864 protein-coding genes, 6 tRNA genes, 3 rRNA genes, 5 pseudogenes and 2 riboswitches (2 of these 880 cut by a window edge) are annotated in these 897,770 nt (G+C 71.3%); of the genes and pseudogenes, 332 read left to right on the forward strand and 546 right to left on the reverse strand.

Annotated features, from left to right (window positions below; translation table 11 throughout):
* The 3 genes in view from OG386_RS16435 to OG386_RS16445 are tightly spaced (at most 39 nt apart) and all read right to left on the reverse strand, a layout consistent with a single transcriptional unit that may run on beyond the window.
* On the reverse strand, positions 1-357 hold the beginning of the coding sequence (locus tag OG386_RS16435) for an amino acid ABC transporter ATP-binding protein (protein WP_328788785.1). Its footprint begins 408 nt before the window's first position; 357 of the gene's 765 nt are visible here — the first part of the coding sequence; it begins with the start codon at positions 355-357; the stop codon falls past the left edge of the window.
* Positions 357-1,298 carry an amino acid ABC transporter permease gene (locus tag OG386_RS16440; protein ID WP_030009418.1) on the reverse strand — a complete coding sequence of 314 codons (942 nt, stop codon included), beginning with the start codon at positions 1,296-1,298 and terminating at the stop codon, positions 357-359. Before OG386_RS16440 ends, OG386_RS16435 begins: the two co-directional genes overlap by 1 nt.
* Positions 1,299-1,337: 39 nt before the next feature.
* Positions 1,338-2,300, reverse strand: a complete 963-nt coding sequence (locus OG386_RS16445) for an ABC transporter substrate-binding protein (RefSeq protein ID WP_328788786.1) — start codon at positions 2,298-2,300, stop codon at positions 1,338-1,340.
* Positions 2,301-2,826: 526 nt separating this feature from the next.
* On the opposite strand from OG386_RS16445, the gene OG386_RS16450 reads away from it, so the two are divergent.
* From OG386_RS16450 to OG386_RS16465, 4 genes are all read left to right on the forward strand, one after another.
* The gene (locus tag OG386_RS16450) at positions 2,827-4,029 is read left to right on the forward strand and encodes an NAD(P)-dependent malic enzyme (protein WP_384827995.1); all 1,203 of its coding nucleotides are present in this window, start codon (positions 2,827-2,829) and stop codon (positions 4,027-4,029) included.
* Positions 4,030-4,206: 177 nt separating this feature from the next.
* Complete coding sequence (locus OG386_RS16455) at positions 4,207-5,169, forward strand: zinc-binding dehydrogenase (protein WP_328788787.1); 963 nt, start codon at positions 4,207-4,209, stop codon at positions 5,167-5,169.
* A 57-nt stretch (positions 5,170-5,226) separates the two neighbouring features.
* Positions 5,227-5,436: a helix-turn-helix domain-containing protein gene (locus OG386_RS16460; RefSeq protein ID WP_030013034.1), complete on the forward strand. Its 210-nt coding sequence runs from the start codon at positions 5,227-5,229 to the stop codon at positions 5,434-5,436.
* Positions 5,436-6,008 carry a Clp protease N-terminal domain-containing protein gene (locus OG386_RS16465; protein ID WP_328788788.1) on the forward strand — a complete coding sequence of 191 codons (573 nt, stop codon included), beginning with the start codon at positions 5,436-5,438 and terminating at the stop codon, positions 6,006-6,008. The genes OG386_RS16460 and OG386_RS16465 overlap by 1 nt, the downstream gene beginning before the upstream one ends.
* Before the next feature lie 115 nt (positions 6,009-6,123).
* Here OG386_RS16465 and OG386_RS16470 read toward each other — a convergent pair whose 3' ends face one another.
* Complete coding sequence (locus OG386_RS16470) at positions 6,124-7,014, reverse strand: PadR family transcriptional regulator (protein ID WP_328788789.1); 891 nt, start codon at positions 7,012-7,014, stop codon at positions 6,124-6,126.
* Between the two features lies 1 nt (position 7,015).
* Positions 7,016-7,963 carry a DUF4097 family beta strand repeat-containing protein gene (locus tag OG386_RS16475; protein ID WP_328788790.1) on the reverse strand — a complete coding sequence of 316 codons (948 nt, stop codon included), beginning with the start codon at positions 7,961-7,963 and terminating at the stop codon, positions 7,016-7,018.
* Between the two features lie 154 nt (positions 7,964-8,117).
* On the opposite strand from OG386_RS16475, the gene OG386_RS16480 reads away from it, so the two are divergent.
* Positions 8,118-8,939, forward strand: coding sequence for a hypothetical protein (locus tag OG386_RS16480; protein ID WP_328793273.1), 822 nt, complete (start codon positions 8,118-8,120; stop codon positions 8,937-8,939).
* 30 nt (positions 8,940-8,969) lie between these two features.
* Here OG386_RS16480 and OG386_RS16485 read toward each other — a convergent pair whose 3' ends face one another.
* From OG386_RS16485 to OG386_RS16495, 3 genes are all read right to left on the reverse strand, one after another.
* A complete protein-coding gene (locus OG386_RS16485) occupies positions 8,970-10,094 on the reverse strand; it encodes a CU044_5270 family protein (RefSeq protein WP_328788791.1) in 1,125 nt (374 codons plus the stop codon).
* A complete protein-coding gene (locus OG386_RS16490) occupies positions 10,091-10,720 on the reverse strand; it encodes an RNA polymerase sigma factor (RefSeq protein WP_328788792.1) in 630 nt (209 codons plus the stop codon). The genes OG386_RS16485 and OG386_RS16490 overlap by 4 nt, the downstream gene beginning before the upstream one ends.
* Before the next feature lie 187 nt (positions 10,721-10,907).
* Complete coding sequence (locus OG386_RS16495; protein WP_327383330.1) at positions 10,908-11,843, reverse strand: LysR family transcriptional regulator; 936 nt, start codon at positions 11,841-11,843, stop codon at positions 10,908-10,910.
* A gap of 209 nt (positions 11,844-12,052) precedes the next feature.
* Between OG386_RS16495 and snpA the strand changes: the two genes are divergently transcribed.
* A complete protein-coding gene (snpA, locus tag OG386_RS16500) occupies positions 12,053-12,721 on the forward strand; it encodes a snapalysin (RefSeq protein ID WP_328788793.1) in 669 nt (222 codons plus the stop codon).
* Between the two features lies 1 nt (position 12,722).
* Here the strand turns inward: snpA and OG386_RS16505 are convergent, their stop codons facing one another.
* The 5 genes from OG386_RS16505 to OG386_RS16525 form a co-directional block, all read right to left on the reverse strand.
* Positions 12,723-12,926, reverse strand: a complete 204-nt coding sequence (locus OG386_RS16505; protein ID WP_327383332.1) for a hypothetical protein — start codon at positions 12,924-12,926, stop codon at positions 12,723-12,725.
* 36 nt (positions 12,927-12,962) lie between these two features.
* Positions 12,963-13,550, reverse strand: coding sequence for a dihydrofolate reductase family protein (locus OG386_RS16510; protein ID WP_328788794.1), 588 nt, complete (start codon positions 13,548-13,550; stop codon positions 12,963-12,965).
* 111 nt (positions 13,551-13,661) lie between these two features.
* Complete coding sequence (locus OG386_RS16515; protein WP_328788795.1) at positions 13,662-14,264, reverse strand: GNAT family N-acetyltransferase; 603 nt, start codon at positions 14,262-14,264, stop codon at positions 13,662-13,664.
* 210 nt (positions 14,265-14,474) lie between these two features.
* Positions 14,475-15,527, reverse strand: a complete 1,053-nt coding sequence (locus OG386_RS16520; protein ID WP_405790801.1) for a family 2 encapsulin nanocompartment cargo protein polyprenyl transferase — start codon at positions 15,525-15,527, stop codon at positions 14,475-14,477.
* Positions 15,524-16,930 (reverse strand): family 2B encapsulin nanocompartment shell protein, encoded by a 1,407-nt coding sequence (locus OG386_RS16525; RefSeq protein ID WP_328788797.1) that lies wholly within the window; start codon positions 16,928-16,930, stop codon positions 15,524-15,526. The genes OG386_RS16520 and OG386_RS16525 overlap by 4 nt, the downstream gene beginning before the upstream one ends.
* Positions 16,931-17,187: 257 nt before the next feature.
* Between OG386_RS16525 and OG386_RS16530 the strand changes: the two genes are divergently transcribed.
* From OG386_RS16530 to OG386_RS16545, 4 genes are all read left to right on the forward strand, one after another.
* Complete coding sequence (locus OG386_RS16530) at positions 17,188-17,643, forward strand: RrF2 family transcriptional regulator (RefSeq protein WP_328788798.1); 456 nt, start codon at positions 17,188-17,190, stop codon at positions 17,641-17,643.
* Between the two features lie 156 nt (positions 17,644-17,799).
* Positions 17,800-18,996 (forward strand): globin domain-containing protein, encoded by a 1,197-nt coding sequence (locus tag OG386_RS16535; protein ID WP_328788799.1) that lies wholly within the window; start codon positions 17,800-17,802, stop codon positions 18,994-18,996.
* A gap of 128 nt (positions 18,997-19,124) precedes the next feature.
* A complete protein-coding gene (locus OG386_RS16540; protein ID WP_328788800.1) occupies positions 19,125-19,715 on the forward strand; it encodes an N-acetylmuramoyl-L-alanine amidase in 591 nt (196 codons plus the stop codon).
* A gap of 197 nt (positions 19,716-19,912) precedes the next feature.
* Positions 19,913-20,821: a 1-aminocyclopropane-1-carboxylate deaminase/D-cysteine desulfhydrase gene (locus tag OG386_RS16545; RefSeq protein ID WP_328788801.1), complete on the forward strand. Its 909-nt coding sequence runs from the start codon at positions 19,913-19,915 to the stop codon at positions 20,819-20,821.
* A gap of 26 nt (positions 20,822-20,847) precedes the next feature.
* Here the strand turns inward: OG386_RS16545 and OG386_RS16550 are convergent, their stop codons facing one another.
* Positions 20,848-22,428 (reverse strand): Na+/H+ antiporter, encoded by a 1,581-nt coding sequence (locus tag OG386_RS16550; protein ID WP_328788802.1) that lies wholly within the window; start codon positions 22,426-22,428, stop codon positions 20,848-20,850.
* Positions 22,429-22,640: 212 nt separating this feature from the next.
* Here OG386_RS16550 and OG386_RS16555 point away from each other — a divergent pair, with 212 nt between their 5' ends.
* The 3 genes from OG386_RS16555 (at position 22,641) to OG386_RS16565 (ending at position 24,561) form a co-directional block, all read left to right on the forward strand.
* Positions 22,641-22,901 (forward strand): UBP-type zinc finger domain-containing protein, encoded by a 261-nt coding sequence (locus OG386_RS16555; RefSeq protein ID WP_328788803.1) that lies wholly within the window; start codon positions 22,641-22,643, stop codon positions 22,899-22,901.
* A gap of 200 nt (positions 22,902-23,101) precedes the next feature.
* Positions 23,102-23,515 carry an anti-sigma regulatory factor gene (locus tag OG386_RS16560; RefSeq protein ID WP_030012703.1) on the forward strand — a complete coding sequence of 138 codons (414 nt, stop codon included), beginning with the start codon at positions 23,102-23,104 and terminating at the stop codon, positions 23,513-23,515.
* Positions 23,512-24,561, forward strand: coding sequence for an RNA polymerase sigma factor SigF (locus OG386_RS16565; RefSeq protein ID WP_328788804.1), 1,050 nt, complete (start codon positions 23,512-23,514; stop codon positions 24,559-24,561). The genes OG386_RS16560 and OG386_RS16565 overlap by 4 nt, the downstream gene beginning before the upstream one ends.
* Positions 24,562-24,589: 28 nt before the next feature.
* Here the strand turns inward: OG386_RS16565 and OG386_RS16570 are convergent, their stop codons facing one another.
* Positions 24,590-25,039: a hypothetical protein gene (locus tag OG386_RS16570; RefSeq protein WP_328788805.1), complete on the reverse strand. Its 450-nt coding sequence runs from the start codon at positions 25,037-25,039 to the stop codon at positions 24,590-24,592.
* A gap of 84 nt (positions 25,040-25,123) precedes the next feature.
* On the opposite strand from OG386_RS16570, the gene OG386_RS16575 reads away from it, so the two are divergent.
* Both OG386_RS16575 and OG386_RS16580 read left to right on the forward strand, forming a co-directional pair.
* A complete protein-coding gene (locus OG386_RS16575) occupies positions 25,124-26,089 on the forward strand; it encodes a diacylglycerol/lipid kinase family protein (protein WP_030385973.1) in 966 nt (321 codons plus the stop codon).
* Between the two features lie 324 nt (positions 26,090-26,413).
* The gene (locus tag OG386_RS16580) at positions 26,414-26,671 is read left to right on the forward strand and encodes a WhiB family transcriptional regulator (RefSeq protein WP_003953983.1); all 258 of its coding nucleotides are present in this window, start codon (positions 26,414-26,416) and stop codon (positions 26,669-26,671) included.
* Between the two features lie 173 nt (positions 26,672-26,844).
* Here OG386_RS16580 and OG386_RS16585 read toward each other — a convergent pair whose 3' ends face one another.
* On the reverse strand, positions 26,845-28,314 hold the full coding sequence (locus OG386_RS16585) for a sensor histidine kinase (protein ID WP_266606619.1): 1,470 nt from the start codon (positions 28,312-28,314) through the stop codon (positions 26,845-26,847).
* A gap of 411 nt (positions 28,315-28,725) precedes the next feature.
* Positions 28,726-29,322: a TetR/AcrR family transcriptional regulator gene (locus OG386_RS16590; RefSeq protein ID WP_328788806.1), complete on the reverse strand. Its 597-nt coding sequence runs from the start codon at positions 29,320-29,322 to the stop codon at positions 28,726-28,728.
* 84 nt (positions 29,323-29,406) lie between these two features.
* Here OG386_RS16590 and OG386_RS16595 point away from each other — a divergent pair, with 84 nt between their 5' ends.
* On the forward strand, positions 29,407-30,168 hold the full coding sequence (locus tag OG386_RS16595; RefSeq protein ID WP_328788807.1) for an SDR family oxidoreductase: 762 nt from the start codon (positions 29,407-29,409) through the stop codon (positions 30,166-30,168).
* Positions 30,169-30,237: 69 nt separating this feature from the next.
* On the opposite strand, the gene OG386_RS16600 is transcribed toward OG386_RS16595, so the two are convergent.
* A complete protein-coding gene (locus OG386_RS16600; RefSeq protein ID WP_328788808.1) occupies positions 30,238-31,104 on the reverse strand; it encodes a leishmanolysin-related zinc metalloendopeptidase in 867 nt (288 codons plus the stop codon).
* Between the two features lie 227 nt (positions 31,105-31,331).
* Between OG386_RS16600 and nagB the strand changes: the two genes are divergently transcribed.
* Positions 31,332-32,117 (forward strand): glucosamine-6-phosphate deaminase, encoded by a 786-nt coding sequence (gene nagB, locus OG386_RS16605; protein ID WP_328788809.1) that lies wholly within the window; start codon positions 31,332-31,334, stop codon positions 32,115-32,117.
* 172 nt (positions 32,118-32,289) lie between these two features.
* Here nagB and OG386_RS16610 read toward each other — a convergent pair whose 3' ends face one another.
* The 4 genes from OG386_RS16610 to OG386_RS16625 form a co-directional block, all read right to left on the reverse strand.
* Positions 32,290-33,771: a glycoside hydrolase family 3 protein gene (locus OG386_RS16610; RefSeq protein ID WP_328788810.1), complete on the reverse strand. Its 1,482-nt coding sequence runs from the start codon at positions 33,769-33,771 to the stop codon at positions 32,290-32,292.
* A 7-nt stretch (positions 33,772-33,778) separates the two neighbouring features.
* On the reverse strand, positions 33,779-34,615 hold the full coding sequence (locus OG386_RS16615; RefSeq protein ID WP_328793274.1) for a carbohydrate ABC transporter permease: 837 nt from the start codon (positions 34,613-34,615) through the stop codon (positions 33,779-33,781).
* Positions 34,616-34,665: 50 nt separating this feature from the next.
* Positions 34,666-35,685: a carbohydrate ABC transporter permease gene (locus OG386_RS16620; RefSeq protein WP_328788811.1), complete on the reverse strand. Its 1,020-nt coding sequence runs from the start codon at positions 35,683-35,685 to the stop codon at positions 34,666-34,668.
* A gap of 132 nt (positions 35,686-35,817) precedes the next feature.
* Positions 35,818-37,098, reverse strand: coding sequence for an extracellular solute-binding protein (locus tag OG386_RS16625; protein WP_328788812.1), 1,281 nt, complete (start codon positions 37,096-37,098; stop codon positions 35,818-35,820).
* A gap of 289 nt (positions 37,099-37,387) precedes the next feature.
* Between OG386_RS16625 and OG386_RS16630 the strand changes: the two genes are divergently transcribed.
* The 3 genes from OG386_RS16630 (at position 37,388) to OG386_RS16640 (ending at position 40,694) form a co-directional block, all read left to right on the forward strand.
* Positions 37,388-38,152 (forward strand): GntR family transcriptional regulator, encoded by a 765-nt coding sequence (locus tag OG386_RS16630; RefSeq protein ID WP_328793275.1) that lies wholly within the window; start codon positions 37,388-37,390, stop codon positions 38,150-38,152.
* A 128-nt stretch (positions 38,153-38,280) separates the two neighbouring features.
* Complete coding sequence (locus OG386_RS16635; RefSeq protein ID WP_328788813.1) at positions 38,281-40,500, forward strand: carbon starvation CstA family protein; 2,220 nt, start codon at positions 38,281-38,283, stop codon at positions 40,498-40,500.
* Positions 40,497-40,694, forward strand: coding sequence for a CstA-like transporter-associated (seleno)protein (locus OG386_RS16640; protein WP_030016682.1), 198 nt, complete (start codon positions 40,497-40,499; stop codon positions 40,692-40,694). Before OG386_RS16635 ends, OG386_RS16640 begins: the two co-directional genes overlap by 4 nt.
* Positions 40,695-40,752: 58 nt before the next feature.
* On the opposite strand, the gene OG386_RS16645 is transcribed toward OG386_RS16640, so the two are convergent.
* The gene (locus OG386_RS16645; protein ID WP_328788814.1) at positions 40,753-41,337 is read right to left on the reverse strand and encodes a Uma2 family endonuclease; all 585 of its coding nucleotides are present in this window, start codon (positions 41,335-41,337) and stop codon (positions 40,753-40,755) included.
* A 77-nt stretch (positions 41,338-41,414) separates the two neighbouring features.
* Between OG386_RS16645 and OG386_RS16650 the strand changes: the two genes are divergently transcribed.
* The 3 genes from OG386_RS16650 to OG386_RS16660 all read left to right on the forward strand — a co-directional run bounded on the left by OG386_RS16650 (position 41,415) and on the right by OG386_RS16660 (position 45,635).
* A complete protein-coding gene (locus OG386_RS16650; protein WP_328788815.1) occupies positions 41,415-41,912 on the forward strand; it encodes a GNAT family N-acetyltransferase in 498 nt (165 codons plus the stop codon).
* Between the two features lie 51 nt (positions 41,913-41,963).
* A riboswitch (cobalamin riboswitch) is annotated at positions 41,964-42,085 on the forward strand.
* Between the two features lie 143 nt (positions 42,086-42,228).
* Positions 42,229-44,619, forward strand: a complete 2,391-nt coding sequence (locus tag OG386_RS16655) for a ribonucleoside-diphosphate reductase subunit alpha (RefSeq protein ID WP_328788816.1) — start codon at positions 42,229-42,231, stop codon at positions 44,617-44,619.
* Entirely contained in the window at positions 44,619-45,635 is a 1,017-nt protein-coding gene (locus OG386_RS16660; RefSeq protein WP_327264365.1) for a ribonucleotide-diphosphate reductase subunit beta, read from the forward strand. The genes OG386_RS16655 and OG386_RS16660 overlap by 1 nt, the downstream gene beginning before the upstream one ends.
* Positions 45,636-45,725: 90 nt before the next feature.
* Here the strand turns inward: OG386_RS16660 and OG386_RS16665 are convergent, their stop codons facing one another.
* Positions 45,726-45,953, reverse strand: coding sequence for a hypothetical protein (locus OG386_RS16665; protein WP_327383357.1), 228 nt, complete (start codon positions 45,951-45,953; stop codon positions 45,726-45,728).
* Between the two features lie 81 nt (positions 45,954-46,034).
* Between OG386_RS16665 and OG386_RS16670 the strand changes: the two genes are divergently transcribed.
* Positions 46,035-47,000 (forward strand): helix-turn-helix domain-containing protein, encoded by a 966-nt coding sequence (locus tag OG386_RS16670; RefSeq protein ID WP_328788818.1) that lies wholly within the window; start codon positions 46,035-46,037, stop codon positions 46,998-47,000.
* Positions 47,001-47,015: 15 nt separating this feature from the next.
* On the opposite strand, the gene def is transcribed toward OG386_RS16670, so the two are convergent.
* The 8 genes from def to OG386_RS16710 form a co-directional block, all read right to left on the reverse strand.
* Positions 47,016-47,651 (reverse strand): peptide deformylase, encoded by a 636-nt coding sequence (gene def, locus OG386_RS16675; protein WP_266604740.1) that lies wholly within the window; start codon positions 47,649-47,651, stop codon positions 47,016-47,018.
* 83 nt (positions 47,652-47,734) lie between these two features.
* Entirely contained in the window at positions 47,735-48,724 is a 990-nt protein-coding gene (locus OG386_RS16680; RefSeq protein ID WP_030011692.1) for a tetratricopeptide repeat protein, read from the reverse strand.
* 131 nt (positions 48,725-48,855) lie between these two features.
* Positions 48,856-50,115, reverse strand: coding sequence for an HD-GYP domain-containing protein (locus tag OG386_RS16685; protein ID WP_328788819.1), 1,260 nt, complete (start codon positions 50,113-50,115; stop codon positions 48,856-48,858).
* Positions 50,112-51,611, reverse strand: coding sequence for an HD-GYP domain-containing protein (locus tag OG386_RS16690; RefSeq protein WP_328788820.1), 1,500 nt, complete (start codon positions 51,609-51,611; stop codon positions 50,112-50,114). The genes OG386_RS16685 and OG386_RS16690 overlap by 4 nt, the downstream gene beginning before the upstream one ends.
* 201 nt (positions 51,612-51,812) lie before the next feature.
* Positions 51,813-52,118 carry a mycothiol system anti-sigma-R factor gene (gene rsrA / locus OG386_RS16695; RefSeq protein ID WP_266604733.1) on the reverse strand — a complete coding sequence of 102 codons (306 nt, stop codon included), beginning with the start codon at positions 52,116-52,118 and terminating at the stop codon, positions 51,813-51,815.
* Complete coding sequence (locus tag OG386_RS16700; RefSeq protein WP_030012983.1) at positions 52,115-52,759, reverse strand: sigma-70 family RNA polymerase sigma factor; 645 nt, start codon at positions 52,757-52,759, stop codon at positions 52,115-52,117. The genes rsrA and OG386_RS16700 overlap by 4 nt, the downstream gene beginning before the upstream one ends.
* A gap of 288 nt (positions 52,760-53,047) precedes the next feature.
* Positions 53,048-53,698: an alpha/beta hydrolase family protein gene (locus OG386_RS16705; RefSeq protein ID WP_328788821.1), complete on the reverse strand. Its 651-nt coding sequence runs from the start codon at positions 53,696-53,698 to the stop codon at positions 53,048-53,050.
* A gap of 19 nt (positions 53,699-53,717) precedes the next feature.
* Positions 53,718-54,536 (reverse strand): SOS response-associated peptidase, encoded by an 819-nt coding sequence (locus OG386_RS16710; RefSeq protein ID WP_328788822.1) that lies wholly within the window; start codon positions 54,534-54,536, stop codon positions 53,718-53,720.
* A gap of 53 nt (positions 54,537-54,589) precedes the next feature.
* Here OG386_RS16710 and OG386_RS16715 point away from each other — a divergent pair, with 53 nt between their 5' ends.
* From OG386_RS16715 to OG386_RS16730, 4 genes are all read left to right on the forward strand, one after another.
* The gene (locus tag OG386_RS16715; RefSeq protein WP_328788823.1) at positions 54,590-55,303 is read left to right on the forward strand and encodes a M50 family metallopeptidase; all 714 of its coding nucleotides are present in this window, start codon (positions 54,590-54,592) and stop codon (positions 55,301-55,303) included.
* 64 nt (positions 55,304-55,367) lie between these two features.
* Entirely contained in the window at positions 55,368-56,741 is a 1,374-nt protein-coding gene (gene aroA, locus OG386_RS16720; RefSeq protein ID WP_327383367.1) for a 3-phosphoshikimate 1-carboxyvinyltransferase, read from the forward strand.
* Between the two features lie 8 nt (positions 56,742-56,749).
* Positions 56,750-57,760 carry a ribosome small subunit-dependent GTPase A gene (gene rsgA / locus OG386_RS16725; protein ID WP_327383368.1) on the forward strand — a complete coding sequence of 337 codons (1,011 nt, stop codon included), beginning with the start codon at positions 56,750-56,752 and terminating at the stop codon, positions 57,758-57,760.
* Positions 57,761-57,863: 103 nt separating this feature from the next.
* On the forward strand, positions 57,864-58,187 hold the full coding sequence (locus OG386_RS16730; RefSeq protein WP_030011402.1) for a DMT family transporter: 324 nt from the start codon (positions 57,864-57,866) through the stop codon (positions 58,185-58,187).
* On the opposite strand, the gene OG386_RS16735 is transcribed toward OG386_RS16730, so the two are convergent.
* Positions 58,153-58,695 (reverse strand): TetR/AcrR family transcriptional regulator, encoded by a 543-nt coding sequence (locus OG386_RS16735; RefSeq protein ID WP_328788824.1) that lies wholly within the window; start codon positions 58,693-58,695, stop codon positions 58,153-58,155. The two genes, OG386_RS16730 and OG386_RS16735, sit on opposite strands and share 35 nt — an antisense overlap.
* Before the next feature lie 125 nt (positions 58,696-58,820).
* On the opposite strand from OG386_RS16735, the gene hisN reads away from it, so the two are divergent.
* Entirely contained in the window at positions 58,821-59,624 is an 804-nt protein-coding gene (hisN, locus tag OG386_RS16740; protein WP_328788825.1) for a histidinol-phosphatase, read from the forward strand.
* Between the two features lie 169 nt (positions 59,625-59,793).
* The gene (locus tag OG386_RS16745; RefSeq protein WP_030010856.1) at positions 59,794-60,186 is read left to right on the forward strand and encodes a CBS domain-containing protein; all 393 of its coding nucleotides are present in this window, start codon (positions 59,794-59,796) and stop codon (positions 60,184-60,186) included.
* Between the two features lie 70 nt (positions 60,187-60,256).
* Here OG386_RS16745 and OG386_RS16750 read toward each other — a convergent pair whose 3' ends face one another.
* Entirely contained in the window at positions 60,257-61,708 is a 1,452-nt protein-coding gene (locus OG386_RS16750; RefSeq protein ID WP_328788826.1) for a catalase, read from the reverse strand.
* A gap of 148 nt (positions 61,709-61,856) precedes the next feature.
* On the opposite strand from OG386_RS16750, the gene OG386_RS16755 reads away from it, so the two are divergent.
* A complete protein-coding gene (locus OG386_RS16755; protein WP_266604713.1) occupies positions 61,857-62,273 on the forward strand; it encodes a Fur family transcriptional regulator in 417 nt (138 codons plus the stop codon).
* Positions 62,274-62,403: 130 nt separating this feature from the next.
* On the opposite strand, the gene OG386_RS16760 is transcribed toward OG386_RS16755, so the two are convergent.
* Both OG386_RS16760 and OG386_RS16765 read right to left on the reverse strand, forming a co-directional pair.
* A tRNA-Met gene (locus OG386_RS16760) sits at positions 62,404-62,477 on the reverse strand.
* Positions 62,478-62,524: 47 nt separating this feature from the next.
* Complete coding sequence (locus OG386_RS16765) at positions 62,525-63,139, reverse strand: TetR/AcrR family transcriptional regulator (RefSeq protein ID WP_328788827.1); 615 nt, start codon at positions 63,137-63,139, stop codon at positions 62,525-62,527.
* 89 nt (positions 63,140-63,228) lie between these two features.
* Between OG386_RS16765 and OG386_RS16770 the strand changes: the two genes are divergently transcribed.
* Positions 63,229-64,305 (forward strand): FAD-dependent oxidoreductase, encoded by a 1,077-nt coding sequence (locus OG386_RS16770; protein ID WP_328788828.1) that lies wholly within the window; start codon positions 63,229-63,231, stop codon positions 64,303-64,305.
* A 34-nt stretch (positions 64,306-64,339) separates the two neighbouring features.
* Here the strand turns inward: OG386_RS16770 and OG386_RS16775 are convergent, their stop codons facing one another.
* The 3 genes from OG386_RS16775 to OG386_RS16785 form a co-directional block, all read right to left on the reverse strand.
* The gene (locus tag OG386_RS16775) at positions 64,340-66,202 is read right to left on the reverse strand and encodes a tetratricopeptide repeat protein (RefSeq protein WP_405788644.1); all 1,863 of its coding nucleotides are present in this window, start codon (positions 66,200-66,202) and stop codon (positions 64,340-64,342) included.
* 201 nt (positions 66,203-66,403) lie between these two features.
* A tRNA-Met gene (locus OG386_RS16780) sits at positions 66,404-66,477 on the reverse strand.
* A gap of 49 nt (positions 66,478-66,526) precedes the next feature.
* Positions 66,527-69,409 carry a UPF0182 family membrane protein gene (locus OG386_RS16785; RefSeq protein WP_328793276.1) on the reverse strand — a complete coding sequence of 961 codons (2,883 nt, stop codon included), beginning with the start codon at positions 69,407-69,409 and terminating at the stop codon, positions 66,527-66,529.
* 127 nt (positions 69,410-69,536) lie between these two features.
* Here OG386_RS16785 and OG386_RS16790 point away from each other — a divergent pair, with 127 nt between their 5' ends.
* On the forward strand, positions 69,537-70,106 hold the full coding sequence (locus OG386_RS16790; protein WP_327383376.1) for a PPA1309 family protein: 570 nt from the start codon (positions 69,537-69,539) through the stop codon (positions 70,104-70,106).
* A gap of 77 nt (positions 70,107-70,183) precedes the next feature.
* On the opposite strand, the gene OG386_RS16795 is transcribed toward OG386_RS16790, so the two are convergent.
* From OG386_RS16795 to OG386_RS16810, 4 genes are all read right to left on the reverse strand, one after another.
* Positions 70,184-71,269, reverse strand: coding sequence for a YlbL family protein (locus OG386_RS16795; RefSeq protein WP_328788830.1), 1,086 nt, complete (start codon positions 71,267-71,269; stop codon positions 70,184-70,186).
* Between the two features lie 165 nt (positions 71,270-71,434).
* Positions 71,435-71,650, reverse strand: coding sequence for a hypothetical protein (locus OG386_RS16800; protein WP_030010758.1), 216 nt, complete (start codon positions 71,648-71,650; stop codon positions 71,435-71,437).
* 145 nt (positions 71,651-71,795) lie between these two features.
* Complete coding sequence (locus OG386_RS16805; protein ID WP_189732663.1) at positions 71,796-72,257, reverse strand: molybdenum cofactor biosynthesis protein MoaE; 462 nt, start codon at positions 72,255-72,257, stop codon at positions 71,796-71,798.
* 191 nt (positions 72,258-72,448) lie between these two features.
* Entirely contained in the window at positions 72,449-73,615 is a 1,167-nt protein-coding gene (locus tag OG386_RS16810) for an SDR family oxidoreductase (RefSeq protein ID WP_328788831.1), read from the reverse strand.
* Positions 73,616-73,807: 192 nt separating this feature from the next.
* Here OG386_RS16810 and OG386_RS16815 point away from each other — a divergent pair, with 192 nt between their 5' ends.
* Together OG386_RS16815 and OG386_RS16820 are read left to right on the forward strand one after the other, a co-directional pair.
* Complete coding sequence (locus OG386_RS16815; protein WP_266604695.1) at positions 73,808-75,214, forward strand: zinc-dependent metalloprotease; 1,407 nt, start codon at positions 73,808-73,810, stop codon at positions 75,212-75,214.
* Complete coding sequence (locus tag OG386_RS16820; protein WP_328788832.1) at positions 75,211-75,741, forward strand: NUDIX hydrolase; 531 nt, start codon at positions 75,211-75,213, stop codon at positions 75,739-75,741. The genes OG386_RS16815 and OG386_RS16820 overlap by 4 nt, the downstream gene beginning before the upstream one ends.
* Before the next feature lie 79 nt (positions 75,742-75,820).
* On the opposite strand, the gene OG386_RS16825 is transcribed toward OG386_RS16820, so the two are convergent.
* The 4 genes from OG386_RS16825 to OG386_RS16840 all read right to left on the reverse strand — a co-directional run bounded on the left by OG386_RS16825 (position 75,821) and on the right by OG386_RS16840 (position 79,784).
* The gene (locus OG386_RS16825; RefSeq protein WP_328788833.1) at positions 75,821-76,576 is read right to left on the reverse strand and encodes an AIM24 family protein; all 756 of its coding nucleotides are present in this window, start codon (positions 76,574-76,576) and stop codon (positions 75,821-75,823) included.
* A gap of 17 nt (positions 76,577-76,593) precedes the next feature.
* Complete coding sequence (locus OG386_RS16830) at positions 76,594-77,274, reverse strand: AIM24 family protein (RefSeq protein ID WP_266606616.1); 681 nt, start codon at positions 77,272-77,274, stop codon at positions 76,594-76,596.
* 20 nt (positions 77,275-77,294) lie between these two features.
* The gene (locus OG386_RS16835) at positions 77,295-78,959 is read right to left on the reverse strand and encodes a TerD family protein (protein WP_328788834.1); all 1,665 of its coding nucleotides are present in this window, start codon (positions 78,957-78,959) and stop codon (positions 77,295-77,297) included.
* Positions 78,960-79,145: 186 nt separating this feature from the next.
* A complete protein-coding gene (locus OG386_RS16840; RefSeq protein WP_388619071.1) occupies positions 79,146-79,784 on the reverse strand; it encodes a M48 metallopeptidase family protein in 639 nt (212 codons plus the stop codon).
* A 165-nt stretch (positions 79,785-79,949) separates the two neighbouring features.
* Here OG386_RS16840 and OG386_RS16845 point away from each other — a divergent pair, with 165 nt between their 5' ends.
* Together OG386_RS16845 and OG386_RS16850 are read left to right on the forward strand one after the other, a co-directional pair.
* On the forward strand, positions 79,950-81,083 hold the full coding sequence (locus OG386_RS16845) for a ThiF family adenylyltransferase (protein ID WP_328788835.1): 1,134 nt from the start codon (positions 79,950-79,952) through the stop codon (positions 81,081-81,083).
* Between the two features lie 72 nt (positions 81,084-81,155).
* Positions 81,156-82,484 carry an ABC1 kinase family protein gene (locus OG386_RS16850; protein WP_328788836.1) on the forward strand — a complete coding sequence of 443 codons (1,329 nt, stop codon included), beginning with the start codon at positions 81,156-81,158 and terminating at the stop codon, positions 82,482-82,484.
* A gap of 13 nt (positions 82,485-82,497) precedes the next feature.
* On the opposite strand, the gene OG386_RS16855 is transcribed toward OG386_RS16850, so the two are convergent.
* The 5 genes from OG386_RS16855 to OG386_RS16875 all read right to left on the reverse strand — a co-directional run bounded on the left by OG386_RS16855 (position 82,498) and on the right by OG386_RS16875 (position 86,423).
* On the reverse strand, positions 82,498-82,704 hold the full coding sequence (locus OG386_RS16855; protein WP_030711716.1) for a hypothetical protein: 207 nt from the start codon (positions 82,702-82,704) through the stop codon (positions 82,498-82,500).
* 176 nt (positions 82,705-82,880) lie between these two features.
* Positions 82,881-83,210, reverse strand: coding sequence for a hypothetical protein (locus tag OG386_RS16860; RefSeq protein WP_327383386.1), 330 nt, complete (start codon positions 83,208-83,210; stop codon positions 82,881-82,883).
* Complete coding sequence (locus OG386_RS16865; RefSeq protein ID WP_030010480.1) at positions 83,207-83,578, reverse strand: WhiB family transcriptional regulator; 372 nt, start codon at positions 83,576-83,578, stop codon at positions 83,207-83,209. The genes OG386_RS16860 and OG386_RS16865 overlap by 4 nt, the downstream gene beginning before the upstream one ends.
* Before the next feature lie 179 nt (positions 83,579-83,757).
* The gene (locus OG386_RS16870) at positions 83,758-84,069 is read right to left on the reverse strand and encodes a hypothetical protein (RefSeq protein WP_328793277.1); all 312 of its coding nucleotides are present in this window, start codon (positions 84,067-84,069) and stop codon (positions 83,758-83,760) included.
* Between the two features lie 179 nt (positions 84,070-84,248).
* The gene (locus OG386_RS16875; protein WP_328788837.1) at positions 84,249-86,423 is read right to left on the reverse strand and encodes an ATP-dependent DNA helicase UvrD2; all 2,175 of its coding nucleotides are present in this window, start codon (positions 86,421-86,423) and stop codon (positions 84,249-84,251) included.
* Positions 86,424-86,593: 170 nt separating this feature from the next.
* On the opposite strand from OG386_RS16875, the gene OG386_RS16880 reads away from it, so the two are divergent.
* Positions 86,594-86,854: a mycoredoxin gene (locus tag OG386_RS16880; protein ID WP_030850057.1), complete on the forward strand. Its 261-nt coding sequence runs from the start codon at positions 86,594-86,596 to the stop codon at positions 86,852-86,854.
* Positions 86,855-86,948: 94 nt separating this feature from the next.
* Here the strand turns inward: OG386_RS16880 and nudC are convergent, their stop codons facing one another.
* The 5 genes from nudC to OG386_RS16905 all read right to left on the reverse strand — a co-directional run bounded on the left by nudC (position 86,949) and on the right by OG386_RS16905 (position 97,764).
* Positions 86,949-87,905 (reverse strand): NAD(+) diphosphatase, encoded by a 957-nt coding sequence (nudC, locus tag OG386_RS16885; RefSeq protein WP_328788838.1) that lies wholly within the window; start codon positions 87,903-87,905, stop codon positions 86,949-86,951.
* A gap of 54 nt (positions 87,906-87,959) precedes the next feature.
* Positions 87,960-89,366: a dipeptidase gene (locus OG386_RS16890; protein WP_328788839.1), complete on the reverse strand. Its 1,407-nt coding sequence runs from the start codon at positions 89,364-89,366 to the stop codon at positions 87,960-87,962.
* Positions 89,367-89,375: 9 nt separating this feature from the next.
* Complete coding sequence (locus tag OG386_RS16895; protein ID WP_328788840.1) at positions 89,376-93,350, reverse strand: UvrD-helicase domain-containing protein; 3,975 nt, start codon at positions 93,348-93,350, stop codon at positions 89,376-89,378.
* A 79-nt stretch (positions 93,351-93,429) separates the two neighbouring features.
* Entirely contained in the window at positions 93,430-97,155 is a 3,726-nt protein-coding gene (locus tag OG386_RS16900; protein ID WP_405790798.1) for a UvrD-helicase domain-containing protein, read from the reverse strand.
* A gap of 258 nt (positions 97,156-97,413) precedes the next feature.
* Positions 97,414-97,764 (reverse strand): MGMT family protein, encoded by a 351-nt coding sequence (locus OG386_RS16905; RefSeq protein WP_328788842.1) that lies wholly within the window; start codon positions 97,762-97,764, stop codon positions 97,414-97,416.
* Positions 97,765-97,931: 167 nt separating this feature from the next.
* Between OG386_RS16905 and OG386_RS16910 the strand changes: the two genes are divergently transcribed.
* The 3 genes from OG386_RS16910 (at position 97,932) to OG386_RS16920 (ending at position 103,786) form a co-directional block, all read left to right on the forward strand.
* The gene (locus OG386_RS16910) at positions 97,932-100,754 is read left to right on the forward strand and encodes a lysylphosphatidylglycerol synthase transmembrane domain-containing protein (RefSeq protein ID WP_405788633.1); all 2,823 of its coding nucleotides are present in this window, start codon (positions 97,932-97,934) and stop codon (positions 100,752-100,754) included.
* A 95-nt stretch (positions 100,755-100,849) separates the two neighbouring features.
* Entirely contained in the window at positions 100,850-102,112 is a 1,263-nt protein-coding gene (locus OG386_RS16915; RefSeq protein ID WP_328788844.1) for an SUKH-4 family immunity protein, read from the forward strand.
* Between the two features lie 81 nt (positions 102,113-102,193).
* Complete coding sequence (locus tag OG386_RS16920; protein WP_328788845.1) at positions 102,194-103,786, forward strand: alpha/beta hydrolase; 1,593 nt, start codon at positions 102,194-102,196, stop codon at positions 103,784-103,786.
* Between the two features lie 82 nt (positions 103,787-103,868).
* On the opposite strand, the gene moeZ is transcribed toward OG386_RS16920, so the two are convergent.
* The 12 genes from moeZ to OG386_RS16980 form a co-directional block, all read right to left on the reverse strand.
* Complete coding sequence (moeZ, locus tag OG386_RS16925) at positions 103,869-105,047, reverse strand: adenylyltransferase/sulfurtransferase MoeZ (protein WP_150259112.1); 1,179 nt, start codon at positions 105,045-105,047, stop codon at positions 103,869-103,871.
* Between the two features lie 84 nt (positions 105,048-105,131).
* Entirely contained in the window at positions 105,132-105,887 is a 756-nt protein-coding gene (locus OG386_RS16930) for a spherulation-specific family 4 protein (RefSeq protein WP_266604660.1), read from the reverse strand.
* Complete coding sequence (locus tag OG386_RS16935) at positions 105,875-106,885, reverse strand: NAD-dependent epimerase/dehydratase (protein ID WP_328788846.1); 1,011 nt, start codon at positions 106,883-106,885, stop codon at positions 105,875-105,877. Before OG386_RS16935 ends, OG386_RS16930 begins: the two co-directional genes overlap by 13 nt.
* Positions 106,886-107,020: 135 nt before the next feature.
* Positions 107,021-107,980, reverse strand: coding sequence for a hypothetical protein (locus OG386_RS16940; protein WP_328788847.1), 960 nt, complete (start codon positions 107,978-107,980; stop codon positions 107,021-107,023).
* A 215-nt stretch (positions 107,981-108,195) separates the two neighbouring features.
* Complete coding sequence (gene pelF, locus OG386_RS16945) at positions 108,196-109,815, reverse strand: GT4 family glycosyltransferase PelF (protein ID WP_328793278.1); 1,620 nt, start codon at positions 109,813-109,815, stop codon at positions 108,196-108,198.
* Positions 109,816-110,067: 252 nt separating this feature from the next.
* Positions 110,068-111,735: an ABC transporter ATP-binding protein gene (locus tag OG386_RS16950; RefSeq protein WP_328788848.1), complete on the reverse strand. Its 1,668-nt coding sequence runs from the start codon at positions 111,733-111,735 to the stop codon at positions 110,068-110,070.
* Entirely contained in the window at positions 111,732-112,724 is a 993-nt protein-coding gene (locus OG386_RS16955) for an ABC transporter permease (RefSeq protein ID WP_328788849.1), read from the reverse strand. Before OG386_RS16955 ends, OG386_RS16950 begins: the two co-directional genes overlap by 4 nt.
* Complete coding sequence (locus tag OG386_RS16960; RefSeq protein ID WP_328788850.1) at positions 112,721-113,719, reverse strand: ABC transporter permease; 999 nt, start codon at positions 113,717-113,719, stop codon at positions 112,721-112,723. Before OG386_RS16960 ends, OG386_RS16955 begins: the two co-directional genes overlap by 4 nt.
* A complete protein-coding gene (locus tag OG386_RS16965) occupies positions 113,716-115,464 on the reverse strand; it encodes an ABC transporter substrate-binding protein (protein WP_328788851.1) in 1,749 nt (582 codons plus the stop codon). Before OG386_RS16965 ends, OG386_RS16960 begins: the two co-directional genes overlap by 4 nt.
* A 199-nt stretch (positions 115,465-115,663) precedes the next feature.
* Positions 115,664-115,759 carry an Ms4533A family Cys-rich leader peptide gene (locus OG386_RS16970; RefSeq protein WP_328788852.1) on the reverse strand — a complete coding sequence of 32 codons (96 nt, stop codon included), beginning with the start codon at positions 115,757-115,759 and terminating at the stop codon, positions 115,664-115,666.
* Between the two features lie 81 nt (positions 115,760-115,840).
* Positions 115,841-117,238, reverse strand: a complete 1,398-nt coding sequence (locus OG386_RS16975; RefSeq protein WP_328788853.1) for a DUF3152 domain-containing protein — start codon at positions 117,236-117,238, stop codon at positions 115,841-115,843.
* 5 nt (positions 117,239-117,243) lie between these two features.
* Complete coding sequence (locus tag OG386_RS16980) at positions 117,244-118,239, reverse strand: alpha/beta fold hydrolase (protein WP_328788854.1); 996 nt, start codon at positions 118,237-118,239, stop codon at positions 117,244-117,246.
* 133 nt (positions 118,240-118,372) lie between these two features.
* Here OG386_RS16980 and OG386_RS16985 point away from each other — a divergent pair, with 133 nt between their 5' ends.
* The 4 genes from OG386_RS16985 (at position 118,373) to OG386_RS17000 (ending at position 120,183) form a co-directional block, all read left to right on the forward strand.
* Positions 118,373-118,588, forward strand: a complete 216-nt coding sequence (locus OG386_RS16985) for a hypothetical protein (RefSeq protein WP_328788855.1) — start codon at positions 118,373-118,375, stop codon at positions 118,586-118,588.
* Between the two features lie 173 nt (positions 118,589-118,761).
* A complete protein-coding gene (locus OG386_RS16990) occupies positions 118,762-119,400 on the forward strand; it encodes a TetR/AcrR family transcriptional regulator (RefSeq protein ID WP_030011335.1) in 639 nt (212 codons plus the stop codon).
* A gap of 143 nt (positions 119,401-119,543) precedes the next feature.
* Positions 119,544-119,771: a DUF3107 domain-containing protein gene (locus OG386_RS16995; protein ID WP_030011334.1), complete on the forward strand. Its 228-nt coding sequence runs from the start codon at positions 119,544-119,546 to the stop codon at positions 119,769-119,771.
* Between the two features lie 109 nt (positions 119,772-119,880).
* On the forward strand, positions 119,881-120,183 hold the full coding sequence (locus tag OG386_RS17000; protein WP_266604638.1) for a hypothetical protein: 303 nt from the start codon (positions 119,881-119,883) through the stop codon (positions 120,181-120,183).
* A gap of 138 nt (positions 120,184-120,321) precedes the next feature.
* Here the strand turns inward: OG386_RS17000 and OG386_RS17005 are convergent, their stop codons facing one another.
* Entirely contained in the window at positions 120,322-121,080 is a 759-nt protein-coding gene (locus tag OG386_RS17005; protein ID WP_327383405.1) for a ferritin-like fold-containing protein, read from the reverse strand.
* Between the two features lie 447 nt (positions 121,081-121,527).
* On the opposite strand from OG386_RS17005, the gene OG386_RS17010 reads away from it, so the two are divergent.
* The 3 genes from OG386_RS17010 (at position 121,528) to OG386_RS17020 (ending at position 124,784) form a co-directional block, all read left to right on the forward strand.
* Positions 121,528-123,570 (forward strand): DEAD/DEAH box helicase, encoded by a 2,043-nt coding sequence (locus tag OG386_RS17010; protein WP_328788856.1) that lies wholly within the window; start codon positions 121,528-121,530, stop codon positions 123,568-123,570.
* A gap of 107 nt (positions 123,571-123,677) precedes the next feature.
* The gene (locus tag OG386_RS17015) at positions 123,678-124,535 is read left to right on the forward strand and encodes an alpha/beta fold hydrolase (protein WP_328788857.1); all 858 of its coding nucleotides are present in this window, start codon (positions 123,678-123,680) and stop codon (positions 124,533-124,535) included.
* 96 nt (positions 124,536-124,631) lie between these two features.
* Entirely contained in the window at positions 124,632-124,784 is a 153-nt protein-coding gene (locus OG386_RS17020; protein ID WP_266604630.1) for a hypothetical protein, read from the forward strand.
* Positions 124,785-124,886: 102 nt separating this feature from the next.
* Here OG386_RS17020 and OG386_RS17025 read toward each other — a convergent pair whose 3' ends face one another.
* The 4 genes from OG386_RS17025 to OG386_RS17040 all read right to left on the reverse strand — a co-directional run bounded on the left by OG386_RS17025 (position 124,887) and on the right by OG386_RS17040 (position 127,790).
* On the reverse strand, positions 124,887-125,492 hold the full coding sequence (locus OG386_RS17025; protein ID WP_328788858.1) for a MarC family protein: 606 nt from the start codon (positions 125,490-125,492) through the stop codon (positions 124,887-124,889).
* 75 nt (positions 125,493-125,567) lie between these two features.
* Positions 125,568-126,431 (reverse strand): PHP domain-containing protein, encoded by an 864-nt coding sequence (locus OG386_RS17030; RefSeq protein ID WP_328788859.1) that lies wholly within the window; start codon positions 126,429-126,431, stop codon positions 125,568-125,570.
* A gap of 69 nt (positions 126,432-126,500) precedes the next feature.
* Positions 126,501-127,145 carry a DUF6758 family protein gene (locus tag OG386_RS17035; protein ID WP_328788860.1) on the reverse strand — a complete coding sequence of 215 codons (645 nt, stop codon included), beginning with the start codon at positions 127,143-127,145 and terminating at the stop codon, positions 126,501-126,503.
* A 60-nt stretch (positions 127,146-127,205) separates the two neighbouring features.
* On the reverse strand, positions 127,206-127,790 hold the full coding sequence (locus OG386_RS17040) for a suppressor of fused domain protein (protein ID WP_030711795.1): 585 nt from the start codon (positions 127,788-127,790) through the stop codon (positions 127,206-127,208).
* Between the two features lie 390 nt (positions 127,791-128,180).
* On the opposite strand from OG386_RS17040, the gene OG386_RS17045 reads away from it, so the two are divergent.
* Together OG386_RS17045 and OG386_RS17050 are read left to right on the forward strand one after the other, a co-directional pair.
* Positions 128,181-129,296, forward strand: coding sequence for a magnesium and cobalt transport protein CorA (locus OG386_RS17045; protein WP_328788861.1), 1,116 nt, complete (start codon positions 128,181-128,183; stop codon positions 129,294-129,296).
* A gap of 72 nt (positions 129,297-129,368) precedes the next feature.
* Complete coding sequence (locus OG386_RS17050) at positions 129,369-129,884, forward strand: hypothetical protein (protein WP_328788862.1); 516 nt, start codon at positions 129,369-129,371, stop codon at positions 129,882-129,884.
* Positions 129,885-129,987: 103 nt separating this feature from the next.
* Here the strand turns inward: OG386_RS17050 and OG386_RS17055 are convergent, their stop codons facing one another.
* The gene (locus tag OG386_RS17055) at positions 129,988-130,779 is read right to left on the reverse strand and encodes a hypothetical protein (RefSeq protein ID WP_328788863.1); all 792 of its coding nucleotides are present in this window, start codon (positions 130,777-130,779) and stop codon (positions 129,988-129,990) included.
* A 187-nt stretch (positions 130,780-130,966) separates the two neighbouring features.
* On the opposite strand from OG386_RS17055, the gene OG386_RS17060 reads away from it, so the two are divergent.
* The 3 genes from OG386_RS17060 (at position 130,967) to OG386_RS17070 (ending at position 134,123) form a co-directional block, all read left to right on the forward strand.
* On the forward strand, positions 130,967-132,238 hold the full coding sequence (locus OG386_RS17060; protein WP_030764689.1) for a magnesium transporter MgtE N-terminal domain-containing protein: 1,272 nt from the start codon (positions 130,967-130,969) through the stop codon (positions 132,236-132,238).
* Positions 132,239-132,344: 106 nt separating this feature from the next.
* Positions 132,345-132,920 carry a DUF1003 domain-containing protein gene (locus OG386_RS17065; protein WP_033219039.1) on the forward strand — a complete coding sequence of 192 codons (576 nt, stop codon included), beginning with the start codon at positions 132,345-132,347 and terminating at the stop codon, positions 132,918-132,920.
* A gap of 87 nt (positions 132,921-133,007) precedes the next feature.
* Positions 133,008-134,123, forward strand: coding sequence for an Mrp/NBP35 family ATP-binding protein (locus OG386_RS17070; protein WP_266606612.1), 1,116 nt, complete (start codon positions 133,008-133,010; stop codon positions 134,121-134,123).
* 124 nt (positions 134,124-134,247) lie between these two features.
* On the opposite strand, the gene OG386_RS17075 is transcribed toward OG386_RS17070, so the two are convergent.
* From OG386_RS17075 to sigE, 5 genes are all read right to left on the reverse strand, one after another.
* Entirely contained in the window at positions 134,248-134,979 is a 732-nt protein-coding gene (locus OG386_RS17075; RefSeq protein WP_327383416.1) for a hypothetical protein, read from the reverse strand.
* Between the two features lie 139 nt (positions 134,980-135,118).
* Positions 135,119-135,577, reverse strand: coding sequence for a sec-independent translocase (locus OG386_RS17080; RefSeq protein WP_328788864.1), 459 nt, complete (start codon positions 135,575-135,577; stop codon positions 135,119-135,121).
* 118 nt (positions 135,578-135,695) lie between these two features.
* Complete coding sequence (locus OG386_RS17085; protein WP_328788865.1) at positions 135,696-137,087, reverse strand: S1C family serine protease; 1,392 nt, start codon at positions 137,085-137,087, stop codon at positions 135,696-135,698.
* A gap of 54 nt (positions 137,088-137,141) precedes the next feature.
* Positions 137,142-137,825: an anti-sigma factor family protein gene (locus tag OG386_RS17090; protein ID WP_328788866.1), complete on the reverse strand. Its 684-nt coding sequence runs from the start codon at positions 137,823-137,825 to the stop codon at positions 137,142-137,144.
* Positions 137,822-138,601 carry an RNA polymerase sigma factor SigE gene (gene sigE / locus OG386_RS17095; RefSeq protein ID WP_199810289.1) on the reverse strand — a complete coding sequence of 260 codons (780 nt, stop codon included), beginning with the start codon at positions 138,599-138,601 and terminating at the stop codon, positions 137,822-137,824. Before sigE ends, OG386_RS17090 begins: the two co-directional genes overlap by 4 nt.
* Positions 138,602-138,779: 178 nt before the next feature.
* On the opposite strand from sigE, the gene OG386_RS17100 reads away from it, so the two are divergent.
* Positions 138,780-139,442, forward strand: a complete 663-nt coding sequence (locus OG386_RS17100) for an O-methyltransferase (RefSeq protein ID WP_266380342.1) — start codon at positions 138,780-138,782, stop codon at positions 139,440-139,442.
* Between the two features lie 67 nt (positions 139,443-139,509).
* Here the strand turns inward: OG386_RS17100 and OG386_RS17105 are convergent, their stop codons facing one another.
* Positions 139,510-140,127, reverse strand: a complete 618-nt coding sequence (locus OG386_RS17105; protein ID WP_327383420.1) for a hypothetical protein — start codon at positions 140,125-140,127, stop codon at positions 139,510-139,512.
* A 130-nt stretch (positions 140,128-140,257) separates the two neighbouring features.
* On the reverse strand, positions 140,258-140,425 hold the full coding sequence (locus OG386_RS17110; RefSeq protein ID WP_003966491.1) for a DUF3117 domain-containing protein: 168 nt from the start codon (positions 140,423-140,425) through the stop codon (positions 140,258-140,260).
* A gap of 333 nt (positions 140,426-140,758) precedes the next feature.
* On the opposite strand from OG386_RS17110, the gene OG386_RS17115 reads away from it, so the two are divergent.
* Positions 140,759-141,562 carry an enoyl-CoA hydratase/isomerase family protein gene (locus tag OG386_RS17115; RefSeq protein ID WP_328788867.1) on the forward strand — a complete coding sequence of 268 codons (804 nt, stop codon included), beginning with the start codon at positions 140,759-140,761 and terminating at the stop codon, positions 141,560-141,562.
* A gap of 35 nt (positions 141,563-141,597) precedes the next feature.
* Here the strand turns inward: OG386_RS17115 and OG386_RS17120 are convergent, their stop codons facing one another.
* On the reverse strand, positions 141,598-142,176 hold the full coding sequence (locus OG386_RS17120) for a DNA-3-methyladenine glycosylase I (RefSeq protein WP_328788868.1): 579 nt from the start codon (positions 142,174-142,176) through the stop codon (positions 141,598-141,600).
* Positions 142,173-142,538 (reverse strand): DivIVA domain-containing protein, encoded by a 366-nt coding sequence (locus OG386_RS17125; RefSeq protein ID WP_328788869.1) that lies wholly within the window; start codon positions 142,536-142,538, stop codon positions 142,173-142,175. Before OG386_RS17125 ends, OG386_RS17120 begins: the two co-directional genes overlap by 4 nt.
* Before the next feature lie 76 nt (positions 142,539-142,614).
* On the opposite strand from OG386_RS17125, the gene folP (OG386_RS17130) reads away from it, so the two are divergent.
* Positions 142,615-143,475 carry a dihydropteroate synthase gene (gene folP, locus OG386_RS17130; RefSeq protein WP_328788871.1) on the forward strand — a complete coding sequence of 287 codons (861 nt, stop codon included), beginning with the start codon at positions 142,615-142,617 and terminating at the stop codon, positions 143,473-143,475.
* A 228-nt stretch (positions 143,476-143,703) separates the two neighbouring features.
* On the opposite strand, the gene OG386_RS17135 is transcribed toward folP (OG386_RS17130), so the two are convergent.
* On the reverse strand, positions 143,704-144,471 hold the full coding sequence (locus OG386_RS17135) for a TIGR00730 family Rossman fold protein (RefSeq protein ID WP_189732768.1): 768 nt from the start codon (positions 144,469-144,471) through the stop codon (positions 143,704-143,706).
* Between the two features lie 64 nt (positions 144,472-144,535).
* Entirely contained in the window at positions 144,536-145,615 is a 1,080-nt protein-coding gene (gene dapE / locus OG386_RS17140; RefSeq protein WP_328788872.1) for a succinyl-diaminopimelate desuccinylase, read from the reverse strand.
* A gap of 87 nt (positions 145,616-145,702) precedes the next feature.
* Here dapE and OG386_RS17145 point away from each other — a divergent pair, with 87 nt between their 5' ends.
* Complete coding sequence (locus OG386_RS17145; protein WP_328788874.1) at positions 145,703-146,689, forward strand: hypothetical protein; 987 nt, start codon at positions 145,703-145,705, stop codon at positions 146,687-146,689.
* A 253-nt stretch (positions 146,690-146,942) separates the two neighbouring features.
* Positions 146,943-147,311, forward strand: coding sequence for an ATP-binding protein (locus tag OG386_RS17150; RefSeq protein WP_328788875.1), 369 nt, complete (start codon positions 146,943-146,945; stop codon positions 147,309-147,311).
* A gap of 94 nt (positions 147,312-147,405) precedes the next feature.
* On the opposite strand, the gene dapC is transcribed toward OG386_RS17150, so the two are convergent.
* Together dapC and fdxA are read right to left on the reverse strand one after the other, a co-directional pair.
* On the reverse strand, positions 147,406-148,500 hold the full coding sequence (gene dapC, locus OG386_RS17155; protein ID WP_328788876.1) for a succinyldiaminopimelate transaminase: 1,095 nt from the start codon (positions 148,498-148,500) through the stop codon (positions 147,406-147,408).
* 107 nt (positions 148,501-148,607) lie between these two features.
* Positions 148,608-148,937, reverse strand: coding sequence for a ferredoxin (gene fdxA, locus OG386_RS17160; RefSeq protein WP_030011906.1), 330 nt, complete (start codon positions 148,935-148,937; stop codon positions 148,608-148,610).
* A 117-nt stretch (positions 148,938-149,054) separates the two neighbouring features.
* Here fdxA and OG386_RS17165 point away from each other — a divergent pair, with 117 nt between their 5' ends.
* Complete coding sequence (locus OG386_RS17165) at positions 149,055-150,041, forward strand: GNAT family N-acetyltransferase (protein ID WP_328788877.1); 987 nt, start codon at positions 149,055-149,057, stop codon at positions 150,039-150,041.
* Positions 150,038-150,832, forward strand: coding sequence for a transglutaminase-like domain-containing protein (locus OG386_RS17170; RefSeq protein WP_328788878.1), 795 nt, complete (start codon positions 150,038-150,040; stop codon positions 150,830-150,832). Before OG386_RS17165 ends, OG386_RS17170 begins: the two co-directional genes overlap by 4 nt.
* Positions 150,833-151,114: 282 nt before the next feature.
* On the opposite strand, the gene OG386_RS17175 is transcribed toward OG386_RS17170, so the two are convergent.
* The 21 genes from OG386_RS17175 to OG386_RS17275 form a co-directional block, all read right to left on the reverse strand.
* A complete protein-coding gene (locus OG386_RS17175; protein ID WP_328788879.1) occupies positions 151,115-151,732 on the reverse strand; it encodes a response regulator transcription factor in 618 nt (205 codons plus the stop codon).
* On the reverse strand, positions 151,729-152,907 hold the full coding sequence (locus OG386_RS17180) for a sensor histidine kinase (protein ID WP_328788881.1): 1,179 nt from the start codon (positions 152,905-152,907) through the stop codon (positions 151,729-151,731). The genes OG386_RS17175 and OG386_RS17180 overlap by 4 nt, the downstream gene beginning before the upstream one ends.
* Positions 152,904-153,644, reverse strand: a complete 741-nt coding sequence (locus OG386_RS17185) for an ABC transporter permease (RefSeq protein ID WP_328788882.1) — start codon at positions 153,642-153,644, stop codon at positions 152,904-152,906. The genes OG386_RS17180 and OG386_RS17185 overlap by 4 nt, the downstream gene beginning before the upstream one ends.
* A complete protein-coding gene (locus OG386_RS17190) occupies positions 153,641-154,585 on the reverse strand; it encodes an ABC transporter ATP-binding protein (RefSeq protein WP_328788883.1) in 945 nt (314 codons plus the stop codon). Before OG386_RS17190 ends, OG386_RS17185 begins: the two co-directional genes overlap by 4 nt.
* Positions 154,586-154,727: 142 nt before the next feature.
* The gene (locus OG386_RS17195; protein WP_443053174.1) at positions 154,728-156,725 is read right to left on the reverse strand and encodes a peptidoglycan binding domain-containing protein; all 1,998 of its coding nucleotides are present in this window, start codon (positions 156,723-156,725) and stop codon (positions 154,728-154,730) included.
* A 204-nt stretch (positions 156,726-156,929) separates the two neighbouring features.
* Positions 156,930-157,313: a DUF6113 family protein gene (locus OG386_RS17200; protein ID WP_328788885.1), complete on the reverse strand. Its 384-nt coding sequence runs from the start codon at positions 157,311-157,313 to the stop codon at positions 156,930-156,932.
* Complete coding sequence (gene mshB, locus OG386_RS17205) at positions 157,310-158,206, reverse strand: N-acetyl-1-D-myo-inositol-2-amino-2-deoxy-alpha-D-glucopyranoside deacetylase (protein WP_328788886.1); 897 nt, start codon at positions 158,204-158,206, stop codon at positions 157,310-157,312. The genes OG386_RS17200 and mshB overlap by 4 nt, the downstream gene beginning before the upstream one ends.
* A gap of 24 nt (positions 158,207-158,230) precedes the next feature.
* On the reverse strand, positions 158,231-158,425 hold the full coding sequence (locus OG386_RS17210; protein ID WP_030012369.1) for a hypothetical protein: 195 nt from the start codon (positions 158,423-158,425) through the stop codon (positions 158,231-158,233).
* A gap of 351 nt (positions 158,426-158,776) precedes the next feature.
* Complete coding sequence (locus OG386_RS17215; protein ID WP_327383438.1) at positions 158,777-159,880, reverse strand: ABC transporter ATP-binding protein; 1,104 nt, start codon at positions 159,878-159,880, stop codon at positions 158,777-158,779.
* Entirely contained in the window at positions 159,873-160,856 is a 984-nt protein-coding gene (locus OG386_RS17220) for an ABC transporter ATP-binding protein (RefSeq protein WP_327383439.1), read from the reverse strand. The genes OG386_RS17215 and OG386_RS17220 overlap by 8 nt, the downstream gene beginning before the upstream one ends.
* Positions 160,857-160,868: 12 nt before the next feature.
* Positions 160,869-161,891: an ABC transporter permease gene (locus tag OG386_RS17225; RefSeq protein ID WP_328788887.1), complete on the reverse strand. Its 1,023-nt coding sequence runs from the start codon at positions 161,889-161,891 to the stop codon at positions 160,869-160,871.
* Entirely contained in the window at positions 161,884-162,807 is a 924-nt protein-coding gene (locus OG386_RS17230; RefSeq protein ID WP_328788888.1) for an ABC transporter permease, read from the reverse strand. Before OG386_RS17230 ends, OG386_RS17225 begins: the two co-directional genes overlap by 8 nt.
* Before the next feature lie 30 nt (positions 162,808-162,837).
* Positions 162,838-164,466: a peptide ABC transporter substrate-binding protein gene (locus OG386_RS17235; RefSeq protein WP_328788889.1), complete on the reverse strand. Its 1,629-nt coding sequence runs from the start codon at positions 164,464-164,466 to the stop codon at positions 162,838-162,840.
* A gap of 107 nt (positions 164,467-164,573) precedes the next feature.
* Positions 164,574-165,500 carry a GNAT family N-acetyltransferase gene (locus OG386_RS17240; protein WP_328788890.1) on the reverse strand — a complete coding sequence of 309 codons (927 nt, stop codon included), beginning with the start codon at positions 165,498-165,500 and terminating at the stop codon, positions 164,574-164,576.
* A gap of 130 nt (positions 165,501-165,630) precedes the next feature.
* A complete protein-coding gene (locus OG386_RS17245) occupies positions 165,631-166,683 on the reverse strand; it encodes an ABC transporter ATP-binding protein (protein WP_328788891.1) in 1,053 nt (350 codons plus the stop codon).
* Positions 166,676-167,767: an ABC transporter ATP-binding protein gene (locus OG386_RS17250; protein WP_405788612.1), complete on the reverse strand. Its 1,092-nt coding sequence runs from the start codon at positions 167,765-167,767 to the stop codon at positions 166,676-166,678. The genes OG386_RS17245 and OG386_RS17250 overlap by 8 nt, the downstream gene beginning before the upstream one ends.
* 9 nt (positions 167,768-167,776) lie before the next feature.
* The gene (locus OG386_RS17255) at positions 167,777-168,700 is read right to left on the reverse strand and encodes an ABC transporter permease (RefSeq protein WP_328788893.1); all 924 of its coding nucleotides are present in this window, start codon (positions 168,698-168,700) and stop codon (positions 167,777-167,779) included.
* 23 nt (positions 168,701-168,723) lie between these two features.
* Positions 168,724-169,617, reverse strand: a complete 894-nt coding sequence (locus OG386_RS17260) for an ABC transporter permease (RefSeq protein WP_405788610.1) — start codon at positions 169,615-169,617, stop codon at positions 168,724-168,726.
* Positions 169,618-169,848: 231 nt separating this feature from the next.
* Positions 169,849-171,498: a peptide ABC transporter substrate-binding protein gene (locus OG386_RS17265; RefSeq protein WP_328788895.1), complete on the reverse strand. Its 1,650-nt coding sequence runs from the start codon at positions 171,496-171,498 to the stop codon at positions 169,849-169,851.
* 471 nt (positions 171,499-171,969) lie between these two features.
* A complete protein-coding gene (gene typA, locus OG386_RS17270) occupies positions 171,970-173,874 on the reverse strand; it encodes a translational GTPase TypA (protein ID WP_328788896.1) in 1,905 nt (634 codons plus the stop codon).
* Positions 173,875-174,209: 335 nt separating this feature from the next.
* Positions 174,210-176,531 carry an ABC transporter family substrate-binding protein gene (locus OG386_RS17275; RefSeq protein ID WP_328788897.1) on the reverse strand — a complete coding sequence of 774 codons (2,322 nt, stop codon included), beginning with the start codon at positions 176,529-176,531 and terminating at the stop codon, positions 174,210-174,212.
* Positions 176,532-176,877: 346 nt separating this feature from the next.
* Here OG386_RS17275 and OG386_RS17280 point away from each other — a divergent pair, with 346 nt between their 5' ends.
* From OG386_RS17280 to OG386_RS17310, 7 genes are all read left to right on the forward strand, one after another.
* Positions 176,878-177,102, forward strand: a complete 225-nt coding sequence (locus OG386_RS17280) for a hypothetical protein (RefSeq protein ID WP_327383450.1) — start codon at positions 176,878-176,880, stop codon at positions 177,100-177,102.
* Between the two features lie 102 nt (positions 177,103-177,204).
* Positions 177,205-178,029, forward strand: a complete 825-nt coding sequence (locus OG386_RS17285) for a hypothetical protein (RefSeq protein ID WP_328788898.1) — start codon at positions 177,205-177,207, stop codon at positions 178,027-178,029.
* 1 nt (position 178,030) lies between these two features.
* On the forward strand, positions 178,031-179,929 hold the full coding sequence (locus OG386_RS17290; protein ID WP_328788899.1) for a fumarate reductase/succinate dehydrogenase flavoprotein subunit: 1,899 nt from the start codon (positions 178,031-178,033) through the stop codon (positions 179,927-179,929).
* Positions 179,926-180,696: a succinate dehydrogenase/fumarate reductase iron-sulfur subunit gene (locus OG386_RS17295; RefSeq protein ID WP_328788900.1), complete on the forward strand. Its 771-nt coding sequence runs from the start codon at positions 179,926-179,928 to the stop codon at positions 180,694-180,696. Before OG386_RS17290 ends, OG386_RS17295 begins: the two co-directional genes overlap by 4 nt.
* A gap of 59 nt (positions 180,697-180,755) precedes the next feature.
* The gene (locus OG386_RS17300) at positions 180,756-182,927 is read left to right on the forward strand and encodes a TPM domain-containing protein (RefSeq protein WP_443053175.1); all 2,172 of its coding nucleotides are present in this window, start codon (positions 180,756-180,758) and stop codon (positions 182,925-182,927) included.
* A 38-nt stretch (positions 182,928-182,965) separates the two neighbouring features.
* Positions 182,966-183,685, forward strand: a complete 720-nt coding sequence (locus tag OG386_RS17305; RefSeq protein WP_328788901.1) for a PspA/IM30 family protein — start codon at positions 182,966-182,968, stop codon at positions 183,683-183,685.
* Between the two features lie 233 nt (positions 183,686-183,918).
* Positions 183,919-184,467: a DUF1062 domain-containing protein gene (locus tag OG386_RS17310; RefSeq protein ID WP_328788902.1), complete on the forward strand. Its 549-nt coding sequence runs from the start codon at positions 183,919-183,921 to the stop codon at positions 184,465-184,467.
* Positions 184,468-184,526: 59 nt separating this feature from the next.
* On the opposite strand, the gene OG386_RS17315 is transcribed toward OG386_RS17310, so the two are convergent.
* The 7 genes from OG386_RS17315 to OG386_RS17345 all read right to left on the reverse strand — a co-directional run bounded on the left by OG386_RS17315 (position 184,527) and on the right by OG386_RS17345 (position 192,356).
* On the reverse strand, positions 184,527-185,756 hold the full coding sequence (locus OG386_RS17315; RefSeq protein ID WP_328788903.1) for a hypothetical protein: 1,230 nt from the start codon (positions 185,754-185,756) through the stop codon (positions 184,527-184,529).
* 61 nt (positions 185,757-185,817) lie between these two features.
* On the reverse strand, positions 185,818-188,427 hold the full coding sequence (locus tag OG386_RS17320; RefSeq protein ID WP_384830533.1) for a SpoIIE family protein phosphatase: 2,610 nt from the start codon (positions 188,425-188,427) through the stop codon (positions 185,818-185,820).
* Between the two features lie 209 nt (positions 188,428-188,636).
* Positions 188,637-189,065, reverse strand: a complete 429-nt coding sequence (locus tag OG386_RS17325; RefSeq protein WP_266604541.1) for an ATP-binding protein — start codon at positions 189,063-189,065, stop codon at positions 188,637-188,639.
* Positions 189,066-189,218: 153 nt separating this feature from the next.
* Positions 189,219-189,629, reverse strand: coding sequence for a (deoxy)nucleoside triphosphate pyrophosphohydrolase (locus tag OG386_RS17330; RefSeq protein WP_189732830.1), 411 nt, complete (start codon positions 189,627-189,629; stop codon positions 189,219-189,221).
* A gap of 39 nt (positions 189,630-189,668) precedes the next feature.
* Entirely contained in the window at positions 189,669-189,854 is a 186-nt protein-coding gene (locus OG386_RS17335; protein ID WP_030012541.1) for an SPOR domain-containing protein, read from the reverse strand.
* Between the two features lie 442 nt (positions 189,855-190,296).
* Positions 190,297-191,049 carry a GntR family transcriptional regulator gene (locus OG386_RS17340; RefSeq protein ID WP_328788905.1) on the reverse strand — a complete coding sequence of 251 codons (753 nt, stop codon included), beginning with the start codon at positions 191,047-191,049 and terminating at the stop codon, positions 190,297-190,299.
* Positions 191,050-191,186: 137 nt separating this feature from the next.
* The gene (locus tag OG386_RS17345) at positions 191,187-192,356 is read right to left on the reverse strand and encodes a DUF4190 domain-containing protein (RefSeq protein WP_328788906.1); all 1,170 of its coding nucleotides are present in this window, start codon (positions 192,354-192,356) and stop codon (positions 191,187-191,189) included.
* Positions 192,357-192,632: 276 nt separating this feature from the next.
* On the opposite strand from OG386_RS17345, the gene OG386_RS17350 reads away from it, so the two are divergent.
* The 3 genes from OG386_RS17350 (at position 192,633) to OG386_RS17360 (ending at position 195,692) form a co-directional block, all read left to right on the forward strand.
* Complete coding sequence (locus OG386_RS17350) at positions 192,633-193,727, forward strand: pyridoxal-phosphate dependent enzyme (protein WP_328788907.1); 1,095 nt, start codon at positions 192,633-192,635, stop codon at positions 193,725-193,727.
* Between the two features lie 157 nt (positions 193,728-193,884).
* Positions 193,885-194,703, forward strand: a complete 819-nt coding sequence (locus OG386_RS17355; RefSeq protein ID WP_328788908.1) for an isocitrate lyase/PEP mutase family protein — start codon at positions 193,885-193,887, stop codon at positions 194,701-194,703.
* A gap of 44 nt (positions 194,704-194,747) precedes the next feature.
* The gene (locus OG386_RS17360) at positions 194,748-195,692 is read left to right on the forward strand and encodes an EamA family transporter (protein WP_328788909.1); all 945 of its coding nucleotides are present in this window, start codon (positions 194,748-194,750) and stop codon (positions 195,690-195,692) included.
* Positions 195,693-195,730: 38 nt separating this feature from the next.
* On the opposite strand, the gene OG386_RS17365 is transcribed toward OG386_RS17360, so the two are convergent.
* From OG386_RS17365 to OG386_RS17380, 4 genes are all read right to left on the reverse strand, one after another.
* Positions 195,731-196,522, reverse strand: coding sequence for a trypsin-like serine peptidase (locus OG386_RS17365; protein WP_328788910.1), 792 nt, complete (start codon positions 196,520-196,522; stop codon positions 195,731-195,733).
* Positions 196,519-197,601, reverse strand: a complete 1,083-nt coding sequence (locus tag OG386_RS17370; RefSeq protein ID WP_328788911.1) for an alpha/beta hydrolase — start codon at positions 197,599-197,601, stop codon at positions 196,519-196,521. The genes OG386_RS17365 and OG386_RS17370 overlap by 4 nt, the downstream gene beginning before the upstream one ends.
* Positions 197,602-197,785: 184 nt before the next feature.
* Positions 197,786-199,012: an alpha/beta hydrolase gene (locus OG386_RS17375; RefSeq protein ID WP_328788912.1), complete on the reverse strand. Its 1,227-nt coding sequence runs from the start codon at positions 199,010-199,012 to the stop codon at positions 197,786-197,788.
* 165 nt (positions 199,013-199,177) lie between these two features.
* A complete protein-coding gene (locus OG386_RS17380; RefSeq protein WP_328788913.1) occupies positions 199,178-199,615 on the reverse strand; it encodes a MarR family winged helix-turn-helix transcriptional regulator in 438 nt (145 codons plus the stop codon).
* Positions 199,616-199,694: 79 nt separating this feature from the next.
* Between OG386_RS17380 and OG386_RS17385 the strand changes: the two genes are divergently transcribed.
* A complete protein-coding gene (locus tag OG386_RS17385; RefSeq protein WP_328788914.1) occupies positions 199,695-200,741 on the forward strand; it encodes an SMP-30/gluconolactonase/LRE family protein in 1,047 nt (348 codons plus the stop codon).
* A gap of 112 nt (positions 200,742-200,853) precedes the next feature.
* On the opposite strand, the gene OG386_RS17390 is transcribed toward OG386_RS17385, so the two are convergent.
* From OG386_RS17390 to OG386_RS17420, 7 genes are all read right to left on the reverse strand, one after another.
* Complete coding sequence (locus OG386_RS17390; RefSeq protein WP_328788915.1) at positions 200,854-201,429, reverse strand: hypothetical protein; 576 nt, start codon at positions 201,427-201,429, stop codon at positions 200,854-200,856.
* The gene (locus tag OG386_RS17395) at positions 201,426-201,806 is read right to left on the reverse strand and encodes a PadR family transcriptional regulator (RefSeq protein WP_328788916.1); all 381 of its coding nucleotides are present in this window, start codon (positions 201,804-201,806) and stop codon (positions 201,426-201,428) included. The genes OG386_RS17390 and OG386_RS17395 overlap by 4 nt, the downstream gene beginning before the upstream one ends.
* A gap of 52 nt (positions 201,807-201,858) precedes the next feature.
* A complete protein-coding gene (locus tag OG386_RS17400) occupies positions 201,859-204,039 on the reverse strand; it encodes a DEAD/DEAH box helicase (protein ID WP_328788917.1) in 2,181 nt (726 codons plus the stop codon).
* A 142-nt stretch (positions 204,040-204,181) separates the two neighbouring features.
* Positions 204,182-205,546, reverse strand: a complete 1,365-nt coding sequence (locus tag OG386_RS17405; protein WP_328788918.1) for a DUF4407 domain-containing protein — start codon at positions 205,544-205,546, stop codon at positions 204,182-204,184.
* The gene (locus tag OG386_RS17410; protein ID WP_328788919.1) at positions 205,536-207,278 is read right to left on the reverse strand and encodes a hypothetical protein; all 1,743 of its coding nucleotides are present in this window, start codon (positions 207,276-207,278) and stop codon (positions 205,536-205,538) included. Before OG386_RS17410 ends, OG386_RS17405 begins: the two co-directional genes overlap by 11 nt.
* Positions 207,275-209,599, reverse strand: a complete 2,325-nt coding sequence (locus OG386_RS17415) for a hypothetical protein (RefSeq protein WP_328788920.1) — start codon at positions 209,597-209,599, stop codon at positions 207,275-207,277. The genes OG386_RS17410 and OG386_RS17415 overlap by 4 nt, the downstream gene beginning before the upstream one ends.
* A gap of 87 nt (positions 209,600-209,686) precedes the next feature.
* On the reverse strand, positions 209,687-210,544 hold the full coding sequence (locus tag OG386_RS17420; RefSeq protein ID WP_328788921.1) for a hypothetical protein: 858 nt from the start codon (positions 210,542-210,544) through the stop codon (positions 209,687-209,689).
* Between the two features lie 286 nt (positions 210,545-210,830).
* On the opposite strand from OG386_RS17420, the gene OG386_RS17425 reads away from it, so the two are divergent.
* Positions 210,831-211,370: a Pycsar system effector family protein gene (locus OG386_RS17425; RefSeq protein WP_328788922.1), complete on the forward strand. Its 540-nt coding sequence runs from the start codon at positions 210,831-210,833 to the stop codon at positions 211,368-211,370.
* Here the strand turns inward: OG386_RS17425 and OG386_RS17430 are convergent.
* The 6 genes and pseudogenes from OG386_RS17430 to ychF form a co-directional block, all read right to left on the reverse strand.
* Positions 211,350-212,054, reverse strand: a complete 705-nt coding sequence (locus OG386_RS17430; protein ID WP_328788923.1) for a Crp/Fnr family transcriptional regulator — start codon at positions 212,052-212,054, stop codon at positions 211,350-211,352. The genes OG386_RS17425 and OG386_RS17430 overlap by 21 nt on opposite strands.
* A 180-nt stretch (positions 212,055-212,234) precedes the next feature.
* Positions 212,235-212,474, reverse strand: a complete 240-nt coding sequence (locus OG386_RS17435) for a Txe/YoeB family addiction module toxin (protein ID WP_328793280.1) — start codon at positions 212,472-212,474, stop codon at positions 212,235-212,237.
* Positions 212,467-212,580: pseudogene (locus OG386_RS17440) on the reverse strand (type II toxin-antitoxin system prevent-host-death family antitoxin); the annotation flags it as partial. The gene OG386_RS17435 and the pseudogene OG386_RS17440, both read right to left, overlap by 8 nt.
* Before the next feature lie 287 nt (positions 212,581-212,867).
* A complete protein-coding gene (locus OG386_RS17445) occupies positions 212,868-213,284 on the reverse strand; it encodes a PIN domain nuclease (protein ID WP_328788924.1) in 417 nt (138 codons plus the stop codon).
* Positions 213,281-213,532 carry a type II toxin-antitoxin system VapB family antitoxin gene (locus tag OG386_RS17450; RefSeq protein ID WP_328788925.1) on the reverse strand — a complete coding sequence of 84 codons (252 nt, stop codon included), beginning with the start codon at positions 213,530-213,532 and terminating at the stop codon, positions 213,281-213,283. Before OG386_RS17450 ends, OG386_RS17445 begins: the two co-directional genes overlap by 4 nt.
* Before the next feature lie 707 nt (positions 213,533-214,239).
* Positions 214,240-215,328, reverse strand: a complete 1,089-nt coding sequence (ychF, locus tag OG386_RS17455) for a redox-regulated ATPase YchF (RefSeq protein WP_328788926.1) — start codon at positions 215,326-215,328, stop codon at positions 214,240-214,242.
* A 135-nt stretch (positions 215,329-215,463) separates the two neighbouring features.
* Between ychF and OG386_RS17460 the strand changes: the two genes are divergently transcribed.
* A complete protein-coding gene (locus OG386_RS17460; protein WP_405788594.1) occupies positions 215,464-215,985 on the forward strand; it encodes a DUF6542 domain-containing protein in 522 nt (173 codons plus the stop codon).
* 9 nt (positions 215,986-215,994) lie between these two features.
* On the opposite strand, the gene ppgK is transcribed toward OG386_RS17460, so the two are convergent.
* Together ppgK and OG386_RS17470 are read right to left on the reverse strand one after the other, a co-directional pair.
* Positions 215,995-216,768, reverse strand: a complete 774-nt coding sequence (gene ppgK, locus OG386_RS17465; protein ID WP_328788927.1) for a polyphosphate--glucose phosphotransferase — start codon at positions 216,766-216,768, stop codon at positions 215,995-215,997.
* A 21-nt stretch (positions 216,769-216,789) separates the two neighbouring features.
* Complete coding sequence (locus tag OG386_RS17470) at positions 216,790-217,794, reverse strand: 4-hydroxy-3-methylbut-2-enyl diphosphate reductase (RefSeq protein WP_373297352.1); 1,005 nt, start codon at positions 217,792-217,794, stop codon at positions 216,790-216,792.
* Between the two features lie 105 nt (positions 217,795-217,899).
* On the opposite strand from OG386_RS17470, the gene OG386_RS17475 reads away from it, so the two are divergent.
* The 4 genes from OG386_RS17475 to OG386_RS17490 all read left to right on the forward strand — a co-directional run bounded on the left by OG386_RS17475 (position 217,900) and on the right by OG386_RS17490 (position 221,583).
* On the forward strand, positions 217,900-219,279 hold the full coding sequence (locus tag OG386_RS17475; protein ID WP_328788928.1) for an APC family permease: 1,380 nt from the start codon (positions 217,900-217,902) through the stop codon (positions 219,277-219,279).
* Positions 219,280-219,312: 33 nt separating this feature from the next.
* Positions 219,313-220,566 carry an exodeoxyribonuclease VII large subunit gene (gene xseA / locus OG386_RS17480; protein ID WP_328788929.1) on the forward strand — a complete coding sequence of 418 codons (1,254 nt, stop codon included), beginning with the start codon at positions 219,313-219,315 and terminating at the stop codon, positions 220,564-220,566.
* 54 nt (positions 220,567-220,620) lie between these two features.
* Positions 220,621-220,839 (forward strand): exodeoxyribonuclease VII small subunit, encoded by a 219-nt coding sequence (locus tag OG386_RS17485; RefSeq protein WP_328788930.1) that lies wholly within the window; start codon positions 220,621-220,623, stop codon positions 220,837-220,839.
* A 150-nt stretch (positions 220,840-220,989) separates the two neighbouring features.
* On the forward strand, positions 220,990-221,583 hold the full coding sequence (locus OG386_RS17490; protein WP_328788931.1) for a malonic semialdehyde reductase: 594 nt from the start codon (positions 220,990-220,992) through the stop codon (positions 221,581-221,583).
* A gap of 153 nt (positions 221,584-221,736) precedes the next feature.
* On the opposite strand, the gene OG386_RS17495 is transcribed toward OG386_RS17490, so the two are convergent.
* A complete protein-coding gene (locus OG386_RS17495) occupies positions 221,737-222,255 on the reverse strand; it encodes a DUF4245 domain-containing protein (protein ID WP_328793282.1) in 519 nt (172 codons plus the stop codon).
* Between the two features lie 286 nt (positions 222,256-222,541).
* Between OG386_RS17495 and glpX the strand changes: the two genes are divergently transcribed.
* Positions 222,542-223,573 carry a class II fructose-bisphosphatase gene (glpX, locus tag OG386_RS17500; protein ID WP_030011229.1) on the forward strand — a complete coding sequence of 344 codons (1,032 nt, stop codon included), beginning with the start codon at positions 222,542-222,544 and terminating at the stop codon, positions 223,571-223,573.
* Positions 223,574-223,698: 125 nt separating this feature from the next.
* On the opposite strand, the gene OG386_RS17505 is transcribed toward glpX, so the two are convergent.
* From OG386_RS17505 to OG386_RS17515, 3 genes are all read right to left on the reverse strand, one after another.
* Positions 223,699-224,097 carry a WhiB family transcriptional regulator gene (locus tag OG386_RS17505; protein WP_384830317.1) on the reverse strand — a complete coding sequence of 133 codons (399 nt, stop codon included), beginning with the start codon at positions 224,095-224,097 and terminating at the stop codon, positions 223,699-223,701.
* A 130-nt stretch (positions 224,098-224,227) separates the two neighbouring features.
* Positions 224,228-224,827: a TIGR03086 family metal-binding protein gene (locus OG386_RS17510; protein ID WP_328788932.1), complete on the reverse strand. Its 600-nt coding sequence runs from the start codon at positions 224,825-224,827 to the stop codon at positions 224,228-224,230.
* Positions 224,828-224,905: 78 nt separating this feature from the next.
* Positions 224,906-225,586 carry a DUF1707 SHOCT-like domain-containing protein gene (locus OG386_RS17515; RefSeq protein WP_328788933.1) on the reverse strand — a complete coding sequence of 227 codons (681 nt, stop codon included), beginning with the start codon at positions 225,584-225,586 and terminating at the stop codon, positions 224,906-224,908.
* Between the two features lie 150 nt (positions 225,587-225,736).
* Between OG386_RS17515 and OG386_RS17520 the strand changes: the two genes are divergently transcribed.
* The 6 genes from OG386_RS17520 to OG386_RS17545 all read left to right on the forward strand — a co-directional run bounded on the left by OG386_RS17520 (position 225,737) and on the right by OG386_RS17545 (position 231,812).
* A complete protein-coding gene (locus OG386_RS17520; protein WP_328788934.1) occupies positions 225,737-227,401 on the forward strand; it encodes a fumarate hydratase in 1,665 nt (554 codons plus the stop codon).
* Between the two features lie 153 nt (positions 227,402-227,554).
* On the forward strand, positions 227,555-228,994 hold the full coding sequence (locus tag OG386_RS17525; protein WP_328788935.1) for a hypothetical protein: 1,440 nt from the start codon (positions 227,555-227,557) through the stop codon (positions 228,992-228,994).
* A gap of 12 nt (positions 228,995-229,006) precedes the next feature.
* Positions 229,007-229,618 (forward strand): hypothetical protein, encoded by a 612-nt coding sequence (locus OG386_RS17530; protein ID WP_328788936.1) that lies wholly within the window; start codon positions 229,007-229,009, stop codon positions 229,616-229,618.
* Positions 229,619-229,665: 47 nt separating this feature from the next.
* On the forward strand, positions 229,666-230,505 hold the full coding sequence (locus OG386_RS17535) for a histidine kinase (RefSeq protein WP_328788937.1): 840 nt from the start codon (positions 229,666-229,668) through the stop codon (positions 230,503-230,505).
* Positions 230,506-230,573: 68 nt separating this feature from the next.
* Positions 230,574-230,969, forward strand: a complete 396-nt coding sequence (locus tag OG386_RS17540; protein WP_328788938.1) for a hypothetical protein — start codon at positions 230,574-230,576, stop codon at positions 230,967-230,969.
* 198 nt (positions 230,970-231,167) lie between these two features.
* Complete coding sequence (locus tag OG386_RS17545; protein ID WP_328788939.1) at positions 231,168-231,812, forward strand: hypothetical protein; 645 nt, start codon at positions 231,168-231,170, stop codon at positions 231,810-231,812.
* Here OG386_RS17545 and OG386_RS17550 read toward each other — a convergent pair whose 3' ends face one another.
* Positions 231,813-232,142 (reverse strand): hypothetical protein, encoded by a 330-nt coding sequence (locus OG386_RS17550; protein WP_328788940.1) that lies wholly within the window; start codon positions 232,140-232,142, stop codon positions 231,813-231,815. It lies immediately after the preceding gene.
* Between OG386_RS17550 and OG386_RS17555 the strand changes: the two genes are divergently transcribed.
* Positions 232,141-232,914, forward strand: a complete 774-nt coding sequence (locus tag OG386_RS17555) for a glycerophosphodiester phosphodiesterase (RefSeq protein WP_328788941.1) — start codon at positions 232,141-232,143, stop codon at positions 232,912-232,914. The two genes, OG386_RS17550 and OG386_RS17555, sit on opposite strands and share 2 nt — an antisense overlap.
* A 24-nt stretch (positions 232,915-232,938) precedes the next feature.
* Here the strand turns inward: OG386_RS17555 and OG386_RS17560 are convergent, their stop codons facing one another.
* Together OG386_RS17560 and OG386_RS17565 are read right to left on the reverse strand one after the other, a co-directional pair.
* Entirely contained in the window at positions 232,939-233,415 is a 477-nt protein-coding gene (locus OG386_RS17560; protein ID WP_328788942.1) for a hypothetical protein, read from the reverse strand.
* 264 nt (positions 233,416-233,679) lie between these two features.
* Positions 233,680-235,185 (reverse strand): ricin-type beta-trefoil lectin domain protein, encoded by a 1,506-nt coding sequence (locus OG386_RS17565; protein ID WP_443053176.1) that lies wholly within the window; start codon positions 235,183-235,185, stop codon positions 233,680-233,682.
* Between the two features lie 133 nt (positions 235,186-235,318).
* Here OG386_RS17565 and OG386_RS17570 point away from each other — a divergent pair, with 133 nt between their 5' ends.
* The 3 genes from OG386_RS17570 (at position 235,319) to OG386_RS17580 (ending at position 240,149) form a co-directional block, all read left to right on the forward strand.
* On the forward strand, positions 235,319-236,722 hold the full coding sequence (locus OG386_RS17570; RefSeq protein ID WP_328788944.1) for a class II fumarate hydratase: 1,404 nt from the start codon (positions 235,319-235,321) through the stop codon (positions 236,720-236,722).
* A gap of 112 nt (positions 236,723-236,834) precedes the next feature.
* Positions 236,835-237,554: a cytidylyl-2-hydroxypropylphosphonate hydrolase gene (gene fomD / locus OG386_RS17575; RefSeq protein WP_328788945.1), complete on the forward strand. Its 720-nt coding sequence runs from the start codon at positions 236,835-236,837 to the stop codon at positions 237,552-237,554.
* A gap of 309 nt (positions 237,555-237,863) precedes the next feature.
* Positions 237,864-240,149 carry a SpoIIE family protein phosphatase gene (locus tag OG386_RS17580; protein ID WP_328788946.1) on the forward strand — a complete coding sequence of 762 codons (2,286 nt, stop codon included), beginning with the start codon at positions 237,864-237,866 and terminating at the stop codon, positions 240,147-240,149.
* Between the two features lie 76 nt (positions 240,150-240,225).
* On the opposite strand, the gene OG386_RS17585 is transcribed toward OG386_RS17580, so the two are convergent.
* Positions 240,226-242,499 (reverse strand): transglycosylase domain-containing protein, encoded by a 2,274-nt coding sequence (locus OG386_RS17585; protein WP_328788947.1) that lies wholly within the window; start codon positions 242,497-242,499, stop codon positions 240,226-240,228.
* A gap of 232 nt (positions 242,500-242,731) precedes the next feature.
* Here OG386_RS17585 and OG386_RS17590 point away from each other — a divergent pair, with 232 nt between their 5' ends.
* The 5 genes from OG386_RS17590 to OG386_RS17610 all read left to right on the forward strand — a co-directional run bounded on the left by OG386_RS17590 (position 242,732) and on the right by OG386_RS17610 (position 247,618).
* Positions 242,732-243,640: an SPFH domain-containing protein gene (locus OG386_RS17590; RefSeq protein WP_328788948.1), complete on the forward strand. Its 909-nt coding sequence runs from the start codon at positions 242,732-242,734 to the stop codon at positions 243,638-243,640.
* Positions 243,637-243,870 (forward strand): hypothetical protein, encoded by a 234-nt coding sequence (locus tag OG386_RS17595; RefSeq protein WP_328788949.1) that lies wholly within the window; start codon positions 243,637-243,639, stop codon positions 243,868-243,870. Before OG386_RS17590 ends, OG386_RS17595 begins: the two co-directional genes overlap by 4 nt.
* Before the next feature lie 162 nt (positions 243,871-244,032).
* Positions 244,033-244,557, forward strand: coding sequence for a PadR family transcriptional regulator (locus OG386_RS17600; RefSeq protein WP_328788950.1), 525 nt, complete (start codon positions 244,033-244,035; stop codon positions 244,555-244,557).
* Complete coding sequence (locus tag OG386_RS17605) at positions 244,554-245,240, forward strand: ABC transporter ATP-binding protein (protein WP_328788951.1); 687 nt, start codon at positions 244,554-244,556, stop codon at positions 245,238-245,240. Before OG386_RS17600 ends, OG386_RS17605 begins: the two co-directional genes overlap by 4 nt.
* Positions 245,237-247,618, forward strand: coding sequence for an ABC transporter permease (locus OG386_RS17610; RefSeq protein ID WP_328788952.1), 2,382 nt, complete (start codon positions 245,237-245,239; stop codon positions 247,616-247,618). Before OG386_RS17605 ends, OG386_RS17610 begins: the two co-directional genes overlap by 4 nt.
* Before the next feature lie 59 nt (positions 247,619-247,677).
* Here the strand turns inward: OG386_RS17610 and OG386_RS17615 are convergent, their stop codons facing one another.
* Entirely contained in the window at positions 247,678-248,625 is a 948-nt protein-coding gene (locus tag OG386_RS17615) for a hydrogen peroxide-inducible genes activator (protein WP_328788953.1), read from the reverse strand.
* Positions 248,626-248,761: 136 nt separating this feature from the next.
* On the opposite strand from OG386_RS17615, the gene OG386_RS17620 reads away from it, so the two are divergent.
* Together OG386_RS17620 and OG386_RS17625 are read left to right on the forward strand one after the other, a co-directional pair.
* The gene (locus tag OG386_RS17620; RefSeq protein WP_150259008.1) at positions 248,762-249,316 is read left to right on the forward strand and encodes a peroxiredoxin; all 555 of its coding nucleotides are present in this window, start codon (positions 248,762-248,764) and stop codon (positions 249,314-249,316) included.
* Positions 249,317-249,319: 3 nt separating this feature from the next.
* Positions 249,320-249,856: an alkyl hydroperoxide reductase gene (locus OG386_RS17625; RefSeq protein WP_327383511.1), complete on the forward strand. Its 537-nt coding sequence runs from the start codon at positions 249,320-249,322 to the stop codon at positions 249,854-249,856.
* Between the two features lie 61 nt (positions 249,857-249,917).
* Here OG386_RS17625 and OG386_RS17630 read toward each other — a convergent pair whose 3' ends face one another.
* The 6 genes from OG386_RS17630 to OG386_RS17655 all read right to left on the reverse strand — a co-directional run bounded on the left by OG386_RS17630 (position 249,918) and on the right by OG386_RS17655 (position 256,501).
* The gene (locus OG386_RS17630; protein WP_328788954.1) at positions 249,918-250,622 is read right to left on the reverse strand and encodes a hypothetical protein; all 705 of its coding nucleotides are present in this window, start codon (positions 250,620-250,622) and stop codon (positions 249,918-249,920) included.
* 7 nt (positions 250,623-250,629) lie between these two features.
* The gene (locus tag OG386_RS17635; protein ID WP_328788955.1) at positions 250,630-251,334 is read right to left on the reverse strand and encodes a hypothetical protein; all 705 of its coding nucleotides are present in this window, start codon (positions 251,332-251,334) and stop codon (positions 250,630-250,632) included.
* Positions 251,335-251,437: 103 nt separating this feature from the next.
* The gene (locus OG386_RS17640; protein ID WP_328788956.1) at positions 251,438-252,841 is read right to left on the reverse strand and encodes an AI-2E family transporter; all 1,404 of its coding nucleotides are present in this window, start codon (positions 252,839-252,841) and stop codon (positions 251,438-251,440) included.
* Positions 252,842-252,976: 135 nt separating this feature from the next.
* Positions 252,977-253,696, reverse strand: coding sequence for a transglycosylase SLT domain-containing protein (locus OG386_RS17645; RefSeq protein ID WP_328788957.1), 720 nt, complete (start codon positions 253,694-253,696; stop codon positions 252,977-252,979).
* A gap of 414 nt (positions 253,697-254,110) precedes the next feature.
* Positions 254,111-255,427: a PhoH family protein gene (locus OG386_RS17650; RefSeq protein ID WP_030011185.1), complete on the reverse strand. Its 1,317-nt coding sequence runs from the start codon at positions 255,425-255,427 to the stop codon at positions 254,111-254,113.
* A 312-nt stretch (positions 255,428-255,739) separates the two neighbouring features.
* The gene (locus tag OG386_RS17655) at positions 255,740-256,501 is read right to left on the reverse strand and encodes an isoprenyl transferase (protein WP_030011184.1); all 762 of its coding nucleotides are present in this window, start codon (positions 256,499-256,501) and stop codon (positions 255,740-255,742) included.
* Positions 256,502-256,630: 129 nt separating this feature from the next.
* On the opposite strand from OG386_RS17655, the gene mgrA reads away from it, so the two are divergent.
* Complete coding sequence (gene mgrA / locus OG386_RS17660; RefSeq protein ID WP_328788958.1) at positions 256,631-257,668, forward strand: L-glyceraldehyde 3-phosphate reductase; 1,038 nt, start codon at positions 256,631-256,633, stop codon at positions 257,666-257,668.
* A 142-nt stretch (positions 257,669-257,810) separates the two neighbouring features.
* Here mgrA and OG386_RS17665 read toward each other — a convergent pair whose 3' ends face one another.
* A complete protein-coding gene (locus OG386_RS17665; RefSeq protein ID WP_328788959.1) occupies positions 257,811-258,602 on the reverse strand; it encodes an A24 family peptidase in 792 nt (263 codons plus the stop codon).
* 159 nt (positions 258,603-258,761) lie between these two features.
* Here OG386_RS17665 and OG386_RS17670 point away from each other — a divergent pair, with 159 nt between their 5' ends.
* The 3 genes from OG386_RS17670 to OG386_RS17680 all read left to right on the forward strand — a co-directional run bounded on the left by OG386_RS17670 (position 258,762) and on the right by OG386_RS17680 (position 261,420).
* A complete protein-coding gene (locus OG386_RS17670; protein WP_327383518.1) occupies positions 258,762-259,130 on the forward strand; it encodes a DUF192 domain-containing protein in 369 nt (122 codons plus the stop codon).
* 59 nt (positions 259,131-259,189) lie between these two features.
* Positions 259,190-259,807, forward strand: a complete 618-nt coding sequence (locus OG386_RS17675) for an SMI1/KNR4 family protein (protein ID WP_266604429.1) — start codon at positions 259,190-259,192, stop codon at positions 259,805-259,807.
* Positions 259,808-260,133: 326 nt separating this feature from the next.
* Complete coding sequence (locus OG386_RS17680) at positions 260,134-261,420, forward strand: extracellular solute-binding protein (RefSeq protein ID WP_328788960.1); 1,287 nt, start codon at positions 260,134-260,136, stop codon at positions 261,418-261,420.
* 148 nt (positions 261,421-261,568) lie between these two features.
* Here OG386_RS17680 and OG386_RS17685 read toward each other — a convergent pair whose 3' ends face one another.
* From OG386_RS17685 to OG386_RS17695, 3 genes are all read right to left on the reverse strand, one after another.
* Positions 261,569-262,195 carry a hypothetical protein gene (locus OG386_RS17685; protein WP_328788961.1) on the reverse strand — a complete coding sequence of 209 codons (627 nt, stop codon included), beginning with the start codon at positions 262,193-262,195 and terminating at the stop codon, positions 261,569-261,571.
* Between the two features lie 155 nt (positions 262,196-262,350).
* Positions 262,351-262,680: a nuclear transport factor 2 family protein gene (locus OG386_RS17690; RefSeq protein WP_266604423.1), complete on the reverse strand. Its 330-nt coding sequence runs from the start codon at positions 262,678-262,680 to the stop codon at positions 262,351-262,353.
* Positions 262,681-262,801: 121 nt separating this feature from the next.
* Positions 262,802-263,671: a polysaccharide deacetylase family protein gene (locus OG386_RS17695; protein ID WP_443053310.1), complete on the reverse strand. Its 870-nt coding sequence runs from the start codon at positions 263,669-263,671 to the stop codon at positions 262,802-262,804.
* A gap of 273 nt (positions 263,672-263,944) precedes the next feature.
* On the opposite strand from OG386_RS17695, the gene OG386_RS17700 reads away from it, so the two are divergent.
* Positions 263,945-264,376 (forward strand): hypothetical protein, encoded by a 432-nt coding sequence (locus OG386_RS17700; RefSeq protein WP_328788963.1) that lies wholly within the window; start codon positions 263,945-263,947, stop codon positions 264,374-264,376.
* Positions 264,377-264,453: 77 nt separating this feature from the next.
* Here OG386_RS17700 and OG386_RS17705 read toward each other — a convergent pair whose 3' ends face one another.
* Positions 264,454-266,058, reverse strand: coding sequence for an MDR family MFS transporter (locus tag OG386_RS17705; RefSeq protein WP_328788964.1), 1,605 nt, complete (start codon positions 266,056-266,058; stop codon positions 264,454-264,456).
* Positions 266,059-266,189: 131 nt separating this feature from the next.
* On the opposite strand from OG386_RS17705, the gene OG386_RS17710 reads away from it, so the two are divergent.
* The 4 genes from OG386_RS17710 to OG386_RS17725 all read left to right on the forward strand — a co-directional run bounded on the left by OG386_RS17710 (position 266,190) and on the right by OG386_RS17725 (position 270,111).
* On the forward strand, positions 266,190-266,768 hold the full coding sequence (locus OG386_RS17710; protein WP_327383526.1) for a TetR/AcrR family transcriptional regulator: 579 nt from the start codon (positions 266,190-266,192) through the stop codon (positions 266,766-266,768).
* Positions 266,769-266,874: 106 nt separating this feature from the next.
* Positions 266,875-267,318, forward strand: a complete 444-nt coding sequence (locus OG386_RS17715) for a hypothetical protein (RefSeq protein ID WP_328788965.1) — start codon at positions 266,875-266,877, stop codon at positions 267,316-267,318.
* Between the two features lie 112 nt (positions 267,319-267,430).
* On the forward strand, positions 267,431-269,176 hold the full coding sequence (locus tag OG386_RS17720) for an alpha/beta hydrolase (protein WP_328788966.1): 1,746 nt from the start codon (positions 267,431-267,433) through the stop codon (positions 269,174-269,176).
* A gap of 89 nt (positions 269,177-269,265) precedes the next feature.
* Positions 269,266-270,111 carry a hypothetical protein gene (locus tag OG386_RS17725; RefSeq protein ID WP_328788967.1) on the forward strand — a complete coding sequence of 282 codons (846 nt, stop codon included), beginning with the start codon at positions 269,266-269,268 and terminating at the stop codon, positions 270,109-270,111.
* Positions 270,112-270,269: 158 nt separating this feature from the next.
* On the opposite strand, the gene OG386_RS17730 is transcribed toward OG386_RS17725, so the two are convergent.
* Positions 270,270-270,680 (reverse strand): nuclear transport factor 2 family protein, encoded by a 411-nt coding sequence (locus OG386_RS17730; protein WP_328788968.1) that lies wholly within the window; start codon positions 270,678-270,680, stop codon positions 270,270-270,272.
* Between the two features lie 105 nt (positions 270,681-270,785).
* Here OG386_RS17730 and OG386_RS17735 point away from each other — a divergent pair, with 105 nt between their 5' ends.
* The 3 genes from OG386_RS17735 (at position 270,786) to OG386_RS17745 (ending at position 272,383) form a co-directional block, all read left to right on the forward strand.
* Complete coding sequence (locus OG386_RS17735; protein WP_328788969.1) at positions 270,786-271,313, forward strand: TetR/AcrR family transcriptional regulator; 528 nt, start codon at positions 270,786-270,788, stop codon at positions 271,311-271,313.
* A gap of 94 nt (positions 271,314-271,407) precedes the next feature.
* Complete coding sequence (locus OG386_RS17740) at positions 271,408-271,881, forward strand: carboxymuconolactone decarboxylase family protein (protein WP_328788970.1); 474 nt, start codon at positions 271,408-271,410, stop codon at positions 271,879-271,881.
* 160 nt (positions 271,882-272,041) lie between these two features.
* Positions 272,042-272,383 (forward strand): SCO4225 family membrane protein, encoded by a 342-nt coding sequence (locus OG386_RS17745; RefSeq protein ID WP_328788971.1) that lies wholly within the window; start codon positions 272,042-272,044, stop codon positions 272,381-272,383.
* On the opposite strand, the gene OG386_RS17750 is transcribed toward OG386_RS17745, so the two are convergent.
* The 13 genes from OG386_RS17750 to OG386_RS17810 all read right to left on the reverse strand — a co-directional run bounded on the left by OG386_RS17750 (position 272,380) and on the right by OG386_RS17810 (position 282,262).
* On the reverse strand, positions 272,380-273,015 hold the full coding sequence (locus tag OG386_RS17750) for an OmpA family protein (protein WP_328788972.1): 636 nt from the start codon (positions 273,013-273,015) through the stop codon (positions 272,380-272,382). The genes OG386_RS17745 and OG386_RS17750 overlap by 4 nt on opposite strands.
* 4 nt (positions 273,016-273,019) lie before the next feature.
* Positions 273,020-273,613: a hypothetical protein gene (locus OG386_RS17755; RefSeq protein ID WP_328788973.1), complete on the reverse strand. Its 594-nt coding sequence runs from the start codon at positions 273,611-273,613 to the stop codon at positions 273,020-273,022.
* Between the two features lie 31 nt (positions 273,614-273,644).
* On the reverse strand, positions 273,645-274,307 hold the full coding sequence (locus OG386_RS17760) for a pilus assembly protein TadG-related protein (protein ID WP_328788974.1): 663 nt from the start codon (positions 274,305-274,307) through the stop codon (positions 273,645-273,647).
* The gene (locus OG386_RS17765; RefSeq protein WP_328788975.1) at positions 274,307-274,552 is read right to left on the reverse strand and encodes a hypothetical protein; all 246 of its coding nucleotides are present in this window, start codon (positions 274,550-274,552) and stop codon (positions 274,307-274,309) included. The genes OG386_RS17760 and OG386_RS17765 overlap by 1 nt, the downstream gene beginning before the upstream one ends.
* A 110-nt stretch (positions 274,553-274,662) precedes the next feature.
* Positions 274,663-275,349, reverse strand: a complete 687-nt coding sequence (locus tag OG386_RS17770) for a response regulator transcription factor (protein WP_328788976.1) — start codon at positions 275,347-275,349, stop codon at positions 274,663-274,665.
* A 3-nt stretch (positions 275,350-275,352) separates the two neighbouring features.
* Positions 275,353-276,243, reverse strand: a complete 891-nt coding sequence (locus tag OG386_RS17775; protein WP_327388496.1) for a DUF5936 domain-containing protein — start codon at positions 276,241-276,243, stop codon at positions 275,353-275,355.
* A gap of 19 nt (positions 276,244-276,262) precedes the next feature.
* Entirely contained in the window at positions 276,263-277,201 is a 939-nt protein-coding gene (locus OG386_RS17780; RefSeq protein ID WP_328788977.1) for a type II secretion system F family protein, read from the reverse strand.
* Complete coding sequence (locus tag OG386_RS17785) at positions 277,198-278,541, reverse strand: CpaF family protein (protein WP_328788978.1); 1,344 nt, start codon at positions 278,539-278,541, stop codon at positions 277,198-277,200. The genes OG386_RS17780 and OG386_RS17785 overlap by 4 nt, the downstream gene beginning before the upstream one ends.
* A complete protein-coding gene (locus tag OG386_RS17790) occupies positions 278,538-278,918 on the reverse strand; it encodes a TadE/TadG family type IV pilus assembly protein (RefSeq protein WP_328788979.1) in 381 nt (126 codons plus the stop codon). The genes OG386_RS17785 and OG386_RS17790 overlap by 4 nt, the downstream gene beginning before the upstream one ends.
* A 1-nt stretch (position 278,919) precedes the next feature.
* On the reverse strand, positions 278,920-279,291 hold the full coding sequence (locus OG386_RS17795; RefSeq protein ID WP_328788980.1) for a TadE/TadG family type IV pilus assembly protein: 372 nt from the start codon (positions 279,289-279,291) through the stop codon (positions 278,920-278,922).
* A gap of 3 nt (positions 279,292-279,294) precedes the next feature.
* A complete protein-coding gene (locus OG386_RS17800; RefSeq protein WP_328788981.1) occupies positions 279,295-280,587 on the reverse strand; it encodes an AAA family ATPase in 1,293 nt (430 codons plus the stop codon).
* Between the two features lie 7 nt (positions 280,588-280,594).
* Entirely contained in the window at positions 280,595-281,296 is a 702-nt protein-coding gene (cpaB, locus tag OG386_RS17805; protein WP_328788982.1) for a Flp pilus assembly protein CpaB, read from the reverse strand.
* 48 nt (positions 281,297-281,344) lie between these two features.
* A complete protein-coding gene (locus OG386_RS17810; RefSeq protein ID WP_328788983.1) occupies positions 281,345-282,262 on the reverse strand; it encodes a hypothetical protein in 918 nt (305 codons plus the stop codon).
* 429 nt (positions 282,263-282,691) lie between these two features.
* On the opposite strand from OG386_RS17810, the gene OG386_RS17815 reads away from it, so the two are divergent.
* Both OG386_RS17815 and OG386_RS17820 read left to right on the forward strand, forming a co-directional pair.
* The gene (locus OG386_RS17815; protein WP_328788984.1) at positions 282,692-284,395 is read left to right on the forward strand and encodes a chitinase; all 1,704 of its coding nucleotides are present in this window, start codon (positions 282,692-282,694) and stop codon (positions 284,393-284,395) included.
* Between the two features lie 125 nt (positions 284,396-284,520).
* Positions 284,521-285,858, forward strand: coding sequence for a M14 family metallopeptidase (locus OG386_RS17820; protein WP_328788985.1), 1,338 nt, complete (start codon positions 284,521-284,523; stop codon positions 285,856-285,858).
* 87 nt (positions 285,859-285,945) lie between these two features.
* Here OG386_RS17820 and OG386_RS17825 read toward each other — a convergent pair whose 3' ends face one another.
* Positions 285,946-286,356: a RidA family protein gene (locus tag OG386_RS17825; protein WP_266604380.1), complete on the reverse strand. Its 411-nt coding sequence runs from the start codon at positions 286,354-286,356 to the stop codon at positions 285,946-285,948.
* A gap of 56 nt (positions 286,357-286,412) precedes the next feature.
* Entirely contained in the window at positions 286,413-287,165 is a 753-nt protein-coding gene (locus OG386_RS17830; protein WP_328788986.1) for an IclR family transcriptional regulator, read from the reverse strand.
* A 195-nt stretch (positions 287,166-287,360) separates the two neighbouring features.
* On the opposite strand from OG386_RS17830, the gene OG386_RS17835 reads away from it, so the two are divergent.
* Genes OG386_RS17835 through OG386_RS17845 form a run of 3 tightly spaced genes read left to right on the forward strand, consistent with a single transcriptional unit; the run spans position 287,361 to position 291,302 of the window.
* The gene (locus tag OG386_RS17835; RefSeq protein ID WP_328788987.1) at positions 287,361-288,653 is read left to right on the forward strand and encodes an amino acid deaminase; all 1,293 of its coding nucleotides are present in this window, start codon (positions 287,361-287,363) and stop codon (positions 288,651-288,653) included.
* A gap of 10 nt (positions 288,654-288,663) precedes the next feature.
* The gene (locus OG386_RS17840) at positions 288,664-290,262 is read left to right on the forward strand and encodes an N-acyl-D-amino-acid deacylase family protein (RefSeq protein ID WP_328788988.1); all 1,599 of its coding nucleotides are present in this window, start codon (positions 288,664-288,666) and stop codon (positions 290,260-290,262) included.
* Between the two features lie 23 nt (positions 290,263-290,285).
* Positions 290,286-291,302, forward strand: coding sequence for a YdcF family protein (locus OG386_RS17845; protein ID WP_328788989.1), 1,017 nt, complete (start codon positions 290,286-290,288; stop codon positions 291,300-291,302).
* A gap of 82 nt (positions 291,303-291,384) precedes the next feature.
* On the opposite strand, the gene OG386_RS17850 is transcribed toward OG386_RS17845, so the two are convergent.
* A complete protein-coding gene (locus OG386_RS17850; RefSeq protein ID WP_328788990.1) occupies positions 291,385-292,734 on the reverse strand; it encodes a carbohydrate-binding protein in 1,350 nt (449 codons plus the stop codon).
* Positions 292,735-292,924: 190 nt separating this feature from the next.
* Here OG386_RS17850 and OG386_RS17855 point away from each other — a divergent pair, with 190 nt between their 5' ends.
* On the forward strand, positions 292,925-293,110 hold the full coding sequence (locus tag OG386_RS17855) for a hypothetical protein (protein ID WP_030013293.1): 186 nt from the start codon (positions 292,925-292,927) through the stop codon (positions 293,108-293,110).
* Between the two features lie 179 nt (positions 293,111-293,289).
* Here OG386_RS17855 and OG386_RS17860 read toward each other — a convergent pair whose 3' ends face one another.
* The gene (locus OG386_RS17860; protein ID WP_328788991.1) at positions 293,290-294,225 is read right to left on the reverse strand and encodes a LysR family transcriptional regulator; all 936 of its coding nucleotides are present in this window, start codon (positions 294,223-294,225) and stop codon (positions 293,290-293,292) included.
* A 106-nt stretch (positions 294,226-294,331) separates the two neighbouring features.
* On the opposite strand from OG386_RS17860, the gene OG386_RS17865 reads away from it, so the two are divergent.
* Positions 294,332-294,784 (forward strand): nitroreductase/quinone reductase family protein, encoded by a 453-nt coding sequence (locus OG386_RS17865; protein ID WP_328788992.1) that lies wholly within the window; start codon positions 294,332-294,334, stop codon positions 294,782-294,784.
* A gap of 18 nt (positions 294,785-294,802) precedes the next feature.
* Here OG386_RS17865 and OG386_RS17870 read toward each other — a convergent pair whose 3' ends face one another.
* Complete coding sequence (locus OG386_RS17870; RefSeq protein ID WP_328788993.1) at positions 294,803-295,354, reverse strand: GNAT family N-acetyltransferase; 552 nt, start codon at positions 295,352-295,354, stop codon at positions 294,803-294,805.
* A 191-nt stretch (positions 295,355-295,545) separates the two neighbouring features.
* Between OG386_RS17870 and OG386_RS17875 the strand changes: the two genes are divergently transcribed.
* Positions 295,546-295,905, forward strand: coding sequence for a hypothetical protein (locus tag OG386_RS17875; RefSeq protein WP_328788994.1), 360 nt, complete (start codon positions 295,546-295,548; stop codon positions 295,903-295,905).
* Between the two features lie 11 nt (positions 295,906-295,916).
* Here the strand turns inward: OG386_RS17875 and OG386_RS17880 are convergent, their stop codons facing one another.
* Positions 295,917-296,393 (reverse strand): macro domain-containing protein, encoded by a 477-nt coding sequence (locus tag OG386_RS17880; RefSeq protein ID WP_328788995.1) that lies wholly within the window; start codon positions 296,391-296,393, stop codon positions 295,917-295,919.
* A 55-nt stretch (positions 296,394-296,448) separates the two neighbouring features.
* Positions 296,449-296,682 (reverse strand): hypothetical protein, encoded by a 234-nt coding sequence (locus tag OG386_RS17885; protein WP_266353139.1) that lies wholly within the window; start codon positions 296,680-296,682, stop codon positions 296,449-296,451.
* A gap of 465 nt (positions 296,683-297,147) precedes the next feature.
* On the opposite strand from OG386_RS17885, the gene OG386_RS17890 reads away from it, so the two are divergent.
* The 3 genes from OG386_RS17890 (at position 297,148) to OG386_RS17900 (ending at position 299,730) form a co-directional block, all read left to right on the forward strand.
* Positions 297,148-298,359 (forward strand): pyridoxal phosphate-dependent aminotransferase, encoded by a 1,212-nt coding sequence (locus tag OG386_RS17890; protein ID WP_189733007.1) that lies wholly within the window; start codon positions 297,148-297,150, stop codon positions 298,357-298,359.
* 123 nt (positions 298,360-298,482) lie between these two features.
* Complete coding sequence (locus tag OG386_RS17895; RefSeq protein WP_328788996.1) at positions 298,483-298,875, forward strand: SCO4983 family protein; 393 nt, start codon at positions 298,483-298,485, stop codon at positions 298,873-298,875.
* A gap of 210 nt (positions 298,876-299,085) precedes the next feature.
* The gene (locus OG386_RS17900; RefSeq protein ID WP_328788998.1) at positions 299,086-299,730 is read left to right on the forward strand and encodes an RDD family protein; all 645 of its coding nucleotides are present in this window, start codon (positions 299,086-299,088) and stop codon (positions 299,728-299,730) included.
* A gap of 45 nt (positions 299,731-299,775) precedes the next feature.
* Here OG386_RS17900 and OG386_RS17905 read toward each other — a convergent pair whose 3' ends face one another.
* On the reverse strand, positions 299,776-300,198 hold the full coding sequence (locus OG386_RS17905; protein WP_327383559.1) for a hypothetical protein: 423 nt from the start codon (positions 300,196-300,198) through the stop codon (positions 299,776-299,778).
* A 143-nt stretch (positions 300,199-300,341) separates the two neighbouring features.
* On the opposite strand from OG386_RS17905, the gene OG386_RS17910 reads away from it, so the two are divergent.
* The 4 genes from OG386_RS17910 to OG386_RS17925 are packed head-to-tail and all read left to right on the forward strand — an operon-like array spanning position 300,342 to position 304,882.
* Positions 300,342-301,436: a hypothetical protein gene (locus OG386_RS17910; protein ID WP_328789000.1), complete on the forward strand. Its 1,095-nt coding sequence runs from the start codon at positions 300,342-300,344 to the stop codon at positions 301,434-301,436.
* Positions 301,433-302,620, forward strand: a complete 1,188-nt coding sequence (locus OG386_RS17915; RefSeq protein WP_328789001.1) for a toxic anion resistance protein — start codon at positions 301,433-301,435, stop codon at positions 302,618-302,620. Before OG386_RS17910 ends, OG386_RS17915 begins: the two co-directional genes overlap by 4 nt.
* Positions 302,621-302,640: 20 nt before the next feature.
* The gene (locus OG386_RS17920) at positions 302,641-304,284 is read left to right on the forward strand and encodes a substrate-binding and vWA domain-containing protein (RefSeq protein ID WP_405790792.1); all 1,644 of its coding nucleotides are present in this window, start codon (positions 302,641-302,643) and stop codon (positions 304,282-304,284) included.
* Positions 304,271-304,882 (forward strand): hypothetical protein, encoded by a 612-nt coding sequence (locus OG386_RS17925; protein WP_328789003.1) that lies wholly within the window; start codon positions 304,271-304,273, stop codon positions 304,880-304,882. The genes OG386_RS17920 and OG386_RS17925 overlap by 14 nt, the downstream gene beginning before the upstream one ends.
* Positions 304,883-304,995: 113 nt before the next feature.
* On the opposite strand, the gene OG386_RS17930 is transcribed toward OG386_RS17925, so the two are convergent.
* Positions 304,996-306,825 carry a phosphoenolpyruvate carboxykinase (GTP) gene (locus tag OG386_RS17930; RefSeq protein ID WP_328789004.1) on the reverse strand — a complete coding sequence of 610 codons (1,830 nt, stop codon included), beginning with the start codon at positions 306,823-306,825 and terminating at the stop codon, positions 304,996-304,998.
* A 220-nt stretch (positions 306,826-307,045) separates the two neighbouring features.
* On the opposite strand from OG386_RS17930, the gene trhA reads away from it, so the two are divergent.
* Positions 307,046-307,759 (forward strand): PAQR family membrane homeostasis protein TrhA, encoded by a 714-nt coding sequence (gene trhA, locus OG386_RS17935; protein WP_384830502.1) that lies wholly within the window; start codon positions 307,046-307,048, stop codon positions 307,757-307,759.
* Positions 307,760-307,889: 130 nt separating this feature from the next.
* Here trhA and OG386_RS17940 read toward each other — a convergent pair whose 3' ends face one another.
* The 10 genes from OG386_RS17940 to OG386_RS17985 all read right to left on the reverse strand — a co-directional run bounded on the left by OG386_RS17940 (position 307,890) and on the right by OG386_RS17985 (position 319,808).
* A complete protein-coding gene (locus OG386_RS17940; protein WP_328789005.1) occupies positions 307,890-308,156 on the reverse strand; it encodes a protealysin inhibitor emfourin in 267 nt (88 codons plus the stop codon).
* Positions 308,157-308,159: 3 nt separating this feature from the next.
* Entirely contained in the window at positions 308,160-309,179 is a 1,020-nt protein-coding gene (locus OG386_RS17945; protein WP_328789006.1) for a M4 family metallopeptidase, read from the reverse strand.
* Between the two features lie 251 nt (positions 309,180-309,430).
* The gene (locus tag OG386_RS17950) at positions 309,431-311,878 is read right to left on the reverse strand and encodes a galactose oxidase-like domain-containing protein (protein WP_328789007.1); all 2,448 of its coding nucleotides are present in this window, start codon (positions 311,876-311,878) and stop codon (positions 309,431-309,433) included.
* Positions 311,879-311,901: 23 nt separating this feature from the next.
* On the reverse strand, positions 311,902-313,071 hold the full coding sequence (locus OG386_RS17955) for a glycosyltransferase family 2 protein (protein WP_328789008.1): 1,170 nt from the start codon (positions 313,069-313,071) through the stop codon (positions 311,902-311,904).
* A gap of 6 nt (positions 313,072-313,077) precedes the next feature.
* On the reverse strand, positions 313,078-314,745 hold the full coding sequence (locus OG386_RS17960) for an ArnT family glycosyltransferase (RefSeq protein ID WP_443053177.1): 1,668 nt from the start codon (positions 314,743-314,745) through the stop codon (positions 313,078-313,080).
* Complete coding sequence (locus OG386_RS17965) at positions 314,742-316,109, reverse strand: glycosyltransferase (protein ID WP_328789009.1); 1,368 nt, start codon at positions 316,107-316,109, stop codon at positions 314,742-314,744. The genes OG386_RS17960 and OG386_RS17965 overlap by 4 nt, the downstream gene beginning before the upstream one ends.
* A gap of 241 nt (positions 316,110-316,350) precedes the next feature.
* Entirely contained in the window at positions 316,351-318,405 is a 2,055-nt protein-coding gene (locus OG386_RS17970) for a thioredoxin domain-containing protein (protein WP_328789010.1), read from the reverse strand.
* A gap of 23 nt (positions 318,406-318,428) precedes the next feature.
* A complete protein-coding gene (locus OG386_RS17975; protein WP_328789011.1) occupies positions 318,429-318,833 on the reverse strand; it encodes a hypothetical protein in 405 nt (134 codons plus the stop codon).
* A gap of 9 nt (positions 318,834-318,842) precedes the next feature.
* Complete coding sequence (locus OG386_RS17980) at positions 318,843-318,980, reverse strand: hypothetical protein (RefSeq protein WP_328789012.1); 138 nt, start codon at positions 318,978-318,980, stop codon at positions 318,843-318,845.
* Positions 318,981-319,046: 66 nt separating this feature from the next.
* Entirely contained in the window at positions 319,047-319,808 is a 762-nt protein-coding gene (locus tag OG386_RS17985) for a DUF4344 domain-containing metallopeptidase (RefSeq protein WP_328789013.1), read from the reverse strand.
* A gap of 152 nt (positions 319,809-319,960) precedes the next feature.
* Here OG386_RS17985 and OG386_RS17990 point away from each other — a divergent pair, with 152 nt between their 5' ends.
* On the forward strand, positions 319,961-323,212 hold the full coding sequence (locus tag OG386_RS17990; protein WP_328789014.1) for a tetratricopeptide repeat protein: 3,252 nt from the start codon (positions 319,961-319,963) through the stop codon (positions 323,210-323,212).
* Between the two features lie 574 nt (positions 323,213-323,786).
* On the opposite strand, the gene OG386_RS17995 is transcribed toward OG386_RS17990, so the two are convergent.
* Both OG386_RS17995 and mca read right to left on the reverse strand, forming a co-directional pair.
* Positions 323,787-324,020 (reverse strand): hypothetical protein, encoded by a 234-nt coding sequence (locus OG386_RS17995; RefSeq protein ID WP_328789015.1) that lies wholly within the window; start codon positions 324,018-324,020, stop codon positions 323,787-323,789.
* 2 nt (positions 324,021-324,022) lie between these two features.
* Positions 324,023-324,904, reverse strand: a complete 882-nt coding sequence (mca, locus tag OG386_RS18000; RefSeq protein ID WP_328789016.1) for a mycothiol conjugate amidase Mca — start codon at positions 324,902-324,904, stop codon at positions 324,023-324,025.
* 107 nt (positions 324,905-325,011) lie between these two features.
* Between mca and OG386_RS18005 the strand changes: the two genes are divergently transcribed.
* Positions 325,012-325,425: a DUF4307 domain-containing protein gene (locus OG386_RS18005; protein WP_328789017.1), complete on the forward strand. Its 414-nt coding sequence runs from the start codon at positions 325,012-325,014 to the stop codon at positions 325,423-325,425.
* A gap of 169 nt (positions 325,426-325,594) precedes the next feature.
* Positions 325,595-326,092 carry a transcription elongation factor GreA gene (gene greA / locus OG386_RS18010; RefSeq protein ID WP_030009952.1) on the forward strand — a complete coding sequence of 166 codons (498 nt, stop codon included), beginning with the start codon at positions 325,595-325,597 and terminating at the stop codon, positions 326,090-326,092.
* A gap of 156 nt (positions 326,093-326,248) precedes the next feature.
* Here the strand turns inward: greA and OG386_RS18015 are convergent, their stop codons facing one another.
* From OG386_RS18015 to ilvA, 3 genes are all read right to left on the reverse strand, one after another.
* Complete coding sequence (locus tag OG386_RS18015) at positions 326,249-327,124, reverse strand: ABC transporter permease (RefSeq protein ID WP_327383576.1); 876 nt, start codon at positions 327,122-327,124, stop codon at positions 326,249-326,251.
* The gene (locus OG386_RS18020) at positions 327,121-328,155 is read right to left on the reverse strand and encodes an ATP-binding cassette domain-containing protein (RefSeq protein WP_328789018.1); all 1,035 of its coding nucleotides are present in this window, start codon (positions 328,153-328,155) and stop codon (positions 327,121-327,123) included. The genes OG386_RS18015 and OG386_RS18020 overlap by 4 nt, the downstream gene beginning before the upstream one ends.
* 203 nt (positions 328,156-328,358) lie before the next feature.
* Positions 328,359-329,591: a threonine ammonia-lyase gene (ilvA, locus tag OG386_RS18025; protein WP_328789019.1), complete on the reverse strand. Its 1,233-nt coding sequence runs from the start codon at positions 329,589-329,591 to the stop codon at positions 328,359-328,361.
* A 173-nt stretch (positions 329,592-329,764) separates the two neighbouring features.
* Here ilvA and OG386_RS18030 point away from each other — a divergent pair, with 173 nt between their 5' ends.
* Complete coding sequence (locus OG386_RS18030) at positions 329,765-330,286, forward strand: MarR family winged helix-turn-helix transcriptional regulator (RefSeq protein ID WP_327383581.1); 522 nt, start codon at positions 329,765-329,767, stop codon at positions 330,284-330,286.
* A gap of 57 nt (positions 330,287-330,343) precedes the next feature.
* Entirely contained in the window at positions 330,344-330,766 is a 423-nt protein-coding gene (locus tag OG386_RS18035) for a sigma factor-like helix-turn-helix DNA-binding protein (RefSeq protein WP_443053178.1), read from the forward strand.
* Between the two features lie 930 nt (positions 330,767-331,696).
* On the opposite strand, the gene OG386_RS18040 is transcribed toward OG386_RS18035, so the two are convergent.
* Complete coding sequence (locus OG386_RS18040) at positions 331,697-332,854, reverse strand: cystathionine gamma-synthase (RefSeq protein ID WP_327383584.1); 1,158 nt, start codon at positions 332,852-332,854, stop codon at positions 331,697-331,699.
* 74 nt (positions 332,855-332,928) lie between these two features.
* On the opposite strand from OG386_RS18040, the gene OG386_RS18045 reads away from it, so the two are divergent.
* The 4 genes from OG386_RS18045 (at position 332,929) to msrA (ending at position 337,705) form a co-directional block, all read left to right on the forward strand.
* Positions 332,929-334,035 carry a hypothetical protein gene (locus OG386_RS18045; protein ID WP_328789021.1) on the forward strand — a complete coding sequence of 369 codons (1,107 nt, stop codon included), beginning with the start codon at positions 332,929-332,931 and terminating at the stop codon, positions 334,033-334,035.
* A 194-nt stretch (positions 334,036-334,229) separates the two neighbouring features.
* Positions 334,230-335,807, forward strand: coding sequence for a M48 family metallopeptidase (locus OG386_RS18050; RefSeq protein WP_443053179.1), 1,578 nt, complete (start codon positions 334,230-334,232; stop codon positions 335,805-335,807).
* Positions 335,804-336,964: a hypothetical protein gene (locus OG386_RS18055; RefSeq protein ID WP_328789023.1), complete on the forward strand. Its 1,161-nt coding sequence runs from the start codon at positions 335,804-335,806 to the stop codon at positions 336,962-336,964. The genes OG386_RS18050 and OG386_RS18055 overlap by 4 nt, the downstream gene beginning before the upstream one ends.
* A gap of 72 nt (positions 336,965-337,036) precedes the next feature.
* Positions 337,037-337,705 (forward strand): peptide-methionine (S)-S-oxide reductase MsrA, encoded by a 669-nt coding sequence (gene msrA, locus OG386_RS18060; protein WP_327383589.1) that lies wholly within the window; start codon positions 337,037-337,039, stop codon positions 337,703-337,705.
* Positions 337,706-337,914: 209 nt separating this feature from the next.
* Here the strand turns inward: msrA and OG386_RS18065 are convergent, their stop codons facing one another.
* On the reverse strand, positions 337,915-338,997 hold the full coding sequence (locus OG386_RS18065; RefSeq protein WP_328789024.1) for an NAD(P)-dependent alcohol dehydrogenase: 1,083 nt from the start codon (positions 338,995-338,997) through the stop codon (positions 337,915-337,917).
* A 164-nt stretch (positions 338,998-339,161) separates the two neighbouring features.
* On the opposite strand from OG386_RS18065, the gene OG386_RS18070 reads away from it, so the two are divergent.
* Positions 339,162-340,082: a helix-turn-helix transcriptional regulator gene (locus OG386_RS18070; protein WP_328789025.1), complete on the forward strand. Its 921-nt coding sequence runs from the start codon at positions 339,162-339,164 to the stop codon at positions 340,080-340,082.
* Here the strand turns inward: OG386_RS18070 and OG386_RS18075 are convergent.
* The 3 genes from OG386_RS18075 to OG386_RS18085 all read right to left on the reverse strand — a co-directional run bounded on the left by OG386_RS18075 (position 340,072) and on the right by OG386_RS18085 (position 342,901).
* The gene (locus tag OG386_RS18075; protein WP_328789026.1) at positions 340,072-341,031 is read right to left on the reverse strand and encodes a GNAT family N-acetyltransferase; all 960 of its coding nucleotides are present in this window, start codon (positions 341,029-341,031) and stop codon (positions 340,072-340,074) included. The two genes, OG386_RS18070 and OG386_RS18075, sit on opposite strands and share 11 nt — an antisense overlap.
* Positions 341,032-341,156: 125 nt before the next feature.
* On the reverse strand, positions 341,157-342,425 hold the full coding sequence (locus tag OG386_RS18080) for a L,D-transpeptidase (RefSeq protein ID WP_328789027.1): 1,269 nt from the start codon (positions 342,423-342,425) through the stop codon (positions 341,157-341,159).
* Positions 342,426-342,559: 134 nt separating this feature from the next.
* The gene (locus OG386_RS18085; RefSeq protein ID WP_051763183.1) at positions 342,560-342,901 is read right to left on the reverse strand and encodes a hypothetical protein; all 342 of its coding nucleotides are present in this window, start codon (positions 342,899-342,901) and stop codon (positions 342,560-342,562) included.
* A 107-nt stretch (positions 342,902-343,008) separates the two neighbouring features.
* On the opposite strand from OG386_RS18085, the gene OG386_RS18090 reads away from it, so the two are divergent.
* Positions 343,009-343,371 (forward strand): hypothetical protein, encoded by a 363-nt coding sequence (locus OG386_RS18090; RefSeq protein WP_328789028.1) that lies wholly within the window; start codon positions 343,009-343,011, stop codon positions 343,369-343,371.
* A 66-nt stretch (positions 343,372-343,437) separates the two neighbouring features.
* Here OG386_RS18090 and hutH read toward each other — a convergent pair whose 3' ends face one another.
* The 5 genes from hutH to OG386_RS18115 all read right to left on the reverse strand — a co-directional run bounded on the left by hutH (position 343,438) and on the right by OG386_RS18115 (position 349,414).
* A complete protein-coding gene (gene hutH, locus OG386_RS18095; protein ID WP_328793284.1) occupies positions 343,438-344,979 on the reverse strand; it encodes a histidine ammonia-lyase in 1,542 nt (513 codons plus the stop codon).
* A 107-nt stretch (positions 344,980-345,086) separates the two neighbouring features.
* Complete coding sequence (locus OG386_RS18100) at positions 345,087-346,202, reverse strand: GGDEF domain-containing protein (RefSeq protein WP_328789029.1); 1,116 nt, start codon at positions 346,200-346,202, stop codon at positions 345,087-345,089.
* Between the two features lie 158 nt (positions 346,203-346,360).
* Complete coding sequence (locus tag OG386_RS18105; RefSeq protein ID WP_030012603.1) at positions 346,361-347,164, reverse strand: enoyl-CoA hydratase/isomerase family protein; 804 nt, start codon at positions 347,162-347,164, stop codon at positions 346,361-346,363.
* A gap of 24 nt (positions 347,165-347,188) precedes the next feature.
* A complete protein-coding gene (locus tag OG386_RS18110; RefSeq protein ID WP_328789030.1) occupies positions 347,189-348,352 on the reverse strand; it encodes an adenylate/guanylate cyclase domain-containing protein in 1,164 nt (387 codons plus the stop codon).
* A 195-nt stretch (positions 348,353-348,547) separates the two neighbouring features.
* Positions 348,548-349,414, reverse strand: coding sequence for a biotin--[acetyl-CoA-carboxylase] ligase (locus OG386_RS18115; protein WP_328789031.1), 867 nt, complete (start codon positions 349,412-349,414; stop codon positions 348,548-348,550).
* Between the two features lie 131 nt (positions 349,415-349,545).
* Here OG386_RS18115 and OG386_RS18120 point away from each other — a divergent pair, with 131 nt between their 5' ends.
* From OG386_RS18120 to OG386_RS18135, 4 genes are all read left to right on the forward strand, one after another.
* The gene (locus tag OG386_RS18120) at positions 349,546-351,138 is read left to right on the forward strand and encodes an acyl-CoA carboxylase subunit beta (RefSeq protein ID WP_266604252.1); all 1,593 of its coding nucleotides are present in this window, start codon (positions 349,546-349,548) and stop codon (positions 351,136-351,138) included.
* A gap of 21 nt (positions 351,139-351,159) precedes the next feature.
* On the forward strand, positions 351,160-351,366 hold the full coding sequence (locus OG386_RS18125; RefSeq protein WP_328793285.1) for an acyl-CoA carboxylase epsilon subunit: 207 nt from the start codon (positions 351,160-351,162) through the stop codon (positions 351,364-351,366).
* 79 nt (positions 351,367-351,445) lie between these two features.
* Positions 351,446-351,580 (forward strand): morphogenic membrane protein MmpB, encoded by a 135-nt coding sequence (gene mmpB / locus OG386_RS18130; RefSeq protein ID WP_263411711.1) that lies wholly within the window; start codon positions 351,446-351,448, stop codon positions 351,578-351,580.
* A 41-nt stretch (positions 351,581-351,621) separates the two neighbouring features.
* Complete coding sequence (locus OG386_RS18135; protein WP_328789032.1) at positions 351,622-352,245, forward strand: nucleoside triphosphate pyrophosphatase; 624 nt, start codon at positions 351,622-351,624, stop codon at positions 352,243-352,245.
* Here OG386_RS18135 and OG386_RS18140 read toward each other — a convergent pair.
* Positions 352,226-352,702, reverse strand: coding sequence for a hypothetical protein (locus OG386_RS18140; RefSeq protein ID WP_328789033.1), 477 nt, complete (start codon positions 352,700-352,702; stop codon positions 352,226-352,228). The two genes, OG386_RS18135 and OG386_RS18140, sit on opposite strands and share 20 nt — an antisense overlap.
* A 145-nt stretch (positions 352,703-352,847) precedes the next feature.
* A complete protein-coding gene (locus OG386_RS18145; RefSeq protein WP_328789034.1) occupies positions 352,848-354,422 on the reverse strand; it encodes an MFS transporter in 1,575 nt (524 codons plus the stop codon).
* A 634-nt stretch (positions 354,423-355,056) separates the two neighbouring features.
* Between OG386_RS18145 and OG386_RS18150 the strand changes: the two genes are divergently transcribed.
* Positions 355,057-356,820 (forward strand): acetyl/propionyl/methylcrotonyl-CoA carboxylase subunit alpha, encoded by a 1,764-nt coding sequence (locus OG386_RS18150; RefSeq protein ID WP_328789035.1) that lies wholly within the window; start codon positions 355,057-355,059, stop codon positions 356,818-356,820.
* Between the two features lie 103 nt (positions 356,821-356,923).
* Here the strand turns inward: OG386_RS18150 and OG386_RS18155 are convergent, their stop codons facing one another.
* Positions 356,924-357,874, reverse strand: a complete 951-nt coding sequence (locus OG386_RS18155) for a DeoR/GlpR family DNA-binding transcription regulator (protein WP_266604239.1) — start codon at positions 357,872-357,874, stop codon at positions 356,924-356,926.
* 175 nt (positions 357,875-358,049) lie between these two features.
* Positions 358,050-359,489: an NAD(P)H-quinone dehydrogenase gene (locus OG386_RS18160; protein ID WP_030012229.1), complete on the reverse strand. Its 1,440-nt coding sequence runs from the start codon at positions 359,487-359,489 to the stop codon at positions 358,050-358,052.
* Positions 359,490-359,662: 173 nt separating this feature from the next.
* Here OG386_RS18160 and OG386_RS18165 point away from each other — a divergent pair, with 173 nt between their 5' ends.
* The 3 genes from OG386_RS18165 (at position 359,663) to OG386_RS18175 (ending at position 362,891) form a co-directional block, all read left to right on the forward strand.
* Positions 359,663-360,100, forward strand: coding sequence for a gamma-glutamylcyclotransferase (locus OG386_RS18165; protein ID WP_328789036.1), 438 nt, complete (start codon positions 359,663-359,665; stop codon positions 360,098-360,100).
* A 297-nt stretch (positions 360,101-360,397) separates the two neighbouring features.
* Positions 360,398-361,204, forward strand: coding sequence for a purine-nucleoside phosphorylase (locus OG386_RS18170; RefSeq protein WP_030012483.1), 807 nt, complete (start codon positions 360,398-360,400; stop codon positions 361,202-361,204).
* Positions 361,205-361,232: 28 nt separating this feature from the next.
* Positions 361,233-362,891, forward strand: a complete 1,659-nt coding sequence (locus OG386_RS18175; protein WP_328789037.1) for a phospho-sugar mutase — start codon at positions 361,233-361,235, stop codon at positions 362,889-362,891.
* 462 nt (positions 362,892-363,353) lie between these two features.
* On the opposite strand, the gene OG386_RS18180 is transcribed toward OG386_RS18175, so the two are convergent.
* From OG386_RS18180 to afsQ1, 3 genes are read right to left on the reverse strand one after another with little or no spacing between them, the layout of a single operon-like run.
* On the reverse strand, positions 363,354-363,959 hold the full coding sequence (locus OG386_RS18180) for a hypothetical protein (protein WP_328793286.1): 606 nt from the start codon (positions 363,957-363,959) through the stop codon (positions 363,354-363,356).
* Entirely contained in the window at positions 363,952-365,382 is a 1,431-nt protein-coding gene (locus OG386_RS18185; protein ID WP_328793287.1) for a sensor histidine kinase, read from the reverse strand. The genes OG386_RS18180 and OG386_RS18185 overlap by 8 nt, the downstream gene beginning before the upstream one ends.
* A 53-nt stretch (positions 365,383-365,435) precedes the next feature.
* Positions 365,436-366,113, reverse strand: coding sequence for a two-component system response regulator AfsQ1 (gene afsQ1 / locus OG386_RS18190; RefSeq protein WP_063754818.1), 678 nt, complete (start codon positions 366,111-366,113; stop codon positions 365,436-365,438).
* A 189-nt stretch (positions 366,114-366,302) separates the two neighbouring features.
* Here afsQ1 and OG386_RS18195 point away from each other — a divergent pair, with 189 nt between their 5' ends.
* Positions 366,303-367,001, forward strand: coding sequence for a SigE family RNA polymerase sigma factor (locus tag OG386_RS18195; RefSeq protein ID WP_327383605.1), 699 nt, complete (start codon positions 366,303-366,305; stop codon positions 366,999-367,001).
* A gap of 154 nt (positions 367,002-367,155) precedes the next feature.
* Here OG386_RS18195 and OG386_RS18200 read toward each other — a convergent pair whose 3' ends face one another.
* Genes OG386_RS18200 through OG386_RS18215 form a run of 4 tightly spaced genes read right to left on the reverse strand, consistent with a single transcriptional unit; the run spans position 367,156 to position 372,499 of the window.
* Positions 367,156-368,226, reverse strand: a complete 1,071-nt coding sequence (locus tag OG386_RS18200) for a C40 family peptidase (protein WP_328789038.1) — start codon at positions 368,224-368,226, stop codon at positions 367,156-367,158.
* Between the two features lie 41 nt (positions 368,227-368,267).
* Positions 368,268-368,750: a poly-gamma-glutamate biosynthesis protein PgsC/CapC gene (locus tag OG386_RS18205; RefSeq protein ID WP_030009641.1), complete on the reverse strand. Its 483-nt coding sequence runs from the start codon at positions 368,748-368,750 to the stop codon at positions 368,268-368,270.
* Positions 368,747-370,234 carry a poly-gamma-glutamate synthase PgsB gene (gene pgsB, locus OG386_RS18210; protein ID WP_328789039.1) on the reverse strand — a complete coding sequence of 496 codons (1,488 nt, stop codon included), beginning with the start codon at positions 370,232-370,234 and terminating at the stop codon, positions 368,747-368,749. The genes OG386_RS18205 and pgsB overlap by 4 nt, the downstream gene beginning before the upstream one ends.
* 6 nt (positions 370,235-370,240) lie before the next feature.
* On the reverse strand, positions 370,241-372,499 hold the full coding sequence (locus tag OG386_RS18215; protein ID WP_328789041.1) for a HAMP domain-containing protein: 2,259 nt from the start codon (positions 372,497-372,499) through the stop codon (positions 370,241-370,243).
* 332 nt (positions 372,500-372,831) lie between these two features.
* On the opposite strand from OG386_RS18215, the gene OG386_RS18220 reads away from it, so the two are divergent.
* Positions 372,832-373,728 (forward strand): hypothetical protein, encoded by an 897-nt coding sequence (locus OG386_RS18220; protein WP_328789042.1) that lies wholly within the window; start codon positions 372,832-372,834, stop codon positions 373,726-373,728.
* Between the two features lie 14 nt (positions 373,729-373,742).
* Here OG386_RS18220 and OG386_RS18225 read toward each other — a convergent pair whose 3' ends face one another.
* Complete coding sequence (locus tag OG386_RS18225) at positions 373,743-374,444, reverse strand: uridine kinase family protein (protein ID WP_327383610.1); 702 nt, start codon at positions 374,442-374,444, stop codon at positions 373,743-373,745.
* Positions 374,445-374,495: 51 nt separating this feature from the next.
* Between OG386_RS18225 and OG386_RS18230 the strand changes: the two genes are divergently transcribed.
* A complete protein-coding gene (locus OG386_RS18230; protein ID WP_327383611.1) occupies positions 374,496-374,846 on the forward strand; it encodes a hypothetical protein in 351 nt (116 codons plus the stop codon).
* A gap of 96 nt (positions 374,847-374,942) precedes the next feature.
* Here OG386_RS18230 and OG386_RS18235 read toward each other — a convergent pair whose 3' ends face one another.
* Genes OG386_RS18235 through deoC form a run of 3 tightly spaced genes read right to left on the reverse strand, consistent with a single transcriptional unit; the run spans position 374,943 to position 378,239 of the window.
* A complete protein-coding gene (locus OG386_RS18235) occupies positions 374,943-375,842 on the reverse strand; it encodes an aldehyde dehydrogenase family protein (RefSeq protein ID WP_328789043.1) in 900 nt (299 codons plus the stop codon).
* Positions 375,835-377,271: an aldehyde dehydrogenase family protein gene (locus OG386_RS18240; RefSeq protein ID WP_030010884.1), complete on the reverse strand. Its 1,437-nt coding sequence runs from the start codon at positions 377,269-377,271 to the stop codon at positions 375,835-375,837. The genes OG386_RS18235 and OG386_RS18240 overlap by 8 nt, the downstream gene beginning before the upstream one ends.
* A gap of 5 nt (positions 377,272-377,276) precedes the next feature.
* Positions 377,277-378,239: a deoxyribose-phosphate aldolase gene (deoC, locus tag OG386_RS18245; protein WP_030712471.1), complete on the reverse strand. Its 963-nt coding sequence runs from the start codon at positions 378,237-378,239 to the stop codon at positions 377,277-377,279.
* 244 nt (positions 378,240-378,483) lie between these two features.
* On the opposite strand from deoC, the gene OG386_RS18250 reads away from it, so the two are divergent.
* The 4 genes from OG386_RS18250 to OG386_RS18265 all read left to right on the forward strand — a co-directional run bounded on the left by OG386_RS18250 (position 378,484) and on the right by OG386_RS18265 (position 381,837).
* The gene (locus tag OG386_RS18250; protein ID WP_328789044.1) at positions 378,484-379,776 is read left to right on the forward strand and encodes a hypothetical protein; all 1,293 of its coding nucleotides are present in this window, start codon (positions 378,484-378,486) and stop codon (positions 379,774-379,776) included.
* 93 nt (positions 379,777-379,869) lie between these two features.
* The gene (locus OG386_RS18255) at positions 379,870-380,478 is read left to right on the forward strand and encodes a class F sortase (protein WP_328789045.1); all 609 of its coding nucleotides are present in this window, start codon (positions 379,870-379,872) and stop codon (positions 380,476-380,478) included.
* A 25-nt stretch (positions 380,479-380,503) separates the two neighbouring features.
* Positions 380,504-381,157 (forward strand): PH domain-containing protein, encoded by a 654-nt coding sequence (locus OG386_RS18260; RefSeq protein WP_328789046.1) that lies wholly within the window; start codon positions 380,504-380,506, stop codon positions 381,155-381,157.
* Between the two features lie 107 nt (positions 381,158-381,264).
* A complete protein-coding gene (locus OG386_RS18265) occupies positions 381,265-381,837 on the forward strand; it encodes a VanZ family protein (protein WP_328789047.1) in 573 nt (190 codons plus the stop codon).
* On the opposite strand, the gene OG386_RS18270 is transcribed toward OG386_RS18265, so the two are convergent.
* From OG386_RS18270 to OG386_RS18280, 3 genes are all read right to left on the reverse strand, one after another.
* Complete coding sequence (locus OG386_RS18270) at positions 381,742-382,671, reverse strand: hypothetical protein (protein WP_328789048.1); 930 nt, start codon at positions 382,669-382,671, stop codon at positions 381,742-381,744. The two genes, OG386_RS18265 and OG386_RS18270, sit on opposite strands and share 96 nt — an antisense overlap.
* A 133-nt stretch (positions 382,672-382,804) precedes the next feature.
* On the reverse strand, positions 382,805-383,062 hold the full coding sequence (locus tag OG386_RS18275; RefSeq protein ID WP_328789049.1) for a hypothetical protein: 258 nt from the start codon (positions 383,060-383,062) through the stop codon (positions 382,805-382,807).
* Between the two features lie 139 nt (positions 383,063-383,201).
* On the reverse strand, positions 383,202-384,350 hold the full coding sequence (locus OG386_RS18280) for an adenosine deaminase (protein WP_030012057.1): 1,149 nt from the start codon (positions 384,348-384,350) through the stop codon (positions 383,202-383,204).
* A gap of 113 nt (positions 384,351-384,463) precedes the next feature.
* Here OG386_RS18280 and OG386_RS18285 point away from each other — a divergent pair, with 113 nt between their 5' ends.
* The 3 genes from OG386_RS18285 to OG386_RS18295 all read left to right on the forward strand — a co-directional run bounded on the left by OG386_RS18285 (position 384,464) and on the right by OG386_RS18295 (position 386,992).
* Positions 384,464-385,198 (forward strand): alpha/beta hydrolase, encoded by a 735-nt coding sequence (locus OG386_RS18285; protein WP_328789050.1) that lies wholly within the window; start codon positions 384,464-384,466, stop codon positions 385,196-385,198.
* A 76-nt stretch (positions 385,199-385,274) separates the two neighbouring features.
* Positions 385,275-385,646, forward strand: a complete 372-nt coding sequence (locus OG386_RS18290; RefSeq protein WP_328789051.1) for a cupin domain-containing protein — start codon at positions 385,275-385,277, stop codon at positions 385,644-385,646.
* A 323-nt stretch (positions 385,647-385,969) separates the two neighbouring features.
* Complete coding sequence (locus tag OG386_RS18295; protein WP_328789052.1) at positions 385,970-386,992, forward strand: helix-turn-helix transcriptional regulator; 1,023 nt, start codon at positions 385,970-385,972, stop codon at positions 386,990-386,992.
* A 178-nt stretch (positions 386,993-387,170) separates the two neighbouring features.
* Here the strand turns inward: OG386_RS18295 and OG386_RS18300 are convergent, their stop codons facing one another.
* Positions 387,171-388,145 (reverse strand): LysR family transcriptional regulator, encoded by a 975-nt coding sequence (locus tag OG386_RS18300; protein WP_266606595.1) that lies wholly within the window; start codon positions 388,143-388,145, stop codon positions 387,171-387,173.
* Positions 388,146-388,207: 62 nt separating this feature from the next.
* Here OG386_RS18300 and OG386_RS18305 point away from each other — a divergent pair, with 62 nt between their 5' ends.
* Together OG386_RS18305 and OG386_RS18310 are read left to right on the forward strand one after the other, a co-directional pair.
* Positions 388,208-389,491, forward strand: coding sequence for an MFS transporter (locus tag OG386_RS18305; RefSeq protein ID WP_328789053.1), 1,284 nt, complete (start codon positions 388,208-388,210; stop codon positions 389,489-389,491).
* 89 nt (positions 389,492-389,580) lie between these two features.
* Positions 389,581-390,279: a L,D-transpeptidase family protein gene (locus OG386_RS18310; RefSeq protein WP_328789054.1), complete on the forward strand. Its 699-nt coding sequence runs from the start codon at positions 389,581-389,583 to the stop codon at positions 390,277-390,279.
* On the opposite strand, the gene OG386_RS18315 is transcribed toward OG386_RS18310, so the two are convergent.
* Complete coding sequence (locus tag OG386_RS18315; protein ID WP_328789055.1) at positions 390,276-391,568, reverse strand: MFS transporter; 1,293 nt, start codon at positions 391,566-391,568, stop codon at positions 390,276-390,278. The two genes, OG386_RS18310 and OG386_RS18315, sit on opposite strands and share 4 nt — an antisense overlap.
* A gap of 217 nt (positions 391,569-391,785) precedes the next feature.
* Between OG386_RS18315 and OG386_RS18320 the strand changes: the two genes are divergently transcribed.
* Positions 391,786-392,784, forward strand: a complete 999-nt coding sequence (locus OG386_RS18320) for a sigma-70 family RNA polymerase sigma factor (RefSeq protein ID WP_328789056.1) — start codon at positions 391,786-391,788, stop codon at positions 392,782-392,784.
* Here the strand turns inward: OG386_RS18320 and OG386_RS18325 are convergent.
* The 8 genes from OG386_RS18325 to OG386_RS18360 all read right to left on the reverse strand — a co-directional run bounded on the left by OG386_RS18325 (position 392,680) and on the right by OG386_RS18360 (position 400,776).
* Positions 392,680-393,018 (reverse strand): STAS domain-containing protein, encoded by a 339-nt coding sequence (locus OG386_RS18325; protein WP_328789057.1) that lies wholly within the window; start codon positions 393,016-393,018, stop codon positions 392,680-392,682. The genes OG386_RS18320 and OG386_RS18325 overlap by 105 nt on opposite strands.
* Positions 393,019-393,069: 51 nt before the next feature.
* Positions 393,070-393,663 carry a Uma2 family endonuclease gene (locus tag OG386_RS18330; RefSeq protein ID WP_328789058.1) on the reverse strand — a complete coding sequence of 198 codons (594 nt, stop codon included), beginning with the start codon at positions 393,661-393,663 and terminating at the stop codon, positions 393,070-393,072.
* A gap of 95 nt (positions 393,664-393,758) precedes the next feature.
* Positions 393,759-395,036, reverse strand: coding sequence for a thymidine phosphorylase (locus tag OG386_RS18335; RefSeq protein ID WP_030009876.1), 1,278 nt, complete (start codon positions 395,034-395,036; stop codon positions 393,759-393,761).
* 103 nt (positions 395,037-395,139) lie between these two features.
* Positions 395,140-395,538, reverse strand: a complete 399-nt coding sequence (locus tag OG386_RS18340; protein WP_327383628.1) for a cytidine deaminase — start codon at positions 395,536-395,538, stop codon at positions 395,140-395,142.
* Positions 395,535-396,824: an ABC transporter permease gene (locus OG386_RS18345; protein WP_328789059.1), complete on the reverse strand. Its 1,290-nt coding sequence runs from the start codon at positions 396,822-396,824 to the stop codon at positions 395,535-395,537. Before OG386_RS18345 ends, OG386_RS18340 begins: the two co-directional genes overlap by 4 nt.
* Entirely contained in the window at positions 396,821-397,933 is a 1,113-nt protein-coding gene (locus tag OG386_RS18350; RefSeq protein ID WP_328789060.1) for an ABC transporter permease, read from the reverse strand. Before OG386_RS18350 ends, OG386_RS18345 begins: the two co-directional genes overlap by 4 nt.
* Entirely contained in the window at positions 397,930-399,513 is a 1,584-nt protein-coding gene (locus OG386_RS18355; RefSeq protein WP_328793288.1) for an ABC transporter ATP-binding protein, read from the reverse strand. The genes OG386_RS18350 and OG386_RS18355 overlap by 4 nt, the downstream gene beginning before the upstream one ends.
* A gap of 222 nt (positions 399,514-399,735) precedes the next feature.
* Positions 399,736-400,776: a BMP family lipoprotein gene (locus OG386_RS18360; protein ID WP_328789061.1), complete on the reverse strand. Its 1,041-nt coding sequence runs from the start codon at positions 400,774-400,776 to the stop codon at positions 399,736-399,738.
* A gap of 709 nt (positions 400,777-401,485) precedes the next feature.
* Here OG386_RS18360 and OG386_RS18365 point away from each other — a divergent pair.
* Together OG386_RS18365 and OG386_RS18370 are read left to right on the forward strand one after the other, a co-directional pair.
* Positions 401,486-401,857 (forward strand): hypothetical protein, encoded by a 372-nt coding sequence (locus tag OG386_RS18365; protein WP_328789062.1) that lies wholly within the window; start codon positions 401,486-401,488, stop codon positions 401,855-401,857.
* Positions 401,858-401,890: 33 nt separating this feature from the next.
* Positions 401,891-402,220, forward strand: coding sequence for a hypothetical protein (locus OG386_RS18370; RefSeq protein WP_266380931.1), 330 nt, complete (start codon positions 401,891-401,893; stop codon positions 402,218-402,220).
* Between the two features lie 144 nt (positions 402,221-402,364).
* On the opposite strand, the gene OG386_RS18375 is transcribed toward OG386_RS18370, so the two are convergent.
* The 5 genes and pseudogenes from OG386_RS18375 to OG386_RS18395 all read right to left on the reverse strand — a co-directional run bounded on the left by OG386_RS18375 (position 402,365) and on the right by OG386_RS18395 (position 408,026).
* The gene (locus OG386_RS18375; RefSeq protein ID WP_328793289.1) at positions 402,365-403,615 is read right to left on the reverse strand and encodes an amidohydrolase; all 1,251 of its coding nucleotides are present in this window, start codon (positions 403,613-403,615) and stop codon (positions 402,365-402,367) included.
* A gap of 137 nt (positions 403,616-403,752) precedes the next feature.
* Complete coding sequence (locus OG386_RS18380) at positions 403,753-404,925, reverse strand: hypothetical protein (RefSeq protein WP_328789063.1); 1,173 nt, start codon at positions 404,923-404,925, stop codon at positions 403,753-403,755.
* 48 nt (positions 404,926-404,973) lie between these two features.
* Positions 404,974-405,882: an N-acetylneuraminate synthase family protein gene (locus OG386_RS18385; protein ID WP_327388506.1), complete on the reverse strand. Its 909-nt coding sequence runs from the start codon at positions 405,880-405,882 to the stop codon at positions 404,974-404,976.
* 417 nt (positions 405,883-406,299) lie between these two features.
* Positions 406,300-406,686 (reverse strand): annotated as a pseudogene (locus OG386_RS18390) (acylneuraminate cytidylyltransferase family protein); the annotation flags it as partial.
* Positions 406,683-408,026 (reverse strand): DUF6716 putative glycosyltransferase, encoded by a 1,344-nt coding sequence (locus OG386_RS18395; protein WP_328789064.1) that lies wholly within the window; start codon positions 408,024-408,026, stop codon positions 406,683-406,685. The gene OG386_RS18395 and the pseudogene OG386_RS18390, both read right to left, overlap by 4 nt.
* Before the next feature lie 176 nt (positions 408,027-408,202).
* On the opposite strand from OG386_RS18395, the gene OG386_RS18400 reads away from it, so the two are divergent.
* Together OG386_RS18400 and OG386_RS18405 are read left to right on the forward strand one after the other, a co-directional pair.
* Positions 408,203-409,189, forward strand: a complete 987-nt coding sequence (locus tag OG386_RS18400; protein ID WP_328789065.1) for a glycosyltransferase family 2 protein — start codon at positions 408,203-408,205, stop codon at positions 409,187-409,189.
* Positions 409,189-410,535 carry a polysialyltransferase family glycosyltransferase gene (locus tag OG386_RS18405; protein ID WP_328789066.1) on the forward strand — a complete coding sequence of 449 codons (1,347 nt, stop codon included), beginning with the start codon at positions 409,189-409,191 and terminating at the stop codon, positions 410,533-410,535. The genes OG386_RS18400 and OG386_RS18405 overlap by 1 nt, the downstream gene beginning before the upstream one ends.
* 6 nt (positions 410,536-410,541) lie before the next feature.
* Here the strand turns inward: OG386_RS18405 and leuE are convergent, their stop codons facing one another.
* Positions 410,542-411,192: a leucine efflux protein LeuE gene (gene leuE, locus OG386_RS18410; RefSeq protein WP_327383638.1), complete on the reverse strand. Its 651-nt coding sequence runs from the start codon at positions 411,190-411,192 to the stop codon at positions 410,542-410,544.
* Between the two features lie 45 nt (positions 411,193-411,237).
* Positions 411,238-412,818: an acyl-CoA mutase large subunit family protein gene (locus OG386_RS18415; protein ID WP_328789067.1), complete on the reverse strand. Its 1,581-nt coding sequence runs from the start codon at positions 412,816-412,818 to the stop codon at positions 411,238-411,240.
* Positions 412,819-413,023: 205 nt separating this feature from the next.
* On the opposite strand from OG386_RS18415, the gene OG386_RS18420 reads away from it, so the two are divergent.
* Entirely contained in the window at positions 413,024-413,905 is an 882-nt protein-coding gene (locus OG386_RS18420; RefSeq protein WP_443053180.1) for a L,D-transpeptidase family protein, read from the forward strand.
* 286 nt (positions 413,906-414,191) lie between these two features.
* Here the strand turns inward: OG386_RS18420 and OG386_RS18425 are convergent, their stop codons facing one another.
* On the reverse strand, positions 414,192-415,241 hold the full coding sequence (locus tag OG386_RS18425) for a hypothetical protein (RefSeq protein ID WP_328789069.1): 1,050 nt from the start codon (positions 415,239-415,241) through the stop codon (positions 414,192-414,194).
* Positions 415,241-415,984, reverse strand: a complete 744-nt coding sequence (locus OG386_RS18430) for an RNA polymerase sigma factor (protein ID WP_030010304.1) — start codon at positions 415,982-415,984, stop codon at positions 415,241-415,243. The genes OG386_RS18425 and OG386_RS18430 overlap by 1 nt, the downstream gene beginning before the upstream one ends.
* A 340-nt stretch (positions 415,985-416,324) precedes the next feature.
* On the opposite strand from OG386_RS18430, the gene OG386_RS18435 reads away from it, so the two are divergent.
* The 5 genes from OG386_RS18435 (at position 416,325) to OG386_RS18455 (ending at position 420,514) form a co-directional block, all read left to right on the forward strand.
* Positions 416,325-416,957 carry a 2-oxo-4-hydroxy-4-carboxy-5-ureidoimidazoline decarboxylase gene (locus tag OG386_RS18435; protein WP_328789070.1) on the forward strand — a complete coding sequence of 211 codons (633 nt, stop codon included), beginning with the start codon at positions 416,325-416,327 and terminating at the stop codon, positions 416,955-416,957.
* Between the two features lie 152 nt (positions 416,958-417,109).
* On the forward strand, positions 417,110-417,490 hold the full coding sequence (sdhC, locus tag OG386_RS18440) for a succinate dehydrogenase, cytochrome b556 subunit (RefSeq protein ID WP_030010306.1): 381 nt from the start codon (positions 417,110-417,112) through the stop codon (positions 417,488-417,490).
* Positions 417,491-417,495: 5 nt separating this feature from the next.
* On the forward strand, positions 417,496-417,978 hold the full coding sequence (locus OG386_RS18445; protein ID WP_328789071.1) for a succinate dehydrogenase hydrophobic membrane anchor subunit: 483 nt from the start codon (positions 417,496-417,498) through the stop codon (positions 417,976-417,978).
* A 23-nt stretch (positions 417,979-418,001) separates the two neighbouring features.
* A complete protein-coding gene (gene sdhA / locus OG386_RS18450; RefSeq protein ID WP_033219576.1) occupies positions 418,002-419,756 on the forward strand; it encodes a succinate dehydrogenase flavoprotein subunit in 1,755 nt (584 codons plus the stop codon).
* Positions 419,756-420,514, forward strand: coding sequence for a succinate dehydrogenase iron-sulfur subunit (locus tag OG386_RS18455; RefSeq protein ID WP_189733159.1), 759 nt, complete (start codon positions 419,756-419,758; stop codon positions 420,512-420,514). The genes sdhA and OG386_RS18455 overlap by 1 nt, the downstream gene beginning before the upstream one ends.
* A gap of 85 nt (positions 420,515-420,599) precedes the next feature.
* On the opposite strand, the gene OG386_RS18460 is transcribed toward OG386_RS18455, so the two are convergent.
* Positions 420,600-423,026 carry a DUF4132 domain-containing protein gene (locus tag OG386_RS18460; protein WP_328789072.1) on the reverse strand — a complete coding sequence of 809 codons (2,427 nt, stop codon included), beginning with the start codon at positions 423,024-423,026 and terminating at the stop codon, positions 420,600-420,602.
* On the reverse strand, positions 423,026-423,418 hold the full coding sequence (locus tag OG386_RS18465) for a hypothetical protein (protein ID WP_328789073.1): 393 nt from the start codon (positions 423,416-423,418) through the stop codon (positions 423,026-423,028). Before OG386_RS18465 ends, OG386_RS18460 begins: the two co-directional genes overlap by 1 nt.
* A 200-nt stretch (positions 423,419-423,618) precedes the next feature.
* On the opposite strand from OG386_RS18465, the gene OG386_RS18470 reads away from it, so the two are divergent.
* Both OG386_RS18470 and OG386_RS18475 read left to right on the forward strand, forming a co-directional pair.
* The gene (locus OG386_RS18470) at positions 423,619-423,879 is read left to right on the forward strand and encodes a hypothetical protein (protein ID WP_328789074.1); all 261 of its coding nucleotides are present in this window, start codon (positions 423,619-423,621) and stop codon (positions 423,877-423,879) included.
* Positions 423,880-423,935: 56 nt separating this feature from the next.
* Complete coding sequence (locus tag OG386_RS18475) at positions 423,936-424,496, forward strand: hypothetical protein (RefSeq protein ID WP_328789075.1); 561 nt, start codon at positions 423,936-423,938, stop codon at positions 424,494-424,496.
* Here OG386_RS18475 and OG386_RS18480 read toward each other — a convergent pair.
* Entirely contained in the window at positions 424,472-426,472 is a 2,001-nt protein-coding gene (locus OG386_RS18480; protein WP_328789076.1) for a sigma-70 family RNA polymerase sigma factor, read from the reverse strand. The two genes, OG386_RS18475 and OG386_RS18480, sit on opposite strands and share 25 nt — an antisense overlap.
* 74 nt (positions 426,473-426,546) lie before the next feature.
* On the reverse strand, positions 426,547-426,870 hold the full coding sequence (locus OG386_RS18485) for a YciI family protein (RefSeq protein WP_030010579.1): 324 nt from the start codon (positions 426,868-426,870) through the stop codon (positions 426,547-426,549).
* Between the two features lie 144 nt (positions 426,871-427,014).
* Between OG386_RS18485 and OG386_RS18490 the strand changes: the two genes are divergently transcribed.
* The 4 genes from OG386_RS18490 to OG386_RS18505 all read left to right on the forward strand — a co-directional run bounded on the left by OG386_RS18490 (position 427,015) and on the right by OG386_RS18505 (position 429,376).
* Positions 427,015-427,683: a DUF998 domain-containing protein gene (locus OG386_RS18490; RefSeq protein ID WP_328789077.1), complete on the forward strand. Its 669-nt coding sequence runs from the start codon at positions 427,015-427,017 to the stop codon at positions 427,681-427,683.
* An 80-nt stretch (positions 427,684-427,763) separates the two neighbouring features.
* Positions 427,764-428,168 carry a hypothetical protein gene (locus OG386_RS18495; RefSeq protein ID WP_266604132.1) on the forward strand — a complete coding sequence of 135 codons (405 nt, stop codon included), beginning with the start codon at positions 427,764-427,766 and terminating at the stop codon, positions 428,166-428,168.
* Positions 428,169-428,171: 3 nt separating this feature from the next.
* On the forward strand, positions 428,172-428,600 hold the full coding sequence (locus OG386_RS18500; protein ID WP_328789079.1) for a thiol-disulfide oxidoreductase DCC family protein: 429 nt from the start codon (positions 428,172-428,174) through the stop codon (positions 428,598-428,600).
* Positions 428,601-428,611: 11 nt separating this feature from the next.
* On the forward strand, positions 428,612-429,376 hold the full coding sequence (locus OG386_RS18505; RefSeq protein ID WP_328789080.1) for a TetR/AcrR family transcriptional regulator: 765 nt from the start codon (positions 428,612-428,614) through the stop codon (positions 429,374-429,376).
* Between the two features lie 18 nt (positions 429,377-429,394).
* On the opposite strand, the gene OG386_RS18510 is transcribed toward OG386_RS18505, so the two are convergent.
* From OG386_RS18510 to OG386_RS18520, 3 genes are all read right to left on the reverse strand, one after another.
* Positions 429,395-430,951: an ABC transporter substrate-binding protein gene (locus OG386_RS18510; protein ID WP_328789081.1), complete on the reverse strand. Its 1,557-nt coding sequence runs from the start codon at positions 430,949-430,951 to the stop codon at positions 429,395-429,397.
* Positions 430,952-431,073: 122 nt separating this feature from the next.
* Positions 431,074-432,330 carry a metallophosphoesterase gene (locus tag OG386_RS18515; RefSeq protein WP_328789082.1) on the reverse strand — a complete coding sequence of 419 codons (1,257 nt, stop codon included), beginning with the start codon at positions 432,328-432,330 and terminating at the stop codon, positions 431,074-431,076.
* Positions 432,327-432,629, reverse strand: coding sequence for an SCO4848 family membrane protein (locus OG386_RS18520; RefSeq protein ID WP_328789083.1), 303 nt, complete (start codon positions 432,627-432,629; stop codon positions 432,327-432,329). Before OG386_RS18520 ends, OG386_RS18515 begins: the two co-directional genes overlap by 4 nt.
* 121 nt (positions 432,630-432,750) lie before the next feature.
* Here OG386_RS18520 and OG386_RS18525 point away from each other — a divergent pair, with 121 nt between their 5' ends.
* The 3 genes from OG386_RS18525 to OG386_RS18535 all read left to right on the forward strand — a co-directional run bounded on the left by OG386_RS18525 (position 432,751) and on the right by OG386_RS18535 (position 435,705).
* Positions 432,751-433,998 (forward strand): D-alanyl-D-alanine carboxypeptidase family protein, encoded by a 1,248-nt coding sequence (locus OG386_RS18525; protein ID WP_328789084.1) that lies wholly within the window; start codon positions 432,751-432,753, stop codon positions 433,996-433,998.
* A 304-nt stretch (positions 433,999-434,302) separates the two neighbouring features.
* Complete coding sequence (locus tag OG386_RS18530; protein ID WP_328789085.1) at positions 434,303-435,217, forward strand: hypothetical protein; 915 nt, start codon at positions 434,303-434,305, stop codon at positions 435,215-435,217.
* A 59-nt stretch (positions 435,218-435,276) separates the two neighbouring features.
* Positions 435,277-435,705 (forward strand): hypothetical protein, encoded by a 429-nt coding sequence (locus OG386_RS18535; protein WP_030012512.1) that lies wholly within the window; start codon positions 435,277-435,279, stop codon positions 435,703-435,705.
* A 132-nt stretch (positions 435,706-435,837) separates the two neighbouring features.
* Here the strand turns inward: OG386_RS18535 and OG386_RS18540 are convergent, their stop codons facing one another.
* From OG386_RS18540 to glyA, 4 genes are all read right to left on the reverse strand, one after another.
* Positions 435,838-436,743 (reverse strand): YihY/virulence factor BrkB family protein, encoded by a 906-nt coding sequence (locus OG386_RS18540; RefSeq protein ID WP_328789086.1) that lies wholly within the window; start codon positions 436,741-436,743, stop codon positions 435,838-435,840.
* A gap of 202 nt (positions 436,744-436,945) precedes the next feature.
* Positions 436,946-437,581 (reverse strand): 2'-5' RNA ligase family protein, encoded by a 636-nt coding sequence (locus OG386_RS18545; RefSeq protein WP_328789087.1) that lies wholly within the window; start codon positions 437,579-437,581, stop codon positions 436,946-436,948.
* A 97-nt stretch (positions 437,582-437,678) separates the two neighbouring features.
* Positions 437,679-438,692, reverse strand: coding sequence for a tryptophan--tRNA ligase (gene trpS, locus OG386_RS18550; RefSeq protein ID WP_328789088.1), 1,014 nt, complete (start codon positions 438,690-438,692; stop codon positions 437,679-437,681).
* A 140-nt stretch (positions 438,693-438,832) separates the two neighbouring features.
* The gene (glyA, locus tag OG386_RS18555; RefSeq protein ID WP_328789090.1) at positions 438,833-440,101 is read right to left on the reverse strand and encodes a serine hydroxymethyltransferase; all 1,269 of its coding nucleotides are present in this window, start codon (positions 440,099-440,101) and stop codon (positions 438,833-438,835) included.
* A 34-nt stretch (positions 440,102-440,135) separates the two neighbouring features.
* Positions 440,136-440,226, reverse strand: a riboswitch (ZMP/ZTP riboswitch).
* A gap of 129 nt (positions 440,227-440,355) precedes the next feature.
* Here glyA and rocD point away from each other — a divergent pair.
* Positions 440,356-441,561, forward strand: a complete 1,206-nt coding sequence (gene rocD / locus OG386_RS18560) for an ornithine--oxo-acid transaminase (protein ID WP_327383665.1) — start codon at positions 440,356-440,358, stop codon at positions 441,559-441,561.
* 15 nt (positions 441,562-441,576) lie between these two features.
* Here rocD and OG386_RS18565 read toward each other — a convergent pair whose 3' ends face one another.
* The gene (locus tag OG386_RS18565) at positions 441,577-442,779 is read right to left on the reverse strand and encodes a glutathionylspermidine synthase family protein (RefSeq protein WP_328789091.1); all 1,203 of its coding nucleotides are present in this window, start codon (positions 442,777-442,779) and stop codon (positions 441,577-441,579) included.
* 7 nt (positions 442,780-442,786) lie between these two features.
* Positions 442,787-443,086 carry a hypothetical protein gene (locus OG386_RS18570; protein ID WP_266604098.1) on the reverse strand — a complete coding sequence of 100 codons (300 nt, stop codon included), beginning with the start codon at positions 443,084-443,086 and terminating at the stop codon, positions 442,787-442,789.
* 116 nt (positions 443,087-443,202) lie between these two features.
* On the opposite strand from OG386_RS18570, the gene OG386_RS18575 reads away from it, so the two are divergent.
* Positions 443,203-444,036, forward strand: coding sequence for a hypothetical protein (locus tag OG386_RS18575; protein ID WP_443053312.1), 834 nt, complete (start codon positions 443,203-443,205; stop codon positions 444,034-444,036).
* 166 nt (positions 444,037-444,202) lie between these two features.
* On the opposite strand, the gene pdxR is transcribed toward OG386_RS18575, so the two are convergent.
* On the reverse strand, positions 444,203-445,603 hold the full coding sequence (gene pdxR / locus OG386_RS18580) for a MocR-like pyridoxine biosynthesis transcription factor PdxR (protein WP_328789093.1): 1,401 nt from the start codon (positions 445,601-445,603) through the stop codon (positions 444,203-444,205).
* Between the two features lie 47 nt (positions 445,604-445,650).
* Here pdxR and OG386_RS18585 point away from each other — a divergent pair, with 47 nt between their 5' ends.
* A complete protein-coding gene (locus OG386_RS18585; RefSeq protein WP_327383670.1) occupies positions 445,651-446,142 on the forward strand; it encodes a carboxymuconolactone decarboxylase family protein in 492 nt (163 codons plus the stop codon).
* Positions 446,143-446,162: 20 nt separating this feature from the next.
* Here OG386_RS18585 and OG386_RS18590 read toward each other — a convergent pair whose 3' ends face one another.
* The 5 genes from OG386_RS18590 to OG386_RS18610 form a co-directional block, all read right to left on the reverse strand.
* Positions 446,163-446,969: a hypothetical protein gene (locus tag OG386_RS18590; protein WP_328789094.1), complete on the reverse strand. Its 807-nt coding sequence runs from the start codon at positions 446,967-446,969 to the stop codon at positions 446,163-446,165.
* A gap of 3 nt (positions 446,970-446,972) precedes the next feature.
* Entirely contained in the window at positions 446,973-447,347 is a 375-nt protein-coding gene (locus OG386_RS18595; RefSeq protein WP_328789095.1) for a hypothetical protein, read from the reverse strand.
* Positions 447,344-449,053 carry a hypothetical protein gene (locus OG386_RS18600; RefSeq protein ID WP_328789096.1) on the reverse strand — a complete coding sequence of 570 codons (1,710 nt, stop codon included), beginning with the start codon at positions 449,051-449,053 and terminating at the stop codon, positions 447,344-447,346. Before OG386_RS18600 ends, OG386_RS18595 begins: the two co-directional genes overlap by 4 nt.
* A gap of 134 nt (positions 449,054-449,187) precedes the next feature.
* Positions 449,188-450,177, reverse strand: coding sequence for a malate dehydrogenase (locus tag OG386_RS18605; RefSeq protein WP_327383674.1), 990 nt, complete (start codon positions 450,175-450,177; stop codon positions 449,188-449,190).
* Between the two features lie 195 nt (positions 450,178-450,372).
* Positions 450,373-451,002 carry a short chain dehydrogenase gene (locus tag OG386_RS18610; protein WP_328789097.1) on the reverse strand — a complete coding sequence of 210 codons (630 nt, stop codon included), beginning with the start codon at positions 451,000-451,002 and terminating at the stop codon, positions 450,373-450,375.
* 71 nt (positions 451,003-451,073) lie between these two features.
* On the opposite strand from OG386_RS18610, the gene OG386_RS18615 reads away from it, so the two are divergent.
* Complete coding sequence (locus OG386_RS18615; RefSeq protein ID WP_328789098.1) at positions 451,074-451,955, forward strand: LysR family transcriptional regulator; 882 nt, start codon at positions 451,074-451,076, stop codon at positions 451,953-451,955.
* Here the strand turns inward: OG386_RS18615 and OG386_RS18620 are convergent.
* Positions 451,942-452,508: a DUF3017 domain-containing protein gene (locus OG386_RS18620; protein ID WP_328789099.1), complete on the reverse strand. Its 567-nt coding sequence runs from the start codon at positions 452,506-452,508 to the stop codon at positions 451,942-451,944. The genes OG386_RS18615 and OG386_RS18620 overlap by 14 nt on opposite strands.
* A complete protein-coding gene (locus tag OG386_RS18625) occupies positions 452,498-453,358 on the reverse strand; it encodes a bifunctional methylenetetrahydrofolate dehydrogenase/methenyltetrahydrofolate cyclohydrolase (protein WP_030013704.1) in 861 nt (286 codons plus the stop codon). The genes OG386_RS18620 and OG386_RS18625 overlap by 11 nt, the downstream gene beginning before the upstream one ends.
* A gap of 248 nt (positions 453,359-453,606) precedes the next feature.
* On the opposite strand from OG386_RS18625, the gene OG386_RS18630 reads away from it, so the two are divergent.
* Positions 453,607-454,272 (forward strand): hypothetical protein, encoded by a 666-nt coding sequence (locus tag OG386_RS18630; protein WP_328789100.1) that lies wholly within the window; start codon positions 453,607-453,609, stop codon positions 454,270-454,272.
* A gap of 78 nt (positions 454,273-454,350) precedes the next feature.
* Here OG386_RS18630 and purH read toward each other — a convergent pair whose 3' ends face one another.
* Both purH and purN read right to left on the reverse strand, forming a co-directional pair.
* On the reverse strand, positions 454,351-455,955 hold the full coding sequence (gene purH, locus OG386_RS18635; protein WP_327383679.1) for a bifunctional phosphoribosylaminoimidazolecarboxamide formyltransferase/IMP cyclohydrolase: 1,605 nt from the start codon (positions 455,953-455,955) through the stop codon (positions 454,351-454,353).
* On the reverse strand, positions 455,952-456,575 hold the full coding sequence (gene purN, locus OG386_RS18640) for a phosphoribosylglycinamide formyltransferase (protein ID WP_328789101.1): 624 nt from the start codon (positions 456,573-456,575) through the stop codon (positions 455,952-455,954). The genes purH and purN overlap by 4 nt, the downstream gene beginning before the upstream one ends.
* 243 nt (positions 456,576-456,818) lie before the next feature.
* On the opposite strand from purN, the gene OG386_RS18645 reads away from it, so the two are divergent.
* Positions 456,819-457,403 (forward strand): hypothetical protein, encoded by a 585-nt coding sequence (locus OG386_RS18645; RefSeq protein ID WP_328789102.1) that lies wholly within the window; start codon positions 456,819-456,821, stop codon positions 457,401-457,403.
* A gap of 277 nt (positions 457,404-457,680) precedes the next feature.
* On the opposite strand, the gene OG386_RS18650 is transcribed toward OG386_RS18645, so the two are convergent.
* Positions 457,681-459,285: a cell division protein PerM gene (locus OG386_RS18650; RefSeq protein ID WP_328789103.1), complete on the reverse strand. Its 1,605-nt coding sequence runs from the start codon at positions 459,283-459,285 to the stop codon at positions 457,681-457,683.
* A 119-nt stretch (positions 459,286-459,404) separates the two neighbouring features.
* Here OG386_RS18650 and OG386_RS18655 point away from each other — a divergent pair, with 119 nt between their 5' ends.
* Positions 459,405-460,670, forward strand: coding sequence for a helix-turn-helix domain-containing protein (locus tag OG386_RS18655; RefSeq protein WP_328789104.1), 1,266 nt, complete (start codon positions 459,405-459,407; stop codon positions 460,668-460,670).
* 66 nt (positions 460,671-460,736) lie between these two features.
* Here OG386_RS18655 and sucD read toward each other — a convergent pair whose 3' ends face one another.
* From sucD to OG386_RS18680, 5 genes are all read right to left on the reverse strand, one after another.
* Positions 460,737-461,624 carry a succinate--CoA ligase subunit alpha gene (gene sucD / locus OG386_RS18660; RefSeq protein WP_189733229.1) on the reverse strand — a complete coding sequence of 296 codons (888 nt, stop codon included), beginning with the start codon at positions 461,622-461,624 and terminating at the stop codon, positions 460,737-460,739.
* A gap of 21 nt (positions 461,625-461,645) precedes the next feature.
* On the reverse strand, positions 461,646-462,824 hold the full coding sequence (sucC, locus tag OG386_RS18665; protein WP_030389142.1) for an ADP-forming succinate--CoA ligase subunit beta: 1,179 nt from the start codon (positions 462,822-462,824) through the stop codon (positions 461,646-461,648).
* A 280-nt stretch (positions 462,825-463,104) separates the two neighbouring features.
* Positions 463,105-464,295 carry a VWA domain-containing protein gene (locus OG386_RS18670; protein ID WP_328789105.1) on the reverse strand — a complete coding sequence of 397 codons (1,191 nt, stop codon included), beginning with the start codon at positions 464,293-464,295 and terminating at the stop codon, positions 463,105-463,107.
* A 94-nt stretch (positions 464,296-464,389) separates the two neighbouring features.
* Positions 464,390-466,660, reverse strand: coding sequence for a DUF5682 family protein (locus OG386_RS18675; RefSeq protein WP_328789106.1), 2,271 nt, complete (start codon positions 466,658-466,660; stop codon positions 464,390-464,392).
* The gene (locus tag OG386_RS18680) at positions 466,657-467,763 is read right to left on the reverse strand and encodes an ATP-binding protein (RefSeq protein ID WP_030013145.1); all 1,107 of its coding nucleotides are present in this window, start codon (positions 467,761-467,763) and stop codon (positions 466,657-466,659) included. Before OG386_RS18680 ends, OG386_RS18675 begins: the two co-directional genes overlap by 4 nt.
* A 134-nt stretch (positions 467,764-467,897) precedes the next feature.
* Between OG386_RS18680 and OG386_RS18685 the strand changes: the two genes are divergently transcribed.
* On the forward strand, positions 467,898-469,238 hold the full coding sequence (locus OG386_RS18685) for an SWIM zinc finger family protein (protein ID WP_328789107.1): 1,341 nt from the start codon (positions 467,898-467,900) through the stop codon (positions 469,236-469,238).
* A 269-nt stretch (positions 469,239-469,507) separates the two neighbouring features.
* On the forward strand, positions 469,508-471,091 hold the full coding sequence (locus OG386_RS18690; protein WP_328789108.1) for a DUF5691 domain-containing protein: 1,584 nt from the start codon (positions 469,508-469,510) through the stop codon (positions 471,089-471,091).
* Between the two features lie 81 nt (positions 471,092-471,172).
* Here OG386_RS18690 and OG386_RS18695 read toward each other — a convergent pair whose 3' ends face one another.
* Positions 471,173-471,574, reverse strand: a complete 402-nt coding sequence (locus OG386_RS18695; protein WP_266604052.1) for a cobalamin B12-binding domain-containing protein — start codon at positions 471,572-471,574, stop codon at positions 471,173-471,175.
* Between the two features lie 174 nt (positions 471,575-471,748).
* Between OG386_RS18695 and OG386_RS18700 the strand changes: the two genes are divergently transcribed.
* Positions 471,749-472,528 carry an esterase/lipase family protein gene (locus OG386_RS18700; protein ID WP_328789109.1) on the forward strand — a complete coding sequence of 260 codons (780 nt, stop codon included), beginning with the start codon at positions 471,749-471,751 and terminating at the stop codon, positions 472,526-472,528.
* 164 nt (positions 472,529-472,692) lie between these two features.
* On the forward strand, positions 472,693-474,348 hold the full coding sequence (locus OG386_RS18705) for a peptidoglycan DD-metalloendopeptidase family protein (protein WP_443053181.1): 1,656 nt from the start codon (positions 472,693-472,695) through the stop codon (positions 474,346-474,348).
* A gap of 65 nt (positions 474,349-474,413) precedes the next feature.
* Here OG386_RS18705 and pcrA read toward each other — a convergent pair whose 3' ends face one another.
* Both pcrA and OG386_RS18715 read right to left on the reverse strand, forming a co-directional pair.
* The gene (pcrA, locus tag OG386_RS18710) at positions 474,414-476,936 is read right to left on the reverse strand and encodes a DNA helicase PcrA (RefSeq protein WP_328789110.1); all 2,523 of its coding nucleotides are present in this window, start codon (positions 476,934-476,936) and stop codon (positions 474,414-474,416) included.
* Entirely contained in the window at positions 476,920-477,270 is a 351-nt protein-coding gene (locus OG386_RS18715) for an ArsR/SmtB family transcription factor (RefSeq protein WP_328789111.1), read from the reverse strand. The genes pcrA and OG386_RS18715 overlap by 17 nt, the downstream gene beginning before the upstream one ends.
* A gap of 120 nt (positions 477,271-477,390) precedes the next feature.
* Between OG386_RS18715 and OG386_RS18720 the strand changes: the two genes are divergently transcribed.
* The 3 genes from OG386_RS18720 (at position 477,391) to OG386_RS18730 (ending at position 479,881) form a co-directional block, all read left to right on the forward strand.
* Complete coding sequence (locus OG386_RS18720) at positions 477,391-478,287, forward strand: alpha/beta fold hydrolase (RefSeq protein ID WP_328789112.1); 897 nt, start codon at positions 477,391-477,393, stop codon at positions 478,285-478,287.
* Positions 478,288-478,313: 26 nt separating this feature from the next.
* A complete protein-coding gene (locus OG386_RS18725) occupies positions 478,314-478,667 on the forward strand; it encodes a hypothetical protein (RefSeq protein ID WP_328789113.1) in 354 nt (117 codons plus the stop codon).
* A 143-nt stretch (positions 478,668-478,810) separates the two neighbouring features.
* Positions 478,811-479,881 (forward strand): C40 family peptidase, encoded by a 1,071-nt coding sequence (locus tag OG386_RS18730; RefSeq protein WP_328789114.1) that lies wholly within the window; start codon positions 478,811-478,813, stop codon positions 479,879-479,881.
* Between the two features lie 19 nt (positions 479,882-479,900).
* On the opposite strand, the gene OG386_RS18735 is transcribed toward OG386_RS18730, so the two are convergent.
* The 5 genes from OG386_RS18735 to OG386_RS18755 all read right to left on the reverse strand — a co-directional run bounded on the left by OG386_RS18735 (position 479,901) and on the right by OG386_RS18755 (position 484,322).
* Positions 479,901-480,344 carry a hypothetical protein gene (locus OG386_RS18735; protein ID WP_328789115.1) on the reverse strand — a complete coding sequence of 148 codons (444 nt, stop codon included), beginning with the start codon at positions 480,342-480,344 and terminating at the stop codon, positions 479,901-479,903.
* Positions 480,317-480,997, reverse strand: a complete 681-nt coding sequence (locus OG386_RS18740; RefSeq protein WP_328789116.1) for a hypothetical protein — start codon at positions 480,995-480,997, stop codon at positions 480,317-480,319. The genes OG386_RS18735 and OG386_RS18740 overlap by 28 nt, the downstream gene beginning before the upstream one ends.
* A 138-nt stretch (positions 480,998-481,135) precedes the next feature.
* A complete protein-coding gene (locus tag OG386_RS18745; protein WP_328789117.1) occupies positions 481,136-482,239 on the reverse strand; it encodes an alpha/beta hydrolase in 1,104 nt (367 codons plus the stop codon).
* Between the two features lie 92 nt (positions 482,240-482,331).
* Positions 482,332-483,030: a LuxR C-terminal-related transcriptional regulator gene (locus OG386_RS18750; protein WP_443053182.1), complete on the reverse strand. Its 699-nt coding sequence runs from the start codon at positions 483,028-483,030 to the stop codon at positions 482,332-482,334.
* The gene (locus OG386_RS18755) at positions 483,027-484,322 is read right to left on the reverse strand and encodes an ATP-binding protein (protein WP_328789119.1); all 1,296 of its coding nucleotides are present in this window, start codon (positions 484,320-484,322) and stop codon (positions 483,027-483,029) included. Before OG386_RS18755 ends, OG386_RS18750 begins: the two co-directional genes overlap by 4 nt.
* A 131-nt stretch (positions 484,323-484,453) precedes the next feature.
* Here OG386_RS18755 and OG386_RS18760 point away from each other — a divergent pair, with 131 nt between their 5' ends.
* Together OG386_RS18760 and OG386_RS18765 are read left to right on the forward strand one after the other, a co-directional pair.
* A complete protein-coding gene (locus tag OG386_RS18760) occupies positions 484,454-485,785 on the forward strand; it encodes a PspC domain-containing protein (RefSeq protein WP_328789120.1) in 1,332 nt (443 codons plus the stop codon).
* A complete protein-coding gene (locus OG386_RS18765; RefSeq protein WP_327383698.1) occupies positions 485,772-485,996 on the forward strand; it encodes a hypothetical protein in 225 nt (74 codons plus the stop codon). Before OG386_RS18760 ends, OG386_RS18765 begins: the two co-directional genes overlap by 14 nt.
* Here OG386_RS18765 and OG386_RS18770 read toward each other — a convergent pair.
* The 6 genes from OG386_RS18770 to OG386_RS18795 form a co-directional block, all read right to left on the reverse strand.
* Positions 485,942-486,457, reverse strand: coding sequence for a TQO small subunit DoxD (locus OG386_RS18770; protein WP_328789121.1), 516 nt, complete (start codon positions 486,455-486,457; stop codon positions 485,942-485,944). The genes OG386_RS18765 and OG386_RS18770 overlap by 55 nt on opposite strands.
* 18 nt (positions 486,458-486,475) lie before the next feature.
* Positions 486,476-487,732 carry a hypothetical protein gene (locus OG386_RS18775; RefSeq protein WP_328789122.1) on the reverse strand — a complete coding sequence of 419 codons (1,257 nt, stop codon included), beginning with the start codon at positions 487,730-487,732 and terminating at the stop codon, positions 486,476-486,478.
* Positions 487,733-487,834: 102 nt separating this feature from the next.
* On the reverse strand, positions 487,835-488,596 hold the full coding sequence (locus OG386_RS18780; RefSeq protein ID WP_328789123.1) for a class II aldolase/adducin family protein: 762 nt from the start codon (positions 488,594-488,596) through the stop codon (positions 487,835-487,837).
* Positions 488,597-488,731: 135 nt separating this feature from the next.
* Positions 488,732-490,318 carry a glutamine-hydrolyzing GMP synthase gene (guaA, locus tag OG386_RS18785; protein WP_328789124.1) on the reverse strand — a complete coding sequence of 529 codons (1,587 nt, stop codon included), beginning with the start codon at positions 490,316-490,318 and terminating at the stop codon, positions 488,732-488,734.
* A gap of 82 nt (positions 490,319-490,400) precedes the next feature.
* Entirely contained in the window at positions 490,401-491,252 is an 852-nt protein-coding gene (locus tag OG386_RS18790; protein WP_328789125.1) for a helix-turn-helix domain-containing protein, read from the reverse strand.
* A gap of 13 nt (positions 491,253-491,265) precedes the next feature.
* Complete coding sequence (locus OG386_RS18795) at positions 491,266-492,024, reverse strand: DUF6879 family protein (RefSeq protein ID WP_328789126.1); 759 nt, start codon at positions 492,022-492,024, stop codon at positions 491,266-491,268.
* Between the two features lie 333 nt (positions 492,025-492,357).
* On the opposite strand from OG386_RS18795, the gene OG386_RS46945 reads away from it, so the two are divergent.
* Positions 492,358-492,639 carry a DUF7848 domain-containing protein gene (locus OG386_RS46945; protein ID WP_443053183.1) on the forward strand — a complete coding sequence of 94 codons (282 nt, stop codon included), beginning with the start codon at positions 492,358-492,360 and terminating at the stop codon, positions 492,637-492,639.
* Between the two features lie 180 nt (positions 492,640-492,819).
* Complete coding sequence (locus tag OG386_RS18800; RefSeq protein WP_030763088.1) at positions 492,820-493,083, forward strand: chorismate mutase; 264 nt, start codon at positions 492,820-492,822, stop codon at positions 493,081-493,083.
* A 257-nt stretch (positions 493,084-493,340) separates the two neighbouring features.
* Here the strand turns inward: OG386_RS18800 and OG386_RS18805 are convergent, their stop codons facing one another.
* The 7 genes from OG386_RS18805 to OG386_RS18835 all read right to left on the reverse strand — a co-directional run bounded on the left by OG386_RS18805 (position 493,341) and on the right by OG386_RS18835 (position 507,813).
* Complete coding sequence (locus tag OG386_RS18805; protein ID WP_328789127.1) at positions 493,341-495,041, reverse strand: LPXTG cell wall anchor domain-containing protein; 1,701 nt, start codon at positions 495,039-495,041, stop codon at positions 493,341-493,343.
* A gap of 189 nt (positions 495,042-495,230) precedes the next feature.
* A complete protein-coding gene (locus OG386_RS18810) occupies positions 495,231-497,039 on the reverse strand; it encodes a GMC family oxidoreductase (RefSeq protein WP_328789128.1) in 1,809 nt (602 codons plus the stop codon).
* Between the two features lie 11 nt (positions 497,040-497,050).
* Positions 497,051-498,682, reverse strand: coding sequence for a succinic semialdehyde dehydrogenase (locus OG386_RS18815; RefSeq protein WP_328789129.1), 1,632 nt, complete (start codon positions 498,680-498,682; stop codon positions 497,051-497,053).
* A 103-nt stretch (positions 498,683-498,785) separates the two neighbouring features.
* A complete protein-coding gene (locus OG386_RS18820) occupies positions 498,786-500,390 on the reverse strand; it encodes a serine/threonine-protein kinase (protein ID WP_328789130.1) in 1,605 nt (534 codons plus the stop codon).
* Between the two features lie 125 nt (positions 500,391-500,515).
* Complete coding sequence (locus tag OG386_RS18825; RefSeq protein ID WP_328789131.1) at positions 500,516-503,038, reverse strand: protein kinase; 2,523 nt, start codon at positions 503,036-503,038, stop codon at positions 500,516-500,518.
* 78 nt (positions 503,039-503,116) lie between these two features.
* Positions 503,117-505,594, reverse strand: a complete 2,478-nt coding sequence (locus tag OG386_RS18830; RefSeq protein WP_443053313.1) for a protein kinase domain-containing protein — start codon at positions 505,592-505,594, stop codon at positions 503,117-503,119.
* A 500-nt stretch (positions 505,595-506,094) separates the two neighbouring features.
* Positions 506,095-507,813, reverse strand: a complete 1,719-nt coding sequence (locus OG386_RS18835; protein WP_328789133.1) for a glycerol-3-phosphate dehydrogenase/oxidase — start codon at positions 507,811-507,813, stop codon at positions 506,095-506,097.
* Between the two features lie 230 nt (positions 507,814-508,043).
* Between OG386_RS18835 and OG386_RS18840 the strand changes: the two genes are divergently transcribed.
* The 4 genes from OG386_RS18840 (at position 508,044) to OG386_RS18855 (ending at position 512,127) form a co-directional block, all read left to right on the forward strand.
* Positions 508,044-509,273: a nucleotide sugar dehydrogenase gene (locus tag OG386_RS18840; RefSeq protein ID WP_327383710.1), complete on the forward strand. Its 1,230-nt coding sequence runs from the start codon at positions 508,044-508,046 to the stop codon at positions 509,271-509,273.
* A gap of 134 nt (positions 509,274-509,407) precedes the next feature.
* Positions 509,408-509,617, forward strand: coding sequence for a hypothetical protein (locus OG386_RS18845; RefSeq protein ID WP_328789134.1), 210 nt, complete (start codon positions 509,408-509,410; stop codon positions 509,615-509,617).
* Positions 509,614-510,375: a hypothetical protein gene (locus OG386_RS18850; RefSeq protein WP_328789135.1), complete on the forward strand. Its 762-nt coding sequence runs from the start codon at positions 509,614-509,616 to the stop codon at positions 510,373-510,375. Before OG386_RS18845 ends, OG386_RS18850 begins: the two co-directional genes overlap by 4 nt.
* Positions 510,376-510,390: 15 nt before the next feature.
* Entirely contained in the window at positions 510,391-512,127 is a 1,737-nt protein-coding gene (locus OG386_RS18855) for a M16 family metallopeptidase (RefSeq protein WP_328789136.1), read from the forward strand.
* A gap of 83 nt (positions 512,128-512,210) precedes the next feature.
* Here OG386_RS18855 and OG386_RS18860 read toward each other — a convergent pair whose 3' ends face one another.
* The 4 genes from OG386_RS18860 to OG386_RS18875 all read right to left on the reverse strand — a co-directional run bounded on the left by OG386_RS18860 (position 512,211) and on the right by OG386_RS18875 (position 516,865).
* Entirely contained in the window at positions 512,211-513,335 is a 1,125-nt protein-coding gene (locus tag OG386_RS18860) for a GuaB3 family IMP dehydrogenase-related protein (protein ID WP_328789137.1), read from the reverse strand.
* A 145-nt stretch (positions 513,336-513,480) separates the two neighbouring features.
* Positions 513,481-514,980 (reverse strand): IMP dehydrogenase, encoded by a 1,500-nt coding sequence (gene guaB / locus OG386_RS18865; protein ID WP_328789138.1) that lies wholly within the window; start codon positions 514,978-514,980, stop codon positions 513,481-513,483.
* A gap of 283 nt (positions 514,981-515,263) precedes the next feature.
* Positions 515,264-515,893, reverse strand: a complete 630-nt coding sequence (locus tag OG386_RS18870) for a sigma-70 family RNA polymerase sigma factor (protein ID WP_030389108.1) — start codon at positions 515,891-515,893, stop codon at positions 515,264-515,266.
* Positions 515,894-516,253: 360 nt separating this feature from the next.
* Positions 516,254-516,865 (reverse strand): response regulator transcription factor, encoded by a 612-nt coding sequence (locus tag OG386_RS18875; RefSeq protein ID WP_003948568.1) that lies wholly within the window; start codon positions 516,863-516,865, stop codon positions 516,254-516,256.
* A gap of 380 nt (positions 516,866-517,245) precedes the next feature.
* Between OG386_RS18875 and OG386_RS18880 the strand changes: the two genes are divergently transcribed.
* The gene (locus OG386_RS18880; protein WP_030011164.1) at positions 517,246-517,572 is read left to right on the forward strand and encodes a WhiB family transcriptional regulator; all 327 of its coding nucleotides are present in this window, start codon (positions 517,246-517,248) and stop codon (positions 517,570-517,572) included.
* A gap of 144 nt (positions 517,573-517,716) precedes the next feature.
* On the opposite strand, the gene OG386_RS18885 is transcribed toward OG386_RS18880, so the two are convergent.
* Positions 517,717-518,616, reverse strand: coding sequence for a LysR family transcriptional regulator (locus OG386_RS18885; protein WP_189733288.1), 900 nt, complete (start codon positions 518,614-518,616; stop codon positions 517,717-517,719).
* An 89-nt stretch (positions 518,617-518,705) separates the two neighbouring features.
* On the opposite strand from OG386_RS18885, the gene OG386_RS18890 reads away from it, so the two are divergent.
* From OG386_RS18890 to OG386_RS18900, 3 genes are all read left to right on the forward strand, one after another.
* Entirely contained in the window at positions 518,706-519,392 is a 687-nt protein-coding gene (locus OG386_RS18890; RefSeq protein ID WP_328789139.1) for an MOSC domain-containing protein, read from the forward strand.
* Positions 519,393-519,423: 31 nt separating this feature from the next.
* Positions 519,424-520,197, forward strand: coding sequence for an SDR family NAD(P)-dependent oxidoreductase (locus OG386_RS18895; protein ID WP_328789140.1), 774 nt, complete (start codon positions 519,424-519,426; stop codon positions 520,195-520,197).
* Between the two features lie 95 nt (positions 520,198-520,292).
* Positions 520,293-521,003, forward strand: coding sequence for an ester cyclase (locus tag OG386_RS18900; protein ID WP_328789141.1), 711 nt, complete (start codon positions 520,293-520,295; stop codon positions 521,001-521,003).
* An 88-nt stretch (positions 521,004-521,091) separates the two neighbouring features.
* Here OG386_RS18900 and groL read toward each other — a convergent pair whose 3' ends face one another.
* A complete protein-coding gene (gene groL / locus OG386_RS18905; protein ID WP_030011063.1) occupies positions 521,092-522,720 on the reverse strand; it encodes a chaperonin GroEL in 1,629 nt (542 codons plus the stop codon).
* 111 nt (positions 522,721-522,831) lie between these two features.
* The gene (groES, locus tag OG386_RS18910; protein ID WP_030011064.1) at positions 522,832-523,140 is read right to left on the reverse strand and encodes a co-chaperone GroES; all 309 of its coding nucleotides are present in this window, start codon (positions 523,138-523,140) and stop codon (positions 522,832-522,834) included.
* Between the two features lie 958 nt (positions 523,141-524,098).
* On the opposite strand from groES, the gene OG386_RS18915 reads away from it, so the two are divergent.
* The 4 genes from OG386_RS18915 to OG386_RS18930 all read left to right on the forward strand — a co-directional run bounded on the left by OG386_RS18915 (position 524,099) and on the right by OG386_RS18930 (position 528,834).
* Complete coding sequence (locus OG386_RS18915; protein ID WP_328789142.1) at positions 524,099-524,779, forward strand: response regulator transcription factor; 681 nt, start codon at positions 524,099-524,101, stop codon at positions 524,777-524,779.
* The gene (locus tag OG386_RS18920; protein WP_328789143.1) at positions 524,772-526,106 is read left to right on the forward strand and encodes a sensor histidine kinase; all 1,335 of its coding nucleotides are present in this window, start codon (positions 524,772-524,774) and stop codon (positions 526,104-526,106) included. The genes OG386_RS18915 and OG386_RS18920 overlap by 8 nt, the downstream gene beginning before the upstream one ends.
* A 77-nt stretch (positions 526,107-526,183) precedes the next feature.
* Positions 526,184-527,452, forward strand: coding sequence for an LCP family protein (locus OG386_RS18925; protein WP_328789144.1), 1,269 nt, complete (start codon positions 526,184-526,186; stop codon positions 527,450-527,452).
* Positions 527,440-528,834 carry an FtsW/RodA/SpoVE family cell cycle protein gene (locus OG386_RS18930; RefSeq protein ID WP_328789145.1) on the forward strand — a complete coding sequence of 465 codons (1,395 nt, stop codon included), beginning with the start codon at positions 527,440-527,442 and terminating at the stop codon, positions 528,832-528,834. Before OG386_RS18925 ends, OG386_RS18930 begins: the two co-directional genes overlap by 13 nt.
* A 406-nt stretch (positions 528,835-529,240) precedes the next feature.
* Here OG386_RS18930 and OG386_RS18935 read toward each other — a convergent pair whose 3' ends face one another.
* Complete coding sequence (locus tag OG386_RS18935; protein WP_328789146.1) at positions 529,241-529,450, reverse strand: hypothetical protein; 210 nt, start codon at positions 529,448-529,450, stop codon at positions 529,241-529,243.
* Between the two features lie 340 nt (positions 529,451-529,790).
* Here OG386_RS18935 and OG386_RS18940 point away from each other — a divergent pair, with 340 nt between their 5' ends.
* Positions 529,791-530,549: a GntR family transcriptional regulator gene (locus OG386_RS18940; protein WP_328789147.1), complete on the forward strand. Its 759-nt coding sequence runs from the start codon at positions 529,791-529,793 to the stop codon at positions 530,547-530,549.
* Here the strand turns inward: OG386_RS18940 and OG386_RS18945 are convergent.
* A complete protein-coding gene (locus OG386_RS18945) occupies positions 530,546-531,883 on the reverse strand; it encodes a hypothetical protein (protein WP_328789148.1) in 1,338 nt (445 codons plus the stop codon). The genes OG386_RS18940 and OG386_RS18945 overlap by 4 nt on opposite strands.
* Positions 531,884-531,993: 110 nt before the next feature.
* On the opposite strand from OG386_RS18945, the gene OG386_RS18950 reads away from it, so the two are divergent.
* A complete protein-coding gene (locus OG386_RS18950; RefSeq protein ID WP_328789149.1) occupies positions 531,994-532,278 on the forward strand; it encodes a hypothetical protein in 285 nt (94 codons plus the stop codon).
* Positions 532,279-532,296: 18 nt separating this feature from the next.
* On the opposite strand, the gene OG386_RS18955 is transcribed toward OG386_RS18950, so the two are convergent.
* The 3 genes from OG386_RS18955 to OG386_RS18965 form a co-directional block, all read right to left on the reverse strand.
* A complete protein-coding gene (locus tag OG386_RS18955) occupies positions 532,297-532,638 on the reverse strand; it encodes a VOC family protein (RefSeq protein WP_327383727.1) in 342 nt (113 codons plus the stop codon).
* An 86-nt stretch (positions 532,639-532,724) separates the two neighbouring features.
* Entirely contained in the window at positions 532,725-533,597 is an 873-nt protein-coding gene (locus OG386_RS18960) for a polysaccharide deacetylase family protein (RefSeq protein ID WP_443053314.1), read from the reverse strand.
* 5 nt (positions 533,598-533,602) lie between these two features.
* On the reverse strand, positions 533,603-534,463 hold the full coding sequence (locus tag OG386_RS18965) for a polysaccharide deacetylase family protein (RefSeq protein ID WP_328789151.1): 861 nt from the start codon (positions 534,461-534,463) through the stop codon (positions 533,603-533,605).
* A gap of 256 nt (positions 534,464-534,719) precedes the next feature.
* Here OG386_RS18965 and OG386_RS18970 point away from each other — a divergent pair, with 256 nt between their 5' ends.
* Positions 534,720-535,928 carry a class I SAM-dependent methyltransferase gene (locus tag OG386_RS18970; RefSeq protein ID WP_328789153.1) on the forward strand — a complete coding sequence of 403 codons (1,209 nt, stop codon included), beginning with the start codon at positions 534,720-534,722 and terminating at the stop codon, positions 535,926-535,928.
* Between the two features lie 264 nt (positions 535,929-536,192).
* Here the strand turns inward: OG386_RS18970 and OG386_RS18975 are convergent, their stop codons facing one another.
* Genes OG386_RS18975 through tsaB form a run of 4 tightly spaced genes read right to left on the reverse strand, consistent with a single transcriptional unit; the run spans position 536,193 to position 538,765 of the window.
* Positions 536,193-536,465, reverse strand: coding sequence for a hypothetical protein (locus OG386_RS18975; protein WP_328789154.1), 273 nt, complete (start codon positions 536,463-536,465; stop codon positions 536,193-536,195).
* Positions 536,462-537,601 (reverse strand): tRNA (adenosine(37)-N6)-threonylcarbamoyltransferase complex transferase subunit TsaD, encoded by a 1,140-nt coding sequence (gene tsaD / locus OG386_RS18980; protein ID WP_328789155.1) that lies wholly within the window; start codon positions 537,599-537,601, stop codon positions 536,462-536,464. Before tsaD ends, OG386_RS18975 begins: the two co-directional genes overlap by 4 nt.
* Positions 537,594-538,073 carry a ribosomal protein S18-alanine N-acetyltransferase gene (rimI, locus tag OG386_RS18985; protein ID WP_202203724.1) on the reverse strand — a complete coding sequence of 160 codons (480 nt, stop codon included), beginning with the start codon at positions 538,071-538,073 and terminating at the stop codon, positions 537,594-537,596. The genes tsaD and rimI overlap by 8 nt, the downstream gene beginning before the upstream one ends.
* Before the next feature lie 29 nt (positions 538,074-538,102).
* Positions 538,103-538,765, reverse strand: coding sequence for a tRNA (adenosine(37)-N6)-threonylcarbamoyltransferase complex dimerization subunit type 1 TsaB (gene tsaB / locus OG386_RS18990; protein ID WP_327383733.1), 663 nt, complete (start codon positions 538,763-538,765; stop codon positions 538,103-538,105).
* A 119-nt stretch (positions 538,766-538,884) separates the two neighbouring features.
* Between tsaB and OG386_RS18995 the strand changes: the two genes are divergently transcribed.
* Positions 538,885-539,439: a hypothetical protein gene (locus OG386_RS18995; RefSeq protein WP_328789156.1), complete on the forward strand. Its 555-nt coding sequence runs from the start codon at positions 538,885-538,887 to the stop codon at positions 539,437-539,439.
* Between the two features lie 62 nt (positions 539,440-539,501).
* On the opposite strand, the gene OG386_RS19000 is transcribed toward OG386_RS18995, so the two are convergent.
* The 8 genes from OG386_RS19000 to OG386_RS19035 all read right to left on the reverse strand — a co-directional run bounded on the left by OG386_RS19000 (position 539,502) and on the right by OG386_RS19035 (position 547,313).
* A complete protein-coding gene (locus OG386_RS19000; protein WP_328789157.1) occupies positions 539,502-539,687 on the reverse strand; it encodes a hypothetical protein in 186 nt (61 codons plus the stop codon).
* A gap of 115 nt (positions 539,688-539,802) precedes the next feature.
* Entirely contained in the window at positions 539,803-540,369 is a 567-nt protein-coding gene (tsaE, locus tag OG386_RS19005; RefSeq protein WP_266603953.1) for a tRNA (adenosine(37)-N6)-threonylcarbamoyltransferase complex ATPase subunit type 1 TsaE, read from the reverse strand.
* Positions 540,320-541,579: an alpha/beta fold hydrolase gene (locus OG386_RS19010; protein WP_405788394.1), complete on the reverse strand. Its 1,260-nt coding sequence runs from the start codon at positions 541,577-541,579 to the stop codon at positions 540,320-540,322. The genes tsaE and OG386_RS19010 overlap by 50 nt, the downstream gene beginning before the upstream one ends.
* Positions 541,524-542,660 carry an alanine racemase gene (alr, locus tag OG386_RS19015; protein WP_328789159.1) on the reverse strand — a complete coding sequence of 379 codons (1,137 nt, stop codon included), beginning with the start codon at positions 542,658-542,660 and terminating at the stop codon, positions 541,524-541,526. The genes OG386_RS19010 and alr overlap by 56 nt, the downstream gene beginning before the upstream one ends.
* A 120-nt stretch (positions 542,661-542,780) precedes the next feature.
* Entirely contained in the window at positions 542,781-544,181 is a 1,401-nt protein-coding gene (locus OG386_RS19020) for an NAD(P)H-hydrate epimerase (protein ID WP_328789160.1), read from the reverse strand.
* A gap of 3 nt (positions 544,182-544,184) precedes the next feature.
* On the reverse strand, positions 544,185-544,553 hold the full coding sequence (locus OG386_RS19025) for a holo-ACP synthase (protein ID WP_266603945.1): 369 nt from the start codon (positions 544,551-544,553) through the stop codon (positions 544,185-544,187).
* A 24-nt stretch (positions 544,554-544,577) separates the two neighbouring features.
* The gene (gene glmS / locus OG386_RS19030) at positions 544,578-546,425 is read right to left on the reverse strand and encodes a glutamine--fructose-6-phosphate transaminase (isomerizing) (protein WP_328789161.1); all 1,848 of its coding nucleotides are present in this window, start codon (positions 546,423-546,425) and stop codon (positions 544,578-544,580) included.
* A 108-nt stretch (positions 546,426-546,533) separates the two neighbouring features.
* Positions 546,534-547,313: a hypothetical protein gene (locus tag OG386_RS19035; RefSeq protein ID WP_328789163.1), complete on the reverse strand. Its 780-nt coding sequence runs from the start codon at positions 547,311-547,313 to the stop codon at positions 546,534-546,536.
* A 303-nt stretch (positions 547,314-547,616) separates the two neighbouring features.
* Here OG386_RS19035 and coaA point away from each other — a divergent pair, with 303 nt between their 5' ends.
* On the forward strand, positions 547,617-548,666 hold the full coding sequence (coaA, locus tag OG386_RS19040; protein ID WP_327383742.1) for a type I pantothenate kinase: 1,050 nt from the start codon (positions 547,617-547,619) through the stop codon (positions 548,664-548,666).
* A 23-nt stretch (positions 548,667-548,689) separates the two neighbouring features.
* Positions 548,690-549,661 (forward strand): DUF389 domain-containing protein, encoded by a 972-nt coding sequence (locus tag OG386_RS19045; RefSeq protein ID WP_328789165.1) that lies wholly within the window; start codon positions 548,690-548,692, stop codon positions 549,659-549,661.
* A 7-nt stretch (positions 549,662-549,668) separates the two neighbouring features.
* Here OG386_RS19045 and glmM read toward each other — a convergent pair whose 3' ends face one another.
* From glmM to rfbB, 43 genes are all read right to left on the reverse strand, one after another.
* Entirely contained in the window at positions 549,669-551,027 is a 1,359-nt protein-coding gene (gene glmM / locus OG386_RS19050) for a phosphoglucosamine mutase (protein ID WP_328789167.1), read from the reverse strand.
* Positions 551,028-551,163: 136 nt separating this feature from the next.
* On the reverse strand, positions 551,164-551,682 hold the full coding sequence (gene rpsI / locus OG386_RS19055) for a 30S ribosomal protein S9 (protein WP_030388851.1): 519 nt from the start codon (positions 551,680-551,682) through the stop codon (positions 551,164-551,166).
* Between the two features lie 42 nt (positions 551,683-551,724).
* Positions 551,725-552,168 carry a 50S ribosomal protein L13 gene (rplM, locus tag OG386_RS19060; protein ID WP_266603932.1) on the reverse strand — a complete coding sequence of 148 codons (444 nt, stop codon included), beginning with the start codon at positions 552,166-552,168 and terminating at the stop codon, positions 551,725-551,727.
* Positions 552,169-552,399: 231 nt separating this feature from the next.
* A complete protein-coding gene (locus OG386_RS19065) occupies positions 552,400-553,695 on the reverse strand; it encodes a glycosyltransferase family 87 protein (protein WP_328789168.1) in 1,296 nt (431 codons plus the stop codon).
* 74 nt (positions 553,696-553,769) lie between these two features.
* Positions 553,770-555,398 carry an ABC-F family ATP-binding cassette domain-containing protein gene (locus OG386_RS19070; RefSeq protein ID WP_328789169.1) on the reverse strand — a complete coding sequence of 543 codons (1,629 nt, stop codon included), beginning with the start codon at positions 555,396-555,398 and terminating at the stop codon, positions 553,770-553,772.
* 56 nt (positions 555,399-555,454) lie between these two features.
* Positions 555,455-556,306 (reverse strand): tRNA pseudouridine(38-40) synthase TruA, encoded by an 852-nt coding sequence (gene truA / locus OG386_RS19075; RefSeq protein WP_327383750.1) that lies wholly within the window; start codon positions 556,304-556,306, stop codon positions 555,455-555,457.
* A gap of 110 nt (positions 556,307-556,416) precedes the next feature.
* Positions 556,417-556,878, reverse strand: coding sequence for a 50S ribosomal protein L17 (rplQ, locus tag OG386_RS19080; RefSeq protein ID WP_030008477.1), 462 nt, complete (start codon positions 556,876-556,878; stop codon positions 556,417-556,419).
* A gap of 142 nt (positions 556,879-557,020) precedes the next feature.
* Positions 557,021-558,043, reverse strand: a complete 1,023-nt coding sequence (locus tag OG386_RS19085; protein WP_007265920.1) for a DNA-directed RNA polymerase subunit alpha — start codon at positions 558,041-558,043, stop codon at positions 557,021-557,023.
* Positions 558,044-558,194: 151 nt separating this feature from the next.
* A complete protein-coding gene (gene rpsK / locus OG386_RS19090; protein ID WP_003956432.1) occupies positions 558,195-558,599 on the reverse strand; it encodes a 30S ribosomal protein S11 in 405 nt (134 codons plus the stop codon).
* Positions 558,600-558,653: 54 nt separating this feature from the next.
* Positions 558,654-559,034: a 30S ribosomal protein S13 gene (gene rpsM / locus OG386_RS19095; protein WP_007265919.1), complete on the reverse strand. Its 381-nt coding sequence runs from the start codon at positions 559,032-559,034 to the stop codon at positions 558,654-558,656.
* Positions 559,035-559,234: 200 nt separating this feature from the next.
* Complete coding sequence (gene rpmJ / locus OG386_RS19100) at positions 559,235-559,348, reverse strand: 50S ribosomal protein L36 (protein ID WP_003956441.1); 114 nt, start codon at positions 559,346-559,348, stop codon at positions 559,235-559,237.
* Positions 559,349-559,421: 73 nt separating this feature from the next.
* Positions 559,422-559,643, reverse strand: coding sequence for a translation initiation factor IF-1 (gene infA / locus OG386_RS19105; RefSeq protein ID WP_003956442.1), 222 nt, complete (start codon positions 559,641-559,643; stop codon positions 559,422-559,424).
* Between the two features lie 138 nt (positions 559,644-559,781).
* The gene (gene map, locus OG386_RS19110; protein ID WP_189733350.1) at positions 559,782-560,633 is read right to left on the reverse strand and encodes a type I methionyl aminopeptidase; all 852 of its coding nucleotides are present in this window, start codon (positions 560,631-560,633) and stop codon (positions 559,782-559,784) included.
* Between the two features lie 103 nt (positions 560,634-560,736).
* Positions 560,737-561,384: an adenylate kinase gene (locus tag OG386_RS19115; RefSeq protein ID WP_266603920.1), complete on the reverse strand. Its 648-nt coding sequence runs from the start codon at positions 561,382-561,384 to the stop codon at positions 560,737-560,739.
* Positions 561,384-562,697, reverse strand: coding sequence for a preprotein translocase subunit SecY (secY, locus tag OG386_RS19120; RefSeq protein ID WP_327383753.1), 1,314 nt, complete (start codon positions 562,695-562,697; stop codon positions 561,384-561,386). The genes OG386_RS19115 and secY overlap by 1 nt, the downstream gene beginning before the upstream one ends.
* A gap of 187 nt (positions 562,698-562,884) precedes the next feature.
* Complete coding sequence (rplO, locus tag OG386_RS19125) at positions 562,885-563,340, reverse strand: 50S ribosomal protein L15 (RefSeq protein ID WP_030008473.1); 456 nt, start codon at positions 563,338-563,340, stop codon at positions 562,885-562,887.
* 2 nt (positions 563,341-563,342) lie between these two features.
* On the reverse strand, positions 563,343-563,525 hold the full coding sequence (gene rpmD, locus OG386_RS19130; RefSeq protein WP_005313525.1) for a 50S ribosomal protein L30: 183 nt from the start codon (positions 563,523-563,525) through the stop codon (positions 563,343-563,345).
* The gene (rpsE, locus tag OG386_RS19135; RefSeq protein ID WP_030008472.1) at positions 563,525-564,127 is read right to left on the reverse strand and encodes a 30S ribosomal protein S5; all 603 of its coding nucleotides are present in this window, start codon (positions 564,125-564,127) and stop codon (positions 563,525-563,527) included. Before rpsE ends, rpmD begins: the two co-directional genes overlap by 1 nt.
* 45 nt (positions 564,128-564,172) lie before the next feature.
* The gene (gene rplR, locus OG386_RS19140; protein WP_030008471.1) at positions 564,173-564,556 is read right to left on the reverse strand and encodes a 50S ribosomal protein L18; all 384 of its coding nucleotides are present in this window, start codon (positions 564,554-564,556) and stop codon (positions 564,173-564,175) included.
* Between the two features lie 2 nt (positions 564,557-564,558).
* Positions 564,559-565,098: a 50S ribosomal protein L6 gene (gene rplF, locus OG386_RS19145; protein WP_030008470.1), complete on the reverse strand. Its 540-nt coding sequence runs from the start codon at positions 565,096-565,098 to the stop codon at positions 564,559-564,561.
* Positions 565,099-565,118: 20 nt separating this feature from the next.
* A complete protein-coding gene (rpsH, locus tag OG386_RS19150) occupies positions 565,119-565,517 on the reverse strand; it encodes a 30S ribosomal protein S8 (RefSeq protein ID WP_007265911.1) in 399 nt (132 codons plus the stop codon).
* Positions 565,518-565,739: 222 nt separating this feature from the next.
* Entirely contained in the window at positions 565,740-565,925 is a 186-nt protein-coding gene (locus OG386_RS19155) for a type Z 30S ribosomal protein S14 (RefSeq protein ID WP_003956452.1), read from the reverse strand.
* A 5-nt stretch (positions 565,926-565,930) separates the two neighbouring features.
* Positions 565,931-566,482 (reverse strand): 50S ribosomal protein L5, encoded by a 552-nt coding sequence (gene rplE / locus OG386_RS19160; RefSeq protein WP_030388859.1) that lies wholly within the window; start codon positions 566,480-566,482, stop codon positions 565,931-565,933.
* Entirely contained in the window at positions 566,482-566,793 is a 312-nt protein-coding gene (gene rplX / locus OG386_RS19165; protein WP_030008468.1) for a 50S ribosomal protein L24, read from the reverse strand. The genes rplE and rplX overlap by 1 nt, the downstream gene beginning before the upstream one ends.
* 2 nt (positions 566,794-566,795) lie before the next feature.
* Positions 566,796-567,164, reverse strand: a complete 369-nt coding sequence (gene rplN / locus OG386_RS19170) for a 50S ribosomal protein L14 (protein ID WP_008739701.1) — start codon at positions 567,162-567,164, stop codon at positions 566,796-566,798.
* A gap of 105 nt (positions 567,165-567,269) precedes the next feature.
* On the reverse strand, positions 567,270-567,551 hold the full coding sequence (gene rpsQ, locus OG386_RS19175) for a 30S ribosomal protein S17 (RefSeq protein ID WP_030008467.1): 282 nt from the start codon (positions 567,549-567,551) through the stop codon (positions 567,270-567,272).
* Entirely contained in the window at positions 567,551-567,775 is a 225-nt protein-coding gene (gene rpmC, locus OG386_RS19180; protein WP_008739703.1) for a 50S ribosomal protein L29, read from the reverse strand. Before rpmC ends, rpsQ begins: the two co-directional genes overlap by 1 nt.
* Positions 567,775-568,194 (reverse strand): 50S ribosomal protein L16, encoded by a 420-nt coding sequence (rplP, locus tag OG386_RS19185; RefSeq protein WP_008739704.1) that lies wholly within the window; start codon positions 568,192-568,194, stop codon positions 567,775-567,777. Before rplP ends, rpmC begins: the two co-directional genes overlap by 1 nt.
* Positions 568,195-568,199: 5 nt before the next feature.
* A complete protein-coding gene (rpsC, locus tag OG386_RS19190) occupies positions 568,200-569,042 on the reverse strand; it encodes a 30S ribosomal protein S3 (RefSeq protein ID WP_030230639.1) in 843 nt (280 codons plus the stop codon).
* Positions 569,042-569,389: a 50S ribosomal protein L22 gene (gene rplV / locus OG386_RS19195; protein WP_007265904.1), complete on the reverse strand. Its 348-nt coding sequence runs from the start codon at positions 569,387-569,389 to the stop codon at positions 569,042-569,044. The genes rpsC and rplV overlap by 1 nt, the downstream gene beginning before the upstream one ends.
* Positions 569,390-569,432: 43 nt before the next feature.
* Positions 569,433-569,714, reverse strand: a complete 282-nt coding sequence (gene rpsS / locus OG386_RS19200) for a 30S ribosomal protein S19 (RefSeq protein WP_008739713.1) — start codon at positions 569,712-569,714, stop codon at positions 569,433-569,435.
* Positions 569,715-569,726: 12 nt separating this feature from the next.
* Positions 569,727-570,563 carry a 50S ribosomal protein L2 gene (rplB, locus tag OG386_RS19205; RefSeq protein WP_008739715.1) on the reverse strand — a complete coding sequence of 279 codons (837 nt, stop codon included), beginning with the start codon at positions 570,561-570,563 and terminating at the stop codon, positions 569,727-569,729.
* 39 nt (positions 570,564-570,602) lie between these two features.
* The gene (gene rplW / locus OG386_RS19210) at positions 570,603-570,926 is read right to left on the reverse strand and encodes a 50S ribosomal protein L23 (protein ID WP_007265901.1); all 324 of its coding nucleotides are present in this window, start codon (positions 570,924-570,926) and stop codon (positions 570,603-570,605) included.
* The gene (rplD, locus tag OG386_RS19215; RefSeq protein ID WP_030767300.1) at positions 570,926-571,576 is read right to left on the reverse strand and encodes a 50S ribosomal protein L4; all 651 of its coding nucleotides are present in this window, start codon (positions 571,574-571,576) and stop codon (positions 570,926-570,928) included. Before rplD ends, rplW begins: the two co-directional genes overlap by 1 nt.
* Before the next feature lie 4 nt (positions 571,577-571,580).
* Positions 571,581-572,225, reverse strand: coding sequence for a 50S ribosomal protein L3 (gene rplC / locus OG386_RS19220; RefSeq protein WP_007265899.1), 645 nt, complete (start codon positions 572,223-572,225; stop codon positions 571,581-571,583).
* Between the two features lie 14 nt (positions 572,226-572,239).
* Complete coding sequence (rpsJ, locus tag OG386_RS19225; RefSeq protein ID WP_003948644.1) at positions 572,240-572,548, reverse strand: 30S ribosomal protein S10; 309 nt, start codon at positions 572,546-572,548, stop codon at positions 572,240-572,242.
* 470 nt (positions 572,549-573,018) lie between these two features.
* Positions 573,019-574,128: a hypothetical protein gene (locus tag OG386_RS19230; protein WP_328789172.1), complete on the reverse strand. Its 1,110-nt coding sequence runs from the start codon at positions 574,126-574,128 to the stop codon at positions 573,019-573,021.
* Positions 574,129-574,300: 172 nt separating this feature from the next.
* Complete coding sequence (locus OG386_RS19235; protein WP_328789174.1) at positions 574,301-575,599, reverse strand: lipopolysaccharide biosynthesis protein; 1,299 nt, start codon at positions 575,597-575,599, stop codon at positions 574,301-574,303.
* Positions 575,600-575,624: 25 nt separating this feature from the next.
* Positions 575,625-576,509: a glycosyltransferase family 2 protein gene (locus OG386_RS19240; protein ID WP_328789176.1), complete on the reverse strand. Its 885-nt coding sequence runs from the start codon at positions 576,507-576,509 to the stop codon at positions 575,625-575,627.
* A gap of 9 nt (positions 576,510-576,518) precedes the next feature.
* Positions 576,519-577,325: a glycosyltransferase family 2 protein gene (locus tag OG386_RS19245; protein ID WP_328789177.1), complete on the reverse strand. Its 807-nt coding sequence runs from the start codon at positions 577,323-577,325 to the stop codon at positions 576,519-576,521.
* Positions 577,322-577,723, reverse strand: a complete 402-nt coding sequence (locus OG386_RS19250; protein WP_328789178.1) for a DUF2304 domain-containing protein — start codon at positions 577,721-577,723, stop codon at positions 577,322-577,324. The genes OG386_RS19245 and OG386_RS19250 overlap by 4 nt, the downstream gene beginning before the upstream one ends.
* A 143-nt stretch (positions 577,724-577,866) precedes the next feature.
* Positions 577,867-578,778 (reverse strand): dTDP-4-dehydrorhamnose reductase, encoded by a 912-nt coding sequence (rfbD, locus tag OG386_RS19255; RefSeq protein ID WP_328789179.1) that lies wholly within the window; start codon positions 578,776-578,778, stop codon positions 577,867-577,869.
* Positions 578,775-579,752, reverse strand: a complete 978-nt coding sequence (rfbB, locus tag OG386_RS19260; RefSeq protein WP_328789180.1) for a dTDP-glucose 4,6-dehydratase — start codon at positions 579,750-579,752, stop codon at positions 578,775-578,777. Before rfbB ends, rfbD begins: the two co-directional genes overlap by 4 nt.
* Before the next feature lie 81 nt (positions 579,753-579,833).
* Between rfbB and rfbA the strand changes: the two genes are divergently transcribed.
* Both rfbA and rfbC read left to right on the forward strand, forming a co-directional pair.
* Positions 579,834-580,709, forward strand: coding sequence for a glucose-1-phosphate thymidylyltransferase RfbA (gene rfbA / locus OG386_RS19265; protein WP_266603894.1), 876 nt, complete (start codon positions 579,834-579,836; stop codon positions 580,707-580,709).
* Complete coding sequence (gene rfbC, locus OG386_RS19270; RefSeq protein ID WP_328789181.1) at positions 580,706-581,305, forward strand: dTDP-4-dehydrorhamnose 3,5-epimerase; 600 nt, start codon at positions 580,706-580,708, stop codon at positions 581,303-581,305. The genes rfbA and rfbC overlap by 4 nt, the downstream gene beginning before the upstream one ends.
* A 234-nt stretch (positions 581,306-581,539) precedes the next feature.
* On the opposite strand, the gene tuf is transcribed toward rfbC, so the two are convergent.
* From tuf to rpsL, 4 genes are all read right to left on the reverse strand, one after another.
* A complete protein-coding gene (gene tuf, locus OG386_RS19275) occupies positions 581,540-582,733 on the reverse strand; it encodes an elongation factor Tu (protein ID WP_030008455.1) in 1,194 nt (397 codons plus the stop codon).
* 147 nt (positions 582,734-582,880) lie between these two features.
* A complete protein-coding gene (fusA, locus tag OG386_RS19280) occupies positions 582,881-585,013 on the reverse strand; it encodes an elongation factor G (RefSeq protein ID WP_136229670.1) in 2,133 nt (710 codons plus the stop codon).
* Between the two features lie 39 nt (positions 585,014-585,052).
* Positions 585,053-585,523 (reverse strand): 30S ribosomal protein S7, encoded by a 471-nt coding sequence (gene rpsG, locus OG386_RS19285; protein WP_007265894.1) that lies wholly within the window; start codon positions 585,521-585,523, stop codon positions 585,053-585,055.
* A gap of 2 nt (positions 585,524-585,525) precedes the next feature.
* Positions 585,526-585,897 (reverse strand): 30S ribosomal protein S12, encoded by a 372-nt coding sequence (gene rpsL / locus OG386_RS19290; protein WP_007265893.1) that lies wholly within the window; start codon positions 585,895-585,897, stop codon positions 585,526-585,528.
* Between the two features lie 368 nt (positions 585,898-586,265).
* Here rpsL and OG386_RS19295 point away from each other — a divergent pair, with 368 nt between their 5' ends.
* The 7 genes from OG386_RS19295 (at position 586,266) to OG386_RS19325 (ending at position 595,141) form a co-directional block, all read left to right on the forward strand.
* Positions 586,266-588,776: a YfhO family protein gene (locus tag OG386_RS19295; RefSeq protein WP_328789182.1), complete on the forward strand. Its 2,511-nt coding sequence runs from the start codon at positions 586,266-586,268 to the stop codon at positions 588,774-588,776.
* Positions 588,777-588,829: 53 nt separating this feature from the next.
* The gene (locus OG386_RS19300) at positions 588,830-589,549 is read left to right on the forward strand and encodes a Crp/Fnr family transcriptional regulator (RefSeq protein ID WP_328789183.1); all 720 of its coding nucleotides are present in this window, start codon (positions 588,830-588,832) and stop codon (positions 589,547-589,549) included.
* A gap of 105 nt (positions 589,550-589,654) precedes the next feature.
* The gene (locus OG386_RS19305) at positions 589,655-590,404 is read left to right on the forward strand and encodes a hypothetical protein (protein ID WP_328789184.1); all 750 of its coding nucleotides are present in this window, start codon (positions 589,655-589,657) and stop codon (positions 590,402-590,404) included.
* A complete protein-coding gene (locus tag OG386_RS19310; protein WP_328789185.1) occupies positions 590,401-592,533 on the forward strand; it encodes a hypothetical protein in 2,133 nt (710 codons plus the stop codon). The genes OG386_RS19305 and OG386_RS19310 overlap by 4 nt, the downstream gene beginning before the upstream one ends.
* Before the next feature lie 11 nt (positions 592,534-592,544).
* Complete coding sequence (locus OG386_RS19315; RefSeq protein WP_328789186.1) at positions 592,545-593,669, forward strand: hypothetical protein; 1,125 nt, start codon at positions 592,545-592,547, stop codon at positions 593,667-593,669.
* The gene (locus OG386_RS19320) at positions 593,666-594,160 is read left to right on the forward strand and encodes a Pycsar system effector family protein (protein WP_328789187.1); all 495 of its coding nucleotides are present in this window, start codon (positions 593,666-593,668) and stop codon (positions 594,158-594,160) included. The genes OG386_RS19315 and OG386_RS19320 overlap by 4 nt, the downstream gene beginning before the upstream one ends.
* Positions 594,161-594,187: 27 nt before the next feature.
* Positions 594,188-595,141, forward strand: coding sequence for a M48 family metalloprotease (locus OG386_RS19325; RefSeq protein ID WP_328789189.1), 954 nt, complete (start codon positions 594,188-594,190; stop codon positions 595,139-595,141).
* A 75-nt stretch (positions 595,142-595,216) separates the two neighbouring features.
* Here the strand turns inward: OG386_RS19325 and OG386_RS19330 are convergent, their stop codons facing one another.
* The 11 genes from OG386_RS19330 to OG386_RS19380 all read right to left on the reverse strand — a co-directional run bounded on the left by OG386_RS19330 (position 595,217) and on the right by OG386_RS19380 (position 609,579).
* Entirely contained in the window at positions 595,217-599,116 is a 3,900-nt protein-coding gene (locus tag OG386_RS19330) for a DNA-directed RNA polymerase subunit beta' (protein WP_266603875.1), read from the reverse strand.
* A 97-nt stretch (positions 599,117-599,213) separates the two neighbouring features.
* Positions 599,214-602,696 (reverse strand): DNA-directed RNA polymerase subunit beta, encoded by a 3,483-nt coding sequence (gene rpoB / locus OG386_RS19335; protein ID WP_030008451.1) that lies wholly within the window; start codon positions 602,694-602,696, stop codon positions 599,214-599,216.
* Positions 602,697-603,272: 576 nt separating this feature from the next.
* Positions 603,273-603,656: a 50S ribosomal protein L7/L12 gene (rplL, locus tag OG386_RS19340; RefSeq protein WP_328789191.1), complete on the reverse strand. Its 384-nt coding sequence runs from the start codon at positions 603,654-603,656 to the stop codon at positions 603,273-603,275.
* A 110-nt stretch (positions 603,657-603,766) separates the two neighbouring features.
* A complete protein-coding gene (gene rplJ / locus OG386_RS19345) occupies positions 603,767-604,297 on the reverse strand; it encodes a 50S ribosomal protein L10 (RefSeq protein WP_030008449.1) in 531 nt (176 codons plus the stop codon).
* A gap of 345 nt (positions 604,298-604,642) precedes the next feature.
* Positions 604,643-605,476: a hypothetical protein gene (locus OG386_RS19350; RefSeq protein WP_328789192.1), complete on the reverse strand. Its 834-nt coding sequence runs from the start codon at positions 605,474-605,476 to the stop codon at positions 604,643-604,645.
* Between the two features lie 150 nt (positions 605,477-605,626).
* On the reverse strand, positions 605,627-606,499 hold the full coding sequence (locus tag OG386_RS19355) for an LppX_LprAFG lipoprotein (RefSeq protein ID WP_328789193.1): 873 nt from the start codon (positions 606,497-606,499) through the stop codon (positions 605,627-605,629).
* A gap of 200 nt (positions 606,500-606,699) precedes the next feature.
* The gene (gene rplA, locus OG386_RS19360) at positions 606,700-607,428 is read right to left on the reverse strand and encodes a 50S ribosomal protein L1 (protein WP_030388881.1); all 729 of its coding nucleotides are present in this window, start codon (positions 607,426-607,428) and stop codon (positions 606,700-606,702) included.
* Between the two features lie 88 nt (positions 607,429-607,516).
* Positions 607,517-607,951, reverse strand: a complete 435-nt coding sequence (gene rplK / locus OG386_RS19365) for a 50S ribosomal protein L11 (protein WP_030008445.1) — start codon at positions 607,949-607,951, stop codon at positions 607,517-607,519.
* 165 nt (positions 607,952-608,116) lie between these two features.
* Entirely contained in the window at positions 608,117-609,034 is a 918-nt protein-coding gene (gene nusG, locus OG386_RS19370) for a transcription termination/antitermination protein NusG (protein ID WP_328789195.1), read from the reverse strand.
* An 84-nt stretch (positions 609,035-609,118) separates the two neighbouring features.
* Positions 609,119-609,400 (reverse strand): preprotein translocase subunit SecE, encoded by a 282-nt coding sequence (secE, locus tag OG386_RS19375; RefSeq protein ID WP_030008443.1) that lies wholly within the window; start codon positions 609,398-609,400, stop codon positions 609,119-609,121.
* Positions 609,401-609,506: 106 nt separating this feature from the next.
* Positions 609,507-609,579, reverse strand: a tRNA-Trp gene (locus OG386_RS19380).
* Between the two features lie 193 nt (positions 609,580-609,772).
* Here OG386_RS19380 and OG386_RS19385 point away from each other — a divergent pair.
* Positions 609,773-610,999 (forward strand): pyridoxal phosphate-dependent aminotransferase, encoded by a 1,227-nt coding sequence (locus OG386_RS19385; protein ID WP_189733393.1) that lies wholly within the window; start codon positions 609,773-609,775, stop codon positions 610,997-610,999.
* 360 nt (positions 611,000-611,359) lie between these two features.
* Positions 611,360-612,379, forward strand: coding sequence for an adenosine deaminase (locus OG386_RS19390; RefSeq protein WP_161289589.1), 1,020 nt, complete (start codon positions 611,360-611,362; stop codon positions 612,377-612,379).
* Here OG386_RS19390 and OG386_RS19395 read toward each other — a convergent pair.
* The 10 genes from OG386_RS19395 to OG386_RS19440 form a co-directional block, all read right to left on the reverse strand.
* Positions 612,369-612,785: a hypothetical protein gene (locus tag OG386_RS19395; RefSeq protein ID WP_030011236.1), complete on the reverse strand. Its 417-nt coding sequence runs from the start codon at positions 612,783-612,785 to the stop codon at positions 612,369-612,371. The genes OG386_RS19390 and OG386_RS19395 overlap by 11 nt on opposite strands.
* A 16-nt stretch (positions 612,786-612,801) precedes the next feature.
* The gene (locus tag OG386_RS19400; RefSeq protein WP_328793291.1) at positions 612,802-613,941 is read right to left on the reverse strand and encodes a UDP-N-acetylmuramate dehydrogenase; all 1,140 of its coding nucleotides are present in this window, start codon (positions 613,939-613,941) and stop codon (positions 612,802-612,804) included.
* On the reverse strand, positions 613,938-614,336 hold the full coding sequence (locus tag OG386_RS19405; RefSeq protein WP_328789199.1) for a DUF3291 domain-containing protein: 399 nt from the start codon (positions 614,334-614,336) through the stop codon (positions 613,938-613,940). The genes OG386_RS19400 and OG386_RS19405 overlap by 4 nt, the downstream gene beginning before the upstream one ends.
* 69 nt (positions 614,337-614,405) lie before the next feature.
* Positions 614,406-615,848 carry a DHA2 family efflux MFS transporter permease subunit gene (locus tag OG386_RS19410; RefSeq protein WP_328789200.1) on the reverse strand — a complete coding sequence of 481 codons (1,443 nt, stop codon included), beginning with the start codon at positions 615,846-615,848 and terminating at the stop codon, positions 614,406-614,408.
* An 80-nt stretch (positions 615,849-615,928) separates the two neighbouring features.
* Positions 615,929-616,498, reverse strand: coding sequence for a TetR/AcrR family transcriptional regulator (locus OG386_RS19415; RefSeq protein ID WP_328789201.1), 570 nt, complete (start codon positions 616,496-616,498; stop codon positions 615,929-615,931).
* A 324-nt stretch (positions 616,499-616,822) separates the two neighbouring features.
* The gene (locus OG386_RS19420; RefSeq protein ID WP_328789202.1) at positions 616,823-617,251 is read right to left on the reverse strand and encodes a MaoC family dehydratase; all 429 of its coding nucleotides are present in this window, start codon (positions 617,249-617,251) and stop codon (positions 616,823-616,825) included.
* A 1-nt stretch (position 617,252) separates the two neighbouring features.
* Positions 617,253-617,705 (reverse strand): MaoC family dehydratase N-terminal domain-containing protein, encoded by a 453-nt coding sequence (locus tag OG386_RS19425; protein ID WP_328789203.1) that lies wholly within the window; start codon positions 617,703-617,705, stop codon positions 617,253-617,255.
* A gap of 135 nt (positions 617,706-617,840) precedes the next feature.
* A complete protein-coding gene (rpmG, locus tag OG386_RS19430; RefSeq protein WP_003956487.1) occupies positions 617,841-618,005 on the reverse strand; it encodes a 50S ribosomal protein L33 in 165 nt (54 codons plus the stop codon).
* Between the two features lie 88 nt (positions 618,006-618,093).
* A tRNA-Met gene (locus tag OG386_RS19435) sits at positions 618,094-618,166 on the reverse strand.
* Positions 618,167-618,214: 48 nt separating this feature from the next.
* Positions 618,215-618,287 (reverse strand) — tRNA-Thr (locus OG386_RS19440).
* A gap of 343 nt (positions 618,288-618,630) precedes the next feature.
* On the opposite strand from OG386_RS19440, the gene OG386_RS19445 reads away from it, so the two are divergent.
* Both OG386_RS19445 and OG386_RS19450 read left to right on the forward strand, forming a co-directional pair.
* Entirely contained in the window at positions 618,631-619,899 is a 1,269-nt protein-coding gene (locus OG386_RS19445; protein WP_327383782.1) for an amidohydrolase family protein, read from the forward strand.
* A 53-nt stretch (positions 619,900-619,952) separates the two neighbouring features.
* Entirely contained in the window at positions 619,953-620,609 is a 657-nt protein-coding gene (locus OG386_RS19450; protein WP_328789204.1) for an SDR family oxidoreductase, read from the forward strand.
* 42 nt (positions 620,610-620,651) lie between these two features.
* On the opposite strand, the gene OG386_RS19455 is transcribed toward OG386_RS19450, so the two are convergent.
* From OG386_RS19455 to OG386_RS19465, 3 genes are all read right to left on the reverse strand, one after another.
* Positions 620,652-621,092, reverse strand: coding sequence for a DUF3574 domain-containing protein (locus tag OG386_RS19455; protein ID WP_266603846.1), 441 nt, complete (start codon positions 621,090-621,092; stop codon positions 620,652-620,654).
* A 140-nt stretch (positions 621,093-621,232) separates the two neighbouring features.
* Positions 621,233-622,192 carry a hypothetical protein gene (locus OG386_RS19460; RefSeq protein ID WP_328789205.1) on the reverse strand — a complete coding sequence of 320 codons (960 nt, stop codon included), beginning with the start codon at positions 622,190-622,192 and terminating at the stop codon, positions 621,233-621,235.
* Between the two features lie 269 nt (positions 622,193-622,461).
* Positions 622,462-622,543: transfer RNA gene (locus tag OG386_RS19465), tRNA-Tyr, on the reverse strand.
* A gap of 200 nt (positions 622,544-622,743) precedes the next feature.
* Here OG386_RS19465 and OG386_RS19470 point away from each other — a divergent pair.
* The 3 genes from OG386_RS19470 (at position 622,744) to OG386_RS19480 (ending at position 626,108) form a co-directional block, all read left to right on the forward strand.
* The gene (locus OG386_RS19470; RefSeq protein WP_030009008.1) at positions 622,744-623,232 is read left to right on the forward strand and encodes a YajQ family cyclic di-GMP-binding protein; all 489 of its coding nucleotides are present in this window, start codon (positions 622,744-622,746) and stop codon (positions 623,230-623,232) included.
* Between the two features lie 194 nt (positions 623,233-623,426).
* Positions 623,427-624,854, forward strand: coding sequence for a SulP family inorganic anion transporter (locus OG386_RS19475; RefSeq protein ID WP_328789206.1), 1,428 nt, complete (start codon positions 623,427-623,429; stop codon positions 624,852-624,854).
* An 18-nt stretch (positions 624,855-624,872) separates the two neighbouring features.
* Positions 624,873-626,108, forward strand: a complete 1,236-nt coding sequence (locus OG386_RS19480; RefSeq protein ID WP_328789208.1) for an APC family permease — start codon at positions 624,873-624,875, stop codon at positions 626,106-626,108.
* On the opposite strand, the gene OG386_RS19485 is transcribed toward OG386_RS19480, so the two are convergent.
* From OG386_RS19485 to OG386_RS19545, 13 genes are all read right to left on the reverse strand, one after another.
* Positions 626,092-626,625: an SMI1/KNR4 family protein gene (locus OG386_RS19485; RefSeq protein ID WP_328789209.1), complete on the reverse strand. Its 534-nt coding sequence runs from the start codon at positions 626,623-626,625 to the stop codon at positions 626,092-626,094. The two genes, OG386_RS19480 and OG386_RS19485, sit on opposite strands and share 17 nt — an antisense overlap.
* Positions 626,626-626,745: 120 nt before the next feature.
* Positions 626,746-627,138: a YccF domain-containing protein gene (locus OG386_RS19490; RefSeq protein WP_030009012.1), complete on the reverse strand. Its 393-nt coding sequence runs from the start codon at positions 627,136-627,138 to the stop codon at positions 626,746-626,748.
* Entirely contained in the window at positions 627,135-627,998 is an 864-nt protein-coding gene (gene htpX / locus OG386_RS19495; RefSeq protein WP_328793292.1) for a zinc metalloprotease HtpX, read from the reverse strand. Before htpX ends, OG386_RS19490 begins: the two co-directional genes overlap by 4 nt.
* Before the next feature lie 201 nt (positions 627,999-628,199).
* Positions 628,200-629,732: an NADH-quinone oxidoreductase subunit N gene (locus tag OG386_RS19500; protein ID WP_328789210.1), complete on the reverse strand. Its 1,533-nt coding sequence runs from the start codon at positions 629,730-629,732 to the stop codon at positions 628,200-628,202.
* Positions 629,729-631,282 (reverse strand): complex I subunit 4 family protein, encoded by a 1,554-nt coding sequence (locus OG386_RS19505; protein WP_328793293.1) that lies wholly within the window; start codon positions 631,280-631,282, stop codon positions 629,729-629,731. The genes OG386_RS19500 and OG386_RS19505 overlap by 4 nt, the downstream gene beginning before the upstream one ends.
* A 38-nt stretch (positions 631,283-631,320) precedes the next feature.
* Positions 631,321-633,363, reverse strand: coding sequence for an NADH-quinone oxidoreductase subunit 5 family protein (locus tag OG386_RS19510; RefSeq protein WP_328789211.1), 2,043 nt, complete (start codon positions 633,361-633,363; stop codon positions 631,321-631,323).
* Positions 633,360-633,707: an NADH-quinone oxidoreductase subunit NuoK gene (gene nuoK / locus OG386_RS19515; RefSeq protein WP_328789212.1), complete on the reverse strand. Its 348-nt coding sequence runs from the start codon at positions 633,705-633,707 to the stop codon at positions 633,360-633,362. Before nuoK (OG386_RS19515) ends, OG386_RS19510 begins: the two co-directional genes overlap by 4 nt.
* The gene (locus OG386_RS19520; protein WP_384828651.1) at positions 633,707-634,288 is read right to left on the reverse strand and encodes an NADH-quinone oxidoreductase subunit J family protein; all 582 of its coding nucleotides are present in this window, start codon (positions 634,286-634,288) and stop codon (positions 633,707-633,709) included. The genes nuoK (OG386_RS19515) and OG386_RS19520 overlap by 1 nt, the downstream gene beginning before the upstream one ends.
* Positions 634,289-634,302: 14 nt before the next feature.
* Positions 634,303-634,911, reverse strand: coding sequence for a NuoI/complex I 23 kDa subunit family protein (locus OG386_RS19525; RefSeq protein WP_328789214.1), 609 nt, complete (start codon positions 634,909-634,911; stop codon positions 634,303-634,305).
* The gene (locus OG386_RS19530; RefSeq protein WP_030013132.1) at positions 634,911-635,876 is read right to left on the reverse strand and encodes a complex I subunit 1/NuoH family protein; all 966 of its coding nucleotides are present in this window, start codon (positions 635,874-635,876) and stop codon (positions 634,911-634,913) included. Before OG386_RS19530 ends, OG386_RS19525 begins: the two co-directional genes overlap by 1 nt.
* Complete coding sequence (locus OG386_RS19535; RefSeq protein WP_328789215.1) at positions 635,873-637,186, reverse strand: NADH-quinone oxidoreductase subunit C; 1,314 nt, start codon at positions 637,184-637,186, stop codon at positions 635,873-635,875. The genes OG386_RS19530 and OG386_RS19535 overlap by 4 nt, the downstream gene beginning before the upstream one ends.
* Entirely contained in the window at positions 637,183-637,791 is a 609-nt protein-coding gene (locus OG386_RS19540; protein ID WP_327383793.1) for an NADH-quinone oxidoreductase subunit B, read from the reverse strand. The genes OG386_RS19535 and OG386_RS19540 overlap by 4 nt, the downstream gene beginning before the upstream one ends.
* Positions 637,782-638,189 (reverse strand): NADH-quinone oxidoreductase subunit A, encoded by a 408-nt coding sequence (locus OG386_RS19545; RefSeq protein WP_030388327.1) that lies wholly within the window; start codon positions 638,187-638,189, stop codon positions 637,782-637,784. Before OG386_RS19545 ends, OG386_RS19540 begins: the two co-directional genes overlap by 10 nt.
* Before the next feature lie 147 nt (positions 638,190-638,336).
* On the opposite strand from OG386_RS19545, the gene OG386_RS19550 reads away from it, so the two are divergent.
* The 7 genes from OG386_RS19550 to OG386_RS19580 all read left to right on the forward strand — a co-directional run bounded on the left by OG386_RS19550 (position 638,337) and on the right by OG386_RS19580 (position 648,091).
* Positions 638,337-639,527, forward strand: coding sequence for a sensor histidine kinase (locus OG386_RS19550; RefSeq protein ID WP_328789216.1), 1,191 nt, complete (start codon positions 638,337-638,339; stop codon positions 639,525-639,527).
* A 345-nt stretch (positions 639,528-639,872) separates the two neighbouring features.
* Positions 639,873-641,174 (forward strand): sensor histidine kinase, encoded by a 1,302-nt coding sequence (locus OG386_RS19555; protein ID WP_328789217.1) that lies wholly within the window; start codon positions 639,873-639,875, stop codon positions 641,172-641,174.
* 324 nt (positions 641,175-641,498) lie between these two features.
* Positions 641,499-642,158 carry a response regulator transcription factor gene (locus tag OG386_RS19560; protein ID WP_030016724.1) on the forward strand — a complete coding sequence of 220 codons (660 nt, stop codon included), beginning with the start codon at positions 641,499-641,501 and terminating at the stop codon, positions 642,156-642,158.
* A 151-nt stretch (positions 642,159-642,309) separates the two neighbouring features.
* Entirely contained in the window at positions 642,310-644,253 is a 1,944-nt protein-coding gene (locus tag OG386_RS19565; RefSeq protein ID WP_328789218.1) for a 2-oxoacid:acceptor oxidoreductase subunit alpha, read from the forward strand.
* Positions 644,246-645,325, forward strand: a complete 1,080-nt coding sequence (locus OG386_RS19570; protein WP_328789219.1) for a 2-oxoacid:ferredoxin oxidoreductase subunit beta — start codon at positions 644,246-644,248, stop codon at positions 645,323-645,325. The genes OG386_RS19565 and OG386_RS19570 overlap by 8 nt, the downstream gene beginning before the upstream one ends.
* 241 nt (positions 645,326-645,566) lie before the next feature.
* Entirely contained in the window at positions 645,567-646,514 is a 948-nt protein-coding gene (rarD, locus tag OG386_RS19575; protein WP_328789220.1) for an EamA family transporter RarD, read from the forward strand.
* A gap of 260 nt (positions 646,515-646,774) precedes the next feature.
* Complete coding sequence (locus tag OG386_RS19580; RefSeq protein WP_327383800.1) at positions 646,775-648,091, forward strand: M28 family metallopeptidase; 1,317 nt, start codon at positions 646,775-646,777, stop codon at positions 648,089-648,091.
* A gap of 13 nt (positions 648,092-648,104) precedes the next feature.
* Here OG386_RS19580 and OG386_RS19585 read toward each other — a convergent pair whose 3' ends face one another.
* The 4 genes from OG386_RS19585 to OG386_RS19600 form a co-directional block, all read right to left on the reverse strand.
* Positions 648,105-648,521, reverse strand: a complete 417-nt coding sequence (locus OG386_RS19585; RefSeq protein WP_266603778.1) for a hypothetical protein — start codon at positions 648,519-648,521, stop codon at positions 648,105-648,107.
* Positions 648,518-648,721: a ribbon-helix-helix domain-containing protein gene (locus OG386_RS19590; RefSeq protein ID WP_223835884.1), complete on the reverse strand. Its 204-nt coding sequence runs from the start codon at positions 648,719-648,721 to the stop codon at positions 648,518-648,520. Before OG386_RS19590 ends, OG386_RS19585 begins: the two co-directional genes overlap by 4 nt.
* A 106-nt stretch (positions 648,722-648,827) precedes the next feature.
* Entirely contained in the window at positions 648,828-650,048 is a 1,221-nt protein-coding gene (locus OG386_RS19595; RefSeq protein ID WP_328789221.1) for a LolA family protein, read from the reverse strand.
* Positions 650,049-650,270: 222 nt separating this feature from the next.
* Complete coding sequence (locus OG386_RS19600) at positions 650,271-651,281, reverse strand: polyprenyl synthetase family protein (protein ID WP_327383803.1); 1,011 nt, start codon at positions 651,279-651,281, stop codon at positions 650,271-650,273.
* Between the two features lie 201 nt (positions 651,282-651,482).
* On the opposite strand from OG386_RS19600, the pseudogene OG386_RS19605 reads away from it, so the two are divergent.
* Positions 651,483-651,759, forward strand: a pseudogene (locus OG386_RS19605) (peptide MFS transporter); the annotation flags it as partial.
* A gap of 207 nt (positions 651,760-651,966) precedes the next feature.
* Positions 651,967-653,970: a CocE/NonD family hydrolase gene (locus OG386_RS19610; protein WP_328789222.1), complete on the forward strand. Its 2,004-nt coding sequence runs from the start codon at positions 651,967-651,969 to the stop codon at positions 653,968-653,970.
* 134 nt (positions 653,971-654,104) lie between these two features.
* Here OG386_RS19610 and OG386_RS19615 read toward each other — a convergent pair whose 3' ends face one another.
* A complete protein-coding gene (locus tag OG386_RS19615; protein ID WP_328789223.1) occupies positions 654,105-654,923 on the reverse strand; it encodes an HAD family hydrolase in 819 nt (272 codons plus the stop codon).
* Positions 654,924-655,262: 339 nt separating this feature from the next.
* Here OG386_RS19615 and fahA point away from each other — a divergent pair, with 339 nt between their 5' ends.
* From fahA to OG386_RS19655, 8 genes are all read left to right on the forward strand, one after another.
* Positions 655,263-656,486, forward strand: a complete 1,224-nt coding sequence (gene fahA / locus OG386_RS19620; RefSeq protein WP_328789224.1) for a fumarylacetoacetase — start codon at positions 655,263-655,265, stop codon at positions 656,484-656,486.
* Positions 656,487-656,625: 139 nt separating this feature from the next.
* On the forward strand, positions 656,626-657,396 hold the full coding sequence (locus OG386_RS19625; protein WP_328789225.1) for a GntR family transcriptional regulator: 771 nt from the start codon (positions 656,626-656,628) through the stop codon (positions 657,394-657,396).
* Between the two features lie 43 nt (positions 657,397-657,439).
* Positions 657,440-657,667 (forward strand): 4Fe-4S dicluster domain-containing protein, encoded by a 228-nt coding sequence (locus OG386_RS19630; protein ID WP_030011381.1) that lies wholly within the window; start codon positions 657,440-657,442, stop codon positions 657,665-657,667.
* A 14-nt stretch (positions 657,668-657,681) separates the two neighbouring features.
* A complete protein-coding gene (locus OG386_RS19635; protein WP_328789226.1) occupies positions 657,682-659,037 on the forward strand; it encodes an ABC transporter substrate-binding protein in 1,356 nt (451 codons plus the stop codon).
* Positions 659,034-659,972: an ABC transporter permease gene (locus OG386_RS19640; RefSeq protein WP_328789227.1), complete on the forward strand. Its 939-nt coding sequence runs from the start codon at positions 659,034-659,036 to the stop codon at positions 659,970-659,972. The genes OG386_RS19635 and OG386_RS19640 overlap by 4 nt, the downstream gene beginning before the upstream one ends.
* The gene (locus tag OG386_RS19645; protein ID WP_328789228.1) at positions 659,969-660,820 is read left to right on the forward strand and encodes an ABC transporter ATP-binding protein; all 852 of its coding nucleotides are present in this window, start codon (positions 659,969-659,971) and stop codon (positions 660,818-660,820) included. The genes OG386_RS19640 and OG386_RS19645 overlap by 4 nt, the downstream gene beginning before the upstream one ends.
* An 11-nt stretch (positions 660,821-660,831) precedes the next feature.
* The gene (locus OG386_RS19650; protein WP_328789229.1) at positions 660,832-663,570 is read left to right on the forward strand and encodes a fumarate reductase/succinate dehydrogenase flavoprotein subunit; all 2,739 of its coding nucleotides are present in this window, start codon (positions 660,832-660,834) and stop codon (positions 663,568-663,570) included.
* Positions 663,571-663,683: 113 nt separating this feature from the next.
* A complete protein-coding gene (locus OG386_RS19655; protein ID WP_328789230.1) occupies positions 663,684-664,289 on the forward strand; it encodes a hypothetical protein in 606 nt (201 codons plus the stop codon).
* Between the two features lie 94 nt (positions 664,290-664,383).
* Here OG386_RS19655 and nuoN read toward each other — a convergent pair whose 3' ends face one another.
* From nuoN to OG386_RS19730, 15 genes are read right to left on the reverse strand one after another with little or no spacing between them, the layout of a single operon-like run.
* Entirely contained in the window at positions 664,384-666,030 is a 1,647-nt protein-coding gene (gene nuoN, locus OG386_RS19660; protein WP_385286274.1) for an NADH-quinone oxidoreductase subunit NuoN, read from the reverse strand.
* Between the two features lie 5 nt (positions 666,031-666,035).
* The gene (locus OG386_RS19665; RefSeq protein ID WP_328789233.1) at positions 666,036-667,628 is read right to left on the reverse strand and encodes an NADH-quinone oxidoreductase subunit M; all 1,593 of its coding nucleotides are present in this window, start codon (positions 667,626-667,628) and stop codon (positions 666,036-666,038) included.
* Position 667,629: 1 nt separating this feature from the next.
* Positions 667,630-669,525, reverse strand: coding sequence for an NADH-quinone oxidoreductase subunit L (nuoL, locus tag OG386_RS19670; RefSeq protein WP_328789234.1), 1,896 nt, complete (start codon positions 669,523-669,525; stop codon positions 667,630-667,632).
* Positions 669,526-669,534: 9 nt separating this feature from the next.
* The gene (nuoK, locus tag OG386_RS19675; protein ID WP_030016652.1) at positions 669,535-669,834 is read right to left on the reverse strand and encodes an NADH-quinone oxidoreductase subunit NuoK; all 300 of its coding nucleotides are present in this window, start codon (positions 669,832-669,834) and stop codon (positions 669,535-669,537) included.
* Positions 669,831-670,643, reverse strand: coding sequence for an NADH-quinone oxidoreductase subunit J (locus OG386_RS19680; protein ID WP_328789236.1), 813 nt, complete (start codon positions 670,641-670,643; stop codon positions 669,831-669,833). The genes nuoK (OG386_RS19675) and OG386_RS19680 overlap by 4 nt, the downstream gene beginning before the upstream one ends.
* A complete protein-coding gene (gene nuoI, locus OG386_RS19685; protein WP_327383817.1) occupies positions 670,640-671,248 on the reverse strand; it encodes an NADH-quinone oxidoreductase subunit NuoI in 609 nt (202 codons plus the stop codon). The genes OG386_RS19680 and nuoI overlap by 4 nt, the downstream gene beginning before the upstream one ends.
* 3 nt (positions 671,249-671,251) lie before the next feature.
* A complete protein-coding gene (gene nuoH, locus OG386_RS19690; protein WP_328789238.1) occupies positions 671,252-672,607 on the reverse strand; it encodes an NADH-quinone oxidoreductase subunit NuoH in 1,356 nt (451 codons plus the stop codon).
* Positions 672,604-675,108 (reverse strand): NADH-quinone oxidoreductase subunit G, encoded by a 2,505-nt coding sequence (locus OG386_RS19695; RefSeq protein ID WP_328789239.1) that lies wholly within the window; start codon positions 675,106-675,108, stop codon positions 672,604-672,606. Before OG386_RS19695 ends, nuoH begins: the two co-directional genes overlap by 4 nt.
* The gene (gene nuoF / locus OG386_RS19700; protein WP_328789240.1) at positions 675,105-676,490 is read right to left on the reverse strand and encodes an NADH-quinone oxidoreductase subunit NuoF; all 1,386 of its coding nucleotides are present in this window, start codon (positions 676,488-676,490) and stop codon (positions 675,105-675,107) included. The genes OG386_RS19695 and nuoF overlap by 4 nt, the downstream gene beginning before the upstream one ends.
* Positions 676,490-677,245 carry an NADH-quinone oxidoreductase subunit NuoE gene (gene nuoE, locus OG386_RS19705; RefSeq protein WP_030010009.1) on the reverse strand — a complete coding sequence of 252 codons (756 nt, stop codon included), beginning with the start codon at positions 677,243-677,245 and terminating at the stop codon, positions 676,490-676,492. The genes nuoF and nuoE overlap by 1 nt, the downstream gene beginning before the upstream one ends.
* Positions 677,242-678,582, reverse strand: coding sequence for an NADH-quinone oxidoreductase subunit D (locus OG386_RS19710; RefSeq protein WP_328789242.1), 1,341 nt, complete (start codon positions 678,580-678,582; stop codon positions 677,242-677,244). The genes nuoE and OG386_RS19710 overlap by 4 nt, the downstream gene beginning before the upstream one ends.
* Positions 678,582-679,301 carry an NADH-quinone oxidoreductase subunit C gene (locus tag OG386_RS19715; protein ID WP_328789243.1) on the reverse strand — a complete coding sequence of 240 codons (720 nt, stop codon included), beginning with the start codon at positions 679,299-679,301 and terminating at the stop codon, positions 678,582-678,584. Before OG386_RS19715 ends, OG386_RS19710 begins: the two co-directional genes overlap by 1 nt.
* Positions 679,298-679,852, reverse strand: coding sequence for a NuoB/complex I 20 kDa subunit family protein (locus OG386_RS19720; RefSeq protein WP_030162005.1), 555 nt, complete (start codon positions 679,850-679,852; stop codon positions 679,298-679,300). Before OG386_RS19720 ends, OG386_RS19715 begins: the two co-directional genes overlap by 4 nt.
* 15 nt (positions 679,853-679,867) lie before the next feature.
* Positions 679,868-680,227 (reverse strand): NADH-quinone oxidoreductase subunit A, encoded by a 360-nt coding sequence (locus tag OG386_RS19725; RefSeq protein ID WP_030010013.1) that lies wholly within the window; start codon positions 680,225-680,227, stop codon positions 679,868-679,870.
* A complete protein-coding gene (locus tag OG386_RS19730; protein WP_327383823.1) occupies positions 680,224-680,349 on the reverse strand; it encodes a hypothetical protein in 126 nt (41 codons plus the stop codon). The genes OG386_RS19725 and OG386_RS19730 overlap by 4 nt, the downstream gene beginning before the upstream one ends.
* Positions 680,350-681,113: 764 nt before the next feature.
* On the opposite strand from OG386_RS19730, the gene OG386_RS19735 reads away from it, so the two are divergent.
* Positions 681,114-681,953 (forward strand): C40 family peptidase, encoded by an 840-nt coding sequence (locus tag OG386_RS19735; protein WP_328789245.1) that lies wholly within the window; start codon positions 681,114-681,116, stop codon positions 681,951-681,953.
* A gap of 195 nt (positions 681,954-682,148) precedes the next feature.
* Here OG386_RS19735 and OG386_RS19740 read toward each other — a convergent pair whose 3' ends face one another.
* Together OG386_RS19740 and OG386_RS19745 are read right to left on the reverse strand one after the other, a co-directional pair.
* Positions 682,149-683,123 (reverse strand): hypothetical protein, encoded by a 975-nt coding sequence (locus tag OG386_RS19740; RefSeq protein ID WP_328789247.1) that lies wholly within the window; start codon positions 683,121-683,123, stop codon positions 682,149-682,151.
* A 44-nt stretch (positions 683,124-683,167) separates the two neighbouring features.
* Positions 683,168-683,578, reverse strand: coding sequence for a hypothetical protein (locus OG386_RS19745; RefSeq protein ID WP_328789249.1), 411 nt, complete (start codon positions 683,576-683,578; stop codon positions 683,168-683,170).
* 412 nt (positions 683,579-683,990) lie between these two features.
* Here OG386_RS19745 and OG386_RS19750 point away from each other — a divergent pair, with 412 nt between their 5' ends.
* The 5 genes from OG386_RS19750 to OG386_RS19770 are packed head-to-tail and all read left to right on the forward strand — an operon-like array spanning position 683,991 to position 688,150.
* Entirely contained in the window at positions 683,991-684,287 is a 297-nt protein-coding gene (locus OG386_RS19750) for a hypothetical protein (protein WP_328789250.1), read from the forward strand.
* On the forward strand, positions 684,284-685,840 hold the full coding sequence (locus OG386_RS19755) for a peptidoglycan-binding domain-containing protein (protein WP_328789251.1): 1,557 nt from the start codon (positions 684,284-684,286) through the stop codon (positions 685,838-685,840). Before OG386_RS19750 ends, OG386_RS19755 begins: the two co-directional genes overlap by 4 nt.
* The gene (locus OG386_RS19760) at positions 685,837-686,580 is read left to right on the forward strand and encodes an ABC transporter ATP-binding protein (RefSeq protein WP_328789252.1); all 744 of its coding nucleotides are present in this window, start codon (positions 685,837-685,839) and stop codon (positions 686,578-686,580) included. Before OG386_RS19755 ends, OG386_RS19760 begins: the two co-directional genes overlap by 4 nt.
* Complete coding sequence (locus OG386_RS19765; RefSeq protein WP_328789253.1) at positions 686,577-687,797, forward strand: ABC transporter permease; 1,221 nt, start codon at positions 686,577-686,579, stop codon at positions 687,795-687,797. Before OG386_RS19760 ends, OG386_RS19765 begins: the two co-directional genes overlap by 4 nt.
* Positions 687,798-687,856: 59 nt before the next feature.
* A complete protein-coding gene (locus OG386_RS19770) occupies positions 687,857-688,150 on the forward strand; it encodes a hypothetical protein (protein WP_328789254.1) in 294 nt (97 codons plus the stop codon).
* 9 nt (positions 688,151-688,159) lie between these two features.
* On the opposite strand, the gene OG386_RS19775 is transcribed toward OG386_RS19770, so the two are convergent.
* Positions 688,160-689,443 carry a geranylgeranyl reductase family protein gene (locus OG386_RS19775; protein ID WP_327383832.1) on the reverse strand — a complete coding sequence of 428 codons (1,284 nt, stop codon included), beginning with the start codon at positions 689,441-689,443 and terminating at the stop codon, positions 688,160-688,162.
* A gap of 97 nt (positions 689,444-689,540) precedes the next feature.
* Here OG386_RS19775 and OG386_RS19780 point away from each other — a divergent pair, with 97 nt between their 5' ends.
* Positions 689,541-690,074: a GNAT family N-acetyltransferase gene (locus tag OG386_RS19780; RefSeq protein ID WP_328789255.1), complete on the forward strand. Its 534-nt coding sequence runs from the start codon at positions 689,541-689,543 to the stop codon at positions 690,072-690,074.
* Between the two features lie 3 nt (positions 690,075-690,077).
* Complete coding sequence (locus OG386_RS19785) at positions 690,078-690,452, forward strand: hypothetical protein (protein ID WP_328789256.1); 375 nt, start codon at positions 690,078-690,080, stop codon at positions 690,450-690,452.
* On the opposite strand, the gene OG386_RS19790 is transcribed toward OG386_RS19785, so the two are convergent.
* Entirely contained in the window at positions 690,449-691,360 is a 912-nt protein-coding gene (locus OG386_RS19790) for a glutaminase (protein WP_328793294.1), read from the reverse strand. The genes OG386_RS19785 and OG386_RS19790 overlap by 4 nt on opposite strands.
* 23 nt (positions 691,361-691,383) lie before the next feature.
* Positions 691,384-692,076 carry a demethylmenaquinone methyltransferase gene (locus OG386_RS19795; protein WP_328789257.1) on the reverse strand — a complete coding sequence of 231 codons (693 nt, stop codon included), beginning with the start codon at positions 692,074-692,076 and terminating at the stop codon, positions 691,384-691,386.
* Between the two features lie 267 nt (positions 692,077-692,343).
* On the opposite strand from OG386_RS19795, the gene OG386_RS19800 reads away from it, so the two are divergent.
* Both OG386_RS19800 and OG386_RS19805 read left to right on the forward strand, forming a co-directional pair.
* Positions 692,344-693,246 (forward strand): DUF3152 domain-containing protein, encoded by a 903-nt coding sequence (locus OG386_RS19800; RefSeq protein ID WP_328789258.1) that lies wholly within the window; start codon positions 692,344-692,346, stop codon positions 693,244-693,246.
* Positions 693,247-693,293: 47 nt separating this feature from the next.
* Complete coding sequence (locus tag OG386_RS19805; RefSeq protein ID WP_328789259.1) at positions 693,294-693,701, forward strand: response regulator transcription factor; 408 nt, start codon at positions 693,294-693,296, stop codon at positions 693,699-693,701.
* Here OG386_RS19805 and OG386_RS19810 read toward each other — a convergent pair.
* From OG386_RS19810 to OG386_RS19825, 4 genes are all read right to left on the reverse strand, one after another.
* Positions 693,667-694,311, reverse strand: coding sequence for an imidazolonepropionase-like domain-containing protein (locus tag OG386_RS19810; RefSeq protein WP_327383846.1), 645 nt, complete (start codon positions 694,309-694,311; stop codon positions 693,667-693,669). The genes OG386_RS19805 and OG386_RS19810 overlap by 35 nt on opposite strands.
* Positions 694,312-694,327: 16 nt before the next feature.
* On the reverse strand, positions 694,328-695,527 hold the full coding sequence (gene mqnC / locus OG386_RS19815) for a cyclic dehypoxanthinyl futalosine synthase (RefSeq protein WP_266603701.1): 1,200 nt from the start codon (positions 695,525-695,527) through the stop codon (positions 694,328-694,330).
* Between the two features lie 78 nt (positions 695,528-695,605).
* On the reverse strand, positions 695,606-697,435 hold the full coding sequence (locus OG386_RS19820) for a serine/threonine-protein kinase (RefSeq protein WP_328789260.1): 1,830 nt from the start codon (positions 697,433-697,435) through the stop codon (positions 695,606-695,608).
* A gap of 206 nt (positions 697,436-697,641) precedes the next feature.
* Positions 697,642-698,505: a menaquinone biosynthetic enzyme MqnA/MqnD family protein gene (locus OG386_RS19825; RefSeq protein ID WP_030012117.1), complete on the reverse strand. Its 864-nt coding sequence runs from the start codon at positions 698,503-698,505 to the stop codon at positions 697,642-697,644.
* 237 nt (positions 698,506-698,742) lie between these two features.
* On the opposite strand from OG386_RS19825, the gene OG386_RS19830 reads away from it, so the two are divergent.
* Positions 698,743-698,946, forward strand: coding sequence for a cold-shock protein (locus tag OG386_RS19830; protein ID WP_030012116.1), 204 nt, complete (start codon positions 698,743-698,745; stop codon positions 698,944-698,946).
* A gap of 191 nt (positions 698,947-699,137) precedes the next feature.
* On the opposite strand, the gene OG386_RS19835 is transcribed toward OG386_RS19830, so the two are convergent.
* The gene (locus OG386_RS19835; protein ID WP_328789261.1) at positions 699,138-700,871 is read right to left on the reverse strand and encodes a lytic transglycosylase domain-containing protein; all 1,734 of its coding nucleotides are present in this window, start codon (positions 700,869-700,871) and stop codon (positions 699,138-699,140) included.
* A gap of 328 nt (positions 700,872-701,199) precedes the next feature.
* Here OG386_RS19835 and OG386_RS19840 point away from each other — a divergent pair, with 328 nt between their 5' ends.
* A complete protein-coding gene (locus OG386_RS19840) occupies positions 701,200-701,790 on the forward strand; it encodes a dihydrofolate reductase family protein (protein ID WP_266603695.1) in 591 nt (196 codons plus the stop codon).
* On the opposite strand, the gene OG386_RS19845 is transcribed toward OG386_RS19840, so the two are convergent.
* Positions 701,791-702,342, reverse strand: coding sequence for a hypothetical protein (locus OG386_RS19845; RefSeq protein ID WP_328789262.1), 552 nt, complete (start codon positions 702,340-702,342; stop codon positions 701,791-701,793).
* A gap of 319 nt (positions 702,343-702,661) precedes the next feature.
* Between OG386_RS19845 and OG386_RS19850 the strand changes: the two genes are divergently transcribed.
* On the forward strand, positions 702,662-703,519 hold the full coding sequence (locus tag OG386_RS19850) for a hypothetical protein (protein WP_328793295.1): 858 nt from the start codon (positions 702,662-702,664) through the stop codon (positions 703,517-703,519).
* Here OG386_RS19850 and OG386_RS19855 read toward each other — a convergent pair.
* The 4 genes from OG386_RS19855 to OG386_RS19870 form a co-directional block, all read right to left on the reverse strand.
* The gene (locus OG386_RS19855; RefSeq protein ID WP_328789263.1) at positions 703,510-704,355 is read right to left on the reverse strand and encodes an aldo/keto reductase; all 846 of its coding nucleotides are present in this window, start codon (positions 704,353-704,355) and stop codon (positions 703,510-703,512) included. The genes OG386_RS19850 and OG386_RS19855 overlap by 10 nt on opposite strands.
* The gene (locus OG386_RS19860; RefSeq protein WP_328789264.1) at positions 704,289-705,500 is read right to left on the reverse strand and encodes a JmjC domain-containing protein; all 1,212 of its coding nucleotides are present in this window, start codon (positions 705,498-705,500) and stop codon (positions 704,289-704,291) included. The genes OG386_RS19855 and OG386_RS19860 overlap by 67 nt, the downstream gene beginning before the upstream one ends.
* Before the next feature lie 89 nt (positions 705,501-705,589).
* Positions 705,590-705,745: a hypothetical protein gene (locus tag OG386_RS19865; RefSeq protein ID WP_157853303.1), complete on the reverse strand. Its 156-nt coding sequence runs from the start codon at positions 705,743-705,745 to the stop codon at positions 705,590-705,592.
* 68 nt (positions 705,746-705,813) lie between these two features.
* A complete protein-coding gene (locus OG386_RS19870; protein WP_328789265.1) occupies positions 705,814-706,041 on the reverse strand; it encodes a hypothetical protein in 228 nt (75 codons plus the stop codon).
* A gap of 242 nt (positions 706,042-706,283) precedes the next feature.
* Between OG386_RS19870 and OG386_RS19875 the strand changes: the two genes are divergently transcribed.
* Positions 706,284-707,561 (forward strand): helix-turn-helix domain-containing protein, encoded by a 1,278-nt coding sequence (locus OG386_RS19875; RefSeq protein ID WP_328789266.1) that lies wholly within the window; start codon positions 706,284-706,286, stop codon positions 707,559-707,561.
* Here the strand turns inward: OG386_RS19875 and cutA are convergent.
* The 4 genes from cutA to OG386_RS19895 all read right to left on the reverse strand — a co-directional run bounded on the left by cutA (position 707,558) and on the right by OG386_RS19895 (position 712,599).
* Positions 707,558-707,875 (reverse strand): divalent-cation tolerance protein CutA, encoded by a 318-nt coding sequence (gene cutA, locus OG386_RS19880; RefSeq protein WP_328789267.1) that lies wholly within the window; start codon positions 707,873-707,875, stop codon positions 707,558-707,560. The two genes, OG386_RS19875 and cutA, sit on opposite strands and share 4 nt — an antisense overlap.
* Positions 707,876-708,051: 176 nt before the next feature.
* Positions 708,052-709,671: an alpha/beta hydrolase gene (locus OG386_RS19885; protein ID WP_328789268.1), complete on the reverse strand. Its 1,620-nt coding sequence runs from the start codon at positions 709,669-709,671 to the stop codon at positions 708,052-708,054.
* A gap of 68 nt (positions 709,672-709,739) precedes the next feature.
* Positions 709,740-711,611, reverse strand: coding sequence for an AMP-dependent synthetase/ligase (locus OG386_RS19890; RefSeq protein ID WP_328793296.1), 1,872 nt, complete (start codon positions 711,609-711,611; stop codon positions 709,740-709,742).
* Between the two features lie 97 nt (positions 711,612-711,708).
* On the reverse strand, positions 711,709-712,599 hold the full coding sequence (locus tag OG386_RS19895; protein WP_328789269.1) for an NAD(P)H-binding protein: 891 nt from the start codon (positions 712,597-712,599) through the stop codon (positions 711,709-711,711).
* An 82-nt stretch (positions 712,600-712,681) separates the two neighbouring features.
* On the opposite strand from OG386_RS19895, the gene OG386_RS19900 reads away from it, so the two are divergent.
* Both OG386_RS19900 and OG386_RS19905 read left to right on the forward strand, forming a co-directional pair.
* Positions 712,682-713,701, forward strand: a complete 1,020-nt coding sequence (locus OG386_RS19900; protein ID WP_328789270.1) for an AraC family transcriptional regulator — start codon at positions 712,682-712,684, stop codon at positions 713,699-713,701.
* 100 nt (positions 713,702-713,801) lie between these two features.
* Positions 713,802-714,689: a DUF4190 domain-containing protein gene (locus OG386_RS19905; RefSeq protein ID WP_328789271.1), complete on the forward strand. Its 888-nt coding sequence runs from the start codon at positions 713,802-713,804 to the stop codon at positions 714,687-714,689.
* 59 nt (positions 714,690-714,748) lie between these two features.
* Here the strand turns inward: OG386_RS19905 and OG386_RS19910 are convergent, their stop codons facing one another.
* From OG386_RS19910 to OG386_RS19930, 5 genes are all read right to left on the reverse strand, one after another.
* Positions 714,749-715,609 carry a helix-turn-helix domain-containing protein gene (locus tag OG386_RS19910; RefSeq protein WP_328789272.1) on the reverse strand — a complete coding sequence of 287 codons (861 nt, stop codon included), beginning with the start codon at positions 715,607-715,609 and terminating at the stop codon, positions 714,749-714,751.
* A 424-nt stretch (positions 715,610-716,033) separates the two neighbouring features.
* Positions 716,034-716,855 carry a hypothetical protein gene (locus tag OG386_RS19915; protein WP_328789273.1) on the reverse strand — a complete coding sequence of 274 codons (822 nt, stop codon included), beginning with the start codon at positions 716,853-716,855 and terminating at the stop codon, positions 716,034-716,036.
* 74 nt (positions 716,856-716,929) lie between these two features.
* Positions 716,930-717,883 (reverse strand): hypothetical protein, encoded by a 954-nt coding sequence (locus OG386_RS19920; RefSeq protein ID WP_328789274.1) that lies wholly within the window; start codon positions 717,881-717,883, stop codon positions 716,930-716,932.
* Positions 717,880-718,590, reverse strand: a complete 711-nt coding sequence (locus OG386_RS19925; RefSeq protein WP_328789275.1) for an ABC transporter ATP-binding protein — start codon at positions 718,588-718,590, stop codon at positions 717,880-717,882. The genes OG386_RS19920 and OG386_RS19925 overlap by 4 nt, the downstream gene beginning before the upstream one ends.
* A gap of 172 nt (positions 718,591-718,762) precedes the next feature.
* Complete coding sequence (locus tag OG386_RS19930) at positions 718,763-719,437, reverse strand: hypothetical protein (RefSeq protein ID WP_328789276.1); 675 nt, start codon at positions 719,435-719,437, stop codon at positions 718,763-718,765.
* A gap of 202 nt (positions 719,438-719,639) precedes the next feature.
* Between OG386_RS19930 and OG386_RS19935 the strand changes: the two genes are divergently transcribed.
* From OG386_RS19935 to OG386_RS19950, 4 genes are read left to right on the forward strand one after another with little or no spacing between them, the layout of a single operon-like run.
* A complete protein-coding gene (locus tag OG386_RS19935) occupies positions 719,640-720,083 on the forward strand; it encodes a hypothetical protein (protein ID WP_328789277.1) in 444 nt (147 codons plus the stop codon).
* Positions 720,080-721,483, forward strand: a complete 1,404-nt coding sequence (locus OG386_RS19940; protein ID WP_328789278.1) for a hypothetical protein — start codon at positions 720,080-720,082, stop codon at positions 721,481-721,483. The genes OG386_RS19935 and OG386_RS19940 overlap by 4 nt, the downstream gene beginning before the upstream one ends.
* A complete protein-coding gene (locus OG386_RS19945; RefSeq protein WP_328789279.1) occupies positions 721,480-721,800 on the forward strand; it encodes a hypothetical protein in 321 nt (106 codons plus the stop codon). The genes OG386_RS19940 and OG386_RS19945 overlap by 4 nt, the downstream gene beginning before the upstream one ends.
* 7 nt (positions 721,801-721,807) lie before the next feature.
* The gene (locus OG386_RS19950; protein WP_328789280.1) at positions 721,808-722,122 is read left to right on the forward strand and encodes a hypothetical protein; all 315 of its coding nucleotides are present in this window, start codon (positions 721,808-721,810) and stop codon (positions 722,120-722,122) included.
* 58 nt (positions 722,123-722,180) lie between these two features.
* Here the strand turns inward: OG386_RS19950 and OG386_RS19955 are convergent, their stop codons facing one another.
* The 6 genes from OG386_RS19955 to OG386_RS19980 all read right to left on the reverse strand — a co-directional run bounded on the left by OG386_RS19955 (position 722,181) and on the right by OG386_RS19980 (position 728,612).
* On the reverse strand, positions 722,181-724,079 hold the full coding sequence (locus OG386_RS19955; protein WP_328789281.1) for an SMI1/KNR4 family protein: 1,899 nt from the start codon (positions 724,077-724,079) through the stop codon (positions 722,181-722,183).
* A gap of 118 nt (positions 724,080-724,197) precedes the next feature.
* The gene (locus OG386_RS19960) at positions 724,198-725,517 is read right to left on the reverse strand and encodes a dicarboxylate/amino acid:cation symporter (protein WP_328789282.1); all 1,320 of its coding nucleotides are present in this window, start codon (positions 725,515-725,517) and stop codon (positions 724,198-724,200) included.
* Between the two features lie 370 nt (positions 725,518-725,887).
* Positions 725,888-726,160 (reverse strand): DUF4229 domain-containing protein, encoded by a 273-nt coding sequence (locus OG386_RS19965; protein WP_384828645.1) that lies wholly within the window; start codon positions 726,158-726,160, stop codon positions 725,888-725,890.
* Positions 726,161-726,307: 147 nt separating this feature from the next.
* Positions 726,308-726,832 (reverse strand): GNAT family N-acetyltransferase, encoded by a 525-nt coding sequence (locus OG386_RS19970; protein ID WP_328789284.1) that lies wholly within the window; start codon positions 726,830-726,832, stop codon positions 726,308-726,310.
* Between the two features lie 100 nt (positions 726,833-726,932).
* Positions 726,933-728,096 carry an aminofutalosine synthase MqnE gene (gene mqnE, locus OG386_RS19975; RefSeq protein ID WP_030009229.1) on the reverse strand — a complete coding sequence of 388 codons (1,164 nt, stop codon included), beginning with the start codon at positions 728,094-728,096 and terminating at the stop codon, positions 726,933-726,935.
* 60 nt (positions 728,097-728,156) lie between these two features.
* On the reverse strand, positions 728,157-728,612 hold the full coding sequence (locus OG386_RS19980; protein ID WP_328789285.1) for an Lrp/AsnC family transcriptional regulator: 456 nt from the start codon (positions 728,610-728,612) through the stop codon (positions 728,157-728,159).
* A gap of 123 nt (positions 728,613-728,735) precedes the next feature.
* Here OG386_RS19980 and OG386_RS19985 point away from each other — a divergent pair, with 123 nt between their 5' ends.
* A complete protein-coding gene (locus tag OG386_RS19985) occupies positions 728,736-728,873 on the forward strand; it encodes a hypothetical protein (protein ID WP_266606708.1) in 138 nt (45 codons plus the stop codon).
* Here the strand turns inward: OG386_RS19985 and OG386_RS19990 are convergent.
* A complete protein-coding gene (locus tag OG386_RS19990) occupies positions 728,870-729,559 on the reverse strand; it encodes a UbiX family flavin prenyltransferase (protein ID WP_328789287.1) in 690 nt (229 codons plus the stop codon). The genes OG386_RS19985 and OG386_RS19990 overlap by 4 nt on opposite strands.
* An 86-nt stretch (positions 729,560-729,645) precedes the next feature.
* Here OG386_RS19990 and OG386_RS19995 point away from each other — a divergent pair, with 86 nt between their 5' ends.
* Complete coding sequence (locus OG386_RS19995) at positions 729,646-730,254, forward strand: rhomboid family intramembrane serine protease (protein WP_328789288.1); 609 nt, start codon at positions 729,646-729,648, stop codon at positions 730,252-730,254.
* 22 nt (positions 730,255-730,276) lie between these two features.
* On the opposite strand, the gene mqnP is transcribed toward OG386_RS19995, so the two are convergent.
* From mqnP to OG386_RS20010, 3 genes are read right to left on the reverse strand one after another with little or no spacing between them, the layout of a single operon-like run.
* A complete protein-coding gene (gene mqnP / locus OG386_RS20000; protein ID WP_328789289.1) occupies positions 730,277-731,200 on the reverse strand; it encodes a menaquinone biosynthesis prenyltransferase MqnP in 924 nt (307 codons plus the stop codon).
* Positions 731,197-731,688 (reverse strand): hypothetical protein, encoded by a 492-nt coding sequence (locus OG386_RS20005; RefSeq protein WP_328789290.1) that lies wholly within the window; start codon positions 731,686-731,688, stop codon positions 731,197-731,199. Before OG386_RS20005 ends, mqnP begins: the two co-directional genes overlap by 4 nt.
* Positions 731,685-733,142, reverse strand: coding sequence for a menaquinone biosynthesis decarboxylase (locus OG386_RS20010; RefSeq protein WP_301368058.1), 1,458 nt, complete (start codon positions 733,140-733,142; stop codon positions 731,685-731,687). The genes OG386_RS20005 and OG386_RS20010 overlap by 4 nt, the downstream gene beginning before the upstream one ends.
* Positions 733,143-733,233: 91 nt before the next feature.
* Between OG386_RS20010 and OG386_RS20015 the strand changes: the two genes are divergently transcribed.
* Positions 733,234-733,539 carry a PLD nuclease N-terminal domain-containing protein gene (locus tag OG386_RS20015; protein WP_328789291.1) on the forward strand — a complete coding sequence of 102 codons (306 nt, stop codon included), beginning with the start codon at positions 733,234-733,236 and terminating at the stop codon, positions 733,537-733,539.
* Positions 733,540-733,698: 159 nt separating this feature from the next.
* On the opposite strand, the gene OG386_RS20020 is transcribed toward OG386_RS20015, so the two are convergent.
* Positions 733,699-734,247: a hypothetical protein gene (locus OG386_RS20020; RefSeq protein WP_328789292.1), complete on the reverse strand. Its 549-nt coding sequence runs from the start codon at positions 734,245-734,247 to the stop codon at positions 733,699-733,701.
* Between the two features lie 19 nt (positions 734,248-734,266).
* The gene (locus tag OG386_RS20025) at positions 734,267-734,632 is read right to left on the reverse strand and encodes a cupin domain-containing protein (protein WP_328789293.1); all 366 of its coding nucleotides are present in this window, start codon (positions 734,630-734,632) and stop codon (positions 734,267-734,269) included.
* Between the two features lie 97 nt (positions 734,633-734,729).
* Here OG386_RS20025 and OG386_RS20030 point away from each other — a divergent pair, with 97 nt between their 5' ends.
* Positions 734,730-735,194, forward strand: coding sequence for a MarR family winged helix-turn-helix transcriptional regulator (locus OG386_RS20030; protein ID WP_405788311.1), 465 nt, complete (start codon positions 734,730-734,732; stop codon positions 735,192-735,194).
* A gap of 4 nt (positions 735,195-735,198) precedes the next feature.
* Here OG386_RS20030 and OG386_RS20035 read toward each other — a convergent pair whose 3' ends face one another.
* From OG386_RS20035 to hemL, 8 genes are all read right to left on the reverse strand, one after another.
* Positions 735,199-735,702 (reverse strand): SRPBCC domain-containing protein, encoded by a 504-nt coding sequence (locus tag OG386_RS20035; protein WP_328789294.1) that lies wholly within the window; start codon positions 735,700-735,702, stop codon positions 735,199-735,201.
* Between the two features lie 25 nt (positions 735,703-735,727).
* The gene (ccsB, locus tag OG386_RS20040; protein ID WP_328789295.1) at positions 735,728-736,816 is read right to left on the reverse strand and encodes a c-type cytochrome biogenesis protein CcsB; all 1,089 of its coding nucleotides are present in this window, start codon (positions 736,814-736,816) and stop codon (positions 735,728-735,730) included.
* Complete coding sequence (gene resB / locus OG386_RS20045; protein WP_328789296.1) at positions 736,813-738,525, reverse strand: cytochrome c biogenesis protein ResB; 1,713 nt, start codon at positions 738,523-738,525, stop codon at positions 736,813-736,815. The genes ccsB and resB overlap by 4 nt, the downstream gene beginning before the upstream one ends.
* A 13-nt stretch (positions 738,526-738,538) precedes the next feature.
* Entirely contained in the window at positions 738,539-739,312 is a 774-nt protein-coding gene (locus OG386_RS20050; RefSeq protein WP_328789297.1) for a cytochrome c biogenesis CcdA family protein, read from the reverse strand.
* A 4-nt stretch (positions 739,313-739,316) separates the two neighbouring features.
* Entirely contained in the window at positions 739,317-739,943 is a 627-nt protein-coding gene (locus OG386_RS20055) for a TlpA family protein disulfide reductase (RefSeq protein WP_328789298.1), read from the reverse strand.
* 78 nt (positions 739,944-740,021) lie between these two features.
* Positions 740,022-741,257 carry a hypothetical protein gene (locus OG386_RS20060; protein WP_328793297.1) on the reverse strand — a complete coding sequence of 412 codons (1,236 nt, stop codon included), beginning with the start codon at positions 741,255-741,257 and terminating at the stop codon, positions 740,022-740,024.
* A gap of 186 nt (positions 741,258-741,443) precedes the next feature.
* Positions 741,444-742,142, reverse strand: coding sequence for a histidine phosphatase family protein (locus OG386_RS20065; protein ID WP_328789300.1), 699 nt, complete (start codon positions 742,140-742,142; stop codon positions 741,444-741,446).
* On the reverse strand, positions 742,139-743,461 hold the full coding sequence (gene hemL, locus OG386_RS20070) for a glutamate-1-semialdehyde 2,1-aminomutase (protein ID WP_030008916.1): 1,323 nt from the start codon (positions 743,459-743,461) through the stop codon (positions 742,139-742,141). Before hemL ends, OG386_RS20065 begins: the two co-directional genes overlap by 4 nt.
* Positions 743,462-743,594: 133 nt before the next feature.
* On the opposite strand from hemL, the gene OG386_RS20075 reads away from it, so the two are divergent.
* Positions 743,595-744,194, forward strand: coding sequence for a hypothetical protein (locus OG386_RS20075; protein WP_328789301.1), 600 nt, complete (start codon positions 743,595-743,597; stop codon positions 744,192-744,194).
* A gap of 31 nt (positions 744,195-744,225) precedes the next feature.
* Here the strand turns inward: OG386_RS20075 and OG386_RS20080 are convergent, their stop codons facing one another.
* The 5 genes from OG386_RS20080 to OG386_RS20100 all read right to left on the reverse strand — a co-directional run bounded on the left by OG386_RS20080 (position 744,226) and on the right by OG386_RS20100 (position 749,096).
* The gene (locus OG386_RS20080) at positions 744,226-745,464 is read right to left on the reverse strand and encodes an ABC transporter permease (RefSeq protein ID WP_328789302.1); all 1,239 of its coding nucleotides are present in this window, start codon (positions 745,462-745,464) and stop codon (positions 744,226-744,228) included.
* On the reverse strand, positions 745,454-746,134 hold the full coding sequence (locus OG386_RS20085) for an ABC transporter ATP-binding protein (RefSeq protein ID WP_328789303.1): 681 nt from the start codon (positions 746,132-746,134) through the stop codon (positions 745,454-745,456). The genes OG386_RS20080 and OG386_RS20085 overlap by 11 nt, the downstream gene beginning before the upstream one ends.
* A 10-nt stretch (positions 746,135-746,144) precedes the next feature.
* The gene (locus OG386_RS20090; RefSeq protein WP_328789304.1) at positions 746,145-747,689 is read right to left on the reverse strand and encodes a peptidoglycan-binding domain-containing protein; all 1,545 of its coding nucleotides are present in this window, start codon (positions 747,687-747,689) and stop codon (positions 746,145-746,147) included.
* A 7-nt stretch (positions 747,690-747,696) separates the two neighbouring features.
* Positions 747,697-748,620 (reverse strand): hypothetical protein, encoded by a 924-nt coding sequence (locus OG386_RS20095; protein WP_328789305.1) that lies wholly within the window; start codon positions 748,618-748,620, stop codon positions 747,697-747,699.
* A 92-nt stretch (positions 748,621-748,712) separates the two neighbouring features.
* The gene (locus tag OG386_RS20100) at positions 748,713-749,096 is read right to left on the reverse strand and encodes a hypothetical protein (RefSeq protein WP_328789306.1); all 384 of its coding nucleotides are present in this window, start codon (positions 749,094-749,096) and stop codon (positions 748,713-748,715) included.
* A 416-nt stretch (positions 749,097-749,512) separates the two neighbouring features.
* Here OG386_RS20100 and OG386_RS20105 point away from each other — a divergent pair, with 416 nt between their 5' ends.
* Positions 749,513-750,082 carry a GNAT family N-acetyltransferase gene (locus OG386_RS20105; protein WP_328789307.1) on the forward strand — a complete coding sequence of 190 codons (570 nt, stop codon included), beginning with the start codon at positions 749,513-749,515 and terminating at the stop codon, positions 750,080-750,082.
* Here OG386_RS20105 and OG386_RS20110 read toward each other — a convergent pair.
* Positions 750,066-750,962 (reverse strand): NADP-dependent oxidoreductase, encoded by an 897-nt coding sequence (locus tag OG386_RS20110; RefSeq protein WP_328793298.1) that lies wholly within the window; start codon positions 750,960-750,962, stop codon positions 750,066-750,068. The genes OG386_RS20105 and OG386_RS20110 overlap by 17 nt on opposite strands.
* Positions 750,963-751,123: 161 nt before the next feature.
* On the opposite strand from OG386_RS20110, the gene OG386_RS20115 reads away from it, so the two are divergent.
* Entirely contained in the window at positions 751,124-751,540 is a 417-nt protein-coding gene (locus tag OG386_RS20115) for a winged helix-turn-helix transcriptional regulator (protein WP_328789308.1), read from the forward strand.
* Positions 751,541-751,581: 41 nt separating this feature from the next.
* Positions 751,582-752,310, forward strand: a complete 729-nt coding sequence (locus OG386_RS20120) for a Mut7-C RNAse domain-containing protein (protein ID WP_328789309.1) — start codon at positions 751,582-751,584, stop codon at positions 752,308-752,310.
* A gap of 34 nt (positions 752,311-752,344) precedes the next feature.
* On the opposite strand, the gene OG386_RS20125 is transcribed toward OG386_RS20120, so the two are convergent.
* A complete protein-coding gene (locus tag OG386_RS20125) occupies positions 752,345-752,854 on the reverse strand; it encodes a hypothetical protein (RefSeq protein ID WP_328789310.1) in 510 nt (169 codons plus the stop codon).
* Positions 752,855-753,107: 253 nt separating this feature from the next.
* Here OG386_RS20125 and OG386_RS20130 point away from each other — a divergent pair, with 253 nt between their 5' ends.
* The gene (locus OG386_RS20130; protein WP_030013050.1) at positions 753,108-753,872 is read left to right on the forward strand and encodes an SDR family NAD(P)-dependent oxidoreductase; all 765 of its coding nucleotides are present in this window, start codon (positions 753,108-753,110) and stop codon (positions 753,870-753,872) included.
* On the opposite strand, the gene OG386_RS20135 is transcribed toward OG386_RS20130, so the two are convergent.
* Positions 753,869-754,543 carry a polysaccharide deacetylase family protein gene (locus tag OG386_RS20135; protein ID WP_328789311.1) on the reverse strand — a complete coding sequence of 225 codons (675 nt, stop codon included), beginning with the start codon at positions 754,541-754,543 and terminating at the stop codon, positions 753,869-753,871. The genes OG386_RS20130 and OG386_RS20135 overlap by 4 nt on opposite strands.
* 243 nt (positions 754,544-754,786) lie before the next feature.
* Between OG386_RS20135 and OG386_RS20140 the strand changes: the two genes are divergently transcribed.
* Complete coding sequence (locus OG386_RS20140) at positions 754,787-755,605, forward strand: hypothetical protein (protein WP_328789312.1); 819 nt, start codon at positions 754,787-754,789, stop codon at positions 755,603-755,605.
* Positions 755,606-755,681: 76 nt separating this feature from the next.
* Here OG386_RS20140 and OG386_RS20145 read toward each other — a convergent pair whose 3' ends face one another.
* Complete coding sequence (locus OG386_RS20145) at positions 755,682-756,875, reverse strand: RtcB family protein (RefSeq protein ID WP_328789313.1); 1,194 nt, start codon at positions 756,873-756,875, stop codon at positions 755,682-755,684.
* Between the two features lie 191 nt (positions 756,876-757,066).
* Between OG386_RS20145 and OG386_RS20150 the strand changes: the two genes are divergently transcribed.
* The 3 genes from OG386_RS20150 (at position 757,067) to OG386_RS20160 (ending at position 760,342) form a co-directional block, all read left to right on the forward strand.
* Positions 757,067-757,942, forward strand: a complete 876-nt coding sequence (locus tag OG386_RS20150; RefSeq protein WP_328789314.1) for a DUF3558 domain-containing protein — start codon at positions 757,067-757,069, stop codon at positions 757,940-757,942.
* Between the two features lie 124 nt (positions 757,943-758,066).
* On the forward strand, positions 758,067-758,831 hold the full coding sequence (locus OG386_RS20155; RefSeq protein WP_328789315.1) for a DUF3558 family protein: 765 nt from the start codon (positions 758,067-758,069) through the stop codon (positions 758,829-758,831).
* 161 nt (positions 758,832-758,992) lie between these two features.
* Complete coding sequence (locus OG386_RS20160) at positions 758,993-760,342, forward strand: DUF2637 domain-containing protein (RefSeq protein WP_328793299.1); 1,350 nt, start codon at positions 758,993-758,995, stop codon at positions 760,340-760,342.
* Positions 760,343-760,420: 78 nt separating this feature from the next.
* Here OG386_RS20160 and lysS read toward each other — a convergent pair whose 3' ends face one another.
* A complete protein-coding gene (lysS, locus tag OG386_RS20165) occupies positions 760,421-762,148 on the reverse strand; it encodes a lysine--tRNA ligase (protein WP_327383897.1) in 1,728 nt (575 codons plus the stop codon).
* A gap of 169 nt (positions 762,149-762,317) precedes the next feature.
* Between lysS and argS the strand changes: the two genes are divergently transcribed.
* The 4 genes from argS (at position 762,318) to OG386_RS20185 (ending at position 768,780) form a co-directional block, all read left to right on the forward strand.
* Positions 762,318-764,087 (forward strand): arginine--tRNA ligase, encoded by a 1,770-nt coding sequence (argS, locus tag OG386_RS20170; protein WP_328789316.1) that lies wholly within the window; start codon positions 762,318-762,320, stop codon positions 764,085-764,087.
* Between the two features lie 170 nt (positions 764,088-764,257).
* Positions 764,258-765,763: a hypothetical protein gene (locus OG386_RS20175; protein WP_328789317.1), complete on the forward strand. Its 1,506-nt coding sequence runs from the start codon at positions 764,258-764,260 to the stop codon at positions 765,761-765,763.
* A 211-nt stretch (positions 765,764-765,974) separates the two neighbouring features.
* Positions 765,975-767,768: a hypothetical protein gene (locus OG386_RS20180; protein WP_328789318.1), complete on the forward strand. Its 1,794-nt coding sequence runs from the start codon at positions 765,975-765,977 to the stop codon at positions 767,766-767,768.
* 214 nt (positions 767,769-767,982) lie between these two features.
* A complete protein-coding gene (locus OG386_RS20185) occupies positions 767,983-768,780 on the forward strand; it encodes a VOC family protein (protein ID WP_328793300.1) in 798 nt (265 codons plus the stop codon).
* A gap of 292 nt (positions 768,781-769,072) precedes the next feature.
* Here OG386_RS20185 and OG386_RS20190 read toward each other — a convergent pair whose 3' ends face one another.
* Both OG386_RS20190 and OG386_RS20195 read right to left on the reverse strand, forming a co-directional pair.
* Entirely contained in the window at positions 769,073-769,264 is a 192-nt protein-coding gene (locus OG386_RS20190) for a hypothetical protein (protein WP_328789319.1), read from the reverse strand.
* A 252-nt stretch (positions 769,265-769,516) separates the two neighbouring features.
* Positions 769,517-769,915 (reverse strand): ATP-binding protein, encoded by a 399-nt coding sequence (locus tag OG386_RS20195; RefSeq protein ID WP_328789320.1) that lies wholly within the window; start codon positions 769,913-769,915, stop codon positions 769,517-769,519.
* Positions 769,916-770,067: 152 nt separating this feature from the next.
* On the opposite strand from OG386_RS20195, the gene OG386_RS20200 reads away from it, so the two are divergent.
* Positions 770,068-770,853: a helix-turn-helix domain-containing protein gene (locus OG386_RS20200; protein WP_328789321.1), complete on the forward strand. Its 786-nt coding sequence runs from the start codon at positions 770,068-770,070 to the stop codon at positions 770,851-770,853.
* The gene (locus OG386_RS20205; RefSeq protein ID WP_328789322.1) at positions 770,850-771,029 is read left to right on the forward strand and encodes a DUF397 domain-containing protein; all 180 of its coding nucleotides are present in this window, start codon (positions 770,850-770,852) and stop codon (positions 771,027-771,029) included. Before OG386_RS20200 ends, OG386_RS20205 begins: the two co-directional genes overlap by 4 nt.
* A 3-nt stretch (positions 771,030-771,032) precedes the next feature.
* Here OG386_RS20205 and OG386_RS20210 read toward each other — a convergent pair whose 3' ends face one another.
* Positions 771,033-771,803 carry a TetR/AcrR family transcriptional regulator gene (locus OG386_RS20210; protein ID WP_328789323.1) on the reverse strand — a complete coding sequence of 257 codons (771 nt, stop codon included), beginning with the start codon at positions 771,801-771,803 and terminating at the stop codon, positions 771,033-771,035.
* A 101-nt stretch (positions 771,804-771,904) separates the two neighbouring features.
* On the opposite strand from OG386_RS20210, the gene OG386_RS20215 reads away from it, so the two are divergent.
* The gene (locus tag OG386_RS20215; protein WP_328789324.1) at positions 771,905-772,840 is read left to right on the forward strand and encodes an ABC transporter ATP-binding protein; all 936 of its coding nucleotides are present in this window, start codon (positions 771,905-771,907) and stop codon (positions 772,838-772,840) included.
* Positions 772,841-772,845: 5 nt separating this feature from the next.
* Positions 772,846-773,592 (forward strand): ABC transporter permease, encoded by a 747-nt coding sequence (locus OG386_RS20220; protein ID WP_328793301.1) that lies wholly within the window; start codon positions 772,846-772,848, stop codon positions 773,590-773,592.
* Between the two features lie 50 nt (positions 773,593-773,642).
* On the opposite strand, the gene OG386_RS20225 is transcribed toward OG386_RS20220, so the two are convergent.
* From OG386_RS20225 to OG386_RS20235, 3 genes are all read right to left on the reverse strand, one after another.
* Entirely contained in the window at positions 773,643-773,915 is a 273-nt protein-coding gene (locus tag OG386_RS20225; RefSeq protein ID WP_328789325.1) for a DUF1876 domain-containing protein, read from the reverse strand.
* A gap of 149 nt (positions 773,916-774,064) precedes the next feature.
* The gene (hemB, locus tag OG386_RS20230; RefSeq protein WP_328789326.1) at positions 774,065-775,066 is read right to left on the reverse strand and encodes a porphobilinogen synthase; all 1,002 of its coding nucleotides are present in this window, start codon (positions 775,064-775,066) and stop codon (positions 774,065-774,067) included.
* Between the two features lie 98 nt (positions 775,067-775,164).
* Positions 775,165-776,226 (reverse strand): saccharopine dehydrogenase family protein, encoded by a 1,062-nt coding sequence (locus OG386_RS20235; RefSeq protein WP_328789327.1) that lies wholly within the window; start codon positions 776,224-776,226, stop codon positions 775,165-775,167.
* A 107-nt stretch (positions 776,227-776,333) separates the two neighbouring features.
* On the opposite strand from OG386_RS20235, the gene OG386_RS20240 reads away from it, so the two are divergent.
* Positions 776,334-777,284, forward strand: coding sequence for a GlxA family transcriptional regulator (locus OG386_RS20240; protein ID WP_328789328.1), 951 nt, complete (start codon positions 776,334-776,336; stop codon positions 777,282-777,284).
* A 122-nt stretch (positions 777,285-777,406) separates the two neighbouring features.
* On the opposite strand, the gene OG386_RS20245 is transcribed toward OG386_RS20240, so the two are convergent.
* The 5 genes from OG386_RS20245 to OG386_RS20265 form a co-directional block, all read right to left on the reverse strand.
* Positions 777,407-779,074 (reverse strand): bifunctional uroporphyrinogen-III C-methyltransferase/uroporphyrinogen-III synthase, encoded by a 1,668-nt coding sequence (locus OG386_RS20245; protein WP_327383916.1) that lies wholly within the window; start codon positions 779,072-779,074, stop codon positions 777,407-777,409.
* Positions 779,071-780,039, reverse strand: coding sequence for a hydroxymethylbilane synthase (hemC, locus tag OG386_RS20250; protein WP_327383917.1), 969 nt, complete (start codon positions 780,037-780,039; stop codon positions 779,071-779,073). The genes OG386_RS20245 and hemC overlap by 4 nt, the downstream gene beginning before the upstream one ends.
* Entirely contained in the window at positions 780,036-781,793 is a 1,758-nt protein-coding gene (locus OG386_RS20255; RefSeq protein WP_328789329.1) for a glutamyl-tRNA reductase, read from the reverse strand. Before OG386_RS20255 ends, hemC begins: the two co-directional genes overlap by 4 nt.
* A complete protein-coding gene (locus OG386_RS20260) occupies positions 781,790-782,596 on the reverse strand; it encodes a redox-sensing transcriptional repressor Rex (protein ID WP_266603522.1) in 807 nt (268 codons plus the stop codon). Before OG386_RS20260 ends, OG386_RS20255 begins: the two co-directional genes overlap by 4 nt.
* Before the next feature lie 273 nt (positions 782,597-782,869).
* Positions 782,870-783,157: a glutaredoxin family protein gene (locus tag OG386_RS20265; RefSeq protein WP_030012801.1), complete on the reverse strand. Its 288-nt coding sequence runs from the start codon at positions 783,155-783,157 to the stop codon at positions 782,870-782,872.
* A gap of 98 nt (positions 783,158-783,255) precedes the next feature.
* Between OG386_RS20265 and OG386_RS20270 the strand changes: the two genes are divergently transcribed.
* From OG386_RS20270 to OG386_RS20280, 3 genes are all read left to right on the forward strand, one after another.
* Positions 783,256-784,230, forward strand: a complete 975-nt coding sequence (locus OG386_RS20270) for an HAD family hydrolase (protein ID WP_328789330.1) — start codon at positions 783,256-783,258, stop codon at positions 784,228-784,230.
* Between the two features lie 360 nt (positions 784,231-784,590).
* Positions 784,591-785,403, forward strand: a complete 813-nt coding sequence (locus OG386_RS20275; RefSeq protein ID WP_328789331.1) for an ECF subfamily RNA polymerase sigma factor, BldN family — start codon at positions 784,591-784,593, stop codon at positions 785,401-785,403.
* Between the two features lie 228 nt (positions 785,404-785,631).
* Positions 785,632-786,840, forward strand: a complete 1,209-nt coding sequence (locus OG386_RS20280) for a DUF5667 domain-containing protein (protein WP_328789332.1) — start codon at positions 785,632-785,634, stop codon at positions 786,838-786,840.
* Positions 786,841-786,903: 63 nt separating this feature from the next.
* On the opposite strand, the gene OG386_RS20285 is transcribed toward OG386_RS20280, so the two are convergent.
* The 11 genes from OG386_RS20285 to OG386_RS20335 all read right to left on the reverse strand — a co-directional run bounded on the left by OG386_RS20285 (position 786,904) and on the right by OG386_RS20335 (position 798,919).
* Positions 786,904-787,884: a lysophospholipid acyltransferase family protein gene (locus OG386_RS20285; RefSeq protein WP_189733652.1), complete on the reverse strand. Its 981-nt coding sequence runs from the start codon at positions 787,882-787,884 to the stop codon at positions 786,904-786,906.
* Entirely contained in the window at positions 787,884-788,969 is a 1,086-nt protein-coding gene (locus tag OG386_RS20290) for an NAD-dependent epimerase/dehydratase family protein (protein ID WP_328789333.1), read from the reverse strand. Before OG386_RS20290 ends, OG386_RS20285 begins: the two co-directional genes overlap by 1 nt.
* A 95-nt stretch (positions 788,970-789,064) precedes the next feature.
* Entirely contained in the window at positions 789,065-789,163 is a 99-nt protein-coding gene (locus OG386_RS20295) for a 30S ribosomal protein bS22 (RefSeq protein WP_003948845.1), read from the reverse strand.
* A gap of 142 nt (positions 789,164-789,305) precedes the next feature.
* Positions 789,306-789,515 (reverse strand): helix-turn-helix domain-containing protein, encoded by a 210-nt coding sequence (locus OG386_RS20300; RefSeq protein ID WP_008738568.1) that lies wholly within the window; start codon positions 789,513-789,515, stop codon positions 789,306-789,308.
* Positions 789,516-789,629: 114 nt separating this feature from the next.
* Positions 789,630-790,460: a phosphatase gene (locus OG386_RS20305; protein ID WP_328789334.1), complete on the reverse strand. Its 831-nt coding sequence runs from the start codon at positions 790,458-790,460 to the stop codon at positions 789,630-789,632.
* 93 nt (positions 790,461-790,553) lie between these two features.
* Complete coding sequence (locus OG386_RS20310) at positions 790,554-791,702, reverse strand: acetoin utilization protein AcuC (protein WP_328793302.1); 1,149 nt, start codon at positions 791,700-791,702, stop codon at positions 790,554-790,556.
* Positions 791,674-792,900, reverse strand: coding sequence for an MFS transporter (locus OG386_RS20315; protein ID WP_328789335.1), 1,227 nt, complete (start codon positions 792,898-792,900; stop codon positions 791,674-791,676). Before OG386_RS20315 ends, OG386_RS20310 begins: the two co-directional genes overlap by 29 nt.
* Before the next feature lie 43 nt (positions 792,901-792,943).
* Positions 792,944-793,609, reverse strand: a complete 666-nt coding sequence (locus OG386_RS20320) for an HAD family hydrolase (protein ID WP_328789336.1) — start codon at positions 793,607-793,609, stop codon at positions 792,944-792,946.
* Between the two features lie 186 nt (positions 793,610-793,795).
* A 5S ribosomal RNA gene (gene rrf, locus OG386_RS20325) occupies positions 793,796-793,912 on the reverse strand.
* Between the two features lie 76 nt (positions 793,913-793,988).
* A 23S ribosomal RNA gene (locus OG386_RS20330) occupies positions 793,989-797,111 on the reverse strand.
* Positions 797,112-797,394: 283 nt separating this feature from the next.
* A 16S ribosomal RNA gene (locus OG386_RS20335) occupies positions 797,395-798,919 on the reverse strand.
* The 16S, 23S and 5S rRNA genes sit together here, the layout of an rRNA operon.
* A gap of 902 nt (positions 798,920-799,821) precedes the next feature.
* On the opposite strand from OG386_RS20335, the gene trpS (OG386_RS20340) reads away from it, so the two are divergent.
* The gene (gene trpS / locus OG386_RS20340) at positions 799,822-800,826 is read left to right on the forward strand and encodes a tryptophan--tRNA ligase (RefSeq protein WP_328789337.1); all 1,005 of its coding nucleotides are present in this window, start codon (positions 799,822-799,824) and stop codon (positions 800,824-800,826) included.
* A gap of 47 nt (positions 800,827-800,873) precedes the next feature.
* Here trpS (OG386_RS20340) and proC read toward each other — a convergent pair whose 3' ends face one another.
* From proC to OG386_RS20365, 5 genes are all read right to left on the reverse strand, one after another.
* Positions 800,874-801,683, reverse strand: coding sequence for a pyrroline-5-carboxylate reductase (gene proC, locus OG386_RS20345; protein WP_030010823.1), 810 nt, complete (start codon positions 801,681-801,683; stop codon positions 800,874-800,876).
* Positions 801,684-801,798: 115 nt separating this feature from the next.
* Entirely contained in the window at positions 801,799-802,536 is a 738-nt protein-coding gene (locus OG386_RS20350; protein ID WP_328789338.1) for an ABC transporter permease, read from the reverse strand.
* Positions 802,533-803,360, reverse strand: coding sequence for an ABC transporter ATP-binding protein (locus OG386_RS20355; protein ID WP_328789339.1), 828 nt, complete (start codon positions 803,358-803,360; stop codon positions 802,533-802,535). The genes OG386_RS20350 and OG386_RS20355 overlap by 4 nt, the downstream gene beginning before the upstream one ends.
* Positions 803,361-803,460: 100 nt before the next feature.
* Positions 803,461-803,982 carry a hypothetical protein gene (locus OG386_RS20360; RefSeq protein ID WP_328789340.1) on the reverse strand — a complete coding sequence of 174 codons (522 nt, stop codon included), beginning with the start codon at positions 803,980-803,982 and terminating at the stop codon, positions 803,461-803,463.
* 69 nt (positions 803,983-804,051) lie between these two features.
* Complete coding sequence (locus OG386_RS20365) at positions 804,052-804,354, reverse strand: peptidase (protein WP_328789341.1); 303 nt, start codon at positions 804,352-804,354, stop codon at positions 804,052-804,054.
* A 106-nt stretch (positions 804,355-804,460) separates the two neighbouring features.
* Here OG386_RS20365 and OG386_RS20370 point away from each other — a divergent pair, with 106 nt between their 5' ends.
* The gene (locus tag OG386_RS20370; RefSeq protein WP_328789342.1) at positions 804,461-806,602 is read left to right on the forward strand and encodes a serine/threonine-protein kinase; all 2,142 of its coding nucleotides are present in this window, start codon (positions 804,461-804,463) and stop codon (positions 806,600-806,602) included.
* Between the two features lie 52 nt (positions 806,603-806,654).
* Here OG386_RS20370 and ilvD read toward each other — a convergent pair whose 3' ends face one another.
* The 3 genes from ilvD to OG386_RS20385 all read right to left on the reverse strand — a co-directional run bounded on the left by ilvD (position 806,655) and on the right by OG386_RS20385 (position 810,086).
* Positions 806,655-808,505, reverse strand: coding sequence for a dihydroxy-acid dehydratase (ilvD, locus tag OG386_RS20375; RefSeq protein ID WP_328789343.1), 1,851 nt, complete (start codon positions 808,503-808,505; stop codon positions 806,655-806,657).
* Positions 808,506-808,626: 121 nt separating this feature from the next.
* On the reverse strand, positions 808,627-809,256 hold the full coding sequence (locus OG386_RS20380) for a TetR/AcrR family transcriptional regulator (protein WP_328789344.1): 630 nt from the start codon (positions 809,254-809,256) through the stop codon (positions 808,627-808,629).
* Positions 809,253-810,086, reverse strand: coding sequence for a sugar phosphate isomerase/epimerase family protein (locus tag OG386_RS20385; RefSeq protein WP_327383935.1), 834 nt, complete (start codon positions 810,084-810,086; stop codon positions 809,253-809,255). The genes OG386_RS20380 and OG386_RS20385 overlap by 4 nt, the downstream gene beginning before the upstream one ends.
* A 280-nt stretch (positions 810,087-810,366) precedes the next feature.
* Here OG386_RS20385 and OG386_RS20390 point away from each other — a divergent pair, with 280 nt between their 5' ends.
* Positions 810,367-810,792 (forward strand): DUF3592 domain-containing protein, encoded by a 426-nt coding sequence (locus tag OG386_RS20390; RefSeq protein WP_328789345.1) that lies wholly within the window; start codon positions 810,367-810,369, stop codon positions 810,790-810,792.
* 579 nt (positions 810,793-811,371) lie between these two features.
* Here the strand turns inward: OG386_RS20390 and OG386_RS20395 are convergent.
* A complete protein-coding gene (locus OG386_RS20395; protein WP_327383937.1) occupies positions 811,372-812,310 on the reverse strand; it encodes a Ppx/GppA phosphatase family protein in 939 nt (312 codons plus the stop codon).
* 183 nt (positions 812,311-812,493) lie between these two features.
* Between OG386_RS20395 and OG386_RS20400 the strand changes: the two genes are divergently transcribed.
* Positions 812,494-813,246 carry a hypothetical protein gene (locus OG386_RS20400; RefSeq protein WP_384838672.1) on the forward strand — a complete coding sequence of 251 codons (753 nt, stop codon included), beginning with the start codon at positions 812,494-812,496 and terminating at the stop codon, positions 813,244-813,246.
* A gap of 104 nt (positions 813,247-813,350) precedes the next feature.
* On the opposite strand, the gene OG386_RS20405 is transcribed toward OG386_RS20400, so the two are convergent.
* Positions 813,351-815,120 carry a BACON domain-containing protein gene (locus OG386_RS20405; protein WP_328789347.1) on the reverse strand — a complete coding sequence of 590 codons (1,770 nt, stop codon included), beginning with the start codon at positions 815,118-815,120 and terminating at the stop codon, positions 813,351-813,353.
* Between the two features lie 492 nt (positions 815,121-815,612).
* On the opposite strand from OG386_RS20405, the gene radA reads away from it, so the two are divergent.
* Together radA and disA are read left to right on the forward strand one after the other, a co-directional pair.
* The gene (radA, locus tag OG386_RS20410) at positions 815,613-817,025 is read left to right on the forward strand and encodes a DNA repair protein RadA (protein ID WP_327383940.1); all 1,413 of its coding nucleotides are present in this window, start codon (positions 815,613-815,615) and stop codon (positions 817,023-817,025) included.
* 263 nt (positions 817,026-817,288) lie between these two features.
* Positions 817,289-818,413, forward strand: coding sequence for a DNA integrity scanning diadenylate cyclase DisA (gene disA / locus OG386_RS20415; RefSeq protein ID WP_266603467.1), 1,125 nt, complete (start codon positions 817,289-817,291; stop codon positions 818,411-818,413).
* 201 nt (positions 818,414-818,614) lie between these two features.
* Here the strand turns inward: disA and OG386_RS20420 are convergent, their stop codons facing one another.
* A complete protein-coding gene (locus tag OG386_RS20420) occupies positions 818,615-819,433 on the reverse strand; it encodes a hypothetical protein (protein WP_328789348.1) in 819 nt (272 codons plus the stop codon).
* Positions 819,434-819,593: 160 nt separating this feature from the next.
* Here OG386_RS20420 and OG386_RS20425 point away from each other — a divergent pair, with 160 nt between their 5' ends.
* From OG386_RS20425 to OG386_RS20455, 7 genes are all read left to right on the forward strand, one after another.
* A complete protein-coding gene (locus OG386_RS20425) occupies positions 819,594-820,220 on the forward strand; it encodes a phosphatase PAP2 family protein (RefSeq protein ID WP_328789349.1) in 627 nt (208 codons plus the stop codon).
* Positions 820,221-820,243: 23 nt separating this feature from the next.
* Entirely contained in the window at positions 820,244-821,221 is a 978-nt protein-coding gene (locus tag OG386_RS20430) for an A/G-specific adenine glycosylase (protein WP_328789350.1), read from the forward strand.
* Between the two features lie 184 nt (positions 821,222-821,405).
* Entirely contained in the window at positions 821,406-821,966 is a 561-nt protein-coding gene (locus tag OG386_RS20435) for a SigE family RNA polymerase sigma factor (protein WP_327383944.1), read from the forward strand.
* 35 nt (positions 821,967-822,001) lie between these two features.
* Positions 822,002-822,634 (forward strand): hypothetical protein, encoded by a 633-nt coding sequence (locus OG386_RS20440; RefSeq protein ID WP_327383946.1) that lies wholly within the window; start codon positions 822,002-822,004, stop codon positions 822,632-822,634.
* A 29-nt stretch (positions 822,635-822,663) separates the two neighbouring features.
* Positions 822,664-823,377, forward strand: a complete 714-nt coding sequence (gene cseB, locus OG386_RS20445) for a two-component system response regulator CseB (protein WP_328789351.1) — start codon at positions 822,664-822,666, stop codon at positions 823,375-823,377.
* Positions 823,374-824,693, forward strand: coding sequence for a two-component system sensor histidine kinase CseC (gene cseC / locus OG386_RS20450; protein WP_328789352.1), 1,320 nt, complete (start codon positions 823,374-823,376; stop codon positions 824,691-824,693). Before cseB ends, cseC begins: the two co-directional genes overlap by 4 nt.
* A gap of 80 nt (positions 824,694-824,773) precedes the next feature.
* Complete coding sequence (locus tag OG386_RS20455) at positions 824,774-826,015, forward strand: LamG-like jellyroll fold domain-containing protein (protein WP_328789353.1); 1,242 nt, start codon at positions 824,774-824,776, stop codon at positions 826,013-826,015.
* A gap of 81 nt (positions 826,016-826,096) precedes the next feature.
* Here the strand turns inward: OG386_RS20455 and OG386_RS20460 are convergent, their stop codons facing one another.
* Together OG386_RS20460 and OG386_RS20465 are read right to left on the reverse strand one after the other, a co-directional pair.
* Positions 826,097-826,690 carry a M23 family metallopeptidase gene (locus OG386_RS20460; RefSeq protein ID WP_328789354.1) on the reverse strand — a complete coding sequence of 198 codons (594 nt, stop codon included), beginning with the start codon at positions 826,688-826,690 and terminating at the stop codon, positions 826,097-826,099.
* Between the two features lie 667 nt (positions 826,691-827,357).
* Positions 827,358-829,883 carry an ATP-dependent Clp protease ATP-binding subunit gene (locus OG386_RS20465; RefSeq protein WP_328789355.1) on the reverse strand — a complete coding sequence of 842 codons (2,526 nt, stop codon included), beginning with the start codon at positions 829,881-829,883 and terminating at the stop codon, positions 827,358-827,360.
* Positions 829,884-830,345: 462 nt separating this feature from the next.
* Between OG386_RS20465 and OG386_RS20470 the strand changes: the two genes are divergently transcribed.
* Positions 830,346-830,978, forward strand: a complete 633-nt coding sequence (locus OG386_RS20470; protein ID WP_328789356.1) for an SCO3374 family protein — start codon at positions 830,346-830,348, stop codon at positions 830,976-830,978.
* 4 nt (positions 830,979-830,982) lie between these two features.
* Here OG386_RS20470 and OG386_RS20475 read toward each other — a convergent pair whose 3' ends face one another.
* From OG386_RS20475 to OG386_RS20505, 7 genes are all read right to left on the reverse strand, one after another.
* Positions 830,983-831,318 carry a histone-like nucleoid-structuring protein Lsr2 gene (locus OG386_RS20475; protein WP_328789357.1) on the reverse strand — a complete coding sequence of 112 codons (336 nt, stop codon included), beginning with the start codon at positions 831,316-831,318 and terminating at the stop codon, positions 830,983-830,985.
* Between the two features lie 165 nt (positions 831,319-831,483).
* On the reverse strand, positions 831,484-832,014 hold the full coding sequence (locus OG386_RS20480; RefSeq protein ID WP_327383957.1) for an amino-acid N-acetyltransferase: 531 nt from the start codon (positions 832,012-832,014) through the stop codon (positions 831,484-831,486).
* An 11-nt stretch (positions 832,015-832,025) separates the two neighbouring features.
* Entirely contained in the window at positions 832,026-832,478 is a 453-nt protein-coding gene (locus tag OG386_RS20485; RefSeq protein WP_266603444.1) for a BlaI/MecI/CopY family transcriptional regulator, read from the reverse strand.
* Between the two features lie 101 nt (positions 832,479-832,579).
* A complete protein-coding gene (locus OG386_RS20490; protein ID WP_030009899.1) occupies positions 832,580-832,747 on the reverse strand; it encodes a hypothetical protein in 168 nt (55 codons plus the stop codon).
* Between the two features lie 14 nt (positions 832,748-832,761).
* On the reverse strand, positions 832,762-833,355 hold the full coding sequence (locus OG386_RS20495) for a hypothetical protein (protein ID WP_328789358.1): 594 nt from the start codon (positions 833,353-833,355) through the stop codon (positions 832,762-832,764).
* A 67-nt stretch (positions 833,356-833,422) separates the two neighbouring features.
* Positions 833,423-833,608 (reverse strand): DUF397 domain-containing protein, encoded by a 186-nt coding sequence (locus tag OG386_RS20500; RefSeq protein WP_030727059.1) that lies wholly within the window; start codon positions 833,606-833,608, stop codon positions 833,423-833,425.
* Between the two features lie 240 nt (positions 833,609-833,848).
* Positions 833,849-834,979: a threonine aldolase family protein gene (locus tag OG386_RS20505; RefSeq protein WP_328789359.1), complete on the reverse strand. Its 1,131-nt coding sequence runs from the start codon at positions 834,977-834,979 to the stop codon at positions 833,849-833,851.
* Positions 834,980-835,090: 111 nt separating this feature from the next.
* On the opposite strand from OG386_RS20505, the gene OG386_RS20510 reads away from it, so the two are divergent.
* From OG386_RS20510 to OG386_RS20530, 5 genes are read left to right on the forward strand one after another with little or no spacing between them, the layout of a single operon-like run.
* Complete coding sequence (locus tag OG386_RS20510; RefSeq protein WP_328789360.1) at positions 835,091-836,002, forward strand: Rossmann-like and DUF2520 domain-containing protein; 912 nt, start codon at positions 835,091-835,093, stop codon at positions 836,000-836,002.
* Positions 835,999-837,003, forward strand: a complete 1,005-nt coding sequence (panC, locus tag OG386_RS20515; RefSeq protein WP_328789361.1) for a pantoate--beta-alanine ligase — start codon at positions 835,999-836,001, stop codon at positions 837,001-837,003. The genes OG386_RS20510 and panC overlap by 4 nt, the downstream gene beginning before the upstream one ends.
* Positions 837,000-838,751, forward strand: coding sequence for an L-aspartate oxidase (locus OG386_RS20520; protein WP_328789362.1), 1,752 nt, complete (start codon positions 837,000-837,002; stop codon positions 838,749-838,751). Before panC ends, OG386_RS20520 begins: the two co-directional genes overlap by 4 nt.
* Before the next feature lie 2 nt (positions 838,752-838,753).
* The gene (gene nadC / locus OG386_RS20525; RefSeq protein ID WP_328789363.1) at positions 838,754-839,722 is read left to right on the forward strand and encodes a carboxylating nicotinate-nucleotide diphosphorylase; all 969 of its coding nucleotides are present in this window, start codon (positions 838,754-838,756) and stop codon (positions 839,720-839,722) included.
* A gap of 3 nt (positions 839,723-839,725) precedes the next feature.
* Entirely contained in the window at positions 839,726-840,535 is an 810-nt protein-coding gene (locus OG386_RS20530; RefSeq protein WP_327383966.1) for a type III pantothenate kinase, read from the forward strand.
* Between the two features lie 48 nt (positions 840,536-840,583).
* Here OG386_RS20530 and OG386_RS20535 read toward each other — a convergent pair whose 3' ends face one another.
* Entirely contained in the window at positions 840,584-840,793 is a 210-nt protein-coding gene (locus OG386_RS20535; RefSeq protein WP_328789364.1) for a hypothetical protein, read from the reverse strand.
* Between the two features lie 198 nt (positions 840,794-840,991).
* Here OG386_RS20535 and OG386_RS20540 point away from each other — a divergent pair, with 198 nt between their 5' ends.
* Together OG386_RS20540 and OG386_RS20545 are read left to right on the forward strand one after the other, a co-directional pair.
* Positions 840,992-842,119 carry a DUF5937 family protein gene (locus OG386_RS20540; RefSeq protein WP_328789365.1) on the forward strand — a complete coding sequence of 376 codons (1,128 nt, stop codon included), beginning with the start codon at positions 840,992-840,994 and terminating at the stop codon, positions 842,117-842,119.
* 232 nt (positions 842,120-842,351) lie between these two features.
* Complete coding sequence (locus tag OG386_RS20545) at positions 842,352-843,902, forward strand: M28 family metallopeptidase (RefSeq protein WP_328789366.1); 1,551 nt, start codon at positions 842,352-842,354, stop codon at positions 843,900-843,902.
* 148 nt (positions 843,903-844,050) lie between these two features.
* Here the strand turns inward: OG386_RS20545 and OG386_RS20550 are convergent, their stop codons facing one another.
* On the reverse strand, positions 844,051-844,995 hold the full coding sequence (locus OG386_RS20550) for an SAM-dependent methyltransferase (RefSeq protein ID WP_328793304.1): 945 nt from the start codon (positions 844,993-844,995) through the stop codon (positions 844,051-844,053).
* A 154-nt stretch (positions 844,996-845,149) separates the two neighbouring features.
* Between OG386_RS20550 and OG386_RS20555 the strand changes: the two genes are divergently transcribed.
* Positions 845,150-846,352, forward strand: coding sequence for a sensor histidine kinase (locus tag OG386_RS20555; RefSeq protein ID WP_328789367.1), 1,203 nt, complete (start codon positions 845,150-845,152; stop codon positions 846,350-846,352).
* A gap of 17 nt (positions 846,353-846,369) precedes the next feature.
* A complete protein-coding gene (locus tag OG386_RS20560; RefSeq protein WP_189744054.1) occupies positions 846,370-847,047 on the forward strand; it encodes a response regulator in 678 nt (225 codons plus the stop codon).
* A 278-nt stretch (positions 847,048-847,325) separates the two neighbouring features.
* Here the strand turns inward: OG386_RS20560 and OG386_RS20565 are convergent, their stop codons facing one another.
* Complete coding sequence (locus OG386_RS20565) at positions 847,326-848,729, reverse strand: PH domain-containing protein (protein ID WP_443053184.1); 1,404 nt, start codon at positions 848,727-848,729, stop codon at positions 847,326-847,328.
* A complete protein-coding gene (locus OG386_RS20570) occupies positions 848,726-849,217 on the reverse strand; it encodes a PH domain-containing protein (protein ID WP_328789368.1) in 492 nt (163 codons plus the stop codon). The genes OG386_RS20565 and OG386_RS20570 overlap by 4 nt, the downstream gene beginning before the upstream one ends.
* Before the next feature lie 31 nt (positions 849,218-849,248).
* On the opposite strand from OG386_RS20570, the gene OG386_RS20575 reads away from it, so the two are divergent.
* The 5 genes from OG386_RS20575 (at position 849,249) to OG386_RS20595 (ending at position 853,362) form a co-directional block, all read left to right on the forward strand.
* Complete coding sequence (locus tag OG386_RS20575) at positions 849,249-850,391, forward strand: NADH-quinone oxidoreductase subunit D (protein WP_189744048.1); 1,143 nt, start codon at positions 849,249-849,251, stop codon at positions 850,389-850,391.
* 36 nt (positions 850,392-850,427) lie between these two features.
* Positions 850,428-851,276 (forward strand): arylamine N-acetyltransferase family protein, encoded by an 849-nt coding sequence (locus tag OG386_RS20580; RefSeq protein ID WP_328789369.1) that lies wholly within the window; start codon positions 850,428-850,430, stop codon positions 851,274-851,276.
* A 30-nt stretch (positions 851,277-851,306) separates the two neighbouring features.
* Positions 851,307-851,522 (forward strand): hypothetical protein, encoded by a 216-nt coding sequence (locus OG386_RS20585; RefSeq protein WP_327383973.1) that lies wholly within the window; start codon positions 851,307-851,309, stop codon positions 851,520-851,522.
* Between the two features lie 120 nt (positions 851,523-851,642).
* Positions 851,643-851,960, forward strand: coding sequence for a hypothetical protein (locus OG386_RS20590; RefSeq protein WP_328789370.1), 318 nt, complete (start codon positions 851,643-851,645; stop codon positions 851,958-851,960).
* 130 nt (positions 851,961-852,090) lie between these two features.
* A complete protein-coding gene (locus OG386_RS20595; RefSeq protein WP_328789371.1) occupies positions 852,091-853,362 on the forward strand; it encodes an alpha/beta hydrolase family protein in 1,272 nt (423 codons plus the stop codon).
* Here OG386_RS20595 and OG386_RS20600 read toward each other — a convergent pair.
* Positions 853,359-854,246 carry an NAD(P)-dependent oxidoreductase gene (locus OG386_RS20600; protein ID WP_328789372.1) on the reverse strand — a complete coding sequence of 296 codons (888 nt, stop codon included), beginning with the start codon at positions 854,244-854,246 and terminating at the stop codon, positions 853,359-853,361. The two genes, OG386_RS20595 and OG386_RS20600, sit on opposite strands and share 4 nt — an antisense overlap.
* A 117-nt stretch (positions 854,247-854,363) precedes the next feature.
* Between OG386_RS20600 and OG386_RS20605 the strand changes: the two genes are divergently transcribed.
* Positions 854,364-854,957: a TetR/AcrR family transcriptional regulator gene (locus OG386_RS20605; RefSeq protein WP_328789373.1), complete on the forward strand. Its 594-nt coding sequence runs from the start codon at positions 854,364-854,366 to the stop codon at positions 854,955-854,957.
* Between the two features lie 32 nt (positions 854,958-854,989).
* Here the strand turns inward: OG386_RS20605 and OG386_RS20610 are convergent, their stop codons facing one another.
* From OG386_RS20610 to OG386_RS20625, 4 genes are all read right to left on the reverse strand, one after another.
* Complete coding sequence (locus tag OG386_RS20610; RefSeq protein ID WP_328789374.1) at positions 854,990-856,003, reverse strand: hypothetical protein; 1,014 nt, start codon at positions 856,001-856,003, stop codon at positions 854,990-854,992.
* 98 nt (positions 856,004-856,101) lie between these two features.
* Positions 856,102-857,094, reverse strand: a complete 993-nt coding sequence (locus OG386_RS20615; RefSeq protein ID WP_328789375.1) for an ABC transporter substrate-binding protein — start codon at positions 857,092-857,094, stop codon at positions 856,102-856,104.
* Positions 857,095-857,126: 32 nt separating this feature from the next.
* The gene (locus tag OG386_RS20620; protein WP_328789376.1) at positions 857,127-857,798 is read right to left on the reverse strand and encodes an ABC transporter permease; all 672 of its coding nucleotides are present in this window, start codon (positions 857,796-857,798) and stop codon (positions 857,127-857,129) included.
* Between the two features lie 4 nt (positions 857,799-857,802).
* On the reverse strand, positions 857,803-858,549 hold the full coding sequence (locus tag OG386_RS20625; RefSeq protein ID WP_328789377.1) for an ABC transporter permease: 747 nt from the start codon (positions 858,547-858,549) through the stop codon (positions 857,803-857,805).
* A 153-nt stretch (positions 858,550-858,702) separates the two neighbouring features.
* Between OG386_RS20625 and OG386_RS20630 the strand changes: the two genes are divergently transcribed.
* Positions 858,703-859,665, forward strand: a complete 963-nt coding sequence (locus OG386_RS20630) for an ABC transporter ATP-binding protein (RefSeq protein WP_328789378.1) — start codon at positions 858,703-858,705, stop codon at positions 859,663-859,665.
* Between the two features lie 126 nt (positions 859,666-859,791).
* Here the strand turns inward: OG386_RS20630 and OG386_RS20635 are convergent, their stop codons facing one another.
* On the reverse strand, positions 859,792-860,901 hold the full coding sequence (locus OG386_RS20635) for an alpha/beta hydrolase (protein ID WP_328789380.1): 1,110 nt from the start codon (positions 860,899-860,901) through the stop codon (positions 859,792-859,794).
* A 152-nt stretch (positions 860,902-861,053) separates the two neighbouring features.
* Here OG386_RS20635 and OG386_RS20640 point away from each other — a divergent pair, with 152 nt between their 5' ends.
* The 6 genes from OG386_RS20640 (at position 861,054) to OG386_RS20665 (ending at position 866,046) form a co-directional block, all read left to right on the forward strand.
* The gene (locus OG386_RS20640) at positions 861,054-862,901 is read left to right on the forward strand and encodes a phosphatidylglycerol lysyltransferase domain-containing protein (protein ID WP_328789381.1); all 1,848 of its coding nucleotides are present in this window, start codon (positions 861,054-861,056) and stop codon (positions 862,899-862,901) included.
* Between the two features lie 174 nt (positions 862,902-863,075).
* Positions 863,076-863,948 (forward strand): dihydropteroate synthase, encoded by an 873-nt coding sequence (gene folP, locus OG386_RS20645; RefSeq protein WP_266603375.1) that lies wholly within the window; start codon positions 863,076-863,078, stop codon positions 863,946-863,948.
* A 25-nt stretch (positions 863,949-863,973) separates the two neighbouring features.
* Entirely contained in the window at positions 863,974-864,417 is a 444-nt protein-coding gene (locus OG386_RS20650; RefSeq protein ID WP_327383985.1) for a nuclear transport factor 2 family protein, read from the forward strand.
* A gap of 129 nt (positions 864,418-864,546) precedes the next feature.
* Complete coding sequence (folB, locus tag OG386_RS20655; protein WP_030010912.1) at positions 864,547-864,906, forward strand: dihydroneopterin aldolase; 360 nt, start codon at positions 864,547-864,549, stop codon at positions 864,904-864,906.
* Positions 864,903-865,511 (forward strand): 2-amino-4-hydroxy-6-hydroxymethyldihydropteridine diphosphokinase, encoded by a 609-nt coding sequence (gene folK, locus OG386_RS20660; protein WP_328789382.1) that lies wholly within the window; start codon positions 864,903-864,905, stop codon positions 865,509-865,511. The genes folB and folK overlap by 4 nt, the downstream gene beginning before the upstream one ends.
* Positions 865,512-865,560: 49 nt before the next feature.
* Entirely contained in the window at positions 865,561-866,046 is a 486-nt protein-coding gene (locus OG386_RS20665; RefSeq protein ID WP_328789383.1) for a DUF3180 domain-containing protein, read from the forward strand.
* Between the two features lie 42 nt (positions 866,047-866,088).
* Here the strand turns inward: OG386_RS20665 and folE are convergent, their stop codons facing one another.
* The 6 genes from folE to dacB form a co-directional block, all read right to left on the reverse strand.
* Positions 866,089-866,697, reverse strand: coding sequence for a GTP cyclohydrolase I FolE (folE, locus tag OG386_RS20670; RefSeq protein ID WP_136234095.1), 609 nt, complete (start codon positions 866,695-866,697; stop codon positions 866,089-866,091).
* A 104-nt stretch (positions 866,698-866,801) separates the two neighbouring features.
* Positions 866,802-868,829: an ATP-dependent zinc metalloprotease FtsH gene (gene ftsH / locus OG386_RS20675; RefSeq protein WP_327383988.1), complete on the reverse strand. Its 2,028-nt coding sequence runs from the start codon at positions 868,827-868,829 to the stop codon at positions 866,802-866,804.
* A 209-nt stretch (positions 868,830-869,038) separates the two neighbouring features.
* The gene (gene hpt / locus OG386_RS20680; RefSeq protein WP_030010907.1) at positions 869,039-869,599 is read right to left on the reverse strand and encodes a hypoxanthine phosphoribosyltransferase; all 561 of its coding nucleotides are present in this window, start codon (positions 869,597-869,599) and stop codon (positions 869,039-869,041) included.
* A gap of 65 nt (positions 869,600-869,664) precedes the next feature.
* Positions 869,665-870,702 carry a tRNA lysidine(34) synthetase TilS gene (gene tilS, locus OG386_RS20685; protein WP_327383989.1) on the reverse strand — a complete coding sequence of 346 codons (1,038 nt, stop codon included), beginning with the start codon at positions 870,700-870,702 and terminating at the stop codon, positions 869,665-869,667.
* A gap of 231 nt (positions 870,703-870,933) precedes the next feature.
* Positions 870,934-872,076, reverse strand: coding sequence for a zinc-dependent metalloprotease (locus tag OG386_RS20690; protein WP_328789384.1), 1,143 nt, complete (start codon positions 872,074-872,076; stop codon positions 870,934-870,936).
* Between the two features lie 38 nt (positions 872,077-872,114).
* Complete coding sequence (gene dacB / locus OG386_RS20695) at positions 872,115-873,593, reverse strand: D-alanyl-D-alanine carboxypeptidase/D-alanyl-D-alanine endopeptidase (protein WP_328789385.1); 1,479 nt, start codon at positions 873,591-873,593, stop codon at positions 872,115-872,117.
* 133 nt (positions 873,594-873,726) lie between these two features.
* Between dacB and OG386_RS20700 the strand changes: the two genes are divergently transcribed.
* Positions 873,727-874,221 carry an inorganic diphosphatase gene (locus OG386_RS20700; RefSeq protein ID WP_030756147.1) on the forward strand — a complete coding sequence of 165 codons (495 nt, stop codon included), beginning with the start codon at positions 873,727-873,729 and terminating at the stop codon, positions 874,219-874,221.
* 262 nt (positions 874,222-874,483) lie between these two features.
* Positions 874,484-876,124 (forward strand): threonine/serine ThrE exporter family protein, encoded by a 1,641-nt coding sequence (locus OG386_RS20705; protein WP_328789386.1) that lies wholly within the window; start codon positions 874,484-874,486, stop codon positions 876,122-876,124.
* A 266-nt stretch (positions 876,125-876,390) separates the two neighbouring features.
* Here OG386_RS20705 and OG386_RS20710 read toward each other — a convergent pair.
* The 9 genes and pseudogenes from OG386_RS20710 to OG386_RS20750 all read right to left on the reverse strand — a co-directional run.
* Positions 876,391-877,068, reverse strand: a pseudogene (locus OG386_RS20710) (VTT domain-containing protein); the annotation flags it as partial.
* 120 nt (positions 877,069-877,188) lie between these two features.
* A complete protein-coding gene (locus tag OG386_RS20715; RefSeq protein ID WP_328789388.1) occupies positions 877,189-877,947 on the reverse strand; it encodes a MerR family transcriptional regulator in 759 nt (252 codons plus the stop codon).
* 76 nt (positions 877,948-878,023) lie between these two features.
* Positions 878,024-878,806 (reverse strand): ABC transporter permease, encoded by a 783-nt coding sequence (locus OG386_RS20720; protein ID WP_328789389.1) that lies wholly within the window; start codon positions 878,804-878,806, stop codon positions 878,024-878,026.
* Positions 878,803-879,729 carry an ATP-binding cassette domain-containing protein gene (locus tag OG386_RS20725; protein WP_405788237.1) on the reverse strand — a complete coding sequence of 309 codons (927 nt, stop codon included), beginning with the start codon at positions 879,727-879,729 and terminating at the stop codon, positions 878,803-878,805. The genes OG386_RS20720 and OG386_RS20725 overlap by 4 nt, the downstream gene beginning before the upstream one ends.
* A gap of 76 nt (positions 879,730-879,805) precedes the next feature.
* Positions 879,806-880,420 carry a PadR family transcriptional regulator gene (locus OG386_RS20730; protein ID WP_328789391.1) on the reverse strand — a complete coding sequence of 205 codons (615 nt, stop codon included), beginning with the start codon at positions 880,418-880,420 and terminating at the stop codon, positions 879,806-879,808.
* 24 nt (positions 880,421-880,444) lie between these two features.
* Positions 880,445-880,957 carry a DinB family protein gene (locus OG386_RS20735; RefSeq protein WP_328789392.1) on the reverse strand — a complete coding sequence of 171 codons (513 nt, stop codon included), beginning with the start codon at positions 880,955-880,957 and terminating at the stop codon, positions 880,445-880,447.
* A gap of 111 nt (positions 880,958-881,068) precedes the next feature.
* A pseudogene (mrdA, locus tag OG386_RS20740) lies at positions 881,069-883,147 on the reverse strand (penicillin-binding protein 2); the annotation flags it as partial.
* Between the two features lie 61 nt (positions 883,148-883,208).
* Positions 883,209-884,666 (reverse strand): aldehyde dehydrogenase family protein, encoded by a 1,458-nt coding sequence (locus OG386_RS20745; RefSeq protein WP_328789393.1) that lies wholly within the window; start codon positions 884,664-884,666, stop codon positions 883,209-883,211.
* 89 nt (positions 884,667-884,755) lie between these two features.
* The gene (locus OG386_RS20750) at positions 884,756-885,634 is read right to left on the reverse strand and encodes a helix-turn-helix domain-containing protein (protein WP_051880232.1); all 879 of its coding nucleotides are present in this window, start codon (positions 885,632-885,634) and stop codon (positions 884,756-884,758) included.
* Positions 885,635-885,995: 361 nt separating this feature from the next.
* Between OG386_RS20750 and OG386_RS20755 the strand changes: the two genes are divergently transcribed.
* Positions 885,996-886,505 carry an ATP-binding protein gene (locus OG386_RS20755; protein WP_078851551.1) on the forward strand — a complete coding sequence of 170 codons (510 nt, stop codon included), beginning with the start codon at positions 885,996-885,998 and terminating at the stop codon, positions 886,503-886,505.
* 110 nt (positions 886,506-886,615) lie between these two features.
* Here the strand turns inward: OG386_RS20755 and OG386_RS20760 are convergent, their stop codons facing one another.
* Complete coding sequence (locus OG386_RS20760; RefSeq protein WP_030009198.1) at positions 886,616-886,861, reverse strand: DUF397 domain-containing protein; 246 nt, start codon at positions 886,859-886,861, stop codon at positions 886,616-886,618.
* A gap of 321 nt (positions 886,862-887,182) precedes the next feature.
* On the opposite strand from OG386_RS20760, the gene tatA reads away from it, so the two are divergent.
* On the forward strand, positions 887,183-887,371 hold the full coding sequence (gene tatA, locus OG386_RS20765) for a Sec-independent protein translocase subunit TatA (RefSeq protein ID WP_328789394.1): 189 nt from the start codon (positions 887,183-887,185) through the stop codon (positions 887,369-887,371).
* Here the strand turns inward: tatA and OG386_RS20770 are convergent.
* A complete protein-coding gene (locus OG386_RS20770; RefSeq protein WP_328789395.1) occupies positions 887,368-888,582 on the reverse strand; it encodes a DUF2786 domain-containing protein in 1,215 nt (404 codons plus the stop codon). The genes tatA and OG386_RS20770 overlap by 4 nt on opposite strands.
* On the reverse strand, positions 888,552-888,965 hold the full coding sequence (locus OG386_RS20775) for a winged helix-turn-helix transcriptional regulator (protein WP_328789396.1): 414 nt from the start codon (positions 888,963-888,965) through the stop codon (positions 888,552-888,554). Before OG386_RS20775 ends, OG386_RS20770 begins: the two co-directional genes overlap by 31 nt.
* Before the next feature lie 96 nt (positions 888,966-889,061).
* Here OG386_RS20775 and OG386_RS20780 point away from each other — a divergent pair, with 96 nt between their 5' ends.
* On the forward strand, positions 889,062-889,961 hold the full coding sequence (locus tag OG386_RS20780; RefSeq protein ID WP_328789397.1) for an NAD(P)H-binding protein: 900 nt from the start codon (positions 889,062-889,064) through the stop codon (positions 889,959-889,961).
* A gap of 113 nt (positions 889,962-890,074) precedes the next feature.
* Positions 890,075-891,790, forward strand: coding sequence for a bifunctional 3'-5' exonuclease/DNA polymerase (locus tag OG386_RS20785; RefSeq protein WP_328789398.1), 1,716 nt, complete (start codon positions 890,075-890,077; stop codon positions 891,788-891,790).
* Positions 891,791-891,796: 6 nt separating this feature from the next.
* Here the strand turns inward: OG386_RS20785 and OG386_RS20790 are convergent, their stop codons facing one another.
* The 4 genes from OG386_RS20790 to OG386_RS20805 all read right to left on the reverse strand — a co-directional run bounded on the left by OG386_RS20790 (position 891,797) and on the right by OG386_RS20805 (position 895,669).
* Positions 891,797-893,047 (reverse strand): hypothetical protein, encoded by a 1,251-nt coding sequence (locus OG386_RS20790; RefSeq protein ID WP_328789399.1) that lies wholly within the window; start codon positions 893,045-893,047, stop codon positions 891,797-891,799.
* A gap of 58 nt (positions 893,048-893,105) precedes the next feature.
* Positions 893,106-893,621, reverse strand: coding sequence for a SigE family RNA polymerase sigma factor (locus OG386_RS20795; RefSeq protein WP_266603323.1), 516 nt, complete (start codon positions 893,619-893,621; stop codon positions 893,106-893,108).
* 114 nt (positions 893,622-893,735) lie between these two features.
* Positions 893,736-894,242, reverse strand: a complete 507-nt coding sequence (locus OG386_RS20800; RefSeq protein WP_328789400.1) for a GNAT family N-acetyltransferase — start codon at positions 894,240-894,242, stop codon at positions 893,736-893,738.
* A gap of 200 nt (positions 894,243-894,442) precedes the next feature.
* On the reverse strand, positions 894,443-895,669 hold the full coding sequence (locus tag OG386_RS20805) for a serine hydrolase domain-containing protein (RefSeq protein WP_328789401.1): 1,227 nt from the start codon (positions 895,667-895,669) through the stop codon (positions 894,443-894,445).
* 142 nt (positions 895,670-895,811) lie between these two features.
* On the opposite strand from OG386_RS20805, the gene OG386_RS20810 reads away from it, so the two are divergent.
* Positions 895,812-897,413 (forward strand): outer membrane protein assembly factor BamB family protein, encoded by a 1,602-nt coding sequence (locus tag OG386_RS20810; protein ID WP_328789402.1) that lies wholly within the window; start codon positions 895,812-895,814, stop codon positions 897,411-897,413.
* 26 nt (positions 897,414-897,439) lie between these two features.
* On the forward strand, positions 897,440-897,770 hold the start of the coding sequence (locus OG386_RS20815; protein ID WP_328789403.1) for a hypothetical protein. The gene runs 518 nt beyond the window's last position; the window shows 331 of its 849 coding nt (coding positions 1-331); its start codon is at positions 897,440-897,442; its stop codon lies beyond the right edge, outside the window.

Raw genomic sequence — 897,770 nt, forward strand, 5'->3', positions numbered from 1 at the left:
GACCATGACCGGGGCTTCCATCACGTTCTCGATGGCCGTCATGTGCGGGAAGAGGTTGAAGCGCTGGAAGACCATGCCGATGTCCCGGCGCTGCGCCGCGACCTCGCTGTCCTTCAGCTCGTAGAGCTTGTCGCCCTTCTGGCGGTAGCCGACGAGGTCCCCGTCGACGTACAGCCGTCCCGCGTTGATCTGCTCCAGGTGGTTGATGCACCGCAGGAAGGTCGACTTGCCCGAGCCGGACGGGCCGACCAGACAGAAGACCTCACGCGGGGCGACCTCCAGGTCGATGCCCTTGAGGATGTGCGCCGCACCGTAGGACTTGTGGACGCCCTCGGCCTTCACCATGGCAGTCGTCATCAGGCCACCGCCTTGCGGTTCGAGAAGCTGGACAGTTTCGCCTTGATCTTCTGCAGCGGTGTCGGCGGCAGCGAGCGGAGCGCACCACGGGCGTAGCGGCGCTCCAGGTAGTACTGGCCGACGCTGAACACGCTGGTCAGAGCGAGGTACCAGATCGAGGCGACGAAGAACATCTCCATCACCGCGAACGAGGTCGAGGCGATGTCCTGGGCGGCGCGCAGCAGGTCGAAGTACTGCACGGCGACCACGAGCGAGGACGTCTTGAGCATGTTGATGAACTCGTTGCCCGACGGCGGCACGATCACGCGCATGGCCTGCGGCAGCACGACGCGGCGCATCGTCTGGGTGCGGGTCATGCCGAGCGCGTGCGAGGCCTCGGTCTGGCCCTCGTCGACCGACTGGATGCCGGCCCGGACGATCTCCGCCATGTACGCGCCCTCGTTCAGGCCGAGGCCCAGCAGGGCGGCCAGGAAGGGGGTCATGACCTGGGTCATCTCGTCCTTGTAGAACCCGAGGTTCAGGATCGGGAAGATCAGGGCGAGGTTGAACCAGATCAGCAGCTGCACGTACACCGGGGTGCCGCGGAACAGCCAGATGTAGAACCAGGCGATGGTGCTGGTCACCGGGTTCTTCGAGAGCCGCATGACGGCGAAGAGGATGCCGAGGACCAGGCCCAGGGCCATCGAGGTGATGCTGATCCAGACCGTGTTGACGACACCGCGCAGGATCGTCGGGTCGAACAGCTTCTCCGGCACGGTCGCCCAGCGCACGTTGCCCTGCGAGAAGGCGACGGCGAGCGCTACGACCAGGCCGATGACGACCACGGCGCTGATCCAGCGGCCGTAGTGGCGCACCGGGATGGCCTTGATGGCCTCGGGGGGGACGGCCCCGGCCGGCGGGTTGTCCGCCGGGCCCGGGACCTTGTCGAGCTTGTCAGTCACAGTGACTGCCCTTCAGTGTGCTGCGGTGGTACGCGGAGATCAGGAACCGGCGTTGATCTTGGCCTCGGTCACGGCGCCGGAGCCCGCGTTCCACTTGTCCAGGGCGGCCTTGTAGGTGCCGTCCTTGATGACCGCGTCAAGGGCTTCCTTGAGCGCGTCGCGCAGCTGGGTGTTCTTCTTGTCCACCGCGATGCCGAAGAGACCGGCGTCGGTCGGGTTGGCGATGGCCTCGAAGTCGTTGCCGCCGCCCGCGGTCTGCGCGATGTACGCGGCGACCGGGGAGTCGTTCAGGTCGGCGGCGGCGCCGCCGGCCTTCACGCGGGTCTGGGCCTCGGCGTCGGTCGGGAAGGACTCGATCTTGAGCTCGCCCTTGCCGTCCGTCTTGCACTTCTCGGCCTGGGTCTTGGCCGACTCCTCGTACGTGGTGCCGCGCTGCACGGCGACCGTCTTGCCGCACAGGTCGTCGAGGGTCTTGATGCCCTGGGGGTTGCCCTTCTTGACCAGGATGCCGGTCGAGGAGGAGAAGTAGTCGACGAAGTCGACACCGGCACCGGTCTTGGCGCCCTTGTCGTCCAGGCCCTCCTGACGGGCCTTGGTGTCGGTGAGCGAAGACATGACCAGGTCGCTGCGGCCCGTCTGCATGCTGCCGATCAGCGTGTCGAAGGTGCCGGACTCGAACTTGAACTGCACGCCGAGCTGCTTCGCCATGGCCGCTGCGACATCGGGGTCGACGCCGACGATCTTGCCGCCCTCGGTGAACTCCATCGGCGCGTAGGTGGCGTCCGTGCCGACCTTGATGACACCGGCGTCCTGAATCTTCTTCGGGAGCTTGGAGAAGAGCGGGGCGCTGCTGTTGTTCGTCGCGCCCGACGGGGTGCTGGAGGCCTTGTCGGTCTGGTCACCACAGCCGGTGAGGATCAGGGTTCCCGCGACCGCGATCGCGCCGACCGCGGCGATCCGGGACCGTGCAGCGGTCGTACGACGGGTGGTGCTAGCGGTCATGGCTTGGTTCCTCCGGCGCTGGTGGAAAAGCAACGAAAAACGGTCGGACACGCACCATCGAGTGTCGCGACCTTGTGTGATTACGGCATCTTGCCATTCGGACTGAGACATTCAGGGTGCCCGTCAGGTCAAAATCGCATAACGGGCGCCCCGGGTAGCCCAACAGGACTGCGGAGAACGGGGTTCGAGGCCGCAGATACTGCTGTGACCTGCTGTTTTTGCCGCAGTTTCTACGGGGCGTCTCGCCCACTGGACGGCAAGGTTTGGACTTTTCGCCAAAAGCCGGGCAGGGGACCTACAGTTGAGCGGGAATCGACTCGTCTGGGCGAGCGTTCTTCGGGTAGAACAGATCCTTACACCCCTCATCCGGGGCTCAGGGCGCGCGTGCGGCGCGCCCGCGCGTACGAACCTCCCCTTCGCGGAGACGGGCCAACCGTTGACGCGGAGTACGGACGCGGTGCCCGCCCACCCCTTAACCAGGAGTGGCCACCCTCAACGAACAAAAGGAATTAAGGGGTCACACGAAGTGGCAGCGGAGATCGTCAACCCTCGCAGCGACAGCGCGACGGACAACAACCCCGATGCGGTGTTCGCGCTGCACCGGGGCGGCAAGATGGCCATCCAGGCCACGGTTCCGGTGAACGACAAGGACGACCTGTCCCTGGCGTACACGCCGGGCGTGGCGAAGGTGTGCACCGCCATCGCCGAGCAGCCGGAGCTGGTGAACGAGTACACCTGGAAGTCCAACGTGGTCGCCGTCGTCACCGACGGTACGGCCGTGCTCGGCCTCGGTGACATCGGCCCGGAAGCCTCCCTCCCCGTGATGGAGGGCAAGGCCATCCTCTTCAAGCAGTTCGGTGGTGTGGACGCGGTTCCGATCGCGCTCGCCACCAAGGACACGGACGAGATCGTCGAGACGGTCATCCGTCTGGCCCCGTCCTTCGGCGGGGTCAACCTGGAGGACATCTCGGCGCCCCGCTGCTTCGAGATCGAGCGCCGCCTCCAGGAGGCGCTGGACATCCCGATCTTCCACGACGACCAGCACGGCACGGCCATCGTGACGCTGGCCGCGCTGCGCAACGCCGCCAAGCTCACGGGTCGCACCCTCGGCGACCTGCGCGCCGTGATCTCGGGCGCGGGCGCGGCGGGCATCGCCATCGCCAAGATCCTGGTGGACGCGGGCATCGGCGACGTCTGCGTCACCGACCGCAAGGGCGTCGTGTCCGCGGACCGCTCGGACCTGACGGACGTCAAGGCGGAGATCGCGGGCCTGACCAACAAGACCGGCCAGACGGGCTCCCTGGAGACCGCGCTGAACGGCGCGGACGTCTTCATCGGCGTCTCCGGCGGCTCCGTCGCCGAGGAGGCGGTGGCCACCATGGCGAAGGACGCGTTCGTCTTCGCCATGGCCAACCCGAACCCGGAGGTCCACCCGGACGTCGCGCACAAGTACGCGGCGGTCGTGGCCACGGGCCGTTCGGACTTCCCGAACCAGATCAACAACGTGCTGGCGTTCCCGGGCATCTTCGCGGGTGCCTTCAAGGTGCGCGCCACGCGGATCACCGAGGGCATGAAGATCGCCGCCGCCGATGCCATCGCCGGTGTCGTGGGTGACGAGCTCGCCGCCGACTACGTGATCCCGTCGCCGTTCGACGAGCGCGTGGCCGAGGCGGTCGCCACGGCCGTGGCCGCCGCGGCCAAGGCCGACGGTGTGGCCCGTCTCGTCTGAGACCGGACCTGACCGGACCTGAGCAGTACGCCAAGAGGCCCGACCGGATCACCTCCGGCCGGGCCTCTGCTTTTCCGCGCGGCGCCCGCCCGGGACCGGGCCGGGTGCGACGAAGGCCTCACCCGTGCGGTGGCGGGAGGTCTGGAACCAGGCCCTACTGAGCGGTAGCGTCGCCGCATGTTCGCTGCCTACGCCGCCCGAATCGACCGTGACCAGCCGCTGAACGGCCTCGTGCTGGGCGACCGCCCGGCCCCCGAGGCCAAGCCCGGCTGGGTGACCGTGAACGTCAAGGCCGCCTCCCTCAACCACCACGACCTGTGGTCGCTGCGCGGGGTCGGCCTCGGCGAGGAAAGACTCCCGATGATCCTCGGCTGCGACGCCGCCGGGATCGACCAGGACGGCAACGAGGTCGTCCTGCACTCCGTGATCGGCCAGAGCGGCCACGGGGTCGGCCCGGACGAGCCCCGCTCGATCCTGACCGAGCGCTACCAGGGGACCTTCGCCGAGCAGGTGACCGTCCCCGCCTGGAACGTGCTGCGCAAGCCCGCCGAGCTCTCCTTCGAGGAGGCCGCCTGCCTTCCGACGGCCTGGCTGACGGCGTACCGGATGCTGTTCACCAACGCCGGGGTCCGCCCCGGGGACTCCGTCCTGGTGCAGGGGGCCGGCGGCGGCGTCGCGACCGCCGCGATCGCCCTCGGCAAGGCGGCCGGCCTGCGGGTGTTCGCCACGAGCCGGGACGAGGCCAAGCGCAAGCGGGCCGTGGAGCTGGGCGCGGTCGAGGCGTTCGAGCCGGGCGCACGGCTGCCGCAACGGGTGGACGCGGTGATCGAGACGGTGGGCGCCGCCACCTGGTCGCACTCGGTGAAGTCCCTGCGTCCGGGCGGAACCCTGGTGATCTCCGGCGCAACGAGCGGCGACCGGCCCGCGCACGCCGAGCTGACCCGGATCTTCTTCTTGGAGCTGAAGGTGGTCGGCTCCACGATGGGCTCGAAGGACGAGTTGGAGGACCTCCTCGCCTTCTGTGCGACCACCGGGCTGCGGCCGGTCATCGACGAGGTGCTGCCGCTGGACCGGGCGCGGGAGGGATTCGAGAAGCTCGCGGCGGGCGACCTCTTCGGCAAGATCGTCCTCACCCCCTGACCAACTCGGCGTCAACTGGGGTTGACGAGCCTCCCGCGTCAACCTACATTGACATCCATGACCGAAGCCACTGATCTCGCCGAGCGGGCCGGTGACCGTGACCCGCGCGTGGGCCTGCGTGCCGTGGCCGCCCTCCGGAGGCTGCTGGAGCAGCTGGAGGCCGTACAGGTACGCAGCGCCCGCGCGCAGGGGTGGTCCTGGCAGGAGATCGCGGCCGAGCTGGGCGTCAGCCGGCAGGCCGTGCACAAGAAGTACGGGAGGCTCTGATGTTCGAATGCTTCACCCGCGACGCCCGGTCGACCGTGACCGGGGCGGCGACCGAGGCCCGGCAGACCGGGGCCCCCACCGTCACCGAGGAGCACCTGCTGCTCTCCCTGCTGGCCCTGGGCGCCCTGGACCCGCTCGGCGTGGACCGCGCGGCCGTTGCCGCCGACCTCGCGGCGGCCCGCCGCCGGGGCGGCATGTCCAGGGCGGACGAGGAGGCGCTGGCCGGACTCGGCATCGACCTCACCGAGATCGTCTCCCGCATCGAGGAGACCCACGGCCAGGGCGCCCTCGCGGCCCCCGCGCCCCGCAGGCGGACCCTGGGCGCCTCGATCCGCTCCGCCCTGGGGCGCGAGGACGCGGACGACCGCGCGGGCAGCTACCGGGTCCCCTTCACCGAGGGCGCGAAGAAGGTGCTGGAGCAGTCGCTGCGCATCGCGCTGGGCCGCAAGGACAACCACATCGGCACCCTGCACCTGCTGCTGGCCCTGATCTCCCGCCCGGGCACCGTCTCCGAGGTCCTGTCGGACCACGGCGTCACCTACGGCACGGCCGAAACCACCCTGGCAGCCTGACCGCCCCGGCGGTAGCTGGGGGGAGTTCGAGGGGCGGAGCCCCGCACTTTCAGCCCCGCCGGCGATGGAGGCGCGGGGTCCGGGGCGGCGCCCCGGCAGCAGTGCCGCGGGCGGGCTACGACCTGGCCCCGAACGTGGTTCCCAGCCGGCCGCAGGCCGCCTTCAGGTGCCCGCGGGCCTCGGCCACCTGGGCCGCGGTCACCCCGCGGTCCCGCGCAGCATCGCGGACCTCGTCGCGGAACCGGTCCAGCAGCCGGTCCAGGTCTCGGGCCGGGTCGCCGGTGGGCACCAGGTCGGCGGCCCAGTCCCCGTCCGCCGCCGCATGGGCCGCCGCGTCCCCCGCCGAGGACGCGGCCTGCGTACCGCCGAGCCAGGCTCCGGCCAGGCTGCCCAGGACGCCGCCGGACTTGGCGAACTGCTCCTGGAGCTGGCCCGCGATGCGCTGGACCTCCTCGCGGGCCCGCTCCTGGGCCTCCTTGGCCTGACGGCGGGCCTGCTGCGCCTCCTCGCGGGCGCGGCGGCTCTCGTCCTTCGCCCGGCGCGCCTGTTCCTTCCACTCCTGCCGCGCCTTGCGCAGGTCCTCCTTGGCGGCCTTCCAGGACTCGTCCTCGACCTGGGTCGCCGACGCCGACGCCGCGGCCCGCATCTCGCGGCGCAGGTCTCCCGCCGCGCCGCGGACGTCGTCTCGGATCTCGGCGGCGAGCTCGGTGACCGAGTCGCGGATCTCCAGCTCCAGGTCGGCCAGTTCGCCGCCGCGGTCGGCCAGTTCGGCCCGGCCGGCATCGGTGATCGAGTACACCTTGCGCCCGCCCTCGGTGGCGTGCGTGACCAGGCCCTCGGCCTCCAGCTTCGCCAGCCGCGGGTACACGGTGCCCGCGGAGGGCGCGTACAGGCCCTGGAAGCGCTCCTCCAGCAGGCGGATCACCTCGTACCCGTGGCGCGGGGCCTCGTCCAGCAGCTTGAGGAGGTACAGGCGGAGTCGGCCGTGGGCGAAGACGGGCGGCATGTCAGAGCACCTTCTTGTCGAGCGCGAGGGGGGCGGCGGGACGGTCCGCGTCGCCCTGCGGGCGGCGCAGCAGCGCGATCGAGCCGGAGACCGTGGTCGCCCGCAGGGTGCCGGCGCCGGAGCCGAGGGTTCCGGTGATTCGCTTGGCGCCCATCTGGCCGGAGACCCGCAGGTCCTCGAAGGCGTTGGAGACGCGACCGGTGGCGGTGTTGGCCTCGACCTTGGCGTCCGCGGGGTGCGGGAGGCGGATCGCGACCTGCCCGGAGACGGAGTTGAGGAAGATGTCCACCGGCTTCGGGTCGGCGGGGTCCGCGGCCAGGTCGATGAGCATGTCGCCGCTGACCGAGTCCGCCCGCACGTTGCCGCCGGAGCCGTCGACCACCGTCAGGCCGCCGGAGACCGAGTGGAAGCCGAACTCGCCGGAGACGGACTGGGCCTCGACGCTGCCGGAGACGGTGTGCGCCTTGACCCGGCCGGACAGCCCGACCAGCGTGGCGTCACCGGAGACCCCGTTGACATCGGTGCCGCCGGAGATGCCGGAGACGAAGACGGCTGCGCCGACCGCGGCCACGTGGACCTGGGTGGTGGCGGGCACGGTGAGGGTGATCGCGACGCTGCGCTCCCAAGCCTTGCGGCCGGAGGCGGACCCGGCCCAGGCCTTCCAGGGCTTGGTCTCGAACCACTGCTTGAGGCCCTGGGAGCCGTTCCAGGGCAGGTCCTCGTAGGACACGGTGAGCGTGCCGCCGTCCTGCACGACGTACAGCGGCGGTCCGTCCACCTCGGTCACCTCCAGGCGGGCCGGGCCCTCCTCGGCGGCGACCACGTTCACCGTGCCGCTCACGAGGCGGACGCGGAGCTCGGTCACCGGCTCCTCGAAGGTGAGCTTCTGCGGTTCGTCGAAGTGCCATGTCGACGGCGACGGCGACGACTCGGGCGACTGCTCTGCCATGGTGCTGATCCTCCTCGTGCGTTCACGGACCGGGCTCGACGCACGCAACATATCGCGTCTTCCAGTAACACGATATATCGCGGATGAACGAAGTCAAGCGCCCTTCCGAAACCCCATGGTTCGGGGTGTTTTGCACTACTGTGTGGGCATGTCAATATCCAGGGCCGCGACCGGCGGAATGCTGCTCTGCCGTGCCGAACCCCTTGCCGTCCGGCCCCCGGCACACCTGTTGCGCGTACGCCTGCTGCTCGCCCCGGCGGGTGCGTGGAGCGTGCTCGTCCCCGAGGACAAGCCGTGGCGGGACGGCCCGGAGACCGTGGCGGAGGTCCTCTCCGGCTGGGGCTCGGCCATCGCGATCGGCACCGACCGGCCGGTGCTGGGCCTGTGGTGGGAGGGCGGCCGGACCGGATTCGCCCTGGCCGGCGGGTTCCGACGGACCGTCTCCTACGGGTGGGACGCGGCCGGGCGCCCGGCCGGCGAGCCCGATGCGATGCGGGCCCTGTCGGCCCGGCTCGGCCTGGACCCCGTACTCGACCTGGAGGAGCTGGAGCGCCTCACCCGCGCCGGCGGCGATCCCGTCGTGGACGGGGAGGCCCGGCTGCTCGCGTTGGTCGCCCTGCTCGCGCGCACCGGACTCGCCCTGCCGCCCGGGCTCGCCCCGGGCGAATCGGCCGACCGGCTGCGGGGAGCGGCCCGGGTGGCTCCCGGCATGGAAACGCTGGAGTGGTCCGGCTGGCGCGACGCGGTACGGGCCGAGCTCGACGCGGCGGAACGGGGCCCGCTCGGCCCGTGGGTCCGCGGCCCCAGGGCCCGGCTGCTGGGCGCGGCCCAGGTGGCGGCCGGCGCGCCCCTGCTGGCCTGGGCGGCCCGCCGCCGCAGCCCGGGCTGGGCGACGGCGGGTGCGGTCCTCCTGGCGCACGGCGCCGCCTCCCTGGCGTACGACCGGGCCCGAGCGCGACACTCCGCCAGGGCCTAGGCGCGGCGCCGGGCCCAGGCTCAGGGGGGCTCAGGGGGCCGTGGGCGGCAGCTCCTTGATCCGGTCGACGACCGTCCGGGTCATCACGGCGCTCGTGTACACGACCGTGCCGGGCTTGATCAGGCCCTGTTCGCCGGACTCGCCCTGCACCTGGACGCTGCGCTCGCCGAGGAACGTGAGGGTCTGGCGGTCGAAGATCCACTCCACGCGCTGGCCGGAGTGCTCGTCGAGCCGGGCGACCGCGACGCCGCTGCGGCCCGCGGCGTCGACCGCCTCGTCGACCGTCACCACGCCGGGGATCTTCGCCGCCGCCTTGTAGAGCGCGGTCGTGAGCTCGGCCGGCGGGTAGCTGGAGCGCAACAGGTCGCCGATCGTGGTGAAGGCCTCCTGGTCGGGGCCGTTGCCCATGCCCTTGGTCTCCTCGTAGATCCGCCGGAGCAGCACGTCGGGGTCGGTGGGCAGCGCGGCGAGGTAGTCGTAGGTGGGCGCGTTCAGGTACGGCGTCGGAGTGTTGCCCTTCTCGTCGAGCCCCGCCAGGGTCACGCCCTCCGGTCCGGTGTTGCCGGGCTCGATCAGCCAGCCCTTGGTGCCGTCCGGGGAGTTCCACTGGTGGCGCACGTGCAGCGGCAGGCTGACCAGGGTGCTCTTGTTGCCCACGGTCTTCACGTAGGTGTTGGCCGCCTTGCTGCCGATGTAGACGAACTGGTCCGCGCGCACGGCCGGGCCGGAGACGGAAGCGGAGGCCAGCGAGATCCGGTCCAGGAGCTGCGGGGCCCCCTTGGGGTCGGCGGTGCCGATCCGGGTGGTCAGCGCCGGGCCCGTGGCGACGGTGGAGCCGGGTCCGTCCGCGGCGCCCCGGTCCACGTAGGAGAGGAAGCCGACGGCGAGCGCTCCGGCCAGCGCGAAGGCCGCGGCGGGCACGAAGACCGCGCGGCGCAGGAACGGGTTGCGCGACCCGGTGGCACGGGCGGGGGCGGCCTGGGCGGGGCCCCGGGCGGCGGTGTCGGCGGCTCGGAGGTCTTCGTGGATCTGGGCCATCAGGCGCTCCTTGTGGAACTGGTGGCGGCCCGCGGGCAGTTCCCGTTCGGCGAACGGAGGAAGGAGCGGGTGCTCCTCCCGGCCGGCCGGGCGGGGCCGGGAGAGGTCGGGGTTCATCGGGTTCCTTCCTGTGCGGACCGGACCGTGTTCGTGCGGTCGCCATATGTCTGTCGGGGTCGAGCCACGAGTTCCCGCTTTTTCTTCTTCATTTCTGTTTCAGCGAGTTTGCGTAGCTTCGTACGGGCGCGGGACAGCCTGGAACGGACGGTTCCGACCGGGATGCCGAGGACTCGGGCGACCTCCGCGTACTCCAGCCCCTCGCCCAGGCACAGCAGGAGGACTTCGCGCTCGGGTCCGCGCAGCGCACTCAACTGCCCCAGCGTGGCCGCGATCTGCTGCCGGTCGTCCAGCCGGCCGGCCACCTCCTCGGCGTGGTCGGGCACGGCCGCCGCGCCGGCCGCCGCCGTGGCGGCGGCAGCGGCGGCCCGGTAGCGCCGGTTGCTGCGGCAGTGGTTGCGGGCGATGTTGGTGGCGATGCCCAGGAGCCAGGGCCTCAGCGAGCCGCCCTCGGGGTCGATCGTGCCGCGCAGCCGCCACGCCTCCAGGAAGGCGGCCGACATGACGTCCTCCGCGGCGGCCCAGTCGCCGGTCATCCGGAAGGCGTGGTTGTAGAGGGTGCGGGCGTAGCTGTCGAACAGCTCCGCATAGGCGTCCGGATCCCCGGACCGCACCCGGGTTCGCATCTCTGTTGTCACTCCTGTCGGCTGTCCGGCACCCGGGGCGGAGTTCCCGTGACCTGCGTCACGTTCCGTCGCGGAGCGGTCGGCCGGCGCCTGCCCGACCCCGACACCCGACCCCGCCCCCTGCCCCGGTCAGGCATCGACCCGGCCCGGAAGGGACAGCCTAGGAGAGGGCTCGGAGGGGGCTGGTTCAGGCCACCTCCAGCAGTGGGCTCGCGTGGTGGTGGAGCCAGGCCCGGTACGGGGGCGTCCGCAGGGCGGCCTCGCGATAGGCGGCGCGCAGGTCCTCGTAGACCTCCGCGTGCGCGCCCGGTCGGGTGGCCAGCAGCAGGCGCACGGCGAGGGGGTCCCCGCAGAGCGGCCGGATCGCCATGTCCTCGCGCGGCCCGGAGGTCGGCTGGCACGGGGCGACCGCCTCGCCGGAGATGATCAGCGAGGTCGCCGTGTGGTAGTCGGCGTGGAGCACCGGCGGGTCGAGTCCGGCCCCGGCGAAGACCCGGCGCAGGCCGTCCCACTCGCCGTCGACCGAGGGGTCGACCATCCAGCGGTCGGCGGCCAGGTCCCGTAAGGAGACCACCGCCTGCCCGGCGGCCGGATGGTCCCGGGACATCGAGACGAACTGCGGTTCCCGCTCCATCAGTACGTGCAACTGCAGTCCGGGCGGCACCCGCAGCGGACTGCCCTCCACCTCGTGCACGAACGCCACGTCCAGCTGTCCCGCGGCGACCATCCGCAGCAGCGCATTGGCGGAGACGTCGACCACGAGCGAGGTCTCGGTGTCCGGAAGCCGCCGGTGGATCCGCCGCAACCAGCCCGGCAGCGCGCTGCTGGCGGTGGAACCGATGCGCAGCCGCGAGGCGTGTGCCAGTTCGCGGGCCTCCGCCACCAGCGCGGCCATCTCGGCGAGCAGCGGGCGGGCCCGGCCCAGTACGGTCCGGCCGAAGGGGGTGGGCCGGCAGCCGGTCCGCTCGCGCAGGAACAGCTCGCCGTCGAGGGCCCGTTCGATGCGGCGCAGCTGGGTCGTCAGGGAGGGCTGGCTCACGCCGAGTTGCCGGGCGGCCTTGTGCAGGCTTCCGGCGTCGGCGATGGCGCACAGCGCGCGCAGGTGCCTGACCTCAAGCTCCATCCTCCGAGGGTAGGCCGGTCCCTGCTGACCGCACCAGCCACCTATAGCCCCCCGAATCCCGCCATTCTCACGCTAGTTGGGCTGCCGAAATCTCCCCGATAGGTCGGCGTTATCGGGGAGTGACATCATCCGCCGGGCACTTCCGCTCCCGCAGACTCCGGTTCGAAAGACCACCCCCCACCGCACCGGACGAGTAGGAGCTCCCCCACATGCGCCACTCCCGTAAGGCCATGCTGGCCACGACCGTCGGCCTCGGCCTCGCCGCCACCCTTGGTGTCGTCCCCACCGCCACCGCCGCGCCCGCCCCCGTCGGAAACGCCGTGAGCTACGCCGCGTACGAGCGTTCGCCGGAGAACGACGCCGCGAACCGCGCCTTCTTCGAGGCCGTGCAGCGTTCGGTCGCCGAGCAGCGGGCCGCCAACCCGGGCGCCCTGGCCGTGACCGTCACGTACAACACCCGCAGTGCCCCGAGCTTCCGCAGCCAGATAGCCCGCTCCACGCAGATCTGGAACAGCTCGGTGTCCAACGTCAAGTTGCAGGAGGTGTCCTCGGGCGGGAACTTCTCGTACCGCGAGGGCAACGACTCACGCGGCTCGTACGCGAGCACGGACGGGCACGGCCGGGGTTACATCTTCCTGGACTACCGGCAGAACCAGCAGTACAACTCCACCCGGGTGACGGCGCACGAGACCGGCCACGTGCTGGGTCTGCCGGACCACTACTCGGGTCCGTGCAGCGAGCTGATGTCGGGTGGCGGCCCGGGCACCTCGTGCCAGAACGCCAACCCGAACTCCGCCGAGCGGGCGCGGGTCAACCAGCTCTGGGCCAACGGCTTCGCCTCCGGTCTGGGTGCGAAGGACCTCGCCGCCAAGGGCTGAGTCACCGCTCCTCGGGATCCGCGTGATCGGGGCAGTCGGGGTTCCGGCAGGGGCCCCGACCCCACACGGGGATGAAGATCCCGAGGGACTTGCGCCGCCTGACCACCGTGTCGACGCGGCGCCCGCACGCCGGGCACGTCTGCTGTTCGTGCCCGGCCTGCGGGGCCACCGTCTCGTGCGCGTGGTGCTGCTGTTCACCGGCCATACCTCCACGGTAGGCCGGTTCCGCGCGTTCGGCGGGTCAGCTCCTGCTGACGGCGTACGTGCTGACGATCTGGCCGCCGCCGAAGGTCTTGACCCCGGTGAGCTCCAGGTGGCGCACGTCGAAGCCGGCGCGGGACATCGGCATGCCGGTGCCCGCGAAGACCGGGTAGGTCTTGACGATGATCTCGTCGATCTCGTCGATCAGCTGGGTGGCGAGGTCCGCGCCGCCGCAGAGCCAGATGCCGAGACCGTCCCGGGCCTTGAGCTCGCGGACCTCGGCCGCCAGGTCGCCGCTGATCAGCCGGACCTGCGGGTCGGGCGGGGTGGTGAGGGAGCGCGAGACGACGTACTGCTCGGGCAGGTGGCCGTAGGGGCTGGTCATGCCCGCCTTGAGGCCCGGCTCGTAGGTGTTGCGCCCCATGATCACCGCGTCGAAGCGCTTGGGCGCGGCGTCGGCGATCCCGAGGTGGGCGCGGCCCTGGGCCGAGATGGTCTCGGGGTATTCAGCCGTGAGGTGCCCGACGAACTCGGCGTCGAGGTGGCTGTAGAAGAAATCGCCGTCGCCGTCCGGGGCACCGATGAACCCGTCGACGGTCGTGGCGATGAAGTACGTGAGCTTGCGCAAGCGATTCTCTTCCACTGGGCAGTGCCACCGCACCGGGGCACGTCGCACAAAGTACTTCACCTGAAGTGGTTACGCAAGGACCATCGCCCGCCCCGGACGGGACGGCGACTCTCAGCCGCGCGGCTCGCGCCACATCGGCCACATCAGCGGCCCGTCCGGAAGCCGTACCGCCTCCCCCGTGAACTCCCAGCCCAGCCGTTCGTACAGCCCCTTGCTGCGCTCGCTGCTCGCCTCCAGGTACGCCGGCACGCCCTCGCGGTCGCAGCGCTCCAGCACCGGCCGGATCAGCTCGCTCCCCAGCCCCTGTCCCTGCCGGCCCGGGGCGACCGCGATCATCACCAGGTACTCGTGCTCCTCCGCCGTCGGGTGCACCGCGCCCGTGAGGCGCCCGACCAGCTCGCACCGCTCGTTGTCCGGGTCCGCCACGGCCCGCATCCGCGCCGGGACCTCGTCCTCGACGGCCTCGCCCTCGGGGTCACCGGCCGGGACCCGCAGCCACAGTGCGGCCGCCGAGCCGTCCACGGCGTAGTCGATCCGGCCCTCCTCCAGCGCCACGTCCACGAAGACGCCCAGGAACTTCCCGTGCACCGCGGCCCGGTGCTCCGGGTCCGGGAAGACCCAGCTGCTCACCGGGTCGGTGCGGAAGGCCTCGTCGAGCAACCCCGCCACCGCGTCCCGGTCCGACTGATCCGCCTGACGTATCTCCAGCGCCACTGGTCACACCCTTCACTCACGTGTCAACAACCTTGAGCGATCCTAGAGTTGGCGCGGACATGCGGTAAGGCCCGTTCCGGCACCGTGCGGTACCGGAACGGGCCTCGCCCCCTCGGGCCTCTCCCCCTCGGGCCTCGCCCCCCCCTCGGACCTCTCTCCCCCCTCGAGCCTCGCCCCTCGACCCCGGGATCTACTCGCGCCCCCGCGCGCTCACCGCGTACGGCGCGTCACGAACTCCGCGAGCGCCAGCAGCCCGCCCGCCGCCCCGAGGTCCGGAACGGCCCGGGACAGCTGCTGGACCGCCCGCCCCATCCGGTCCGCGGCCTGGGCCTGCGCCCAGTCGCGCCCGCCGGCCCGGTCCACCGCGTCGGCCGCCCTGCGTACGTCCTCCCCGGTCATGGGGCCGGCGTACAGCGCGGCCAGCTCCTTCCCCGCCGCGGTGTCCGAGGTGAGGGCGGCCACGACCGGGAGGGACTTCTTGCGGGCGATCAGGTCCGCCCCGGCGGGCTTGCCGGTGTGCCCCGGGTCCCCCCAGATGCCGATCAGGTCGTCGATCAGTTGGAAGGCCAGCCCGGCCTCCCGCCCGAAGGCGTCCATGGCGTCGACCTCGTCCGGCCCGGCCCCCGCGTACAGGGCGCCCAGCGCGCACGCACAGCCCAGGAGCGCCCCGGTCTTGGCCGTGGCCATGTCCAGGCACTCGTCGAGCGTGACCTGCGGACGCTGCTCGAAGGCGCAGTCGGCCTGCTGGCCCGCGCACAGCTCGATGACACAGGCCGCGAGCCGGGCCGAGGCCGCCGCGGCGGCCGGATGCGGGTCCTCCGCGAGCAGCCGCAGCGCGAGCGCCATCATCGCGTCGCCCGTGATGATGGCGTCCGGCGTCCCGAAGACGGTCCAGGCCGTGGGCCGGCCCCGCCGCCGGACGTCCTTGTCGATGATGTCGTCGTGCAGCAGCGTGAAGTTGTGCGCCAGCTCCACGGCCGCCGCCGCCCGTACGGCCTCGTCCACCGGACCGGCCCCGGGACCGCGCAGGGCCTGGGCGGCGGCCAGCACCAGGGCCGGCCGGATGGCCTTCCCGGTCCCTCCCGCGGCGGGGCTGCCGTCCTCGTGCACCCAGCCGAAGTGGTACATCGCCACGCGCCGCATCGAACCCGGCAGGCTCTCGACCGTGTGGCGCAGCTGCGGGTCGACCGCTTCTCTCGTCCGTTCCAGCAGGGCCGCGGCGTCCTGGCCCTCACCGGTCGCGATGGCGTTCACGGCGGTCAGCGCCAACGGCCGATCTCGACGTTCTCCAACACCCCGAGCGCGTCCGGCACCAACACCGCGGCCGAGAAGTAGGCGGTGACCAGGTAGGAAATGATCGCCTGCTCGCTGATCCCCATGAAGCGGACCGACAGGCTCGGCTCGATCTCGTCCGGGATGCCCGGCTGGTGGAGCCCGATCACGCCCTGCTCGTCCTCGCCGGTGCGCATGCACAGGATGGACGTGGTGCGGGCGTCGCTGATCGGGATCTTGTTGCTCGGGAAGATCGGCACCCCCCGCCAGGCCGACACCCGGTTGCCGCCGACGTCCACCGACTCCGGATAGATGCCGCGCTTGTTGCACTCGCGGCCGAAGGCGGCGATCGCCTTGGGGTGGGCCAGGAACAGCTTGGAGCCGCGCCGCATGCTGAGGAGCTGGTCCATGTCGTCGGGGCTGGGCGCGCCGTCGTGCGGCTGGATGCGCTGGTCGTAGTCGGCGTTGTGGAGCAGGCCGAAGTCGCGGTTGTTGAGCATCTCGTGCTCCTGGCGCTCGCGCAGCGCCTCGACCGTGAGCCGCAACTGCTGCTCGGTCTGGTTCATCGGGTGGTTGTAGAGGTCGGCGACGCGACTGTGCACCCGCAGGACCGTTTGCGCAATGGAGAGTTCGTACTCGCGCGGCCGGGCCTCGTAGTCCACGAAGGTGCCGGGGAGGACGGCCTCGCCCTGGTGGCCGGCGGAGAGCTCGATCGCGGCCTCGCCGTACTTGTTGGTCTCCCGGCCGGTCCGGGTCCGTACGTCCTCCACGTGTTCGCGCAGCGACTCGACCCGGTCGGCGAGGAGCTGGAAGTCCTGCCGGGACAGGGCGAGCACGGTGCCCGAGGTGGCGGCGCGGGCGGTGTACTCCCAAATCGATTCTTCATCGACGAGGGAGTCGTCGCCGAAGTACGCGCCGTCGGCGACGGTACCGAGGACGGCGTCCTCCCCGTAGGGGCCGGGGCCGATCTGGTCGATGCGGCCGTGGGCGAGCAGGAAGAGCTGGTCGGCGGGGCTGCCGAAGGAGGTGAGCTCCTGGCCGGCCTCGAAGTCGATCTGCCGGCACCGCTGGGCGAGTTCGCCGAGGACGTCGAGGTCCTCGTAGTCGCGCAGCAGCGGGAGCTCGCCGAGCTCGGCCGGGATCACCTGGACCTGGGTGCCGGTCTTGATGAACTCCACGACGCCGTTGCCGACCGAGTAGCTCAGCCGGCGGTTGACGCGGTACGTGCCGCCCTGCACGGACACCCACGGCAGCATCTTCAGGAGCCACCGCGAAGTGATCTCCTGCATCTGCGGCGCGGACTTGGTCGTGGTTGCCAAGTTCCGTGCGGCCGTCGTCCCGAGACTGCGTTGCGGTGTCTGGGCTTCGGACTCGGAACCTGCCTGGACCGACATGTCTTTCCCTTTCGATCACTCCATGGATCTTCGGGAGCAGCCTTTCAGCACGGAACGTGGTGGGACCATTACACAAAAGGGTGGGACTACTCCGTCTGGGCGCGGGCACCCTTTGGGGTCACCCACCTCCCCCATGAGCCTCTTCAGCCCCACACACCCCATCGGTTTCGGCCAAGCGCGAGGCCCCGAGCGGGCCGCGCGGGGCCTCGCACCGACCTAACTTGCATCAGGGATGCAAGTTTGCCTACGGTGACCCCATGCGGCTGACCCGATTCACCGACCTGGCGCTGCGCGTCCTGATGCGCCTGGCCATCGAGGAAACGGACCTCCCGACCACCCGTGACGTGGCGGCGACCATGGAGGTCCCCTACACGCACACCGCCAAGGTGGTCGCCAGGCTGCAGCACCTCGGCCTGGTCGAGGCGCGGCGCGGCCGTGGCGGCGGACTCGCCCTGACCGCCGCCGGGCGCGCCGCGCCGGTCGGTGCGGTGGTGCGCGAACTGGAGGGCGAGGGCGACGTCGTGGAGTGCGAGGGCACGTCGCCCTGCCCGCTGCGCGGCGCCTGCGTACTGCGCGGCGCCCTGCGCCGGGCCCAGGAGGCGTTCTTCGCCGCACTGGACCCGCTCACGGTGAACGACCTGGTGGCGTCCCCGACCGGACCGCTCCTGCTGGGCATTTCGAGCAGGGCGCCGATCGGATCCGGGGGCCCCTGACCCCTCCGGGCCGCATGGCCGGTTAGCGCCGCCCGGCCGGACCGGGCCGGCGGGAGATCGAACGAAAGTCCGCACCGCGGCGGTCTTTCTTCGATCAAAAATACGCATCTTAGATGCAAATTCACACAGTCACGTCCATCACGCGAGGAGTTACGCATGCTGTCCGAGAAGTCGAGCGCGACCGTACGAGCCACCCTGCCCGCCGTCGGGGCGGCCATCGGCGACATAGCCGAGCTCTTCTACACCAAGCTCTTCGCCGCCCACCCGGCACTGATCCGCGACCTCTTCAACCGGGGGAACCAGAAGGCCGGCCTCCAGCAGCAGGCCCTCGCGGGCTCCGTCGCCGCCTTCGCCACCCACCTCCTCGCCCACCCGGACACCCGGCCCGACGTGATGCTCGGCCGCATCGCGCACAAGCACGCCAGCCTCGGCGTCACCCGCGAGCAGTACGCGGTCGTCCACCAGCACCTCTTCGAGGCGATCGCCGAAGTCCTCGGCGAGGCCGTCACCCCCGAGGTCGCCCAGGCCTGGGACGAGGTCTACTGGCTGATGGCGAACGCCCTGATCGCCCTGGAGGAGCGCCTCTACGCCGAGCAGCGGGTCGTCGCCGGCGACGTGTGGCGCCAGTGGACCGTCACCGAGCGGGTGGCCGAGACCGCGGACTGCACCACCTTCCGGATCACCCCCGCCGACGGCGCCCCGGCGCCCGCCCACCGGCCCGGCCAGTACGTTTCGGTCCAGGTCGAACTCCCGGACGGCGCCCGCCAGATCCGCCAGTACAGCCTGATCACCTCCCCGGACTCCGCGGTCCGCGCGATCACCGTCAAGCGGGTCCACGGCCCGGCCGCCGCGGGCCCCGACGGCGAGGTCTCCAACCACCTGCACGCCCGGGTCCACGCCGGAGCCACCCTGCGGGTCTCGGCCCCCTACGGCGACCTGGTCCTGGCGGACTCGGCCGCCCCGGTGCTGCTCGCCTCGGCCGGCATCGGCTGCACCCCGATGCTCTCGATGCTGGAGCACCTGGCCGACACCGGGCACGCCGCCCCGGTGACCGTGCTGCACGCCGACCGCTCCCCCGCCGACCACCCGCTGCGGGGCGACCACCGGGCACTGACGCACAAACTGGCCGACGCCTCGGCCCGGTTCTGGTACGAGGAGTCGGCGGAGCCGGGCGACGGCGAGGGCCGCATGGACCTCTCGGCCGTCCCCCTCGCCCCGGGCACCAGGGCCTACCTGTGCGGGCCGCTCCCCTTCATGCGGGCCGTGCGCGAGCAGCTGATCGCCAAGGGGCTGCCGGCCGCCGACATCCACTACGAGGTCTTCGGCCCGGACCTGTGGCTCGCATCGGCCTGATCCCTGGCTGGATCGGATCGCTCGCCGTACGAATGCACTAGCCGCGGAAGGGCCGCCTCCACTAAACCGGAGGGTGACGAGACGGGCACAGAGGGTGCCCGCCGCGCACCGCAACGAAGGAGGCGGCCATGGCCGCACCCATGTCCGCGGACCGTTTCATCAACGCACTGCGCAACGAGGGCCTGACCGTCGTCGAAGTCGGCGCCTGGCGCACTCACAACCGCAACCACAAGGGCCCGTGGGGGCCCGTCCACGGGGTGATGATCCACCACACGGTCACCCGCGGCACCCCGTACACGGTCGAGCTCTGCCGGCAGGGCTACAGCGCCCTGCCCGGCCCGCTCTGCCACGGAGTGATCGCCAAGGACGGCCGCGTCCACCTGGTCGGCTACGGCCGCGCCAACCACGCGGGCGCCGGCGACTCCGACGTCCTGGCGGCAGTGATCGCGGAGAAGCGGCTGCCGCCGGACAACGAGACGGACACCGACGGCAACCGCTACTTCTACGGTTTCGAGTGCGAGAACCTCGGCGACGGCGAGGACCCCTGGCCGGTGGTCCAGCTCGACGCCATCGCCCGCGCTTCGGCGGCCATATGCCGGTTCCACCGCTGGACGGCCCGCTCGGTGATCGGCCACCGCGAGTGGCAGCCGGGCAAGGTCGACCCCCGGGGCTTCACGATGGATTCCATGCGCGACCGCATCGCCGAGCGCCTGAAGTAGCCCACGGCCGCAGCCGGGCGCGCCGAGGTCGGACGCGGGCACGGAACGCGGTTCTGTGCTCTCGTCCGACGTGGCCGACGCGCCTCCGGGTGGTGCGTGCCGCGAAGAAGCCCGGGCCGCACCCGCACGCCCCGGCCCCGGCTCCCGCTCCGGCTCCGGCTCGCGGCGTCAGGGGTGCTGCGCCCCACAATGGACGGGTGAACCGCCCCGCGAACGTTGACGTGCTCCTGCAGCCCCGCCCGCCGTCGCCCCTGCAGGAGGTCCGCGACGCCGGGTTCGAGCGGCACGGCGTACGGCTCCTGCTCAAGCGCGACGACCTCGTGCATCCCGAGCTGCCCGGCAACAAGTGGCGCAAGCTCGCGCCCAACCTGCGCGCGGCCGTGGACGCCGGCCACGACGGCCTCGTCACCTTCGGCGGGGCGTACTCCAACCACTTGCGGGCCACGGCGGCCGCCGGGCGGCTGCTCGGGCTGCGGACGGTCGGCATCGTGCGCGGGGACGAGCTGGCCGGGCAGCCGCTGAACGACTCGCTCGCCCGGTGCGCCGCCGACGGGATGCGGCTGCACTTCGTGTCCCGGTCGGAGTACCGGCGCAAGGCCGAGCCGCAGGAGCTGGCCCGGCTGGTGGACGCGGCGGGCGCGGGCGGCGCCTACGTGGTCCCCGAGGGGGGCAGCAACGCCCTCGCCCTGCACGGCTGCGCCGAGCTCGGCCGTGAACTGCGCGGCGCCGCCGACGTGGTGGCAGTGGCCTGCGGCACCGGCGGGACCCTGGCGGGCCTCGCGGCCGGGCTGGCCCCCGAGCAGCGGGCGCTCGGGGTCCCGGTCCTGGCAGGCGGTTTCCTGACCGCGGAGATACGTTCCCTCCAGGCCGCCGCCTTCGGGGGGCCGGCCGGCACGTGGACCTTGGCCGAGGACTTCCACCACGGCGGCTACGCCCGGGTCCCGGCCGAGCTGGAGGCCTTCGCCGCCGACTTCGGGTCCCGCCACGGCCTCCCGGTGGAGCGGATCTACGTGGCCAAGCTGCTCTGGGCCCTGACCGAGCTCACCGCCGCCGGTGCCTTCCCGCGCGGCACGGTCCTCGCCGCCGTCGTCACGGGCCGGCCGTAGGGGGTGTCTTGCCGGTCATGCCGCGCTCAGCTCTCCTCGCGGTAGGCCGCGGCCTCCTCCAGGTCCAGCCTGCGCAGGAGCGCCCGCAGCATCTCGTCGTCGATCCGACGGTCGTCCCGCAGCGTCACGAAGACCTCCCGTTCGGCCGCGATCATCTCCCGCGCGAGCCGCCGGTAGACGTCGTCCGCCGACTCCCCCGTCTCCGGGTTGACCTCGCCCAGCCGCTCCCACACCGCGTTGCGCCGGCGCTCCATCACCGTCCGCAGCCGGTCCGCCAGCGGCGGCGGCAGCGTGCTGTTCTCCGGTTCCTCCAGCAGCTCCGCCAGCCGCTCCTCGGCCGCCCGCGAGGCCTCGCTCTGCGCCTGCGCCTCCGCCAGGGTCTCGGCCTGCACGTCCTTCGGCGGCAGCTTCAGCGCCCGGATCAGCGGCGGCAGCGTCAGCCCCTGCACCACCAGCGTCCCGATGACCGTGGTGAAGGTCAGGAAGAGGATCAGGTTCCGGTGCGCCACGTCCACCGGCACGGAGAACGCGATGGCCAGCGAAACCACGCCCCGCATCCCGGCCCATCCCACGATCACCGGGGCCTTCCAGTCGGTCTCCGGCTCCCGGTCCCGGATCCGCGGCGACAGCCAACGGGGCACGAAGGTCGCCGGGAACACCCACAGGAACCGGGCCACCACCACCGCGAGGAACACGGCGGTCGCGTAGGTGGCCGCGTGCAGGCCGTCGTACTCCCCCAGCCCCGTGAGGACCACCGGCAGCTGGAGCCCGATCAGTGCGAAGACCACCGACTCCAGCACGAAGGCGACCACCTTCCACACCGCCTCCTCCTGGAGCCGGGTGGCGAAGTCGACCTGCCAGTTCCGGTGCCCGAGGTACAGCGCGACCACGACGACCGCGAGCACCCCGGAGGCGTGCACCCGCTCGGCGGCCGCGTACGCCACGAAGGGGATCAGCAACGACAGGGTGTTCTGGAGCAGCGGCTCCTTCAGCCGTGTGCGCAGGTGGTGGATCGGCACCATCAGCAGCAGGCCGACGCCGATCCCGCCGACCGAGGCCAGCAGGAACTCCGCGATGCCGCCCGCCCAGCCGGCGCTCACCCCGACGGCCGCGGCCAGCGCCACCTTGTACGCGGTGATCGCGGTGGCGTCGTTGACCAGGGACTCGCCCTGCAGGATGGTCGTGATGCGGTTCGGCAGCCGCAGCTTGCGGGCGATGGCGGTGGCGGCGACGGCGTCCGGCGGGGCGATCACCGCGCCCAGCACCAGCGCCACCGGCAGGGAGAGCCCCGGCACCAGCAGGTACGCCGCGTACCCGACGGCCACCGTCGCGAAGAGCACGTAGCCCACCGACAGCATGGCGATCGGCCGGACGTTCGCGCGCAGGTCCAGGTACGAGCTGTCCACGGCGGCCGTGTACAGCAGCGGCGGGAGCAGCAACGGCAGCACGATGTGCGGGTCGAGGGCGTAGGCGGGCACCCCCGGGACGTAGGCGGCCAGCAGACCGGCGGCGACCAGCAGCAGCGGCGCGGGCACCGGGGTGCGGCGCGCCAGCCCCGCGACGGCCGCACTGCCGGCGACCAGCGCCACCAGCGGCAATACCTCCATCGAAGATCCACCTCAATCGTCGGCCGCTCGCCCCGAACGCGCGGGCTTGGCCGAGGAGATCCCCATGACTCGCACGGCGGGAACGTATTCTGTACGAGATCAAGCTCCGGTCAAAGCGTGACGCATCGACACTCCGCTGCATCGCAGCTCCGGCCCGTGCGCGCGGTTCGCCCCGAGACTGAAGGCCGGGGTTCCGGTACAAGGAGAATGCGATGAGCGAGTGCACCCACGTTGCCGAACTGCCGCGTCCCGAACCGGTGCCCTCCCACCACACCTGCCCCGAATGCCTGGCCCTCGGCAGCCACCCCGTGCAACTGCGGATGTGCCTGTCGTGCGGGTACGTGGCCTGCTGTGATTCCTCGCCCCATCGGCACGCCACAGCGCACCACCAGGAGACCGGCCACCCGCTGATGCGGAGCTTCGAACCAGGTGAGACCTGGCGCTGGTGTTTCGTCGACGGTTCGATCGTCTGAAGCGGGGTAGTTCAACCCTCCGCCGGTTCCCCTGATTTGGGCCCCGCAGACCCCTAGCCGCTGTGCGTACCCATGGGCTTACTATCAGCCACTGGCTCGCAGGCGGGGTGCGCGGGTACCCAGAGGGGTGCCGCGACACGATCGCCCGGATCGCGATAGCGTCACCGGCGAACAGAGCTCGTACCACCTTGGAGGTGAGGGTGTCCCAGATCGCAGGCGAGCCCGGGACTCAGGACTTCGTGGAAGTCCGGCTGCCCGCTGCGGGTGCCTACCTGTCGGTGCTGCGGACGGCCACGGCCGGTCTCGCGGCACGGTTGGACTTCACCCTCGACGAGATCGAGGACCTCCGCATCGCGGTGGACGAGGCCTGCGCGATCCTGCTCCAGCAGGCCGTGCCGGGCTCCGTCCTCAGCTGCGTGTTCCGGCTGATCGACGATTCGCTGGAAGTGACCGTCTCGGCGCCGACCACCGACGGGCGCGCACCGGAGCGCGACACGTTCGCGTGGACGGTCCTGTCGGCACTGGCCGGCAAGGTCGAGGCCACGGTCGAGGAGAACCGGACGGTGAGCATCAGCCTCTACAAACAGCGCGGCGCGGGACCAGGCCCGGCGTGAGCAGCGGGGAGATCCCGGTGCGGGGCGGGGATCGGCCCCGGGTACGGCACGAGGTCGACGGCGGCATCCCGGAGCAGCAGCACGCCCGGCCGCACCCGGCTGACGCGGATGCGGAAGACGGCTTTTTGGACTCGGCGGAGCGACGGGCGGGCCCTATGAGCGATAACCAGCAGGAACAACCACAACCATCCCAGCCGACCGGGACGGGAGGCGGGGCCGAGGCCCCGCCCCCGGTGGTTCCCCCGGTGCCGCCGGTGCCGGTGTTTCCGGTGACCCCGGCGCTGCCGGATCCGCGCGACCGCAGCGGCGCGCGGGCCCTGTTCATCGAGCTGCGGGCCCTGCCCGACGGGTCGGTGGAGAAGGCCGAGCTGCGCAACCGGCTGGTACGGATGCACCTGCCGCTGGTGGAACACCTGGCGCGGCGCTTCCGCAACCGCGGTGAGCCGCTCGACGACCTGACCCAGGTCGCGACGATCGGCCTCATCAAATCGGTGGACCGGTTCGACCCGGACCGCGGGGTCGAGTTCTCCACGTACGCCACGCCCACGGTGGTCGGCGAGATCAAGCGCCACTTCCGCGACAAGGGCTGGGCGGTGCGGGTACCGCGCCGTCTGCAGGAGCTGCGGCTCTCGCTGACGACGGCCACGGCCGAACTGTCCCAGCAGCACGGTCGCTCCCCGACGGTGCACGAGCTGGCAGAGCGGCTGGGGATCTCCGAGGAGGAGGTGCTGGAGGGGCTGGAATCGGCCAATGCCTACAGCACGCTCTCCCTCGACGTCCCGGACACCGACGACGAGTCGCCGGCGGTCGCGGACACCCTGGGTGCGGAGGACGAGGCCCTGGAGGGCGTCGAGTACCGCGAGTCCCTCAAGCCGCTGCTGGAGGGCCTGCCGCCGCGGGAGAAGCGGATCCTGCTGCTTCGCTTCTTCGGCAACATGACCCAGTCGCAGATCGCCCAGGAAGTCGGCATCTCCCAGATGCACGTCTCCCGGCTGCTGGCCCGCACCCTGGCCCAGCTCCGCGAGAAGCTCCTCGTCGAGGAGTAGGCGGGCGGAGGCAGAACCGGACGACCGGTTATCGGGCCTGTTCCCCGGGCCCGATACCCAGAGCCTCGGTCGCCGTCGGATTCACCAGGAGCGCGACGACGGCCACCGCGGCCACGGCCAGCGCCACGGCGGCGGCGATCATCGCGCCGCCGGTGCTGTAGAGGGTCCAGGCCACCGGCAGCGCCATCAGCTGGGTGATCAGGGCCGGGCCGCGGCTCCAACGACGGCCCAGGCGCAGCCCGCGGGCCGCGACCAGCGGCAGCGCGGCGAGCGCGAGCAGGGTGATCCCGCCCGTCTCGGCCTGCTGCGGGGAATCGGGGTCACCGGCGATCCCCACGAACAGCATGTAGAGCCCGAGGCCGGCCAGCGCCAGGCCCTCCAGGGCGGTGAGCGCGGCGGCCGCGGTCAGCCGGCCGGGCAGCGCGGCGGTCGGGGCGGCGGCGGGGGCGGGGGCGTTCGCGGGCTGCTTCTTACTCACTCCAGCAGGGTAGCGGCGCGTCCCGGACCCCGGAGGGGACGGGCAGTAGGGTCGGCGTCCGAAGGGGTGGGTAGTCTGGCGCTCATGCGTGCACTTCTCGTGGCCAACCCAGCAGCGACGACCACCAGTGCGCGCACGCGCGACGTCCTGACCCATGCCCTGGCCAGCGAGATGAAGCTGGAGGCGGTCACCACCGAGTACCGCGGGCACGCCCGGGACCTCGGGCGCAAGGCCGCGCACGAGGGGCTCGACCTCGTCGTGGCCCTCGGTGGCGACGGCACGGTCAACGAGGTGGTCAACGGGCTCCTGCACAACGGGCCCGATCCGGAGCGGCTGCCGCGGCTGGCGGTGGTTCCCGGTGGCTCCACCAATGTGTTCGCGCGCGCCCTGGGCCTGCCCAACGACGCGGTCGAGGCGACCGGCGCCCTGCTGGACGCGCTGCGGGAGCAGCGCGAGCGGACGGTGGGGCTGGGCCTGGCGGCCGGCACCCCGGGCACGGAGGACGAGTCGGTCCCGGCCCGCTGGTTCACCTTCTGCGCGGGCTTCGGCTTCGACGCGGGCGTGGTGGGCCGGGTGGAGCAGCAGCGCGAGCGCGGCAAGCGTTCGACGCACGCCCTGTACGTGCGACAGCTGATGCGCCAGTTCTGGGAGGAGCCGAACCGGCGTCACGGCACGGTCACGCTGGAGCGCCCCGGCGCGGACCCGGTGACCGACCTGGTGCTGTCGATAGTGTGCAATACGTCACCGTGGACGTATCTGGGGAATCGTCCGCTTTACGCCTCCCCCGAAGCCTCGTTCGATACTGCGCTTGACGTATTGGCACTGAACCGTTTGTCAACTCCAGCGGTCGCGCGGTACGCGACACAGCTCCTGACCTCCACTCCTGAGCGGGGTCCGCACGGCAAGCACGCGGTGTCTCTGCACGATCTGACCGACTTCACCTTGCATTCGAAGGTTCCGCTTCCCTTCCAGATGGACGGCGATCACCTCGGACTGCGGACCAGCGTTCGGTTCACAGGCGTACGCCGGGCACTGCGTGTGATTGTGTGAGTAGAAGGGCCCGGAGGCCTTTCACTCGAACGTTTACACGTCGGTCCACCCTCAAGATGTAGGGCTGTGACCTAGTAGACACCGACGAATCAAAAAAAACTTTCCGGAAGGGGTTGTATCCCCGTCCGAGGTTTGCGAATCTCTTCATGGCGATCGGGACAGCCCGCAACACCCGGCACCCACACAGACCGCCAGAACCCCTCCACGAATCTCTGATTGATCACCCGCGTGAAACCGGGCGGTCGCGCTTCCCTCGCGGGGGGATTCGTGAAAGCGTTCACATTCACAAGCAACTTGCCCGCAATACAAGGAGATGGAGCAGCCATGGACTGGCGTCACAACGCCGTTTGTCGTGAGGAAGACCCGGAACTCTTCTTCCCCATCGGCAACACCGGTCCTGCGCTGCTGCAGATCGAGGAAGCCAAGGCCGTCTGCCGCCGTTGCCCCGTCATGGAGCAGTGCCTGCAGTGGGCGCTCGAGTCCGGTCAGGACTCCGGTGTCTGGGGCGGTCTCAGCGAGGACGAGCGCCGCGCCATGAAGCGCCGCGCCGCTCGCAACCGGGCGCGCAACGCCAGCGCCTGACAACGACTTTCGAGCCTCGACGCGCAGCGCGTAGCAACCGAACAAGCGCTCAGCACCGTGCTCTTGAGCCCCGGACCGAATCATTCGGTCCGGGGCTCAGTGCCGTTCGGGACCCGGTTCCGGTCGACCGGGTGAGGAGGGTCGGGCCGTCACGCTGGGTTACGGCGCGGCTGCTACTTCTGCGGGCTGGACGGGATGTCGAGGACGACCTTGGTGCCGCGCGGCTCGGCCCGGAGCATGTCGAACGTGCCGCCGAGCTCCCCCTCCACGAGGGTCCGTACGATCTGCAGCCCGAGATTGCCGGCGCGCTGGGGGTCGAACCCCTCGGGCAGACCGCTGCCGTCGTCGAGCACGGTGATCAGCAGCCGGCCATCGGTGCGACCGGTTCCGGTGCGGATCGCGGCCACCTCCACGGTGCCCCCCTCCCCCTGGGTGAAGGCGTGCTCCAGGGCGTTCTGCAAGATCTCCGTCAGCACCATCGACAGCGGAGTGGCGACCTCCGCGTCCAGGATCCCGAACCTGCCGGTGCGCCGACAGTCGACCTTTCCCGGTGAGATCTCCGAGACCATCGCGATGACGCGGTCGGCGATCTCGTCGAACTCGACCCGCTCGTCGAGGTTCTGAGACAGCGTCTCGTGCACGATCGCGATCGATCCGACACGGCGCACGGCCTCGTTCAACGCCTCGCGTCCCTGCGGCGAATCCATCCGGCGGGACTGGAGCCGCAACAGTGCCGCCACGGTCTGGAGGTTGTTCTTCACCCGGTGGTGGATCTCCCGGATGGTCGCGTCCTTGGTGATCAATTCACGTTCGCGACGACGCAGTTCCGTGACGTCGCGGCACAGCACCAGGGAGCCGATCCGGGTGCCCTTCGGCTTGAGCGGGATGGCGCGGAGCTGGATGACCCCGCCGTTGCCGTCGACCTCGGTCTCCCTGGGGGCCCAACCGCTGGCGAGCTTGACCAAAGCCTCGTCCACCGGCCCGCGGGAGGGGGCGAGTTCGGCCGTGATGGTGCCCAGGTGCTGACCCACGAGGTCGGAGGCGAGGCCGAGCCGGTGGTAGGCGGAGAGCGCGTTCGGGGAGGCGTAGGTGACGACGCCGTCGGCGTCGAGGCGGATCAGGCCGTCCCCGACCCGCGGGGAGGCGTCCATGTCGACCTGCTGGCCGGGGAACGGGAAGGAGCCCGCCGCGATCATCTGCGCGAGGTCGGAGGCGGACTGGAGGTAGGTCAGCTCCAGCCGGCTCGGTGTACGCACAGTGAGCAGATTGGTATTGCGCGCGATCACTCCCAGTACCCGTCCCTCGCGGCGGACGGGGATCGACTCGACGCGGACCGGTACCTCCTCGCGCCACTCGGGGTCGCCCTCGCGCACGATCCGGCCCTCGTCGAGCGCGGCGTCCAGCAGCGGGCGGCGGCCGCGCGGCACCAGGTGGCCGACCATGTCGTCCTGGTACGAGGTGGGACCGGTGTTCGGGCGCATCTGGGCGACCGAGACGTACCGCGTGCCGTCGAGGGTGGGAACCCACAGGACGAGGTCGGCGAAGGACAGGTCGGAGAGCAGCTGCCACTCCGAAACCAGCAGGTGGAGCCACTCCAGGTCGGTTTCACCGAGAGCGGTGTGCTGGCGTACGAGGTCGTTCATGGAGGGCACGTTGCGAGCGTACCCCGGGTATGCGCCATGACTTTCCCCACGACGGTACTCAGGAGTATCCAAGGGGGGCGCGAGCCGCGTACTGTTGGAGGAAGTGACGGGTTTCCAGGCCCTGTCATTGGATGGACAGAACAGAATGGTCTAGTCCACAATTGATTTCAGAACCTCCGCCCTCCCCGCACAGGAGGACGGATCGAGGTAAGCCGCGCGCTCTGCCCTGACCGCGCAGGCACCTCCACCGGCCGTCGGGAACCGCACACCTGTCGGCCGTAAGTACTCCGGGCTACGGTGCCGGGCGGGTCGAGGGTCCCGTCCTGCACCGTGGCCCAGAGGAACTCCTCCGCGGAAAGCGCGCACGGTGCACGCGCAGAGCGCGTTCCGTGCGGAAGGCACCCCGGCCGGTCAGGCCGCGGGCCAGGCCAGCAGGGCCCGCTCCGCCACCGCCGCCAGTTCTTCCCGGCTCGCCCCGTCGCGCGACTGCTGGGACATCCCCTGAAGCACCGCTCCGGCGTACCGGGCCAGCGCCCGCGCGTCCGTGTCCGCGGGCAGCGCGCCCGCCGCCACGTCGGCCCGGATCCGGCTCTCGAACATCATCAGGTTGGCGTTGCGGCGCTCGCGCAGCGCCTGCGCCACCTCGTCGGAGGTGGTGTTGATCGCGGCGCTGATCACCATGCAGCCGGGCGGGTGGGCCGGGTCGGTGTAGACGTCGGCGGCCTCGCGCAGGATGCGGGCGACGGCCGCCCGGGCGGTGGGCTCCTCGGCGAGCGCCACGCCCGCGAAGTCCGCGTACCGACCGCCGTACACCACCACGACCTCGTCGAAGAGCTTGCGCTTGTCGCCGAAGGCCGCGTAGAGGCTGGGCGCACTGATGCCGAGCGAGGCGGTCAGGTCGGAGATGGAGGTCGCCTCGTAGCCGCGCTCCCAGAAGGCGAACATCGCCTTGTCGAGGGCGGCGTCGCGGTCGAAGGAACGGGGTCTGCCGCGCTGTCCGGTCACCATGCCCGCATTCTATAGCGGGCGCTAGGAAATCTGGTACGTTCATTTCTGTAGCGACCACTAGCGATTACCGGAGGGGGGCGCGTCATGGGCGTGCTCAAGGGAAAGACGGCACTGGTCACCGGCGGTAGCCGGGGCATCGGACGGGCCGTGGCCGAGCGGTTGGCGCGGGACGGGGCACTCGTCGCGGTGCACTACGGGCGCAACGCGGCAGCAGCACAGGAGACCGTCGCGGCGATCGGGGCGGCCGGCGGACGGGCCTTCGCCATCGGGGCCGAGCTCGGCGTCCCCGGGGACGCCGAGGCCCTCTGGGCCGCGTACGCGGCCCATCCCGACCACACCGAGGGCGTGGACATCCTGGTGAACAACGCCGGGGCGGCGGCCTTCGCGGGGATCGCGGACACGGACGAGGAGATGTACGACCGGGCGCACGCGCTCAACGCCAAGGCGCCGTTCTTCGTGATCAAGTACGGGCTGGAGCGGCTGCGCGACGGGGGCCGGATCGTGAACGTGACCGGCACCCCGGACATCGCCCTGCCGGCCATCCTGGCCACGGTCACGGCCAAGGGCGCCGCGAACGCGCTGACCCGGTCGCTGGCCGCCGAACTGGCCCCGCGCGGGATCACCGTGAACTCGGTCGGCCCCGGCATCACCGAGACCGACCTCAACGCGGGCCTCCTCGCGGACGGGGCGACCCGGGCCCACCTGGCCGCCCGCTCGGTCTTCCACCGGGTGGGCACGGCCCAGGAGGTCGCCGACGTGGTGGCCTTCCTGGCCTCGCCGGACTCCCGCTGGGTGACGGGCCAGCACGTGGACGCGACGGGCGGCCTGCAGCTGGCGCTGATCTAGAGGGCCCAGGGAGGGCCCGGGAAGGGGTGGCCGGGGCGCGGGCGTCCGCCCCCGGCACCATCGGGCCCTTCAGGGCCGGTCGGCGGGGATGCTGGTGGGGACGGTCGGGAGCATGACGCCCCGCTGCGTGACGGACTCCGCGCCGCCGGCCAGGGCGATGACGAAGGGGTCGGGGAGTTCGTAGGGCTCCGCGGCGTCGAGATCGACCTGGTAGCCGAGGTCGCCGAGGCTCGCCACGGTCAGCCTGCTCAGGGGATTGCCGGGGCCTCCGATGGTCGGCGACATCAGCTCGTTGCCGAAGACCCGCTCCCGCCAGTGGCCGCCCGCGCTTCCCGCGCCGCCGACGTTCGCGACCGGTACGGGGGTGGGCTGCCCGACCCCGATGAGCGTGCCGAACTCCTTCATGGCGCCGGGACCGACAAAGGTGGGGTTGGGGCCGGGGAAGTCCTTCAGCAGACCGAAGACGTCCCAGATCGTCCCGATCCCCAGCACGTGTCCCATCTCGTGCGTGATGACGTCGAGGAGCGAGCCGTCGTCCTCCATCTGTCCCAGGTCGGCCTTGTCGAACCGCATCACGCCCGTGGCGGGCAGGCGCGCTCCGGCGGCCGCCGTCTCGCGCCGGAAGCGGGTCGGCCCCGCCTCCCCGAGCGTGCCGAAGACCCCGTCGATCGCCACTCCTTCGGCATCGATCAAGAGGTCGTCGATGACGACGTCGCCGGTGAAGTCGCGAAGGATCGCGGTCTCCAGGTCGCCGACGATGACCCTGGCCCAGCGCTCGGCGGCCTCGGCGAAGACGTCCCGCTGGCCGCTCGTCAGCCCTCCGATGAACCGCACCTCGATCTGGAACGGGGAGGTGGTCGCGGCGAGCAGATCGGCGCGACCGGCATCCGCGACAGCTCTGTAGGTCTCGAAGGCGTAGCTGGTGTGCCTGCCCATGACGACCACTCCAATCGCATATACCATGATTTACCTACATAAATCACCGTAGGGGGGAATGGAGTTGCAGACAGGGCAATCAAAAGGTTGAAGGTTCTCCCGACCCCTCCCAGCCCTCCCGAGCCCCTCCGCATCGCGACGGATCACGGCGAGACCCCCGCCGTTCGCGGCCGCCTCTGCTAGATTGGTCTATACCACCTCACCCACTCCAGATCGGCAGGCCCCGCGTGGAAGTTGTCATCGTCCCGGACGCCAAGGCAGGCGGCGAGCTCATCGCGGAGGCCATGGCCGCCCTGGTACGGCGCAAGCCCGACGCCCTGCTCGGCGTGGCGACCGGCTCTACCCCGCTGCCCATCTACGAGGCCCTCGCCGCCAAGGTCAAGGCCGGCCAGGTCGACGCCTCCAGGGCCCGGATCTGCCAGCTCGACGAGTACGTCGGCCTGCCGGCCGGGCACCCCGAGTCCTACCGCGCGGTCGTGCTCCGCGAGGTCGTCGAGCCCCTGGGCCTGTCCGAGGCCTCCTTCATGGGCCCCGACGGTTCGGCCGAGGACATCGTCAGCGCGTGCGAGGCCTACGACCGCGCCCTGGCCGAGGCCGGCGGCGTCGACCTCCAACTGCTCGGCATCGGCACGGACGGCCACATCGGCTTCAACGAGCCCTGCTCCTCCCTCGCCTCCCGCACCCGCATCAAGACGCTGACGGAGCAGACCCGCGTGGACAACGCGCGCTTCTTCGACGACGACCTGGAGCAGGTGCCGCACCACGTCATCACCCAGGGCATCGGCACCATCCTCGACGCCCGCCACCTGGTGCTCCTGGCCACCGGCGAGGGCAAGGCCGAGGCCGTCGCGCAGACCGTCGAGGGTCCGCTGTCCGCGCTGGTCCCGGCCTCCGCGCTGCAGTTGCACCGGCACGCCACCGTGATCGTGGACGAGGCCGCCGCCTCGAAGCTGAAGCTGGCCGACTACTTCCGCCACACCTACGCCAACAAGCCGGCCTGGCAGGGCCTTTAGCCGCACGGGCACGACACCAAGGGCCGGACCCCCTCGGAGGGGGTCCGGCCCTTGGTGTCGCGTGCGGGCAACCGCTGCGCGGGGCTTCCGGACGTGCTGGAAAATCCAGCCCCGCCGGCGTTTGAGGCGCGGGGTCTGGGGCGGAGCCCCAGCAGCGGTGCCGCAGGGGCCGCTACGCCCCCGCGACGATCTCGGCCGCGGCTCGGCCGCAGACGCGGGACGCGCCGTGCGTCGCGATGTAGAGCGCTCCGCGAGGCTCCGTCCGGGGGAGGCCCATCTCGACGACGACCGTGTCCGGGCGGGCCTCGACCAGCGAGTCGAGGACCTCGGTCATCCAGGGGTGCCGGTGCGCGTCACGGACCACCACGACGACGGTACGGTCCCCGGCCGCCGCCATGACGTCCCCGGCACGGGAGCCCTCGGGGTAGACGCCCGCCGCAGTGCCCGGGAGCAGCTCGGCGAGTTCCGCCGCCACGCCCCACGGAGTCTCGTCCCCCACTGCGATGTTCGCGACGGGCGCGAGCGTGGCGACGTAGGGCGCCGTGAGCGGCTTCGCCGAGCCGGTGACGACCACGGCGCGGCGGGCGGCCGTCAGCCCGATGCCGGACGCGCGGCTCCCCTCCGGCTGCGCGTCCGGCCGGGCTCCGCGGGTCCATGCGGCGAGGGCGCGGACGCGGGCGGCGGCGTCGGCGAGGCGCTCCTCGGGCAGTGCCCCCTCGCGGACGGCCGCGACCAGCGCGTCGCGCAGCCGCAGGACGGTGGCTTCGTCGGCGAGTCCGCCGCCGACGCAGATGGCGTCGGCGCCGGCCGCGATGGCCAGGACCGAACCGCGTGCGATCCCGTACGTCCCGGCGATGGCGTTCATCTCCATGCCGTCGGTGACGATGAGGCCCTCGTAGCCGAGCTCCCCCCGCAGCAGGCCAGTCAGGATCTGCGGGCTGAGCGTGGCCGGGCGGGTCGGGTCGAGGGCGGGCACCAGGATGTGTGCGCTCATCACGGCCTTGGTGCCGGCCTCGATCGCCGCCTTGAAGGGGACGAGTTCGCGGGCCTGGAGGGTGTCCAGGTCCACGTCGATGCGCGGCAAGGCGTGGTGCGAGTCGACGTTGGTGTCGCCGTGGCCCGGGAAGTGCTTGGTGCACGCGGCCACTCCGGCGGCCTGGAGGCCCTGGACGTAGGCGGCGGTGTGCCGCGCGGCGAGGTGGGTGTCGGCGCCGAAGGACCGTACGCCGATCACCGGGTTGTCCGGGTTGGAGTTGACGTCGGCGGAGGGGGCCCAGTTGAGGTTGACCCCGCACTCGGCGAGGCGCCGGCCGAGCTCGCGGGCGACGTCCCGGGTGAGGCCGGTGTCGTCGACGGCGCCGAGGGCCAGGTTGCCGGGGAAGGACGAACCGCCCCGGACCTCCAGGCGGGTGACGTCTCCGCCCTCCTCGTCGATGGCGACCAGGACGTCGTCGCGCTCGGTGCGCAGCTGCGCGGTCAGCGCGGCGAGCTGCTCGGGCGAGGCGATGTTGCGGCCGAACAGGCCGACGGCGGTGAGGCCTTCGCCGACCCTGCGGAGCAGCCAGGCGGGGGCGGTGGTGCCCTCGAAGCCGGGCTGGAGGACGGCGAGGGCGTCGCGGGTGACCGTATCGGTGCGGTGCGCAAGGACAGTCATGACGGCGTCATCCCTTCACGGCGCCGGCGGTCATGCCGCCGACGGCCTTGCGCTGGAGGAAGATGAAGATCAGCAGGACCGGGACCGCGAAGAGCGAGGAAGCGGCCATGGTGGCGCCCCAGTCGTTGCCGAAGGCGGACATGAACTCGGTCAGCCACAGCGGCAGGGTCTGCGCGCTCTTGTCCTTGTTCAGGATCAGGACCATGGCGAACTCGTTCCAGGCGGTGATGAAGCCGAAGAGCGAGGTGGACATCAGGCCGGGGGCCAGCAGCGGGAAGATCACCTTGCGGAAGGCCTGGCCGCGCGTGCAGCCGTCGATCTGGGCCGCCTCCTCCAGGGTCACCGGGACGGCGGCGATGAAGCCGCGCAGGGTCCAGATGGTGAAGGGGAGGATCATCACGAAGTAGATCGCGGTGAGCAGCGGGAGGCTGTTCAGCATCTCGCCGTCGCGGGCGATCATGTACATCGCGATGACCATGACCTCCCAGGGGGCCATCTGGGCCATCATCACGGTGAGGACCAGGCCCTTGCGGCCCTTGAACCTCATCCGGGCGATGGCGAAGCTCGCGGCGAGGGCGACGAGCAGGGCCAGCAGGACGGCGCCGACGGTGACCAGGACGCTGTTGGTGACGTACGTCCAGAAGTTCTCGACCCCGGTGGCCTTGACGAAGTTGGCCGTCGTCGGCGTGAAGACGAAGACGGGGTCCTTCGTGAGCATCTGGTCGGCCGGCTTGAGGGCCGAGGAGAACATCCAGTACACGGGGAAGACGAAGACCAGGGCCAGCAGGAGTGCGCCGAGGTTCTTGGCCACGGCTGCGGGGCGTACCGGTCGGCGGGTCCGCAGCTGTTGTGCGGGCCTCTCGGAAGCCGCGGGCTTCGGGGCGGTGGTCGTGCTCACTGCTCCTCCTCCTGCTTCAGGATCAGGCGGAAGTAGAAGGACATGACGATCACGAGGATCACGATCGTCAGGACGGAGATCGCGGCGGCGAGGCCGTAGTGGGCCTGGCTCTGGCCCTCGACGTAGGCGAAGACCGGCAGGATCTCGGAGGCGCGGTCCGGTCCGCCCTTGTTCATCGCGTAGACCTGGGTGAAGGCCTTGAACACCCAGATCACCTCAAGGAAGGTGGTGATGAGGAAGAAGGGCTTCAGGTTCGGGAAGACGATCTTCCAGAAGGTCTGCCAGCCGTTGGCCCCGTCCATGCGGGCGGCCTCGTACAGCTCGGCGCCGACCGTGGTGAGGCCGGCGTACATGTTGAGGGCGACGAAGGGGATGGAGCCCCAGACCACCAGGATCGTGACGATCACCATGGTGGAGAGGCCGGTCTCCATCCAGTTGTGCTGCTCGTAGCCGGAGAAGCCGGCGGTGCGCATGACCCAGTTCATGACGCCGAACTGCTCGTCGAACAGCCAGCGGAAGACCTGTACCGAGGCGACGATGGGCATGGCCCAGGCCATCACCAGGGCCATCGAGAGGACCAGTCGCATCTTCGTGCCGAGCTTGTTCAGCAGGATGCCGATGAGGCTTCCCAGCACCATGATCAGCGCGACGTTGGCCAGGGTGAAGCCGAAGCTGCGGACGACGACGGTCCAGAAGTTCGTGTCACCGAGGAGCTCGGTGTAGTTGTCGAGTCCCGCGAAGGGGTACTTCCGCTGGATGAACTCGATCTTGTTGATGTCCTGGAGGGACAGGATCACGTTCTTGATCAGCGGGTACAGCAGGAGCGTCGCGAGGGCCAGCACCGCGGGCGCGACCAACAGGTAGGGCAGCCACCCCGTGGGGAGCGACTTCCCGCCCCCGCGAGGCGGCGTGGGGCCGGGGCCGGTCGCTGGGGCCGGCGTCTCGGGCAGTCCGGCGGACTTCGGTGGTGCGTCCTGTGGAGCGCTGGTCACCGCTCCCTGGGAGTGCACGGTCATGGCTTGGCTTCCTCGCGGTTGACTGTGGAGTCAAATGCGCGACCGGGGGCGCGACGGGTGTCCGGGCACCTGCCGCACCCCCCGGTGCGTTCACACTGCACTGCTGGGTCGTGCGGGTACTGCGCGGCGGGACTACTTGTTGATGCGCTTCGCGATCTCCGCGTCCGCGTCCGCGCCCGCCTTGGCGGCGTCCTCGCCCTTCAGGACCTTGGTCATGAACTCCTTGATGGGGTTCGGCTCGGTCTCGACGTTCGCCCAGCCCGCGGTGACCGGGGTGATCTTGCCGTTGACGCCGGCCTTGCCCATGGCCTCGGCGAAGGAGCCCGCGGCGGGGGTGAAGTTGGCGCCGGCCTGGTTCGGGAGCAGCGCGCCCTTGGTCTCGGCGGCGTACTTGGTCATCTGCTCCTTACCGGCGGCGAGGGCCAGCCACTCCTTGGCGAGCTCCTTGTTCTTGGAGCGCTCGGCGATGGCGAGGTTCGAGCCGCCGATGAAGACGGTGCCGGACTTGTCGGCGGTCTTGCCCGGGATCGGGAAGTAGCCGAAGTCGGCTTCCTTGCCCGCCTCCTTCAGGGCCTTCTCGGCACCGCTGGCCTCCCAGCCGAGACCGATCCAGGAGGCGACGCCGCCCTTGGGAACGATGTCGGTGGCCTGCTGCGGGGTGGCCTCGTCCTTGTCCTTGGGGGCGGTGGAGAAGGACTGGAGCTTCTTGTAGAAGTCCATGGCGGAGGCGGCCTGCGGGGTGCCCAGTCCACCCTTCCACTTGCTGCCGTCCTTGACGGCGAGGTCGCCGCCCTCGTCCCAGATCAGGCCCGCGAGGACGTACCAGCTCTGACCGGGCAGGTAGATCGGCTGCGAGGCCGGGTCGGCCGCCTTCAGCTTCTCCAGGCCGGCGACCCACTCGTCGCGGGTGGTGGGCGGGGTGACGCCGGCCTTCGCGAAGGCCTTCTTGTCGTAGACGACGACGCGGTTGGCGGCGTACCACGGGGCGGAGTAGAGCTTGCCCTCGACCTCGGCCGAGGCGAGCATGCTCTTCTGCCAGGCGTCGGCGCCGAGCTGGGCCTTGTCCTTCGTCAGGTCGGCGAGACCGCCGGTGACCGCGTAGCCCGCGGTCTGGGTGTTGCCGAGCTCAAGAACGTCCGGGGGGTTGTTCTCGGAGAGGGCCGTGGTGACCTTCTCCTGGATGCCGGTCCACTTCTGCTCCTCGACCTTGACCGTCACACCGGGGTGCTTGGCCGAGAACTCCTTGTTGACCTCTTCGATCCAGGCCTTCGGCGCGGAGCCGTCCATGACCCAGACGGTGATCTCCTTGGGACCCGCGTCGGCCTTGGCCTTGTCGTCGTCCCCGTTCCCACAAGCCGCGAGGCCGATAACCATGCCCGCGACTCCAACCGCCGCGATGAGCTTGCGCTTCACGCCACCCTCCTCAGGGATGCCTGCCTGCACTTCCCTTGCCCGCCGCGGTGACATACGCGAAGTACTGCCGTGGGGCCGGGATCTGATCCATATTGGTTTAGACCAGTAGCTGGAGCTTGGCCTAGACCTTTAGGGGTGTCAAGGGTCTAATGAGCGGGTGCCCGGTCCGTTATCGGACCGACACCTGGGGAGAGAGAAGGCCTGTCCCCCCTTACGTGTCACGATGTGACCGCACATATCGGAGGAGCCGGTGACGGCAGCGAAACTGGAGTCGGGAAGGCGGGCGGCGATGGCCACCGAAGGGGCGACCACGGAGCCGGAAGGCGGGGCAACCACTCGCACGGCGCGCGTGCCCAAGTACTACCGACTCAAGCGGCACTTGCTCGACATGACCGAGACGCTGCCGCCCGGCACGCCGGTGCCGCCCGAGCGCACGCTCGCGGCCGAGTTCGACACCTCGCGGACCACCGTCCGGCAGGCCCTCCAGGAACTGGTGGTAGAGGGGCGACTGGAGCGAATCCAGGGCAAAGGCACCTTCGTCGCCAAGCCCAAGGTCTCCCAGGCCCTGCAACTGACCTCGTACACGGAGGACATGCGGGCCCAAGGCCTGGAACCGACGTCCCAGCTCCTCGACATCGGCTACGTGACGGCCGACGACACCCTCGCCGGGCTGCTCAAGATCACCACGGGCGGACGGGTGCTGCGCATCGAGCGGCTGCGCCTGGCCAGCGGTGAGCCGATGGCCATCGAGACCACCCACCTCTCGGCCAAGCGCTTCCCCGCACTGCGCCGGTCGCTGGCCAAGTACACCTCCCTCTACACCGCGCTCGCCGAGGTGTACGACGTGCACCTGGCCGAGGCCGAGGAGACCATCGAGACCTCGCTGGCCACCCCGCGCGAGGCCGGCCTGCTCGGCACCGACGTCGGGCTGCCGATGCTGATGCTCTCCCGGCACTCCCTGGACGCCGACGGCGAACCGGTGGAGTGGGTGCGGTCGGTGTACCGCGGCGACCGGTACAAGTTCGTCGCCCGGCTCAAGCGCCCCGCCGTCTGACCTCGCCCGTAGGGCTCCACGTACCGAATTCCTTCACATACCGGAATACGGACGGGGTCTTACGCTCAGCGGGCAATCCCCCGTAGATTCCCTGCGCTTACGCAGATGATCGACGAGGGGACGAGGTCATGCCTGAACCGGAAGCAACAGGGACAGAACGGGACGCGGCGAGTCCGGGAAGCACGCCGGGCTCGCCCTCTCCCAAGTCCGTCGCCGCGTGGGTGCTCGTCGGACTCGTCGGCGCCATCGGCTGGGGCGTACTGGCGCTCTCGCGCGGCGAGGAGATCTCCGCCGCCTGGCTGCTCGCCGCCGCACTGGGCTCGTACGCGATCGCCTACCGCTTCTACGCGCGCTTCATCGCGGACCGCGTACTGAAGGTGGACGCCACCCGGGCCACCCCCGCCGAACGCCTCGACAACGGTGTCGACTTCCACCCCACCGACCGCCGGGTGCTCTTCGGCCACCACTTCGCGGCCGTGGCCGGCGCCGGCCCGCTCGTAGGCCCCGTGCTCGCCGCACAGATGGGCTATCTGCCGGGCACCATCTGGATCGTCGCCGGCGTCATCTTCGCCGGGGCCGTCCAGGACATGGTCACGCTGTTCTTCTCCACCCGCCGCGACGGGCGCTCGCTCGGCCAGATGGCCCGGGACGAGATCGGCCCCGTCGGCGGAGCCGCCGCCCTGGTCGCCGTGTTCGCCATCATGATCATCCTGCTGGCGGTGCTGGCCCTGGTCATCGTCAACGCCCTGGCGCACTCGCCCTGGGGCGTCTTCTCCATCGGCATGACCATCCCGATCGCCGTCTTCATGGGCTTCTACCTGCGCGTGCTGCGGCCGGGCCGGGTCACCGAGGTCTCCGTCATCGGCGTCGCACTGCTGCTGCTCGCCATCGTCGCGGGCGGCTGGGTCGCCGAGTCCTCCTTCGCCGGCACCTTCACCCTGGAGAAGGAGACGCTGGTCATCTGGATGGTGGTCTACGGCTTCCTGGCGTCGGTGCTGCCGGTGTGGATGCTGCTCGCGCCCCGCGACTACCTCTCCACCTTCATGAAGGTCGGCACGATCGCGCTCCTCGCGCTCGGCGTGGTCATCGCGATGCCCACCCTGAAGATGCCCTCGGTCACCGACTTCGCCGCGAGCGGCGACGGACCGGTCTTCGCCGGGTCGATGTTCCCCTTCGTCTTCATCACCATCGCCTGTGGCGCCCTCTCCGGCTTCCACGCCCTGGTCTCCTCGGGAACCACCCCGAAGATGATCCAGAAGGAGACCCAGGTCCGCATGATCGGCTACGGCGCCATGCTGACCGAGTCCTTCGTCGCCGTCATGGCGATCATCGCGGCCTGCATCATCGAGCCCGGCCTCTTCTTCGCGGTCAACTCCCCCGGCGGGGTCATCGGCACCACGGTCGAGTCCGCCTCCCAGGCGGTGACCAACTTCGGCTTCGCCATCTCCCCCGAGGCGCTCGCCCAGGCCGCCAAGGACGTCGAGGAAGCCAGTCTGCTCTCGCGCACGGGTGGCGCTCCGACCTTCGCACTCGGAATGTCGGAGATCTTCTCCGCCGTGGTCGGCGGCGCCGACATGAAGGCCTTCTGGTATCACTTCGCCATCATGTTCGAGGCGCTCTTCATCCTGACGACGCTCGACGCGGGCACCCGCGTGGGCCGGTTCATGCTCCAGGACACCCTCGGCAACGTGCACAAGTCCTTCAAGGACGTCAGCTGGAAGCCCGGCGTGTGGTTCGCGAGCGCGATCGTCGTCGGCGGCTGGGGCTACTTCCTGTGGGTCGGCATCAAGGACCCGCTCGGCGGCATCAACCAGCTCTTCCCGCTCTTCGGCATCGCCAACCAACTGCTCGCCGCGGTCGCACTGGCCGTCTGCACCACGCTGCTGGTCAAGTCCGGCCGGCTCAAGTGGGCCTGGGTGACGGGCGTTCCGCTGGTCTGGGACGCCACGGTGACCCTCACCGCGAGCTACCAGAAGATCTTCTCGGAGGACGTGAAGGTCGGCTTCTTCGCCCAGCGCGACAAGTACCAGGCCGGAATCGACGCCGACAAGGTGCTGGCGCCCGCCAAGAACATGGACGACATGCACACCGTGGTCACCAACGCCACGGTCGACGGCGTGCTGTGCGCCTTCTTCGCCCTCCTGATCGTCGTGGTCCTCGCGGACGCGGCCCGGACCTGCCTCAAGGCCGTCCGCGACCCGGGGTCGGCGACCCTCTCCGAGACCCCGTGGACCAAGTCGAAGATCGTCGCCCCGGCCGGCCTGATCGCGACCGCCGAGGAGCGGGCGGAGCTCGCCGCGGCGGGCCCGGAGTCGGGCGGCGAACACGTCAAGGAGCCGGTGGCGTGAGCACCGTACGGAGCGTGCTGGCCAGGGCCCGGTTCTACGTCCGGGAGTTCTCCGGGGAGGCCGCGTACGACCGCTACGTGGCCCACGCCCGCTCCCACGACCCGGACGCGGAGGTCCTCACCCGCCGCGCCTTCGAACGCGCCCGTACGGACGCCCGCGAGGCGGACCCCCGCGAGGGCTTCCGCTGCTGCTGAACCGCCCCGCAGGCCGCAGGCCCCGCCGGATGCTTCCGGCGGGGCCTGCGGGCATGTCTCAGCGCACCCAGTCCCTGAGGACTTCCGTCCGGAGGGTGATACCGACGGGGTCGGGGAGGTGGACGTCCCTGCCGTAGGACACGGTGCGCACGCACTCGTACCGCTGCCCGCCGGGCTCGCTGTAGAGCAAGACCTCGGACGTGGCACGGTCGATCAGCAGGTAGACGGGGATGCCGCTCTCCGCGTACACCCGGGGCTTCTCCTGGCGGTGGCGACGGTCGGTGTCCGAGTTCCACGACGTGACCTCGACGGCCATGAGTACCGGATCGGGATCAGACCACTCGCCATGCCCGGCGAACGCGCCCGAGTGGGCCAGCGAGGCATTCGGAATCGCCCGGCCGTCCCGGCCCGCCTGCACCTTGAGGCCCCGCCCAGCGTGCAGCCAGAGCTCGGGGTGGTGCTGCATGCAGATCCGCGTGAGCCACTGGACGATCATCCCGTGGCTGCCGTCACCCAGCGCCCTGCTCCGCAGCTTCCCGTCGATGAACTCGAGCTGCAGCCCCTCCATCCGGTTGCGTGCCGCGAAGGCGAGTTCTTCGAACTCCTCGGTCAGCATGTGGGGGCGGTCGGCGATCACGGTCATGCCTCGCTCACCTTCCTCGACGGTGCTGTCTCCGACGATAGCGCCGCCCGCCGGCACCGTCCCGCACACTCGACCGCATGGACATGGTGATCAGAACGGCGCTGCCCGCCGACTACGCGGAGTTGGGCGAGATCACGGCGCGGGCCTACCTCGCCGACGGGCATCTGGACTTCAACGAGGACGACGCCTACCTGAACGTGCTGCGCGACGTGGCCGGCCGGGCCGCCCGGGCCGAGGTGCTCGTCGCCGAGCGGGACGGCCGGTTGCTCGGCGGTGTGACGTTCGCCGCTCCGGGCAGTCCGCTCGCCGACGTCGCGGCCCCCGACGAGGCGGAGTTCCGGATGCTCGCGGTGGCCCACGAGGCGCGCGGCCAGGGCGCCGGCGAGGCTCTGGTGCGGGCCTGCATCGAGCGGGCGCGGGCCGTGGAGGGCGTGACCGGCCTGGTCCTGTCCACCCAGCGCAGCATGGCCGGGGCCCATCGGATCTACGCGCGCCTGGGTTTCGTACGCACTCCGGAGCGGGATTGGGCGCCGATCGAGGGCCTGACACTCCTCACTTACCGGCTCAAGCTGTAGCCACGCCGACACTACATGTGGGGGTTACCGCACAGGGCCGCCCCCACATGTATGCTCATGCCTGCTGTCGCCGCAGGGGAATCCGGTGCGAATCCGGAACTGTCCCGCAACGGTATGAAGTGTCCGGCTACCGGACGCCAAGTCCGATGACCTGCCGACAGCGCGCCCGGCTCGACCGAACCGGGTGCCGATTCGTCCGGGCCTCGCGGTTGGGCCGGTGGACGCCATGCGGGGTACGCGTTCTCGTCGCGCCCGCCTGCGCCCGCTCGCGCCCCGCCTCGCCGATGACCGGGCCGAGCGAGGGAGAGCTCCCGCCGTGACCATCGCGCCTTCCGCACCGCGCGCCGAGTCCACTTCTGGCGACAACACCGAGGGCCCGGGGGCCACGCTGCTGCGTACCCTCACCGAACTTACGGCGGACCTCCCCGACACCGACCCCGGCCGGGTCGCGGCCTCCGCGCTGCGCGGCCGCAGCTCCGCCGCCGACGACGCCGAACTGCGCGGGCTGGCCACGGAGGCCGCCGCCGGTCTGATCTCCGAGGACCCGGCCTACTCCCGGCTCGCCGCCCGCCTGCTGACGCTGGCCGTGCGCGACGAGGCCGCGAGCCAGGGCTCCACGTCCTTCTCGGCCTCCGTCGAGGTCGGCCACCGCGAGGGCCTCATCGCCGACCGCACGGCCGAGTTCGTCCGCACCCACGCGGCCCGGCTCGACTCGCTCGTCGAGCTGACCCTCGCCGAGGGCGCCGACGACCGCTTCGGCTTCTTCGGCCTGCGCACCCTGCACAGCCGCTACCTGCTGCGCCACCCGATCACCCGTCAGGTCATCGAGACCCCGCAGTACTTCATGCTGCGCGTGGCCTGCGGCCTGGCCGCCGACGAGAGCGTCCAGGCCGTGGAGGAAGTGGCCTCGCTGTACCGGCTGATGAGCCGCCTGGACTACCTGCCGTCCTCCCCCACCCTCTTCAACTCCGGCACCCGGCACCCGCAGATGTCCTCCTGCTACCTGCTGGACTCCCCGCTGGACGAGCTCGACTCGATCTACGACCGCTACCACCAGGTCGCCCGCCTCTCCAAGCACGCCGGCGGCATCGGCCTCTCGTACTCCCGCATCCGCGCCCGCGGTTCGCTGATCCGCGGCACCAACGGCCACTCCAACGGCATCGTGCCGTTCCTGAAGACCCTCGACGCCTCCGTCGCCGCCGTGAACCAGGGCGGCCGCCGCAAGGGCGCCGCCGCCGTCTACCTGGAGACCTGGCACGCGGACATCGAAGAGTTCCTGGAGCTCCGCGACAACACCGGTGAGGACCAGCGCCGTACGCACAACCTGAACCTCGCCCACTGGGTGCCGGACGAGTTCATGCGCCGCGTGAACTCCGACGCCGACTGGTCGCTGTTCTCCCCGGCCGACGTGCCCGAGCTGGTCGACCTGTGGGGCGACGAGTTCGACGCCGCCTACCGCAAGGCCGAGGCGGACGGCCTGGCCCGCAAGACCATGCCGGCGCGCGACCTGTACGGCCGGATGATGCGCACCCTCGCGCAGACCGGCCAGGGCTGGATGACGTTCAAGGACGCCTCCAACCGCACGGCGAACCAGACCGCCGAACCGGGCACCGTCGTGCACTCCTCGAACCTGTGCACCGAGATCATCGAGGTCACCAACGACGGCGAGACGGCCGTCTGCAACCTCGGCTCGGTCAACCTGGGCGCGTTCGTCATCGACACGGCGGACGGTCGCGAGATCGACTGGGAGCGGATCGACGAGACCGTCCGCACGGCCGTCACCTTCCTCGACCGCGTGGTGGACATCAACTTCTACCCGACCGAGCAGGCCGGCCGCTCCAACGCCCGCTGGCGCCCGGTGGGCCTGGGCGCGATGGGTCTCCAGGACGTCTTCTTCAAGCTGAAGCTGCCCTTCGACTCCCCCGAGGCGAAGGCCCTGTCCACCAAGCTCTCCGAGCGCATCATGCTGGCCGCCTACGAGGCCTCCTGCGACCTCGCCGAGCGCAGCGGCCCGCTCCCGGCCTGGGAGCAGACCCGTACCGCCCGCGGTGTCCTGCACCCGGACCACTACGACGTCGAGCTGAACTGGCCGGAGCGCTGGGACGCGCTGCGCACCCGCGTCGCCGAGACCGGCATGCGCAACTCCCTGCTCCTCGCCATCGCCCCGACGGCCACGATCGCCTCGATCGCCGGCGTGTACGAGTGCATCGAGCCGCAGGTCTCCAACCTCTTCAAGCGCGAGACGCTCAGTGGTGAGTTCCTCCAGGTGAACGGCTACCTGGTGGAGGAGCTGAAGCAGCTCGGCGTGTGGGACGCCCAGACCCGCGAGGCGCTGCGCGACTCCTCCGGCTCGGTCCAGGGCTTCGGCTGGATCCCGGCCGAGGTCCGCGAGCTGTACCGCACGGCGTGGGAGATCCCGCAGCGCGGTCTGATCGACATGGCGGCGGCCCGTACGCCGTTCCTGGACCAGTCGCAGTCGCTGAACCTGTTCCTGGAGACGCCCACCATCGGCAAGCTCAGCTCGATGTACGCGTACGCCTGGAAGCAGGGTCTGAAGACCACCTACTACCTGCGCTCGCGCCCGGCGACGAAGATCGCCCGGGCCGCGCAGGCGGCCACCCCCGTCGAGCTGCCGCAGGCGGTCGCCGACGCCGAGGCGCTGGCCTGCTCCCTTGAGAACCCCGAGTCTTGCGAGGCCTGCCAGTAATGAGCTCCAACGACCAGAAGAACCTCCTGGACCCGGGCTTCGAGCTCACGCTCCGCCCGATGCGCTACCCCGACTTCTACGAGCGCTACCGGGACGCGATCAAGAACACCTGGACCGTCGAGGAGGTCGACCTCCACTCGGACGTCGCCGACCTCGCGAAGCTGACGCCCGCCGAGCAGCACATGATCGGCCGGCTGGTCGCGTTCTTCGCGACGGGCGACTCGATCGTCTCGAACAACCTGGTGCTGACGCTCTACAAGCACATCAACTCCCCGGAGGCGCGCCTGTACCTGTCGCGCCAGCTGTTCGAGGAGGCCGTGCACGTCCAGTTCTACCTGACGCTGCTCGACACCTACCTGCCCGACCCGGACGACCGTGCGGCCGCCTTCGACGCGGTCGAGGAGATCCCCTCCATCCGCGAGAAGGCGCAGTTCTGCTTCAAGTGGATCAACGAGGTCGAGAAGCTGGACCGGCTGGAGACGCAGGCCGACCGCCGCCGCTTCCTGCTGAACCTGATCTGCTTCGCCGCGTGCATCGAGGGCCTGTTCTTCTACGGCGCCTTCGCGTACGTGTACTGGTTCCGCTCGCGCGGTCTGCTGCACGGCCTGGCCACCGGCACCAACTGGGTCTTCCGCGACGAGACCATGCACATGAACTTCGCCTTCGAGGTCGTGGACACGGTCCGCAAGGAGGAGCCGGAGCTCTTCGACGACGCCCTCCAGCAGCAGGTCACCGACATGCTCAAGGAGGCCGTTGAGGCGGAGCTGCAGTTCGGTCGCGACCTGTGCGGTGACGGCCTGCCGGGCATGAACACCGAGTCGATGCGCGAGTACCTGGAGTGCGTCGCGGACCAGCGCCTGGTCCGTCTGGGCTTCCCGCCGGTGTACGGCTCGCAGAACCCGTTCTCCTTCATGGAGCTGCAGGGCGTGCAGGAGCTGACGAACTTCTTCGAGCGCCGTCCGTCGGCCTACCAGGTCGCGGTCGAGGGCACGGTGGACCTGGACGAGGACTTCTAGTACGTCTCGTACGTCAAGGAGTTCCAGGGAGTGACCGGGGAGCCGGGATGCGGGAGTTTCCGTGTCCCGGCTTCTCGCGTTCCCCGGTGTTCAGTGGGCGATGGGGCCCCAGTACCGCCGGGCGGCGGGCCGGAACGTACGCCGGCGCGGGGTGGGCGGGAGGCCGCCCGCACGCTGGCGGGGGAGCCACACGAGCCGGGTCGCGACGGCCCGCAGCTGCTGGTCGATGCGCCGGTCGCGCAGGATCCCGTACAGGCTGGGCCCGAGCAGGAGGGCGGCGATGGCGAGGACGGCGAGGTAATTCACGAAGGTGGTCATAGCTCTACTGTCCGCCTGATCGCCCATGATCGACAGTGGCAGTACTGTCATAGAAGACCGAATTACTGCCACACTGGGGTCATGCTGACCAACGTGGCCGTGGCCCTCGTCGACGGAGTCGCCCCCTTCGAGCTGGGGATCTTCTGCGAGGTGTTCGGAATCGATCGCAGTGACATGGGCGTACCGGTGTACGACTTCGCCGTGTGCGCGGCGGAGGAGGGGCCCCTGACCGTGGGCGGGGGCGCCTTCGGGATCACCCCCGCGCACGGGCTGGAGCGGCTGGAGGAGGCCGACCTCGTCTGTCTGCCGGCCGCCAGTGACGCCGGCGCGCGCATCTACCCCGAGCCCCTGCTGGCGGCCCTGCGCCGGGCCGTGGAGCGGGGTGCGCGGGTCCTCAGCGTGTGCAGCGGGGCCTACGTCCTCGGCGCCGCCGGGCTGCTGGACGGCCGCCGGTGCACCACGCACTGGATGCACGCCGCGGCCCTGACCCGACGCTTCCCGCGGGCCGTCGTCGACCCGGACGTGCTCTACGTGGACGAGGGCGCGGTGATCACCGCAGCCGGCACCGCCTCGGGCATCGACGCGTGCCTGCACGTGGTCCGCCAGGAGCACGGCGCCGAGGTGGCCAACATCATCGCGCGCAGGATGGTCGTACCGCCGCACCGGGACGGCGGGCAGGCCCAGTTCATCCAGCGACCGTTGCCGCGCACGGCCTGTGACACGGTCGGCGAGGTGATCGAGTGGATGGCCCGCCACCTGGGCGAGGAGATCACCGTCGAGCAGCTCGCGGAGCGCGCGCACATGTCCCCGCGGACCTTCGCCCGCCGCTTCCTCCAGGAGACCGGCACCACCCCGTACAAGTGGGTGCTGCGCCAGCGGGTCCTGCTGGCGCAGGAGCTGCTGGAGTCGACCGGCGAGACGGTGGACGCGATCGCCGGCCGCTGCGGATTCGGCAACGCGGCCGCCCTGCGCCACCACTTCCTGCGGACCCTGGGCACCACGCCGAACTCGTTCCGGCGCGCCTTCCGGGGCCCGCAGGCCGCCTAGACCGTCAGTTCACGATTAGGCGTTGGGGACGGTCTCGTAGCGCGGGGTGCCCTCTTCCATCTGGCGGAGGGCGTCCTTGCGGTCGCGCTTGGAGAGGCGGTCGATGTAGAGGTAGCCGTACAGGTGGTCGGTCTCGTGCTGCAGGCAGCGGGCGAAGTAGCCGGTGCCGCGCACCTTGATCGGGTTGCCCTGCGCGTCCTGGCCCTCGACCTCGGCGTAGTCCGGGCGGGCCAGCGAGGCGTAGGCGGTCGGGACCGACAGGCAGCCCTCGTTCGAGTCGTCCAGCACCCGCGCGCCGGCCGGCAGCTCGATCAGCTTCGGGTTGACGACGACACCGGTGTGCCGCTTGCCGTCGTCGTCCGGGCAGTCGTAGACGAAGACCTTGGCGTCCACGCCGATCTGGTTCGCGGCCAGGCCCACGCCCTCGGCGGCCTTCTGACTGGCGAACATGTCGTCGATCAGCTGCGCCAGCTCGTCGCCGAACTCGGTGACGTCCTTGCACTCCCGGTGCAGGACCGGGTTGCCGACCACGGTGATCGGACGGGCCGTACCGCGCTGACGGTGGGCGAGCTCGCGCGCCTCACAGTCCTCGGTGTCCACGACGTACCCGTCGTTCACGCTCTCGACAACCTCGTTCTCCTGCTGCGCCATGTCCGCCGTACGCCTTCCGTAAGTCCCGGTCACCGATGGTCGTGGTGACACACCGATGTGCCCGTATAGCCTACGGCCCCGGGTCAGCAGACTTCTTCGAGATCCCGCCACTCCCTGGTACCCGGACTGTCCGCGACCCAGCCGTCGAGCAGTCCGCGCACCAGGCCGGCCGGTGCCGCGATCCCGCACTCGCGCTCGGGGACCCACAGGGAGCCCGAGCCGGCCGTACGGTGCCCGAGCGGTCCGGGGTGGCCGGGCTCGCTGTGGTCGTGCGGATCGAGGTGCTGCTCGCCGTCGCCCTCGTCGCTCGGCATCTCGCTCTCCGAGCAGGTCCGGCACAGCAGCCGCACCGACGAGGACCAGTCCTCGGCGGCGAATCCGGCGTCCGAGGCCAGCTGCTCCAGCGCATCGCGGTCCGCCTCGGTGGCCGCCTCCAGCAGCACCACCCAGGTCGGCACCGGGGACGGCGCCCACAGCTCGATCTCGTCGAACACGGGGTACGAGGGGCCGGCCGCGGTCACCCGCTCACCGTGCGGGACCCCGTCGTGGAGCACGACCTCGCCCCAGCGCCGCCCCGAGGAGGGCAGCGGGATCGACAGGACCTCCAGCCGGGCCGGGTCCAGCCTGCGGCCCCACACCACCTCGGCCTCGCCCTCGGGCGAGAGCCGCACGGCGGCGCTGCCGAGCTCCATCCCGACCGGCTCGCCCGCCCCGGCCGCGTCCCCGGGCACCTTCAGCCCGTACGCCTGCCAGGCCCGCCGCGCCAGCGGCCAGTCCTGCAGCGCGGTGGCGGCGATCCCCACGTTCCACCAGTCCGGGGCGCCCGTCTCACGGTCCAGCAGGGCCACGGCGCGCAGCCCGGCGGCCCGCGCCTGCTCCCAGTCGTGCCGGAACTTGTGCAGCAGGGCCAGATTGAACCAGGACTCGGACAGCCAGGGCTCCAGGTCCGCCGCTCTGGTCAGGAGCGCGCCCGCGTCCTCGTACCGCCCGTCGCCGATCAGCGTGAACGCGCGGTCGGTGGCCTGCCGCCACGAGGCGGAGGGCCGATGCCGTACCTTCCCGAAGATCCTCACGATTCCCGCCTGCCTGGGGGCACCTCCCAGCGGTTGCTGGGGGACAACGGTGCAGCCTTGCGGACACTCCTACGGTCCCTCTTACTGGCATCCAACCATGCCCACTCGGACGGCCGCTCATTACCCATGGGTTACCCAGGTGGGACGGGCACCACTCTGCCACGTCCGCCCCTGGCCAGAACCCTTGCCAGGCACTCCACGACCTCCGGCTGGTAATCGTGCCCGGTGCCCAGGCGGAGCCGCTCCAGGGCGGCCAGTGAGCCACCCGGGTGACGGCTCCCGCCGACCAGATCGTCGTACGCGTTCACCGTACGCACGATCCGGGCCGCCGTGGGCTGCTCGCGGTACGGATCCGCCTGCCGCTCCACCACCACGGCGACCTCGGCGGGCACCCCGGTCTGGCGGGCCACCTCCCCGCCCAGCTCGGCGATCCGGCGGGCCTCGCCGTCGGGCAGCCCGGCCGTGGCTCCGTCCGGGACCGGGTCGACGAGGGAGAGCTGCCCGATGTCGTGCATCAGGGCGGCGTACTCCAGCACCGTGAGCTCCCGCTCCGACAGGCCCAGCTCCCGGCCGACGGCGCAGCTCAGGGCGGCCACCCGGCGGGAGTGGCCCGGCCGGGTACAGCCGGCGATCTCGGTGGCGCGGGCCAGGGAGGTGATGGTCTGGCGGTAGGTGGTGCGGATCGCCGTGATCCGGTGGAAGGACAGCTGGGTCAGCAGCAGGGGCCCGCTGAAGACGGTGACGGCCCACAGGCCCGCGACGGCCGCTCCGAGCGCCATCACGACCCCGGTGGCGCAGATCGCCGAGCCGACGCCGAGCTGGGCGCGCAGTTCGTCGTGCAGCAGCGGGCCGTACGGCCGCCCGGACCGGGCCCCGGCGAGGGCGGCGGCGAGCACGGCGTCGCACAGGGCGGTGAGGCCGAGGAGGCAGAGCAGGTAGCCGACGAGGTACGGGCCCTGGCCGACCCACCGCTCCAGCCGGCCCGAGTTGTAGAGCGGCTGGAAACAGGCGGCGGCGAAGGCGACCGTGAGCACCCGGCGGGACAGGTGGTCGAGGGCGGGGCCGCGGCCGCGGGCGATGTGCGGGACGATCCCGGCGAGGACGGCCGCGACGACGACCGCGACGGTCTGGAGCACCCCGTGGTGGGTGGGCTGCCCGGCGTTCTGGCCGAGCAGGGCGTAGGCGAGGGCTCCGGCGGAGCCGAGCGGTGCGGGGTGGCGGCCGAGGGGGTCCTGGCGGTCCCGGCGCGCGAGCTCCCCGACGGTGATCAGGGTGGCGAAGGCCAGGGCGGCGGCGGGCTCGGCGACGCCGTTCCACAGGGTGTGGCCGAGCGCGGCGCCGGTGAGCACCCCGGCGGCCCCCCGCACGGTCCACGCGACCGGGCCCCTCATCCGCCCGCCCCGGCACCGTCCGCGTCCGGCCCGGCCCCGCCGGCGGGGCCGGGCACCGCGGGGACCCTGTCCGGCGGCGGGGCCGCCGCGACCGGACGGGAGCCCCGGTCCGGCATCCCGACCAGGGCCGGGGGTCCCGGCACCGGTCCCGCCGCGGCGGCCCTCGCCGGGATCACCTGGAGGTCCTCGTCCGAGGTCACCACCGGGTGCCAGCCGGTCCGGCCGATCGCATCGACCAGCGCCCGCACCATCGACGGGTCGAACTGTGCCCCCGCACACCGTTCCAGCTCCGCCAGGGCGACCGGCACCGGCCGGGCCCGGCTGTACGAACGGGTCGAGGTCATCGCGTCGAAGGCGTCGGCCACCGCCACCACCCGGGCCAGTACCGGGATCTGCTCACCGGTCAGCCCGTACGGATAGCCGGAGCCGTCGACGCGCTCGTGGTGGTGCAGGATCGCGGAGCGGGCCTCGCCGAGGAAGCCGATGCCGCGCACCATCTCGTGCCCGTACTCGGGGTGCAGCTCGATGATCCGGCGCTCCTGCGGGGTGAGCGGCCCGTCCTTGCGCAGCAGCCGGGTGGGGACGCCGAGTTTGCCCACGTCGTGCAGGATGCCGGCGATGCGCACCGTCTCCAGCCGGTCCTCCGTCATGCCCAGCTCCCGGGCGATCATCGTGGAGGCCTGGCCGACCCGTTCGCTGTGGCCGCGCGTGTAGCGGTCCTTGATGTCGACGGCCTGGACGAGGGCGCGGATGGTCGCCTGGTGGGCGGTGCGCTCGCGGTGGTACTGGGCGAAGACCCAGCAGGAGATGTACATCGGCAGCAGGACGAGCAGCGCGGCCGGGGGCCCGTAGGGGCTGCGCCACATGACGGCCATCATCAGGCCGGCGAGGCCGTGGACGCAGTGCGGGGCGAGGGAGGAGGCCAGGAGCCCGCGCCAGGCGGTGGCGGCCGGGCGGCGTTCGGCGGCGGCCAGGATGGCGCCGTCGAGGGCGGTGAGCACCAGGCAGAAGGCGACGGCCGCGGCCGTCGCGGGAAGCAGCACGGAGGGGAAGTCGGCCGCTCCTGCGGGGGACCCGGAGCCGGCGGGGAACCCGCCGCCGAGGGTGGCCGGGCCGCGCAGCAGCCCGTAGGCCTGGCCCGCGACCCAGGCCGCCATCGCCTGCTGCGCGCCGTGCCACAGGCGGCGCACCCGGGCGGGCCGGTGGATCACGGTGCCCGCGAGTCCTCCGGGCAGCGCCACGAGCGCGGCGGCGGCGGGCGGCAGCAGGAAGACGGCGGCGAGCACCACGGGGAAGAAGGAGCCGATGCCCTCGGGCACCCGGCTGCCCAGCGGTGGGCAGACCTTGAGGAGTTCGGAGCCGAGGTAGAGCACGGCGAGCAGGGCCACGGCCGCCCAGGGCGTACCGGAATCCGTGAAGGCGGGGAAGACGCACGCGACCGCCGTGAGAACGGCGCACAGGATGAATCCGCGTGCCCCCGGCGGAAGTGCCCGCATGGCGCTCTCCTCCCCTGTGCCGTGCACACCGGGGTGCCGAATCGAGCCAGCACCGAATGGGGAGAATAGGTGGGGCCGGGAGCGAGGTGGGCCACATTTGTGCATTGGGCCATGCGGACGCCCCCGGATTAGCACATTCGGGTGAATGAACTGCTCTTCCGGGGGCGGATGTTCCCTCGTCTAGCCGATCACCGGCGCGGGTCAGCCGGGAGCGGGATTGTCGGCGGTGACGTCGTGGTCGGGGACCGACTGACCGGACCTGATCAGTTCGATCCGACCCATCACCTTCGACCGCAGGTCGGTCGGCACGTCGTCCGACCCGCAGCAGCGCTTGACCAGCTTCTTCACGGCCTGTTCGAGGCCGTACTTCTCCAGGCAGGGGTTGCACTCGCCGAAATGCGTCTCGAACTTCGTGCAGTCACTGTCCGGCATCTCCTGGTCGAGGAACTCGTACAGGTGGTCCAGGACCTCAGAGCACTCTGTCTCGTGCGGCTCTCCGCAACTCATGAGTCCGAGCCTTTCCGGTCGTTCGACTCTCCCGCGCCCGCGGGAACCAGCCCGCGCTCACGGGCATAGTCCTCCAGCATTCCGCGGAGTTGACGGCGGCCACGGTGCAGTCGCGACATGACCGTACCGATGGGTGTACCCATGATGTCCGCGATCTCCTTGTACGCAAAGCCCTCTACGTCGGCAAGGTAGACCGCGATGCGGAACTCCTCCGGAATGGCCTGCAGGGCTTCCTTCACGTCCGAATCCGGCAGGTGGTCGAGCGCCTGCGACTCGGCGGACCGCAGTCCGGTCGACATGTGCGACTCGGCGCGCGCCAGCTGCCAGTCCTCGATCTCCTCCGCGGCGCTGCGCTGGGGCTCGCGCTGCTTCTTGCGGTAGGAGTTGATGAAGGTGTTGGTCAGAATGCGGTAGAGCCACGCCTTCAGGTTGGTGCCCTCGCGGAACTGGTGGAAGGACGCGTACGCCTTCGCGTACGTCTCCTGGACCAGGTCCTCGGCGTCGGCCGGATTGCGCGTCATGCGCAGCGCGGCCGAGTACATCTGGTCGAGGTAGCCGAGGGCGTCCCGTTCGAAGCGCGCATTGCGCTCCAGGGTCGTCTCCTCCGCGTGGCCTTCGTCGGTCCCAGCGACAGGACCCACCTCCTCCGACAGCGTGGCGGCTCCGAAAGCGGATCCGCTCGAATCGGAGAATAGTCGACCTTCCCGGCCCTCCGCCGCCCGAAGCGAGCCGCGCTTCGGCGCCGGCAGCACGGTCCAGTCCAGGTCAGCGGCCTGCCGACGGTTCTGGCTGATGACCTGGGTCATGCGCTCCCTCTCCTCCGACGAGTTCCCCTACGTTCCGACATCCGAGACAACAGAAGGGGCGGGCGGCGCATTCCCGGGCGCCCGGCGGGTTTCCGGCTTTCTCCGGGACGCGGCCGGCGGGCCTCAGACCGAGAGCCGCGCGAGCCACTCCTCCACGGCTCCGGTGATCGTCTGCAGCGCTTCCTCCTGGGTGGTGTCCGCCTTCTTCGGGACCGCGAAGCCGTGATCGGCGTACGCCACCTCCACGAGCTCGTACGGGTCCTGCCCGCCCGGTGGCGGGAACTCCTCGGGCCGCCCGAAGGGGTCCCGGCCGCCCTGGACCACGAGGGCGGGCCGGCCGGCCCCGGTGAGCTCTTCGGCGCGGGACTTCTCCGGCCGGCCCGGCGGGTGCAGCGGGAAGGCCAGCGCCAGCACCGCGGCGGCTCCCAGCTCGGCGGCGGTCCGGCAGGCCACCCGGGCCCCGGCGCTGCGCCCGCCCGCGACCACGGGCAGCCCGGGCTCCGTGAGCGCCGGCCACAGCCCGCGCCAGCCCTCGTCCAGCACCTTGGGCGCGGCGGCGACCTTCTTCCCGGCGACCCGCCAGGGCTGTTCGACCAGGGCCACCGTGATCCCGCGGGCGGGCAGGGCGGCGGCCAGCGCCCGGAGGTCCCGGGCCTCGATGCCGCCGCCGGCGCCGTGGCTCACGGCGAGCACGAGCCTCGGCTCGGGCGCCGGGTGCCAGGTGATGCGGGCCTCGCCCGCCGTGGTGTCGACACTCTCGGTACGCGTGGTCATGCGTCCCATCCTGCCCGGGTCAGAAGAGGGTGCCTTCCTCCGGCGCGGCCAGCTCCGTCAACAGCTCCGGGCCGTTGTTGCGCACGTTGCTCACGGCGGTCGACACCGGGTAGGCCCGCATCAGCCCGCCGGGCGGCGGGGCGAGCAGCTCCCTCAGCGAGCCCTCGGTGTCGGTGTTCGCCGGGTCCAGCCAGGCGTCCCAGCGGTCCGGGGTCAGCATCAGCGGCATCCGCGGGTGGATGTCGGCGAGCGAGCGCGGCCCCTCGGCGGGGGCCACGCCCAGGGGGCCGGCCTCGGCCTCCGTGGTGATCACCGAGCAGGTCACCCACCAGGAGAGCGGGTGCTCGTCGGGCAGGGTCCGGTCGCGCCAGAACTCGTATATCCCGGCCATGGCGAAGACGGATCCGTCGGAGGGGAGCACGAAGTAGGGCTGCTTGCGGGCCCGTTTCTTCTTGCCCTCCACCTCCAGCTGCCGCTCGTCGTGGGCGGTGACCCACTCGTAGTAGCCGTCGGCGGGGACGATGCAGCGGCGCTGCGCGAAGGGCCGGCGGAAGGAGGGCTTCTCGTGCAGGGTCTCGGACCGGGCGTTGATCATCCGGGCGGCGCCGTCGGGGTTCTGGGCCCAGGAGGGGACCAGCCCCCATTTCAGGACGCGCAGCTGGCGAACCGGACGCGGGTGCGGGGCGTCTTTGAGGGGACGGTCGAGGACCACGTGGACCTCCTTCGTCGGCGCCACGTTGAAATCGGGGGCCAGGGCCTCCTCGGGCTCCCACTTCTCGATGCCGAAGGCCTCCACGAGGTCCTCGGGCCTACGACTCGCCGCATACCGTCCGCACATGGCTGACACACTGCCATCTCACCCGTACACCACCGCAAGGAGTCCGCCACCTTATGGACAGCAGCACGACGGCCGGTCTGTGGGACCGGCTCACGGGCATACAGACCTCGCCCGACCTGTGGTTGGTGATCGTGACGGGGCTCGTCGCAGCGGCCGCGGTGGGTCCCCGCCCGCTGTGGCGGCTTTCGCGCAACGCCGTCACCATCGCGCACGAGGGCGGGCACGGGCTGCTGGCACTGTTGACGGGGCGGCGCCTGAGCGGGATACGGCTGCACTCCGACACCAGCGGGGTCACCGTCAGCCGGGGCCGGCCGACCGGGCTGGGGATGATCCTGACCGCGGCGGGCGGGTACACGGCGCCCTCGCTGCTCGGGCTGGGCGGGGCGGCGCTGCTGTCCGCGCACCGGATCACGCTGCTGCTGTGGGTGGCCACGGCCCTGCTCCTGGCGATGCTGGTGATGATCCGGAACGCGTACGGGGCACTGACGGTGGTGCTGACCGGCGGAACCTTCCTGCTGGTGTCCTGGCTGGCCCCGGCCGGGGTGCAGGCCGGTTTCGCGTACCTGGTGGTGTGGTTCCTGCTGTTCGGCGGGGTCCGGCCGGTCTTCGAGCTGGGGGCCAAGCGCCGGGGCGGCGGGGCCCCCGATTCCGACGCCGACCAGCTCGGCCGGCTCACGCACCTGCACCCGGTGGTGTGGTTGCTCTTCTTCCACGTCGTCGCGTTGTGCTCGCTGATCGGCGGGGCCCGCTGGCTGCTCGCCCTGTGACCGCTCCCTGAGACGGGGCCGGGATCAAGATCTGGGGTCGGGGGAAGCCACTAAAGTGGTGGCCATGACCGAGACCCCCGCGCTCCCCGCCCTCTGGCCCGCTCCGCTCGCCGACGGGACCGTCCACGCCACCGTCACGGTGCCGGGCTCCAAATCGGTCACCAACCGGGCCCTCGTGCTCGCTGCGCTCGCCGCCGAGCCCGGCTGGGTGCGCCGCCCGCTGCGCTCGCGCGACTCGCAGCTGATGTCCGACGCGCTGCGCGCGCTGGGCGTCGGCATCGAGGAGACCGTCTCGTCGAGCTCCGCCGGTGACGGCGCGGGCGGCGAGGCCTGGCGGATCATCCCGGCGGCCCTGCACGGCCCGACGACCGTGGACGTCGGCAACGCGGGCACGGTCATGCGCTTCCTGCCGCCCGTCGCCACCCTCGCCGACGGCGACATCCGCTTCGACGGCGACCCGCGCTCCTACGAGCGCCCGCTCGGCCAGGTCATCACCGCCCTGCGCACGCTCGGCGCCCGGATCGACGACGACGGCCGGGGCGCGCTGCCCATGACCGTCCAGGGCGGCGGGGCCCTGGAGGGCGGCACCGTCGAGATCGACGCCAGCAACTCCTCGCAGTTCGTCTCCGCCCTGCTGCTGTCCGCCCCTCGGTTCAACCAGGGCGTCGAGGTGCGGCACGTGGGCGGCAAGCTGCCGTCGATGCCGCACATCCGGATGACCGTGGAGATGCTGCGCGCGGCGGGCGCCCAGGTCGACACCCCCGAGGCCGGCGGCGAGAAGGACGTCTGGCGGGTCACCCCCGGCGCGCTGCTGGGCCGCGACATGGTCGTGGAGCCGGACCTCTCCAACGCACAGCCCTTCCTGGCCGCGGCCCTGATCACCGGCGGCACGGTGACCATCCCCGACTGGCCGCGCCGCACCACCCAGCCGGGCGACGCGCTGCGCCGGATCTTCACCGAGATGGGCGGCTCCTGCGAGCTGACCGACGCGGGCCTGGTCTTCACCGGCACCGGCAAGATCCACGGCATCGACGTGGACCTGAGCGAGGTCGGCGAGCTCACCCCGGGCATCGCGGCCGTGGCCGCCCTGGCCGACTCCGATTCGGTGCTGCGCGGCGTCGCGCACCTGCGGCTGCACGAGACGGACCGGCTGGCCGCGCTGACCAAGGAGATCAACGCGCTCGGCGGCGACGTCACCGAGACCGCCGACGGCCTGCGCATCCGGCCGCGCCGGATGCACGGCGGCACCTTCCACACGTACGACGACCACCGGATGGCGACCGCGGGCGCGGTGATCGGCCTGGCGGTGGAGGGCGTTCAGATCGAGAACGTGGCGACGACCGCGAAGACCCTGCCGGACTTCCCGAAGATGTGGACGGACATGCTCGCCGGGGACGCCGACGGCTCCGGGGCTCCCGGAGCGGGTGCGGGAGCGTAGGGCCCGTCATGCGCAGGTACGGCAAGCACACCGACGAGGACGACATCCGCCAGCGCCCGAACCCCAAGGGCAATCGGCCGCGGACCAGCATCCGGCCCAAGCACGAGGACGCGGCCGAGGGCTTCGTCCTCACCGTGGACCGCGGCCGGCTGACCTGCCTGGTCGAGGGCCGCTCGGTGCACGCGATGAAGGCGCGCGAACTGGGCCGCAAGGCCGCGGTGGTCGGCGACCGGGTCTGGATCGTCGGTGACCTGTCCGGCAAGAAGGACACCCTCGCCCGCATCGTGCGGATCGAGGAGCGCAAGTCCGTCCTGCGACGCACCGCCGACGACGACGACCCGTACGAGCGGGTGGTCGTCGCCAACGCCGACCAGCTGGCCATCGTCACGGCCCTGGCCGACCCGGAGCCGCGGCCCCGGATGATCGACCGCTGCCTGGTGGCGGCGTACGACGCCGGGCTGGAACCGCTGCTGGTGCTCACCAAGTCCGACCTGACCTCCGCGGACAAGATCCTGGAGATCTACGCGACGCTCGGCGTGAACTACGTGGTGACCAACCGCGAGGAGCTGGCGACGGGTGACGCGGCGGACCGGGTGCGCGAGCGGCTCGACGGCCGCATCACGGCCTTCGTCGGACACTCGGGCGTCGGCAAGACCACCCTGGTGAACTCGCTGGTCGCCGAGGGCCGCCAGCGCGCCACCGGTCACGTCAACGCGGTGACCGGCCGCGGCCGGCACACCACCACCTCGGCACTCGCGCTGCCGCTGCCGAGCGGCGACGGCTGGGTCATCGACACCCCGGGCGTGCGCTCCTTCGGCCTGCACCACGTGGACCCGTCCCGAGTGATCCTGGCCTTCCCGGACCTGGTGCCGGGCACCGAGGAATGCCCGCGCGCGTGCAGCCACGACGAGCCGGACTGCGCGCTCGACAGATGGGTGGAGGACGGCCACGCGGACCCGGCGCGGCTGTATTCGCTGCGCCGACTGCTGGAGACGCGCGAGCGGCGCGAGGGCGACTGACCGTCCGGCGGCGGTGCGGCCGCGTTTGTCGAGGGCCCTGTCTGGATAAATGCATAATCGCACCAAGTGACGTGATGTCACGTGACGCGGGGAGGCATTCGACATGGCGTGGCTGCTGGTCGTGGTCGCGGGACTCCTGGAGACCGGTTTTGCGGTCTGTCTCAAGCTCTCCCACGGATTCACCCGGCTGTGGCCGACCGTCGCCTTCGCCTGCTTCGCGCTCGGCAGCTTCGGTCTGCTGACCCTGGCGCTCAAGAAGCTGGACGTGGGGCCGGCGTACGCGGTGTGGACGGGCATCGGCGCCGCCGGTACGGCGATCTACGGCATGGTCTTCCTCGGCGACCTGGTCTCCACCCTCAAACTCGTCTCGATCTCGCTGGTCATCCTGGGCGTCATCGGGCTCCAGTTGTCCGGGTCGGCGCACTGAGCAGCCTGCGCAGCTCGCCCGGCCCCGGCTCCTCCCCCGGGGCGATCACGTAGGAGAGGGCGAGGCGCACGGCGAGTTCGCAGCGCTGCGGGCCCTCCCCCGGAGTCAGCGCGGCGGCGGCCCGGTCCCGGACGGCCCGGGCCAGCTCGCCGGGCCCGGGTGCGCGGCCGCCCGCCGCGGGCAGGCCCGCGTCCCAGGCACCGGTGAGCAGGGCCCGTACGAGGGGCTGCGCACGGGCAGCCCGTACGATCCACTCCGCGACGGCGGCGAGTCGCTCGGCGGCCTGGGCCGGAGCGGACAGGGCCCGGTCGACCCCGTCGAGGTAGCGGTCGGCCTCGCGGCGCACCAGGGCGCGGCCCAGGCCGGCCTTGCCGCCGAACTCGTTGTAGAGGGTCTGCCGGGACACCCCCGCCGCGGCGGCCACGTCGACCATGCGCACGTCCGGCCAGGGGCGCGCCGAGAGCGCCGCTCCCGCCGCCTCCAGCAGGGACTCCCGGGCTGCCGGCATCCGCGCCTCCCCGTTCGGCTCTCTCCGGTCAGAGTTGACGGGCCGCCAGATCCTGTCAAGGGCGCGTCGGGGCCGCACTGTGGACAGCGTTGGTCGGGCTCCGGGAGTCTCGATACTGTTCGGGCATGCCCGAGTATGACGATGACCTGCGCCTTGCCCTCGAACTCGCCGATGCGGCGGACGCCGCCACGATGGAGCGCTTCCGAGCCCTCGACCTGCAGGTCGAGACGAAGCCGGACATGACCCCGGTGAGCGAGGCGGACAAGGCGGCCGAGGAGATCGTCCGGGCCGGGATCACGGCCGCGCGGCCGGACGACGCCATCCTGGGCGAGGAGTACGGGCTCAAGGGCAGCGGTCCGCGCCGCTGGGTGGTGGACCCGATCGACGGCACGAAGAACTACGTGCGCGGGGTCCCCGTCTGGGCGACCCTGATCTCCCTGATGGCCCAGGACCCCGACGGCGAGTTCCGTCCGGTGGTCGGCGTGGTGTCCGCGCCGGCGCTGGGTCGCCGCTGGTGGGCGACCAGGGGCGGGGGCGCGTACGCGGGCGGCGCGCTCGGCGAGACCAGTGCCATCGGCGTGTCCAAGGTGGGCGGGCTGGGCGACGCCTCGTTCGCGTACTCCTCCCTGAGCGGCTGGGAGGAGCAGGGCCGGCTGGCCGGGTTCCTGGACCTGACCCGGGCGTGCTGGCGGACCCGCGGCTACGGGGACTTCTGGCCGTACATGATGGTCGCGGAGGGCTCGCTGGACCTGTGCGCCGAGCCCGAACTCAACCTCTGGGACATGGCGGCCATCGCGGTCGTGGTCCAGGAGGCGGGCGGCCGCTTCACCAGCCTGGACGGCGTGGACGGGGTGCACGGCGGGAACGCCGCGGCCTCGAACGGACTGCTCCACGAGGAGATGCTGGACCTGCTGCGTCCGCGCGCCTGAGCCGCCGCGCGCTGTTCGCGCTCCGCCCCGCGCCTTCTTGTCGGCCCTGCGGGTCCATGGGAATCTGATACTCCCCACGCTTGTGCGCTTGTGAACCGTTTCTCTTGAGGCGGCTCCGCGGGCGCACCCACCCAGGCGGGGGGACTCACCCCAGGAGGTGGCTCTCTTCATGCTCGTCCGTGACGCCATGAGCACCGTGATCCTCACCCTCGGACCCGCACACACCCTCCGACAAGCGGCCTGCCTGATGTCCGGCCGGCGCGTCGGCGCGGCCGTCGTCCTCGACCCCGACCACAGCGGAATCGGCATCCTGACCGAGCGCGACATCCTCAACTCGATCGGCGCGGGACACGACCCGGACCGGGAGTCCGTGGGCGCGCACACCACCAACAACGTCGTGTTCTGCACCCCTGAAGCCACCGTGCAGGAAGCCGCCGAGGCCATGGCCCACGGCGGCTTCAGGCACCTGATCGTGCTGGAGCACGGCGGACCCGTCGGCATCGTGTCCGTGCGCGACGTCATCCGCTGCTGGGTCCCGGCACGGCGCACGGTCGCCGCGTGAAACGACGCCGGGCCGCAAGTCCTCCGAGGAGGGCTGCGGCCCGGCGTCCTGCTACGGCAAGCGCTCCGTGTCAGCCGCGGAGGGCCTGGACCGCGGCTTCGAGCCGCTTGCCGAAGTCACCGTCCGCCTGACGGAAGTTGTTGATCGCACGCTCGACGATGTCGTCGCGGGAGACCTTGGCGATGAAGCCGGACAGGTTCTCGATCAGACGGGACTTCTCGTCCTCCGAGTACAGGCGGTAGAGGTTGCCCGCCTGGACGAAGTCGTCGTCCTCGCTGTGGACGGCGGCGGCGTGGTTGCCCGTGCCGCCGGTCACGTCGATGGGCTGCCACAGCGGGCGGTCCGTCTGGTGCGGGCCCCCGAAGCTGTTCGGCTCGTAGTTCTTCGCGCCCTTGTGGCGGCCGTCGTACAGGTAGCCGTCGCGGGAGTTGGTGCGCGCCTCGGTGGCGTGCGGGCGGTTCACCGGCAGGTGGTCGGCGTTGATGCCGACGCGGTAGCGGTGGGCGTCGCCGTAGCCGAAGAGGCGGCCCTGGAGCATCTTGTCCGGGGACGGACCGATGCCGGGCACGAAGTGCGCCGGGCTGAAGATGCTCTGCTCGACCTCGGCGAAGACGTTCTCCGGGTTGCGGTTGAGCTCCAGCTTGCCGATCTCGATCGGCGGGTAGTCCTCGTGCGGCCACACCTTGGTGAGGTCGAACGGGTTGAAGCGGTACTGGGCCGCCTCGGCCGCGGGCATGATCTGGACCTGCACGGTCCAGGTCGGGAAGTCGCCGCGCTCGATGGACTCGCGCAGGTCGCGCTGGTGCGAGTCGGGGTCCTCGCCGGCGAGCTGGTTGGCCTCGGCCTGGGTGAGGTTCTTGATGCCCTGGTCGGTCTTGAAGTGGTACTTGACCCAGAAGACCTCGCCGGCCTCGTTGTTCCACTGGAACGTGTGCGAGCCGTAGCCGTTCATGTGGCGGTAGGAGGCCGGGATGCCGCGGTCACCGAACAGCCAGGTCACCTGGTGGGTCGACTCGGGCGACAGGCCCCAGAAGTCCCAGACGTTGTCCGCCTCCTGCGAGCCCGTGTACGGGTCGCGCTTCTGGGTGTGGATGAAGTCGGGGAACTTGATGGCGTCCTTGATGAAGAACACCGGGGTGTTGTTGCCGACGAGGTCGTAGTTGCCCTCTTCGGTGTAGAACTTCAGCGCCCAGCCGCGGGGGTCGCGGACCGCGTCGGCGCTGCCGAGGTTGCCGGCGACGGTGGAGAAGCGCAGGAAGGTCTCGGTCTCCTTGCCGACCTCGGACAGGAACGCGGCCCGGGTCCACTGCGAGACGTCGCGGGTCAGCGTGAAGGTGCCGTACGCGCCGGCGCCGCGGGCGTGCACCACGCGCTCCGGGATGCGCTCGCGGTTGAAGTGCGCGAGCTTCTCGAGCAGCAGCTGGTCCTGGACCAGAACGGGGCCGCCGACGCCGGCGGTCTCGCTGTTCTGGTTGTCGGCGACCGGCGCTCCGGCCTCCGTGGTGAGCGGTCCCTGCGTCACGTGCGCCTCCTGCGTCGTCCCTGCATGTCCTGTCCTTGGCGTTCGCCGTAACCGATCCTACGATGGACTTTGTCTAAGTCAAGTAAGCATCCAAGTCCGCACTGGTTCGGGAGTTACACCGAATCCCCTCACTGTTAGGCTGATGTCTATGAGTGACCTGCTGGATCGACTTCGCGGACGCGGCTGGCGCATGACGGCGCAGCGGCGTGTCGTGGCCGAGGTGCTCGACGGTGACCACGTGCACCTGACGGCCGACGAGGTGCACGCGCTCGCGGTGGCCAAGCTGCCCGAGATCTCCCGTGCGACCGTCTACAACACCCTGGGCGAGCTCGTCACCCTCGGCGAGGTGCTGGAGGTCTCCACGGACCGCCGCGCCAAGCGGTACGACCCGAACGCCCACCGGCCCCACCAGCACCTGGTCTGCGCCCAGTGCGGCGCGATCCGCGACGTGCACCCGGCGGGCAACCCGCTGGCCGACCTGCCGGATGCCGAACGCTTCGGCTTCATCGTGTCGGCGGTCGAGGTGACCTACCGCGGCGTCTGCCCGAACTGCGCGGCCGCCTGAGCGCACGCACACGAAAGGGCTCGGACCCCCCGGGGGGTCCGAGCCCTTCGCGTTCACCTTCTTGCAAGCGGAAATGACCCGGGAACGACTCAAGGCCCGGATCCATGGGATCCGGGCCTTGAGCCTTCAGTAGCGGGGACAGGATTTGAACCTGCGACCTCTGGGTTATGAGCCCAGCGAGCTACCGAGCTGCTCCACCCCGCGTCGGTAAACCCAACGTTACGTGAAGGCCCGCGGCAGATGCAAATCGGTTAACCGGCCAGCCCCCGGTGCAGGAGCGCGGTCAGCATCTCCACCACCTCGTCGTCGTCGAGTCCGGCCCCGCCGGTCATGGCGGCGTACCCCAGCATCGAGATCATCGCCCCCATCGCCGCGGCGACCAGTTCGGGGTCCCCGGGCAGCTCGCGCCCCTGTTCGCGCATGTACGCGAGGTGCTCGCGCAGCGGCGCGGTGTCCCCGAGGAGGCGCCCCCAGACCTGCCCCGAGCCGGGCGGTTCGGCCATGGACTTCTGGAAGAGGGCGACCACGACGGGCAGATGGTCCCGGAAGGCGCTCCAGGCGACCGCGATATGCGTCCGCAGCTGCGCCCGGTCGGCGAGGTCGTGCTCACGGGGGTGGTCGTGGGCGCCGACCTCCAGGTCCACCTGGGCCCCCATGTCCGCGAGCAGCGCGTCCAGCAGCTCGTCCTTGCCCGCGAAGTGCTCGTAGAAGGACCCGGTGGACCGGCCGGCGGCCTTGGTGATGTCGGTGATCTTCGTCTGCGTGTAGCCGCGCTCCAGGAACAGCGCCCGCGCCGCCTCCTTGAGCGCCGCCTCCGTACCGGCCGCCCGCTCCTTGCGCACTCCCACCGCGATCCCCGCTCCCACTTGACGCCGTCTTCTCGGCCTCATCATACTGAACCGAGTTTCACCGAATCAAAGTTCAGTGAATGCAGATTCAGCGAAAGGGGTCGGGCATGCGTGTGTCAGTCATCGGGGGCGGAGTCGCCGGAGCGGCCAGTGCGATAGCCCTGCGCCGGGCGACCGGCGCGGAGGTCACGATCCACGAGGCGTACGAGGAACCGGCCGGGCAAGTGGGCTCGTACCTCAGCCTCGCCGTCAACGGGCTGCGGGGGCTGGAGGCCCTGGGCTGCCTCCCGCAGGTACAGGCCGCCGGATTCCCGGTCGCCCTGCAGCGGATGTGGTCCTCCTCGGGCAAGCTCCTCGGGGAGGTGCCGCGCGGCCGGCTCGCCTCGGACGACCTGCACAGCACGACGCTGCTGCGCGGGCGGCTGGTGGAAGTGCTGCGCGCCGAGGCGGCTTCGGCCGGGGCCCGGATCGAGACGGGGCGGCGGGTGGACCCGGCGGACCTGGACGCGGACCTGGTGGTGGCGGCCGACGGCATCTGGTCCGCCACCCGCTCGACGCTGGACCCGGCGGCGCCACAGGTGCGGTACGCCGGGCTCTACTGCGTGTCGGGGGTCTCCGAAGGCGTGCACCTCACACCGGGCACCTACCACTTCGTCTTCGGCCGGCGGGGAGCCTTCCTCTGCGTCCCGGCGCCGGACGGCACGGTCTGGTGGTCGGCCCAGGTGCCCGCCCCGGAGCCCCCGGACCCAGCGGAGATCACCGGGGCCCGGCTGGCGGAGCTGTACGCCAAGGAGGAGCTGCCGCTGTCCCTGATCCGGGCCGCCACCCGCGTCGACCGCTCGATGCCGATGCACCGGCTGGCGGACGTACCCGTCTGGCACGACGGGCGCACCGTCCTGATCGGCGACGCGGCCCATCCGGTCGGGGCCGGGCAGGGCGCGTCGATGGCGATCGAGGACGCGGTGGCCCTGGCCCGGTGCGTGGCATCGGTTCCGGGCGTGGACCGGGCCCTGGCCGAGTACACCCGGCTGCGCCGCCCGCGGGTGGACCGGATGACCCGGTCCGCGGCGACGAACCGCGACGCGAAGACCCCGGGCACGGTGCGGCGCCGGGTCAACGACCTGCTGATGCCGATCGCCTTCCGGCACGTCTACGCCCGCTCCACCTCCTGGCTCTACCGCTAGGAGGTGGAGCGCTCGGCGGGCGCCCCGCCGGGGCTCAGGCCGAGAGTTCCTCGGCCAGGGCCTCGCGGAGCCGGGCCGCGCGCTGCGAGACCTCGGCCGGGCCCAGTTCCATGGCGCGCACGCACCACTTCTGGCCCTCCGCGAGATCCCCGTGGCGGGCCGCCAGCAGGCCGAGGCGCAGGGCCGCGCGGCCGTGGCCCGCCACCGCCGCGCGGGTCCACCACAAGGCCGCCTCCGGCTCGTTCCCTTCGCGGGCCAGCAGCAGCCCGAGGTTGAAGGCGCCGTTGCGGGAGCCGGCCTCGGCCGCCTCCCGGTACCAGCGCGCGGCGACGGCCAGGTCGCCGCGGGCGGCGGCCAGCATGCCGACCCGCACCTGCGCCCGGCGGTGCCCCAGCTCGGCGGCCCGCTCGTACCACTCCTCGCTCTCGGTGCGCGGGGCGCCGCCCACGGGCTCGCCCAGGGCCACCGGCTCCGGCGGCGGGGCCAGCGACTCCAGCAGCGCGGCCAGGCGGAACGCCGCCTCCGCACTGCCGCCGCCCGCCGCGCAGCGCAGGTGCCGCTCGGCCGCCCGGTCCTCGCCGTCCCGCACCAGCGCGATGCCGACCTGCAGCGCCGCGTCGGTGTGACCGGCCGAAGCGGCCCGCTCGTACCACTTCAGCGCGGTCCGGTCCTCGTCGCGGCTGGCGAACAGGATCCCGAGGTTGAACGCGGCGTCGACGCTGCCCGCCTCGGCGGCCTTCGAGAACCACGGCTCGGCGCCCGCCGCGTCCCCGACCTGGAGCAGCATGATCGCCAGCGCGTTGGCCGCCTCGCGGTGCCCGGCGTAGGCGGCCCGCCGGTACCACTGCTCGGCCTGCGCGGTCCGGTCCTGTGCGACGCACAGCAGAGCAAGGTTGTACGCCCCGTTTTGGTCGCCCGCGTCCATGGCGGTCCGGTACCAGCGCTCCGCGGTCTGGGTCTCGCCGCGTGCGGCGTGCAGCGCGCCCAGCGCGTTGGCGGCGTTGCCGTCGCCGTCCTGCGCCGCCCGGTGCCACCACACGGCGGCGCTCTCCTCGTCACCGGCGTCGCGCAGCAGGAAGCCGAGCGCGCACGCCGCCCGGGCCTCCCCCTGCTTGGCGGAGGTCAGGTACCAGCGCCCGGCCTCCTTGAGCTCGCCGCGTGCCTCCAGCAGGGCGCCCAGGTGCAGGGCGGCGCGCCGGTGCCCGCGCGCGGCCGCCTGCCGGTACCACTGTTCGGCCTCGGTGGGGTCGCCCTTGCGCAGGTGCCTCGCCAGCCGGTACGCGGCTTCGCGGTGCCCCTGTTCGGCGGCGGCGCGGAACCACCGCTCGACGCCCTTGTCCCCGCGGTGCTCCAGCAGGTCGGCCAGCCCGTACGCGCCCAGCGCGTGGCCGGACTCGGCCGCCTGCCGCATCCAGTACTCGGCGGCGGGCTCGTCCCCGCGCTCGCGGAAGTAGCGGCCGAGGGCGTGCGCGGCGGGGGCGGATCCGGCGACGGCGGCGACCCGCCACCAGCCGGCCGCGTCCTCGGGGTAGCCCCGCTGGTGGAGCAGCACGCCGAGGTTGTTCGCGGCGGCGCGGTCCCCTTCGCCGGTGGCTCCCCTCAGGTACGGTTCGGCCCCGTCGAGGTCGCCGCGGCGCAGCAGCAGCGCGCCGAGCACGCTCATGGCTCCGGGGTCGCCCTTGTCGGCGGCCACCCGGTGCCGCGCTTCGAGCTCGGCGTCACTCGCCGCGTCGGTCTCGGCGAACATCTCCTCCGTGCTGTGCTTGTCCAAGAAGTCCGCATCGGTCAGTGCGGTCTGCGCGTCGACGACCGGAGCCGCCCCCTCGGCCTCTGTGTCCGTCCCGGACTCCGCCCTCACAAACCGCCCTGTCTCCAGCAGAGTTGACCTGTCCCCCATAATTCCCATCGTCGCATCACCTGCTACCCGCGTACACCTGCTATGTCGCAGCCAGTGAGGTCACTACAGCGTTTTGTCGACATGCCCACAGTGAGGTAAGTCAAACACGCTCCACCCACAAGTCACCCTCCCCGGCTACCGCGTGTCCGTCCCGGACATGACGAAGGCCCGGATCCCATGGATCCGGGCCTTCATCTTCAGTAGCGGGGACAGGATTTGAACCTGCGACCTCTGGGTTATGAGCCCAGCGAGCTACCGAGCTGCTCCACCCCGCGTCGGTGAAACCACAGTATCACGACGCGGGGTGGAACCATTACCGATTGATCATTGGCCGGACGGAGCGGGCGTCGTCGTCAGCTTCGCCTCGGCCTCGATCGCCCGCTTCAGTGCGGCCTTGATCTCCTCCTGGGCCTTGCCGAAGGCCGCCCAGTCGCCGGCCTGCCGGGCCTTCTCGGCATCCTCGATGGCCTTCTGCGCATCACCGAGGGCTGCCTTGACCGTCGGGTCCTGGACGGTCGGCGGCGTGACGGTGCCCTGACCCGGAGGCTGCTCCGGGGGCACCGGAACGGTCGGCGCCTCGGCCCCGAAGACCACGTTCAGCGCCTTCTCCAGGGTGTCCTCGAAGGCGGTCTGGTTGCCGTAGGTCACGAGCACCTTGCGCAGCAGCGGGTACTTGAGCGTGGAACTGCGGACATAGACCGGCTCGACGTAGAGCATCCCGCCGTCGAGCGGCACCGCGAGCAGGTTGCCGTACTCGATCTCCGAGTCACCACCGCGCAGCAGGCGGATGGATTCGGCGATCTTCGGTTCCGACTGGAACTTGCTCTGCACCTGGCTCGGGCCGTCCGGCGGCTTGCTCGTCGGCATCTTCAGAATGCGGATGCTGCCGTAGTCCGGGGTGCCCGGATCGGCGTTGACCGCCATGAAGGCACTCAGGTTTGGCCGCTCGTTCGGCGTGAACGTCGTGGTGAGCGAGAAGACCTGGTCCTTCTCCTTCTGACCCGGCATCTTCATCGACAGGTAGTACGGCGGAACGGCCGTACCGGCCTTGGTCGTCGGGTCGTCCGGGACCGCCCACGCCTCACTGCCGCTGAGGAAGGTCTGCGGGTCGGTGACGTGGTACCGGGTCAGCAGCTCGCGCTGGACCTTGAAGAGGTCCTGCGGGTAGCGGAGGTGTTCCATGAGCGGCTTGGCGATGTCGGCCTTGGACTTGACCGTGCCGGGGAACGCCTTCATCCAGGTCTTCAGGACCGGGTCCGCGGTGTCCCACTGGTACAGGTCCACCGAGCCGTCGTACGCGTCGACGGTGGCCTTGACCGAGTTGCGGATGTAGTTGACCTGGTTCTCCTGGGCGACCACCGCGCGCTGGCTGTTGGTCAGCGAGTCCGCGGTGCTCTGGCCCAGCGTGGTGCGCGAGGCGTACGGGTAGCCGTTGGTGGTCGTGTACGCGTCGACGATCCACTTGATCCGGCCGTCGATCACGGCCGGGTAGGGCGCGCCGTCGATGGTCAGCCACGGGGCGACGGCCTCGACGCGCTGCTTGGGCGTGCGGTTGTAGAGGATCCGCGAGCCGTCGCCGATGGCGCCCGAGTAGAGGATCTGCGGCTCGTTGAAGGTGAGCGCGTACGCCGCCCGGTTGACCGGGTTGTCGAGGCTGACGCCGGAGTCGCCCTTGTAGCTCGTCTCCTTCTCGCCCTTGTCGTCCGAGTAGTCGAGCTCCTTCTGCGGACCGCCGACGATCGAGTACTGCTTCGTCTGCTCGCCGTAGTAGATGCGCTGCTCGAAGTCCGTGCCGAACACGCCCTTGGAGGGCAGGTCGGCCTGCGTGAAGTCGGGAGCACCCTCCTTCACGGTGGTGCCCTTGGCCGCGACCACGCCGTAGCCGTGCGTGTACTTGAAGTGGTCGTTGATCCAGTTGTTCTTCGGGATGCCGCCGATGTTCAGCTCGCGCAGCCCGATGACCGTGTCCTGGCCGCTGTACCGGTCCACGGCGAGCGTGGACGGGAAGGCGTAGTAGCCCTTGACCTGCTGGAGCTGCTGGAAGGCCGGCGAGACGATGTTCGGGTCGAGGATGCGGATGCTGGCCGTGGTGTCGGCCTGCGGGCGCAGCTTGGTCCGGTCCTCCGTCTGCGGGACGCCCGGGTAGTCCGAGACCTGGGCGCCGGCGATGCCGTAGGCGTCGCGCGTGGCCTTGATGTTCTTCTGGACGTACGGGGATTCCTTGGCCTGCTCGTTCGGCTGGACCTGGAACTTCTGCACGATCGCCGGGTAGAGCCCGCCGATCAGGATCGCCGAGAGCACCATCAGGCCGAAGCCGATGACCGGCAGCTGCCAGGTGCGGCGCCACAGCGTCGCGAAGAACAGCACGGCGCAGATCGCGGCGATGGCGACGAGGATCGTCTTCGCCGGCAGGTAGGCGTTCGCGTCGACGTAGCGCAGGCCCGTCCAATTGTCGGCGGCCTTGAAGTCGCTGGACTTCACGGCGAGCCCGTACCGGTCGAGCCAGTAGGCGACCGCCTTGAGCGTGACGAAGAGGCCGAGCAGCACCGACAGGTGCCCGGTGGCGGCGGCGGTGGCCCGCGCACCCGGGCTCGTCACGCGCAGTCCGCCGTACAGGTAGTGCACGACGGCCGCGGCGATCACCGACAGCACGACGGCGGCGAAGCCGAAGCCGAGCAGGAAGCGGTACCAGGGCAGGTCGAAGGTGTAGAAGGACACGTCCATGTGGAACTGCGGGTCCTTCGAACCGAAGGGCACGCCGTTCACGTACATGAGCCAGGTCTTCCACTGGCCGGCCGCCGAAGCGCCCGCGATCAGGCCGACGAGCACCGCGATGCCCAGCAGCAGCCACTTCTTGTACGGGGCGATGCTCATCCGGTAGCGGTCGAGGCTCTGCTGCTCCATCGACATCGCGCTGAGCGGCGGCCGCAGCCGGTGGGCCAGCCAGATGTTCAGCCCGACCGCACCGGCCATCAGCAGGCCGAAGACGGCGAAGAGGCCGATCTTGGTCCACAGGGTGGTGGTGAAGACGGTGGAGTACTTCACGGAGCGGAACCAGAGCCAGTCAGTCCAGAAGCCCGCGAACATGATGAAGAGCATGGCCAGGACGGCCAACACGCCCAGGGTCATGAGGAGAGTTCTCGCCCGCCGGGAGGGGCGGCCGACTCTCATCCGTGGCCCGGAAGGGCCTCCGCCGCGGTCCGGCATCTGGAAAGCCAAGGTGCGCACCTCGAAAGCTGAGTCTGGTAATGAACGGGCCCCCGATCGTAGGGCCCACTTGTGCAACTTACTGAGGCTTCGGTCAGTTCCCGGTAATCGATGGAAAGGAGGCAGGATGTTGTCCATGTCCAACCTTTCGCCTTCCCCCGGCACCCCCATGGCGGCCAGCCCGCTGACCCGCGCCTGCCTCGAGATCGACGAGTACGCGGCCGGCCTCGGCTGGGACAAGCCCGCGCGGCTCTTCGCCCTGGTCGACACCGCCCGGCTCAAGAAGCAGGAGCCGCGGCTGGCGGGCCAGCTCGGTCTCGACCAGGACGACGCCGGCAAGTCCTCCCTCACCCCCATCGAGCAGGACGAGGTCCCGAAGGGGACGCCGCTCGACAAGTTCCTCGGCACCATCGCCTGGCCCGACGCCGTCGTCGGCTGCGCGCTGACGGTGGAGCGACTGATGCTGCCGCCGTCCGCGGAGTCCTCCGTACCGGAGGGACTGAACGACAAGCAGCTGTCGAAGTGGGTCGCCGGCCACCCGGAGCGGCAGGAGGTGCGCCTCACCGTGGCCGTGCTGCGCGACGGATCGCGGGAGTCGGCCGTGCGGCTGCGCGAGAAGGACGCCTCGACGGAGGTCCTCACCGGTGCGGGCCTGGTGCCCGGCCTGGCGGAGGCCCTGGCGGCGACCTTCTCGTAGCCCCTGCCCCCCTGCCCCCCTGCCCCCCTGCCCGTCCTGCCCGCGTCCTGCCCGTCAGGGGGACGGAGCGGTCGGGGCTAGGCCGTGCACTGCGGCAGCCCGGCCGTGTCCCCCTTGCTGATCTTCTGCAGTGCCTTCGTCGCGTCGTCGATGGTGGACACCTTGACCAGGGTCAGCCCGTCGGGGACGTTGGAGACCGCGGAGGCGCAGTTCTCGGCGGGCGTCAGGAAGTACTCGGCACCGGCCTTGCGGGCGCCGATGGTCTTCATCTGGATGCCGCCGATGGGTCCGACCTTGCCCGCGTCGTCGATGGTGCCGGTGCCCGCGACGAACTTCCCGCCGGTCAGGTCCTCCGGGGTGAGCTTGTCGACGATGCCGAGGGCGAACATCAGGCCGGCGCTCGGGCCGCCGATGTCGGCGAGCTTGATGTCGATCGTGAACGGGAAGGTGTGGTCGGTACCGGCCCGGATGCCGACGATGGCGTGACCGTCGCCCTCCGCCTTGCCCGCGGTGATCGTCAGCTTCGAGGTGGCGGGGTCGTTGTTGCCGGCCTTCGCCGCCTCGGTCGCCTCCTTGGCGGGCACGATGGTGAACTCCACCGGCTCGCCCGGCTTGTGCTTGGTGACGAACTTGGCCACGTCCTCGGGGGCGGTGACGGCGGCGCCGTCCACGGCCTTGATCACGTCTCCGGCGTGCAGCCGTCCCTCGGCGGGGCTGTCCTTGACCACGGTGGAGACGATCACCCGGGCGGTGACCGGGATGCCGAGCTGCTTCAGGGCCGCCACCTTGGCGCTCTGCTGCGACTGGCTGAACTCCTCGGCGTTCTCCTGGGTGGACTCCGCTTCCGTCTTCCCGTTCGGGTAGAGGTTCTCGTGCGGGACGACGATGTTGTCGCCGGCCAACCACCCGTAGACCGCTTCCACCAGGCTCATCTCGTAGTCCGCACCGGTGACGCGGACCGTCGTCATGTTGAGGTGACCCCTGGTCGGGTACGTCGTGCGCCCCGCGATGTTGAGGACGGGCGCGCCGTGCGAGTCCCCGAGCGTGTTCACCGTCGGGCCGGGGCTCATCTCGGAGTACGGGACCTTGATGAACACCCCTGCGCAGAGCAGCGCGAACAGCACCAGGGTGGAAGCGAGCATCGTCGCGGTGCGGCGTGGCATGGATCCGACAGTACGGGACGGCCCTGGCGGGCGACCCTCGGGGCCGGTCCGTACGGGGTCCGTACGCGAAACTCTCAGCGGAATCTCACCGAAGGCGGCGGACCGGAGCGGAACGGACGCGGAGCGTCGAACGGCCGCGGACGGCGGTGGACGACGGCGGACGTCTCAGACGGCGTCGGAGGCGGAGTGGGCGGACGGCGAGGAGTGGGCGTCGGCCTTCACCCTGGCCTGATCGGCGTTGGCCATGGCTTCCCGGAATCGTGCGTATCCCGCGAGCTCGGATATGTCACCCTGTGTGCGGTCGCGTGCCGCCCAGCTGCCCCATATCGCCGCTCCGATCGCGGCGAACAGCGGAATCAGCAACCACGCCAAAGACGCCATGGGCGTGCCTCCCTACCCCGAAGTACGTTTCGTTGGTGGCTTCAACGCTCGTGCCCGTGGGGGGGTTACGCAAATCGAGGGCGTGTTGCGCGGCCGAACGGGTGCGAGGCTACCGCCTTCCGGGTGGCGCTCCGTGACCGGGGGTTCAGCAGGCGCCGACCCACTCCTCGGTGCCGTCGCTGAAGGTCTGGTGCTTCCAGATCGGGACCTCGTGCTTGAGGTCGTCGATCAGCATCCGGGCGGCCTCGAAGGCCTCGCCGCGGTGCGGGCAGGACACGGCGACGACGACGGCCAGGTCTCCCACGGCCAGGTCACCGACGCGGTGCACGGCCGCCAGGGCGCGGACCGGGAACTTGGCCACGACGCGCTCGGCGACGCGGCGCATCTCGGCTTCGGCGGTCGGGTGGCAGGAGTAGCCGAGCGAGTCGACGTCCGCCCCGCCGTCGTGGTTGCGCACCGTGCCGACGAAGAGCGTCGTACCGCCCGACGCGTCGTCGCCGACGGCCTGGAAGACCTCGTCGATCGACAGGGCGGTCTCGCGGATCTGGAGCAGCCGGATCGGGTCCGAAGCAGCCTGCTCACCGGGGTGGTCGAAGTGCGGTGCCATGCCTTCATCGTGCCCTAGCCGCTGACACGGCGGAATAGCAGATTCGCCCGGGGCGGGGGCGCCGCCTTGGGAGCCTCCTACCAATCCGGGCACCGGCGCGATCCGGCCCCACCGGCGTTCGGGGCGCGGCGGTCCGGGGGCGGCGCCCCCGGCGACCGCGCCGCACCGGGCGGGCGGCCCGACCCGCAGGGTCAGATCCCGCGCCGCTTGCGCGCCAGGCGGACCGCCGCGGCCGCGCCCAGCAGGGCCACCGTCGCGCCGGCCGCACCGGCGGCCGTGGCGGCGTCCCTGCGGCCCAGTCGGCGGCCCGCGACCGTGTGGCGGCCCGAGACCTCCTGGAGGAGCTCGGCGAGCACCTCCTCGTTGGTCCAGCGCGGCCGCCAGCCGGCCGCGTGCAATCCGCTGACGCTGACCACCCACGGGTGCATCGTGTAGGCGAGGTCCCCGGCCGGGGACGGGGTCAGGCCGATGCGGTGCAGGCGGGCCGCGGCGCCCAGCGCGACCGCGGAGGGCAGCTCCATGCGGCGGATGCCGCTCAGTTCCTCGACCTCCTCCTGCTCCAGCCACCCCTCGCAGCCCACGGCCAGCTCTCCCTCGACCTTCTCCAGGGCCGCGTACTCCAGGGCGCTGACCAGGTCGTCCACGTGACAGAACTGCCAGGTGGGGCGGGATCCCGCCACCACGAGCAGCCGCGGGGACTCGAAGTACCGGGTCAGGGCGGTGTCCGTGCCGCCGACCAGGACGGCCGGGCGGATCACGGTGACGTTCAGTCCGGGGTGCGCGCGCGGGGCCCGGCGGCCGAGGCGCTCGATCTCCAGCAGGTCGCCGACGCCGGTGGCCTCGGCGGTGGCCCGCAGCTCGGAGTCCTCGGACAGCGGGATGTCGTTGTCCGGCAGGGCCCCGTAGACCATCGCCGAGGTGCAGAGCACCACCCGGTGCACGCCGGCCGCGGCGGCGGCCGTCAGGACGGTCTGGGTGCCGCGCACGTTGTACGCCGTACGGGCGGCCGGGTCGGTCTCCAGGTCGAGGTCCAGCGCGAGGTGGACCACGACGTCCGCGCCGCGCAGCTTCTCGGCGATCGCGGGGTCCCGTACGTCGAGGACGTGCCACTGCGCGGCGGCGCAGTCCCCGCGTCGCTCGTCGATGGCGACGACCTGCTTGACCTCGTCGGAGGCGGCCAGACGGCTCACCAGGGCCGCGCCGACCCCCGAGGCGGCGCCGGTCACGGCGATCACCGGGCTGTGCCGGCGGATTCCCTCCGGGTTTCGCGGCTGGCGAACGCCGGGGGCGCCGTCGCCGTGCTCGGAGCTGTTTTCGTCGTCGTGCATCGCGCGAAACTGCGGATCTGGGGAACTCACCGGGCGTCTCCAGCGGTTGTCTTCAGTAGGGACGCGTCGTGACGCGTACCCACCAGGTGATGTCCATCCTGCCGCAGCCCAGGAGTCGGCGGAGCACCGAGCCCGGATGCGGCCGCGGTGTCTACGCTGGGTGGTGTTGTCTGTCCATTGCCCGTCGGCTCCCGCCGGCGGCCCTACGAGCCGAGGAAACCCGTGAGCGACACCCCATTCGGATTCGGCCTTCCGCCGGAGGAGCCGGAGAACGGCGACGATGGCAAGAAGAAGGGCAACCAGGGCGGTCAGGGCGGCCCGGCGAATCCCTTCGGGTTCCCCGGCATGGGTCTGCCGGGCGGGGCGGGCGCTCCCGGAGCGGACAACCCGTTCGCCGCGATGTTCGGTTCGATGAACCCGAACGACCTCGGTGCCGCCTTCCAGCAGCTCGGCCAGATGCTCAGTTACGAGGGCGGTCCCGTGAACTGGGACATGGCCAAGGACATCGCCCGCCAGACCGTCGCGCAGGGCACCGCGGACGGCGTGAAGGACACGAGCGTCGGCGTCGCCGAGAAGTCCGCCGTCGAGGAGGCCGTGCGCCTCGCCGACCACTGGCTGGACGGCGTGACCTCGCTGCCCTCGGGCGCCACCACGGCCGTGGCCTGGAGCCGCGCCGAGTGGGTCGAGGCGACCCTCCCGGTGTGGAAGGAGCTCGTGGACCCGGTCGCGGAGCGTGTCGGCGCGGCCATGGGTGGCGTGCTGCCGGAGGAGATGCAGGCCATGGCGGGCCCGCTGCTCGGCATGATGCGTTCCATGGGCGGCGCCATGTTCGGCCAGCAGATCGGCCAGGCCGTCGGCACCCTCGCGGGCGAGGTCGTCGGCTCGACGGACATCGGCCTGCCGCTGGGCCCGGCCGGGAAGGCCGCTCTGCTGCCGCTGAACATCGAGAGCTTCGGCAAGGACCTGGGCGTGCCCTCGGACGAGGTGCGGCTCTACCTGGCCCTGCGCGAGGCGGCCCACGCCCGGCTCTTCGCCCACGTGCCGTGGCTGCGCTCGCACCTGTTCGGCGCGGTCGAGGGCTACGCCCGCGGCATCAAGGTCGACACCTCGAAGCTGGAGGACGTCGTCGGCCAGCTGGACCCGTCCAACCCGGAGCAGCTGCAGGAAGCGCTCCAGGGCGGCATGTTCCAGCCGCAGGACACCCCCGAGCAGAAGGCCGCCCTGGCCCGCCTGGAGACGGCGCTCGCGCTGGTCGAGGGCTGGGTCGACGCGGTGGTGCACGAGGCCGCCAAGCCCCGGCTGACCTCGGCGGACGCGATGCGCGAGACCATGCGGCGGCGGCGCGCCTCCGGCGGCCCGGCGGAGCAGACCTTCGCGACGTTGATCGGCCTGGAGCTGCGCCCGCGCCGGCTGCGCGACGCCTCGCGGCTGTGGGCCTCCCTCACGGACGCGCGCGGAGTGGACGGCCGCGACGGCCTCTGGGAGCACCCGGACATGCTGCCGACGGCCTCCGACCTGGACGACCCGGACGGCTTCGTGCACCGCGAACAGCTGGACTTCTCCGAGATCGACAAGATGCTCGGCGAGGCCGCCGAGAAGCGCGAACAGGACGGCGACGAGAAGAAGTGAGCCTCCACGAAGACGCGGTCCTCGTCCTGAAGGCGTACGAGGACCAGCCGGAGCTGCGCGACCTGTACCTGGAACACCTGGCGGCCCACCCGGACGGGGTCTACAAGCCCTGCGGGGCCGGGCACGTCACGGGCAGCGCACTGGTGATCGATCCGGTGCGGGGGCGCGTCCTGCTGACCCTGCACAAGAAGCTCGGCATGTGGCTCCAGATGGGCGGCCACTGCGAGCCCGGTGACCGGACCCTCGCCGAGGTGGCGCTGCGCGAGGCCCGTGAGGAGTCGGGCATCGCGTCGGGGCTGACCCTGGTCGACGGCGGGCCGGTGCGCTTGGACCGGCATGCGATCCCGGCTCCGTGCCATTGGCACCTGGACGTGCAGTACGCGGCGCTGGCTCCGGCCGGCGCGGTGGCGGAGATCAGCGAGGAGTCCCTGGACCTGCGCTGGTTCCCGTACGAGGATGTGGCGGCGGTGGCCGACGCGTCCGTCGTGCGGCTGCTGGAGGCGACCTTGGCCCGGCTGGGCGGCTGAGCCACACCGCGGCGCGGGCCTGAATGCGGCGAAGGGGCGGTCCCCGGTGGGACCGCCCCCTTCGCCGTGCCGGGAACCGTCAGTTCCAGGCGTTGTTCTGGTTCTGCGCGTGCGAGCCCTGCTGGCCCATGCCGAACTGCGCGGCGACGCCCTGGCCGAGCTGGGCGTTCTGCGGCGGCAGCACCTCGCTGGGCTGCACCAGCGCGAAGCCGGTGCCGAGGAAGCTCAGCTCCCAGCCCTCGCCGGTGTTGCCGCGCCGCCGCCACACCCCGCTGGAGTGCGTCTGGGCCTGCATCTGCACCCGCAGCGAGGTGGACCAGGCCACGATCGCGTCGGCGTCGACGTTGACGTACTTGTCGGGCGTGACGTGCATCATCAGCGGCTGCCCGGAGGTCATCAGCGCGACCTTGCCGCGGCCGGAGATGTTGAGCTGGTACTTGCCCGAGCCGGAGATCCCGTACTGGCTGTCCACCGCGATGACCTCGGTGTGCAGGGTGGAGTCCAGGGCCAGCACGTAGCTGCTGTCGACCGTGAGGCCGTCCTGGTCCACGTCCACGACGTGCACGTACTGGGCCAGGTTGGCCAGGTAGACCGTGCCCTGCCCGGAGCAGCGCATGAGGTCCAGGCCCTCGCCGGTGCGGCGGCGGGCGCTCTGCTGGTTGGTGGTCTGGTACTCGCCGTCGAAGTCGATGAGTCCCTGGTAGGCGACCATGGCGCCCTTGCGGGCGAGTACGTCGTCGGAGCCCGTCAGCGAGACCCGCAGCAGCTGCGGGTTCTGGATGGCGTACCGCTCCTGGGACTGCGCCTCGGCGTGGGCGAAAAGTGCGCTCTGCATGATGTGTCCGCTCCCCCTCAGCCCCGGGCCCGGAGCCGGTCGGTGCTGTCCTCGCTGGGCTGTACGACGACGATGCCCTGGCCGGAGAAGGCCATCTGGTAGGCCTCCCCGCTGCCCCGGCCGATCATCGACGAGGCCTTGAAGCTGCGCTTGCCCTTGACCTTGAGATTCGGCGACCAGGCGACGAGCGCGTCGGGGTCGACGTACGTCTCGTCATCGCCGCGGCCGCAGTCGACCACGATCGGGGTGCCGCGGGAGGTCAGGGCGACCCACCCGGTGCCCGCGATCTGCACGTTGAACAGGCCCTGGCCGGCGAACTTGGCGAGGCCCTTGACCCGCTCGACGCCCCACTGCAGGTGTGCGTCGAAGGCGAGCAGGTTGGTGCCGTTGACCGAGAGCGAGTCGTTGTTGAGGTTGATGACGACCACGTCGGCGCCGTAGTCGGCCAGGTAGAGCAGGCCGTCGCCGGTGCACTTCATCAACGGCGCGCCTTCGCCGGTGATCCACTGCGAGGCCATCTGACGGACGGCCGGCGGGTTGGGCTCGTACTGGACGAAGCCCTCGTAGGCGACCATCGAGCCGGTGCGGGCGAAGAGGTCCTGGCCGCTCTGCATGGCGACCTTGAGCATGGCCCGGCCGTGGTTCTCCATGCGGGCCGTGACGGGGGTCGGGGCGAAGCCCGCGAGTTGTTGGTTCATTGCGTTCATGTCGGGCTCCCTCAGACCTCGTACGGCTGGACGACGATGAAGTTGCCGGGAGCGCCGCGGAACTGGAGGTTCACGGTCTCCCCGCTGTGGCCGGGGTAGGCGTTGCGCCGCAGCCGGACCTGACTGGAGATGATCACCTGCGAGGCGGAGGACCACGCGACGATGGCGTTGCTGTCCGCGAAGGTGGTCGGGGTGACGGGCAGGACCACCGGGACGCCGTGCGTCTTGACGATGACCGTGCCGGTGCCCTGGAACTGCATGGTGAACAGGGCGCCGCCGGGGATGCCGTGGCCCTCGATGCGGCGGACCTCGTGCTGGAGCGACTCGTCGAAGGCGAGGACGGCCTCGGCGGAGACGCAGATCCCGTCGCCCTGGAGCTCGATGGCGTGCAGGTGTGCGCCGTTCTCCGCGAGGAAGACCTGGCCGCGGCCGGTGCAGCGCATGAGCTGCATCTCCTGGCCGGTGGCGTTGCCGACGATGCGGCCGGCGAAGCCCGCGCCCTTGTAGCTGAAGTCGACCTTGCCCTGGTAGAGGACCATGCTGCCCTGGCGGGCGAGGACGGCCTGGCCGCCCATCGACAGGTCGACGCGCATGAGCTGCTGGTTCTGCGGGGTCCAGCGGGCGCCGGTGGGGGCCTCCTTGTACGGCTGGAGCGCGGCGGCGAGGCCCGCTCCGGCGGCTGCGTGCTGCGGCTGCTGCTGCGCGTACTGCGGCGGCTGCTGGCCGAAGGCGGGCTGCTGCTGCCCGTACGGGGGCGGCTGCTGGCCGGGGACCTGGCCGTAGGAGGGCTGCTGCGGCGGCTGCCCGTAGGGCGCGGGGGCCGGCGCGGGCGGCGGCACCTGACCGTAGGACGGCTGGGGCGGCTGCGGCGGCTGGCCGTACGGGGCGGGGGCCGGCGGGGCGAGCGGCGCGGCCATGGTGGGCGCGGCGTGCACCGGGGCCGGGGCCGCGGGCTGCTGGTACTGGGGCTGCGGGACGGCACCGGGCGCCGGCACGGGCGCGCCGAAGGACGGCGCGGGGGCCGGGGCCTGCGGGGCCTGCTGGGCGGGGGCCGGGGCGCCGAAGGACGGGGCCGGGGCGGCCGCCTGCGGCGGCGGGGCGAACCCGGGCGAGGCCGCGGCCGGGGCCTGCTGCGCCGGCTGCGGGTCCTCGGCGACCTCGCCGCCGAAGTTCCGCAGGAGCGCGTCGAGCCCGCCGTCGAAGCCCTGGCCGACGGCGGCGAAGCGCCACACGTCCTTCAGGTAGAAGTCACCGAGCATGACGGCCCGCTCGGTGGTGAACTCCGAACCGGTGAACGAGTACCGGACGACCTCTTCGCCGCCGGCCACGATCCGGATGTAGCCGGGGCCGATCTGCGACATCTGTCCGCCGCCGTCGATGGTGGCGGTGAAGGACAGCTTGTGGATGGACGCCGGAATGCGGTCCAGCGTCACCCGGAAGGATTCGGTGTCGCCGGACTGCGCACCGAGTTGCTGAATGGACTCTTCCGGCGACTTCGGCTGATTGAAGAAGACGAAGTAACGGTCGTCCGACAGCTGCTCGTTGGCGTCGAGGCCGAAACAGCTGATGTCGAAGGCGAGTCCTGATCCGGCGATCTGGACGCCTACGTACAGATCGGTGCCCGCCGTGAGATCACTGATCTTGGCCTTGTGGCCGCGTTGGAATTCCCTGGCCATACGTACGACCGTCCCCCATCCCGACTGTGAATGCGTGGCGCTCAGGCTAACGGCAATTGCCGACATCCGGCCAAGCCGGTACCGACCCGGTACAAAACACTGCGTGCGGCGCGAGGGGCGGCCGGCGGGTCGAAGGGCCGACCGACGGACGGGCCGGCGGGCGGACCGGCGGGTGGGCCGGCGGGCTCATTCCTCGCGGGCGGCGGGGACCTTCGGCAGTCGCTCGGCGGCGACCACGCCCTCCAGGTAGCCGCGGGCCCGCTCGGTGCGCGGGTACGCCTCCAGCAGTTCCCAGAAGCGGGGTCCGTGGCCGGGTACGAGCAGGTGGGCCAACTCGTGCAGGAGCACGTAGTCGACGACGTACTCGGGCATCCCTTGGAGCCGGTGCGAGAGCCGGATGCTGCCCTCGGCGGGGGTGCAGGAGCCCCAGCGGGTGTTCTGGTTGGTGACCCAGCGGACCGTGCGGGGGCGGGCGCGGCCGTCGAAGTACTGCTCGGACAGCTGCGCGGCGCGCTCGGTGAGTTCCGCGTCCCCGAAGGTTCGCCGGCTCTCCTGGGCGGCCAGTTTGTCGAGCATGACCCCCACCCAGCGCTGCTCCTCCGCCTCGGACATCCGGGCAGGGATGAGCACGACCGTACGGTCACCCTCGCGATAGGCGGATACGGTCCTGCGGCGGCGCGCGCTCCGGCGGACTTCGACGGCGCGCTGCGGTGGGTCGGCGGACACGCCACGACGGTACCCGGTCGCGGTGGTGGAAGTCCCGCCCGTCCGCGGTTCGAACACGAGGGATTCGCGGCCGATTTCCGGAACCCGATTTCCCTTCATCTCATATGCCTAATACCTCGCACCTGTGGACAAATTCCGGCAGGGATTCCCGCGGGCGTGCACTGTTGCGGAAGAACGGGAAACGGGCGGCGCGCATGCGCACGAGTGCCCATGAGTCCGCACGAGTACGCACGAGTACGCACGGGATATCGAGGGGGACGGGACGTGTATCCGAAGGTGAAGCCGGCGCTGGCGCGGGCGTGGCGGGATCTGCAGACGGTTCAGTTCGGGGTGACGCCCGCCCATGCGGTGGTGTTCGGCCCCGTGGACACGGCGACGGGCACCCTGATCGACCGGATCGACGGGACCCGGGGAATGGAGCTGCTGCGGGCCGAAGCCTCGGGAATGGGGCTGCCGGACGGCCGGGCCGACGAAGTGGTCAGGACGCTGGCGGGGGCCGGCCTGCTCGACGACGCCACGGCGGGCGGCCCGCGGGCCCAGGCCCTGCGGGGGCATCCACAGACCGTGGAACGGCTCGGGCCCGACCTGGGTTCGCTGTCCCTGGTCCACCGGGAGCCCGGCGGGGACTTACGGGGGATCGTCGCCCGCCGGGCGATACGGGTCCGGGTGCGCGGGAGCGGACGGGTGGGGGCCGTGATCGCCGCCGTCCTGGCGGGAGCCGGCGTGGGCCGGGTGGAGGTGCTCGACGGGGGTCTGGTGGAGCCGGCGGACGTGGCGCCGGGCGGGCTGGACCCCGGGAGCGTGGGCCGGCCGCGGGCCGAGTCCGCGGGCAGGCGGGTGCGCGAGTCGGCCCCGGGGCGCACCCCGCGGGCCGGGGAGGACGCGGGGGCGGAGCCGGGGCTGGCCCTGGTGGTGGTCGCGCCCCGGGACGGGCTGCACGCCTGGGCCCCGGATCCGGACACCGCGGCCGACTGGATCGCCTCGGGCATCCCCCACTTGTACGCGGGGGTGTTGGAGGGGACAGGGCTGGTGGGACCGCTGGTGCTGCCGGGGTCGACGGCCTGCGCGGGGTGCATGGAGCGCGAGCGCGTGGACCGGGACGCGGCCTGGCCGAGGATGCTCGTGCAGTGGCGTTCGGCCCACCGCCGCCGCGCGGGTGCGGCCTGCGACCTGGGCCTGTCCACGGCGGTGGCCGGGCTGGCCGCGGCCCACGCGCTGGCCTTCCTCGACGGACAACTCCCCGCTTCCACGGCCGCGCGCTGGGAGGCCGCCCTCCCCGCGCTGCACTGGGAATCCACACCGGTCCCCCCGCATCCCGACTGCCCCTGCGGGGCGGGTGGGTCACCGGATGCGGATCGGGCGGGAAGCGGCCGGGAGGGCCATGACAGGATGCGCTGAGGGTGTCGGGGCGACGGAGCCCTTCCTGAGTCCGTCGTTCGCGGCGCAGCGGTCTGGGACATGGAGGGGCGTATGTCTGATCTTCCCCGGAAGGCGGTCACCCGTACGGTCAAGCTGGCCGCGCTGCCGCTCGGCATAGCGGGCCGGGCCACGTGGGGGCTGGGCAAGCGGATCGGGGGCAAGTCCGCGGAGATCGTGGCGCGCGAGCTCCAGCAGCGCACCGCCGAGCAGTTGTTCCGCACGCTCGGTGAGCTGAAGGGTGGTGCCATGAAGTTCGGGCAGGCCCTGTCGGTCTTCGAGTCGGCGCTGCCCGAGGAGGTCGCGGGACCCTATCGGGCGGCGCTGACCAAGCTTCAGGAGGCGGCCCCGCCGCTGCCCGCGGCGACGGTGCACCAGGTGCTGACGGACCGTCTCGGCGCCGACTGGCGAGACCTGTTCGAGGAGTTCGAGGACCAGCCGGCCGCGGCGGCCTCCATCGGGCAGGTGCACCGGGCGGTGTGGCACGACGGTCGGCAGGTGGCCGTCAAGGTGCAGTACCCGGGAGCCGGTGAAGCGCTGCTGTCGGACCTGAAGCAACTGGGCCGGTTCGCGGGGCTGCTGGGGCCGCTGATCCCCGGCATGGAGATCAAGCCGCTGATCAAGGAGCTGCGCGACCGGGTCGCAGAGGAACTCGACTACGAGCTGGAGGCCGAGGCCCAACGGACGCACTCGGACGCCTTCGTGGACGACCCGGACGTGGTCGTGCCGGACGTCGTGCACCAGGGCGACCAGGTGCTGGTGACCGAGTGGATGGAAGGGACCCCGCTGTCGGAGGTGATAGCCGACGGGACCCAGGAGGAGCGGGATCGCGCCGGACAGCTGCTGGCCGGGTTCCTGTTCTCCGGTCCGGCGCGCACCGGCCTGCTGCACGCGGACCCGCACCCCGGCAACTTCCGGTTGATATCGGGGTCGGACGGCCGGACGCGCCTGGGGGTCCTGGACTTCGGCACGGTCGACCGGCTGCCCGGGGGCTGGCCCAAGCCCATCGGCAGGTCGCTGCGGATGACGCTGGACGGTGATGCGGAGGGGGTCTACGGGCACCTGTGCGCCGAGGGGTTCGTGAAGGAGTCCGTCGAACTCGACCCCGACGCGGTGCTGGATTACCTGAAGCCGATCATCGAGCCCGCCGAGGCCGAGGAGTTCACCTTCACCCGGCCGTGGCTGCGCGGCCAGGCGGCGCGGATCGCCGATCCCCGCTCCCCCGCGCACCAGTTGGGCCGACAGATCAACCTGCCGCCGTCCTACCTGCTGATCCACCGCGTGACGTTGAGCACCATCGGGGTGCTGTGCCAGCTGGGCGCGACGGTGCGGCTGCGGGACGAACTGGACACCTGGCTGCCGGGGTTCGCCTCCGCCGAGTGACTGTGTGGGCGCGTCACCACCAGGACGAGTCGAGCCTGCCCTCGATCGCCCTGAGGTTGGCGCGCGCACAGTCGACGCAGAAGTACTGTCTGGTCCCGTTCTCCACCGAGCAGGTCCAGGTGGGTGGGATCTCGCCCGGGGCCTTCGCGCCACAGCCCGTGCAGACGACGGGCTGGGCCTCGGATCCCGACGGGCCGGGATGGGGAGTCGGCTGGTCCACCTCCAGACGATATCCCCGTCCGGGGCGGACGGGCCCGCGCAACGCACCGGCGGCCGCGGCAAGCCTGTGGTTTCCGTCGACGACCCTGCCGGAAGTGGCGGAACGCGGACAGGCGTCGGCCCCCACCACCCGGTGGTCCGGGTGGTGGGGGCCGACGCCTGCTGTCTTTTCAGCTCTTAGTGCATGACGGCCATGGCCAGCGCACGCCGGGCGCGCATGGAGACGCGCTCGGCACGCCGCTGCATGCGGCGGGCGGCGACCAGGCGCACGGCGTGACGCTCGGCGTCCACCTCACGCATGCGCTCGTCCATATGGGCACGAGCCAGGGCTTCTGGGATGAGTTGCATTTCGCGGGTCCTGTTCTGACGCGAGGTGATCGCGCCGGCGGTGATGAAGTCTGCGTGGGCGGCGCCGTGGGGCTGCTCGCTCGTGGTGTAGAAGGTCATGGGGGCCTGCTTCAAGGGGTCGTGCGTCAGGGGGCGGTCGATGGTTCCGATGGCGGTCATGCCGTGACAACCGGGTTCTTGCGCGGACGGCCACGGGGACGCTTGCGGGCGACGACGACACCCTGGACGAAGAGTTCGCCACCCCAGACACCCCAGGGCTCGCGGCGCTCGACCGCTCCGGCGAGGCAGGCCTCGACCAGCGGGCAGGTGCGGCAGAGGGACTTGGCGTACTCGACGTCGGCCGGGGACTCGGCGAAGAAGACCTCGGGGTCGAAGGTGCGGCAGGGAACGGGCACGCCGAGGTTCTCGATGGCGTCGTCGAGCGCGGTCAGCGCGGTGAGCGGGGTCAAGGTGTGGTCCTCCGGGACTGCGGGCGGGGAGATCATTTGGGTCTGCGGTACGGACGGGGCGTGCGCTTCGAGTTGCACGGTGTTTTCTTCCTCGTCTTGTTCGGCTAGTCGTTCCGGCCGGTCGGCCGGGTTCGGCTGGTACCTGGCTGCCAGTCCCGAGGCCCCTTCGCTCCGTCGTCCCTGTTCGGGACAAACAGAAGGGCCGCGGATCCCGGGTGGGGTTCCGCGGCCCTGAAGGCGCCGGCCTGATCATGCGATCAGGCTGGATCACTCCAGGGTTCGAGCCCGCGGAAGGCCCACATCAGGTGGTGCTGCTGCTTCGTCTGCTTCTTCTGGGATCCGGCACCGGCTGCGGCAGCGAATCCATAGGCGCCATGCGCCTGCGCTTCTGCTGCCAGTACTGCCACCGGTGCCTTGGTCGGTCGCTCATTGCGCTCACTGACCGGAAGGGTCGCCAGCAGGGCGGGGCGGTCGGCGGAAATCGCGGACACACCGGTACCCAGGAGGGAGACGGAACCGAGCAGGCAGGAAGCGTCGACCGAGCGATCGGTCATTTCGGTGAAGGTCATGAAGCTGGTCACTGGTCTCGCCTCCTCTCGGCGTCTCGGGGACTCGGCCCGGAGGCCTGTCCCATGCGTATTCGGATAAGTACAGCACGGATCCCGGGCTTCGGAGAAGCCACCGTTTCCGTTGCTAAGAACCTATGGGTCTTCGCTGGGCATGTGCAAACTATTTTTCCGACGAGTTTCTACGCGTCGTCAAGATGCCCGGCCCCAACCTCTTGACCTGCGCAGATGGCCAGGACATCGGCTCCGTACCGGTCAAGCTTACGGCCGCCCACTCCGGAGATCATCGAGAGCTCCCCCTCCTCGGACGGCGCGGCCTCCGCGATGGCCATCAGCGTCTTGTCCGTGAAGACGCAGTAGGCGGGCATGCCTTGCTCCTTCGACTGGGCCGCGCGCCACTCCCGCAGCCGCTCGTAGAGGCCTTCGTCCATGTCGGACGGGCAGTCCTCACAGCGCATCAGCTTCAGCTCGCCGGCCTCGGTCAGGGTCTTGCCACAGACCCGGCACAGTGCCGGACCGCGACGCACGCGTCCCCGTGCCCTTCGCTCGGCCGCGGAGCCCGCTCCGGCGCCCGGGGCCGCGGAGCCCGGCCGCAGGCCGTTCAGGAAGCGGCTGGGGCGCCTGGAGGCCCGACCGCCGGGGGTGCGGGAGAGCGCCCACGACAGGCTCAGGTGGATCCGTGCCCGGGTGACGCCGACGTAGAGCAGCCGCCGTTCCTCCTCGACCTGCTCGTCGGTCTTCGCATAGGTGATCGGCATCATGCCGTCGGTGAGGCCGACGAGGAACACGGCGTCCCACTCCAGGCCCTTCGCCGCGTGCAGCGAGGCCAGGGTGACGCCCTGCACGGTCGGGGCGTGCTGGGCGGCCTTGCGCTCGTCCAGCTCGATCGTGAGGTCCGCCAGGGTCGCTGCGGGCCGGGCCCGGGCGAAGTCCTCGGCGAGTCGGACCAGCGCGGCCAGCGATTCCCACTGGTCGCGCACGGCGCCGGAGCCGGCGGGCGGCTCGGTGCTCCAGCCGGTGGAGCTCAGCACCGCCCGGACCTGGGAGCCCAGCTCCACGACGTCGTCGAGCAGCGGATCGTTCCCGCCGGAGCGGGCGGCGCCGCGCAGCGCGAGGATCGCCTTCTGGACCTCCTGGCGCTCGAAGAACCGCTCGGCTCCGCGCAGCTGGTAGGGGACCCCGGCGTCGGCGAGGGCCTGCTCGTAGACCTCGGACTGGGCGTTGATGCGGTAGAGCACGGCGATCTCGCCCGCCGGGACGCCCGCGGCGATCAGGTCCCGGATCCGGCGGGCGACGCCCTCGGCCTCGGCGGGCTCGTCCGGGTACTCGGCGTAGGCGGGGTCGGGGCCGGTCTCGCGCTGCGAGATCAGCTCCAGCCGGTGCTCGGCGGCCCGGCCCTTGGCCTGGTTGAGGAGCCCGTTGGCCAGATGGACCACCTGGGGGGTGGAGCGGTAGTCGCGGACCAGCTTGACCACCGTGGCCTGCGGGTAGCGGGTGCGGAAGTTCAGCAGGTGGTCGGGGGTGGCACCGGTGAAGGAGTAGATGGTCTGGCTGGCGTCACCGACGACGCAGAGGCTGTCGCGCTCACCGAGCCACAGGTCCAGCAGCCGCTGCTGGAGCGGGCTGACGTCCTGGTACTCGTCGACGACGAAGTGCTGGTACTGGGTGCGGATCTGCTCGGCGATGTCGTGGCGGTCCTGGAGGATGCCGACGGTCAGGAGCAGCACGTCCTCGAAGTCGATCATGCCGCGGTCGCGCTTGAGCTGTTCGTACGTCCCGTAGATCTGGGCGATCTCGGCCAGGTCCCGGGGGGCCTCGCGGCCCGACTTGAGGGCGGCCACCGGGTAGTCGGCGGGCACGGTCTGGGTGACCTTCGCCCATTCGATCTCGCCCGTGACGTCGCGCAGCTCGTTGCGGTCGAGACGGATGCGGCAGCGTGCGCCGGCCTCGGCGACGAACTGGATCTTGCGCTCCAGCAGCCGGGGCAGCTCGCCGCCGACCGCTTTCGGCCAGAAGTACTGGAGCTGGCGCAGGGCGGCGGAGTGGAAGGTGCGGGCCTGGACCCCGCCCGCGCCCAGGGTGCGCAGGCGTCCGCGCATCTCCCCCGCGGCGCGGTTGGTGAAGGTGACGGCCAGCACACTGGCCGGCATGAGCTGCCCGGACCGGACGCCGTAGGCGATGCGGTGGGTGATCGCGCGGGTCTTGCCGGTACCGGCACCCGCCAGCACGCACACCGGCCCGCGCAGGGTCGTGGCGACCTCGCGCTGCTCCGGGTCGAGGCCCAGGAGCACCGCGTCGGCCGAGTCGGCGGAGGCGGGGCCACCCGGGAACGATGAGGAGTGCGTTGCTGCTGTCACCCCGCCATGCTGCCAGGTCTCGTGAGTCGGGCGGGAAAGTTGTCCACAGGCAGCACGTATCAGTCGTATCGGTCACACCGGGTGCGCAGGCGCAGCCGTACGGGAATGGCCGCAGGGTCCCGTACGTTCGAGTACTCGGACCACCGAGCCCTCACGAAGGAGAGCGCAGCATGCAGGACACGGGCACCGTCACGATGTACAGCACGACCTGGTGCGGCTACTGCCGTCGGCTGAAGACCCAGCTGGACCGGGAAGGCATCGCGTACAACGAGATCAACATCGAGCTCGACCCGGAGTCCGCCGCGTTCGTGGAGAAGGCCAACGGCGGCAACCAGACGGTTCCCACCGTGCTCGTGACGTCCGCCGCGGGCAACGAGTCCGTCATGACGAACCCGAGCCTGGCCCAGGTCAAGCAGGCCCTCGCCGTCTGATCGGCCGCAGGAGCGCACACAGCGGAGGGCCCCCGCCGAGGCGGGGGCCCTCCGCTGTCACCGGGCCCGTCACGGGCCGGGGAAGTGACGAAGGTTACGCGGCCGCCTTCGGCAGCGGCTCGCCGTACCAGAGCTCGACCAGCCGGGCGGCGATGGAGATGCCCGACGGGGGCAGCACCGCACCCGACGCGAACGCCGCGCGCAGCTCCTCGCGGGAGAACCAGCGGGCCTCCTCGATCTCCTCGCCGTCCACCGTGATCTCCGAGGTGGTGGCGCGGGCCCTGAAGCCCAGCATCAGGCTGTACGGGAAGGGCCACGGCTGGCTGGCCACGTACTCGACCTCGCCGACCCGGACGCCCGCCTCCTCCCACACCTCGCGGATGACGGACTGCTCTATCGACTCGCCCGGCTCCACGAATCCCGCCAGCGTGGAGAAGCGGCCCTCCGGCCAGTGCACCTGGCGGCCCAACAGCGCACGGTCGTGCTCGTCCGTGACCAGCATGATCACGGCCGGGTCGGTGCGGGGGTAGTGCTCTGCGCCGCAGCCCGGGCAGCGGCGGATGTGCCCGGCGGCCGCGACCACCGTGCGCTCGCCGCAGCGCGAGCAGAAGCGGTGCATCCGCTGCCAGTTCTCCAGCGCGACCGCGTGCACCATCAGCCCGGCGTCGCGCGGGGACAGCAGCAGGCCGGCCTCGCGCAGGCCGGCCGGCCTGGCCGACTGGTCCATGCGGCCGGGCAGCGCGTCCTTCTGCAGCGCGAAGTACCGTACGCCGTCCTCGTCGGTGCCCAGGAAGTAGCGGTGGGTCTCGGTGACCGGGGCCTCGAAGGCCGGGGTCATCACGATGCCGGAACCGCCGTCGGGGGTGTCGTCGATCAGGACCTGGCCGCCGGAGACGACGAAGACCCGGGTCGTGGGGTGGCTCCAGGCCGCGGCGAGCCACGCCTCGTCGAGCCGGTGGTGCGCGGCGCGGTCGATCCCGCTGGGCGCGGCGAGCGAAAGAGGGCGCTCGGTGAGAGGGCGCTCGGTATGGGTGCTCACAGGTACTTCCATCTCCCCCGGTGGTGGGACAGGCAGGCTCGGTACGGCAGGTGCGTGCGTCGGGTGTCAGGCGGTGGTTCGGTGGTGGGCGGCCAGGTCTCCCCAGAGGTACGCGGTCGTCTCGACGCCCTTGAACAGGAGGTCCAGCTCGACCTTCTCGTTCGGTGAGTGCCAGCCGTCGGACGGTACCGAGATGCCGAGGAAGAGGACGGGCGCGTCCAGGACGTCCTGGAGGTCCGCCGCGGGGCCGGAGCCGCCCTCCCGCGTGAAGCGGATCTTCTCGCCGAACGCGCGGCCCATGGCCCGCACGACCGACTGCAGGGCCGGGTGGTCCAGCGGGGTCAGGCACGGGCGGGTCGGTGCGCCGAAGGTGATGGAGTGGCGGATCCCGTCCGGGATCCCGGCGGCGACCCAGTCCCTGACGGCCGCCTCGACCTCGTACGGGTCCTGCCCGGACACCAACCGGAACGAAAGCTTCAGGTGGGCGGAGGCGGGCACGATGGTCTTGCCGCCGGGGCCCTGGTAGCCGCCGCCGATGCCGTTGACCTCGGCGGTGGGGCGGGCCCAGACGCGCTCCAGGGTGGAGTACCCGGCCTCGCCCGCGGCCGCGTGGGACTTGGCCGTACGCAGCCACTCGGACTCGTCGAAGGGCAGCTCGGCGATGAGCGCGCGCTCCGCGTCCGTCAGCTCGGCGATGTTGTCGTAGAAGCCGGGGATCGTGACCCGCCCGTCGGCGTCGTGCAGGGCGGCGACCAGGCGGGCGGCGACGGTGGCCGGATTGGGCACGGCACCGCCGAAGGCGCCGGAGTGGATGTCCTGGTCCGGGCCGTGGAAGTCGATCTCGCAGTCGGCGACGCCGCGCATGCCGGTGCAGACGGTGGGGGTGGTCTCGGACCACATGCCGGTGTCGGAGACGATCACGACGTCGGCGGCGAGCTCGGCGGCGCGGGCCTCGACGAGGTCGCGGAAGTGGGGCGAGCCGGACTCCTCCTCGCCCTCGATGAGGAGCTTGAGGTGCACGGCGGGAGCGGCGGCGCCGGTGGCCGCCAGGTGCGCCCGTACCCCGAGGGTGTGGAAGAACACCTGCCCCTTGTCGTCGGCGGCGCCGCGCCCGTACATGCGGCCGCCCTTGACCACCGGCTCGAACGGGTCGGTGTGCCAGCCGTCGGCGAGGGCGGCGGGCTGCACGTCGTGGTGCCCGTACACGAGGACGGTCGGGGCGTGCGGGTCCTCGCTCGGCCAGTGCGCGAAGACGGCGGGCGCGCCGGGGGTCTCCCAGACCTCGGCGACCGGGAAGCCGGTCTCCTTGAACTTGGCCGCGAGCCATTCGGCGCTGCGGCGTACGTCGCCCGCGTGCTCGGGCTGGGCCGAGACGGAGGGAATGCGGAGCCACTCGGCGAGGTCGTCGAGGAAGGCGGCGCGGTGGGTGTCGATGTACGTGCGGACGACGCTGTCCGGCGGGGTGTCGCTCATGCCCCGAGCCTAGCCGTCCGCCTGGTGGTCACCGTCCGGGTCCGATTCGCCTTGGAGGATCCGCTCAAGACGGGCGCGGTCCGGGAGGTTGCGGGGGCGGATCACGCGGCCGCTGCGGACGTGCAGGAAGGCGGCGGAGACCCGGTCGAGCGGGGTGTTCGTGGCCTCGGCCCAGGCCACGCGGTAGACGGCGAGCTGGAGCGGGTCGGCCTCGGTGGTGCGGCCGGTCTTCCAGTCGACGATCTCGTACGAGCCGTCCGGGTTGCGGTAGACGGCGTCGATCCGGCCGCGCACGACCCGGCCGGCGAGGGTGACCTGGACCGGGGCCTCCATGCGGTGGGGGGGCCGGTCCGCGTAGGGGCTGCGTTCGAAGGCGGCCTTGAGGGAGTCGAGGTCGGCCTCGTCGACGATCTCCTGGTCGGAGCCTGCGCCGGGGAGGTCGGCGACGGGGTCGAGGACGTCGAGGAACGGCAGCGGCAGCTCGTCGAACCGGGACTCGACCCAGGCGTGGAACCGGGTGCCCTGGCGGGCGGCGGGCTGCGGGGGCCGCGGCATGGGCCGGGCGAGGTCGCGCACGAAGCCCTGCTCGTCGGCGGCGAGCCGGAGCAGCTGGCTGGCGGACAGGGAGGACGGCAGCTCGACGTCACGGACGGCCGCGCGGGCACGGCGGAGCTCGCCCTCGAGGGCGTCGAGATCGCGGTCCCAGGAGGCGACGGCGCGGGCCTCTTCGGGAACGAGGTCGCCGCCGTGCCTCCCGGCGGGGGCGGTGGGGTCGGCGGGCGCTGCCGTGCCGGGCCGCCCTCCGGCAACGGGACGTACCGCGGGCGGGGCCGCCTCGGCTGCCCAGAGATCCTCGTCCGGCGCGGCGGGGGTGGCCGGCGTGGGTTCGGCCCCCGCCCCGCCCCTTCCCGAAACCGGGGCGCTGCCCCGGGCCCCGTGGGGGGCGGGCGTGGTCGCGCGACCCCTGGGCATGGCCTCGGCCCAGGCCTCGCCCGCCCAGGGGTCGTCGAAGTCCGGGCCGAAGACACCGGCCGGCCCGTGCCCCGGGCGTGCCCGGGCTTCACCGGACCAGGGGTCGTCGAGGTCCGGCCCGGCGGTGTCGGCCGGGGCGGCGGGGTGCCGGGTCCCCGGGGGTGCCCAGGCTTCGCCCGCCCAAGGGTCGTCGAAGTCCCGGCCGGCGCCGTCCGGTGCGTCGGACGCGGCCGCCGTCGCATGCGCCGCGTCAGGGCCCGGGGGTGGCCAGGCTCCGCCGGACCGGGCTGCGGTCCCGGGCGTCGTGCCGGCCGGAGCCGTACCGGGGCCGTCGGCTCGGCCCGAGGGCCGGGTGGCGGGGGCCGGGGCGGTGGGCTCTGCGGGCCGGGTGGCGGCCGGGGCGTCCTGGGGCCAGGGGCCGTCGGCGGGGTCCGGTTCCCAGGGGGCTTCGTCCGGCCACGGCTCCTCGCAGTCCGGGGGCCAGAGGTACTCGTCCTCCTCCGGGGGCGGGGCCGCGAGGTAGGACTCCACCAGAGCGGCCGCCGCGCGGCGCAGGGTGAGGGAGTACGGGTCGAGCGGGAGGGGCCAGGAGTGGTCCGCGGTGGATTCGCCGGACAGCGCCGGGTTCTCGGCGGTGGGGTCGGGCTCGTCCGCCCAGGCCTCGATCTCGCCGAAACCGGCCGCGCAGTGCTCGTACAGGGCTTCGAGGAACGGCGACGGGCCGCGGCGCTTCTTCTGGCTCGGACCCCACCAGTGGCCCGAGGCCAGCAGCAGGGAGCGCGGCCGCGTGAAGGTCACGTAGCCGAGGCGGAGCTCCTCCACCGACTTGTGGTCCTTGAGCGCGGCCTTGAAGGCCTTCAGCCCCGCCGAGGTCCAGGCCGGGTCACCGGGCAGGGTGGGCGCGTCGCCGCGCAGCGCGTACGGGAGCACCTTCGCGTACGAGGTCCAGGCCTCCGGCGGCTTCTCCTTCGGGAAGGCACCCGCGCACAGGTCCGGGACCACCACGACGTCCCACTCCAGGCCCTTGGACTTGTGGGCGGTGAGCACCTTGACCGTGTTCTCGCCGCCGGGCAGCGCGTGGTCCAGGCCCTTCTCGTACTGGGCGGCCGTGCGCAGGAACGCCAGGAAGGCCAGCAGCGTGGCCTCGCCGTCGAGGGCGGCGAACCCGGCCGCCACGTCCATGAAGTTCGACAGCGTCTCGCGGCGGCGGGCCGCCAGCGCGTGCGGGGAGGCCGACAGCTCCACCTCCAGGCCGGTGGCGGTCAGCACCCGGTGCAGGACGTCCATCAGCGGGTCCGCGAGGGAGCGCCGCAGGTCGCGCAGTTCCTGGGCGAGGTGCGCGAAGCGGATCCGCGCCTCCGCCGAGAAGGGGAGGTCGTCCGGGGCCTGTCCGGCGCCGTCGAGGAAGGTCTCCAGGGCGTCGGCCAGCGACACGATCTCCGCCGGGTCCACGCCCTCCACGGCCGCCGCGAGGCGTTCGTCCGGGTCGGACCCGGCGGGCGCGCGGCTCACGAGGAGCCGCGCCCGGCGACCCAGCAGGGCCAGGTCGCGCGCGCCGATCCGCCAGCGCGGGCCGATCAGGAGCCGGACCAGGGAAGCGTTGGCGCCCGGGTCCTGGAGGACTTCGCAGACGGCGACGAGGTCGGCGACCTCGGGCAGGTGCAGCAGCCCGGAGAGGCCGACGACCTCGACGGGCACGTCCCGGTCCACCAGCACGGCCTGGATCTGCGCGAAGTCTCCGGCGGAGCGGCACAGTACGGCGATCTCCCGCGGCTCCGTCCCGGTGCGGACCAGGTGGGCGACGGAGTCGGCGAGCCAGTCGAGCTCCTGCGCGTGGGTCTCCAGCAGGGCGCAGCGGACCTGCCCGGCGGCCTCCGCACCCGGCGCCGGGCGCAGCGCCTCCACGCCCTCGTGCATGGCGCGCAGCGGGGCGGCGAGTCCGTTGGCCAGGTCCAGCAGGCGGCCGCCGCTGCGCCGGTTCTCGCTGAGGGAGAGCCGGGTGGCGGGGGTCCCGTCGGCGTGCGGGAAGTGCTCCGGGAAGTCGTCGAGGTTGGCGACGGAGGCCCCGCGCCAACCGTAGATCGCCTGGCAGGGGTCGCCGACGGCGGTGACGGCGTGGCCGGAGCCCGCGCCGAAGAGGCCGGACAGCAGCAGCCGCTGTGCGACGGAGGTGTCCTGGTACTCGTCGAGCAGGACGACCCGGAACTCCTCGCGCAACAGCGCCCCCACCTCGGGCCGGGTGGTGGCGAGCTGCGCGGAGAGGGCTATCTGGTCGCTGAAGTCGAAGAGGTCGCGGGAGCGTTTGGCGGCGCGGTAGCGGACGACCAGTTCCAGCAGCTCGAGGCGGCCGCGCACGGCCTCCGGGACCTTGCGGAGGTCCTCGTTGGTGAGCTTGGTGCCGGCGAGCACGTCGAGCAGTGCGGTGTCGTGCAGGCGCAGCTGCTCGGGCTCGACCAGGTGCTCGGACAGCTCCCCGTCGAGCGCGAGGAGGTCACCGACCAGGTCGGGGACCGATTTGGTGAGCGAGGGGTACGGGCCGGGCGCCTCGCGCAGCACCTTCGCGGCGAGCTGGAAGCGGGTGGCGTCGGCGAGCAGTCGGGAGCTGGGCTCCAGGCCGATGCGCAGCCCGTGGTCCTTCAGGAGCTGACCGGCGAAGGCGTGGTAGGTGGAGATGCGGGGCTCGCCGCCGGCCGCGTCCGCGTCGGCCGGGGAGGGGTCCGGGTCGGTGATGCCGGCCCGCGCGAGGGCCTTGCGCACGCGCTCGGACAGTTCACCGGCGGCCTTGTTGGTGAAGGTCAGGCCGAGCACCTGCTCGGGTGCGACCGCGCCCGTACCGACGAGCCAGACGACGCGGGCGGCCATGACGGTGGTCTTGCCGGAGCCGGCACCCGCGACGACGACCTGCGGGGCGGGCGGGGCGGTCACACAGGCCATCTGCTCGGGCGTGAAGGGGATCCCGAGGAGCTCCTTGAGCTGCTCGGGGTCGGAGAGGGCGGGCGGACGCGCGGGCACCCAAAAAGGCTAGCCGCCCCCACCGACAGTCCCGACCGCCGAGCGCCGACCGCCGACCGCCGACCGCCGACCGCCCAGCTCACTCGACCGTCTGGCGGCCCTCCGGGCGGACGCTGCACGAGCTGCGGAAGGAGCAGTGGTCGCAGTGGCGGCCCGCGGCGGGCGCGAACCGCTCGTCCAGGACCCGGCCCGCGGCGGTGGCCAGCAGGTCGCCGACCCACTCGCCGTCGAGCGGTTCCTGGGCCTGCACCTTGGGCACCGCGTCGCCGCCCTCGCGGATCGCGGCGCCCTGGCGGAGCTGGACGAGCTCGGCGCCGCCGGAAGCGGGGCGCAGACCGTCGAAGACCTCGTCGACGGCGCCCTCGCGCACGGCGAGCTGGTAGACGGCGAGCTGGGGGTGGCGGGCGACCTCGTCCTTGGTGGGCGCCGACTTGCCGGTCTTGAAGTCGACGACGTACGCACGCCCCTGCGGGTCCGATTCGACCCGGTCCATGGAACCCCGGATGCGCACGGCGACCTCACCGGCTTCGAGCGTGACGTCGAACTCGTGCTCCGTCGCCACGGCCGCGCGGCCGCCGCGGTCGGTGGTGTGCCAGCGCAGGAAGCGCTCCAGGGCGGCGCGGGCGTTGTCCTTCTCCTGGCGGGACTTCCAGGGGGCGTCGAAGGCGAGGGCGTCCCACACCGAGTCGAGGCGCTCCATGAGGACGGCCAGGTCGGCGGGGGTGCGGCCGGAGGCGACCTCGTCGGCGAGGACGTGGACGACGTTGCCGAAGCCCTGGGCGGCGGTGGAGGGGGTGTCGGCCTTGACCTCGCGGCCGAGGAACCACTGGAGGGAGCAGGTGTTGGCGAGCTGCTCCAGGGCGCTGCCGGACAGGGCGACGGGCCGGTCCCGGTCGCGGAGGGGGACGCTGCTGCGGGTGGGCTCGTACAGGCCCCACCAGCGCTGCGGGTGCGCGGCGGGGACCAGCGGGCGGTCCTCGTCGTCGGTGAGCGCGGCGAGGCGGGCGAGGCGGCGGGCGGCCGCGTCGCGCAGGGCGGGCGAGGCGTCGGGGTCGACGGTGGTGGCGCGCAGCTCGGCGACGAGCGCGGCGACGGCGAGGGGGCGGCGGGGGCGGCCGGTGACGTCCCGCGGGGGGACGCCGAGCTCGTTGAGGAAGCGGGAGGGCTGGTCACCGTCGTCGGCGGGAGCCTTGACGGCGGTGACGACGAGGCGGTCGCGGGCGCGGGTGGCGGCGACGTAGAAGAGCCGGCGCTCCTCGGCGAGCAGGGCGCCGGGGGTGAGCGGCTCGGCGAGGCCGTCGCGGCCGATGCGGTCGGCCTCCAGGAGGGAACCGCGGCGGCGGAGGTCGGGCCACAGGCCCTCCTGGACGCCGGCGACGACGACGAGGGACCACTCCAGTCCCTTGGAGCGGTGGGCGGTCATCAGCCGGACGGCGTCGGAGCGGGTGGCGCGGGCCGTCAACGTGTCGGCGGCGATGTCCTCCGCCTCCAGTTGTTCGAGGAAGTTGAGCGCGCCGCGGCCGCCGGTGCGCTCCTCGGCGCGGGCTGCGGTGTCGAAGAGGGCGCAGACCGCGTCGAGGTCGCGGTCGGCGTTACGGCCGGCCGCGCCACCGCGGCGGGCGCTGCGCTCCAGCCGCTGCGGCCAGGGCGTGCCGTCCCAGAGGACCCACAGGGCCTCCTCGGCGGTGCCGCCGCCCTGGAGCAGCTCGCGGGCCTTGCGCAGGAGCAGTCCGAGGCGCTGGGCGCCACGGGCGTAAGCGGGGTCGTGGGCGGTGAGCCGCTCGGGCTCGGCAAGGGCGCGCGCGAGGAGTACGTCGGAGGGCGCGGGCACCTTGACGCCGGCGGCCCGCTCCTCGTCGCGCAGGGCGCGGCCGAGACGGCGCAGGTCGGCGGCGTCCATCCCGCCGAGGGGGGAGGCGAGCAGGGTGAGGGCGGCCTCGACGCCGATGCCTCCGGCGGGGTCGGCGGGGCCCTCGGGGGCCGCCCCCTGCCCGGGCTCGGCAGCGTCGGGCTCCCCGCCCGCGGGGTCCGCGGGGCCCGGCCCCGGGCCCGGGCCCGCTGCGACGGCGTCGGGGTCGGGGTCGCCTCCGGCGGGGTCGCCGGCACCCGGCCCGACCGCGTCGGCAGAGCCGGTGGGGGCTTCGGGGCCCTGCCCCGAGCCGGGCTCGACGGCGTCGGGCCCGCCGGGGTCCGCAGCCTGCGCCGGGCCGCCCGCGGGCGCGGCGGGGCCGGTGGACACGGCGGGGCTGCGCCCCGAGCCGGGCTCGACGGCGTCGGGGGCGCCTCCCGAGAGGCCCGCGCCCGGCCCGCCCCCGGCGTCGGCCGGCGTCGGCCCGGGGGCCGCTCCGGGCTCGACCGTGTCGGCCCGGACCTGCGGACCGGACCCGGCGGCTGGGAACGTGCCGGCGGGGGCGTCGGCCGGCGTCGGGCCGTCGGAGTGCGCCGTGTCCGGGGCGGGCGGCAGCGCCGGGTCGGCTGCGGCGGGTTCGGCGTGCGGGTCGGTTCCGGGGCCCGACGGCGCGGGGTCGGCCGCGGTGGCCGAGACGCGGAGGGCCGTCAGGAGGGGGGAGACCGCCGGTTCGTGGCGAAGGGGCGTGTCCGCGCCGTCCGTTTCGACCGGTACCCCCGCCGAAATCAGGGCGCGGCGCATCGCGGGGAGGGTGCGGCCGCCCGCGCGGACCAGGACGGCCATGTCCTGCCAGGGCACCCCGTCCTCCAGGTGGGCCCGCCGCAGGACGTCGGCGATGTTGTCCAGCTCGGCGCCCGCCGTCGGGTACGTGAACACCTCCACCCGGCCGCCCTCCCGCACCGGCGCGAGGTTCCGGTGGGCACGGACCGCCTCGACCGGCAGTCGCGGGACGGGCATCCGGGTGGTGAGCAGCCGGGTGGCCGCCAGGAGGGCCGCGCCGGAGCGGCGGCCGACGGTGAGGGCCTTGACCCGCGCGCCGGGGAAGGCCGACCCGAAGTCCAGGACGTTGTTGATGTCCGCACCGCGGAAGGCGTAGATCGACTGGTCGGGGTCGCCGAAGGCGACCAGCGTGCCGCCCGGGCCGGTGAGGGCGCGCAGCAGCCGCAGCTGCGAGGCGTCCGTGTCCTGGTACTCGTCGACGAAGATCGCGTCGTAGGCGGAGGCGAGGGCCGGCGTGCGTTCCGCGAGGAGCACCGCCCGGTGCAGGAGTTCCGCGTAGTCCAGCGTGCCCTGCATGTCGAGGACGTCGAGGTACTCGGAGAGGAAGGCCGCCGCCGCCTTCCAGTCCGGGCGGCCGATGCGGTCGGCGAACGAGGACAGGGCCTGCGGCCCGAGGCCCAGTTCGCGGGCGCGGGCGAGCACCGCCCGGACCTCGTCGGCGAACCCGCGCGTGGTCAGCGCGGCGCGCAGGTCGTCCGGCCAGCGGATGGAGCGGATCCGGCGCTGGCCCTCGAGGAGGGTGCGGACCATCACGTCCTGCTCGGGGCCGGACAGCAGCCGCAGCGGGTCGGCGAAGAGGTCGGTGTCCTGGTGGGCGCGGACCAGTCCGTAGCAGAAGGAGTGGAAGGTGGTGGCCTGCGGAGCGCGCGCACCGCCGAGGCGCAGGGCGGCCCGGTCGCGCAGTTCCACCGCCGCCTTGCGGCTGAAGGTGAGGATGAGGATCCGGGCGGGGTCGGCGCCCGCTTCCACCCGGGCGGTGACGGCTTCGACCAGCGTGGTCGTCTTTCCGGTGCCCGGTCCGGCGAGGACCAGCAGTGGTCCCCCGGTGTGGTCAACCACCGCGCGCTGCGCTGCGTCCAGCACAGGGGGATCCACCCGTTCCGGCCCGGTGCGCACGAGGCGGTACGCGTCGGGGGTCCGCGTACGCCGCCGTTCGGTGCGGTCCGAGGAAGAGGTGATCACGTGGGGTGCCGGTCCTGGTGGGTCTGCGGGGTGTGGCGGTGCTGCCGTAACGGCTCGCGCGGAAGCCGCCGCGGAAGCCGAAGTGGCAACGCTACGGCAAGCCGCCGACGCCGCGCAGTCCCCCCGAGTACCCCGGACGGGCGTTCGGGCCGTCGCCCGATCGCCCGTCCGGGCCCCGCATGGCCGAAGCTGTCAGGTGTGAGCCTCGTCGCGCGAGCCGTCCTGTCCGGGGGACCCGTCCCAGCGCGCCCGGCGCATGTCCAGCCGCGGCTCGCCGCCCGCCGTCAGGCGCAGCGGGGTGGCCTCGGTCCGGTAGTGCTCCAGGGCGCGCACCTCGTGGCCGGGCAGCGGCAGGCCGTCCGCCCGCACCACGCGCCACCAGGGCACGGCTCCCCCGTACAGGGCCATGACACGCCCGACCTGGCGCGGTCCTCCCTCGCCGAGCCACTCGGCGACGTCCCCGTACGTCATCACCCGGCCGGGCGGAATACGCTCGGCCACCTCCAGTACGCGCTCCGCGTACGCGGGCAGCTCCTCACTCATTCAGCACATGGTGCAGTACGTCGGCCGCGCTCCGGCGGAGGTCTCGCTTCCGCACCGGCGCGCACCCTGATGCCCCGCTGGCCCGTCGGTCCGTGCCACCATCTTCCGGGCGGTGACTGGTGATACGTGATCAAGAAGAGACGGACGTGACGACGAAGGAGCAGGGTGTGAGCCCTCCGGAAGGCGCGGCGACCGACGACGGCGCACGCCCTGACGACGGCCGCTCCGCCCGCCCCGAACCCGTCCCGGAGCCCCGTCCGGAGCCCCCGCGCCCCGACGGCCGGACCGACCGCCCGGGCGGAGCCAAGGCGGCGAGGGCCAAGGCGGCCAGTGCCAAGGCCGGCGAAGCCAAGGCGGCCGAAGCCGGAGCCGGCACGGCTGCCGAGGGCCCGCACGGTCACGCCGCCACGGACGCCGACCGGGTCGAGGTCGACGAACCGCTGCTCGCCGCCCGCGTGCACCGGCCGTCCGACCTCGTACGCCTGCTCGTCGGCATCCTCGGGATCGCCGTCCTCCTCGCCATCGCCGCCTTCGCCCACGGCACCACCGTGGGTCTGGAGGAGGACATCAGCAAGGGCACCGGCCAGGCGCCCGCCCTGCTGATCAAGGTCGCCGCGCTGGTCTCCAGCATCGCCGTGCTGCTGCTGCCCGTCGCCTTCGCCATCGAGCGGCTGATCAAACGCGACGGGCTGCGCATCGCCGACGGCGTACTCGCGGCCGTCCTCGCGCACGGCGTCACCCTCGCCACCGACCTGTGGGTCTCGCAGGCCGCCCCCGAAACGATCCAGGACGCCCTGACCCGCCCCGCGGCCGGTGGCACCTTGACCGACCCGGTGCACGGCTACCTCGCGCCCGTCATCGCGTACATGACCGCGGTCGGGATGACCCGCAGGCCCCACTGGCGCGTCGCCCTGTGGGTGGTCCTGCTGCTCAACGCCTTCGCCATGCTGGTCAACGGCTACACCACCCCCTTCTCGATCATCCTCACGGTGCTGATCGGCTGGAGCGTCGCCTACGGCACCCTGTACGCCGTCGGCTCGCCCAACGTCCGCCCCACCGGGCAGCACCTCCTCGCCGGACTGCGCCGGGTCGGCTTCCAGCCGGTCAGCGCGATGCGCGCCGAGATGCCCGAGGGCCCCGAGCCCTCCGAGGCCAACGACCGGGGGCGCCGCTACCACGTGACCCTGGAGGACGGACCGCCGCTCGACGTCACGATCGTCGACCGCGAGCAGCAGGCCCACGGCTTCTTCTACCGGGTCTGGCGCCGGCTCACCCTGCGCGGCATCACCACCGGGCGCAGCCTGCAGTCGCTGCGCCAGGCGCTGGAGCAGGAGGCGCTCCTCGCGTACGCGGCCATCGCGGCCGGGGCGAACGCGCCGAAGCTGATCGCCACCTCCGAGCTCGGTCCGGACGCGGTGATGCTCGTGTACGAGCACCTGGACGTCCGGGCCCTCGACGCGCTCGCCGACGAGGAGATCACCGACGAGCTGATCCACCACACCTGGGAGCAGGTACGGGCCCTCCAGTCGCGGCGGATCGCACACCGCCGGCTCACCGGGGACGCCCTTGTGGTGGATCGTTCCGGCAACGTCATCCTGACCGACCTGCGCGGCGGCGAGATCGCCGCCGGCGATCTGGTCCTGCGGATGGACATCGCCCAGCTGCTGACCACGATCGGCCTGCGGGTCGGCGCCGAGCGCGCGGTGGCGTCGGCCGTGTCGGTGCTCGGCCCGGACGCGGTGGCGGACTGTCTGCCGCTGCTCCAGCCGATCGCGCTGAGCCGTTCCACCCGGGCGACGCTGCGCAAGCTGGCCCGGGAGCGGGCGGAGCGACAGCGGGAGGCCGTACTGGAGTCCTCGCGGGCGGCGAAGGCGGCGCGGGAGGCGGAGTCCGCGGACTCCGCGACCCCGGTCTCCGCCTCGGCCGCCGCCGACCGCAAGGCCGAGAAGAAGGCCCTGGAAGATGCGCTGGACGGGGCCCGCGAGGAGGATCTGCTGACCCAGATCCGCCACCAGGTGCTGCTCATCCGACCGCAGGCCCCGGTGGAGCCGGCCCGGCTGGAGCGGATCCGGCCGCGCACGCTGGTCTCGTTCATCGCGGGCGCGTTCGGCGCGTACTTCCTGCTCACGCAGCTCGCCCACGTCGACTTCGCGACGATCATCGGCCAGGCGCAGTGGGGCTGGGTCGGGGCGGCGCTCGCCTTCTCGGCGCTGACGTACTTCGCGGCGGCGATGAGCCTGCTGGGCTTCGTCCCGGAGCGGGTCCCGTTCCTACGGACCGTGGTCGCGCAGGTGGCCGGGTCGTTCGTGAAGTTGGTGGCCCCGGCGGCCGTCGGCGGCGTCGCGTTGAACACGCGGTTCCTCCAGCGGGCGGGGGTCCGGCCGGGGCTGGCGGTCGCGAGCGTGGGCGCCTCCCAGTTGTTCGGGCTGGCCAGCCACATCGTGCTGCTGCTGTCCTTCGGCTATCTGACCGGAACCGAGAAGACCCCGGAGATGACCCCGTCCCGGGCCGTCATCGCGGGTCTGCTGACGGTGGCCGTGCTGGTGCTGGTGGTGACGGCGGTCCCGTTCCTGCGGAAGTTCGTGGTGACGCGGGTACGGGCGCTGTTCGCGGGCGTGGTGCCGCGCATGCTTGACGTGCTCCAGCGGCCGAAGAAGCTGCTGACCGGCATCGGCGGGATGCTGCTGCTGACGGGCTGCTTCGTGATGTGCCTGGACGCGTCGATCCGCGCGTTCGGGGGCGGCGAGGCCATCAGCTACGCGAGCATCGCGGTGGTGTTCCTCGCGGGCAACGCACTGGGGTCGGCGGCGCCGACGCCGGGCGGTATGGGCGCGGTGGAGACCACGCTGACCCTCGGGCTGATCGCGGCGGGGCTGGAGAAGGAGGTCGCGATCTCCGCGGTGCTGCTGTTCCGCCTGATGACCTTCTGGCTGCCGGTGCTGCCGGGGTGGATCTCGTTCAACTTCCTGACCCGCAAGGAAGCCATCTAGCCTCCGGCTCCGGTCGGCGCCCGCCTCAAACGCCGGCGTGGCCGGAAGATCCGGCCGGCGGGGTCGGTGTCCGAGGCGGGTGGCAGCATGCATCCATGAGCGAAGACCAGGACAGCCGTTGCCCGTTCGACGATCCGGCCGCGGTGCTGCGCGCGGACCGGGTGGCCCTGCGGGGCGGGGCCGCGGGTGAAGGGGGCATCGGGCGGGAGGTGTTCGCGCAGGCCGAGGCCGTCTTCGGACGGGCCGAGGTGGGGCGGGCGGAGTTCGCCTCCTGGCTGCACTTCGCCGCGACCGTGCTCGGGCACCACGACTACGCCGCCCGCGTCGCCGCGGCCGAACCGGAACTGCCCTGGCGGACGGTGTGGGCCTGGTGGCGGCCCGTCGGCGCCTACGAAGCGGAGCCGAACCTCAGCGGGGACCACACCGCCGAGGTGTACGACCTCGCCGGGGGCGCGGCGGCCGTGAAGGTGTGGGCCCTGTGGTGCGAGGACGCCTGGTTCGACCTGGAAACGGGACGCCGGCTTCCCGCACCGGCCGACGGTGAGGCCGTGGAGCGGGACGCGGAGGAGCCGGACGGCCCTTGGCTGTTCGACGCTGACGAGGAGGGCTGGGCGCTGAACTGCCCCGGCACCTGGGAGGAACCGGTTCCGCTCGGCGCCGGCCGCTACCTGTACGCGGAGGCGCGCGGGATCGTGGTGGTGGAGGGGAACGCCGCGGCGCTCGCCGACTGGCCCCGGGGCGCCGCCGACTCCTCGTCCTGGGCGTCCGCCGAGGACGCTCCGTGGTTCCGCCCGGGCACGCGCGGCTCCGGTCCGCTCACCGCGGCCGGGCTCGCCCGGACCTTCGGCGACGCGTGGGTCACCCGCGTCCCCGGCGACGGGCTCCCGGACGCGCTGGAGCACCCGGGCACCCGGGAGTTCCTGAGCGGGGTGGGGCTGCCGCGCCACTGGGCCGCGGGCGTCAGCTCGTTCGAGGCCGCCCCGCAGTTGCTGCGGCCGCTGACCGCGCAGGCACCGGAGGCCGGCGACGACGACCTCCTGCACCTCGGGACCTTCGACTTCGGGTACACGGACCCGGGCCTGGTGGGCGTCCACCGCGTCACCGGAGCGGTCCACATGTACCAGGAGTCGGTCATCCCGCTGGCCCGGGACGTGGCGACCTTCGTGGGGCTCCTCGACGGCGTGCGCCGGTACATGGGCGCCTGCTGGTCCTCGTACCCGGCCGAGGACGGCATCGGAGCCTTCGGCGAGGCGATGGAAGCCCTGGATCCCGGGGCGCTGGCCGACGGCTCGCCCTCCGCCGAGACCTGGGAGCACCTGTTCGCCGCGATCACCGAGCTGAGCGTGTACGGCTACTGAGGGGAGGGCGGGCGGGCCGGCCCGCCCCCCGTTCGGGTCAGCGCACGGGCGGGGTCACCGCGGGGCCCACAGGATGGGGACATGCCGACACACGCCTGGCGGGTCACCGCCGCCGCCACGCTCGCCGCCGGGCTGCTCGCCACGGCCGCCTGCTCGTCAGACGGCGACGGGAAGAAGACGACGGCCGACGGCACCCCGGAGGTCAAGCCGCTGAAATGGGGCGACTGCGAGGCCCCGACCGCCGCCCAGGGCGGTGGCCAGGCCCCGCCCAAGGACTGGCAGTGCGCCACCCTCGACGTCCCGCTCGACTACGCGAAGCCCGAGGGCGAGACGATCCCGATCGCCTTGATCCGGGCCAAGGCGCGGGACCAGAAGAACCGGCTGGGCTCACTGGTCTTCAACTTCGGCGGCCCCGGCGGCTCGGGCATCAGTACGCTGCCGGGCGCCGCGAAGGAGTACGAGGCCCTGCGCGCCCGGTACGACCTGGTGAGCTTCGACCCGCGCGGGGTGGGCGGCAGCGATCCGGTCCTGTGCGAGAACGACAAGCAGTTGGACCAGTACTTCAGCGAGGACTCCTCCCCCGAGACCCCGGAGGAGGAGAAGGCCTTCGTCGAGAACATCCGCACGTACCAGGAGGCCTGCGAGAAGAACTCCGCCGCGCTGCTCCCCCGCGTCGGCACCGAGAACGCCGCCCGCGACCTGGACCGCATCCGCCAGGCCCTCGGCGACGAGAAGCTGAACTACTTCGGCATCTCCTACGGCACCGAGCTCGGCGGGGTCTACGCCCACCTCTTCCCCAAGAACGTCGGCCGGGCCGTCTTCGACGCCGTCGTGGACCCCACCAAGACCGCCGAGCAGAGCGCCCTGGGACAGGCCAAGGGCTTCCAACTCGCGCTCGGCAACTTCGCCCAGGACTGCGTGGACCGCGGCGACGAGTGCCGGCTCCGGGGCAGCACGCCCAAGGAGATCGAGGCCGACATCATCAAGCTGCAGAAGGCGCTGGCCGCCAAGCCGATCCCGGGCATCGGGGACCGGATGCTCACCGAGACCCAGGCGACCAACGGCATCGCGCAGGCCCTGTACTCGAAGGAGCTGTGGCCGCTGCTGGAACAGGGCCTCGACGAGGCGGAGGGCGGCCAGGGGCAGTTGCTGATGGCCCTGTCCGATGCGCTCAACGGCCGTGACCAGCAAGGGCGTTACAGCAACATCGGTGCAGCCAACACCGCCATCAACTGTGTGGACGACAAGGAGCGCTACACCCTGGAGCAGACGAAGGCCAAGCTGGCGGAGTTCCGTGCCGCCTCGCCGGTCTTCGGGGACCTCCTCGGCTGGGGCATGCTGACGTGCACCGGCTGGCCGGTCCCCGGCACTTGGGAGACCCCCGACGTCTCGGCGCCGGGCGCCGACCCGATCCTGGTGATCGGCAACACCGGCGACCCGGCCACCCCGTACGAGGGCGCCCGCAACATGGTGGAGCGGCTCGGCCCGGGCGTGGGCGTGGAGCTCACCTACAAGGGCGAGGGGCACGGCGCGTACAACAGCGGCGACCCGTGCGTGCAGAAGGCGGTCAACGGCTACCTGCTGGACGGGAAGACGCCGGCCGAGGGCACCGTCTGCACCGCGGCTCCGAACCCGACGCCGCCGCCCGAGGCGCCGGAGTCGTCGGCCGCCTGATCCGGTCCGCGGGACGAACGCCGGAGGGGCCGTACCCCGATCGCGGGATACGGCCCCTCCGGGCCACTGCTGATGGACCGGTCTAGTAGACCGGCTTCTCGGGCTCGATCTGGTGGACCCAGCCGATCACGCCGCCGCCGACGTGCACCGCGTCCGCGAAGCCCGCGGACTTCAGGACCGCGAGGACTTCCGCACTGCGGACACCCGTCTTGCAGTGCAGGACGATGCGCTTGTCCTGCGGCAGGTCCTGGAGGGCGGTGCCCATCAGGAACTCGCCCTTGGGGATCAGCTTCGCGCCGGGGATCGAGACGATCTCGTACTCGTTGACCTCGCGGACGTCGATGATCTCGATGGGCTCGTCGGTGTCGATCCACTCCTTGAGCTGCTTGGGAGTGATCGTCGAACCGGCGGCCGCCTCCTGGGCCTCCTCCGACACGACGCCGCAGAAGGCCTCGTAGTCGATGAGCTCGGTGACGGTCGCGTTCGGACCGCAGACCGCGCAGTCGGGGTCCTTGCGGACCTTGACCTGGCGGTACTGCATCTCCAGGGCGTCGTAGATCATCAGGCGGCCGACCAGCGGCTCGCCGACACCCGTGAGGACCTTGATGGCCTCGGTGACCTGGATCGACCCGATGGACGCGCAGAGCACGCCCAGCACGCCGCCCTCGGCGCAGCTCGGGACCATGCCCGGCGGCGGGGGCTCCGGGTAGAGGCAGCGGTAGCAGGGGCCGTGCTCGGACCAGAAGACCGAGGCCTGGCCGTCGAAGCGGTAGATCGAGCCCCACACGTACGGCTTGTTCAGCAGCACGCAGGCGTCGTTCACCAGGTAGCGCGTGGCGAAGTTGTCCGTGCCGTCGACGATGAGGTCGTACTGGCTGAAGATCTCCATCACGTTCTCGGCTTCGAGCCGCTCTTCGTGAAGGACCACGTTCACGTACGGGTTGATGCCCAGCACGCTGTCGCGGGCCGACTCGGCCTTGGAACGGCCGATGTCCGCCTGGCTGTGGATGATCTGGCGCTGCAGGTTCGACTCGTCGACCTCGTCGAACTCCACGATGCCCAGCGTGCCGACGCCGGCCGCGGCCAGGTACATGAGGGCGGGCGAACCGAGACCGCCGGCACCCACGGCCAGCACCTTGGCGTTCTTCAGGCGCTTCTGGCCGTCCATCCCGACGTCCGGGATGATCAGGTGCCGCGAATACCGACGGACCTCGTCAACGGTGAGCTCAGCTGCTGGCTCGACCAGCGGTGGCAGCGACACGGGCACTCCGAAGATGGGAGCATCCCCGCAGGTGCAGGGAGCAAACTGATGGTTGTTCTCCCAGTAACACTGCCACGCCCGTCTTCATTCCAAGACACCTGTCCCGACCCTTGAGACGATTTCGTCCCAGTACGCGGGCATGGAGGCCCAGGGGTCGCTGCCGCGCGTCCCGAGCCGGTCGGTGAACCAGATCGTGCCCGCCCCCTGCCAGCGGGCGATCCTCATCGCCTCCTCCAGATGCGCCCGCGGCACCCCGTGGACGAGGTGGCAGAAGCGCTCCGCCGGATGGTCCGCGGTCCACTCGGCCACCTGCGACCAGCGGTAGTCGGACCAGGCCCCGGAGAAGGTGACCAGCTGGTCGGCGGCTTCCGCATAGCCCTCGTACGGGTGCGTGCCGTGCCCGAGCACGATCCGCAGGTCCTCGCCGAGGCCCCGCAGGGTGTCCACGACCCGGCTCACCGAGGCGAACTCCGCCTTGCCGGCCGGGGTCCCGGCCAGGTAGAAGCCGCCGACCCCGTACCAGTCGCGGAAGCGGTGGGCATCGGAGACCAGCTCCCCGAAGGACCGTGCTCCGTCTCTCATCGCGAGATGCCCGAGGATCATGCCGCCCGCGCGGCGCAGCTTCGCGGCCGCTTCCGTGCAGTGCGGATCGGGCCGCCCGCCCGGGCCGTCCGCCACGTTCAGCACGGCCCAGTGCAGCGGGGTGCCGGGGCGGGTCAGCTCGGCCCACTCGACGGGGGCGAGCAGCGGGTGCGCGTAGCCGGGGATGCCGAGGCCGAGGCGGCCGGCCCCGGTCGCGGCGGCGGTCACGGCCCCGGGCGGCGTCGTCAGATGCGGCACGCCGCCTCCATCCAGATGTCCGCGAGTGATTCCTCCAGGTTGATCCGGGGCCGCCAGCCGAGCCGGTCGCGTGCCGTACGGACATCCGCCTGCTGCCAGGCCCCGCAGCCGTCCGGGTAGGGGGCCTGCTGGGGGGCCGCGGCAGTCATCTGCTCGGTGGTGGCCTCGGAGCGGGGCGAGCCGATGGCGGCGAGTCCGGCCGGGCGGCCGGGGTACCCGTGCCCCTGCTGGGGTCCGCCGTGCGGGACGTCCAACTCGTGCAGGGCGCCCCCGTACCCGGCGACCCGGGCGAGGACCGCGGCCGCGTCGCGCAGCCGGACCGCGCGGCCGGTGCCGATGTTGACCACGCCCTGGGCGGCGGACAGCGAGGCGGCGTGCACGGCCCGCGCCACGTCCCGTACGTCCACGAAGTCGCGCTGCACGCCGAGCCCGCTGAGCTTCAGCTCGCCGTCGCCCGCCTGCATCGCGCGGCGCATGGCCTCGGCGAGCCGGCCGAGCGGGGATCCGGCGGGGGTGCCGGGGCCGACGGGCGAGAAGATCCGCAGGACGACGGCGTCGAGTCCGGAGCCCAGGACCAGCTCGGTGGCGGCCAGTTTGCTCACCCCGTACGGTCCACCGGGTCTCGGGACGGCGTCCTCGGCCGTGGACGATCCGGGCTGACTGGGCCCGTACTCGGCGGCGCAGCCGAGCTGCACCAGCCGGGCCCCGCAGCCGCTGCGGCGCAGCGACTCGCAGATCGTCGCGACGGCGACGGTGTTGTGCCGGGTGAGTTCCCGGGCCCCGCCCCGGGTCGCTCCGGCGCAGTTGATGACGACGCCCGGGTGGACGGCGTCGAGGAAGCGGGTGAGCGCGCCGGGGCTGCCGGTGGCGAGGTCGAAGCGGACGTCGGCGTCGTCGCCGCGGCCGAGCGCGGTGAGCTGGACGGCGGGGTCGGCGAGCAGCCGGTCGGCGACGTAGCGGCCGAGGTATCCGTTGGCTCCGATCAGCAGCACCCTCATCGCGTGACCCCCTGATTGGTTGGCTGGCCGGTCATGTCTGTGTCTCCTTGCGGACGGACGGACGGATGGGTGGGGCGGGGTACGGGTAGAGCGCTTCGGCGTCGGCTCCGAAGGTCTGGGGACGTCCCGGGGACGTCAGGGCCGCGCATGTGCGGAGGCGCGGGCCAGGGCGAGCACGGCGTGTACGAGGAGTCCGGCCGCGGCGGCGAGGGGCGCCGCCGGGACGGGGACCAGGGCGAGGGCGAGGGCCGCGCCGACGGGCGCGCGGTGGGCTCCGTGCCGCAGCAGGAGCCGGGTCAGGAAGAGCAGCAGGGCGAGGGGCACGGCCACCGGGAGCGGCGTTCCGGCGAGCACGGCGGCCGCGGCGGCGGCCCCGGTGAACAGGGCGACGGCCGCCAGCAGGAGCGGACGCGCCCGGTCCGTGAAGTCCTCCAGGGTGCGGCTCCCGTCGAGCCGGGCCCGCGCCCCGGCGGCGAAGGCGACGGCGACCAGGTGCCCGGGGACGACGGCCAGCGCGAGGCCGACGGCGAGGGCGGTGCCGTGCCGGTACACGGCCCAACCGGCGACGGCCGCGGCCAACACGTGCGCTACGTAGGGGAAGCGGCCCCCGCCGGGCCGCCCCGGCCACACCAGGGCGGTGGCGACGGCGACCACCGCGGCGGCCCCGGCCCACGCCTGCCCGGCAGCGGCCGCGGCGCAGGCGAGGGCGGCGGGCAGCAGCGCGTAGCCGAAGCCGCGGAACGCAGCGGGGCCCGCCGGGACCAGGGCCGGCGCGGCGGCGGCGACCTCCTCGTGGGGGCTGCGCGCGTACAGCTCCTCGGCGAGCGAGAAGACGTCCCGGTGCCGGAACCGTGCGGCGGTGCGGTCGGTGATGCCGTGGGCTTCCAGCCCGGCGGCGATCTCCAGCGGGTCCACGGCGCGCTCGCACAGCTCCCGGTGCCGGTGCAGCAGGGCCTTGACGGGATCCCCGCCGGCCCGGCGCCGAGCCGGCCCCGCGGCCGGTCCGCCGCCCCGGCCGCCGGGCCCCTCCCTTTCGGCTTCGCCATGGCCACTCCCAGCCTCGCCGGGGGCAAATCCAGCCTCGCCAGGGGGCACCTCCCAGCGGTAGCTGGGGGAGTTTGAGGCGCGGGGGTCCGGGGGCAGCGCTCCCGGTAACGGCGCCGCGCCGGACCGTGCACCGGAGGGCGGCACCGCACCTGCGGCACCGCTGCCGGGGCTCCGCCCCGGACCCCGCGCCTCAAACGCCGGCGGGGCCGAAGGTACGGGCAGGGCTGAATGTGGCGGGGCCGCGATCTCGGGGTCGATGGTGGTCATACGGCGGCCTCCGGGGACGGCTCCGGGGCGGGAGCCCACGTCGGGCTGGTCCAGTGACCGGGCACCCGGGCCTCCGGGGGCCGGGCGAAGGGGATCTCGTCGTCCGGCCGCGCGGAGCCCTTGGCCAGCAACCGCAGGTAGATCTCCTGGAAGGCGGCCACGTTCTGCTCGACGGTGAAGAGCTCCAGGGCCCGCGCCCGGCCGGCGGCGCCGAGCCGCTGCGCCCGCTCGGGGTCCTGCAGCAGGGACAGGCAGGCTTCGGCGAGCGCCCGCGGATTGCGCGGCGGGACGACGAGCCCGGTGCCCCCGATGACCTCGCAGACCGCGCCCACGTCGGTGGAGACGGTGGCGCGCCCGCAGAGCATCGCCTCGGCGAGGGTGACCGGGAAGCCCTCGATCACGGAGGACAGGACGACGACGCGCCCGGCGCCGTACGCCTCGGCCGCGGTGGGGACTTCGGGTCCGCCGATCTCCTCGAAGGTGACCGGGTTCTCCCCGACCGTGACCGAGTCGACGGCCTCGTCGGGGAAGAGCTGGGCGGCCAAGGAGCGGCAGTCGGCGAGGTAGTCCGGGACCGTGGCCGTGGCGAAGATCCGCAGCCGGGTGCCGGGCGCGGCGCGGCGGACCTCGGCGAAGGCGTGCAGCAGGGCGATGAGGTCCTTGGCGGGCTCCATCCGGCCGACCCACACCAGGGTGTCGGGGTCCCCGAGGTCAGCGGCCTCGCCGACGGTGGCGAATCGGTCCGCCTCCATCCCCGGGTAGACGGTCCGCAGGCGCTCCCGGGTGGCCCCGCACCGCTCCTGCCAGCGCCGGGCGTGCGCGTTCCCGGGGGTCAGGAAGTCGGCCCGGGCGTAGATCTCGGTGGCCAGTCGTAGCTGGAAGGCCGCGAGCAGGGCCCGTACGGCGGGACGGGTCTCCGGCCCGCCGCGGGTGTCGAGCTGGGCCAGGTAGTGGGCCCGGAGCTGGACCCCGTACTCGGTGACCAGCAGCGGGACCCCGAAGAAGCGTTTGGCCAGGAGTCCGGGGAGCGCGGCCACGCCGCCCGCGGCCGCGTGACAGATGTCGACCTCGCCGAGACTGCCCCCGGCCTGGCCGTTCTCCCCGTACCAGCCCAGGGACAACGGCCTTAGCATGACTTCCAGTTCGTCCACGAACTCCAGCAGGTCGGCCACCTGCGCGGCCCGTACGGTGCGTGCGGTGCCCGGCGCCCGGCAGGCGGACTCCAGGGCCCGCACCGCGGACTCGGAGCGCAGGGCCGCGTACATCCCGCCCTGTTCGCGGGCGAGTCCGGCGAGCCCGTACAGCCCGGTCGCGAAGGGCTGCTCCGCACCGGCGCAGATCCCGTGGACCAGCTCCTCGAAGCAGTCCACGAACCGTCGGCGCTCCCGCCGGGAGTAGGTCCGCCCGTCGTCGGCGGGGGCCCACAGAGGGGCCGTCCGGACCCGGGTGACGTGCTCGGGCAGTGGCACCCGGGCGCGTTCCTGCTCGGCGCTGCGGCTCAGTGCGTAGATCTCGAACTCGTGCTGCGGGAGACCGCGCACGAGCCGGTCGCACCACAGCCTCGCCTCTCCCGTCGCATACGGATAACCACCTTCGGTGAGCAGTCCGATCCGCACGAGTCGCACCCCCGATCTCCCGTTCAGGCGGTCGCCGTTCGGTCAGGCGACCCGCTGCGGGAGAACTCAAGCGGATATGCCGAAGGCGCGACGGACGGTTGTCCGTCGCGCCACCGGAAGGGGTGAAGAGTCGTAACTTTCCCGTACGGTTCGCGTTCGAGCACGCTAGAAGTACAGCCTCGGCACCGGCCCGGGCCGGACCGCTTCCCGGACCTTTCCCGGGTCCGCCGCCGGCCGGCACCCGGCACCCGACTACGCGAAGACCTCCTGCCGCGTCCTGCGGCGGCCGGCCGCCAGCGCGGGGTCCAGGGCCGGTACGGCGGCCAGCAGCTGCCGGGTGTAGGGGTGGGCCGGGCGGTCGTAGACCTCGTCCACCGGGCCCTCCTCGACGATCTCCCCGGCCCGCATGACGGCCACCCGGTCGCTGACCTGTCGGACCACCGCCAGGTCGTGCGCGATGAAGACCAGCGCGATGCCCAGCTCCCGCTGGAGCTCCGCCAACAGGGCGGTGACCTGCGCCTGCGTGGTCACGTCGAGGGCGGAGACCGGCTCGTCGCAGACGATCAGCCGGGGCCGGGGCGCGAGCGCCCGCGCGATGCCCACCCGCTGGCGCTGGCCACCGCTGAACTCGTGCGGGTAGCGGTCGTAGTGCTCGGCCTCCAGCCCGACGCGCAGCAGCAGCTCCTCCACCCGGGCCCGGACGGCCGCCCCGTCACGCTCCCCGGCCGCGCGCAGCGGGTCGGCGATGGACTCGCCGACGGAACGGCGCGGGTTGAGGGAGGACACCGGGTCCTGGAAGACCATCTGCACCCCGCTCGCGATGCCGGTGACCGGGACGCCGTCCCGGTGCACCTGCCCGGAGCCGGGCTCCAGCAGTCCGACGAGCATCCGCCCGAGCGTGCTCTTGCCGGAGCCGCTCTCGCCGACGATCCCGAGGGTCTCCCCGGCGTGCACGGCGAGGGACACTCCGGCGACGGCGGCGACCTTGCGCCGGCCCCGCCCGAACTCCCGCCGCAGGGAGAACGCCTCGACGACGGGCTGCCCGCCCCCCACCCCCGCCCCTTCCGGCCCCGCCGGCGTTTGAGGCGCGGGGTCCGGGGCGGAGCCCCGGGAACGGCGCGGCGCGTCCAGCCTCGGTACGGCGGCCAGCAACGCACGCGTGTACGGCTCCGCCGGTGCGGCCAGCACGGAAGCCACCGGACCCCGCTCGACGGCGTGGCCACCCCGCATGACCAGCACCTCGTCCACGCTCTCCGCCGCCACCCCCACGTCGTGGGTGACCAGCAGCAGCCCGAGCCCGCGCTCCTCGCGCAACCCGTGCAGCAGGTCGAGGATCTGGGCCTGGACGGTGACGTCGAGCGCGGTGGTCGGCTCGTCGGCGATCAGCAGCCGCGGCTCGCACGCCAACGCCATCGCGATGAGGGCCCGTTGCCGCATGCCGCCGCTGAACTCGTGCGGCCGCGCGCGGGAGCGGCGTACCGCGTCCGGGATGCCCACCCGGTCGAGCACCTCGACCGCGCGGGCCCGGGCGGCCCGCCGGGAGACGTCCGCGTGGATCCGGTGGACCTCGGCGATCTGGTCGCCGATGGCGTAGTACGGGTCCAGGGAGCTCAGCGGGTCCTGGAAGACCATGGCGGCGGTCCCGCCGCGCAACCGGCGCAGTTCGGCCGCCGAGGCCGTGGCCACGTCCGTGCCGCCGACCCGGACGGTGCCGCCCAACCGGGCGCCCGTACCGCGGTGCAGTCCCAGCAGGGCCGCGGCGACCGTGGACTTGCCGCTGCCCGACTCGCCCACGACGCCCAGGGCCCGGCCCGCCTCCAGGGTGAAGGAGACCCCGGCCACGGCCCGTACGTGCTCCCCCGCCCCGCCGACCGGGAAGTCGACGACGAGGTCGGTGACCTCCACCAGTGAGTGCGTCATGCGAGGGTCACCCTTCGGTCCGCGGCGGCGTACAGCAGGTCGGCGATCGCGCCCGCGAGGACCACGGCCGTGCCGATCGCGAGGACGACGCCGACGACGACGGGCAGGTCCACGACCCGTACGCCGTCGATGAGGGTCTTGCCGAGGCCGGGGATCCCGAACAGCGACTCCGTCAGCACCGCGCCGCCGATCATCGTGCCGAAGTCCACGGCGCTGAGCGCGATCACGGGGGCCACGGCGCCGCGCACCGCGTGCCGCGTGACCACGGCCCGCTCTCCCACCCCGTAGGCGCGGAAGGTCCGGATGTGGTCCTCGGCGAGCGTCTCCAGGGTCGAACTGCGCGTGAGGCGGGCGTACTTGGCGCTCTCGAAGAAGCCGAGGGTCACCCATGGCAGGAGCAGGTTCCAGGCCCACTGCTCGGGGTCCTCGGTCAGCGGCACGTACGTCGGGAACGGCAGCCACTGGAGGTGGGCGCAGACGGTCATGAGCAGCAGCAGCCCGAGGATGAAGACGGGGGTGCCGGTCCCGGCGAGGGTCAGGACGGTCAGGGCCCGCTCGGTGATCCCGCCGCGGCGCAGCGCGGACAGCAGTCCGGTGCCGACGCCGACCACCAGCCAGATCACCATTGCGCCCAGGGCCAGCGACAGGGTGGCGGGCAGCCGGTCCAGGATCAGCCCGGTGACCTGCTGGTCGTTCTGGTACGAGAAGCCCAGGCAGGGGGCGTCGCAGTGCAGGACGAGCCCGGCGCCGCCGGAGTAGTCCCGGCCGGCCAGCAGCCCCTGGAGGAAGTGCAGGTACTGGGTGAGGGCGGACTCGTTCAGCCCGAGCTGTTCGCGGACCTGGGCGATCTGCGCCGGGTTGCAGCGCTCTCCGCAGGCCAGGCGGGCCGGGTCGCCGGGGGCGAGGTAGAAGAGGGCGTAGACGATCACGGACAGGGTGAGCAGCACGAGCAGTGCGCCGCCGGTCCGTTTGAGCACGAAGCGGGTCACGCCGTGCGCTCCTTTCTGGTGCCGACCCGCAGGCGGGAGCCTTCGCGCGGGTCGAGGGCCGTGCGGACGGCGTCGCCCAGCACGGTGGAGGCGAGCACGGTGGCGAAGAGCAGCCCGGCGGGGAGCAGGACGTAGGCCGGGTCGGCGCGGAACCAGGTCTGCGCGCTGGAGAGCATCTGCCCCCAGGAGGGCGTGGGCGGCTTGACGCCCACGCCGAGGAAGGACAGCGAGGCCTCGGCCACGATGGCGGTGGGCACTTTGATCGCGGCGTAGGTGATGACGGGCGCGGCCAGTGAGGGCAGCAGTTCGCGGCGGGCGATGCCGAGCGTGCCCCGGCCCGAGAGGCGGGCGGCGTCGACGAAGTCGAGGCCGCGCAGGGCGAGGGCCTGGGCGCGGACCATCCGGGCGGTGCCGCCCCAGTCGAGCAGTCCGATGATGAGGATCAGCAGGAGCGGCCGGGGGAAGTCGGGCGGGACGACGGCGGTGAGGGCGATGCCGATCACCAGCATCGGCAGCGCGATCATCACGTCGGTGAACCGGCCGATGAGCTGGCCCGCGAACCGGCCGCCGAGCGCGGCGGCGAGTCCGACGCCCACACCGACAAGCGTTTGCACGACGACGGCGCCGAGGGCGACGAGCAGCGAGATCCGCGCCCCGTACAGCAGCCTGGTCAGCAGGTCGCGGCCGGTGCCCGGCTCGACGCCGAGCCAGTGGTCGGCGGAGATCCCGCCGAAGGAGCCGAGCGGTACCCCGCCGCGCGCGGAGTCCACGAGGTCGTCGTGGTACGCGTTCGGGTCCTGGCCGGTGAGCTGGGCGACCAGTGGTGCGGCGAGGGCGAGGAGGACGAGCAGGGCGATGACTCCGGCGGCCGCGAGGGGCGCGGGCCGGCGGCGCAGGCGCCGCCAGACCTGGCGCGCGGTGCCCGCGCCCGGGGCGGGGGCCCCGGGCGCGGGCGCCGGCTGCTGCGGCGCCGACTGCTTGAGGGCGACGCTCACTTGACGGAGACCTGCGAGACGTCGAGGACGCCGGTCCAGTCGCTGATCACGACGTTCTTGATGTCCTTGCCGACGAGCCGCTTGTAGACCGGGTGGAAGAGCGGCACGTCCAGGGCCTGCTCACCGATCTTCTTGTCGAGAGCGCCCCAGCGCTTGCCGGCCGCCGCGAGGTCGGTCAGCTTGGCGATCTCGTCGATCTCGGCGTTCACGGCCGGGTCGTCGAGCTGCGCGTGGTTGTAGTTGGAGCCGTTGGTCACGATCTGCCGGCCGTCGAAGATCGGCGCGAGGAAGGGGGCGCCGGACGGCCAGTCGGCGCCCCAGCGGGAGAGGAAGAAGCCGGGGGTGTTCTTGGCGTCCCAGCGCTTCTCGTTGAAGGCGTTGTTCTCCAGGCCCTCCAGCTTGACGGTGATCCCGGCGGCGGCGAGGGCCTGCTGCACGGCGGTGGCGACCTCGGGGCTGGTCTGGCGGTTCTGCGCGGTGGAGTGGGTCAGGGTGACGGTGATGCCGTCGGGGAAGCCCGCCTCCGCCAGCAGCTGCTTGGCCTTGGCCGGGTCGCCGGTCTTGCCCGCCGGGAAGTGGTCGTACGGGGTGAAGCCGAAGGCCTCGCGCTCGGGCAGGAAGGTGGTGGCCGGTTCGGCGAGCGCGGATCCGCCGGCGGCGTTGATCACGCTGGTGCGGTTGATCGCGTGGGAGATGGCCTGGCGCACCTTCGGGTTGTCGAAGGGGGCCACCTTCGGGTTGAAGGCCAGGTAGTTGATGTAGCCGAAGTGGCCGGTGCCGACGCGGCCCGCGAGCTCCTTGTTGTCGCCGATCTGGGCGAGTTCGGCAGGTCCCAGGTTGGTGTCGGTGGTGACGGCGGCGGCGTCGGGGCCGGAGCTGGTGGTCAGGCGCTGGTTGATGACGGCGGCGTCCAGACCGGAGCGGACGTCGATCTTGTCCGGGTAGGCCTTGCGCTCCTCGTCGGTCTTCTCGTCCCAGTGCTCGTTGCGCTCCAGGGTGAGGTGCTCGCCGTCGTTTTCGTTCTTGACGACCTTGTACGGGCCGGAGGAGACGGGGTGCTCCTCGTACTTGACCCCGGTGTCCTTGGCTTTGGGGACGGGCGCGAACTGCGTCTGCGTGGCGACGAAGGGGAACTCGCCCTCGGGCTTGCGGAGCTTGAAGACGATCGTCTTCGGGTCGGGCACGACGATCGAGTCGAGCCCCTTGCCGCCGTCCTTGTAAGGGCCCTCGTAGCTCTCCCCGCCGACCAGCCAGTCCCGCAGGTACGGGGCGCCGCCGGACAGCTCGGCGGCGAAGGACCGCTCGATGCCGTATTTGATGTCGGCGCTGGTGATCGGGGAGCCGTCCTCGTACTTCAGCCCGTCCTTGAGCGTGTACGTCCACTCGGTGGCGTCGGCGTTGGGCTTTCCGGTGTCGGTGGCCAGGTCGGGCACGACCTTGGTGCCGGCCGCGCCGTCCTCGCGGTTGCGGGTGGTCAGCGTGCGGAAGACCAGCGAGGGAACGTTTCCGCCGCCCGAGGTGTAGAGCCGGGCCGGATCGAAGTCGCTCTGCGGCTCGGAGTTGAGGACGGTCAGGGTGCCGCCCTTCTGCGGCGCGCCCGCGGCGCCCGGCTTGTCGCCCGAACCGGCCTTGCCCGCAGCGTCCTCGGGGCCGCAGGCCACGGCGCCCCCGGCCAGGACGAGGCTGACGGTGACGGCGGCCACACGGCGCGCTGTGAGATGACGGTCGGGTCCGGCGGAAGACATGGGTGTGTTGACCTCTCGGCGTGAAGGAAGGGCGGAAGGGCCACGCGAGGGGCAGCGGTCGACAGCGGTGCCGATGGGGCACCGGAACATGAGGAAGCCGCGCCTGCGGGCGTGCACCCGGGCGCGGCGAAGGAACTCGAAAGGTGTCGCGGCGCTTGCGGGGCGGGGGTACCTCCCGGGCCGCAAGGCCCAGGGGGAGTCAGCGACAGAAGATGTCGGCCACGCTGTGCGCGGTCACACCAAGCAGCGCCAGCTCAATGGCGGCGCTCGCGGTCATGGTGTGGCGGTGCGACATGCGGAGAACGATTGCCGATGATCGGACGGATTGTCAACGCGGATCCCCGCCCGGTCACCGGGCGGGGCCGCGGCCCGTCGGTCAACTGTCGGGGAACACCCAGGGGTTGGGCTTGCACTGGATGCCGTTGATGTTCAGGGACTTGGTCTGCTGCTGCATGATCGGCGCGAGCGCGCCGGGTGTGCGGCAGTTCACGTGGTCGTGTCCGAGCCGGTGTCCGACCTCGTGGTTGATGAGCATCTGGCGGTAGATGAACATCTGCTCCGGTCCGTACGTCGCGGAGCCCTGCGCCCAGCGGAACGCGTTGATCATCACCCGCTCGGTGCGCGCGGAGTCGCAGGAGACGTTGTCGACGGTGATGTCCAGGTCGGACTTGTCGCACCAGACCCCGGTGGTCCCGGGACTGGCCAGGGTGATCACGAAGTCCGCCTCGCCGCCCGGTACCCGCTCGAAGGTGCGCTCACCGTTGTGGGCCCAGCTGCGCGGGTCGTTGAGGGTGCGGTGGACGGCCTCGGCGAAGAGCTGCGGGTCCATGCCGAGGCCCTGCTCGACGTCGACCCGGTAGCGCACGAGCTTGCCCTTGCCGGGTGCCTTGGCCACGCCGGGCACGGTGTCGAAGGTCCCGGGTCCGGCGAGCTTCGGGTCGATCGGCAGCTGCTGGGCCATCTTCTGTTCGTAGGTCAGCTCCGGCGCTGCGGCGGACGGCGCCGCGGGCGCTGCCGGGGGCGCCGCGCGGTCGTCCGAACGGGAGGCGGCCGCGTCGGTCCGGCTGCCGTCGGAGGCGGCCCGCGCGCCCGACTTGGTGTCGTCCCCGTCCGAGCCCATCTGACCGGCGACGACGACGGCGAGGACGGTCGTGACGGCCATGGCGGCCATGCCCGTGTACGCACGGACCTTCCGGCTGCGGCCGGAGCCGGTCGGCTCCGCGGCGGGATCCACCGGGTCCACGGGATCGACGGGATCCGCCGGATCCGCCGCGGTCACGGGACCGACGGGGCCGACGGGACCGACCGGGTCCACCGGCTTGCGCGGCCCGGGCACCCGGCGGTGCGAGCCGGTGGAGGTGAAGGGGTCGGGGTCGAATGCGGCCGGCGGCGCCGGGGTGACCTGCGGGAAGCCCACCGCGGGGGTGCCGAAGGCCGGGGTGCCGGAATCCAGGTGGGCAGCGGGTGCCGCCGCGGCCGGTGCGGTGGCGGTGTCGTCGTGCGGGCGCCGCACCCCGTGCCAGTCCCCGTACACGGAATCGGGGCGGGCCCCCCAGGCGCCGCCGGACTCGTACTGCTGGGGGTGGCCCCCGGTCCGCGCGTCGGCGAAGGGCCGGTCCTGGGACACGTACCCCTGGTGGGTGACGGTCGGTTCGGGCCAGGGCGCGGCGGGCGGTTCCTCGTAGGGCAGCGGATCCGGCTGCGGCCGGACGGGTGCCGCAGCGGCGGCCGGAGCCGGAGCCGGGGCAGGGCCCTTGCGACTATGTCGTCCCACGGTCCTCAGCCTCTGCCGTCTTCGATGTATCGGTCACTCGCGCCCGTTCCGGTGTCGCCCAGCAGCTCGCGGAAGGCGGCGGCCACCGCCTCGGGGTACTCCATCATCGCCACGTGTCCGGCCTCGGGCATGCACAGCAGCCGCGAACCGCGGAAGGCCGCGGCCGCCTTGTGCGCCATGCGGTACGAGACCAGCTGGTCCCGGCCACCGTAGACCAGCAACGAGGGCGCGAGAACCCGCTGCGCCTGCCGCCACAGTCCGTGCTGGCCACCGAGGGTGTAGGCGTCGACGATGCCGCGCGAGGAGCGCGTCATCGCCTCCCAGAAGTACGGCAGTGCCATCCGCCGCTCCATCTCCTCCACGGCGTTGCGGAATCCCTCGGGCGTCACCCGGGAGGGGTCTCCGTAACAGAGCGCCGTCACTCCGCGGGTGCGCTGCTCGGCGCTGAGCCCCTGCGCCAGCCGGCCGAAGAGCGCGGCCACCCCGGGCACGGCGAGCAGCGCGGTCGGCACGGCCGATCTCTGCACGCGCAGCTCGGGCAGGGCGGGCGAGACCAGGGTCAGGGTGCGCACCAGGTCCGGCCGGACGGCCGCGACGCGGGTGGAGACGGCGCCGCCGAGCGAGTTGCCGAACAGGTGGACCGGGCCGCGCCCGGCGGCGTCGAGGTGCCGGATGACGGCGCGGGCGAAAGCGGTGACGGAGTAGTCCCGGTCGGCGGGTGGCGGGGACCAGCCGAAGCCCGGCAGGTCGAGGGCCTCGCCGTCGACGGTGTCGGCCAGCCGCGCCATCAGGTCCGACCAGTTCTGCGAGGAACCGCCGAGTCCGTGCACGAACAGAGCGGGCGGCAGTCCCGTGCGCAGGGGCGTGCGGACCCGGACGGCCAGTTCCAGGCCGGGCAGCACGGCGGTGCGCAGCTGCTCCCCTTCGGCCACCCGAGCGGCGCCCGCCTGGGAGGACAGCTCGGCGGTGGACCGCACGCCCGGCAGCTCGGTCGAAGACATGCGGGCAATGTTACGAGACGATCACGCTCCTCTTCCTGTGTTCGCCGTCACAGACACGTGCCGGATCCATATAGCGGTGCCCCCGCGATCCTCCTAGGCTCGTAAGTGAGCACAAGGAAGCGAGGGGAGCGGCATGACTGTCGACCCTGCGGAGCCGGACACCTTCCGGAAGCAGTTTCCGGAATCCCTCGATCCTGAGGCGCCCGAGGCGGATGTGGCGGAGCAGCTCGCCGATCTCCAGCCGGACGAGGACGACCCGATCACCGCGCGCGCGGTGGACGGGGTCACGGACGGCGATGCCGTCGAGCAGGCGCGGGTGGTGCCGCTGGACGAGGACGACTACCGCTGACCCATCAGCCGACCGAGCACCGACCAAACCGCTGATCAAACCGCTGACCAGCGCCTCCGGGCCGTCCGTACCGCGAGAAAACTCGGCTTGAACCCTCCAGATTCGGTTACCGAAAAGTACGATGGCGGCGCGGCGCAGAGCGCACTGTGTTCTTAGAGAAAGTGGGAGGCGGCGTGACAGCCATCGAGCAGACCGAGGCAGCGCGTCCGCGGGGCACGCGACTGCCGCGCCGAGCCCGGCGCAACCAGCTGCTGGGCGCGGCCCAGGAGGTGTTCGTCGCGCAGGGGTACCACGCGGCGGCCATGGACGACATCGCCGAGCGGGCCGGCGTGAGCAAGCCGGTGCTGTACCAGCACTTCCCCGGCAAGCTCGACCTGTACCTGGCCCTGCTGGACCAGCACTGCGAGGCCCTGTTGCTGGCCGTGCGCACCGCGCTCGCGTCGACCACGGACAACAAGCTGCGCGTGGCGGCCACGATGGACGCCTACTTCGCGTACGTGGAGGAGGAGGGCGGCGCCTTCCGGCTGGTCTTCGAGTCCGACCTGACGAACGAGCCGGCGGTGCGCGAGCGCGTCGACCGCGTCTCGCTCCAGTGCGCCGAGGCCATCTCCGACGTCATCGCCGAGGACACCGGCCTGTCCAAGGACGAGTCGATGCTGCTGGCCGTGGGCCTGGGCGGGGTCTCGCAGGTCGTGGCCCGCTACTGGCTCTCCAGCGAGAGCCCGGTCGCCCGCGAGACGGCGGTCGGCCTGCTGACCTCGCTCGCCTGGCGCGGTATCGCCGGCTTCCCGCTGCACGGCACGGAGTCCTGAGGGCCGCCCTCGGGGATCCCTCGCCGGCCGCTGTTCGCTGCGAGCGTGTCCGCTCTGCGCGGTCCGCGTCCCCTCACCGGGCTAATGTGGACCGCGTACGGCGCGGCTGATCGCGCATACCGGATCGTCGGAGGGACAAAGCCGTGGAGGTCAAGATCGGCGTGCAGCACGCACCCCGGGAGATCGTGCTGGAGAGCGACCTGAGCGCCGAGGAGCTGGAGAGCATCGTCACCGCCGCTCTGTCCGGCACCGCGCCGCTGCTGAGCCTCACCGACAACAAGGGCCGCAAGGTCCTGGTGCCGTCCGACCGCCTGTCGTATGTCGACCTGGGCGAGCCGAGCGTGCGCAAGGTGGGCTTCGGCGCGCTCTGAGAACTGTTGGAAACGGCCCGGTGGTTGATCCCACCGGGCCGTTTCTGTTTCTTCCGCTTCGGGTAGGACCGCAGTGACCCGGTTTGCCCTGACGTATGGGAGAGACCTCATGCTGCTGATGGAAGTGCTCGGCTCCGCACTCCTGGGCCTCGCCTTGTCCGCGACGGCCGCCCGGGGACTCACGCGCCGGTTGCCTTCCCTCAAAGTGGTGCTGGTCAGCGGGGTGCTGGGGGCGCTGTTCGGGGCGTATCTCACCCACTTCGCGCTCGGGCCCGGGCACAACACCCTGACCGCGACGCTCATCGGCTCGGTGCTGGTGTCGGCCGTGGTCCTGTCGCTGCTGCTCCGTCCGGCCTCAGGGCCCCGCAGGCCGTCCCACAGGACTCCGTTTTCACTCCCGTCGCGGGGATGAGGATGACCCGGACCCCTGAGCCCTGCCCTTGAACCACGTACGTCGGCCCCGGCGCGCCGTGTGCGCGCCGGGGCCGACGTGTGGAGCTCTGCGGTGCCTCGCCGGTCGCCGTGCGGCTGCCGGGCGGCTGTCGTGGGGTCAGGCGGCGAGGCCGAGGGCCGCCATCCGCTTGGTGTGCGCCTTGGTGATGCGGGTGAACATCTCGCCGACGGCCGCCAGGTCGAAGCCGGCCGCCATTCCGTCGACGCCGCCGACCAGCATGGTCGAGAGCGCGTCGCGCTCGGCGACCACGCGCTGGGCCTGCGAGAGGGCCTCGCCCATCAGCCGGCGGGCCCACAGCGCGAGCCGGCCGCCGCAGCGCGGGTCCGCCTCGATCGCCGCGCGCACCTTCTCGACGGCGAAGTTGCCGTGGCCGGTGTCGTCGAGCACGCCGAGCACGAGGGCGCGGGTGTCGGTGTCCAGGTGGGAGGCGACCTCACGGTAGAAGTCACTGGCGATGGAATCGCCGACGTAGGCCTTGACCAGGCCCTCCAGCCAGTCCGACGGCGCGGTCTGGCGGTGGAAGTCGTCGACTCCCTTGGCGAAGGGCTCCATGGCTGCGGTGGGCTCGACCTCGATCGCCGCGAGCCGGTCCCGCAGCCGCTCGAAGTGGTGGAACTCGGCGGAGGCCATCGCGGCGAGCTCGGCCTTGTCGTCCAGGGTGGGCGCGAGCTTCGCGTCCTCCGCGAGGCGCTCGAAGGCCGCGAGCTCTCCGTAGGCGAGCGCGCCGAGCAGGTCCACGACGGCGGCCCGGTACTGCGGCGAGGCAGAGGCGGCGGCCCAGTCCTGGGAGGCGATGCCCTCGGCTCCGGAGGGGGCGCTGTCGTCGGCGGGCGAGGCGTTTTCTACGGTCGACATGCTCCGCACAATAGCCCGCCGAATGGCCCTCCAAGTCACCACGCCCGTTCCTTGCCTGTCCAGCTAAACGCGCCTACCCGGTGAATTCACCCGACACACCTGCGCGATTCCGGGGTACAGTGGTAATGCGCCTGCCGAATACTCGGCGGGCCATCCGAATGAGGATGCCCGGTCGGTGGCCCGATCGGCTCCAACCGACCGCCCTCGGTGTGGTGCGTACGTTCATGCGTACCGCCAACCACGAGGGGCCCCCTCAGCGGCAGATGCGCTTGAGCGAAGGCTAGTGGTCCCGCGCAGCTTCGTACGTAGCAGTACTGCAAGCACGGCACGGTACGACCCCCCTCGCCGCCTCGCGCCGCGTCTCACAGAAGAGGCAGCACCCTGACTACGTTCCGAGACCTCGGGATCTTTCCCGAGACGGCCGAGGCCCTTGAGGCCGTCGGCATCGTGTCCCCCTTCCCGATCCAGGAGATGACCCTCCCCGTCGCCCTTTCCGGCACGGACGTCATCGGCCAGGCCAAGACCGGAACCGGCAAGACGCTCGGTTTCGGCCTTCCCCTGCTGGAGCGGGTCGTCGTCCCGGCGGACGTCGAAGCCGGCCGCGCCACCCCGGCGCAGCTGACCGACGCACCGCAGGCCCTCGTGGTGGTTCCGACCCGCGAGCTGTGCACCCAGGTCACCAACGACCTCCTGACCGCGGGCAAGGTCCGCAACGTCCGCGTCCTCGCCATATACGGCGGTCGCGCGTACGAGCCCCAGGTCGAGGCGCTCAAGAAGGGCGTCGACGTGATCGTCGGCACCCCGGGCCGCCTGCTCGACCTGGCCGGGCAGAAGAAGCTCGACCTCTCGCACGTCAAGGCCCTCGTCCTGGACGAGGCCGACGAGATGCTCGACCTCGGCTTCCTGCCCGACGTCGAGAAGATCATGGCGTACCTGCCCGCGAAGCGTCAGACGATGCTGTTCTCGGCGACCATGCCGGGTGCGGTCATCGGCCTGGCCCGCCGGTACATGACGCAGCCGACCCACATCCGCGCCGTCTCCGAGGACGGCGAGGGCGCGACCGTCGCCAACATCACGCAGCACGTCTTCCGTGCGCACAACATGGACAAGCCGGAGCTCGTCTCCCGCATCCTGCAGGCCGAGGGCCGTGGCCTGGCCATGATCTTCTGCCGTACCAAGCGCACGGCGGCCGACATCGCCGAGCAGCTGGAGAAGCGCGGCTTCGCGTCCGGCGCCGTCCACGGCGACCTGGGCCAGGGTGCGCGCGAGCAGGCGCTGCGCGCGTTCCGCAACGGCAAGGTCGACGTGCTGGTGTGCACCGACGTCGCCGCGCGCGGCATCGATGTCGAGGGTGTGACCCACGTCATCAATTACCAGACGCCGGAGGACGAGAAGACCTTCCTGCACCGTGTGGGCCGCACCGGCCGCGCGGGCAACAAGGGCATCGCCGTCACCCTGGTCGACTGGGACGACATCCCGCGCTGGCAGCTGATCAACAAGGCGCTGGAGCTGGACTTCCACGACCCGGTGGAGACGTACTCCACGTCCCCGCACCTGTTCGAGCAGCTGAACATCCCGGCCGGCACCAAGGGCATCCTGCCGCGCGCCGAGCGCACGCGGGCCGGCCTGAAGGCCGAGAACCTGGAGGACCTGGGCGAGACCGGCGGCCGTGGTGGCCGTGGTGGCCGCTCCGGTCCGGCGGCCGCCGCCGTGGTGACCGAGGAGCGTCCGGCCCGTACGCGTACGCCGCGCCAGCGCCGCCGTACGCGGGGCGGGACGGAGCTCGCCGAGGGCTCCGAGGCCACCGCAGCGGTGACCCCGGCCCAGGCTCCGGAGGCCCCCGCGGCCCCGGCCGCCGACGAGCCGCGCCGTCCTCGCCGCCGCCGCACCCGTGTCGCCGCGGTACCGGCCCAGGCCGCCGTGGCCGCACCGGTCGCCGAGGCTCCGGTCGTCGAGGCTCCGGCCGCTCCGGTGACCCCGGTGACCCCGGTCGTCGAGGAGGCTCCGGCCCGTCCGAAGCGCGTCCCGACCCGCAAGGCCACCGCGGCCGCCGCGGTGACCCCGGTCACCGAGGTTCCCGCCGAGGAGGCTCCGGCCCGTCCGAAGCGCGTCCGCACCCGCAAGGTCACCCCGACCGAGCCGGAGCCGGACTTCCAGATGCCGCCGCTGGTCGAGCCCGTCCGGGCCCGGCGCACCACCCGCAAGGCAGCCCCGGCCGCCGCGGTGACCCCGGTCGCCGAGGTTCCCGCCGAGGAGGCTCCGGTCAAGCCGAAGCGGACCCGCACCCGCAAGGTCGCGGAGGCCGCTCCGGTCGCCACCGAGGCCGCCGCCGTGGCCGAGGAGGCCCCGGTCAAGCCGAAGCGCACCCGCACCCGCAAGGTCGCGGAGACGGCTCCGGTCGCCACCGAGGCCGCCGCCGTGGCCGAGGAGGCCCCGGTCAAGCCGAAGCGCACCCGCACCCGCAAGGTCGCGGCCGCGCCGGAGGCGTAAGCCTCGCGCAGTGCCCCGCCGATGGCCCCGCTCCCCTTCCGAGGGGGCCGGGGCCATCGGCCTGCCCGGGCCTGCCGGGAACCCGTACGGGCCGGTAACCTCGGGCCATGAGCAAGCCGCCGCGTCTCACCCTGCCCTCCGCCGCCCGCGCGTACCTCCTCGCCACCGACCGCGGCGGGTTCGCCGTGCACGAAGCCGGTGAACCCGTGCACGGCACCGCCCTGCTGGTCCCCGGCTTCACGGGCAGCAAGGAGGACTTCATCGGCCTCCTGGAGCCGCTGGCGGCCGCAGGGTACCGGGTCGTCGCCGTGGACGGCCGCGGCCAGTACGAGACCCCGGGCCCGCGCGAGGAGGCTCCGTACGCCCTGGAGGAGCTGGCGCAGGACGTGCTCGCGCAGGTCCGCGCCCTGGGCGCGGACCGCGTCCACCTGGTCGGCCACTCGCTGGGCGGGCTGGTCTCCCGCGCCGCCGTGCTCCGCGACCCCTCGCCCTTCGCCTCCCTCACCCTGATGAGCAGCGGGCCGGCCGCGATCTCCGAGGAGCAGCAGGCCCGCACGAAGCTGCTGGTCGCCGCGCTGGAGGCGATGGGCGACGACATGCCCGGGATCTGGGCGGCGATGCGGGCCCACGATCCCGAGGACGCGGCCGCGGACTCCCCCGAGCTCGCGCACTTCCTGCGCGAGCGGTGGCTGGCGACCGTCCCCGAGCAGCTGATCGTCACCGGCCGGACGCTGATCTCCGAGCCGGACCGGGTGGCGGAGCTGAGCCGGGTCGACCTCCCGAAGCTGGTCCTGTCCGGGGCCGTGGACCAGGCCTGGCCGGTGCCGCTGCTGGACGAGACGGCCCGGCGCCTGGCCGCGCGGCGGGTGGTCGTGCCGGGGACGGACCACTCCCCGAACGCCGAGGACCCGGCCACGACGGCGCGCGAGCTGGCCGCGTTCTGGGACTCCTGCACCGGTGCGTAGTTAGCCAGTGAAAAAATTTCCTTAGCGTAGGGAATGATTGCGGCCTACACTTCGTTGGACCAGTGCAAGGAGAAACACTGACGAAGGGAGAAGCCCGTGCGCTTCGAGATTCTGCGCCTGGACGACGTCGACGGATCCGCCGTGGACCGCACCGTCGTCGACGCGGCCTCCGTCAACCGGATCGTGCAGCAGGCCGCAGCCGTCGGCCAGCGCATCCTGATCCGACCGGCCGAGAGTGCGTCCTGCTGACGCATCGCATGAAGAACGTTCACGCCCCCGCACCGGTCCCGGTGCGGGGGCGTTCGCTTGAGCGGCCGCGTGCGGCAGCTACGGGGCGGGGCGGGCGGGACCTCAGACTCCGCTGACCACCTGGAGCACGCCGTTGATGATCTGCTGGACGGCGATCGCCGAGAGCATCATGCCGGCGAGTCGGGTGACGAGGACGACGCCGCCGTCCTTGATGACCCGGATGATCACCAGCGAGTAGCGCATGGTGATCCACAGCACGACGTGCATGGCCACGATCGCGGCCCAGACCGAGACCTGTCCGGCGGCGCCGTCGACCTTCTGGACGGCCAGGATCACGGACACGATCGCGCCGGGCCCGGCCAGCAGCGGCATGCCCAGCGGGACCAGGGCCACGTTCACGTCCTTGGTCTGCTTGGGCTCGTCGTTCTTGCCGGTGAGCAGGTCCAGCGCGATGAGCAGGAGCAGCAGACCACCGGCGATCATCAGCGCCGGGACGGAGACGTGCAGGTAGTCCAGGATCTGCTGGCCGCAGATGCCGAAGACCGCGATGACACCGAAGGCCACGCAGACGGCCTGCCAGGCCATGCGGCGCTGCACCTTGACGGGGCGGCCGGACGTCAGAGCCAGGAAGATCGGCGTGATCCCCGGGGGGTCCATAATCACGAAAAGGGTGAGAAAAAGGGATCCGAAGACGGCGAAATCAAACACAGTGATGCCTTGCAGAAGAGAGGGGTGTCGCGAAGAAGAAGTGTGGGACGGGTGGAGCGGGCCGGATCCGGCCGGTCAGCGCTCGCGTCCGCCGGCGCCCGGCACCGGGAAGGCCCCCGTCGCACGGCGCGTGATCTCGCCGTAGATCTCGGGGTCGGTCGTGTACTCCCCGAGGCGACAGGTCTTGCGGCTGCCGTGGTAGTCGCTGGAGCCCGTGGTCAGCAGGCCGAGGTCGGCCGCCAGGCCGCGCAGCCGCGCGCGGGTGTCGGCGTCGTGGTCCATGTGGTCCACCTCGATGCCGTCCAGGCCCGCGCTCGCCAGCTCGGCCATCGCGGACTCCGAGACGCACCGGCCGCGCTTGACGGCGGCGGGGTGCGCGAGGACGGTGACCCCGCCGGCCGCCTTGACCAGGCGCACGGCCTCGAACGGATCGAGCTCGTGCTTCTCGGCGTACGCGCGGCCGCCGTCGGCGAGCCACTCGGGCGTGAAGGCGTCCGAGACGGTGGGGACGACGCCCAGCTCGACGAGGGCGGTGGCGATGTGCGGCCGCCCGACCGAGCCGTCACCGGCGATCCTGGCCACCTGCTCCCAAGTGACGTCGACGCCGAGGTCCTGGAGCTTGTCGATCATGGTCCGGGCGCGCGGGGTGCGGTCGTCGCGGACGAGCTCCCGCTCCCGGGCCAGCTCGGCTTCCTCGGGGTCGAAGAGGTACGCGAGCATGTGCACGCCGACCCCGTCGAGCCGGCAGGACAGCTCGGCCCCGGTCACCAGTGTCAGTCCGGCGGGCAGGGCCGCGAGGGCCTCGCCGTATCCGCGCACGGTGTCGTGGTCGGTCAGCGCCACCACGTCCAGCCCGGCGCCGGCGGCATTGCGCACCAGCTCAGCGGGGGTATCCGTACCGTCGGAGGCCGTGGAGTGGGCGTGCAGGTCGATGCGCACAGCCTGGCTCCATGGGTCGTACGTACGGGGGACACCCCAGGATAACCGGGCCGCTGACCCCCCTCGGCCTCAGGCAGGACCCAGGATGCGGGGACTCAGGGCCCCGCACGGAACGAGCTCGACCTCGGCTCCCGCGTCGCGCAGGTCGGTGAGGACGAGCTCGTCGTACATCAGCAGGCCGGACTGCTCCGGCCAGACGATCGCCCAGAGCCACAAGCCGCGCGCCTCGCCGGCGAAGACCGCGCGGTCGTCGGGGCCGCCGCCCACGTGCCACAGCGGCGTCGGGCGGCCGGCCGCGACCACCTTGGCGTGGGGCGGCGCCGATACGTTGATGGCCGAGCCGGGGTCGACGCCGTCGATGCCCGCGTACCGCGCACCGAGGCCCACGCCCAGCTCCTCCGCGATCAGCAAGAGCTCACCGATCCCGCCCAGTGGGCCGGGGCCGGAACAGGCCACCGCCGTCGCCCGGCCACCGCCCCGGTCGTCACCGGCGGACGCCACCCCGGTGAACAGCCACCCCACCGGCAGCGGCCACGGCATCCACACCGGCACCCGCGCCCGGTGCACCACCACGCTCAGGCCTTCGACGCTCGGCGGGATGACGGGTTGCAGGGGGTGGACAGCACCGTGCACCGCGCACTGCCAGGAGTCGGAGAAGAGTCCGGGCGCCCTGACCCGGCCACCGCACTTCGGGCAACTTGGTTCACCCCTCATAAGAAGCCACGCTCCTCCCCGCCCGGCCCCCAGTCAAGGCACGCTCACCCGTCCGGGCCCTCAGTCGAGTGCGACGGCGCTACGCAAAGGGTCCCGCAGGTCCGTGCCGCGCGCGAGCCAGCGTTCCTGGAGGGCGGCCGCTCCGTGCACGCGCTTCCAGGCGGCCTCGTTCGCCGTCATCGGCAGCAAGGGGAGGAAGTGGACCGGGTCCATGGGCTCGTCGAGCTCCAGGTCCTCGACCAGACCGCCCGGTTCCGCCACGAGGACGGAACTGAAGGGGGCCCCGTCCCACAGTGGTTCGCCCACGTCGAGCGAGGCCCCCGGTGCCACGATCAGCCCCTCGACTTGGGGGGACGCGGCCAGCACCGCGAGCGGCCGCAGGAGTTTGTCGGTGGCCGCAAGGCCCGCCCGTACGGTCAGCACGAGCTCGGCGCGCGGGCCCCGTACGGGGTCGGCGACCACGGCGGTCGGATCGGTCATCGGGTGCGCGGACATCCCGAGGGTCGCGTACCGCACGAGGTCGCCCTCGGCGAAACGGAGTACCTCGATGCGGTCGGTGCCCAGGAAGGTGACGGCGGCGCGTGCGTCGGGTTCACCGAACGCCGTGCGCAGCCGGGCCTCCACGAGAGCCAGAATTTCTGCCATGAAGCGAGCATAGAACTCGTATCAGGCGGGTAAAGGGCGGGTCTTGACCATCCGTCGGCTGATAGTGTTGACAGCTGTTCGGGGCCGCACGCAGAAGCGGTGTTTCAGTGCCCCGGCAACAGGACGTCCCTCACGGGGGACCGGCCGGAGGAGGTGGGGCTGCGGTGGACCGAAGTCGATCGTGCAGTACCAATCGCTCTTCCACTTCTGTGACGGGCGCATCCCGCCCCCTTTGATCTGCTCGATCCGTCTGATCCGCTGATCAGTAGAAGAGCGACGGCAGAACGTTTGTCCTCCCGTCCTGTTCCCTCCCCCGCCCGGGCCTGCCCGCCTGCGGTGGAGGGTCTCCCACCCGTACGGTCCGCAGCCGTGCGCGAGAAGGAGCCTGCCATGTCGATGCTGCCCTACCTGCGTGCCGCCGTTCGCCCGGCCCTGCGCAGGGCCACCCCCGTACAGCCCGGCTACGACACCACGCGCGACCCGTCGGCGAGCAGCGCGGTCGTCGACTGCGCCGTGTACCGCGACGGGCGGCGGATGCTGGGCCCGGCATGTCTGACGCCCCGTGAGGCGATGCGCCGGGTCCGCGAGGACGGCGGGTTCGCCTGGATCGGCCTGCACGAGCCGACGGAGGCCGAGTTCGCGGGGATCGCCGCGACCTTCGGACTGCACCCGCTGGCCGTGGAGGACGCCGTGCACGCGCACCAGCGCCCGAAGCTGGAGCGCTACGACGACACCCTCTTCACCGTCTTCAAGACGATCCACTACATCGACCACGCCGAACTGACCGCCACCAGCGAGGTGGTGGAGACCGGCGAGGTGATGTGCTTCACCGGCCCCGACTTCGTCATCACCGTCCGGCACGGCGGACAGGGCTCCCTCAAGGGACTGCGCCACCGCCTCCAGGACGACCCGGACCTGCTCGCCAAGGGCCCCTCGTCGGTCCTGCACTCCATCGCCGACCACGTGGTCGACGGCTACATCGCGGTCGCGGCGGCGGTGCAGGACGACATCGACGAGGTGGAGAGCGAGGTCTTCGCCGCCCCCGCCAAGGGCAGTGCGCGCGGCGGCGACGCGGGCCGCATCTACCAGCTCAAGCGCGAGGTGCTGGAGTTCAAGCGGGCGGTCTCACCGTTGCTGCGTCCGATGGAGCTGCTGAGCGAGCGGCCGATGCGGCTGGTGGACCCGGACATCCAGAAGTACTTCCGCGACGTCGCCGACCACCTGGCGCGGGTCCACGAGCAGGTGGTGGGCTTCGACGAGTTGCTGAACTCGATCCTCCAGGCCAATCTCGCGCAGGCGACGGTCGCCCAGAACGAGGACATGCGCAAGATCACCTCCTGGGCGGCGATCATCGCCGTGCCGACGATGATCTGCGGCGTGTACGGGATGAACTTCGATCACATGCCGGAACTCCACTGGCGGTACGGCTACCCGATGGTGATGGTCGCGATCGTCGCCTCCTGCTTCACCATCCACCGCGCGCTGCGCCGCAACGGCTGGCTCTGAGCCGGCCCGCCCCGGGTCCCGCGGGCCGGGACGCCGGCTCGCGCGCGGGGGGCGACCCCCTACCCTGTCGGCATGACTCTCAGCACGCTCGACCTGGCCCTCGTCGAGGAGGCCACCAAGAAGTCCGGCCTGATCTGGGTGCGCGGCGACGGGGCCGACCGCGCCCTGTGGCACGCCTGGGTGGACGGCGCGGCCCACGTGCTGGGCGACGGGCCCGGCGAGCAGCCGTTTCCGGGGCTGGCGGACGGCGCGAGTGCCGAGGTGACCGTACGGAGCAAGGACAAGGGCGGCCGACTGGTGGCCTGGACGGCGACGGTACGGGAGCTGCCGCCCCGCGGCGAGGAGTGGGCGGCGGCGGTCGCCGAGCTCAAGGGCAAGCGGCTGAACGCGCCCGACGCGCAGGACATGACCGAGCGGTGGGCGCGGGAGTGCCGGCTGCTGCGGCTGGAGCCGGAATCGGTCCGGTCGCAGCTCCCGGACGGCTCGCTCGTCGCGGTTCCGCTGCCGTCCCCGGCGACGACCCGCCGGGCCGTCCCGGCGGCCCTGCCGAAGCTGCTGCTGAAGCGCAAGAAGGCCGCCCGGGGCTGACCCTGCCGCAAGACGCCCGGCGCTCGCCCGGCTCCGGCCGCGACCGGATCCACCGGATCCACCGGATCCACCGGATCCACCGGATCCACCGACCAGCGGAGCGTTACGGCTTCGTCGGGTTCGCGCCCTGGCCGGAGCCCTTGGAGGGGGCCGGGGCGGGGGCGCCGCCCTGGTCCTTGGTCGTCGGCAGCTGGGACCCGTAGTCGACCGTCTGGTCCTGCGCGGGTGCCTCCAGCGGAAACGTCTTGCCCCACTCGGCGAGCTCGACCCGCCCGGCGCCGCCCGCCCGCTCCAACATCAACGGGTACGGGGTGCCCTCCAGCGAGACCGACAGCTTGCCGCCCTTGCCCTCGTTCGCCGTGACCTGGACCGCGCGGGTGTGCCCGACCTTGGTGTACGCGCCCTTGGCGAGCTTGCCCTCCAGCCCGAGCAGTCCGTCCAGCAGCACGTCCATGTCGGTGAAGCCGCGGAACTGCTTGTACGAGGGGTCGCCCTCGGGCACCTTCACGAACTTGTCGCCGAGCTTGCCGGCCGAGTCGGACTGGCCCCAGAACGCCGCGCTCGCCTTCAGGTACAGCTGCTCGCCCACGCGCAGCAGCTGGAAGGTGTCCTCGTTGGACTTCACCTCGCCGGAGCCGCCGTCCGCCTTCAGCCGCATGTCGAGGGTGAAGGACTTTCCGCCGCTCACCAACGTGCCGGACAGGTGCACCGAGTCGGCCTCCGTCGCGGCCGCCTTCGCCTTCGCCTCGATCTTGTCGGCGGACAGCTTGCCGACGCCGTTCGTGCCCTCGTCGGGGTCCTCCCCGCAGCCCGTACCGGTGACGGCGAGGCCCGCGCACAACACACCGATGAAGGCGGCCCGGCGCAGCCGCGCGGCAGGGAAGTAGGCGGTCACGGGCGGGTGCCTCTCGTCGGTCGTCTGCGAGCAGCAGGCAGCGTACCCGCCCGTACCTCGCGCCCCGCGACCGCGCCCCGATGTTCGCCCGCCCCCGGCCGGACCGCCCCACCAGGACGCTTTCGGGCGGCACGGGCTAGCCTGAGGGGCGGCATGACTCTTGATCGACGCACTAGGAGGCGCTCGGATGGCTGCAGGCGCCCCGCGGATCTTCGTCTCGCATCTGTCGGGTGTGCCCGTCTTCGATCCCAACGGCGACCAGGTCGGCCGGGTCCGCGACCTCGTGGCGATGCTCCGGGTCGGCGGGCGCCCGCCGCGGCTGCTGGGCCTGGTGGTCGAGGTCGTCAGCCGGCGGCGGATCTTCCTGCCCATGACCCGGGTCACCGGTGTGGAGTCCGGCCAGGTCATCACCACCGGTGTGATCAACATGCGGCGGTTCGAGCAGCGCCCGACCGAACGCCTGGTCCTGGGCGAGCTGCTGGACCGGCGGGTGACGCTGGTCGCGAGCGGCGAGGAGGTCACCGTCCTGGACGTGGCCATCCAGCAGCTGCCGGCCCGCCGGGACTGGGAGATCGACCGGATCTTCGTACGGAAGGGCAAGTCGGGGGCGCTGCGCCGGCGCGGCGAGGCCCTGACGGTGGAGTGGTCGGCGGTGACGGGCTTCTCGCTGGAGGAGCACGGGCAGGGCGCCGAGAACCTGGTCGCCACCTTCGAGCAGATGCGCCCGGCCGACGTGGCGAACGTGCTGCACCACCTGACGCCGAAGCGGCGCGCCGAGGTGGCCAACGCCCTCGACGACGACCGGCTCGCGGACGTGCTGGAGGAGCTCCCCGAGGACGAGCAGGTGGAGATCCTCGGCAAGCTGAAGGAGGAGCGCGCCGCAGACGTCCTGGAGGCGATGGACCCGGACGACGCGGCCGACCTGCTCTCGGAGCTGCCGGAGGACGACAAGGAGCGGCTGCTGACGCTGATGCAGCCGGACGACGCGGCCGACGTGCGCCGCCTGCTGTCCTACGAGGAGAACACCGCGGGCGGTCTGATGACCACCGAGCCGATCGTGCTGCGGCCGGACGCGACGGTGGCGGACGCGCTGGCCCGCGTACGGCAGGCGGACCTGTCGCCGGCGCTGGCGGCGCAGGTCTACGTGTGCCGGCCGCCGGACGAGACGCCGACGGGTAAGTACCTGGGCACGGTGCACTTCCAGCGGCTGCTGCGGGACCCTCCGTTCACGCTGGTCAGCTCGATCGTGGACACGGACCTGCCGCCGCTGCGGCCGAACGCCTCGCTGCCCGCGGTGACCACGCACCTGGCCGCCTACAACATGGTGGCGGTGCCGGTGGTCGACGAGAGCGGCTCGCTGCTGGGCGCGGTGACCGTGGACGACGTGCTGGACCACCTGCTGCCGGACGACTGGCGGGAGACGGACTTCCATTCCGAGGAGGCCGTCGGTGGCCGCTGAGCGAGGACGCTTCGAACGGGGGCGGGGCGAGCAGGCCCGCGAGCGGCGCCGGGAGCAGATCCGGGAGCGCCGCGAGCAGGCCCGGACGCAGGCGCGCGAGCACGGGCTGGCGGCGGAGGCCGCGGAACGTTCCGGCGAGCGCGCGGGGAGGTCGTCGGGCGCCGGGTCGAGCGCGCTGACGCGCTCGCGGGTGCGCCTGGACCTGCCGCGCGCGCCGCGCCGGTCGCTGCTGCCCGAGTACGACCCGGAGGCCTTCGGGAGGCTGTCGGAGCGGGTGGCACGGTTCCTGGGCACCGGCCGGTTCATCGTCTGGATGACCCTGGTCATCATCGTCTGGGTGCTGTGGAACATCTTCGCGCCGGACGACCTGCGGTTCGACCCGTACCCGTTCATCTTCCTGACGCTGATGCTGTCGCTCCAGGCCTCCTACGCGGCTCCGCTGATCCTGCTCGCGCAGAACCGGCAGGACGACCGCGACCGGGTCACCCACGAGCAGGACCGCAAGCAGAACGAGCGGTCCATCGCCGACACCGAGTACCTGACCCGGGAAATCGCCGCCCTGCGCATGGGCCTGGGCGAGGTCGCCACCCGCGACTGGATCAGGTCGGAGTTCCAGGACCTGATCAAGGAGATGGACGAGCGGCGTCTATTCCCCGCCGAACGTGATGAAGGCGACCGCTGACGGGCTTTCCTGCGGCCTGCTACCGAGCCGTACCATCGGGGCATGGCTACCGACACAAGCTCCGCCGCCGTGCCTGAGCAGGACGCGATCCTGGACGCACTGGCGACGGTGAACGACCCCGAGATCCACCGGCCGATCACCGAGCTCGGCATGGTCAAATCGGTGGAGATCGGCGAAGGCGGCGAGGTCGCCGTCACGGTCTACCTCACGGTGTCGGGCTGTCCCATGCGCGAGACCATCACGAAGAACGTCACCGAGGCCGTCGAGAAGGTCGCGGGCGTCACCTCCGTCGCCGTCTCCCTCGACGTGATGAGCGACGAGCAGCGCAAGGACCTGGCGGCCACGCTGCGCGGCGGCACCGCCGAACGCGAGGTGCCCTTCGCCAAGCCGGGCTCGCTGACCCGCGTGTACGCGGTCGCGTCCGGCAAGGGCGGTGTCGGCAAGTCCTCCGTCACGGTGAACCTGGCCGCGGCGATGGCGGCGGACGGCCTGAAGGTCGGCGTGGTCGACGCGGACATCTACGGCCACAGCGTGCCGCGCATGCTGGGCGTCGACGGCCGTCCGACCCAGGTCGAGAACATGATCATGCCGCCGTCGGCGCACGGCGTGAAGGTCATCTCCATCGGCATGTTCACCCCGGGCAACGCCCCGGTGGTGTGGCGCGGGCCCATGCTGCACCGCGCGCTCCAGCAGTTCCTGGCCGACGTGTTCTGGGGCGACCTGGACGTGCTGCTGCTGGACCTGCCGCCGGGTACGGGTGACATCGCGATCTCCGTGGCCCAGCTGGTGCCGAACGCGGAGATCCTCGTCGTCACCACCCCGCAGCAGGCCGCGGCCGAGGTCGCGGAGCGGGCCGGCTCCATCGCCGTGCAGACCCACCAGAAGATCGTCGGCGTGGTCGAGAACATGTCGGGCCTGCCGTGCCCGCACTGCGACGAGATGGTGGACGTCTTCGGCTCCGGCGGCGGCCAGAAGGTCGCCGACGGCCTGACCAAGACGGTCGGCGCGACGGTGCCGGTGCTGGGCTCGATCCCGATCGACGTCCGGCTGCGCGAGGGCGGCGACGAGGGCAAGCCCGTCGTGCTGTCCGACCCGGACTCCCCGGCGGGCGCGGCCCTGCGCGCGATCGCGGGCAAGCTGGGCGGCCGCGCGCGCGGCCTGTCGGGCATGTCCCTGGGCATCACCCCGCGCAACAAGTTCTGACCCGACCCGGGTGGGGGCGGTCGTGCCGCCGGGGCGGCACGAGCGGCCCGCACGGGTCGCACAGCGCGAAGGGCACCGCCGGTCGGCGGTGCCCTTTCCCGTACCCGTACCCGTACCCGTACGGCTACTCGTACGTGGCCAGGTCCCCGATCGCGGAGAAGCCGAGCCCGTACGCGCTCATCCCGCGGCCGTACGCGCCCAAGTGGACGCCGCTCCCCGTGGAGCCGGCCAGTACCCACCCGAACTCCGACTCGCGGTAGTGGAACGGCGTCGGCTCCCCGTCCACCGGCAGCGACAGCGTGGACCAGTCCTCACCGGCCAGGTCGTCCGCCAGCTCCCACGCGGCCTCGGTCTGCTGGTCCAGCCAGTCGTTGCGCAGCGCGTGGTCCATCTGTCCGGGCCAGCTGTACGCCAGCAGCCCGGAGCCGGCCAGCCAGGCCGCCGAAGCGACCGAGGTGGCCTCCAGGACGCCGGTGCCGTCGCCGCTGCGGCGCAGCGGGTTGCTCGCCACGGTGATCACCACCGCGAAGCGCTCCTTCTCACCGGTGGCGATCTCGCCCCGGGCTGAGGGCTCGTCGCCGTGGCCGGTGGATCCGTGCTCCACCGTGCCGTCGGCGGCCACCGCGACCTGCATGAGCCAGCGGGGGCCGGTGAAGGCCCCGTCCAGCCCGTACCAGGGGAAGTCGGCCGCCAGGAACCCCTCGGCCGTCCGGCGGGCCGCCGGTACGGGCGCGGGGGCTTCCTGTGGCTGTGTATCGCCGTGTGGGCCGGTATCCGGCTCCTGGGCGGGTGCGCCTGCGGCGGCGGGGGCCTCCGCGGTCTGTGCCCCTACCCGGCTGCTGCTCGTCGTCTCCATCTGGGCGGCCTCTCGTTCCGTGGGGTCCGGAACGGCCCTCCCCCTCGCTGTGCTGGGGGGACCCCCTCCCTCGGGCGTCCTGCGATCCGGACAGATGGAGGATAGCCATCCGACCGCGGATCGCCGGGAAGGCCGCGCGTCAGGTGGCGTCGGCGTCGAAGCGCGCGCGCTCGTCCGGGGCCGGGGCGGCGGGCTTCTTCAGCAGGTCCGGGCCGGTCACGGCGGGCGTGGCGGAGGCAGCTCCGGGCGTGGCCGAGGGGATCGGGGCGGCGCCCGCCTCCGAGCTCTTCACGGCGTCGGAGACGTCGCTGAGCTCCTTGCGGAGATCGAAGCTGGTGCGGATCTCCTTGAGGTCCTCGTTCTCCGTCAGCTGCTTGCGGATGAAGGTCTTCGGGTTCAGGTCCTCGAACTCGAAGTCCTTGAAGTCCGGGCCGAGTTCGGAGCGGATGTCCTGCTTCGCGCTGTCCGAGAACGCCCGGACCTTCCGGATGAAGCCCGTCACGTCCTGAATTACCTTGGGCAGCTTGTCCGGTCCGAAGACGAGGATGCCGAGCACCACGATCGTGACAAGTTCGAGTGCGCCTATGTCGTTGAACACCTTGCCGCTCCTCGGCTCTCTATCACTTCGGGCCCCGACACACGGTACCCGGCCTTGTCCACGGGCCCATACCTGCATGCCGCCTCCGCGGCGGTTTCACTCCGCTGTCACCTCATGCTCATGAGCCGTTCGCCGATCCGAGGACCACCTTCAGTGTGCTTTCGCGGCCGCCGCGGAGCACGGTGAGGGTCAGCGGATCGCCCGGACGGTGGGCCCGGATCTTGATGATCAGCTCGTCGCCGCCGCGGACCCGCTGGCCGTCCACCTTGGTGATCACGTCCCCGGCCCGGATCCCGGCGCGCGCGCCCGGCCCGTCGGCGACGACGGAGGGCTTGCCGTCCTCGCCCTTGTCCCCGACCCGGGCCCCGTCGCCCGCGTAGTCCATGTCGAGGGTCACCCCGATGACCGGGTGCGTGGCGCGGCCGGTGCGGATGAGCTCTTCGGCGACGCGCTTGCCCTGGTTGACGGGGATGGCGAAGCCGAGCCCGATGGAGCCGCCCTGCCGGGTGGCGTCCTCCTTGTCGGCCCCGCGGATCGCACTGTTGATGCCGACCACATGGGCCTTCGCGTCGAGGAGCGGGCCGCCGGAGTTCCCCGGGTTGATGGGGGCGTCGGTCTGCAGCGCGTCGACGTAGCTGATGTCGCTGCCGTCGCCCTTGTCACCGCCCGCGGTGACGGGCCGGCCGGTGGCGCTGATGATGCCGGCGGTGACGGTGTTCGACAGGTCGAAGGGCGCGCCGATGGCCACCACCGGGTCGCCGACCTGCACGTTCTCGGAGTTCCCCAGGCTGAGCGGATGGAGCCCGCGCACCCCGCTGACCTTGACCACGGCCAGGTCGTAGCCGGAGTCGCGGCCGACCAGTTGGGCAGTGACGCTCTCGCCGGTACTGAAGGTGACCGTTATCTCCTGGGAGTCGGCCACCACGTGGCTGTTGGTGAGGATGTGCCCCTGCTGGTCGAGCACGAAGCCGGTGCCCGTGCCGCTGCCCTTCGTGCCCCGGACGTGCAGGGTCACCACGCCGGGCAGCGCGGTGGCCGCGATCCCGGCCACGCTGTCCGGGGCCCGGCCGCGGTCGACGGCGGCGGCCTGGGGCAGCTCCAGCCGGGTGTTGCTCTTCCGCTCGGCGAGGACGCCGAGGTAGCCGCCGATCCCGCCGGCGAGCAGGGCCGTTCCGAGGCTGAGGGCCACCACCTGCCACAGCCTGATCCCGCGCGGTGTCCGGCCCCGGTCCACGACCTGCAACGGCTCGGCTCCCCAGGGGTCGTACCGCACCGCGGGGACGGCAGTCGGCACGTCCGGGGGCAGGTCCGACGCGCCCGGGGCGGGCGCGTCTTGAGCCCGCACGTCCTGGGCCGGCACGTCCTGGGTCGGGGCCGCGTCCTGTACGTGGTCCTCGCCCCCGGAGTCGGGCCGTGGCGCGGGGACCCCGTCGCGGCGACCGGCCTCGGCCGTCCCCTCGGGCCGGCTCCACCACTGTGGAGCCGGGTCGGTCAGCTGCTTGTCGGCCATGGGCGCTCCCCGCGTACCTATGCGCATGTGCCGCAGATTCAACCAGGTCCCGCGTCAGCGCAGCAGGGAGACCGGGCGTGCCGGATACGGCGGGGAGGGCTGGAGCGGCGGCAGCGGGGTCGCCACGGCCGACAGGAGGGTCGGGACGGCCTCGGGGGTGGGCGGGCGGTCACGGGTCCCCGGATCGGCCACGGGCAGGGCAGGCCCGGGCCTGGAGGCCGGGGCCGGGGAATCACCCCGCAGGTTCGGATCCACCTCCAACGGCAGGGCACCACCGAGCGCGAGCGCGGCCAGCGAGACGGCCCCGGCGGCGACGAAGGCGAACCTGCGGCGCGGACGGCCCACCTCGTGGATGCGGAAGCCCTCCTGCGGCCGCGGCCGGACGGCGACCGGCAGCCCGTAGGCGAACGTGTCGAAGGGGTCGGCCCCCGCGGGACCCGAGGAGTCGCTGGAACGGCCGGGACCGGCAGGGTCCAGGGGACCCGACGGATCGTCGAGGCCGCCGCCCGGCAGCCCCTGCAACCGCGCCAGCAGCCCCGCGGACAGCGGTGGCGGAGCGCTCTCCACGAACATGGTCTTCAGACGTCGCTGGGCATCGGCTTCGGCCTTGCACCGGGCACAGGTCGCCAGGTGGGCCAGGACCCGATCGCGCGCGTCGTGTTTCAGCTCCCCGTCCACCAGGGCGGCAAGCCGGTCGCCCAGGTGCTGTTCGGCGGGTGACGGACTGACTTCACTCACTCGGCTCCGCCCTCTCCCCCGGCGCCAGGGGCGCCCATCGCCACTCCCGCCAGCGCGCGCTGCTCGGCACGGGCCTGCGGGGACCGGTGCTTGAGTGCCTTGCGCAGGTGCGAACGGCCCCGGTGGATACGGCTGCGCACGGTCCCGAGCTTCACGCCGAGCGTCGCGGCGATCTCCTCGTACGACAGGCCCTCGATGTCACACAGCACCACGGCCGCGCGGAACTCGGGGGCGAGGGTGTCCAGTGCCTGCTGCACGTCCGCGTCGAAGTGGGTGTCGTGCAGGACCTGCTGCGGGGACGGCTCACGGCTCGGCAGCCGATCCGCGGCGTCGTCGCCGAGCGCGTCGAAGCGGATCCGCTGCTTGCGGCGCACCATGTCCAGGAACAGGTTGGTCGTGATGCGGTGCAGCCAACCCTCGAAGGTGCCGGGGGTGTAGGTGGACAGCGAGCGGAAGACGCGGACGAAGACTTCCTGCGTCAGGTCCTCGGCGTCGTGCTGGTTACCCGTCAGACGGTAGGCAAGGCGGTAGACCCGCGCGCTGTGCGTGCTGACGATCTCCTCCCATGAAGGAGGGGTCCACGCCTGGGAGCCCGCATCGGCGGCAAAGGTCGCGGTGGTCGCGGCGTCGGCGGTGTGGAAGCGGTCAGCAATGTAGGTCACGGATTTCGGCTCACCCGCCGACCAGAAGAGGCGTCTCAGTACGCCTCCACGATCCACAGGCGCAGCCGCACCTCCCCTATCGGCTCTGGTGGTGTCCAGTGGAGTCCCTACCATAGCCACCCCCTCTGTCAGCTCCGGATAAGTGTTTTTGCAGTATCTTTACGCGAGACTTAGGCGTGGGAACGGCCCTGGCCGTCGATCTGCCCGGCACCGTCCCTTCTTATCCCGCCTCCACCCCTCACAACGCCCGGTCCCATCTGCGGGTTCCCGACGTCAACGGATACAGTCACCGTTGCGCCAACTATGGGGACAGGAGAGGGTCATTACCGGCAACCGGCAGACGAGCTGGGCGTTCGCCGACGCGTTTGTCGCCGAGGACGACGCTCTGCGATGGGCCCGCGACCGGTCCAGGGAAGCGGGCCTACGGGCCGTCTCCCCCGGCACCGGGGCCGCGCTGCGCCTGCTGGCCGCCACCGCGGACGCCAAGGCGGTCGCCGAGATCGGCACCGGAACCGGCGTCTCCGGCATCCACCTGCTGCACGGCATGCGCCCCGACGGGGTGCTGACCACGGTGGATCCCGAAGCGGACCGGCAGGCTTTCGCCCGCCAGGCCTTCCGCGCCGCCGGCTTCGCCGGCAACCGGGCCCGCTTCATCCCCGGCCGCGCCCTCGACGTACTCCCGCGACTCGCCGACGGCGGATACGACCTCGTCTTCTGCGACGGGGACCCCTCCGAGTCCCTCGACTACCTCGCCGAATCGTTGCGGCTGCTGCGCCCCGGCGGACTGGTGTGCTTCGAGGGGGTCTTCTCCGACGGCCGCACGGTCGACTCCGCGGCCCAGCCGGTGGAGGTGCTGCGCGTCCGCGAGCTGCTGCGCAGCGTCCGCGAGAGCCCCGCACTGGAGGCCGCGCTGCTCCCGGTGGGCGACGGGCTGCTGTGCGCCGTGCGCCGCTGAGCCACCGGGCCCGCCCGCGGCCGGCGTGAGCAGGGCCCGCCGGACAGCGGGAGACCGGCCCCGGGGGTCAGCCGAGGAGCGCGAAGGTGAGGGCCGCCGTACCGCCCAGCGCCGTGCCGGCGAGGAGCTGCGCCGGGGTGTGCGCCTTCAGCACCAGTCGGGACCAGGCGACGGCGGCGGCGATCAGCACCGCGGGGAGCACCCGGGGTCCGAGGACGAGCAGCAGGATCATCACGGCGCCGCCGGCCACCGACATGTGGATCGATATCTGCCAGACCACCGTGACCAGCAACGAGGACACGAGGCCCACCAACATCGCGACGACGAGCGCGAACACCTCCCGGGGAGCGCCCAGGAGGTGCAGGAGGGCGACCCCGGCGAGGACGGAGACCAGGCTCAGGGCCATCGGGACGAGCCGCTGGCGCCGCACCCGGACGTGCTGGTCGGTCAGCGCACCCCGGCGGACGCCGAGGGCGATGATCCCGATCGGGACCACCCCGCAGAAGCAGGCGGCGAACAGGCCCCAGCCGAGCCCGGTCCACGCCGTGGTGCCGTGCCATCCGACGAACAGGAGCAGTGCGACCACCAGATGGGCCGGGGCCAGCACGTCGGAGAGGATCCGGGCGGCCTTCTGGCGGGGCGTGCAGTCGGCGAAGGCGGGCGGCACGGGCGGGGTGAAGGTCACGGCGCGGCTCCGGAAGGCTCGGGTCCAGGGATGACGACACAACACTGCCCCGGCCGCGGGATCGCGGTCGGGGCAGTGCAGAGAATGCGGAAAAGCAGAAGGTGGAAGTGCTGTCGGTGTCCCCGTGGGGTCAGCCGACGACCTTCTTCAGGGCGTCACCCAGGGCGTCCGCCTCATCAGGGGTCAGCTCGACGACAAGCCGACCGCCGCCCTCGAGCGGTACGCGCATGACGATGCCCCGCCCCTCCTTGGTGACCTCGAGCGGGCCGTCGCCCGTCCGCGGCTTCATGGCCGCCATGCTCGTTCCCCTTCCTGAAACCAGCTCATCGTCAGCCGACGGCCCCGTTCAGGCGCCTAATACCCGGCATCGAACACATTGCTTCCCAGCCATTATCCCGCATGTCAGGACCCGATGACCAACATCGCAAGGGAACGCTTGGGCAACGCGCTCGACCAAAACCACTCATTTCGGGGATCCGCCTGCGATACTTCGCCGCCGCACCCGGGAAGCGGCATCCGCTTTCTTTGACGCACATCACATGTGCGCGCCACGTCCGGTCCGCCATGCTGACCTTTGTACCGGACAGTACCGACCGGTAGCCAAGCCCGCGACGAAGGGGGACCCCCTGCCATGGCCGACAGCGTGCTCTACGAAGTGACCGACGGACTCGCGACCATCACGATCAACCGTCCGGACGCGATGAACGCGATGAACACCGAGGCCAAGGTCGCCCTGCGCGACGCGGTCCGGGCGGCGGCCGCCGACGCCGCCGTACGGGCCGTGCTGCTCACCGCGGCCGGCGACCGGGCCTTCTGCGTGGGCCAGGACCTCAAGGAGCACATCGGGAACCTCGCCTCGGACCGCGAGACCGGCACCTCGCTGACCATGACCACGGTGGCCGACCACTACAACCCCATCGTGCGGGCGCTCACCGAGATGCCGAAGCCCGTGGTGGCCGGAGTGAACGGCGTCGCGGCCGGGGCCGGCTTCGGCTTCGCGCTGGCGGCGGACTTCCGGGTCGTCGCCGACACGGCCTCCTTCAACACCTCGTTCGCCGGGGTGGCGCTGACCGCCGACTCCGGGGTCTCCTGGACCCTCCCCCGCCTGATCGGCGCTTCCCGCGCCTCGGACCTGCTGCTGTTCCCGCGTTCGATCAAGGCCCAGGAGGCGTACGAGCTCGGCATCGTCAACCGCCTCGTGCCCGCGGACTCCCTGCACGCCGAAGCGGAGGCGGTGGCCCGCACGCTGGCCGCCGGCCCGACCGTCGCGTACGCCGCGCTGAAGGAGTCCCTGGCCTACGGGGCCTCCCGCACGCTCTCCGAGGCCCTGGCCCACGAGGACGCCCTCCAGACCCGTGCGGGGGCCTCCGAGGACCACTCCATCGCCGTCCAGGCCTTCCTCGCGAAGCAGCCGCCGAAGTACCTGGGCCGCTGAGGCCCCTCCCGCGATCCGGCCCGGCCCGGCCGGGCTCAGGCCGGGTCGCGGGAGACGCAGTCGACCAGGTGGTCGTTGACGAGGCCGCAGGCCTGCATCAGGGCGTAGGCCGTCGTGGGGCCGACGAAGCGGATGCCGGCCTTCTTCAGGGCCTTGGCCAGCGCCGTCGACTCCGGCGTGACCGCCGGGACCTCGGCGACCGTCAGCGGGGCCGGTCCGGGCTCCTCGGGGGCGTGGGACCAGATCAGGGTGTCCAGCTCGCCCGGCTCCCACCCGACGAGGACCTTCGCGTTGGCCAGGGTCGCCTCGATCTTGGCCCGGTTGCGGATGATCCCCTCGTCGGCCAGCAGCCGCTCCGCGTCGCGTTCGTCGAACTCCGCGACCTCCGCGATCGAGAAGTCCGCGAAGGCTTTGCGGAACCCCTCGCGCCGCCGCAGGATCGTGATCCAGGACAGTCCCGACTGGAACGCCTCCAGGCACAACCGCTCGTAGAGGGCGTCGTCGCCGTGCACCGCACGGCCCCACTCGGTGTCGTGGTAGTCGACGTAGTCCGGCGTGGACAGCCCCCACGGGCAGCGCAGCAGCCCGTCCGCACCCGCCACCGAACCGCTCACCGCTCGCCGCCCTTGCTGAGGTCGACGTGCCCGGGCGCGTCCGACGGGGTCGCGGCGGGCGTCGCCGCGGGCGCCGCCGCGGCGGTCAGCTGCGCGATCCGCGCGTCCCGCTCGGCCAGTTCGGCCGCGAGCCGCTCGAGTACGTCGTCCACCTCGGCCATGCGGTATCCGCGCGGGGCGACCGGCAGCCGCAGCGCGTCGATGTCGGCCCGTACGACGGGCCGGGTCTCCGGCAGCCCGTCCGCGACCCGGTCCGGCTCCGCTTCCGGCAGGACGGCCTCCGAACCGCCGCCGATCACCGCCAGGGTGACCGCTGCCACGACCACGACCAGCGCGATCATCAAGAAGAAGAACACGATCAACTCCCCTGAGAGACTCCGGCCACCAGGTTAAGGTCGCAGGCGAGGCGCGAGGGCCGCCGAAGGAGGAAAGAGCAGGATGCTGCGACTGGGCAGGCGCGAGTTCGACACCCACGAGCCGGTGATCATGGCCATCGTGAACCGGACGCCGGACTCCTTCTACGACCAGGGCGCGACGTTCCGCGACGAGCCCGCGCTGGACCGGGTCGAGCACGCGATCGCCGAGGGCGCCGCGATCATCGACATCGGCGGGGTCAAAGCCGGCCCGGGCGAGCACGTGGACGCGACCGAGGAGGCGCGGCGCACGGTCGGCTTCGTGGCCGAGGTCCGGCGCCGCCACCCGGACGTGGTGATCAGCGTGGACACCTGGCGGCACGAGGTCGGCGAGGCCGTGTGCGAGGCCGGGGCCGATGTCCTCAACGACGCCTGGGGCGGGGTGGACCACAAGCTCGCGGAGGTCGCCGCGCGCTACGGCGCGGGCCTGGTCTGCACCCACGCGGGCGGTGTGCAGCCGCGCACCCGGCCGCACCGGACCGCGTACGAGGACGTCATGGAGGACGTGCTGCGCGTGACGGTGGGGCTGGCGGAGCGGGCGGCGGCGCTGGGCGTCCGCCGGGACGCGATCATGATCGACCCGGGGCACGACTTCGGGAAGAACACCCGGCACTCGCTGGAGGCCACGCGCCGGCTGGACGAGATGACGGCGACGGGCTGGCCGGTCCTGGTCTCCCTGTCCAACAAGGACTTCGTCGGCGAGACCCTCGACAAGCCGGTCAAGGAACGCCTGCTGGGCACCTTGGCCACGACGGCCGTCTCGGCCTGGCTGGGCGCACAGGTCTACCGCGTCCACGAGGTCGCGGAGACCCGGCAGATCCTGGACATGGTCCGCTCCATCCAGGGCCACCGCCCCCCGGCCGTCGCCCGCCGCGGCCTCGCCTGAGGCACCGGCGGCCGGAGGCCGACGCAGCCGCCCGAAACCGGCGAGGCGCCCCAGCGCCGAACCGCGCGAGAGCGGCGTCCAAAAGGAACATGGTCCGCTCCATCCAGGGCCACCACCCCCGGCCGTCGCCCGCCGCGGCCTCGCCTGAGGCACCGGCGCCCGCCGCGGCCTCGCTCGACGTGCCCGTGCCGGGGCGGGCCCGGGCCCGTACGGCCCGGGCCCGGGGGGTTACTTGCCGACTTCCTTCGTCACCAGTGCGATCGCCTCGTCCACGTCGTCGGTGACGTGGAACAGGTAGAGGTCCTTCTCCGAGGCCTTGCCCTGGGCGATCACGGTCCCCCGCAGCCAGTCGATCAGACCGCTCCAGTACTCCGTGCCGAACAGCACGATCGGGAAGCGGGTGATCTTCTGGGTCTGGACCAGGGTCAGCGCCTCGAACAGCTCGTCCAGCGTGCCCAAACCGCCCGGCAGGACGACGAAGCCCTGGCTGTACTTCACGAACATCGTCTTGCGGACGAAGAAGTACCGGAAGTTCAGGCCGAGATCGACGTGCTGGTTGAGCCCCTGCTCGAAGGGGAGCTCGATGCCGAGGCCGACTGAGACGCCGTTCGCCTCGCGGGCGCCCTTGTTGGCCGCCTCCATGGCTCCCGGACCGCCGCCGGTGATCACCGCGAAGCCGGCCTCGACCAGCGCGCTGCCGATCCGCACGCCCGCGTCGTACTCGGGCGATCCCTCCGGCGTACGGGCCGATCCGAACACGCTGATCGCGGGCGGCAGCTCGGCGAGCGTGCCGAAGCCCTCGATGAACTCCGACTGAATGCGCAGGACCCGCCAGGGATCGGTGTGCACCCACTCGGAGGGCCCGGCCGAATCCAGCAGCCGCTGGTCCGTCGTACTGCCCGCCTGCACCTGGCTCCGCCTCCTCAGCACCGGCCCGAGCTGCTGCTCCTCGGGCCGACGACGAGCGGAACCCTCGGGACTGCCGTGGTTGCCCATGCTGTGCTCCCTCCTGCTGATCGTTGGATCAGGGTAGGCGCACAAAGGTGACGAGAAGCGGAATTCAGGAGGTCAGCCAGGCGCGGAGTCGTTCCTCGCAGTGCAGGATCGCCTTCGTCTCGACGCGTTCGTCGACCTTGTGCGCCAGCAGGGCGTCGCCCGGGCCGTAGTTGACCGCCGGGACCCCGAGGGCGCTGAAGCGGGAGACGTCCGTCCAGCCGAACTTGGGCATCGCACGGCCGCCGACCGCCTCCATGAAGGCCTCGGCGGCCGGGTGGGAGAGGCCGGGGAGGGCGCCGGGCGAGGAGTCGTCGACCACGAACTCGGCGATGTCGCAGTCCGCGAACACCTCCCGGACGTGGGCCAGCGCGTCGGCCTCGGTGCGGTCCGGGGCGTAGCGGAAGTTGACGGTCACCGTGCACGCGTCGGGGATGACGTTGTTGGCGACGCCGCCCTCGATGCGGACCGCGTTGAGGCCCTCGTGGTACTCCAGGCCGTCGATGACCGGCTTGCGGGGCTCGTAGGCCGCGAGGCGGGCGAGGATCGGGCTCGCCGAGTGGATGGCGTTGGAACCCATCCAGCTGCGGGCGGAGTGCGCGCGCTCGCCGGCGGTGCGGAGCAGGACGCGCAGGGTGCCCTGGCAGCCGCCCTCGACCTCGGCGTTCGAGGGTTCCAGCAGGACCGCGAAGTCGCCCGTCAGCCAGTCGGGGTGGGCGTCTGCGACCTTGCCGAGGCCGTTGAGGTCGGCGGCGACCTCCTCCTGGTCGTAGAAGACGAAGGTGAGGTCCCGGTTCGGCTCGGGCACGGTCGCGGCGATGCGCAGCTGCACGGCGACACCGGACTTCATGTCGGTGGTGCCGCAGCCCCACAGCACGTCGTTCTCGTCGAGGCGGGAGGGGACGTTGTCGGCGATCGGCACGGTGTCGAGGTGGCCGGCCAGTACGACGCGCTCGGCGCGGCCGAGGGCCGTGCGGGCGACGACGTTGTTGCCGAAGCGGTCCACGGTGAGGTGCGGCAGGCCGCGCAACGCGTGTTCCACGAGGTCGGCGAGTACCTTCTCGTCGCCGCTCACGGAAGGGATGTCGACGAGCCGGGCGGTCAGCTCGGCGGCGTCCAGGGTGAGGTCCAGCTCGGATTCGGACATGGAACTGACCCTAACGCCCCGGGATGCGGCGAAGCCCCGTACGTCCGGCCGGTGGACGCGTCATATGCCTCAAGTACGGTGGGCCGCGTGTCCGAGACCCGTGATCCCCGTCCTCGTCGCCGCCGACTGCTCCGGGCGGCCGTCGGCCTGCTCGTTCTCCTCGCGGTGATCGGGTACTTCGCCGTGCAGCACGATTCGAACGGTGGCGGCGGCGCCCCGTTCTGCGTGGCCAGCGCGGACCCGGTCGGGGGGGAAGAAACCTCTGAAACATACGAAATGTCGCCGGAGCAGGCGGCGAACGCGGCGACGATAGCCGCCGTCGGCGTCGCCAAGGGCCTGCCGGACCGGGCGGTGACCATCGCGCTGGCGACCGCCATGCAGGAGTCCGCGCTGCGCAATCTCGATCACGGCGACCGGGACTCGCTCGGCCTCTTCCAGCAGCGGCCGTCGATGGGCTGGGGAAGTCCGGCGCAGATCACGGACCCGGTCTACTCGGCCGGGATCTTCTACGACCACCTCGTCGACGTGCCGGGGTACTCGCGCCTGCCGCTGACGGTGGCCGCGCAGAAGGTGCAGCGCAGTGGGTTCCCGCAGGCGTACGCGAAGCACGAGCCCGACGCGACCGTGCTGACTGCGGCCTTCGCCGGCGGCGGCACCCTGAACTGCGGCGGGCCCGCGCCCGCCGGGCCGGGCGACCCCGAGAAGGTACGGGCCGACCTGATCCGGATCTTCGGCAAGGACGGGATGCACACCATGTCCGCGCAGGGCGGCCAGACCGGCCAGGCCGGCCGGAACACCGGGGGCGGGCAGGTCGCCCCGGAGGCCGAGGTCACCCTGACGGAGAAGAAGAACGGCGGCGAGGACGCGACGCGCCGCAGCCGGGCGATGGCCCACTGGGCGGTGGCCCACTCGAAGGCGATGGGCATCTCCCGGGTGTCGTACGGCCGGCACGGCTGGATCGCGGGCAAGGACCGCGGACGGTGGCAGGACAAGGGCGGCACGGGGACGAAGGACGGCGCCAAGGACCCCCACTACGCCGGTCCGGGCGAGGTACGGATCTTCATGGCCCGCTGATCGGCTCCGGTACGGGGCACGCGCCGGGGGCGCCCGGGCTCACGTGCGAGTGATCACTCCTGCGGGGGGATCCGTGTAGCGGGCCACTGATCCCGGATCAGGGCGGAAGCCCAGGTCGACGCACATCCAATGCGTTTTTCCCGGAAGCCGATTAAACGATGCGTTACCGATCCTTTACCCATCGGCACCGCAACTCCACCCGCCCCGGGAGCGGTTAGCACGGCGTACTCAGCCGCTACCGCTTAGGAGCAACATGTCTCTCCCCCTGACCCGTCGGATCGCCCGTGCCGCGCTGCTGCTCGCAGCCGGGACAGCGCCCGTGGTCGGTGCGGCCGGCGCGGCCAGTGCCGCCGGCCTGGAGTCCGTGCCCCAGCTGGGCGCGCTCACCGCCCCCGACGCCGCCACGACGACGGACGCGGCCGCGGACGCCGTCGGCACCGCCGGCAGCGCCACCAAGGCCCTGCCGGCCCCCGCCGCCGACGTGGCCGGTACCGCGCAGGGCCTGCTCGGCGGACTGCCCGCGACGCAGGAGCTGCCGGTGTCCTCCCTGCCGACGTCCTCGCTGCCGACCTCCGGCGTCCTGCCGGGGGGACTGCCCGGCGGCCTGCCGCTGGGCGGCTGACGCCGTAGGAACCGCCGAGGGGGCCGGGAGTGCGAACTCCCGGCCCCCTCGGGCGTCTGCGTCGCGGACCCCGGCGGGTCGCGGAACCCGGCGGTCAGCCGAGGCGCTTGACCGCCGCCTCGATCCGCTCGTCGGTGGCGGTGAAGGCGACGCGCACGAACCTCGCGCCCGCCTCGCCGTAGAAGTCGCCCGGCGCGACCAGGATGCCCAGGCCCGCGAGGTGGGCGACGGTGTCCCAGCAGGGCTCGTCGCGGGTCACCCACAGGTACAGGCTGGCCTCGCTGTGCTCGACCCGGAAGCCGTGCGCCTCCAGGGCCGTGCGCAGCGCCGTACGGCGGGCCGCGTAGCGTTCGCGCTGCTCCTCGACGTGCGCGTCGTCGCCGAGCGCGACGACCGTGGCCGCCTGCACCGGGGCGGGGGTCATCATGCCGCCGTGCTTGCGGATCTGCAGCAGTTCGCCGAGCACGTCCGCGTCACCGGCGACGAAGGCCGCCCGGTAGCCGGCCAGGTTGGAGCGCTTGGAGAGGGAGTGGACGGCCACGATGCCCTCGTACGAGCCGCCGCAGACGTCGTCGTGGAGGACGGAGACGGGCTCGGCCTCCCAGCCCAGCTCCAGGTAGCACTCGTCGCTGAAGAGCAGGATCCCGTGCTCGCGCGCCCAGGCCACGATCCGGACGAGGTCCTCCTTGGCGAGGACCTTGCCGGTGGGGTTGGACGGGGAGTTGAGCCACAGCAGCTTCACACCGGCCGGGTCGAGCTCGGTGGGGTCGTCGTAGACCACGGCCTCGGCGCCGCACAGCCGCGCGCCGACCTCGTAGGTGGGGTAGGCGAGCCGCGGGTAGGCGACCTTGTCCCCGGCGCCCAGGCCCAGCTGGGTCGGCAGCCAGGCCACCAGCTCCTTGGAACCGACGACCGGCAGCACGTTGCGGTGTTCGGCGGCGCTCGCGCCGAGGCGGCCGCGCACCCAGCCGGTGATCGCGTCGCGCAGGGCGGCGGTGCCCCACACGGTCGGGTAGCCCGGGGAGTCGGCGGCCTCGATCAGGGCGCGCTGGATCAGCTGCGGGACCGGGTCCACGGGCGTGCCGACCGACAGGTCGACGATGCCGTCCGCGTGGGCCGCCGCCGTGGCCTTGTAGGGCTCCAGCTTGTCCCAGGGGAAGGCGGGAAGACGGTCGGATACTGCGGCCACGGTGGTCTCTGCTCTCTCTGAGTGCTGGTGCGTGCGGGTCGGAAAACACATCGGTCCCGTGCGGCGGGAAGGCCGTACGGGACCGAGGGGCGCGTCTGCCGGATAGGTCAGTGCTCGCCGTTGATACCGGCGGGCAGCGCCGCGACGAAGGGGTGGTCGCGCTCGATCAGGCCCAGCTTGGAGGCACCACCGGGCGAACCGAGCTCGTCGAAGAACTCGACGTTCGCCTTGTAGTAGTCCTTCCACTCCTCCGGGGTGTCGTCCTCGTAGAAGATGGCCTCGACCGGGCAGACCGGCTCACACGCACCACAGTCGACGCACTCGTCCGGGTGGATGTACAAGGACCGCTGGCCCTCGTAGATGCAGTCGACGGGGCACTCTTCGATGCATGCCTTGTCCTTGACGTCGACACAAGGCTCCGCGATGACGTAGGTCACGCTCTCGTTCCTCCTCGGTAGGGCTTTCCATATCGCGCGGGAGCGCGGCGTCGTCGATGCCCGCACCTAGTATCTCCGTTCCCGGGCACGATCCGAACAGGAGGGGCGGACAGAGCTGTGGAAATCACTGCCGGTGGACTGCTGGAGGTCCGTATTACCCCGGCTGACGTGGGTAAACGAGTCTCTGTACGACGGGTGGAGGCCGTAGTGAGCGGATCACCCGAGTTCACGGACACGGTCGGGGTTCTCACATCCTGGGACCAGGGTGTGCTGCTGATCACAAAGAAGGACGGACAATCCGTCCGCATCTCGGAATCTTCGCTGGTGGCGGGCAAGATCGTGCCTCCGGCGCCGGCCCGGCGACGGGGTCCCGCGGCCTCCTTCGAGGAGCTCTCGCGGGTCGCCGCGCGGGCCTGGCAGCCGCTGGAGAGCGAGCAGCTGGGCGGGTGGACGCTGCGGGCGGCCGCCGGATTCACCCGGCGGGCCAATTCCGTGCTGCCGCTCGGCGACCCGGGGATACCGCTGGACGATGCACTCGCGCGAGTGACCTCCTGGTACGCGGAGCGGTCGCTTCCGGCCTATGTGCAGGTCGCGACGGGGGCCGCGGGCACCCAGGAGATGCTCGGCGCGGAGCTGGAGCGGCGCGGCTGGGTGAACGAGGTGTCGGCGGAGGTACGGATCGGGGCGCTGGCTCCGGTGGCCGACGTGGACGCGCCCGCGGCCGGGGACCTGCGCCTGACCCGGGTCCCGGACGAGGAGTGGCTCGGGCGCTACGGGAAGGTCAGCGACCCGGACCTGGCCCGGCGGATGCTGGTGGAAGGGCCGTCGGTGTGGTTCGCGACGCTGCCCGGGGGCCGGGCCATCGGGCGCTGCGTGGTGGACGGGCGGTGGGCCGGCTTCGCGGCGGTGACCGTGGATCCCGCGCACCGGCGGGAGGGCCTGGCGACGGCGGTCATGGCCGCGCTGGCCCGGCGGGCGCTGGAGGAGGGCGCGTCGGCGGCGTGGCTGCAGGTCGAGACGGACAATCCGGGGGCACGGGCGCTGTACGACGGGCTGGGCTTCGCGACGCACCACGCGTACCACCACTACCGGGCGGCCTCGTGAGCCCGGCGGCCTGGCGGGAGCAGTTCGCGGCCGAGGCCCGGGCGGAACGGCCGGACCTCGCGCTGCTGTGCCTGCTGCTGGCCACCGAGGGGGACCCGGAGCTGGACGAACGCGCCATGGACCGGGCGCAGATCGAGCTGGACCGGCTGGCCGGGATGCTGCCGTACGGGCTGCGCGGCGGGCGGGCGTGGGCGAACGCGGTGACGGAACTGCTGGGCGGGCGCCTCGGGTTCCACGGCACCCCGGCGGACTACGACCGGCTGTCGTCCTCGCTGCTGCACGAGGTGCTGAGGCGGCGGCGCGGGCTGCCGATCCTGCTGTCGGTGGTGTGGCTGGAGGTGGCCCGGCGGGCCGGGGCGCCCGTGTACGGGCTGGGGCTGCCGGGGCACTTCGTGGTGGGCTTCGGGGACCCGGAGGAGGGCGTGGTGGTGGACCCCTTCGCGGGCGGCGCGTCCCTGGGCACGGGGCCGGCGGAGCTGGCGTCGGGGCCGCGCGAGCCCGCCCGGACGCTGGACATCGTGCGGCGGATCCTGGCGAACGTCCGGGCCTGGGCTTCGGCCCGCCCGGAGCAGTCGGGGGTGGCCCTGTGGGCGGTGGAGCTGTCGCTGCTGCTGCCGTCGCATGCGGCGGCGCTGCGGTACGAGCGGGCGCGGCTGTTGGTGGAGCGGGGCTCCTTCCAGGAGGGGGCGGCCGAGCTCGACGCGTACGCGGGGGTGGTCTCCGCGGTGGACGCCGACGCGGCGGCCCGGATCCGCGCGGAGGCCGCGTCCGCCCGCGCCCTCCTGAACTAACCCCGGCTCCGCCCCTCGCCGGGCCATTCCAGCCTCGCCGGCGTTTGAGCAGGGGGCACCTCCCAGCGGTAGCTGGGGGAGGGTCCGGGCGGAGCCCGGTGCCCGGCGGTGCCGGGTTTCCTGGGGCTCCGCCCCAGACCCCGCTCCTCAAACGCCGGAGGGGCTGAAGATGCCGGCGCAGCCGGAACTGGCGGCGAGGCTGAGTATGCCGGCGCAGCCGGATCGGGAGGCGGGGCCCGGTGGGGCCGCGCAGCCGGAGTGCGGCCGGCGGGGTTGCGAGGGCTAGAGCCAGCCCTTTTCGCGGGCCGCGCGGACGGCTTCGGCGCGGTTGCGCGCCGCCAGTTTCTGGATCGCCGTCGAGAGGTAGTTGCGGACCGTGCCCTGGGACAGGTGGAGCCGCGCCGCGAGTTCCGCGTTGGTCGCGCCGCCCTCCGCCTCCCGCAGGACCTCCCGTTCGCGGTCCGTCAGCGGGTTCGCGCCCTCCGCGAGGGCGGCCGCGGCCAGGGTGGGATCGATGACGCGCTCCCCCTGGAGGACCTTGCGCACGGCGGCCGCCAGCTGCGCGGCCGGGGCGTCCTTGACCAGGAAGGCGGAGGCGCCCGCCTCCATCGCGCCGCGGAGGTAGCCGGGGCGGCCGAAGGTGGTGAGGATGACGATCCGCAGGGCCGGGAGTTCGGCGTGCAGGGCGGCGGCCGCCTCGATGCCCGTCATGCCCGGCATCTCGATGTCCAGCAGGGCCACGTTCACGTCGTGCGCGCGGGCCGCCGCCAGCACCTCGTCACCGCGGGCCACCTGGACCCGTACCTCGATGTCGGGTTCCAGGCCGAGCAGCGCGGCGAGGGCCTCGCGGACCATCGACTGGTCCTCCGCCAGGAGGATGCGGATGGGACGTGAGGTCATGGTCTCGATCCTAGGGGGACTCGGGCCGTGAGGGCGAAGCCCGTCCGGCCTGTGGGGCCCGCCGACAGGGTTCCGCCGAGGGCCTCCAGACGTTCCGTCAGGCCCGTCAGACCGTTGCCGGGGCTGCCCTGCCCGCCGCTCGTGCCGTCGTCCGTGACGGTCAGTACCAGCACCGGCCCGTCGAGGGTCTGGCTGGTCTGGAGCGTGACCCGGCAGCGCTTCGCGCCGCTGTGCCGCACCACGTTCGTCACCGCTTCGCGCAGGGACCAGGCCAGGGCCGATTCCGCCGCCTCCGGAAGGTCGTCGGCCGGGGGCGCCGGGAGGTCGGCCAGGACTCCCGCCGCGGCCAGGGCCGTGCGCGCGCCCGCGAGTTCGCCGGGGAGGGTGGGTCGCCGGTAGCCGCTCACCGCTTCGCGTACGTCGACCAGCGCCTGCCGGCTGACCTGCTCGATGTCGGCGACCTGCTGGGCGGCCGCCTCCGGCTGCCCGGGGAGCATCCGGCCCGCCAGCTCGCTCTTGAGCGTGATCAGCGACAGCGAGTGCCCCAGCAGGTCGTGCAGGTCCCGGGCCATCCGCAGCCGTTCCTCGTTGGCCGCGAGCTGGGCCACCGTGGCCCGGGCCTCGCGCAGCTCTATCGTGGTGCGGATCATCGCCCGGACCCCGACCATCGCGAAGCCGCCCATGAGGGCCGGGATCAGCAGGCCCGCCAGGTAGGCGGTGCCGTCCGGGACCGCGTTCGCCGTGACCGCCAGCAGGGCGGTGGTGCCGAGGACGGTCCAGCGGGAGTACTGGGCCGGCAGTGCGGCGCCGGAGGAGATGGTCACGTAGACGAAGAGCACGAGCCATTCGCGGCCCAGGGCCAGCGACAGGACCATGGCCTCGGCGGAGAGCACCGCCAGCGAGAACATCACCTGGCGGACCGGCAACGGGCGGGCGGTGCGGAAGACCAGCACCAGGTACCAGCCGACGAAGACCGCGAGGCCCAGGCCGGCGAGCACCCGGGCCGCGGGGCTGTGCCCGCCGTCGGCCAGGTCGGCGACGGGGGCGCTCAGGTAGAAGAGCCAGACGCTGATCCAGAGCGCCTTCACCATCTTCTGATGACGGTTCTCCGGCTGTTTGGCGATCTCGAGGAAGTCCCGGTCCTCGTCTTCCTTCGTCAGCGCCACGGATTTCATGCCTTCAGTGAGTCCTTGCGGTACAGCCAGGCGGCCGCACCGGTGAACAGTACGAAGTACGCCGCGAGGAGCGCCACGTCCCCGGCCCGGGGCGCGCCGCCGAGCTCGATGGCCTGGCCGAGGCCCGCGTAGGCGTGGGTGGGGAGCCACTCGCAGATGTTCTGGAGCCACTGCGGGAAGTTCGCGGTGGGCATCCACAGGCCGCCGAGGATCGACAGGGAGAAGTAGACGAGCATCGTGATGGGGCGGACGTTGTCCCCGCTCGCCAGGTAGCCGAGGGCGACGCCGAGCGCCGCGAAGACCAGGCTGCCGGCCCAGATGGAGCCGGTGAGGGCGAGCCACTGCCAGGCGTCGAACCGTACGCCCTTCACGGCGGCCGCCACCGCGAAGACGACCAGGATGGCGGGGAGCGAGAGCACGCCGGCGCCCGCGGTCTTGGCGAGGACGTAGCCGCGGCCGGGGAGGGCGGTGAGGCGCAGCTGGCGGACCCAGCCCTTCTCCCGTTCCTTGGCGATGCGTTCGCTGTTGCCCATCAGGACGGCGGTCAGGGCGCCGAAGGAGGCCATGGCGACCATGTAGAAGGCGGGCATGGTCAGTTCGGTGCCCATGACCTTGGTGGTGCCGTCGAGGGTTCCGCCGAGCATCAGGAACAGCGCGGCCGGGTACATGATCGTGAAGAAGAGGTACTTCTTGTTCCGCAGGGCGCGGACGATCTCCAGCTTGATCAGGGCGTTCACTGGGTGGCCTCCTCGGCCTCGGTGAGAGCGATGAAGGCCTGTTCCAGGCCGAGGCCCGCGACCTCCAGATTGCGGGGGTACAGACCGAGTCCGTACACGGCGTGGACGGTGGCGTCGGCGTCGCGGGACTGGATGCGCACGGTGTCGCCGTGGTGCTCGAAGGCCGTCAGGAAGGGCAGCGCGCGCAGCTGCTCGATGTCGGTGCCGACGGCGGCGGGCAGGTCGAAGGAGATCTTCCGGGCCCCGGCCCTGGCCTTGATCTCGGCGGCGGTGCCGTCCGCGAGGAGCCGGCCCTTGCTGAGCACCAGGACCCGGTCGGCGATCGCGTCGGCCTCTTCGAGGTAGTGGGTGGCGAAGAGGACGGTGCGGCCCTGGTCGGCCTGTTCCCGCATGGTGGCCCAGAAGGACTGGCGGGCGGTGACGTCCATGCCGGTGGTCGGCTCGTCGAGCACGATCAGGTCGTTGTGGCCGGCCGTGGCGAGTGCGAAGCGCACGCGCTGTTCCTGGCCGCCGGAGAGCTTGTCGACCCGGCGGTCGGCGATCTTGTTGATGCCGGCCCGGGAGAGCACCTGGTCGACCGGGTGCGGCCGCGGGTGCAGGGCGCAGCCGAGGGTGACGACCTCCCGTACGGTCACCTCCTCCATCAGGCCGCCGCTCTGCAGCATCGCGCCGACCCGGCCGGCGGCGACGGCCTCGCGCGGGGTGGTGCCGAAGATCCGGACGGAGCCGGAGTCGGCGGGGCGCAGGCCGAGGAGGAGGTCGAGGGTGGAGGACTTGCCGGCGCCGTTGGGGCCGAGGAGCGCGACGGTCTCGCCCGGGTGGAGCGTGAGGGAGAGGCCGTCGACCGCCCGGACCGTGCCGTAGCTCTTGGTCACGTTCTCGAAGCTGACCACGCTGTCGGTGGCGGGCTTCGCGGTGCGTGTCGCGGTGGTCGTCGTCATGGGTAGAGGTTCGCCCGTACGGGGTGCCGCGCGGCAGTGTCGGGCGTCGTGCGTGCCGGATGACAGATGTCATGCGGCGGACGTGACGGTGCCCCCGCCCGGGGTGCGGGCGGGGGCACCGTCACGATCCGAAGGAGACGGCCTAGCTCGGGTTGGTGTCGACGACCACGGTGCGTTCGGCCGTGGTCTTGCCGCGCAGGGCCTTGCCGAGGGCGCCGGCGATGTCCTGCGGGGTGACGGCCGTCTTCTCGCCGTTGCCGCGGGTGATCAGGATCCCGTCGAAGGTGTTCCCGTAGGTCGCCTTGAGCGCCTCCAGGTCGAACTTCTCGGTCAGGCGGCCGTCGACGGGCTGCATGCTGAGGATCTTGGGCAGGGACCTGGCGCCGAAGGCGATGGACTTGGCGCCCACCTTGACGGTGGCGTTCGCGGACATCGCGGGCTCGGCGAACTCCTTCATGGCCCGGTCCAGCTCGGCCTGGCCGACGGCCGGCGCCTTGGTGGTGGTCGGCAGTTCGGCCACGGCCGCCTTGCCGGTGGCGACCTGGTCCTTGAAGGCCTTGGCCACCAGCTGGACGGAAGCGTCCACGTCGAGTGTGGTGCCGGGGGTGCCGGGGACGGCGACGGCCTTGCCGGTGTCGAACTTGATCGTGCCTTCGGTGGCCGTGCCGGAGGTCCCCGCGAGCTCCTGCAGCGCGACCTGGAGCTTCTCCTCGTCGATCGGCATCACGGGGTCGGCGACCCGCTCGTTGCCGAGGAGCGAGCCGATGACCGTGATCGGGTTGTAGTCGCTGCCGGCCGCGTTGCGGACGGTGGTCTGGGCGTCCAGCGTCAGGCCGGCCTTCTCGGGCTTCAGCTCGACCGTCTTGCCGCCGACGCTGAGCTGGATCGGGGCGGCGGCGCGGGTGCCGAAGGCGGTCTGGAGCTTGGAGACGGCCTCGTCACGGCTGCCGCTGATGTCGACGTCGAGGACGGTGGTGCCCTTGGGGACGTCGGAGTGGTTCAGGAGCAGCCCGCCGCCGTAGGCCAGGCCGATGAGGGCGATGACACCGCCGCCGAGCAGGACCAGCTTGGAGCGGCCCTTCTTGGCGGGCTTGTCGGTGGTGGCCTTGGGCTGCGCGGCCGCGGGGCGGGGGGCGGCCGGCGCGGGGGTCGGTACCGGGGTCGGCAGCGGGCCGTCCAGGTCGGGGCCGGGCCACTGCGGAGCCTCGTCGAAGGCGGCCGCGCCGGCCGGGCCGCCGACGGGGCCGCTGCCGAAGCCGGGGCCGCCGGTGGGTCCGGCGGGGCCGCCGCCGTAGGCCGGGAACGCCTCGGTGACGGGGCCGGTGTCGCCCTGGTCGCCCCCGTACGCGGGGAAGCCCTGGGTCGTCCCGACGCCCGGGCCGCCGGGCATCGGGGCCGCGGGGGCGGGCGCGAAGCCCTGGCCGTAGTCCGTCACGGGCGGCGGCGGGGTGCGCGGCGGCGCGAAGGCGGCGTCCGGTCCGGGCACCGGCGGGGCCTGGGTGCGCTGCGGCGGGGGGAAGCCCCCGCCCGGCATGGCCGGCGGAGTGGGCGTCGGGGTCGGCGTCGGGGACGGCGTCCGGGTCGGCAACGGCCGCTGCGCGAGCGGCGGGGCGGCCGCGGCCGGCGGCATCTGGGCCGCGGCGGGGGCCGGGGCCGGGGCGGCCGACTTGCGGGGGGCGAACCAGTTGCTGGCCGGCTCCTCGGCTTCGGCCGCCGGGGCGGGCGCGGGCTCCGGGGCGCCGGCCGGCTCCGGGGCGGCCTCGATGCGGGTCGGCTGCGGACCGCGCCGCTGCGCGAGCGGCGGCGGGGAGGCCGGCCCGGGCGTCGCCTCCGGCCCGGTCTGCTCCCCGGCGCCGGCCGAGCCGGAGCCGTTGCCCATCGCCTTGCGCACGACCACCGGCGGGATCGGCCGCGAACCCGGGATGTTGATCCGGATCCGGGTCGTCAGGGTGGTCTCGGTCTTGGGCCCGTCAGAATCGGGCGTGGACGGCTTCGAGGTCACAGCGTTCTCCTCCGGAGCGGTCGCCGCAGCGTCCGTCGACGGGTACTGGCCGGTTCCGTACGGCGGTGTACCCGAGGGGTAAGCGGCTCCACCGTGCCCCTTGGGCCCGGAGGACGAACTGTCGGTTTCACGACTCAAGGCAGGTTCTCCCGGTTGGCTCCGCCGCCCGTCATACCGTGCGCGGGCAGCTCGGCGGCCCGTCCACCATACTGGCCGCCGCCCGCACGCAACTGACGGGCGGGAATCAGGGGTTCCAGACAGTGCCCGTCAAACCCCTCTGAAGTGCCCGGGAGCACCCGCGCGCGCCCCGCGGCGAACCTCCCTACGAGGTCCGACACCACGTCACTTGGCAGGCCGGGCGCCCGAAACCGGCCGATCCAGCGGACCGCGCATCGTGGCACACATCACAGCGAGAACGGTTCCACCCAAAAGGTAGACGTACACGCCGATTCCGGACGAACCGAGGAGGAAGTCGCCCTCGGGGCGCGGAACGCTGAGCATCACGTACGAGAGGAACCAGCCGACCGCGGCGCCGCCCACCCCGAAGCCGGTCCCGAGGGCGATCCGCCCCCCGACGAACAGCCCGAAGACGGCCAGCAGGGCGAGCAGCAGGCCGCCGGGGAACCAGAGGTCGACCACCAGCCAGCCGGCCGCGCCGGTCAGCGCGCCCGCGACCAGCATGCCGAGGCAGCCGGCGATCCGGCCGGCCGTGGCCGTGCCGCTCATGCCTCCACCCCCGCGAAGAGGTCGTGTTCGCGCTCGCCCGCCGGGGCGCCCGGCCGGCCTTCGACGAGTTCGTAGTACTCGCGGGTGAACAGCGGCTGCGCCAGGTCGTTGGAGAGGGCGAAGAAGTGCCCGTCCACGGCGATCTGGGTGGCGTGGGCCCGCATGGCGGCCGCCTTCGCCGCCACGAAGGTGTCCTTGGCGTCGATCTCGGTGGTGATCCGCTCGTCGGCGACGACCCCCGGCACGTCTCCGGGCGAGCCCACCGCGGGGAAGGGCATCTCACCCCCGGCCGCGTGCAGCCGGGCGAAGCCCTCCTCGACCACCGAGCGCGGGACGCGGTTCCAGTAGATCTTCCCGATCGCGTGGGGCGCGCCGAGGTCGCGCCGGTACGCGGCCTCCGCGGCCAGTTCGGCGGCGCGCATGGCGACCCGGTGGGCCTGGATGTGGTCGGGGTGCCCGTATCCGCCGTCCGGGTCGTAGGTGACGAGCACCTGCGGCCGCAGCTCCCGGACGACCTCCACGAGGTACGCGGCGGCCTCGTCCACGTCGGCGGCCCAGAAGGCCTGCGGGTAGTGGTTCTGCGGGGCGCCCATCATCCCGGAGTCCCGGAAGCGGCCGGGGCCGCCGAGGAACCGGTGGTCATGTACGCCCAGTTCCGCCATGGCCGCGGCGAGCTCGCCGACGCGGTGCGCGCCGAGGGTGTCGTCGCGGTCGGCCGCCAGGTGGGCGAGCCCGGGCGGGATGACCTCACCCTCCTCGCCCAGGGTGCAGGTCACCAACGCGACGTGGGCGCCCTCGGCCGCGTACTTGGCCATGGTGACGCCGTTGTTGATCGACTCGTCGTCGGGGTGCGCGTGCACGAGGAGCAGACGACGGGCGGGAAGACCGTTCATGGGGCCTAGCCTACGAGGCGGGGCCTAGAACTTGAGGCCACTGATCATGCTCGCCACGTTCGAAGTGAGCTGGCTGAGGGTCGGGGCGATGGTGGAACTCGCCAGGTAGAAGCCGAGCAGTACGCAGACCACCGCATGTCCCGCCTTCAGGCCCGCCCTTCGGACCAGCAGGAAGACGATGATCGCCAGCAGCACCACGGCGGAGATCGAGAGTGCCACGGCGTTTCACCTCCACGTCGAGCGGACATCGGTACGCGCATTCGTGCTCGGCAGGACTCATACCCACCGTGCGCTACGGATCATAACTATCCGTACCAGCGCATCGATCGAAATCCGGCAGCACGAGGGGCGCATGCCGCGCATGAGTGGGGTCACGGGGAGGCCGGCCGGCGAGGCAGTACGCCTCCCCGGCCGGCTGTCGGCACCCGCACGGCCGCACGACATCCAGGTTGCATGCCCCAGATCTCGGGTCAGAAACGGTCAAGTTGCCCCCACGTAAACGGAGTTGCCGGAGGGTCTGCCGTTTCCCCACCTGACGCACAGTGGTGGCCGGAAATGATCGGTCAGCGCCTACTCCTTCGTCAGCGGATCCGTCGGCGGCGGGGGTGACGGAGGAGGTGGCGGCGGTGACGGGGGCGAGGGGGGCGGCTGGTCCGACGGCGGGACCACCTGTTTCTCCGCCGCGAAGTGGCAGGCCGAGGGATGTGCCGCCGGGCCCGAGGGGAAGACCTGCGGGACCGCGAGCAGCGGGACCTCCGCCGTGCAGCGCGGCTCGGCCTTCCAGCAGCGGGTGCGGAAGGGGCAGCCCGAGGGCGGGTTGGCCGGGGACGGGACGTCGCCCGTGAGGATGATCCGCTCGCGGTGGGCGCGGGCCTGCGGATCCGGGACCGGGACGGCGGAGAGCAGCGCCTGGGTGTACGGGTGCGTCGGGTGGTCGTAGATCTGGCTGTCCGTGCCGATCTCGACGATCCGGCCCAGGTACATGACGCCGACCCGGTCGGAGATGTGCCGGACGATCGAGAGGTCGTGCGCGATGAAGACGTAGGAGAGGTCGAAGTCGCTCTGCAGTCGGTCCAGCAGGTTGATGACCTGGGCCTGGACGGAGACGTCCAGCGCGGAGACGGGCTCGTCGGCGACGATGATCTCCGGCTGCAGGGCGAGGCCGCGGGCGATGCCGATGCGCTGGCGCTGGCCGCCGGAGAACTGGTGCGGGTAGCGGTTGATGTACTCCGGGTTCAGACCGACGACGTCCAGGAGCTCCTGGACGCGCTGGCGCCGCGAGCCCTTGGGAGCCACCTCGGGGTGGATCTCGTAGGGCTCCCCGATGATGTCGCCGACCGTCATGCGCGGGTTCAGCGACGTGTACGGGTCCTGGAAGACCATCTGGATGTTGCGGCGCACGGCCTTCAGGGCGCGCCCCGACAGCTTGGTGATGTCCTCGCCCTTGTACGAGATCGCGCCCGCCGTCGGCCGTTCCAGATGGACCAGCATCTTGGCCACGGTGGACTTCCCGCAGCCGGACTCGCCCACGATGCCGAGCGTCTCGCCGGCGCGCAGGTCGAAGGAGACCCCGTCGACCGCTTTGACCGCGCCGACCTGCTTGCGGAAGAGGACGCCCCGGGTCAGCGGGTAGTGCTTGACCAGGTCCTTCACTTCCAGCAGGGGCTCAGCCATGGAGGCATTCCTTCCAGAAGTGGCAGGCGCTGGTGCGCTCCACCGGGGACTCGGTCACCCGGTACAGCGGCGGGACGTCGGTGCGGCACACCGCCTGCGCCATCGGGCAGCGCGGGTTGAAGGCGCAGCCGGGCGGGATGGCCACCAGGTTCGGCGGCAGGCCCTTGATGGCGTACAGCTCCTGGCCCTTCTGGTCCAGGCGCGGGATCGAGTCCAGCAGGCCGCGCGTGTACGGGTGCGCGGGCGCCTTGTAGATCTCGTGGACCGGAGCCGCCTCGACGATCCGGCCCGCGTACATGACCGCGATCTTGTCGGCCACGTCCGCGACGACCCCCAGGTCGTGGGTGATCAGGATGAGGCCCATGTTCAGCTCGCGCTGGAGCTCGGCCAACAGGTCCATCACCTGGGCCTGGACGGTGACGTCCAGGGCCGTCGTCGGCTCGTCCGCGATGATCAGCGAGGGCTCCAGGGCCAGCGCCATCGCGATCATGATGCGCTGGCGCATGCCGCCCGAGAACTGGTGCGGGTAGTCCCCCACCCGCTCCTTCGCCGCCGGGATCTTGACCCGGTCCATCAGCTCGACGGCCTTGCCCTTGGCGTCCTTGCGGGACATCCCGCGGTGCACCTCGTACATCTCGCCGAGCTGCGCGCCCACGCTCAGGACCGGGTTCAGGGAGGAGAGGGCGTCCTGGAAGATCATCGCCATCTCGGCGCCCCGGATCTTCCTCCGTTCCTCCTCCTTCATCGTCAGGAGGTCCTTGCCCTTGAAGAGGATCTCGCCGCCCGCGATCCGGCCCGGCGGCATGTCGAGGATGCCCATCACGGCCTGGGCGGTGACCGACTTGCCGGAGCCCGACTCACCGAGCACGGCGAGCGTCTCGCCCTCGGCCACCGAGTAGTTGACGCCGTTGACGGCCTTGGCGACTCCGTCGCGCGTCTTGAATTCCACGTGCAGGTCGCGGACTTCGAGCAGCATGTGCGGGGCTCCTCAGCGCAGCTTGGGGTCGAGGGCGTCGCGCACCGCGTCGCCGAGCATGATGAAGGCGAGCACGGTCAGGCTCAGCGCACCCGCCGGCCAGAGCAGCATGTGCGGGGCGTTGCGGATCTGCGAGGCCGCGTTGGAGATGTCGATGCCCCAGGAGACGGTGGGCGGGCGCAGGCCGACGCCGAGGAAGGACAGGGTGGCCTCCAGGGCGATGTAGGTGCCGAGCGCGATGGTGGCGACGACGATGACGGGGGCGATGGCGTTGGGCGCCACGTGCCGGAGCATCATCCGGCCGTTGCCGGCGCCGAGGGCCCGGGCGGCCTGGACGTAGTCGTTCTGTTTGGCGGTGATGACGGAGCCGCGGCCGATGCGGGCGATCTGCGGCCAGCCGAGGAGCACGATGAAGCCGACCACCGGCCAGACGGTGGTGCTGGTGACCACGGACAGGAAGACCAGGCCGCCGAGGACGACGGGGATGCCGAAGAAGATGTCGGCGACCCGGGAGAGCAGCGCGTCGCCCCAGCCGCCGAAGAACCCGGCGAGCCCGCCGAGCAGCGAGCCGAGCAGGGCGGCGCCGAGGGTGGCGCAGACCCCCACGGTGATGGAGGCGCGGGCCCCGTAGACGGTACGGGTGTACACGTCGCAGCCCTGGGTGTCGTAGCCGAAGGGGTGGCCCGGGGAGGAGCCCTGCTGCGACTTGGACAGGTCGCACTGCAGCGGGTCGCCGCTCGCGATGAGCTGCGGCCAGATCGAGATGATCACGAGGAAGAGGATCATCAGCGAGGAGATGACGAAGACGGGGTTGCGGCGCAGCTGGTGCCAGGCGTCGGACCACAGCGAGCGGGGCTTCTCACCGGGGCCGGTCCCGCCCGGCGGGCCGTCCTTCTCGATGCCCTCGACGCTCTCGGCCTCTTCCAGGGCCAGATCTATGGGTCCCCCCTGGCCGGTCGGGGAGACCGCCTCGTGCGGACGGGGACCGACGGGATCGTAGCCGCCGGGCCCTTCGGGACGCTCCGGGTCAGGCATAACGGATCCTCGGGTCCAGGACCGCGTAGAGCAGGTCGACGAGCAGGTTCGCCAGCAGGAAGACGATGACGAGGATGGTCACGAAGCCGACCACCGTCGGGGAGTTGTTGCGCAGGATCCCCTGGTAGAGCTGGTAGCCGACGCCGTGGATGTTGAAGATCCGCTCGGTGACGATGGCGCCGCCCATCAGGGCGCCGATGTCGGTGCCGATGAAGGTGACGACGGGGATGAGCGAGTTGCGCAGCAGGTGGCGGGTGACGACCCGGTGGCGCGGCAGGCCCTTGGCGACGGCGGTGCGCACGTAGTCGGCCTTGACGTTCTCGGCGATGGAGGTGCGCGAGAGCCGGGTGACGTAGGCGAGGGAGACCAGTGCGAGCACGATGCCGGGCAGGATCAGCTCGTTGAGGGGGGCGTCCGGGGAGACGGTGGGCCGCACCCAGCCCCATTTGACGCCGAAGAGGTACTGGAGCAGATAGCCCGTCACGAACGTCGGTACGGAGATGACGACGAGGGTGAGCACCAGCACGGTGGTGTCGACGGACTTGCCGCGGCGCAGACCGCTGATCACGCCGAGGGTGATGCCGATGACGATCTCGAAGAAGATCGCGACCATGGTCAGCCGCAGGGTGACGGGGAAGGCCGAGGCCATCAGCTCCGTGACCGGTTGGCCGTTGAAGGCCGTGCCGAAGTCGCCCTGGAAGATCTGGCCCATGTAGTGGACGTACTGCTCCCACAGCGGGCGGTCGAGGTAGAGGTCCTTGCGGATGCGCGCGGCGGTGGCGGGGTCGGGCGCCTTGTCGCCGAAGAGGGCCGCGACCGGGTCACCGAGCGCGTACACCATGAAGAAGATCAGGAACGTGCTGCCGATGAACACCGGGATCATCTGGAGCAGCCGCCGGATCACGTAACGTCCCATGGACTGCTCCAGGATCGATCCGAAACGGGGTCAGCTGACCTTGATCTGGTCGTACACGGGGACGCTGAACTGGTTGAGCGCCACGTCCGAGAGCCGCTCGGCGTAGCCCGCGCTGCCGTTCTGGTACCAGAGGGGGATGGCCGGCATCTGCGCGGCGAGGATCTTCTCGGAGTCCTGGAACTTCGCGACGGCCTTGGCCTGGTCGCTCTCCTGGTTGGCCTCGTCGACGAGCTTGTCGAAGTCCGCGTTGCTGAACTTCCCGTAGTTGGAGGAGGCCCCGGTGTAGTAGAGGGGCTGGAGGAAGTTCTGGATCAGGGGGTAGTCGGCCTGCCAGCCCGAGCGGAAGGGGCCGGTCAGTTTGAAGCTGCTCTGCTGGTTGCGGAAGTCGGCGAAGGTGCCGATCGGGTTGACCGTGCAGACGGGGCCCTCGCCCAGCGCGTTGTTGATGCTGTTGCAGACGGCGTCCATCCAGTCGCGGTGCGAGCCGGTGTCCACGTTGGAGGTCAGCGTGACCTTGCCGCCGGGGAGCCCGCCGGCGTCCGTGATGAGCTTCTTGGCCGCGACCGGGTCGTAGACGCAGGCGTCGCCGCAGACGGTGGAGGAGAAGCCGCCCTTCTCGCCGAGGGCCGGGGAGGTCCAGTCCTTGGCCGGGGTGCGGGTCTCCCGGAAGATCTGCTTGGTGATCTCGTCGCGGTTGATGGCCCGGGAGATGCCGATCCGGACGTTCTCCATGCCCTCCTTGCTCCACTGCGGGTCGTACAGCGGGAAGGTGAGCGTCTGGATGATGAGGGCCGGCTGGTTGATGTACCGGTCCCCCAGGTCGTTCTTGACGTTCTTCAGCTGCTGCGCCGGGATGTCGTCGACGAGGTCGAGGTTGCCGGAGATCAGGTCGGTGTAGGCGGTGTTGTTGTCGGTGTAGACCTTCAGGTCCACGCCGCCGTTCTGCGCCTTGTCCGGACCGGGGTAGGTGTCCCACTTGCGCAGCTTCATGCCGGTGCCCTTGGTGTACGAGTCCACCGTGTACGGGCCGTTGCCGATCGGCTTGTCCAGCCAGCCGGCGTGGTCGGTGAAGAAGGCCTTGGGCAGCGGGGAGAAGGCCTGGTAACCGAGGGTCTCGGGCCAGGTGGAGAACTTGTTCTTCAGGGCGACCGTGAAGGTCTTGTCGTCCTTGACGACCAGTCCGGACATCGTCTTGGCCTTGGGCTCACCGGAGGCGGGGTGGACGTCCGCGTAACCGACGATGTCGGAGAAGAACGGCGAGTTGTTCTGCTTGTTGCTCACGTTCGCGCCGTAGTTCCAGGCGTCGACGAAGGACTGCGCGGTGACCGGCTCGTCGTTGCTGAACTTCCAGCCGTCCTTCAGCGTGATGGTGAAGTTCTGACTGTCCGTCGTCTCGATCTTCTCGGCGACCATGTCGAGGGCCTCGCCCGTCTTCGGGTCGTAGCGCTTGAGGCCCCGGAAGAGCATGTCGAGCACCTTGCCGCCCTGCACCTCGTTGGTGTTGGCGGGCTCCAGCGGGTTCTGCGGGTCCCCCCAGGAGGAGCTGACGATTCCCGCCTCGCCGCCTCCGCCGCTGTCGCTACCGCCGCCGCAGGCCGTCGCCACGAGGGCGACGGCCACCGCACCAGCGGCCCACTTGGCGTGGGTGGCTCCGCGCATGGAGTGCCTCCTAGGGATCCCAAGACTCGCTTAGGGGCCTATGTCACCCTATGTGGAGCCCTGCACACTCCTGGTTGGACCGATTGCACCCGCGCGTCACGCCCCTGTCACCCCTGGGGGTGCAAGGGGAGCTCCCACGAGTCGACCGCGTAGTGCAGGCCCATGCCGTGCGCCTCGTACAGCGCGAGCGCGCCGGTCTCGTTGTGGGTGTCCACGCCGAGGCCCACGGAGTCCCGGCCGCGCTCCGCGTAGACGGCGAAGCAGTGGCGGAGCAGGAAACCGCCGATGCCCCGGCCGCGCACCTCCTCGGCCACGCCGATGTGGCTGACCCAGGCCATGCTCGTACGGTCGTCCCGGGTGAGCAGCACGGCCGCGTCGCCGTGGCCGGGCAGGCTCGCGATCCACACCAGCGACCAGTCGAGCTTGCGGCCATCTATGTGGTCCAGCCAGGTCTCGTACGGGCGGTCCACGTGGCCGAAGTGCGCGGCGAAGGTCCGCTCGATCAGGGCGTGGGCCCGCTGGCGGTCGGCCTCGTCGTCGCCGCAGTGCCGCAGGGCGAGTCCGGCCGGCGGGGTCGGCGCCGGGTCGGCGGCCGGGGACAGGGAGCGGGTCATGACCTGGTAGCGGCGGATGGTGCGGTAGCCGCGCCCGGTGAGCAGGGAGAGGTCGAGGGTGGGCTTCACGTTGAGCTGGAGCCTCAGGACGCCCTGACCGCCGGTCAGCTCCCGGGCCCGGGCCTCCATGCGCTCGAGCAGCAGGTCGGCCGCCTCGTGGTGGCCGGGCAGCACGTAGTGGTCACCGTCGACGCGGCCCGGGCCGGAGTCCGCCCAGACGAGGGCGTAGGCGACGAGCCTGCCGTCCTGGAAGGCGAGCCAGGAATCGGTGGACAGGTCCACGTCCGGGGCGTTGAGGTCGGACTCGACGCTGCCCAGATCGGTCTCCGGGCGACCGATCTCGATCAGGTCGACGGCATTGAGGAGGGCGCAGACGTCGGACGCGTCCCCGGGCCCGGCGGGCCGTACGGTGAGGATCATGCCGTCACTCTCCGTCCCCGGTTCCCGGGGACGCAACCGGATTCCCGAGCGCCCCGGACCGGCAACGAAAACGGCTGGTCCCCGGCGCCGTGGGGCACCGGGGACCAGCCGTTCGCGGGCAACGCGTCGGTCAGACGGCCAGGATGGCCTTCTCCTCGGCGAAGTGGCACGCGGACTCGTGCGCGGCCAGGGTGTTCACGCCCTTGAAGCGCTCCGGGATCGCCAGCAGCGGCTCCTCGGTGGAGCACTTGTCCTGGGCCTTCCAGCAGCGGGTGCGGAAGCGGCAGCCCGACGGCGGGTTGGCCGGGGACGGGACGTCACCGGTGAGGATGATCCGCTCGCGGCCCTCGCGCGCGTCCGGGTCCGGGACCGGGACGGCGGAGAGCAGCGCCTGGGTGTACGGGTGGGTCGGGTGCTCGTAGATCTCGGCGTCGGAGCCGATCTCGGCCATCTTGCCCAGGTACATGACGCCCACGCGGTCCGAGATGTGCCGGACGATCGAGAGGTCGTGCGCGATGAAGAGGTAGGAGAGGTTGAACTCGTCCTGCAGCTTCTCCATCAGGTTGATGACCTGGGCCTGCACCGACACGTCGAGCGCGGAGACCGGCTCGTCGCAGATGATGATCTCCGGCTGCAGGGCGAGGCCGCGGGCGATGCCGATGCGCTGGCGCTGGCCGCCGGAGAACTGGTGCGGGTACCGGTTGATGTACTCCGGGTTCAGACCGACGACGTCCAGGAGCTCCTGGACCTTCTGCCGGCGCGAGCCCTTGGGAGCCACCTCGGGGTGGATCTCGTAGGGCTCCCCGATGATGTCGCCGACCGTCATGCGCGGGTTCAGCGACGTGTACGGGTCCTGGAAGACCATCTGGATGTTGCGGCGCACGGCCTTCAGGGCACGGCCGGACAGCTTGCTGATGTCCTGGCCCTTGTAGAAGACCTCGCCGGCGGTCGCCCGCTCCAGGTTCATCAGGAGCTTGGCGACCGTGGACTTGCCACAGCCGGACTCGCCGACGATGCCGAGGGTCTCGCCCTGGTAGAGGTCGAAGGAGACCCCGTCGACCGCCTTGACCGCGCCGACCTGCGTCTTGAACAGGATTCCCTGGGTCAGCGGGAAGTGCTTGACCAGGTTACGGACCTGGAGGATCGGCTCGCGCTCGGTGGCGTTCTTGGTGAGCTCAGCCATGGATCTGGTCCTTCCAGAAGTGGCACGCGCTGCCGCGGCCGGGCAGTTCGGTGCCGTCCTGCTCGGTGACCGGGTGCAGCACCGGGATCTCGGTGCGGCAGATGTCCTGCGCCTTGGGGCAGCGGGGGCTGAAGGCGCAACCCGTCGGGATGCGGAGCAGGTTGGGCGGCAGACCCTTGATCGCGTAGAGCTCCTGGCCCTTCTGGTCCAGGCGCGGGATCGAGTCCAGCAGGCCGCGGGTGTACGGGTGGGACGGGCGCTTGTAGATCTCGTGGACCGGGGCGGTCTCGACGATCCGGCCCGCGTACATGACCGCGATCTTGTCCGCGACGTCGGCGACGACGCCGAGGTCGTGGGTGATCAGGATCAGGCCCATGTTCATCTCGCGCTGGAGTTCCGCGAGCAGGTCCATGACCTGTGCCTGGACCGTCACGTCGAGGGCCGTGGTCGGCTCGTCCGCGATGATCAGGTCGGGCTCCAGGGCCAGCGCCATGGCGATCATGATGCGCTGGCGCATGCCGCCGGAGAACTGGTGCGGGTAGTCACCCACGCGCGCCTTGGCGGCGGGGATCTTCACGCGGTCCATGAGCTCGATGGCCTTGAGCTTCGAGTCCTTCTTGGACATGCCCCGGTGGACCCGGAACATCTCGCCGAGCTGGTCGCCCACCGAGTAGACCGGGTTCAGGGAGGACAGCGCGTCCTGGAAGATCATCGCCATCTTGTCGCCGCGGAGCTTGCGGCGCTCCTCGTCGGACATCTTGAGGATGTCCTTGCCGTGGAAGCGCACCTCGCCGCCGGCGACCCGTCCGGGCGGGCTGTCGAGGATGCCCATGATCGCCTGAGCGGTGACGGACTTGCCGGAGCCGGACTCGCCGAGCACGGCGAGGGTCTCGCCGGCGCTCACGCTGTAGCTCACGCCGTTGACGGCCTTGGCGACCCCGTCACGGGTCTTGAACTCGACCTGGAGGTTCTCCACCTCCAGCAGCGGCACGGCGGATCCGCCGCCCGTCTCCGCAACGCTGAGAATCTCCGACGTGGTCACGCCGCCACCTTCGTCCTGCTTGCTGATGTTGTCTCGGGGCATCGGGCGGCCCTACCGGAGCTTCGGGTCGAGTGCGTCACGCAGGCCGTCGCCGACGAAGGCGAAGCCGAGCACGGTGACGACGACGAAGAGGCTGGGGAAGTACCACAGGTAGTCATTGACACCGATGAAGCCCTGGCCTGCCGCGAGCATGTTGCCCCACTCGGGGACGTCGACGGGGACGCCGGCGCCGAGGAAGGAGAGCGCCGCGACGCCGACGATCGTGGTGCCGACGTTGAAGGTCGCGTAGACGAGCACGGCGGTCAGCGAGTTGGGCAGGATGTGCGTGCGGACGACGCGCCAGCCGCTGGCGCCCAGCGCCTTGGCCGCGTGGACGTAGTCCATCTCGCGCACGGACAGGATCGAGCTGCGCAGGAGCCTGGCCACGGTGGCCCACGAGAAGATCGCGAGCGAGATGATCACCGGGGTGATGCCACGGCCGGTGACCAGGATGATGACGATGGCACCGATCATCAGCGGGAACGCGAGGAAGACGTCCGCGACGCGCATGACGAGGGTGTCGGCGAAGCCGGGGAAGTAGCCGGCGATGGCACCGAGGATGACACCGATCAGCACCGCGAAGAAGATCGAGGCGAGGCCGACGAACATGGCCACGCGGGTACCGGCTATGAGGCGCGAGAACATGTCGCGGCCCAGGGCGTCGGTACCCATCCAGTGGGTGCCGTTGGGCGACGCGAGGGTGTTCTCCAGGTCCTGCGCGCCGGGGTCGAACGGGGCGAGCATGTTCCCGAAGATGGCGGTCAGGAACAGCAGGGTGATGATCACGAGGCCGACGACGGCCAGCTTGTTCTGAACGAAGCGGTGGCGGATCTCGCCCCACTGGGTCAGTTGCTTGGGTGCGGGTTCGGCCTTGGCCGAAGCGGACGACACGGGGTTCTCGTCCCCGATCGCCGGGCTCGTTGCGAGCTCAGACATGAGGAAATCCTCCTTGGGGGCGGTCAGCTGAGGCGGATACGCGGGTCGAGGGCCGCGTACAGCAGGTCCACGATGAGGCTGAGGACGACGAAGATGGCGACGCTGTACGTCACGACGCCGACCACGATCGGGTTGTTCTGCTGCTGAATCGCCTGAACCAGTGCCAGACCGACACCGTCCCAGTTGAAGATCGCCTCAGTGATGAGCGCACCACCGAGGAGTCCGCCGAACGAGATGCCCAGGTAGGTGACCACGGGGATGGACGAGTTGCGGAGGACGTGCTTGAACAGCACGCGCCGGCGCGGAAGTCCCTTGGCCACGGCCGTCTTCACGTAGTCCGCACGCAGCACCTCGAGCATCGTGCCGCGGGTGAGGCGGGCCACGAAGGCGATGTCGGTGATGGCGAGGGTCACCGCGGGAAGGATCATGCCGTCGAGCTGATCACCGCTCATCGGGGGGAACCAGCCGAGTTCGACGGCAAAGTACTTCTTGAGCAGCATGCCGATGACGAAGGTTGGGAAACCGACCGCCATGGTCGTAAAGAATGTCGTGGTCATGTCCAGCATGCTGTATCTGTAGAGCGCGGAGATGATGCCCACGCCCATACCGAACGCCGTGACGAGAACGATGGCCAGCAGGGCCAGCTTCGCGGTGTTCTGCAGCTTCGGGCCGAGGATTTCGGAAACCTCGCGCCGCTGGATGAAGTCCTCACCGAGGTCTCCGGTCGCGACCTTCGCGACATAGTTCACGTACTGCTCGGGCAGCGACTTGTCGAGCCCGTAACGCTCCTTGAGTTCCGCGACCACTGCAGGGTCACGTGCCTTGTCGCTGCCCGCGATCGAACCCACGGGATCACCGGGGAGAACAAACAGACACGCGAACAGAACCATGGTCGCGCCGATGAGGACTATGACCATCTGCCCGAGGCGACGGGCGACGTACCTTCCCATGTTTGTGCCTCTCTACCTGGCCGCTTCTGGGAGCAGCGGCCTCCGGCCCAAGGAACGGGCCGGCTCTCGGCCTGCGGGGATTGCCCGCGGATGTGAGGGGTGCCGAAGTAAAAACGGCCTGCCGAGCGGGGCCGCGGCCCACCGGTCACCCGGGGGCCGCGGCACGTTCGCTCCTGACGGATATACCGTCCGAACCGATTACTTCTTGAGCGAGATCTTCTCGAGGATCGGGTCCTCGTTGAAGTTGATGTCGTCCAGACCGTTGAACTTGTCCGTCGCCATCAGGCGGAACTGGGAACGGTTGAAGGTCGGGATGAGGGCCATGTCGTCCATGGCCATCTTCTCGGCCTGCTTGTACATCGCGATGCGAGCGGCCTCGTCCTTGGTGGCGCGGGCCGTGTCGATCAGCTTGTCGAACTCGGGGTTGTTGTAACGGACGCGGTTGTCACCGGTCACGTTGCCCTCGGCGTCCTTGGACATCGAGGTCGAGTGCAGCAGCGGGAACAGGAAGTTCTCCGGGGTCGGGTAGTCCGCGCCCCACGCGAAGCGGTAGATGCCGGTGGCGCCGCCGCCCTGCTGCTCCTTGAGCATGCCCGGGAAGTCCTTGCCGTCCAGCTTGACCTTGACGCCGAGGACGTCCTCGAGCTGCTTCGCGATGGCCTGGACCCACTCTTCGTGGCCCGCACCGGTGTTGAAGCTGAACTTGATCTCGGTACCCGGCTTCAGGCCGCCCTTCTCGGCGTGCTCCTTGGCCTTGGCGACGTCCTGCTTGATGCAGGAGACGCACAGGTCCTTCTGGAACGCCTTCGGGAACGACGGCGGGACGATGGTGGTCGACGGGGTCTGGAAGCCCTGGAAGACACCCTTGGCGATGGCCTGACGGTCGATCGCGTAGGAGATCGCCAGACGGGCGTCCTTGTTGTTCGTCGGACCGTTGTCACCGATCGGCAGAACGAAGTTCATGCCGCTGGTGTCCTTGGCGAACCACTTGTTCTGCGGCTTGTACTTCGCCTCGGCCGTCTTCAGCATCGGCGTCGGGATGTGCGCGTAGTCGAAGGTGCCGGCCTGGAAGCCGTCGTACTCGAGCTGCTGCGCGGTCTTGTCGTTGAGGAGGGTGACCTGGACCTTGCCCAGGGACGCCTTCTCCAGCCCGTAGGTGTCGTTACGGACGAGGTTGATCGCCTTGTTGTGCTCCCACGTGCCGTCCATCTTGAACGGACCGTTACCGATGGGGGCCTCGCCGAACGCCTTGTCCTCTTCGCCGACCTTGGCGACCTTCGGGACCGGGCTGTAGGCGTTGTGCGCCGTCTTCAGGACGAACTCGCAGTCCGCCTTGGACAGGTCCACCTTGATGGTGGTCGGGTCCGGGGTGGTGACACCGGAGAAGGTCTTGGCGGAGCCGTCCTGCAGCTCGGCGTAACCCTTGATGCCGGCGAAGTGGTACGCCACGTCGGACGCGGCGGCCTTGTGCGCGGCACGGGCCCAACCACGGGCGAACGACTCGGCGTCGACGGCCTCGCCGTTGGAGAACTTGGTGTCCGGCTTGATCTTGAAGGTCCAGGACGTGCAGCTGTCGTCCGACGTCGCCGACTCGGCGAGCGCGGGCTCGGCCATGCCGTCCGGCGTGTTGCCGTACAGGCCGGTGAACAGGGCGTTGGCCAGCAGGACGCCGGTGGACTCGTGGGCACGCCCCGGGTCGATGGTGTCCGGCTCCGTGCTACCGAGCCGGAACACGCCACCGTCGGCGCTGCCCTTGTCCTTGTCACCGTCACCGCCGCCACAGGCGGTAGCGGCCAGGGCGACGACAACCGCGCCCACGACCCACTTGGCGCTCTTGGCACCGCGCATGGGTTTCCTCCTCATGAGTCCACTGATCGACTTGAGGGGCAAAAAAACCTCGCCGACACCCCTGACGGCGAGCATTTCCGTGCCCATAGTGTGCTCGTGAGTCGGCGCGATCCCCACATCGCGTGACCCATTGACCCGAGCTCAATGGAGCCATCCTCAGGGACGGTCAGGCCGTAAACCACACTTAAGTGGTCTCGTTTTCACAACATCGATCCGCGTCAGAAACCCGAAATCCGGACAAACGGATAGGAGACAGACACGTGCGAAACGGACGGTTAGCTCATCTTCCGGAGTGTCACGGTCGGTATGCGGACACCTGAACGCAAAAATCCGATTGACAAAAGCGAACAGCCCCTCCCTTCACGGACTCCGTGAAGGGAGGGGCTGTTGCACTACCAGGGCCCTACGGCCGGCTGCGCCCGCCGTGGCCGCGGCCCGAGCAAACGCGGGCGAACGGCCGTACGGCTGTTGCTACTTGGCGGACTTGGCGCGCGACGCGGTGCGCGAGCGGTCCTTCTGGTCCAGGACGACCTTGCGGATGCGGACGGCCTCCGGGGTCACCTCGACGCACTCGTCGTCGCGGCAGAACTCCAGGGACTGCTCCAGGGAGAGCTTGCGCGGCGGCACCACGTTCTCGGTGTTGTCCGCGGAAGCCGCACGCATGTTGGTGAGCTTCTTCTCCTTGGTGATGTTCACGTCCATGTCGTCGGAGCGCGAGTTCTCGCCGACGATCATGCCCTCGTACACCTCGGTGCCGGGCTCGGTGAACAGGACGCCGCGCTCCTGCAGGTTGATCATCGCGAACGGCGTCACGGAGCCGGCGCGGTCGGCGACCAGGGAGCCGTTGTTACGGGTCACCAGCGGGCCGAACCACGGCTCGTGGCCCTCGTGGATCGAGTGGGCGATACCGGTACCGCGGGTGTTCGTCAGGAACTCCGTACGGAAACCGATGAGACCGCGCGACGGGACGACGAACTCCATGCGGACCCAGCCGGAACCGTGGTTCGACATGTTGTCCATGCGGCCCTTGCGGACGCCCATGAGCTGCGTGACCGCACCCATGTGCTCCTCGGGGACGTCGACCGTCATGCGCTCGACGGGCTCGTGCACCTTGCCGTCGATCTCCTGCGTGACGACCTGCGGCTTGCCGATGGTCAGCTCGAAGCCCTCGCGGCGCATCTGCTCGACCAGGATGGCGAGCGCGAGCTCACCACGGCCCTGGACCTCCCAGGCGTCGGGACGCTCGGTCTCCAGGACGCGGAGCGAGACGTTACCGATCAGCTCGCGGTCCAGACGGTCCTTGACCTGGCGCGCGGTGACCTTGCGGTCCTTGACCGCGGACTTGGCGTCCGCGCCCTTGCCGCTGCCGCCGCGGCCGACCATCGGGGAGGTGTTCGTACCGATGGTCATGGAGATCGCCGGCTCGTCGACCGAGATCAGCGGGAGCGCGATCGGGTTCTCCGGGTCGGCCAGGGTCTCACCGATCATGATGTCGGGGATACCGGCGACCGCGCAGATGTCACCCGGGCCCGCCACCTCGGCCGGCTTGCGGGTGAGCGCCTCGGTCATCATCAGCTCGGTGATGCGGACGTTCGACTGGGTGCCGTCACGCTTGATCCAGGTGACGGTCTGGCCCTTGCGCAGCTCGCCCTGCTCGACGCGCAGGAGCGCGATGCGGCCGAGGAAGTTGTCGGCGTCCAGGTTGGTGACGTGGGCCTGCAGCGGGGCCTCGTCGTCGTACACCGGGGCGGGGACGTGCTCCAGGATGGTGGAGAAGAACGGCTCCAGGCTGTCGCTGTCCGCGGGGACGGTGCCGTCCTCCGGCTTGGTCAGCGAGGCGACGCCGTCACGGCCGCAGGCGTAGACGATCGGGAACTCGATCTGCTCCTCGGTGGCGTCCAGGTCCAGGAACAGGTCGTAGGTGTCGTTGACGACCTCGTCGATCCGGGAGTCCGGGCGGTCCGTCTTGTTGATGCAGAGGATGACCGGCATGTTCGCCTGCAGGGCCTTGCGCAGGACGAAGCGGGTCTGGGGCAGCGGACCCTCGGAGGCGTCCACCAGCAGGACGACGGCGTCCACCATCGACAGACCGCGCTCGACCTCACCACCGAAGTCGGCGTGGCCGGGGGTGTCGATGATGTTGATCGTGATCGGGGCCCCGCCGTCCTTGGGGTGATACTTCACCGCCGTGTTCTTGGCGAGGATCGTGATGCCCTTCTCACGCTCCAGGTCGTTCGAGTCCATCATGCGGTCGTCGAGGTGCTGGTGGGCGGCGAAGGCACCGGCCTGCTTGAGCATGGCATCGACGATGGTCGTCTTGCCATGGTCGACGTGGGCGACGATGGCGACGTTACGGATGTCGTGGCGCGTGGGCACTTCGGCGCTTCTCCCGGGATCGTGGATGGCGTCGCGTACGGTCCGGCACGCGCGCCTCGGCCGGGCGAAAACCTGCCACGGCCTTACCCCATGGTACGTCGCGTGGCGGGAACCGCCTGCCGGGGGGTCTGTCAAGAGGCCGGATGTATGAGTGCGGCCGAGTGCTGCGTGGGGTGCCTCGACCGCCGTTCCTGCTGGTAAGCACACGGGTCAACGGGTACGCACGACCTTGCCCGCCGGGGGATCCGGCGGGCAAGGGACTTGAGTCACATCTGAGCTTGTGACCCTGCGGTCAACCAGACAGGCACCGCTTTGTCACCACTTCTTCGCCCCCGCTACTTCTTCTTGTCCTTCGCGGTCAGCGCCTTCTTCCAGCCGATGTCCTGGTAGCGGGGAGCGCCGAGGCCGAAGGCGCCGGCGTTGGCGAGGCCCGGCTTGACCGCCACCAGCTCCGGGCGCTGGAAGAGGGGGATGGAGCCGGCCGCGGCCCAGATCCGGGCGTCCGCCTTGCGCATCAGCTCACGGGACTGCTCCTCGTCCAGTTCGCCGACCGCCTGGTCGAAGAGCTGGTCGATGTGGTCGGTGCCGACCCGTGTGTAGTTCTGTTCGACGAGGAGCGAGCCGTCCGCGGCCGGCTCCGGCTTGGCGAAGATGGGCCGGGCGTCGGTGGCCGGGTAGGCCGTGGCGGGCCAGGAGTACAGGGCCAGGTCGTACTGGCCGGAGGCGATGTGGTCCTTGAAGAAGCTGGCGTCGGCCACCTTGATCGTCTCGGTGTTCACGCCGACCTTGCGGAGCATCCCGGCGATCCGCTCGCCGACCGTGCGCAGGGACTCCGAGCCGGGGCCCGCCGGGAGGACGAAGCGCAGGCTGAGCGCCTTGCCGTCCTTGGCGAGCATGTTGCCGGAGGTGCGGACGGGCTGCTTGGCGGGGGCCGGGGCCGGGGAGGCCTTGGCGGGGTCGGCCCCCTCGCCGTCGCGGACCGGGGCCCCCTTGCCGTCGTCCTCGGCGTCCTGCGCCCGGGCGGCGCGGGCGATCAGGGCCGCCTGGGCGAGCAGGGACGCCCGCTGCTGGGCCCCGAAGGGGGCGGGGGCGAGCACCGGGGACGGCTCGCCCTGGTCCTGCGCCGGGACGGTGTCGGTCTTCGGGCGGTCGGCGGTCGCCGACCGCGGCTCGCCGTTGGCCCCGTCGTCCTGGCCCACGATGTAGAGCCCGTCGTTTCCGGTGCCCGGACCCGACGGGGTCTTCGAGTCGTCCTGCGGCGCGCTCTCCGGGCCGGCCTTGGCGGCGGGCTCGGTGATCTTGCCGTTCTTGCGCCAGCCCGCGTCCGCGAACAGGGCCTGGGCCGCGCGGGTGTCCAGGCCGCCGAGCGCGTCGCTGTTGTCGGCGTACGCCCGCTGCCCGGCCAGGGCCAGGTGGCTGCCGACCGGCTTCGCGGGCAGCCCGAGCGGCTTCAGCACGACCTCGGCCAGCGCCTGGCGGTCCAGGGCCCGGGCCACCGCCCGGCGCACCCGCTCGTCCGCCAGCGGGCCGGAGGCCCCGTTCATCGCGAGCTGGGTGTAGGCCGGCTCCAGGGACTTCCGCACGGTGAAGGCCTTCAGCGCCGTCTGCTCGGCCGCGTACTGCTTGACCGAGGCGAGGTGCTTCTGGCGGCTCTCCGTCTCCGCCGCCGCCTTCTCCTCGTCCGCCCCGAAAGCGGTCGCCCAGGACAACGTGGCCTGCGCCGGCGTCAGCGCGGCCTCCGGGCCGTGGGCCGGGGCGCCGCCCGCGCCCGGGCCGTTCTTGGCGGCCGCGTCCCGGCGGGCCAGTGCGATCCGGTCGGCCGCGGCCCGATCGATCTCCGCCAGATCGAGCTTCCCGGCGGCCAGCGCCGCCGGGCGCTCGGCCCGCGGGACCGCCGTCAGGATCAGCGTGTCCAGCTTGGCCGGACGGCCCCACCAGCGCGCGTTGCGGGTCAGGGCGGCGGTCCCGGTCTTCTTGTCGATCGCGCCCAGCCCGAAGGGTCCGGCGGTGATCTTCAGGGCGCCGCGGGCGCCCTCGTTGAAGGCCTCCGGGGTGCCGGTGACCTGCTTGGGGTAGAGAGGGGTGAAGAGGGCGCGCCAGTCGGCGTACGGCTTGTTGAAGGTGACCCTGACCTCCAGGTCGGTCTTGCCCTTCTCGATCTTCTCGATCCGGTCGTAGCCGGCGTTGCGCGCCGTCCAGTACGCCGAGTCCTTGCCGTTCAGGGCACGCCACTGGGCCACGAAGTCGGCGGCGCCGATCTCGCGCCCGTCGCTCCACACCGCCTTCTGGTTCAGCTTGTACTGGACGACCTGCTTCGGCTCCCGCTCGATGACCCCGGCCTTCTCCAGGTAGTCCGGGTTGACCACCGGCCGCCCCTTGGCGTCCAGCACGAAGAGCTGCGGCAACACGGCGCCGGCGATCCTGTTGGTGGTGGCGTCCGCGTCGGCCTGGAAGGTGTTGAGGGTGTCCGGGAGCGCGTCGACCGCCCAGCGCAGCACACCCCCGTCCGCGACCCTGTCGCGGGTGGTCGTGGCGATGTCCTGTTCTGCGGCGGCCTGACCGCCCTCGTCGTCACCCGCGCCGCAGCCCGTGAGCAGCGGCAGTGCGAGGACTCCCGAGGTCAGGAGCGCCAAGGACCTGCGCCTTCTCTGGGACATGGGTGGTACCTCCGGGGCGGGGCGTGGGGGAAGCATGATCACGTTCGGCGGTATATGGAGCTGATCACACCGGTTGCCGGAACCCACTGAAATAGACGGTCCGCCGCACCCCTCGCAGCCGCCTCTCGCCACGCCGCGAACCCCACCCGTGCGGACCAATCCCGCTTGCGCCGCAGGAGGCGTTCCCCCGGGAGAGGGATGAGAATGGGGGGCAGGGAGGGGCGCACGGTTCACGCCTGCGCGCCCGCAATCGCTGCACGTCCCTTCACAACGGGGGACGTGAAGCGCGACACTCGCAGGCGCACATGAGCGTTGCCACCGCACCTGGCGGAAGTGAGGGCAAATCATGTCCCTGCAAGACGATCTGAGTGCCGTACGGCGCAACCTGGACGAGCTGACGCGCAAGGTCGAGCGGCTGGAGCAGCAGGCCGCCCGGCAGAAGCCGTCGACGACGGCGGCCGGTCCGGACCCGTCCCAGATGGTGACGGTCCCGGACACCCCCTACGACAGCTCCCTGTGGACGGACTCCGACGACGAGGGCCTGGGCGCCCGCGACCGTCGCGCCCCCTGAGGCAGCCCGTCACGGGCCCGCATCCACCCGCGCCCCGTCCGGTCCGGCCGTCCGCGGCCGGGCCGCCCGGGGCACCCCTCATCACTCCTCCCGGAGTCTTCTTTGGCCACAGGCACGGAACGACCCCAGCAGCGGCCCGGCGGCGTCCATGACGCCTCACGGGCCGCGATCGCGGCCCGGCACCTGCGGACCGACCGGTGGTGGCTGGCCCCCGCCGGCACCGCGGCCGGGCTGTTCGCCTTCATCGTCTACTCGACCTGGCGGGCCTTCGCGAACGCCGACTACTACGCGGCCCCGTACGTCTCCCCCTTCTACTCCCCGTGTCTCGCGGAGAACTGCGTCCCGATGAAGGGCGGGCCCAACTGGGAGGTCTTCGGCAGCTGGTGGGGCCTCTCCCCCGCCCTGCTGATCCTGATCTTCCCGCTCGGCTTCCGGCTGACCTGCTACTACTACCGCAAGGCCTACTACCGGGGCTTCTGGGCCTCGCCGCCCGCCTGCGCGGTCGCCGAACCGCACGCGAGGTACACCGGCGAGTCCCGCTTCCCGCTGATCCTCCAGAACGCGCACCGGTACTTCTTCTACGCGGCGGTCCCGGTCGCGGGCATCCTCACGTACGACACGGTGCTGACCTTCCGCGACGAGCACTACGACTGGGGCCACATGGGCCTCGGGACCCTGCTGTTCCTGGTCAACATCACGCTGATCTGGGCCTACACCCTGTCCTGCCACTCCTGCCGCCACATCATGGGCGGCCGGCTCAAGCACTTCTCGAAGCACCCGGTGCGCTACCGGCTCTGGGGCTGGATCAGCCGGCTCAACGCCCGCCACATGCAACTGGCGTGGGCCTCCCTGATCAGCGTGGCCCTCTGCGACTTCTACGTGTACCTGCTGGCCAGCGGCGCCTTCACCGACCCGAGGATCTTCTGAGATGGCTCAAGTGGAACGGCAGCAGTGGGACGTGGTCGTGGTCGGCGCCGGGGGCGCCGGGCTGCGGGCCGCGATCGAGGCCCGCGAGCGCGGCGCCCGTACCGCCGTGATCTGCAAGTCCCTCTTCGGCAAGGCCCATACGGTGATGGCGGAGGGCGGGATCGCCGCCTCCATGGGCAACGTCAACGAGCACGACAACTGGCAGGTGCACTTCCGCGACACCATGCGCGGGGGAAAGTTCCTCAACCAGTGGCGGATGGCGGAACTCCACGCGAAGGAGGCCCCCGACCGGGTCTGGGAGCTGGAGACCTGGGGGGCGCTCTTCGACCGGACGCCCGACGGGAAGATCTCCCAGCGCAACTTCGGCGGGCACGAGTACCCGCGCCTCGCGCACGTCGGCGACCGCACCGGCCTGGAGCTGATCCGCACGCTCCAGCAGAAGATCGTCGCGCTCCAGCAGGAGGACTTCAAGGAGTACGGGGACTACGAGGCCCGTCTCAAGGTCTTCCAGGAGTGCACGGTCACCAGGGTCCTGAAGGAGGGGCCGAGGGTTTCGGGCGCCTTCTGCTACGAGCGCGAGTCCGGCCGCTTCTTCGTGCTGGAGGCCCCGGCGGTCGTCCTCGCCACGGGCGGGATCGGCAAGTCCTTCAAGACCACCTCCAACTCCTGGGAGTACACGGGCGACGGCCACGCGCTGGCCCTGCTCGCGGGTGCGCCCCTGCTCAACATGGAGTTCGTGCAGTTCCACCCGACCGGCATGGTCTGGCCGCCGTCGGTCAAGGGCATCCTCGTCACCGAGTCCGTGCGCGGTGACGGCGGGGTGCTGCGCAACTCCGAGGGCAAGCGGTTCATGTTCGACTACGTCCCCGACGTCTTCAAGGAGAAGTACGCCGAGTCGGAGGCGGAGGGCGACCGCTGGTACGAGGACCCGGACCACAACCGGCGCCCGCCCGAACTGCTGCCGCGCGACGAGGTGGCGCGGGCGATCAACTCCGAGGTGAAGGCGGGCCGCGGCTCACCGCACGGCGGGGTCTTCCTCGACGTGTCCACCCGGATGCCGGCCGAGCGGATCAAGCGGCGGCTCCCGTCGATGTACCACCAGTTCAAGGAGCTGGCGGACGTGGACATCACGGCGGAGCCGATGGAGGTGGGTCCGACCTGCCACTACGTGATGGGCGGGATCGCGGTCGACTCGGAGTCCGCCGCCACCGTCGGGGTGCCGGGGCTGTTCGCGGCGGGTGAGGTCGCGGGCGGGATGCACGGCTCGAACCGGCTCGGCGGCAACTCCCTCTCCGACCTGCTGGTCTTCGGACGGCGGGCCGGGCTGCACGCGGCGCAGTACGCCGCCGCCGCCGGACGCCCGGCGGTCGCCCAGGCGGAGATCGACGCGGCGGCGACGGAGGCGCTGGCCCCCTTCCACGCCGCCGAGGGCGCGGAGAACCCGTACACGCTCCACCAGGAACTGCAGACGACGATGAACGACCTCGTCGGCATCATCCGGCGCGCGGGCGAGATGGCCGAGGCGCTGGAGAGGCTCGCGACCCTGCGCGTACGGGCCTCCCGGGCCGGTGTCGAGGGACACCGGCAGTTCAACCCCGGCTGGCACCTCGCCCTGGACCTGCGGAACATGCTGCTGGTCAGCGAGTGCGTGGCCCGCGCGGCCCTGGAGCGCACCGAAAGCCGGGGCGGGCACACCCGCGAGGACTGCCCGTCGATGGAGCGCAGCTGGCGGCCGGTGAACCTGCTGTGCCGGCCGGTCGACCCGGTGCCGGCGGATCCGGCGGCCGACCGGATCGCCCTGGTCCGCACGCTCACCGAGCCCATCCGCCCCGACCTGCTCGCGCTCTTCGAGAAGGAAGAGCTGGTCAAGTACCTCGCCGAAGAGGAGCTGTACGAATGAGTACGTACGACGCGAGCTTCCGGATCTGGCGGGGCGACGCGGAGGGCGGGGAACTGCGGGACTTCACCGTCGAGGTGCACGACGGTGAGGTGGTGCTGGACATCGTCCACCGGCTCCAGGCCACCCAGGCCTCGGACCTGGCGGTGCGCTGGAACTGCAAGGCGGGCAAGTGCGGCTCGTGCAGTGCGGAGGTCAACGGCCGGCCGCGGCTGATGTGCATGACGCGCATGTCCACCTTCGAGCGGTCCGAGACGATCACCGTCACGCCGCTGCGCGCCTTCCCGATCGTCCGGGACCTGGTCACGGACGTGTCCTTCAACTACGCCAAGGCGCGGGAGGTCCCGGCCTTCGTGCCGCCGGAAGGGGTGGCCCCGGGCGCGTACCGGATGCAGCAGATCGACGTGGAGCGCTCGCAGGAGTTCCGCAAGTGCATCGAGTGCTTCCTGTGCCAGGACACCTGCCACGTGGTGCGCGACCACGAGGAGAACAAGGGCGCCTTCGCCGGTCCGCGCTTCCTGATGCGGGTGGCGGAGCTGGACATGCACCCGCTGGACGCGGCGGAGGAGGCGGGCCTGGACCGCAAGCGCACCGCGCAGGAGGAGCACGGGCTCGGATACTGCAACATCACCAAGTGCTGTACGGAGGTCTGCCCGGAGGGCATCAAGATCACCGACAATGCGCTGATCCCGCTGAAGGAGCGGGCGGTGGACCGCAAGTACGACCCGCTGGTGTGGCTGGGGAACAAGATCGGCCGCCGACAGGGCTGACGGCCGGGCCCGGGCCCCGTCGGAAGGGCCCGGGCCGGCGGCCGCCGGTACGACTCCGCATGCGAGGCCGGGAAACCCCCCATAACCTCCCAATTGTGATTCCGCCGAGAAGCAGGCCGCGCCGCAGGACGTTCGCACGGGCCGGGCTCGCCCTGGCGGCCGGGCTGCTCGCGGTCAGCGGCTGGGGCGCGGCCGGGGCGACGCCCGCGCGGGCCGAGGATCCCGTCACCCTGTCCCAGCAGGGTCAGATCACCGACCTCGTGGGGGCCCTGGGCGACCGGCAGGGCGCCGTCACCGCCGCGCTCGACGAACTGTACGCCGACCGGAAGATCCAGCTCTTCGTCGTCTACGTACGGGACTTCTCCGGGCGCTCCGCCCAGAGCTGGGCCGACGCCACCGCGCAGCGCAACGGCCTCGGCCAGAACGACGTCCTGCTGGCCGTGGCGACCGGGGCCCGCCAGTACGCCTATTCGGCCGATGTCGACTCCGGTTTCACCGAGCAGCAGCTGGCCACCGTCGCGCAGACCGCCATCGAGCCCGCCCTGAAGCAGAACGACTGGGCGGGCGCCGCCATCGGCGCGGCCAACGGCTACAACGCCGTCCTCGGTGGTCAGCCGGTCCCGGTGCCCACCATCACCCCCGGCCCGGCGGACCCCGGCGGCAAGGGGAGCGGCGAGAGCGGGGCCGGGGACTTCGTGCTCCCGGTGGTCGCCGTCGGCGCGGCCGGGGCGCTCGCGGCGTACGCGTACACCCGCCGCAAGCGCAAGTACGCGGCCGGGGGCGGGCGCGGTACGACGACCGGGCCGGGCTGGCCCGAAGGGGCGCCGGACCGGCTCCCGCTGCCGGAGCTGGACGCCACGGCCAAGACCCTGCTGGTGGACACCGACGACGCGGTCCGCACCAGCACCGAGGAGCTCGGTTTCGCGTCGGCCCAGTTCGGCGAGGAGGCGGCCCGTCCCTTCGTCGCGGCCTTGGCGTACGCCAAGGACGAGCTGACGCAGGCCTTCCGGCTGCGCCAGCAGCTCGACGACGCCTACCCGGAGGACGATGCGACCCGGCGCCGGATGCTGGACGAGATCGTCGCCCGGTGCACCGAGGCGAACCGGCGGCTGGACGCCGAGTCGGCGGACTTCGACCGGCTGCGGGACCTGGAGAAGAACGCCCCGCAGGCCCTGGCGTCCGTGGAGGAGCGCTACCTGGAGCTGACCGGCCGCACCACCACCGCCGAGGCGACGCTGACCGCGCTGGCCCGGCGGTACGCGGACTCGGCGTCCGCGCCCGTCGCCTCCAACGCCGAACAGGCCAAGGACCGGCTGCTGTTCGCGGCGACCAACCTGGGCCTGGCCCACGCGGCCGTCGACGCCGCCGACAACGGCACGGCGGCCGTGCACGTACGGTCCGCCGAGGGTGCGGTGGACCAGGCGGCGACCTTGATGGACGCGGTCGAGCGGCGGGCGCAGGAACTGGCGGAGGCGGCCGGGAAGCTGCCGGGCGCGCAGACCGAGACGGACACCGACCTCGCGGACGCCCGTGGGCTGCTCACCGGCACCGCGGAGGGCACCTCGACGGCGGACCTGCGCGGGCGGATCGGCCGGGCGGAGGCCGTACTGGCCGACGTACGGCGCGAGGAGGCGGCCGGCCGGTACGACCCCATCGACGCCCTGCGCCGGGTCGAGGAGGCCGACGCGGCCCTCGACGAGGCACTGGCCGGGGCGCGGGAACGGGAGTCGGGGCGGCAGCGGGCGGTGGCCCTGCTCGACCAGGCCCTGCTGGCGGCGCGCAGCTCGATCGGTGCGGCGACGGACTACATCACCACCACCCGGGGCGCAGTGGGCAGCCGGGCCCGCACCCGGCTGGCGGAAGCGGGCCGGCACCTGGAACGGGCGGTGTCGGTGGCGGCGGCCGACCCGGCGGGGGCGCTGGCCGAGGCCCAGCGGGCGGACGGACTGGCGCGGGAGGCGCAGCAGCTGGCGGAGCAGGACGTACGGGCGTACCAGGACCCGTACGCGGGCCGGCGACCCGGCGGCGGCCAGGGCGGCGCCGTACTGGGCGGGATCATCCTCGGCGAGATCCTGCGGGGCGGCCGGGGCGGCGGAGGCGGTTTCGGGGGCTTCGGCGGCGGGGGCGGGGGCTTCGGGGGCGGTTTCGGCGGCGGCGGGGGCGGCAGCGGTCCCGGCTCCTTCGGCGGCGGCGGAACGCGCGGCCGCATGGGCGGCGGCGGCCGCTTCTGAACGGCACACACATCGGCCCTGACCAGGAGAGACCCACCATGAGCAAGCAGACCATCCTCGGCCGCGTCACCCAGCTCGCCAAAGCGAACATCAACGCGCTGCTGGACCAGGCGGAGGACCCGCAGAAGATGCTGGACCAGCTGATCCGCGACTACTCGAACAACATCTCGGAGGCGGAGCAGGCGGTCGCGACGACGATCGGCAACCTGCGGATGCTGGAGGCGGACCACAAGGAGGACGTGGAGGCGGCCGCCGAGTGGGGCGGCAAGGCTCTGGCGGCGAGCAAGAAGGCGGACGAGCTGCGGGCGTCGGGGGCGACGGCGGACGCCGACACGTTCGACAACCTCGCGAAGGTGGCGCTGGGCCGGCAGATCCAGTCCGAGAAGGAGGCGACCGTGGCGGAGCCGACGATCGCGGCCCAGACGGAGGTCGTCGACAAGCTCAAGTCGGGCCTGGACGCGATGCGGAACAAGCTGACGGAGCTCCAGGCGAAGCGAGACGAACTGGTGGCCCGGGCGAAGACGGCCCAGGCGCAGAACACGATGCTGGACGCGGTGAAGAACATCGACGTCATGGACCCGACGAGCGATTTGGCGCGCTTCGAGGACAAGGTGCGGCGGGAGGAGGCGAGGGCGCTGGGCAGGCAGGAGCTCGCCGCGTCCTCCCTGGACGCCCAGTTCGAAGCCCTGGACGACCTGGGCAAGACCTCGGAGATCGAGGCCCGGCTCGCCGCCCTCAAATCCCGCAAGGCCGCCTAGAAGAGACGGGCCCGTCGCACACCACGTGCGACGGGCCCGTCCGCACGGGGCGCCACAAAACCAGTGGAGCCGCCCCGCCGTGCGTCGTTACCGTGCTGCCGAACAAGTCGTCTAGGCAAGGACGTTCCGTTGTACACCCTGTGAGACCCCCCGAGTGCTGATTCGTCGCGCGTCGCACATGTGCGCCGCGCTCCTTTCTGCTGCGGTCTTCTCACTGGAACCGGTGTACTTCTGTGCTCAATACCTGGGTGGTCGCTCCCACCTGCCTGCCGCTCGTTCTCCGCCGATGCCACACGTGCGCGTCCGAGCGCTTCCGGGCGAACGGCAAATTCCGCGTCAACGCCAACCACAAGCTCCTCGACGCCTGGCTCCTCGTGCTCTGCACCGCTTGCGGGGACACGGCGAAGCTCACGGTCCTGGAGCGGGTGCACGTGCGCTCCGTACGACCCGAGCTGCTGGACCGACTGCACGACAACGACCCGGGCCTGGCAGCCGAACTGCTCCAGGATCCGGTCGTGCGGCGCCGCAATCACATCGCCCTCGACTGGGACGGCGCCTGGCGCCTCGACACCGGCGGATCGGATCACCTGGACCGCGAGGTGATCGACGTCTCGGTCCGCTTCGCAGCACGGATCCCGGTCCGGCCCGTGCGATTGATCTCTGAGGGGTGCGGTCTTTCACGGGCCGAGGTCGAGAGACTGATCACGGACGGGAAGCTCGTCTCGGCGGTCCGGCTGGGCGGCAAGCTCTCCGGGGACTTCACCTTCACGCTCAAGCGCTGACCCCTCCCCGGGGGCCCGGGGCCGGTCCGGCGGGATCCGCCGGACCGGCCCTGGGTCGCCTACGTCGGCTGGAGCCGGAACCCCTCGGCCCGCTCCGCCGCGGCGGCCCGCACGTCCGGATCCTCCATCGGGTCGTCACGCAGTGCGACCACCTGTTGCCGCACCCCGGCGTCGGCGCGCACGGCGGCGACGGCCAGCAGTCGGGTCCGTGCCTCGCAGTCCCGCAGGCACTCGCCGTACAGGTCCTGTGCCCCGCCCGGGTCGATGGCCGCGATCGCTTCCAGGTAGTCGGCCCGCTCGTAGGTGTGGGGCGTCCGCTTCACGAGGCGGCGCAACCGCGGCACCGCGGCGGCTGCGAGGGGCCCGAGGTGGGCCAGGCGCCGGGCGGTGTCGTCGGGGCCGCACCACTCGCCGGACTCCTCCTGGTGGGCGAGCTCCCCGAGCAGCGCCGGCAGGTCCTCGGGGCCGGGGTGGGCGGCCAGTACCTCCTCGCCCAGCCGAGCCAGCCATTCCCGTCCGTCCCGGGCCCAGTCGCGGGCGGCGGGGACGGCCAGCGCTCCGAGCCTGCGGACGGCCGGACGGACCGGGGGCAGCGGCCGCGTGCCGTCGGCGGTGCCGAGCAGCGGCACGAGCGGGATCAGTCCGGGCTGCGGGCCGCGGGGGACGAGCGCGCGCAGCGCGTCCACCAGGTCGTCCTTGGTCGTACCGGGCGCGGCGATCAGTGCGAGCAGCTGGTCCGTGTCGAGGCGGTCGCGACCGGTGTCCGCCCTCACGGCGCGCAGGGCCTGTGGGTCCCGCTCGATCCCGAAGAGGTCCCACGGTTCGCTGGCCCAGGGCCGGTCCGCCTCGCCGACGGTCCGTTTCCGCGCCACGTCACCGAGGTCCTCCCACCAGGCCCGGGGCCATGCCCCGGCGATCGACTCCACGACATGAACCCAGTGTTCACCGTCCCGGACGTAGCTCCGCAGCCCTTCCCGGGCCTCGGCGGATCCCGCCAGGGCGAGGAGTTCCAGTACGGAGGCCGCCCGCCACATGGCCTCTTCGTCCTCGGCCAGCTGACCGAGGAGCGGACCGAGCGGCAGCTCGAGGTCGCGGACCAGCCGGGCGTGGTACAGGGCGCGTTGGTCGCACTGGCTGTCCCAGCGCTGTTCCTTGCGGATGCAGTCGTACACGAACGGAGCCGCTGCGGCGGGGTCCTGGAGGGCGCGGACGTGGCCGAGGCCGCGCCCTCGTTGCAGGAGCCCCTGGAGGGAGTCGGACGGCGCGTACGCCGGGAAGTCTGCTGTCATCCCGGGGCACGATGCCGTACGACTCCGCCCGCGACCAACGGATTCCTCCGCGGGCCGCCCGCTACCCGTACATGCTCAGCAATTGCTCCGCCGACAGTTCGGTGACGGCCTCCGATGCCGAGCCGGGCAGCGGGAGTTCGAACCAGACCGTCTTGCCGCGGTGGGTGCGGCGCGTGCCCCAGCCCGCCGACAGCAGGCCGACCAGCTGGAGGCCGCGGCCGCCCTCGTCGGTGTCGCGGGCGCGCCGGCGGCGGGGCTGGACCAGGTTCGCGTCCCAGACCTCGCAGACCAGCGTGCGGTCCAGCAGCAACCGCAGCCGGATCTCGCCCTCCCCGTACCGCAGGGCGTTGGTGACCAGTTCGCTGACCAGCAGTTCGGTCGTGTCCAGCAGGCCCTCCAGGCCCCAGGCCGGGAGCTTGGCCCGGGCCAGTTCACGGGCCCGGCCCACCGAGCGGGCCTCGCGCGGCAGTTGCCAGTCGCCGACCGCGTCCAGCGGCAGGCCCTGCACCCGTGCCATGAGCAGGGCGATGTCGTCCTCGCCGTGCCGGGTGTCGAGGGTGTTCAGCACGTGGTCACAGACGTCCTCCAGCGGCCGGACCGGATCCGCGAGGGCCGCGCGCAGCCCGCGCAGCCCCTCTTCCAGGGGATGGTCGCGGGACTCCACGAGGCCGTCCGTGTAGAGGGCCAGCAGTGCGCCCTCCGGCAGGTCGACCTCGACCTCCTCGAAGGGTTCGCCGCCCACGCCCAGCGGCATCCCGGGCGGCACCTCCAGGAGCAGTGCGGGCCGCGGGACGCCGGCCTCGTCCGGGGGTTCGACCAGTACGGGCGGCATGTGGCCCGCGTTGGCGATCGTGCAGCGCCGCGTCACCGGGTCGTAGACCGCGTACACGCAGGTGGCCAGGTACACCTCGGAGCGGTCCGCGTCCCGCGAGTGCAGGGCCGCCCGGGAGGCCTGTTGGGAGCCGCCGGGGGCGCCGAGGCCGCGGGCGATCTCGTCGAGCGCGGTCAGTACCTCCGCCGGTTCGAGGTCCAGCAGGGCCAGGGTGCGTACGGCGGTCCGCAGTTCTCCCATGGCCACGGCCGCCCGCAGGCCGCGGCCCATGACGTCGCCGACGACCAGCGCGGTGCGGTGCCCGGGGAGCTCGATGACGTCGAACCAGTCCCCGCCGACCTCGGTGGCCGCGTTGCCGGGCAGGTACCGGCAGGCGATGTCGAGGCCGGCCGCTTCCGGGTCGCCGGGGGGCAGCAGGCTGCGCTGCAGGATCAGCGCCCGCTCGTGCTCGCGCCGGTAGAGGCGGGCGTTGTCGATGCACACGGCGGCCCGTGAGGCCAGTTCCACGGCCACCGCCCGGTCCCGTTCGCCGAAGGGTTCGCTGCCCTTGGTGCGGGAGAACTGGGCGAGCCCGACGACCGTGTCGTGGGCGACCAGCGGCACGACCAGCGTGGACTGGACGAGGTCCTCCGGTCCGCCGCCCTCGAGCAACCGCGGCCGCGCCGTGCGCAGGGCCAGCGCGCCCGGCGACGCGGCCGGGTAGCGGTGGATGTCGCCTACGGAGACCAGTGCGCCGGGTCCCGACAGCGGGGCGTCGGAGACGGCGGAGGAGAAGGCCACCCGGCGCAGGGCGGCCGAGGGCGTGCGGGCCGGGCCCTGGCCGGGCAGGCTGGGCACGCCCGGGCCCTGCGGGCGGGCGGGCCGGTCGTCGTCGCCGAGCAGCAGGCCCTGATAGAGGTCGACGGCGGCCAGGTCGCAGAAGCCGGGGACGGTGACGTCGAGGAGTTCGCGGGCGGTGGTCTCCAAGTCGAGCGAGTTGCCGATGCGGTGCCCGGCCTCGTTGAGGAGGGCCAGGTTGCGCCGGACCCCGGCGGCCTCCCGGGCGGCGAGGTGGCGGCGGGTGACGTCGGTGCCGATCCCGGCGACACCGATGGGGCGGCCGCTGCCGCCGTGGACGCGGTAGAGGTTGATGGACCAGTGGCGGTTCTCCCGACTGCGGGGGGTGGCGCCGGTGATCCGCAGATCGGTGACCGACTCCCCGGTGTCCAGCACCCGGCGCAGGGCTTCGGTCATCCGGTCGGCCTCGTGCGCCGGCAGGTAGTCGTGCACGGTCCGGCCGCGGTGCTCCTCGACGGCGCCCCCGAAGACGGTGGCGAAGCGGCGGTTGGCCCGCTGCACGGTGAGGTCCGTACCGAAGAGCAGGAACCCGAAGGGGGATTGGCCGAATATCGCCTGTGAAGCCGCGAGGTCGGATTCGATCCGGCGCAGCGCGCGTACGTCGACGACGACGCACAGTGCGGCGCGCTCGGCGGTCTCGGTCTGGGTGGGCATCACATAGATCTCGGCCACGCCGTGCGCGCCGTTCCCGCCCGGGATCCGGAAGGGGATCAGGCCCGTCCATTCCTTGCCGTCGAGGATCTCGGCGACCTTGCGGTGCGCGTCGGGACGCAGCTCGGGCGGCATGAAGGCGTCGACCGGGTCGCGTCCCACGACCTGGGAGGCGCCCAGCCCGAACAGTTCCTCGGCGCGCAGGCTCCACTGGTCGATGAGACCGTCGGGTCCGATCGAGAAGGATGCAACCTTTATGTAGTCATATATCGAGCCAGGCGGACTGCTGTGCCACAGGGCGTCGTGCCATGTCTCTCGCGGCACGTCGGTCTGATGTGCCTGCGCAGGTATCTCGCTCACGCGACCGTCCCCTCCAGCTCACCGCAACCGGACCGGCCATGACCGAAGTATTCAGCACCACGGCCCCGGACGGCACGGCGTTCACGATCACAGCACGGTCTCGATGATTTCGAGCCATGTCGCACGATCCCCTCCGAGCACCTCCCCCCGGCTGCCGCCGGGAGGCGTTCCCGAAAGGTCACGCGCCACCGTTCACCTTGTTACTCACCAGGAAGAGCCAATTCGAACCACACAGTCTTGCCCGATTTCCCGTGCCGGGTCCCCCAGCGTTGCGAGGAGACGGCGACGAGGTGCAGGCCACGGCCCCCCTCGTCGTCGTGGTCGGCGACCCGTTCGCGGGGCGGATCCGGAAGCGGATCTGAAACCTCCACGAGCAGCGCGGGGCCGCCCGCGGGGCTGCCGGCGGCTGGATTGCGCCGTTCCAGGCGGACTCCGATGGGCCCGGAGGCGTACCGCAGGGAATTGGTGACGAGCTCGCTGACCAGCAGGACGGTCACATCGCCGACGGCCTCCAGGCCCCAGTCGTGCAAGGTGCCGCGGACGGCGTGGCGGGCGGTGCGGACGGCACCGGGCTCGGCGGGGAAGGCCCACTCGGCGCACTCACCGTCTGTGTCGATCACGCCGATCACTTCCCGGGCCAGCAGCGACCCCAGTCCGGTTCGTCGGGGACGAAAGGAGGACGAGATAGGGATTAATAGCGACATACCCGATATTTGGGGCGTCGTACCACTCGATCCCCGCCCACCGGCGCACTGTGGCGCAGACGGCCTAGACCGCGAGCGTCACGCGCCCCCGCCACCGCCGTGGCGCAGCCTGCGTCCGGCCTCGGCCACCGCGGGCCGGTCCTGGTCCAGCCAGTCCACCGACTCCAGCTCCTCCGGCCCGAGCCAGCGCAGCTCGTCGTGGTCCTCCAGCGGGGCGGGCACTCCGGACAGCAGCCGGGCCGTCCACACGTGCAGGACGAGCCCGGGGCGCAGCGGCCACTCGCCCGGGATCCGCTCCAGCGGCTCGGCCTCCACGCCGAGCTCCTCGCGCAGTTCGCGCACCAGCGCGTCGGGGACGGACTCACCCGGTTCGGCCTTGCCGCCCGGCAGCTCCCAGCGTCCGGCGAGCTCGGGCGGTGCGCTGCGGCGGGCGGCCAGCAGGCGCCCCTCATGACAAAGGGCTCCGCCCACGACCACTCGTACCGTCATGGGCGGAGCCTATGCCAGCGTCGCGGGGCGCTGCGACGCTCAGTTCATCGTGGCGGTCTGACCGATCCGCTCGACCCAGTAGAGCTGCTTGTGTCCTCGGTCTTCGAGGCTGTCGGCGACCTTCTGGGCCTCGGCCCGGGTGGCGTACCGACCCACCCGGTAGCGGTTGCCGTTGTCGTCCTCGCGTATGACCAGCCACGGAAGCAGGGCACCGCTGTCGTTCATTGCGTTTCACCCTCCGCCGACGTACCTGTCCGGGAAACCGCATTGCGCATATGCCCGAGCTTACGCCCGACCTTTACGGAGCGGATACGGTTTTTCACGAAGAGGTACCTCACAGGCGTACGCATCCGGCCATGCGTACGAGCGGGCCGTGCGCGCCGGTCCGAACGGGGCGCGCAGAGGGCCCGGGCGGGGCCACCGCGCCGCCGTACGGCGGGCATCCGCGCAGGTGGCGCCGAGGGAGCGGCGGAGCGACCGGCGCGCTGCCGGCCGGGGCGCGGGAGGCGGGGGTCCCGACATGCGGACCGAACGGTCCGGGGACGGCCGGGGGCGGGTGGGCGCGGGCGTTCACCATCGCGCCGAAATCCGCCGGGTCGCGGGCGTTGCGCCGGCCGCGCGTGAACCCCCGGGCGGCGCCCGGGGGTTCACGCTGCCGCGGGAGCCGCTAACGCACCGGGAGGTGGTACGCCAGGCGGTAACGGTCCGCCGGGACCACCACGTCGGCCGTCTCCACGGCGCGGCCGGAGGCGTAGTAGGTGCGGCCGATCACCAGCACCACGTGCCCCGGCACCCCGCCGAGGAGCAGGATCTCCTCCGCCAGACCGGGCCGTGCGCCGACCTCCTCGACCACGTTGTCCACGACGACGTCGATCGCGGCCATCCGGTCGACCACCCCGGAGCCGCCCAGCGGCCCTTCCTCCGGCAGCATCACGGGGGTCCGGCCGGTCACGGCCAGCGGTTCCCAGGAGGTCGACAGCATCATCGCCTCCCCCGCGTCGCGGAAGACGTACCGCGTCCGCATCACGCGCTCGCCCGGCTCGATGCCGAGCCGCTTCGCGATCTCCGCGGGCGCACCCGTCTGCTCGCTGCTCGACTCCCACGTGCCGCGCGCCTCGGCGTCGGCCTGCTCCTGCCGGAACGGCGTCGAGGCACCTCCCGTGCGATAGCCGGCGCGGGCGACCCGCCGCGGGACCGGTTGTTCCCGTACGTACGTGCCGGATCCGGACCGGCCCTCGACCAGCCCCTCCGCCATGAGGACCTTGCGCGCCTCCAGGGCCACGGTGTCGGAGACCCCGTACTCCTCGCGGATGCGTGCCTGAGAGGGGAGCCGGGCGTGCGGGGGCAGAGAACCGTCGACGATCTTCCGTCGCAGGTCCCCGGCCACGCGCAGATAGGCCGGCTGCTCACCGAAAGTCACTGGCCACTCCCATCAGGTTGACAGACAGCTACACCCTGGCAACCGACGGTTGAAGACCGCAAGCAAGGGCCAGAGTTTCACTCGAAGTGATGAAGCCAGGTCACTCAAACCCGCTACCCTGCGTTACCCGCGCGACGTCACACCGACTCGGACGAGGGCCCCCCGTCGGTCCCGCCGTCCGGGTCCTCCGGGTCGCCCCGGCTGTCCCGCATCCACTGCGGAACCACCGTCGAAAGCCCGTACGCACCGCGCAGCGCCTGCTCCGTCTCCAGGGACGTCGCGGCCAGCGCCCCGTCCCACTGCTTGTTGAACTCCTCCGGCGACCCGGCCTGCGAGGCGCGCTGCCACTGCGCACGCGCCGCCTCCACTCGCACCAGCTGCGCCGGAACGGCCTTCTCCAGCCCCGCCCGGGCCGCGTCCCCCCGGAGGAGCTCCGCCTCGGCGCCCAGTACCGCGTGCACCTCGCGCGCCCACGCCCGGTACTCGGGCAACGCGTCCTCCACATCGCTGTCGGGCGGCCGGCTCATGACGAACTCGGCGGTGTTGGCGGCCCGGAGGAAGGCCACCTGCTCGGGCCGCAGCATTCCGGCGTCCTTGCGCAGGCTGCCCCGCCACTCCTCCTCGGTCGTACCGATCACGCAGAGCAGCGTCCGGTCCCCCTCGCGCCAGGACCGGCGCGAGGGCGCGTAGTAGAACATCTCCGCGTACTCCGGCAGCGCCCACGTGTCCATCGCGTACTCGTCCTGGGCCTTCCAGCACGCGTCCTCGGACGCGCGGTCGGCCTCGCGCGACTCGGGAGCCCCCGGCACGTCCAGCGTCTTCGACGCGGTGACCTCACCGTGGTGCACCCGCGCGCAGTCGATCCGGTAGGTCACGGGCCGTTCGTCGATCAGGTCCCCGCCGGGAACGTTGAAGCAGTCGCCCGCCCGCAGGTCGCCGAGGTCCGTGAGCTCGCCCTCGACGTCGGCGTACTCGCTCAGCGACGGGAACCGGTCGCCGGCGGCACTGAGGACCCGCCCGGCGGTGAAGACCAGCGCGCCGGTCATCACCACGGACACCACCAGGCCCACGATCGCCAGGGCCTTGCCCCGGTCCCCCCGCTTGGCGATCTGCACGAGGGCCGCGATGCCGAACGCCACGCCGAGCGGCGGGAAGCACAGCAGCCCGGACAGCAACGAGGCCAGTGCGAAGCCGTTGAGCGCCGGCGGCTGCTGTCCGTAGCCCGGCGGCGGACCCCAACCCTGGTGCGGGGGCGGCGGGGGCCAGGAGTGGCCCGGTCCGGGAGGAGGACTCGGCGGGGTGCTCACGGGGCGGACTCCAACGCAGGGTGCCGTCGCAGGACGACAACGCAGGGCGGCATGGCGGGGCGGCATGGCCGGGCGCGCCGCGGAAGGCGCGAACGAATGCGCGAAATAGTACGCAGCGGGGCGCCCGGCGGGTCGGTCGCCCCCGTACCTCGCGCACGGCCCGGTCGGCGCCCGCGACTCCCGCGCAGTGGTACGTGACACGGCCCCTGGTCTCGATGACCGACGGGTAACATCCGTGCCGTACACCGGCCATGACCGAGCAAAGGTGTCCCCCACATGACGCACGCACTCCCCGGCTACATCTGTTCCGAGGACGGCACCCGCGCAGACGTCCGGACCGCCCCGTGGGCGTGCCCGGTCTGCGGCGGACCCTGGGACCTCGATTTCACCCCGGACCCGACGGCGGTACTGGAACCGGCCGCGGGACCGAATTCGCTGTGGCGGTACGGGTCCGTGCTGCCGCTGCCCGGGGCGTTCTCCGTTTCGCTGGCCGAGGGGCACACTCCGCTGGTCCCGTTGGCGGAGCGGATCCACGCCAAACTCGACTTCCTGATGCCCACGCGGTCCTTCAAGGACCGGGGCGCGGTGATGCTCGCGGAGCTCGCCCGGCGGCTCGCACCGCAGCGGGTCGTGGCGGACAGCAGCGGCAACGCCGGTACGGCCGTGGCCGCGTACTGCGCGCGGGCCGGACTGACCTGCGAAGTCTTCGTGCCCGAGGGCACGTCGGAGAAGAAGACGGCACGGATGCGGGCGCACGGCGCGGCCGTCCGCGTGATCCCCGGTGGCCGCGAGGACGCCGCGGAGGCCGCCCGGGCAGCGGCGGACGCGCCCGGGGTCTTCTACGCGAGCCACGTGTTCAACCCGTACTTCCTGCAGGGGACCAAGACGTACGTGTACGAGGTGTGGGAGGAGTTGGGCGGCCGGCTCCCGGAAGCCCTGGTGGTCCCCGTGGGCAACGGCACCCTGCTGCTCGGGGCCGCCCTGGCCGTGGAGGAACTGGCCCGGCGCGGGGTCAAGCCGCCGGCCCTGATCGCGGTCCAGGCGGAGGCGGTGGCCCCGCTGGCGCAGGCCTTCGCGGCGGGCGCCGAGGAAGCCGCTCCGGTGGAACAGCGGCCGACCCTGGCCGAGGGGATCGCGATCCCGGCGCCGCCCCGCGCCCGCCAGATCCTGGCGGCGGTCCGCAAGTCCGGCGGCACCGTCCTGACCGTCCCGGACGACCGGCTGCACGAGGCCCAGCAGGACCTGGCCCGCCGCGGGCTCTCCGTGGAGCCGACCGCCGCGGCCTGTTGGGCCGCGGTGGGCCCGTCGGCGCCCGGGGATCCCCTGCAGGGCCGCACCGCCGTGATCCCCCTGTGCGGCGCGGGCGGATAGGCGGTGGGCGGACGGGCCGTGGGCGGACGGGCTGTCGGGCAGCGCGGCATCCGGGCCGCGCAGCCCGCCCCGTCCCGTCCCGCCCCGTCCCGCCCCGTCCCACGTCCATGTCGCAATTCCGCGAGCCCGGACGCGCCCGGTCTGGTGAACTGACCCCATGACCACCCATGTTGATCTCGCCGCCAAGGCCGCCGCGTTCGCGGCCCTGCACACCCCCGCCGCCCCGCTCGCCCTCGCCAACGCCTGGGACGTGGCCAGCGCCCGCATCGTCGCGGCCGCCGGCGCCCCCGCCGTCGCCACCACCAGCGCCGGCGTCGCCTGGTCCCTCGGGTCCCCCGACGGCGACGCGCTCGCCCGGGACCGGGCCCTCGACCTCGTCGCCCGCGTGGTCGCCGCCGTCCCCGTGCCCGTCACGGCCGACATCGAGGGCGGCTTCGGCGCCGACGCGGCCGCCGTGGGCGAGACCGTGACCGGGGTCCTCGCCGCCGGCGCGGTCGGCATCAACATCGAGGACGGCCACCGCGACCCCGCCGAGCAGATCGAGCGCCTGGCCGCGGCCCGCGCCGCGGCCGACGCCGCCGGGGTCCCGCTCTACATCAACGCCCGCATCGACACCTACCTGCGGGGCTTCGGCGAGGACGCCACCCGCCTGGACGACACCCTCGCCCGCGCCGCCGCCTACCTCCGCGCGGGAGCCACCGGCGTCTTCGTGCCCGGCGTCCTCGACCCGGACACCGTCGCCGAGCTCGCCAAGGGCATCGACGCGCCCCTCAACGTCCTGCTCGGCCCGGACGCCCCGACCGTCGCCGCCTTCGGCGCCCTCGGCGTCTCCCGCGTCAGCCTCGGCTCCTGGGTCGCCGAAGCCGCGTACGCCGTGGTCCGCCGTGCCGCCGAGGAGCTGATCTCGGAGGGCACCTACGGGGCGCTCGCGCACTCCCTCCCCTACGGCGAGCTGAACGACCTGCTCAAGGGTTGAGATATCCGGAAGCGTGCATGGGCCAACGACCTTAGGATCCGGGCATGAGCACCTCAGCACCGGTCGACGGCAAGGCCGCCGGGCCGGCCACCACGCCCCGCAGCAGGATCTCGGGCGCGGTCTGGGCCGCCCTCGCCCTCGTCTACGTGGTCTGGGGCTCGACCTACCTCGGCATCCGGATCGTCGTCGAGACCATGCCGCCCTTCCTCTCCGCCGGAGCCCGGTTCATCACCGCCGGCCTGCTGCTGTCCGCCGTCGTCGCCTGGCGGTACGGTCCGGCCGCACTGCGGGCCACCCGCGCGCAGCTCGCCTCGGCGGCCCTGGTCGGGCTGCTGCTGATCCTCGGCGGGAACGGCCTGGTGGTCCTCGCCGAGACCTCGGTGCCGTCGGGCCTCGCCGCGCTGCTGGTGGCGGCGGTGCCGATGTGGGTGACGGTGCTCCGGGCGAGCACCGGGGACCGGCCCCCGCTGCGCACCCTGGTCGGGGTGCTGGTGGGTCTCGCCGGGCTCGCGGTGCTGACCAGCCCGGGGCTCAGCGGCTCGGTGCGGCTGTCGGGGGTGCTGATGGTCCTGGCGGGTTCGGTCCTGTGGTCGCTGGGCTCGTTCTCGGCGCCGCGGCTGAAGCTGCCGGACAACCCCCTCACGGGCAGCGCCTACCAGATGTTCGTGGGCGGGGCCGCCGCCGTGGTCGTCGGCCTGCTGCGCGGCGAGCAGCACGGCCTGGACCCGGCGGCGTTCTCCACCGCCTCCTGGCTGGCCCTGGGCTATCTGACGGTCGTCGGCTCGCTCGTCGGTTTCACGGCGTACGTGTGGCTGCTCCAGGCCGCACCGCTGTCGCTGGTGTCCACGTACGCGTACGTCAATCCGGTCGTCGCCGTGGCGCTCGGCACGCTGATCCTCGACGAGGCCCTGACCTGGCAGATCCTGGTCGGCGGTGCGATCGTCGTGGCGGCGGTGGGCGTGATCGTCAGTACCGAGCGGAAGAAGTAGCGGAAGAAGTACCGGCAGCAGCGGCGGCGCGGGCGCGCTCAGCCCCGCGCGGCCGCCTCGTACAGGGCCTTCGCGTGCTCGTCGAACAGCGCGGCCGTGGAGTCCACGTCCGTGTCCCCGCCGCTCAGCACCCCGATCAGCCGCCCGGCCCGGTCCGGCCCGCCCCGGTCCGCGATCCAGGGGCTGCCGCTGGTCCCCGTCCAGAACCCGGCGCAGCTCATGTAGAGCATGTCGGGGTCGTCCTCGTCGTGGCGGGTCTGGGTGGTGCAGGAGACGGGCTTGTTCTGCGGGTTGTGCTCGGACTCGGGGTAGCCGACGACGGTCACGTCCCGCTCGTACCCCGAGGTCCACTCGGGCTTCGGGGCCTCGGCGCCGCCGCCGACCGCGTCCTGGATGCTGCGCCCGTCCCCGTCCGGCTCGATGGTGAGGAAGGCGAAGTCGGCGGTGTCCTCACCCCATTTCGTCCAGCGGTCGTCCACGTGGATCGACTTGACCTTCCAGACGCCCAGCGGCTGGGTGCCGGCGCCCTCGCCGGAGAAGGCCGGGGCGAAGGAGAGCTCGCCGATGGCCAGCCCGTCGTGGGCCACATCGCCCGGCTGCCCGTCCTCGCCGGCGGGGGCCACGCAGTGCGCGGCGGTGGCGACGACGTTGCCCTCGGGGCTGTCGACGACGCTCGCCGTGCACCAGTGCTCGCCGCCCGCCATGAGTACTCCGACGGTGGGGAAGGGGAGCACCGGGCGCTCGCCGGGCGCCTTGAGGAACGCGACGGCGAACACCGCCGCGACCCCTGCCGCCGCAGCCGCCGACGCCCCCTTCACCACCGTGCTCATCGCACGCCGGGATCGGGTGTCGGTGCCTTCATCACCTTGCTGATCCACTCCAGGGAGCCCTCCCTCATACCGCGCACGTACGACTTTCCGTTGTGCTCACCATCCTGGATCACCTGGAGCGAGGTGTGCACGGGGCCCTTCCCGAAGTCGTTCATGAACTTCTCGGCCTTGTCGCGGCCGCTCTCCGCGGTGCCGATCTGGAAGTTGATGTAGACGTCCGGACCGCCCGCCGCGATCAGCTTCGCGGCGAGCTTCTCCGGGTTGTCCGCGTCCATGGCCTGCTTGTTCCCCTGCCACAGCGGGGAGTCGGGGACGATGTCGACCCCGCTCGCGATGGCCGCCTTGAACCGGTCGGGGTACTTGAGGACGTGCTTGAAGGCGCCGAATCCGCCCGCGGAGGAGCCCATGTAGGCCCAGCCGTCGCGGGAGGTGAAGGTGCGGAAATTGGCCTTCGTGAAATCCGGGATGTCTTCGACCATCCAGGTGCCCATTTTGGGCTGGCCGGGGATGTCCGAGGCGTCGAAGTGGTGCTTGGTGTCGGCGTTGTGCACCGGCATGATCAGGATGAAGGGCAGGCTGGTGCCGGCCTTGGCCCCGTCGCTCACGGCCTTCTGGAGGCCGAGGCCGGGACCCGTACCCCAGTAGTTGGTGGGGTATCCGCGGCCGCCGGGCAGGGAGATCAGGACCGGGAAGCCGCTCTTGGCGTACCTCGGGTCGTCGTACTCCTTGGGCACCCACACCCACACGTCACCCGTGAAGCCGGACTTCTTGCCGGTGAGGGTGGTGCGGCCGATCTGGGTGCCGTCCGGCAGCCGGGAGGTGCGGACGAACGAGGCCTTCGGCCCGGTCGGCATCTGCACCTCGGGCGGCAGCTCGGCGGCTGCGCCGGCCTTCTCCTGGACCTTGCCGAAGGAAACCGGATCCCCTATGTCCGAGAAGAGGCCGAACTTGTACGCGGCGGTTCCGCCTGCGGCGAGGGTGAGCGCGAGCCCGCCGCTGATCAGGATCATGCGCAGGCGATGGGGGCGACGGCCGCCCTCGGTCATGGGGCTGCCGTCGCCTTGCTGGTCTTGCTGCACGGTTTTTGTCCCGTTCCTTCTCCGGCGCCCACCAGGAGCGCGGGTCGGACCGATCGGTCCCCCTTACACCCTTTACAGAGGTATGAACGACGGGATGGGTTGCCTGGGACGGGGGTGACGTGGCGAGCACCACGCGGCCGGCCGGGACGCGCGGCTCCGGCGCGGCTCCGCGCGGCCGGGCAGGTCAGCCGGCTTCGGGCTTCGGCCCCTTCAGGACCTTGCTGACCCACTCCAGGGAGCCTTCCTTCATGCCCCGGACGTAGTGCCAGCCGTTGTGCTCGCCGTTCTGGATGTCGCGGATGGTCATCTTGACCGGTCCCTTGCCGAACTGCTGCTGGAACTTCGTCATCCGCTCCTTCCCGCTCTCCTTGGTGCCGATCTGGAAGTTGATGTAGACCTCGGGGCCCTTGGTGTCGATCAGCTTCTGGGCGAGCTTCTCCGGGTTGTTCGCGTCCATCTCGGCCTGGTGGCCCTTCCAGAGCGGGGAGTCCGGGACGATCTCGCCGCCGCTGGCGATCACGGCCTTGAACCGGTCCGGGTGCTGCAGGACGGTCTTCATGCCGACGAACGCGCCGGAGGAGGAGCCCATGAAGGCCCAGCCGTCACGGGACTTGTACGTGCGGAAGTTGGCCTTGACGAAGTCCGGTACGTCCTCGGCGATCCACGTGCCCATCTTGGCCTGGCCGGGTATGTCGGAGCCGTCGTAGTAGTACTTGGCGTCCGGGTTGAGCACCGGCATGATCACGACGAACGGCAGGCTGGTGCCGGCCTTGGCGCCGTCGCTGATGGCCTTCTGGAGGCCGAGGCTGCGGTCGGACCAGTAGTTGTCCGGGAAGCCGTTGCCGCCGGGGAGCGCGATGAGGACCGGGAAGCCGCTCTTGGCGTACTTGGGGTCGTCGTACTCCTTGGGCGCCCACACCCATACGTCGCCCTCGAAGCCGGACTTCGCGCCGGCGAGGCGGGTCTTGGCGATGATCGTGCCGTCGTCGAGCTTGGTGGTCTGCTTGAAGCCGGACTTGGGGCCGGCGGGCAGAGACACGTCCGGGTCGCCGGAGGGCGTGGCGGCGGTCGCCGGGGCGCTCGGGTCCGCCTTGCCCGTGACCGGGGGCGGGGTGTTCTTCCCGAAGCTCACTTCCTCGCCGTTGCCGGAGAACCAGTCGAGCTTCCAGGAGGCGAACCCGCCGCCGAGCAGGAGCGCGACGGCGACCGCCGCGCCGATCCCTATTCGGCGCCGGGAGCGCTTCGGCTCCGGGGTCCGGGCGGAGGCGGGCTGCTCGCCGTACGACTGGTGCTGCTGCGCCGGGCCCGGGTATCCGGGGAAGTCCTGGTGCCCCTGGTACTGCTCCTGGGGCGGGTACACCTGGTACGACGGCTGTTCATCAGGCCGCGGGCGCTGCGGGTACTGGTGCACGGACTTCGCTCCGAACGGTCATGCTGCCCCCGAGGGCAGAACGGCTGGGCATCCCCGAGGGGGCGTCGTGCCGGTCAGGCCCGCCCCTACTTCTGATGTACGGAACCCCAGCACAGTTCCAAGACGGAGCAAAATCCTGCCCCGGATCCCGGTCGGCCGGCCGTCTCAGCGCTGGGCTTCGAGGGCCTCCGCGCACCGCCCGAGCAGTTGGATCAGCACCTCCCGCTCCTCGCGGGTGAACGCGGCGGCGAGCGCCCGCTCCACCCGCACCGCGCCGGAGTCCGCAAGCTCCATCGCCGCACGCCCCTCGTCCGTGAGCCGGGTCTCCAGCACGTTGCGGTGCCATTCGTGCGGGGTCCGCTCGATGAGCCCGCGCTCCTGGAGGTTCTTCAGCACGGTGTTCATGGTCGGCGGCGTCACCCCGCACAGGCGGGCGAGCGCAGCGGCCGAAATGCCGGGCTTCTCGGCCAGCCACAGCAGCGCGGCGTACTGCGGAACCGTTACTGCGGCCGGCTTGCACGCCGTGTTCTTCGCCGCGAGAAGCGCCTGCTCAGCACGCTTGAGGTGAGAGCCGATCCGCTCCTCGGGGGCCATGGAGGTCATGTCCGCATCCTACGGCCACCCTTGCAAGCATTAGAGCTCTAACATACATTCGCCTACACCTTCTCACTAGAGGACACCCATGAAGACGAAGTCGTTCCTTCTCGCCGCCCTGCCCGCCGCCCTGACCCCTGCCCTGGCCCCCGCCGCGACCGCGGCCTTGGCGGCCACGATGGCCGTGACCCTCACGCTGGGAGCGACCCCGGCGCAGGCGCACGCCCCGGCGGGCGACGCCCGGATATCCACGGCCTTCACCCTGCCCGGCGGGAAGGTCTATCCGGAGGGGATCGCCGCCGATCCCCGCACCCACACCGTCTACGTCGGCTCGTACGCGGACGGCACCGTCTACCGGGCCCGCCCCGGCCGGCCCGAGGCCGAGGTGTTCCTGCCCTCCGGCACCGACGGCCGCCGCACGGCGAACGGCCTGCGCGTCGATGCGCTCGGTCGCCTGTGGGTCACCGACTCCACCGCGGGCGTGGCGGTGTACGACACCGCCAACGGGTCCCGCCTGGCCCACTTCGAGGTGGCCCGGGGCGCCGGAGCCCCCGCCCACTTCATCAACGACCTGGCCCTCACCCCGGACGGCACCGCCTACCTCACGGACAGCGTCCGCGGCGTGATCTACCGGGTGACCCCCGAGCAGCTGGCCGCCGGGAGCGGCACCCTGACCGAGGCCTACGACCTCTCCGCGGCCCTGCGCCCCCGGCCGGCGGGCGGCTTCAGCCTCAACGGCATCGTCGCCGACCGGGCGGGCCACTACCTGCTCACCGTCGACATGCCGGAGGGCGACCTCTACCGCGTGGACCTGCGCACCGGCGCCGTCCGCCGCGTCGACCTCGGCGGCGGCGACCTGAAGGCCGCCGACGGCCTCGACCTCTCCCCCGACGGCACCCTGCGCGTGGCGCACAACGCCACCAACACGCTGACCCGTTGGCAGGTCTGCGCGGACGGCACCCGCGCCCGCCTGACCCGCACGATCACGGACCCGTCCCTACAGATCCCCACGACCCTCGCGCACACCCCGGGCCGCACGCTGGTGGTCCGCTCCCAGTTCGACAAGGGCGGCCCCATGTCCCCGGACTCGGGCACCCCCACCACGTTCACGGTCGCCGCGGTCCGCGGCCTGTGACCGGCGCCGGTACGGCTTGAGCGCGCCGGCGGCGGCGGCGATGGCAGCGGCGGCCCCCGGTGGATCGGTGCGCGCAACGACCGCCGGGCTCGGACGTGCCGTCACACCCTCCTCAGCACGGCTGGGTCGCGCCGTTCTTGGCCTTCCGGCGGGCCCTCACGTCGGCGCATGCGTACGGCAGCCCGGGCAGCAGCAGGAGCATCGCGCCCCACAGCGGGAGCGTGAAGAGCACCCCGTCTCCGGTCAGCCACTTGGTGAGGGCCATCACGGGCAGACCGACGGCGAAGGAGAGCAGCCAGTGCTGGTGCATGGGCATGCTGCCCCGTCGCAGCTCCCAGGCGACCGTGATCGAGCCGATGGCCACCCAGAAGGCGAGGTAGTCGGCGGTCACGGCCAGGTGGGCGGTCCACCGGATCAGGTGCGAGAAGACCGGCAGGAGGCCGAGGATGAAGCAGGCCATGGCCGTCGTGCGCAGGGCCCGCTGGGCGAACGGGGCGCGTTCGCGCGCCCAGGCCGCGGCGAAGGCCCGTACGTCCGGGCCGACGACGTCCTGCGCGCTGCGGCCGGCGGCCTCCGCGTCCTCCAGGTGCGCGGAGAGCTCGTCGAGCATCTCCCGGGCGGCGGCTTCGCCGACGCCGCGGTACTCCCAGTTGCTGCGGCAGGCCGCGAGTATCTGCTCGTTGGTCATGGTGTGGCTTCCCCCGTGGAGTGCGTACCGGCGCTCAGGATCCGGCCGACGGGCCCGACGAAGGCCTGCCAGTCGGCCCGCCCCCCGGTCAGCTCGGCGTGCCCGGCCTCGGTCGGTCGGTAGTACTTGCGCGGGGCGCCGCCGCTGGGGGACGGGGCACGGTACGAGGAGATGAGCCCCGCCCGTTCCATCCGTGCGAGCAGCGGATAGATGCTGCCTTCGCTGACGAGGTCGAGCCCGTTGTCGGCGAGCGCCTCGGCGAACTCGAAGCCGTACCGGGGCCGTTCGGCGATGAGGGACAGCAGGCAGAGGTCGAGCACTCCGCGCAGGAGCTGACTGCGCCGTTGGTCGGCGGTCGCGTTCGGCTCCTTTGTCATGCGGTACAAGATAGTCACCAACTCTCTTGCACCGCAAGACAATCCCGCCCGCTCACGCCGGTCCGACGCCCTGCCGGCCGACCGTGCCCAGCCGCGCCTGTTCCTCCTCGACGATCTGACGGGCCATCGCGACGTCCGACACGTCGACCGCGTCCGGCGTGGACTCGGCGACGGCGCTGCGCCGCGCGTACGCGTCGAACAGGCGGCTCTTGTTCTTCAGCATCCGCACCATCCGCTCGTCCACTCCGCGCGTGGCGAGCAGCCGGTGCACCCGGACCGGACGCACCTGCCCCATCCGGTGGGCCCGCGCCACCGCCTGGTTCTCGACGGTCGGCTTGACCTGGGGCTCGCAGATGATCACCACGGAGGCGGCCTGCACGTTGAGCCCCACTCCCGCCGCCTCGATCTGCGCCACCAGCACCGCGTGCCCCGGCGCGGCGGCGAACTCGTCCACCACCTGCTGGCGGCGGGCGGGCGGCACGCTCCCCGAGAGCGGACCGAACACCCGGCCGCCGCCGGGACCCGGCGCGGCCTCCAGGGAGTCCTTCACCACCCCCAGGACCTGCCGGAAGTTGGAGAACACGACCACCTTCAGCCCGTTCTCGGCGGCGTCCTCGACGATCTCGCGCAGCCGGTTCAGCTTCGCCGACCTCTCGGGGTGCGCGTACGCCGCCCTGCGCATCGCCATGAAGTTGCCGGAGCGCACGGCCTCGCGGTAGGCGGCCTCGTCGGAGGCGCTCAGCTCCTCCCACTCGTCCGTGTGCTGGAGCGCGGGCAGCTCGGTCAGGACGTCCTGCTGGTTGCGGCGCAGGTAGACCGGGGCGACGGCCTTCCGGAAGGCCGTGGAGCCGGCCACGCCGTCCCGGTCACCGCCTGCGGCCAGGTCGGGCCGGAGGATGTTCACCAGACTGCGGAACTCGGCGACCCGGTTCTCCATCGGCGTCCCGGTCATGAACAGGACGCGGTCGCAGCGCCCGGACCATTCGGTCACGGCCTGGGCCCGCCGGGTCTTCGGGTTCTTCACGTAGTGCGCCTCGTCCACGACCAGCATCCCGATCTCGCCGCCTCCGGGCGCGGGAAATCCGCGCAAGGCGTCGAAGGTGGTCACCGCGACCCCGCCCCGGCCCTTCCAGTCGACGAACGCCTCCTGCCGGTCCGGGCCGTGCAGGCACATCACGCGCAGCTGGCTGCGGGCCTCGATCTCCCGCGTCCAGTTGATCAGGACGCTGGCCGGGCAGACGACCACGAAGTGGCTCTGGCCTTCGGCAGCGAGGTGGGACAGGGCGGCGATGGCCTGGATGGTCTTCCCGAGCCCCATCTCGTCCCCGAGGATCACCTTGCGCTGCGCCAGGGCGAACCGCGCTCCGAAGGACTGGTAGCCGCGGAGCGACACCCTGCGGTGCGTGTCGTCGAGCTGCTGGCGGCGGACCCGCTCGGCGACCTCGTCGGGCAGGAACCCTTCGGCGGCGGCCGCGTCCGGGCTGCTGCCGGCGATCTCCGCGAGGAGGCCGTAGTACTCGGCGGACCGCAGCTCGAAGTCGACCCAGGCCGCCACCTCGGTCGGGGGACCGCGCAGCAGGTCGACCGAAGCCTGCGCGAGCAGCTCGGGCACCGCCCCCTGCACCGCCTCCTCGGTCAGGACGCGGACCTCGGCGACCGCGCCGAGCGCCCGGTCCCGCTTGGCCTGCCCCGCCAGCAGCATCCGCAGCCGACCGGCGGCCGGCTTGGCCTCGGCGAGCAGCGGGCCGAGCCGCTCCGCGAGCACCGCGGCCGCGTCGAGGGCGCGCTGCGCGTCGGGTCCCGCCTCCACCAGGACGTGCAGGGCCGTGACGAGCGCGGTGGTCCGGGGCTCCGGCCGGTCCACGTCGATGTGGACGGCGATGGTCTCCCGTACGGCCTCGGAGATCTGGCGGGCCGCCGCGATGACCTGATCGGCGGTCCGCTGCCCCACACCGGGAATCTGGCGCAGCCGGTACGACCCGGCGTCGAGCACCTGCCCGACCGAGCGCAGCCCGCTCCGCTCGACCTCCCCGAGCCTGAGGCGGCCTTCGGTGACCTCCTTCAGCCGGGCCACGGGGATGGCTTCCAGGGCCTGCTCCGCCGCCGCGTCGTGGATCGGCTTCAGGGCCTCCCGAACCGCGTCGACGGCCTGCCGGTGGTCACCGACCACCGCCTGCGCGGCCGCGTACAGCCGCTCTCCGCCGGCGACCGCCTCCCGCTCCCTGCGCCCCATCCGGCCCCGGCCTCTCTCTCCGTTTCCCCGCATCCTCCCACCGCCGTCCGGCAACTCCGAAAGAGCCGGTCCCGGCCGGATGCGACGGTGACCGGTCACCGCGACCGCCGGGGCGGGCGGGGTGACCGGTCACCGTCGGGCGTCACTCGCCCAGGAGCCGGGCGGTGCGGGCGTCGAGCTCCTCCCGGACCATGCGGGCGTGCTCGGTGCGCGCCTTGAAGTGGTCGTGCCCCAGCCGGGCCTTGTCCTCCTCGGCCCACACCTCGGCCGCGTACTGGCGGACCTCGTGGTCGATGGCGTCGACCCGGCGCTGCGCCTCCTGGTCCTCCAGGTGGATGCGCTTGTTGGCCTCGCGCCGCTCGCCGAGCCTGCGGTCGTACTCGGACGGGCCGCTCATCATCTTGGCGAGCACCGGCATGGCGTCGACCAGCAGCAGCACGGCGTGCAGCAGGAACATCATGAAGAGCGCGAAACCGTCGGACCAGGCCACCGTGGACAGCGCGTCGGCGCGCAGCAGCAGTCCGTCGTGCTGCTGCGACGTCTGCCGCTCGGCGACCTTGGCGTCGATCGCCTTCTTGACGTCCGTGCGGTAGGCGGTGCCGGTGTTGATCAGCCGCTCGGACAGGACGTTGCCCTTGCCGACGAGCTCGGCGCGCTTCGCCTCGTACGCGGCGACCTTGCTCGTCTCCTTGTACGCGCTGGTGTCGGCGCGGGCTCGCTCACAGGTCTCGGAGGTGTCCCAGCCGTTGCCCCGCCGGATCCAGCGGTCCTTGGCGCACTCGCGGCGCTCGGTCTCCAGCTTCCCGCCGAGGGTGTCGTTGTAGGTCTTGATCTGCTCGTCGAGACGGGTGGTGGCGGCGGTGATGTCGGTGATGTCCTGTTTGATCGAAGCCGGCTCGCCCGGCACCGTCATATGGAAGTCCCCGCACTCGCCACGCTTCGTGGTGTCCTGGCCGTCGAGGGGGTTGCAGTCGGTGAGGTGGCCCCGGAAGTCGGCGAGGTCGCGCTCCCTGCTGACCGCCATCTCCTGGCGTATCTCCCGGTCGAAGATCTGGAACAGCAGCGGCTCGGCGATGGTGAGCCCGAGCACCACGGAGAGGAACAGCCGGGGCACCAGCATGCGGACCGCCCGACCGCCGGTGTAGCCGTGGGTGCTGGAGACCAGCCAGCTGTCCAGGGCCAGCACGATCCACGCCCACACCATGCCGACCACGACGGCCACCGCGACCGGCGTGCCCTCGCGGATCGTGCAGATCGCCATGGCCATGGAGGCGCCGCCGAGCAGCGCGGTGTTGAGGACGATGGCCCCGTACCACGTGTAGCGGGCGCGCTCGGCGCTCTCGCGGTCGAGGATCTCCTCGCGGATGCCGATCAGACGGCGCAGGAGCGCGGCGGGGCTGCGGCTGCGGCCTCCCCGGGCGCGGTGGGTGCGGTGGGCGGGCCGGGGCTCGGCCGCCCACGCGTCGTACTCCTCGTCGGGCGGGCGTACGGGGGTGTCAGCGGCCACGCTCCTCCCTCCCCGCTTCACCGAGGTCGTCGTCGGCGATCAGGGGGCGGTGCGCGGAGCGGGCGCCGTCGTCGTCACCCGCTCCGTCGCGGTCCGGGTCGGTGCCGCCGGCGCGGGCGGACCGGTCGGAGCGCTCGCCCCCGTCGCCGTAACGGTCTTCGCCGTAAGGGTCGTTCCCGTACCGGTCGTCCCCGTACGCATCGTCACGGCGGGCGTCGCGCGGGCCGTTCTCCCGCCCGTGCTCCTCCTTCTCGTACGGGTCCTCCTGGTCGTAGGACCGTCCGCGGCGCTCGCCGGAACGGTCCCCGGACGACGCGCCGCTGCCCTCCTTCAACTGCGGGGTCTCGGCGGCTCCGGCCACCTGCGCGGCGGCGGGCGGGTCCTGGTCCAGGAGGCCCTGTCCGGTGCTGAGGCGCTCGACGAAGGCACGGGCGTCGATCGGCGCGTTGTCGAGGAGGCCGCGGTTGATCATCTGGCGGCCCAGTTCCTGGTTGATGTTGTCGCGCCGGTCGGCCCGGTGCCGCCGCTCGGCCCGGTCGGCCAGCACGTCCTCGCGCTGCTCGGTGCGCTGCCGCAGCCGGTCGTCGCGGTCCGCGATCCGCTGCTCGCGCTGCTCCTCCCGGGCGGCGTCGAGCGCGGCGCGCTGGTCCTGGCGGTCGACCTCACGGTGGCGGTCCTCGCGCTCCAGGCTGTAGCGGAGGTCCTCCCGATCGGCGTGGCGCCGCCGTTCGGAGTTCTCCCAGTGGCGCTCCTCGTCCTCGCGCTGCCGCTCGCGCCGCACCCGATCGCTCTCGCGCTGCCGCTCGGACAGCTCGGAGAGCCCGATCTCGCCCCCGTGCCGGGCCAGAACGTCGGTGTTGGCCGGGTCGGTGCCGAAGTCTTCGAGGTCCTTGAGCGCCTCCGCGCGCACGAACTCGTTGTTCTTGCGCTTGATGTTGTGGGTGTAGTGCTGGTCCTCGGCGTCGGTCCGCTGGGTGTACGACCGCCGGAGGTCATCCAGTTCCTGCTGGTGCCGCATTTCGATCGACTTGCGCTCGGCTTCCATCGCCTTGCGTTCCTTCTCGCGCTCGTGGTCCATCTGCTCGCGCTCGCGGCGCACCGCCTCCTTCACGCGGTCGTGCTCGCGTTCGCGCCGCTCCTCGTCGGCACGGCGCTGCTGGTCGGCGAACTCCTGCGGGGTGAGCACCGTCAGGTACGGGTCGCCGACGGTGAGCCCGGCGATCCGCGGCGGTTCCATCTCCAGGTACGAGATCAGGCGTGCGGTCAGCCTCCGGGACACCTCCTTGCCCGCTTCGAGCGGCCATTCCTGGGTGACGTCGGTGAGTCCGGGCAGCGCCCGGAGATAGCCGAGCAGCCGGGACTCCACGTCGACGACGCCCTCGCGGACGACGGCCACCGGGTCGGTGACCGTGCAGTGGAAGGCGACCTGGACGGTGAAGCCGTCGGTCTCGGCGGACGGTACGTCGGTGCCGACCGTGACGGGCACGGCGGTACGGCAGTCGACGACGGTGACCGAGCCGGCGTTCAGGACGGTCTCGTCGCCGGGCCCGCGGACACCGTGGTCGGTGAGGTATTGGTCCCCGGTGCGGTAGACGAGGACCTGGTGGGCGGAGACGCGGGGCAGTTCGTCGTGCGAGCGGGTCGGCTGGTTCCAGAAGCGGCGACCGGTGCGGGGCGCGGGAGCCAACACCCGCTCCTCGACCAGGGGATACGTCCTGCGGATCGTGGTCATCGTGGTTCGGTGTCCTTCACACGGTTCATGGCGCCGAGCAGGGCCGCGACGCAGTCGGGACCAGTGGCGCGAGTGGGACGGGAGACCGCGAGTCGGCCCAGCTCGCTTGTCAGCAAGGGGTGCTCGACCTGCGGAAGCGCGGCGGCGAGGGCGTGACCGAGTCGCGCGGCCGCAGCGGTGGGATCGGAGGTCACGGCGTGCAGGCCACGGACCGTGACGAGCAGTGCGGACAGGGCGCTGCGGCGCAGCGGCCGGTAGCAGAGGACCGCCGCCCACAACTCGGCGACGACGTCGGCCTCCTCGGGCCGGTCGGCGACGTAGCGGGCGACGCCGGGGCGGCCCGAGAGCCGCTCGGTGGCGGTGAAGATCCAAAGGGTGGTTTCGAGGACGAGCAGGCCGGACGCCGAGTAGGCGGCGGACCGGGTGCGCCGTTCCTTCCTGATCCGGTGCGCCAGGGCGTCGAGCACGATGCCGGCGTCCTCCTGGCAGTCGACGAGCGTCAGGAACAGCTGCGCCCAGGCCCGCAGCCCGTGTTCGCGTACCTCGTCCTTTTCCAGGGCGCTGGTGCGCAGCACCGCCCAGAGCCACTTCACCGCGTCGGTGGGGAAGGTGACGCCGAGCTGACCGCTGAAGGCGATCAGCGCGGTGCCCCGCAGGGTGGGGTGGAGGGACTGGGCCCAGGTGCGGGCCAGCGTGAGCGCGGCGGCCGCCTGGGTCTCCTCCAGGCACATGTACCAGAGCACGTACACCGCGAGGGTCTGCCCGATCTCGCCGCTCTCCCCGCGCGCCCACGGGTCGAGGTAGCTCTGCACGACCTCGTCGAAGGCGATGTGCCCGAGCAGCGTGAGTCCGGAGGCGATGGAGAGCTGGAGGGCGGGGTCGGGGTCGGCGGCGACGAGCGCCTCCAGCCAGTGGCGGACCGCGTCCCAGTACTCGGTGGGGTGATCGCGCCACAGCGCCTGCAGCACCCAGCGGCGCAGCTCGGAGTCGGCGAAGACCATGACCTCACGGGTGGTCGCGCCGTAGACCTGCATTTCGGTGGTGATCAGGGCGTTGCGGGAGAGCGAGCGGCGCCGGTCCACGGGGCGGGCGCGGCGGCGCGGCTGCGGGTCCTGGCCTTCGGGGGCGGCGGGCTGCCCCGCGGCGTCGGGGGCCATCGCCCCGTCGGCGGCGGCCCCGGAGGCGCCCTCCGGCGTGAAGTAGACCGGTCCGAGGAGCCGTTCGAGGAGGTCCTGGAGCGATTCGAAGGCGCGCCGTCCGATGCCGGGAGCGAAGGCGAGGGTGGTGACCTCCGCGATCTCGCGCAGGCTCCGCTCCTCCTCGGTGCCGAACCACTCCTGTACCGCCTGCGGGGCGCTGCCGCTGTGCTCCTTCCACGCCTGGTCGGGGTCGGCGCCCGCCGCGATCCGCTGGGCCGCGTCGGCGACGACCGCGATGGGGCAGCGGGGCGGGATGCCGGCCACGGCCCGGTCGACGACCTCCTGCGGGATGCGGGCCTGAACCAGCCGGGCGCGCACTACCTTCTCCAGGACCGGGGGCCGCCACGCCAGATGGCGTACGGCCTTGGGGGAACGGCCGGCCACGCCGTGCACGGTGGTGATCACCAGATGGGCGCGGTGGCGACGCAGCTGGTCGCGCACGCGGCGCCAGTCGAAGTCGGAGGACGGACCTGCGGCGCCCGCGGTGGTCGCGGCGGCTCCGGCGGATCCGGCGGCTCCCGCGGTGGCGGCGGTGGCGGCGGTTCCGGTGCGGTCGAGGACGACGTAGCCGACGCCCGCGTCGAAGGTCCGCTCCGCGAGCTGGTCGAGGCCGATGTCGGGCGAGAGCACCACGTAGTCGGCGGAGGGGCCGACGGTCTCCCGGAGCAGGGCGACCGCGCCGGAGCGCTTGCCCGTGCCCTGGGGGCCGGTCAGGACGACGATGCCGGTGCGGGACAGCTCGCTGGCCGCGTCGTCGAAGCAGTCGGGGCGGATGTAGGAGCGCAGTAGCGCGTCGATCTCGTCGCCGTCGAGGAGGCCGGTGGCGCGGGCCCGCCCGGGCCGCTCGGCGGTGGCGATGCCGAAGTGGGCGCGGCCGTGGTACTGCGGGCCGTAGAAGTTGTTGTAGACGCGGTAGTCGCCCTCGGCGGAACCGGCGCCGGAATCGGCTCCGGAATCCGCCCTGGAATCCGTTCCGGAATTCACTCGTGAGGGTGACGGGGATGCGGGTGTGGACGGGGTCGGGGTCGCGGGCGGGGTCGGGCTCGCGGGCGGCTCGGGGGCGGTGCGCGCATCGGCGGTGCCGTTCGCCTCGTCGGTTAACTGCCGGGGTTCGCCGGACACGCCGTCTCCTTCCCCACTGCTTCCGTGGTTCTCCGTGGGTCGGTCCGTGGATCTCACCTGCGCACCCCGTCTCCCCGTCCGCTCAACTCACTTGGAGATGCCGAAGACGACGTTCCCGTTGATGGCGGTTCCGTACAGGTTGGTGGTGACCGAGTCGCCTCGGCCTGCGGCGGCCGCCGTAGAAGCGGAATCCGAACCGGAGGGAGGGGTGACGTCCTCGTGGGACCCAGAACCGCTGTTGTTGTCAGGTCCAGAACCAGAACCGGAACCAGAGTCGGAATCGACACCGGTACTGGAGCTGGAACGGGAACCGGAACCGGAACCGGAACCGGAATCACTGAGGTCCAGGGCGTGGACGTCGTACCCCGACACCCACAGCCAGGCCCGGCCCCGGTACTCCTTCTTCTCGACGACGACCTCGCGGAACTCCTCCGGCCGGAAGTTGGTGTACCCCTGGGCGACGAGCTCGGTGAAGACCGGCGCGGTCAGCGCGACGGCGAGCGCGGCGTCCGGAGCCGCGGCGAGGGCCCGGCGCAGGGGATCGCTCTCCAGGATCCGCGAAACCTCGACGGGGCCGGGGCCCACGAAGCCGTTGGGGGCCTCGGACGCCGGACCGAAGTGCACGGCGGCACGCAGTGCGACCCGCGCGCCGGGCACCCGGTCGCGGTTGTGGGCCCGCAGCCCTGCGTCCAGCCGGCGCATGAACGGCTCGACGAGCGCCTGCTCGTCGGAACCGGCCGGGAGCACGGCGAACTCGGAATCCCCGGCTGACTGCCGTACCCAGGAGGCCCGGTCGAGCCCGGCCGCCTCGGCGGCCTCCGAGAGGAGCCGGGGCAACACTGTCTGGATCTCGCGCTGTCGCGCGGTGTCCGCGCTGCCGTAACCTCGCGCGTCGACGGCGAGCAGGAGCCGCCTGTCGAACACACCCATCGCACCTACGGACATCGCGTCCTCCTCGTCCGTGCCATCGGGAAGGACAGCATGCCGCACCTCCAACTCACTCGCGAACCAAGAGAGTTACGCGATACAGGGCGATGCGGCATGCCGCTCCCGGACCATTGCCCACCCCCCTGGAGCGCCGGTCACCCTGCCAGTCGTACACCGAAACCGGCCACTCGCACCCCGTCGAAATACGGGATCTGGCGTAGTCGCCCGATCCCGTAGAAGTGCCTGGTCCGCCCAGCGGGCCGGCGGCTCAATGGAAGTCCACCCGAGCCGCGTTGGAGGTTCCGTGACATCCACCCCGCCCACCGCACGCACGGCGGCGCCCGCCCCCGCCGAGGGCGCGCCCGGCCCCGCCTCGCGCACGATGCTGACCGTCCTGCAGACCACGCACCAGCACGCCGACGCCAAGGCCGGCATCCTCTCCGCCGTGCAGGCCGCACTCGTGGGGACGGCAGGCTCGTGGAGCGAGGCGGCGCTCGACGGCTGGCGGCGCGGCGGCCTGCTCGGCACCCTGGCGGGGGTGCTGCTGGCCCTCTTCGCCTGCGGTCTCTTCGGCGGCGCGGCCTCGCTCGCGCTGGCCCTCCGGCCGCGCATCTGGCGGCCCACCGGCCCCAACGACTACAGCTTCGTCCGGCTGGCCGCCGCCTCGGACCCGTCCCCGTCCCCCACCACCGCCGAGGACGAGCGGCAGTTGCACGCGATGATCCGCTTCCTCTCCGACGTGGCCTTGCGGAAGTACCGCTGCGTCACCGCCGCCGTGGTGTGCACCGCGGTGATGGGCACCACCGCCGGCCTCTGCCTGCTGTTACGGCCGCTGCTCGGCTGACCCCCGGGGCCGGCGCGGGGCGGGCGGCGCCACGGGCTCGGCAAGTTCGGCCACCCGGGCGAGCCGGGGCAGGTCGTGCACCGTGGTCGTCCGGTATCCGGTCCCGAGCAGCCCCTCGTCCCGCAGCTCGCGCAGCCCCTTGTGCACGGTGGTCTCCGCGGCGCCGGTGAGCGCGGCGAGTTCGGGCTGGGTGAGCTGGAAGCCGATCACATGGCCACCACCCGCCTCGGGCCGCCCGTACGCCACGGCGAGCTCCACCAGGAGCCGCGCGAGGCGCACCTTGACCGGATACCCGCGGAACTCCAGCCGCCGCCGGTTGGCCCAGCGCAGCCGGTCGGCCACGATCCGGGTCAGCGCCATCGCCACCTCGGGCCGCCGCAGCATGAGCCCGTGCAGGGCCCCGGGCCCGATCACCCGCGCCCGCAACGACCCGCAGGCCACCACCCCGGCCGACCGCGGCGCACCGTCGAGGGCGGCCATCTCGCCCACGCTGTCCCCGCCGACCCGAACGGCGAGCAGCGACTCCTGCCCGTTCTCGACGGTCGCGGTGACCTTGGCGAACCCGCTGAGAATCACGTACAGGTGCCGATCGGTGGCGCCCTCGCTGAGCAGCACGCCGCCGGAGCCGAGCGTCAACTCCGAACCCAGCCCGAGCAGTTCCGCCCGCGCGGGGGCGGACAACACCCCGAGCAGGCTCCGACCCGGCCATTCCCACTGCTCACCCGGCCCCACGCCCACCCTCCGCCCGCCGCACCCACGTCCCGCGCCAGCCCAGGCTAGGCCCTCCCCCACCGAATGCGCCCACGCGCGCACGCAAGCCCACCTCACGAAGAACCCCGCCCGGCACCACCCCCGCCCGGGCGGTCAGTAGTGGTACCGAGCCGCGAGGACGACGATCTGCTGGTCCGTCACCAGGTGGACGAGGCGGTGCTCGTCATCGATCCGGCGCGACCACACCCCGGGCTCCGGCTTGCCGATGCCGCTGACGGGGTCACGCCTGACGTCCTCGATGAACTCGTTGATCCTCGCGATCACCTTGCGGTCGCTCTTGAGCCAGGACGTGCAGCCCTCCCGACCCCGGCCCTCGAAAGGAGCCTCACGCAGCACCCGCACCCGCGTCCGCAGAGTCGGGATCGATCAACTCGCGCTCCGACACGTTGACGTTGGCCAGGGCGTTCTCATGCGCCTTGAGCAACCGGCGCGCGTGGGACACCGGTCCACTGCTTACGAGCCCTGATTGCCGCTGACCCCACGTCAGGACATCCAGCACCCCTCCAGCACGGTCATGACGAAGGGGGTCGGACTCGACCGAGCCCGACCCCTTCTGACGTGCACGTTTGACCCAGCACCTAGCATGCAGCAAGCGTACGGCTACACATTGAAGCGGCACTCCACCACAACCACTCTGACCTGCGAATATGTGGGCACACCCCAGCACGGGAATCCCACGCCAAGGACGCTACACAACGCCTGCGAGCTCCGGTGCGCGTTTCCGACTCAATCGACTGTGCCCGGCTCCACGACCCACTCGGCTTGCAGACCGCTCACCGAAGCAATCATGTCGAAGTCGCCGTCGTAGTGCAGGACCGTGGCCCGATGTCGCTCAGCGGTTGCCGCGATGAGGACGTCAGCCAGCGACAGCGCCCGGTGAAAGCCGGCATTCAAGGCCAGGGCCTGGATCTCGAGCGCCCGCTCGAACTCTTCGTCGTTGCAGGGCAGGTAGTCGAACCCACGAAGCAGGGTGCGCAGCCGTAGCGCCTCGGGCCTTCCGCGTGCCGAGTACAGAACCTCGTACTCGGTCGGGGCGCACACCGCCAGGAGCCCATCGCGGTCCAGGGCGTCCAGCCGCGCCCGCACCCCCGGTTTGCCCAGGCGGGCCAGCGCGGACTTGTCGATCAGGTAGCGCCCCTTCACGCTACCGAGGCCCCACCTTCGCGCTTCAGGGAGCCGTCCGGATTCCGCGGCCCCGTCTGCGAGCGGATCTCCGCGAACACGTCATCGAACTCACCGTCATCCATGGCGTCGAACAGCTCCCGGCGCAGCCGTAGCTTCACACCCTCCTCCATGGCCGCCCGCACTGCGGCGGCCTTGGTCTTCACGCCATACACCCGCATCGCCTGCTCGACGATCTCCTCGTCCAGATCGATCACGGTCCTGGCCATCAGTAATCCCTTCACAGCCCGACGACACAACAACGATATCAATCGAGTCGCAAAAATGACATCAAAATGCTGAGGTGTACCGAGGCCGCCCTGCTGCGGACGGTGACGCGCCCCGGCCGGTAGACCACCAGCCGGACCGTTCGACTTGCGGCTGGGCGCCTCACCACCGAGCTAAAGGTCCACCTGCTGATCGACTGCTGCTTCGTAGAAGGCGTCCGCGAGAGCGCGGATGATCGAGTTGATGGCTGGCCCGTCGGTGAAGAAGTAGTCGGCCATCGTGTTGTGGGCGTCCTGGTTGTCTGCGACCGCCTCCGTAACGGCGGCTTGGAAGTCCGGTGACGCACTTCGGATCCTTCTTCGTACCCGTGCCGGCGGCGCTGATGCCCCTCAGTTGCCCGTCGCCCACGAGTGAGATGTCGACCGGGATCGCCTTGCTTTGCTCTCACGAGAATCGTCTGGCAGTGCCGATCACTTTGAACCAGCAGTCACCGTCCCGCGGTTCAGCCACTCACCGAAGTGGAGGCCCATCCACGTCCCAGCGCAATCCCAGCACGGTAGGGGTGATCAGGGGTGATGACAGGTGACGAGGGGTCAGCCATCCCAGCATCATCCCAGCACGGGAAAGACCAAGGGGTCCGGCTCAAGAAAGCCGAACCCCTCCTGAACTGCATGTTCGCCAGACCAGCGACGTGGTGTTACATCACCCGCTACACGTTGAAGCGGAACTCGACCACGTCGCCGTCCTGCATGACGTAGTCCTTGCCCTCCATGCGGGCCTTGCCCTTGGCGCGGGCCTCGGCGACCGAGCCGCAGTCGACCAGGTCCGCGAAGGAGATGACCTCGGCCTTGATGAAGCCGCGCTGGAAGTCCGTGTGGATCACGCCGGCCGCCTCGGGGGCCGTGGCGCCCTTCTTGATCGTCCAGGCGCGGGTTTCCTTCGGGCCGGCCGTCAGGTAGGTCTGCAGGCCCAGCGTGTCGAAGCCGACGCGGCCGAGGGTGGCGAGGCCGGGCTCGTCCTGGCCGACCGACTGGAGGAGCTCCAGGGCCTCCTCGTCGTCCAGCTCGGAGAGGTCCTGCTCCAGCTTGGCGTTGAGGAAGATCGCCTCGGCCGGGGCGACGAGTGCGCTCTGCTCGGCCTTGAAGGCGTCGTCCGTCAGCTCGTCCTCGTCCACGTTGAAGACGTAGAGGAAGGGCTTCGTCGTGAGCAGGTGGAGCTCGTGGAGGAGGTCGCCCTGCTCCGTGCCCTTGGTGATGCCCTTGGAGAAGAGGGTGTCGCCCGCTTCGAGGATCTTCTTGGCCTCGACGACGGCCGCGAGGACCGCGACCTTCTCCTTCTGGAGGCGGGACTCCTTCGTCAGGCGCGGTTCGGCCTTCTCGATCGACTGCAGGTCGGCGAGGATCAGCTCGGTGTTGATCGTCTCGATGTCGTCCTTGGGCGAGACCTTGCCGTCGACGTGGACGACGTTCTCGTCCTTGAAGGCGCGGATGACCTGGCAGATGGCGTCCGACTCGCGGATGTTCGCCAGGAACTTGTTGCCCAGGCCCTCACCCTCCGAGGCGCCGCGCACGATGCCCGCGATGTCGACGAAGTCGACCGTGGCCGGGAGGACCTTCGCCGAGCCGAAGATGCCGGCCAGGACGGCCAGGCGCGGGTCCGGGACGCCGACGACGCCGACGTTCGGCTCGATGGTGGCGAACGGGTAGTTGGCCGCCAGCACGTCGTTCTTGGTCAGGGCGTTGAAAAGGGTCGACTTGCCGACATTCGGCAGGCCGACGATTCCGATCGTGAGCGACACGTTGGCGACTTCCCGTAGCTGGAGGGGGCGGCGGCCCGGGAGTGGGCCACCGGACAGTTTACTTTCCGATGAGTGGCGGTGGATGTACGCGTGTCCGGGGCCCGATCCGGCCCGCTCCCCGCCTACTTTGGTGGGGTGGAGCAATACAGGACGCGATCGGCCCCTCACCAGCAGCGACCGCCGGCCCAGCGCCAGGGGCCCCGGCCCGCCGCGGTGCCCGCCCAGGCCGGTGGCGGTCCGCGACGTTCCGCGCTCGCGCGGCGGATGCCCCGGCCCCGGCTGACCGGGCTCGGCGGCGGCCTGTTCGCGTGCGCCGCCATGGTGCTGGTGGGCGGGATCTGCTGGCTGCTGTTCGGTTCCTCGCTCTTCGTCTACGGGCTGCTCTTCCTGCCCGTAGCGGCCGCCACCGCGCTCTGGGTACGGCCCGCCGACCTGATCACCGCACCGATCGCCGTGCCCATCGCCTTCGCCGCCGGAGTGTGGCCCATCTCGGGCGGCTCCGGCGGCCTCGGCGGGCAGCTCATGGGGCTGGTGTCCGCGCTGTCCCTGCACGCCGGCTGGCTGTACGCCGGGACGCTGGTCGCCGCGCTGATCGCCGTCGTGCGCAAGGCCGTGCTGATCGGCAGGCGGCGGATGCCCCGCCGCCTCACCCAGTGAACCGGCCCCCTACTTCTTCGCCGCCTTCGCTGCCTTCGCCCCTTTCGCTGCCTTCGCCGCCATCGCCGCTCCCACGATGCCCGCGTTGTTCTGCAGCTTCGCCGGGACGATCTCGGCCCGCACGCCCTCGATCAGCGGCAGGAACTTCTCCGGCTTGCGGCTGACTCCGCCACCGATGATGAAGAGGTCCGGCGAGAACAGCATCTCCACGTGCTGGAGGTACCTCTGCACGCGGTGCGCCCAGCGCTCCCACGTGAGGTCGTGGTCCTCCTTCGCCTTCACCGACGCCCGCGTCTCCGCGTCGTGGCCCTTCAGCTCCAGGTGTCCGAGCTCCGAGTTCGCAACCAGCCGCCCGTCCGTGAACAGGGCGCTCCCGATGCCCGTCCCCAGGGTGAGCAGGAGGACGGTGCCGTCCCGCCCGCGCCCGGCCCCGTACGTCATCTCGGCGACGCCCGCCGCGTCCGCGTCGTTCAGCACCGTGACCGGCATTCCGCCCAGCTCGCGCGCGATCAGCGCCGCCGCGTCGACGCCGATCCAGGACTTGTCCATGTTGGCCGCCGAACGGATGACGCCGCCCGTGACCACGCCCGGGAAGGTGACTCCGAGCGGACCGTCCCACTCGAAGTGGCGCACCACCTCGCCGACGCATCCGGCCACCCCCTCGGGGGTGGCCGGATGCGGTGTCAGTACTTTGTGGCGCTCCTGAGCCAGGTCGCCGCGCTCCAGGTCCACGGGAGCGCCCTTGATCCCGGTTCCGCCGATGTCCACGCCGAAGATCTGCATGGACATACCGTACGAAAGGAGTTACTTGTCGGCGACCAGTTCGGCGGCCTCGGCACGCAGGTCGCGGCGGAGTTCCTTCGGCAGCGAGAATACGATCGACTCCTCGGCGGTCTTGACGATCTCCACGTCGGCGTAGCCGCGCACCGTCAGCCACTCCAGGACCTCTTCGACGAGGACCTCCGGCACTGAGGCGCCCGAGGTGAGGCCGACCGTGGTGACGCCCTCCAGCCAGGCCTCGTCGATCTCGCTGGCGAAGTCGACGAGGTACGCGGCCTTGGCGCCGGCGTCCTTGGCGACCTCGACGAGCCGGATCGAGTTCGAGGAGTTCTTCGAACCGACCACGATGACCAGGTCGGAGTCGGCGCCCATCACCTTGACGGCGGCCTGCCGGTTCGAGGTGGCGTAGCAGATGTCGTCGCTCGGCGGCGAGACCAGCAGCGGGAACTTGGTCTTCAGCGCGTCGACCGTCTCCATCGTCTCGTCGACCGAGAGGGTGGTCTGGGAGAGCCATACGACCTTGGACTCGTCACGGACAGTGACCTTGTCCACGTCGTGCGGGCCGTCGACGATCGTGATGTGGTCCGGAGCCTCGCCGGAGGTGCCGATGACCTCCTCGTGGCCCTCGTGGCCGATGAGGAGGATGTCGAAGTCCTCGTTCGCGTACCGGATGGCTTCCTTGTGCACCTTGGTGACCAGCGGGCAGGTCGCGTCGATCGTCGCGAGCTTGCCGCGTGCCGCCTCCTCGTGCACCACCGGCGCCACGCCGTGCGCGGAGAACATCACGATGGAGCCCTCGGGCACCTCCTCCGTCCGCTCGACGAAGATGGCCCCCTTCTTCTCCAGGGTCTGGACGACGTACTTGTTGTGCACGATCTCGTGGCGGACGTACACCGGCGCACCGTACTGCTCAAGGGCTTTCTCGACGGCGATCACGGCTCGGTCCACGCCCGCGCAGTAGCCGCGGGGCGCGGCGAGCAGGACACGGCGGGAAGCAGGAGCGGGGGCGGGAGCAGTCATGTGCTCCATCGTACGGGGGTCTCCAGGAGGCCGGGCGTCCCCCGTACGGCACACACTTGCCCGAAAGCCCTTGCCGCGCATACCGCGCACACCTGCCCCTACCCCGGAGGACGGATGGCTTCCGTTACGGATCCCGGCCCGGCGGCGCCCGCGGCGCTGCGGCGGAGCCTCGGCTACCGGGATCTGGTCGTCTACGGCCTGCTGTTCATCGCCCCCATGGCCCCGGTCGGGGTCTTCGGCACGCTCGACGCCACGTCGCACGGCGCCGTCGCCCTCGTCTACCTCTGCGCGACCGTCGCGATGGCCTTCACGGCCTTCAGCTACGCGCAGATGGTGCGGGTCGCCCCGCAGGCCGGGTCGGTCTTCACGTACGCCCGCAAGGGTCTGGGCGAGGGCGCGGGGCTGATCGCCGGGTGGATGGCGATGCTCGACTACCTGCTGATCCCGGCGGTCGCGTACCTCTTCTCGGGGATCGCGATGAACGCGCTGGTCCCGGAGGTCTCCCGGTGGGTGTGGACGGCCCTGGCCGTGGTGATCACCACCCTGCTGAACCTGTGGGGCGTACGGGCGGCCGCCCGCGTGGGTTTCGCCGTGCTGGCCATGGAGATCGTGGTCCTGCTCGTCTTCGTGGTCGCCGCGGTGACGGTGCTGGCCCAGGGCGGGGCGCGGCGCGGCTGGCTGTCCCCGCTGACCGGCGACGGCTCGCTCGGCTTCAGTACGGCGGCGGTGCTGGGCGCGGTGTCGGTCGCGGTCCTGTCCTACCTCGGCTTCGACGCCGTCGCCTCCTTCGCCGAGGAGGTGACGGGCGGATCGGAGCGGGTGGCGCGGGCGGTGCTGTTCTGCCTGGCGCTGGCCGGGGTGCTGTTCATCGTCCAGAGCTATCTGGCGGCGCTGCTCATGCCCGTGTCCGCGGCGGAGCTGGCGGCCGAGCCGGCGCTGCAGGGACCGGCCTTCTACGACGCGGTGGAGTCCGCGGTCGGCCCCTGGCTGCACGACCTGGTGGCGGTCAGCAAGGCGATCGGGGCGGCCTTCGCGGCGCTGGCCGGGCAGGCGGCGGCCGGCCGGCTGGTGTTCGCGATGGCCCGGGAGCGGCGGCTGCCGCGGATGCTCGCCCGGACCTCGGACGGCACCCCGCGGCCCGCGCTGCTGGTGGCGGCCGTCATCACGCTGGTCGCGGCCGTGTGGGCGGCCCGGCGTGACGACGGGCTCGACCAGCTGGTGTCGGTCGTGGACGTCGGGGCGCTGGTGGCCTTCACCCTGCTGCACGCCGCGGTGGTGGGCTGGTTCGTGGTCAAGCGGCGCGAGGGCCCGCCGATCTGGTGGAAGCACCTGGTGATGCCGGTGCTGGGTGCGGCCGTGACCGTAGCGGTGATCTTCGAGGCCTCTTGGACGGCGCAACTGGTGGGGGCGGTGTGGTTGGCGGTCGGCCTGCTCGTACTGCTCGTCCAGCGCGGCCGCCGGCAGGTGCCCCACGACACCGGCACCGCAGCCTGACGCACTGTCGGCGGCGCCGGATAGCCTGCGTGCATGGGTCTGAATACGTCGGCCGAGGCGCCGCTGCCGGTAGGCCAGGTGTCCCGGCTCATCGGGGGCTGGATCGAGCGGCTCGGCCAGGTGTGGGTAGAAGGGCAGATCACGCAGCTCTCGCGGCGGCCGGGAGCGGGGGTGGTCTTCCTGACGCTGCGCGACCCCTCGCACGACATCTCCGTCAGCGTGACCTGCTTCCGCCAGGTCTTCGACGAGGTCGCGGACGTGGTCTCCGAGGGTGCCCGGGTCGTCCTGCTGGCGAAGCCCGAGTGGTACGCCCCGCGCGGGCAGCTGTCGCTGCGGGCCACGGAGATACGGCCGGTCGGCATCGGAGAGCTCCTCGCCCGGCTGGAGCGCCTCAAGCGGTCCCTGGCCTCCGAGGGGCTGTTCGCGCCGGAGCGCAAGAAGCCGCTGCCCTTCCTGCCGCAGCTGATCGGGCTGGTGGTCGGGCGGGCCTCGGCGGCCGAGCGCGACGTCCTGGAGAACGCCCGCCGCCGCTGGCCGGCGGTCCGCTTCGAGGTGCGCAACGTAGCCGTCCAGGGGGTGCACGCGGTGCCCCAGGTGGTCCAGGCGGTCAAGGAACTCGACGCCCTGGACGAGGTCGACGTGATCATCGTGGCGCGCGGCGGCGGCAGCGTGGAGGACCTGCTGCCCTTCTCCGACGAGGAGGTGGTGCGGACGGTCGCGGCGGCCCGCACCCCGGTGGTCTCGGCGATCGGCCACGAGCCGGACTCCCCGCTGCTGGACCTGGTCGCGGACGTCCGGGCCTCCACGCCCACGGACGCGGCGAAGAAGGTGGTACCGGACGTCGGCGAGGAGCTGGAGCGCGTACGCCAGCTGCAGGCCCGGGGGCTGCGCGCGGTCAGCGGGCTGCTCGACCGGGAGGAGCGGGGTCTCGCGCACGCCCTGGCCCGGCCGGTCTTCGTCCACCCCCAGCGGATGGTGGAGATCCGCGAGGACGAGCTGGACGCCCTGCTGGCCCGGTCCCGGCGCACGCTGGGGCACTTGCTGGACCGGGCCGACTCGGAACTGGCGCACACCCTCGCACGGGTGGTGGCGCTGTCCCCGGCAGCGACCCTGGAACGGGGGTACGCCGTGCTCCAGCGGGCCGACGGCCATGTGGTGCGCTCGCCGCACGAGGTGGCTCCCCACGACGTGCTGCGCGCGCGGGTGGCGGAGGGCACGTTCTCCGTGGAGGTCTCCTCGTCGCACGCCCCGGAGGCTCCCAAGGACGCAACGGCCGCTTCGGAATAGCGACACACGGCCGCAATCGCGCGGTCGCACGACACGCAGAGGATGGATACGGGAATGACAGAGGCCGGAACGGCGCTGGGGTACGAGCAGGCCCGCGACGAGCTCATCGAGGTCGTCCGCAAGCTGGAGGCCGGCGGGACCTCGTTGGAGGACTCCTTGGCGCTCTGGGAGCGCGGCGAGGAGCTGGCGAAGGTGTGCCGGCACTGGCTGGAGGGGGCCCGGGCCCGGCTGGACTCGGCGCTGGCGGCGCGCGAGTCGGCCGAGGAGGAGTGACCGGCGAGGAGTGACCGGGGAGGAGTGACCGGGGAGGAGTGACCGGGGAGTGATCCCGGTCACCCGGACGCAGATTTAGTTGAAAGTTCACCTATCTCCGCCGTAGAGTCTGGGACATCGCTTCACCTCCGTATGGAAGAAGGCTTTCCGATGTCTCTCGTTCTTGACTCCGCCGCGCAGGACCTGCTGTTCCGCGAGGCCCGCACGGCCAACTCGTTCACCGACGAGCCGGTCACCGAGGAGCAGGTCCAGGCGATATACGACCTGGTGAAGTTCGGCCCCACCGCCTTCAACCAGACCCCGCTGCGCATCACCCTGGTCCGCTCCCCCAAGGCCCGCGAGCGCCTCGTGCAGCACATGGCCAAGGGCAACGACGCCAAGACCGCCACCGCCCCGCTGGTCGCGATCCTCTCCGCGGACAACGAGTTCCACGAGGAGCTCCCGCAGCTGCTGCCGCACTTCCCGCAGGCCAAGGACGCGTTCTTCTCCGAGCGCCCGGTCCGCGAGCAGTCCGCGCTGCTGAACTCCGCGCTGCAGGCCGCCTACTTCATCATCGGCATCCGCGCCGCCGGCCTGGCCGCGGGCCCGATGACCGGCGCCGACTTCGCCGGCATCCAGAAGGAGTTCCTGGACGCCGACCACACCCCGATCATGGTCATCAACATCGGCAAGCCGGCCGCCGAGGGTGCCTGGTTCGACCGCTCCCCGCGCCTGGGCTTCGACGAGGTCATCACCACCGTCTGACCGGCGCCGCAGCCGCAGCACGCGCAGAAGGGCCGTGCGCCCCGGGATTCCGGGGCGCACGGCCCTTCTCGCGTACGCGTTCCGCGCAGGTGCGCGAGGCGCTGCCCGCCCCGCACGCCCTACGCGCCCACTCGCCCGCGCGCCCTACTTGCCCTACTTGCCCTGCTTGAACTCCAGCGCGGCCGCGAGCGCACCGAGCTGCTCGAAGGAGGCCGTGCCGGTCACCACCGTGACGTAGCCCTGCTCCTGCCGCACGAGGGCGTCGTACTTCTCGCCGTCCCAGCGCTCCCAGGCCCGGTCGCCGACCTGCTGCGTCTGCCCGGTGGCCGTCGCGTGCTGGGTGACCTTGGCGAGGTACTTCGCCGAGGTGTCCGTGGACTGCTCCACCGCCGCGTACTGCCGCTCCGGGTCGAGGAAGCCCAGGTGCCAGGCGCTGGCGTTCTTGCGCTCGTACGTCACCGAGGTCGCCCGCCACTGCTCCGGGAGCCCCACGGGGGCCGCCACCGGATACGGGGCCGCGCGCCGGGCCGTCACGGTTTCCACCCGGTAGTCGACCGTCCGCGTCGGGTCGGCCTCCCCGTCATGCGGGACGAAGAGGTAGATCCCGGCGACGACGATGCCGATCACCCCCAGCGACCGGACCATGTCCCAGACCGTCTGCTTGCCTTTCATACCTGCCACGGGACCCATCGTCCCGCATCGCGGGGCCGCGATCACCGCCGGGGTCGCGGTGCGGCGCGCGTCGACGGACCCTGGAGAGTCCCGGAGGGTCCTGGAAGGTCCGGGAAGATCCTGGAAGGCCCGGAAAGTCCTTGAGGACCGCAAGACGTCGGCTCAGGACAATCGACTGACCGATATGCCGCTCATACGTGACCCGCCCTGCTCAATATGTCGACGTACCGATAGAGTTCCAGCACCCTCACTTCCCGGCCGTCGCCGTACAGAAAGGTGCGCTCCGATGACCGAGCACAACCTGCCGCCCCAGCTCGAAGTCTCTCCGGAGGCCCCCGACCGCAACCTCGCACTGGAACTCGTACGGGTCACCGAGGCCGCGGCCATGGCCGCGGGCCGGTGGGTCGGACGCGGTGACAAGATCGGCGCCGACGGTGCCGCGGTCAACGCGATGCGCACCCTGATCTCCACCGTCTCGATGAACGGCGTCGTCGTGATCGGCGAGGGGGAGAAGGACGAGGCCCCCATGCTCTTCAACGGCGAGCGGGTCGGCGACGGCACGGGCGCCGAGGTCGACATCGCCGTGGACCCGATCGACGGCACCACCCTGAACGCCAAGGGCATGCCGAACGCCATCGCCGTGCTGGCCGCCGCCGACCGCGGCACCATGTTCGACCCGTCCGCGGTGTTCTACATGGAGAAGCTGGTCACCGGCCCGGAGGCCGCCGACTTCGTCGACATCAACGCGCCCGTCTCGGTGAACATCCGCCGGGTCGCCAAGGCCAAGAACATGGCCGTCGAGGACGTCACCGTGGTCATCCTGGACCGCCCCCGCCACGAGGGCATCGTCAAGGAGATCCGCGAGACCGGCGCCCGGATCAAGTTCATCTCCGACGGCGACGTCGCGGGCTCGGTCATGGCCGTGCGCGAGGGCACCGGCGTCGACCTGCTCCTCGGCATCGGCGGCACGCCCGAGGGCATCATCTCGGCGTGCGCCATAAAGTGCCTCGGCGGCACCATCCAGGGCAAGCTGTGGCCCAAGGACGAGGCCGAGCGCCAGCGTGCGCTCGACGCCGGTCACGACCTCGACCGCGTCCTGACCACGAACGACCTGGTGTCCGGCGAGAACGTCTTCTTCGTCGCCACCGGCATCACCGACGGCGAGCTGCTGCGCGGCGTCCACTACCGCTCGGAGACCGCGACGACGTCCTCGCTGGTCATGCGCTCGAAGTCGGGCACGATCCGACGGATCGACTCCACGCACCGCCTGTCGAAGCTGCGCGCGTACAGCGCGATCGACTTCGACCGCGCGCACTAGTCACCGGCGTGAGGAAGCGAGAGGGGCGGTCACCGCGTGCGGCGGGACCGCCCCTCTCGCTTCCTCACGTTCGGCGTCCGGCGTCCGGCGTCCTGGCGGTCGATCACGCGCGACCCGCGACCGGCTCAGCCCGCCGCGGCGATCGGCCCGGCCCCGGGGGCCTGGCGCAGCTCGGCGGCCCTGCGCCGCATCCGCGCCAGCACCACGCGGCGCTCGGCCGCGGTGAGCCCGCCCCACACCCCGTACGGCTCGGGCTGCAGCAGCGCGTGCTCCCGGCAGGCGACCATCACCGGGCAGCGGGCGCAGACGCGCTTGGCGGCCTCCTCGCGGGAGAGCCGGGCGGCGGTCGGCTCCTTGGACGGCGCGAAGAAGAGCCCCGCCTCGTCGCGGCGGCACACCGCCTCCGCATGCCATGGGCCGTCCTCCGTCCTCGCCGGCACCCGCGGCTTCGGCACGGCTGCCGCACGCCCCGGAAAACTCTGGACGGCGGCTACCTGCAAGGACTGATGCGGCGGATGCGGCACGGTCTACTCCTGACGACGTATACGTGAGCGAGAGACGACGCACCTGTCCCTACCCGCTGTACGCGCCCCTATGCACCGCGCGCCACGGGCCGCCGGGGGTTCGTCCGAAACGAGACCCCACCGGCGACCGTCACGCCGCGGGTGCGGCCCAGTCGGGATCCCGTCCGAGGAAGGCCAGCAGGCGCGCCGCCGCGCCGTCGTCCGAGCCGGGCGCGAGGGAGCGGACCGGGCCGTAGGCGAAGCCGCGCAGGGGCTCGACGAGGACGTCGGCGGCCGGGCGCAGGGCGGCGGCCAGTGCGTCGGTCAGGCCCGGCGGACGGCCCGTGGCGACGGCGATGTCCCAGGCGTGCACGGCGGCGTCGAGGGCGGCGGCACCGATGGCCGTCTCGGCCGGTACGGAGAAGGGCGGCAGCGGCACGGCCACCTCGACGTCGCCGGGGGCGACCCCGGCGAAGGCCTCGGCCGCGGCCGCGAGCGCCGGGTCCAGCAGGCCCGCCGGCGTCCCGGCCAGGGCTCCGGAGGGCGCGAAGGGGTCCTCGGCGGGCCCGGGCCCGCCGGTCAGGCGGGCGGCGTACGCCAGCTGGTCGCCCGCGGCGTGCTGGAGGACCTGGGTGACGTTCCACTGCGCGCAGGGGGTCGGGCGGTCCCAGCCGTCGGCGGGTACCCCCGCGACGGCCTCGCGCAGCGTCGCGTACGCCTGGTCGAGCAATTCCCACTTGGTCGTCGTCATGGTCCGGACCCTAGGGGTCGTCCCTGCGGATCGTCGGCCGAATTTCGTCGGACCGGCCGCGCGCCGGGCCCTGCGGGCTCAGCCGTCCAGGCGCTTGCGCAGCTTGCGGGCCAGGTCCACCAGTCGGGCCCCGAGCTTGGGCCGCGCCTCGATGTTGCCCAGCAGGGCGAAGCCCCTCACGATCACCACCGGCGCCTGCGGATCGGTCTCGCCGCGGCCCTCGCCGCGCACCTCGAAGTTGCCGAGGACCCCGCTGCCGTAGCCGCGCAGGGTGACGTTCTCCGGGACCAGGACCTCGACGTTGCCGAGGACACAGGTCACGTTGATCTCGGTGACCTGCTGTTCGAAGACCGCCTCGGTGAGGTCGATGGTGATGTCGCCCATGACCGAGATCGCGCGGGTGTGCGCGCCCGGCCGCCAGCGGCCCTTTCGGGCGGAGCTGCTGCACACGGCCACTATGGTCTCGGCGGGGCCGCCGGGGGCGCTCGCGGGGGTCGCGTAGGCGGACGGGGCATGGGCGCCGCCGGGCGCGGGCAGATCCCGTACGAGCGCTTCCAGTTCGCCGACGGTCTTGACCGCGTAGAGCGTGTCCAGGCGGTCGGAATGCTCCTCGGCCGTCAGCCGGCCTTCGGCGAGGGCGTCGCCGAGGATCTGCGCGATCCGGTCCCGGTCCGCGTCGGAGGCGCGCAGCTCGGCGGGGGCGGCGGTCGCGGGTGCGGGTGCGGGTGCGGGGGCGGCGGGGTGCTTTTCCAGGTCCACGACGCCCAGCATAGCCAGACACGATAGATCGCGATACTGCCGAGTGAGCCTTACCTCACAGACACGCGCCCGGGGAGAGGTCCTACGCTGGTTAACCGCGCTGCCAATTGGTCGCCAGCGCCGTCTGCCGAGTGAGGAATGACTGCCGTCATGCCAGAGTTTGCGTACACCGACCTGCTGCCCCTGGGCGAGGACACCACCCCGTACCGGCTGGTGACCGCCGAGGGCGTGTCCACCTTCGAGGCGGACGGCCGTACGTTCCTCAAGGTGGAGCCGGAGGCGCTGCGCAAGCTCGCCGAAGAGGCCATCCACGACATCCAGCACTTCCTGCGCCCCGCGCACCTCGCACAGCTGCGCCGCATCATCGACGACCCCGAGGCCTCCTCGAACGACAAGTTCGTCGCGCTCGACCTGCTCAAGAACGCGAACATCGCGGCGGCCGGCGTCCTGCCGATGTGCCAGGACACGGGCACGGCGATCGTCATGGGCAAGCGCGGCCAGAACGTCCTCACCGAGGGCGGTGACGAGGCGGCCCTGTCCCGCGGCATCTACGACGCGTACACCCGCCTGAACCTGCGCTACTCGCAGATGGCCCCGATCACCATGTGGGAGGAGAAGAACACCGGCTCGAACCTGCCCGCGCAGATCGAGCTGTACGCGACCGACGGCGGCGCGTACAAGTTCCTCTTCATGGCCAAGGGCGGCGGCTCGGCCAACAAGTCCTTCCTCTACCAGGAGACCAAGGCGGTCCTCAACGAGGCCTCCATGATGAAGTTCCTGGAGGAGAAGATCCGCTCGCTCGGTACGGCGGCCTGCCCGCCCTACCACCTGGCGATCGTGGTCGGCGGCACCTCCGCCGAGCACGCGCTGAAGACCGCCAAATACGCCTCGGCGCACTACCTGGACGAGCTGCCCCGCGAGGGCTCCGCGCTGGGCCACGGCTTCCGCGACGAGGCCCTGGAGCAGCAGGTCTTCGAGCTGACCCAGAAGATCGGCATCGGCGCACAGTTCGGCGGCAAGTACTTCTGCCACGACGTCCGCGTCGTGCGCCTCCCGCGGCACGGCGCGTCCCTGCCGGTCGCCATCGCCGTGTCCTGCTCGGCGGACCGCCAGGCCACCGCGAAGATCACCGCCGAGGGCGTCTTCCTGGAGCAGCTGGAGAGGGACCCGGCGCGCTTCCTGCCCGAAACCACGGACGAGCACCTGAACGAGGCCTCGGACGTCGTCTCCATCGACCTGAACCAGCCGATGGACGACATCCTGGCGACGCTGACCGAGCACCCGGTCAAGACCCGGCTGTCGCTGACCGGCCCGCTGGTCGTGGCGCGCGACATCGCGCACGCCAAGATCAAGGAACTGCTGGACTCGGGCGCCGAGATGCCCCAGTACCTGAAGGACCACCCGGTCTACTACGCCGGTCCCGCGAAGACCCCCGAGGGCTACGCGTCGGGCTCCTTCGGCCCGACCACGGCCGGCCGCATGGACTCCTACGTCGAGCAGTTCCAGGCGGCGGGCGGCTCCAAGGTCATGCTGGCCAAGGGCAACCGCTCCCAGCAGGTGACGGACGCGTGCGGCCGGCACGGCGGCTTCTACCTGGGCTCGATCGGCGGCCCGGCGGCGCGTTTGGCACAAGACTGCATCAAGAAGGTCGAGGTCCTGGAGTACGAGGAGCTCGGCATGGAGGCGGTCTGGAAGATCGAGGTCGAGGACTTCCCCGCCTTCATCGTGGTCGACGACAAGGGCAACGACTTCTTCCAAAACCCGGCCCCGGAGCCGACGTTCACCCACATTCCGGTCCGCGGCCCGGGCCTGTAGCGCGAGGGCCGTGGGGCCCGGGGCGTTTCGACGCCACCGGGCCCCACGGCTACCCCGAGGACCGGCTCCGACCCCAAGCCGTCCGACAGCCGGGGGAATTCGAATGTATAGGCTGCCGTGCAGGACGTGATCGACGCACGGCGGGGGAACGGCATGTTGACGTACCAGGAAGTGATGACCACCGACTACGGACGCCTCCTGACGGCCGCCGACAAGTGGCAGTCGATGGCCGAGGAGCTCCGCAAGGTCGAAGGGCGCTACCGGGACAGCGTCCAGAAGGTCCACATGAGCGGCAACTGGGTGGGAGTCAGTGCGACCGCCTCCTTCACGAACTTCGCGGCGACCCAGTACGAGTACCAGGCCGCGCAGACCCAGGCGAAGGCGACCGCCACCCTGCTGCGCAACGCGCACCAGGAGCTGACCGAGCTCAAGAAGACCCTGGAGAACGCGCGCGCCGACGCCGTCAAGGCGGGGATGAGCGTCTCGGGGACGGGGGACGTGGCCTTCGACACCACGAAGCTCAGCGCCGCCGAGAAGAACGCCATGCATCACGACCCGGACTACATGACGAGCGTGCGGACCGCCGAGCAGTCCTGGCGCGACTACATCAAGGAGTGCGTCAAGGCGGTCGACGAGGCCGACCAGGACCTGCGCAAGGACCTGGAGGCGGTCGTCAAGGACGGCCAGGGCGGCAAGGGCGACGGCACGCCGGGCACCGGCTTCAACGGGCAGGCCGGGGAGGTCGCGAAGGCCGACGACGCGCAGAAGCAAGAACGCATGGACCTGGCCTGGTTGAAGAAGCGGGACAACGAGACCCTCGACGACTACATCGAGCGGCTCCAGAAGGACGGCCTGACCCGCCTCACGGGCAATCCGAAGCTGGCGGAACTGGTCACCAACGTCAACAAGGGCACCGTGACGGCCGGCGCCTTCGCCACCGCGCTCACGGCCGTCGGCATGAACTCCTTCAAACTGGCCAAGCACTTCAAGGACGTGAAGGCCGGCAACTTCCCGCAGGCCTTCAACTCGCCCGGCACCCTGATGGAACGGAACATCAACGCGCGCATCGCGGGTGGGGCTCCGGGCGGCCTGCTGAGCAAACTGCCCCCCAACGTCGTCGGCGCGATCACGGGTTCCGACGAAGCGGCCATGTGGGGCGCCAAGATGAAGAACGGTCGGTTCTTCATCCCGACGGCCTCCGAGGCCAACCTGGTGACGGTCGCCCGGCAGGGCGGCATGGCGAACGCCATGAAGGCGGCCGGTGCGATGCGCGGGCTGGGCGTGGTGGGAGGCGTCGCCGCCACCGCCTACGGCATAGCGAACCTGTCGACTTACGACGGCGACATGATCAAGAAGGATCCGGCCAAGTTCGCCACCGACCTCACGGGTACGGCCTTCAGCGCCTCGATGACCGCGATGACCGTGTGCCCCAACCCGATCACCGCGGGATTTGCCGTGGGAACCGGCATCGCCTACGGCGCCGCGCTGATCTGGGACAACCACGAAGCGATAGGCAAGGGCCTGGAGAAGGTCGGAGACGGCATCGCCGACGGCGCCAGGAAGCTCGGCAGCGCGCTGAACCCGTTCGACTAGGAGGGCAGAGACATGCACACCCAGAGCACCCCGTTCCAGTTGCGAACGTGGCAGGGCGGCGAGAAGCGTCCGGTTCGCCGGGTCATTTGGGAGGGGGAGTCCCCGGAGTGGGGCGAGATCACGGTTGCCGCGCTGCCCCCTGTGCACGACAACGTCCGCGCCACCCAGGTCACCGGCGGCCACATCCCGACGGTCGTCTTCGAGTCCCGCGGCATGCAGGTGATGATCACCGAACGTCCGACGCTCAACGGGCCGTCGCTGCGCGTCGGGGACGCCGTGGTGTACCTCAAGCGGAACCGGTGGGGGGCCACGCACCGGGGCCGCGCCCTGCACATGAAGCACGCCGGCGACCGGTACCGGCTCTGGGCGGTCAACCGCCGGGAGTACGTCCTCATGCGCGAGGCGGACAACCAGGACCGCGGAGTCACCATCAAGGTCAAGGAATCCGGCATCGCCAAGTGGAAGCGCGTCGACGTGAGCGTGACCGGCCGGGCCCTCGGGGCCGACATCGCGCTCGCCCTCGTCTTCGCAGGGGTCGACCGGTCCGTACTGACCAGGCGGGGTGCCGTGCGCGCGGGCTTCTCGCGGGTCTTCCACGTGGCGGCGGACTCCGCCCTGGGGTGACCCACCGACGACCGACCGACGAACCCATCGATGGAGCAAGTGAGCGTATGCCTTCCTATGACCTTTCCCGAGCCCGCTTCCGCCTGAGCGACGAGCACGTCTTCGTCCTCATCACGGTGGCGACCGGAGAGCCCGTACCGGACGAGTTCCACGCGGCGCAAGAGGAGCTGCGGGCGTGTGGACTGATCGACGGGAACGGGCAACTGGCCCATGTGCTCCTGCCCCTGATCGACACCCTGATCGCCCCGACCGTGGTCATCTCGCTGGAAGCGGTCGGCCGGCAGGGCCAGTTGAACCACGGACTGCTCATCGGTCAGGACCACGTCATCGCCCACCAGGCCTGGCCGGGCACGAGCGAGGCGGAGTACGCGTCCGTCGAGCCGAAGATGCTGGTGTGGGCGCTGGCGAACATGGTCAACCTGCAGCAGTCCGGTCCCGGCGGGAGCGCGGTGCACGCGGACGCGGTGGTCGAGACCCGGCTCGGGACGGTCGAAGCGGGTCTCGCCGCCCTGGAGGGCGTCTCCGCCGCCGAGGCCCCGGGTTCCGAGCGTTCCCACGTCCACGAGGCCTTGGCACAGGACCCGGCCCTCGGCGAGGCGCAGGCGACGCTGCTCGCCGCTCTCATCGCCGAACTGCGGTCGAGCTGGCGGATGACCGCTGCGTGGCGGGGCCGCGAGGACGGCCAGGACGGGGTGGCAGCACGCGGTTTCGCGGTGTGGGACTGCGGCCCGCTCGGGTACTGGCACCGGGAGCTGCCGGCCGAGCCGCTGGCCGCGGGACAGGTGGGCCCGGACAGCGCCGTTCGGCTGGTCCGGGTGGCACCGAAGAAGGTCTGGGACCTGATCGCGGAACTACTGCCCGAGGAAGCCGAGCTGCGGCACGTCTGAGCTCGGTGCACCGGGCTCGCGCGATGGTCGGACGTACGATCGGAAACGGATGAGGGGGAGGCCGAAACATGTCGCACGTGGACATGCGGTTGAACAGCACTGACGGTGGTGTCGCGGGGCCGGTGGCGCCCGGCGGGTCGGGGAGCTTCGGTTCCACTCCGGCCGAGAAGAAGGCTGCGGCGAACACGATCGAGACCGAGCTGGAGCCGAACACCAAGAAGGCCGCGGAGCACGCGGACGAGGCGACGAACAGCGCGATCACGGGTTTCGACGGGTGGGCCACCGCTGCGGGCCTGAAGAAGGTGTCGGACACCTGGGACGCGCAGGTCAAGAACCTGATGGGCCGGCTCTCGTCCGAGAAGACCGCACTGCGGGGCGCCTCGGGTCTCTTCGTGAGCAATGACGTCGGCCTCGGCAACCAGTTCCGGCCGATCGGCACCCAGTCGAAGCTGAACGGCCTCTAGGCCCCGTCGTCTCTTTCGGATCTTGCCGAGCCCGCGCACACCGCGGTCCGGGCCCCTAGCGCGACGGCCTGAGGGCCCCTCCCCCGTTCGGGGGAGGGGCCCTCAGGCATGTCCGCCCATCGGCAGATGGCAGGCCGGCGGGCTCCCGGCGAGGCTGTTCCCGTAGTCGAACGGGTCACCTTCAGCAGGGAGTTCACGATGAAGAACCGCAGGCGCGCCCTCGTCCTGGCCGGAACCGCCGCCGCTCTGGTGGCGACGCTGATCGCCGCGGCTCCGGCGCCGGCCGCACCGACCGCTTCTGCCGCGCCGGCCGCACCGGCCGCGCCGGCCGCACCGAAGCTCGCCTCGGTGCACGGCGGCGGGACGGTGGCCTACCCCTACGTCCCGAAGGAGCACGTCATCCGCTTCACCGTCGACGCCGACGCCGCCCCGTGGAGCAGGCCCTTCCCGGCCCGGGGCGGGGACCAGGGCATGCCGGTCGACGCGCGCGGCAAGGTGACCGTCTACCACGCCATGCCCGAAGAGAACTTCACCGCCGTCGCCGAGGCGGAGGTGGACTGCCTGGTCACCGGTGGCCGGACGGCCACGGTCACCGCCGTGGTCACGTCCTCGAACGTCGGCTGGGAGGGCAAGCGGATCGGGGTCAGCGTCCAGGACGGGGAGCGCGGCGCGCCCGACCGGGTGGGCTTCTCGTGGGGCATCGCCAACGTCGACGTGCAGCCCGACGGCTCGGTGTCCGAGCCCCGCGTGGGCACGTGCATGGCCCCGGCCCCCTTCACCGAGGTCACCAAGGGCGGCTTCAAGGTCACCACGGCGCCCTTGGCCCCACGGCCGAAGCAGTAGTCACGGCGTCGGACCCGACAGGTACCGGGCCTCAACGGGGGTGGCCCGGTACCCCGCCTTCCGCGCGGCCACCACCTCGGCGACCGTGAGCATGCGGTCCCGGATCCACGGAGGCGGTACGCCCCGGCCGCGGTCGCACCACCGGACGTCGTACCGGGTGCACGCGTAGGACGACTCCCAGGCCAGCTGCCCGTCCTCGAGAGATTGCCGGTCGTCGTGGGCGCACTCGTCGCAGGGCCCGCGGTGCAGGACGGCGTACATCTCCTGTCCGGCATCCGGGCAGCATGCGGCACCGGGCCGGTCACCGCATCCGGATAACGTCTGTCCCATGAACCGGCAGTCCATGCTCCCCGCCACCGCCCGCGCCGTCCGGGTGGTCGCCCACCGCGGGGCATCCCACGAGCACCCCGAGCACACCCTCGCCGCTTACCGGCAGGCCATCGCCGACGGAGCCGACGCGCTCGAATGCGACGTGCGCCTCACCGCCGACCACCAGCTGGTCTGCGTGCACGACCGGCGGGTGGAGCGGACCTCCGACGGGCGCGGGGTGGTCTCCGAAATGACCTACGCGCAGCTGTCCGCGCTCGACTTCGGGGCGTGGAAGGGAGCCGGGCACGCCGGGGCCCGGGTGCTGCTCTTCGAGGACCTGCTCCGCGAGGTGCTGGCCGCGCCCCGGCCGGTGGGGCTGGCCGTCGAGACCAAGCACCCGACCCGGGCCGGCGGCCGGCTGGAGGTCGAGCTGGTGCGGATGCTCCGGGAGTACGGGCTGGCCGACGGCGCGGCCGGGCTGGTCGAGGTGATGAGCTTCTCCCGCAGCGCTCTGACCCGGCTGCACCGGCTCGTGCCCGGCCTGCCCGCCGTCTACCTCATGGAACGGCGGCTGCGCCCGGTGCGCCCGCCCTACGCGACCCACGCGGGCCCGGGCATCGACCTCGTACGCCGGGACCCCGGGCTGGTGGGCCGGCTGAAGGCGAAGGGGCTGTCGGTGCGGGTGTGGACGGTGGACGAGCCGCAGGACGTGGAGCTGTGCCTGCGGCTCGGCGTGGACACGATCATCACCAACCGGCCCAGGCAGGTGCGGGAGCAGCTGGAGGGCCGCTGACGCGCGGCCCGTCGGCCGGGTCGGTCAGGCCCGCTGCCCCGCGGTGCGCGAAGACCGCGACGAGGAGCCGGCGCGCACGGCACCCGCACCGCAGGCGACGACGCCGGCCAGCGCGGTCACGAGCAGGGGGTTGGTCCAGCCCGGGACGAGCTCGACGCTGGGGCCGCCGGGGAACGCGCACACCCTCGACAGGGGGAAGTACCGCGAGGTGATCTTTATGTCGGCGTCGGGCGTCCGGTAGGACTGGGGGCCGAACTGCGCGGCGCGCTCTACGAGGCAGGGACGCGTGGGGCGGGAGTTGACGCCGGACAGGCCGCCGAGGGCGAAGGCGACGACGGCGACGCTCAGACAGGCCACGGCCCATTCCACCCAGGGGCCGACGGCGCCGCGGCTCATGCCCGGTCTTCGGGTCACCAGCAGGTGCACCGCTTTGGTGAGGAGGAAGGCTCCGGCCGGGAGGGCCAGCAGGAGGGCTGCGACTGCTACGAGGATCGAACTCACCCTTACGTGGGAACGGGGCATCGGGTCGGCGCCCGCCGGAGGCCGTCGGAGGCCGGGGGGCCATGGCCACCCTGCCACAACACCCCCTCCGAACAGCGGACATGCGTTCGCCGAACACGAGAACGTCCACACGGCATCCGGCTCCCGGCTCCCGGCTCCCGGCTCCCGGCTCCCGGCTCCCGGCTCCCGGCTCCCGGCTCCCGGCACGGAAACACCCGGCCGGGGTGCGCCGGCCGGGCGTGGGGGGCTGCGGGTGCGGGGCGGTTACACGAAGCGCTGGTTGGCGGACCCGTTGCAGGTCTGCAGGCGCAGCGGCTCGTGGGCGGCGGCCACCGTCAGGCACATGCCCGGGGCGGCAGCGGGGCGGAAGGTGGCACCGTCACGGACGAACTGCTGGTTCGCGCCGCCGTGGCAGTTCCAGATGATCAGGCCGGTGCCGGAGCCGTAGTTGGCGCCGGGGGCGTCGAGGCAGCGGTCCTGGGTCAGCTCGATGTGGACGGACTTGCGGACGCCGTCGTACCACCAGCCCTGGTTGCGACCGCCGTGGCAGTCCCATCCGACGATCTTGGTCTCGTTGGCGCTGGAGCCGCCGAAGGAGTCCAGACAGTTGCCGGTCGCCTCGTTCTTGAGGGCCTTGAACTTGTCGTCCCAGGCCCCGGCCTGCAGGACGGGCGTCCCGGTGCTCGCGGGGTCGGCGCAGGAGGCCTCGCGCAGGCCCGAGTCGTAGAGCTGGGTCAGGCACGACGCGAAGGCGCCGTGGCCGCGGTAGTTGGGGTGGAAGGACTGGCGGGCGGTGTTCTCGTCCCACGGGAAGTGGTCCCCGAGGTCCAGGTAGAGGCCGCGGGCCCAGGTGTCCTCCATGCAGACCTCGTGGCCGTGGAAGAGCCGCGAGTTGTCCAGGTAGACCGCGCCGGAGGCGAGGGCCGCCGCGCGCACGCCCTTCTCGAAGGCGGGCACCGCGTAGTTGCGGCCCCAGGCGGCGTCGGAGTCGTAGCCGGCGCAGCCACCGGGCAGCTTGCCGGGGAAGTTCGGGTTGTCGTAGAAGTCGGGCCCGATGGGGCTGGGGTAGCCCATCACGACGAGCTTGTAGTCGGAGTCGGCGTAACCGGCGTCGCGCATGACGGTCTTGAGGTCCGCGACCGTGGCTTCCACCTTGGGCTTCAGGCCGTCGACGCGCGCCTGCCAACCGGGCCCGTACTTGGGCTCGCAGGTGCCCTGGATGAGCACCCAGCGGGTCACGCAGTCGGTCATGACCGGGCCGAACTGGAGGTCGTCGTTGGCCCCGGCGACCAGCAGGACCATCTTGATCTTCGTGTTGCGCGCCTTGACGGCCAGGTTGTCGCTCTGCACCAGCTCGTCGGCGTACTGCTTGCTGCCGCCGATCCGGATGTTGCCGGTGTAGCCGCCGGAGCAGGCGACGTTGAAGGTCAGGTCGGCCGGTATGCCGGTGCGGTGGATCGCCGAGTCCGGCGAGCGGTGGCACTGGTTGTTCGGCGTGTTGGTCGCGGGGTCGTAGGTGCCGACGCCTTCGCCCGAAATCTCGCTGTCGCCCAGCGAGATCAAGCCGGTTTTGCGCTCGTTCAGCGGACGTACGGCAGGATCGCCGTAGATCTTGGTGGCCTCCGCGGCCCGGATGGCCTCCAGCTCGGGCGACAGCGGTACGACGACGGCCCCGGAAGCGGGCGCCGCCTGGGCCATGGGGGTGACGGCGGCGACACCCCCCAGGGCGGCCGCGATCGCCAGGGTGGCGGCGAAGGTAGATCTGAGCATGGGTCTCGTACGGGCACGTGCCATGGAACGCCTCCCCGAACATGGGTGTTACCCCCGGTATTTACTGGCCGGTAGGGGAGTTGGGAACACTTCGAACAAGACAATTGCTCAAGTTTTTGAGGAGGTCACAGAAATGACGGATGACCAGCAGGCCGATGCGTTCCGGACCGAGCACGACTCCATGGGCGAGGTACGGGTGCCCCGGGACGCCAAATGGCGGGCCCAGACCCAGCGCGCGGTGGAGAACTTCCCCGTCTCCGGGCAGCGGTTGGAGCGTGCCCACATCGAGGCGCTCGCCCGGATCAAGGCCGCCGCGGCCGTGGTGAACGCGAAGCTCGGCGTGGTGGACCAGGACCTCGCCGATGCGATCCGCTCCGCCGCCGCCGAGGTCGCGGACGGCCGCTGGGACGACCACTTCCCCGTGGACGTCTTCCAGACCGGCTCCGGAACCTCGTCCAACATGAACACCAACGAGGTGATCGCCACCCTCGCCACCGAGCGCCTGGGCCGCGAGGTCCACCCCAATGACCACGTCAACGCCTCGCAGAGCTCCAACGACGTCTTCCCGTCGTCCATCCACATCGCGGCCACCGCCGCCGTCACCGGCGAGCTGGTCCCGGCGCTGGAGCACCTGGCGGCCGCACTGGAGCGCAAGGCCGGCGAGTTCGCCCAGGTCGTCAAGGCCGGGCGGACCCACCTGATGGACGCCACCCCGGTCACGCTCGGCCAGGAGTTCGGCGGGTACGCCGCCCAGGTCCGCTACGGCGTCGAGCGGCTGCGGGCGGCCCTGCCGCGACTGGCCGAGCTGCCGCTGGGCGGCACCGCAGTGGGCACCGGCATCAACACCCCGCCCGGCTTCTCCGCCGCGGTGATCGCCGAAGTCGCCGCCACGACCGGGCTGCCGCTGACCGAGGCCCGCGACCACTTCGAGGCGCAGGGGGCCCGGGACGCCCTCGTGGAGACCTCCGGAATGCTCCGCACGATCGCCGTCTCCCTCACCAAGATCTCCAACGACCTCCGCTGGATGGCTTCCGGACCGCGCACAGGTTTGGCCGAAATCAATCTCCCGGATCTCCAGCCGGGCTCCTCGATCATGCCCGGCAAGGTCAATCCGGTGGTCCCCGAGGCCGTCCTGATGGTCGCCGCACAGGTCATGGGGAACGACGCGGCCGTCGCCGTGGCGGGCGCGGCCGGCAATTTCGAGCTCAACGTGATGCTCCCGGTGATGGCCAGGAACCTCCTCGAATCGATCCGGCTGCTCGGCAGCGCGAGCCGCCTGCTGGCCGACCGCACGATCGACGGGATCACCGCCAACGAGGCCCGGGCCAGGGAGTACGCCGAGTCCTCGCCCTCCGTGGTCACCCCGCTCAACCGCTACATCGGCTACGAGGAGGCCGCCAAGGTCGCCAAGAGGTCCCTCGCCGAACGCAAGACGATCAGGGAGGTGGTCCTGGAGTCCGGTTACGTGGAGCGCGGCGCCCTCACCCTGGAGCAGCTGGACGAGGCCCTCGACGTGCTGCGCATGACGCATCCCTGACCCGTCCGGGCGCACCCGCGGGCGGGGGCCGGATCCGGTCGATCGTCACCGCCGAACCCCCCGGTGACCTGCGCCGCAGCGGGCGCGGGGACCCCCGCCCTAAGATCTGCGCATGACAGGTACTTTCAAGCCCGGGAACTCCGCGGCGCGGAGCGCGCCGCGGAGCCCCGCGCAGGGCCCGCGCTGGGCACCCGGGGAGCAGGTCCTCTGGCGCTACCGCGATCACGCCCCGGGGCTGAAGGGCCCGGTCCACATCTGCCGCCCGGTGACCGTGGTGCAGGACACGGACGAGCTGCTGGCGGTGTGGATGGCCCCCGGCACCGAGTGCGTCAAGCCGGTCCTCGCCGACGGCACCTCCGTCCACGAGGAGCCGCTCGCCACCCGCTACACGGCGCCGCGGACGACCGCACGGTCGCGCTGGTTCGGCAGCGGTGTCCTGAAGCTGGCCCGGCCCGGGGAATCCTGGTCGGTGTGGCTGTTCTGGGGCCCCGGCTGGCAGTTCAAGAACTGGTACGTGAACCTGGAGGAGCCGCGTTCGCGCTGGGCCGGCGGGGTGGACTCCGTGGACCACTTCCTGGACATCGCCGTCTACCCGGACCGCAGTTGGAAGTGGCTGGACGAGGACGAGTTCGCCCAGGCGCAGCGGAGCGGCCTGATGGACCGTGAGCAGGCCGACCGCGTACGGGAGTCCGGCCGCGCGGCGGTCGAGGTGATCGAGGAATGGGGAGCCCCGTTCTCCGGCGGCTGGGAGGACTGGCGGCCGGATCCGGCCTGGAGGATTCCGGCCCTTCCGGATGACTGGGACACCACCCCGGCGCATATGACCTCATGAGACCCTTGATGCGCCCCCAGGGTTCAAACGTAGGATCGTCCTCCACGAGGTCACGCGCGCGGGACGGTGCGGCCGCTGCGCCGTTGCGCAAGTGCCGCTCCGCACACGGGATCTGACCGGAGGTCGGACGCACGACGAGAGGCGACGAGGGGGCGGGGGTCCGTCAGGGGCACCTCCCGGCCGGAGGTTGGGAGAGAAGTTTGGGGCAGGAACCTCGGGGCGATGGTGCCCCGGCCGCTGAGCGGGTATACCGCGACTGACCGAGTTGAGTGCAGCGCACATCGAGCGCAAACGGACGGAAATCCACGCGTGACGGAGTACCCCACCTCCCAGGAGGGCCCGCAGCCCGTCGCCTCCGGCGGAGGTACGGACGAGGCCGGCCACGGCAAGGCGCCCATCGCCGCCACCGAGGCCGTACGCACGCATGCCGCGGGCGCCGGTGCCGGCGCGTCGGCGGAGCCGGACGGTGCGGCTTCCACAGCGGCCACCGACGCGCGCGCGGCCCGCTCAGCAGCGGGTGCGGGCGGCAGCGCCGGGCTCCCCCGGCCCCGACGCAACGCGGCCGCCCCCGGCGAGGTGCCGGCCGAGCCCGGCCAGGGCGCGGCCCGGCCCCGGCCCGGTGCGAGCGCCCTCGACGCGCAGGTCGGCGCGGCCGGGCACGGTGGTCCCGCCGAGGCCCCGCGCCCGCGCGGCGGGGATGACGACATGACCGGTGACGGCAACGGCCCCCCGGCCGCCGCGATCACGAGCGGTGACGGCGGAGCCGGACGCCACGGAGGTGGCGGGGGCGCCGTACCGGTCGGAGAGGCGACCGTCGCGCGCCGCGAAGGGGACCGGCTGCGCTTCGTCGGCGCCGCAACGAGGCGGATCGCCCGCGGCATCGACCTCGACGAGATCGTGCTCGGCCTGTGCCGGGCGACCGTGCCGACCTTCTCCGACGCCATCCTCGTCTACCTGCGCGACCCGCTCCCGGTCGGCGACGAGCGGCCCGTCGGGCCGGTCGTTTTAAGGCTCCGGCGCACCGATCGGCTCCGACCGATCGACGACCTGACCGACATCAGCAGCACCATCGGCGCGGGGATGGACCTCGCCGGGGCCGCGGGGGCCACCGGCGAGCTCGATTTCAGCCAGTTGCCGCTGGTGGGCCCGCAGGGTGACCTGCCCGCGGCCGAGCTGTGCGAGATCCGGCCCGGCGGCGCGCTCGCCGAGGTGCTGCGCGGCGTACGGCCCGTCTTCGGGTCCTCCGCCGCCGCCCGGGCCGCTCTGCCCGAGCTGCTCGGCGTGGACCACCCGCTGCCGCGCGGCAACCGGGCCGTCCTCGCGCCGCTGCGCGGCCGCCGCCGGGTGATCGGCGCCGCCGTCTTCCTGCGCAGCCCCGAGCGTCCCGCGTTCGAGCAGAACGACCTCCTGGTCGCCGCCCAGCTGGCCACCCACACCGCGCTCGGCATCGACAAGGCGGTCCTGTACGGCCGTGAGGCGTACATCGCCGACGAGTTGCAGCGCACCATGCTGCCCGACGGCCTCCCGCAGCCCACCGGGGTGCGGCTGGCCTCCCGCTACCTGCCCGCCGCCGAGACGGCACGGGTCGGCGGCGACTGGTACGACGCCATACCGCTGCCCGGCAGCCGCGTCGCGCTCGTCGTCGGCGACGTCATGGGCCACTCCATGACCTCCGCCGCGATCATGGGTCAGCTGCGCACCACCGCGCAGACCCTCGCGCAGCTGGACCTGCCGCCGGCCGAGGTCCTGCACCACCTGGACGAGCAGGCGCAGCGCCTGGGCTCCGACCGCATGGCCACCTGCCTGTACGCCGTCTACGATCCCGTCGCGCACCGGATCACCATCGCCAACGCGGGCCATCCGCCGCCGGTGCTGCTGCACCTGGGCGGACGCGCGGAGGTGCTCCGCGTACCCCCGGGCGCCCCCATCGGCGTCGGCGGCGTCGACTTCGAGGCCGTGGAGCTGGACGCGCCCGCCGGGGGCACCCTGCTGCTCTACACCGACGGCCTGGTGGAATCGCGCCTGCGGGACGTGTGGACCGGCATCGAGCAGCTCCGCGAGCGTCTCGCCACCACCGCCCAGCTGACCGGCCTGGACCACCCGCCGCCGCTGGAGGCGCTCTGCGACGACGTCCTGGACATGCTCGGCCCGGGTGACCGGGACGACGACATCGCGCTGCTCGCGGCCCGGTTCGACGGGATCGCACCCAGCGACGTCGCGTACTGGTTCCTGGATCCGGAGGAGACCGCCCCGGGCCGGGCCCGCCGGTTCGCCCGCCGCGCCCTGACCCGGTGGGGCCTGGAGGAGCTCGAGGACTCGCTGGAGCTGCTGGTCAGCGAGGTGGTCACCAATGCCGTTCGGTACGCGGAGCGGCCCGTGACGCTGCGCCTGCTGCGCACGGACGTGCTGCGCTGCGAGGTCGGCGACGACTCGCCGCAGCTGCCGCGCCAGCGACGGGCGCGGGACACCGACGAGGGCGGCCGCGGCCTGTTCCTGGTCAACCGGATGGCCCGGCGCTGGGGTGCGACACGGCTCAGCAGCGGAAAGGTCGTCTGGTTCGAGTTGACGCTGCCGGCGACGCCCGAGCGACGCTGAGCGCGCGACGCCGGGAAGACCGCCGCCCCGCAGCCTTGGAAGGCTGCGGGGCGGCGGTCTGTCGTCTCGGTGGGGTCTAGCGCTCGGGCACCAGCGGCGGGTCCGGCGGCTTGGGACCGCCGGTCTTGGTCGCCGTGGGCGACGGGGACGTCGTGGTCGTCGGGGTCGGCGACGTCGGGGCCGTCTTGGTCGCCGTGGGCGTCGGGGACGTCGTCGGGGACTGCGTCGGGCTGGTGCTGGCCGTCGGGGAGCTGGAGGACGGCGACGTCGACGGCGTCGGCGAGGCGCTGCGGGACGGCGTCTGCACGGCGCCCATCTCCGCCTCGCTCAGCTGGAACTTGCCCGCGTTGCCCTTGAGGACGGCGAGCGTGTACGCCTTCCAGATCGAGGCCGGGAAGCTGGAACCGCCGAGTCGGCCGAGGCCGGCCGTACCGGTCAGGGTGACCTGCTTGGCGGTGACGGGCTCCTCACCGAAGATCGCGACGACGGTGACCAGTTCGGGGGTGAACCCGGAGAACCAGCCGGAGACGTTGTTCTCGGTGGTACCGGTCTTGCCGGCGGCCTCGTAGGCGCTGCTGCGGACCTTGTTGCCGGAGCCGCCCTCGTCGTTGACGACGCCCGTGAGCACCTTGGTGACGGTGTCGGCGGTCTGGCGGCTGATGGCCTGGGCGCCGATGGGCTGGGCCGGCTCGACCTCGCGGTCCTTGTGCTCGGCCTTCTTGATGATGGTCGGCGTGACCTTCTTGCCGTGGTTGTCGAACGTGGCGTAGACGCCCGCCATCTCCACGGTGTTGGCGCTCATGGTGCCGAGGGACATGGCCGGCTTGTCCTCGGGCCAGCCCTCGCGGTCCTTCATGCCGAGGGCCAGGGCCGTCTTCTTCACGTTGCGCGGCTTGACGTCCACGATCATCTGCGCGTAGACGGAGTTGACCGAGAAGTTGGTCGCGTCCTGGACCGTCATCATCGGGGTGCCGAAGTCGCGGTCCTCCTGGTTCTGCGGGGCGAACGGGATGTCGCTGCCGAGGACCGCGCGCTTGCTGGTGCCGTCGTAGAGCGCGTTCGGCGTGATCGGCTTGCCGTCCTGGGTCTTCGCCCCGTTCTCCAGCGCGGAGGCGAGCACGATCGGCTTGAAGGTCGAGCCCGGCTGGTAGTCCTTGCGCAGGGCGTTGCTCGACCAGTGGTCCTTCAGGCTCGTGCCGCCGTACATCGCGACGATCGCGCCGGTCTTCGGGTCCACGGAGGTGGCACCGGCCTGCACGCTCTGGTCCTGGGGCTTGCCCTTGGTGTCCTTGCGGTCGAGCTTGGACTCCAGCTCGTCCTGGACTGCCTTCTCCAGCGCTTCCTGCTTCTTGGCGTCGATGTTCAGCGTGAACGTCCAGCCACCGGCGTCGATCAGCTTCCGCTCGACGCCCTGGGCGTTGAGCTCGGCCTCGGCCGCCTGGACCAGGTAGCCCTTCTGGCCGTCCATGCCCATCGGCGGCTGCGGCGGGTTCGGCTCGGCGAACTTCAGCGTCTTGCGCTTGGCCTCGTCCAGCTTGCCGTTCTCGACCATGTTCACGAAGGTGGCCTCGTAGCGGATCATGATCCGCTTCTTGGTGTCGTCGCTGGCGGTCGACCAGTCGTACTGGCTGGGGGCCTGGACGAGGGTGGCGAGGTACGCGCCCTGTTCCAGCGTCAACTGGCCGACGTCGACGCCGTAGTAGGCCTGGGCGGCCGCCTGGATGCCGTACGCGCCGCGCCCGAAGTAGCTGGTGTTCAGGTAACCCGCGAGGATCTCGGGCTTCTTCATGCGCTGGTCGACCTTGAGGGAGATCACCAGCTCCTTGAGCTTGCGGCTCGCCGTCTGATCCTGGGTCAGGTAGTAGTTCTTGACGTACTGCTGGGTGATCGTGGAGCCACCGGCCTTGCCGCGCCCGGTCGCCGTGTTCCACAGACCGCGGGCCAGGCCCTTGAAGTCCACGCCCTGGTCGTTGCGGAAGGACTTGTTCTCGATCGCAATGAACGCCTCCTGCACGTCCATCGGGATCTTGTCGATCGCCAGGATCTCGCGGTTGACCTTGCCCTTGCTGGCCATGATCGTGCCGTCTGAGTACTTGTAGACGTTGCTCTGCTGGAGCGCCTGCTTGTTGGGGTCCGGCTCTTCTACCCAGAAGTAGAGGGCGACCAGCGCGCCCATGCCGAGCAGGGCCAGCCCGAAGAACGTGCCCAGGATCTTCTTCCAGGTGAAGAAGCGGCGTATGCCGGTGCGTTTGCCGGCGCTTCCGCTTCCCTCGGTGCCCTGCGCGCGTCCGCTCGGCGCACGCCGCGCACCGCGCTGCTGCTGCGCCTTACGCACTTCTGCTCGGCCCATCGCTCCCGCTCCGCTCGATTTCCCCCCCGACGTCAGCTCAGAAAGCTAACACCGCAGGCTGTGACAAAAGTTGGCCAACCATGACTAATTACGGTCATTTCGGACGTGAGAATCAGCACCCGCGTCATGGGAACCGACGCTCACCTAAGCCGAAGGGTTGCCGTAGCGCAAAAAAGTGATATCACTTTGCTAGACGGTCCGACCGGCCGTGAGCTGAGAAACGGGGCAAACCATGACGAACCAAAACGCCACCCCTGACGGAGTACGGGAGTTCACCGCGCGCAGCGTCGGCGGCGGACTGGCACTGCTGCTCGGCCTGTTGGGTCTGGTGGCGAGCGCCGGCCTGATCGTGGCCGGCTCGGTGGCCACGGCCGTCGGGGTCAAGGCGGCCCTGATATCCCTCGGCGTACTCCTGAGCCTCGTCTCCACGTTCGCGATGTGCGGGCTGAACACGGTGGCGCCGGGCGAGGCCCGGGTCGTCCAGATGTTCGGCCGCTACCGGGGCACCATCCGCACCGACGGGCTGCGCTGGGTCAACCCGCTGACCTCCCGCGAGCGGATCTCCACCCGGGTGCGCAACCACGAGACGGCCGTCCTGAAGGTCAACGACGCCTACGGCAACCCGATCGAGCTGGCGGCGGTCGTGGTGTGGCGGGTCGAGGACACGGCCCGGGCCACCTTCGAGGTCGAGGACTTCACGGAGTTCGTCGAGACCCAGGCCGAGGCGGCGGTCCGGCACATCGCCATCGAGTACCCGTACGACGCGCACGAAGAGGGCGGCCTGTCGCTGCGCGGGAACGCCGAGGAGATCACCGAGAAGCTGGCGGTCGAACTGCGCGACCGCGTCGACGCGGCCGGTGTGCACATCATCGAGTCCCGATTCACGCACCTCGCGTACGCTCCGGAGATCGCCTCCGCGATGCTCCAGCGCCAGCAGGCGGGCGCGGTCGTGGCGGCCCGCAAGCAGATCGTGGAGGGCGCGGTGGGCATGGTCGAACTGGCATTGACCCGACTGGCGGAACAGGACATCGTGGACCTGGATCCGGAGCGCAAGGCGGCCATGGTCTCGAACCTGATGGTCGTCCTGTGCGGCGACCGCGCCGCCCAGCCGGTGGTCAACACGGGAACCCTCTACCAGTGACCCCCGGCGGCGAGGAGAAGCCGGCGGGCCGACAGGCGCGCAAACAGGTGCTGCTGCGGCTCGACCCGCAGGTGTACGACGCGCTGGCCCGCTGGGCGGGCGAGGAACTGCGCAGCGCCAACGCGCAGATCGAGTTCCTGCTCCGCCGGGCCCTCGCCGAGGCCGGCCGCCTCCCCTCGACCCCCGGCCCCATCCCGCGCCGGGGACGCCCCCCGAAGTCCGCAGAATGACCCGTACGCCCGGTGGGGCCGGCACTCCGGCCCCACCGGGCGCACGTCGCTCCGGGGCCCTGCAGCGGCCCGCTCCCGCCCGCCCCTTCGGTCGACTCCCCCGTCCGCCCCTCCTCCGCCCTCTATACACTCCGCGTATACACGCAGTGTAGAGTCGCGGCCATGTCCATCGGTCACACCCTCCTGGGCCTCCTAGAGGCCGGCCCGCGCCACGGCTACGACCTCAAGCGCACCTTCGACGAGAAGTTCGGCCACGACCGCCCCCTCGCGTACGGGCAGGTCTACTCGACCATGTCCCGCCTCCTGAAGAACGGCCTCGTCGAGGTCGACGGGATCGAGAGCGGCGGCGGCCCCGACCGCAAGCGGTACGCCATCACCGACGCCGGCGTCACCGACGTCGAGGCCTGGCTCGCGCAGCCCGAGAAGCCCGAGCCCTACCTCCACTCGACCCTCTACACGAAGGTCGTCCTCGCCCTGCTCACCGGCCGCCGCGCCGACGAGCTGCTGGACACCCAGCGCGCCGAGCACCTGCGCCTCATGCGCATCCTCACCCAGCGCAAGCGCAAGGGGGACATCGCCGACCAACTCGTGTGCGACCACGCCCTCTTCCACCTGGAGGCGGACCTGCGGTGGCTGGAGCTCACCGCGGCCCGACTCGACCAGCTCGCCCGGGAGGTACGCCGATGACCCCGGCCGGCTCGCTGCTCGCGGCCACGGACCTGCGCAAGGCGTACGGGACCACCAACGCCCTCGACGGCGCCGAGTTCTCCATCCACGCCGGCGAGGTCGTCGCCGTCATGGGCCCCTCCGGCTCGGGCAAGTCGACCCTGCTGCACTGCCTCGCGGGCATCGTGGCGCCCGACTCCGGCTCCATCGCCTACGCCGGCCGCGAGCTCACCTCCCTGAGCGACGCCGAACGCAGCGAGCTGCGCCGCACCGAGTTCGGCTTCGTCTTCCAGTTCGGCCAGCTCGTACCGGAGCTGACCTGCGTGGAGAACGTCGCCCTCCCGCTGCGCCTGACCGGCGTCAAGCGCAAGGAGGCCGAACGCACCGCCCTACGCCGGATGGAGCAGCTCCAGGTGGAGGACCTCGGCGCCAAGCGGCCCGGCGAGATATCCGGCGGCCAGGGGCAGCGCGTGGCCGTCGCCCGCGCCCTCGTCACCGACCCCCGGGTGATCTTCGCCGACGAGCCCACCGGAGCCCTCGACTCCCTGAACGGCGAACTCGTCATGCAGCTGCTCACCGAGGCCGCCCGGTCCGCGAACGCCGCCGTCGTGCTCGTGACGCACGAGACGCGCGTGGCCGCCTACTCCGACCGCGAGATCGTCGTACGCGACGGCAAATCCCGCGACATGGAGCGCATCGTATGAGCCGGCTCCGGGCCTGGACCCGCGACCTCGGCATGGGCGCCCGCTTCGCCTTCGGCGGCGGCCGCGAAGGGTGGATCCGCACCCTCCTCACCGGCGTCGGCGTCGGTCTCGGCGTCGCACTGCTGCTGATCAGCACCACCATCCCCGGCGCCCTCGCCGCGCGGTACGAGCGCGGCGACGCACGGTCGACGATGAACTCCGAGCGGGCCGACGCCCCCGGCCCCGACACCCTGCTGATCGCCCGCGTCAACCAGACGTACCGGCACACGGACATCGAGGGGCACGCGGTGCGGGCCGAGGGCCCCCGCGCCCCGCTGCCGCCCGGCCTGAAGCGGATCCCGGGCCCGGGCGAGATGGCCCTCTCCCCGGCGCTCGACGCCTTGCTGAAGTCCTCCGACGGCGCCCTGCTGCGCGAGCGGCTCGACGCGCGCGTGGTTGAGATCATCGGCGACCCGGGGCTGGTCGGCCCCGGCGAACTGTTCTTCTACCTGGGCAGCGACACCCTCGCGAAGAACGGACCCGAGGACTACCGCGTCGAGCGCGTCACCGGCTTCGGCTACAACGCGGACCGCGAGGGCCTGGACCCCGTGCTCATGCTGATGGTCGTCCTGACGTTCGTCGCCCTGCTGATGCCCGTCGCCGTGTTCATCGCCACCGCCGTGCGCTTCGGCGGGGACCGGCGCGACCGGCGGCTCGCCGCACTGCGCCTGGTCGGCGCAGACAGCCAGATGGTGCGCCGGATCGCGGCCGGGGAGGCGCTGGCCGGCTCTCTGGTCGGACTGGTGCTGGGCAGCGGCTTCTTCGCCGTCGGCCGTTCCCTGGTCGGCAGCGTCAGCCTCCAGCAGCGCAGCGTCTTCCCCGCCGACCTCGACCCGGCGCCCTGGCTCGCCGTCCTGGTCGCCCTCGCGGTGCCCGCGGCGGCGGTGGCCGTGACCCTGTTCGCGCTGCGCAGCGTGGTCATCGAGCCGCTGGGCGTCGTCCGGACGGCGGGGCCCTCCCGGCGCCGCGTCTGGTGGCGGCTGTTGCTCCCGCTGGTCGGGCTCGGCCTGCTCGTGCCCATGGACGGCCGCGGCAACGACCACGGCAGGTTCAACCAGTGGCAGGTCAGCGCGGGTGTGTTGCTGCTGCTGGTCGGGGTCACCGTGCTGCTGCCCTGGCTGCTGGAACGGTTCGTCGCGAAGGTGTCCGGCGGCCCGGTCTCCTGGCAGCTGGCCGTGCGCCGGCTCCAGGTCAACAGCGGCGCCGCCGCCCGCCTCGTCAACGGCATCGCCGTGGCCGTCGCGGGCGCCATCGCCCTCCAGATGCTCTTCGCGGGCGTCGAGGGCGAGTACACGAAGCCGACCGGCCAGGATCCCGGCAGGGCCGCCGTCGCGGTCCTGGTGAACCGCGAGACGCAGACGCGCATGGACGACCTCGCGCAGCGGATCTCCGCCGTGCCGGGCGTCACCCGAACCGTTCCACTGACCACCGTGCAGGCCGCCCGCCAGGTGCCCGCGATGCAGGAGACGCTCGCGGTGACCATCGGTACCTGCGACGCGCTCGGTGAGGTCGCGTCGCTGGACTCCTGCAAGGACGGCGACGCCTTCGTACTGACCGGCTCCGCGGCACCGGCCCCGCAGGCCTGGCAGCGCTCCGACGGGGGCGCGGCGAAGCCGGGCGACGAGCTGTTCGTCGGCGACGTCAGCGGATACGGGTCCGATTCCGGGTCCGGGCTGCCCGACCGGCCCGCGCCGGCGAAGTGGCAGGTCCCGGCGGACGCCCGTACGGTCCCCAGCCGGGAGGACCCCACCGGTGAGCTGCGCAGTGGCCTGCTGGTCACCCCGGCGGCCGCGCCGAAGGAGATCGGCGACTTCCCGAACGCGCGGATCTTCGTCCAGGTCGACGAGTCCGGTCCGGACGCCCTGGACCGGGCGCGCAACGCCGTGTTCAAGGCGGACCCGTTCGTCACGGCGATGACGCTGCGGCACAGCGAGAAGGCCGCCGGCTACTCCTCGATCCGCACGGGGCTGTTCTTCGGTGCCACCGGCGTGCTGGTCCTGATCGGCGGCAGCCTGCTCGTCTCCCAGCTGGAGCAGTTGCGCGAGCGCCGGCGGCTGCTCTCCGCCCTGGTCGCCTTCGGCACCAAGCGCTCCACGCTGAGCCTGTCGGTGCTGTGGCAGACGGCCGTGCCGATCGTGCTCGGCCTGGTGCTGGCGGCCGGGGTCGGCGTGGGGCTGGGCGCCGTCCTGATGGGCATGGCCGCCCAGCCCGTTCGGATCGACTGGGCGTCGGTGCTCGGGATGACGGCGACCGGCGCGGGTGTGGTGGTCGTCGTGACCCTGCTGAGCCTGCCGCCGCTGCTGCGGCTGATGCGCCCGGACGGCCTGCGCACGGAGTGACCTCCGTACGCACCCGACCCGTACGCCCGTTCCCGGCGTGACGCCCCTGCGGACACGACCTAGTCGGTGGGCCAGACCGGGAGCGGGCGTACGGCTTCGCGCAGCGCGGCGGCGATGGCCCTGAACTCCTGCTGCCGGGCGGTCCCGGTGCGCATGGCCAGGGCGATCCGCCGGGAGGGGGCGGGCTCGGCGAAGTACCCGGTGGACAGGTACTCGTTGCGGGCGGTCTCCAGCCGTAGCGCGGTGCGCGGCAACAGCGTCACCCCCAGTCCCCCGGCGACCAGTTGTACGAGGGTGGACAGGCCGGCGGCGGTCGTCGTGACGTCCGCCCCGGTCGTCCGGCCCGCTTCCCGGCAGATGTCGAGGGCCTGGTCGCGCAGGCAGTGGCCCTCGTCGAGCAGCAGCAGCTGCAGTCCGCGCAGTTCCTCCAGCGGGATGTCCCGGCGCCCGGCCAGTGCGTGCTCCCGGGGTGCGAGCAGGACGAAGTCCTCGTCGAAGACGGGCAGTTCGGTCACTCCGGGAACCCCGAGCGGGACCGCCAGCAGGAGCAGGTCCAGGCGCCCGCCGCCGAGGCCCTCCAGCAGCGAGGCGGTCTGCTCCTCGTGCACCTGGAGGTCCATCCGCGGGTAGCGCCGGTGGAACAGCCCGAGCACGGTCGGCAGCAGGTACGGCGCCACCGTGGGGATCACCCCGAGCCGCAGCACCCCGGTGAAGGGCGCCCGTACCGCCTCGGCCTCCTCCAGCAGCCCGCCCATGGCGTCGAGGACCACCTGCGCGCGGGCCGCGATCCGCTCGCCCGCCGGCGAGAGCAGCACCTTGCGCGTGGTGCGCTCCAGCAGCTGCACCCCGAGGGCCTCCTCGAGGGCGGAGACGGCACCGGAGAGCGCGGGCTGGCTCATGCCGATGGCCGCGGCGGCGTCCCGGAAGTGCAGGTGCTCGGCGACCGCCGCGAAGGCGCGCAGCTGCGCCAGCGTCGGTTGCTTCGCTCCCCTACTACTGACAGCCACTGATAGGTACCTCCGATCACCCGACACAAGAGTAGCTATTTCTGTAATCAATGCAGGTGTGTCAGCATGTGAGATACGTCCAACCCCATCGGAAAACCCCCAAAAGGGTGCATTTTCCACTTCGTAAGGAGAGCGCGTGCTCACTGTTGGTGACAAGTTCCCGGCTTTCGACCTGACCGCCTGTGTCTCGCTCGAGGCCGGATCTGAGTTCGCGCAGATCGACCACAAGACCTACGAGGGCAAGTGGAAGGTCGTCTTCGCGTGGCCGCTGGACTTCACCTTCGTGTGCCCGACCGAGATCGCCGCCTTCGGCAAGCTGAACGAGGAGTTCGCCGACCGCGACGCGCAGGTCCTCGGCTTCTCGCTCGACTCCGAGTACGTGCACCACGCCTGGCGCAAGGACCACGCCGACCTGCGTGACCTGCCCTTCCCGATGATGTCCGACATCAAGCGCGAGCTGTCGGCCGAGCTGGGCATCCTGGGCGAGGACGGCCTCCCGATGCGCGCCGTCTTCATCGTGGACCCGAACAACGAGATCCAGTTCTCGATGGTGACCGCCGGTTCCGTGGGCCGTAACCCCAAGGAGGTCCTGCGGGTCCTCGACGCCCTGCAGACCGACGAGCTGTGCCCGTGCAACTGGAACAAGGGTGAGGCCACCATCGACGCCGGCGCGCTGCTGGCCGGTGAGTGACGGATGTCCCTCGACTCCCTGAAGTCGGCCATACCGGACTTCGCCAAGGACCTGAAGCTGAACCTCGGTTCGGTCATCGGCAACAGCGACCTCCCGCAGCAGCAGCTGTGGGGCACCGTCCTGTCCTGCGCGATCGCCGCCCGCTCGGCCATCGTCCTGCGTGAGCTGGAGCCCGAGGCGAAGGCCAACCTCTCGCCGGAGGCGTACACCGCCGCCAAGTCCGCCGCCGCGGTCATGGGGATGAACAACGTCTTCTACCGCACCCGGCACCTGCTCTCCGACCCGGAGTACGGCACGCTGCGCGCGGGCCTGCGGATGAACGTCATCGGCAACCCGGGCGTGGAGAAGATCGACTTCGAGCTGTGGTCGCTCGCGGTCTCCGCGATCAACGGCTGCGGCCAGTGCCTGGACTCGCACGAGCAGGTCCTGCGCAAGGCGGGCGTCGACCGCGAGACGATCCAGGAGGCCTTCAAGATCGCCTCCGTGATCCAGGCCGTCGCCGTCACCCTCGACGCCGAGGCCGCCCTCGCCGCCGAGTAACGGCACCCCGTACGACGACACTGGGCCCCGCCACCGGAAACGGTCGCGGGGCCCTGTGCGTTCAGCTCTTGCGCAGTGCGGCCATCAGCGCCCGCGCGTCCTCGGCCGCCGCGGCCACCAGGGCGTCCCGGTCCGGGTGCGGCAGAGGATCCGTCCGGGGGTCGGACTCGCCCTCCCCTTCGAAGATCGTCACGACGATCGTGAACACCGCGCCGCCGTCACGGACCCGCAGCCGGATGCCGTCGCCGGGCCCGGGACGGGTGACGAGGGCCTCTTCCCCGAGACCGGGCACCGACTCCCACCCGCCGTCGCCGCTGACGAACCACCGGGCATCAGGGGAGCTGGCGGCGAACTCGGCCTTCGGGTCGGTCATCTTGTGCAGTTCGACCACGGCCGCGACGTAGATGCTCCCGCTGGGGGCGGGCCTGTCGCTGCTGCGGGAGCACGACGCCCAGTCCAGCGCCCGATGCCGGCCGCCCGCCTGCGGTACGGGGTCCGCGAGCCCGCCCAGCAGTCCCTCCAGGGTCGGGGCCTTGAACTGGCCGCAGAGGTCGTCCGTGACCCGGTAGCGGATCTCCGGCTCGGCCGTCCGGTCCCCGAAGGCGTACAGCCCGCCGGCCCACAGCGCGGAGGTGGCCACCACCGCCGCCGCCACCCACGGCCAGGGCCGGTCCGGGGCCCGCGCCCCGGGCGCCACGGTGTCCTGCACGACCTCGGCCGGTCGCGCCGGCTCCCACTCCCCGTCCAGCTCCGGCTCCGTGATCATCCCGGCCCTACTTCTTCAGCGCCGACATCAGCTCGCGCATGTCCTCGATCATCGCCGCCTGGACCGCGTCGACGTCGGTGGCGGGTCGGCCGTTCGTCTCCGCGAAGGTGTTCGCGCCCGCTTCGACGGTGAACACCGCTCCGCCGTCCAGCACTTTGAGGATCAGCCAGGTGTCGCCGGACATCACGTTCATCACGGCACGCTCTCCGAGGTCCGGCACCGCTGCCGTGCGCACGCCGCCCGCGTAGGAGATGGTGCGGAGGTCCGGTGCGTCGAACTCGGCCGAGGGATCCGTCTTCTTGTGCAGGGCGACCTGGGCGACCACGTCGAAGTCCGGGGCCGTCCCGTCCTTCCCGGCGTTCTCCAGATGGCACCGTGCCGCGTACACGGCCGGGTGGTCGCCCTCGAGGTTCACCGGCTTCTTCTTGTGCATGTCTCCGGTGATCCCGCTCAGCGCCCGGGCCTTGAAGTCCTGGCACAGGTTCTTCGACGCCCGGTAGGAGGTCTCGAGCTCGACCGTCCGGTCCCCGAAGGCGTACAGCCCACCGCCCCACACCGCGGACGCGACCACGGCACCGCCCAGCGCCCACAGCCACGACCGCTGGCCCGGACCGCCCGTCGCCCGCTCGCGCGCGGGGACCCGGTCCGCCGACCGGGCCGGCTCCAAGGCCTCGGTCTGCCATTCCTCGCCGAGCTCCGGATCTGTGATCATGCCTGTCCCCCGTGTCCCTGTTCCCCCCGCGATGCCGTCGGCACGCGAATCAGTTCGATCATCGCAGCCCTGATCGCCGGAATGTCTGGTTCCGCGAGGAGGGTCAGGGTGTGACGTGCCCCTCTCCCTCGGGGACCACGCTCAGGGCCGTCGAACCGTGCGGGGCGGGGCCGATCATTTCGGATCCGAGGTGGTGCTGCTCGCGCGAGTACGCCTTCAAGTAGCCCACCACCGTGTTGGTGACGGCCACCAGCGGCACCGCGACGACCGCTCCGCCGATGCCCGCGATCATGCCGCCGGCGGCCACCGAGAGCACCACCGCGAGCGGGTGCACCCGGACGGCCCGGCCGAGGATGAAGGGCTGGAGCACGTGGCCCTCGATCTGCTGCACCGCCAGCACCACCAGCAGCACCATCAGGGCGGTGAACACGCCCTGGGTCACCAGCGCCACGACCACCGCGAGCGCGCCCGACACCACGGCGCCGACCAGCGGGATGAAGGCGAACAGGAAGATGAAGACGGCCAGCGGCACGGCCATCGGCACGTCCAGGAAGTAGATGCCGAGGCCGATGAAGATGGCGTCGATGAGGGCGACGATGACCGTGCCGCGCACGTACGCGGTCAGCGTGCGCCAGGCCCGCGGACCGGCGCCGGCGACACCGGCGCGGGCGGCGGACGGGACCAGGCCCAGCGCCCAGTTCCAGATGCGCTTGCCGTCGTAGAGCAGGAAGAGCGTGGAGAACATCGCGAGCAGGATGCCCGTCAGGACCTCGACGAGCACCGTCACGCCCTGCAGTCCGGCGGAGGTGATCTGCTCGGTGTTGGTGCCGATGGTCTCGCTGAGGTTCTTCGCGATGTCGTTGATCTGCTTCTCGGTCACGTGGAACGGGCTGTCCAGTGCCCAGAGCTTGAGCTCGTTGATGCCGTCGCGCACCCGGTCGGAGAGGTCGTCGAGGTTCTCCATGACCTGCCAGACCACGAACCAGCCGACGAGCCCGATGACCACGAAGCCGAGGATCGCCGTGACGGCCGTGGCCAGTCCGCGCGGCAGGCCCAGTCTGCGCAGCCGGACCACGAACGGCTGGAGCATCGCGGTGACGAGCATCGCGGCGGCGAAGGCGAGGACGACCAGGCGGACTTCGCTGATCACCTTCATCAGCACCCAGAGCATCCCGGCGAGCAGCAGCAGCCGCCAGCTGGCCTCGGCGGCGACGCGCATCCCCCAGGGGACGACGCTCGCCGGGTCGGGGCGCACGGGCACGGCCGGGGCGGCGAGGTGGGGCGCGGGGACCACGGGCGGGTAGGAGGGCGGCGCGGGAACGGTCGCGACCGCCGCGGCGGCCGACGCCTCGGCAGCCCCCGCGTCCGGTGCCCGCCCGGGCCCGCCGGACAGCGGCAGGTCGCCGCTGGTCTCGGCTTCGACCTCGGCGCGCCGCTCGTTGAGCCGCGCCTCCATCCGGTTCAGCTTGTTCCCGAGCCGGCCGAGCCAGCCTTCCCTCTTCGCCATGTCGCTTCCTTCCCCCGCCCCCGGTCTACGGGCTCACCTCGAAGACCGTACACGCGAGGAGCCCCGCACCGTAGGACGGTGCGGGGCTCCCCAGGGTTGTGCGGTGCTGCGGCGCTCGCGGCGGCGCGGGCCGCTCTAGTACCAGCCGTTGGCCTGGTGGAAGCTCCAGGCGCTGCAGGGGCTGCCGTAGCGGTCTTCCATGTAGTTCAGACCCCACTTGATCTGCGTGGCGGGGTTGGTGCGCCAGTCGGCACCGGCCGAGGCCATCTTCGAACCGGGCAGCGCCTGGACCAGACCGTAGGCGCCCGAGGACGAGTTGACGGCCTTGTAGTTCCAGGTGGATTCCTGGTTGATGATGTTCGAGAAGCACTGGAACTGCCCGGCCGGGACCATCTGCTGGGCAATGGCCTTGACCTGGGCGACCGTGTAGGAGCTCTGGGGAGCGAAGTCCCCGGCGTCGCGGGCGGCGGAGCGGCTCGCGACCTGCTCCTTCTCGTCGCGTTCCTTCTTCAGCTTGGCCTCGGCCTCGGCCTCGGCCTTCTCCTTCTCGGCCTTCTCGGCCTCGGCCTTCTTGGCCTTGGCGTCCTCGGCGGCCTGGACGCGCGCGGCCTCCTCGACGGAACGCTTGGTGTCGGCTTCCGCGGCGTGGGCGATGGCATCGGCCTGCTGCGTCAGGGACGCGGTCTGGACCTCTGCCTGGTCGCCGACCGGGATGTCCGCAAGGAGAGTCGCGCCGGACGCGGTCGTCTCGAGATCGTTCGTGGGGTCGCCGGTGGCAACGCCTACGACTGCGCCGACGGTGGTGACCGCGGTGGCCGAAGCCACGGCGAACCCCCGGACCGAGATCCGGCTCACACGGTGTCCTTCCAGCAGCATCCGCAGTGACCGCGCGGGCGCAAAAGTGCCCTCGACTCTGGCCTCCGTGGTTCTACGGTCACTGGAGGCGCGGGCCCGTGGGCAACCCCCTTGCGGGGGCCGCCGCGTGAATCTCCGGGCGGCATACGGCGATCGGCTGTGGAGTTGTGGTGCTGCGCGTACCTCACGGGAGATACAGGTATGCCGTATGCGGGGCCTGACGGAAACCAGACTCTGCCCGAACGCCACACCGCAAGGCAATTCTCCATTGCGTGTGAAAGATCACACCTGGGGTGTCGCCGCCGATTCGAGAAAAGACCTGTGCAACACGGCGCCGCCCGGCTAGGCTCTCGGGCCTTTGCCGGGCGGCGCCAACTCACCGTCCCACTATGGGGGTTTTGACCGGTACGACCGTCAGAGGTTCTCCAGCATCTCGGTCACCAGCGCGGCGATCGGGGAGCGCTCCGAGCGCGTCAGCGTGATGTGGGCGAAGAGCGGGTGGCCCTTCAACTTCTCGACCACGGCGACCACTCCGTCGTACCGACCGACCCGCAGGTTGTCCCGCTGGGCGACATCGTGGGTCAGAACGACCCGCGAATTGGCGCCGATTCGGGACAGAACGGTCAGCAGGACATTGCGCTCCAGCGACTGCGCCTCGTCCACGATCACGAAGGCGTCGTGCAGCGAGCGGCCTCGGATGTGCGTGAGCGGCAGGACCTCCAGCATCCCGCGGTTCAGCACCTCCTCGATGACCTCGCGCCCGGCGACCGCCGAGAGGGTGTCGAAGACCGCCTGCGCCCAGGGGCTCATCTTCTCGGAGGCGTCCCCGGGCAGGTAGCCGAGGTCCTGACCGCCCACCGCGTACAGCGGCCGGAAGACCATCACCTTCTGGTGCTGCCTGCGCTCCAGGACCGCTTCCAGTCCCGCGCAGAGCGCCAGTGCCGACTTTCCGGTGCCGGCCCGGCCGCCCATCGAGATGATCCCGATCTCGGGGTCGAGGAGGAGGTCCAGCGCGATGCGCTGCTCGGCGCTGCGACCGTGCAGCCCGAAGGCCTCCCGGTCGCCGCGCACGAGCCGCACGTTGCCGTCCGCCGTGACCCGGCCGAGCGCCTTGCCGCGCTCGGACTGCAGGACCAGTCCGGTGTGCACGGGCAGCTCCGCGGCCTCCGGCACGTAGAGACGGTCCTCCGAGTAGAGGAGGTCCACCTGTTCTCCGGAGAGGGCGAGGTCGCTCATGCCCGTCCAGCCGGCGTCGGTGATCGCGAGCTCCGCGCGGTACTCCTCGGCGATCAACCCCACGGAGGAGGCCTTGATGCGCAGTGGGAGGTCCTTCGAGACCACCGTGACGTCGTAGCCCTCGGCCTGGAGGTTGCGGGCGACCGCGAGGATCCGCGAGTCGTTGTCCCCCAACCTGAAACCGGCGGGCAGGACGCTCGTGTCGGAGTGGTTGAGCTCGACGCGCAGGGTGCCGCCCAGATCGCCCAGCGGGATGGGGGCGTCCAGGCGACCGTTGCGAACCCGGAAGTCGTCGAGCAGGCGCAGGGCCTGGCGAGCGAAGTAACCGAGTTCGGGATGGTGCCTCTTTGCCTCCAGCTCGGTGATCACCACGATCGGGAGCACGACCTCGTGCTCGTCGAAGCGGGAGATCGCATTGGGGTCTGCCAGCAGGACGCTGGTGTCGAGGACGTAGGTCCGCCTGTCGGGCAGGCGGCTCTTTGTGCTGGTCACCACGGAAGGACGTACCCCCTCGGAAGAGGTCGGGCCATGAAGACCGGACCGGTCATCGGCACCCATGCCAGGGCCGATTTCCGGCCCTCCACTCCGTCCGTGCGAACCGCACGTGCGTCCTGGTGCAAAGGGCCTCCCGGGCGGACGACCCCATGCCGTCCGCTGAGACTCGACACCCGTGGATCGGGCATCGACCTGAAAGGGATATTCCCCGAACAAGCCAGGCCATGCCATGGCATATGACGGACGCTCGGTGAATCCCTGGTGAAGGCTTCGAGGGGAGGGGGTCGCGGGGCACAGGGCCCCTACGGTGACTCAGGTGCCGTAGCGCCGGTGACGGGCCGCGTAGTCGCGCAGGGCCCGCAGGAAGTCGACCTTGCGGAAGGCCGGCCAGAAGACTTCGCAGAAGTAGTACTCGCTGTGCGCGCTCTGCCAGAGCATGAATCCGGACAGCCGCTGCTCGCCGCTGGTGCGGATGACGAGGTCCGGGTCCGGCTGGCCGCGCGTGTAGAGGTGCTCGGCGATGTGGTCGATGTCGAGGATCTCGGCGAGCTCCTCGAAGGAGGTGCCCTTGCGCGCGTGCTCGAGCAGCAGCGAGCGCACCGCGTCGGCGATCTCCTGGCGGCCGCCGTAGCCGACGGCGACGTTGACGAGTATCCCGTCGACGTCGTGGGTGGCCTGCTCGGCCTCCTTGAGGACGTTCTGCGTCCGGGCGGGCAGGATGTCGAGGTTGCCGACGTGGTGGACGCGCCAGCGGCCGTCCGCGGCGAGGCCCCGCACGGTGTTCTCGATGATGTTGAGCAGCGGGCGGAGCTCGACCTCCGGCCGGTCCAGGTTGTCCGTGGAGAGCATCCACAGGGTGACGACCTCGACGTCCGTCTCGGTGCACCAGCCCAGCATCTCGGAGATCTTGTCGGCGCCGGCCTGGTGGCCCTGCTCCGTCGTCCCTCCGGACGCCTTCGCCCAGCGGCGGTTTCCGTCCAGGATGACGCCGATGTGCTTGGGCGCCGCGTCATGGTCGAGGCGGCCTTCCACCCGGCGTGCGTAAAGCCTGTACACCAGGTCGCGCAACTTCACGATCTTCCAGCCCCTCCGTGCCTTGCCCCCGAGCGAAATGCGGTCCCTCCCCCGAGTCCGCCACATTACTGCGCGGTGGGATCGGGTACCCAACTCGGTCTGTCACAAGTCCGTGATAGGGAGGACAACGTGACTGATACCAATCCCTATCGGGCAGAGCCCTCGCGCTACGACTCCATGGAGTACCGGCGCACCGGCCACAGCGGCCTCAAGCTCCCCGCCATCTCCCTCGGCCTCTGGCACAACTTCGGCGACGACAGGTCCCTGGAGTCCCAGCGGGCGATCCTCCGCCGGGCCTTCGACCTCGGCATCACCCACTTCGACCTGGCGAACAACTACGGCCCGCCGCCCGGCTCGGCCGAGCTGAATTTCGGCAAGATCTTTTCGCAGGACTTCGCGTCCTACCGCGACGAGCTGATCCTGTCGACCAAGGCCGGCTACCTGATGCACCCCGGGCCGTACGGCGAGTGGGGCAGCCGCAAGTACCTGCTCAGCTCGCTCGACGCCTCGCTGAAGCGGATGGGCGTGGACTACGTCGACGTCTTCTACTCCCACCGCTTCGACCCGGATACCCCGCTGGAGGAGACCATGGGCGCCCTCGCGTCCGCGGTCCAGCAGGGCAAGGCCCTGTACGTGGGCGTCTCCTCCTACACGGCGGAGCAGACGGCCGAGGCCGTACGGATCCTGCGCGGAATGGGCGTGCGCCCGCTCATCCACCAGCCCTCCTACTCCATGATCAACCGCTGGACGGAGGAGGACGGGCTGCTGGACACCCTGGAGGACGCCGGCATGGGCTGCATCTCCTTCGCGCCGCTCGCGCAGGGCATGCTGACCGGCAAGTACCTGAAGGGCATCCCGGCGGACTCGCGGGCCGCGCAGGGCAAGTCCCTGAACCCGGACCTGCTCTCGGACGAGGTGCTCCGCCGGCTGACCGGTCTGAACGAGATCGCGGCTCGCCGCGGGCAGTCCCTCGCCCAGCTGGCCCTCAAGTGGGTGCTCCGCGACGACCGGATGACCTCGGCCCTGATCGGCGCGTCGAGCGTGCCGCAGTTGGAGGAGAACGTGGCCGCGCTGGCGTCCGCGCCGCTCGGGGAGGACGAGTTGAAGGAGATCGACTCCCTCGCCGTCTCCACCCCCGGCACCAACATTTGGGCTCAACGCGGCTGACCTGCGTTTTTGTCGCGCAGCGCGGCCGGGGAGCCGGAAAACAAAAAACGGGCCGGTCCGTGGGGGGGATACGGACCGGCCCGAGGGGGGGGTTCCACCATAACCCTTCGTAAAGCATGCTGCGTGCATTGGCGCACGATGATTACGCTCCGAAACCACCCAGCAGCACTCCGGTGAGTGCTCCGGCCGCCATGAAGGGGCCGAACGCGTACCCCTGATTCCGCTCGTCGGGGCCGCGCAGCAACAGGATCAGCCCGTACAGGGCCCCGTAGAGCAGGCCGAGGAAGGCCCCGGCGGACCATACCCCCCACCCGTACCACCCAAGAGCGACCCCCATCGAGAGCGCCAGCTTGACGTCGCCGAAGCCCATTCCGGCGGGGTTGATCAGATGGAGCAGCAGGTACGCCGCTCCGAGTGCCGCGCCGCCCAGCAGGGCGAGCCGCCCGTCGCCTGCGGCGCGGGGCAGGAGGGCGGCCGCACCGAGTCCGGCGGCGACCGCGGCGGCGAGCGGCAGGGTCAGCACGTCCGGCAGCCGGTGCACGGCGCGGTCCACGAGCGAGAGCAGCACGACCACCGGGGCGAGCCCCACGTAGGCCAGCGCCTCGGGGCGCGCCCCGACGGCGGCCCCGAGCACGGCGCAGAGCGCCCCGACGAGGGCGGCGAGGGGGACGGCGCGCCTCCCGTAGGCGTGCGGCGCCGCGGACTCGGGGGGCCGGCCGCCGGAGCCCCGGCCCTGGCCCCGGCCCTGCACGACGGCCTCCGCGGGAAAGCGGCAGCGGGCCGGTCCGAGCCAGCCGCGCACCCGGTGCCCCTGCGGGCAGCGGTCGCGCCAGGGCTCCCCCGGCTCGACGGAGAACCGGTACGCGGCACGCGGCAGCAGCCATCCCGCGGTGGCGCCGTATCCGGCGGCGAGAACGATCGGGGCGACACCCATGCGGCGACGGTAGCGCCGACGGGTGCGGCTGCGCGGGGCTTCCGGGGCTGTCCTTTTCGGGCCGCCCGGCGTTTGAGGACCGGCCGGGCGGAACCCGGGGAACGGTGGAAGGGCGGGTAGGGGACGGCTCCGCGCAGCGGCACCCCTAGGCTGGCCGGCATGGCGAACTGGCAGGACGGCCCCGGCACACTGCACGCCGGCACGCACCGCATCCCCCTGGAGGTCGCCGCGTCCTACCGGGCCCGCACCCGGGGCCTGCTCGGGCGGGACGGGATCGACGGCGCGATGCTGCTGACCCCCGCGGCGAGCGTGCACACCTTCCGGATGCGGTTCGCGATCGACGTGGCGTACCTCGACCGCGACCTCGGCGTGCTCGCCGTGGTCACCATGGCGCCGGGCCGGCTCGGGCTGCCGCGACTGCGCTCCCGGCACGTCCTGGAGTCGGCGGCCGGCGCCATGGCGGGCTGGGGCCTGCGGGCCGGAACCACGATCAAGGTGGACGTACCGGGGCGTCTCACTCCCCGCTAGGCGAGGCCCCTCGCTGGCAGTAGGTTGGGGCGGTTGAGCTGGGGCATCAGGGGAGCGGCATGACGGAGAACGCGCGGATCAAGGCGCTGGAGCAGATCATGCCGGCGACGCACGGCGCCGACGAGGACATCGACTGGCCGGCGGTGGAGGCCGTCTGGGGGACCCGGTTCCCGGCCGATTTCATCGCGTTCATGGGCCGCTTCGGCGCGGGCTCCATCAACGGCGAGGCCAGCATCCTGTTGCCGCTGCCCAAGCCCGGACTCCAGTGGGACCCGACCGGGATGGTCGAGGAGACCGACAACGCCCGCCAGACCTGGGAGGCGGAGGGCGGCCGCTCCGCCTTCGACGTGGACCCCGAGTCGATCATCGCCTGGGGCGTCACCGGCGGGTCGGACATCCTGTGCTGGCTCACCTCCGACCCCGATCCGGACCGGTGGCCGGTCCTGGTCTGCGGGCGGCACACCGCCGACTCCTTCGCGGTGTATCCGTACGGCATGGCCGAGTTCCTCTACCGGCTGTGCTCCGACGAGTTCGACGTGAGCCCCGTCAGCATCACCTTCTGGGACGGCGGCCACCTCAGCTTCGTGCACTGGCGCAAGGCCCAGCGGCGCTGGCAGGAGGGCCGCAACCCGGAGACGGGCGAGCCCGACCCGTACGCGGGCGAGTTCGCCGACTAGCCCGCACCCACGCCCGCGCCCGCACCCACGCCCGTACCCGCAGGGCGCGCGGACCCCGAAGGACCCGCAGAACCCGAAGAGCCCGTTCCGAGACCGGAAACGGGCTTTTCGGCATGTCTACGCGCGTCCAGTATTTGGATCGCATATCGGAAAACACCATTAGGAAAAGCCCCAGTTGGAGAATTGACCACAAGTGCGCCCCCAATGGAATCAATCACCCCTCCCTCAGGAGAGAATTCCGGCCAACGGGCCATCGAGGGACACCCCAGCCCGGAGCAACTCATAAGTAATAACTGGATCCAAAAGAAAATCAGGGGAATACACCCGTGCGACGAAGAATTTCCGGCACGACCGCCACCACGGCCGTGCTCGGTCTGCTGGTCCCGCTGGCCGGATGCGGCGGCTCCGGAGACGGTGCAGGTGACGCCGGTACGCTGCATCTGGTCGCCGCCGAATACGGCGACAGTCCGGCCACCAGTTCCAAGCCCTACTGGGAGAAGATGGCGGCCGATTTCACCGAGGCGAACCCCGGAATCAAGCTCGACGTCAAGCTCCTGCCGTGGGCCGACATCGACCGCGAAGTCTCGCGTATGGTCAAGGCCGGCAAGGCGCCGGACGTGGCACTGATGGGGTCTTACTCGGACTTCGCGGCCCAAGGGAAGCTGTATCCCGCGGACGAACTGCTCTCGGTCACCGCCGAGGCGAATTTCCTCCAGCCGCTCGCCGACGCGGGCTCCGTCGGAAACACCCTCTACGGCCTGCCCTTCGTGGCGAGCAGCCGTCTCCTCTTCTACAACGAGGCGCTCTTCGCCAAGGCCGGCATCAAGGAGCCGCCCAAGACCTGGTCCGACCTCAAGTCCGACGCCAAGGCGCTCAAGGACAAGGGCGTGAAGTACCCCTACGCCCTGCCGCTCGGCCCGGAGGAGGCGCACGCCGAGGCGCTGATCTGGGAGCTGAGCAACGGCGGCGGCTACGCCGACAGCAGCGGCAACTACAGCCTGGCCTCCGACCAGAACATCGCGACCTGGGACTGGGTCAAGAAGGAGATGGTCGGTGCCGGGTTCACCGGCCCGACCCCGCCGTCCCAGCTGAACCGCGCCGACGCCTTCGCCGCCTTCCTGCGCGGCGAGGTCGGCATGGTCAACGGCTATCCCTCGCTCGCCCACGAGGCGCGCGCCAAGGGCATCAGCGTCTCGACCACCTCCATGCCCGTCTCGGACAACCTGGGCACCGGGGTACCGCCGCCGACCGTCGGTGTCGCCGACTGGATGATGGCGTTCAAGCAGAACGGCAAGCGCGCGGAGATCGGCAAGTTCCTGGAGTTCATCTACCAGGACAAGAGCCTCTCGGACTTCGCCGACCGCTACCACCTGCTGCCGTCCACCGTCACGGCCTCGCGCACCCCGACCGGGGGCGGCCTGGACAAGAACGACACGCAGTTCCTCAACGCGCTGCGCGGCGCCCAGCTCTACCCGGTCAACGACCCGTCCTGGCTGACGGTCAGCGACACCATCAAGCGCAACATCGGACGCGCCGTGGAACCGACCGGCAACCCCAAGGCCGTGCTGGAGGACATCGCCGGACAGGCCGCCCAAGCCGCCAAGAAACACTGAGAAGTTCCTCGACACGGGACCTTCGACCCATGCCGCAGACCACCCCGTGCGGCACCATGGCCCCTACGGCTCTTGATCCAAGGCCCCGGCCCAGTCGCCCGACGAGCACCCACAAGGTGCACGGGGCGGCCGGCCTCCACCCGAACCCTCAGCGCTGCTGACCGTGGTTCGAGGCGAACGCCGTCCGGTACTGCTCGCAGCTGGAGTCCCAGCGCAGCGTCCCGACCAGCGTTCCGTAGCCCGAGCGCGTGACCGACCACTCCACCGTGTACTCCCCGGTGTCGCACGCGATCCGTTTGCCGCCCGCGACCTTCTCCCGCCCGGTCGCCGGCTTCCCGGTCAGTTCCTCGCGCACCTCCGCGACCTTGGCCCGGTCGGCGGAGCGCAGTACGGCGTGCACGACGATCGGGTGCTCGCCCTCCTTCACCGTCAGGGCCTTCTTCACCACCGTCGAGTCCGACACCGACCAGGCGAACTCGTAACCGGGCAGCCACGCCAGGGTCTTGGGGTCGGCGACCTGACGCTTGTAGTCCGGCGCGGCCGAGGGACCGGGGCGGGTGACCGTCCGGTACTGGACCCCGGGGTGGAAGCGGAACTGCGCCTCCACCTTGTGCATCTCGTCCTTGGTCCACATCGACTTCATGGCCTTCTCGCCGCCTGCCGGGTCCTGGAGGTACGCCGTGCCCTCCGCAGCGGTGGCGGCCTGGCCCAGGAGGGGCGCGAGGGCCGCGGAGGCGGTGGCGAGGGCGAGAGCGGCGATGCGGGTGCGCTTCATGCCCGGCCCAACGGACCCCTGCGGCGGGCCGGAACGACGCAGGGCGTGCTTTCACCCGTACGGGAGTGCCCGGTGCCCTCGTACCGGGCGCGGTGCCCCGGGGAGCCGGGAGGGTATCCGCCCGGAGTCCGCTCAGGGGTCCGCTCAGGGTCCGCTCAGGCCTGACCGGTCTCGAAGCGGCTGATCCGGCCGCCGCCGGGCGCGATCACGAAGCGCCATGTGGTGCGCATCTCGCCCCAGGTGTCGTTGCGGTAGTTGACGAGCAGGGTGCGGCCGCCGTCGGACTCGGACTGGACGTCCATGTGGCCGCCGGAGTCGAAGATCTCCCGGTCGATCCAGTCGTGCAGATCGCGGTCGGAGCCGTCGTCGGACATGGTCGCGTCGGCGGTCAGGACCGCGAGGAAGGCGTCCCTGTCGTGCGCGTTGACGGCGGCGACGAGGGCGCCGACCACCGGGTCGGACAGTCTGGCGGGGGCGATGGCCACAGGAGCCTCCTGATCGGGCGTACGTTCGTCCGTGCCCGACCAGGGAACAACGCGGGCGGGTCCGCGTCGTCGACCGTCACCCGTTCGCCCGGCGGACGGCGTGTCAGGGGCGGCGGGCGCGTCAGGAGGAGCGGGGAGCGTCGAGCGCGTCTGCGGCGTGGGTGTTCGGGGTGTCCGGGGCGGTGCGGACGGGGAAGCCGGTGGGCCGGCCCTGCTCCTTGAGCCAGGTCAGCACCTGGTCGAGGGCGTCGACGGTCTGGGCGCGGTTGCCGCCGCCGTCGTGGAAGAGCACCGTGGGGCCGTTGCCTATCTCGCGCTTGACGGCGTTCACGATCGCGGCGGTACCGGGCTTGTCGAAGTCCTTGGTGTCGACGTTCCAGCCGAGCGGCCGCATCCCGTGCGCGGCGGCGATGCGCCGGCTGTCGGGGGTGAACGCGCCGCCGGGGGCCCGGTAGTACTCGACCTTCGCGCCGCCGCCCGCGGCTTCCTCGATCAGCTTCTTCGCCTCCAGGATCTGCTGTTCCTGGTAGGCGACGGGCTTCTTGTCCATGGCCGTGTCGTGGTTCATGGTGTGGTCGCAGAGCCGGTGTCCGGCCGCGACCACCTCCTTCACCAGGTCGGGATGGGCCTTGGCCTGCGGCCCGACCATGCAGAAGGTCGCCTTGGCGTCGTGCCGGCGCAGTACGTCCAGCACCTTCGGCGTCCAGCGGGGGTCGGGGCCGTCGTCGATGGTGATGTTGACGGCGTCGCCGCCGCCCTCGGAGGCGTGGGCTATGCCCTCGGGTATCCCCTGCGGCTGCTCCCCGGGCCGGCCGTCGTCGCCGCGACCGGAGTGGTCGGTGGCGCCCGGGCGGGCCACGTTCTGCTGTGAGGCGGCGGTGCCGTCCGGTCCGAACAGGGCCGCCGCGCCCCACACGGTCGCCGCCACGGCGGTGGCCGAGGCCACGACGGCGACACCGGCCCGGACACCCTTGTTGTTCGCACGCGCCAAGAAGCTCATGAACAGTCCCCTCCCCATCCACTGTGTGGGCGTTCTGTGGATCAGGACGTTCGTCACCGCCGGGAAGTTCCAGCCAAATAGCCCATAAATTCCCTGTTATGGGACTGTTGGGACCGATGGGACTTTAGTCCTGCATGGAGTTGCAACCTGCCCGCACGAACACGCCCGAAACGGACAGATCTTCGACAGCATCCGTTCTGCATCTCAAGTCGGCGCGCCTGCAAGGAGGTTCGCCGGTCGGAGCACTCGATCAGAATGGAGTCCATGGACTCGCCGGACTCATCGGACTCACCGGACTCGCCGGACTCACCGGACTCGCCGGACTCGCCGGACGACCGCTCCGACTGGCCGGTGGACAAGCTGACCGCGCTCCGCCTCGGCCGGAGACTGGTGACGGAGGTCCCGGCGTCCCACTCGGGCCGCCGTGCGTTCGTGGACGTGACCCCCTCCCGGAGCCGGGCCGACGACCGGGCACGGGACGAGGGCTGGGCGCGCGGCGACACGGGCCGCCGCTTCCGCCTGAAGCACTGGGAGTACGACGGCGAACGCCTCGACGGCTTCGACTACGACATCGGCGCGGTCCTCGTCGCGTCCGCCGAGGCCGCCGACGAGGCCGGCCTGCTCGCCGCGCTCACCGCCTGGGGTCTGCGCCCCGGGGCCTTCGCGTACCCCTGGGAGACGGACGACCCCGGGTAGCGGCGCCCGGACACGCCGGAAGGCGGCACCCCCGGCCGTCCCGGTGGTGCCGCCTCCCTGGCGGCGCGTACTCGGTGTCAGTGCGCGAGCGACTCCTGGGTGGCCGGGGCCGCCTTCTCCGCCTTCTCCGCCTTCTCGTCGTCCGCGGCGCCGGCCGGAGCGGCCGGGCCCGCACCGCGGAGGGGGACCTCCTTGACGAACCAGGCCGCCACGAAGCCCAGTACGGCGATGGCCGCGCCGAGCAGGAACGCGGAGTGCGTGCCGGCGGCCACCGCGTGCTGGTAGGCGTCGCGCACCGCTTCGGGCAGCTTGGCCAGGCTCGCGGCGTCCAGCTGGGCGGAGCCCGAGGCTTGGGCGGCCTCCGGGCCCAGGCGCTCGGCCATGGTGTCCGTGACCCGGGTGGTGAAGAGGGAGCCCATCAGGGCCACGCCGAAGGAGCCGCCGAGCGTACGAAAGAGGGTCGCCGAGGAGGAGGCGACGCCCATGTCCTTCATCTCGACGCTGTTCTGCGCGATCAGCATGGTGATCTGCATCAGGAAGCCGAGACCGGCGCCGAGGACGGCCATGTAGAGGCCCGAGACGAGGCGGGTGGTGCCGGTGTCCATGGTCGCGAGCAGGAACATCCCGACGACCATGAGCGCGCCGCCGACGATCGGGAAGATCTTGTACTTGCCGCTGCTGGTGGTGACCCGGCCCGCGATCAGCGAGACGGCCATCATCGAGAGCAGCATGGGCAGGAGCAGCAGGCCCGAGTTGGTGGCGGAGGCGCCCTGCACCGACTGCTGGAACAGCGGGAGGTAGAGCACGCCGCCGAACATCGCGAAGCCGACGAGGAAGCCGATCACCGAGATGAGGGTGAAGTTGCGGCTGCGGAAGATGTGCAGCGGCATGACGGGTTCGGCGGCCTTGGTCTCCGCGTAGAGGAACGCGGCGGTCGACAGGACGCCGACGACGATGAGGGCGAGGATCTCGACGGAGCCCCACGCGTACTCGGTGCCGCCCCACGTCGTCACCAGGACCGTGGAGGTGATCGCGACGGTCAGCAGCGCGGCGCCGAGGTAGTCGATCTTGCCCTGCGACCGCTTCTTGGGCAGGTGCAGCACGGCGGTGACCATGGCCAGCGCGACCGCGCCGAGCGGCAGGTTGATGTAGAAGGACCAGCGCCAGCCCATGTGGTCGGTGATGGTGCCGCCGACCAGCGGGCCGCCGATCATGGCGAGGGCCATCACGCCGGCCATCATGCCCTGGTACTTGCCGCGCTCACGGGGCGGGATCAGGTCGCCGATGATCGCCATGACGCCGACCATCAGGCCGCCGGCGCCGAGGCCCTGGATCGCGCGGAAGCCGATCAGCTGGCCCATGTCCTGGGCCATGCCGCTGAGCGCGGAGCCGATGAGGAAGATGACGATCGAGGTGAGGAAGGAGCCCTTCCGCCCGTACATGTCGCCGATCTTTCCCCAGATGGGGGTGGAGGCCGCGGTGGCCAACGTGTAGGCGGTGACCACCCACGACAGGTGCTCCAGACCGCCGAGTTCGCCGACGATCGTGGGCATCGCGGTACCGATGATCATGTTGTCGAGCATGGCCAGCAGCATCGCGATCATGAGCGCCATGAGGACGACCCGCACGCTGCGCGGCTTCACCTCCCCCGAGGTCCCCGCGGGCTTGACTTTGTCCACCATGTCCACTCCCCTGGCCCTACTGCTCGCACTACGTCCCGCACCGGCACTTACTTGCCGCCCGGCTAGTTCATTACAATGGGGACGGTAGACCCGCAACTAGCCGGGCGTCAAGTAAGTAATTGGGGAGAGCCATGTCCAGCAGCAGTCCGCAGCGGCGCCGTGGCGACACGCGTCAGCGCATCCAGGACGTCGCACTGGAGCTCTTCGCAGAGCAGGGGTACGAGAAGACGTCGCTGCGCGAGATCGCGGAGCGGCTGGAGGTCACGAAGGCGGCGCTGTACTACCACTTCAAGACCAAGGAAGACATCATCATCAGCATCTTCGAGGACCTGACCCGGCCCATCGACGAGCTGATCACGTGGGCGGAGGGCCAGCCGCGCACCCTGGAGACCAAGCGCGAAGTGCTGCGCCGCTACAGCGAGGCGATGGCGGGTGGCGCCGTGCTGTACCGCTTCATGCAGGAGAACCAGGCGACGATGCGCGAGCTCACCATCGGCGAGACGGTGAAGAAGCGGCTCTTCACCCTGGTGGAACTGCTCCGCACGCAGGACGGCCCGCTGACGGACCAGGTCCGCTGCGTCAGCGCGCTGTTCACGCTGCACGCCGGGATGATGTTCCTCCAGCACGTCGAGGGCAACCCGGAGGAGACCCGCCTGGCGGCCCTGGAGGTCGCCACGGACCTCATCACCCAGGCCCACCACGAGGCGTAGGACTCCGCGGACCGACCCCGCGGAGATAGGTACGCCTACTCATGTCCTGCCGCCGGATCCCCCGTACGTTCGGGGGATCCGGCGGCGTGTGATGTGGGAGGGAAACATGGGGCTCAGCCCCGAGTGGGAGAAGCTGTTCGCGGCTCCTCCCCGGATGAACTTGGCGTCGGCGAACGTACCCGCGGGCGGCGGTGGGGGCAGCACGGACCTCGATGTGAGCCAGGCTCCGTGGACCAGCGCCTCCGGCGTCTCCGCCGAACTCACCGTCACCACCCGTACGGCCCTGACCCGGCTGGACAGCGCGCACGAGGGCGTCGTCCCCACCCTCGAAGGCTTCATGCTGCCCGCGGTCCTCGGAGAGGTGCGCACGTCCTGGAAGGGTCGCCTCGAAGACGTCCGGTCCGAGTGCACGCGGCTGGAGGGCTCGTTGAAGACCGCGGGCAAGGAGTTCGGCGAGGTCGACCACCGGGTGAAGGGCGGGTTCGACGCCCTCCACCCCGACGGTGCGGCCGGCGAGCACCGCGCGGACAAGGCCGGTAGCGCCCGATGATGACCTGGCAGCACCTGAAGGACCTCAAGCGGACCGAGTACGAGGAGGCGGCGGACGGCTGGGGTGAAGTCAGCAGCCGTGCCTACGCGGCCAAGGACGCGTCGAGAACGAGATGCTCGCGAAGCTGCGCGACACCCAGACGGCGCAGACCGCCGATGCGGCCCTCGGTGACCTGAGCCGGCTGGCCCGCAACTTCCAATACATCCACGCCGAGTGCGGGCTCGTTCGTACGGCCCTGAACGGCTTCGCCGCCGAAGTGGCCACTCCGCAGAGCCTTCTCAACGCGGCGCTGGAGGAGGCCGAGGGCTACGGCTTCACCGTCCACCAGGACGGCTCGATCTCCTATCCGGCCGGCACCCCGTCCAGCCCGTACCTCAAGCCCGCCGAGGGGGGCACGGCCGGCCCGACCCCCGCCGGCCCGCTGCTCCCGGGGGCGAGCAACCCGCTGTCCCCCGCGCCAAGCGGGGGTCTGGTCATCAACCCGAACAAGGCCAGGGCCGAGGGCATAGCGCAGCGCATAGCCTCCGCGTGCCACACGGCGGCGGAGATCGACTCCCGCTACCGCACCGCCCTCTCTGAGCTCAAGGTGGAACGTGGCCTGCGCGTTGACGACAAGGTCTGGGCCGATGCGGCGAAGGACCTCCAGCGCACGCGTGACGCCGCCAGCAAGTACCTGAAGGACTCGGACATCCCGCACGGCAAGCCCCCCGCGGAGAACTCCGCCTGGTGGAACGGCCTCAACCAGGAGCAGCGGGACGAGTACGTCTCCCTCTACCCCGCGAGCGTCGGCGCTCTGGACGGCATTCCGTCCGAGGTCCGCGACACGGCGAACCGTGTCGTCCTCGCCGAGAACCACGGCACGCGCCAGGTGGAACTGGACGCCTGGCGCGGCAAGGAGCCGCCCCGGTACGAGAAGTACATCAGCCCGATCACCGGCCGTGAGGTCAAGGGCGCGCAGATCGAGTCGAAGGCGTGGAAGGAGTGGGACGCGAAGCGCAAGGAGATGCAGGACCGGCTGGACGGGATGCAGCACGTACAGGACCGGCTCACCGAGTCCGAGGCCGGCAACCGGCCCGAGGGCTACCTCCTGGGCTTCGCCGACACCAAGAACGGCCAGGCCATCGTGTCGATCGGCAACCCGGACACGGCGGACAACGTGGTGACCTACGTGCCGGGGACGTACTCGACCCTGGCGGGCGTCGACGGTGACCTCGCGCGAGCCGAGGACCTCCAGAAGAAGGCGGAGGAAGCGGACCCCGCACGGAAGACGGCTTCGATCCTCTGGCTCGGCTACGAGGCGCCCCAGAGCATCGTGCCGGAGGCCGCCAGCGACAGCTGGGCCGACGCCGCGAAGGATCCGCTGAATCGGTTCCTCACCGGGGTCGACACCGCCCACACCGACGGCCCGGTGAACTCCACCGTCCTCGGCCACAGCTACGGGACATTGGTCGCGGGCAAGGCCCTGGCCGAGAACCCCGAGCTGCCCGTGGACAACGTCATCTTCGTCGGGAGCCCGGGTGTGGGCGTGGAGCACGCGAAGGACTTGGGGGTCCCGCCGGACAAGGTGTGGGCGGCCACGGCCGACCACGACCTCATCAACTGGGCCCCCTCCCCCAAAGCGGTCGCCGGCGGGTGGTTCGGGCCCCTCTACCCGCCCGGACTCATCGAGCTCCTCGATGATCACTCGATCCTGTACGGAACGGACCCGTCCACGGATGAATTCGGCGGCCGGACCTTCGGTGTGGCCCCTGGCAAATCGGTCGGAGAGGGTGGGGAGCTCATGCCCGCACACTCGCAGTACTGGCAAGGCGAGTCTCTCGGGAACATGGCGAACATCGTGACAGGGAAGGCGAAATGAATCGCCGCAGAAGGACCGCAACAGCACTGACCGGGCTCGCATTCGCCCTTGCGGCATGTGCAGGACCAGGAGAGCAGAAGAAAGTGATCATGGATGATCAACAGGTCATCGCACGCGCCGAGGAGATCGTCCAGCAGACGCTGGGCGCCCTGTCGCCGAAACCCACCCCGAAACGGGACGGTCGGTACGGGCCCGGTGCATGTCTGGCCGACTACGGCAAGAGCGATCGCCAGCAAGTCCACGTCAGCTACCGGCTCGAAGGCGTTCCCGGCTCCGCCGGGCGACAACTGGTCCGCCAGGCCCGCGATGCGTGGGTCGGGCTGGGCTACACGTTCCAGAGCGCCACGTCGGACGGCAACTGGGCGGATCCGGGCACGGGCGTCCACATGAGCACGGTTCCCGACGACTACCGGATGACCATCCAGAACAGCGTCACGGACCCGGCGACCGGCGACGGCACCGCCATCCTCACCATCACCTCCCCGTGCTACGTCCCGAAGTCAGGGGCGTCGACCTCCCCCACCGAGCAGTCACAGTCACAGTCGCAGTCTCAGTCGCAGCCGCAGTCCGCTGACGAGGCCTCGAAGCAGGCGGTGCTCGCGCACTCGAGCCGTATCTACGACGCCCTGCGCGTCCGGCACGACGCGGCGGGCGGCGAGGTCCTGCGTACGGTGGAGGACGAGGGCGCGACCTACGTCCACCACACCTGGGCGACCGAGCCCCTGGCCGACGACCGGGCGGCCCGGGCGATGGCACGAGTCCAGGAGCACTTCGAGGGTTCCGGCTGGCGGGTCCGCAGCATCGCGGGCCGCCTCGTCGCCCTCAACCCCGCCGACGAAGTGGCGGCCCAGCTGGCCCGGGCGGACCACGGCGGCCTGAACGTCGGCGTCACCGGCCCGGCCACCCCGGTCCTGCACGGCCCCGCCTCGGCATGAACCTGCGCAGAGGGCTGGCACGGGGAGCGCTGCTCGTCCTGACGTGCCCGACGCCCGCGCGCCCGGCCCGGGCACAGCCGGCGCAGGGGTTGACGACGAACGAGCAGCAGGCCGTCTCGCGCGCCTAGGAGATGGTCGAGCCGGCCGGATGGGCGGGATCAGACGATGCGGCGGTCCTCGGCGGCGATCGGGACGTCGTTGATGCTCGCCTCGCGGCGGCGCATCAGACCGTCGTCCGCGAACTCCCACTGCTCGTTGCCGTGGCTGCGCCACCACTGGCCGGCCCCGTCGTGCCATTCGTACTCGAAGCGGACGGAGATGCGGTTGCCCGTGAAGGCCCACAGCTCCTTGCGGAGCCGGTAGTCGAGCTCGCGCTCCCACTTCTCGGCGAGGAACGCGCGGATCTCGGCGCGACCGGTGAGGAAGCGGTCGCGGTTGCGCCAGAGCGAGTCCTCCGTGTACGCGAGGGCGACGCGTTCGGGATCGCGGCTGTTCCAGGCGTCCTCGGCGGCCTGGACCTTGGCGCGCGCGGACTCCTCGGTGAAGGGCGGCAGGGGCGGACGTGTCACGGCGGTACCTCCGGAAGGGAAGGGCGAGAACGATCGTTCTCCTCGCCGCCCACCGTACGAGAACGGCCGTTCTCGCCGCAAGGGGAAACGGGCTACCCTGCCCTCATGGACGATGAAGAGGCGCGGACCCGACTGCTGGACGCGGCGGAGGAGCTGTTCTACCGGCACGGCATCCAGGCCGTCGGCATGGACCGCATCCGCACCGCATCCGGGGTGCCCCTCAAGCGCCTCTACCGCCTCTTCCCCGCGAAGGAATCCCTGGTCTCCGCCTACCTGGAACGTCGCGACCGGCGCTGGCTGGACTCCCTGCGCACCGCAGCCCTCGCCCCGGCCGAGCCGCGGGCGCGGGTGCTCGCGGTCTTCGACTGGCTGGCGAACTGGTTCACCGAGCCCGACTTCCGGGGCTGCGCGTTCCTCAATGCGTACGGGGAGCTGGGAGCGGCGGCCCCGGAGATCGTCCGCATCCACAAGGCCGAACTCCACGCCTTGCTGGTCGACCTGACCGCCGACCCCGCCCTCGCCGACCGGCTCCTGATCCTGACCGAGGGAGCGACGACGGTGGCCGCCCTCGCCCCCGGCCCGGAGCCGGCCCACCGGGCCCGGGACATCGCGGAGCTCCTCCTGAGGGAGTGACGCAGGTCACGCCACACGGTCCCGTAGGGCTGTCACATCCGGGCCGCGTTTTCCGTCAGAGCTGTGTAACGACCGACACGGCAAGGAGATCACGATGGAAGCGCGTCTCAACTTCTACGGCAACGCGGTCGCGACCAAGTTCGCCCGGTACATCAACTCCGCGGGCAAGGTCATCTCCGACTCCACCCTGCCGCACGCCACGCAGGAGCTCGTGAAGCTCCGGGCCAGCCAGATCAACGGCTGCGGGTTCTGCACCGACATGCACTTCAAGGACGCCTCGCACGCCGGGGAGGACCCGGTGCGGCTGAACCTGGTCGCGGCCTGGCGCGAGGCGAAGGTGTTCACCGACGCCGAGCGGGCCGCCCTGGAACTGACCGAACAGGGCACCCGCATCGCCGACGCGGCCGGCGGCGTCACGGACGAGGCGTGGGCCGAGGCCGCCAAGTACTACGACGAGGACCAGCTGGCCGCCCTGGTCACCCTCATCGCACTGATCAACGCGTACAACCGGATGAACGTGATCGTCCAGCAGCCGGCGGGCGACTACCAGCCGGGCCAGTTCGGCTGATCCCGCACACGGGTCCCGCACACGGGTCCGGCCCTCACAGGGGAGGGGCCGGACCACGGGCGCCGCTCCGTGCCCGTCCTGGGTACGGGTACGGGTACTCACGACAGGACCCCGGGCCTTCCCGACCATGGAGGGAGTCCACGCACTCCTGGGGGAACCGATGACCGCTCGCACGCTCGTCCGCCTGACCTTCGCGAACCCCGCTTCGGCGATCTACCTGGGCCTCGTCGGCGCCGCCGTGGCCGTCGCGACGGGCGTCACGCTGTTCTCCCCGGACCCCGGCTTCGTCTGGGTGCTGCCCGCGCTGTTCGCGTTCCCGCTGTTCCTGTTCGTGACGCTGGCCCATGGCGCGGCCCTCGGGGACGGCCAGCCCGCAACGTGGCTCTTCCTCGCCGAGCTGGTCCTCTGCGTACTGGCCCAGTCGCTCGTCCTCGGCACGATCGTGGAGGCCTCCCGCGGCCGCCTCCACCGGCGCCGGCGGACCGGCGGACCTGCTGACTAGCCGGCGCTGCGGGGGAAGGTGATCTCGACGCGGCGGTTCTTCTTGCGGCCTTCCTCGGTGCCGTTGTCGGCGATCGGGTAGTCCTCGCTGTAGCCGCGGACGTCGAAGACGACGTTCGGATCGGTGACGGTCTTGGCCAGCTCGGCCTGCACGGCGTCGGCCCGCTTCTTGGAGAGCTCCTTGCCGTGCTCGTAGCTGCCCTGGTCGTCGGTGAACCCGAAGACGCGGATGCGGGTGGCCTTCTGCGTGTTGATCTCCTGCGCGATGGCCTGGATCCGGGCGGCGGCCTGCGCGTTGAACACGGCGCTGTCCTCGGGGAACAACACCTCGGACTGCAGCGCCATCATGACGGTCTGATTGGTCTCCTGCCGCCGCTGCTCACCCCCGAGGTCTTCGACGACCTCGGCGATGTCGAGGACCTTGACGGGCGCGAGGGTCCCGCCCTGCGGGATCTTGAGCCCGGGCGCTTTGGAATCGATCTGCACGGGCGCGGCGGCGGAGGGCTCAGTGCCGGGGGGTACGGATGGCTTGACGTCGTCGGCGTGGGCGGCAGTGGCGCCGATGAGATGCCCCCCGGCGATAACAAGTGCAGAGACTATGACGGTTGCAGCTACTTGATGACGTGTGGTCATGGGGTCACCCAGAGATTTTGACAGCGGCCGTGGCGAAGGTTGGGAGGCTGAATTCCACCTCAGTGGTAGAAGCCGGCGGTGCCGGGAACTGAGCAAAGAAGGGGATCACCTGACCGGGATCGACGCTGGATACTCCCGTCGTGCACAAGCACCTGGACTCCGTGTCTCGAAGCACGTAGTAGCGCTTCTTCCCGGCCTTGTCGACCAGTGTCGCGCCTGCGACGGATTCACCGGTCCCCTTGAGCTCGATCCCACGCCAGGCGACGGTGTCCTTGTACGACTGGCTACCTGTGTTCTTGATCTGCCCGGTTACGGTAAGGAAGCCACCGGTCTCTCGGTGCGCGGAGTTGATCAGCAAGGTCATGCCGGCCTGTCCGTTCAGCGTCGCGATGACCTCGGTCGGCTCCGACCCCTGGCTGGCGCTGGGTGTCGAGTTCTGAGAAGCCGCTGCCTGAGGTTGCGGCGTTGCGGACTTCTGCGGGTCTTTCGGCTTGCTGCTGTCGCCATCGCCGCCACACCCGGCCAACGTGAGGGCCGTGACCGCTGCAGTTGCAACAGCCAGTCCCCCACGGACCTTCGCCATGCGCCGAATGCTCATCTATGAACGCTTCCTTGTCTCTGGTTCCCCGTCAGCCGACGAGTCGCACGCTGAACAGCTTCTTGGTCAGAGCCTTGAGTGAGCCCGGATTCAGCGGATCAAGTTCGATCAGTCCCCCGCCGCAGGTGAAGGTCACCCTTAACGGAGTCGGAGTCGGAGTCGGTGACGGCGATCCGCCGCCAGCCGGAGTGGTGGGGGATGAGCTAGGGATCGGACTAGGGGCCGAGCCCAAGTGACACTTCGACTCGATCAATGCGGTGGCCGTTGCGGTTCCATGCATGCTGCCGGTCTCAGGGATCACCGACTCTCCGAGTGTCCCGTTCGTCTCCACCGTGACGGTGACCCTGGGGAGGCGGGAGGAGTCACACTCCGTCGCCTTTGCGTCGTTCTTCGCCGCGAAGGCTTCCGCCGCCGCGCATGCCTCACCGGCCGTGAATAGGTCTCCCTCCACGACCCTCTTCCAGTCCGCAGGCTTCAACGCGGCGAGGTCGAGACCGAGCAGCAGCTCTTCCCTGGCCTCACGTCCGGCAGCCAAGGCGGCAGCATCCGCGGCCCCCTGGGCATCACTTCGCCGGACCGATGCCTGACCGATGACGAAGAAGGCGAGCGCGGCAAAGAGCAAACCCGCCACGACGACTACGTAGATGGGAAACGCCTGCCCCTGGTCACGCCTAGGCTTCCCCCGCGTATCCACTAGCCGGCTTTGATGTTCCCCACCGCTTCCTTGATTCGCTTCGTGATCTCCGATCCCACACCAGAACCGACGATTGCTCCAACGATCACGATGACCACCAGGATGATGCCCAGGTATTCGAAGGCCGTCTGGCCGCGGTCGTGGTGCGTGTGGCGCTTGCGGAGCCTTGTCACGGCCGTGTCCGTCCAGCCGTTCACCCTGATCCGTGCCTCCACGGCGGCCTTCAGCAGCGTGTTCTGTGACATGGGGGTTCCCTCCCGGGCCGGTACCGGTGCCGATCTGCGGACGGTACGGCGAGTCACCAGTCGTCACCAAGGGTCCCGGGACCCAATTACGGACCCACTGCGCACTCTGTCTACCCATGACCGGTCACTCCTGGACGGGCGGTTCCCAGCCAGCGGGCGATCGCCTCGCTGCGCGTGGCGCTCTGGAGCTTCGCGAAGATGCGGTTGATGTGGTTCTTGACGGTCTTCTCGCTGATGAAGCAGGCCGCAGCGATCCGCTGGTTGCTCATCCCGGACGCGATCAGATCCATGATCTCCACCTCCCGGGAACTCAGCCCGAAGACAACAGAGTTGTGCATCCGCTCAGAAGAGGGTGCCACAGTTCGTTGCGGATGCGAAGAGGCTCGGAGCTCCGCAAGGAGGGCGCTCGCCGCCGTCGGGGTGAAGTGGGGGCGGCCCTGCGGGGCGTCGCGCACCGCCCTCAGCAGGTCGTCCGTCGTGAACTCGCCGTGGACGAGGTAACCGCCGGCTCCCAACGACAGTGCCTCGCAGATGATTTCGGCTTCCCTGCTGTACGTCAGCATCAGTACGGGAGCCAGCTGCACCAGGTGCGGCAGCGCGGAGATCCCGTCCACCCCCGGCATCCGGACGTCCAGCAGGATCACGTCCGGGGCGTGCCGGCGGGTCAGGCTCAGGGCTTCGCGCCCGTCCGCCGCCTGGGCGATGACGTCGAGGTCCTCGGCCGTGCACAGGATGGCCGCCAGGCCCGCCCTGATGACCGGGTTGCCGTCCGCGATGAGCACGCTCAGCCGGGCCATGGCTCAGCCACCCCCGAACAGCGCGTCGAAGTCGACGTTCGCGCCGTAGACGAAGCCGCAGACCAGGAGGATCAGCGTGCCGGGGAGCATGAACATGGTCACCGCGAACGTCGCCTTCGGGACGGCCCGGGCCGCCCGGCGCCGGGCGTTCTGGGCGTCCGTGCGGCGCATGTCCTCGGCGATCGCGATGAGGGTCTCGACGATCGGCGAGCCGAGCTCCTCGCCCTGCTGCAGGGCCGTGACGAACTGCGCGACCTGTTCGCTGTCATTGCGGCGGCGCAGTTCGTCGAAGGCCTGACGGCGGCTGACGCCCATGTTCATCTGCTGCAGGGTGATGCGGATTTCGTCGGCCCAGGGACCCTCGTACTTGTCCGCCACCCGCTCCAGCGCCTGCCGGAAGCCCAGCCCGGCGCTGACGACGACCGCGAGTACGTCCAGGAAGTCCGGCAGGGTCCGCTCGATGTGGTCGCGGCGGATCCGGATCGCCGACCACAGACCGGCCTCGATCCAGAACAGGCCGAAGGCCACCATGAGGAGTGCGGCGACCAGCTGACCGTTGATCAGCATCGAGAAGGCGCCGAGGGCGCCCAGGGCGCCGTACACCGCGCGCCGTGCCGCGTAGCGGTCGATCGTCAGGCCCGCCGGATTGCCCGCCATGTCGATCTGGCGGCGCTTGCGGGCCACCCGTGCCGGCCCCATCAGGCGCAGCACCGCCGGGGCCCAGCGGATGCCCATCCGGTCCACCAGGGAGCCGACGGCCGTCGTACGGGTCGCCCCGACCTCCAGGGCGAGCGCGAGGTCCGTGGGCAGCTTCACGTCCGCGCGGTACAGGCGGATGCCGTGGAATGCGCCGAGGACCGACAGGGCCACGGCCAGTGCGAGAAGGAGTCCGATCATCGTTCCGTCCGCCCCCTCACACGTCGATCTTCGACAGGCGGCGGATGAGGACGAAGCCCAGGGCGAAGAGGCCGAGGGCGATGAGCACGGCCGTCTGGCCGAGGAAGGCGCCCGTCATCCGGTCGAGCGCGCCGGGCATCACCAGGTCGACCAGCAGCAGGGATCCGAGGCCGATGGCGGGGACCAGGTACGCCGTCACCGTGACCTGGGACAGCTGGGTGCGGATCTCGCGCCGCGTTTCCTTGCGCTGCTCCAGCGTCACGGTGAGGTTGCGCAGGCTGTCCACGATCGCGCCGCCCGCGCGGGCCGACAGGACGAGGGTGGAGACGAGGACGACCAGTTCCCGGGACGGCAGGCGCTCGGTGAGTTCGCCGAGGGACTCGTCGATCGAGTGGCCGACGGCGAGGCGGTCGGCGACGCGCGCCAGTTCCTCGCCCGCCGGTGCCTCCAGTTCCTCGGCCGCGATGCCGATGGCCGTGCGCAGCGCCAGCCCGGCCTGGGTGGCGTTGGCGAGGATGCGGGCCAGGTCCGGGAGCTGGTTGATGAACCGTTCCGTACGCCGTGCCCGCTGCCAGTTGAGGAAGGCGTTCGCCGCCCAGACGCCGATGGCACCGGCCACCGGGCCGAAGAACGGCGCGAGGAGGGAGGACGCGATGAGCCAGACCCCCGCGATCGAGCCCAGCATGTAGACGAAGAACTCGCCGGGAGTGAGGTCCAGGCCGGTGGTCGCCAGCTTCACCTCGATACGGCGGCCGAGCTTCGTCTTGCGCAGCCGCCGGTCGACCGTCGGAAAGCGGCGCCGGCGGCCGACCGGCTCCGGGACGCCGCTCGCCGAGAGGCGTTCTATGAGGGCGGCGCGCTGGGCGCGGCCGGCCATGTACGCCTGGAGGCCTGCGACGACCAGTACGCACGCCAGCAGCGTGGCGCCGAGGGTGGCGAGGATGAGTGGGTTCACAGGGCGGTCCGGGTGACGCGGGCGGTCAGGGGGTCCTCCGGCGCGACGCCGAAGGCCTGCGGGATGGGCTGGTTGTTCATGTAGAGGCGTTCCGCGATCCGGCGGGGCAGCGGGTAGTACTCGAAGTAGCCGTGGACGCGCCCGTCCGCCCCCATCGGCTGGGCCCCGAAGCGGCAGACCGTGGTGATCCGGAAGGGTTCGCGGCCGTGCGATTCGAGGACGGAGATCTCGGTGATGCGGCGCGAGCCGTCGCCGAAGCGGGTCAGTTGGACGATGACGTTGACGGCGCTGTTGATCTGGTCTTGGAGTGCCTCGAAGGGAACGTCGACTTCCGACATGGAGGCGAGGGTCTGCAGGCGCATCAGGGCGTCCGAGGAACTGTTGGCGTGGACGGTGGCCAGGGAGCCGTCGTGGCCGGTGGACATCGCCTGGAGCATGTCGAGGGTCTCGCCGCCGCGGACCTCGCCGACGATGATGCGGTCGGGGCGCATGCGCAGGGAGTTGCGCACGAGGTCGCGGATGGTGATCTGGCCCTTGCCCTCGACGTTCGCGGGACGGGATTCGAGGCGGATGACGTGGGCCTGCTGGAGCTGGAGTTCGGCCGAGTCCTCGATGGTGATGATGCGTTCGCCCTCCGGGATCAGGCCGGAGAGGGCGTTGAGGAGGGTGGTCTTGCCGGTACCGGTGGCGCCGGAGACGATCACGTTCATCTTCGCCCCGACGAGGCCGGAGAGCAGTACCAGCATCTGCTCGTCGAGCGAGCCGAGGGCGATCATCTCGTGCAGGGTGAAGGCGCGCGGGAAGCGGCGGATGGTGAGGGTGGCGCCGGTCAGGGAGAGCGGCGGGATGATGACGTTGACGCGCTCTCCGCTGGGGAGGCGGGCGTCGACCATCGGATTGGCCTCGTCCACCCGGCGGTTGACGGTGGAGACGATGCGCTCGATGGTCTGCATCAGCTGCTCGTGCGAGGCGAAGCGGATGGGGAGCTGCTCGACCCGGCCGGCGCGCTCCACGTAGATGTGGTCGGGGCCGTTGACCATGATCTCGGAGATCGAGGCGTCTTCGAGGAGGGGTTCGAGCACGCCGAGTCCGAGGGCCTCGTCGACGACGCGACGGATCAGCTGGGCGCGCTCGACCGTGGAGAGGACGGGCCCTTCGCGGCTGATGATGTGGCCGAGTACGCGCTCCAGGCGCGCCCGGCGCTCGGCGGGCGCGAGCGCGGACATCTCGGCGAGGTCGATCTCCTCCAGCAGCTTGGCGCGGTAGGAGGAGATCAGGCGTCCGTCCTCGCGCGGGCTGTGGCGGTCGTCGGGAGTGTTGACCCGGGAACGCAGGCTCATGGTCCGGTCACCTTCGGGTCGTCGTTGGGCATGATGGCCGTGGCCGACGCCTTGTGCGCGTCGAGCCCCGGCACGATGGAGTTGGCGGTGAGGGTGACGGTGACACTGACCGCGTCGGGAGACGTGGCCCACTCGAAACTGGCGGTCCCCGCCAGTCCGCCGCTGATCGCGGCCCGACCCGCCGCCTCTCCGCCCTTGCCGTTACGGGCTTCCACGCGCGCGGCGGTACGAGCTGCCGTGTCCGCCTGTTCCTCGGCGTACGCGACCCAGCCCAGCTGGATCCCGCAGAGGGCGACGAACAGCAGGATCGGTACGAAGCCGATGTACTCGATCGCCACTTGGCCCCGGTCGGAGCGCCACTTCCGGTTCCGGTTCATGTCACTCCCCTTCCATCGCCGCGCCGGCCGTGCCCGTGATCTCGCCGAAGTTGAGCCCTGGGTAGAGGACGGGGATCTTGAGCGTCACGGTCGCCTTGTAGATGTCGCCCGAGGGAACGCAGACCGCGCGCATGCCCCACGCGTCCCCGATGTGCTCCCCTGCGGCAGCCGTACAGGCATCGTGGGCTCCCTCCTTCGCCACCGCCCCCGCCCGCGCCGCCTCGTCCGCCGCGTTGCCCGCCAGCGAGAAGGCGTACCCGATCAGTACGCACTCCCACACCGCCGCCACGAGCAGCAGGATCAGCGGCACCGTGCCCACGAACTCGATCGCCACCTGGCCCCGGTCCCCGCGCCCCGGTCTGCGGGCGGGCATGCGTCAGCCCTCCCGACCGCGGCGCAGGCGGGCCACCGGGCCGCTCGCGCGGACCGCCAGGGAGGCGCCCGGGCCGGCCGCCGAGGAGGACGTGGACGACGCGGACGGGGCGGTGTCGGTGGTCGACAGGAGGCCGAGTTCGCCGGCCAGGGTCCACAGGGCCTGTTTGACCGTCGAGCGGTTGTCGAGGTCCTGGACGCGGCCCGCGTCGACCACGGCCTGGAGTTCCTTGAAGGCGGCCGGGACCGGGGTGCGGGTGGCGCGGGTCTTGGTGATCTTCTCGATCAGGGCGGGCTGGATCTCGGTGTGCTTGCTCCAGCGGTTCACGACCATCGCCGTGTCCTCCGCCTTGCGGACCTGGAGCCGTTCCCACATCCGGACCATGCGCTTCGCCGCCCGTACCGCGACCACGTCCGGGGTGGTGACCAGCACCGCCACGTCCGCCATCTCCACGGCCGCCGCGTTGGCTCCGGTGACCTGGGTGCCGCAGTCGACCACGACCAGTTCGTAGCGGCTGCGCAGGGCTCCGACGATGTGCCGGGCGGCCCGGTCGTCGACCTCCTCGCCCCGCTCCCCGTCCGCCGGCGCCAGGAGCAGCGCGAGGCCCGAGGCGTCGTCGTAGACGGCGTCCTGGAGGACCCTCGGGGAGATGTCCTGGATCCCGGCGAGGTCGGCGATGGAGCGCCGGAACTGCACGTCGAGGTACGAGCCCACGTCGCCGGCCTGGAGGTCCAGGTCGACCAGTGCGGTACGCCGTCCCGAGGCGGCCGCGGCCAGCGCGAACTGCACGGCGGTGAAGGTGGTGCCCACCCCGCCCTTGGCTCCCGTGACGGTGACCACCCGGCCGCCCGGGCCCGTGAACACGTCGGCGGCGGCGCCCCCGCCCAGGTGGCGGCGTACGCCCACGGACCACTGGGCGGCGGCCTGGACGCGGGCGGCGAGTTCCTCGTAGGAGAGCGGGAGGCCGATCAGGCCGCGCGCACCCGAGTCCATGGCGGCGGAGAAGAGCCCCGGGCCGGCGTCCGAGGAGACCAGGACGACGCCCACGGCCGGGAAGCGCAGGGCGACCTCCCGGATGAGCTCCAGGGCGGGCACCGGCCCGATCCGCTCGTGGACGAGGACGACCTCGGGGAGTTCGTCGATGGAGTCGGCGGCCAACCGGGCGAGGGTGTCCAGGAGCGTGGTCGCGTCGGGGACGGGGGCGGCCGGCTCGGCGGCCGGGAGCTGGCTGAGCAGGGTCACGATGGCGCGCGCGGCGTCCGGGTCGCCGACCGCGGGGAGGATTCGGGTGGTCATCCGGGCCTCACCTGTCCCCGTCGAGGGTGTACGTGCGGTCGCCCGGGGCGGGCGCCGAGTCGGTGCCGGGGGCCACCAGGGCCAGGCGTACGTGCTCCGCGAAGGACTCGGCGTACGCGACGCGTTGGGTGTCCTTGGTGCTCAGGGCGAAGGTGATCGGAACGGCCTCGGCGGGGCCCTTGCGGTCGCTGTCCTTGTCCAGGGCGGTGAGCTTGCCGACGCCCAGGACGCGGGCGTTGGCGACGATGATCACCGAACGCGAGGGGTCGGTGTCCTTGGCGCCCTTGAAGGTGGCGAGGATGTTCACCTTGGCTCCGGAGGTGATCTTGCCGGCCACGCCGGTGGCGGCGTCGATCATGATGGCGATCTCCTGCTCACCGGGCTGGAGCTGCGGCCGGTCGACGAACATGTCCGCCTGGAGCAGCGAGCCCTTCTTGAGCGTGGTGAGGGCGATCTTGTCCTTGAGCGCGCCGAGGTCGGTGACGGCGGTGCCGGAGAGCCACCGTTTGGGGATCCTGACCTCCTCGAACTGCCCGGCCGCCAGCGGGCTGTACGGGGCTATGTCGCCCTTGGCCCGGTACGCGACGACCTCGGCGCCGACCTTGGAGTTGACGTCGCCGATCACCACGAGGACTCCGGCGAAGGCCCCCAGTGCGCACAGGACCGACAGGAGCAGCAGGATGACGCCGCGGCGCTGGCGTGAGTTCATGGGCCTTACCTACCTCGCCGTTCTTCATTCATTCGTGCGTTCGAGTGATCAGGGTCTGGAACGGGCGCTGCTCGCGGGCGGCGGTGGCGCGGTGAGCGGTGCCGCGCAGAAGCCGCAGCGGTCGCCGATGAGTTCGAGGCCGCACCAGCGGCACTCCTCCCGGCGGACCGAGGCGACGAGTTGGTAGAGCACGGACAGGTCCGGGATGCCGGCGGCGAACTCGACGAGTTTCGGGGTGCCCCACCAACCGGGGGACGCGGCGGGCAGCGGGTTCTCCAGGACGCCCTGGACCTGCCAGGCGGGGGCCAGTTCGGCCGTGACCCAGTCGGAGGTGAGCTGGCCGCGGGCGAAGGTGAGGTGCGTGGCGAACTCGGGGCCGGCCGGCAGCAGCGCACCGCGGGGGCCGTGCGCGCCTCGGGGGCCGTGGGCGCCCTGGGATCCGCCGCCGCTCAGTTTGGCCAGGTGCGGTTTCGGGTGGGCCATGACGGCGAACTGCGCGCTCGGCGACCAGGACCTGGCGTGCGCCCCGAGTCCGACCGGGACCCGGACCCGGTCGAGTTTGGCGACCGAGCCCAGCAGGGCGCCCGCGTAGATGTAGTGGGACAGCAGCCGGGCCGCGGAGGCGATGATCCCGGGGCTGAAGTCGCAGACGCTGAGCTGGCGCAGCTGACGTACCAGCAGGGCCGTTCCCAGCGGGGGCAGATCGATGCCGAGGAGCGCGATCCGGTCGGTTTCCAGGATGGCGCGCACGGTGTGCAGGCGCTGGACGGTGGAGCGCGGGAGCCACGGCGGCACGAGGGCCACGAGGTGGCCGTGCCGCTCCAGCAGGGCGCCCGTCTCGGCGAGCGAGGACTCCAGGTCGAGCTGCTCGGGCGGGTGGAGTAAGGCGGCCCCGGGCGTGTGCCGGTCAGGGGCCGGAAGTACCAGATCGGCACTGGTGACAGCGATGGCGGTCGGCACGTGCATTCCCCCGTTCCCCCACGTACACCCCGTACGCCCGTACGTCTCGGGCACGTCACGTGCCCGACGCGCGCTCCACACGGACTCGACCCGGATCTGACGCGGACTCGACGCGGATTCGGCACGGACTTCCCGCGTCCGCGCCCGCACCGCGCGACCGCATCCGATCGACCCGCTCCCCCTTGCCCCAGCACCATATCCGCGTCACCCCTGGCGGGGCAGGGCCTTGAAGATTCCCGTGCAACCAGCACACGTCACAGGGGTCGGAAACCCGGACAACAGGGATCACATAGCGGGCCATTTCAAGCCACATCGCGAAGACCCTTGACAGGGGGATTGGTCTGGACCAACTTGGCAGCCAACGCCGTGAGTCGGACCCACCCCACTCGGTCCGCCTCTGTCCACACCCCTTTTCCTCCCCCCACCGGAGCCCACGTGAACCGCATACGCTCCCTCGCCCTGCCCATCGCCGTCACCCTGACCGCGGGGGCCCTGTCCGCCCTCGCCGCCGGCACCGCACAGGCCGCCGACGTGAACGTCGCCCGCAACGGCGGCTTCGAATCGGGCCTCGCCAACTGGTCCTGCACCGGCGGAACCGGCACTTCCGTCTCCTCGCCCGTCTACGCCGGATCCGGCGCCCTGAAGGCCGCTCCGGCGGGCCAGGACAACGCCCGCTGCAGCCAGACCGTCACGGTCAAGCCGAACTCGACCTACACGCTGAGCACGCAGGTCCAGGGCAGCTACGTCTACCTCGGCGCGACCGGGACCGGCACCCAGGACGTCTCCACCTGGACGCCCGGGTCGGGCGCCGGCTGGCAGAAGCTGTCCACCACCTTCACCACCGGCCCCAACACCACCCAGGTCACCGTCTACACGCACGGCTGGTACGGCCAGCCGGCCTACGTCGTGGACGAGTTCAGCGTCTTCGGCCCGGACGGCGGGGGCGGCACCGACCCCGGCCCGTCGGTCCCCGGAGCCCCGGCCGGGACGGCCGTTTCCGGTCAGAGCGCGAACGCCCTCACCCTTTCGTGGAACGCGGTCGGCTCGGCCACCGGCTACTACGTGTATCAGGACGGCGTCCGCGTCAAGACCGTGACCGGCGGCGCCGCCTCCACCCAGATCACCGGGCTCGCGGCCGCGACTTCGTACTCCTTCCAGGTGAGCGCGTACAACGCGGCGGGCGAGGGCCCGAAGTCCGCCCCGGTGACCGGCACCACCACCGGCACCGACCCGGGTCCGGGCCCGGGTCCCGCCGTCCCCAAGCACGCCCTGACCGGCTACTGGCAGAACTTCAACAACGGCGCGACCGTCCAGAAGATCTCCGACGTCTCGGCGCAGTACGACATCATCGCCGTCTCCTTCGCGGACGCCACCACCACGCCCGGCGCCATCACCTTCAACCTCGACTCGGCCGGCCTCGGCGGTTACACGGTCGCCCAGTTCAAGGCCGACATCGCCGCGAAGAAGGCGGCCGGCAAGTCGGTCGTCCTCTCCGTCGGCGGCGAGAAGGGGACGATCACGGTCAATGACTCGACCTCCGCGAACAACCTCGCGAACTCCGCGTACGCCCTGATGCAGGAGTACGGGTTCACCGGCATCGACATCGACCTCGAGAACGGCCTGAACCCCACCTACATGACGCAGGCCCTGCGCTCGCTGTCGTCCAAGGCGGGACCCTCGCTCGTCATCACCATGGCCCCGCAGACGATCGACATGCAGTCCACGCAGGGCGGGTACTTCAAGACGGCGCTGAACATCAAGGACATCCTCACCGTCGTCAACATGCAGTACTACAACAGCGGCTCGATGAACGGCTGCGACGGCAAGGTCTACTCCCAGGGCTCGGTGGACTTCCTCACCGCGCTCGCCTGCATCCAGTTGGAGGGCGGCCTCGACCCTTCACAGGTGGGCATCGGCGTCCCGGCCTCGCCCAGCGGTGCGGGCAGCGGCTACGTCTCCCCGACGATCGTCAACAACGCCCTGGACTGCTTGACCCGGGGAACGAACTGCGGCTCCTTCAAGCCGTCGAAGACCTACCCGGGTCTGCGCGGCGCGATGACCTGGTCGACCAACTGGGACGCCAAGGCGGGTAGCGCTTGGTCGAACTCGGTGGGTCCGAAGGTTCACGGGCTCCCGTAGGCGGTACCTGTGGGGGTGGCCGGATCGGTACGGCCTGCACAGCGTGTCCTTGACCGGGACATGCCACGAGAGCACGCTGTGCGCGTCCGCACGGCTATCCCCACACTCCCGACCCAGGAGAACGCATGCGGCTCCATACCCGCCGGAGGGCCGCCCTCACGGCGGCCCTGCTGGCGCTCGCGCTGGGCGCACCCGCCTACGGCATGAGCGCGACGGCTTCCCCTCCGCCCACCCCTTCGACCGCCACCCAGGACGAGGCGATCGTCCAGTACCGGATCCACGGCCCCTCCACCGCCGCCGACCGAACCGCCCTGCTCCGTACGGGCGTCTCGATCGACGAGGTGGACGACCACACCGTCGTGGTCAGCGCCGACACGATGCAGGCCAAGAAGCTGAAGGCGCTCGGCTACAAGCTGACCGCCCTGCCCGGACCCCCGGACCGCTCGGTGCCCGGCATCGCGGCGAGCCCGATGGACTTCCCCTCGGCGGACTCGAAGTACCACAACTACGCCGAGGCGACGGCGGAGATCAACCAACTCGTCGCGCAGTACCCCGCGATCGCGAGCAAGCAGGTGATCGGGAAGTCGTACCAGGGCCGGGACATGTTCGCCATCAAGATCAGCGACAACGTCGCGACGGACGAGGCCGAGCCCGAGGTGCTCTTCACCGCCCACCAGCACGCGCGCGAGCACCTGACCGTCGAGATGGCCCTGTACCTGCTCAAGGAGCTCACCTCCAAGTACGGGAGCGATTCCCGGGTCACGGGCGCCGTCAACGGCCGCGAGATCTGGATCGTCCCGGACCTCAACCCGGACGGCGGCGAGTACGACATCGCCACCGGCTCCTACCGCTCCTGGCGCAAGAACCGGCAGCCGAACTCCGGCTCCTCCTACGTCGGCACGGACGAGAACCGCAACTGGAACTACAAGTGGGGCTGCTGCGGCGGCTCCAGCAGCAGCAAGAGCTCCGAGACCTACCGGGGAGCCGCCGCCGAGTCGGCGCCCGAGGTGAAGGTCGTCGCGGACTTCGTCCGCAGCCGGGTGATCGGCGGCAAGCAGCAGATCAAGGCCGCCATCGACTTCCACACCTACAGCGAGCTCGTCCTGTGGCCCTTCGGCTACACCTACAACGACACCGCCCCGGGCCTGACCGCCGACGACCTCGCCGTCTACAAGAAGATCGGCACGAGCATGGCGGCGAGCAACGGCTACACGCCGGAGCAGTCGAGCGACCTGTACATCACGGACGGGACGATCGACGACTGGCTGTGGGGCAACCAGAAGATCTTCGCCTACACCTTCGAGATGTACCCGGAGAGCGGTGGCGGCGGCTTCTACCCGCCGGACGAGGTCATCGACCGCGAGACCGCGCGCAACAAGGACGCGGTGCTCCAGCTGTTGGAGAACGCGGACTGCATGTACCGCTCGATCGGCAAGGAAGCCCAGTACTGCGCGGCGCCGTGACCGGCTGACCGTGTGAAAGGGGGCGCCCCACCGCCAGGGGGGCGCCCCGCCCGCGCGTCCGGCGGCGCGCCCGCCCGCAGACCCGACTCAGCCGAGGACGGCGAGGGCGTCGATCTCGATGAGCAGCCCGGCCGGCAGGCCCACGTACACGGTGGTGCGGGCGGCGGGGGCCTCCTTCAGGCCCTGCTCCTCGAAGTAGGCGTTGTAGAGGGCGTTCATCTCGGCGAAGTGCCCGGTGTCGGTGAGGTAGACGCGGATCATCATCACGTCGTCCCAGCCCGCACCGCCGGCCTCCAGGACGGAGCGGACGTTCTCCAGCGTCTGGAGGGTCTGCTCGCGCAGGGCCGGACCGGCGGGCGTGGGCGGCTGCCCCTCCACGTGCGGGAGGAAACCGACCTGACCGGCGACCTGGAGGATGTTCCCCTTCCGCACGCCGTGCGAGAACTTCGCGGGCGGGGCGGTGTGGGTGGCGGGCGTGATGGCGACCTTCTCGCTCACGTTCGTCTCGGTCACGTTCGTCTCGGTCACGTCGTTCTCGCTCACGTCGTTCTCGCTCACGTGCTCTCCTGTGCTCCTGAGTAGTCCTGGCTGATGGCTTCGGCGGTGCGCAGCACCTGCGGCAGCAGTTCGAACAGCCCCTCGGCGGGGATGACCACACCGGGCGCGGAGACCGACAGCGCCGCGACGACCCGCCCGTCCGGCCCGTGCACGGGCGCCCCGAGGCAGTTGATGGACTCCTCGTGCCCACCGAGATCGGTGGCCCAGCCCTGCTCCCGTACGAGGTCCAGCTCGCGCAGGAAGGCCGCCGCGTCCGGGGTGGAGCGGGCGGTGTAGCGGGGGTACTCGATCCGGCCGGCGAGGGCCCGGAGCTCGGCCTCGGGCAGGTCGGCGAGGAGCAGCTTGGCCACGGCGGCGACGGTGAGGGGCACGGGCCTGCCGATGCGGGAGTACATGCGGACCGGGTAGCGGCTGTCGACCTTGTCGACGTACACGACCTCGTCGTCCTGGTGGAGGGCGAGGTGAACGGTGTGCCCGGTGGTCCGGTTCAGCTCGACGAGGTGGGGGTGCGCGATCTCCCGGACGTCCAGGTTCTCGATGGCCTCGGCGGCGAGCGCGAAGAGCTGCGCGCCGAGCCGGTAGCGGCCGTCGGGCCGGCGGTAGACGAAGCCGCGCTCGTTCAGGGTGCGCAGGAGGCGCAGCGCGGTGCTCTTGTGCACGCCGAGCTCGTCCGCGACCTCGCCGAGGCCGGCGGGGCCCTTCGCCAGCAGCGGCAGGATGCCGAGTGCCCTCTCGACCGACTGGCTCATCGCTCGCCCTCTCCTACGGTCACTGCAACACCGGCTCGGATCCAGCCTCGCCGGCGATTGAGGCGCGGGGGTTCGGGGGCGGAGCCCCCGCAGCGGCGCCGCACGTTGACCCACCGTCACCCGGGATGTTAGACAGCGTGCAGCGGTATACGCAACGACCGTTGCACCACACGCAACCCCCGGGAGGCACCCCGCATGGCCAGCGACAGCGACCCCGTCAAGGACCTCGCCGACGAGCCGGTCGACCACCGGTTCAAGGGCCTCCCCCCGGACGCCCAGGCGCACGGCCTCACCGTCGGCCGGCTCGCCGCCGAGCGCCGCGACCTGTACACCGGCGGCTTCACCACCCCCGTCCTGACCCTCGACGCGGACGCGCTGGAGCACAACCTCGCCGCGCTCGGCACCTACGCCGCCCGTCACGACCTGGCCTTCGCCCCGCACGGCAAGACCCCCATGGCCCCGCAGCTCTTCCGCCGCCAGCTGGAGCACGGCGCGTGGGGCATCACCGTCGCCATGCCCCACCAGGCCCGCGTCTGCCGCGCCTTCGGCATCCGGACGATCTTCCTGGCCAACGAGCTGGTCGATGCTCCCGCCCTGCGCTGGGTCGCCGACGAGCTCGCCGCCGACCCCGACTTCCGGTTCGTCTGTTACGTCGACTCCGTCCGCGGGGTCGAGCTGATGGACGCCGCCCTGCAGGGCCACAGCGCCACCCTCGACGTCGTCCTCGAACTCGGCGCCGGCGCCGAGGGGCGCACGGGGCTCCGTACCGACGACGAATGCCAGGCCGTCGCCCAGGCCGTCGCCGCGTCCCCCGCCCTGCGCCTGGCCGGCGTGGCCGGCTACGAGGCCACCATGCCCGGCGCCGACGCCGACAGCGTCCGCGCCTGGCTGCGCCGCCTCACCGCGCTCGCCGCCGATCTCGACAAGCAGGGCCTCTTCACCGGCACCGGCCTGGACGAGGTCATCGTCAGCGCCGGCGGCAGCGAATGGTTCGACGCCGTCGCCGACGTCTTCGCCGGGATCCCGGAGCTGTCGCTGCCCGTCCTGCCGCTGCTGCGCTCCGGCGCGTACGTCTCCCACGACCACGGTTGGTACTCGGGCCTGACCCCCTTCAACCGCGTTCCCGAGGAGGGCGGCCTGCTCCCCGCCTTCCGGCTGTGGACCCAAGTGGTCTCCCGCCCCACGCCCGGCCAGGCCTTCGTCAACGCCGGCAAGCGCGACATCGCCTACGACCTCGGCCTGCCCGAAGTGCTCGCCGTGCGCAGCGCCCGCGACGGCGTCGAGCGCGCCGCGACCGGAATCCGGGTGACCAAGCTGTCCGACCAGCACGCCTGGGTCGAGACGGACGCCGACGCCACCGCGCTGGAGGTCGGCGACTGGGTCTCCCTCGGCATGGCCCACCCCTGCACGATCTTCGAGAAGTGGCCGCTGATCCCGGTCGTGCAGGCCGACGGCGCCGTCACCGACTACATCCGCACGTTCTTCTAGGCACCGGTCGGTGGACCTGGTCATCCGGGGGGCCCGCGTCGTCGACGGCACGGGCGGGCCCTCGTACACCGCCGACGTCGGCGTCCACGAGGGCCGGATCGCCGAGATCGGCAGGCTGCCGGGCGGCCGGCTCCCGGGGGGCGGGCGCCGGACCCTCGACGCCCGCGGCCTCGCCCTCGCCCCGGGTTTCGTCGACATGCACGCCCACAGCGACCTCGCCCTGCTCCGCGACCCGGACCACAGTGCGAAGGCAGCGCAGGGCGTGACGCTCGAAGTCCTCGGCCAGGACGGCCTGTCGTACGCGCCCGTCGACGACCGCACCCTCGGCGAGGTGCGGGCCGCGATCGCCGGCTGGAACGGGCCCGGCGACGACGTCGACTTCGACTGGCGCACAGTCGGCGGGTACCTCGACCGGCTGGACCGGGCCCACGGCGGCCGGGGCGTGGCCGTCAACGCCGCCTACCTGGTCCCCCAGGGCACGGTCCGCGCGTACGCCCTCGGCTGGGACGACCGCCCGGCGACCGCGGCCGAGCTGGACCGGATGCGGCAGCTCGTCGCCGAGGGCCTCGACCAGGGCGCCGTCGGCCTGTCCTCCGGTCTCACCTACACCCCCGGCATGTACGCCACCGGGGCCGAACTGTCCGAGCTGTGCCGGGTCGTGGCCCGGTACGGCGGCTACTACTGCCCGCACCACCGCAGTTACGGCCGCGGTGCGCTGGCCGCCTACGCCGAGATGGTCGCGCTCGCCCGGGACGCCGGCTGCGCCCTGCACCTCGCGCACGCCACCATGAACTTCGGCGAGAACCGGGGCCGGGCCGGCGAGCTGCTCGCCCTGCTCGACGCGGCCCTGGACGGGGGCGCCGACATCACCCTCGACAGCTACCCGTACACCCCAGGCTGCACCACCCTCGTCGCGCTCCTGCCCGGTTGGGGGAACGAGGGCGGCCCGGAGGCGGTCCTGGCCCGGCTGCGCGACGACGCCCAGGCCGAGCGGATCCGCCGCGCGCTGGAGGTCGAGGGCTCCGACGGCTGCCACGGGGTCCCCGTCGACTGGTCGACGATCGAGATCTCGGGCACTGCCGACCCCGCCTACGGCCCGTACGTCGGCAGGCGCCTGGACGGCTGGGAGACCGCCCGCGCCCTCCTGCTCGGCGACCGGCTCGCTCCGACGGTCCTCCAGCACGTCGGCCACGAGGAGAACGTCCGGGCGATCATGCGTCACCGGGTCCACACCGGCGGCTCCGACGGCATCCTCCAGGGCGCGAAACCGCACCCGCGCGCCTACGGCACCTTCCCCCACTACCTCGGCCACTACGTCCGCGAACTCGGCCTGCTCTCCCTGGAGGAGTGCGTCGCGCACCTGGCCGGTCGCCCCGCGGCGCGCCTGCGGCTGCCCGACCGGGGCCTGGTCCGCGTGGGGTACCGCGCCGACCTCGTCCTCTTCGACCCGGACACGGTCGCGGCCGGGTCCACGTACGCGCGGCCTCGCGTGCTGCCGACCGGGATCCCGCACGTCCTGATCGACGGGCGCTTCGTGATGCGCGACGGGCGCCGGACGGACGTGCTGGCCGGGCGGGCGGTGCGCCGAACCGGCCGCGATCTTCGGTAAATCGGACATCTACGATGGGCGGCATGGTCGCCTTCGCGCTTGCCGCCGTGCTCTTCCTCGCCTTCTGCATCAGTGTCCGGCAGGACCGGCGCCGCTTCAGCAACGCCGTGCTCCTGGGGCTGACTTTCCTCAGCGCGTTCTCCGCACTGTTCCTCCAGGTCGTCAAGCTGCCCACCTGGGCGGCCGTCACGGTGCTCGTGCTCGTCTTCGCCTCACCCGTGTTCGCGGCCCTGGCCCTGGGCGTCTTCCTCGTCCGCAACGGCATGGTCATGATCCGCAAGGAGGGGTTCCGGCCGGCCAACCTGCTGTCGATGCTCGCGGGCCTCACGATCTTCGGGCTGATCGCGCTGCTGGTCCTCGTCGGCGTGGTCGGCTCGCCCCTCCTCGGGGGCGTCGCCGGAACGGTCACCGTGGTCGCCGGCTACGTCTCCTTCGTCTTCTTCTGCTTCCTCGGCTACGCCTTCCTCTACGGCCGGATCAAGGTGCGCGGCGACGTCGACCACGTGGTCATGCTGGGCTCGGGCCTGATCGGCGGCGACCGCGTGCCGCCGCTGCTGGCCTCCCGCCTGCGCAAGGGGCAGCAGATCTACGAGGCCCAGCTGGCCCGGAGCGGCCGGCCGCCGTTCCTCCTGGTCTCGGGCGGCAAGGGCTCGGACGAGAAGGTCTCCGAGGCCCGGGCGATGGCGGACTGGCTGATCGCGCAGGGCGTGCCCGAGCAGCACGTCGTGCTGGAGGACCGCTCCACCACGACCGAGGAGAACATGCTCTTCAGCCGGGACGTCATGACGGCGCACGATCCGGCCTACCGGTGCGTGGTGGTCACCAACAACTTCCACGCCTTCCGGGCGGCGATGCTGGCCCGCAAGACCGGCGTCAACGGGCAGGTACTGGGCTCCCCCACCGCGAAGTACTACTGGCCGAGCGCCACCATCCGCGAGTTCGTCGCGGTCTTCTGGGAGCACCGGATCGTGAACCTGTCGATCTGCGCCCTGCTCACCGTCTTCGGCGCGCTCGGCACGCTGGCGGCGGTCCTCGTCTGACCCGCGCCCCGCGCGCACGCGGTGGTGCCGTGACTCCCCCCTTGGCAGTCACGGCACCGGATCCCGGCTTCGCGGGGGTCGGTCAGACCCGCTGCCAGAGCGCCGGGACGTTCGGCGGCTCCCAGCCCGGCTGGGCCTGGTGCCCCTGGAGGCAGCGGTAGGTCGAGCCGCCGTGGGTGACGGTGGCGCCGGCCGCGTAGACGGTGCCCGCCTTCCAGGTGCCGCCCGGCTCGGGGTCGCCCGGTCCGGGGCCCGGGCCGGGGTCGCTGCCGCTGACCTTGAGGGTCAGCCCGTACGCGGACAGGATCGGGTTGAGCGGCTGGAAGAAGGTGGTCCCGCCGCTGGAGCAGTTGCCGGAGCCGCCCGAGGTGACGCCCTGGGCCTGGCTCCCGGAGAGGTAGGAGCCGCCCGAGTCGCCCGGCTCGGCGCAGACCGTCGTACGGGTCACCCCGGAGATGGTGCCCTCGGGGTAGGTGACGCTGGTGTCGTGCTGCTGGATCGTGCCGCAGTGCCATCCGGTGGTCGATCCGGTACGGCATACCGAGGCCCCGACCGGCTGCAGCACCGAGCCGGTGACCTGCACGTTCGCCCCGCCACTGCCCTTCACGTAGGGGGTCGCGGTCCACTGGGCGTTCGCGGCCACCCAGGCCATGTCGTTGCCGGGGAAGACCGAGGCCTGGAAGGAGCCCTGGGACACCTGGTTGAAGCCGCTGGTGGTGGTTCCGGCGCGCCCGCAGTGCCCGGCGGTGGCGAAGCCGTTCACGGAGCCCTTGGTGACGGGGAAGCCGACGGAGCAGCGGCCGCTGCCGTTCATGTAGTACGCGTCCCCGCCGCGCAGGTCGTACAGCGGGCGCGGGGCCCCGGCCGTACGGACCACCGTGACGGCGGCCGGGTCGGTCCCGGTGGCGGCCAGCAGCGCGGCCGCCGCCCCCGCCCCCGTCTCCTCGACGACGAGGGTGTTGGAGCGCGGGTCGACGTAGCGGACCGGGGTCGCGGGACCGGCGGCCCGGTCCAGGGCGGCCCGGTCGGCGTCCAGGTCGGCCAGGGTGCGGGCGACCAGCTTCGCCCGGGCCCCGGTGGCCCGTATCGCGGCGGTGTCGGCGGCCCGGGTGGTGGCCACGGTGAGGGTGCCCGAGTCGGCCCCGTCCACCCAGGCCCCGGCGAAGGCGGCGCCGAGCCGGTCGCGCAGCCGGGCGGCGGTGGCCCCCGCCTCGGCCTCGTGGATCAGTCGTGCCTTGGCCTGCGTGGGGGTCAGGCCGAGGTCGCGCTGCATCGCGGCGAGCAGCTCGGGCGGGGCGTCGGCGGTGCGCAGGGTGGCCGCCGCGGAGGGCGCGGCGGGGGTGGGATCGGCGGTGGCGCCGCCGGTCCCGGCCAGCAGCAGCCCGGCGGCGGCCAGGGCGGTACACGCCGCGCGGGCGTGTCGCTTGAGCATGGGGGATCTCCTCGGTTTCCGGTGGGGGTCTGCGGAAACCGTAGAAATCCGAACCGTCGTGCGGGAGCTGCCAGTTGGCCCCTGCCCCGGTGTTATGCCCGGGGCCGTCCGGCGGCCCGCGCGCGGTCGAGGTGCGTTCATGGGGCGGCGGCCGGAGGATGGGGCCAGGGGTAACCGTAGGAGGTACGCGATGGTCAGTGAACCCGACGAGCAGCCCACACGGTCGGACCGGCTCTTCACGGGCGGGGAACGGCCGTACGACCCCGAGGACCTCGTGATGGTGACCGGCCACGACCCGACTCCGGAGCGGATCGAGAAGGCCCGGAAGCTCATGGAGAAGGAGGGCCCGCAGGTCATCGAGCGCTACCTGCCGTAGCCACGGCACGGCGCCCGAGCGCTGCCGCAACCGCCCCCGGCCCCGCCGGGGGCGTCTCCCAACCCGGACGGCACCATTCCACCCGGGCCGGCACCACTCCAGCCCCGCCGGCGTTTGAGGCGCGGGGTCCGGGGGCAGCGCCCCCGCAGCGGCGCCGCACCCGCCCGCCCGGTGCCCGGCTAAGCCGCCGGCAAGGCAACGGCTCCGGCCGACCTGGCCAACGCCTCCGCATGCGCGGCCCGCACATGGCCGAGTACATCGGCGGCCCGCGCAGCGACCCGCGCGGCAGGATGCCAGCCCAGCAGGTGCCGCCACACGAGCGGGGTCCCGGCGAGGGGTCGCGCGACCACCCCCGGGGTCACCGGGAACGTGGCCCGGCACAGTCCGACCGCCCGCCCCACCTGCACCAGGTGCACGCAGGAGGCGGTGTCGGTCTCGTAGACGCAGGCGGGCGTGAACCCGGCCCGCACGCAGGCCGCGGCGAAGCAGTCGCCGAAACACCCGTCGCCGGGGACGTCCGTCCACGCCTCGGCGGCCAGCTCGGCCAGTTCGATCTCGGTACGCGGAGCCGGGGCGAGGGGATGGTCCTCGGCCAGCATCACGTACACGGGGTCGCGCGCCACCTCCATCCACGCGAGGCGCCCCGGCTCGGGCGGCGCGCTCTCCCCGCAGACCCCGACCAGTGCGAAGTCCAGGCGGCCGTCGGCGACGCCGGCGGCGACCTCCTTCTCCGACCAGGAGGTGTACGTCATCACCGGCACACCCGGCTCCTCGTGCGCGAGCCGGTCCACGAGCCCGCCCAGCAGCGGTCCGTGCGTGCCGCCGAGCCGGTAGCCGTGCGCCCCCTGGCGGGCGAAGCGCTGCGCGTCCTCCTGCAGCTCGCACACGGCGGGCAGCAGCACCCTGGCCCGCTCCAGCACCAGCTCGCCGAGCGCGGTGGCCCGTACGCCGTCGCGCCCCCGCAGGAACAGCGTCCCGCCCAGCGCCCGCTCGATGCGCTTGAGCTGCGTACTGAGCGCGGGCTGCGCGAGGCCGAGCGCGGTGGCGGCCCGCGTCAGGCTCCCGGCGTCGGCGACGGCCCGGACGATCTTGAGGTGCCTCAGCTCCAGATCCATACGACGAGCTTGGTCCAGACCTGTGGCCGTGCGCTACGGGTCGGGCGCATCCAGAATCGTTAATGCTCGTTAGCCGCAAGGGGGACACGACCCTAAGGACAGGAAAATGCACGCACTCGAAGTCGACTGGGACCACCCCACCGACCCGCGCCCCGGCCCACGGCTCGACCACGTACGCGCCTACGTGAGCACCGCGGGAGCCGACGGGCACCTCTGGCACGGGGTCCGCACCCTCCTGCTGACCACGCTCGACCGCGCCAGCGGCCGCCCCGTCCGCACCCCGCTGATCTACGGCGAGGACGCCGGTCGGCACATCGTCCTGGCCTCCGCCTACGGCGCCCCGGACCACCCCCGCTGGTACCGGAACCTCACCGACCACCCGGAGGTCCGCCTCCAGGTCGGCGCCGCCGCCTTCACGGCGCGGGCGCGCACCGCCACGCCCCAGGAACGCGAGGTGTACTGGGAGATGATGACGGCCCTGTGGCCCCCGTTCGAGGACGACCGCGCCGCGGCCCGACCCCGCGAGATCCCGCTGGTGATCCTGGAGCGCGCGGGCTGAGCACCCCGCCCGCAACGGTCAGAACGTCGGTGCGGCGACCGCGCTGTAGGTGCGCCCGCCCGCGACGAAGTCGCCCAGCGGGACCATGCCGAAGCCGTCGACGTGCACCTTCCAGGACGGTGCGTTCCCGGCCTCGATGAAGGCGACCACGACTTCGGCGCGCTCCGAGGCCGCCGCTACGGCCATGGTGAACAGCGCCCGGGCCACACCGCGCCCCCGGTACGCGGCGGCGACCACCACCGGCCCGTAGAGCAGCCACCGCGCCTCGGCCAGCGGGCGCCCCTGCCACTCCAAGGCCCCCTGGGCCTGGAGCAGGCCCGCGACCGGCGGCGACGGGTCGGCCAGATTCGCCGGCGCGGCCAGCGCGAGCAGCCCGACGATCCGGCCTCCGTCGTCCGCGACCAGCAGCTCCCGCGCACCGACCATCGTCCGTAGCGCACCGACGTCGAAGCGGCCCTGGACGAAACCCTGCTCGGCCCGCTGCCGTTCCGTCAGCGCGTCGTGGTGGTTGGCGGCGAAGAGCTCAGCCATGGCGGGCGCATCGGCCTCGGCGGCGTACCGGTACTCCATCCCGCGATCGTGCCACGCCGGCGCGGCCGGACCGCGCTGCCGACACCGGGGCCTACGGGTGACACCGGGGGCGGTGTTGAACGCGTTCAACGTTCTGGCAGTATGGCCTCCGGTGAACCTGCCGGAACAGCGGGAATGCGGATCCGCCTGTCCTCGCGACGGGTTGCCACGAGACCGGAGGTGGGCACGACGTGGGCCTCGTACTGATACTCCTCGCCCTGATACTCGCCCTCGTGCTCGCCCTCGTGGGCCTGGCCGTGATCCTCACGGTGAGCGCGGGCCTGGGCCTCGCGACCGCCGCGGTGAGCCGCAGGCTGCCGCTCTGGGCCAGGATCACGCTGCTGCTGACCCTTGCCACCGCTCCGGCGGCGACGCTGGTGAGCACCCTGGACGTCGCGACCGCCTGGCAGCTGGCCGCCTGGGCGCCGCCGTTCCTCACGACGGTCGCCTCAGGAGCCGTCTGGCTCGCCTTCGAAGCCGACAGGCACCGCACGCCCAAGCTCCCGAAGCAGGCATGGCCGGTCCGCCGCCTACCGGCCGCCGGTCGTTGAGGACGCGCGACTCACCCGTGGTCGTACACGGTCACTTCCACGTCGCGCGCGCACAACGTGTTGGCGATCAGCGGCTCGATGCGCGACCACTTGCCGCCGGCGAGCCCGCACCCGATGCGCGGCATGTGAACGCTCGCCCCGAGCTCGACGGCACGATCGGCGAGCGCGGCCAGACACCGCTCCACGGCGTCGTACCGAACGGGCGGCCCCCCGCTCCCGGTCCGAATGCCGCGCTGGCCGACCATGTTGGCCACCCACAGATCGGGCTTCACCTGCACCAACTGCACGGCGCCCAGCCCGAAGTCGTTCCCGCTGCGCCCCCGGTGCCAGGTCCGGTACGCGGCCTCGGGCTCGGCCCACCGGCGCGAAACGGCCACCACGAAGCCCTTCCCCCACCCCCCGAGGTCATTGCAGACGTGCGCGATGACCTTGGGCCCCTTGGCCTGGGGACTCGTCGCATCCCCGGCAATGATCCTGATCGGCTTCACACGTCGAACGATAGGCGCCCCCACTGACACCCCGAGGAACGGACGAGCCGCCCCCTCAGAGGTACTCGCGGGCGAACTCCACCGCCCATTCCACCGCCGCCAGCGGGACGCTGCCCGAGTGGGGGTCGATGGCGAGGCGGGCCGATTCCCAGTCCTGGTCGTGTTCGCGGAAGATCGCGAAGCGGGCCTCCTCCAGGACCCCTTCCGGCCTGACCAGGAACTCGATCGCCCGGTCGTCGCCGTCCGTGCCGACCGTGGCGATCTCCATGTCGCCGACTACGAAAACCACTGTCCCGCGCTCCTCAGTTGCCGCCGTACACGTGCACCAGCAGGAAGAGCGCGATGAAGGACCGCTCCTGCCGCCACGAGGGCGCCCGCCACGGCGGCGATGGCCGCGGCGACCCGTTCGGTGCGCCGGCGGTGACCCGCCGGCTTCCACTCGCCCTGGTTCATGCGCCCAGCCTCCGCCGCGCCACGGGCGCCCGCATGAGTGTGCGTACTCATCCGGGGTACTCATGCGGCCTACCCGGTCACCATCGATCTACCCGACCACCTGGGGTGACGAGCGCAACACCATGCGCTCGCGCAGGCCCGCGCCCCACTCATTCCGCAGGTCGGAACGCAGGCGCGACCCCGGATTCCAAGGGGGGACCACTTCCCCACCCACCCATTGCCCGAAATGGGGCAAACCACCCTTCAAGCTTCTCTTCGAAAACACGCGTCAAGCCCGCACCCGGGCCCGTAAGCTCCCGACATGCAGGTGATCCAGTCAACCAAACTCGCCAATGTCTGTTACGAGATCCGCGGCCCCGTGCTCGAAGAGGCGATGCGGCTCGAAGCAGCAGGTCATCGCATCCTCAAGCTCAACACGGGCAACCCCGCGGCCTTCGGCTTCGAGTGCCCGCCGGAGATCCTTGAGGACATGCTCCGCAACCTGGGCACCGCCCACGGTTACGGCGACGCGAAGGGGCTGCTCTCCGCGCGCCGCGCGGTCATGCAGCACTACCAGACCAAGGGCATCGACCTGGACGTCGAGGACATCTACCTCGGCAACGGCGTCTCCGAGCTGATCCAGATGTCGATGCAGGCGCTGCTCGACGACGGCGACGAGGTCCTGGTCCCCGCGCCGGACTACCCGCTGTGGACCGCCTCCGTGTCCCTCGCCGGCGGCACGGCCGTGCACTACCGCTGCGACGAGCAGGCCGACTGGATGCCCGACCTCGCCGACATCGAGCGCAAGGTCACCGATCGCACCAAGGCGATCGTCATCATCAACCCGAACAACCCGACCGGTGCCGTCTACGACGAAGAGATGCTGCGCGGGCTCACGGACATCGCGCGCCGCCACAACCTGGTCGTCTGCTCGGACGAGATCTACGACCGGATCCTCTACGACGGCGCCGTGCACCACAACACCGCCGCCATCGCCCCGGACCTGCTGACGCTGACCTTCAACGGGCTCTCGAAGAACTACCGCGTCGCCGGCTACCGGGCCGGCTGGATGGCGGTCTGCGGCCCCAAGAAGCACGCCGCCTGCTACATCGAGGGCCTCACGGTCCTGGCCAACATGCGCCTGTGCGCGAACATGCCCTCGCAGCACGCCGTGGCCACCGCGCTCGGCGGCCGGCAGTCGATCGAGGACCTGGTCCTGCCCGGCGGGCGGATCCTGGAGCAGCGCAACGTCGCGTACGACCTGCTCACCCAGATCCCGGGCGTCACCTGCGTGAAGCCGAAGGGCGCGCTGTACGCCTTCCCGCGACTGGACCCGTCCGTCTACAAGATCAAGGACGACCGGCAGATGGTCCTGGACCTACTGCGGGCCGAGAAGATCATGGTGGTGCACGGCACGGGCTTCAACTGGCCCGAGCCCGACCACTTCCGGATCGTGACCCTGCCGAACGCCAAGGACCTGGCCGATGCGGTGACCCGGATCGGGAACTTCCTCGACGGCTACAGCCAGCTGTAGCGACGCACGGGGCGTCTCGCCGGAGTCCAGCCGGCGAGACGCACACCCCAACGGCAGGATTCAGCTCAACTTTAGAACGGATCCAATGTAGGATGGCTTCCTGACCACGCAGGAGGCCGCCCCATGTACGAGCCGATCCGCACGAAGCCGGTCGTCCACCGCATGGGCGCCACTCCGGCCGACTACCCGCACAGCAGCCGCGGCGAAGCGCTGGACATCCAGCTCGCCGGCCACCTCGCGGCCCTGCTCGCCGTCACCGACGAGCTCGGGCTCGACGAAGGCGCCGCCGAGATCGCCGCCCAGGTCGCACGACTGCGCGGGACCCAGCCCGCCCGTGCGCCGCGCCACTCCGCCGAGGACATCGCCGCGCTGCACCAGCGCGCCCACGACCTCGCCGCCCGCGCGCTCCTCGTCGCCGCTTCCCGCGCCGACACCACCGTCGCGATCCTCGCCGCCGAGCGCATGGACGCGCACGCCGCCGCCCTGGCGTCCTCGGACCTGGCCGGCGCCCTCTAGACGGCCCCGGTCCGGGGCCGCGGAGGCTCCGGACCGGGTGCCATGCTCGATGCGCGAGGGCCTGCGGCATGGGCGGGAATTGGACAGAATCCGTTGCTCCGAACACGATGATGGCTGAAAGATCGCGGTTGCCCGGGGGAGGCCGCTCCACATGCTCCATCTCCTCCACTCCGCTTCGTCCCCGTTCGAGCATTCTGGAGAGATTCGCGCATGAGCTTCGGCGACCCGAACAATCCCTACGGCCAGCAGCCCCCGCAGGGCCAGCCCGGCCAGCAGGCACCGCAGGGCGTGCCCCCGCAGTACGGCTACCCGCAGCAGCCGCCGCAGGGCGCCGTCCCGCAGTACGGCTACCCGCAGCAGGCCCCGCCGCCGTACGGCGCCTACCCGCCGCCGGGGATGCACGCGCCGGGCATGCCGGGCTCGGGGATGCCGCCGCTGGCCCACTGGGGTCTGCGCGTGGGTGCGACCCTGCTCGACGGACTGATCATCGTGGGCCCGATGTACGCCCTGATCGGTCTCGGCGCGGCCGTCGCCAGCGACGAGTCGACCGAGGCGATCGCCGGCATCCTCAGCATGATCGGCGTGCTGTACACGTTCGGCATGTTCCTCTTCCAGAAGTACCGGGAAGGCACCACCGGCCAGACGATCGGCAAGAAGATCGTCGGCATCAGCGTGCACCGCGAGGCCGACGGGGCCACGCTCGGCTTCGGCATGGCGCTCGTCCGCTGGCTGGCGCACTTCCTCGACGGCATCGCCTGCTACATCGGCTACCTGTGGCCGCTGTGGGACGAGAAGAAGCAGACCTTCGCCGACAAGGTGTGCGGCACCGTCGTCATCAAGGCGAACAACGGCTGATCGCCCCACGGTGAGGACCGGTGGCGGCTGACGGCACCACGACCTTCAGGCCGCCCGCGCGAACTCCGCGCCGGCGACCCCGCACCAGGGCACCGTCGCCACCGGCCACACCGGGCCGACCGCCTCCCCGTACTCGGTCGCGCCCGGGGCCACGCCCGGGATCTTCACCAGCGCCTGCGCGGCCCGCCCCTGCGGGTCCGCTTCGGCGCGGTCGCGGAACTCCACCGTGACGACGTACGCGCCGGGACCCTCGACCCGCCCGGTCGCCTCCACCGCCGCCACCACCCGGCGGCTGGCCGGATCGATTCGGCACCCGGTGACCCGTACGTCCTCCACCGCCGCCCGCGGCGGCGGCTGCGGCGGATCGCCACCGCTCGCCCACACGTACAGACCCAGCGGGGCGAACACCAGCAGCCCGGCCACCGTCACCAGGCCGACCAGCCAGCCCTGCCATTTCAACGTGCTCACGCCCATGCCCCGATCCTTCCGGGCCACCGCCCCGCCCACCAGCACCCGAGGGCCCACACAGCATTTCGAAGTGGGACCGCCTGGACACCTGACGTTCATTCAAGTTGGCGCGGAATGTGGGTTTCCGCGAGCACGCTGCACCCGTGAGACGCATCCTAGGAATCGTCCTGGGCCTCCTCCTGATCGGCGGCGTGCTCTACGTCGTCGGGTTCCAGGGGCAGGATCACCCAGAAACCACGGCAACGAAGACCGTGCGTGGCGTCATCGGCTCGGAGAAGTCCGAATTCTTCCGCGACCCCGACGTCGTCAAGGCCCTTGCCGCCAAGGGCTACACCGTCAAGACGGAGACCTCGGGCTCCTGGGCGATGGACCAACTCGCCCTCAAGGAGTTCGACTTCGCCTTCCCCAGCAGCAGTGAACCCGCCAAGGAGGTCGCGGCAGCCGCCGGGCTCAAAGGGGTCCAGGAGACCAAGCCGTTCTTCTCCCCCCTCGTCGTCATCGCGCGCGCCGGCGCGGCCAAGGTGCTGGCCGACAACGGCCTCGCCAAGATGACCGGCAAGAACTCGGGGACCCTGCTCATGGGCCCCTTCCTCAAGGCCGCCGGCGAGGACCGCACCTGGCAGCAACTGCCCGGCTCCGCGGCCCACGCCGAGCTGACCGGCACGGTGTTCATCAAGACCACCGACCCGTCCTCCTCCAACTCCGGCGCCCTCTTCCTCGCCGCCACGTCCAACGTGGCGAACGGCAACACCGTGGTCGCCGACGACGCCGGCATCGCCCGCACCGCGCCGCTGATGCGCAAGCTGATCTCCGTCCAGGGCGCACTGGAGCCCAGCACCGACGACCCCTTCCGGGCCTTCATCAGCGGCAGCGGCGAACCGCTGATCCTGGTGTACGAGTCGCAGGTGGCCTCGCTGCTGATGCAGAAGCAGGATCCGGGCGACATGGTCGTGCTCTACCCGGACACCACCGTCAACTCGGCGCACACCTTCGTGCCGCTCACCGAGCGGGCGAGGGAGCTGGGCGCCCTCCTCGCCACCGATCCGAAGCTGCGCGAGCTGGCCGTGTTCCGCGGGTTCCGCCCGCAGGAGGGCGTGGCCGAGTTCGCCGCCGCGACGGCTCCGCACACCGCCTACCTCAACACGGGGCTGACCGGCATCCGCCAGGTCGGCACGCCCACCGTCAAGATCCTGATGGCGCTGGCCCAGCGCGCCAAGGGCCAGGGGGACACGCCATGACACTGACACCGCCCGAGGACACGTCCTTCCACCTGAGCCCTCCGGAACCCGTCGCCCCCGTACGCAAGGAACAGGCCGCCGGGCTGGTCCCGCTCCAGGACGGCGTCCGCGAGGAGATGGCCCGCCGGGCCGGGGAGTACGTCGGCTCGCTCGCCGCGATCGACGCCCGCTCCCCCGAGTTCGCCCGGCGCATCGGCGAAATAGCCGCCCTGGGCCAGGCCGACATCCGCAGCGCCGCCCAGCAGTCCAACCGGATGCTGGAGCGGGCCGTGCGCTCGCTCGGCTCCGACGGCGGCGGTGACGCCCAGGCCCGGGTCGCCGGCTCCCTCGTGGAGCTGCGGCGCACGGTCGAGGACCTCGACCCGCGGGACGCGCCCGCCAAGGGCGCCCGCAAGCTGCTCGCGAAGCTGCCGGGGGGCAACAAGTTCCGCGACCACGTGGCGAAGTACGCCTCCTCGCAGGCCACCCTCAACAAGATCGTGGGCTCGCTCCGCAGCGGTCAGGACGAGCTGCGCCGCGACAACGCGGCCCTGCACACCGAGCGCGCGCGCCTGTGGGAGACGATGGGCAAGCTCCAGGAGTACGCCGTCCTGACCGAGGCCCTGGACGGCGCCGTCGAGCAGCGGGTCGCCGAGGCGGAGCACACCGATCCGGGTACGGCCGACACCATGCGCGCGGACGTGCTCTTCCCGGTCCGGCAGAAGCACCAGGACCTGCTGACACAGCTGGCCGTCTGCGCCCAGGGTTACCTGGCGATGGACGTGGTCCGGCGCAGCAACGACGAGCTGATCAAGGGCGTCGACCGGGCCGCCACCACCACCGTGTCCGCGCTGCGGATCGCCGTGATGCTGGCCTCGGCCCTCGAACGCCAGCGCACGGTGATCGAGCAGGTCAACGCCCTGAAGGGGACCACCGAGGAGCTGATCCGGGGCAACGCGGAGATGCTGTCCACGCAGAGCGGCGAGATCCAGCGGATCGCGGCCGATCCGGCGGTGGGCGCGGAGACGCTGCGGACGGCGTTCGCGCAGATCTACAAGACGCTGGACGCGATCGACGCCTTCAAGGTGCAGGCGACGCAGAACATGGCGGCGACGGTGGAGTCGCTGGCCGGTGAGCTGCACGGCGCGTCGGCGTACCTCGCGCGGACGCGGACCGCCGGTGCGCTCGAGGGCGGTGACCGGTGAGCGCGGCCGGGCGGGTACGCGTGGCGGCGGGGGCCCCGCCCCGGCCCCCGCGCCCCGGGCGTCGGCGGGGCCGGACGGGCTTCGCGCTCGCCCTCGTCGCGCTCGCGGCGGCTACGGCCTGCACCTCCGGGGGTGCGGCCGGGCCGACGGAGACGGCTTACAAGGAGGGCACGCTGCGGGTGCTGGCCTCCAGTGAGCTCGCGGACATGGAGCCGGTGCTGGAGCAGGCCCGGAAGGCGACCGGGGTCACCGTGAAGCTGACCTGGTCCGGGACGCTGGACGCCGCCGAGCAGGTCGCCTCCGGCCGGGCCGACGGCACGTACGACGCGATCTGGCTCTCCTCCAACGACTACCTGCGGCTGCGGCCCGAGGCCGCCGGGAAGCTCTCCAGCGAGACGCCGGTGATGTCCTCGCCCGTCGCCCTCGGCGTGAAGCCGGAGGCGCTGGCCCGACTCGGCTGGAAGCCCGAGGAGGTCACCTGGCCGGCGGTGCACGAGGCCGTAGCCGCGGGGAAGCTGACGTACGGGATGACCGACCCGGTGCGTTCCAACTCGGGTTTCTCCGCGCTGGTCTCGGTGGCCTCGGGGCTGTCGGGCGCACAGGCGGCGCTGAGCGACGCGGACGTGAAGGCGGCCACGCCCCGGCTGAAGGAGTTCTTCGCCGGGCAGAAGCTGACCTCGGGCTCCTCGGGCTGGCTCGTCACCGCGTACGGCAAGCGCGGGGACGTGGACGCGCTGGTGAACTACGAGTCGGTGCTGCTGTCCATGAACCGGGACGCGAAGGGCGCCGGAGCTCCGCTGACGGTGGTCCGGCCGCGCGACGGTGTGGTCACCGCCCACTACCCGCTCACCCTGCTGACCTCGGCCCCGGCCGGGGCCCGTGATGCGGGGCGGGCGCTGACGGACTACCTGCGGGGCCCGGAGGCGCAGCAGGCGATCACCGAGCGGACCTTCCGCCGCCCGGTCGCGGCCGGGGTGGCCCCGGCCGCCGGGCTGGACCAGGAGAAGCGGCGCGAGCTGCCGTTCCCCGGTTCGCGCGTCGTCGCCGACGGGCTGCTGGCCTCGTACGAGAACGAGCTGCGCCGGCCCTCGCGGACCGTCTACGTCCTGGACACCTCGGGTTCGATGAGCGAGGAGGACCGGATCGGGCGGCTGAAGTCGGCGCTCACCGATCTGACGGGCTCGGGGAGTTCGGGCACCGGGCAGCGGTTCCGGGACCGCGAGGAGGTGACGCTGCTGCCCTTCGGGTCGAAGGTGAAGAAGGTGAGCACGCACGTGGTGGAGCCGGGCAATCCGGGGCCGGCCCTGGACGCGATCCGCCGTGACGTGAAGTCGCTGGAACCGGACGGCGGGACGGCGGTCTACGGGAGCCTGGAGGCGGCGTACCAGCAGCTGGGCAAGGGCCCCGCCGACGCCTTCACCTCGATCGTGCTGATGACGGACGGCGAGAACACCGAGGGCGTCGGGGCCAAGCACTTCGACTCCTTCTACGCGGGGCTGCCGGAGGCGCAGAAGCGGACGCCGGTCTTCGCCGTGCTGTTCGGCGACTCGGACCGCAAGGAGCTCACCCACATCACCGAACTGACCGGCGGCCGGCTCTTCGACGCCACTGGCGGGACCGGTTCGCTGGCCGGAGCCTTCGAGGAGATCCGTGGCTACCAGTAGGGCGACCGGGGTGCTGACGTACCTGGAGTCGAAGAAGAACCTGGCCGGCTCCGCCTGCGGCCTGGTCGGCCTGGCCCTCACCCTCGCCGGGGTGGCCGGTGCGTACTGGCCGGTGGTGATCGCGGGGCTGTACGGGGCGGGCGCGCTGATCGCCCCGCCGGAGCGGACGGCGCCGCCGCCCTTCGACCCGCGTGAGGAGCTCGGCGTACTGGGCGAGGACCTCGGGCGGCTGCGGGCGTACGTCGCCGAGGTGGAGCTGCCCTCGGGGGCGACGGAGGCGCTCGCCGAGCTGCTGGAGCTGTACGGGGCGCTGCTGGAGCCCGGGTGGGTGGCCGATGTGCTGGTCAGCGAGTCGGAGGCGGTGCACGCGGTGTCCCGGGCGGTCCGGCAGGACGTGCCGGAGAGCGTGGACGCGTACAACCGGACCCGCTGGTGGAGCCGGATGGCGCCGGGCGGGGAGTCGCCGGAGCAGCACCTGGAGCGGCAGTTGGGGCTGCTGCGCGAGGAGGCGCAACGCGTAACGGCGGGCCTCCACGAGGTGGAGGCCCGCCGTCAACAGACGCACACGGCCTACCTGGAGGAGCGCGGACGCTCCTGAGGTCGGTCATGTGCTGCGGTGGGCGCCGCTTGGTCGGGGGCTCCCACAGCGGTGGGCGCCGCTTGGTCGGGGGCTCCCACGTTCATCGGCCCTTCTTCAGGGCGTGTCCTGGCTCAGCCCAGGCGCTCCACGAGTGCGTGGTACTGGTCCCACAGCTCCTTGGGAGTGTGGTCGCCGTAGGTGTTCAGGTGCTCGGGGACCAGGGCGGCCTCCTCGCGCCAGACCTCCTTGTCGACGGTGAGGAGGAAGTCGAGGTCCTCGGCCGGGAGGTCCAGGCCGTCGAGGTCGAGGGAGTCCTTGGTCGGCAGGATGCCGATGGGGGTCTCCACGCCTTCGGCGGTGCCGTCGAGGCGGCCGACGATCCACTTCAGGACGCGGCTGTTCTCGCCGAAGCCGGGCCACACGAACTTGCCCGCGTCGTTCTTGCGGAACCAGTTCACGTAGTAGATCTTCGGGAGCTTGGCGGCGTCCGCGGAGGCGCCGACCTTGACCCAGTGGGCCATGTAGTCGCCCATGTTGTAGCCGCAGAACGGCAGCATGGCGAAGGGGTCGCGGCGCAGTTCGCCGACCTTGCCCTCGGCGGCGGCGGTCTTCTCGGAGGCGATGTTCGAGCCGATGAAGACGCCGTGGTTCCAGTCGAAGGACTCGGTGACCAGCGGCACGGCGGAGGCGCGGCGGCCGCCGAAGAGGATCGCGGAGATCGGGACGCCCTTGGGGTCCTCCCACTCGGCGGCGATCGTCGGGCACTGCGAGGCCGGGACGGCGAAGCGGGCGTTGGGGTGGGCGGCCGGGGTCTCCGAGGCCGGAGTCCAGTCGTTGCCCTTCCAGTCGATGAGGTGCGCGGGCGCCTCTTCGGTCATGCCCTCCCACCACACGTCGCCGTCGTCGGTGAGCGCGACGTTGGTGAAGACGGTGTTGGCGTACATGGTCTTCATGGCGTTGGCGTTGGTGTGCTCGCCGGTGCCGGGGGCGACGCCGAAGAAGCCGGCCTCGGGGTTGATCGCGTAGAGGCGACCGTCCTCGCCGAAGCGCATCCAGGCGATGTCGTCGCCGATGGTCTCGACGGTCCAGCCGGAGATCGTGGGCTCCAGCATGGCGAGGTTGGTCTTGCCGCAGGCGGACGGGAAGGCGGCGGCAACGTACTTCGTCTCGCCCTCGCCGGCCGGCGGGGTGAGCTTGAGGATCAGCATGTGCTCGGCGAGCCAGCCCTCGTCGCGGGCCATGACGGACGCGATGCGCAGGGCGTAGCACTTCTTGCCGAGGAGGGCGTTGCCGCCGTAGCCGGATCCGTAGGACCAGATCTCGCGGGTCTCCGGGAAGTGCGAGATGTACTTGGTGGTGTTGCAGGGCCACGGCACGTCGGCCTCGCCCTCGGCGAGCGGAGCGCCGAGGGTGTGGACGGCCTTGACGAAGAACCCGTCGGTGCCGAGCTCGTCGAGGACGGGCTTGCCCATGCGGGTCATGGTGCGCATGGCGACGGCGACGTAGGCGGAGTCGGTGATCTCGACGCCGATCGCGGAGAGCTCGGAGCCGAGGGGGCCCATGCAGAACGGGACGACGTACATCGTCCGGCCCTTCATGGAGCCGCGGAAGATGCCCTTCTCCCCCGCGAAGATCTCCTTCATCTCGGAAGGGGCCTTCCAGTGGTTGGTCGGGCCCGCGTCCTCCTCCTTCTCGGAGCAGATGAAGGTCCGGTCCTCGACGCGCGCGACGTCGGACGGGTCGGAGGCGGCGTAGTAGGAGTTCGGGCGCTTCGTCTCGTCGAGCTTCTTGAACGTTCCCTTGGCGACGAGCTCCTCGCACAGGCGCTCGTACTCGGCCTCGGAGCCGTCGCACCAGACGACTCGGTCGGGCTGGGTCAGGGCTGCGATCTCGTCCACCCAGGAGGTCAGCTCCTGGTGGGTCGTCGGGATGGAAGTGGGAGCCGCGTTGTCGCGCGCCACGATTGCTCCTTGTTGAGGGGTTTGTTTGGTGTAGGCCCCGTGGGGGCTGCGACCCGGACGCTTCGCGCTCCGCTCATCCGGTGTCGACCGCACTCATCTGATCATCCGGTGGATGTGCGCATATGTCCAGAGGGCCTCTCACGTGAGCATTGCCACGTCCGTCAATCTTCCGTAAAGACCACTAACGGAAACCTACGGACCCGTAGGTAGCATGGCGCGCATGACTTCTGATGCCGCCGCCGTCCCGGCCGCCGAGGCCACACCGGTAGTCGAGGCCCTGGAGGCGGCGGAGACCGCCCTGGAAGAGAAGCCGCTGATGCGCGGCTGGCTGCACCTCGGGATGTTCCCCGCCGTGGTCGTCGCGGGCCTGGTGCTGATGGCCTTCACCGACTCGACGAAAGCACGGGTCGCCTGCGGCGTGTACATCCTCACCGCCTGCCTGCTCTTCGGCGTCAGCGCGGTCTACCACCGCGGCACCTGGGGGCCGCGCGGCGAGGCCATCCTGCGACGGCTCGACCACGCGAACATCTTCCTGATCATCGCGGGCACCTACACCCCGCTGACCGTCCTGCTGCTGCCGCCCTCCACCGGGCGGACCCTGCTGTGGGCGGTGTGGATCGCGGCAGCCGCCGGCATCGCCTTCCGGGTCTTCTGGGTCGGCGCCCCGCGCTGGCTCTACACCCCCTGCTACATCGCCATGGGCTGGGCGGCGGTCTTCTTCCTGCCCGACTTCATGCGCACCGGCGGCATCGCCGTCCTGGTCCTGGTGATCGTCGGCGGCCTCCTCTACAGCGTGGGCGGGGTCATCTACGGCATGAAGCGCCCGAACCCCTCCCCGCGGTTCTTCGGCTTCCACGAGGTCTTCCACTCGCTGACCCTCGCGGCCTTCGTGGCCCACTACGTCGGCATCTCGCTCGCCGCGTACCAGCACTGAGCGGCGCGGGCCGGGGCGCACCGCCCGTCCACCTCGTGATGCCGTCGTCCCACGACGGGCCGCATCCCGCATCCCGGCGGCCGGGGGACCGGCGCACCTGGATGCGGGATGCGGGATGCGGGTGGCCCGGCTACGCGCCGTCCCGCAGGACCCGTTCGACCAGCTCCTCCTGTTCCTCAGTGATCTTCGGGTCGGCGAATTCGACCGTACGGTCGTCCACGGTCACGGAGTACCGATAGCCGTCCGGTACGCCTCCGGCGGGCCCCGGCCCCGCCTGGGCGAGGACCGCCGTCGCGAGGCGCTCCAGCTCGGCCGCGTCGGGCCGACCCGTCGTCTCCAGCTCCGCCGTGACCGGGAAACCGGCGAAGCCGCCGCTCCTCGTCACACGGATGCGCACGGCTCAGCCATGGTTGTTGCCGTTCACGCCGACGTGGGCCCACGCCTTGAGGACCGCCTCCAGTTCCAGCCCCTGCCCGAACCGCTTCTTCGTGGCCTCGGTCGTGGCCTGGGCGAACTGCCGGAAGGTGGCGCGCTTGGGCAGCTCGCCGGAGGTGAGGGTGTCGTACCAGATCTGTCCCGCCCGCTCCCAGGCGAAGCCCCCGATCTCCGTCGCGATCAGGTAGAAGGCGTGGTTCGGGATGCCGGAGTTGATGTGGACGCCGCCCGCGTCGAGGTCGGTGTTCACGAACCCGTCCATGTGGGCCGGCTGCGGATCCCCGCCCCGCCAGACGCGGTCGTCGGTGAAGGCGGTACCGGGCGCTCTCATGGAGCGCAGGGCCTGCCCCCGCACCAGGGGGGTGAAGAGGCCGGCACCGATCAGCCAGTCGGCCTCTTCCGCGGTCTGGCCGCGGGCGAACTGCTTGACCAGGCTGCCGAAGACGTCGGAGACCGACTCGTTGAGGGCGCCGGACTGGTCCTCGTAGACCAGGTCCGCGGTGAACTGCGTGATTCCGTGGGTCATCTCGTGGGCGATGACGGCGGGATCGAGCGTGAAGTCGTTCCAGACCAAGCCGTCTCCGTCGCCGAAGATCATGGATTGGCCGTCCCAGAGGGCGTTGTTGTACTTGCGGCGGTAGTGGACGGTCGCGTCCAGCGGCAGGTTGGCGTCGTCGATCGAACGACGGCCGTACGCCTCCTCGAAGAAGGTGAAGGTGAGGCCGAGGATGTTGTAGGCCCGGTTGACCGTGCCGTCCAGCACCGGGTCCTCCCCCTCGGCCCTGACCTGATCGCCGGGCAGTCGACTCGTGTTGTGCGTGTCGAAGACCGTCCGCTGGAGGACGGCCGCGCCCGCCGGGACGGCCCCCTCCACCTCTCTGGGTGCGTCCTTGCGCTTCTGTCGGAGCTCGGCGTCGATCGAGAGGGACTTCTCGGCGGCCTCGCGGACCCTGGGGTCGTCGTCTTCGGTCAGTCTCTCGAGCACGAAGGGGGGCAGGATGCCGCAGACGCATCGCTCGGATTCCGGTGCCCTGTGTTCCCCGCTGACGGGGATGTGAGTGGTGTCCACAGCGAACGAAGGTGGCGCCCCCGGACTGCCGGGGTCACGCGTTGCCCCGGAATCTCACCCGCACGCGCCGCCCGATTGGTCCGGACAGCCCCGTTTGTCGGGGCCCGGCCGCGGTGCGCGGCCGGGCCCCGACCTTCGCGGGTCCCGCGGGACTTCGACGACAGGCCTCAGCAGGCGTAGCCGTCCCGGTCGGGGTCCAGGCGCAGCGGATCGCTGCCGTTGACCTTGAGGCGCTTCGGGTACGTGTGGGAGGCCAGCCAGTCGCAACGGGCCTTCGTCGTCGCCTGCACCTCGGCCGGGAAGCGGGTCGGTACGCACACGTTGGCCGTGCCGTAGTGCCGGTCGCAGCCGGCCGCGCTCGGCGCGACCGGGGCGGAGTCCCGCTTCGCCGGGTTGTCCTTGGCGGGGCCCAGCTGGTCGGCGAAGGTGTGCTCGTGCGCGGAGGGCTGCTCCTGGGTGGCCGCCAGCGCGGAGGGGCCGCCCAGGTGCACCCAGGTCGCGATCGACGGGATGCCGTTCGCGTCGACCGCGAAGAGCATGTACCAGCCGGGCGGCGCCAGGTTGGGGTTGCTCGTGACGTTCAGGTCGATGGTGGTGCCGTTGACGACGGTCATGGGCAGGTCCACGAAGCGCTGGTTCGGGTCCGAGGAGTGGGTGACCGCCGCCGGACGGATCAGCTCCGCCTTGGCGACCGGCCGGTTGACGGTGATCCGCTGCGTGTCCCCGTACACCCACTGCGTGTCGATCGCCGAAGTGATCTGCGGGCGGGCGCCCTTGAAGAGGTAGGGCGGGGTGTAGATCGACACGTTGTGGTTGTACGTCCCGTTGCCCGGGTTGTCGCCGACCGACATGACCCGGCCGTCCGGCATCAGGAACGACGCCGAGTGGTAGGTCCGCGGGATCGGGTCGGTGGCGAGACCTGCCTGGTAGGTGTTGGTCGTCGGGTCGAAGAAGGAGGCTTCGAAGACCGGGTCGGCCCGGTCGTGCAGTCCGCCGCCGGTCTCCAGCACCTTGCCGTCCGGCAGCAGCACCGCCGATACGAACATCTTGCCTTCGGCGCCGGTCTGCGGCCGCTTGCCCTGGCCCTGGTCGACCAGGCCCTGCGGGATCGGCGGGCCGGCCGTGTAGGCGGGGCTGGGCTGCTTGAGGTCGATGATGTCGGTGAGCCGGTTGGCCGCCGGATTGTGCTCGTTGTTGCCGCCGCCGATGGTCAGCACCCGCTGGTCCTGGGCCGGGGGCAGCAGGACGCTCGCCGACTCGTCCCGCTCGTCCTTGTTCCGCAGGCCCGGCACGTCGGTGATGGTGTTGGCGTCGTAGTCGTAGATCGAGGCTCCGGTGCCCGGGGTGCCGTTGCCGAAGGTGTGGCTGCCCGAGTAGAAGAGCCGCCCGTCCTGCATCAGGATCATCGACGGGTACAGGCCCCAGTACGACCAGGTCTGGTTGACCTGGTTCATCGGCAGCCACTTGTTCTGCGCCGCCGAGAACTTCTCCGCCGTCACGTTGCCCGTGGAGTCCTCCTTCAGCCCGCCGAAGGAGATCACGTCACCGTTGCCGAGGATCGTCGCCGACGGGTACCAGTGCCCGCCGTTCATGTCGTTCGTCTTCGTGTACTTCTCGGTGGTCGGGTCGAAGGTGTACGAGTCCTTCAGCCCCTGGTAGCCGATCGAGCCGTCGGCCGACGGGTACCCCTTGTTGCCGCTCATCACCAACACCCGGCCGTCCGCCAGCTGCACGTGGCCCGCGCAGAACATGTCGACGGGGGTCGGGATCGTCTTGAAGGAGCCGTTCGCCGGGTCGTAGACGGCGGAGGTGAAGGTGCCCGCGTTGAACTGGGCGATGTCGTTGCCCGAGCCCGCGATCAGCAGCACCTTGCCGCCCCCAGAGCCTCCGGCCTGGGAGGTACCCCCGTTCAGAACCACCGCGTGCATCGAACGCACCGGGTTCTGCGCCGGAATGACCTGCCACTTGCCCTTGGCGCACTCCTCCGCGGTCCCCGAACAGGCCGGCTGCGGCGGGACGGCACCCACCTCCTCCAGCGCGTAGTCGTCGGTGGTGAGCGTGCCCACCCCGTAGACCGACAGACCCCACGCGATCTTGTCGGTGCCCGGCGGAACGGCCGGCGTACGGACCTCCGTACGCGCCCAGGCTGCACTGACGGGCGGGTTCTGCAGGTCGGTCCAGTACTGCCAGCCCGCCGTCGTGTCACGGCGGAAGACGGTCACCGACACGTCCGGGGTGTTCGACTTGTACCAGGCGGACAGGTCGTACTGCTTGCCCGGCGTGACGGTCGGGGCACAGGTGCTGTTCTCCGTGACCAGCGCCTTGCGGTCGCCGTTCACGCGGCGGGTGAGCGAGACCTTCATCGCCTTGGTGCCGCCGTGCGCGTCGGCGACGGTGGAGAAGGTGAAGTCGTTGTCGCCCCAGCCGGACTTGGACCAGCAGGACGGCATGTCGGAGCCGGCGGCGCCGGCGGTCTCGAAACCGGGGTTGGAGAGCAGGTTGGGCGGACCGGCCGCGGCTTGCTGCGGTGCGGTGAGCAGCAGGCTCGCGGTCATCGCCCCTACGGCGAGCAGGGCGGCCCGCCGCCCCGCCCTCCGCCGGATCGTCAGACGCATGGAAAGGTTCCTTTCTGTGCGGCTCAACTCCTGGTGTGGCGCGGCAGATAGACGAGTGCCTCGGTGGCCGCGAACCGCAGGACGAAGGTGGTCACCAGCGCGAGGGCGGTGGCGGGCAGCACCTCCATCCCGAGCTCGGCGACGAACACCGCGATCAGCGGAATGCGCAGCAGCAGATCGGCGTTGGCGAGCAGCGCGAAGCGTCCGACCCGGTCCGCCCAGTGCCGGTGCCGGCGCCGGTCGCGGAAGAGCAGGGTCTCGATGAGCAGGAAGTTCCACAGGACCCCCGCCTGGTTGGCGACGATCTCGGCCGGCAGGTAGTGCATCCCCGCACCGGTGAGCAGCCAGAGCGCGGCCAGGTTCGGAACGAAGCCGGAGAGCCCGATCAGCCCGAAGCCGATCATGCGGGCCAGTGGGGCGGCCGAGCGCAGCGAGGCGAGGTGGGCGAGGAAGCGCATGCCCTCGCGGGCGGTGGACTTCGACTCCCCCGCATAGCGCTCCTGGAAGACGAACGGCACCTCCGCGACCTTGCCGGGACGGCAGCGCACCGCCAGCTCCAGCAGGATCTTGTAGCCCAACGGCTTGAGGGCCTCCGCGGTGACGACGGAGCGGCGCATCGCGAAGAAGCCGCTCATCGGGTCGCTGATCCCGCGCAGCGCGCGCGGGAAGAGCCCCTTCGTCAGCCAGGTCGCGGCGCGGGAGACGGCGATGCGGTAACTCCCGGCGAGTCCGGCCCGGCTGCCGCCGCTGATGTAGCGGGAGGCGACGACGAGGTCGGCGCCGGTGCGCACGCCCTCGCCGACGAGTTCGGGGACCAGGTGGGGCGGGTGCTGGAGGTCGGCGTCCATGACGACGATCCAGTCGGTGTCCGCGCGCTTGACCCCTTCGACGACGGCGCCGCCGAGCCCGCCGTCGGGCGTCTCCCGGTGCAGGACGGACACCGGGAAGGGGTGGTCGGCTGCGGCCTTCTCGATGACGGCCGGGGTGTCGTCCGTGGAGTCGTCCACGAACAGCACCTCGCAGGGCAGGTGTGTGGGGTCGGGCAGTGCGTCACCGAGCCGGCGCAGCAACTCGGTGATGTTCCCCGCCTCGTTGAAGGTCGGGATGATGAGGGTGACGCTGCCGGTCACCGCCTGCGGAAGGGTGAGGTCCGCATCGATCGGGGCACGGAGGGGCCACAGGTCCTCGCTCATGCGCGCTCAGCTCCCACTCGTTCGGTCGGTCCGGCGTATCTCGATGCGGTCCTCGCCCGAACCGAAGACCGCCACCACCGCCGAATGCTCCAGCGCCGCCTTCACGTGGGGCAGGTTCACCGCGTCACGGCGCACGGTGGGCGAGGAGACCACGTAGTCGATGTCCTGCCAGCCCCGCGGCAGGGTCTTGGTGACGGCCGGGTCGAGGTCCGCCTTGTAGAACCAGATCGCGCCGAGGCCGGGCTCGAAGCCGTGGTGCACCGCGTCCAGCCAGAGCGCGTCGTCCAGCAGCACCCGCGTGTTCTCCGGATCGGCGACCTCGCTGTCGAGCCAGGCCGCGGCCTGCCGGTACGGGGCGTTCGCGTCCACCGTCAGCGCGGTGCGGTTGCCGTCGTACCAGCGCGGCAGCACGTACACCGCGGCCGACGCCGCGAGTACGCCGAGCAGCGCCCACCGCGCCCACACCCGCGACCGGGCCTCGCCCGGACCCCGGCGGCGGCGCAGCACGGCGTGCGTGGTGCTGGCCGCGCCCCCGGCGAGGACGAGCGCGAGGAACGGCAGCGCCTGGATCACGTACATCGCCGGCAGGTAGCCGGAGGGCCGCATCGCGACGGCGGCGAGGATCACGGCGGCGAGCGCGGGGCCGGCCAGCGCGCGGGCGGTGACCGACCAGCGGACGGTGGCCAGCAGCAGGACGGCGCCGGCCAGCCCGCCGAGCGGCAGGACGGTGTCGTAGTAGAGCCAGGACCGGAACACGCCGTTCGAGCCGGAGCCGGGGGTGAGGATGAAGCCGGAGCCCTCGCGGCCCATCTGGTAGGTGATGCCGTCGATGAGCGACACGTGCCCGGAGCCGGGCAGCAGTTCGCCGTTGAGCAGGGCGTACAGCGGGTACGACAGCCCGATCAGCGCGCAGGCGGTGATCGCTCCGGTGACCGCGAACTTGCGGGTGTCGCGGTGGCTGTGGCGCCACATCGTCACCAGCAGGGCCGGGAGCACCACCAGCATCGTCTCCTTGGTCAGGACGGCGGTGGCGGCCGCCAGTCCGGAGCCGAAGTGGTGCCACAGGTGGCGGCTCGGGGACGCGGCGAGGCAGAAGGCCAGCAGCATCCACATCACGGCGAGGTTGTCGAGGAAGATCTCCCGCTGGAGGACCACGGAGAGCGGCGACAGCCCGAAGAGGGCCATCGCGAGCCCGGCCGCCCAGCGCGGCAGCCACAGCCGGCGCGCCAGGACGTACAGCAGCACGGAGGAGGCGGCGGAGACGGCGAGCATCGAGAACCTCATCGGCGCGACGGTCATCCAGTCGGGCACGAAGAGCGACGGCAGGTACGTCAGGCCCGCGATCTGGATCCAGCCGAGCGGCGGATGGTCGTACCAGTACGTGTAGTGGGCGAGGCCGTCGCCCTGCTGGACGGCCCAGGCCTGCGCGAGGTAGGTGCCCTCGTCGTCGCTCAGGGTCGGGAAGTTCGTGATGTTCCAGCCTTGGACCAGCACGATCACCAGCAGCAGTGCGCCGCACAGCAGCAGGTCGGGACGGGAGGAGCGGAAGCGCACGAGCGGCCGGGCGGGCGCGGCCGGGCGCACCCCGAGGCCGCCTGCGACGGGCGTCCGCCGGTCCGGACCGGTGCGGGTCTCTGGCTGGGGATCAGTGGCCGTGGGCAGGGTGGCGGTCACTGGCGGCTGTCCTCTCGGATCGCGGTGGAGGCGGAGACGACACCGGGTGCGGCGGTGGCGGGGACGGGCGCGGTGGCGTACGCGGGCGCGCCGGCGGCGGTCGGAGTCGCGGTGGCGGTCGCGGTCGCGGTCAGGTGGGCGCCGGTGTGGCTGGTCAGCTCCCACTCGTTGCGGCCGCGCTGCTCGCGCCAGACCGCACGGATCGCGGCCCCCGCGAGCATCACCTGGTAGAACGGGCCGCCGACGACGAGCTTGACGTAGTGCACGAGGCGGACGCGCAGACCGTACTGGCGGCCGAAGTCGTGCAGGCCGACGATCTCGAACACGAAGGTCACCATCGCCGTGATCATGGGGAGGAAGGTGATGATCGCGATGCCGACGGGCACGTCGAGGAGGACCGCGACGGCGAAGTTGAGCGGAATGATCACTCCGGACGCGGCCTGCATGAAGGGCGTCATCAGCGTGTAGCGGGCCAGCCAGCGCTGGCCGCGCCCGGGCAGCTGCTGCCAGTCCTTCTTCCGGTACACCTGAAGGAACCCCTGGTTCCAGCGGGTGCGCTGCTTGAGCAGGCTCACCAGCGAGCCCGGCGTCTCCTCGCGGGTGACCATGTCGGAGTCGTAGGCGACGACCACCTTCTTGCCGACCGACGACAACCGCACCCCGAGGTCGCAGTCCTCGGCGAGGCAGTTCTGGTCCCAGCCGCCGGCCTCGCGCAACACCTCGGTGCGCACGAAGACGGTGTTGCCGCCGAGCGGGATGAAGCCCTTCTCGGCGTGCAGGTGCAGCCGGGAGCGGAACCAGAAGAAGTACTCCAGGCAGTTGCGCAGGCTGTACCAGCTGGAGTGGAAGTTGATCAGCTGGACCCCGCCCTGGACGACGTCGGCACCGGTGGAGCGGAAGGCGTGGTCGACGTGGGCGAGCAGCTCGGGGTGGACCTGGTCCTCGGCGTCGAAGACTCCGACGATGTCACCGCGGCAGGACGGGAGGGCGGTGTTGAGGGCCTTCGGCTTGTTCTTCGTCTCGTGGTGGTCGACCACGACCCGGACGCGGGCCGGCGCGCGGGCGGCGGCCCGTTCGGCGACGGCGGCCGTCCCGGGGTCGTCGTGTCCGACGATCACGATGATCTCGTAGTCGGTGTGGCTCGACTCCAGCAGCCGGTCGATGGTGTGCTCCAGGACCGCCTGCTCGTGGCGGGCGGGCAGCAGCAGCGAGAACGCGAGGCGGCCCTCCCCGTCGGGGCGGTCGAACCGCGTGGAGGCGAGCACCTCGGGGGTCCGCCACGCGTGCATCTGCCACCAGAGCGTGAACGCGGCCATCCAGAAGAGCGCCAGGGAAATGACAGCAATGAACACAGACGTGTACAAAAGGCCCCCCACAGACCCGCCGCCCCCCGGCGGCGATCAGCAAACCCCCCGGGGGCTCACGGCGGGCCCCCCGGCCCGCCGCCCCCGCTTCCCCCTTGCGCGCACCCCCCAGTGCGCCGTCTCGGTGACTCCCGAAGCTAAGAGATTAGGCAGTGAACATGACACTCAGCTGCATCGCAGATAAAGAGCCCGTTTCTCAACTCATGTGTGCGCAACCGGAATTGACGGTACTCCGGTAGCTTCAGGGGCGAATCACGCCCAACTGCTCGGCCAACTCGACCGGATCCGTCGTAGGCCGCGCGCAGACGAAATGTCGACACACATACGCCGTCGGAAGGTCGCGCACGAGTGTGCGCTCGGCAAGAAGGGGGAACTCGCCACCGTCGCCGTCCGCCGCACGCGGCAGACCGACCGCCACCACCGCCCCGGGAGCCGTCCCCAGCAACGCGGTCCGGTGCAGCAGCGCCAGCGCCGGATCCTCCGGATGGCCGACGACCGCCACCTCGCGCGGCCCGTCGAGGAGCGCCTCGGCCACCGACAGCCCGTGCCCGATGAAGCGCGGCACCCGCGGCCCGAGCGCGTGCACCACCCCGAGCGCCCGCTCCGCCGCCGTACGGTGCGCCTGCGATCCGGTGTGCGCCGCGTACGAGAGCAACGCGCCCGCGGCGGCCGTCCACCCCGACGGGGCGGCCGTGTCCGTCGGATCCTGCGGCCTGCGGATGAGCTTCTCGGCGTCGTGCGCCGTGTCGTACAGCGACCCGTCCTCGGCGGTGAACCGGTCCAGGACCAGGTCGACGAGGAACCCGGCGAACTCCAGCCAGACCCCCTCGCCGGTCACGGACGCCAGCGCGAGGAAGCCCTCCGCCACATCCCCGTAGTCCTCCAGCACCCCGTCGTTGCTGCCGACCCGCCCGTCCTTGCTGGTGCGCGACAGCCGTGCCCGGCCGTCCATGTGCACGCGCACCAGCAGATCGGCCGCCTCGGTCGCCCGCTCCACCAGGTCGGGCCGCTCGAAGTACGCCCCGCACTCGGCGAGTGCGGCGATCGCCAGCCCGTTCCACGCGGCGACGATCTTGTCGTCCCGCCCGGGCGCGGGCCGCCGACCCCGCGCGGCCAGCAGCCGCTCCTTGATCCCGGCGAGCCTGTCCGCCTCCACCGCGGGCCCGTCCTGGGGCAGCTGCAGCACGGACGTCCCGTGCTCGAAGGTCCCCTCCTCGGTCACCCCGAAGCACAGGGCGGCCAGATCCCCGTCGGCCTCCCCCAGCGCCTCGCGCAACTGGGCGGGCGTCCAGGCGTAGTAGGCCCCCTCCACGTGCTCCCCGGTCAGCGGATCCTCGCTGTCGGCGTCGAGCGCGGAGGCGAAGCCGCCCTGATCGGTGCGCAGCTCCCGGACCATGAAATCGGCGGTCTCCAGCGCGACCCGGCGCGCGAGATCGGACCCGGTGGCACGCCACAAGTGCGCGTACACCCGGCAGAGCAGCGCGTTGTCGTAGAGCATCTTCTCGAAATGCGGAATCACCCACTCCCGATCCACGGAGTACCGCGCGAACCCGCCTCCGAGCTGGTCGTAGATCCCGCCGCGCGCCATCGTCTCGCACGTGTCTGCGGCCATCTGGAGCGCACCCTCGGACCCGGTGCGCGCGTGGTGGCGCAGCAGGAACTCCAGCACCATGGACGGCGGGAACTTCGGCGCCCCGCCGAATCCGCCGTGCGCTGCGTCGTACTCCCGCGTCAGCCCGAGCAATGCCCGCGCGAGCTCTTCGGGCCCGGGCGTCCCGGCCTTCCCGTAGTCCAACTCCCGCCCGGCCAGGTCGCGTACGATCCGCTGCGCGACCTCGGCGACCTCCTCGGGGCGCCCCACCCAGGCGGTCCGCACCCCTTCGAGCACCTGCATGAAGGAGGGCATCCCCTGCCGGGGCTCGGGCGGGAAGTACGTCCCGAAGTAGAAGGGCTCGGCGTCGGCGGTCATGAAGACGGTCATGGGCCAGCCACCCTGCCCGGTGGCGGCCTGCACCGCTTCCATGTAGACGGCGTCGACGTCGGGGCGCTCCTCGCGGTCCACCTTGATGTTGACGAAGTGCTCGTTCATGTAGGCGGCAACCGTCTCGTCCTCGAAGGACTCGTGCGCGAGGACGTGACACCAGTGGCAGCTGCTGTACCCGACGCTGAGCAGGACGGGCACCCCCCGCTCCCGCGCCTCCGCGAAGGCCTCCGGCGACCAGGGCCACCAGTCGACGGGATTGTCCGCGTGCTGCAGCAGGTACGGCGAGGTCTCGTTCGCGAGGCGGTTCGGCATGGGCCCATCCTGCCGCAAGCGCCTCAGGACAGCTGGTGCGGCTCGTCGTAGCCGCTGGCGAGGAACAGGGCCTTCGCCACCAGGCCGAGGCTCCCCTCGGAGAGGTACTCGCAGGTGTAGCGGAGCGAGATGGGGTAGTTCCCCCACAGGCTGAGGACGATCCTCAGCACCGCGATGTCCTCGTCCCACTCCTCGCCGAACGCGCCCGCTTCGATCGCGTCCCCGACGCGCCGGAAGGGCAGGCCGGCCCACACGGTGCCGTCGTCCTCGCCCCCGCCGTCGACGTAGGGCCGCAGCCGCGGGTCCTGCAGCCAGACGCCGTGCCGTTCCAGCAGCCAGACGGCTGCTTCCACGGACCGCACTCCGTCCGTGCCCTGCTTCAGGGCCTTGAGGAGATCGGCCGAAGAAGCCTGGGAGAAGTCGATCATTCGGCCATGTTATGCAGCCGGGGGCGGGGCGAAGGGGCTGTACGGGGCCTCGGCGGTGTACCAGGACGGGCCCGACACGGTCTGGGCCATGCCGTCGGCGTTGTAACGCGCGATCAGCTTCTCGGCCGCCAGGCCGCCCAGAAACACCTGAATCGCGATAGACCCCGCCGGCCGGAGAGGCCACTCACCGGCCGGACTCCTGCGTGCCGGGCGTCAGCGGCGCAGGAGCGGGGTCAGGTCGTGGGTCCAGGTGTCGCGGGTGGTGGTCCAGGTTCGGGGGCAGTTCGCGCGCGCCGGGGTTGCGAGGTCCGGGTGGCGGGCCGGGTCGTGGCCGTAGGCCGCGCAGCGGTGGGATTCCGCGCGGGCCGGGTCCGGGGCGTGTTCGTCGTCGGGGGCCGGGGCGGGGTCGGCCGCGGCCGCGAGGTCGTAGGCGCGGGCGGCGGTCAGCAGGGCGTGGTCGCCCTCCGGGGCGCGTAGGAGCATCAGCTGGGCGAAGCGGTCGGCGGCGTCCTCCTCGGCGCGGCCCCCGTCGCGTACGGGGAGGTCGAGGGCGTCGACGAGGGCGTGGCCCGCCTCGTGGTGGAGGGTCTCCCGGACGACCTCGGAGAGGGGTTCGTCCGCCGGGCGGCGGTCGGCCTCCTCGAACAGTTTCCGGTCCTCCGTCAGGTCGTCGTAGCAGAGCTCGATCCGCTGGGTCGCGGGGTCGTAGCCGCTGCCCTCGCCCGCGCAGGAGCGGGCGACGACCGTGATCCGGTCGGGGACGTCGAGGTAGGCGTTGAGGTCGGCGGTGACGAGCTCGAGGAGCTTCCACCGCCGCAGGAAGTCGGCGCTGTCGCGGTCGGCTTCGGCCGGCTCCTCGTGGCGGGGTGCGAATCCCCCTGCGGGCGGCGGGGGTTCGCATCCGGACAGCGCCGGCAGCAGCACCGTCGCGCACAGGGTGGACACCAGCGCCAGACGTAAGCGATGCAGCGTCATATTGCCCTCCGGATATGCCAGTTGACTGATTCCGACCCGACTGTAGGAGAGAGTGCGCAGTTCCCTCTGAACTAGCTCAGATTCCCTCGCGCTCGGCGGAGTCCCGCAGGACACTTGGGGCTCGTTGCCGGAGCTCTCTGAGGGGGATGCCGATGCGGGACAGCCATCGCGGTGAGGCCGAGCGGCTGTTGGAGCGGGCCGTGGACGACGCGGCGCAGCGGGGACCGGGTGCGGGCATCGACCGGGCGACGCTGCTGGCTCGGGGCCGGGAGGCGTTGGACGCGCTCGCCGCGAGTGCGGCGCCGGAGTACGAGGCGTACGTGCGGGCTCTGGACGAGTCGGCGGCCGGGGACCAGTCGCTCGGCGAGGCCTTCCGGCGGGGCGACCATTCCACGGCGTTGCTGGTGACGGCGGTTGCGGCGGCCACGGCCGTGGGCGCGGACCTGTCGCTGGGTGTCGCGGCCGGTACGGCGCTGACCGCGGGGGCCGTGGTGGGGATCTCCGGGGCGGTGGCGACGGTGGTGAAGGTGACGGCGCTGCACCTGCCGGCCGCGAACCGGCGGGCCGGGGAGCGGGGCCGGCCGGGCGGGCCGGAACAGTTGAGGCTGCAGTGGCTGTCGGCGCTGGAGGTGCGCGGGATACGGCCGTTCCTGGAGCAGCAGCGTGCGGTGGCCGCGGCGGCCCGGGCGGCCCGGCCCGCCGCGGCCCGGCCGGCGGCGCGGCCCGCTCCGCGGTTGCGGGGTACGGACCGCAGCGCGGAGGCGCGGCGGCGCAATGCGCTGGAGCATTCCTTCGGGCAGCTGCCGGCTCCGGCGGAGGTGTTCGTGGGGCGGCGGTCCGAGCTGACGCGGATCGCGCAGTGGGTGCAGGCGGCCCGGGCCAGTACGGAGACCCGGCCGGTGGTGGTGGTGCTGCACGGTGAGCCGGGGGTGGGCCGTACGGCGCTGGCGCTGCGGGCGGCGCACGGTCTGCGGGACCAGTTCCGGGGCGCGTGCGTGGTGGACCTGCGGGGCGGTTCGGCCGGGGAGGCGTCCGGGGAGGCGCCGCTGGCCACCCGGGAGGCGCTGCTGCACCTGATGAACCGGCTGGGGGCGCCCCGCGAGCAGTTGCTGTTCCGCGAGGGCGCGTCGGCGGAGCAGCAGGTGCGGCGCCTGGGCGAGCTGTACCACCAGCACCTGCAGGGGCTGCCGGTGACGGTGCTGCTGGACGACGCGGTGGACGCGGCGCAGGTGCGGATGCTGGTTCCGGAGCGTTCCGAGAGCCTGGTCCTGGTGACGGCACGGGAGCCGTTGGAGCTGCCGGCGGATCTGGCGGCGTGGGTGTACCAGCTGCCGGTGGATCGGTTGGCTCCGCAGGAGGGGGCGGAGCTGCTCCGGGCGCCGCAGCCGGGCGTGGCGGGGCTGGCGGGGCTGGCGGAGGAGGACGTGGCCGCGGTGGTGGAGCTGAGCGGCGGGCTGCCGCTCGCCCTGCGGCTGCTGGCTCCGCTGGCGGGCGGGGGCCGGGCCCTGGCCGACGGCGAGGCGGCGCACCCGGTGGAGGCGGCGCTGCGGGCGGCGGACGCACGGCTGGCCGAGCCGGCCCGGCAGCTGCTGCGGCGGTTGCCGCTGGCCGGGCGGGCGTCGCTGGGTGGTGCGGCGGCGGCCGCGCTGGCGGACGTACCGGAGGCGGCGGCGCTGCGCACGCTGGAGGAGCTGTGGGAGGCCGGTCTGATCGAGCGGGTGCGCGGCCAGCGGTTCCGGATGCACGACGCGGTGCGTGCGTACGCGGCGGCGCGGTCGGCGGCGGACGAGGACCGGGCGCAGGCCGCGGCGGCGCACGAGCGGCTGATCCGCGATTACGCGCGGCTCGCGGACTCGGTGATCCGGATGGTCGACGGGAAGATGTCGACGCGGGCGAACACGTTCCTCAAGGGGCCCGTCGGGGGGCACGGTTTCACCTCGCTGGACGCGGCGCTGCGCTGGCTGGACGACGAGTCGAGCTTCATCACGGCGGCGCTGCGGCATTCGGAGGGGGTGGATCAGCAGGCGGTACTGGATCTGCTGGGTGCGCTGTGCGATTTCTGTCTGCTGCGCGGGGACCTGTACCGGCTGGGTGAGATCGATGAGCTGACGCAGGTGGTGGCGGCGGGCCAGAACGGGCTGAAGGGGCAGCAGGGGCGGCTGGTGCGGTCGGTGCAGTGGCGTACGGGCATCGCGGCGCGCCAGCTGGGCGAGCTGGACAAGGCCCGCACCACGCTGGCCTCGGTGGTGGACCAGTACATGGAGGCCGATCAGGAGGCGGCGGCCGCGATGGCGCTGGTCTCGCTCGGGATCACGTTGCACCACCAGGGCAATCTTCCGGAGGCGGCGGTCCGCATCCTGGAGGCGCTGGTGCTGCAGGAGCCGCCGGAGCTGGCGGGTGACCGGGCGTGGGGGCTGCACGCGCTGGCGGCGGTGGAGCGGGACCGGGCGCGGTTGGCGGAGGCGGCGCGGCTGCTGGAGACCTCCCTGGCCCTGCACCGGGAGAGCGAGAGCGTGCACGGGGAGGCGTGGGCGCACTTCCAGCTGGGTCAGGTGCACCTGCGGTTCGGGGACGTGGAGCGGGCGGAGGTCGAGCTGCGGCTGGCCCTGGACCTGTACGGGCGGACCCGCGACGACCGCGGTGAGGCCTGGGCCCTGACGCAGCTGGGCCGGGCCCGGGTGGTGGACGGGGATCCGGGGCCGGCGGTGGACGGGCTGCGGGAGGCGCTGGCGCGGCACCGGGAGGCGGAGGACGCGCGGGGGGAGGCGTGGACGCAGTACTACCTCGGGCAGGCGCTGGAGGTGGGCGGCGATCGCGACGAGGCGGTGCGGGAGCTGGAACGGGCGCGGACGATGTTCTCGCGGATGCGGGACGTGTACGGGCTCGCGTACGCCCGCCACCATTCGGGCCGGGTGACGCGGGACCAGCGGGCGGCGCAGACCGGCAACCTGCGGAACTCCGGCTTCGCCCGTCAGCTGCTGGTCGACGCTCGGGCGGATTTCCGGCGGATCGGACTGGCGCACGGCGAGGCGTGGACGTGTCTGGAGCTGGCGGTGATCGACGCGGGCAACGGCCGGCTGTCGCAGGCGCTGGGGCTGTGCGAGGAGGCGGTGCGGCTGTTCATCGCGTACGGGGACCGGCGCGGGGAGGACTGGGCGCGGTTCCTGCGGTGCACGATGCTGCCGTACGCGGTGCCGGCGGCGCCGGAGGAAGCGCGGGCGGAGCTGGAGCGCCTGGCGCAGGCGCCGCATCCGGCGCGGGACGGCCGGCTGGAGGACTGCCTGGAGACCTACGGGGTGGTCCTGGGCCGAGGCGTGGATCCGGCGGAGGGCTGGCAGGCGTGGCGGCTCGGCCTGGTCCCGAACCTGCACTCGCGGGAGGTCATGGGGGTCCCGCGGGCCTGACGCGGGGCGTCGGCGCCCCAGAGGCGGGGCGGCTCCGCGGCGGCCCCCAGCGACCGGAAGCGGGCGGCGGCAAGGCCGCAAACGGCCGGCGAAAGCCGGAGCCCGGCCGAAGCCGAAGGCCACCGGGCCGGAAGGCCGGAAGGCCGGAAGGCCGGAAGGCCGGAAGGCCGGAAGGCCGGAAGGCCGGAAGGCCGGAAGCGGGGCTGAGGTGGGGCTGAGGTGGGGCTGAGGTGGGGGAAGCGGCGGAAAGCGCACCGCGGCGGACCCGGCAGCCGGCTCGCGCCGGAATCGCGCACGTGCGAAGCCCCCGCCCCACCGGTTTCCCGGTCGGGGCGGGGGCACGCACGCGAAGGTCCTGCGGGCCAGTTCCGACCCCAGTCCGGAGGCAGCCGGCGCGGCGGCGCGCACCCGAACGTCCTGCCGGACCGGCCCTACGGCCCCGGTGCCGTCCGCGCCGCAAGCAGCCCGCGCGGCAGCATGCACGCCAAGGTCCCGCCGGCCATCCCTACGGGCCCCCGGCGCCATCCGCGCCGGAGGCGGCGGCACGCCGAGGCCCTGCCGGACCGTGCCGGCCCTACGGGGCCCGGGTGCCGTCCGCGCCGGAGGCGGCCGGGGCGGCCGGCTCCGGGGCCTCCTCGAAGTTCACGCGGCCCATGTGCCGGTTCATGGACTTCATCAGGGCCCACACGCCGACGGCGAGGGCCGCGAACACGATGAAGCCGAGGAGGCCGGGCGTCACCTTGTTCTTGTCGAAGGTGTCACCCGCCAGCGGAAGGAGCTGGGTCAGTGCTGCCTGCGTAGCGCTCATAGCTACGCATTCTCCCGGATGCCCGCGAAGAGGTCGGACTCGGGGAGGGAAGTGTCGACGAGCGACTTGGCGAGCTCGTACTCCTCCGTGGGCCAGACCTCCTTCTGGATGTCCATCGGGACGCGGAACCAGCCGCCGTCCGGGTCGATCTGGGTGGCGTGCGCGATGAGCGCCTTGTCACGGATCTCGAAGAAGTCGGCGCAGGGCACGTGCGTGGTCAGGGTCCGCTCCTTGCGCTCGAACTCCTTCCACCGCTCCAGCCACTCCCCGTACGGGGACTCCATGCCGCGCGCGAGCAGCGCCTCGTGGAGGGCGATGGTGCGCGGCTTGTTGAAGCCCTGGTTGTAGTACAGCTTCTGCGGCTGGTAGGCCGGGCCGTACTCGCCCTCCGGGTACTTCTCGGTGTCGGCCGCGCTCTCGAAGGCCAGCATGGAGATCGTGTGGGTCATGATGTGGTCGGGGTGCGGGTAGCCCCCGTTCTCGTCGTAGGTCGTGATGACCTGCGGCTTGAAGGCGCGGATCTTCTTCACCAGCTCGCCGGCGGCCTCGTGGACGTCCGCGAGCGCGAAGCAGCCCTCGGGCAGCGGCGGCAGCGGGTCGCCCTCGGGGAGGCCGGAGTCCACGTAGCCGAGCCATTCCTGCTCGATGCCGAGGATGTCGCGCGCCTCGTCCATCTCCTTGGCGCGGACCTCGTGGATGTTCTCCTCGATGTACTTGTCGCCCTGGAGCTTGGGGTTCAGGACCGAGCCGCGCTCGCCACCGGTGCAGGTGACGACCAGCACGGGAATCCCCTCGGACACGTACTTGGCCATGGTGGCCGCGCCCTTGCTCGACTCGTCGTCGGGGTGGGCGTGGACGGCCATCAGTCGAAGCTGCTCGGTCAAAACAGGATCCTCTGCGATTCGGCGCGACACTCAGCTCCTATAGTGACCGAACCGGGGGGCGGAAAATTCCAGGGGTGACCCAGCCGTCCCCGGCGAGAGGAACGATCATGAGCGCGGTGCGCGAGGGACTGCCCGAGGGCCGGTACGGCCGATCGGCGGACGAGCGTACGGACCGGAAGCTCAAGATCATCGGATCGCTGCTGGGTGTGGCGCTGCTGGGCGTGATCGGCTGGATCGGCTGGGGCTACGTAGCGGGACAGAGCGTGAGCGCCGAAGTGATCAAGTTCCAGGTGATTTCGGACACCGAGGTGAAGGTGCACCTGGAGGTCCGCAAGGAGTCCTCCGCCACCGGGGTCTGTTCCCTGAGCTCCCAGGACAAGGAACACGCCGAGGTGGGCCGCGCGGACTTCACCTTCGCGCAGAACCGGTCTCGGGTGGACGAGATCGTCACCCTGAAGACCACGAGCCGGGCGACGATGATCGAGCTGATCGGCTGCCAGCCGGCGCCTTCCGCCCGCTGAGATCCGACGAGATCCGAAGGGATCCGACGAGGTCCGGAAGAGGATTGAAGTCGCGTCCCACGAGGCAATGAGCCTCTGGGGTCCTCCCCCTTTTCTTCCCGAATTGTTAGGCTCGTGGTTTCGTCCGCCGCTGGCGGCCAGTAGTCCCCTGTACCGACGAGGAGCACCCGTGACCCAGACGAGCGAAAGCGTCACCTGGCTGACCCAGGCGGCGTACGACCAGCTGAAGGCGGAGCTGGACTACCTCTCTGGTCCCGCCCGCACGGAGATCGCCACGAAGATCGCAGCCGCCCGCGAGGAGGGCGACCTGCGTGAGAACGGTGGTTACCACGCGGCGAAGGAAGAGCAGGGCAAGCAGGAGCTCCGGGTCCGCCAGCTCACGCAGCTCCTGGAGAACGCCAAGGTCGGCACCGCGCCCGCGTCCGACGGCGTGGTGGCCCCCGGCACGCTCGTCAAGATCGCCTTCGACGGCGACGAGGACGACACCATGGAGTTCCTGCTCGCCTCGCGCGAGTACGCGTCCTCGGACTTCGAGACGTACTCCCCCCAGTCCCCGCTGGGCAGCGGCGTGCTGGGCAAGGCGATCGGCGAGGACGCCGAGTACGAGCTGCCGAACGGCAAGAAGGCCTCGGTCAAGATCCTGGACGTCAAGCCCTTCACCGGCTGATCACCCTCGGTCACCGTTTTCTTCCTGACCTGACCGACAACGCGCGATGCCCGGCCGGACCCTTCCGGCCGGGCATCGCGCGTTGCTGTCGGTACGGGCGTCCGGCGTGCCGGCGTCCCCGCGTCCGGCGTCCGGCGTCCAGCGCCCGTACGGGCCCTACGCGGTCGCCGAGCGGTACTTGCGCACCGACAGGGACCGGAAGACCACGACGATCAGCACCGACCAGAGGATGGACGCCGTGATCGGGTGCTGCATGGGCCAGGCGTCCGGGACCGGATAGCCCTCCGGAAGGTTCCCGAAGAGCTCGCGGGCCGCCTGCACGGTGGCGCTGAACGGGTTCCACTCCGCGATGGTGCGCAGGAAGGGCGGCATGTTCTCGGCGGGGACGAAGGCGTTCGAGATGAACGTCAGCGGGAAGAGCCAGATCAGCCCGCCCGAGGTGGCCGCTTCGGGGGTGCGCACCGACAGCCCGATCAGGGCGCCGATCCAGGAGAAGGCGTAGCCGAGCAGGAGCAGCAGGCCGAAGCCGGCGAGGACCTCGCCGAGGCTGGTGTGGGTGCGCCAGCCGACGAGGAGGGCCACGATCGCCAGGATGATCAGGGTGAACGTGGTCTGGACGAGGTCGGCGAGGGTGCGGCCGGTGAGGACCGCGCCGCGCGCCATGGGCAGGGAGCGGAAGCGGTCGATCAGGCCCTTGTGCATGTCGTCCGCGATGCCCGCGCCCGCGCCGGCGGTGGCGAAGGTGACGGTCTGGGCGAAGATGCCGGCCATCAGGAACTCGCGGTAGGCGGCGGGTGAGGTGCTGCCGCCGACGCTGATCGAGCCGCCGAAGACGTAGCTGAACAAGACGACGAACATGACCGGCTGGATCACACCGAAGATGATCATCTCGGGGATCCGGGACATCCGGATCAGGTTGCGCTTGGCGATCACGAGGGAGTCGTTCACGCTCTGGACGGCACCGCCGCGCGGACGCGGCGCCGCGAGTTCGCGGTTCGGGGAGGCGCCCGGGGTCGGGGAGGTGAGGGTCACTTCGCCGCCTCCTTGCGGGCCGCCTTGCGGCCCTTGGTCCCGGGACCGGCCGGCGCGTCGCCGCTCTCGTCGCCGTTCTCGTCGGCGTCCCGTTCGGCGGCGTGCCCGGTCAGGGAGATGAACACGTCGTCGAGGGTGGGGCGGCGCAGGCCTATGTCGTCGATCTCGATGCCCCGGCCGTCGAGTTCGCGGATGACCTCGGCGAGCAGCTTGGCGCCGCCGGAGACGGGCACGGTCAGTTTGCGGGTGTGCTCCTCGACCGTGGCCTCGCCCTTGCCGAAGCCGGCGAGCACCTCGCGCGCGGTGGTGATGTGCTGCCGCTCGTGGACGACGACCTCCACGCGCTCGCCGCCGGTACGGGCCTTGAGCTGGTCGGAGGTGCCGCGGGCGATGACCTTGCCGTGGTCGACCACGCAGATGTCGTGCGCGAGGTGGTCGGCCTCCTCCAGGTACTGGGTGGTGAGGAGCAGGGTGGTGCCGCCGGCGACCAGTTCCTGGATGATGCCCCACAGCTGCTGGCGGTTGCGGGGGTCGAGCCCGGTGGTCGGCTCGTCCATGAACATCACGGGCGGGCTGACGACGAGGGCGGCCGCGAGGTCCAGGCGCCTGCGCATGCCGCCGGAGTACGTCTTGGCCGTGCGGTCCGCGGCGTCGGAGAGGTTGAAGCGTTCGAGGAGTTCGGTGGCCCGGGCTTTGGCCGCCCTGGCCTTCATCTGGTAGAGCTGGCCGACCATCTGGAGGTTCTCGCGGCCGGTCAGGTACTCGTCGACGGCCGCGAACTGGCCGGAGAGGCCGATGGCGCGGCGGACTTCGTTGGGGTGCCTGAGCACGTCCACGCCGGCGACGACGGCCTTGCCGCTGTCGGGCCGCAGGAGCGTGGTCAGGACGCGTACGGTCGTGGTCTTGCCCGCACCGTTCGGGCCGAGCAGACCCAGGACGGTGCCTTCGGGAACGTCGAGGTCCACGCCGTCGAGAGCCCGTACGTCGCCGAAGGTCTTGACCAGACCTTCGGCGTAGATAGCGCCTGGCATATGGATTCTCCCAGTGAATCGGGCCAGTAGAATCAAGCTATTCAGGGCATTTCTACGCAAATCCTATGGGTGCCGGGCAGGTCCTGCTCGGCCGAACGGGGGATGTCCGGGCGGTCGGATACGGCAGGCACGGCAAGGAAGGGCAGGGCAAGGCCGGGGACGACCGCGGACGCCGGACGCCGCGGACGGCCGGGGACGCCTCCCTAGCTCATCACCTTGTATCCCGCGCCGTGCAGGGAACGCGCGACTTCGGCGCAGTGCTCCGGACCCTTCGTCTCCAGCTGCAGCTCCACCTCCACCTCCGTGAGCCCCAGCCGCGGGTCCGTCCGCACGTGGCTCACGTCCAACACGTTCGCATCCACCACTGACAACACCGCCAGGAGCCCGGCCAGGGCCCCCGGCCGGTCGGCCACGCGCAGCCGCAGGGAGAGGTAGCGGCCCGCCGCGGCCATGCCGTGCCGCAGGATCCGCTGGAGCAGCAGGGGATCGACGTTGCCGCCGGACAGGACGGCCACCACCGGGCCGCCGCCGTACAGTTCGGGCTCGCTGAGCAGGGCCGCCACCGTGCTGCACCCGGCCGGTTCGACCACCAGCTTGGCCCGCTCCAGGCAGAGCAGCAGGGCACTGGAGAGGGCGTCCTCGGAGACCGTGCGCACGTGGTCGACGAGCTCGCCGATGATGTTGAAGGGGACGTCTCCGGGGCGGCCGACCTTGATCCCGTCGGCCATCGTGTTCGGCTCGTCGATCGAGATCGGATGTCCGGCCTTGAGTGAGGGCGGATAGGCGGCCGCGCCCGCCGCCTGCACCCCGATGACCCGCACGTCCGGCCGCAGCGCCTTCACGGCGACCGCGACACCGGCCGCGAGTCCGCCGCCGCCGATCCCGACGAGGATGGTCCGCACCTCCGGACACTGCTCTAGGATCTCCAGGCCGACCGTCCCCTGGCCCGCGATGATGTCGCGGTGGTCGAAGGGGTGGATGAACACCGCGCCGGTGCGGTCCGCGTACTCCTGGGCGGCCAGGAAGGTCTCGTCGACGACCTGCCCGTGCAGGCGCACGTCGGCGCCGTACTCCTGGGTCGCGGCCACCTTCGGCAGCGGCGCCCCGACCGGCATGAACACGGTCGAGCGGACCCCGAGGAGGGAGGAGGCCAGCGCCACGCCCTGCGCGTGGTTGCCCGCGCTCGCGGCGACGACACCGGCGGCCCGCTGCTCGGGGCGCAGGCCGGCGATGCGCACGTAGGCGCCGCGGAGCTTGAAGGAACCGGTGCGCTGGAGGTTCTCGCACTTGAGGTGGACCGGGGAGCCGGTGAGTGCGGAGAGGTGCCGACTGCCCTCCATGGCGGTGACCCGCGAGACGCCGGACAGCATCTTCTGGGCCCCCCGGACGTCGTCGAGGATGACCTGGGGGACGGGCTGGGGCACGCGGTAGTTCATGCCGCCAGTCTCGCAGGGCGTGCGGGAGGGGCGATATCTCGCCATCCGGGACACCCGCGGGGCGGGAGCCCCAACCGGCCGTACCAGTTCTCGTACGAGGCGTACGAGCCGCCGCACGGCCGCGTACTCTGTCCCCCATCCTTGTCGGACCCACGCGAAGAGAGCCCACGGCCATGCCTTCCACCTCGGCCAATTCCGATCTGCCCGCGGCGCCGGACGCGCCCGCCGGAGCCGGTCTCCTCGACGCGCTCCAGCACCAGGTGGCGGTCTTCGCCCGTCGTGCCGAGCAGACCCGTCTGGGCGGTGTGGGCCAGGCCCGCAACTCGATGGACCGCGCCGCCTACCTGCTGCTGAACCGGCTCGACCTGGAGGGCCCGATGGGCGTGAAGGCGCTCGCCGGCGGCATGGGGATCGACTCCTCCACGGTGACCCGACAGGTCGCGCCGCTGGTCGACAGCGGTCTGGTCAAGCGGACCTCGCACCCCGAAGACGGGCGGGCCGTGGTGCTCGCACTGTCCCCGCGGGGGCTGGCCCGGCTGGAAGAGGTCCGCTCCTCGCGGCGCGAGCTGATGGCGCGGGTGACGGAGGGCTGGAGCGAGGGCGAGCGGGAGTCCTTCACCGGTCTGCTGACGCGCTTCAACCTGTCGCTTTCGGAACTCATGGCGGCCGTGGCCGAAGCCGGTCCCGCCTCCTGAGCGGAGTCCGTCCGGCCTCTTGACCTGAGCCGCCCCGCTGCCCGCACTATGTGGACTATGCGGGTGGTTGATCAACAGGCGGGCTCCTACGGGGAGTTCGAAGCCTTCGTCGCGGGCGCGGCCGGGCGTCTCCTGCACGTCGCGCTCCTGCTGACCGGTGAACCGGAGTCGGCCCGGCGGCTGCTGGCGGGCGCGCTGGCCCGTACGTACGCGAACTGGCGGCGCCTGCGCGGGGACGACCCGTACGACTCCACCCGCCAGGAACTGTGCGCGGCCTTCGCCCGGACGGGCTGGCGCCATCACGGTGGCGCCGGGGTGCTGGCGCGGCTGAGCCCGCCGGAGCGGCTCGTCCTCGTCCTGCGGCTCTACGAAGGGGTCGCGGAGGAGGTCACGGCGGCGCAGCTCGGGATGCCGGTGGATCGGGTACGGATGCTGTGCAACCGGGCCGTGGCCACGCTGAGGAACCGGGAGGCGGCGTGAGCGGGCTCCCCGACCGGAAGGAAGCCCAGGTCAAACGGCTCCTGGAGGGACCGTACCCGCCGGTGCCGGCGGGGCTCGCGGCGGGTGCCGCGGCTCGGGGCGATCGGCTCATGCGCCGGCGGCGGGTGCTGCGGAGGTTAGGCTGGGCCGTGCTCTTCGCTGCCGCGGTGGCCTTCGTGGTGTGGGCCTCCCTGACCCGCCCGTGGCTCACCCCGCCGAGCGAAGTCTCCCCACCCCTCCAGGGCTGGTAGCCCCCATCCTCCCCGGCTCCGCCGGCCCCCTCCCGGCACCGCCGAGCCCACTCCAGCCCCGCCGGCCCCACCCGGGCCCGGGCGCCCCCCTTCCCGGCACCGCCGAGCCCATTCCAGCCCCGCCGGCGTTTGAGGCGCGGAGTCTGGGGCCGAGCCCCAGGAAACCCGGCTCCGCCGGACCCACCCCAACTACGCGGCACCGTTTCCGGCTCCGCCGAACCCACCCGGCCCCGCCGAGCCCACTCCAGCCCCGCCGGCGTTTGAGGCGCGGAGTCTGGGGCTGAGCCCCAGGAAACCCGGCTCCGCCGGGCACCGGGCTCCGCCCGGACCCTCCCCCAGCTATTGCTGGGAGGTGCCCCCTGCTCAAACGCCGGCGAGGCTGAATATGCCGGCCCAGCCGAGGCTGGAAGCGGGCCCACGCAGCTGGCTACGGCTCGGCGCAACTGGAAGGGGTGCCACACAGTCGGAATCGCTCGGCGGAGCCGGAATGAGGGCGGCCAGCCGGAATCGGTGCGGCAGAGCCGGGAGGGGGGCGCCGGGCCCGGATGGGGGCGACGGAACCGGAAGGGGCCGCCGAGCCCGGAGGGGGGCGACGCAGGCGAAAGGGGCCGCCGGGCCCGGCACGGGGCGGCGGAGCTGGAGGGGGCCGCCGGGCCCGGGTGGGGCCCGGCGGGGGGGGCTAGCCCAGGGCCTGGGTCAGGTCCGCCACGAGGTCGTCGGCGTTCTCGATGCCGACCGACAGGCGGATCAGGTCCGCCGGGACCTCCAGCGCCGAGCCGGCCACCGACGCGTGCGTCATGCGGCCCGGGTGCTCGATCAGGGACTCGACGCCGCCCAGGGACTCGGCCAGGGTGAAGATCTTGGTGCGGCCGCAGACCGCGACGGCCTCTTCCTCGCCACCGGCGACCTGGAAGGAGATCATGCCGCCGAAGTTGCGCATCTGCTTGGCCGCGACCTCGTGCCCCGGGTGCTCGGGCAGGCCCGGGTACAGGACGTTGGTGACCTTCGGGTGGCGCTTGAGCAGCTCGACGATCTTGCCCGCGTTCTCCGCGTGCCGGTCCATGCGCACGGCCAGGGTCTTGATGCCCCGCAGCACGACCCAGGAGTCGAACGGCCCGGCCACCGCGCCCATCGCGTTCTGGTGGTAGGCCAGCTCCTCGCCCAGCGCCGCGTCCGCGGCGACCAGCGCGCCGCCGACCACGTCGGAGTGCCCGCCCATGTACTTGGTCAGCGAGTGGACGACGACGTCCGCGCCCAGCGCCAGGGGCTGCTGGAGGTACGGCGAGGCGAAGGTGTTGTCCACGACCAGCTTGGCGCCGGCCGAGCGCGCGATGTCGGCGACCACGGCGATGTCGGTGATGCCGAGCAGCGGGTTGGAGGGGGTCTCGACCCAGATGACCTTCGTCTTCGGGGTGAGGGCCGCCCGTACCGACTCGGGGTCGGAGGTGTCGGCCACCGACCACTCCACGCCCCAGCGGGAGACGACCTTCGCGAAGAGGCGGAAGGTTCCGCCATAGGCGTCGTTCGGGATGACCACGTGGTCGCCCGGGGCGAGCAGCGTGCGCAGCAGGCAGTCCTCGGCGGCGAGTCCGGACGCGAAGGCGAGACCGCGACGGCCGCCCTCCAGCGCCGCGAGGTTCTCCTCCAGCGCGGTCCGGGTCGGGTTGGCGCTGCGGCTGTACTCGTAGCCGCCGCGGAGCCCTCCGACGCCGTCCTGCTTGTAGGTGGAAACCTGGTAGATCGGGGGCACGACCGCGCCGGTCAGCGGGTCCGCCGTATTGCCCGCGTGGATCGCGCGGGTCTCGAAGCTCTGGTGCTCGTGGCTGTCGTCGCTCATGGTCCGATGCTATGCCCGCCCCGTGCCGGGCCCCCTATTGGCCTGCTCCCCCCTCGGTCTGGTTCGCTGGAGGCATGGAGATTGTGTGGTTGGTGTTCGGGATGCTCATGATCGTGTTCGTGCTCAGTCCGTACCTACGGCGCCGGCGCGATGGCATCCGCCTGGTCGCGCCGGACAGCCCCGACGCCGCCGACCCGGCTAACTACGGATTCGACCGGGAGGAAGAGCTGGACATCCGCGTCCCCGGGCCCGACCAGGACCTGATGGCCGCCCTCGACAACGTGCGCCGCACCGGCGGGTGGCAGGCGGCCTCGCAGCTGCTCGCCGGGACCCCGCGGGAGGGCGAGCGGCGCTGGCAGCGCGTGCAGGCCTTCGGCGGGGCCGCGGCCCTGGAACTGCTGGCGCAGCCCGGGACGGGCGCTCAGTGGTTGAAGGCGTGGCGGCTGGAGGCGGAGGAGGACCCGGGCGGCGCGCAGGTGCACGCCGTGCTGCTGGTGCAGCAGGCGTGGCGGCGATCGGGCGGGGTCGGCTCGGAGGACCACCGGATCATCCTGGAGGAGGCCCGGGAAGCGTGCCGCAAGGCCGCGCTGCTGGCCCCGGAGGACCCGGTCCCGTACATCACCGAGCTGGCGATCGCGCGCGGACTGGCGTACCCGGAGGCGGAGTTCGACGAGCTGTGGGCGAAGGTCATCGACCGGGCCCCGGACCACATGGGCGCCCATCTCGCGGCGCTGCACTACTGGAGTGCGCAGTGGCACGGCTCGCGGGAGCAGGCCGACGCCTTCGCGCACGCGGCCGCGGCGCGCGCCCCGCAGGGATCGCTGCTGGCGGCCCTGCCGATGTTCGCGCTGCGCGAGAACCAGCCGGACATCGTGCTGAGCACGAACTTCTACCGGGGCGCGGTCGTCACGCGGGCGGTGGAGGGCGCGCTGTACGCGGTGCACACGGCGCGGCAGGACGACCCGATGGTGGCGCACGTGCGGCACATGCTGCTGATGTTCCTGGTCTGCATGGAGCGGTGGGCGGAGGCCATGGAGCAGGTGCGGCACGTGGACGGGTACGTGGGCGCGCTGCCGTGGTCGGAGGCGGCGAACCCGGCCGCCTCGTACGCGGTGTACCGGGCGTTGGCGGTGGCGGGGTACGAGGCGAACGGCGGGTCGCCGGCGACGCTGGCGCAGTAGCGTCCGGACGGGTCGCGGAGTGCCCCGCCGCGCCCCCACCCCACGGGATGGGCCGAAGCTTCGGCCAATAAAGTTGCCGTAAGTAATCACAGGCCGCATGATGCGGCGGTGGCGGCCTTCTGCCCTGCCACCTGCTTCAGCACCATCTTCATCCCGTGGGGGGATCTGTCCATATGGGCGCTTCACTGCGCGCCTTGCGCGCTCTCGTCCTGCTCGCAGGCTTCTACCTGCTCGGCGTGTTCCTGTTGGCCGCCCTCGGCGGCATCGACTACGCCGTCGTCACCACGCTGCACGGCCCGATCGCGGGCAAGCTGCTGCTGGTCTCCGTCGTCCTCGCCATCCCGATCGTGCGCGGCCTGTTCATGCTGCGCACCCCCAAGGGCGAGCCCCTGGCCGGCATCACGGTCAGCGAGGCGCAGGAACCCGAACTGTGGGCGGTCGTACGCGACATCGCGCAGCAGGTCGGCACCCGCGCTCCCGACGAGATCGTGCTGATCGACGAGGTGAACGCGGCCGTCGAAGAGGACGCCAAGCTGCTGGGCCTGCGGCCCGGCACCCGCCGCCTCTACATCGGCCTGCCGCTGATGACGGGCCTGGACGAGATGCAGCTGCGCGCGGTGCTCGCCCACGAAATGGGCCACTACGCCAACTTCGACACGCGCCTGACCCCGCTGATCGCCCGCGGCCGCGGCCAACTGATCCGCACCATCGGCTACTTCCACGACCGTGCCGACAAGAAGGTGGCCAAGGAGCGCGCGAAGCAGGAGCGCAAGGACGAGAAGCGGATCGCCAAGGGCAAGAAGGCCAAGGGCGTCGACACCACGGGCGAGGGTGCGATGTACCGCGCCATGGCCAAGATCTACATCGCGTACGGCAACTTCTACATGCGCGCCACCCTCTCCACCTCCCGCCGCCAGGAGCTCGCCGCCGACCTCGCCTCGGTCCGGGTCGCCGGCCGCGACTCCGCCGCGTCCGCGCTGCGCGAGCTGAACGCCCTCGGCTCGGCGCACGACTTCTACATGGGCTCTTACGCCACCCTCGGCGTCAACGCCGGCCTGCTGCCCCAGCCGGGCGAGGTCTTCGGCGGCCTGCGCCGGCTCCTGGCCGCGCGCTCGGCCGACCTGGACGAGCTGCGCGAGGAACTGTCGACCGAGCCCGCCTCCCCCTACGACTCCCACCCCGCGCTCGCCGAGCGCGTGGCCCGCATCGAGGCCCTGCCCGACGACGGCCGCGGCGGTCAGGCCACCCGGCCGTCCCTGGAGCTGCTGGCCGACGCCGACGCGGCGCTGGCCGCGCTGGAGCCGGCCGTCCTCACCCCGGAGGCGCTCGCGCTCAAGCGGGTCGACTGGGAGGACCTCGTCCACGAGTCCATGACCAAGTACGTCGGCGAGGGCGCGGAGGACCTCCGCGAGGCCTTCGTCGCCGAGGGCGCCGGCCCCGGGCTCGACGCCGTGCTCGACGCGTTCGACGCCGACCCAGCGGTGCGCTGGCGCATCGCCGACCGTTTCCCGAAGTCCGAGGAGGCGGCGGCCGCCACCGGCCGCACGGCCCGCGAGTTCGCCCGCCCGGTCGTCCGGCGCGCGCTGAACCAGCTGGTCACCGTCGAGCTGACGGCCCGCGGCGCCGCCCGCTGGCAGCTGTCCTGGTCCGACTCGGCCTCGCTGAGCTACCCGGCCGACGGCTTCCAGGACCGCCTGGGCGCTGCCCTGGACGCGGCCGTCGCCGACCTGCCCGACACCGAACCCCTGCGAAAGCTGGTGCTTGCCCCGTGATCGGCCTCTACGTCCTGGGCGCCATTCTGCTGTTCGGCGCGTTCAAGGTCCTGCGCGGCGTCTACTACATCCGCAAGGCGAAGCGGCTGGAGGCGGAGATCGCCCTCATCGAGGGCCGGACCGAGGCCATGAACTCCGAGACGGCCGCCATCAAGGCGGGACGGAAGGCGGAGCAGGCCGCGGCGGTCGTCGCGCTGGGCTTCGTGCCGGAGGACGAGCTCGACACGGACAACGCGCTGCCCGTGTCGCCCGAGCAGACCGCCGCCGTCGCGGCGGTCAAGGCCGGCGACTGGGAAGCGGGCGCGGCCTATCTCGAGGCGGCCGGGCAGGACTGGGAGGAGCGCTGGCAGCGCATGCGCCCCCTGTCCGAGCTCGCTGCCGAGGACGACGCCTGGCTGCTGGCCTGGCGCGCGGCCAGGCCGTCGGACCCGTCCGCGGCGCTGGTGAACGCGGACACGGGCGTCTTGGTCGCGTGGAACGTGCGGGGCTCCGCGCGGGCCCGCCACACCACCCAGGAGCAGTTCCGGATCTTCCGCGAGCTGCTGCTCAAGGCGCAGGAGCAGGCGCGGGAGGCCCAGCGGCTCGCGGACCCCGCGGACCCGGTTCCGTACATGGTGGAGCAGTCCATCAGCCAGGGCCTGGGCTACTCGCACGAGGAGTACCAGCAGCTGTGGTCGCAGATCACGAAGCGTGACCCGAAGAACCTGTCGGCCCACACGAACGCCATGCAGTACTGGAGCCAGAAGTGGCGCGGCTCGCACGAGACGGCGCTCGCCTTCGCCCGCGAGTGCGCCGCCGGGGCCGAGCCGGGTGAGCTGCTGTCCGTGCTGCCGCTCATCGCCTACGTCGAGCAGGAGCTGCACGAGTCGGACCTCAAGCCGGAGACCTTCTTCAAGGAGCCGGAGGTCATCGCGGCGGTCGATGCCGCCCTCGTCGACCTGGCGGCGGCCGACCCCGAGGACTGGCGGTCGATCCGGCTGCGCCACCCGCTCGCGTGGTTCCTGTTCTGGCAGGACCGGGACGCGGAGGCGGTCGAGCAGTTCCGCCACATCGACGGACACATCGGGGCGATGCCCTGGCGCTACTGGCCGAAGTCCCGCTACGTGCACGCGCGGGACTGGGCGGTGCGCGTGGTCACGCCGGGTCTGGAGCCGTAACGGCGGAGGAGGGCGGGTCGGGGAATCCCGGCCCGCCCTCCGCACGTTGTCACTCCCACAAGGAGGGAATCCATGTTCTCGTACCGCCGTACGCCCGAGCTCCCCACCCGCGAGGAGGCCCTGACGGGCCGCGCGGAGCCGCTGTTCGCCGTGCCCGACCGGCACACCGTGCTGGGCAACCCGCTGTCCGGCCCCTACCCCGCGCACCTGGAAGTCGCCGACTTCGGTCTGGGCTGTTTCTGGGGTGCGGAGCGCAAGTTCTGGCAGACCCCCGGGGTGTGGACCACGCTGGCCGGCTACCAGGGCGGCTTCACCGAGAATCCGACCTACGAGGAGGTGTGCTCGGGTCTGACCGGCCACACCGAGGTGGTCCGCGTGGTCTTCGACCCGTCGCAGGTCTCCTACGCCGCGCTGCTGAAGCTGTTCTGGGAGTCACACGACCCCACCCAGGGCTTCCGCCAGGGCAACGACGTCGGCACCCAGTACCGCTCCGCGGTCTACACCCACTCCCCCGACCAGCAGGCGACGGCGGAGGCCTCCCGCACGGCCTACCAGCAGGTCCTGGCCTCCTCGGGCTACGGCCCGATCACCACGGCGGTGCTGCCGGCGGCGGAGCGCCCCTTCTGGCCCGCGGAGGCGCACCACCAGCAGTACCTGGACAAGAACCCGGGCGGCTACTGCGGCATCGGCGGCACGGGCGTGTCCTGCCCGATCGGCGTGGCCGGGGCCCCGGGGGCGTGAGGGCCCCCGTCGTCGAGCCCGCGCCCGCGGGGCCGACCCGCCCGTGGCAGCAGCACGGGCCCCGGCCGTCCGCGCGTCCCCGGGGGTAATGAGGCCCGCCGGGGCGGGTAGACGATCTCCGAGGGGGCGTGGACGCCGAGTCTCTTGGCGTAGGTCACGCCGCCGAAGACGATCGGGGTGCCGTCGCCCGCCGGTCCCGCCCCGGGGGGTCAGATCGTCGACGCGTCGATCACGAAGCGGTAGCGCACGTCGCTCGCCAGCACCCGCTCGTAGGCCTCGTTGATCTGCCCGGCGGCGATCAGCTCGATCTCCGCGCCCAGTCCGTGCTCGGCGCAGAAGTCGAGCATCTCCTGGGTCTCGGCGATCCCTCCGATCATCGATCCGGCGAGGGTCTTGCGGCCGCCGATGACGGAGAAGAGGTTGAGCGCGACGGGCTCCTCCGGGGCACCGACGTTCACCAGCGCGCCGTCGACCTTCAGCAGACCCAGGTAGGCGTCCAGGCCGAGCGGCGCGGAGACGGTGGACAGGATCAGGTCGAAGCGGCCGGCCAGTTCCTCGAAGGTGGCCTCGTCGCCGGTGGCGTAGAAGTGGGAGGCGCCCAGCTTCAGGCCGTCCTCCTTCTTGCGCAGGGTCTGCGACAGGACGGTGACCTCCGCGCCGAGCGCGTGCGCGATCTTCACGCCGATGTGGCCGAGGCCGCCGAGGCCGACGACCGCGACCTGCTTGCCGGGGCCCGCCTGCCAGTGCTTGAGCGGGGAGTAGAGGGTGATGCCGGCGCACAGCAGCGGGGCGGCGACGTCGAGGGCGAGGCCGTCGGGGATGCGGACGGTGTACTTCTCGTCGACGACGAGGTGGGTGGAGTAGCCGCCGTACGTGGGCTCGCCGCCCCGGTCGAGGGCGTTGTAGGTGCCGGTCATGCCTTCGGTGCAGTACTGCTCCTGGCCGCGCAGGCAGTACGCGCAGGTGCGGCAGGAGTCGACGAAGCAGCCGACGCCCACCCGGTCCCCGACGGAGAACCGGGTGACGGCCGGGCCGACTTCGGAGACGACACCGGCGATCTCGTGGCCGGGGACCATCGGGTAGATGCCCTCGCCCCAGCCGTCGCGCACCTGGTGGATGTCGGAGTGGCAGATGCCGGAGTACTTGATGTCGATGAGGACGTCGTGCTCGCCGACGGGACGGCGCGTGATCGTGGTGCGCTCCAGCGGGGCCTTGGCGGCGGGGGCGGCGTACGCGGCGACCTCCGTGCCCTGGGTGGCGTGCGTGCCCTGGGTGGCCTGGGTGACGGACATGGGGGTGCTCCTCGAACGGGGTCGTTCCTCTGCGGTGGTCCCCACGCTGCCGGTCCGTCCGGCGGGCAGCCATCCCCCTGTCCTGCCTACGACCGGCGAACCTACCCCTGGCGGGGTCAGGCTCACGGCTGCCCCGCGGCGCACCGCCCGGGGATACTTGCGGGATGGATCAGCTTGATCAGCGAGCCTGCCTCGGCGAGTTCCTCCGCTCCCGCCGTGCGCGGCTGCGCCCCGAGGACGTGGGCCTGCCCGACCACGGGCGCCGCCGGCGCGTGCCCGGGCTGCGCCGGGAGGAGCTGGCGCAGCTGGCGGGGGTGTCGGTCGCGTACTACACGCGGCTGGAGCAGCGCGACGGGCACAACGTGTCGGTGGAGGTCCTGGAGGCGCTCGCGCGGGCCCTGCGCCTCGACGGGAGCGAGCGGGCGCACCTGATGGACCTGGCGCGGCCGAAGGCGCACCGGCGCCGCCACAGCCGGCGCCCGCAGCAGGTACGGCCGGAGCTGCGCACGCTGATGGACGCGATGTGCGGCGTACCGGCGTACCTGGTGGGGCACCGGCAGGACGTCATCGGCTGGAACCGGCTGGCGGCCGCCGTCTTCGGGGACTTCGGGGCGCTGCCCGCCGCCGAGCGGAACCTCGTACGGCTGGTGTTCCTGGACCCGGCGACGGCGGAGCTGTACGGAGAGTGGGAGTGCCGGGCGTGCGAAGTGGTGAGCAACCTGCGCATGTACGCGGGCCAGCACCCGGACGACGAGCAGCTGTCGGCACTGGTCGGGGAGCTGTCGGTGAAGAACGAGGAGTTCCGGCGGCTGTGGGCGGCGCACACGGTGGCGGACAAGACGCACGGGGAGAAGGTGCTGCGGCACCCGCTCGTGGGTGAACTGCGGCTGTCCTTCGAGACGCTGAAGCTCCCGGACGACCCGGCGCAGTCGCTGGTCACCTTCCACGCCGCCCCCGGCTCCCCGTCGGCGGACGCCCTGCGCCTGCTGGCGTCGTGGTCGGCCCCGTCGGCCCCGTCGGCCGTGCCGCCGGCCGCGCCGGCGCCCGGCCAGGCGCCCGGCGTCCCGGATCCGGCTACAGCTTGAACTGGAAGATGCCCGCCTCCCGCCCCCGCCGGTAGCCGATGGACTCGTTCACCGCCCGCATCTGGGTGTTCGCGTCGGCCACCGTCGTGGCGATGCGGCGCAGCCCCGGGTGGCGTGCGGCGGCTTCGGCCGCCATGCGCAGTTTCACGGCACGGCCGAGGCCGTGGCCGCGGTGGCCGGGGACGACCACCGTGTCGTACTGGAGGGCGCGCGGGCTCGAGGGGTCCGGCAGGACGAGTTCGGTGTACGCCGCCACCTCGCCGGCGTCGGTCACGGCGGCGACCGTGATCAGCTCCCCGCCCCGGTCGATGATCACCTGCTGCACGGCGTGCAGCCACTGCGCCGTCCAGACCGGGATCCGCTCGTCCATCTCTCCGCTCGGCGCGTCCTCCATCGCCTCGTGGGCCGCGGCGGCGGCCGGCGCCCAGGCGTCGGGGATCAGGCCGTGCCAGGTCAGGAGCTCGTATCCGGGGGTGGCCGGGACCTGCGCGGCCCCGGCGGCGGGGAGTTCCTGTTCGTACCAGGCCATCGGCAGGACGTTCTCGAACCCCAGCGACTGGGCGAACGCCTGCCCCGGGCCGCCCAGGTCCACCAGGGTGGCGACCGAGGTCCGGCCGTGCGCGAGCAGTTCCTCGCGGACCCGCTCCCACAGGGCGGTGCCCGCGCCCCGGCGCCGCTCCTGCGGCCGTACGGTCAGCACGTCCAGGAACGCGGTGTGCGTGTTGCCCTCGTCCGTGAACAGGACCAGGGCCGCCACGCCCTCGCCCCCGTCCGTCGTCCAGAGCACGGGCCGGCCGCGCGCCGGCCTGACGCACAGCCGCCCGGCGACCTCCCTGCGGGACGGTACGGGCTGTTGCGGCAGATCGGCCGCCCCGGCATCGGTCAGGACCGCCAGCCAGGCGTCGATCGCGGCGTCGGACGGAGGGAGGTCGAGGGAGTGGATCATCATGTCGCCGACACTAGACCCGCCCCGGGCCCGCCACTGAGCGGTTTTCGGCCACCGTCACCCGTCGAAAACGAACGGCGGGGACCCCGTCAGGGGTCCCCGCCGTTCGGCGTGCGCGGTGCTGGAGGTCAGGCGGCCGAGCCGGCCTTCCACTCCGCCCAGCCCATGTTCCAGCCGTTGAGGCCGTTGTCGGGCTTGATGGTCTTGTCCGGGGAGTTGACCACGGTGACCACGTCGCCGATGAGCGAGTTGTCGTAGAACCACGCGGCGGGCTGGTTCGGGTCGCCCGCGCCCTTGACGTCGTTCAGGCCGACACAGCCGTGGCTGGTGTTGGCGCTGCCGAAGACCGAGTCGGCTCCCCAGTAGTTGCCGTGGAGGAAGGTGCCGGACTGGGACAGGCGCATGGCGTGCGGGACGTCCTTGATGTCGTACTCGCCCTTGCCCTCACTGTCCTTGAAGCCGACGGTGGAGCCGTCCATCCGGGTCTCCTTGAACTTCTCGGAGATCACCATCTGACCGTTGTAGGTCGGGTTGTCCGGGGAGCCCGCCGAGATCGGGATGGTCTTGATGACCGCGCCGTCCCGAGTGACCGTCATCTTCTTGGTCTTCGTGTCGACCGTGGAGACCTGGCTGCGGCCGATCTTGAAGGTGACGGTCTTGTTCTGGACGCCCTGGACGCCGGGAGCGCCCTGGACGCCCTCCAGCGCCAGCTTCATCGTGACGGTGGAGTTCGCCTGCCAGTACTGCTCCGGGCGGAAGTCCAGGCGCTGCGCGCCGAACCAGTGGCCGACGACTTCCTGGCCGCTGCTGGAGCTGACCGAGATCGCCGCTTGGACGGCCTTCTTGTCCTGGATCGGCTTGTTGAAGGTGATCGAGACCGGCATGCCCACGCCGACCGTCTGGCCCTCGTCCGGGACGAACGAGCCGACGAAGCTGTTCTCCGGGGAGATGGTGGTGAAGGAGGCGTTCTCGTGCGCCTCCTTGCCGTCCGCGTCCTTGGCGGTCGCCGCCAGGGCGTACTTCGTGGAGCGCTTCAGCGCGGCGTCCGGCTTCCAGCTCTTGCCGTCGGCGGCGATCTTGCCGGCCACGGCCGTGCCCTCGCTGGTCTTCAGCTCGACCGCGGTGAGGGTGCCGTCGGCGACGGCCACGTTGGCCGCGTCGTTGAGGCCGACGTTCGTGGCCCCGTCCTTCGGCGTGATGGTTATCTTGGCCTTGGAGGTGTCCTTGGCGGCCGCCGCGTCGACATCCGCCTGGGCCTTGCTCGCCTCGGAGCCCTTCGGCTTCGCGTCGTCTCCGCCGCCGCACGCCGTGAGCATCAGTACCCCACCGAGCACGGCGGATATGGCCACCAGGGACCTGCTCCGCCGCATACTGTCCGTCCTCACACGCCACTCCATCGTTGCCGGATCCCCCGGAGGCTGGCCGTCCCCGGGGTGGGCCGGGCAGGGGGCGCACCCCCTGCCTGGTCATGACAACGCGTTAACGGCGCCGGCCGGTTCCACATTCCGTTCGGATGTGGTCCACCACACGGTCAGGCGTTGTCGGGTTCCTCGTCGAAGTCCCCATCTTCCTCGTCCAGGTCCCACTCCATGGACTCGGGGTCGTATTCGACGGGCTCGCTGCTCCAAGAGGCCTGGGCGAGCTCCACCCCGGGGATGTCCACGACCAGGTCAGTGGGGTCGACGAGGTAGGCGAGGGCCTCCGACTCGTCCTCGCGGACGGCGGACTCGGCGTGGCCGCGCTCCTCGTCCGGCATGAACTCGTCAGCCTTGATGTGCGCGAGCGCGGCTCCGGTGAGTGCCTGGACGTCGGGCACCTCCAGCACCAAATCCACCCGAAGTCGTACGTAACGTGATGTCTCAGAAGAGTTCATACGACGGAGAGTAAGCCCGCGGAAGCCCCGACTTTCCCACGACCCGCCCCTTTCCGTAGCATCACCGCACACGGCCAATTCGCTGCTGCCACAAGGGGGATCGCACCGTGTCCGCACGCCGACCGCTGCTCACCGCTCTCGGAGCGACCACCCTCCTCGCCGCCCTGTGGTTCGTACCATCGGCCGGCGCCACCTCGGCCGACGTCGAGGAGACCCGTTCCGGCGTGCCCACGGGCGCGAACGCCGCCCAGGCGGCCACCGACGCGACCGGCTCCGCCGACTCCGGTTCCGTTTCCGACGCCCCCGGGACGGTCACGGGAACGGCCTCCGGACCGGCCTCGCGACCGCAGCCCCTGCTCGCCGCCACCGGGTCCGTGGACACCACTCCCTACCTCCTGGGCGGCACCCTCTTCCTCGGCGTCGGGGCCGGCTTCGTGGCCTTCTCGGTCCGCCGCTCGCACGCGCCGTAGACACGGCGAAGGGCCGCCCCGGGACCTGGTCCCGGGGCGGCCCTTCGCCGTGTACGCGGCCTGTCGTCAGGCGAGCGGACCCGTCACCGGCTCCACCGCGGCCAGGAGGCCTCCGGTACGGATGAACTCGTCGGCGGCGGCCAGGTCAGGGGCGAGGAAACGATCCGGCCCGGGGCCCTGCACGCCCGCCGCGCGGGCGCCCGCGATCGCGGCCTGGCTGGCCGGGGCCGGGGTCAGCCCGTGGCGCAGCTCGATGGCGCGGGTGGCCGCGTAGAGCTCGATGGCGATGATCCGCGTCAGGTTGTCGACGGCGGTACGGAGCTTGCGCGCGGCCGACCAGCCCATCGAGACGTGGTCCTCCTGCATGGCGGAGGAGGGGATCGAGTCGGCCGAGGCCGGCACCGCGAGCCGCTTCATCTCGCTGACCAGGGCGGCCTGCGTGTACTGGGCGATCATCAGACCGGAGTCCACGCCGGCGTCGTCCGCGAGGAACGGCGGCAGGCCGTGCGAGCGGTTCTTGTCGAGCAGCCGGTCGGTGCGGCGCTCGGCGATGGAACCGAGGTCGGCGGCCGCGATGGCGAGGAAGTCCAGCACGTAGGCGACCGGGGCCCCGTGGAAGTTGCCGTTGGACTCCACGCGCCCGTCGGGCAGCACCACCGGGTTGTCGACGGCGGCGGCCAGCTCGCGGGAGGCCACCAGGGCGGCGTGCGCCATGGTGTCGCGGCCGGCGCCGGCGACCTGCGGGGCGCAGCGCACGGAGTAGGCGTCCTGCACGCGCGGGGCGGTCTCCTCCTGGTAGTGGCGGACGAGTCCGGAGCCCTCCAGGACGGCGGCCATGTTCGCGGCGGAGGCACCCTGCCCCGGGTGCGGACGGATGGCGTGCAGCTCGGGCTGGAGCACCTTCTCCGTACCGAGCAGCGCCTCCAGGGTGAGGGCGGCGGTGATGTCGGCGGAGGTGTAGAGCTTGCCGAGGTCGGCGAGGGCCATGATCAGCATGCCGAGCATGCCGTCGGTGCCGTTGAGGAGGGCGAGGCCCTCCTTCTCCCGGAGCACGACCGGCTCGATGCCGGCTTCGGCGAGCAGCTCACCGGCGGGGCGGACGGTGCCGTCCGGGCCCTCGGCGTCGCCCTCGCCCATGAGGGCGAGCGCGCAGTGGGACAGCGGGGCGAGGTCGCCGGAGCAGCCCAGGGAGCCGTACTCGTGGACGACGGGGGTGATCCCGGCGTTGAGCACGTCGGCCATGGTCTGCGCGACGGAGGGGCGCACGCCGGTGTGACCGGAGGCGACGGTCTTGAGGCGGAGGAACATCAGCGCGCGGACGACCTCCCGCTCGACGCGCGGGCCCATGCCGGCGGCGTGCGAGCGGACGATGTTGCGCTGGAGCTGGGCACGCAGCTCGGGGCTGATGTGCCGGGAGGCGAGCGCACCGAACCCGGTGGACACGCCGTAGACGGGCTCGGGCTTGGCGGCAAGGGCGTCGACGATCTCGCGGGCCCGGGCCAGTGCATCGAGCGCCTCCGCGGAGAGCTCGACGCGTGCGTTGCCGCGGGCTACGGCGATGACGTCCTCGGCGGTGGTCCCGGACGTCCCCACCACGACAGTGTGCATATCCATATTCAGCACCCTACGGATTGAATCGCTTCATGTCACTAGGCGAAATTGTCACGATCGCGATGCGGGTGGGCCCCTTACCCATCGGTACCGCGGACCGCCGGTCACTGCCGACCCCGGAAGCGGCGCCGCTCTCCGGGAGCCTCCTCTGCGGCGGCGTCCGCGAGCCGAACCACCGCGGTGTCCCGGCCCGCCACGACGGGCTTCGGCGAGCGCGCGGCCTTCGCCTTGTACTGGGCGGCGTCCGCGAGCCGGAAGAGCCGACGGGACGACTTCACCAGCCCGATCGGGTCCCCGGTGGAGGCCACGCCGCAGGCCACCCCCTCGCCCAGCTCCAGCTCGGCCGCCCGGGTGCACACCTCCTCGGTGACGCGCACGATCTCGTCCGCCGTCGGGCCGACCCCGACCAGGCAGAACTCGTCGCCGCCGAGGCGGGCCACCAGCGATCCGGGCAGCATCGCCCCGCACAGGCTCAGGACCGACCCGAACCGCTCCAGGAGCCGGTCCCCCATGGCGTGGCCGAGGGTGTCGTTGACCGCCTTCAGCCCGTTCAGGTCGCAGACGACGAGGCTGACGACCACCCCGGTCCGCCGGTGCTCCTCCAGGGCCTCGTCGAGCCGCATGTCGACCGCCCGCCGGTTCGCGAGCCCGGTCAGCGGGTCGGTGAAGGCGAGCCGCCGGGCCTCCTCCAGCCGCTCGTTCTGCGCGAGCCCGGCCGCGACCACGGCGGCGAGCACGGTGGCGAAATCGGCGTCGTCCTCGTCGAAGTCGGGCAGCCCCTCGTCCCGGGCGACGTACAGCTCGCCCCAGGCGCGGCCGCTGAGCACGATGGGCGCGACCACACAGGTCCCGCGGCCGCGTCGGCGCAGGGCTTCCCCGCGCCGCCCCGGCCGGTCGCCGACGGCGCTCTCGACCCAGGCGTGCGGGCCGCCGCCGCCCACCCAGAGCTCGTGCAGGAACTCGGTGATCTCGGGGAAGTCGTGCACGGGGTAGGACTCGTCCTCGGGGAACTCCTCCTCGCCCGCCCGCCGCTCGCCCTCGTTCACGAGCACCCGCAGGCACCCCCGCTCCCGCTCCCACGCGGAGATCGCGGCGAACGAGCCGTCCAGCGCGACGCGCGCGCCCCGCGCGGCCGCCCGCACACTGTCCCGCGGCGCGCAGGCCGCGGCCATCGCCTGAGCGAGTCCCACAACGGCTCGTAGCCGCCCGTCAACTCCCATCACCCCAGGCTAGGGACTTTTGTCAGATTTTGGAGACAATTGGCGCGACTTTCGGTACCGCCCCCGATCACCAAGGGTGATCGGGGGCGCCGGGACGCGGGCGGCATCCGGACGCCGCCCGGTACCGCCCGGGCTCCGCTCCGGCCCCGCCCCGCCGGCTACTCCCCCGGCCAGTTCGGCTTGCGCTTCTCGTTGAACGCCGCGACGCCCTCCACCCGGTCGCCCGAGAACGCCACCGTCCGCCAGGCCGCGTCCTCGATCTCCAGACCGGCCTCCAGGTCCATCCCGTGCCCCAGCCGCAGCGCCCGCTTGGCCGCCCGCAGGCCCACCGGGGAGTTCGCCGCCATCCGGGACGCCAGCGCCAGCGCCTCCGCCGTGTCCTGGCCGGCCGGGACCAACGAGTCCACCAGCCCCAGGGACAGCGCCTCGGCCGCCTCGACCCGGCGCGCCGTGAAGATCAGCTCCGCGGCCCGTGCCGCACCCACCCGGCGCGGCAGCAGCTGCGTGCCCCCGCCGCCGGGGATCACGCCCACCGAGACCTCGGGCAGGCCCACCACCGCGGTCTCGTCGGCGACGATCACGTCGCAGGCCAGGGCCAGCTCGAAGCCGCCGCCCAGGGCGAACCCGTGCACCGCCGCGACCGTCGGCATCGGCAGCGCCAGCACGCCCCCGTACGCCCCCCGCGTGGTCGGCCGCTGCCGGACCAGCTCGGTGTCCGAGAAGGAGTTCCGCTCCTTGAGGTCCGCACCGACGCAGAAGGCCCGCTCGGACGTCGAGGAGAGCACGACCACGCGTACGGACCGGTCGGCGGCCAGCTCGGCACAGGCCGCCCCGAGGGCACGCGCCATCGCGGTCGACACCGCGTTCATCGCCTTGGGGCGGTCCAGGGCCAGCTCCGCGACCCCGCCCTCGTGGCGGCGTACCGCCACGAACTCCGACTCGAATGCGGACTCGGACGCCATAGGAACCCTCCCGGTTAACGAACGTTACCGGGGGATCTTAGGCTTCCGTCGCGTCAGCGACCAGGGCTCCACGACGCCGAGGCCGCGCACCGGCCGCTGCCACATCGGCTGGAGCGCGAACCGGTAGGACGCACCCTCCTCGGGTGCCGTCTCGGCCTCCTTCTCCGACACCGGGGCGGCCCCGGTCCGGGAGAGCTCCTCGGCCATCGCCCCGTCCACCAGCACCGCGTCCTTGGGGGCTATGGACGTCAGCCGGCTGGCCAGGTTCACCGTGGTCCCGAAGACATCGCCCATCCGGGTGGTCACCGTGCCGAAGGCGATCCCGACCCGCAGCTCGGGCATCTGCGGGTCGAGCTCCATCGTCTCGATCAGCCGCAGCGCGATCTCCGCCGCCGTCGCCGCGTCGTCGGCGCAGTAGAGCACCTCGTCGCCGAGGGTCTTGATCAGCCGGCCGCCGTACGCGGCCACCAGGTCCGCCGCGGTCGTCTCGAAGGACTCGACCAGCTCGCCGAGCTCCTCCTCCTCCAGCCGCCGGGTCAGGCGCGTGAAGCCCACCAGGTCGGCGAAGCCCACCGCGAGCCGCCGGTCGACCATCTCGTCGTCGTCGGCCACCTGCACCACGCGCCCGGTCGCGGCCGCCAGCTGGCGCCGCCACACGTAGACGAGGAACTCCTCCAGCTCGGGCAGCAGCAGCTCGACCAGGGGGTACGTGACCTCCGTACGGGTCATGCCCGGCTCCGGCGGCTCCGTCAGCCCCTCCAGGAACGAGTCGATCTGCCACTCCGCCAACCGGGCGGTGGTCTGCCCCGTGGACCGCGCCACCTGCACGGCCATCGGCTCGGACAGCAGCCCGGCCTCCACCAGGCCGGCGAGCCGGCGCAGGGCCAGCACGTCGGCCTCGGTCAGCGCCCGGGCCTGCCCGATGTCGGCGAAGCCCATGGCCCGCCAGAAGCGCGAAGCCAGCTCCATGGACACGCCCGCGCTCCGGGCGGCCTGGAACGGGGTGTACCGGCGCTCGGCACCGAGGATCAGCTGCTCCAGCCGGATGGCGAGCGGATCCGCCGTCGGCTGGACCGTGTGGTCGACCTCGTGGTGCGGCGTGTGCTGGTCACGGCCGATCGGGGTACCCGGGCCGGAAGCGGAGCCGCCACCGGCGGACGCGCTGGACGTAGGGTCGTCGACGGTCAAGGGCCGCCTCCTGTCCATTCCGTGCGCACTGCCCTGCGAACCGGTTGATCACCACGAGCACCGGGATCGCCTAAACCATACGGCAGGTGTGCCGTAGCTCACTCCCCCTCCCCACTTCCGGACCGCCCGCGACCTGGGTGCGGGGTCGGGGCGGCGGCCCCGGGACGGCGCCGCACCCGGCACCCGCTCCCCCTGTCAGTGCACGGAACGCAGGTGGATGACGTCGCCCGCGCCCACCGTCTCGTGCCGGTCCTCGGCCGTACGGATCACCAGGCGGCCATCGGTGTCCACCGCTTCGGCCGTTCCGGTGAGGGTGCGCCCGCCGGGCAGTTCCGCGCGGACGTGCCGGCCGAGGGTCGCGCAGCCCGCCGCGTAGGTCTCCTGGAGGCCGCTGGCCGCGGGGTCGCCACCGGCCGCGCGCCACCTGCCGTACCACTCCTCCAGGGACCGCAGGACGGTCCGCAGCAGCGGGTCCCGGTCGGTCACGGAGGCCTTGGCCAGCGCCAGCGACCCCGCGGCCGGCACCGGCAGCTCGTCCTCGGTCAGGGTGACGTTGAGACCGATCCCGAGGACCACGCCGTCCTCGACCCGCTCGGCGAGGATCCCGCCGGTCTTGCGCTCCTCGCCGTCCACGGTGACCAGCAGGTCGTTGGGCCACTTGAGGGCGGTGTCCACGCCGGCCGCCCGGGACAGCCCGGTCGCGGTGGCCACGCCCGCCAGCAGCGTCAGCCACCCCCACCGCTCCTGCGGCACCGCGTCGCCCGGCTTGAGCAGGACGGAGAAGAACAACCCCGACCGCGCGGGGGCGACCCAGCTCCGGTCCAGCCGCCCGCGCCCGGCGCTCTGCTCCTCGGCGACGAGCACCGCCCCCTCGGGCAGCTGCGCCGCCCGGGTGGCAAGGTCGGTATTGGTGGACCCGGTACTGGCGACGACCTCCACGGAGGTCCACAGCCCGTCCCCGGTGACGAGGGCCCTCTGGAGGGCGGCGGCATTGAGGGGCGGCCGGTCCAGGCTCGACCAGCGACCGGAGGAAGCTCCTGCTGAGGCATCTGATGGCGTCATGCAACCCAATGTAGGTGTGTCAAACGCCGCACTGCCGAGCGCCATGCCCGCCGATACGCTACGCACCAGTAGCCAGCAGTAGTCAATCAATTGACCAGGCAGTTGACACCACGCAGGGAGCCGCGACCCCGATGTCACATCCGTCAGAGCCGATCGACATGCACACCACCGCGGGCAAGATCGCGGATCTGCAGCGCCGCATCGACGAAGCCACCCACGCCGGGTCCGCGCGTGCCGTGGAGAAGCAGCACGCCAAGGGCAAGCTGACGGCGCGTGAGCGGGTTGCCCTGCTGCTGGACGAGGGATCCTTCGTCGAGCTCGACGAGTTCGCCCGGCACCGTTCCACCAACTTCGGGCTGGAGAAGACCCGGCCCTACGGCGACGGCGTCGTCACCGGATACGGCACGGTGGACGGCCGTCCGGTGGCCGTGTTCTCGCAGGACTTCACCGTCTTCGGCGGGGCCCTCGGCGAGACCTACGGCCAGAAGATCATGAAGGTCATGGACTTCGCGCTGAAGACCGGATGCCCCCTCGTCGGCATCAACGACTCCGGCGGCGCCCGCATCCAGGAGGGTGTCAGCGCGCTGGGCATGTACGGCGAGATCTTCCGCCGCAACGTCCACGCCTCCGGCGTGATCCCGCAGATCAGCCTGATCGTCGGGCCCTGCGCGGGCGGCGCCGTGTACTCCCCCGCGATCACCGACTTCACGGTCATGGTCGACCAGACCTCGCACATGTTCATCACCGGCCCGGACGTCATCAAGACGGTCACCGGCGAGGACGTCGGCTTCGAGGAGCTGGGCGGGGCACGCACGCACAACAGCACGTCCGGCGTCGCGCACCACATGGCGGGCGACGAGAAGGACGCCATCGAGTACGTGAAGTCACTGCTCGCGTACCTGCCGTCGAACAACCTCTCCGAGCCGCCCTCCTTCCCGGAGGAGGCGGACACCGAGGTCTCCGACGCCGACCGCGAGCTCGACGTGCTGATCCCGGACAGCGCCAACCAGCCGTACGACATGCACACCGTGATCGAGCACGTGCTCGACGACGCGGAGTTCCTGGAGACGCAGGCGCTCTTCGCGCCGAACATCCTGACCGGCTTCGGCCGGGTCGAGGGCCACCCGGTGGGCATCGTCGCCAACCAGCCGATGCAGTTCGCCGGCTGCCTGGACATCGACGCCTCCGAGAAGGCGGCGCGGTTCGTGCGGACCTGCGACGCCTTCAACGTCCCGGTGCTGACCTTCGTGGACGTCCCGGGCTTCCTTCCGGGCACCGACCAGGAGTACAACGGAATCATCCGGCGCGGCGCCAAGCTCATCTACGCGTACGCCGAGGCCACCGTTCCGCTGATCACCGTCATCACCCGCAAGGCCTTCGGCGGCGCCTACGACGTCATGGGCTCCAAGCACCTCGGCGCGGACCTGAACCTGGCCTGGCCGACCGCGCAGATCGCCGTCATGGGGGCGCAGGGCGCCGTGAACATCCTGCACCGCCGCACCATCGCGGAAGCCGCTCCCGAGGAGGTGGAGGAGACCCGGGCCCGGCTCATCGCCGAGTACGAGGACGCGCTGCTCAACCCGTACACGGCGGCCGAGCGCGGGTACATCGACGCGGTGACCATGCCGTCCGAAACCCGGGCGCACGTGGTGAAGGGGCTCCGGCAGCTGCGTACCAAGCGGGAGTCCCTGCCCCCGAAGAAGCACGGCAACATCCCGCTCTAGCCCCTCCAGGAGGACTCTGTGGTGATCAAGGTCGTCAAGGGCAACCCGACCCCGGAGGAGCTGGCCGCCGCACTGGCGGTGGTCCAAGCGCGCGCGGCGGCGCTGGCCATGGCCCCGTCGCTCGCTCCGCAGGTCGCGGACGAGTGGTCGGCGCCGGCCCGGGTGGCCCGGCGGCGGGTTCCGCATCCGGGGCCGCGGGCCTGGGGCCGTACGTACTGGCCCGCGTAGCCCGATCGATATGAACGGACGGTGGCGCCTGAGTACCCGTACTCAGGCGCCACCGCCGTTCCCGCGCCAGGATCGGGGCATGCTCTGGTCCGACCCGAAGAACGAGCCGCCCAAGGACATGCGCGACGCGCAGGCGATGATCCGGCGGCTGACCCTGGTGCTCGCCCTCGCCATGCTCGTGGTGGTGTACGTCCTGGGCGTGGGCCACTTCTAGCGCCCTGTCCGGGGGTCCGGGCCGCGCCTACGATGGCCTCCATGACTGCGACACCTGAGCCCCGGACGACCGGGCGCACGCTCGTCCTCGCCTCCGCTTCCCCCGCCCGGCTGAACCTGCTGCGGCAGGCCGGGCTCGCCCCGCACGTGATCGTCAGCGGTTTCGACGAGGACACCCTGAACCACGACGAGCCGGCCGCCCTGGCGCTGGCCCTGGCCGAGGCGAAGGCCGCCGTCGTGGCGGGGCTGGACGAGGCCGCGGGCGCGCTGGTGATCGGCTGCGACTCGGTGCTGGAGCTGGACGGCGAGGCCCTGGGCAAGCCGGCGGACGCCGAGGAGGCCACCGCGCGCTGGAAGGCGATGCGCGGGCGGGCGGGCGTGCTGCGCACCGGGCACTGCGTGATCGACACGGCGGACGGCCGTCAGGTCTCGGCCACGGCGTCGACGACGGTCCGGTTCGGTGAGCCCACGGACGCCGAGGTGGCGGCGTACGTGGCGAGCGGGGAACCCCTGCACGTGGCCGGGGCGTTCACCCTGGACGGGCTGTCGGCGCCGTTCATCGACGGCATCGACGGGGATCACGGCAACGTCATCGGGCTGTCGTTGCCGCTGCTGCGTTCCCTGCTGGGCGAACTGGACGTGTCCATCACGGACTTGTGGGCTTGAGCTCCCCGAACGGCGGCGGTGGGGTGTCCCCGCCGCTGCCACCCCCGCCGCTGCCGTTCCGGGCGGGCCGGGCGGCGTAGGACGTCAGGGTCAGTACGAGCAGGCACAGGATCAGCATCATCGTCGCGAAGGCGGCCCAGCCGACCAGGGCGACGCTGAGGACGCCGAGCACCCCGTGGGCGACGGCCCCGCTGACGAGCACGACGCGGCCGAAGCGGCCCGGGGAGCGGTCGCGGAGCGCAGTGACGGCGGCGAGCACGGCGCACAGGACGAGGAAGGCGCCCATGCCCGCCCCCATGACGTAAGTCGCCTTGGACATGACATCCGGATCGCTGCCCGCGATCGACATCGACTGGTTCGCCGTGGTCCGGCCCAGCACGATGTGGACGAGCACGAGCACCGCCGCTTCCACGACGAGCACGATCGCGGCCAGTCCGGCCACGAGTCTTCGCAGCACGACGCCCCCACCCCCCACGTGTCACAAGCCCGTTCGACGCCCTGGAGGCTACTAACGGGTAGCCCGGCGGGCAAGACGTCCGCACACCCGGTTTGCGGACGCCTCCCGCCCCACGGCACGCCCCGCGCCGCGCCGTACGGCGCGACTACGTCGACGACTTCGGCTTCTTCTCCCGCGGCCAGACGCTGTACGACCAGGACCAGATGGTGTCGATCACCCAGATGGTCAGCCAGATCCGGCCGACCCAGACCAGCGGTCCGCGCTGGTCGTCGGGCACGCCGCCGTCCGTGATCTGCCAGATGAGCCAGCTGGAGTCCAGGGCCCAGAGGACCAGTTGACCCAGCGCGAACGCGGCCGTGTGGAGGTACCAGTCCCGCCGCTCCTTGCGGGCGTGCGCCTTCGGCCCGAGGACCGTCTCCGCCGCCGGCCGCGCCGCTTCCCGCTCGCTCATGTCCGCCCCCGTGTCCGTGTCCGTGTCCGTGTCGATGTCCATGTCGATGTCCTCCCGGTCCTCTCCCCCGTCGCCGGGCCGCGGTCCGGACTCCGTCCCCTGCTGCGCCAGGCCCAGGGTGCGGACCGCGTACGGCACCACGAGCGCCCCCAGGACCGAGGTGGCCGCGGCCGCCGCGCAGGCGGCGACCCAGCCGGCCTCCTCGTAGAGCAGGCCCATCACCAGTGGGCCGACCACCACACCGGCCAGGCGGGCGCTCTCGTACAGGCCCATGGCCCGACCGATCCGCCCTCCGGAGGCGGCGGCCACGGTCGCCTGTTCCACCGGGACCTGCGCGGCGAAGCAGGCGGCGGCCACGGTCCACAGGACGGCGATGGCCGGCGGCGTGGAGACCACCGCGAGCCCCGCGGCGAACAACGCGCTCGCCGCGAACGAGGCGACCATGGTCGGCGTACGGCCCAGCCGGTCGGTGAGGCGGTGCGCGTGCGCCGGCAGCAGGACGAACACCACGAAGCCGGGGGCGAAGACCAGCGCGATCCCGTTCGGGGACAGCCCGAGGTCCGCCTGCAGCCGGAGCAGCAGGAGCATCCACAGCCCCGCCTCGGCCGCGGCCGTCACCGCGGACACCACCATCAGCGGCAGCAGCCGGCGCTCCGCCGCACCCCGCCGCTCCCGGCGCTCGGTCACGGCGCGGGCCCGCTCCTGGCGGGGCCCGCGCAACAGCGAGCCCGCGGCCACCGCGCAGGCGGCGCTGCCCAGCCAGAACAGCAGCGGATAGCCGCCGCGTTCCAGCAGGGAGAACGCCACCAGGTAGCCGACGAAGGCACCCTGGCCCTCCGCCGACAGCAACCTGCCGTACGCCGAGGTGCCGTCGCCGTCCTGCGCCCGCTGCCCGGTCCAGGCCCGCAGGGCGACCCAGAACAGGGCGCCTCCGGCGCCGCCCAAGCCCGCCGCGACGAAGGCCACCACCAGCGTGTCGGCGAGCGCGTAGCCCGCGAACGACAGGGCGTACAGACCCGCACCGGCCGCGGCCACCCGCCGCTGGTCGAAGCGGTCGGCCAGCTCCCCGGCCAGCGGGCGCACGAGCAGCGACAGCACCGCCTCGAAGGCGATCAGCGCGCCGACCGCGGAGGCCCCGGCGCTCAGCGTCGAGCCCGCCCACAACGGCAGCAGGAAATCGAGCACCTCCGCCGGGGCGCTGGCGAACAGCGCCGCCGACAGGACCCGGCGCCCGGCCGGATCCGTGGGCGCCCGCGTCCCGGCGCTCACGCTTCGACCGCCGGTCGGCAGCACCCGGCCCCTGCCGCGCCGGATCGGGTGGGAGCGGGCCCCGGGACGGAGTCCTCTAACGCCATGTGCTTCGTCCTCGTCTCGCCGTCGTCTTCTCGCCGTCGACTTCTCGCCGTCGTCGTTTCCGCGCCGTCCGTAAGACGCCGCCGGACCCGCCGGGGTTGTCAACTCGCCGATACCACTGCCGCCGCGCGGTCGCGGGCCCCGATGTCGTCCATCCGTAGGACACGCCCGGCGCGCTGCCGACCGCCCGGGCCCGTACGGGCCGCATCGCTGTGGGTACGGTGTTGTCCCTGTTCGCCCTGCGGGACGACCGGGCTACCAATCAGTAAACAAGGGGACAACTCCGCTCACGACCGCAAAGAAACCGTGGACCGTTCGTAGGGACTCGACAAAGAATCACCCGGGGCCGCTAACCGGGGGGACAGAGACCTTGGCTACATGACGGGGTTACTGTGCAGTCGGGGATCCCCCTGACCTGGGGCGCCACAAGGGTTCTCCGGCGGATCGACCCTCGCATCACACTCTGTGTGGGCAAGGTCACCACCGGGGAAGGGTCGAAAGGCCGTGTGGGCTGTCCCTAAACTCAGCTTGTTTCAAGGAGGGAGCCATCGTGCGCAAGGTGCTCATCGCCAACCGTGGCGAAATCGCTGTCCGCGTTGCTCGGGCCTGCCGGGACGCCGGGATCGGAAGCGTAGCCGTCTACGCCGATCCGGACCGGGACGCTCTGCACGTCCGCGCGGCCGACGAAGCTTTCGCGTTGGGCGGTGACACCCCGGCCGCCAGCTACCTGGACATCTCCAAGGTCCTCCAGGCCGCAGCCGACTCCGGTGCGGACGCCATCCATCCCGGATACGGCTTCCTCTCCGAGAACGCCGACTTCGCCCAGGCCGTGATCGACGCCGGTCTGACCTGGATCGGTCCGCCGCCGCAGGCCATCCGTGACCTCGGCGACAAGGTGGCCGCCCGTCACATCGCCCAGCGCGCCGGGGCGCCGCTGGTCGCCGGTACGCCGGACCCGGTTTCCGGATCCGAGGAGGTCGTCGCCTTCGCCAAGGAGCACGGCCTGCCGATCGCCATCAAGGCGGCCTTCGGTGGTGGCGGTCGCGGCCTGAAGGTCGCCCGCACCCTCGAAGAGGTGCCGGAGCTCTACGAATCCGCCGTCCGTGAGGCCGTCGCCGCCTTCGGCCGCGGCGAGTGCTTCGTCGAGCGCTACCTCGACAAGCCGCGCCACGTCGAGACCCAGTGCCTGGCCGACTCGCACGGCAACGTCGTCGTCGTGTCGACCCGTGACTGCTCCCTCCAGCGCCGCCACCAGAAGCTCGTGGAGGAGGCCCCCGCGCCGTTCCTGAGCGAGGCTCAGAACGCGGAGCTGTACGCCGCCTCCAAGGCCATCCTGAAGGAAGCCGGCTACGTCGGCGCCGGCACCGTCGAGTTCCTCGTCTCCGCCGACGGCCTGATCTCCTTCCTGGAGGTCAACACCCGCCTCCAGGTCGAGCACCCGGTCACCGAAGAGGTCTCCGGCATCGACCTGGTCCGCGAGATGTTCCGCATCGCCGACGGCGAGGAGCTCGGCTACGGCGACCCGGTCCTGCGCGGTCACTCCATCGAGTTCCGCATCAACGGCGAGGACCCGGGCCGCGGCTTCCTCCCGGCGCCCGGCACGGTGACGAAGTTCGCCGCGCCGTCGGGCCCGGGCGTCCGCCTCGACGCGGGCGTCGAGTCCGGCTCCGTGATCGGCCCGGCCTGGGACTCGCTCCTGGCCAAGCTGATCGTCACCGGTGCCACCCGCGAGCAGGCCCTGCAGCGCGCCGCCCGCGCGCTCGCCGAGTTCGAGGTCGAGGGCATGGCCACGGCCATCCCCTTCCACCGTGCGGTCGTCGCCGACCCGGCGTTCGCCCCCACCGACGGCAGCCCCTTCACCGTCTTCACCCGGTGGATCGAGACCGAGTTCGTCAACGAGATCCCGGCGTTCACGGCTCCGGCCGCGGACGACACCGAGGACGAGCCGGGCCGCGAGACGGTGGTCGTCGAGGTCGGCGGCAAGCGCCTCGAAGTCTCGCTCCCGTCGTCCCTCGGCATGACCCTGGCCCGCACGGCCGCCGCCGGTGGCGCGAAGCCGAAGCGCCGCGCGGCCAAGAAGTCCGGCCCGGCCGCCTCCGGCGACACCCTCGCCTCCCCGATGCAGGGCACGATCGTCAAGGTCGCGGTCGAGGAGGGCCAGCAGGTCAACGAGGGCGACCTGGTCGTCGTACTCGAAGCCATGAAGATGGAGCAGCCGCTGAACGCGCACCGCTCCGGCACCGTCGTCGGCCTCAGCGCCGAGGTCGGCGGGTCCGTCACCTCGGGCGCCACGATCTGCGAGATCAAGGACTGACGTCCCGCAACACCTCGAATGCCGGCGGGGCTGAACCCTTCAGCCCCGCCGGCATTTTGAGGCGCGGAGTCCTGGGCGGAGCCCCGGCACACGGCCCCCGGGGCTAGCGGCGGCGCATGTCGGCCACGCGTGCCCGCTCCGCCTGCGGCTCCAGCATCCCGCCGGCCGCACTGCGCAGCTGCGCCGTCGGCCCGCCCCGCCGCTGCACCGGCAACGGCGACTCGCGGCGGGGCCGCCGCCCCTGCATCCCGTCCATGCCGCCGGAGGCCACGGCCCCGCCGGCCACGGTGATCTGCACGCCCTGGTCCGCCAGCGCCTGCAGCTCCGTACCCGCCCGGTCGTCGTGCGGCGGCGGCTCGTCCGTCACCAGCCGCGTCATCACGTCGGTGGGCACGGTCTGGAACATGGTGTCGGTACCGAGCTTCGTGTGGTCGGCCAGCACCACCACCTCCGCCGCCGCCTGCACCAGCGCCCGGTCCACGCTGGCGGACAGCATGTTGGACGTGGACAGCCCGCGCTCGGCGGTCAGACCGCTGCCCGACAGGAAGGCCCGCGAGACCCGCAGCCCTTGGAGGGACTGTTCGGCTCCGCTGCCCACGAGGGCGTAGTTGGACCCGCGCAGGGTGCCGCCGGTCATGACCACCTCCACCCGGTTCGCGTGGGCCAGGGCCTGGGCGACGAGCAGCGAGTTGGTGACGACGGTCAGGCCGGGCACGCGGGCGAGCCGGCGGGCCAGCTCCTGGGTCGTGGTGCCCGCGCCGACGACGACGGCCTCGCCCTCTTCGACGAGGGAGGCCGCGACATCGGCAATGGCGGTCTTCTCCGCCGTCGCGAGATGGGACTTTTGCGGAAAGCCGGACTCCCGCGTGAAACCGCCCGGCAAGACCGCACCGCCGTGTCGGCGGTCGAGGAGTCCTTCTGCCTCCAGTGCCCGCACGTCCCGCCGTACGGTCACTTCGGAGGTCTGGACGACGCGGGCGAGCTCCCGGAGCGATACCGCTCCGTTGGCCCGCACCATTTCGAGGATCAATTGGCGACGTTCTGCAGCGAACACGAAACTGACAGTAACGCCAACGACCGTCTGCTTTCAGCTCTTTACGCCGGAATACCGAAGTTGTCCATAAGGTGGGGCGGCTAGTGGTATACGCGGCCCGAGAGTTGCGTGAACATCTCGCCACGAAACCGCGCCCCGCCCCAAACCCCTTATGGCGTGCGGCGGTTAGCGGGGCTCACGCCTCGCCCGCGGCCTTCCGCGTGTGCAGCTGGCGGGCCACCTCGGCGATCGAGCCCGAGAGCGAGGGGTACACGGTGAACGCTTTTGCGATCTGCTCGACCGTCAGATTGTTGTCGACGGCGATCGAGATGGGGTGGATCAGCTCGCTCGCACGCGGGGAGACGACTACGCCGCCGACGACGATGCCGGTGCCCGGACGGCAGAACAGCTTCACGAAGCCGTCCCGGATGCCCTGCATCTTGGCGCGCGGGTTGCGCAGCAGCGGGAGCTTCACCACGCGGGCGTCGATCTTGCCGGCGTCCACGTCCGCCTGGGTGTAGCCGACGGTGGCGATCTCGGGGTCGGTGAAGACGTTCGAGGAGACCGTCTTGAGGTTCAGCGGGGCCACCGCGTCACCGAGGAAGTGGTACATCGCGATGCGACCCTGCATCGCCGCGACCGACGCGAGCGCGAAGACGCCCGTGACGTCACCGGCGGCGTACACGCCGGGCGCGGAGGTGCGCGAGACCTTGTCGGTCCAGATGTGCCCGGAGTCCTTGAGCCGGACCCCGGACTCCTCCAGGTTCATGTTCTTGGTGTTGGGGATGGCGCCGACCGCCATCAGGCAGTGCGTACCGGTCAGCACGCGGCCGTCGGAGAGGGTGACCTCGACCCGGTCGCCCACCCGCTTGGCGGATTCGGCGCGCGAGCGCCCGACGACGTTCATGCCGCGGCGCCGGAAGACGTCCTCCAGCACGGCGGCGGCGTCCGGGTCCTCGCCGGGCAGCACGCGGTCGCGGGAGGACACGAGGGTCACCCGGGAGCCGAGGGCCTGGTACGCGCCGGCGAACTCGGCGCCGGTCACGCCGGAGCCGACCACGATGAGCTCCTCGGGGAGCTCGTCGAGGTCGTAGACCTGGGTCCAGTTCAGGATCCGCTCGCCGTCGGGCATGGCGTCGGGGATCTCGCGGGGGGTGCCGCCGGTCGCGATCAGCACCGCGTCCGCGGTCAGGATCGTCTCGGACCCGTCGGCGGCGGTGACGATGACGTCCCGGGTGCCGTCGATGCCCTGCGGTCCGCCGAGCTTGCCGCGGCCGCGCACCACGCGGGCGCCGGCCCGGGTGACGGAGGCGGTGATGTCGTGCGACTGGGCGAGCGCGAGGCGCTTGACGCGCCGGTTCACCTTGCCGAGGTCCACGCCGACGACGCGCGCGGCCTGCTCGATGTGCGGGGTGTCGTCCGCGACGACGATGCCGAGCTCCTCGTACGAGGAGTCGAAGGTCGTCATCACCTCTGCGGTCGCGATCAGAGTCTTGGAAGGTACGCAGTCGGTCAGGACCGAAGCCCCACCCAGACCGTCGCAGTCGACGACGGTCACCTCCGCGCCGAGCTGGGCCCCCACCAGGGCTGCCTCATACCCGCCGGGTCCGCCGCCGATGATCACGATCCGGGTCACGAAAAGTCCGCCTCACGTCTACCCGGCCGGCTGCCGCCCCGGCCGGTGTTCCGGGGGGTCTCCCCGGGGGATGCATTCCGTGCTCCATTGTCCCGCACGGTTCAAGGTGCTTCGCGCCCGGTCCCTCCATCCGGGCACGCGTGCACCGGCACCCCTCCCGTACTCTCGACTCCATGTCGCTCTACGCCGCGTACGCCGGCAACCTCGACCCGCGGCTGATGACGCGCCGCGCTCCGCATTCGCCGCTGCGCGGCACGGGCTGGATCAACGACTGGCGGCTGACCTTCGGCGGCGAGCAGATGGGCTGGGAAGGGGCTCTCGCCACGATCGTCGAAGCCCCGCGCCAGCAGGTCTTCGTCGCCCTGTACGACATCGCGCCGCTGGACGAGGACTCGATGGACCGCTGGGAGGGTGTCGGACTCGACATCTACCGCCGGATGCGGGTGCGCGTGCACACGCTGGACGGCGAGGAGGCGGCCTGGGTGTACGTCCTGAACGGCTACGAGGGCGGTCTGCCCTCGGCCCGCTACCTGGGCGAGATCGCGGATGCCGCCGAGTCCGCGGGCGCTCCCCACGACTACGTGATGGAAATCCGCAAGCGCCCCTGCTGATCCCCACACCCAGCCCCGCCGGCGTTTGAGGCGCGGGGCCCGGGGCGGAGCCCCACACCCAGCCCCGCCGGCGTTTGAGGCGCGGGGCCCCACACCCAGCCCCGCCGGCGTTTGAGGCGCGGGGTCCGGGGCGGAGCCCCGGTCTTTGAGGCCTGCCCCCGCCTGCGGCGCCGCAGGCGGGCCGCGGCCCCCGCCACCCCCGCGGGGACGTTTGGGCGGAAACGACAAGGCAACGATCCGAACACCGTGAGCTGTGCCATCTACGCGCGTAGCCGGAAAGCGGTTACGCTCGTCCGCGTGAACGCATCTGTTACCGACCCCTTCGCCGCCGCCGACGCCGCAGCCGCCCGCCTGCGTGAGCTGACCGGCGTGGACACCCACGATGTCGCCCTCGTCATGGGCTCCGGATGGGCCCCCGCCGCAGAGGCGCTCGGCGCCCCCGAGGCCGAGTTCCTCGTCACCGAGCTGCCCGGCTTCCCGCCCGCCGCCGTCGAGGGCCACGGCGGCAAGATCCGCTCGTACAAGATCGGCGACAAGCGCGCGCTGGTCTTCCTCGGCCGGACCCACTACTACGAGGGCCGCGGCGTCGCCGCCGTCGCCCACGGCGTGCGCACCGCCGTCGCCGCCGGCTGCAAGACCGTCGTGCTGACCAACGGCTGCGGCGGTCTGCGCGAGGGCATGAAGCCCGGCCAGCCCGTCCTGATCAGCGACCACCTCAACCTGACGGCCACCTCGCCGATCGTCGGCGCGAACTTCGTCGACCTCACCGACCTGTACTCGCCGCGCCTGCGCGCGATGTGCAAGGAGATCGACGCGAGCCTCGAAGAGGGCGTCTACGTCCAGTTCCCCGGCCCGCACTACGAGACCCCGGCCGAGATCAACATGATCCGCGTCATGGGCGCCGACCTGGTCGGCATGTCCACCGTCCTGGAGGCCATCGCCGCCCGTGAGGCCGGCGCCGAGGTGCTCGGCATCTCCCTGGTCACCAACCTGGCGGCGGGCCTGTCCGGCGAGCCGCTGAACCACGAAGAGGTCCTCCAGGCCGGCCGTGACTCGGCCGCCCGCATGGGCACGCTGCTGACGCAGGTCCTCGCCCGCATCTGATCGACGTACGAGAGCTAAGGCGGAAGCAGTGCAGGAACAGGCACAGGCACAGGACGACCTGATCATCCGGGCGCAGGCCTGGCTGGCCGAGGACCCGGACCCGGAGACGGCCGCGGAACTGTCCGCGCTCATCGAGGCCGGCGACACCGCGGAGCTCGCGGACCGTTTCTCGGGCACCCTGCAGTTCGGCACCGCCGGACTGCGCGGTGAGATCGGCGCCGGCCCGATGCGGATGAACCGCGGCGTGGTCATCCGGGCCGCGGCGGGCCTCGCGGCCTACCTGAAGGCCCAGGGCCACGACGGCGGCCTGGTCGTCGTCGGCTACGACGCCCGCTACAAGTCGGCGGACTTCGCCCGCGACACCGCGGCCGTCATGACCGGCGCCGGGCTGCGCGCGGCCCTCCTGCCCCGCCCGCTGCCGACGCCCGTCCTCGCGTACGCGATAAGGCACCTCGGCGCCGTCGCCGGCGTCGAGGTGACCGCGAGCCACAACCCGCCCCGGGACAACGGCTACAAGGTCTACCTCGGCGACGGCTCGCAGATCGTCTCCCCGGCCGACACCGAGATCGCGGCGCAGATCGCGGCGGTCGAGAAGCTGGCCGACGTACCGCGCCCGGAGTCCGGCTGGCAGGAGCTCGGCGACGAGGTCCTGGAGGCGTACCTGGCGCGCACGGACGCCGTCCTGACCCCCGGCTCCCCCCGGGGCGTGCGGACCGTCTACACGGCCATGCACGGCGTCGGCAAGGACGTCGTCATGGCGGCCTTCGCCCGGCACGGCTTCCCGGAGCCGGTGCTCGTCGCCGAGCAGGCCGAGCCCGACCCGGCCTTCCCGACGGTGGCGTTCCCGAACCCGGAGGAGCCGGGCGCGATGGACCTGGCCTTCGCGAAGGCCGCCGAGGTCCAGCCCGACATCGTGATCGCCAACGACCCCGACGCGGACCGCTGCGCCGTGGCCGTGCCCACCGCGGACGGGTGGCGGATGCTGCGCGGCGACGAGGTCGGCGCGCTGCTGGCGGCCCACCTGGTCCACAAGGGTGCTCGCGGCGTCTTCGCCGAGTCCATCGTCTCCTCCAGCCTCCTGGGCCGGATCGCGGAGGCGGCGGGCGTCGGCTACGAGGAGACCCTCACCGGCTTCAAGTGGATCGCCCGCGTCGAGGGCCTGCGCTACGGCTACGAGGAGGCGCTCGGCTACTGCGTGGACCCCGAGGGCGTCCGCGACAAGGACGGCGTCACCGCCGCCCTGCTGGTGGCGGAGCTGGCCTCGGTGCTCAAGGAGCAGGGCCGCACCCTGACCGACCTGCTGGACGACCTGGCGATGGCCCACGGCCTGCACGCCACGGACCAGCTGTCGGTGCGCGTCTCGGACCTGTCGATCATCGCCGACGCGATGGCGGCGCTGCGCGCGCAGCCACCGGTGTCGCTGGCGGGTCTGCGGGTGGTCTCGGCGGAGGACCTGTCCAAGGGCACGGAGAGCCTCCCGCCCACGGACGGCCTGCGCTACTACCTGGACGGCGAGTACAAGGCCCGGGTCATCGCCCGCCCGTCGGGTACCGAGCCGAAGCTGAAGTGCTACCTGGAGGTCGTGGTCCCGGTGGCCGAGGCCTCCGACCTGGCGGCGGCCCGCGTCCGCGGCCAGGAGGTCCTGGACGCGATCAAGAAGGACCTCTCCGCGGCCATGGGCATCTGATCCCGCCGGCGCGTCCCGCGCGCCTCGGCCCGGGGGGCCTCACCGGCTTCGCGCCACCGTGCCGGACTCCGTCCGTCGGGCACGGGGCCGGGGCTTAGGCCCCCTGTCCGGCCCGGTCCCGCCCCGTCCGGCGGGACCGGGCCTCTTACTTGCTCCCCCCTCGGCCCCTTGAGCTCCGGCTCGGGGGCCGTCGGCGTTCTCGGACGGCCCCAGCGGGACGGAACGTCGGCCGCACCGCGCAGAAGTGCCTGGCCTCCCCGCGACCGGGACCGGCGCAACGCCTCTGCCGCGACCAGGGCGGTCCGCACACAGGCCGAAAGCCGACGCAACGGCGCGAAGCCTCCCCCGCGACCGGGGCCGACCGCACGCCGGTCGGAGGCCGGCGCAGCCGCGCGAGCGGGGCGTCGAGGGGAGTGCGGGGCGTCGAGGAGGGGTGCGGGGCGTCGAGAGGTGTGCCGGGCGTCAGGAAGGAGTGGGCGTCGGGCGGACCAGTTCGCCCAGCGTCGGCACCGACTCCGGCCGCGAACGGACCGCCTCCGTGCACTCCCACGCCCGCGGCGGATCCACGTCCGGCCCGCCCAGGATCACCGGGCCCGGGGTCGCCTTCAGGGCCTCGCTGCCCGCGAGCGTGCACACGATCTGCGAGAGCGCCACCGGCGGCAGGTCCTCCGGTTTGCGGCTGAGCCGCACCGTGCCCGCCGGATCGCCCGCCCTCGGCACTCCCGCGGACAGCCCGATCGGGACCTCGCTCGTGAAGCCGGCGTCCCGCTCCTCCGTGCTCGGCGTCCGCTCCAGCGCTTCCAGCAGCCCCTGCGCGACCAGCGCCAGGGGGTCCCGTACGGGCTTCTTCTCGGGCACCGGAACCACTCGCTCCACGCCCACCAGCTGCGATCCGCAAACCAGTTCCACGGTGGCCCGGAAGCCCTGTACCCCGCTCGGCTGCTCCTGCGTGTCGCACGACACCCGCGACGGTGCCGGGCCCACGTCCACCGGCACGGTCGTCGCCCTGATCCCACACGCCGACGTCGCGAGCAACAGGACCGCGACCACCGGCAGCGCCCTACGCATCCTCGTCACCCGCGATCACCTTTCCCACGTCCACCGGCAGCCGCAGCGTGAACAGCGCCCCGCCGCCCGCCACGTTGGCGGCCGTGATGTCGCCGCCGTGGATGTGCGCGTTCTCCATGGCGATCGACAGGCCGAGCCCGCTGCCGTCCGACTTCGGCCGCGACGCGCTCGCCTTGTAGAAGCGGTCGAAGACGTGCGGCAGGACCTCCTCGGGGATGCCCGGACCGTTGTCCTGCACCGCGATCACCAGCCACTCCCCCTCCACCGTCACCGACACCCGTACCGGCGAGCCGCCGTGCTTGAGGGCGTTGCCGATCAGGTTGGCGAGGATGACGTCGAGGCGGCGCGGGTCGAGGCGGACCACGATGCCCCGCTCGGCGTCGAGTTCGACCGCATCGAGCCAGGCCCGGGCGTCGATGCAGGCCGTGACCTGGTCGGCGACGTTCACGTCGTCCAGCACCAGCCTGGCCGTACCCGCGTCGAAGCGGGTGACTTCCATCAGGTTCTCCACCAGATCGTTGAGGCGGCGCGTCTCGCTGACGACGAGGGCCACGGCCGGTGCGATCATCGGATCGAGGTCGTCGACCTCTTCCTCCAGCACCTCGGCCACCGCCGTCAGCGCGGTCAGCGGCGTCCGCAGCTCGTGCGACATGTCGGCGACGAAGCGCCGGCTCGACTCCTCCCGCGCGCTCATGTCGGCGACCTTCTTCTCCAGCGCTTCGGCCGTCTTGTTGAAGGTGTGCGACAGGTCGGCGAGTTCGTCCGTGCCCGACACGTCGAGGCGGTGGTCCAGCTCGCCCTCGCCGAGCCGCCGCGCCGCGTCCCCGAGCCGCTGCACGGGCTTGAGCACGGTACGGGCCGCGGCCTGCGCCAGCAGGGCGGAGCCGAGCAGCGCGAGACCGGTGGCGATGGTCAGCGACCAGCCGAGCGCGTTCAGGTCGTCCCGCTCCTGCGCCAGGGACTTGGACATGTAGCCGGTGAGCCCGCCGCCGACGATCCGCGTCCCGCCGATCAGGTACGGATTGCCGTGCGGCTTCGTCCGCTGCCAGTACACGTGGTACTCGGAGTCGTTCGCGGCGGTGGTCTTCTGCCGGTCGTTGACCGCGTTCTGCAAGGACTTCGGTACGTTGGCCAGCCCGAAGGAGTCGGGCCCCGCCGCGCCGAAGACCTGCCGGTTGTCCTTGCCCACCTGCACCAGCAGCACGCTGTATCCGGGGCTGCTGCCCGCCATCAGTTCGGCGGTGCGCTGCAGCTCCTCGGCGGTGGGGTCGGCGGGCAGCGCGGCGGCACGGTTCTGCATCTCCTGCCGGAAGTCGCCGAGTGCCGCGTCCTGGACGCGGGTGAGGACGGCCTCGCGGTTGAGCCAGTAGGCGATGCCGGAGGCCGAGACGGCGGCCGTGAGCGCGACCAGGGAGAACACCATGAGGAGCCGCAGCCGCAGGCTGGTCCAGCGCCGGCCCGCGAGCAACGCCCGGATCACTGTGGGGAGTCCAGGCGGTAGCCGACGCCCCGGACGGTACGGATCAAGGTCGGCGAGGACGGCACGTCCTCGACCTTGGCGCGCAGCCGCTGCACGCAGGCGTCGACGAGCCGCGAGTCACCGAGGTAGTCGTGCTCCCAGACCAGCCGCAGCAGCTGCTGGCGCGAGAGCGCCTGCCCGGGCCGGCGGCTCAGTTCGAGCAGCAGCCGCAGCTCGGTCGGCGTGAGCTGCAGGTCCTCGCCGTTCTTCGTCACGGTCATGGCGGCCCGGTCGATGACCAGGGAGCCGAAGCTCGCCGAATCGCTCGACTCGCGCTCGCCGCGGCGCAGTACGGCCCGGATCCGGGCGTCGAGGACCCGGCCCTGGACGGGCTTGACCACGTAGTCGTCGGCTCCGGACTCCAAGCCGACGACCACGTCGATGTCATCGCTGCGCGCGGTGAGCAGGATGATCGGCAGCTGGTCGGTGCGGCGGATCCGCCGGCACACCTCGAAGCCGTCGATCCCGGGCAGCATCACGTCCAGCACGATCAGATCCGGCCGCTGCTCGCGCAGCAGTTTCAGGCCGTCCTCGCCCGTCGCCGCAGTGGCCACACGGTGGCCCTGGCGAGACAGGGAGAGTTCGAGGGCCGTGCGGATGGCGTCGTCGTCCTCGATCAGCAACAGGAAAGGCACGGGCTCATTCTGTCCCATCGGCCGTCGGGAGTTCGACCGTCGTGCGACGTGATCCTGTCGGGGCCCTGTCAGAAGTCGCTGTGACACGGCTGTGACAGTCGACGGACACCGCGGTTAAGTCGGCCGGGCAATCTTTTCATCAACGCACGACGGACCGAAGCAGAGACACTCCACGACGGGGGGCGCGAGATGAACACGCTGCACAGCACCACGACCAGCGCGGTCGTCACGCGGCTGCACGATGTGAACCGCCGGGCGGGTGTCCGTACGGTGGCGGTCGCCCGTCCCCGGCCGGCCCACGTCGTAGCCATTGACGCAAACCAGTACCAGGCGGTTCCCGCCGCCGAGCAGGCTCCTTCCTCCACCTCGGAGGCGGAGTTCACGGCGTACGTCCAGGAGCGGCGCGCCGCCCTGTACGCGACGGCCTTCCACCTCACCGGCGACCGGTACGAGGCCGAGGACCTGCTGCAGAGCGCGCTGTTCTCCACCTACCGCGCCTGGGACCGGATCAGCGACAAGGCGGCCGTCGGCGGGTACCTGCGCCGCACGATGACGAACCTGCACATCAGCGCGTGGCGTCGGCGGAAGCTGAACGAGTACCCGACGGAGGAGCTGCCGGAGACGGCCTCCGACACGGACGCGATGCGCGGTACGGAGCTGCGCGCGGTGCTGTGGCAGGCCCTGACCCGGATCCCGGAGCCGCAGCGCACGATGCTGGTGCTCCGCTACTACGAGGGCCGCACGGACCCGGAGATCGCCGAGATCCTCGGCATCAGCGTCGGCACGGTGAAGTCGAGCATCTGGCGCTCGCTGCGCCGCCTGCGGGAGGACGAGGCGCTCAGCTTCGGCCGTGACGAGGCGGAGTCCTTCGAGGAGCTCGTCGCGTAACGCGGCACACACAAAAGCCATCGGGCCAGGGGGCCCGTCCTACGGGGGTGGGACGGGGGTCGCGGGGGGAAAAGGCGGGATCAAGCGGACGGGGGTCCGCCTGATCCCGCCTTTTCGCATGTCCGTGCGCGCGCGGGCTGCACGGACGGCCGGGTCACAGGCGCTTGGCGCTGCGCAGGGCGGCGGCGTAGTAGCCGTTGCCGTCGAGTCGGGAGGCGCCGCCCTTGTCGCCGATGGTGGGGCCGTTGGCCTCTTCACGGCTCGATATGAAGATCTTGTGCCCCTCGGTGTCGTTGCCGAGGTACATGCCGGTGTGGTCCAGACGGTCGCCGGTGCGCGCGTCGAGCTTGAAGAACACCAGGTCGCCCGGCTGGAGGACGTCGACGGAGGCCGGCCGGTCCTGCGGGCCGACGCCCTTGAGGGGCAGGATGTCCACGCCGGTCTTCGAGCGGGCCATTCCGTTGGCGGTGCGCGGCAGTCCGTTGCCGCCGGTGTCGGAGGCCATGAGGGGGAAGCGGCCGCGGTAGCCGAAGACCGTGCGGATGAATCCGGAGCAGTCCAGGGCCCGGTGCTTGACCTTCTCCGGTGTTTCCGTGGTGCCGTTGCGGAAGGTGTACGGGATGCCGAGGTAGTCGTAGAAGTCCGACTGCTCCAGGCGGAGGTCGTTGCCCACGGAGCCCTTCGGGTTGAGCGGCCCGAAAGCCGCGTCGCCAGCGTACTGGACGCCGGCCGCGTCCTTCTTGACCGGTGCCTGGTCCCCGTACTGGAAGGCGATGGCGAAGAGGTCGTCCTCCTCGCTCCCGTGGTACTTCTTGAACCAGTCCTGGAACCACTGCTCGCGTTCCGCGCCGTTGCGCCAGCTCTCCGGCAGCAGGCGGACCCAGTCGTCGGTGACGACGCGGGTCTTGGTGGTGGCCGGCTCGGTGAAGGTACGGCTCTTGCCGGTGAGCGACGCGGTGCGCGCGCCGTCCGTGAAGGTGGCGAGGACGGCGCCGTCGGCGCCCCGCAGGACCGAGCGCTGCGGGTTCTTCAGCCGCTCCCACTTCTGGGCGCCCTGCTGGGCGCCGGCCTGTTGCGCCTGGTCGGTGACGCGCAGCACGGCGGGGGCCTTGGCCTGCTCCTCCTTGCGCAACTCGTAGGTGAAGTACGCGCTGCCGGCCAGCAGGATCCCCACGACGGCGGCGTGCAGGACGGGGTGGGTGCGGCGGGCGGGCTTGGCGGTCATCGGTGCGCTCCGGGCGGTGCGGGTGGTCGGGCTGGCGTCGGTCAGGCGTGCGGCATGAAGCCGAGCAGGATGCCCGAGGTCAGGACGACGTACGTCATGAGGGTCGCGGAGCCGGTGGCGAGCAGCGTGGCGCCCTTGGGCTGGCGGACGAGCTGATAGGCGATCAGTCCGGGGACGATGAAGCCGAGGGTCTGGTTCGCGTACAGCAGGGGGAACTTCATCTGGAGCACGATCACGACCGTGGCCTGGAGGAGCACTCCGATGAGGACGACGGCCGCGAACAGGCGCTTGCCGTAGAGGATGACGAACTTCTGGGTGACGAGGGTGAGCGCGTACGTCAGGGCGGTGATGCCGACGACGAGCGCGGCGCGCTGCAGGTCCTCGATGAGGGTGAGCGCGAGCCAGCCGGGGGTGATCATGCCGCCGGGCGAGAGGTTCGTCGTCAGGTAGCACAGCAGGGAGAACAGCAGGCCCAGCGCGATGCCGATCGCGGCGATCTCGGGGGTGAGGACTGCGGGGATCAACGGGGGTCTCCTGGGCTCTGCCACTGCGGGTTCGGGTGGGGCTCGTACGGGCGGGGCGGCCAGGGCTCCCCGTACTGCTGCTGCGGGTAGGGGCCCTGGTGCCACTGCCCGTCCGGCTGCGGCGGGTGGACGTACTGCCGCGGCACGGGGGGCTGCGCGAACCGGGCTTCCTGGGCGGCGCTGAGGTCGGCGTACGGGTCGAGGTGCGGTACGTACAGCGGTGCCACGGGGGCGGCCTGCCGGGGTACGGGGGGCTCGCGGTCCGGGGCCGCCGCGGACGGTTCCTCCCGGTCGGGCTCGTCCTCGAAGCCGGGGAGTTCCGCCAGGTGTTCCAGGAGGATCTCGCCCTGGCCGTGGATGTTGCCGATGGCGACCAGGGAGGAGCTCTCGCCCAGGTGGCCGAGCAGCTCGTTCATGAACTCCTCGCCGTCGCGCTGGTCGCCGCCGAGGTCGACGGCGCGCCCGCGCCACTCGGCCGGGATCGCGTCGATGGCGCTCTTGGCCGGGTGCCCGATCACGAAGACCTTGTCGGGCATCAGGTCCGGGACGATCGCGCCCATCTGGCCGTTGCGCTCGACGCGGTCCGGGCGGCAGTTGATCACGACGTTGAGGGGGCGGTCGACGGCGCCGAGGTCGAGGAGCTGGTTGATGTTCATCAGCGTCGACTCGGGGTCGTTGGCGGCGAAGACGTTGGCGAAGCGGACCCGCTTGCCGCCGGGGGCCACGTACCGCTCGACGGAGAGCACGCCGGGGTCCGGCGGGGCGTCGTACATCCCCTGGAGGGCGGTCTCGCGGTCGACGCCGAGGAGCTCGGCGACGGTGAGCGCGATGGCGACGTTCTCCTTGAAGGTGAACCAGCTGAAGCCGCGCAGCTCGTCGTCGCTGACCGTGTCGGGGTCGGCGTAGACGAGCGTGCAGTTGCGCGCGTCGGCCTCCTCCTGGAGGACGTGGAAGCGCTCCTTCTCGGCGGTGACGCAGATCCCGCCGTGCGGCATCGAGCGCGACAGGGAGCGCGCGATGTCGTCGAGGGTGGGTCCCATCTCGGCGACGTGGTCCTCGCGGACGTTGCACAGGACGCCGATGGTCGACTGGATCAGCTTCGACTGGTTGATCTCCTGGAGCGCGGGCATGACCGCCATGCACTCCATGACCAGTGCGTGCGGCTGGTAGGCCGCGGCGCGCCGGACGATGCCGATCTGTTCGACGACGTTGGCGATGCCGAACTTCCGGTAGACGGGCTCCTCGGTGGCGTCCGGGTGGATGAAGCGGGCCGCGGTGCCGGTGGTCTTGGCGACCGTCAGCAGCCCGCCGCCGCGCAGGGCGCCCGCGCACAGCCGGGTGATGGAGCTCTTGCCGCGGATGCCGTTGACCAGCACCCGGTTCGGTATCTGCGCGAGGTTGGCGTAGTGCCGGCGCTGCTCGACGACGCCCGCGACGAGCATGACCAGGCAGCAGAAGAGCAGCACGCAGTAGAGGAAGAGCACGGGGGATCAGTTCCTTCCGGCCGGGGTGGCGCGGCCGGGCGTCCGGCCGGTGGTGCCGCCGGCGGCGTCCCGCTTGCGCTGCTCCAGCAGCTGCAGGCGGATGACTTCGAGGCTGCGGGTGACGGCGCCGACCTCGTCGTGGTGGGTCGGGTAGACGACGGTGCGGCGGTCGCCGTCGGCCAGGGCCTCCGCACGTCGGGCGAGGTCGCGCAGCGGCCGCACCACGATGATGTGGATCCAGCCGAGGCAGGCCACGGCGCCCGTGAGGCCGAGCAGTCCGGCCAGGACGGTGCGGTTCTGGGTGGTGTACGCGGGGATCTCCAGGCCCTTGGCCGGCTGCCAGGTGACGACGGTCCACTCCAGGGGCTGGGCCACGCCGCCGCCGGTCATCGGCGCCGCGGCGGCGATGGAGACGCCGCCGTCGCGGAGCAGGGCGCTCTTGGCGCGCGGTCCCTTGTCCGTCTTCTCCTCGGCGGCGCCCTTGCCGTCCGCGCCGCTCTTGTCGTTGGCGGAGCGCACCAGGGCGTCGAGCCCCGCGTCCGAGAGCGACGTGAAGGCCCGGTAGCCGTTGTTGCCGCCGATCACCCGGTGCTCCGCGTCGACGACGCGGACCTCGCCCAGGCCGGGCCGCTTGAGCAGGGCGTTGAGGAAGTCGATGCGCAGCTCGCCGACGACGGCGGCGCCGGCCAGGCCGGGAGCCTCGGCGTACTCGGTGATGACCGGCCGGTTGCCGCTGTCGACCAGGGTCACGGGCTGCTTCGAGGGGCCCTTGCCGGCGGGGTGGTGGGGCGTGCCGCCGGCGCGGGCCAGGACGGTGCCGTCGGCGCTCAGGACGTAGAGGGATTCGTAGCGTCCGTGCTGGGTCCGGGTGCGTTCCAGCAGCTTGGTCAGCTCGGCGGGCGTGGTCCCGTCGCTGATGACCGAGGCGACGGAGGTGAGGTCGGCGTGTCCTTCGTTGAGGGCGCGGCGTACCCGGTCGGCCAGGGTGTCGGTGCGTTCGCGCTGGTCCTCGACGACCGTCTTGGGCACGGCGACGGAGGCGCCCGCGCGGTTGAGCGTCAGCAGGAGCGGTGCCGACCACACCAGGAGCAGGATCCCGCACACCCCGAGGAGGGCGCGGGTCCCGATCCGGGCGCGGCGGCCCCGGCGGGGGCCGCCGGTTTCCGCTGCGGGCTCGCCGAGGAGCTGCCGGCGCAGCCGGTCGAGGGCGGCGCCGATGCGGGCGGCCTCGCCGTACTTCGGCACGGTGACCGGTCGGTGCAGGTCGCCGCGGCCGATCCGGCGGCTCTCCAGGAACAGCCGGAGCAGCGGGCGCTGCACGGTGGTCACGAGCAGGGCCACGGCCAGTGCTCCGAGCACCAGCAGGGCGGCGGACGCGGCGATCCAGAAGAAGGAGTCGACGGCGGCGGAGCGTTCCTCGGCGACGCCGACGAAGGAGACGACGGTGAGGCCGAGGGCGGACGCGTCGGTGCCCACGCCGGGCTGCGAACCGGTGAGCTTCGCGTAGCCGGCCACGGAGCGGTGACCGTCCTTGGAGTCCCCGAGCAGGCTGCCGCTGACGCCCGCGAAGCCGCCGGAGCCGGGCTCCTTGGCCTGGAGGGGGTGCTGCCCGGCCTTCTGGGCGACGGTCTTCGCGAACTTCCCGAGCTGCTTCTTCTCCTGCGCGGAACCGCCGATGCCGTCGCTGCCGAGGACCTGGCCGGAGGAGTCGAGGACGGCGATGGCGCGGGACCGGCCCAGGCTGATGCCCGGGACCTTCAGGCTGCTGGAGGCGACCAGGAGCTGCTGGGGGCGGTCGGGCCAGGACAGCAGGGCGAGGGTGAGCAGGCGGGTCTCGCCGTTCTCCAGCCGGACCATGCGGGGGGCGAGGCCGTTCTCCCCGTCGAGCGCGGTCAGGTCGAGGGCGGTCAGCGGGAGGTTCTCGCCGCGCTGCGCCTCCAGACGGCCCGACTTGATCTCGATCACGGCCGTGCCGCGCCACTTCTGGTAGACGCTGCCGAGCTTGTCGAGCACGGAGTCGGGCGAGACCGGTTCGCCGGAGCTGAACAGGGAGGCGGTCCTGCCGATGTCCGTGATGCTCTCGTCCAGGGAGGCGCGCAGGGCGATGGCGCCGTCCTCCGCGAAGTACTGCTGGGAGGTGAGGACCGCCGGCGGTACGGGCTCCCGGCCCACGTGTCCGAGTTGGAACGCGGTGAGGGCGGCGAGGGCCAGCAGCAGGGCGGACAGGGCGGCGATGGGCGGACGGATGCCGCCCAGCAGCGACATGTCAGCCCGAAGGCGGGTCCGGTGCCGCCTCGATCGCGACGCGGCCAACGCGGGCTCCTCTTCGTTCTGTCCTGGAGCCGGTGCGGCCTAGGGAGTGTGATGATCTGGGCTTGCGGGGCGCGCGGGGACTGCCGTGCGGGCCTCGGTGCGTCCGGGTCAGCGTGGGCCGGTCGGTCGGCGGGGCCCGGTGGCGGGCGAGCCGGTACGAAGAGCGGAGGGGCGAGAAGCGGAGCGCATCACTCCGTTATTTTCGTATGACTATGAGCGCTCCACTGACCAGGCGAATAACGATTGCGATTCTGTGCGGCGCCTTCATTGCCCTTTGTGCCGGTTTGACGCTTTGGGTCGCGAACTCGGGAAGCGCACCGCCGGCCCGCCCGACCGGCCCCGCTCCCCAGCGCTCCGCCGACATCGACCTGGAGCAGCGGATCGCCCGCTTCACCGCCGGCTTCAGCGAGCGCGGCGGCTACCGCACCCCCACGGACCAGGAACGACTCGCGTTCACCAGGGCGTTCGCCCACCTGCTCGACGGCGATCCGGAAGCGGCCCGGACCGGCCTGTCCGAGATCGACTTCACCCTCCGCACCGTCACGGACGCCGCCAGCGGACGCCGGTACACCGAGGTGGCGGACGGGGTGAGTGAATCGGGCCACACCAGCCGCGGCTGGGGCCGGGTGTACGTCGATCTCGACCTGCCCGCACGCTGGTCGGTCCAGGTCCCCCACCCCGTCGCCGACGCCCGCACCGAGCTCCTGGGGGCACGGGTGCTGCGCGGCGCACCGGGCGGGGTGCTGGTGCTCGCGGGCGCCCACCGCGATGCGGGCGAGGGCGGGGCGGCGGACGTGGCACACCGCGACGACTCGGTCTTCCACGGCGTGGTGGAGGAGCTGGCGCGGCGGAACCTACCGGGGGTCCAGCTGCACGGGTTCGCCGACGAGTCGTTCCGCGGGCGCGACGCGGTGGTCTCCACGGGCGCCGGCGACAGCGCCGTGGCGGACGCGGAACGGCTGACCGCCGCACTGCGGCGCGACGGGCTGGAGGTCTGCACGGCGTACTCCGCGCGCTGCAAGCTCGCCGGCCGGGAGAACGAACAGGGCCGGACCGCCGCCGACCGGCAGTCCCGCTTCCTCCACGTCGAGCTGAACAAGACGCTCCGCGGCGACGACCACGGCCTCGACCGTGCCGCCGCCGCGATCACCACCCTGACGGACCGCTGGTCCCGCCGCTGAGGGGTTCCCGGCGGCTACGCCGGGGTCGCCGTGCGGTGGCGGCCCGCCGCGGCCGCAGCCAGGCGGCCGAGGGCCTCGTCGCCCGCGCAGGCGTGCGCGCCCAGGGCGACGTGGCGGGCCACGATGCCGCGTTCGGCGCGCATCAGCCGCAGGCCCCTGCGCAGCAGGAACGGCACCGACTTGCGGCCTTCCCGCAGGTCGCGAACCAGCCGGCGGCGGAAGGTCGTCGAGGGGCGCCCCCGCAGGCAGATGGCGTCCGCGAGGAGGCCGAGCTGCTGGCAGCGGGCGACCACGTCGGCGGCGAAGATGCCCTCCGCGATGAACAGCGGGGTGCGGGCGATGTCGAGGCTCTCGGTGCCCGTGCGGGAGCTCGTCGCGATGTCGTAGACGGGAACGTCGGTCCGCCCCGCCGCGCACAGTTCGGCGATCGCGGCGACCGCCGCGTCCGCGTCCCAGGACAGCGGGGAGTCCCAGTCGATGTCGGAGCTGCCCTCCACCAGCGGAAGGGTGGGGTCGTCGGCTTCCTTGTAGAAGTCGTCGAGGCGCAGCACGGGCAACCCCGAGCGGGCGGCCAGCGACGATTTTCCGGAGCCCGACGGACCGGTCAGCAGGACGACGCGGGTCGGTGAAGTAGAGGGGGAGCTCACGGGACACCAGTCTGAACCATTCCCCCGGGTAGGGGATCCTCCCGGTGACCGGTTGGTGTCCAGGAACACACCTCAACTACGCTGCGTGCGCACGCGACCACGACCTCAGGCGGGATCCCCATGGCACGTCACGCAGCCCCTTCCCTTCCGAACCGGCTCCGCACCGCCGGACTGACCGTCTCGATGGCCGGCGCGGCCCTGGCGATGGCGGCGGGCGGCGCCCAGGCCGGCGAACTCGACCTCCCGGCCGCCGTGGCCGGGGTCACCGACCCGATCGCGAACCTCAAGGTGAACCCGCTCGCCCACACCGGCGTGGACCCGCTGGACAACGGCGTGGCGACGAAGGTCGCCGACTTCCCGTCCGTCGGGACGGGCATGGTCACCGGCATCCTGACCCAGGGGCCCTCGGTCGGCGAACTGCCGACCGCCGCCGCCTCCTCGCTGCTCGGACCGGTGCTCCCGAAGAAGTAGGAGCTGACACGGCGAAGGGCACGAGAAGGGCACGAGAAGGCCCCGGCAGCGCGGGGGACGCTGCCGGGGCCGGTCTCGTACGGGGTCGTCCCGGAACTAGTAGGACGAGCCGCCCGCGCCCAGCGACCCGGTCGGGTGCCAGACGGTCTTGGTCTCCAGGAACGCCGTCATGCGGGAGGTGCCCGGGTCGGCGCTCCAATCGTCCACAGGCTGTGGACGAAGGACGCGCTTGAGGTTGTCGGCCGCCGCGACCTCGAGCTCCTTGGCCAGCGCCGCGTCGGCCCCGGCCAGGTCGATCGCGTTGACGTCCTGGTGGGACGCCAGGTGCGGGCCCATCTCGCCGGCCTTGCCGGACAGGATGTTGACCACGCCGCCGGGCAGGTCGGAGGTGGCGAGCACCTCACCCAACGACAGGGCCGGCAGCGGGGACTTCTCGCTGGCGATGACGACGACGGTGTTGCCCGTCGCGATCACCGGGGCGATCACCGAGACCAGTCCCAGGAAGGACGAGTCCTGCGGGGCGACGACCGTGACCACACCGGTCGGCTCCGGGGTGGAGAGGTTGAAGAACGGGCCCGCGACCGGGTTGGCCCCGCCCACGATCTGGCCGATCTTGTCGGTCCAGCCCGCGTACCAGACCCAGCGGTCGATGGCCGCGTCCACGACCGCGCCCGCCTTCGACTTCGACAGGCCCTCGGCCTCGCCGACCTCGCGGACGAACTGCTCGCGGCGGCCCTCCAGCATCTCGGCGATGCGGTAGAGGATCTGGCCGCGGTTGTACGCGGTCGCGCCCGACCAGCCGCCGAAGGCCTTGCGGGCCGCGACGACCGCGTCACGCGCGTCCTTGCGGGAGGACAGGGGGGCGTTGGCCAGCCACTTGCCCTTGGAGTCGCTCACCTCGTACACCCGGCCGCTCTCGGAGCGGGGGAACTTGCCCCCGACGTACAGCTTGTAGGTCTTGAAGACGTTCAGACGGGTCGCAGAAGACTCAGACATCGAGGTAGCCCTCCAGGCCGTGGCGGCCGCCCTCGCGGCCGAAGCCCGACTCCTTGTAGCCGCCGAAGGGCGAGGTCGGGTCGAACTTGTTGAACGTGTTGGCCCAGACGACTCCGGCACGGAGCTGGTTCGCGACCGCGAGGATGCGCGAGCCCTTCTCCGTCCAGATGCCGGCGGACAGGCCGTACTGGCTGTTGTTGGCCTTGGCGACGGCCTCGTCGGGCGTACGGAAGGTCAGCACGGACAGCACCGGGCCGAAGATCTCGTCGCGGGCGACGGTGTGCGCCTGGGTGACGTTCGTGAAGAGCGTCGGGGCGAACCAGTAGCCGGAGGACGGCAGCTCGCACGCCGGGGACCAGCGCTCGGCGCCCTCGGCCTCGCCGGTCTCCGCGAGCGCGGTGATCCGGGCGAGCTGCTCGGCCGAGTTGATCGCGCCGATGTCGGTGTTCTTGTCGAGCGGGTCGCCCAGGCGCAGCGTGGAGAGGCGGCGCTTGAGGGAGTCCAGCAGCTCGTCGTGGATCGACTCCTGGACCAGCAGGCGGGAGCCCGCGCAGCAGACCTGGCCCTGGTTGAAGAAGATGCCGTTGACGATGCCCTCGACGGCCTGGTCGATGGGGGCGTCGTCGAAGACGATGTTGGCGCCCTTGCCGCCCAGCTCCAGGGTGACCTTCTTGTCGGTGCCGGCGACGTGGCGGGCGATCTTCTTGCCCACGGCGGTCGAGCCGGTGAAGGCGACCTTGTTGACGTCCGGGTGCTCGACGAGGGCCGCGCCCGCGTCGCCGTAACCGGTGAGGATGTTGACGACGCCCTTGGGCAGGCCCGCCTGACGGCAGATGTCCGCGAAGAACAGCGCGGAGAGGGGGGTCGTCTCGGCGGGCTTCAGCACGACGGTGTTGCCCGTGGCGAGCGCCGGGGCGATCTTCCAGGCCAGCATCAGCAGCGGGAAGTTCCACGGGATGACCTGGCCGGCCACGCCGAGCGGGCGCGGGTTCGGGCCGTAGCCCGCGTGGTCGAGCTTGTCGGCCCAGCCCGCGTAGTAGAAGAAGTGCGCGGCGACCAGGGGGAGGTCCGCGTCGCGGGTCTCCTTGATCGGCTTGCCGTTGTCCAGGGTCTCCAGGACGGCGAGCTCGCGGCTGCGCTCCTGGATGATCCTGGCGATGCGGAAGAGGTACTTGGCGCGCTCGGAGCCCGGCAGCGCGGACCAGGAGGCGAAGGCCTTGCGGGCGGCCTTGACGGCACGGTCCACGTCGGCGGCGCCCGCCTGGGCGACCTCGGCGAGGACCTCTTCGCTGCTCGGCGAGACGGTCTTGAAGACCTTGCCGTCGGCGGCGTCGGTGAACTCACCGTCGATGAAGAGCCCGTAGGAGGGGGCGATGTCGACGACCGAGCGGGACTCGGGAGCCGGTGCGTACTCGAATGCAGATGCCATGGTGATCAGTCCACCGTCACGTAGTCGGGACCGGAGTAACGGCCGGTGCTCAGCTTCTGGCGCTGCATCAACAGGTCGTTGAGCAGGCTGGAGGCGCCGAAGCGGAACCAGTGGTTGCTCAGCCAGTCCTCGCCCACGGTCTCGTTGACCAGGACCAGGAACTTGATCGCGTCCTTGGTGGTGCGGATGCCGCCGGCCGGCTTCACGCCGATCTGGATTCCAGTCTGCGCGCGGAAGTCGCGGACGGCTTCGAGCATGAGCAGGGTGTTCGCCGGAGTGGCGTTGACCCCGACCTTGCCGGTCGACGTCTTGATGAAGTCGGCGCCCGCAAGCATGCCGATCCAGGAGGCGCGGCGGATGTTGTCGTAGGTCGACAGCTCGCCGGTCTCGAAGATGACCTTCAGACGCGCGGCGCTGCCGTCCTCCCGGACGCAGGCCTCCTTGATGGCCTTGATCAGCTCGTACGTCTCCAGGTAGCGGCCGGCGAGGAAGGCGCCACGGTCGATGACCATGTCGATCTCGTCGGCGCCCGCGGCGACGGCGTCACGGGTGTCCGCGAGCTTGACGGGCAGGGCGGCGCGGCCGGCCGGGAAGGCGGTCGCGACGGAGGCGATCTTGACGTCGGCGCCGTTCAGCGCGGCCTTCGCCGTGGCCACCATGTCGGGGTAGACGCAGACGGCGGCCGTCATCGGGGTCGTGCGGTCGGTCGGATCGGGATTGACGGCCTTGGCGGAGAGCGCCCGGACCTTGCCCGGGGTGTCCGCGCCTTCCAGCGTCGTCAGGTCGATCATCGAGATGGCCAGGTCGATGGCGTACGCCTTGGCCGTCGTCTTGATCGAACGGGTGCCGAGGGAGGCCGCTCGGGCCTCCAGGCCGACAGCGTCGACGCCGGGCAGCCCGTGCAGGAAGCGGCGCAGCGCACTGTCGGACGTCGTCACGTCAGCGAATGCGGTGAGGGTGGTGGGCATGGTCACCAGATGAGCATATCTACGCGCGTAGCGACCTGTCACCCCCGCCCCTGGATCCGCTACGGAATCGACACCTCCACTCTCCGTTACGAGTCCATGACAGGAGCGGGATCTTCCGCGCTCACAAGATCCGTAACTTTGTTCTCAGCAGCCCGCCAGACACTCACCCGGCTCTCACCGAAAGAGAAAACCGCGGCATGCGACTCTCCTCCACCCTTCCCAGACCACGCTTCAAGGAGTCGTTATGCGTACCGCCCTCCGTGCCTCCATCTCCACCGCCGTCCTCGCCGGTGCCCTCCTCGCCCCGATCGCGGGCACCGCGTACGCGGCCACGACCACCGCACCGGCCGTAGCGGCCGGAACCGTCCCCGACCGCTACGCCGGCACCCCCGTCCTGATCAGCACGGGCGTCGTCGCGGTGCTGCGCAACAAGTCCGAGGGTCCCGAGGTCTGGGTCCGCGCCGTTTCCGACGACTGGAAGCCGGGCGACGACTACATGAGCCGCGTTCTCACCGTGCTGGACGTCAAGCACCCCAAGGCCTCGGTGAACGGTCTGGAGCTGGAGCTCGGCAAGGGCGACAAGGGCCACGTCCTCACCGTGACCAAGGACGGCGCGGCCAAGTCCTTCCCGCTGCCGGCGGCGGCGACGACGGGCCCGGCCGACTGCGTCTCCAAGGTCAAGCAGGTCGACCTCGGTGCCGGCCTGCAGGCCGACCTGACCATGTCCCCCAAGGGCCCCAAGGTCGTCATGCACGGCAGCGACCCCGCCGACACCTGGACCCAGACCCTCACCCGCACCAACCCCCTGGGCTCGCCGGACTACTTCTCCCGGATCAACAACCCGAGCGGCGCCAAGCCCGTCTTCGAGTGGAAGACCCAGGGCGGCGACAACGTCCCCTCCGGCTTCGCGAACTTCCCCGCGCTCCCCAAGGGCTGCACCCCCGAGTACCCGGTCCACGACGACGCGCCCGCCTCGTGCGTCTCCAAGGTGAAGCAGGTCGACCTCGGTGCCGGCCTGCAGGCCGACCTGACCATGTCTCCCAAGGGCCCCAAGGTCGTCATGCACGGCAGCGACCCCGGCGACACCTGGACCCAGACCCTCACCCGCACCAACCCCCTGGGCTCGCCGGACTACTTCTCCCGGATCAACAACCCGAGCGGCGCCAAGCCCGTCTTCGAGTGGAAGACCCAGGGCGGCGACAACGTCCCCTCCGGCTTCGCGAACTTCCCCGCGCTCCCCAAGGGCTGCACCCTCGAGTACAAGGTCACGGAGGAGACCCCGGCCCCGAAGCCCGAGACCTCCACCGCGAAGCCCGAGGCCTCCACCGCGAAGCCGGTGACCGCCACGAACGTCTCCGCCCAGACCGTGGGCCAGACCACCGTCGTCCCCCAGGGAGCCGTCGCCGCGGGCGCCGAGATCGCGTCCGCGTCCGAGGACACCGACAACAGCACCACCGTCGCCGCCGGCGCCGGCCTCCTCGCGGTCTTCGCCGCGCTCGGTGCGACCGTCCTGCGCCGTCGCCGCAGCCACAGCTGACCAACGGCCGCCCCGCGCGGCCCCCGCACCACCCGACCTCCAGGCGGGCCACCCTCGTGGGTGGCCCGCCGGTCCCCGTTCAGGAGCCCCCGCATGTCCCGCGCCGCCCTCCGCGCCACCGCACTGCTCGCCCCGCTCGCCCTCGCCGCCCTGACCGGCTGCGGCGGCGCCCCCGCCGCGGGCCGGGCGCCCGCCCCGCACGTCACCCCGGCCTCCGCCGCTCCGGCCGCGGCCCCGACCGCCGACCCGATGCCCGCCTCCGAACCCGTCCGCGTACGGATCCCCTCGGCCGGGGTGGACGCCTCCCCGGTGCTGGGGTTGGGGCTGGCCGCCGACGGCACCGTCGAGGTGCCCTCGGTGGCCGACGCCGACAAGATCGGCTGGTACACCAAGGGCGTCACGCCCGGCCAGACCGGCCCCGCCGTGCTGATCGGCCACTTCGACACCGCACGCGGTCCGGCCGTGCTCAAGGACGTCTCGCGCGTGCGCACCGGCGAGGAGATCACCGTCTCCCGGGCGGACGGCACCACCGCCGTGTTCCGCGTCCGGGAGCTGGAGCAGGTCGGGAAGAACGAGTTCCCGACCGCCAAGGTGTACGGGGACACCGCCCGCCCCGAACTGCGCGTCATCACCTGCGGCGGCGAGCTCACCGACGGCCACCGGCCCGACAACATCATCCTGTACGCCGACCTCGTGGGCTGAGGGGGCGTGGGGCAGAATCGACCCCATGAGCAGCCAGCAGCCGACCGATGAACCGGTGTACGCAGACCGGGTCTACCGATCCTCCATGGGCATCGTCTCGGGGGGACTGCTGCTCGCGCTGACCGCCTGGCTCTGCGGCGACGCCGTTCTGCGGGGCTCCGGCAACACCCCGTGGATCGGACTGGCGGTGGCGCTGTGCGCCGTACCGCTGATCGTCGCGTTCACGATCCGCCCGGCCGTCTTCGCCAACGAGGACCGGATGCGCGTGCGGAACCCGTTCCGGATCATCGAGCTGCCCTGGGCGGCCGTGGACGCGGTGCGCGCCGGGTACTCGGCCGAGGTGCTGGCCGAGGGGTCGAAGTACCAGCTCTGGTCCGTGCCGGTCTCGCTGCGGGAGCGGAAGAAGGCCCACCGGCAGCAGATGCGCCGCAACTCGATCGACCGCCGCGACCCGGGCAGCTCGGGCGACCCCGCCGCGCGGTCCCGTACCTCCTCCGCCGCCTCCGAACCGATGCGGGCCAACGCCGACCGGATCGTCGACGAGCTCCAGGGGCTGGCCGAGCTGAACGCCGCGCGGCCGGGCGCGCAGGGCAGCGTGCGCGTGCGCTGGTCGTACGAGATCATCGCGCCCGCCCTGGTCGGTGCGCTGCTGCTGATCGTCCTCATCGCCACGCGCTGACCGGCCGGGACACCGGGTCCGAGCCCCGTCGCGTGCGGTCGGGTGCTCCCCGCCACACCCCCCTCCTGGCCGGAACCGGGGCTACCGGGTGATGCGTCCTCGCAGGTGTGCAGCGTCAAGAGGGCGGCGAAAGCGCCGCCACCGCGATCCACCTCCGTCTCCGACTCCTGGCCGGGGTCCTGCTCGCCGCCCATCTCGTGGTCGTCGGCTGGCTGACTCTGCGGCCGCTGGACGTGCCCTGGGCCGCTGCGGCCAATCTGAGTCCGCTGGAGGGGATCGCGGCGGACCTGGCCCTCGGCCCGCTGGAGGCCGCGCGGCAGATCGGCGAGGGGCTCGCGCTGCTGGCCCCGCTCGGGGTGTTGGTGCCGTTGATCAGCGGACGGCTCGCGCCGTCGGCCCTGTCCGCGTGGTCCTCGCTGGTCCGGACGGCCGCCGCGGGTGCGCTGGTATCGGTGTGCATCGAGATGCTGCAGACCGCGGTTCCGGGGCAGGTCGTGGACGTGGACTCGGTGCTGCTGAACACCGTCGGCGTGGTGCTCGCGCACGTGGCCGTCGTACCGGCGCTACGGGCCCGGCTGAGGCGCTCACACACCGTTTATCAGGGGGATACCCCGAAGATTTCCAGGGTCGGGCTCGGCCCCTGGACCGACGTTCTGTCGGCGGTCCAGCGGGAGTATTGAGCCATCGCAGAAAGCGGTACCGACGAAGGAGAATCTTATGAGCGCCCTGGTCCGCCCCCGTGACGGCCGCTGGACCTTGTGGATCTTCTCCAGCTGCTTGTCGGCCACGTCCTGCGGCACCTGCGCCTTCTGCTGGGCCGCCGCCACGTTGAGGGCCATCAGTCGCACGACGGTGTCGCCCTCGCGTACGACGACCAGGTGGACCTGCGCCGAGACGCCCTCGGCGGCGGCGGTCATGGTCCAGCTGACGCTCTCGTCGCCGCCCGTGCGGAAGTCGGCGGGGCGCACCTCGCGGTAGGCGCCGGTCTGCTTCTCGATCTTGGCGGAGAAGCCCGTGCCGCAGGCGGCGACGGCGGCCTTGAGCCGGGCGATCAGCGCCTTGGCGTCGCTCTCGGAGTAGGAGCTGACGGAGGCGGAGACGGCCAGCCCGACCTGCTTCTGGGAGCCGATGCCGCGGCTGAGGGTCTCGCGCGCGGACGGGTCCGGCTTGTCGCCCATGACGTCGGCCAGCGGCTGGCAGGCCTTCTTGTCGGCCTGCGGCTGACCGTCCGGGGCATTGGGGTTCTTGCCCTGGGCGGAGACCTGGTAGCCGGGCAGGTCGCCCTGTGCCAGCGCGGACCGCTCGAGCCTGCTGCCACCGGTCTTCGGCGCGGCCGCTCCCGAAGCAGTGGCGGCCGGCGCCGGGGCTCCGGGCGCGGCGGAGCCGCTGCCCGCGGAGCCCTTGGGATCGGGGGCCTTGCCCGTCGCGGGGGCGGGCGTACTGCTGCACCCCACGGCCGCGAGCAGCAGGGTGGGGACCAGCGCGACCATCGTCGCTCGTGCCTTCATGCGCATGACCGAGAACCTCATACCCAAGACGTCGGCGGGCAGTTGGTGGCGATCGTGGCACACGGCACGGCGGGACACATACCCGGTCGAAAGGGCATGCGCCCACCGCACACGTGTACGTGTCGCAGCGGCAGCAGTCTCAGCTGCCGAGGCCGTTCAGGGCGCCGGTCAGCGGGGTCAGGGCCCCGGTGATCTGGCTGGTGGGGTCGCTCGACTGCTGGGCCCCGCCGCCCACCTGCTGCTGGCTGGTGGCACCCTGGAGCATGCCCGCGGCAGAGCCCAGCGCGTCGGTGAGGCCGACCGCCGGAACGGCGGCGGAGGCGGTACCGGCGGCGACCGCGGCGAAAGCGACGCCGAGAACGGCGGTACCGAGGGTCTTGGCAGCTGACTTCTTCATGAAGAGTTGTCCTTGCGACGGGGAATTGAGCGGCTCCGCAAACTAGTCACTTCAAACCCGCTTCCGCAAACATCCTTAAATACGAGAAAGCGCCCGGGGATTCTACCTCTCGGGCGCTTTCTCTAGGTCAAGCCGTGGCCTAGGCCGAGACGGAACCGCTGGTGGAGGCGGTCTGCTGGAACAGCCACTCCGACTTCAGCTCCGCATAACCGGGCTTGATCACTTCATTGATCATGGCCAGTCGTTCATCGAAAGGAATGAACGCGGACTTCATCGCATTGACGGTGAACCACTGCATGTCGTCGAGGGTGTAGCCGAAGGTGTCGACCAGGTGCTCGAACTCGCGGCTCATGCTGGTGCCGCTCATCAGGCGGTTGTCCGTGTTGACCGTGAGCCTGAAGTGCAGCTTGCGCAGCAGACCGATCGGGTGCTCGGCGTACGAGGCGGCCGCGGCGGTCTGCAGGTTCGAGGTCGGGCACATCTCCAGGGGGATGCGCTTGTCCCGGACGTACGAGGCCAGGCGACCCAGGGTCACGGAACCGTCTTCGGCGACCTCGATGTCGTCGATGATCTTCACGCCGTGACCGAGGCGGTCGGCGCCGCACCACTGCAGGGCCTGCCAGATCGACGGCAGGCCGAAGGCCTCGCCCGCGTGGATGGTGAAGTGGTTGTTCTCGCGCTTGAGGTACTCGAAGGCGTCGAGGTGGCGGGTGGGAGGGAACCCGGCCTCGGCGCCGGCGATGTCGAAGCCGACCACGCCGTTGTCGCGGTAGCGGTTCGCCAGCTCGGCGATCTCCAGCGCACGGGCGGCGTGGCGCATGGCGGTCAGCAGGGCGCCGACGCGGATGCGGTGGCCGTTGGCCTTCGCGCGGCGCTCGCCCTCGCGGAAGCCGTCGTTCACGGCCTCGACGACCTCTTCGAGGGTCAGGCCGGCTTCCAGGTGCTGCTCGGGCGCGTAGCGGATCTCGGCGTACACGACGCCGTCCTCGGCCAGGTCCTCGGCGCACTCGGCGGCGACCCGGAAGAGGGCGGCCTTCGTCTGCATGACCGCGCAGGTGTGCGCGAAGGTCTCCAGGTAGCGCGGCAGGGAACCGGAGTCGGCGGCCTCGCGGAACCAGATGCCGAGCTTGTCGGCGTCGGTCTCGGGGAGGTTCTCGTAGCCGACCTCGCGGGCCAGCTCGATGATGGTCCCGGGACGCAGTCCACCGTCGAGGTGATCGTGCAGCAGCACCTTCGGGGAACGACGGATCTGATCCGGGGTCGGCAGGTTGGGGGTCTCGCTCGTCATCTGCGCACTCTACTCCTACGCGCGTAGAGCGGAATGTCCCCGGCGAGCGTCGATATGTAACAGAGACCGCGCGGACGGATGGCGTACACCTGAAGGTCTGAGACTGTTCCGCCATGGCACAGCATGCGCCGCCGGCGCGCGGGGCCCGCCTGGGGCGGGCGGTCGGCGCGAGAACCGGCTCGGGTTCGACGGAAAGCACGGTCAACGGGGTGGTGCTCCTGCTTCCCGGGGCCTCCAGGTTCTCGCCGGGTCCCGTGCGTCCGCTCGCGCGGGCGCTGGCCCGGGCGGGCGGGGCGGAGGGGCTGGTCACGCACCTGGTCATCCACGGCGGGGACTCCGCCCGGGAGGAGCAGGCCGGGTGGGCGGCGGACGAGGCGGTGCGGCGGTACGGGGACGTGCCGGTGTGCCTGGTCGGCTACGACGCGGGGGGCCTGGCGGCCCTGCGGGCGGCGGGGCACGGGGCCGTCAACTCGGTCGTGGCGATCGCCCCTTGCTTAGGGGCACAGGCCCGGGTCGACTGCCCGGAACCGGTGAAACAGCTGTCGGGGCGCCAGGTGTTGATCGTGCACGGCACCAACGACGCGCGCAGCGACCCGGAGGCCTCCTTCCGGCTGGCGGCGCGCGCGAAGAAGGCGAACCGGTCGACGTGCCGCTTCGAGGTGCATTCGGACGGGCACGGGCTGCGCGAACACCAGCCGGAAGTGGTGGCGCTGGCCGTGGACTTCGTCCTGGGCGCGGTCTGTTCGGGGCGGTACTCGCGGCCGGTGACGGACGCCCTGGCCGCGCCCCCGCCGCTGGGCCTGCGGATGCCGCTGGCCTCGGGCTTCGGGAGGTCGCTGAGGAGGTGATCCACGGGCGCGGCGCGGCGCGCGTACCGTGGGAAGTGGACTCGGGGCGCTGCTCGACTCCCGGAGGCGACCGGTCATGGGCGGATTGGTCCACAGGAACTTCGACGAGCCTGACGAGACGCGGCCCTTCGAGGCCGGCACCGGCAGGCTGGACCTGTTCAACACCGACGGCGGGGCGGTCGGGCGCGCGGTCTTCGAGCCCGGCTGGCGCTGGTCACTGCACATCAAGCCGCTGGCCGGCACGGACAGCTGCCTCTCCGCGCACACCGGGTACGTCGTGAGCGGCCGGATGAAGATCGTCATGGACGACGGGGAGAGCGGCGAGATCGGCCCGGGGGACTTCATCCAGATCGCTCCCGGGCACGACGCGTGGGTCCTGGGTGACGAGCCGTGCGTCGCGCTGGACTGGACCGGCTACAGCGACTACGCGAAGCCGGCGACCGGCTGACGGGCTCGCGCTTCGAGGTCGCGCGCTTCGAGGTCGCTCTTCGAGGTCGCGCCAGACCGTCCGTACCCGCCGCTCCGCCCCCTCACGGTCGGATGGCACCGACGGATCCGGCGCGACCACCACGGCGGGCCGCGGGCTCAGCAGGACACGGGCCCCCGTCCTCGCCTGGGTGTCCGCTGCCGCATACCGCGCTTCCCCCTCACGCCGCGCTGACCACTGTGCCGCTCCGGCACATGCCGATGGCGCCCGTCCAGGCGTCGTCTTGCCGCCTTGCGGGAACACGAGGGGTTTACAAACGGGTACATCTCGGGACGCATACGCATATGCCTGCCGAGGAATCCGGGCCGGCCGCAGCGGCCGGGGAGCTGAGCCCCGCCGCCCGGCGCCTGTACGCGTACGCCGTCGAGCGGCACGCCTTCGACCTGTGCGAGGCCACTGGGGCCCTCGGGGTGCGCGCGGCCGCGGCGATCACCGAGCTGGCCGCCGCGCACCTGCTCCAGCGGGCCCCGGGCGACGCACCGGACCGCTGGAGCGCGGTGGCCCCCCGGGCCGCGGCGGCCCGGGCCCTGGCCCCGCTGGCCCTGCTCGTACGGGAGACCCACGAGGAGATGGACCGGCTGCGCGGGCGGCTGGAGGCCCTGGTACCCGCGTACGAGGCGGGGACCGCGCAGCGGGACCTCAGCGGATCGGGCCGGCTGGAGCTGGTCACGGACCTCGGGGCGGTGCGGGGGCTGATCGCGGAGCTGGTCGCGGCGTGCGAGCGGGAGCTGCTGACCTCGCAGCCGGGCGGGGGCCGCCCGCTGGAGACGCTGGAGGAGTCGATCGGGCGGGACGAGTCGCTGCTGACGCGCGGGGTCCGGATGCGCACGATCTACCAGCACACGGCCCGCTACTCGCGACCCACGGCGGCGTACGTCGAGCGGGTGACGGCGCTGGGCGCCCAGGTGCGGACCCTGGGCGACGGGCTGATGCGGATGCTGATCTTCGACGAACACACGGGCGTGATGGCGGTGCCGGACCGCAACGGGGCGGCGCTGGTGGTGCGGGAGCCGAGCGTCGTGCACTTCATGACGACGGCCTTCGAACGATCCTGGGTGGGCGCGGAGCCCTTCCCCACGTCGGTGAGCCCGGAGGCGGCCCGGTCGATCTCGGACGAGCTGCGGCAGACGATCGTCCGGCTGCTGTCGGAGGGGCTGGAGGACAAGGTGATCGCGCGCCGCCTGGGCATGTCGGAGCGGACCTGCCAGCGCCACATCGCCGAGATCATGCGCGCGGTGGGCGCCAAGTCCCGCTTCCAGGCAGGCTACTTGCTCTCCCCGGCCCCGGCCGGGCCCCCGACCTCGTAGCGACGGGGGCGGAACCACCCTGCATTTCCAGCCTCGCCGGCGTTTGAGCGGGGGGCACCTCCCTGCAGTAGCTGGGGGAGGTTCCGGGCGGAGCCCGGTGCCCGGCGGAGCCGGGTTTCCTGGGGCGCCGCCCCAGACCCCGCGCCTCAAACGCCGGCGAGGCCGAATGGTGGCCCGGCTAGGGCAGGGGTTCCAGTTCGGGGATCAGGCGGCCGCGACGGGAGAGGAGGAAGCGCTTGAACTCCGCGACCGGCGGGGTGTCGGGGTGGCCGTCGAGCCAGGCGAGGCCGATCTCGCGGACGGCGCGCGGGGCGGTGACCGTCAGCTCGACCACGCCGGGGCGGGCCACGGCCGGGGGCGGCAGGAGGGCCACGCCGAGGCCGGCGGCGACCAGGCCGCGCAGGGTCTCGGCCTCCTCGCCCTCGAAGGCGATCTTCGGGGTGAACCCGGCCTCCGCGCACAGGGCGTCGGTGATGCGGCGCATGCCGTAGCCGGGTTCCAGGGTGACGAAGGTTTCCTCGGCGGCCTCGGCGAGGCGGATGCGCTTGCGGGTCGCGAGCCGGTGGTCGTCCGGGACCACCAGCCGCAACCGCTGTTCGTCGAGGCGCCGGGCGACCAGGTCGGGGGCGTCCGGCAGCGGGGAGGTCAGGCACAGGTCGAGTTCGCCGGCCCGCAGTTTCTCCAACATGGCCTCGCCGTAGTTCTGGACGAGGGAGAAGCGGATGCGCGGGTGGTCGGCGCGGAAGGCGCGGATGAGGCCGGGTACGGTCTCGGACCCGAGGGTGTGCAGGAAGCCGAAGGCCACCTTGCCGGCCGCCGGATCGGCGTCCTGCTGTACGGATTCGGCGGCGCGGTCGATCTCCGTGAGGGCCTGCTCGGCCGAGGCCAGGAAGGTGCGGCCGGCCGTGGTGAGGGCGACCGTACGGCCCTTGCGGGCGAACAGCGTGACGCCGAGGTCCTGTTCGAGCCGGACCATGGCGCGGGACAGGGTGGACTGCGGGACGCCCAGTTCGTGGGCGGCCCGGGTGACGTGCTCGTGGCGGGCGACGGCGACGAAATACGCCAGCCGCGGCGCGAGCAAAGTTGTCACAGCCATGTCTTCTACGTAACGGTTCATCGACATCCACGCCTCTGAGCTGGGTTGATGCATCAGTGGATCGATTATCGCGATTCCATGCATTGGACGCATGAAAACGACAGGCCTAACGTCGAAGCATGCCTCCCGTTCATACCGGGGCACCCGTCATCCCGGGTGCCTCCACCCCGTCGTCCCCCGCACCGCAGCCCCTCTCCCCCGGCCGCCCCGGCTACCGCCGGATGAGCCTCGCGCTCTTCGCCGCCGGACTCGCGACGTTCGCCCTCCTCTACTCCACCCAGGCGCTGTTGCCCGCGATCTCCGCCGGCTTCGGGGTGACGGCGGGCCAGGCCAGTTGGACGGTGTCCGCGGCCACCGGCGCGCTCGCCCTGTTCGTCCTCCCGCTGAGCGCACTGTCCGAGCGGTTCGGCCGCACCCGGATGATGACGTACTCGATGGTGATCGCCGTCGGCGTCGCCCTGCTGGTGCCGTTCGCGCCGAACGTGGAGTGGCTGGTGGCGCTGCGCGCCGTTCAGGGCGCGGCGATCGCCGGGATCCCGGCCTCCGCGATGGCGTACCTGGCGGAGGAGGTCAAGCCGAAGGCCCTGGTGGCCGCGATCGGCCTGTTCGTGGCGGGCAACTCCATCGGCGGCATGAGCGGTCGTCTCGTCACCGGCTGGGCCGCGCAGCTGTGGGGCTGGCGGGCGGGCCTGCTGGCCGTCGCCCTGATGGCGCTGGCGTGCGCCGTGGCCTTCCTGGTGCTGCTGCCCCGGGCGCGGTTCTTCCGCCCGGCGTCGCTGAACCCGCGCGCGGTAGGCCGTACCGTCGCCGGCCATCTGCGGGATCCGCTGCTGCTGCGCCTGTACGGGATCGGCGCGCTGTTCATGACGGTCTTCGGCGCGGTCTACACCGTGATCGGCTACCGCCTGGTGGACGAGCCGTTCTCGCTCGGCCAGGGCGTGATCGGGTCGATCTTCCTGATCTACCTGGTCGGCACGGTCTCCTCGGCCGCCGCCGGCAAGCTGGTGGCCCGCACCGGGCGGCGCGGCGCGCTGTACCTGGCCGTGACGACCACGGCGCTCGGGCTGCTGCTGTCGCTGTCCGACTCCCTGGCGGCGATCGTGCTCGGGCTGGTCCTGATCACCGCGGGCTTCTTCGCGGGGCACGCGGTGGCCTCGGCCGCGGTGAGCCGGACGGCGAAGACGGGCCGGGCGCAGGCCTCCGCGCTCTACCAGTCGGCGTACTACCTCGGCTCCAGCGCGGGCGGCACCCTGGGCGCCCTGGCCTACCACGGGGCCGGGTGGGCGGCCACGGTCGGCATCGCGCTGCTGGCGGTGCTCGGCGTCGTGTCGATCACCCTGTACGGGTCCCACGCGGCGCGCGCGGAGCGGCGGATGCCGGCGTCGGCCATGGGCGCACGCTGACGAAAACTACGCTCCCGCCGTAGGCAACCCCTGCTTGTTTTCCGGGCATTCAACACGGAGGACGTGCTGTGCGAGCAGGGGAGGACCGGATGGGTACGAGGTTCGGGGCGCGGGCGGCGGTGTTGGGCGGGGCGGTCGCGCTCGCGCTGCCGGTGGTGGTCACGGGAGGTGGGGCGGCGCAGGCCGCCGCCTCCTGCAACCTCACCACCGGGCCGTACCAGCGGCAGGTCGAGCAGTTCCTCGGCCGGCCGGTGGACGGGAAGCAGTCGGCGGCCGACTGCACGGCGATCCGCTCCTTCCAGGCGACCCACGGGATCACCCCGACCCAGGGCTACGCCGGGCCGCTGACCTGGCAGACGATGAGCACGATGCTGGCCCAGCGGGCGGCCGGCACCACCCCGAACAAAGCGGGTGACTGCCCGGTGGACCGGGGGCGGATCGCCTGCGTGGACCTGACGCGGCAGCTCAGCTGGATCCAGGACGGCGCCACGCTGAAGTACGGGCCCGTCCCGGTCCGCACCGGCAAGGCCGGCACGCAGACGCGCACCGGCCTGAAGAAGATCTACTACCGGAACATCGACCACTGGTCGACGCTCTACAACGTCTCGATGCCGTACGCGCAGTTCTTCGACGGCGGCATCGCCTTCCACTCGACCACCAAGAGCATGTGGAACCCGCCCGGTTCGGGCGGCTGCGTGAACATGCGCTCCGCCGACGCCAAGGCGTACTGGAGCCTGCTGGGGCAGGGCGAGGACGTCTACGTGTACGGGCGCAAGCCCGGCACCTAGGCCGTGGCGGCCGGCACGGGCGCAGGTGCGGCGTTCAGGCGGTCCAACCGCCGCAGGGCGGAGCGGCGTTGGGCGAGGGACAGGCCCGCCACCCCCGCCCCGAGGGCCAGCCAGCCGACCGGGCCGGCCGCCATCACGGCGCCGGTGAGCAGCAGCGGGCCCGCGGACTTCTGGACGGACTGGGCCATGCCGGCCACCCCGAGGTACGGGGCGCGCGCCTCCCGGGGGGCGAGGGAGACCGCCAGTTCCCAGGAGCTCACCGAGCGCATCAGCTCGGCCGCGGTGGCCAGCACGGCCGCGGCGAGCAGGGCGACCGAGGCGGCCCAGGCCCCTCCCGCGGGGGCGGTGGCCAGGCAGGCGCAGCAGGCGAGCGTCGTCAGGCCGTACAGGGCGACCGCGCCCGCCGCCTGGCGGGCGTCCCGGACCCGCGCCGACACCCGTAGCTGCAGGGCGACGACGAGCACGGTGTTGATGACCAGGAAGGCCGGGATCAGGGCGTGCGGGGCCGTGGTGTGGCCGACGAGCCACAGCGGCACGCCGACGCCGAGGATCGAGTCGTCCAGGTTCATCGGGATGTCCAGCAGGACGAACCGCAGGTAGCCGCGGTCCCGCCAGGGGCTGGGCCCGGCCGCCGGGGCGCCGTCCTCCGCTCCGGGCCGGGCGACCACGAGCCCGCGGCCGTCCGGCTCCCGGGTGCGCCACACCAGGGCCGCGGCCACGAGGAACGACAGGGCGTTGGCCAGGATCAGCACCTGGTAGGCGCCGCGGGTGCCGACGGCGAGTCCGATGGCGGCGAGCCCCGCGCCGAGGGCGTATCCGGCGTTCGCCGAACTGCGCGACAGGGCCTGGTAGGTGGAGCGCCGCTCGCCCGCGACCCGGGTGGCGAAGAGCATCTCCAGCGTCTTGGCCGCCCGGTCTCCCAGGTGGGTGACGGCGAACAGGAGCAGCAGCGGGCCGAAGTCGGTGACCACCAGCAGCACGCAGAGGGCCCCGAGGCGGACGAGGTGGCAGCCGATCAGCAGGGTGCGCACCTGGAAGCGGTCGGCGAGGTGGCCCGCCAGCGGCGATCCGGCGATGCCCGCCACCCCGGCCGCACCCAGCAGCAGGCCCAGCTGCCCGGCGTCGAGGCCGACGACGAAGGTGAAGTAGAGGACGGAGGACGCGGCCCACACGCCGGTACCCGCTCGGTCCAGCGCCTGCGTGAGCAGCATGATCCGTGCGTCACGGCCGCCGGGCGGCCGGCGCAGTTGCGCCAGCAGACCGCCGTCCCCCTGCCGTGCCTTCCGCATCCGCCCGCCGCGCCGCATCCCAGTCCCCCGTTTCCGACCGCGCCCACCGTCCACGTATCTCGACGTCGAGATACATGACGGAAGCCTGCCCGACATTAATCTTGACGTCAAGAAACTTGACGACGAGATATACGAGCGCTCCGGCGCTTCCGGCTGCCGTTGTCGGACCCCTCCGGTAGGTTCCGAAGGAGCGGAACGACCAGGGGGATGAACGGACATGAGCGACCTCGCCACCGATGTGGACCTCGACACCGCGATGGACCGGTACCGGGTCGAGCTCACCGGCTACTGCTACCGCATGCTCGGCTCGTCCTTCGACGCCGAGGACGCGGTGCAGGACACGTACATCCGTGCCTGGCGCAGCCACGCCACGTTCGAGGGCCGCTCCTCGCTGCGGTCGTGGCTGTACCGGATCGCCACCAACGTCTGCCTGGACCTGCTGAAGGCCGGGAACAAGCGGGCCCGCCCGATGGACCTGACCGCCCCGCAGCACCAGGCCTCTGCCGTGCTCAACGAGCGCCCCGAGGTGACCTGGCTGGAGCCGGTCCCGGACGGCCGGGTGCTGCCACAGACCGCCGACCCGGCGGAGATGGCGCTGGCGAAGGAATCCGTACGACTGGCCTTCGTCGCGGCGCTCCAGCACCTGCCGGCGAAGCAGCGGGCGGTGCTCATCCTGCGCGAGGTGCTGGCCTGGAAGGCCGACGAGGTGGCGCAGCTCCTGGAGACCACGACGGCTTCGGTGAACAGCGCCCTCCAGCGGGCGCGGGCCACCCTGGCCGGGCAGTCGCTGCGCGACAGCGACCCGGCGGATCCGCTTGACGCGGACCAGGCGAAGCTGCTGGAACGGTACCTCTCCGCCTTCGAGGCCTACGACATCTCGCGGCTCACCACCCTCCTCCACGAGGACGCGGTGCTCTCGATGCCGCCGTTCGACCTGTGGCTCCGGGGCCACGAGGACATCGCGGCCTGGCACCTGAACCAGGGCATCGGCTGCAAGGGCTCCCGGCTCGTCCCCACCACGGCGAACGGCCTGCCCGCCTTCGGCCAGTACCGTCCGCGCGAGGACGGGCGGCCGGGCCACACCCCGTGGGCGCTCCAGGTGCTGGAGATCTCAGACGGCAAGATCGTCGGACTCAACGCCTTCCTGGACACCGCGCGGTGGTTCCCGCTGTTCGACCTCCCCGAGCAGCTCGACGAGGCCTACGAGGTCCAGTAGGGCCCGGAGGGCGGGCGCGGCCCCGGTCACCCGCAGCGGCCGCCCCCGGGCGGTCAGCCGCAGCCGGGCCAGCACCTCGACGTCGGCCAGCCCGGGCGCGCTCACCGCGGCGGCGTCGCAGACCACCGCGCCCGCCCCGCCGTCGTAGAGCCGGGCCAGCCGGGCGCACAGCAGCGCGGTGTCCTGCGGGTCGGCCGGTCCGGGGCCGGGCAGCACGAGTCGTCGGATCTCCACGAGGGGGTGACTCCCCCGCCCGCCGGAACTCATCGGAGCCTGCTGATCGCCTCAGGGGGTGGGGAAGACCGACGTGTCCAGCTTGAGGTCGAACGGCGCGGGCAGGTGGAAGGTCTCGCCGAACTTGCCGGCCTGGAGGACCCGGTAAACGGCGTTGCTGGGCTCACCGTAGAGGGTGATGGTCGCGCCGCCGGGCGCGTGGGCGTCGATGAGCAGGTAGAGCGGGATGCCTGCCTGGGCGTACCCGGCGGCCTTGGCGATGCGGTCGTGCGAAGCGTTCGACTTCGAGGTGATCTCGACGGCCAGCTCCGCAGCAGCAGCGGAGATGAAGTTCCCGTCGTCTTCGAGGACGAGGTCTTCCGGGACGACCACGACATCCGGGATGTACAGGCCGCTGCGGGACGGGACGGCCACGTTGAGGGTCTGGAAGATCTCCCAGTTTTCAGGGATCGCGGCCAGCAGGCATCGATGCACCTTGGCCGCGATGAAGTTGTTGTGGTTGGCAGGCGGCGGCGCCCCGGTGATGATCCCCTCGATGATCTCCACCTTGCAGCCCTCCGGCCCGTCCGTCTCCTCCCAGAGGCGGACGAGGTCGTCCCAGCCGTCGCCACCCGTGGGCTCGTGCTGGACGGTGGGTGCGCTCATGGCGCGCTCCTCATGCTGTTGGCGCCGATCCCAGCATGGCGAACGGGACCGGTGGGCGTCCACCGGTCCCGTTCAGCCGCACGAGTGAGTACAGGTCAGGCGATGCGGTCCAGGACGATCGGGGTGGCCGAGAAGGCCGTGCCCGCCGGGGCGATGTCGTACGTGCCCGCCAGGGAGGCGAGGGCGTAGTCGAACTTCTCCGGGGTGTCCGTGTGCAGGGTCATCAGCGGCTGGCCCGCCGTCACCGTGTCGCCCGGCTTCGCGTGGAGCTCGACGCCCGCGCCCGCCTGCACCGGGTCCTCCTTGCGCGCACGGCCGGCGCCCAGGCGCCAGGCGGCGACGCCGACCCCGTACGCGTCCAGGCGGGTCAGGACGCCCGACTCGGGGGCGGTGACCACGTGCTGCTCGCGGGCGACCGGGAGGGTCGCGTCCGGGTCGCCGCCCTGGGCCGCGATCATCCGGCGCCAGTGGTCCATCGCGGAGCCGTCGGCCAGGGCCTTCGCCGGGTCGGCGTCCTTGATGCCCGCCGCGTCCAGCATCTCCTTGGCCAGCGCGATGGTCAGCTCGACCACGTCGGCGGGGCCGCCGCCGGCCAGGACCTCGACGGACTCGCGGACTTCGAGGGCGTTTCCGGCGGTCAGGCCCAGCGGCGTGGACATGTCGGTGAGGAGCGCGACGGTCTTGACGCCCGAGTCGGTGCCGAGGCCGACCATGGTGCGGGCCAGCTCGCGGGCGTCCTCGATGTTCTTCATGAAGGCGCCGGTGCCGACCTTGACGTCCAGGACGAGCGAGCCGGTGCCCTCGGCGATCTTCTTCGACATGATCGAGGAGGCGATCAGCGGGATGGCCTCGACCGTGCCGGTGACGTCGCGCAGCGCGTAGAGCTTCTTGTCCGCCGGGGCCAGGCCGTCGCCGGCCGCACAGATGACGGCGCCGGTGGTGTCCAGGACGTGCAGCATCTCCTCGTTGGAGAGCAGTGCGCGCCAGCCGGGGATGGACTCCAGCTTGTCGAGGGTGCCGCCGGTGTGGCCGAGGCCGCGGCCGGACAGCTGGGGCACGGCCGCGCCGCACGCGGCGACGAGCGGGGCGAGCGGAAGGGTGATCTTGTCGCCGACGCCGCCCGTGGAGTGCTTGTCGGCGGTCGGGCGGGAGAGGGAGTCGAAGTTCATCCGCTCGCCGGAGGCGATCATCGCCGCGGTCCAGCGGGCGATCTCGGTCCGGTTCATGCCGTTGAGCAGGATGGCCATCGCCAGCGCCGACATCTGCTCGTCGGCCACGACACCGCGGGTGTACGCGTCGATGACCCAGTCGATCTGCTCGGGGCTCAGCTCACCGCGGTCCCGCTTGGTCCGGATGACGGAGATGACGTCCATGTGGTGCTTCCTTCTACGCGCATAGAGAGGGGGAGGTGAGGGGTTCAGGAACGGAAGTACGACGGCCCTCCGCCCCGGCAGGGGCGAAGGGCCGTCGGCACGGCTATCTCAGGTGGTCGGGCCCGAAGGCCTGCGGCAGCATCGCCGCCAGCGGGAGGACCCCGTCCGGGGTCTCCACCAGCAGCTCGTCGCCGCCGAATTCGTAGAGCAGCTGGCGGCAGCGGCCGCACGGGACGAGGATCTCGCCCTTGCCGTCCACGCACGTGAAGTGCGTGAGGCGGCCGCCGCCGGTCGCCTGGAGGGAGGAGACCAGCCCGCACTCGGCGCACAGGCCCAGCCCGTAGCTGGCGTTCTCGACGTTGCAGCCGGTCACGACGCGGCCGTCGTCCACCAGGGCGGCGACCCCGACCGGGAAGCCCGAGTACGGGGCGTACGCCCGGGTCATCGCTTCCCGGGCGGACGTCCGCAGGGCTTCCCAGTCCACCGTCGGGTCCGAGGTCACTTACCCTCGCCCTTGCGGTAACGCATGCCGTCCGCCTTGGGCATCCGCAGCCGCTGCGCCGAGAGCGACAGCACCAGCAGGGTCACGATGTACGGGGTGGCACTGACGAACTCGACCGGGACGCTTTCCGTGCCGAGGTACCAGATGAACACGCCGACACCGATGACGATGGCGATCGAGGAGGTGATCCAGCGCTTCTTGTACGCCTTCCAGGCCGCGATCGCGACGAGGACCGCGAACAGGAGCAGGAGCAGCGCGTGCACGGACTGGCCGCCGCTGCGCAGCTGCAGGGCGTCGGCGAAGCCGAACAGGCCGGCACCCATGGCGAGGCCGCCCGGCCGCCAGTTACCGAAGATCATCGCCGCGAGGCCGATGTAACCACGGCCGCCGGTCTGGCCCTCGTTGTAGATGTGCGAGGTGACCAGCGACAGGTAGGCGCCGCCGAGGCCGGCCAGACCGCCGGAGACGATCACCGCGATGTACTTGTACTTGTAGACGTTGACGCCCAGCGACTCGGCCGCGATCGGGTTCTCGCCACAGGAGCGCAGCCGCAGACCGAACGCCGTCTTCCACAGCACGAAGAACGTGCCGACGATGAGGGCCACGGCGACGATCGTCAGCAGCGAGAGGTTGGTGACCAGGCCGCCGAGGATGCCCGCGACGTCCGAGACGACGAACCAGTGGTGCTTCTCGATGTCGGCCAGCCAGTCGGACAGGCCCGGCACGCTGAACGAGGTGATGCTGTCGGCCGGCGGCGACTGCTTCGGGCTGCCGCCGGCGGCCGCGGCCGCACCGGTGTTGAACCACAGCTTGGCGAAGTAGGTGGTGAAACCGACGGCCAGGATGTTGATCGCGATACCGGAGATGATGTGGTCGACGCCGAAGGTGACGGTGGCGACCGCGTGCAGCAGGCCACCGAACATGCCGCCCAGGATGCCGACGAGGACACCGAGCCAGGGGCTGGTCTGCCAGCCGGCCCAGGCACCGAAGAAGGTGCCGAGGATCATCATGCCCTCGAGGCCGATGTTGACCACGCCCGCGCGCTCGGCCCACAGACCGCCGAGACCGGCCATGCCGATCGGCACGGCCAGCGACAGGGCCGCGCTGACCTGGCCCGCCGAGGTCAGGTCCTGCGCTCCGGTGATGGCGCGCACGGCGGAGAGCGCGACGAGCGCGCCCGCGATGATCAGCAGGATCACCGGGAGGGAGAGCCGGGTGCGGCCGCCCTTGCCACCGGCTGCCTTGGGGGCGGCGGGCGGCGGGGTGGAAGTCGCCGTGGCGGTCACGCCGACACCTCCGTCTGGTCGTTGGAACGGGCCTGGGCGGCGAGCTTCTCGCCGACCTGTCGCTGCTGGCGCTTGAGGCCGTAGCGGCGCACGAGTTCGTAGGCGATGACGACACAGAGGACGATGACGCCCTGCATGACGCCGACGATCTCCCGGTCGTAGTCCTGGAACTCCAGCTTCTGGCCGCCGCGCTCCAGGAAGGCCCAGAGGATCGCGGCGAGCGCGATGCCGATCGGGTGGTTGCGGCCGAGCAGGGCGATGGCGATACCGGTGAAGCCGATGCCGATGGGGAAGTCGCCGCCGAACTCGTACGAGTCGTTGAGCAGCGTCGGCATGCCGATCAGACCGGCCATGGCGCCGGAGATCAGCATGGCGGTGATGACCATCTTCTTGACGTTGACACCGCTGGCCGCGGCGGCCGTGTCGGACTGGCCGACGGTGCGCAGGTCGAAGCCGAAGCGGGTGCGGGCCAGCGTGAACCAGTACCCGACACCGGCGATCAGCGCGACCACGACGAAGCCGTAGATCGGGGTCGGCGTGGTCGGGATCTCGAAGAAGTGCGAGGAGTCCGGCAGCGGGGTCGTGGCGACCTTGGTGCCGGCCTCGTCCAGGTGGCCGAGGCGGCCGGGCTGGAGGAGGTAGCCGATGATCGCGGTCGCGATCATGTTCAGCATGATCGTGGAGACGACCTCGCTGACGCCGCGGGTGACCTTGAGGATACCGGCGATGCCGGCCCACATGGCGCCGACGATCATCGCGGTGAGGATGATCAGCGGGATCTGCACGATGCCCGGCAGGGTCAGCGCGCCGCCCACGGCGGCGGCGAAGAATGCGGCGAGGCGGTACTGGCCGTCGACACCGATGTTGAACAGGTTCATGCGGAAGCCGACGGCCACCGCGATACCCGCCAGGTAGTACGTCGTCGCCTTGTTGATGATGTAGACCTGGCTGTCCGACTTCACGCCGTACTCGAACATGATCCCGAAGGCGCTGAACGGCTCCTTGCCGGTCGCGGCCAGGACCAGGGCGGTGATCAGGAACGCGGCGACGATCGCGAGCAGCGGGGCCGCGATGCCCAGGAGCAGTCGCTCCTTGTCGATCTTCTTCATCGGGCCTCGTCCTCCGGGCCGTCGGTGCCCTCAGGGCTCTCTTCGTGCTCAAGGTGTCCGGCGGCGGCACCGGTCATGGCCGACCCGAGCTCCTCCGGGGTGATGGTCGCCGGGTCCGCGTCCGCGACCAGCCGGCCGCGGTACATCACGCGCAGGGTGTCGGAGAGGCCGATCAGCTCGTCCAGGTCCGCGGAGATCAGCAGCACCGCCAGGCCTTCGCGGCGCGCCTCGCGGATCTGGTCCCAGATCTGCGCCTGCGCGCCGACGTCCACGCCCCGGGTGGGGTGCGCGGCGATCAGCAGCTTCGGGTTGTGGCTCATCTCGCGACCGACGATCAGCTTCTGCTGGTTGCCGCCGGAGAGCGAGGCCGCGGTGACGTCGATGCCCGGCGTGCGGACGTCGTACTCGCGCACGATCCGCTCGGTGTCCTTGCGGGCGGCCTTCAGGTCGAGGATCGGTCCCCGGGAGTTCGGCTTCTCGGTGACGTGGCCGAGGATGCGGTTCTCCCAGAGGGGGGCCTCCAGCAGCAGGCCGTGCCGGTGGCGGTCCTCGGGGATGCAGCCGATGCCGTCCTCGCGACGCTTGCGGGTCGGCGCGGCGGAGATGTCGTTGCCGTCGAGGGTGACCACGCCCTGGCCGGGGTGGCGCATTCCCATGATCGAGTCGACGAGCTCGGACTGACCGTTGCCCTCCACGCCGGCGATGCCCAGGACCTCGCCCTTGTGGATGGTGAAGGTGATGCCGTCGAGGACCGCGCGGACGACGCCGTCGGGGTCGACGGCGCTCAGCGACAGACCGTCGACCGTGAGCATCGGGACGTCCGTCACCGTGGACTCGCGGGTCTCCGGGGAGGGCAGCTCGGCGCCGACCATCAGCTCGGCGAGCTGCTTGGTCGTGATGTTCGCCGGGTCCGCCGTGCCGACCGTCGTGCCGCGCCGGATGACGGTGATGTCGTCGGCGACCGACAGGACCTCGCCCAGCTTGTGCGAGATGAAGATGACGGTGAGGCCCTCGGCCTTGAGCTCGCGGAGGTTGTCGAAGAGCGCGTCGACCTCCTGCGGGACCAGGACCGCGGTGGGCTCGTCGAGGATCAGCGTCCGGGCACCGCGGAACAGGACCTTGAGGATCTCCACACGCTGCCTGTCGGCCACACCGAGGTCCTCGACGAGGGCGTCCGGGCGAACGCCCAGTCCGTACGCGTCCGAGATCTCCTTGATCTTGGCGCGGGCCTTGTCGCCGATGCCGTACAGCTTCTCGGAGCCGAGGACGACGTTCTCGAGGACGGTGAGGTAGTCCGCGAGCATGAAGTGCTGGTGCACCATGCCGACGCCGCGGTCGATGGCGTCGCCGGGGTCGTTGAAGACCACCTGCTCGCCGTCGACCGTGATGGTCCCCTCGTCCGGCTTCTGCATGCCGTAGAGGATCTTCATCAGGGTCGACTTGCCCGCGCCGTTCTCGCCCACGAGGGCGTGCACGGTGCCGCGGCGCACGGTGATGTCGATGTCGTGGTTGGCCACGACTCCGGGGAAACGCTTGGTGATGCCGCGGAGTTCTACGGCGTTGGGACTGGAGGCTTTGATGGCGCACTCTCCAAGGACGGGAGCGTGGGAGGACGAGGCTGGGACGGGCTCGGACGAGGCGAGGAACGGGCGGGAACGCGGGCGCTGGTGGCGAAAGCTACCGTGCGACCAGTCATGCTACGCGCGTAGCATTGGCAAAAATGTTCAACTGCCCGCATGCGTACACGGAAAGGGGCCCGGAGTGTCGGCCGAAGCCGTTCCGGGCCCCCAGTGTGACCCGTGTCAGAGGGTCGTGGCGACCTTGATCTGGCCGTCGACGATCTTCTTCTTGGCCTCGTCCAGCTGGGCCTGGATGTCCTTGAGGTGGTCACCCGTGGTCGTCAGCGAGACACCGTTCTCGGCCAGCGAGTAGGCGTGGGTGCCGGTCATCGGCTTGCCGTCCTGGACGGACTTGACGAGCTCGAAGACACCGGTGTCGACGTTCTTGACGACCGAGGTCAGGATGGAGCCGGCGTACTTGGACAGGGCCGGGTCCTTGGCCTGGTCCGAGTCGACGCCGATCGCCCACGCGCCCGGCTTGGCGGCGACGGCCTCGATGGCGCCGGCGCCGGAGCCGCCCGCGGCCGAGTAGACGACGTCGATGCCCTTGTCGAGCATGCCCTTGGCGGCGGCCTTGCCCTTGTCCGGGGCACCGAAGCCGGACATGTCCGTACCGGTGGACAGGTACTGGATCTGGACGTTGGCCTCCGGCTTGGTGTCCTTGACACCCTGCTGGAAGCCGGCGGCGAACTTCTTGATCAGGGGGATGTCCACACCGCCGATGAAGCCGATCTGACCGTCCTTGGACTTCAGCGCGGCCGCGACACCGGCGAGGTAGGAGCCCTGCTCCTCGGTGAAGACGATCGAGGAGACGTTCGGCTTCTCGGAGACGGAGTCGACGAGGCCGAAGGTGGTCTTCGGGTACTTGGCCGCGGCCTTCTCGAGCGCGTCCTTGTAGGCGAAGCCGACACCGATGACGGGGTTGTAGCCGCCCTCGGCGAGGGAGACGAGACGCTGCTCGCGGTCGGCCGGGGTCTCACCGGTCTTGGCGGTGAGCTCCTTGGTCTCGACACCGAGGTCCGCCTTGGCCTTGTCCAGGCCACGCGCGGCAGAGTCGTTGAAGGAGTTGTCGCCACGGCCGCCGACGTCGTAGGCCATGCCGACCTTGACCTTGCCGTCGCCGGAGCCGGAGCTCTCGGTGGACGACTCGCCGCAGGCGGTGGCGGTGAGGGCGAGTGCCGCAGTCGCGATGGACGCGGAGAGGATCTTGGATACCCGGCGCAAGAGGAGGGTCCCTTCGAGACTGACCGAAAGCGCCTCTTCTGGCGCTGGTTTCGCGGCGATCGTAACGCGCGTAGATGTCAGTTAAAGGCCCGTTCATCAGTCGTTATCGGATCGTCGCGAACCGGACAGTGACCGATCAGTAACGCTCGCACGCCCCGCCCTTGCATCCCAAGGGCTGGACTCGCCTGCACGACGGATCGTCGACGGTGTACCGAAGAGGACCGCCGCGCCGCGGCCGCCCCTCCCGCCGGCAGTCGCTCGGCAACCGCGGAGCCCGAAGCATCCCTCCCCGGCACGCGCCGCCGCACACGCGCCAGCGGCCTCGACACCGGTCGCGACGGGAGCTCTCGACACACCGTCAGGCCGCATCGGACGGAACTCTAAATATCGAGAATCAGCCATGCGCAACCTTTCATTGAACCGGCGAGCCTCAATGCGCAATGAATGGATTCAGCCAATAGGCATAATTTCGCCAGCCTGTCTCAATCTCGCACTCATACGCATGACGTGAGGCGCGCCACACTATGAAAAATAGATTGACCACCCCCTGCTCCCCCGTGTCAGATGACCAAAGCAAGGGATCCGGATGGGCAAATCTTTACCCGAGGAGCATTTCCGCCCCGCTTAACACCTGCCGGGTGGACATTTCCTCACGCCTGCACCATCGGTTTCCTGGGAGTCGACGAAACGCAAAAAGAGAAGCGGGGAAATGAAAAAGAAGTCGATCGTTCAGCTCGGTGCCGCCGCGCTGACCATCATGTCCGTGGGCGTCGGCTCGCCGGCCATCGCCGCGAGCCACACGTCGGCGGCTCCGGCCGCTGTCTCCGGCGCAAAGCCGGGGCCGCAGGACGCAAGCTGCAACACGTGGAAGACGAGCCGCGCACCTTGGGGCGGCTCCGCGTACTGCAGCGGCATGGCCTGGGCGGACAAGTTTCGCGTGAAGCTCACGTGCATCGACTACCGCGGTCGGACGTTCAACGTCTACGGACCCTGGAAGCACACGAACGAAACCTCGAGCGCCACCTGCTCTTCCGACCCCAACGTCGGCGTCCTGAGCGTGTCCACCGAGGAATCCGCCTAAGACTTTCGTACAACCAAAATCGGGGAGAAAGACATGCACAAGGCCAAGATCGCCAGCCTCATCGGAATCGGAATGGCGGCCACGTCGCTCATTACCGCACCCTCCGCATCCGCAGCCACCAATGGCGCCGAAGCCATTAGCTGCGAGACCTGGCAGTCCGGCAACACGGGTTACGCCAAATGCACCGGCCTGTGGCCCTTCATCGACCGCTTCCGCGTCAAGGTGACCTGTATCGACTCCCACGGCACCCAGGCCGTCATCAAGGGCAGCACCAAGCAGAACGGGGAGACGTCGTCCGCCACGTGCCCCGGGGCCCCGAATGCGGGCATTTACAAGCTCGGATACGAGCACTGGCGCATCTGATCCACCACTGAGCCCGCGCCTTCCTGGCCGCAGTGTTCCAGCGCTGCGCACCGGGCCGCAGCGCTGGAACGCTGCGCACCGACAGGAAGGCATGGCTCATACCCACCGGAGGGGCCGGGCGATGGCGGCCCGGCCCCTCTTCGGTCAACGGTCGCCGACGGGCCTCGCGCGACGTCCGTCGAGCAGGGCGGCGGCCGTGAAGAACTCCACGCCGACGCCGATCGCGGACTCGTCCACGTCGAAGTCGCCCCGGTGCAGATCACGCTTGGCCGTGTCACCGGGCGCACGGACCCCCAGCCGGGCCATCGCGCCCGGAACGTGCTCCAGGTACCAGGAGAAGTCCTCGCCACCCAGGCTCTGCTCGGTGTCCTCGACCGACTCCGCTCCGCGGCGGACCCCCATCGCCTCGCGCAGCAGCTCGGTGATCACCGGGTCGTTGACCACCGGGGGCACCCCGCGCACGTGGTTGATCTCGAACTTGGCCCCGTGCATGGTCGCGATCTCGTCGATCGCCGCGTGGATCATGTCCGGCGCCTCGTGCCAGGCGTTCAGGTCCAGGCAGCGCACGGTTCCCGAGAGCTCGGCGTGCATCGGGATGACGTTGCAGGCGTGCCCGGCCTCGATCCGGCCCCAGGTGACGGACATGCCCGAGCGGGCGTCCATCCGGCGGGCCAGCAGGGCCGGGGCGTCGACGGCCACCCGGGCGGCGGCCGTCACCAGGTCGGTGGTCAGGTGGGGCCGCGCGGTGTGACCGCCGGGGCCGGAGAGGGTGACCTCCAGCCGGTCGCAGGCGGAGGTGATGGGGCCGGCCCGCAGCCCGATGCGCCCCGCGTCGACCCGGGGGTCGCAGTGCACGGCGACGATCCGGCCCACCCCGTCCAGGACCCCGGACTCGATGGCGTCGGTGGCCCCGCCCGGGAGCACTTCCTCGGCGGGCTGGAAGAGCAGCCGCACGGGGCGGGGCAGCAGCCCCTGCCGGTCGAGCTCGGCGAGGACCAGGCCGGCGCCGAGGACGACCGTGGTGTGCACGTCGTGGCCGCAGGCGTGGGCGCGGTCCGCGAAGGTCGAGCGGTACGGGACGTGCGTCTTGGCATCGGGAATGGGCAGGGCGTCGATGTCCGCGCGCAGGGCCAGCATCGGCCGGCCCCCGTCCCAGGTGCCCACGTCACAGATCAGGCCCGTACCGGACTTCAGCACCCGTGGTCGCAGGCCGGCTTTCTCCAACCGGGCCTTGATCGCCGCGGTGGTACGGAATTCCTGGTGTCCGAGCTCCGGGTGCATGTGCAAGTCCCGGCGGAAGGCAATCAGTTCGGTACGCAGGTGGTCCGGAAGCTTGCCGGGCAGCTCGGGCCGGTCGGACGCGGCGGGCTGGGCGGTCTGGGACTCGCGGGACATCAACTGGTTCACCCGTTGAAGGGTAGGCCCACGGACGGGTCAACTGGCCGGGGATCACGAAAAGTTCATGCCGTTAGGGGAAAGAAACCCGACCTCTGGACGCATGACCGGATGCGCCCGGGGGTAAACTCGCGCGCTCATCCGGCCGTGGGAGCCGCCTGGGCAGGCAGTCTGCGCACATCACGGGCGGTGTCGGTGACCCCCGTGAGGAAGCTGCGGGCGCGCGGGGAGGCGGACCCGGTGAGCCAGGCGGGGTCCACATCGCATACGGCGACCGTGACACCGGTACCGGTGAGTGCGTACGGCAGCGTGTGGACGACGGTGGACGGAAAGCTGACGATCGTCCGGCCGACCGGACCGCGCCGGGCGATCAGCTCCAGCGGCAGGTCCGGGCGCACGATCTCCAGCCCCGTGGCCCGGCTCAGGGCGCGCAGCTTCTCCGGGGACTCGCGGCGGTGGGCGAAGTAGCGGGTGGCTCCGTGCTCCAGGGTCAGGGCGCGCACGGCGTCCAGATAGCGGTCCGGGTCCACCACCCCGGTCTCCACGAGCGAGGTGCCGACCAGGTCGGTTCCCTTGGTCAGCCGGGGCGGGCCGAACCGGGCACGGGTCCAGGCGAAGTCGTTGACCCGCAGCGTCATTCCGCCGTGGGCGGTGACGGGCATCGAGCTGAACACCTCGACGCGGTGGCCGCGGTGCGCGGCCGGGGTGAAGCGGCGGCGCGCGGTCGCCGAGACGGGTGCGTACGCCAGCTCGCGGACCCGGCCGGGCAGTCCACCGCCGCCGACCCGGTGCCACCGTACGAGGCGTTCGCCGCGGGCGGTCTGGGCCATGAACTCCATGGTGGCGGTGCCGTCGTCGACCACCACGAGCTCCTCGGCGCGCACGAGGGTGAGCAGCAGCTGGACGTAGCGCGAGAAGGGGTCTCCGACGACGACCGTACGCGCGGCGCGCACGTCGCGCGCCAGCGCGGCGAGCGCCTTCAGCGGCGCGAACCGGCTGCCGCGCGCCTCCTGCCACCGGACCTCGTGCCCCTCGTCCCGCGCCAGCGCGGCCACCCGGCGGAGCTGGCCGCGGGACATCGGGTCGGTGGGCGGCAGGACGACGATCCGCAGGGGTGGCGCGTCGCCCGCCGGCCGGGGCGCGGGGCCGGTCAGGTCCCCGCCGTCGGCGCGACGCCCCCGCTGGCGCGGCACCCCGTCCAGCTGTGACTGCTCTCCGGGGCGCGCGTACGCCCACTCCAGCACGTTGAGGAGCTGGACCGGACTCTCGACGAACGCCAGCGTGGAGGCGGAGGGGCTGGAGGGGGTCACCACGTGCTCCTTGTCGGGGGACGGAACGCGTACGCGCCGGGCGGGGCGTCAGACGGCTGCGAGCTCGCCCCGGACGCGGCGGAGCTTCTTCATGGGGCCGAGCTCGGACTCGTAGACGCGCTTGACGCCGTCGCCGAGGGCGGTCTCGATGGTGCGGATGTCGCGGACCAGCCGGGTGAGGCCGCCGGGCTCGACGGAGGCGGCCTGGTCGGAGCCCCACATCGCGCGGTCGAGGGTGATGTGCCGCTCGACGAAGGTGGCGCCGAGGGCGACGGCGGCGAGGGTGGTCTGCAGGCCCGTCTCGTGGCCGGAGTAGCCGATCGGGACGTTCGGGTACTCCTCCCGGAGGGTGTTGATCACCCGCAGGTTGAGCTCCTCGGCCTTGGCCGGGTACGTCGAAGTCGCGTGGCAGAGGAGGATGTTGGCGCTGCCGAGCACCTCCACCGCGTGGCGGATCTGCTGCGGGGTGGACATGCCGGTGGACAGGACGACGGTGCGGCCGGTGGCGCGCAGGGCGCGCAGCAGCTCGTCGTCGGTGAGGGAGGCGGAGGCCACCTTGTGGGCGGGGACGTCGAACTTCTCCAGGAAGGCGACGGCCTCGGTGTCCCACGGGGAGGCGAACCAGTCGATGCCGCGCTTGGCGCAGTGGTCGTCGATGGCGCGGTACTCGTCCTCGCCGAACTCGACCTTGTGGCGGTAGTCGATGTAGGTCATCCGGCCCCAGGGGGTGTCGCGTTCGATGTCCCACTGGTCGCGCGGGGTGCAGATCTCCGGGGTGCGCTTTTGGAACTTCACGGCGTCGCAACCGGCTTCGGCGGCGGCGTCGATGAGGGCGAAGGCGTTGCCGAGGTCGCCGTTGTGGTTGATGCCGATCTCACCGACGACGTAGACGGGGCGGCCGGGGCCCGCGGTGCGGGGGCCGAAGGTGCGCAGGCGGGAGTCGGGGGTGGTCGTCATGGCAGGAGGCGTCCTTCGGTGCGGGGGTGTACGGGGCGTACGGGGTGTGGGCTGCGGGTCGGAGTGCGGGTCGGGGTGCGCGTCGCGGTCCGGGGCGGGCTGTGCGGGGTGTGCCTCCGGGCGCGGGTCGAGCAGGGGTGCGAGCAGTCGGGCGCGGGCCAGGTCGTGCGGATCGTCGATCTCCAGGACCCGCGCGGGATCGGTGGCGACGGGGAGGGTGCGGCCGAAGAACCGGTGCCGGGCGGTGCGGAAGCCCGCGGCGTCCATGGCGTAGGCGGCGCCCGTCTCCAGCAGGTCCTGCGGCCGGTCCTGGCGCCGGGGGCGGTACGCCGCCTCGTGGTTGACGCCGGCCCCGCAGCCGTCGGCCCCCTCCCGCCAGAGGAACCCGTGGAACGGGGCCACGGTCAGGGCCGAGTCGGCCGCCCCGGAGGCGACGGCCACGGCCACCGACTCGACGTCGGAGGTGGTGAGGAAGGGGCTGGTGCACTGGACGAGGAGGACCACGTCCACGACGAGGGAGTGCAGTTCTTCGAAGGCGGCCAGCGCGTGCAGGACGGCGGCCTCGCTGCTCGCGGTGTCGCCGGAGATCGCGGTGGGGCGGGCGATGACGTCGGCCCCGGCCGCGCGGGCGGCGGCGGCGATCGCCTCGGAGTCGGTGGAGACCACCACGTCGGTGACGGTCGGTGCGGCCCGGCAGGCCAGGACGGCGCGGGCGACGAGCGGGGTGCCGGCGACCTCGGCGAGGTTCTTGCCCGGGACTCCCTTGGAGCCGCCGCGGGCCGGGATGACGGCGAGGACCCTCACAGCTCCCCCAGCCTGCGGATCACCGGGGCCACGCGCTGCACGCCGTGCCGGTAGGCCCCGCGGGCGGCCTCGCGCAGGTGGCCGCGGAGCCTACGGCGCAGCCGGGACTCCCCCGCGGCCGGGCGCACCGCGCCGGGCAGCGGGGTGCCGTCGGGTGCGAGGTGGTGGCGGGCGAGGATCCCGGGGAGGTATCCGGGTGCGGTGGTGCGCGTGTAGTACGGGGCGGGCGATGGCAGCCGGGCGGCGGCGAGCAGTCCGGCGACCTTGGCCCGGGCGACGGCGTAGGCGTCCGCGCCGGTGTCCGCGCCCGTGGCCGCGCCGCTGCCCGTGTCCGCGGCGGACAGGACGCCCTGCGCGGCCAGCCAGGCCGGGTCGCCCACCGGGAGGAGACCGGAGTCGATCTGGTCCCAGGAGGCCAGGCAGCCGGAGCCGAGGAAGTGGTGGTTGCCGAGGGCCTCGCGGATGCCGAGGTCGGTGAGGACCGCCGTCGGGATGGACCGGTGCAGGGATTCCAGGGCTGCCGTGGAGGAGACGGTGACGAGCAGATCGGCGCCGTCCAGGACCTCGCCCATGTTCCCGTACACCAGGCGGCAGTTGGCGGGCAGTCCGCCCGGGACCTTCTCGGCGAGCCGCTGGTACGGCTGCTCCTCCAGGTGCGTGGTGTGCTCCCCGGGCTTGCTGCGGAGCTTGATCAGCACTTCCCGGTCGGGGTGCAGCCGGGCGTGTCCGGCGGCCCGTTCCAGCAGGTAGGCGCGGTCGGCGCGGCTGTCGGGCACGGAGGGCTGGACGGCGAAGACCACCGTGTGGGCGCGGCTCCCGGCCGGCTCGTACGGCGCTCCGCCGAGGAAGGGCAGGGCGGTCTCGGTGACGGCGGCGGCGTCCGCGCCGACGCCCTCGTACACGGCGCGGAACCGCTGCGCGTCGTGGCGGGAGTTGGCGAGGACGAGGTCGGCGCCGTGGCGCAGCAGCAGCCCGTCGGCGAGCTTCTCGTATACGACGCCCACGTAGCCGGTGACGAGCACGGGGCGCCGGGCCGGGGCGGGCCACAGGGCGCGGGCCCCGTGCAGGACGGCCTGGACGGCCCCGCCGACGAGCGCGAGGACGACCACGTCGTAGCGCTCGCGTTCGATCTCGGCGAGGAACTCGGCGCAGGTCACCTCGGACAGCCGGTCGGCCCGCACCCCCACCTCGCCGAGCTGGCGCGCGGTGGGCGTGGCCCGGCCGCGCAGCAGGAATCCGGTGAGCTGGTGGTCGGGTACGAGACGGCGGGCGGTGAGTGCGCCCCATTTCCATCGCGTATCGGAATCGGCGAGTACGGCGACGCGTTTGCGTTCTGGCACGCGGCAGAAGCTATTCCGCAAATTCGGTGATCGGCCCAACGACCGCACAACAGCGGGTTAACAACGCGTCGACGAAATGCGAAAGCGCACGGGTTAACTCGCCCGCCCCGCGCCGTTCACATGGATTCCGCATACGGGCCACAGTGAATGACGGGAGGCGCCCTAATGTCTCGCAGGTGCCCAAGCTCTCTGTTGTCGTGCCGTTCTACAACGTGCAGACGTACGCACCGGACGCCCTGAAGAGTCTCGAACTCAACGCCCGGGAGGATTTCGAGTTCCTGCTGGTCGACGACTGCTCGACGGACGGGACGCCCGACCTGCTGGAACGGGCGGCGCGCGAGCTGCCGGGGGCGGTGCACCTCAGACACGAGCGCAACGGCGGCCTGGCCACCGCGCGGAACACCGGTCTGGACGCGGCCCGCGGCGAGTACCTGACCTTCCTGGACGGGGACGACTGGCTGGCGCCCGGCCATCTGGCCCGAACCTTGGCTGCCATAGAGGCCCTGAGCTGTGATTTCGTCCGTACCGACCATGTGCGGTGCACCGGCCGGTCGCGGAGCGTGCAGCGCGTCCCCTTCGGCCCGCAGTCGGTGGTCGCCGCGCCGCGCACCGCGATCCTGCCCGCCGACCGGGCCACGTCGGTGGACTATCCGTACGCCTGGGCCGGGATGTACCACCGGCGGCTGCTGGACCGCGGGGTGCTGCACTTCACCGACGGGCTGCGGACCGCGGAGGACCGGCCGTGGATCTGGCGGCTGCACCGGGAGGCGGAGTCGTTCGCCGCGGTCGGGCTGCCCGGTATCTTTTACCGACGCGGAGTTTCCACCTCATTGACGCAGGTGGGGGACGAACGGCAGCTCGATTTCATCCGCGCATTCGATCAGGTGCTCGCGGAGGTCACCGCCGACCGAGAATGTGATCGACTGCTCCCGAAAGCCGTCCGAACCTATTGTGCAATTATCGCCCATCATTTCGGGTCCATCGAAAGGTTCGAGCCGGACGTGGCCAAGAAACTCCGTCTCATGAGCTCGGCCGCGCTCGGCCGCATGCCGCAGGACGTACTGGACCAGGTCCTGGACTCGATGGACGTCGAACGCTCCGCCGTGCTGCGCCGCCTGCGCACCGGCCGCCGCCGCCCCGCCCCGTCGGGAGCGAGTGCCTGATGCCCACCCAGATCTTCCTGGCCTCCACCCTCTACGGTGCGGCCACGCTCGCGGCGGGCATCGACGCGGGCTCCTTCCCGCCCGCCGGCCGCCGCATCCTGCTGACCAGCAACCACGCCGTCACGGCCGAGGTGGCCCCGGGCGTCACGGACATGCCGGGCTTCGCCGCCCTGCGCCCCCGCTTCGACGAGGTCCTCGACTGGAACCGCGTCATCGAGCCGCAGCACCCGAGCACCTGGGCCCCGCGCGCGGAGGACGTCCCGATCTGGGAGCGGCAGCTGCGCACGCTGTGGAACCTGGGCGAGGACCGGGTCGAGCTGATCGTGGAGTCCCTCCAGGTCCCGCCGGCCCAGAGCCTGTGCCGGCTCTTCCCGGGCGCGGCCGTCGACGTCTACGCCGATGGGCTGATGAGCTACGGACCCACCCGTTTCCGCCTCGACCCGCAGCTCGGGATGCGGGTACGGCGGGTGCTCCACCTGGACCTGGTGCCCGGGCTGGAGCCCCTGCTGCTGACGGAGTTCGGGGTGCGGGTGGAGCTGGTGCCGGCGCAGCCGTTCCTCAAGGTCCTCGCGGAGCTCGCCGAGGCCACCCCGGACGAGGCGCCCGAGCCCGCCGGGCCCCCGGCCCTCCTGCTGGGCCAGTACCTCTCCGCGCTCGACCTGATGACCCTGGCCGAGGAGGAGGAGCTGCACGTGTCGATGGTCCGGGGCGCGCACGCCCTGGGCCACCGGGAGCTGGTCTTCAAACCGCACCCCGGCGCCCCGGCCGCGTACTGGCGCCGGGCCGAGGAGGAGGCCGAGCGGCTCGGCGCCCGGCTGACCGTGATCGCCGCCCCGGTTCTGGCCGAGACCCTCTACCAGCGGCTGCGCCCCGCTCTGGTCGTCGGCTGCTTCTCCACCGGGCTGCTCACCGCCGCCACCCTGTACGGGCTCCCGGTGGCCCGGACCGGCACCGGCGCGGTGCTGGCCGCCCTGACCCCGTACCCGAACAGCAACCGGGTCCCGCTGGCCCTGGTGGACGCGCTGCTTCCGGACCTCGCCGACGCCGAGGCCGTCCGCGCCTGGACGCCCCCGACCCCCGAGCAGGTCCGGGCGGAGCCGGCCGCACTGCTCACTGCCGTCGGGTTCACCATGCAGCCGCAGATCCTGGCCGCGCGGCGGCCGGCGGCCGAGGCCTACCTGGCCAAGCGCCTGACCCCGCACACCTGGCGGTACTTCACGCGCCGCCGACTGACCGCACTCGGGCTGCCGGGCGGCATCCCGGCGCAGCTGTCGTTCCTGCCGCGCAGCCGGGCGGTGCGCCGGGCCGTGCGGCGGATGGGATGGCTGCGCCGCGTCGTCAGCTGAGGGGCCTCAACTGACGGCGAGCTTGGCCGCGAAGCCGAGGAAGAGCACGCCCGCCGCCGAGGTGGCTCCGGCCGACAGCCGCTTGCGGCGCCGGAAGGCCGCCGAGAGGCGGGTCCCGCCGAAGATCAGCATCGTCAGGTACAGGAAGCTGCCGGTCTGCAGCAGACCGCCCAGCAGCAGGAAGGACAGCGCCGGGTAGGCGTAGGACGGGTCCACGAACTGCACGAAGAAGGACATCAGGAAGAGGATGGCCTTCGGGTTGAGGAGGCTGATCAGCAGCGCCCGCCGGTAGGGCCGCTCGTTCTCGGCCGGGTCGGCGGGGACGCCGGCCTCCGCCTCGGCCCGCTCCGCGCGCGTGCGCCACAGCGCCCAGGCACCCCGCATCATCCCCACGGCCAGCCACGCCAGGTAGCCGGCACCGAGGAACTTCACCACGGTGAACACCAGCGGGCTCGCCCGCAGCAGCGCCCCGGCGCCCACGGCGGTCAGCAGCATGAGCACGGCGTCGCCGGTGAACACCCCGGCGGCGGCCTTGTACCCGGTGCGCACCCCGCGGCGGGCGGCCACGGAGAGCACGTAGAGGGAGTTCGGCCCCGGCAGCAGAATGATCAGCACCAGGCCGGCGAGATAAGTCGGAAGATCTGTCACACCCAGCATGCGCAGGAGTGTCCCACAAGGTTGCACCTGTCGCGCCAGTGTGTTTCACCAGGTGGAACCGGAGGGCTCGTACGTCCCCCACACCTCCCGCAGCGCCCCGCACACCTCCCCCACCGTGGCCCGGGCGCGCAGCGCCTCCTTCATCGGGTACAGCACGTTCGCCGTCCCCGCCGCCGCCTCCTTCAGGGCCGCGAGCGCCGCCGTCACCGCCGCCCCGTCGCGCTCCGCCCGCAGCCGGGCCAGTGCCGCGCACTGCCGCGCCTCGATCGCCGGGTCCACGCGCAGCGGCTCGTACGGTTCCTCGCGCTCCAGTGCGAAGCGGTTGACCCCGACCACCACCCGCTCCCCGTTCTCGGTCTCCTGCGCGATGCGGTAGGCGTTCCGCTCGATCTCGGCCTTCTGGAACCCGGCCTCGATCGCGGCCACCGCCCCGCCCTGGTCCTCGATCCGGCGCATCAGCGCGAGCGCCGCCGCCTCCAGTTCGTCCGTCATCCGCTCCACCGCGTACGACCCGGCGAAGGGGTCCACGGTGTGCGGCACGTCCGTCTCGTACGCGAGGACCTGCTGGGTGCGCAGCGCGAGGCGGGCGGACTTCTCGGTCGGGAGCGCGATCGCCTCGTCGAAGGAGTTGGTGTGCAGCGACTGGGTGCCGCCGAGGACGGCGGCCAGGGCCTGCACGGCCACCCGCACGAGGTTCAGTTCCGGCTGCTGCGCGGTGAGCTGGACCCCCGCGGTCTGGGTGTGGAAGCGCAGCATCAGCGACTTCGGGTCCCGGGCCCCGAACTCCTCCCGCATGACGCGGGCCCAGATCCGCCGGGCCGCGCGGAACTTCGCGACCTCCTCCAGCAAGGTGGTGCGGGCGACGAAGAAGAAGGAGAGCCGGGGTGCGAACGCGTCGACCTCCATCCCGGCCGCCAGGGCCGTACGGACGTAGGCGATGCCGTCGGCGAGGGTGAAGGCCACCTCCTGCGCGGGCGAGGCACCGGCTTCGGCCATGTGGTAGCCGGAGATGGAGATGGTGTTCCAGCGGGGGATCTCGGCGCGGCAGTAGCGGAAGGTGTCGGCCGTCAGCCGTAGCGAGGGGCCGGGCGGGAAGATGTACGTCCCGCGCGCGATGTACTCCTTCAGTACGTCGTTCTGGACCGTCCCCGTCAGTTGCGTGCCCGAGATGCCCTGTTCCTCCGCCACCAGTTGGTAGAGCAGCAGGAGCAGCGCGGCGGGCGCGTTGATCGTCATCGAGGTGGAGACCCGGTCGAGGGGGATCCCGTCGAACAGCGTCCGCATGTCGTCGAGCGAGTCGACGGCGACGCCGACCTTGCCGACCTCGCCCTGCGCGAGGGGGGCGTCGGAGTCGTGTCCCATCTGGGTCGGCAGGTCGAAGGCGACGGACAGCCCGGTGCCACCGCCCTCGATGAGCTGCCGGTAGCGGGCGTTGGACTCGGCGGCCGTGCCGAAACCGGCGTACTGCCGCATCGTCCACGGCCGACCGGTGTACATGTTCGGATAAATCCCCCGCGTGTAGGGGAAGTCGCCCGGCTGCCCGAGCTCGGCCGTCGGGTCCCACCCCGTCAGGTCATCGGGCCCGTAGACGGGTTCGATGGGGATTCCGCTCTCGGTGTGTGCCATGTGACGCAGTCCTCCGTCGAGCAAGCGGGCCCGGGACTGGTAGGACCTCCCCGAGCCACCGCTGGGGCGTCCCCAGCCGCGCATCGCTTCGTAAGGCTGCGGACGGCTGCCGGTCACAATGGCGCAACATCCCGGAGCCGAGCGCAACTGTCCACGCACGCGGAGCATCACCTAGATACACGACGTAGAAACCGGGGGGACTGCAATGCAGCGCCAGAGAGTCATAATCCGCACGATCGGGGTGGCAACCGCCGTCGCACTCGCCGCGACCGCCTGCGGACCGCAGAAGACGGAGCCCGTCGCCGCCTCCTCGGTTTCGTCCTCGCCCACGGCGGGCAGCTCCCCCGAAGCATCCCCCTCCACCGACAACAAGCCCGGCGAGGCCTCGGCATCGCCGTCCGCCTCCGCCTCCGCTTCCGCGTCGGCCTCCCCCTCGTCCTCCCCTTCGCCGTCGGTGAAGCAGATCATGGCCAACGGCGACGAGAGCGAGCAGGTGCGCGAGCTCCAGGCCCGGCTGCGCCAGCTCAGGCTGATGTCGGTCGCACCGACCGGCTTCTACGGCTCCAAGACGACCGCCGCGGTCAAGTCCTTCCAGTCGAAGCACGGGCTGAACGGGACCGGCTCGGTCGACGAGGCCACCTGGAAGAAGATCCAGAGCGACAGCAAGAAGCCCACCGCCGACGAGCTGCGTCCCGCGACCGTCAACGAGGTCGCCGCTCCGGACCCGCGCTGCATGCAGGGCCGCGTCATGTGCATCAGCAAGGAGAGCCGCACGCTCGCCTGGATGATCGACGGCAAGGTCGTCTCGACGATGGACGTGCGCTTCGGCTCCGAGAACACCCCGACCCGTGAGGGCGTGTTCGACGTGGGCTGGAAGGCCAAGGAGTGGACGTCGACGATCTACCACACGCCGATGCCGTACGCGATGTTCTTCAGCGGCGGCCAGGCCGTGCACTTCTCGGCCGACTTCGCGGCCCGTGGCTACAACGGGGCCTCGCACGGCTGCGTGAACGTCCGGGACAAGGGCAAGCTGTCGGCGCTGTTCGACCAGGTGCAGGTCGGCGACAAGGTCGTCGTCTACTGGTGAGGCCCGCCGGGCCGGGGGCGGGACCGGTGTCCGGTCCCGCGGAGCCCGTGCCCGCGACAGGCAGGAAGCAAGCAAGAAGCCCGAGGCATCGCCTCGGGCTTCCTCGGTTTCCGGTCCGAACGTAATGGGCGCGGGCAGGGCCGGGGGAACGTGCCCCGCCCGCGCCGGTTGCGCAGAGCCCAGGGGTACGGGGGGAACCCCGGCTCATGCGCGGCCGATGACCAGTCGGCTCGATATGTACTGCGCCACCGGTTCGAAAAGTGTTACTGGCAGCTCAGCGCACGTATCAGCGGCCGGTGCGCAGGTCGGTCGAACCCCGCGGAATCGTCGGCGTCAGGGTCGGCGCCCTGAGCGTCCCGCCCAGCTGGGTGCCGCTGCGCTTACCGCCGGAGCCCCCGTCGTCGAGCACCGACTTGCAGTAGTCCGGGATCCGGGTGAGGCCGTTGGCCAGGCGCGAGAGCCGCTCGCGGCGGGCCTCGTCGAGCCGGCCCGCCTTGAAGTCCGTGCAGAGGTCAGCGACCTTGAGACGGTTCTCGCCGTCGCGGTCGCGGTCCTTGCCGGCCGTGTCGCCGCCACCGAAGGTGTCCCGGGTGCCGTCCTTGCTGCCCGTGCCGCCCGTGGCTCCCGTGGCTCCCGTGCTGCCCTGGACGTCCTTGCCCGAGCCGGCCGGCGCCGACGAGCCCGCGGAGGTGCCGGCGCCCGCGCCGGTCCCGGGCGTCGCGGCGCGCCCGTCCGTACCGGTCGGCTGCGGCGTTCCCGGGACGGGCGTCGGATTCGAGCCACTCGGCAGCGGGGTGGGCGTGGGCTTCGGGCTGGCGCTCGGCGCTCCGCTGCCGATGCCCGGGGCCGGGTCCTCGCCGGCGCTCACGGACATCGCCGGACCGGGTCCCGCGCTGTCGTGCCGGGGCCGCTCCAGCAGCCCGGCGCCCGCCGCGGCGGCCAGTCCGCCGACGGCGACACTGGCCAGGGCCGCCGCCAGGCCGAAGCTCACGGCCCGGCCGCGCCGGGGCGCGGGCCCGGGCACGATGCGGCCGAGGTCGACCAGGGGTTCTACGGACGCGGCGGCCACGGAAGACACCGCGGAAGGAACCGCGGCAGGGCGCGGGCCACCGCGCGCCGTGCGGAAGGCGGCCACCGCCGCGGCCTCACCGGGCAGTTCCGTGCCCGCGGGCAGCGGAGCGTTCACGCCGCCCAGGGCGTCCAGGGCGGCACGCAGCCGGGCGGCCTCGTTGCGGGCACGCTGATCGGCGGCCGGCCCCACAGGTTCCACCGGTTCGCCGCGCAGCAGTTCTTCCGCAGCGGCTTCGTCCAGCCACCTGTTGCGCTCGTCGGCCATCACATGTCCTTCTGCGTCCGCCAACGTGAATCCGTCACACCGGTTTGTTCTACGAAGCCCCCGCTCCGGCCACGCTGCGCGGGTACGGCGTCGAGATCCCTCCCGCCCCCGCCGCCCCATGCCTGGCCACGGGCATTATGGCCGACCGTCGGAGCGGGATCCGATCCGGTGTCCGGGTCCGGCTCGAAGCCGCCCTCCGGACCGAGCAGCTCGGCCAGCTTCTTCAGGCCCCGATGGGCCGCGGTCCGTACGGCGCCGGGCCGCTTGCCCAGGGTCTCGGCCGCGCTCTTGGCGTCCAGCCCGACCACGACGCGCAGGACGACGGCCTCGGCCTGGTCCTGCGGCAGCTGCGCGATGAGCGCCATGGTCCGCCCGGTGGAGAGGGACTCCATGGCCGCGCCGGCGGTGTCGCACTCGGCGGCCCAGCTCGTCAGCTCGGTGTCGTCGCCGCCGATGGCGGGGCGGCGGCCGCGCATGCGGATGTGGTCGAGGGCGCGGTTGCGGGCGATGCGGGCCGCCCAACCGCGGAAGCGGTCGGCGTCGCCGGTGAAGGAGTCGAGGTCGCGGGCGATCTGCAACCAGGCTTCCGAGGTCACGTCCTCCGCGTCGCCGTCCCCGACGAGCGTGCGTACGTACCCGAGCAGCCGTGGGTGCACGGCGCGGTACACAGCACGGAACGCGTTCTCGTCGCCGTCCTGTGCCGCGAGCACCGCGGCGGTCAGCTCCGCGTCGTCCCCCAGCAAAGTCCCCAACCCGTTCACTGTCCTGTACGTGTGGCGCAAATCAGCACGTTACGGCTTTCAAGCACCTCTCGTCCACGAGTGATACAACGCGCAACCAGTCCTGTGCGGAGCGAGGTGTGACACAAAACGCACCCGAGGCGCTGACAGGGGTACGGGCTTGTCGCACGAGCCCGTGACGGATGGCGACCGGGGCCTCTCCTGTGGGGGGTGGCGGCCTCGGTCGCCCTCCCCTTCCCGGGGCCCTCACCATGCCTGCCCGTGGCGCTCACGTCATCCTTTCGACTCACTTCCGGGTGAAATCCCCGAATCGGTACGACACACCCTGCCCTGCGTCGATAGCGTGGCGGTACACCCCCGCCGCGGCCCGAGGAGCCCCCTGCTGTCCAGCCACCTTCCGGCACAGGCCCCAGGGCGCACCTCCCGGACCGGATCCGGAGGAAGCTCCGCCCCTCCTCACGGCTTCGGACTGGCTCGGTTCAACGCCCTGTCCCCCGAAGCCGCCCGGGCCGTCCTGCTGCACTGCTGCGGAAGCCGGCGCTGGGCGCACCGGGTGGCGGTGCACCGCCCCTACCCGGATGCCGCGACCCTGCTCGCCGCCGCCGACGAGGCCTCGTACGACCTCTCGCAGGGCGACCTGACCGAGGCGCTGGCCGCGGAGTGCTCGGCGGAGCTGGACCACGGTGCTCCGTACGCCGCACTCCTGGCCCTCGACGCGGCCCACGCGGAGTACGAACGGAAGTTCGGCCACGCCTTCGTGATCTGCCTCGACGGGCACCCGCCGGAGGAGCAGGCCGACCAGTTGCTGGGCGCGATCCGCCGGAGGATGGGCCACGAGGTCGACGAGGAGCGCTCGATCTCCGCGGACGAGCTGCGCCGTGTCGCACGGGCCCGGCTCTTGGATCTGACACGCTGGCTGACCTCGCCGGATGGGCTGACTGCCACGGAAATCGGGCTATTCGCCCCTGTGGGATAGCCCGTACGTGCCTGTTTGATCACACCGATGGCCCCCGCGCAAGGGAACCGACAAAGCGTCGCTACGATGTCCGGGGCCGGAGGACCGTACCCGGCCGGGCCCGACCGACAAAGAAGCCGGCTGGCCCCCGCCCCGCTTCCGGAGGGTTTTCCGTGCCGGCTGGAACGTTGTACCGCGGCCGGGAAGGAATGTGGTCCTGGGTGGCTCATCGAGTCACCGGCGTCCTCATCTTCTTCTTCCTGTTCGTACACGTCCTCGACACCGCTCTCGTCCGCGTCTCCCCCGAGGCGTACGACGATGTCGTGGCTACCTACAAGACTCCGATCGTCGCGCTGCTGGAGTACGGCCTCGTCGCCGCCATCCTGTTCCACGCGCTCAACGGTCTCCGTGTCATCGCCGTGGACTTCTGGTCCAAGGGCCCGCGCTACCAGAAGCAGATGCTCTGGACCGTCGTGGGCATCTGGGTCGTGATGATGGCCATGGCCCTCTACCCCGTACTGGGCCACGCCTACCTTGAACTGTTCGGGAAGTGACACGCATGTCTTCTGACACTTCTTTCGAAAAGGGCGTCGGCGGCGTGGAGGGCGTTTCCCTCTACGACGTGGACAACCCGGCGCCTTACATCGAGGCCCCGCGCAAGCGGACCGGCAAGACCCCGCGCTCGACCCGCGGGAACTTCGAGATGGTCGCGTGGCTCTTCATGCGCCTCTCGGGCATCGTGCTCGTCGTCCTGGTCATCGGCCACCTCGTGATCCAGCTGGTGCTCGACGGCGGCGTGTCCAAGATCGGCTTCGCCTTCGTGGCCGGCCGCTGGGCTTCCCCGTTCTGGCAGGTCTGGGACCTGCTGATGCTGTGGCTGGCCATGCTGCACGGCGCCAACGGTCTGCGTACCGTCATCAACGACTACGCGGAGCGTGCCAACACGCGGCTGTGGCTGAAGGGCCTGCTCTACACCGCCACGGTGTTCACCATCCTTCTGGGCACGCTGGTGATCTTCACCTTCGACCCGAACATCCGCTAGGCAACGGGGCTGAGGCGAAACCAATGAAGATCCACAAGTACGACACCGTCATCGTCGGCGCAGGTGGCGCGGGCATGCGCGCCGCCATCGAGTCGACGAAGCGCAGCCGCACCGCCGTGCTGACGAAGCTGTACCCCACCCGCTCCCACACGGGCGCCGCGCAGGGCGGCATGGCCGCCGCGCTGGCCAACGTGGAAGAGGACAACTGGGAGTGGCACACCTTCGACACGGTCAAGGGCGGTGACTACCTGGTCGACCAGGACGCCGCCGAGATCCTGGCGAAGGAGGCCATCGACGCCGTCCTCGACCTGGAGAAGATGGGCCTGCCGTTCAACCGCACCCCGGACGGCACCATCGACCAGCGCCGCTTCGGCGGTCACTCGCGCAACCACGGCGAGGCCCCGGTCCGCCGGTCCTGCTACGCCGCGGACCGCACCGGTCACATGATCCTCCAGACGCTGTACCAGAACTGCGTCAAGGAGGGCGTGGAGTTCTTCAACGAGTTCTACGTCCTGGACCAGCTCCTGGTCGAGGAGGACGGCGTCAAGAAGTCGGCCGGTGTGGTCGCGTACGAGCTCGCCACCGGCGAGATCCACGTGTTCCAGGCCAAGGCCGTCATCTACGCCTCCGGCGGCACCGGCAAGTTCTTCAAGGTGACCTCCAACGCGCACACCCTCACGGGTGACGGCCAGGCGGCCTGCTACCGCCGCGGCCTGCCGCTGGAGGACATGGAGTTCTTCCAGTTCCACCCGACGGGCATCTGGCGCATGGGCATCCTGCTGACGGAGGGCGCCCGCGGTGAGGGCGGCATCCTCCGCAACAAGGACGGCGAGCGCTTCATGGAGAAGTACGCGCCGGTCATGAAGGACCTCGCGTCCCGTGACGTCGTCTCGCGCTCCATCTACACCGAGATCCGCGAGGGCCGCGGCTGCGGTCCGGCCGGTGACCACGTGTACCTGGACCTGACGCACCTGCCGCCGGAGCAGCTCGACGCCAAGCTCCCGGACATCACCGAGTTCGCGCGCACCTACCTGGGCATCGAGCCGTACACGGACCCGATCCCGATCCAGCCCACCGCGCACTACGCCATGGGCGGCATCCCGACCAACGTCGAGGGTGAGGTCCTGTCGGACAACACCACCGTCGTCCCGGGCCTGTACGCGGCCGGCGAGGTCGCGTGCGTGTCGGTGCACGGCGCGAACCGCCTCGGCACCAACTCGCTGCTGGACATCAACGTCTTCGGCAAGCGCTCCGGCATCGCCGCCGCCAAGTACTCCCAGGAGAACGACTACGTCGAGCTCCCGGAGAACCCGGCGCAGCAGGTCGTCGACCTCGTCGAGCACCTGCGCAACTCCACGGGCAACGAGCGGGTCGCCGACCTGCGTCTAGAGCTCCAGGAGACGATGGACGCGTGCGTGATGGTGTTCCGTACGGAGCAGACCATCAAGACCGCGGTCGAGAAGATCGCGGAGCTGCGCGAGCGCTACAAGAACGTGTCCGTCCAGGACAAGGGCAAGCGCTTCAACACGGACCTGCTGGAGGCCATCGAGCTGGGCAACCTGCTCGACCTGGCCGAGGTCATGGCCGTGTCCGCGCTGGCGCGCAAGGAGTCCCGCGGCGGTCACTACCGCGAGGACTACCCGAACCGCGACGACGTCAACTTCATGCGCCACACCATGGCGTACCGCGAGGTCGGCGCCGACGGCAAGGATTCCGTCCGCCTGGACTACAAGCCCGTCGTCGTCACCCGCTACCAGCCGATGGAGCGTAAGTACTGATGGCCACCCCCACCCTGGACAAGATGGAGGCGGCGGCCGCCGCCTCGCCGTTCATCACGGTCACCTTCCGGATCCGCCGGTTCAACCCGGAGATCTCCGAGGAGTCGACCTGGCAGGACTTCCAGGTCGAGATCGACCCGAAGGAGCGCGTGCTCGACGGTCTCCACAAGATCAAGTGGGACCTCGACGGCACGCTGACCTTCCGCCGCTCGTGCGCGCACGGCATCTGCGGCTCCGACGCGATGCGGATCAACGGCAAGAACAGGCTCGCCTGCAAGACGCTGATCAAGGACATCAACCCGGAGAAGCCGATCACCGTCGAGGCCATCAAGGGCCTCACGGTGATGAAGGACCTCGTCGTCGACATGGAGCCCTTCTTCCAGGCGTACCGCGACGTCATGCCGTTCCTGGTCACCAAGGGCAACGAGCCGACGCGCGAGCGTCTGCAGTCCGCCGAGGACCGCGAGCGCTTCGACGACACCACCAAGTGCATCCTGTGCGCCGCGTGCACGTCCTCGTGCCCGGTGTTCTGGAACGACGGCCAGTACTTCGGCCCGGCGGCGATCGTCAACGCGCACCGCTTCATCTTCGACTCGCGTGACGAGGCCGGCGAGCAGCGGCTGGAGATCCTGAACGACAAGGACGGCGTGTGGCGCTGCCGCACGACCTTCAACTGCACCGACGCGTGCCCGCGTGGCATCGAGGTCACGAAGGCGATCCAGGAAGTCAAGCGTGCACTGATCACGCGCCGCTTCTAGCCTTCTCGACGCGCGACTCCGTCCGTCGGTCTCGGCCCCGTCCCCGGTTCGTCCGGGGGCGGGGCCTTCGACGTTGCCCGGGACCTCAGCGGTGGAGCTGGCCGGTGATCGTCGGGTCGGTGATCTCCGTGTCCTTCGCGAGCAGCACGGCCTTGGAGAGGACGACCGCGAGGGTACGGTCCCCCTCGAAGGGCAGATAGCCGGTCTCGGGGGCGCCGGAGCCGCCGGAGGCGCCCGGGACGATGCACAGGTACTGGTCGTTCGGCGTCATCAGGACGTTGCCCGAGCCGAGGTGGATCTTGTAGGTGCGCAGCTCGCCCCGCACGTGCAGGAATCGGCCCTCGAGGGTGCAGCGGTCGGCGATGGCCAGCCTCGGCACCAGCCGCTCCAGCAGCACCCGCCGGGTCTCGGCGCTCTGGTTCAGCTCACCGAAGCCGTACGAGGACCAGTACGCGCGCAAGCGCCCTTCGGGTCCGCCGTCGGACCACGTCGGATCGTTGCCCACGCTGGCCACACCCACGAAGAGGTCGACGTCCCGCAGCACCTCGCTCAGCACCAGCGTCGGTATCTCCGCGAGCGGCAGCGGGTCGACGGGGGCCCGTCCGTCGCGCACCCGCATCGCGTAGTCGCCGCCGTACGTGCTCGCCTCGTTCTGCGGGGCGTCGATCGGGTAGAAGCGCACCTGGTCGGTCCGCAGCCGCAGGTAGCTCCCGGACTCGGTGGTGTCGACCCCGTACTCCTGCCCGTCGCCCTCGATCCAGTACTCGGCGCGCAGCCCCCAGTGCGGCAGCTCCCGGGTGGCCGGTGGGGCGCCGTCGTCCACGCACAGGCGCAGCTCGTTGCGCCAGCCCCGGGCCGCTGCCAGCGCGTGGAACTGGTGCTGGCGCAGGAGGTGCGCGGCGAAGCGGTTGGAGTAGGTGCCCGTGTTCCGTTCGGCGTCGGTCAGCAGGTACACCTCGCGGTGGGCCTGCTTGAAGGGCTGCGTCACCGCGTACCGCTCCAGCCAGTGCCGCCAGGCGACCACCTCGGCGGGCTCCCTGCCGACGGGGTGCCACAGCTCGACGGTGGCGTTCGCGGTGTCCTGGTCCAGCGGGGCGCCCGTGAGCGTGCGCAGCCGCCCGTCCGCGAAGCCGACGGCCGTGCCGTCCACGGTCCAGATCAGCCGCCGCGCCAGGGTCCCGACCAAGGGGTGGTCGAGGTACCGCTCGCGCCAGTGCCCGTACGCCCACCGGCGCAGGGCCAGGAACTGCCCGTCCAGTCGCTCCGCCTGCGCGGACAGCGATCCGTCGATGTCCTTGACCGTGGCCTTGAGTTCCCTGAGCTCCTCGGCGTGGTCCCGGCGCACGGCGGCGGGGACGCTCTTGACCCGCTTGCCCGCGGCGTTGCGCCAGTCGATCACGGCCCGGCTCCCGCGCACCTCCAGCAGCGCGGTGGCCTCCCCCAGCCGGAACTCGGCTCGACCCACCTCGGTCAACCCCTGTGCGGGGAAAGCCAGTTCCTCGATCTCCTCGCGACGCAGGCCGAGCGCGGCGGCCCGTGCACCCAGGGCTGCGTCGATCAGCTTGGCGGTGCCCCGGTACGTCACCCGGGTTCCCAGGCGCGCCAGTTCGGCGAGGGCGGCATCGCCCTCCATCCGGGCCAGGGAGTGGACGGCGGCGTTGGCCACCTTCGGGTTGCGCGGCCCCATCCCGGCGACCTTGCGCAGCGCGCTCTGTGCCAGAGCGCCGAGCGCACGGACCGTGTCGGGGTGCGGCGGGAGGAAGGACAGCAGCCAGGCCAGTCCGCGCAGGGCGTTGGCGTTGAAGGGGTCGAAGGCGTTGTTGACGTCCGGTTCGTACGGGCCGCGCTCCAGCTCGATGGTCCGGGGCCGCCCGACGAGGGCCAGCCAGGCCACCACGGCCTCGCGCACGGCGTCGCCGCCGAGGCGGCCGAGGACCGCCCGGCCGCCCTTCTCCCACGCGGCGGAGGGCTTGGCGGCCTTGGCGGTCAGCGCGTACCCGAGCAGTTCGTGCCACCGCTCGTCCGCCATGGCCCGCTCCGCCCATTCCTCACCGGCGTTGAGCACGGGCGCGGTGAGCCCTCCGGCGAACTCCACGAGGGTGCTGGCGCCGTCCGCGCTCATGGCGCTGCGCCGGACGGCCGCGATGACGGCCGGGGCGAGCGTGCGCCCGGCGGCGATCTCGGCCATGGCGAAGGCCTCGCACCGGTCCACGCAACAGAAGCAGTAGGTCCGGGCGATGTGCTCCAGCCGGGCGGCCCGCTCGTCCGGCAGCGGCAATCCGTCCAGGCCCTGGCCGACGAGCACGATCTGCGTCAGCAGCTTCACCTGCACCTGCTCCGTGTCGCACTGCCGCCGGTAGCGGTCGGCGAACTCCTCCAGCAGCAGGCGCCGGTCCCGCTCCGGCAGCCGCCGCAGCCCGTCGAGCTGCTCCTGGTAGACGCGGTTCGGGGTCGAGCGGGCCAGGGCCGTGCGCAGGAACCTGCCCGCCGTCACCGCGGCGTCCTGCGCCATCAGCCACCCACCAGCGCGACGAGCTTCAGGAACGTGACCTCGACACCGGGCGGAAAGGCGATCTCCTCGTCCAGACCGACGATCTGACGGTCCCCCACCAGCACCAGGAAGCCGTTGCGCTCGAACGCCTTCAGTGCGAGTTCGGTCTGTTTCTGCGGGTCGATGCGGCGCGGCGTCCGCAGGGCGTACCCGCCCGGGGTCCGCTCGGCCCCCTCCGGCTGCACCAGCCCCTGGAAGACCTCGGAACGCTGCGCGTGGTACTCCGCGACCTCCTGGAAGACCCTGCGCCGGATCAGCTCGCGCAGCGCGAGCCGCTCCTCGGCCATGTCGAGCGCCCAGCCGTCGCCACGGCTGCCGGCGGTCGTCTCGTCGACGAAGGTCACCATTCCCATACCCCCGACCGTAGGGGTGTGCACTGACAACGGGCCGTGCGGCCCCCAGCGGCGGTCTGGGCCCCTCAGGGTCCGGTGGGGGGCTTCCAGCCATGGCCGGGTGGATCTTCCCCGCAGCAGGCTCTCAGGCATGACGAAGACCCCGTACGCCGCGGCACACGTACTCCCCGAAGCCCGGGGACCGTTCCGTCGCCGCTCCGGTGCTCGCCGACGGCGGCGAGATCGAGCCGTGGGCCTGGGCCGAGGGCGCGGTGGACCGCTTCAGCACGGGCGGGCTGCTGCGCGCCGAGATCGACGGCACCGTCGTCTGGGGCAACACGGGCTCCATGGGCCGCTCCGCGAGCGGGGTGTTCGGCACCGGGGGCGGGCGGCGCGCGGTCGTCGGCTCCCTCCTTCCGGCAAGCAAGGAAGGCGAGTTGATGCGGAAGCACGTCACGGCTCTGGTCGGCGCGGCGCTCTGACCTGGGTTGCGGGACCGGGGGTACGGGGCGGAGGTCCCTGTGGAAGGATCGGCGGCATGAGCGAGCAGCAGCCGAATCCGTACACGAGCGACCCCGCCGGCCAGGGCGGTCAGCCGGGCACGCCCGCCACGCCCGGTCAGGGTGACTACAAGTGGGGTCCGGGCGAGGCCAGTTACGGCTACCCGCAGCCCTACCCGGGCCCGCCGGCCTACCAGCCGACCATCGGCGGCGCCGGCATCCCGACCCCGGCCTACCACCCCGCCGCTCCGGTCGGCGGAGCCGCTCTGTCCCTCGGTGACATCACCATCGTCGGGGACCAGATCATCACCCCGTCGGGCAACATGCCGCTCAGGGGCGCGATGTGGAACGCGACCGACTTCTCGCGCACCGAGGAGAAGATCCCGCCGCACGCGATCGTGCTCGCGATCATCTTCTTCCTCTTCTGCCTGCTCGGCCTGCTCTTCCTGCTGATGAAGCAGAAGACCACCACCGGCTACATCCAGGTCACGGTCACCAGCGGTGGCCGCCACCACTCCACGATGATCCCGGCGGTGGACGCGTACACCTACCAGTGGGTCATGGGCCAGGTGAACTACGCGCGGTCGCTGAGCATGTGAGGCACCTGCTGCGCCGCACCGAGCCTGAGCCGGCCCAGGGTGGAGCCGCCGGCCGCCGGGTCCAGGGACCTGGTGGCCTCCTTGAAGAGGTACTCGGCCCGCTCGTAGGAGAGGCGGCGCCGGCCCGTGTCCGGGCAGAGGTCGGCCGGTGCGGGCGTCCGGCCCGGTCCGGGCCGCCGGTCGGAGAGGAACACCGGGCCCCGGGTCCGGCCGGCCAGCAGCCCGGGCAGGAGACGGGCGGTCCCCGAGCGCCAGCTCACCCAGGTGCGGCCGGCCGGAGCCCGGCGGTCCGCCAGGTCCAGGTCCTCGACGTTCAGTGAGAGGACCGCCTTCACCCCGGCCCCCGACTCGTACAGGAGCCGCCACAGGGTCCGTTCGCGCAGCGGCAGGTCCGGGCGGCCGCAGAGCGCGTCGAACTGGGCGGGGCCCAGCGCCGGCGCCCGGGAGCCGGACTTCTCCGCGCGCCGCTCCAGCCCGGCCGCGAGGCCGTCCAGGTGGGCCCAGGTGCCGAAGGACCGCACGGCCGAGCGGTGCCGGTTCCAGGTCCTGGCCGCCGCCCCGCCCCAGGCCGTCGCGAAGACGCCGGCCACCTGGTCGGCCGTCAGGGAGGCCAGCGGCCGCCGGTCGCCGAGGGCCAGGCGCAGCCTCCGGAGGGTCTGTCCGTAGGAGCGGACCGTCGCCGGGTCAAGGTCGCCGCGGGCGAGGAAGGCGCGGGCGGCCTCCCCGAGCGTGGGACCGTGACCGGTCGGGTCCGTGCCGGCGATCGCGTCCGCGCGCCGCTCCAGGAAGGCGCGCTCGGCTGTGTTGCGGGTGAGGGCTGCCGCCCGGTGGAACTCCAGTCGCGCTTCCTGGTGCCGGTCGAGGCGCGCCAGCAGGTCTCCCCTGACGCTCGGCAGGAGGTGGTAGTCGCGCAATGCGGGATCGGCGGCGAGGGAGTCGACCAGGTCCAGGCCGGCCTGGGGGCCGTGGGCCATTCCGAGCGACACGGCCCGGTTGAGCTGGACGACCGGTGTCGGCAGCAGTTGCGCCAGGGCCCCGTACAGGCCGGCTATCCGGGCCCAGTCGGTGTCCTCGGCGGTGGTGGCCTGCGCATGGCACACGGCTATCGCCGCCTGGAGGAGGTACGGGCCGGGCGACGTACCGCCGACCTGTCGGGCGCGCAGCATCGCGGTGAACCCGCGGCGGATGAGCAGCTGGTCCCAGCGTCCGCGGTTCTGCTCGTGCAGCTGTACGGGCTCGCCCGACGGGCCGGTGCGCGCGGCCGAGCGGGAGGCCTGGATCTCCATCAGGGCCACGAGCGCGTGCACCTCGGCCTCCTGCGGCGCCAGTTCCGCCAGCAGCCGGCCCAGCCGCAGGGCTTCGAGGCAGAGCCCGGGCCGCATCAGGTCGTCGCCCGTGGTCGCCGAGTAACCCTCGTTGAAGATCAGGTAGATGACCTCCAGGACGGACGCGAGGCGTTCGGTCAGCTCGGCTTCGTCCGGCAGGTCGAAGGGCACGCGCTGCTCGGCCAGCGTCCGCTTGGCGGCGGCGATGCGCTGGGCGATCGCGGCCCCGGTGACGAGGAAGGCGCGGGCGATCTCCTCGGTCGTCAGGCCGCCGAGCAGCCGGAGCGTCAGTGCGGCCCTGGCCCCGGTCGGCAGTACGGGGTGGCAGGAGATGAGCATCAGCCGCAGGACGTCGTCCTGTTCGGGTTCCCGCTGCTGTTCCAGCTCGTGGGCGAGCTGTTCCTGCTTGTGCGTCAGCCGCCGGTCGCGCCGGATGTGGTCGACCGCCCGCCGCTTGGCCGTGGTCGTCAGCCAGGCACCGGGGTTGTCGGGGACGCCCGCGACGGGCCACTGTTCGAGTGCGGCGACGAGGGCGTCCTGGGCCAGTTCCTCGGCGAGGCCGACGTCGTGGACCATCCGCGTGAGCCCGGCGATGATCTTCGCGGACTCCAGCTTCCATACGGCGTCGATCGTGCGATGGGTGTCCGCCACGGGCACGATCACAGCACCGGCCCCGGCTCGCGCGCAAGCCGGGGCCGGACGCGGGGCGCGGCAGCGCCGGCGGTTCAGGGGCCGAAGACCTGCTGCACCACGCTCTCGCCGTCGCCGACGATCCGGCGGAAGCGGCGGGCCAGTTCGATCGCCTCCTCCTTGGAGCGGACCTCGATCAGGGCGAAACCGGCCACGGCCTCCTTGGCCTCGGCGAACGGCCCGTCCGTCACGGTGATCTCGTCCCCGAGCGACGTCACCAGGACACCGCCCGGCTCCAGGCCGCCGGTCGCCAGCAGGACACCGGCCGCCGACAGTTCCTCGATGAACCGGCCCATCTCGGCGTACAGGTTCTCGTCGGGGGCGGTGTCGGAAGGCCGGGTCGTCATCAGGTAGCGCATGGGGTCCCTCTCCTCGGTCGTGCGGTGCTTGCGACAACACGTCGAACAGGGCGATGTGACAGGGAACGGTCGCCGTTCCCTGTCACATCGCCGGATCGACGTGTCGGCGAGAACCGGAAACGACCGAGGAGAGAGGCACCCGCCATGACCACCACCCCCGCCCCCGCGACCCGCACCAGCACCAGCACCCGGGCCGCCACCCGCTCCCTGCTCGCCTGTGCGGTCGCGGCGACCCCCCTGTGGGTGGCCGTCGCCCTGCCCCAGGCCGCCCTCCGCGAGGGCTTCGACATCACCCGGCACCCGCTGAGCGCCCTGAGCAACGGATCCCTGGGATGGCTCCAGATCACCAACTTCCTGATCGTCGGAGTCCTGCTCGCCGTGGGAGCGACCGGCCTGCGCCGGGCCCTGCACGGTGGGCCCGGCGGCACCTGGGCGCCGCGCCTGGTGCGCGTCGCCGGCGTCGGCATGATCGCCGCGGGGGTGTTCGTCATGGACCCGGCCGACGGCTTCCCCGCGGGTACCCCCTACGGGCAGCCCGCCACCCTCACCTGGCACAGCTACGCCCACTTCGCCGCGGGATCGATCACCTTCCTCTCGCTGATCGCCGCCTGCTACGTCCTGGGCCGCCGCTTCGGCCGCGCCGGCGAGCGCGGGTACGCCCTGCTCGCCCGCACCGGCGGCACCGCCCTCCTGCTCGGCAACGGCTGGGCCATGGGCGGCGGCACGGCCGGCACGCTCACCCTGGCCGTCGGCGTCATCACCGCGATGCTCTCGATCTCCTTGATCGCGAACCGCTTCCGAAGTGCCCGCTGAACATCGCTTGAACTTGTTCAAAAAGAGGCCTACAGTCACCCGTGTCAGCAGTTTGAACACGTTCAAAGGGGCCGAAGGTCATGGACCTCACCGTCGTCACGTACGTCATCTACCTGCTCATCAGCATCGCCCTCACCATCTGGGTGGCCCGCACGCTCAGCCGCAACGGCCGTGTCTTCATCGGTGACGTCCTGCACGGGAACGAGAAGCTCGCGGACGCCGTCAACCAGCTCCTCGTGGTCGGCTTCTACCTCGTGAACATCGGCTTCGTGACCCTCTACCTCCGGTCGAGCGAGGAGGTCCAGACCCCCCGCGCCCTCTTCGAGGCGCTCTCGGTCAAGCTCGGCGTCGTCCTGCTGGTCCTCGGTGTCATGCACCTCGGGAACGTGTGGGTGCTGAACAAGATGCGCCGCCGCGGGATCATGGAGCGCCAGCAGACCCCGCCCGTCCCCCCGCAGGCGTGGACCGCACCGGTCGGGGCCTGAGCCGTGACGCCCGCCGCCGCGCCCGTGCGGAAGCTGACCGTCCTCTACGACGCCGGTTGCCCGCTCTGCGTGCACATCCGGCACTGGCTGCTCGCGCAGCGGTGGCTGGTCCCGCTCGCCCTGGTCCCCGCCGCCTCCTGGGAGGCGCGGCGGCGGTTCCCCCGTCTCGACCACGCGTCGACGCTGCGGGAGATCACCGTCATCGGGGACGAGGGGCAGGTGTGGACCGGGACCGACGCCTTCATCGTGTGCCTGTGGGCACTGGTCGAGCACCGGCCGAAGGCCAACTGGCTGGCCACCCCGGCCGGCCGGCCCTTCGCCCGGGCGGCCATGTACACGGCCTCGGCCTGGAGGCAGGCCGTACGTACCGAGGGTTACCCGGAGGCCGCCGAAGGGCCGGCCTGTGACGACGAGTGCTCCGTCCCCCGATAGGCTCATACACCGTGACTGATCAGAAGGCTCCCAAGAGCGAGCAGACCCGCACGCTCATCCTCGAAACCGCGCTCCGCCTCTTCCAGGAACGCGGCTTCGACAAGACGACGATGCGGGGTATCGCGAAGGAGGCCGGCGTCTCGGTCGGCAACGCCTACTACTACTTCGAGTCGAAGGAACACCTGGTCCAGGGGTTCTACGACCGGATCGGCGCCGCCCACCAGGCCGCGGTCCGGCCCATCCTGGACAACGAGACCGATCTGCAGAAGCGGTACGCGGGCGTGTTGACGGCCTGGCTGGACATCGCCGCCCCGTACCACGAGTTCGCCTCCCAGTTCTTCAAGAACGCGGCCGACCCGGAGAGTCCGCTCAGCCCGTTCTCGCCGGAATCGGAAACGGCGCGCAAGGCTGCGATCAGCATCCACCGCGAAGTGCTGGCCGGCGCGAAGACCAAGGTGCCGGCCGAGCTGGCCGACGTATTGCCCGAGCTGATGTGGCTCGCGCAGATGGGCCTGGTCCTGTACTGGGTCTTCGACCGCTCGCCGAACAGCGAGAAGACGCGGCGGCTCGCCGAGCGCGGTGCGCAGCTGACGACGCGGGGCATCGTACTGGCCCGCTTCCGGGTGCTGCGGCCGCTGGTGCGGGAAGTCCACGAGCTGTTCGCGGACTTCCTGCCGGGCATGGCCCAGACGGCCACGGCGGGGGCCCGGCGCAGGGCGTCGGACCCGTATCCGGACCCGGAGAAGGACCCGGATCCGGAGGAGGACCCCGCGTAGTCGCCGGGAACGCGACGGCTACAGCCAGTCGAGTTCCCACAGGCGCCAGACGCCGGTGCCGTCGGACAGGTACTGGGCTCCGGTGACGTCCTCGCGGGACATCACGTAGTCCTTCTTCTGCCAGATCGGCACCATCGGGGCCTGCTGGGCGACCAGCTTCTGGAGGTCGCGGAACTCGGCGGCCGCCTCGCTCCGCTCCGCGTGGGACTGGGTACGGGTGATCAGCTCGTCGACGTGCTTGTCGGAGAAGCCGTTGTTCATGGACGAATCGGCACCGACGAGCGGGGCGAGGAAGTTGTCCGCGTCCGGGAAGTCCGCGATCCAGCCGATGGTGTAGGCGTCGAACTCGCCCGCCGCGTACGCCTTCTGGAAGTCTTTCCACACGTCGACCGGCTTGATCGTCACCTCGAAGAGGCCGGTGGACTCCAGCTGGCGCTTGAGCTCCTCGGCCTCGGGCAGGTTCGCGCCGCGCACGTTCACGCCGAGGTTGAGGCGGACGGGGCCGGTGATGCCGGCGTCCTTGAAGAGCTTCTTGGCGGTGGCCGGGTTCGGGGCCGGGTAGGCGTCGAAGAACGGCGTGCTGTGGCCGGCGATGCCCGCCGGGACCAGGGAGTACAGCGGGGTGACGGTCCCCAGGTGGACCTCGACGGCCACCTTGGCGCGGTCGAGGACGGCGGCGACGGCCTGGCGGACGGCGAGCGGGGCCGCGGTGGAGCCGGGACGGACGTTGAACACGATGGAGCGGGTCTCGCTGCCGCCGGAGGCCTGGTAGCGGGTGTCCTTCAGGCCCGGATTGAGGCCGGCGAGCACGGCGGGCGGCATGTCCCGGTGCGCGACGTCGATCTGGTGGGCCTTCCAGGCCTGGTCGAGCTGCTCGGAGTCCTTGAAGTACTTGACGGTGACGGGCGTGTGGGCCGGCTTGCCCTGGCCCTTGTACGAGCCGTTGGGCTTGAGTTCGATGCTCGTACCAGCCTTGTAGCCGCCCAGCGTGTACGGGCCAGAGCCGTCCGCCTTGCCGTCCTCGCGCAGGGACTTCGCCGGGTACTTGTCCTTGTCGACGATCGAGGCGGCGCCCGTCGCGATCTTGAAGGGGAAGGTGGAGTCGCCGGCGGAGAGGTTGAAGGTGACCGTACGCCCCTCGGCCTTGACCGACTCCAGGGTGTTGAAGAGCGGAGCCGGCCCCTGGTCGGAGTTGATCGCCTTGATGCGGTCGAAGGAGTGCTTGACGTCCTCGGCGGTGATGATGCGGCCGCCCGCGAACTTCACGTCGGAGCGGAGCTCGCACGTGTAGGTGGTGAGCTTCTGACCCACGAAACCGCAGGAGGCGGCGGCGTCCGGCACGGGGGCGTCGGAGCCGGGCTTGATGGTCAGCAGCGACTGGTAGATGTTGCTGAACAGGGCCCAGGAACCGGCGTCGTACGCCCCGGCGGGGTCGAGGGAGGAGACGACGTCACTCGTACCGACCCGGACGGCGCCGCGGCCGCTTCCGTCCTCGGGCAGCAACTGCCAGACACCCACGCCGACCACGCCGAGGACCAGCCCGGCCGCGATTATCTTCGAGCGGACAGACCGCATCCCCTGAACCCCACCCCATGACCGAAGACAGCGACCTGCTGTCCGATTAACGGTCATCCCATCACGGAATTTTGGCCTCCGGAAGGTCAGTTGGGGCGGAGGCTCCGGGCGGTTGGCGCGGATCAGGCCTGAAATGAGGCGAGTTCAACGACGGTGATGTCGGACGGCGCCCCAACTCGGACCGGCGGACCCCACGCTCCGGCCCCGCGCGACACGTAGAGCTGGGTGTCTCCGTAGCGCTCCAGACCGGCGACGGTGGGGTTGGCGAGCTCCGCGAGGTAGTTGCCGGGCCAGAGCTGGCCGCCGTGGGTGTGGCCGGAGAGCTGGAGGTCGACGCCGTGGCGGACGGCGTCGTGGATGACGACGGGCTGGTGTGCGAGGAGCACGGCGGCCCGCGTCCGGTCCCGGTCGCCGAGGGCCGCCCGGAAGTCGGGGCCGTTCCCCTCCCGCTCCCCCTGGATGTCGTTGACCCCGGCGAGGTCGAAGTGCGGCAGCTCGCGGCGGGCGTTCTCCAGCGGGTTCAGCCCCAACTCGCGGACGTGGTCGATCCACTGCTGGGCGCCCGAGAAGTACTCGTGGTTCCCGGTGACGAAGTACGAGCCGTGGCGGGCGGCGAGCCGGCTCAGCGGCTCCGCGGCGGGCCCGAGGTCGGGGACGCTGCCGTCGACGAGGTCGCCGACGATGGCGATGAGGTCGGGCTGGGTGCGGTTGACGGTGTCCACGATGCGCTGGGTGTGGGCGCGGCCGAGCACCGGGCCGAGGTGGACGTCGCTGACGACGGCGATGCGGAAGCCGTGTGCCGCGCGCGGCAGTTTGGCGAGGGGGACCCGCACCCGCTTCACGCTCGGCCCGCGCAGGACCCCGTAGGTCCCGGCCCCGACCGTGCCGAGGGCGACGGCGGCGGCCGTCCCGCCGACCGTACGGGCGACGAACCGGCGGCGGCTCAGCCCGTCGCCCGCGGCGGGCCGCTCGGCGGTGGCCGGGGCGGCCGCGGGTGCCGCCGCGGCGGGCACCTCCACGGGCTCGGGCAGGTCGACCACCGATCCGGCGGAATCGCGGTGGGCCAGACGGCGCAGCGACAGCGCGCGGATCGGCTCCGCGACCAGCATCGTCAGGGTCAGGTACAGGAGTACCGCGAGCCAGAGGTACCCGGGCCAGGCCACCGTCTGCTGGAGCCAGAAGGGGGCGCCCGCGCGGCCCGTGGTGAGCGCGGCCACAGAGAGGAGGGGCAGGGCGATGGCCAAGGCCGTGCCGATGCGCCGGGTCCGGCCGCCGGGGGCGGTGGTGTCGCGGACCAGGCGGATCCAGAGCCAGCGGTGGACCAGGACCAGCAGGGCGCAGACCGCCAGGGCGACGAGTACGAAGACCAGGACCGTCATGCCGAGGCGTCCCGGTCCGGACGGTCCGCACCGTCCGTGCCGTCCGCACGGTCCGGACGTGACGAACGCCGCAGGGCGAGGACGCTGCGCAACCCGATCAGACCGACCGCCGTCCCCAGGAGAAAGGACGTCACCGCGAGCGTCAGGTGCACCCAGAAGTAGGAAGTGGGATCGCCGGCCGCATCGAAGGCAAGACCACTGCCGTTCTTCCACAGGTTCCGGACGAAAGACACCCAGATGAACCAGCTCCACACTCCGAAGGCGAGCAGGAACCAGGAGGCGGTACGGCTGAGTCTCATGCCTTCAGTATCGGATTCGTCCCCAGGACGGACGCGCCGGGGTGGGCTGTCCCGGGGTTGGTTGCCTGGAAATGGCCGGTCCGCTGCGCTCTCCAGCTCATCGGGAGGTACTTTCACCTGCGTGTCTGCCAAGACGACCGCGCTGACGGTCCTTTCCGCCGCGTTGCTGGCGCCCGCCCTGCTGGTGGCCCCCGCGCACGCCGCGCCGGCCCCGCCGGCCGACGCGAAGGGCGAGCCGGCCAAGGCCTCGGCCCCCGCACCGGCACCACCCGTCTCGATGTCCACGGTCGGCGGCTCCCTGCTCGGCCAGCCGGGGACCCAGGTGAACCTGCTGCCGGGCGCTCCCGCGCTGCCGGCGAACCTCACCGGGCGGTCGTGGATCGTGGCGGACGCCGAGTCCGGCGAGGTGCTGGCCGCGCACAACGCGCACTGGCGGCTGCCCCCGGCCTCGACCATGAAGATGCTCTTCGCGGACACCGTCCTGCCCGGCCTGCCCAAGGACCAGGTCCACAAGGTCACCGACAAGGACATGGAGGGCGTGGGCCCGGGCAGCAGCCTGGTCGGCGTCAAGGAGGACCTCGAGTACTCCGTCCACGACCTGTGGCTCGGGGTCTTCCTGCGGTCGGGGAACGACGCCGTGCACGTGCTTTCGGCCATGAACGGCGGCGTCGAGAAGACCGTCAAGGACATGCAGGCCCACGCCGAGGAGCTACAGGCCCTGGACACCCACGTCGTGTCCCCCGACGGGTACGACGCCCCGGAGCAGGTGTCGAGCGCGTACGACCTGACGCTGGTCGCCCGCTCCGGACTGCAGAAGCAGGACTTCAGGGAGTACTGCGGCACGGTGAGCGCGAAGTTCCCCGGGCTCCAGGAGGCCGGGAAGCCGCGGGACTACTTCGAGATCCAGAACACCAACCGGCTGATGACGGGCGCCGGCGGCATCGCCCCCTACAAGGGCATCGCCGGAGTGAAGAACGGCAACACCACCATGGCCGGCTCCACCTTCACCGGCGCCGCCCAGCAGGGTTCGAAGAAGCTGCTGGTCACGGTGATGAACCCGGACGGGGGCGGGGCGAACCAGGTGTACGAGCAGACCGCCGCGCTCTTCGACTGGGGCTTCGCGGCGGCCGGGAAGGTCAAGCCGGTGGGCGAGCTGGTGCCGCCGAAGAGCGCGGACACCTCCTCGCACGGCTCCCCGGCGCAGTCGCACGAGAACGACCCGTCGGCGGCCGGCAAGGACTCGGGCGGCGGCGCGGGCACCGCACTGGCCGTCGCGGGCGGTGTGCTCGCCGTACTGGCGGGCGGCGCCTTCGTGGTCAACCGCCGCTGGCCCCGCGGACGCCGCGGCCGGGGCGAAGAGCTGGTCTGACACCGCCGCAGACGCACCCGGACCCGCGCTAGGTCCTGTCGTCAAAGTGGCGTCGGCCGAGCCCGCGGCGTCCGGTGCCGTGCATCGCAAGGCGGAGGGGCGCCCGTGTACTGGACGTACTCGGGTGCCCCGACAACGCAGCGAGGTGTGGTGCCGGGCGTCGCGGGCCCGACGGGACTTTGACGACAGGGCCTAGCCCGGTTCCCGCAACCGCACCACCTATCAACTCACAGGTTCACCGGAGGACTTCGGCAGGGTTTGCTCGCTCCCGTCGGCATGAAGCCGTCGGGAAGGGGGTCCTCCCATGCGGAGGAGATGGTCGGCCGTCGTCATGGTGGCCTGTGCGGTCGTGGTGGTCTGCGGCGCGCTGCTCGCCGTGGCGGCCCGGACCGCTCTCCCGGCCGACGGCGCCGGGCGGCGGACCCCGGCGCGCGCCCTGGAGACCGCCGAGCTGGACGTGCTCCACACCGCGGGAGAACTGCTCGTACAGGACTGCATGCGGGCGCAGGGATTCTCGTACTGGCCGGTCCCGCGCGTGCCGCACCCGGACTGGCGGGACTTCCCGTACGGCGTGGACGACGTGGACTGGGCCCGCGGCCACGGGTTCGGGCGCCGGATCGAGCAGCAGCTGGACGAGGAGGCGGCGTCGGGCCCGCGCGGCCGGTACCAGGGCGGACTCTCCGCAGAGCGGCTGGAAGCCCTGGGGGTGGCCCTCATGGGGCCCGATGCGAAGGGGCTGGCGGTCGAGAACCCGGGCGGGGGCACGCTGAGCCACAGCGACCGGGGCTGCATCACCGCGTCGTGGCGTCAGCTCTACGGGGACGTGCGCCTCTGGTACGGCTCCAGCGAGACCGTGAAGCAGCTCGGCGCGGTGCGCACCGGCCGGGTCAACCAGGACCCGGCCTTCCGAACGGCGGTGGCCGGGTGGAGCGAGTGCGTCGGACGGCGCGGTTTCCCGGCCGTGCACCCGGTCCAGCAGCGCGACGAACAACTGGCACGGACCGGTCCGGCCGCCGAGGCCGAGGACGTACCGATGGCCACCGCCCAGGCCGAGTGCGCCCGCTCGACCGGCCTCGCCGACACCGCACGGGACCTGCACCGGCGCTATTCGGACATGATCCGCGCCGAGAACGGGGCCGCCTTCGACGCCATGCGGCGGTTGCAGGTGGCGGCCCTGCCCACAGCTCGCGATGTGGTCGCCCGGCACGCCGGCAGCTGACATCGCGTACCGCCGACCGGCGGTGAACCATGTACGGCACTCATTGGGAGGGACCCCAGATGAACAAGCTCAGGACGCTCCTCGCGGGGCTCGCGATCGCCGGTGCGGCGGTGGTGGCCGTTCCGACCGCGGCGCAGGCCGACGGCGGCTGCGGATACACGAACTTCTGTGCCTACTCCGACGATTACAACTACCTCTACCAGAACGCCGGCAACTCCAACGACTGGCCCTACCAGGTCAAGAACAAGGTCGACTGGGTCCGCAACAGCGGTAGCGCCGGCGGCCGCGACCACGTCAACATCTACTACAACGAGAACAACACCGGCGCCTACGCCTGCATCGGTTACGGCACCGAATGGAACCTGCGGGGCAACGCGCAGTCGTTCAACTGGACCCGCAACGGCGACGCCAGCGGTCAGTGGAAGGCGGTCCACGACAACGCCGCCTCGCACCGTTGGGTGTACGGCTGCGGCAACGGCACCTGGTAGAGCGTCCCTCCGGCACCATCCGGTGGCGCACCGGGCCCCACACCGGTGCGCCACCGGCGCGCGTCCCAAGACACCCCTAGGCCCTGTCGTCAAAGTCCCGTCGGGCGCGCGACGCCACTTTGACGACAGGACCTAGGCCGGCTTCGTCGCCTCGGCGGCCGGGGGGTCTTCCGCGCCGTCGCCGTCCGCGTCGTCGCGCGTGGCCGTCCAGGACGAGACGTACAGCAGCAGTTTCGCCGTGAAGTTGATCCAGAGCAGCAGGGCGATCGGTACGCCGAAGGCCCCGTACATGCTCTTCGCGGCGACCTCCCGCATATAGCCGCTGAGCAGCAGTTTCAGCAGTTCGAAGCCGGCCGCGCCGATGAGGGCCGCCTGGATCAGGCGGCCGCGCGGCGGTTCGACGCCCGGGAGCAGGGTCAGGACGTAGAGCAGCAGCAGGAAGGCGGCCACGACGCCGACGAGGAAGGCGAGGGAGCGCAGCAGCGCGCCGCCCGCGCCCTCGCGGGGGATGTCCAGCCATTCGGCGGTCTTCCCGACCGCGCTGGATCCGAGGATGGAGGCGACGGCGGAGGCCAGGCCCACGCCGCCGAGGCCGAGGAGGACGAGCGTGTCCTTGCCCTTGCGGACGAACGGGTTGCCGTCGTCCTCGTCGTCCTTCTCCCACACCGCGCGCAGGCAGTCCCGCATCGAACCCACCCAGCTGACACCGGTCACGAGCAGGAGGGCGCCGGCGACGAGACCGACCGTGCCGGCGTTGGCGACGAGCCCCTCGATGTTGAGCTGGTCGGAGATGCCGGGGACCTGTTCGGAGAGGTTCTTCTCCAGCCGGTCCAGCTGCTCCGGGCTGAGCAGCGCCGCGCCGATCGCGGCGGCCACGGTGATCAGCGGGAAGAGCGCGAGGAAACTGATGAAGGTGATCGCGGCGGCGAGGCGGGTCCAGTGCACCCGGTCGAGGCGCTCGTACGAACGCCACGCGTGCGTGCGCATCAGCCGGACCGCGAGCGGCCCGATCACCGGGAGTTTCGTCAGCCAGTCCATGGGGTCACCGTAATTCAGCCGCCGGAAATAGCCGGGATTGTCGGTTCCGGCCGCTACGGTCGTCGATTGTGACTTTTCCCGAAACGCGCCCTACGGGTCGCCCGTTCCACACCCTGGTCCTGCGAAGGCTGAGGTTCCGTGCCCGGCGCATCGCCCGGCTCCCCCTGACCCTGCGCCTGCCCCTGGCCCCGCGCCCGCTCCGTCAGGACGGCGGTACGGTCGCTCCGGCGGCCCCGGTGGCTCCGGCCGTCCCTGCTGCCGCCTCGGCGCCCTGGTCGGCGGGTGAGCCGGCCTGCGCCGGGACGCAGTTCGGCCCGCTCCCGAACGGGTACTCGCGCAGCTTGCGCCAGACCCCGTCCGAGCCCTGCTCGTAGAGCGCGAAGCCCTCGCAGACCCACTCGGCGGTGTACTCGGCGAGGGTCGTGAACGCCAGGTCCATCGCCTCCTCGGAGATCCCGTGGGCGACCGTGACGTGCGGGTGGTACGGGAACGCCAGCTCCCGTTCGAGCGGCCCCTGGGGGTCGCGGACCTCGCTCTGGAGGCGGGTGCAGCCCGGCGCCCCTTCGGCGATCTTGACGAAGACGACCGGCGAGAGGGGGCGGAAGGTTCCCGTGCCCGCCAGCCGCATCCGGAAGGCCCGGAAGGCGGCCGCGACCTCGACCAGGTGGGCCCTGATCGCGGGGAGCCGGTCCGCCTCCACCTCGGTGGGCGGGACGAGGGTGACGTGCGTGGGGATGCCGTGCGCGGCAGCGTCCCCGAAGCCCGCGCGCAGCTCCTGGAGCTGGCTGCCGTACGGCTCCGGGACCGCGATCGAAACGCCGAGCGTTACGGTCCCCACGTATCTCTCCTCCGCTTGTCGCTGTGGACTGCTGCCGCCCCAGTGTGGCGGCAGCACCCCCATTCGTGCCAGGGCTCTCGGTCCGTAGTTGCGTTCGTCAGTGCTTGGCGGGCAGCAGACCGAGGCGGTCGTAGGCCTGTGCGAGCGTCTCGGCGGCGACCGCGCGGGCCTTCTCCGCGCCCTTGGCCAGGAGGGAGTCCAGCGTCTCCGGGTCGTCCAGGTATTCCTGGGTCCGCTTCTTGAACGGTGTGACGAAATCGACCATCACACCGGCCAGGTCGGTCTTCAGCGCGCCGTAGCCCTTGCCCTCGTACTTGGCTTCCAGCTCGGCGATGGTCTCGCCCGTGAGGGTGGAGTAGATCGTGAGCAGGTTGCTGACGCCGGGCTTCTTCTCGGAGTCGAAGCGGATCTCGGCCTCGGTGTCGGTGACCGCGCTCTTGATCTTCTTCTCGGTGACCTTGGGCTCGTCGAGGAGGTTGATCAGGCCCTTGGGGGACGACGCGGACTTCGACATCTTGATCGCCGGGTCCTGGAGGTCGTAGATCTTCGCGACCTCCTTGACGATGTGCGCGGCGGGCAGGGTGAACGTCTGACCGAACCGGCTGTTGAAGCGCTCGGCCAGGTCGCGGGTCAGCTCGATGTGCTGGCGCTGGTCCTCGCCGACGGGGACGGCGTTCGCCTGGTAGAGCAGGATGTCGGCGACCTGGAGGATCGGGTACGTGAACAGGCCGACGCTGGCGCTGTTGACCCCGCCCTTGGCGGACTTGTCCTTGAACTGGGTCATCCGGCTGGCCTCGCCGAAACCGGTGATGCAGTTCATGACCCAGCCGAGCTGCGCGTGCTCGGGCACGTGGCTCTGGACGAAGAGCGTGCAGCGCTCGGGGTCCAGGCCGGCGGCCAGCAGCTGGGCGGCGGAGAGGCGGGTGTTCGCGCGCAGGTCCTTCGGATCCTGCGGCATGGTAATCGCGTGCAGGTCGACCACCATGTAGAAGGCGTCGTGCGTCTCCTGCAGGGCGACGTACTGGCGGATGGCTCCGAGGTAGTTCCCGAGGTGGAACGAACCGGAGGTGGGCTGGATGCCGGAGAGCGCGCGAGGACGATCAGAAGCCATGGCTTCATTCTCTCAGGTGCGGGGGCGGGCCCGTGCCCGCCCACACCCGCGCCTCAATCGCCGGCGGGGCTGGAAATTTCAGCCCCGCCGGCGATTGAGGCGCGGGGTCTGGGGCGGAGCCCCAGTAGCGGCGCCGCGGGTCAGGACAGCGGCAGGCCCGGGGCCGGGAAGGCGGCCATGAGGTCCGTGACCTCGGCGCGGATCACGGCGAGCGCCTGCTCGTCCCCCTTCGCGGCGGCGTCCACCGCGCGCGAGATCCAGTCCGCCACCACCGGCATGTGCTCCGTGGACAGCCCCCGCGACGTCAGCGACGGCGTACCGATCCGCACCCCCGAGGGATCGAACGGCTTGCGCGGGTCGAACGGCACCGTGTTGTAGTTCACGACGATGCCCGCCCGGTCCAGGGCCTTCGCCGCGATCTTGCCCGGCACGTCCTTGCCCGTCAGGTCGATCAGGATCAGGTGGTTGTCCGTACCGCCCGAGACCAGGTCGAAGCCCTTCTCCAGCAGCGCCGCGGCCAGCGCCTTGGCATTGGCGACGACCGCGTGGGCGTACGAGACGAAGGACGGCTGCGCGGCCTCGTGCAGCGCCACCGCGATACCGGCCGTGGTCTGGTTGTGCGGGCCGCCCTGCAGGCCCGGGAAGACCGCCTTGTCGATGGCCTTCGCGTGCTCCTCCCGGCACATCAGCATCGCGCCCCGCGGACCGCGCAGGGTCTTGTGCGTGGTGGTGGAGATGACGTCGACGTGGTCCGCCGGGGACGGGTGCGCGCCGCCCGCGATCAGGCCCGCGATGTGGGCCACGTCGGCGACCAGGATCGAGCCCGCCTCGCGGGCGATCTCGGCGAAGGCGGCGAAGTCGATGGTCCTCGGCAGGGCGGTACCGCCGCAGAAGATCACCTTGGGCCGCTCGGAGAGGGCCAGCTCGCGCACCGCGTCGTAGTCGATGAGCCCCGTATCGGCGCGGACGCCGTACTGCACGCCCCGGAACCAGGAACCGGTCGCCGAGACGCCCCAGCCGTGGGTGAGGTGCCCGCCCATCGGCAGGGCCATGCCCATCACCGTGTCGCCCGGCTTCGCGAAGGCCAGGTACACGGCCAGGTTGGCGGGCGAGCCGGAGTACGGCTGCACGTTGGCGTGGTCCACGCCGAACAGGCCCTTGGCCCGCTCGATCGCCAGCGCCTCGACGCGGTCGATGTTCTGCTGGCCCTCGTAGTAGCGGCGGCCGGGGTAGCCCTCGCTGTACTTGTTCTGCAGCACGGTGCCGGAGGCTTCGAGGACGGCCGCGGACACGTAGTTCTCGCTGGGGATCAGGCGCAGGGTCTGCGCCTGCAGCACTTCCTCCGCCGCGACGAACGAGGCCAGCTCGGGGTCGGCGGCGAACAGGGCGGGATGGCGGCTCGCGGACATGGCGGGCTCCTCCGGGGTCGATGTGATCGGTACCCCGCGAGGCCCAGGCGAGCGGCCCTGTATGCGGTCGAGCGCGCACGACTCCCCCGGAGTTGGTTCTCCGTACGCCAGTCGCCGTGCGTACCGCACACCTTAGCGGGCGCGCCGGAAGAGAGGTTTCTGCGTCCGCGATGCGAGCGACGATAAGAAGGTGACGCCACCCTCGTCACCGCTGCACCGGCGCTCACCGCGCCGGACGGACGATCGGAGACCCCGTGTCGACAACTGCTGATGCCATCCGCGCCGCGGACGCCCACAGTGCGCACAACTACCATCCGCTGCCCCTGGTCGTCGCGTCCGCGGAAGGCGCCTGGATGACGGATGTCGAGGGCCGCAGGTACCTCGACATGCTCGCCGGGTACTCGGCCCTCAACTTCGGGCACGGCAACCGCCGTCTGATCGACGCGGCCCACGCCCAGCTGGATCGGGTCACGCTCACCTCGCGCGCCTTCCACCACGACCGCTTCGCCGCGTTCTGTACCGAGCTCGCCGCACTGTGCGGCAAGGAGATGGTGCTCCCCATGAACACGGGGGCGGAGGCCGTGGAGACGGCGGTGAAGACCGCCCGCAAGTGGGGCTACGAGGTCAAGGGCGTCCCGGACGGGCACGCCAAGATCGTGGTCGCCGCCGACAACTTCCACGGGCGCACCACGACCGTCGTCTCCTTCTCCACGGACCACGACGCCCGCGACCACTTCGGCCCGTACACGCCGGGCTTCGAGATCGTTCCGTACGGGGACCTCACCGCGCTGGCCCACGCCGTCACCGAGAACACGGTGGCCGTACTGCTGGAGCCGATCCAGGGCGAGGCGGGGGTGCTGGTGCCGCCCGCCGGGTACCTGAGCGGCGTACGGGAGCTGACCCGCGAGCGGAACGTCCTGTTCATGGCGGACGAGATCCAGTCGGGGCTGGGGCGCACCGGCCGGACCTTCGCGTGCGAGCACGAGGGCGTCGTCCCGGACGTCTACATCCTCGGCAAGGCGCTCGGCGGCGGCGTGGTGCCGGTGTCGGCCGTGGTCGCCGACCGGGACGTGCTCGGGGTGTTCCGGCCCGGGCAGCACGGGTCCACCTTCGGCGGGAACCCGCTCGCGTGCGCGGTCGCGCTGGAGGTGATCGCGATGCTCCGGACCGGCGAGTTCCAGGGCCGCGCCACCGAGCTGGGCGAGCACCTGCACCGGCAGCTGAACCTGCTGGTCGGCGGGGGCGCGGTGACGGCCGTACGCGGCCGCGGGCTGTGGGCGGGCGTCGACATCGACCCGTCGCGGGGCACCGGCCGGGAGATCTCCGAGAAGCTGATGGAGCTCGGGGTGCTGGTGAAGGACACCCACGGGTCGACGATCCGGATCGCCCCGCCGCTGGTGATCAGCAAGGAGGACCTGGACTGGGGCCTGGACCAGCTCCGGTCGGTGCTCGGCGCGTAGTCCCGTCCGTATCGGTCAGAGGATGACGTGGGGCAGGAAGCGGGCGTACTCGTCCGTGACCGGCCCCGCCGATTCGCGGATGCCGAGCCCCGCCGCCTCGTCCTCGACGACCCATGCGCCGAGCACCACCCGGTTGCCGTCGAAGTCGGGCAGCGGGGCCAGGCCCTGGAAGCAGTACTGCTCCCCCTCCTGCGGTACGAACGGCTCGCCGCCCCCGCCCGGCCCGTGCAGGGTGACCCCCGCGCCCTCACGGCCGAGGAGGGGCTTGGCCACGTAACCGTCGGACCCGGGCTCGGCGAGCTCGCGCGGGCCGTCGAGGTAGGCGGGCAGCAGGTTGGGGTGCTCCGGGAAGAGCTCCCACAGGATCGCGAGCAGCGCCTTGTTGGACAGCAGCATCTTCCACAGCGGCTCGATCCAGCAGGTGGAGCCGGTGCCGCCGCCGTGGTCGTACGTGCCGAGGACGTGCGGGCCGAACTCGTCCGTGGCCAGCCACTCCCACGGGTAGAGCTTGAAGCAGGAGCGGATGAAGCGGAGCTTCTCGTCCACGAACCGGCCGGACAGGCTGTCCCAGCCGATCTGCTCGACGGACAGGGCCTGGGTCTCCAGGCCGGCCTGCTCGGCGGTCTCCTGGAGGTAGGCGACCGTCATCAGGTCCTCGCCGAGCTCGTCGGCCTCGGAGTGCGCGAAGTGCAGCGGGCCGGGCGGGAGCAGCTCGGCCTGGCGCCGCCAGGCGTCGACGAGGCGCTCGTGGAGGGAGTTCCACTGGTCGGCGCCGGGGAAGCGCTCCTCCATCCAGAACCACTGCGGGCTGGCCGCCTCCACCAGGGACGTGGGGGTGTCGGCGTTGTACTCCAGCATCTTGGCCGGGCTGCCGGTGCCGTCGTAGCGCAGGTCGAAACGGCCGTACAGGGAGGGCTGTTCGGCGCGGCGCCGCCAGGACTCGGCGATCAGCGCGGCGAGCTTCGGGTCGGTGATGCCGAGGTCGGCGAAGCGGTCGTGCTCGACGATGTGCGCGGCCGCGGCCAGGCACATGGCGTGCAGCTCCTCGACGACGTTCTCCAGGGCCTCGACCTCGGGGAGCGAAAAGGAGTAGTACGCGCTCTCGTCCCAGTAGGGGCGCAGGGAGTCGTCGGGGTAGCGGGTCAGGGGATAGATCAGACCCTGCTCCTCGACGGTCTTCTGCCAGTCGGGACGGGGCTCGATGGTGTGCCGCTCCATGGTGCGATCAGCCGCCGCTGGAGCCGGAGGTGTTCCCGCCGATGCCGTTGCGGGTGACGGCGGACTTCTCGAAGCTGCCGCCGGCGACCTTGCCTGCGGCCACGTAGCCGCCGTAGTAGTACGAGCCGGTGCCGCCGCTCTTGCACTCCTTATTGTTCAGGTGCTGCAGCGTGGAGCGGGAGGCGCAGCGCTTGTCCGGTTCGTCGCTGCTGCCGCAGGCCACGAGGGTGGCCGCGAGCAGGCCCATGCCGCCGAGGGCGACGGCGCCGGAGCGCATCCGGCGCTGATTGGTGCTGCTGCTGTCCATGTCTGCTGCTCCCCCTGGGGCCTCGCGTGCTGCCGACAGAGTAGAGCGGGGTCACCGGCCGAAGGAATCCGGCCGCTGTGAGATCCGTGACCTAGAGTCAGTTCGTGCTGATTGGGATGATTTGTGCGCTCGGTGCGGCGGTCTGCTTCGGTACGGCCTCGGTGCTGCAGGCGGTCGCGGCGCGGGCGGCGGAGCCCGGCAGCGGGTCCGGAGTGGACACGGCGCTGTTCCTGCGGGCCGTGCGGCAGTGGCGGTACCTGGCGGGTCTGGGCCTCGACGGAGCCGGTTTCGTGCTCCAGATCATCGCCCTGCGGCACATCCCCATCTACGCGGTGGGGGCGGCGCTGGCGGCCAGCCTGGCGGTGACGGCGGTGGTCGCGGCGCGGCTGCTGAAGGTGCGGCTGTCCCGGACCGAGTGGGGCGCGGTGGCGGTGGTGTGCGCGGGGCTGCTGATGCTCGGGCTCTCCGCCGGCGAGGAGGGCACGGGGACCGGGTCGACGGCGCTGGAACTGGGAATGCTGGCGGTGGCCGGGCTGGTGCTGCTGGTCGGCGTGTTCGCGGGCCGGCTCCCGGACGGACCGCGGGCGCTGGTGCTCGGCCTCGCGGCGGGGACGGGCTTCGGGGTCGTGGAGGTCTCGGTACGGCTCATCGACTCGCCGTGGGACCTGCGCAACCCGGCCCTGTACGCCCTCCTGCTGGGCGGCGGCGCGGCCTTCCTGCTCCTCACCTCGGCCCTGGCGCGCGGCTCGGTGACGGTGGCGACGGCGGGCATGGTCATCGGCGAGACGATCGGCCCGGCGGTGGTGGGCGTGGTCTGGCTCGGCGACAGCACCCGCGAGGGCCTGGCCTGGCTGGCGGTGACGGGCTTCGCCGTGGCGGTGGCCGGCTCCCTGGCCCTGGCCCGCTTCGGCGAGCCCCCGACCCCGGCCGAATCCGCCCCCACCGGCTGACCTCTTTCAGCTTCCAGCCCCGCCGGCTGACCTCTTTCAGCTTCCAGCCCCGCCGGCGTTCGAGGCGCTCCTCCAGCCCCGCCGGCGTTTGAGGCGACCCTCCAGCCCCGCCGGCGTTTGAGGCGCGGGGGTCCGAGGGCAGCGCCCCCGGCAACGGCGCCGCAGGTCACGGGAGGGCCGCCGACAGGGCCGCCAGGGTCGGGGACCACGCGCTGTCCGGCGGGGTCCCGTAACCCACCACCACCGCATCCCGCGGCGCCGGATCCGCATCCGGATGCCGGAACCGTCCCAGCCCGTGCAACGCCAGGTCCTGCCAGGCCGCCGACTGCAGGACCGACCGCTCCAGCCCCTCCGGGAGGTCCAGCACCGCGTGCAGCCCCGCCGCGATCCCCGACACGCCCACCCGGTCCCCCACCGCCGCCACCAGCTCGTCCCGGCGCCGCCGGTACCGCAGCCGCATCCCGCGCACGTGCCGGTCGTACGCCCCGGAGGTGATGAACTCCGCCAGCGTCAGCTGATCCAGCGCGCCACACGCCCAGTCCATGGGCCGCTTGGCGGCCAGCACCTCCTCCAGCAGCCCCGGCGGAACCACCATCCAGCCCATCCGCAGCCCGGGTGCCAACGACTTGCTGGCCGTCCCGAGGTACACCACCCGGTCCGGGTCCAGGCCCTGCAGCGCGCCGACCGACTGACGGTCGTAGCGGAACTCCCCGTCGTAGTCGTCCTCCAGGATGAGCCCGCCCGTGGTCCGGGCCCAGTCGACCGCGGCCGCCCGCCGGGCCGGGGTCAGGGCGACGCCCGTGGGGAACTGGTGCGCCGGGGTCAGCAGCACCGCGCCCGCCGCCGCGGTCAGCTCCCCCGTCCGGGCACCCTCCCCGTCCACGCCCAGCGGGCGCGTCCGCAGCCCCGCCCGCACCAGCAGGTCCCGGTGGAAGTCCAGGCCGTAGCCCTCCACCGCCACGTCCCGCACCCGTCGGGCCCGCAGTACGCCCGCCAGCAGCGCCAGCCCGTGCAGGAAGCCCGCGCACAGCACGATCCGTTCGGGGTCCGCGTACACCCCGCGCGCCCGCGCCAGGTATCCGGCCAGCGCCTGCCGCAGCTCGATGCGGCCGCGCGGATCAGCCGCGTACCCGAAGGCCTCGTTCGGCGCGTCGGTCAGCGCCCGCCGGGCCGCCGACAGCCAGGCCGCGCGCGGGAAGCCGCCCAGGTCCGGGGAGCCGGGGACCAAGCTGTACGCGGGCCCCTTGCGCGCGGGGCGCCGTACGGGGGCGACGGCCCCGGACCGGCGCGGGCGGGCCCGCTCGGCGACGCGGGTGCCGGAGCCCTGGCGGGCCGTCAACCAGCCCTCGGCGACGAGCTCGGCGTACGCCTCGGCGACCGTGTTCCGGGCGATGCCCAGGTCGGCGGCGAGGGTGCGGGACGACGGCAGCCGGGTGCCGGCCGCCAGCCGCCCGCTGCGCGCGGCCTCGCGCAGGGCCTCGGTGAGCGCGGCCCGCAGGCCGCGTCTGGTGCTGAGGTCCAGGTGCAGGTGCAGGTCGGCGCCGAAAGTGGCCCACGATTCCGTCATGGATATGGACCATATCGGTGGGCCGCCTGCCTCCTAGGGTGAATCACATGACGACCACACACGAACACGCCCCCGAGCACACCCCGCGCATGCACATGGCGAAGCTCGCCCCGGAGGTCTACAAGGCCGTCCTCGCCCTGGAGATCGCCTCCAAGAAGGGTCTGGATCCCTCCCTGGTCGAGCTCGTCAAGATCCGGGCCTCCCAGCTCAACCACTGCGCCTTCTGCCTCGACATGCACACCAAGGACGCGATCGCCGCAGGTGAGAGCGTCGAACGCATCATCCAGCTGGGCGCCTGGGAGGAGTCGCGGCACTTCTACACCGAGAAGGAGCTCGCCGCGATCGAGTTCACCGAGGCCGTCACCGTCCTGACGGACGGCTTCGTGCCCGACGAGGTCTACGAGAAGGCCGCCAAGCAGTTCGAGGAGCGCGAGCTCGCCCAGCTGATCGCCGTCATCGCGACGATCAACGTCTGGAACCGCATCGGCGTCACCACCCGCATGGTGCCGGGCCACTACACCCCGGGCATGTACAAGTAGGACCGGTCGTTGCGGACGGGTCATTCCGGCCTGAACGACTCCACGGCCGCCGTCAGGTTCGCGCGCACCGCCGTGCCGTCGGCGGCCGGACCGGCCGCCAGCAGTGCCCACCGCCTGCCGTCCGGGGCGGCCGTGATCCGCTCGATCGCGCGGCGGCGTCCGTGCGACTCCTGGTTGTCGTACTCGTACACCAGCTCGCAGGACCCACCGGACGCCGGATCGAGGGAGACCTCCTGGTAGCCGGGACGCGTTGCGAGGGCCTGCGAGGAGGTCCGCAGCAGCTCGCACGCCCCGACGCCGTCCGACTCGGTGACGCGGAAGAACTGCATCAGCGCACTGCGGTCCCCGGGCCGCCGGTAGAAGGAGCCGCTGCCGGTCTCGTCGTGGCTGCGCTCCCATCCCGCGGGGACGGCGACCGAGAAGCCGCCTTCGTCGCGCACCACCGTGTACGCCGGCGGGACCGAGGGCGACGCGGAGGACGCGGAGGACGCGGAGGAGGAGGCGGTCGGGGACGCGGCCGGAACCGTACCGGACGGTGGGGCCGGAGTACCCGGAGCCGACGGGGCCGCGGCGGGTGCCTTCGGCTCTCCGTCGCCCAGTACGAACCATCCCGCCACGGCGCAGCCGCCCACCACCGCCGCCCCGAGGGCCACCAGCAGCGGGACCCTCCACGACCGTTCCCGGCCCGGGCCGCCCTGGCCAACCGGGCCGCCCGGGCCGCCCGCCGGTGGGCGGGGCGGGTACGAGGGCGGGGGCGGCGGGGGCTGCTCCGCCCACTCCCAGCGCTGCGACTGCGGATTCCAGTGGGCACCGCCACCCGTGGCCACCGGTCAGCTCCCCAGCGAGGCGAGCAGCCCGCCGAGGGCGGCGGCCGCGTTCACCGAGTCCACCACGGGGGCCCAGCGCTGGAGCGCGCCCCTCAGCCGGGCGGGCAGGCCGGGCCGGATCTCCCCGGTCTCCGCCAGCTCGCCGGCGGCCTCGTCCAGTTCGGCGTCGAGCGCCGACCGGTCGGCGCTGCGGGGCAGGTGGACGAGGGCGATGCGCAACTCCCGTACGGCCTCGAGCAGTTCCGCCGCGCCCGGAGCGGCCGCCCCCGTACCGTCGTGGTGGACGGTGGTGTTGGTGATGTTGGTGCCGCCGATGCTGAAGGTGCTGCCTTCGATGCGGTTGATCCGCACTTCCCCGGCTCCCCCGTCTTGCGTCACTGCCGGTCTCCCCTGCCTGTGTGGTGGCTCGTCTGGTTGTGGTGCCCGCTGCCGCCCACGCTGAACGCGCTGTGGCTCACGGACTGGATGTACACCCCGCCCTCCGCGACGGTGACCGCGCGCTGCGCGAACTCCTCCGTGTGCCAGCCCGCTTCGTGCAGGGCCAGGGTCACGCCGCCGACGATCCGGTCCTGGATGGTCTTCAGGTACCGGTCCAGGTCCATCAGCTGGAACAGGGAGGCGTCCTCCTGCGCCGCCAGCTCGCGTACGGACGCGGCCGGACCGGCCGGGAGGGCGCCGCCGTGGCCCTCCGTGGCGATCTGCCACGGGCCTCGGCTGCCGCCCGAGAGGGTGGCGAGCGCCTTGGAGAGCGACCTCGGGGCGTGCCTCAGCGCCCAGACCGTCTTGGCGAAGGGGTTGTTCCGCAGGTGGCGCCGGGCCACGTCGTCGGCCTCCTGGAACTGGGGCCGTACGGGCAGCAGTACGTGCGGCGCCACCTCCAGCATCAGCATCCCGCCCTGGGTGTGGACGCGTACGAAGACGGTGATGACGAGGTTCTCGTCCCAGCCGCCGACCCGTACCCGCAGGAAGTGGCGGCGGCGCTCGCCGCCTTCCTCCACCGCTGCGGCCCGGTGCGCGTCGAACGCCCGGTCCGAGAGGTCGGGCTCGTGCGCCACGGGCAGCCCGGAGGCCGGCAGGAACACGCACTCGTCGACGACCAGTTCCCGCAGCCGGTCCAGTACGGCCTGCTCCGCTTCCGGCGAACCGTGCGGCGACGGGACGCGCAGGGCCTCCAGCCGCGGCCGGATCCGGGCCACGATCCGCTCGTTGTCCAGCGGTTCGGGATCGACCCCGTCCGTGCGCGGGCGCAGCTCGACCGACAGGTGCCAGGGGCGGTAGGCCGCGCCGGCGCCGCAGAACGGATCGTCGACGTCGTAGATGACCAGGCGGCTGTGCTGGGTGCGCAGGATCCGGTCGCGGATCCTGGCGAACCGGCGGCCGGAGGCGGGGTCGGCGTTCGGGTCGGCGTACTGCGTCCGGCTGAGCGAGGTGCTGATGACGCGGGCGAAGTGGCCCCGCTGGAGGCCGACGACCAGGGTCAGCAGGGCGAAGACGATCAGGGCGGTCCAGGCGTACCTGCCCGCGATCGCGTAGCCGAGTTGGGGCAGCCCGAAGAGGACGGTGAACGGCTCCCGCTCGATCCCGCGCAGGATGCCCTCGTAGATCATGAGCGAGTCGTCGACCCCTCCGACGTTCGTTTCGCCCTGGAACGCGCCCTGCACCACGCCGATGCCGACGCCGATGAGCAGCACGTAGCCGCAGCCGCGCAGCAGGAGTTCGAGGAAGCGGCTACCGCGCGACGTCGCCGCCCGGCGTCGCGCGATCCGCCCGGCGCCGCTCAGGAAGGCGGCCGGGAGGAGTAAGAAGAGCAGGAGCGGCTGGGCCAGCACGAGCCCGAGGCCCCACACGGCCAGGACGGCCGAGGCCCAGGCCACTTCGGCGCGGCGGGCCTGGAGCGCGTGGGCGAGGACGCGGGCCGCGTCGAAGCCGTAGGAGGGCGCCACGAAGCGCTCCTCGTGGACGTAGAGCTCCTCGATCACCCGGTCGCGGTACGCGGCGTCGAGATAGCTGCCGGCACACAACAGTCGGCCCGCTTCGCTGAGCGAAGGGTGCACCGGAGTTCTGTCGTCCGCGGTGCTTGTCACCGAATCCCCCTTTCGGTGTGCGGAGGGAAACGATAAGGCGATCATCGGGAGCGCGACAGGCGCGATCACGCCAAAAGGCCCCGGCGCAATGCGCCAGGGCCCTTCGGACATGCGGATCGGGTCGGGTGACCGGATCAGATCAGGCCGAGCTCGCGAACCGCGTCGCGCTCCTCCGACAGCTCCTGGACGGAGGCGTCGATGCGGGTGCGGGAGAACTCGTTGATGTCCAGGCCCTGGACGATCTCGTACTTGCCGTCCTTGCAGGTGACGGGGAAGGAGGAGATCAGACCGGCCGGGACGCCGTAGGAGCCGTCCGACGGGATGCCCATCGAGGTCCAGTCGCCCTCGGCGGTGCCGTTGACCCAGGTGTGCACGTGGTCGATGGCGGCGTTGGCGGCCGAGGCGGCCGAGGACGCGCCACGGGCCTCGATGATCGCGGCGCCGCGCTTGGCGACGGTCGGGATGAAGGTGTCGGCCAGCCACAGCTCGTCATTGACGACCTCGGCGGCGTTCTTGCCGGCGATCTCCGCGTGGAAGACGTCCGGGTACTGGGTCGCCGAGTGGTTGCCCCAGATGGTCAGGCGCTTGATGTCGGAGACGGCGCTGCCGGTCTTGGCGGCCAGCTGCGAGATCGCGCGGTTGTGGTCCAGGCGGGTCATCGCGGTGAAGCGCTCGGCCGGTACGTCCGGGGCGGCGGCCTGCGCGATGAGCGCGTTGGTGTTGGCCGGGTTGCCCACGACCAGGACCTTGATGTCGTCCGCGGCGTGCGCGTTGATGGCCTGGCCCTGCGGCTTGAAGATGCCGCCGTTGGCGGCGAGCAGGTCGCCGCGCTCCATGCCCTTGGTGCGCGGGCGGGCGCCCACGAGCAGCGCGACGTTCGCACCGTCGAAGCCCTGGTTCGGGTCGTCGAAGATGTCGATGCCGGCGAGCAGCGGGAAGGCGCAGTCGTCGAGCTCCATGGCGGTGCCCTCAGCGGCCTTCATGCCCTGGGGGATCTCCAGAAGACGGAGCTTGACCGGCACGTCCGCGCCGAGCAGGTGACCGGACGCGATGCGGAAGAGCAGCGCGTAGCCGATCTGGCCGGCGGCGCCGGTCACGGTGACATTCACGGGAGTGCGGGTCATGGCCTTCTCCGTTAGACAGCTGGCGGTGGGGCGTCCCTGCCCCATGTGCTGGAGGACGCCGCTCCCCAGTAAATCTTGACGTGAAGAGACATCCGCGGTCAGGCTATCCGACCCGGGAGCGGGCTAACCCCCGGGACCGTGTGGTGCACGGCACACGGACCCCGCCGTTCGAAGGTTCGACCGGCCGCCGGACCGTTATTCGACCAGGAAGACCTGGCCCGTCCGGTGCCCTTCGATCGACTTGACGTAGGCGTTCGCCGCGCGGGCGACGGGCACGGCGTCGAATCCCGCGAAGGTGTCCCCGTACGCGTCGAGGGACTCCTCGAAGACGGTGGGGCTCACGGCGTTGATCCGCTGGCGGCCGGGCAGTTCGACGGCGGCGGCGCGCACGAAGGCCTCGACGGCGCCGTTGACCAGGGCGGCGACCGATCCGGTGAGCAGGGGCTCGCGGGCGAGGATTCCGGTGACCAGCGTGAACGAGGCGTGCGCGGGCAGGTGCCGGGCGCCCTGGCGGACCAGCTCGATCTGGCTGACGGCCTTGCCTTCGAGGCCGCCGCGGATGTCGTCCGTGGTCAGCTCGCCGAGCGGGCGCCACGGCACGCTGCCGGCGGCGCTCGCCACCGCGTCGATCTCACCCACCTGCTGCGCCACCTGGGCGTACATGGCGCGGATGGACTCCGGGTCGGTGATGTCGACGTGGACGTCGGCGCCCGTGCGGGAGGCGGTGACGACCTGGTGGCCGCGCTCGCGCAGGGCCTCGTGGACCGCGCGGCCGAGGGTTCCGTGCGCGCCGATCAGTACGACCTTCTTCGTCTTCGCGTTCATGGCACGAGCATCGACGGGACCCGACCATTAAGTCCAGCTACCTCAGCTACAGCCATCGTTAAGCTGAACTCATGCTTGATGTGAAGCGCATGGTCATCCTGCGGGACCTGGCGGAGCACACCCGGGTGACCGCCGTCGCCGACCTGCACGGAGTGACCCCCTCCGCCGTCTCCCAGCAGCTGCGCGCCCTGGAGGCCGAGGCCGGGGCCGCCCTGGTCGAGCGGGACGGGCGCGGGCTGCGCCTCACCCCCGCCGGCGCGGCACTGGCCGCCGCGTGCGAACCGGTGCTCGCCGCCCTGGAGCGGGCCGAAGGGGCCGTACGCGCCCTCGACGCCGAGTTGAGCGGGGAGCTGGCCATCGGCTGCGCCCCCAGCGCCCTGGCCACGGTGGCCGCCCCGCTCGTCGCCGAACTCGCCGTACGCCACCCCCGGCTGCGCCCGCGCATCGTGCAGGCCGACCCCGAGGAGGCCGTGCCGCAGCTGCGGCAGCGCCGCCTGGACCTGGCGGTGACCTACGCCTACCCGCTGCTCGGGGCCCCGCCCGCGGCCGGGACCACCGCGGTGCCGCTCTTCGACGACCCGCTGTGCCTGGCACTGCCGCGGGCCCTGCTCCCCGCCTACGAGCGGGACGGGCTCGCCGCCCTGCGGGAGAGCGCCTGGGTCTCGGCCCCGGCCCCGAGCAGCTGCCGCGAGATGCTGCTCCACGCCTGCCGGAACGCCGGATTCACCCCGCGCATCGCGCACGAGTGCGCGGACCTGCGGTCCGGGCTCTGGCTCGTCGCCACCGGGCAGGCCGTGTCTATCCTGCCGAAGCTGCTGTGCGACGCCCCGCCGCCCGGCGCCGCCGTACGGGAGCTGCCGGGCCCGGGGCGGACGCTGGACGTCCTGGTCCGGGCGGGCACGGAGACCCAACCGGCCGTCGCGGCCACCCTGGCCGCGCTCACCGGACGGTGAAGCGGACCGCACTCTCCATGAACGGGATCGGCAGCCACGGCTTGGGCGCCGCCATCACCAGCGCGAGCAACGTGATCGCCACGCCCAGCAGCCCGTAGGTGATCATGTCCGTGAAGCGGGAGCGCACCGCGAGCATCCCCACCGAGGGCAACACGCGCCGCATCACCGAGGCCGCGATCAGGGCCAAGCCGATGGCCAGGCAGCCGACCCGCGGGTGACCGAAGGCCGTGGCCAGCAGCCCGACCGCGGTCGCGGTGAGCACGCTGAGCATCGGCCACTGGCGGGCCGGCGTGGACACGGCCCCGGGAACGGCACGGCCGCTGCCCTCGGGGCGCGCGGTGTCCCGGGTGATGGAGGGGAAACGGCGGGACCTGACCGGCGCCTCGGCCCCGGCCTGGGCCGCCCCGGCCTGGGCGGCCCCGGCCTGGGCGGGACCGGCCTGGGCGGGACCGGCCGCGACGGGCGTCGCGGACGCGACCGGAGCGACGGGGGTGCCGTTCGCCCGGGCCGCGCCGCCGCCCGTCGCGTTCTCCGCGTCCGATTCAGCCTGCACTGGTGGTCCGCTCCGCCGCCTCGACGACATTGACGAGCAGCTGGGCCCGGGTCATCGGACCGACCCCGCCCGGGTTCGGCGAGATCCACGCGGCCACCTCGGCCACGCCGGGGTGCACGTCACCGACGATCTTCCCTTCCCCGTCGCGGCTCACGCCCACGTCGAGCACGGCCGCGCCCGGCTTCACGTCCTCCGGCTTGACCAGGTGCGGGACACCGGCCGCCGCGACGATGATGTCCGCCTGGCGCAGCTGCGCGGAGAGGTCCCGCGTACCGGTGTGGCAGAGCGTCACGGTGGCGTTCTCGGACTTGCGGGTCAGCAGCAGGCCGATGGAGCGACCGACGGTGATCCCGCGGCCGAGGACGACGACGTGCGCGCCGTTGATGCCGACGCCGTGGTGGCGCAGCAGTTCGACGATCCCGTACGGGGTGCAGGGCAGCGGTCCCGGCTCGTTCAGCACCAGCCGGCCGAGCGACATGGGGTGCAGGCCGTCGGCGTCCTTCAGCGGATCCATCAGCTCCAGGACCCGGTTGGTGTCGATGCCCTTGGGGAGAGGGAGTTGGACGATGTAGCCGGTGCACTCCGGGTTGGCGTTGAGCTCCCGGACGACCGCCTCGATGTCCTCCTGGGAGGCCGTCCCGGGCAGTTCGCGCTGGATGGAGGCGATGCCGACCTCGGCACAGTCCTTGTGCTTGCCGTTCACGTACCAGCGGCTGCCCGGATCGTCACCGACCAGGAGGGTGCCGAGGCCGGGGGTGATGCCCCGGGCCTTCAGGGCCGCCACACGGGCGGTCAGTTCGGACTTGATCGCTGCGGCGGTGGCCTTGCCATCGAGAATCTGGGCGGTCATGACCCCATCCTCCCGGATGAGGTGGCCCCGGTTCCAGTCAAGGCACTCGCAGGGGCTCAGCGTTCATTGCACTTGCACAACAAGTCACCGGTCGCACCCTAACCAACTGGACAAGCCCGGGCCCGTCGGACCACGATGAATCGACTGATGTGCCGCGGGCAGTGCCGGGGGGGGCGGGACCGCACCGTGCAGGATTCCTCCGCGCTCATGCCGTGCGTCCCCGCACTTCCACGGAGGAACACCCCAACATGAGCTTCGGCGAACCGCACAATCCGTACGGACAGCAGCAGCAGCCGCAGGGCCAGCCCGGCTACGGCTACCCCCAGCAGGCACCCCAGGGCGTCCCGCCGCAGGGTGGCTACGCCTACCCGCAGCAGGCCCCGCAGGCCTACCCGGGCGGTCCCGGCGGTTACCCGGGCGGATACCCGGGTGCGCACATGGAGATGCCCGGCGGCGCGAAGGCGGCCCGCGTCATCCTCTTCATCGTGGGCGCACTGCAGGTGCTGGGCGGCCTGTTCTTCATCATCGGTGGTGCCGTGTTCGCCGCGGCGCTCTCGGGATCCAGCTCCTCCAGCTCCTCTGCGCAGGACGCGGGGGCCATCGCCGGCACCGTGGGCGTCGTCCTCGGCATCTTCTTCATCGGCCTGTCCCTGTGGCCCATCCTGACCGCGGCCAAGATGGCCAAGGGTCGGGGCGGCGTCCGCGTCTCCGGCATCATCTTCGGATCGCTGCAGGCCCTCTTCGCCGTTCTCGGCACCCTCGGGAACCTGGTCGCGCTCGGCGCCGACGACAGCACCCCGGCCGGCTTGGGCGTGGTCGCCGTACTGCCGTCCCTGGTCTCCCTCGCGCTCGGCCTCACCATCGTCATCGGCCTCGCCAAGGCCGGGGACTACTTCCGCCGTCCGCAGTACTGACCCCGTCGTACGCACACGGCGAAGGCCGCGTCCCGCAGTGCGGGGCGCGGCCTTCGCCGTGTGTCGGGCGTGCCGGACTCAGTGGAAGAAGTGCCGGGTCCCGGTGAAGTACATGGTCACGCCGGCCTTCTGCGCGGCCTCGACGACCTGCTCGTCACGGACCGAACCGCCCGGCTGGACCACGGCCTTGATGCCCGCGGCCGTCAGGATCTCCAGCCCGTCCGGGAACGGGAAGAAGGCGTCGGACGCGGCGTACGAGCCCTGCGCGCGCTCGGCGCCGGCCCGCTCCACGGCGAGCTTCGCCGAGTCGACGCGGTTGACCTGGCCCATGCCGACGCCGACCGAGGCGCCGTCCTTGGCGAGCAGGATCGCGTTGGACTTGACGGCCCGGCAGGCCTTCCAGGCGAAGGCCAGCTCGGCGAGTTCCGCCGGGGACAGGGCGTCGCCGGTGGCCAGGGTCCAGTTGGCCGGGTCGTCGCCCTCGGCCTGGAAGAGGTCGCTCTGCTGGAGCAGCGCACCGCCGGAGATGGGCTTGAGGTCGCCCGGCTGGTGCGGGGTGCCGTCCACCTTCAGGACGCGGATGTTCTTCTTCTTGGCCAGGATCTCGACCGCGCCGTCCTCGTAGGCGGGGGCGGCGATGACCTCGGTGAAGATCTCCGCGACCTGCTCGGCGAGCTCGACGGTCACCGGGCGGTTGACGGCGATGACGCCGCCGAAGGCCGACAGCGGGTCACAGGCGTGCGCCTTGCGGTGGGCCGCGGCGACATCCGTGTCGACCGCGATGCCGCACGGGTTGGCGTGCTTGATGATCGCGACGCAGGGCTCGTCGTGGTCGTAGGCGGCGCGGCGCGCGGCCTCGGTGTCCACGTAGTTGTTGAAGGACATCTCCTTGCCGTGCAGCTGCTCGGCGTTGGCGAGTCCGCCCGGCTGTCCGTCCGTGTAGAGGGCGGCGGCCTGGTGCGGGTTCTCGCCGTAGCGCAGGGTCGACTTGCGCTCCCAGGCGCCGGCCAGGAACTCGGGCAGCGCCGCGGTGTCGCCCTCGGGGGCCTCCGGGGCGTACGCGTTCGTGAACCAGGAGGCCACGGCCACGTCGTAGGCGGCGGTGTGCTGGAAGGCCTCCGCCGCGAGCCGCTTGCGGGCGGTGAGGTCGAAGCCGCCGCCCTGGGCCGCAGCGATGACGTCGGCGTAGCGGGCCGGGCTGGTGACGACCGCTACCGAGGGGTGGTTCTTGGCGGCGGCGCGGACCATCGACGGGCCGCCGATGTCGATCTGCTCCACGCACTCGTCGGGCGTGGCGCCCGACTGGACGGTCGCCAGGAACGGGTAGAGGTTGACGACCACCAGGTCGAAGGGCTCGACGCCCAGCTCGGCGAGCTGGTTGCGGTGGTCCTCCAGGCGCAGGTCGGCGAGGATGCCGGCGTGCACGCGCGGGTGCAGGGTCTTGACCCGGCCGTCCAGGCACTCGGGGAAGCCGGTCAGCTCCTCCACCTTGGTGACGGGCACCCCGGCGGCGGCGATCTTCGAGGCGGTGGAGCCGGTGGAGACGAGCGCGACGCCCGCCCCGTGCAGCCCGAGGGCCAGCTCTTCCAGTCCCGTCTTGTCGTAGACGCTGATGAGCGCACGACGGATCGGCCGCTGGGTCGTGGTCGGGTCGTTGCTCGCTGCGGTGTCTGCGGCGGTCACTGGATTGTTACCTTTCGTCCCTCAATGCGGTAGCCGTGCCGGGCCAGGCGCCCCACGACATCGACGAGCAACTGGCGCTCGACTTCCTTGATGCGCTCATGGAGAGCGGCTTCGTCGTCCTCGTCCCGGACCTCGACCACACCCTGGGCGATGATCGGACCGGTGTCCACGCCGCTGTCCACGAAGTGGACCGTGCAGCCGGTGACCTTCGCGCCGTAGGCGAGGGCGTCCCGTACGCCGTGCGCGCCCGGGAAGGCGGGGAGGAGGGCGGGGTGGGTGTTGATGAACCGGCCGCCGAAGCGGTCGATGAACACCTTGCCCACGATCTTCATGAATCCGGCGGACACGACGAGGTCCGGCGCGTACGCGTCGGTCGCCTCGGTGAGGGCGACGTCCCACTCCGCGCGGCTGCCGTAGCCCTTGACCGGGCAGACGAAGGTGGGGATCCCCGCCTTCTCCGCCCGCTCCAGGCCGGCGATGTTCTCGCGGTCGGCTCCCACGGCGACGACTTCGGCACCGAAGCCCTCGGATCCGCCGGGATGGGCGTCGATGGCATCGAGCAGGGCCTGGAGGTTGGTGCCGGAACCGGAGACCAGCAGGACCAGGCGGGAGGCGGCCATGGGAGGCCCTTTCTCGCGGGATTGCGGTGTTCGTCTTGTGTGGTCATACGAAACTTCGGGGTACCGGTATATGGGGAACCATACGAAGCCACCGACCGCCTGCAACGATACCGGTACACCGGACAGCCCCCGAGGGACGGGGGGACGGCCGGGCGGTAGCGTCTGGCGTACGAGCCGCAAACTGGCCTCACCTCGCCACGACGTCCCCGCGACGTCCATGACACAGGGGAAGAAACACACCCGATGCCGGACCGCCGTCAGCCCGACTCCCCCACCGACGACAACCCCTTCGCGGCTCCGCCGGAAGGCCGGCCCGACCAGCCGTGGCAGCCGCGCAACGGCGGTGGCGGCGGGAACGGCGACGGCCAGAAGGACTCGGACGGCCAGCGGGGTCCGACGCGCTGGGACCCGACGGACCCGATCCAGCGCCGTGCGCGCTACGCGCTGCTGGCCGGCATGTGGGGCGTCTTCTTCGGGATCTTCGGGATCCCGTCGGTCGGGCTGCTGCTCGGGGCGCTCGCCATCTACTGGGGCATCAGCGCGCTGCGCGGCAAGCCCGCACCGGCGACCGCCGAGGGCGCCCCGGCGGCACCGGCCGGCCTGGACGCCCTGGGCCCCGCGGCCCGCCCCCAGCGCACCGCGGCGGTGAGCGGCCTGGTCACGGCCTCGCTGGCGATCCTGCTGGCGTTCAGCTCGTACGCGTTGCAGCTCGCCTACAAGGACTTCTACGTCTGCCGCGACGACGCCCTCACCCAGTCGGCGGAACTCCAGTGCAACACCCTCCTCCCGGACAACCTGGTGGGCGACGTCCTGAAGGTCCGCCAGTAGGCCCCCTCCCCGACCCCGTTGGCCCAGCCCAACCCAGCCGGCGCTCAAGGCACCCTTCCAGCCTCACTGGCCCACCCCCGCCCCGCCTCACCCCCGAACCCCGCCTCAACCTCCGAACCCCGCCTCACCTCCGAGCCCCGCCTCAACCTCCAGCCCCGCCGGCGATTGAGGCGCCCTCTCAGCCCCGCCGGCGATTGAGGCGCCCTCTCAGCCCCGCCGGCGATTGAGGCGCGGGGTCCGGGGCGGAGCCCCAGCGGCGGCGCCGCACCCGAACGGCCTACTCCGGTGGCGGCTTCCGCCGGGCCAGCACCCGCGCCCCAACCACCGGCGGAGCCAACGGCACTGACACCGCCTCGGCCGCCCCACCCGGCCCGGCCGCCCCGGCCACCCCGGCCACCCCGGCCAGCAGCCCCGGATCCAGATCCAGCCCGGACACCACGGTCACGGCCCGCCTCCCCCGCCCCGCAGGCACAGCGGCAGGAGCCGCAGGAACCGGAGGCACCGCGATATCCGGAATCAGCGCCCCCGCAGCCTTCCTCATCGCCGCCCACCGAATCTCCCGCACCCCGCTGTCGTGCCACCCGTCATCCACGGCCACCGCTTCATCGCCCTCCATGGCGGCCGGCCCGATCGCCGGCCGAGTCCGCCACGCGTGCACCGCCACCGCAACCGGAACGGCCAGTACCGCCGTCCAGGCGAAGGCCGCCACCCCAGTGGTCCACCACACCGGCCCGAATTCCGACAGCCGCCGCGAGCCCAACGGCCCCGCCGAGGCCGCCGCGAGCCCGGTCATCGCCAGGCCGCACACCACCGCGCCGAGGGCCGCCGTGAGCGCGGTCTCCCCGTACGAGACCTCGCGCGCCCGGCGTACCGCGAACCAGCCCACCGCGAGCCCGGCGACCACCGGAACCCCGGCCACCGCCCAGGTCAGCGGGGTTCCTGGCCCCTCGGCCGGGAGTGCAGCCAGCAGCGGGAAGCGGGGCAGTCCCGGCGCGCCCGGGAAACCGAGGGGGGTGGCCGTCGCGCCGGCGCCGAGGGCGAAGCCCGGCCCGAGCGCGTAGGACGCTCCCCAGACCATGGCGTTGGGCATCAGGGTGAGCGCGAGCAGCAGGACGGCGAAGCGGCCCGACCAGACCCCGGTCAGCGACAGGAAGGAGTACTGGACCTCGGCGCCGTGCCACGCGAGCGAGGCACCGACGACGAGCGCGCCGCCACCCAGGAGCACCAGGGCGCCGCCCGCGCCCGCCCGGAGCGCCAGCGCGTAACGGGGGCGCACGACAGCCTTCCGTACGCCCCTGGGCAGCCAGGACGGCAGCGGCCCGAGCGGACGCCCCCGGGCCCCCCACACCCCGGCGGCGGCTGCGAGTACGGCCACCAGCGGGACGTGCCAGGCCGCACTGATGGGGTCGGCCGGTAGCGGGCCGCCGGCGGCGTACACCGTGACGAGGGCCCCGACGGCGAGATATCCGCAGAGCACGGCCGAGAACACGGCCCCGGCGGGCAGCACCTCCTCGTCGTCCTCCTCGGCGGCGCTCCCCAGCCGGGCGGCCCGCCGCATGAGCAGCACGGGCAGCACGACGAGGAGCAGGGGCGTCATTCCGACGGGTGCGGGGACGCCGGACAGGGTGTCGTAGCGCACCAGCTCCGTCCCGTGGGCGAGCAGCCACAGCCCGGCGGCCAGGTGCAGGGCCCCGCCCGGGCCGCTGTCGGGGTAGGGGGAACTGATCCACAGCACGATGACGAGCACGGCGAGGAAGCCGAGCCCGAGTCCGGCCGCCACGGCGCCGCCCACGACGCATGCGGCGGCGGCCGGTGAACGGCGCCGCACGCCGGCTCGCGGGGCCGCTGACAACGGGGTCCCGTGTTCGGTCACTTGGGTCACTCCGCCATGGTGCCAACGACACGCGCTATGGACGGGTAACAGGCGAATGTCCGTGGTGTCGCCCAATATACGTTTATGTACTTTTTCGCCCAGATCGTCCAGTCCGCGGGGAGTGTGGCATGACACCAAGCGTCGAGACGACCTCCTCAGAGGACTCGGAGCTGAGCCTGCCCGCCCCCAAGGAGCGCCGCAGACTGCGCGAGGCGGCGGAACTGACACACGATGAGGTCGCGGCGGCCGTGGGCGTCACCGCGGCGACCATCCGCTCCTGGGAATCGGGCCGCACGGCCCCCCGCGGGCGCAAGCGCGAGCTGTACATGCAGTTCCTGGCGCGCCTGGCCGCCCTGCCGCAGGAGGCCGGTCCCGCCGGGGCGCCCGGGGAGGCGAAGACGGCGAAGGCGGCCGAGGAACCCGCTGCGGACCCACCCGCGCCGGACGGACCGGCCGCGGACGGACCGACCCCGGCCGGACCGACCGCCGACGCGCGGACCCAGCCCGACGAGCTCTCCGTCGATCTCCCCGTCGAGGCCCCCGACGTGCTCCCCGACGAGGCCCCCGTGAAGGTCCCGGCACCGGGCCCCGCCGATGCCTTCGACGCCCTCTACGCCCACGCCGCCCACGACCTCGCCCGGCAGGCCTACCTGCTCACCGGCCGCCGGTCACTCGCTCTGGAGGCCGTGGAGAAGGCCTTCGTGCAGGCCTGGGACCGGTGGCCCGAGGTCGCCGCCGACCCGGACCCGGTGGGCTGGGTGCGCGCGATCGCGTACGAGTACGCGCTCTCCCCCTGGCACCGGTTCCGGCGCGCCCACCGCCATCCGGACAAGCCGCCCGCCGAACCCGCCGACCGGATCCTGCTCGACGCCCTGCTCTCGCTCTCCCCCGCGCACCGCCGTACCGTCCTGCTCTACGACGGCGTCGGTCTCGACCTCCCCGACACCGCCGCCGAGACCGAGGCCACCACGCCCACCGCGGGCAACCGGCTCGTGCACGCGCACGCCGACCTCGCCGACCGGATCCCCGAACTGGCCGACGTACCGCTCGAAAAGCAGTCGGCGCTGCTGCGCGACCTGCTCACCGGGCTACGACCGGCCGTCGACCTCGACCCGCGCCCGGCGGTCGTCGTCCGCGGCGGCGGCGAGCGGCGCACCCGGACGTGGACCCGCGCGACCCTCAGTCTGACGGCGATGATCGCCGTCTCGACGGCCTACACGGTCATGACCGCGCCCACCCACTACGAGCCCCCGCTCGCGCCCGGCGAGAGCGTCTCCGGCGTGCCCCCGCTCGCCGGCCCCCAGCAGCTCACCGAGCGGAGCAGGAAGCTCCACGACAAGTTGCTCGCCGACCCGGAGGCCGGACCGGCGCGGATCGCCCCGAAGGTCGAATGAGCCGATGAGAACGGGCGTGGCCCGCACCCCCCGAGGGGTGCGGGCCACGCCCGTGCAGTGTCGCGCTTACTTGGCGGCGAGGATCTCGCGCGCCAGCTTCGCGGTCTCGGTCGGCGTCTTGCCGACCTTCACGCCGGCGGCCTCGAGGGCCTCCTTCTTGGCCTGCGCCGTGCCGGAGGAGCCGGAGACGATGGCGCCCGCGTGGCCCATGGTCTTGCCCTCGGGGGCGGTGAAGCCCGCGACGTAACCGACGACCGGCTTGGTGACGTTCTTCGCGATGAAGTCCGCCGCACGCTCCTCGGCGTCGCCGCCGATCTCGCCGATCATGACGATCAGCTCGGTGTCCGGGTCGGCCTCGAAGGCCTCCAGGGCGTCGATGTGCGTGGTGCCGATGACCGGGTCGCCACCGATGCCGACGGCCGAGGTGAAGCCGATGTCACGGAGCTCGTACATCATCTGGTAGGTCAGCGTGCCCGACTTGGACACGAGACCGATCTTGCCGGGCTTGGTGATGTCGCCCGGGATGATGCCGGCGTTGGACTGGCCGGGGGTGATCAGACCCGGGCAGTTCGGGCCGATGATCCGGGTCTTGTTGCCCTTGGCGGTCGCGTACGCCCAGAAGGCTGCGGAGTCGTGCACCGCGATGCCCTCGGTGATGACGACGGCCAGCGGGATCTCGGCGTCGATCGCCTCGACCACGGCGGCCTTGGCGAAGGCCGGCGGGACGAAGAGGACGGAGACGTTGGCGCCCGTCTTCTCCATCGCCTCGGCGACGGAGCCGAAGACCGGGACCTCGGTGCCGTCGAAGTCGACGGTGGTGCCGGCCTTGCGCGGGTTCACGCCGCCGACGATGTTGGTGCCGTCAGCCAGCATCAGCTTGGTGTGCTTCATGCCCGTGGCACCGGTCATGCCCTGGACGATGACCTTGCTGTCCTTGTTGAGGAAGATAGCCATGTGAGTCTGTGACCTCTGCCCTTACTTCGCAGCCGCGAGCTCGGCGGCCTTGTCGGCCGCGCCGTCCATGGTGTCCACGCGCTGCACCAGCGGGTGGTTGGCGTCCGAGAGGATCTTGCGACCCAGCTCGGCGTTGTTGCCGTCGAGACGGACGACCAGCGGCTTGGTGACCGCCTCGCCCTTGTCCGCGAGCAGCTGCAGCGCCTGGACGATGCCGTTGGCGACCTCGTCACAGGCGGTGATGCCACCGAAGACGTTGACGAAGACGGACTTGACGTCCGGGTCGCCGAGGATGATCTCGAGACCGTTGGCCATGACGGCGGCGGAGGCGCCACCGCCGATGTCCAGGAAGTTGGCGGGCTTGACGCCGCCGTGGTTCTCGCCGGCGTAGGCGACGACGTCGAGGGTGCTCATGACGAGACCCGCGCCGTTGCCGATGATGCCGACCTCACCGTCGAGCTTGACGTAGTTGAGGTTCTTCGCCTTGGCGGCGGCCTCGAGCGGGTTCGCGGCCGCGTGGTCCACGAACTCCTCGTGACCCGGCTGGCGGAACTCGGCGTTCTCGTCGAGCGAGACCTTGCCGTCGAGCGCGATGACGTCGCCGTTGGCGACCTTCGCGAGCGGGTTGACCTCGACGAGGAGCGCGTCCTCGGCGATGAAGGTCGCCCACAGGGTCACGAGGACCTCGGCGACCTTCTCGGCGACCTCGGCCGGGAACTGCGCCAGCGCGACGATCTCGCGGGCCTTCTCGATGGTCACGCCCTCGTTGGCGTTCACCGGGACCTTGGCGAGCTTCTCCGGGGTCTCCTCGGCGACCTGCTCGATGTCCATGCCGCCCGCGACGGACGCCATGGCGAGGAAGGTGCGGTTGGTCCGGTCGAGGAGGTACGAGACGTAGTACTCCTCCAGGATCTCCGGAGCCGTCTCGGCGATCATCACCTTGTGGACCGTGTGGCCCTTGATGTCCATGCCGAGGATGTCCGTCGCCCGGGCGACTGCCTCGTCCGGGGTGGCGGCCAGCTTCACGCCACCGGCCTTGCCGCGGCCGCCGACCTTCACCTGCGCCTTGACGACCGACTTGCCGCCCAGCCGCTCGGTGGCCTCGCGAGCCGCCTCAGGCGTGTCGATGACTTCACCGGCCAGCACCGGTACACCGTGCTTGGCGAAGAGGTCCCTCGCCTGGTACTCGAACAGGTCCACGCGCGTCCGTCCCTTGTCTTTTTAAAGATTCGCAGTGATTCGCGGTTGTCTGCTATCTGCGTGGGCGTGCCGCGGAGGGCAACGTGACGGCGCTGTCACAAGGAAGGCGCACACGGTGACCGTGGACGCGGCATGTCCGTCCCGCAGGTTATCCCCGAGGGACGTGGGACCCTAAATCGCAGATCACACCTGAGCGGTGATACCTGTCACAGAACGCCTCACGGTTGAACTGGAAGTTCGTGTGATTCACCGATTCACAGCAAAGGCCGGGCGTGGGCCGTCAGGGGGTCGGCAGGGGGCGTTTCTCCAGCGCCGCGGCCATCACCTCCGGGAACAGGTCGGGGGTGCAGGCGAAGGCCGGCGCCCCGAGCGCCGCCAGGGCCGCGGCGTGTTCGCGGTCGTAGGCGGGGGCTCCCTCGTCGGACAGGGCCAGCAGGGTCACGAACTCGACGCCCGCCGCCTTCATCGCGGCGACCCGCTTCAGCATCTCGTTGCGAATACCGCCCTCGTAGAGGTCGCTGATCAGGACGACGACGGTGTCGGCGGGCCGGGTGATCTTCGACTGGCAATAGGCGAGGGCGCGGTTGATGTCGGTGCCACCGCCCAATTGGGTGCCGAAGAGGACGTCGACCGGGTCGTCGAGCTGGTCGGTCAGGTCGACGACCGCGGTGTCGAAGACGACCAACCGGGTGGCGATCGAGCGCATCGAGGCGAGGACCGCACCGAAGACGGAGGCGTAGACGACGGAGGCCGCCATCGAACCCGACTGGTCGATGCAGAGGATCACCTCCTTCTTCACCGATTGCGCCGCCCGGCCGTAGCCGATCAGCCGCTCGGGGACGACGGTGCGGTGCTCGGGCAGGTAGTTCTTGAGGTTGGCCCGGATCGTGCGGTCCCAGTCGATGTCGCGGTGGCGCGGGCGACTGATCCGCGCGGACCGGTCCAGGGCGCCGGTCAGCGTCGCCCGGGTCCGCGCCGCGAGCTTCTTCTCCAGCTGCTCGACCACCTTGCGGACCACGGCCCGCGCCGTCTCCTTCGTCGTCTCGGGCATCGCCTTGTTCAGGGAGAGCAGGGTGCCGACCAGGTGCACGTCCGGTTCGACGGCCTCCAGCATCTCCGGCTCCAGCAGCAGGGCGGCCAGGCCCAGCCGCTCGATGGCATCGCGCTGCATCACCTGGACCACGGAGCTCGGGAAGTACGTACGGATGTCCCCGAGCCAGCGCGCCACGTTCGGCGCGGACCCGCCGAGCCCCGCCGACCGTGCCCCCGAGGTCCTGCGGGCCCCCGCCTCGCCGCCCCCGCCGTACAGCGCGCCGAGCACGGCGTCCATCGCCGCGTCCCGCCCGGTCAGCGCGCAGCCGGTGCCATCGGCCTCTCCCCCGCCGAGCACCATCCGCCACCGCCGCAGCCGCTCGCCTCCGGCGGGGTCCGCGGTGTACTCCTCTCCCACACTCACGTCCATACCGTTCATGTCCCAGTCCCCCTCCACTAGTCGTCCCTCTTTCAGCCCCGCCGGCGTTTGAGGCGCGGGGTCCGGGGCGGAGCCCCGGCAGCGGCGCCGCGCCTCAAACGCCGGCGAGCAGCATCCGCACCAGCCCCACCACCGCGTCCGCCCGCACCGGATCCAGCTCGGGGGCGAAGCCTTCGGGGGCCGCGGACGCCGAGGCCGCTGCAACCGCACCGCCGGGGCCACGTCGCACCAGCTCGCCCAGGGACCGCTTCACGCCCGGCTCGTACGCCCCGAACGTCCGCCGCAGGAGCGGGAGCACGTCGGTGAACGCGCGCTCCGGGACCCCCACCAGCCAGGTGTCGATCAGGCCCAGCAGCCGGTCGTCGTGGAGCAACAGCGTGCCCCCGCCCGAACTCCCGCCCGCGAAGCCCTCGATCCAGCCCGCCGCGTCGGCCGGGGAGGACGCCGGGGACAGGGCGAGCCCCATCAGCCGGGCCGTCTCCTCGGCCGGCAGCCGCCCGTCGTCGAGGAGCAGTCGGGCCGCCCGGCCGCGGATCAGGCCGGGCACGGTGTCCCGACCTGCCAGCGTGGCGAGCACCGCGGACCAGCGCTCCCGCAGCCCTTCGTCGGCGTCCGCCAGCAGGCCGATCGCCCCGTGCACCCCGTCCACGTGACCGCGCATCTCCGCCGCCGCGTCGGCGTCCAGTCCGGCCGTACAGGCCGACGGCAGCGCCACGCATATCCGCTCGGCGAGCCCGGCCGCCACGGTGGCGAGCGCCGCCGCGTCGGTGCCCCGGACGTCCCCGTACCGCAGCGAACGGGCCAGGGCCGGCAGGGCCTTGGCGAGCCGCGCCACGTCGGTGTCCAACGCGGCCCGGTCCGCGAGGGCCCGCAGTACGGCGGGCAGCGCCTGCGCGAGCCCGGCCAGCAGGCACCGTTCGGCCAGGGCCGTCACCTCGCCCAGCTCTTCGGCCCCGGCGGCGTCCGCCTCGGCCTTGGCGGTGGCCGCGCCGAGGACGGTGGTCCCCCATATCCCGGCCTCGGCGATCCGCACCGACAGCTCCGGCTCCCACCGCAGCCGCCAGGTCTCCCGGAAGGTTCCGGTGCCGGCCCGGGAGGCCGTCGGCGTGCCCCAGCCGATGCCGAGCAGCCGCAGCCGGTGCAGCAGCAGGGACTTCGCGGTGTCGGTGTCCTTGCGCAGGTCCAGTTCCAGCTCGCGGTCCTGCGCCTCGACCTTGAGCCGCAGCGTGCGCTGCTGTCGTGTCAGGTCGCGCTGGAGGGGTACGACGGGGGCTCCGTCCGGGACCTCGCCGAGCACGTCACCGACGACGAGCCGGTCCTCGATCAGTGCGAGCGGTACGTCGGAGCCGTCGCACATCACCGCCCGGACCGCTTCCAGGGTCTCCGTCAGGCCGGGCAGCGGCCGGCCCCGCATCGCGGCGAGGGTCTCGGCCAGCCGGACCGCCTCGATGACGTGCGCCGAGGAGACCTGCCGGTCCTCCTCGCGCAGCAGGCCGGCGACCTTGGTCAGCCACCGTTCGACGGGCCGGTCCCGGGCGGAGAAGAGGTGGGCGTACCAGCCGGGCGAGGTGATCCCCGCGCCGTACCCGCCGGCCCGGGCGAGCCTGCGGTGGGTCCAGGGCACCCAGGTGGTCTCCACCTTGACCTTGGGCAGGCCGCTCAGCAGGGCCTTGTCGGCGGCGACGGTGGCCTTGGCCCGCAGTGCGGGGACGTGCCAGGCTCCGCACACCACGGCGTAGGCGTCGCCGAACTCCCGGCGGGCGGCCCGCATCCGCTGGCGCATGTACGCCTCGCGCACCAGGTCGCGCTGGTGGCCGCCGTCGCCGTACGCCTCGCGCAGGGCTCCCATGGCTTCCCCGAGCGCCTCGAAGGCCCCGAGCACGTCCTCCCGGACGCCCCCGGCGCCGCGGTGCTCGACCACGTCCTCCCACCAGCGCTCGGGGTCGTCGTACCCGGCGGTCTCGGCCAGCACGGCGAGAGGGTCCAGCCGGACGGCGTCGGGCCCGGCCGCTTCCGGCCCGTCCCCTCCGGTGGCGAGCGAGTGCGCCGCGGGGAGGTCGATGAACCGGACCGGGACGTCGTGTTCCTGAGCCCAGCGGATGGCCACCCACTCGGGTGAGAACCCGGCCAGCGGCCAGAACGCGGCCCGGCCCGGATCGTCCGCCGCGTGCGCGAGGAGCGCGACGGGCGGCCGCATCCCGTCCTCGGCGGCGAGCGCCAGCAGCGCGTCCCCCTCGGGCGGGCCCTCGATCAGCACCGCCTCGGGCCGCGCCGTCTCCAGGGCCGCCCTGACGGCACGGGCCGATCCCGGTCCGTGGTGCCGTACGCCCAGCAGCAGCGGCCCCTTCGTCGGGCTCGGGCTCATACGGTCACCTCCCGGCAGGCCCGGTAGAAGTCCTTCCAGCCGTCGCGCTCGCGGACCACGGCCTCCAGGTACTCCTGCCAGACCACCTTGTCGGCCGCCGGGTCCCGGACCACGGCGCCGAGGATCCCGGCGGCCACGTCGGAGGGGCGCAGCACGCCGTCACCGAAGTGGGCGGCCAGGGCCAGGCCGCCGGTGACGACGGAGATGGCCTCTGCGGTGGACAGCGTGCCGCTGGGCGACTTCACCTTCGTACGTCCGTCGTCGGTGACGCCGTCGCGCAGCTCGCGGAAGACGGTGACGACGCGGCGGATCTCCTCCAGGCCTTCGGGCGCGGCCGGCAGGTCGAGGGCGCGGCCCATCTGGTCGACGCGGCGGGCGACGATGTCGACCTCGGCGTCGGCGGTGGCGGGCAGGGGGAGCACCACGGTGTTGAAGCGGCGGCGCAGCGCGCTGGAGAGCTCGTTCACCCCGCGGTCGCGGTCGTTGGCGGTGGCGATGAGGTTGAAGCCGCGCACGGCCTGCACCTCTTCGCCGAGCTCCGGTATCGGGAGGGTCTTCTCGGACAGGACGGTGATGAGGGTGTCCTGGACGTCGGCGGGGATGCGGGTGAGCTCCTCGACGCGGGCGGTCATGCCGTCTGCCATGGCCCGCATGACGGGGCTGGGGACGAGCGCCTCGCGGCTGGGGCCGTGGGCGAGCAGCCGGGCGTAGTTCCAGCCGTACCGGATGGCTTCCTCGGGGGTGCCGGCGGTGCCCTGGACGAGGAGGGTGGAGTCTCCGCTGACGGCGGCCGCGAGGTGTTCGGACACCCAGGTCTTGGCGGTGCCGGGGACGCCCAGAAGGAGCAGGGCGCGGTCGGTGGCCAGGGTGGTGACGGCCACTTCGACGATGCGGCGCGGCCCCACGTACTTGGGGGTGATCACCGTGCCGTCGTCGAGCGTGCCGCCGAGCAGGTACGTGGCGACGGCCCACGGGGAGAGCTTCCAGCGGGTCGGACGGGGCCGGTCGTCGGCGGCCGCCAGGGCTTTCAGTTCGTGTGCGAAGGCGTCTTCGGCGTGCGGTCGCAGAGCCTCTGCTCGCTGCTCGTTCTCGGGCATGGTCATGGTCCCCCTCCAAAGCTCGGCAGCCGCTCCCGACTGCTGAACCCACGGTGCACCACGCCACTGACAACGGACCCTGCCGATAGCGTTGTTGCTGGTCAGAGCGATTGTCAGTGGCGGTCTCTACGGTTGTTCACATGACTGATCAGGGGGACCGCTGGACAGCGGAACAGGTACTGGATCTGGCTCCTGACGATGCCTCGCGCAAGGCGGGAGGCAGACTCGGCGGGGCGGGACCGTGGTCGCAGATCGGAGGTTCCGCTTCCGGTTCGGTATGGGGGTTGTGCAAGGGCAGCGGCAGCAAGCCGTACCGCACGGTCGTGGACCTGAAGGGCCCCGCGTACAAGTGCTCTTGCCCGAGCCGGAAGTTCCCCTGCAAGCACGCTCTGGGGCTGTTGCTGCTCTGGTCGGCGGAGGGGGTCGGTGAGCCGGTCGAGGCTCCGGAGTGGGCCGCGCAGTGGCTGACGGACCGGGCGGCCAAGGCCGCGCGGCCGCCCGGCGAGAGGGCGGCGCCCGTCGACGAGGAGGGGGCCCGGAAGCGGGCCGAGCGGCGGGCGGCGCGCGTCGGCGCGGGAGTCACCGAGTTGGAACAGCGGCTGGCCGATCTGCTGCGCGGTGGCCTCGCGGGCCAGGAGCAGGCGGGGTACGCGGGGTGGGAGGAGACGGCGGCCCGCATGGTCGACGCCCAGGCTCCCGGACTGGCGGCTCGGGTAAGGGAGTTGGGGACGATACCCAGTTGCGGCCCCGGCTGGCCGGCCCGGATGCTGGAGGAGGCGGCGCTGCTGCACCTGCTCGACCGGGCGTGGCTGGGGGTGGCCGGGCTGCCGGAAGAGCTGGCGGCAACGGTGCGCAGCCGCGTGGGACTGCCGGCCTCCGGGGAGGGGGAGGCCGTACGGGACCGGTGGCTGGTGCTCGCCCAGTACGACACGGTGTCGCCGGACGGCCGGCTCACCACCCGCCGGATATGGCTGCGCGGGTTGGCGGACGGGCGGCCCGCCCTGGTGCTGGACTTCGGACCGCCGGGGCGGCCACCGGGGCTGGCGCTGCCGGTGGGGCGGGTGCTGGAGGCGGAGATGCGCTTCCGGCCCGGGTCGGCGGGGCTGCGGGCGGACCTCGGTGAGAGGTCCGCGGCAACTGCGCCGTGCGCGGAGGTTCCGGCCGGGGTGAGCACGGGGGCGGCTCTGGAGGCGTACGGGGAGGCCCTGCGGCAGGACCCGTGGCTGGAGTCCTGGCCGGTGGTGCTCGGTCCGGTGGTTCCGATACCGGGAGAGCTCGGCTGGCAGCTGGCGGACGCGGAGGGCACCTCCGCCCTGCCGGTCCCCCTCACCGGGGGCGGCCGCTCCCGCGGGGGGCTCTGGCAGCTGGCGGCGTTGTCGGGCGGAGGCCCGGTGACGGTGTTCGGCGAGTGCGGCCACCGCGGCTTCACCCCTCTGACGGCCTGGCAGCCGGACTCGACCGAGCCCGTCGCCCTGTCCTGATCAGGAGCGGAAACAAAGAACACATCGCAGGGGGCCTGGGGGGTCCTATGCCGTCACATGGGGGCGGCGAGGAAACGTACGGCGCCGGGGGGCGCCGCACGGGAAACGACGACGAGCCGGGGGGCTTGCATGAACGACAACCACGCCAGCTGAACGCGAGCAGGCAGACGGGGACATCGACAGCTCCGGTCCCGTGGAGGGGGCGGGACCGGAGCCCATGACGCGACGGACGACCGAAGACGAGCGACGAGGGACGAGGGAGGGGCCCGATGGACAAGAGTGACGAGGGGTACGGGGAGTGGGAGGAGCTGGTCGCCGCCGCGCTGCTGGGCACCGAGCGGCGCCGGGACGGGGGCCCGGCGGGCTCACCGGAGGCGCTGCTGGACGCGGCGGCCGTGCACGCCGTACGACGCCGGGCCGGGCTGCGTCCGGCCGAGGCCGGGCGGCGCCCGGAGCCCGCGCCCCGGGACCCCCGGCCGGTGCCGCCGGAGGCGGCCGGCCGCAGGCTCGCGCAGCTGCTGGCGGGCCGCAGCGGCCCGGTCAACGGCGGCGGGCGGCGCGGGACCGCCCCGGACCTGACGGAGCTGCTGCCCCAGTGGCTGGCCGCCGCCGCGCGGCACGGCTACCGCTCGCCGGCCTCGCTCGTACCGGCGCTGCTGGATGCGGCCCGGGCCCGTACGGACCTGCGGCCGCAGGCCCTGGCCCTGGCGGGGACGCGGGGACTGTGGCTGGCGCGGATGAATCCGGACTGGCGGTTCGCCCTGCGCGGCGGTTCGGGCGGCACGGGGGAACTACCGGAGGTGACGGACCGGGCGGCGGTGGAACGGCTGTGGCAGGAGGGACTGTTCGCGGAGCGGGTGGCCCTGCTCGGGGCCGTTCGGGCCCACGAGGCGGCGGCCGCGCCGCGGCTGCTGATGACGACCTGGGCCACCGAACGGGCCGAGGACCGACTGATGTTCCTCGATTCGCTGAGGGTTGGGCTATCGGAGGGCGACGAGCCGTTCCTGGACGCGGCCCTGGGTGACCGCAGCCGCAATGTCCGTGCCACGGCCGCCGAATTGCTGTCGGCGCTGCCCGCGTCGGCACTGGCCGGGCGGATGGCCGAGCGCGCGCTGGCCTGCGTGGGCCCCGAAGGAGTGACTCCGCCGGCCGAGTGCGACGCGGGGATGCTCCGCGACGGCGTGGTCAAGCGGCCGCCCGCCGGACGCGGGGAACGGGCGTGGTGGCTGGGCCAGTTGGTGGAGGCGGCGCCGCTGTCGTGCTGGCGGGAGCGGTTCGGGGGGCTCGGCCCGGCGGAGATAGTGGCGCTGCCGGTGGCGGCGGGCGACGGTTGGACGGAGGAGCTGCACGCGGCGTGGTGCCGGGCCGCCGTGCGCCAGCGCGACGCGTCGTGGTCGCGGGCCCTGCTCGGCCCGGCGTCCGCGCCGCCCGCGGCGGGTCCGGGCACGGCTTCGCTCGCGGAGCGGGCCAAGCTGCTGGAGACCCTCCCGCACGCGGAACGGGCGGAGTGGGTCGCGGAGTTCATACGGGCCCACGGGCTGTCGGAAGCGTTCCAACTGCTCGGGGTGTGCGTCGTGCCGTGGGCGGGAGCGCTGGGCCGGGCGGTCGTGGACGCGCTGGACACCGCCCGCGACGCCGGCAGCTACCCGTGGAGCTTCAGCGGGGTGATGGGCCTCGCGGAGCGCTGCCTCGACCCCGCGGAAGCGAGCCGGCTGGAAGCCCTGACCACGGCCGCGGAGGACCTGCCGGACGCGGCCCCCGGCGCGGCCGCGTACTGGGCCGAAGCATTCACGCGGCTCGTCTCGACCCTTCGCCTCCGCGCGGCGATGCTCGCCGAGCTGGCCCCGGTCTAGCCCCTGCGGGGGGCTCGGCCGGGCCCCGTGCCTCAAACGCCGGCGAGGCTGGATTCACCAGGGGCTGCGGGTCGCCGGAGGCTACTGGCGGACGTGGCCGCGGACCCACTCCACGATGGCGGTCGTCGTCGCGCCCGGCGTGAAGATCTCGGCCACGCCCTTCTCCTTCAGGGGGGCGATGTCGTCCTCCGGGATGATGCCGCCGCCGAAGACCTTGATGTCCTCCGCGTCGCGCTCCTTGAGGAGTTCCAGCACGCGCGCGAAGAGCGTGTTGTGGGCGCCGGAGAGGATCGAGAGGCCGATCGCGTCGGCGTCCTCCTGAATGGCGGTGTCCACGATCTGCTCGGGGGTCTGGTGGAGGCCGGTGTAGATGACCTCCATGCCCGCGTCCCGCAGCGCCCGCGCGATCACCTTGGCCCCGCGGTCGTGGCCGTCGAGACCCGGCTTGGCCACCACCACACGGATCGGACCGGTCACACCCATCGCACTGCCTCCCGAGTGAACGAACGTTAAGTACAGCATCGCGCACGCCGCCGTTTCGCGGTCAATCACGAGGGGGAAATCACACGTGGGACGGCATTGCGCCACCGCGCCGGCAGCCGCACGGCACGGTGGTGCGAGCGCCGCGGTCCCGCAGAGGCTCAGGGGAGGCCGTCGATGGGGCTGTCCATACCCATGTCCATGCCCTTGTCCGGCGCCGCGCTGCGGGCCGGCGCTCTCGAGGTGGTGGTGCTCGGCGGGCACCTCCTGTTGTACCCCACCGGGGTGTGCCAGGAGAAGGTCACCACCCGTCCGCCCGCAACACGGCCACCGGTCCTCCTGCTCCACGGGTTCACCGACAACCGGTCCGTCTTCGTCCTGCTGCGCCGCGCCCTCGGGGCGGGAGGCCGGCACGTGGAGGCGTACAACTATTCACCCTTCACCCTCGACCTGCGCGTCACCGCCCGCCATCTCGCCCGGCGCGTCGAGGAGCTGTGCGAGCGCACCGGGCAGGAGCGGGTGGATCTGGTCGGGCACAGCCTGGGCGGACTCGTCGGCCGGTACTACGTGCAGCGCCTCGGCGGCGACACGCGGGTCCGGACCCTCGTCACCCTCGGCACCCCGCATGCCGGTACCCGGGTCGCCCCCTTCATGGACGCACACCCGCTGATCCGGCAGATCCGCCCGGACTCCGAGGTGCTGACCGAGCTCGCCGCGCCCGCGCCCGGCTGCACCACCCGGTGCGTGGCGTTCTGGAGCGAGTTCGACGCGATCATGACTCCGGTCGCGACCGCGCGGATCGAACACCCGGATCTGTGTGTGGAGAACGTGCAGGTCACCGGTATCGGACATCTCGCACTAGCCGTCCATCCCGCCGTGATCGCAGCGGTCCGGCGCACCCTCGAAGGGCCCGGCCTGGTCGCCGTCACGGGCTCGGACACCGCCTCCGTCGCCTAGCCGACGAGCGACCAGCAGTCGAACTAATTTCGAACTCAAGGCCAAGGGTCCGCATTTCGGCGACCGAAAGACGGCCGAATGCCCGGTTCTGGAGATCTGGGGACCCGGCGAAGATTGTCGTGGCGAGTAACCGCCGGGTACAGTCACGCCACTGCTCTCCTCCGGTGAACCTTGAGTTCCCGGCCACCCAGGCCCCCACTGCCGAGGCGAAAGAGAAGTTGGTGAACGACCGCCCCACGTCGGGCCAGTACCCGGATGCCGGGTACGACGGCCTTTCCACCACCGCTTTCGCTGGTGACTCGACCTACGTTTCCTATGAAACGCAGGGCCAGGGGGTCAACTACGCCGCCTACGGCTCCTACGACACCGGCGCGTACGACACCACCGCGTGGGCCTCGCAGGACAGTTACCTGTCCACGATCCCGACCCAGGGCGCGCCCGAGGACACCACCGGGAGCTGGGACGCGAGCGCCTGGACCACGCCGAGCACGGACTACTCCGGCTACGCGCAGTACCAGCAGCCCTCCTTCGGCTACGACACCACCGGCGAGCAGACCGGACACTGGGCGATGCCGGGCTACGGCACCACCGGCACCGAGACCGGTGCCTACGACGCCACCGCATGGAACACCGTCGCCGAGACCCCGGCCCAGCCCGAGGCCGCCTACGCGTACGAGTACCAGCCCGCGCCGGAGCCCGAGCCCGCGCAGCAGGAGTACGCGTACGAGGCGACCACCGTCGGCTACGCCTACGAAGCCACCCAGGCGGTCGTCCTCGACTCCGGGCACCAGAGCGGATTCGAGACCGGGTTCGAGACCGGGTTCGAGACCGGGACGGACACGTACAGCGAGACCGCCGTCTTCGAGGTGCTCTCCGACGAAACACCGCAGGTCCCCGAGGCGCCTGAGGCACCCGAGGTGCCCGCGGTCCACGACCTCCCCACCCAGGCCATGCCCGTGACCTCGGCTCCGCGCTCCGCGCGCCGGACCGCAGCCAAGGGCAACGGCAAGGCCGGCGCCAGCGGCAAGGCGAGCAGCAGCAGCAGCAGCAAGAACGGCAGCGGCGCCGGCGGCAGCAACAGCCGTCGCCGCAACCCGGCGAAGCGTTCCGCCTTGCTGACCGTCGCCGTCCCCTCCGCCTGCGTGATGGGTGTCGCGGGCGTCGCGGCCGCCTCCGTCGGCGGTCTCACCGGTACGGACCGGCCCGCCGAGCAGCCCACCACGATGGCCGCGCCCGACCCGGCCTCGGTGAAACCGGTCGCGGCGAACACCAAGCTCGACACCCAGATGGTCGCGCTCACCGCCGACGCGGGCGACTTCGCGGACCGTGCGAGCCGCACGCAGGAGCGCATCGACCTGCGCGAGCGCCAGGAAGAGGAAAAGAAGAAGAAGGCGGAGGAGGCCGCGGCCAAGGAAGCCGCCCGCCCCAAGTTCGCCATCCCCGTCCAGCAGCACGGCCTGAGCGCCAACTTCGGCCAGGCCGGCGGCATGTGGATGTCGGTGCACACCGGCATCGACTTCCCTGTCTCCTACGGGACGCCGGTCATGTCGGCCACCGACGGCACCGTGCGCACCCAGTACAACAGCGCCTACGGGAACATGGCGATAGTGACCGCGCCCGACGGCACCGAGACCTGGTACTGCCACCTCAGCTCCACCAAGATCCGCGGCGGCAAGGTCAAGGCAGGCGATGTCATCGCCTACTCCGGCAACTCCGGCAACTCCACCGGCCCGCACCTCCACTTCGAGGTCCGACCCGGCGGCGGATCCGCGATCGACCCCCTGCCGTGGCTGCGCAGCCACGGCCTGGACCCGACGTAGCCGACCGACGTAGCCGACCGACGTGATCGCCGCGCGGCCCGAAGGCCGCACGGCCGCCCGCCGCCTTACAGCTTCTGCACCGGCGCGTAGCGCAGCAGCAACCGCTTGGGCTTGTCGTCCCCGAAGTCGATGGTGGCCTGCGCGTCCGCGCCCGCTCCCTTGACCTCCATGACGGTGCCGAGCCCGAACTGGTCGTGCGTGACCCGGTCCCCGACCACCAGGGCGATGACCGGCTTGTCGGCGGCCCGCCGCGTCGCGAATCCGGACGGACCCGACTTCGTACGCGACGAGGACAGGAACGCCTCCGGCGAGGTGCCGAACGTCGCCCTGCCCGATCCGGACGACGACGACCCGTACCCCGAACTCCGCATCGGACCGGCCGGCTTCTGGGTCGCGCCCGTCCGCTTCCACTGGAGGTACTCCGCCGGAATCTCCTCCAGGAACCGCGACGGCGGGTTGTACGAGGGCGTGCCCCACGCGCTGCGCATGCTGGAGCGGGTCAGGTACAGCCGCTCGCGCGCCCGCGTGATGCCGACGTACGCGAGGCGGCGCTCCTCTTCCAGTTCCTTGGTCTGGCCCAGCGCCCGCATGTGCGGGAAGACCCCGTCCTCCATGCCGGTCAGGAAGACCACCGGGAACTCGAGGCCCTTGGCGGTGTGCAGGGTCATCAGCGTGATGACGCCCGTGCCCTCGGTGTCCTCGTCCGGGATCTGGTCGGAGTCGGCGACGAGCGCGACCTGTTCCAGGAACTCGGCGAGGGTGCCGGACCCGGGAGCCGGGGCGCCGGTCTCGGCGGCCTCGGCGGCCGCGGCCTCCCGCGCCTGCTCGAACTCCAGCGCCACGGCCGCGAGCTCTTGCAGGTTCTCGATGCGCGTCTCGTCCTGCGGGTCGGTCGACGCCTGGAGTTCGGCGAGGTAGCCCGTCCGCTCCAGCACCGCCTCCAGGACCACCGCCGGGCCCGCGCCCGAGTCGACGATCGTGCGCAGCTCCTCCATCAGCACGTTGAACCGCTTCACGGCGTTGGTGGAGCGCGCGGCCATGCCGAAGGCCTCGTCCACGCGGCGCAGCGCCTGCGGGAAGGTGATCTTCTCGCGCATCGCGAGGGCGTCGATCATCGCCTCGGCGCGCTCGCCGATGCCGCGCTTGGGCACGTTCAAGATGCGCCGCAGCGGGACGTTGTCCTCCGGGTTGGCCAGGACGCGCAGGTACGCGAGGACGTCGCGGACCTCCTTGCGCTCGTAGAAGCGGACGCCGCCGACGACCTTGTAGGGCAGTCCGACCCGGATGAAGATCTCCTCGAACACGCGGGACTGCGCGTTGGTCCGGTAGAAGATCGCGACGTCGCCCGCCTTGGCGTCGCCCGCGTCCGTCAGTCGGTCGATCTCGTCGGCGACGAACTGGGCCTCGTCGTGCTCGGTGTCCGCGACGTAGCCGGTGATGACGGCGCCGGCGCCGGCCTGGGTCCACAGGTTCTTGGCGCGGCGGTTCTCGTTGCGCTCGATGACCGCATTGGCCGCGGAGAGGATCGTCTGGGTGGAGCGGTAGTTCTGCTCCAGCAGGATCGTCGTCGCGTCCTTGTAGTCCTCCTCGAACTGGAGGATGTTGCGGATGGTCGCGCCGCGGAAGGCGTAGATCGACTGGTCGGCGTCACCCACCACGCACAGCTCGGCCGGGGGCAGGTCCGGGTAGCCGGTGCCGACCAGCTCGCGCACCAGCGTGTACTGGGCGTGGTTGGTGTCCTGGTACTCGTCGACGAGGACGTGCCGGAAGCGGCGCCGGTAGTGCTCGGCGACGTCCGGGAACGCCTGGAGCAGGTGGACCGTGGTCATGATGATGTCGTCGAAGTCGAGGGCGTTGGCCTCGCGCAATCGCCCCTGGTACATGGCGTACGCCTGGGCCAGGGTCTTCTCGAAACCGTCGACGGCCTGGTCGGCGAAGGCTTCCTCGTCGATCAGCTCGTTCTTCAGGTTCGAGATCTTGGCGTTGAAGGCCTTCGGCGGGAACTTCTTCGGGTCCAGGTCCAGGTCGCGGCAGACGAGCGCCATCAGGCGCTTCGAGTCGGCCGCGTCGTAGATCGAGAACGAGGACGTGAAGCCGAGCCGCTTGGACTCGCGGCGCAGGATGCGCACGCACGCGCTGTGGAAGGTGGACACCCACATGGCGTTCGCGCGCGGGCCGACCAGGCCCTCGACGCGCTCCTTCATCTCGCCGGCGGCCTTGTTGGTGAAGGTGATCGCCAGGATCTGGCCGGGGTGGACGTTGCGCGCGGACAGCAGGTGTCCGATGCGGTGGGTCAGCACCCGGGTCTTGCCGGAGCCGGCGCCGGCCACGATGAGCAGCGGGGAGCCCGCGTGCACCACGGCCGCGCGCTGCTGCTCGTTGAGCCCGTCCAGGAGCGTCGCCGGGTCGATGACGGGCCTGGGGGCGCCGTCCCGGTAGTACGCGTCCCCGGTCATGGGTACGTCGAACTGCCCCCCGAAGAGATCGTCCGCGCCCGCTTCGGGGGCGGCGTGGTCCTCGGGTGGCGGCGGGACCTCGTCGGAGGGGGTGAGGTCCGCCAGGAAACTGTCGTCAAAGAGGCTGCTCATCGCATTCCGAGTCTAGGGGGCGGGACCGACAGGCCAGCACGAGTTCGAGCAGACCGGGGAAACGGAGCTCCAGGTCCTCGCGGCGCAGCGCGAGGAAGAGCTTGCGGCCCTGCGGGCGCTGGCAGATCACGCCGCTCTCGCGCAGCGTCTTGAGGTGGTGCGTGACGCTGGAGCGGGGCAGGTCGGGGACCACCTCGCCGCAGAACGCCTCCTCGCCGGAGGAGAGCTTGCGGACGATCTCCAGTCGGACGGGGTGTCCGAGCGCCGCCAGGACCTCGACCAGCTCGATGCGGTCGGCGGCGGGGTGGGTCGGGTCGGCAGCGGCAGCAGACATGACCCCACTGTACGCAGATCTCGTACGGACATTGCCAAACCATTCGAAGATCTCGTACGGTCGACGCACTCAGCCGTACGAGAATTTCGAACGGTCAACGCCCGTGAGGACGGTCCCGCCATGCCCCAGCCCGCCACCACCCCGCTCGACGACGCCGCCCTGGCCGCCTCCCTCGACGGGACCTTCACCAGCCACCACGCCGAGGTCAACGGCACCCGACTGCACTACGTGGAGGGTGGCGGCGGCGCACCGCTCGTCCTCCTCGGCGGCTGGCCGCAGACCTGGTGGCAGTGGCACAAGGTGCTGCCGGCCCTGGCCCGCCGGTACCGGGTGATCGCCGTCGACCTGCGCGGCATGGGCGGCTCCGCCAAGCCCCCCGCCGGTTACGACAAGAAGACGATGGCCGCCGACGTCCACGCGCTCCTCGGACACCTCTCGATCGGGTCGGCACACTTCGCCGGGCACGACATCGGTGCGATGGTCGCCTACGCCCACGCCGCCAACCACCCCGACGCCACCCGCCGCCTCGCCCTCCTCGACGTCTCGCACCCCGAGGAGGCCTGGGCGCAGATGCCCCTGCTGCCCCGCCCCGAGCTCCGCCACCTGTGGTGGTTCGCCTTCAACCAGGTGCCGGGCCTGCCCGAACAGCTCCTCGCCGGCCGCTCCCGCGTGCTGCTGGACTGGCTGTTCGCGGCCATGACCGCCGACCCCGCCTCCATCGATGAGCACTCCCGCGCGGTGTACGCCCGCGCGTACGACTCCCCGGACGCGATCCGGGCCGGCAACGCCTGGTACCGGGCCTTCCGCCAGGACATCGACGACCTCGCCGGCTACTCCCCCGTGACCACCCCGCTGCTCGCGCTCGGCGGCGAGCACAGCAACTACGAACGTCTGCTCGCCTCGGTCCCGGCACTCGGCACCGACACCCGTGTGGTCCGCGTCGACGGCAGCGGCCACTACCTCCCGGAGGAGCGACCGGAGGTCGTCACGGACGCACTGACCCGCTTCTTCGGCTGACCGGGCCGCCTCGTACGCTCGACGCCATGGACGTACTCATCAATGTCTTCGTCGGCCTGCACATCATCGGGATCGCCTCGCTCCTCGGCGGCTTCCTGACCCAGATGAAGGCGATGAGCACGGGCGCCGCCCGCTTCACGCCCGCCATGCTGCACGGAGCGCTCACCATGCTCGTCACCGGCGTGCTCCTGGTCGGCTTCAACGAGATGGACGGGACCCCCGTCAACAACATCAAGGTCGGCGTGAAGCTCGCGATCCTCTTCGTGATCCTCTGCCTCGTCTACGTCAAGCGCGACGAGGAGCACGTGGACAAGGCGCTGTTCGGCGCGGTCGGCGGGCTGACCGTGATCAACATCTTCATCGCCGTTCTCTGGCACTGACCCACACCGGAACGATCCGCTCCGGTCCTCTGCGGCCAGCTCCGGTCACATCGGGCCACTTGCGATCATCTCGTCATTCGCCCGTTACCTCCGGGTCTAGCGTCCTCCTCCAGGCACCGACAGAGGAAGGACGTGAGGCCCTCGTGGCCAGTCATCGAAAGCCCAGGCAGCGCCCGCTCTCCGGCGGCCCGGTACGGACGACCGCCGCCACCATCGCCCTCGCGGGCGCTGCCACCGCCACCGCCTTCGAAGGCAGCGCCCAGGCCGACCCCCGGTCCACCCCCGCCCAGGTCAAGTCGGAGGTGGACCGGCTCTACGAGGAGGCCGAGGCGGCGACCGAGCAGTACAACGGGGCGAAGGAACGGGCGGACGAGGCCGAACGCGCGCTGACCGGACTGCGCGAGGAGACCGCCCGCAAGACCGACCAGCTCAACACCGCCCGCAGCGCACTCGGAACGCTCGCCGCCTCCCAGTACCGCAGCGGCTCCCTGGGCACCGCCGTCCAGCTCGCGCTGGCCTCCGACCCGCAGGAGTACCTCTCCCAGGCCGCCTTCATCTCCCGCGCCGGGGACCGCAACGCCGCCGGGATCACCACCGTGCGCCGCCGGCTCGACGAGGTCGGCAAGCTCCGCGAGCAGGCCGCCGGGCGGCTCGCCGACCTCCGCTCCCGGCAGGACGAACTCGCCGGGCACAAGGCCGAGATCGAGGAGAAGCTCACCGCCGCCAAGAACCTGCTGGCCCGCCTCACCGCCGAGGAACGGGCCGCCTACGAGGCCCAGTCGCCCGGCGGACCGGCCGCTGCCCCCGCCGCGCCCGCCGCCCCCGCCCCGTCCAAGGGCGGCACGCTCCCGCCCCCGTCCGACGGTTCGCGCGCGGCCCGCGCCGTGGCCTTCGCGTACGGGGCGATCGGCAAGCCGTACGTCTGGGGCGCGACGGGCCCGGGGTCCTTCGACTGCTCCGGCCTGACCCAGGCGGCCTGGCGCTCGGCCGGGGTCTCCCTGCCCCGCACCACCTACACCCAGATCAACGCCGGCCGGCGCGTGTCCCGCGACCAGTTGGCCCCCGGTGACCTGGTGTTCTTCTACTCCGGGGTCACCCACGTCGGTCTCTACGTCGGCAACGGCCAGATGATCCACGCCCCGCGCCCCGGATCGACGGTCCGGCTGGCACCGATCGACTCGATGCCCTGGGCCGGCGCCTCCCGCCCCGCGTAGGTCCGTCGGACGGGCCCGCTCATCCCCGGGCGCAGTACCCGCAGGTCCCGCGCCGGCGGAGGTAGTAGGCGAGGGTGGCTGCGCCCAGCGCGGCTCCCCACACCACCCAGAGCATCGCCGGGTAGTTGGTCCCCCAGCCGAAGGGCTGGTCCCCGCCCCGGATCATCTGGAGGCCACCGGGAACGAGCACCACCGACACCAGCAGGGCCGGGACGATCGCGGTGGCGAGCGCGACCGGCTTGCCCGCCTTGAACGGCACCCACCGCGGCCAGACCTCGCCCCAGTGCGCGACCAGCCCGTGGGTCAGCACGCCGCCGACGGTCGACGCGATCGCGAGGCCCAGCCCGATCCCGAGCATGCCCGGGGTGTCCTGCATGTCCTCGAGGAAAGCGTCGGTGATGCCCATCGGGTAACCGAAGAACCAGGCCACCCGGGTCACGTCGTACGGGATGCTCGACAGCACGGCGACCAGTACGGCCCTGCGCCCCCAGCGGGCCGCCGACTCCGGCGCGGTCCAGGCCGCGGCCCGTCCGCCGCGCCCGCAGTGCGCGCACAGTCCGCGCGAGCGCCGCTGGACGCCAGCACGGCCAGGGTCCAGAGCACACCGCCCGCGAACAGGATGAGCAGGTTGTCCCGGTGCCAGTAGAGGATGTCGCCGATGCCGTCCTGCGGGCCGGGCACCCCGGTGAAGGCGAACACCACGAGCAGCGGCGCGAAGGCGACCACGGCGATCAGCGTGTAGTCCTGCAGGACCACCGTGAGCGCGAGGGCCTGCGCCCAGCCGAAGCCGAGCAGGAACCGTCGGGCGGCGCCGCCGCTCGCCGGGCGGCGCGCCATGAGCACCCCGCAGACCGCCCCCGCGAGGCCGAGCGCCGCGAGGACCGGGCTCACGACGGCGGCCGGGCTCGGTTCGAGGACGGATCCGGTCGAGCGGTCCTCGGGGACCGGCCCGAACGGGTAGCCGGCGCCGCCCAGGGCCCAGTACAGCCCGGCCAGACCGTAGGCGAGGGACCACGCGGCCGCCGCGTACGGGATCCAGTGGGGCCAACCCGACCACCACCGGCGCCGCACCGTCGCCCGGACCTGCTCGTTCCCGCTGCTCACCGCATGTGCCATGACCCTGGCCCCCTTGGATTGCGTCCTGGGACCAGACTCCCGGCCGGCGGGTACCGGGCCCATCGGCCGACCGGCAGAGATCGACGGCGGGATCCGCGGGGCCGTCCGCCGATCGGCAGACGCAGGGCCCTGCGCGGGCTACGGGGCCTTGACCACGCCGCTCAGCCAGCCGAAGGTCTGCGGCAGCTGCTTGGACCACGATTCGAGGTTGTGCCCGCCGACGACCTTCTCCGCGTGCACCACGGTCGGGCTCTTGGCGATCGCCTTGAGGTCCGTGCCGGACAGGTAACCGTCCTGCTCGGCCCCCGACATCCACAGCGCCACCGCAGGCGGGGTGGGCGCGGCCTGGAGCCAGTTCTTCAGGTTGTGCGTCTTGCGCAGTTCGGGGTCCTTGGCGACCAGCGACGAGGGCTCCTGCCCCGGGTCGTTGTAGCCGGAGAGGGAGACGGCCGCGCTGTAGCGGTCGGGGTGGGCGATCGCGAGCTTGGCGGCGCAATAGGCGCCGGCCGAGTAGCCGGCCACGCCCCAGGTCCGGGCCTCGTCCGAGGCCCGGAAGTTGTCGACGACCATCTTGCGGACGTCGACGCTGAACCAACTGTCCGCGTTGACCTTGCCGGGGATGTTGGCGCAGCCGGTGTCGCCGTTGCCGAGCAGCATGGCGCGCGGCGAGACCAGGATGAACGGCTGCACCTTGCCGCTCTTCATCAGCGGCTCCAGCACCTCGTGCGCCTTGAGCCCCTGGAACCAGGACTTCCCCGTGCCCGGTATGCCCGGTATCAGCTCGATCACCGGGAACTTCTTGTCCTTGTAGGCCGGGTCGTCGTACTGCGGCGGCAGCCACACCATGACATCGCCCTTGACCCCGGAGATCTTGCCGTCGAGCTCGGTCTTCTTGACGCGCTCGCCCAGCCCTTCCACCGGCTGGAACTCCTGCTTGACCTTCGGCGCCTCTTCGACCTTCTTGCCGCCGAGCCCGTCCGGGCCGAGGTCGGGGGCGGCCGTGACGTACTTGCCGGTGCCGAGCAGGTCGCTCCACGAGGCATAGAAGTGCTCGGCCCGATTGACCGCGACGAACACCACGGCGACGGCTGTGACCTGGGCGAACACCACCATCAGCGCGCGCAGGACGGTGCGTACGGCGGCCGGGCCGCGCACTTTGCTCCACACGGCCAGCGGAAGGACGACGGCGATCACCGTCAGGGCGATCACCGTCGCGAAGAAGGGTGTACCGGTCAAGCTCATCACGCCACCCTAGAGGGCACCGCGCGCGCTCCCGGTTGCCAGGTCGGCCTGCGGCGTGGGTCACACCGCAGGTCAGACGTCTGCGCCGGGACTCAGACCAGGCGGCGGGCCGTCGCCCAGCGGGTCAGCTCGTGCCGGTTGGAGAGCTGGAGCTTGCGCAGGACGGCCGAGACGTGCGACTCGACCGTCTTCACCGAGATGAACAGCTGCTTGGCGATCTCCTTGTACGCGTACCCGCGGGCGATCAGCCGCAGCACCTCGCGCTCGCGCTGCGTGAGCCGGTCCAGGTCCTCGTCGACCGGCGGCGCGTCCGTCGAGGCGAACGCGTCGAGCACGAAGCCCGCCAGCCGCGGCGAGAACACCGCGTCCCCGTCCTGCACGCGGAAGACCGAATCCACCAGGTCGCTGCCGGTGATGGTCTTGGTGACGTACCCGCGCGCACCGCCCCGGATGACCCCGATGACGTCCTCGGCCGCGTCGGACACCGACAGCGCCAGGAACCTGACGGGCCTCTCGGCCGCCACCATCAGCGGAGCACAGCGCCGCAGCACTTCGACGCCACCGCCACCGGGCAGGTGCACGTCGAGCAGGACCACCTCGGGCCGGGTGGCGGTGATGACGGTGACGGCCTGGTCGACGTCGGCCGCCTCGCCGACGACCTCGACGCCCGTCCGGTCGGTCTCGCCGATCTCGGCCTGCACCCCCGTACGGAACATCCTGTGGTCGTCGACGAGCACCACCCGGACGCGCCTGGTCTCCCCCACGCCTGCGTTCTCCCCGGCCTCGGTCATCCTGTGTTCGCCGCCCTCTCCATCTCCAGCTCGACTTCCGTGCCGCCGTCGGGCGCGGACCGCAGCCGTGCGGTCCCGCCGTTGCGCTGCATCCGGCCGATGATCGATTCTCGTACGCCCATGCGGTCGCCGGGTACCGCGTCGATGTCGAAGCCCGGCCCCCGGTCCCGTACGGACACGAACACCGTCTGCCCCTCCACCTCCGCGTACACCTGTACGGGCCCGCCCTCGCCACCGTACTTGGCGGCGTTGACCATCGCCTCGCGCGCGGCCTGGATCTGGGCCGCCAGCCGCTCGTCGAGCGGGCAGTCACCGACCACCACGACCTCGATCGGGACGCCGTGGTGGTCCTCCACCTCGGCGGCGGTCTTCTTCACGGCCTCCGCGAGGGTGGCCGGCTCCTCCGCCTCGTCCTTGCCGGTGCCCTCGGGCTTGTAGAGCCAGTTCCGCAGTTCGCGTTCCTGCGCCCGCGCGAGGCGGCGCACCTCGGAGACGTCCTCCGCGTTGCGCTGGATCAGGGTGAGGGTGTGCAGCACCGAGTCGTGCACGTGGGCGGCGACCTCGGCGCGCTCCTGGGCGCGGATGCGCATCAGGCGCTCCTCGGACAGGTCCTGGGTCATCCGGATCAGCCAGGGTCCGGCGAGCAGGGCCACGCCCACGAGGACGGCGAGGGTGGCGGTGAGGACGTTGCCGAGCTGTGCGGCGGAGCCCCGTACGACGATGAAGACGGTCAGGCCCATCCCGACCAGGACGACACCGGCGAGGGCCCGCGCGACCTGGAAGAGGCGTCCGCGCCGTTCGGCGGCCGTGGACCAGTGGGCGCGGCGGGCGTTGTCGGCCTGCCGCCACACGAGCACGACCCCGGCCCCGACCAGCAGCGTCGGCCACACGTACCGACCGGACGCGCCGCCGAGCTGGACCTTGGAGATGAAGATGCCCGCACCGATGAACAGGGCGATCAGTGCGGTGATCTGCCCCCGGTCGGGCTTGCGCAGCCGGCGGGTGCCGTCGGGGAGGTTCTCGAAGAAGGAGCGGTGTCCGGTCCGGCCGCCGACGCCGAGCGGTACGAACACCCAGAACGCGGCGTACAGCAGCACACCCAGCCCGTCGCCCCACATGAACAGCAGGAGGAACGCCAGGCGGACCCAGCCCACCGGAAGCCCGAGGTGCCCGGCGAGACCGCGCGCGACACCGCCGAGCATCCGGCCGTCGGCGCTGCGGTAGAGCTTGCGCTGCGGCACCTCGTCGGCGTCCGGTGCGTGCGGGGTTCGGGGAGCGGCGGCTACGGGCATGTCACCAAGGGTCACACGCCCGGCGGGGGCCGGTCATCAGGGCATCCCCCCACTCGTACCGGGGGGATATCAGGGTTGCACCAGGGTAGGGCCCGGTGCCGTCCGCTCCTGCGGCCCGTCACCATGGACCCATGACCGAAGTACACGACGCCCCGCCGGCCGAGCCCGGGGCCCCGCGGGCCGCCGACGCCAGGCCGCTCCTGCGCCGCAGCAAGCGCGACAAGGTCCTCGCGGGCGTGTGCGGCGGCCTCGGCCGGTACTTCGACCTGGACCCGGTGGTCTTCCGCATCGTCCTCGGTGTCCTCGCGGTCACCGGCGGCGTCGGTCTGATCTTCTACGGCTTCGCGTGGCTGCTGCTCCCCCTGGAGGGCGAGGAGGACAGCGAGGCGAAGAAGCTGCTGACCGGCCGGGTCGAGGGGGCCACGCTGGCGGCGGTGTTCGCCGCACTGGTGGGCTGCGCGCTGTTCCTGTCGATGCTGGACAACGGCGGGCTGGCGGCCTTCTCCGTCCTGGTCGTCCTGGCGCTGGGCGGGGCCTCGTACTGGTCGCAGCGCAAGCGGCACACCGGCGGGCCCGAGGCGCAGGCGCCCGATCCGGTCGGCAGCACCTACCGGGCCGCGCACTCGCCCGCCCCGCCGGAGACGCAGGCTCCGCCCACCCCCGGCGGCCCGTCCTGGTGGCGGGACCCGCTGGTCAAGGACGGTACGACCGGCCCGGTCGGCGGGACGGGGTACCTGTGGGGGCCCGACGACTCGGCGGACCCGGTGGCGGCGACCGGCCGCACCCCGGCTGCCGCGAAGGCTGCCGCCGCCCCGGCCCGCCCGCGCGGCGGCATCGGCGGCCGGGTCTTCGTGCTGGCGCTGCTCGCCGGGATCGCGGGGACCGCCGCCACCTGGGAGGGCAATCCGCTCGGCGAGGCCCTGCAGACCGGGCTCGCCGCCGCACTGGTCGTCCTCGGTCTGGGCCTCGCGGTCAGCTCCCTGCTGGGACGCACCGGCTTCGGCACGGTCGTGCTGGCCGTGTGCACCGCGGGCCTGCTCGCGGGCGCGGCCGTACTGCCCCGGGAGATCGGCACGGACTGGCAGGAGGTCGAGTGGCGTCCGGCCGCGGTGGCCGACGTGCAGCCCGTGTACGAGGCGGGCACCGGGCTCGCCACGCTGGACCTGAGCCGTCTGGACGTGCCGAAGGGCACCAAGGTGGCCGTCGAAGCGTCCATCGACGCGGGCCGGCTCAAGGTGGTCCTGCCGAGGGAGGTCACCGCGCTGGCCGACGTCACCATCCGGCGGGTGGGCGACATCCAGCTGCCCGGCGACTACGCGGGCCGCATCGAGCGGGCCGGGCCCGGGGAGCAGAACCGTACGGAAACCCTCGCGCCGGCTGCCGGCACCGAGGCCGGCGGGACGATCGAACTGCACCTCGGTGCGGACTTCGGACAGGTGGAGGTGGCCCGTGCGGCGTCATGAGTTCCAGCCGGGACGGCTGATCGCGGGACTGGTCCTGGTGGTGGCGGGCGTACTCTACCTGCTCGACAGCACCGGCGAGGCGGACCTGCCCTGGTTCGCGGTCATCCCGATCACCATGGGCGGGCTCACCCTCGCCGCGCTGGTCGGACTGGTGACCTATGCCGTACGGCGGGACAAGCGCGACCGGATCACCGAGTCCAGCGACAGGTAGGGCGCTCCGGCGAGGATCAGGGGGGTCCACGCCATCATGTAGATCAGGTCGTTGCCGTAGTAGTACGGGGTCACCGCCCACGACACCGTGAGCCACAGGCTGAGCGCGATCAGCGCCCCGCCGACGGCCGCGATGCGGGTCAGCAGGCCGGCCAGGGTCCCGAGGCCGACCAGGATCTCCCCGACGGCCAGGGCGACGGCGAAGCCGACGGGCGAATTCAGCGACAGGTCCACGAGGCCGGGGATCGCGGAGGTGTCGCGCACCCCGCGCATCATGTCTCCGATGGAGCCGTCGCCGGCGGCGGAGAGGAACGCCGGGTCGGTCAGTTTGTCGATCCCCGCGTACACGAAGGTCACGCCGAGGAAGAGCCGCAGGGGCAGCAGCGCGTGCCGGGAGGCCAGCTCGCGCAGGCCCACGACCTCGCGAGGGGCGTCGGTTTCAAGAACATCGGTTCGGTTCACGCGACATGTGTACCCCGATCACTCGGCAACATCGATGGTGCAGCGGTTGGATTCCACCCCTGCGGCCGTGACCACCTGGATCTCGACGCGCCCCGGCTCCACCTCCGCCGGGACCGGCACGGTCAGCACGGCGTCGGAAGGATTGGTGAATCCGCCCGCCACCGGAACCAGCGGCACGTGCACGTGCACCACCCCGACCCGTACCACCAGACGGGCCAGCATCTCCGGCGTCTGCGCCCCGGGCGGCACGAAGCCCACGCCCCGGATCTCGATGTCGTCCCCGGGGCGGACGGCCGCGTCCAGATCCCCGGGCTCGCGTCTGCGCACCACCGACAGCACCAGTGGGCGGCTGCCCTCCGCGTACTTCGCCGCCAAGTACACGGCGGCCGACAGGGCCACCAGCAGGGCCAGTGCCCAGGGCAGCTGTGGCAGGCGGGCCGGGAAGCGCGCCAGCGAGGCCGTCGCGTAGGCGAGCACCACCGTCGAGACGAGCACGTACTGCGCGTCCGGGAAGCTCCCGCGGCCCGCGTCGTCCGTCAGCAGGTCCACCCCGCGCGGCCGGTCGGCCGGCAGCTTCTGCAGCCGCTGGCCCATGATCCTTACGGAGACCACGCGGCGCACCAGCACCGCGACGGCCGAGGTCAGCGAGACCACCGCCAGCAGCGGAAGGGCCCGGTCCAGCGCGAGGCCGGCGTACAGCGCCTGCCGTTCGGGCCCGGGCGCCGAGGCGGCCAGCCGCAGCGCGGGCAGCAGCGTGGCGAAGGCCGTCAGCACCACCCAGGCGGTGGGCACCGCCTTCGAGGTGGACAGCCGGTTGTCCTCGCCGACCAGCGGGGCCAGCAGCCCGCCGCGCACGGACTGGGCGCGGGCCGCGACCGTGAGCAGTCCGGCCAGCACCAGGGCGGCCAGCAGCCCGGCGGTGCGCGCCGTGGACCAGCCGGTGCCGAGCGCGGCGGCGACCTGCACCAGCAGCAGGACCCCGGCGGCGATCCAGATGGCGAGGACGGCCCGCCGCGAGAACAGGTACAGCCAGGAGTTCCCGGCCTCCCGGCCCCGGTCGGCAACGGTGCGGGCCGACAGGGTCAGCTCGTCGGAGACCCACTGGCGGGAGGCGCCGAGCGAGTGGGCCACGGCGGCCGGCACGCCCTGCCCGGAGGCGAATTCGTCGCGCTTCTCCAGGAACGCCGCTACCGCGCGGCGGTGGCCCTCGCGGGCGCACTCGTCGCAGGCGCAGGCGGTGGTGTGGGTACCTCGGGACATCTCTTGGACAGCCACGTACGTGCCGCCTCTCTGAACTACGGTGCAATGCCAGCGAATTGTGCACCACTGCGGCAGTGCTCCGGATTGCGCACGATGTCAGAGCAGGTGATTAACGGTTCATGATGTTGACGCCACCAGCTCCCTGAGCGGCTGGTAGCTCGCCCACGCGGCCAGATCGGACCCGAACCGTTCGCGGGTGGAGGTCGCGGCGCGGTGGTCGATGGGCACCGGCTTGCCCGCGGCCCGGGCGATCAGCTGCACCTGCGCGGCCCGTTCCGCCTCGATGAACCACCAGACCGCGGCGTCCACCGAGTCCCCCACCGTCAGCAGCCCCCGGTTGCGCAGGACCAGTGCCTTGTACGGTCCGAGCGCGAGCGCGGTCCGCTCCGGTTCGTCGGCCCCGGAGTACTCGTCGAGGAGCGCGTGGTCCTCGTAGAAGGCACAGGCCTCCTCGGTGATCGGGGCCAGCAACTCGCCCAGGGCCGCGAGGGCCCGCCCGTACGGGCCCTGCGCGCGGACCACGGCGACCACCTCGGGCCGCCTGCGGTGGACCGCCGCGTGCACGGCGAAGGCCAGCTGGTTGACCCGGCGCCCGCCCCGGACCACCCGCCCGTCCCCGTCGACCAGCAGCAGGTCGTCGGCGGTGAGGGCGGCGAAGGCCCGACCGAAGGGGTTCACCCAGTAGCAGTCCTCGAACTCCGGGTCCCGCGCGGTGATCTGTCCCGCCACCCCGTCCTCGTACCCGAGGCGCCCCAGCAGCCGCAGCGCCTCGGCGAGCCGCTCCTTGCGGTGGGTGCGCGCCGCGTCGACGGTGTCGTGCACGGGCGGCATCTCGAAGCCCAGCCGCTCCACGGGCACGGGTACGGGCTGGTCCGGCATGGGCGCTCCTTCGAACGGCTCGGTTCGCCGCGCAAGGTACCCGGGGCCCTGCCAAGTGGCCAGAGGAACGGCGAAGCCGCCGCCCGCGGGTGCGGGGCGGCGGCTTCACGGCGTTCCGGGTGGGACCGGGTGGGACTACTCCCACTCGATGGTGCCCGGGGGCTTGCTCGTGCAGTCGAGGACCACCCGGTTCACCTCCGGCACCTCGTTGGTGATGCGGGTCGAGATCCGGGCGAGCACCTCGTACGGCATGCGCGTCCAGTCCGCGGTCATCGCGTCCTCGGAGGAGACGGGGCGCAGGACGATCGGGTGGCCGTAGGTGCGGCCGTCGCCCTGGACGCCGACGCTGCGGACGTCCGCGAGCAGCACGACCGGGCACTGCCAGATCTCGCGGTCGAGGCCGGCCGCGGTCAGCTCGTGGCGGGCGATGGCGTCGGCCTCGCGGAGCAGGTCCAGGCGCTCCTTGGTGACCTCGCCGACGATGCGGATGCCGAGGCCGGGGCCCGGGAAGGGCTGGCGCTGGACGATCTCGTCGGGCAGGCCGAGCTCCTGGCCGACCATCCGGACCTCGTCCTTGAACAGCTGGCGCAGCGGCTCGACGAGCTCGAACTCGATGTCGTCGGGGAGCCCGCCCACGTTGTGGTGGGACTTGATGTTGGCGGTGCCGGTGCCGCCGCCGGACTCGACGACGTCCGGGTACAGGGTGCCCTGCACGAGGAAGGCGACCGCGGGGCCGTCCTCCTGGAGGATCTCCAGCTGGGCCTGCTCGAAGACGCGGATGAACTCACGGCCGATGATCTTGCGCTTGGTCTCCGGGTCGGAAACGCCGGCCAGCGCGTTCAGGAAGCGCTCCTGCGCGTCGACGACCTTCAGCTGCACGCCGGTCGCGGCGACGAAGTCCTTCTCGACCTGCTCGGTCTCGCCCTTGCGCATCAGACCGTGGTCGACGTAGACGCAGGTCAGCTGCGAGCCGATGGCCTTCTGCACGAGGGCCGCGGCGACGGCGGAGTCCACGCCGCCGGAGAGGCCGCAGATGGCGCGCTTGTCGCCGACCTGCTCGCGGATCGCCGCGATCTGCTCCTCGACGATGTTGCCGGTGGTCCAGGTGGGGGCGAGGCCCGCGCCGCGGTAGAGGAAGTGCTCCAGGATCTGCTGACCGTGCGTGGAGTGCATCACCTCGGGGTGGTACTGCACGCCGTACAGCTTCTTCTCGTCGTTCTCGAAGGCCGCGACCGGGACGACGTTCGTCGACGCGGTGACGGTGAAGCCCTCGGGGGCGGCGGAGCAGGCGTCGCCGTGGGACATCCACACCGACTGGTTGTCGGGGGTGCCCTCGAAGAGGGTGGAGCCGGCCTTGGAGACGGCCAGCGGGGTGCGGCCGTACTCGCGGGCGCCGGTGTTGTCGACGGTGCCACCGAGGGTGACCGCCATCAGCTGGAAGCCGTAGCACATGCCGAAGACGGGGACGCCGGCCTCGAAGATCGCGCGGTCGAGCTGCGGGGCGCCCTCTTCGTACACGGAGGACGGACCGCCGGAGAGGATGATCGCCTTGGGGTTCTTGGCCAGCATCTCGTCGACGGGCATCGAGCTCGGCACGATCTCGCTGTAGACCCGTGCTTCGCGGACGCGGCGGGCGATGAGCTGGGCGTACTGGGCGCCGAAGTCGACGACGAGAACCGTGTCCGGGGCGCTGTCGTGGGCGGCGGAGGGTGCTTCTGGCACGGGGCGGCCTTCCGGCGGAAGAGGTGGCTGTTTTGTCGATTCTAACGGGGGACGTCACCCCCTCTTCGTCTCACCATCCGAATCACGGCGCTCCCACCGCCCGACGTGCCCGGCTGATCACACACTGTGCGTCCGCCCCGAAGGCGGCGGATTCGCGAAGGGCCTGCCAGACCCGGAGGTGGGTGGCGACGCTGTCGGTGTCATCCAGCCAGAGCTCCGCGTGCCAGGTTTCCACGACCGCCTGCCGGTCGTCGTAGATCCAGAATCCGAGTCCTGGGGGGATCTGCAGGGCCGCTCCAAGGGGAACGATCCCCAGTTCCACGGTGTCGAGGCCGATCACGCCTTGCAGGCGGTCGAGCTGGGCGGCAAGTACCGAGGGCGGACAGATCCGAGCGTGCAGGACCGCTTCCCACAACAGGATCCGGTAGCGCTTTCCGGAGTCGTACAGTCCCTCTTGCCGTTTCATCCGGGAACGTACGGCTTCTTCGATGTCCCTGGGCGTCTGGTGCAGCTCCGCGAAGCGGCTGAGGACCGCACGCGCGTAGTCGGGCGTCTGAAGCACTCCGACGACCCAGGACGATTCCCACGCGCGGAGCACGCGCGCGTCTGCCTGCGCCTGGTTGTGCACGTCCTGTACGGGCCGAAGTCCTCCGGCCAGCTGGCGGCGCCACGAGCGGACACGGGACTCCAGTCCACTCAGCCGGGACAGCAGTTCCGCCGCCGCTTCCGGTTGCTCGACCCCTGCCGCCCACGCCCTCAGGTCTTCGGCCGTGGCTGTCTGCCGCCCCGTCTCCAGCTTGCTGACCTTCGACTGAGTCCAGCCAAGACGCGCCGCCAGCGCCGTACCGGTGAGCCGGCTTCCGGGACAGGCCTCACGCAGCTCCCGCAGCCTTACGCCGAGGGCTGCTCTCGCCTGCTGGTAGTCAGTACTCACTGGTTGCGTGCGCTCACTGCTGCTCGGCTGCCGCCAGTCCTGCTGCGAACGTCTCGTACGAGACGGCGTAATGCCAGGCCGTGTCCCGCACCTGGGCATAGCGGTTGACCTCAACCGGCTCGGTGATCAGCTCAACGTCGAGCAGGTTGTCACCGTCGTCGAAATTGAGCACGGCCACGAGCCGGGAATCGAAGATCCAGAAGTCCTCGGTGGGCAGCCGCAGCCGCTCGGCGTCCGCACGCCACAGGTTGCGGATCTCCTCCCCGAGGGCGGCGTTCTTCTCGGTGTGGGCCATGAGGTAACGCTGCCCGGATGTCGGGGGGCTGTCGACAACGCGTACGCGACCAACGGTGGCCCCGCCTGATGTCTTCTGCCGAATGGTCATGCTCCACGCCGTTTCCATGTCCCATGACGGACTCTCGGCCCGCAGGAATTGGGCGTACGTGTCGGTGGCTTCGTCCGAGGCGTACCGACGGCGCGTCTCCAGCCGCCACGCGGTGTGCTCAAAGTTCTCGAACAGTCTCCCGAAGGCAGCCAGGTCGATGATGCGGGGCACGCGGACGACCTCCTTGGGGCCGAAGTCGACGAGCAGTTCACGCGGAACCACGATCGCCGCCTCACCTGGCGAGAGGTGGCGCAGCTGGGCGACGTCGTCGGGATCGGTGAGCGGCGGTCCGTGGACTACGACCTCTCCGCTGTCGAGATCTTCATGCACGGCGGGACAGCCGCCTTCGCCGCTGCCCGTGCCGTTGAAGCGCAACCTGCGTGCCATCGGTCCTGCCCCTTCGCCGCACCAGCTCCGGCTTCAAAGGATGTCGGCTGCCACGCAGGAATGTCGATGCATGGCCAACCACAGCAGAGGAATAGTCGCGAATAGTCTCGCGCGGCCCTCACCGGCGCTCTCTAGCGTGGCGTTCATGGCATCTCTGACCACCATGAGCCCACCTGTGCATCTGTCACTTCCTTCGGAGGCTCCGAGACCGGCCGCGGGCTGTGACGTGTGCGCGGCACTGGCGAACCAGCGCTCGGAGGCCCACCGGCGGGGTGACCACTCGGCGGTATCGGACTACAACGTGGAGATCGTCGCTCACCGTGGGCGCAGCCGATGCTGAGCCCACGGGTGAAGCTCCGGTACGTCGCCCACACCATTCGGCACGCGCCGGAAGGCGGCGTCACCTACGAGGTCTTCTGCACGGCGTACCGCTGCGGGGCCGAGTCCGGGCCGCAGGACGAGCAAGGAGCAGCGCAGGACTGGGCGCTGCGGCACACGGGGCGGACCGGCCACCACCTCTTCCGGCGCGTGTACACGGACCACGCGCGCGTCACGCACGCCTCTGAGCCGTCTCACCATCCGAATCGGGTTGGCCCCGAGGCGGCCGGAGGGTAATAATCCCCTCCATGCGCAAGCAGCTGAGCTTCGTCTTTACCTATGGCACCGGTCGGTCCGGTCGCCATGGGTCCTCGTGATGCTCGCTTGAGCCACTGACTTCCCAGAGCGCCCCGGTCCGACAGGACCGGGGCGCTCTGGCGTTTCCGCTCCTGTCGGCACACACCTTCAGGAGAGACCATGACCACGATCACCACCACCCCCGAGCAGCTGATCGCCGACTCCCGTACGCGCATCGACGCCCTCGACGACCGGATCATCGGCCTGATCCAGGAGCGGATGGCCGTCTCCACGGTCATCCAGGACGCCCGGATCGCGTCCGGCGGGCGCCGGGTGCACCTGTCGCGCGAGATGGAGGTGCTGTCCCACTGGAGCGATGCGCTCGGAAAGCCCGGCACCGCCCTCGCCATGACCCTGCTGGAGCTGTGCCGGGGCCGCGTGTGACGGCTGTTCGTCACTCGTCCGGACCGTGACCGGCCCCGGGGCCCTTCGTTGGTGAGGATGTCCGCGTCAGCCAGCCGCGGAACCGCAACACCACGCGTGGATCCGCTGGAGCGATGAGACGCACGCCCCGTGGAGCGTGCGTCGTGGGACCTCGCTCCTTCGCGTGACCGGACGGCAGGGGACAGCAGCCCGGTCACCCCGTAAAGGACGGCCGGCCCGGGGGACGCCCCGGGCCGGCCGTTCTGCGTCGTCGCGCGTTACGCGTGCCCGCCCGCCTTGCGGCGGAACGCCAGGAACAGCCCGCCACCGACGGCCAGGAGCACCGCGGCGCCGAGCGCGATCACCTGGGCGGAGCTGCCGGTGGAGGCGAGACCGCCGTTCGCCGTGACACCCGTACCGGTGGCCGAGGCGCTCGGCGCAGCGGTCGCGGTGGGCGTCGCGGAGCCGGTCGGGGCCGGCGTGGCCGAGGTGGTGGCGGTCGGGGTCGGGGCCGGTCCGCTGCCCTTCGCGTTGATCACGAGGGCCGCCTTGTTGTTGGCGTGGTTCGGGTCCCAGCGCTGGCCCGTGGTGCCCTCCGGCGTCCACTCGCCGACCGTGATCGAGCCCTCGGCGCCCGCCACGACCTTCTCGATCTTCAGCTGGAACGGGTAGGCGAACGTCTCCTTCTCCCCCACGACATGGCCGGTGGAGCAGAAGTAGCGCGGCGCGCCCAGGGTCTGGTCGCGTCGGGTGCCGTCGGCGTTGACCCCCGTGCAGCCGGCCGGGACCTTCGTGACCTTCGCGCCCACCGGGATGAAGATGTCGGTACGGGCGACTTCCTTGCCGGAGCGCAGGTGGGCGACCCATGCGGGGCCGTCGTTACGGAAGCCGAAGTCGGCGGTGACCGTCTCGCCGACCCCGCCCTTGAGGGACACGCCCGTGGCCACCAGATCGGCGGTGTTGCGCGTGGCGAAGTCGAACTCCTGGACGTTGTTCCAGGGCTCGAGGTCCGCCGCAGGCCGGGCGGACCGGGCCGAGGCCTTGGGGGCCTGCTTCGCCGCTGCCAGCTTGTTGCCGGCCACCGGCGCGCGGTTCTTCGCCGCCTTCGGCTGGTCGCCGGCCGCGGGCGCACCGTCCTTCGCCGCCTTCGGCTGGTCGCCGGCCGCGTACACCGCGTAGGTCAGGCCGTCGATGAAGGCGTGCGGGGCGGCCTTGAGGGTCAGCGGGCCGTCGACGCCGTAGACCGCGCCCGGCTCGTACTCGCCTTCCAGCAGGCACTGCACCGTGCTCCAGCCCGTGGTCCGCGGCTGGCCCGCACGGGTGTCGTCGGAGTAGGAGCAGTTGTCGTACTGCTCGACCAGGTCGATGCCGTGCGTGGTGCGCATCTCGAGGACCACGCCGTTGACGGGGTCGGTGCCCTCGTTGGCGAAGATGATCGACAGGTTCTGCTTGTCGCCCGGCTTCTGCTCCGCCTTCAGCCGGGCCCGCTCCAGCACCAGGTCGGGGCCGCCGACGCGCACCTTGGTGGTGGCGGACGCGAAGGTGGCGCCTTCCGCCTTACCGGTGAGCGTCAGGTCGGCGGTCGCGCCGACCTTGCTGTCCTTGGCCGCACTGAGGTCCAGGTCAACGACGGTGCTCTCGCCCGTCCACAGCGCCCAGCGCGTGCAGGTCAGGGCCGCGGCCGTGAGCTTGCAGTCCGCTCCCTCCTCCTTGGCGAGCTTCACGTCGGCGACGCCCTTGAGGCCGCTCAGGTCGATCGTGAAGGTGCTCTGGCGGTCGAACGTCTTGGTGGAGTCATTGACGATCCGGAACTTCACCGAGGTCTGCTGCGGCTCACCGCTCTGCCCGGGGTGCGGGCGCAGACCGATCCCGGCCGGTCCGGCCAGGGTGAAGACGGGGTCCGCGGCGAGTGCGGGAGCGGTGGCCGTTCCCAGGGCCACGAGGGCGCCGGCGGCCAGCAACGAGATGCGCTTTCTCATGCAGCCGTTGACCCTCGAACACCAGTCGCAGTTGCACACTTCACCGTGTGATCGACACCACAGCCCGGCACCGCGGATTCCGGTACAACCATCAAGGCTGAACATCTGTCACGTATGTACCACGGTGGGTACCGCGCTCGGAGGGGGAGCGCGGTACCCGCCGTCGTCACGACACCGGTTCTGCACCCCTCACGGGCGGCGGGGCGGAACCTCCGGGACCGCCACGAACGGCAGCCGCAGCGCGCCGAAGGCCTCCTTCGGTACCGCCGGACGGACCGGCTCCACCGCGTCCAGGCGCGCGTACGCGGACCCCTGTTCGGGCCGCGGGTCCCGCTCGCCGTTGTTCGGCCAGTACGACATCGCCCGTTCCGCCTGCGCGGTGATCGTCAGCGACGGGTTCACCCCGAGGTTCGCGGAGACGGCCGAACCGTCCACCACCGAGATGCCCGGGTGCCCGTAGAGCCGGTGGTACGGGTCCACCACGCCCTCTTCCGGCGAGGCGCCGATCGGGCAGCCGCCCAGGAAGTGCGCGGTCAGCGGGGTCCCCATCAGCTCGCCGATGTTGCTGCCCGGGAAGCCGTTGATCTCCTCGGCCAGCAGGGTCGCGGCCTGCGTGGCCTCCGCGATCTGGACCGGGTTCGGGGCACCGTGGCCCTGGCGGGCCGTGAGCAGGCCCTTCCCGATCCCGCCCGGCTTGCGGTACGTGGTCAGCGAGTTGTCCAACGACTGCATGACGAGGCCGATGATGGTCCGCTCCGACCAGCGCCGGTTGGACAGCGAACGCGCCAGCTGCAGCGGGTGCCGCACGGTCCGGCCGAGCCAGGCGCGGACCCGGTGCTTGCTGTGGGGCACCTGGAGGACGGTCATGAACCCCATGGCGTTGGAGCCCCTGCCGTAGCGGACGGGCTCGATGTGGGTGTCGGCGTTGGGGTGCACCGAGGAGGTGATCGCCACGCCCCGGGTGAAGTCGGCCCGGCGGTCGCCCCCGTGCCGCTTGCGGTAGCGGCGGTCGTCGGTCTGCGCGCCGACCAGGCCCTCGGAGTTGGTCCGGGTCAGCTCCCCGAGCCGGTGCGAGAGGTGCGGGAGCTCGCCGCGGTCCTTCATCGTGTGCAGCAGGGTCTGCGTGCCGTAGGTGCCCGCCGCGACGACGACGTACCGGGCGCGCAGCACCTTCGCCCGACCCCGTCGACGGCCGTCGGTGGGGACGGTGCGGACGCGGTAGCCGCCCTCGGGGTGGTCGGAGAGCGCGGTGACGGTGGTCATCGGGTGGATGACGGCGCCGGCGCGCTCGGCGAGGTGCAGGTAGTTCTCGTTCAGGGTGTTCTTCGCGCCGTGCCGGCAGCCGGTCATGCACTCGCCGCATTCCATGCAGGCCTTGCGGGCGGGGCCGGCGCCGCCGAAGTACGGGTCGGGGACCTCGTCCCCGGGCCGGACCTTCGGCTGCGCTGCTCCCGCCTGACCGTCCTTCCCGTCTCCGAAGAAGACGCCGACCGGGGCCATGTGGAAGGAGTCCGCGACGCCCATCTTCTCCGCGGCCGCCTTGAGGTGGACGTCGGAGGGGGTCATGGTCGGGTTGAGGCGCACCCCGAGCATCCGCTTGGCCTGCTCGTAGTAGGGGGCGAGCTCCTCGCGCCAGTCGGTGATGGAGGCCCACTGCCGGTCCTCGAAGAAGGCGGTGGGCGGCACGTACAGCGTGTTGGCGTAGTTGAGCGAGCCGCCGCCGACACCGGCGCCCGCGAGCACCATCACGTTGCCGAGCAGGTGGATCCGCTGGATCCCGTACAGCCCGAGGGCCGGGGCCCACAGGTAGTTGCGCAGGTCCCAACTGTTCTTCGGCAGGCTCTCGCGGGTGAAGCGGCGTCCGGCCTCCAGGACGCCGACCCGGTAGCCCTTCTCGGTCAGGCGCAGCGCGGAGACCGATCCGCCGAAGCCCGATCCGATGACGATGACGTCGTAGTCGTAGGAATCAGATGCAGAATCAGACTCGGACTCAGACACGGTGCTGCCCCTTAGCGGAGTCGGAGGGCCTTCATGACCTTGAGGCTGCGGGTCATGAACGCCGCGTACTTCTCGTCGTCCATGCCCAGTGAGGGCGCCATCGGGAGCAGCCGCTGGTGGGCGACGGTCTGGGCCTCGGTGTACTTGAGGATGCCCTCGGAGCCGTGGCGGCGGCCGAGGCCGGAGTCCTTCATGCCGCCCATGGGTGCCTGGGCGCTGCCGTAGGCGGGGGCGTAGCCCTCGTTGATGTTGACGGTGCCGGTGCGCAGGCGGGCGGCGACGGCGTGGCCGCGGCGGGAGTCCTTGGTCCAGACGCTGGAGTTCAGGCCGTACGCGGTGGCGTTGGCCTCGGCGATCGCCTGGTCCTCGTCGGTGAAGCGGTAGATCGAGACGACGGGGCCGAAGGTCTCCTCGCCGCACACCGCCATCGGGGCCTCGACGCCGTCGAGGATGGTGGGCTCGTAGAAGAGCGGACCGATGTCGGGGCGGGCGGTGCCGCCGGCGACGAGGGTGGCGCCCTTGGCCACGGCTTCGTCCACGTGCCGCTGTACGGTCTCCAGCTGGCGCTCGCCGACGAGGGAGCCCATGTCGGCGCCGTACGCGAGGGAGGCGCCGAGCCGCATGGCCTTCGTACGGGCGGCGAACCGCTCGACGAAGGCGTCGGCGATCGAGGCGTGGACGTAGAGGCGCTCGATGGAGATGCAGAGCTGGCCGGCGGAGGAGAAGCAGGCGCGGACGGCGCCCGCGGCGGCCTTCTCGACGTCGGCGTCGTGCAGCACGAGCATGGCGTTCTTGCCGCCGAGTTCGAGGGAGACCCCGACGAGGCGGTCGGCCGCGCCCCGGGCGACCTCGCGGCCGGTGCGGGTGGAGCCGGTGAAGGAGACGTAGTCCGCGTGCCGGACCACCTCGGGGCCGACGACGGGGCCCTCGCCGAGGACGATCTGGAAGACCTCGGCGGGCAGGCCGGCCTCGATCAGCAGGTCGCGGGCCCACAGGGCGGTCAGCGCGGTCTCGGTGTCGGGCTTCATGACGAGTGCGTTGCCGGAGACGAAGGCGGGCAGGGCGTCGCCGACCGACAGTTCGAGCGGGTAGTTCCAGGGGGCGATCTGGCCGACGACCCCGCGCGGCTGGCGCAGCTCGGTGACCTTGGTGAGGGTGGGCATGGCGCCGGTGTGGCCCTTGGGGCGCAGGTACCCGGGGGCCTTGCGCCCGTAGTGGCGGGCCGAGACGGCGACCGCCTGGACCTCCTCGTGCGCGTGCAGGCGGGCCTTGCCGGTCTCCAGCTGGATCAGGTCGAGGACCTCGGCCTGCCGGTCGAGGACCAGGTCGTGGAAGCGCAGCAGGACCGCCGCCCGCTTGGCGACCGGGACCGCCGCCCAGGCGGGCTGGGCTGCACGGGCCCGCTCGAAGGCCTCGGCCACGTCCTCGGGGGTGGCCTCCGGAAGTTCTGCCAGCCGGTCCCCGGTGAAGGGGGTGTGGTTGGCGGTGCGGCCGGACCCGATGACCCCGCGGGTCAGCCGGGCGACCAGGTCGGGGGTCACCACGTCGGCGGCGGTGCGGGCACCGGCCGGGGCCGGGGCGACCGGGTTGGTGGGCTCCGGTGCGGTCCGGAGGGGGGCGGCGGGGGCCTGCGAGTCCGTCATGCCGGTGAGCGTATTGCGCCGGACAGCCTTTGGGTACCCGCCGGTAACCGGATTTTGCCTTTTCCGCCAGCGATCGCTGGCAGGGTGCCGGAATCGGGGCCGATCAGGACTTCCCGGCGGGCGGCTCCCAGCCGCTGAGCACGATGTCGAACTGCTGGCGGGTCGTGTTCCAGTCGGCGGTGGGGCCCGACATGTAGATCGCGTACTCGGTGTCGTCCGGGGCGATGTACATCTGCTCGATGGCCCGGCGCGGTCCGGCGTGCGGGCCCTTCTCGGTCCAGCTGAAGTCCCAGAGCGCGGCCCGGGTGCTGTCCCGGAAGGTGTTCTGGTTCAGCCGCTCCTTCTTGTAGTTCAGCCGCTTCTGCACCTGGTTCTCCAGGTCGAGCAGGTGCGCGTACGGATTCGGGTAGTCCGGGCTGGGGTCGGCGGCGATCCGGATGAAGTGCTTCCCGTTGTCCGGGGTGTAGTCGATCTGGTCGCCGTCCATCTGGCGCGTCCAGCCCTCCGGGACGAAGAGGCTGAAGCCCGTCGGATCGGTCACCTTGGTCCAGCCCGCCGGGGGGCCGGCCGAGGTGACCACCTTGTCCGGGCCGTCGTCGTCGCCCGTGTCCCCGGTGTACTTGAGCACCCCGAACACGCCGCCGCCACCGAGCAGCGCCGCCACCAGGGCCACGACCACGGCCCGCCCCCGCCAGCCCCGGGCCGGGTCGGCGGTGGTGGTGGCGGTGGCCGCGGGTGCGGGCGCCGGAGGCTCCTCCAGCGCGGTCGTCGCCCCGGGTTCCGCCGGCACAACCGGCACCTCGAACCGTTCCTGCGCCGGGGCCAGTTCGTCCGGGGTCACCGCGCGCGTGGGCACGTACGCCTGCGCGGCCTTCGACTCGCGGCCCTCCATCGCCTCCAGTAGCATCCGCTCGGCCTCCTCGGCCGAGGGTCGCTCCGTCGGATCCTTGCGCAGCAGGGCCGTGATGATCGGACCCAGCGCCCCGGCCTGGCGCAGCGCCGGCGGCTCGTCGTTGACCACGGCCTGCAGGCTGGAGATGGGCGACGTACGGCGGAACGGCGAACGGGCCTCCACCGCCGTGTAGAGGGTCGCACCCAGCGACCACAGGTCGGAGGACGGGTCGGGGATGCCACCGGTGACGCGCTCGGGCGCCAGGTAGTCGATGGAGCCGACGATCTCGCCGGTGCGCGTGATGGACGAGTCGCCCTCGATCGCGGCGATCCCGAAGTCCGTGAGCAGCACCCGGCCGTCCTTGGCGAGCAGCACGTTGCCCGGCTTCACGTCACGGTGCAGCACCCCGACCGCGTGCGCGGCGCGCAGGGCGCCCAGCACGTGCAGGCCGATCCTGGCCGCCTCGCGGGGCTCGATCCGCCCGGCCGCCTTGGCCGCGTCCGCGAGGGAAGGGCCGTCGATGTACTCCATGACGATCCACGGCCGGTCGTCGTGCTCCAGGACGTCGTGGACGGTGACGACCGCCGGATGCTGGATCCGGGCCGCGGCCCGGGCCTCCTTCTGCGTCCGGGCGTGCATGACGTCCCGGTCGGCCTGGGCGACGTACAGACCCGCCGTCAGTTCCTTGACGGCGACGGTCCTGTGGAGCAGCTCGTCATGCGCACGCCACACCTTGCCCATGCCGCCCCGGCCGATCGGCTCGACGAGCCGGTACCGGCCCGCCAACACGGCGCCCCCACCTGTCTGCTGTTCCACGAAATCCCGCCGCTCTCTGCACTTCAGGCCAGATTACGGAGCCCGGAGGGGCTGCCGGAACCGCCCGGGCGCCGAAAGACGGCACTGTGACGCAATCGCCGTACTGATCAGTCGTCAGTATCCGTTCAACCGCCCGCCTTGTAACTCGCCGTGGCCTTCTCGAAGACCTCGGTGACCTTGGACTGCTCGTCCTCCGGACCGGTGACAAGGACGACGTGGTAGTTGCCGCCGAGCGCCACGACGAAGTTGCGGGCGAAGACGTTGCGGCCGGTCCCGTCGATCCACGTGTACCGGCCCGTCGCGCGCAGTTGCTGGCCCACCTTGGTGGTCTTCACGTCGCCGACGGTCGACCAGGTCGACGTCCGGTACGGGGTCAGCTCCGGCTCCTTGTCCTTCTGGTACGCCGCCGGATCGGGATTCCCCTGGACCTTGTCGCGGCCGGGAACGACGGTCAGCACGAACTGCCCGTCGGTGTACCGGACCTGACCGGACTCATTGATTCCGCGCCGCTCCCAGCCGTCGGGCACGGCGATCTCGAAGTGCTCCGGGTCCTGCTGGGTGGTGTAGCCGGCCGGGGCGGGAGCCGGGGCGGCCGGTGATTCGGCGGGCGCCGTCGTCTGCGGAGCGGGCTTGGACTCGGGCGCGGCCGAAGGGACCTGGGAGGGGCTCGGCTTCGCCGGCGCCGCGGTGCTGCCCCGGGCATCGCCCGCGGGCTCCTGGTCGGCGGCCCGGGGCAGGAACAGCATCGCGTACGCCACCGCGCCGGCGAGGAGGGCCAGGATCCCGACGAGCAGGCTCCGGCCGAGGGCGCGCGGCTTGCGGGGGCCCGCGGGGTTGCGGTGGCGCCCGTGGACCTCGCCGCGGCGGCGTACGACGGGCAGCCGCGCCGGGTCCGGCTCCGGCATCGGAAGCGCCCCGAACCCTGCGTCCGGCTCGGGCGCGGACCGGACGAGCGACCGCAGCCAGCCGCGGAGCTCCTCGAAGTCGGGCCGCTCGGTGGGGTCCTGGCGCAGCAGCGACTCCACGATCGGGCGCAGCGCCCCGCACTCCTCCGCGAAGGCGGGCGGCTCCGCACAGACCATCTCGACCAGCTCGGTGACGCTGTCCTCCGGGTACGGGGCGTGCCCCTGCACCGCTCGGTAGAGCAGCGCGCCGAGCGCCCAGAGGTCGGTGGCGGGCCCGACGGGGGCCGCGAGCTGCCAGTGCCCGTGCACGGGGCCGGCCTGCTCGGGGGCCCACCGCTCGGTGACGGCCCCGACGACGGCCATCCGGGTCTGCCGCGCGCGCTCGGCGTCCAGGCCGGTCCGCGGCCCGGACCAGCCGTTGCCGGTGGGCTGTGGCCGGTCGGGGGCGGCGGGGGCCGGGGCCTCGGCCTGCCGGTAGCCCTGGGGCAGGGCGAACGGGGCGGGCAGGGCGGAGCGCTCGGGGTGTGCCGGCGGTGCCTGCTCCGGACCGGGATCCGGCCGGGGTACGGGACCGGGCAGGGGCTCGGGCGCAGGATCGGGTACGGGCTCCGGTTCCGGCTCCCGCTGCGGCTCCGGCTCCGGCTCCGGGGCGGCCGCGGGCAGTTCCGGCCGGCGGGGGGTCGCGCCGTGCCAGGGCGCGACGGAGCCGGTCTCCGGGCCGCCGTACGGGTACGAGTACCCCTGCGGGAGGGTCGACCCCTCGGGGCGGCGCTCCGGCGGCGCACCGGCCTCGATCTCGGCCGCCGCCCCCGCCCTGCGCTCCTCGATGACCCGGGCGGCGGCCGCCCGCGCCCCGGCCCGGTAGGCGGCGATGGCCCCGGCCCGCGCGGCGGCCTGCAGGTCGGGGCGGTCCTGCGGACGGCCGGGGGTGATGTGATCGGTGTACCGCGGCCCGGTGTCGTACCCGGGGGCCACGAGCGGCGCGTACGCGACCTCAACCGGGCCGGAGGCGGCCGGAGTCGGATCCGGATCCGGAGCTGGGGCAGGGGGCGGAGCCGGGACAACAGGGGCGGGGACGGGGGCGGGGACGGGAGGCGGAACCGGGGTGTTGGCGGTGGCGGCAACGGTGGCGGTACCCCACCCCGCTCCTCCGCCGCCGGTGTCTTCGGCGCTCGGGACGGGGTCGTACCCGCACAGGGCCTCCTCCGCCGCGCCGGCCGCGAGGCCCGTCAGCACGACGCGCCCGTCCTCGCACACCAACACCGTCCGGACGGTGATGTTCCGGTGGGTCCAGCCGTGTGCGTGCAGCACCCGCAGCGCGGTCAGTACGTCCGCCGCCACCTCGGCGGCCCGGTAGGGGCTCAGCGGTTCATCGGCTATCAGCGAGGCCAGCGGCCGGGCCGGGACCAGTTCGCTCACTATCCACAGCGACTCGCCCTCGGCGAACACGTCGAAGACCTGGTCCAGCCGCGGATGGTCCGGGATCGAAGCCGCGGCCTGCGCCGCCTCGATGGCACGGCGCACGGCCGGCAGATCGGCGGGCGAGCGGCCCGCCGCCGGGACGGCCCGCGGCCCGTCCAGCAGCTCCGCGTCCACGACCTCCGGCAACGGCACCTGCCGTACGAGGACTTCCTGCCCGCTGCGCGTGTCGAAGGCGCGGGTCTCTATCAGTTCGTACTCGTCGGACGGCGGCACGGGCAGGCGGTAGCGGCCGGCCAGGATCCGGCCCGCGTACTCCTCCACTTCGCCTCCCCCGAGTGCGGCGGGCTCCCCATGGCCCCTCCGACACGATACGTCGCCGGGGCCGCCCGCGTCCCGAGGTCAGCCGAGCGGCTGGAACGTCTCGAAGGCGACGTTGCGCATCTGCGTGCACTCGGGGCCGTCCCACTGGTCGGCTGCGCAGCTGATCATGATGGCGTAGCCGTGCGTCGCGTCCAGCTTGAAGCCGCGGTTGAGCACACGGACCTTCATGCCCTTCTGCTCCCGCTCGAACTCCCAGTCGGCGACGGTCGGATAGCCCCGGTAGTCCACCACGTCGATGCGGATCTGCCGATACCCCTTGCTGCCGCTGCGGACGCCGGCGACCGAATTGGTCCATGCGAGGCGCGCGTCGTCGCTCGGCTTGCCGGTGTAGTCGACCTGGATCCGCGGGAATCCGCCGCTTTCACGGGCGTAGATGCCGCCGGAGTTGTCGCCGGCTATGCCGATCTGCTTGAAGCCTTCGGGCATCGCGATCGAGAAGTGGAACCCGAACTCCTGGATCATGGCGTATCCCGCCGGGAGCGCGCCTCCCGCGCCTCCGGACGTGGCGCCCTGGCCCTGGCCCTGGCCTTGGCCCGCGACCGAGCTCTGCTGCCCCTGGCCCGGCTGACCGCCGGTGGCGGCACCCGTACCGGCGCTTCCGTTGCCGGCCGTCTCCCCCGTGTTCCCCGAGGGCTTCGGGGAGGTCTCCTCGGTCCCGCCGCTGCCGCCGCTGCCGCTGCCGTTGCCCGGGTCCTTCGGGGCCGAGGCCGCCGGAGTGGGCTTGCCCTTGCCGCCCTTGCTCTCGTCCTTGGTGTCCTTGTCGTCGCCGCTGAAGGCGTAGGCGATGAGCGAGCCGACGACCGCCAGCACCACGACCACGGCCACGGCCGCGAGCACGATGGTGCGGCGCTGCATCACGTCGGTGAGCGGAGCCTTGACGGGGGACGCCTTGGACTTCGGCGGCTCCGCTGCGGAGACGGCCGTGGTGGCGGCCGCGGTCGTCGCCGCCTTGCGGGCGGCCTTCAGCGCGGCGCGGGCGCGTTCGCGCTGCTCGCGGTCGCGCCGCTCGCGTTCCTTCTTCGCCGCCCGCTCGGCCGCCTTCTCCGCCTTGTCCGCGGCGGCCTTCTCCACGGCGTCCTTGGCGTCGGCCAGCGATATCTGCCGGGTCTCTTCGGCCGCCGGAGTCGCTACGGGGGCCGGCTTGGGCTCGGGCGCGGCGAGGACGGCGTTCAGCATCGCCCGGGTGCGGGCCTCATCGAGCCGGTGTATCGGGTCCTTGGCGAGCAGGCCGTAGATGACCTCGGCCAGCGGACCGGCGTTCTTCGGCGGGTCCACCGGCTCGGTCATCACCGCCGTGAGGGTGGCGAGTGCGGATCCCTTGTCGTACGGGGGCACTCCCTCGACGGAGGCGTAGAGCAGACCGCCGAGCGACCACATGTCGGCGGGCGGGCCGGGCTTGTGGCCACGGGCGCGCTCGGGGGAGATGTAGGAGGGGGCGCCGACGAGCATGCCGGTGGAGGTGACGGAGGGGTCGCCCTCGACCTGCGCGATGCCGAAGTCGGTGAGGACGACGCGGCCGTTGCCGGCGATGAGCACGTTCGACGGCTTCACGTCGCGGTGCAGGATGCCCTGGCCGTGCGCGGCGCGCAGCACGTCGAGCACCGCCAGGCCGACCTCGGCTGCGCGGTGCGGGGTGAGGGGGCCGTTCTCCCGTATGAACTCGGCGAGCGAGAGGCCCTCGATGAGCTCCATGACGATCCACGGCCGGCCGTCCTCGTCGACGACGTCGTAGACGGTGACGGCGCCGCCGCTGCGGATCCGGGCAATGGCCTTGGCCTCGCGGAGGGTACGGGTGATGAGGCGTCGCTTCTCGTCCTCGTCGACCCCGGTGCTGAAGCGGAGCTCCTTGACGGCGACGGTGCGGCCCAAGGTCTCATCCTGAGCCCGCCAGACGGTACCCATCCCGCCCTTGCCGAGCACGGACCCCAGCCGGTAGCGCCCGGCCAGCAACCGTCCCTCGTCCTGCCCGCCCGCGGCAGCCTTGGCCGCGGCGGCCTTGACGGCGGCGGCCATGGCGTCGGCCTTCTCGACGACGGGATTCCCTGCGGGCTTCGCAGCCGGCTTGGCACCGACGGGCTCCGCCGTGGCCGACCCGGCAGCCTTGCTCAACCCGGGCTTCGCCTCAGACGACCCCGCGGCCTTGCCCAGCCCGGGCTTCGCCTCAGACGACCCCGCGGCCTTGCCCAGCACGGGCTTCGCCTCAGACGACCCCGCGGCCTTGCCCAGCACGGGCTTCGCCTCAGACGACCCCGCGGCCTTGCCCAGCACGGGCTTCGCCTCAGACGACCCCGCGGCCTTGCCCAGCACGGGCTTCGCCTCAGACGACCCCGCGGCCTTGCCCAGCACGGGCTTCGCCTCAGACGACCCCGCGGCCTCGCCCAGCACGGGCTTCGCCCCAGACGCAGCATCAGCCCGCTCGGCCCCGGCGGCCTTCGCCGCACCCGACCCGGCAGCGTCAGCATCCGCCGGCTCCGCCGCAGACACGGCATCAGCCACCGGCCCGGCGTCCGCAGACTTCTCACCGGCCGGCTTCGCCGCGGACGCCCCCGTGGCCTTGCTCAGCACGGGCTTCGCCCCAGACGCAGCATCAGCCCGCTCGGCCCCGGCGGCCTCCGCCGCACCCGACCCGGCAGCATCGGCATCCGCCGGCTCCGCCGCAGACACGGCATCAGCCACCGGCCCGGCGTCCGCGGGCGCAGCCACCGCCTTCTCACTGCCGGGCTTCGCCGCAGGCGACCCGGCAGGCGAAGCCGCGGCGCCAGCCCCGGACTTCTCACTGCTGGGCTTCGCCGCAGGCGACCCGGCAGGCGACTCGGTGTGCTCCGGCTTCGACATGCGTCCCCTCTGCGATCGTGCCGCTGCTCCGCCTGTCCCAGCGGCTGAGCGACCCGGCGGCCGGGGCCCGCTGTAACCCGCCCCGGCAGAACCTTCATTCTTCCTCACTCCGCAACGGACGGGCGCCCCGGGTCTACGGTTCCCCCCTCCGCATCCCGGAGTTACAACGGAACGATGTCGGGCGCCCCCAGCCGCGCCGCGTCCGCCGTCTGGTCGTCCGGCTGGCGCTGCGATTCCCGCTCCGCCTGGACCCGCTTCTCGTAGTGCTCCACTTCCTTCTCGATCTGCTGCTCGTCCCATCCCAGTACCGGCGCCATCAACTCCGCGCACTCCCGCGCCGACCGCGTCCCCCGGTCGAAGGTCTCGATCGAGATCCGGGTCCGCCGCGTCAGTACGTCGTCCAGGTGCCTGGCCCCCTCGTGCGAGGCCGCGTACACGATCTCCGCCCGCAGGTAGTCGTCCGCCCCGGACACCGGCTCGCGCAGTCCCGGATCGGCGGCCATCAGGTCCAGCAGTTCCTCCGTCAGCGACCCGAAGCGGTTCAACAGGTGTTCCACCCGCACCACATGAAGCCCCGTCCGGGCCGCGATCCGCGCCCGGCCGTTCCACAGCGCCCGGTATCCCTCCGCCCCCACCAGCGGCACGTCCTCCGTGACGCACTCCGCCACCCGCTGGTCCAGGCCGTGCACGGCCTCGTCGACCGCGTCCTTCGCCATGACCCGGTACGTCGTGTACTTGCCCCCGGCGACCACCACCAGACCCGGCACCGGATGCGCCACCGTGTGCTCGCGCGACAGCTTGCTCGTCGCGTCCGACTCCCCGGCCAGCAGCGGCCGCAGGCCCGCGTAGACGCCCTGGACGTCGTCGCGCGTGAGCGGCACCGCCAGCACCGAGTTCACGTGCTCCAGCAGGTAGTCGATGTCCGCGCTCGACGCCGCCGGGTGCGCCTTGTCCAGGTCCCAGTCGGTGTCCGTGGTCCCCACGATCCAGTGCCGGCCCCACGGGATGACGAACAGCACGGACTTCTCGGTCCGCAGGATCAGTCCGGTGCTCGAATGGATCCGGTCCTTCGGTACGACCAGATGGATGCCCTTCGAGGCCCGCACGTGGAACTGGCCGCGCTCCCCGATCAGCGCCTGGGTGTCGTCCGTCCACACCCCCGTCGCGTTCACGACCTGCTTCGCGCGGATCTCGTACTCCCCGGCCGATCCCCGCCCGCCTTCCACATCACGCACCCGCGCGCCGACCACCCGTTCGCCCTCGCGCAGGAAGCCGATGACCCTCGCCCGATTGGCGCAGTGCGCCCCGTACGCGGCGGCCGTCCGCACGAGCGTGGCGACGTAGCGCGCGTCGTCCATCTGGGCGTCGTAGTACTGCAGGGCCCCCACCAGCGCGTCCTTGCGGAGCGCCGGCGCAACCCGCAGCGCGCGCCCCCGCGACAGGTGCCGGTGCACGGGCAGGCCGCGCCCGTGGCCGCTGGAGACCGACATCGCGTCGTACAGCGCGACGCCCGAGCCGGCGTAGATCCGCTCCCAGCCCCTGTGCTGCAACGGGTACAGGAAGGGCACCGGCTTCACCAGGTGCGGGGCGAGGCGCTCCAGCAGCAGCCCGCGCTCCTTCAGGGCCTCGCGCACGAGGGCGAAGTCGAGCATCTCCAGGTACCGCAGGCCGCCGTGGATCAGCTTGCTGGAGCGGCTGGAGGTGCCCGAAGCCCAGTCCCGCGCCTCCACCAGGCCGGTCGACAGGCCGCGCGTCACGGCGTCGAGCGCGGTGCCGGCGCCCACCACGCCCGCGCCCACCACCAGCACGTCCAGTTCCCGATCGGCCATCCGGGTGAGGGCCTCGGCCCGCTGCACCGGCCCCAGTGTCGCTGTCCTCACGGCTGCCTCCCGTTGGTGCGGATGAGATCCCGCTCACATGCCCCGTTCCACGATTCTGACCGCCCGCACCCACATCAGCCACCGCCTGTGGACAACACAACGGTGGCGTTCACTCCGGAATGCGACATATCTGTCATATATAAGCCTAGTCTGACATTGCGCCAGCTCCCGTGTCCCCCGGAGAACTTGCGCGGCAAGCCCCCTCATGTCAGGGAAGGGACGGCACCCCCATGCCCGCAGACCTCGCCGTCATCGGACTCGGCCATCTCGGCCTCCCACTCGCCCAGGCGGCCGTCGCCGCCGGAATCGAGACGGTCGGCTACGACAGCGGTCCGGTCACGGACTCCACCCTCACCGCCGCCGAGGTCCGCCGCATGTCGGCGGCCGGCTTCCGGGTCACCACCAACCCCGCCGAGCTCGGCCGGGTCCGCACGGCCGTCATCTGCGCCCCCACCCAGCTCGGCGCCGATCGCGCACTGGACCTCTCCGCCGTCGGAGAAGCCGGCCGCGCGCTCGCCGCCCGGCTGCGCCCCCACACCACCGTGATCCTCGAATCCGCCGCCCACCCGGGCGTCACCGAGGACTACCTCCGCCCGATCCTCGAAGCCGGCTCCGGGCTGCGGGCGGGCCGCGACTTCCACCTGGCCTACTCCCCCAGCCGCCACGACCCGGGCAACCGCACCCACGGCATCTCCAACACCCCCAAGGTGATCGGCGGCCTCACCCCCGCCTGCACGGAGTCCGCGCACGCCTTCTACGCCCGCCTCACCGAGAAGGTGGTCCGCGCCCGCGGCCTGCGCGAGGCCGAGACCGTGCAGCTCCTCGAAACCAACTACCGCCACGTCAACATCGCCCTCATGAACGAGATGGCGGTGCTCTGCCACGACCTCGGCGTCGACCTGTGGGACGTCATCCGCTGCGCCGAGACCAAGCCGTACGGATTCCAGGCCTTCCGCCCCGGCCCGGGGGTCGGCGGCCACGGCGTCCCCCTCGACCCGAACTACCTCCCCCACACCACCCGCACCCCCGGCCACCCGCTGCGCATGGTCGGACTGGCGCAGGAGATCAACAACCGAATGCCGCAGTACGTCATCCAGCGCTCGGCCACCCTGCTGAACGAGCACGGCAAATCCGCCCGCGGAGCCCGCGTCCTGCTCCTCGGCGTCACCTACAAGCCCGACCTGGCCGACCAGGAAGGTTCCCCGGCCCGCGAGATCGCCAGCCGCCTCCTCGACCTGGGCGCGCTGATCAGCTACCACGACCCGTTCATCACGGGCTGGCGGGTCAGGGACCAGCCGGTCCCCCGCGCCGAGTCGCTCTACGAGGCCGCCGCGAACGCGGACCTGACCATCCTGCTCCAGCACCACCGCACCTACGACATGCAGGGCCTCGCCGTGAAGGCCCAGCTGCTCCTGGACACCCGCGGCGCCAGCCCGGTGGGCGCGGCCCACCGCCTCTGAGGCCCGGGCGGCCCGCCGGGCCGCCACCGCCCGGCGTACCGGCCGTCCACCGGGGCGCCGAGCAGCCGCCACCGGCCGGAAAGCCGACGGAAACCACCTGTCGGCAAGATCCGCTCCGGCCATATGATCCGCGCGTGTCCGCTCTCCCTCCCCCCGGTCGGCCCGTATTCGAACCCGCCGACCGCATCCCGTCCCTCGCCGCGCTGCGCACCGCCGCACGGAGCAAGGATTGGGACGCCATCACCTCCGCCTTCGCCGGGCTCCGCGACGAGGACGACCGGGCCCTCGCCTGCCGGACCGTCGCGGAGACCTCCGGCACGGAGCTCTTCCTCCGGAGACCGTGAACCGGCTGCCCCGCGATCCGCTGGCCCGCACCCTGCTCGCCGACCGGCTGATCCAGACCGGCTGGCAGATCCGTTCGAGTCACCGGGCCGAGCACGTGTCGCAGCAGCAGTTCAGCGATTTCCACGCCCACTTGCGGCGTGCCGAGCTCCTGCTCATCGACGTCTGCGCCGAGCATCCCGAGTACGCCCTCGCCTGGTACCTGCGCGTCATCACCTCGCGCGGACTGCAGCTCGGCGTCGGGGAGACCCGCCGCCGCTACGACCGGCTCGCCGAACACCACCCGCACCACTTCGGCGGCCAGTCCCAGCTGCTCCAGCAGATCTGCCCCAAGTGGGGCGGCAGCTGGGAGGCCGTGCACGGGTTCGCCCAAGAGTGCACGCAGAACGCCCCGGCGGGCAGCCCGACCGGGGCCCTGACCGCCATGGCGCAGATGGAGCACTACCTGGAGGTGGCGGAGAAGGGCGGCACCCGCGCCGCAGAAACGTATCTGCGCGAGCCGGACAACCACGCCCGGCTGCGCGACGCCGCCGCGCGGTCCGTGCTCCACCCCGCCTTCCGCACCGACGCCCACCACGCCGTCAACGCCCACAGCGCCTTCGCCGCCGCACACAGCGCCGCCGGCCGCCCCGCCGAAGCGGCCCCGCACTTCCGGGCCCTCGGCGACCACGCCAGCGTGTTCCCGTGGTGCTACCTCGGAACCGGCGACCACGAGACCGAGTTCGTCCGCCATCGCAAGACCGCCCTCGCCAAGGGCTGAGGGGATCCCACGGAGATGGACATCGACACCACCGCACCCACCACGCCGACGACCGACGCCGACGGGATCACCAGGACCGTCGTAAACGGCATCCGCACGGTCCTCGCCCCCCGCTCCGGCCCGCTCACCGCCGGCCTGCTCTTCCGCGTGGGCCGCGCCGACGAGACCCTCGCCACCAGCGGGATCACCCACCTGGTCGAGCACCTCGCCCTCTACCGGCACGGCCTGGGCGACCTGCACTACAACGGCGCCACCGCAATCACCTACACCCACTTCCACGTCCACGGAACTCCCGCCGACGTGGTCGAGTACCTGAACGGCGTCTGCGCCGCCCTGCGGGACCTCCCGACGGACCGGCTGGACACCGAGAAGGAGATCTTGCGGACCGAGGCCGCGGGACGGGCCTCGGGTCCGGGACAGGCCGCGGCCCTGTGGCGCTACGGGGCCCGCTCCTTCGGGCTCCCCGGCTACGCCGAGACCGGCCTGCACGCCATCACGGCGGACGATGTCCGCGCCTGGTCCCGGACCCGGTTCACCGCCGAGAACGCCGTCCTGTGGATCACCGGCGACACCGTCCCCGAAGGCCTCGACCTCGCGCTCCCCACCGGCGAATGGCACCCGACCCCCGAGGCCACCTCCGCCCTGCCCGCCACCCCCGCGTGGTTCCCCGGGGAGGACGGCGGCCTCGTACTCACCTCGGTCGTGCCCCGGTCCACCGCGGCGACCCTCTACGCCGACGTGCTGGGCAAGGAGTTGTTCCGCACCCTGCGCCAGAAGGGCGGCTACTCCTACACCGCCGCCGCCGAGTACTCGCCGCGCGACAGCGACCGCGCGACCGTCACCGCCTACGCCGACGCCCTCCCCGAGAAGCAGGACGCGATGGTCGGCGCCTTCGTCGACGTCCTCGCGAAGCTGCGGGCCGGCCGGATCGAACAGGCCGACCTGGACTCCGTACGGGCCTCCGCGCTCGCGCAGTTCGACACCCCGGAGCTCGCCGCGGCCCGCCTGCCGGCACACGCCATGAACCTGCTGCTGCGCCATCCCGACCTCACCGTCGCCGAGGCGAAGGCCGAGCTGGAGGCGGTGACCGTCACCGACCTCCACCAGGTGGCCCGGGCCGTCTGGGCCGACGCCCTGGTGCAGGCCCCCGCACGCGGCCTGGACTGGGCGGGGCTCACGGCCGCACCCGCCCGGTCCCCCGACATCGTCAACGGACGGCGCTACTCCGCCATCGGGAACGGCAACGTCGCCCTGCTCGTGGCCGACGACGGCATCAGCCTGACGGCACCGGGCAACCAGGTCACCGTCCGCTACGCCGCGTGCGCCCTGATGCAGGCCTACCCGGACGGGGCCCGCCACCTCATAGGCGACGACGGCTTCGCCCTCACCATCGAGCCGACCCTGTACCGGATCGGCGCGGCCGAGCTCGCCAGGATCGACGCGGCCGTTCCGCCGTCCGCGGTGGTCCCGATGCCGCCCCGCGACCCCGCCCGGATCCCGCAGCCGCCCGAGCCCGTGAAGGAACCCGTCAGGCAGGCCTGGTTCACCGCCCTGCTCTGGGTCCTCGGGGTGCCGGCGCTCCCGCTGACCGCCGTCACCGCCCTGCTCTGCCTCTCCCTGTTCCGGAGCCGCGGCGACGACGGCATCGCCCAGGGGGACGCCACCTTCGCGCTCGGCTGCATCCTCGTCTCGGCGGTGTTCATGGTCCCCTGGAGCATCTGTATGCGGCGGCGCAGACAAGGGCTGAACTGAGCGGGCTCGCGCCCGCACCCCGGACACGCCGGAGGGCCGGCACCCCGAGCGGGGTGCCGGCCCTCCGGCGTTGGGCGAGGCGATCAGCGGCTGTGCTGCGAGTCCGCGATCGTGACCTCGACCCGCTGGAACTCCTTGAGCTCGCTGTAGCCGGTCGTGGCCATCGAGCGGCGCAGCGCGCCGAAGATGTTCATCGAGCCGTCCGGGGTGTGCGAGGGACCGGTGAGGATCTCCTCGGTGGTGCCCACGGTGCCGAGGTCGACCTTCTTGCCGCGCGGCACGTCCTCGTGGACGGCCTCCATGCCCCAGTGGTTGCCCTTGCCGGGCGCGTCGGTGGCACGGGCCAGCGGGGAGCCCATCATCACGGCGTCCGCGCCACAGGCGACGGCCTTCGGGATGTCGCCGGACCAGCCCACGCCACCGTCGGCGATGACGTGCACGTAGCGGCCGCCGGACTCGTCCATGTAGTCGCGGCGGGCCGCGGCCACGTCCGCGACGGCGGTCGCCATCGGGACCTGGATGCCGAGCACGTTGCGCGTGGTGTGCGCGGCGCCGCCGCCGAAGCCGACGAGGACACCGGCCGCGCCGGTGCGCATCAGGTGCAGGGCCGCCGTGTAGGTGGCGCAGCCGCCGACGATGACCGGGACGTCGAGCTCGTAGATGAACTGCTTGAGGTTCAGCGGCTCGGCGGCGCCCGACACGTGCTCGGCGGAGACGGTGGTGCCGCGGATCACGAAGATGTCCACGCCCGCGTCGACGACGGCCTTGGAGAACTCGGCCGTGCGCTGCGGGGAGAGCGCGGCGGCGGTGACGACGCCGGAGTCGCGGACCTCCTTGATGCGCTGCCGGATCAGGTCCGCCTGGATCGGCGCGGCGTAGATCTCCTGGAGGCGGCGGGTCGCGGCGGTCTCGTCCAGCTCCGTGATCTCGTCGAGCAGCGGCTGCGGGTCCTCGTACCGGGTCCACAGGCCTTCGAGGTTCAGCACGCCGAGGCCGCCGAGCTCGCCGATGCGGATGGCGGTCTGCGGGGAGACGACCGAGTCCATGGGGGCGGCCAGGAAGGGGAGCTCGAAGCGGTACGCGTCGATCTGCCAGGCGATCGAGACCTCCTTCGGGTCCCGGGTACGCCGGCTCGGGACGATGGCGATGTCGTCGAACGCGTACGCCCTGCGGCCGCGCTTGCCGCGCCCGATCTCGATCTCAGTCACGTGTGGTGGCCTTTCCTCTGGGTCTGCCCGTCCAGTATCCCCGAACGCCGGGGGCCCGCGTTCCGGTGACCGCTGTACGGACGGCCGCGCGGGCACGGCGAAGGGGGGCGGGCCCGATGGGCCCGCCCCCCTCAGCTCATGCCGTTCAGCCCTTGCGGGAGTAGTTCGGCGCTTCGACCGTCATCTGGATGTCGTGCGGGTGGCTCTCCTTGAGGCCCGCCGAGGTGATCCGGACGAACCGGCCGCGGTCCTGCAGCTCGGGGACCGTGCGGCCGCCGACGTAGAACATCGACTGGCGCAGGCCGCCGACGAGCTGGTGCACGACCGCGGAGAGCGGACCGCGGTAGGGAACCTGGCCCTCGATGCCCTCGGGGATGAGCTTGTCGTCGCCGCCCACGCCCTCCTGGAAGTAGCGGTCCTTCGAGAAGGACTTCTGCTCGCCGCGGGACTGCATCGCACCGAGCGAACCCATGCCGCGGTACGACTTGAACTGCTTCCCGTTGATGAAGAGCAGCTCGCCCGGGGACTCCTCGCAGCCCGCGAGCAGCGAGCCGAGCATCACCGTGTCGGCGCCCGCGACCAGGGCCTTGGCGATGTCGCCGGAGTACTGCAGACCGCCGTCACCGATGACCGGGACGCCGGCCGCCTTGGCGGCGAGCGAGGCCTCGTAGATCGCGGTGACCTGCGGGACGCCGATGCCGGCGACGACGCGGGTGGTGCAGATGGAGCCGGGGCCGACGCCGACCTTGATGCCGTCGCAGCCGGCGTCGATCAGCGCCTGCGCGCCGTCACGCGTGGCGACGTTGCCGCCGATGACGTCGACGGTGGAGTTCGACTTGATCTTGGCGACCATGTCGCCGACCAGGCGGGAGTGACCGTGGGCGGTGTCGACGACGATGAAGTCGGCGCCCGCCTCGATCAGGGCCTGGGCGCGCTCGTACGCGTCGCCGGCGACGCCGACGGCCGCGCCGACGAGGAGCCGGCCGCCCTTGTCCTTGGCCGCGTTCGGGTACTTCTCGGCCTTGACGAAGTCCTTGACCGTGATGAGGCCCTTGAGGATGCCCGCGTCGTCGACCAGCGGAAGCTTCTCGATCTTGTGGCGGCGCAGCAGCTCCATGGCGTCCACGCCCGAGATGCCGACCTTGCCCGTGACCAGCGGCATCGGGGTCATGACCTCGCGCACCTGGCGGCTGCGGTCCGATTCGAAGGCCATGTCACGGTTGGTGACGATGCCGAGGAGCTTGCCGGCGGTGTCGGTGACCGGGACGCCGGAGATGCGGAACTTCGCGCACAGCTCGTCGGCCTCGCGCAGCGTCGCGTCCGGGTGCACCGTGATCGGGTCGGTGACCATGCCGGACTCGGAGCGCTTGACCAGGTCGACCTGATTGGCCTGGTCGGTGATGGAGAGGTTGCGGTGCAGCACGCCGACGCCGCCCTGACGGGCCATGGCGATGGCCATGCGGGCCTCGGTGACCTTGTCCATGGCGGCGGACAGCAGCGGAACGTTGACGCGCACGTTGCGCGAGATGAGGGAAGAGGTGTCGATCGCGTCCGGCGACATGTCCGACGCGCCCGGCAGCAGCAGCACGTCGTCGTAGGTCAGTCCGAGCGTGGCGAATTTGTCGGGCACTCCGTCGGCGGTCATGACACCTTCCCAATGGTCTTGCTCAGCGCGGATGTCCATGCTAGCGGGATCCCGACGCGTCTCATTCCACGACCAAGGTCAAGCAGAAGTTTCGTCGTTTCCTACGACTGCGGCCCGCGATCGAGGCCCACGCAGAGCTACGCCGAGCTGCCGACACGGACCGGCACGGAGCCGTGCGGAGCGGTACGGAGCCGTGCGGAGCGGTACGGAGCCGTGCGGGCCCGTACGTCCCACACGGATCGCGGCGGGGCCGCACGGACCACGAGGAGGCCCGCACGGCCGCCTACTGCTCGGCGAGTGCCCGCAGCCGGCTGAGCGCGCGGTGCTGGGCCACGCGCACGGCCCCCGGGGACATTCCGAGCATCTGCCCGGTCTCCTCCGCGGTCAGCCCGACGGCCACCCGCAGGACGAGGAGCTCGCGCTGGTTCTCCGGAAGGTTGGCCAGCAGCTTCTTGGCCCAGGCGGCGTCGCTGCTGAGCAGCGCGCGCTCCTCCGGGCCCAGCGAGTCGTCGGGCCGCTCCGGCATCTCGTCGGAGGGCACGGCCGTGCTGCCCGGGTGCCGCATGGCGGCCCGCTGCAGGTCGGCGACCTTGTGCGCGGCGATCGCGAAGACGAAGGCCTCGAAGGGCCGCCCGGTGTCCCGGTAGCGCGGCAGCGCCATCAGAACGGCGACGCAAACCTCCTGCGCCAGGTCCTCCACGAAGTGACGAGCGTCACCCGGCAATCGCGAGAGCCGGGTGCGGCAGTAGCGGATCGCGAGGGGGTGCACGAAGGCGAGCAGGTCGTGCGTGGCCTGCTCGTCACCCTCCACCGCCCTGCGCACGAGCGCGCTGACGCCCCCGGCACTGCCGCCTTTGGCGGCGCCGGTCGGGCCTGTGGCCGCGGGTGACCCCAGGGCCTCGTCGTCGCGCATCAATCCATGGTGCCTTGGCGCCGGAGCATCCGCGCCGCCGTGGCCCTTGTTGTGCATCGAAGCGTTATGAGCAGGTGCGCCGGAACTCATCATCTGCGCCCTCCCCTCCCGCTCGGCCGAATAGTCCCCGAGAGACTCCACACCCTCAAGGATGCGGCATCGCGCACGAAGCGAGACGTCCCCCGGATTGTGCCCCGCCAACCCCCGGGTGCGCACCGGGTACGGCGGGGACAGGGATGCCCTCGACAACACGAGCCGTCGAGGGCGGCGCGCCGCCCCGTCCGCGGGTGGCGGACGGGACCTCTCTCGACGATCCGCGGCCTGCGGCGGGCCGGGCCGGGCCCGGCCACGACCGGGAGGTCAGCGGACCAGACCCCAGCGGAAACCGAGTGCCACCGCGTGCGCCCGGTCCGAGGCGCCGAGCTTCTTGAACAGCCGGCGGGCGTGCGTCTTGACCGTGTCCTCGGAGAGGAAGAGCTCGCGCCCGATCTCCGCGTTGGACCGGCCGTGGCTCATGCCCTCCAGGACCTGGATCTCGCGCGCGGTGAGCGTGGGCGCGGCGCCCATCTCGGCCGAGCGGAGCCGGCGCGGGGCCAGTCGCCAGGTCGGGTCGGCGAGGGCCTGGGTGACCGTGGCCCGCAGTTCGGCGCGCGAGGCGTCCTTGTGCAGGTACCCACGGGCGCCGGCGGCGACCGCGAGGGCCACGCCGTCCAGGTCCTCGGCGACCGTCAGCATGATGATGCGGGCGCCGGGGTCGGCCGAGAGCAGTCGACGGACCGTCTCCACACCGCCCAGCCCGGGCATCCGTACATCCATCAGAATCAGGTCGGAGCGGTCGGCGCCCCAGCGGCGGAGGACTTCCTCGCCGTTGGCAGCCGTCGTCACACGCTCGACGCCGGGCACGGTGGCAACCGCGCGACGGAGCGCCTCTCGGGCAAGCGGGGAGTCGTCGCAGACGAGGACGGATGTCATGACCGCCCTCCGCAGCTGCTGATGCGCGTCACCTTGAGCCTCCAGGCTGGTACGTATCGTCACCTGTGCGGTCGATGCCCCCGGACACCTGTCCGAGAACTTATTGGTTCAACCGCCTTCGCACTCTCAACGATGGTCACTCGAAAGAGTTACGGGTCGGACGGACACCTTCAGCACTCTACGTGAGGAAGCGATCACGACGTAGGAGCCACGAGCCGCTTGTCCTCCATCTGGAGCTATGCCCTATTTGGCGGCTTTCCTTCCGTTTGGCACGTGTCTGAGGCTAGATTCCCAATGAGTCATATTTACATCTACTCCGACAGTAGGTGTGGAGACATGGACCGTATCCGCCTCAGTACCGGCACCAAGAGGGACTACCAATGGCAGATTTCTCCCGCCTCCCCGGACCGAACGCCGACCTCTGGGACTGGCAGCTGCTAGCCGCCTGCCGCGGGGTCGACAGCTCTCTCTTCTTCCACCCGGAAGGCGAGCGGGGCGCGGCCAGGAGCGCGCGCGAGGCCTCGGCTAAAGAGGTCTGCATGAGATGCCCGGTGCGTTCGGAATGCGCCGCGCACGCACTCGCCGTCCGAGAGCCCTACGGGGTGTGGGGCGGCCTCACCGAGGACGAGCGCGAGGAACTGATGGGCCGGGCCCGGCATCGCCTGATCCCCGCGTCGAGTGCGATCGGACCGATCGCGCCGAACTGAGAGTCGCCGAAACGTCAGAAGGAACGTTTCCTCGAATCACCAGCACACCCGGGCGTGTCGCCGCCCGGCCCGCGTTTCACCCGTTCGGCCGTACCCGGCCCTACAACGTGTGCGCCCCCGGCCGCCGCCGGGGGCGGACGCGGGTCAGCGCGCGGCCGCCCGCTCCAGCTCGGCCAGGGTCGCGGCCACGGCCGGCACCCGGGCCAGGTCGGGCAGGGTCAGCGCCACGACCTCGCGCTCGACGGCCGGCTCCACCGCCACCGTGCTCACGCCCTTGGCCCGTACGGACTCCACCGCGAGCTCGGGCAGTACCGCCACGCCCAGCCCCGCGCCGACCAGGCCGACCACCGCCGGGTAGTCGTCGGTGGCGAAGTCGATGCGCGGGGTGAAGCCCGCACCCTCGCACACGTCCACCAAGTGGCGGCGGCAGCGCGGACAGCCCGCGATCCAGGGTTCGTCCGCCAGCTCCGCCATGCCCACGCGCTCCGCCCCGGCCAGCCTGTGCCCCTCCGGGACCAGCCCGACGAGCCGGTCGGTCAGCAGCGGCCGCACCACGAGGTCGTCCCACTCCGCGGCGGAATGGTCCGCCCCGCCGTAGCGGAAGGCCAGCGCCAGGTCGCAGTCGCCCTCGCGCAGCATCTCCACCGAACGCGGCGGCTCCGCCTCGACCAGCGAGATGCGGGTCCCGGGGTGCTCGGCGCGCATCGCCGCGAGCGCGGTCGGCACCAGCGTGGAGCTGCCGCTGGGGAAGGACACGAGCCGGACCCGGCCCGCGCGCAGCCCCGCGATGGCCGCGACCTCCTCCTCGGCGGCGGTCAGCCCGGCCAGGATCCCCGCGGCATGGCGGACCAGGGCCTCTCCCGCCTGGGTCAGCCGCATCTCGCGACCGGTGCGGATGAGCAGCGGGGTGCCGGCCGACTGCTCCAGCGCCTTCATCTGCTGGGAGACGGCGGGCTGGGTGCAGCCGAGCTCGCGGGCGGCGGCGGAGAAGGACCCGGTCCCGGCGACGGCGCGCAGAACCCGGAGATGGCGTGCTTCGATCACCCTTCGAGCATAAGCCCTACTTTGACTTCCGCGCCAATACCTCGATGTCGCTTTGGGTTGGCTCCGGTTAGCGTGGTCCCATGGGCTCCATGCAATTGATCTCTGTGAACCTCGGTCGCGCCACGGCCGTCGACTACACCGACGCGGAGGGCGGGATGACGGGCATCGGCAAGCGTCCCGTGCCCGGACCGGTCCGCGTCGTCGCCCCGGGCCCCAAGGCCACCGGCCTCGGCAGCGGCCTGGAGGGTGACGTCGTCTGCGACCGGCGCCATCACGGCGGCGACCACCAGGCCGTCTACGCGTACGCCCGCGAGGACCTGGACCTGTGGGAGCGCCTGCTGGGCCGCGAGCTGCCCTGCGGGCTCTTCGGCGAGAACTTCACCACCTCCGGCATTGACCTGAACACCGCGCGGATCGGCGACCGCTGGCAGGTCGGCGCGGACCTCGTCCTCGAAGTGGCCTCGGCCCGCATCCCGTGCCGGACCTTCCAGGGGGCCATGGGCGAGACCGGCTGGGTCAAGCGGTTCACCCAGGAGGCCCGGCCGGGTGCGTATCTGCGGGTGATCGAGGAGGGTTCGCTCTCCCCCGGCGACCCGATCCGGATCGTCCACCGCCCGGACCACGACGTGACGGTCCAGCTGTGGTTCCGCGCCTTCACCACCGAGCGGGAGCTGCTGCCGCTCACCCTGGCCGCGGGCGAGGCGATGGAGCCGAAGGCCCGCGAGCGGGTTCGCCTGTACGTGGAGAAGTACGGGGCGGGGGCCGGGGCGAGGTAGCGCCGTCATTCCGGGAAGCTAGGTTGCGCCTATGACGACTGCGTTGATTACGGGATCCACGGCGGGCATCGGCGCCGCCTTCGCCCGGCGGCTGGCCGCCCAGGGGCACAATCTGGTGCTGGTGGCACGCGATGCGAAGCGGCTCGGCGAGCAGGCCACCGAGCTCCACGACCGGCACGGCATCGAAGCCGAGGTGCTGGCCGCCGACCTCTCCACGGAGGAGGGCATCGCAGCGGTCGAGAAGCGCCTCGGCGACCGCACCCACCCGGTGGACCTGCTGGTCAACAACGCGGGCTTCGGCAACAAGGGCCGCTACCTCGAAGTCTCCATGGCCGACGAGCTGACCATGCTGAAGGTGCACATCGAGGCGGTCCTGCGGCTGACCTCCGCGGCCACGGAATCGATGCGCTCGCGCGGCCGCGGCGGCGTGATCAACGTGGCCTCGGTGGCCGCCTTCGTACCGCGCGGCACGTACGGGGCGAGCAAGGCCTGGGTCGTGCAGTTCACCCAGGGCGCGGCGCGGGACCTGGGCGGGTCCGGGGTGCGGCTGATGGCGCTGTGCCCCGGCTTCGTCCGGACGGAGTTCCACCAGCGGGCCGGCATGGGCACGGACAACATCCCCGGCTGGATGTGGCTGGACGCCGACAAGCTGGTGGCGGCGGCCCTGGCCGACCTGGCCCGCGGGAAGACGGTGTCGATCCCGGACCCGCGGTACAAGGCGCTGATGGGCGTGGTGAAGCTGACGCCGCGCGGACTGCTGGGCGGGGTGTCCTCGCGCACGGGCCGCAAGTACGGCCCCCAGTAGCCCTGGAGGGTGCCCCGAGGGGCCTCTCACAAGCAGCCAACCAGGTGAAATCTCCCTAAACTGGACCTGTCCCATCCAGCGCGGGAGGCGACGCGATGACATTCGTACAAGTGATCGATTACGAGACCAGGCGGTTCGACGAGATGAACGCGCTCATCGACCGCTGGGCGGAGCAGAGCAGCGGCAGGCGCACCGCCACTCACACGATGATCGGCCAGGACCGCGAGGCCCGGAACCACTACGTGGACATGGTGGAGTTCGCTTCGTACGAGGAGGCCATGAAGAACTCCCACCTCCCCGAGACGGACCGGATGTTCCAGGAGATGGTGGCCCTCTGCGAAGGCATGCCGAAGTTCATGAACCTCGACGTGGTCCGCGACGAGCACCTCAACAAGCAGCTCGTCAACCGGGTGTTCGAAGAAGCGGCCATGGCGGGGAAGATGAGCGCCCTCGACGAGTGCTTCGCGACGAACTACATCAACCACGACGCCAGCAGGGCGGAGTCCACCGTCGTCGGACGCGAGGCCATGAAGTCGGACATGGAGACGTGGCGCGCGGCCTTCGACATGACCTTCGAGCCGACGGCCCAGCTGGCCGAGGGCGACATGGTCACGACGGTGTGGAACTGGACCGGCACCCACAAGGGGTCGTTCATGGGAGTCGCACCGACCGGGAAGACGTACTACATGTCCGGGAGCACCACGTTCCGGTGCCTGGAGGGAGAGATCATCGAGGGTTGGTGGCACTACAACCCCGGAGCCCTGCAGCAGCAGATGGGCGGAACGGGTTCCCCGTACGGAACCTGAGGCCCCATCACGGGGAAGGCGAGAAGGCAAACGGGAAGGCCCCGCTCCGCAACTGCGGAACGGGGCCTTCTCGGCGTGGTGCGCGCGATCAGTGGCTGTGGCCGTGACCGTGGCCGTGACCGGCGTCGCCCTCGTCCTCCGCCGGCTTCTCGACGACCAGGGTCTCGGTCGTGAGCAGCAGGGAGGCGATGGAGGCGGCGTTCTCCAGCGCGGAACGGGTGACCTTCACCGGGTCGATGACGCCGGCCTTGACCAGGTCGCCGTACTCGCCGGTGGCGGCGTTGAAGCCCTGGCCCTTGTCGAGCTCGGCGACCTTCGAGGTGATGACGTAACCCTCGAGACCGGCGTTCTCGGCGATCCAGCGCAGCGGCTCGACGGCGGCGCGGCGCACGACCGCGACACCGGTGGCCTCGTCGCCCGACAGGCCGAGGTTGCCCTCGAGGACCTTCACGGCGTGGACGAGCGCGGAGCCACCGCCGGAGACGATGCCCTCCTCGACCGCGGCGCGGGTCGCCGAGATGGCGTCCTCGAGACGGTGCTTCTTCTCCTTGAGCTCCACCTCGGTGGCGGCGCCGACCTTGATGACGCAGACGCCACCGGCGAGCTTCGCCAGGCGCTCCTGCAGCTTCTCGCGGTCCCAGTCCGAGTCGGTCGACTCGATCTCGGCCTTGATCTGGTTGACGCGACCGAGGACCTCGTCGTGGCTGCCGCCACCGTCGACGATGGTGGTGTCGTCCTTGGAGATGGTCACGCGGCGGGCGGAGCCCAGTACGTCCAGACCGGCCTGGTCGAGCTTGAGGCCGACCTCTTCGGCGATGACGGTGGCACCGGTGAGGGTGGCCATGTCCTGGAGCATCGCCTTGCGACGGTCACCGAAGCCGGGGGCCTTGACGGCCACCGCGTTGAAGGTGCCGCGGATCTTGTTGACGACGAGGGTGGAGAGCGCCTCGCCCTCGACGTCCTCGGCGATGATCAGCAGCGGCTTGGAGGCGCCGGCCTGGATGACCTTCTCCAGCAGCGGCAGCAGGTCCTGGATCGAGGAGATCTTGCCCTGGTTGATCAGGATGTACGGGTCGTCGAGGACGGCCTCCATGCGCTCCTGGTCGGAGACCATGTACGGCGAGAGGTAGCCCTTGTCGAAGGCCATGCCCTCGGTGAACTCCAGCTCCAGGCCGAAGGTGTTGGACTCCTCGACGGTGATGACACCGTCCTTGCCGACCTTGTCCATCGCCTCGGCGATGAGCTCGCCGACCTGCTGGTCCTGCGCGGAGAGCGCGGCCACGGCGGCGATGTCGGACTTGTCCTCGATCGGGCGGGCGGTCGCGAGGAGCTCCTCGGACACGGCCTTGACCGCGGCGTCGATGCCCTTCTTCAGGGCGGCCGGGGAAGCACCCGCGGCGACGTTGCGCAGACCCTCGCGGACCAGCGCCTGGGCCAGCACGGTGGCGGTGGTGGTGCCGTCACCCGCGATGTCGTTGGTCTTGGTCGCCACCTCCTTCACGAGCTGCGCGCCCAGGTTCTCGTACGGGTCGTCCAGCTCGACCTCGCGGGCGATGGTGACACCGTCGTTGGTGATGGTGGGGGCGCCGAACTTCTTGTCGATGACGACGTTGCGGCCCTTGGGGCCGATCGTCACCTTGACCGTGTCGGCAAGCTTGTTGACGCCGCGCTCGAGGGCGCGACGGGCGTCCTCGTCGAACTTCAGGATCTTCGCCATGGGAGCGGTTCAGCCCTCTCGAAAACTCGGGTTTAACGAGCTGCGCCCCTCGCCGCCCGGCAATCAGCGGGGTGACCAGGGGCGCAGCTCAAGCAAACTTCTTGAAGCGAATTACTTCTCGACGATCGCGAGCACGTCGCGAGCCGAGAGGACGAGGTACTCCTCGCCGCTGTACTTCACTTCGGTGCCGCCGTACTTGCTGTACAGCACGATGTCGCCGACGGTGACGTCCAGCGGGAGACGCTGGCCGTCTTCGAAGCGACCCGGGCCCACCGCGAGGACGACGCCCTCCTGGGGCTTCTCCTTCGCGGTGTCCGGGATGACCAGGCCGGAGGCCGTGGTCTGCTCGGCGTCGAGCGGCTGGACCACAATGCGGTCCTCAAGCGGCTTGATGGCAACCTTGGAGCTGGCGGTCGTCACGATCCGACCTCCCCCTTCGGAGATCCGGGGTTAACTGTCTGAGGTGGCGACCAGGTCGATCCGTCGTCGCGGGTGCCGGATCTGCCTGTCGCTGTGTTGGCACTCACCGGGGGTGAGTGCCAGGTGCGAGACTATTCCGGCGATTAGCACTCGGTCAAGCGGAGTGCCAATTCCCGACGCGGGCGTTGCGCGGACCGCTGCCGTACGGGGTGCCCTGCGGGTGCCCTGCGGGCGGCTCGGCGGTGTGGGGCTCGGTGGCGCGGATCCTTCTGCCGAGGTGGTTCGCCTCAATCGCCGGCCGGGTCCCCTGCGGGGGGCTCGGTGGTGTGCGGCTCGGTGGCACGTTCCCTCGAGCCGAGGTGGTTCGCCTCAATCGCCGGCGGGGCTTCAAAGGGTGGGGCGGTGCCCCGCACGAGGATCTCCTCGGCTCGCGCCAGACGGCCGCGGTCCTGCCAGACGGCCTGGGTTGCGCGCTCGTCCTGCGGGGACCCTCCTACGTGTCCCCACCCCACGGCAGCGCTCCGACACCCCAACCCATCCACCTACAGCTCTCCCCAAGCCCCCCTTTCAGCCCCACCGATATTCGAGGCACAGGTCCGCCCGTTCAGCCTCGCCGGCGTTTGAGGCACGGGCCCGCACCATCAAGCCTCGCCGGCGATTGAGGCGCGGGTCCGGGCGGAGCCCGGCGAGGATCCCGCCGCGCTGGACACCGCCGAGCCACCCAGCCCCGCCGCCCACGAGGCACGGACCCGCCTTTTCAGCCTCGCCGGCGTTTGAGGCGCGGGGCCGGGCGGAGCCCGGTACGGATCCGGCCCCGCCGCACACCACCGAGCAGCCCCCACCTTCCAGCCCCGCCGGCGATTGAGGCGCGGGTCCGGGCGGAGCCCGGTAGACGACGTGCGCTGGACACCGCCGACCGGGCCGCAGGGCAAACACGCCGATATGTGACGCTGGAGCCGTGCGCATCCTCGTGGTCGAAGACGAAGAAGGCCTCGCCGAATCCCTGCGGCGCGGCCTCTCCGCCGACGGGCACCGCGTCGACGTCGCCCACGACGGCCACCGCGGGCTCGACCTCGCCCTCGCCGGCGGCCCGTACGACGTCGTCCTGCTCGACCTGATGCTCCCGGGTCCCAGCGGCCACGCGATCTGCACCCGCATGCGCGCCCACGGCGACACCACCCCGGTCCTGATGCTCACCGCCCGCGACGGCGAGTACGACGAGGCCGAGGGCCTGGACTCCGGCGCCGACGACTACCTCACCAAGCCGTTCTCCTTCGTGGTCCTGGCCGCCCGGATCCGGGCCCTGGCCCGCCGCGCCGGCACCCCCGACCGCGGCACCCTGCAGGCCGGCGACCTCGTCCTGGACCCGCAGGGCCGTCGCTGCCGCCGCGGCGACCGGGACATCGAACTGACCGCCCGCGAACTGGGCGTCCTCGCCTGCCTGATGGAGCAGCCCGGCCGGGCCGTCGCCAAGCAGGACATCCTGGACGAGGTCTGGGACACCCCGCACGGCGTCGACCCGAACATCGTGGAGGTGTACGTCTCCTCGCTGCGCAAGAAGATCGACGCGCCCTTCGGTCGCCGCTCGATCCGCACCGTCCACGGGACCGGCTACCGGATGGCCCCCGACGGTGGTTAGCGGCATCCGGGCGCGCACCGCCGCGGCCGCCGCACTCGCGATGGCCGCCGTCCTCGCCGGCGGCGGCCTGTGGCTGCACGCCCTGCTGCGGGCCAACCTCCTCGACAACACCACCGGCCGCGCCGAGCTCGCCGCCCGCAAGGTCGCCGCCCAGCTCGACAACCGGACCCTGCCGGCCGGTGGACGGCTGCCCGCACCCGAGAGCGGGGTGGACCTGGTCCTCGTACGGGACGCGGCCGGGCGCACGGTCGCCAGCACCGGCGACCCGAAGCTCACCCCCGACCTCGGCGGCGCCCCGCTGCCCGGCCCCGGTGACGACTCCCGGTCGGCCGTGCTCCCGCCGGCGCACCCCGGCGGGGAACGGCGCGCGGTGGTCGTCGTCGAAGCGCCGGGGGCGCACACGGTCTACGCGATGACCGTGCTCGGCGACGTGGACGACGCGACCCGGGCCGTCGCGGTCGGGCTGCTGGCGGGGGCGCCCCCGCTGACCGGCTTCGCCGCGGCCCTGGCCTGGTGGGTGACCGGCCGCGCGCTGCGCCCGGTGAGCGCGATCCGCTCCGAACTGGCGGCGGTCACGGCGAGCGAGCTGGACCGGCGGGTTCCGGACCCGGGCGGGGCGGACGAGATCGCGCAGCTGGCCCGGACCGTCAACGACACCCTGGACCGGCTGGAGCGTTCCGACGCCCGGCAGCGGCAGTTCACCGCGGACGCCTCCCACGAGCTGCGCAACCCGCTGGCCGCCGTCCGGTCCCGGCTGGAAGTCGCCCTCGCCATGGACCGCCCCGACCGGGAGTCGGTCGCGGCTGCGCTGGCCGACACCGAGCGGCTCCAGGCCATCGCGGCGGACCTGTTGCTGTTGGCCCGCCTCGACGGCGGACCGGCGTCGGCACCGCGGAGCGAGCCGGTGGACCTGGCCCTGCTGGCCGCGGAAGACGCGGCGCGGCGGGGTAGCTCGCGGATCGCGCTACGGCTGGACGCGCAGGCGCCCGTACCGGCCTCCGGGGACCCGGCGCGGCTGGAACGGGCCCTGGCCAACCTCGTGGACAACGCCCTGCGGTACGCCCGCGCGGAGGTGGTCGTACGGGCGGCGGCGCACGACGGATGGGCGGTGCTGGAGGTCACGGACGACGGCCCCGGCATCCCGGAGGCGGACCGGGACCGGGTCTTCGAACGCTTCGTACGGCTGGACGCGGACCGCGGCCGGGCCAGCGGCGGTACCGGGCTGGGCCTGGCCATCGCCCGGGAGATCGCGCGGGCGCACGGGGGCGACGTACGCGCGCTGCCGGCGCCCGCCGGGGGCGCGCGGCTGGTGCTGCGCATCCCGTAGCGCCGTCCGGAGCCCGACCGGCGCTCGGCCGAGGCCCTCAGGATTCCTTCAGCGGACCTCCGTCAGCATCGGCAGGCATGAGCGCACACCGGAGGAAGCCGACGACCCGATCCCGCCACCGCCCGGCCCGCCGGCGGCGACTGGGCCGCACGCTGCTGGTCACCGGTTGTGCGCTGGTGGCCCTGACGGGGGGCGGCGCCTGGTACCTGTACCGCGACCTCGCCGCCGGCATCGGCAGCTCCAAGGCCCTCGAGGGCGCGGAGAAGTCCGCGTTCGGCGACAGCAACATCCTGCTCATGGGCCTGGACAGCCGCCGGGACCAGAACGGCGAGAAACTGCCGGAGGAGGTCCTCGACAAGCTGCACGCCGGCAGTTCGGACATCGGCGGCTACAACGCGAACACCCTGATCCTGCTGCACGTGCCCGGGGACGGCGGCCGGGCGAAGGCCTTCTCGGTGCCGCGCGACGACTTCGTCGACATACCCGGCCACGGCAAGGACAAGGTCAAGAAGGCGTACGGGCTGGCGAAGGAGAAGAAGCAGGAGCAGCTCGCCGCGCGGGGGGTCAAGGACGTCCGGCAGCTGGAGCGGGAGGGCCGGGAGGCGGGGCGCGCGGCACAGATCGAAACGGTGCGGAACTTCCTGGGGGTCCCGATCGATCACTTCGCCGAACTGAATCTGGCCGGTTTCTACCACCTCGCGGACGCGCTCGGCGGGGTACCGGTGTGCCTGAACAAGGCGGTCAAGGACACGTACTCGGGCGCCGACTTCCCGGCGGGCCCGCAGACGCTCGACGGCCGGCAGTCGCTCGCCTTCGTGCGGCAGCGGCACGGCCTGGACCGGGGTGACCTGGACCGGACCAAGCGCCAGCAGGCCTTTCTCGCGGGCGCGACGAAGAAGCTGAACTCGGTCGGGACCTTCACCGACCCGGCGAAGCTGATGAAACTGATCGACGCCGCCAAACAGGACGTGGTCACGGACGAAGGCTGGGATCTCCTGGCGTTCGTGAAGCAGGCGAAGAACCTGTCCGGCGGGAAGGTGCAATTCACGACACTTCCCATCGAAGGTTTCGGAAGGAACCATGGGGAGGACATCAACGTCGTAGATGATATGAAGATAAAGCGCCTCATTGCCGAACAGATCGGACCCGAAGCTTCCGCTGACGCCGGCGCATCGGGCGCCGCGTCCTCACCCTCGGCCCCTCTTTCGGCCCCTCTTTCGGCCTCTCCTTGGGCCTCTCCGTCGACCTCGCCCTCGTCCTCGCCCTCGTCCTCGCCCGACGCGGCACCCCCGCCGCCGTCCCCGTCCGCCCCCAAGGAGGGTGGCGGCGTCCCGTGCGTGGACTGAAACCCCTGACGTCGGCGGTCTCCCGCCGCCGCACCGAGGCGCTCCTCCTGGTCTTCGTCATCGCCATCGCCGTCTTCGGCCACGCCGCCGCGGGCCTCGCCATGAACGGCGAGCTGCCGCCCAAGTTCGTCGACTTCACCCTGAGCATGACCCTGCTGTCCCTAGTGGGGCATCTGGGCGTACGCCGTTTCGCGGCCTACGCCGACCCGCTGATCTTCCCGCTCGCCATGCTGCTGACCGGCCTCGGACTGGTGCTGCTCCACCGCCTCGACCAGGGCTACATCGAGCGCTACAACTCGGACGCGAACGCCCCCGGCCAGCTGATGTGGACGGTGGTCGGCATCGCCGCCTGCCTGCTCGTACTGGCGCTGCTGCGCGACCACCGGCTGCTGCAACGGTTCATCTACATCAACATGGCCGTCGCGCTGGTGCTGCTGATCGCACCCGCCTTCTTCGGCGCGGACACCTACGGTGCGAAGCGCTGGATCAAACTCTTCGGCTTCTCGCTACAGCCCGGCGAGTTCGTGAAGATCATGATCGCGATCTTCTTCGCCGGGTACCTCGTCATCCACCGGGACTCGCTGGCCCTGACGGGCCGCAGGTTCCTGGGCATGCGGTTGCCCCCGATGCGCCAGCTCGGCCCGATCGTCACGGTGTGGATCGTCTCGATGCTGGTCCTGGTCTTCGAACGCGACCTCGGCACCTCGCTGATCTTCTTCGGGGTGTTCGTGGTGATGCTGTACGTCGCGACCGAACGCACCAGCTGGATCGTCTGCGGTGTGCTCATGGCCGCGGCCGGCGCCTTCGTGGTCGGCTCGACGGAGCCGCACGTCAAGGCGCGCGTGGCCGCGTGGCTCAACCCGCTGTCGTACTACTGGGAGAACCGGCCGGCGGGAGTCACCTCGGACCAGTCGGCGCAGGCCCTGTTCAGCTTCGGCACGGGCGGCATCTCCGGCACGGGCCTCGGCATGGGCCACCCCGAGCTGATCGCGTTCGCCGGGCGCAGCGACTTCATCCTGACCACGGTGGGCGAGGAGCTGGGCCTGGCCGGGGTGATGGCAGTGCTGATCCTCTACGCGCTCCTGGTGCAGCGGGGGCTGCGGATGGCGCTCGGCGCGCGCGATCCCTTCGGCAAGCTGCTCGCGGTGGGCCTGGCGGCGGCGCTGGCCCTACAGGTCTTCGTGGTCGCGGGCGGCGTGACGGGCCTGATCCCCCTGACGGGCAAGGCCCTTCCCTTCCTGGCCAAGGGCGGCTCGTCCCTCCTGGCCAACTGGATCATGATCGCCCTGCTGCTGCGCATCAGCGACAGCGCGGAACGCCAACGCGAGGCGGACGCCCACGGCCCGGTGGAAACGACGATCACGCCGGTGGTGCGGGTGTAGGGGCGGGAGCCGGGTGGGCGGCATCAGAGCTGCGTACGGGGGATGCCTTCAGGCGCGGGGCGGTCGGAGGCACCCAACCGGGTCGGGCACGAACAGCCACGACCGAGAGACGGGCCCGTCCAGACCAGGGCCCGGGTCGGTGGGCGCACCCAATCGCTACGCGCTCCTCATCGCTCAGCGTCCGACGGCCGTCCTGGGTCGGGTCGGACAGGGACGGCTAGGGGGGACTGACGGCTGATACGTCGCCCCAGCCGAATCGCAGCCAGCTCTACGCACCCGCGCCCGCTTTCCCTTGACCCTGCGAGCACTTCCGCACCCGAGCCCGAGTTCACATCAGCTCGGCCGAGGGCAGTCGCCACCCGCTACCCAGACAGACCACACGCCCGCTGGAGAGCCGGACGATTCTTCAGTCCGCCGCCTCGACATTGGCGACCGAGGTCGTGAATTCACGACCAGACGAACCACGGATGTAAGCCAGCTCCATCCAGTGTTCGACGTCGGCTTCGGAGACGTTCTCGTTGATCACAGCCATCAACTCGCCCTCGACGCCTGAAGCGATGTCACGGACGCGTTGGCGAAGGAGTCGGTGCGGCAGGTACTCGTACCGCTCACTCATCAGGCGCCCCTCGCAGGGTGCGGAGGAAGCGCTCCCAACCGATCAGCGCCCGCCCGAGCAGATCTTCACTGGGCTCGCATATGACAGCCACCCTCACAGGGAGGGTGTCGCCCGTATCGACGGTGAAGGCGTCGCGCTGTTGCGACATACAGATCACTCCTCACTCACGAGGCCACCTCGCGGCCGACCTCTCTAGAGATGTATCCACTACAGCCGACATCAACTGGACCCGTCAATAGTTCTCTAGAGATGCCACGAGAAAGGGGGTCCGCTGCTGGTGCGTGCGGTGCCTCACCCATGGCCCTAGGGTGTCTAGAGAGGCGAAGGAGTGATCGGTTTCATGACCAGCCAGGGCAGCAGCCGTCAGCCGAAGTACCAGCGGATCGCTGATGCGCTGAGGACGGCGATCCAGGCGGGCGAGTTCGGCCCGGGCGACCGGCTGCCGGGTGAGAACGACCTCATGGCGACCTATGAGGTCGCGCGGATGACCGCGCGTCAGGCCCTCGGTGTGCTGCAGAACGAAGGACTCGCAGAGGCCCGGAAGGGTGCCGGAGTTTTCGTCCGGGCGTTCAAGCCCCTGCGGCGGCGCGGTATCCAGCGGCTGGCGCAGGAGCAGTGGGGGTCGGGGCGGTCCGTCTGGTCCGCCGACTCCGAGGATCGAGAGCTGGTCGTCGACCAGATCGAGGTGCGTGAGGGAGAGGCGGACGACCGCGTCTGCGACGCGCTCGGCGTTCCGGCGGGGACTCGGGTGTGGGTGCGCAGCCGTTGCTTCGTGCTCGACGGCAAGCCGGTGCTCTTCGCGGTGTCGTACCTGCCGGCGGACATCGTCGGGGACTCCGTCATCACCCAGGTCGACACCGGTCCCGGCGGGGTGTACGCGCGGCTGACCGAGCTGGGGAACGGGCCCGTGCGTTTCCGGGAAGAAGTGCGGTCCCGGATGCCTTCGGCCGACGAGGCCGAACGGCTCGCGCTTTCCATGGGCACGCCCGTCATCCAGATCGTGCGCACCGCATTCGCCGCGGGTGGGCGGGTCGTCGAGGTCAACGAGATGACGCTGGACTCCGCCTCCTACGTGCTGGAGTACGACTTCGACGCCTAGAAGGGCGGGCAGTCGCTGTAGCCCGACGGCTCGGGCGGAGGGACGTGGGGGCGGGGGGTCCGCAGTAGTGTCACCGCCTCCTCTACGCGGCCCAGCTCCACCAGGAGCGGGCCGAGGGTCCGCCGGTGGTCCAGGCGGTCCGTCTCCAGCAGGGTGGCGGCCTCTTCCGGACGGCCGGCGTCGATCAGCAGGCGGGCCAGGTCCGCCTTCGCGTACGGGCTCGCGCCCTCGGGGTGTACGAGTGCCAGCGCTTCGTCGAGTCGGCCGCACGCGGCCATCAGGGGCCCGCGCAGCCGGGACAGTTCCCGCTCCTCCCTGCCCCGCCGGGCCTTGAGCGCGTCGAGGTGGGCGAGGCCCTCCTCCGCGCGGTCCTCGGCGGCGAACAGCTTGCACAGCTGGTCCACGACCCAGTCCTCGGCGCTGTCCATGGCGCGCACGACCTCGATGGCCTCGGCGCCCCGCCCGTGCCGGGCCAGGAGCTCCGCGAGCAGGATCGGCGTGTGCCAGCGGTCCTCACGCATGTGGTCGCGGTACGCGTCGACCGCGCCCGCCACGTCGCCGCGCCCTTCCAGCAGCTCCGCGAGTTGCCGGACGGCTTCCGGCGTACCCGCGTAGGCCCGCAGCTCGTCGATCCGGTCGTGCCGGACCAGCAGGTCGGCCAGCGCGTCACGGTCGTTGACGACGATCGGGTCGTACGAGCGCAGCACCGCGATCGCTTCGTCCGTGCGGCCCTGCTTCTCGTACACGGTCGCCAGCAGGTTCGCCGCGTTGAACGGCTCCGTGGACCGCATGCCGCACTCCCGGTCCCCACAGCATTCACACACGTTCTCCGGGGCCAGGCGGGCCTCCAGCAGCGCAGCGAGCTCCTCGCCGCGTCCCAGCCCGACGCCCACCTCGACCAGGGCCTCGGCGATGAGCCAGTCGGTGATGTGCGGCACGAGCAGTTCGTACGCCTCTTCGCCCCGCCCGTGCCGCGCCAGCAGCAGGGCCAGTTCGGGCAGGGCCGACCGCTCGCCGTTCGAGGCGAAGGGGCGGACGAGGGCGACGGCCTCCTCAGCGCGACCCCCGGCGTCCAGCAGCCGGGCTGCTTCGGCGGCCGCCGTCCACCAACCGGTGCCGACGTAGGGGGCCAGTACCTCCAGGGCCTCGGCCAGCGCGCCCCGGTCGGCCAGCAGGCGCGCCCAGGCGCGGGCGCAGAACCAGTCGCCGTCGTCCGCCACGGCCAACCCGCGCACCACTTCGGTGTGCCCGAGCGCGAGGAGCCGGTCGACGAGCTTCGGCGGCACGCACTCGTCGTGCATGTTGGTCCTGCGGTGGAGTGTTGCGGCGTGCATGGCCGCACCCTAAGGGGTGATTGCCGGGCACCCCGCGAGCCACCCACCTGCCTGTGCGGGTACTCCCTCTTCGCAACGACGGACGTCGAGCACCGTTGAGGAGATCAACCATGTACGCAGCTGTCCGACGCTACGAAGGCGTCACCGACCCGGCCGAGGCCGGACGCATCGTCGACGAGGGGTTCGTGCCGATCATGCGTCAGGTCCCCGGGTTCGTGGCGTACTTCTGGGTCGATGCCGGGGGCGGGGTGATGGTGTCCACCAGCGTCTTCCGGGACCGTGCGGGCGCCGACGAGTCGGTCGAGAAGGCCGCGCTCTTCGTCCGCGACAACCTGGCCCGGTTCCTGCCCAACCCGCCCCAGGTCACCGCCGGCAAGGTCGTCGCCTCCGCCTAGGTTCCGAAGGCCGCGAGGTCACGGACCGACGTACTCGTAGACGCCGCCGTGGGGGTGCCGCAGCACTGCTCGGTGGCCGTTCGGGGTGGGCTGGATGGGCATCACGGTGACGGCTCCCCCCGCTTCGGCTTCTTCGACCGCGGCGTTCAGGTCGGAGACGGAGAGCGTCGCCGCCACGCCTGCGACCCGCTGCACCGCCTCGTCGGGTCCGGCGAACAGGAGGAAGGGGCCGACGCTCGCCAGGGTGACTCCGGCGAAGGCGAACCGCGCCGCCGTGCTTCCGGTCAACTTCTCGTAGAAGGGCACAGCCGCGTCCAGATCCTCGACGCGCTGTCGTACGACCACTGAATCGATAGCCATGGTCGTCATCATCACACCTTCGGGGCGCGTCTCCGAGGGGTTTGCAACGGCCCCCGCCCCACCGGGAATCCGCCCCGAAACCGCTCCTACAGGTAGTCCTCCAGGCGGCCGATGCGGTAGCCCTGTTCCTGGATGCGCTGGAGCATGCGCGTCGTCATCTGGGTTTCCGTGGTGCCCTTGAGCTCGGCGGGGCCGCGGAAGTGGGCGAGGATGATGTCGCCCGGTTTGAGGGCGGAGCCCTCGGCGTACTGGAAGTTGTTGATCTGCATCGAGACCCGCCACAGCACCAGGGACGAGACTCCGCACTCCGAGGCCGCCCGGAGGGTGTCGTCGTTGTAGTTGCCGAAGGGCGGGCGGAAGAGCGGCGGGCGCTTGCCGAAGCGCTTCTCCAGGCGTTCCTGCTGGCCGCATATCTCCTTCTTCTGCGCCTCGAAGGAGAGGGTCCGCAGATTCGGGTGCGTCAGCGTGTGGTTGTTTATCGTGCTCGCCGAGCCGTTGTCGCGGATCTTCTCGAAGTGCCCGTAGTCCGACGAAGCCACGCTGTCCGTGAGGAACATGCTGATCGGCAGCTTGAGGTCGGCCGCCATCTTCAGGAATTCGGGGTCCTTCTCCGCGCCGTCGTCGAAGGTCAGGAAGACGACCTTGTCGTCCGCCGGGACGGGTATTCGGTCTATCACCGGGACCTTGCCCGGGCCCGGCTTCGGGATCTGCGGCTTCTGGGCCGGCTTGGGCGCGTACTGGAGGGGGGCCGTCAGGCCCCACTTCTTGTACGCCTCGTCGGAGGAGCCCCCCGGCGCCGGAGACGTCGACGCCGTCGACGGCGCGGCGCTACCGGCCTCCGGTGTCGGCTGCGCCGTCTTGCGGGCCAGTCGCTCGGTGGGGGCCGCGCTGTCCCCGCACCCCGTCAGGGACAGCGCGAGCGCGCCGGCCGCCAGCGTCCCGGCTACCAACCGGCGCACGTGCTTCACAGATAGTCCTCCAGGCGGGCCACGGCGTATCCCTTGTCCGTGACGGTCTTCATGACATGACGGATCATGTCAGGCATCGTGCCCTTCCAGTCCTCCTTGCCCCGGAAGTGCGTGAGGATGATGTCACCGGGGTGCAGGTCGCGGTCCCATTCCCGGTAGTCCATCCGGTTGGTGAACGCCTCCGCGTTCCACAGCGGTACCGCCTTGATGCCGCAGGACTTCGCCGCGCGCAGCGTGTCCTGGTTGTAGTTGCCGTACGGCGGCCGGAAGAGGGTCGGCCGCTTGCCGAACTGCTTCTGGATCGTGTCCTGCTGGCCGCAGATCTCCTCGCGCTGCTGCTCGTACGACAGGCCCGGCATGTAGCGGTGGTTGAGCGTGTGGTTGTTCAGGGTGACGCCCGCGGCCTGCATCTGCTTGAAGTACGGGTAGTTGTCCCGTACGACGTAGTCGCTGAGGAAGGCCGTGTACGGGATCTTGAGCTCCTGCATCATCTTCAGGAACTCGGGGTCCTTCTCCGAGCCGTCGTCGATCGTCAGGAAGACGACCTTGTCCTCGGTCGGGACCGTGGTGAAGACGTTGGGGTACTCCTCCTGGTCCTCCACCTCGAATCCGTCGCGCGTGTGGATCTCGGGCTTCTGCTTCGGCGCCGGCGGGGCGGCGAGCGGGGTCTTGCGCAGCCCCCACTTCTTCGCCGCGACGACGCGCGCCTGCTGGGCCGCCTTGGCCTTCTCGGCGGCGCTGAGCGCGCCCGCGGCGCCCGCCTCCGCGGCCTTCGCCTTCGCGGCCTTGTCCGGCCCGGAGTCCCCGGAGCCGCACGCCGTTCCGAGGGCGGCGACGAGCAGGGCTGCGACGGCCACCCCGAACCGGCCGCGCGGACCTGCCGCGTACCGGTGACCTTGTTGCGAGTTATTTCCCTTTTGTCGTACTAGCTGCATAGCAGCGCATCTTGGCACCCGACACACGGACTCCCCGGAAGACACCGCGAACGCGGTCGGACCTTCCTTCGACTGGCCCACAGCGTCGACCGCAGGACCCGCTCCCCCACCCCCTCCCCATCCTCCTCCGGTCCCGCCCGCGCCGCCCCCGGGCCGGCCCGTCGCCGACAATGGACCCGTGACCCCCGAAGACTTCGCCGCCCTGCTCGCCCCCGAGGGCCGGGCCCTCCTCGACTCGCTCCGCGACTACGACCCCTCCCAGGAGCTGGCCGTCGCCACCCGGCTGCGCCGCGAGCACCCCGCCGCCCTGGTCTCCGCCGCGCTCGGGCAGGCCCGGCTGCGGCAGCGCGCCGTGGCGAAGTTCGGCGCCGAGGACGCCTTCCGGATGTACTTCACGCCCGGCGGCGGTGAGATGGCCACCCGCGCGTCCGTTGCCTCGTACCGGGCCGAGCGGCTCGCCGCCCTCGGCGTACGGAGCCTTGCGGACCTGTGCTGCGGCATCGGCGGCGACGCCCTGGCCCTGGCCCGGCTCGGCATCCGGGTGCTCGCGGTGGACCACGACCCGCTCACGGTCGCCGTCGCGCGGGCCAATGCCGAGGCGCTGGGGCTGGCGGACCTGATCGAGGTCCGGGAGGCGGACGTGACGGAGGTCGACACCGCCGGCTACGACGCCGTCTTCATCGACCCGGCCCGGCGCGGGGGGCGCGGCCGGATCTTCGACCCGGAGTCGTACTCGCCGCCGCTGTCGTGGGCGGTGGAGACGGCCCGTGCGGCGAAGTACGCAGCCATCAAGATCGCCCCCGGGATCCCGCACGAAGCCGTGCCCGCGGAGGCCGAGGCCGAGTGGATCTCCGACCAGGGAGACGTCAAGGAGGCCGTGCTCTGGTTCGGGACCGCGCCGGGGAGCGTGCGCGCCACCCTGCTCCCCGGGCCGCGCGGGCTGCACACCGCCGATCCGCTGCCCGATCCGCAGGCCGGTCCGGTCGGCCGCTGGCTCTACGAGCCCGACGGCGCCGTCATCCGGGCCCACCTCGTCGCCGAGGTCGCCGGGCAGCTGGACGGCCGGCTGATCGACCCGACCATCGCCTACATCACCGCCGACGAGCTGCGCGCGACGCCGTACGCGACGGCGTACGAGATCACCGACGTTTTGCCCTTCGGCCTGAAGAAGCTGAAGGCGCTGCTGCGCGAGCGCGGGGTCGGGATCCTGACCGTGAAGAAGCGCGGCTCGGCGATCGAGCCCGAGGAGCTGCGCAAGAAGGTCAAGCCGCAGGGGCCGAACTCCGCGACCGTCTTCCTGACCCGGGTGGCGGGTGCTCCCTCGATGCTCATCGGCGCCCCGGCCGCACCGCCTGCCGTACCGCCTGCGGCGACGCCCGGCCGGTGAGATGCGGGTCCGCACTGCGCCTGTGGCCGCGGCCGAGCGGAGTCGTACGGACCCCGGCGCAGCCTTGGCCGCCGGACCCGGCCCGGCGGTCGGGGCCGACCGTACGGGTCTGGTGCTGATCGGACGGTCACCGGCCCGGCAGTGCGCCTGCGGCCACCGCCGGGCGGGGCGTACGGGGTCGGCAGCGACCCGCCGAGCGGGGTCGGGCGGCCGTACGGGTCCGGCCCAGCGGTCCGGTCCGGGCCGGGCCCGGGCCCGAGGCGGTCAGGCTCCGTCGACCTCCACCGACTCGAACCGCCAGCGGTGCACCGCCCGCGTGATCAGGTCGGCCGCGGGTTCGGGCAGCTCGGGGAGGTCGGCCGCCACGCCCTCGGCGGCCTCCCACCAGGTGATCACGAGGACCCGGTCCTGCGGGGCCCGGAACACCTCGCGGCGCACCGGCTCCCGGGCGAGGACCTGGGCGCGGGCCCACTCCAGCAGCTCGTTGCCCCGGCCGTCGGCGGCCCGGGCCTCCCACATCAGTGCGACGGTGCTCACGAGTACAGGTTGTCCTTGCTCAGTTCGTGCACGTGGTCGTGATCGTGCGGGTGAGAGTGCGAGTGGCCGTGCCCGTGCCCGTGCGTGTGCGCGGTACCCGGCACGTGCGGGTCCGTCACCGGCAGCGAGGAGTCCGCCGACAGGTCCCAGTCCGATGCGGGCCGGTTCCGCTTGACCATCTCCGCGCCCAGCGCCGCGACCATCGCGCCGTTGTCCGTGCACAGCTTCGGCCGCGGCACGCGCAGCACGATCCCCGCGGCGTCGCACCGCTCCTGTGCCAGCGAGCGCAGTCGGGAGTTGGCCGCGACACCGCCGCCGATCATCAGGTGGTCGACGCCCTCGTCCTTGCACGCCCGGATCGCCTTGCGCGTCAGCACGTCCACCACGGCCTCCTGGAAGGACGCCGCCACATCGCGCACCGGGACGTCCTCGCCCGCGTTCCGCTTCGCCTCGATCCAACGGGCGACGGCCGTCTTGAGCCCGGAGAAGGAGAAGTCGTACGCGGCGTCGCGCGGCCCGGTCAGCCCGCGCGGGAAGTTGATCGCCTTCGGGTCGCCCTCGCGTGCGAGCCGGTCGATGACCGGACCGCCGGGGAAGCCCAGCTGGAGCACGCGCGCGATCTTGTCGAAGGCCTCGCCCGCCGCGTCGTCGATGGTCGCGCCGAGCGGCCGTACGTCGGAGGTGATGTCCGGGGCCAGCAGCAGCGAGGAGTGCCCGCCGGACACCAGCAGCGCCATCGTCGGCTCCGGCAGCGGCCCGTGCTCCAACTGGTCCACGCAGATGTGGGAGGCGAGGTGGTTGACCCCGTACAGCGGCTTGCCGAGCGCGTACGCGTAGGCCTTGGCCGCCGAGACGCCCACGAGCAGCGCACCGGCGAGGCCGGGACCCGCGGTGACGGCGATGCCGTCGAGGTCGCGGGCGCTGACCCCGGCCTCCTTCAGGGCGCGTTCGATGGTGGGGACCATCGCCTCCAGATGGGCCCGCGAGGCCACCTCGGGCACGACGCCGCCGAAGCGGGCGTGCTCGTCGACGCTCGACGCGATCGCGTCCGCGAGCAGGGTGGTGCCGCGGACGACGCCGACGCCGGTCTCGTCGCAGGAGGTCTCGATGCCGAGGACGAGCGGTTCGTCAGCCATTGCTCTCACTGCTCTCAGTTCGTGCTTGTGCGGGGTCGGTCAGTCGCATGACGAGCGCGTCGACGTTGCCGGGCTGGTAGTAGCCGCGCCGGAAGCCGATGGGCTCGAAGCCGAAGCGCTCGTAGAGCTTCTGGGCACGGGTGTTGTCCACCCGTACCTCCAGCAGCACCTCGGCGCATTCGAACGCGGTAGCGGCGCGCAGCAGGTCGGTCAGGAGCCGGGCGCCGAGCCCGGTCCCCCACTGGTCGCGCGCGGCCGCGATGGTCTGTACGTCGGCCAGGTCGCCGGCGGCGGCCAGTCCGGCGTAGCCCACCAGCCGGCCGGCCGCGTCCTCGGCGACGACGTAGCGGCGCGTGGCCTGCGGGCCGCGGGCGTGGGCGAGTTCGGACCAGAACATCCCGGCGGACCAGGCGTCCTCGGGGAACAGCTCGTGCTCCAGTTCCAGCACGGGCCCGATGTCCCACCAGCGCATCTCGCGCAGCGTGTGGGGGGTCGCCGGGGTCACTGCGGGGTGACCACCTTGTAGTTCTTGGGCACCTGGGCGTCGGGCCGGCGCAGGTAGAGGGGGGTCGGAGGCAGGAACTCCAGGCCCGCCGCCAGTCGTTCCGCGGCCAGCGAGGCCAGCGCCGCGGCCGACTGGTGCTCGGGGCCCCGGGCGTCCTGGAAGACCTCGGGGTACAGGAGCGCGCCCTGGCCGACCGAGGGCAGGCCCGCGACCTGCTCGGCGATGTCGGCCGGGCGGTCCACGGCGGGCTCGCCGACGCGCGTGCGCGGGTCCTCGTACCGGGCCCAGTAGACCTCCTTGCGCCGCGCGTCGGTGGCGACGGTGAAGGGGCCCTCGATGCCTGCGGCCCCGGCGGCGTAGGCGAGGCCGTCGAGCGTGCACAGGCCGTGCACGGGCACGCCCAGCACGGCGGCGAAGGTGGAGGCGGTGACGAGGCCGACGCGCAGTCCGGTGTAGGGGCCGGGGCCGACACCGACGACGACGCCGGTGACGGCTTCGAGCGTGACCCCGGCCTCGGCGAGGACCTTGTCCACGGAGGGCAGCAGGAGCTCCCCGTGGCGGCGGGCGTCGACCTGGTTCGACTCGGCGACGACGGACTCACCGTCGTGGAGGGCGACGGTGACGGCGGGCGTGGCGGTATCTACGGCGAGCAAGAGCACGCGAACAGCCTACGACTCCGGCGGCCGCACCCCTCGCGGCCGGTCTCGGAGCAGGGCGGCTGCTACCTTTCGACGGGGTACCGGACGTGGTATCAGTCGGCGCGGAGAGGTGGAGCAAGGTGGCACGCAGCAGCTCGGGAATCGTGGCCGGGCTCACCGCCGCGGCAGTGGCCGTCGTCGGCTTCCTCGGCTACCAGGCTTCCGCCACGGCGCCCGCGCATCCCCCGAAGGCCGCCGTGCAGGAACCGGCCCCCGCCGCGAGCCCGGCCGCCAAGCAGGACCCCGCGAAGCCGGCGGCCGTGCCCGAGGGTTCCGGTACCGGGGTGCGCGTCGTGTACTCGGTGGGCCAGAAGCGGGTGTGGCTGGTCGGCGACCCCGCGCAGCCGCCGAAGTCGTTCACGGTGATGCCGAGCACGGTGCACCCGAAGCCGGGCACCTACACGGTCGGGTCGCGCTCGGGTTCGGTCACCGGCTCGGACGGCGTGCCGATCGAGCACGTCGTGCGGTTCGCCACCGAGGAGGGCGTGGCGCTCGGTTTCAGCGCCCGTACGGACGGCGCGCTGCCGGAGCCCGATCCGAACAAGAAGACCGGCGGCATCCGGATGAGCCGTGCCGACGGCGACGCGATGTGGGCCTTCGCGACGATCGCGTCGAAGGTCGTCGTCGTTCCCTGACGGATCCGACGGATCCGACGGATCCCCCGCGCTTCACCCGACCGGGTGACGGCGCAGCACGCCTAGGCCGCTTCGGACTCCGGAGCGGCCTCTTCGCGTGCGGTGCCGGCGGGCCCGGCCGGGGCCGTGGCGTGCTCCCGCGCGGGCGGTGTGGAGACGGCGGTGGCGGCCACGCCGGCGGCGAGGAGCGTCCACATGGAGACGGTGGACGGGCGGGGTTCGCGATGTGCTCCTGCTGGTGCCGACATGGCTGCCTCCTGGACCCGGGACACCGTACTTAGGCATGCCTAAGAAACTCTCGGTACCATGTCACCACGAGGGCCGCCGACAGCGCAATATCTTGCCGACGAGTTGTCGGTACGTTTACTCCGAGAGGGCGCCGGCGAGGGCGTCCAGCCCGGCCCCTGCGCTCCAGCGCGACCCGACCCCGCGCACCTGGACCTCCCGCACGTCGTCCAGGACCTCCTCGTGGCCGACCGCCCGCGCGATCACCACGTGCAGCCGGTCGTCGGAGAGCTCCTCCACCTTGCCGTCGCCCCACTCCACGACGACGACGGACTCGGGCAGCGAGACGTCGAGGTCCAGGTCCTCCATCTCGTCCAGCCCGCCGCCCAGGCGGTACGCGTCCACGTGCACCAGCGCCGGTCCGCCGGTCAGTGAGGGGTGCACCCGGGCGATCACGAAGGTCGGCGAGGTCACGGCCCCGCGCACGCCCAGGCCCTCGCCGAGGCCCCGGGTGAGCGTGGTCTTGCCCGCGCCCAGCTCGCCGGTCAGCAGGACGAGGTCGCCGGGGCGCAGCAGGGCGGCGATCCTGCGGCCCAATTCCTGCATCGCGTCCGGGGAGTCGATGGTGATCCGGGTCTCCGCGCCGGCCGCGGCCTCAGGTGCCGGCGCCTGGCTGCGCTGTGCTTCCAGCGGTACTTCTTCCATGCCCGCCAACGTTAGTCGCTGCGGGGAGGGTGGCCGCCCCGGTGCGCGCCAGGAGCTCGGTGAGCAGCCGCGTCACGGTCTCCGGGCGTTCCAGCATCATCAGGTGCCCGGTGGACTCCAGGACCACGAGGTCGGCGCCGGGCAGCGCCTCCTTGATGGCGACGCTGTGGGCGGGCGGGGTGATCATGTCCTTGTCCCCGGCTATGACCGTGACCGGCAGGTCCGCGAACAGCTGGAGCGCGGAGGTCTTGTCGTGGGTCTGGAAGGCCGGGTAGAACTCGGCGACCACGTCGATGGGCGTGGCCTCGATCAGCCGCTCCGCGAAGCGCGCGACGCCCGGATCCACGTCCCGGGATCCGAACGAGTACATCTTGATCATTCCGGCGAAGAGGTCCGCGGTGGCCCGCCGGCCCTTCTCCACCAGCTCCACCTGCGAGCCGAGCGCCTTGAGCACGCCCGGCAGGAGCCGGCGCACGGCCCCCATGCCGGCGGCCGGAAGCCCGTACGTCACCTCGTCGAGGCGACCGCTGGAAGTGCCGACCAGGGCCACGCCGACGACGCGGTCGCGGACGATCTCGGGGTACTGCTCGGCGAATCCCATGATGGTCATTCCGCCCATCGAGTGACCCACCAGGATCAGCGGCCCCTCGGGGGCGGTCGCGTCGATGACGGCCTTCAGGTCCCGGCCGAGCTGGTCGATGCTCACCGCCTCGCCGTCCGCCTGGGCGAGGCCGCGGGCGCTGCGGCCGTGGCTGCGCTGGTCCCAGTAGACCGCCCGGACCACGCCGCGCAGGGCGGCGCGCTGGAAGTGCCAGGAGTCCTGGCCGAGGCAGTAGCCGTGACAGAAGACGACGGTGGCCTGGGGCTCGGCCTTGCGCCGCAGCCGGCGCCGCTTGCCGTCTTCGGGGAGCTCGTCGACCTCGTAGTAGAGCTCGGTGGCGTCCTCGGCCCGGCAGATCCCCTCGGCGCCGCGCAGGGACCCGTAGTCCCCGGCCGCGTCGAGTGCCAGGCGTGCCTTCATCCGCATGCCGCGCCCCACGGTGATCCGTTCTACCGCGACACCGGCCGCCGCGCCCGCGGCTATCACGCCGATGGCGGCGCCGGCCCAGCCGGCCTTGCGCCAGTTCTCGCTCACGCCGCCGCCCTCACTCCGCTCAGCCGCCCAGGTACACCCGGGGCACACGTGCACCGATACGGGTGACGATCTCATACGCGATCGTGTGCGCTGCCCGTGCCCAGTCCTCGGCGGTCGGTTCACCGCGTTCCGCGTCCCCGAAGATGACGGCCTCGTCACCGGCGCGGGCGTGGTCTCCTTCCAAGTCGACCACGAACTGGTCCATCGCGACGCGCCCGGCGACGTGGCGGATCTTGCCGCCGATGAGCACCGGGCCGAGGCCCGAGGCCTGCCGCGGCAGGCCGTCGGCGTAGCCGGCGGGGACCAGCGCGAGGGTCGTCTCGGCGTCGGTGACGTAGTGGTGGCCGTAGCTCACCCCGTGCCCGGCGGGGACCGTCTTGACCAGCGCCAGGGAGGCCTTGAGGGTCATCGCGGGCCGCAGGCCCAGCTGGGCCGGGGTGCCGAGCTCGGGGGCGGGCGAGACCCCGTAGACGGCCAGCCCGCAGCGCACCAGGTCGAAGTGGGACTCGGGCAGGGTCAAGGTGGCCGGCGAGTTCGCGATGTGCCGGACCTCGGGCTCGACGCCCGCCTTCTCGGCGTACGCGAGCATGTCGCGGAAGGCGGCCAGCTGGAGCTGGATCGAGGGGTGCCCGGGCTCGTCGGCGCAGGCGAAGTGGGACCAGACGCCGGTGACCTTGACGGTTCCCTCGGCCTGGGCGGCGACGGCCGCTGCGACCAGTGCCTCCCAGTCGGCGGGCTGGCAGCCGTTGCGGCCGAGGCCGGTGTCGGCCTTGAGCTGGATGCGTGCGGTGCGGCCCGCCGCGCGGGCGGCCTCGCGCACCTCGTCGAGGGCCCACATGCCGCTGACGGAGACGTCGATATCGGCCTCGACGGCCTCCCGCCAGGGCCCGCCCGGCGTCCAGAGCCAGCACATGAGGCGCCCCTGGATCCCGGCGGCGCGGAGCGCGAGGGCCTCGTCGGGCGTGGCGGCCCCGAGCCAGGTGGCACCGGCCTCCTGGGCGGCCCTGGCACACTCCAGGGCCCCGTGCCCGTAGGCGTTCGCCTTGACCACGGCCATCAACTCTGCCCGGGGCGCCCGCCCGCGCAGTGCGCGCACGTTCTCCCGTACGGCGTCAAGATCGATCTCGGCGTACACGCGCGTCGCTGTCTCGTTCATCGCCCCCAGTCTCTCAGAATCCCCACCCGGCCTTGCGGGGGCTGGGCATTTCGGCCCCGGCCGGCGATGGAGGCGCGGGAGTTCGGGGCGGAGCCCCCGCGACGGCGGCGCACGGTCGCGTCAGGGGTGGCGGGTGTCCCGCCAGGCGTCCGGGAGGGCCTCGGCCACCTGGTGGGCCAGGAGCGGGCCCCCGACGCGGCGGGCCGCCAGGCCGTGCAGGTACGCGCCCACCGCCCCCGCGTCCGCCCCGGACAGTCCGCCCGCCAGCAGGGAGCCCGCCAGCCCGGACAGCACGTCCCCGCTGCCGGCGGTGGCCAGCCACGGGGTGCCGGTCGGATTCACCCGAACGGCTCCGCCGCCCGAGGCGACCAGCGTCGTCGAACCCTTCAGCAGCACCGCCGCTCCGTACCGCTGCGCCAACGCCCGTACCGCGTCCAGCCGGCCCGCCTCCACCGCCTGCCGCTCCACCCCCAGCAGCGCCGCCGCCTCCCCCGCGTGCGGGGTCAGCAGGGTGGGGGCGCTCCGGGCCCGCAGGACCGCCGCGTCCAGGCCGCGCAGCCCGTCCGCGTCGACGAGCACCGCCGCGTCCCCCGCCAGCAGTTGCGCGACCTCCCCGGCGCGGCCCTCGCCCAGCCCCGGGCCGACCACCCAGGCCTGTACCCGGCCGGGCCCGATCAGCGTCTCGGGGTAGCGGGCGAGCACCGCCTCCGCCGCCGGCCCGACGTACCGCACCGCGCCCGCCCCGCCCCGCAGCGCTCCCGCCACGGCCAGCACCGCCGCGCCCGGGTACTGCACGGACCCGGCGACGATCCCGACCACGCCCCGCCGGTACTTGTCGCTCGTCGCCGTCGGCTCCGGCAGCAGCCCCGCCACGTCCGCGTGCTGGAGGGCCTCCACCTCCGGCGACGGCAGTTCCAGCCCGATGTCGACGAGGTGCACCGCGCCCGCCCGCGAGGCCCCGGGGTCGATCAGCAGGCCGGGCTTGTACGCCCCGAAGGTCACCGTCACGTCGGCGCTCACCGCCGGACCCGCCACCTCTCCGGTGTCCGCGTCCGCCCCGCTCGGCAGGTCCACCGCGACCACGGGGACCCCCGGCGGGATCCGCTCCACCAGCGCCGCGGCCGTCGGGCGCAGCCCGCCCCGCCCGCCGATCCCGAGCAGCCCGTCCAGTACGAGGTCCGCCCGCTGCGGGACGGCTCGTGCGAGGTGTCCCCCGGCGGCCCGCAGCGCGGCCAGCCCGCCCGGGTGCATCCGCTCGGGGTCCATCGGCACGGCCGTCACGGCGGCTCCGCGGCGGGCCAGCCGGGCGCCCGCGTACAGCGCGTCGCCGCCGTTGTCCCCGGGGCCGACGAGCAGGACGACCCGGGCCCCGTACACCCCGCCGCGGGTCCGCCGCAGCAGTCCGGCGCACGCGGCGGCCAGCCCGGCGGCCGCCCGCTGCATCAGGGCGCCCTCGGGGAGCCGGGCCATCAGCTCCCGCTCGGCGGCCCGTACGGTCTCCACGCTGTAAGCAGTACGCATGGACTAACCCTCTGCGATCACCACGGCGGAGGCGACACCGGCGTCGTGGCTGAGCGAGATGTGCCAGGACTTCACGCCCAGCGCCAGCGCCCGCGCCTCGACCGTTCCGGACACCCGCAGCCGCGGCTGCCCGCTGTCCTCGACGTACACCTCGGCGTCGGTCCACAGCATGCCGGCGGGCGCGCCGAGCGCCTTGGCGAGGGCCTCCTTGGCGGCGAACCGCGCGGCGAGCGAGGCGATCCCGCGCCGCTCGCCGCTCGGCAGCGTCAACTCGGCGTCGACGAACAGCCGTCCGGCCAGGTTCGGCGTGCGCTCCAGCGCCGCGCCGAACCGCTCGATCTCCGCTACGTCGATCCCGACGCCGATAATCACAACGACAACTCCACTGGCCGACTGCTACTCCACGGTCACCGACTTGGCGAGGTTACGCGGCTGGTCCACCTCGTTGCCGCGCGCCGTCGCCAGTTCGCACGCGAACACCTGCAACGGCACCGTCGCCACCAGCGGCTGGAGCAGCGTCGGCGTCGCGGGGATCCGGATCAGGTGGTCGGCGTAGGGGACGACCGCCTCGTCGCCCTCCTCGGCGATGACGATGGTCCGCGCCCCGCGCGCCCGGATCTCCTGGATGTTCGACACGATCTTGTCGTGGAGCACGGAACGGCCGCGCGGCGACGGGACGACCACCACCACCGGCAGGTCCTTCTCGATCAGCGCGATCGGCCCGTGCTTGAGCTCGCCCGCCGCGAAGCCCTCGGCGTGCATGTACGCCAGCTCCTTGAGCTTGAGCGCGCCCTCCAGCGCCACCGGGTACCCGACGTGCCGTCCCAGGAAGAGCACGGTGTTCTTGTCGGCCAGGGAGCGCGCGAGCTCCCGTACCGGCTCCATGGTCTCCAGGACGGTGTCCACCGCCGCGGCAATGTCCGACAGCTCCCGGATCACGGCCTCGATCTCGTCGCCCCACTTCGTGCCCCGGACCTGTCCGAGGTAGAGCGCGACCAGGTAGCAGGCCACCAGCTGCGTCAGGAAGGCCTTGGTCGAGGCGACGGCCACCTCGGGACCGGCGTGCGTGTAGAGGACCGCATCCGATTCGCGCGGGATCGTCGACCCGTTCGTATTGCAGATGGCCAGCACCTTGGCCCCCTGCTCGCGCGCGTGCCGCAGCGCCATCAGGGTGTCCATGGTCTCGCCGGACTGCGAGATCGCGACCACCAGCGTCCGCTGGTCCAGGATCGGGTCGCGGTAGCGGAACTCGCTCGCCAGCTCCGTCTCGCACGGGATGCGGGTCCAGTGCTCGATGGCCAGCTTCGCGATCATGCCCGCGTGGTACGCCGTACCGCACGCCACGATCACGACCTTGTCGACCTCCCTGAGCACCGAGACGGGGATGCGCACCTCGTCCAGGGTCAGCGAGCCGCTCGCGTCGATCCTGCCCAGGAGGGTGTCGGCGACGGCCTTCGGCTGCTCGGCGATCTCCTTGAGCATGAAGTAGTCATAACCCCCCTTCTCGGCCGCCGAGGCGTCCCAGTCCACGTGGTACGCCCGCACGGTAGCGACCGAACCGTCGAAGTTGGTCACCGAGACGCCCTCGCGGCGGAGCTCGACGACCTGGTCCTGCCCCAGCTCGATCGCGGACCGCGTGTGGGCGATGAACGCGGCCACGTCCGAGGCGAGGAAGTTCTCGCCTTCTCCAACGCCCACCACCAGGGGCGAGTTCCGGCGCGCGCCGACCACCACGTCCGGCTCGTCGGCGTGCACGGCGACCAGGGTGAAGGCGCCCTCCAGGCGCCGGCACACCTGCCGCATGGCCTCCGCGAGATCGCCGGTGGCCGAGAACTGCTCCGCCAGCAGGTGCGCCACGACCTCGGTGTCCGTCTCGGACTCCAGCCGGTGTCCGCGCTCGGCCAGCTCGGCCCGGAGCGCGGCGAAGTTCTCGATGATGCCGTTGTGCACGACGGCCACGCGCCCCGAGTTGTCGAGGTGCGGGTGGGCGTTGGCGTCGGTGGGCCCGCCGTGGGTCGCCCACCGGGTGTGCCCGAGCCCCGTGGAACCGGTCGGCAGCGGGTGCCCGACCAGCTCCTTCTCCAGATTGACGAGTTTCCCCGCCTTCTTGACGGCCGCCAGGCTGCCGTCCGCGAGTACGGCGACCCCGGCCGAGTCGTAGCCGCGGTATTCCAGCCGCTTGAGTCCGGCGATGACCACATCGAGCGCCGACTGCGCTCCCACGTAACCCACAATTCCGCACATAGGCCGCAGCGTACGCCGTAGTTGGCCGTCTGCCCCGTAGCGGAACAAGACGAAAACCCCGCCCCGGCGAACGCGCCGGGGCGGGGTCGACGTCTGGTCGGACAGGGATCAGCCGAGCTTCTTGACCTGGGCGTCGACGATGTCCTTCGAGAGCACCGGCTTGCCGGCGGCGTTCTGCACCGAGAAGGTGGCGAGGGTGTTGCCCTTGCGCACCACGACCACCTGGCCCGCCACCGGGGTCTCGGCGTCGCCGAAGTCCGCCAGGAAGGACACCGCCTCGTCGCCGGCCGTGACGGCGTCGCCCGCCACCACCTTGTTGATCTTCAGGTCCTCGCCGTCCTGCTTCATCGTGTACCCGCCGGCGCAGGCGGTGCCCGCCGCCTTGAAGGCGGTGAACGCCTCCTCAGCGCCCTTGGCGTCGTAGGAGGTGAGGGTCACGGAGGTGCCGGTGGCGCCGAGGAGCATCTCCATGCCGGCCTTCAGCTTGTCCGCCTCGGACGCGTTGGGGTCGGCGGCCTTGCCGGAGGTGCCGCCGACCTGGGTGCGGGCGACGCCGGTGGAGGTGCCCTGGGGCGCCATCGACGAGGCCTGGACGAGCGGCTTGCACTCGGCCTTGTCGGTGGTGGCCGCGAGGTCAGCGACCTGCTTCGCGGTCGGCGCCTTGACGAGGCTGTCCTTCGGGGCGTCGGCCTGGGTCAGCAGGAGCGGCGCCAGCTCGGCGTCGGTCTTGCCCTTGGCCGCCGCGGCGGCGGGAGCGGACGATGCGGCCCCGGACGGCTTGGTGTCCGCCTTGGTGTCGGCCTTGTCCGAGCCGCAGGCGGTGGCCAGCAGGGTCAGGGACACCGCGGACGCGGTCAGGACGGTACGACGGACAAGAGCGTTGCGCACGAGAAGACTCCCCCATGGATACGACTACGACTACGACAGCGCAGCGCGAAACGCGCCCCGGAAGCGGGGCGTGGACGTGACTGCGGTGATCAACAATGTACGGGGCCGTGGATCACTGCGTTGCCGCGGGCGGTGATCACGGTCGATCGTGACCCGGACGAGACCCCAGGAATTTCCAATCGAAACCACCCGGCGTACAACCGTTGCCGGACCGGCCGGGGCCCGTCCGGCAACGGCGGCTGCTGCTGCACACGTGACCGACCACACCACCCACAACCGCCCCGGAGCCCCGACAATGGCGGTGTGATCACTTCGCCGCCACGAAGCAACACGCCGGACAACGCAACGGAGCGCACCGGCCGGGACGGGCACCCCACGCGCCCCGCACACCGCCGGGGCCACGAGGCCTCGCCCTACGTCGACCTCACCCGCGCCGAGTGGAGCGCCCTGCGCGAGCGGACCCCGCTACCGCTGACCGCCGACGAGGTGGAGCGGCTGCGCGGCCTCGGTGACGTCATCGACCTCGACGAAGTCCGCGACGTCTACCTCCCGCTGTCCCGGCTCCTGAACCTCTACGTCGGCGCCACCAGCAACCTGCGCGGCACCCTCAACACCTTCCTCGGTGACGCGGGCAACGGGCACGGCGCCCAGCAGGGCACCCCCTTCGTCATAGGGGTCGCCGGTTCGGTCGCCGTCGGCAAGTCCACGGTGGCGCGCCTGCTGCAGGCCCTGCTGGCCCGCTGGCCCGAGCACCCGCGCGTGGAGCTGGTCACCACCGACGGCTTCCTCTACCCGATGAAGGAGCTCCAGCGGCGTGGGCTGACCTCCCGCAAGGGGTTCCCGGAGTCCTACGACCGCCGCGCGCTCACCCGCTTCGTCGCCGACATCAAGGCCGGCAAGGACGAGGTGCGGGCCCCGGTCTACTCGCACCTGATCTACGACATCGTCCCCGGCGAGGAACTCGTCGTCCGCCGCCCGGACATCCTCATCGTCGAGGGCCTCAACGTGCTCCAGCCGGCCCTCCCCGGCACGGACGGCCGCACCCGCGTCGCCCTCGCCGACTACTTCGACTTCAGCGTGTACGTGGACGCGCGCCCCGAGGACATCGAGCGCTGGTACCTGAACCGCTTCCGGAAGCTGCGCGCGACCGCGTTCCAGAACCCCTTCTCCTACTTCCGCAAGTACACCCAGGTCTCCGAGGAGGAGGCCCTGGAGTACGCGCAGACGATGTGGCGCACGATCAACCGGCCCAACCTGCTGGAGAACGTGGCGCCCACCCGCGGCCGGGCCACCCTCGTCGTCCGCAAGGGACCGGACCACAAGGTGCAGAAGCTGAGCCTCCGCAAGCTCTAGCCCGCAGTCGCTAGGGTGCGCAAATGCTGCATCTGCGGATGATCACCCCGCGTCACCTCACCGAGCGGGTGGTGGCGCTGATCGACCGGACGGTCGGGACCGCCCATCTGGTCGTGCTGACCGGCGCCGCCCGCGACCCCGAGGGCGATCTCGTCCTGTGCGACGTCGCCCGCGAGTCGGCCGACGAACTGCTCCAGGAGATGCGCTCGCTCGGCATCGACGAGGCCGGTTCGATCGCCGTCCAGCACATCGACCTGTCGATCTCCAAACGCGCCGACGACGCCGAGGAGGAGGCGCCGGGCGAGGCGGCCGACGCGGTGATCTGGGAGCAGCTCGCCGAGTCGACGCACGAGGAGTCCACCCTCACCATCACCTACGGCGCCTTCATGATCGTGGCGACGATGATCGCGGCCTGCGGTGTGGTCCTGGACAACGCGATCCTGATCGTGGGCGCCATGGCGGTCGGCCCGGAGTTCGGACCGCTCGCCGGCATCTGCACGGGTCTGGTCCAGCGCGAGCCCCGGCTCGCCGGGCGCTCGCTCTTCGCGCTGTTCGTCGGGTTCACGGCGGCGATCGTGGCGACGACGGTCTTCAGTCTGGCGATGACCGCCCTCGGTCTGTTCGACGAGGCCATGCTGGAGAACCCCCGGCCGAACACCAGCTTCATCTGGCAGCCCGACCCGTTCTCCTTCGTCGTGGCGCTGCTCGCCGGTGTCGCCGGCATGCTGTCGCTGACCTCGGCGAAGGCCGGTGCGCTGGTGGGCGTGGCGATCTCCGTCACCACCGTCCCGGCGGGCGCGAACGCGGCGGTGGCCCTCAGCTACGGCGACTTCTCCCAGATGTGGGGATCGGCCGTGCAGCTGGCGCTGAACCTGGGCGGCATCATCCTCGCCGGAACGGCCACCCTCATCTGCTGGAAACTGCTGTGGCGCACCCAGCAGGGCCGGATGGTCCGGAAGCCGGGTGCGCCACGCAGGCCGGGCGGAGCCCGTTAGACCGCTTCTAGCCCAGTGCGGACTTCACGACGTCCGCGAGGCGGCCGGCGACCGACCGGGCCTGCTCGATGTCGGCGGCCTCGACCATCACGCGTACGAGCGGCTCCGTACCGGAGGAGCGCAGCAGCACCCGCCCGGTGGTGCCCAGCTCGCGCTCCGCGTCGGCGACGGCCGCGGCCAGCTCGGCGGAGGTGGTGACGCGGGACTTGTCCACGTCGGGAACGTTGATGAGCACCTGCGGCAGCCGCTGCATGACGCCCGCCAGTTCGGCGAGGGACTTGCCGGTGGCGGCGACGCGCGCCGCCAGCAGCAGGCCGGTCAGCGTGCCGTCGCCGGTCGTCGCGTGGTCGAGGATGATCACGTGGCCGGACTGCTCGCCGCCGAGCGCGTAGCCGTGCTCCTTCATCGACTCCAGCACGTAGCGGTCGCCGACCCCGGTCTGCACGACCTGGATGCCCTCGGCCTCCATGGCCAGCTTGAAGCCCAGGTTGGACATCACGGTGCCGACCACGGTGTTCTCGCGGAGCTGGCCGGCCTCGCGCATGGCCAGGGCCAGCACGGCGAGGATCTGGTCGCCGTCGATCTCCTCGCCGGAGCCGTCCACGGCCAGGCACCGGTCGGCGTCGCCGTCGTGCGCGATGCCGAAGTCGGCACCGTGCTCGACCACGGCCGCCTTGAGCAGGCCGAGGTGGGTGGAGCCGCAGCCGTCGTTGATGTTGAGGCCGTTGGGCTCGGCGCCGATCGTGACGATCTCCGCGCCGGCCCGGGTGAAGGCCTCGGGCGAGACGTACGCGGCCGCGCCGTGGGCCTCGTCGAGGACGACCTTCAGGCCTTCGAGGCGGTTCGGGAGGACACCGATGAGGTGGGCGACGTACCGGTCGAAGCCTTCGGTGTAGTCCGAGACGCGGCCGACGCCGGAGCCGGTGGGCCGGTCCCAGGGGGCTCCGGTGCGGTGCTGCTCGTAGGTCGACTCGATGCGGTCCTCCAGCTCGTCGGCGAGCTTGTGGCCGCCGCGCGCGAAGAACTTGATGCCGTTGTCGGGCATGGCGTTGTGGCTGGCGGAGAGCATCACGCCGAGGTCGGCGCCCAGCGCACCGGTGAGATACGCCACCGCCGGGGTGGGCAGCACACCGACGCGCAGGACGTCCACGCCCGCGCTCGCGAGGCCGGCCACGACCGCGGCCTCCAGGAATTCGCCGGAGGCACGGGGGTCCCGGCCGACCACCGCGGTCGCCCGATGGCCCTCGAAGGTGCCCGCTTCGGCCAGTACGTGGGCAGCCGCCACGGAGAGGCCGAGCGCGAGCTCCGCCGTCAGATCCGCGTTGGCGACGCCGCGTACACCGTCCGTCCCGAAGAGTCGTCCCACTGTTGTCCTCCCGAGTTTCCGCTTCGCGTTATGACCGCTTGTGACAGATATTTGCCGCTTGTGGCGGTAAACGAACCGCCCCGGCAGCACAGAGAGTGCTGCCGGGGCGGTTTCGTTGCAGAACAGCAGGCGCAGATTAACGCTTGCTGTACTGCGGAGCCTTACGGGCCTTCTTGAGACCGGCCTTCTTGCGCTCGACCGCACGGTCGTCGCGGGAGAGGAAGCCGGCCTTCTTCAGCGCCGGACGGTTGTTGTCCACGTCCGCCTCGTTCAGCGCACGGGCCACACCGAGGCGCAGGGCGCCGGCCTGGCCGGACACGCCGCCACCCGAGATGCGGGCGATGACGTCGTAGCGACCGTCAAGCTCGAGGAGCTTGAAGGGCTCGTTGACTTCCTGCTGGTGCACCTTGTTGGGGAAGTAGTCCTCAAGGGTGCGGCCGTTGATCTTCCACTTGCCGGTGCCCGGAACGATCCGGACGCGGGCGATGGCGTTCTTGCGACGGCCCAGGCCGGCGGCCGGCTGGGGGTCGCCGAAGCGACCGGCAAGGGACTCGGAGGTGTAGTCGCCCTCGACGACGACCTCAGACTCGCTGGTGTACTCCTCGACGTTGCCCTCGAACTCTTCGACGGTCGTCTCGGCGGTGGTCTCGGCCACGATGCTCCTCAGAATTTTCTACGTCTTAGGGGGTGGCCGGAACTACTGCGCGACCTGGGTGATCTCGAACGGCACCGGCTGCTGGGCAGCGTGGGGGTGCTGGTCGCCCGAGTAGACCTTCAGCTTCGAGAGCATCTGACGGCCCAGGGTGTTCTTGGGGAGCATGCCCTTGATGGCCTTCTCGACGGCCTTCTCCGGGTTGTTCGCCAGGAGGTCGTCGTAGCGCACCGAGCGGAGACCGCCCGGGTAGCCGGAGTGGCGGTACGCCATCTTCTGCGACGCCTTGTTACCGGACAGGTGCACCTTGTCGGCGTTGATGATGACGACGAAGTCACCCATGTCCATGTGGGGGGCGTAGGTCGGCTTGTGCTTGCCCTTCAGGAGGGCAGCGGCCTGGGTCGCCAGACGGCCGAGGACAACGTCCTGGGCGTCGATGACGAGCCACTGGCGCGAGATGTCGCCGGGCTTGGGGCTGAACGTACGCACGCGTATGCCTTCGCTTCTTCAGTGGTGGTATCCCAAGGGCACAAGCCCCACGGGAAGGTCCTGACAGGGTCACCACGGACGATCACGACAGCCCTCGTTCACAGCGGGGACGCACCCGCGTGAAGCTGCTGGTCATCGGTCCGGTGGACCGGCGCAAGGCCCTTTCACGTGAGAATGAGAAAGCCAATACGCATAACAAACCAGCAGGGTACCCAAGCAGACCCGTACGGGTCAAAACGCGGTCCGCGATGCCGATTCTGCTGGCGTCGCGGCGCACTCCGGTTCGGTCCTGGGTGGGGACCCCGCAGTTGTTACGAGCTCCAGAGTAACCCGTCCCGAGCGCAGTGCACGACGCGCCAACACGAACGCGAGCCCGCACAGGGTGGCGCAGTCCTTGAACGCGCGCCGCTTGGCCTCCAGCTCGGACGGCCACGGAATGCCCGCCACCTGGGGCCCCAGCACCGCCCAGAACCAGGGCGAACGCGCCGCCGCGTCCGGCCGCACCACCGAGGCCATCAGCAGCGGCAGGACCACCAGCAGGTAGTGGTCGAAGGACGGCCGCGACACCAGGAATGCGGCGAGCATCACCATGCAGGCCGTCTCCACCAGGCGCAGCTCGCCCCCGTCGGCGTCCTCCCGCCGCCACCGCACCCAGGCCGCCCACAGGCCCGCCCCGGCTCCCGCGAAGGCCACCAGCACCGCCAGCGGCGCCGGCACGCCCAGCCGCGGCAGCACGGCGATCGGCGAGGCGTCCCACGGCAGCGCGTACGAGTCCTGCCCATGGAGCAGGAAGGGCAGGGTCTTGGTGAAGAACAGCGACGGGCTCGGCATCACCAGCGCGCCGGCCAGCGAGAACCCCAGCGGCACCAGCACGGCCGCGGCCAGCGCCCGCCACCGGCGGGCGACCAGGAAGAGCAGTCCGAGGGGCACGAGCATCGGCTTGCACGCGATCGCGAGCCCCACCACCAGCCCGGCCGACCCCCACGAGCGCCGCTGCGCGAGCAGCAGCGCCACCGGCAGGGCGGCCGCCGAGATGGCGGTCCAGTTGCCGATCAGCACGAGGTTGACGTACGGCTTGTACGCGAGGGCGAACAGCGCGAGGCCGCCGACCGCGAAGCGCGAGCGCAGCGGCACCGCGAATATCCGCAGCGCGGCGAGCCAGCCGACGCCCAGCAGCCCCGACATCCCGAGCGGCAGCAACCACCGCAGCACCTCGCGCGGCAGCAGCGCCTCGGGAACAGCCATGAGCACGGCACTGGGCAGGTAGAGGAAGCGCTTGTCCTCGTAGGGGGACCCGCCCTCCAGCAGCGTCTGCGCGGCCTTGACCACGAACGCGTTGTCGGAGCCCCAGTTCGCCCGCAGGCTCGTGGAGACGGCGATCCCGAGCAGCACCGCGAGGGAGACCACCTGCCAGGACCGGGCGGCCGGCTGGAGCAGCCAGCCGATCAGCCTGCTCCCGGCTCCCCCGTCCCCCGGACCCCCGTCCCCGGCACCCCGGTCCCCCAGGCCCTGGTTCTCCCACTTCATCAGCCAGATGCTCGGCCGCAGCCCCACGACGCCTGCCCCTCACTCGACCGAGGGGGCAACGGTCAGCCGCCCCCCTAGCGCTTGCGTTCGACTCTACGTTCGTCCCAGACGGGTTCCTGAGTCTCCCGCACAACACCGTCCGAACCGAAGACCAGGTAACGGTCAAATGTGCGCGCGAACCAGCGGTCGTGCGTGACGCACAGCACAGTGCCGTCGTACGCCTCCAGTCCGTCCTGCAGCGCCTCCGCCGACTCCAGGTCCAGGTTGTCCGTCGGCTCGTCCAGCAGCAGCGCCGTGGTGCCCGCCAGCTCCAGCAGCAGGATCTGGAAGCGCGCCTGCTGTCCGCCCGAGAGCTTCTCGAACGGCTGGTCGCCCTGGCGCTCCAGCTCGTACCGGCGCAGGGCCCCCATCGCCTGCCCCAGGGGCTTCGCCGCTTCGGTCCACAGGATGTCGACGAGGGTCCGCCCGAAGAGCTCCGGGTGGGCGTGGGTCTGCGCGAAATGGCCGGGAACCACCCGCGCGCCCAGCTTCCAGTCACCGGTGTGCTTGACGTCCTCACCGGCCAGCAGACGCAGGAAGTGCGACTTGCCCGAGCCGTTCGAACCGAGGACCGCGACCCGCTCCCCGTAGAAGACCTCCAAGGAGAAGGGCTTCATCAGGCCGGTCAGCTCCAGGTTCTCCACGGTCAGGGCGCGCACGCCCGTGCGGCCGCCCTTGAGCCGCATCTTGATGTCCTGCTCCCGCGGCGGCTCCGGCGGCGGGCCGGCGTCCTCGAACTTCTTGAAGCGGGTCTGCATCGCGTGGTACCGCGAGGCCATGTCGGGGCTGCTCGCGGCCTGGTTGCGCAGCCGCAGCACCAGCGCCCTCAGCCGCGCGTGCTCCTCGTCCCAGCGCCGCTTGAGCTCCTCGAAGCGCGCGAAGCGCTCCTTGCGGGCGTCGTGGTACGTGGCGAAGCCGGCGCCGTGCACCCAGACGTCGGAGCCCGTCGGGCTCGCCTCCAGGCTGATGATCTTCTCGGCGGCCTGGGTCAGCAGCTCCCGGTCGTGGGAGACGAAGAGCACCGTCTTGCGGGTGGCCTTCAGCTGCTCCTCCAGCCAGCGCTTGCCGGGAACGTCCAGATAGTTGTCCGGTTCGTCGAGCAGCAGCACCTCGTCGGGCCCGCGCAGCAGCGCCTCCAGCACGAGGCGCTTCTGCTCACCGCCCGAGAGCGTGCGCACCTCGCGGAACTGCGCCGAGTCGTACGGGATCGCCAGCGCGGCCATGGTGCAGACGTCCCACAGCGTCTCCGCCTCGTACCCCTGGACGTCCGCCCAGTCGCTCAGCGCCTGGGCGTAGGCCATCTGTGCGGCCTCGTCGTCCACCGTCAGGATCAGCTGCTCGGCGCGGTCCACCGCCTTGGCAGCCTCCCGGATGCGCGGCTGGGCCACCGAGACCAGCAGGTCCCGTACGGTCGTCTCGTCCCGCACCGAACCCACGAACTGCGACATCACGCCGAGGCCGCCGGAGACGGTGATGCCGCCGCCGTGCGGCTGGAGCTCGCCGGAGATCATCTTCAGCAGGGTGGTCTTGCCGGCCCCGTTCGCCCCGACGAGCGCGACGACCGACCCCTCCCCCACGCGGAAGGAGACGTCAGGGAGCAGTACCCGCCCGTCGGGAAGGTAGTACTCCAGGTGGCTGGCTTCGAGATGTCCCATGCCGGGCATTGTCCAGGTCCGGCGCCGATCCGCCCAAACGGATTAGCCGGACGCCCGCGGGGCGGTCAGCAGCAGCCGGCGCCCGGCAGCGTCCGCAGGTTGCGCGCTTCCTTGCTGCGGGCGGCCAACAGTTCGTCCGCCGGGTAGCCGACCTCCTCCAAGGTCAGGCCGTGCGGCTTGACCACGTGCACCGAGGAGTCCCGTACGGCGGCCGCCAGCACCTTGCCGGGCCAGTCGGTGGGCCGGTGCCCGTCGCCGACGTGCAGCAGGGCGCCCACCAGCGAACGGACCATGTTGTGGCAGAAGGCGTCGGCGCGGACGGTCGCGGTGATGATCCCGTCCTCGGCGCGCTCCCAGCTGAGCTGCTGGAGGGTACGGATGGTCGTGGCGCCCTCGCGCTTCTTGCAGTACGCGGCGAAGTCGTGCTCACCGAGCAGCGGTGCGGCGGCCTCGTTCATGGCGTCCACGTCGAGCGGCCACTGGTGCCAGAGCACGTGCCCGCGGCGCAGCGGGTCGACGCCGCCCTGGTGGTCGCCGACGCGGTAGGCGTAGCGGCGCCAGATGGCCGAGAAGCGCGCATTGAAGCCTTCGGGGGCCTCGGCGACCTTCCACACCCGTACGTCGTGCGGCAGCCGGCCCGCGAGGCGGCGCAGCAGCTTGTCGTGGTGCTCGGCCCACACCTCCTCGGCGAGGTCGAACTGGGCGACCTGCCCGCGGGCGTGCACGCCGGCGTCGGTCCGCCCGGCCACGGTCAGCTCGACCGGCTCGGACAGCCGCATCACGGTCTGCAGGGCCGACTCCAGCTCGCCCTGGACGGTCCGCAGCACGCGCTGCTTCGCCCAGCCGGAGAAGTCCTTGCCGTCGTAGCTCAGGTCCAACCGCACCCGGACGTGCCCGGGCTCCACCTCGTCACTCACGTGACCGATCCTCTCAGAATGCCGATACCGCCGGGCAAAAGCAGAACGGGCCCGCCCCGGAAGGGGGCGGGCCCGTTCAGAGCCGTTCAAGCAAGCGTGATCCCGGGGGATCAGGCCTCCTTGGTCTCCTCGGCGGGGGTCTCGACGGCCTCCGCCTCCTTGACCGCGCGCTTGGTGGCGGCCTCGGCCTCACCGGTGGCCTGCTGGGCGACCGTGAGGGCCTCGACCAGCTCGATCACGGCCATCGGGGCGTTGTCGCCACGACGGTTGCCGATCTTGGTGATGCGCGTGTAACCACCGGGGCGGTTCTCGTAGCGCGGGGCGATCTCGGTGAACAGCGTGTGCACGATGCTCTTGTCCGTGATCGTCTGCAGCACCAGGCGACGGTTGTGGATGTCGCCCTTCTTGGCCTTGGTGACCAGACGCTCGGCGTAGGGACGCAGGCGGCGGGCCTTGGCCTCGGTGGTGGTGATGCGGCCGTGCTCGAAGAGCGACTTCGCGAGGTTCGCGAGGAGGTGCTTCTCGTGCGCGGCGGAACCGCCCAGGCGGGCACCCTTTGCGGGACGCGGCATGGTGTTACTCCTTCATATCTGCACCGGCCGTGTCAGGTACCGGTGTCAGTTCCCCCGAGGCGGATGCCGCGGGAAAGTGTTTTGGGTCCAAGCCCGGCCGGCGACCCGGGCCGAAGGCCCCGGCCGCCGGCGGCGGGATGGATCAGTACTGCTCGGTCTCGACGAAACCGGCGTCCGCGTCGTCGTCGGCGCCGAAGGCGTCGGCGGCGGCGGTCGGGTCGAATCCGGGCGGGCTGTCCTTGAGGGCCAGGCCCATGCCGGCCAGCTTCGCCTTGACCTCGTCGATCGACTTCGCACCGAAGTTGCGGATGTCGAGCAGGTCGGCCTCGGAGCGGGCGACGAGCTCACCCACGGAGTGGATGCCCTCGCGCTTGAGGCAGTTGTACGAGCGGACCGTGAGCTCGAGCTCCTCGATCGGCAGCGCCAGGTCGGCGGCCAGGGCGGCGTCCGTGGGGGACGGGCCCATGTCGATGCCCTCGGCGTCGATGTTGAGCTCGCGCGCCAGACCGAACAGCTCGACCAGGGTCTTACCGGCGGACGCCATGGCGTCGCGCGGGCGCATGGCCTGCTTGGTCTCGACGTCGACGATCAGCTTGTCGAAGTCGGTGCGCTGCTCGACTCGGGTCGCCTCGACCTTGTAGGTGACCTTGAGGACCGGGCTGTAGATGGAGTCGACCGGGATGCGGCCGATCTCCTGGCCCAGCTGCTTGTTCTGGACGGCGGAGACGTAGCCGCGACCGCGCTCGACGGTCAGCTCCATCTCCAGCTTGCCCTTGCCGTTGAGCGTGGCGAGGACCAGGTCCGGGTTGTGCACCTCGACACCGGCCGGGGGCGCGATGTCAGCAGCGGTGACCAGGCCGGGACCCTGCTTGCGCAGGTACATCACGACCGGCTCGTCGTGCTCCGAGGAGACGACCAGCTGCTTGATGTTGAGGATGATGTCGGTGACGTCTTCCTTGACGCCCGGCACGGTGGTGAACTCGTGCAGGACGCCGTCCACGCGGATGCTGGTGACAGCGGCACCCGGGATGGAGGACAGGAGGGTACGGCGCAGGGAGTTGCCGAGGGTGTAACCGAAGCCCGGCTCGAGCGGCTCGATCACGAACCGCGAGCGGTACTCGTCGACGACCTCTTCGGTCAGCGAAGGACGCTGAGCGATAAGCATGTCTGTGTTCCTTCATTCGTGGACGCCCACTATTTGACGCCCGACGGGATGCCGTACCAGGGGTACGGCTACTGCAAGGGTACGGGCGGCACGTCCCCCGAAGGGGTCGTACCGCCCGGACACTCAAGAACGCACAGGTGCGTCCGCTGCGTCAGACGCGGCGGCGCTTCGGCGGGCGGCAGCCGTTGTGCGGGGTGGGGGTGACGTCCTGGATCGAGCCGACCTCGAGGCCGGTGGCCTGGAGGGAGCGGATCGCGGTCTCGCGGCCGGAGCCCGGACCCTTCACGAAGACGTCAACCTTGCGCATGCCGTGCTCCTGCGCGCGACGGGCGGCCGACTCGGCGGCCATCTGCGCGGCGAAGGGGGTGGACTTGCGCGAGCCCTTGAAGCCGACGTGGCCGGCGGAGGCCCAGGAGATCACGTTGCCGGACGGGTCCGTGATCGAAACGATGGTGTTGTTGAACGTGCTCTTGATGTGGGCGTGCCCGTGAGCGACGTTCTTCTTTTCCTTGCGGCGCACCTTCTTGGCAGCGCCCTGACGACCCTTGGGGGGCATCTAAATCTCCTACGGGAGGTGGTCGGTCCTACAGCGCAAGACCGCTGAACAGGACTACTTCTTGCCCGGCTTCTTCTTACCGGCGATCGCGCGACGCGGGCCCTTGCGGGTACGCGCGTTGGTGCTGGTGCGCTGACCGTGCACCGGGAGGCCGCGACGGTGGCGGATACCCTGGTAGCACTGGATCTCGATCTTGCGGCGGATGTCGCCCTGGATCTCGCGGCGGAGGTCACCCTCGGTACGGAGGTTGGCGTCCACGTACTCGCGGATCTTGACGAGGTCCTCTTCGGCCAGGTCACGAACGCGGGTGTTCGGGTTCACGCCGGTGGAGGCGAGGATCTCCTTGGACCGGGTGCGCCCGATACCGAAGACGTAGGTGAGTGCGATCTCCACGCGCTTTTCGCGCGGGATGTCAACACCGGAAACGCGTGCCATTCAATGGCTCCTGTGTGTTCGGGGGTCTTCAGCAGAACCGACCCCGACCGCCGACCACCCCGAAGTGGGTGATGGTACGCCCGGGTCCCCGGCCCCCGCCGGAGGTGCCGCCGGCCCCGTGAAGGGCTGGGCGGGTTCTGCGTATGTACGTTTTCTTACGTCGCGCGAAGAACTGCGGAAGGCAGGTCGGTCGGCGTGCGTCAGCCCTGGCGCTGCTTGTGGCGCAGGTTGTCGCAGATGACCATGACCCGGCCGTGACGGCGGATCACCTTGCACTTGTCGCAGATCTTCTTGACGCTCGGCTTGACCTTCATGTTGGTGAGGTTCTCCGGGTCAGTGCCACCACCCGCACCGGGACGGATGCCCAGGCAGGAGTGAGAGCAAGATCTACTTGTATCGGTAGACGATCCGGCCACGCGTCAGGTCGTACGGAGACAGCTCCACAACGACCCGGTCATCGGGGAGGATGCGGATGTAGTGCATGCGCATCTTGCCGCTGATGTGCGCGAGGACCTTGTGACCGTTCTGGAGTTCCACCTTGAACATCGCGTTCGGGAGGGACTCGATCACGGTGCCCTCGATTTCGATGGCACCTTGCTTCTTGGCCACGCTTCGCCTTTCGAATCGGCTACCTTGATCAGCTCCGTGCGCCATGCAGGCATGGAAGTGCACGAGAGCCGACGAGTCAGTCTACGTCAGGGCACCCAGAAAGACGAATCCGGAAAGTTTGCCCCAGAGTCTAGATCATTAACCGAGGGGGTCCGGAGCCGTGGTGACTCCGTACTCCGCCAGCTTCGCCTTTCCACAGTCCGGGCTGGTCAGGACGATGGGACCGGCCTCCGTCAGCGCGATGGAGTGCTCCCAGTGCGAGGACCAGGTGCCGTCCGTCGTGATGACCGTCCAGTCGTCCGAAAGGACCTCCGTCTGGGCGGTTCCCAGGGAGACCATGGGCTCGATCGCCAGGCAGAGGCCCGGAACCAGCTTGATCCCCTTGCCCCGCTTGCGCGAGACGTAGTTCAGCAGGTGGGGGTCCATGTGCATCTCGGACCCGATGCCGTGGCCGCCGTAGTCCTCGATGATCCCGAACTTGCCGAGGCTGTGCTCACCGGTGGAGGGACGGGGCTGGCGCTTGATGTACGTCTCGATCGCCTTGGAGATGTCCACGAGACGGTTGCCGAGCTTCATGGCGGCGATCCCGGCCCACATGGACTCCTCGGTCACCCGGGACAGCTCCACGAGCTCAGGGGCGTGCCCGGTGCCCACGAAGGCCGTGTACGCGGCGTCGCCGTGCCAGCCGTCCACGATCGCGCCCGCGTCGATCGAGATGATGTCGCCGTCCTTGAGGACGGTCTTGTCGTCGGGGATGCCGTGGACGACGACCTCGTTCACCGAGGTGCAGATGGTCGCGGGGAAGCCGCCGTAGCCGAGGAAGTTCGACTTGGCCCCGGCGTCCGCGATGACCTTGCGGGCCACCATGTCCAGATCCCGCGTCGTGGCACCCGGCACGGCCGCCTCACGGGTCGCAGCGTGGATCGCCGCGACGACCAGCCCTGCCTCGCGCATCTTCGCGATCTGCTCGGGGGTCTTGATCTGGACCATGGGAAATGCCTTCCACCTTCGGATCTGCGTTGTTCAGGTCTTCTCAACAGTACGGCCGCGATGTCCTGGGGACACCGCGGCCGTACCTGCGCACAAAGGGTTACTACTTCTTGAGGGCGTCCATCGCGCGCTTCGTGACGTCCGCGACCTCACCGAGGGCCGGGATGGTCACCAGCAGGCCCTGGGCCTTGTAGTAGTCGATGATCGGCTCGGTCTGCGTGTGGTAGACCTCCAGCCGGTTGCGGACCGTGGCCTCGGAGTCGTCGCCGCGCTGGTACAGCTCGCCGCCGCAGGTGTCGCAGACGCCCTCGGCCTTCGGCGGGGCGTACGTCACGTGGAAGACGTGCGCGGACTCGTTGCGGCAGATCCGCCGACCGGCGATCCGCTTGACGACCTCGTCCTCCTCGACCTCCAGGTCGAGGACGGCGTCGAGCTTCATGCCCGCCGCCTGGAGCATCACGTCGAGCGCCTCGGCCTGCGAGACGTTGCGCGGGAACCCGTCGAGCAGGAAGCCGTTCACGGCGTCCGACTGCTCCATACGGTCCTTCGCCATGCCGATGGTCACTTCGTCGGGCACCAGGTCGCCGGCGTCCATGTACGCCTTCGCCTGCTTGCCCAGCTCGGTGCCCTGGCTGATGTTGGCCCGGAACAGGTCACCCGTGGAGATGTGCGGAATCGACAGGTTCTTGGCGAGGAACGCGGCCTGCGTTCCCTTGCCCGCACCGGGCGGTCCAACGAGGACGATTCGCATCAGCGGAGGAACCCTTCGTAATTACGCTGCTGGAGCTGGCTCTCGATCTGCTTCACGGTTTCCAGACCCACACCCACGATGATGAGGATGCTCGTCCCGCCGAACGGGAAGTTCTGGTTCGCTCCGAAGCCGGCCAACGCCATCGTCGGCACAAGAGCGATGAGACCCAGGTACAGCGACCCCGGCCAGGTGATCCGGTTGAGTACGTAGCTGAGGTACTCGGCGGTGGGCCGACCGGCGCGGATGCCCGGGATGAACCCACCATACTTCTTCATGTTGTCTGCAACTTCCTCGGGGTTGAACGAGATCGCCACGTAGAAGAACGCGAAGAACACGATCAGGAGGAAGTAGGCCGCGATGTAGTACGGGTGGTCGCCCTTGACGAAGTGCTTCTGGATCCAGATGGCCCAGCCGGCCTGGGATCCGCTGAACTGCACGACCAGCGCCGGGATGTAGAGCAGCGACGAGGCGAAGATGACGGGGATGATGCCCGCCTGGTTCACCTTGAGCGGGATGTAGGTCGAGGTACCGCCGTACGCACGGCGGCCGATCATGCGCTTCGCGTACTGGACCGGGATCCGGCGCTGCGCCTGCTCGACGAAGACCACCAGGCCGACCATCGCGAGGCCGACGAGCATGACCACACCGAACTCGACCCAACCGTCAGCGATCTTGCCCTGGAGCTTGATCTGCCAGAGGGCGCCGATGAAGCCGGCGGCGATCGAGATGAACATGAGGATCGACATGCCGTTGCCGATGCCGCGGTCGGTGATGAGCTCACCGAGCCACATGACGACGCAGGTGCCGGCGGTCATGGTGACCACCATGACGACCGTGGTGAAGATCGACCGGTCCGGGACGATCTCGCGGCCGACCTGGCAGGTGCCGAAGAGGGCACCGGTGCGAGCGGTGGCGACGAGGCCGGTGCCCTGCAGGATCGCGAGGGCGACCGTCAAATAGCGCGTGTACTGAGTGATCTTCGCCGTGCCGGACTGTCCCTCTTTCTTGAGGGCCTCCAGCTTCGGGATGACCACGGTCAGCAGCTGCAGAATGATGCTCGCCGTGATGTAGGGCATGATGCCGAGCGCGAAGATCGTGATCTGCAGCAGCGCACCGCCGCTGAACATGTTGACCAGGCCGAACAGCCCATTGCTGCTGCCTGCCTGCTCCACACAGATCTGAACGTTCTTGTAGCTCACCCCGGGGACCGGTACGTGGGACCCGAGCCGGAACAGCACGATGATGCCGAGCGTGAAGAGCAGCTTCTTGCGCAGGTCGGGCGTCTTGAACGCCCGGGCGAACGCGGTGAGCACGGTGCCTCCTGCGACCCCCGCGCTACTGCGTCAGAGGTGACGGTCTGAGGGATCGACGAATACGACAAAGCAAAGGTGCACGCCACCTTACCGGCGAGTGTGCCTTCCGTGGAACGACCGACCGGGGATGCCCCATATGTGAGGCATCCCCGGTCGGGTTTCGAGCTATTCAGCCACTGAAATCGTCTTAGACGAGCTCGGTGACGGTGCCGCCGGCAGCGGCAATCTTCTCCTTGGCGGAGGCGGAGACGGCGTCAACCGAAACCTGCAGCGCCACGGAGATCTCGCCCTGGCCCAGGACCTTGACGAGGCTGTTCTTGCGAACCGCGCCCTTGGCGACCAGGTCGGCCACCGTGACTTCTCCACCCTCGGGGTAGAGAGCGCCGAGCTTGTCCAGGTTCACGACCTGGAACTCGGTGCGGAACGGGTTCTTGAAGCCCTTGAGCTTCGGCAGGCGCATGTGGAGGGGCATCTGCCCACCCTCGAAGCGCTGCGGGATCTGGTAACGGGCCTTCTGGCCCTTCGTACCACGACCGGCCGTCTTACCCTTCGACGCCTCACCACGACCGACACGGGTCTTCGCGGTCTTGGCGCCGGGGGCGGGACGGAGGTTGTGGGCCTTCAGCGGGCTGTTCTCAGCCATGATTAGTCAACCTCCTCAACCGTCACGAGGTGGCGGACGGTGTGCACCATTCCGCGGAACTCGGGGCGGTCCTCCTTGACGACGACGTCGTTCAGGCGCTTGAGCCCGAGCGAACGCAGCGTGTCGCGGTGGTTCTGCTTGCTGCCGATGTACGACTTCGTCTGCGTGATCTTGAGGCGAGCCATTACGCACCCGCCCCAGCACGTGCACGAAGCAGAGCCGCGGGGGCGACGTCCTCGAGGGGCAGACCACGGCGAGCCGCGATCTCCTCGGGACGCTGCAGGCCCTTGAGGGCCTCCACGGTCGCGTGCACGATGTTGATCGCGTTGTCGGAGCCCAGGGACTTCGACAGGATGTCGTGAACGCCGGCGCACTCCAGAACGGCGCGCACCGGGCCACCGGCGATAACACCGGTACCGGGGGAAGCAGGCTTCAGCAGGACGACGCCCGCAGCCTTCTCGCCCTGGATCGGGTGAGGGATGGTGCCCTGGATGCGCGGAACCTTGAAGAAGTTCTTCTTCGCTTCCTCGACACCCTTGGCGATGGCCGCGGGAACTTCCTTGGCCTTGCCGTAACCGACACCTACAGTGCCGTCACCGTCGCCCACCACGACCAGCGCGGTGAAGCTGAAGCGGCGACCACCCTTGACAACCTTGGCGACGCGGTTGATCGCGACAACGCGCTCAACGTAAGCGGTCTTCTCGGCGGCAGGGCCACCGTCGCGACCCTTCCGGTCCCGCCGCTCGCCGCCACCGGCACCGCTTCCGCGGCGCTGGGGTCCAGCCATTGGATTACCTCTCTCTGTTACGTCCGTGAGTCCCGGAACCGGGGCTTAGAACTTCAGCCCGGCTTCGCGGGCGGCGTCAGCCAGAGCGGCAATGCGCCCGGCGTATCGGTTGCCACCGCGGTCGAACACGACGGTCTCGACACCCGCAGCCTTGGCACGCTCGGCGACGAGCGCGCCGACAGCCTGGGCCTGCGAGCTCTTGTCGCCTTCGCCACCACGGATCGAAGCGTCCAGGGTCGACGCCGACGCCAGGGTGTGACCCTGGAGGTCGTCGATGACCTGAGCAACGATGTTGCGGTTGGAACGCGTCACGACGAGGCGCGGACGCTCCGCCGTACCCGAGACGTTCTTGCGGATGCGGATGTGGCGGCGAGCCTTGGCAGCGCGCTTGTACGCGTCGCCCTTGGCGATCTTCACACCGTATGCCATGGCTACTTACCAGCCTTTCCGACCTTGCGGCGGATGACCTCGCCGGCGTACTTGACACCCTTGGCCTTGTACGGGTCGGGCTTCCGCAGCTTGCGGATGTTGGCGGCGACCTCGCCGACCTTCTGCTTGTCGATGCCCTCGACCGTGAACTTGGTCGGCGACTCGACCTTGAAGGAGATGCCCTCGGGCGCCTCCACCAGGATCGGGTGGCTGTAACCCAGCTGGAACTCCAGGTTGGAGCCCTTCGCCAGGACACGGTAACCGACACCGCTGATCTCGAGAGCCTTGACGTATCCCGTGGTCACACCGGTGATCATGTTCGCCACCAGCGTGCGGGACAGGCCGTGCAGGGCCTTGTTCTGACGCTCGTCGTTCGGACGGGTGACGTTCAGAACGCCGTCCTCGCCCTTCACGACGGCGATGGGAGCCTTAACGGTGTGGGAGAGGGAACCCTTGGGGCCCTTCACCGCAACCGTGCTGCCATCGATGGTGACGTCCACACCGGCGGGAACCTGGATGGGGAGCTTGCCGATTCGCGACATTGCTTTTCCTCCGTTCCCGACTACCAGACGTAGGCGAGGACTTCCCCACCTACGCCCTTCTTGCCTGCCTGCTGGCCGGTGAGCAGACCGTGCGACGTGGAGATGATCGCCACGCCCAGGCCGCCGAGCACCTTCGGCAGGTTGGTGGACTTCGCGTACACGCGCAGACCGGGCTTCGAGATCCGCTTGATGCCCGCGATGGAGCGCTCACGGTTCGGCCCGAACTTCAGCTCGAGGACGAGGTTCTTGCCGACCTCGGCGTCCTCGACCTTCCAGCCGGTGATGAAACCCTCCTGCTTGAGGATCTCTGCGATGTGCGACTTGATCTTGCTGTGCGGCATCACGACGGTGTCGTGGTACGCCGAGTTAGCGTTACGCAGACGGGTCAGCATGTCTGCGATCGGGTCAGTCATGGTCATGAAGTGGCCTTCGGCCTCTCTCGCCGGGGTTTCCTGTATGCGCCATCCCTCTCCCCACTCAGTGGCGGGACGGGTGCGGTGCGGGGACCTACGGCGTAGTAAGTCGATAGGGCGGCGGACGCCCAACCCCACAAGCCTACGGCATGCGGGGCTGGGCACCCACCGACCAGATGCTTACCGAGAGTCTCTGGAACTTCCCAAGTCCTTACGGACGGAAGGGAATTACCAGGAGCTCTTGGTCACGCCCGGCAGCTCGCCACGGTGAGCCATCTCACGAAGGCAGACGCGGCACAGGCCGAACTTGCGGTACACGGAGTGGGGGCGACCGCAGCGCTGGCAGCGGGTGTACGCACGCACACCGAACTTGGGCTTACGGGCAGCCTTCGCGATGAGAGCCTTCTTCGCCATCTCGCTTACGCCTCCTTGAAGGGGAAGCCGAGGTGACGAAGGAGGGCACGGCCCTCGTCGTCGTTGGTCGCCGTGGTGACCACGGTGATGTCCATACCCCGGGTACGGTCGATCTTGTCCTGGTCGATCTCGTGGAACATGACCTGCTCCGTGAGACCGAAGGTGTAGTTACCACGGCCGTCGAACTGCTTCGGCGACAGACCACGGAAGTCACGGATACGCGGCAGCGCGAGCGACAGCGTACGGTCCAGGAACTCCCACATGCGGTCACCACGGAGGGTGACGTGGCAGCCGATCGGCTGACCCTCGCGCAGCTTGAACTGCGCGATGGACTTGCGGGCCTTCGTGACGGCCGGCTTCTGACCGGTGATCGTCGTCAGGTCCTTGATGGCGCCGTCGATCAGCTTGGAGTCGCGGGCGGCGTCGCCCACACCCATGTTGACCACGATCTTCACGAGGCCGGGGATCTGCATGACGTTCTCGTAGGAGAACTCCTCACGCAGCTTGCCCGCGATGTCCTCGCGGTACTTCGTCTTGAGACGCGGAGTGGTAGCCATCAGATGTCCTCACCCGTCCGCTTGGCAACGCGGATCTTGTTGCCCTCGTCGTCGAAGCGGTAGCCGACGCGGGTGACGACCTTCTTGCCGTCCTTCTCCACAACCAGCTGAACGTTGCTGACGTGGACCGGGGCCTCGGTGATCACAATGCCACCGGCCTGGTTCTGCGCAGCCTTGGTGTGCTTCTTGACCCGGTTGACACCCTCGACGAGGACACGGTTGTCGGCGGGGAAGGCAACGATGACCTTGCCCTGCTTGCCCTTGTCCTTACCGGTGATGACCTGAACCAGGTCGCCCTTCTTGATCTTCATGCTTACAGCACCTCCGGCGCGAGCGAGATGATCTTCATGAACTTCTTCTCGCGCAGCTCACGGCCCACCGGGCCGAAGATACGGGTGCCGCGAGGGTCGCCGTCGTTCTTCAGAATGACGGCGGCGTTCTCGTCAAAGCGGATGTACGAGCCGTCCTGGCGGCGACGCTCCTTGACGGTGCGAACGATGACCGCCTTGACGACGTCACCCTTCTTCACGTTGCCACCGGGGATCGCGTCCTTGACGGTGGCGACGATGACGTCACCGATGCCCGCGTAGCGGCGACCGGAACCACCGAGAACACGGATGCAAAGGATTTCCTTGGCACCAGTGTTGTCGGCGATACGCAGTCGCGACTCCTGCTGGATCACGTGTATCTCCTGTTTGTCTGCCGGTTCCCGGCGGGGGCTTCACTCCGGAGAGCGTCGCCCCCACCGAGCCTGGCGGAACGAACCTAAGGGAAACCCCTCAGGTGCTTACTTGGCCTTCTCGAGGATCTCGACGATGCGCCAGCGCTTGCTCGCCGACAGCGGACGCGTCTCCATGATGAGGACGCGGTCGCCGACGCCAGCAGCGTTCTGCTCGTCGTGCGCCTTGAGCTTGTTCGTACGGCGGATGACCTTGCCGTACAGGGCGTGCTTCACGCGGTCCTCGACGGCGACGACGACGGTCTTGTCCATCTTGTCGCTGACGACCAGACCCTCACGGGTCTTGCGGAAGCCGCGCTCGGTCTTCTCAGTCACGTTGTTCTCGCTCATCAGGCGCTCTCCACCGTCTCGATACCGAGCTCACGCTCGTGCATCAGGGTGTAGATGCGAGCGATGTCCTTACGGACGGACTTGAGCCGGCCGTTGTTCTCCAGCTGACCCGTGGCCGCCTGGAAGCGGAGCTTGAACAGCTCCTCCTTGGCCTCGCGCAGCTTGCCAACGAGCTCCTCGTTGCCGAGCTCACGCAGCTCGGACGCCTTGGTTCCCGTCGCCATCACGACTCACCTGCCTCGCGCCGAACAATCCGGCACTTCATCGGAAGCTTGTGAGCAGCGCGGGTGAGCGCCTCACGAGCAATCTTCTCGTTCGGGTAGGACAGCTCGAACATGACCCGACCCGGGTGCACGTTGGCGATCCACCACTCGGGAGAACCCTTACCGGAACCCATGCGGGTTTCGGCCGGCTTCTTCGTCAGCGGGCGGTCCGGGTAGATGTTGATCCAGACCTTGCCGCCACGCTTGATGTGGCGGGTCATCGCAATACGAGCCGCCTCGATCTGGCGGTTCGTCACGTAAGCCGGGGTCAGCGCCTGGATGCCGTACTCGCCGAACGTGACCTCAGTACCGCCCTTGGCCATACCGCTGCGCTTCGGGTGGTGCTGCTTGCGGTGCTTGACCCTACGAGGGATCAGCATGTCGGTCAGGCCTCCGTTCCGGTGCTCTCGGCCGGAGCGGCGGCGGGAGCGTCGGCCTTGGGGGCCTCGACACCAGCAGCCTGCTGCGGCTTGCGGCCACCACGGCCGCCGCGCTCGCCACCACGGCCACCACGGCCGGCGGGACGGTCGCCAGCGCCCTGCGCGCCACGGGCCGGGCGGTTACCCGCACGGGCCGCAGCGTTCTCGGCGCGAACCTCGGCGATGTTCTTGACGTCGCCCTTGTAGATCCAGACCTTCACACCGATGCGGCCGAAGGTGGTCTTGGCCTCGAAGAAGCCGTAGTCCACGTTCGCGCGGAGGGTGTGCAGCGGCACACGGCCTTCGCGGTAGAACTCGGAGCGGGACATCTCGGCGCCGCCGAGACGACCGCCACACTGGATCTTGATGCCCTTGGCGCCGGCCTTCATCGTGCCCTGCATGCTCTTACGCATGGCGCGACGGAAGGAGACGCGGGAGGAGAGCTGCTCGGCCACGGCCTGGGCAACCAGCTGAGCGTCAAGCTCGGGGTTCTTGACCTCGAGGATGTTCAGCTGGACCTGCTTGCCCGTGAGCTTCTCGAGGTCACCGCGGATGCGGTCGGCCTCGGCGCCACGGCGGCCGATGACGATGCCCGGACGAGCGGTGTGGATGTCCACACGCACGCGGTCACGGGTGCGCTCGATCTCAACCTTCGAGATGCCGGCGCGCTCCATGCCGGACGTCATCATCCGACGGATGGCGACGTCTTCCTTGACGTAGTCCTTGTACAGCTTGTCGGCGTACCAACGCGACTTGAAGTCGGTGGTGATGCCGAGCCGGAACCCGTGCGGGTTTACCTTCTGGCCCATTACCGGGAACCTTCCTTGCTGCTGACGACCACGGTGATGTGGCTGGTCCGCTTGCGGATCCGGTAGGCACGGCCCTGCGCACGCGGACGGAACCGCTTCAGGGTCGGGCCCTCGTCCACGTACGCCTCGCTGATGACCAGCGTGGAGGCGTCCGGGTGGTTGTAGTTGTGTGCGGCGTTGGCGATGGCGCTGTCAAGCACCTTGCCAACCGGCACGCTCGCGGCCTGCGGGGCGAAACGCAGGACCGCCTGAGCCTCCGTGGCATCCATGCCACGGATAAGGTCCACCACTCGGCGGGCCTTCATGGGCGTGACGCGGATGTACCGCGCCTGGGCCCTGGCTTCCATGGTTGTCCCTTCGGTGTAAGTCATAGTCATAACCACCCCGCCTTTAGCGGCGCTTCGACTTCCGGTCGTCCTTGACGTGGCCGCGGAAGGTGCGAGTCGGCGAGAACTCGCCGAGCTTGTGGCCGACCATCGACTCGGTGACGAACACCGGGACGTGGGTCTTGCCGTTGTGCACCGCGATGGTGTGACCCAGCATGCTGGGGATGATCATCGAGCGACGGGACCAGGTCTTGATGACGTTCTTGGTGCCGGCTTCGTTCTGGACGTCCACCTTCTTTACGAGGTGGTCGTCGACGAAGGGCCCCTTCTTGAGACTGCGCGGCATCTAAACCCGCTCCTAGCGCTTCTTGTTCGTCTTGCGGCGGCGGACGATGTACTTGCTCGAAGCCTTCTTCGGCGAGCGAGTACGACCCTCCTTCTGACCCCACGGGGAGACCGGGTGGCGACCACCACTGGTCTTGCCCTCACCACCACCGTGCGGGTGGTCAACCGGGTTCATCGCGACACCGCGGACGGACGGGCGAACGCCCTTCCAGCGCATGCGGCCGGCCTTGCCCCAGTTGATGTTCGACTGCTCGGCGTTGCCGACCTCGCCGACCGTGGCGCGGCAGCGCGCGTCGACGAGACGGATCTCACCGGACGGCATACGAAGGTGGGCCATCGTGCCCTCCTTCGCCAGCAGCTGCACGGAGGCACCCGCGGAACGGGCGAACTTGGCGCCACCACCGGGACGGAGCTCGATCGCGTGGATCGTGGTACCGACCGGGATGTTGCGGAGGGCCAGGTTGTTACCGGGCTTGATGTCGGCCGTGGGGCCGTTCTCAATCCGGTCGCCCTGCTTCAGAGCCTTCGGCGCGATGATGTAGCGCTTCTCGCCGTCCGCGTAGTGCAGGAGCGCGATGCGCGCGGTGCGGTTGGGGTCGTACTCGATGTGCGCGACCTTGGCCGGCACGCCGTCCTTGTCGTGACGACGGAAGTCGATCACGCGGTAGGCGCGCTTGTGTCCACCACCCTGGTGGCGAACGGTGATCCGACCGGTGTTGTTACGGCCGCCCTTGCTGTGCAGGGGGCGAACCAGCGACTTCTCCGGCGTGGACCGCGTGATCTCGACAAAGTCGGCGACGCTGGAGCCACGACGGCCCGGGGTCGTCGGCTTGTACTTGCGGATACCCATTTCTCAGTCCTCGTCCGATTCCGGACGACTAGACCTCCGTTAGGAGGCCTGGCCGCCGAAGATGTCGATACGGTTGCCCTCGGCAAGGGTCACGATGGCGCGCTTGGTGTTCGCACGCTTGCCGAAACCGGTCTTGGTGCGCTTGCGCTTACCCTGACGGTTGATCGTGTTGACCCCGGTGACCTTGACCGAGAAGACCGCTTCCACGGCCTGCTTGATCTGGGTCTTGTTGGCGCCGGGCGCGACGATGAACGTGTACTTGTTCTCGTCCAGCAGCGCGTAGCTCTTCTCCGAGACAACCGGCTTGATCAGCAGGTCGCGCGGGTCAGTGAAGGTCTTGCTGGTAACGGTCGCCTCAGACATCAGGCGTCGCTCCCTTCGGTCTCATCGGCCTTGGGGCCAGACACGAAGGACTCGAAAGCGGCCTGAGTGAAGACCACGTCGTCAGAGACGATCACGTCGTACGTGTTCAGCTGGCCCGGCTCCAGGATGTGAACCTGGGGCAGGTTGCGGGCGGACAGCCACGCGGCCTCGTCGGCGCGCTCGACGACCAGGAGCAGGTTCTTGCGCTCCGAGATCTTGCCGAACAGCGTCTTGGCGGCCTTCGTGGAGGCGGCACCCTCGACCACGCCGGTGACGACGTGGATGCGGGAGTGACGCGCACGGTCCGAGAGGGCACCGCGGAGGGCGGCGGCCTTCATCTTCTTCGGGGTCCGCTGGGAGTAGTCACGCGGCTGCGGGCCGTGGACAACGCCACCGCCGACGAACTGCGGCGCGCGGGTCGAACCCTGGCGCGCACGGCCGGTGCCCTTCTGGCGGTACGGCTTGCGGCCACCACCACGGACTTCGCCGCGACGCTTGGTCTTGTGCGTGCCCTGACGGGCAGCAGCCAGCTGAGCGACAACGACCTGGTGGATCAGCGGAACGCTGGTCTTCGCGTCGAAGATCTCCGAGGGGAGCTCGACGGTACCGGCCTTGTCGCCTGCCGGCGAAAGGATGTCAATGGTGCTCATTACCTCAAGCCCCCTTGGCCGCGGTACGGACCAGGACGAGGCCGCCGTTCGGACCGGGGACCGCGCCCTTGATGAGCAGCAGACCCTTCTCCGCGTCAACCGCGTGGATGGTCAGGTTCTGGGTGGTGACACGCTCGTTACCCATGCGACCGGCCATGCGCATGCCCTTGAAGACACGCCCAGGGGTGGCGCAGCCACCGATCGAACCGGGGGAGCGGTGCTTGCGCTGCACACCGTGACCGGCGCCGAGGCCCCGGAAGTTGTGCCGCTTCATGACACCGGCGAAGCCCTTGCCCTTGCTGTTGCCCGTGACGTCAACCTTGACGCCGGACTCGAACACCTCAGCAGTGATCTCCTGGCCGAGCGTGTACTCGCTGGCGTCGGAGGTGCGGAGCTCCACCAGGTGGCGGCGGGGGGTCACGTCGGCCTTGGCGAAGTGGCCCTTGAGGGGCTTGTTCACCTTGCGCGGGTCGATCTCGCCGAAGGCGATCTGGACCGACTCGTAGCCGTCGATGTCGTTCGTACGGACCTGGGTAACGACGCAGGGTCCGGCCTTGACCACGGTCACCGGGACGACACGGTTGTTCTCGTCCCAGACCTGGGTCATGCCGAGCTTCTCGCCCAGGACGCCCTTGATCTGCTTTGCCATCTTCTCGACGCCTCTCAGAGCTTGATCTCGATGTCAACGCCGGCCGGAAGGTCCAGGCGCATCAGCGAGTCAACGGTCTTGGGAGTCGGGTCGAGGATGTCGATCAGGCGCTTGTGCGTGCGCATCTCGAAGTGCTCGCGCGAGTCCTTGTACTTGTGCGGCGACTTGATGACGCAGTACACGTTCTTCTCAGTGGGCAGCGGCACCGGGCCCGCGACCGACGCACCAGTGCGCGTCACCGTCTCGACGATCTTCTTCGCCGAGGAATCGATGACCTCGTGGTCGTAGGCCTTGAGCCGGATGCGGATCTTCTGTCCCGCCATGGCTACTCCGTAGTCCTGTCTGTATGTGGAAACGCTCTGGCTCCCGGTCGGCTGCGGGACGGATCCCGCGGCCTCTCCTCCGACCCACGCGGTCGGGCGTGTCGCACTCCCTCTACAGAAAATTCCCATACGGAAATTCCCTCGTCCAAGGGGGTACGGTCCCGATGACCGCGATTCGGGGGAGAAACACCCACCGAGTGCCTGGTGGGCACCGTGCTGACACTTCCCAGAAGATTCCCGTACGTCCGCCCCCATTGCTGCCCCGAGAGGCAGATTAAGGACGACGAGTACTGTGGGACTCGCTTCCGGTCCTCCCGGCGGGAGGCGCGCAGCATCGGCACTCAGCCGAGCAACTTGAGTAGTCTGCCATACGAGGCACGTACCTGGCTAATCGGGCCGAAGAGAATACCCCGCCACGCTGAGTGGTCAAACCGCACCACGCGCAGGGCGCGGCAGGGCTACTCCCCCGGTCAGGAGCGGGTGGAGGTCCCGCACCCGCCGCGCCTGATGTCCTTGCTGCGGTCGTACGGGTCCGTGGCCGGACCGGTGGGCGCCTGACCGGTCGGCGCGTCCTGCGGGAACTGCGGGTGCAGGTAGCCGTCGGCGACCTCGCACTCCACGTTCGACGACTCCACGTGGTACTCGCTCAGCTGGAGCCGGTCCCCGGTCGCCTTCCAGCGCGCCGGGTCGAGCAGGGACAGGGTGATCTGCCGGCGCACGATCGTGCGCTGCACGCTCGTGCCCCCCTTCGTCATCGGGTGGACGAAGGTGTAGTCCGTCACCACGCGCACCTCCCCGGGCTCCCCCTGCTCCACGCGCATGCTGCCGCGCACCTTGACGACGCCGCCGACCGGCTTGACCTCGGCCGGATCGAAGCGGGTGAAGAGATGGGTCGGCTTGTCCTCGGCGTTCGGATGCGTCAGCGAGCGCTCCAGCCGCTGGTAGACCTCCGGCTGCTGCGGGTCCAAGACCGCCAGCGCCGCAGCGGGCCGTTCGCCGCGCAGGGTGGCGGGCTCCAGGTTGGCGGCGACCAGGAACTGCTTCGCCTTGGCCAGCCCGTCCGCGACCTGCTCCTTGGTCAGCCAGCCGACGGCGGTGGCCTCGGGAACCTCGATCCCGGCGGCACCGTCGGCCCACTGCAGGGCCGGGGAGCCCCGGAAGGGCTCGGCCAGGGTGGGCCGGTCCGGGGGCACGGCGTCCGGGGCCGCGGTCGGCCGGGCCGTCTCCGCGGGCAGCGGGGCCTTCGCGTTCTCCCGGGCGTCCGTCTTGCCCGTGACCCGGTCGATCACCAGCTCGGGCCGTACGGCGACCAGCGCGAGCCCGGCGATGAAGACGACGGCCAGGGTGACCTTGATCCCCCGCTTGGCCCGGTCCCGCCCGCCCCGCCTCCCCTGCCCGGTCGGGCCGGTGCGCCAGCCCGGCGGATCCTGCTGGTCGCGCAGTCGCTCGGTCACCATCCGGGCCCGCGCCGACGGCTCCCGCGGCGCCTCTCCGGTGCCCGCGGCGGCCCGCTCCAGGAACGCCGCCAGCTCCTCGTCGGATATCCCCGAGCTCCGCCCGTCCCCGTCTTTCCCGCCCATGTCCCACCCCGTGTGCATCCGTATGCGTGCGATACGACCGAGGGGCCCCGCACCGTGCGGTGCGGGGCCCCTCGGCCACCGATCGGGCGACTGGTCCGTCGCCAGATCATGGAATCGTACTCCTGGACGACCAAGGCACGCGCGGCACGGAAGTGGCCGTCACGCCACGGGATCAGACCTCGGCGAGCTGTCCGTCGGGCGCCGGTACGGCGGTACGGCGCGGAACGGCACCGCGCAGGGTCAGCAGCATCGCGGCGGCCGTGGCCAGCGAACCGACCGCGTAGGCGAGGCCCACGCGCAGCGCGATGTCCCCGGGTACCAGCGTGATGCCGAGCAGCACCGCGGTGCCGAACGCCCAGCAGGCCAGCTGCGCGCGGTGCTTGTGCAGCACCATCTGGGCCTGGCCGAGCACCATCGCCAGCATGTAGCAGGTCGTCCCGATGGCGAACCAGAGGAAGTCGACGTGGCCGAGCTGGCCGGGCTTGGCACGGAAGAGGACCTCGATCAGCCAGGGCCCGAGCAGTACGGCGGGCACGCCGCCGACGGCGCCGAGGCCGAGCACCACCGTGCAGGCCTTGCGGAGCATCCGGGCGAAGCCCTGGTGGTCTCCGGCGGCCACCACGGTGGACAGGCCGGAGAGCAGCGAGGCCTGCAGCGAGCCGAAGACGAACAGCGGCACGCGAGCCAGTACCAGAGCGCTGAGCAGGGCCGAGATCAAGGCGATGCGGGTCGGCTCCAGCAGCTGGGTGCTCATCACCGCCGCGTTGACCACCACCTGCGCCAGCAGGGTGGAGGCGGTCAGCGGCCCGAGGCCGCGGGCCAGCTCCCGGGTGGGGAACACTGCGCCGGGCCGCGCCGCGCGCAGCGTCGGGGCCAGCGTGACCAGCAGGGCGACGAACGGCGCCACGACGAGGATCAGGCTGAAGGCGAGCGCCGAGTGCAGCCCGGCGACGGCGCAGGCGAAGGCCAGCACGATCCGCAGGCCGCCGTCGACCGCGAGCTGGGAGCCGTACGCGGTGAAGCGGCCGACGCCGGCCAGGATGCCCCGGGTGAGGTAGCACAGGGCCATACCGGCGAAGGCGCCGCCGAGCACGGCGACCATCTGGAGGTCACCGTGGAACAGTCGGTCGGCGATGGGCCGGGCGAAGACGGCGAGCGCCACCAGGACCGCGCCGAGGACGCCCCCGGTCAGCAGTCCCGCCTTCCGGAGCACCGGCGCGGAACCCTCACCGCGCACCACGCGGGCGGCGACGATCCGGGTGAGCTCCTGCTCGATCGGGAAGAACAGGCCGATCCCGACGGACATCACCAGGGTCCACAGCACCGACACCCCGGCCTTGTCGGCTTCGGAGAGGCTGTGTCCGGCCACCGCGAGGTGGATGTAGGAGGCGGCGCCGAGTACGGCGGTGCCCCCCGCGACCATGGCGGTCCCGGGGGGCAGGGCTTTGAGCAGTTTCGCTATCGGGTTCATCCCGTGGCTTTCATCGGCCGCACGCTCAGCGCGTGGCGTGGCGGAGCATGGCGCTGACACCGGGTCGGCCGGCCTTCATGGCGGCGCCGGGCAGCAGGGTCAGCGCGTGCAGCCGGGAGGAGAGGTGCAGCCGGGAGACCTTGGCGGCGCGCGGCCAGCCGTGCCGGTCGAGGCGGTCGGCGGTCTCCACGAAGAAGCGCTTGGCCTCCTCGAAGCGGTGGCCGGTGTAGGCCTTGGCCGAGGACTCGCTCTCGGCGTGCCGGCGGTAGCTGAAGCAGACCTCCGGCGTGGTGGCCAGGGACTCCCCCGCCACTAGCAGGTCCACGACCAGGGCGAGGTCCTGGATCACACCGAGGTCGGTGCGGAAGCCGAAGCGCTTGACCGCCTCGGTGCGCCAGCAGATCGACGGGAAGTACAGCCAGTTCCCGCGCAGCAGGCTGGTGGCCAGCTCCTCGCCGCCCAGCAGGGCACGGCCCGGGCCCTTGGGCGCGTACAGCTTGCGCTTGGTCCGGTCGCCCAGGGTGTCGAAGGGCAGGCCGTCGGTGCCGATCACCTGGACGCCGGGCTGGATCATGGCCGCGGCCGGCTCCCGGTCGGCGGCCGCCCGCACCACCTGCAGGTAGTTCGGGTGCATGAGGTCGTCGCAGCCCATGAGCACCAGGTACTCGTACTCGGCGAGCTCGACGCAGCGGTTGAAGTTGCCGGTCACACCGAGGTTGCGTTCGTTGCGCAGGTAGCGGACCCGGGGGTCGGCGAGCTGCTCGAACCACTCGGGGACGCCCGGCTCGCGGCCGTCGTCGACGACGGTGAGGCGCCAGTCGTCGCCGTCCTGGACCAGGACGCTGCGGACGGCGTCCTGCATCAGCGCGACGTCGCCGTAGTACGGCAGGAGGATTTCGAAACGCGACATGATCTCCGCCTAGGCCTTGGTCAGCTCGCGCGCGACCAGCTCGGCGGTGCGCTGCTGGAAGGCGGTGTACGCCGGGGTGCCGGGCGTGAACGCCTTGAGCTCGCCGGGCATCCGGCGGATCATCGCGAGCAGCAGCACGAGGCCGGCCCGGGTGAGGTAGACCATGGCCCTGAACGGCGAGGCGCTCGGCCGGCCGGTGGTCCGCTCCCGCATCGCCACCGGGATCTGGCGCACGGTGAAGCCGGAGCGGGCGGCGCCCACCATGGACTCGATGGTGTCCCCGAGGTACTCCACGGGGTACCAGCGGGCGAAGAACTCTATGAGCGGCCGGTTGCAGGCACGGAAGCCCGAGGTGGTGTCGGTGAGCTTGGTCCGGGTGATGCGCGACAGCACCACGGACAGCAGCGACATCGCCCACTTGCGCGGGCCGCGCACCGTGTAGTCGCCGTCGCCGGCGAACCGGGCGCCTATGACGAGGTCGGCGTCGCCGACGGCGAGGCGCTCCAGCAGCGCCGGCACGTACGCCGGGTCGTGCTGGCCGTCGGCGTCCACCTGGATCGCCACGTCGTAGCCGTGCTGCTGCGCGTAGCGGTAGCCGAGCCGCATCGCGCCGCCGACACCGAGGTTGAAGGGCAGCTGGGCGACGGCCGAGCCGGCCGCCCGGGCCACCTCGGCGGTGTTGTCGGCCGAGCCGTCGTCGACCACCAGGGTGTCCACGTACGGCAGTTGCTGCTGGATCTCCCGCAGGACGGAGGGCAGTCCGTCCTGCTCGTTCCAGGCGGGAAGAATGATCAGAACGCGACGACCGTCGTTCACGAGCTCACCTGTGCCTCGATGGCGCCGGATTCCTCCGCGCGCGGCGACGTACTGGGGTAACCGCCCTGCTGGACGAGGTGCGCGCGGATCAGCGCGACGTCCTCCGCCAGGGTGCGCGTCTCCGCCTCCAGCCGACTGGTCTCCCAGCTGAGGTGCAGGCTCACCAGCAGGACCAGGACGAACCCGATGAAGAACACCAGGCTCACGCCGGACGCCACGCCGAGGCTCCTGGCCACCGGGTCCAGCAGGTCGGGGACGAACCCGAGCGGGGCGGCCAGCAATCCGATGGCGAGCCATATCGCCGCGTACTTCTCCCGCAGTTGCTGGCGGCGCAGCAGCTCGAGGATGTACCCCAGCACCAGAAGACCGGTGATGGAGGTCAGAACGGAGAGTCGCACAGCGGACGGCGCCTTTCGCGCGAAGGGGCCAACATCTTTGTAGGAGAAGCATATGGCACGGCACATGACGCCAACGGGGCCCGAAAGGTTGCACCCCGGGCCCCGTCGACGACGTGCGCGTGTGAGCGATCAGCCCCGCCGACTCACCTCGTGGAGGGGAGTCCCAGCAGATCAGCGAAGGCCGGGCGGGTGATCGCCTCGGCGAGCTGCGCCCGCCAATCGGCCAGCGGTTCCAGCCCGGCGGCCGACCAGCCGTCGTGAGCAAGGACACTGAAGGCCGGTCGCACGGCGGGGCGGACGAACGCCTCGGAGGTCGTCGGCCGGATCCGTTCGGGGTCGAGCCCGCTCAGTCGGTACGCCTCGCGCGCCAGCCCCATCCAGGTGGTGCGGCCGCTCGCGGTGCCGTGGTAGACCCCGCCCGGGGCCTTGCCCGCCAGCGCGGCGAGGCCGAGGTCGACCAGGTGACGGGCCAGCGCGTAGGACCAAGTGGGCTGGCCGTGCTGGTCGTCGACCACGTCGAGGGTGTCCCGCTGGGCCGCCAGCTTCAGCATGGTGGCGACGAAGTTCGCCCCGTGCTCGCCGTACAGCCACGCGGTCCGCACGATGTAGCCGTCCTGCGGGAGCAGCTCGGCGACGGCTCGTTCGCCGACCAGCTTGGAGCGCCCGTAGGCGTTGACCGGACCGGTCTCGGCGTCCTCGGGGTACGGCTGCGCGGCATTGCCGGGCAGCACGTAGTCGGTGGAGACGTGCAGCAGGCGCGCACCGGCGTCGGCGCAGGCCGCGGCGAGGACGCGTACACCGGTGCCGTTGACGGCGGTGGCGGCTTCCTCGGCGGTCTCGGCACCGTCCACGTCGGTCCAGGCCGCGCAGTTGACCACGACGGCGGCACCCTCGACGGCGGCCCGGACGGCTGCCGGGTCGGTGATGTCGAGGTCGGCGCGGCGCAGGCCCGCGGCTTCGATGCCGGCGTCCCGCAGGGCGGCCAGGACGTCCTGGCCGAGCATGCCGGCGGCGCCGGTGACGAGCCAGCGGCCGGCTCCCGGGTTGGCGGTCACTTCTGCAGGGCCGCCTTCGCCTTCAGCGGCTCCCACCAGGCGCGGTTCTCGCGGTACCAGTCGATGGTGGCCTTGATGCCGTCCTCGAAGGTGATCTGCGGGGCGTAACCCAGCTCGGCGCCGATCTTGCTGATGTCGATGGAGTAGCGGAGGTCGTGGCCCTTGCGGTCCTCGACCTGCTCGACCATGTCCCAGCCGAGGCCGGCGGCCTCCAGCAGGACACCGGTCAGCTCCTTGTTGGTGAGCTCGGTGCCGCCGCCGATGTTGTAGACCTCGCCGGCCCGCCCCTTGCGCATGGCCAGGTCGATGCCGCGGCAGTGGTCGGAGACGTGCAGCCAGTCGCGGACGTTGCCGCCGTTGCCGTACAGCGGGACCTTCTTGCCGTCCATCAGGTTCGAGACGAACAGCGGGATGACCTTCTCCGGGAACTGGTAGTGCCCGTAGTTGTTGGAGCAGCGGGTGACCACCACGTCCATGCCGTGGGTGCGGTGGTAGGCCAGCGCCAGCAGGTCGGACGACGCCTTCGAGGCGGAGTACGGGGAGTTGGGCACCAGCGGCCACTCCTCCGTCCAGGAGCCCTCGCTGATCGAGCCGTAGACCTCGTCGGTGGAGATGTGGACGAAGCGGCCGACGCCGTGCTTGCGGGCGGAGTCGAGCAGCACCTGGGTGCCCACGACGTTGGTCATCACGAACGGGCCCGCGCCGGCGATCGAGCGGTCCACGTGGGACTCGGCCGCGAAGTGCACGACGACATCGTGACCGGGCATGACCTGGTCGACGGCGTCCGCGTCGCAGATGTCGCCCTTGACGAAGGCGTATCCGGAGTGGTCGGCGACCGGGGCGAGGTTGGCCTCGACGCCCGAGTACGTCAGCTTGTCGAAGACAGTGATCTGCGCCGTGGCATCTGCAGCGAGCTGCTGGCGGACGAATTCTGAACCGATGAAGCCGGCGCCGCCGGTCACGAGGATGCGCATAATACGAAGAGTCTAGCGGCCGCCCAACGTCACATGTGCTGGACTCTGCTCCCCCACGCCCTCTCGCATAGGGTTCTCCCCATGCGTGGAATCCTCTTGGCCGGTGGCACCGGATCTCGACTCTGGCCGCTGACCCGGGCCGTCTCGAAGCAGCTGCTGCCCGTCTTCGACAAGCCGATGATCTATTACCCCCTCTCCACCCTCGTGATGGCGGGTATCAGCGAGATCCTGATCATCACCACCCCGGACGACCGCGACCAGTTCGAGCGGCTGCTCGGCGACGGCTCGCAGTTCGGCCTGCGGCTGGAGTACGCCGTCCAGGAGCGCCCGGAGGGCATCGCCCAGGCCTTCGTCCTCGGTGCCGACTTCATCGGCGACGAGTCCGTCGCCCTGATCCTCGGCGACAACATCTTCCACGGCAGCGGCCTCGGCACCCGTCTCGCCCAGCACACGGACGCCAAGGGCGGCCGCGTGTTCGCGTACCCGGTCGCGGACCCCACCGCCTACGGCGTGGTCGAGTTCGACGAGAACGGCCAGGCCATCTCCATCGAGGAGAAGCCGGAGAAGCCCAAGTCCCGCTACGCGGTGCCGGGTCTGTACTTCTACGACAACCGGGTCGTCGAGATGGCCCGCGGCCTCAAGCCCAGCGCCCGCGGCGAGCTGGAGATCACCGCCGTCAACGACGCGTACCTCCAGGCCGGCGAGCTCAACGTGACCATCCTCGACCGCGGTACCGCGTGGCTGGACACCGGCACCTTCGTCTCGATGGTGCAGGCCTCCGAGTTCGTCCGCGTGATCGAGGAGCGCCAGGGCTTCAAAATAGGCTGCATCGAGGAGGCGGCCTGGCGGGCCGGCCTGATCGACTCCGCGCAGCTGCGCGCGCTCGCCGAGCCGCTGACCAAGAGCGGCTACGGCGACTACCTGCTGATGCTGCTCGCCGAGGAGGACGCCCGATGAAGTTCCGCGAACTCTCCATAGCCGGCGCCTTCGAGGTCACCCCGCAGCTGCACGGCGACCCGCGCGGCCTGTTCACCGAGTGGTACCGCTTCGACCGCCTCGCCGAGGTCGTCGGTCACCCGCTGAACCTGGCGCAGGCGAACCTCTCGGTCTCTTCCGCGGGCGTGGTCCGCGGCATCCACTTCGCCGACGTACCGCGCGGCCAGGCCAAGTACGTGACCTGCGTACGCGGCGCCGTGCTCGACGTCATCGTCGACCTGCGGGTCGGCTCCCCCACCTTCGGCCAGTGGGAGGGCGTCCGCCTCGACGACGTGGACCGCCGCGCGGTCTACATCCCCGAGGGCCTCGGCCACGGCTTCTGCGCGCTGAGCGACGACGCGACGCTGTCGTACCTCTGCTCGGAGACGTACAACCCGACCGGCGAGCACTCGGTGCACCCGCTCGACCCCGACCTGGGCATCGAGTGGCCGGCCGACGTCCCGCTGCTGTCCGCCCGCGACGAGGCCGCTCCCTCGCTGGCCGACGCCCTCGCGACCGGTCTGCTGCCCGACCACGCCGCGTGCATCGAGTTCACCGAGTCCCTGCGCGTGAACTGACCCGCCGCCGCAACGCGACTGAGGGCCGCACCCCGTCCGGGGTGCGGCCCTCAGTCGTACCGGCCGCCCTGTCCGCCCGGACTCGGACGGACAGGGAGGACAGGGAGGACAGGACGGACAGGCGGACACGGGCAGACATGCCGAAGGGCCCCGTCCCACCGCCGAGGCGATGGGCCGGGGCCCTTCAGTGCAACTTGGTGCCCGGTGAACGGGCTACCAGGTCAGAGCACGAAATTACTTCGTGATCTTGGTGACCTGGCCGGCGCCCACGGTACGACCACCCTCACGGATGGCGAACTTCAGGCCCTCCTCCATGGCGACCGGCTGGATCAGCGCGACCGTCATCTCGGTGTTGTCGCCCGGCATGACCATCTCCGTGCCGGCCGGCAGGGTGACGACACCCGTGACGTCCGTGGTACGGAAGTAGAACTGCGGACGGTAGTTGTTGAAGAACGGGGTGTGACGGCCACCCTCGTCCTTCGACAGGATGTAGGCCTGGGCCTCGAACTCGGTGTGCGGGGTGACCGAACCGGGCTTGATGATGACCTGGCCGCGCTCGACGTCCTCGCGCTTGATGCCACGGAGGAGCAGACCGACGTTCTCACCGGCCTGGCCCTCGTCGAGGAGCTTGCGGAACATCTCGATACCGGTGACCGTGGTGGTGGTCTTGGTCTCCTTGATACCGATGATGTCGACGGTCTCGTTGACCTTCAGGACACCACGCTCGATACGGCCGGTGACGACGGTACCGCGACCGGTGATCGTGAAGACGTCCTCGACGGGCATGAGGAACGGCTTCTCGGTGTCACGCGGCGGGGTCGGGATGGCCTCGTCGACGGCGGACATGAGGCCGAGGAGCTTCTCGCCCCACTCCTTGTCGCCCTCGAGCGCCTTCAGCGCGGAGACGCGGACGACCGGCAGGTCGTCGCCCGGGAACTCGTACTCGGAGAGGAGCTCACGGACCTCGAGCTCGACGAGCTCCAGGATCTCCTCGTCGTCCACCATGTCGGCCTTGTTCAGGGCGACGACGATGTAGGGGACGCCGACCTGGCGGGCCAGGAGCACGTGCTCCTTGGTCTGCGGCATCGGGCCGTCGGTGGCGGCGACCACGAGGATCGCGCCGTCCATCTGCGCGGCACCGGTGATCATGTTCTTGATGTAGTCAGCGTGACCCGGGCAGTCGACGTGGGCGTAGTGACGCGCCTCGGTCTGGTACTCGACGTGCGCGATCGAGATGGTGATACCGCGCTGGCGCTCCTCAGGAGCCTTGTCGATCTGGTCGAAGGCCGAGGCCTCGTTCAGGTCCGGGTACGCGTCGTGCAGCACCTTGGTAATGGCGGCCGTGAGGGTCGTCTTACCGTGGTCAATGTGACCGATGGTGCCGATGTTGACGTGCGGCTTAGTCCGCTCGAACTTCGCCTTCGCCACGGGGTCCTCCTGGAGAGTGGTTCTGTACGCCTTACAGATCGGCGCCAGGTGATCTTTGCTGGAAAGCCGGCCCCCCGGGGCAACGGATTGTGACTCCTGTTGCCCCAGAGGCTCCGGTGACAAGCCTAAAGCGTGTACTCGGAAGAGTTACTCGCCCTTGGCCTTCGCGATGATCTCCTCGGCGACGTTCCGGGGAACCTCGGCGTAGGAGTCGAACTGCATCGAGTAGCTGGCGCGACCCGAGGTCTTGCTGCGGAGGTCTCCGACGTAGCCGAACATCTCCGAAAGGGGCACGAGGCCCTTCACGACGCGAGCACCGTGACGCTCCTCCATGGCCTGGATCTGGCCACGACGGGAGTTGATGTCACCGATGACGTCACCCATGTAGTCCTCGGGCGTGGTGACCTCTACGGCCATCATCGGCTCGAGGAGCACGGGAGAAGCCTTGCGCGCGGCCTCCTTGAAGGCCTGCGAACCGGCGATCTTGAAGGCGAGCTCCGAGGAGTCGACCTCGTGGTAGCCACCGTCGAGAAGCGTGACGCGAACGCCCGTCATCTCGTAGCCGGCCAGGATGCCGAACTGCATGGCTTCCTGCGCACCGGCGTCGACCGAAGGGATGTACTCCTTCGGGACGCGTCCACCGGTGACCTTGTTCACGAACTCGTACGCCGGACCGTCGGTCTCGGTGATGGGCTCGATCGCGATCTGCACCTTGGCGAACTGACCGGTACCACCGGTCTGCTTCTTGTGCGTGTAGTCGTGACGCTCGACGGCCTTGCGGATCGTCTCGCGGTACGCGACCTGCGGCTTGCCGACGTTGGCCTCGACCTTGAACTCGCGCTTCATACGGTCGACCAGCACCTCGAGGTGCAGCTCGCCCATACCGCCGAGGATGGTCTGGCCCGTCTCCTCGTCCGAGTGAACGTGGAAGGAGGGGTCCTCCTCCGCGAGACGCTGGATGGCAACACCCAGCTTCTCCTGGTCACCCTTGGACTTGGGCTCGATGGCGACCTGGATGACCGGAGCCGGGAAGTCCATGGACTCCAGGATCACGGGCTGCTTGTCGTCACACAGCGTCTCACCGGTGGTGGTCTGCTTCAGGCCCATGACGGCGACGATGTCGCCGGCGCCCACCGCGTCGATCTCTTCACGCTTGTTGGCGTGCATGCGGTAGATCTTGCCGATGCGCTCCTTCTTGCCCTTGACGGAGTTCAGCACCGCAGTGCCGGCCTCCAGGCGGCCCGAGTAAACCCGGACGAAGGTGAGCTTGCCGAGGTGCGGGTCGCTCATGATCTTGAACGCGAGCGCGGCGAGGGGCTCCTCGTCGGACGGCTTGCGCTTCACGACGACCTCGGCGTCGCGGACGTCGTGGCCCTCGATGGCCTCGATGTCCAGCGGCGACGGCAGGTAGCGGACGACGGCGTCGAGCAGGGGCTGAACGCCCTTGTTCTTGAACGCCGTGCCACAGAACACCGCGGTGATCGTGGGCTCGCCCTTGCCCTTGCCGGAGTTCAGGATGATCCGACGGACGGCGGCGTGCAGCTGCTCGACGGTGGGCTCGTTGCCCTCCAGGAACAGCTCCATGATCTCGTCGTCGTTCTCGGCGACGGTCTCGACCAGCTTGCCGCGCCACTCTTCAGCAGCCTCGGTGTGCGTGGCCGGGATGTCGACGATGTCGTACATCTCGCCCTTGGTCGCCTCGGCGGACCAGACGAACGCCTTCATCGTGACGAGGTCGACGACACCCTGGAAGTCGGCCTCGGCACCGATGGGGAGCTGCATGACGATCGGAACCGCACCGAGGCGGTCCTTGATCATGTCGACGCAGCGGTGGAACTCGGCGCCGGTGCGGTCGAGCTTGTTGACGAAGCAGATGCGCGGCACGCCGTAGCGGTCCGCCTGACGCCAAACGGTCTCGGACTGCGGCTCGACGCCGGCCACACCGTCGAAGACGGTGACGGCGCCGTCGAGGACGCGGAGCGAACGCTCCACCTCGACGGTGAAGTCGACGTGACCCGGGGTGTCGATGATGTTGATCGTGTGGTCAACGTCTTCGAGGGGCCAGTGGCAGGTCGTCGCGGCAGACGTGATGGTGATACCACGCTCCTGCTCCTGCTCCATCCAGTCCATCGTGGCAGCGCCGTCGTGGACCTCACCGATCTTGTACGACACACCGGTGTAGAACAGGATGCGCTCGGTGGTGGTCGTCTTGCCCGCGTCGATGTGGGCCATGATCCCGATGTTGCGGACCTTGGCCAGGTCAAGCGAAGTGGTAGCCATAAGGCTTCGGTCTTCTCTCGGTCTCGATGTGGGGTGGGACTACCAGCGGTAGTGCGCGAAGGCCTTGTTGGACTCGGCCATCTTGTGCGTGTCCTCGCGCTTCTTGACGGCAGCGCCAAGACCGTTGGAGGCGTCGAGCAGCTCGTTCATGAGGCGCTCGGTCATGGTCTTCTCACGGCGGGCGCGGGAGTAACCCACGAGCCAGCGGAGGGCCAGGGTCGACTGGCGACCCGGCTTGACCTCGACGGGGACCTGGTAGGTCGCGCCACCGACACGGCGGGACTTGACCTCGAGGGACGGCTTGACGTTCTCCAGCGCGCGCTTCAGCGTGATGACCGGGTCGTTGCCGGTCTTCTCGCGGAGGCCTTCCATGGCGCCGTAAACGATGCGCTCGGCGGTGGAGCGCTTGCCGTTCAGGAGGATCTTGTTGATGAGCGACGTCACCAGAGGAGATGCGTAGACCGGGTCGATGATGACCGGGCGCTTCGGGGCGGGGCCCTTACGAGGCATTCTTACTTCTCCTTCTTGGCGCCGTAGCGGCTGCGGGCCTGCTTGCGGTTCTTGACAGCCTGGGTGTCAAGCGCACCGCGGATGATCTTGTAACGAACACCCGGCAGGTCCTTCACACGGCCACCACGCACGAGCACGATCGAGTGCTCCTGCAGGTTGTGTCCCTCACCCGGAATGTAAGCGGTGACCTCGATGCCGGAGGTCAGACGCACACGCGCGACCTTACGGAGCGCCGAGTTCGGCTTCTTCGGGGTGGTCGTGAACACACGCGTGCAGACGCCGCGACGCTGGGGCGAAGCCTCAAGCGCGGGGGTCTTTGTCTTCTCGACCTTGTCCTGCCGGCCCTTACGGACCAGCTGCTGGATCGTAGGCACTACTTCTCCGGTTTCTGTGTGCCGTGTAGTGAAACTAACCTGGAACTTCCCCGACCCACGCGGTCGGGTGTGTCGAACACTGCACGCTTTCACCGAAGTGAGTCGGGCGCAGATTGCGGTGTGGTCTTCTCGGCTCTCCGCGGGGTCTTGAGCACGCGCGGGAGCCCAGGGCACACCCCAGGCACAAGGTCAGAGCGTACCTACCTCACAGAGGTAGGTCAAAACAAATGCCCAGCACGAAATCCCGCCGCGCGCAAGCGGGGAGCGGCCCGATCGGCCCTGTGCCCTGTCCCCGCGCCCTAAACTGGCGGCTTGACCGGCGCGGGACGCCCGCGAGTCGATCAGCAGGGAGCAGGACATTGGGGACCGTGGCACCCGAACCGACCACAGTCGACGCCCGTCCCCAGGCCCCGCGCAGACCCGCCCCGCGCAGACCGGCCATCCGCCTGATCACCCGTTCCCGCGGTCCCCTGCTGGCCTTCCTGATCACCTCGGGCGCCTTCTGCGCCGCCTGGGTGGCGCGCGGCACCTTCCCCTTCGGCCACACCGGGCGGGCCCTGAACGACCAGGCCAACCAGTACGTGCCCTTCCACCGGGCGCTGTGGGACCTGGTCCACGGGCAGGCCGCCGGGGACGTCCTCTTCACCTGGCGCGGCGGCTTCGGACAACAGTTCCTCGCCGGCTACCACACCTACCTCGGCAACCCCTTCTCGTGGCTGGCCGTCGTCGTCCCCCGCGCCCACGTCGACCTCGCCGTCTTCGCGATCACCCCGATCACCATGGGCACCGCCGCCGCCGTGATGACGGTGTACCTCGGCAAGCTGCACCCCGGCCCCTGGTGGCAGCGGGGCGTGCTCGGAGCGACGTACGGCCTGTGCGGCTGGGCGCTGAGCGACGCCTCGTACATCCCCATGTGGCTCTGGGGCCTGGTCGCGCTCCCCGTGCTCGGCATCGCCGTCGAGTGGTGCCTGGAGGAGCGCCGCTGGCCGGGCGTGGCCCTGCTCGTCGCGCTCGCCTGGTTCGGGAACTTCTACACCGCGATGATGGCCACGATGGCCGCCTGCGTCCTGCTCGCCATCCGCATGATCACCCGCGACATGTCGGGCCGGGAGCGGCTGCGCGCACTGTGGCGGGCCGCGACGGCCACCGGGACCGGGATCCTGCTGACGCTGCCGCTGCTCCTGCCGTCGTTCCTGTCCAGCGGGGCCGCGCAGCCGACCAAGGCCGCCGCCTTCGACCCCGTACGGATCGAGGTGTTCCTCGCGGGCATGCTCCCGGCCACGCACCTGTGGGGCGGCCGCCCGCGGCTCTACGTCGCCTCGCTCGGGCTGATCCTGGCCGGCGCGTTCGTCCTCAACACCGCCGTCGCCCGGCGGACCCGCCTGGTGTGGGCGGCGGCGGCGCTGCTCGTGGTCGCCTCCTTCCAGTTCCCGCCCACGCAGTACCTGTGGCACGGCCTGGCGGTGCCGAACGGCAACCCGTACCGCGAGGCCTTCGTCTTCAGCGGGATGGTCGTGATCGTGGCCTGGCTGGCGCTGGCCAACCGGCCGCGCCCGCTGCACCTGGCCCTGGTGGCGGCCCTCCTGGTGGCGGCCACCTACGTGCTGCGGCGCACCGACGACTTCGGCGGCTGGACCTGGCCGGCCGTGCTCGGCGGTGGCGCGGTCTCCCTGCTGGCCCTGGTCCTGCTGCGGCTCGGCGAGAAGCGCCGGTACCTGATCCCGGTGGCCGCCGCCCTGATGATCGGCGTCGTGTTCGCCGAGTCCACGGTCGCCGCCGCGAACGCGGACGCCCGCCGGTCCCGCGAGCGCTGGGCCAAGCCCGTCACCACCTCGAACCGATCGATCGGCAACCACTTCGAGGCCGTCCGCGGTGTGGCGGACTGGCCCGCCTACCGGACCGACTCGGGCGCGCCCCAGAGCGCGTACAACGACGCCCTGGCGCTGCGCGCGGAAGGCCCGCAGTACTACAGCAGCTACCTCCCCGAGGCCACGTACAAGGCCCTGGAGCCCCTGGGATACGGCTTCAAGAACGACGGCCGGACCTTCTTCGGCGCCGACAACCCGGTGCTCGACGCGATCTTCTCGATCGGCGCGCGGGTCCGCCCGGGGACCGCCCCCGACACCTGGACGGCCTCGAAGTTCCCCGCGCCCCCGCTGGTCACCGTCCGCACCGCGCCGTACTCCTCCCCCCACCCGGCGGACAGCGTGTACGCCCACCAGGAGGCCGTCCTGGGCGCCACCGTCTACCAGGTCCCGCCGGTCACCCGCGGCGGGACCGACATCGAGCAGACGTACACGGCCCGGTGCACCCCCGGTTCCGAGGCCTACTGGTACTCCCCCGCCGTCTACGGCACGGTCCGCACCGGCGGCGGCCCGCAGCAGCTCCTGGAGGACCGGAGGACCGGCGTGACCCCGCTGGGCACCGTCCCCGCCTCGGGCCAGGTCGACGTCACCGTGCAGACGCGCACGAAGGGCGCGGACGCGGGCGCGTACCCGCTCGGCTGCCTGGACCGCACCGCCCTCGACGCGGCCGTCCGCCACCTCACCGCCACCGGCGCCACCGCGGTCCGCCCGGGCGGCCACACCATCGGGGCCACCCTCCCCGCGCCCACCGGGGGCACGGCCGTCATCGCCACGACCGCCGTCCCGGGCTGGCAGTGTTCGGCCCCGCTGAAGCCCTTCCACGGCCTGCTGGCCGTGGACCTCCCGCCGGGCACGACCGAGGTCTCCTGCACCTTCACCCCGAAGGGCCTAGCCCCGGGCCTCGCGGGCGCCGCGCTGTCCCTCCTGACCCTCGCCGCCGTCCACCTCACAACGCTGCGCCGCCGGCGCCAGCGTCTGTACGGGGGTAATCCCCTGGTTCGAGAGCGCTCGTAAGCCGTTGTTCAGTACATTGACCGCCTTGATCACCGGGGCGGGGGCGACGGCAGATGACCAGGGACGCGGACCCGACGGGTGGGGGCGGACTCGACGACCGGGTCCCGTTCCTGGCCCGGCTGGAACAGGCGGACGGTGCGGCGTTACGGGCGCTCGGCCGTGAGGTGCTCTACCCACCCCGCGGCACCCTGCTCCACCAGGACGAGCCCACTGCCCACGTCCTGTTGGTGCTCCGGGGCTGGACCAAGGTCACCGTGGCCCATCCCAACGGCTACCAGGCCCTGCTCGCGCTGCGCGGGCCGGGCGACATCATCGGCGAGTCCGCGGCCCTGACCCGCCGCCCGCGCTCCGCGACCGTGACCGCCCTCGAACACGTCCGCGCCGTCGTCATCGAGCAGGAGCGCTTCCGCGTCTTCCTCGGTAGCTCCCCCGAGGTCTCCCTCCAACTGTTGGCCCTCGTCTCCGACCGCACACGTGCCGCCGACCGACGCAACCTCCAGTTCGCCTCGGTTCCGGTCCGCGAGCGACTCGCAGTGCTCCTGCTGGACCTGGCACACATCCACGGCCGGCGCACGGAGGAAGGGGTGGAGGTCGCAGTCCCGCTCACGAAGCAGGAACTGGCGGGCGCCGTGAGCGCCTCCCGCGAGATGGTCCAGCGCGAGCTGAAGGCCCTGCGGGACCGGGGCGTCATCAATACGGGCCGGCGCACGCTGGTGATCGTGCGGCCGGACGTGCTGCACCGCATTGCGCGGGGTCGGCCCCAACCGTCCTGAGACAGGGCACCGATCCGTCAGTGCCCATGGTTCAGTGCACACGGTCACACTGGGGTGCGTCATCCTCCCTCACGGCACCGGGGCCGGCTGCCCGACGCTGCTCGCATGACACAGCCGCAACCCCTCTTCCGCCACCTGCTCCTGATCGACACCGAGCGCTACAGCGACCGCGACGACGTGCAGCAGGCCTACCTCCGCCGCATGCTCTTCGGGATCGTCGACCGCGTCCTGCTTTCGGCCGGTGTCGACCAGAGCCTGCGTCGGCGGGCCGACCGCGGCGATGCGGTCATGGAACTCATCGACCCCGCAGTCCCACTGACCGACCTGCTACGCACCCTGCTGCGGGATGCCCCGGCAGAACTGCGTGCGGTGAACCGGCTCGCCGCCGGCTCCGCGCAGATCCGCCTTCGCGCCGTCCTGGCCACCGGCTACGTCCACATCGACGAGTTCGACGGCTGGGTGGGGACGGACCTGAACAACGCCTGCCGGCTCCTGGACGGCGACCCGCTGCGCGCTGCTCTGCGCGAACGCCCGGACGACTACGCCCTCTGCGTCTCGGAGTCCGTGCACGCCGGCATCGTCGCCCACGACCACCTCGGCATCCCGAAGGACGAGTTCCACCCGATCACCGTCCCCAGCAAGAACGGCCCGCTGCCCGCCTGGCTCCACGGCCCCCTCCCGACAGCCGAAGCCGCGTCCGCCCCGCCCGAGCCCGTACCGCCGCCGGCACCCCGGCCCGCCACCCCTCAGCCCCCGTCCCCCACCGGCCTCGATTTCCGGGGCACCAACAACGGTGTCGTCGCGAACCGCATCGAGGGCGCCATCACCTTCGGGGACCGGGGCGGGCGCCCGTGAACGCGCAGGCACCGCAGAGCGATCCGGAGCCGGACGCCGTCGCACCGGCCGAGGACGAGGCCGCCACCGAGGCCGACCAACCCGCCCAGGAGCCCTGGGCCGCCCGTCGGGACCTGGACGCCCACACCCCGAGCTCGATGGCCCTGCGCTTCCACGGGACCAATCACGGCGTCACGGCCCAACAGGTCATCGGCGACATCATCACCGGCGGCAAGACCGAGCACCACTACAACTTCGGCGGCCTAGGAGGCTTCGGCGGCGGACAGGTCTCCGGTGAGATCCCGACACGGTCCCTGGAACGGCTCGCCGACGACTTCATCTCGGAAGGCACCCCGTTCGCCGCGTTACTGGGGAGGCTGCGCGAGGAACGCGTGATCGTCCTGACGGGCGATCCGTTCACCGGCCGCCGCACCGCCGCGCTCATGCTGCTGCACCGCCTCGGCGCCACACCGGTCCGCGCCCTCGACCGTGCCGTGCCCCCGGGCGAGCTGAGCCAGCGGCTGACCTCGGGTGACGGAGTCGTGGGTCACGTGCTGTGCGATCTGGACATCTCACGCGAGCAGCCGCTACGAGAGGCCCACCTGTTGGCGCTGCGCAGCCGGATGCGGGAACTACAGGGGTACCTCGTGATCACGGCCGGGCACAGCCCTTACGTCGAGGACACCGTGGAGCTCGCCGCCTGGCACCCGCCCGCACCGGCGACCGTCCTCGCGTCCCTGCTGCCCAAGAGGACGGACGAGGCAAAGGCGCAGGAGCTGCTCGCCCTGCCGGCCGTCGCCGAGTTCCTCTCGCACGACCGGCAGATCCGCGAAGTCGTGCAGTACGTCGCTGTCCTGGCGCAGGCCGACGAGAACCGGATCGAGCAGTACTCGCTGATCGCTCTGGAACAGCAGGTACAGGAGTGGTTCGAGGAAGCCGAGACTCCGGTGCAGTTGCGGGAGAAGGCCTTCCTGATCGCCCTTGCCGCGTTCGACAAGGGCCCGTACGCCCTGACCGCGGAACTGAGCGATGTCCTGTACGCCGCCCTGCGCAGCACAGGAGACGAGAAGTACCAGGAGCCGATACCGGTCTTCGGCACCCACATCGGCAAACGGCTCCAGAAGGCCCGGGCAAAGCGTTATCCCGACCGGGAGATGACCGAGTGGGGGCCGGTCACCCAGGTCAAAGCTGCCTTCCATGACGAACGCGTCGCACCGGTCGTGCTGCGCGAGGTCTGGACGGGCCACCCTGCAGCCCGCCCCGCGCTGATCAAATGGCTCGCCGCCCTCTCCGTCGACGGGCGCCCTTTCGTACGCACCCGGGCGGCGGCCACCGTCGCGGTCCTCGCCTTCACCGATCTGCCCTCCACCATGGCGCTCATCGTCGAACGCTGGGCGGGCGCGAAGGAATCCCGGCGCCAACTGACGGCAGTCAGTGCCCTCACCCTGGCCCACCGGATCGGGGCCCCGAACATCCCGCGGATCGTCGATACGTGGAGCACCGCCACACAGGATCCGAAGCGGTGCTGGGTAGGGGTCCGTGCCTTGGGACTGATCGGGCCCGAGCGGCCGGTGGAGACCCTCGCCGCCCTGCGGGCCCAGGCCAGGCACCAGCACGACAAGCAGCTCAAACAGTCCCGCATGGGGGTCGGCGACCAACAGGTCGCCGCGGAACTCCCTCAGTCCGTGGCCCTGCTGCTGCTCTCCCCGGCAGCCGATACGGCCCTGAGCGCCCTGCTGCCGACCCTCGACGGCCACCCCTCCTCCCGAGCGCTCGCCCTGGACGGGTTCCTCACCGCCTGCGAACGGACCGACACGGCAGCGTGCCCGCCCTTGCTCGATCAGGCAGCCCGCTCCCCCTTCGCCGCACGCTCGATCGCTCGGCTGCTCGGGGTGGCGCTCAACGACCGCACGGCCAACGAGCGCGCCGAGAACGCGCTCAGGAGCTGGGTCCGGGCCGCCGACACCGACCCCGGAACCGAACGGGCGCTCTCGGCCGTGCTCCCCGCAGCCATCGCCGACCCCCGCGACGCGGCCCGCCTCAGCCACCTGCTCGACACCGTGCAAGGACTGGACGGCCGGCCCCGGCCTGCGGTGGCGGACCGGATGCGTACCGCGCTCACCCACCCCCACGCTCACGCACCCGCCTGAGGAGGTCCGACATGAGCAGCCCGCTGCACCGCTCCACCGACTGGGACCAAGGAGCCGACCGGCACACCCAGCTGAAGGATCCGGTCGTCACCGTTCGCCAGCTGGGCCGTCTCGGCCTGCCCGGCAACCCGCCGACCCGTATCGACCACACGCTCGTCTACACGACCAGGCAGGGCTCCTTCGAGGTCTTCCTCCCGCCGCACCGACCCCGCCGCATCCCGCGGCGCTACACCGCGGTCTACGAGGTGGACATGGGGGTCCACGCCATACGGGCCCGGGTCCAGCTGCCCAGCATCGACGACGCCCACGAGTTCGAGGCGAGTGTCGAACTCGACTGGCAGGTCACCGACCCGGCCCGTTACGTACGCAGCGGGCACCGCGACGTGCCGCGACTCCTGCTGGGCCGGCTCGAACAGGCCGCCCGCCCGGTCACCCGCCGCTTCCCGATATCCGACAGTGCGAACGCCGAAGCAGAAGTACTGGCCGCGGTCGGCGAAGGCAAACCGTTGGGCGAGGAAGCCGGCCTGCGAGCCCTGTGGACCGTACGGCTGCGCCGTGACGAGGAAGGGATCGCCCACGCCCAGCGCCTGCGGGCCATCGCGCACGCGACCACCGAGGAGGTCCTGACCCAGCAGGGTGGCGCCCGGGCCGACCTGGAGAAGGCCGCCCGTGCCCAGGCACAGCACCAGCACCGGCTGGAGCTGCAGGGATACGAAGCCCAGCGGATCGACTTCTACCGCGAGTACCTGACACGCGGCGGGATCGACGCCTGGGCCATGCACCTGACCCAACATCCGCAGGACTCCGCGAAGGCCATGACCAGCCTCCACGAGGAGCAGCACGAGCGCCTGCAGGCTCAGATGGTCCTCATCAAGGAAATGCTGACCAAGGCGGGCACCGAACCCTTCGAACTGGAAGGACCCCGGAGGCTCGCGATCGAGGCCTTCAGTGCCGTCTTCGGCCAGCACGTGCCCCTCGAACGGGGCCCCGGGAAGTCGGTGGCCGAGAAGGCCTCCGAATCCCCAACGGAACCTGACCCTCCGTTTCTGCCCCCGCAGTCGGCGTCTGTCGACGCGCCGGCCTGGCAGCCGGTCGTTCCCCCGGACCCGCACGCCGCTCCGGAAGAGCCCCGGTGAACCCCGCGGACGAGGCAGCGGACAGGCTCCTCGCCGACCTGCGCATCGAGGTCGCCCGTGCCGACAGCAAGGCGGCCCTCCTCGTCGGAGCCCTCGGGATGACCGTGGGGGTGATCAGTGCGCAGTTGTCCGGGCCGCACCGGTCCCCCGGTTCCCTATCGGGCTCCGGTACCGCGCTCTGGTGGGCTGGAGCGGCGGCCCTCGCGCTGGCCCTACTGGCCCTGCTGCTCGCGGTACTGCCCCGGTCCCTGCGTTCGGACTGGAGTGCGGGCAGTCCGCTCGCCTACTTCGGTGACATCCGTTCCGCCGACCGGCAGGGCCGACTCGTCGAAGCCCTCGCCGACACCGGTCACGACCCGGCCGGCGCCGTGCGTGCGGCGCTGGCAGCGAACAGCCGGATCGCGGTCCGCAAGCACCAGTGGATCCGGATCGGCCTGCTGGCCTACGGCTCCGGAGCCCTGCTGCTGCCCGCCGCCCTGGTACTCGGCTGACCCACATCCTGCCCGTGGAGGACCCGCATGCCCGACACTCCCACTCCGCCGGACGACCTCGAATACCGGAACGCCCCCGGTACCCGGGTCACGTACCGGGCCCGGCAGCGCCGGACCGACCACACCGTGTGGCTCGGGCTATCCCTGCACGTGCCCGCGTTCCTGCTCAGCCTCTCGCTGGTACTGGCGGTGGCCTTGGCGCTCGACGCGTGGATGGCCGTCCCGGTCTGGGTCCCCACCCTGCTGTGGGCGGCTTCCGGGAGCCTCGCCTTCCACCGGCCGGCCGAAGGGCTGCTGGCCCGCCACGTACTGCACCTGCACCGCCCGCTCCCCTCCGAGCTCAGCGTGCTGGCGCCCGTGTGGCGCGAGGTCACGGGCCGGGCCGGGGTGGACGACAGCCGGTACGAACTGTGGATCGAGGACAGCGACGAGCTGAACGCCCTCGCCGCCGCCGGACACATCGTCGCCGTGACCAGGCGGGCACTGCAGAGCCTGCCCACCTCCCAGCTGGCCGCCGTACTCGCCCACGAACTGGGACACCACACGAGCGGTCACTCCTGGTCAGGGCTGCTCGGGTGGTGGTACACGGTCCCCGGGCGCCTCGTCTGGCGGGCGCTGGCCCAGGTGAAGCCCAAGCTGGTCCGGATGGCGCGCGGGGCGTCGGTGACGGCCTGGGGGGTGTTCGTGGTCCTGGTGGGCTATCTGGCGCTCGCCACGGTGAAGGCGACCTACGGCCTTCCGGTGTTGTTGCTGGCACTGCCCTACCTGACGGCAGCGGTCGGCAGGCGGGCCGAACTGCGGGCAGACGCACACGCCGCCCGACTTGGCTTCGCGCAGCCCCTGTCACTGACACTGCACGAGCTGCTCGCCGAGGAGTCCGACACGTCCGCATCGACACGGCGGACCGGGCTCGCAGCACGGCTGCTCTCCCACCACCCCGACCACCGCACCCGGCTCCACCACCTCCAGCGCTACCTGTGACGCGCGCCCGGCGGAAACGCCGCAGGGCGGCCACCCTCACGGGTGACCGCCCTGCGGTTACTGCTCTGCTGCGACTCAGCCGTTGTACGGGCCGTAGTCGTAGTCCTCCAGCGGGACGGCCTGGCCGGAGCCGGAGCCGAAGGGCGAGTAGTCGATGTCGTCGTAACCGACGGCCGAGTACATCGCGGCCTTGGCCTCTTCGGTGGGCTCCACCCGGATGTTGCGGTAGCGGGCGAGGCCCGTACCGGCCGGGATGAGCTTACCGATGATGACGTTCTCCTTGAGGCCGATCAGGGAGTCGGACTTGGCGTTGATCGCCGCGTCCGTCAGAACCCTGGTCGTCTCCTGGAAGGACGCCGCCGACAGCCACGACTCGGTCGCGAGCGAGGCCTTGGTGATACCCATCAGCTGCGGACGGCCGGAGGCGGGGTGACCGCCCTCGGTGACCACACGACGGTTCTCGGTCTCGAACTTCGACCGCTCGACCAGCTCGCCCGGCAGGAGCTCCGCGTCGCCGGACTCGATGATCGTCACTCGGCGCAGCATCTGCCGGATGATGATCTCGATGTGCTTGTCGTGGATCGACACGCCCTGCGAGTTGTAGACCTTCTGGACTTCGCCGACCAGGTGGACCTGGACGGCACGCTGACCGAGGATGCGCAGCACGTCGTGCGGGTTGGTGGCACCCATGGTGAGCTTCTGGCCCACCTCGACGTGGTCGCCCTCGTGCACGATGACCTTGGCGCGCTTCGAGATCGGGAACGCCGTCTCGTCGCTGCCGTCGTCGGGCGTGATGACGATCTTCTTCGTCTTCTCGGTCTCCTCGATCCGCACGCGGCCGGCGGCCTCGGAGATCGGGGCGACACCCTTCGGGGTACGGGCCTCGAAGAGCTCGACGACACGCGGCAGACCCTGCGTGATGTCGTCACCGGCCACACCACCGGTGTGGAAGGTACGCATCGTCAGCTGGGTACCGGGCTCACCGATGGACTGGGCGGCGATGATGCCGACCGCCTCACCGATGTCGACCAGCTTGCCGGTGGCGAGCGAGCGTCCGTAGCAGAAGGCACAGGTGCCGACCGCGGACTCACAGGTCAGGACCGAGCGGGTCTTGACCTCCTCGACGCCGTTGGCGACCAGGGCGTCGATGAGCACGTCACCGAGGTCGACGTTGGCCGGCGCGATGACCTTGCCGTCGATGACGACGTCCTCGGCCAGCATGCGGGCGTAGATCGAGGTCTCGACGTCGTCGGCCTTGCGCAGCACGCCGTCCTCGCCGCGAACGGCGATCTTCAGCTTCAGACCGCGCTCGGTGCCACAGTCCTCCTCGCGGATGATCACGTCCTGCGAGACGTCCACCAGACGACGGGTCAGGTAACCCGAGTCGGCGGTACGCAGGGCGGTGTCCGCCAGACCCTTACGGGCACCGTGCGTGGAGATGAAGTACTCCAGAACGGTGAGGCCCTCACGGAAGGACGCCTTGATCGGACGCGGGATGGTCTCGTTCTTCGCGTTCGACACCAGACCACGCATACCGGCGATCTGTCGCATCTGCATCATGTTTCCTCGGGCACCCGAGTCAACCATCATGAAGATGGGGTTCGTCTTGGGGAAGTTCGCGTTCATCGCCTCGGCAACCTCGTTGGTCGCCTTGGTCCAGATCGCGATGAGCTCCTGCGTGCGCTCGTCCTTGGTGATCAGACCGCGCTCGTACTGCTTCTGGACCTTCTCGTCCTGCGCCTCGTAGCCCGCGACGATGGCCTTCTTGGCCTCGGGCACGACGACGTCGGAGATGGCCACGGTGACGCCCGAACGGGTCGCCCAGTGGAAGCCGGCCGCCTTCAGGTTGTCGAGCGTCGCCGCCACGATGACCTTGGGGTAGCGCTCCGCCAGGTCGTTGACGATCTCGGAGAGCTGCTTCTTGCCCACCGAGTAGTCGACGAACGGGTAGTCCTCGGGCAGCAGCTCGTTGAAGAGCGCGCGACCCAGGGTGGTCTTCAGACGGAAGCTGTCGCCCGGCTGGAACTCCTGCTCGCCCTCCTCGGCGACCGGCGCCACCCAGCCGCGCGGCGGGATGGTGCCCACCGGGAAGCGGATGTCGACGGACGACTGCAGCGCGAGCTCGCCGTTGTCGAACGCCATCGTCGCCTCGGCCGTGGAGCCGAACGCGCGGCCCTCGCCCTTGGTGTCGCGGAGCTCACCGTCGGTGGTCAGGAAGAACAGACCGAGGACCATGTCCTGGGTCGGCATCGTGACCGGACGGCCGTCGGCCGGCTTGAGGATGTTGTTCGAGGACAGCATCAGGATGCGGGCCTCGGCCTGCGCCTCCGCGGAGAGCGGCAGGTGCACGGCCATCTGGTCACCGTCGAAGTCCGCGTTGAACGCGGTGCAGACGAGCGGGTGGATCTGGATGGCCTTGCCTTCGACCAGCTGGGGCTCGAAGGCCTGGATGCCGAGGCGGTGCAGCGTGGGCGCACGGTTCAGCAGGACCGGGTGCTCGGCGATGACCTCTTCGAGGACGTCGTAGACGACCGTGCGGCCGCGCTCGACCATCCGCTTGGCCGACTTGATGTTCTGCGCGTGGTTCAGGTCGACCAGGCGCTTCATCACGAACGGCTTGAAGAGCTCCAGCGCCATGGCCTTGGGCAGACCGCACTGGTGCAGCTTCAGCTGCGGACCGACGACGATCACGGAACGCGCGGAGTAGTCCACGCGCTTGCCGAGAAGGTTCTGACGGAATCGACCCTGCTTGCCCTTGAGCATGTCGCTCAGGGACTTCAGCGGACGGTTACCGGGACCGGTCACCGGACGACCACGACGACCGTTGTCGAAGAGGGCGTCCACGGCCTCCTGAAGCATGCGCTTCTCGTTGTTCACGATGATCTCGGGGGCACCGAGGTCGAGGAGACGCTTCAGACGGTTGTTGCGGTTGATCACGCGGCGGTACAGGTCGTTCAGGTCGGAGGTCGCGAAGCGGCCACCGTCCAGCTGCACCATCGGACGCAGGTCCGGCGGGATCACCGGCACGCAGTCCAGAACCATGCCCTTGGGCTTGTTGCTGGTCTGCAGGAAGGCGGAGACGACCTTGAGGCGCTTGAGCGCACGGGTCTTCTTCTGGCCCTTGCCGGTACGGATGATCTCGCGGAGGCGCTCGGCCTCCTCCTCGAGGTCGAAGGACTCCAGGCGCTTCTGCAGCGCGGCGGCGCCCATGCAACCGTCGAAGTACGTGCCGAAGCGGTCACGCAGCTCGCGGTAGAGGAGCTCGTCGCCCTCCAGGTCCTGGACCTTGAGGTTCTTGAAGCGGGCCCACACCTCGTCGAGGCGGTCGATCTCGCGCTGGGCGCGGTCACGGAGCTGCTTCATCTCGCGCTCGGCACCTTCGCGCACCTTGCGGCGTACGTCGGCCTTCGCGCCCTCGGCCTCGAGCTCGGCCAGGTCGGTCTCGAGCTTCTTGGCCCGGCCTTCGAGGTCCGCGTCACGGCGGTTCTCGATCTGCTGGCGCTCGACGGAGACGTGCGCCTCCAGCGACGGGAGGTCGCGGGTGCGACGCTCGTCGTCGACGAACGTGATCATGTACGCGGCGAAGTAGATGACCTTCTCGAGGTCCTTCGGCGCGAGGTCCAGCAGGTATCCGAGGCGCGACGGGACGCCCTTGAAGTACCAGATGTGGGTGACGGGAGCGGCAAGCTCGATGTGGCCCATCCGCTCACGGCGCACCTTGGCGCGCGTGACCTCGACGCCACAACGCTCACAGATGATGCCCTTGAAGCGGACACGCTTGTACTTGCCGCAGTAGCACTCCCAGTCCCGGGTAGGACCGAAGATCTTCTCGCAGAAGAGTCCGTCCTTCTCGGGCTTGAGGGTGCGGTAGTTGATGGTCTCCGGCTTCTTGACCTCGCCGTGCGACCAGGTTCGGATGTCGTCCGCGGTGGCAAGGCCGATCCGCAGCTCGTCGAAGAAGTTGACGTCGAGCACTGTGCGTCAATCCCTCTTTCGGGGTCGAGTCTCAATCATGGTCTGAACGGTCCCGGGGATGACGGGGGGCTCTTGAGCGAGCCCCCCGTCAGGCCCGTCAGACCTCTTCGACGCTGCTCGGCTCGCGCCGGGACAGGTCGATACCGAGCTCCTCCGCCGCGCGGAAGACGTCCTCGTCGGTGTCGCGCATCTCGATGGACATGCCGTCCGAGGACAGCACCTCCACGTTGAGGCAGAGCGACTGCATTTCCTTGATGAGCACCTTGAAGGACTCGGGAATGCCCGGCTCGGGGATGTTCTCGCCCTTGACGATGGCCTCGTAGACCTTCACGCGGCCGGTGACGTCGTCGGACTTGATGGTCAGCAGCTCCTGGAGGGCGTAAGCGGCGCCATAAGCCTCGAGCGCCCACACCTCCATCTCACCGAAGCGCTGGCCACCGAACTGTGCCTTACCACCCAGCGGCTGCTGCGTGATCATCGAGTACGGACCGGTCGACCGAGCGTGGAGCTTGTCGTCGACCAGGTGGTGGAGCTTGAGGATGTACATGTACCCGATGGAGATCGGGTCCGGGAACGGCTCGCCGGAGCGGCCGTCGAACAGGCGCGCCTTACCGGACGGGAGGACCAGGCGGTCACCGTCGCGGTTCGGGATGGTGTGCTCGAAGAGGCCTGCGAGCTCATCCTCGCGGGCACCGTCGAACACGGGGGTGGCGACGTTGGTACCGGGCTCGACGCGGTCGGCCCCGATGACCTTCAGACGCTCGGCCCACTCCTCGCCGAGCCCGGAGACGTCCCAGCCGCGGCTGGCGAGCCAGCCGAGGTGGATCTCCAGGACCTGTCCCGGGTTCATTCGGGACGGGACACCCAGCGGGTTCAGGATGATGTCGACCGGCGTGCCGTCCTCAAGGAAGGGCATGTCCTCGATCGGAAGGATCTTGGAGATGACACCCTTGTTGCCGTGACGGCCGGCGAGCTTGTCACCGTCGGTGATCTTGCGCTTCTGGGCGACGTAGACGCGGACCAGCTGGTTCACGCCCGGAGGAAGCTCGTCGCCCTCCTCGCGGTCGAAGACGCGGACACCGATGACCTTGCCGATCTCACCGTGAGGAACCTTGAGCGAGGTGTCGCGCACCTCGCGGGCCTTCTCACCGAAGATCGCGCGGAGCAGGCGCTCCTCCGGGGTCAGCTCGGTCTCGCCCTTGGGCGTGACCTTGCCGACCAGGATGTCGCCGGCGACGACGTCCGCACCGATGCGGATGATGCCGCGCTCGTCGAGGTCGGCGAGGACCTCTTCGGAGACGTTCGGGATGTCCCGGGTGATCTCCTCGGGGCCCAGCTTGGTGTCACGGGCGTCGACCTCGTGCTCCTCGATGTGGATCGAGGAGAGGACGTCGTCCTGCACGAGGCGCTGCGACAGGATGATCGCGTCCTCGTAGTTGTGACCTTCCCACGGCATGAACGCGACGAGCAGGTTCTTGCCGAGGGCCATTTCGCCCTCTTCGGTCGCGGGACCGTCGGCGAGGACCTGGGACTCGATGATCCGGTCACCCTCGTTGACGATGACCTTCTGGTTGACCGAGGTGCCCTGGTTCGAGCGGGAGAACTTGGCGACGCGGTACGTGGTGTACGTGCCGTCGTCGTTGGCGACGGTGATGTAGTCGGCCGAGACCTCCTGGACGACACCGTCCTTCTCCGCACGGATCGAGTCACCGGCGTCGACCGCACAGCGGTACTCCATGCCGGTGCCGACGAGCGGGGCCTCCGCCTTGATGAGCGGAACGGCCTGGCGCATCATGTTCGCGCCCATGAGGGCACGGTTGGCGTCGTCGTGCTCCAGGAAGGGGATCATCGCGGTCGCGACGGACACCATCTGGCGCGGGGAGACGTCCATGTAGTCGACGTCGTCGCCGGCGATGTAGTCGATCTCGCCGCCACGACGGCGCACCAGCACGCGGTTCTCGGTGAAGCGCATGTCCTCGGACAGGCCGGCGTTGGCCTGGGCGATGACGAAGCGGTCTTCCTCGTCGGCCGTCAGGTAGTCGACCTCGTCGGTGACGACACCGTCGATGACCTTGCGGTACGGGGTCTCGACGAAACCGAACGCGTTGACGCGACCGTAGGAGGCGAGCGAGCCGATCAGACCGATGTTCGGGCCTTCAGGGGTCTCGATCGGGCACATGCGGCCGTAGTGCGACGGGTGAACGTCACGGACCTCGAAGCCGGCCCGCTCACGGGACAGACCGCCGGGGCCCAGCGCCGACAGGCGGCGCTTGTGGGTCAGGCCCGAGAGCGGGTTGTTCTGGTCCATGAACTGCGACAGCTGGCTGGTGCCGAAGAACTCCTTGATGGAGGCGACGACCGGCCGGATGTTGATCAGGGTCTGCGGCGTGATGGCCTCGACGTCCTGGGTCGTCATGCGCTCGCGGACGACGCGCTCCATACGAGCCAGACCCGTGCGGACCTGGTTCTGGATGAGCTCGCCGACGTTGCGCAGACGACGGTTGCCGAAGTGGTCGATGTCATCGGTCTCGACCACGATCGAACGGCCGGACTCGCCGGTCGTCTCGGTCTCGCCGGCGTGCAGCTTGACCAGGTACTTGATCGTCGCGATGACGTCGTCGGTGGTGAGCACACCGGCGTCGAGCGGCTCGTCGGCGCCGAGCTTCTTGTTCACCTTGTAGCGGCCGACCTTGGCGAGGTCGTAGCGCTTCGGGTTGAAGTAGAGGTTCTCGAGCAGCGTCTGAGCGGCCTCACGGGTCGGCGGTTCGCCCGGACGCAGCTTGCGGTAGATGTCGAGCAGCGCGTCGTCCTGACCCTGGGTGTGGTCCTTCTCCAGGGTGGCGCGCATGGACTCGTACTCGCCGAACTCCTCGAGGATCTGCTCGGTGGTCCAGCCGAGAGCCTTCAGGAGGACGGTGACGGACTGCTTGCGCTTGCGGTCGATGCGAACACCGACCATGTCGCGCTTGTCGATCTCCATCTCCAGCCAGGCACCCCGGGACGGGATGATCTTGGCGGAGAAGATGTCCTTGTCGGACGTCTTGTCGATGGAGGAGTCGAAGTAGACACCAGGGGAGCGGACAAGCTGCGACACGACGACACGCTCGGTGCCGTTGATGACGAAGGTGCCCTTGTTGGTCATGAGCGGGAAGTCGCCCATGAAGACCGTCTGAGACTTGATCTCTCCGGTCTCGTTGTTCGTGAACTCGGCGGTGACGAACAGCGGAGCCGCGTACGTGAAGTCGCGCTCCTTGCACTCGTCGACAGAGTTCTTCGCCGGCTCGAAACGGTGGTCGCGGAAGGTCAGCGACATCGACCCGGAGAAGTCCTCGATCGGCGAGATCTCCTCGAAGATCTCTTCCAGACCGGACTTGGTGGGGACGTCCTGTCCACTCTCAAGCGCCGACTCGACGCGAGACTTCCAGGCGGCATTGCCGAGAAGCCAGTCAAAGCTCTCGGTCTGCAGCGCCAGGAGGTTCGGAACCTCGAGGGGCTCCTTGATCTTTGCAAAGGAGATGCGCAGCGGGGCGGTGCTGGCACCGTTGTTCGTATTGGTCGAGGCGTTGCGCGAGGCGGCCAAGAGGGGGTCCTTCCGAGGGCTCGGACTCACTACGCGCGTACCGGTCCCAGCAGACACAGAAGACAAGCCCCCCAAAACCAACCGAAAAGGCCAGGTCAGGGTGGATCAATCAAGTGTGCTCAAGCGTGGGCATGTCCCTGGCGACGGGCAGGGGACAGCTAACAGGCAGCGCAAAGGGTCAGTGTAGCCACTCGGCTCACTGATGTCCAGACCAGGTTTCCGGAAACCGGCAACAGGCCTTCCCCATGTCGTTCAACCAACACTGTGTCCAACGCTGCGGCGCCCCGTACACGTGCACAGAGCGCGTATCAGTACTGCCCTCTTCGTAGTCGATCCATGCCTGGATCTCGGATCCAGGTGGTCGACCTCTCGACGGGACTGAGAATTGCGCGCCGCGTCCCGTTCGTCAAGGCCCCCTGCTCCGAGCGGATCATCTTCGGACCCTGCATCGGAGCAACGATGATCACCCTACTCCCCAACGAGACCAGGGCAAGTCAGGCACTACGGGTACGCCAAAGGGCGACCACCCTTACGGGTGATCGCCCTTGGTTGAGGCCCTGGAGGGCCTCAGAGGTGTTACTTGACCTCGACAGCCGCGCCGGCAGCCTTGAGGGCCTCGGCGGCCTTGTCAGCGGCCTCCTTGGCGACCTTCTCGAGGACCGGCTTCGGGGCGCCGTCCACGAGGTCCTTGGCCTCCTTCAGACCCAGGGAGGTCAGCTCACGCACGACCTTGATGACCTGGATCTTCTTGTCGCCGGCACCGGTGAGGATGACGTCGAACTCGTCCTGCTCCTCGGCGGCGTCGGCAACCGGGCCACCCTGGGCGGGGCCGGCAACGGCGACGGCCGCGGCGGCGGTGACGTCGAACTTCTCCTCGAAGGCCTTCACGAACTCGGAGAGCTCGATGAGGGTCATCTCCTCGAACTGGGCGAGGAGGTCGTCCTGAGAGAGCTTCGCCATGATGGGCGATCCTTCCACTAATTCGGCAGGTGCCGGATGTATATAGAGGCGGGCGTAACGGCCCGCTACGACCCACGCACTAGGCGGCGTGGATCAGTGCGCGAGCCGAATTACTCGGCACCGCCCTGCTCGGCGAGCTTGACGCGAAGCGCTTCCGCGGTGCGGACGAACTTCGACGGCAGCGCCTGGAAGAGCGAGGCAGCCTGAGACTGCTTGCCCTTGAACGCGCCGGCCAGCTTGCTGAGCAGAACCTCGCGGGACTCGAGGTCCGCAAGCTTCTTGATCTCATCGGCGGTGAGCGCCTTACCATCAAGGACACCCGCCTTGATGATGAGGTTCGGGTTGTCCTTGGCGAAGTCACGCAGGCTCTTCGCCGACTCCACCGGGTCACCGGTGATGAAGGCGACCGCGGTCGGACCAGCGAAGTGCTCGTCCAGCGCGGTGATCCCGGCCTGGTTGGCCGCAATCTTGGTCAGCGTGTTCTTCACCACGGCGTACTGGGCGTTCTCACCAAGGGAGCGACGCAGCGTCTTGAGCTGCGCGACGGTGAGACCCCGGTACTCGGTCAGCACGGCGGCGTTCGAGCTCTGGAACGCGTCCTTGAGCTCGGCTACCGATGCAGCCTTGTTGGGCGTCGGCATGGTGCGTTCGCCTCCTTCCGGGTGATGAGGACCGCTCAGAAGGGGCTAAATAAGAAACGCCCCGGCGCAGGCGCCAGGGCGTGGCTCAACCGGAACGAGTTCCGGGAACCTTCCACAGTCACCTACGCGGGTCGTCCGCATTCAGCGGATCCTTCGGCCACCGAACCCTTGCGGGCACGGCAACGACCAGCGGTCTTTGGCTTCTGGGGAAGACTACGTGAAGGGGTGCAGCCGAGGCAAATCGCCTCAGGAGCCGGCGCCGAGGCCGCCCAGTCCGGCGTCCCGGAGCTTCTGGTCGGCCTCTTCGAGCTTCTGGTCCGCCTCGTCCGGCTTGCGGTCGGTCCCCTAGTTCAGGTCGTCGAAGGAGACGACCTGGTCGGCCGGCGGGGCCTGGACCGGGGTGGCCGCGGCGAAGTCGGAGAACTTCGCCGTGGTCTTCGTCGTGCCCTCGCCGTCCGTGCTCACGGTTTCCGCGCGGACCGGGTAGCCGTCCTTGCCGATCCACAGGTCCACCTCGAAGGCGGTGATGTGCTTCACCGCCTCGTGGAGGTACTGGCGGTTCGCCTCCTCCATGACCTTGGTGGACTCGTCCGCCTCGAGCAGGTCCGCGGTGGTGAAGCTGCCCTTGTAGTGCTCGGCGTCGATGCCGTCGGCCGTCTTCTCGGCGCCGACGTGCGCGAGCTTCTCCTGGCCCAGCAGCATGGCGAGGTACTCGGCCGGGTCGTCGTTGAGCCGGACCCCGGGCTTGCCGCCCTTGGCCAGGTTCATGCTCATCCAGGCCTTGCCCGCCAGGGGCTGCGCCAGGCGGGTGTAGGTCATGTCGCCGATCATGATCGAGCGCGTGTCGGGCTTCTCGCTCCTCAGGATCACGTCGTGGCTGGACGGGTACCAGCCCTTGGTCCCGGACTGACCGTGGGTCTTGCCGTCGGCCCCGACGATGGACAGCTCCGCCTTGGCGAACTTGGCGGCCGCCGTCTTCAGGTAGGACGCCTTCACCGCCTCCACGGAGGAGTGCGCCTTCACCTCGGCGCCCTTGCCCCCGTCGGCCTTTCCGGTGCCCCCGTCGGCCTTGCCGGTGCCCCCGTCGGCCTTCTCGCCACCGCAGGCCGCGAGGCCGCCCACGAGCAGTGCGGTGCCCGCCACTGCGATACCGGCCCGAATCCGGGCAGCCTTGTTCATCTGCTCTCCCCCATGTGTGGATCTCCGTACGACCCCATCCCCATGGCCCTACGCGAAGATCTCAAATCCCTACATCCATGACGAAACCGGGCCTCCCGGCTCCCGGCAGGGGAGACGGAGGGCCCGGTCTCAGGCGTGCGCGGGGCGTGGTCAGGCGCCGCCCGCTCCGCCCGAGTCCTTCATCATCTCGGCCATGTCCATGACCTGGTCGGCCGGCGGTGCGGCAATCTCGACCGGCTTGTTGATGTCCTTGAACTTGATGGTGATGTCCATCGAGCCCGAGGTGCCCTGACCCTGGGTGCGGACCTGCTTGGCCTGGTCGGCCTCGTCGATCCAGATGTCCATGGTCAGGCTCTTGATGCCCTGCTCCTCAAGCGTCTTGACGTTCTTCTCCTGGCGCTCCTTGGCCTCGGGAGTCGAGGAGGCACTGCGGGCCTTCAGCTCGTCGAGCGTGACGGTGCCGGCGAGGTGCGTCGTCTTCTGCCCGTCGATGGTCTCCTCGCCGACCTTCTTGAGGTCCTTGGCGGCGCTCATGCTGTCGGCCGTGTCGGCAGGGTTCTGGCCCTGCTGGGAGGAACCGAGGGAGTCCAGCTGCTTGGCCTGCTCCGGGGCCAGGGCCTTGAGGTCGAACTTCAGCCACTTGCCGTCGCTGCCCATGTACATGGCGCCGTCGATCAGGCGGATCTCCACCTTCTGGCCCGGCTTCTCGGGCGAGTCCATCTTCATCGACATGGCCGTCGCGGGCTTGATCCGCATGGCGGCCTCGGCCGCGATGTTCTGCCCCGCGACCTTGCCTGACATGGTGAAGCTGAGGGAGGTGATCTCCTCGGACTTCTTCTTCGTCTTCTCCAGGTACGCCGCCGGGGCGACCTCCGCCGGCTTCTTCGCGGCCTGGGACGGGGCAGCGGACGCCCCGTTGTCCTTCTGCTTCGTGTCCTTCCCGCCCCCGCACGCGGTGGCGCCTCCTGCGAGCAGGAGGGCGGCCATGACGGCGCCGACGGTCTTCTTGCGGTATGCGTTCATGTGTTCCCCACCCCGGGTACGCAAGGCAGCGGTACGCCTCAGGCGGTCTTTCCTGCGGCGCTGCCAGCACTGACTGTACGTCTCGCCGCTGACAGTAATCGCACAGGGTTCGCACAGGAAACGAAAAACGGGCCCGCCGCCCCCGGGAAGGGGGCGACGGGCCCGTTCGGCAGATCAGTGAGCCGTCAGGCTCAGCTCGATCAAACGGCAGCCGGGTCTTCCTCGACGAGGAGGTTCCGGGTGCGGTTCGGGTCCAGCTGGATGCCGGGGCCCATGGTGGTGCTGAGGGCGGCCTTCTTGATGTAGCGGCCCTTCGCGGCGGACGGCTTCAGACGAAGGATCTCGTCCAGGGCCGCGCCGTAGTTCTCGACCAGCTTGTCATCGGAGAAGGAGACCTTGCCGATGATGAAGTGCAGGTTCGAGTGCTTGTCGACGCGGAACTCGATCTTGCCACCCTTGATCTCGGTGACAGCCTTCGCGACGTCCATCGTGACGGTGCCGGTCTTCGGGTTCGGCATCAGGCCACGGGGACCGAGCACGCGGCCGAGGCGGCCGACCTTGCCCATGAGGTCCGGCGTGGCCACAACGGCGTCGAACTCGTTCAGGCGGTTGCCCTTGGCGATCTCGTTGATCAGCTCGTCGTCGCCGACGATGTCGGCGCCAGCGGCTTCCGCGGCCGCAGCACGGTCACCGGTCGCGAAGACCAGGACCCGGGCGGTCTTGCCGGTGCCGTGCGGGAGGTTCACGGTGCCGCGGACCATCTGGTCGGCCTTGCGCGGGTCGACACCCAGGCGGAAGGCGACCTCGACGGTGCCGTCGAACTTGGTCGTGGAGGTCTCCTTGGCGAGACGGACGGCCTCGAGCGGGGCGTACAGCTTCTCCCGGTCGACCTTGGCGTCCGCAGCGCGGAGAGTCTTGCTGCGCTTCACTTCTGCTCCTGTTTTTTGGCTTCAGGCATGGAGTCGTGGTGCGGACCAGCGCTTGGTCCTACCACTGATGGTGCTGGGGGTGGCTGGATCAGCCTTCGACGGTGACGCCCATCGAACGCGCGGTGCCGGCAATGATCTTGACGGCGGCGTCGATGTCGTTGGCGTTCAGGTCGGGCATCTTCAGCTCGGCGATCTCCTTGACCTGGGCAGCCGTGAGCTTGGCGACCTTGGTCTTGTGGGGCTCGCCGGAGCCCTTCTCGATGCCCGCGTGCTTCAGGATGAGGCGCGCGGCCGGCGGAGTCTTGGTGATGAAGGTGAAGGAACGGTCGTCGTAGACCGTGATCTCCACCGGCACGACCATGCCACGCTGCGACTCGGTCGCGGCGTTGTAGGCCTTGCAGAACTCCATGATGTTGACGCCGTGCTGACCGAGCGCGGGGCCGACCGGCGGAGCCGGGTTGGCCGCACCGGCCTTGATCTGGAGCTTGATAAGCCCCGTGACCTTCTTCTTCTTGGGAGGCATTGCTCTCTCCGGGTCCTAGTGAGAGTTTTCAGCCGCCCATCCGGTCATCCGGATGGAGGCATACCGCACCACGATAACGGGTATCGGTGCGGGGCTAAAAACCGAGCAGGTCAGACCGCCCTTCACGGGGCGATCTGACCTGTCCGGAAGCTGTCGCTCAGAAGATCAGTTCTTCTGGATCTGGTCGAAGCTGAGCTCGACCGGGGTCTCGCGGCCGAAGATCTCGACGAGGCCCTTGACCTTCTTCGAGTCGGGGTTGATCTCGTTGATGGTCGCCTGCAGCGTCGCGAACGGGCCGTCGGTGACGGTGACCGAGTCGCCGACCTCGAAGTCCAGGACCTCGATGGTGCGCTTGACGGCGGGCGCGGGCAGACCGGCCTCTTCCGCGGCGGCCTTGGCGGCCTTCTCCTGCGCCTCCGGGGCGAGCATCTTGACGATCTCGTCCAGGGTCAGCGGGTACGGGTCGTACGCGTTGCCGACGAAGCCGGTGACGCCGGGCGTGTTGCGGACGACGCCCCAGGACTCGTTCGTCAGATCCATGCGGACGAGAACGTAACCGGGCAGCTTGTTCTGCCGGACGTTCTTGCGCTCGCCGTTCTTGATCTGGACGATCTCTTCCTCGGGCACCTCGGCCTGGTAGATGAACTCCTCGACGTTCAGCGAGACGGCGCGCTGCTCCAGGTTGGCCTTCACGCGCTTCTCGTAGCCGGCGTAGGTGTGGATCACGTACCACTCGCCGGGGAGCAGGCGCAGCTCCTCGCGCAGGGCCTGGATGGGGTCGACGGGCTCGGCGGGCTCGACCGGAGCGGCCTCTTCGGCCTCTTCCTCGTCGGCCTCGACGTCGTCAGCAGCCTCTTCGGCCTCGGCGTCGACCTCGACGTCGGCGTCAACCTCGGCGTCGTCCTCGTCCTCGTCCTCGTCGGACTCGACGTGCATCGCGGCCTCTTCGGCGGCGACACCCGCCTCGACGTCGGCGAGCTCGGCCTCGTCGGGCTCCACAGCGTCTGCCGCCTCGACGATGTCGAGCTCGTCCTCGACGGACTCGACGGAGTCGTGGCTCGCGTTCAGGTTCGGGTCAGACACGGTGGCTGCTTCTTCCTGGATACAAAAGGTGGTGGAACATGCGAAAACGGGCGACACCCATCAAGGCGCCGCCCTCCGCGGGGATCAGCCGAAGACGAACTTGATGGCTTTTTCGAACCCAAAGTCAATCACGGTCACCAGACCGATCATGATGACCACGAAGACAATCACCACGGTGGTGTACGTCGTGAGCTGGTTGCGAGTGGGCCAGACGACCTTGCGGAGTTCCGCGATGATCTGGCGGTAGAAAAGCGCGAGGCGGCCCAGAGGACCCTTCTTGCCGCGCTTGCCGCCCTTGCGGGCCTTCTTCTCGCGCGTCTCGTCCTCGGCGTCAGGCATGTCGATGGAGCCCAGGGCGTCCGTCACGTCTCTCACCTGAATCCGGGTCGTGGCCGTACCGCGCCCGGTTGCGCCGTACGGCGTTGCATCTAAGTACGTACCTGCGCACACACGTCCGAGATGGAGTGTGGAGCAGGGCCGGAGGGACTCGAACCCCCAACCGCTGGTTTTGGAGACCAGTGCTCTACCAATTGAGCTACGACCCTTTGCGTCCCCCAACCTACCGCATCCGAGCGAGTGCACGGAGTGCTCGCGCTTCGCAGCGGCTGGTGAGGTCCAACGACAGTGGAGTGTACGTGAACCGCGCCCTGACGTCGAACAGCGCCCGACCTGACATGCGCCGGTCCGTTGACTGAAACGGTGTGCGGCGCTTCTTTGCCGTCTGGGACGATTGCTCGTATGACCTCTGCAACGCCTTCCTCCGAGCGCCGGGTGTCCGCCCGTATCGGCGCCATTTCCGAGTCCGCCACCCTCGCCGTGGACGCCAAGGCCAAGGCCCTCAAGGCCGCCGGGCGCCCGGTGATCGGCTTCGGTGCCGGCGAGCCCGACTTCCCGACCCCGGACTACATCGTCGAGGCTGCGGTCGAGGCCTGCCGCAACCCCAAGTACCACCGCTACACGCCGGCCGGCGGCCTGCCCGAGCTGAAGGCCGCGATCGCCGCCAAGACGCTGCGCGACTCCGGCTACGAGGTCGAGGCCTCGCAGGTCCTGGTGACCAACGGCGGCAAGCAGGCGATCTACGAGGCCTTCGCGGCCGTCCTGGACCCGGGTGACGAGGTCATCGTCCCGGCTCCGTACTGGACCACCTACCCGGAGTCGATCCGTCTCGCCGGCGGTGTCCCGGTCGAGGTCGTCGCCGACGAGACCACCGGCTACCGCGTCTCCGTCGAGCAGCTGGAGGCCGCGCGCACCGAGCGCACGAAGGTCGTCCTCTTCGTCTCCCCGTCCAACCCGACCGGCTCGGTCTACAGCGAGGCCGACGCCCGCGCGATCGGCGAGTGGGCCGCCGAGCACGGCCTGTGGGTGCTCACGGACGAGATCTACGAGCACCTCGTCTACGGCGAGGCGAAGTTCACCTCGCTGCCGGTCCTGGTCCCGGCCCTGCGCGACAAGTGCATCATCGTCAACGGCGTCGCCAAGACGTACGCGATGACCGGCTGGCGCGTGGGCTGGGTCATCGCCCCGCAGGACGTCATCAAGGCGGCGACCAACCTGCAGTCGCACGCCACCTCCAACGTCTCCAACGTGGCCCAGGTCGCCGCGCTGGCCGCCGTCTCGGGCAACCTCGACGCGGTCGCGGAGATGCGCAAGGCCTTCGACCGTCGCCGCCAGACGATGGTGAAGATGCTCAACGAGATCGACGGCGTCTTCTGCCCGACCCCCGAGGGCGCGTTCTACGCGTACCCGTCGGTCAAGGAGCTCATCGGCAAGGAGATCCGCGGCAAGCGCCCGCAGAGCTCCGTCGAGCTCGCCGCCCTGATCCTGGACGAGGTCGAGGTCGCGGTCGTCCCGGGCGAGGCCTTCGGCACCCCCGGCTACCTGCGCCTGTCCTACGCCCTGGGCGACGAGGACCTGGTGGAGGGCGTGTCCCGCATCCAGAAGCTCCTGGCGGAGGCCAAGGCCTGACGCACCCCGCAGCACGACCTGGGCGGCGGCACCCCTGAGGGTGCCGCCGCCCAGCCATTCCCGCCCCGCCGTCACCTTCAGCCCCGCCTGCACAACCCAGCCCCGCCGGCGTTTGAGGCGCGGGCCCGGGAGCCCCGCTCTTTCAGCCCCGCCTGCACAACCCAGCCCCGCCGGCGTTTGAGGCGCGGGGCCCGGGGCGGAGCCCCGCTCCTTCAGCCCCGCCGGCGATTGAGGCGCGGGGTCCGGGCAGCGCCCGGAAGGCTCCCGCGCAGCGGCCCGGCCCCCGCTCACGCGTTCGCGCAAGCCCCCGATCGGTAAAACCCCCTCCCGCCGAGCGCAGCAGTACGGCAGGATCACCAGATGGAGCACGCACGCGATCTCACGCTTCTGCCCAAGGCCCACCTCCACCTGCACTTCACCGGGTCGATGCGGCCATCGACCCTTCTGGAGCTCGCCGACAAGTACGGCGTGCGCCTCCCCGACGCCCTCACGGCCGGGGAGCCGCCCAAGCTCCGTGCCACCGACGAGCGCGGCTGGTTCCGCTTCCAGCGGCTCTACGACGCCGCCCGCTCCTGCCTGCGCGAGCCCGACGACATCCGGCGCCTGGTCCGCGAGGCCGCGGAGGAAGACGTACGGGACGGCAGCGGCTGGCTGGAGATCCAGGTGGATCCCACCTCCTACGCCCCCCTGCTCGGCGGGATGATCCCCGCCGTCGAGATCATCCTCGACGCCGTCGACGCGGCCTCCCGCGAGACCGGCCTCGGCATGCGGGTCCTCATCGCCGCCAACCGCATGAAGCACCCCCTCGACGCCCGCACCCTCGCCCGGCTCGCCGTCCGCTACGCCGACCGCGGCATCGTCGGCTTCGGTCTCTCCAACGACGAGCGCCGCGGCATGGCCCGCGACTTCGACCGGGCCTTCGCCATCGCCCGCGAGGGCGGCCTCCTCGCCGCACCGCACGGCGGCGAGCTCACCGGCCCGTCCTCCGTCCGCGACTGCCTCGACGATCTGCACGCCTCCCGCATCGGGCACGGGGTGCGGGCCGCCGAGGATCCCCGGCTGCTCAAGCGGCTCGCCGACCGGCAGATCACCTGCGAGGTCTGCCCGGCCTCCAACGTCGCCCTCGGGGTCTACGAGCGGCCCGAGGACGTCCCGCTGCGCACCCTCTTCGAGGCCGGGGTCCCCATGGCGCTGGGCGCCGACGACCCGCTGCTCTTCGGGTCCCGCCTCGCGGCCCAGTACGAGATCGCCCGCCGCCACCACGCCTTCACGGACGCGGAGCTCGCCGAGCTGGCCCGCCAGTCGGTGCGCGGCAGCGCGGCGCCCGACGACGTGCAGGCCAAGCTGCTGGCGGGGATCGACCACTGGCTCACCGGGTGAGCCGCAGGTCCCCTTCGTAGCAGTCGGCGCGTACCCGCCCGCCGTCCAGGAAGCCGATCTCCAGGTGGGTGCGGCCCTGCTCGGGCAGGGCGAACTCGGCGACCGAGGCGACGGTCTCGCCGAGGTGCCGCAGGAAGGGGTGGTCGCCGAGGTCCTCACCGACCTCGATGCGACCCCACTCCCCCATGTCGTACGCCGCGTGCGGGGTGGCGGACTCGACGATGAGGCACTGGTCGGATCCGGTGGTGATCCGGATGGTGTCGCCGATGCTGTCGATCAGCCAGACGTCGAGGGGCGCCTCGGAACGTTCGCCGTCACTGATGTGCCAGGACGCGACGACTCGGCTGAGCGTGCGCCCCACGAGACGGGTGGGGTCCGTACCGGCCCCGTGCAGGGGACAGAGCATGGGCGGCCGGGGCTCCTCAGATGCTGACGCCGACCGTCACCGGCTCGTTGACCAGGGTGACGCCGAAGGCCGCGTGGACGCCCGCGACGACCTCGCGGGCCAGGGTGAGGAGGTCCTCGGTGGTGGCCTCGCCGCGGTTGGTGAGGGCGAGGGTGTGCTTGGTGGAGATGCGCGCCGGGCCGGTGCCGTAGCCCTTGGTGAAACCGGCCTTGTCGATCAGCCAGGCCGCGCTGGTCTTCGTACGGCCGTCGCCGGCGGGGTACGCGGGCGGGGCGGTGTCGGGGCCGAGGCGGTCCTGGGCGCGGGCGAGGAAGGTGGCGTAGGCCTCGTCGGTCAGGATCGGGTTGTGGAAGAAGGACCCGGCCGACCAGGTGTCGTGGTCGGCGGGGTCGAGGACCATGCCCTTGCCGGCGCGCAGCCGCAGCACCGTCTCGCGGGCGGTGGCGGCGGGGACCCGGTCGCCGGCCTCGACGCCGAGGGCGCGGGCGGTCTCGGGGTACTTGATCGGCGCGGACAGGCCGCCGGCGTCCTCCAGGGCGAAGCGCACGCGCAGGACGACGTAGCGGTCGGGCTGGTCCTTGAAGGTGCTGTTGCGGTACCGGAAGGCGCACTCGGTGGCGCTCAGGGTGACCGTTTCTCCGGTGGCGCGGTCGTAGGCGACGACCTCGGTGATGGTGTCGCAGACTTCCTGGCCGTACGCACCGACGTTCTGGATCGGGGTGGCACCGGCCGAGCCGGGGACTCCCGCGAGGCACTCGATGCCGGCGAGGCCGGCGTCGACGGTGCGGGCGACGGCGTCGCTCCAGTTCTCGCCGGCGGCGAGCTCCAGCCGCGTCCCGTCCAGGTGGAAGCCGGTGGTCGCGATGCGCAGGGCGGTGCCGTCGAAGCCCCGGTCACCGATGACCAGGTTGCTACCGCCACCGATGACCAGGAGCGGGGTTCCGCTCTCGTCCGCGGCGCGCACGGTGGCGACGACCTCGGCGTCGGTGGTCGCGGTGACCAGGCGGGCGGCGGGACCACCGAGACGGAAGGTGGTCAGCGGGGCGAGGGGGGCATCGTGGAGTTCCTGCACGTGGACAAGAGTACGGTCCGTGCCCCTCGCATCCCTGCGGGGCCACGGACCGTACTCGTTCGTCCCCCCTGCCGGCGGCGTCAGTAGTCCGTCTTCTGCTCGGCGAGGCGGCGTTCGGCCTCGGCCCAAGTCAGGGGGAGCTCGTCGGCCCGCACGGTCCAGTAGGTGAAGGCCGATCCCTTCATGTACGCGCTGGCGGCGCGGGAGCTGGAGCGGTGGGGCTCGCTGCGGGCGAAGCGGTAGAGCGCGTCCCGGTCCTCCCATGCGGAGAGGGTCAGGAAGGTACGGCTGAAGACGCGGGCGCGCAGGGCGACGCCGTGGGCACCGGGGGCCTTGCGGATCTGGAGGATGATGCCGGGCGCCTTGAGGAAGAACTTGACGGCGCCGGCGAGCGTGGCGGTCTCGAAGCGGGAGGCCATGACGTAGACCTCGGCGCCGGGGGCGGCCTGGGTGGGCGTGGACCAGGGGATGTCGGGCATGGCGGGCGGCGCTCCTTGTCCGTCGGAACGGTCGGGGTCGTGTGTGGTCAGGGTCGTGTGCGGGTGGGGTCAGCCGGCGGCCGGGACCTTGTCCGGGACGGTGGTGGTCCGGCCCGCGGGAGCCTGGGCGGCCGTGGCCTTACGGGGCACCAGCAGGGCCAGGGCGGCGGCGAGGGCGACCGCGCCGGCGCCGATCCACAGGGCGGGGACGGTTCCGTCGGTGAAGGCCTGCGGGGACTCGTAGCCGCCCTGGGCGGAGAAGACCGAGGCCAGGATCGCGACGCCGAGGGCTCCGCCGACCTCGCGCAGCGCGTTGTTGGTGCCGGAAGCCTTGCCCTGGTCGGCCGGGGCGACGGTGGACATCAGGACGTTGGCCGCGGGGGCGAAGTAGAGGGCCATGCCGATCCCGCTGAGGATCAGCGGCGGGAGCTGGGCCGCGTACGAGACGTCCGCGCTCAGGATGGCCGCGAACCAGCCCAGACCGAGGGCCTGGAAGGCGAGCCCGGCGGCGACCACGGGGCGGCCGCCGATGCGGTCGGAGAGGATCCCGGCCAGCGGAGCGATGATCATCGGCATTCCGGTCCAGGGGAGCATGCGCAGGCCGGCCTCGGTGGGCGAGTAGCCGGCGACGCCCTGGAGGAACTGGCTGAGCAGGAAGATCGAGCCGAACATGCCGAGGAACATGAGCAGGCTGGCCAGGTTGATCCCGAGGAAGCCGCGGTCACGGAAGAGCCGCATGGGAAGCATGGGGTTGGCGTTGTTGAAGCCGTGGTGGATGAAGCCGCCGACGAGCGCGGAGCCGACGATCAGGCCGGTCAGGACGGGGGCGCTGGTCCAACCCTCGGAGTTGGCGTTGACCAGGGCGTAGACGATGCCGAAGAGGCCGCCGCTGATGAGCAGGGTGCCCGGGATGTCGAGGCGCGCGCCGGGGGCGGTGGACTCGGCGAGGCGCAGGCGGGCGAGCGGGATCAGGGCCAGGCCTATCGGCACGTTGAGCCAGAAGATCCACTGCCAGGAGATGTGCTCGGTGAGGCTGCCGCCGATGAGGGGGCCACTGGCGACGGCGAGGCCGGTGACGGCGCCGTAGATCCCGAGGGCCATGCCGCGGCGGGCGGCGGGAACGGCGGCGGTGAGCAGGGTGAGAGTGAGCGGCATCATGATCGCCGCGCCGACGCCCTGCACGGCGCGGGCGGCGATGAGCGCGTCGATGCCGGTCGAGAGAGCGGCTGCGGCGGAGGCGCCGGTGAAGACCGTGAGGCCGACGATGAACAGCCGGCGGCGGCCGAAACGGTCGCCGAGGGCGGCACCGAACAACAGGAGGACGGCGAAGGTGAGCGTGTACGCGTTCACCGTCCACTCCAGGTCCTCCAGCTTGCCGCCGAGGTCTTCGCGGATGGCGGGGAGGGCGGTGGTGACGACCAGGTTGTCGAGTGCGGCCATGAAGCTGGCCACGCCGGTGAGGACGAGCGCCCAGATGGCGGGCGCGCGGAGCTTGGTGTCTTGCGTGGGCACGATTTCCCCCTACTTTTGTTAGTTATTGCTGACTAACTTTGACGACCATGAAAATGCGCGCGAGCCGATCTCGCGCGCCGTCACTTCTCCAGACGACCCTCGGCACCCGCCGAGGGGTAGAGCCCCTCCCAGACCCGGTGCCCGGGCGGGAAGCCCATGGCGGCGAGGGTGTTGATCAGCATTCCGTACGCCATGAAGGTCGTGGCCTCACCGACGTCCCCACCGAAGGGCACGAGGGCCGTGTCCCAGAGCTCCATCCAACCCTTGCGCACGAGCTCGCCGAGCTCATGGTCCCCGGCCGCCTCGGCGGCGGCGACGCTGACGTACATCTGGAGCTGCATCTGGAGCTTGTCGGGATCCTCGGCGATCAGCCGGGTGTAGGCGTTCGCCATCGCTTGCGTGGCCTCCTCCCCCTGCAGCCCTTCGGCGGCGGCGGCGAAGAGGTCGCGCGTCTCCATCAGGCAGCGCTCGGCAGCCGCCAGGAAGATCGCCTGCTTGCCGGGGAAGAGCCGGAAGAGGTACGGCTGCGAGACGCCCACCCGCTTGGCGATCGCCTCGGTGGAGGTCCCGTAGTAACCCCCGCGAGCGAACTCGTGCACCGCAGCACGAATGATGCTCTCCCGCCGCTCATCTGCGCTCATCCTGACCATGAGGCAAAGTTAGTACTCAATCACTAACTAAGTCAAGAGTCGGGGCGGTCGGGGGCGGGGGCGGGGGCGGGGGGCGCGGCGGGGGCGGCGCGGCGCGGCGGGGGCTTCGGGGGCGGCGGGAGCCGGCCGGGCGGGGGCGGTGAGATGCGGCGGGGGCTTCGGGGGGCGGGAGCCCGGCGGCCGGCATCAGGGATGGGTGTGGGGTTTCCCGTCAGTCCGATCGTCTCCGTGTCGGGCCGGCCCCGGGCGAGCGGGCCACCGCCCCGCGAAAAGGGCGGAGGCGCCGTTCTGGTGCCCCCGCCCCGCTCGCTCCGCGCCGTCGGCTCAGGCCAGTTCGACCACCGCGCGGGACATGCCCAGGACCTTCTGGCCCTCGCTCATCGCCGTCAGGTCGACCCGGACCCGGTTGTCGTCCAGCTTCGCGGCGACCTTGGCGGTGACCTCGATCAGCCCGCCCCGGTCGTCGTTGGGGACCACGACCGGCCGGGTGAAGCGCACGCCGTACTCGACCACCGCGCCCGGGTCGCCGACCCAGTCGGTGACCACGCGGACCGCCTCGGCCATGGTGAACATGCCGTGCGCGATCACGTCCGGCAGTCCGACCTCCTTGGCGAACTTCTCGTTCCAGTGGATCGGGTTGAAGTCACCCGAGGCGCCCGCGTACTGGACCAGCGTGGCGCGCGTCACGGGGAAGGACGCCGCCGGCAGCTCGGTGCCGACCTCGACGTCGGCGTACTGGATCTGCGCTGCCATGTCAGGCCTCCTCGGGGGCGCGGGAGACGAGCTTCGTCCACGCCGTCACCACGTGCTCGCCGGTCTCGTCGTAGACCTCGCCGCGGATGTCGATGATGTCGTTGCCCGCCATCGACTTCACGGCCTCGATCGTGGACGTCACCGAGAGTCGGTCGCCGGCTCGCACCGGGCGGGAGTACGCGAACTTCTGGTCACCGTGCACGACGCGGCTGTAGTCCAGTCCCAGCTGCGGGTCCTCGACGACCTGGCCGGCGGCCTTGAAAGTGATCGCAAACACAAAAGTCGGCGGAGCGATCACATCGGGGTAGCCGTACGACTTCGCGGCTTCGGGATCGTTGTAGACGGGATTGGTGTCACCCACCGCAGCCGCGAATTCGCGGATCTTCTCCCGGCCGACCTCGTACGGATCGGTGGGCGGGTAGCTCCGCCCCACGAAGGACTGGTCGAGAGCCATGACTCACTACCTCCTGTTGAAGGGACACGAATGACGCAAGAGAAAGACAGGAACGGGCACGGAAACGACACAAGGCCGCCCCCAATGAAGGGGACGACCTCATGACGGTGCCTGTTATTCGAGACTTCGCTAGGGTCAGCGGGTCTCGCGGTGCGCGGTGTGCGAGTTGCAGCGCGGGCAGTGCTTCTTCATCTCAAGACGGTCCGGGTTGTTACGCCGGTTCTTCTTGGTGATGTAGTTCCGCTCCTTGCACTCCACGCAGGCCAGCGTGATCTTCGGGCGGACGTCGGTGGCAGCCACGTGAGTGCTCCTTGACGGACTATGGGACGGATGAACGCATAAAAGAGTAGCCGATCGGGAGACCGACCCCGCAATCGGCTACTGTGTGTAGCGGCGACCGGACTTGAACCGGTGACACAGCGATTATGAGCCGCTTGCTCTACCGACTGAGCTACGCCGCTTTGATGTGATCAGCTCCCCACCCGAGGGTGGGGAACCTCTCTCACCAGAGCCCCAATGCGGAATCGAACCGCAGACCTTCTCCTTACCATGGAGACGCTCTACCGACTGAGCTATTGGGGCGAGCGATGAAGACATTACACGGTTGCCCGCCGATCGCCCAAATCCTTTGCGGGGACAGGGCTCCGAGGGGGTTCACGAGCCGCTCTCGATCAACCCACCGACCACTTCCGCCCCACATCTCAGGCGGATTGTGGGCGGGCTCACACTCCGGCGCCCGCCGATCGGAGCCCCGGAGCCCGTCGGGGCGCACGCGCGGGCTCCCCGGCGCGTGGCACCACACCGGTACGACTATTGCGCTCTTCCGCGAAGCGGGGTGCGCCGCACCCTAGGCTCTGAGCACGCTGCGTGATCTTGGGCCGCGGGCCACGGCTCCAGGAACCGCCCGAGCCACCGCAGGAGCGCGATGTCTGACAGCCAGCCGCCGCAGCCGTTCCAATCGCCCCGCGGCGGAAACGGCAACGCGGCCGCAGCCGAGGCCACCACCCTGCTGCTCACGGGGGCTCGCCTCACCGACGGCCGCACCGTCGACGTCCGCCTCGGGGGCGGCCGGATCCAGGCCGTCGGCACCACGGGCAGCCTCCCCTCCCCCACGCCGGCTCGGGTGGACCTGACCGGCTACCTGCTGCTCCCCGCCCCCGCCGAGCCGCACGCCCACGGGGACACCGCGCTGACCGCCGACACCGAGGGGCCCGTCTCCTACGCCCCCGACGAGGTCCAGCGCCGGGCCACCGAATCCGCCCTGCTCCAGCTCGGCCACGGCGCCACCGCGGTCCGCTCCCACGTCCGCATCGGCGACGTGCACGGCCTCGGCCCCATGGAGGCCGTGCTCCAGGCCCGCCGCTCCCTGCGCGGGCTCGCCGACCTCACCGCCGTGGCCGTCCCCCGACTGCTGACCGGGGTGGCCGGCGCGGACGGGCTGGCCATGCTGCGGGACGCGGTCAAGATGGGCGCCTCCGTGATCGGCGGCTGCCCGGACCTGGACCCGGACCCGACGGGCTTCCTCGAAGCCGTCCTGGAACTCGCCGCCGAGCACGGCTGCCCCGTGGATCTGCACACCGACGGTGACGACCCGGGCCGCCTCGCCCGGCTCGCGGCGATGGCCGGCGGGCTGCGCCCCGGAGTGACCATCGGCCCTTGCGGCGGCCTGTCCCGGCTCCCGCTGGACGCGGCCGCCCGCGCCGCCGACCAGCTGGCCGCGGCCGGCGTACGGGTCACCTGCCTGCCCCAGGGCGACTGTGCGGCCCTGGAACGGCGCGGCCTGCGCACCGCCCCCGTCCGGCTGCTGCGGGCCGCCGGTGTGCGCGTCGCGGCCGGCAGCGGGGCGCTGCGGGACGCCGGGAACCCCGTCGGGCGCGGGGATCCGCTGGAGGCCGCGTACCTACTGGCCTCCCAGGGAGGGCTCCGGGCGGGCGAGGCCTACGAGTCCGTCAGCAGCTGCGCCCGCGAGGCCATGGGGCTGCCGGAGGTCCGGGTGGAGGCGGGTTTCCCGGCGGAGCTGCTCGCCGTGCGCGGGGACCGGATCGCGGGCGTGCTGTCCCTCGCCTACAGCCGGATCGTGATCCACCGCGGGCGGGTCGTAGCCCGTACGAGTGCCGTACGGGAGTACTGCGACTCCGCCGTCGCGGTGGCGTTGGACCTGCCCCGGCAGGGCCGTACGGAGGCGGGGCCCTGAGGTTCGCCGTCCGCTCGCGGGCGTCGGCGCCCGGCTCGTCGTACGGTCGGGTCATGCGCATCGTCATCGCGGGTGGACACGGTCAGATCGCGCTGCGGCTGGAGCGCCTGCTCGCCGCGCGCGGGTACGAGGTCGCGGGCATCGTCCGCGATCCGGCACAGGGCGACGACCTGAGGCAGGCGGGCGCCGAGCCGGTGCTCTGCGATCTGGAATCGGCCTCGGTGGAGCACGTGGCGGGGATTCTGCAGGGCGCGGACGTCGCGGTGTTCGCGGCCGGTGCGGGCCCCGGCAGCGGAATCGAGCGGAAGGACACCGTGGACCGGGGCGCGGCGGTGCTGTTCGCCGACGCCGCCGAACGGGCTCGCGTGCGGCGCTTCCTGATGGTCTCTTCGATGGGTGCGGACGCGCACCACGGCGGCGACGAGGTCTTCGACGCGTACCTGCGGGCCAAGGGCGAGGCCGATGACCACGTACGGACCCGGCTGGGCCTGGAGTGGACCGTCCTGCGCCCTGGTTCGCTGATCGACGACGCCGGGACGGGCCTGGTCCGTCTGGAGGCTCGGACGGGTCGCGGGGCCGTCCCGCGCGACGACGTGGCGGCGGTGCTGGCCGAGCTGATCGAGACCCCGGCGACTGCGGGCCTGACCCTGGAGTTGGTCTCCGGTTCGACGCCGGTCGAGGTGGCCGTGAAGGACGTGGCGGGCAACTGAGGCCGCCGCCCCGGCAGTCCGCCGCCCCGGCGGTCCGGTGGTTCAGAACCCGGCGCTGACCTTGTCGTCGGACCGGCCGACGGAGTCCTGCTGGTACCGGTCCTCGTACGCCTGCCGGATCCGCTCGATGCGCGTGCTGCGCTCGTCGGCTTCCTTCTCCGGGTAGAGCAGGACCACCTCGTACGAGGTCTCGCGGACGGTCTTGCCGTCCTGACCGCGCCACTGGCCGTACCCGTCGTGGAGGGTCAGTCCCTCGGGGAAGGCGGGGGTGATCTCCAGGTCCAGGAACCGCATGAACTCGCGTTCCTCGACGGGGTCGCGGCCGTCGGTCCGTTGGGTGCCGAAGTACAGCCGGGTCTCCTGGTAGGGCTCCCCCACGTCCGTGTGGAGGGCCGCTCCCACCAGAGCCGGAATCCCTGCGCCGAGCAGGGCCATGAGCACCCCGCCGCCGACCTTCCCGCGCGTGTCAGATGTCCATTTCACCCCCGGTGAACGAACAGGAGCCGCCGACGTTGCGGCCGTGGTCGGTGCGTCGTCGGGTGACGGCGGGAAGCCCGCCCGTCCGTGGTGGCGGGCGGGACGGGCTTCCGGTCGGTGCGTGGTGCGGCCGTGCGGAGGGGCGACTACCAGTAGATGACTACGTAGCCGTCGCCGCCGTCCTTGCCGCGGGAGCCGGAGTTGCCGATGGCCCGGTTGGTGCCGCCGCCGCGGCCGCCGTCGCCGCCCACGGCCGTGCCGTCCGGGAGCTGGACGATGCCGTCCGCGGTGCCGCCGCCGGTGCCGTCGGCGTTGCCCGGGTCACCGTTGTGGTTGACGCCGCCCGAGGAGCACGTTCCGGTGCCGCCCAGGCCGGGCGTGCCGGGCTCGCCGGGACCGCGGTCCGCGGCGCCGCCGCCCCCGCCGCCCCCGCCGCCGGTGGCGGTGAGGAGCACGGTGTTGCTCGACGCCACGGTCAGCGACGTGGTGGTGCCCGCGGTGCCGGCGGTGCCGTTGGCACCCGGGGCTCCGCCGAGGCCGTTGGCGCCTCCGGTGCCGACGTCCACGCCGTAGTCCGCCAGGGGGGTGACCGGGATGACGCACCAGGTGAAGCCGCCACCACCGCCGCCACCACCGTGGCCACCGGTGTTCCGCGCGGCTGCGGCGGCGTCCGTGTCTGCGGCTGCGTCGACTCCGCCGGTCGGGTTGTTCGTGTTGTTGGGGTTGTTGGGGTTGCCACCGCCACCGTTGCTGCGCGCGGACCCGCCGCCACCGCCGCCACCACCGCCGGCGCCCCATGCCTGGACGAACACCGAGGTGACGCCCGGCGGCGGGGTGAAGGTGTTGTCCGAGGTGAACTGCCGCAGGCCGTGAATGACCTGGGGCCCGTGCTTCTTGTGCTTGTCGTGCTCCGAGAGCCCGTGCTTCTTGCCCTCGACGGACTTCTCGTTCTGGTGGCCCGTCGGCTTGGGCCCGTCCGCGGATGCGGCCGGAGCCAGCGCGATCAACTGGCCGGTGAGGGCCGCAGCGGCGGCGATGGAGGCGAGCAGGACCCGGGAGCGCCCCCGGGGCCGTTGAATCGTCGCCGACTGATGGTTCAGGTTCATGGCTTCCTTACCCGCCGGCGCCGAGGGCTGCCGCGGGATGCGATGGGAGGGGTGCGTGCGTCACGCGCCGCCCATCCGATCTGGCCGCGGCCTCGCCGTGGCGCTGGCAGGGCCGGGGCTGTGGCCCAGTCAGGTGAGAAGTTCATCTGACCGGAGCAATTCGTGAGGGGCCCCACCCTCGGTCGCTCCGCAGCCGTGCCGCGGTCGGCCGGGTACGAAAGAACCCCCGCTCACTGTGATTCCACAGATGAACGGGGGTTCCACTCGCGTGGCGGCGCCAGGGTTCGAACCTGGGTAGGCTGAGCCGGCAGATTTACAGTCTGCTCCCTTTGGCCACTCGGGCACACCGCCAAGATTTGCTGCCATTTTCTCCGCCTCGCGGCGGCGCTCCCTGGCAACGACGTAAACGATACCTGATGACCGGGGGTGCTTCACCACCGGATTGATCAGCGCCGGGGGTGGGTGCGGTGGCTAGGCTTTGCCGAGCGGGCCGGGCATGTCCGGCCGCGCCCTCCGGGGTGATCACAATCGACTTCAAGGAGCCACAGCACATGGCCGACTCCAGTTTCGACATCGTCTCGAAGGTCGAGCGGCAGGAGGTCGACAACGCCCTCAACCAGGCCGCCAAGGAGCTCTCGCAGCGCTACGACTTCAAGGGCACCGGCGCCACCATCGCCTGGTCCGGCGAGAAGATCCTGATGGAGGCGAACTCCGAGGAGCGCGTGAAGGCCGTCCTCGACGTCTTCGAGACCAAGCTGGTCAAGCGCGGCATCTCGCTGAAGGCGCTGGACGCCGGGGAGCCGCAGCTGTCCGGCAAGGAGTACAAGATCTTCGCCACGATCGAGGAGGGCATCTCCCAGGAGAACGCCAAGAAGGTCGCGAAGATCATCCGGGACGAGGGTCCCAAGGGCGTCAAGGCCCAGGTCCAGGGCGAGGAGCTGCGCGTCAGCTCCAAGAGCCGTGACGACCTCCAGGAGGTCCAGGCGCTGCTCAAGGGCAAGGACCTGGACTTCGCGATCCAGTTCGTGAACTACCGCTGACCCTGTTCCGCGACCTGCCCCACGCCGGCCCGGCGGTCTTCACCGACCGCCGGGCCGCGGCGGTTGCGAAGGGGGTGTGTGCGGGGCGTGTGCGGCGCACGCGCCACCCAGGACTCCTGTGGGCACTTGGGGCACGATGAGTGCGCCCGCCACGCTGGATGGCATCACACCACCGCGTGGCAGGGGGTTCTCGCATGCCTGGGGCCGGCACGTTTCGTGATGACTTCGGGGCGTCCGTGGTCGTCGCGCTGGTCGCTCTACCCCTGTGCGTCGGGGTGGCGGTCGCCTCTGGAGTACCGGCCGAGCTGGGGATCGTCACCGGGGTGGTCGGCGGGCTGGTCACCGGATGGTTCCGCGGGAGCTCCCTCCAGGTGAGCGGGCCCGCGGCCGGTCTGACCGTCCTCGTCTACGAGGCGGTGCAGGCCTACGGTCTTCCCGCGCTCGGGGTGCTGGTGCTGGCCGCCGGGGTGGCGCAGCTGGGCATGGGGATGCTGCGGCTCGGGCGGTGGTTCCGGGCGATCTCCGTGGCCGTCGTGCACGGGATGCTGGCCGGGATCGGGCTGGTACTGATCTGCGGGCAGTTGTACGCCCTGGGCGGTGTGGAGGCTCCGGGGCAGACCCTGGCGAAGCTGCGTGGGGTGCACGAGCTCGGGGCGCAGGCCGACGTGGCCGCCGTACTGCTCGGGGTCGGGACGATCGCCGCCATGGTCGCCTGGCGCCGGGTGCCCGCCCGGCTGCGGATCGTGCCGGGGGCGCTCGTCGGCGTGGCTGCCGCGACCGCCGCGGCCGTCCTGTTGCGGCTGCCCGTCGAGAAGGTGCGGGTGACGGGCGTGCTGGCGGCCGTGTCCCCGCCCGGCTGGGGTGACTTCGAGGTCCTCGCTTCGGTCGGCGCGGTCGGGACCGTGGTCGCGCTGGCGCTGATCGCCTCCGCCGAAACGCTGTTCAGCGCCGCGGCCGTGGACCGTATGCACGACGGGCCGAGGACGGAGTACGACAAGGAACTCATCGCCCAGGGCGTGGGCAACAGCGTGTGCGGGCTGCTCGGCGCGCTGCCGATGACGGCGGTCATCGTGCGCAGCGCCGCCAACGTGGAGGCCGGGGCGCGGACCCGTGCGGCCAGGGTGCTGCACGGTGGCTGGCTGCTGCTCTTCGCCGTGGCCTTTCCCCAGCTCCTGGAGATCGTGCCGCTGGCCGCACTGGCCGGGGTGCTGCTGCACGCGGGCTGGAAGCTGCTGCCGGCCAGGGCGGTGGCCGCCTTGTGGCGGACGCACCGGGGCGAGGCGGTGGTGCTGGTGGTCACGGCCTCGGCGATCGTGGTCACCAATCTCTTCGAAGGCGTGCTGATCGGGCTGGGGCTCGCCGTCGCCAAGGCGGCCTGGGAGACCTCCCACGTGCACATCGAGGAGGTGTGGGAGGACGAGGAGCTGTGCGTGCAGGTCCTGGGGAACGCCAGCTTCTTGCGGCTTCCCAAGCTGCTCGACGCCCTGGACGCGTTGCCGCACGGGCAGCCGGTGCGGCTGGATCTGAGCGGGCTGCGCCACTTGGACCACGCCTGTCTGACCGCCCTGGAGGGCTGGGAGCGCGCACGGACGCCACTGCCCGGCCGGGAGGGCGTCATCTAGCGGGGTTACTCTCCGCCCGTGCAGAACGAGTTGAAGCGCACCCTGGGAGTGTCCGATGCCGTCGTCGTCGGACTCGGCGCGATGGTGGGCGCCGGTATCTTCGCCGCCCTGGCTCCCGCGGCGCGGGCGGCGGGGGGCGCCCTGCTCGCCGCACTGGGCGTGGCGGGTCTCGTGGCCTACTGCAACGCGCACTCCTCGGCGCGGCTGGCCGCCCGGTACCCGGCCTCCGGCGGCACGTACGTCTACGGGCGCGAGCGGCTCGGGCCCTTCTGGGGGTATCTGGCGGGCTGGGGGTTCGTGATCGGCAAGACCGCGTCCTGCGCGGCGATGGCCCTCACGGTGGGGGCGTACCTGTGGCCTGGGCGGCAGCACGCCGTGGCCGTCGCGGCGGTGGTGGCGCTGACCGCCGCGAGCTACGGCGGAGTGCAGAAGTCGGCCCGTATCGCCCGGCTGATCGTGGCGGTGGTGCTGGCGGTGCTGGCCGGGGTGGTCGTGGTGTGCCTGTCCTCCGGGGCGGCCGACCCGGGGCGGCCGGGCGGACCCGGCGGGGGCGTCTTCGGGGTGTTGCAGGGTGCGGGTCTGCTCTTCTTCGCCTTCGCGGGCTACGCCCGGATCACCACCCTGGGCGAGGAGGTGCGGGATCCGGGACGGACGATCCCGCGGGCGGTGCCGATCGCACTGGGGATCGCGCTGCTGGTGTACGCCGCGGTGGCGGTGGCGGCGTTGTCGGTGCTCGGCGCGGAGGGGCTGGCGCAGTCGTCGGCCCCGCTCGCCGACGCGGTGCGGGCGGCCGGGCGGCCCGGACTGGCCCCGGTGGTCCGGGTGGGTGCGGCCCTGGCCGCGCTGGGCTCGTTGCTGGCGCTCGTGCTCGGGGTTTCGCGGACCGTTCTGGCAATGGCCCGGGACGGCCATCTGCCGCGCGCGCTGGCGGCCGTACATCCTCGGCACCAGGTGCCGCACCATGCGGAGCTGGCCGTGGGTGCGGTCGTGGCGGTGTTGGCGGCCACCGCCGATCTGCGGGGCGCGATCGGTTTCTCCTCCTTCGGAGTGCTCGCCTACTACGCGATCGCGAACGTCTCCGCGTGGACTCTCGATTCAGCTGTCAAGGGTCGGGCCGTGGCAGTGGTCGGGCTGTCCGGCTGTGTGGTGTTGGCGTGTGCGCTGCCCCTCGCGTCGGCGCTGTGGGGGGCGGCGGTGCTGGCGGTGGGCGTACTGGTCTACGTGGTTCGGTGGCGGCTCAGATCCGGGATCTGAACGCGTCCCAGGGCGCCAGCTCCAGGTCGTGCTCCTCTCCCAGGCCGGACTCCTCGCAGAACCAGGCGGTGCCGTCGAGCCAGCCGTGCAGCCAGCCGGCCAGGCTCGGAGCGTCGATGGACCAGGCGAGCTCCGGCTCCCCCGGATTCGGGTCGAACAGGAGGACCTCGGCGGTCTCGGACCGGCAGTCCACGCAGGCGTCCATTCCGCAGCCGAAGTCGGCCACGGGCAGTACGCCTTCGGGCCAGCGCCATCCGCAGGAGCGCCGTTCCCCGTACGCGAGCACTGCCTGACGCAGCGGCAGCAGCCCCTGGCCGGGGCCGAATCCGCCGTCGCCGACGCGTGCGTAGAGCGAGGCGAGCAGGGGCGGCAGGGCGAAGCCGAGTATGGCTTCGGCGCGGGTGATCTCCCCGGTGTCCAGCGGCACCGGCAGGATCTCTCCACTCCGCTCGTACCTGCGTGCGGAGTTGCGCACGCGGTCCGCGACTTGCTCCAGCAACTGCTCGGTCTCGTTCATGCGTTCATGGTGACGCACCCCACCGACATCCGCCCGGGCCTGTGGATAACTCCGCCCGCAGGCCGTTTCGTCGGCCTGCGGGCGGGGTGTGTACTGGCGTCCGGGACGCCGGTCGCTGCGTCAGCGGGAGGCGAACGGCGCGTCCGTCGGAACGATCTCGCGGCCCAGCGGCAGCAGGGAGAGCGGGACCATCTTGAAGTTGGCGATGCCGAACGGGATGCCGATGATCGTGATGCAGAGGGCGATGCCGGTGACGATGTGGCCGAGGGCCAACCACCAGCCCGCCAGCACCAGCCACAGGACGTTGCCGATGCAGGACGGGGCGCCCGCGTCGTGGCGCTCGACCGTGGTGTAGCCGAAGGGCCAGAGGGCGTAGACCGCAATGCGGAAGGCGGCGATGCCGAACGGGATGCCGATGATGGTGATGCACAGCAGCACGCCTGCGAGGAGGTATCCCAGGAACAGCCAGATGCCGCTGAGGATGAGCCAAATGATGTTGAGGATTGTCTTCATTGGCGGCGGCCTGCCATCTGTTCGAGCCGGGCGATGCGCTCGGCCATCGGAGGGTGTGTGGAGAACATCTTAGAAAGGCCCGCACCCGGACGGAACGGGTTGGCGATCATCATGTGGCTCGCCGCCTCCAGCCGGGGCTCCGGGGGCAGCGGGAGCTGTTTGGTGCCCGCGTCGAGCTTGCGCAGGGCGCTGGCCAGGGCGAGCGGGTCGCCTGTGAGCTGGGCGCTGGAGGCGTCGGCCTCGTACTCGCGCGAGCGGCTGATGGCCAGCTGGATCACGGAGGCGGCCAGCGGGCCCAGGATCATGATCAGCAGCATGCCGAGGAGACCGGGGCCCTCGTCGTCGTTCGACCGACCGATCGGGATCAGCCAGGCGAAGTTGACCAGGAACATGATCACCGAGGCGAGGGCGCCGGCGACCGAGGAGATCAGGATGTCGCGGTTGTAGACGTGGCTGAGCTCGTGGCCGATGACCCCGCGCAGCTCGCGTTCGTCGAGGATGTGCAGGATGCCCTCGGTGCAGCAGACCGCGGCGTTGCGCGGGTTGCGGCCGGTGGCGAAGGCGTTGGGGGCCTCGGTGGGTGAGATGTACAGGCGTGGCATGGGCTGGCGCGCGGACGTGGAGAGCTCGCGCACCATGCGGTAGAGCTGGGGAGCCTCGAACTCGCTCACGGGGCGGGCGCGCATCGCGCGTAGAGCCAGTTTGTCGCTGTTCCAGTACGCGTAGGCGTTCGTCCCGAGGGCGACGAGGACGGCGATGATCAGGCCGCCCCGTCCGAAGAAGCTTCCGATGAGGATGATGAGTGCGGACAGCCCGCCGAGGAGTACGGCGGTCTTGAGCCCGTTGTGCCGGCGGTGCACGGTACGCCCTCCAGGTGGTGCGGCAGGGGAGCCCGTCATGGATTTGAGGGTCTACGGTCCAGTGGACCCTCCCTTCCTGGTCAACGCGAGGTGAGGGCGTCAGGTTCCCAGGGCGTGGCGGGGCGGCCGCCCTCCGCCGCCCCTTTCCGGGGGGCGGCGGGGCCGGGGCGGGCGTTACTCCGTACGGGTTGCGCGCGCCGGTTACTGCGCGAAGAGGCTGCCCGAGGTGACGCGCAGGATGAGTTCCGGGGCGCCCGAGACGACGACCGCCGTGATCGCGGTGACGACGACGGCCGCAGCCACCGGCCAGGGGGCGCGCGTACGGGTCTGCGCGCCCTCGGGGGTGCGGAAGAGGAGAGCCGTCCAGCGCAGGTAGTAGTACAGGGCGATGACGACGTTGATCGCCATGACCACGGCCAGCCAGCCCAGGCCCGCGTCGACCGCGGACCGGAAGACGGTGACCTTGGCGAAGAGCCCGATGATGCCCGGCGGCAGGCCCGCCAGGCAGAGCAGGAAGAAGCCCAGGCAGAGGGCGGCCAGCGGGCGCTCTGCGTAGAGCCCCCGGTAGTCGCTGATCCGGTGGAGCGGCTTGGTACGGGCGACCAGGGCGGCCACGGCGAAGGCGCCGAGGTTCACGGCGGCGTACATGAGGGCGTAGGCGACGGTGGAGCCGATCTGGTCGCGCCCGGAGTACGCGGCGGCGGCGATCGGGACCAGCAGGTATCCGGCCTGGCCGACCGAGGACCAGGCGAGCAGCCGTACGGCGCTGTTCGGGCGGTCCGGGGACTGCCGCAGGGCGGCGGTGTTGCCCAGGGTCATGGTGAGTGCGGCGAGGACGGCCAGGGCCGGGCCCCAGATGTCGGAGTACGCCGGGAAGGCGATCACCGTGACGAGGATGAGGCCCGTGAAGCCGACGGCCTTGCCGATGACCGAGAGGTAGCCGGCGATGGGCAGGGGGGCGCCGACGTAGGTGTCGGGGACCCAGAAGTGGAAGGGGACGGCCGCGGTCTTGAAGGCGAAGCCGACGAGGGTGAGCGCGACACCGGCCATGGCGAGCGTGTCGAGCTGCCCGGGGACGTCTTCGAGGCGGCCGGCGACCTGGGTGAGGTGTAGGGAGCCGGTGGCGGCGTAGACGAAGCTGACGCCCATCAGCGACACGGCGGTGGCGGTGACGGAGGACAGGAAGAACTTCAGGGCGGCCTCGGAGGAGAGCCGGTCGCCGCGGCGCATGCCGACGAGGGCGAAGGCGGGCAGCGAGGCGACTTCGAGGGCGACGATCAGGGTGGCGAGGTCGCGGGAGGCGGGCAGCAGGGCCGCGCCGGCGGCGGAGGAGAGCAGCAGGAACCAGTACTCGCCGGCCGGCATGCGGCTGTCGTGGACGGCGGTGACCGAGACCAGGGCGGTGACCAGGGCGCCTGCCAGCACCAGGAACTGGATGACGAGCGTGAAGCGGTCGGCGACGTAGCTGCAGGCCGCCGGGTCGCCGGTGAGGCAGAAGGTGGCGCGGTCACCGGCGCGCAGGGGCAGCAGGGTGGCCGTCGCGGCGGCGAGGCCGGCGACCGAGATCCAGCCGAGGACCGGCTTGTGGCGTTCGGCCAGGAAGAGGTCGGCGACGAGGACGACCAGGCCGACGGCGGCGGTGATCACCACGGGTGCGATGGCGAGCCAGTCGACGGACTGGACCAGGCTCGGGGCCTCGGCGGAGAGGACCGTCAGGGCCGTCATGGCCGTCATGAATTGCCTCCTGCGAGGAGCTTCTGGACGGCCGGATCGGTGAGGCCGAGGAGGACCGCGGGCCACAGGCCGGCGAGGACGGTGAGGGCGACGAGCGGGGTCCAGGCGGCGAACTCGTAGCGCTGGACGTCCGCGACGGCGAGCTCGGGACCGGCTTTCGGGTCTCCCATGCAGACGCGCCGTACGACGATCAGGAGGTAGGCGGCGGTGAGCAGGGTGCCGAACGCGCCGACGGCCACGTAGGTGAGGAACGCGGGGCGGGAGAGGCCCTCGGCGGGGTCGAAGGCGCCGAAGAGGGCCAGCATCTCGCCCCAGAATCCGGCCAGGCCGGGCAGGCCGAGGGAGGCGACGGCGGCGAAGGCGAGGAGTGCGCCGAAGCGGGGGGCGCGGCCGTAGAGGGCTGCGCCGGTGGCTCCGGCGAGGGTGTCGAGGTCGGCGGTGCCGTAGCGGTCCTTGAGGGCGCCGACCAGGAAGAAGAGGAGGCCGGTGATCAGGCCGTGGGCGATGTTGGCGAAGAGCGCGCCGTTGACGCCGGTGGGGGTCATGCTCGCGATGCCGAGGAGGACGAAGCCCATGTGGCCGACGGAGGAGTAGGCGATGAGGCGCTTGAGGTCGCCCTTGTTCCCCTTGCGGGCCAGCGCGAGGCAGGCGAGCGATCCGTAGACGATGCCGACGGCGGCGAAGGCGCCCAGGTAGGGGGCGAAGGTGGCCATGCCGTCGGGGGTGATGGGGAGCAGGATGCGGACGAACCCGTACGTGCCCATCTTGAGCAGGACGCCGGCCAGCAGGACGGATCCGACGGTGGGCGCGGCGGTGTGGGCGTCCGGCAGCCAGCTGTGCAGGGGCCACATCGGGGTCTTCACGGCGAGGCCGATGCCGATGGCGAGAACGGCCAGGAGCTGGGTGGTGTGGGACAGTTCGCGGCCGTTGTCAGAGGCCAGTGTCACCATGTCGAAAGTGCCGCTGTTCAGTCCGATCAGGAGCAGACCGAGCAGCATGACGACGGAGCCGAGGAGGGTGTAGAGGATGAACTTCCAGGCGGCGGCCTGCCGCTGAGCACCGCCCCAGCGGGCGATGAGGAAGTACATCGGGATGAGGACCATCTCGAAGGCGAGGAAGAAGAGCAGCAGGTCGAGGACGGCGAAGGTAGCGAGGGTGCCGGACTCCAGGACCAGGAGCAGTGCGACGAAGGCCTTCGGGGAGGGGCCTGCGGGGAGCTTGAAGTAGCTGTAGAGCGCGCAGAGGAAGAACAGCAGCGCGGTCATCAGGAGGAGGGGGAGCGAAATGCCGTCGACGCCGAGGTGGATCCGGACGTTCAGCGCCTGGATCCAGCTGATGTCCGTCGTCGCCTGGATGCGGGACGGGGCGTCGTGGTCGAAGCCCAGGGTGAGGGCGATGGCCGCGGCGAGGATCACGCCGGTCACGGTCACGCCGTGGCGGAGCACGGCGTGTTCGGGGCTCTTGCCCTTGAGACCGGGCGGGGCCGGCAGGAGCGCCGCGGCGGAGCCGAGGAGCGGTGCGGCCACGATGAACGCCAGAAGGAACTGCATCACGGACGGGCTGATATCAATCACGGCTGACTCACGGCTCACGATCCGACGTTGACGTTGGCGAGGACGGCGGTGGCGATCGCCAGGACCACGGCGCCGGCGAGCAGGGCGCTCAGGTAGCTCTGCACGTTGCCGGTCTGGGCACGGCGTACGAGGCTGCCGAGCAGCTGGGTGCCGGTGCCCGCGCCGCGGACGTACGTGTCCACGACCTCGCGGTCGAGGAAGCGGACGAGGCTCGCGGCGGCCCGGACGGGCCGGACGAACAGTCGGTCGTAGACGGCGTCGAGGTGGAAGCCGACGGCCGCGTGGCGGTGTAGCGGGCCGAGGAACGCCTTGCCGGGGTCGGCGGCGGGGCCGGTCGGGACGGCGGGGTGATCGTGGGTCACCTCGGCCACCTCGGGGGCTTCCGCGGCGGATTCGGCGGCGGCGACAGCGACGGCGGCGGCGGGCACTGCGGTTTCGGTACCGGCTGCGGCGCCGGCTCCCGTGCCGGCGGCGGTCGCGAGGACGGCCTTCGCCGAGGCGCGCTGCCAGAGGGCGTAGGTGAGCATCGCGCCGATGGCCGCGGCGCCCGTGCCGAGCACCGAGGTGACCAGGGTCGGGGTGAGTTCCCCGCCGTCGAACCAGTCGGAGATGGGGCCGGCCGCGAGGCCGAAGCCGATCGACGGGATCGCCAGCAGCCACAGCACGCCGGTCATGGCGAGGGGCTCCTTGCCGTGGTCGGGGGCGGCGACGCCCCGGCCCCGGAAGGCCATCAGCCACAGCCGGGTGGCGTAGGCGGCGGTGAGCAGGGCGGTCAGCAGACCGGCGACGAGCACCAGCCAGCCGGCGGCGCTGGGCACGAACTCCGAGTGGCCGGTCGCGGTGTGCTCGGCGGCGACGAGGACGGCTTCCTTGGAGAAGAAGCCGGCGAAGGGCGGGACCGCGGCGAGCGCGAGCAGCGCGATCGTCATCGTCCAGAAGGCGTCGGGGATGCGCTTGGCCAGGCCGTCCATCCGGGACATGACGCCCAGGGAGTTCGTACCGGCGGCGTGGATGATCACGCCGGCGCCGAGGAAGAGGAGCGCCTTGAAGGCGCCGTGGGACAGGAGGTGGAACACGGCGGCGCCGCGGTCACCGACAGCCAGGGCGCCGATCATGTAGCCGAGCTGGCCGATCGTGGAGTAGGCGAGCACCCGCTTGATGTCGTCCTGGGCGATGGCGGCCAGGCCGGAGCCGACCATCGTGACCGCCGCCATCACGGCCATGACCACCAGCGTGGCCCCGGAGGCTGCGAAGACGGGCAGGAGGCGGGCGATGAAGTAGACGCCGGCGGCGACCATCGTCGCGGCGTGGATCAGCGCCGAGACCGGGGTGGGGCCCGCCATGGCGTCGGGGAGCCAGGTGTGCAGGGGGAACTGCGCGGACTTGCCCGCGACACCGGCGAGCAGGAGCAGCCCGATCAGGGTCGGGTGGTCGAGTCCGCCCGCGGCGACGGTGCCGAGGATCTTCGGGATCTCGAAGGAACCGGCATCGGCGGCGAGCGCGAACAGACCGATCAGGAAGGGGACGTCGCCGAGCTTGGTGACGAGGAAGGCCTTCAGGGAAGCGGAGCGGGCCGCTTCGGTCTCCCAGTAGTGGCCGACCAGGAAGTACGAGCAGATGCCCATGACCTCCCAGCCGACCAACAGCACCATCAGGTCGCCGGAGTAGACGACGAGCAGCATGGCGGAGGTGAACAGTGAGACGAGAGCGGCATACGACGGGTAGCGCGGGTCCTCACGCAGGTACGCCGTCGAGTACAGCTGTACGCAGGTGGCGACGACCCCGACCAGGACGGCGACCAGTGCGGCGAAGCCGTCGATGTAGAGCGAGAGGTCGATCGGCACCGAGCCGGTCGGGGTCAGCTCGGTCGCGGCGCTGATCGTCTCGCCGCCGCCCTGGCGGACGGCGACGAGTACGGCCAGTACGGCGGCGCCGAGCGTCGGCAGGATGGCGAGCGGCCGGACGAACCCGGGGGCGCTGCGGCCGAGCAGCAGTCCCGCCACCGCGCCCAGGAAGGGGAGCAGCGGGACGAGGACGGCGAGGGTCGTGGTGCTCACGCGGTGACCTCGCTCGGGTTGTTCGCGGCGGGCTCGTGGCCCTCGGCGGTGTCGCGCAGCCGGTCGACGTCGGAGCTGCCCCGGTTGCGGTACACCATCAGCACGATCGCGAGGCCGATGCCGATCTCGGCGGCGGCGATGGCGATGGTGAAGAGGGTGAGGGCCTGGCCGGCGTGCAGGGCGTCGCGCAGCCAGACGTCGAAGGCCACCAGGTTGAGGTTGACGGCGTTGAGCATCAGCTCGACGGACATCAGGACCAGGATGGCGTTGCGGCGGGCGAGTACGCCGTACAGGCCCGTGCAGAAGAGGAGCGCCGCGAGTACGGCGGGGTAGGCGAGGTGCATCAGCGCTGCCCCTTGTCGCTGGTGTCGCTGGCGTCGGTGGATTCGTTCCTGCGGGACAGCACGATGGCGCCGATCAGGGCTGCGAGGAGGAGGACGGAGAGCGCCTCGAACGGCAGCACCCAGTGTTGGAAGAGGATCTCGCCGGAGACCTTGGTGGAGCCCTGGGCCGGTCCGTCGAGGTCGATCCAGGTGGTGCGGAAGGCGTCGACGACCACCCAGACCAGGGACACGGCCGCGACGACGGCGACGCCGAGCGCGATCCAGCGGTTGCCGGAGTCCGCGTCCGGGGAGCGGCCGATGGGGGCCTTGGTGAGCATCAGCCCGAAGAGGAGGAGGACGACCACGGAACCGAGGTAGATGAGGACCTGGACCCAGGCGATGAACTCTGCGGTCAGCAGCAGGTACTCGACGGCGATGCCGCCGAGCGCGACGACCAGCCACAGGGCGGCGTGCACCAGCTGCTTGGTGGTGACCGTGACGAGGGCCGCGCCGAGGGTGGCGAGTCCGACGAGGACGAAGGCGATCTCGACGCCGGTCGGGGAGAGGAACCCGGGCCCGGTGGTGGTGGCGGCTGCGGCCAGGGTGGCGGCGGGGCTCACGCGTCTCCCTCCGGGGTCGGGTTGGTCGGCGGTTCGGTCTCGGCCGCCTGGGCGGCGGCTTCGGCGGCGGCCGCTGCCGCCGCGGCTGCGGCTTCGGCCTTCTCCACCGCCTTGCGGGCGGCGGCGATCTCCTTGGGCTCCTCGGCCGCCGGGTCCAGCGCGGGCGGCGCCGGGACGGTCCACATCCATTCGCGGAGCTTGTCGCGCTCGTGGGTCAGTTCGTGGATGTCGGTCTCCGCGTACTCGAACTCCGGCGACCAGAAGAGGGCGTCGAAGGGGCACACCTCGATGCAGATCCCGCAGTACATGCAGAGGGAGAAGTCGATGGCGAAGCGGTCGAGGACGTTGCGGCTGCGCTCGCGGCCACCGGGGGTGGAGGCCGGGACCGTCTCCTTGTGGGAGTCGATGTAGATGCACCAGTCGGGGCACTCACGGGCGCAGAGCATGCAGACGGTGCAGTTCTCCTCGAACAGACCGATGACCCCGCGGGAGCGGGGCGGCAGTTCGGGCTGGACCTCGGGGTACTGGGCGGTGTGCGAGCGCTTCGTCATGGTGCGCAGCGTGACGGCCAGGCCCTTGGCCAGGCCGGATCCGGGGATGGGCATTACTGGATCGCCACCTTCACGATGCCGGTGAGCGCGATCTGGGCGAGCGCGAGCGGGATGAGCGTGGTCCAGGCGAGCTTCTGGAGCTGGTCCTCGCGCAGGCGCGGGTAGCTCACGCGGAGCCAGATCACGACGAAGGCGAGGATCGCGATCTTGAGCAGGGTCCAGACCCAGCCGAGGTCGTCGCCGAAGGGGCCGTGCCAGCCGCCGAGGAAGAGGACGGTGGTCAGGGCGCAGAGGACGACGATGCCGGCGTACTCGGCGAGGAGGAACAGTGCGAAGCGCAGGCCGGTGTACTCGGTGTACGCGCCGAAGATGATCTCGGAGTCGGCGACGGGCATGTCGAAGGGGGGCCGCTGCAGTTCGGCGAGGCCGGCGGTGAAGAAGACGAGCGCGCCGACGATCTGCCAGGGCAGCCACCACCACTCGAAGGCCTCGACGATCCCGGGGAGGGAGACCGTACCGGCCGCCATGGCGACGGAGGCGGCGGCGAGCAGCATCGGGAGCTCGTAGGCGAGCAGCTGGGCTGCGGTGCGCAGGCCGCCGAGCAGGGAGAACTTGTTCGCGGAGGCCCAGCCGGCCATCAGGGAGCCGAGGACTCCGACGCCCATGACGGCGAGCGCGAAGAACAGGCCCGCGTCGATGACCTGGCCGACGGCGCCCTCACCCGGGCCGATGGGGATGGCCAGGAGGACGAGGAGGTAGGGCAGCAGGGCGACGGCGGGGGCGAGCTGGAAGATCCGGCGGTCGGCGCCCGCCGGGACGATGTCTTCCTTCTGCGCGAACTTCACGCCGTCGGCGACGAGCTGGGCCCAGCCGTGGAAGCCGCCGGCGTACATGGGACCGAGGCGGCCCTGCATGTGGGCCATCACCTTGTGCTCGGTCTGCCCGACGACGAGCGGGAGCACGAGGAAGACGGCGAAGACGACGATCAGCCGCAGGGCGACGTCGAGGACGTCGTTCACGCGTCGCCTCCGTTGTCGGTGGTGGGGTCGGTCTCGGGCTCGGCCGGGCGCCGCTCGGGGGCGGGTCCGGCCTTCGGGGTGGGTCCGGGCTCGGTCTTACGAGCGGGCTCGGTCTTAGGAGCGGGCTCGGGGGCCGGCTCGTCGAAGGCGGGCTTCGGGTCGTGCCAGGGGGCGTCGGAGCTGCGGGGGGCGGGTCGGCGCGGGGCGCGGGGCGCGGGCTCCGTTGCCGGAGCGCCGGCGTCCGGGGCGGCCGGCTCCGTGCCCGGATCCTGGCTCGCGGAGCCGTCCGCTGCCGAGCGGGTGCGACGGGCCGGGCGGGCCGGGGCTTCGGGAGCCTCCGCGCCCGGAGCGGACGCGTCCGTACCCGGGGCCTCCGGAGCCGGGGCAGCCTCTGCGGCCTGGCTCGCCGAGCCGTCGGCCGCCGAGCGGGTGCGACGGGCCGGGCGGGCCGGGGCTTCGGGAGCCTCCGCGCCCGGAGCGGACGCGTCCGGCGCGGACGTCTCGGATGCCTGGCTCGCCGAGCCTTCCGACACCGAGCGGGTGCGGCGCGGCGGGCGGGGGGCGGACTCCACGCCCGCCTCGGTGGCCGCGCCCGCCGGGGGCTGGGTGGCCGAGCCCTCGGTGACCGAGCGGGTACGCCGGACCGGTGCGCCCTCGCGCGGGGTGCGCGCCGCTGCGCCCGCCGCACCGGCCGCACGCGGGGTGCGGGCCGGCCGGGACGGGGCCGGCGGGAGCTGGCCCTTCATCGGGCCCCAGTCGTTGGGGTCCGGCACGCCCGGCGGGAGCATCTGGCGGCGCTTGGGCGCGTCCGGGTCGTGCGCCTCGCCGGGCTCCTTGGCGCCGGGCCAGGCCTTGGCGACGCGCGCGGCCAGGACGAAGTCCTTGCGCAGCGGGTGGCCCTCGAAGTTCTCCGGGAGGAGGAGGGGAACCAGGTGCGGGTGGTCGGTGAAGGTCACCCCGAACATCTCGAACGTCTCGCGCTCGTGCCATTCCGCCCCCGCGTAGACCGCGACCGCGGAAGGCAGGGAGGCGGCGCTGTGCGGGACGGTCGTGCGCAGCAGCAGCCGGCGCACCCGGTGGTTCTCCAGCGACACGACGTGCGCGCAGATCCGGAAGCCGGTGCCGGGCTCGTCCACCGCACTCAGCCAGTCGAAGTACGTGCAGCCCAGCTTGTCCCGGGCGATTTCCAGGGCGGGGATCCAGCTACCGACGGGCACGTCCACCGTGAGGACGTCGTACGAGAACTCGGCGACGGCCTCGGCGCCGAAGACCGTTGCCGCCGCGTCGGGAAGGGAGTCGTAGAGGTTCACGCGCCGGCCCCCTGTGCGGGTGCCGGCGGGGGCGTGACCAAGCCGCTCGTCAGCTGGGACACGGACGGCCCGGTCGCGTAGCGCTCGGCCAGCGACTCGCGGGCGATCTTCTCCTGGAGCTTGAGGATGCCCTGGAGGAGGGCTTCGGGGCGCGGCGGGCAGCCCGGCACGTAGACGTCGACCGGGATGATCTGGTCGACGCCCTTCGTCACCGAGTACGAGTCCCAGTAGGGGCCGCCGCAGTTGGAGCAGGCACCGAAGGAGATGACGTACTTCGGCTCCGGCATCTGCTCGTAGAGCCGCTTCACCGCCGGGGCCATCTTGTCCGTGACGGTGCCCGAGACGATCATGAGGTCTGCCTGGCGGGGTCCCGGCGCGAAGGGGATCACACCGAGCCGGATGAAGTCGTGCCGGGCCATGGACGCGGCGATGAACTCGATCGCGCAGCAGGCCAGGCCGAAGTTGAACACCCACAGGCTGTACCGGCGGCCCCAGTTCAGGACCACCTTCATCGGTTCCGGGGCCAGGCGGGAGAGGACTCCGAGGCGCTTGGGCTCCGGGAGCAGCACGCCCTCGGTCGGCGTCACAGCCGGTGTCACGTCCATTCGAGGACGCCCTTCTTGTACGCATAGAGCAGGCCGACGGCCAGGAAGCCCAGGAAGATGAACATCTCCACCAGCGTCGTGGCGCCGTAACCGGCGGCGGCGAACACCGTCGCCCACGGGAACAGGAAGATCGAGTCGACGGCGAAGATGACGTAGAGGAACGCGTAGACGTAGTAGCGGACCTGGGTGTGCGCCCAGCCCTCGCCGACCGGGTCCACACCGCATTCGTAGGTCAGCAGCTTCTCGGGGGTCGGGACGACGGGTCGCAGCAGGCGACCCGCGCCGAAGGCGACGGCCACGAAGAGCACACCGAGGACGGCCAGTAGACCGACGACCGAATAACTCCGGAAGTAGTCCGCCGCGAGCACGGTTACGGTCGATACCGTCGGTTCAGGCACGTCCGTTCCTCGCTCCTCGGTCACTGTCGACGATCTGGTACGGACGGGAGTCTAGGGCCTGCCTCACACGGGGTGGGGTTATCCCCCGTTCACAGCACCCCGGCCACCCCATGGCATGAGCGGGTCGTACTTGACAGGGTGTGGCGCATGACCATGAGCCATGCCGTACCCGACAACGATCGACCTCCCCCCGTACGCGCCGTCTTCAGCGTCGTGACGTGGAAGGAGATCGCCCATCTGGTGAGCAACCTGCCGTTGGCGATCGTCGGTTTTGTTTACGCGGTTGTCATGGTTTCCACGGCCGGCGGTCTTTCCGTGACCGCGGTCGGAATTCCCCTGCTCGCGTGCGGTCTGTATCTGTCTCGGCAATTGGGACGGCTGGACCGGGCGCGCGCCCGTGGGCTGCTGGGCGTACGGGTGGACGAGCCGACCCCGATCCCCGGTCCGAAGCGGTCCGGTGGATTCTTCCCCTGGCTGTGGACGAGCATCAAGGACCCGGTGGGCTGGCGGACGGTGCTGTACCAGCTGATCCGGTTGCCGTGGGGAGTACTCACCTTCACGGTAGCGCTGACCGGCCTGTTCGTGCTGTGGCCGGTGCTGCCGTACCTGGTGCGGCTGATGGCGAACGTGGACCGGGCGATGGTACGGGGGCTGCTGTCGCCCTCCGAGGACCTGGAGCGGCGGATCGCGGAGCTGGAATCCGACCGGGGAGTCGTGGTCGACACGGCGGCGGCCGACCTGCGGCGCATCGAGCGGGATCTGCACGACGGGGCGCAGGCCCGGCTGGTCGCGCTGGCGATGGGGCTGGGCCTGGCGAAGGAGAAGCTGCTGGAGGACCCGGAGGGCGCGGCGGCGATGGTCGACGAGGCGCACGGGGAGGTCAAGCTGGCCCTGCAGGAGCTGCGGGACCTCGCGCGGGGGATCCACCCGGCGGTGCTGACGGACCGGGGGCTGGACGCGGCGCTTTCGTCGGTGGCGGCGCGGTGCGTGGTGCCGGTGAAGGTGGCGGTGGATCTGCCGGCGGATCCGCCGGGGGCGCGGCCGGCGGAGGCGATCGAGGGGATCGCGTACTTCGTGGTGTCCGAGCTGCTGCAGAACGTGAGCAAGCACGCGGGGCCGGGGGCGCGGGGCGCGACGGTGGAGGTGTGGCGGGCGGGGGCGCGGCTGATGATCCGGGTGTCGGACGACGGTCGGGGCGGGGCGAGTCCCTCCGGGGGGAGTGGGCTGGCGGGGCTCGCGGAACGGTTGGGCGCGGTGGACGGGGTGCTGGTGGTGGACTCGCCCGCGGGGGCGGGGACCGTGGTCACGGCCGAGCTGCCGTGGCGGGACCGGGGGTAGGCCAGGCCCCGGGCCCCGTTGTTTCGTAGGTGCGCGGGACTCCCGTCCGGGGTGGGTGGGGGTCCCGCTCGCGTGTGCGGTGCCGTGCGCCTCGCCGGCGGGGCCGCAGGGGTGGACCGGGTCCTGTTTCGCGCGTCTGGTGCCGCGCCGCTTCCCAGGGCTCCGCCCCGGACCCCCGCGCCTCAAACGCCGGCGGGGCTGGATTGGGCGGTGCCTCGGATGCGGGCGGGGGTGAGGGGGTGGGGTTAACCCCCCGGTGGAGATGCCTACCCGCCGCATGGTTGTGGGGGGCGGGGGCCGGCAGGGTGGGGGTGTAACGGAGGACCGGAAGGGCGGGTCGGGATCATGGACAACGGCACGGGAACGGGCGGCGGGATCGGCGCGGTGCTGCGGGCGCCGGTCGAGGGGCGGACCTGGCGGGAGTTCGGGTACCTGCTGATCGGGCTGCCGCTGAGCACGCTGTACTTCTCGCTCGTCATCACCGGCGTGAGCCTCGGCGCCGGACTGCTCGTCACCTTCCTCGGCGTTCCGGTCCTCGCCGGCATGCTCGCCATGTGCCGCGGCTTCGGGCACGTGGAGCGGGCCCGGGTGCGCGCGCTGCTCGGGGCGGACATCGCCGCCCCCGCGCCGATCCGGGCGAAGAAGCCCGGGCCGCTGGCCGCCATGGGTGCACTGCTCAAGAGCGGGAGCGCCTGGCGCCACGCGCTGTACTCGGTCATCCACTTCCCGTGGGCGGTGTTCTCCTTCTGCCTGTCCCTGGTGCTCTGGGCGTGCGGGTGGGCGTACCTGCTGTACCCGCTCTGGTTCTGGGTCTTCCCGGCCTTCACCGACCAGCCCGGTCTGCAGCTCTTCCAGAACGACGACTACGCCTTCTACCTCGACTCGCCCGTCAGGATCGCCCTCGCCAGCCTCGTCGGGCTGGCGATCACCCTCGCCACCCCGTGGGTGATCCGCGCCCTGACCACCGTCGACCGGGTCATGGTCGGCGGGCTGCTCGGGGCGTCCAGCCTGGCCACCCGCGTCAGCGAGCTGGAATCCGACCGCGGGGTGGTCGTGGACACGGCGGCCGCCGACCTGCGGCGCATCGAGCGGGACCTGCACGACGGGGCGCAGGCCCGGCTGGTGGCGCTGGCGATGGATCTGGGGCTGGCGAAGGAGAAGCTGACCGAGGATCCGAAGGCCGCCGCCCGGATGGTGGACGAGGCGCACGGCGAGGTGAAGATCGCCCTCCAGGAGCTGCGCGACCTGGCCCGCGGGATCCACCCGGCCGTGCTGACCGACCGTGGACTGGACGCGGCGCTGTCCTCGGTGGCCTCGCGGTGTGCGGTGCCGGTACGCGTGGCCGTGGACCTGCCGGCCCGGCCCGCGGCGGCGATCGAGGGGATCGCGTACTTCACGGTCTCGGAGCTGCTGCAGAACGTCAGCAAGCACGCGCTGGCCCGGTCGGCGTCGGTGGACGTGTGGAAGTCCGGGGACCGGCTGCTGATCCAGGTCGCCGACGACGGCCGGGGCGGGGCCGGACCGCGGGAGGGGACGGGGCTGGCGGGGCTGACCGAGCGGCTGGACGCCGTGGACGGGGTGCTGGTCGTCGACTCCCCCGCCGCGGGCGGGACGACGGTCACGGCCGAGCTGCCCTGGCGCCCGTAGGGCTCGGCGGAGGTTCGGGCCGGACCCCGCGGGTCCAACCCGGACCGGACCGGCCCCTGCCCGGCCCAACCCGGACCGGACCGGACCGAGAGACGCTCCCCCACCGACGCGAGGGCCGGGCCTGGTGGCCCGGCCCTCGCGCAACTCCCGGCGCGCGCAGCGCCCGTTTGCGGTATGCGACCTTCCAGTAGGCGAAAACTCCCCCCGTACGGCGACGTGTTGTCCCGGCTCTGCCTTCAGCGGGACTCAAGGCTGGGATGCTTGGCTGAGTCGGGCAGTACGGGAACGAGTGGACGCGGGAGCTGCTGAGTCGTGGAAGACAGGGTGCGGGTGGTCATCGCCGAGGATTCAGTGCTGCTGCGTGAGGGCCTGACCCGGTTGCTGACCGACCGGGGGCATGACGTCGTGGCGGGCGTCGGGGACGCAGAGGCCCTGATCAAGACGGTGGCGGACCTGGCTGCCGAGGGTGCGCTGCCGGATGTGGTGGTGGCGGACGTGCGGATGCCGCCGACCCACACCGACGAGGGTGTGCGGGCGGCCGTGCGGCTGCGCCGCGACCACCCCGGGATAGGTGTGCTCGTACTGTCCCAGTACGTGGAGGAGCAGTACGCCACCGAGCTGCTGGCCGGTTCCAGCACCGGGGTGGGGTATCTGCTCAAGGACCGGGTGGCCGACGTGCGGGAGTTCCTGGACGCGGTGGTGCGGGTGGCCCGGGGCGGTACGGCCCTGGACCCCGAGGTCGTCGCCCAGCTGCTGGGTCGCAGCCGGAAGCAGGACGTGCTGGCGGGCCTGACCCCGCGCGAGCGCGAAGTGCTCGGGCTGATGGCCGAGGGCCGGACGAATTCCGCCGTGGCGAAGCAGCTGGTCGTGAGCGACGGAGCGGTGGAGAAGCACGTCAGCAACATCTTCATGAAATTGGGCCTTTCGCCGAGTGACGGGGATCACCGGCGAGTACTGGCCGTTCTCACCTATCTGAAATCTTGATCGACTGACACTCTGTCAGATATGGCATACCGGCAGGGCCGTCTCAAGGGGCGGTCCTACGGTCCAGAATGTGGCCGCTCCTGGGGCCCTGATCCCTACGGACGTAGGGTTGGTTCCGGGGGTGCTCACGCCTCGAAGGAGGTCCAGTTCAGTGACCAGCCAGGTCAGCAGCCCAGCCGAGCAGGCCGACGGGGCCGGGGGTGCGGTTGTCGGTGGACAGCGCACCCCGGAGAGTCCGGGCGGCAAGGAAGTGCGCCGCCTCGATCGTGTGATCATCCGATTCGCGGGTGACTCCGGTGACGGTATGCAGCTCACCGGTGACCGCTTCACCTCGGAAACGGCGTCCTTCGGGAACGACCTGTCGACGCTGCCGAACTTCCCCGCCGAGATCCGCGCCCCCGCCGGAACCCTCCCGGGCGTCTCCTCCTTCCAGCTCCACTTCGCCGACCACGACATCCTCACCCCGGGCGATGCCCCGAACGTGCTGGTGGCGATGAACCCGGCGGCCCTGAAGGCGAACATCGCGGACCTGCCGCGCGGCGCGGAGATCATCATCAACACGGATGAGTTCACCAAGCGCCCCATGGCCAAGGTCGGCTACGCCACCTCGCCGCTGGAGGACGGCTCCCTCGACGCCTACAGCCTGCACCCGGTACCGCTGACCACCCTGACGGTCGAGGCACTGAAGGAGTTCGGTCTCTCCCGCAAGGAGGCCGAGCGCAGCAAGAACATGTTCGCGCTGGGCCTGCTGTCGTGGATGTACCACCGGCCCACCGAGGGCACCGAGAACTTCCTGCGACAGAAGTTCGCGAAGAAGCCCGAGATCGCCGAGGCGAACGTCGTCGCCTTCCGGGCCGGCTGGAACTTCGGGGAGACGACCGAGGACTTCGCGGTCTCCTACGAGGTCGCCCCCGCCACCCGCGCCTTCCCCACCGGCACCTACCGCAACATCTCCGGGAACCTGGCCCTCTCCTACGGTCTCGTCGCCGCGAGCGAGCAGGCCGACCTGCCCCTCTACCTGGGCTCCTACCCGATCACCCCGGCCTCGGACATCCTGCACGAGCTGTCGAAGCACAAGAACTTCGGCGTGCGGACCTTCCAGGCCGAGGACGAGATCGCCGGCATCGGCGCGGCGCTCGGAGCGGCCTTCGGCGGCGCGCTCGGGGTGACCACCACGTCCGGCCCCGGTGTGGCGCTCAAGTCGGAGGCGATCGGCCTCGCGGTGTCGCTGGAGCTTCCGCTGCTGGTCGTGGACATCCAGCGCGGCGGCCCGTCCACCGGGCTGCCGACCAAGACGGAGCAGGCGGACCTCCTCCAGGCCATGTTCGGCCGCAACGGCGAGGCCCCCGTCCCGATCGTGGCTCCGCGGACGCCCGCGGACTGCTTCGACGCCGCCCTCGAGGCGGCCCGGATCGCGCTCACCTACCGGACCCCGGTCTTCCTGCTCTCCGACGGCTACCTCGCCAACGGGTCCGAGCCCTGGCGGATCCCGGAGGTCGCCGACCTGCCCGACCTGAAGGTCAAGTTCGCCACCGGTGCGAACCACACCCTGTCCGACGGCACCGAGGTGTTCTGGCCGTACAAGCGGGACCCGGAGACCCTCGCCCGGCCCTGGGCCATCCCCGGCACCCCCGGCCTCGAACACCGCATCGGCGGCATCGAGAAGCAGGACGGCACCGGCAACATCTCCTACGACCCGGCCAACCACGACCTCATGGTCCGCACCCGCCAGGCCAAGGTCGACGGCATCCGGGTGCCCGACCTCGACGTCGACGACCCGGACGGCGCCACCACCCTGGTCCTGGGCTGGGGTTCCACCTACGGCCCCATCACCGCGGCCGTCCGCCGGCTGCGGAACGCCGGACTCCCCATCGCCCAGGCCCACCTGCGCCACCTCAACCCCTTCCCCAGGAATCTCGGCGGGGTCCTGGAGCGTTACGAGAAGGTAGTGGTGCCGGAGATGAACCTCGGGCAGCTCGCCACCCTGATCCGGGCGAAATACCTGGTCGACGCCCAGTCGTACAACCAGGTCAACGGAATGCCGTTCAAGGCGGAGCAGCTCGCCACGGTTCTCAAGGAGGCCATCGATGACTGAGGTGACGGAGGCGACCGACGGGGCGCGGACCCTGCTCTCGCTGGTACCCAAGGCCGAGAGCAAGCAGTCGATGAAGGACTTCAAGTCGGACCAGGAGGTCCGCTGGTGCCCCGGTTGCGGTGACTACGCCGTGCTGGCCGCAGTTCAGGGCTTCATGCCCGAACTGGGCCTCGCGAAGGAGAACATCGTCTTCGTCTCGGGCATCGGCTGCTCCTCCCGCTTCCCGTACTACATGAACACGTACGGGATGCACTCCATCCACGGCCGCGCCCCGGCCATCGCCACCGGCCTCGCCACCTCCCGCCGCGACCTGTCCGTCTGGGTGGTCACGGGCGACGGCGACGCGCTGTCCATCGGCGGCAACCACCTCATCCATGCGCTGCGCCGCAACGTCAACCTGAAGATCCTGCTCTTCAACAACCGGATCTACGGGCTGACCAAGGGCCAGTACTCCCCCACCTCCGAGGTCGGCAAGATCACCAAGTCGACGCCGATGGGCTCGCTGGACGCGCCCTTCAACCCGGTGTCGCTGGCGATCGGGGCCGAGGCCTCCTTCGTCGCCCGGACCGTCGACTCCGACCGCAAGCACCTCACCGAGGTGCTGCGCCAGGCGGCCGACCACCAGGGCACGGCGCTCGTGGAGATCTACCAGAACTGCAACATCTTCAACGACGGCGCCTTCGAGGTGCTCAAGGACAAGGACCAGGCGCTGGAAGCCGTGATCCGGCTGCAGGACGGGCAGCCGATCCGCTTCGGCGCGGACGACGCGAAGGGTGTCGTCCGCAATCCGGCCACCGGAGACCTCGAGGTCGTGGACGTCACCGCGGCCAACGAGGCGCGGATCCTGGTGCACGACGCGAAGAACGCCAGCGCCACCACCGCTTTCGCGCTCTCCCGCCTCGCCGACCCCGACACGCTGCACCACACCCCGATCGGGGTGTTCCGCAGCGTGGAGCGGCCCGTCTACGACACCCTCATGGCCGACCAGCTCGACGCTGCCATCGACCGCAGCGGCAAGGGCGACCTCGGGGCGCTGCTGGCCGGCAACGACACCTGGACGGTCGTCGGCTAGCGCGCACCGCCGACACGTGACGGGGCCCGGATCCTGCGCCAGGATCCGGGCCCCGTCGCGTGTCGGCACGCCCCGGGGCCTCGCGGGCCTCGCGGGGCCTCCCGGGCCTCGCTCGCACCGGGGCCCTGCTCGGCGCGCGGGCCCCGAAAGGTGTCAGGAGTATCTCTTGGCTACGGGCATGACATCTGGGCCGTACGGCGATACCGTCGTGAAGTTGGCTGGAAGTCATACAGGAGGCCCCGTGAAGGCGGAGAACGAGCAGCGCACGGGTTTGCTCTACGGATTCGGCGCATACGGAATGTGGGGGCTGGTCCCCCTCTTCTGGCCGCTCCTCAAGCCCTCCGGGGCGATCGAGATCCTCGCCCACCGCATGGTGTGGTCCCTGGCCGCGGTCGGTCTGGCGCTGCTCGCGCTGCGCCGCTGGGGCTGGATACGGGAGCTGCTCCACCAGCCCCGCAAGCTCGGCCTGACCGCGCTGGCCGCCGCGGTGATCAGCGTGAACTGGGGCCTCTACATCTGGGCCGTCAACAACGAGAACGTCGTCGAGGCCAGCCTCGGCTACTTCATCAATCCCCTGGTCAGCATCGCCATCGGCGTGCTGGTGCTCGGTGAGCGGCTGCGCCGGGCGCAGTGGGTGGCGGTCGGCCTGAGTTTCGTCGCCGTGCTGGTGCTCGCCATCGGCTACGGACGGCCGCCGTGGATCTCGCTGATCCTCGCCTTCTCCTTCGCCACGTACGGGCTGATCAAGAAGAAGCTCGACATGGGCGGCCTGGAGTCGCTGACCGCCGAGACGGTCGTACTGTTCCTGCCCGCGCTCGGATACGTCCTGTGGCTCGGCGCGCAGGGCCAGTCCACCTTCGCCTCGCACGGTGTCGGCCACTCGCTCCTGCTGGCCTCGACCGGGCTGGTCACGGCGGTCCCGCTGGTGTTCTTCGGGATGGCAGCGGTCCGAGTCCCGCTGTCCACCCTCGGGCTGCTCCAGTACATGGCCCCGCTGTTCCAGTTCGGGCTCGGCGTCCTGTACTTCCACGAGGCCATGCCGCCCGAGCGCTGGGCGGGCTTCTCCCTGGTGTGGGCCGCGCTCGTGATCCTCACCTGGGACGCGCTGCGTACGGCGCGGCGGTCCCGGATCAGACTGGCGGCAGCAGCGCCGGCCGTCCTGGCCACGCCGGCCCGCGAGCCCGCGTAGCACCCGCCCGCGCAGCACCCGCCGGCGAGCCCGCCCAGCACCGCCCGCGGGGCTCGCGCCGGCAAACCCCACACCCTCGATCCCCGGTACGGACCACCCGTACCGGGGATCGTCCGTTTTCCGAACTGCCCTGACCGAATTGTGGTCTTGACGGACAGTCATACTCTCGCTGAACATCAGGCTCGCACTGACGCACTAACGCTCACCCGCTCTATCCCCACTCGTTCCGTCAAATCCCCGCGGAATCTCGGAGCCCCCACATGAGCCTGTCCGTCTCCCGGCGCCTTGCTGCCGTGACCGCGTTCGCGGTCGCCGGCCTGTTCGCCTCCGCCGTCCCCGCTGCACTCGCCGCACCCACGGCGGTCGCCGCGGCGCCGACACCGCCCGACATACCGCTGGCCAACGTCAAGGCCCACCTGTCACAGCTCTCGACCATCGCCGCCAACAACGGCGGCAACCGCGCCCACGGCAGGGCCGGCTACAAGGCCTCCATCGACTACGTGAAGGGCAAGCTCGACGCGGCCGGCTTCACGACCACCCTGCAGACCTTCACCTCCAGCGGCGCCACCGGCTACAACCTGATCGCCGACTGGCCGGGCGGCGACCCGAACTCGGTCCTGATGGCCGGGTCGCACCTGGACTCGGTGACCGCGGGCGCCGGCATCAACGACAACGGCTCCGGCAGCGCGGCCGTCCTGGAAACCGCCCTCGCCGTCTCCCGGGCCGGTCTGCAGCCCACCAAGCACCTGCGGTTCGGCTGGTGGGGCGCGGAGGAGCTGGGCCTGATCGGCTCGAAGTACTACGTCAACAACCTGCCGGCGGCCGAGAAGGCGAAGGTCTCGGGCTACCTGAACTTCGACATGATCGGCTCGCCGAACCCGGGCTACTTCGTCTACGACGACGACCCGACGATCGAGCAGACCTTCAAGAACTACTACGCCGGCCTCGGCATCCCGACCGAGATCGAGACCGAGGGCGACGGCCGCTCCGACCACGCCCCCTTCAAGAGCGCGGGCATCCCCGTCGGCGGCCTGTTCTCCGGCGCCGACTACACCAAGACGGCGGCTCAGGCGCAGAAGTGGGGCGGCACCTCCGGTCAGGCCTTCGACCGCTGCTACCACTCCTCCTGCGACAGCCTGACGAACATCAACGACACCGCCCTGGACCGCAACTCCGACGCCGTCGCCTACGCGATCTGGACGCTCGGGGCGGCCACTCCGGTCCCGCCGGGCCAGTCCTTCGAGAACACGACGGACGTGAACGTCCCGGACTCCCCCGCGGCGGCGGTGTCCTCGCCGATCACGGTCTCCGGCGTGACGGGCAACGCGCCCGCGACCACCAAGGTCGACGTGAACATCGTCCACACCTACCGCGGTGACCTGGTGGTCGACCTGGTCGCCCCCGACGGCACCGTCTACAACCTGCACAACCGCACGGGCGGCAGCGCCGACAACCTCGTCCAGACGTACACCGTCAACGCCTCCAGCGAGGTCGCCAACGGTGTCTGGAACCTCCGGGTCAAGGACACGGCGGCGCAGGACGTCGGCTACATCAACAGCTGGAAGATCACCTTCTAGGCCTTCCGCCTGCTCAGGCGTCCTCGGCGCGAGACTGCGAGGACGCCTGGAGCGGCCCCTGGATGCGGGCGCGCAGCTCCTCGGCCACGGCAGCGATGTCCGCGCGGCCCAGCTTCGCCGCCTCCACCAGGTCGCCGAGCTCCTCCGGCGAGGGCAGCTGCTTCGCCCCGGCCACCCGCAGGTACGAGCGGGTCGCGGCGGCCGCGTAGAACTCGTTCATCGGGGACTCCAGCGCCGGGCACACCGCGAGGGTGTGCAAAAACGCGGCGGCCCGCCACGCGGTGTCCGGGGCGGGCTGTTCGGGCACCAGGACGAGGTCGTTCTGGTGCCGGGCGACCGCGGCGGCCACCCCGGAGGGATCCCACACGGCGGGATCGGACGGGAGATGGTGGGCCAGAGCCGTCCAGGCCCACTCCATGGTGATCTTCAATTGCCGAACCGCTGCTGGAAGTAACCCCAGTGGTCGGCGAACTCCTCTATGCCGGAGAGGAAGTTCTTCCGGTCCTCGTCGAGTTCGCGCTCCGTGACTTCGGTGATCAGCGCGGTGACCGTCGTCCCCAGCGCCGCCGCACGCGCCTTCAGGCGTTCGTGGAACTCTTCGTCCAGGCGGATGGTGACGTGTCTCGACATGTCCAACACCGTACAGCGGGTGTGCTGTACGGGGAGCGGGAATGCCGCAAGGGTGGGCAGGGACACAGTCCCGACCCACCCCCGCGGCGGCCCGTCCGGCTAGCGATTACTTGTTGGCGTCGGCCGCCTTGACCAGCGCGTCCTTGGTGACCGCGCCGACGTAGACCTTGCCGTCGTCCGTGATCAGGGCGTTGACCAGGCGGGTCGACAGGACACGGCCCTCACCGAACTTCCCGGTGACCTTGTCCCCGAGGGAGTCGAGGAACTGCTTGGCCTCCTTCGGGGTGTTCTTGTCGTTCTCCAGGTCCTTCAGGCTCCGGTTCACGCCCGAGTCGATCCGGGCGATGGTCGACCAGCCCTCGCCGAGCACCTTCACGTCGCCCCTGCCGCCCGCGCCGCCGGCCAGATCGCCGAGGCCCGGGATGGACTCCAGCGCCTTGCGGTGCTCGTCCGCGCCGCCCTTGCCCTTGCCCGCCCCGTCCACGCCCTCGGTCACCTTGGCGTCCTTGGGGGCGGTGAAGGAGAAGGTGTCCGCGGCCGGCTTGGTGAAGTCGACCTTGGTGAAGCCGGCGTCCACGATCGGCTTGCCGCCCTGGGCGGACAGCAGCTGCACGCGCAGCGGCACGCCGTTCTTGGCGTCCACCGCGATCTGGACCGAGCCGACCGTGGAGCCGCTCTGCTTGGGCTTCAGCACCAGCTGGTAGGCGTCCCGGCCGGCCACCTGCGCCGTGTCACCCACGCTGACGTCCGTGGTGGGGCCGGCGGACTTCAGGATCTCCTCGGCCAGCTTCTGCGGCGAGGCGGCCAGCCGGTCGCCGGTCTTGTGCTCCTTGCCGCCGTCCTTGCCCTTGCCCTGGCCGGCCTCGGCGTTCTTCTCGTGGAAGACCTCGTTCGACTTGGAGTCGTAGCCCCACACGTCGTCGCCGTTGTGGATGAGGCTGTACTCGTCCTTGCCGTCGAGGAAGGTCAGCCGCTGGCGGTCCGGGCCGTCGGCCGCGACGCGCAGGGTGTGGCTGCCGTTCGCCAGCTGGGCGACCTTGTCCTCCGGGTTGGCGGAGCCGCCCGCGACGCCGCCGCCGCCGAGCAGCCCGCTCGCGATCTTCGGCAGCCCCAGGTCGGTGGTGATCCGGGCCGTGCCGGACAGCTGCTGCACGTCCGAGGCCGCGACCTTCTCGATGAGCTGCTGCGCCGTCACCTTCGGCAGGTCGGGCCCGCCGGCGTTGGCGAAGGCCGGGACCATCGCAACGGTCGCCGCGGCCACGCCCGCCACCGCTACCGGTACGGCGTACCGGGCGGCCTTGCGGGAAGTCTTGGTGTTCGGTGCCATGTCAGTGCCCTGCCCTCTGTGTCGACTGCGGTGACCACCGTGTCGCCGCGCTCACCCGATCTGGTGGGGTTTGATGACTCCATCTGACCAAATCGGCGGCCGTGGGGCGTCAGCCCCCGGACGCAACTCGACGTACGCCCGTGGGATGACATGGAAAGGGCCCCCCTCCCCCGACCCGTAGGGGTCGCCGGGGCGGAAGGGCCCGTTCCGCAATCGTGGCCGTTACCCGGCGCGGTGCACCACCGCGTCGCAGAGCTCTTCGAGCGCCGACTTGGCGAAGCACTCCGGCAGCGGGGCCAGCATGGCCCGCGCGTCCTCCGCGTACTGGATGGTGTCGCGGCGGGCCCGCTCCAGGGCGGGGTGCGCCCGCAGCCGGGTGAGCACCTCGGCGTGGCGGGCGTCGTCCGTCAGGTCGCCGTCCAGGAGGCTCACGAGCTCCAGGTCCGCCGGGTCGCCGCCCTGGGCCGCCATCTCGCGCAGCCGCAGCACGGGCAGCGTCGGGATGCCCTCGCGCAGGTCGGTGCCCGGGGTCTTGCCGGACTCGTGCGCGTCGGAGGCGATGTCGAGGACGTCGTCGGCGAGCTGGAAGGCAGTGCCGAGCCGCTCGCCGTACTGGGTCAGGATGTCGACGACCGACTCGTCGGCGCCGGACATGAGCGCGCCGAAGCGGCCGGAGACCGCGATCAGCGAGCCCGTCTTGCCGGCGATGACGTCGAGGTAGTGGGCGACGGGGTCGCGGCCGTCGCGCGGGCCGGCCGTCTCCAGGATCTGACCCGTCACCAGCCGCTCGAAGGCCTCGGCCTGGATGCGTACGGCTTCCGGCCCGAGGTCGGCCAGGATGTGCGAGGCGCGGGCGAACAGGAAGTCACCCGTGAGGACCGCCACCGAGTTGCCCCAGCGGGCGTTGGCGCTCTCCACCCCGCGGCGGACGTCCGCCTCGTCCATGACGTCGTCGTGGTAGAGCGTCGCGAGGTGCGTGAGCTCGACGACGACGGCGGACGGCACGATGCCGGGCGCGTAGGGGTCACCGAACCGGGACGCGAGCATCACCAGCAGCGGCCGGAACCGCTTGCCTCCGGCCCGGACCAGGTGCTGTGCGGCCTCGGTGATGAAGGGGACTTCGCTCTTGGTGGCTTCCAGCAGACCCGCCTCGACGGCGGCCAGTCCGGCCTGGACATCGGTCTCAAGAGCCTGGTCCCGCACGCTCAGTCCGAACGGCCCGACGACGGTCACGAGGGGTACTCCTGTCTGCTGACGATCACGCTGACGATCACATGGATTGTCGATGTGTCGCTGCCATCACTCAAGCCAGCGTATCGGGTCTGTTTTCGATCACCGAGAGCGCCTTCCCGGCCACCCCCCGGCCACCACCCGCGCACTGTCCGATGAGCACCGGTATGTTCGGAAGGAGTCGAAACAACCGGAGAATGCGTTTTGCCCAGAACTGCTATCGATAGGGACGAGGCCGCGGATCCGGAGGCCGACCATCCGCCGCCTCGGGACGACCATGCCTTCCTCGGCCGTCCCCGGGGCCTCGCCACGCTCTCCGGGCTGGAAGTCTGGGAGCGCTTCTCGTTCCTGGGCATGCAGGCCGTCCTCGTCCTCTATGTCGCGGACACCGTGGCGAACGGCGGCCTGGGGATGGATCCGGGCACCGCGGCCTCCGTCTCGGCGGCCTACGGGACCATGGTCTACCTCGTCCCCGACGCGATGCGCCGCACCGTACGGCGGGTCGTCGGCGGCTGTCTCGCGTGCGCCGCACCCGCCACCCTTCTGGCCGTCATCGGACGGTTGACCACGGGCGGCCCGGCCGTGACGGCGCCGTGGCTGCGGCGCACGATGCACCCCGTCCGCTGAGGCCGGGTCGGGGCGAACGATCCGAGGCGAACGATCCGAGGCGATTGGCGGCTGAGACCAGATGATCATCCGTACCGACTTCCCGTACGGCACCACTCACGAGGATGTCCGGATCCCGCTGCCCGACGGTGTCGAGCTGTACGCGCGGATCTGGCGCCCGGTGACGGACGAGCCGGTTCCGGCCCTGCTGGAGTACCTCCCGTACCGACTCACCGACTGGACCTCGCCGCGCGACCGGCAGCGCCACCCCTGGTACGCGGGGCACGGCTACGCCTCCGTACGGGTGGACGTGCGCGGGCACGGCTGTAGCGGGGGCTTGCCGGGAGACGAGTACGACGCCCGTGAGCTGGCCGACGGCGTGGCGGTGGTGGAGTGGCTGGCGGCGCAGCCGTGGTGCACGGGGTCGGTGGGGATGTTCGGGATCTCGTGGGGCGGGTTCAACTCCCTCCAGATCGCGGCACTGGCCCCCGAGCCGCTGAAGGCGGTCGTCACCGTCTGCTCGACGGACGACCGGTACGACAACGACGTGCACTACATGGGCGGCTCGGTGCTCGCCGTGGACATGCACGCGTGGGCGGCGACCATGCTGGCCTTCGCCTCCCGGCCGCCGGACCCGCAGTTCGTCGGCGACGACTGGCGCCGGCAGTGGCTGGAGCGGCTGGAGGCGGTGGAGCCGCTGATCCACACCTGGCTCTCCCACCAGACGCGCGACGCCTACTGGCGCCACGGCAGCGTCTGCGAGGACTACCCTGCCGTCCGCGCGGCCGTGCTCGCGGTCGGCGGCTGGCACGACCCGTACCGGGACACCGTGCTGCGGCTGGTCGAACACCTGCCGCCCGCCCGCGTGCGGGGCCTGATCGGCCCCTGGTCGCACCAGTACCCGGACCGCGGCCTGCCGCCGGGACCGGCCATCGGCTTCCTGCAGGAGACCCTGCGCTGGTGGGACCACTGGCTGAAGGGCGCGGACAACGGGGTGATGGAGGAGCCGCTGCTGCGCAGCTGGATCAGCGACTCGCACCCGCCTGCGACGGTGTACGAGGAGCTCCCGGGCCGCTGGGTCGGCGAGAAGTCCTGGCCGTCGGCGTCCGTCATCCCCGTCCCGTACGTGTTCCAGGGCGCGCCGGTGGAGGTGGCCTCCCCGCAGCACACCGGGCTGGACGCGGGCCGGTTCTTCCCCTTCGGCAACGACGCCGACCTACCACCGGACCAGCGGGAGGAGGACGCGAAGTCGGCCTGCTTCGAGTTCCCGGTGGGGCGCGAGGAGCCGGTGGAGATCCTGGGACGGCCGTCGGTCACCCTGCGGCTGCGGCTCGACGTGCCGTACGGGCAGGTGGTCGCCCGGCTGTGCGACGTGGCCCCGGACGGCTCCTCGACGCTGGTCACGCGGGGCGCGCTGAACCTCTCGGCCCGCCGGGGCCGCGACCGGGCGCTGCCCTGGCCGGTGGGCGCGTACGAGGACGTCGCCTTCGAACTGAACGGCATCGGCCACGCCTTCGCGCCGGGACACCGGATCCGGCTCGCCGTGTCCTCCGCGTACTGGCCGTGGATCTGGCCGCGGGCCGGGTCCGAGGCCGGCTGGACCCTGGACCCGGCGGGCAGCGCGCTGACCCTGCCGGTGCGGGCGGGCTCCGCGGCGGACGGCGGGATCGTCTTCGAGGCCCCGGAGCAGGCGGAGCCGCTGGGTGTGGTCTTCCCCGCGACGCTGGACGAGCCGCGCCCGGAACGGCTGGTCGTGCGGGACGTCGCGCGCGGGACGTGGCGGCTGGAGGTGGACCCGCGGTACGGGGGCACCCGGGTGTACCCGGACGGCCTGGAGTACGGCGAGGACGCGGAGGAGGTGTACGAGATCCAGGACGCGGACGCGCTGTCGGCGCGGGCGCGGTCGCGGTGGCGGATCCGGCTCCACCGGCCGGAACTGGGCTGGGACGCGAGGGTGGAGACCCGGTCGGAGATCTCCTGCGACGAGGGCGGTTTCCTGACGTCGAACGAGGTGGTGTGCCGGGAGGGGGACGAGGTGGTCTTCCACCGGACGTGGGAACGCCGGCTGCCGCGCGCGGCGGGCTGAGCGGGGTCGCGGGCTGAGCAGTCGAACCGCCCTTGCGGGCGGTCCCGGGGCTCCGCCCCGGACTCCGCGCCTCAAACGTCGGCGGGGCCGGAACGGGCGCGGGGGTACGGGGGTGGAGCCCCCGGAAGCGGCGGTCAGCCGAAGAGCCGTTCCAGGACCACCGCGATGCCGTCGTCGTCGTTCGAGAGGGTGATCTCGTCGGCGACGGCCACCAGCTCGCGGTGCGCGTTCGCCATCGCCACCCCGTGGGCCGCCCACGCGAACATGGGGATGTCGTTCGGCATGTCCCCGAAGGCGATCGTCCGGGACGGGCAGACGCCGAGGACGTCCGCAGCCCGTGCGAGTCCGCTGGCCTTGTCGATGCCCGGCGGCTGGAGTTCCACGGTGTGCTCGCCCGCCATCGTGACGTTCACCAGGTGGCCGACCACCGACCGCGCCACCCGTGTCAGCTCGTCGTCGTCCAGCTCCGGGTGCTGGAGCAGCACCTTGTTGATCGGCGCCGACCACAGGTCGCAGCGCCGCGGGACGCGGACCGTCGGTAGGTGGGGGTGCCACATCCGGTAGCCCGGCCCTATCAGCATCTCCGCGTCCAGGCCCTCCTGGTTGACCGCCGCGTAGACCTCGCCGACCTCCGCCTCGATCTTGCCGAGGGCCACCTCGGCCAGCTCCCGGTCCATGGACACGGAGCGCAGCAGGCACCCGCGCGCCGCGTCGTATACCTGCGCGCCCTGCCCGCACACCGCGAGCCCCGTGTAGCCGAGCCGGTCCAGGACGTGTCGTACCTGGGGAACGGGGCGTCCGGTGACGATGATGTGCTGGGCGCCGGCCGTGCGCGCCGTCGCGAGCGCCTCGTACGAACGGGCGGAGACGGTGTCCCCGGCTTGCAGCAGAGTCCCGTCCAGGTCCGTGGCGATCAAGGCGTAGGGAAGGGCCGGAGGTGGGGCGGAAGTCACGACGCCTAGGATACGGACCCCTTTGGACAAGTCCTACAAATAGAGCAGGAATCCGGCCTCCCCCACGTCCCATCCGTCACTTTGATGCGCTCCCGCGTCGAGCGGGGCAGGGGCGGGGCAGGGAAGTGCACAACCCCGACCGTAGAGCCCTCGATCGACCGCACGCACCAAAAGATCAGATATGACCGGAACTGTGGATACCTGACCACAGGCGTCGTCCCGGGATGTGTTTCATCTCCGACCGGGTACCCGCGCGTTCCTGCGGGATCCTGAGTAGCGTGTCCCGCACCGTGTCTACCGGGACACCCCCGGACCGCGTCGAAAGCGAGGCAGTACCCCATGCCCCAGCAGAGCCCCCTCGATGTCCCCGAGGGCGACCCGTTCGGGCCGCACAACCTCCCCTACGGCGTCTTCTCGACCGCCGCGGACGACCGGCGACGGGTCGGCGTGCGCATCGGCGGATTCGTCCTCGACGCGGGGGCGGCCGCGGCCGCGCTCGGCTCCCCGTTCGCGGGCCTGCTCGGACGGGACTCCCTCAACCCGCTGCTGGGCGCCGGCCACACCGCCTGGCGCGACGTGCGCCGCGCGCTGACCGCCTGGGTGACCGACCCCGGCCACCGCCCCACCGTCGAGCCGCACCTGGTACCGCTCGACGAGGTCACCCTGCACCTCCCGTACGAGGTCGCCGACTACGTCGACTTCTACGCGAGCGAGCACCACGCCACCAACGTCGGGAAGATGTTCCGCCCGGACGGCGACGCCCTGACGCCCAACTGGAAGCACCTGCCCATCGGCTACCACGGCCGCTCCGGCACGATCGTGGTCTCCGGCACCGACGTCGTGCGCCCCAGCGGCCAGCGCAAGGCGCCCACCGACCCGGCGCCCGTCTTCGGCCCCTCCGTCAAGCTCGACATCGAGGCCGAGGTCGGCTTCGTCGTCGGCACCCCCTCCGAGCTGGGCCGCCCGGTGGCGCTGGGCGACTTCGAGGAGCACGTCTTCGGGCTGTTCCTGCTCAACGACTGGTCGGCGCGCGACATCCAGGCCTGGGAGTACGTGCCGCTCGGCCCGTTCCTCGGCAAGTCCTTCGCCACGTCCGTCTCCGCCTGGGTCACCCCGCTGGAGGCCCTCGACGCGGCACGCGTCGCCCCGCCCGCCCGGGACTTCCCGCTCCAGCCCTACCTGGACGACGCCGACTTCGACCGCCCCGGCGGCTTCGACCTGCGCATCACCGTCTCCATCAACGGGCAGGAAGTGGCGCAGCCGCCCTTCGCCACCATGTACTGGACGGCCGCCCAGCAGCTCGCCCACATGACCGTCAACGGCGCCTCCCTGCGCACCGGCGACGTCTTCGGCTCCGGCACCGTCAGCGGTCCCGAGGTCGGCCAGCGCGGCTCGCTGCTGGAGCTCACCTGGAACGGCCGCGACGCCATCGAGCTCACCGACGGCAAGCGCACCTTCCTGGAGGACGGGGACACCGTCACCCTCACCGCCTGGGCCCCCGGCCCGGACGGCACGCGCGTCGGCCTCGGCGAGGTCACCGGCCGCATCGTGGGCGCCCGCTAGTCCACCCTTCGGTCGTCGGGGTGGCGGATCTTTCCGCCACCCCGACGAAACCGCAGCTCAGAGCCCTGCGGAAGCGCCGTCAGGTGGCGCAACACTGCGGCAACACCACCGGCGCCGGGCCGCCGGTACGTTCCCTGCCATGCCAGCCGAACGAACCGCCACGCACACCGTCCCGGTCGCCGCCGCGCGCCGGCGGCGACTGCGCGCGGACCAGGCACGGCAGCTCGCCGACCTCCTGCGCCACCAGATCCTGGTGGGCGGCTACCCCAACGGGGTCCTCCCCCTGGAGGGAGAGCTCGCCGACTCCTACGGCGCCGGCCGCAACACCGTCCGCCAGGCCCTCGACCTGCTGCGCGGCGAGCGGCTCGTGGAGCGCCGCCCGGGCGTGGGCACCGTCGTGGTCTGCGAGAAGTACCCGCACGGCCTGGACCGCCTGCAAGGCCTGGCCGAGACCCTGAACGAGCACGGCCGGGTGACCAACGAGGTCCGCACCGTCGGCCCCGTCCGCGCCCCCGCCCCGGTCGCCGGGCGGCTCGGCCTGCCCGAGCACGCCGACGTGCTCTACATCGAACGGCTGCGGCGCCTCAACGGGCTGCCGCTCTCCCTCGACCTCACCTACGTCCCGATGGACATCGGCGCCGGACTGCTCGGCTGCGACCTGGAGAACACCGACGTCTTCCGGCTCCTGGAGCAGCTGACCGGGCAGCCGCTCGGGCACGCCGAGATCACCCTCGAGGCCGTCAACGCCGACGCGCACTCCGCCGCCGTCCTCCAGGCCCCGCGCGGGGCCGCCGTCCTGATGCTGGAGCGCCTCACCCACCTGGGCGACGGCCGGCCCGTGGACCTGGAGTTCATCCGCTTCCGCGGCGACCGGATCACCATGAGCGGCCTGCTGCGCCGCTCCCTCTGAACCCCCTCCGACACCGAACGTACCCACCTTCCTGGAGACAGCCATGCCCGTGGTGCCCCAGCGCGGCGACGTGCCCGTGACCATCGACGAGTCCCTGTGCATCGACGGCTGCACGCTCTGCGTCGACATGTGTCCGCTCGACTCGCTCGCGATCCGCGAGGACAACGGCAAGGCCTACATGCACGTCGACGAGTGCTGGTACTGCGGCCCGTGCGCCGCCCGCTGTCCCACCGGCGCGGTCACCGTCAACATGCCCTACCTGCTCCGGTGAAAGGTCCCCTCACCATGCGTACGACGCGTACGAAGGCACTCGCGCCCGCCGCGCTCGCCCTGCTCCTCGCCCCACTGGCCACGGCCTGCTCCGGCTCCGCCGGGGCGACCGGCTCCAAGACCGTCACCGTGACCGTCGGCTACCAGTCCAAGACCATCAACACCGTCACAGCCGGCACCCTGCTGCGCTCCCTCGGCTACTTCGAGGAAGAGCTCGCCGCGCGCGGCAAGAAGGACGGCATCACCTACGAGGTGGACTGGCAGGACTACGCCACCGGCGCCCCCATCACCGCCCAGATGACCGCCGGGAAGATCGACATCGGCTCGATGGGCGACTTCCCGCTCCTCATCAACGCGGTGCGCGGCAAGGAGCTGAAGCAGCCCACCCACCTCGTCTCCGTGACCGGCTACAACCTGCGCGGCGGCCTCAACACCGTGGTCACCGCACCGGATTCGAAGCTGGAGTCCCTGGCCGACCTGCGCGGCAAGAAGGTGTCGACGAGCGTCGGCTCGGCGGCCGACGGAACGCTGGTACGGGCGCTGCAGCGCGCCGGGATCGACCCGTCGGGCGGCATCGAGAAGCTCAACCAACAGCCCAGCGTGGGCGCTTCGGCACTCCAGGCGGGCAGTGTCGACGCGCTCTCGCAGTTCGTGGCGTGGCCGGGCCAGCTGGCGTACGAGGGCCGGGCCAAGGCCCTGTACGACGGCGCCGAGTTGAACCTGCCGACCTTCCACGGGGTCACCGTGCGCGAGAAGTTCGCGAAGGAGCGGGCCGGCGTGCTCGACGACTTCCTGCGGGCGCAGCGCCGGGCCACCGACCACCTGCGCACGGAGCCGGTGGCGGCCGCCGAGTCGGTGGCGAAGGAGACCGGGCTGCCGGCGGAGGTGGTGTACCTCTACAACGGGGCGAACGGCATCGCGACCTTCGACCCGGCCCTGCGCCCGGAGCTGATCGACGCGCTGAAGCAGGACGTGCCGGTGCTCAAGGACGCCAAGCTGGTCGGCGACGTGGACGTGGACGCCTTCGTGGATCCGGAGCCGCTGGCACGGGTGGCGGCCGGGACCGCGGAGTACCCCGAGGCGGTGGCCGCCCGGCCCGAGCTGTGGCTGAAGGGCCAGGCCCGCACCCGGTCCTTCGACTCCCCGCGCGAGCTGCTGAAGGCGGCACGAGGCGCGGACGTCCGGGCGGCGTACGTGCCGGACGCGGTGACGGGCACGCTCTGGTTCGCGGACAAGGCGGTGTGGGTCGCCGAAGGGCCGGAGCTGCGCGCCTTCGTCACACCAGCGGGCGCGAAGGCCTACGTGGCGGCGCACCAGGGGACCGGGGCGCGGATCGTGAGCTTCGCCGAGGCCGGGACCCTGGCGTCATGACGGGCGGCCGCTGGCTGCTGCGGGCGGCCTCGCTCGGCGCGGCCCTGCTCGTGTGGCAGGGGCTGACCTCGCTGGACGTGAACGTGTGGCTGCGCTTCGAGCAGTTCCCGACGGTGGGCGAGGTCGCCGGGGCGTTCGCCGAGCGGGCCGGGACCGGGCCCTTCTGGCAGGACCTGGCCTCCAGCCTGCGCCGGATCGTGACGGGCTTCTTGCTCGCCGCGGTCGCGGGCGTGGCGGTGGGCACGGCGATCGCCCGGTCGCGGATCGCGGCCGACGTGCTGGGCCCGCTGCTGGAGGTGCTGCGTCCGGTACCGGCGATCGCGCTGGTACCGGTGGCGATCCTGCTGTTCCCCTCCAACGAGCAGGGGATCGTGTTCATCACCTGCACGGCCGCCTTCTTCCCGGTGCTGGTCTCCACGCGGCACGCGGTGGGGGCGCTGACCCCGGTGTGGGAGGAGGCGGTCCTGACCATGGGCGGCGGCCGGGCGCGGATCCTCTTCTCCGTGGTGCTCCCGGGCGCTCTGCCGGGCATCTTCGGGGGCCTGTCGGTCGGGATCGGGGTGGCCTGGATCTGTGTGATCTCGGCCGAGATGATCTCCGGCGAGTACGGGGTCGGCTACCGGACCTGGCAGGACTACACGGTGATCGACTACCCCGGCGTCTTCGTCGGCATGGTCACCATCGGCGCGCTGGGCTGGCTGACCTCCACGGCGGTGGAGCGCGCGGGCCGCCGTCTGACGCGGTGGCTGCCGGCGCGCGACTCCTCCGGCCCCGTGCCGGCCTCCGCCGCCCGCACCCGTACGGAGCGGGGCCCCGGCCGCTCGCCCCGGGACCCGCTCCCGGCCACGGCCCCGGCCACGGCCCGGGCCGGCGCGACCGGCCCGCGTTCGGAATCGGGGCCCTTCCCCGAGCAGACCCGAGAGGTGACCCCATGAGCCTGACCCAGGCAGACGCCCGAACCGGTCCCGGCGCTGCGGCGCACCCCGCGCCGCACGGAGCGCGGCTCGCGCTGCGCGGCGTCCGGCTCGGGCACCGCGGGAACGCGGTGCTCGACGGGGTCGATCTGACGGTCGAGCCCGGGGAGGTGCTCGCCGTCGTGGGCCCGTCCGGCTGCGGCAAGTCCACGCTCCTGCGCACCCTCGCGGGGCTGCTGCCGCCGCTCGACGGCGTGGTGGAACAGGACGGCGCCCCGGTCCGCGGCCCGGACGCCGACCGTGCGCTGGTCTTCCAGGACGACGCCCTGCTGCCCTGGCGCACGGTCCGGGCCAACGTCGAACTCCCGCTCGCCATCGGGCGCTCGCGGGGCCCGTCCGAGGAGCAGGGCGCGGAGAAGGGCGCGGTGCCCGACCGGCACGGCCGCTCGCCCGCCTTCGACCTGTCCCGTGCCGCCCGGCGGGCCCGGCGGCGGACCGCCGGGGAGTGGTTGGAGCGGGTCGGCTTGGACGGGCACGCACACAAGTTCCCGCACCAGCTCTCGGGCGGACAGCGCCAGCGCGTGCAGCTGGCCCGCGCCCTCGCCGCGCGCCCGCGCGCCGTCCTGATGGACGAACCCTTCGGGGCGCTCGACGCCCAGACCCGCGCCGAGATGCAGGACCTCCTCGTGGACGTCCTCGCGGGCACCGGCGCGACCGTCGTCTTCGTCACCCACGACGTGGACGAGGCGCTGTTCCTCGGCGACCGCGTCGCGCTGCTCGCCGCCGCGCAGGTGGTCCCCGTACCGCGGCCGCGCGACCGCGGGGCCCCGAACGCCGGGCTCCGGCAGCAGATCATCCACTCACTCTGAAGGGCCGCACCATGGACATCCCCGCGATCGGCGACGCCGAGGAACTCTCCTGCGACGTCCTCGTCATCGGCGGCGGCACCGCCGGAACGATGGCGGCGCTGACCGCCGCCGAGCGGGGCGCGCGGGTCCTGCTCCTGGAGAAGGCGCACGTCCGTCACTCCGGGGCGCTCGCCATGGGCATGGACGGGGTCAACAACGCCGTCGTCCCCGGCCGCGCCGAGCCCGACGACTACGTCGCCGAGATCACCCGGGCCAACGACGGCGTCGTCGACCAGTCCACGGTCCGCCAGACCGCCACCCGCGGGTTCGCGATGGTGCAGCGCCTGGAGTCGTACGGCGTGAAGTTCGAGAAGGACGAGCACGGCGAGTACGCGGTGCGCCAGGTCCACCGCTCGGGCTCGTACGTGCTGCCCATGCCGGAGGGCAAGGACGTCAAGAAGGTCCTCTACCGGCAGCTGCGGCGCCGCGAGATGCGCGAGCGCATCCGGATCGAGAACCGGGTGATGCCGGTACGGGTCCTGACCTCGCCCGAGGACGGCCGGGCGATCGGCGCGGCCGCCTTCAACACCCGCACCGGCGCCTTCGTGACCGTGCGCGCCGGAGCGGTCGTCCTGGCGACCGGCCCGTGCGGCCGGCTCGGACTGCCCGCCTCCGGGTACCTGTACGGCACGTACGAGAACCCGACCAACGCGGGCGACGGCTACGCCATGGCCTACCACGCGGGCGCCGCGCTGACCGGGATCGAGTGCTTCCAGATCAACCCGCTGATCAAGGACTACAACGGGCCGGCGTGCGCCTACGTGGCGAACCCGTTCGGCGGCTACCAGGTCAACCGGCACGGCGAGCGGTTCGTGGACTCCGACTACTGGTCGGGGCAGATGATGGCCGAGTTCGCCGCCGAACTCGCCTCGGACCGGGGACCGGTGTACCTCAAGCTCAGCCACCTCCCGGAGGAGTCGGTGGCCTCCCTGGAGTCCATCCTGCACACCACCGAACGGCCGACGCGCGGCACCTTCCACACGGGCCGCGGCCACGACTACCGCACCCACGACATCGAGATGCACATCTCGGAGATCGGGCTGTGCGGCGGCCACTCGGCGTCCGGCGTCCGCGTCGACGACCGCGCGCGCACCACGGTGCCGCGGTTGTACGCGGCCGGGGACCTGGCGTCCGTACCGCACAACTACATGATCGGGGCGTTCGTCTTCGGTGATCTGGCGGGCGGGGACGCGGCCCGGTACGCCGCGTACGAGGGCACGCTGCCGGCCGACCAGCTGGCGGCGGCCCACGAGCTGATCTACCGCCCTTTACGCAACCCGGACGGACCGCCGCAGCCGCAGGTGGAGTACAAGCTGCGGCGGTTCGTCAACGACTACGTGGCCCCACCGAAGACGGGTGCGAAGCTCTCGCTGGCCGTGGCGGCCTTCGACCGGATGACCGGTGAGATCGCGGAGATGGGCGCGAGGACCGCGCACGAGCTGATGCGGTGCGCCGAGGTGTCCTTCATCCGGGACTGCGCGGAGATGGCGGCCCGTTCCTCGCTGGCCCGTACCGAGTCCCGCTGGGGCCTCTACCACGAGCGCCTCGACCACCCCGAGCGCGACGACACGGGCTGGCTGTACCACCTGGACCTGCGCAAATCGGCCTCGGGAGCGATGGAGTTCACCGCCCGGCCGGTGGAGCCGTACCTGGTGCCGGTCGACGGGTTCGCCCCGGCCGGCGGCCCCGCACGGCACCTGGGCGAGGTCGACCTCGTCCCGGTGGCCACGGCGGGCCCCCGCGAGGCGGCCCCGGCGGCCCGCGCGCAGACCGCCCCGACCACGGGCGGCCCGGAAGGCCCGGAAGGCTCGGCCGCAGTACCCGCGCACGGCTCCGCGTCCTCGCCCCGGATCCTGGAACTGCTCGTCCTCGCCGAGGAGTCACCCGACCTGGACGCCCTCACGCCCTACCTGGCCGACCCGGATCCGGCGGTACGGGCCGCGGCCGTGGCCGCGCTCGGCGAGACCGTACCGCCCGGCGCCGGGCCCGCGCTGGCCGCGCGCCTCGCCGACGCCGCTCCCGTCGTACGGGCGGCTGCCGCGGCCGCGCTGCGCGAGCTCGTGGAGGTCCTGCCGGGCGGGCCGGAGCTGGGTGCGGGCCTGCGCGCCGCCCTCGCCGTGCCCGATCCCGCGGTGCGCTCCGCCGCGCTCGAAGCCCTGCGGGCGCTGCGGCTGGGTGACGTGCAGGCGTACGCCGCCTCGCTGGCCGACGCCGATCCGGAGGTCCGCATCCACGCGGTCCGGGCGCTGGTTTCGGTGGACGCCGTCCCGGAGCTGGCCGCGGCCGCCGCGGACCCGGCCCGCGAGGTCCGCGTGGCGGTGGCCAAGGGCCTGGCCTCGGTGCACGCCCCGGCTCCGGGCCCGCTGGACCCGCTGCTGGTGGATGCCGACCCGCTGGTGCGGGGTGCGGCGCTGGGCGCGCTGGCCTCGGTCGGCTGCCCTGACGGGTACGCCCGTACCGCGGTGGCGGCCCTGGCCGACGCGGCCTGGCAGGTCCGGGCGGGGGCGGCGGCCGGGCTGTCGGCGGCCGCCCCGGAGACGGCGGTACCGGCTCTGGCGAAGGCCTTGGCCGACGCCAACGCGGATGTCCGCAAGGCCGCGGTCCTCGCTCTGCTGGCGCACCGGGACGCCCCGCAGGCCCGGGCGGCCCTCGCCACGGCGGTCTCGGACCCGGACGCGGACGTCCGCGCGTACGCGGGGCGTGCGGCCTGACCCTCACGCAGTGTCAGGCGGTGGTGTCGGCCCCCCGTTCGGGGGTCCGCGGCGTGCAGGGACCGCGGGGCGCCGGGATGGTGGACGAAAGCCCGTCGACGGCAGGAGTCCCCATGTCCCCCGATGTCCGCAAGGCCGCTCTCGTGATCACCGCCGCCGTGTCGCTGGGCCTGGCCACCGTGGTCCCGGCGCACGGGGTGGAGGGGCCCGCGCCCGATCCCCGGAACGGGCAGGCCATGCGGGACATGGCGACGGCGATCGCGGTGACGGCCAAGTACGCGGACGAGCGGGCGGCACTCAGGGACGGGTACGTCCCGCACGGCTCGGAATGCATGACCAACCCGTTCGGGGTGGGTGCCATGGGCTACCACTACGTCAAGCAGGCCAACTGGGGTTCGAAGGACCCCGCCAGGCCGACCGCGCTCCTCTACAGCAAGGACAAAGGCCGCAACGGCCTCCGCAAGCTCGAGACGGTGGAGTGGATGGCGACCGACCGGGACCAGGACCTGAAGACCAGCGACGACCGGCCGAGCATGTTCGGTCTGCCCTTCGACGGGCCGATGCCCGGCCACTGGGCGGGCATGCCCAAGCACTACGACCTGCACATGTGGGCGTACAAGGAGAACCCGGCGGGCCGCTTCCACAACTGGAACCCGGCGCTGACCTGCCCCAAGAAGAGCCCGGCCCCGGGGGGCGGCGGGCACACCCACGGGCACTAGTCGGCCGCGTACGAAGCGGTGGTCCCCGCGCCAACGGCGAAGGGCCCGGCTTCCCCCGAGGGGGGGCCGGGCCCTGTCCCGTGCCGCGAACCAGTCAGCGGACGAAGGTGCTCGCCTGCCCCGCCAGGTCCAGGAAGTACTGCGGGGCGAGGCCCAGGACCAGGGTGACCGCGACGCCCACCGCAATGGTGGTCATCGTCAGCGGCGAGGGGACCGCCACCGTCGGGCCGTCGGCCTTCGGCTCGCTGAAGAACATCAGGACGATCACCCGGATGTAGAAGAACGCGGCGATCGCGGACGAGATCACACCGATCACGACCAGCACCCCGGCGCCGCTCTCCGCCGCCGCACTGAACACGGCGAACTTGCCCGTGAAGCCGGAGGTCAGCGGGATGCCCGCGAAGGCGAGCAGGAACACCGCGAAGACGGCCGCCGTCAGCGGCGAACGCCGGCCGAGCCCTGCCCACTTGGACAGGTGCGTGGCCTCGCCGCCCGCGTCGCGCACCAGCGTGACCACCGCGAAGGCGCCGATCGTCACGAAGGAGTAGGCACCCAGGTAGAAGAGGACGGACTGGACGCCCCGCGCCGAGGTCGCGATCACACCGGCCAGGATGAAGCCGGCGTGCGCGATGGAGGAGTAGGCGAGCAGCCGCTTGACGTCCGTCTGGGTCACGGCGATCACCGCGCCCGCGAGCATGGTGACGATGGCCACCGCCCACATCACCGGACGCCAGTCCCAGCGCAGCCCCGGCAGGACCACGTAGAGCAGGCGCAGGAGGGCGCCGAAGGCGGCCACCTTGGTGGCCGCCGCCATGAAACCGGTGACCGGGGTCGGGGCGCCCTGGTAGACGTCCGGGGTCCACATGTGGAAGGGGACCGCGCCGACCTTGAAGAGCAGGCCCATCAGGATCAGCGCGCCGCCGATCAGCAGCAGTGCGTCATTGCCCATGGTGGAGGCCAGCGCCGGGTCGATCTTCGCGACCGTGCCGTCGACCACATCGGCGATCACCGCGTACGAGACCGAGCCCGCGTACCCGTAGAGCAGCGCGATGCCGAAGAGGAGGAAGGCGGAGGAGAAGGCGCCCAGGAGGAAGTACTTCACCGCGGCCTCCTGCGACATCAGCCGCTGGCGGCGGGCGACGGCGCAGAGCAGGTACAGCGGGAGGGAGAACACCTCGAGGGCGATGAACAGCGTCAGCAGGTCGTTGGCCGCCGGGAAGATCAGCATGCCGGCGATCGCGAACAGGGCCAGCGGGAAGACCTCGGTGGTGGTGAAGCCCGCCTTGACGGCGGCCTTCTCGCTGTCGCTGCCCGGTACGGACGCCGCCTGGGCGGCGAAGGAATCCACCCGGTTGCCGTGCGCCGCGGGGTCCAGGCGCCGCTCGGCGAAGGTGAAGACCGCCACGACCGAGGCCAGCAGGATGGTGCCCTGCAGGAAGAGCGCCGGGCCGTCCACGGCGATGGCGCCCATCGCGGCGATGTGGGCCTTGCCGGACCCGTACCCGCCGGCCGCGAGGCCCACGACCGCGGCGAAGGCCGAGGCCAGCGCCGCGACGGCGAGGAACACCTGCACGTAGTAACGAGACTTGCGGGGCACGAAGGCCTCGACGAGGATCCCGAGCACCGCCGCGCCCACCACGATCAGCGTGGGTGCGAGCTGTGCGTACTCGATGGTCGGTGCCGGGATCCGGTCGGCCGGTGCCTCGGCCGCCAGTGTCCACAGGCTGTGGGCGGAAGTCAGCGCGCTCACTTCGCCACCTCCCCGTTCTTCGCTTCGACGTCGACCTCGGGCTGCGGGTCCGTCTGCTTCACGTCCGACATGGTGTGCTCCACCGCCGGGTTGACGATGTCGGTGAGCACCTTCGGGTAGACGCCCAGCCCGATCAGCAGGGCGATCAGCGGGGCGACCACCAGGACCTCCCGCAGGCGCAGGTCCGGCATGGCGCGGACCTCCTCCTTCACGGGGCCGGTCATCGTGCGCTGGTAGAGCACCAGGGTGTAGAGCGCGGCGAGCACGATGCCGGTGGTGGCGATGATCCCGACGACCGGGTACCGGGCGAACGTGCCGACCAGGACCAGGAATTCGCTGACGAAGGGCGCGAGGCCCGGCAGCGAGAGGGTGGCGAGGCCGCCGATCAGGAAGGTGCCGGCGAGGACCGGCGCCACCTTCTGGACGCCGCCGTAGTCGGCGATGAGCCGCGAGCCGCGCCGCGAGATCAGGAAGCCGGCCACCAGCATCAGCGCCGCCGTCGACAGGCCGTGGTTGACCATGTAGAGGGTGGCGCCGGACTGGCCCTGGGAGGTCATCGCGAAGATGCCCAGGATGATGAAGCCGAAGTGCGAGATCGAGGCGTAGGCGACCAGCCGCTTGATGTCCCGCTGGCCGACCGCGACCAGCGCGCCGTAGACGATGCTGATCAGGGCCAGGACGAGGATCACCGGCGTGGCCCACTTGCTGGCGTCGGGGAAGAGCCCGAGGCAGAAGCGGAGCATCGCGAAGGTGCCGACCTTGTCGACGACCGCGGTGATCAGTACGGCGACCGGGGCGGTGGACTCGCCCATCGCGTTCGGCAGCCAGGTGTGCAAAGGCCACAGCGGGGCCTTGATCGCGAAGGCGAAGAAGAAGCCGAGGAACAGCAGCCGCTCGGTGTTGGTCGACATGTCGAGAGTGCCCGCGGCGCGGGCGGCGGTGATCTCCTGGAGGGAGAAGTTCCCGGCGACCACGTAGAGACCGATGACGGCCGCCAGCATGATCAGGCCGCCGACCAGGTTGTAGAGGAGGAACTTGACGGCCGCGTAGCTGCGCTGCGCGGCCGCGTTCTCGTCGCTGCCCGAGTGGGCCCGGTCCCCGAAGCCGCCGATGAGGAAGTACATCGGGATGAGCATGGCTTCGAAGAAGATGTAGAAGAGGAAGACGTCGGTGGCCTCGAAGGAGATGATCACCATCGCCTCGACCAGCAGGATCAGGGCGAAGAAGCCCTGGGTCGGCCGCCACCGGGAGCTCTTGGTCTCCAGGGGGTCGGCGTCGTGCCAGCCGGCCGCGATCACGAAGGGGATCAGGAGCGCGGTGAGCCCGATGAGCACCACCCCGATCCCGTCCACGCCCAGCTCGTAGCGGACGCCGAAGTCGGCGATCCAGGGCCGGGATTCGGTGAGCTGGTAGCGGTCACCGCTCGGATCGAAGCGGACCGCGACGAGCACGGCCAGGGCCAGTGTCGCCAGCGAGAAGAGCAGCGCGAGCCACTTGGCGGCGGTCCTTCGGGCGGCCGGTACGGCCGCCGTGAGGATCGCGCCGACCGCGGGGACCGCGGCCGTCACCGTCAGAAGCGGGAAACTCATTTCACACCGCCCTCATCAGCAGGGTCGCGGCGATCAGGACCACCGTGCCCCCGAACATCGAGACCGCGTAGCTGCGGGCGTAGCCGTTCTGCAGCTTGCGCAGGCGGCCCGAGAGCCCGCCGACCGAGGCGGCCGTCCCGTTGACCACCCCGTCGACCACGCTGTGGTCGAGGTACACGAGCGAGCGGGTCAGGTGCTCCCCGCCGCGCACCAGCACGACGTGGTTGAAGTCGTCCTGGTAGAGGTCCTTGCGGGCCGCCCGGGTGAGGAACGAGCCGCGCGGGGCGACGACCGGGACGGGCCGCTTGCCGTACATCGCCCAGGCGATGCCGACGCCGACGAGGAGCATCACCATGGTGGCCGCGGTCACCGTCATGGCGCTGACCGGCGGGTTGCCGTGCGAGTAGCCCGTGACGGGCTCCAGCCACTTCAGGAAGCGCTCGCCGATCTCGAAGAAGGCACCGGCGAAGACCGAACCGAAGGCCAGGATGACCATCGGGATGGTCATGGACTTCGGGGACTCGTGCGGGTGCGGCTCGTGGCCGGCGTCGTCCGGCTGCCAGCGCTTCTCTCCGAAGAAGGTGAGGAGCATGACGCGGGTCATGTAGAAGGCGGTGATGCCGGCGCCCAGCAGGGTGACCCCGCCGAGGATCCAGCCCTCGGTGCCGCCCTTCGCGAAGGCCGCCTCGATGATCATGTCCTTGGAGAAGAAGCCGGACAGGCCCGGGAAGCCGATGATCGCCAGGTATCCGAGACCGAAGGTGACGAAGGTGACCGGCATGTACTTCCTCAAGGCCCCGTACTTGCGCATGTCGACCTCGTCGTTCATCCCGTGCATCACGGAACCCGCGCCGAGGAAGAGGCCCGCCTTGAAGAAGCCGTGCGTCACCAGGTGCATGATCGCGAAGACGTAGCCGATCGGGCCGAGGCCCGCGGCGAGGATCATGTAGCCGATCTGCGACATCGTCGAGCCCGCCAGGGCCTTCTTGATGTCGTCCTTCGCGCAACCGACGATCGCACCGAAGAGGAGCGTGACCGCGCCCACGACGGTGACCACCAGCTGGGCGTCCGGCGCCCCGTTGAAGATCGCGGCCGAGCGGACGATCAGGTACACGCCCGCGGTCACCATGGTGGCCGCGTGGATCAGGGCCGAGACCGGGGTCGGGCCCTCCATCGCGTCCCCGAGCCAGGACTGCAGCGGGACCTGCGCCGACTTGCCGCAGGCGGCCAGCAGCAGCATCAGGCCGATCGCCGTCAGCGTGCCCTCGGACGTCTCGCCCACCGCGCCGAACAGGGGCGTGAAGGCGAAGGTCCCGAAGGTGGTGAACATCAGCATGATCGCGATCGACAGACCGATGTCACCGACGCGGTTGACCAGGAAGGCCTTCTTCGCGGCGGTGGCCGCACTGGGCTTGTGCTGCCAGAAGCCGATCAGGAGGTACGAGGCGAGGCCCACGCCCTCCCAGCCGAAGTACAGCAGCAGGTAGTTGTCGGCGAGGACCAGCAGCAGCATCGCCGCGACGAACAGGTTGAGGTAGCCGAAGAAGCGGCGGCGGCGCTCGTCGTGCTCCATGTACCCGATCGAGTACACGTGGATGAGCGTGCCCACCCCGGAGATCAGCAGGACGAAGGTCATCGACAGCTGGTCCAGCTGGAAGGCCATGTCCGCCTGGAAGCCCTCGACGGGGATCCAGGTGTACAGGTTCTGGGTCAGGGTCCGGTCGTCGGCCGAGCGCCCCAGCATGTCGGCGAACAGCGCGACGCCGATCCCGAAGGAGACGGCCGCGAGCAGGGTGCCGATCCAGTGACCGACCTTGTCGAGGCGCCGGCCGCCGCAGAGCAGCACCACCGCTCCGAGCAGGGGCGCCGCGATCAGCAGCGCAATCAGGTTCTCCACAGCGACCCCTTACAGCTTCATCAGGCTGGCGTCGTCGACCGAGGCCGAGTGGCGGGTACGGAACAGCGACACGATGATCGCCAGGCCGACCACGACCTCCGCGGCGGCGACGACCATCGTGAAGAACGCGATGATCTGGCCGTCGAGGTTGCCGTGCATCCGGGAGAACGCGACGAAGGCGAGGTTGCAGGCGTTGAGCATCAGCTCGACGCACATGAACAGCACGATCGCGTTCTTGCGGATCAGGACCCCGACGGCACCGATCGTGAACAGCAGGGCCGCCAGGTACAGGTAGTTGACCGGATTCACTTCGAGGCCTCCTCACGGCCGAGGCGCTCCGAGGAGGCCTGCTCCAGTGCCTTGAGGTCGTCGATGGCCTGGCTGGAGACGTCCCGGATCTGGCCGCGGGCGCGCAGCGTCCGGTTGACGGTCAGCTCGGACGGGGTGCCGTCCGGCAGCAGACCTGCGACGTCCACCGCGTTGTGCCGGGCGTAGACGCCGGGCGCGGGCAGCGGCGGGAGCTGGACGCCCTCGCGGACCCGCTTCTCGGCGAGTTCGCGCTGGGTGGCGGCCCGTTCGGTGCGCTCGCGGTGGGTGAGCACCATCGCGCCGACGGCCGCGGTGATCAGCAGCGCGCCGGTGATCTCGAAGGCGAAGACGTACTTGGTGAAGATCAGCTGTGCCAGGCCCTCGATGTGCCCGCCCGAGTTGACCCGGCCGAGCCCGTTGAAGTGGGTGAGCCCGGCGTTGGCGATGCCGGCGATCAGCAGGATTCCGAAGCCGATTCCGCACAGGGCTGCCAGCCAGCGCTGCCCCTTGATGGTCTCCTTCAGGGAGTCGGCGGCGGTGACGCCGACGAGCATGACCACGAAGAGGAAGAGCATCATGATCGCGCCGGTGTAGACGATGACCTGGACGACGCCCAGGAAGTACGCCCCGTTGGCGAGGTAGAAGACGGCCAGGATGATCATCGTCCCGGCCAGGCTGAGGGCGCTGTGCACGGCCTTCTTCATCAGGATCGTGGCCAGTGCGCCGATGACGGCGACCGTGCCGAGGATCCAGAACTGGATCGCCTCGCCCGTGGAGGTCATGGAGGTGGCGGCGGCGATGGCGCTCATGCGTCCACCTCCGTGGACTGACCGTTCTCCGGAGCGACTTCGCCGGCGACTTCGCCCTTGGACACCGCGACCTGCCGGACGGTGCCCGGGGCGGCCCCGGTCACCAGCCCCCGGTAGTAGTCCGTGTCGTCCGTGCCGGGGAAGATCGAGTGCGGCGCCTCGACCATGCCCTCGGTCAGGCCGGCCAGCAGCTGCTCCTTGGTGTAGATGAGCGATTCGCGGCTGGAGTCAGCCAGTTCGAACTCGTTCGTCATGGTCAGCGCCCTCGTCGGGCACGCCTCCACGCACAGCCCGCACAGGATGCAGCGGGCGTAGTTGATCTGGTAGACCCGGCCGTACCGCTCACCCGGGGAGTAGCGCTCCTCCTCGGTGTTGTCCGCACCCTCCACGTAGATCGCGTCGGCGGGACAGGCCCAGGCACACAGCTCGCACCCGATGCACTTCTCCAGACCGTCGGGGTGCCGGTTGAGCTGATGCCGTCCGTGGAAGCGCGGTGCGGTCGTCTTCTCCTGCTCCGGGTACTGCTCGGTGAGGCGCTTCTTGAACATGGCCTTGAAGGTCACGCCGAAGCCCGCCACCGGGTTCTGCCACTTCTCGTCGGACATCTCTCAAGCCTCCTCTCGGTCACTTTCAGTATTCGTCCCGCCACTGACAATCAGCTCCCGCTCGGTGCGGGACCGCCTGCGCGGTACGGGTGCCAGGTGCTGGCCGGGCTTGGGCGGTACGGGGAATCCGCCCGCCAGCGGGTCGAAGGGTTCGGCGTCGTGCACCGCCCCGGCGGCCGCCGTCTTCTTCTCGCGCTTGTCGCGGAAGACGTCCGCGACGAAGGAGAGGAGCAGGATCGCCACGACGGCGCCGCCGACGTACAGGACGATCTCGCTGAAGTCGTAGGCCTCGTTGCGCAGGGCCCGGACGGTGGCCACCAGCATCAGCCAGACCACCGAGACCGGGATCAGGACCTTCCAACCGAGCTTCATCAGCTGGTCGTAGCGGACGCGGGGCAGCGTGCCGCGCAGCCAGATGAAGAAGAACAGCAGCAGCTGCACCTTGAGGACGAACCAGAGCATCGGCCACCAGCCGTGGTTCGCGCCCTCCCAGAAGGAGCTGATCGGGTACGGGGCCCGCCAGCCGCCCAGGAAGAGGGTGACCGAGACCGCGGAGACGGTGACCATGTTGACGTACTCGGCCAGCATGAACAGCGCGAACTTGATGGACGAGTACTCGGTGTTGAAGCCGCCGACCAGGTCGCCCTCGGACTCCGGCATGTCGAAGGGGGCGCGGTTCGTCTCGCCGACCATCGTGACGACGTAGATGATGAAGGACACCGGCAGCAGGACGATGAACCAGCGGTCCGCCTGGGCCTCGACGATCGCCGAGGTCGACATGGACCCGGAGTAGAGGAAGACCGAGGCGAAGGCCGCGCCCATCGCGATCTCGTAGGAGATCATCTGTGCGCAGGAGCGCAGGCCGCCGAGGAGCGGGTACGTGGAGCCGGAGGACCAGCCCGCCAGCACGATGCCGTAGATGCCGACCGAGGCCACCGCGAGGATGTAGAGCATCGCGATGGGCAGGTCGGTCAGCTGCATCGTGGTGCGCTGGCCGAAGATGGAGATCTGGTCGTCCGCGGGCCCGAAGGGGATCACCGCGATGGCCATGAAGGCCGGGATCGCCGCGATGATCGGGGCCAGGACGTAGATGACCTTGTCGGCCCGCTTGACGATCAGGTCTTCCTTGAGCATCAGCTTCACGCCGTCGGCGAGCGACTGGAGCATGCCCCAGGGGCCGTGCCGATTCGGGCCGATGCGCAGCTGCATCCAGGCGACGACCTTGCGCTCCCACACGATGGAGAAGAGCACGGTCACCATCAGGAAGGCGAAGCAGAAGACCGCCTTGAGCAGGACGAGCCACCAGACGTCCTGGCCGAACAGGGACAGGTCCTCGGCAGCGAGTTGAACGGTGTTCACGCGCCCACCTCCGCAGTGGTGTCGCCTTGCCCGGCCGGGGTCGCCGGGCCGATGCGTACGAGGGTGCCCGGGCGGGCGCCGGCGTCGGCGAGGACGCCGGAGCCGGTGGAGTTCAGCGGGAGCCAGACCACGCGGTCGGGCATCTCGGTGATCCGGAGCGGGAGTGCCACGGAGCCGGCCGGCCCGGTGACCGCGAGGACGTCGCCGTCCTTGACGCCGGTCTCGGCGGCCGTGGCGGCCGACAGCCGGGCGCTGGCCTCGTGCCGGGTACCGGCCAGGGCGTCGTCGCCCTCCTGCAGCCGGCCGAGGTCCAGGAGGAGCCGGTGGCCGGCGAGGACCGCCTCGCCGCTGCCCGGGCGGGGCAGCGCCACGGTGTCCGCGCTCTGCCCGGCGGCCCGCTCACCGGCCCACGGGCCGAGCCGGTCGATCTCCCGGCGTACGGCGTGCACGTCGGGCAGGGCGATCGGCCGGTCGGCGGCGTCGGCCAGCATGTGCAGCACGCGGGCGTCGGCCGGGGCGAGCCGGCGGGTCATCTGGTCGGGCTTGAGCGCTGCCTCGAACGGCCTGACCCGGCCCTCCCAGTTGATGAACGCCCCCGCCTTCTCGGCGACCGCGGCGACCGGGAGGACCACGTCCGCGTGGTCGGTGACCTCGCCGGGCCGCAGTTCCAGGGAGACCACGAAGGCCTCCTGGAGGGCGGTCCGCGCGCGGGCCGGGTCCGGCAGGTCGGCGACCTCGACGCCCGCGATCAGCAGGGCCGAGAGCTCCCGGGTCGCCGCGGCCTCGACGATCTGGCCGGTGTCGCGGCCGTAGCGGTGCGGGAGTTCGTCCAGGCCCCAGGCGGTGGCGACCTCGTCGCGGGCCCGCGGGTCGGTGGCGGGGCGGCCGCCCGGCAGCAGGGACGGCAGCGCGCCCGCCTCGATGGCGGCCCGCTCACCGGCCCGGCGCGGGATCCAGACCAGGGTGGCCCCGGTGACCCCGGCGGCCCGTACGGCGGCGGTCAGCGCGCCCGGCACCCCGGCGAGGCGCTCCCCGACGAGGATGACCGCGCCGGGCAGCCGCAGCGCCTCGGCGGCTTCGGCGCCCCCGGTCTCCAGGCCCGTACGGGAGGCCAGCGCGTCGAGCCACTCGGGCTCGGTGCCGGGGGCGGCCGCCAGCAGGGTGCCGCCGGCCTTCTCCAGGCCGCGGGTGGCGAAGGGGGCGACGGAGAAGGTCCGCTGCTTCCGCTTGCGGTGGGCCTTGCGCAGCCGCAGGAAGACGCCGGGGGCCTCCTCCTCCGCCTCGATGCCGACGAGCAGCACCGCGGGGGCCGCCTCCAGGGCGGTGTACGAGAGCCACTGCCCGCCGAGGTCGACCCCGTACCCGGCGACCTCCGAGGCCAGGAACTCGGCCTCCTCCGCGCTGTGCACGCGGGCCCGGAAGTCGATGTCGTTGGTGTCGAGCACCACCCGCGCGAACTTGGCGTACGCGTAGGCGTCCTCGACGGTGAGCCGGCCGCCGGTCAGCACCCCGGCCCGGCCGCGCGCGGCGGCGAGTCCGTTCGCCGCGGCTTCCAGGGCCTCGGGCCAGCTCGCCGGCTCCAGGACGCCGGCGGCGCTGCGCACCAGCGGGGTGGTCAGCCGGTCGGGGCGCTGGGCGTAGCGGAACCCGAAGCGGCCCTTGTCGCAGATCCACTCCTCGTTGACCTCGGGGTCCTCGGCGGCGAGGCGGCGCAGCACCTTGCCGCGCCGGTGGTCGGTGCGGGTCGCGCAGCCGCCCGCGCAGTGCTCGCACACGCTCGGGGAGGAGACGAGGTCGAAGGGGCGGGAGCGGAACCGGTAGGCGGCCGAGGTGAGGGCGCCGACCGGGCAGATCTGGATCGTGTTGCCCGAGAAGTACGACTCGAAGGGGTCGCCCTCGCCGGTGCCGACCTGCTGGAGCGCGCCGCGTTCCAGCAGCTCGATCATCGGGTCGCCGGCGATCTCGTTGGAGAAGCGGGTGCAGCGCGCGCACAGCACGCACCGCTCGCGGTCCAGCAGCACCTGGGTGGAGATCGGGACCGGCTTCTCGTAGGTGCGCTTCTTGCCCTCGAACCGCGATTCGGCGTTGCCGTGCGACATCGCCTGGTTCTGCAGCGGGCACTCGCCGCCCTTGTCGCAGACCGGGCAGTCCAGCGGGTGGTTGATGAGCAGCAGCTCCATCACGCCGCGCTGGGACTTGTCGGCGACCTCGGAGGTCAGCTGGGTCTTGACGACCATGCCGTCGGTGCAGGTGATGGTGCAGGAGGCCATCGGCTTGCGCTGGCCCTCGACCTCGACGATGCACTGGCGGCAGGCACCGGCCGGGGAGAGGAGGGGGTGGTCGCAGAACCGGGGGATCTCGATGCCGAGCTGCTCTGCGGCCCGGATGACGAGGGTGCCCTTGGGCACGGTCAGTTCGATCCCGTCGATGGTCAGCGAGACGGTGTTCTCCGGTGGAACCGCCGCTCCGCCCCCGGAGGCCGCTGGAGTGGTGACGGTCATGCGTTCACCTCCGTGTCGGCCCAGAGGGTCGACTTCCTGGGGTCGAAGGGGCAGCCCTTGCCCGTGATGTGCTGCTCGTACTCCTCGCGGAAGTACTTGAGCGAGGAGAAGATCGGGCTGGCCGCGCCGTCGCCGAGCGCGCAGAAGGACTTGCCGTTGATGTTGTCGGCGATGTCGTTCAGCTTGTCGAGGTCGGACATGACGCCCTGGCCGGCCTCGATGTCGCGGAGCAGCTGGACCAGCCAGTAGGTGCCCTCGCGGCACGGGGTGCACTTGCCGCAGGACTCGTGGGCGTAGAACTCGGTCCACCGGGTCACGGCCCGCACCACGCAGGTCGTCTCGTCGAAGCACTGCAGGGCCTTGGTGCCGAGCATCGAGCCGGCGGCGCCCACGCCCTCGTAGTCGAGCGGGACGTCGAGGTGCTCGTCCGTGAACATCGGGGTGGAGGAGCCGCCCGGGGTCCAGAACTTCAGCCGGTGCCCGGGGCGCATGCCGCCGCTCATGTCGAGGAGCTGGCGCAGGGTGATGCCGAGCGGGGCCTCGTACTGGCCGGGGCCGGCGACGTGCCCGGAGAGCGAGTACAGCGTGAAGCCGGGGGACTTCTCGGTCCCCATCGACTTGAACCAGTCCTTGCCCTTGTTCAGGATCGCGGGAACCGAGGCGATCGACTCCACGTTGTTGACGACAGTGGGGCACGCGTAGAGCCCCTCGACCGCCGGGAAGGGGGGACGCAGCCGGGGCTGGCCGCGCCGGCCTTCGAGGGAGTCGAGCAGCGCCGTCTCCTCGCCGCAGATGTACGCGCCCGCGCCCGCGTGCACCGTGATGTCGAGGTTGCGCCCGGTGCCGTCGATGTCCTTGCCGAGGTATCCGGCCGCGTACGCCTCGCGCACGGCCTCGTGCAGGCGCCGCAGGACGGGCACCGTCTCCCCGCGCAGGTAGATGAAGGCGTGCTCGGAGCGGATCGCGTAGCAGGCGATGATCATTCCCTCGATGAGGGAGTGCGGGTTGGCGAAGAGGAGGGGGATGTCCTTGCAGGTTCCCGGCTCCGACTCGTCCGCGTTCACGACGAGGTAGTGCGGCTTTCCGTCGCCCTGCGGGATGAACTGCCACTTCATTCCGGTGGGGAAGCCCGCGCCGCCGCGTCCGCGCAGCCCCGAGTCCTTCACATAGGCGATGAGGTCGTCCGGGGTCATCGCGAGCGCCTTGCGCAGGCCCTCGTACCCCTCGTGGCGCCGGTAGGTCTCCAGCGTCCACGACCGTGGCTCGTCCCAGAAGGCGGACAGCACGGGGGCGAGGAGCTTCTCCGGGCTGGTCCCGCCGCCGGTCTCCGGGTGGGAGGTTCCCCCATTGCCGCCGTTGCTCAGTTCGGAAGACACCGACATCACTCCCCTCCCTCAGTGGTGGCCTCGCCGCGCGGGTGGACGATCGGGGTGTGCGCGGACTCGCCGCGGGCGATGCGCAGCCCGATCAGGGAAGCGGGGCCGGCACCGCCGGTCGCCTCGACCGCGCCCTCGCGCTCGTCCGGGAAGCCGGCCAGGATCCGGGCGGTCTCCTTGTAGGTGCACAGCGGCGCGCCCCGGGTCGGGGAGACCTCGCGGCCGGCCAGCAGGTCGTCGACCATGGCCTTGGCGGACTGGGGGGTCTGGTTGTCGAAGAACTCCCAGTTGACCATCACCACGGGGGCGTAGTCGCAGGCCGCGTTGCACTCGATGTGTTCGAGGGTGACCTTGCCGTCGGGGGTGGTCCCGTTGTTGCCGACCCCGAGGTGCTCCTTGAGCTCCTCGAAGATGGCGTCGCCGCCCATCACCGCGCACAGGGTGTTCGTACAGACGCCGACCTGGTAGTCGCCGGAGGGCCCGCGCCGGTACATCGTGTAGAAGGTCGCCACGGCCGTGACCTCGGCGGTGGTCAGGCCCAGTACCTCGGCGCAGAAGCGGATGCCGGTGCGCGAGACGTAGCCCTCCTCGGACTGCGTCAGGTGCAGCAGCGGCAGCAGCGCGGAGCGGCTGTCGGGGTAGCGGGCGATGACTTCCCTGGCGTCGGCTTCGAGGCGCTCGCGTACCTCCGCCGGAAAGTCGGGGGCCGGCAGCTGGGGCATGCCCAGCGAGACCCCTTGGTTCGAAGGACTGGCGGTCATCGGTCGACGCCTCCCATCACGGGGTCGATGGAGGCGACGGCGACGATGACGTCGGCGACCTGGCCGCCCTCGCACATCGCGGCCATGGCCTGCAGGTTGGTGAAGGACGGGTCGCGGAAGTGGACCCGGTAGGGGCGGGTCCCGCCGTCGGATACGACGTGCACGCCGAGCTCGCCCTTGGGCGACTCGACGGCCGCGTACGCCTGGCCGGCCGGTACCCGGAAGCCCTCGGTCACCAGCTTGAAGTGGTGGATGAGGGCCTCCATGGAGGTGCCCATGATGTTCCTGATGTGGTCGAGCGAGTTGCCGAGGCCGTCCGGGCCCATCGCGAGCTGCGCCGGCCAGGCGATCTTCTTGTCGGCGACCATCACCGGTCCCGGCTCCAGGCGCTCCAGGCACTGCTCGACGATCCGCAACGACTGGCGCATCTCCTCCAGGCGGATCAGGAACCGCCCGTAGGAGTCGCAGCTCTCGGTGGTCGGCACGTCGAACTCGTAGTTCTCGTAGCCGCAGTACGGGTCCGACTTGCGCAGGTCGTGCGGCAGGCCGGCGGAACGCAGGATCGGGCCGGTGGCGCCGAGCGCCATGCAGCCGGTGAGGTCGAGGTAGCCGACGTCCTGCATGCGGGCCTTGAAGATGGGGTTGCCGGTGGCGAGCTTGTCGTACTCCGGCAGGTTCTTCTTCATGGTCTTGAGGAACTCGCGCAGCTGGTCGACGGCGCCCGGGGGCAGGTCCTGGGCGAGGCCGCCGGGGCGGACGAACGCGTGGTTCATGCGCAGTCCGGTGATCAGCTCGAAGATGTCGAGGATCAGCTCGCGGTCGCGGAAGCCGTAGATCATGATCGTGGTCGCGCCCAGCTCCATGCCGCCGGTGGCGATGCACACCAGGTGGGAGGAGAGCCGGTTGAGCTCCATCAGCAGGACGCGGATGACGGTGGCGCGGTCGGGGATCTGGTCGGTGATGCCGAGCAGCTTCTCGACGCCGAGGCAGTACGCCGTCTCGTTGAAGAACGGCGTCAGGTAGTCCATGCGCGTCACGAAGGTGGTGCCCTGCGTCCAGTTCCGGAATTCGAGGTTCTTCTCGATGCCGGTGTGCAGGTAGCCGATGCCGCAGCGGGCCTCGGTGACCGTCTCGCCGTCGATCTCCAGGATCAGGCGCAGCACTCCGTGCGTGGAGGGGTGCTGCGGACCCATGTTGACGACGATCCGCTCGTCGTCGGCCTTGGCCGCGGACCGGACGATCTCGTCCCAGTCGCCGCCGGTGACGGTGTAGACGGTGCCCTCTGTCGTCTCGCGAGCGGAGGCGTGGTTTTCTGCGTCATTCGAGATGGGGGACATCAGCTGTACGACCTCCGCTGGTCGGGAGCCGGGATCTGGGCGCCCTTGTACTCGATGGGGATGCCGCCGAGCGGGTAGTCCTTGCGCTGCGGGAAGCCCTGCCAGTCGTCCGGCATCATGATCCGAGTGAGGGCCGGGTGCCCGTCGAAGATCAGGCCGAAGAAGTCGTACGTCTCGCGCTCGTGCCAGTCGTTGGTCGGGTAGACGGCGACGAGCGAGGGGACGTGCGGGTCGCCGTCCGGGACGGACACCTCCAGCCGCAGGATCCGGCCGTGCGTGAGCGAGCGCAGGTGGTAGACGGCGTGCAGCTCACGGCCCTTGTCCCCGGGGAAGTGCACGCCGGAGACGCCGGTGCAGAGCTCGAAGCGCAGGGCCGGGTCGTCGCGCAGGGTGCGCGCGACCCGGACGAGGTGCTCGCGGGCGATGTGGAAGGTGAGCTCGCCCCGGTCGACCACCGTCTTCTCGATGGCGTTCCCGGGGACGAGGTCCTGCTCCTCCAGTGCGCCTTCGAGCTCGTCGGCCACCTCGTCGAAGTAGGACCCGTACGGCCGGCTCGTCGCGCCGGGCAGGGCCACGGTCCGCACGAGGCCGCCGTAGCCGCTGGTGTCCCCGCCGCCCGCGGCACCGAACATGCCCTTGCGGACGCCGATGACCTCGGGGCCCTGGTCGCGCGGCGCAGGGACGTTGCTGCCGTTCTCCGGCTCTTGCGTCTCGCTCACCGGAGCAGCCCCTTCATCTCGATGGTGGGGAGGGCCTTGAGGGCCGCCTCCTCCGCCTCACGGGCCGCTTCTTCCCGGTTCACGCCGAGCTTTCCGCCCTGGATCTTCTGGTGGAGCTTGAGGATCGCGTCCATCAGCATCTCGGGGCGCGGCGGGCAGCCGGGCAGGTAGATGTCCACCGGGACGATGTGGTCGACGCCCTGGACGATCGCGTAGTTGTTGAACATTCCGCCCGAGGATGCACAAACCCCCATGGAGATGACCCATTTGGGAGCGGGCATCTGGTCGTACACCTGCCGCAGCACCGGCGCCATCTTCTGACTGACCCGCCCGGCCACGATCATCAGATCGGCCTGGCGCGGGGAGCCGCGGAAGACCTCCATGCCGAAGCGGGCCAGGTCGTACCGGCCGGCTCCGGTGGTCATCATCTCGATGGCGCAGCAGGCGAGGCCGAAGGTCGCCGGGAAGACGGACGACTTGCGCACCCATCCCGCGGCCTGTTCGACGGTGGTCAGCAGGAAGCCGCTCGGCAGCTTCTCTTCCAGTCCCATGGAAAATTCAGCCCCTCAGTCCCATTCCAGGCCGCCGCGGCGCCACACGTAGGCGTAGGCGACGAAGACGGTGAGCACGAAGAGCAGCATCTCGACGAGCCCGAAGATCCCCAGGGAGTCGAAGGTGACGGCCCAGGGGTAGAGGAAGACAACCTCGATGTCGAAGACGATGAAGAGCATCGCCGTCAGGTAGTACTTGATCGGGAAGCGGCCACCGCCGGCCGGCATCGGCGTCGGCTCGATGCCGCACTCGTAGGCTTCAAGCTTTGCCCGGTTGTACCGTTTTGGACCGATCAGCGTGGCCATGACCACGGAGAAGATCGCAAACCCTGCGCCGAGGGCGCCGAGCACGAGGATGGGCGCGTACGCATTCACGCTCCTCGCTCCTTCCAGTCGTCCTTGACCGTTGGACCGCTGCCGGCCGGGGGCACCTCCCAGCGGTAGCTGGAGGCGTGCACCGCCTCGCGAAGATCGCGCTTCCGATCGAGCACTCGCATGTGAGGCAGTTCACAAGCCGGACTGGTGCGCATCTTATGCCTGCTCGTCTGTGATCTGCGACACGGGTAACAATACCGAGTTTGTGATCTCCACCACCTGACGAACGATCATGAAGCCCGATGAGTGGTGATCTTCATACGCGAAGCATCCACATGATCACTAAAGGTGACATCTGAGCCTGTTACCGCAGGTAGAAGGGGGCCCGCCCTATCAAACGATTCGCAGTGCAGGCAAATTGGCAAGAGGGGTGCGGAGCTGATAAGGGGATCGGCGTCCCCCGGTCGAGGGAGCCCGTGTGTACGGAGGTGGACACGGGGCAGGCGCGGGGGTGGATGTGGGGCGGACGGGAGCGCCGGCGAGGTGTGGGAGACCGCACGAGGGGCGCTCCGATACCCGCACCCCCGTCGCCGCGGGGGGCTGCGCGAGCACGTGCATCCGTTCACGAACCTCTCGGCACGTTCACAGGAAGGTCACGGGAGGGGCACAGCGTCCGCATGGCGTGACATTGCTGTGACCTGCGCCACTCTGAATCGAGCCCTCCGAAAGAGGGCTTGGCCATCTGTGCGGAGTGATGGTAGGTCAAGGATCAATTAGGACTTAATTCCGAAACCCCATGATCACAGCCCTGTGAGGGCCTGTCCGATTCGCCCGTTACGGCGTCAATAAGGAGTCGGACGCGCCCGGTTCGCGCCATTCTCGCGCAACTGTGGCGCAACCCACGTTTCTTGAAGGGAACCCGGGCACCCTGATAGCGGTTGTCCTCATGTCCCACACCGCTCACATACCCAGCCACCGGAAGCCCCGCCGTAGCGCCTCGAAGCTCGCGGTCCGCGCCGGAGTTGCCGGTGGCGTCCTCAGCACCCTGGCCATGGCCGGCACGGCGAGCGCGTCCCCGTCCGCCGAGCCCGTGGCCGAGACGACGCTCGAAATGCCGGTCCTCAACCTGGACCTGGGCGCCGACGTCTCCTCCGCCGTCACGGTGGCCGCCGAGAACACCCGTCTCGCGGCCGTCGAGGGCGAACTGACTGCCCAGGAGGAGAGCGCCCGTACCGGCGCCGCCGCCGAGGCGAAGCAGGCCAAGGAAGAGGCCCAGAAGAAGGCCGACGCCGAGAAGGCCGAGAAGACGGCGAAGGAAGAGGCCGTCCGCAAGGCCGAGGCCGAGCGCTCCAGCCGCAGCTCCTCCGAGCGCACGACGCTGAAGAGCACCGCCGCCCCGCAGGGCACGGGCACCGTGTCCGCCCCGGCCACCGGCTCCGCCGCGGCCATCGTCAACTTCGCCCGCGCGCAGGTCGGCAAGGCGTACGTGATGGGCGGCACCGGCCCGTCCTCGTTCGACTGCTCCGGTCTCGTCCAGGCCGCCTACCGCCAGGCCGGCATCAGCCTGCCGCGCATGTCCCAGGCGCAGTCCTCGGCCGGCACCTCGGTGTCGCTGAACGCCCTGCAGCCGGGCGACATCCTGTACTGGGGCTCCAAGGGCAGCGCTTACCACGTCGCCATCTACGTCGGCGGCGGCAAGTTCGTCGGCGCGCAGAACCCCAGCACCGGCATCGTCGAGCGCAACCTCAGCTACGACAAGCCGACGGGCGCCGTCCGCGTCCTCTGAGCACCGCTCGGACCGAGGCACCAGACACGACCGAGGGACACGCCCCACGGCCGGTACTCCCCCGCTCGGGGGTGGAGTACCGGCCCTGGGGCCGTTCTTCGTGCTTCCCGCGCGCCAGGGGCGCTCCGGGCAGCCAGGGGTACCCCCGGGCCCTCAGGCGTGCCCCCAGGGGCCCCGGCCCCCTGGGGCGCCTCCTCAGGCCAGCGAGGCCGCCAGCTTGAAGCGGGCCTCCCGCTGCTCCTTGTAGAGCGCGAGCGTCTCGGCGTGCTCCTCGACGAGCCGCTCCTGGTACGCCTTCTCGACCGCGCCCCAGATGCCGACGAGGTTCACCTCGCGCTTGCACGCGACATCGGCCTCGGCCGCCGTCACGGCCTTCGGACCGCCCTTGTCGTCCTGCAAGCCGAGCTTCTCCACGACGTCGTACGGCGATTCGATCCCGGCGTATCCCGACTTGTCCATGCATGACGACCACTTCTTGAGGGCGTCGACGACCCGGGAGTCCTGCCGGGAGCGGTCGTGCGCCTCCGAGGCGAGCCCGAACGTGAACAGCAGGTCCACGCTGTTCTTGGTCGGGGCGTAGAGCTTGCGGAACGCCTCGCGCCCGCACCCGCCGGCCGGCACCTTCTGCCCCGCCGCCGTCAGGCCGCTGTCCACCAGCGCGGCCTCCTCCTCGGTGTTCGCGTCGGGGGCCGTGCCGCTCTGGGCCCCGGGCCGCTCGCCGTTCATCACGACGTACGCGCTGTCGCTCAACTGCGGCGGAGCGGGCTTCGCCGGGCTCCCCTCCCCCGCGGACTTGTCGTACCCGTGGGCCGCCGCGTACGCCGGATCGGCCAGGCCGAAGAGGTACGCGTGCCGGTCCTCGGGCCCGGCGCCGGGGGCCTCGGCCGATCGCACGCCCTCGTAGGCGAACCCGTACCGGGCCATGCACCGGGAGACCAGGGCCTGCTGGACCTGGCCCATCCGGATCCGTTCGGCCTCGGTGTCCGTGTACGCGTCCATCGGGAGGGACAGCGCGGACGTCGCCGGGTTCACCTCGACGGGACCGAGTTCCGGTTCACCGCCCCCGGAGCCGCCGGTCCCGGCGCAGCCGGCCAGGAGGGCGGCCGCCAGCAGGACGGCGACCGGCGCGGCGGCCGGGGCGGCGGTCCGGCGGCGCCGGGAGGTGTTCATCGCGTGGAACTCCTTCTGCTGGATTCCGGATTGCGGATTACGGATTACGGGTGGAGGGTGTACTTGGCCGAGCTGATCTTGTTCTTGAAGTTGGCCGAGGCGTTGCCCGCGTAGTTCGACGGGATCTCTCCGACGTTGCCGCCCAGGTCCTTGTCGGTGCCGACCTTCCAGGCGTAGACGTCCCGGTTCCGGTAGGACTCGGTGGTGTCGTTGATCCAGTTCCCGCTGGCCGAGCAGGAGCCCTGGTACTTGTCGTCGCTGAAGTTCAGGTCATTCGTCACCAGGTCGAAGACACAGCCGGACTGGTTCTGCCAGTAGAAAAGCCCGAACTCCTGGTTCTCCAGATTTCCGTCGCGCCCCCAGGCACCCGCCGGACCCGCGGTGCCCAGCAGAATGGCGCCGACCGAAACGGCGGCGACACAGCCGGCCGTCAGCTTCCGCATTGCGTTGTCCATCACGCTTACCTCACTCTTCGGGTGAAAATCGGGCTGTTCGGGGCGGACCGGGGTATCGCATTTCCGCCCGGCGGGGATTCAACATCGAACCCCCTGCCGGTTCAAGCTCTTTCTCAGCTGATGGACAGTCATTTCTGTTGTCTGATAGGTAACTTGTCGCAAGCGGCCACGGGTCCCTACTATCTGGCGCGCGCACTCCCCCACCCGTCAAACGGATGCGCATAATCCACTCCTACCGCCGTAAGGGAAGCCTGTCGTGCACGCGAGATATTTGACCCCTCTACTTCTTCTGTGCATTTCACTGACGGGATGCGGCGGCGGCGACGAAAAGCCTGTAGCAAGCGACAGTCCGCCCCCGACCACGGAGGAAATCGCGTACTACGACTGCCTGAAGAAGCAGGGCGTCGCGATCGTGTATACGGACTATGGCGCTCCGCGCGAGGACAAGTCGAAGCCCTGGAACGAGGAGGCGCACAGGACCTGCGCGCCGATGTTGCCGCCCCCGCCGAAGCCCCAGCCGGCCGAGCCCGCCCAGCTCGCCGCCGCGCAGAAGGAGTCCGCGTGCCTGCGGGCCGAGGGCATCTCCTGGTACCCGGACCCGGACCCGGTCACCGCCCAGATCGACGACCGCAAGGGCACTCCCGAACAGTGGAGCTCGCTCAAGCGCGACCACCTCGACGCGTTGAAGAAGTGCCGGCCGGACGGATGAGCGAACCGGAGCAGGTCGTGGAGCACGCCGAGGCCCCGGCGGCCCCGGAGGACGGCCGCGGCGGACTCGCGCGCGGGCGGCGCGTGGTGCTCGCGGTCGTCGGCGGGGCCGCACTGATGGCGGTCGGCGGACTGCTGGCGACCACGCTGGTGAAGTCCCCCGCACAGGTGGCCGCGGAGACCGGCCCGCCCGCACAGGGGGCCCTGACCGCGGACGTCGAGCGGCGGGTGCTCGCGCAGACCGTGGTCATGCGCGGAACGGTGGTCGCCGACCAGAGCGTCGCCGTGTCCCCGCAGGGGGTGCGCTCCGGCGAGGGGACGGGCGCGGCCCTGGTGACCAAACTGCCGCTGAAGGCCGGGGACCCGGTCACGGCGGGGCAGCTGATCGCCGAGGTGTCCGGGCGGCCGGTGTTCGCCCTGCACGGCGCGCAGCCGATGTACCGCGACCTCAAGCCCGGGGCCAGCGGCGACGACGTCGCACAGCTGCAGCAGGCGCTGCGCGAGCTCGGGCACGGCACCGGCGGCGACGCGAAGGGCGTCTTCGGGGCCGGTACGAAGGCTGCGCTCGCCGCCCGCTACCGGGCCATCGGGTACGAGCCGCTGCCCGCGGTCGCCGACGGGGGCGCGGCCCTCAAGTCGGCGCGGGAGGCCGTGCGGTCGGCGACGTGGGCCGTGGAGGACGCGAGCAGCCCCACCGGTTCCGTGGGCGCGCCCGCGGAGGGCGGATCGGGCAAGGGCGGGGCCACGCCGGGCCCGGGCGCGACAGCGAGCCCCGGCTCCGGTGGCTCCGGCTCCGGTGGCTCCGGCTCCGGCAGGGAGCTCGCGCGGGCCCGGCAGGCCCTCGGCGAGGCCCGGGCCGCACTCGTGGCCGCCGAGGCCGCCGACGGGCCGATGCTCCCCGCCGCCGAGACCGTGTTCCTGGGCTCCTTCCCGGCCCGCGTCAGCGCCGTCGGCGCCCGCGCGGGCTCCCCCGTGTCCGGGCCGGTGCTCACGCTCTCCGGCGGGGAGCTCGTCGTCGAGGCCTACCTCAAGGACGACAAGCGGCAGCTGCTGCGTGCCGGGATGACCGTGGTCATCTCCTCCGAGCTCGCCGGCACCGACGTCCGCGGCACGGTGGCGGTCGTCGCCTCCGAACGGTCCGCCGCGCAGCCCGCCGGACCGCAGCCGCAGCAGGACCCCGGACAGAACCCCAAGGGCGGTGGGAGCGGTGGCACGGGCGGCGGCGCCGACCTCGGCTACCGGATGGTGGTCCGCGCCGACCAGCCACTGCCCGCCGGCTTCGCCGGGCAGGACGTCCGGCTGACCATCGAGTCCGCCGCCACCGACGGCGAGGCGCTCGTCGTCCCGGTCACCGCCGTCTCGGCGGGCGCGGACGGACGTACGGTCGTCACCGCCGTGTCCGCCGACGGCACCCAGCGGCGCATCGAGGTGCGGACCGGCACCAGCGGCGACGGTTTCGTGGCCGTCGCCCCGGCCCGGGCGGGCGCCCTCGCCGCCGGGACCAAAGTGGTGATCGGGGTCGCACCCCGCGAGACCCGGGGGAAGACCAAATGAGGCTCCTGTCCCGTCAGTCCCTTCGGCCCCGGCCGTCCTCCGGCGGCGCGGACGGCCCGGGCGGCAACGACGAAAGCCCCGTGATCGAACTCCGCGGGGTCGGTCTCACCTACCCCGGGCCGCCGCCCGTCGAGGCCCTGCACCCCTGCGACCTGACCGTCCGGCGCGGCGAGTTCATCACCGTCGTCGGCCCCTCCGGGTCCGGGAAGTCCACCTTCCTCAACGTCGCCGGGCTGCTCGACTCCCCCACCACCGGCCGGTACCTGCTCGACGGGATCGACACCGCCGCGCTCCCCGGCCGGGAGCGCACCGCCCTGCGCGGGCGCCGGATCGGCTTCGTCTTCCAGTCCTTCCACCTCCTCCCCCACCGGTCCGCCCTGGAGAACGTCACCCTCGCCATGCTCTACACCGGAATCCCGCGCGCCCACCGCCTCGTACGGGCCCGCGAGGCCCTCGACCAGGTCGGTCTCGGGCACCGGGCCGGCGCCGTGCCCGGCCGGCTGTCGGGCGGCGAGCGCCAGCGGGTGGCGATCGCCCGCGCCCTGGTCGGGCGTCCCTCGCTGCTGCTGTGCGACGAGCCGACCGGCAATCTCGACTCCGTGAACGCCGCGTCCGTCCTCGGGCTGCTGGACGAACTGCACGGAGCCGGGATGACCGTCCTCGTCATCACCCACGACCCCGAGGTGGCCCGGCGCGGCGCCCGGACGGTCACCATCCGCGACGGGCGGCTGGATCCTTGAGCGCCGTCGCACCCACCCGGCTGTCCGTGCGCGACGCCCTGGCCGAGGCCGTCGCCGGGATGCTGCGCCGCCCCGGCCGGGCCGTGCTCACCGCCCTCGGCACCGTCCTGGGCGTGGGCAGCTTCGTGGCCGTGCTCGGCCTCACGGCCACCATCTCCTCGCAGATCGACGCCAGGTTCAACGTCCTGACCGCCACCGAGGTCAGCATCGAGGACGTCGCCGCCCAGCAGGACGAGTTCGCGGGGGCCGCCTTCCCCGCCGACGCCGAGCAGCGGCTGCGCGCCGTCGCCGGCATCGAGCACGCCGGGGTGTTGTGGACGGTGCGGCTCGACGCGCACACCGCCGTCGGCCCCCTGCCGTCCGGCGCCGGCGACCCGACCACCGGCGCGGCCGTCGTCGCGGCCTCCCCCGGCGCCGTCGCCGCCCTCGTGCCGACCCTCCAGCAGGGCCGGCTCTACGACGACTTCGCCGAGCGCGGCCACGAGCGCGTCGTCGTCATCGGCAGCGGACTCGCCGCCCGCCTCGGCATCACCACCCTGGCCACCCGGCCCGCCCTCTACATCGGCCAGGAGCCCTTCACCGTGGCGGGCATCGTCGCGGACCTCCGGCGCCGGCCCGAACACCTGATGTCGGTCCTCGTCCCGCGCACCACCGCCGAGCAGCTCTGGGGGCCGCCCGCGCCCGGCGGCGCGACCATGCTGATCTCCACCGAACTCGGCGCCGCCCGCCAGGTCGCCGGCCTCGCCCCGCTCGCGCTGCGCCCCGACCACCCCGAGTACCTCAAGGCCGTCCCGCCGCCCGATCCGCGGATGCTGCGCTCCGGGGTCACCGCCGACCTGAGCGCCCTCTTCCTGCTGCTCGCGGGGATCTGCCTGGTCATCGGCGCGGTCGGGATCGCCAACACCACCCTGGTCGCCGTACTGGAGCGGACCGGCGAGATCGGGCTGCGCCGGGCGCTCGGTGCCCGGGGGCGGCACGTCTCGGCCCAGTTCCTCACCGAGTCGGCGGCCCTGGGGGCCCTCGGCGGGCTGGTCGGGACCTCGCTGGGCGCGCTGACCGTGGTCGCCGTCGCCCTCGTCCGGGACTGGACCCCGGTGATCCATCCGGCCACCGTCGCCGCGGCCCCGCTCGCCGGCCTGGTCACCGGGCTGCTGGCCGGGCTCTATCCCGCCTGGCGGGCGGCCCGTGTCGAACCGGCCGAGGCCCTGCGAAGATAGGGGAAGAGCGCGCCTGACCGTCTGGGCCGCCCCGATCCGCCCCTGGAGCTGGTGGTCCCGTGAACCCGAAGCCGTACGCGTCCCACGGCCCCGGCGACCCCACCGCGGTCCCGGCCGCGCTCGGGCTCGGCCTGCTCGCGGTGGGCGGCTGGCTGCTGACCACCGCCCGCCCCTGGTACAAGCCCGGCCACCCGCTCACGCTGGGCCTCGGCTGGGCCGCCTCGGGGGCGCTGCTGGTGTGCGGGCTGGTCCTGCTGGCCAGGTGCGTCCGTACCGTCCACGGCTGCCCGGAGCCGGACGCGGACGCGGACGTGCCCGCGCCCACCGAAGCGGGCACGGGCACGGACGGCTGACCGGTCGGCTCAGGCCTTCGGGGCCACCTTCGAGAGGCCGTTGATGATGCGGTCCATCGCGTCGCCGCCCGTCGGGTCGGTCAGGTTGGCGAGCATCTTCAGGGTGAACCGCATCAGGACCGGGTGGGTCAGACCGCGCTGGGCGGCGATCTGCATGACCTTCGGGTTGCCGATCAGCTTCACGAAGGCGCGGCCCAGGGTGTAGTAGCCGCCGTAGGTCTCCTTGAGCACCTTCGGGTAGCTGTGCAGCGCCAGTTCGCGCTGGGCCGGGGTGGCCCGGGCCTGCGCCTGCACGATGACGTCGGCCGCGATCTGGCCCGACTCCATGGCGTACGCGATGCCCTCGCCGTTGAACGGGTTGACGAGCCCGCCCGCGTCGCCGACCAGCAGCAGGCCCTTGGTGTAGTGCGGCTGCCGGTTGAAGGCCATCGGCAGGGCCGCGCCGCGGATCGGCTGCGTCATGTTCTCGGGGGTGTAGCCCCAGTCCTCCGGCATGGAGGCGCACCAGGCCTTGAGGACCTCGCGCCAGTCCAGCTCCTTGAAGGCGGAGGAGGAGTTGAGGATGCCGAGGCCGACGTTCGAGGTGCCGTCGCCCATGCCGAAGATCCAGCCGTAGCCGGGCAGCAGCCGGTCCTGCGCGCCGCGCCGGTCCCACAGCTCCAGCCAGGACTCCAGGTAGTCGTCGTCGTGCCGCGGCGAGGTGAAGTACGTCCGCACGGCCACGCCCATCGGGCGGTCCTCGCGCCGGTGCAGGCCCATCGCGAGGGACAGCCGGGAGGAGTTGCCGTCGGCCGCGACGACCAGCGGGGCGTGGAAGGTGACCGGGGTCTTCTCCTCGCCGAGCTTCGCGTGCACGCCCGTGATGTGACCGGTGCGCGCGTCGCGCACCGGCTCGCCGACGGTGCAGCGCTCGTACAGCCGGGCACCGGCCTTCTGCGCCTGGCGGGCCAGGGTCTCGTCGAAGTCGTCGCGCTTGCGGACGAGTCCGTAGTCCGGATAGGAGGCGAGTTCCGGCCAATCCAGCTGGAGCCGCTGGCCGCCGCCGATGATCCGCAGGCCCTTGTTCCGCAGCCAGCCGGCCTCTTCGGAGATGTCGATGCCCATCGCCACCAGCTGCTTGGTGGCGCGCGGGGTCAGGCCGTCGCCGCAGACCTTCTCGCGCGGGAACGCCGTCTTCTCCAGCAGCAGGACGTCCAATCCGGCCTTGGCGAGGTAGTAGGCGGTGGTCGAGCCGGCGGGCCCGGCCCCGACGACGATCACGTCCGCGGAGTGTTCGGAGAGGAGCTCGGTCACTGCGGGATCTCCCGAAGGCTCGATATAGGGTGCCAGGCGGCACCGGACATGTGCAGTCTATGCAGCGAGAGAGATCGCGATCCGAAGGGTGCCTCCGATGACCACCTCGCCGACCCGGCCGCTTCCCGCCGTGCAGCTCCGCGTGCCCACCGACGAGGACGCGCACGCCTGGCACGCGGCCTTCGCCGACCCCGACGTGATGGAGTTCCTGGGAGGTCCCGCGGAGCTGTCCGCGTACGAGGAGATCACCGCGCGCCAGCGCATGCACGACGCCCAGTTGGGTTACTGCCTGTGGACCCTGGTGGACGCGCAGGGCGCGGTGATCGGCTTCACCGGCGCCCAGCCGTGGCCCCGGGAGAAGGCGTGGGGTCCGGTCGGCGAGATCGAGATCGGCTGGCGGCTGGATCGCTCCGCGTGGGGCCAGGGGTACGCGTACGCCGCCGCGCTCGCCACGCTGGAGCGGGTCCGCGCGGCCGGTGTCCCGCACGTGGTGGCGATGATCGACGCCCGGAACGCACGTTCGGTGGCGGTGGCGGAGCGTCTGGGCATGACCCTGGCCGAGGAGTTCGCCACGCCGGCCGGGAATCCGGCCCGGCGCTACGTCCTGGACCTGCGGGGCGGAGGGGAGTGATCCGTGTCCGTCGGCATCAGCCCTTCGGGGCCTGAACCGTCCGGTGGGCCCTCCACTGCCGTCAAGCGGTTGATCACCGGCCTTTCGCTGTGGTGGACGGCCGTGCCGGTGGTGTTCGTGGCGCAGGCGTACCTCTGGTCCGCGGGGGTCCGCGGCCCGCTGGGGGAGGGTGTCGCCCGCGTGCTGCTGTGGACGTGCATCGGCGGGGTCGTGCTCGCACCCGCCCTCGGCCTCGTGGTGGCGCGGGCCGCCGGGCACGCCGGGGCGCGCAAGCGGTTCGCGGTCATGGGCGCCCTGTCCCTGGGCTTCTGCCTCCTCGTCGCCCTTTTCTTCCGGTTCGCCATGGAATGCGCTCCGGGGGACGGCTCCTGCTCCTAGAAGACCGAGAGCCCGGTCAGCGTGGTGAACCGGTCGAGGGCGGCCACGCCCGCCACCGAGTTGCCCCGGGCGTCCAGGCCCGGACTCCACACCGCGAGGGTGCACTGGCCCGGGACGACGGCGACGATGCCGCCGCCCACCCCGCTCTTGCCGGGCAGCCCGACGCGGTAGGCGAACTCGCCCGCCGCGTCGTACGTCCCGCAGGTCAGCATCACCGCGTTGATCTGCTTGGCTTCGCTGCGCGTCAGCAGCCGTGTGCCGTCCGCGCGGAGCCCGTGCCGGGCCAGGAAGCGTCCGGCTCGGGCCAGGTCGGCGCAGCTCATCTCGATGGAGCACTGCCAGAAGTAGTGCTCCAGCAGCGCGGGCACCGGGTTGTCGATGTTCCCGTACGAGGCCATGAAGTGGGCGACGGCCGCGTTGCGGTCGCCGTGCTCCTGCTCGGAGGCCGCGACGTCGGCGTCGAACCCTATGTCCGGGTTCTGGCTCTCCTGCCGCAGGAACTCCAGCAGCTCGCTGCTCGCGTCGCCCGTCAGGGTCTGGAGCCGGTCGGTGACCACGAGGGCACCCGCGTTGATGAATGGATTGCGCGGAATGCCGTTTTCGTACTCCAGCTGGACGAGCGAGTTGAACGGGTTGCCGGAGGGCTCCCGGCCGACCCGCTCCCACAGGCTGTCGCCGCCCTCCGCCAGGGCCAGGGCGAGCGCGAAGACCTTGGTGATGGACTGGGCGGAGAAGGGGACCCGCCAGTCGCCCACCCCGAAGACGTTGCCGTCGAGGTCGGCGATGGCCATCCCGAACTGCCGCCGGTCCACGGCGGCGAGCGCCGGGATGTACTCGGCCGGGGTGCCGCTGCCGATCAGCGGGGCGATGTCGGCGGCGATCCGCTCCAGCAGGGGCCCGTAGTCCACGGGCGCGACGTCTGGCACGGCGGTCAGTCCTTGATGCCCCGGTGCAGCGCGACGATGCCGCCGCTGAGGTTGCGCCAGGCGACCTTGGACCAGCCGGCCTTCTGCAGCAGGGCGGCCAGCGCCGGCTGGTCGGGCCATGCGCGGATGGACTCGGCGAGGTACACGTACGGGTCGGGGTCGGACACCACCGTGCGGGCCACCGGCGGCAGCGCCCGCATCAGGTACTCCGTGTAGACCGTGCGGAACGGCGCCCAGGTGGGCTGCGAGAACTCGCAGATGACGACCTGCCCACCGGGCTTCGTCACCCGGTAGAGCTCGCGCAGGGCGGCGTCGGTGTCCTGGACGTTGCGCAGCCCGAAGGAGATCGTGACGGTGTCGAAGGCGTCGTCCTTGAACGGCAGCTTCGTCGCGTCACCGGCGGTCAGCGGCAGCCAGGAGTGCCTCTTCTTGCCCTCCATGAGCATGCCCAGGGAGAAGTCGCAGGGGACGACGTACGCACCGGTGGCGGCGAAGGGCAGCGAGGAGGTGGCCGTTCCGGCGGCCAGGTCGAGAACCAGGTGCCCGGGGCGCGCACCGACCGCCTTGGCGACCTCCTTGCGCCACAGCCGGGCCTGGCCCAGCGAGATGACGTCGTTGGTGAGGTCGTATTTCGCCGCGATGCCGTCGAACATGGAGGCGACTTCGTGCGGCTGCTTGTCCAGGGAAGCCCTTGTCACTGGCGTTCGCCCCTCGGTGTGCGATGCGGATCGGCGGGTACGCGCCCCATCCTCTCAGGCCCCGCCCCCCGCGGGCCGCGCGGGCTCCGCCACCCCCGGCCCCCCTTCCCACCGGACGGGTGTCGGAAACTGTTCCGAAGGACAGTTACGCCGCGCCCCGGCGGACACGTTGACTGACACGGTGCGGCCCGGTGAGGGTCACCCCCCGGATCGGTGACCGAATCGTGGCCGATCCGGTAGTGGCCGCCGCGAACAGGAAGCTTCACGATGCCGCCAGGCCATTCCACCGGTCGCTCCAGCCGCACCAGCCCGCGCGCCCAGCGCCGGGCCGAGCGGCGCAAGCGGCTGCGGCGCACGATCGTCCTCGGCTCGGCGGCACTGGCCGTGGCCTCGGCCACCGCGTACACGTTGCTGCCCCAGGACGACGACGCGAAGGCCGCCGCGGACCGGGCCGCGGCCAAGCCGGACCCGACGGCCGGGGAATCCGACGACGGTTCCGCGAACGCGGTCCCCCAGGGCGGCCAGAAGTCCACCGCCCCCGAACCGTCCACCTCACCCGCGGCGTCTCCCCCGGCCTCGCCCACCCCGTCGACCGGCACCGCGACACCCACCCAGCCGGGCACCTTCAAGGCCTCCACCACCGCAGGCAAGGCCCAGGGCAAGGGGACCGCGCGGCGTTGGCGGGTCGAGGTCGAGGACGGCAGCGGGGTCGACCCGGAGTCGGCCGCCCGCTCGGTCGAGGCGATCCTCGGGGACCCGCGCGGCTGGACCCAGGACCCGAAGTACGGCTTCCAGCTCGTCGCGGCGGGCCAGCCGGTCGATTTCACCATCAAGATCGCCACGCCCAAGACCACGGACCTCCTGTGCCAGGTGGAGACGCCCGAGCTCATCGGCGAGACCAACTGCAGCACGGGGCACACCGTCGTGGTCAACCTCAAGCGCTGGAAAGAGGGTTCGCCGCAGTTCGACGGCACGCCCGAGGAGTACCGGGCACTGATCGTCAACCACGAGGTCGGACACGACCTCGGCCGCGGTCACGAGAGCTGCCCGGGCCCCGGAAAGCCCGCCCCCGCGATGATGCAACAGATCAAGGGGCTCCTCGGCTGCAAGTCCAACGCCTGGCCGTACGACGCGAAGGGAACCTACCTGTCCGGTCCGTCCGTCTCATAGGACGAGGGGGCGACCACAGGACGGGCGCCCGGGGGCTAGGAGAAAACGTGCGCGTCGTCAGCTTCAGCGTCCCGGCGTGGTTCCCCTCGTACGAGGAGCCGGGCGCGGAGGAACGGGCGCCGCACGAGGAGGCACCGGGCTGCGCCGTGCCGGGCGGCCCCGTTCCGGACGGGGACCGGCCCGCCGACGCCCAATTGACCGAGCAGGAGTCGGCCGTGTTCCTGTGCCTGGCCACCGGCGCCTCCAACCGGGAACTCGCCGTCGAACTCCAACTCTCCGTCAGCACCGTCAAGTTCCACGTGGTCAACATACGGGCCAAGCTGGGCGGGATCAGCCGCCTCCAAGCCTGCCTGCTGGCCGCCCTCGCCCGGGAGGACACCCGGCGCGCCGAGGACACCGCCGGCAGCAGACCGGGCGGGCTCAGCGACGACGGTGGAGCAGCCGTCCCCCGATGACCGTGGCCACGCACGTGGTCGCACCCTGCTCCAGCAACTCGGCCTCGTCCGCCACCGCGAAGACCGCGAAGCGCGCCGGAACCCCCGCCTCCAGGATCCCGTGGAAGGCCTCCGCCGCAGCGCCCCGGCCGGCGAAGGGATCCAGCGCGGGCAGCCCCTCGTAGGCGGCGGGCGGCAGGATCGTGAGCCCGGACCGGGACACCGCCGTACGCACCGCCGGGATCGTGAAACGGCCGCAGACCGCCACCACCCCGCGGGCCAGCAGCCGCTGCGTGCCGCGCCGGGCGCTGTGGCCCCACCGCGGCTCGGTCATCGTCAGCGCCTCCAGTGCGGCCGCCCCCCGGATCGGGTCGGCGCCGAGCTCGGTGACCTCGTACGGGTCGTCCGGGTAGTACGTGCGCTCCAGCAGCTCGTCCGCCCCGCGCACCACCAGCCCCGGGGTGATCACCCCGGGCCAGCGGCGGGTCCGGGCGTGCGGGTGTGCCGCGGCGACCTCCTCGTACGGTCCCGTGCGGGCGATCCGGTCGCCGTCGACGAGGACCGCACCGCCCGGCAGCGGCGCGGATCCCGGCCCGGTGACCAGGAGTTCGGCGGTGTGCAGCGTCAGCATCGGTCGGCGGGCGTCGTCAGTTCGTGGAGATGAGCTTCAGCTCGGGGTGCGCCGTTCCGCCCTCGATGGCGGTGGAAGAGATGTGCGAGACCACGCGCTCGTCGACCGGGTCGTTCGCCGGGTCGTCGTGCACGAGCAGGTGCTCGTAGGTCGTCGCGCGCTGCGCCGGGGTGCGGCCCGCCTTGCGGATCAGGTCGATGATCTCCTGACGGTTGGAGCGGTGCTTGGCACCGGCCGAGGAGACGACGTTCTCCTCGAGCATGATCGAGCCGAGGTCGTCGGCGCCGTAGTGCAGCGACAGCTGGCCCGCCTCCTTGCCGACGGTCAGCCAGGAGCCCTGGATGTGGGCGATGTTGTCGAGGAACAGGCGCGCGATCGCGATCATGCGCAGGTACTCGAAGATCGTCGCCTGGGTGCGGCCCTTGAGGCGGTTGTTCTCGGGCTGGTAGGTGTACGGGATGAAGGCGCGGAAGCCGCCCGTACGGTCCTGCGTGTCGCGGATCATCGCGATGTGCTCGATGCGCTCGGCGTTGGTCTCGCCGGTGCCCATCAGCATGGTGGAGGTGGACTCCACGCCCAGCTTGTGGGCGATCTCCATGATCTCCAGCCAGCGCTCGCCGGACTCCTTGAGCGGCGCGATCGCCGTGCGCGGCCGCTCCGGCAGCAGCTCGGCGCCGGCGCCCGCGAACGAGTCGAGGCCGGCCGCGTGGATGCGCTGGATGGCCTCCTCCGCCGAGACGCCCGAGATGCGGGCCATGTGCTCGACCTCGGACGCGCCGAGGGAGTGGATGACCAGCTGCGGGAATGCCTGCTTGATGGCGGAGAAGTGGTGCTCGTAGTACTCGACGCCGTAGTCCGGGTGGTGCCCGCCCTGGAACATGATCTGGGTGCCGCCGAGCTCGACGGTCTCCGCGCAGCGGCGCAGGATGTCGTCGAGGTCGCGGGACCAACCCTTCTTCGCGTCCTTGGGGGCCGCGTAGAAGGCACAGAACTTGCACGCCGTGACGCACACGTTGGTGTAGTTGATGTTCCGCTCGATGATGTACGTCGCGATGTGCTCGGTACCGGCGTAGCGGCGGCGGCGCACGGCGTCGGCCGCCTGGCCCAGCGCGTGCAGCGGCGCGTGGCGGTAGAGGTCGAGCGCCTCTTCCTTGGTGATCCGGCCCCCCGCGGCGGCGCGGTCGAGGACAGACTGGAGAACGGCCTGGTCGGTCACCGGTGAGTCACCTTTCGGCGGTGTGTCTGTGTCAAGGTCCGGACCGATCCAGCCTACGCCAGGGTGTGGCGACGGGATTCAGGGGCTTCGCGTGAGGTCGCCTTCGGGGTTCCCGGCCGGGACGTCGCCCGACTTGTAGTGCAGCGTCCCGTTCTCGTTGAGGGTGAAGCGCTCGTCGGTGGAGCCGTTGGAGCACATGCCGGGCGCCGGGTTGGGTCCGGCGGAGGTGTCCAGGACGAGGGAGCGGTCGGTCGCCGAGGCGAGCCTCCAGTCACCGCTGCAGTCGGTGCCGAGGACGGGGATGACCGACTTGTCGCGGGCGACGACGTCACCGACCTTGCCGGCCTTGATGGTGATCTCGAACTCGGTGGTCAGACGCGCGCGGGCGGTGGTGACGGTGCCCTTCCACGTGCCGATGAGCTCCTTCGGGACGTCGGTACGGGTCCCCTTGGGCGGCGTGGCGCTCGCTCCGCCCGTCGCGGTCCCGTCGGGCGTGGCGCCCGGGGCGATGCCGGACGCGGCCGGAGCCGGGGTGGAGGGCCGCGTGTCACCGGCCGTGTCCCGCCGCTCGCCGCCCTGCCCGGGCAGCAGGTCCATCCAGAACAGCCCGCCGGACAGCACCGCCAGCGCGGCGGCCGCGGCCAGGACGACGGTGCAGCTGAACCGGCGCCCGGCCGCCCTGACGGTGACCTGCCGCCCCGGATCCTGCGCGCCGGTCCGCTGCCCGGGCAGCCCCCCGCCGCCGGTTCCCGGGCCGGAGGGCGCGTACGGACCGGATCCACCGGGCGAGTCCGTGGTCGCGGTCGACGCCCCGGCCACCGCGCCGTCGGCGGCCCCGTACGGCGAGCCGGTGCCCGGTCCCCCGTACGCGGGGCCGGGCGGCCCGAAGCTCCCCGCCCCGGCGGGGCCCCCGTACGAGGCGGCCGTGAACGGCACCGGCCCCGACGGGCCGTCCGCGTACGGCGAGTACGGCGCCCCGAAGCCCCGGCCCGCCGACGCGTCGGACCCGCCCTCGGGGGTGTCCGCGTCCAGGTCCAGCAGGGCCACGGCGGCCCGGCTGGCCTCCTCGACCAGCGGCCCGGGCAGCCAACCGGGGGCGCCCAGCGCCTCGTCGAGGGCCGCCGCGACCGCCTCGGGAGCCGGGCGCTCCGCAGCCGTCTTGGCCAGGCAGGCCTCGATCAGCCCGCGCAGTTCCCCGGCCGGGACCGCACCCAGCTCCGGCGGTTCGTGGACCACCTTGTAGAGGAGGGTGGCCGAGTTGTCCCCGGTGAAGGGCGGCCGCCCGGTCGCCGCGAAGGCCAGCACCGCGCCGAGCGAGAACACGTCGGCCGCCCCGGTGATCCCCTTGCCGAGGATCTGCTCGGGCGACATGTAGCCGGGCGAGCCGATGGAGACCCCGGTGGAGGTCAGCGAGGCGGTGCCGTCCGTGGCCCGCGCGATCCCGAAGTCGATGAGCCGCGGCCCGTCGAGGGTGAGCATCACGTTCGACGGCTTCACGTCCCGGTGTACGAGGCCCAGGCCGTGCACGGCCACCAGGGCGCGGGCCAGCCCCGCGCCGATGGCCCGGACCGAGGCCTCGGGAAGCGGGCCGTGCGCGGCCAGCGCACGGTCCAGGGAGGGCCCCGCCACGTATCCGGTGGCCACCCACGGCACCGGGGCCCCGGGGTCCGCGTCCAGCACCGGCGCGGTCCACTCGCCGCCCACCCGGCGGGCCGCCTCCACCTCGCGGCGGAACCGGGCCCGGAACTCCTCGTCGGTGGCGAAATGCGGGTGCACGATCTTGACGGCGACGGTCCGGCCGCCCGCGCTGCGCCCCAGGTAGACCCGGCCCATGCCACCCGCACCGAGCCGGCCGAGCAGCCGGTAGGCGCCGATGGTCCGCGGCTCACCGGCTTCGAGCGGCTGCATCGCGTCCCCCAATTCCCCGTGATCCCGGGCGCCTTGTGCCGCCCGGCCGAGCAGCAGCCTAGGCGGTGCCGGGTCGGGGCGGGGGAAGGGGCGCAGTCACCCATTTGTATTTCCACCCCAGGGCGAGGAATGCGAAAAGGGCGAGAATTCCCGGTAAACCTCACATTCGCCCGTCCACCCTTTGGACTACCGCGGGGTAAACCCGGTCAGCACTCCTGGACCACCGTGCTCAGCAGCTCCACGTCGACATCCGCGGGATACCCGGTCGTCGATCCCGTACGGCGTGCGAATTCACGTACGCCGGCCAACTGCTCGGGACCGAAGCGGAAGTCGAGCGTCGTGAAGTACCGCTCCAGCAGCTCCGCGTCGAAGGCCTCCCAGCGGGCCGCCTGTTCGGCCACCTTGGTGACCTCTTCCAGGGAGACGTCCCGGGAGGAGAGGAAGGCCTCGTGGACCTCCCGCACGACGGCGGGCTCGCGGGCGAGGTAGTCCTTCCGGGCGGCCCAGACGGCGAAGACGAACGGCAGCCCGGTCCACTCCTTCCACATGTGCCCCAGGTCGTGCACGGTCAGTCCGAGCCGGGGCGCGTCGTGCAGGGAGGCCCGGAGCGCGGCGTCCCCGATCAGTACGGCCGCGTCCGCTTCCTGCATCATCACGCTCAGGTCGGGCGGGCAGGTGTAGTAGTCGGGACGTACCCCGTACTGCTCGGAAAGCAGCAGCTGAGCGAGGCGTACGGACGTACGAGAGGTGGAGCCGAGTGCGACGCGGGCTCCGTCGAGCTGCTCCAGGGGGACCTGCGAAACGATCACGCAGGACATCACCGGACCGTCGCAGCCGACGGCGATGTCGGGGAAGGCGACGAGCTGGTCGGCGTTGCGGAGGAACTCCACGAGGGTGATCGGGGCGATGTCCAGGTCCCCCTGGACGAGGCGCTCACTGAGCTTCTCGGGGGAGTCCTTGGTCAGCTCCAAGTCCAGCAGAGTGCCGGTTCTGGCCAGCCCCCAGTAGAGGGGCAGGCAGTTCAGGAACTGAATGTGGCCGACGCGGGGCCGGCTGCGATAGACGTCCACATCGCGAGACTAGCGGCCGGGTCTGCGTCAGCCTTGCGGCGGGTCTCAAACGTCCGGGTGACGTGATCTTTCCCTCTGGTCTCGGCCGCAGGGTGCGTGCTAGGCTCGACGCAAGTTGCAGTTTGGTTTCCCTTGCAGTACGAGGCCTGCGGAGAATGTGACCCGCAGGCTTTTGTAGTTTTCAGACTTCTTAGCAGGTTCTGGAGCAGGGCGACCCTTTGGCCCATAGGAGGGCTCATGGCTACCGGAACCGTGAAGTGGTTCAACGCTGAAAAGGGCTTCGGCTTCATCGCCCAGGACGGCGGCGGCCCGGATGTCTTCGTCCACTACTCCGCGATCAACGCCTCTGGCTTCCGCTCCCTCGAGGAGAACCAGACGGTGAACTTCGACGTCACGCAGGGTCCGAAGGGCCCGCAGGCGGAGAACGTCACCCCGGCCTAGTCGCCTGGGCCAACTCTCGCGGGTTGGAAAAGCAGTACCCAAGGAGCCCTGTCCCCTCTGCGCGAGCAGATCCGGCAGGGCTCCTGCCTTTGGCCCCGGCCTTTGTGCCCCGGCCGTCCACCGGCCAGGAGGGGCGACGCAGTGGCCCCCGGCACCGTGCGAACGGTGCCGGGGGCCACTGGCGTACGGCCTCAGGGGCGGGCCGGCTCCTTCGCGGGAACCGGGGCCGGGTCCGGGGTCGGAGTCGGGGTGGTGGCCGGAGCGGTGATCTTGAGCTCCAGGACCAGGGTCACCTTCTCCTTGGTGGTCAGGCGCACGAAGTAGGTGCCCGGGGCCACGTCCGTGGTGAACAGCTCCGGCAGGACGATCTTGCCGTCGGCGCCCGCCTTGGGCAGCAGCCGGCCGAGGACCGGCTTCCCGGCCTCGTCCTTGAAGAACGGGCCCTTCGCGGTCTGCGGGTCCACCGGGACCCACTTGCCGTCGGCGCCCTTCACGACCAAGTCGACGACGGCCTCCGTACCCGCGACGGCCTTCCCGCCGGCGGTGGCGAAGACCTCCACGCCGGTGAAGCTCTTGCCGGCGACGGCCTCCAGCGGCTTCGCGTCACCCGCGAGGGCCAGCTTGTCCGCGACCGTCACCGTGACCTTGCCCTCGAACTGCACGGTGATCCTGCCCTGCGGGTCGTAGGCCGAGGCCCGCAGCGTGAAGGTGCCGGCCTTGGGGCCCGCCTTGAGCCCGGGCGCGGCGGCGATGCCGTCGGCGCCGGCCTTGACCACCAGGGAGTCCGCCGTCCCGAACAGGGTGCCGCCGGTGGTGTCCCCCTCGACCGCGAAGACCACCTCCTGGTTGACGGCGGGCTTGCCGTCGCTGAGGAGCACCTTGACCCGCGGGACTTCCGCGAAGGCCGCGCCGGCCTCGGCCGTGAGCCCGGGGCCGCCGAGGAGCGTCAGCTCCGCCAGGCGCGGGGTGGCCGGCTTCGGCTGCTCCGGCGTGGGGGTCGGCGTCGGGGTCGGGGTCGGGGTCGGCGTGGGAGTCGGGGTCGGCTTGGGGGTGGGGGTCGGCGTCGGTGTGGGAGTCGGCGTCACCGGATTCGACGGCGTGACCGGCACGCGCGGGGTGGGCAGGGTGCCCGGCGGCTGCGTCGGGTAGTCCCCGACGGGCGGGTTCGGCACCTCGCCGGCGCCACCGGCCTGGTACTGGCGCATGTAGCCGAGCACGGTGTTCACGTACTCGCGGGAGTTGTTGTAGCTGAGGATCGCCTGGTCGAGCTTGGCCGCGTTCGACAGGTCGCGGTCGCCCGCGCACAGGTAGAGGCCCGCGCCCAGTGCCGCGTCGTAGATGTTGTTCGGGTCGCGCTTGGAGTCGCCGTTGCCGTCGGCGCCCCAGGTGCGCCAGGTGGACGGGATGAACTGCATCGGGCCGACGGCCCGGTCGTACACCGCGTCCGCGTCCCACTCGCCCTTGTCCGTGTCCCGGATCTCGGCGAAGCCGTTGCCGTCGAGCCGGGGGCCGCGGATGGGCTTCTCGGTGTATCCGTCCGCCTTCAGCCCGTAGCCCGAGGCGTGGACGGACTCCACCCGGCCGATGCCCGCGAGCAGCTCCCAGGGCAGCTTGCAGCCGGGGAGCGCGGCGGCCACCGACACCTGGGCACGGTTGTAGGCGTCGAGGGCGGTCGCGGGTATCCCGCTGGCCGCCTCCGGAGCACCCACCCCGGTGGGCGGCGGGTCGGCGATGATGTCGGGCAGGTCCAGCCGGGCGTCACCGCGGTCGGCGGCCTGCGGACTGTCCGGAGTGGGCTCGGACTCTCCCGCATCGGCGGTCGACGGACTGGTCACGACCGCGGCAGTGGTCAGGCTGGCCGCGAGCGCGGCCGTGCACAGGACCTTGCGCGAGGTATTGACGAGGTGGCGGTGAAGCGGCTTCACAGTGCGGCGATCCCCCCAAGGAGCCGTCGAACGTACATGGCTGGTCGAGCCGTGAACATTCCCTGTCTATCAGGTATTCGCCCCCGACTCGCCGTCGCTCCACGAGATGTGACGCACCATTCGTCTCGGCTTCACCCGGGTCTCATGACCGAATGGACAGGCGCCCCGAACCCCCGCCCGAATCACCCCGATGACAGATCATTTCCACCACCTCCCGCTGACGGTGTGACCCAGCTCACTCAACGAGGTTCGGTCGGATGCGATGAATGGTGGGGAGCGCCGCAGTCTCCCTTGCGTACACACCGGACCGAGGCAGAGGAACAGACCCATGCGCATCGTCATCACCGAGTTCATCAGCCTGGACGGCGTCGTCCAGGCCCCGGGCGGTCAGGGCGAGGACGACGACGGCGGCTTCGCCCACGGCGGCTGGTCGCACCCGTTCTTCGACCCGGAGGTGGTCGGCGGCTCCTTCACCGAGGCGATGGAGAACGCCGAGGCCCTGCTGTTCGGGCGCCGCACGTGGCAGACGATGGCCGCGGCCTGGCCGGAGCGGGCGGGCGACCCCTTCGCCGACCGGATGAACTCCGTCCCGAAGTACGTGGTGTCCCAGACCCTGGGCGAGGCCGATCTGACGTGGAACAACACCACGCTCATCACCGGCGACAAGGCCGTCGACCACATCCGGGAGCTGCGCGGGGCCGAAGGCGGCGACCTGGTGGTCATGGGCAGCCCCACCCTCGTGCGCACCCTGCTGAGCGAGGGCCTGGTCGACGAACTCCGGCTGATGGTCATGCCGGTGCTGCTCGGCGGCGGCAAGTCGATCTTCCCCGCCGACGGCGGGCTACGCACGCTCGAACTGGTCTCCACGGCGATCAGCCCGGCCGGTGTGCACGTGTGCACCTACCGCCCGGCCGCCTGATCAGAAGATCAGCATGCCGATCTCGACCACGATTCCGGCGACGGCGGCCGGCACGATGGCGATGACCAGGCCGGCGAGGGCCACGAAGACGTAGCCCTCGCCGTCCGCCACCCGACCCTGGCGCGCGCAGGCGAACAGCCAGGCCGCCAGGACCAGGAACGGCACGAGCAGCAGGCCGATAACGGTGCCGAAGCGGAACACGGCGCTGCCCGACAGTTCGTACGCCCGCCCCCGCGCCGTCCTGACCTCCACCCGAGTACCGGGCCGGTAGTCGTCGGCGGCGGTGTCCAGGACGATGTCGCGGGGCGGCCCGTCCGACCGCCGGGGGGTGTACCGGCCGGTGCAGTCGGTACCCGTCGCATAGCCCTCGGCGTCGCTCGCCTCGTAGCACTCCTGGATGGAGACGACCCCGTCGACGGGCCCGAACCCGAGCACGGCGGCCATCTGCGGCCCGGGCAACAGCCACGTCAACCACCCGGCGAAGGCAAGGGTCACCACCACCCCGACCCCGGCGGCCCCCCGCCCCACCACCCGCACACCCCGTCGCACCACGCCCGCCCCCTCGGTCCCTCGGATGGCGAATACCCACGGGACCGCCACCCGACGCGGGGGCTCCGCCGGGCAGCATCCAGCCGATCGGAACCAGGGACGCATGTGGGGGGGGCGGAGCGGTCAAAGATGCCCAGCGATGTCCGGGCGGGCGCGAAAGCCCACGGCTTCGCCGGGGCGGGAGCCCGCGTAGTAGAGACACCCGAACGCCGGGCGCGGGGTGACCGTGGCGAGCGTGTCCGCGATGCTCGCGCGGTGCTTGGCCGAAGCGTTCGGCCGGGCCCACTGCTGCTACGGTCATCCGTTCGCCGAGGAGGTCATGATGGCTGTTTCCCTGCCTGTCGCTGCCCGAGTGGACCTGCGCCGTCAGCCGGTCGAAGACGTGCTGGAGCGTGTGGAGGGGGCTCTGCAGGTGCGGTTGGACCGGGAGGCGCTGGTACGTAAGCGCCGTTCCTTGGGTGGCCGAACGGAGCGGGGTACGTGGGTGCGTATCGAGCGGCGGGGATTCGAGCGGATCGGCCCGCAGGGCTGGAACGGGACCGAGGCCGCCGCCGTGCTGCAAGGGGTCGCGATGCCCGAGTGGTACCAGGGCGTGGCGTGGCGCGAGCCGGGCGAACCGGTGATGTGGCGCGCGGATGAACTGGAGCTGCTTGCGTCGGCTCCTGTCGCCAAAGGCGCCCTGGTGCTCGAAGACCCCGGCCTACCAGATGCCTGGTGGGCAGCACTGAACACCTCGCTGGACGCCCTCGCGGACCAGCAGACGCCGCGGATCGCGACGCCGGACACGGTGACGATCACCCAGGAGCAGGTGACGCAGACACTCGGCGAGGTCTTCCCCGGCATCGCCGATACGCGAATCGAGCGGTGGGCGCCGGCTCATGCGGATCTGACCTGGGCCAATGTGATGGGACCGGAGTTCTCCATCATCGACTGGGAGGACTGGGGCATGGCACCCCGGGGCCTGGACGCCGCAACGCTGTGGGGCAATGCGCTGGCCGTCCGGGCGCTCGCGGACCGCGTCCGCCAGGAGCGACGTACGGACTTGGAGGGCCGGGACGGCAAGCTGATGTCGCTGTTCTTCCTGTCGAAGATCGTCGGACCCCACGCGTACGAGGAGGATCCGCTGCTGGCGCCGGCCCGGAAGGAGGCCGAGCGCCTGGTGGCCGAGCTTCAGCTCTGACGATGCCCGTGGAGGGCGCGCAGGTACTGACTGACGGCGGTGGTGTCCACATCCGCGCCCAGGGCTTGGACCAGCTGAGCCAGGTGACCGGGGTTGTCGGTGCCGACCGCCACCGCGGCAGCACTCGGCAGGTGGAACGCCGTACGGAATGCTGCCTGCACGCGGGACAAGCCATCGTGGGGCGGTCGAAGGAACGGGCGAGGGTCGAAGTCCTCCCACACCGTCCCGTTGCCGCCCCCGAAGGGGCTCATGCCCCAGGTCTCGCCTGCCTGCCAGGCATTGCGCAGGACGGCCGTGGTGTCGAGGAGGTCGATACCTACGAGGAACCCAGCCCGGACCATGAGGACGTCCGGAGACGGCAGGTCCTCCACCCCGGCCGTGCCGAGCGGCCGGGTGTCCCAGGAAGACAAGCCCCAGGTGCGGCACAGGCCGTGGCGGGCCGCGTCGACCAGGGCGGTGCAAGCGCTGCCCAGGAGGGCATGGCCATCGGCCGGGGACATGCCCGCGAGGCTCCGTTCGGGGTTGTGGAGGAGCACGGTGTCAGGTTCCCTGCCGAGTTCCCGGGCCGCCTTCTCGATGGCCAGGCGCAGCCGCACCGGATCGAGGGAGTGCTCAGCCCTTCCGGCACGCAGGAAGAAGCCCACCTTCGTGGAGAGGGTGAACCTCGGCAGCAGATCGGCAGACGTCTCGGCCAGTACCTCGTGTGAGCGGAAGCCGAGGTAAGGAGCCGCGGTGTCCAGGTCCGTGACGCCGAGGTCGAGTGCGGCCGTCAGGATGTCGCGGTGGTGACGAGACCGGTGTAAGCCGAGGACAAGGCGGGGGTCAGCTCCGTGCACAGTTCCTCCCTCAGCAGGATCTCGGCGAGCTGTTCCACGTCCAGGCCGGTCTTCTCGGCGGCGTCGGCGATGTCGCTGGGGTGGCCGCTCAGCAGCAGGGCGAGTGCGGGGTACGCCTTGCCTGAGAAGGAAAGCCTCTTGCCTGCCGCGAGGACGTCCACGGTGTCGGTGTGCTGCTCGATCACGGGCTCGAAGTCGGTGACGCACACGACGGCCGCAGGCTTGCCGAACAGGCCGGTGGCCGGGACATGCCGGGCGGCCAAGCGTTCCCGCTCCCGCGCATCGAAGAAGTCCTGCGGGGTCAGCTTCGTAGCCATCTCGGCGACGGCGTCGGCCAGGAGCCGCTGCTGCCCCTCCCACTGGCCAGGGGAGTTCCAGCGGTCCAGGTCGTACCGGAACAACTCCTGCGTGCGGGCCTGGTCGGCGAGCCAGGCCAGCCAGTTCACGCCGACGCGCTTCACGATGCCGAAGGTGGCGTGAAGGCTGTAGCCGTCGCCCTGGTCGTCCCGGGTGGCTTGGTGCCAGTAGCCGCGCGGGATGTGCATCACGTCGCCGGGCTCCATGACGCCCTGCCACACGATCTCGTCGCTGGGCTCGGAGTTGGGGGCGGAGTCGCGGTACATCGGAGCCTTTCGCGAGCTACCGCGGACTTCCCAGCTCTTGCGGCCGGCGAGCTGGACGATCACGACGTCGTGGTCGTCCCAGTGGAGCTTGAAGCCGCTGGCGTCCTGGGTGGTCAGGTAGGCGTTCACCTGCACCAGCTCATGGGCCCACCACTGGAGCGCGCGGCAGGTGGCTTCCATGGCCGGGTCGAAGAAGTCGACCTCGTCCAAAACCATGGTGCAGCCCTCGCGCATCAGCGCGCCGACACGGTTCATGTCGGCCATGGGGATGGCTTGTCCCCGCCGGGTAACGGAGGGGTGGACGTAGCGGCCGGGGTGCAGTTCGGCGCCGTCCTGGAAGATGCGGAACTGGGGGGTTGTGACGCTGCGCCGCATCACCAGGTCCAGCAGCTTCTTGGGGTTGAGCAGGCGATCGAGCAGATCAAGATCCTCGATCGTTCCCCGGGCGAAAGCGGCTCCGAGTTCCCCGGGTCCGTCCCAGCCGAGGGCTTTCTCCATCGCGGTGACGAAGTGGTGGTCCACGTGTTCCTCCGGTCTGCGTCATGGGAGTGAGGGCCGGGGGCCGCCGTGGACGACGAGCCCCCGGTTGGTGCTGTGGCGTGCTGGTAGTGCTACTCCTGCGGGAGGTTCAGGCCGTCGCGGTTCTCGCCGTCGTCGCCCGCGGACGTGCCGGTGGAGTCGGACTCTGCCGCCGCAGCGGTGAAGCGGTCCTGGACCTTGATCAGGCTCTCGACGCCGATCAGCAGGTCTTCCTTCTGCGCTGCCATGTGTGTCTCCATTTCCTGGAAGTCCAGGGCCGACGGGTGCCGGCCCAGCCCCGATGGGGCGCGTGCGGTCAGCCGCGTTCCAGGCTGGAGGGGTCCTCGACCACCCACTCCACCCCACCGCCCTCCGGCCGGGCGAAGACGGCGTTCTGCATGACGACGCGGGTCTTCGGGTCTTCGAACTCTCCGATGAACTGCACGATGCCGGTGCAGCCCCTCAGCGGGTCATGGATGCGGGTGCCCTCGCTGACCCAGCCGGGCACGGTCTGACGCTGACGAATACGGCTCTTGGTGGACACTGCGCCTCTCCTCGGTCTCGGTCGGGCACTGCACTCCGGGGACACAGCGGGCCGCAGGGGTGACGTTGCGGACGGCCCTACGGCCCGCTGCGAAGGGGAGACGGCCTCTCCGGGCGGCTGTGACCAGTCAACTGCCGTCAGCGTTTGGACGGATGGGCCAGAAGGCATGGCCGTTCCGGGGACATGGCCAGGTTTTATGGCCAGGCTGGGATCCGGGCTCTGCGGACATCCGAGGGATGGCGATGATGACCACGAACGAGGACGACGGCGTGGAACCGATCGGGCCGCTGTTGCGGCGTCTGCGGATGGCCGGCGGGCGCACACAGGAGGAAGTGGCGGCTGATCTCTCCGCGCGGCGGGGGTACCCGCTGGAGCAGGGTGCGGTGTCGCGGTGGGAGACCCACGAGCGTCTCCCGGACCCGGCTTCGAGGGCGCTGCTGTCTGCGGAGTTCGGCGTGCCGGAGGCGGAATTGCGGCGGGCCGTCACTCTCGCTCGGCGTCTGCGGCGTCAGGAGAAGAAGGACGAGACCGACCAGGAGAACGATGTGTTCGACCGCCGCGGATTCATAACGGCTTCGGCCGGCGCCGGGATCGCCGTCATACAGCCCTCTTCGATGCTTTCGTCGGGGAGGAGGATCGGGGCCGACGTCCCGAAGCAGTTGAGCCACCGCACCGCCCGGCTGCGCCGCCTGGACGACTTCGTGGGTGGCGGAGACACCTTTCAGATGTACGTCCGGGAGCTGGAGGACACGACCCGGCTGGCGGACGAAGGGGTCTACAGCGAGGCGACAGGTCGGGGATTGCGGGGAATCATCGCGGAACAGGCCCAGCTTGCAGGCTGGGCGGCGTACGACGCGGGAAACTACGAGGGCGCCCGAGGGCACTACATGACGGCCTTGGCCGCGTCGCGGGCCGCAGAGGACACCGCCCTGGAGGGCAACTCGCTGGCGTTCCTGGCCTACCTGGAGTGGACGGTGGGTGGTGGCTCCGGGATCAGGTTCGCCACCGCCGCATACGAGGCACTCGGCGCGAGGACGGCGCCCGTGGTGCGGGCGCTGCTGGCGGACCGGCTGGCGTGGCAGCACGCGACCGCGGGGAACGACCGGGAAGCGGACTACGCCCTGGGCATCGCCGAAGAGGCCATCCACGAACACAGCGACGAGCCAGGCCCGGACTGGGCGTACTGGGTGGACCGCGACGAGATCGCGATCATGACGGGACGCTGCTGGGCGGAGCTGCACCGACCGCTACGAGCCATCCCGGCCTTGGAAGACGCCCTGGCCCGGTACGACGACACCCGGGCCCGTGACAAGGCGCTGTACCTGTCGTGGCTGGCGGCGGCATACCTGGACGCGGGAGAGGTCGAGCACTCGACCGCGATCACGGCGCGGGTGTTCGACCTCTCCGAGGGACTCGCGTCGATCAGACCGATGGCGCGAGCCCGTCTGATGGCCAAGCGGTTGGAGCCCCACCGGTCCCTCGCCCAGGTCGGCGCGCTACTGGAGCGCGCGAAGGGCTAACGGGTGGCCCGGATGATCCAGTCCAGGTAATCGGCACGGCCGGCGTCGATCGTGAACGCGATGACCTCCGGCGAGTCATAGGGGTGGTTGTCCACTAGGTGCTTCTCCAGTGCCTCACGCCGGTCACCGGTCGTACGGAACGTCACCTGATACTCGGTGCCCTCGGAGACCTCGCCGAGGTGTCGGTACGTCGTCTCGATGGGCCCGGTCACCTGCCCGGAAGCGGCCAGGCTCGCCGCCACCGCCGAGCGCGACAGCTTCCGCGCAGCGTCCTGATTGTCCACGGTCGTGATTACGATCAAGAAATCAGCCATGCAGGCAACGTACCCGCCCCCATGCATCGCGCCCATATGGGGCCAGTGGACCAGGTGTGGACCGCCGGAGGCCATGAGTGGCTCGGAGGGCGGGGAATGAGCAGGTCAGGCGCGCCGAACGCACCTTCCGCAGCACTCTCTTGAAAGCCGTCGTGGCAGCGGTGTCACGCGGCGGTTCAGTCTTCGGCGGGGCAGGAGCGGGTTCCGGAGGGGAGGCGGCCGTAGAGGAGGAAGTCGTCTGCGTACTCCTGGACGCAGCGCGAGCTGGAATAGCCGGTGTGGCCCTCGCCCTTGTGGTCCACGATCACCGCCGAGCCCAGCCGCTCGGCCGTCTCCTCCGTCCACTCGTACGGCGTCGCCGGGTCGCCGCGGGTGCCGACCAGGAGCATCGGCGGTGCTCCCGGGTGGTCGATCTTCCGGATGAAGTCGGTGCCGACGGGCCGCCCGTAGCACGTGAGTACGGACAACAGCTGTGGCACTCCGAACACCTTCGAGACCTCGAGGAACTCCTCCGCCCGGTCGTTGATCTCCTTCTCCAACGCGGCCGGGCTGGACTTTTCGATCGACCGGTCCGGGTCGTCGGCACAGGTCACGGCGGCGAGGGCCGCAGCGAGGTTGTCGGCGGGCACCGGATCGGATCCGCCGGCCTGGGCCGGTTCGGTCGGCTCCGGCGGGTCCGTGGGGTCCGTCGGGTCCGTCGGGTCCGCCGACAAGCCGAGCAGCGCCAGCATCCCGGCCGGATCGTGCTCGCGCTCCGCCTGCGCCAGCGCCTTGGCGAGCGCGGGCCACGTGCTCGGTGAGTACAGGGCCTGGCCTATCGCGAGGACGATGACCAGGCCGCCCACCTCCGTGCCGTCGTCGCCGACCAGCGGCTCGGTGTCGGCCCGCTCCACCAGGGCGGCCACCTTCTCCCTGGCCGTGCGGGTGTTCGTCCCGTAGACGCAGCCGCTCTGGTGGGCGCACCAGGTCAGGAAGTTGTCCAGGGCCCGTTGCTGGCCGCGGGCCGATACCAGCGCCTGCTCCATCAGCGGTTCGGTGAGGGTGTCGACGCCGTCCAGGACCATGCGGCCGGTGTCCCGGGGGAACAGGGCGGCGTACACGGCGCCGAGCCGGCTCCCGTAGGAGAAGCCGAGGAAGTTGAGCTTCTCGTCCCCGAGGACGCGGCGCATCACGTCCATGTCGCGGGCGACGTCCACGGTTCCCATGTGCGCGAGGACCGGGCCGGAGTTGCGCTCGCAGCGCTTGACCTCGTCCCGCAGGGCGGCCAGCGCCGTGGCGGTGTCCGCGCCCGGGTCTCCCGCGGTGTCCCTGGCGCCGCCGCAGGAGACGGGGTCGCTGTGGCCCACGCCGCGGGGGTCGAAGCCGATCAGGTCGTAGCGTTCGCCGAGGTCGGCGAACGCCTTGGGATCGGCGGCGAGGCCGGCCAGGCCCGGGGCGCCGGGGCCGCCGAAGTTGATCAGGAGCGAGCCGATGCGGCGGTCCGGGTCGGTGGCCGGGAGCCGGCCGAGGGCCAGCTTGACCGTGCCCTTGCCCGGCGCCGCGTAGTCGAGCGGGACCTCCACGACGGCGCACCGCATCTCGGCGGGCACGGGCTTCTCGGGGCAGGCGCCCCAGCGGACGCGCTGGGCGTGGAACCGGGCCAGCGGATCGTCGCCCCCGGTGGGCGCACTGGAGGTGGGAGCGGGTGTGGGCGCGGTCATCGGGGTGGGCGCCGGCCCGGCCCCCAGCGAGGCCAGGAGCATCGCGCCGGCAACGGTCCCGCCGGCTATGGCCCTACGGACGCGGGAACGGTGCACAGCGCCCTCCTCGGGCGGCCCCCCGGACCCATCTGTCCACGATAGACCGGCTCCCCGGTGGCCGCCGCTCAGGCTTCGCGCGGCCCCCGGTACAGCTCCTGGATCCGGTCCGCGTAGTCCCGGGCGATCGCGCCCCGCCGGAGCTTCAGCGACGGGGTCAGGTGGCCGCGCGCCTCGGTGAAATCGCCCGGCAGGACGGCGAAGCGGCGGATCGACTCGGCCCGCGAGACCAGCCGGTTCGCCTCGTCCACCGCCCGCTGGAGGTCCGCCCGCAGTTCCTCGTCCCGCACCAGCTCGCGCATCGGCACGTTCTGCTTCTTGTGCATCTGGCGCCAGTGCTGCAGCCCGTCGGGTTCCAGGGTGATCAGGGCGGTGATGTAGGGCCGGTTGTCGCCGACCACCATGCACTGGCCGACCAGCGGGTGGGCCCGCAGCCAGTCCTCCAGCGGCGCCGGGGCCACGTTCTTGCCGCCGGAGGTGATGATCAGGTCCTTCTTGCGACCGGTGATGGTGAGGTACCCGTCGGCGTCGAGCTCGCCGATGTCGCCGGTGGCCAGCCAGCTCCCGTACGGGGCCGCGTGCGCGGCGTTCCAGTAGCCGGCGAAGACGTGGCCGCCGCCCAGCAGCACCTCCCCGTCGTCCGCGATCCGTACGGCCGTACCCGGCAGCGGCCAGCCCACCGTGCCGAGGCGGGGCCGCAGCGGCGGGGTCACCGTGCTCGCACCGGTGGTCTCCGTCAGCCCGTAGCCCTCGAAGACCTCGATGCCGGCGCCGGTGTAGAAGGCGGCGAGCCGCCGGCCCAGGGGTGATCCGCCGCTCAGGACGTAGCGGACGCGGCCGCCGAGCGCGGCCCGGATGCGCCGGTAGACGAGCGGGTCGTAGAGGGACCGGGCGAGGCGCAGCACGAGCCCGGGGTTCCTGGCCTCGGCGGTCTCGGCGAAGCGCTGCGCGATGCGGGCGGCCCGGTCGAAGGAGGAGGCCCGGCCCATCTTCTCGGCGGTGGCCCGGGCGGTGTTGTAGACCTTCTCCAGTACGTAGGGGATGGCCAGGAGGAAGGTGGGCCGGAAGCCGGCGAGGTCGGCGAGGAGGTCCTCGGTACGGATGCTGGGCGCGTGCCCGAGCTTGACGCGGGCCCGCATGCAGCCGACGGCCACCATCCGCCCGAAGACGTGGCTGAGCGGCAGGAACAGCAGGGTGGAGGCGGGGTCCTTGCTGACGGACTTGAAGACGGGGTGCAGCAGCTCCACCGCGTTGTCCACCTGGGCGAAGAAGTTGGCGTGGGTGATCACGCATCCCTTGGGCTGCCCGGTGGTGCCGGAGGTGTAGATGAGGGTGGCGACGGAGTCCGGGGTGCGGGCGGCCCGGCGGTGGTGGACCAGCGCGTCGGGGATGCGTTCCCCGGCCTTGATCAGCCGGGCCACCGCGCCGGTGTCGAATTCCCACAGGTGGGTCAGCCAGGGCAGGTTGCCGCGCTCGGCGCTGATCAGCCGGGCCTGCGCGGTGTCCTCGACGGCGCAGGCCACGGCCCCGGAGTCGTGGATGATCCAGCGTGCCTGGAGGGCGGAGGAGGTCGGGTAGATCGGTACGGTGACCAGGCCGGCGGCCCAGCCGGCGAAGTCGAGCAGGGTCCACTCGTACGTCGTACGGGCCATGATGGCGAGCCGGTCGCCCTCCCGGAGCCCTTCGGCGATCAGGCCCTTGGCCACGGCGAGCACCTCGGCGGCGAACTGTTCGGCCGGAACGTCGTGCCAGACGCCGTCCTGGTCCTTGCGGGCGAGCACCGCCTCCCCGGGGGCCTCCCAGGCGTTCTGGAAGGGGATGTCCCCGAGGGACCCCCGCTCCGGAAGGCCCGCCAGCGCGGGCACCCGTACCTCGCGGACCACTCCGTCGATCACGGTCTTGACGGGTTCGACCGGTTCTACGGACCGGACCGGCCTCAGCTCGGCTCCCACGGCGCACTCCTTGGCTCGGCACGAGTGTTACCGCCGGTAATTTACGTACCGGTAACCCGCTCCGACCAGCCCCTGGAGTCGTTCTTCACGGACGCTCCACGCCACCGCCACCGCCCCACACCCCGGATGCGGCAACGGTCCGCACGTAGTCCTCGAAGTCACGGGGTTCCCGGCCGAGCACCCGCTGCACGCCGTCCGCGAGGGTGGCGAAGCGGCCCTCGGCGATCCAGCCGTAGAGCAGGTTCAGCAGCCCCACGAACTCCTCCGGCACGTGCTGCGCCACGGCGTGGGCGGCGAACTCGTCCGCCGGGAGCGGACGGTAGGTGATGGGCCGGCCGGTGGCCCGGGCGATCTCGTCGGCCACGGAGTCCAGGCTCAGCAGCCGCGGGCCGGACAGCTCGTAGGCCTGCCCGCCGTGCCCCTCTTCGGTGAGGGCGGCCACCGCGACCTCGGCGATGTCCTCGGCGTCGATGAACGGCTCGACGCCGTCCCCGGTCGACATCACGAGCTCGCCGCCCTGGACCTGCCCCCGGATGAACGGGTCCTCGCTGAAGTTCTGGAAGAACCAGGACGGCTTGAGGACGGTCCACTGCGCGCCGGACTCGCGGACCGCGCGCTCACAGGGGAGCTTCTCCTCGCCTTCCGGCACCACCCAGTCGCGGGCGGACAGCAGCACCAGCCGCTCGACACCGGAGGCCACGGCCAGCTTGCCGAAGGCGCGCATCGACTCGGCGGCGTCGGGGAGCTGCGAGTCGACCAGGTAGGCCGCGCCGACCCCCTCCAGCGTCCGCTCCCAGGTGTTCTCGTCGGTCCAGTCGAAGGCGACCGGCCCCTTGCGGGAGGCCCCCCGGACCGCGTGTCCGCGCTGGCGCAACTGCGCGGCCACCCGGCTGCCCGTCTTGCCGGTGCTGCCCAGGACCAGGATCGGCTTGGTCGTCGGGTTGGCCGTCGTCGTGTTCTTCTTCGTCGTCGTCATGTGACCAGTCAAAGGGGCGGCGACCGGACGCGAAATGGTCGTCCCGCTCAGTTACATGTCCGAGCGTCTAGGCTCGGGTCGCATGGATGCGCTGGCGAGCCTGCTGTACGAAGTGCGGTCCGACGGGGCCCTGTTCAGCCGGAACGTCCTGGCCCCGCCGTGGTCGATCCGCATCGCCGACCCGACGCCGATCGCCCTGGCCGCCATGCTGCACGGCACGGGCTGGATCGTCCCGGGCAGCGGCGAGGAGCCCGTCGCGCTCGGCGAGGGCGACGTGGCCATCGTGACGGGATCGCGGCCGTTCACCCTCGCGGACACCGCCGACGGGGACGTGCGGACGCCGCCGCTGTGGGTGGTGCACGGGCCCGACCGGTGCACGACCGCCGACGGCGCGGAGATCAGCGAAGAGGTCCTGCTGGGCCTGCGCACCTGCGGGAACAGCACGGACGGCCCGACCGTGCTGCTCACCGGCAGCTACCAGGTGGGCGGCCGGGTCTCCGAGCGGCTGCTGAGCGCGCTCCCCCGGGCGCTCGTCGTGCGCCACGACGGCGGGCCCGGACCCATCCTGGACCTCACCGCCCTGGAGATCGGTCGGGACGACCCCGGCCAACAGGCCGTCCTGGACCGGCTCCTGGACCTCCTGCTGCTGTCCACCCTGCGGGAGTGGTTCGCCCGCCCGGAGGCCGATCCGCCCGGGTGGTACCGGGCACTCGGCGACCCCGTCGCGGGCCGGGCGCTCCAGCTGATCCACGACCGGCCCGAACGGCCGTGGACCGTGGCGGCCCTCGCCGAGGAGGCCGGGGTCTCTCGGGCGACGTTCGCGCGCCGCTTCGGCGAGCTGGTCGGCAGGCCGCCGATGGCCTACCTGACCGACTGGCGGCTGGCGTTGGCGGCCGACCTGCTGGTGCGCACCGAGGACACGGTGGAGTCGATCGCCCGCCAGGTCGGCTACCGCAGCGCGTTCGGGCTGAGCGTGGCCTTCCACCGCGTCCACGGAACCCGCCCCGGCCAGCACCGCGCGGCGGTCGCCGCCCGACGGGCCGGCCAGGAGCGCGGGATCGCGGGGGCGGGCAGCCCGCGGGCTGTCGGCGGCGGAGGGTAGCGTAGGGGCGACGTAAAGACCGCGGGCAGGCATGCGTCGGTGCGTTGCGACTGCCGGGCCGTTGTTGCGTCCCACCCTCTGAGCAAGGAGCTCCACACGCATGTCCATACCACCGCAGCCCCCGTCCTCCCCCGGTCCGTACGGACAGCCCGGACAGTCCGGATCTTACGGATATCCGGGACCGCCCGGACAGCCCGGACAGCCGGGACAGCCGGGACAGCCGCCGTACGGGGGAGCGCCGCAGGGCTGGTACCCGCCGCAGCAGCAGAAGAACAACCCGCTGGCCATCGTCGCGTTCGTCATGGCGCTCGTCTGCAACATCCCGCTGATCCCGCTGGTCCTCGGCATCGTCGCCCTGTCCCAGATCAAGTCCCGCGGTGAGAAGGGCAAGGGCTTCGCCATCGCGGCGATCGTCATCAACAGCCTGGGCATCGTGCTCACCATCCTCATCGTGGCACTCGGCCTCACCGGATCGCTGGGCGACGACGACGCCCCGCTGAAGCGCGACACCACCGGCCCGTTCACCGGCCCCGCCGCCACCGGATCGGCCACCCCCGGACCGGCCGCCACCAGCCCGGCCGCCAGCAAGCCGGGCTCCAGCGGCTTGACCGAGATCCGCAAGGGCGACTGCTTCAACACGAAGGACGATCTGGCCCAGTACGGCGACGAGGACGGCACCCAGGCCGCCCGCTCGGTGAACATCGTGCCCTGCACCCAGCCGCACAAGGGCGAGGCGTACGCGGTCTTCAAGCTGGACGCCGGAACGTACCCGGGCAACGAGAAGGTCACCAAGAGCGCCGAGGAGAAGTGCAGCGGCACCGCGCTCACCTCGTACGTGGGCAACAACCCCAAGGTCTCGGAGAAGCTGGAGGTCTACTACTACTACCCGCAGGCCGCCAGCTGGCTCCTCGGCGATCGCGAAGTCACCTGCTTCGTCGGCGACCCCAGCGGCCCGACCACCGGCTCGATTCGCGCCTCCGGCTCCTGACGACCACGGTCGATCGGGAAGCGCGCGCCGGCTGAAGAAGCCGGCGTGCCCGGACCCGCTCACGCCGCCGCCGCGTCCTCCTCCGGCGGGCAGTTCCGGCAGCGGCCGGGGCGGGGGGCGCGGAAGGCGCGGTCGCAGCCACTGCAGTTCTGCAACGGGTCCGGCCGTCTGTCGTCCCGGCCCGCCGGGGCCGCCGGGAGCGGGGGCAGGGGCGGTGGGAGCATCGCGGCGAGGCGGTACGCGAGTACGGACGCGGGGCGCCGCATCGGCTCGGGGAGGTTTGCGGACAGGGCCCTCGCGACCACCTCGGGGGTGATCCCGCGCTCCAGCCAGATCGACACGTCCGGCGCGAGCTGGCGTACGTCGCGCTCGGAGAGCAGGAGCCGCGGGTCGTAGCGCCGCAGTTCGGCGAGCAGTCCGGCCGCCTCGGGGTGCACGGGCCGGGCAGGCGGCGGGGCCACGACTTCCGGCTCGAGCACCGGCTCGGGCTCGGGCGCCCGCTCCGGTAGTACGGGCGCCGGCGCCGGTACGGGCTCCGGCTCCGGCTCGAGCACCGGCTCGGGTACGGGCGCCGGCTCCGGTACGGGTTCCCTGGCCGGCGGCGGAGACGGGGGCAGGGGCGGAGGCGGCTCTGCCGCGGTGGCCGCCGGCTTGTTGTACGAGTACGTGCGGGTCACCACCCGCCCGTTCGCCAGCCGCTCGCGCCGCCGCTCCAGGTAGCCGAGCCGCTCCAGCTCCCGCAGCGCGGACCCGATCCGGATCTCCCCCTCCGGGAACCGCTCGGTCAGCGCCTTGACCCCGACCGGCGTCCCCTCCGGCAGCGACTGGACGTGCGCCCCGATCCCGATCGCCGTCGCCGACAGCCCCCGGTGCTGGAGGAGGTGGTTGCTGACCACCGTGTAGTGACTCGCGTGCCGCACGTTGACGTGGATGACACCGGATCGGGGGATCGCGGAGGGAACAGCGGACGAGGGGCGCGAGGGCGCGCTAAGGTGCTCAAGAGCCATGGGGAAGCTGCTTACTTCCTACGATGGTCAGGCCCTCGGCCGGGATTCTGAGTCCCGTCGGGGGCCGTCTCATGTCTGCGGTGGTCGGAGCGAGCATATGCCCGCCAACCCGCATGAAATCCAGTTCAGTTGGCACGATTCACCCGACCGAGCGAACGCGCGCCCCGGCTGCCGGGGTGGGGTTGGGTGGGTTGGTTCTTTCCCCCGGTTCTTTGGTCTTTACGCGTCTAAGCACCCCGGGTCGCGGTCCCCCGCGACCCGGTCGGGGGGCCGTCGGCCCGACACCGCCCGCGGGCCGCGTCGCGGCCCCCCGCGACCCGGTCTGAGCAGCCGGAACTCAGTCGACGGGGCGGAGCACGCGCTCCGAGCTGAGCAGGAGTTGGGCGAGGAAGGCGGCGGCCGCGGTGCAGCCGGCCACCAGGACCGCGCTGACCGCCGACGAGGACTCCGATGCGGCTTGGGACCAGAAGTAGAGGCGGTACTGGCCCTCACCCGGCAGGGACATCAGGTTGGCGATCCACGAGTGGGGGACGAACGGGCCGACGGGGAGCAGCAGCAGGGGGGCGGTCACGATCCAGGGGCCGATGCCCAGCGCCAGGGCCCCGATGGAGTTGCGCAGGAGCGCCGCGGCGCACCATCCGAGCGAGAGGTACAGCGTCTGCACCAGCAGGGCTCCGCCCGCGGCGGTGAGCGCCTCGGCCCAGTCGGCCGATCCGGCGTCGATCACGTCGAGGGCGGGCGTACCGGTGTCGAAGGCGGTCGGCGGCAGGGTCGGGGTCGGCCGGAGGACCGCCATCACCCGCATGACGGCCCACAGGGTCAGGCCGTTCAGCAACTGCACCACCGCGAGGAACACGACGGCGGCGCAGAGCCTGCGCCCGTAGAGGACGTGGCTCCGGTTCTCGTACAACCGCAGCGCACCCCAGGTGCCGCTCTCGATGAGCTGGGCCCCTCCGAGCGTCACGATCACCGTGGCGAGGAAGAGTCCGCCGAGGGTGGCGGACTGCCACGCCGCGGCGCGCAGCGCGGACGCCGGTTCGACCAGGGCCCCCACCGTGGGGTGCTGGAAGCCGAACTCCGCACCGCTCCACCACTTCTGGGCACCTGCGGCTGCCGTGGCCGCGATCAGCAGCAGGGCGGTCAGGCATACCGGAGGCACCCGGAGGACCCGGAACTCGCCCGTCCAGACGATTCCCCTGCGATACCGTGCGCGCCCTGCGCGGGCGGTGCCGCTCACACCAGGTCCCGGGTCCGGGAACGGCGGTTCAGGAGGGCCCAGAGCAGGGCGATGCCGACGAGCGTCGGTACGGCCCGCAGCGGGGCGGGCGCTGACGACGGGTCGGTGGAGATCCACAGGTGATCCCACACGTTGTCGACTCCCCCGAATCCGACCAGGTCGGAGAGGGCGCCACCGGGCAACCAGGCGCCCACGCCGGGGATCCCGGAGGTCTGCAGCACGAGCGCGAGGAGCAGCACGCCCACGAGGGCGGTGCGCAGGGGCAGGCGGACGAGTGCCCCGAGCACCACGGCGGTGGCCGCGGCACCCGCGAGGACCGCGGCGCCCGCGAGGAGGACAGTGGCCGTCTCGACCAGGACCCGCCCGAGCGGACCGGGGGACGGGAGCGGAAACGCCGAGCGGGCGTAGAGCACGCCGACGGTCGCCGTCACGGCCGACGAGACGGCGACCAGGGTGAGCATCCACATCCAGACCGCGACCGCTTTGGCGGTCAGCAAGCGGTCGAGCCGGGCCTCGTAGAGGAGGCGGGGGACGATGCTCCCGCGGCTCCACTCGCCCGCGACGAAGAACGCCGCCACCAGGACGACCAGCACCAGTCCCGGGACGGACGTCGCGAGCTTCGTGGTCCAGGTCAAAGCGGCGACGGGGTGTTGGCCGTTGGCCGCCCGACGGCCGTACTCGGTGAAGGTCACCTCGTACCGCCGCAGCACCGTGAGTTGGTGGGGGACGTCCTTCAGGCAGCGGGCCTTCTGTTCGGGGGTGTTCAGGCTCGTCCCGCACCCCTCGGCGACCGTCTCGATGTTGTTGCGGACGGCCGCCAGGCTCGACGAAGCGGAATTCTGGCTGCCGAGGGCGCAGTAGAGGGATCCGAGGACGAAGAGAACGGCGAGCGTCACCGCCAGGGGGTGGCGGCACAGCCGACGGTATTCCCCGAGGACCAAGGGCTTCATCGGGCCCCTCCGCCGCGGTGACCGACCAGTGCGAAGAACCAGTCCTCGAAGGCGTCGGGTCCGCCGGCGGGGTCGTAGCCGAGCTGTTCCAGCGTTCCGGCGGCGGCCACGCGGCCGTCCGCCATCATGATCACGCGGTGGCAGGTGCGCTGGATCTCGTCGAGTTGGTGGCTGGAGACCAGGACGGTGGCGCCGCGGGCCGATTCCTCGGCGATGATGCGGCGGACCATCCGCAGGCCCTCCGGGTCGAGGCCGTTCGTGGGTTCGTCGAGGATGAGCAGGTCCGGCTTCTTCAGCAGGGCGGCGGCGAGTGCGAGCCGCTGCCTCATTCCCTGGGAGTAGGTCCCGACCCGCTTGTCGGACGCGTGGGCGAGACCCACGCGCTCGAGCACCGCTGCGGTGCGGCCGCCGTCGGGGCGTCCCGTGCTTTCGAGCAGCATGCGCAGGACCGCACGACCGGTGAGCCAGCGGGGGAAGGACGGCGCGTCGAGCGCGGCGCCGATCCGAGCGAGCTGCGCGGGCCGCATCGGCAGCGGCTCCCCGAACAGGCGAACGTCACCGGAGCTCGGCCGCACGAGCCCGGTGATCACGCGCATGAGCGTGGTCTTGCCGGCGCCGTTGAGGCCCAGGAGGCCGACGATCTCGCCGGCTTCCAGGCTCAGGCTGACCCCGTCCAGCACGGAGTGCCGTCGGAACCTCTTGGTCACATCGCGACAGGAAAGAACGGTCATCGTGTACGCATCACTTGCTGTAGCCGTGCGCCGCAGGCGCGGCGGGCGCCGAAGAAGAATTCCGCCCCATCGGCGACGGAACCGGGTGCCCGGTCGGCGGCACGCCATGCTGCTATGAAGATCATTCGAAGGTCAAGCAGCAAGATCGTCAGGTCGCGCGGGTGCAGACGTGCACCGACTCGCTGCCGCCGCGTTCGGTGTGGACGATCCGCAGCACGCCGCTCTTGTAACTCACCTTCAGCTGCTGGCCGTCACCCGCGTCCTTCGCCCCCGGCGGCTTCCAGGGCAGGGTGAGCGAGACGGAGTCCGCCACCGTCGCCGGGACCGTGAGGGCCTCGCTGCCGCCGAGTCTCGCCAACTCCTCTCCGTTCCCGAACACTTCGGTGCGCAGGTGGCCACCTCGCAGCAGCCAGGATCCGGTCCACGTGACCGGTTCGCCGCCGGTGTCCCAGACGATGGTGAAGCCGCCGTTGCCTCCGGGCGGTGCGGTCACGGTGGCCGTCCCGTGCACCGTCCTGTCGCCGGGCGTGGTCGACTCCAGCTTCCAGGTGCCCCCGATGAAGGCGTCGAAGGCGCGGGCGACCGGCCCCGAGGAGGCGGGAGCCGGGGCGGCAGCAGCGGAGGAGGCCGGAGCCGCGGAGCCGGCAGCCGTGGAGGGCGCAGCCGCGGAGCCCGGAGCGGAGGCGGGACCGGCGACGGGCGCTTCCTCGCCCTTGCCGCTGCACGCCGCCACCAGCGAGGCCCCGACCCCGATCGCCAGGTAGCGCAGGGCGTTGCGCCGCCCGATGAGCTGCGCTGCCGCGCGTATCTCCCGTACCGCCATCAGGCCTCCAGCCGACGTCAGTTGATTTCCGAGGGGCGACCATGGGCCCACCCCGTCGGTCCGGTGCGGAACCGGCCGACCCCCCACCGCGTCTCCGGTCCATATCGGCACCGCGAGGTTCCGGATGCAGAAATCCCCGTATTAGCATGCACATGACCAGCTGATTCTGGCCATGTCCAGTTATCAACTATTCAGGGGATACATGTCGTTCGACGCGGAATGGGCCGAGCACAAGGCCGCCGCCCTCGCGCAGCAGTCACCCGTCATGCGCCTCAACCACGCGCCGGCGGACGGCAGCGTGCCGGGGAGCCCCGCCGGAAGCCTGGAGGCCGGGGCCGCCTCCATCAACGGCAACGCCAACCTGCTGATCGAGATCGCCGCCCTCCTCCACGAGGGCCGGCCCGACGGCGACGCCAGCACGATGGCCCGCGCCCCGCGCGCCCACGCCGACGTCTCGGCGCAGGTCCTGCGCTTCGCCCAGTTCGCCGACGACCAGTTCAAGGACACGATCAGCCTGCTCGCCGCCCTCGCCACCCGTCTGAAGACGACCGGCACCGACTTCGCCCAGGTGGACGACGGCACCGCCCGGTCCTTCCTCGCGGGCCTCCTCGAATCGGGGCAGTACGTGAAACCGGAGGCCAAGTGAGCGGGCTCAGCCACCGCAAGGACGTCCAATTCCTGGAGGAGTGCAACCCGGCGCTGGTCGAGCGCAACGCCGCCGAGTTCAAGCGCTTGCGCGATCTGCTGGTCCAGGTCGAGGAGCCCGCCCGGCGCGCCGAGACCGGTACGCAGTGGCACAGCGACGGCAGTCACGCCTTCACCTCGCGCCTGTCCGAGGCGCGGCAGCTCGTGCAGCACATCGCCGAGGGCTACGACAAGGCCGCGAGCGCCCTGCACGCCTACGCGGCGGCCCTGACGACCGCCAAGTCCCACTACGCGAACGGCAAGGGCTCCGAACGCAAGCTCGCCACCCTGATCGCCACGAAGGGCACCGCCATCACCCGCACGGCCCAGGAGGCCGAGCCGATGTGCCAGTGGGAGGACATGCGGGCGACGACCGGGTTCCTCGACGGCCTCGCCGAGCTCACGATGGACGTGGACGACATCCGTGACGAGGCCAACCGCCTCCACGACGACGCGGGCGGCAACTTCCAGCTGGCGAAGACCACCGAGCAGGAGGCGCGCAGCTCCTGCGTCCACGCGCTGAAGCAGGCGTACGAGCTGCTGCCCGAGTTCCGGCTGAAGGGCGGTGCGAGCGGGGTCGACCTCTACGCGGCCATGGCCGACATGCGCCACGAGGCGGCCGAGGCCCGCACCAACCCCCTGACCCATCTGCCGGGCAGCGGCCCGAAGAAGGACATGACCGGCCCCGTCGGGCCGGACACCCCGATCTCCCCGCAGCTGCGCGACATCCGGCTGCGGGTCGCCGGGCTGCCGGGGGACGCCGCCGACAACTACTGGATCCCGCTGGTCACGGACGGCCAGCACGCCGACTGGATCTCCCAGAACAAGGAGGTCCTGCGGGCGGCGGCCAAGAACGCCGGTCTGCCGGAAGAGCTGGTCGCGGGCGTGGCCTGGCAGGAGATCGGCGGCTACCAGCCCGGACTGCTGGACGACGTGACCGGCACGATCCGCGAACAGGCCGCGGCCCCGTGGGGCCTGAGTCCGGTGACCCCCGAGAACCTTCCGTGGCGGCTCGGCGGAAAGCTCGACGAGACCTCGTACGGGCCGATCGCCATCCAGCTCCGGCGCGGCGCCGAAGTGCTCGGCTACGACCCGGCGAACCTCACCGACCACCAGCGGACCCTGGTGGAAGAGGCGCTCCAGGACCCCAAGCAGAATGCCTTCATAGCGGCCGGCTTCCTGGCCCAGATCAAGGCGGAGAGCGGTCTCGCCGACGTCCCGGCCGATCAGATGACGGAGGCCCAGATGCGGGAGATCGCCGCCCGCTACAACGGTGGTCCCTACTGGGACCTCCCCAAGGCCCAGGGCTACGGTGACCAGTTCGTCGGGAACCTCGCCCAAGCGAAGGACGCAATGCGATGACGTACCCCCGTGAGGGCATCGACCTGCCCGAGGATCAGGGCTGCCTGCGGTGGGTACTGGGCGTTCCGCTCGGAATCATCCACCTGCTGAACGGCGCCGCCGTGTTCGGGGCCCTGTTCGCCGGGCCCCAGGGCGAGTGGGACGACCAGGGCTACGAGAACGTCGGCGCGTTGTGCCTGGTCTCCGTCTCCCTGAGCGTGCTCGGCCTGCTCATCACCGCCGTTTCGAGCGTGCGCCGGACCATGGGCCTGTGGTGGTTCGCCCCGCCCCTCCTCCTCGGACTGACCGCGTTCCTCCGCGGCGCGACGCTCGGCTGAGCCCCGGATGAGGCTCCCGCGCGAGAACATCGACCTGCCCGAGGACCGCGGCTGCCTCCAATGGGTCCTCGGGATACCGCTCGCCCTCTCCTACGTCCCCGCGGTGTTCACCTGCTACGTCGCCCTGACCCTGCGCCCGGAGCCCCACGACGACCTGCTGCGCGAGGACGTCCGCTTCCTGGCCGGCTGCTGCCTGGTGCTGTGCCTCGTAGGACTGCTGATCACCATCACCCCACTGTTCCGGCGGACCATGGGCCGGTGGTGGTTCGCCCTGCCGTTCCTGCTGGCGACGGTCGCCTACGTCCGCGCACAGAGCGTCTGACCGGAGGAGAACCCCCGGGCCCGGCCCGGGGTGTCCGCGCCGGTCGGGGTGCGGGACCTCAGCTCAGGGTGATCACGGTGTAGACCTCCCCGTCCCTCGGCGGCCGCCGCCACGAGCGGGTGGTGAACGTGTGCAGCCGCCCGTTCAGGAGCGCGTGGCGCGGCAGCCGGACACCGAACTCGGCGGTCACGGCCTCCAGCAGCGACCGTTCCGCCCCGGTGGCCTCCGCCCGGGAGCCGAAGAACCGGTCCGGGTCCAGTGCCCCCGGTATCTCGCCGGTCCGGCGGATCTCCCCGTCCTCGTACGTGAAGGCGTACTGCTCGGCTCCGTCCTGCGCCACGGACAGGTGGAAGAACGGTGCCCCGTGCCGGTTCCGCAGACCGCTCCACACGACCACCGCGCGGGTGCCCGCGGCGGCGGCCGCAGCCGGGGAGACGAACCGCTGCGTGTGGAAATGTGCAGCGTCACCGTCGAAGGCGAAGCTCCACCGGGGGCCGGCCCGGCCAACCGCCATGAGGGCCTTGTCGTCGTAGGACGAGAACTCCCGCTGTCCGCCGAGCAGTCTCCGGCGCACTTCAGCGGACGTCATGGGAACGTGGAGCGCTGCCCCGTCACCGTCCGCGAGACGTCCGGGAAGGTCCTGCGGCTCCACGTCTTCGACCAGGACGAACCGGTAGGACGCGAGGTTGGCGTCGGGTTCCAGGTCCGCGAGCCACGCCAGGCCGTCCGGGTCGAGGCCGGCCGCCGGGTCCGGTGCCCCGCCCGCCTGCCCGCCCCTGGGGGTCGCCAGCAGCTCGCGGCCCCGTTCCGGGGTCAGCAGGGTTCCCAGCAGGGGGTCGGCCACCCACCCCAGCGGCGCCAGGTGGTCGGGCCCCAGCGGCTGCCAGCCCGGGAGGGCGTCCAGCAGCGTCCGCCAGGCCCCGTCGGTGTCGCCCCAGCGCGCCAGCTCCCGGGCCCGCTCGACCGCTTCCCCGAACGGCCCGGCCGTCGTGTACCGGTACGTGCCGCCGCGCACCTGCTCCAGCATCGCGTAGGCCGACGACACCACGTCCTCACCGGCTCCCCGCAGGTGGTACTTCAGCGTGGAGTCGTCCCAGTGCGAGTGGGCCGCGTGCTCGGCGACCAGCGCCGGCAGCAGCTCGGGCGCGTACCGCGGATCGGTCACCACGTCCTCGAAGTACACCATGTAGGTCTGTCCCAGCAGGCGGCGTATCTGGTCGCCCAGTCCGCCGGCCCGCGGCCTGCCGTACTGCTTCGCCTCGTCCAGGTGACGCCCCGCGCGCTCCCACTCGCCGCGCAGCGCCTCCAGCCGGGCCTGCTCCATCAGGGCGTCCAGCTCGCGCGTCGTGTCGTTGGCGAACTCCGGCTCCCCGTCGACCGGGCGCGCGTGCAGGCTGTGGAACTCCCGGTACATGGCCCGCATGAACTCGGCGAAGTTCGCGTGCCGCTCGGGTGCCTCGGCCCGCCAGCTCGCCCACGTGTACACGGCCCACTCGCCGTCCTCGTCCACGTCCTCGGGATCCAGGAGGACGTGGGTGATGTCGGACTCGACGTCGAGCTGGAGCCCGCGCCGCCAGATGTCCGCGTCCCGCCGCTCTTCGGGTCCGGCATCGTCGTCCAGGTACTCCTCGAACATGTCCGCGAGCCCGGACTCGTTGTCGTGCCGACGCACGTCCGTGGTCCCCGCCAGCAGCCAGACGAACCCGCCGGCGTGCCGCCACCCGTCGCTGACTTCGAGGAACTCCCGGTACGACGGGGGCATCCGTCGGCCGAGGCGCTCCTCCATGGCCGCGATCCGCTCCTCGGACGCGGGCGGGAACCCCAGCCACCGGTCCCGCCGGGCGGCTTCGTCCTCCTCGCTGCGCCCGGCGTCGTCGGGCAGGGAATCCGCCCACTCCCCGCTCCAACGGAGCAGGAACGGGCGCCAGTCGAACGGTGCCGCAGTCGTCTTCGTCATGCTCCCGATGCTGCCATCCGCCGCTGACAGTGCCCCGGATGCATGCCGCGGGCGGCACGAACGCCGCAGCCCCCGCCCGGTCGGGGCGGGGGCTGCGGCAGGTGGTGCGCGGTACGGGTCAGGCCGCGACCGCGACCGGCTCGGCGGCCGGGGCGGGCTCGTCCAGCGGGGAAGCCGAGGCGGAGGCGTAGGCCTCCTTGTCCAAGATCCCCTCGCGGGCCGCGACGATGACCGGGACCAGGGCCTGACCGGCCACGTTGGTGGCGGTGCGCATCATGTCCAGGATCGGGTCGATGGCCAGCAGCAGGCCGACGCCCGCGAGCGGCAGGCCCAGCGTGGACAGGGTCAGCGTCAGCATGACGGTGGCGCCCGTCAGACCGGCCGTGGCGGCGGAGCCGATGACCGAGACGAAGACGATGAGCAGGTACTCCTTGATGCCCAGCTGCACGTCGAAGATCTGCGCGATGAAGATGGCGGCGAGGGCCGGGTAGATCGCGGCGCACCCGTCCATCTTGGTGGTGGCGCCGAACGGGACGGCGAAGGAGGCGTACTCCTTCGGGACGCCGAGGCGCTCGGTGACCTTCTGGGTGACCGGCATGGTGCCGACCGAGGAGCGGGAGACGAAGGCCAGCTGGATGGCGGGCCAGGCGCCCTTGAAGAACTGGAGCGGGCTGACCTTGGCGACCGTCGCGAGCAGCAGCGGGTAGACGCCGAACATCACGAGGGCGCAGCCGATGTAGATGTCGGCGGTGAAGGTCGCGTACTTGCCGATCAGGTCCCAGCCGTACGTGGCGATCGCGGTGCCGATGAGGCCGACGGTGCCGATCGGGGCGAGGCGGATGACCCACCACAGGGCCTTCTGGAGCAGTTCCAGGGCGGACTCGGCGAGGTCGAGGACCGGCTTGGCCTTGCCGCCCAGCTGGAGGGCGGCGATACCGGCGACGACGGCCAGGAAGACGATCTGAAGGACCTTCAGCTCGGTGAACGGCGTGACGATGTCGGTGGGCACGATCCCGGTGAGGAAGTCGATCCAGGAACCGGTCTTCTTCGGGTCCTTGCCGTCGGCGGCGGTGAGGCCGGTGCCGGAACCGGGGTCGGTCAGCAGGCCGATGGCGATGCCGATGCCGACCGCGATCAGCGAGGTGATCATGAACCAGAGGAGGGTGCGGGAAGCGAGGCGCGCCGCGTTGTTCACCTTCCGCAGGTTGGTGATCGACACCAGGATCGCGAAGAAGACGAGCGGGGCGATGGCCAGCTTCAGCAGCTGGACGAAGAGGTCGCCGGTCTTCTCCAGCGTGGTGGCGAGCCAGCTGACGTCGTAGCTGCGGGCTATCCAGCCGAAGAGGACGCCGAGGGCGAGACCGGCGACGATCTGGGCCCAGAAGGGGAATTTGAACGAGGCCTTGGCAGGGGCCTGGGGGGTCGCGGACACGGACACTCTCCGGAGGTGGCGCACGAAGACAGGGGGGAAGTACTGGGTGGTGAAGCGGTGCGGCAGCAGCCAGAAGGGCCGGCCGGGACGGCTGCTGTATCGATTCAGCTCAACAGCAACGGGCCGCGGGCGCGCGGCGGCAGAGGTCGACGTGCAGGCGCATCACGAGCGGAACGCTCGCGATCATGGGGTGCGCAGCTGTGGTCAACATGTTGAACACGCTAACACTTCCCCTTTGGGAATCTCAAAGGGGTGCTTTGAGACAACGGCGCGCGAGGCCCTCTTGCGCCGGCCCGGAAAACACCACCGCCCCAGCGTTACGGGCGGTATACCCGGTGCTGGGGCGGTTCGATGTGTGATGAAGCCAACTGGGGCGTTACGAGGCCACTCGCGCCGCGTCGTCCGCCTGGTCCTCCTGGCTGCGGTTCGCGGCGAGCCGCTCCTTCGCACCCGTGACGCGCCCGGAGATCTGCGTGGACATCTCGTCGCGCTGCTTGCGCAGGAGGACGAAGGAGAGCGGGGCGGAGATCACGATGGCGAGCAGTACGACCCAGGCGGCGTTGGCCTCCCCGAGCCCCGCGGGCACCCAGCCGAGCCGGACGAGGCCGGCGACGGCGACGAGGCATCCGACGAAGATGCCCAGGCGCATCGCGGTGTAGCGGATCGTTGCGCTCGGCTTGAGGGACACGGTGACCCCTTCTCTCTCGTCGTGGTCCGGCGGCTGGTGCCCGTCCAGTGAAGCACGCCGGAACCCGGCCCCCGCCCTCCGGGGTCCGGCGGCGGGCCCGGCCGCACGTCAGTGCAGCGGCAGCAGCATCGTGATGTCGTCGCGGTCGTCGCCCGGGGCCACCCGGACGGCGCCGGGGACGCGGCCGACCTCCTTGTAGCCGCAGGAGGCGTAGAAGTGCTCCAGGCCGAGACCGCCGCGGCAACCGAGGCGGATCGCGTCGATGCCCTCGATGGAGCGGGCCGCGGCTTCGGTCTGGGCCATCAGCTCGCGCCCGTACCCCTTGCCCTGGTGCCGCGGATGGACCATCACCGTGTAGGCCCACAGCCAGTGCAGCTGGAGCCGGTGCGCGTTGAGGGTGAGGAACGCGGTCGCGGCGACCGCCCCGTCCCCGTCGTGCCCCACCAGCAGGCGACAGCTCCCGTCGGCGACGCCGGCGAGGTGCTTGTCGAGCGAGGGGCGGATGTCGTCGGGGGTGACCGGGGGTACGAAGCCCACGGCGCCCCCTGCGTTGGAGACGTCGGCCCACAGCGCCAGGATCCCCTCGCGCAGGGACGGGCTGACCACCGGATCCAGGGTGAACGTAAGGGTCATTGGGTAAGTTTATCTATTACCTGATCGACTCGTCCAGAAAAAGCCGAACCCCGGCCCACGGGCCGGGGTTCCACTCGCTCGAAGCAGGTCGGACCAGGCGTCAGACGCGCATCGCCTGCGGGGTCTCGCGCAGGCTCGCGTCCGGACCGGGGTACTCGCGGATGATCTCGTAGCGCGTGTTGCGCTCGACCGGGCGGAAGCCCGCTTCCCGGATCAGGTCCAGGAGATCGTCACGGCCCAGCTTGTTGGGGGTGCCGTAGTTGTCCGCGTCGTGCGTGATCTTGTACTCGACGACCGAGCCGTCCATGTCGTCCGCGCCGTGCTGCAGCGCGAGCTGGGCGGTCTGCACGCCGTGCATCACCCAGAAGACCTTGACGTGCGGCACGTTGTCGAAGAGCAGGCGCGAGACGGCGAAGGTCTTCAGCGCCTCGGCGCCGGTCGCCATCGTCGTGCGCGCCTGGAGCTTGTTGCGCACCTTGCCGTCCTGCATGTCCACGAAGTCGTGCTGGTACCGCAGCGGGATGAAGACCTGGAAGCCGCCGGTCTCGTCCTGGAGCTCGCGCAGCCGCAGCACGTGGTCCACGCGGTGGCGCGGCTCCTCGATGTGCCCGTACAGCATGGTCGAGGGGGTCTTGAGGCCCTTCTCGTGCGCCAGCCGGTGGATGCGCGACCAGTCCTCCCAGTGGGTGCGGTGGTCGACGATGTGCTGGCGGACCTCCCAGTCGAAGATCTCCGCGCCGCCGCCGGTGAGCGACTCCAGGCCGGCCTCGATCAGCTCGTCGAGGATGTCGGAGGCCGACATCCCCGAGATCGTCTCGAAGTGGTGGATCTCGGTCGCCGTGAACGCCTTCAGCGAGACGTTCGGCAGCGCCTTCTTCAGCTCGGAGAGCGAGCGGGGGTAGTAGCGCCACGGCAGGTTCGGGTGCAGGCCGTTGACGATGTGCAGCTCGGTGAGGTTGTCGTTCTCCATGGCCTTGGCCAGGCGCACGGCCTCCTCGATGCGCATCGTGTACGCGTCCTTCTCGCCCGGCTTGCGCTGGAACGAGCAGTACGCGCACGAGGCGGTGCACACGTTCGTCATGTTGAGGTGCCGGTTGACGTTGAAGTGGACGACGTCACCGTTCTTGCGCGTGCGCACCTCGTGGGCGAGGCCACCGAGCCAGGCCAGGTCGTCCGACTCGTAGAGGGCGATGCCGTCCTCACGGGTCAGCCGCTCGCCGGAGCGGACCTTCTCCTCCAGCTCACGCTTGAGCCCAGCGTCCATGTGCCGGTCGCCTCCTCTAGATGCCTCTGCCTGTCCTGCGAACCCTGGTCAACCGTACTCTCAGGCTTCCTCGGGAAGTTCCCCGACCCGGTTCTCCCACTTGGTGGAGAGCACGATGGTCGTGCGGGTGCGCGAGACACCCTTGGTGCCGGAGAGCTTGCGGATGATCTTCTCCAGGCCGTCCACGTCGCTGGCACGCACCTTCAGCATGAAGGAGTCGTCGCCCGCGATGAACCAGCAGTCCTCGATTTCCGCGAGGTCGCGCAGCCGCCGGGCCACGTCCTCGTGGTCCGCGGCGTCGGAGAGGGAGATGCCGATCAGCGCCGTGACGCCGAGGCCCAGCGAGGCGGAGTCGACCGTCGCGCGGTAGCCGGTGATGACGCCGGCCGTCTCCAGCCGGTTGATGCGGTCGGTGACGCTGGGGCCGGAGAGGCCCACGAGACGGCCCAGCTCCGCGTACGAGGCACGACCGTTTTCCCGGAGTGCCTGGATGAGCTGCCTGTCCACCGTGTCCATTTACGTGGAGCCTTCCATTATTCGGCGATCCTGCAAGTCTAGGTATAGAATCTAAGGCACGCAGGGTCAACACCCTGCGAAATCTTTCAGCTGATCAATAACGATCTTCAGGAGTGGTTCACCGTGTTCACGATCGAGATGGCCTACGCACACATGCGGGAGCTCCAGGAGCTGGCCAACCGATCCCGTGCCCACCAGCCCGCCGCCGCCCACCGCATCGACAAGGCCCGCAAGCCGCTCGGCCGCAAGAAGAAGGCCTAGTCACCGGCGCTTGCCTCCCGGGGAGTACGGGAGCCTCCCAGCTCCCCCTCCCAACGGCGGTACAGCTGGTGCGGCACCCCTGCCGCGTCCAGCACCCGCCCCGCGACGAAGTCCACCAGATCCTGGATGTGCGTCGCACCCGCATAGAACGCCGGAGAGGCGGGCAGCACGATCGCGCCCGCCTCGTCCAGCGCCACCAGATGCCGCAGCGTCTGCCCGTTCAGCGGGGTCTCCCGCACCGCGACCACCAGCCGGCGCCGCTCCTTGAGCGTCACGCTCGCCACGCGCTGGAGCAGGTCCTTCGACAGTCCGAGCGCCACCCCCGCCACACAAGCCGTGGACGCGGGGACGATGAGCATCCCCTTGACCGGGTACGAGCCCGAACTCGGGCCCGCCGCCAGGTCCCCCGCACCCCAGTACCGGACGTCGTCCAGTTCCGGCCGCGCGAAGGTCGCGGGCTTCCCGTCGGCTCCGCGCTCCAGCCACTCCCCCAAGTCCTCGCGCCAGTGCGCGTCACGGAAGGCGATCCCGGTCTCGTCCAGCAGGGTGAGGCGGGAGGCGCGGCTCACCACCAGGTCGACACTCTCCCCCGCGGCCAGCAGCCCGCGGAGCACCGCCGCCGCGTACGGCGTCCCGGACGCCCCGGAAACCCCGACCACCCACGGGGTGCGCTTGCGCTCAGTCATACCTCCGAGACTATCCGGCCACCACCGATGGGCACTCAGTAAGGTGTCGGGACGTTCCCGTGACGGGACGCAGCGAGGGGGAAAAGATGAGCACGACGGTGGAACCGACCTGGACGCAGGCCGACCGGGCCAAGGCCGCGGCCAAGCTGATGCTGGGCTGGGTGGCCCTGCTGTGGGCCCTGGAAGCCGTCGACTACGCCACCGGCCACGCCCTCGACCAGTACGGGATCGTCGCCCGCGACCCGGACAGCCTGACCGGCGTCGTCTCCGCGGCCTTCCTCCACTTCGGCTTCGACCACGTCGCCGCCAACAGCCTCCCGCTGCTGGTCCTCGGCTTCATAGCGGCCCTGTCCGGGATCCGCCGCTTCCTCGCGGTGTGCGGCCTGATCGTGCTGGCCGACGGCCTCGGCACCTGGCTGATATCCCCGTCCGGCACCCTGACGCTGGGCGCCTCCGGCGTCGTCTTCGGCCTCTTCGGCTACCTGCTCGTACGCGGCTTCGTCGAGCGCAAGGCGCTGGGCATCGCGGTGGCCTTGGGCGTTGCCGCCGTCTGGGGCACCTCGATCGTCGCCGGCATCCTCCCGACGAACACCGGCGTCAGCTGGCAGGGCCACCTGTGCGGCCTGGTGGCGGGCATCGTGACGGCCCTGTACTTCCGCCGCCCGGCCCGTCGGCAACCGGCCCTCACGGGCTGAGGACCGAGAGGTCCCGCCCGCCTCAGAAGGTCAGGCCCCGAACCACGAGGTCGGCCAACGCGCACACGAAGAGCGCGATGCCGATGAAGCCGTTGACCGTGAAGAAGGCCCGGTTCAGGCGGGACAGGTCGTGCGGCTTGACGATCGTGTGCTCGTAGAGGAAGGCGGCGACGACGACCGCAAGGCCGGCCCAGAACAGCACGCCCGCATCGGTCGCCAGCGCGTACCAGGCCAGCAGGGCCGTGGTCACGGCGTGCGCACCGCGCGCGCCCCAGAGGGCGGCCGGGACCCCGAAGCGGGCCGGGACGGACTTGACGCCCTCCGCACGGTCGGCGGCCACGTCCTGGCAGGCGAAGATCAGGTCGAAGCCGCCGATCCACACGCCCACCGCCAGGCCCAGGACGACCGCGTCCCAGGACCACTCGCCGGTGACCGCGAGCCAAGCCCCCACCGGGCCCATCGCCTGGGCCAGACCGAGAATGGCGTGCGGGAAGTTCGTGAACCGCTTGCCGTACGGATAGACCACCATCGGGATCACGGCGACCGGCGCGAGCGCCAGGCACAGCGGGTTCAGCAGCGCCGCCGAGCCGAGGAAGACCAGGAGCGCGATCCCGGCTCCGGTCCAGGCCGCACGGACCGACACCGCGCCGGTGACCAGCTCACGGCCGGCCGTCCGCGGGTTACGGGCGTCGATCTCGCGGTCGATGATCCGGTTGGCGGCCATCGCGAAGGTCCGCAGCCCCACCATGCAGATGGTGACGAGCAGCAGGACGTCCCAGTGGATGCGCCGGTCGAGCTGGAACATGGCGGTGAACGCCGCGATGTAGGCGAAGGGCAGCGCGAAGACCGAGTGCTCGATCAGCACGAGTCTCAGAAAGGCCTTGACCTTCCCGACCTGCGGTGCGGCGGGCCCGGGACCGAGGACCCCCTCTGCAGCCGATGTCACGCGACGCTCCGGTGGAACTCGACGACGTGGGCGCGGACCTCCGCGACCGGCAGCGTGCCGAGCTCCACGTCCAGCGGTTCGGACTGCGCACCCGGCTCCTCGGAGCCGGCCGGCGGTACGACCCGGGCGCTCAGGGAGACCCGGTCGTCACCGGCGGGGGTGACGGAGACGACGATGCTGCCGTCGGCCAGTTCGAGCTCGGCGTCGCCCTTGCCCGCCAGCGCGTACAGCAGTTCGTCCGCGAAGACCGCGGCCTCGCCGTCGGTGAGCTCGGGCAGCTCGAAGGTCCGCCCCTCGCCGTCGGTGCGGTCGGCCATGACCTGCCAGATGCCGGACTCCCCGGCGAACTCCTCGGGGGTGACCCCGGCCCGCTCGGCCGCGAGGCGCAGCCCCGGGTCGTTCACGTCGAGTTCGGGGCGCACCAGCGCCACGCAGGGCGTGCCGTCGCCGAGGAACAGGGCGGGGCCGCCCACAGCAATCGGGCTCACAGTCCGTACTCCTTCCAGCGGCGGTCCACCAGGGCGGCGGTGGCCGGGTCGGACTCGACCATGTCGGGCCAACCGCCGTCGCGGGTGTAGCCCTCCTCGGGCAGCTTCTTGGTGGCGTCGATGCCCGCCTTGCCACCCCAGAACTGCTGGTACGAGGCGTGGTCCAGGTGGTCCACCGGCCCCTCGACGACCGTGAGGTCGCGGGAGTAGTCGGTGTTGCCGAGGGCCCGCCAGGAGACCTCGTGCAGGTCGTGGACGTCGCAGTCCTTGTCGACCACGATGATCAGCTTGGTCAGCGACATCATGTGCGCGCCCCAGATGGCGTGCATGACCTTCTGGGCGTGCTTCGGGTACTTCTTGTCGATCGAGACGATCGCGCAGTTGTGGAAGCCGCCCGATTCCGGGAGGTGGTAGTCCACGATGTCCGGCACGATGATCTTGAGCAGGGGCAGGAAGAACCGCTCCGTCGCGCGGCCGAGCGGGCCGTCCTCGGTCGGCGGCCGGCCGACGACGATCGACTGGATGAGCGGACGCCTGCGCATCGTCACGCAGTCGATCTTCAGGGCCGGGAAGGGTTCCTGCGGGGTGTAGAAGCCGGTGTGGTCGCCGAAGGGACCCTCCGGGAGCATCTCGCCGGGCTCCAGCCAGCCCTCGATCACGACTTCGGCGTTGGCCGGGACCTGGAGCGGGACCGTCTTGCAGTCGACCATCTCGATCCGCTTGCCCGCGACGAAGCCGGCGAAGAGGTACTCGTCGATGTCGCCCGGCAGCGGCGCGGTGGACGCGTACGTCACCGCGGGCGGGCAGCCGAAGGCGATCGCGACCGGCAGCCGTTCGCCCTTCGCCGCGGCGACGGCGTAGTGGTTGCGGCTGTCCTTGTGGATCTGCCAGTGCATGCCGATGGTGCGCTTGTCGTGGCGCTGGAGCCGGTAGAGGCCCAGGTTGCGCACGCCGGTCTCGGGGTGCTTGGTGTGGGTCAGGCCGAGGTTGAAGAAGTCGCCGCCGTCCTTGGGCCAGGTGAAGAGGGCCGGGAGCTGGTCGAGGTCCACGTCGTCGCCGGTGAGGACGACCTCCTGGACGGGCGCGGAATCGCCCTTCACCTTCTTCGGCGGCACGTGCACCATCGAGCCGAGCTTGCCGAAGGCCTCGCGGACCCCGATGAATCCCTGCGGGAGCTCCGGCTTCAGCAGGCCGCCGATCTTCTCGCTGATCTCGCCGTACGACTTGAGGCCGAGGGCCTTCAGGAGGCGGCGGTCGGTGCCGAAGACGTTCATGGCCAGCGGCATCGCCGAGCCCCGGACGTTCTCGAAGAGGAGCGCCGGACCCCCCGCCTTGTTCACTCTGTCGACGATCTCCCCGACCTCCAGGTACGGGTCGACTTCGGCCTTGATGCGCTTGAGGTCGCCCTCCCGCTCCAGAGCCCGGAGCAGCGAGCGGAGATCGTCGTAAGCCATAGGGGTCAGTATCCGTCACCAACTACCCTGGAGGCGTCACCGGGGCCCTGACGCGGGCCCCCCGTCACTGACTGGGAGTCGGTCCCACACCGTGCTGCGCTATCTGCCGTTCCTGCTGATCCTCGCGCTGACCATCTACGCCTTCATCGACTGCCTGAACACTGCGGAGCCGGAGGTCAAGCACCTCCCCAAGGTGGTCTGGGTGATCATCATCCTGCTCTTCTCCATCGTGGGGCCGGTCGTGTGGCTGTTCGCGGGCAAGGACCGAGGGGCCGCGGGCGGGGGCCGAGCGCGCCGGGCGCAGTGGGTGGCGCCCGACGACAACCCGGAGTTCCTGAAGTCGCTGCGCGACGAGCAGGAGAAGAAGGACAAGGACCAGGACAAGGACCAGGGCTAGGACCAGGGCCAGGCCGTCCCCGCCGGGTCCGCGAGGTGCCGCTGGATCACCTCGATCGTGTTTCCCGCACCACCTGGACCAGGCAGAACACCGTCGCGGCGAGCAACGTGAGCCCGCCGACGAGCGCCGTCGGGCGCAGGGCTTGCGCGGCGCTCGCGCTCATCGCGCCCGCGGCTCCGCCGAAGACCCCCACCAGGGCCAGCGCGACGAACGGGGCGGATGTCCACCCGGGCGCGGCGCGCCGGGAGCGCGAGGAGAACCAGGCCAGCCAGGCAGCCACAGCGCTCCCACGCCGGAAGGGATCAGGAAGAGGGCGGCACCGAGCGGCTCCTGATGGGCGACGTGCGGATTCGCCCCGGTCATGACGCTGTCCGCGGCCCTGCCGGTGTCGGCGCCGCCGTAGGCGACGTCGCGGATGCCGCGCCGCCAGCTCACCAGCCGGACGGGGGCGCCGGCCCGGACGGGTGCGGTGTAGACGCCGTCGGCCAGGTGGATCCGTCGCACCGCACCGTCGGCCGTCTTGACCTCGATGTCGGCGTGCCGGACGCTTCCCTCTTCCGGGATCCGCACCACCGTGGCGGAAGCCTCGCTCAGGCAGTCCCGCGCCCGTTCCCGGGTACGGCGGGTCGCCGCGTCGTAGGCGCGCGCCCCGGCCGTCGCGTTCGCGACGGGGCCGAGGAGCAGCCCCACTCCGACGAGCAGGGGCACGCTTCCGCCACGTGTCCCCCTAGCGCGCCCACGGCAGTACGCGGGTGCCCTCCTCCCCCGGGACCGAGACCACGCCGTCCGCGCGCATCACGACGTGGGCCTCGAAGGTCTCGGCGGCGTGGATGCGGCGCAGTGCGTCCGGGGGCAGGACGAGGGTCTGGCCGGCGGTGACCTTCTCGGTGCGGCCGGCGCAGGTGACCTCCAGGGAACCGGCGGTCAGGGTCCACACCTGCTCGCGGCTGACGGAGTGCTCGGGGCCGGTGCTGCCGGGGGGCATGGCCACGTGCCAGCTGCTGAGCTCGGAGCTGCCGCGGCTGGGGGCGGCGAAGCCGGTCATGGTGGCGTTGGGGGTGGCGGTGACGTTCTCGGGGGAAACGCTGATCACGTGCAAGGCGGGTCCTCGTCTTCTCGGAGCATGCGAGTAAAGCTGCTTTACTTCGAGTGAGTAAAGCAGCTTGACCCAGTCGTGTCACCATATTTGTGTGAAGAGAGACGAGAACGAGGGCGTCGAGCTGCTGTTCCTGCTCGGCCTGGGCTTCCAGATGCTGCTCGGGGAATTCACCCGGCGCGTCGCCGAGGCCGGCTACCCGGACCTGCGGCCGGTGCACGGCATGGCCTTCCAGGCCCTCCAACGCGACGGCGCCACCGCCACCGAACTCGCCGAACGGCTCGGGGTGACCAAACAGGCCGCCGGACAGATCGTCGACGACCTGGAGAAGCGCGGCTACGTCCGCCGCGAGCCGCACCCCGGGGGCGGCCGCCGCAAGCTGGTGGTCCTGACCCAGGCGGCCCGTGACCACCTCGCCGTCGCGGGCCGGATCCTGCACGAGCTGGAGGCCGAACTGGGCCGCGGCACCGACCTCACCGCCCTGCGCGAGGGGCTGGGGGAGATCGTGCGCACCTTCCACGGGGAGGGCGGACTCCCGCCGCTGCGCCCGGTGTGGTGAGGATCTAGGCCCGGGCGAGGGAGGCGTAGGCCTCGCGGAGGGTCGCCCAGCGGATGTCCGTCCAGGTGGACCAGTCCGCCGGCCGGCCGGCCAGGGCGGAGTCCAGCAGCTCGAAGTGCTCGTGCCAGCCCGCCAGGCAGTCCAGGCGCTCGTCCTCCGTCCCGCCCCGCTCGTTCACGAACCGGATCACGGTCGAATCGGTCCCGACCGGCTCCAGGTGGAAGCGGATCCGCCCGTGCTCGGTGAGCGTGTACTCGGCGACCCGCTCCACGTCCCAGGCGGTGACCCGCCCGGTCACCACGGTTCCGGTGTTCAGCCAGCGCAGCGTGACCGCCCCGCCGAGCCTGCGCTCCAGGACGTCCGCCGCCGCCAGCCAACCGCGCAGCCCGTCCGGCGTGGTCAGGGCGGGCCACAGGGCCGCGTAGGCGTGCGGCAGGTGCAGCTCGAAGCGGAGCAGCCAGTGGTCCTCGCCGCGCTGCTCGCTGGTGGCATGGCTCACGAGGGACATGCCACCAGCGTCCCACTCCCGCCGGTCAGACGCCCGCGTACGAGTGCTTGCCGCTGAGCAGGATGTTCACGCCGTAGTAGTTCCAGATCCAGCAGGCGAAGGCGAAGAGCGCCAGGTAGGCGGCCTTGCGGCCCTTCCAGCCGGCAGTGGCACGGGCGTGCAGGTAGCAGGCGTAGGCCACCCAGGTGACGAAGGACCAGACCTCCTTGGGGTCCCAGCCCCAGTAGCGGCCCCAGGCGTCGCCGGCCCAGATCGCGCCCGCGATGATCGTGAAGGTCCACAGCGGGAAGACGGCCGCGTTGATGCGGTACGAGAACTTGTCGAGGGAGGCCGCCGAGGGCAGCCGCTCCAGCACCGAGGTGCGGAACTTGCCCGGCGTGCGGCCGGCCTCGAGCTGGCTCTCGTAGGAGTCCCGGAAGAGGTAGAGGACCGCGCCCGCGGCGCCGATGTAGAAGACGGCGCCGCAGAAGATCGCGGTGGAGACGTGGATCCACAGCCAGTACGAGTGCAGGGCCGGGACCAGCTGGTCGCTGTCGGTGTAGAGCCAGGTGACGGCGATGCCGAGGTCCAGCAGGACCGTGGTGACCAGGATCAGGCCGAGCCAGCGGACGTTCTTCTTCAGGGCGAGCAGCACCAGGTACGCGCCGACGGCCACCGTGGAGAAGGTGATCGAGAACTCGTACATGTTGCCCCAGGGGGCCCGCTGCACCGACAGGGCGCGGGCGACCACCCCGGCCGCCTCGACGAGGAAGGCGAGCGCGGTCAGCGAGACCGCGATCCGCCCGTACAGGTCGCCCTGCACGGTGCCGCCGGCGGCGCCGGGGCCGTCCGGGACGTCGCGGGTGCCGGCGGCGGAGCGGGTGGTGACCTTGGGCCGGTCCAGTACGGCGGTGGCGCCGCCCTTGCCGCGCACCTGCACGGCCGGGGCAGCGGCCGCGTCGGCGCCGGCGCCGGTCAGCGCGGCGGCCGTACGGCCCACCTTGCTGCGGCTGCCGAAGGTCCACTCGGCGATGTGCGCGAAGAAGGCGAGCATGTAGACCGCCATCGACGAATAGATCAGGTAGTTGCTGATCTCAGCCAGGCTCTCGTTGGCTGCGGCTGCGAGCGGCGTCATCCGCGCTCTCCTTCAGGGGTTTCTTCAACACGTGGTTCGGCTAGTGCAGCAGGCGCGCTCGGCGCCTGCTGGTGCAGCGTGGCGGCGAGGTCCGCCAGCTCCTCCGGGAGCTTGGCGGACTCGCTGCGGCCGAGGCCCGCCATCTCCACGACGGTCACGCCGTCCTTGCCCGCCACCGCACGCACCCAGATCCGGCGGCGCTGGATGAACAGCGATCCGGCCAGGCCCGCGATGGCGGCGATCGCCCCCGCGAGGGCGAGGCCGCTTCCGGGCTGATGGGTGACGGAGAAGGTGGCCCAGCGCTCGATGCCCTCGAACTTCACGGTGCCCGCGCCGTTCGGCAGGGTCATCGTGTCGCCGGGCGCCATCTTCTGCTTGAACTGCTGGCCCGACTCGTCCTTGAACATCTCCATCTTGGAGGTGTCGAGCCGGTAGACGTTCTGCGGCAGACCCGAGTCCACGCCGAGGCTGCCGTGCCAGGCGTTGAGCATGAGCTGCGGGTTCAGGAGGGCGGGGAACTGCGAGAACATCGTGCCCATGCCCTCGCCGGCGAAGCTCGGCACGAAGACGGCGTTGAAGCCGAGCTGCTCCTGCTTGCCGTCCTTGTCCTTGTAACCGTCGGTGACCTTGACGGCTCCGGTGGAGGTCAGGTTGGCGTCCTGCGGGAGCACCGGGACGGCGCCCTTGAAGATCACCTTCCCGGTGGGGTCGGTCACCGAGAGGATCGGCGCGTAGCCGTGGCCGAGCAGGTAGACCTTGGACCCGTCGATCTCCAGGGGCTTGTTGACCTGGATCTCGCGCTTCTGCGGCGTTCCGTGGGCGCCCTCGCTGAGGGTGACGTACGCCTTGAAGTCGCGCGGAGTGCCCCGCTGCGGGCCGGTCATCTCGTAGGTGGCGTCGAAGCGGTCCAGCGTGAAGCTGAACGGCGGCAGGTCGTCCGGGTGGAAGAGCGTGCCGGGCTTGAAGTCGTCGTACTGGGTGAGCGTGTTCGAGAAGCCGCTGCCGCGCAGGACCAGCTTGCCGCCCTCGGACTTGAAGTACTGGCCCCAGGCGAAGGCCACGAGCATCACGATCAGCGCGACGTGGAAGATCAGGTTCCCGGCCTCGCGGAGGTAGCCCTTCTCAGCGGCGACGTGGCCGCTGCCCGCCTCGATGCGGAAGCGCTTCCCGCCGAGCAGCGTCCTCGCGTACGAGAGGACCTCGTCGGGGGTCTTGTCGGTACGCCAGGTGGTGTGGGCGGGCAGCCGGTCGAGCCGCTTGGGGGCGCCCGGCGGGCGGCCGCGGAGCTGGCCGACGAACTGCCAGGCGCGCGGGACGATGCAGCCGATCAGCGAGATGAACAGCAGCAGGTAGATCGCGGAGAACCACACCGAGCTGTAGACGTCGAAGAGCTGGAACGCCTCCGCGACGCCGACGTAGGACGGGTTGTCCCGCTTCCATTCGGCGACCTTCATCGCGTCGACGTTGGTCTGCGGGACGAGGGAGCCGGGGATGGCGCCCAGGGACAGCAGGAAGAGCAGGATCAGCGCCACTCGCATGGAGGTGAGCTGCCGCCAGAACCAGCGGGCCCAGCCGATCACGCCGATGCCGACGGGACCGCTGTCCTCGACGGGTGCGGTGGAGAGCTGGGAGCCGGCCGCGGCCTCGGCGGGGTCCGCCGGTGCGGGCTCGGTCGACGTCTCGGTGGACGCCTTGTCTGTCGTACTCATGTCCGTCGGTTCCTCAGATCCCCACCGTGAAGCCTTGGGTCCAGCTCCGCATGTCGTCAACGATGCTGTCCCACAAACCTGTGACGAGCAGCAGGCCGGTGAGGATCAGCATGCCGCCGCCGATGCGCATCACCCATGCATAGTGCTGCTTCACCCAGCCGAATGCACCGAGCGCCTTGCGGAAGGCGACCGCGGCGAGGATGAAGGGCACGCCGAGGCCCAGGCAGTAGACGACCGTCAGCAGGGCGCCGCGGCCGGCGCTCGCCTGGTCGAGGGAGAGCGTGCTGACGGCGGCGAGGGTCGGGCCCATGCAGGGGGTCCAGCCGACGCCGAAGAGCACGCCGAGCAGCGGCGCGCCGAGCAGGCCCGCCGTCGGCTTCCGGTGGAAGCGGAACTCCCGCATCGTCAGACCGGGGATCGCTCCCATGAAGAAGAGGCCCATGAGGATCACCACGCCGCCCAGGACGCGGGAGATGATCTCGGTGTTCGCCTTGAGGGTCTGACCGAAGTAGCCGAAGAGCGCGCCGGTGGAGACGAAGACGGCGGTGAAGCCGGCGATGAACAGGAGCGCGCCCACCAGCATCCGCCCGCGGCGGGCCTCGGCGAGGTCGGCGCCGCTGACGCCGGTCACGTAGGAGAGGTAGCCGGGGACCAGCGGCAGGACGCAGGGCGAGAAGAAGGAGACGAGTCCCGCGAGGAGCGCGATCGGCAGCGCCAGCAGCAGCGTGCCGTTCAGGACCGTCTCGTTCACACCCGTGGCCTCGACGGCGAGGACGTAGTCGACCACGAGGTCACTGCTCCGCGAGGACGGGGTCGATCATCGAGCGCAGCCTGTCCTCGCCCAGGGGGGCAAGGGTGCGTGCGGCGATCTTGCCCTCCCGGTCCAGGACGAGCGTGGAGGGGATGGCGTTCGGGTTGAGGCTGCCCTTGGGGAAGCGGAGCAGCAGCTTGCCGTCGGGGTCGTAGAGGCTCGGGTAGGTGATCCCGAAGGTCTCCTCGAAGGAGGCGGCGTTCTGCTTGCTGTTGTCGCGGACGTTGACGCCCACGAAGACGACGTCCTTGCCGGCGTCCGCGAGCTCCTTGGACACCTTCGCGAAGGCCGGGGCCTCGGCACGGCACGGCGGGCACCAGGAGCCCCACACGTTGAGGACGACGACCTTGCCCTTGAAGGCCGTCGTGTCGAGGCTCTTACCCTCGACGCTCTCGCCGTCGAGCTTGGGGGCCTCGGTGCGCTCGCCCTTGGCGGAGGTGGAGATGCCGCTCGCGCCCGTGACGTAGTTGCCGCCGGTACCGGTCGGCTTGCCGCTGTCCGAACCGCTGCACGCCGTGAGCGTGAGGGCGCCGGCGACGGTCACCGCGGTCAGCAGGAGGGCGCGGCCGCTGGGTGAGCGGCGTCGGGGGGCGCGGCTAAGGCTCATGTGAAAAGTTTCGCATGAGCAATTCGCGGATTTTCCGCACCCCCCGACCGGGAGTCAATGCCCTGGTCAGGCGATGGTTCAGGCGGCGGTCATGTACGCGCTCCAGCCGCCGGCCGGCACCTGGCCCGGGCCGAGGCCCCGGAGCCTGGCGAGCACCTTGGGGTCCTGGACCTCCAGCCAGTCGGCGAACTGCCGGAAGGATACGAGCCGTACGTCCCTTTTGTCCGCCATGCCCTTGAGTGCCTCCTCGACGGCGTCCATGTAGATGCCGCCGTTCCACTCCTCGAAGTGGTTGCCGATGAACAGGGGCGCGCGGTTGGTCTCGTAGGCCCGCCGGAAGCCGCCCAGGTAGGTGGCCGTGGCCTGGGTGCGCCAGCCCGGATAGTTGGCGGGCACGCCCCTCGTCGTGCTCTTCGACTGGTTGGCGAGGATGTTGTAGTCCATCGAGAGGACCTCGAAGGAGTGCCCGGGGAACGGCAGGGACTGCAGCGGCAGGTCCCAGACGCCGGACCTGCGCTCCGGCCAGACCTGGAGGCCGCCGGGAGAGCTGGAGTCGTAGCGCCAGCCCAGCCGCCGGGCCGTCGGCAGCAGGCCGTCCCGACCGAGGAGGCAGGGGGTGCGGGAGCCCTTCAGCTCCTTGCCGTAGTCGAAGGGCAGGGGTTCGAGGTCGGTGAATCCGGTGTTCGTGCGCCAGTTGGTGACGAACGACACGGCCTGGTCGATCTCGCTCTGCCAGTCGTCCGGAGTCCACCTGCCGACCGAGCCGGAGCCGGCGCAGAAGTGGCCGTTGAAGTGGGTGCCCACCTCGTGCCCGTCGAGCCAGGCCTGGCGGACGCAGGTGAGGGTGGAGCGGACGTTCTCGTCCTTGAGGTAACCGATGTCCGAGGCCCCGACGGGGTTGTTCGGCGGCCGGTAGAGGTGCCGCTTCGACTCGGGCAGCAGATAGATGCCGGAGAGGAAGAAGGTCATGGCCGCGCCGTGGTCCTTGGCGAGCTTGAGGAAGCGCGGGAAGAGACCGTTGCCGATCTCCCCCGCACCGTCCCAACTGAAGACGACGAACTGCGGCGGGGTCTCGCCCGGCTGGAGCGGCACGGGCGCGTCCGGCTGGTTCGGCTGCGGTCCGGTGTCGGCGGTGGAGCCGTCACCGATGGGCCTGACCACCGGCTTCTCGCCGGGCTTCGGGTTCTTCGGGTTCCTGGCGGGTCCGGGAGCGCCGGGACCGGACGTGTCCGATGAGCCGCAGCCAGCGATTCCCATCGCGGCGGCCGCACCGAGTCCCAGTCCCAGCAACCCCCTCCGACTGACTCCCCTGATGTCGCGCATGTCACCGTCCCCACTGTCGACCACCCATACCGACCTGAAGCCCATATAAACGGACAATCAGATTGGATATGTGAGCTGACACGGTGATTCCCGCGCGACCTCTTTTTAGTTGGGCAGAAACGTAACGCCCCGTAACAGTCGGTCGATCAAGACCCGATCAGGGAGCCGAACCCCCGATCAGGCGCCGAACGCCTTGGACGCACCCTTCACCGGCTTGGCCCCGGCCAGCAGATGGGCCGGGACCAGGTCCCGGGCCGGCTCGCTGTAGCCCACCGACACCAGCTTGTCGCCCTGGAAGGTGAAGGACGTCATCGAGGCCAGCGTGCACTGCCGGCGCCGCGGGTCGTGCCACAGCCGGCGCTTCTCCGCGAAGCTGCGCACGATCCAGATCGGCAGCTGGTGGCTGACCGCCACCGCCTCACGGCCGCGGGCCGCGTCGCGCGCCGCCTCCAGCGCGCTCATCATCCGGACCACCTGCTCGACGTACGGCTCGCCCCAGGACGGCTTGAACGGGTTCGTCAGGTGCTTCCAGTTGCCGGGCTTGCGCAGCGCGCCGTCACCGACACCGAAGGTCTTGCCCTCGAAGACGTTCTCCGCCTCCAGCAGCCGCGCGTCGGTCGCCAGGTCCAAGCCGTGGACCTTGGCGATCGGCTCCGCGGTCTCCTGCGCGCGCTCCAGCGGGGAGGACACCACGTAGGCGATGTCCCGGCCCTTGAGGTGCTCGGCGACCCGGTCCGCCATCTGCCGGCCCAGCTCGGACAGGTGGTAGCCGTCACGGCGCCCGTAGAGCACGCCCTCGGGGTTGTGCACCTCCCCGTGGCGCACCAGGTGCACGACGGTGAGCTCGGGCGCGGCGGGCGTGGTGCTGCTGCTCATGCGGTGGCCTCCGCGGCGGCTCGGGCGGCGGCCGGCAGCGCCGCCGCGATGCGCTCGATCGCCTTCTCGTCGTGGGCGGTGGAGACGAACCAGGACTCGAACGCGGACGGCGGCAGGTAGACGCCCTGCGCCAGCATCGAGTGGAAGAACCCGTTGAAGCGGAAGCTCTCCTGCTTCTTGGCGTCGTCGTAGTTGCGCACCTCGTCCTCGGTGAAGAAGACGGAGAACATGTTGGACGCGGTCTGCAGCCGGTGCGCCACGCCCTCCTTGGCGAGCGCGCCGGTGACCAGGCCCTGGATCTCCTTCGAGACCGCGTCGACCTTCTCGTACGCGGCCGCATCCAGCAGGCGCAGCTGCGCGAGACCGGCGGCGGTGGCGATCGGGTTACCGGAGAGCGTGCCGGCCTGGTAGACGGGACCGGCGGGGGCCAGGTGACCCATGACGTCGGCGCGGCCGCCGAAGGCCGCGGCCGGGAAGCCACCGCCCATGACCTTGCCGAACGTCATCAGGTCGGGCTTGACCCCGTCGACGCCGTACCAGCCGGCGCGGGAGGTCCGGAAGCCGGTCATGACCTCGTCGGAGATGTAGAGCGCGCCGTTCTCCCGGCAGAGGTCCGCGAGCCCCTGGTTGAAGCCCTCGGCAGGGGTCACCACGCCCATGTTGCCGGGCGCGGCCTCGGTGATCACACAGGCGATCTCGCCCGGGTGCGCGGCGAAGGCCGCCCGTACCGCTTCGAGGTCGTTGTAGGGCAGCACGATCGTGTCGCCGGCCTGCGCACCCGTCACACCGGGGGTGTCCGGAAGCGCGAAAGTCGCCAAACCGGAACCGGCGGCGGCCAGCAGAGCGTCCACGTGACCGTGGTAGCAGCCGGCGAACTTCACGACCTTGGCGCGACCGGTGAACCCGCGGGCCAGCCGGATCGCCGACATGGTCGCCTCGGTACCGGAGGAGACCAGGCGGACCTGCTCCACGGGTTCGATGCGCGCGACGATCTCCTCGGCGAGCGCCACCTCGCCCTCACCGGGCGTACCGAAAGAGGTACCGCGGGCGACGGCCGCCTGGACGGCCTCGATCACCTCGGGGTGCGAATGACCGAGGATCATCGGCCCCCACGAGCACACGAGGTCGACGTACTCACGACCATCGGCATCGGTGAGGTACGGACCGGTCCCGGACACCATGAACCGGGGCGTACCGCCCACGGCGCGGAAGGCGCGCACGGGAGAGTTCACGCCGCCGGGGGTCACGAGGGAGGCGCGCTCGAAGAGCGTCTGCGAAACTGGGGCTTCATACGGGTACGGGTAGCTCACACCAGCCATGGTCTCAGAGGCCGCGACAGACTTGCGGGCGGGCGTTTCACCGCGTCGCCGCGGGGGAGGTCACTGCCATGATGATCAGGCTGCGTGGCGGGGGCCGCGGGGCCGGGGCGAGCAAGACCAGTCGGGTGGAGATATGCAACGCGGTGGTGGACCGGGCGAGGGTACGGACGGCCTCGATCCGCAGCGCGCCCGCGAGGCCCGCCGCCGGGGCAAGCACCGCCGCCACGGCATGGAGGCGGCCGACGCCGCCCCCGGACCGACGACCCCGCCCGAAGACCTGCCCAAAGGCCGCGGCATGGGAGTGACGTACAAGTACTTCGGCGCCCCCGACGGCGCCACGGCGGCCCGGGTACCGGTCACGATGCGGCCGGAGGAGCTCGGCGGCGACGAGCTCGGCATGGGCGGCCTCTTCACCAAGATCAAGCCGGAAACGGTGGCCGCGATGGTCCTGACCGGCATCGAAGGCATACCCCTCCACAAGGTGCCCCCGCTGGAGCTGGTCGTCCTCCACCCCGACTACGCGGTGGTCAAGCTCCCGATGACCGTGGTCGACCCGCTGCGCGGAATCGGCGAGGAATCGGTGGGCGCGGCGGCCTTCATCTGGTCCACGGTCCCGGACCGCGGCGGCCCGAGCGACGCCTTCAACGTCTACCAGCTGCTCCACGAGTGGCAGGATTTCAGCCACCGCCTCCACGAAGCCGGCCACCAGCCGTACTGCCTCGTCTGGCCCTGACCGCCGAAGGCATCCGGCTCGCGGGCATCCCTCAGACACCCGCGCGCAGGGTTTCGGCGGGCAGGATGCGGGCGGCCGCCAGGGCCGGGTAGAGGCCTGCTGCCAAGCCCACCACCAGGCCGACCAGCGGGCCCGCGCCGGTGAGGGCGGGGTCGAGGACCACCAGCCAGTCCTTGGCCAGGCAGGTCACCGCGGTGATCTGGATGCCGAGCACCGTGCCCACCACGCCGCCGGCCAGCCCCACCAGGCCGCTCTCGATGCAGAACTGTCCGGCGACCGCCCGCCGCGACGCGCCGAGCGCCCGGCGCAGGCCGATCTCGGAACGCCGCTCCAGCACGGACACGTAGGCGGTGTTGCTGACACCGAGCGCGCCCACGCCGAGGGAGACCGCGGCCAGGCCCAGGAACAGGGCCCGCGTCTGCGACTCGACCCCCCGGCGCAACGACCGGGGGTCCGGCGGCACCAGCGCGACGAGCCTGTCCGGGGCGCCCGGGGCCAGGGCGAACGGGGCCTCGTCACCGACCTGGTCGGCGGCGCCCAGATCCGTACGAATGATCATTTCCGCGGGGGCGAAGCCCAGTCCCGCCGGATCCTGCAGGGCGGCCCAGTACGGGATGACCACCGAACCGGTGAGGTTCGTATCACCGGTGGGAGCCCGGAAGACGCCGAGCACGCTGAAGGCGACCCCGTTGACGTGGATCACGGAGTTGCCGGCCCCGCCGTCCACGGTCAGCCGGGAAGCGGCGGCCGTGTCGATCAGGGCCACCCGTTCGCGCCGGGCGTCGTGCCCCGTGTCGAACCAACGGCCCTGCGTGAGCACGGCCGACATGGCGAGCAACGCTTCGGGCTGCGCGGCCATGACCGTGCCCTCGGGCAGGTCGTTCTCCTTGCCACCGGACAGCCGCGAGAGCGCCGGCTGCTCGCCGGCCCTGCTGACCAGACCGGCGCTGCGGACGCCGTTGAGGTCGCGCACCCGCTGGGTGTCGGCGCCGTCGGGCCGCGGCCGAACCCCGGCAACGGCCTCCGACGGGTACTTGACCGTCACCCGCGTCGCCTTGAGGGCGTCGAACTGGTCCGAGACGGCGCCGGCCGCGCTGGCCGTGATGCCGAGCGTGGCGAGGGCGGCGGCCAGCCCCACGGAGATGCCCACCATGGTGAGCAGCGTGCGGAACCGGCGGCCGAACAGCGCGAGGAACGCCTGGACGAGCAGGTCCGCCGCCGACGTACGGGGCTGCCCGGGCGGCCGGACCGTCGCGCGTCTACGCAACACGGCCGTCCACCACCTTGAAGACGCGGTCGGCCCTGGCCGCGACATCGGGTTCGTGCGTGACCACGACCACGGCCCGGTCCTGCGCGACCAGTCCGGTCAGCAGGTCCATGACGCGGGCCGAGTTGGCGGTGTCCAGGTTGCCGGTCGGCTCGTCGCACAGGACGACCGCGGGCCGGTGGACGATGGCCCGCGCGACCGCCACCCGCTGCCGTTCCCCGCCGGAGAGGGTGGTGGGCTTGACGTCGAGCCGGTGCCCGAGGCCCACGGACTCCAGCGCCCGCACGGCCTGCGGCCGCCGCTGGGCGCGCGGCACGCCCAAGTGCACCAGCGGCAGGGCCACGTTCTGCACGCAGGTCAGGTGCGGGACCAGGTGGAACGCCTGGAAGACGAAGCCGAGCACCTGGGCCCGCAGGGCGGTGCGGGCCCGTTCGGACAGGGCGGTGGTGTCGTTGCCCTGGAGCAGGTACCGGCCGCGGGTCGGGACGTCGAGCAGTCCGAGCACGCTCAGCAGCGTGGACTTCCCGGAGCCCGAGGGGCCGACGATGGCCGCGAGCCGGCCGGGCCGGATGTCGAGCGAGACGTCGGCCAGCGCGTGCACCGGCGGCGGTCCCGGATACGTCTTCGCGATGCCGGTCATCTCGATGACGGGGGGCGGAGCGTCCCCGGTCATCGGAGCGTCCTCAATCATCGGCACCGCCGGAACCGCTGTCCGAGCCGCCCGCCGGGCTTCCGCGGCGGACGAGGACGACCGTCTGGCCGACGGCGAGGTTCTCGTCGAGCGCGCGGACCGCGCTGAGGCCCTCATGGGTGAACAGCACCTCGACCGGGACGTTCCGCTCCTTGCCGCCCTCGGTGACGGTGACCGTGGACGAGCCGCCGAGGTCGGTCCAGACCCCCGACACCGGAACGGTCAGCGCGCCCTTGGGGCTGCGCCGCAGTTCGACGCTGATCTGCTGGGTCGAACCCTCCTTGGCCTCCGCGCCGGTGGGCACGAACAGCGCCTCGTGCTGGCCGCCCGCGCTGCCCGAGCCGTTGCTGCCGCCGCTGCCGCTACCCGCTCCCGTGCCCGCCGTTCCCGCCGTGGCCGCGCCGTCCTGGCCCCCGCTCTTGCCCTGCTGGTCGCCGCTCTTGCCGTCCGAGGGGCTGTTGAGGGAACCCAGGGTGCCCTCCCGGCCCTCGTACGGGCCGGTCCCGAAGCGGATGACCGCGTCGGCCGGCAGATCGCGCAGCTGCGTGCGCTGGTCCGCGCTGAGGGCCGCCCGGACCTGGCGGCCGCCGCTGCCGAGCACGACCAGCGGCTTGTCGGCCGCGTCACCGACCGCCGCGGCGACCTGCACCACCGTGGCCGGCAGGGCGCTGACGTACGCGACCTCCGCGGCCGGCAGCAGCTCGCCGGGCTTGGCCGGACCGGCGGCGGACGCGGGCGGCGTGTCCGGACCGCGGGCGGGCGGCGCGCTCGCGCCGCCTGCGCCGCCTGCGCCGTTCGTGCCGTTCGTGCCGGGCGCCGCCCCGGTGCCGCCGTCGGTCTCCGCGCCGCCCCGGGGAGCCGTGCCGCCTCCCGGGGACGCCTCGCCCCCGCGGGCCGCGCCGGAGGAGGAACCCGCACCCCCGGTGGTGCTCGGCCCCTGCCCTGCGGGCGCCTCGTACCCGGCCGCCACGTACAGCTTGCGCACCGCCTCGACGGTCGCCGGGCCGTACGTGCCGTTCACCGCCGTCCCGTACAACGGCTGGAGCGCACGCTGCAGTTGCTGCACGTCCGGCCCCTTGTCGCCCGCCTTCAGGTCCCGGTACGCGGGGAAGCGCCCCGGGAGCAACAGGACCGGGCGGCCCGACACCTCCGCGACGACCGCCCCGGCCTTGAGGCTCTTGCCCGCGGCCGCGGGCAGGGCCGTGACGACCGCGCGGCTGGTGCCCTGCGGCTGGACGCCGGTGATGGTGGTGCGGGAGGCCGTCTCGACCTTCCCCGTCAGCTCCATCTTCTCGACGAGCTGCTGGTCGGAGACCTTCCCCGTGATCTGGGAGGGCGGGGGCGCGGCGGCGTTCGAGGCACGCTGCTCCGGGGTCCTGGCCTGGGAGGCGATCCACCAGACGGAACCGGAACTACCGAAAAGCACGACGGCAACGGCGGCGACGACCAGGCCCCGCCGGGACCTCTGGCGCGCACCCGTCGCCCGCCCGCCGGACGGCGGGGCCACCTGTGTCTCATCGAGGTGTTCGAGGCTCATGAGAGTATTAGGACGTCTCTCGCAGTAGGTCCTGGGCCTTGCCCTTGGCCTTCGTGATGAGTTCCAGCCACGCCGTGATCTCCGCTTCGTGCTTCACCAACGAAGCGGCCGAGGCCTTGCTCTTGGCCTCCCGCGCCTTCGTGTTGAGCCCGACCTTCGTCGCGCACTCGGCATCGGTGGTGGCCTGCTTGATCTCGGCGCGCTGGGCCTGGTCGAGCGCCGCGGTGTCACCGCCGGGAATGTTCGCGTAATGCGAGAGCGCCGATTCCCTGGCCTTCTCCGGCGTCGCGATTTCCGGATAGCCGCCGGACTTCATGCAGGACGCCCACTCGGAGAGCGACTTCTGATATCCGTCGTCATCGGCGAGGATACGCGCACTGTTCTGCTTGACGCTGTTGTAGACCGTCCAGTTGAGCCGGAGGTATTCCTTCACGTCCCCGTACACGGCCTTGAGCGTTTCACCGCGGCAGCCTTTCGACGGCACCATGACCTTGCCACCGCCGAAGTCGAACTCCACACCGCCCTCGGGCTTGTCGACGTACCCGTCCATGGCCATGCTGTGGGCCCGCTTGACGTCCTCGGGTAACGCGTCGAAGTCGTCCGGGCCCTCCTGGGCCTTCTGGTTGTCCGACCTGCGCGGGTCCGCCCCGTAGCCCACGGTGCGCGCGGTCTCGGCCGACGGGGAGAGGTCCTCGCTCCGCTTCTTGCCGCTGTTGGTGCCGGTGCCGCCCGCCGGGAAGACCTTGAAGCCCTTGTCGTTCATGCACTTGCGGATCAGTTTGAACTCAGCGTCACGCTCCTGGTCCAACGCCGCGTTGGCGCTGTCGAGGGCCGTCTGCGCCCTGCGGGCCGTCTCCAGGTCCTGCGGGGCTTCCTCCGAGCAGGCAGAGGCGGCGGCGCCCAGCAGCACCGTCACCGCGATCACCGTCATGCATCGGGTGCGCTTCTTCAATGTCCGTGTCCTCGTGAAGGTGCGGCCGGGCCGCCTCCGCGACGCGGGGCGACCCGGCCTTCAGGCGGTGATCAGCAGCCGTTGCCGTCGTTCAGGGTGTTGCTCGCGCCGTCGTCGTTCGCGTCCCAGTAGTAGTTCACGGAACCGCCGGGGATGAGGCAGATCTCCACGCCCCACGACATCCAACGACCGCCGTAGGTCTTGGACGACTGGCTGCGGCGGTTCCACCAGGAGCTGTCGGCCTCGTAGACGGCCGGCATGTCGATGTCCCAGCGGGCGGACTCGTACTTCGTCCGGTACATCGAGTTGTTGGTGCTGTAGTTGCTGTCCTTGTAGATGCAGAAGTTGCCGTCGTAACACGTGCGGTCCACGGCCGCTGCGGACGGTGCTGCGGCGATGACACCGGCCACGGCCGCCATCGCGATGAATCCGGCCGAAATCCTCTTACTGAGCACTCGTGACTCCCCCTTGTCGGGTGGTGACTGATGCTGTGAGAGGGCAGGGCAGCCGAAGCCCCTTCCCCCCGGTCGGCTGAGATCAGGCTAGGCCACGCCCACCGGAAACAAAAGGTCAATTCCCTTTATCAGACGGGCTGTTGGCGATTGGAATTGATCATTCACTGACCAATTCCCGATGCGCGAATCCATCATTCCGGCGCACCGCCACCCCCACCGGAAAAGGGGTCGGCGCAGGTCAGCCCGGCGGACACCGGGACGGGGCCGTGGAGCGGCGCCGGAGCCGCCCCACCCGGATGCCCACGGTCCGGATGAACCCCGAACACGGCCTGAAAATAGACGCGTTCGCGACCCGCGCCACGCCCCGGCGGCCGAAACCCGTGGAGCGGCCGCACCCGGCTCCCTAGGGTGGCCCGATGGAGACTCACGTACGGCTGGAACCCTGGTCCGCCGGGGACTTCTGGCTGCTGGAGCGCAAGAACGAGCCGGCCATGACCCAGTTCCTGGGCGGCCCCGAGCCGGCCGCGAAGCTCGCCGGCCGCCAGCACCGCTACGAGGCCCTGAGCGCACGGGAGCCGGCCGCCGGCCGGATGTTCCGCATCGCGTGGACCCCCGCCGCAGAGGGACCCGACGACGACGGCGGACGCACCGAGAGCGTCGGATCCGTCGGCTTCTGGGAACGGGAGTGGCGGGGCGAGCCGGTCTACGAGGCCGGCTGGGGCGTCCTGCCCGAGTTCCAGGGCCACGGGCTGGCCGTGGCAGCGCTCACGGAGCTCCTGGCGTACGTCCGCACCCACGGCTCCCGCGACAGCGTCCACGCCTTCCCCGGCACCGACCACCCGGCGTCCAACGCGGTCTGCCGGCGGGCCGGTTTCACCTACCTGGGTGACGTCGACTTCGAGTACCCGCCCGGCACGCCCCACCCCAGCTGCAACTGGCGCTACCGGGTGGGACGCCCGCAGGACGGACTCACGCCGTCAGGATGATGCGGCCGCGGACCCCGGACTTCCCGAGGCGGGCGTGGGCCTTCGCGGCCTCGCCGAGCGGGAAGGCGTCCGCCACCCGGAGGGTCAACGCACCCGCGTCGACCAGGGCCACCAGACGGGCCAGGTGCGCCCCGTCCGCCGCGACCTCCTGCTCCACGACCCGGACACCGCGCTCCGCGGCCGGGGCGTGGTTCGGGATCAGGCCCACGTAGACCCCGCCGTCGCGTACGGCGCCCAGCGCGGCCCCGCCCAGCACCGCTGCGTCCAGGACCCCGTCCACGGGCCCGGTCACAGCCTCGCCGCGCGGGACGAACCCGGTCGCACCCAGTGACCGTACGAACTCCTCGTCCTCGGCGCCCGCCAGGGCCGTCACCGCCAGACCGGCCCGCACGGCGAGCTGGACGGCCAGGCCGCCGACGACGCCCGCGGCTCCGGTGATCAGCACCGAGGAGCCGGGGGCGAGCCCCAGCAGGTCCACGGCGCGGGCGGCGGTGAGACCGGCGAGCGGAAGCCCGGCCGCGGTCACCGCGTCCACGGCGGTCGGGGCGGACGCGACGGCGGTGGCGTCGAGCACCACGTACTGCGCGTGCGTGCCCAGCGGCTTCACCTGCCCGTAGTGCAGGCCCACGACCCGGTCGCCGGTGCTCCAGCCGGTCACCCCGGCGCCGACCTCGTCGATCTCCCCGGACACGTCCCAGCCGAGGCCGAGCTGCTGCCCGGCGCCGCCGAAGACCCCTGCGACGACCGCGCCGTCCACCGGGTTGAGCCCGGCGGCGGTGACCTTGACGCGCAGCTGGCCGGCCGCGGGGCGGGGTACCGGGACCTCGGCCAGTTCGACCCGCTCCGGGCCGCCGAACTCGCTGACCACGGCCGCCAGCATCGTCTGCTCGCTCATCTTCATCTCTCCCGTTCGCTGATTCGCTCGCTCGTTCGCGTTTCTCGCGTTTCCGCGTTCTCGATGAGCACTAACTTAGGGAGAGGTACTCTCTTTTCGTAAGTACGCACTCGAAGGTGCGTACCCGACCCGGAAGTGGGGCACCCATGGCCACCAGCACCGCCGCCGCCCGCCGCGAGGAAGCCCGTTCCGCCTACGACGCCTTCCTCAAGGAGTGCCCCACCAGCCAACTCCTGGCCCGCATCAGCGACAAGTGGGTCGGCCTCATCGTCAGCGCCCTCGGCCAGGCCGAGAACCGCTCCATGCGCTACAGCGACCTCGGCCGCAAGATCCCCGGCGTCAGCCAGAAGATGCTCACCCAAACCCTCCGCTCCCTCGAGCGCGACGGCCTCGTCACCCGCACCGTCACCCCCACCGTCCCCGCCCGCGTCGACTACCGCCTCACCGACCTCGGCAGCAGCCTCGGCTGCCTCCTGTCCTCCGTGAAGCTCTGGGCCGAGAACCACTTCGACGAGGTCAGCACCCACCGCGACACCTACGACCAGGCCACCGCAACGCCATAATTCGACCGCGGCCACTGCCACAGAAATGGCATGCTGAGCAGGTGAACGGACCCGGCATTCAGCTCACCCTCGCCCCCGAACTGCGCCTCTTCGCCCCGCCCAGCCGGCGCGCCGAACGCGTACCGACCGCGACCGACGGCGCATCCAGCCTCGGCCACGTCGTCGAATCGGCCGGCGTCCCGCTCACCGAAGTCGGCCGCCTCCTCGTCGACGGCCACGAGGTACCCGTCTCCTACGTGCCCCAGGACGGCCAGAACGTCGAGGTGTACGGCGTCGAGCGCCCCCAACAGGTCCCCGGCGCCCCGCTCCGCTTCCTCCTCGACGTCCACCTCGGCACCCTCGCCCGCCGCCTGCGCCTGCTCGGCGTCGACGCCGCCTACGAGAACGAGGACATCGGCGACCCCGCCCTCGCCACCCGCTCCGCAGCCGAACGCCGCGTACTGCTCTCCCGCGACCGCGGACTGCTGCGCCGCCGCGAACTGTTCGCCGGCGCATACGTCTACAGCGACAACCCCGACGAGCAACTGCGCGACGTACTGGGCCGGTTCGCACCCGCCCTCGCACCGTGGACCCGCTGCACCGCCTGCAACGGCCCGCTCCACGAAGCCGACAAGGAGAGCGTCGGCGACCGCCTCGAACACGGCACGCACCGCTCCTACGACGTGTTCGCCCAGTGCACCGAGTGCGAGCGCGTCTACTGGCGCGGCGCCCACCACGCCCGCCTGGAACGGATCGTCGACGAGGCCCTCGTGGAGTTCGGCACGGCCTGAACAGCCCGGCGGGCGACGCGTACGCGTTCTAGGCCTAGAACGCGTACGCGTCGCCCGTGTCCAGCGCCAGCACCACGTGCTCGTTGTTGGCGTGGTTCCGATCCGTCGCACCGCCGTTCCACCACGTGTCGACCCGCACCGCCACCTCCGGCACCCGATCCCGCAGCTCCAGCAACAGCCCGACGTGGCGCCCCCGCCCGTGCAACGGCAGCGGCCCCGTCTCACACACCACCTCGCGCAGACCAGCCCGCGCACAGCCCTCCGACAGCTCCTGCCGGTCCGCGAGCTCCGCCGACAGCCGCACCCGCACCGTCGCGTTCGGCAGCGCGGCGGGCCCGTCGTTCTCCGGCACCAACCAGATCCGCAGCCGCGCCCCCGACAGGGCCACCCGACCGTGGTAGGCCACATCGGCCTCCGGCCCGTCCCACGCCGACACCGGCGCCCGACCGGGCACCTGGGCCGACGCCTGGGCCGCCCCGGGAACACCCGCGCCGAGCGCCAGCAAACCCGCCACCACCACACTTCGTACGGCACCACGGCGCACCGACACCACCTCCTCGCGCGGAGGCTAGCCACCGACGACCCCGACCGGTCGGACCATCACACGAACGAGGGCGCGCCCACCCCCATCTGCCGTGCGCACCTGCGAGCCGCACCCAACACCCGCCCGACCCGGCCCACCGCCCTCTCCGGCCCGCCCCGCCGGCACGGCCCTGATCATCCACGCCCCGCGCGCCCGCCGAGCCGCGCCTATGCTGGCGGGTAATCGCCCGTACGAACGACCGAGGAGCCCGCACATGAGCACGGCCGCCACCCGAACCGCCGTAGTCACCGGCGCGAGCAGCGGCATCGGCGCGGCCACCGCCCGGCAGCTCGCCGCAGCCGGCTACCACGTCGTCCTCACCGCCCGCCGCAAGGACCGCATCGAGGCCCTCGCCGCCGAGCTCACCGAGGCCGGCCACCAGGCCACCGCGCACGCCCTCGACGTCACCGACCGCACCGCCGTCGACGCCTTCGCCGCCTCCCTCGACCGCTGTGACGTCCTCGTCAACAACGCCGGCGGCGCCATCGGAGCCGAGCCCGTCGCCACCGGCGACCCCGCCGACTGGCGCACGATGTACGAGGTCAACGTCATCGGCACGCTCCACGTCACCCAGGCCCTGCTCCCCGCCCTCACCGCCTCCGGCGACGGCACGGTCGTCGTCCTCTCCTCCACCGCCGGCCACTCCACGTACGAGGGCGGAGCCGGCTACGTCGCCGCCAAGAACGGCGCCCGCGTCCTCGCCGAAACCCTGCGCCTGGAGATCGTCGGACAGCCCGTACGCGTCATCGAGATCGCCCCGGGCATGGTCAAGACCGAGGAGTTCGCGAAGACCCGGTTCCGCGGCGACGCGGAGAAGGCCGAGAAGGTCTACGCCGGCGTCGCGGAGCCCCTGTCCGCCGACGACGTGGCCGACACCATCACCTGGGCCGTGACCCGCCCCAGCCACGTCAACATCGACCTCCTGGTGGTCCGCCCCCGCGCCCAGGCCTCGAACACCAAGGTCCACCGCGAGCTCTAGAGCACTCCCGCCGCCTTCAGGTGCGGCATGAGGGCCGCCGGCTTCAGCCCGGCGGCCCTCGCCGCGTCCAGGGCCCGCTGGAGGTCCGCCGCCAGCGTCGGCGTGAAGTGCAGCAGCACGACGTCCCCGGCCCGCAGCCGCGGCGGCGCGGGCGGAGTCCCGCCCCAAGTGGTGAAATCGTGCGTCCAGGTGACCAGCGCCTTCACCCCGCACGCCTTGGCCGCGAGCCGCACGTCGTCGTTCACCGCCCCGTAGGGCGGCCGCAGCAGCTTCGGCGTCCGCCCGAAGGTCGCCTGGAGCTGCTCCCCGGCCCCGCACACCTCGGCGTCCTTGCCGGCCGCGTCGAGCGTGGTGAGGTCCGGGTGATTGACGGTGTGGTTCTCGACGGTGACCCGCCCTTCCTCCGCGAGCCGGGTGAAGTACCCGGTGTCGTACGAGGTCGCCCCGGGCAGCAGGAACAACGAGGCGGGCACCCGCTTCTCCAGCAGGATCCGGGCCGCGGCCGGATCGTGGCTCCAGCCGTCGTCGATGGTGATGAAGACGACCTTCTCCCGGGTCGGCACGTGCGACACGACGGGCGGCAGCCCCGCCTTCGCCTGGGCGGACCCGACGGCCCCGAGGGCGAGTGACAACGACGCGAGCGCGGCGGTTAGCACGCGGGATCTCCACATGCCGCACACTTTGGTCTAGACCATTATACGGGTCAACCCTCTTGCTGCAAACGGAAGTTGACGCCCCGCATCCGGAGGTGCGCGGCGGAATGCGAAATTCCGTCACACGTTCGAGCGACCCTCGGGGAATCGGCCAGAACCACCAGGAATCCGCACCTAAGTTCAGCCACAACACGAACGGCCCCCGACCGGGATGGCACTCCCGGCCGAGGGCCTCACCAACAGGGAAGAAAGGACTTCCTCATGGCTGAACAGGACCCTAGCGCCACCGCGCGCTTCATGGACCTCACGGACCCCCGCTACGCCTACATGTTCGGCTTCCTCCAGGCCGACGGGCACCTCGCGCAGGGAACGGGACAGAAGGGCAAGCTCACCGCCGAGATCAACGCACGGGACATCCACATCCTCCGCGAGTTCCAGCAGCTCACGCCCTACTTCAGCTCCATCACCGAGCGGGTCAGGAGCACGAACTTCGCCGAGACCCACCCCTCCGCGACGTGGAGCCTCTGCTCCCTGGAAGCCCGGAGCGCGATGAACAGGCTTGGAATGCCCTACGGACGCAAGTCGAGGACGATCAAGCCGCCCCGCGTGGAGTTCTCCCGCCGCGACTACCTTCGAGGGATCATCGACGCCGACGGATCCGTCGGCTACACGGGCAAGGGCCTTCCGTTCCTCTCGCTCACCACCGCCAGCACGGCAGTGGGTGCATACCTGTGCCACTTCGCGAAGAAGGTCACCGGGGCGGAGCGGACCATCAAGCGCAATACCCGGGACGGGATCTACAACATCCTCTACACGACGGAAGCGGCGGTGGAGCTAGCCGCGCACTTGTACTACGACGGCTGCCTGGGCTTGGAGCGCAAGAAGGCCAAGGCAGCCGAAATTCGCGACTGGATCCGACCGGCTGACATGCGGGTCGCGCCGCCCCGCCGGCGCTGGACCCCGAAGGACGACGAGACCCTTCTACAGCTGAACGACCCCGCGGCAGCCGGAGTCGCCCTCAACCGCACCGAGCAGAGCTGCTCCATGCGCCTTTGGCGCCTGCGCACCGGCAGGGTCTAAGTAGCAACACGCGGGAGCCCGGACCGATCGCCATCGGTCCGGGCTCCCGCATTCCCCCGACATCCGCGCCCGGGCCTCAGCCCTTGATGCAGATGACCTGCTTGAGCTTGGCCACGACCCGCACGAGGTCGGTCTGCTGGTCGATGACCTGCTCGATGGACTTGTACGCGCCCGGGATCTCGTCCACGACGCCCGAGTCCTTGCGGCACTCGACGCCCTTGGTCTGCTCCGCCAGGTCCCGCGCCGAGAACCGCTTCTTCGCCGCCGTTCGGCTCATCTTCCGGCCCGCGCCGTGCGAGGCCGAGTTGAAGGACTTCTCGTTGCCGAGCCCCTTCACGATGTACGAGCCCGTGCCCATGGAGCCCGGGATGATCCCGTAGTCACCGCTGCCGGCGCGGATCGCGCCCTTACGCGTGACCAGCAGGTCCATGCCGTCGTACCGCTCCTCCGCCACGTAGTTGTGATGGCAGCTGATCTCGTGGTCGAAGGAGACCTTCGCCTTCCGGAACTCCTTGCGGATGACCTCCTTGAACAGGCTCATCATCGCGGCGCGGTTGTACTTCGCATACTCCTGAGCCCAGAAGAGGTCGTTTCGGTACGCCTCCATCTCGGGGGTCGCCGCAAGGAAGACCGCCAGGTCCCGGTCGACCAGGTTCTGGTTGTGCGCGAGGCCCCGGGCCACGCCGATGTGGTGCGCGGCGAGCTCGTTGCCGATGCCGCGGGAGCCGGAGTGCAGCATCAACCAGACCGAATCTGACTGATCTAGACAAAACTCGATGAAGTGGTTGCCCCGGCCGAGCGTTCCGATCTGTTTCATGGCACGTTCGTGACGGAATTTGACCGAATCGGCGAGGTAGTCGAACCGGCTCCAGAGACCCTCGTACCCCGCCTCCGAGAACCCGTACAGCCGCGACGGGTCCACGGCCTCCTTGTGCATCCCCGCCCCCACCGGAATCGCCCGCTCGATCTTCGACCGGAGCCCCGACAGGTCCCCCGGCAGGTCGTTCGCCGTGAGGGACGTCTTCACCGCCGACATTCCGCAGCCGATGTCCACGCCCACTGCCGCCGGGCAGACCGCGTCCTTCATGGCGATCACCGAGCCGACGGTGGCTCCCTTGCCGTAGTGGACGTCCGGCATGACGGCCAGACCCTTGATCCAGGGGAGGGTGGCGACGTTGTGCAGCTGCTGCATCGCGCTGTCCTCGACCGACGCCGGGTCGGTCCACATCCGGATCGGGATCTTCGCCCCGGGTACCTCTACATACGACATAAGGAATCAATCCCCCGAAAGCTACAGAAAAGTCAGAATGCGCAAAAGCCTCGCTCTTGATCCCAAATACGACAGGGGACCGGCGCCAGCACCAGCGTGTGCGATAGACATTGTGTCCAGCCGCGCCCAAGTCGCGGCAACGCATTTTCCTGACCGTCGGGGGGCCCGCCGGTCGAAGGGAGCCAGTGGACGTGCAGCGCAAGGCGGTACGGGGGCGAGTCCTGCCGGGCATCGCGATGCTCACCGCGCTCGCGGCCGGGGCGGCCGGTCTGACCGGGTGCACCAGCGGCAGCAGCGGTGGAAGCACCAGCGACTCGAAGGCCGGCGGCAACGCCGCCGCGCCCGCCCAACCGGGGAAGTACCGCAGTCTGCCCGCGCCCTGCAGGGCCGCCACCGACAGCAAGAAGCTCAAGGGCATGCTCCCGGCCGGGGACAGCCTCACCCCCGAGCAGCGCGACCAGATGTACGCCGGTGTCGCGGACGCCTCGTACGACGGCGACCGGCACGTCGGCTGCCGCTGGACCGGGCAGAGCCCCGAGGAGACGCGGCTGCTGTCGGTCGGCTTCGAGCGCGTGGTCTCGTACGACCGGAGCACCACCAGCGACGACGACAAGGCCAAGCAGGTCTACGTACGCCGGCTCACCGACGCGAAGCTGCCCTTCCCCGGCCCGACCGCGAGCCCCACCCCGGCGGCTCCCGGCCCCGCCGCCCCCAACCCGGCGGCCCCGACCCCGAGCGCGCCCGCCCCCGGGGCACCCGCCCCGGGGACATCCGCCTCCGGAGCACCGGCGTCCCCCTCCGCGAGCCCGTCGGCGCCGGTCGAGCTCGGATCGCGCGTCCTGGAAGGCCCCGGCAGCGATGCCTTCCTGGAGGACAAGCTCAGTCCCGCGGGGGCCAGCGCCGCGCAGTCCCGCACCGTGCGCATCGTGTTCCGCACCTCGAACGTCATCGTCACCATCGAGTACAGCGTGCAGCCGGCACTGCCCGGCACGGTCCCGCCGAGCACCGAAACCCAGGACAAGGCGCGGCAGTTGGCGCAGGCCCTGGCCGAGCGTTTCAACGAATGAAACGAATGAGCGGTGCGCGCCGCGGCCTCGCGTGACGGCGCGCACAGCAGGCGGGTACCCGGTCGGGCTACCGTTGCCCGGGTCCCGCGTCCGAAGAACAACCGACAAACGTACTGAAGGAACCATGCACCGATCAGCCTCGCGCCTCACCCGCGTTCTCGCCTGCGCAGCCGTCCCGGTGATCCTCACCGTCGCCGGGTGTTCGTCCGACTCGGGCAAGGAAACGAGCTCGAACGGCGAGAAGAAGTCCGGTTCGTCCTCGTCCGCCAAGCCGAACCCGAAGTCCTCCAAGACCCTGGAAAAGGCGGCCTTCGCCGCGCTCCCGGACCCGTGCAAGGCGCTCCAGACGCCGACGATAGACACGCTCGTCCCGGAGGCGAAGGACAAGGCCGGGACGGCGCCCAAGTCGAACGACGTGGCCACCCGTACCAGCTGCTCCTGGAACGGTCTGGACGAGGACGGTCTGAAGGGCTCGCAGTACCGCTGGCTCTCGCTCTCCTACTTCCGCTACGACTCCCAGGCCACCCTCGGCGACGCCAGCAAGCGTGCCGAGGAGCAGTACAACAAGGAGGTGGAGGCCGCGAAGACCGCCGAGGGTGCGCAGGACCCGAAGGCGGAGGCGGTGGCCGAGATCGGTGACCAGGGAACGTCGGTCATCTACAAGGTGAAGAAGGACGGCAACGACCACTTCAACACGACGGTGGTGGCGCGCACCCAGAACGTGGTGGTCACGCTCGACTACAACGGTGCGGGGCTGGAGGGGGCCGCTGCGCCGGACCACGCGAAGCTGCTCCAGGACGCGATCACGGCCGCCAAGGAGGCTGTGACCTCGGTGGGCGCGACGAACAAGGCGCCGGCGGAGCAGTCGCAGTCCCCGCAGCCGCAGTAGGGACGGGCGCGGGGCGGGGCCTCCTGGGGCACTGACATCCAGTCACCCGTACGCTGTGCCTGCCGCAGCTCGGTAAAGGCGCGGTAAGTACCCAGTACTGGGCGCCAGCACTCTGCGCTCGGTATGTGCTCGACAAGGGGAGGGGATCGCGGGTGGCCGCGATGCAACTGACTCGTACGCACCGGATACTCATAGGCGTGGTGGTCGCGGGAGCCGTGGTCATCGCGGGGATAGGGTTCGCGGGCTCGTATTCCGCGGTGCGTGCGCTCGCCCTGCAGAAGGGGTTCGGCAGCTTCTCGCTGGTGTTCCCGATAGGTATCGATGCGGGCATTTGTGTGCTGCTCGCGCTGGACCTGCTGCTGACGTGGCTCCGGATCCCCTTCCCCCTGCTGCGTCAGACGGCGTGGCTGCTGACGGCGGCGACGATCGCGTTCAACGGTGCGGCCTCGTGGCCGGACCCGTTGGGTGTGGGGATGCACGCCGTGATCCCGATGCTGTTCGTGGTGACGGTGGAGGCCGCTCGGCACGCCGTGGGCCGGATCGCGGACATCACCGCGGACCGGCACATGGAGGGTGTGCGCATCACGCGGTGGCTGCTGTCGCCGGTGCCGACGTTCAAGCTGTGGCGCCGGATGAAGCTGTGGGAGCTGCGTTCCTACGAGCAGGCGGTCGGCATGGAGCAGGACCGGTTGATCTACCAGGCGCGGTTGCAGGCGCGGTACGGGCGTTCGTGGCGGCGGAAGGCTCCGGTGGAGGCGCTGATGCCGCTGAAGCTGGCCAAGATCGGTGTGCCGCTGGCGGAGACGACTCCGGAGGCGCTGGCGGCGACGGGCATCGAGCCGGCGGTGCTGCCGCCGGTGGAGCCGCAGGTCCAGCAGGTCCAGCAGGTTCAGCAGGTCGAGCAAGCCCAGCAGGCCCCGGCGCTGGCGGCGGCGCCCGAGCTCGTGCAGCAGGGCCAGCAGGCCGCGCAGCTCGTGCAGCAGGTGCAGAACCCGGCGGGTGCGCCCGGCGCTCCGGGTGTTCCGGGTGTTCCGGGGGCTGCCCAGCACGCCCCGCCGCCGTTCGCGGTGGATCCGACGGCGATGCCCGCGGCGCACAACAGTGCGTGGTTCGCTGCGCCGCTGGCGCCGCAGGCGGCGTACGAGGGCGGCTACAACCCGCAGTACGTGGAGGGCCTGGAGCCGACCCCGGTCCTGCCCCCGATGGGCCCGGACGAGGAGCAGTCCGCGTCCGCGCAGCAGGACCTCTCCATCCCGGCTCCGCGCCAGCAGGAGGCTCCGGCCGAGGGTCCTGAGACCCCTGACGAGGCCGAGTTCGCCGAGGCGGCGTACAAGGTGTTCTGTGCGCTGGTCGACGAGAAGCAGGACTATCCGTCGGCGGAGGCCCTCGACATACACCTGTCGGACGGTTACGGCGTGACCCACCCGCGCAGCGGTTCGCTGCTGCGCCGGATGATCCCGGCGTTCAAGCAGCGCTATCACAAGGACCGTGAGGCCGAGCACATCGCTTGATCTGACGGCGGCCGCGGACGGCGGAAAGGGCCCGCACCCCGAGGGGTGCGGGCCCTTTCGCGTGCCGGGTCGGTCGGCTCAGACGGCGAGCAGCTTGCGCACGCGGTCGGCGCCCACCGCCAGGAGCAGCGTGGGCAGTCGCGGTCCGGTCTCCCGGGTCACGAGGAGCCGGTAGAGCAGCGCGAAGAACGTGCGCTGTGCGACCTTGAGCTCGGGCGTGGGCTTGGCGTCGGGTTCGAGGCCGGCCATGACCTTCGGGACGCCGTAGACGAGGGTGGTCAGCCCGTCGAGGGACCAGTGCGTGTCCAGGCCTTCCAGGAGCAGTCGCAGCGACTCGCGGCCCTCGTCGTCGAGGGACGACAGGAGTTCGGTGTCGGCGTCCTCGCGTACGAGGGTGCGCTGGTCGGCCGGGACCTGGGTGGTGATCCAGTTCTCGGCGCGGTCCAGGCGCGGCCGTACCTCGTCGAGGGAGGTGAGCGGCTGCGTGGGGTCGAGGTCGGTGAGGATGCGCAGGGTCTGCTCGTCGTGGCCGGCGGTGATGTCGGCGACGGAGGCGAGCGTCCGGTACGGGAGCGGGCGGGGGGTGCGCGGCAGCTCGGCGGCGGCGGTGCGGACGGCGCGGGTGTGGGCGGCGGCGTCGGCGGGCAGGACGGAGCCGTCGGCGACCTTGGCCTCCAGCTTGTCCCACTCGTCGTAGAGCCGCTGGATCTCCTGGTCGAAGGCGATCTTGAAGGACTGGTTGGGGCGGCGGCGGGCGTAGAGCCAGCGCAGCAGCTGCGGCTCCATGATCTTCAGCGCGTCGGCCGGGGTGGGGACCCCGCCCTTGCTGGAGGACATCTTGGCCATGCCGCTGATGCCGACGAAGGCGTACATCGGTCCGATCGGCTGTTCGCCGCCGAAGATGTGCACGATCTGGCCGCCGACCTGGAAGGACGAGCCGGGCGAGGAGTGGTCGACGCCGGAGGGCTCGAAGATGACGCCCTCGTAGGCCCAGCGCATCGGCCAGTCGACCTTCCAGACCAGCTTGCCGCGGTTGAACTCGCTGAGCTTGACCGTCTCGGTGAACTCGTCCTCGGTGCAGACGTAGGTCATTTCGGTGGTCTCGTCGTCGTACGAGGTGACCTTGGTGAAGTCCTTGCCGCACTGGCCGCAGTAGGGCTTGTACGGGAAGTAGCCGCCCTCGCCGGTGCTGCCGTCGTCTTCGGCGGCGGCGCCGGAGCCCTCGGCGGCTTCCAGTTCGGCCTCGTCGACCTGCTTCTGCTGGGGCTTCTTGCCGCCCGGCTTCTGCTTGGTGCGGTACTGGTCGAGGACCGCGTCGATGTCGCCGCGGTGCTTCATCGCGAACAGCACCTGTTCGCGGTAGACGCCGTTCGTGTACTGCTCGGTCTGGCTGATCGGGTCGTACTCGACGCCCATTTCGGCCATGGCCTCGACGAAGGCGGCCTTGAAGTGCTCGGCCCAGTTCGGGTACGCGGATCCGGCCGGGGCGGGCACGGAGGTCAGCGGCTTGCCGATGTGCTGGGCCCACGACTCGTCGATGCCGGGCACGCCCGCGGGCACCTTGCGGTACCGGTCGTAGTCGTCCCAGGAGATGAGGTGGCGGACCTCGATGCCCCGGCGGCGGATCTCGTCCGCGACCAGGTGCGGGGTCATGACCTCGCGGAGGTTGCCCAGGTGGATGGGGCCGGAGGGGGAGAGTCCGGACGCGACGACGACAGGTTTGCCGGGTGCTCGGCGCTCCGCCTCGGCGATGACTTCGTCCGCGAAACGGGAGACCCAGTCGGTCTCGGTGCTGCTCTGAGCCACGACACGTCCTTCTATCTCGAATGCTGGCTTCAGCCATTCTCCCAGACGGAAGAGGTCGCTCAGAGGTTGCTTTTTCACCGGGAAACGGTTTGCCCCCGCGTGGGATACTCGGCTCTTGTCGGAACAACCAAGTGCACTCACCGGCACGACCTCACAGGAACGGCAGCTCATGGCCTCGGTCCCTTCCCTCGCTTCTTCCGTCAATCAGCGCGTCGCGGACGCCCTTGCCTCCGCCCTGCCGGAGGCCGGTGGCGCGGACCCGCTGCTGCGACGAAGCGACCGGGCCGACTTCCAGGCCAACGGCATCCTGGCGCTCGCGAAGAAGGCGAAGGCCAACCCGCGCGAGCTGGCGGCGACCGTGGTCGGGGGCATCCCGACCGGTGACCTGATCCAGGAGATCGAGGTCTCCGGCCCCGGCTTCCTCAACATCACCATCACCGACCGGGCGATCATCGAGACGCTGGCCGCGCGGGCCGGCGACGACCGTCTGGGCGTCCCGTTCGCGGCGAACCCGGGCACCACGGTGATCGACTACGCGCAGCCGAACGTGGCCAAGGAGATGCACGTCGGGCACCTGCGCTCCGCGGTGATCGGCGCGGCGATGGTGGAGATCCTGGAGTTCACGGGCGAGAAGGTGGTCCGTCGCCACCACATCGGCGACTGGGGCACCCAGTTCGGCATGCTCATCCAGTACCTGCTGGAGCACCCGCACGAGCTGGACCACAAGTCGGACGGGGAGGTGTCCGGCGAGGAGGCCATGTCCAACCTGAACCGGCTCTACAAGGCCTCGCGCGGGCTGTTCGACTCCGACGAGGAGTTCAAGACGCGGGCGCGGGCCCGGGTGGTGGACCTCCAGGCGGGTGAGCCGGAGACGTTGGAGCTGTGGCAGCGGTTCGTCGACGAGTCGAAGATCTACTTCTATTCCGTCTTCAACAAGCTGGACATGGACATCCAGGACCCGGACGTGGTCGGCGAGTCGGGCTACAACGACATGCTGGTCGAGACCTGCGAGCTGCTGGAGGAGTCGGGCGTCGCGGTCCGTTCGAACGGCGCGCTCTGTGTCTTCTTCGACGACGTCAAGGGCCCGGACGGCAACCCGACCCCGCTGATCGTGCGGAAGTCGGACGGCGGCTTCGGCTACGCGGCGACCGACCTGTCGGCGATCCGCGACCGGGTGGGCAAGCTGGGCGCGACCGAGCTGATCTACGTGGTGGACGCGCGGCAGTCGCTGCACTTCAAGATGGTCTTCGAGACGGCGCGCCGGGCGGGCTGGCTGAGCGACGAGGTCAAGGCCGTGCAGCTGGCCTTCGGTACGGTGCTCGGCAAGGACGGCAAGCCGTTCAAGACCCGTGAGGGCGAGACGGTCCGGCTGGTGGACCTGCTGGACGAGGCCGTGGAGCGGGCGACGACGGTCGTGCGCGAGAAGGCCGAGAAGGTGGGTCTGACCGAGGCGGAGATCGTCGAGAACGGCCAGTACGTCGGTATCGGTGCGGTGAAGTACGCCGACCTGTCGACGTCGGCCTCGCGCGACTACAAGTTCGACTTGGACCAGATGGTCTCGCTGAACGGCGACACCTCGGTGTACCTGCAGTACGCGTACGCGCGGATCAAGTCGATCCTGCGCCGGGCCGGTGACCGCAAGCCGGTCGCGCACCCGGAGCTGGAGCTGGCCCCGGCCGAGCGTGCGCTGGGCCTGCACCTGGACCACTTCGGCGAGCTGATCGCCGAGGCGGCCGCGGACCACGCCCCGCACAAGGTGGCGGCGTACCTCTACCAGTTGTCGTCGCTGTTCACGACGTTCTACGACCAGTGCCCGGTCGTGAAGCCGGAGCCGGAGCTGGTGGTGGGCGAGAACCGGCTGTTCCTGTGTGAGCTGACGGCCCGCACGCTGACGAAGGGCATGTCCCTCCTCGGGATCCGGACGCCCGAGAAGCTCTGACATCGCTCCGTCCGCGCAACCCTCCTGCGCGACCCGCACAACCCGCGCCAAATGCGTACGGCCCCGGCAGCTGCTGCCGGGGCCGTACGCATTTCGTGATCTCCGCGACCACCACAATCCAGCCAACCCCATTAATCTGATCGTGTTCAAAACTTAGTGGGGGGACACCCGTGAAGAGCTTCAAGCGCATGGCCGCCGTGGCCGCGGTGGCCGTGGCCGGCCCGACCATCCTGACCGCGACGCCCGCGATGGCCGCCGACCAGCCGGCCGTCATCGTCCCGGACGTGGCGCCGAAGGACGACGCCGCCGACGCGGGCACGCCGACCCCGGCCGTGCCGGCCGTCCAGGCCCCGGCGCCGGTCGTTCCCGCGCCGTCCGTTCCCGCGCCGGTCGCCCCGGACGCGAAGGCGCCCGCGCCGAAGCCGGCGCCCGCCGCCGAGAAGGCTGCGGAGGAAACCAAGAGCGACGAGGACACGCAGGGCGCCGAGTACGACGGGATCCTCATGGGTCCCGAGGTCACGGTCGCCGGCATCCCGAAGGACGGTTTCAAGGCCGACGGCGGCTGGACCCCGCTGAAGGTGACGGTCGACAATTCCGGCCACATCGCCGTCCCGAACTACACGCCGAGCGTGACCGTCTACGAGGAGGACGGCAAGTTCAAGCCCTCGCAGATCAAGGTCGAGTGGAAGACCGCCGGCGGAACCTGGCAGGCCGCCAAGCTCGTGCAGGGCGAGGAGCTCGGCCCCGGCCTCCAGTACGCCTTCGGGACGGCCCCGTCCGTCACCAAGGACACCTCCTACACGGTCGACGTGCGGATCTCCTTCGCCGCGAACAGCCCGGTGGTGCACTTCGACCTGGCCTCGGACGGCAAGAGCCGCGTCGGGAACCAGGTCAACCACTCGCCCTCCACCTGGTACAGCACCCGGATCGCCGGTGCGGTCGGCGGACCCGAGGACCCGTTCGTCGAAGGCCCCGCGCTGACGGTGAACGGCGTACCGGAGAACATCAAGGCGGGCGGTGACTGGACGAACCTGTCCGTCCACGTGGACAACGCCGGGAAGCAGGCCCTGAAGGGATTCAACGTCGGGCTGGTCCTGGCCCGTCCCGACTGGGTCAAGATGAAGCCCTCCCAGATCAAGGTCGAGGTCCTCAGCAAGGACAAGAACGGCAAGGCCGGCTGGCACGAGGCCGAGGTCTGGTCCGAGGAGGAGAGCGTCTTCTTCGGCATCGAACTCGCGGGCGGCCCGGTCACTGCCGGCAAGAGCTTCGACGTCCAGGTCCGGATCCGCTTCGCCGCCGACGCGCCCCTCGGCTCCGTCAGCATCTTCTCCTGGGGCTCGTCGAACATCGACCCGGACACCCCGGAGCCGTGGGCGCAGTCGCGTTCCAAGGCCCGCCTGACGAACATCGTCGCCGCCTCCCCGGACACGGGCGGGAACGGCAACCAGCCGAAGCCGAACGGCGGCACCAAGCCGATCACCGACACCAACGGCAACACCGGCGACACCGGTAACTCGGGCAACACCGGCACCACCACCGCCACCACCGGTGGCGAGCTCGCCGCCACCGGCAGCGACCCGGCCACCACCTGGGCCCTCGGCGGCGCGGGCGTGGCCCTCGCCATGGGCGCCGCCCTGGTCGCGGGCACCGGTCGCCGCCGCCGCACCACCGCCTGAGGGTTGGGGCCCGAGAGGCCCGAGGCGCAGCCCGTGTTCACCCGTACGGCCCGATTCGGGCCGTACGGGTCGTACGGCCCGTGTCGGCGGACCGTACGTATTTCGCAATCCTGTAGCCCTCTGCAAGCTCCTCCCGCCTCACTAACCTTGGCGCCTCCCAAGGGGTTTGGGGCGGCTCCGGACATGTCCGGAGCCCGGGGAGGTAAAGAGCATGCAGTTCAAGCGCATGGCCGTCGTGGCAGCAGCCGCAGTGGCCGGCCAGACACTCCTGATGGCCGCACCTGCGATGGCCGAGGAGCATCCGGCGGTGACCGCGCCGGACGCGGTACCCGTGGACACCGCCGAGCCGTCGGACGGGGCGCAGGCACCGGCGAAGGAGAAGAGCCAGGAGCCGGCGCAGGAAGCGGCCGAGAAGAAGCCGGAGGAGAAAGCCGGGGGGCAGGCCGGGGAGAAGGCGCGGGCCGAGGACACCGGCGGGCAGCAGCCCGCCGTGCAGGCCGTGGCCGCACCGGCGGCGCCCGACGCACCCGCCGTCCCGACCGCATCCGAGGCCGGGGCCCAGACACCGGCGCAGGCCGCCCGGCCCGAGGCCCTTGCGGACGGTGAGGACAGCGGGTCCGACCGGATCCTGATGGGGCCCGAGGTCACGGTCCAGGGCATCCCGGCGGCCGGATTCAAGGCCGACGGCAGCTGGACCCCGCTCACCGTGACCGTCGACAACTCGGGCCATCTCGCCGTCGACGAGTACACCCCGGTGCTGGGCGTCTTGCAGGCCGCCGGACGGTTCGGGCCGGCCCACGTCAACGTCGAGTACCGCGCCGCGGGCGGGCCGTGGACGGCCGCCGTGCCGGTCCAGAGCACGGCCCCGACCCTGGGCTACGCCCTCGGCAGCGCCGCCACGGTCCCCGCCGGCCAGATCCGGACCATCGACGTCCGGATCAGCTTCGCCGCGGACACCCCCGTCGTACCGTTCGACCTGACGGCGGACGGCAGGGGCCGGGTCGGGACCGCCACCGGCAGCTCCCCCACGTCCTTGTACGCGACGAGGATCACGGGCGCGCCCGGCGACGAGGACCCCGTACGGGTCGAAGGTCCCGCCCTCACGGTGAGCGGGGTCCCGGAATCGGTGCGGGCGGGTGGCGACTGGACGGAACTCTCCGTCCGGGTGGACAACGCGGGAAGGGCCGAGCTGGCGGCCTTCGACCTGGGACTGTTTCTGGCCCGGCCCGACTTCGTGTCGATGCAGGTCTCGCAGATCACGGTCGAGGTCCTGTGGCCTGGCGCGGAGGGACAGCAGGCGGCCTGGCAGTCCGTCGAGATCGTCTCGGACGAGGACGGCTACTTCTTCGCGGGCGGCCTCGTGCGCGGCCCGATCGGCGCGGGCGCGGCCTTCGACGTCCCGGTCCGCGTCCGCTTCTCCGCCGACGCCCCGACCGGATCGGTCTCCTTCTTCGCCTGGGGCACGTCCCAGGTCGACGCGGAAACACCCCCGCCGTGGGCCGAATCCCGCTCGCCCCGCCGCCTGACCACCCTCCTGGAACCGTCCCCCGCCCCGGGCGGGGGGACACCCGGTGGGGAAACCCCGGGCGGGGGGACCCCCGGCGGAGAAACCCCGGGAGGAGGGACCCCCGGCGGCGGCGGGACACCTGGTAGCGGCACTCCCGGTAGCGGCACTCCCGGCGGAGAAGCTCCGGGAGGCGAGACTCCTGGAGGTGGCACCCCGGGCGGCGAAACACCCGCCGGGGGGACACCCGGCAACGGCACCCCCGGCGGTGCACCCGGCGGCAACGTGCCGGTGCCGAACGGCGGCACCGGGGCCACGCCGATCAGCACCCTCCCCCACAGCGGGAGCGACACCGGCACCACCGTCAACGCCAGCGCCCCGCTCGCCGCCACCGGCGCCGACCCGGCCACCAGCTGGGCCCTGAACGGCGCGGGCGTGGCCCTCGCCATGGGCGCCGCCCTGGTCGCGGGCACCGGTCGCCGCCGCCGCACCACCCCCTGACCCGCTCGGCTGCCGGCCCGGCCCCGTCACCCGCACGGGTGGCGGGGCCGCTCCCGTGGGACGGGCCGACGCGACCGGGCCGCTACCCCCTGACGAGCGCCCCCGCCCGCCACGGTCGGTGGATATCACCCGTTCGGCCCGGTTCGGGGTGTAGCGGCCGGGTAGGGGACGGCCCGTCCTTCCCCCACGCACCACGGAGGCCTCCGTGCCTGACATGAACGGCCCCTACAAGCCCGGCACTCCCTGCTGGATCGACCTGATGGTCCCCGACCAGCAGGCCGCCCTCGACTTCTACTGCGACCTGTTCGGCTGGCAGGGCGAGGTCGGCCCCGCCGAGCAGGGCGGCTACTCCGTCTGCACCCTCAAGGGGCAGCCCGTCGCCGGCATCATGAAGGCGATGAACCCGGACGGCACCGTCCCGGACCCGATGCCGCCGACCGCGTGGACCACGTACCTGGCCACCGACTCCCTCGACTCCACCCTCAAGTCGGTCACCGACGCCCACGGCACGGTCATGATGGGCCCGATGGACGTCATGGACCTCGGCCGGATGGCCGTGATCGCCGACCCCACCGGCGCCGTCGTCGGCCTGTGGCAGGCCGGCACCTTCGACGGCGCGGGCATCGTCAACGAGCACGGCGCCCTCATCTGGAACGAGCTGAACACCGCCGACGTCCCGGCCGCGGCCGCCTTCTACACCGCCGTCCTGCCCGTCACCACGACCCGGTCCGAGATGCCGGGCGCCGAGGACTACACCGAGTTCAAGGTCGGCGACCGCGCGGTCGGCGGGATGATGGACCTCGCCAAGCTGCCGGCCGGGGTGCCGCCGCACTGGATGCCGTACTTCCACGTGGACAGCGTCGACGAGATCCAGGCCGCCGTCGTACGGGCCGGCGGCAGCGTCATGGCCCCGGCCTTCGACATGGTGGCGGGCCGGATGGCCGTCCTCGCGGACCCCCAGGGCGGTACCTTCTCGGTCATCACCTCAACGGTCACGGAACAGCCCGTCTGACGTTGACCGGGTGCACAGGGCATGGTCCCCGCCCCCCCCTGTGCACCTCCTCCTTCCGTCTGCCACGTCATCCGCGGCAGACGGAAGCACCCAGGACGCGAATGCCCCCGACTGATTTCGGCAGTCGGGGGCATTCGCTCAATTACCGCACGCGCGGCATTCTTCGACCGGGGCGCGAGGCGATATCGACATCACCCCGAGAATTGGTCAAATCGGCAACCAAAGACCGCCGGGGCGCGACTGTGGCCGCGACTGCGACCGCGAGAATTCCACACGCCATGACCCAATAGGATCAGATGGTCTCGTTGGAGTTGGCCGGGTGGTAGAAATTCCAGCTCGCCTGACCGTGGTGCTGCCCGTCCGGGGAGTTGCCCGAGGGGCAGGCTCCGTTGTCGGGGCGACCGTTCCACCACATGGAGTAACAGTGGTTGCAGAAGCGCCAGTTGTTCTGGAACGTGTTCACGTTGCTGGGGAGGGTGGCCATGACAGCCTTCTTTCTGGAGTGGAGATGACGTGAGCCCCCACGCAATGAGCCCGGTGCGGCGAGCCTGCACATGGGGGCCGCGATCCGAACAAGCGAATACTACTCACCGAATACCAGGAATTCGAGCGCACCATGCCGCCGTGTCGGAATTTCAAATAACTCCATGCGCTACCATTCGCGGAGAAACGAATCTCTTGAGGGTGGAATTCGTTTCCACCTATGAATTTCAGGAAAGCGCATTCTGGGAAAATGTCACGGGCGCCCGATTCGGAACTCGCACCAGACGACCTTTCCGGGGGTCCGCGCCAGCACCCCCCATTCGTCGGCGAGCGCGGTGACGAGGGTGAGGCCCCGACCGTGCGGCCGGTCGCGGATCCGCGTCACTCCGGGCCCGCCGTCGTGCACCTCGATGCGGATGGTCGCGTCCTCGAAGCCGAACAGCCGCAGCAGGTAACCGCGGCCGGGCGGGACGCCGTACCGCAGGGCGTTGGTGGCCAGCTCGCTCACGCAGAGCAACATTTCGTCGTGGCGTTCGGTCACCGCCCACGCCCGCAAGGTGTCGCGCGTGAACTGGCGCGCAGCTGCGACGGTTCGAGGTGAGCGCAGGTAGAGGCGCTCGCGCACGAGCGCCGCCTGAATAGTTGGATTCACGGGACGATCGTCGCGTTGCGTGACTAGCGTGTGGCTGAGCGCGGACCCGTACTCCTTCATGAGTACGGGTCGGCACGGGGTATTCCGCGTGCGCGGGTGGGGAGTTCGCTGTCATGCCACCGAGGAAACGAGTACGGCCGAACGCGACGACCATGAAGATGGTCGGCGCGATGGTGGCCGCCGCCCGCATCGCCAAGAACCTGACCCAGAAGCAGCTCGGCGAGCTGGTCCGACTCGATGCGGAGACCATCGCTTCCATCGAGCAGGGCCGGCGCGCGCTGATGCCGAACGTCGCGGAGCTGATGGACTTCCACCTGGGCCTGCCGGGGTTGTTGACGGTGGCGGCGCTGGAACTACCGGATGTCGACACGACACCGCCATGGGCTGAGGAATACCTCGCCCTTGAGCTCAAGGCCATCACGTTGTCCTGGTACGAGGGCCAGCGCGTGCCTGGGCTGCTCCAAACAGAGGGCTACGCCCGGGCCCTCTTCAAGTGCCGTGTCCCGGCACACCCCGAGGAAACCGTTGACGATCTGACCACCCGCCGCATGGCGCGGCAGGAGATCCTGCACCGCAAGACACCACCGACCCTCAGCTTCGTCATCTGGGAGCCTGCCGTCCGCCACCGCATCGGCGGCCGAGAAGTACATGAGGAGCTCCTGCGGCACTTGCTCGCCTGCACAGAACTCCCGGACGTTTCCATTCAGGTGATGCCGCTGGAGCAGTCTGCCCACGCAGCCCTCGACGGCCCCTTCATCCTCCTGGAAACCCCCACCCACCAGCACCTCGGATACTCCGAGAGTCAGCGTGGCAGCAGGCTCATCTCAGACCCGGACGAGGTCAGCATCATGGCTCGCCGATATGCGATGCTGCGGACTCAGGCCCTCAACACCGTGCAGACACAGGGCCTGTTGGACCGCCTGCTAGGAGAGCTATGAGCACCGACCTGAAGTGGTTCAAGTCGAGCTACAGCGGCGGCGACGGCGACGCCTGCGTCGAAATCGCCACCGGCCCCACGGCCATCCACGTCCGGGACTCGAAGGTCCAGGACGGCCCCGTCCTGGACCTCGCCCCGGCGAGCTGGGCGCAGCTGACCGGCTGGGTCAGCCGGTAGCGGTCACTCCGACCGCTCGGCGACCAGCGGGGCGAGGCCGTCCAGGATGCGGTCCAGGCCGAAGCGGAACTGGAAGTCCGGCTCGCCGGAGCCGGTGAAGGCGTCGGAGTCCAGTAGCCGCGTCACGGCCGGGTGGTTGTCCGGGCCGGCGAGCAGCCGCAGCGTGCGGACGTACTGGGCCAGGGCCTGCTCCGGGGTCGTGCCCGACTTCACGATGGCGTCGATCATGTCCGCGGCCATGGTGGCCTCGTTCCGCACCAGGCCGCCGATCAGGATGATCGTGGAGAGCTTCTCGCCCTCCTTCAGGCCCGTACCGGCCATCGCTGCGAGCCCCCGGTCCATCCAGGCCAGCTGGTTCGGGGTCGCGGGCGGGGCCGTGATCGGGATGCGCAGGATCCAGGAGTTGGCCATCAGGACCGCCCGCTGCGCGTACGCCCAGTTCGTGAGCAGCTCGCGCCATCCCCACCCCTCCGCCTCCGGCGGCAACGGCGGTGGGGTGCCGACCCCCGCGTCCGACATGAGGACGTAGAGCTCCTCCTTGGCGGCGACGTACCGGTAGAGGGACATCGTCGAGACGCTCAGCTCCTTGGCCACCCGGCCCATGGAGACGGCGTCCATGCCCTCACCCGCGGCCAGCGTCACGGCCGCCTCCACGATCTTCGGCAGGGTGAGCGTGGGGCGCGGCCCCTTGCCGGGGCGTTCGCGTAGGCCCCAGGCCATCTCCAGGCTGGCCGGGAGCCCGGTCCCGCTGTCCTCGTCGTCCTCGTCCGCCATGACCGCCCACTCCTCGATTGACCCCCATCCTAGTTCTGTGTATTACTTACACAGAAGAGCGTAAGGCATACGCAGAAGCTTGGAAGGGAGCACCGTCCCTCATGACCACGCACGCCTCCGGCGACCTCGGCATCCACGCCACCGGCCTCACCAAGTCCTACGGCGACCTCCGTGTCCTCGACGGCATCGACCTCGCCGTCCCGCGCGGCAGCGTCCTCGCCCTCCTCGGCCCCAACGGCGCCGGCAAGACCACCACCGTCCGGATCCTCGCCACCCTCACCGCCGCCGACTCCGGCACCGTGCGCATCGCCGGGCGCGACACCGTCACCGAACGCTCCCGGGTCCGCGAACTCATCTCCCTCACCGGCCAGTTCGCCGCCATTGACGAACTCCAGACCGGCACCGAGACCCTTCGCATGATGGGCCGCCTGGCCGGACTCTCCCCGCGCGCCGCCCGCACCCGCGCCGACGAACTCCTCGCCCGATTCGGACTCACCGAAGCGGCCGGCCGCACCGCGAAGACGTACTCCGGCGGCATGCGCCGCCGCCTCGACCTCGCCGCGAGCCTGGTCTCCCGGCCTGAAGTGATCTTCCTCGACGAGCCGACCACCGGGCTCGACCCGCGCAGCCGCCAGGACCTGTGGGAGCTCGTACGGGAACTGCGCGCCGACGGCACGACCGTGCTGCTCACCACCCAGTACCTGGAGGAGGCGGACCAGCTCGCCGACCGCGTCGCCGTTCTGGCCGACGGACGGATCGCCGCCGAGGGCACCCCCGCTGAGCTCAAGTCCCGTGTCGCGGGCCACCGACTGGACCTCACGCTCGCCACCCGGGCCGCCTACGAGGCGCTGGCCCCGCGCGCGGTGCACCGCGCCCCGGAAGAGCTCACGCTGGGTCTGGCCACCGACGGCACCGCCGCCCACGTCCGGACCCTGCTCGACGAACTCGATCCGGACCGCACCGACATCGACCGCTTCGCCCTGCGCAGCGCCACTCTCGACGACGTATTCCTCGCCCTGACGGGAGCCGACCGATGACCGCCATGCCCGTGAGCGCCTGCACCCTGGCCGGCCGCAACCTCCGCATCAGCAGCCGGCGGCCCGACGCGCTGATCGCCGCCCTGATGCTGCCCGTCATGCTGATGCTGATCTTCGTCTACTTCTTCGGCGGGGCCATCGACACCGGCACGGCGTACGTCACGTACGTGGTGCCCGGCGCCATGCTGCTCTGCGCGGGCTTCGGGGCGGCCTCCACCGCCGTCAGCGTCTGCGAGGACATGAGGGACGGCGTCATCGACCGCTTCCGCTCCCTCGATGTCGGCAGCATCCCGATCCTCGCCGGGCACGTCGCGGCGTCGGTGGTGCGCAACCTTGTCTCCACCACCCTGGTCCTCGCCGTCGCCGTCGCGATCGGCTTCCGGCCCCAGGCGGGCCCGGCCGCCGTCCTCGCCGCGGCCGGCCTGCTGTTGACGTACATCACGGCGATCTCGTGGCTGGCCGCCGCGCTCGGGCTGCTCGCCAAGTCCCCTGAGGCGGCAGGCGGTTTCACCTTCCTGATGATGTTCCTGCCGTACCCGTCCAGCGCCTTCGTCCCCATCGAGACCATGCCCGGCTGGCTCCACGGCTTCGCCGACCACCAGCCGCTGACCCCGGTGATCGAATCCCTGCGCGCACTGCTCCTGGCGCAGCCCGCAGGAAATGCCCCCTGGGTGGCCCTGACCTGGTGCGCGGGCATCACGGCCGTGGCCATGGCCCTGGCGGCGGTCCTGTTCCGCAGCAGGACCCGCTGAGGGGCCCCTGTTCGGAGCCCCTCAGCGGGCCTGTGAGCCTGCCGCTCAGCTCACTGATTGAGCGGGTAGGAAGTACGGCCCGTTGCCTCGTCGATCTCCGAGTGGGCCTTCTGCAACATCTGCGACGCGAGATCCATGAGCGCGCGAGCGCCCGCGATCTCTTCCCCGACCCTCAACTGCTCCGGGTCGGAGGGGTGACGCAAGGCATAGCCTCGCGCCTTGATCTCGGAGCCGTCCCCGAGCCTGACCAGGGCCGCCGCACTGGTGCGGTGGCCCTCCTCGGTGAATTCGAGCTCCACATGCCAACCGACGAGCGTGGCCATGGTGCATCACCTCCAGGGGGTCACCTATCCCTCCAGGGTGCGCCTGACGGGAGAGGATCGCGAGCGGGCCGTGACGGGGAGGCGGGAGCCGCCGATGACCTACGGCTCCTGCAGCACCGCGCCGGCGCCCAGCACCACCCCGGCGTCGGTCAGCGGGACTCGCGCAGCCAGCCCGCGACCTCGGTCGCCCAGTAGGTGAGGATCGTGTCGGCACCCGCACGCTTGATGCCCAGCAGGCTCTCCAGGATGGCGCGGTCGCGCTCGATCCAACCCTTCTCCGCGGCCGCCTCGATCATCGCGAACTCGCCGCTGATCTGGTACGCCGCCACCGGAACGTCCACCGCCTGCGCGACCCGGTACAGGATGTCGAGGTAGGGGCCGGCCGGCTTGACCATCACCATGTCCGCGCCCTCCTCCAGGTCGAGGGCCAGCTCCCGCAAGGACTCCCGCGCGTTCGCCGGGTCCTGCTGGTACGTCTTGCGGTCGCCCTGCAGCGAGGAGCCGACGGCCTCGCGGAAGGGACCGTAGAAGGCGGACGAGTACTTCGCCGTGTACGCGAGGATCGAGACGTCCTCGTGCCCGGTCTCGTCCAGCGCGTCACGGATGACGCCGACCTGTCCGTCCATCATCCCGCTCGGCCCGACCATGTGGACGCCCGCGTCCGCCTGGACCTGCGCCATCTCGGCGTAGCGCTCCAGCGTCGCGTCGTTGTCGACGCGCCCGTGCTCGTCCAGCACGCCGCAGTGGCCGTGGTCGGTGTACTCGTCCAGGCACAGGTCCGACATGATCACCAGGTCGTCCCCGACCTCGGCCTTCACATCGCGGATCGCGACCTGGAGGATCCCGTCCGGCTCGGTGCCCGCCGTGCCCAGCGCGTCCTTGTTCTCGTCGGCCGGGACACCGAACAGCATGATCCCGGAGACCCCCGCCTCGACCGCCTCCACGGCGGCCTTCCGCAGCGTGTCCCGCGTGTGCTGCACGACGCCCGGCATCGCGGAGATCGCCAGGGGCTCGCTGATGCCCTCCCGGACGAACGCCGGGAGGATCAGGTCCGAGGGGTGCAGCCGGTTCTCCGCGACCATCCGCCGCATCGCCGGGGTGGTGCGCAGCCGGCGGGGCCGCGAACCGGGGAAGGATCCGTACGCGCTCATGTTCCAGTCGCCTCTTCGAGCATCGACAGCAGTCCGGACAAGGGTAGGGCCCGGACCCCCCGCTCCCGGGCCCCGCCCGGCTCCGGGCCGACCGTCGGTCAGTGCGAGACCTCGACCGACAGGTACGGCGCCAGCGCCCGCAGGAAGTCCGGCGCGTCGAACATCGCCGCGGCCGAGGCCACGCCCGTCGTCCGGGTGCGCCCGGACAGGACGCGCTCGACGGCCTCCACCGCCAGGGGCGCGGTGACCGCGTAGATGTCCTGGCCGTGGGCGGTGGCGCGGCGTTCGGCGCCGCCCGCGCGGACCAGGACGTCGACGACGAAGGTCTGGTCCGACCGGCCGAGGTCGTCGACCGCCTCCGGCGCCGGCGTGTCCGCCCCGGCCAGGTCCCGGGCGGCCTCCACCGCCATGTACGTACGCACTTCGGGCACGGCCACGTGGCTGGGCACGGTGACGACATCGGCCATGGTGAACTCCGCGATCACCGCCCGCCGGCCGAACGGCTCGGGGAAGACCCAGTCCTGCTGCGTCAGCTGGTCGTCGTGGTACCGCAGGGCGCCGTCCGCGAACCGCACCCGGCGGCCCGCGCGGCGCTCGTGGGACACCTCTCCGGCCTTCCTGGTGCCCGCCGTGGGCCGCCAGCTGCTCAGCCCGTACGCGACGTGCACCTCGTCCGCCGCGGTCCACTCGCGCATCGCCGCGCCGACCAGCAGGTCGCCCAGGCCCCCGTAGAAGGCCATGGCCGGCACCACGGGCACCTCCGCCGTGCGGGCCGCTTCCGTGTGGTCGGCGAACATCGCCGCGTTCGCCTCGATCTCCGCCGCGACGTCGACGTAGGGGATCCCCGCGCGCAGGGCCGCCTCGACGACCGGGCCGCCCGTCACCGCGAACGGTCCGGCGGCGTTGATGACGGCCGCGGCTCCGGCGAGGGCGCGGTCGAGGGAGGCCGGGTCGTTCACGGCGGCCGGGCGGACGAGGACGTCCGCGCCCCCGGCCGCCAGCGCCTCCAGCCGGGCTTCGTCACGGCCGGAGACGATGGTGGCGATGCCGCGCCTGCGCAGCTCGGCGACGATGAAACGACCGGTGTGTCCCGTCGCCCCGTAGACCACCACCGCGCCCGCCGTACCCGCTCCGCGGCCCGTGCTGCCCACCGTGCTCATCGATCTCCCCGTCCTCGTCGTCCTCGTCGTCCTGGTGAGCCCAGTCTCCGGGTGGGCCGTGCCCGAACGTGATGGTCCGGAACGACATCGCCCGTACACTTTCGGACATGCCCACTGTCGCCCTGGCGGCCGCCGGTCACATGCTGCACTTCGAGCTGGCGGTGGCCTACGAGATCTTCGGCAACCCCCCGCTCGACGCCCCGCAGGGTTGGTACGACGTACTGCTCTGCGGCCCCGGCCCCGTGCGCGTCGGCCCGTTCACCGTCGAGCCCGAGCACGGGCTGGAGCGCCTGGTGCGGGCCGACACCGTGATCGTGCCCGCCTGCGCCGACGTGGACGAGCCGCCGCCGTCCGAACTGGTCGAGGCCGTACGCGCGGCCCACGCGGCCGGCGCGCGCGTCGCTTCCCTGTGCACCGGAGCCTTCGTACTCGGCGCCGCGGGCCTGCTGGACGGGCGGCGGGCCACCACCCACTGGGCGCACGCCGCGGAGCTGAGCGCACGCCATCCGCGGGCCGAGGTCGACGCCGACGTCCTCTACACCGACAACGGCAGCGTGCTCACGGCCGCGGGCAAGGCCGCCGCCGTGGACCTGTGCCTGCACCTGGTCCACCTCGACCACGGCGCCGCCGTCGCCAACTCCATCGCCCGCCGCCTCGTGATGGCGCCGCACCGGCCCGGCGGTCAGGCCCAGTTCGTCTCCACCCCGGTCCAGGTGTCGGGCGGCGACCACCAGCTCGCCGACCTGCTCGCTTGGGCCCAGCAGCGCCTCGACCGGCCGCTTACCGTCACCGACATGGCGCGCCGGGCCAGTACGAGCCCGCGCCACCTGGGACGGCAGTTCCGGGCGGTCACCGGCCAGACCCCGCTGCAATGGCTGCTGACCCAGCGCGTACGCCGCGCACAGGAGTTGTTGGAGGCCACCGACGAGACCGTCGAGGCGGTCGCCGCCGCCTCCGGCATGGGTACGGCGACCACGCTGCGCCGCCAGTTCAAACGGGTCGTCGGCATCCCGCCCGACACCTACCGCCGCACGTTCCGCAGCGCGAACCCCACCTGACGGCGGGGCGGCACCACGCGATCACCCGGGCCGGAACGACGAAGGGGCCCGGGTGCGGCATTCCTCCGCACCCGGGCCCCTCACCCGTTCCGTCGGCCGGGATCCGTCCGGCCCTCGTCCGCTCAGGTCGTACGACGCCGCCGTGCCCCCGGGCGTCGCTCGCTCGGCCGGAACACCGTCTCGCCGGCCTCCTTGGCCGCCTCGCGGCGCGCTGCACCGTACTCGGCGAGGGCCTCCGCCAGCTTCGACACCGACGGCTCCGGGGACAGCACGTCCACGCGCAGCCCGTGCTCCTCCGCCGTCTTGGCCGTCGCCGGCCCGATACAGGCGATGACGGTCACGTTGTGCGGCTTCCCGGCGATGCCGACCAGGTTGCGGACCGTGGACGAGGACGTGAAGAGAACGGCGTCGAAGCCGCCGCCCTTGATCGCCTCGCGCGTGTCCGCCGGCGGCGGCGACGCGCGCACCGTCCGGTAGGCGGTGACGTCGTCGACCTCCCACCCGAGCTCGATCAGCCCGGCGACCAGCGTCTCGGTCGCGATGTCGGCCCGCGGCAGGAACACCCGGTCGATCGGGTCGAAGACCGGGTCGTACGGCGGCCAGTCCTCCAGCAGTCCGGCCGCGGACTGCTCACCGCTGGGCACCAGGTCCGGCTTCACGCCGAACTCCACGAGGGCTGCGGCGGTCTGCTCGCCCACCGCGGCGACCTTGATGCCCGCGAAGGCGCGCGCGTCGAGGCCGTACTCCTCGAACTTCTCTCGGACGGCCTTCACGGCGTTGACCGAGGTGAAGGCGATCCACTCGTAGCGGCCCGTCACCAGGCCCTTGACCGCGCGCTCCATCTGCTGCGGGGTGCGCGGCGGTTCCACGGCGATGGTCGGCACCTCGTGGGGCACCGCGCCGTACGAACGCAGTTGGTCGGAGAGCGAAGCGGCCTGCTCCTTGGTGCGCGGTACGAGGACCCGCCAGCCGAACAGCGGCTTCGACTCGAACCAGGACAGGTCCTCGCGCCGCGCGGCGGCGCTGTGCTCACCGACCACGGCTATGACGGGCCGGGCGCCCTCGGGCGAGGGGAGCACCTTGCCCTGCTTGAACACCTGGGCGATGGTGCCCAGCGTCGCGCACCAGGTCCGCTGCCGCGTGGTGGTACCGGCGACGGTCACGGTCAGCGGGGTGTCGGGCTTGCGTCCGGCGCTCACCAGCTCGGCGGCGGCCGCCGGGACGGTCTCCAGCGTTGCGGACACGACGAGGATGCCGTCGCTCGCGCCGACCTCGCTCCAGCAGCGCGCCGAGGCGGTCTTCGCGTCGACGAACCGCACGTCCGCGCCCTGCTTGTCGCGCAGCGGGACACCGGCGTACGCGGGAACGCCCACTGCGGTCGCGACACCGGGCACCACCTCGAAGGGGATGCCGGCGGTGGCGCAGACGAGCATTTCCTCGGCGGCGTTGCCGTCGAGCCCGGGGTCGCCCGTGACGGCACGCACGACCCGCCTGCCGGAGCGTGCGGCCTCCATGACAAGATTGGCCGCGTCCCGGATCACCGGGACCCCGGCGGCTGCTGACGCTTCATCAGCGATCGTCAGCTGCGGCGTGTCGACGTTCGCCCGCGCATGAGTCCGCACGACCTCGAGCACTTCGGGCTCCGCGATCAGTACGTCCGCGGCGGCGAGCGCCTCGACGGCGCGCAACGTCAGCAGACCCGGGTCGCCCGGGCCGGCACCGAGGAAGGTGACGCGTCCGTGGGCGGCGACGGCCGGATAGGCGGAGGTGGTCGGAATTGAGGGGTTCAAAGCGATCGCTCCCCCATCAGACCGGCCGCGCCCTTGGCCAGCATCTCGTCCGCGAGTTCGCGGCCGAGCGCCATGGCCTCGTCGTACGACTGGGGCACGGGACCGGTGGTGGACAGCTGCACCAGCGTCGTGCCGTCGAGGGTTCCGACGACGCCGCGCAGGCGCATTTCATTGACAATCTCCCCGTCCGCCAGAAGGTCGGCGAACGCGCCCACGGGTGCGCTGCAGCCTGCCTCCAGGGCGGCGAGCAGGGAACGCTCGGCAGTCACGGCGGCCCGGGTGTGCGGGTCGTCGAGTTGGCCGAGCGCGGCGACGAGGTCCGTGTCGGACGCGAGGCACTCCACGGCCAGGGCGCCCTGGCCGGGAGCCGGCAGGACGCTGTCGACGGACAGCAGGTCGGTCGCTTCCCCGCCGCGGCCGATCCGGTTCAGGCCGGCGGCGGCCAGGACGACGGCGTCGAGCTCACCGTCGTGGACGAAGCCGATGCGGGTGTCGACGTTGCCGCGGATGGGCACCGTCTCGATCCGCTTGCCGAGCGACAGCGCCAGGTGGTTGAGCTGGGCGGTGCGCCGGGTCGAGCCGGTGCCGATCCGGGCGCCGTCGGGCAGCTGCTCGAAGGTCAGACCGTCCCGGGCGACGAGCGCGTCCCGCGGGTCCTCGCGGCGCGGCATGGCCGCGATCACGAGGTCGTCGGGCTGCGCGGTCGGCAGGTCCTTCAGCGAGTGCACGGCGAAGTCGACCTCGCCGCGCAGCAGCGCGTCGCGCAGGGCCGTGACGAAGACGCCCGTCCCGCCGATCTGCGAGAGGTGCTCGCGCGAGACGTCGCCGTAGGTCGTGATCTCCACGAGCTCGACGGCCCGGCCGGTGACGGCCCGTACCGCGTCGGCGACGTGCCCCGACTGGGACATGGCCAGCTTGCTCCGCCGCGTACCGAGCCGCAGCGGCTGGTCGGGACGTGTGTTCATGATGCCCGTCCTGGGTCGTCGTCGTTCATCGGATCGGCCGCGTCCGCCCGGCTGACGGAAGCAACCGTCTGAGGGTCGAGGTCGAAGAGTTCGCGCAGTGCGTCCGCGTACCCGGCGCCGCCGGGCTCGCTCGCCAGCTGCTTGACGCGCACGGTCGGCGCGTGGAGGAGCTTGTCCACGACGCGGCGCACGGTCTGGGTGACCTCGGCGCGCTGCCGTTCGTCGAGGTCGGGCACGCGCCCGTCGAGCCGCGCCACTTCCATGGCCACGACCTCGGCCGCCATGGCGCGCAGGGCGACGACGGTGGGCGTGATGTGGGCGGCCCGCTGTGCCGCCCCGAAGGCCGCCACTTCCTGGGCGACTATCCCGCGTACGGCGTCGACGTCGGCCGCCATCGGGGCGTCGGCGGACGCTTCCGCGAGCGACTCGATGTCCACGAGGCGGACGCCCGGGATCCGGTGCACGGCCGCGTCGATGTCCCTGGGCATGGCCAGGTCGAGCAGCGCGAGCCGGACGGTGGTCGCGTGGGCCTGCGTACGGGTGCTCCTGCGGGGCTGCCGCTGTGCGGCGGCCTCGCCCTGGTCGGCCCAGGTCCCGTGCAGTTCGAGGGAGTTGGCGTCGACCCCGGTCAGCGCGGAGCGCCCGTCCGGCCCGACGGGGCACCCGTCGGCTTCGACGGCCCCGGAGATGGTCCGCACGGCCCCGGCGTCGGCGATCCGGCCGTGCGTCTGCGCGGCAGCGGCCAGCCGTGCCACGACGTCGGCCATGTCGGGCCCCGCCGAATCCAGCCCCGCCAGGGGGGCCCTCCCAGCGGTAGCCGGGGGAGATTGAGGCGCGGGGGTCCGGGGGCGGAGCCCCTGGGAGGCCTGGGGCGCAGCCCCGGCCTCTCCCTGCTCGGCCGGCGCGAGCCCACCGGCGCCCCAGGAGACGGCGGCGAGCACGTCGTCGGCGCTCAGCACGAGCCCCGTCGCACCGGTGCACGAGACGACCACGTCGACTCGTGTCAGCTCATCGGCGACCCGAGCCATCGGCACGGCCACCGCCGAGACCCCGGTGCCCGAGGCAACCAGAATCTCCGCGAGCCGCTCCGCCCGGTCGGCGGTCCGGTTCGCCACGACGATCTCGGCGACTCCGACGCGCGCCAGCGTCGCCGCGGCCAGCGAGGACATCGACCCGGCGCCGATGACCAGCGCCCGCTTGCCGGCGGCCCACTCGCCCACCGGCACGTTCACGGCGAGCTGTTCCAGCCCGAAGGTCACCAGCGACTGCCCGGCCCGGTCGATCCCGGTCTCGGAGTGCGCCCGCTTGCCGACCCGCAGCGCCTGCTGGAAGAGGTCGTTGATCAGCCGCCCGGCGGTGTGGAGCTCCTGCCCCAGCGCCAGCGCGTCCTTGATCTGGCCGAGGATCTGTCCCTCGCCCACGACCATCGAGTCCAGCCCGCACGCCACCGAGAACAGGTGGTGCACCGCCCGGTCCTCGTAGTGCACGTACAGGTACGGGGTGAGCTCTTCCAGCCCGACCCCGCTGTGCTGTGCGAGCAGGGTGGACAGCTCGGCGACGCCGGCGTGGAACTTGTCCACGTCCGCGTACAGCTCGATCCGGTTGCAGGTGGCCAGTACGGTCGCCTCGGTCGCCGGTTCGGCGGCGAGGGTGTCGTGCAGCAGCTTCACCTTGGCGTCCGCGGACAGCGAGGCCCGCTCCAGGACGCTCACGGGTGCGCTGCGGTGGCTCAGCCCTACGACGAGCAGGCTCATGCCGGCATCACCGCCGGCACGTCGCCCTCGGGCCCGCCCTTGCGCTGCTCGGCGGCGGTCCGCCCGGCCGGCGGCACCACGGCCGCGGCGGGTGCGGCGCCGCCCACGGAGGAGCTGCCGGCGGCAGCGGCGGCCGCTTCCTCGCCGGCCTTGCGCTGCTCGTGGAAGGCGAGGATCTGGAGCTCGATGGAGAGGTCGACCTTGCGCACGTCCACGCCGTCGGGCACGGACAGCACGGTGGGCGCGAAGTTCAGGATGGACGTCACGCCCGCCGCGATCAGCCGCTCGCTGACCTGCTGCGCCGCGCCCGCGGGGGTCGCGATCACGCCGATCGAGACGCCGTTCTCCGAGATGATCTTCTCCAGATCATCGGTGTGCTGCACGGACATGCCGGCGACCGGCTTGCCGGCCATCGCCGGGTCGGCGTCGATGAGGGCCGCGACGCGGAAGCCGCGCGCGGAGAAGCCGCCGTAGTTGGCGAGGGCGGCGCCGAGGTTGCCGATGCCGACGATGACGACCGGCCAGTCCTGGGTCAGGCCGAGCTCGCGGGAGATCTGGTAGACCAGGTACTCGACGTCGTAGCCGACGCCGCGGGTCCCGTAGGAACCGAGGTACGAGAAGTCCTTGCGCAGCTTCGCGGAGTTGACTCCGGCGGCGGCCGCGAGCTCCTCGGAGGACACCGTGGGCACCGATCGCTCGGAGAGCGCGGTGAGGGCACGCAAGTACAGCGGAAGCCGGGCGACAGTGGCCTCGGGAATACCTCGGCTGCGGGTCGCCGGTCGGTGAGTTCGGCCAGTTGCCACGATGCTCCTGCGGGATGAGCGGGGCTGCAGGCGGCCACTTGTCCCAGGACCGCCCCGTCGACAGCAGGCTATGCCTTTGTGAACGCGTGCACAAAGATTGTGTCCGGTTTGTCCGTCCAAAGTGACCGGGGTCACGCGACTCCGGCACGTAAAGCCGGAACCATCGGCACGTCGAACCCGTTCAAATCCGAAAGGGGGCAAAACCGTGCACACTCCTCACAGATACGCCCCCGAGACCCCATAAATCGCCCATGATGGTAACCGGGAAGAGGGTCAGGCCCCCAACGCCCGCCGGAGCCGGTCGGGGTTCACCCTCCAGAAGGTGTGCTGCTCGCCGTCCACGAGCACGACCGGAATCTGTTCCCAGTGCAGCCGGTAGAGCTCCTCGTCCTGCGAGATGTCCTTCTTCTCCCACTGCGCACCCGTCTCGGCGCACACCTTCGCGACCACCTCTTCCGCCTCGTCGCACAGGTGACACCCCGGCTTCCCGATGAGCGTCACCGTCCGCTCGCCGGGACTCTTCTTTTCTTTACGGCGCAACAAAGGGCTCATGCCACCCATTCTCCCGCGCCCTCGCGTAACAGCAGCGCCCCGAAGAGTTCACGCCCCTGCATCCCATCGGTTCGGGAACTCCCGAACACAGTGGCTATGCTCGCGTCATGGCCGCTCTCGGATGGCTCCCCCCTCGTCGGCGCTCCGCCACCGCACGCAGCGTGCTGGCGGGCGAGGCCTCGGCCGAGGCCGCCCGCAAGACCGCTCTGGCCGAGGCCCCAGCGTTCACCGAACCCGAAACGGAACCGGAAGCCCTCGCACAAGAGGGCCCGGAGCAGACTCCGGACGAACCCGTCTTCCCGGTCGCCGGCGACGACCTCGCCGCGGCCTTCTTCGACCTCGACAACACCGTCATGCAGGGCGCCGCGATCTTCCACTTCGGTCGCGGCCTCTACAAGCGCGAGTTCTTCCGGCGCCGCGAGCTCGCCCGCTTCGCCTGGCAGCAGGCCTGGTTCCGGCTCGCCGGGGTCGAGGACCCCGAGCACATGCAGGACGCCCGCGACAGCGCCCTGTCCATCGTCAAGGGCCACAAGGTCTCCGAGCTGATGTCGATCGGCGAGGAGATCTACGACGAGTACATGGCCGAGCGGATCTGGCCGGGCACCCGCGCCCTGGCGCAGGCCCACCTCGACGCCGGCCAGAAGGTGTGGCTGGTCACCGCCGCCCCCGTGGAGACGGCCACGATCATCGCCCGCCGCCTCGGCCTGACCGGGGCCCTGGGCACCGTCGCCGAGTCCGTCGACGGCATCTACACCGGCCGCCTGGTCGGCGAGCCGCTACACGGCCCCGCGAAAGCGGAGGCGGTCCGCGCCCTGGCCGCCGCCGAGGGGCTCGACCTCGAACGCTGCGCCGCGTACAGCGATTCACACAACGACATCCCGATGCTGTCACTGGTCGGACATCCGTACGCGATCAATCCCGACACAAAACTGCGCAAGCATGCCCGCACCAACGACTGGCGACTGCGCGACTATCGGACCGGCCGCAAGGCCGTGAAGGTCGGCGTCCCGGCGGCCGCCGGCGTCGGCGCGATCGCGGGCGGCGCGGCCGCGGCCATCGCCCTGCACCGCCGCCGCAAGTAACAACACCAGGCCCGGGGCCCAAGAGCCCCGGGCCCGCCCGGACCGCGGCCCTGACCCGGACCCTCGCACACCCCTACCCGCGCCCCCGGCGCGGCACTCCGGCATGCCCGACTCGGTCACGGGATCACGTGGAAGCGTCCATTCCGCGTATCCAAGCGATCAAGAATCGATCACCAACTGCGACTGAATATGCCCTCGACACGCAACAGAAGTGTCGGAACCGGTGATTTGAGCAACTGGGTGTAGCACTGCCTGTACGAAGCGTTATTCTCCTCAAACGCATGCCACCGGCCATCTGTCGCCACGACGGGTGAACGGTTCCGCACTGCACGTGATGGAAGCTCTGCCTCTGGGAGTCCCGTGTACCCACCTGTCGGGGTTGACGCCTCGGGCCTGGCTCAGCTGCGCGCAACGGTCCTCGACCACCTGCGCGGCTTCGTCCCCACCGCGTACGCCGCCCCCGCCTTCGCCGCCGCGGTCCCTGCCGGCTTCGGCCCGGCCGGTCCTTGCTATGCCCTGACCGACGGCGGCGCGACGGTGGGCAGACGAGGTCGCGCCGCCGGCGGCTCGAACGCCTCCGGCACCGGCACCCAGACCACCCACCGCCGCCCCACGGCGGACAGCGACCAGGCCCGCATGATGGACCTGGTCGAACGCGCCCAGGCGGGCGAGGCCGAGGCCTTCGGTCGCCTCTACGACCAGTACAACGACACGGTCTACCGGTACATCTACTACCGCGTCGGTGGTAAGGCGACCGCGGAGGACCTCACCAGCGAGACGTTCCTGCGCGCCCTGCGCCGGATCTCCACCTTCACCTGGCAGGGCCGCGACTTCGGCGCCTGGCTCGTGACGATCGCCCGCAACCTGGTGGCGGACCACTTCAAGTCCAGCCGCTTCCGGCTGGAGGTCACCACCGGCGAGATGCTCGACGCGAACGAGGTCGAGCGCAGCCCCGAGGACTCCGTCCTGGAGTCCCTCTCCAACGCGGCCCTCCTGGAAGCCGTGCGCAAGCTCAATCCACAGCAGCAGGAGTGCGTGACCCTGCGCTTCCTGCAGGGCCTCTCGGTCGCCGAGACGGCCCGGGTGATGGGGAAGAACGAGGGCGCCATCAAGACGCTCCAGTACCGGGCGGTGCGCACCCTGGCCCGCCTCCTCCCCGAAGACGCCCGCTGACCCTCCGACCCCAGACAACCTCACATTCGGTGACCCCTCGATGACGCTGTGGTCAGATCATCCTTCGTCCGTAACCCAAGTGCCGCGACGCTCGTTGTGCGGAATGCAGGCTCCCTGTGGACACGCCTTGCCCGAAGCCGCTCACTCGAAAGTGTGGATGCGCTCAAGGAAGGCAACCTTCCGGACACCTTGGGGAGTCGATCGTCATGACGAGAGGAGGTGCCGCCAGTGATCGCGAACGTGACCCCGCACCGGCGGGCGAACGCCTTCGCCCAGGCCCTGGAGGATCGGACCCCATCCGACCTTTCAGATCCGGACTCGGCGGCCGAGCAGTCCGAGGCACCTGCCGAACCTGCCGACCACGACCGGCTGTTGGCCCTGGCGAGCGTGCTCGGCGAAAGAATGCCGCGCCCAGTGCTGGACCCCGAGGTCAAAGTGGTGCAACGAGCCCAGCTCATTGCCGCCATGGAGGCCATGGTGCTGGAGGAGAGGGCCGGGGGCGGTGCGGCCTCGGACCCTCAGGTGCCCGAACAGCGGACCGGCCGCGGCGCCCACCGGGCGACCCCGCTCCGGAAATTGCGGCCACGCTCCCGCTGGTCCAAGGGCATCGCAGCGGGCGGCCTCACCGTGGGTGTGGCCGCGGGAGCCTTCAGCGGAGTGGCCGCTGCCAGTTCCGACGCCCTGCCCGGTGACCACCTCTACCCCGTGAAGCGGGGCATGGAGGACCTGAAGCTGGGGATGGCCGACGACGACTCGGACCGGGGCGAGCTCTATCTCGACCAGGCCTCGAACCGCCTGTCGGAAGCCCGTCGGCTGATGGAGCGGGGCCGGCTGGGCGACCTGGACCACGAGTCCCTGGGCGCGATCCGTCGGGCCCTGGCGGGCGTGAAGCACGACGCGGAGGAAGGCCACCGCCTCCTCCAGGCCGCGTACGAACGGGACGGCTCGCTCGGCCCGATCCAGAAGCTGTCGTCGTTCTCCCGCTCCCACCGCGACGCGTGGGGCAAGCTCCGCGAAAAGCTCCCGGCGCAGCTCACGGACGTGGGCGGTGAGGTGGAGTCGGTCTTCCAGGCCATAGACCAAGACGTGGCGCCGCTGCAGAGCCTGCTCCCCAAGGCCCCGGAGCAGCACCGCGGCACCGGGGGCACCCCCGGCTCGTCCGCCAAGCCGGGCACACCCAGCGGCACCCACCCGTCCACCCCGGCCGCCGGCAGCACGCCGTCCGGCAGCCCCACGGCACCGTCCCCCTCGGGCAGCTCCCGGCCCCCCGCCGGCGGCCTCCTGGGCGGCACGGGCGACCTGCTCAACCCGCCCGCGGGACAATCGGCCCCGCCCCCCTCGGGCACGCCGGAGAACCCGAAGCCGGACATCACCATCCCGCCCCTGCTCCCGGGACTCCTCCCGGGCCTGGGCCTGGGCGCGGAGGACGCCGAGTAACGGGAAAGGGCGGGGCTGCCGAGGCAGCCCCGCCCTTTCCTTCGGCCTTGCGCCGACAGTGCGTCAGAAGAACACGGACCGCCGCTGTACCAGCAGCTTGTAGAGCGTGTGCTGGATCTGCTCCCGCACCTGGTCCGTCAGGTTGAACATCAGCATCGGGTCCTCCGCCGCCTCGGCGGCGTACCCGTCCGTCGGGATCGGTTCCCCGAACTGGATCGTCCACTTCGTCGGCAACGGCACCGCGCCCAGCGGCCCCAGCCACGGGAAGGTCGGCGTGATCGGGAAGTACGGGACCCCCAGCAGCCGTGCCAGCGTCTTCGCGTTGCCGACCATGGGGTAGATCTCCTCCGCCCCCACGATCGAGCACGGCACGATCGGCGTCCCCGCCCGCAGCGCCGTCGACACGAAGCCGCCGCGCCCGAACCGCTGCAGCTTGTACCGGTCCCCGAACGGCTTCCCTATCCCCTTGAAGCCCTCCGGCATCACACCGACCAGTTCCCCTGCCTCCAGCAGCCGCTGCGCGTCCTCCGCGCACGCCAGGGTGTGCCCCGCCTTGCGGGCCAGCTCGTTGACCACCGGCAGCATGAACACCAGGTCCGCCGCCAGCAGCCGCAGGTGCCGCTCGGCCGGGTGGTGGTCGTGCACGGCGACCTGGAGCATCAGCCCGTCGAGCGGGAGCGTCCCGGAGTGGTTCGCCACGATCAGCGCGCCGCCCTCCGCCGGGATGTTCTCGATGCCCTTGACCTCGACCCGGAAGTACTTGTCGTACAGCGGCCGCATCAAGGACATCAGGACCTGGTCCGTCAGCTCCTTGTCGTAGCCGAAGTCGTCGACCTCGTAGTCCCCGGTGACCCGCCGCCGCAGGAACGCCAGCCCGCCGGCGATCCGCCGGTCCCAGCTGTCGCCGGGCGCCGCGGCCGGCGCCGGCTCGGGAGCCGCAGGGGGCTCCACGACCGGCTCGGCAGCGGGCACCGCCCGCACACGGCGGGGGATCCGCCGCCGCGGCCGGTCCTCGTCGAACGGAATGACCTTGGCGTCCGCCACTATCGCTTCGCTCCTTCAGCCGCGTAGGCGTCGTCCTTGAGCCCACCGAGCCCCCCTGCGTCCAGCATGGCCGCCACCCGGTCCACGGCCCGTCCGACCCGCTCCGGCGGCAGCAGCCCGGTTCCCCGGCTCCGTGCGAAGTCCGCGAAGGTCTCGGCGGTCGTGTAGAGCGGCTCGAAGCCGAGGACCTCACGCATCTGCGTGGTCTCCACGACCCGGCCATGGGTGAGCAGCCTTATCTGCTCCGGCGAGAAGTCGCTGGCCCCGACCGCCCGCAGCGCGGCGCCCACCCAGTTCAACGCGGGCAGCAGCAGTGGCAGCGTGGGCCGCCCGAGCCGCCGCGAGCACTGCGACAGCAGCAGTACGCCGTCACCCGCAATGTTGAACGTCCCGCTGTTCAGGGTCCCTCGCCTGGGCTCCCCCGCTGCCAGTCGCAGCACTTCGAGGACGTCGTCCTCGTGCACGAACTGCAGCCGCGGGTCGTACCCCAGTACGGTCGGCATCACCGGGATCGAGAAGTACTCGGCGAGCGCCGAGTCCGCGAAGGGCCCCAAGATGTTCGCGAACCGCAGGACGCACACGGCCACGTCCGGCCGCCTGCGCGCGAAGCCCCGTACGTAGCCCTCGACCTCGGCGGCATCCTTGGCGAAGCCGCCCGCCGGCAGGGATTTCGGCTCCGTGGTCTCGGTGAAGACGGCCGGGTCCCGGGGAGTGCCGCCGTAGACGCTGGTGCTGGACTTCACCACGAGCCGCCGTACCGTCGGCGACTTCTGGCAGGCACCGAGGAGCTGCATGGTGCCGATGACGTTCGTTTCCTTGACGGTGCTGTGCACACCGCCCGTTCCCGCACTGCCTCCGGTGACCGCCAGATGGACCACCGTGTCCACGGCGTGCTCGGCCAGCACTCTGGCGATCGCCGACTGTCTGATGTCCGTACGGACGAACTCCGCCGATCCGAGCCGGTGCGGCGGTGTCGCGGCGTCCACCGCGATCACCCGCTCGACGTCCGGATCACGCTGGATCCGGCGCACGAAGCGGCCGCCCAACTGCCGGGCAGCCCCGGTGACGAGTACGACCTTCCCCACGAGCTCAGCGCCTCCCTCGAGAAGTCCCCCGGCTGCACCGCAGCCCCTCCACCAAGAATGGTGGAGGGGCTGCGGAGAACACGTACAGCTGCCGTTTACTTCTTGTTACGGCGCTGGACGCGGGTGCGCTTGAGCAGCTTGCGGTGCTTCTTCTTAGCCATCCGCTTGCGCCGCTTCTTGATAACAGAGCCCACGACTACCCTCGCTCACTTCTCTTCACTGGTGCGGGGCGTCTGGGCCCACACGACCTACGTCGGCCTAGCCTACCCGCCCGAGCTCTGAGCTTGTAATCCGAGCGCTTCCGCGTCGTAGCCAGGGGCTTCCCGAGCCTCAGTCTCAGGCCGACTCCACCCCCACATAGGACTCTCGGAGGTACTCGTGAACCGCGTTCTCGGGGACCCGGAAGGACCGGCCCACCCGGATTGCGGGCAGATGACCGTTGTGCACCAGCCGGTACACGGTCATCTTCGACACTCGCATCACCGAGGCGACCTCCGCCACGGTCAGGAACTGAACCTCACTAAGAGGCCTCTCGCCAGCAGCCATGACACACCTTGACCTTCCGCGCATGACGGGCACCGGCTTCCCCTCCGGTTACTCCTCGTCGTCGCACGCTCACTCCCCAGAGTAGGGGCGCGTGATACGAGTGGGGAAGAGGAGCTACGGCCACTCCTGCCGCCCCGTCAGGCTCGCGCGGCCGAGCACGTACCGCGCGAGCGGTCGGTAGTAGTCCGCTCGCACCGCGTCATCAAGTGGAACGGCCACCGAGACCCGCCCCTCGGCCTCCCCGACGAACAGCGCCGGATCATCCGTATCCGCCAGCCCGATGGCCTCCACACCGAGCTGACCTGCACCGCAGACCCACCCGTGGTCGCCCACCACCAGCTCCGGCAGCGGCCCGCCGGCCTCTGCGAGGGCCCCCAGCACCACCCGAACCGGCAGCGGCGAATGGGTGTGCACGCCGGTCGCACTCCCCGGCACCCGCACGCCGGGTTCCCGCACCAGTGCGACCCCCCGTACGTATTCGATGCTGTGCGTGCGTACGCCGAACCGCGTCGTCATGTCGACACTGACCCCCTGCGCCGGGGTGAGGACAACACATCCCGCCGCCGACAACGCCTCCGCCAAACCGGCGTAGAAGCCCAGGAGTCGATGCGGATGGCCCGTCCCGAACAACACCGGCGACCGCACCCTCGCCGCCTCGCACAGCCGCCCCGCGAACGCCTCCAGTGCGGCCACCGTCCGCTCCGGATCGATCACGTCCGGCCCGCTGACGTGCGCCGGATCCGCCGAGACCCCGCACTTGTCCGCCATCAGCCTCAGCAGATCACCCTCGCCCCACGCCCACTCCGGATCCAGCCCCAGCATCACCCGCGGGTCCCGCGCCGCGAACAGCCGGTAACTGCGCAGGCTCGCCTCCCGGGACGTGGCGACGGGCCCGGCCAACCGGGCGGCCAGTAGATGCGCACGCAGCGCGCCGGTGCTCAACACCCTCCGATGCTGCCCCAACCCATCTGGCGGGTCATCAATTCCAGCGAACAGCCCCACAGTTGGCGTAACGATGCGGCAAGTCCGACCGCACGCTCAGGTCAGCATGCCGCGCAGCGGGAACACCGCCCGCCGCGTCGCCAGAACGGCCTGGTCCGTCCGGTCCGCCGGGTCGTAGCCCGCGTCCCAATCCGGCCACGACGGGGTCCGCCCGTCCGTCATCCGGGCCGGCGCCAATTGCCGCGTCCGCGCGTACGCCTCGTCCCGCCACGAGGCGGGCACTGCCGTCTCGGGATCCACCGGCCGGTGCGCGGCGATCCCCACCAGATGCGTCCACGACCGCGGGACGACGTCCACCACCGCGTACCCGCCCCCGCCCAGCGCCAGCCACCGCCCGTCCGCGTACTCGTGCGCGAGCCGGTGACAGGCCTCCTGGACGGCCCGCTGGGCGTCCAGCGAGACCGCCAGGTGGGCGAGGGGGTCCTCGAAGTGCGTATCGGCCCCGTGCTGGGTCACCAGTACCTGTGGCCGGAAGTCCGCCAGCAGCTCCGGCACGACCGCGTGGAAGGCCCGCAGCCAGCCCGCGTCCCCGGTCCCTGCGGGCAGCGCGATGTTCACCGCCGACCCCTCCGCGCCCGGGCCGCCGGTCTCCTCGGGCCAGCCCGTCTGCGGGAACAGCGTCCGCGGATGCTCGTGCATCGAGATGGTCAGCACCCGCGGGTCGTCCCAGAAGGCAGCCTGCACGCCGTCCCCGTGGTGCACGTCCACGTCCACGTAGGCGACCCGCTCGGCTCCCAGCTCCAGCAACCGCGCCACCGCCAGCGAAGCGTCGTTGTAGACGCAGAAACCGGCCGCCCCGCCCGGCATCGCGTGGTGCAGCCCGCCGGCGAAGTTCACGGCGTGCTCGGCCTCGCCGTGCCAGAGCGCCTCCGCGCCCGCCACGGACTGCCCGGCGATCAGCGCGGAGGCCTCGTGCATCCCGTGGAAGGCCGGATCGTCCAGGGTCCCCAGCCCGTACGAACCGTCCGCGCACCCCGGATCGGCGGACACCTCGCGCACCGCGGCGACGTAGTCCTCCCGATGGACCAGCCGCAGCGTCGAGTCCCCGGCCGCGGGCGCCGCCCGTACCTCCATCGCCCGGTCCAGCCCGAAGGCGCGCACCAGGCCCATGGTCAGCGCCAGGCGCACCGGGTCCATCGGATGGCTCGGTCCGAAGTCATACCTCGTTACCGCCTCGTCCCACATCAACAGCCCGGTCACCGGCTCGCCGCTCATGCCGCACACCGTATCGGGCGGCCTCGGAGCCGAACGAGCGGGCTTGGAAGAGTGTCACCAGGACCAGCGCCATCGGCACCAGCATCGCGCCCCGGTAGCTCCAGGCGTCGCCGACCGCCCCGACGAGCGGAGACCCGATCAGGAAGCCGACGTAGTTGAAGATGTTGAGCCGCGCGACGGCCGTGTCGGACGCCCCCGGGAACAGGCGTCCCGCGGCGGCGAAGGTCTGCGGCACGATCACGCACAGCCCGATCCCCAGCAGCGTGAAACCGAGCATCCCCACCCACGCCCCCGGCGCCGCCGCCACCACGGCGAACCCGGCGGCCGCCACCAGCGTCCCGGCCCGCACCACGGCCGCCGCCCCGAAGCGCCGCACGCCCAGGTCCCCGACGGCCCGCCCCACGAGGGTGGTCACCATGTACACGTTGTAGGGGACGGTCGCCATCTGCTCCGAGCTCCCGAGCACGTCCTGGAGGTACTTGGCACTCCAGTTCGCCACCGTCGAGTCACCGATGTACGCGCACGCCATCACCAGGCAGAGCGGCAGCAGCAGCTTGAAGCCGCCGCTCCCCGTTCCCTTCTCGCCGCTCTCCCCCTGGCCCGCCGTCCCGTCGACGTAGCGCCGGCTCCCCAGCAGCGCCAGCGGCAACAGCACGGCCACGGCCGGCAGATAGCTGACGAAGAGGTTCAGCTCCCAGTGCGCCCCCGCCCACGCGGCCGATGCCCCCAGGATCCCGCCGAGGCTGTACGCGGCGTGGAAGCCCAGCATGATGCTCCGCCCGTACGCGCGCTGCAGGCTGACCCCGAGCATGTTCATCGAGGCGTCCAGCGCACCCACCGACAGCCCGAACGCCCCCAGCGCCACCGCCACGTGCCACATCTGGCCGCCGGCTCCGACGCCCAGCAGGGACAGCAGCACCAGCGGCTGCGCCCACCGCAGTACGACGCTGGGCGGCACCCGCTTCACCAGGTGCTCGGTGGCCACGCTCGACGCCCCCGCGAGGACCGGCACGGCGGCGAGGAAGGCGGGCAGTAGGCCGTCGGATATCCCGTACCGGTCCTGGATGGCCGGGATCCGCGTCACGAGCAGTGCGAAGGCGACGCCTTGCACGAAGAAACTGAACCCCAGGGCGCCGCGGCCGCGCCGCAGCCGCACATCATCCGTCATGGCGGGTCAGCGTAGGGCCACGGGCTACCCGTGGGTAGAGAGATCACATACCCAGTCCGGCCTCCAGCCCGAGCAGTCCGGTGAGCTGCTTCATGTCACCGAAGTGTCCGGTGGCTCCGGCGAGCCGGTCGGCGGGCAGCATGCCCGTGAACCCGTACACGTCCATGCCCGCGGCGACGGCGGCCTGGATGCCGAGCGGACTGTCCTCGATGACCACGCACCGGGAGGGCTCCACGCCCATCTGCCGCGCCGCGTGCAGGTACAGGTCGGGAGCCGGCTTCCCCTGGCCGACGTCCTGCGCGCTGAAGATCCACTCCTCCTCGAACCACCCGTCGAGCCCGGCCACCCGGTGCCCGACCCGGATCCGGTCGTGACTTCCGGAGGAGGCAAGGCAGTACCCGACCCCCTGCGCGGTCAGCGCGCCCAGCACCTCCTCCACGCCGGGGACGGGCTTCAGGTCCTGCTCGAACGCGGCGACGGTCCGCGCGTGCAGGGTCTCGTCGAAGTCGGCCGGCAGCTGCTGCCCGGTCCGCTCGACGACGAGGTCGTGCACCCGGTGCACGGCGCTCCCCATGTAGTCGCGGACCGACTCCTCGTAGGTGGTCGGGTGCCCCAGCTCGGTCAGGTACCCGGCGAGGATGCTGTTGGCGAGCGGCTCGCTGTCCACCAGCACGCCGTCGTTGTCGAAGATGACGAGGTCGTAGCCCATACCCCCACAGTACGAACTAAAGGGACGTAGGGCCCGTCTCGCCGGGCCGCCGACGACGCGTCACCGGACTGCTGCGGCCATTCGGACGACAGACGGGAGGCACGCGGCCGGCCCGCTCGAGCCCGATCTGCCCGTAAACGCAGAAAAGCCCCGCACCATAAGGTGCGGGGCTTTCCCACAATGATTGTTCGGCGGCGTCCTACTCTCCCACAGGGTCCCCCCTGCAGTACCATCGGCGCTGAAAGGCTTAGCTTCCGGGTTCGAAATGTAACCGGGCGTTTCCCTAACGCTATGACCACCGAAACACTATGAAATTTGAACGCTGGTGTTGACACAGCTGTTCGTTATTTCAGAACTAACACAGTGGACGCGAGCAACTGAGGACAAGCCCTCGGCCTATTAGTACCAGTCAGCTTCACCCGTTACCGGGCTTCCACATCTGGCCTATCAACCCAGTCGTCTACTGGGAGCCTTACCCTCTCAAGGAGGTGGGAATACTCATCTTGAAGCAGGCTTCCCGCTTAGATGCTTTCAGCGGTTATCCCTCCCGAACGTAGCCAACCAGCCATGCCCTTGGCAGGACAACTGGCACACCAGAGGTTCGTCCGTCCCGGTCCTCTCGTACTAGGGACAGCCCTTCTCAATATTCCTACGCGCACAGCGGATAGGGACCGAACTGTCTCACGACGTTCTAAACCCAGCTCGCGTACCGCTTTAATGGGCGAACAGCCCAACCCTTGGGACCGACTCCAGCCCCAGGATGCGACGAGCCGACATCGAGGTGCCAAACCATCCCGTCGATATGGACTCTTGGGGAAGATCAGCCTGTTATCCCCGGGGTACCTTTTATCCGTTGAGCGACGGCGCTTCCACAAGCCACCGCCGGATCACTAGTCCCGACTTTCGTCCCTGCTCGACCCGTCGGTCTCACAGTCAAGCTCCCTTGTGCACTTACACTCAACACCTGATTGCCAACCAGGCTGAGGGAACCTTTGGGCGCCTCCGTTACCCTTTGGGAGGCAACCGCCCCAGTTAAACTACCCATCAGACACTGTCCCTGATCCGGATCACGGACCGAGGTTAGACATCCAGCACGACCAGAGTGGTATTTCAACGGCGACTCCACAACCACTGGCGTGGCTGCTTCAAAGTCTCCCACCTATCCTACACAAGCCGAACCGAACACCAATATCAAACTGTAGTAAAGGTCCCGGGGTCTTTCCGTCCTGCTGCGCGAAACGAGCATCTTTACTCGTAGTGCAATTTCACCGGGCCTATGGTTGAGACAGTCGAGAAGTCGTTACGCCATTCGTGCAGGTCGGAACTTACCCGACAAGGAATTTCGCTACCTTAGGATGGTTATAGTTACCACCGCCGTTTACTGGCGCTTAAGTTCTCAGCTTCGCAACCCCGAAAGGTCACTAACCGGTCCCCTTAACGTTCCAGCACCGGGCAGGCGTCAGTCCGTATACATCGCCTTACGGCTTCGCACGGACCTGTGTTTTTAGTAAACAGTCGCTTCTCGCTGGTCTCTGCGGCCACCCCCAGCTCAAGCAGCAAGTGCTATCACCAGTGATGGCCCCCCTTCTCCCGAAGTTACGGGGGCATTTTGCCGAGTTCCTTAACCATAGTTCACCCGAACGCCTCGGTATTCTCTACCTGACCACCTGAGTCGGTTTAGGGTACGGGCCGCCATGAAACTCGCTAGAGGCTTTTCTCGACAGCATAGGATCATCCACTTCACCACAATCGGCTCGGCATCAGGTCTCAGCCTTAATGAGGGACGGATTTGCCTACCCCTCGGCCTACACCCTTACCCCGGGACTACCACCGCCCGGGCTGGACTACCTTCCTGCGTCACCCCATCGCTTACCTACTACAAGTCTGGTTCGTCGGCTCCACCACTTTCCTTTCCCCGAAGGGTCCGGAACGGCTTCACGGACTTAGCATCGCCTGATTCGATATTGGGCGTTTCAAAGCGGGTACCGGAATATCAACCGGTTGTCCATCGACTACGCCTGTCGGCCTCGCCTTAGGTCCCGACTTACCCTGGGCAGATCAGCTTGACCCAGGAACCCTTAGTCAATCGGCGCACACGTTTCTCACGTGTGTATCGCTACTCATGCCTGCATTCTCACTCGTGAACCGTCCACAACTAGCTTCCGCTGCTGCTTCACCCGGCACACGACGCTCCCCTACCCATCACAGCGGGCGTTGGCCCTATTGCTGCAATGACACGACTTCGGCGGTACGCTTGAGCCCCGCTACATTGTCGGCGCGGAATCACTTGACCAGTGAGCTATTACGCACTCTTTCAAGGGTGGCTGCTTCTAAGCCAACCTCCTGGTTGTCTCTGCGACTCCACATCCTTTCCCACTTAGCGTACGCTTAGGGGCCTTAGTCGATGCTCTGGGCTGTTTCCCTCTCGACCATGGAGCTTATCCCCCACAGTCTCACTGCCGTGCTCTCACTTACCGGCATTCGGAGTTTGGCTAAGGTCAGTAACCCGGTAGGGCCCATCGCCTATCCAGTGCTCTACCTCCGGCAAGAAACACACGACGCTGCACCTAAATGCATTTCGGGGAGAACCAGCTATCACGGAGTTTGATTGGCCTTTCACCCCTAACCACAGGTCATCCCCCAGGTTTTCAACCCTGGTGGGTTCGGTCCTCCACGAAGTCTTACCTCCGCTTCAACCTGCCCATGGCTAGATCACTCCGCTTCGGGTCTAGAGCGTGCAACTCAATCGCCCTATTCGGACTCGCTTTCGCTACGGCTTCCCCACACGGGTTAACCTCGCTACACACCGCTAACTCGCAGGCTCATTCTTCAAAAGGCACGCAGTCACGACCCATTGGGTAAACCCAATGAGCGACGCTCCCACGGCTTGTAGGCACACGGTTTCAGGTACTATTTCACTCCGCTCCCGCGGTACTTTTCACCATTCCCTCACGGTACTATCCGCTATCGGTCACCAGGGAATATTTAGGCTTAGCGGGTGGTCCCGCCAGATTCACACGGGATTTCTCGGGCCCCGTGCTACTTGGGAGATGAGCAAGCAAGCCGCTGATGTTTCGTCTACGGGGGTCTTACCCTCTACGCCGGACCTTTCGCATGTCCTTCGACTACATCAACGGTTTCTGACTCGCCGACCGGCCGGCAGACCGATCAAGCTCATTCCCACAACCCCGCATGCGCAACCCCTGCCGGGTATCACACGCATACGGTTTGGCCTCATCCGGTTTCGCTCGCCACTACTCCCGGAATCACGGTTGTTTTCTCTTCCTGAGGGTACTGAGATGTTTCACTTCCCCTCGTTCCCTCCACACTGCCTATGTGTTCAGCAGTGGGTGACAGCCCATGACGACTGCCGGGTTTCCCCATTCGGACACCCCCGGATCAAAGCTCAGTTGGCAGCTCCCCGGGGCCTATCGCGGCCTCTCACGTCCTTCATCGGTTCCTGGTGCCAAGGCATCCACCGTGCGCCCTTAAAAACTTGGCCACAGATGCTCGCGTCCACTGTGTAGTTCTCAAACAACGACCAGCCACCCATCACCCCACCAGACAAGCTGGCGAGTTCACTGGGGCCGGCACTGAAGATCTCAACCTTACGGCCGTACCTTCAGGACCCAACAACGTGCCAAGCACGATCACCTCTACTTCACTGTGTTCCACGCCGAAGCAGTACTTACAGAGAGTTTCGGAAACCGTGCCAACTAATCAACGTTCCACCCATGAGCTGACCGTGCAGAACGTTTGTCTGCAATCGGTACTGTGCTCCTTAGAAAGGAGGTGATCCAGCCGCACCTTCCGGTACGGCTACCTTGTTACGACTTCGTCCCAATCGCCAGTCCCACCTTCGACAGCTCCCTCCCTTACGGGTTGGGCCACCGGCTTCGGGTGTTACCGACTTTCGTGACGTGACGGGCGGTGTGTACAAGGCCCGGGAACGTATTCACCGCAGCAATGCTGATCTGCGATTACTAGCGACTCCGACTTCATGGGGTCGAGTTGCAGACCCCAATCCGAACTGAGACCGGCTTTTTGAGATTCGCTCCACCTCACGGTATCGCAGCTCATTGTACCGGCCATTGTAGCACGTGTGCAGCCCAAGACATAAGGGGCATGATGACTTGACGTCGTCCCCACCTTCCTCCGAGTTGACCCCGGCGGTCTCCTGTGAGTCCCCATCACCCCGAAGGGCATGCTGGCAACACAGGACAAGGGTTGCGCTCGTTGCGGGACTTAACCCAACATCTCACGACACGAGCTGACGACAGCCATGCACCACCTGTATACCGACCACAAGGGGGGCACTATCTCTAATGCTTTCCGGTATATGTCAAGCCTTGGTAAGGTTCTTCGCGTTGCGTCGAATTAAGCCACATGCTCCGCCGCTTGTGCGGGCCCCCGTCAATTCCTTTGAGTTTTAGCCTTGCGGCCGTACTCCCCAGGCGGGGAACTTAATGCGTTAGCTGCGGCACCGACGACGTGGAATGTCGCCAACACCTAGTTCCCAACGTTTACGGCGTGGACTACCAGGGTATCTAATCCTGTTCGCTCCCCACGCTTTCGCTCCTCAGCGTCAGTAATGGCCCAGAGATCCGCCTTCGCCACCGGTGTTCCTCCTGATATCTGCGCATTTCACCGCTACACCAGGAATTCCGATCTCCCCTACCACACTCTAGCTAGCCCGTATCGAATGCAGACCCGAGGTTAAGCCTCGGGCTTTCACATCCGACGTGACAAGCCGCCTACGAGCTCTTTACGCCCAATAATTCCGGACAACGCTTGCGCCCTACGTATTACCGCGGCTGCTGGCACGTAGTTAGCCGGCGCTTCTTCTGCAGGTACCGTCACTTTCGCTTCTTCCCTGCTGAAAGAGGTTTACAACCCGAAGGCCGTCATCCCTCACGCGGCGTCGCTGCATCAGGCTTTCGCCCATTGTGCAATATTCCCCACTGCTGCCTCCCGTAGGAGTCTGGGCCGTGTCTCAGTCCCAGTGTGGCCGGTCGCCCTCTCAGGCCGGCTACCCGTCGTCGCCTTGGTGGGCCATTACCCCACCAACAAGCTGATAGGCCGCGGGCTCATCCTTCACCGCCGGAGCTTTCAACCCCCGCCCATGCAGGCAGGAGTGGTATCCGGTATTAGACCCCGTTTCCAGGGCTTGTCCCAGAGTGAAGGGCAGATTGCCCACGTGTTACTCACCCGTTCGCCACTAATCCACCCCGAAGGGCTTCATCGTTCGACTTGCATGTGTTAAGCACGCCGCCAGCGTTCGTCCTGAGCCAGGATCAAACTCTCCATGAATGTTTACCCGTAATCGGGTGCACACATCACTTAGAGCGGGCACGTCATGTCGGAATAGGACCGACGCGCCACAACGTCCTCGCTGTGTTGTTGCCTGCAAGTGCTCCACGAGGAAGCCTTACAGGTCTTTTTCAAAGGAACCTCATCCACCGAAGTGGACGGGGTATCAACTTCTGGCGTTGATTTTTGGCACGCTGTTGAGTTCTCAAGGAACGGACGCTTCCTTTGTACTCACCCTCTCGGGCTTTCCTCCGGGCTTTCGTTCTGTTCTTGCATTTCCGACTCTACCAGAGTCAGTCCCGCTTCGCTTTCCAGGTTTTCGCTTTCGCGTTTCCCTTTCCGGCGAGTCCGACTCTATCAGATCCTTTCGGGCCTGACCCCCAGTCAGCGGGGCTTGTCTTCCGGGCTGTTAGGCCCTTTCGACGAGTGAGACAGTAGCGGATTCCTTGCCCTCGAACCTAATCGGCGGCTGCGTCCTAGAACGCGGATTCCTCATTCGCAAATACGCATGAAAACGAGACGACGGAGTGCGTCGTTCGTTCGAATGTGTAGTGCGGGATGGCCGTCCGGGGACCGACCGGGGTCGGCGCTCACTTCGGACAACTCGAAGAACCTTACGGACCGGGCACACCAGTGTCAACCCCCAGCGGGCCCGCCACGCAGGATCCGCGAAACTCCCGCCGCCCTCCGCCCCTGCCGTCTACGCTGGGCCCATGACTACGCATGCGCTCACGCTCAGCCTTCGCTGGTGGGCCGCCTGACGGCGGCCGACCTCCACGCGAGCACGCATGCGCTCACGGCCGCCGCTACGGCGGCCGTTTTCGTTTCTCCCCTCCCGGGAGTGGCTCGGTCGCCCGGCGCGGTGGCCACCGACACCACTTCACGCACAGGGAGAGCAGGACATGACGACGACGAGGATCTTCAGCGGGATCAAGCCCACCGGGCACCTGACGCTGGGCAACTACCTGGGGGCCGTGCGGCAGTGGGTCGCCGCCGACCTGACGCCCGAGTCCGCACTGTTCTGCGTCGTCGATCTGCATGCGCTGACCGTCGAGCACGAACCGGCTCGCGTACGAAGGCTGAGCCGGCAGGCGGCGACGCTGTTGCTGGCCGCCGGGCTGGATCCACAGCGGTGCACCCTCTTCGTGCAGAGCCATGTCGACGAGCACACCCGGCTGGCGTACCTCCTGGAGTGCACCGCCACCGACGGGGAGCTGCGGCGGATGATCCAGTACAAGGAGAAGGCGGCGAAGGCGCAGGTCTCCGGGGAGGGGGTGCGGCTGTCGCTGCTCACCTATCCCGTACTGATGGCGGCCGACATCCTGGCGTACGGCGCGCAGGAGGTGCCGGTCGGGGAGGACCAGCGCCAGCACGTCGAGCTGACCCGGGACCTGGCGGTGCGGTTCAACCAGCGGTACGGGCACACCTTCACCGTGCCGAAGGCGACGCTTCCGGCGGTGGCCGCGCGGGTCATGGACCTGCAGGATCCGACGTCGAAGATGGGGAAGTCCCACGAGAGCGGGGCCGGGATCGTCTATCTGCTCGACGAGCCCGGGGTCGTGCGCAAGAAGGTGATGCGGGCGGTCACCGACAGCGTGGACGGCGCGGTGGTCTACGACCGGGAGGCTCGGCCGGGGGTCGCCAATCTGCTGGACATCCTGGCGGCGTGCACCGGGGCTGATCCTGCCGTGCTCGCCGACGGGTACGGCGGTTACGGGGCGCTGAAGCGGGATGTCGCCGACGCGGTGGTCGAGCTGCTGCGGCCCGTGCAGGAGCGGCACGCGGAACTGGCGGGCGATCCGGCGGAGGTGGAGAAGACGCTGAGGGAGGGCGCCGGGCGGGCCAGGGAGCTGGCCCGGCCGGTGGTGGACCGGGCTTACCGGGCCATCGGGTTGCTGGAGCCGTGACGGGTGGGGGTCCCGCGTGTCGCGGGACCCCCACCGGTACGGGTGCGTCAGCTGTTGCCGGAGGCGAGCTCGCGGCTGCGGTCGCGGGCCGCTTCGAGGGCGGCGATGAGGGCGGCGCGTACGCCGTGCTTCTCCAGCTCGACGATGGCGTTGATCGTCGTGCCGGCCGGGGAGGTGACGGCTTCGCGGAGCTTGACCGGGTGTTCGCCGCTGTCGCGGAGCATGACGGCGGCGCCGATGGCGGCCTGGACGATGAGGTCGTGGGCCTGGGCGCGGGGCAGCCCGAGGAGGATGCCGGCGTCGGTCATGGCCTCGACGAGGAAGTAGAAGTAGGCGGGTCCGGAGCCGGAGAGGGCGGTGGCCGCGTCCTGCTGGGACTCGGGGACGCGCAGGGTCTTGCCGACGCCGCCGAAGATCTCCTCGGTGTGGGCGAGGTGCTCGGCGGTGGCGTGGCTGCCGGCGGAGATGACGGACATGGCCTCGTCGACGAGGGCGGGGGTGTTCGTCATGACGCGGACGACGGGGGTGCCGGGGGCGAGCCGCTCCTCGAAGAAGGCGGTGGGGACGCCGGCGGCGCCGCTGATGACCAGGCGGTCGGCGGGGACGTGCGGGGCGAGCTCGTCGAGGAGCTTGGCCATGTCCTGGGGCTTGACGGTGAGGATGAGGGTGTCGGCGCGCTTGGCGGCCTCGGCGTTGGAGACGGCCTCGACCCCGTAGCGGGTGCGGAGTTCCTCGGCCCGTTCGGTGCGGCGGGCGGTGACGAGGAGCTTCGAGGCGGGCCAGCCGCCGCGGATCATTCCGCTGAGCAGGGCCTCGCCGATCTTGCCGGTACCGAGGACTGCGACTGTCTGGGTCATTCCCGATCCACCTCGCCGAACAGTTCTTGCGCGTGAGCTACGTATACGTACTCATCCTTGCACCCGGGCGGGGACGGGGGAGGTGCTGTCCGGAGTGCGGTCAGGCCCGTAGGAGTCAAGGCGTCCGGCGGCGGAGGGTGACCGCGCCGAGGGCGAGGACGAGCAGGGCGCAGGCGGCGACGATCACGGCGTCGCGGACGAAGTCGGCGGTCATGTCGGTGTGGGTGAGCACCTGGGTCATGCCGTCGACGGCGTAGGACATGGGCAGGACGTCGGAGAGCCCTTCGAGGACGGGGTGCATGGTGTCGCGGGCGGCGAAGAGGCCGCAGAGGAGCAGCTGGGGGAAGATCACCGCCGGCATGAACTGGACGGCCTGGAACTCGGAGGCGGCGAAGGCGGAGACGAAGAGTCCGAGTGCGGTGCCGAGGAGGGCGTCGAGGAGGGCTACGAGGAGGAGGAGCCAGGGGGATCCGACGACGTCGAGGCCGAGGGCCCAGAGGGCGAGGCCGGTGGCGAGGAGGGACTGGAGGACGGCGACCGCGCCGAAGGCGAGGGCGTAGCCGGCGATGAGGTCGCCCTTGCCGAGCGGCATGGCGAGGAGGCGTTCCAGGGTTCCGGAGGTGCGTTCGCGCAGGGTGGCGATGGAGGTCACCAGGAACATGGTGATGAGGGGGAAGATCCCGAGGAGCGAGGCGCCGATGCCGTCGAAGGCCTTGGGGCTGCCGTCGAAGACGAAGCGCAGCAGGGTGAGCATCAGTACGGGGACCAGGAGCATCAGCGCGATGGAGCGCGGGTCGTGGCGGAGCTGGCGCAGGACGCGGGCGGCGGTGGCGGCGGTGCGGGCGGCGTTCATCGGGTCTGCTCCCGGATGGCGGTGACGTTGGATGCGGCGGCGTCGGCGGCGTTGGCGTTGGCTTCGTCGACGAGGCGCAGGAAGCCTTCTTCGACGGTGGTGGCGTGGGTGCGGGTGCGCAGTGCGTCGGGGGTGTCCTGGGCGAGGATGCGGCCCTCGCGCATGAGGAGCAGGTCGTGGCAGCGTTCGGCTTCGTCCATGACGTGGGAGGAGACGAGGATCGTCGCGCCGCGGGTGGCGGTGATGTCGTGGAAGAGGTTCCACAGGTCGCGGCGCAGGACGGGGTCGAGGCCGACGGTGGGTTCGTCGAGGACCAGGAGCTCGGGGGTGCCGAGCAGGGCGACGGCGAGGGAGACGCGGCTGCGTTGGCCGCCGGAGAGGTTGCCGGCGAGGGCGCCGGCGCGGCTGGTGAGGTCGACGTCGGTGATGGCGCGGGTGACGGCGGCGGCTCGGCGGTCGGCTGCGGCGCGGCCGGGGTCGAGGACGGCGGCGAAGTAGTCGAGGTTCTGCCGGACGGTGAGGTCGTCGTAGACGCTGGGCGCCTGGGTGACGTAGCCGATGCGGGAGCGGAGCCGGGGGTGGCCGGCGGGGTGGCCGAGGACGTCGAGGGTGCCGGTGACGTGGGCCTGGGTCCCGACGATGGCGCGCATGAGGGTGGACTTTCCGCAGCCTGAGGGGCCGAGGAGGCCGGTGATGCGGCCGCGGGGGACGTCGAAGGCGAGGGCGTCGAGGACGGTGCGGAGGGTGCGGCCGGTGCCGCGCCGGACGGTGAGGTCATGGGCGTGGACGGTGGCCGGGTCTCCCTCGGCCTGGTTATTCATCATGTGATGAATAATGCTCCTGGCGGTGCCGTGACGTCAATCGTCGGGATGGATGCGGGCCACTTCCTCCCGCCGCGCCTTCCTGCCGCTGCGCCGCGCGGGGCTACTTCTTGCGCTTGGGCCGGCGGGCGGCCGGGTTCCCCGTACGGGTGCTGCGGCGGCGGGCGTATTCGACCTGGGCGCGCTCGTACTCGGCGCGGCAGAGCTTCTCGCCCGGCGCCTCTCCGAGGCAGCGCAGGAAGTACGCGATGAGGGAGCCGATGAAACCGATCGTCTTCAGGCCCTTGAGGGCGGCCTCGTCGGAGGACGGGGCGGGGCGACGGCTGAAGGAGGCCCAGGTCTTGGTGAAGGCGATGGAGCTGGCGACCGCGAAGAGGACGACGACGGAGATGCTGAGGAAGGGGCCGACGTTGCCGATCTCCAGACCTTCGTAGGCGAGGCGGAGCAGCACGGCGGAGGCGATGGCGGTGGCCAGCGAGCCGATGGCGAGACCGACGCGGAGCAGGGCGTAGCCGCCGTCGTGCTCGACCCAGGTGGTGCCGAAGAACCGGATCGGCTCGGGCTGCGGGCCGGCGGGCACCGGGGCCGGCTCGGCGGGGGTCTGGTCTCGCTGGTCGTCGCTCACGTCAGCGATTATCCCTCGCCGGGCCGGTCGGGCCGGGTGTGTCTCACGTGTCAGACGGGTCCGGGACGGTCAGCCGCACTGCGTGACGACGTAGCCGTCGCTGCCCGTCTTCACGTACGCGTCGGAGACGAAACGGCCGTTGCCGATGCAGTCCCAGATGTCGGTCGTGCCGTACGGGCCCGAGATGGTGGTGCCCTCGCACTGGCAGCGGAGCGTGACGATCGCGCCGTACGGCAGGACGTCGATCACCGAGTAGTTGGTGCCGGGGCCGTTGCGGACGTTCACGCGAACGCCGGGTGCGACCGGGTAGGACGGGTAGCCCGAGCCGGACGCCAGGCTCTGGACTTGGCTCGAATCGTTCTCCACTGACATACGAAATCTCCCCCCATGGGTGTTGCCGTGCGCAACTCGCGCAGGGTAGCAGGACCTTGGAGACCCACAGGGGTCATCGACTAGGCTCCGGCGGGGGTGGTGATCGGTGCATTCGCTGCGCGCGGACTACGCGGGCTTTCCGGAGTACGCCGGGCAGTACCGGCTCGAATCGGTGCTCGGTTCCGGAGGGATGGGCGTCGTCCATCTGGCCACGTCCGGCTCGGGGCTGAAACTCGCCGTCAAGATCGTGCACCCCGAGCACGCGGTGGACCCGGAGTTCCGGGCCCGGTTCCGGCAGGAGGTCGCCGCCGCGCGCCGGGTCAGTGGTGCGTTCACCGCGCCCGTCGTCGATGCCGATCCCGACGCCGAACGGCCGTGGATGGCCACGCTGTTCATCGATGCGCCGACGCTCACCGAGCGGGTACGGGAAAGGCTGCTGGACCCCGCCGAACTGGCCCGGCTCGCCGCCGGTCTGGCCGAGGCGCTGCGGGACATCCACCGGGCCGGCGTGGTGCACCGGGACCTGAAGCCCAGCAACGTGCTGATGGCTCCGGACGGGGTGCGCGTCATCGACTTCGGGATCTCCCGGCCGACGGACAGCGACTTGCGGACCGAGACCGGCAAGCTGATCGGCACCCCGCCGTTCATGGCGCCCGAGCAGTTCCAGCGGCCCCGCGATGTGGGCACGGCCGCGGACGTCTTCGCACTGGGCGCGGTGCTCGTGTACGCGGCCACGGGGCACGGGCCCTTCGACTCGGACAGCCACTATCTGGTGGCGTACCAAGTGGTGCACAGCGAACCGGATCTGAGCGGGCTGCCGCCGCAGCTCGTCCCCCTCGTCGCGCGATGCCTGGCCAAGGATCCCGCGGAGCGGCCCACCGCCGAGGCGCTGATCGGCGAGATGCGGGCGGTCGCGTACCCGACCGCCGAGGACACCCAGGCCTTCATCCCCCGACCGCGCCGGCCCGTCGAGGCGGAGCAGGTCACCCATCGGAGGGAGCGGTTGGCGGCCGGGCCCGAGGCGCCGCCCCTTCGGCTGTCCCGCCGACGGGCCCGGATCGCGGTCGGAGTCGGGGTCGGGCTGCTGCTCGTGGGCGGGGCCGTCGGCGGCTACCAGCGGTTCGGGACGGCGGCCGGGCCGCCCGCCCAGATCGCCGCGAAGTCGGATCCGTCACCGCAGAAGGCCTTCGCCCCGTGGGCGGTCCCCCTGGGCAAGCCCGCGACCGGCAACCGTACCGCGGCCTGCTCCTGGCAGGCAGCGGCCCTCTACTGCGCCGGACCGGGCCTCGCCGCGGCCCGGCTCGACCCCGCGGACGGCTCCACGGTGTGGGCACTGGAGGCGCCCGGGCCTGCCAAGGGGCCGACGGCCGTCAGCGCGCCGCAGCACGCAGGCGGACAGGTCCTCGTCGTCGTGCCGGGCAGCCAAACGCTCCGGGCGCTGGACCCGGGCACGGGAGCCGAACGCTGGAGGCACGAACTCCCGGGCGGCTCGCAGCCGGTGGCCGCGGGCGGGCAGGTCCTGCTGGTGGGGCCGGGCGGCAGCGTCACGGCTCTGGACCCGGCGACCGGCGCACCGCGCTGGACCAAGCAGATCGGCGGACTCGGATCCGCCTGGTGGGACGACGGCGCACCGCAAGGCCCGGCGCCCGAGCTGTACGTGGCGACGCCCGAGAGCGGCGGCGGGTTCACACAGATCGCTTCGGTGGACCCGGCGAACGGGACGGTGCGCCGGGAACTGCGGACGGCCGGGTGGCTGCGGCCGGTCGGCACCGCGCAGGGCTGGCTGTACCTGCTGGACATCGACGCGTCCGCCAAGACCACCTCCGTCGTGCGCGCCGACCTGGCGACGCGCACCGTGCACCGGGTCCGGCTGGCGGCGCCGCTCTTCGACGCGGAGGCGACGGTCGCCCCGGACGGGACGACGTACCTGTCCGGGACCTCCGGCGCGCTGGTGGCGGTCGGAGCGACCAAGGAGCAATGGCGGTCGGAGACGGGCGTGACGGTGGCTTCCCGCCCCGTCTTCGCCGACGGTCGGGTCTGTCTGATGGCGCCGGACGGCCGGCTGCTGGCCGTCGACGCCGCCAGCGGCCGGCCGGCGGGACAGACCAAGCCGCGGATGGCCGACGGCAAGGCGGCCACCTACACCGCGACCCTGCCCGCCCCGGTGGCCGGGGACGGCCGGCTCTTCGGGAGCGCGCCCGACGGGACGGTGTTCGCGGTGGCCGCCGACGCCCCCGCCGCCTGGTGAGACGGCGGCGCCCCCGCACCGGAGGGTGCGGGGGCGCCGGCGGAGTCGGTCGTCAGCCCAGGAGGGAGACGTCGCGGACCGCGCCCTTGTCGGCGCTGGTGGCCATCGCGGCGTAGGCGCGCAGGGCCGCGGAGACCTTGCGCTCGCGGTTCTTCGGGGCGTAGACGCCGCCGAGGGCCGCGTGGCGGGCAGCCAGCGTGGCTTCGTCGACGAGGACCTCGATGGACCGGTTCGGGATGTCGATGCGGATCCTGTCGCCGTCCTCGACGACCGCGATGGTGCCGCCCGAGGCCGCCTCCGGGGAAGCGTGGCCGATGGACAGGCCCGAGGTGCCGCCGGAGAAGCGGCCGTCCGTCACCAGGGCGCAGGACTTGCCGAGGCCGCGGCCCTTGAGGAAGGAGGTCGGGTAGAGCATCTCCTGCATGCCGGGGCCGCCGCGCGGGCCCTCGTAGCGGATGACGACGACGTCGCCCTCCTTGATCTGCTTGGAGAGGATCTTGTCGACGGCCTCGTCCTGGGACTCGCAGACGACCGCCGGGCCCTCGAAGGTCCAGATCGACTCGTCGACGCCGGCGGTCTTCACGACGCAGCCGTCGACGGCGATGTTGCCGCGCAGCACGGCGAGGCCGCCGTCCTTGGAGTACGCGTGCTGCACCGAGCGGATGCAGCCGCCCTCGGCGTCGAGGTCGAGGGTCTCCCAGCGCTTGGACTGGGAGAAGGCGGTGGCGGAGCGCTCACAGCCGGGGGCCGCGTGCCACAGCTCCATCGCCGTGTCGGTGGCCGTGCCGGAGCGGGCGTCCCACTTCGCGAGCCAGTCCTCGAGGCCGTCCGAGTGGACGGTGTTGATGTCCTTGTTGAGGAGGCCGCCGCGGTGCAGCTCGCCCAGGATGGCGGGGATGCCGCCGGCGCGGTGGATGTCCTCCATGTAGTACGTGCCGCCGGGCGCCACGTTCGGCGCGACCTTGGCCAGGCACGGGACGCGGCGCGAGACGGCGTCGATGTCGGTGAGGTCGTACTTCAGGCCCGCTTCCTGCGCGGCGGCCAGCAGGTGCAGGATCGTGTTCGTGGAGCCGCCCATCGCGATGTCGAGGGCCATGGCGTTCTCGAAGGCCTCGCGGGTGGCGATGTTGCGCGGGAGGACGGACTCGTCGCCGTCCTCGTAGTAGCGCTTGGTGATCTCCACGACCGTGCGGCCGGCGTCCTCGTACAGGGCGCGGCGGGCGGTGTGCGTGGCGAGGACCGAGCCGTTGCCGGGCAGGGCCAGGCCGATGGCCTCGGCGAGGCAGTTCATCGAGTTGGCGGTGAACATGCCGCTACAGGACCCGCAGGTGGGACAGGCGTTCTCCTCGATGCGCAGCACGTCCGCGTCCGAGACGTTCTCGTTGGAGGCGTCGACCATGGCGTCGATCAGGTCGAGCTTGCGGACGGTGCCGTCGACGAGGGTGGCCTGGCCGGCCTCCATCGGGCCGCCCGAGACGAAGACGACCGGGATGTTGAGGCGCATGGCGGCCATCAGCATGCCGGGGGTGATCTTGTCGCAGTTGGAGATGCAGATCAGCGCGTCGGCGCAGTGCGCCTCGACCATGTACTCCACGCTGTCCGCGATCAGGTCGCGGGACGGCAGGGAGTACAGCATGCCGCCGTGGCCCATCGCGATGCCGTCGTCGACCGCGATGGTGTTGAACTCGCGCGGGATCGCACCGGCGGCACGGATGGCGTCGGAGACGATGCGGCCGACGGGGGCCAGGTGGGTGTGACCGGGGACGAACTCGGTGAAGGAGTTGGCGACCGCGACGATCGGCTTGCCGATGTCCGCGCTCGCTACGCCCGACGCGCGCATCAGCGCACGCGCGCCTGCCATGTTGCGGCCGTGGGTGACGGTGCGGGACCTCAGCTCGGGCATGCGGTTTCACTCCCCATGAGTGCGACTGTACGGTCAGCCGCGACTGCGGATATGGCTCAGTACGAGGCTACGCCCACCGCCCGCGATCCGGACAGCATGTCCGGATGTCGGGACGGCGGGCTCATTCCTCGGTCAGGTACCGCTGGAGCGTGGGCGCAACGAGGGCCACGATCTTCTCCGGGTCGGCGGAGGCGAGGGGCTCCACCTGGACCACGTAGCGCAGGATCGCGATGCCGACCATGTGGGAGGCGGCCAGCTCGGCCCGGAAGGTCGGGTCGGGGACGTCGAGGTCGGCGGCGACGCGCTCCAGGAGCCGCCGCAGGACCAGCCCGCGCAGGACCTTCGCGGCGGCCTCGTGCGTGAGCGCGGAGCGGATCACGGCGAGCAGCGGGACCCGGGTGACCGGGTTCTCCCACACGCCCAGGAAGTAGCGGGCGAGGCGCTCGCCGATGCCGTCCGGGCCCTCGCCGATGATCGCGGGGACCACCAGGGCGGGCTCGATGCTGACCTCGATGGCGGCGGCGAAGAGATCGTCCTTGCTGCCGAAGTAGTGGTGCACCAGCGCCGGGTCCACGCCGGCGACCTTCGCGATGCCGCGTACGGACGTCTTGTCGTACCCGCGCTCCGCGAACACCTCGCGGGCGGCGAGCCGGATGCGCTCCTGGGTGCCGGGGCCGTCGTCGGCCTCGTCCTGCCGGGGCCGGCCGGGGCCGCGGCGGCGCGGCTTGGGTGCGTCAGGGGCATCGGTCACGGCCGGCGGGCCCCGTCGCGCTCGGTGCTGGCGGTGGCGAGGTGCAGGCGGGTGAAGGCCAGCGCCTCGGCGAGGTCGGCCTCGCGCTCGGCGGAGGACATCGCCCGGCGGGTGTTGACCTCGATCACGACGTGCCCGTCGAACGAGGTCCGCGCGAGGCCCTCCAGCAGTTCGGCGCAGGGCTGCGTCCCGCGGCCCGGGACCAGGTGCTCGTCCTTGGCCGATCCGTTCCCGTCGGCGAGGTGGATGTGTGCGAGCCGGTCGCCCATCCGGTCGATCATCGCGGAGGCGTCGGTACGGGCGGTCGCGGTGTGCGACAGGTCGACGGTGAAGTGGCGGTAGTCGTCCTTCGTCACGTCCCACTCGGGGGCGTAGGCGAGCATCTCGCGGTCGCGGTAGCGCCACGGGTACATGTTCTCCACGGCGAACCGGACGTCGGTCTCGTCGGCCATCCGCCAGATGCCGGTGACGAAGTCCCGCGCGTACTGGCGCTGCCAGCGGAACGGCGGGTGCACGACCACGGTGCTCGCCCCGAGCCGCTCGGCCGCGGCCCGGGCGCGCTGCAGCTTCGTCCACGGGTCGGTGGACCAGACCCGCTGGGTGATCAGCAGACACGGCGCGTGCACGGCCAGGATCGGTACCCCGTGGTGATCCGACAGCCGGCGCAGGGCTTCGACGTCCTGACTGACCGGATCCGTCCAGACCATCACCTCGACGCCGTCGTAACCGAGGCGCGCGGCGATCTCGAAGGCGGTCGCCGTCGACTCCGGATAGACCGAGGCGGTGGATAGGGCGACTTTCGCGGTCGGGACACGGACTGGTTCTGCCACGAGGACAGGGTACGGGCCCGGGAGCGGGGGTGACCGTGACGCGGGCCACGGGGGGGCGACCCTGCCCCCTGGCCGGGGAGGCGCGCCCCCTCATGACGCGCTCCTGGCCAAGGGCGGTACCGACACCCCGCCCTCTCCGCAGTGGATCCGGGTCAGCGAGCAACGACCCCACGAACCGACGCACAAACCGGGGCAGTTAGAACAGAACACTGCCGAACACCTGGCCGAGGACCGTCGCTCCGACCGCAACCAACGCTCCGGCACAGGCGTCGCATAGATCATGGGACGCGAATGGCTCTTCTCTCTCATCCCCCTGACGATCGGCGTCCTCTTCCTCGCCTTCGGCATCTACGGCATGCGCTACGCCCGTTCACTTCGCCGCCACGGTGTCGAGGCCCAGGCTCGGATCGTCCGGCACACCGTCTCGCGCAGCGATGAAGGCACCACGTTCTACAGCCCGGTTGCCGCTTGGACGGACCGGAACGGGCGCGCCTGCGAACACACCTCCCGGTTCGGCCGTGGAAAGGTCGGAGGCGCCTTCCGCGTGGGGGCGTACGTCACGGTGCGGTACGACCCGCAAAGGCCGGACCGGTTCGAGATCAAGGGCTGGGACATCAAGTGGATGGACCTCTTCGCCACCGTGCTGGGGTCGATCTTCACGGCGGGCACGCTGACGGTGTTGCTCGTGCGGCTGCTCACCCTCTGACCACTGCACGTCCCGACCGAGACCGCCGGACGCGGCCGGTCAGCTGGGGCGGCCCAGCCCCGACCCGGGACGACCGCCGGACGCGGCTGGTGAGAAACGCACAGCAATCCGGGGGCGGCCGTGCCCAGCCCCGGAAGACCGCCGGACGCCGAGACGTGAGGAGCACTTCGCGATCGGACGCGCTGCCCCGACCCGGCAGGTGGCTGTCACGGGCCCCGTCTGGGAAACGTGCCCACCGGGATCTCCCTGGGTGCCTCCGACCGCCCCGCGCCTGAAGGCATCCCCCGGCCCGTTCCTTCGGGGGCTTCCCGGCAGTCTTCGTATCTCCGGGGCGGGACGGTCGGTCAAGGGTGGCCGCAGGCCATCGCGCAGCGACGCGACGACGAAGGAGGAGCGCCCTTGAGGGACCGGCACGACACGGAAGGACAATGGGACTGACGGGAAACCCCCGTACCCATCCCCGATGCCGCCCACCCGGCTCCCGCACACCGAAGCACGCCCAGCCCCGCCCCTCAGCCCGCCCAGCCCCCCGCCCAGCCCCCCGCCCAGCCCCGCGCCCCGGCGCTCACGCCCAGCCCCTCACGCCCCCGGTGCCGGCATGTGGTCCAGCCTGCGCAGGATCACGCCCTCGCGCAGGGCCCACGGGCAGATCTCCAGTTCCTCCACGCCGAAGAGGTCCATCGTGGCCTCCGCCACCAGCGCACCCGCCAGGAGCTGGTTCGACCGGCCCTCCGAGACGCCCGGGAGGGCCGCGCGCTGGACCGTGGTCATCGCCGCCAGGCGCGGGACCCACTCCTCCAGGGACTTGCGGCTCAGGTCCCGCTGCACGTACAGGCCCTCCGCCGAGCGGGCCGCGCCCGCGATGCGGGCCAGCTGCTTGAAGGTCTTCGAGGTGGCCACCACGTGGTCCGGCGCGCCGAAGCGGCGGAACTCGCCGACCGTCCGGGCGATCTCCGCCCGCACGTGCCGCCGTAGCGCCCGGATGTCCAGCGCGTCCGGCGGGTCGCCCGGGAGCCAGCCCGAGGTGAGGCGGCCCGCACCCAGCGGGAGGGAGACGGCCGCGTCCGGATCCTCGTCGATGCCGTACGCGATCTCCAGCGAGCCGCCGCCGATGTCCAGGACCAGCAGTTTCCCGGCGGACCAGCCGAACCAGCGGCGGGCCGCGAGGAAGGTGAGCCGGGCCTCGTCCTCACCGCTCAGCACCGGCAGGTCGACGCCGGTCTCGGCCTTGACCCGCGCGAGGACCTCGTCCGCGTTCGTGGCCTCGCGTACGGCGCTGGTCGCGAAGGGGAGGACGTCCTCGCACCCCTTGTCCTCGGCGGCCTGGACCGCGTCGCGGATCACCGAGACGAGACGCTCGACGCCTTCGGGAGTGACGGCGCCGCGCTCGTCGAGCAGCTCCGCCAGCCTCATCTCCACCTTGTGCGAGTGCGCCGGCTGCGGGCGCGCGCCAGGGTGCGCGTCCACCACCAGCAGATGGACCGTATTCGAACCCACATCCAGCACACCGAGTCTCATAGGGGGAAACGCTACTGCGAGGAAGACTCGGGGGTTGAGTAAGGGGCGCATAGGCTTGGGTTTGTGCCAAATACGAAGAAGGCCAACAAGACCCGGTCGCAGAAGGACACGGGCGAGGACACCGTCAAGGCAAAAGCCAGGGCCAAGGCCAAGGCCAACGCCAAGGGTGGCAAGGACAAGGCTGTGGTCGCGGCCGACGAGAAGGGGCTCGACTTCCCCCGGGCCTGGGTGGAGTTCCCCGACCCCGCCGACGACGAGCAGGTCTTCCGCTGTGACCTGACCTGGCTCACCTCCCGCTGGACCTGCATCTTCGGCAGCGGCTGCCAGGGCATCCAGGCGGGCCGGGCCGACGACGGCTGCTGCACGCTCGGCGCGCACTTCTCCGACGAGGACGACGAGAAGCGCGTCGCGCAGCACGTCGCCCGCCTGACGCCCGAGCTGTGGCAGTTCCACGACGTCGGCAGCGAGAGCGGGTGGACGCAGCACGACGACGACGGGGAGAAGCAGACCCGCCGCTGGGACGGCGCGTGCATCTTCCTGAACCGGCCGGGGTTCCCCGCCGGGGCGGGCTGCTCGCTCCACATCCTCGCGGTGAAGGAGGGCCGGGAGCCGCTGGAGACCAAACCCGACGTCTGCTGGCAGCTGCCGATCCGCCGGACGTACGAATGGATCGACCGGCCGGACGACACGCGGGTGCTCCAGGTGTCGATCGGTGAGTACGACCGTCGCGGCTGGGGGCCGGGCGGCCACGACCTGCACTGGTGGTGCACGTCGGCCACCTCCGCGCACGGCGCCGGCGAGCCGGTGTACGTGTCGTACCGCCCCGAGCTGACGGAGCTGATGGGCAAGGAGGGCTACGCCGAGCTCGCGAAGCTGTGCGAGGCGCGGCTGGCCTCGCTGCTGCCGATGGCCCCGCACCCCGCGGATCCTGCCTGACCTCGGGCTCCTCAGGCCCTCAGCCACCTAGCCCCTCCAGCCTCCCCCTCCCCGTCCCCCCCAGCCCCTCTAGCCCCTCTGGCCCCTCTGGCCCCTCTGGCCCCTCACGGTCCCGGCGATGCCGACGGGGCCGGGTCCGGGGCGGGGGAAACCGTTCCGCCCGAGCCCTCCGTCGGGGACGGCTCGGGCGTCGGGGACGGCGGCGGGATCGTCGGCTCCGTCGGGGACGGCGACGGGGTGGACGGTTGCGTCGGGTCCGGCGAGGGGGCCGGGGTCGCGGGCCGCGTCGGGTCCGGGGTGGGCGCCGGCGTCGTCGCGGGGCGGCCGCGGCCCTGGATGGAGACCACCGCGCCGCTCGGGTCGACCCCGACGCGGGCCGTCCAGGCGCCGACGGGCTGGCCCTCCGGATCCACGGTGATCCGTAGGGTGACCGATTCTCCTGGGGCCAGCGTGCCCGCGGTGCGGCTCGCGCGCAGCCAGGGGCCGTCGGACCAGAGCCGCCAGTCCACGGGGGCGCCGCCGGAGGCGGTGAGGGTGAGCAGGGTGACGGCGCCCTGCGCGGACGCGGCCACGGTGAGGCGGCCGGCGCCGCCGGGGTGGTCGGGGGTCGCGGGCGGGCCGGTGCTGATGACTTCGACGGAGACGTCGGAGGTGGTGTCGCTCTGGGCGAAGCCGGGGCCGCTGGTGGTGGTGGCTGCGTTCCCGGTGTTCTCGTAGGCGGTCAGCGGGCGGCCGTCGGTCCGCGCGGTCGGGAGCTCGGACTCGCTGGCCGAGATGCGGGTGGCGTCGCCGCCGGGCTCGCCGGCGTCGGGTCCGCCCCGGTACGCCGCCCACAGCGCCAGGACCGGGGCGGCGACGACGGTGGCGACCACGGTGGTGGTCACCACCCGGGCGCGCAGCCGGTCCCGGCGGGCCGCACGGTCCTTCGGGTCCATGGGGAAGCCGCTGCGGTCGAAGCGGGGGGCGGGCCCCCGGCCACGGCCCCGGCCGGAGCGGACCATCGCGGCGTGGACGGCGGTGCGAGGGGCCGGTACGAGGGGCAGCGCGGCGGTGTTGAGGCCGCCGGAGCCGGGCCAGGGACCCGCGGCGCCCACGCGTTCGGCGACGCGCCGACATCGGGGGCAGTCGTCGACGTGGCGGACGAGCTCGGCCCGCAGGGTGCTGGAGAGCAGGACGTTGCCGTCGCCGTCGTCGCCGGTGAGCCGGGAGACGCTGGGGCAGTTGCCGGTCTCGACGACGGCGAGGGCGGCGCGGGTGCGTTCCACCTCGCAGGCGGCGCCGGAGAGCAGCTCGCGGGCCGCGGCCGCGGGGGTGCCGAGGACGGCGGCGAGTTCGGGGACGCCGAGCCGGTGGCGTACGGCGAGTTCGAGGGCCTCGCGCTGCTCGGGCGTGGTGCCGGCGGCTTCGGGCCAGGCGAGCCGGGCCAGCTCCGTACGGCGGTAGGCGCTCACGTCAAGGGGCCGGTGGGAGTCCTGGCCACGGTCGGGTGACGTGGCCTCACCCGGATCAACCGGCGCACGGTCACGCTGGGCATGCTCCGGCGCACGCCGAGCGGAGTGCGCTCCCTGGCGCGCGCGCCGCTGCTCGGCCAGCCGGTGCAGGCAGCCCCAGCGGGCGAGTGCGTAGAGCCAGGCGCGCCGGTCCCCCTCGTCGGGGCAGCGGCCGGGATGCCGCTCGGCCACGGCGAGGACGTCCCCGAGCACGTCGGTCGCGGTGTCGTGGTCGCACAGGACCGACAGGCAGTACGTGAACAGGCCGTCCAGGTACGGCTCGTGCCGGAACGGCGGCGGCTGCTCGGCCCCGTGGGGCGCGCGCCCGTGCGCCCGGTGTGCGCCGGTGTGCGCTGAGGAGTGTGCCTGGCTGCTGCTGTTCACCTGGCGACCGTAGGCGGCGCGCTGGTGAGGCCTTGGAAGCCTTCGCCACTTTTAGCCCTTACGGGTGAACAGATCGCTGAGGCGCTGACGCATGCCCTGACGTGGTCGGACCGGCAGGCCCGGCCGACGTGGTCCCGCGGGACCCACGAGGCCGGCGGGACCCGCAGCACTAACGGGATCCGGAGGACCAACGGGACCTCGTACCCCTCCCGGGAGGAGGAGCGCGAGCTCCAACCCGCGCGGGCGAAGAACGCGGCGAGGTCTCCGGCGGGGCGGTGGCCGGGGAAGAGCCCCGCCCCATCCACCACACCCGCGACATCCACGACATCCGCGACGGCCGACACATCCGCGACGGCCGCGCCGATCACGTCGGTGTCGAAGGGGGATCCCCCGTCGGACGGGCCCCTGAGGACACCCTCGCAGCGCGGCGGCCACCGCCCGCGATCGGGACCCCGGTCCGGTCTGTCGGTGCGGGCGGCTACCGTGAACCGCATGGCTGCCCGCACCGCTCGTTCATCCGCAAAGGACCGGCCGTCCTACCGCTGCACCGACTGCGGCTGGACGACCGCGAAGTGGCTCGGCCGCTGTCCCGAATGCCAGGCCTGGGGCACCGTCGAGGAAATGGGCGCGCCCGCCGTGCGGACCACCGCCGCCGGCCGGGTCTCGACCGCCGCCCTGCCGATCGCGCAGGTCGACGGCCGGACCGCGACCGCCCGCAGCACCGGCGTGGACGAGCTGGACCGCGTCCTCGGCGGCGGGCTCGTGCCCGGCGCCGTCGTGCTGCTCGCCGGCGAGCCCGGCGTCGGCAAGTCGACCCTGCTGCTGGACGTCGCGGCGAAGGCGGCCAGTGACGAGCACCGCACGCTGTACGTGACGGGCGAGGAGTCGGCCAGCCAGGTGCGCCTGCGGGCCGACCGGATCAACGCCCTCAGCGATCACCTCTACCTCGCCGCCGAAACCGACCTGTCCGCCGTCCTCGGCCATCTCGACGCCGTGAAGCCGTCCCTGCTGATCCTGGACTCCGTACAGACCGTCGCCTCCCCCGAGATCGACGGTGCGCCCGGCGGCATGGCCCAGGTGCGCGAGGTGGCCGGAGCGCTGATCCGCGCCTCCAAGGAGCGCGGGATGGCCACCCTCCTCGTCGGCCACGTGACCAAGGACGGAGCCATCGCCGGTCCCCGACTGCTGGAGCACCTCGTCGACGTGGTGCTGAGCTTCGAGGGCGACCGGCACGCCCGGCTGCGGCTGGTGCGCGGCATCAAGAACCGGTACGGGGCCACCGACGAGGTCGGCTGCTTCGAGCTGCACGACGAGGGGATCACCGGACTCGCCGATCCGAGCGGGCTGTTCCTGACCCGGCGGGCCGAGGCCGTTCCGGGCACCTGCCTGACGGTGACCCTGGAGGGGAAGCGTCCGCTGGTCGCCGAGGTGCAGGCGCTGACCGTGGACTCCCAGATCCCCTCCCCCCGGCGCACGACCTCGGGCCTGGAGACCTCGCGCGTGTCGATGATGCTGGCGGTGCTGGAGCAGCGCGGCCGGATCACGGCGCTCGGCAAGCGCGACATCTACAGCGCCACGGTGGGCGGGGTGAAGCTCACCGAGCCGGCCGCCGACCTGGCGATCGCGCTCGCGCTGGCCTCCGCCGCCAGTGACGTCCCGCTGCCGAAGAACCTCGTCGCGATCGGCGAGGTCGGCCTGGCCGGCGAGGTGCGGCGGGTGACCGGCGTTCAGCGGCGGCTCGCGGAGGCGCACCGACTGGGATTCACGCACGCGCTGGTTCCGGCGGATCCGGGGAAGGTACCGGCGGGGATGAAGGTCATCGAGGTGGCCGACATGGGCGACGCGCTACGGGTGTTGCCGCGCGGCCGCTCCCGTACGCCGGCCAAGGAGCGGTCCGCGGAGTAGCGGGCCCGGGGAAGCTTCGAGGGAAGTCCCGGGGGAAGACCCGGGGGAAGCCTCAAGGGAGGGCCCAGGGGGAAGACCCGGGGTCAGGCCCGGGGACGATCCCCTGGTCAGGAGGTCCGTACGGGCCCCGCCCGGGCCCTACCTGGCCAAGCCACGGCGGGGCCGTAGCGCGCGCCGGTAGACTTTGGGCTGGTCCGCCCGGCCGTACGCACGTCCTCGTGCCCGCGACGCTGGGCGGCGCAACCCGCAACCGGAGGAGTGCAGTGGCAGCCAAGGACGGGGCAGCAGCATCCGGAAAGTCGGGTGCGAGCTCCAAGCAGGAGGCCATGATGCGCGCCTCGCTGAGCGCGGTCGCACCTGGTCAGCCGCTGCGTGACGGCTTGGAGCGGATCGTCCGCGGCAACACCGGCGGGCTCATCGTCCTCGGTATGGACAAGAGCGTCGAGGCGATGTGCACCGGCGGCTTCGTCCTGGACGTGGAGTTCACCGCGACCAGGCTGCGCGAGCTGTGCAAGCTCGACGGCGCGCTCATCCTCGACAAGGACATCACCAAGATCCTGCGGGCCGGTGTGCAGCTGGTTCCGGACGCGTCGATCCCGACGGAGGAGACGGGCACGCGCCACCGTACGGCCGACCGCGTCTCCAAGCAGTGCGGCTTCCCGGTGGTGTCGGTGTCGCAGTCGATGCGGCTGATCGCGCTGTACGTGGACGGGGAGCGGCGGGTCCTGGAGGAGTCCGGGGCGATCCTGTCGCGGGCGAACCAGGCGCTGGCCACGCTGGAGCGGTACAAGCTGCGCCTCGACGAGGTCGCGGGCACGCTGTCGGCGCTGGAGATCGAGGACCTGGTCACGGTGCGCGACGTGACGGCGGTCGCGCAGCGGCTGGAAATGGTCCGCCGGATCGCGACCGAGATCGCCGAGTACGTGGTCGAACTGGGCACGGACGGGCGACTGCTGTCGCTGCAGCTGGACGAGCTGACGGTCGGGATCGAGCAGGAGCGGGAGCTGGTCATCCGGGACTACGTGCCGGAACCGACGGCGAAGCGTTCCCGCACGGTGGACGAGGCGCTGGCGGAGCTGGACGCGCTGACGCATCCGGAGCTGCTGGAGCTGCCGATCGTGGCGCGGGCCCTGGGGTACACGGGCTCGCCGGAGACGCTGGACTCTGCGGTGTCGCCGCGCGGGTACCGGCTGCTGGCGAAGGTGCCGCGGCTGCCGGGCGCGATCATCGAGCGGCTCGTGGAGCACTTCGGCGGGCTGCAGAAGCTGCTCGCCGCGAGCGTCGACGACCTGCAGACGGTGGACGGGGTGGGCGAGGCCCGTGCGCGGAGCGTCCGCGAGGGCCTGTCCCGGCTGGCGGAGTCGTCCATCCTGGAGCGATACGTCTAGCCTGCGGCTTTGCTCGGCCGACTGCCCTGGTTCCGCTGCCCGTTCGGCGTGCGCGCCACTGCTGGGGCTCCGCCCCAGACCCGGCGCCTCAACCGCCGGCGGTGCTGACAGTGTGCGCGCCGCTGCCGGGGGCGCTGCCCCCACAGACCCCGCGCCTCAATCGCCGGCGGGGCAGGGAGTGTGCTCGCCGGCGGGGCCGGGTCAGTCCTGCTTGAGGACGAACGAGGTGCGGGCCACCGGCATGCCGGGAGCCTTGACCTCGACCACGTAGGTGTCGGGTGCCGCGGACCCCGCCGGAGGCGTCTGGCACTGGTCGGCCGCGCTGAACTTGCGGTCCCAGTCCAGCGACTGCTTCGTCTCGCCCTGCGCCGGGAGGCGGAAGAAGGCGTTGCCCGCGCCCGCCGGGCAGTCCGCCGAGGACCAGACCGCCTTGCTGCTGCTCGCCTGAAGGATGGTCAGGACGGCCTGCTTCGGGCCGAGGTCGATCTTGCAGGTGGTTCCGGAGGTGTTGCGGGCGACGAGTTCGAGGCGCGGCTTCTCGTTCGCCTCGTACTCGTTCTTCACGCTCTTGACCTCCCACTGCAGCGCGCCCGGCGCGCACGTGGGGAGCGGGGAGTCCGCCGGGACCGCAGCCGGGCCGCCCGCGGCGCCACCGGAACCGGAACCGGAACCTGAGCCCGAGCCGCCGTTCGAGCCCGTACCGCCGCCCGGTTCGCCGTTCTTGCCCCCGCCGCCCGTGGAGCCTCCCCCGGAGCCGGTGTTCCCGCCGCTGCCCGACTCGGGGCGCCCGCCGGGGGCCGCGCTGATCGCGGGTCCGGTACCGGCCGGACCCGGGGTGATCGAGGTGACGGGGTCGGGGCCCGCCTGGCCCTTTCCGTTCGTACTCGTCCTCCCCCCACCGGAACTGACGGTCCATACGGCGAGGAGCGCGAGGAGCGCGACAACGGAAGCCAGCACAGCCCTCCGTCGCCAGTAGATGGAGGAGGGGAGCGGCCCGACCGGATTGCGCAGAGATCCCACGGACGGAACTTTACGAGAGTTCGCGACCCGATCAGTGCCCCACATGCCGCGCAGAGGACTTGATTTGCCGATGATCATCCTGCGGGCGCAATCGAAGGCGTCGAGATCCGGCCAAAGGGTTGATGCGGAGATTAATCCGCTTTGAGTACGTTCGGTGAGCATGTACAGCTCCGACAGCTTCGGCCTCTACCGCGCCATCACCGATTTCGCCCATCGGACACCCTCATGGGTGCAATCGGCCGTCGCGATCTGGACGACGTACGGGCTCCTCCTCTTCGGGGTGCTGTTCGCGGCCGTCTGGTGGCGCTCGCGCGGGCGGGGCGCCGCCCGGCCGGTGGCGCTGGCCCTGCTCGCGCCGGTGGCGACCGCCGTGGCGTACGGCGCGTCGGAGTTCGTGAAGCACACGGTGGACGAGGAGCGGCCCTGCCGCGCCGTCGTCGGAGCCGCGGCCCCGCTGGTGCCGTGCCCGGGGCCCGGCGACGGGTCGTTCCCCAGCAACCACGCGGCCCTCGCGGGCGCCGCCGCCGTGGCGCTGACCTTGGCGGTGCGCCGGCTCGCGCCGCTGACCGTGCCGCTCGCGCTGCTGATGGCCTTCTCCCGGGTCTTCGTCGGCGTGCACCACCCGCACGACGTGGCGTTCGGCCTGCTGCTCGGCGGTGCGGTCGCCGCCCTCGCCGTCCTCGCGCTCACCGGTCCGACGGGTGCGGTCGTCACCGCCGCGCGGGCGGGCGGCATCCCGGCCGTCATCTGGTTCACCGGTCGCGGTCCGGCGCGCCGAGCGAAGTGAAACGTGCCAGGATGCCGTCTGCCATGACTGCATCTCCCGCTTCCTCCACGGCCGTATCCCCCGACTCCTCCCACGCGCTGCACTCCCCCGTGATCGCGTGGTTCGACGAGCACGCCCGCGACCTGCCCTGGCGCCGCCCCGAGGCCGGCCCCTGGGGGGTCATGGTCAGCGAGTTCATGCTCCAGCAGACGCCCGTCAACCGGGTCCTGCCGGTCTACGAGCAGTGGCTCGCCCGGTGGCCCCGCCCCGCGGACCTGGCCACCGAGGCCCCCGGCGAAGCCGTACGGGCCTGGGGCCGGCTCGGCTACCCGCGCCGCGCACTGCGGCTGCACGGCGCGGCCATCGCCATAACGGACCGGCACGGGGGCGACGTACCGCAGGACCACGCGCAGCTGCTGGCGCTGCCCGGGATCGGCGAGTACACGGCGGCGGCCGTGGCCTCCTTCGCGTACGGGCAGCGGCACGCCGTCCTCGACACGAACGTCCGCCGGGTCTTCGCGCGCACCGCGACCGGTGTCGAGTACCCGCCGAACGCGACGACCGCCGCCGAACGGCGCCTCGCCCGGGCCCTGCTGCCCGAGGACGAGGGCACCGCGGCCCGCTGGGCGGCGGCCTCGATGGAGCTCGGGGCGCTGGTGTGCACCGCCAAGAGCCCCGACTGCGCGCGTTGTCCGGTGGCCGGGCTGTGCGCGTGGCGGCTCGCCGGGAAGCCGGCGCACGAGGGTCCGCCGCGGCGCGGGCAGACGTACGCCGGTACCGACCGGCAGGTGCGGGGCAAGCTCCTCGCCGTGCTCAGGGAGGCGGTGGGCGCGGTTCCGCAGGCGGTGCTCGACACGGTCTGGGACGAGCCGGTGCAGCGGGCCAGGGCGCTGGACGGGCTGGTGGCCGACGGGCTGGTGGAGCCCTTGGACGGAGGGTTCTACCGGCTCCCGCAGGCCCTCCCCCAGAGCGCCCCCCAGAGCGTTCCCGAGAGCGTTCGGCGGACCGTCCCGCAGTCCTGACCGAAGCTGACTCTGAGATTCCGCTTATTGCCGAGAAACCGCAGCTCACGGGGGTTGTTACACAACCTATGGGTGTCCGTGCGCCCACCGAAGGCTGGCTCGCACAGGCCCGTGACAACCCCTCCGTACCTTCGAATCCGTAGGACACGGGGATGAGCGGTTGGACGGGTGGAGGCGGTCTCAGATGGCGCACAGTGAGGTGCTCGGTTTCGAGGAGTACGTACGCACGCGGCAGGACGCACTGCTGCGCAGTGCCCGACGCCTGGTGCCGGACCCCACGGACGCGCAGGACCTCCTGCAGACCGCGCTGGTGCGCACCTACGGCCGCTGGGACGGCATCGCCGACAAGTCCCTGGCCGACGCCTACCTGCGCCGGGTCATGATCAACACCCGTACGGAGTGGTGGCGCGCCCGCAAGCTCGAAGAGGTCCCCACCGAGCAGCTCCCCGACGCCTCCGTCGAGGACGGCTCCGACCAGCGCGCCGACCGCGCCCTCCTCATGGACATCCTCAAGGTTCTCGCGCCCAAGCAGCGCAGCGTGGTCGTGCTGCGACACTGGGAGCAGATGAGCACCGAGGAAACGGCCGCGGCGCTCGGAATGTCGGCGGGAACCGTGAAGAGCACTCTGCACCGCGCCCTGGCCCGTCTCCGGCAGGAGCTGGAGAGCCGGGACCTGGACATGCGTGCGCTGGAGCGCGGTGACCACACCATGCAGTACGAGGGGCGTGAGCGGTGCGCGGCCTGAACGGCCAACGTTTGTCCGGAGGTTCTCTGGTGCTGATGTCGGCGGGGACGGTCGTCCTCGTCGGCACAGCCGTGTTCGCGGTCGGGTGCGCCACGGGCGGCACCGGCCTGCGCGACGGCGGCCCGGCCCGCACCGAAGCCGTGGCCAAGGCCACGCCCTCGGGGCCCACCCCCGAGGATTCCGCCTCGGCCGCGTCCGGCCGGCCCCTGAAGAAGGTCGACCCCGTCACGCTGCTGATGAAGGACCCCAAGGTCAGCACCGAGGTCAAACGGGACCTCAAGCCCTGCTCGGGCAAGGAGTACCCGGTGGACGTGAGCTACGGGAGGGTCACCGGCGGGCCCGTCGTGGACATCGTGGTGAACGTCCTGTCCTGCGCCGACGCCCTGGGCCGCGGAACCTACGTGTACCGGTCGGACGGAGCCGCGTACGAGAATGTGTTCGCGGACGAACAGCCACCCGTCTACGCGGAGATCGACCGGGGCGACCTGGTGGTCACGAAGCAGGTCTACGGAAAGAGCGACGCGCTCGCCTATCCGTCGGGCGAGGACGTGATCACGTACCGCTGGAACGGGGAGAAGTTCACCGAGCAGGACCGAGTTCACTCGGAGTACAGCAACGTGGTCGACGGCAGCGTCCAGCCCGCACCGGCCACGAGTCAGAAGAACTGAGCACAGAAGAACCGAGGCGAGGCTCCCGCATGGCCGAGACCCATGTCCTGTTCGTGGAGGACGACGACGTCATCCGTGAGGCCACGACCCTGGCGCTGGAGCGCGACGGGTTCGTGGTCACGGCCATGCCCGACGGCTTGTCCGGACTGGAGTCCTTCCGCGCGGACCGGCCCGACATCGCCCTGCTGGACGTGATGGTGCCGGGCATGGACGGCGTGAGCCTGTGCCGCCGCATCCGCGACGAGTCCACCGTCCCGGTGATCATGCTCTCCGCGCGCGCCGACTCCATCGACGTGGTGCTGGGCCTGGAGGCCGGCGCCGACGACTACGTCACCAAGCCCTTCGACGGGTCCGTGCTCGTGGCCCGGATCCGCGCGGTGCTGCGCCGCTTCGACCACTCCGGCGGCGCACAGAACGGCGGAGGCAACGCGGCCGACAACGGCTCGGACCCCGAGCGCGGGGTGCTCTCCTTCGGCGACCTGGAGGTGGACACCGAGGGCATGGAGGTCCGCCGGGCGGGCGCCGCCGTGGCCCTGACACCGACCGAAATGAGACTGCTGCTGGAGTTCTCCTCCGCACCCGGCACCGTGCTGTCGCGCGACCGCCTGCTGGAGCGGGTCTGGGACTACGACTGGGGCGGCGACACCCGCGTCGTGGACGTCCACGTCCAGCGGCTGCGCACCAAGATCGGCCAGGACCGGATCGAAACGGTCCGGGGCTTCGGATACAAGCTCAAGGCATGAGACGGTTCACCTTCCGCACGGGGATCCGCTGGAAGATCACGGTCGCCATCGCCTCCGTGGGCGCCCTCGTCACGATCGCGCTGAGCCTGGTGGTGCACAGCGCTGCCCGCGTGTCGATGCTCGAGAGCGCCCGCGAAGTGCAGCTGGAGCGCGTGCAGTTCATCTCCCGCAACGCCGATGCCGGGCGCAAGCCGCCCATGGGCGCCAAGCTCAACGATCCCGAACTGCCCGCCGAACTGCGGCACAAGGCGCAGTCGGGCCGGCGCGGGACCTACGTCCAGGAGCGGCCGCACGGGGGACTGCCCGAGGTGTGGGCCGCCGTGCCGCTCGGGAACGGGCAGGTCCTGTCGCTGCACACGCCGTTCCGGGAGAGCACCAATCTGCTCCCCGACCTGGACCGGGCCCTGGTCATCGGCGGCCTGTCCGCCGTGATCGGCGGCTCGGCGCTCGGCGTGCTCATCGGCGGGCAGATCTCGCGCCGGCTGCGCAAGGCCGCGGCCGCCTCGCAGCGGGTGGCGCACGGCGATCCCGACGTACGCGTACGGGATGCGGTCGGCGGTGTCGTGCGCGATGAGACGGACGACCTCGCGCGGGCCGTGGATGCCATGGCGGACGCCCTCCAGCAGCGGCTGGAGGCCGAGCGGCGGGTCACCGCGGACATCGCGCACGAACTGCGGACTCCGGTGACGGGCCTGCTCACAGCGGCGGAACTGCTGCCTCCGGGGCGGCCGACGGAGCTGGTGCGGGACCGGGCCCAGGCCCTGCGCGCGCTGGTCGAGGACGTACTGGAGGTGGCCCGGCTGGACAGTGCGTCGGAGCGGGCGGAGCTCCAGGAGGTGGCGCTGGGCGAGTTCGTGAGCCGGCGGGTGGCGTCGCTGATGCCGGAGGCGACCGTACGGGTCGTCGCGGACGAGATCGTCAGCACCGACCCGCGCCGCCTGGAGCGGATCCTGGGGAACCTGCTGGCCAATGCCGCGCGGTACGGGCAGCCGCCGATCCAGGTCGACGTCGAGGGACGGGTCGTACGGGTCCGCGACCACGGGCCGGGCTTCCCCGAGGCGCTGCTGCGCGAGGGGCCGAGCCGCTTCCGCACCGGGTCCACGGACCGCGCGGGTGTGGGGCACGGGCTGGGGCTGACCATCGCGGAGGGCCAGGCGCGGGTGCTGGGCGCCCGGCTGACCTTCCGCAACGTGGCCGCCCGGGGCGGCTCGGAGCGTGAGGGCGCGGCTGCGGGCGCGGTGGCGGTCCTGTGGCTGCCGGAACACGCGCCGACGACGACGGGCAGCTTCCCGATCCTCACGCTGCCGCAGGGTTGAACCGGGGCGGGGCGGGCGGGTCGGGCACGACGGGTACCGGGCGGTATCCGCCCGGGAGTCCGTGACTTAGCATCCGTGGCATGACCGACGGTACGAATCCCCCGAGCCACCCGCAGCCCGAGCCCGCCCCCGGGAGCGGCGGATACGGGTTCCCGCCGGGACCGCCCGCGCAGGGCGGCTACGGCCACCCGACCCCGTCCGCCGGCTACGGCTACCCGCAGGCGGGGCAGCAGCCGAACCCCTACCAGCAGGACGCGGGGGCCGGTTACCCACAGGACGCAGGAGGCGGATACCAGCAGGACGCGGGAAGCGGATACCCGCAGGACGTGGGAGGCGGATACCAGCAGGACGCGGGAGGCGGTCAGTGGGCTACGGCCCCGGCCCAGCCGGGCTTCACGAGGCTGGCCGGTCCGGACCTGCCCGGCGCTTCGCAGCAGCCGGACTGGGAGGCCATGGCCGACCGCTCCGCGGCCGAGCGGCGCAAGAAGCGGCTGTGGACGCTGGGCGGCGGGGTGACCGTGCTCGCGCTGCTGGCCGGCGGGGGAACGTTCTTCCTGCTGGGCGGCGACGAGGACGGACAGGACGCCCAGCCCTCGAACTCGGCCTCAGCCTCGCCCGAGCCGGATGACGCGAAGGGGCCCGCCGCCTACACCGCGACCGTCGCGGGCGACGACACCCTGCTGCGCGACAGTTACGGCAGCATGGGGATCCGGCTCGGCGCCGACCTCAAGGTCGGCCCGCTGGGCAAGCGCTTCCAGGTCATCGGCAAGGGCAACGGGAACTCGTGGGGGCAGTCCGCCGAACCGGTCGTGGACGTGACCAAGAGCTTCACCGTCACGGCCCGCGCCTACAACTCCGCCGCCAAGGGCTCCCGGATCATCATGAGCCAGGGTGACGGGGAGTCGTTCTCCTTCGAGCTCGGCGTGAACGAGGTGAACGGCAAGCAAGCCTGGATCTTCCGCGTGCAGACGGGCGACAAGGGTGCCGCGGCCACCACGCGGACGGTCACCGCCGAGGGGCTCAACATGGTGAAGACGCCCACGCTGCTGATGGCCACCTACGACGCCGAGAAGAAGGCGATAGCCCTGTACGTGGACGGCAAGAAGGCCGGGGAGACCCCGGTGCCGCCCATCTGGCAGGCCCCGGGTCCGCTCCAGCTCGGCCGGTCCAAGCACCACAACATCTGGACCGGTCCGTGGCAGGGCGCCCTGCACAGCATCAAGACCTACGACATGGCCTTCACGGAGGAGCAGGCCGCCGGGTACAAGGAGGGCAAGCTCGAACCATCGCCGAAGCCGACCCATGCCTGGCTGCTCACCTGATCGGTGAGCAGGGCGGGTCGGCCGGTACGACGGGTGCCGCGGGCGTACGGCGGGTGCTGCTGGTGCTGCGGTCGGGACGGGTCAGACGGTGACGCCGTTGCTGCGCAGGAAGGCGACCGGGTTGACGGCCGAGCCGTAGTTCGGGGTGGTGCGGATCTCGAAGTGCAGGTGCGGGCCGCTGGAGTTGCCGGTGTTGCCGGACAGGGCGATCCGCTGCGAGGCGTTGACCTTCTGGCCGATCTTGACCTGGATCTTCGAGAGGTGCGCGTACTGCGAGTACGTGTTGTTGGCGTGCTTGATCACGATGGCGTTGCCGTACGCGGGGCCGTCGCCGCCGCCGTTCGGGCCCGCCTTGACGACGGTGCCGGCGGCCGCGGCCTTGACCTGGGTGCCGACCGGGACGGCGAAGTCCTGACCGGAGTGCTTGTGGGACCACATGTTGCCGCCCTTGCCGAAGGTCGCGGACAGCGTGTACTTCTCCAGCGGCTTGTCCCAGAGACCGGTCTTCGAGGCGCCCGCGGCACCGGCGGCGCCGGCGGTCTTGGCGGCGGGGGCGGTCTGCGGGGCGTCTGCGAACGCGGCGGTCGTGCCCGCCCCGAGGGCCAGCACGGCACCGAGAGCGGTGGTGCCGACAGCGATACGGGTACGACGGGTGTAGACGCGCTTCGCGAACATGTGCAGACCTCCGGGGCCGGGGACAAGGGGGGTTTCACACCTGTGTGAGGCATGAAGTGACCCGGCACGATCGAGCGAGTGCCGGGCTGGCTCATCTTTGGTAACCCGTGCCCCGGGACTTCCCCAAATGTCCCGATTACTAGCGGAACTCGTAGCGACGCCCCTGTGACGTGCCCCGTTGACGGCCCCCTCCAGGGGCGAAGGTCCCGCAGCAGGGCGTTTTGGATCTACGAAACGGCCTAGTACGTCCGTTTTGTCCTGTGCGGCTTGTCACCGGCCCCCACCCCCGTCTGAGGCCCAGGTCACTAGGGGTGTCTTGGCTCGCGATCCCCTCCTCGGCGGCTACAGCGGCCGCCCCTCCTCCGAGATCCGCGCGGAGCTGGCCGCCCTGGCCGAGTCCTTGCCCCGCCGGGACCTGAGCGCGGTGGGTGAGGTGACGGGTGGGGCCCTCACGGGACCTGGAAGGACCGATGGGGCGGCCGGTCCGCTCGGCCGTCCTCCTCGACCTGCGGGGCGCATCCCTCCCCTTCGGCCCCGTCTTCGCCACTCGCTCACGCCCGACGCCGTCGGACCCGTCGGTCCGTCCCGCCACCGCGGGCTCCGATCCAAAAAGGGGCGGCCCCGGAACCTGTTGGTTCCGGGGCCGCCCCTTGGTACTGCGCCGCGCTTACGCGCCCTTCGACAGGTCCGGGCCGGAGCCCGTGGCCTCGATCGGGGGGAGGTCGGGCAGGGCCGACTTCTCCTCGCCGCGGAAGGTGAACTTGGCGTCCTCGCCCTCACCCTCCTTGCCGACGACCACGATCTGACCGGGACGCAGCTCGCCGAAGAGGATCTTCTCCGACAGCATGTCCTCGATCTCGCGCTGGATGGTCCGGCGCAGCGGCCGGGCACCCATGATCGGGTCGTAGCCGCGCTTGGCGAGCAGGAGCTTCGCGTCGCCGCTCAGCTCGATGCCCATGTCGCGGTCCTTCAGGCGCTCGTCGACCTTCGCGATCATCAGGTCGACGATCTGGATGATGTCTTCCTCGGTGAGCTGGTGGAAGACGACCGTGTCGTCGACACGGTTGAGGAACTCGGGCCGGAAGTGCTGCTTGAGCTCTTCGTTGACCTTCGCCTTCATCCGCTCGTAGCCGGTCTTCGTGTCGCCCTGCGCCGCGAAGCCCAGGTTGAAGCCCTTCGAGATGTCCCGGGTACCCAGGTTGGTCGTCATGATGATGACCGTGTTCTTGAAGTCCACGACCCGGCCCTGGGAGTCGGTCAGGCGACCGTCCTCCAGGATCTGGAGAAGGGAATTGAAGATATCCGGGTGGGCCTTCTCGACCTCGTCGAAGAGGACGACGGAGAACGGCTTGCGGCGCACCTTCTCGGTGAGCTGGCCGCCCTCTTCGTAGCCCACGTAGCCGGGGGGCGAACCGAAGAGACGGGAAACCGTGTGCTTCTCGCTGAACTCCGACATGTCGAGGGAGATCAGCGCGTCCTCGTCGCCGAAGAGGAATTCGGCGAGCGTCTTGGAGAGCTCGGTCTTACCGACACCGGACGGGCCGGCGAAGATGAACGAGCCACCCGGGCGCTTCGGGTCCTTCAGACCCGCACGGGTACGACGGATCGCCTGGGAGAGCGCCTTGATGGCGTCCTTCTGGCCGATGACCCGGCGGTGGAGCTCGTCTTCCATGCGGAGCAGTCGCGAGGACTCCTCCTCGGTGAGCTTGAAGACGGGAATGCCGGTCGCGGTCGCGAGGACTTCGGCGATGAGCTCGCCGTCGACCTCGGCGACGACGTCCATGTCGCCGGCCTTCCATTCCTTCTCGCGCTTGGTCTTCGCCGCCAGCAGCTGCTTCTCCTTGTCACGGAGAGACGCCGCCTTCTCGAAGTCCTGGGAGTCGATGGCCGACTCCTTGTCGCGGCGCACGCCCGCGATCTTCTCGTCGAACTCGCGGAGGTCCGGCGGTGCGGTCATCCGGCGGATGCGCATCCGGGAGCCGGCCTCGTCGATCAGGTCGATCGCCTTGTCCGGGAGGAAGCGGTCCGAGATGTACCGGTCCGCCAGCGTCGCCGCCTGGACGAGGGCCTCGTCCGTGATGGAGACGCGGTGGTGGGCCTCGTAGCGGTCGCGCAGGCCCTTGAGGATCTCGATCGTGTGGGGGAGGGAAGGCTCCGCCACCTGGATCGGCTGGAAGCGGCGCTCGAGTGCCGCGTCCTTCTCGAGGTGCTTGCGGTACTCGTCGAGCGTCGTGGCACCGATGGTCTGGAGCTCACCACGGGCCAGCATGGGCTTGAGGATGCTGGCGGCGTCGATCGCGCCCTCGGCGGCGCCCGCACCCACGAGGGTGTGGAGCTCGTCGATGAACAGGATGATGTCGCCGCGGGTGCGGATCTCCTTGAGCACCTTCTTCAGGCGCTCCTCGAAGTCACCGCGGTAGCGGGAACCGGCGACCAGGGCGCCGAGGTCAAGCGTGTAGAGGTGCTTGTCCTTGAGCGTCTCGGGAACCTCGCCCTTGACGATCGCCTGGGCCAGGCCCTCGACGACGGCGGTCTTGCCGACGCCGGGCTCGCCGATGAGGACCGGGTTGTTCTTCGTACGGCGGGACAGCACCTGCATGACCCGCTCGATCTCCTTCTCGCGCCCGATGACCGGGTCGAGCTTGGATTCGCGGGCCGCCTGGGTGAGGTTGCGGCCGAACTGGTCCAGGACGAGCGAGGTCGAGGGCGTGCCCTCGGCCGGGCCGCCGGCCGTGGCCGACTCCTTGCCTCCACCGGTGTAGCCGGAGAGCAGCTGGATGACCTGCTGCCGGACTCGGTTGAGATCGGCGCCCAGCTTCACGAGGACCTGGGCGGCGACGCCCTCGCCCTCGCGGATCAGGCCGAGCAGGATGTGCTCGGTGCCGATGTAGTTGTGGCCGAGCTGGAGGGCCTCTCGGAGCGAAAGCTCCAGGACCTTCTTCGCCCGCGGAGTGAAGGGGATGTGGCCGGACGGGGCCTGCTGCCCCTGACCGATGATCTCCTCAACCTGCTGGCGAACAGCCTCGAGCGAAATCCCGAGGCTCTCCAGGGCCTTAGCGGCGACACCCTCACCCTCGTGGATCAAGCCCAGGAGGATGTGCTCGGTGCCGATGTAGTTGTGGTTGAGCATCCGGGCTTCTTCCTGAGCCAGGACGACAACCCGCCGCGCGCGGTCGGTGAACCTCTCGAACATCGTTTATCGCTCCTCAGAGCGGTCGGGCAGTTCGGGGTCGGTCCCCGCCCTGTCCTTCCGCATGCTAGTCCCGCGGGGCGGGACAGCTCATTCCAACTGCCGACATCCGTCCGCGGCTCACCCCTGCATCAGCGGGAAAACCGGCTTGAAGAGCCGACAACTGCTCCAACTCGATGGTGCGAGACGATGTTCCCGCAGGCCAGGCAGATACCCGTCATGCGTGTACGCCGACGGCGAACGGATGCCCGTCAAATCAGCGTGTCGCCCCGATCCACTAGGAATGTCTTACCCGTAAGGACTGACACTCCATGCCGGCGCCACCGGTTCCCTCCGCTAAGGGCGAACACAGTTGCGCCTCGAATGTGGACTCCGCACTCCACGGACGTTTACGTTCCGCATGGAGATGAGTGCGGTGCGTCACATCGAGCGTAACCCCGCGGCGTTTCCGAAGTTGCTCCGGACATGGCCGTAACCCTCCCGCCGCTCGCCCCGTCGACCGTGCCGCCGCCCCGCCCGGCGCCCGAGGAGGACGCGTACGCCTCCTGGTACCGGAGAGTGCTCGGCTGGACCGTCGTGGGCGGGCCGCCCCCTCAGCTCGCGACCGGGAGCCGGTTCGACGTGCTGGAGCTGCCCTCCGACGCGGGGGCCGCCCTGCTGCGCAGGCCGGTCGCGACGGGCCCGGTGGCCCTCATGGGGCGCCGGATGCGGTTCCTGGTGGCCGCGGGGAGCGCAGAGGAGCTGGACGGGCTGCTCGACTGGCTGGAGTGGGGCGGGGTCGCCCTCGATCTCGCCGCCCTGGGTGCGGGTGGCCGGATCACCGCCCCGGTGCCGCCGGGGCATTGCGTGCGGGACGGGAGTCCCCGGGGGGCCGCCGTGTGGCTACGGCCCCCCGAGCAGGGGTGCGAGGCACTTCTGCCCGCCCTGTCCGGTCCCGGACAGGGCGCCGGTCCCGGGCGGGTGGGCGCCGGGCCCGATCTCGTGCGCCTGGTCTCCGCGGCGGCGACGGAATGTCACCGCGCGCGGCTCCGGCGCCGTACGCCCCTGCGGAGCGCCGTGGCCGGGCCTCCCTCACGGGCCGGCCGGGTCAGTCCCTGACGGGTCAGCCCCGGTTCTCGTAAGCCTCGCGGATCTCCTGCGGCACGCGACCGCGGTCGTTGACGCTCATGCCCTGGGACTTCGCCCAGGCGCGGATCTCCGCGGTGTCCGGGTTACCGGACGCCACGGCCGCACGGCCCTTGGCGCGTCCGGTGGACGCGCGGCCACCGGTACGCCGGCCGCCCTTGGTGTACGGGTCGAGCAGACCGCGGAGCTTTTCAGCGTTGGCGGTGGTGAGGTCGATCTCGTAGGTCTTGCCATCCAGAGCGAACGTCACCGTCTCGTCCGCCTCGCCGCCGTCGAGGTCGTCGACAAGAAGGACCTGAACCTTCTGTGCCACCGGGATTTCCTTTCATCGAAAAGCAGTACGCGGAAAGGAAACCGCTTTTGCCTGGAAAACACAAACCCCCGGTGAGAGGTTCGAGACCACAACAGGGCGGGAAACGTACGCGATTCGGACATAGGCCACAGGTGCGCGGAGCGCCGGAAAAGCTGAGGCCATCGATCAGAGGTGTAGAAGCATCCGACTGTTGCCCAAGGTGTTCGGCTTCACTCGTTCGAGACCGAGGAACTCGGCGACACCCTCGTCATAGGAACGCAGCAGCTCCATGTAGACATCGGTCTTGACCGGGGTCTCGCCGATCTCGACGAAGCCGTGCTTCGCGAAGAAGTCGACTTCGAAGGTGAGGCAGAAAACCCGGCTCACCCCGAGGGTACGGGCGGTACGCAACAACTGCTCCAGTACCTGATGCCCGACTCCGGCGCCCTTCAAGCCCCGGTCGACGGCGAGAGTGCGTACTTCGGCAAGGTCTTCCCACATCACGTGGAGAGCGCCGCAGCCGACGACCTGGCCGTCGGAGTCGCGTTCCGCGACCCAGAACTCCTGGATGTCCTCGTAAAGGACGACCGGAGCTTTGTCGAGCAGGATCCGCTGCTGCACGTACTGGTCGAGGAGGCGGCGCAGCGCGGGAACATCACGCGTCCGGGCACGGCGGATCGTCACTGTTTCTGCATGTGCAGTGGAAAACTCTCCCATGGCTGCGGACGTTATCGCCCCGGCTCCTGCGGGCGCTCGTCGGACTCCCCTTCGGCCACGGGCGGAGCGGGGGGTTCGGGGGCGGCGTCGGCGCTCGACTCGTCGTCGTACTGGACGACCCGCACGGCGTCCCGGAGCGCTTCCCGCTGTTCCGCGGACATCATGCCGAAGAAGGCCACGAGGGCGGCCGCGGGGTTGTCGCTCGTCGACCAGGCTTCGTTCATCAGTGCGGCCGAGTAGGCGGCGCGGGTGGAGACCGCCGTATATCGATAGGCGCGGCCTTCGGCTTCCCGGCGGACCCAGCCCTTCTGATGGAGATTGTCCATAACGGTCATGACCGTGGTGTACGCGATGGACCGTTCCTGCTGGAGGTCTTCCAGTACTTCTCGCACGGTGACCGGGCGGTTCCACTGCCACACCCGCGTCATGACGGCGTCTTCGAGTTCTCCCAGGGGGCGAGGCACAGCAGCACGATAGTGCGGCTTGTGCTGAATTGCCCGACTATTCGCTCGGCAACGCGCCAGAAAATCGGGCGCACGGCCGGTGAAGCCGCACGCCCCGATGGTTACTTCTGCTGCTGCTGGGTGGCTTCGGCCCGGGCGAGCACGGCATCGACCGCCGCGTCTTCCTTGGCCTTGTTGGAACCGCCCTGGCTCTTCACGATCGTCATGACGAGAGCGATGAAGAACACGGCCATCACGAAGGGGGGCACGAGCGCGGAAACGTAGTCCATGCCCCACAGCGTAGCTACCCGGCGGCCAGCCCGGCCGCCGGGGGCGGAGTGGGCTTGCGGCGCGGCGGGAACACCTCACCAGGGGTCGGAATCGGCCGCTCCGGGCGGGGCGGCTCCTTGGGGTGCGGAGCCGGGCGGGCCGGCGGCTCGTCCTTCTCCTTGCCTCCGGCCAGGGCCAGCAGCCGGGTCCGGGGCGCGGGGGCGGTCGACAGCCGCCGCCGTACGGAGCGCTCCGCGACCGTCCGGACCCGTTCCAGCAGCGCGGCGGCGACCGGATTGGCGCGCAGCGCCCGCAGGGCGGCGAGGTCGTCGGGCTCCGGTTCGTACCCGGCGGCCAGGGCGTCCTGCAGCAGCTCCAGGTAGCCGGAGAGACTGCCGGGCAGGGCGCCCCGGTAGCGGGCGAGGTCCTCGAGGAGGAACGCTCTGAGCCGGCCCGCCTCCTGGACCGCTTCGTCCACCGACTGCGCGAGGCGCAGGCAGTCCTGGACCTCCTCGGCCGCCAGGGGGGCCGAGGAGGACTGAAGGGCGTGGGCGAGGAGGCGCGTGAGCAGGTGCAGCTCAGCGGCGCTGAACGCCATGCCGCCGCGGGATCCGTAGGGCGTGGGCATGGGCCGAAGATACGCACTAATCGGACAAAATCCCCTGATCGCGGGTGCGGCGCGCTCGGCGGGTCCCTCAGCCGGTCTCTTTGACCGCGCGCAGGAAGTCGGCCCAGGCGGCTTGGGTGGTGGCGAGCACGAGGTGGGCGGGGTCGGCGCGGTCGGCGACCTTGACGAGGGCTCCGGGGGCGGTGGCGACGTAGACGCAGGCGTCTCCCTCACTGCAGAACGAGGACTTCCGCCACACGGGCTGAGTGGTCATGGTGTCTCCTTCCGGGCGCGGTGGCCGGTAATTGCCGTCAATGACGGTAACTCCGTGGCCGGCTCGCGCCGGTGCCTTTCGGGAATTCGGTGTTTCGCCGCTTCCCTCCCGGGGGGGCGGGTACCGCTGCGCGGGCTCGTCCCCGCCCCGCCCTTTCGCCGTTTCCCGCGGCTCCGCCCCGGACCCCGCGCCTCACACGCCGGCGGGTCTGGAGGCGCGGGCGAGGCTGGATCGGGTCCCTCAGATGCGGGCCACGAAGGCCGAGACCGCCGCGTGGACGTCGGACTCCGTCCAGGACAGGCCCGGCTGCGTGATTTCCAGTTCCGTCACCGCGAGGCCCGGCGGGCCGTCGGTGGACCAGCGGCGGAAGAGGACCGTCCCCGTCTCCTCGGCCTGCCGCAGGCCCGCCTCCGTCAGCCGGTCCGCCTCGTACGGGAGCCACACCTGGAACTGGTGGGTGTGCGGCTCCTCCGGGTTGATCCGGGCCCACGGGACCCCCGAATCCGCGAACGCCGAGCGCAGCGCCCCGGCCACCACCCGCGCCTGGGCCACGTACGACGGCAGCCGGGGCAGTTCCCGTTCCAGTCCGGCGAGCGCCGAGAGGGCCTGCGGGAACTGCCGGAAGACCTGGCCGCCGTAGCGGTGCCGCCAGACCCGGGTCTCCTCGACGAACTCCCGGGGGCCCGCCAGGGCCGCCCCGCTGAGGCCGCCGAGCGACTTGTAGAAGGAGACGTAGACGGAGTCCGCGAGGCCCGCGATCTCCGGCAGGGTGCGGCCGAAGTGGACGGTGGACTCCCACAGCCGGGCACCGTCGAAGTGGACGACCGCGTCCCGCTCCCGGGCCGCTTCGGTGAGCGCCTCCAGCTCCTCCCAGGTGGGCAGCAGGAAGCCCGCCTCCCGCAGGGGCAGCTCCACCATCAGCGTGCCGAAGGGCTCCCGGAGCGCCTCGACGTCCGCGGCCGACGGCGGGCGGGCCTCCGTGGTCGGGTGCGTCGCCCGCAGCCCGGAGACGACCGACAGGGCGTCCCCCTCCCACCGCTCCGGATGGCTCATCGGGTGCAGGGCCACCACCGGGTTCCCGGTCCGACCCGCCCAGCACCGCAGCGCGATCTGCTGGGCCATGGTGCCGGTGGGGAAGAACGCCGCGTCCTCGGTCCCGAGCAGCTCGGCGACCTTGCTCTCCAGTGCGGTGACGACCCCGTCGCCGTAGACGTCGGCCGGCCCGTCCATGTCGTACGGGGCTTCGGCGAGCGAGCCGAGCAGCTCCCCCACGGTGGGCTCCAGCAGGCTGCGGGACAGCCTCCGCTCCGCCCCGCGCCAAGCCGCGACCAGCCGCTTCGTTCGTTCGGTGTCCTCGCTGTTGTCACTCATGGAGAAGGATCCTCGCTCCCGTCGCCGCCGACCGGCCAACTGCCCCAGGAGCTAGCATGGCGGCGTATCGTCCGGTACCCCCGCGGACTGGAACGGAAGGGCCTCCCCCGCGTGAATTCATCACAGCAGCCACGCCCTGCCCGGCTCGCCGTCGGCGTCGTCGGTGCCGGCCGCGTCGGTCCCGCGCTGGCGTGTGCGCTCCAGCAGGCCGGGCACCGGCCCGTCGCCGTCTCCGGAGTCTCCGACACGTCCGTGCGCCGGGCCGAGCGGATGCTGCCCGACGTGCCGCTCGTACCGCCCGCGCGGGTGCTGGAGCTGGCCGACCTGGTGCTCCTGACCGTCCCCGACGACGCGCTGCCGTCCCTCGTGGAGGGCCTCGCCGAGACCGGTGCGGTCCGACCCGGACAGCTCCTGGTGCACACCTCCGGCCGGTACGGGACCTCCGTGCTCGACCCCGCGCGCCGCGCGGGCGCCCTGCCGCTGGCCCTGCACCCGGCGATGACCTTCACCGGCACCGAGGTCGACGTGCAGCGGCTCGCCGGCTGCTCCTTCGGGGTCACCGCCCCCGAGGAGCTGCGCCTGGCCGCCGAGGCCCTGGTCATCGAGATGGGCGGGGAGCCCGAGTGGATCGCGGAGGAGAACCGTCCGCTCTACCACGCGGCCCTGGCCCTCGGCGCGAACCACCTGGTCACGCTGGTCGCCCAGTCCATGGAACTGCTGGCCAAGGCCGGGGTGGAGCACCCCGACCGGATGCTCGGCCCGCTGCTCGGCGCGGCCCTCGACAACGCCCTGCGCTCCGGTGACGCCGCCCTGACCGGGCCGGTGGCCCGCGGGGACGCCGGTACGGTCAGGGCGCACGTCTCGGAATTGCGCCGGCACGCACCCGGCACGGTCGCCGGCTACCTGGCGATGGCCCGTACGACCGCGGACCGGGCCCTCGCGCACGGTCTGCTCAAGCCCGAACTCGCCGAGGACCTGCTCGGTGTGCTCGCCGACACGGAGTCCGACGGAGGCGACCGGTGACCGACCTGCTGCTGCACACCGCGGAGGAGCTGCACAAGCTGTCGCGCACCGGCCGCCGGGCCGTGGTGATGACCATGGGCGCCCTCCACGAGGGCCACGCCACCTTGATCCGCACGGCCCGCGAGCTGGCCGGGCCCGAGGGACAGGTCGTCGTCACCGTCTTCGTCAACCCCCTGCAGTTCGGGGCGGGCGAGGACCTCGACCGCTATCCCCGCACCCTCGACGCGGACCTGGCGATCGCCGAAGAGGCGGGCGCCGACGCGGTGTTCGCCCCCGCGGTCGACGAGGTCTACCCGGGCGGCGACCCGCAGGTGCGGATCACCGCCGGCCCGATGGGCGAGCGCCTCGAAGGGGCCACCCGCCCCGGGCACTTCGACGGGATGCTGACCGTCGTCGCCAAGCTGCTCCACCTCACCCGCCCCGACCTGGCGCTCTTCGGCCAGAAGGACGCGCAGCAACTGACGCTGATCCGGCGGATGGTGACCGACCTGAACTTCCCCGTCGAGGTGGTCGGCGTACCGACCGTCCGCGAGGAGGACGGGCTCGCGCTGTCGTCCCGCAACCGCTACCTCTCGGCCGCCGAGCGGGGCACCGCCCTGGCCCTGTCGCGCGCCCTGTTCGCCGGCCGCGACCGGCTCGCCGCGCAGGCCGCGCTGCGCGCCCGCGCCGAGGCCTCCCCGGCCAGCGACGAGCGGGCCACCGCCCTGGCCCGCCTCGGCGAGATCCGCGCCTCCGCCGACGCGCACGCCGTCTCGGCAGCCGTCTCCGCGGCCGGCTCCGGGCTGCCGGACGCCGTACGGGCCGCCGCGCTGCACGTCCTGGACGAGGCGGGCCGCCACGAGCCGCCGCTCGTGCTGGACTACCTGGCGCTGGTGGACCCGCTGGACTTCACCGAGACCGGTCAGGACTTCACCGGGCAGGCCGTGCTGGCCGTCGCCGCGAAGGTGGGCTCGACCCGGCTGATCGACAACATCCCATTGGAATTCGGAGCACACTCGTGAGCACCCCAGGCAGAGGCATCCCGTCGGACGGGGCAGGCGAAGGCACCGGCATACGGCTGCACGCTCCGGCCCCCGGCTGGTCCCTCGACGCCGACGTCGTGGTCGTCGGTTCCGGCGTGGCGGGCCTGACCGCCGCGCTGCGCTGCGCCGCCGGGGGCCGCCGTACCGTCGTGGTCACCAAGGCCCGGCTCGACGACGGCTCCACCCGCTGGGCCCAGGGCGGTATCGCCGCGGCCCTCGGCGAGGGCGACACCCCGGAGCAGCACCTCGACGACACGCTGGTCGCCGGTGCGGGCCTGTGCGACGAGGAGGCCGTCCGGCTGCTCGTCACCGAGGGCCCCGACGCGGTACGGCGGCTGATGGCCACCGGCGCGGTCTTCGACACCTCCACGGAGACCGGCGAGATAGAACTGACCCGCGAGGGCGGGCACCACCGCCGCCGGATCGCGCACGCGGGCGGAGACGCCACGGGCGCCGAGATCTCCCGGGCGCTCGTCGAGGCCGTCCAGGCCGCGGGCATCGAGACCGTGGAGAACGCCCTCGTCCTGGACCTGCTGCAAGACGCGCAGGGCCGTACGGCCGGTGTCACCCTGCACGTCATGGGCGAGGGCCAGCACGACGGGGTGGGCGCCGTGCACGCGCCCGCCGTGATCCTCGCGACCGGCGGCATGGGCCAGGTCTTCTCCGCGACCACCAACCCGTCGGTGTCCACCGGTGACGGCGTGGCGCTCGCGCTGCGGGCCGGCGCCGAGGTCTCCGACCTCGAGTTCGTGCAGTTCCACCCGACGGTGCTCTTCCTCGGCCCGGACGCCGAGGGACAGCAGCCGCTGGTGTCGGAGGCGGTCCGGGGCGAGGGCGCGTACCTCGTCGACGCGGACGGCGTGCGCTTCATGCAGGGCCAGCACGAGCTCGCCGAGCTGGCGCCGCGCGACATCGTCGCCAAGGGCATCATGCGCCGCATGCAGGAGCAGGGCGCGCAGCACATGTACCTCGACGCCCGGCACTTCGGCGCGCAGATGTGGGAGCAGCGCTTCCCGACCATCCTGGCCGCCTGCCGTTCCCACGGCATCGACCCGGTGACCGAGCCCATCCCGGTGGCGCCCGCCGCACACTACGCGTCCGGCGGCGTCCGCACCGACCTGCACGGGCGGACCACCGTCCCCGGCCTGTACGCCTGCGGCGAGGTCGCCTGCACCGGTGTGCACGGCGCGAACCGGCTGGCGTCCAACTCGCTGCTGGAGGGTCTGGTCTTCGCCGAGCGGATCGCCGAGGACATCGTCGCCGAGCGGCCCGCGGGCAGCGGCCCGGGCATACCGGTCCCGGCGACCGGCCCGCTGCAGCCCGGCGCGGCCCGGTACGAGGTCCAGCGGATCATGACGGAGGGCGCGGGCGTGCTCCGCTCCGCCGACTCGCTCAGTGCCGCGGCCGACGCCCTCGAAGCGCTGTACGCCACCGCCCTGAACGACCTCGAAGCGCACGGCAAGACCGCCGAGCCGGGCGTGGACACCTGGGAGGCCACGAACCTGCTGTGCGTGGCGCGGGTCCTGGTCGCCGCGGCGCAGCGGCGCGTGGAGACCCGCGGCTGCCACTGGCGCGAGGACCACCCCGAGCGGGACGATGCCCATTGGCGCCGCCACCTCGTCGTCCGGCTCTCGGCGACCGAGAAGCGCGCCCTGGTCGTCGTACCCACCGACTCCGCGGACTTCCCGTCCGTGCACCCCCTGAGCACCCCGAGCCTGGAGCAGTGACCGTGAGCACCCCCGAACTTCCCCTGATCGACCAGAACGACGGCGGCTGCGGCGACGACTGCGCCTGCGGCGACGGCGAGGAGAGCGGCCTGGACCCGGCGCTGGCGCAGCTGCTCGCCGACGCCGGCCTGGACCCGATCGAGGTCGAGGACATCGCGCACATGGCGCTGTCCGAGGACCTGGACGGCGGCGTGGACGTGACGACCGTCGCGACCGTGCCGGAGGAGGCCGAGGCCGTCGCCGACTTCGTCGCGCGCGAGGACGGTGTCGTGGCCGGTCTGCGGATCGCCGAGGCCGTGTTCTCCGTGGTCTGCACGGAGGCCTTCGAGGTGGAGCGGCACGCGGAGGACGGCGACGCCGTCGAGGCCGGGCAGCTGCTGCTGTCCGTGCGCTCGCGCACCCGTGACCTGCTCACGGCGGAGCGCAGCGCGCTGAACATCCTGTGCCGGCTGTCGGGCATCGCGACGGCCACCCGCCGCTGGGCCGACGTGCTGGAGGGCACCTCGGCGAAGGTCCGCGACACCCGCAAGACGACGCCGGGCCTGCGCTCGCTGGAGAAGTACGCGGTGCGCTGCGGCGGCGGCGTCAACCACCGGATGTCGCTCTCGGACGCGGCGCTGGTCAAGGACAACCACGTGGTGGCGGCGGGCGGTGTCGCCCAGGCCTTCAAGGCCGTGCGCGAGGCCTTCCCCGAGGTCCCGATCGAGGTCGAGGTCGACACGCTGGAGCAGATCGGCGAGGTCCTGGAGGCCGGCGCCGACCTGATCCTGCTGGACAACTTCACGGTCGAGCAGACCGCGCAGGCCGTGGCCCTGGTGGCCGGCCGCGCGGTGCTGGAGTCCTCCGGCCGCCTGACCCTGGACACCGCCCGCGCGTACGCGGAGACCGGCGTGGACTACCTGGCGGTCGGCGCGCTGACCCACTCCTCGCCGATCCTGGACATCGGGCTCGATCTGCGCGAGGCGGTGTAACCCGTGCTCCTCACCATCGACGTGGGCAACACCCACACGGTCCTGGGCCTGTTCGACGGTGACGAGATCGTCGAGCACTGGCGCATCTCGACCGACCCGCAGCGCACGGCCGACGAGATGGCCGTGTTGTTGCAGGGGCTGATGGGCATGCACCCGATGCTCGGCAGCGAGCTCGGCGACGGGATCCACGGCATCGCGATCTGCTCGGCGGTGCCGTCGGTCCTGCACGAGCTGCGCGAGGTGACCCGCCGCTACTACGGCGACGTGCCCGCGGTGATCGTGGAGCCGGGCACCAAGACGGGCGTGCCGATCCTCATGGACAACCCGAAGGAGGTCGGCGCGGACCGCATCGTGAACGCGGTCGCGGTGGTCGAGCTCTACGGGGGCCCGGCGATCGTGGTCGACCTCGGTACGGCGACCACCTTCGACGCGGTGTCCGCGAAGGGCGAGTACGTGGGCGGGGTGATCTCCCCGGGCATCGAGATCTCGATGGACGCGCTCGGCGTACGGGGTGCCCAACTGCGGAAGATCGAGCTGGCGCGGCCGCGCAACGTGATCGGGAAGTCCACGGTCGAGGCGATGCAGTCGGGCGTGGTCTACGGCTTCGCGGGGCAGGTCGACGGGGTCGTGACCCGGATGGCGAAGGAGCTGGCCGGACCGCACGGCGACCCGGACGACGTGCGGGTCATCGCGACCGGCGGGCTGGCTCCGATGGTGCTGGGCGAGTCCTCGGTGATCGACGACCACGAGCCGTGGCTGACGCTGATCGGGCTGCGGCTGGTGTACGAGCGCAACGCGCCGAACTTCGTGTAGTGCGGGCGGCGGGGTCCCGGGCCGGGTCGCGCTCGGGGCCTCGCCGGATCAGCACGCCCGCGGGCGGACGAACATCCGGCGCAGGGCGGCGCGCCAGGGGTGGCGGCCCGATCTGCCGTCCAGGACGGCGCGGGCCTGTTCGTACGAGCGGAGCGAGCGCAGGACGGCGACGTCGTCGCGCCCGGGCGGCGGGGGCATCGGGGCGCCCTGCTGGGAGGCCCGGTAGGTGTCGATCATGTACTGCTCGATTGCGGTCATGAACCAAGCCTCACCCCGTCGGCGGCATCGCGCACGACAGTTGACGTTCCCCGTCAATCGACGGCTCGAAAGCGCCCCCGCGGCCATAAATGATCACTCGTCCGGCCGTCGCGCCGGGCCGTCCCCGGCCACCCGTACGGCGGGGCCGACGGGCCCGTCCCGGCGTGCCCGGCGTGCGCGGAACGACAGAATGGCCTGATGAGCGTCACGATCGACATCGCAGGCCTGCCCATCGAGCGGATCACTTTCGCGCCTTCTCCGCTCGCCGAGCTCTGCATGGCCCTGCACGCGCTCTCCCAGCCCGCGCACCACCCCGGACTGACCTCCTGGACCACCGCCACCGCCGCCTCGCTCGATCCGTGCCTCGCGGACCGGCTGCTGGAGGCCGACTTCATGTGGCGGAGCTCGTTCTCCGACATCTTCATGCCCTTCGCCGGGCTGCCCGACGGAACCGGGCAGCCGGCCGCGACGCTGGCCGAGGCGCTGGACGTGCTCGACCGCCTCGACGACGAGCGGTTCGTACGGGCCGCCCTGGAGCAGTGCTGGCTGGCCCTCTACAACGAGGGCGGCCCGGCCTCCTCGCCGCTGGCGAACCCGGCGGCGCGGGCCAAGGCGCTGGAGACGGCCGCCGCCCGCGGCCCGCGCCAGCTGGACTTCTCCATACGGCTCCTCGACGACACGGCGGCCGTCCGGGTGTGGATGCGGCGCCTGCTGGAGGACTGCGACGAGGCCTTCTTCGGCGAGACGTGGAAGCGCGTCGAGCCCGGGCAGAGCGCCGACGCCCGGCACAAGACGGAGGTGCTGCGCCGCAAGGGGCTGCCGACCGTCCTGAAGGAGGTCTCGGCGGCGCTGAGCGTCGACGAGGGCGGCACCACCATCACCGCCGACAAGATGGTCCACGGATCGACGACCGCGACCGATCCCCGAATAGGCGCCGGTCTGGTCTTCGTGCCGACCAACTTCGGCTGGCCGCACCTGCTGGTGCTGCACGCGCCGGGCTGGCGGCCGGTGGTCCACTATCCGCTCGGCTCCCCCGAACTCGCCTCCGAGCCCGGCTCGGTGGAGCTGCTCCAGCGGCGGATGGAGGCGCTGGCGCACCCGATGCGGATGATGCTGTGCCGGAGCCTGGCCCGGGCCCCGTTCACGACGAGCGAGCTGGCGACCGTGTACGGGATCACCGCGCCGGAGGTGTCGCGACACCTGGCCGTCCTGAAGAAGGCCGGTCTGATGCACACGCGGCGCCAAGGCCGGTACGCCCAGCACCAGTTGAACCTGCCGGCGGTCGCCCGCATCGGATCGGACTTCATCGAGGGCATCCTCCGCTAGGACCAACCGGCGTGCGGTTGGCTTGATTTGGGCGGCCCAGACTCACCGATATACGGAATTCATAAACCGGAATCGGCGAAAACTCTGGCCATGGTGGCCACTTGCTGTCTAACGTGCGTCCACCGATCCCCCACGTAACGCGCACCACTTCTGCTCACGCGCACCGCCTCGCCATGCCCTGCTGTGCCCTGCTCCGCCCTGCCCTGCTCGCCTTTGCCGTGGAAGGACCTTCATGCCCTCACGCCGTATAGCCGCAGCAACCGCCGCCCTGGCAGCCGCAGCCCTCGTCTCGCCGCTGTTGCTGGCCGGACCGGCCGGAGCCACCGGAAGCCCGCAGAGCGACGCCGCCCGGGGTGACGCGCTCGCCAAGAAGCTGGTCAAGGAAGCGACCGGCAAGGGCGCCTACAACCACCTCAAGGTCCTGCAGTCGCTCGCCGACTACAACAACGGCAACCGCGCCGCCGGATCCAAGGGGCACGTGCAGTCGGCCAAGTACGTCGAGGCCGTGATGAAGGCGGCCGGTTACAAGGTCACCAGGAACGAATTCGACTTCGTGTACGTCGAGACCATCGAGGAGAAGCTGACGGTGGGCGGCGCGAACCAGCGCGACGTGCCGATCCACCTGATGTCGTACACGGCCAACAGCCCGGAGGGCGGTGTGACCGCCGGCGTCGCGGTCGCCCCGGTCGACGCGGACGGGACGAACGGCTGCGAGCCCGGCGACTTCGCCTCCGGCACCTTCACCGGCAAGATCGCCCTGGTCAAGCGCGGCGGTTGCACCTTCGCGGCCAAGCAGGCCAACGCGGCGGCGGCCGGCGCGGTCGGCGCGATCATCTACAACAACACCGCGGGCGCCCTCAACGGAACCCTCGGCGACCCGAACGCGGGCAAGATCCCGACGGGCGGCGTCACCCAGGCGGACGGCGAGCAGCTCGCCGCCGAGGCCGCGGCCGGCCCGGTCGAGGTCACCCTCGACATCCGGCAGCTGCGCGAGAACCGCAAGACGTACAACGTCATCGCCGAGACCAAGGGCGGCGACGAGAACAACACCGTCTTCCTCGGCTCGCACCTCGACTCGGTCGCGGCCGGCCCGGGCATCAACGACAACGGCTCCGGTTCGGCCGGCATCCTCCAGGTCGCGCAGCGCCTCGCGAGCAGCCAGACGAAGATCAAGAACAAGGTCAAGTTCGCCTGGTGGTCGGCGGAGGAGTTCGGCCTGCTCGGCTCCGAGGCGTACGTCGCCGGGCTGACGGACGCGCAGAAGAAGCAGATCAAGCTCTACCTGAACTTCGACATGATCGCCTCGCCGAACGCCGCGTACTTCGTCTACGACGGCGACGACTCGGACGCGACCGGCGCGGGCCCCGGCCCGGAGGGCTCCGCCCAGCTGGAGAAGGGGATCAACGACTTCCTCGACTCGAAGAAGATCCCGCACGAGGGCACGGACTTCTCGGGCCGCTCGGACTACGGCCCCTTCATCGAGGTGGGCATCCCGTCCGGCGGTACCTTCACCGGCGCCGAGGGCATCAAGACCCCGGAGCAGGCCGCGAAGTTCGGTGGCCAGGCGGGCGTCGCCTACGACGTGAACTACCACGGCAAGGGTGACGACATCACCAACATCGACCAGAAGGCGCTCGACATCAACGTCGACGTCATCGCGGACGCGGTCGGCCACTACGCCTTCGACCTGGCCCCGCTGTCGAAGCCGGTCGTCTCGCAGCCGACGGGCGGCACGGGCAGCGGCGGCGGCCTGCACCAGGGCCACGACGAGCTGACGCAGTAAGCACGCAGGCAGGCCGGTCGACAGGAGGGCCGGGATCCCGCAGCGGATCCCGGCCCTCCGCGCGTCGGCAACGGGCGCCGGGTGCTCACCGCCCCCGACCACACCACCCGGCCCGCGCCGGGCCGCCCCGCGCCGCGTGTCTCGTCGATCAGGCCCGGCCCGCGGTGCCCGGCCACGCCGGGACCGGGATGCCGGCCGGCTGGACCAGCCAGCCGAAGGCGCCCAGCCCGGCGCGGTCCGTGAGCTCCGCCGCCTCGCCGGCCGAGGACAGGGCCCGTACGTAGGCCAGCGGGTCCGTGGAGGCCAGGGCCAGCGGGGGCCGGGCGCCCGAGACGCCGAGCGCGGCCAGGGCCTCGCGCTGGGTCAGCAGAACGGCCCCCGGCCCCGCGCAGGAGTCCAGGGCCACGTGGGCGGTGACGTCGCAGGAGCCGTCCGGCACCGGCGGAACCTCCCGGCCGCCGCGAAAGCCCGTCAGGGTTCCGTAGGGGGGTCGCGCGCCCCGGGTGTGGGCGTAGTCCACGGCGACCGCCAGACCCCGCTCCAGGGTGCCGGCGGCGGCCGCCCAGGCCTCGTCGCGGGCCCGGCCGATCTCGGCGCGGCCGCCGCCGGGCCACCACCGCTCCAGCCAGGCCCGGTCCGCGCCGTCCAGCGGGCCGCCCGCGCTCTCCGTACCGTCCGGGGCGACCAGCACGTAGCGCCCGTCCTCGGCGACGTCCAGCGGCACGTTGTCCAGCCATTCGTTGGCGAAGAGCAGCCCCGTCGTCCCTTCGGGCGGGGCCGCGACCCAACGGATCCGCGGGTCGAGCCCGGCGGGCCGCTCCGCCCGTTCCACGGCGTACGGGCGCACCCGCGCGGCCGTCTGCGGCTCCAACGCGGCGAGCACCCCGGCCAGCAGCTCCCCCCGCCCGGCCCCGACGTCGACCAGGTCCAGCCCGGCCGGGTGCCCGAGCTCGGCGTCCACCCGGCGCAGCAGCCGGGCCACGGCCGCGGCGTACAGCGGCGAGGCGTGCACGGAGGTACGGAAGTGCCCGGCGGGTCCGGGCCCGCCGGGCCGCACGTAGAAGCCGTCGGGCCCGTACAGCGCGGCCTCCATCGCACTGCGCCACCGGACCGGAGTCACACCTTCACCCTGAGAGCTCACCGGACGAAGGCTATGCTTCCGTCCACCTTGGGGAGTACGCCCCCGGCGTCAGGTTCGCACCTCTGGTTGACTCCAGCACCTATCTGCGTTCCCTACTCTGGGTTACGTGCAGCGCCTCTACGACTTCCTCCGCAGACACCCGACGGGCGTCGACAGCTTCTGGGCTGTCTTCCTCTTCGGGATCGGGATGCTGCAAGTCGCCGACGACAGTTTCACCAGCACCACCGCACGGCTGCTCGCCGTCCCCGCGGTGGTCGCGATGAGCCTCGTGGTGGCCCTGCGCCGCAAGTGGACGCAAGGCATGTTCTGGCTGGCCGTCGGCACCGGCGTCTACAAGCTGATCACCCATACCGAGGTGAACAACGCCGACCTCGCGATGCTGATCATCCTGTACACGGTCGCCGCATCCGCCGAGGTCTCGCGCCGGATGTCCCGTACCGCGCTCGCCATCGGCTTCCTCGCCTCCCCCCTGTACGCCCTGCGCTTCCAGGTGGACAGGGGCGGCTTCCGCGACAACGTCCTCTTCACGCTGTTCGCCATGGTCCCCTTCGCCCTCGCCTGGGTGCTGGGCGACTCCCTGCGCACCCGCCGGGCCTACTACGCCCAGCTCGTCGAGCGGAACCAGCGCCTGGAGAACCAGCGCGAGGCCCAGGCCAAGGTGGCCGTGGCCGCCGAGCGCGCCCGGATCGCCCGCGAACTGCACGACGTCGTCGCGCACAACGTCTCGGTGATGGTGGTCCAGGCGGACGGGGCGGCGTACGTCATGGACGCGGCCCCCGAACAGGCCAAGGAGGCCCTCCAGACCATCTCCGGCACCGGGCGCCAGGCGCTGGCCGAGATGCGGCGACTGCTGGGCGTGCTGCGCACCGGCGAGCCGCAGGAGTCCGAGGACTACGTGCCCCAGCCGGACGTCGAGCAGATCGAGGTCCTGGTCGAGCAGGTGCGGACGGCCGGGCTCGCGGTGGACTTCGAGGTCGAGGGCGCGCCTCGGCGGCTGCCCAGCGGGGTCGAGCTGACGGCGTACCGGATCGTGCAGGAGGCGCTGACCAACACCCGCAAGCACGGCGGCCCCGACGCGAAGGCCAGCGTCCGGCTGGTCTACTTCGACGACGGGCTCGGCCTGCTGGTCGAGGACGACGGCCGGGGCGCGGCCCACGAGCTGTACGAGGACGGCGGCGCCGACGGCGCCGGGCACGGGCTGATCGGCATGCGCGAGCGGATCGGTATGGTCGGCGGAACCCTGGACGCGGGGCCGCGGCCCGGTGGCGGCTTCCGGATCAGCGCACTGCTGCCCCTGAAGAAGAAATGACGAGGACGAGGTAACTGATGTCCATCCGCGTGATGCTGGTCGACGACCAGGTGCTGCTGCGCACCGGTTTCCGTATGGTGCTCGCCGCCCAGCCGGACATGGAGGTCGTCGCCGAGGCGGGCGACGGCCTGGAGGCGCTGGAGGTGCTGCGGGCCACGAAGGTGGACGTGGTGCTGATGGACGTCCGCATGCCCCGGCTGGACGGGGTGGAGGCGACGCGGCGGATCTGCGAGCCGGAGGAGCACCCGAAGGTGATCATCCTGACCACCTTCGACCTGGACGAGTACGCCTTCTCGGGCCTGAAGGCGGGCGCGAGCGGATTCATGCTGAAGGACGTCCCGCCGGGCGAGCTGCTCGCGGCCATCCGCTCGGTGCACAGCGGGGACGCGGTGGTGGCCCCGTCGACGACGCGGCGCCTGCTGGACCGCTTCGCGCCGATGCTGCCGACGACGACGCAGGAGCCGCAGAACAAGGAGATCGAGCGGCTGACGGAGCGCGAGCGCGAGGTGATGCTGCTGGTGGCGCAGGGCCTGTCGAACGGCGAGATCGCGGCCCGGCTGGTCCTCTCCGAGGCGACGGTGAAGACCCACGTGGGCCGCATCCTGACCAAGCTCGGGCTGCGCGACCGGGTCCAGGTGGTGGTCCTGGCGTACGAAACGGGCCTGGTCCGCGCGGGCGGCGGCGGAGCCGGCTAAACGGCCCGGGAACCGCCCGGAGCCCGTACGCCGAGAGCCCGGTCCGGCCCCCGGCCGACCCCCTCGGCGGTTCGGGCCCTACCCGAAGGGCGGGGTCGGGGGTACCCGCCCGTAGAGCTCTTCAAGGCCGAGCAGCAGTACGGGTTCCCTCTCCTGCGAGACCTCGGCGCGCAGGGCGTCGCTGAACCCGGCCGCGCTGAAGCGACTCCGGCACCGCGACGAAGGTGGTACCGCCCGCCGCGAACGACGCGGCAAAGTGGCCAGCGGGCTTCCAGGGGCTACGTCATCCAGCGGTCCGGACGGGCCGCGGCCCGGGAGGTGCGGGAGCGGGCGGCCTGGGCGTGCAGCAGGGTCGCGGCCTCCGGCTCCGGGCGGAGCCGGGCCGTGACCGTGCAGTTCGCGCCGGTGTCCACGTGGACGTCGGCGACGCCGCGGGCGCGGGACCACGGGCCTTGCGTGAGGCGGACGCTCTGCACCTTGGCGTGCGGGACGATGTCCGTACGCCGGCACAGGCGGCCGTGCCGGGCGGCGAACACCTCCGGGGAGAGCGCCAGGGCGTAGCCCTTCCACCACACCGGGACCACCCAGCGGGACCCGGTCCGCGGGGAGCCGGAGAAGGACAGGGCCGCCAGGTCCACCCCGGGCAGCACCCGGGCGACGACGGCGGTGGCTGCGTCCCGCGAGGCCACCGGGACCAGGACGGTGTTGTTCGAGCCGGCGACCTTCAGCTCGACGCGGACCAGGCCGCGTCGCCGCCACAGCAGCGGCTCCACGATCCGTACGTTCTGCACGCGCCCCGGCGGCACGGTCTCGTGGGCCCGGTCCAGCAGGCCGTGGTCCAACCGCAGCCCGTCCGGGGACTCGGCGACCCGCCAGTCGTACTCGGTGAGGAAACGGCCCGCGGTGCCCGCCCAGACCGCGCCGAGCATCGGGAGCACGGAGACGAGGGCCGCCCACGGGCTGGAGCTGAGCCACCACACGACGACCGGCACGGTGAGCCCGGGGACCAACAGGACCCAGACGCCCAGGTTGAGCAGGAGCGACACGACGAGCTCGCGCGGTGTCACCCGCAGCAGTTCGCGCTCGGGGGCCTCACCCAGGCTCACGGCCTCCTCGGGGGCGAAGCCGGCCGCGCGGGCGAGGAGCTCGGCGCGCAGGGCGACGGCCTCCTTCTCGCCGAGGAAGGACAGCTGGTCCTTCTCCTCGGTGCCGATGACGTCGAGCCGGAGGCTGGCGACGCCGGTCAGCCTCGCCAGGAGGGGGCGGGTGACGTCCACGGCCTGGAGCCGGTCGAGGCGGATGTGCGCGGTGCGGCGGAAGAAGAGCCCGCTGCGGATGCGCAGTTCGGTGTCGGTGATGGCGTAGTGGGTGAACCACCAGCTCAGGAATCCGTAGGCGCCGAAGACCACGATCAGGCCCGCCACCGCCGCCACCCGCAGGAGGGCGGACAGGTCGGCCACCCATCTCTCGGCCTGGTCGCCCTGCTGGGCGATCACGCCGACGGTGGCGGCGATCGGCACCCAGGCGCGGCGCAGCGGGGTGAAGGGGTGCAGCCGGCGCTCCACGGCCGGGCCGCTCGCGGGGGCGGCGGTGGGGTCGGGGATGGGACCGGCCGTGGGGTCGGCGGCCGTGGGACGGCCCGTGGCGGGTTCGCCGGCGCCGGCGGCCGGGGCGGGGCTCACAGGCCCGCCGACCTTGCCTCGCCGAGGGCGGTGAGCCGGTCGCGCAGCCGCTCCGCCTCGGCCGGCACCAGCCCGGGGATCTTGGCGTCAGTGGCGGCCGCGGCCGTGTGCAGCTGCACGGAGGCCAGGCCGAAGCGGCGCTCCAGCGGGCCGGAGGTGACCTCGACCAGTTGCATCCGCCCGTACGGCACCACGGTCTCCTCCCGCCACAGCACGCCCCGGCTGATCAGCAGGTCGTCCGCGCGCTCGGCGTACCGCCAGGACCGCCAGTTCCGGCCGAGGAGCACCCACCCCCAGGCCAGGACCGCGAGCCAGAACGCCCCGAGGGCCGCCCACGCCGGCCCGAGCGTCAGCCCCAGTACGACGGCGGTCACGACGGCGAGCAGCACCGTCCACGTCAGCAACAGCGTCCGCCGCAAAGTGAGCAGCCCGCCCGGCAGCCCGACCCATGCGGGTCCGCCCGTCTCACCCATCGTCCCCGTTTCCATGCGTCCACCCTAGGGCTGAGACAATGCCCGCATGACGGAGACCACGGTCGGTATCGGCGGAGCGGCGGAGAGCACCGACATGGTGCTCAACATCGGCCCCCAGCACCCTTCCACGCACGGCGTGCTGCGCCTGCGCCTCGTCCTGGACGGCGAGCGGATCGTCAGTGCCGAACCGGTGGTCGGCTACATGCACCGCGGTGCGGAGAAACTCTTCGAGGCCCGCGACTACCGGCAGATCGTGATGCTCGCGAACCGCCACGACTGGCTGTCCGCGTTCTCGAACGAGCTGGGCGTGGTCATGGCCGTCGAGCGGATGCTCGGCATGGAGGTCCCCGAGCGGGCCGTGTGGATGCGCACCCTGCTGGCCGAGCTGAACCGGGTGCTGAACCACCTGATGTTCCTCGGCTCGTACCCCCTCGAACTGGGCGGCATCACCCCGATCTTCCACGCGTTCCGCGAGCGCGAGGAGCTCCAGGCCGTGATGGAGGAGATCTCCGGCGGCCGCATGCACTACATGTTCAACCGCGTCGGCGGCCTCAAGGAGGACCTCCCGGCCGGCTGGCTCGGCCGGGCCCGCGCCGCGATCGCCGACGTCCGGACGCGGATGGACGTCTACGACAAGCTGGTCCACGGGAACGAGATCTTCCGCGCCCGCACGCGCGGGGTCGGCGTCCTGTCCGCCGAGGCGGTGCACGCGTACGGGGTCTCCGGCCCGATCGCCCGCGCCTCCGGCGTCGACTTCGACCTGCGCCGCGACGAGCCGTACCTGGCCTACGGCGAGCTCCAGGACGTCCTGAAGGTGATCACCCGCACCGAGGGCGACTGCCTGGCCCGCTTCGAATGCCTGCTGGACCAGACCCACAACGCGCTCGACCTGGCCGTGGCCTGCCTGGACCGGATGGACGACCTCCCGCCGGGGCCGATCAACCAGCGGCTGCCCAAGGTCCTGAAGGCGCCCGAGGGGCACACGTACGCCTGGACCGAGAACCCGCTCGGCATCAACGGCTACTACCTCGTCTCCAAGGGGGAGAAGACCCCGTACCGGCTGAAGCTGCGCAGCGCTTCGTACAACAACATCCAGGCGCTGGCCGTACTGCTGCCGGGCCAGTTGGTGGCCGACATGGTGGCGATCCTGGGCTCGCTCTTCTTCGTCGTCGGCGACATCGACAAATAGCCGTCCCGCGGACATGTCCGGATCTAGGCTGTCCACATGATCACTGGCATATACACCGACTACCTGGCCCGGATCGGCATCACCGAACCCGGATCCCCCTCCGTCGAAGGGCTGTTCGCGCTCACGCGGGCCCATCTGGAGCGGATCCCCTTCGAGAACACCGAGATCCAGCTGGGCCGGCCGCCGGGCATCGACCCCGAGCTGTCCGTGCGCCGCATCGGCGCCGGGCGCGGCGGCTACTGCTTCCACCTCAACGGCGCCTTCGCGGCGCTGCTGGAGCACCTCGGGTACGACGTGACGCGCCACCTCGGGGGCATGAGCGCGGACCGCGAGTCCACGGAGGTGAGCGGGGACCACCTCACCCTGACCGTACGGATCGACGGGGAGGCCTACTTCGTGGACGTCGGCCTGGGCGACGGTCCGCCGGAGCCGCTGCCCCTGCGCGAAGGCCAGTACGAGCGGGGCTTCCGGTACGGCCTGCGGCCGTTCGGGAGCGCGGACGGGCCCGACGCGGGCTGGACCTTCCTCAACGAGGGCTCGCCCTTCCCCGCGATGAACTTCCGCTCGGCCCCGGCGACCATGGCCGACTTCGAGGACGAGCACCTGCGGCTGTCGACCGCCGAGGACTCCCCCTTCCTGCAGTCCTTCTTCATGCTGCGGCGCAACGCCGGGGTCATGAACCGGATGCACGGCAAGGTCCTGCTGACCCTCGACCCGCAGGGCGGACGCGACAAGCGCGAACTGGCCGGCCCGGAGGAGCTCTTCGAGGCCATGTCCACGGTCTTCGGGCGTGAGCTCGACGACCTGACGGCGGCGGACCGGGCGGCACTGTGGGCCCGGATCGAGCGGGCTCACGAGGCGTGGCTCGCCTCCCAGCAGGGCTGATTGTCGGTGCGGCAGGGCAGACTGGGCGGCATGTCCCACTCTCCCCGCCGGGCCTGCCCCTCCTGCGGTCGCGACTGCGCCGTCACCGCCGGACGGATCGCCCGCCACGATCCGCCTTCCGGGCGGGGACGCGGCGACCTGGTGTCCTGCCCCGGCTCCCGGGCCCGGGTGGTGCTCGGCGCAGCCGCGCCGACGCTGGACGGCTTCGTACTGTCCGAACACCCCGGGCAGCTACCGCTGTTCTGAGGGCCGGGGCGGCGGGGCGGGGGCTGAGGAGCTGACGAGCCGGGGAGCTGAGTACGGGGGCCCCGCGGGCTGAGTACCCGCGCGGATCCCCGTACGGCGGCCCCGCGGCACCGTGGTGGCATGACCCGGAAGCCACAGCCCGCCACCGTCTGCGTGTCCCGGATCCGGTCGCGCTCGGTGCTCGCCGCCCTGCTGTTCCTGCCCGCCCTCTTCGTCGTGAAGGTGATGGTGCTGACCACCGACCGGGGCGGCCGGTGCTTCGTGGACGACATCGAGTGCGCGCCCTTCCCGGTCGGCGCCTTCGGGGTGCTGCTCGCAGCCCTGGTGGTGTCCTTCGTCGTCGCGACCGCCGCGCCCGTGCGGGCGGGACGGGTCGCGCTCGCGGCTCAAGTGGCGCTGGAGGCGCTGGCCGTTCTGCTCGTCCTGACCTTCCCCTGACCTTCCCCTGACCTTCCCCTGACCTTCCCCTGACCCGGCGGACTCCCCCGGCCGTCTGGGGGATAACCCCCTCGGCCGACGGGTGTTGCCGGGATGTCGGGGCGCGGCGGGCGTCCGTAGCGTTCCCGGCATGACGATCACGCAGCACAGCAAGCAGCACCGCCGGCAGTGGCTGCGGCGCGGCGCCGCAGCCGTGGCCCTCGCCGCCGTCCTCGGCGGGATCGCCGCCCCGGCGGCGCTGGCCGCGCCCGCCGCACGGGCCGCCGCATCCACCGCGTCCACCGCCCGGGGCGACCTGGTCTCCGTCGTCCCGCTGGACACCCTCGACCGCGACCAAGTCGTCGCCGAACTCGCCGTGCTGGGAATCGACCCGGCCACCGTCCGCTACGGCGTGCGCGCCTACCGGCTGACCTACGCCACCGTGGACCCGCAGGGCCGGCCCACCACCGCGACCGGGCTGCTCGTCCTGCCGCGCGGCGGCCCGCACCGCCCCGACCTGGTCTCCGACACCCACGGTACGGTCGCCACCCGCGACGACGCCCCGTCCGGGGGCGCCGGCTCCAACCGGCTCACCCCCTACCTGCACGCCTCCGCCGGCCGGGCCGTCGCCGCACCCGACTACCTGGGCCTGGGCGGCGGCCCGGGCAGCCACCCCTACATGGACACCCGGTCCTCGGTCACGGCCTCCGTCGACATGCTGAAGGCCGCCCGCACGGCCGCCGACCGGCTGGGACGCCCGGTCAGCCGGGACGTGTACGCCACCGGCTTCTCCCAGGGCGGCCAGGTGGCGATGGCCCTGGGCCGCGAGCTCTCCCGCGGACGGGACGGCCTGCGGCTGCGGGCGCTGGCCCCGATGGCCGGGCCGCACGACCTGCTCGGCACCGAGTTCCCCGGGCTCACCGACGGCCGGGTCGATCCGCGCGTCGGCGTCTTCTACCTCTCCTACTTCCTCACGGCCCAGAACCGGCTCCACCCGCTGTACGGGGACCCGGCCGAGGTGTTCCGCGCACCCTATGCACAGGCTGTGGAAGGCCTCTTCGACGGGAGCCACCAGGTCCAGGACATCGTGGCCGCGCTCCCGGCGACGCCGCAGGAGCTGCTGACCCCGCAGTGGGTCGAGAACATTCGGAGCCCGCGCGGGGCCCTGCTGGAGGCCATACGGGCCAACGACGGCGTCTGCGACTGGAAGCCCGCCGCGCCCGTACGCCTCTACGCGGGCGGCGCCGACACGGACGTACCGGCCGCCAACTCCCGCGCCTGCGCCGCCGATCTGGCCCGCCACGGGGTCCGGGCGAAGGTCGTGGACCAGGGCCCGGACGCCGACCACACGGCCACCGCGGTCCGCTCGGCGCCCCAGGTGGTCCGCTGGTTCGACGCGATCCGCCAGGGCCGGTCCAGCTAGGGCTTGCCGCCCAGCAGGCCGACCAGGCGGGAGCTGCTGTCCTCGCCGAAGCCCGCCTCGACACCGCGCCGGTAGAGCTCGGCGTGCGCGGCCAGGATCCCGGTGTCCACACCGGAGTCCGCGGCCGTGTGCAGGACGTGCTCGACGCTCGCGGCGCACATCGCGAGGCGCTGGTGCTCACCGCCGTGGTCGTCGGCGTCGATCAGCGGGGTACCCCCGGTGTAGAAGCCGCGCATGGTGTCGGCCGTGTAGCCGGCGTACGGAAGGATGTCGGTCGCCGTCAGCCCGTTGGCGCGGGCGACGGCGACCGCCTGGTACCAGCCGGTGTAGGCGGTCCAGAAGAGGATCATGTTGAGCTGGTAGTAGAGCTGCGCGTAGCCGGGGTCGGCGCCGCGGTAGTCGGTGGCGGCGAGCAGGTCGAGCGCGGCGCGGTGCTCCTCGTAGACCTCCTGCGGGCCGCTGATGAAGATCGATGACCCCTCCTGTCCGATGCCGGTCGGCGGCACGTTGACCCCGCCGGTGAGGTACGCGGCCCCGCGCTCCTCGGCCCACCGGGCGGCGGCGCGGGCCTTGTCCGGGACGTCCGAGGACAGGTTGACCAGCACGCGGCCGCCGAGGTCGCTGTCGCCGAGCGTGCCGTACATGGCTTCGACGTCGATGAGGCTGAGCACGGTCAGTCGGCTCGCGGCGACGGCTTCGGCGATGCCGGCGGCGCGGCGGGCCCCGCGGGCGACGAGCTCGTCGTCCTTGCCCGCGCTGCGGTTCCACACGGTGACCTCGTAGCCGGCGTCGAGATAGGCGGCGGCCATGGCGCGGCCCATCGGGCCGAGCCCCACGACGGTGACCTTGGCGGCCTGGGCCCGGGTGGTGCGGATCTGGTTCATGACGGAGTTCTCCCCCAACGCATCGTCTAGAACGAACGCTCTATCTAGCGCTCGGGACGACCGTAGCACGGGACTAGAACGAACGCTCTATCTAGATTCAGCGGTAGGATCGCGCCCATGGCGACAGCAGCGACGACCACAGCACCCGGGACGCGCGACCGGCTGGTGCGCACCGCATCCCGCCTCATGCAGCACGGCGGATACGAGAACACCCCGATCAAGCAGCTCGTCCGCGAGGCCGAGGCCACCCTCGGCTCGCTGTACCACTTCTTCCCGGGCGGCAAGCAGGAACTCGCGGTGGCCGCGATCCACTTCGGCGACGAGGAGTTCGCGGAGCTGCTCCGCGCCGGGCTCGCCGCCCACACCGACCCCGCCGAGGCGGTCGAGGGCGTGGCCGTCGTGCTCGCGCAGGCGCTGGAGGACTCCGACTGGCGCGACGGCTGCCCGGTGACGGCCACCGCCCTGGAGACGGTCGGACGCCTCCCCGAGCTCCAGGCGGCCTGCGCCCTGGCCTTCGCCAACTGGCAGCACCTGGTGGCCGCGAAGCTCCTGGCGTCGGGCTACCCGGAGGCGGACGCCCGCGACCTGGCCATCACCGTGATCAACACGCTGGAGGGCGCCGAGACGACCTCGCAGGTCACCATGAGCCGCACCCCGCTCCTGGTGGCGGGCCGCCACCTGGCCCGGCTGGTGGCCTCGTACCGGGACTGATCCCGGGATCGGGCGGGGAGGAGCGCCGGGACCTAGGAGATCGCGGTCCGGAGGCGGACCACGTCGATCGGCTCGGTCTCGTCGTGAGCCGTCAGGTCGATGACCTGGCCCACCGCGCGGGTCTCGTCGGTCGCCGGCTTGAACTCCGGCTCGGCCACGGCCTCGGCGGACTCGGCCTTGTGCACCGCGAGGGCCTCCGCACCGACCACGTCGGCCAGGTCCTCGTTCTGCACCGCCTCGATCACCGCGCGGGCCTGCGCCGCGTTCTTGGTGCCGAAGAAGTCGAAGCCGCCCTCGACGCGGGAGGCCGTGCGCCGCTGGGCCGCGTACGGGGCCACCGCGGCCGCCGGACGGCGCGCGGGGACCGAAGAGGGCGCGGCAGCGGGGGCCGGGGCCTGGCCACGGCCGGGACCGGGATCGAGCTCCGGGGCCGACGGCCCCGCGGGCAGCGCCCGGGCCGCCTGCCGGCTGCGGGCCAGCGCGTCCAGGGCCGAGTGGGCCCGGGCGTAGCCGACCGCGGTGGGCGCGCCCGCCGAGGTGCGTTCCTCGGTGACGGCCGGAAGCTCCTTCGGTGCGGCGGCCGGCGCCGCGGAGGCCTCGATGGCCAGCAGCCGGCGGCCCTCCAGAGCGCTGGCGCGCTCGGTCTCGGCGGTCGCGTACCTCCGCAGCAGCGCCGCGTGTTCGCCGCGCAGGCCCGCCAGTTCGACCCGCTTGGCGCGCAGCTTGGCGTCGAGCCTGGCCCGCAGCATCCGGGCCTCTTCGAGCTCGGATTCGAGCTCGGCTATCCGCTCGTCCGTCCGCCACTCGTCCTTGACCCGCTCGCGCGCGAGCTCGGCGACGCGGCGGCCCGCCGAGCGGTCCCAGGCGCGCATGACGACGGCGCCGGCGACCCCGGCCGCCGCCGTGACGGCCACGAGGAGCCGGAGCGCCATCGGTTCCGCCAGCAGCCAGGCCGCGCCGGCGCCGACGACGGATACACCGGCCACGGTCGTCGGCGTGAGCAGCCGGTGCAGGGGTTCGGGATTGCGGTGGCGTCCACGGGGCATGGCCCGAAATTTACAGGGCATGGGGGTCGAGTGGGATACCCGCCCGGCAAACTCTTCCCGGGCAGTTAAGCCACTTTTCTCCATCAACCCCGTGCGCGCTACTTCTTCAGCAGGCCCTTGGACTCCAAGTAGGCCTTCGCGACGTCGGCCGGCTTGGCCCGCTCGGCGTCGACCTTGCGGTTCAGGTCGACCAGATCGGCCGTCGTGAGCGCCTTGGTCAGCTTGTCGAGCGCGGCGGCGACCTCCGGGGCCCCGGCGTCCTTGGCGTTGACCACCGGCAGGACGTTGTCGGCGTTCTGGAGCTTCTTGTCGTCGTCCAGCAGGACCAGGCCGTAGCTCTCGAGGGTGGCGTCGGTGGTCGTGGTGAGCACGAGCTGGTCGGCGCCGTCCTTGACCGCCTGCTTGGCCTGCGGGGTGCCGACGCCCTTCGGGTCGATGCCGGAAACTTGAATTCCGTACGTCTTCGTCAACCCGGGCGCGCAGAAGGGACGGACGCTGCATTCGTCGCCCGCCGCGATCTTGACCTTGAGTCCGGACTTGCCGAGGTCGGAAAGCGTCTTCAGGTTGTTCTTCTGGGCGAATTCCTTGGTCACGGCGAATGCGTTCTGATCGACCGCTTCACCGGCGGTCAGCGCCTTCAGGCCGAGCGGGGCCGCGAGCTTCTCCAGGCCCGCCACGGTCGCCGCGACGTCGCTGGAGGCGACCGGCTTCTCTTCGGGCGCCTTCGGGCCGTTGACCTTGGCATTGAGGAACTCCGCGAGCGTGGCCGCGTACTCCGGGACGACGTCGATCTCGCCCTTCTCCAGCGACGGCTCGTACAGCTCACGGTTGTTGACCGTCTTGATCGACGTGCTGTAGCCCGCGTCCTTGAGGACCTGCGCGTACAGCTCGGCCAGCACGTTCGACTCGGTGAACCCGGCCGCGCCGATCACCAGGGCGCCCTTGCCGCCGCCCGCGGACGAGGAGGAGTCGGCGGAGGCCGAACCGCCGTCCTTGCTCTTCTCCAGGCTGTCGCCGCCGCACGCGGCCAGCGACACCGTCAGGGCCAGGGCGCCCAGGGACGCGCCGAGGACGCGCGTGGTCTTGGTCATGGAGGTACTCCGTTCGAGGCGATGGACAGGAATCAGCGGGACGCCGCCGCCCGCGGCAGCAGCAGCCGGTCCGCCGCCACCAGCGCGCCCTCCACCAGCAGGGCGAGCGCGGCCACCAGCAGGGCGCCCGCGACGACCTGCGGGGTGTTGTACGTGTTGAAGCCGGCGGTGATGATCCGGCCGAGGCCGCCCTGGCCGACCATGGCGGCGATCGTGGCCGTGGCGATGACCTGCACGGCGCCCGAGCGCAGCCCGGTCATCACCATGGCGCGCGCGAGGGGCAGTTCGACGCGCAGGAAGAGCTGGGTCCCGGACATGCCCATGCCGCGGGCCGCCTCCACGACCGAGCGGTCCACCTCGCGCATGCCGACGTACGCGTTGGTCAGCAGCGGTGGAACGGCGAAGAGCACGAGCGCGGCGATGGTGGGCAGGTAGCCGGCGTTGCGCAGCGGGGAGACCATGAACAGCGCCAGCACCGCGAAGACGGGGACGGCCCGGCCGATGTTGGAGATGTTGATCGCGAGGGTGCCGCCCTTGCCGAGGTGGCCGAGGAGCAGGCCGATCGGCAGCGCCACCGCGCAGGCGATCGCGAGCGCGACCGCGCTGACGTAGACGTGCTCGCCGAGCCGGTGCCAGACACCGCTCTCCCCCGACCAGTTGGCCCCGTTCGCCAGCCAGTCCCAGGCCCCTGTGATCACGTCCACGACTTCAGGCCTCCTTCGCCGGAGCCGCAGCGGACGCCGATGCCGATGCCGATGACGGCGACGGCGACGAAGCCGCGGGCCGGGCGCCGGCCCGGGTCCACGGGGTGAGCAGCCGCTGTACGCCGAGCAGCAGCAGGTCGGCCACGAGCGCGAGCAGCACGCACAGCACCGAGGCGGTGAGCACCTGCGCCTTGAAGGAGCTGTTCACGGCCGGGGCAATGAGATTGCCGAGGCCGCCCTTGCCGACGATGGAGCCGACCGTGGTCAGCGCGACCGTCGAGACGGTCGCGATCCGGACCCCGGCGAGCAGCGCGGGCAGCGCGAGCGGCAGTTCGACCTGCCACAGCAGGCGCCCCGGGCCGTACCCCATGCCGCGGGCGGCCTCCCGCACGTCCTCGGGGACGGCCTCCAGGCCGGCCAGGACGTTGCGGACCAGGATCGTCAGCGAGTACAGCACCAGCCCGGTCACCACCAGCGCCGCCGAGAGTCCGAAGACCGGCAGCAGCAGGGAGAACATGGCAAGCGAGGGGATCGTGTAGAGGAGGGTGGTCAGGCCCAGGACGGGCGCCGCCCAGTGGCGGCCGCGGCGGGCCAGCAGGGCGAGCGGCACGGACACGGCGATGCCGATCAGGACCGACACGCCCGTGATCCAGATGTGTTCGAGGGTGGCGTCGGTGAGCTCCTGGGAGCGGGAGGTGACGTAGTCCCAGCAGATCCAGTCGTTCGCCACCAGGCAGTTCTGTGCCGCCATGCCCCTCACCCCCCACCCGTCATTCGAACGTACGCATTCACGGTCACCCGTTACGGCGACCCTAACCCCCGCCACCCCCAATGGCCGGAATCCTTCGCAGGGGGGCAACACGCCCTTCACAAATCACCGGCCGCCGTGCGGAAAGATGGGTTCGTGATCCGATTCGAGCACGTGACCAAGCGCTACCCCGACGGGACGACAGCCGTCGAGGACCTGTCCTTCGAGGTGGCGGAGGGTGAGCTGGTCACGCTCGTGGGACCGTCCGGCTGCGGCAAGACGACCACGATGAAGATGGTCAACCGGCTGATCGACCCGACCTCCGGCCGGATCCTGCTGAACGGCGAGGACATCGCGGCCGCCGATCCGGTCGAGCTGCGCCGCCGGATCGGGTACGTCATCCAGCAGGTCGGGCTCTTCCCGCACAAGACGGTGCTGGAGAACACGGCGACCGTGCCGCAGCTGATCGGCACCCCGAAGGCGCGGGCCCGCGCCCGGGCGGCCGAGCTGCTGGAACTGGTGGGCCTCGACCCGGCCGTGTACGGGGGCCGGTACCCGGAGCAGCTGTCCGGCGGGCAGCGCCAGCGCGTCGGCGTGGCCCGCGCGCTCGCCGCCGATCCGCCGGTGCTGCTGATGGACGAGCCGTTCGGCGCGGTGGACCCGGTGGTGCGCGAGCGGCTGCAGAACGAGTTCCTGACCCTGCAGAAAACGGTGCGCAAGACGATCCTGCTGGTCACCCACGACCTGGAGGAGGCGATCCGGCTCGGCGACCGCATCGCGGTCTACGGCACCGGCACCATCGAGCAGTTCGCCCGCCCGGCGGCCGTGCTCGGGGCGCCCGCCACCGACTACGTGGCCTCCTTCGTCGGCGCCGACCGGGGGCTCAAGCGGCTCGCGGTCACCGCGGTCGGGGCGGCCGACCTGGCCCCGGCGCAGGGAGAGGATCCGGCGGCCTCGGTGGAGTTGGGGTCGACGCTGCGCGCGGCGCTCGCCGCCCTGCTGCAGGAGGACTCGGGGCGGATCGGCGTCACGGACCCCGAATCCGGCGCGCTGGTCGGCGTACTGACGCCGGAGGGCGTCCACCGGGCGCTGCGCCGGGCCCAGCTGCAGGAGGCATGACTCCGGAAGGACGCCGGAAGGACGCCGAAAGGGCGCCGGGCGGCCCCGGAAACAGCGGTGACCGGCCTCGGGAGGCCGGTCACGGGTGTCGGGCGGTCGGGGTGCCGGGTGTCGGCACGCGGCGGGTCAGGCCTGGATGCGGCCGCTCATCCACATCAGCATCGGCGGGATCTCGCGTCGCCACGTGTTGAAGTTGTGGCCACCGCTGTCGAGGATGATGGAGGAGACCCGGTCCGGGCCCTGCACCTTCTTGATGAACTTCTTGGTGTCGGCGAGGTTCGGCTCGCCCTTCTCGCTGCTGGTCACGAGGAAGGACGTACCGGTCGGCTTCTTGTGCTCGACGCTGTGCAGGACGTCCGCACGCTTCTTCAGCTTCTCGTCCCCGTGGAACAGGTCACCGGTCGTCGGGTCGTCCGGGGCTTCGTAGTACGCCGACAGACCCGCGGCGGCGCCGAAGGTCTGCGGGTAGTGCGCGGCGATCTTCAGGGCGCAGTAGCCGCCCGTGGAGTTGCCGATGAAGCCCATGTTCTGGGGCTTCTTGCCGACCCGGAAGGTGTCCGTGATGGCCTGCGGGAGGTCCTCGCCGAAGAAGGTCTCGGTCTGCGGGCCACCGGGTATGTCGACGCACTCGGTGTCACGCGGCGGCGCCACGGTCGGGCGCAGCATCACCAGGATCATCGGCTTCATCTTGCCCGACTTGGACAGGCTGAAGGCCTTCATCGGGTAGTCGAGCCCTTTGATGAGGTTCTCGGCGGTGCCCGGGTAGCCCGTCAGGACGATGGACGCGGGGAAGTTCTGGTCCTTGTGCTGGGGCTGGAAGTACTCCGGCGGGAGCCAGACGTAGCCGGGGCTCGTTATCTTCGACTTCTGCCCGGTTATGGCAACCTTCAGGATCTGACCACCGACCTGGGGCTTGGCGCCACCGGGTACGTCCAGCTTCTGCTTGTCGACGACCTTGATGTCCTTGCTGCTCATCGAGTGGTCGACGACCTTGCCCATGGACGTCTCCTGACCGAGCAGGTCGGCCCAGGAACCGTAGAAGAGGAACGACTTGTTAGCCGCCAGCCCCACAGCCGAGAACAGCGCCAGCTGGGTCGCCAGCAGCAGCCCGATGCGGCCGGCGAACGCGCGCCAGGTGCGGCCCGAGAGCTTCGGCCAGAACCACACCGTGGCCGCGAAGAGCAGCACACCGACGAGGATGGCCAGCGCCAGAACCGTATTACTGGTGAGACCCATGAGCAGTCAGTCGACTTTCTGGTGGCAGGACTGTTTTTTTACGACGAAAGAGTGAACCCGCTCCTCGTCGATGTCGTCCTAAGGGACGCACCACACACCGGAGGCTGTCGCGGCCTTCGGCCACATGATCTCTCGCGGAGCAACGGGAAGCGATGTCTAGCAGGATAGATGGCGATAAGTCGGGACAGGTTCCGAGCAGGGTCCGCCGAATCCTCCGAGGCCCACAGCCGGAGTCGGTGCCCGGCCTGGTAGGTACGGCCGTCATGATCGTCGGCCTTCTGGACGTCGCAGCAGGGGTGTTCCCGCGTTTCCGGCACAGCCGGATCCACGCGCTCGCCGAGGTGCTGCCGGTGTTCGGCCCCTTCGCAGCGGCCCTCGCCATCAGCGCGGGCGTACTGCTCCTGCTGCTCGCGCACGGCCTCAAGCGCCGCAAGCGCCGGGCCTGGCGAGCGGCGGTCGTGCTGCTGCCGGCCGGTGCCGTGGCGCAGTTCCTCTACCGGCACTCGATCCCCGGCGTGGTCATCGCAGCGCTGCTCTTCGTGCTGCTGCTGCGCCACCAGAACGAATTCAAGGCGCTGCCCGACCCGCGCAGCCGCTGGAAGGCCCTCGCCAACTTCGTGGTGATGAGCGCCGGATCCATCGGGCTCGGCCTGCTCATCGTGAACGTCCACCCGAACCGGGTCGTCGGCAACCCGAGCCTGTACGAGCAGATCACGCACGTCGTCTACGGCCTCTTCGGCTTCGAGGGCCCCGTCGACTACGCGGGCCAGGTGTCCTGGACCGTCGGGTACTCCCTCGGCGCCCTCGGCATGCTGACCGCGCTCACCACCATCTACCTGGCCTTCCGTCCCGAGCACCCGGCCGCCCGGCTCACCGCCGACGACGAGGGCAAGCTGCGCGAGCTGCTCGCCAAGCACGGCGGCCGCGACTCGCTCGGCCACTTCGCGCTCCGCCGCGACAAGGCCGTCGTCTTCTCCCCCAGCGGCAAGGCCGCCGTCACCTACCGCGTCGTCTCCGGTGTGATGCTCGCCTCCGGCGACCCCATCGGCGACGTCGAGGCCTGGCCCGGCGCGATCGAGCGGTTCATGGAGGAGGCCAAGGCCCACTCCTGGACCCCGGCCGTCGTGGGCTGCAGCGAGACCGGCGGCGAGGTCTGGACCCGCGAGACCGGTCTGGACGCCCTGGAGCTGGGTGACGAGGCGATTGTCGATGTCAAAGACTTCTCCCTCGCGGGCCGTCCCATGCGCAATGTCCGCCAGATGGTGAAGCGCATCGAGCGCAACGGTTACACCACCCAGGTCCGCCGGGTCAGCGAGCTGACCGACGAGGAACTGGAGCGGGTCCGCGGCGCGGCCGAGGCCTGGCGCGGTACCGACACCGAGCGCGGCTTCTCGATGGCCCTGGGCCGGGTCGGCGAGGAGGGCGACGGCGACTGCTTCATCGCCACCGCGCACCGCGTGGAGGAGGGCGACACCAGCCCGTTCGGCGACCTGAAGGCCGTCCTGCACTTCGTCCCGTGGGGCAAGGACGGCATGTCGCTGGAGCTGATGCGCCGCGACCGCGCCGCCGACCCCGGCATGAACGAGCTGCTGATCGTGGCCTCGCTCCAGGCCGCCCCCGACCTGAAGATCGAGAAGGTCTCGCTGAACTTCGCGATGTTCCGCGCGGCCCTCGCCCGCGGCGAGAAGATCGGCGCCGGCCCGGTCCTGCGGATGTGGCGCGGCCTGCTGGTCTTCCTCTCCCGCTGGTTCCAGATCGAGTCGCTCTACAAGTTCAACGAGAAGTTCCGCCCCCGCTGGGAGCCGCGCTTCATGGTCTACCGCAACAGCCGCGACCTGCCCCGCATCGGCTTCGCCGTGATGCAGGCCGAGGGCTTCGTCACGGTGGCCCTGCCCCGGCTCTTCGCCAGCCGCCGCCGTCCCAAGCCGGTGCGCACCTGCGCGCACAACCACATGACGACCGTGCCCAAGCAGCCGGAGCGCGAGGTCCAGCCCGCGTAGCCCTCGCCGGGCGCGGGCCGGTACGGGCCGAGAACCCGGCAGCAGCCGGGGGAGCCCGACGCAGCCCCGAACGCCGGACAGGGCCCCGGCGCCCTCGCACCGCCCGGCCAGGGCAAGGGCGGTGCGAGGGCGCCGGGGCCCTGTCGTATCCAGGTCAGCCCTACCCTTGGACCTATGAACACGAAGCGCGGAGCCACCGGCAGGGGCCGGGTCGCAGGTCTGCCGGACTGGGACCGCTGCGCGGTCATGGGCGTCGTCAACGTCACTCCCGACTCCTTCTCCGACGGCGGTCGGTGGTTCGACACCACCGCCGCGGTCAAGCGCGGCCTCGACCTCGTCGAGCACGGCGCCGACCTCGTCGACGTCGGCGGCGAGTCCACCCGGCCCGGCGCCTCCCGCGTCGACGAGGAGGAGGAGCTGCGCCGGGTCGTCCCCGTGGTCCGGGGCCTGGCCTCCGAAGGCGTCACCGTCTCCGTGGACACCATGCGCGCGGCCGTCGCCGCCCGGGCCGTCGAGGCAGGCGCGACCCTGGTCAACGACGTCAGCGGCGGCCTGGCCGACCCCGGGATGATCCCGGCCGTCGCCGCCGCCGAGGTGCCCTTCGTCGTGATGCACTGGCGCGGCTTCAGCGCCGACATGAACAGCCTCGCCGTCTACGACGACGTGGTCGCCGAGGTCACCGCCGAGCTGCGGACCCGGATCGACGCGGTCGTGGCCGGCGGGATCGCCCCCGAGCGGCTCCTCGTCGACCCCGGCCTCGGGTTCGCCAAGAACGCCGAGCACGACCTGGCCCTCGTCGCCCACCTGCCGGAGCTACGCGCGCTGGGCTTCCCGCTGCTGGTCGCCGCGTCGAGGAAGCGTTTCCTCGGCCGGGTCCTGGCCGGCGGGGCCGACACCACCCCGCCGCCCGCCCGCGAGCGGGACGCCGCCACGGCCGCCGTCTCCGCGATCGCCGCCCACCAGGGCGCCTGGGCCGTACGGGTGCACGAGGTACGGGCGACCGCGGACGCGGTTCGAGTGGCCCGTGCCGTGGAAGGCGCACTCTGATCCGTACTCACCGACAAGGAGCACCGTGAGCAGAACCGACATCGAGGCGGTCGAAGAGGTCAACACGGCCTTCTACGAGGCAATGGAGCGGGGGGACTTCGACTCACTGTCGGCGCTCTGGCTGGAGGACGAGATCTCCTGCGTCCACCCCGGCTGGCCGGTGCTCTCGGGCCGCGGCGAGGTCCTGCGCTCGTACGCGCTCATCATGTCGCACACCGACTACATCCAGTTCTTCCTCACCGACACCAAAGTGGCCGTAATAGGCGATACCGCCCTGGTGACGTGTACGGAGAACATCCTCAGCGGCGGCCCCGCCGAGGACAGCGGGGAGCTCGGCCCGCTCGTCGGCCAACTGGTCGTCGCGACGAATGTGTTCCGACGCACATCCGAGGGCTGGCGACTCTGGTCCCACCACGGTTCTCCCGTCCTCACGGAGTCCGACGAGGACGACGAGGACGACGCCTCCTGACCCCTTCGGCGGGAGCCGGAGTATTTCGCAGGTAAATTCGAAGACGGACGACGCCGACCGCACTCGGCGCAGCCATGGCCCCGGGGAGCCCCGGGACCGGAAGCACCTACCAAAGCAGGAGTGATTCGCGTGGATCGTGTCGCGCTGCGCGGCCTCAAGGCTCGCGGGCACCACGGCGTCTTCCCCCGGGAACGCGAGGAAGGCCAGACCTTCATCGTCGACCTCGTGCTGCACCTCGACACCCGCCCCGCGGCGGCCGGAGACGACCTGGCGAAGACCGTGCACTACGGGGTCGTCGCCGAGGAGGTCGTCGACGTGGTCCAGGGCGAGCCCGTCGACCTGATCGAAACCCTGGCCGAGCGAATCGCCCAGCAGTGCCTCAAGCACGAAGCGGTGGCGCAGGTGGAGGTCGTCGTCCACAAGCCGGACGCGCCCATCACCGTCCCCTTCGACGACGTGACCATCACGATCACCCGGAGCCGCGCATGAACAACGGACTGAACGCTCAGAGCGACCCCACCGTCCAGCCGGTCCCCGCCTCCGTCGTGGAGGCGGTCGACGCGGCGGACGTGACCCTGTCCAACCCCAAATGGGCCGTGATCGCGCTCGGCGCGAACCTCGGCAACAGGCTGGAGACCCTGCAGGGTGCCATCGACGCCCTCGGGGACACGCCCGGCATGCGGGTCAAGGCCGTCTCCCCCGTCTACGAGACCGAGCCGTGGGGCGTCGAACCCGGTTCGCAGCCCTCGTACCTCAACGCGGTCGTCGCCGTGAAGACCACCCTGCCGCCGTCCTCGCTCCTGGAGCGCGCGCACGCCGTCGAGGAGGCCTTCGACCGCGTCCGCGAGGAGCGCTGGGGGCCGCGCACGATCGACGTGGACATCGTCGCGTACGCCGACCGGGTCTCCGACGACCCGGTGCTCACCCTCCCGCACCCGCGCGCCCACCAGCGTGCCTTCGTACTGGCCCCCTGGCACGACATCGACCCGGAGGCCCAGATCCCGGGCCGCGGCCCGGTCACGGCACTGCTGGCCGAAATCGGCCTGGTCGGCGTGGAACCGCGCCCCGACCTGGAACTCCACCTCCCCGAGTAGTCGTTAGTAGCCTGTTCACGGCTACTCGCTGAAAGTGGGGAACGGGCAAGTGAAGCAACTGAGGCCGGCGGTCCTGGCGGGCATCTTCGTGGTCGCCGGCGTCCTGTCCTGGGCGGGCGCGCGCTTGTGGAACGCCTACGGCACCCTGCCGGGCGTTCCGCTGGCCGCGCCGATCGTCCTGGGCGTCATCGCGGCGGTGCTGCTCGCCACGGCCCTGTCCATGCGCGCCCGCCTCAAGGCCCAGCGCGAGCGCCGCCCGGGCGCCAAGGGCGTGGAGCCGCTGATGGCGGCCCGCGCGGTGGTGTTCGGGCAGGCCAGTGCGCTGGTGGCCGCACTGGTGGCGGGCATGTACGGCGGTGTGGGCGTCTTCCTGCTGACCGACGCCCTCGACGTCCCCGCCCGCCGCGACCAGGCCTGGTACGCCGGCTTCTCGGTCCTGGCGGGCATCGCGGTCATCGCCGCGGCCCTCTTCCTGGAGCACGTCCTCAAGCTCCCGGAGGACGAGGACCCGGGCAAGGCCCCGGCCCGGGCCTAGGGTCCAGACCAGCCGTAGGGCCCCACCCGGAAGCGCAGCGGCTCAGCGGGCCATGATCAGGGACATGGCCTCGTTGCGGGTGGCGGGGTCGCGGAGCTGGCCGCGGACCGCCGAGGTGATGGTCTTCGCGCCGGGCTTGCGGACGCCGCGCATGGTCATGCACATGTGCTCGCACTCGATGACCACGATGACCCCGCGCGGGTCCAGGATCTCCATCAGGGAGTCCGCGATCTGCGTGGTGAGGCGCTCCTGCACCTGGGGGCGGCGGGCGAACACGTCCACGAGGCGGGCCAGCTTCGACAGGCCGGTGATCTTGCCGTCGGTGGACGGGATGTAGCCGACGTGCGCCACCCCGTGGAAAGGGACCAGATGATGTTCACACGAACTCATGACTTCGATGTCCTTCACGAGGACCATCTCGTCGTGGCCCAGGTCGAACGTCGTGGTCAGGACCTCTTCCGGCTTCTGGTAGAGGCCGGCGAATATCTCCCGGTACGCCCGCGCCACGCGCGCCGGGGTCTCCAGCAGGCCCTCTCGGTCCGGGTCCTCGCCGACCGCGATCAGGAGCTCGCGGACCGCCGCCTCGGCGCGCTTCTCGTCGAACACGCCGATCGTGCCCTCGTCGCCGGTCAGGGTCACTGGGTCGGTCATCTCATCCTCGTTCCTGTCCGCACACGCGGTCGTACAAATGTGCCGCGCCCCCCAGGCTAGAACCTGGGGGGCGCGGCTTCCATTCCGGGTGGGTCGGCCGCCCGTTACTCGGGGCGGTCCTCCGGAGCCACCTCGATGCCCTTCTCCGTGGAGACCGGCGCGACACTGGCCGACGTGCCGTTCGCCGAGTTCGTCAGCTGGAGCTCCTTGGGAGAGAGCACCGGCGGACGGGTGGAGGGGGTGCGGCGGGAGGAGCCGGTCCACGCGGGACGGGCCGGACGCTTCACGATCGTCGAGAAGATCTCGGCGATCTGCTCCTTGTTCAGCGTCTCCTTCTCCAGCAGCGCGAGGACCAGGTTGTCGAGGACGTCGCGGTTCTCGACCAGGATCTCCCAGGCCTCGTTGTGCGCGGTCTCGATGAGCTTCTTGACCTCTTCGTCGACCAGCGCCGCGACCTCTTCCGAGTAGTCCCGCGGGTGCGACATCTCGCGACCCAGGAACGGCTCGGTGTTGTCGCCGCCGAACTTGATCGCACCGAGACGCTCGGTCATGCCGTACTGCGTGACCATGGCCCGCGCCGTGGCGGTGGCCTTCTCGATGTCGTTCGCCGCGCCGGTGGTCGGGTCGTGGAAGACCAGCTCCTCCGCCGCGCGCCCGCCCAGCATGTACGCCAGCTGGTCGAGCATCTCGTTGCGCGTGGTGGAGTACTTGTCCTCGTCGGGCAGGACCATGGTGTAGCCCAGGGCCCGGCCGCGGGACAGGATCGTGATCTTGTGGACCGGGTCGGAGTTCGGAGAGGCCGCCGCGACCAGGGCGTGTCCGCCCTCGTGGTACGCGGTGATCTTCTTCTCCCGGTCCGACATGATCCGGGTCCGCTTCTGCGGGCCCGCCACGACGCGGTCGATCGCCTCGTCCAGCGAGTGGTTGTCGATCAGCTTCTTGTCCGAGCGGGCCGTGAGCAGCGCGGCCTCGTTCAGGACGTTGGAGAGATCGGCACCGGTGAAGCCGGGCGTGCGACGGGCGACGGCGCCGAGGTCGACGTCCGGGGCGACCGGCTTGCCCTTCTGGTGGACCTTGAGGATCTCCAGACGGCCCTGCATGTCCGGACGGTCGACGGCGATCTGCCGGTCGAAGCGGCCCGGGCGCAGCAGCGCCGGGTCGAGGATGTCCGGGCGGTTCGTGGCGGCGATCAGGATGACGCCGCCCTTCACGTCGAAGCCGTCCATCTCGACCAGCAGCTGGTTGAGGGTCTGCTCGCGCTCGTCGTGACCGCCGCCGAGACCCGCACCGCGGTGCCGGCCGACGGCGTCGATCTCGTCGACGAAGACGATCGCCGGGGCGTTGGCCTTGGCCTGCTCGAACAGGTCGCGGACACGCGAGGCGCCGACACCGACGAACATCTCGACGAAGTCGGATCCGGAGATCGAGTAGAAGGGGACACCGGCCTCGCCCGCGACGGCACGCGCGAGCAGGGTCTTTCCGGTGCCGGGCGGACCGTAGAGGAGCACGCCCTTGGGGATCTTGGCGCCGACGGCCTGGAACTTCGCCGGCTCCTGCAGGAACTCCTTGATCTCGTGGAGTTCCTCGACGGCCTCGTCCGAGCCCGCGACATCGGCGAACGTGGTCTTCGGGGTGTCCTTGGTGATGAGCTTGGCCTTGGACTTCCCGAAGTTCATGACTCGGGAGCCGCCACCCTGCATCTGGTTCATCAGGAACAGGAAGACAACGACGATGAGCACGAAGGGCAGGAGCGAGAGCAGCACGCTCAGGAACGGGCTGGTCTTGTCCGGCGTGACGGAGTATCCGTCCGGGATCTGACCGGCGTCGTACTTGGTCTGGAGGCTCTGGGCGAGCTGGACGCCCTGATCCCCGATGTAGTTGGCCTGGAACTTGGTGCCGTCGTGCTTGCCGAGCTTCTCGCCTTGCTTGAGCTCGATCTTGATCATCTGGCTGTCGCCGGTGGTCAGCTTGGCTGTCTCCACCTGGCCAGTGTTGATCGCCTTGATGACCTCGCTGGTGTCCACCGACTTGTAGCCGCCGCCGGAGCCGACGACATTCATCAACACGACCACGGCGAGGACGGCCAGCACGATCCACATGACCGGCCCACGGAAGTATCGCTTCACGTCCATCCATACGGGACGCCAGGCGTCCCGTCCCTCCTGCCCGTAGGTAAATGCTGCTGTGAGTAAAGACTGTTCTTCGGAATGTACCCCTGAATTGTCACCCGCGGCCCTGTGGGACGGCTGACAGACCCGTCTTCCCCTGCTTCAACGGCGGGGAACGCCCCCAGGTTCCCCGCGGACTGCCGGGGTTCCCGGGGGCGGGAGCGGGAGCGGGATCAGCCGCCGTAGACGTGCGGGGCGAGCGTGCCGACGAACGGCAGGTTGCGGTACTTCTCCGCGTAGTCCAGGCCGTAGCCCACGACGAACTCGTTGGGGATGTCGAAGCCGACCCACTTCACGTCGATCGCGACCTTGGCTGCCTCGGGCTTGCGCAGCAGCGTGACGACCTCCAGGGAGGCCGGCTGGCGGGAGCCCAGGTTCGACAGCAGCCAGGACAGCGTCAGGCCCGAGTCGATGATGTCCTCGACGATCAGGACGTGCTTGTCCTTGATGTCGGTGTCCAGGTCCTTGAGGATCCGCACCACGCCGGAGGACTGGGTTCCGGCGCCGTACGAGGACACCGCCATCCAGTCCATCGTGAGCGGGGTGGACAAGGCACGCGCCAGGTCCGCCATCACCATCACGGCGCCCTTGAGCACACCGACGATGAGCAGGTCCTTGCCCGCGTACTCCGCGTCGATCTTCGCGGCCAGCTCGGCCAGCTTCGCGTCGATCTCTTCCTTGGTGATGAGCACCGACTGGAGGTCGTTGCCCATGTCCTTCTCGTCCACCCGCATCACTTTCGTTGTCGGCCGGGGCTCCGGGGGCGACCCCGGAGGACTCAGCCGTGTTTCAGCACCAATCAGCCCTGCCGGATGACAAGTCTGCCACCCTGCCGCTGGGCCTCGACCCGGCCGGGCAGGTTGATGGCGCCCTGACCCCGCCATCCGGTGATGAGGCGGTCGACTTCTTCGATGTGGCGGGCGAAGAGGGAGCCCGCGGGGGAACCCGCCGCGACGACGGCCCTGCGCAGCACGCGGCGGCGGACGGCCGGGGGCAGGGCGTAGAGCTTGGCGCACTCCAGGCGGCCGTCCGCGTCGCGCACGCCGGTCTCCGCCTCGGCGGCCCAGGCGTCCAGGGCGTCGGCGTCGTCCCGGGAGAGCTGCGCGGTGCGGGCGAGTGCCTCGACGACCCCCTTGCCGAGCGCCTTCTCCAGGGCGGGCAGTCCCTCGTGGCGCAGCCGGGAGCGGGTGTAGGCGGGGTCGATGTTGTGCGGGTCGTCCCAGACGGGGAGGGACTGGACCATGCAGGCCTTGCGGGCGGTCTGCCGGTCGATCTGGAGGAAGGGGCGGCGGTAGCGGTTCGTGCGGCCCGCGCTGCCGCCGGAGACCTCCGGCATGCCGGAGAGCGAGCGGATGCCGGAGCCGCGGGCCAGGCCCAGCAGGACGGTTTCGGCTTGATCGTCCCGGGTGTGGCCGAGCAGTACCGCGACGGCGCCGAGGCGGTCCGCGGCTTCGTCCAGGGCCCCGTAGCGGGCGTCGCGGGCGGCGGCCTCGGGTCCGCCGTCGCGACCGACGCGCACGGCGACGGACTCCACCGGGTCGAGGCGGAGCGCGGTCATGCGGCTGACGACCTCGGCGGCGCGCAGGTCGGAGCCGGGCTGCAGTCCGTGGTCGACGGTGACGCCGCCGGCCCGGATGCCGAGCTTGGGGGCCTCGAAGGCGAGGGCGGAGGCGAGCGCCATGGAGTCGGCGCCGCCGGAGCAGGCGACGAGGACGAGCGGCAGGGAGCCCCCGGCGCGGCGGGGGCCGGCGGGACTGCCCGTGTGGTCGGTGAGGACGTCGTGGAGTACGCGGCGGACCGCCAGGCGTATCGCCGCGACCGCAGGATGGGGACCCATGTCCGGTGCCCTTCGATGGAGTTCGGATGCCTCGGAGGCGTTGGGGTGGTGTGCCGGGGTGCCGGAGTGCTGCTGCCCGGATGCCCCGCGGAACGGGAGGATGTCACTCAGAGTGCGTCGATGGTGACAGAACCGAGCCGTTCCCCGAGCATCGCACGCCCTTCCACGGCCCACGGTCCCTCGGACGGGTGACGCTGCTTCCCCCAGTGAGACATGTTTACGCCCCCTGTGTCACTCCGCTTCGCTCGGTTCGCTCCCCTTGCGGTGCACCCGGGCCACCCAGTCGGCGGGCCTGGCGATCTCGGCCTTGGTCGGCAGTGTGTTCGGGGAGGTCCACACCCGGTTGAAGCCGTCCATGCCGACCTGGCCGACGACGGCGCGTACGAAACGCTCGCCGTCGCGGTACTGGCGCAGCTTGGCGTCGAGGCCCAGCAGCTTGCGCAGGGCGGCGTCGAGGCGGCCGGCCCCGCTGGCCCTGCGCTGCTGGAACTTCTCCCGGATCTCGGCGACCGAGGGCACCACCTGGGGGCCGACCCCGTCCATCACGAAGTCGGCGTGGCCCTCCAGGAGGGACATGACGGCGGTGAGCCGGCTCAGGATCTCGCGCTGCTCGGGGGTCTGCACGAGCTCCACGAAGGAGCGTCCCTCGTCGCCGTGCTCGGCGTCGGGGCGGGCGCCCGCGAAGGACTGGGCGGCCTCACGGATGCGTTCCAGCACGGTGGACGGGTCCATTTCGGTGGCGCCGAGGAACGTCTGGATTTCGCCTTCGAGGTGCTCGCGCAGCCACGGGACGGCCGTGAACTGTGTACGGTGCGTCTCCTCGTGCAGGCAGACCCACAGCCGGAAGTCGTGCGGGTGCACCTCCAGCTCGCGCTCGACGTGCACGATGTTGGGCGCGACGAGCAGCAGCCGGCCGCCGGCGGCGGAGGCGGGCAGGTCCCTGGAGACGGGCGCGAAGGTCTCGTACTGGCCCAGGACCCGGGAGGCCAGGAAGCTCAGCAGCATGCCCAGCTCGACGCCGGTGACCTTGCCGCCGACGGTTCCGAGGACGGCTCCGCCGGGGGCGCCCGCACGGCGGTCCTGCATCTTGCCGAGGAGCGGCTGGAGCAGCTCGCGGAAGCCGGCGACGTTGGCCTTGACCCAGCCGGCCCGGTCGACGACCAGGACGGGCGTGTCGGGGACGGCCGACCCCTCGGGGATCATCCGGGTGAACTCGCGCACGTGCCGTTCCGAGGTCCTGGCGTGCCGTCGTAGCTCTGCCACGACGGCCCGCGCCTCGTCCCGGGTGACCTCCGGGCCGGGTCGTACCAGTCGGGTCGCGGTCGCCACCGCGAGGTTCCAGTCGACCATCTCCGCACCACCGATGCTCGTCATGCGTCAACCGTACGTGGACCGGCCCTCCTGCGGACCCCCTACGAAGCGGTCGCGACGGCCGCGGCCAGCTTGTCGAGGGCCTTCTCGGCGCCCTCGGGGCCGGGGGTGTTCGCCGTCAGGAAGGCGAAGGCGAGGAGTCGGCCGGAGGGGTCGACGACCGTCCCGGAGAGGGAGTTCACCCCGGACAGGGTGCCGGTCTTGGCGCGGAGCAGGCCGGCGGCCGGGGAGCTGCCGGAGTTGCGGGCCTTGAGGGTTCCGGTGAATCCGGCGACGGGCAGTCCGGTGAGGACCGGCCGCAGCTCGGGTCGCTGGGGGTCGGCGGCCTTGGTGAGGAGCCCGGTCAGCAGGCCCGCGCTGATCTTGTCGGCGCGGTTCAGGCCGCTGCCGTCGGCGAAGCGGGAACCGGCGGTGTCGACGCCGAGGGCGGTGAGCCGGTCGGTGACGGCCTGCTCGGCGCCCTCGAAGCTCGCGGGTCGACCGGTGGCGAGGGCGGTCTGCCGGGCGAGGGCCTCGGCGATGTCGTTGTCGCTGCTGGTCAGCATCCGCTCGACGAGCCCGGCGACCGGGGTGGAGAGGGTGACGGCCAGCGGCTGGACGCCGGCGGCGGGTTTGGCCTTCGCCGGTTCGTCGGTGACCTTGATGCCGCGATCGGCCAGCAGGGTGCGGAAGGCCCGGGCGGCGTCCTTGGAGGGGTCGTCGGAGCGGTCCACGGGCCCGGAGGTGGAGTCGTCGGGGCGACCCTCGTCGGCCGTCAGGGCGGTCACCGGGGCGATGTTGGGGTTGACGCCGATCGGGTGGCGGGCGGGGCCGGTGTAGAGGCTGTCGTCGTATCCGAGGGTCACGGTGTCGGTGCCGGCGGCCTTGAGGGCCTGCGCGGTGTCACCGGCGAGGGCGACGAGGCTGCCGCCGGATCCGGCGGGGCTCTTCTTCTTCGCGGTGAGCGAGGGGTCGCCGCCGCCGACCAGGACGATCTGTCCGGGGGCGGCGCCGGGCGTGACGGTGGTCCTGATCCGGTGCTCGGGTCCCAGGGCAGCCAGCACGGCCGCGGCGGTGGCGATCTTGACGGTGGAGGCGGGGGTCATCGCGTCCCGCGCACCGGACTCGTAGAGGACCTGCCCGGTGGCGGTGTCGACGACGGACGCGGTACGGACGGTGCCGAGCGCGGGATCGGCGAGCAGCGGCTTCAGCGCGGCGGCCAGGCCCCCTGCGGCGGCGGGCGCGGCGGGGGCGCTCTGCGCGCGCGGGGCGCCGGGGCCGATCGCGCCGAGCACCCCGGGGGCGCTGGGCGCGGCCTCGGGCAGGGCGCCGGAACCGGGCCCTTCACCGTGATCTGCGCCACCCGTACGGCCCCAGGAGGCGGCTCTGACCCGCTCGGCCTTACGCTGGCCGGAGTCCCAAGGACCGGCGGCGGCCACCGCTGCCACCGACAGGGCGAGGCCGGCAACGGCCGACCCCGCGATGAGCTGCCAGGTCTTGACCAATGGCACCTCGGACCAGCCCCTTTCGCGATCACACATATGCGTGAGGGACACTTAACCACTGCGTCTTGCCGCGAGCATGGCACCCCACCCGGCAGGGCTGGGCCGGACGCGCACGCAGGTGAAACGACGCAGTCCCGAAGCAATGCAGCTGATCATGGAGGAGCAGGACGTGGAGTTCGACGTCACCATCGAGATCCCCAAGGGTTCGCGGAACAAGTACGAGGTGGACCACGAGACCGGCCGGATCCGTCTGGACCGTCGCCTCTTCACCTCGACCAGCTACCCGGCCGACTACGGCTTCGTCGAGAACACCCTCGGCGAGGACGGCGACCCGCTGGACGCGCTGGTCATCCTTGACGAGCCGACCTTCCCGGGCTGCCTGATCAAGTGCCGCGCCATCGGCATGTTCAACATGACGGACGAGGCGGGCGGCGACGCCAAGCTGCTGTGCGTGCCGGCCTCCGACCCGCGTGTGGAGCACCTGCGCGACATCCACCACGTGTCCGAGTTCGACCGCCTGGAGATCCAGCACTTCTTCGAGGTCTACAAGGACCTGGAGCCGGGCAAGTCGGTCGAGGGCGCGAACTGGGTCGGCCGCACCGAGGCCGAGGCCGAGATCGAGGCCTCGTTCAAGCGCCTCGAGGCCCAGGGCGGCCACCACTGAGCTCGCGCTCGGCGGTAACGGGCCGGGGCATCGCCCCGCGCCCCTCGTGACATGGCGGGCGGTATCCCACGGGGATGCCGCCCGCCGTCGCGTTCGCGGGCCGGTGTGGCGGGCGCGGCCGGGTGTGCGCCGGGTCCGTGCCCGGTCCGTGCCGGGGTGCGGTGGGCGTGTGGTGGGCATGCGCTGGGTGTGCGCTGGGTGTGCGGCGGGAGGAAACGATTCCGCATACTGATACCCCGGGTGATCACGGACTGGAGGACGCGTGGCGGAGGCCGACGGGGCAGAGGACAGGAAGCCCCAGTCCGACGAGGCGCACAGCGCCTTCACGCCGCCGCCCGGCATGGAGCCGGACGTTCCCGAGGAGGACCAGCCCACCTCGGAATTCGCCCGTCCGGCGGGCGCCGATCCGGTGCAGCCCGAGCCCGAGGGGTCGGCCTTCGCCGCCCCGGCCACCTACCGGGCTGCGCAGTCCCCGCCCGCATACACCCCCGGCCAGGGCTTCCCCGTCGCGCAGATGAAGGAATCGCCCTGGCAGGACCGCATGCGCACGATGCTGCGCATGCCGGTCGACGTGCGGCCCGTACCGGAGCTCGTGCAGCGCCACAGCGAGACCGGGCCCGCCGTGGGCCGCGTGCTCGACCTGACCCTGCGCATCGGCGAGCTGCTGCTCGCGGGCGGTGAGGGCGCCGAGGACGTGGAGGCCGCGATGTTCGCGGTGGCCCGCTCGTACGGGCTGGACCGCTGCGAGCCGACCGTCACCTTCACCATGCTGTCGATCACCCACCACCCGTCGCTGGTGGGCGACCCGGTCACGGCCAGCCGGACCGTGCGCCGCCGCGGCACCGACTACAACCGGCTCGCGGCCGTGTTCCGGCTCGTGGACGACATCAGCGCCCACGAGATCGACGTGACGCTGGAGGAGGCCTACCGGCGCCTCGCCGAGATCCGCCGCAACCGGCACCCGTACCCCGGCTGGATGCTCACGGCCTCCGCCGGACTGCTCGCCGGAGCCGCCTCCACCCTCGTCGGCGGCGGGGTGCTCGTCTTCTTCGCCGCTGCGATCGGCGCGGTGCTCGGTGACCGCCTGGCCTGGCTGTGCGCCGGACGCGGGCTGCCCGAGTTCTACCAGTTCGTGGTCGCCGCGATGCCGCCGGCCGCCCTCGGGGTCGCGCTCAACATGACGGGGATCGACGTCAAGGCCTCCGCCGTGATCACCGGTGGGCTGTTCGCGCTGCTGCCGGGACGGGCCGTGGTCGCGGCCGTGCAGGACGGCCTGACCGGCTACTACATCACCGCGTCGGCCCGGCTGCTGGAAGTCATGTACCTCTTCATCGGCATCATCATGGGCGTGCTGGTGGTGCTCTACGTGGGGCTGCAGTTCGACGCCTCGCCGCGGCCGGAGGAGGTCCTCCAGATCCAGCAGCGGCCGCTGATCCAGATCGCCGCCTCGATGGTGCTGGTGTTCACCTTCGCGATCCTGCTCCAGCAGGAACGCTCCACCGTGTGGATCGTGACGCTGAACGGCGCGGTCGCCTGGGTCACCTTCGGGGCCCTGCACTACGCGGGTGGCATCCCGCCCGTCCCGTCCACGGCCATCGCGGCCGGGCTGGTGGGCCTCTTCGGGCAGCTCTTCTCCCGCTACCGCTTCGCCTCCGCCCTGCCGTACGTGACGGCCGCCATCGGCCCGCTGCTGCCCGGCTCGGCGGTGTACTACGGGCTGCTGCTGATCGCCGAGAACCGGTTGAACGAGGGCCTGGGCTCGCTGGTGAACGCCGCGGCCATCGCGCTGGCCATCGCGATCGGGGTCAACCTCGGATCGGAGGCCTCGCGGCTGTTCATGCGCATCCCGGGGGCCACGAGCGCCGCCAAGCGCCGCGCGGCCAAGCGGACCCGCGGCTTCTGAGCGCCCTGGTCCCTCCATCGGCACAAGCGTCGAGCCAGCGGCGCTGCGTCGAACGGGGGGTCCGTGACGTCGAGCACGGCCCGCAGACCCGCCGCGGCAAGCGATCGCATCACGGGCCACCCGGCCGTAGGCGGGAGCCGGGCCGGACGCGGCCCCCTACCGGGCACACGTACGCCCCGGGGCCTCTGGTGGGCCTTCCGGGGCGTTACGGGCGGGCGGGGCGCCGCAGGCGGGCGTCAGCGCTTGGCGTGGCGGCCGCGCGTGCCCGGAGCCTGCGGGGCGGAGCCGTCGGCCACGGCCTCGGTCGCCTCGGCACCGGCGTTCGCCTTGCTCTCCTTGCGGGCCTTCAGCACCTCGAAGACCACCGGGATGACCGAGAGCAGGACGATGGCCACCAGGATCGACTCGACGTTCGTCTTGATGAACTCGATCTGGCCGAGCCAGTAGCCGGCGACCGTGACGCCCGCTCCCCAGCCGATGCCGCCGATGATGTTGTAGGTCAGGAAGGTGCGGTACTTCATCGTGCCGGCGCCCGCGACCATCGGGGCGAAGGTGCGGATGATCGGCACGAAGCGGGCGAGCACGATGGCCTTCGGGCCGTGCTTGTCCATGAACTCGTGCGCCTTGTCCAAGTTCTCCCGCTTGAAGAGCTTGGAGTTCGGCCGGTTGAAGAGCTTCGGCCCGAAGAACTTGCCGATCATGTAGCCGACCTGGTCACCGATGATCGCGGCGGCCACGATCAGGGTGCAGACCAGCCACAGCGGCTGCTTGATGTACTGCCCGTCGGCGACCAGCAGGCCCGCCGTGAACAGCAGGGAGTCACCCGGGAGGAACGCGAAGAGTCCCGACTCGGCGAAGACGATGACCAGGATGCCGATCAGACCGAAGTGCGAGATCAGATAGTCCGGGGACAGCCACGTAGGGCCGAGCGCAAGCGTATACACGGGTTCCGGGCTCTCCTGGATCAGGGGTCGTGCTGCGGGACGGGCGGTTTTCAATTATCAACGCACACGACCCCCGCCCGGTTCCAGGCCCGGGAGGGGGTCGCTTGCGTGACATTCCGCTTACGCCTTGCGCACGCCGTTCGCCAGGATCGCGTCCCTCAGGTGCTCGGCGAGGCCCGGCTTCATCGCGTCGTAGAACGCCGTGAACCGCTCGTCCGCCACGTACATCTCACCGAGACACGCGTGCATCTCGTACGAGCAGTCGTAGAACCACCTGTGGATGTGCAGGCGGTGCTCCTCGGCCAGGTCCATCGCGCGCTCGCCCTCGGCGGATTCACCCGCCTCCATGGCCGCCACGTACCGGCGGCCCCAGTCGGCGGACTCGTCCTGGATCCGCTGCCAGTCCTCCTTCGTGTACGAGGCCGCCCGGCGCTGCGACTCGGCGTACGCCTCGGTATCGCCCCAGCGCTCCTCGACCTCCTGCGCGTAACTCTCCGGGTCCTGCTCCCCGAAGACCTCGAACTTCTCCTCGGGCGTGAGGTTGATGCCCATCTTCTGCGCCTCCATGGCGTGCTCAACGGCCTTGGCCATCTGCTGGAGCCGGGCGATCCGGTCGGTCAGCAGGGCATGCTGCCGGCGCAGATGCTCCTGAGGATCCGATTCCGGGTCGTCCAGCAGGACCGCGACCTCGTCGAGGGGGAAGCCGAGCTCCCGGTAGAACAGGATCCGCTGCAGCCGGTCCAGGTCGGCGTCGTCGTACCGCCGGTGTCCCGCGCCGCTGCGGCCGCTCGGGGAGAGCAGACCGATCTCGTCGTAGTGGTGCAGGGTGCGCACCGTGACCCCGGCGAAACCGGCGACCTGGCCCACGGAGTGGCCCATCTCTTCCCTCCTCTGCTTGCGTACGCCCTTCACTGTGGTTCCTCACGTCGCGTGAGGTGCAAGTCCTCTTCGGCGGCTACTTGCTCAGTCCCCGGTAGCGGCCCACCGCCAGCGGGAAGAAGACCGCGAGCAGCAGGAGCGGCCAGGCGACCGCCAGCAGGGCCGCGTGGTCGGCGGCCCACGACGGCGCGGCCGCGGCCGGGTTGCCGAACAGGTCGCGGACGGCCGTGGCCGTCGCCGAGAGCGGATTCCATTCCACCACCGCTCCCAGCCAGCCCGGCATCGACTCCGGCGTGGCGAACGCGTTGGACAGGAAGCCCACCGGCCACACCAGGATCTGCACCGCCTGCACCAGCTCCGGACGGCCGGCGACCATGCCGAGCCAGATCCCGATCCACAGCATCGCGAAGCGCAGCAGCAGGAGCAGCCCGAAGGCGAGCAGCGCGGCCGCCGCGCCGCCGTGCCAGCGCCAGCCGAGCAGCAGCCCGACCGCGGCGAGGACCGCCAGCCCCACCGCCGACTGGAGCATGTCGGCGGCGCTGCGGCCGACCAGGACCGCCGACGAGGACATCGGCATGGCGCGGAAGCGGTCGATCACCCCCTTGTTCAGGTCCTGGGTGACGGCCGTCAGGGTGGCCTCCAGCCCGAAGGCCATCGTGAGGGCGAGCATCCCCGGGACCAGGAACTCGACGTACTCGCCGTCGATCCCGCGCCCGCCGCCCACCAGGAAGCCGAACATCAGCAGCATCATCACGGGGAAGACGAGGCCGACGACCACCTGGACCGGCTGCCGCGCCCAGTGGGCGAGCTCGCGCCGGGTCATCGTCCAGGAGTCCGAGACCACCCATGCCGCGCTCATGCGGCCACCTCCTCGCAGTCGGTCAGGTGCAGGAAGACCTCGTCCAGCGTGGGGCGCCGGACGGCGAGGTCGGCCGCCTCGACGCCCGCCTCCTCCAGCGTCCGCAGGGTCCGGGACAAGCCCGCCATCCGGTCCTCCACCGGGAAGCTCAGGGTCAGGGTGTCGGGATCGACGAAGGGGTCGGGCAGCAGCCGCGTCGCCTCCGCCAGCCGTGCCGCGTCCCGCAGGACCACGACGATCCGGTCCGCCCCGACCAGGGCCTTCAGTTCGTCGGCCGTGCCCTCGGCCGCGACCCGGCCGCCGTCGATCAGGGCGATCCGGTCGGCCAGTTGGTCGGCCTCCTCCAGGTACTGCGTGGTGAGCAGGACGGTCGTACCGCCGCCGACCAGGGAGCGGACCGCGCCCCACACCTCGGCGCGGCCGCGCGGGTCGAGACCGGTGGTCGGCTCGTCCAGGAAGAGCACCTCCGGGTCCGTGATCAGGGAGGCGGCGAGGTCGAGCCGGCGCCGCATGCCGCCGCTGTACTGCTTCACCGCCTTGCGGCCGGTGTCCGCGAGGCCGAAGCGCTCCAGCAGTTCGTCGGCGCGCCGCCCGGCCCGGCGCGCGCCCAGGTGGTGGAGACGGCCGAACATCTCCAGGTTCTGCCGCCCGGCCAGTTCCTCGTCGAGCGCCGCGTGCTGGCCGAGCAGCCCGATGCGGGCGCGGACGGCCGCCGGGTCCGTGCGCACGTCGTGGCCCGCCACCCGGACCGCCCCCTCGTCGTGGCGGAGCAGGGTGCTCATGATCCGCACGGCCGTGGTCTTGCCGGCGCCGTTGGGGCCGAGCACCGCGTGCACGGTGCCGCGCGCCACCTCCAGGTCGAGCCCGGCCAGGGCCTGCTTGTCGCCGTAGCGCTTGTGGACACCTTCGACGGAGATCGCCAAGGCCACTCCTCACTAATCAAGCTTGACTACCAGGATCCGCAAAGGTAGTGCCCGCTCGCGGGCTAGTCAAACTTGATTAGGCGTAGGGGTTCTCCTGGCCCTCCGCCAGCACCCCCACGAACGGTTCGCCGCCCTCGCCCGCGAAGGAGTACGCGCCCCCCTCGATCCGGGCGACCAGCCCCCGCGTCCACTCCGCCTCCGCGTCCGCGGAGTGGACCCACATGTGCATGATCTCGCCGATGTGGCCCAGCGCCTCCGGGCCGCCCTCCGGCGTGTAGTAGTCCGTCACCGACGACCGCCAGAGCGCCAGCTTCGCCATCCGCTCCCGGAGCAGCGCGAGCACTTCTTCCCGCGGCAGGTCGACCATGAAGCCGATCGCCGCCGACAGCACGTCCGTCTTCTGGTCGTACGCCGCGAGGGCCTCGCGCAGCAGCCGGAAGTACTCCTCGCGGCCGGCGTCCGTCACCTCGTACTCGGTCCGCGGCGGCCCGCCCGCTGCGCTCGGCCCCACCTCGTGCGCGTGCAGGACGCCCTGCTTCGCCATCTGCTTGAGCGCGTGGTAGATCGATCCGGGCTTGGTGTTCGACCACTCGTGGGCGCCCCAGTACTCCAGGTCGTTGCGTACCTGGTATCCGTGGGCCCGCCCGTGCTGGCGGACCGCACCGAGGACAAGAAGCCGGATCGCTGACATGGGGCCAGGCTAAGCCCCTGCCGTCTAGCCCATCGCCTTGGTGCCGTCGAGGGACTCGCGGACGATGTCGGCGTGGCCCGCGTGCCGGGCGAACTCCTCCACCAGGTGCAGGAGCATCCAGCGCATCGAGACCTTGGCGTCCTTGGGGAACCAGGGCGCCGGCGGGAGAGGGAAGGTCGCGTCCAGGCTCGGGAGGGCGGCGACGAAGGCCGCCGTCTGCTCCGCGACCTCGTCCCAGAAGGCGAGGACCGACGGGATCGACTCGCCGTCGACCAGCCGGAAGGCCTCGCCCCAGGTCTCCTGGGTGCGCTCCCTTTCGTTCGGCGCCTGCTGGGCGAGGCGCAGCCAGTTCAGCTCGACCTCGGCCACGTGCTTGAGCAGACCGGACAGGGTGAGCTCGCTGACGCTGGGGCGGCTCGCGGCCTGCGCCTCGCTGAGCCCGAGGAGCGATTCGCGGATCGCCGTGCGCTGGGCCTCGACGAAGGCGAGGAGGGTGCCGCGCTCGTCGCCGAGGACTTCGGGGGAGATCTGAGCCATGACCGACCGCCTTATGCGTGAGGTGTCTTGTCGGGGGGCTCCTCCCCCCGACACGACACACGCTACGGAGCCTTGCGGTCAGATCCTGTCCTCATTGGCCGGTCAGTTGCCTTCGATCTCCCCGTCGGGGCGGATCGCCGGCAGGGCGGTGGCGGGCTGCGGGAGCAGGGCCTTGGAGAGGTCCTGCTTGCCCGTCGGGTCGAGCCCGTACATCGCCTCGTAGATGTTGCGGACCGCCGGTCCTGAGGCACCCGAGCCGGTGCCGCCCTGGGAGATCGTCATGACGATCGAGTAGTCCTCGGTGTACGAGGCGAACCACGAGGTCGTCTGCTTGCCCTGGACCTCGGCCGTACCCGTCTTGGCGTGCATCGGGATCTGCTTCTGCGGCCAGCCGCCGAAGCGCCAGGCCGCGCTGCCGTTGGTGGCCACGCCCGCCAGGGCCTCGTCGATGTCGTCGCGGGTCTTCGCGTCCATCGGCAGCTTGCCCTGCTCCTTCGGCGCGATCTCCTGGACCGACGTGCCGTCGGCACTGACGATCGCCTTGCCGATGCTGGGCTGGTGGAGCGTGCCGCCGTTGGCGATGGCCGCGTAGACGGAGGCCATCTGGATCGGAGTGACGAGCGTGTCGCCCTGGCCGATCGAGTAGTTGATGGCGTCGCCCTCACGCATCTGGTTGCCCTGGCGGCAGTTCTCGTAGGCGATCTTCTCGGCGAAGGAGCCGTTCTTCTTGCCGTCGCGGCACCAGGCGTCCTTGTTCGCGTCGAAGAAGTCCTGCTTCCACTTCCGGTCGGGGACCCGGCCGGGGACCTCGTTCGGCAGGTCGATGCCGGTGCGCTTGCCCAGCCCGAACTCGTGGGCGGTCTTCAGGAACCAGTCCTTCGGGTCCTTCTTCGGCTTGATGCCGCCGTCCTTCTTCCACTCCTGGTCCGCGAGGGCGTAGTAGACGGTGTCGCAGGAGACCTCCAGCGCCCGACCGATGGTGATGTCACCGTGGCCCTGCGACTCGAAGTTCGTGAAGGTCTGGTTGCCGACCGAGTACGAGCTGGGGCAGGGGTAGCGGTTGTTGAACGGGTACCCGGCGTTGACCGCGGCCGTCGAGGTGACCACCTTGAAGATGGAGCCCGGCGCCGCTTGGGCCTGGATGGCCCGGTTCAGCAGCGGGTAGTTCGACTGCTTGTCGGTCAGGCCGGCGTAGTCCTTGGCGGAGATGCCGCCCACCCAGGCGTTGGGGTCGTACGTCGGGTTCGAGGCCATCGCCACGACCCGGCCGGTCTTGGTCTCCATCACCACGACGGCGCCCGAGTCGGCCTCGTAGTTGCGGCCGGTGTTCTTGTCCCGGACCTTGCGGGCCTCGACCATCGCGTTGTTCAGCTCGCGCTCGGCGACCGCCTGCACCCGGGAGTCGATCGAGGTCACGATGTTCGAGCCGGGCCTCGCCGGGTCGGTCTGGCCCTGGCCGATGACCCGGCCGAGGTTGTCCACCTCGTAGCGGGTGATGCCCGCCTTGCCGCGCAGCTCCTTGTCGTACGTGCGCTCCAGGCCGGAGCGGCCGACCTGGTCGGAACGCAGGTACGGCGAGTCCGACTTCTTCGCCTTGGCGATCTCCTCGTCGGTGACCGGCGAGAGGTAGCCCAGCACCTGGGAGGTGTTGGCCGCGTCCGGAGCCGCGTAACGGCGCAGGGCGGTCGCCTCGGCCGTGATGCCCGGGAAGTCCTCGGGGTGCTCGCGGATCTGCAGGGCCTGCTCGGTGGTGGCCTCGTCACTGACCGGGATCGGCTGGTAGGGAGAACCGTTCCAGCAGGGCTGCTTGGTCTTGGCGTCGCAGAGCCGGACCTTGTCGATGACCTCCTGGGCGTCCATGCCCAGCACCCCGGCGAGCCGGGTCAGCACGGACTTGCCCCGGTCCTTCATGGTCAGCAGCTCGGTGCGGCTGGCGGAGACCACGAGGTGGGTCGCGTTGTCGGCGAGCGGGATCCCGCGCGAGTCCAGGATCGAGCCGCGCACGGCGGGCTGGACCACCTGCTGGACGTGGTTGTTCTTCGCCTCGTCCGTGTACTCCGAGCCATTGCGTATCTGGAGGTACCACAGGCGTCCGCCCAGCGTGAGCAACAGCGAGAAGACCACGATCTGGATGACGACGAGACGGTTCTGGACCCGAGGGGTCCGGCCGGTCTCCGGTATGTTGCTCAACTCGTTCTCCCCCGGGCGGCTTCCTACGCCCGGCCGAGTCTAGGGGTGCGGCCCCGAAGACTCAGAACGGGAAGGTCGTCCGGCCGTGCTGTACGGAGATCCACTTCTGTGTGGTGAAGGCCTCGATCGTGGCCTCGCCGTTCAGCCGGCCCAGGCCCGAGGCCTTCTCTCCGCCGAAGGCGGCCAGCGGCTCGTCCCCGATCGTGGAGTCGTTGACGTGGATCATGCCCGTCTCGATCCGCTGGGCGAAGCGGACGCCCCGCTCCACGTCCCGGGTGTGCACGGCGCCGCTCAGCCCGTAGGGGGTCGCGTTGGTCAGCCGTACGGCCTCGTCCTCGCCGTCGAAGACCACCAGCAGGGCCACCGGGCCGAAGATCTCCTGGCTCAGCAGCGGGGAGTCCTCGGGAATCCCGGCGAGCACCGTGGGTTCGACCAGGTTGCCGCGCGTAGACCCGCGTACGAGCGCCTGCGCGCCGGATTCCACGGCCTGGTCCACGAGCGCGGTCAGGGCGTCGGCCTGGAAGGAGTTGATCAGGGGGCCGATGTGGGTGTCGGCCTCGTGCGGGTCGCCCGTCTTGAGGGCGCGCACGCGCGCGGTGAACTTCTCGGTGAACTCCTCCGCGACCGAGGCGTCGACGAGGATCCGGTTCGCGGCCATGCAGACCTGGCCCTGGTAGACGAAGCGGCTGAAGACGGCCGCGTCCACCGCGTAGTCGAGGTCGGCGTCGTCGAGCACGACGAGCGCGCTGTTGCCGCTGAGCTCCAGGACCGTGCGCTTGAAGTGGCGGGCGGCGATCGCCCCGACGTGCCGGCCGACTCGGTCCGATCCCGCGAACGAGATGACCTTGGGGACGGGGTGGGTCAGGAGCGCGTCGCCTATCTCGGCGATGTCGGTGACCAGGACGTTCAGCAGGCCGGCCGGCAGCCCGGCGTCCTCGAAGATCTTGGCGATCACGCCGCCGCCCACGACCGGGGCGTTCTGGTTGGGCTTGATGACGACCGCGTTGCCCAGCGCCAGGGCCGGGGCGACCGACTTCAAGGCCACCAGGAAGGGGAAGTTGAAGGGGCTGATCACCGTGACGACGCCCACGGGGAGCCGCTGGACCCGGTTCTCCTTGCCCTTGACCAGCGAGGGCAGGATCCGCCCCTCGGGCCGGACGGCGAGCTGGAGGGACTCGCGGATGAACTCCATCGCGAGGTGGACCTCGTACTCGGCCTTGGGACGCGTCCCGCCGAGCTCGTCGATCATCGCCTCGACGATCTCCTTCTCGCGCTCCTCGGTGATCCGCAGGGCGCGCTCCAGGACGGCGCGTCTGATGTAAGGGCTGGTGGCGGCCCACTCGCGCTGGGCGCGCTCGGCGCCGCGGTAGGCCTGGTCCACCTGCTCGACCGTGGCCACGGTGATGGCCGCGAGCTTCTCCCCGTTGAAGGGGTTGACGTCGATGATGTCCCACGAACCGGTACCGGCCAGCCATTCGCCGTCGATGTACTGGTGAGCCAGGTCGCTGAATATGGACATGCCATCCCTTACTGCGAGCGCGCACCCGTGCGCTGCACCGGAGACCGATCGGTCATCATGCACTGATCAGACGTCATACTACGTGCGATTCAAGACAGTTGGAGCAGACCACGGAGAAGATCCCTGGTCCGTTCGGCATCGGGGCAGTCCGCCTGGAGCCGTTCCATCGCCCGCTCGTACTGCCCCACTTCCTCGCCCTTGTCCAGGTAGAGGGCACTGGTGAGCTGTTCCAGATAGACGATGTCCTGGAGGTCGGACTCGGGGAAGCGCAGCAGGGTGAAGGCTCCGCTCTCGCCCGCGTGTCCGCCGAAGGAGAAGGGCATCACCTGGAGCTGCACGTTGGGCCGTTGGGAGACCTCGATGAGGTGCTCCAGCTGACCGCGCATGACCTCGCGGTCGCCGTACGGGCGGCGCAGCGCGGCCTCGTCGAGGACGGCGTGGAAGACGGGGGCGTTCTCGGAGACGAGGACCTTCTGGCGCTCCAGGCGCAGGGCGACGCGGCGGTCGACCTCGGCGGCGGTGGCGCCGGGCATGCCGCGGCTGACGACGGCGTGGGCGTACGCCTCGGTCTGCAACAGCCCGTGGACGAACTGGACTTCGTAGATCCGGATGAGCGAGGCAGCGCCCTCCAGGCCGATGTACGTCTGGAACCATCCGGGCAGCACGTCGCCGTAGCTGTGCCACCAGCCGGTCGCATTGGCCTCCCGGACCAGCCCGAGCAGCGACTCGCGCTCCGTGCTGTCCGTCACTCCGTAGAGCGTGAGGAGGTCCTCGACGTCTCTGGCCTTGAAGCTCACCCTTCCCAACTCCAAGCGGCTGATCTTCGATTCGGATGCGCGGATCGAGTAGCCGGCCGCCTCACGGGTGATGCCGCGGGATTCTCGGAGTCGCCTGAGCTGGGAGCCCAGGAGGATGCGGCGCACCACAGAACCGCTTGCTTCTGCGGTCACTAGTACTGCCCTCCCCATCGCATTGGCGTGCGCGTGGTGTGCGCGAGCGTCTCGGGGCCCCCGTACCCCAGGGGCCGCAGTCGTACCCCAGGGGCCGCAGTCTGCCACCAAAACGCATCGGCTCGTACTCGTTCTGTAACGGAATCCCGTCTCCGGGAAAAGAAGTCCGTCAGTATGCGTAGGAAGAAATGAGTCAGAACCGTCACGGGAGCGGACAGGTCCGGCGCGTGCACGTGCATCTGCCCTTGCATCCGGCTCCGGCATTCGGAACGATGGTCCCCGCGCACCTGCGTGCTGTTCGCGCCGGCGCCGGACCCACCCCGCAGTTCTTTCTGGACGGAGACGACCGCTCCGCCCGCGAATCCCGGGAGTGCCTCGCATGGGGACGAATGGATCGACCATGCTCGAGCCGTTACGGCAGGGGCTGCCCCCGGTCGACCCCACGGCTGTCTCCGGGTCCGCCTCCTGCGCTCTGCCCGCCCGTTACGACGCGGTGCGCGGAGCCCGCTCCTTCTGTCGTTCGACCCTGTCCCAGTGGGGTCTCGACGACCGCTTCGACGACGTGGCCCTGGTCGTCTCCGAGCTCGTCACCAACGCGCTGCGCCATGCCCTGCCCGAGGACGCGCGGGGGGCCGACGCCGAGCCGGAGCCGCCCGTAAGGCTGCACCTGATGCGGTGGAGCACGCGGCTGGTGTGCGCGGTGCGGGACCCCAGCGAGGACCGGCCCGGAGGGGCGTTCTCGCCGGAGCGCACCGAGGAGAACTTCGACCTGGAGTCCGGGCGCGGGCTGTTCCTGGTGGACTCGTACAGCGACAGCTGGGGCTGGCACCCGCTCGCGGGCCGGCTGACCGGCAAGGTGGTCTGGGCGCTCTTCCTGCTCCAGGACTGAGCGGCCGCCGGCCGCCGATCAAGGGCGAACACAGGACAACTGGCCGGGATCGATCATTGCGATCGGTCCCGGCCAGTGCACGTGCATGGCTTGATGGGTGCGCTGTTCCGTCAGTTGATCAGGTGATCGAACTCGCCGTCCTTGACGCCCAGGAGCAGGGCCTCGATCTCGGCCGGCGTGTAGACGAGCGCCGGTCCGTCGGGAAAGCGCGAATTGCGCATGGCGACATCGCCTCCCGGCAGCCGTGCGAACTCCACGCAGGAACCCTGCGAGTTGCTGTGTCTGCTCTTCTGCCACGTCAGCTCAAACAAGGTAGCGAGTTCTGCAGCTGCCATCCCGTTGTACGCGTGGTCCACAGGAAGCCCCCGATAGTGCAGATGTCAACTCCTCCGGATCATAGCTGTGTTCACAAGCTGCTGCACGGGCAGATGCACGTGCACGCGGGGTGGTCCGTTAATCACAGACAGGTCCCTACTCACGGGTAGCGCTCCATCGTGACACCCGTCGCTCCCGTACCGGCTTCTCGCCGGCCCCGTGTCGCCGCGCAGCGCCTCGACTCATGGCGCCGAGCGCAACGACTTTCAGGACTTCTTCAGATTTGTCCTGACCCGGGCCGGGGCTGTTCCATGAGCCGGTCGTTCGAAAAGCAGCCGACCCGTCCGAAAGGTGGAACGCCCGTGTTCCGCAACGCCGTCCAGCCCTGGCACCTGCTCGTGCTCCTGGTGGTCTGCCTGCTGGTGTTCGGTTCCAAGAAGCTCCCCGACATGGCCCGCTCGCTGGGCCGGTCGATGCGCATCCTGAAGTCGGAGGCGCACGCCCTGCGCTCGGAGGACTCCCGTACGGACGCGGGTACGGGTACTCCCTAGCGGGGCAGCGGCTTCTGCCTGCCGCCCATGTGGGCGCGGTCGGCGGCGGCCGTGCCGTCCTCCCAGCCCGCGTGGTCGGTGGCGCCGCGCAGCCGGGTCGTGGTGGTCCGGGGGAACATCTCCTCCGCCCGCGAGGTGACCGCCACGTCGCGGGCCACCAGGGCCGGCAGGTTGTCGGGGGCCTCCGTCGCCGCGTGCTCGGCGGTCTCGGCGAGCCGGTGGCCGAGCCGGCTGGCATAGGCGAGCAGGAAGGACTGTCGGAACGTCTTCGTCCGCTTGCGCCCGCCGGAGCGCTGCGCGGCCTCCGCGCGGGTCATCGCCGCCGTGCCCTGCACGAGCAGCGAGGTGTAGAGCAGCTCCACCGCCTCCAGGTCGCTCTCGAAGCCGACCACCGTGGAGAACTCGAAGCCGCTGTTCCACACCGCCCGGCAGCGGTTGGCGGTGGCCACCGCGTCGAGCAGCACCGCCTTCGCCTCCTCGTACGGCGGCTCGACACCGATCCTGCAGGCGCCGGGCACCTGGGCCGGGCCCTTGCCGCTCGCCGCCAGCAGCGCCTCGTCCACGGTGTGCCGGGCCATCAGCTCCTGGGCCTTGGCACTGAGCGCCTCCGCCTCGTCCGGGAAGTTCGTCGCCTCGGCCTTGGCGAGCAGGGCCCGGATCCGGCCCAGCATGCGCGGCTCGATGTGGGCGTGCTCGGCGAGCGCGTCGGCCGGGTCACCGGGCAGCGGACCCACCGGTTCTATCGAGGGCAGCCGGATCAGCAGCCGCAGCACCTCAAGGAAGGCGGTGGCCAGCGTGAACCGGTCGGTCCGTTCCCGCTGCGCGAGCCGGTCGGCGTACTCCTCGTCACCCGTCCACCACACCTCGGCGGCGCCCCAGCGCGCCGGGAGCCGGGCGTAGCGGCGCGCCTCGGCGGCGATCAGGTCCCCGGTGATCCTCAGGTGCCGCTCGTCGAGGTCCCGGCGGACCAGCCGCAGCACGTCGGCCGGCTGCCAGCCCCGCTCCCAGCCCTGGCGTACGTACGCCTCCCCGCGCGCCAGCAGCTCCCGCCCGACCGCGGGCCAGCCCCCCTGGTCCGCGACGAGCAGCGAGGCGCCGGTGTCCAGCCCGGCGTCGTCCTGGGCGTAGAGGGCGGCGGCGAAGGCTCGGTCGACGGTCTCGGCAAGGTCTCTCACACCCCTCAGCTTGGCATGTCCGCCTTCGCGTCCCATTCCCGGCGGGCGGCCTCGATCCGTGCGCGGTGGGCCAGCGACCAGTCCGCGAGGCCCTTGACCAGGAGGGTCAGGCTGCGGCCCAGGTCGGTCAGCTCGTACTCGACCTGGGGCGGCACGGTGGCGTGCACGGTCCGGGTGACCAGGCCGTCGCGCTCCAGCCGGCGGACGGTGAGGGTGAGCATCCGCTGCGAGATGCCGTCGACCGCGCGCTGGAGCTCCTTGAACCGGCGCATGCCGGCGCCGAGTTCCACCACGACGAGGACGGACCACTTGTCGCCGAGCCGGTCGAGGACGTCGCGGATGCCGCAGTCGTCGTCGCAGCTCAACAGCGGCTCGGGCAGGGGCTCGGGGGTGGTTATCCCGGTGTGCCCTACTGACATGGAAGTGCCTCCTTACGCGCCGTGCGCCCGTCGGCACACGATGTTCCCGCCCCCGAAGCCAATCAGGCCGACCGACGCGAACACGAAGGACTCCCCATGCTTTTGATCACCGGCACCTCCGGCGGACTCGGCTCGCTGATCGCGCGCCGGCTGGCGGACCACCCCGACAGCACGGACCGGCCGGGCGTCCGGTTCGGCACCCGCGCCCCGGACGGCCCCGGTCAGGTCCGGGTGGACTTCGACGACCCGGACTCCCTCGACTTCACCGGGGTGGACACCCTGCTGCTCATCTCGGCCGGTTACGGCGAGGACGACCAGGTCATCGCACGGCACGGGGCCGCCGTCTCGGCCGCCGAGCGGGACGGCGTGCGGCACGTCGTCTACACCAGCCTCACCGGGGCGGGCGACCACCTGCCGTACGCGCTGGCGCACCGCTGGACGGAGCGCCGCCTGCGCGGCTCCGGCCTGGCCTGGACCGTCCTGCGCAACGGCCTGTACGCGGAGCTGCTGGCCGCGCTCGCCGCGCCGGGGCCCGACGGGGTGATCACCGCCCCGCTGGGCGCGGGCCGGCTGGCGGCGGTCGCGCGGGAGGACCTGGCGGAGGTGGCGGTCCGGGTGGCCCTGGCACCCGACGCGCACGCCGGGCAGGTCTACGAACTGGTCGGCGACCGCCCGCTGGGCGGAACGGACCTCGCCGCGGCGGTGGGCGCCCGCTACGCCCCGGGCTCCCTGGCCCGGGCCCGCAGCGCCCTCTCCGGCCCGGACGCGGCGGCCTTCCAGCCCCCGATGCTGGTGGCCACGTACTCGGCCGTCGCCGCGGGCTTCCTCGACGCCCCGGACGACGGCACCCTGCCCCGCCTCCTGGGCCGCCCGCCGCACCCGGCCCTGGAGGTGTACGCGCGCACGGCCGCCCCTTCCGGCCCGGCCGATCCCAGCCCGGCCCATCCCAGCGCCGCCCATCCCAGCCCGGCCCATCCCAGCCCCGCCGGCGTTTGAGGCGCGGGGTCCGGGGCGGAGCCCCGGCAACGGCGCCGCACCCGGCCCGCTGACCTGCACCCCGCGGCACGTCGGCGCAGCCACTGTCAGACCCCGGTGGGACACTCGCACCCATGAGCGACCGCACTCCCCGGTGGGCCCTCGCCGAGGACGGCGACGGGTGGTGGCACGCCGCGCCCGTACCCCCCACGGACGGCGTCCGGCTCCGCGTCCGCGACCCCGCCGAGGCGATCCGCTCCGCCCCGCCCGGCACCCGCTGGGTCTGGCGGTCCACCGCGGCCGTGTACCCCCGCCTGCTCGCCGCAGGCGCACGCGTCGAGCGGTGCCACGACATCGAGGACGCCGAGCTCCTGCTCCTCGGCCACGAGGGCCGCTTCGGGGAGCCCCGCTCGGCGGCCGCCGCCTGGGCCAGGCTCACCGACGCCCCCGTACCGCCCGATCCGCGCCCGCGCGCCGCCGAACCCCGCGCCCAGGACTCCCTCTTCGACCCGCAGCCCGCCCCGGTCCCCCTGGACGCCCTGCTCGCCGTCCACGCCGACCAGGCGGAGCGGCTCGACGCCACCGCCCACCCCGACCGGATGCGGCTGCTCACCGCCGCCGAGTCGGCGGCCTTCCTCATCGCCGCCGAGATGAACCGCGTGGGCCTGCCCTGGCGGGCCGACGTGCACCGCGCCCTGCTGACCGAGCTGCTCGGTGAGCGGTACGCGGGTGGTGGGGAGCCCCGGCGCCTCGCCGAGCTGGCGGACCGCGTGTCCGCCGCCTTCGGCAGGCGCGTGCGCCCCGATCTGCCCGCCGACGTCATCAAGGCCTTCGCCGGGGCCGGGATCAAGCTCAAGTCCACCCGGCGCTGGGAGATCCAGGAGCTGGACCATCCCGCCGTCGAGCCGTTGATCGAGTACAAGAAGCTGTACCGGATCTACACCGCCCACGGCTGGGCCTGGCTCGCGGACTGGGTCCGGGACGGTCGCTTCCGCCCGGAGTTCATCCCCGGCGGCACCCTCACCGGCCGCTGGGTCACCAACGGCGGCGGGGCCCTGCAGATCCCCAAGGTGATCCGCCGGGCCGTGGTCGCCGACCCCGGCTGGCGGCTCGTCGTCGCGGACGCCGACCAGATGGAGCCGCGCGTGCTCGCCGCGATCTCCCGCGACCCCGCCTTCATGGAGGTCGCCGGGGAGGCCTCGGACCTCTACACCGCCGTCTCCCGCCAGGGCTTCTCCGGCGACCGGGAGAAGGCCAAGCTCGCCGTGCTCGGCGCCGTCTACGGCCAGACCTCCGGGGATGGCCTGAAGAACCTGGCCGCGCTGCGCCGCCGCTTCCCCCGGGCCGTCGCGTACGTGGACGACGCGGCGAAGGCCGGGGAGGAGGGCCGGCTCGTACGGACCTGGCTGGGCCGCACCTGCCCGCCGCCCGCCGGCTCCGGCGACGGGGACGAGGCCGGTGACGGCGGCGTCGACCCCGGCGAGGGGTACGGGGAGGGCGGGGCCGTGACCCCGCAGGACCGGGACGACGGCTGGACCCCGAGCTACGCCTCCACCAACACCCGGGCCCGCGGCCGGTTCACCCGCAACTTCGTCGTCCAGGGCAGTGCGGCCGACTGGGCCCTGCTGCTGCTCGCGGCCCTGCGGCAGGCGACCGCCGGAATGCGGGCCGAGCTGGTGTTCTTCCAGCACGACGAGGTGATCGTGCACTGCCCGGCCGAGGAGGCCGGGGCCGTCGTGGAGGCGATCCGGGCCGCCGGCGAACGGGCCGGCCGGATCGCCTTCGGCGACACCCCCGTCCGCTTCCCGTTCACGACGGCCGTCGTGGAGTGCTACGCGGACGCCAAGTGAGGGCGATCAGCGGGCGGGCGTGCCCACTTTCCACTCCGGGGCGAGCGCGATCTGCCGCAGCTGCCCCATCGTCAGCGCGGGCGAGGGGCGGGTGGCCGGGCCGTTCTGGTCCGCCGTGTTGAAGGCGCTGACCACCACGCGCAGCCCGTCCTTGCGCAGGGTGTCCACCTTCCACTGGGTCACGCTCCTGACCTTCTCGCCCGGCTCCGCCGCGACCTTCACCTTCGTGCCGTCGGACTCCGTGGTGACGGCGGGGTTCCCCGTGAAGCCCGAGGGGTTCGCGTTCGACTGGACGTTGATCTGGACCAGGGACTTGCCCTTGCCGTCGTCGAGCACGACGTAGCCGTACGTCCCCTGCCCGCCCTTGGAGGCGATCGGGACGGTGATCTCGAACCGGTTCATCAGCTGTTCCAGGGCGTCCACGGCCTTCCGGTCCCGCAGGGCGATCGACTCCGGCCGGGGCGCCGGCTCGGGATCGGCCGCCGGCAGGTCGTTCAGGGCCGGGTGCCACGTGTCCGAGGTGACCAGGGCCTTCAACTGCTCGATGGTCAGCGGCGGGTCGATCCGGGAGACGGGGGCGCCCTTGTCGGCCGCGGCGTTCCACTCGGACGCGTCGACCAGGAAGCCCTGCGCGGTCACGAGCACGGCCCGCCAGACCTTGGTGTCCGTCCGGCGGTCCGGGTACTCGTACCCCTGGTGGAGCAACAGCCGGGAGCCGTTGGGCAACTGCTCGGTCCGGCAGTCGTCGTAGGCGTGCAGGTTCTCGTCCCCGCACTCGGTGTGCGCGCGGGATCCACTGCTGAACGGGTCCACCCGCTGGAGGCCGAGGGAGATGGCCGCCGGGCCCTTCCCGTCGTCGTACACGGCCCCGACCCGCGGTCCCAGCTCGTCGTCCGTGCCCCGTGCCTCGGGCTCGGTGAGCCGACCGCCCGGCAGGAGCGACTTCAGGTTTCCGATCATCTGCTCGGCGGTGACCGCGCCGGTGCCGGTCAGCCGTCCGTTGCCCGGCGGGGTCGGCGGCGGCGCCGCGACGCGGACCGCGCCCTGGGCCCCGGAGCCGCCGAACAGGCCGCCGGAGTAGGCCCCCGCCGTGGCGATCAGGACCAGGACCAGCGCGGACCCGCCGGCCAGGGCGGCCCGGCGGCGCGCCAGTCGCCGGCCGCGCCGCTCACCCGCTTGCGCGAGGGCCCCGGCATCGACCGCGAAGCTCTCCCCCGTGCGCCGGAGGGCTTCGGCGAGTTCGTCTTCAAAGGACATAAGGAACCAGACCTTCCGTTTGCCGGGTGGAGTCGGGGGAGGGAACGGACCGGGGGTCTCAGCGGTCCACGAAGGCGGTGAGGCTGCCGCCCAGCTGCTCCCGCAGCCGGGCGAGCGCCCGCGAGGTCCGGGTACGGACCGCCGCCGAGGAGGCGTTCATCGCGTCGGCGGTCTCCTCGACGCTGCGGTCCTCCCAGTAGCGCAGCACCAGCACCGCCCGGTCCTTGGGCGCCAGCCGCCCGAGCGCCTCCAGCAGCGTCAGCCGCAGCGCCGGATCACCGCCGCCCGGCGCGGGCGCACCCGTATCGGGAAGCTCCCCGACCGGTCGTTCCCCCGCCGAACGACGGCGCTGGTGCGTGAGGAAGGCCCGTACCAGCACCGTCTGGGCGTAGGCCGCCGGATTGTCGATGCGGGAGATCCGGCCCCACCGCTGGTACATCCGCCCCAAGGTCTCCTGCACCAGGTCCTCCGCGAGGTGGGTGTCCCCGCCCACGAGCAGGCATGCCGACCGGTACAGAGGGCCCGAGCGGCCCGCGGCGAACTCACGGAACCCGTCCCTGCGCCCCTGGCGCATCTGCTTCCCCCCTCGCGTCCGTCCCACCCCTGTGACGCGATGGCGGCGGAGAATGTTTCATCCCCCGCCACCCTTTCCGCCGCCGATCCCGTCGGTACTCCTGCCGCAGGCCGGTCAGCCCAGGTCGTGGAAGTACACGTGGAACTCCTCCCGGACGAAGCCCTCCGCCTCGTACAGCCCCTGCGCGACGGTGTTGTCGTACGCGGTCTCCAGCTGCACGCCGGACACGCCGGCCTCGCGAGCCCGGCGCAGCACCTCGCGCAACAGCGCCCGGCCGGCTCCGGTGCGGCGGCCGGCCGGGGCGACGTAGAGGTCGTTGAGGACCCAGGCGGTCCGCAGGGAGAGGGACGAGAACCCGCGGTAGACCTGCGCGAAGCCGACCGTTCCGGCCTCCGGGACATCGGCGAGCAGCACCAGCGATTCGTCCTTGGCGATCCGCTCCGCCAGGAAGGCCCGCGGGGCGTCCGGGTCCTCGACGTCCACCTCGTAGAAGTCGAGGTAGCCGCGGAACAGCACGGCAGCGGCCTCGACGTCCGCCTCGCCCGCCGCGCGGACCGAAACCGCGGGAGCGGAGTCCTCCGCCGGGGACCGGCCGTCCCGCTGTACTGCCTGACCGTTCATGTGCGTCTCCCTCAGGGGTGTTTCGCGCGCCGCGGACCATGGTGGGTGAGGTGCCGGGCCGTCCGGACCCCCGGCGCCCTCGACTCCCTACGCTACGGCCGGAGTCGGCCGTGGCGAAGGACGGGCCGCGCACGCGACGGCGGGCCCCGGGACCGAAGTCCCGGGGCCCGCCGGACACATGGGCCGCCGACCGCCCCCGCTCACGACGCCGGCTGGGCGGGGAGCGTGTAGACCCGGTCGGGGGTCACGATCTTGGTGATCGCCTCGCCGAACAGGGTGCTGGGCTCCTGGCCCTGGTACCCGATGTCCGTGTTGAGCAGTACGACCAGCGTGGCCTTCGATTCCGGCAGGTAGAGGACCAGCGATCCGTAGCCCGGCAGTGAGCCGTTGTGCCCGATCCAGCCCTGGACGTTGAAGATGCCGAGGCCGTAGCCCGTACCCGGGAGCGCGTCGACCACGTCGAGGCGCTGGGCCTGGGTGGCGGGGGTCAGCAGGGTCCCGGTCGCCAGGGTCTTCGCCCAGCTGCGCATGTCGGGGAGGTCGGAGATCATCGCGCCGGCCGCCCAGCCCCAGGAGGGATTCCAGTCGGTGGCGTCCTCGACCTTCCCGGAGGCCGTCTGGTTCGTGTAGCCGTGGGCGTGCGGGGTGGGGAACTCCGGGCCCGTGGGGAACACCGTGTGCTTCAGCCCGGCGGGCGCGACGACCTTCTGGTCGATGAAGCGGTCGAGGGGGACGCCGCTGACCTTCTCCACCACCAGCCCGAGCAGGATCAGGTTGGTGTTGCAGTAGTAGAACTTGGCGTTCGGCTCGAAGAGCACCGGGTGCTTGAAGGAGTAGCCGAGCAGCTCCTGCGGGGTGAAGGGGCGGTCGGGATTGCTGGTCAGCGCCTTGTAGAAGTCCTCGTCAGCCGAGTAGTTGAACAGACCGCTCCGCATCCCGGCCAGCTCGCGCAGGGTGATCCGGTCGCCGTTCGGGACGCCGTCGATGTACTTGCCGATCGGGTCGTCCAGGCCGACCTTCCCCTCGTCCACCAGCTCCAGCAGGGCGGTCACGGTGAAGGTCTTCGTCACGCTGCCGATCCGCATGTTCAGGTTCGGGGTCATCGGCGCGCCCGTGGCCTTGTCGGCGATGCCGAAGGACCGTACGTAGTCGCCCTTGCCCGGGGCCGACACGGCCACGATCACGCCGGGGATCTTCGCCTCCGCCAGCACCTTCTTGATCGCGGCGTCCAACTGGCGGGTGACGGCGGGGGTCAGCTGCGCGAACCCGTCCGAGGCGGGTGTCGGGGTCGGCGCCGGAACCGTCGCGGCCGGCACGGGGGCCGCCGCGTCCCGTGCGTACACCGCACCCGCCCCCGTACCCGCGGACCCCGCCACGAGTACGGCCGCCGCCACGGCCACGGTGGCACTGCGCCAGCGCGTCGTCATGACCGGCCTCCTCACCCCGCGAGCCAAGGAACCACCACTCCACGCTAGACCTGTGCGCACGGGCGGGCGACCGGAGGTGCTCGCGGCGAATTCGTCCAAAAATCTATTCTAGAAATATCTCTGGATCGGCCAGACTTCACCCATGACCGGTCGTACCTCCGGCCCATGGCCGGAACCCGACGAGCAGCGACCCGCCGGCTTCGGCCCGCCGCCCGCACCCTTCGCACCGCCAGCACCGCCAGCACTGCCGGCACCGCCCGCACCGCCGGCGCCCTTCGCGCCGAGCGCCCCGCGATCCGGCCGCCGGCGGCGGCTGCCCCGGCCCGTGGCCGCCGTCGGCGCCGCCCTGGCGCTGCTCGCCGCCCTGCTCCTCATCGGCGGCGGCGCCTACCGCCTCACGGTCCGCGGCGGACCCGCGCAGCCCCTGGCCGGGCCCTCCGGTTCGCCCTCGATCGACCAGGGCGACGGCAAGGGCCCTGGTGGGGGACCCGACGCCTACGACCCCAACGCCGGCATCCGGGCGGGCGAGGCCCGGGTCTGGGTGCGCGACAACCAGGCCGAGGTGGCCGGCTCGGGCGTCTCGCAGTACGGCCCCTGGCGCGTGGGCGACACCGTGGTCAGCGCGATCCCGAGCGGTTTCACCGGCTACGCGGCGGCCGACGGCAAGGAGAAGTGGAAGCTCCCGCTCCAGACCCCGCTGTGCGGGGTCCCGCCGGCCCCGTCCGCGCAGGGCAAGATCGTCGTGGGGGTGAAGGAGAGCACGTCGGAGGGCTCGCCCTGCACGCACCTCCAGCAGATCGACCTCGCCACGGGGCGGGCGGGCTGGAAGGTTCCGCTGCCGCCGGAGAACAAGTTCGACACCACGACGCAGTTCGAGCTGGCGATCAGCGGTGACACCGTGGTCGTCGCCCGGGCGGCCGTCATGAGCGGCTTCTCGGTCACCGACGGCCACAAGCTCTTCGGCACGTCGAGCCCGAACGGCTGCTACCCGTCCGCCGTCGCCGGGGGCTCGCGGCTGATCGGCATCCGCCACTGCCCCGACCCGAACGACGTCCGCGCACCCGGACAGGCGGTGGTCGAGGAGCTGGATCCGGCCACCGGCGCCGCGCGGTGGAGCTACAAGTACGCCCCGGACTGGACGGTCGGCCGGGTGCTCTCCATCGACCCGTTGGTGATCGCCGCACACCACAAGGACAAGAAGACCTGGAACCTCACGGCGTTCGCCGCCGACGGCACGGTCCGCTCGCAGAGCACCCCGGCTTTCGGGGTCAGCGGCCGGTGCAACGGATTCGGCAACGCGAGCGGCTTCCAGGAGTGCTACGCCGTCGCCGCCGACGCCGACTCCCTCTACATCGGCGCGGGCAAGCCCGGCACCACCCTCGACACCGAGGTCACCGACCAGGTCGTCGCCGTCGACCTGAACACCGGCAAGGAGCGGTGGCGCACCGCCGAGCAGCCCAAGGGGCGCACCGTGTGGCCGCTGGCCGTCGAGGAAGGCCGGGTCCTCACGTACGTCACGCCCGGCAACGGCGAAGCGGGGGCGGTCGTCTCCCTCGCCGCGACCGACGGGGCCGCGCAACCGGCCTTGCAGAGCCCGGCCGCGGCCCGCGGCGCCCAGGGCGTCTTCTACCCCCACGGCGTCCGCATCGCGTGGGCGGGCGGACGGCTGTTCCTGCTCAACGGCCGGGTCAACAGCCCGGAGCCGCGCAAGGCGAGCCGCGCGATCCTGTCCTTCGGCAAGTAGGGCAGGCAGGTATCAGGAGGGGCACCGTGCACGATCCGTACCACCAGCCGAGTCACCCCGGCGGCCCGTACCCGCCGCCGCCCTTCGAGCCGCCGCAGGAGCCCGGCGGCGGGCGCCGGATCAGCAGAAGACGGCTCGTCGTCGGGATCTGCGCCCTGACCGCCCTGGCGGTCGCCGCCGCCGCGACCGGCGTCGTCCTCGGCGTCCGCGAGAACCGGGACCGCACGCGGGCGGCCGCGGCGGCATCCGCGGCGGACCCGACGAAACCGCTCGTCGCGGGCTGGAAGACCGTGATCAACCCCACGCACGGCACCGCGTTCGACGTCCCGCCGGGGTGGGAGGTCCTCGAACCCCAGG

Origin of the sequence: Streptomyces sp. NBC_00273, assembly GCF_036178145.1 — a bacterium.
GTDB lineage: Bacteria > Actinomycetota > Actinomycetes > Streptomycetales > Streptomycetaceae > Streptomyces.

Excerpts from the sequence above, each read along its gene's own strand:
- OG386_RS17530 (WP_328788936.1), top strand. The coding sequence starts at position 229,007 with ATGCACACCCAGAGCACCCCGTTCCAGTTGCGAACGTGGCAGGGCGGC.
- OG386_RS18215 (WP_328789041.1), bottom strand. The coding sequence starts at position 372,499 with ATGTCGCTGCTGGGCGGCATCCGTCCGCCCATCGCCGCCCTGTCCGCC.
- OG386_RS18755 (WP_328789119.1), bottom strand. The coding sequence starts at position 484,322 with ATGCCCGTAGCCGCCGCTCCCCGAACCCCGCACGCACCGGACGCCGAC.
- OG386_RS17230 (WP_328788888.1), bottom strand. The coding sequence starts at position 162,807 with ATGGGACGTTACGTGATCCGGCGGCTGCTCCAGATGATCCCGGTGTTC.
- OG386_RS18275 (WP_328789049.1), bottom strand. The coding sequence starts at position 383,062 with ATGAAGAAGTCAGCTGCCAAGACCCTCGGTACCGCCGTTCTCGGCGTC.
- xseA (WP_328788929.1), top strand. The coding sequence starts at position 219,313 with ATGGGTCTGAATACGTCGGCCGAGGCGCCGCTGCCGGTAGGCCAGGTG.
- OG386_RS19735 (WP_328789245.1), top strand. The coding sequence starts at position 681,114 with ATGTCCCACACCGCTCACATACCCAGCCACCGGAAGCCCCGCCGTAGC.
- OG386_RS16690 (WP_328788820.1), bottom strand. The coding sequence starts at position 51,611 with ATGCGGGCACTTCCGCCGGGGGCACGCGGATTCATCCTGTGCGCCGTT.
- OG386_RS18645 (WP_328789102.1), top strand. The coding sequence starts at position 456,819 with ATGCCGGACCGCCGTCAGCCCGACTCCCCCACCGACGACAACCCCTTC.
- OG386_RS20605 (WP_328789373.1), top strand. The coding sequence starts at position 854,364 with ATGGCGACAGCAGCGACGACCACAGCACCCGGGACGCGCGACCGGCTG.
- OG386_RS19555 (WP_328789217.1), top strand. The coding sequence starts at position 639,873 with ATGGACAACGGCACGGGAACGGGCGGCGGGATCGGCGCGGTGCTGCGG.
- OG386_RS20465 (WP_328789355.1), bottom strand. The coding sequence starts at position 829,883 with ATGTTCGAGAGGTTCACCGACCGCGCGCGGCGGGTTGTCGTCCTGGCT.
- OG386_RS19730 (WP_327383823.1), bottom strand. The coding sequence starts at position 680,349 with ATGCGAGTGCTCGATCGGAAGCGCGATCTTCGCGAGGCGGTGCACGCC.
- OG386_RS18680 (WP_030013145.1), bottom strand. The coding sequence starts at position 467,763 with ATGACCATGCCCGAGAACGAGCAGCGAGCAGAGGCTCTGCGACCGCAC.
- OG386_RS19325 (WP_328789189.1), top strand. The coding sequence starts at position 594,188 with ATGCCCGACACTCCCACTCCGCCGGACGACCTCGAATACCGGAACGCC.
- OG386_RS18315 (WP_328789055.1), bottom strand. The coding sequence starts at position 391,568 with ATGCGGAAGGCACGGCAGGGGGACGGCGGTCTGCTGGCGCAACTGCGC.
- OG386_RS20795 (WP_266603323.1), bottom strand. The coding sequence starts at position 893,621 with ATGCGCCAGGGGCGCAGGGACGGGTTCCGTGAGTTCGCCGCGGGCCGC.
- OG386_RS17305 (WP_328788901.1), top strand. The coding sequence starts at position 182,966 with ATGAGCAAGCAGACCATCCTCGGCCGCGTCACCCAGCTCGCCAAAGCG.
- OG386_RS17060 (WP_030764689.1), top strand. The coding sequence starts at position 130,967 with ATGGCTGCAGGCGCCCCGCGGATCTTCGTCTCGCATCTGTCGGGTGTG.
- OG386_RS18465 (WP_328789073.1), bottom strand. The coding sequence starts at position 423,418 with ATGGGAATGGTGACCTTCGTCGACGAGACGACCGCCGGCAGCCGTGGC.
- OG386_RS19525 (WP_328789214.1), bottom strand. The coding sequence starts at position 634,911 with ATGCCCATCCCCGGATCCGGCCTGGCCAAGGGCCTGGCCGTCACGCTG.
- OG386_RS17850 (WP_328788990.1), bottom strand. The coding sequence starts at position 292,734 with ATGCTCAAGCGACACGCCCGCGCGGCGTGTACCGCCCTGGCCGCCGCC.
- OG386_RS18040 (WP_327383584.1), bottom strand. The coding sequence starts at position 332,854 with ATGAGCGACGACAGCCACGAGCACCAGAGCTTCGAGACCCGCGCGATC.
- OG386_RS17975 (WP_328789011.1), bottom strand. The coding sequence starts at position 318,833 with ATGATCGACTTCTCCCAGGCTTCTTCGGCCGATCTCCTCAAGGCCCTG.
- rplD (WP_030767300.1), bottom strand. The coding sequence starts at position 571,576 with ATGAGCACCATTGACATCCTTTCGCCGGCAGGCGACAAGGCCGGTACC.
- cpaB (WP_328788982.1), bottom strand. The coding sequence starts at position 281,296 with ATGAACTCACGCCAGCGCCGCGGCGTCATCCTGCTGCTCCTGTCGGTC.
- OG386_RS19655 (WP_328789230.1), top strand. The coding sequence starts at position 663,684 with ATGTCCCCCGATGTCCGCAAGGCCGCTCTCGTGATCACCGCCGCCGTG.
- OG386_RS18085 (WP_051763183.1), bottom strand. The coding sequence starts at position 342,901 with ATGAACTCTTCTGAGACATCACGTTACGTACGACTTCGGGTGGATTTG.
- OG386_RS20545 (WP_328789366.1), top strand. The coding sequence starts at position 842,352 with ATGCCCTCACGCCGTATAGCCGCAGCAACCGCCGCCCTGGCAGCCGCA.
- OG386_RS19305 (WP_328789184.1), top strand. The coding sequence starts at position 589,655 with ATGACACAGCCGCAACCCCTCTTCCGCCACCTGCTCCTGATCGACACC.
- OG386_RS17755 (WP_328788973.1), bottom strand. The coding sequence starts at position 273,613 with ATGAGCATTCGGCGCATGGCGAAGGTCCGTGGGGGACTGGCTGTTGCA.
- OG386_RS16980 (WP_328788854.1), bottom strand. The coding sequence starts at position 118,239 with ATGTCTTCGACCGAGCTGCCGGGCGTGCGGTCCACCGCCGAGCTGTCC.
- OG386_RS18750 (WP_443053182.1), bottom strand. The coding sequence starts at position 483,030 with ATGACCGAGGCCGGGGAGAACGCAGGCGTGGGGGAGACCAGGCGCGTC.
- OG386_RS20220 (WP_328793301.1), top strand. The coding sequence starts at position 772,846 with ATGCCCGTGAGCGCCTGCACCCTGGCCGGCCGCAACCTCCGCATCAGC.
- radA (WP_327383940.1), top strand. The coding sequence starts at position 815,613 with ATGGCTGCCCGCACCGCTCGTTCATCCGCAAAGGACCGGCCGTCCTAC.
- OG386_RS20625 (WP_328789377.1), bottom strand. The coding sequence starts at position 858,549 with ATGGCGGCACAGAACTGCCTGGTGGCGAACGACTGGATCTGCTGGGAC.
- OG386_RS20265 (WP_030012801.1), bottom strand. The coding sequence starts at position 783,157 with ATGGGTGGCATGAGCCCTTTGTTGCGCCGTAAAGAAAAGAAGAGTCCC.
- rplK (WP_030008445.1), bottom strand. The coding sequence starts at position 607,951 with ATGCCTCCCAAGAAGAAGAAGGTCACGGGGCTTATCAAGCTCCAGATC.
- OG386_RS19780 (WP_328789255.1), top strand. The coding sequence starts at position 689,541 with ATGACCACCTCGCCGACCCGGCCGCTTCCCGCCGTGCAGCTCCGCGTG.
- OG386_RS17385 (WP_328788914.1), top strand. The coding sequence starts at position 199,695 with ATGAAGACGAAGTCGTTCCTTCTCGCCGCCCTGCCCGCCGCCCTGACC.
- rplP (WP_008739704.1), bottom strand. The coding sequence starts at position 568,194 with ATGCTGATCCCTCGTAGGGTCAAGCACCGCAAGCAGCACCACCCGAAG.
- OG386_RS17795 (WP_328788980.1), bottom strand. The coding sequence starts at position 279,291 with ATGCCCGCCCGCAGACCGGGGCGCGGGGACCGGGGCCAGGTGGCGATC.
- OG386_RS16835 (WP_328788834.1), bottom strand. The coding sequence starts at position 78,959 with ATGGCCAGGGAATTCCAACGCGGCCACAAGGCCAAGATCAGTGATCTC.
- OG386_RS17200 (WP_328788885.1), bottom strand. The coding sequence starts at position 157,313 with ATGAGCGGCACGGCCACGGCCGGCCGGATCGCCGGCTGCCTCGGCATG.
- OG386_RS18570 (WP_266604098.1), bottom strand. The coding sequence starts at position 443,086 with ATGGACAGCAGCAGCACCAATCAGCGCCGGATGCGCTCCGGCGCCGTC.
- OG386_RS17800 (WP_328788981.1), bottom strand. The coding sequence starts at position 280,587 with ATGACCACCCGAATCCTCCCCGCGGTCGGCGACCCGGACGCCGCGCGC.
- OG386_RS18295 (WP_328789052.1), top strand. The coding sequence starts at position 385,970 with ATGCCTGCCGAGGAATCCGGGCCGGCCGCAGCGGCCGGGGAGCTGAGC.
- OG386_RS16730 (WP_030011402.1), top strand. The coding sequence starts at position 57,864 with ATGGCGTGGCTGCTGGTCGTGGTCGCGGGACTCCTGGAGACCGGTTTT.
- hemL (WP_030008916.1), bottom strand. The coding sequence starts at position 743,461 with ATGGCTGGTGTGAGCTACCCGTACCCGTATGAAGCCCCAGTTTCGCAG.
- OG386_RS20735 (WP_328789392.1), bottom strand. The coding sequence starts at position 880,957 with ATGGCTCAGATCTCCCCCGAAGTCCTCGGCGACGAGCGCGGCACCCTC.
- OG386_RS20315 (WP_328789335.1), bottom strand. The coding sequence starts at position 792,900 with ATGACGGATGATGTGCGGCTGCGGCGCGGCCGCGGCGCCCTGGGGTTC.
- OG386_RS16800 (WP_030010758.1), bottom strand. The coding sequence starts at position 71,650 with ATGGCGTCTTTGGCGTGGTTGCTGATTCCGCTGTTCGCCGCGATCGGA.
- OG386_RS20365 (WP_328789341.1), bottom strand. The coding sequence starts at position 804,354 with ATGTCAGTGGAGAACGATTCGAGCCAAGTCCAGAGCCTGGCGTCCGGC.
- OG386_RS20750 (WP_051880232.1), bottom strand. The coding sequence starts at position 885,634 with ATGGGGAGGGCAGTACTAGTGACCGCAGAAGCAAGCGGTTCTGTGGTG.
- OG386_RS17970 (WP_328789010.1), bottom strand. The coding sequence starts at position 318,405 with ATGCCGAACCGCCTCGCGAACGAGACCTCGCCGTACCTGCTGCAGCAC.
- OG386_RS20430 (WP_328789350.1), top strand. The coding sequence starts at position 820,244 with ATGACTGCATCTCCCGCTTCCTCCACGGCCGTATCCCCCGACTCCTCC.
- OG386_RS16445 (WP_328788786.1), bottom strand. The coding sequence starts at position 2,300 with ATGACCGCTAGCACCACCCGTCGTACGACCGCTGCACGGTCCCGGATC.
- OG386_RS18100 (WP_328789029.1), bottom strand. The coding sequence starts at position 346,202 with ATGGGAGTTGACGGGCGGCTACGAGCCGTTGTGGGACTCGCTCAGGCG.
- OG386_RS16530 (WP_328788798.1), top strand. The coding sequence starts at position 17,188 with ATGCGGCTGACCCGATTCACCGACCTGGCGCTGCGCGTCCTGATGCGC.
- OG386_RS18880 (WP_030011164.1), top strand. The coding sequence starts at position 517,246 with ATGGCAGATTTCTCCCGCCTCCCCGGACCGAACGCCGACCTCTGGGAC.
- OG386_RS19980 (WP_328789285.1), bottom strand. The coding sequence starts at position 728,612 with ATGGACACGGTGGACAGGCAGCTCATCCAGGCACTCCGGGAAAACGGT.
- OG386_RS19570 (WP_328789219.1), top strand. The coding sequence starts at position 644,246 with ATGACTGAGGTGACGGAGGCGACCGACGGGGCGCGGACCCTGCTCTCG.
- OG386_RS17715 (WP_328788965.1), top strand. The coding sequence starts at position 266,875 with ATGGGGCTCAGCCCCGAGTGGGAGAAGCTGTTCGCGGCTCCTCCCCGG.
- OG386_RS20145 (WP_328789313.1), bottom strand. The coding sequence starts at position 756,875 with ATGTCGTATGTAGAGGTACCCGGGGCGAAGATCCCGATCCGGATGTGG.
- OG386_RS16645 (WP_328788814.1), bottom strand. The coding sequence starts at position 41,337 with ATGACCGTGATCGCCGACCGCCCCCACATGCTGACCGAGGAGTTCGAA.
- OG386_RS18615 (WP_328789098.1), top strand. The coding sequence starts at position 451,074 with ATGCTTGATGTGAAGCGCATGGTCATCCTGCGGGACCTGGCGGAGCAC.
- OG386_RS19300 (WP_328789183.1), top strand. The coding sequence starts at position 588,830 with ATGACCAGGGACGCGGACCCGACGGGTGGGGGCGGACTCGACGACCGG.
- OG386_RS17550 (WP_328788940.1), bottom strand. The coding sequence starts at position 232,142 with ATGGGACAGACGTTATCCGGATGCGGTGACCGGCCCGGTGCCGCATGC.
- OG386_RS17670 (WP_327383518.1), top strand. The coding sequence starts at position 258,762 with ATGGCGAACTGGCAGGACGGCCCCGGCACACTGCACGCCGGCACGCAC.
- OG386_RS18495 (WP_266604132.1), top strand. The coding sequence starts at position 427,764 with ATGGACCTCACCGTCGTCACGTACGTCATCTACCTGCTCATCAGCATC.
- OG386_RS16785 (WP_328793276.1), bottom strand. The coding sequence starts at position 69,409 with ATGCCGGACCGCGGCGGAGGCCCTTCCGGGCCACGGATGAGAGTCGGC.
- rsrA (WP_266604733.1), bottom strand. The coding sequence starts at position 52,118 with ATGAGTTGCGGAGAGCCGCACGAGACAGAGTGCTCTGAGGTCCTGGAC.
- OG386_RS18685 (WP_328789107.1), top strand. The coding sequence starts at position 467,898 with ATGACTGATCAGGGGGACCGCTGGACAGCGGAACAGGTACTGGATCTG.
- OG386_RS16705 (WP_328788821.1), bottom strand. The coding sequence starts at position 53,698 with ATGACCACGCGTACCGAGAGTGTCGACACCACGGCGGGCGAGGCCCGC.
- OG386_RS20600 (WP_328789372.1), bottom strand. The coding sequence starts at position 854,246 with ATGAACCAGATCCGCACCACCCGGGCCCAGGCCGCCAAGGTCACCGTC.
- OG386_RS19820 (WP_328789260.1), bottom strand. The coding sequence starts at position 697,435 with ATGCAGCCGCTCGAAGCCGGTGAGCCGCGGACCATCGGCGCCTACCGG.
- hisN (WP_328788825.1), top strand. The coding sequence starts at position 58,821 with ATGCCCGAGTATGACGATGACCTGCGCCTTGCCCTCGAACTCGCCGAT.
- OG386_RS17235 (WP_328788889.1), bottom strand. The coding sequence starts at position 164,466 with ATGCGCGGAGCCACCCACGCCAAGTGGGCCGCTGGTGCGGTGGCCGTC.
- OG386_RS20215 (WP_328789324.1), top strand. The coding sequence starts at position 771,905 with ATGACCACGCACGCCTCCGGCGACCTCGGCATCCACGCCACCGGCCTC.
- OG386_RS16685 (WP_328788819.1), bottom strand. The coding sequence starts at position 50,115 with ATGAGGGGCCCGGTCGCGTGGACCGTGCGGGGGGCCGCCGGGGTGCTC.
- OG386_RS19945 (WP_328789279.1), top strand. The coding sequence starts at position 721,480 with ATGACGTACCCCCGTGAGGGCATCGACCTGCCCGAGGATCAGGGCTGC.
- OG386_RS20780 (WP_328789397.1), top strand. The coding sequence starts at position 889,062 with ATGCTTTTGATCACCGGCACCTCCGGCGGACTCGGCTCGCTGATCGCG.
- OG386_RS19590 (WP_223835884.1), bottom strand. The coding sequence starts at position 648,721 with ATGTCGAGACACGTCACCATCCGCCTGGACGAAGAGTTCCACGAACGC.
- OG386_RS20140 (WP_328789312.1), top strand. The coding sequence starts at position 754,787 with ATGGCTGAACAGGACCCTAGCGCCACCGCGCGCTTCATGGACCTCACG.
- OG386_RS17225 (WP_328788887.1), bottom strand. The coding sequence starts at position 161,891 with ATGCCTGACCCGGAGCGTCCCGAAGGGCCCGGCGGCTACGATCCCGTC.
- OG386_RS19500 (WP_328789210.1), bottom strand. The coding sequence starts at position 629,732 with ATGACGGCCATGACGGCCCTGACGGTCCTCTCCGCCGAGGCCCCGAGC.
- OG386_RS17075 (WP_327383416.1), bottom strand. The coding sequence starts at position 134,979 with ATGGAGACGACGAGCAGCAGCCGGGTAGGGGCACAGACCGCGGAGGCC.
- OG386_RS18475 (WP_328789075.1), top strand. The coding sequence starts at position 423,936 with ATGAGCGAGCAGCAGCCGAATCCGTACACGAGCGACCCCGCCGGCCAG.
- OG386_RS18565 (WP_328789091.1), bottom strand. The coding sequence starts at position 442,779 with ATGGAGCGGCACACCATCGAGCCCCGTCCCGACTGGCAGAAGACCGTC.
- OG386_RS18840 (WP_327383710.1), top strand. The coding sequence starts at position 508,044 with ATGCCCGCAGACCTCGCCGTCATCGGACTCGGCCATCTCGGCCTCCCA.
- rpsK (WP_003956432.1), bottom strand. The coding sequence starts at position 558,599 with ATGCCCCCCAAGGGTCGTCAGGGCGCTGCCAAGAAGGTGCGCCGCAAG.
- OG386_RS19935 (WP_328789277.1), top strand. The coding sequence starts at position 719,640 with ATGTCGTTCGACGCGGAATGGGCCGAGCACAAGGCCGCCGCCCTCGCG.
- rplC (WP_007265899.1), bottom strand. The coding sequence starts at position 572,225 with ATGGCAAAGCAGATCAAGGGCGTCCTGGGCGAGAAGCTCGGCATGACC.
- trhA (WP_384830502.1), top strand. The coding sequence starts at position 307,046 with ATGACTTCTGATGCCGCCGCCGTCCCGGCCGCCGAGGCCACACCGGTA.
- OG386_RS16610 (WP_328788810.1), bottom strand. The coding sequence starts at position 33,771 with ATGACTGTCCTTGCGCACCGCACCGATACGGTCACCCGCGACGCCCTC.
- OG386_RS17175 (WP_328788879.1), bottom strand. The coding sequence starts at position 151,732 with ATGACCTCACGTCCCATCCGCATCCTCCTGGCGGAGGACCAGTCGATG.
- OG386_RS18715 (WP_328789111.1), bottom strand. The coding sequence starts at position 477,270 with ATGTCTGCTGCCGCTGCCGACCCGACCCACCCCGCCGCCGACCGCATC.
- cseB (WP_328789351.1), top strand. The coding sequence starts at position 822,664 with ATGGCCGAGACCCATGTCCTGTTCGTGGAGGACGACGACGTCATCCGT.
- OG386_RS19610 (WP_328789222.1), top strand. The coding sequence starts at position 651,967 with ATGATCATCCGTACCGACTTCCCGTACGGCACCACTCACGAGGATGTC.
- folP (WP_266603375.1), top strand. The coding sequence starts at position 863,076 with ATGAACACGAAGCGCGGAGCCACCGGCAGGGGCCGGGTCGCAGGTCTG.
- OG386_RS46945 (WP_443053183.1), top strand. The coding sequence starts at position 492,358 with ATGCTGAGCCCACGGGTGAAGCTCCGGTACGTCGCCCACACCATTCGG.
- OG386_RS17890 (WP_189733007.1), top strand. The coding sequence starts at position 297,148 with ATGCAGGTGATCCAGTCAACCAAACTCGCCAATGTCTGTTACGAGATC.
- OG386_RS18445 (WP_328789071.1), top strand. The coding sequence starts at position 417,496 with ATGTCTTCTGACACTTCTTTCGAAAAGGGCGTCGGCGGCGTGGAGGGC.
- OG386_RS16770 (WP_328788828.1), top strand. The coding sequence starts at position 63,229 with ATGCGTGTGTCAGTCATCGGGGGCGGAGTCGCCGGAGCGGCCAGTGCG.
- OG386_RS18740 (WP_328789116.1), bottom strand. The coding sequence starts at position 480,997 with ATGGCACATGCGGTGAGCAGCGGGAACGAGCAGGTCCGGGCGACGGTG.
- OG386_RS18335 (WP_030009876.1), bottom strand. The coding sequence starts at position 395,036 with ATGGACGTCATCTCCGTCATCCGGACCAAGCGGGACCGCGGTGAGCTG.
- OG386_RS18385 (WP_327388506.1), bottom strand. The coding sequence starts at position 405,882 with ATGACGACCACCCCCGACTCCCGCCTGCGCACCTTCGGCCCCCGCACC.
- OG386_RS20690 (WP_328789384.1), bottom strand. The coding sequence starts at position 872,076 with ATGACGAGCATCGGTGGTGCGGAGATGGTCGACTGGAACCTCGCGGTG.
- OG386_RS17420 (WP_328788921.1), bottom strand. The coding sequence starts at position 210,544 with ATGTCCGTAGGTGCGATGGGTGTGTTCGACAGGCGGCTCCTGCTCGCC.
- glmS (WP_328789161.1), bottom strand. The coding sequence starts at position 546,425 with ATGTGCGGAATTGTGGGTTACGTGGGAGCGCAGTCGGCGCTCGATGTG.
- OG386_RS18900 (WP_328789141.1), top strand. The coding sequence starts at position 520,293 with ATGACATTCGTACAAGTGATCGATTACGAGACCAGGCGGTTCGACGAG.
- OG386_RS17135 (WP_189732768.1), bottom strand. The coding sequence starts at position 144,471 with ATGGGCAACCACGGCAGTCCCGAGGGTTCCGCTCGTCGTCGGCCCGAG.
- cseC (WP_328789352.1), top strand. The coding sequence starts at position 823,374 with ATGAGACGGTTCACCTTCCGCACGGGGATCCGCTGGAAGATCACGGTC.
- OG386_RS19920 (WP_328789274.1), bottom strand. The coding sequence starts at position 717,883 with ATGAAGCCCTTGGTCCTCGGGGAATACCGTCGGCTGTGCCGCCACCCC.
- OG386_RS20810 (WP_328789402.1), top strand. The coding sequence starts at position 895,812 with ATGACCGGTCGTACCTCCGGCCCATGGCCGGAACCCGACGAGCAGCGA.
- OG386_RS19635 (WP_328789226.1), top strand. The coding sequence starts at position 657,682 with ATGCGTACGACGCGTACGAAGGCACTCGCGCCCGCCGCGCTCGCCCTG.
- OG386_RS18510 (WP_328789081.1), bottom strand. The coding sequence starts at position 430,951 with ATGCGGTCTGTCCGCTCGAAGATAATCGCGGCCGGGCTGGTCCTCGGC.
- aroA (WP_327383367.1), top strand. The coding sequence starts at position 55,368 with ATGACCGAGACCCCCGCGCTCCCCGCCCTCTGGCCCGCTCCGCTCGCC.
- resB (WP_328789296.1), bottom strand. The coding sequence starts at position 738,525 with ATGAGTACGACAGACAAGGCGTCCACCGAGACGTCGACCGAGCCCGCA.
- OG386_RS17265 (WP_328788895.1), bottom strand. The coding sequence starts at position 171,498 with ATGCGCGGTGCCAAGAGCGCCAAGTGGGTCGTGGGCGCGGTTGTCGTC.
- OG386_RS20300 (WP_008738568.1), bottom strand. The coding sequence starts at position 789,515 with ATGGCTGCTGGCGAGAGGCCTCTTAGTGAGGTTCAGTTCCTGACCGTG.
- OG386_RS19625 (WP_328789225.1), top strand. The coding sequence starts at position 656,626 with ATGCCAGCCGAACGAACCGCCACGCACACCGTCCCGGTCGCCGCCGCG.
- ilvD (WP_328789343.1), bottom strand. The coding sequence starts at position 808,505 with ATGCCCGAGCTGAGGTCCCGCACCGTCACCCACGGCCGCAACATGGCA.
- OG386_RS19970 (WP_328789284.1), bottom strand. The coding sequence starts at position 726,832 with ATGACCCTTACGTTCACCCTGGATCCGGTGGTCAGCCCGTCCCTGCGC.
- OG386_RS18280 (WP_030012057.1), bottom strand. The coding sequence starts at position 384,350 with ATGACGAGCGAGACCCCCAACCTGCCGACCCCGGATCAGATCCGTCGT.
- OG386_RS20355 (WP_328789339.1), bottom strand. The coding sequence starts at position 803,360 with ATGATGAATAACCAGGCCGAGGGAGACCCGGCCACCGTCCACGCCCAT.
- OG386_RS17640 (WP_328788956.1), bottom strand. The coding sequence starts at position 252,841 with ATGGCGAAGAGGGAAGGCTGGCTCGGCCGGCTCGGGAACAAGCTGAAC.
- OG386_RS20210 (WP_328789323.1), bottom strand. The coding sequence starts at position 771,803 with ATGGCGGACGAGGACGACGAGGACAGCGGGACCGGGCTCCCGGCCAGC.
- OG386_RS19550 (WP_328789216.1), top strand. The coding sequence starts at position 638,337 with ATGACCATGAGCCATGCCGTACCCGACAACGATCGACCTCCCCCCGTA.
- OG386_RS17335 (WP_030012541.1), bottom strand. The coding sequence starts at position 189,854 with ATGAACGACAGCGGTGCCCTGCTTCCGTGGCTGGTCATACGCGAGGAC.
- OG386_RS17765 (WP_328788975.1), bottom strand. The coding sequence starts at position 274,552 with ATGTCACAGAACACGCTGCTGAAGGCCGCCGTGGAGGCACGGATCAGG.
- rsgA (WP_327383368.1), top strand. The coding sequence starts at position 56,750 with ATGCGCAGGTACGGCAAGCACACCGACGAGGACGACATCCGCCAGCGC.
- OG386_RS20425 (WP_328789349.1), top strand. The coding sequence starts at position 819,594 with ATGTACAGCTCCGACAGCTTCGGCCTCTACCGCGCCATCACCGATTTC.
- OG386_RS18610 (WP_328789097.1), bottom strand. The coding sequence starts at position 451,002 with ATGAACGCGAAGACGAAGAAGGTCGTACTGATCGGCGCGCACGGAACC.
- OG386_RS18075 (WP_328789026.1), bottom strand. The coding sequence starts at position 341,031 with ATGATGATCCACTCCCTCGACCTCCCTCCGTCCGACGCCGCGATCGAC.
- OG386_RS17565 (WP_443053176.1), bottom strand. The coding sequence starts at position 235,185 with ATGCTCAGATCTACCTTCGCCGCCACCCTGGCGATCGCGGCCGCCCTG.
- OG386_RS16935 (WP_328788846.1), bottom strand. The coding sequence starts at position 106,885 with ATGAGGGTGCTGCTGATCGGAGCCAACGGATACCTCGGCCGCTACGTC.
- OG386_RS20085 (WP_328789303.1), bottom strand. The coding sequence starts at position 746,134 with ATGACCGGGGACGCTCCGCCCCCCGTCATCGAGATGACCGGCATCGCG.
- OG386_RS18260 (WP_328789046.1), top strand. The coding sequence starts at position 380,504 with ATGAGCAGCCAGCAGCCGACCGATGAACCGGTGTACGCAGACCGGGTC.
- OG386_RS19490 (WP_030009012.1), bottom strand. The coding sequence starts at position 627,138 with ATGAAGACAATCCTCAACATCATTTGGCTCATCCTCAGCGGCATCTGG.
- OG386_RS16460 (WP_030013034.1), top strand. The coding sequence starts at position 5,227 with ATGACCGAAGCCACTGATCTCGCCGAGCGGGCCGGTGACCGTGACCCG.
- OG386_RS17150 (WP_328788875.1), top strand. The coding sequence starts at position 146,943 with ATGTCTCTCCCCCTGACCCGTCGGATCGCCCGTGCCGCGCTGCTGCTC.
- OG386_RS18065 (WP_328789024.1), bottom strand. The coding sequence starts at position 338,997 with ATGTCCGTCACCCAGGCCACCCAGGGCACGCACGCCACCCAGGGCACG.
- OG386_RS18320 (WP_328789056.1), top strand. The coding sequence starts at position 391,786 with ATGAGCGACCTCGCCACCGATGTGGACCTCGACACCGCGATGGACCGG.
- OG386_RS20440 (WP_327383946.1), top strand. The coding sequence starts at position 822,002 with ATGTCGGCGGGGACGGTCGTCCTCGTCGGCACAGCCGTGTTCGCGGTC.
- OG386_RS19865 (WP_157853303.1), bottom strand. The coding sequence starts at position 705,745 with ATGGCAGCGCAGAAGGAAGACCTGCTGATCGGCGTCGAGAGCCTGATC.
- OG386_RS19540 (WP_327383793.1), bottom strand. The coding sequence starts at position 637,791 with ATGGACGTGACACCGGCTGTGACGCCGACCGAGGGCGTGCTGCTCCCG.
- OG386_RS19755 (WP_328789251.1), top strand. The coding sequence starts at position 684,284 with ATGAGCGAACCGGAGCAGGTCGTGGAGCACGCCGAGGCCCCGGCGGCC.
- OG386_RS17915 (WP_328789001.1), top strand. The coding sequence starts at position 301,433 with ATGACACTGACACCGCCCGAGGACACGTCCTTCCACCTGAGCCCTCCG.
- OG386_RS19085 (WP_007265920.1), bottom strand. The coding sequence starts at position 558,043 with ATGCTTATCGCTCAGCGTCCTTCGCTGACCGAAGAGGTCGTCGACGAG.
- OG386_RS19905 (WP_328789271.1), top strand. The coding sequence starts at position 713,802 with ATGTCCATACCACCGCAGCCCCCGTCCTCCCCCGGTCCGTACGGACAG.
- OG386_RS18670 (WP_328789105.1), bottom strand. The coding sequence starts at position 464,295 with ATGAACGGTATGGACGTGAGTGTGGGAGAGGAGTACACCGCGGACCCC.
- OG386_RS20390 (WP_328789345.1), top strand. The coding sequence starts at position 810,367 with ATGGGACGCGAATGGCTCTTCTCTCTCATCCCCCTGACGATCGGCGTC.
- rpmC (WP_008739703.1), bottom strand. The coding sequence starts at position 567,775 with ATGGCGACGGGAACCAAGGCGTCCGAGCTGCGTGAGCTCGGCAACGAG.
- OG386_RS18415 (WP_328789067.1), bottom strand. The coding sequence starts at position 412,818 with ATGGCACACACCGAGAGCGGAATCCCCATCGAACCCGTCTACGGGCCC.
- OG386_RS19155 (WP_003956452.1), bottom strand. The coding sequence starts at position 565,925 with ATGGCGAAGAAGGCTCTCATCGCGAAGGCTGCCCGTAAGCCCAAGTTC.
- OG386_RS17745 (WP_328788971.1), top strand. The coding sequence starts at position 272,042 with ATGACCGCTCGCACGCTCGTCCGCCTGACCTTCGCGAACCCCGCTTCG.
- OG386_RS18800 (WP_030763088.1), top strand. The coding sequence starts at position 492,820 with ATGACCACGATCACCACCACCCCCGAGCAGCTGATCGCCGACTCCCGT.
- OG386_RS19645 (WP_328789228.1), top strand. The coding sequence starts at position 659,969 with ATGAGCCTGACCCAGGCAGACGCCCGAACCGGTCCCGGCGCTGCGGCG.
- OG386_RS19420 (WP_328789202.1), bottom strand. The coding sequence starts at position 617,251 with ATGGCAGCGCAGATCCAGTACGCCGACGTCGAGGTCGGCACCGAGCTG.
- OG386_RS16490 (WP_328788792.1), bottom strand. The coding sequence starts at position 10,720 with ATGCGAACCCGGGTGCGGTCCGGGGATCCGGACGCCTATGCGGAGCTG.
- OG386_RS17720 (WP_328788966.1), top strand. The coding sequence starts at position 267,431 with ATGCTCGCGAAGCTGCGCGACACCCAGACGGCGCAGACCGCCGATGCG.
- rfbB (WP_328789180.1), bottom strand. The coding sequence starts at position 579,752 with ATGCGCATCCTCGTGACCGGCGGCGCCGGCTTCATCGGTTCAGAATTC.
- OG386_RS16890 (WP_328788839.1), bottom strand. The coding sequence starts at position 89,366 with ATGAGCGACACCCCGCCGGACAGCGTCGTCCGCACGTACATCGACACC.
- OG386_RS20055 (WP_328789298.1), bottom strand. The coding sequence starts at position 739,943 with ATGAGCCTTAGCCGCGCCCCCCGACGCCGCTCACCCAGCGGCCGCGCC.
- OG386_RS16790 (WP_327383376.1), top strand. The coding sequence starts at position 69,537 with ATGTTGTCCATGTCCAACCTTTCGCCTTCCCCCGGCACCCCCATGGCG.
- glyA (WP_328789090.1), bottom strand. The coding sequence starts at position 440,101 with ATGTCCGCGAGCCGCCATCCCGCCCTGTTCGCCGCCGACCCCGAGCTG.
- OG386_RS20570 (WP_328789368.1), bottom strand. The coding sequence starts at position 849,217 with ATGGAAACGGGGACGATGGGTGAGACGGGCGGACCCGCATGGGTCGGG.
- OG386_RS17045 (WP_328788861.1), top strand. The coding sequence starts at position 128,181 with ATGTCGATGCTGCCCTACCTGCGTGCCGCCGTTCGCCCGGCCCTGCGC.
- OG386_RS17360 (WP_328788909.1), top strand. The coding sequence starts at position 194,748 with ATGAGCACCTCAGCACCGGTCGACGGCAAGGCCGCCGGGCCGGCCACC.
- pcrA (WP_328789110.1), bottom strand. The coding sequence starts at position 476,936 with ATGAGCAGCCTCTTTGACGACAGTTTCCTGGCGGACCTCACCCCCTCC.
- OG386_RS20575 (WP_189744048.1), top strand. The coding sequence starts at position 849,249 with ATGACGGAGACCACGGTCGGTATCGGCGGAGCGGCGGAGAGCACCGAC.
- OG386_RS20095 (WP_328789305.1), bottom strand. The coding sequence starts at position 748,620 with ATGACGGTGATCGCGGTGACGGTGCTGCTGGGCGCCGCCGCCTCTGCC.
- sucD (WP_189733229.1), bottom strand. The coding sequence starts at position 461,624 with ATGGCTATCTTCCTCAACAAGGACAGCAAGGTCATCGTCCAGGGCATG.
- OG386_RS16505 (WP_327383332.1), bottom strand. The coding sequence starts at position 12,926 with ATGGCCGGTGAACAGCAGCACCACGCGCACGAGACGGTGGCCCCGCAG.
- OG386_RS17410 (WP_328788919.1), bottom strand. The coding sequence starts at position 207,278 with ATGACCACGATCCGCAGGACGTATCCCCTGGTCGAGGAGCGGGTGTTG.
- OG386_RS18870 (WP_030389108.1), bottom strand. The coding sequence starts at position 515,893 with ATGCGCGACGACGAGGCCCTGGGGTCACCCGCGGCCACAGGCCCGACC.
- OG386_RS19740 (WP_328789247.1), bottom strand. The coding sequence starts at position 683,123 with ATGAACACCTCCCGGCGCCGCCGGACCGCCGCCCCGGCCGCCGCGCCG.
- OG386_RS17610 (WP_328788952.1), top strand. The coding sequence starts at position 245,237 with ATGAGCCGGCTCCGGGCCTGGACCCGCGACCTCGGCATGGGCGCCCGC.
- OG386_RS17115 (WP_328788867.1), top strand. The coding sequence starts at position 140,759 with ATGGCCGACAGCGTGCTCTACGAAGTGACCGACGGACTCGCGACCATC.
- OG386_RS19230 (WP_328789172.1), bottom strand. The coding sequence starts at position 574,128 with ATGGGCGGGAAAGACGGGGACGGGCGGAGCTCGGGGATATCCGACGAG.
- rplW (WP_007265901.1), bottom strand. The coding sequence starts at position 570,926 with ATGTCTGAGGCGACCGTTACCAGCAAGACCTTCACTGACCCGCGCGAC.
- OG386_RS18690 (WP_328789108.1), top strand. The coding sequence starts at position 469,508 with ATGGACAAGAGTGACGAGGGGTACGGGGAGTGGGAGGAGCTGGTCGCC.
- OG386_RS17725 (WP_328788967.1), top strand. The coding sequence starts at position 269,266 with ATGGATGATCAACAGGTCATCGCACGCGCCGAGGAGATCGTCCAGCAG.
- OG386_RS17180 (WP_328788881.1), bottom strand. The coding sequence starts at position 152,907 with ATGAAATCCGTGGCGCTGACGAAGGAAGACGAGGACCGGGACTTCCTC.
- OG386_RS20235 (WP_328789327.1), bottom strand. The coding sequence starts at position 776,226 with ATGAGCACGGTGGGCAGCACGGGCCGCGGAGCGGGTACGGCGGGCGCG.
- OG386_RS17380 (WP_328788913.1), bottom strand. The coding sequence starts at position 199,615 with ATGACCTCCATGGCCCCCGAGGAGCGGATCGGCTCTCACCTCAAGCGT.
- OG386_RS17000 (WP_266604638.1), top strand. The coding sequence starts at position 119,881 with ATGCTGCTGATGGAAGTGCTCGGCTCCGCACTCCTGGGCCTCGCCTTG.
- hemC (WP_327383917.1), bottom strand. The coding sequence starts at position 780,039 with ATGAACACACGTCCCGACCAGCCGCTGCGGCTCGGTACGCGGCGGAGC.
- OG386_RS20065 (WP_328789300.1), bottom strand. The coding sequence starts at position 742,142 with ATGAGCAGCAGCACCACGCCCGCCGCGCCCGAGCTCACCGTCGTGCAC.
- OG386_RS18310 (WP_328789054.1), top strand. The coding sequence starts at position 389,581 with ATGGGTACGAGGTTCGGGGCGCGGGCGGCGGTGTTGGGCGGGGCGGTC.
- OG386_RS17015 (WP_328788857.1), top strand. The coding sequence starts at position 123,678 with ATGAGCAAGCCGCCGCGTCTCACCCTGCCCTCCGCCGCCCGCGCGTAC.
- OG386_RS18745 (WP_328789117.1), bottom strand. The coding sequence starts at position 482,239 with ATGAGCTTGACCGGTACACCCTTCTTCGCGACGGTGATCGCCCTGACG.
- ppgK (WP_328788927.1), bottom strand. The coding sequence starts at position 216,768 with ATGCAGATCTTCGGCGTGGACATCGGCGGAACCGGGATCAAGGGCGCT.
- OG386_RS16540 (WP_328788800.1), top strand. The coding sequence starts at position 19,125 with ATGGCCGCACCCATGTCCGCGGACCGTTTCATCAACGCACTGCGCAAC.
- OG386_RS17705 (WP_328788964.1), bottom strand. The coding sequence starts at position 266,058 with ATGGTGGACAAAGTCAAGCCCGCGGGGACCTCGGGGGAGGTGAAGCCG.
- OG386_RS20490 (WP_030009899.1), bottom strand. The coding sequence starts at position 832,747 with ATGGACTACGTTTCCGCGCTCGTGCCCCCCTTCGTGATGGCCGTGTTC.
- OG386_RS16915 (WP_328788844.1), top strand. The coding sequence starts at position 100,850 with ATGAGCGAAGACCAGGACAGCCGTTGCCCGTTCGACGATCCGGCCGCG.
- OG386_RS20190 (WP_328789319.1), bottom strand. The coding sequence starts at position 769,264 with ATGGCCACCCTCCCCAGCAACGTGAACACGTTCCAGAACAACTGGCGC.
- OG386_RS17735 (WP_328788969.1), top strand. The coding sequence starts at position 270,786 with ATGGACGATGAAGAGGCGCGGACCCGACTGCTGGACGCGGCGGAGGAG.
- OG386_RS17895 (WP_328788996.1), top strand. The coding sequence starts at position 298,483 with ATGTACGAGCCGATCCGCACGAAGCCGGTCGTCCACCGCATGGGCGCC.
- OG386_RS20240 (WP_328789328.1), top strand. The coding sequence starts at position 776,334 with ATGCCCACTGTCGCCCTGGCGGCCGCCGGTCACATGCTGCACTTCGAG.
- OG386_RS16860 (WP_327383386.1), bottom strand. The coding sequence starts at position 83,210 with ATGACCGCCATCGGAACCATCGACCGCCCCCTGACGCACGACCCCTTG.
- OG386_RS20720 (WP_328789389.1), bottom strand. The coding sequence starts at position 878,806 with ATGAGCGCGGCATGGGTGGTCTCGGACTCCTGGACGATGACCCGGCGC.
- OG386_RS18725 (WP_328789113.1), top strand. The coding sequence starts at position 478,314 with ATGGACGTACTCATCAATGTCTTCGTCGGCCTGCACATCATCGGGATC.
- OG386_RS19235 (WP_328789174.1), bottom strand. The coding sequence starts at position 575,599 with ATGAACCCGATAGCGAAACTGCTCAAAGCCCTGCCCCCCGGGACCGCC.
- OG386_RS17300 (WP_443053175.1), top strand. The coding sequence starts at position 180,756 with ATGCGAGGCCGGGAAACCCCCCATAACCTCCCAATTGTGATTCCGCCG.
- OG386_RS18890 (WP_328789139.1), top strand. The coding sequence starts at position 518,706 with ATGCAATTGATCTCTGTGAACCTCGGTCGCGCCACGGCCGTCGACTAC.
- OG386_RS19115 (WP_266603920.1), bottom strand. The coding sequence starts at position 561,384 with ATGCGAATCGTCCTCGTTGGACCGCCCGGTGCGGGCAAGGGAACGCAG.
- glpX (WP_030011229.1), top strand. The coding sequence starts at position 222,542 with ATGACCGAGCACAACCTGCCGCCCCAGCTCGAAGTCTCTCCGGAGGCC.
- OG386_RS19405 (WP_328789199.1), bottom strand. The coding sequence starts at position 614,336 with ATGCCCGACATCCCCTGGTCCACGCCCACCCAGGCCGCCCCCGGCGCC.
- OG386_RS17740 (WP_328788970.1), top strand. The coding sequence starts at position 271,408 with ATGGAAGCGCGTCTCAACTTCTACGGCAACGCGGTCGCGACCAAGTTC.
- OG386_RS19830 (WP_030012116.1), top strand. The coding sequence starts at position 698,743 with ATGGCTACCGGAACCGTGAAGTGGTTCAACGCTGAAAAGGGCTTCGGC.
- OG386_RS17450 (WP_328788925.1), bottom strand. The coding sequence starts at position 213,532 with ATGGCCAGGACCGTGATCGATCTGGACGAGGAGATCGTCGAGCAGGCG.
- OG386_RS18030 (WP_327383581.1), top strand. The coding sequence starts at position 329,765 with ATGCCTTCCACCTCGGCCAATTCCGATCTGCCCGCGGCGCCGGACGCG.
- OG386_RS16735 (WP_328788824.1), bottom strand. The coding sequence starts at position 58,695 with ATGCCGGCAGCCCGGGAGTCCCTGCTGGAGGCGGCGGGAGCGGCGCTC.
- OG386_RS18105 (WP_030012603.1), bottom strand. The coding sequence starts at position 347,164 with ATGGCGTCCGAGTCCGCATTCGAGTCGGAGTTCGTGGCGGTACGCCGC.
- OG386_RS16470 (WP_328788789.1), bottom strand. The coding sequence starts at position 7,014 with ATGCCGCCCGTCTTCGCCCACGGCCGACTCCGCCTGTACCTCCTCAAG.
- OG386_RS16965 (WP_328788851.1), bottom strand. The coding sequence starts at position 115,464 with ATGTCTTCCGCCGGACCCGACCGTCATCTCACAGCGCGCCGTGTGGCC.
- OG386_RS19640 (WP_328789227.1), top strand. The coding sequence starts at position 659,034 with ATGACGGGCGGCCGCTGGCTGCTGCGGGCGGCCTCGCTCGGCGCGGCC.
- sdhA (WP_033219576.1), top strand. The coding sequence starts at position 418,002 with ATGAAGATCCACAAGTACGACACCGTCATCGTCGGCGCAGGTGGCGCG.
- proC (WP_030010823.1), bottom strand. The coding sequence starts at position 801,683 with ATGACCCAGACAGTCGCAGTCCTCGGTACCGGCAAGATCGGCGAGGCC.
- OG386_RS18955 (WP_327383727.1), bottom strand. The coding sequence starts at position 532,638 with ATGGCTATCGATTCAGTGGTCGTACGACAGCGCGTCGAGGATCTGGAC.
- OG386_RS16710 (WP_328788822.1), bottom strand. The coding sequence starts at position 54,536 with ATGTGCGGACGGTATGCGGCGAGTCGTAGGCCCGAGGACCTCGTGGAG.
- OG386_RS19850 (WP_328793295.1), top strand. The coding sequence starts at position 702,662 with ATGGCTGTTTCCCTGCCTGTCGCTGCCCGAGTGGACCTGCGCCGTCAG.
- OG386_RS18165 (WP_328789036.1), top strand. The coding sequence starts at position 359,663 with ATGTCGCTCTACGCCGCGTACGCCGGCAACCTCGACCCGCGGCTGATG.
- rplJ (WP_030008449.1), bottom strand. The coding sequence starts at position 604,297 with ATGCCGACGCCCAACAAGGCTGCATCGGTAGCCGAGCTCAAGGACGCG.
- OG386_RS17955 (WP_328789008.1), bottom strand. The coding sequence starts at position 313,071 with ATGAGCGAGGACCTGTGGCCCCTCCGTGCCCCGATCGATGCGGACCTC.
- nuoE (WP_030010009.1), bottom strand. The coding sequence starts at position 677,245 with ATGACCGCCAGTCCTTCGAACCAAGGGGTCTCGCTGGGCATGCCCCAG.
- OG386_RS19950 (WP_328789280.1), top strand. The coding sequence starts at position 721,808 with ATGAGGCTCCCGCGCGAGAACATCGACCTGCCCGAGGACCGCGGCTGC.
- OG386_RS20225 (WP_328789325.1), bottom strand. The coding sequence starts at position 773,915 with ATGGCCACGCTCGTCGGTTGGCATGTGGAGCTCGAATTCACCGAGGAG.
- OG386_RS16775 (WP_405788644.1), bottom strand. The coding sequence starts at position 66,202 with ATGGGGGACAGGTCAACTCTGCTGGAGACAGGGCGGTTTGTGAGGGCG.
- OG386_RS19000 (WP_328789157.1), bottom strand. The coding sequence starts at position 539,687 with ATGTCGGCACCAGCAGGAGCACATCGCGAACCCCGCCCGTCCACCGTC.
- OG386_RS17665 (WP_328788959.1), bottom strand. The coding sequence starts at position 258,602 with ATGGGTGTCGCCCCGATCGTTCTCGCCGCCGGATACGGCGCCACCGCG.
- OG386_RS18925 (WP_328789144.1), top strand. The coding sequence starts at position 526,184 with ATGAGCGCACACCGGAGGAAGCCGACGACCCGATCCCGCCACCGCCCG.
- OG386_RS17785 (WP_328788978.1), bottom strand. The coding sequence starts at position 278,541 with ATGAGCCTGCGTTCCCGGGTCAACACTCCCGACGACCGCCACAGCCCG.
- tsaE (WP_266603953.1), bottom strand. The coding sequence starts at position 540,369 with ATGGAAGAAGTACCGCTGGAAGCACAGCGCAGCCAGGCGCCGGCACCT.
- OG386_RS17290 (WP_328788899.1), top strand. The coding sequence starts at position 178,031 with ATGGCTCAAGTGGAACGGCAGCAGTGGGACGTGGTCGTGGTCGGCGCC.
- OG386_RS18115 (WP_328789031.1), bottom strand. The coding sequence starts at position 349,414 with ATGACGCCATCAGATGCCTCAGCAGGAGCTTCCTCCGGTCGCTGGTCG.
- OG386_RS16825 (WP_328788833.1), bottom strand. The coding sequence starts at position 76,576 with ATGCAGAGCGCACTTTTCGCCCACGCCGAGGCGCAGTCCCAGGAGCGG.
- OG386_RS17035 (WP_328788860.1), bottom strand. The coding sequence starts at position 127,145 with ATGAGGGGTGAACCAAGTTGCCCGAAGTGCGGTGGCCGGGTCAGGGCG.
- dapE (WP_328788872.1), bottom strand. The coding sequence starts at position 145,615 with ATGTCCGAATCCGAGCTGGACCTCACCCTGGACGCCGCCGAGCTGACC.
- OG386_RS17675 (WP_266604429.1), top strand. The coding sequence starts at position 259,190 with ATGACGGAGAACGCGCGGATCAAGGCGCTGGAGCAGATCATGCCGGCG.
- OG386_RS16495 (WP_327383330.1), bottom strand. The coding sequence starts at position 11,843 with ATGGAGCTTGAGGTCAGGCACCTGCGCGCGCTGTGCGCCATCGCCGAC.
- OG386_RS19415 (WP_328789201.1), bottom strand. The coding sequence starts at position 616,498 with ATGGTCAGGATGAGCGCAGATGAGCGGCGGGAGAGCATCATTCGTGCT.
- rpsC (WP_030230639.1), bottom strand. The coding sequence starts at position 569,042 with ATGGGCCAGAAGGTAAACCCGCACGGGTTCCGGCTCGGCATCACCACC.
- OG386_RS18305 (WP_328789053.1), top strand. The coding sequence starts at position 388,208 with ATGCCTCCCGTTCATACCGGGGCACCCGTCATCCCGGGTGCCTCCACC.
- OG386_RS17005 (WP_327383405.1), bottom strand. The coding sequence starts at position 121,080 with ATGTCGACCGTAGAAAACGCCTCGCCCGCCGACGACAGCGCCCCCTCC.
- OG386_RS19630 (WP_030011381.1), top strand. The coding sequence starts at position 657,440 with ATGCCCGTGGTGCCCCAGCGCGGCGACGTGCCCGTGACCATCGACGAG.
- OG386_RS18520 (WP_328789083.1), bottom strand. The coding sequence starts at position 432,629 with ATGAGACTCAGCCGTACCGCCTCCTGGTTCCTGCTCGCCTTCGGAGTG.
- OG386_RS18875 (WP_003948568.1), bottom strand. The coding sequence starts at position 516,865 with ATGACATCCGTCCTCGTCTGCGACGACTCCCCGCTTGCCCGAGAGGCG.
- OG386_RS19010 (WP_405788394.1), bottom strand. The coding sequence starts at position 541,579 with ATGAGATCGTCACCCGTATCGGTGCACGTGTGCCCCGGGTGTACCTGG.
- OG386_RS19595 (WP_328789221.1), bottom strand. The coding sequence starts at position 650,048 with ATGGCACCGAACACCAAGACTTCCCGCAAGGCCGCCCGGTACGCCGTA.
- OG386_RS18270 (WP_328789048.1), bottom strand. The coding sequence starts at position 382,671 with ATGCGCATGAAGGCACGAGCGACGATGGTCGCGCTGGTCCCCACCCTG.
- OG386_RS19065 (WP_328789168.1), bottom strand. The coding sequence starts at position 553,695 with ATGAAGTGGGAGAACCAGGGCCTGGGGGACCGGGGTGCCGGGGACGGG.
- OG386_RS20770 (WP_328789395.1), bottom strand. The coding sequence starts at position 888,582 with ATGGGACGCGAAGGCGGACATGCCAAGCTGAGGGGTGTGAGAGACCTT.
- OG386_RS18805 (WP_328789127.1), bottom strand. The coding sequence starts at position 495,041 with ATGAGAAAGCGCATCTCGTTGCTGGCCGCCGGCGCCCTCGTGGCCCTG.
- OG386_RS20035 (WP_328789294.1), bottom strand. The coding sequence starts at position 735,702 with ATGTCCCTCGTGAGCCATGCCACCAGCGAGCAGCGCGGCGAGGACCAC.
- OG386_RS17215 (WP_327383438.1), bottom strand. The coding sequence starts at position 159,880 with ATGGCTGAGCCCCTGCTGGAAGTGAAGGACCTGGTCAAGCACTACCCG.
- trpS (WP_328789337.1), top strand. The coding sequence starts at position 799,822 with ATGACGACGACGAGGATCTTCAGCGGGATCAAGCCCACCGGGCACCTG.
- OG386_RS20270 (WP_328789330.1), top strand. The coding sequence starts at position 783,256 with ATGGCCGCTCTCGGATGGCTCCCCCCTCGTCGGCGCTCCGCCACCGCA.
- OG386_RS20395 (WP_327383937.1), bottom strand. The coding sequence starts at position 812,310 with ATGAGACTCGGTGTGCTGGATGTGGGTTCGAATACGGTCCATCTGCTG.
- OG386_RS20640 (WP_328789381.1), top strand. The coding sequence starts at position 861,054 with ATGTCTAGCAGGATAGATGGCGATAAGTCGGGACAGGTTCCGAGCAGG.
- OG386_RS20455 (WP_328789353.1), top strand. The coding sequence starts at position 824,774 with ATGACCGACGGTACGAATCCCCCGAGCCACCCGCAGCCCGAGCCCGCC.
- OG386_RS16840 (WP_388619071.1), bottom strand. The coding sequence starts at position 79,784 with ATGAAGGGAAATCGGGTTCCGGAAATCGGCCGCGAATCCCTCGTGTTC.
- purN (WP_328789101.1), bottom strand. The coding sequence starts at position 456,575 with ATGGCCGCCTCCCGCCTGGTCCTGCTGGTCTCCGGTTCCGGCACCAAC.
- rpsJ (WP_003948644.1), bottom strand. The coding sequence starts at position 572,548 with ATGGCGGGACAGAAGATCCGCATCCGGCTCAAGGCCTACGACCACGAG.
- OG386_RS20310 (WP_328793302.1), bottom strand. The coding sequence starts at position 791,702 with ATGTGGGACGAGGCGGTAACGAGGTATGACTTCGGACCGAGCCATCCG.
- OG386_RS18185 (WP_328793287.1), bottom strand. The coding sequence starts at position 365,382 with ATGGTGTTCTCCCTGGTCGCGCTCACGGCCGCCGTCTCGGCCTCCGGC.
- rpsH (WP_007265911.1), bottom strand. The coding sequence starts at position 565,517 with ATGACCATGACTGACCCGATCGCAGACATGCTGACCCGTCTGCGTAAC.
- OG386_RS17240 (WP_328788890.1), bottom strand. The coding sequence starts at position 165,500 with ATGATCCTCACCGTACGGCCCGCCGGGCCCGGGGACGCGTCCGACGTC.
- OG386_RS19470 (WP_030009008.1), top strand. The coding sequence starts at position 622,744 with ATGGCCGACTCCAGTTTCGACATCGTCTCGAAGGTCGAGCGGCAGGAG.
- rpsS (WP_008739713.1), bottom strand. The coding sequence starts at position 569,714 with ATGCCGCGCAGTCTCAAGAAGGGGCCCTTCGTCGACGACCACCTCGTA.
- OG386_RS17870 (WP_328788993.1), bottom strand. The coding sequence starts at position 295,354 with ATGGAGTACCGGTACGCCGCCGAGGCCGATGCGCCCGCCATGGCTGAG.
- OG386_RS18720 (WP_328789112.1), top strand. The coding sequence starts at position 477,391 with ATGCCCCAGCCCGCCACCACCCCGCTCGACGACGCCGCCCTGGCCGCC.
- OG386_RS16600 (WP_328788808.1), bottom strand. The coding sequence starts at position 31,104 with ATGGGCAGGCACACCAGCTACGCCTTCGAGACCTACAGAGCTGTCGCG.
- rpsQ (WP_030008467.1), bottom strand. The coding sequence starts at position 567,551 with ATGAGCGAGAACAACGTGACTGAGAAGACCGAGCGCGGCTTCCGCAAG.
- OG386_RS19045 (WP_328789165.1), top strand. The coding sequence starts at position 548,690 with ATGCTGCATCTGCGGATGATCACCCCGCGTCACCTCACCGAGCGGGTG.
- OG386_RS20090 (WP_328789304.1), bottom strand. The coding sequence starts at position 747,689 with ATGAGCCTCGAACACCTCGATGAGACACAGGTGGCCCCGCCGTCCGGC.
- OG386_RS17985 (WP_328789013.1), bottom strand. The coding sequence starts at position 319,808 with ATGACGCTGCATCGCTTACGTCTGGCGCTGGTGTCCACCCTGTGCGCG.
- snpA (WP_328788793.1), top strand. The coding sequence starts at position 12,053 with ATGCGCCACTCCCGTAAGGCCATGCTGGCCACGACCGTCGGCCTCGGC.
- OG386_RS17315 (WP_328788903.1), bottom strand. The coding sequence starts at position 185,756 with ATGACAGCAGACTTCCCGGCGTACGCGCCGTCCGACTCCCTCCAGGGG.
- OG386_RS17510 (WP_328788932.1), bottom strand. The coding sequence starts at position 224,827 with ATGACGACGACCAAGTGGGAATTGCTCGACCAGGCGTACGCGACGCTG.
- OG386_RS17770 (WP_328788976.1), bottom strand. The coding sequence starts at position 275,349 with ATGGCCCGGCTGAGCGTGCTCATCGCGGACGGCAACCCGGTCATCAGG.
- OG386_RS20180 (WP_328789318.1), top strand. The coding sequence starts at position 765,975 with ATGCAGTTCAAGCGCATGGCCGTCGTGGCAGCAGCCGCAGTGGCCGGC.
- OG386_RS19900 (WP_328789270.1), top strand. The coding sequence starts at position 712,682 with ATGGATGCGCTGGCGAGCCTGCTGTACGAAGTGCGGTCCGACGGGGCC.
- OG386_RS19680 (WP_328789236.1), bottom strand. The coding sequence starts at position 670,643 with ATGAGCGCCATCGCCGCCGCCACCTCCATGACCTCCACGGGCGAGGCG.
- folE (WP_136234095.1), bottom strand. The coding sequence starts at position 866,697 with ATGACCGACCCAGTGACCCTGACCGGCGACGAGGGCACGATCGGCGTG.
- OG386_RS20200 (WP_328789321.1), top strand. The coding sequence starts at position 770,068 with ATGAAGATGGTCGGCGCGATGGTGGCCGCCGCCCGCATCGCCAAGAAC.
- fahA (WP_328789224.1), top strand. The coding sequence starts at position 655,263 with ATGCCCCAGCAGAGCCCCCTCGATGTCCCCGAGGGCGACCCGTTCGGG.
- OG386_RS20585 (WP_327383973.1), top strand. The coding sequence starts at position 851,307 with ATGTCCCACTCTCCCCGCCGGGCCTGCCCCTCCTGCGGTCGCGACTGC.
- OG386_RS18540 (WP_328789086.1), bottom strand. The coding sequence starts at position 436,743 with ATGGACTGGCTGACGAAACTCCCGGTGATCGGGCCGCTCGCGGTCCGG.
- OG386_RS19955 (WP_328789281.1), bottom strand. The coding sequence starts at position 724,079 with ATGACGAAGACGACTGCGGCACCGTTCGACTGGCGCCCGTTCCTGCTC.
- OG386_RS16620 (WP_328788811.1), bottom strand. The coding sequence starts at position 35,685 with ATGACCGTGCACTCCCAGGGAGCGGTGACCAGCGCTCCACAGGACGCA.
- OG386_RS18535 (WP_030012512.1), top strand. The coding sequence starts at position 435,277 with ATGAACAAGCTCAGGACGCTCCTCGCGGGGCTCGCGATCGCCGGTGCG.
- OG386_RS16795 (WP_328788830.1), bottom strand. The coding sequence starts at position 71,269 with ATGCCACGCCGCACCGCGACGATGCTCGCTTCCACCCTGGTGCTGTTC.
- OG386_RS17545 (WP_328788939.1), top strand. The coding sequence starts at position 231,168 with ATGAAGAACCGCAGGCGCGCCCTCGTCCTGGCCGGAACCGCCGCCGCT.
- OG386_RS17685 (WP_328788961.1), bottom strand. The coding sequence starts at position 262,195 with ATGAAGCGCACCCGCATCGCCGCTCTCGCCCTCGCCACCGCCTCCGCG.
- OG386_RS19240 (WP_328789176.1), bottom strand. The coding sequence starts at position 576,509 with ATGTCGCGTTTCGAAATCCTCCTGCCGTACTACGGCGACGTCGCGCTG.
- guaB (WP_328789138.1), bottom strand. The coding sequence starts at position 514,980 with ATGACCGCCGACGGAGTGCCCGACAAATTCGCCACGCTCGGACTGACC.
- OG386_RS17845 (WP_328788989.1), top strand. The coding sequence starts at position 290,286 with ATGGTCGCCTTCGCGCTTGCCGCCGTGCTCTTCCTCGCCTTCTGCATC.
- OG386_RS19840 (WP_266603695.1), top strand. The coding sequence starts at position 701,200 with ATGCGCATCGTCATCACCGAGTTCATCAGCCTGGACGGCGTCGTCCAG.
- OG386_RS16670 (WP_328788818.1), top strand. The coding sequence starts at position 46,035 with ATGCTGACCAACGTGGCCGTGGCCCTCGTCGACGGAGTCGCCCCCTTC.
- OG386_RS18370 (WP_266380931.1), top strand. The coding sequence starts at position 401,891 with ATGCACAAGGCCAAGATCGCCAGCCTCATCGGAATCGGAATGGCGGCC.
- OG386_RS17590 (WP_328788948.1), top strand. The coding sequence starts at position 242,732 with ATGACGAACCAAAACGCCACCCCTGACGGAGTACGGGAGTTCACCGCG.
- OG386_RS17355 (WP_328788908.1), top strand. The coding sequence starts at position 193,885 with ATGACCACCCATGTTGATCTCGCCGCCAAGGCCGCCGCGTTCGCGGCC.
- OG386_RS17830 (WP_328788986.1), bottom strand. The coding sequence starts at position 287,165 with ATGAGCCAGTCGGTCGAGAGGGCACTCGGCATCCTGCCGCTGCTGGCG.
- OG386_RS18365 (WP_328789062.1), top strand. The coding sequence starts at position 401,486 with ATGAAAAAGAAGTCGATCGTTCAGCTCGGTGCCGCCGCGCTGACCATC.
- mshB (WP_328788886.1), bottom strand. The coding sequence starts at position 158,206 with ATGAACGGTCTTCCCGCCCGTCGTCTGCTCCTCGTGCACGCGCACCCC.
- OG386_RS18135 (WP_328789032.1), top strand. The coding sequence starts at position 351,622 with ATGACTGCGACACCTGAGCCCCGGACGACCGGGCGCACGCTCGTCCTC.
- OG386_RS18070 (WP_328789025.1), top strand. The coding sequence starts at position 339,162 with ATGGATCAGCTTGATCAGCGAGCCTGCCTCGGCGAGTTCCTCCGCTCC.
- OG386_RS20540 (WP_328789365.1), top strand. The coding sequence starts at position 840,992 with ATGAGCGTCACGATCGACATCGCAGGCCTGCCCATCGAGCGGATCACT.
- OG386_RS16485 (WP_328788791.1), bottom strand. The coding sequence starts at position 10,094 with ATGAACCCCGACCTCTCCCGGCCCCGCCCGGCCGGCCGGGAGGAGCAC.
- OG386_RS18815 (WP_328789129.1), bottom strand. The coding sequence starts at position 498,682 with ATGACGGACTCGCAGGCCCCCGCCGCCCCCCTCCGGACCGCACCGGAG.
- sigE (WP_199810289.1), bottom strand. The coding sequence starts at position 138,601 with ATGGTAGGGACTCCACTGGACACCACCAGAGCCGATAGGGGAGGTGCG.
- rpsE (WP_030008472.1), bottom strand. The coding sequence starts at position 564,127 with ATGGCTGGACCCCAGCGCCGCGGAAGCGGTGCCGGTGGCGGCGAGCGG.
- OG386_RS18605 (WP_327383674.1), bottom strand. The coding sequence starts at position 450,177 with ATGACCCGCACTCCCGTGAATGTCACCGTGACCGGCGCCGCCGGCCAG.
- OG386_RS17470 (WP_373297352.1), bottom strand. The coding sequence starts at position 217,794 with ATGGAGCACATGACTGCTCCCGCCCCCGCTCCTGCTTCCCGCCGTGTC.
- OG386_RS16595 (WP_328788807.1), top strand. The coding sequence starts at position 29,407 with ATGGGCGTGCTCAAGGGAAAGACGGCACTGGTCACCGGCGGTAGCCGG.
- ftsH (WP_327383988.1), bottom strand. The coding sequence starts at position 868,829 with ATGGACGTGAAGCGATACTTCCGTGGGCCGGTCATGTGGATCGTGCTG.
- OG386_RS16805 (WP_189732663.1), bottom strand. The coding sequence starts at position 72,257 with ATGGCACCGCACTTCGACCACCCCGGTGAGCAGGCTGCTTCGGACCCG.
- OG386_RS18405 (WP_328789066.1), top strand. The coding sequence starts at position 409,189 with ATGCCCACCCAGATCTTCCTGGCCTCCACCCTCTACGGTGCGGCCACG.
- OG386_RS19475 (WP_328789206.1), top strand. The coding sequence starts at position 623,427 with ATGCCTGGGGCCGGCACGTTTCGTGATGACTTCGGGGCGTCCGTGGTC.
- OG386_RS16550 (WP_328788802.1), bottom strand. The coding sequence starts at position 22,428 with ATGGAGGTATTGCCGCTGGTGGCGCTGGTCGCCGGCAGTGCGGCCGTC.
- OG386_RS17190 (WP_328788883.1), bottom strand. The coding sequence starts at position 154,585 with ATGACGACGACCACCGCGACACGCACCGCGAAGCCCGCCACCGACAGC.
- OG386_RS20785 (WP_328789398.1), top strand. The coding sequence starts at position 890,075 with ATGAGCGACCGCACTCCCCGGTGGGCCCTCGCCGAGGACGGCGACGGG.
- OG386_RS20110 (WP_328793298.1), bottom strand. The coding sequence starts at position 750,962 with ATGCTGGCGGCCGTGGTCAGCGAGTTCGGCGGCCCGGAGCGGGTCGAA.
- OG386_RS20460 (WP_328789354.1), bottom strand. The coding sequence starts at position 826,690 with ATGTTCGCGAAGCGCGTCTACACCCGTCGTACCCGTATCGCTGTCGGC.
- OG386_RS19965 (WP_384828645.1), bottom strand. The coding sequence starts at position 726,160 with ATGCGCCTGGGCATCTTCGTCGGATGCCTCGTCGCCGTCGCCGGCCTC.
- nuoF (WP_328789240.1), bottom strand. The coding sequence starts at position 676,490 with ATGTCGGTGTCTTCCGAACTGAGCAACGGCGGCAATGGGGGAACCTCC.
- OG386_RS17860 (WP_328788991.1), bottom strand. The coding sequence starts at position 294,225 with ATGGATCTGGAGCTGAGGCACCTCAAGATCGTCCGGGCCGTCGCCGAC.
- OG386_RS16830 (WP_266606616.1), bottom strand. The coding sequence starts at position 77,274 with ATGAACCAACAACTCGCGGGCTTCGCCCCGACCCCCGTCACGGCCCGC.
- OG386_RS19070 (WP_328789169.1), bottom strand. The coding sequence starts at position 555,398 with ATGCCCGGCATGGGACATCTCGAAGCCAGCCACCTGGAGTACTACCTT.
- OG386_RS16635 (WP_328788813.1), top strand. The coding sequence starts at position 38,281 with ATGCCTGAACCGGAAGCAACAGGGACAGAACGGGACGCGGCGAGTCCG.
- OG386_RS18855 (WP_328789136.1), top strand. The coding sequence starts at position 510,391 with ATGGACATCGACACCACCGCACCCACCACGCCGACGACCGACGCCGAC.
- OG386_RS20715 (WP_328789388.1), bottom strand. The coding sequence starts at position 877,947 with ATGGGCCACTCCGTGGGCCAGGTCGCCGGTTTCGCCGGGGTCACGGTG.
- rpmJ (WP_003956441.1), bottom strand. The coding sequence starts at position 559,348 with ATGAAGGTCAAGCCGAGCGTCAAGAAGATCTGCGACAAGTGCAAGGTG.
- OG386_RS19445 (WP_327383782.1), top strand. The coding sequence starts at position 618,631 with ATGTCTGACAGCCAGCCGCCGCAGCCGTTCCAATCGCCCCGCGGCGGA.
- OG386_RS16650 (WP_328788815.1), top strand. The coding sequence starts at position 41,415 with ATGGACATGGTGATCAGAACGGCGCTGCCCGCCGACTACGCGGAGTTG.
- OG386_RS18655 (WP_328789104.1), top strand. The coding sequence starts at position 459,405 with ATGACACCAAGCGTCGAGACGACCTCCTCAGAGGACTCGGAGCTGAGC.
- OG386_RS20155 (WP_328789315.1), top strand. The coding sequence starts at position 758,067 with ATGCACCGATCAGCCTCGCGCCTCACCCGCGTTCTCGCCTGCGCAGCC.
- OG386_RS20800 (WP_328789400.1), bottom strand. The coding sequence starts at position 894,242 with ATGAACGGTCAGGCAGTACAGCGGGACGGCCGGTCCCCGGCGGAGGAC.
- OG386_RS18425 (WP_328789069.1), bottom strand. The coding sequence starts at position 415,241 with ATGGCCGACGAGCGCAACAGGTGGCTGGACGAAGCCGCTGCGGAAGAA.
- OG386_RS20610 (WP_328789374.1), bottom strand. The coding sequence starts at position 856,003 with ATGCCCCGTGGACGCCACCGCAATCCCGAACCCCTGCACCGGCTGCTC.
- OG386_RS16905 (WP_328788842.1), bottom strand. The coding sequence starts at position 97,764 with ATGAGTGAGGAGCTGCCCGCGTACGCGGAGCGCGTACTGGAGGTGGCC.
- OG386_RS19665 (WP_328789233.1), bottom strand. The coding sequence starts at position 667,628 with ATGAGTTTCCCGCTTCTGACGGTGACGGCCGCGGTCCCCGCGGTCGGC.
- OG386_RS19710 (WP_328789242.1), bottom strand. The coding sequence starts at position 678,582 with ATGTCCCCCATCTCGAATGACGCAGAAAACCACGCCTCCGCTCGCGAG.
- OG386_RS17810 (WP_328788983.1), bottom strand. The coding sequence starts at position 282,262 with ATGCACGTGCCGACCGCCATCGCTGTCACCAGTGCCGATCTGGTACTT.
- OG386_RS20350 (WP_328789338.1), bottom strand. The coding sequence starts at position 802,536 with ATGAACGCCGCCCGCACCGCCGCCACCGCCGCCCGCGTCCTGCGCCAG.
- tsaD (WP_328789155.1), bottom strand. The coding sequence starts at position 537,601 with ATGGCTGACGAACCGCTCGTCCTCGGCATCGAGACCTCCTGCGACGAG.
- OG386_RS17865 (WP_328788992.1), top strand. The coding sequence starts at position 294,332 with ATGCACGCACTCGAAGTCGACTGGGACCACCCCACCGACCCGCGCCCC.
- rplE (WP_030388859.1), bottom strand. The coding sequence starts at position 566,482 with ATGGCTACCACTCCGCGTCTCAAGACGAAGTACCGCGAGGACATCGCG.
- OG386_RS20435 (WP_327383944.1), top strand. The coding sequence starts at position 821,406 with ATGGCGCACAGTGAGGTGCTCGGTTTCGAGGAGTACGTACGCACGCGG.
- OG386_RS20595 (WP_328789371.1), top strand. The coding sequence starts at position 852,091 with ATGACGATCACGCAGCACAGCAAGCAGCACCGCCGGCAGTGGCTGCGG.
- OG386_RS19315 (WP_328789186.1), top strand. The coding sequence starts at position 592,545 with ATGAGCAGCCCGCTGCACCGCTCCACCGACTGGGACCAAGGAGCCGAC.
- OG386_RS16755 (WP_266604713.1), top strand. The coding sequence starts at position 61,857 with ATGAGTGACCTGCTGGATCGACTTCGCGGACGCGGCTGGCGCATGACG.
- OG386_RS17520 (WP_328788934.1), top strand. The coding sequence starts at position 225,737 with ATGCCAGAGTTTGCGTACACCGACCTGCTGCCCCTGGGCGAGGACACC.
- OG386_RS18950 (WP_328789149.1), top strand. The coding sequence starts at position 531,994 with ATGTACGCAGCTGTCCGACGCTACGAAGGCGTCACCGACCCGGCCGAG.
- OG386_RS19425 (WP_328789203.1), bottom strand. The coding sequence starts at position 617,705 with ATGGCTCTCGACCAGTCCTTCGTGGGGCGGAGCTACCCGCCCACCGAT.
- argS (WP_328789316.1), top strand. The coding sequence starts at position 762,318 with ATGGCCTCGGTCCCTTCCCTCGCTTCTTCCGTCAATCAGCGCGTCGCG.
- deoC (WP_030712471.1), bottom strand. The coding sequence starts at position 378,239 with ATGCCCACCACCCTCACCGCATTCGCTGACGTGACGACGTCCGACAGT.
- rfbC (WP_328789181.1), top strand. The coding sequence starts at position 580,706 with ATGAAGTTCCGCGAACTCTCCATAGCCGGCGCCTTCGAGGTCACCCCG.
- OG386_RS17710 (WP_327383526.1), top strand. The coding sequence starts at position 266,190 with ATGTCCAGCAGCAGTCCGCAGCGGCGCCGTGGCGACACGCGTCAGCGC.
- OG386_RS20075 (WP_328789301.1), top strand. The coding sequence starts at position 743,595 with ATGCAACGCGGTGGTGGACCGGGCGAGGGTACGGACGGCCTCGATCCG.
- OG386_RS18795 (WP_328789126.1), bottom strand. The coding sequence starts at position 492,024 with ATGGCACGCAGGTTGCGCTTCAACGGCACGGGCAGCGGCGAAGGCGGC.
- OG386_RS16920 (WP_328788845.1), top strand. The coding sequence starts at position 102,194 with ATGCCGACACACGCCTGGCGGGTCACCGCCGCCGCCACGCTCGCCGCC.
- OG386_RS20135 (WP_328789311.1), bottom strand. The coding sequence starts at position 754,543 with ATGTGGAGATCCCGCGTGCTAACCGCCGCGCTCGCGTCGTTGTCACTC.
- OG386_RS17625 (WP_327383511.1), top strand. The coding sequence starts at position 249,320 with ATGTCCCTCGACTCCCTGAAGTCGGCCATACCGGACTTCGCCAAGGAC.
- OG386_RS17540 (WP_328788938.1), top strand. The coding sequence starts at position 230,574 with ATGTCGCACGTGGACATGCGGTTGAACAGCACTGACGGTGGTGTCGCG.
- OG386_RS20160 (WP_328793299.1), top strand. The coding sequence starts at position 758,993 with ATGCAACTGACTCGTACGCACCGGATACTCATAGGCGTGGTGGTCGCG.
- OG386_RS18945 (WP_328789148.1), bottom strand. The coding sequence starts at position 531,883 with ATGCACGCCGCAACACTCCACCGCAGGACCAACATGCACGACGAGTGC.
- OG386_RS20745 (WP_328789393.1), bottom strand. The coding sequence starts at position 884,666 with ATGTCCATATTCAGCGACCTGGCTCACCAGTACATCGACGGCGAATGG.
- OG386_RS17820 (WP_328788985.1), top strand. The coding sequence starts at position 284,521 with ATGCGGCTCCATACCCGCCGGAGGGCCGCCCTCACGGCGGCCCTGCTG.
- OG386_RS20535 (WP_328789364.1), bottom strand. The coding sequence starts at position 840,793 with ATGACCGCAATCGAGCAGTACATGATCGACACCTACCGGGCCTCCCAG.
- OG386_RS17855 (WP_030013293.1), top strand. The coding sequence starts at position 292,925 with ATGGTCAGTGAACCCGACGAGCAGCCCACACGGTCGGACCGGCTCTTC.
- OG386_RS20590 (WP_328789370.1), top strand. The coding sequence starts at position 851,643 with ATGACCCGGAAGCCACAGCCCGCCACCGTCTGCGTGTCCCGGATCCGG.
- OG386_RS17995 (WP_328789015.1), bottom strand. The coding sequence starts at position 324,020 with ATGAGCGCTACGCAGGCAGCACTGACCCAGCTCCTTCCGCTGGCGGGT.
- OG386_RS17555 (WP_328788941.1), top strand. The coding sequence starts at position 232,141 with ATGAACCGGCAGTCCATGCTCCCCGCCACCGCCCGCGCCGTCCGGGTG.
- OG386_RS18250 (WP_328789044.1), top strand. The coding sequence starts at position 378,484 with ATGCGTACCGCCCTCCGTGCCTCCATCTCCACCGCCGTCCTCGCCGGT.
- OG386_RS20805 (WP_328789401.1), bottom strand. The coding sequence starts at position 895,669 with ATGACGACGCGCTGGCGCAGTGCCACCGTGGCCGTGGCGGCGGCCGTA.
- OG386_RS17395 (WP_328788916.1), bottom strand. The coding sequence starts at position 201,806 with ATGACAAAGGAGCCGAACGCGACCGCCGACCAACGGCGCAGTCAGCTC.
- OG386_RS19650 (WP_328789229.1), top strand. The coding sequence starts at position 660,832 with ATGGACATCCCCGCGATCGGCGACGCCGAGGAACTCTCCTGCGACGTC.
- leuE (WP_327383638.1), bottom strand. The coding sequence starts at position 411,192 with ATGCTGGGTGTGACAGATCTTCCGACTTATCTCGCCGGCCTGGTGCTG.
- OG386_RS17605 (WP_328788951.1), top strand. The coding sequence starts at position 244,554 with ATGACCCCGGCCGGCTCGCTGCTCGCGGCCACGGACCTGCGCAAGGCG.
- ilvA (WP_328789019.1), bottom strand. The coding sequence starts at position 329,591 with ATGAACTACCGCGTGCCCCAGCCCGTCCCCCAGGTCATCCTCGACGAC.
- OG386_RS17275 (WP_328788897.1), bottom strand. The coding sequence starts at position 176,531 with ATGTCCCAGAGAAGGCGCAGGTCCTTGGCGCTCCTGACCTCGGGAGTC.
- OG386_RS16590 (WP_328788806.1), bottom strand. The coding sequence starts at position 29,322 with ATGGTGACCGGACAGCGCGGCAGACCCCGTTCCTTCGACCGCGACGCC.
- OG386_RS19020 (WP_328789160.1), bottom strand. The coding sequence starts at position 544,181 with ATGCGTACTGCTTACAGCGTGGAGACCGTACGGGCCGCCGAGCGGGAG.
- OG386_RS16585 (WP_266606619.1), bottom strand. The coding sequence starts at position 28,314 with ATGAACGACCTCGTACGCCAGCACACCGCTCTCGGTGAAACCGACCTG.
- OG386_RS20775 (WP_328789396.1), bottom strand. The coding sequence starts at position 888,965 with ATGTCAGTAGGGCACACCGGGATAACCACCCCCGAGCCCCTGCCCGAG.
- OG386_RS18195 (WP_327383605.1), top strand. The coding sequence starts at position 366,303 with ATGAACACGCTGCACAGCACCACGACCAGCGCGGTCGTCACGCGGCTG.
- OG386_RS20615 (WP_328789375.1), bottom strand. The coding sequence starts at position 857,094 with ATGACCAAGACCACGCGCGTCCTCGGCGCGTCCCTGGGCGCCCTGGCC.
- OG386_RS18625 (WP_030013704.1), bottom strand. The coding sequence starts at position 453,358 with ATGACCGCCCAGATTCTCGATGGCAAGGCCACCGCCGCAGCGATCAAG.
- OG386_RS17050 (WP_328788862.1), top strand. The coding sequence starts at position 129,369 with ATGACTCTCAGCACGCTCGACCTGGCCCTCGTCGAGGAGGCCACCAAG.
- OG386_RS19800 (WP_328789258.1), top strand. The coding sequence starts at position 692,344 with ATGCCGCCAGGCCATTCCACCGGTCGCTCCAGCCGCACCAGCCCGCGC.
- OG386_RS18020 (WP_328789018.1), bottom strand. The coding sequence starts at position 328,155 with ATGCCAGGCGCTATCTACGCCGAAGGTCTGGTCAAGACCTTCGGCGAC.
- nuoI (WP_327383817.1), bottom strand. The coding sequence starts at position 671,248 with ATGTCCGACGAGAAGTGGCAGAACCCGGTGGCGGGCTTCGGCGTGACC.
- OG386_RS16985 (WP_328788855.1), top strand. The coding sequence starts at position 118,373 with ATGACTGTCGACCCTGCGGAGCCGGACACCTTCCGGAAGCAGTTTCCG.
- OG386_RS18235 (WP_328789043.1), bottom strand. The coding sequence starts at position 375,842 with ATGTCTGAGTCTTCTGCGACCCGTCTGAACGTCTTCAAGACCTACAAG.
- OG386_RS18455 (WP_189733159.1), top strand. The coding sequence starts at position 419,756 with ATGGCCACCCCCACCCTGGACAAGATGGAGGCGGCGGCCGCCGCCTCG.
- OG386_RS20105 (WP_328789307.1), top strand. The coding sequence starts at position 749,513 with ATGGAGACTCACGTACGGCTGGAACCCTGGTCCGCCGGGGACTTCTGG.
- OG386_RS19810 (WP_327383846.1), bottom strand. The coding sequence starts at position 694,311 with ATGCTGACGCTGCACACCGCCGAACTCCTGGTCACCGGGCCGGGATCC.
- OG386_RS17535 (WP_328788937.1), top strand. The coding sequence starts at position 229,666 with ATGCCTTCCTATGACCTTTCCCGAGCCCGCTTCCGCCTGAGCGACGAG.
- OG386_RS16880 (WP_030850057.1), top strand. The coding sequence starts at position 86,594 with ATGCAGGACACGGGCACCGTCACGATGTACAGCACGACCTGGTGCGGC.
- rplL (WP_328789191.1), bottom strand. The coding sequence starts at position 603,656 with ATGGCGAAGCTCTCTCAGGACGACCTCCTCGCCCAGTTCGAGGAGATG.
- OG386_RS18575 (WP_443053312.1), top strand. The coding sequence starts at position 443,203 with ATGATTTGTGCGCTCGGTGCGGCGGTCTGCTTCGGTACGGCCTCGGTG.
- OG386_RS20185 (WP_328793300.1), top strand. The coding sequence starts at position 767,983 with ATGAACGGCCCCTACAAGCCCGGCACTCCCTGCTGGATCGACCTGATG.
- OG386_RS18935 (WP_328789146.1), bottom strand. The coding sequence starts at position 529,450 with ATGAGTGAGCGGTACGAGTACCTGCCGCACCGACTCCTTCGCCAACGC.
- OG386_RS17085 (WP_328788865.1), bottom strand. The coding sequence starts at position 137,087 with ATGGCCGACAAGCAGCTGACCGACCCGGCTCCACAGTGGTGGAGCCGG.
- OG386_RS18460 (WP_328789072.1), bottom strand. The coding sequence starts at position 423,026 with ATGGCGCAGGACGCCGCGGTGACGGCGGGCAGGTTCCTGCGCACGGCC.
- OG386_RS18120 (WP_266604252.1), top strand. The coding sequence starts at position 349,546 with ATGTCACATCCGTCAGAGCCGATCGACATGCACACCACCGCGGGCAAG.
- OG386_RS17630 (WP_328788954.1), bottom strand. The coding sequence starts at position 250,622 with ATGATCACGGAGCCGGAGCTGGACGGGGAGTGGGAGCCGGCGCGACCG.
- OG386_RS18285 (WP_328789050.1), top strand. The coding sequence starts at position 384,464 with ATGGCACAGCATGCGCCGCCGGCGCGCGGGGCCCGCCTGGGGCGGGCG.
- mmpB (WP_263411711.1), top strand. The coding sequence starts at position 351,446 with ATGCTCTGGTCCGACCCGAAGAACGAGCCGCCCAAGGACATGCGCGAC.
- OG386_RS18375 (WP_328793289.1), bottom strand. The coding sequence starts at position 403,615 with ATGTCCCGCGAGTCCCAGACCGCCCAGCCCGCCGCGTCCGACCGGCCC.
- OG386_RS18760 (WP_328789120.1), top strand. The coding sequence starts at position 484,454 with ATGACCGAAGTACACGACGCCCCGCCGGCCGAGCCCGGGGCCCCGCGG.
- rpsG (WP_007265894.1), bottom strand. The coding sequence starts at position 585,523 with ATGCCTCGTAAGGGCCCCGCCCCGAAGCGCCCGGTCATCATCGACCCG.
- rpmD (WP_005313525.1), bottom strand. The coding sequence starts at position 563,525 with ATGGCTCGCCTCAAGATCACGCAGACGAAGTCGTACATCGGCAGCAAG.
- OG386_RS16455 (WP_328788787.1), top strand. The coding sequence starts at position 4,207 with ATGTTCGCTGCCTACGCCGCCCGAATCGACCGTGACCAGCCGCTGAAC.
- OG386_RS17490 (WP_328788931.1), top strand. The coding sequence starts at position 220,990 with ATGTCTCTCGTTCTTGACTCCGCCGCGCAGGACCTGCTGTTCCGCGAG.
- OG386_RS19355 (WP_328789193.1), bottom strand. The coding sequence starts at position 606,499 with ATGAACGCATACCGCAAGAAGACCGTCGGCGCCGTCATGGCCGCCCTC.
- OG386_RS17900 (WP_328788998.1), top strand. The coding sequence starts at position 299,086 with ATGAGCTTCGGCGACCCGAACAATCCCTACGGCCAGCAGCCCCCGCAG.
- OG386_RS19875 (WP_328789266.1), top strand. The coding sequence starts at position 706,284 with ATGATGACCACGAACGAGGACGACGGCGTGGAACCGATCGGGCCGCTG.
- OG386_RS18255 (WP_328789045.1), top strand. The coding sequence starts at position 379,870 with ATGTCCCGCGCCGCCCTCCGCGCCACCGCACTGCTCGCCCCGCTCGCC.
- mqnE (WP_030009229.1), bottom strand. The coding sequence starts at position 728,096 with ATGGACGCTGGGCTCAAGCGTGAGCTGGAGGAGAAGGTCCGCTCCGGC.
- OG386_RS20495 (WP_328789358.1), bottom strand. The coding sequence starts at position 833,355 with ATGCCCACGCCCTACGGATCCCGCGGCGGCATGGCGTTCAGCGCCGCT.
- rimI (WP_202203724.1), bottom strand. The coding sequence starts at position 538,073 with ATGCGCTGGTGGGACATCGGGCCCGTGCTGGAACTGGAGCACGAGCTG.
- OG386_RS20755 (WP_078851551.1), top strand. The coding sequence starts at position 885,996 with ATGGGGACGAATGGATCGACCATGCTCGAGCCGTTACGGCAGGGGCTG.
- OG386_RS16660 (WP_327264365.1), top strand. The coding sequence starts at position 44,619 with ATGAGCTCCAACGACCAGAAGAACCTCCTGGACCCGGGCTTCGAGCTC.
- hpt (WP_030010907.1), bottom strand. The coding sequence starts at position 869,599 with ATGCGGGTGGACGAGAAGGACATGGGCAACGACCTCCAGTCGGTGCTC.
- OG386_RS17295 (WP_328788900.1), top strand. The coding sequence starts at position 179,926 with ATGAGTACGTACGACGCGAGCTTCCGGATCTGGCGGGGCGACGCGGAG.
- folP (WP_328788871.1), top strand. The coding sequence starts at position 142,615 with ATGCTGCGACTGGGCAGGCGCGAGTTCGACACCCACGAGCCGGTGATC.
- OG386_RS19460 (WP_328789205.1), bottom strand. The coding sequence starts at position 622,192 with ATGAACCTGAACCATCAGTCGGCGACGATTCAACGGCCCCGGGGGCGC.
- OG386_RS20500 (WP_030727059.1), bottom strand. The coding sequence starts at position 833,608 with ATGACCACTCAGCCCGTGTGGCGGAAGTCCTCGTTCTGCAGTGAGGGA.
- OG386_RS16745 (WP_030010856.1), top strand. The coding sequence starts at position 59,794 with ATGCTCGTCCGTGACGCCATGAGCACCGTGATCCTCACCCTCGGACCC.
- rplF (WP_030008470.1), bottom strand. The coding sequence starts at position 565,098 with ATGTCGCGAATCGGCAAGCTCCCCATCCAGGTTCCCGCCGGTGTGGAC.
- hemB (WP_328789326.1), bottom strand. The coding sequence starts at position 775,066 with ATGAGCGCGTACGGATCCTTCCCCGGTTCGCGGCCCCGCCGGCTGCGC.
- OG386_RS16970 (WP_328788852.1), bottom strand. The coding sequence starts at position 115,759 with ATGTCGCACCGCCACACCATGACCGCGAGCGCCGCCATTGAGCTGGCG.
- OG386_RS18695 (WP_266604052.1), bottom strand. The coding sequence starts at position 471,574 with ATGGGTGTGACCGGTCCGATCCGTGTGGTGGTGGCCAAGCCGGGTCTC.
- OG386_RS17400 (WP_328788917.1), bottom strand. The coding sequence starts at position 204,039 with ATGGGGCGCAGGGAGCGGGAGGCGGTCGCCGGCGGAGAGCGGCTGTAC.
- trpS (WP_328789088.1), bottom strand. The coding sequence starts at position 438,692 with ATGGCTTCTGATCGTCCTCGCGCGCTCTCCGGCATCCAGCCCACCTCC.
- OG386_RS20320 (WP_328789336.1), bottom strand. The coding sequence starts at position 793,609 with ATGGGCTACGACCTCGTCATCTTCGACAACGACGGCGTGCTGGTGGAC.
- dacB (WP_328789385.1), bottom strand. The coding sequence starts at position 873,593 with ATGTGTGATCGCGAAAGGGGCTGGTCCGAGGTGCCATTGGTCAAGACC.
- def (WP_266604740.1), bottom strand. The coding sequence starts at position 47,651 with ATGGCGCAGCAGGAGAACGAGGTTGTCGAGAGCGTGAACGACGGGTAC.
- OG386_RS20580 (WP_328789369.1), top strand. The coding sequence starts at position 850,428 with ATGATCACTGGCATATACACCGACTACCTGGCCCGGATCGGCATCACC.
- OG386_RS20480 (WP_327383957.1), bottom strand. The coding sequence starts at position 832,014 with ATGGGAGAGTTTTCCACTGCACATGCAGAAACAGTGACGATCCGCCGT.
- OG386_RS17750 (WP_328788972.1), bottom strand. The coding sequence starts at position 273,015 with ATGACCACACGTCATCAAGTAGCTGCAACCGTCATAGTCTCTGCACTT.
- OG386_RS20130 (WP_030013050.1), top strand. The coding sequence starts at position 753,108 with ATGAGCACGGCCGCCACCCGAACCGCCGTAGTCACCGGCGCGAGCAGC.
- rplO (WP_030008473.1), bottom strand. The coding sequence starts at position 563,340 with ATGGCTGAGAACAGCCCGCTGAAGGCCCACAACCTCCGTCCCGCCCCC.
- OG386_RS17245 (WP_328788891.1), bottom strand. The coding sequence starts at position 166,683 with ATGGCTGAGCTCACCAAGAACGCCACCGAGCGCGAGCCGATCCTCCAG.
- OG386_RS19930 (WP_328789276.1), bottom strand. The coding sequence starts at position 719,437 with ATGGCGGTACGGGAGATACGCGCGGCAGCGCAGCTCATCGGGCGGCGC.
- OG386_RS17585 (WP_328788947.1), bottom strand. The coding sequence starts at position 242,499 with ATGGGCCGAGCAGAAGTGCGTAAGGCGCAGCAGCAGCGCGGTGCGCGG.
- OG386_RS20255 (WP_328789329.1), bottom strand. The coding sequence starts at position 781,793 with ATGAGCCTGCTCGTCGTAGGGCTGAGCCACCGCAGCGCACCCGTGAGC.
- rplQ (WP_030008477.1), bottom strand. The coding sequence starts at position 556,878 with ATGCCGCGTCCCGCAAAGGGTGCCCGCCTGGGCGGTTCCGCCGCGCAC.
- OG386_RS17280 (WP_327383450.1), top strand. The coding sequence starts at position 176,878 with ATGTCCCTGCAAGACGATCTGAGTGCCGTACGGCGCAACCTGGACGAG.
- OG386_RS20635 (WP_328789380.1), bottom strand. The coding sequence starts at position 860,901 with ATGGGTCTCACCAGTAATACGGTTCTGGCGCTGGCCATCCTCGTCGGT.
- fomD (WP_328788945.1), top strand. The coding sequence starts at position 236,835 with ATGACAGGTACTTTCAAGCCCGGGAACTCCGCGGCGCGGAGCGCGCCG.
- OG386_RS18180 (WP_328793286.1), bottom strand. The coding sequence starts at position 363,959 with ATGCGTAGGGCGCTGCCGGTGGTCGCGGTCCTGTTGCTCGCGACGTCG.
- OG386_RS17390 (WP_328788915.1), bottom strand. The coding sequence starts at position 201,429 with ATGACCAACGAGCAGATACTCGCGGCCTGCCGCAGCAACTGGGAGTAC.
- OG386_RS16850 (WP_328788836.1), top strand. The coding sequence starts at position 81,156 with ATGTCTGATCTTCCCCGGAAGGCGGTCACCCGTACGGTCAAGCTGGCC.
- OG386_RS18940 (WP_328789147.1), top strand. The coding sequence starts at position 529,791 with ATGACCAGCCAGGGCAGCAGCCGTCAGCCGAAGTACCAGCGGATCGCT.
- rplR (WP_030008471.1), bottom strand. The coding sequence starts at position 564,556 with ATGGCATACGGTGTGAAGATCGCCAAGGGCGACGCGTACAAGCGCGCT.
- OG386_RS18780 (WP_328789123.1), bottom strand. The coding sequence starts at position 488,596 with ATGCCGGACCAGCCCGTACCCGTGCCCGTGGAGCGGCTGGGCTTCGAG.
- OG386_RS18240 (WP_030010884.1), bottom strand. The coding sequence starts at position 377,271 with ATGGCATCTGCATTCGAGTACGCACCGGCTCCCGAGTCCCGCTCGGTC.
- OG386_RS17220 (WP_327383439.1), bottom strand. The coding sequence starts at position 160,856 with ATGCTGCTCGAAGTCCGCGACCTGCACGTGGAATTCAAGACGCGCGAC.
- OG386_RS16715 (WP_328788823.1), top strand. The coding sequence starts at position 54,590 with ATGGACAGCAGCACGACGGCCGGTCTGTGGGACCGGCTCACGGGCATA.
- rplB (WP_008739715.1), bottom strand. The coding sequence starts at position 570,563 with ATGGGTATCCGCAAGTACAAGCCGACGACCCCGGGCCGTCGTGGCTCC.
- OG386_RS18630 (WP_328789100.1), top strand. The coding sequence starts at position 453,607 with ATGAGCTTCGGCGAACCGCACAATCCGTACGGACAGCAGCAGCAGCCG.
- OG386_RS18490 (WP_328789077.1), top strand. The coding sequence starts at position 427,015 with ATGACCACCACCCCCGCCCCCGCGACCCGCACCAGCACCAGCACCCGG.
- OG386_RS17040 (WP_030711795.1), bottom strand. The coding sequence starts at position 127,790 with ATGGCAGAAATTCTGGCTCTCGTGGAGGCCCGGCTGCGCACGGCGTTC.
- OG386_RS18005 (WP_328789017.1), top strand. The coding sequence starts at position 325,012 with ATGAGCGCGGTGCGCGAGGGACTGCCCGAGGGCCGGTACGGCCGATCG.
- OG386_RS17635 (WP_328788955.1), bottom strand. The coding sequence starts at position 251,334 with ATGATCACAGATCCGGAGCTCGGCGAGGAATGGCAGACCGAGGCCTTG.
- OG386_RS17495 (WP_328793282.1), bottom strand. The coding sequence starts at position 222,255 with ATGAAAGGCAAGCAGACGGTCTGGGACATGGTCCGGTCGCTGGGGGTG.
- OG386_RS17600 (WP_328788950.1), top strand. The coding sequence starts at position 244,033 with ATGTCCATCGGTCACACCCTCCTGGGCCTCCTAGAGGCCGGCCCGCGC.
- OG386_RS17350 (WP_328788907.1), top strand. The coding sequence starts at position 192,633 with ATGACGCACGCACTCCCCGGCTACATCTGTTCCGAGGACGGCACCCGC.
- map (WP_189733350.1), bottom strand. The coding sequence starts at position 560,633 with ATGGTCCAGATCAAGACCCCCGAGCAGATCGCGAAGATGCGCGAGGCA.
- OG386_RS17475 (WP_328788928.1), top strand. The coding sequence starts at position 217,900 with ATGGCTTCCGTTACGGATCCCGGCCCGGCGGCGCCCGCGGCGCTGCGG.
- OG386_RS19995 (WP_328789288.1), top strand. The coding sequence starts at position 729,646 with ATGAGCACGACGGTGGAACCGACCTGGACGCAGGCCGACCGGGCCAAG.
- OG386_RS20790 (WP_328789399.1), bottom strand. The coding sequence starts at position 893,047 with ATGTCCTTTGAAGACGAACTCGCCGAAGCCCTCCGGCGCACGGGGGAG.
- OG386_RS19745 (WP_328789249.1), bottom strand. The coding sequence starts at position 683,578 with ATGGACAACGCAATGCGGAAGCTGACGGCCGGCTGTGTCGCCGCCGTT.
- OG386_RS17255 (WP_328788893.1), bottom strand. The coding sequence starts at position 168,700 with ATGTCTGAGCTCGCAACGAGCCCGGCGATCGGGGACGAGAACCCCGTG.
- OG386_RS18585 (WP_327383670.1), top strand. The coding sequence starts at position 445,651 with ATGACGACCACACACGAACACGCCCCCGAGCACACCCCGCGCATGCAC.
- OG386_RS20205 (WP_328789322.1), top strand. The coding sequence starts at position 770,850 with ATGAGCACCGACCTGAAGTGGTTCAAGTCGAGCTACAGCGGCGGCGAC.
- OG386_RS19760 (WP_328789252.1), top strand. The coding sequence starts at position 685,837 with ATGAGGCTCCTGTCCCGTCAGTCCCTTCGGCCCCGGCCGTCCTCCGGC.
- groL (WP_030011063.1), bottom strand. The coding sequence starts at position 522,720 with ATGGCGAAGATCCTGAAGTTCGACGAGGACGCCCGTCGCGCCCTCGAG.
- OG386_RS17330 (WP_189732830.1), bottom strand. The coding sequence starts at position 189,629 with ATGACGGTACGAGTGGTCGTGGGCGGAGCCCTTTGTCATGAGGGGCGC.
- OG386_RS18420 (WP_443053180.1), top strand. The coding sequence starts at position 413,024 with ATGCAGCGCCAGAGAGTCATAATCCGCACGATCGGGGTGGCAACCGCC.
- OG386_RS17790 (WP_328788979.1), bottom strand. The coding sequence starts at position 278,918 with ATGAACCGGAACCGGAAGTGGCGCTCCGACCGGGGCCAAGTGGCGATC.
- OG386_RS18515 (WP_328789082.1), bottom strand. The coding sequence starts at position 432,330 with ATGACGGTCCTGGTCTTCGTACTCGTCGCCCTGGCGGTCTGCGCCCTG.
- OG386_RS16870 (WP_328793277.1), bottom strand. The coding sequence starts at position 84,069 with ATGACCTTCACCGAAATGACCGATCGCTCGGTCGACGCTTCCTGCCTG.
- OG386_RS17525 (WP_328788935.1), top strand. The coding sequence starts at position 227,555 with ATGTTGACGTACCAGGAAGTGATGACCACCGACTACGGACGCCTCCTG.
- OG386_RS19695 (WP_328789239.1), bottom strand. The coding sequence starts at position 675,108 with ATGACCGTCACCACTCCAGCGGCCTCCGGGGGCGGAGCGGCGGTTCCA.
- msrA (WP_327383589.1), top strand. The coding sequence starts at position 337,037 with ATGTTCTCGTACCGCCGTACGCCCGAGCTCCCCACCCGCGAGGAGGCC.
- OG386_RS17700 (WP_328788963.1), top strand. The coding sequence starts at position 263,945 with ATGGACTCGCCGGACTCATCGGACTCACCGGACTCGCCGGACTCACCG.
- OG386_RS18035 (WP_443053178.1), top strand. The coding sequence starts at position 330,344 with ATGCGGGTGGTTGATCAACAGGCGGGCTCCTACGGGGAGTTCGAAGCC.
- OG386_RS17110 (WP_003966491.1), bottom strand. The coding sequence starts at position 140,425 with ATGGCGGCCATGAAGCCGCGGACGGGCGACGGCCCGCTCGAGGTCACC.
- nudC (WP_328788838.1), bottom strand. The coding sequence starts at position 87,905 with ATGGAAGTACCTGTGAGCACCCATACCGAGCGCCCTCTCACCGAGCGC.
- OG386_RS18200 (WP_328789038.1), bottom strand. The coding sequence starts at position 368,226 with ATGACCGCCAAGCCCGCCCGCCGCACCCACCCCGTCCTGCACGCCGCC.
- fusA (WP_136229670.1), bottom strand. The coding sequence starts at position 585,013 with ATGGCTACCACTTCGCTTGACCTGGCCAAGGTCCGCAACATCGGGATC.
- tilS (WP_327383989.1), bottom strand. The coding sequence starts at position 870,702 with ATGGGTCCCCATCCTGCGGTCGCGGCGATACGCCTGGCGGTCCGCCGC.
- OG386_RS19485 (WP_328789209.1), bottom strand. The coding sequence starts at position 626,625 with ATGAACGAGACCGAGCAGTTGCTGGAGCAAGTCGCGGACCGCGTGCGC.
- OG386_RS16555 (WP_328788803.1), top strand. The coding sequence starts at position 22,641 with ATGAGCGAGTGCACCCACGTTGCCGAACTGCCGCGTCCCGAACCGGTG.
- OG386_RS17250 (WP_405788612.1), bottom strand. The coding sequence starts at position 167,767 with ATGCCCCGAGACAACATCAGCAAGCAGGACGAAGGTGGCGGCGTGACC.
- OG386_RS18485 (WP_030010579.1), bottom strand. The coding sequence starts at position 426,870 with ATGCGCTACCTGATGACGACCCGGCCTTCCGACACCGCCCCCGACGAG.
- OG386_RS20010 (WP_301368058.1), bottom strand. The coding sequence starts at position 733,142 with ATGGCTTACGACGATCTCCGCTCGCTGCTCCGGGCTCTGGAGCGGGAG.
- nuoK (WP_328789212.1), bottom strand. The coding sequence starts at position 633,707 with ATGCACCTCGCCTACCCCGCCGTACTCGCGGCGCTCCTCTTCTGCACG.
- hutH (WP_328793284.1), bottom strand. The coding sequence starts at position 344,979 with ATGCACACTGTCGTGGTGGGGACGTCCGGGACCACCGCCGAGGACGTC.
- OG386_RS20470 (WP_328789356.1), top strand. The coding sequence starts at position 830,346 with ATGGCCGTAACCCTCCCGCCGCTCGCCCCGTCGACCGTGCCGCCGCCC.
- cutA (WP_328789267.1), bottom strand. The coding sequence starts at position 707,875 with ATGGCTGATTTCTTGATCGTAATCACGACCGTGGACAATCAGGACGCT.
- OG386_RS17365 (WP_328788910.1), bottom strand. The coding sequence starts at position 196,522 with ATGAGCACGGTGGTGAAGGGGGCGTCGGCGGCTGCGGCGGCAGGGGTC.
- OG386_RS20505 (WP_328789359.1), bottom strand. The coding sequence starts at position 834,979 with ATGAGTGACAACAGCGAGGACACCGAACGAACGAAGCGGCTGGTCGCG.
- OG386_RS19505 (WP_328793293.1), bottom strand. The coding sequence starts at position 631,282 with ATGCAGTTCCTTCTGGCGTTCATCGTGGCCGCACCGCTCCTCGGCTCC.
- OG386_RS18290 (WP_328789051.1), top strand. The coding sequence starts at position 385,275 with ATGGGCGGATTGGTCCACAGGAACTTCGACGAGCCTGACGAGACGCGG.
- OG386_RS17570 (WP_328788944.1), top strand. The coding sequence starts at position 235,319 with ATGACGGATGACCAGCAGGCCGATGCGTTCCGGACCGAGCACGACTCC.
- folK (WP_328789382.1), top strand. The coding sequence starts at position 864,903 with ATGAACAACGGACTGAACGCTCAGAGCGACCCCACCGTCCAGCCGGTC.
- OG386_RS18080 (WP_328789027.1), bottom strand. The coding sequence starts at position 342,425 with ATGGAGTGGCGTGTGAGGACGGACAGTATGCGGCGGAGCAGGTCCCTG.
- ccsB (WP_328789295.1), bottom strand. The coding sequence starts at position 736,816 with ATGACGCCGCTCGCAGCCGCAGCCAACGAGAGCCTGGCTGAGATCAGC.
- OG386_RS16525 (WP_328788797.1), bottom strand. The coding sequence starts at position 16,930 with ATGTCGGTCCAGGCAGGTTCCGAGTCCGAAGCCCAGACACCGCAACGC.
- OG386_RS18675 (WP_328789106.1), bottom strand. The coding sequence starts at position 466,660 with ATGAGCCCGAGCCCGACGAAGGGGCCGCTGCTGCTGGGCGTACGGCAC.
- OG386_RS17485 (WP_328788930.1), top strand. The coding sequence starts at position 220,621 with ATGACAGAGGCCGGAACGGCGCTGGGGTACGAGCAGGCCCGCGACGAG.
- OG386_RS19350 (WP_328789192.1), bottom strand. The coding sequence starts at position 605,476 with ATGAACAAGGCTGCCCGGATTCGGGCCGGTATCGCAGTGGCGGGCACC.
- OG386_RS16950 (WP_328788848.1), bottom strand. The coding sequence starts at position 111,735 with ATGACGCACTCACTGGTGGAGGTCACCGACCTCGTCGTCGACTTCCCG.
- OG386_RS16465 (WP_328788788.1), top strand. The coding sequence starts at position 5,436 with ATGTTCGAATGCTTCACCCGCGACGCCCGGTCGACCGTGACCGGGGCG.
- rplX (WP_030008468.1), bottom strand. The coding sequence starts at position 566,793 with ATGAAGATCAAGAAGGGCGACCTGGTTCAGGTCATCACCGGTAAGGAC.
- OG386_RS19385 (WP_189733393.1), top strand. The coding sequence starts at position 609,773 with ATGACCTCTGCAACGCCTTCCTCCGAGCGCCGGGTGTCCGCCCGTATC.
- OG386_RS20115 (WP_328789308.1), top strand. The coding sequence starts at position 751,124 with ATGGCCACCAGCACCGCCGCCGCCCGCCGCGAGGAAGCCCGTTCCGCC.
- OG386_RS20560 (WP_189744054.1), top strand. The coding sequence starts at position 846,370 with ATGTCCATCCGCGTGATGCTGGTCGACGACCAGGTGCTGCTGCGCACC.
- rplV (WP_007265904.1), bottom strand. The coding sequence starts at position 569,389 with ATGGAAGCCAGGGCCCAGGCGCGGTACATCCGCGTCACGCCCATGAAG.
- OG386_RS16630 (WP_328793275.1), top strand. The coding sequence starts at position 37,388 with ATGGCCACCGAAGGGGCGACCACGGAGCCGGAAGGCGGGGCAACCACT.
- OG386_RS18045 (WP_328789021.1), top strand. The coding sequence starts at position 332,929 with ATGGAGATTGTGTGGTTGGTGTTCGGGATGCTCATGATCGTGTTCGTG.
- OG386_RS17950 (WP_328789007.1), bottom strand. The coding sequence starts at position 311,878 with ATGCGTCTGACGATCCGGCGGAGGGCGGGGCGGCGGGCCGCCCTGCTC.
- OG386_RS19580 (WP_327383800.1), top strand. The coding sequence starts at position 646,775 with ATGAGCCTGTCCGTCTCCCGGCGCCTTGCTGCCGTGACCGCGTTCGCG.
- OG386_RS18530 (WP_328789085.1), top strand. The coding sequence starts at position 434,303 with ATGCGGAGGAGATGGTCGGCCGTCGTCATGGTGGCCTGTGCGGTCGTG.
- OG386_RS19450 (WP_328789204.1), top strand. The coding sequence starts at position 619,953 with ATGCGCATCGTCATCGCGGGTGGACACGGTCAGATCGCGCTGCGGCTG.
- pdxR (WP_328789093.1), bottom strand. The coding sequence starts at position 445,603 with ATGACGGAATCGTGGGCCACTTTCGGCGCCGACCTGCACCTGCACCTG.
- OG386_RS19990 (WP_328789287.1), bottom strand. The coding sequence starts at position 729,559 with ATGACTGAGCGCAAGCGCACCCCGTGGGTGGTCGGGGTTTCCGGGGCG.
- OG386_RS18700 (WP_328789109.1), top strand. The coding sequence starts at position 471,749 with ATGGGGCTGTCCATACCCATGTCCATGCCCTTGTCCGGCGCCGCGCTG.
- OG386_RS17990 (WP_328789014.1), top strand. The coding sequence starts at position 319,961 with ATGCGGGACAGCCATCGCGGTGAGGCCGAGCGGCTGTTGGAGCGGGCC.
- OG386_RS18895 (WP_328789140.1), top strand. The coding sequence starts at position 519,424 with ATGACGACTGCGTTGATTACGGGATCCACGGCGGGCATCGGCGCCGCC.
- OG386_RS16580 (WP_003953983.1), top strand. The coding sequence starts at position 26,414 with ATGGACTGGCGTCACAACGCCGTTTGTCGTGAGGAAGACCCGGAACTC.
- OG386_RS17835 (WP_328788987.1), top strand. The coding sequence starts at position 287,361 with ATGGCCAGCGACAGCGACCCCGTCAAGGACCTCGCCGACGAGCCGGTC.
- OG386_RS18350 (WP_328789060.1), bottom strand. The coding sequence starts at position 397,933 with ATGAAGAAGATCGACAAGGAGCGACTGCTCCTGGGCATCGCGGCCCCG.
- OG386_RS16665 (WP_327383357.1), bottom strand. The coding sequence starts at position 45,953 with ATGACCACCTTCGTGAATTACCTCGCCGTCCTCGCCATCGCCGCCCTC.
- OG386_RS20550 (WP_328793304.1), bottom strand. The coding sequence starts at position 844,995 with ATGGAGGCCGCGCTGTACGGGCCCGACGGCTTCTACGTGCGGCCCGGC.
- OG386_RS16575 (WP_030385973.1), top strand. The coding sequence starts at position 25,124 with ATGCGTGCACTTCTCGTGGCCAACCCAGCAGCGACGACCACCAGTGCG.
- OG386_RS19390 (WP_161289589.1), top strand. The coding sequence starts at position 611,360 with ATGGAGCACGCACGCGATCTCACGCTTCTGCCCAAGGCCCACCTCCAC.
- OG386_RS16475 (WP_328788790.1), bottom strand. The coding sequence starts at position 7,963 with ATGGCAGAGCAGTCGCCCGAGTCGTCGCCGTCGCCGTCGACATGGCAC.
- OG386_RS19720 (WP_030162005.1), bottom strand. The coding sequence starts at position 679,852 with ATGGGACTGGAAGAGAAGCTGCCGAGCGGCTTCCTGCTGACCACCGTC.
- rfbA (WP_266603894.1), top strand. The coding sequence starts at position 579,834 with ATGCGTGGAATCCTCTTGGCCGGTGGCACCGGATCTCGACTCTGGCCG.
- alr (WP_328789159.1), bottom strand. The coding sequence starts at position 542,660 with ATGAACGAGACAGCGACGCGCGTGTACGCCGAGATCGATCTTGACGCC.
- OG386_RS20730 (WP_328789391.1), bottom strand. The coding sequence starts at position 880,420 with ATGTCAGCGATCCGGCTTCTTGTCCTCGGTGCGGTCCGCCAGCACGGG.
- OG386_RS17260 (WP_405788610.1), bottom strand. The coding sequence starts at position 169,617 with ATGGTCATAGTCCTCATCGGCGCGACCATGGTTCTGTTCGCGTGTCTG.
- OG386_RS18330 (WP_328789058.1), bottom strand. The coding sequence starts at position 393,663 with ATGAGCGCACCCACCGTCCAGCACGAGCCCACGGGTGGCGACGGCTGG.
- OG386_RS19895 (WP_328789269.1), bottom strand. The coding sequence starts at position 712,599 with ATGACGACGACGAAGAAGAACACGACGACGGCCAACCCGACGACCAAG.
- OG386_RS18230 (WP_327383611.1), top strand. The coding sequence starts at position 374,496 with ATGGCACGTCACGCAGCCCCTTCCCTTCCGAACCGGCTCCGCACCGCC.
- rpsM (WP_007265919.1), bottom strand. The coding sequence starts at position 559,034 with ATGGCACGCGTTTCCGGTGTTGACATCCCGCGCGAAAAGCGCGTGGAG.
- OG386_RS16535 (WP_328788799.1), top strand. The coding sequence starts at position 17,800 with ATGCTGTCCGAGAAGTCGAGCGCGACCGTACGAGCCACCCTGCCCGCC.
- OG386_RS19395 (WP_030011236.1), bottom strand. The coding sequence starts at position 612,785 with ATGCTCTGTCCCCTGCACGGGGCCGGTACGGACCCCACCCGTCTCGTG.